This window comes from Domibacillus sp. DTU_2020_1001157_1_SI_ALB_TIR_016 (genome assembly GCF_032341995.1).
In the GTDB taxonomy this organism is placed as follows: Bacteria; Bacillota; Bacilli; order Bacillales; family Domibacillaceae; genus Domibacillus; species Domibacillus indicus_A.
Map to the genome: position 1 here is coordinate 230,685 of NZ_CP135438.1, position 922,746 is coordinate 1,153,430.

Annotated in this window: 780 protein-coding genes, 65 tRNA genes, 20 rRNA genes, 2 other RNA genes, 23 pseudogenes, 7 riboswitches and 2 other annotated features; of the genes and pseudogenes, 490 read left to right on the plus strand and 400 right to left on the minus strand. The window is 40.9% G+C overall.

Translation table 11 applies throughout. The features are described 5' to 3' along the window. Positions 1 to 129: 129 nt before the first annotated feature. The 24 genes from RRU94_RS01015 to RRU94_RS01130 all read right to left on the minus strand — a co-directional run bounded on the left by RRU94_RS01015 (position 130) and on the right by RRU94_RS01130 (position 4,181). Positions 130 to 1,681: ribosomal RNA gene (locus RRU94_RS01015) — 16S ribosomal RNA — on the minus strand. Between the two features lie 393 nt (positions 1,682 to 2,074). Beyond that, positions 2,075 to 2,148, minus strand: a tRNA-Cys gene (locus tag RRU94_RS01020). Between the two features lie 13 nt (positions 2,149 to 2,161). Continuing rightward, a tRNA-Gly gene (locus RRU94_RS01025) sits at positions 2,162 to 2,236 on the minus strand. A 7-nt stretch (positions 2,237 to 2,243) separates the two neighbouring features. Next, positions 2,244 to 2,318: transfer RNA gene (locus tag RRU94_RS01030), tRNA-Gln, on the minus strand. Between the two features lie 6 nt (positions 2,319 to 2,324). Beyond that, a tRNA-His gene (locus RRU94_RS01035) sits at positions 2,325 to 2,400 on the minus strand. A 5-nt stretch (positions 2,401 to 2,405) separates the two neighbouring features. Further along, positions 2,406 to 2,489 (minus strand) — tRNA-Tyr (locus RRU94_RS01040). Positions 2,490 to 2,512: 23 nt separating this feature from the next. After that, positions 2,513 to 2,586: transfer RNA gene (locus RRU94_RS01045), tRNA-Ile, on the minus strand. An 11-nt stretch (positions 2,587 to 2,597) separates the two neighbouring features. Continuing rightward, positions 2,598 to 2,673: transfer RNA gene (locus RRU94_RS01050), tRNA-Phe, on the minus strand. 9 nt (positions 2,674 to 2,682) lie between these two features. Continuing rightward, a tRNA-Asp gene (locus RRU94_RS01055) sits at positions 2,683 to 2,759 on the minus strand. 6 nt (positions 2,760 to 2,765) lie between these two features. Further along, a tRNA-Met gene (locus RRU94_RS01060) sits at positions 2,766 to 2,839 on the minus strand. 9 nt (positions 2,840 to 2,848) lie between these two features. Beyond that, positions 2,849 to 2,924: transfer RNA gene (locus RRU94_RS01065), tRNA-Val, on the minus strand. A gap of 4 nt (positions 2,925 to 2,928) precedes the next feature. After that, positions 2,929 to 3,003, minus strand: a tRNA-Glu gene (locus tag RRU94_RS01070). Positions 3,004 to 3,027: 24 nt separating this feature from the next. Continuing rightward, positions 3,028 to 3,119: transfer RNA gene (locus RRU94_RS01075), tRNA-Ser, on the minus strand. A gap of 50 nt (positions 3,120 to 3,169) precedes the next feature. Next, positions 3,170 to 3,243 (minus strand) — tRNA-Met (locus RRU94_RS01080). A gap of 19 nt (positions 3,244 to 3,262) precedes the next feature. Continuing rightward, positions 3,263 to 3,338: transfer RNA gene (locus tag RRU94_RS01085), tRNA-Ala, on the minus strand. A gap of 11 nt (positions 3,339 to 3,349) precedes the next feature. After that, positions 3,350 to 3,423, minus strand: a tRNA-Pro gene (locus RRU94_RS01090). A gap of 28 nt (positions 3,424 to 3,451) precedes the next feature. Then, positions 3,452 to 3,528 (minus strand) — tRNA-Arg (locus tag RRU94_RS01095). Positions 3,529 to 3,545: 17 nt separating this feature from the next. Beyond that, a tRNA-Leu gene (locus tag RRU94_RS01100) sits at positions 3,546 to 3,634 on the minus strand. 39 nt (positions 3,635 to 3,673) lie between these two features. Next, positions 3,674 to 3,755: transfer RNA gene (locus tag RRU94_RS01105), tRNA-Leu, on the minus strand. Positions 3,756 to 3,762: 7 nt separating this feature from the next. Continuing rightward, positions 3,763 to 3,838 (minus strand) — tRNA-Lys (locus RRU94_RS01110). 6 nt (positions 3,839 to 3,844) lie between these two features. Continuing rightward, positions 3,845 to 3,920, minus strand: a tRNA-Thr gene (locus RRU94_RS01115). Positions 3,921 to 3,925: 5 nt separating this feature from the next. After that, positions 3,926 to 4,001: transfer RNA gene (locus RRU94_RS01120), tRNA-Val, on the minus strand. Between the two features lie 3 nt (positions 4,002 to 4,004). After that, a tRNA-Glu gene (locus RRU94_RS01125) sits at positions 4,005 to 4,079 on the minus strand. 27 nt (positions 4,080 to 4,106) lie between these two features. Further along, positions 4,107 to 4,181: transfer RNA gene (locus RRU94_RS01130), tRNA-Asn, on the minus strand. Between the two features lie 449 nt (positions 4,182 to 4,630). Between RRU94_RS01130 and ssrS (RRU94_RS01135) the strand changes: the two genes are divergently transcribed. Then, positions 4,631 to 4,829, plus strand: a non-coding RNA gene (gene ssrS / locus RRU94_RS01135) — 6S RNA. Positions 4,830 to 5,002: 173 nt separating this feature from the next. Here ssrS (RRU94_RS01135) and RRU94_RS01140 read toward each other — a convergent pair. Further along, complete coding sequence (locus RRU94_RS01140) at positions 5,003 to 8,221, minus strand: SNF2 helicase associated domain-containing protein (protein WP_315691428.1); 3,219 nt, start codon at positions 8,219 to 8,221, stop codon at positions 5,003 to 5,005. A 412-nt stretch (positions 8,222 to 8,633) separates the two neighbouring features. On the opposite strand from RRU94_RS01140, the gene RRU94_RS01145 reads away from it, so the two are divergent. Then, positions 8,634 to 9,650, plus strand: a complete 1,017-nt coding sequence (locus tag RRU94_RS01145) for an alpha/beta hydrolase (RefSeq protein ID WP_315691429.1) — start codon at positions 8,634 to 8,636, stop codon at positions 9,648 to 9,650. A 200-nt stretch (positions 9,651 to 9,850) separates the two neighbouring features. After that, entirely contained in the window at positions 9,851 to 10,018 is a 168-nt protein-coding gene (locus RRU94_RS01150; RefSeq protein WP_315691430.1) for a hypothetical protein, read from the plus strand. 338 nt (positions 10,019 to 10,356) lie between these two features. On the opposite strand, the gene RRU94_RS01155 is transcribed toward RRU94_RS01150, so the two are convergent. The 4 genes from RRU94_RS01155 to RRU94_RS01170 form a co-directional block, all read right to left on the minus strand. Continuing rightward, positions 10,357 to 10,719: a group I truncated hemoglobin gene (locus tag RRU94_RS01155; protein WP_315691431.1), complete on the minus strand. Its 363-nt coding sequence runs from the start codon at positions 10,717 to 10,719 to the stop codon at positions 10,357 to 10,359. Positions 10,720 to 10,985: 266 nt separating this feature from the next. Further along, on the minus strand, positions 10,986 to 11,936 hold the full coding sequence (locus RRU94_RS01160; protein WP_315691432.1) for an HD-GYP domain-containing protein: 951 nt from the start codon (positions 11,934 to 11,936) through the stop codon (positions 10,986 to 10,988). 148 nt (positions 11,937 to 12,084) lie between these two features. Further along, positions 12,085 to 13,119 carry a diguanylate cyclase domain-containing protein gene (locus RRU94_RS01165; protein ID WP_315691433.1) on the minus strand — a complete coding sequence of 345 codons (1,035 nt, stop codon included), beginning with the start codon at positions 13,117 to 13,119 and terminating at the stop codon, positions 12,085 to 12,087. 257 nt (positions 13,120 to 13,376) lie between these two features. Next, positions 13,377 to 13,462: riboswitch (cyclic di-GMP riboswitch) on the minus strand. Positions 13,463 to 14,047: 585 nt separating this feature from the next. Continuing rightward, positions 14,048 to 14,236: a hypothetical protein gene (locus RRU94_RS01170; protein WP_315691434.1), complete on the minus strand. Its 189-nt coding sequence runs from the start codon at positions 14,234 to 14,236 to the stop codon at positions 14,048 to 14,050. Between the two features lie 566 nt (positions 14,237 to 14,802). Here RRU94_RS01170 and tnpB (RRU94_RS01175) point away from each other — a divergent pair. Next, positions 14,803 to 15,930 (plus strand): IS200/IS605 family element RNA-guided endonuclease TnpB, encoded by a 1,128-nt coding sequence (gene tnpB, locus RRU94_RS01175; protein WP_315691435.1) that lies wholly within the window; start codon positions 14,803 to 14,805, stop codon positions 15,928 to 15,930. Positions 15,931 to 16,418: 488 nt separating this feature from the next. On the opposite strand, the gene fbp is transcribed toward tnpB (RRU94_RS01175), so the two are convergent. Next, a complete protein-coding gene (gene fbp / locus RRU94_RS01180; protein ID WP_251274607.1) occupies positions 16,419 to 18,350 on the minus strand; it encodes a fructose-1,6-bisphosphatase in 1,932 nt (643 codons plus the stop codon). 388 nt (positions 18,351 to 18,738) lie between these two features. Beyond that, positions 18,739 to 19,362, minus strand: coding sequence for an FMN-binding negative transcriptional regulator (locus RRU94_RS01185; protein ID WP_315691436.1), 624 nt, complete (start codon positions 19,360 to 19,362; stop codon positions 18,739 to 18,741). A 107-nt stretch (positions 19,363 to 19,469) separates the two neighbouring features. Here RRU94_RS01185 and RRU94_RS01190 point away from each other — a divergent pair, with 107 nt between their 5' ends. Continuing rightward, positions 19,470 to 20,849 carry a MocR-like pyridoxine biosynthesis transcription factor PdxR gene (locus RRU94_RS01190; protein WP_315691437.1) on the plus strand — a complete coding sequence of 460 codons (1,380 nt, stop codon included), beginning with the start codon at positions 19,470 to 19,472 and terminating at the stop codon, positions 20,847 to 20,849. 791 nt (positions 20,850 to 21,640) lie between these two features. Here the strand turns inward: RRU94_RS01190 and hprK are convergent. After that, positions 21,641 to 22,576 carry an HPr(Ser) kinase/phosphatase gene (gene hprK, locus RRU94_RS01195; RefSeq protein ID WP_315691438.1) on the minus strand — a complete coding sequence of 312 codons (936 nt, stop codon included), beginning with the start codon at positions 22,574 to 22,576 and terminating at the stop codon, positions 21,641 to 21,643. Between the two features lie 431 nt (positions 22,577 to 23,007). Here hprK and RRU94_RS01200 point away from each other — a divergent pair, with 431 nt between their 5' ends. After that, a complete protein-coding gene (locus RRU94_RS01200; RefSeq protein ID WP_315691439.1) occupies positions 23,008 to 23,742 on the plus strand; it encodes an NAD-dependent deacylase in 735 nt (244 codons plus the stop codon). 178 nt (positions 23,743 to 23,920) lie between these two features. On the opposite strand, the gene RRU94_RS01205 is transcribed toward RRU94_RS01200, so the two are convergent. After that, positions 23,921 to 25,279 (minus strand): RNA-guided endonuclease TnpB family protein, encoded by a 1,359-nt coding sequence (locus RRU94_RS01205; protein ID WP_315691440.1) that lies wholly within the window; start codon positions 25,277 to 25,279, stop codon positions 23,921 to 23,923. A 309-nt stretch (positions 25,280 to 25,588) separates the two neighbouring features. On the opposite strand from RRU94_RS01205, the gene RRU94_RS01210 reads away from it, so the two are divergent. The 4 genes from RRU94_RS01210 to RRU94_RS01225 all read left to right on the plus strand — a co-directional run bounded on the left by RRU94_RS01210 (position 25,589) and on the right by RRU94_RS01225 (position 29,591). Further along, entirely contained in the window at positions 25,589 to 26,164 is a 576-nt protein-coding gene (locus RRU94_RS01210) for a LysE family translocator (RefSeq protein WP_315691441.1), read from the plus strand. A gap of 366 nt (positions 26,165 to 26,530) precedes the next feature. Then, complete coding sequence (locus RRU94_RS01215) at positions 26,531 to 27,307, plus strand: AraC family transcriptional regulator (protein ID WP_315691442.1); 777 nt, start codon at positions 26,531 to 26,533, stop codon at positions 27,305 to 27,307. A gap of 318 nt (positions 27,308 to 27,625) precedes the next feature. Further along, a complete protein-coding gene (locus RRU94_RS01220; protein WP_315691443.1) occupies positions 27,626 to 27,811 on the plus strand; it encodes a Spo0E family sporulation regulatory protein-aspartic acid phosphatase in 186 nt (61 codons plus the stop codon). Between the two features lie 448 nt (positions 27,812 to 28,259). Continuing rightward, positions 28,260 to 29,591, plus strand: a complete 1,332-nt coding sequence (locus RRU94_RS01225) for an ATP-binding protein (RefSeq protein ID WP_315691444.1) — start codon at positions 28,260 to 28,262, stop codon at positions 29,589 to 29,591. Positions 29,592 to 29,671: 80 nt separating this feature from the next. On the opposite strand, the gene RRU94_RS01230 is transcribed toward RRU94_RS01225, so the two are convergent. From RRU94_RS01230 to RRU94_RS01240, 3 genes are all read right to left on the minus strand, one after another. Next, a complete protein-coding gene (locus RRU94_RS01230; RefSeq protein ID WP_315691445.1) occupies positions 29,672 to 31,936 on the minus strand; it encodes a glycoside hydrolase family 3 C-terminal domain-containing protein in 2,265 nt (754 codons plus the stop codon). Between the two features lie 434 nt (positions 31,937 to 32,370). Continuing rightward, positions 32,371 to 32,976 carry an RsfA family transcriptional regulator gene (locus tag RRU94_RS01235; protein WP_315691446.1) on the minus strand — a complete coding sequence of 202 codons (606 nt, stop codon included), beginning with the start codon at positions 32,974 to 32,976 and terminating at the stop codon, positions 32,371 to 32,373. 642 nt (positions 32,977 to 33,618) lie between these two features. Beyond that, a complete protein-coding gene (locus RRU94_RS01240) occupies positions 33,619 to 34,038 on the minus strand; it encodes a hypothetical protein (protein ID WP_315691447.1) in 420 nt (139 codons plus the stop codon). Between the two features lie 694 nt (positions 34,039 to 34,732). Between RRU94_RS01240 and RRU94_RS01245 the strand changes: the two genes are divergently transcribed. Then, positions 34,733 to 35,110: a hypothetical protein gene (locus RRU94_RS01245; RefSeq protein WP_315691448.1), complete on the plus strand. Its 378-nt coding sequence runs from the start codon at positions 34,733 to 34,735 to the stop codon at positions 35,108 to 35,110. Between the two features lie 376 nt (positions 35,111 to 35,486). Here the strand turns inward: RRU94_RS01245 and RRU94_RS01250 are convergent, their stop codons facing one another. From RRU94_RS01250 to RRU94_RS01265, 5 genes and pseudogenes are all read right to left on the minus strand, one after another. Next, complete coding sequence (locus tag RRU94_RS01250; RefSeq protein WP_315691449.1) at positions 35,487 to 36,704, minus strand: IS110 family RNA-guided transposase; 1,218 nt, start codon at positions 36,702 to 36,704, stop codon at positions 35,487 to 35,489. Positions 36,705 to 36,834: 130 nt separating this feature from the next. Next, positions 36,835 to 37,035, minus strand: a pseudogene (locus RRU94_RS25625) (IS3 family transposase); the annotation flags it as partial. A gap of 169 nt (positions 37,036 to 37,204) precedes the next feature. Then, positions 37,205 to 37,357 (minus strand): hypothetical protein, encoded by a 153-nt coding sequence (locus RRU94_RS01255; protein WP_315691450.1) that lies wholly within the window; start codon positions 37,355 to 37,357, stop codon positions 37,205 to 37,207. A gap of 412 nt (positions 37,358 to 37,769) precedes the next feature. Further along, positions 37,770 to 39,197, minus strand: a complete 1,428-nt coding sequence (locus RRU94_RS01260; RefSeq protein WP_315691451.1) for an N-acetylmuramoyl-L-alanine amidase — start codon at positions 39,195 to 39,197, stop codon at positions 37,770 to 37,772. A gap of 704 nt (positions 39,198 to 39,901) precedes the next feature. Continuing rightward, positions 39,902 to 40,213: a hypothetical protein gene (locus RRU94_RS01265; protein WP_315691452.1), complete on the minus strand. Its 312-nt coding sequence runs from the start codon at positions 40,211 to 40,213 to the stop codon at positions 39,902 to 39,904. Between the two features lie 393 nt (positions 40,214 to 40,606). Between RRU94_RS01265 and RRU94_RS01270 the strand changes: the two genes are divergently transcribed. Then, the gene (locus RRU94_RS01270; protein ID WP_315691453.1) at positions 40,607 to 40,801 is read left to right on the plus strand and encodes an alpha/beta-type small acid-soluble spore protein; all 195 of its coding nucleotides are present in this window, start codon (positions 40,607 to 40,609) and stop codon (positions 40,799 to 40,801) included. A 254-nt stretch (positions 40,802 to 41,055) separates the two neighbouring features. Here the strand turns inward: RRU94_RS01270 and RRU94_RS01275 are convergent, their stop codons facing one another. Beyond that, positions 41,056 to 42,084 carry a glycoside hydrolase family 88/105 protein gene (locus tag RRU94_RS01275; protein WP_315691454.1) on the minus strand — a complete coding sequence of 343 codons (1,029 nt, stop codon included), beginning with the start codon at positions 42,082 to 42,084 and terminating at the stop codon, positions 41,056 to 41,058. Positions 42,085 to 42,534: 450 nt separating this feature from the next. Between RRU94_RS01275 and RRU94_RS01280 the strand changes: the two genes are divergently transcribed. After that, positions 42,535 to 43,095: a GNAT family N-acetyltransferase gene (locus tag RRU94_RS01280; RefSeq protein ID WP_315691455.1), complete on the plus strand. Its 561-nt coding sequence runs from the start codon at positions 42,535 to 42,537 to the stop codon at positions 43,093 to 43,095. 245 nt (positions 43,096 to 43,340) lie between these two features. Here the strand turns inward: RRU94_RS01280 and RRU94_RS01285 are convergent, their stop codons facing one another. Beyond that, complete coding sequence (locus tag RRU94_RS01285; RefSeq protein ID WP_315691456.1) at positions 43,341 to 44,669, minus strand: short-chain fatty acid transporter; 1,329 nt, start codon at positions 44,667 to 44,669, stop codon at positions 43,341 to 43,343. 654 nt (positions 44,670 to 45,323) lie between these two features. Beyond that, on the minus strand, positions 45,324 to 45,674 hold the full coding sequence (locus RRU94_RS01290; RefSeq protein ID WP_315691457.1) for a hypothetical protein: 351 nt from the start codon (positions 45,672 to 45,674) through the stop codon (positions 45,324 to 45,326). 151 nt (positions 45,675 to 45,825) lie between these two features. Here RRU94_RS01290 and RRU94_RS01295 point away from each other — a divergent pair, with 151 nt between their 5' ends. The 3 genes from RRU94_RS01295 (at position 45,826) to RRU94_RS01300 (ending at position 46,880) form a co-directional block, all read left to right on the plus strand. Continuing rightward, positions 45,826 to 46,026 carry a hypothetical protein gene (locus tag RRU94_RS01295; RefSeq protein WP_315691458.1) on the plus strand — a complete coding sequence of 67 codons (201 nt, stop codon included), beginning with the start codon at positions 45,826 to 45,828 and terminating at the stop codon, positions 46,024 to 46,026. A 281-nt stretch (positions 46,027 to 46,307) separates the two neighbouring features. Then, entirely contained in the window at positions 46,308 to 46,673 is a 366-nt protein-coding gene (locus tag RRU94_RS25630; protein WP_410492963.1) for a spore germination protein, read from the plus strand. Positions 46,674 to 46,691: 18 nt separating this feature from the next. Next, the gene (locus RRU94_RS01300; RefSeq protein WP_315691459.1) at positions 46,692 to 46,880 is read left to right on the plus strand and encodes a GerAB/ArcD/ProY family transporter; all 189 of its coding nucleotides are present in this window, start codon (positions 46,692 to 46,694) and stop codon (positions 46,878 to 46,880) included. A gap of 631 nt (positions 46,881 to 47,511) precedes the next feature. On the opposite strand, the gene RRU94_RS01305 is transcribed toward RRU94_RS01300, so the two are convergent. Together RRU94_RS01305 and RRU94_RS01310 are read right to left on the minus strand one after the other, a co-directional pair. Beyond that, the gene (locus tag RRU94_RS01305; protein ID WP_315691460.1) at positions 47,512 to 48,384 is read right to left on the minus strand and encodes a LysR family transcriptional regulator; all 873 of its coding nucleotides are present in this window, start codon (positions 48,382 to 48,384) and stop codon (positions 47,512 to 47,514) included. Between the two features lie 107 nt (positions 48,385 to 48,491). Then, positions 48,492 to 49,193, minus strand: coding sequence for a cysteate racemase (locus RRU94_RS01310; protein WP_315691461.1), 702 nt, complete (start codon positions 49,191 to 49,193; stop codon positions 48,492 to 48,494). Between the two features lie 541 nt (positions 49,194 to 49,734). Here RRU94_RS01310 and RRU94_RS01315 point away from each other — a divergent pair. Both RRU94_RS01315 and RRU94_RS01320 read left to right on the plus strand, forming a co-directional pair. After that, positions 49,735 to 49,941, plus strand: coding sequence for a hypothetical protein (locus RRU94_RS01315; RefSeq protein ID WP_315691462.1), 207 nt, complete (start codon positions 49,735 to 49,737; stop codon positions 49,939 to 49,941). Beyond that, on the plus strand, positions 49,929 to 50,186 hold the full coding sequence (locus RRU94_RS01320; RefSeq protein ID WP_315691463.1) for a hypothetical protein: 258 nt from the start codon (positions 49,929 to 49,931) through the stop codon (positions 50,184 to 50,186). Before RRU94_RS01315 ends, RRU94_RS01320 begins: the two co-directional genes overlap by 13 nt. A 568-nt stretch (positions 50,187 to 50,754) precedes the next feature. Here RRU94_RS01320 and RRU94_RS01325 read toward each other — a convergent pair. From RRU94_RS01325 to RRU94_RS01355, 7 genes are all read right to left on the minus strand, one after another. Then, entirely contained in the window at positions 50,755 to 51,609 is an 855-nt protein-coding gene (locus tag RRU94_RS01325) for a MurR/RpiR family transcriptional regulator (RefSeq protein WP_315691464.1), read from the minus strand. A gap of 164 nt (positions 51,610 to 51,773) precedes the next feature. Beyond that, a complete protein-coding gene (locus tag RRU94_RS01330; protein WP_315691465.1) occupies positions 51,774 to 52,931 on the minus strand; it encodes an MFS transporter in 1,158 nt (385 codons plus the stop codon). A 168-nt stretch (positions 52,932 to 53,099) separates the two neighbouring features. Beyond that, on the minus strand, positions 53,100 to 53,966 hold the full coding sequence (locus tag RRU94_RS01335) for a prephenate dehydrogenase/arogenate dehydrogenase family protein (RefSeq protein ID WP_315691466.1): 867 nt from the start codon (positions 53,964 to 53,966) through the stop codon (positions 53,100 to 53,102). Positions 53,967 to 53,984: 18 nt separating this feature from the next. Then, positions 53,985 to 54,668, minus strand: coding sequence for an RraA family protein (locus tag RRU94_RS01340; protein WP_315691467.1), 684 nt, complete (start codon positions 54,666 to 54,668; stop codon positions 53,985 to 53,987). Positions 54,669 to 55,064: 396 nt separating this feature from the next. Beyond that, the gene (locus tag RRU94_RS01345; RefSeq protein ID WP_315691468.1) at positions 55,065 to 56,567 is read right to left on the minus strand and encodes a tripartite tricarboxylate transporter permease; all 1,503 of its coding nucleotides are present in this window, start codon (positions 56,565 to 56,567) and stop codon (positions 55,065 to 55,067) included. Positions 56,568 to 56,579: 12 nt separating this feature from the next. Continuing rightward, positions 56,580 to 57,029: a tripartite tricarboxylate transporter TctB family protein gene (locus tag RRU94_RS01350; RefSeq protein WP_315691469.1), complete on the minus strand. Its 450-nt coding sequence runs from the start codon at positions 57,027 to 57,029 to the stop codon at positions 56,580 to 56,582. Between the two features lie 52 nt (positions 57,030 to 57,081). Continuing rightward, positions 57,082 to 58,089, minus strand: a complete 1,008-nt coding sequence (locus RRU94_RS01355) for a tripartite tricarboxylate transporter substrate binding protein (protein ID WP_315691470.1) — start codon at positions 58,087 to 58,089, stop codon at positions 57,082 to 57,084. Between the two features lie 605 nt (positions 58,090 to 58,694). Between RRU94_RS01355 and RRU94_RS01360 the strand changes: the two genes are divergently transcribed. Further along, entirely contained in the window at positions 58,695 to 59,738 is a 1,044-nt protein-coding gene (locus tag RRU94_RS01360) for an Ldh family oxidoreductase (protein WP_315691471.1), read from the plus strand. Between the two features lie 375 nt (positions 59,739 to 60,113). Here RRU94_RS01360 and RRU94_RS01365 read toward each other — a convergent pair whose 3' ends face one another. The 4 genes from RRU94_RS01365 to RRU94_RS01380 form a co-directional block, all read right to left on the minus strand. Next, the gene (locus RRU94_RS01365) at positions 60,114 to 60,383 is read right to left on the minus strand and encodes an HPr family phosphocarrier protein (protein ID WP_315691472.1); all 270 of its coding nucleotides are present in this window, start codon (positions 60,381 to 60,383) and stop codon (positions 60,114 to 60,116) included. Between the two features lie 272 nt (positions 60,384 to 60,655). After that, positions 60,656 to 61,954 (minus strand): CitMHS family transporter, encoded by a 1,299-nt coding sequence (locus RRU94_RS01370; protein ID WP_315691473.1) that lies wholly within the window; start codon positions 61,952 to 61,954, stop codon positions 60,656 to 60,658. A 312-nt stretch (positions 61,955 to 62,266) separates the two neighbouring features. Then, the gene (locus RRU94_RS01375; RefSeq protein WP_315691474.1) at positions 62,267 to 63,160 is read right to left on the minus strand and encodes a prephenate dehydrogenase/arogenate dehydrogenase family protein; all 894 of its coding nucleotides are present in this window, start codon (positions 63,158 to 63,160) and stop codon (positions 62,267 to 62,269) included. A 965-nt stretch (positions 63,161 to 64,125) separates the two neighbouring features. Continuing rightward, positions 64,126 to 64,911 carry a class I SAM-dependent methyltransferase gene (locus RRU94_RS01380; protein ID WP_315691475.1) on the minus strand — a complete coding sequence of 262 codons (786 nt, stop codon included), beginning with the start codon at positions 64,909 to 64,911 and terminating at the stop codon, positions 64,126 to 64,128. Between the two features lie 293 nt (positions 64,912 to 65,204). Here RRU94_RS01380 and RRU94_RS01385 point away from each other — a divergent pair, with 293 nt between their 5' ends. After that, entirely contained in the window at positions 65,205 to 65,525 is a 321-nt protein-coding gene (locus tag RRU94_RS01385) for a hypothetical protein (RefSeq protein ID WP_315691476.1), read from the plus strand. A 340-nt stretch (positions 65,526 to 65,865) separates the two neighbouring features. Here the strand turns inward: RRU94_RS01385 and RRU94_RS01390 are convergent, their stop codons facing one another. The 3 genes and pseudogenes from RRU94_RS01390 to RRU94_RS01400 all read right to left on the minus strand — a co-directional run bounded on the left by RRU94_RS01390 (position 65,866) and on the right by RRU94_RS01400 (position 67,240). After that, positions 65,866 to 66,255, minus strand: coding sequence for a PTS glucitol/sorbitol transporter subunit IIA (locus RRU94_RS01390; RefSeq protein WP_315691477.1), 390 nt, complete (start codon positions 66,253 to 66,255; stop codon positions 65,866 to 65,868). Positions 66,256 to 66,270: 15 nt separating this feature from the next. Next, positions 66,271 to 66,456: pseudogene (locus RRU94_RS01395) on the minus strand (PTS sorbitol transporter subunit IIB); the annotation flags it as partial. A gap of 250 nt (positions 66,457 to 66,706) precedes the next feature. Then, complete coding sequence (locus tag RRU94_RS01400) at positions 66,707 to 67,240, minus strand: DNA topoisomerase (protein WP_315691915.1); 534 nt, start codon at positions 67,238 to 67,240, stop codon at positions 66,707 to 66,709. Positions 67,241 to 67,478: 238 nt separating this feature from the next. Between RRU94_RS01400 and RRU94_RS01405 the strand changes: the two genes are divergently transcribed. Continuing rightward, positions 67,479 to 67,775 (plus strand): hypothetical protein, encoded by a 297-nt coding sequence (locus tag RRU94_RS01405; protein ID WP_315691478.1) that lies wholly within the window; start codon positions 67,479 to 67,481, stop codon positions 67,773 to 67,775. 104 nt (positions 67,776 to 67,879) lie between these two features. Here RRU94_RS01405 and RRU94_RS01410 read toward each other — a convergent pair whose 3' ends face one another. From RRU94_RS01410 to RRU94_RS01495, 18 genes are all read right to left on the minus strand, one after another. Next, complete coding sequence (locus RRU94_RS01410) at positions 67,880 to 68,272, minus strand: PaaI family thioesterase (protein ID WP_315691479.1); 393 nt, start codon at positions 68,270 to 68,272, stop codon at positions 67,880 to 67,882. A gap of 306 nt (positions 68,273 to 68,578) precedes the next feature. After that, positions 68,579 to 69,907, minus strand: coding sequence for a prolyl oligopeptidase family serine peptidase (locus tag RRU94_RS01415; RefSeq protein WP_315691480.1), 1,329 nt, complete (start codon positions 69,905 to 69,907; stop codon positions 68,579 to 68,581). 181 nt (positions 69,908 to 70,088) lie between these two features. Then, the gene (locus RRU94_RS01420) at positions 70,089 to 70,958 is read right to left on the minus strand and encodes an AraC family transcriptional regulator (protein WP_315691481.1); all 870 of its coding nucleotides are present in this window, start codon (positions 70,956 to 70,958) and stop codon (positions 70,089 to 70,091) included. A gap of 379 nt (positions 70,959 to 71,337) precedes the next feature. Continuing rightward, a complete protein-coding gene (locus tag RRU94_RS01425; RefSeq protein WP_315691482.1) occupies positions 71,338 to 72,792 on the minus strand; it encodes a glycoside hydrolase family 1 protein in 1,455 nt (484 codons plus the stop codon). A 47-nt stretch (positions 72,793 to 72,839) separates the two neighbouring features. Continuing rightward, positions 72,840 to 74,750 (minus strand): beta-glucoside-specific PTS transporter subunit IIABC, encoded by a 1,911-nt coding sequence (locus RRU94_RS01430; protein WP_315691483.1) that lies wholly within the window; start codon positions 74,748 to 74,750, stop codon positions 72,840 to 72,842. Positions 74,751 to 75,342: 592 nt separating this feature from the next. Continuing rightward, complete coding sequence (locus RRU94_RS01435; protein ID WP_315691484.1) at positions 75,343 to 75,732, minus strand: PTS glucitol/sorbitol transporter subunit IIA; 390 nt, start codon at positions 75,730 to 75,732, stop codon at positions 75,343 to 75,345. A 15-nt stretch (positions 75,733 to 75,747) separates the two neighbouring features. After that, positions 75,748 to 76,785 carry a PTS glucitol/sorbitol transporter subunit IIB gene (locus tag RRU94_RS01440; protein WP_315691485.1) on the minus strand — a complete coding sequence of 346 codons (1,038 nt, stop codon included), beginning with the start codon at positions 76,783 to 76,785 and terminating at the stop codon, positions 75,748 to 75,750. Positions 76,786 to 76,806: 21 nt separating this feature from the next. Beyond that, on the minus strand, positions 76,807 to 77,340 hold the full coding sequence (locus RRU94_RS01445) for a PTS glucitol/sorbitol transporter subunit IIC (RefSeq protein WP_251273042.1): 534 nt from the start codon (positions 77,338 to 77,340) through the stop codon (positions 76,807 to 76,809). Positions 77,341 to 77,380: 40 nt separating this feature from the next. Next, positions 77,381 to 77,749 (minus strand): transcriptional regulator GutM, encoded by a 369-nt coding sequence (locus RRU94_RS01450; RefSeq protein ID WP_315691486.1) that lies wholly within the window; start codon positions 77,747 to 77,749, stop codon positions 77,381 to 77,383. Positions 77,750 to 77,798: 49 nt separating this feature from the next. Then, positions 77,799 to 78,746 carry a sugar-binding transcriptional regulator gene (locus tag RRU94_RS01455; protein ID WP_315691487.1) on the minus strand — a complete coding sequence of 316 codons (948 nt, stop codon included), beginning with the start codon at positions 78,744 to 78,746 and terminating at the stop codon, positions 77,799 to 77,801. Positions 78,747 to 78,858: 112 nt separating this feature from the next. After that, positions 78,859 to 80,151 carry an NAD(P)H-dependent oxidoreductase gene (locus RRU94_RS01460; protein ID WP_315691488.1) on the minus strand — a complete coding sequence of 431 codons (1,293 nt, stop codon included), beginning with the start codon at positions 80,149 to 80,151 and terminating at the stop codon, positions 78,859 to 78,861. A 570-nt stretch (positions 80,152 to 80,721) separates the two neighbouring features. Next, a complete protein-coding gene (locus tag RRU94_RS01465; protein ID WP_315691489.1) occupies positions 80,722 to 81,162 on the minus strand; it encodes a cupin domain-containing protein in 441 nt (146 codons plus the stop codon). A gap of 7 nt (positions 81,163 to 81,169) precedes the next feature. After that, on the minus strand, positions 81,170 to 82,528 hold the full coding sequence (locus tag RRU94_RS01470; protein WP_315691490.1) for an RNA-guided endonuclease TnpB family protein: 1,359 nt from the start codon (positions 82,526 to 82,528) through the stop codon (positions 81,170 to 81,172). A gap of 343 nt (positions 82,529 to 82,871) precedes the next feature. Beyond that, complete coding sequence (locus RRU94_RS01475) at positions 82,872 to 83,687, minus strand: pyruvate, water dikinase regulatory protein (protein ID WP_315691491.1); 816 nt, start codon at positions 83,685 to 83,687, stop codon at positions 82,872 to 82,874. Positions 83,688 to 83,960: 273 nt separating this feature from the next. Beyond that, positions 83,961 to 84,410: a ribose 5-phosphate isomerase B gene (gene rpiB / locus RRU94_RS01480; protein ID WP_315691492.1), complete on the minus strand. Its 450-nt coding sequence runs from the start codon at positions 84,408 to 84,410 to the stop codon at positions 83,961 to 83,963. Positions 84,411 to 84,498: 88 nt separating this feature from the next. Further along, positions 84,499 to 85,152, minus strand: coding sequence for a fructose-6-phosphate aldolase (gene fsa, locus RRU94_RS01485; RefSeq protein WP_315691493.1), 654 nt, complete (start codon positions 85,150 to 85,152; stop codon positions 84,499 to 84,501). Between the two features lie 35 nt (positions 85,153 to 85,187). Then, positions 85,188 to 87,206 (minus strand): transketolase, encoded by a 2,019-nt coding sequence (tkt, locus tag RRU94_RS01490; RefSeq protein ID WP_315691494.1) that lies wholly within the window; start codon positions 87,204 to 87,206, stop codon positions 85,188 to 85,190. A 159-nt stretch (positions 87,207 to 87,365) separates the two neighbouring features. Further along, positions 87,366 to 88,127, minus strand: coding sequence for a DeoR/GlpR family DNA-binding transcription regulator (locus RRU94_RS01495; protein ID WP_315691495.1), 762 nt, complete (start codon positions 88,125 to 88,127; stop codon positions 87,366 to 87,368). 309 nt (positions 88,128 to 88,436) lie between these two features. Between RRU94_RS01495 and RRU94_RS01500 the strand changes: the two genes are divergently transcribed. The 4 genes and pseudogenes from RRU94_RS01500 (at position 88,437) to RRU94_RS01515 (ending at position 91,467) form a co-directional block, all read left to right on the plus strand. Next, positions 88,437 to 89,729 (plus strand): NAD(P)H-dependent oxidoreductase, encoded by a 1,293-nt coding sequence (locus RRU94_RS01500; protein WP_315691496.1) that lies wholly within the window; start codon positions 88,437 to 88,439, stop codon positions 89,727 to 89,729. Beyond that, positions 89,723 to 90,076 (plus strand): annotated as a pseudogene (locus RRU94_RS01505) (PTS sorbitol transporter subunit IIB); the annotation flags it as partial. The gene RRU94_RS01500 and the pseudogene RRU94_RS01505, both read left to right, overlap by 7 nt. A 41-nt stretch (positions 90,077 to 90,117) precedes the next feature. After that, positions 90,118 to 90,483: a PTS glucitol/sorbitol transporter subunit IIA gene (locus RRU94_RS01510; RefSeq protein ID WP_315691497.1), complete on the plus strand. Its 366-nt coding sequence runs from the start codon at positions 90,118 to 90,120 to the stop codon at positions 90,481 to 90,483. Between the two features lie 132 nt (positions 90,484 to 90,615). Then, complete coding sequence (locus RRU94_RS01515) at positions 90,616 to 91,467, plus strand: Cof-type HAD-IIB family hydrolase (protein WP_315691498.1); 852 nt, start codon at positions 90,616 to 90,618, stop codon at positions 91,465 to 91,467. Between the two features lie 218 nt (positions 91,468 to 91,685). On the opposite strand, the gene RRU94_RS01520 is transcribed toward RRU94_RS01515, so the two are convergent. The 6 genes from RRU94_RS01520 to RRU94_RS01545 all read right to left on the minus strand — a co-directional run bounded on the left by RRU94_RS01520 (position 91,686) and on the right by RRU94_RS01545 (position 98,718). Then, positions 91,686 to 92,198 carry a GNAT family N-acetyltransferase gene (locus tag RRU94_RS01520; RefSeq protein WP_315691499.1) on the minus strand — a complete coding sequence of 171 codons (513 nt, stop codon included), beginning with the start codon at positions 92,196 to 92,198 and terminating at the stop codon, positions 91,686 to 91,688. Between the two features lie 451 nt (positions 92,199 to 92,649). Then, the gene (locus RRU94_RS01525; protein ID WP_315691500.1) at positions 92,650 to 93,246 is read right to left on the minus strand and encodes a TetR/AcrR family transcriptional regulator; all 597 of its coding nucleotides are present in this window, start codon (positions 93,244 to 93,246) and stop codon (positions 92,650 to 92,652) included. A gap of 155 nt (positions 93,247 to 93,401) precedes the next feature. Continuing rightward, complete coding sequence (locus tag RRU94_RS01530) at positions 93,402 to 94,172, minus strand: SDR family NAD(P)-dependent oxidoreductase (protein WP_315691501.1); 771 nt, start codon at positions 94,170 to 94,172, stop codon at positions 93,402 to 93,404. Between the two features lie 457 nt (positions 94,173 to 94,629). Further along, on the minus strand, positions 94,630 to 95,739 hold the full coding sequence (locus tag RRU94_RS01535; protein WP_315691502.1) for a flavin monoamine oxidase family protein: 1,110 nt from the start codon (positions 95,737 to 95,739) through the stop codon (positions 94,630 to 94,632). A 169-nt stretch (positions 95,740 to 95,908) separates the two neighbouring features. Next, positions 95,909 to 97,213: an MFS transporter gene (locus tag RRU94_RS01540; RefSeq protein WP_315691503.1), complete on the minus strand. Its 1,305-nt coding sequence runs from the start codon at positions 97,211 to 97,213 to the stop codon at positions 95,909 to 95,911. A 116-nt stretch (positions 97,214 to 97,329) separates the two neighbouring features. Next, positions 97,330 to 98,718, minus strand: a complete 1,389-nt coding sequence (locus tag RRU94_RS01545; RefSeq protein WP_315691504.1) for an aminotransferase-like domain-containing protein — start codon at positions 98,716 to 98,718, stop codon at positions 97,330 to 97,332. 501 nt (positions 98,719 to 99,219) lie between these two features. Here RRU94_RS01545 and bluB point away from each other — a divergent pair. From bluB to RRU94_RS01560, 3 genes are all read left to right on the plus strand, one after another. Next, positions 99,220 to 99,861, plus strand: a complete 642-nt coding sequence (bluB, locus tag RRU94_RS01550; RefSeq protein ID WP_315691505.1) for a 5,6-dimethylbenzimidazole synthase — start codon at positions 99,220 to 99,222, stop codon at positions 99,859 to 99,861. Positions 99,862 to 100,159: 298 nt separating this feature from the next. Next, positions 100,160 to 100,372 carry a hypothetical protein gene (locus RRU94_RS01555; protein WP_315691506.1) on the plus strand — a complete coding sequence of 71 codons (213 nt, stop codon included), beginning with the start codon at positions 100,160 to 100,162 and terminating at the stop codon, positions 100,370 to 100,372. Between the two features lie 114 nt (positions 100,373 to 100,486). Beyond that, a protein-coding gene (locus RRU94_RS01560) for an IS3 family transposase (protein ID WP_315690933.1) occupies positions 100,487 to 101,847 on the plus strand; the annotation gives its coding sequence in 2 pieces (ribosomal slippage) (positions 100,487 to 100,943 and positions 100,943 to 101,847; 1,362 coding nt in all). Positions 101,848 to 102,187: 340 nt separating this feature from the next. Here the strand turns inward: RRU94_RS01560 and RRU94_RS01565 are convergent. The 4 genes from RRU94_RS01565 to RRU94_RS01580 all read right to left on the minus strand — a co-directional run bounded on the left by RRU94_RS01565 (position 102,188) and on the right by RRU94_RS01580 (position 107,625). Then, entirely contained in the window at positions 102,188 to 103,945 is a 1,758-nt protein-coding gene (locus RRU94_RS01565; protein WP_315691507.1) for a SulP family inorganic anion transporter, read from the minus strand. Next, complete coding sequence (locus RRU94_RS01570) at positions 103,942 to 104,490, minus strand: beta-class carbonic anhydrase (RefSeq protein ID WP_315691508.1); 549 nt, start codon at positions 104,488 to 104,490, stop codon at positions 103,942 to 103,944. The genes RRU94_RS01565 and RRU94_RS01570 overlap by 4 nt, the downstream gene beginning before the upstream one ends. Positions 104,491 to 105,076: 586 nt before the next feature. Beyond that, a complete protein-coding gene (locus RRU94_RS01575; protein WP_315691509.1) occupies positions 105,077 to 106,237 on the minus strand; it encodes an FAD-dependent monooxygenase in 1,161 nt (386 codons plus the stop codon). Positions 106,238 to 106,452: 215 nt separating this feature from the next. After that, the gene (locus RRU94_RS01580; protein ID WP_315691510.1) at positions 106,453 to 107,625 is read right to left on the minus strand and encodes an MFS transporter; all 1,173 of its coding nucleotides are present in this window, start codon (positions 107,623 to 107,625) and stop codon (positions 106,453 to 106,455) included. Between the two features lie 196 nt (positions 107,626 to 107,821). On the opposite strand from RRU94_RS01580, the gene RRU94_RS01585 reads away from it, so the two are divergent. Together RRU94_RS01585 and RRU94_RS01590 are read left to right on the plus strand one after the other, a co-directional pair. After that, the gene (locus tag RRU94_RS01585) at positions 107,822 to 108,256 is read left to right on the plus strand and encodes a MerR family transcriptional regulator (RefSeq protein WP_315691511.1); all 435 of its coding nucleotides are present in this window, start codon (positions 107,822 to 107,824) and stop codon (positions 108,254 to 108,256) included. Positions 108,257 to 108,680: 424 nt separating this feature from the next. Beyond that, the gene (locus tag RRU94_RS01590; RefSeq protein ID WP_315691512.1) at positions 108,681 to 109,532 is read left to right on the plus strand and encodes an aldo/keto reductase; all 852 of its coding nucleotides are present in this window, start codon (positions 108,681 to 108,683) and stop codon (positions 109,530 to 109,532) included. A gap of 432 nt (positions 109,533 to 109,964) precedes the next feature. Here RRU94_RS01590 and RRU94_RS01595 read toward each other — a convergent pair whose 3' ends face one another. The 3 genes and pseudogenes from RRU94_RS01595 to RRU94_RS01605 form a co-directional block, all read right to left on the minus strand. After that, the gene (locus RRU94_RS01595) at positions 109,965 to 110,735 is read right to left on the minus strand and encodes an SDR family NAD(P)-dependent oxidoreductase (protein WP_315691513.1); all 771 of its coding nucleotides are present in this window, start codon (positions 110,733 to 110,735) and stop codon (positions 109,965 to 109,967) included. Between the two features lie 141 nt (positions 110,736 to 110,876). Then, positions 110,877 to 110,999, minus strand: a pseudogene (locus tag RRU94_RS01600) (SDR family oxidoreductase); the annotation flags it as partial. Between the two features lie 187 nt (positions 111,000 to 111,186). Then, positions 111,187 to 111,924 carry an SDR family NAD(P)-dependent oxidoreductase gene (locus tag RRU94_RS01605; protein WP_315691514.1) on the minus strand — a complete coding sequence of 246 codons (738 nt, stop codon included), beginning with the start codon at positions 111,922 to 111,924 and terminating at the stop codon, positions 111,187 to 111,189. A 194-nt stretch (positions 111,925 to 112,118) separates the two neighbouring features. On the opposite strand from RRU94_RS01605, the gene RRU94_RS01610 reads away from it, so the two are divergent. Then, complete coding sequence (locus RRU94_RS01610; protein ID WP_315691515.1) at positions 112,119 to 112,724, plus strand: TetR/AcrR family transcriptional regulator; 606 nt, start codon at positions 112,119 to 112,121, stop codon at positions 112,722 to 112,724. A 29-nt stretch (positions 112,725 to 112,753) separates the two neighbouring features. Here RRU94_RS01610 and RRU94_RS25635 read toward each other — a convergent pair whose 3' ends face one another. The 6 genes from RRU94_RS25635 to RRU94_RS01635 form a co-directional block, all read right to left on the minus strand. Continuing rightward, positions 112,754 to 112,912, minus strand: a complete 159-nt coding sequence (locus RRU94_RS25635; RefSeq protein ID WP_410492964.1) for a sugar phosphate isomerase family — start codon at positions 112,910 to 112,912, stop codon at positions 112,754 to 112,756. A 9-nt stretch (positions 112,913 to 112,921) separates the two neighbouring features. Further along, positions 112,922 to 113,113: a DeoR family transcriptional regulator gene (locus tag RRU94_RS01615; protein WP_315691516.1), complete on the minus strand. Its 192-nt coding sequence runs from the start codon at positions 113,111 to 113,113 to the stop codon at positions 112,922 to 112,924. Between the two features lie 452 nt (positions 113,114 to 113,565). Next, positions 113,566 to 114,867 carry a CitMHS family transporter gene (locus RRU94_RS01620; protein ID WP_315691517.1) on the minus strand — a complete coding sequence of 434 codons (1,302 nt, stop codon included), beginning with the start codon at positions 114,865 to 114,867 and terminating at the stop codon, positions 113,566 to 113,568. A gap of 68 nt (positions 114,868 to 114,935) precedes the next feature. Then, entirely contained in the window at positions 114,936 to 115,889 is a 954-nt protein-coding gene (locus RRU94_RS01625; protein WP_315691518.1) for a hydroxymethylglutaryl-CoA lyase, read from the minus strand. Between the two features lies 1 nt (position 115,890). After that, a complete protein-coding gene (locus RRU94_RS01630) occupies positions 115,891 to 117,096 on the minus strand; it encodes a CaiB/BaiF CoA transferase family protein (protein ID WP_315691916.1) in 1,206 nt (401 codons plus the stop codon). A gap of 146 nt (positions 117,097 to 117,242) precedes the next feature. Beyond that, positions 117,243 to 117,947, minus strand: a complete 705-nt coding sequence (locus tag RRU94_RS01635) for a FadR/GntR family transcriptional regulator (RefSeq protein WP_315691519.1) — start codon at positions 117,945 to 117,947, stop codon at positions 117,243 to 117,245. A gap of 672 nt (positions 117,948 to 118,619) precedes the next feature. On the opposite strand from RRU94_RS01635, the gene RRU94_RS01640 reads away from it, so the two are divergent. Continuing rightward, on the plus strand, positions 118,620 to 119,096 hold the full coding sequence (locus tag RRU94_RS01640; protein WP_315691520.1) for an S-layer homology domain-containing protein: 477 nt from the start codon (positions 118,620 to 118,622) through the stop codon (positions 119,094 to 119,096). A gap of 617 nt (positions 119,097 to 119,713) precedes the next feature. Here RRU94_RS01640 and RRU94_RS01645 read toward each other — a convergent pair. The 6 genes and pseudogenes from RRU94_RS01645 to RRU94_RS01670 form a co-directional block, all read right to left on the minus strand. Then, a complete protein-coding gene (locus RRU94_RS01645) occupies positions 119,714 to 121,174 on the minus strand; it encodes a DHA2 family efflux MFS transporter permease subunit (RefSeq protein ID WP_410492965.1) in 1,461 nt (486 codons plus the stop codon). Positions 121,175 to 121,315: 141 nt separating this feature from the next. Next, a pseudogene (locus tag RRU94_RS01650) lies at positions 121,316 to 121,807 on the minus strand (NADPH-dependent FMN reductase); the annotation flags it as partial. A gap of 286 nt (positions 121,808 to 122,093) precedes the next feature. Beyond that, a complete protein-coding gene (locus RRU94_RS01655) occupies positions 122,094 to 123,053 on the minus strand; it encodes an NAD(P)H-dependent flavin oxidoreductase (protein ID WP_315691522.1) in 960 nt (319 codons plus the stop codon). A gap of 199 nt (positions 123,054 to 123,252) precedes the next feature. Further along, complete coding sequence (locus tag RRU94_RS01660) at positions 123,253 to 123,678, minus strand: MarR family winged helix-turn-helix transcriptional regulator (RefSeq protein WP_315690614.1); 426 nt, start codon at positions 123,676 to 123,678, stop codon at positions 123,253 to 123,255. Positions 123,679 to 124,029: 351 nt separating this feature from the next. Next, positions 124,030 to 124,455 carry a DinB/UmuC family translesion DNA polymerase gene (locus RRU94_RS01665; RefSeq protein ID WP_410492947.1) on the minus strand — a complete coding sequence of 142 codons (426 nt, stop codon included), beginning with the start codon at positions 124,453 to 124,455 and terminating at the stop codon, positions 124,030 to 124,032. Continuing rightward, positions 124,452 to 124,808, minus strand: a complete 357-nt coding sequence (locus RRU94_RS01670; protein WP_315691523.1) for a hypothetical protein — start codon at positions 124,806 to 124,808, stop codon at positions 124,452 to 124,454. The genes RRU94_RS01665 and RRU94_RS01670 overlap by 4 nt, the downstream gene beginning before the upstream one ends. A gap of 277 nt (positions 124,809 to 125,085) precedes the next feature. Between RRU94_RS01670 and RRU94_RS01675 the strand changes: the two genes are divergently transcribed. Beyond that, positions 125,086 to 126,186, plus strand: a complete 1,101-nt coding sequence (locus RRU94_RS01675; protein WP_315691524.1) for a GerAB/ArcD/ProY family transporter — start codon at positions 125,086 to 125,088, stop codon at positions 126,184 to 126,186. 173 nt (positions 126,187 to 126,359) lie between these two features. Here the strand turns inward: RRU94_RS01675 and RRU94_RS01680 are convergent, their stop codons facing one another. Then, the gene (locus RRU94_RS01680) at positions 126,360 to 126,653 is read right to left on the minus strand and encodes a DinB/UmuC family translesion DNA polymerase (RefSeq protein ID WP_315691525.1); all 294 of its coding nucleotides are present in this window, start codon (positions 126,651 to 126,653) and stop codon (positions 126,360 to 126,362) included. Between the two features lie 318 nt (positions 126,654 to 126,971). Between RRU94_RS01680 and RRU94_RS01685 the strand changes: the two genes are divergently transcribed. Then, entirely contained in the window at positions 126,972 to 127,505 is a 534-nt protein-coding gene (locus tag RRU94_RS01685) for an MEDS domain-containing protein (RefSeq protein WP_315691526.1), read from the plus strand. Between the two features lie 410 nt (positions 127,506 to 127,915). Here the strand turns inward: RRU94_RS01685 and RRU94_RS01690 are convergent, their stop codons facing one another. Next, a complete protein-coding gene (locus RRU94_RS01690; RefSeq protein WP_315691527.1) occupies positions 127,916 to 129,205 on the minus strand; it encodes a Y-family DNA polymerase in 1,290 nt (429 codons plus the stop codon). After that, positions 129,189 to 129,560 (minus strand): YolD-like family protein, encoded by a 372-nt coding sequence (locus RRU94_RS01695; protein ID WP_315691528.1) that lies wholly within the window; start codon positions 129,558 to 129,560, stop codon positions 129,189 to 129,191. The genes RRU94_RS01690 and RRU94_RS01695 overlap by 17 nt, the downstream gene beginning before the upstream one ends. Before the next feature lie 189 nt (positions 129,561 to 129,749). On the opposite strand from RRU94_RS01695, the gene RRU94_RS01700 reads away from it, so the two are divergent. Beyond that, positions 129,750 to 129,971 (plus strand): hypothetical protein, encoded by a 222-nt coding sequence (locus RRU94_RS01700; RefSeq protein WP_315691529.1) that lies wholly within the window; start codon positions 129,750 to 129,752, stop codon positions 129,969 to 129,971. Next, positions 129,964 to 130,212, plus strand: a complete 249-nt coding sequence (locus tag RRU94_RS01705) for a LexA family protein (RefSeq protein ID WP_315691530.1) — start codon at positions 129,964 to 129,966, stop codon at positions 130,210 to 130,212. The genes RRU94_RS01700 and RRU94_RS01705 overlap by 8 nt, the downstream gene beginning before the upstream one ends. A 252-nt stretch (positions 130,213 to 130,464) precedes the next feature. Here RRU94_RS01705 and RRU94_RS01710 read toward each other — a convergent pair whose 3' ends face one another. From RRU94_RS01710 to RRU94_RS01740, 7 genes are all read right to left on the minus strand, one after another. Beyond that, positions 130,465 to 130,716 (minus strand): HPr family phosphocarrier protein, encoded by a 252-nt coding sequence (locus RRU94_RS01710; protein WP_315691918.1) that lies wholly within the window; start codon positions 130,714 to 130,716, stop codon positions 130,465 to 130,467. 42 nt (positions 130,717 to 130,758) lie between these two features. Next, a complete protein-coding gene (locus RRU94_RS01715; RefSeq protein WP_315691531.1) occupies positions 130,759 to 131,037 on the minus strand; it encodes a YciI family protein in 279 nt (92 codons plus the stop codon). Between the two features lie 194 nt (positions 131,038 to 131,231). After that, positions 131,232 to 132,029 carry a fumarylacetoacetate hydrolase family protein gene (locus RRU94_RS01720; protein ID WP_315691532.1) on the minus strand — a complete coding sequence of 266 codons (798 nt, stop codon included), beginning with the start codon at positions 132,027 to 132,029 and terminating at the stop codon, positions 131,232 to 131,234. Between the two features lie 99 nt (positions 132,030 to 132,128). Beyond that, positions 132,129 to 133,394 (minus strand): cation:dicarboxylate symporter family transporter, encoded by a 1,266-nt coding sequence (locus RRU94_RS01725; protein ID WP_315691533.1) that lies wholly within the window; start codon positions 133,392 to 133,394, stop codon positions 132,129 to 132,131. Positions 133,395 to 133,817: 423 nt separating this feature from the next. Further along, entirely contained in the window at positions 133,818 to 134,378 is a 561-nt protein-coding gene (locus RRU94_RS01730; RefSeq protein ID WP_315691534.1) for a FumA C-terminus/TtdB family hydratase beta subunit, read from the minus strand. A 24-nt stretch (positions 134,379 to 134,402) separates the two neighbouring features. Further along, positions 134,403 to 135,281: a fumarate hydratase gene (locus tag RRU94_RS01735; protein ID WP_285880945.1), complete on the minus strand. Its 879-nt coding sequence runs from the start codon at positions 135,279 to 135,281 to the stop codon at positions 134,403 to 134,405. A 244-nt stretch (positions 135,282 to 135,525) separates the two neighbouring features. Continuing rightward, positions 135,526 to 137,454: a sigma 54-interacting transcriptional regulator gene (locus RRU94_RS01740; RefSeq protein ID WP_315691535.1), complete on the minus strand. Its 1,929-nt coding sequence runs from the start codon at positions 137,452 to 137,454 to the stop codon at positions 135,526 to 135,528. Positions 137,455 to 137,674: 220 nt separating this feature from the next. On the opposite strand from RRU94_RS01740, the gene RRU94_RS01745 reads away from it, so the two are divergent. Continuing rightward, complete coding sequence (locus tag RRU94_RS01745) at positions 137,675 to 137,857, plus strand: hypothetical protein (protein WP_315691536.1); 183 nt, start codon at positions 137,675 to 137,677, stop codon at positions 137,855 to 137,857. A gap of 30 nt (positions 137,858 to 137,887) precedes the next feature. Further along, a complete protein-coding gene (locus tag RRU94_RS01750; protein ID WP_315691537.1) occupies positions 137,888 to 138,163 on the plus strand; it encodes a hypothetical protein in 276 nt (91 codons plus the stop codon). A 196-nt stretch (positions 138,164 to 138,359) separates the two neighbouring features. Here RRU94_RS01750 and RRU94_RS01755 read toward each other — a convergent pair whose 3' ends face one another. From RRU94_RS01755 to RRU94_RS01765, 3 genes and pseudogenes are all read right to left on the minus strand, one after another. Then, complete coding sequence (locus RRU94_RS01755; RefSeq protein WP_315691538.1) at positions 138,360 to 139,382, minus strand: glycerophosphodiester phosphodiesterase family protein; 1,023 nt, start codon at positions 139,380 to 139,382, stop codon at positions 138,360 to 138,362. Between the two features lie 349 nt (positions 139,383 to 139,731). Next, a pseudogene (locus tag RRU94_RS01760) lies at positions 139,732 to 140,397 on the minus strand (IS3 family transposase); the annotation flags it as partial. 40 nt (positions 140,398 to 140,437) lie between these two features. Beyond that, on the minus strand, positions 140,438 to 141,364 hold the full coding sequence (locus RRU94_RS01765) for an AraC family transcriptional regulator (protein ID WP_315691539.1): 927 nt from the start codon (positions 141,362 to 141,364) through the stop codon (positions 140,438 to 140,440). Positions 141,365 to 141,550: 186 nt separating this feature from the next. Between RRU94_RS01765 and RRU94_RS01770 the strand changes: the two genes are divergently transcribed. Continuing rightward, entirely contained in the window at positions 141,551 to 142,531 is a 981-nt protein-coding gene (locus RRU94_RS01770) for an aldo/keto reductase (protein ID WP_315691540.1), read from the plus strand. Positions 142,532 to 142,740: 209 nt separating this feature from the next. On the opposite strand, the gene RRU94_RS01775 is transcribed toward RRU94_RS01770, so the two are convergent. Together RRU94_RS01775 and RRU94_RS01780 are read right to left on the minus strand one after the other, a co-directional pair. Next, entirely contained in the window at positions 142,741 to 143,748 is a 1,008-nt protein-coding gene (locus tag RRU94_RS01775) for a ketoacyl-ACP synthase III (protein ID WP_315691541.1), read from the minus strand. 287 nt (positions 143,749 to 144,035) lie between these two features. Next, positions 144,036 to 144,950, minus strand: a complete 915-nt coding sequence (locus RRU94_RS01780) for a bifunctional helix-turn-helix transcriptional regulator/GNAT family N-acetyltransferase (RefSeq protein ID WP_315691919.1) — start codon at positions 144,948 to 144,950, stop codon at positions 144,036 to 144,038. Between the two features lie 499 nt (positions 144,951 to 145,449). Here RRU94_RS01780 and RRU94_RS01785 point away from each other — a divergent pair, with 499 nt between their 5' ends. Further along, a complete protein-coding gene (locus RRU94_RS01785; protein ID WP_315691542.1) occupies positions 145,450 to 146,685 on the plus strand; it encodes an IS110 family RNA-guided transposase in 1,236 nt (411 codons plus the stop codon). A gap of 549 nt (positions 146,686 to 147,234) precedes the next feature. Further along, on the plus strand, positions 147,235 to 148,485 hold the full coding sequence (locus RRU94_RS01790) for a glutamate-5-semialdehyde dehydrogenase (protein WP_315691543.1): 1,251 nt from the start codon (positions 147,235 to 147,237) through the stop codon (positions 148,483 to 148,485). A gap of 464 nt (positions 148,486 to 148,949) precedes the next feature. On the opposite strand, the gene RRU94_RS01795 is transcribed toward RRU94_RS01790, so the two are convergent. Then, positions 148,950 to 149,603, minus strand: coding sequence for an IclR family transcriptional regulator (locus RRU94_RS01795; protein WP_315691544.1), 654 nt, complete (start codon positions 149,601 to 149,603; stop codon positions 148,950 to 148,952). Between the two features lie 129 nt (positions 149,604 to 149,732). Here RRU94_RS01795 and leuC point away from each other — a divergent pair, with 129 nt between their 5' ends. The 5 genes from leuC to RRU94_RS01820 all read left to right on the plus strand — a co-directional run bounded on the left by leuC (position 149,733) and on the right by RRU94_RS01820 (position 154,153). Then, on the plus strand, positions 149,733 to 151,133 hold the full coding sequence (gene leuC / locus RRU94_RS01800; RefSeq protein ID WP_315691545.1) for a 3-isopropylmalate dehydratase large subunit: 1,401 nt from the start codon (positions 149,733 to 149,735) through the stop codon (positions 151,131 to 151,133). Beyond that, positions 151,130 to 151,717 carry a 3-isopropylmalate dehydratase small subunit gene (leuD, locus tag RRU94_RS01805; RefSeq protein WP_315691546.1) on the plus strand — a complete coding sequence of 196 codons (588 nt, stop codon included), beginning with the start codon at positions 151,130 to 151,132 and terminating at the stop codon, positions 151,715 to 151,717. The genes leuC and leuD overlap by 4 nt, the downstream gene beginning before the upstream one ends. 80 nt (positions 151,718 to 151,797) lie before the next feature. After that, the gene (locus RRU94_RS01810; RefSeq protein WP_315691547.1) at positions 151,798 to 152,130 is read left to right on the plus strand and encodes a LytR/AlgR family response regulator transcription factor; all 333 of its coding nucleotides are present in this window, start codon (positions 151,798 to 151,800) and stop codon (positions 152,128 to 152,130) included. Between the two features lie 64 nt (positions 152,131 to 152,194). After that, the gene (locus RRU94_RS01815; protein ID WP_315691548.1) at positions 152,195 to 153,118 is read left to right on the plus strand and encodes an AEC family transporter; all 924 of its coding nucleotides are present in this window, start codon (positions 152,195 to 152,197) and stop codon (positions 153,116 to 153,118) included. A gap of 264 nt (positions 153,119 to 153,382) precedes the next feature. Then, entirely contained in the window at positions 153,383 to 154,153 is a 771-nt protein-coding gene (locus RRU94_RS01820) for a class I SAM-dependent methyltransferase (RefSeq protein WP_315691549.1), read from the plus strand. 387 nt (positions 154,154 to 154,540) lie between these two features. On the opposite strand, the gene RRU94_RS01825 is transcribed toward RRU94_RS01820, so the two are convergent. Together RRU94_RS01825 and arr are read right to left on the minus strand one after the other, a co-directional pair. Then, positions 154,541 to 156,181 carry a sensor domain-containing diguanylate cyclase gene (locus RRU94_RS01825; RefSeq protein ID WP_315691550.1) on the minus strand — a complete coding sequence of 547 codons (1,641 nt, stop codon included), beginning with the start codon at positions 156,179 to 156,181 and terminating at the stop codon, positions 154,541 to 154,543. Positions 156,182 to 157,188: 1,007 nt separating this feature from the next. Further along, positions 157,189 to 157,605 (minus strand): NAD(+)--rifampin ADP-ribosyltransferase, encoded by a 417-nt coding sequence (gene arr, locus RRU94_RS01830; RefSeq protein ID WP_315691551.1) that lies wholly within the window; start codon positions 157,603 to 157,605, stop codon positions 157,189 to 157,191. A 1,051-nt stretch (positions 157,606 to 158,656) separates the two neighbouring features. On the opposite strand from arr, the gene RRU94_RS01835 reads away from it, so the two are divergent. After that, the gene (locus RRU94_RS01835; protein ID WP_315691920.1) at positions 158,657 to 158,764 is read left to right on the plus strand and encodes a YjcZ family sporulation protein; all 108 of its coding nucleotides are present in this window, start codon (positions 158,657 to 158,659) and stop codon (positions 158,762 to 158,764) included. Between the two features lie 161 nt (positions 158,765 to 158,925). Here the strand turns inward: RRU94_RS01835 and RRU94_RS01840 are convergent, their stop codons facing one another. From RRU94_RS01840 to RRU94_RS01885, 10 genes are all read right to left on the minus strand, one after another. Continuing rightward, positions 158,926 to 159,348 carry a hypothetical protein gene (locus RRU94_RS01840; protein ID WP_315691552.1) on the minus strand — a complete coding sequence of 141 codons (423 nt, stop codon included), beginning with the start codon at positions 159,346 to 159,348 and terminating at the stop codon, positions 158,926 to 158,928. 255 nt (positions 159,349 to 159,603) lie between these two features. Then, the gene (locus RRU94_RS01845) at positions 159,604 to 160,251 is read right to left on the minus strand and encodes a ParB N-terminal domain-containing protein (protein WP_315691553.1); all 648 of its coding nucleotides are present in this window, start codon (positions 160,249 to 160,251) and stop codon (positions 159,604 to 159,606) included. 324 nt (positions 160,252 to 160,575) lie between these two features. Further along, a complete protein-coding gene (locus RRU94_RS01850; RefSeq protein ID WP_315691554.1) occupies positions 160,576 to 161,751 on the minus strand; it encodes an MFS transporter in 1,176 nt (391 codons plus the stop codon). Positions 161,752 to 161,916: 165 nt separating this feature from the next. Further along, on the minus strand, positions 161,917 to 162,498 hold the full coding sequence (locus RRU94_RS01855; protein ID WP_315691555.1) for a GNAT family N-acetyltransferase: 582 nt from the start codon (positions 162,496 to 162,498) through the stop codon (positions 161,917 to 161,919). A 337-nt stretch (positions 162,499 to 162,835) separates the two neighbouring features. Further along, positions 162,836 to 163,663 carry a polyamine aminopropyltransferase gene (gene speE, locus RRU94_RS01860; protein WP_315691556.1) on the minus strand — a complete coding sequence of 276 codons (828 nt, stop codon included), beginning with the start codon at positions 163,661 to 163,663 and terminating at the stop codon, positions 162,836 to 162,838. Between the two features lie 110 nt (positions 163,664 to 163,773). After that, positions 163,774 to 164,088: a DMT family transporter gene (locus tag RRU94_RS01865; protein WP_315691557.1), complete on the minus strand. Its 315-nt coding sequence runs from the start codon at positions 164,086 to 164,088 to the stop codon at positions 163,774 to 163,776. Further along, entirely contained in the window at positions 164,089 to 164,430 is a 342-nt protein-coding gene (locus tag RRU94_RS01870) for a DMT family transporter (RefSeq protein ID WP_315691558.1), read from the minus strand. 21 nt (positions 164,431 to 164,451) lie between these two features. Further along, positions 164,452 to 165,033, minus strand: a complete 582-nt coding sequence (locus RRU94_RS01875; RefSeq protein WP_315691559.1) for a TetR/AcrR family transcriptional regulator — start codon at positions 165,031 to 165,033, stop codon at positions 164,452 to 164,454. Positions 165,034 to 165,494: 461 nt separating this feature from the next. Continuing rightward, entirely contained in the window at positions 165,495 to 165,953 is a 459-nt protein-coding gene (locus tag RRU94_RS01880; protein WP_315691560.1) for a hypothetical protein, read from the minus strand. A 225-nt stretch (positions 165,954 to 166,178) separates the two neighbouring features. Beyond that, positions 166,179 to 166,493 carry a putative quinol monooxygenase gene (locus RRU94_RS01885; RefSeq protein WP_315691561.1) on the minus strand — a complete coding sequence of 105 codons (315 nt, stop codon included), beginning with the start codon at positions 166,491 to 166,493 and terminating at the stop codon, positions 166,179 to 166,181. Between the two features lie 358 nt (positions 166,494 to 166,851). On the opposite strand from RRU94_RS01885, the gene RRU94_RS01890 reads away from it, so the two are divergent. The 3 genes from RRU94_RS01890 (at position 166,852) to RRU94_RS01900 (ending at position 168,708) form a co-directional block, all read left to right on the plus strand. Next, the gene (locus RRU94_RS01890) at positions 166,852 to 167,463 is read left to right on the plus strand and encodes a hypothetical protein (protein ID WP_315691562.1); all 612 of its coding nucleotides are present in this window, start codon (positions 166,852 to 166,854) and stop codon (positions 167,461 to 167,463) included. Between the two features lie 114 nt (positions 167,464 to 167,577). Beyond that, complete coding sequence (locus RRU94_RS01895; RefSeq protein ID WP_315691563.1) at positions 167,578 to 168,240, plus strand: S-layer homology domain-containing protein; 663 nt, start codon at positions 167,578 to 167,580, stop codon at positions 168,238 to 168,240. Positions 168,241 to 168,378: 138 nt separating this feature from the next. Further along, on the plus strand, positions 168,379 to 168,708 hold the full coding sequence (locus RRU94_RS01900) for an antibiotic biosynthesis monooxygenase family protein (protein ID WP_410492948.1): 330 nt from the start codon (positions 168,379 to 168,381) through the stop codon (positions 168,706 to 168,708). A gap of 174 nt (positions 168,709 to 168,882) precedes the next feature. Here RRU94_RS01900 and RRU94_RS01905 read toward each other — a convergent pair whose 3' ends face one another. From RRU94_RS01905 to RRU94_RS01935, 7 genes are all read right to left on the minus strand, one after another. Further along, complete coding sequence (locus RRU94_RS01905; protein WP_315691564.1) at positions 168,883 to 169,134, minus strand: sugar phosphate isomerase/epimerase family protein; 252 nt, start codon at positions 169,132 to 169,134, stop codon at positions 168,883 to 168,885. A 66-nt stretch (positions 169,135 to 169,200) separates the two neighbouring features. Then, positions 169,201 to 170,211 (minus strand): LacI family DNA-binding transcriptional regulator, encoded by a 1,011-nt coding sequence (locus RRU94_RS01910; RefSeq protein WP_315691565.1) that lies wholly within the window; start codon positions 170,209 to 170,211, stop codon positions 169,201 to 169,203. A gap of 127 nt (positions 170,212 to 170,338) precedes the next feature. Beyond that, positions 170,339 to 171,370: a Gfo/Idh/MocA family oxidoreductase gene (locus RRU94_RS01915; RefSeq protein WP_315691566.1), complete on the minus strand. Its 1,032-nt coding sequence runs from the start codon at positions 171,368 to 171,370 to the stop codon at positions 170,339 to 170,341. 224 nt (positions 171,371 to 171,594) lie between these two features. Beyond that, positions 171,595 to 172,578, minus strand: coding sequence for an ABC transporter permease (locus RRU94_RS01920; RefSeq protein WP_315691567.1), 984 nt, complete (start codon positions 172,576 to 172,578; stop codon positions 171,595 to 171,597). 2 nt (positions 172,579 to 172,580) lie between these two features. Continuing rightward, positions 172,581 to 174,140 carry a sugar ABC transporter ATP-binding protein gene (locus RRU94_RS01925; RefSeq protein ID WP_315691568.1) on the minus strand — a complete coding sequence of 520 codons (1,560 nt, stop codon included), beginning with the start codon at positions 174,138 to 174,140 and terminating at the stop codon, positions 172,581 to 172,583. A 164-nt stretch (positions 174,141 to 174,304) separates the two neighbouring features. After that, entirely contained in the window at positions 174,305 to 175,279 is a 975-nt protein-coding gene (locus RRU94_RS01930) for a sugar ABC transporter substrate-binding protein (protein ID WP_315691569.1), read from the minus strand. 409 nt (positions 175,280 to 175,688) lie between these two features. Next, positions 175,689 to 176,693, minus strand: a complete 1,005-nt coding sequence (locus RRU94_RS01935; RefSeq protein ID WP_315691570.1) for a LacI family DNA-binding transcriptional regulator — start codon at positions 176,691 to 176,693, stop codon at positions 175,689 to 175,691. A 1,016-nt stretch (positions 176,694 to 177,709) separates the two neighbouring features. Between RRU94_RS01935 and RRU94_RS01940 the strand changes: the two are divergent. Then, positions 177,710 to 177,975, plus strand: a pseudogene (locus tag RRU94_RS01940) (hypothetical protein); the annotation flags it as partial. Here RRU94_RS01940 and RRU94_RS01945 read toward each other — a convergent pair. The 14 genes from RRU94_RS01945 to RRU94_RS02010 form a co-directional block, all read right to left on the minus strand. Next, positions 177,960 to 179,129 carry a Gfo/Idh/MocA family protein gene (locus RRU94_RS01945; protein ID WP_315691571.1) on the minus strand — a complete coding sequence of 390 codons (1,170 nt, stop codon included), beginning with the start codon at positions 179,127 to 179,129 and terminating at the stop codon, positions 177,960 to 177,962. The pseudogene RRU94_RS01940 and the gene RRU94_RS01945 sit on opposite strands and share 16 nt — an antisense overlap. A gap of 423 nt (positions 179,130 to 179,552) precedes the next feature. Continuing rightward, positions 179,553 to 180,584 (minus strand): LacI family DNA-binding transcriptional regulator, encoded by a 1,032-nt coding sequence (locus RRU94_RS01950; protein ID WP_315691572.1) that lies wholly within the window; start codon positions 180,582 to 180,584, stop codon positions 179,553 to 179,555. A gap of 451 nt (positions 180,585 to 181,035) precedes the next feature. Next, the gene (locus RRU94_RS01955; protein ID WP_315691573.1) at positions 181,036 to 181,425 is read right to left on the minus strand and encodes a tautomerase family protein; all 390 of its coding nucleotides are present in this window, start codon (positions 181,423 to 181,425) and stop codon (positions 181,036 to 181,038) included. Beyond that, entirely contained in the window at positions 181,406 to 182,311 is a 906-nt protein-coding gene (gene fba, locus RRU94_RS01960; protein ID WP_315691574.1) for a class II fructose-1,6-bisphosphate aldolase, read from the minus strand. The genes RRU94_RS01955 and fba overlap by 20 nt, the downstream gene beginning before the upstream one ends. 249 nt (positions 182,312 to 182,560) lie before the next feature. After that, positions 182,561 to 184,471 (minus strand): 3D-(3,5/4)-trihydroxycyclohexane-1,2-dione acylhydrolase (decyclizing), encoded by a 1,911-nt coding sequence (iolD, locus tag RRU94_RS01965; protein ID WP_315691575.1) that lies wholly within the window; start codon positions 184,469 to 184,471, stop codon positions 182,561 to 182,563. A 29-nt stretch (positions 184,472 to 184,500) separates the two neighbouring features. After that, positions 184,501 to 185,484: a 5-dehydro-2-deoxygluconokinase gene (iolC, locus tag RRU94_RS01970; protein WP_315691576.1), complete on the minus strand. Its 984-nt coding sequence runs from the start codon at positions 185,482 to 185,484 to the stop codon at positions 184,501 to 184,503. Between the two features lie 71 nt (positions 185,485 to 185,555). Next, on the minus strand, positions 185,556 to 185,672 hold the full coding sequence (locus RRU94_RS25640) for a 5-deoxy-glucuronate isomerase (protein WP_410492949.1): 117 nt from the start codon (positions 185,670 to 185,672) through the stop codon (positions 185,556 to 185,558). 7 nt (positions 185,673 to 185,679) lie between these two features. Then, the gene (iolB, locus tag RRU94_RS01980; RefSeq protein WP_315691577.1) at positions 185,680 to 186,504 is read right to left on the minus strand and encodes a 5-deoxy-glucuronate isomerase; all 825 of its coding nucleotides are present in this window, start codon (positions 186,502 to 186,504) and stop codon (positions 185,680 to 185,682) included. A gap of 76 nt (positions 186,505 to 186,580) precedes the next feature. Further along, positions 186,581 to 188,050 carry a CoA-acylating methylmalonate-semialdehyde dehydrogenase gene (locus tag RRU94_RS01985; RefSeq protein WP_315691578.1) on the minus strand — a complete coding sequence of 490 codons (1,470 nt, stop codon included), beginning with the start codon at positions 188,048 to 188,050 and terminating at the stop codon, positions 186,581 to 186,583. Between the two features lie 246 nt (positions 188,051 to 188,296). Beyond that, complete coding sequence (locus RRU94_RS01990; RefSeq protein WP_315691579.1) at positions 188,297 to 189,733, minus strand: sugar porter family MFS transporter; 1,437 nt, start codon at positions 189,731 to 189,733, stop codon at positions 188,297 to 188,299. An 83-nt stretch (positions 189,734 to 189,816) separates the two neighbouring features. Continuing rightward, entirely contained in the window at positions 189,817 to 190,761 is a 945-nt protein-coding gene (locus RRU94_RS01995; RefSeq protein WP_315691580.1) for a sugar phosphate isomerase/epimerase family protein, read from the minus strand. Between the two features lie 18 nt (positions 190,762 to 190,779). Next, the gene (locus tag RRU94_RS02000; protein WP_315691581.1) at positions 190,780 to 191,568 is read right to left on the minus strand and encodes an SDR family NAD(P)-dependent oxidoreductase; all 789 of its coding nucleotides are present in this window, start codon (positions 191,566 to 191,568) and stop codon (positions 190,780 to 190,782) included. A gap of 822 nt (positions 191,569 to 192,390) precedes the next feature. Continuing rightward, positions 192,391 to 192,546: an IS3 family transposase gene (locus tag RRU94_RS02005; RefSeq protein WP_410492951.1), complete on the minus strand. Its 156-nt coding sequence runs from the start codon at positions 192,544 to 192,546 to the stop codon at positions 192,391 to 192,393. Between the two features lie 265 nt (positions 192,547 to 192,811). Further along, positions 192,812 to 193,825, minus strand: coding sequence for a LacI family DNA-binding transcriptional regulator (locus RRU94_RS02010; protein WP_315691582.1), 1,014 nt, complete (start codon positions 193,823 to 193,825; stop codon positions 192,812 to 192,814). 54 nt (positions 193,826 to 193,879) lie between these two features. Between RRU94_RS02010 and RRU94_RS02015 the strand changes: the two genes are divergently transcribed. Beyond that, positions 193,880 to 194,731 (plus strand): HAD-IIB family hydrolase, encoded by an 852-nt coding sequence (locus RRU94_RS02015; protein WP_315691583.1) that lies wholly within the window; start codon positions 193,880 to 193,882, stop codon positions 194,729 to 194,731. A gap of 317 nt (positions 194,732 to 195,048) precedes the next feature. On the opposite strand, the pseudogene RRU94_RS02020 reads toward RRU94_RS02015, so the two are convergent. Further along, positions 195,049 to 196,170, minus strand: a pseudogene (locus RRU94_RS02020) (IS3 family transposase). A 118-nt stretch (positions 196,171 to 196,288) separates the two neighbouring features. Further along, positions 196,289 to 197,677 (minus strand): aminotransferase-like domain-containing protein, encoded by a 1,389-nt coding sequence (locus RRU94_RS02025; protein ID WP_315691584.1) that lies wholly within the window; start codon positions 197,675 to 197,677, stop codon positions 196,289 to 196,291. A gap of 228 nt (positions 197,678 to 197,905) precedes the next feature. On the opposite strand from RRU94_RS02025, the gene azlC reads away from it, so the two are divergent. The 5 genes from azlC to RRU94_RS02050 all read left to right on the plus strand — a co-directional run bounded on the left by azlC (position 197,906) and on the right by RRU94_RS02050 (position 201,034). Beyond that, entirely contained in the window at positions 197,906 to 198,619 is a 714-nt protein-coding gene (gene azlC / locus RRU94_RS02030; RefSeq protein WP_315691585.1) for an azaleucine resistance protein AzlC, read from the plus strand. After that, positions 198,616 to 198,960, plus strand: coding sequence for a branched-chain amino acid transporter permease (locus RRU94_RS02035; RefSeq protein ID WP_315691586.1), 345 nt, complete (start codon positions 198,616 to 198,618; stop codon positions 198,958 to 198,960). The genes azlC and RRU94_RS02035 overlap by 4 nt, the downstream gene beginning before the upstream one ends. Before the next feature lie 273 nt (positions 198,961 to 199,233). Further along, positions 199,234 to 199,320, minus strand: a riboswitch (cyclic di-GMP riboswitch). 162 nt (positions 199,321 to 199,482) lie between these two features. After that, the gene (gene sda / locus RRU94_RS02040; RefSeq protein ID WP_315691587.1) at positions 199,483 to 199,626 is read left to right on the plus strand and encodes a sporulation histidine kinase inhibitor Sda; all 144 of its coding nucleotides are present in this window, start codon (positions 199,483 to 199,485) and stop codon (positions 199,624 to 199,626) included. Positions 199,627 to 199,761: 135 nt separating this feature from the next. After that, a complete protein-coding gene (locus tag RRU94_RS02045) occupies positions 199,762 to 200,334 on the plus strand; it encodes an MEDS domain-containing protein (protein ID WP_315691588.1) in 573 nt (190 codons plus the stop codon). A gap of 478 nt (positions 200,335 to 200,812) precedes the next feature. After that, positions 200,813 to 201,034, plus strand: coding sequence for a helix-turn-helix domain-containing protein (locus RRU94_RS02050; protein WP_315691589.1), 222 nt, complete (start codon positions 200,813 to 200,815; stop codon positions 201,032 to 201,034). Between the two features lie 523 nt (positions 201,035 to 201,557). Here RRU94_RS02050 and RRU94_RS02055 read toward each other — a convergent pair. The 3 genes from RRU94_RS02055 to RRU94_RS02065 form a co-directional block, all read right to left on the minus strand. Beyond that, a complete protein-coding gene (locus RRU94_RS02055; protein ID WP_315691590.1) occupies positions 201,558 to 202,586 on the minus strand; it encodes an alpha/beta hydrolase in 1,029 nt (342 codons plus the stop codon). A 101-nt stretch (positions 202,587 to 202,687) separates the two neighbouring features. Then, positions 202,688 to 203,434, minus strand: coding sequence for a hypothetical protein (locus RRU94_RS02060; protein ID WP_315691591.1), 747 nt, complete (start codon positions 203,432 to 203,434; stop codon positions 202,688 to 202,690). Positions 203,435 to 203,584: 150 nt separating this feature from the next. Next, a complete protein-coding gene (locus tag RRU94_RS02065; protein WP_315691592.1) occupies positions 203,585 to 203,758 on the minus strand; it encodes a hypothetical protein in 174 nt (57 codons plus the stop codon). A 345-nt stretch (positions 203,759 to 204,103) separates the two neighbouring features. Between RRU94_RS02065 and cdiI the strand changes: the two genes are divergently transcribed. Beyond that, on the plus strand, positions 204,104 to 204,715 hold the full coding sequence (gene cdiI, locus RRU94_RS02070) for a ribonuclease toxin immunity protein CdiI (protein ID WP_315691593.1): 612 nt from the start codon (positions 204,104 to 204,106) through the stop codon (positions 204,713 to 204,715). 91 nt (positions 204,716 to 204,806) lie between these two features. Here the strand turns inward: cdiI and RRU94_RS02075 are convergent, their stop codons facing one another. The 4 genes and pseudogenes from RRU94_RS02075 to RRU94_RS02090 all read right to left on the minus strand — a co-directional run bounded on the left by RRU94_RS02075 (position 204,807) and on the right by RRU94_RS02090 (position 207,304). After that, positions 204,807 to 205,160 (minus strand): hypothetical protein, encoded by a 354-nt coding sequence (locus RRU94_RS02075; RefSeq protein WP_315691594.1) that lies wholly within the window; start codon positions 205,158 to 205,160, stop codon positions 204,807 to 204,809. A gap of 360 nt (positions 205,161 to 205,520) precedes the next feature. Further along, positions 205,521 to 206,087 (minus strand): annotated as a pseudogene (locus RRU94_RS02080) (DUF2812 domain-containing protein). After that, complete coding sequence (locus RRU94_RS02085; protein ID WP_315691595.1) at positions 206,074 to 206,391, minus strand: PadR family transcriptional regulator; 318 nt, start codon at positions 206,389 to 206,391, stop codon at positions 206,074 to 206,076. Before RRU94_RS02085 ends, RRU94_RS02080 begins: the two are co-directional and overlap by 14 nt. Before the next feature lie 346 nt (positions 206,392 to 206,737). Next, positions 206,738 to 207,304, minus strand: coding sequence for a DEAD/DEAH box helicase family protein (locus RRU94_RS02090; RefSeq protein ID WP_315691596.1), 567 nt, complete (start codon positions 207,302 to 207,304; stop codon positions 206,738 to 206,740). Between the two features lie 296 nt (positions 207,305 to 207,600). On the opposite strand from RRU94_RS02090, the gene RRU94_RS02095 reads away from it, so the two are divergent. Next, complete coding sequence (locus RRU94_RS02095) at positions 207,601 to 208,836, plus strand: IS110 family RNA-guided transposase (RefSeq protein ID WP_315691597.1); 1,236 nt, start codon at positions 207,601 to 207,603, stop codon at positions 208,834 to 208,836. A gap of 535 nt (positions 208,837 to 209,371) precedes the next feature. Here RRU94_RS02095 and RRU94_RS02100 read toward each other — a convergent pair. Next, a complete protein-coding gene (locus tag RRU94_RS02100; protein ID WP_410492966.1) occupies positions 209,372 to 209,689 on the minus strand; it encodes a DinB/UmuC family translesion DNA polymerase in 318 nt (105 codons plus the stop codon). Positions 209,690 to 209,873: 184 nt separating this feature from the next. Here RRU94_RS02100 and gdhA point away from each other — a divergent pair, with 184 nt between their 5' ends. Beyond that, complete coding sequence (gene gdhA, locus RRU94_RS02105; RefSeq protein ID WP_315691599.1) at positions 209,874 to 211,253, plus strand: NADP-specific glutamate dehydrogenase; 1,380 nt, start codon at positions 209,874 to 209,876, stop codon at positions 211,251 to 211,253. Positions 211,254 to 211,504: 251 nt separating this feature from the next. On the opposite strand, the gene RRU94_RS02110 is transcribed toward gdhA, so the two are convergent. From RRU94_RS02110 to RRU94_RS02210, 22 genes are all read right to left on the minus strand, one after another. After that, positions 211,505 to 212,377 (minus strand): DUF1259 domain-containing protein, encoded by an 873-nt coding sequence (locus RRU94_RS02110; RefSeq protein WP_315691922.1) that lies wholly within the window; start codon positions 212,375 to 212,377, stop codon positions 211,505 to 211,507. A 1,293-nt stretch (positions 212,378 to 213,670) separates the two neighbouring features. Continuing rightward, entirely contained in the window at positions 213,671 to 215,173 is a 1,503-nt protein-coding gene (locus RRU94_RS02115; protein WP_315691600.1) for an alpha-glucosidase/alpha-galactosidase, read from the minus strand. 101 nt (positions 215,174 to 215,274) lie between these two features. Continuing rightward, positions 215,275 to 216,186, minus strand: a complete 912-nt coding sequence (locus tag RRU94_RS02120; RefSeq protein WP_315691601.1) for a helix-turn-helix transcriptional regulator — start codon at positions 216,184 to 216,186, stop codon at positions 215,275 to 215,277. A 14-nt stretch (positions 216,187 to 216,200) separates the two neighbouring features. After that, positions 216,201 to 217,031: a carbohydrate ABC transporter permease gene (locus tag RRU94_RS02125; protein WP_315691602.1), complete on the minus strand. Its 831-nt coding sequence runs from the start codon at positions 217,029 to 217,031 to the stop codon at positions 216,201 to 216,203. Next, positions 217,031 to 217,972, minus strand: coding sequence for a carbohydrate ABC transporter permease (locus RRU94_RS02130; RefSeq protein WP_315691603.1), 942 nt, complete (start codon positions 217,970 to 217,972; stop codon positions 217,031 to 217,033). Before RRU94_RS02130 ends, RRU94_RS02125 begins: the two co-directional genes overlap by 1 nt. Positions 217,973 to 218,039: 67 nt before the next feature. Further along, on the minus strand, positions 218,040 to 219,314 hold the full coding sequence (locus RRU94_RS02135) for an ABC transporter substrate-binding protein (RefSeq protein ID WP_315691604.1): 1,275 nt from the start codon (positions 219,312 to 219,314) through the stop codon (positions 218,040 to 218,042). Between the two features lie 244 nt (positions 219,315 to 219,558). After that, positions 219,559 to 220,167 (minus strand): RsfA family transcriptional regulator, encoded by a 609-nt coding sequence (locus tag RRU94_RS02140; protein WP_315691605.1) that lies wholly within the window; start codon positions 220,165 to 220,167, stop codon positions 219,559 to 219,561. A 265-nt stretch (positions 220,168 to 220,432) separates the two neighbouring features. Next, positions 220,433 to 220,912 (minus strand): hypothetical protein, encoded by a 480-nt coding sequence (locus RRU94_RS02145; protein ID WP_315691606.1) that lies wholly within the window; start codon positions 220,910 to 220,912, stop codon positions 220,433 to 220,435. 468 nt (positions 220,913 to 221,380) lie between these two features. Then, positions 221,381 to 221,896: a hypothetical protein gene (locus RRU94_RS02150; protein ID WP_315691607.1), complete on the minus strand. Its 516-nt coding sequence runs from the start codon at positions 221,894 to 221,896 to the stop codon at positions 221,381 to 221,383. Between the two features lie 118 nt (positions 221,897 to 222,014). Further along, complete coding sequence (locus RRU94_RS02155) at positions 222,015 to 222,686, minus strand: hypothetical protein (RefSeq protein WP_315691608.1); 672 nt, start codon at positions 222,684 to 222,686, stop codon at positions 222,015 to 222,017. 299 nt (positions 222,687 to 222,985) lie between these two features. Next, the gene (locus RRU94_RS02160; protein WP_315691609.1) at positions 222,986 to 223,450 is read right to left on the minus strand and encodes a hypothetical protein; all 465 of its coding nucleotides are present in this window, start codon (positions 223,448 to 223,450) and stop codon (positions 222,986 to 222,988) included. A 217-nt stretch (positions 223,451 to 223,667) separates the two neighbouring features. Further along, positions 223,668 to 224,105, minus strand: a complete 438-nt coding sequence (locus tag RRU94_RS02165) for a ParB N-terminal domain-containing protein (RefSeq protein ID WP_315691610.1) — start codon at positions 224,103 to 224,105, stop codon at positions 223,668 to 223,670. A 56-nt stretch (positions 224,106 to 224,161) separates the two neighbouring features. Then, positions 224,162 to 224,473, minus strand: coding sequence for a hypothetical protein (locus RRU94_RS02170; RefSeq protein ID WP_315691611.1), 312 nt, complete (start codon positions 224,471 to 224,473; stop codon positions 224,162 to 224,164). Positions 224,474 to 224,714: 241 nt separating this feature from the next. Continuing rightward, entirely contained in the window at positions 224,715 to 225,719 is a 1,005-nt protein-coding gene (locus RRU94_RS02175) for a Gfo/Idh/MocA family protein (protein WP_315691612.1), read from the minus strand. Between the two features lie 106 nt (positions 225,720 to 225,825). After that, positions 225,826 to 226,329, minus strand: a complete 504-nt coding sequence (locus tag RRU94_RS25645; RefSeq protein WP_410492952.1) for a PTS sugar transporter subunit IIA — start codon at positions 226,327 to 226,329, stop codon at positions 225,826 to 225,828. A gap of 48 nt (positions 226,330 to 226,377) precedes the next feature. Then, positions 226,378 to 227,850: a glucose-specific PTS transporter subunit IIBC gene (gene ptsG, locus RRU94_RS02180; RefSeq protein ID WP_410492953.1), complete on the minus strand. Its 1,473-nt coding sequence runs from the start codon at positions 227,848 to 227,850 to the stop codon at positions 226,378 to 226,380. A gap of 190 nt (positions 227,851 to 228,040) precedes the next feature. Next, on the minus strand, positions 228,041 to 228,961 hold the full coding sequence (locus tag RRU94_RS02185) for a phytanoyl-CoA dioxygenase family protein (RefSeq protein WP_315691613.1): 921 nt from the start codon (positions 228,959 to 228,961) through the stop codon (positions 228,041 to 228,043). 373 nt (positions 228,962 to 229,334) lie between these two features. Next, positions 229,335 to 230,201, minus strand: a complete 867-nt coding sequence (locus RRU94_RS02190; protein WP_315691614.1) for a Cof-type HAD-IIB family hydrolase — start codon at positions 230,199 to 230,201, stop codon at positions 229,335 to 229,337. A gap of 341 nt (positions 230,202 to 230,542) precedes the next feature. After that, a complete protein-coding gene (locus RRU94_RS02195; RefSeq protein ID WP_315691615.1) occupies positions 230,543 to 231,481 on the minus strand; it encodes a substrate-binding domain-containing protein in 939 nt (312 codons plus the stop codon). Between the two features lie 50 nt (positions 231,482 to 231,531). After that, complete coding sequence (locus RRU94_RS02200) at positions 231,532 to 232,509, minus strand: ABC transporter permease (RefSeq protein ID WP_315691616.1); 978 nt, start codon at positions 232,507 to 232,509, stop codon at positions 231,532 to 231,534. Further along, entirely contained in the window at positions 232,510 to 234,060 is a 1,551-nt protein-coding gene (locus tag RRU94_RS02205) for a sugar ABC transporter ATP-binding protein (RefSeq protein WP_410492954.1), read from the minus strand. It lies immediately after the preceding gene. Between the two features lie 68 nt (positions 234,061 to 234,128). Further along, complete coding sequence (locus tag RRU94_RS02210) at positions 234,129 to 235,043, minus strand: phytanoyl-CoA dioxygenase family protein (protein WP_315691618.1); 915 nt, start codon at positions 235,041 to 235,043, stop codon at positions 234,129 to 234,131. A gap of 222 nt (positions 235,044 to 235,265) precedes the next feature. On the opposite strand from RRU94_RS02210, the gene RRU94_RS02215 reads away from it, so the two are divergent. The 3 genes from RRU94_RS02215 to yhfH (RRU94_RS02225) all read left to right on the plus strand — a co-directional run bounded on the left by RRU94_RS02215 (position 235,266) and on the right by yhfH (RRU94_RS02225) (position 237,467). Beyond that, complete coding sequence (locus RRU94_RS02215; RefSeq protein ID WP_315691619.1) at positions 235,266 to 236,228, plus strand: LacI family DNA-binding transcriptional regulator; 963 nt, start codon at positions 235,266 to 235,268, stop codon at positions 236,226 to 236,228. 910 nt (positions 236,229 to 237,138) lie between these two features. Then, positions 237,139 to 237,264, plus strand: a complete 126-nt coding sequence (yhfH, locus tag RRU94_RS02220) for a protein YhfH (protein WP_410492955.1) — start codon at positions 237,139 to 237,141, stop codon at positions 237,262 to 237,264. 77 nt (positions 237,265 to 237,341) lie between these two features. Continuing rightward, positions 237,342 to 237,467, plus strand: coding sequence for a protein YhfH (gene yhfH / locus RRU94_RS02225; protein ID WP_410492956.1), 126 nt, complete (start codon positions 237,342 to 237,344; stop codon positions 237,465 to 237,467). A gap of 257 nt (positions 237,468 to 237,724) precedes the next feature. Here the strand turns inward: yhfH (RRU94_RS02225) and RRU94_RS02230 are convergent, their stop codons facing one another. Beyond that, positions 237,725 to 238,687: a LacI family DNA-binding transcriptional regulator gene (locus RRU94_RS02230; protein WP_315691620.1), complete on the minus strand. Its 963-nt coding sequence runs from the start codon at positions 238,685 to 238,687 to the stop codon at positions 237,725 to 237,727. A gap of 418 nt (positions 238,688 to 239,105) precedes the next feature. Here RRU94_RS02230 and RRU94_RS02235 point away from each other — a divergent pair, with 418 nt between their 5' ends. The 6 genes from RRU94_RS02235 (at position 239,106) to ptsG (RRU94_RS02260) (ending at position 248,277) form a co-directional block, all read left to right on the plus strand. Next, the gene (locus RRU94_RS02235; protein WP_315691621.1) at positions 239,106 to 239,918 is read left to right on the plus strand and encodes a Cof-type HAD-IIB family hydrolase; all 813 of its coding nucleotides are present in this window, start codon (positions 239,106 to 239,108) and stop codon (positions 239,916 to 239,918) included. Between the two features lie 597 nt (positions 239,919 to 240,515). Then, positions 240,516 to 241,781: an MFS transporter gene (locus tag RRU94_RS02240; RefSeq protein WP_315691622.1), complete on the plus strand. Its 1,266-nt coding sequence runs from the start codon at positions 240,516 to 240,518 to the stop codon at positions 241,779 to 241,781. A gap of 101 nt (positions 241,782 to 241,882) precedes the next feature. Continuing rightward, positions 241,883 to 242,845 (plus strand): ROK family glucokinase, encoded by a 963-nt coding sequence (locus RRU94_RS02245; RefSeq protein ID WP_315691623.1) that lies wholly within the window; start codon positions 241,883 to 241,885, stop codon positions 242,843 to 242,845. Between the two features lie 181 nt (positions 242,846 to 243,026). Beyond that, positions 243,027 to 244,190, plus strand: coding sequence for a Gfo/Idh/MocA family protein (locus tag RRU94_RS02250; RefSeq protein WP_315691624.1), 1,164 nt, complete (start codon positions 243,027 to 243,029; stop codon positions 244,188 to 244,190). A 419-nt stretch (positions 244,191 to 244,609) separates the two neighbouring features. After that, positions 244,610 to 245,530 carry a phytanoyl-CoA dioxygenase family protein gene (locus tag RRU94_RS02255; RefSeq protein WP_315691625.1) on the plus strand — a complete coding sequence of 307 codons (921 nt, stop codon included), beginning with the start codon at positions 244,610 to 244,612 and terminating at the stop codon, positions 245,528 to 245,530. A gap of 704 nt (positions 245,531 to 246,234) precedes the next feature. Next, complete coding sequence (gene ptsG, locus RRU94_RS02260) at positions 246,235 to 248,277, plus strand: glucose-specific PTS transporter subunit IIBC (protein ID WP_315691626.1); 2,043 nt, start codon at positions 246,235 to 246,237, stop codon at positions 248,275 to 248,277. Positions 248,278 to 248,966: 689 nt separating this feature from the next. Here ptsG (RRU94_RS02260) and RRU94_RS02265 read toward each other — a convergent pair. Beyond that, complete coding sequence (locus RRU94_RS02265) at positions 248,967 to 249,377, minus strand: YndM family protein (RefSeq protein ID WP_315691627.1); 411 nt, start codon at positions 249,375 to 249,377, stop codon at positions 248,967 to 248,969. 1,047 nt (positions 249,378 to 250,424) lie between these two features. On the opposite strand from RRU94_RS02265, the gene RRU94_RS02270 reads away from it, so the two are divergent. Together RRU94_RS02270 and RRU94_RS02275 are read left to right on the plus strand one after the other, a co-directional pair. Further along, the gene (locus RRU94_RS02270; protein ID WP_315691628.1) at positions 250,425 to 251,249 is read left to right on the plus strand and encodes an STAS domain-containing protein; all 825 of its coding nucleotides are present in this window, start codon (positions 250,425 to 250,427) and stop codon (positions 251,247 to 251,249) included. An 88-nt stretch (positions 251,250 to 251,337) separates the two neighbouring features. Beyond that, on the plus strand, positions 251,338 to 251,547 hold the full coding sequence (locus RRU94_RS02275; RefSeq protein WP_315691629.1) for a hypothetical protein: 210 nt from the start codon (positions 251,338 to 251,340) through the stop codon (positions 251,545 to 251,547). A gap of 55 nt (positions 251,548 to 251,602) precedes the next feature. Here RRU94_RS02275 and RRU94_RS02280 read toward each other — a convergent pair whose 3' ends face one another. Continuing rightward, the gene (locus tag RRU94_RS02280; protein WP_315691630.1) at positions 251,603 to 251,866 is read right to left on the minus strand and encodes a GNAT family N-acetyltransferase; all 264 of its coding nucleotides are present in this window, start codon (positions 251,864 to 251,866) and stop codon (positions 251,603 to 251,605) included. Positions 251,867 to 252,284: 418 nt separating this feature from the next. On the opposite strand from RRU94_RS02280, the gene RRU94_RS02285 reads away from it, so the two are divergent. Both RRU94_RS02285 and RRU94_RS02290 read left to right on the plus strand, forming a co-directional pair. Continuing rightward, a complete protein-coding gene (locus RRU94_RS02285; protein WP_315691631.1) occupies positions 252,285 to 252,599 on the plus strand; it encodes a hypothetical protein in 315 nt (104 codons plus the stop codon). An 82-nt stretch (positions 252,600 to 252,681) separates the two neighbouring features. Continuing rightward, positions 252,682 to 253,707: a helix-turn-helix domain-containing protein gene (locus tag RRU94_RS02290; protein ID WP_315691632.1), complete on the plus strand. Its 1,026-nt coding sequence runs from the start codon at positions 252,682 to 252,684 to the stop codon at positions 253,705 to 253,707. A gap of 141 nt (positions 253,708 to 253,848) precedes the next feature. Here RRU94_RS02290 and RRU94_RS02295 read toward each other — a convergent pair whose 3' ends face one another. Then, the gene (locus tag RRU94_RS02295) at positions 253,849 to 255,267 is read right to left on the minus strand and encodes a sugar porter family MFS transporter (RefSeq protein ID WP_410492967.1); all 1,419 of its coding nucleotides are present in this window, start codon (positions 255,265 to 255,267) and stop codon (positions 253,849 to 253,851) included. A gap of 116 nt (positions 255,268 to 255,383) precedes the next feature. Then, on the minus strand, positions 255,384 to 256,268 hold the full coding sequence (locus RRU94_RS02300; RefSeq protein ID WP_315691634.1) for a sugar phosphate isomerase/epimerase family protein: 885 nt from the start codon (positions 256,266 to 256,268) through the stop codon (positions 255,384 to 255,386). 106 nt (positions 256,269 to 256,374) lie between these two features. Here RRU94_RS02300 and RRU94_RS02305 point away from each other — a divergent pair, with 106 nt between their 5' ends. Beyond that, positions 256,375 to 257,214 carry an AraC family transcriptional regulator gene (locus tag RRU94_RS02305; protein ID WP_315691925.1) on the plus strand — a complete coding sequence of 280 codons (840 nt, stop codon included), beginning with the start codon at positions 256,375 to 256,377 and terminating at the stop codon, positions 257,212 to 257,214. On the opposite strand, the gene iolG is transcribed toward RRU94_RS02305, so the two are convergent. Beyond that, positions 257,199 to 258,248, minus strand: a complete 1,050-nt coding sequence (gene iolG, locus RRU94_RS02310) for an inositol 2-dehydrogenase (RefSeq protein ID WP_315691635.1) — start codon at positions 258,246 to 258,248, stop codon at positions 257,199 to 257,201. The two genes, RRU94_RS02305 and iolG, sit on opposite strands and share 16 nt — an antisense overlap. Before the next feature lie 505 nt (positions 258,249 to 258,753). Here iolG and RRU94_RS02315 point away from each other — a divergent pair. The 3 genes from RRU94_RS02315 to RRU94_RS02325 all read left to right on the plus strand — a co-directional run bounded on the left by RRU94_RS02315 (position 258,754) and on the right by RRU94_RS02325 (position 261,162). Beyond that, the gene (locus tag RRU94_RS02315) at positions 258,754 to 259,083 is read left to right on the plus strand and encodes a hypothetical protein (protein ID WP_315691636.1); all 330 of its coding nucleotides are present in this window, start codon (positions 258,754 to 258,756) and stop codon (positions 259,081 to 259,083) included. Positions 259,084 to 259,567: 484 nt separating this feature from the next. Next, the gene (gene tpx, locus RRU94_RS02320) at positions 259,568 to 260,068 is read left to right on the plus strand and encodes a thiol peroxidase (RefSeq protein WP_315691637.1); all 501 of its coding nucleotides are present in this window, start codon (positions 259,568 to 259,570) and stop codon (positions 260,066 to 260,068) included. Positions 260,069 to 260,454: 386 nt separating this feature from the next. Further along, positions 260,455 to 261,162 carry a FadR/GntR family transcriptional regulator gene (locus RRU94_RS02325; protein ID WP_315691926.1) on the plus strand — a complete coding sequence of 236 codons (708 nt, stop codon included), beginning with the start codon at positions 260,455 to 260,457 and terminating at the stop codon, positions 261,160 to 261,162. 238 nt (positions 261,163 to 261,400) lie between these two features. Here RRU94_RS02325 and rpiB (RRU94_RS02330) read toward each other — a convergent pair whose 3' ends face one another. The 3 genes from rpiB (RRU94_RS02330) to RRU94_RS02340 all read right to left on the minus strand — a co-directional run bounded on the left by rpiB (RRU94_RS02330) (position 261,401) and on the right by RRU94_RS02340 (position 262,346). Beyond that, entirely contained in the window at positions 261,401 to 261,841 is a 441-nt protein-coding gene (gene rpiB, locus RRU94_RS02330; protein ID WP_242237410.1) for a ribose 5-phosphate isomerase B, read from the minus strand. Between the two features lie 133 nt (positions 261,842 to 261,974). Then, entirely contained in the window at positions 261,975 to 262,100 is a 126-nt protein-coding gene (locus RRU94_RS02335) for a GapA-binding peptide SR1P (protein ID WP_315691638.1), read from the minus strand. Positions 262,101 to 262,199: 99 nt separating this feature from the next. Further along, positions 262,200 to 262,346, minus strand: a complete 147-nt coding sequence (locus RRU94_RS02340) for a GapA-binding peptide SR1P (RefSeq protein ID WP_315691639.1) — start codon at positions 262,344 to 262,346, stop codon at positions 262,200 to 262,202. 223 nt (positions 262,347 to 262,569) lie between these two features. Between RRU94_RS02340 and RRU94_RS02345 the strand changes: the two genes are divergently transcribed. Beyond that, the gene (locus tag RRU94_RS02345) at positions 262,570 to 263,280 is read left to right on the plus strand and encodes a FadR/GntR family transcriptional regulator (protein WP_315691640.1); all 711 of its coding nucleotides are present in this window, start codon (positions 262,570 to 262,572) and stop codon (positions 263,278 to 263,280) included. 105 nt (positions 263,281 to 263,385) lie between these two features. Here RRU94_RS02345 and RRU94_RS02350 read toward each other — a convergent pair whose 3' ends face one another. The 7 genes from RRU94_RS02350 to RRU94_RS02380 form a co-directional block, all read right to left on the minus strand. Continuing rightward, entirely contained in the window at positions 263,386 to 264,732 is a 1,347-nt protein-coding gene (locus tag RRU94_RS02350; protein WP_315691641.1) for an MFS transporter, read from the minus strand. Between the two features lie 342 nt (positions 264,733 to 265,074). Next, positions 265,075 to 265,734, minus strand: a complete 660-nt coding sequence (gene rpe, locus RRU94_RS02355) for a ribulose-phosphate 3-epimerase (RefSeq protein WP_315691642.1) — start codon at positions 265,732 to 265,734, stop codon at positions 265,075 to 265,077. Positions 265,735 to 265,832: 98 nt separating this feature from the next. Next, complete coding sequence (gene pfkA, locus RRU94_RS02360; RefSeq protein WP_315691643.1) at positions 265,833 to 266,789, minus strand: 6-phosphofructokinase; 957 nt, start codon at positions 266,787 to 266,789, stop codon at positions 265,833 to 265,835. Positions 266,790 to 266,876: 87 nt separating this feature from the next. Further along, positions 266,877 to 268,223 carry an MFS transporter gene (locus tag RRU94_RS02365; RefSeq protein WP_315691644.1) on the minus strand — a complete coding sequence of 449 codons (1,347 nt, stop codon included), beginning with the start codon at positions 268,221 to 268,223 and terminating at the stop codon, positions 266,877 to 266,879. Positions 268,224 to 268,542: 319 nt separating this feature from the next. Further along, positions 268,543 to 269,301, minus strand: a complete 759-nt coding sequence (locus RRU94_RS02370) for an SDR family NAD(P)-dependent oxidoreductase (protein ID WP_242237427.1) — start codon at positions 269,299 to 269,301, stop codon at positions 268,543 to 268,545. 43 nt (positions 269,302 to 269,344) lie between these two features. Beyond that, positions 269,345 to 270,292, minus strand: a complete 948-nt coding sequence (locus tag RRU94_RS02375) for a transketolase family protein (protein WP_315691645.1) — start codon at positions 270,290 to 270,292, stop codon at positions 269,345 to 269,347. Then, positions 270,292 to 271,134 carry a transketolase gene (locus tag RRU94_RS02380; RefSeq protein ID WP_315691646.1) on the minus strand — a complete coding sequence of 281 codons (843 nt, stop codon included), beginning with the start codon at positions 271,132 to 271,134 and terminating at the stop codon, positions 270,292 to 270,294. The genes RRU94_RS02375 and RRU94_RS02380 overlap by 1 nt, the downstream gene beginning before the upstream one ends. 424 nt (positions 271,135 to 271,558) lie before the next feature. Between RRU94_RS02380 and RRU94_RS02385 the strand changes: the two genes are divergently transcribed. The 6 genes from RRU94_RS02385 (at position 271,559) to RRU94_RS02410 (ending at position 276,234) form a co-directional block, all read left to right on the plus strand. Continuing rightward, the gene (locus RRU94_RS02385; RefSeq protein ID WP_315691647.1) at positions 271,559 to 271,735 is read left to right on the plus strand and encodes a hypothetical protein; all 177 of its coding nucleotides are present in this window, start codon (positions 271,559 to 271,561) and stop codon (positions 271,733 to 271,735) included. A gap of 6 nt (positions 271,736 to 271,741) precedes the next feature. Further along, a complete protein-coding gene (locus RRU94_RS02390; RefSeq protein ID WP_315691648.1) occupies positions 271,742 to 271,963 on the plus strand; it encodes a hypothetical protein in 222 nt (73 codons plus the stop codon). 862 nt (positions 271,964 to 272,825) lie between these two features. Further along, complete coding sequence (locus tag RRU94_RS02395) at positions 272,826 to 273,212, plus strand: hypothetical protein (RefSeq protein ID WP_315691649.1); 387 nt, start codon at positions 272,826 to 272,828, stop codon at positions 273,210 to 273,212. Between the two features lie 810 nt (positions 273,213 to 274,022). Next, positions 274,023 to 274,307, plus strand: a complete 285-nt coding sequence (locus tag RRU94_RS02400) for a DUF3784 domain-containing protein (protein WP_283915875.1) — start codon at positions 274,023 to 274,025, stop codon at positions 274,305 to 274,307. Positions 274,308 to 274,705: 398 nt separating this feature from the next. Next, positions 274,706 to 275,665, plus strand: a complete 960-nt coding sequence (locus RRU94_RS02405; RefSeq protein ID WP_315691650.1) for an Abi family protein — start codon at positions 274,706 to 274,708, stop codon at positions 275,663 to 275,665. Positions 275,666 to 276,069: 404 nt separating this feature from the next. Continuing rightward, the gene (locus RRU94_RS02410) at positions 276,070 to 276,234 is read left to right on the plus strand and encodes a hypothetical protein (RefSeq protein ID WP_315691651.1); all 165 of its coding nucleotides are present in this window, start codon (positions 276,070 to 276,072) and stop codon (positions 276,232 to 276,234) included. Between the two features lie 227 nt (positions 276,235 to 276,461). On the opposite strand, the gene RRU94_RS02415 is transcribed toward RRU94_RS02410, so the two are convergent. From RRU94_RS02415 to RRU94_RS02525, 23 genes are all read right to left on the minus strand, one after another. Continuing rightward, positions 276,462 to 276,812 (minus strand): hypothetical protein, encoded by a 351-nt coding sequence (locus RRU94_RS02415; protein ID WP_315691652.1) that lies wholly within the window; start codon positions 276,810 to 276,812, stop codon positions 276,462 to 276,464. A 104-nt stretch (positions 276,813 to 276,916) separates the two neighbouring features. Then, on the minus strand, positions 276,917 to 277,327 hold the full coding sequence (locus RRU94_RS02420; protein ID WP_315691653.1) for a hypothetical protein: 411 nt from the start codon (positions 277,325 to 277,327) through the stop codon (positions 276,917 to 276,919). A gap of 187 nt (positions 277,328 to 277,514) precedes the next feature. Continuing rightward, positions 277,515 to 279,656 carry a type IA DNA topoisomerase gene (topB, locus tag RRU94_RS02425; RefSeq protein ID WP_315691654.1) on the minus strand — a complete coding sequence of 714 codons (2,142 nt, stop codon included), beginning with the start codon at positions 279,654 to 279,656 and terminating at the stop codon, positions 277,515 to 277,517. 117 nt (positions 279,657 to 279,773) lie between these two features. After that, positions 279,774 to 281,753 carry an LPD25 domain-containing protein gene (locus RRU94_RS02430; RefSeq protein WP_315691655.1) on the minus strand — a complete coding sequence of 660 codons (1,980 nt, stop codon included), beginning with the start codon at positions 281,751 to 281,753 and terminating at the stop codon, positions 279,774 to 279,776. 18 nt (positions 281,754 to 281,771) lie between these two features. Next, entirely contained in the window at positions 281,772 to 282,740 is a 969-nt protein-coding gene (locus RRU94_RS02435; protein ID WP_315691656.1) for a DUF3991 domain-containing protein, read from the minus strand. A gap of 39 nt (positions 282,741 to 282,779) precedes the next feature. Next, on the minus strand, positions 282,780 to 283,085 hold the full coding sequence (locus RRU94_RS02440; protein ID WP_315691657.1) for a hypothetical protein: 306 nt from the start codon (positions 283,083 to 283,085) through the stop codon (positions 282,780 to 282,782). Then, positions 283,082 to 283,522, minus strand: a complete 441-nt coding sequence (locus RRU94_RS02445; protein ID WP_315691658.1) for a hypothetical protein — start codon at positions 283,520 to 283,522, stop codon at positions 283,082 to 283,084. Before RRU94_RS02445 ends, RRU94_RS02440 begins: the two co-directional genes overlap by 4 nt. Positions 283,523 to 283,531: 9 nt before the next feature. Next, a complete protein-coding gene (gene mobP2 / locus RRU94_RS02450; protein WP_315691659.1) occupies positions 283,532 to 284,683 on the minus strand; it encodes a MobP2 family relaxase in 1,152 nt (383 codons plus the stop codon). Continuing rightward, entirely contained in the window at positions 284,676 to 284,927 is a 252-nt protein-coding gene (locus RRU94_RS02455; protein ID WP_315691660.1) for a hypothetical protein, read from the minus strand. The genes mobP2 and RRU94_RS02455 overlap by 8 nt, the downstream gene beginning before the upstream one ends. Before the next feature lie 318 nt (positions 284,928 to 285,245). Then, a complete protein-coding gene (locus RRU94_RS02460; protein WP_315691661.1) occupies positions 285,246 to 286,097 on the minus strand; it encodes a coiled-coil domain-containing protein in 852 nt (283 codons plus the stop codon). Further along, complete coding sequence (locus tag RRU94_RS02465; RefSeq protein ID WP_315691662.1) at positions 286,094 to 286,792, minus strand: hypothetical protein; 699 nt, start codon at positions 286,790 to 286,792, stop codon at positions 286,094 to 286,096. The genes RRU94_RS02460 and RRU94_RS02465 overlap by 4 nt, the downstream gene beginning before the upstream one ends. A 39-nt stretch (positions 286,793 to 286,831) precedes the next feature. Then, on the minus strand, positions 286,832 to 288,019 hold the full coding sequence (locus RRU94_RS02470; RefSeq protein ID WP_315691663.1) for a bifunctional lytic transglycosylase/C40 family peptidase: 1,188 nt from the start codon (positions 288,017 to 288,019) through the stop codon (positions 286,832 to 286,834). Then, the gene (locus RRU94_RS02475) at positions 288,019 to 289,992 is read right to left on the minus strand and encodes a VirB4 family type IV secretion system protein (protein ID WP_315691664.1); all 1,974 of its coding nucleotides are present in this window, start codon (positions 289,990 to 289,992) and stop codon (positions 288,019 to 288,021) included. Before RRU94_RS02475 ends, RRU94_RS02470 begins: the two co-directional genes overlap by 1 nt. Before the next feature lie 15 nt (positions 289,993 to 290,007). Beyond that, positions 290,008 to 290,652, minus strand: a complete 645-nt coding sequence (locus tag RRU94_RS02480) for a hypothetical protein (RefSeq protein ID WP_315691665.1) — start codon at positions 290,650 to 290,652, stop codon at positions 290,008 to 290,010. Continuing rightward, positions 290,652 to 290,945 (minus strand): DUF5592 family protein, encoded by a 294-nt coding sequence (locus RRU94_RS02485; protein WP_315691666.1) that lies wholly within the window; start codon positions 290,943 to 290,945, stop codon positions 290,652 to 290,654. Before RRU94_RS02485 ends, RRU94_RS02480 begins: the two co-directional genes overlap by 1 nt. A 492-nt stretch (positions 290,946 to 291,437) precedes the next feature. Continuing rightward, positions 291,438 to 294,035: a pLS20_p028 family conjugation system transmembrane protein gene (locus RRU94_RS02490; RefSeq protein ID WP_315691667.1), complete on the minus strand. Its 2,598-nt coding sequence runs from the start codon at positions 294,033 to 294,035 to the stop codon at positions 291,438 to 291,440. Positions 294,036 to 294,055: 20 nt separating this feature from the next. Continuing rightward, positions 294,056 to 294,463: a hypothetical protein gene (locus RRU94_RS02495; protein ID WP_315691668.1), complete on the minus strand. Its 408-nt coding sequence runs from the start codon at positions 294,461 to 294,463 to the stop codon at positions 294,056 to 294,058. Between the two features lie 3 nt (positions 294,464 to 294,466). Then, a complete protein-coding gene (locus RRU94_RS02500; RefSeq protein WP_315691669.1) occupies positions 294,467 to 294,676 on the minus strand; it encodes a hypothetical protein in 210 nt (69 codons plus the stop codon). After that, positions 294,676 to 297,294 carry a VirD4-like conjugal transfer protein, CD1115 family gene (locus tag RRU94_RS02505; RefSeq protein WP_315691670.1) on the minus strand — a complete coding sequence of 873 codons (2,619 nt, stop codon included), beginning with the start codon at positions 297,292 to 297,294 and terminating at the stop codon, positions 294,676 to 294,678. The genes RRU94_RS02500 and RRU94_RS02505 overlap by 1 nt, the downstream gene beginning before the upstream one ends. Positions 297,295 to 297,306: 12 nt before the next feature. Next, positions 297,307 to 298,419: a hypothetical protein gene (locus RRU94_RS02510; protein WP_315691671.1), complete on the minus strand. Its 1,113-nt coding sequence runs from the start codon at positions 298,417 to 298,419 to the stop codon at positions 297,307 to 297,309. A gap of 75 nt (positions 298,420 to 298,494) precedes the next feature. Beyond that, positions 298,495 to 298,722: a hypothetical protein gene (locus RRU94_RS02515; protein WP_069939989.1), complete on the minus strand. Its 228-nt coding sequence runs from the start codon at positions 298,720 to 298,722 to the stop codon at positions 298,495 to 298,497. Positions 298,723 to 298,737: 15 nt separating this feature from the next. Next, complete coding sequence (locus RRU94_RS02520; RefSeq protein ID WP_315691672.1) at positions 298,738 to 299,025, minus strand: hypothetical protein; 288 nt, start codon at positions 299,023 to 299,025, stop codon at positions 298,738 to 298,740. Positions 299,026 to 299,374: 349 nt separating this feature from the next. Then, complete coding sequence (locus tag RRU94_RS02525) at positions 299,375 to 299,842, minus strand: helix-turn-helix transcriptional regulator (protein ID WP_315691673.1); 468 nt, start codon at positions 299,840 to 299,842, stop codon at positions 299,375 to 299,377. A 321-nt stretch (positions 299,843 to 300,163) separates the two neighbouring features. Here RRU94_RS02525 and RRU94_RS02530 point away from each other — a divergent pair, with 321 nt between their 5' ends. Continuing rightward, positions 300,164 to 300,460, plus strand: a complete 297-nt coding sequence (locus tag RRU94_RS02530; protein ID WP_315691674.1) for a helix-turn-helix domain-containing protein — start codon at positions 300,164 to 300,166, stop codon at positions 300,458 to 300,460. A 72-nt stretch (positions 300,461 to 300,532) separates the two neighbouring features. Here RRU94_RS02530 and RRU94_RS02535 read toward each other — a convergent pair whose 3' ends face one another. Beyond that, positions 300,533 to 300,748, minus strand: coding sequence for a hypothetical protein (locus RRU94_RS02535; protein ID WP_315691675.1), 216 nt, complete (start codon positions 300,746 to 300,748; stop codon positions 300,533 to 300,535). Between the two features lie 473 nt (positions 300,749 to 301,221). Between RRU94_RS02535 and RRU94_RS02540 the strand changes: the two genes are divergently transcribed. From RRU94_RS02540 to RRU94_RS02560, 5 genes are all read left to right on the plus strand, one after another. Beyond that, entirely contained in the window at positions 301,222 to 301,554 is a 333-nt protein-coding gene (locus RRU94_RS02540; RefSeq protein WP_315691676.1) for a hypothetical protein, read from the plus strand. 403 nt (positions 301,555 to 301,957) lie between these two features. After that, positions 301,958 to 302,557 (plus strand): hypothetical protein, encoded by a 600-nt coding sequence (locus RRU94_RS02545; RefSeq protein WP_315691677.1) that lies wholly within the window; start codon positions 301,958 to 301,960, stop codon positions 302,555 to 302,557. Next, on the plus strand, positions 302,554 to 303,210 hold the full coding sequence (locus tag RRU94_RS02550) for a hypothetical protein (protein ID WP_315691678.1): 657 nt from the start codon (positions 302,554 to 302,556) through the stop codon (positions 303,208 to 303,210). Before RRU94_RS02545 ends, RRU94_RS02550 begins: the two co-directional genes overlap by 4 nt. Before the next feature lie 14 nt (positions 303,211 to 303,224). Then, a complete protein-coding gene (locus RRU94_RS02555) occupies positions 303,225 to 304,487 on the plus strand; it encodes a hypothetical protein (protein WP_315691679.1) in 1,263 nt (420 codons plus the stop codon). Positions 304,488 to 304,883: 396 nt separating this feature from the next. Beyond that, positions 304,884 to 306,119 carry an IS110 family RNA-guided transposase gene (locus RRU94_RS02560; protein ID WP_315691680.1) on the plus strand — a complete coding sequence of 412 codons (1,236 nt, stop codon included), beginning with the start codon at positions 304,884 to 304,886 and terminating at the stop codon, positions 306,117 to 306,119. A gap of 223 nt (positions 306,120 to 306,342) precedes the next feature. Here the strand turns inward: RRU94_RS02560 and RRU94_RS02565 are convergent, their stop codons facing one another. The 4 genes from RRU94_RS02565 to RRU94_RS02580 all read right to left on the minus strand — a co-directional run bounded on the left by RRU94_RS02565 (position 306,343) and on the right by RRU94_RS02580 (position 309,567). Further along, entirely contained in the window at positions 306,343 to 307,083 is a 741-nt protein-coding gene (locus RRU94_RS02565; protein WP_315691681.1) for an SDR family oxidoreductase, read from the minus strand. Between the two features lie 62 nt (positions 307,084 to 307,145). Beyond that, a complete protein-coding gene (locus tag RRU94_RS02570; protein ID WP_315691682.1) occupies positions 307,146 to 308,270 on the minus strand; it encodes an NADH-dependent flavin oxidoreductase in 1,125 nt (374 codons plus the stop codon). A 221-nt stretch (positions 308,271 to 308,491) separates the two neighbouring features. Further along, positions 308,492 to 308,866: a MerR family transcriptional regulator gene (locus RRU94_RS02575; protein WP_315691683.1), complete on the minus strand. Its 375-nt coding sequence runs from the start codon at positions 308,864 to 308,866 to the stop codon at positions 308,492 to 308,494. Between the two features lie 386 nt (positions 308,867 to 309,252). Then, the gene (locus RRU94_RS02580; protein WP_315691684.1) at positions 309,253 to 309,567 is read right to left on the minus strand and encodes a putative quinol monooxygenase; all 315 of its coding nucleotides are present in this window, start codon (positions 309,565 to 309,567) and stop codon (positions 309,253 to 309,255) included. 391 nt (positions 309,568 to 309,958) lie between these two features. Between RRU94_RS02580 and RRU94_RS02585 the strand changes: the two genes are divergently transcribed. Beyond that, the gene (locus RRU94_RS02585; RefSeq protein ID WP_315691685.1) at positions 309,959 to 310,414 is read left to right on the plus strand and encodes a hypothetical protein; all 456 of its coding nucleotides are present in this window, start codon (positions 309,959 to 309,961) and stop codon (positions 310,412 to 310,414) included. 86 nt (positions 310,415 to 310,500) lie between these two features. On the opposite strand, the gene RRU94_RS02590 is transcribed toward RRU94_RS02585, so the two are convergent. Next, entirely contained in the window at positions 310,501 to 310,701 is a 201-nt protein-coding gene (locus RRU94_RS02590; protein ID WP_251274802.1) for an alpha/beta-type small acid-soluble spore protein, read from the minus strand. Between the two features lie 381 nt (positions 310,702 to 311,082). Continuing rightward, positions 311,083 to 311,337: a DUF7660 family protein gene (locus RRU94_RS02595; RefSeq protein WP_315691686.1), complete on the minus strand. Its 255-nt coding sequence runs from the start codon at positions 311,335 to 311,337 to the stop codon at positions 311,083 to 311,085. Positions 311,338 to 311,868: 531 nt separating this feature from the next. On the opposite strand from RRU94_RS02595, the gene RRU94_RS02600 reads away from it, so the two are divergent. Further along, a complete protein-coding gene (locus RRU94_RS02600; protein WP_251272537.1) occupies positions 311,869 to 312,504 on the plus strand; it encodes an FMN-dependent NADH-azoreductase in 636 nt (211 codons plus the stop codon). A 44-nt stretch (positions 312,505 to 312,548) separates the two neighbouring features. Here the strand turns inward: RRU94_RS02600 and RRU94_RS02605 are convergent, their stop codons facing one another. Further along, entirely contained in the window at positions 312,549 to 313,733 is a 1,185-nt protein-coding gene (locus RRU94_RS02605) for an AraC family transcriptional regulator (RefSeq protein WP_315691687.1), read from the minus strand. 99 nt (positions 313,734 to 313,832) lie between these two features. Between RRU94_RS02605 and RRU94_RS02610 the strand changes: the two genes are divergently transcribed. Continuing rightward, positions 313,833 to 316,130 (plus strand): glycoside hydrolase family 3 C-terminal domain-containing protein, encoded by a 2,298-nt coding sequence (locus RRU94_RS02610; protein ID WP_315691688.1) that lies wholly within the window; start codon positions 313,833 to 313,835, stop codon positions 316,128 to 316,130. 77 nt (positions 316,131 to 316,207) lie between these two features. Here RRU94_RS02610 and RRU94_RS02615 read toward each other — a convergent pair whose 3' ends face one another. The 9 genes from RRU94_RS02615 to RRU94_RS02655 all read right to left on the minus strand — a co-directional run bounded on the left by RRU94_RS02615 (position 316,208) and on the right by RRU94_RS02655 (position 325,112). Next, positions 316,208 to 317,317 (minus strand): type II asparaginase, encoded by a 1,110-nt coding sequence (locus RRU94_RS02615; RefSeq protein WP_315691689.1) that lies wholly within the window; start codon positions 317,315 to 317,317, stop codon positions 316,208 to 316,210. 166 nt (positions 317,318 to 317,483) lie between these two features. After that, positions 317,484 to 318,488, minus strand: a complete 1,005-nt coding sequence (locus tag RRU94_RS02620; RefSeq protein WP_315691690.1) for an SIS domain-containing protein — start codon at positions 318,486 to 318,488, stop codon at positions 317,484 to 317,486. A 263-nt stretch (positions 318,489 to 318,751) separates the two neighbouring features. Beyond that, positions 318,752 to 319,393 carry an amino acid ABC transporter permease gene (locus RRU94_RS02625; RefSeq protein ID WP_315691691.1) on the minus strand — a complete coding sequence of 214 codons (642 nt, stop codon included), beginning with the start codon at positions 319,391 to 319,393 and terminating at the stop codon, positions 318,752 to 318,754. Beyond that, the gene (locus RRU94_RS02630) at positions 319,341 to 320,072 is read right to left on the minus strand and encodes an amino acid ABC transporter permease (RefSeq protein ID WP_315691692.1); all 732 of its coding nucleotides are present in this window, start codon (positions 320,070 to 320,072) and stop codon (positions 319,341 to 319,343) included. The genes RRU94_RS02625 and RRU94_RS02630 overlap by 53 nt, the downstream gene beginning before the upstream one ends. Positions 320,073 to 320,096: 24 nt before the next feature. Continuing rightward, positions 320,097 to 320,840, minus strand: a complete 744-nt coding sequence (locus RRU94_RS02635) for an amino acid ABC transporter ATP-binding protein (RefSeq protein ID WP_315691693.1) — start codon at positions 320,838 to 320,840, stop codon at positions 320,097 to 320,099. A 22-nt stretch (positions 320,841 to 320,862) separates the two neighbouring features. Beyond that, positions 320,863 to 321,732 carry a transporter substrate-binding domain-containing protein gene (locus tag RRU94_RS02640; protein ID WP_315691694.1) on the minus strand — a complete coding sequence of 290 codons (870 nt, stop codon included), beginning with the start codon at positions 321,730 to 321,732 and terminating at the stop codon, positions 320,863 to 320,865. A gap of 248 nt (positions 321,733 to 321,980) precedes the next feature. Further along, entirely contained in the window at positions 321,981 to 322,856 is an 876-nt protein-coding gene (locus RRU94_RS02645) for a PfkB family carbohydrate kinase (protein WP_315691695.1), read from the minus strand. A 382-nt stretch (positions 322,857 to 323,238) separates the two neighbouring features. Further along, positions 323,239 to 323,973, minus strand: a complete 735-nt coding sequence (locus RRU94_RS02650) for a UTRA domain-containing protein (RefSeq protein WP_315691696.1) — start codon at positions 323,971 to 323,973, stop codon at positions 323,239 to 323,241. A 332-nt stretch (positions 323,974 to 324,305) separates the two neighbouring features. Then, on the minus strand, positions 324,306 to 325,112 hold the full coding sequence (locus RRU94_RS02655; RefSeq protein WP_315691697.1) for a carbonic anhydrase: 807 nt from the start codon (positions 325,110 to 325,112) through the stop codon (positions 324,306 to 324,308). Between the two features lie 202 nt (positions 325,113 to 325,314). On the opposite strand from RRU94_RS02655, the gene RRU94_RS02660 reads away from it, so the two are divergent. Further along, the gene (locus RRU94_RS02660) at positions 325,315 to 325,464 is read left to right on the plus strand and encodes a hypothetical protein (RefSeq protein ID WP_251272541.1); all 150 of its coding nucleotides are present in this window, start codon (positions 325,315 to 325,317) and stop codon (positions 325,462 to 325,464) included. A 204-nt stretch (positions 325,465 to 325,668) separates the two neighbouring features. Here RRU94_RS02660 and RRU94_RS02665 read toward each other — a convergent pair whose 3' ends face one another. The 4 genes from RRU94_RS02665 to RRU94_RS02680 all read right to left on the minus strand — a co-directional run bounded on the left by RRU94_RS02665 (position 325,669) and on the right by RRU94_RS02680 (position 330,236). Then, entirely contained in the window at positions 325,669 to 326,430 is a 762-nt protein-coding gene (locus RRU94_RS02665) for an SDR family NAD(P)-dependent oxidoreductase (protein ID WP_315691698.1), read from the minus strand. A gap of 80 nt (positions 326,431 to 326,510) precedes the next feature. Then, positions 326,511 to 327,020 (minus strand): DUF1850 domain-containing protein, encoded by a 510-nt coding sequence (locus RRU94_RS02670; protein WP_315691699.1) that lies wholly within the window; start codon positions 327,018 to 327,020, stop codon positions 326,511 to 326,513. 65 nt (positions 327,021 to 327,085) lie between these two features. Continuing rightward, positions 327,086 to 328,090 (minus strand): TAXI family TRAP transporter solute-binding subunit, encoded by a 1,005-nt coding sequence (locus RRU94_RS02675; protein WP_315691700.1) that lies wholly within the window; start codon positions 328,088 to 328,090, stop codon positions 327,086 to 327,088. A gap of 145 nt (positions 328,091 to 328,235) precedes the next feature. Next, positions 328,236 to 330,236: a TRAP transporter permease gene (locus RRU94_RS02680; RefSeq protein WP_315691927.1), complete on the minus strand. Its 2,001-nt coding sequence runs from the start codon at positions 330,234 to 330,236 to the stop codon at positions 328,236 to 328,238. A 439-nt stretch (positions 330,237 to 330,675) separates the two neighbouring features. On the opposite strand from RRU94_RS02680, the gene RRU94_RS02685 reads away from it, so the two are divergent. Further along, positions 330,676 to 331,173: an RNA-guided endonuclease InsQ/TnpB family protein gene (locus RRU94_RS02685; protein WP_315691701.1), complete on the plus strand. Its 498-nt coding sequence runs from the start codon at positions 330,676 to 330,678 to the stop codon at positions 331,171 to 331,173. Positions 331,174 to 331,367: 194 nt separating this feature from the next. After that, positions 331,368 to 331,556, plus strand: a pseudogene (locus tag RRU94_RS02690) (MFS transporter); the annotation flags it as partial. Between the two features lie 181 nt (positions 331,557 to 331,737). Here RRU94_RS02690 and RRU94_RS02695 read toward each other — a convergent pair. The 4 genes from RRU94_RS02695 to RRU94_RS02710 all read right to left on the minus strand — a co-directional run bounded on the left by RRU94_RS02695 (position 331,738) and on the right by RRU94_RS02710 (position 336,283). Further along, the gene (locus tag RRU94_RS02695) at positions 331,738 to 332,697 is read right to left on the minus strand and encodes an aldolase catalytic domain-containing protein (protein WP_315691702.1); all 960 of its coding nucleotides are present in this window, start codon (positions 332,695 to 332,697) and stop codon (positions 331,738 to 331,740) included. Positions 332,698 to 333,203: 506 nt separating this feature from the next. After that, positions 333,204 to 333,845 carry an NAD(P)-dependent oxidoreductase gene (locus tag RRU94_RS02700; RefSeq protein ID WP_315691703.1) on the minus strand — a complete coding sequence of 214 codons (642 nt, stop codon included), beginning with the start codon at positions 333,843 to 333,845 and terminating at the stop codon, positions 333,204 to 333,206. Positions 333,846 to 334,216: 371 nt separating this feature from the next. After that, a complete protein-coding gene (locus RRU94_RS02705) occupies positions 334,217 to 335,665 on the minus strand; it encodes a DHA2 family efflux MFS transporter permease subunit (RefSeq protein ID WP_315691704.1) in 1,449 nt (482 codons plus the stop codon). 39 nt (positions 335,666 to 335,704) lie between these two features. Further along, complete coding sequence (locus RRU94_RS02710; protein ID WP_315691705.1) at positions 335,705 to 336,283, minus strand: TetR/AcrR family transcriptional regulator; 579 nt, start codon at positions 336,281 to 336,283, stop codon at positions 335,705 to 335,707. A 446-nt stretch (positions 336,284 to 336,729) separates the two neighbouring features. Here RRU94_RS02710 and RRU94_RS02715 point away from each other — a divergent pair, with 446 nt between their 5' ends. From RRU94_RS02715 to RRU94_RS02725, 3 genes are all read left to right on the plus strand, one after another. After that, positions 336,730 to 339,117, plus strand: coding sequence for a glycoside hydrolase family 3 N-terminal domain-containing protein (locus RRU94_RS02715; RefSeq protein ID WP_315691706.1), 2,388 nt, complete (start codon positions 336,730 to 336,732; stop codon positions 339,115 to 339,117). Positions 339,118 to 339,205: 88 nt separating this feature from the next. After that, the gene (locus RRU94_RS02720; protein ID WP_315691707.1) at positions 339,206 to 340,537 is read left to right on the plus strand and encodes a prolyl oligopeptidase family serine peptidase; all 1,332 of its coding nucleotides are present in this window, start codon (positions 339,206 to 339,208) and stop codon (positions 340,535 to 340,537) included. A gap of 693 nt (positions 340,538 to 341,230) precedes the next feature. After that, complete coding sequence (locus RRU94_RS02725) at positions 341,231 to 342,382, plus strand: RNA-guided endonuclease InsQ/TnpB family protein (protein WP_315691708.1); 1,152 nt, start codon at positions 341,231 to 341,233, stop codon at positions 342,380 to 342,382. A 191-nt stretch (positions 342,383 to 342,573) separates the two neighbouring features. Here RRU94_RS02725 and RRU94_RS02730 read toward each other — a convergent pair whose 3' ends face one another. The 9 genes from RRU94_RS02730 to RRU94_RS02770 all read right to left on the minus strand — a co-directional run bounded on the left by RRU94_RS02730 (position 342,574) and on the right by RRU94_RS02770 (position 353,638). Next, positions 342,574 to 343,395: a carbohydrate ABC transporter permease gene (locus tag RRU94_RS02730; protein ID WP_251272552.1), complete on the minus strand. Its 822-nt coding sequence runs from the start codon at positions 343,393 to 343,395 to the stop codon at positions 342,574 to 342,576. A 1-nt stretch (position 343,396) separates the two neighbouring features. Further along, positions 343,397 to 344,353 carry a carbohydrate ABC transporter permease gene (locus RRU94_RS02735; RefSeq protein WP_251272553.1) on the minus strand — a complete coding sequence of 319 codons (957 nt, stop codon included), beginning with the start codon at positions 344,351 to 344,353 and terminating at the stop codon, positions 343,397 to 343,399. A 49-nt stretch (positions 344,354 to 344,402) separates the two neighbouring features. Beyond that, positions 344,403 to 345,695 carry an ABC transporter substrate-binding protein gene (locus tag RRU94_RS02740; RefSeq protein ID WP_315691709.1) on the minus strand — a complete coding sequence of 431 codons (1,293 nt, stop codon included), beginning with the start codon at positions 345,693 to 345,695 and terminating at the stop codon, positions 344,403 to 344,405. Positions 345,696 to 345,827: 132 nt separating this feature from the next. Continuing rightward, positions 345,828 to 347,195 carry a response regulator transcription factor gene (locus RRU94_RS02745; RefSeq protein WP_315691710.1) on the minus strand — a complete coding sequence of 456 codons (1,368 nt, stop codon included), beginning with the start codon at positions 347,193 to 347,195 and terminating at the stop codon, positions 345,828 to 345,830. Beyond that, positions 347,192 to 348,625 (minus strand): sensor histidine kinase, encoded by a 1,434-nt coding sequence (locus tag RRU94_RS02750; protein WP_315691711.1) that lies wholly within the window; start codon positions 348,623 to 348,625, stop codon positions 347,192 to 347,194. The genes RRU94_RS02745 and RRU94_RS02750 overlap by 4 nt, the downstream gene beginning before the upstream one ends. Beyond that, a complete protein-coding gene (locus RRU94_RS02755; protein ID WP_315691712.1) occupies positions 348,622 to 349,596 on the minus strand; it encodes a sugar-binding protein in 975 nt (324 codons plus the stop codon). Before RRU94_RS02755 ends, RRU94_RS02750 begins: the two co-directional genes overlap by 4 nt. A gap of 283 nt (positions 349,597 to 349,879) precedes the next feature. Continuing rightward, positions 349,880 to 351,184 carry a CitMHS family transporter gene (locus RRU94_RS02760; RefSeq protein WP_315691713.1) on the minus strand — a complete coding sequence of 435 codons (1,305 nt, stop codon included), beginning with the start codon at positions 351,182 to 351,184 and terminating at the stop codon, positions 349,880 to 349,882. Between the two features lie 167 nt (positions 351,185 to 351,351). Then, positions 351,352 to 352,041, minus strand: a complete 690-nt coding sequence (locus tag RRU94_RS02765; RefSeq protein ID WP_315691714.1) for a response regulator — start codon at positions 352,039 to 352,041, stop codon at positions 351,352 to 351,354. Next, positions 352,028 to 353,638 carry an ATP-binding protein gene (locus RRU94_RS02770; RefSeq protein ID WP_315691715.1) on the minus strand — a complete coding sequence of 537 codons (1,611 nt, stop codon included), beginning with the start codon at positions 353,636 to 353,638 and terminating at the stop codon, positions 352,028 to 352,030. Before RRU94_RS02770 ends, RRU94_RS02765 begins: the two co-directional genes overlap by 14 nt. 500 nt (positions 353,639 to 354,138) lie before the next feature. Between RRU94_RS02770 and gntK the strand changes: the two genes are divergently transcribed. Further along, on the plus strand, positions 354,139 to 355,683 hold the full coding sequence (gene gntK / locus RRU94_RS02775; protein WP_315691716.1) for a gluconokinase: 1,545 nt from the start codon (positions 354,139 to 354,141) through the stop codon (positions 355,681 to 355,683). Positions 355,684 to 355,756: 73 nt separating this feature from the next. Here the strand turns inward: gntK and tatC are convergent, their stop codons facing one another. From tatC to gnd, 5 genes are all read right to left on the minus strand, one after another. After that, positions 355,757 to 356,482: a twin-arginine translocase subunit TatC gene (tatC, locus tag RRU94_RS02780; RefSeq protein WP_315691717.1), complete on the minus strand. Its 726-nt coding sequence runs from the start codon at positions 356,480 to 356,482 to the stop codon at positions 355,757 to 355,759. Positions 356,483 to 356,544: 62 nt separating this feature from the next. Next, on the minus strand, positions 356,545 to 356,757 hold the full coding sequence (locus RRU94_RS02785) for a twin-arginine translocase TatA/TatE family subunit (protein WP_050183140.1): 213 nt from the start codon (positions 356,755 to 356,757) through the stop codon (positions 356,545 to 356,547). A gap of 28 nt (positions 356,758 to 356,785) precedes the next feature. After that, a complete protein-coding gene (locus tag RRU94_RS02790) occupies positions 356,786 to 357,328 on the minus strand; it encodes a RidA family protein (RefSeq protein ID WP_315691718.1) in 543 nt (180 codons plus the stop codon). A gap of 47 nt (positions 357,329 to 357,375) precedes the next feature. Then, entirely contained in the window at positions 357,376 to 358,998 is a 1,623-nt protein-coding gene (locus RRU94_RS02795; RefSeq protein WP_315691719.1) for a flavin monoamine oxidase family protein, read from the minus strand. A 267-nt stretch (positions 358,999 to 359,265) separates the two neighbouring features. Next, positions 359,266 to 360,165, minus strand: a complete 900-nt coding sequence (gnd, locus tag RRU94_RS02800) for a phosphogluconate dehydrogenase (NAD(+)-dependent, decarboxylating) (RefSeq protein WP_315691720.1) — start codon at positions 360,163 to 360,165, stop codon at positions 359,266 to 359,268. A 150-nt stretch (positions 360,166 to 360,315) separates the two neighbouring features. Between gnd and RRU94_RS02805 the strand changes: the two genes are divergently transcribed. Together RRU94_RS02805 and RRU94_RS02810 are read left to right on the plus strand one after the other, a co-directional pair. Then, complete coding sequence (locus RRU94_RS02805) at positions 360,316 to 361,161, plus strand: MurR/RpiR family transcriptional regulator (RefSeq protein ID WP_315691721.1); 846 nt, start codon at positions 360,316 to 360,318, stop codon at positions 361,159 to 361,161. A 333-nt stretch (positions 361,162 to 361,494) separates the two neighbouring features. After that, on the plus strand, positions 361,495 to 362,046 hold the full coding sequence (locus tag RRU94_RS02810; protein WP_315691722.1) for a ClpX C4-type zinc finger protein: 552 nt from the start codon (positions 361,495 to 361,497) through the stop codon (positions 362,044 to 362,046). 82 nt (positions 362,047 to 362,128) lie between these two features. On the opposite strand, the gene RRU94_RS02815 is transcribed toward RRU94_RS02810, so the two are convergent. Together RRU94_RS02815 and RRU94_RS02820 are read right to left on the minus strand one after the other, a co-directional pair. Then, on the minus strand, positions 362,129 to 363,457 hold the full coding sequence (locus RRU94_RS02815) for a GntT/GntP/DsdX family permease (RefSeq protein WP_315691723.1): 1,329 nt from the start codon (positions 363,455 to 363,457) through the stop codon (positions 362,129 to 362,131). A 494-nt stretch (positions 363,458 to 363,951) separates the two neighbouring features. After that, the gene (locus tag RRU94_RS02820; RefSeq protein WP_315691724.1) at positions 363,952 to 364,842 is read right to left on the minus strand and encodes an alpha/beta fold hydrolase; all 891 of its coding nucleotides are present in this window, start codon (positions 364,840 to 364,842) and stop codon (positions 363,952 to 363,954) included. A 187-nt stretch (positions 364,843 to 365,029) separates the two neighbouring features. Further along, a riboswitch (cyclic di-GMP riboswitch) is annotated at positions 365,030 to 365,114 on the plus strand. A gap of 25 nt (positions 365,115 to 365,139) precedes the next feature. Here RRU94_RS02820 and sda (RRU94_RS02825) point away from each other — a divergent pair. Beyond that, positions 365,140 to 365,313, plus strand: coding sequence for a sporulation histidine kinase inhibitor Sda (gene sda, locus RRU94_RS02825; protein WP_251272573.1), 174 nt, complete (start codon positions 365,140 to 365,142; stop codon positions 365,311 to 365,313). 1,061 nt (positions 365,314 to 366,374) lie between these two features. Here sda (RRU94_RS02825) and RRU94_RS02830 read toward each other — a convergent pair. From RRU94_RS02830 to RRU94_RS02900, 15 genes and pseudogenes are all read right to left on the minus strand, one after another. Further along, a pseudogene (locus RRU94_RS02830) lies at positions 366,375 to 366,611 on the minus strand (zinc ribbon domain-containing protein); the annotation flags it as partial. A 12-nt stretch (positions 366,612 to 366,623) separates the two neighbouring features. Further along, a complete protein-coding gene (locus tag RRU94_RS02835) occupies positions 366,624 to 367,124 on the minus strand; it encodes an RNA-guided endonuclease TnpB family protein (RefSeq protein ID WP_315691725.1) in 501 nt (166 codons plus the stop codon). Between the two features lie 3 nt (positions 367,125 to 367,127). After that, entirely contained in the window at positions 367,128 to 367,598 is a 471-nt protein-coding gene (locus RRU94_RS02840) for a helix-turn-helix domain-containing protein (RefSeq protein WP_315691726.1), read from the minus strand. Between the two features lie 262 nt (positions 367,599 to 367,860). Beyond that, positions 367,861 to 368,061: a hypothetical protein gene (locus tag RRU94_RS02845; protein WP_315691727.1), complete on the minus strand. Its 201-nt coding sequence runs from the start codon at positions 368,059 to 368,061 to the stop codon at positions 367,861 to 367,863. A 268-nt stretch (positions 368,062 to 368,329) separates the two neighbouring features. Then, on the minus strand, positions 368,330 to 369,064 hold the full coding sequence (locus RRU94_RS02850) for a GntR family transcriptional regulator (protein WP_251272576.1): 735 nt from the start codon (positions 369,062 to 369,064) through the stop codon (positions 368,330 to 368,332). A gap of 180 nt (positions 369,065 to 369,244) precedes the next feature. Beyond that, on the minus strand, positions 369,245 to 370,069 hold the full coding sequence (locus tag RRU94_RS02855; RefSeq protein WP_315691928.1) for a YitT family protein: 825 nt from the start codon (positions 370,067 to 370,069) through the stop codon (positions 369,245 to 369,247). A 71-nt stretch (positions 370,070 to 370,140) separates the two neighbouring features. Then, the gene (locus tag RRU94_RS02860; RefSeq protein ID WP_315691728.1) at positions 370,141 to 370,869 is read right to left on the minus strand and encodes a GntR family transcriptional regulator; all 729 of its coding nucleotides are present in this window, start codon (positions 370,867 to 370,869) and stop codon (positions 370,141 to 370,143) included. 56 nt (positions 370,870 to 370,925) lie between these two features. Next, entirely contained in the window at positions 370,926 to 371,762 is an 837-nt protein-coding gene (locus tag RRU94_RS02865) for a PfkB family carbohydrate kinase (protein WP_315691729.1), read from the minus strand. 46 nt (positions 371,763 to 371,808) lie between these two features. Next, positions 371,809 to 372,576 (minus strand): amino acid ABC transporter ATP-binding protein, encoded by a 768-nt coding sequence (locus tag RRU94_RS02870; protein ID WP_315691730.1) that lies wholly within the window; start codon positions 372,574 to 372,576, stop codon positions 371,809 to 371,811. Then, positions 372,554 to 373,228, minus strand: coding sequence for an amino acid ABC transporter permease (locus RRU94_RS02875; RefSeq protein WP_242234328.1), 675 nt, complete (start codon positions 373,226 to 373,228; stop codon positions 372,554 to 372,556). Before RRU94_RS02875 ends, RRU94_RS02870 begins: the two co-directional genes overlap by 23 nt. Before the next feature lie 89 nt (positions 373,229 to 373,317). Then, entirely contained in the window at positions 373,318 to 374,112 is a 795-nt protein-coding gene (locus RRU94_RS02880; RefSeq protein ID WP_315691731.1) for a substrate-binding periplasmic protein, read from the minus strand. A 60-nt stretch (positions 374,113 to 374,172) separates the two neighbouring features. Then, positions 374,173 to 375,186: an SIS domain-containing protein gene (locus RRU94_RS02885; RefSeq protein ID WP_315691732.1), complete on the minus strand. Its 1,014-nt coding sequence runs from the start codon at positions 375,184 to 375,186 to the stop codon at positions 374,173 to 374,175. 1,535 nt (positions 375,187 to 376,721) lie between these two features. Further along, entirely contained in the window at positions 376,722 to 377,717 is a 996-nt protein-coding gene (locus tag RRU94_RS02890; protein ID WP_315691733.1) for a transcriptional regulator, read from the minus strand. Positions 377,718 to 378,393: 676 nt separating this feature from the next. Continuing rightward, entirely contained in the window at positions 378,394 to 378,756 is a 363-nt protein-coding gene (locus RRU94_RS02895; RefSeq protein WP_315691734.1) for a DUF5388 domain-containing protein, read from the minus strand. Further along, positions 378,749 to 379,576, minus strand: a complete 828-nt coding sequence (locus tag RRU94_RS02900) for a ParA family protein (protein WP_251272584.1) — start codon at positions 379,574 to 379,576, stop codon at positions 378,749 to 378,751. Before RRU94_RS02900 ends, RRU94_RS02895 begins: the two co-directional genes overlap by 8 nt. Before the next feature lie 2,729 nt (positions 379,577 to 382,305). Here RRU94_RS02900 and RRU94_RS02905 point away from each other — a divergent pair. After that, the gene (locus tag RRU94_RS02905; protein ID WP_315691735.1) at positions 382,306 to 382,722 is read left to right on the plus strand and encodes a hypothetical protein; all 417 of its coding nucleotides are present in this window, start codon (positions 382,306 to 382,308) and stop codon (positions 382,720 to 382,722) included. Further along, positions 382,640 to 383,665: an RNA-guided endonuclease TnpB family protein gene (locus RRU94_RS02910; RefSeq protein WP_315691736.1), complete on the plus strand. Its 1,026-nt coding sequence runs from the start codon at positions 382,640 to 382,642 to the stop codon at positions 383,663 to 383,665. Before RRU94_RS02905 ends, RRU94_RS02910 begins: the two co-directional genes overlap by 83 nt. 41 nt (positions 383,666 to 383,706) lie before the next feature. Here RRU94_RS02910 and RRU94_RS02915 read toward each other — a convergent pair whose 3' ends face one another. After that, a complete protein-coding gene (locus tag RRU94_RS02915) occupies positions 383,707 to 383,904 on the minus strand; it encodes a hypothetical protein (protein WP_315691737.1) in 198 nt (65 codons plus the stop codon). A 76-nt stretch (positions 383,905 to 383,980) separates the two neighbouring features. Then, positions 383,981 to 384,256 (minus strand): helix-turn-helix domain-containing protein, encoded by a 276-nt coding sequence (locus tag RRU94_RS02920; RefSeq protein ID WP_315691738.1) that lies wholly within the window; start codon positions 384,254 to 384,256, stop codon positions 383,981 to 383,983. A gap of 1,145 nt (positions 384,257 to 385,401) precedes the next feature. On the opposite strand from RRU94_RS02920, the gene RRU94_RS02925 reads away from it, so the two are divergent. From RRU94_RS02925 to RRU94_RS02955, 7 genes are all read left to right on the plus strand, one after another. Continuing rightward, positions 385,402 to 386,190, plus strand: a complete 789-nt coding sequence (locus tag RRU94_RS02925) for a ParA family protein (RefSeq protein WP_315691739.1) — start codon at positions 385,402 to 385,404, stop codon at positions 386,188 to 386,190. After that, entirely contained in the window at positions 386,174 to 386,521 is a 348-nt protein-coding gene (locus tag RRU94_RS02930) for a hypothetical protein (protein WP_315691740.1), read from the plus strand. The genes RRU94_RS02925 and RRU94_RS02930 overlap by 17 nt, the downstream gene beginning before the upstream one ends. 278 nt (positions 386,522 to 386,799) lie before the next feature. Beyond that, positions 386,800 to 388,242, plus strand: coding sequence for an MBOAT family O-acyltransferase (locus RRU94_RS02935; protein ID WP_315691741.1), 1,443 nt, complete (start codon positions 386,800 to 386,802; stop codon positions 388,240 to 388,242). Positions 388,243 to 388,383: 141 nt separating this feature from the next. Then, positions 388,384 to 388,797, plus strand: a complete 414-nt coding sequence (locus RRU94_RS02940; RefSeq protein WP_410492957.1) for a GNAT family N-acetyltransferase — start codon at positions 388,384 to 388,386, stop codon at positions 388,795 to 388,797. 22 nt (positions 388,798 to 388,819) lie between these two features. Continuing rightward, positions 388,820 to 389,482, plus strand: a complete 663-nt coding sequence (locus RRU94_RS02945) for a GntR family transcriptional regulator (protein ID WP_315691743.1) — start codon at positions 388,820 to 388,822, stop codon at positions 389,480 to 389,482. 177 nt (positions 389,483 to 389,659) lie between these two features. Beyond that, positions 389,660 to 390,733 (plus strand): tartrate dehydrogenase, encoded by a 1,074-nt coding sequence (locus RRU94_RS02950; RefSeq protein ID WP_315691744.1) that lies wholly within the window; start codon positions 389,660 to 389,662, stop codon positions 390,731 to 390,733. A gap of 1,260 nt (positions 390,734 to 391,993) precedes the next feature. Beyond that, complete coding sequence (locus RRU94_RS02955) at positions 391,994 to 392,215, plus strand: hypothetical protein (protein ID WP_315691745.1); 222 nt, start codon at positions 391,994 to 391,996, stop codon at positions 392,213 to 392,215. A 274-nt stretch (positions 392,216 to 392,489) separates the two neighbouring features. On the opposite strand, the gene RRU94_RS02960 is transcribed toward RRU94_RS02955, so the two are convergent. Next, positions 392,490 to 393,176 (minus strand): C40 family peptidase, encoded by a 687-nt coding sequence (locus RRU94_RS02960; protein WP_315691746.1) that lies wholly within the window; start codon positions 393,174 to 393,176, stop codon positions 392,490 to 392,492. Positions 393,177 to 393,631: 455 nt separating this feature from the next. Here RRU94_RS02960 and RRU94_RS02965 point away from each other — a divergent pair, with 455 nt between their 5' ends. The 12 genes from RRU94_RS02965 to RRU94_RS03020 all read left to right on the plus strand — a co-directional run bounded on the left by RRU94_RS02965 (position 393,632) and on the right by RRU94_RS03020 (position 408,715). Beyond that, positions 393,632 to 395,359 carry a methyl-accepting chemotaxis protein gene (locus RRU94_RS02965; protein WP_315691747.1) on the plus strand — a complete coding sequence of 576 codons (1,728 nt, stop codon included), beginning with the start codon at positions 393,632 to 393,634 and terminating at the stop codon, positions 395,357 to 395,359. A 165-nt stretch (positions 395,360 to 395,524) separates the two neighbouring features. Next, entirely contained in the window at positions 395,525 to 396,136 is a 612-nt protein-coding gene (locus RRU94_RS02970) for a GntR family transcriptional regulator (RefSeq protein WP_315691748.1), read from the plus strand. 226 nt (positions 396,137 to 396,362) lie between these two features. Then, complete coding sequence (gene garR / locus RRU94_RS02975; RefSeq protein ID WP_315691749.1) at positions 396,363 to 397,253, plus strand: 2-hydroxy-3-oxopropionate reductase; 891 nt, start codon at positions 396,363 to 396,365, stop codon at positions 397,251 to 397,253. A 6-nt stretch (positions 397,254 to 397,259) separates the two neighbouring features. Further along, positions 397,260 to 398,699: a four-carbon acid sugar kinase family protein gene (locus RRU94_RS02980; protein ID WP_315691750.1), complete on the plus strand. Its 1,440-nt coding sequence runs from the start codon at positions 397,260 to 397,262 to the stop codon at positions 398,697 to 398,699. A gap of 110 nt (positions 398,700 to 398,809) precedes the next feature. Continuing rightward, positions 398,810 to 400,168, plus strand: a complete 1,359-nt coding sequence (locus RRU94_RS02985) for a GntT/GntP/DsdX family permease (protein WP_315691751.1) — start codon at positions 398,810 to 398,812, stop codon at positions 400,166 to 400,168. Between the two features lie 160 nt (positions 400,169 to 400,328). Continuing rightward, positions 400,329 to 401,303, plus strand: coding sequence for a LacI family DNA-binding transcriptional regulator (locus tag RRU94_RS02990; RefSeq protein WP_315691752.1), 975 nt, complete (start codon positions 400,329 to 400,331; stop codon positions 401,301 to 401,303). 269 nt (positions 401,304 to 401,572) lie between these two features. After that, complete coding sequence (locus RRU94_RS02995; RefSeq protein WP_315691753.1) at positions 401,573 to 403,066, plus strand: glycoside hydrolase family 32 protein; 1,494 nt, start codon at positions 401,573 to 401,575, stop codon at positions 403,064 to 403,066. Positions 403,067 to 403,216: 150 nt separating this feature from the next. Beyond that, positions 403,217 to 404,110 (plus strand): ABC transporter permease, encoded by an 894-nt coding sequence (locus RRU94_RS03000; RefSeq protein ID WP_315691929.1) that lies wholly within the window; start codon positions 403,217 to 403,219, stop codon positions 404,108 to 404,110. A 13-nt stretch (positions 404,111 to 404,123) separates the two neighbouring features. After that, positions 404,124 to 405,005: a carbohydrate ABC transporter permease gene (locus RRU94_RS03005; RefSeq protein WP_315691754.1), complete on the plus strand. Its 882-nt coding sequence runs from the start codon at positions 404,124 to 404,126 to the stop codon at positions 405,003 to 405,005. A 17-nt stretch (positions 405,006 to 405,022) separates the two neighbouring features. After that, positions 405,023 to 406,642, plus strand: a complete 1,620-nt coding sequence (locus tag RRU94_RS03010) for an ABC transporter substrate-binding protein (RefSeq protein WP_315691755.1) — start codon at positions 405,023 to 405,025, stop codon at positions 406,640 to 406,642. A gap of 72 nt (positions 406,643 to 406,714) precedes the next feature. Further along, positions 406,715 to 407,701, plus strand: coding sequence for a LacI family DNA-binding transcriptional regulator (locus RRU94_RS03015; RefSeq protein WP_315691756.1), 987 nt, complete (start codon positions 406,715 to 406,717; stop codon positions 407,699 to 407,701). Between the two features lie 15 nt (positions 407,702 to 407,716). After that, positions 407,717 to 408,715, plus strand: coding sequence for a carbohydrate kinase family protein (locus RRU94_RS03020; protein WP_315691757.1), 999 nt, complete (start codon positions 407,717 to 407,719; stop codon positions 408,713 to 408,715). A gap of 161 nt (positions 408,716 to 408,876) precedes the next feature. Here the strand turns inward: RRU94_RS03020 and RRU94_RS03025 are convergent, their stop codons facing one another. Genes RRU94_RS03025 through RRU94_RS03055 form a run of 7 tightly spaced genes read right to left on the minus strand, consistent with a single transcriptional unit; the run spans position 408,877 to position 414,660 of the window. After that, positions 408,877 to 409,248, minus strand: a complete 372-nt coding sequence (locus RRU94_RS03025; RefSeq protein WP_315691758.1) for a Na+/H+ antiporter subunit G — start codon at positions 409,246 to 409,248, stop codon at positions 408,877 to 408,879. Continuing rightward, positions 409,226 to 409,510, minus strand: a complete 285-nt coding sequence (locus tag RRU94_RS03030) for a Na(+)/H(+) antiporter subunit F1 (protein WP_315691759.1) — start codon at positions 409,508 to 409,510, stop codon at positions 409,226 to 409,228. Before RRU94_RS03030 ends, RRU94_RS03025 begins: the two co-directional genes overlap by 23 nt. Further along, positions 409,507 to 409,992, minus strand: coding sequence for a Na+/H+ antiporter subunit E (locus tag RRU94_RS03035; protein ID WP_315691760.1), 486 nt, complete (start codon positions 409,990 to 409,992; stop codon positions 409,507 to 409,509). The genes RRU94_RS03030 and RRU94_RS03035 overlap by 4 nt, the downstream gene beginning before the upstream one ends. A 30-nt stretch (positions 409,993 to 410,022) precedes the next feature. Next, the gene (locus RRU94_RS03040) at positions 410,023 to 411,504 is read right to left on the minus strand and encodes a Na+/H+ antiporter subunit D (RefSeq protein WP_315691761.1); all 1,482 of its coding nucleotides are present in this window, start codon (positions 411,502 to 411,504) and stop codon (positions 410,023 to 410,025) included. Next, positions 411,497 to 411,835, minus strand: coding sequence for a Na(+)/H(+) antiporter subunit C (locus RRU94_RS03045; protein ID WP_315691762.1), 339 nt, complete (start codon positions 411,833 to 411,835; stop codon positions 411,497 to 411,499). The genes RRU94_RS03040 and RRU94_RS03045 overlap by 8 nt, the downstream gene beginning before the upstream one ends. A gap of 1 nt (position 411,836) precedes the next feature. Beyond that, positions 411,837 to 412,259: a Na(+)/H(+) antiporter subunit B gene (locus tag RRU94_RS03050; RefSeq protein ID WP_315691763.1), complete on the minus strand. Its 423-nt coding sequence runs from the start codon at positions 412,257 to 412,259 to the stop codon at positions 411,837 to 411,839. Beyond that, positions 412,246 to 414,660 (minus strand): Na+/H+ antiporter subunit A, encoded by a 2,415-nt coding sequence (locus RRU94_RS03055; RefSeq protein ID WP_315691764.1) that lies wholly within the window; start codon positions 414,658 to 414,660, stop codon positions 412,246 to 412,248. Before RRU94_RS03055 ends, RRU94_RS03050 begins: the two co-directional genes overlap by 14 nt. Before the next feature lie 225 nt (positions 414,661 to 414,885). Here RRU94_RS03055 and RRU94_RS03060 point away from each other — a divergent pair, with 225 nt between their 5' ends. Continuing rightward, on the plus strand, positions 414,886 to 415,572 hold the full coding sequence (locus RRU94_RS03060; protein WP_315691765.1) for a universal stress protein: 687 nt from the start codon (positions 414,886 to 414,888) through the stop codon (positions 415,570 to 415,572). Positions 415,573 to 415,634: 62 nt separating this feature from the next. Here the strand turns inward: RRU94_RS03060 and RRU94_RS03065 are convergent, their stop codons facing one another. Further along, positions 415,635 to 416,174 carry a tyrosine-type recombinase/integrase gene (locus RRU94_RS03065; protein WP_315691766.1) on the minus strand — a complete coding sequence of 180 codons (540 nt, stop codon included), beginning with the start codon at positions 416,172 to 416,174 and terminating at the stop codon, positions 415,635 to 415,637. Positions 416,175 to 416,537: 363 nt separating this feature from the next. Between RRU94_RS03065 and RRU94_RS03070 the strand changes: the two genes are divergently transcribed. The 5 genes from RRU94_RS03070 to ggt all read left to right on the plus strand — a co-directional run bounded on the left by RRU94_RS03070 (position 416,538) and on the right by ggt (position 421,655). After that, a complete protein-coding gene (locus RRU94_RS03070; RefSeq protein ID WP_315691767.1) occupies positions 416,538 to 417,308 on the plus strand; it encodes a transporter substrate-binding domain-containing protein in 771 nt (256 codons plus the stop codon). A gap of 67 nt (positions 417,309 to 417,375) precedes the next feature. Beyond that, positions 417,376 to 418,020: an amino acid ABC transporter permease gene (locus tag RRU94_RS03075; protein WP_315691768.1), complete on the plus strand. Its 645-nt coding sequence runs from the start codon at positions 417,376 to 417,378 to the stop codon at positions 418,018 to 418,020. Beyond that, positions 418,017 to 418,745, plus strand: a complete 729-nt coding sequence (locus tag RRU94_RS03080; RefSeq protein ID WP_315691769.1) for an amino acid ABC transporter ATP-binding protein — start codon at positions 418,017 to 418,019, stop codon at positions 418,743 to 418,745. The genes RRU94_RS03075 and RRU94_RS03080 overlap by 4 nt, the downstream gene beginning before the upstream one ends. Positions 418,746 to 419,045: 300 nt before the next feature. After that, positions 419,046 to 419,669: a GntR family transcriptional regulator gene (locus RRU94_RS03085; protein WP_315691930.1), complete on the plus strand. Its 624-nt coding sequence runs from the start codon at positions 419,046 to 419,048 to the stop codon at positions 419,667 to 419,669. A gap of 330 nt (positions 419,670 to 419,999) precedes the next feature. Continuing rightward, on the plus strand, positions 420,000 to 421,655 hold the full coding sequence (gene ggt, locus RRU94_RS03090) for a gamma-glutamyltransferase (protein WP_315691770.1): 1,656 nt from the start codon (positions 420,000 to 420,002) through the stop codon (positions 421,653 to 421,655). A 96-nt stretch (positions 421,656 to 421,751) separates the two neighbouring features. Here the strand turns inward: ggt and RRU94_RS03095 are convergent, their stop codons facing one another. Continuing rightward, complete coding sequence (locus tag RRU94_RS03095; protein ID WP_315691771.1) at positions 421,752 to 423,167, minus strand: alanine/glycine:cation symporter family protein; 1,416 nt, start codon at positions 423,165 to 423,167, stop codon at positions 421,752 to 421,754. A 617-nt stretch (positions 423,168 to 423,784) separates the two neighbouring features. Here RRU94_RS03095 and RRU94_RS03100 point away from each other — a divergent pair. The 12 genes from RRU94_RS03100 to RRU94_RS03155 all read left to right on the plus strand — a co-directional run bounded on the left by RRU94_RS03100 (position 423,785) and on the right by RRU94_RS03155 (position 436,215). Next, on the plus strand, positions 423,785 to 425,395 hold the full coding sequence (locus RRU94_RS03100) for a spore germination protein (protein ID WP_410492958.1): 1,611 nt from the start codon (positions 423,785 to 423,787) through the stop codon (positions 425,393 to 425,395). Beyond that, the gene (locus tag RRU94_RS03105) at positions 425,385 to 426,614 is read left to right on the plus strand and encodes a Ger(x)C family spore germination protein (protein WP_315691772.1); all 1,230 of its coding nucleotides are present in this window, start codon (positions 425,385 to 425,387) and stop codon (positions 426,612 to 426,614) included. The genes RRU94_RS03100 and RRU94_RS03105 overlap by 11 nt, the downstream gene beginning before the upstream one ends. A 17-nt stretch (positions 426,615 to 426,631) precedes the next feature. Further along, positions 426,632 to 427,744, plus strand: a complete 1,113-nt coding sequence (locus RRU94_RS03110; RefSeq protein ID WP_315691773.1) for a GerAB/ArcD/ProY family transporter — start codon at positions 426,632 to 426,634, stop codon at positions 427,742 to 427,744. A 22-nt stretch (positions 427,745 to 427,766) separates the two neighbouring features. Further along, positions 427,767 to 428,024 carry a YczF family membrane protein gene (locus RRU94_RS03115; protein ID WP_315691774.1) on the plus strand — a complete coding sequence of 86 codons (258 nt, stop codon included), beginning with the start codon at positions 427,767 to 427,769 and terminating at the stop codon, positions 428,022 to 428,024. A gap of 144 nt (positions 428,025 to 428,168) precedes the next feature. After that, positions 428,169 to 428,432, plus strand: coding sequence for a DUF1292 domain-containing protein (locus RRU94_RS03120; protein ID WP_315691775.1), 264 nt, complete (start codon positions 428,169 to 428,171; stop codon positions 428,430 to 428,432). 640 nt (positions 428,433 to 429,072) lie between these two features. Further along, positions 429,073 to 430,624, plus strand: a 16S ribosomal RNA gene (locus RRU94_RS03125). A gap of 100 nt (positions 430,625 to 430,724) precedes the next feature. Further along, a tRNA-Ala gene (locus RRU94_RS03130) sits at positions 430,725 to 430,800 on the plus strand. 82 nt (positions 430,801 to 430,882) lie between these two features. Continuing rightward, positions 430,883 to 433,815: ribosomal RNA gene (locus RRU94_RS03135) — 23S ribosomal RNA — on the plus strand. 147 nt (positions 433,816 to 433,962) lie between these two features. Beyond that, a 5S ribosomal RNA gene (gene rrf / locus RRU94_RS03140) occupies positions 433,963 to 434,078 on the plus strand. A 184-nt stretch (positions 434,079 to 434,262) separates the two neighbouring features. Further along, positions 434,263 to 434,449, plus strand: a non-coding RNA gene (gene ssrS, locus RRU94_RS03145) — 6S RNA. Between the two features lie 420 nt (positions 434,450 to 434,869). Next, complete coding sequence (locus tag RRU94_RS03150; RefSeq protein WP_315691776.1) at positions 434,870 to 435,055, plus strand: type Z 30S ribosomal protein S14; 186 nt, start codon at positions 434,870 to 434,872, stop codon at positions 435,053 to 435,055. 533 nt (positions 435,056 to 435,588) lie between these two features. Further along, positions 435,589 to 436,215 carry a LysE family transporter gene (locus RRU94_RS03155; RefSeq protein WP_315691777.1) on the plus strand — a complete coding sequence of 209 codons (627 nt, stop codon included), beginning with the start codon at positions 435,589 to 435,591 and terminating at the stop codon, positions 436,213 to 436,215. Here RRU94_RS03155 and RRU94_RS03160 read toward each other — a convergent pair. Next, positions 436,212 to 437,573, minus strand: coding sequence for an amino acid permease (locus RRU94_RS03160; protein WP_315691778.1), 1,362 nt, complete (start codon positions 437,571 to 437,573; stop codon positions 436,212 to 436,214). The two genes, RRU94_RS03155 and RRU94_RS03160, sit on opposite strands and share 4 nt — an antisense overlap. A gap of 224 nt (positions 437,574 to 437,797) precedes the next feature. Further along, a complete protein-coding gene (locus tag RRU94_RS03165) occupies positions 437,798 to 438,073 on the minus strand; it encodes a YqhV family protein (RefSeq protein ID WP_242237263.1) in 276 nt (91 codons plus the stop codon). Positions 438,074 to 439,152: 1,079 nt separating this feature from the next. On the opposite strand from RRU94_RS03165, the gene RRU94_RS03170 reads away from it, so the two are divergent. From RRU94_RS03170 to RRU94_RS03180, 3 genes are all read left to right on the plus strand, one after another. Beyond that, positions 439,153 to 439,833, plus strand: a complete 681-nt coding sequence (locus tag RRU94_RS03170) for an SDR family oxidoreductase (protein WP_315691779.1) — start codon at positions 439,153 to 439,155, stop codon at positions 439,831 to 439,833. 58 nt (positions 439,834 to 439,891) lie between these two features. Next, positions 439,892 to 442,441: an EAL domain-containing protein gene (locus RRU94_RS03175; protein WP_315691780.1), complete on the plus strand. Its 2,550-nt coding sequence runs from the start codon at positions 439,892 to 439,894 to the stop codon at positions 442,439 to 442,441. Positions 442,442 to 442,553: 112 nt separating this feature from the next. Next, the gene (locus RRU94_RS03180) at positions 442,554 to 443,390 is read left to right on the plus strand and encodes a 6-carboxytetrahydropterin synthase (protein WP_315691781.1); all 837 of its coding nucleotides are present in this window, start codon (positions 442,554 to 442,556) and stop codon (positions 443,388 to 443,390) included. A gap of 48 nt (positions 443,391 to 443,438) precedes the next feature. On the opposite strand, the gene RRU94_RS03185 is transcribed toward RRU94_RS03180, so the two are convergent. After that, positions 443,439 to 443,600 carry a hypothetical protein gene (locus tag RRU94_RS03185; protein ID WP_315691782.1) on the minus strand — a complete coding sequence of 54 codons (162 nt, stop codon included), beginning with the start codon at positions 443,598 to 443,600 and terminating at the stop codon, positions 443,439 to 443,441. A gap of 206 nt (positions 443,601 to 443,806) precedes the next feature. Between RRU94_RS03185 and RRU94_RS03190 the strand changes: the two genes are divergently transcribed. From RRU94_RS03190 to RRU94_RS03205, 4 genes are all read left to right on the plus strand, one after another. Next, entirely contained in the window at positions 443,807 to 444,634 is an 828-nt protein-coding gene (locus tag RRU94_RS03190) for a pentapeptide repeat-containing protein (RefSeq protein WP_315691783.1), read from the plus strand. A gap of 245 nt (positions 444,635 to 444,879) precedes the next feature. Then, positions 444,880 to 445,518 carry a deoxynucleoside kinase gene (locus RRU94_RS03195; RefSeq protein ID WP_315691784.1) on the plus strand — a complete coding sequence of 213 codons (639 nt, stop codon included), beginning with the start codon at positions 444,880 to 444,882 and terminating at the stop codon, positions 445,516 to 445,518. Positions 445,519 to 445,790: 272 nt separating this feature from the next. Further along, positions 445,791 to 445,982 (plus strand): hypothetical protein, encoded by a 192-nt coding sequence (locus tag RRU94_RS03200; protein WP_315691785.1) that lies wholly within the window; start codon positions 445,791 to 445,793, stop codon positions 445,980 to 445,982. Positions 445,983 to 446,006: 24 nt separating this feature from the next. Continuing rightward, positions 446,007 to 446,252, plus strand: a complete 246-nt coding sequence (locus RRU94_RS03205) for a hypothetical protein (RefSeq protein WP_315691786.1) — start codon at positions 446,007 to 446,009, stop codon at positions 446,250 to 446,252. Positions 446,253 to 447,498: 1,246 nt separating this feature from the next. Here the strand turns inward: RRU94_RS03205 and RRU94_RS03210 are convergent. From RRU94_RS03210 to RRU94_RS03220, 3 genes and pseudogenes are all read right to left on the minus strand, one after another. Then, positions 447,499 to 448,251: pseudogene (locus tag RRU94_RS03210) on the minus strand (RNA-guided endonuclease TnpB family protein); the annotation flags it as partial. A gap of 52 nt (positions 448,252 to 448,303) precedes the next feature. Beyond that, positions 448,304 to 448,648 (minus strand): helix-turn-helix domain-containing protein, encoded by a 345-nt coding sequence (locus RRU94_RS03215; RefSeq protein ID WP_315691787.1) that lies wholly within the window; start codon positions 448,646 to 448,648, stop codon positions 448,304 to 448,306. 273 nt (positions 448,649 to 448,921) lie between these two features. Continuing rightward, positions 448,922 to 449,152, minus strand: a complete 231-nt coding sequence (locus RRU94_RS03220; protein ID WP_315691788.1) for a hypothetical protein — start codon at positions 449,150 to 449,152, stop codon at positions 448,922 to 448,924. A gap of 926 nt (positions 449,153 to 450,078) precedes the next feature. Here RRU94_RS03220 and RRU94_RS03225 point away from each other — a divergent pair. The 5 genes from RRU94_RS03225 (at position 450,079) to RRU94_RS03245 (ending at position 454,540) form a co-directional block, all read left to right on the plus strand. Further along, positions 450,079 to 450,381, plus strand: a complete 303-nt coding sequence (locus RRU94_RS03225; protein ID WP_315691789.1) for a hypothetical protein — start codon at positions 450,079 to 450,081, stop codon at positions 450,379 to 450,381. A 323-nt stretch (positions 450,382 to 450,704) separates the two neighbouring features. Further along, positions 450,705 to 451,460, plus strand: coding sequence for a GTP cyclohydrolase II (locus RRU94_RS03230; RefSeq protein ID WP_315691790.1), 756 nt, complete (start codon positions 450,705 to 450,707; stop codon positions 451,458 to 451,460). 419 nt (positions 451,461 to 451,879) lie between these two features. Further along, a complete protein-coding gene (locus RRU94_RS03235) occupies positions 451,880 to 453,280 on the plus strand; it encodes an NCS1 family transporter (RefSeq protein ID WP_315691791.1) in 1,401 nt (466 codons plus the stop codon). A gap of 172 nt (positions 453,281 to 453,452) precedes the next feature. After that, complete coding sequence (locus RRU94_RS03240) at positions 453,453 to 453,875, plus strand: MarR family winged helix-turn-helix transcriptional regulator (protein WP_315691792.1); 423 nt, start codon at positions 453,453 to 453,455, stop codon at positions 453,873 to 453,875. A 74-nt stretch (positions 453,876 to 453,949) separates the two neighbouring features. Further along, positions 453,950 to 454,540: an NAD(P)H-dependent oxidoreductase gene (locus RRU94_RS03245; protein ID WP_315691793.1), complete on the plus strand. Its 591-nt coding sequence runs from the start codon at positions 453,950 to 453,952 to the stop codon at positions 454,538 to 454,540. Between the two features lie 135 nt (positions 454,541 to 454,675). On the opposite strand, the gene RRU94_RS03250 is transcribed toward RRU94_RS03245, so the two are convergent. Continuing rightward, entirely contained in the window at positions 454,676 to 454,984 is a 309-nt protein-coding gene (locus tag RRU94_RS03250) for a winged helix-turn-helix transcriptional regulator (protein WP_251274585.1), read from the minus strand. Positions 454,985 to 455,175: 191 nt separating this feature from the next. Here RRU94_RS03250 and RRU94_RS03255 point away from each other — a divergent pair, with 191 nt between their 5' ends. The 8 genes from RRU94_RS03255 to RRU94_RS03290 all read left to right on the plus strand — a co-directional run bounded on the left by RRU94_RS03255 (position 455,176) and on the right by RRU94_RS03290 (position 461,839). Beyond that, a complete protein-coding gene (locus RRU94_RS03255; protein ID WP_315691794.1) occupies positions 455,176 to 455,583 on the plus strand; it encodes a DoxX family protein in 408 nt (135 codons plus the stop codon). Positions 455,584 to 455,713: 130 nt separating this feature from the next. Continuing rightward, positions 455,714 to 456,778, plus strand: a complete 1,065-nt coding sequence (locus RRU94_RS03260; protein WP_315691795.1) for an LLM class flavin-dependent oxidoreductase — start codon at positions 455,714 to 455,716, stop codon at positions 456,776 to 456,778. A gap of 66 nt (positions 456,779 to 456,844) precedes the next feature. Beyond that, entirely contained in the window at positions 456,845 to 457,537 is a 693-nt protein-coding gene (locus RRU94_RS03265) for an FMN-dependent NADH-azoreductase (RefSeq protein ID WP_315691932.1), read from the plus strand. Between the two features lie 169 nt (positions 457,538 to 457,706). Beyond that, on the plus strand, positions 457,707 to 458,582 hold the full coding sequence (locus tag RRU94_RS03270; RefSeq protein WP_315691796.1) for an SDR family oxidoreductase: 876 nt from the start codon (positions 457,707 to 457,709) through the stop codon (positions 458,580 to 458,582). Between the two features lie 258 nt (positions 458,583 to 458,840). Next, positions 458,841 to 459,032 carry a hypothetical protein gene (locus RRU94_RS03275; RefSeq protein ID WP_315691797.1) on the plus strand — a complete coding sequence of 64 codons (192 nt, stop codon included), beginning with the start codon at positions 458,841 to 458,843 and terminating at the stop codon, positions 459,030 to 459,032. Positions 459,033 to 459,212: 180 nt separating this feature from the next. After that, entirely contained in the window at positions 459,213 to 459,962 is a 750-nt protein-coding gene (locus RRU94_RS03280; protein WP_315691798.1) for a hypothetical protein, read from the plus strand. Positions 459,963 to 460,175: 213 nt separating this feature from the next. Beyond that, positions 460,176 to 460,376 (plus strand): DUF3311 domain-containing protein, encoded by a 201-nt coding sequence (locus RRU94_RS03285; protein ID WP_315691799.1) that lies wholly within the window; start codon positions 460,176 to 460,178, stop codon positions 460,374 to 460,376. Further along, a complete protein-coding gene (locus RRU94_RS03290; protein ID WP_315691800.1) occupies positions 460,373 to 461,839 on the plus strand; it encodes a sodium:solute symporter family protein in 1,467 nt (488 codons plus the stop codon). The genes RRU94_RS03285 and RRU94_RS03290 overlap by 4 nt, the downstream gene beginning before the upstream one ends. Positions 461,840 to 462,001: 162 nt before the next feature. On the opposite strand, the gene RRU94_RS03295 is transcribed toward RRU94_RS03290, so the two are convergent. Continuing rightward, positions 462,002 to 463,129: a 5-methyltetrahydropteroyltriglutamate--homocysteine S-methyltransferase gene (locus RRU94_RS03295; RefSeq protein WP_315691801.1), complete on the minus strand. Its 1,128-nt coding sequence runs from the start codon at positions 463,127 to 463,129 to the stop codon at positions 462,002 to 462,004. An 82-nt stretch (positions 463,130 to 463,211) separates the two neighbouring features. After that, positions 463,212 to 463,312, minus strand: a riboswitch (SAM riboswitch). Positions 463,313 to 463,576: 264 nt separating this feature from the next. Here RRU94_RS03295 and RRU94_RS03300 point away from each other — a divergent pair. The 5 genes from RRU94_RS03300 to RRU94_RS03320 all read left to right on the plus strand — a co-directional run bounded on the left by RRU94_RS03300 (position 463,577) and on the right by RRU94_RS03320 (position 470,366). Beyond that, the gene (locus RRU94_RS03300) at positions 463,577 to 464,530 is read left to right on the plus strand and encodes a carbon-nitrogen hydrolase family protein (RefSeq protein ID WP_315691802.1); all 954 of its coding nucleotides are present in this window, start codon (positions 463,577 to 463,579) and stop codon (positions 464,528 to 464,530) included. A 461-nt stretch (positions 464,531 to 464,991) separates the two neighbouring features. Further along, a protein-coding gene (locus RRU94_RS03305) for an IS3 family transposase (RefSeq protein WP_315690933.1) occupies positions 464,992 to 466,352 on the plus strand; the annotation gives its coding sequence in 2 pieces (ribosomal slippage) (positions 464,992 to 465,448 and positions 465,448 to 466,352; 1,362 coding nt in all). A gap of 171 nt (positions 466,353 to 466,523) precedes the next feature. Further along, positions 466,524 to 466,736, plus strand: a complete 213-nt coding sequence (locus RRU94_RS03310; protein WP_315691803.1) for a hypothetical protein — start codon at positions 466,524 to 466,526, stop codon at positions 466,734 to 466,736. A 712-nt stretch (positions 466,737 to 467,448) separates the two neighbouring features. Then, positions 467,449 to 468,849 (plus strand): N-acetylmuramoyl-L-alanine amidase, encoded by a 1,401-nt coding sequence (locus RRU94_RS03315; protein ID WP_315691804.1) that lies wholly within the window; start codon positions 467,449 to 467,451, stop codon positions 468,847 to 468,849. 257 nt (positions 468,850 to 469,106) lie between these two features. Beyond that, positions 469,107 to 470,366 carry a DUF5068 domain-containing protein gene (locus RRU94_RS03320; RefSeq protein ID WP_315691805.1) on the plus strand — a complete coding sequence of 420 codons (1,260 nt, stop codon included), beginning with the start codon at positions 469,107 to 469,109 and terminating at the stop codon, positions 470,364 to 470,366. Positions 470,367 to 470,669: 303 nt separating this feature from the next. On the opposite strand, the gene RRU94_RS03325 is transcribed toward RRU94_RS03320, so the two are convergent. Next, positions 470,670 to 470,939 carry a hypothetical protein gene (locus RRU94_RS03325; RefSeq protein WP_315691806.1) on the minus strand — a complete coding sequence of 90 codons (270 nt, stop codon included), beginning with the start codon at positions 470,937 to 470,939 and terminating at the stop codon, positions 470,670 to 470,672. A 482-nt stretch (positions 470,940 to 471,421) separates the two neighbouring features. On the opposite strand from RRU94_RS03325, the gene RRU94_RS03330 reads away from it, so the two are divergent. The 34 genes from RRU94_RS03330 (at position 471,422) to RRU94_RS03495 (ending at position 489,062) form a co-directional block, all read left to right on the plus strand. After that, positions 471,422 to 471,496, plus strand: a tRNA-Asn gene (locus tag RRU94_RS03330). 4 nt (positions 471,497 to 471,500) lie between these two features. Beyond that, a tRNA-Ser gene (locus tag RRU94_RS03335) sits at positions 471,501 to 471,591 on the plus strand. 14 nt (positions 471,592 to 471,605) lie between these two features. Continuing rightward, positions 471,606 to 471,680 (plus strand) — tRNA-Glu (locus RRU94_RS03340). A 4-nt stretch (positions 471,681 to 471,684) separates the two neighbouring features. Next, a tRNA-Val gene (locus RRU94_RS03345) sits at positions 471,685 to 471,757 on the plus strand. 111 nt (positions 471,758 to 471,868) lie between these two features. After that, positions 471,869 to 471,943: transfer RNA gene (locus RRU94_RS03350), tRNA-Glu, on the plus strand. A 3-nt stretch (positions 471,944 to 471,946) separates the two neighbouring features. Beyond that, positions 471,947 to 472,022: transfer RNA gene (locus RRU94_RS03355), tRNA-Val, on the plus strand. Positions 472,023 to 472,027: 5 nt separating this feature from the next. Then, positions 472,028 to 472,103, plus strand: a tRNA-Thr gene (locus RRU94_RS03360). 6 nt (positions 472,104 to 472,109) lie between these two features. Further along, positions 472,110 to 472,185: transfer RNA gene (locus tag RRU94_RS03365), tRNA-Lys, on the plus strand. 7 nt (positions 472,186 to 472,192) lie between these two features. Next, a tRNA-Leu gene (locus tag RRU94_RS03370) sits at positions 472,193 to 472,274 on the plus strand. Positions 472,275 to 472,279: 5 nt separating this feature from the next. Then, a tRNA-Arg gene (locus RRU94_RS03375) sits at positions 472,280 to 472,353 on the plus strand. A gap of 85 nt (positions 472,354 to 472,438) precedes the next feature. Further along, positions 472,439 to 472,512: transfer RNA gene (locus tag RRU94_RS03380), tRNA-Pro, on the plus strand. A gap of 11 nt (positions 472,513 to 472,523) precedes the next feature. Then, positions 472,524 to 472,599 (plus strand) — tRNA-Ala (locus RRU94_RS03385). Between the two features lie 20 nt (positions 472,600 to 472,619). After that, a tRNA-Met gene (locus RRU94_RS03390) sits at positions 472,620 to 472,693 on the plus strand. Between the two features lie 22 nt (positions 472,694 to 472,715). Continuing rightward, positions 472,716 to 472,808: transfer RNA gene (locus RRU94_RS03395), tRNA-Ser, on the plus strand. Between the two features lie 12 nt (positions 472,809 to 472,820). Then, positions 472,821 to 472,894, plus strand: a tRNA-Met gene (locus RRU94_RS03400). Between the two features lie 6 nt (positions 472,895 to 472,900). Continuing rightward, a tRNA-Asp gene (locus RRU94_RS03405) sits at positions 472,901 to 472,977 on the plus strand. Between the two features lie 9 nt (positions 472,978 to 472,986). Then, positions 472,987 to 473,062, plus strand: a tRNA-Phe gene (locus tag RRU94_RS03410). Between the two features lie 11 nt (positions 473,063 to 473,073). Continuing rightward, positions 473,074 to 473,147 (plus strand) — tRNA-Ile (locus tag RRU94_RS03415). Positions 473,148 to 473,170: 23 nt separating this feature from the next. After that, positions 473,171 to 473,254: transfer RNA gene (locus RRU94_RS03420), tRNA-Tyr, on the plus strand. Positions 473,255 to 473,259: 5 nt separating this feature from the next. Then, positions 473,260 to 473,335, plus strand: a tRNA-His gene (locus tag RRU94_RS03425). Between the two features lie 6 nt (positions 473,336 to 473,341). Then, positions 473,342 to 473,416, plus strand: a tRNA-Gln gene (locus RRU94_RS03430). 7 nt (positions 473,417 to 473,423) lie between these two features. Beyond that, positions 473,424 to 473,498, plus strand: a tRNA-Gly gene (locus RRU94_RS03435). A gap of 388 nt (positions 473,499 to 473,886) precedes the next feature. Next, a 16S ribosomal RNA gene (locus RRU94_RS03440) occupies positions 473,887 to 475,439 on the plus strand. Between the two features lie 171 nt (positions 475,440 to 475,610). Then, positions 475,611 to 478,543, plus strand: a 23S ribosomal RNA gene (locus RRU94_RS03445). Positions 478,544 to 478,620: 77 nt separating this feature from the next. After that, positions 478,621 to 478,736, plus strand: a 5S ribosomal RNA gene (gene rrf, locus RRU94_RS03450). Between the two features lie 382 nt (positions 478,737 to 479,118). Then, complete coding sequence (locus RRU94_RS03455; protein ID WP_315691807.1) at positions 479,119 to 479,892, plus strand: TerC family protein; 774 nt, start codon at positions 479,119 to 479,121, stop codon at positions 479,890 to 479,892. Between the two features lie 396 nt (positions 479,893 to 480,288). Next, complete coding sequence (locus RRU94_RS03460; protein WP_315691808.1) at positions 480,289 to 480,660, plus strand: hypothetical protein; 372 nt, start codon at positions 480,289 to 480,291, stop codon at positions 480,658 to 480,660. 172 nt (positions 480,661 to 480,832) lie between these two features. Continuing rightward, a complete protein-coding gene (gene xylF / locus RRU94_RS03465) occupies positions 480,833 to 481,915 on the plus strand; it encodes a D-xylose ABC transporter substrate-binding protein (protein WP_315691809.1) in 1,083 nt (360 codons plus the stop codon). A 68-nt stretch (positions 481,916 to 481,983) separates the two neighbouring features. Then, positions 481,984 to 483,522 (plus strand): xylose ABC transporter ATP-binding protein, encoded by a 1,539-nt coding sequence (locus tag RRU94_RS03470; protein ID WP_315691810.1) that lies wholly within the window; start codon positions 481,984 to 481,986, stop codon positions 483,520 to 483,522. Further along, positions 483,500 to 484,669, plus strand: coding sequence for a sugar ABC transporter permease (locus tag RRU94_RS03475; protein WP_315691811.1), 1,170 nt, complete (start codon positions 483,500 to 483,502; stop codon positions 484,667 to 484,669). The genes RRU94_RS03470 and RRU94_RS03475 overlap by 23 nt, the downstream gene beginning before the upstream one ends. A gap of 257 nt (positions 484,670 to 484,926) precedes the next feature. After that, positions 484,927 to 486,045: a Gfo/Idh/MocA family protein gene (locus RRU94_RS03480; protein ID WP_315691812.1), complete on the plus strand. Its 1,119-nt coding sequence runs from the start codon at positions 484,927 to 484,929 to the stop codon at positions 486,043 to 486,045. Positions 486,046 to 486,057: 12 nt separating this feature from the next. Then, a complete protein-coding gene (locus RRU94_RS03485) occupies positions 486,058 to 487,101 on the plus strand; it encodes an NAD(P)-dependent alcohol dehydrogenase (protein ID WP_315691813.1) in 1,044 nt (347 codons plus the stop codon). A 24-nt stretch (positions 487,102 to 487,125) separates the two neighbouring features. Continuing rightward, the gene (locus RRU94_RS03490; RefSeq protein WP_315691814.1) at positions 487,126 to 488,286 is read left to right on the plus strand and encodes a Gfo/Idh/MocA family protein; all 1,161 of its coding nucleotides are present in this window, start codon (positions 487,126 to 487,128) and stop codon (positions 488,284 to 488,286) included. A gap of 26 nt (positions 488,287 to 488,312) precedes the next feature. Then, positions 488,313 to 489,062: a ThuA domain-containing protein gene (locus tag RRU94_RS03495; RefSeq protein ID WP_315691815.1), complete on the plus strand. Its 750-nt coding sequence runs from the start codon at positions 488,313 to 488,315 to the stop codon at positions 489,060 to 489,062. Between the two features lie 312 nt (positions 489,063 to 489,374). On the opposite strand, the gene RRU94_RS03500 is transcribed toward RRU94_RS03495, so the two are convergent. Then, a complete protein-coding gene (locus RRU94_RS03500; RefSeq protein WP_315691933.1) occupies positions 489,375 to 490,520 on the minus strand; it encodes an ROK family transcriptional regulator in 1,146 nt (381 codons plus the stop codon). Positions 490,521 to 490,656: 136 nt separating this feature from the next. Here RRU94_RS03500 and xylA point away from each other — a divergent pair, with 136 nt between their 5' ends. The 7 genes from xylA to RRU94_RS03535 all read left to right on the plus strand — a co-directional run bounded on the left by xylA (position 490,657) and on the right by RRU94_RS03535 (position 498,415). Beyond that, positions 490,657 to 491,973 (plus strand): xylose isomerase, encoded by a 1,317-nt coding sequence (xylA, locus tag RRU94_RS03505; protein ID WP_315691816.1) that lies wholly within the window; start codon positions 490,657 to 490,659, stop codon positions 491,971 to 491,973. 120 nt (positions 491,974 to 492,093) lie between these two features. After that, on the plus strand, positions 492,094 to 493,590 hold the full coding sequence (gene xylB, locus RRU94_RS03510; RefSeq protein ID WP_315691817.1) for a xylulokinase: 1,497 nt from the start codon (positions 492,094 to 492,096) through the stop codon (positions 493,588 to 493,590). Between the two features lie 12 nt (positions 493,591 to 493,602). Continuing rightward, on the plus strand, positions 493,603 to 494,529 hold the full coding sequence (locus RRU94_RS03515) for an aldose 1-epimerase (RefSeq protein WP_315691818.1): 927 nt from the start codon (positions 493,603 to 493,605) through the stop codon (positions 494,527 to 494,529). A 79-nt stretch (positions 494,530 to 494,608) separates the two neighbouring features. Continuing rightward, a complete protein-coding gene (locus RRU94_RS03520; protein ID WP_315691819.1) occupies positions 494,609 to 495,595 on the plus strand; it encodes a glycoside hydrolase family 43 protein in 987 nt (328 codons plus the stop codon). A gap of 174 nt (positions 495,596 to 495,769) precedes the next feature. After that, positions 495,770 to 496,294 (plus strand): aldose epimerase family protein, encoded by a 525-nt coding sequence (locus RRU94_RS03525; protein ID WP_315691820.1) that lies wholly within the window; start codon positions 495,770 to 495,772, stop codon positions 496,292 to 496,294. A 17-nt stretch (positions 496,295 to 496,311) separates the two neighbouring features. Further along, positions 496,312 to 497,295, plus strand: a complete 984-nt coding sequence (locus RRU94_RS03530) for an aldo/keto reductase (protein WP_315691821.1) — start codon at positions 496,312 to 496,314, stop codon at positions 497,293 to 497,295. A 496-nt stretch (positions 497,296 to 497,791) separates the two neighbouring features. Beyond that, complete coding sequence (locus RRU94_RS03535) at positions 497,792 to 498,415, plus strand: YesL family protein (protein ID WP_315691822.1); 624 nt, start codon at positions 497,792 to 497,794, stop codon at positions 498,413 to 498,415. Between the two features lie 233 nt (positions 498,416 to 498,648). Here the strand turns inward: RRU94_RS03535 and RRU94_RS03540 are convergent, their stop codons facing one another. The 5 genes from RRU94_RS03540 to RRU94_RS03560 form a co-directional block, all read right to left on the minus strand. Continuing rightward, positions 498,649 to 499,500 (minus strand): carbohydrate ABC transporter permease, encoded by an 852-nt coding sequence (locus tag RRU94_RS03540; RefSeq protein WP_251273058.1) that lies wholly within the window; start codon positions 499,498 to 499,500, stop codon positions 498,649 to 498,651. 62 nt (positions 499,501 to 499,562) lie between these two features. Beyond that, positions 499,563 to 500,441 carry a carbohydrate ABC transporter permease gene (locus RRU94_RS03545; RefSeq protein WP_315691823.1) on the minus strand — a complete coding sequence of 293 codons (879 nt, stop codon included), beginning with the start codon at positions 500,439 to 500,441 and terminating at the stop codon, positions 499,563 to 499,565. 69 nt (positions 500,442 to 500,510) lie between these two features. Continuing rightward, entirely contained in the window at positions 500,511 to 501,830 is a 1,320-nt protein-coding gene (locus tag RRU94_RS03550; RefSeq protein WP_315691824.1) for an extracellular solute-binding protein, read from the minus strand. A gap of 109 nt (positions 501,831 to 501,939) precedes the next feature. Then, positions 501,940 to 502,725: a response regulator transcription factor gene (locus RRU94_RS03555; RefSeq protein WP_315691825.1), complete on the minus strand. Its 786-nt coding sequence runs from the start codon at positions 502,723 to 502,725 to the stop codon at positions 501,940 to 501,942. 1 nt (position 502,726) lies between these two features. Continuing rightward, positions 502,727 to 504,469, minus strand: coding sequence for a sensor histidine kinase (locus RRU94_RS03560; protein ID WP_315691826.1), 1,743 nt, complete (start codon positions 504,467 to 504,469; stop codon positions 502,727 to 502,729). 304 nt (positions 504,470 to 504,773) lie between these two features. Here RRU94_RS03560 and RRU94_RS03565 point away from each other — a divergent pair, with 304 nt between their 5' ends. From RRU94_RS03565 to RRU94_RS03600, 8 genes are all read left to right on the plus strand, one after another. Further along, positions 504,774 to 505,931 (plus strand): endo-1,4-beta-xylanase, encoded by a 1,158-nt coding sequence (locus tag RRU94_RS03565; RefSeq protein WP_315691827.1) that lies wholly within the window; start codon positions 504,774 to 504,776, stop codon positions 505,929 to 505,931. A 263-nt stretch (positions 505,932 to 506,194) separates the two neighbouring features. Next, positions 506,195 to 506,956, plus strand: a complete 762-nt coding sequence (locus tag RRU94_RS03570) for a polysaccharide deacetylase family protein (RefSeq protein WP_315691828.1) — start codon at positions 506,195 to 506,197, stop codon at positions 506,954 to 506,956. Positions 506,957 to 507,894: 938 nt separating this feature from the next. Next, on the plus strand, positions 507,895 to 508,242 hold the full coding sequence (locus tag RRU94_RS03575; protein ID WP_251273004.1) for an ArsR/SmtB family transcription factor: 348 nt from the start codon (positions 507,895 to 507,897) through the stop codon (positions 508,240 to 508,242). Positions 508,243 to 508,257: 15 nt separating this feature from the next. Continuing rightward, complete coding sequence (locus tag RRU94_RS03580; RefSeq protein ID WP_315691829.1) at positions 508,258 to 509,556, plus strand: arsenic transporter; 1,299 nt, start codon at positions 508,258 to 508,260, stop codon at positions 509,554 to 509,556. A 34-nt stretch (positions 509,557 to 509,590) separates the two neighbouring features. After that, the gene (arsC, locus tag RRU94_RS03585) at positions 509,591 to 510,010 is read left to right on the plus strand and encodes an arsenate reductase (thioredoxin) (protein WP_315691830.1); all 420 of its coding nucleotides are present in this window, start codon (positions 509,591 to 509,593) and stop codon (positions 510,008 to 510,010) included. Positions 510,011 to 510,104: 94 nt separating this feature from the next. Next, positions 510,105 to 510,335, plus strand: coding sequence for a hypothetical protein (locus RRU94_RS03590; RefSeq protein WP_315691831.1), 231 nt, complete (start codon positions 510,105 to 510,107; stop codon positions 510,333 to 510,335). A 1,674-nt stretch (positions 510,336 to 512,009) separates the two neighbouring features. After that, positions 512,010 to 512,126: a GapA-binding peptide SR1P gene (locus RRU94_RS03595; protein WP_315691832.1), complete on the plus strand. Its 117-nt coding sequence runs from the start codon at positions 512,010 to 512,012 to the stop codon at positions 512,124 to 512,126. Positions 512,127 to 512,712: 586 nt separating this feature from the next. Beyond that, positions 512,713 to 513,684, plus strand: coding sequence for a bile acid:sodium symporter family protein (locus RRU94_RS03600; protein ID WP_315691833.1), 972 nt, complete (start codon positions 512,713 to 512,715; stop codon positions 513,682 to 513,684). A gap of 553 nt (positions 513,685 to 514,237) precedes the next feature. On the opposite strand, the gene RRU94_RS03605 is transcribed toward RRU94_RS03600, so the two are convergent. Next, positions 514,238 to 514,558: a hypothetical protein gene (locus RRU94_RS03605; RefSeq protein WP_315691834.1), complete on the minus strand. Its 321-nt coding sequence runs from the start codon at positions 514,556 to 514,558 to the stop codon at positions 514,238 to 514,240. A 242-nt stretch (positions 514,559 to 514,800) separates the two neighbouring features. On the opposite strand from RRU94_RS03605, the pseudogene RRU94_RS03610 reads away from it, so the two are divergent. The 16 genes and pseudogenes from RRU94_RS03610 to RRU94_RS03685 all read left to right on the plus strand — a co-directional run. Beyond that, positions 514,801 to 514,995: pseudogene (locus tag RRU94_RS03610) on the plus strand (aldehyde dehydrogenase family protein); the annotation flags it as partial. 1,325 nt (positions 514,996 to 516,320) lie between these two features. Then, positions 516,321 to 517,445 (plus strand): zinc-dependent alcohol dehydrogenase, encoded by a 1,125-nt coding sequence (locus RRU94_RS03615; protein ID WP_315691835.1) that lies wholly within the window; start codon positions 516,321 to 516,323, stop codon positions 517,443 to 517,445. A gap of 233 nt (positions 517,446 to 517,678) precedes the next feature. Then, positions 517,679 to 518,659, plus strand: coding sequence for a 2-keto-3-deoxygluconate permease (locus RRU94_RS03620; protein ID WP_315691836.1), 981 nt, complete (start codon positions 517,679 to 517,681; stop codon positions 518,657 to 518,659). Between the two features lie 78 nt (positions 518,660 to 518,737). Next, the gene (locus tag RRU94_RS03625) at positions 518,738 to 519,511 is read left to right on the plus strand and encodes a FadR/GntR family transcriptional regulator (protein WP_315691837.1); all 774 of its coding nucleotides are present in this window, start codon (positions 518,738 to 518,740) and stop codon (positions 519,509 to 519,511) included. 186 nt (positions 519,512 to 519,697) lie between these two features. Then, on the plus strand, positions 519,698 to 521,131 hold the full coding sequence (locus tag RRU94_RS03630) for a four-carbon acid sugar kinase family protein (RefSeq protein WP_315691838.1): 1,434 nt from the start codon (positions 519,698 to 519,700) through the stop codon (positions 521,129 to 521,131). After that, positions 521,128 to 522,390, plus strand: coding sequence for a ribulose-bisphosphate carboxylase large subunit family protein (locus RRU94_RS03635; RefSeq protein WP_315691839.1), 1,263 nt, complete (start codon positions 521,128 to 521,130; stop codon positions 522,388 to 522,390). The genes RRU94_RS03630 and RRU94_RS03635 overlap by 4 nt, the downstream gene beginning before the upstream one ends. Before the next feature lie 304 nt (positions 522,391 to 522,694). Then, positions 522,695 to 522,919, plus strand: coding sequence for a glycerate kinase (locus tag RRU94_RS03640; RefSeq protein ID WP_315691840.1), 225 nt, complete (start codon positions 522,695 to 522,697; stop codon positions 522,917 to 522,919). 139 nt (positions 522,920 to 523,058) lie between these two features. After that, complete coding sequence (gene gap, locus RRU94_RS03645; RefSeq protein ID WP_315691841.1) at positions 523,059 to 524,081, plus strand: type I glyceraldehyde-3-phosphate dehydrogenase; 1,023 nt, start codon at positions 523,059 to 523,061, stop codon at positions 524,079 to 524,081. After that, positions 524,066 to 524,212 (plus strand): GapA-binding peptide SR1P, encoded by a 147-nt coding sequence (locus tag RRU94_RS03650; RefSeq protein WP_315691842.1) that lies wholly within the window; start codon positions 524,066 to 524,068, stop codon positions 524,210 to 524,212. Before gap ends, RRU94_RS03650 begins: the two co-directional genes overlap by 16 nt. A gap of 104 nt (positions 524,213 to 524,316) precedes the next feature. Then, positions 524,317 to 524,583: an aspartyl-phosphate phosphatase Spo0E family protein gene (locus tag RRU94_RS03655; protein ID WP_315691843.1), complete on the plus strand. Its 267-nt coding sequence runs from the start codon at positions 524,317 to 524,319 to the stop codon at positions 524,581 to 524,583. Between the two features lie 36 nt (positions 524,584 to 524,619). Then, a pseudogene (gene pyk, locus RRU94_RS03660) lies at positions 524,620 to 526,023 on the plus strand (pyruvate kinase); the annotation flags it as partial. Positions 526,024 to 526,756: 733 nt separating this feature from the next. Beyond that, positions 526,757 to 528,214: a CoA-acylating methylmalonate-semialdehyde dehydrogenase gene (locus RRU94_RS03665; RefSeq protein WP_315691844.1), complete on the plus strand. Its 1,458-nt coding sequence runs from the start codon at positions 526,757 to 526,759 to the stop codon at positions 528,212 to 528,214. 44 nt (positions 528,215 to 528,258) lie between these two features. Further along, complete coding sequence (locus RRU94_RS03670) at positions 528,259 to 529,599, plus strand: aspartate aminotransferase family protein (protein ID WP_315691845.1); 1,341 nt, start codon at positions 528,259 to 528,261, stop codon at positions 529,597 to 529,599. 332 nt (positions 529,600 to 529,931) lie between these two features. Further along, a pseudogene (locus RRU94_RS03675) lies at positions 529,932 to 530,300 on the plus strand (biotin/lipoyl-containing protein); the annotation flags it as partial. Between the two features lie 344 nt (positions 530,301 to 530,644). Next, positions 530,645 to 531,451, plus strand: a complete 807-nt coding sequence (locus tag RRU94_RS03680) for a carbon-nitrogen hydrolase family protein (protein ID WP_315691846.1) — start codon at positions 530,645 to 530,647, stop codon at positions 531,449 to 531,451. Then, on the plus strand, positions 531,452 to 532,954 hold the full coding sequence (locus RRU94_RS03685; RefSeq protein WP_315691847.1) for a sodium:solute symporter family transporter: 1,503 nt from the start codon (positions 531,452 to 531,454) through the stop codon (positions 532,952 to 532,954). Positions 532,955 to 533,180: 226 nt separating this feature from the next. Here the strand turns inward: RRU94_RS03685 and RRU94_RS03690 are convergent, their stop codons facing one another. After that, on the minus strand, positions 533,181 to 534,821 hold the full coding sequence (locus tag RRU94_RS03690; protein WP_315691848.1) for a PucR family transcriptional regulator: 1,641 nt from the start codon (positions 534,819 to 534,821) through the stop codon (positions 533,181 to 533,183). Positions 534,822 to 535,046: 225 nt separating this feature from the next. Here RRU94_RS03690 and RRU94_RS03695 point away from each other — a divergent pair, with 225 nt between their 5' ends. Further along, positions 535,047 to 536,402 (plus strand): aspartate aminotransferase family protein, encoded by a 1,356-nt coding sequence (locus tag RRU94_RS03695; RefSeq protein ID WP_315691849.1) that lies wholly within the window; start codon positions 535,047 to 535,049, stop codon positions 536,400 to 536,402. Positions 536,403 to 536,579: 177 nt separating this feature from the next. On the opposite strand, the gene RRU94_RS03700 is transcribed toward RRU94_RS03695, so the two are convergent. Next, positions 536,580 to 537,128, minus strand: coding sequence for a ribonuclease H-like YkuK family protein (locus RRU94_RS03700; RefSeq protein ID WP_315691850.1), 549 nt, complete (start codon positions 537,126 to 537,128; stop codon positions 536,580 to 536,582). Positions 537,129 to 537,492: 364 nt separating this feature from the next. Between RRU94_RS03700 and RRU94_RS03705 the strand changes: the two genes are divergently transcribed. The 21 genes from RRU94_RS03705 (at position 537,493) to RRU94_RS03805 (ending at position 552,892) form a co-directional block, all read left to right on the plus strand. After that, on the plus strand, positions 537,493 to 538,470 hold the full coding sequence (locus RRU94_RS03705) for an ABC transporter substrate-binding protein (protein ID WP_315691851.1): 978 nt from the start codon (positions 537,493 to 537,495) through the stop codon (positions 538,468 to 538,470). 76 nt (positions 538,471 to 538,546) lie between these two features. After that, positions 538,547 to 539,551 (plus strand): FecCD family ABC transporter permease, encoded by a 1,005-nt coding sequence (locus RRU94_RS03710; RefSeq protein ID WP_315691852.1) that lies wholly within the window; start codon positions 538,547 to 538,549, stop codon positions 539,549 to 539,551. After that, on the plus strand, positions 539,548 to 540,561 hold the full coding sequence (locus tag RRU94_RS03715) for a FecCD family ABC transporter permease (protein WP_315691853.1): 1,014 nt from the start codon (positions 539,548 to 539,550) through the stop codon (positions 540,559 to 540,561). The genes RRU94_RS03710 and RRU94_RS03715 overlap by 4 nt, the downstream gene beginning before the upstream one ends. Before the next feature lie 377 nt (positions 540,562 to 540,938). Next, on the plus strand, positions 540,939 to 541,199 hold the full coding sequence (gene gvpJ, locus RRU94_RS03720) for a gas vesicle protein GvpJ (RefSeq protein ID WP_251273927.1): 261 nt from the start codon (positions 540,939 to 540,941) through the stop codon (positions 541,197 to 541,199). Between the two features lie 49 nt (positions 541,200 to 541,248). Next, positions 541,249 to 541,791: a GvpT/GvpP family gas vesicle accessory protein gene (locus tag RRU94_RS03725; RefSeq protein ID WP_315691854.1), complete on the plus strand. Its 543-nt coding sequence runs from the start codon at positions 541,249 to 541,251 to the stop codon at positions 541,789 to 541,791. A gap of 37 nt (positions 541,792 to 541,828) precedes the next feature. Further along, complete coding sequence (locus RRU94_RS03730; protein WP_315691855.1) at positions 541,829 to 542,230, plus strand: gas vesicle protein GvpQ; 402 nt, start codon at positions 541,829 to 541,831, stop codon at positions 542,228 to 542,230. A gap of 26 nt (positions 542,231 to 542,256) precedes the next feature. Further along, on the plus strand, positions 542,257 to 542,517 hold the full coding sequence (gvpJ, locus tag RRU94_RS03735; RefSeq protein WP_242234394.1) for a gas vesicle protein GvpJ: 261 nt from the start codon (positions 542,257 to 542,259) through the stop codon (positions 542,515 to 542,517). 62 nt (positions 542,518 to 542,579) lie between these two features. Beyond that, positions 542,580 to 542,843: a gas vesicle protein GvpO gene (gene gvpO, locus RRU94_RS03740; RefSeq protein WP_242234395.1), complete on the plus strand. Its 264-nt coding sequence runs from the start codon at positions 542,580 to 542,582 to the stop codon at positions 542,841 to 542,843. Between the two features lie 24 nt (positions 542,844 to 542,867). Next, positions 542,868 to 543,788 carry a gas vesicle protein GvpN gene (gene gvpN / locus RRU94_RS03745; RefSeq protein ID WP_315691856.1) on the plus strand — a complete coding sequence of 307 codons (921 nt, stop codon included), beginning with the start codon at positions 542,868 to 542,870 and terminating at the stop codon, positions 543,786 to 543,788. Between the two features lie 14 nt (positions 543,789 to 543,802). After that, positions 543,803 to 544,570, plus strand: a complete 768-nt coding sequence (locus tag RRU94_RS03750; protein WP_315691857.1) for a GvpL/GvpF family gas vesicle protein — start codon at positions 543,803 to 543,805, stop codon at positions 544,568 to 544,570. Then, entirely contained in the window at positions 544,570 to 544,824 is a 255-nt protein-coding gene (locus RRU94_RS03755) for a gas vesicle protein GvpG (RefSeq protein ID WP_251273914.1), read from the plus strand. Before RRU94_RS03750 ends, RRU94_RS03755 begins: the two co-directional genes overlap by 1 nt. Before the next feature lie 13 nt (positions 544,825 to 544,837). Beyond that, a complete protein-coding gene (locus tag RRU94_RS03760) occupies positions 544,838 to 545,644 on the plus strand; it encodes a GvpL/GvpF family gas vesicle protein (protein WP_315691858.1) in 807 nt (268 codons plus the stop codon). Positions 545,645 to 545,659: 15 nt separating this feature from the next. Next, the gene (locus tag RRU94_RS03765; RefSeq protein ID WP_251273910.1) at positions 545,660 to 545,935 is read left to right on the plus strand and encodes a gas vesicle protein; all 276 of its coding nucleotides are present in this window, start codon (positions 545,660 to 545,662) and stop codon (positions 545,933 to 545,935) included. Beyond that, the gene (locus tag RRU94_RS03770) at positions 545,901 to 546,185 is read left to right on the plus strand and encodes a gas vesicle protein K (protein ID WP_050183853.1); all 285 of its coding nucleotides are present in this window, start codon (positions 545,901 to 545,903) and stop codon (positions 546,183 to 546,185) included. Before RRU94_RS03765 ends, RRU94_RS03770 begins: the two co-directional genes overlap by 35 nt. Positions 546,186 to 546,209: 24 nt before the next feature. After that, positions 546,210 to 546,542, plus strand: a complete 333-nt coding sequence (gvpJ, locus tag RRU94_RS03775; RefSeq protein ID WP_251273905.1) for a gas vesicle protein — start codon at positions 546,210 to 546,212, stop codon at positions 546,540 to 546,542. Positions 546,543 to 546,557: 15 nt separating this feature from the next. Next, positions 546,558 to 548,378, plus strand: a complete 1,821-nt coding sequence (gene gvpT, locus RRU94_RS03780) for a GvpT/GvpP family gas vesicle accessory protein (RefSeq protein ID WP_315691859.1) — start codon at positions 546,558 to 546,560, stop codon at positions 548,376 to 548,378. 1 nt (position 548,379) lies between these two features. Beyond that, positions 548,380 to 548,781 carry a gas vesicle accessory protein GvpU gene (gene gvpU / locus RRU94_RS03785; protein ID WP_315691860.1) on the plus strand — a complete coding sequence of 134 codons (402 nt, stop codon included), beginning with the start codon at positions 548,380 to 548,382 and terminating at the stop codon, positions 548,779 to 548,781. 202 nt (positions 548,782 to 548,983) lie between these two features. After that, complete coding sequence (locus RRU94_RS03790; protein ID WP_315691861.1) at positions 548,984 to 550,663, plus strand: glycoside hydrolase family 13 protein; 1,680 nt, start codon at positions 548,984 to 548,986, stop codon at positions 550,661 to 550,663. A gap of 271 nt (positions 550,664 to 550,934) precedes the next feature. Next, complete coding sequence (locus RRU94_RS03795; RefSeq protein WP_315691862.1) at positions 550,935 to 551,762, plus strand: AraC family ligand binding domain-containing protein; 828 nt, start codon at positions 550,935 to 550,937, stop codon at positions 551,760 to 551,762. Beyond that, positions 551,759 to 552,178, plus strand: coding sequence for a DUF2000 domain-containing protein (locus RRU94_RS03800; protein ID WP_315691863.1), 420 nt, complete (start codon positions 551,759 to 551,761; stop codon positions 552,176 to 552,178). Before RRU94_RS03795 ends, RRU94_RS03800 begins: the two co-directional genes overlap by 4 nt. Positions 552,179 to 552,259: 81 nt before the next feature. Next, positions 552,260 to 552,892, plus strand: a complete 633-nt coding sequence (locus RRU94_RS03805) for a LysE family transporter (RefSeq protein ID WP_315691864.1) — start codon at positions 552,260 to 552,262, stop codon at positions 552,890 to 552,892. A gap of 211 nt (positions 552,893 to 553,103) precedes the next feature. On the opposite strand, the gene RRU94_RS03810 is transcribed toward RRU94_RS03805, so the two are convergent. Next, positions 553,104 to 553,718, minus strand: a complete 615-nt coding sequence (locus tag RRU94_RS03810) for a restriction endonuclease (RefSeq protein ID WP_315691865.1) — start codon at positions 553,716 to 553,718, stop codon at positions 553,104 to 553,106. Positions 553,719 to 554,049: 331 nt separating this feature from the next. Here RRU94_RS03810 and RRU94_RS03815 point away from each other — a divergent pair, with 331 nt between their 5' ends. The 12 genes from RRU94_RS03815 to rrf (RRU94_RS03870) all read left to right on the plus strand — a co-directional run bounded on the left by RRU94_RS03815 (position 554,050) and on the right by rrf (RRU94_RS03870) (position 574,298). Continuing rightward, the gene (locus RRU94_RS03815; RefSeq protein WP_315691866.1) at positions 554,050 to 557,187 is read left to right on the plus strand and encodes a beta-galactosidase, LacZ type; all 3,138 of its coding nucleotides are present in this window, start codon (positions 554,050 to 554,052) and stop codon (positions 557,185 to 557,187) included. Between the two features lie 239 nt (positions 557,188 to 557,426). Then, the gene (locus RRU94_RS03820) at positions 557,427 to 559,205 is read left to right on the plus strand and encodes a LytS/YhcK type 5TM receptor domain-containing protein (RefSeq protein ID WP_315691867.1); all 1,779 of its coding nucleotides are present in this window, start codon (positions 557,427 to 557,429) and stop codon (positions 559,203 to 559,205) included. Continuing rightward, positions 559,180 to 559,929, plus strand: coding sequence for a LytR/AlgR family response regulator transcription factor (locus RRU94_RS03825; protein ID WP_315691868.1), 750 nt, complete (start codon positions 559,180 to 559,182; stop codon positions 559,927 to 559,929). Before RRU94_RS03820 ends, RRU94_RS03825 begins: the two co-directional genes overlap by 26 nt. Before the next feature lie 132 nt (positions 559,930 to 560,061). Then, on the plus strand, positions 560,062 to 561,855 hold the full coding sequence (cstA, locus tag RRU94_RS03830; protein ID WP_315691869.1) for a carbon starvation protein CstA: 1,794 nt from the start codon (positions 560,062 to 560,064) through the stop codon (positions 561,853 to 561,855). A gap of 372 nt (positions 561,856 to 562,227) precedes the next feature. Next, positions 562,228 to 563,010 carry a hypothetical protein gene (locus tag RRU94_RS03835; RefSeq protein ID WP_315691870.1) on the plus strand — a complete coding sequence of 261 codons (783 nt, stop codon included), beginning with the start codon at positions 562,228 to 562,230 and terminating at the stop codon, positions 563,008 to 563,010. Between the two features lie 306 nt (positions 563,011 to 563,316). Next, on the plus strand, positions 563,317 to 564,585 hold the full coding sequence (locus RRU94_RS03840; protein ID WP_315691871.1) for an ATP-binding protein: 1,269 nt from the start codon (positions 563,317 to 563,319) through the stop codon (positions 564,583 to 564,585). Positions 564,586 to 564,747: 162 nt separating this feature from the next. Beyond that, entirely contained in the window at positions 564,748 to 565,593 is an 846-nt protein-coding gene (locus RRU94_RS03845; protein WP_315691872.1) for an STAS domain-containing protein, read from the plus strand. Positions 565,594 to 566,033: 440 nt separating this feature from the next. Then, positions 566,034 to 566,876 carry an STAS domain-containing protein gene (locus RRU94_RS03850; protein WP_315691873.1) on the plus strand — a complete coding sequence of 281 codons (843 nt, stop codon included), beginning with the start codon at positions 566,034 to 566,036 and terminating at the stop codon, positions 566,874 to 566,876. Between the two features lie 232 nt (positions 566,877 to 567,108). Beyond that, positions 567,109 to 568,686, plus strand: a complete 1,578-nt coding sequence (locus tag RRU94_RS03855) for an FAD-dependent oxidoreductase (protein ID WP_315691874.1) — start codon at positions 567,109 to 567,111, stop codon at positions 568,684 to 568,686. A 769-nt stretch (positions 568,687 to 569,455) separates the two neighbouring features. Further along, a 16S ribosomal RNA gene (locus tag RRU94_RS03860) occupies positions 569,456 to 571,008 on the plus strand. A 164-nt stretch (positions 571,009 to 571,172) separates the two neighbouring features. Next, positions 571,173 to 574,105: ribosomal RNA gene (locus RRU94_RS03865) — 23S ribosomal RNA — on the plus strand. 77 nt (positions 574,106 to 574,182) lie between these two features. Further along, positions 574,183 to 574,298: ribosomal RNA gene (gene rrf / locus RRU94_RS03870) — 5S ribosomal RNA — on the plus strand. A gap of 54 nt (positions 574,299 to 574,352) precedes the next feature. On the opposite strand, the gene RRU94_RS03875 is transcribed toward rrf (RRU94_RS03870), so the two are convergent. Both RRU94_RS03875 and RRU94_RS03880 read right to left on the minus strand, forming a co-directional pair. Next, a complete protein-coding gene (locus RRU94_RS03875; RefSeq protein ID WP_315691875.1) occupies positions 574,353 to 575,021 on the minus strand; it encodes a type 1 glutamine amidotransferase domain-containing protein in 669 nt (222 codons plus the stop codon). A 292-nt stretch (positions 575,022 to 575,313) separates the two neighbouring features. Next, positions 575,314 to 575,859 carry a MerR family transcriptional regulator gene (locus RRU94_RS03880; RefSeq protein WP_251274793.1) on the minus strand — a complete coding sequence of 182 codons (546 nt, stop codon included), beginning with the start codon at positions 575,857 to 575,859 and terminating at the stop codon, positions 575,314 to 575,316. A gap of 450 nt (positions 575,860 to 576,309) precedes the next feature. Here RRU94_RS03880 and RRU94_RS03885 point away from each other — a divergent pair, with 450 nt between their 5' ends. The 5 genes from RRU94_RS03885 to rrf (RRU94_RS03905) all read left to right on the plus strand — a co-directional run bounded on the left by RRU94_RS03885 (position 576,310) and on the right by rrf (RRU94_RS03905) (position 586,513). Continuing rightward, positions 576,310 to 579,495 (plus strand): bifunctional cytochrome P450/NADPH--P450 reductase, encoded by a 3,186-nt coding sequence (locus RRU94_RS03885; RefSeq protein WP_315691876.1) that lies wholly within the window; start codon positions 576,310 to 576,312, stop codon positions 579,493 to 579,495. 902 nt (positions 579,496 to 580,397) lie between these two features. Beyond that, positions 580,398 to 581,048 (plus strand): hypothetical protein, encoded by a 651-nt coding sequence (locus tag RRU94_RS03890; RefSeq protein WP_315691877.1) that lies wholly within the window; start codon positions 580,398 to 580,400, stop codon positions 581,046 to 581,048. 623 nt (positions 581,049 to 581,671) lie between these two features. Next, a 16S ribosomal RNA gene (locus RRU94_RS03895) occupies positions 581,672 to 583,225 on the plus strand. 164 nt (positions 583,226 to 583,389) lie between these two features. Beyond that, a 23S ribosomal RNA gene (locus RRU94_RS03900) occupies positions 583,390 to 586,322 on the plus strand. A gap of 75 nt (positions 586,323 to 586,397) precedes the next feature. Further along, positions 586,398 to 586,513 (plus strand): 5S ribosomal RNA (rrf, locus tag RRU94_RS03905). Positions 586,514 to 586,597: 84 nt separating this feature from the next. On the opposite strand, the gene RRU94_RS03910 is transcribed toward rrf (RRU94_RS03905), so the two are convergent. Both RRU94_RS03910 and RRU94_RS03915 read right to left on the minus strand, forming a co-directional pair. Continuing rightward, positions 586,598 to 587,188 (minus strand): YitT family protein, encoded by a 591-nt coding sequence (locus tag RRU94_RS03910; protein ID WP_315691878.1) that lies wholly within the window; start codon positions 587,186 to 587,188, stop codon positions 586,598 to 586,600. Positions 587,189 to 587,435: 247 nt separating this feature from the next. Then, complete coding sequence (locus RRU94_RS03915) at positions 587,436 to 588,782, minus strand: MFS transporter (protein WP_315691879.1); 1,347 nt, start codon at positions 588,780 to 588,782, stop codon at positions 587,436 to 587,438. Between the two features lie 551 nt (positions 588,783 to 589,333). On the opposite strand from RRU94_RS03915, the gene RRU94_RS03920 reads away from it, so the two are divergent. The 12 genes from RRU94_RS03920 (at position 589,334) to RRU94_RS03975 (ending at position 604,796) form a co-directional block, all read left to right on the plus strand. Next, positions 589,334 to 590,380 carry an autoinducer 2 ABC transporter substrate-binding protein gene (locus tag RRU94_RS03920; protein ID WP_315691880.1) on the plus strand — a complete coding sequence of 349 codons (1,047 nt, stop codon included), beginning with the start codon at positions 589,334 to 589,336 and terminating at the stop codon, positions 590,378 to 590,380. An 82-nt stretch (positions 590,381 to 590,462) separates the two neighbouring features. Continuing rightward, positions 590,463 to 592,223 carry a cache domain-containing sensor histidine kinase gene (locus tag RRU94_RS03925; protein WP_315691934.1) on the plus strand — a complete coding sequence of 587 codons (1,761 nt, stop codon included), beginning with the start codon at positions 590,463 to 590,465 and terminating at the stop codon, positions 592,221 to 592,223. Beyond that, a complete protein-coding gene (locus RRU94_RS03930; protein ID WP_315691881.1) occupies positions 592,210 to 593,808 on the plus strand; it encodes a response regulator transcription factor in 1,599 nt (532 codons plus the stop codon). Before RRU94_RS03925 ends, RRU94_RS03930 begins: the two co-directional genes overlap by 14 nt. A gap of 189 nt (positions 593,809 to 593,997) precedes the next feature. Next, a complete protein-coding gene (gene rpe, locus RRU94_RS03935; protein WP_315691882.1) occupies positions 593,998 to 594,687 on the plus strand; it encodes a ribulose-phosphate 3-epimerase in 690 nt (229 codons plus the stop codon). Next, positions 594,684 to 595,634, plus strand: coding sequence for a ribokinase (rbsK, locus tag RRU94_RS03940; protein WP_315691883.1), 951 nt, complete (start codon positions 594,684 to 594,686; stop codon positions 595,632 to 595,634). The genes rpe (RRU94_RS03935) and rbsK overlap by 4 nt, the downstream gene beginning before the upstream one ends. A gap of 36 nt (positions 595,635 to 595,670) precedes the next feature. Continuing rightward, a complete protein-coding gene (locus RRU94_RS03945; protein ID WP_315691884.1) occupies positions 595,671 to 597,206 on the plus strand; it encodes a sugar ABC transporter ATP-binding protein in 1,536 nt (511 codons plus the stop codon). Beyond that, complete coding sequence (locus RRU94_RS03950; RefSeq protein ID WP_315691885.1) at positions 597,203 to 598,186, plus strand: ABC transporter permease; 984 nt, start codon at positions 597,203 to 597,205, stop codon at positions 598,184 to 598,186. The genes RRU94_RS03945 and RRU94_RS03950 overlap by 4 nt, the downstream gene beginning before the upstream one ends. 15 nt (positions 598,187 to 598,201) lie before the next feature. Next, positions 598,202 to 599,167 (plus strand): ABC transporter permease, encoded by a 966-nt coding sequence (locus RRU94_RS03955; RefSeq protein WP_315691886.1) that lies wholly within the window; start codon positions 598,202 to 598,204, stop codon positions 599,165 to 599,167. Positions 599,168 to 599,239: 72 nt separating this feature from the next. Then, on the plus strand, positions 599,240 to 600,280 hold the full coding sequence (locus RRU94_RS03960) for an autoinducer 2 ABC transporter substrate-binding protein (RefSeq protein WP_315691887.1): 1,041 nt from the start codon (positions 599,240 to 599,242) through the stop codon (positions 600,278 to 600,280). A gap of 87 nt (positions 600,281 to 600,367) precedes the next feature. Next, positions 600,368 to 602,032, plus strand: coding sequence for a ribulokinase (locus RRU94_RS03965; RefSeq protein ID WP_315691888.1), 1,665 nt, complete (start codon positions 600,368 to 600,370; stop codon positions 602,030 to 602,032). After that, positions 602,029 to 603,498 (plus strand): rhamnulokinase, encoded by a 1,470-nt coding sequence (rhaB, locus tag RRU94_RS03970; RefSeq protein WP_315691889.1) that lies wholly within the window; start codon positions 602,029 to 602,031, stop codon positions 603,496 to 603,498. Before RRU94_RS03965 ends, rhaB begins: the two co-directional genes overlap by 4 nt. Continuing rightward, positions 603,498 to 604,796, plus strand: a complete 1,299-nt coding sequence (locus tag RRU94_RS03975) for a class II aldolase/adducin family protein (RefSeq protein WP_315691890.1) — start codon at positions 603,498 to 603,500, stop codon at positions 604,794 to 604,796. The genes rhaB and RRU94_RS03975 overlap by 1 nt, the downstream gene beginning before the upstream one ends. Positions 604,797 to 604,896: 100 nt before the next feature. Here the strand turns inward: RRU94_RS03975 and RRU94_RS03980 are convergent, their stop codons facing one another. The 5 genes from RRU94_RS03980 to RRU94_RS04000 form a co-directional block, all read right to left on the minus strand. Further along, a complete protein-coding gene (locus RRU94_RS03980; RefSeq protein WP_315691891.1) occupies positions 604,897 to 606,453 on the minus strand; it encodes a glycoside hydrolase family 32 protein in 1,557 nt (518 codons plus the stop codon). A 100-nt stretch (positions 606,454 to 606,553) separates the two neighbouring features. Next, the gene (locus RRU94_RS03985; RefSeq protein ID WP_315691892.1) at positions 606,554 to 608,020 is read right to left on the minus strand and encodes a glycoside hydrolase family 68 protein; all 1,467 of its coding nucleotides are present in this window, start codon (positions 608,018 to 608,020) and stop codon (positions 606,554 to 606,556) included. A gap of 256 nt (positions 608,021 to 608,276) precedes the next feature. Continuing rightward, positions 608,277 to 609,554, minus strand: a complete 1,278-nt coding sequence (locus RRU94_RS03990) for an ABC transporter substrate-binding protein (protein WP_315691893.1) — start codon at positions 609,552 to 609,554, stop codon at positions 608,277 to 608,279. Positions 609,555 to 609,573: 19 nt separating this feature from the next. Further along, positions 609,574 to 610,764, minus strand: a complete 1,191-nt coding sequence (locus tag RRU94_RS03995) for a response regulator transcription factor (RefSeq protein WP_315691894.1) — start codon at positions 610,762 to 610,764, stop codon at positions 609,574 to 609,576. A gap of 50 nt (positions 610,765 to 610,814) precedes the next feature. After that, positions 610,815 to 612,593, minus strand: a complete 1,779-nt coding sequence (locus RRU94_RS04000) for a cache domain-containing sensor histidine kinase (protein ID WP_315691895.1) — start codon at positions 612,591 to 612,593, stop codon at positions 610,815 to 610,817. A gap of 238 nt (positions 612,594 to 612,831) precedes the next feature. Between RRU94_RS04000 and RRU94_RS04005 the strand changes: the two genes are divergently transcribed. Continuing rightward, positions 612,832 to 614,094 carry a glycoside hydrolase family 18 protein gene (locus RRU94_RS04005; RefSeq protein WP_315691896.1) on the plus strand — a complete coding sequence of 421 codons (1,263 nt, stop codon included), beginning with the start codon at positions 612,832 to 612,834 and terminating at the stop codon, positions 614,092 to 614,094. Between the two features lie 262 nt (positions 614,095 to 614,356). Here the strand turns inward: RRU94_RS04005 and RRU94_RS04010 are convergent, their stop codons facing one another. The 5 genes from RRU94_RS04010 to tnpB (RRU94_RS04030) form a co-directional block, all read right to left on the minus strand. Continuing rightward, positions 614,357 to 614,785 carry a spore coat protein gene (locus RRU94_RS04010; protein WP_315691897.1) on the minus strand — a complete coding sequence of 143 codons (429 nt, stop codon included), beginning with the start codon at positions 614,783 to 614,785 and terminating at the stop codon, positions 614,357 to 614,359. Between the two features lie 34 nt (positions 614,786 to 614,819). After that, positions 614,820 to 615,290: a spore coat protein gene (locus tag RRU94_RS04015; RefSeq protein WP_315691898.1), complete on the minus strand. Its 471-nt coding sequence runs from the start codon at positions 615,288 to 615,290 to the stop codon at positions 614,820 to 614,822. Between the two features lie 125 nt (positions 615,291 to 615,415). After that, entirely contained in the window at positions 615,416 to 615,634 is a 219-nt protein-coding gene (locus tag RRU94_RS04020; RefSeq protein ID WP_315691899.1) for a spore coat protein, read from the minus strand. 323 nt (positions 615,635 to 615,957) lie between these two features. After that, complete coding sequence (locus RRU94_RS04025; protein ID WP_315691900.1) at positions 615,958 to 616,125, minus strand: hypothetical protein; 168 nt, start codon at positions 616,123 to 616,125, stop codon at positions 615,958 to 615,960. A 373-nt stretch (positions 616,126 to 616,498) separates the two neighbouring features. After that, positions 616,499 to 617,626, minus strand: a complete 1,128-nt coding sequence (tnpB, locus tag RRU94_RS04030; RefSeq protein WP_315691901.1) for an IS200/IS605 family element RNA-guided endonuclease TnpB — start codon at positions 617,624 to 617,626, stop codon at positions 616,499 to 616,501. A gap of 552 nt (positions 617,627 to 618,178) precedes the next feature. On the opposite strand from tnpB (RRU94_RS04030), the gene RRU94_RS04035 reads away from it, so the two are divergent. From RRU94_RS04035 to RRU94_RS04045, 3 genes are all read left to right on the plus strand, one after another. Next, on the plus strand, positions 618,179 to 619,315 hold the full coding sequence (locus RRU94_RS04035) for a sensor domain-containing diguanylate cyclase (RefSeq protein ID WP_315691902.1): 1,137 nt from the start codon (positions 618,179 to 618,181) through the stop codon (positions 619,313 to 619,315). Positions 619,316 to 619,894: 579 nt separating this feature from the next. Beyond that, positions 619,895 to 621,976, plus strand: a complete 2,082-nt coding sequence (locus RRU94_RS04040; protein WP_315691903.1) for a metallophosphoesterase family protein — start codon at positions 619,895 to 619,897, stop codon at positions 621,974 to 621,976. A 59-nt stretch (positions 621,977 to 622,035) separates the two neighbouring features. Then, positions 622,036 to 622,350: a DUF3892 domain-containing protein gene (locus RRU94_RS04045; protein ID WP_315691904.1), complete on the plus strand. Its 315-nt coding sequence runs from the start codon at positions 622,036 to 622,038 to the stop codon at positions 622,348 to 622,350. 167 nt (positions 622,351 to 622,517) lie between these two features. On the opposite strand, the gene RRU94_RS04050 is transcribed toward RRU94_RS04045, so the two are convergent. Further along, positions 622,518 to 623,291, minus strand: a complete 774-nt coding sequence (locus RRU94_RS04050) for a PAS domain S-box protein (protein ID WP_315691905.1) — start codon at positions 623,289 to 623,291, stop codon at positions 622,518 to 622,520. A gap of 685 nt (positions 623,292 to 623,976) precedes the next feature. On the opposite strand from RRU94_RS04050, the gene RRU94_RS04055 reads away from it, so the two are divergent. The 7 genes from RRU94_RS04055 (at position 623,977) to RRU94_RS04085 (ending at position 628,756) form a co-directional block, all read left to right on the plus strand. After that, positions 623,977 to 624,177 (plus strand): hypothetical protein, encoded by a 201-nt coding sequence (locus tag RRU94_RS04055; RefSeq protein ID WP_315691906.1) that lies wholly within the window; start codon positions 623,977 to 623,979, stop codon positions 624,175 to 624,177. Between the two features lie 83 nt (positions 624,178 to 624,260). Then, positions 624,261 to 625,274 (plus strand): PAS domain S-box protein, encoded by a 1,014-nt coding sequence (locus RRU94_RS04060; RefSeq protein ID WP_315691907.1) that lies wholly within the window; start codon positions 624,261 to 624,263, stop codon positions 625,272 to 625,274. Positions 625,275 to 625,361: 87 nt separating this feature from the next. Further along, positions 625,362 to 626,015 carry a GAF domain-containing protein gene (locus RRU94_RS04065; RefSeq protein WP_315690462.1) on the plus strand — a complete coding sequence of 218 codons (654 nt, stop codon included), beginning with the start codon at positions 625,362 to 625,364 and terminating at the stop codon, positions 626,013 to 626,015. Between the two features lie 33 nt (positions 626,016 to 626,048). Continuing rightward, positions 626,049 to 626,432, plus strand: coding sequence for a helix-turn-helix domain-containing protein (locus RRU94_RS04070; RefSeq protein ID WP_315690464.1), 384 nt, complete (start codon positions 626,049 to 626,051; stop codon positions 626,430 to 626,432). 65 nt (positions 626,433 to 626,497) lie between these two features. Further along, on the plus strand, positions 626,498 to 626,650 hold the full coding sequence (locus RRU94_RS04075) for a hypothetical protein (RefSeq protein ID WP_315690465.1): 153 nt from the start codon (positions 626,498 to 626,500) through the stop codon (positions 626,648 to 626,650). 279 nt (positions 626,651 to 626,929) lie between these two features. After that, positions 626,930 to 628,135: a ParM/StbA family protein gene (locus RRU94_RS04080; protein ID WP_315690467.1), complete on the plus strand. Its 1,206-nt coding sequence runs from the start codon at positions 626,930 to 626,932 to the stop codon at positions 628,133 to 628,135. Positions 628,136 to 628,168: 33 nt separating this feature from the next. Then, positions 628,169 to 628,756: a hypothetical protein gene (locus RRU94_RS04085; RefSeq protein ID WP_315690469.1), complete on the plus strand. Its 588-nt coding sequence runs from the start codon at positions 628,169 to 628,171 to the stop codon at positions 628,754 to 628,756. A 50-nt stretch (positions 628,757 to 628,806) separates the two neighbouring features. On the opposite strand, the gene RRU94_RS04090 is transcribed toward RRU94_RS04085, so the two are convergent. After that, entirely contained in the window at positions 628,807 to 630,144 is a 1,338-nt protein-coding gene (locus RRU94_RS04090; protein ID WP_315690471.1) for an MATE family efflux transporter, read from the minus strand. A 507-nt stretch (positions 630,145 to 630,651) separates the two neighbouring features. Here RRU94_RS04090 and RRU94_RS04095 point away from each other — a divergent pair. From RRU94_RS04095 to RRU94_RS04160, 14 genes are all read left to right on the plus strand, one after another. Next, on the plus strand, positions 630,652 to 632,715 hold the full coding sequence (locus RRU94_RS04095; protein WP_315690473.1) for a BglG family transcription antiterminator: 2,064 nt from the start codon (positions 630,652 to 630,654) through the stop codon (positions 632,713 to 632,715). 27 nt (positions 632,716 to 632,742) lie between these two features. Beyond that, entirely contained in the window at positions 632,743 to 633,210 is a 468-nt protein-coding gene (locus tag RRU94_RS04100; protein WP_315690474.1) for a PTS sugar transporter subunit IIA, read from the plus strand. 14 nt (positions 633,211 to 633,224) lie between these two features. Further along, on the plus strand, positions 633,225 to 633,506 hold the full coding sequence (locus RRU94_RS04105; protein ID WP_410492918.1) for a PTS sugar transporter subunit IIB: 282 nt from the start codon (positions 633,225 to 633,227) through the stop codon (positions 633,504 to 633,506). Positions 633,507 to 633,535: 29 nt separating this feature from the next. Then, complete coding sequence (locus tag RRU94_RS04110; protein ID WP_410492919.1) at positions 633,536 to 633,817, plus strand: PTS sugar transporter subunit IIB; 282 nt, start codon at positions 633,536 to 633,538, stop codon at positions 633,815 to 633,817. Positions 633,818 to 633,845: 28 nt separating this feature from the next. Next, positions 633,846 to 635,117, plus strand: coding sequence for a PTS galactitol transporter subunit IIC (locus RRU94_RS04115; protein ID WP_251273491.1), 1,272 nt, complete (start codon positions 633,846 to 633,848; stop codon positions 635,115 to 635,117). A 64-nt stretch (positions 635,118 to 635,181) separates the two neighbouring features. Beyond that, on the plus strand, positions 635,182 to 636,237 hold the full coding sequence (locus RRU94_RS04120) for a galactitol-1-phosphate 5-dehydrogenase (RefSeq protein WP_315690478.1): 1,056 nt from the start codon (positions 635,182 to 635,184) through the stop codon (positions 636,235 to 636,237). Beyond that, positions 636,234 to 637,265 carry a zinc-binding dehydrogenase gene (locus RRU94_RS04125; protein WP_315690480.1) on the plus strand — a complete coding sequence of 344 codons (1,032 nt, stop codon included), beginning with the start codon at positions 636,234 to 636,236 and terminating at the stop codon, positions 637,263 to 637,265. Before RRU94_RS04120 ends, RRU94_RS04125 begins: the two co-directional genes overlap by 4 nt. Positions 637,266 to 637,449: 184 nt before the next feature. Next, positions 637,450 to 637,908, plus strand: a complete 459-nt coding sequence (rpiB, locus tag RRU94_RS04130) for a ribose 5-phosphate isomerase B (protein ID WP_315690482.1) — start codon at positions 637,450 to 637,452, stop codon at positions 637,906 to 637,908. A gap of 460 nt (positions 637,909 to 638,368) precedes the next feature. Then, positions 638,369 to 641,044 carry a glycoside hydrolase family 3 C-terminal domain-containing protein gene (locus RRU94_RS04135; RefSeq protein WP_315690484.1) on the plus strand — a complete coding sequence of 892 codons (2,676 nt, stop codon included), beginning with the start codon at positions 638,369 to 638,371 and terminating at the stop codon, positions 641,042 to 641,044. Between the two features lie 140 nt (positions 641,045 to 641,184). Next, positions 641,185 to 642,681, plus strand: a complete 1,497-nt coding sequence (locus RRU94_RS04140; RefSeq protein WP_315690486.1) for a glycoside hydrolase family 30 protein — start codon at positions 641,185 to 641,187, stop codon at positions 642,679 to 642,681. Positions 642,682 to 642,759: 78 nt separating this feature from the next. Beyond that, positions 642,760 to 643,007: a binding site (T-box leader), on the plus strand. Between the two features lie 56 nt (positions 643,008 to 643,063). Beyond that, positions 643,064 to 644,230, plus strand: a complete 1,167-nt coding sequence (gene trpB, locus RRU94_RS04145) for a tryptophan synthase subunit beta (protein WP_315690487.1) — start codon at positions 643,064 to 643,066, stop codon at positions 644,228 to 644,230. A 46-nt stretch (positions 644,231 to 644,276) separates the two neighbouring features. Beyond that, positions 644,277 to 644,999: an SAM-dependent methyltransferase gene (locus RRU94_RS04150; protein ID WP_315690489.1), complete on the plus strand. Its 723-nt coding sequence runs from the start codon at positions 644,277 to 644,279 to the stop codon at positions 644,997 to 644,999. 541 nt (positions 645,000 to 645,540) lie between these two features. Further along, the gene (locus RRU94_RS04155) at positions 645,541 to 645,888 is read left to right on the plus strand and encodes a hypothetical protein (protein WP_315690491.1); all 348 of its coding nucleotides are present in this window, start codon (positions 645,541 to 645,543) and stop codon (positions 645,886 to 645,888) included. A 371-nt stretch (positions 645,889 to 646,259) separates the two neighbouring features. After that, a riboswitch (glycine riboswitch) is annotated at positions 646,260 to 646,342 on the plus strand. Positions 646,343 to 646,505: 163 nt separating this feature from the next. Next, positions 646,506 to 647,870, plus strand: coding sequence for an amino acid permease (locus RRU94_RS04160; protein WP_315690493.1), 1,365 nt, complete (start codon positions 646,506 to 646,508; stop codon positions 647,868 to 647,870). Between the two features lie 201 nt (positions 647,871 to 648,071). On the opposite strand, the gene RRU94_RS04165 is transcribed toward RRU94_RS04160, so the two are convergent. Continuing rightward, positions 648,072 to 648,296, minus strand: coding sequence for a hypothetical protein (locus tag RRU94_RS04165; protein ID WP_315690494.1), 225 nt, complete (start codon positions 648,294 to 648,296; stop codon positions 648,072 to 648,074). Then, a complete protein-coding gene (locus RRU94_RS04170) occupies positions 648,286 to 648,891 on the minus strand; it encodes a TetR/AcrR family transcriptional regulator (protein ID WP_315690496.1) in 606 nt (201 codons plus the stop codon). The genes RRU94_RS04165 and RRU94_RS04170 overlap by 11 nt, the downstream gene beginning before the upstream one ends. 160 nt (positions 648,892 to 649,051) lie before the next feature. On the opposite strand from RRU94_RS04170, the gene RRU94_RS04175 reads away from it, so the two are divergent. Continuing rightward, positions 649,052 to 649,753 carry an ABC transporter ATP-binding protein gene (locus tag RRU94_RS04175; protein WP_315690497.1) on the plus strand — a complete coding sequence of 234 codons (702 nt, stop codon included), beginning with the start codon at positions 649,052 to 649,054 and terminating at the stop codon, positions 649,751 to 649,753. After that, on the plus strand, positions 649,753 to 650,874 hold the full coding sequence (locus RRU94_RS04180; protein WP_315690499.1) for an ABC transporter permease: 1,122 nt from the start codon (positions 649,753 to 649,755) through the stop codon (positions 650,872 to 650,874). The genes RRU94_RS04175 and RRU94_RS04180 overlap by 1 nt, the downstream gene beginning before the upstream one ends. Before the next feature lie 353 nt (positions 650,875 to 651,227). Here the strand turns inward: RRU94_RS04180 and RRU94_RS04185 are convergent, their stop codons facing one another. Together RRU94_RS04185 and RRU94_RS04190 are read right to left on the minus strand one after the other, a co-directional pair. Beyond that, entirely contained in the window at positions 651,228 to 651,383 is a 156-nt protein-coding gene (locus RRU94_RS04185; protein ID WP_251272915.1) for a DUF1540 domain-containing protein, read from the minus strand. A gap of 235 nt (positions 651,384 to 651,618) precedes the next feature. Then, complete coding sequence (locus RRU94_RS04190) at positions 651,619 to 652,587, minus strand: ABC transporter substrate-binding protein (protein WP_315690502.1); 969 nt, start codon at positions 652,585 to 652,587, stop codon at positions 651,619 to 651,621. 201 nt (positions 652,588 to 652,788) lie between these two features. On the opposite strand from RRU94_RS04190, the gene RRU94_RS04195 reads away from it, so the two are divergent. The 6 genes from RRU94_RS04195 to RRU94_RS04220 all read left to right on the plus strand — a co-directional run bounded on the left by RRU94_RS04195 (position 652,789) and on the right by RRU94_RS04220 (position 658,851). Next, the gene (locus RRU94_RS04195; protein WP_315690504.1) at positions 652,789 to 653,787 is read left to right on the plus strand and encodes a FecCD family ABC transporter permease; all 999 of its coding nucleotides are present in this window, start codon (positions 652,789 to 652,791) and stop codon (positions 653,785 to 653,787) included. Further along, positions 653,784 to 654,839: a FecCD family ABC transporter permease gene (locus RRU94_RS04200; protein WP_315690505.1), complete on the plus strand. Its 1,056-nt coding sequence runs from the start codon at positions 653,784 to 653,786 to the stop codon at positions 654,837 to 654,839. Before RRU94_RS04195 ends, RRU94_RS04200 begins: the two co-directional genes overlap by 4 nt. A 13-nt stretch (positions 654,840 to 654,852) precedes the next feature. Then, entirely contained in the window at positions 654,853 to 655,677 is an 825-nt protein-coding gene (locus tag RRU94_RS04205) for an ABC transporter ATP-binding protein (protein ID WP_251272919.1), read from the plus strand. Next, a complete protein-coding gene (locus RRU94_RS04210) occupies positions 655,667 to 656,407 on the plus strand; it encodes a hypothetical protein (RefSeq protein WP_315690507.1) in 741 nt (246 codons plus the stop codon). The genes RRU94_RS04205 and RRU94_RS04210 overlap by 11 nt, the downstream gene beginning before the upstream one ends. 297 nt (positions 656,408 to 656,704) lie before the next feature. Beyond that, positions 656,705 to 658,144 carry a 4-hydroxyphenylacetate 3-monooxygenase, oxygenase component gene (gene hpaB, locus RRU94_RS04215; RefSeq protein ID WP_315690508.1) on the plus strand — a complete coding sequence of 480 codons (1,440 nt, stop codon included), beginning with the start codon at positions 656,705 to 656,707 and terminating at the stop codon, positions 658,142 to 658,144. Positions 658,145 to 658,416: 272 nt separating this feature from the next. Beyond that, a complete protein-coding gene (locus RRU94_RS04220; protein ID WP_315690510.1) occupies positions 658,417 to 658,851 on the plus strand; it encodes a hypothetical protein in 435 nt (144 codons plus the stop codon). A gap of 41 nt (positions 658,852 to 658,892) precedes the next feature. On the opposite strand, the gene RRU94_RS04225 is transcribed toward RRU94_RS04220, so the two are convergent. Then, positions 658,893 to 660,251, minus strand: coding sequence for an RNA-guided endonuclease TnpB family protein (locus RRU94_RS04225; RefSeq protein WP_315690512.1), 1,359 nt, complete (start codon positions 660,249 to 660,251; stop codon positions 658,893 to 658,895). A gap of 947 nt (positions 660,252 to 661,198) precedes the next feature. Here RRU94_RS04225 and RRU94_RS04230 point away from each other — a divergent pair. Beyond that, positions 661,199 to 662,263, plus strand: a complete 1,065-nt coding sequence (locus RRU94_RS04230; protein WP_315690515.1) for a M14 family zinc carboxypeptidase — start codon at positions 661,199 to 661,201, stop codon at positions 662,261 to 662,263. A gap of 51 nt (positions 662,264 to 662,314) precedes the next feature. Then, positions 662,315 to 662,737, plus strand: coding sequence for a class I SAM-dependent methyltransferase (locus tag RRU94_RS04235; RefSeq protein WP_315690517.1), 423 nt, complete (start codon positions 662,315 to 662,317; stop codon positions 662,735 to 662,737). 115 nt (positions 662,738 to 662,852) lie between these two features. Here the strand turns inward: RRU94_RS04235 and RRU94_RS04240 are convergent, their stop codons facing one another. Beyond that, on the minus strand, positions 662,853 to 663,761 hold the full coding sequence (locus RRU94_RS04240) for a DMT family transporter (RefSeq protein ID WP_315690519.1): 909 nt from the start codon (positions 663,759 to 663,761) through the stop codon (positions 662,853 to 662,855). A gap of 112 nt (positions 663,762 to 663,873) precedes the next feature. On the opposite strand from RRU94_RS04240, the gene RRU94_RS04245 reads away from it, so the two are divergent. The 23 genes and pseudogenes from RRU94_RS04245 (at position 663,874) to RRU94_RS04355 (ending at position 687,884) form a co-directional block, all read left to right on the plus strand. Further along, the gene (locus RRU94_RS04245; protein WP_315690521.1) at positions 663,874 to 664,740 is read left to right on the plus strand and encodes a LysR family transcriptional regulator; all 867 of its coding nucleotides are present in this window, start codon (positions 663,874 to 663,876) and stop codon (positions 664,738 to 664,740) included. Positions 664,741 to 664,895: 155 nt separating this feature from the next. Further along, positions 664,896 to 665,011: ribosomal RNA gene (gene rrf, locus RRU94_RS04250) — 5S ribosomal RNA — on the plus strand. Positions 665,012 to 665,479: 468 nt separating this feature from the next. Further along, on the plus strand, positions 665,480 to 666,310 hold the full coding sequence (gene larE, locus RRU94_RS04255; protein ID WP_315690524.1) for an ATP-dependent sacrificial sulfur transferase LarE: 831 nt from the start codon (positions 665,480 to 665,482) through the stop codon (positions 666,308 to 666,310). A 148-nt stretch (positions 666,311 to 666,458) separates the two neighbouring features. Beyond that, the gene (larB, locus tag RRU94_RS04260) at positions 666,459 to 667,211 is read left to right on the plus strand and encodes a nickel pincer cofactor biosynthesis protein LarB (RefSeq protein WP_315690526.1); all 753 of its coding nucleotides are present in this window, start codon (positions 666,459 to 666,461) and stop codon (positions 667,209 to 667,211) included. A gap of 41 nt (positions 667,212 to 667,252) precedes the next feature. Next, positions 667,253 to 668,731 (plus strand): annotated as a pseudogene (gene larC, locus RRU94_RS04265) (nickel pincer cofactor biosynthesis protein LarC). 395 nt (positions 668,732 to 669,126) lie between these two features. Continuing rightward, positions 669,127 to 670,143 carry a TRAP transporter substrate-binding protein gene (locus RRU94_RS04270; protein ID WP_315690528.1) on the plus strand — a complete coding sequence of 339 codons (1,017 nt, stop codon included), beginning with the start codon at positions 669,127 to 669,129 and terminating at the stop codon, positions 670,141 to 670,143. Between the two features lie 34 nt (positions 670,144 to 670,177). Further along, the gene (locus RRU94_RS04275; RefSeq protein WP_315690530.1) at positions 670,178 to 670,753 is read left to right on the plus strand and encodes a TRAP transporter small permease; all 576 of its coding nucleotides are present in this window, start codon (positions 670,178 to 670,180) and stop codon (positions 670,751 to 670,753) included. Continuing rightward, complete coding sequence (locus RRU94_RS04280; RefSeq protein WP_315690532.1) at positions 670,750 to 672,027, plus strand: TRAP transporter large permease subunit; 1,278 nt, start codon at positions 670,750 to 670,752, stop codon at positions 672,025 to 672,027. Before RRU94_RS04275 ends, RRU94_RS04280 begins: the two co-directional genes overlap by 4 nt. Positions 672,028 to 672,083: 56 nt before the next feature. Then, complete coding sequence (locus RRU94_RS04285; protein ID WP_315690533.1) at positions 672,084 to 673,145, plus strand: TRAP transporter substrate-binding protein; 1,062 nt, start codon at positions 672,084 to 672,086, stop codon at positions 673,143 to 673,145. 28 nt (positions 673,146 to 673,173) lie between these two features. After that, positions 673,174 to 674,421: a nickel pincer cofactor-dependent isomerase, group 22 gene (locus tag RRU94_RS04290; protein WP_315690535.1), complete on the plus strand. Its 1,248-nt coding sequence runs from the start codon at positions 673,174 to 673,176 to the stop codon at positions 674,419 to 674,421. Between the two features lie 18 nt (positions 674,422 to 674,439). Then, positions 674,440 to 676,644 carry a dihydroxy-acid dehydratase domain-containing protein gene (locus RRU94_RS04295; RefSeq protein WP_315690537.1) on the plus strand — a complete coding sequence of 735 codons (2,205 nt, stop codon included), beginning with the start codon at positions 674,440 to 674,442 and terminating at the stop codon, positions 676,642 to 676,644. Positions 676,645 to 676,704: 60 nt separating this feature from the next. Then, positions 676,705 to 677,472 (plus strand): IclR family transcriptional regulator, encoded by a 768-nt coding sequence (locus tag RRU94_RS04300; RefSeq protein WP_315690539.1) that lies wholly within the window; start codon positions 676,705 to 676,707, stop codon positions 677,470 to 677,472. Positions 677,473 to 677,506: 34 nt separating this feature from the next. Continuing rightward, a complete protein-coding gene (locus tag RRU94_RS04305) occupies positions 677,507 to 678,397 on the plus strand; it encodes a fumarylacetoacetate hydrolase family protein (protein WP_315690542.1) in 891 nt (296 codons plus the stop codon). Positions 678,398 to 678,409: 12 nt separating this feature from the next. Continuing rightward, a complete protein-coding gene (locus tag RRU94_RS04310; RefSeq protein ID WP_315690544.1) occupies positions 678,410 to 678,709 on the plus strand; it encodes a UxaA family hydrolase in 300 nt (99 codons plus the stop codon). A gap of 4 nt (positions 678,710 to 678,713) precedes the next feature. Then, positions 678,714 to 679,871: a UxaA family hydrolase gene (locus RRU94_RS04315; protein WP_315691937.1), complete on the plus strand. Its 1,158-nt coding sequence runs from the start codon at positions 678,714 to 678,716 to the stop codon at positions 679,869 to 679,871. Between the two features lie 19 nt (positions 679,872 to 679,890). Next, entirely contained in the window at positions 679,891 to 681,360 is a 1,470-nt protein-coding gene (gene gucD, locus RRU94_RS04320; protein WP_315690546.1) for an alpha-ketoglutaric semialdehyde dehydrogenase GucD, read from the plus strand. A gap of 39 nt (positions 681,361 to 681,399) precedes the next feature. After that, on the plus strand, positions 681,400 to 682,548 hold the full coding sequence (dgoD, locus tag RRU94_RS04325) for a galactonate dehydratase (RefSeq protein ID WP_315690548.1): 1,149 nt from the start codon (positions 681,400 to 681,402) through the stop codon (positions 682,546 to 682,548). Between the two features lie 12 nt (positions 682,549 to 682,560). Next, on the plus strand, positions 682,561 to 683,472 hold the full coding sequence (locus RRU94_RS04330; RefSeq protein ID WP_315690549.1) for a dihydrodipicolinate synthase family protein: 912 nt from the start codon (positions 682,561 to 682,563) through the stop codon (positions 683,470 to 683,472). Continuing rightward, entirely contained in the window at positions 683,469 to 684,419 is a 951-nt protein-coding gene (locus tag RRU94_RS04335) for a U32 family peptidase (protein ID WP_251272940.1), read from the plus strand. Before RRU94_RS04330 ends, RRU94_RS04335 begins: the two co-directional genes overlap by 4 nt. Positions 684,420 to 684,437: 18 nt before the next feature. After that, entirely contained in the window at positions 684,438 to 685,397 is a 960-nt protein-coding gene (locus RRU94_RS04340; protein WP_315690552.1) for a C-terminal binding protein, read from the plus strand. An 18-nt stretch (positions 685,398 to 685,415) separates the two neighbouring features. Further along, entirely contained in the window at positions 685,416 to 686,258 is an 843-nt protein-coding gene (locus RRU94_RS04345; RefSeq protein ID WP_315690554.1) for a fumarylacetoacetate hydrolase family protein, read from the plus strand. A 21-nt stretch (positions 686,259 to 686,279) separates the two neighbouring features. After that, positions 686,280 to 687,236 carry a sugar kinase gene (locus RRU94_RS04350; protein WP_315690556.1) on the plus strand — a complete coding sequence of 319 codons (957 nt, stop codon included), beginning with the start codon at positions 686,280 to 686,282 and terminating at the stop codon, positions 687,234 to 687,236. A gap of 15 nt (positions 687,237 to 687,251) precedes the next feature. Further along, on the plus strand, positions 687,252 to 687,884 hold the full coding sequence (locus RRU94_RS04355; RefSeq protein ID WP_315690558.1) for a bifunctional 4-hydroxy-2-oxoglutarate aldolase/2-dehydro-3-deoxy-phosphogluconate aldolase: 633 nt from the start codon (positions 687,252 to 687,254) through the stop codon (positions 687,882 to 687,884). 364 nt (positions 687,885 to 688,248) lie between these two features. Here the strand turns inward: RRU94_RS04355 and RRU94_RS04360 are convergent, their stop codons facing one another. The 7 genes from RRU94_RS04360 to RRU94_RS04390 all read right to left on the minus strand — a co-directional run bounded on the left by RRU94_RS04360 (position 688,249) and on the right by RRU94_RS04390 (position 696,285). Further along, entirely contained in the window at positions 688,249 to 688,734 is a 486-nt protein-coding gene (locus tag RRU94_RS04360) for a DUF4188 domain-containing protein (protein WP_315690560.1), read from the minus strand. Next, positions 688,734 to 689,291, minus strand: a complete 558-nt coding sequence (locus RRU94_RS04365; RefSeq protein WP_315690562.1) for a PadR family transcriptional regulator — start codon at positions 689,289 to 689,291, stop codon at positions 688,734 to 688,736. Before RRU94_RS04365 ends, RRU94_RS04360 begins: the two co-directional genes overlap by 1 nt. 282 nt (positions 689,292 to 689,573) lie before the next feature. Further along, positions 689,574 to 691,109, minus strand: a complete 1,536-nt coding sequence (garD, locus tag RRU94_RS04370; protein WP_410492920.1) for a galactarate dehydratase — start codon at positions 691,107 to 691,109, stop codon at positions 689,574 to 689,576. Positions 691,110 to 691,209: 100 nt separating this feature from the next. Then, the gene (locus tag RRU94_RS04375) at positions 691,210 to 692,559 is read right to left on the minus strand and encodes a hypothetical protein (protein ID WP_315690563.1); all 1,350 of its coding nucleotides are present in this window, start codon (positions 692,557 to 692,559) and stop codon (positions 691,210 to 691,212) included. A 110-nt stretch (positions 692,560 to 692,669) separates the two neighbouring features. Next, a complete protein-coding gene (locus RRU94_RS04380) occupies positions 692,670 to 693,374 on the minus strand; it encodes a FadR/GntR family transcriptional regulator (RefSeq protein ID WP_315690565.1) in 705 nt (234 codons plus the stop codon). 156 nt (positions 693,375 to 693,530) lie between these two features. Continuing rightward, the gene (gene gudD, locus RRU94_RS04385) at positions 693,531 to 694,889 is read right to left on the minus strand and encodes a glucarate dehydratase (protein WP_315690566.1); all 1,359 of its coding nucleotides are present in this window, start codon (positions 694,887 to 694,889) and stop codon (positions 693,531 to 693,533) included. Positions 694,890 to 694,923: 34 nt separating this feature from the next. Beyond that, complete coding sequence (locus RRU94_RS04390; protein WP_315690568.1) at positions 694,924 to 696,285, minus strand: MFS transporter; 1,362 nt, start codon at positions 696,283 to 696,285, stop codon at positions 694,924 to 694,926. Positions 696,286 to 696,675: 390 nt separating this feature from the next. On the opposite strand from RRU94_RS04390, the gene kdgD reads away from it, so the two are divergent. From kdgD to RRU94_RS04405, 3 genes are all read left to right on the plus strand, one after another. Then, positions 696,676 to 697,611 (plus strand): 5-dehydro-4-deoxyglucarate dehydratase, encoded by a 936-nt coding sequence (gene kdgD, locus RRU94_RS04395; protein ID WP_315690570.1) that lies wholly within the window; start codon positions 696,676 to 696,678, stop codon positions 697,609 to 697,611. Positions 697,612 to 697,625: 14 nt separating this feature from the next. Next, positions 697,626 to 699,089 carry an alpha-ketoglutaric semialdehyde dehydrogenase GucD gene (gucD, locus tag RRU94_RS04400; protein WP_315690572.1) on the plus strand — a complete coding sequence of 488 codons (1,464 nt, stop codon included), beginning with the start codon at positions 697,626 to 697,628 and terminating at the stop codon, positions 699,087 to 699,089. Positions 699,090 to 699,907: 818 nt separating this feature from the next. After that, positions 699,908 to 700,087 (plus strand): aspartyl-phosphate phosphatase Spo0E family protein, encoded by a 180-nt coding sequence (locus RRU94_RS04405; RefSeq protein ID WP_315690574.1) that lies wholly within the window; start codon positions 699,908 to 699,910, stop codon positions 700,085 to 700,087. A 597-nt stretch (positions 700,088 to 700,684) separates the two neighbouring features. On the opposite strand, the gene RRU94_RS04410 is transcribed toward RRU94_RS04405, so the two are convergent. Further along, positions 700,685 to 702,043, minus strand: coding sequence for an RNA-guided endonuclease TnpB family protein (locus tag RRU94_RS04410; RefSeq protein ID WP_315690576.1), 1,359 nt, complete (start codon positions 702,041 to 702,043; stop codon positions 700,685 to 700,687). 411 nt (positions 702,044 to 702,454) lie between these two features. Between RRU94_RS04410 and RRU94_RS04415 the strand changes: the two genes are divergently transcribed. The 10 genes from RRU94_RS04415 (at position 702,455) to RRU94_RS04460 (ending at position 716,606) form a co-directional block, all read left to right on the plus strand. Beyond that, positions 702,455 to 703,015, plus strand: a complete 561-nt coding sequence (locus tag RRU94_RS04415; protein ID WP_315690577.1) for a sugar O-acetyltransferase — start codon at positions 702,455 to 702,457, stop codon at positions 703,013 to 703,015. A gap of 44 nt (positions 703,016 to 703,059) precedes the next feature. Beyond that, positions 703,060 to 703,770, plus strand: a complete 711-nt coding sequence (locus tag RRU94_RS04420; RefSeq protein WP_315690579.1) for a GntR family transcriptional regulator — start codon at positions 703,060 to 703,062, stop codon at positions 703,768 to 703,770. Positions 703,771 to 704,905: 1,135 nt separating this feature from the next. Beyond that, positions 704,906 to 706,270, plus strand: coding sequence for an aspartate aminotransferase family protein (locus tag RRU94_RS04425; protein WP_315691939.1), 1,365 nt, complete (start codon positions 704,906 to 704,908; stop codon positions 706,268 to 706,270). A gap of 12 nt (positions 706,271 to 706,282) precedes the next feature. Beyond that, entirely contained in the window at positions 706,283 to 707,806 is a 1,524-nt protein-coding gene (locus RRU94_RS04430) for a pyridoxal phosphate-dependent decarboxylase family protein (protein WP_315690581.1), read from the plus strand. Further along, on the plus strand, positions 707,784 to 709,586 hold the full coding sequence (locus RRU94_RS04435; protein WP_315690583.1) for an IucA/IucC family protein: 1,803 nt from the start codon (positions 707,784 to 707,786) through the stop codon (positions 709,584 to 709,586). Before RRU94_RS04430 ends, RRU94_RS04435 begins: the two co-directional genes overlap by 23 nt. Continuing rightward, a complete protein-coding gene (locus RRU94_RS04440; protein WP_315690584.1) occupies positions 709,576 to 710,181 on the plus strand; it encodes a GNAT family N-acetyltransferase in 606 nt (201 codons plus the stop codon). Before RRU94_RS04435 ends, RRU94_RS04440 begins: the two co-directional genes overlap by 11 nt. Beyond that, the gene (locus tag RRU94_RS04445) at positions 710,160 to 711,452 is read left to right on the plus strand and encodes a lysine N(6)-hydroxylase/L-ornithine N(5)-oxygenase family protein (protein WP_410492921.1); all 1,293 of its coding nucleotides are present in this window, start codon (positions 710,160 to 710,162) and stop codon (positions 711,450 to 711,452) included. The genes RRU94_RS04440 and RRU94_RS04445 overlap by 22 nt, the downstream gene beginning before the upstream one ends. Before the next feature lie 9 nt (positions 711,453 to 711,461). After that, positions 711,462 to 712,673 carry an MFS transporter gene (locus RRU94_RS04450; protein WP_315690587.1) on the plus strand — a complete coding sequence of 404 codons (1,212 nt, stop codon included), beginning with the start codon at positions 711,462 to 711,464 and terminating at the stop codon, positions 712,671 to 712,673. Further along, the gene (locus RRU94_RS04455; RefSeq protein ID WP_315690589.1) at positions 712,660 to 714,465 is read left to right on the plus strand and encodes an IucA/IucC family protein; all 1,806 of its coding nucleotides are present in this window, start codon (positions 712,660 to 712,662) and stop codon (positions 714,463 to 714,465) included. The genes RRU94_RS04450 and RRU94_RS04455 overlap by 14 nt, the downstream gene beginning before the upstream one ends. 455 nt (positions 714,466 to 714,920) lie before the next feature. After that, a complete protein-coding gene (locus RRU94_RS04460; protein WP_315690591.1) occupies positions 714,921 to 716,606 on the plus strand; it encodes a methyl-accepting chemotaxis protein in 1,686 nt (561 codons plus the stop codon). A gap of 246 nt (positions 716,607 to 716,852) precedes the next feature. On the opposite strand, the gene RRU94_RS04465 is transcribed toward RRU94_RS04460, so the two are convergent. The 3 genes from RRU94_RS04465 to RRU94_RS04475 are packed head-to-tail and all read right to left on the minus strand — an operon-like array spanning position 716,853 to position 719,787. Continuing rightward, positions 716,853 to 717,761 (minus strand): ABC transporter substrate-binding protein, encoded by a 909-nt coding sequence (locus RRU94_RS04465; RefSeq protein ID WP_315690593.1) that lies wholly within the window; start codon positions 717,759 to 717,761, stop codon positions 716,853 to 716,855. Positions 717,762 to 717,775: 14 nt separating this feature from the next. Next, on the minus strand, positions 717,776 to 718,786 hold the full coding sequence (locus tag RRU94_RS04470; protein WP_315690595.1) for a FecCD family ABC transporter permease: 1,011 nt from the start codon (positions 718,784 to 718,786) through the stop codon (positions 717,776 to 717,778). Continuing rightward, on the minus strand, positions 718,783 to 719,787 hold the full coding sequence (locus tag RRU94_RS04475) for a FecCD family ABC transporter permease (protein WP_315690597.1): 1,005 nt from the start codon (positions 719,785 to 719,787) through the stop codon (positions 718,783 to 718,785). The genes RRU94_RS04470 and RRU94_RS04475 overlap by 4 nt, the downstream gene beginning before the upstream one ends. Before the next feature lie 157 nt (positions 719,788 to 719,944). Between RRU94_RS04475 and RRU94_RS04480 the strand changes: the two genes are divergently transcribed. The 7 genes from RRU94_RS04480 (at position 719,945) to RRU94_RS04510 (ending at position 726,295) form a co-directional block, all read left to right on the plus strand. Beyond that, entirely contained in the window at positions 719,945 to 721,510 is a 1,566-nt protein-coding gene (locus RRU94_RS04480) for a helix-turn-helix domain-containing protein (protein WP_315691940.1), read from the plus strand. Between the two features lie 503 nt (positions 721,511 to 722,013). Continuing rightward, positions 722,014 to 722,391 (plus strand): hypothetical protein, encoded by a 378-nt coding sequence (locus tag RRU94_RS04485; protein WP_315690598.1) that lies wholly within the window; start codon positions 722,014 to 722,016, stop codon positions 722,389 to 722,391. 72 nt (positions 722,392 to 722,463) lie between these two features. Beyond that, entirely contained in the window at positions 722,464 to 722,790 is a 327-nt protein-coding gene (locus tag RRU94_RS04490) for an antibiotic biosynthesis monooxygenase (protein WP_315690600.1), read from the plus strand. A gap of 46 nt (positions 722,791 to 722,836) precedes the next feature. Then, positions 722,837 to 723,475 (plus strand): O-methyltransferase, encoded by a 639-nt coding sequence (locus RRU94_RS04495; RefSeq protein WP_315690602.1) that lies wholly within the window; start codon positions 722,837 to 722,839, stop codon positions 723,473 to 723,475. Between the two features lie 298 nt (positions 723,476 to 723,773). Further along, positions 723,774 to 724,637, plus strand: a complete 864-nt coding sequence (locus tag RRU94_RS04500; RefSeq protein WP_315690604.1) for a hypothetical protein — start codon at positions 723,774 to 723,776, stop codon at positions 724,635 to 724,637. Between the two features lie 155 nt (positions 724,638 to 724,792). Further along, complete coding sequence (locus tag RRU94_RS04505) at positions 724,793 to 725,311, plus strand: SRPBCC domain-containing protein (protein WP_315690606.1); 519 nt, start codon at positions 724,793 to 724,795, stop codon at positions 725,309 to 725,311. Positions 725,312 to 725,419: 108 nt separating this feature from the next. Continuing rightward, the gene (locus RRU94_RS04510) at positions 725,420 to 726,295 is read left to right on the plus strand and encodes an NAD(P)-dependent oxidoreductase (protein ID WP_315690607.1); all 876 of its coding nucleotides are present in this window, start codon (positions 725,420 to 725,422) and stop codon (positions 726,293 to 726,295) included. 664 nt (positions 726,296 to 726,959) lie between these two features. Here the strand turns inward: RRU94_RS04510 and RRU94_RS04515 are convergent. Both RRU94_RS04515 and RRU94_RS25650 read right to left on the minus strand, forming a co-directional pair. Beyond that, positions 726,960 to 727,952 (minus strand): quinone oxidoreductase family protein, encoded by a 993-nt coding sequence (locus RRU94_RS04515; protein WP_315690609.1) that lies wholly within the window; start codon positions 727,950 to 727,952, stop codon positions 726,960 to 726,962. A gap of 95 nt (positions 727,953 to 728,047) precedes the next feature. Beyond that, positions 728,048 to 728,334 (minus strand) — a sequence feature (16S ribosomal RNA rRNA prediction is too short). Between the two features lie 402 nt (positions 728,335 to 728,736). Further along, a pseudogene (locus tag RRU94_RS25650) lies at positions 728,737 to 729,024 on the minus strand (NAD(P)-binding domain-containing protein); the annotation flags it as partial. 162 nt (positions 729,025 to 729,186) lie between these two features. Between RRU94_RS25650 and RRU94_RS04520 the strand changes: the two are divergent. The 10 genes and pseudogenes from RRU94_RS04520 to RRU94_RS04565 all read left to right on the plus strand — a co-directional run bounded on the left by RRU94_RS04520 (position 729,187) and on the right by RRU94_RS04565 (position 740,569). Continuing rightward, a complete protein-coding gene (locus tag RRU94_RS04520) occupies positions 729,187 to 729,546 on the plus strand; it encodes a winged helix-turn-helix transcriptional regulator (RefSeq protein ID WP_315690611.1) in 360 nt (119 codons plus the stop codon). Between the two features lie 294 nt (positions 729,547 to 729,840). Beyond that, a complete protein-coding gene (locus RRU94_RS04525) occupies positions 729,841 to 730,251 on the plus strand; it encodes a DinB/UmuC family translesion DNA polymerase (protein ID WP_410492922.1) in 411 nt (136 codons plus the stop codon). 340 nt (positions 730,252 to 730,591) lie between these two features. Then, positions 730,592 to 731,017 carry a MarR family winged helix-turn-helix transcriptional regulator gene (locus tag RRU94_RS04530; protein WP_315690614.1) on the plus strand — a complete coding sequence of 142 codons (426 nt, stop codon included), beginning with the start codon at positions 730,592 to 730,594 and terminating at the stop codon, positions 731,015 to 731,017. A 199-nt stretch (positions 731,018 to 731,216) separates the two neighbouring features. Further along, complete coding sequence (locus RRU94_RS04535) at positions 731,217 to 732,632, plus strand: NtaA/DmoA family FMN-dependent monooxygenase (RefSeq protein WP_315690616.1); 1,416 nt, start codon at positions 731,217 to 731,219, stop codon at positions 732,630 to 732,632. Between the two features lie 90 nt (positions 732,633 to 732,722). After that, a pseudogene (locus RRU94_RS04540) lies at positions 732,723 to 733,286 on the plus strand (NAD(P)H-dependent flavin oxidoreductase); the annotation flags it as partial. Positions 733,287 to 733,700: 414 nt separating this feature from the next. Continuing rightward, positions 733,701 to 735,098 (plus strand): NtaA/DmoA family FMN-dependent monooxygenase, encoded by a 1,398-nt coding sequence (locus RRU94_RS04545; protein WP_315690618.1) that lies wholly within the window; start codon positions 733,701 to 733,703, stop codon positions 735,096 to 735,098. Positions 735,099 to 735,153: 55 nt separating this feature from the next. Beyond that, positions 735,154 to 735,702: an NADPH-dependent FMN reductase gene (locus RRU94_RS04550; RefSeq protein WP_315690620.1), complete on the plus strand. Its 549-nt coding sequence runs from the start codon at positions 735,154 to 735,156 to the stop codon at positions 735,700 to 735,702. Between the two features lie 153 nt (positions 735,703 to 735,855). Then, positions 735,856 to 737,292 carry a DHA2 family efflux MFS transporter permease subunit gene (locus tag RRU94_RS04555; RefSeq protein WP_315690621.1) on the plus strand — a complete coding sequence of 479 codons (1,437 nt, stop codon included), beginning with the start codon at positions 735,856 to 735,858 and terminating at the stop codon, positions 737,290 to 737,292. A 1,160-nt stretch (positions 737,293 to 738,452) separates the two neighbouring features. Beyond that, complete coding sequence (locus RRU94_RS04560) at positions 738,453 to 739,019, plus strand: DUF4256 domain-containing protein (RefSeq protein ID WP_315690623.1); 567 nt, start codon at positions 738,453 to 738,455, stop codon at positions 739,017 to 739,019. A gap of 249 nt (positions 739,020 to 739,268) precedes the next feature. Beyond that, positions 739,269 to 739,351, plus strand: a riboswitch (ZMP/ZTP riboswitch). Positions 739,352 to 739,402: 51 nt separating this feature from the next. Continuing rightward, on the plus strand, positions 739,403 to 740,569 hold the full coding sequence (locus RRU94_RS04565; RefSeq protein WP_315690625.1) for a phosphoribosylaminoimidazolecarboxamide formyltransferase: 1,167 nt from the start codon (positions 739,403 to 739,405) through the stop codon (positions 740,567 to 740,569). 376 nt (positions 740,570 to 740,945) lie between these two features. Here the strand turns inward: RRU94_RS04565 and RRU94_RS04570 are convergent, their stop codons facing one another. Continuing rightward, the gene (locus tag RRU94_RS04570; RefSeq protein WP_315690627.1) at positions 740,946 to 741,497 is read right to left on the minus strand and encodes an MEDS domain-containing protein; all 552 of its coding nucleotides are present in this window, start codon (positions 741,495 to 741,497) and stop codon (positions 740,946 to 740,948) included. A gap of 33 nt (positions 741,498 to 741,530) precedes the next feature. Further along, complete coding sequence (locus RRU94_RS04575) at positions 741,531 to 742,094, minus strand: site-specific integrase (protein WP_315690628.1); 564 nt, start codon at positions 742,092 to 742,094, stop codon at positions 741,531 to 741,533. Positions 742,095 to 742,431: 337 nt separating this feature from the next. Between RRU94_RS04575 and RRU94_RS04580 the strand changes: the two genes are divergently transcribed. After that, on the plus strand, positions 742,432 to 743,256 hold the full coding sequence (locus tag RRU94_RS04580) for an STAS domain-containing protein (RefSeq protein WP_315690630.1): 825 nt from the start codon (positions 742,432 to 742,434) through the stop codon (positions 743,254 to 743,256). A 344-nt stretch (positions 743,257 to 743,600) separates the two neighbouring features. On the opposite strand, the gene RRU94_RS04585 is transcribed toward RRU94_RS04580, so the two are convergent. Next, the gene (locus tag RRU94_RS04585) at positions 743,601 to 744,365 is read right to left on the minus strand and encodes an STAS domain-containing protein (RefSeq protein WP_315690632.1); all 765 of its coding nucleotides are present in this window, start codon (positions 744,363 to 744,365) and stop codon (positions 743,601 to 743,603) included. A 334-nt stretch (positions 744,366 to 744,699) separates the two neighbouring features. Beyond that, entirely contained in the window at positions 744,700 to 745,281 is a 582-nt protein-coding gene (locus RRU94_RS04590) for a YdhK family protein (protein ID WP_315690634.1), read from the minus strand. Positions 745,282 to 745,433: 152 nt separating this feature from the next. Between RRU94_RS04590 and RRU94_RS04595 the strand changes: the two genes are divergently transcribed. After that, entirely contained in the window at positions 745,434 to 746,840 is a 1,407-nt protein-coding gene (locus tag RRU94_RS04595; protein ID WP_315690636.1) for a sensor histidine kinase, read from the plus strand. Next, complete coding sequence (locus RRU94_RS04600; protein WP_315690638.1) at positions 746,818 to 747,486, plus strand: response regulator transcription factor; 669 nt, start codon at positions 746,818 to 746,820, stop codon at positions 747,484 to 747,486. The genes RRU94_RS04595 and RRU94_RS04600 overlap by 23 nt, the downstream gene beginning before the upstream one ends. A 94-nt stretch (positions 747,487 to 747,580) precedes the next feature. Here RRU94_RS04600 and RRU94_RS04605 read toward each other — a convergent pair whose 3' ends face one another. Then, positions 747,581 to 748,063, minus strand: a complete 483-nt coding sequence (locus RRU94_RS04605; protein WP_315690640.1) for a DUF2798 domain-containing protein — start codon at positions 748,061 to 748,063, stop codon at positions 747,581 to 747,583. Between the two features lie 344 nt (positions 748,064 to 748,407). Here RRU94_RS04605 and abc-f point away from each other — a divergent pair, with 344 nt between their 5' ends. The 3 genes from abc-f (at position 748,408) to RRU94_RS04620 (ending at position 752,367) form a co-directional block, all read left to right on the plus strand. Continuing rightward, entirely contained in the window at positions 748,408 to 750,039 is a 1,632-nt protein-coding gene (gene abc-f, locus RRU94_RS04610) for a ribosomal protection-like ABC-F family protein (protein ID WP_315690642.1), read from the plus strand. 759 nt (positions 750,040 to 750,798) lie between these two features. Next, on the plus strand, positions 750,799 to 751,953 hold the full coding sequence (locus tag RRU94_RS04615; RefSeq protein ID WP_251273380.1) for a glucose-1-phosphate adenylyltransferase: 1,155 nt from the start codon (positions 750,799 to 750,801) through the stop codon (positions 751,951 to 751,953). 234 nt (positions 751,954 to 752,187) lie between these two features. Then, positions 752,188 to 752,367 carry a DUF2187 family protein gene (locus tag RRU94_RS04620; RefSeq protein ID WP_251273381.1) on the plus strand — a complete coding sequence of 60 codons (180 nt, stop codon included), beginning with the start codon at positions 752,188 to 752,190 and terminating at the stop codon, positions 752,365 to 752,367. 160 nt (positions 752,368 to 752,527) lie between these two features. Here RRU94_RS04620 and RRU94_RS04625 read toward each other — a convergent pair whose 3' ends face one another. Then, positions 752,528 to 752,818: a hypothetical protein gene (locus tag RRU94_RS04625; protein ID WP_315690646.1), complete on the minus strand. Its 291-nt coding sequence runs from the start codon at positions 752,816 to 752,818 to the stop codon at positions 752,528 to 752,530. A gap of 657 nt (positions 752,819 to 753,475) precedes the next feature. Between RRU94_RS04625 and RRU94_RS04630 the strand changes: the two genes are divergently transcribed. Further along, entirely contained in the window at positions 753,476 to 754,411 is a 936-nt protein-coding gene (locus RRU94_RS04630; RefSeq protein WP_315690648.1) for a sugar ABC transporter substrate-binding protein, read from the plus strand. 204 nt (positions 754,412 to 754,615) lie between these two features. On the opposite strand, the gene RRU94_RS04635 is transcribed toward RRU94_RS04630, so the two are convergent. Beyond that, positions 754,616 to 754,831, minus strand: coding sequence for a GyrI-like domain-containing protein (locus RRU94_RS04635; RefSeq protein WP_315690650.1), 216 nt, complete (start codon positions 754,829 to 754,831; stop codon positions 754,616 to 754,618). Positions 754,832 to 755,371: 540 nt separating this feature from the next. Here RRU94_RS04635 and RRU94_RS04640 point away from each other — a divergent pair. From RRU94_RS04640 to RRU94_RS04655, 4 genes are all read left to right on the plus strand, one after another. Beyond that, a complete protein-coding gene (locus tag RRU94_RS04640; protein WP_315691941.1) occupies positions 755,372 to 756,343 on the plus strand; it encodes a sugar phosphate isomerase/epimerase family protein in 972 nt (323 codons plus the stop codon). Positions 756,344 to 756,410: 67 nt separating this feature from the next. Next, positions 756,411 to 757,823 carry a sugar porter family MFS transporter gene (locus RRU94_RS04645; protein ID WP_315690652.1) on the plus strand — a complete coding sequence of 471 codons (1,413 nt, stop codon included), beginning with the start codon at positions 756,411 to 756,413 and terminating at the stop codon, positions 757,821 to 757,823. Between the two features lie 120 nt (positions 757,824 to 757,943). Further along, a complete protein-coding gene (locus RRU94_RS04650) occupies positions 757,944 to 758,807 on the plus strand; it encodes an AraC family transcriptional regulator (RefSeq protein ID WP_315690655.1) in 864 nt (287 codons plus the stop codon). Positions 758,808 to 759,034: 227 nt separating this feature from the next. Then, positions 759,035 to 760,237 (plus strand): Gfo/Idh/MocA family protein, encoded by a 1,203-nt coding sequence (locus tag RRU94_RS04655; protein ID WP_315690658.1) that lies wholly within the window; start codon positions 759,035 to 759,037, stop codon positions 760,235 to 760,237. 626 nt (positions 760,238 to 760,863) lie between these two features. Here the strand turns inward: RRU94_RS04655 and RRU94_RS04660 are convergent. Further along, positions 760,864 to 761,253 (minus strand): VOC family protein, encoded by a 390-nt coding sequence (locus RRU94_RS04660; protein WP_315690660.1) that lies wholly within the window; start codon positions 761,251 to 761,253, stop codon positions 760,864 to 760,866. A 483-nt stretch (positions 761,254 to 761,736) separates the two neighbouring features. Between RRU94_RS04660 and RRU94_RS04665 the strand changes: the two genes are divergently transcribed. From RRU94_RS04665 to RRU94_RS04680, 4 genes are all read left to right on the plus strand, one after another. Continuing rightward, positions 761,737 to 762,756 (plus strand): Gfo/Idh/MocA family oxidoreductase, encoded by a 1,020-nt coding sequence (locus RRU94_RS04665; protein ID WP_315690662.1) that lies wholly within the window; start codon positions 761,737 to 761,739, stop codon positions 762,754 to 762,756. 87 nt (positions 762,757 to 762,843) lie between these two features. Beyond that, complete coding sequence (locus RRU94_RS04670) at positions 762,844 to 763,671, plus strand: sugar phosphate isomerase/epimerase family protein (RefSeq protein ID WP_315690664.1); 828 nt, start codon at positions 762,844 to 762,846, stop codon at positions 763,669 to 763,671. A 214-nt stretch (positions 763,672 to 763,885) separates the two neighbouring features. Next, positions 763,886 to 765,313, plus strand: coding sequence for a D-xylose transporter XylE (gene xylE, locus RRU94_RS04675; protein WP_315690666.1), 1,428 nt, complete (start codon positions 763,886 to 763,888; stop codon positions 765,311 to 765,313). Positions 765,314 to 765,774: 461 nt separating this feature from the next. Next, positions 765,775 to 767,445 (plus strand): 5'-nucleotidase C-terminal domain-containing protein, encoded by a 1,671-nt coding sequence (locus RRU94_RS04680; RefSeq protein WP_315690669.1) that lies wholly within the window; start codon positions 765,775 to 765,777, stop codon positions 767,443 to 767,445. 95 nt (positions 767,446 to 767,540) lie between these two features. Here the strand turns inward: RRU94_RS04680 and RRU94_RS04685 are convergent. After that, positions 767,541 to 768,889 (minus strand): IS3 family transposase gene (locus RRU94_RS04685; protein WP_315690671.1). Its coding sequence is split into 2 segments (ribosomal slippage): positions 767,541 to 768,430 and positions 768,430 to 768,889, totalling 1,350 coding nucleotides; the frame shifts between segments, so codons are not numbered across the junction. A 279-nt stretch (positions 768,890 to 769,168) separates the two neighbouring features. On the opposite strand from RRU94_RS04685, the gene RRU94_RS04690 reads away from it, so the two are divergent. Beyond that, positions 769,169 to 770,176, plus strand: coding sequence for a LacI family DNA-binding transcriptional regulator (locus tag RRU94_RS04690; RefSeq protein WP_315690672.1), 1,008 nt, complete (start codon positions 769,169 to 769,171; stop codon positions 770,174 to 770,176). A 193-nt stretch (positions 770,177 to 770,369) separates the two neighbouring features. On the opposite strand, the gene RRU94_RS04695 is transcribed toward RRU94_RS04690, so the two are convergent. The 3 genes from RRU94_RS04695 to RRU94_RS04705 all read right to left on the minus strand — a co-directional run bounded on the left by RRU94_RS04695 (position 770,370) and on the right by RRU94_RS04705 (position 773,740). Next, positions 770,370 to 770,816: an Hsp20/alpha crystallin family protein gene (locus RRU94_RS04695; RefSeq protein WP_315690674.1), complete on the minus strand. Its 447-nt coding sequence runs from the start codon at positions 770,814 to 770,816 to the stop codon at positions 770,370 to 770,372. 238 nt (positions 770,817 to 771,054) lie between these two features. Continuing rightward, positions 771,055 to 772,629, minus strand: a complete 1,575-nt coding sequence (gene mbcS / locus RRU94_RS04700) for an acyl-CoA synthetase MbcS (protein WP_315690676.1) — start codon at positions 772,627 to 772,629, stop codon at positions 771,055 to 771,057. A 214-nt stretch (positions 772,630 to 772,843) separates the two neighbouring features. Continuing rightward, positions 772,844 to 773,740 carry an oxidoreductase gene (locus RRU94_RS04705; RefSeq protein WP_315690678.1) on the minus strand — a complete coding sequence of 299 codons (897 nt, stop codon included), beginning with the start codon at positions 773,738 to 773,740 and terminating at the stop codon, positions 772,844 to 772,846. A gap of 355 nt (positions 773,741 to 774,095) precedes the next feature. Between RRU94_RS04705 and RRU94_RS04710 the strand changes: the two genes are divergently transcribed. Continuing rightward, positions 774,096 to 774,614, plus strand: a complete 519-nt coding sequence (locus tag RRU94_RS04710) for a MarR family winged helix-turn-helix transcriptional regulator (protein WP_315690680.1) — start codon at positions 774,096 to 774,098, stop codon at positions 774,612 to 774,614. A gap of 18 nt (positions 774,615 to 774,632) precedes the next feature. Beyond that, positions 774,633 to 776,828: an MMPL family transporter gene (locus RRU94_RS04715; RefSeq protein WP_410492968.1), complete on the plus strand. Its 2,196-nt coding sequence runs from the start codon at positions 774,633 to 774,635 to the stop codon at positions 776,826 to 776,828. A gap of 263 nt (positions 776,829 to 777,091) precedes the next feature. On the opposite strand, the gene RRU94_RS04720 is transcribed toward RRU94_RS04715, so the two are convergent. Both RRU94_RS04720 and RRU94_RS04725 read right to left on the minus strand, forming a co-directional pair. After that, positions 777,092 to 777,466, minus strand: a complete 375-nt coding sequence (locus RRU94_RS04720) for a hypothetical protein (RefSeq protein WP_251273400.1) — start codon at positions 777,464 to 777,466, stop codon at positions 777,092 to 777,094. A 614-nt stretch (positions 777,467 to 778,080) separates the two neighbouring features. Further along, on the minus strand, positions 778,081 to 779,505 hold the full coding sequence (locus tag RRU94_RS04725) for a DHA2 family efflux MFS transporter permease subunit (RefSeq protein ID WP_410492969.1): 1,425 nt from the start codon (positions 779,503 to 779,505) through the stop codon (positions 778,081 to 778,083). A 287-nt stretch (positions 779,506 to 779,792) separates the two neighbouring features. Between RRU94_RS04725 and RRU94_RS04730 the strand changes: the two genes are divergently transcribed. Continuing rightward, a complete protein-coding gene (locus RRU94_RS04730; RefSeq protein ID WP_315690687.1) occupies positions 779,793 to 780,395 on the plus strand; it encodes a TetR/AcrR family transcriptional regulator in 603 nt (200 codons plus the stop codon). A 452-nt stretch (positions 780,396 to 780,847) separates the two neighbouring features. Next, complete coding sequence (locus tag RRU94_RS04735) at positions 780,848 to 781,696, plus strand: STAS domain-containing protein (RefSeq protein ID WP_315690689.1); 849 nt, start codon at positions 780,848 to 780,850, stop codon at positions 781,694 to 781,696. A 375-nt stretch (positions 781,697 to 782,071) separates the two neighbouring features. Here the strand turns inward: RRU94_RS04735 and RRU94_RS04740 are convergent, their stop codons facing one another. The 3 genes from RRU94_RS04740 to RRU94_RS04750 are packed head-to-tail and all read right to left on the minus strand — an operon-like array spanning position 782,072 to position 784,636. Then, on the minus strand, positions 782,072 to 783,256 hold the full coding sequence (locus RRU94_RS04740; protein WP_315690692.1) for an acetyl-CoA C-acetyltransferase: 1,185 nt from the start codon (positions 783,254 to 783,256) through the stop codon (positions 782,072 to 782,074). 1 nt (position 783,257) lies between these two features. Then, positions 783,258 to 783,911, minus strand: a complete 654-nt coding sequence (locus RRU94_RS04745) for a CoA transferase subunit B (protein WP_315690694.1) — start codon at positions 783,909 to 783,911, stop codon at positions 783,258 to 783,260. Between the two features lie 23 nt (positions 783,912 to 783,934). Next, positions 783,935 to 784,636 (minus strand): CoA transferase subunit A, encoded by a 702-nt coding sequence (locus tag RRU94_RS04750; protein WP_315690695.1) that lies wholly within the window; start codon positions 784,634 to 784,636, stop codon positions 783,935 to 783,937. Positions 784,637 to 784,758: 122 nt separating this feature from the next. On the opposite strand from RRU94_RS04750, the gene RRU94_RS04755 reads away from it, so the two are divergent. The 3 genes from RRU94_RS04755 to RRU94_RS04765 all read left to right on the plus strand — a co-directional run bounded on the left by RRU94_RS04755 (position 784,759) and on the right by RRU94_RS04765 (position 786,619). Further along, complete coding sequence (locus RRU94_RS04755; RefSeq protein WP_315690696.1) at positions 784,759 to 785,640, plus strand: LysR family transcriptional regulator; 882 nt, start codon at positions 784,759 to 784,761, stop codon at positions 785,638 to 785,640. Positions 785,641 to 785,851: 211 nt separating this feature from the next. Continuing rightward, the gene (locus tag RRU94_RS04760) at positions 785,852 to 786,148 is read left to right on the plus strand and encodes a hypothetical protein (protein ID WP_315690697.1); all 297 of its coding nucleotides are present in this window, start codon (positions 785,852 to 785,854) and stop codon (positions 786,146 to 786,148) included. A 183-nt stretch (positions 786,149 to 786,331) separates the two neighbouring features. Beyond that, positions 786,332 to 786,619: a hypothetical protein gene (locus RRU94_RS04765; protein ID WP_315690698.1), complete on the plus strand. Its 288-nt coding sequence runs from the start codon at positions 786,332 to 786,334 to the stop codon at positions 786,617 to 786,619. 625 nt (positions 786,620 to 787,244) lie between these two features. Here the strand turns inward: RRU94_RS04765 and RRU94_RS04770 are convergent. Beyond that, positions 787,245 to 788,396, minus strand: coding sequence for an RNA-guided endonuclease InsQ/TnpB family protein (locus tag RRU94_RS04770; RefSeq protein ID WP_315690699.1), 1,152 nt, complete (start codon positions 788,394 to 788,396; stop codon positions 787,245 to 787,247). A 322-nt stretch (positions 788,397 to 788,718) separates the two neighbouring features. Between RRU94_RS04770 and RRU94_RS04775 the strand changes: the two genes are divergently transcribed. Further along, positions 788,719 to 789,612, plus strand: coding sequence for an RNA polymerase sigma factor (locus tag RRU94_RS04775; RefSeq protein WP_315690700.1), 894 nt, complete (start codon positions 788,719 to 788,721; stop codon positions 789,610 to 789,612). A 184-nt stretch (positions 789,613 to 789,796) separates the two neighbouring features. Beyond that, positions 789,797 to 790,657 (plus strand): Cof-type HAD-IIB family hydrolase, encoded by an 861-nt coding sequence (locus tag RRU94_RS04780; protein ID WP_315690701.1) that lies wholly within the window; start codon positions 789,797 to 789,799, stop codon positions 790,655 to 790,657. An 89-nt stretch (positions 790,658 to 790,746) separates the two neighbouring features. Here RRU94_RS04780 and RRU94_RS04785 read toward each other — a convergent pair. Beyond that, positions 790,747 to 790,833: pseudogene (locus RRU94_RS04785) on the minus strand (transposase); the annotation flags it as partial. Between the two features lie 246 nt (positions 790,834 to 791,079). On the opposite strand from RRU94_RS04785, the gene RRU94_RS04790 reads away from it, so the two are divergent. The 6 genes from RRU94_RS04790 to RRU94_RS04815 all read left to right on the plus strand — a co-directional run bounded on the left by RRU94_RS04790 (position 791,080) and on the right by RRU94_RS04815 (position 797,994). Then, complete coding sequence (locus RRU94_RS04790) at positions 791,080 to 792,066, plus strand: LacI family DNA-binding transcriptional regulator (RefSeq protein ID WP_315690702.1); 987 nt, start codon at positions 791,080 to 791,082, stop codon at positions 792,064 to 792,066. 286 nt (positions 792,067 to 792,352) lie between these two features. Next, positions 792,353 to 793,699 (plus strand): ABC transporter substrate-binding protein, encoded by a 1,347-nt coding sequence (locus tag RRU94_RS04795; protein ID WP_315690703.1) that lies wholly within the window; start codon positions 792,353 to 792,355, stop codon positions 793,697 to 793,699. 71 nt (positions 793,700 to 793,770) lie between these two features. Continuing rightward, a complete protein-coding gene (locus RRU94_RS04800; RefSeq protein WP_315690704.1) occupies positions 793,771 to 794,703 on the plus strand; it encodes a carbohydrate ABC transporter permease in 933 nt (310 codons plus the stop codon). Positions 794,704 to 794,707: 4 nt separating this feature from the next. Beyond that, a complete protein-coding gene (locus tag RRU94_RS04805) occupies positions 794,708 to 795,544 on the plus strand; it encodes a carbohydrate ABC transporter permease (RefSeq protein WP_315690705.1) in 837 nt (278 codons plus the stop codon). Between the two features lie 208 nt (positions 795,545 to 795,752). After that, positions 795,753 to 796,418, plus strand: coding sequence for a YesL family protein (locus RRU94_RS04810; RefSeq protein WP_315690706.1), 666 nt, complete (start codon positions 795,753 to 795,755; stop codon positions 796,416 to 796,418). Between the two features lie 61 nt (positions 796,419 to 796,479). Then, a complete protein-coding gene (locus RRU94_RS04815) occupies positions 796,480 to 797,994 on the plus strand; it encodes an arabinosylfuranosidase ArfA (RefSeq protein ID WP_315690707.1) in 1,515 nt (504 codons plus the stop codon). A 200-nt stretch (positions 797,995 to 798,194) separates the two neighbouring features. Here the strand turns inward: RRU94_RS04815 and RRU94_RS04820 are convergent, their stop codons facing one another. Together RRU94_RS04820 and RRU94_RS04825 are read right to left on the minus strand one after the other, a co-directional pair. Beyond that, positions 798,195 to 799,190, minus strand: coding sequence for a hypothetical protein (locus RRU94_RS04820; protein ID WP_315690708.1), 996 nt, complete (start codon positions 799,188 to 799,190; stop codon positions 798,195 to 798,197). Between the two features lie 391 nt (positions 799,191 to 799,581). Next, complete coding sequence (locus RRU94_RS04825) at positions 799,582 to 801,147, minus strand: alkaline phosphatase family protein (RefSeq protein ID WP_315690709.1); 1,566 nt, start codon at positions 801,145 to 801,147, stop codon at positions 799,582 to 799,584. Positions 801,148 to 801,551: 404 nt separating this feature from the next. Between RRU94_RS04825 and RRU94_RS04830 the strand changes: the two genes are divergently transcribed. From RRU94_RS04830 to RRU94_RS04850, 5 genes are all read left to right on the plus strand, one after another. Beyond that, a complete protein-coding gene (locus RRU94_RS04830) occupies positions 801,552 to 802,223 on the plus strand; it encodes a YdeI/OmpD-associated family protein (protein WP_315690710.1) in 672 nt (223 codons plus the stop codon). A 195-nt stretch (positions 802,224 to 802,418) separates the two neighbouring features. Then, on the plus strand, positions 802,419 to 802,877 hold the full coding sequence (locus tag RRU94_RS04835; RefSeq protein ID WP_315690711.1) for a hypothetical protein: 459 nt from the start codon (positions 802,419 to 802,421) through the stop codon (positions 802,875 to 802,877). 524 nt (positions 802,878 to 803,401) lie between these two features. Continuing rightward, complete coding sequence (locus tag RRU94_RS04840; RefSeq protein WP_315690712.1) at positions 803,402 to 803,893, plus strand: DUF2975 domain-containing protein; 492 nt, start codon at positions 803,402 to 803,404, stop codon at positions 803,891 to 803,893. A gap of 10 nt (positions 803,894 to 803,903) precedes the next feature. Then, complete coding sequence (locus RRU94_RS04845; RefSeq protein ID WP_242237644.1) at positions 803,904 to 804,113, plus strand: helix-turn-helix domain-containing protein; 210 nt, start codon at positions 803,904 to 803,906, stop codon at positions 804,111 to 804,113. A gap of 20 nt (positions 804,114 to 804,133) precedes the next feature. Continuing rightward, positions 804,134 to 804,946 (plus strand): DUF817 domain-containing protein, encoded by an 813-nt coding sequence (locus tag RRU94_RS04850; RefSeq protein WP_315690713.1) that lies wholly within the window; start codon positions 804,134 to 804,136, stop codon positions 804,944 to 804,946. Between the two features lie 163 nt (positions 804,947 to 805,109). Here the strand turns inward: RRU94_RS04850 and RRU94_RS04855 are convergent, their stop codons facing one another. The 3 genes and pseudogenes from RRU94_RS04855 to RRU94_RS04865 all read right to left on the minus strand — a co-directional run bounded on the left by RRU94_RS04855 (position 805,110) and on the right by RRU94_RS04865 (position 808,709). Further along, complete coding sequence (locus RRU94_RS04855) at positions 805,110 to 806,864, minus strand: GDSL-type esterase/lipase family protein (RefSeq protein WP_315690714.1); 1,755 nt, start codon at positions 806,862 to 806,864, stop codon at positions 805,110 to 805,112. A gap of 193 nt (positions 806,865 to 807,057) precedes the next feature. Further along, the gene (locus RRU94_RS04860; protein WP_315690715.1) at positions 807,058 to 807,588 is read right to left on the minus strand and encodes an ECF transporter S component; all 531 of its coding nucleotides are present in this window, start codon (positions 807,586 to 807,588) and stop codon (positions 807,058 to 807,060) included. 353 nt (positions 807,589 to 807,941) lie between these two features. Beyond that, a pseudogene (locus tag RRU94_RS04865) lies at positions 807,942 to 808,709 on the minus strand (alpha/beta fold hydrolase). Positions 808,710 to 809,157: 448 nt separating this feature from the next. On the opposite strand from RRU94_RS04865, the gene RRU94_RS04870 reads away from it, so the two are divergent. The 24 genes from RRU94_RS04870 to RRU94_RS04985 all read left to right on the plus strand — a co-directional run bounded on the left by RRU94_RS04870 (position 809,158) and on the right by RRU94_RS04985 (position 818,635). Beyond that, positions 809,158 to 810,261, plus strand: a complete 1,104-nt coding sequence (locus RRU94_RS04870) for a 5-methyltetrahydropteroyltriglutamate--homocysteine S-methyltransferase (protein ID WP_315690716.1) — start codon at positions 809,158 to 809,160, stop codon at positions 810,259 to 810,261. A gap of 425 nt (positions 810,262 to 810,686) precedes the next feature. Further along, positions 810,687 to 810,758, plus strand: a tRNA-Lys gene (locus RRU94_RS04875). Between the two features lie 30 nt (positions 810,759 to 810,788). After that, a tRNA-Glu gene (locus RRU94_RS04880) sits at positions 810,789 to 810,860 on the plus strand. 6 nt (positions 810,861 to 810,866) lie between these two features. Further along, positions 810,867 to 810,942 (plus strand) — tRNA-Val (locus RRU94_RS04885). Between the two features lie 5 nt (positions 810,943 to 810,947). Further along, a tRNA-Thr gene (locus RRU94_RS04890) sits at positions 810,948 to 811,023 on the plus strand. Between the two features lie 6 nt (positions 811,024 to 811,029). Next, positions 811,030 to 811,105 (plus strand) — tRNA-Lys (locus tag RRU94_RS04895). A gap of 7 nt (positions 811,106 to 811,112) precedes the next feature. Beyond that, positions 811,113 to 811,194, plus strand: a tRNA-Leu gene (locus RRU94_RS04900). Positions 811,195 to 811,199: 5 nt separating this feature from the next. After that, positions 811,200 to 811,273, plus strand: a tRNA-Arg gene (locus RRU94_RS04905). A gap of 83 nt (positions 811,274 to 811,356) precedes the next feature. Beyond that, a tRNA-Pro gene (locus tag RRU94_RS04910) sits at positions 811,357 to 811,430 on the plus strand. 11 nt (positions 811,431 to 811,441) lie between these two features. Next, positions 811,442 to 811,517 (plus strand) — tRNA-Ala (locus RRU94_RS04915). Positions 811,518 to 811,538: 21 nt separating this feature from the next. Further along, a tRNA-Ser gene (locus RRU94_RS04920) sits at positions 811,539 to 811,631 on the plus strand. Positions 811,632 to 811,643: 12 nt separating this feature from the next. Next, a tRNA-Met gene (locus RRU94_RS04925) sits at positions 811,644 to 811,717 on the plus strand. A 6-nt stretch (positions 811,718 to 811,723) separates the two neighbouring features. Beyond that, positions 811,724 to 811,800, plus strand: a tRNA-Asp gene (locus RRU94_RS04930). Positions 811,801 to 811,812: 12 nt separating this feature from the next. Further along, a tRNA-Gly gene (locus tag RRU94_RS04935) sits at positions 811,813 to 811,886 on the plus strand. Between the two features lie 14 nt (positions 811,887 to 811,900). After that, positions 811,901 to 811,974 (plus strand) — tRNA-Ile (locus RRU94_RS04940). A gap of 23 nt (positions 811,975 to 811,997) precedes the next feature. Continuing rightward, positions 811,998 to 812,081, plus strand: a tRNA-Tyr gene (locus RRU94_RS04945). Positions 812,082 to 812,086: 5 nt separating this feature from the next. Beyond that, positions 812,087 to 812,162: transfer RNA gene (locus tag RRU94_RS04950), tRNA-His, on the plus strand. A gap of 6 nt (positions 812,163 to 812,168) precedes the next feature. After that, positions 812,169 to 812,243, plus strand: a tRNA-Gln gene (locus RRU94_RS04955). A 7-nt stretch (positions 812,244 to 812,250) separates the two neighbouring features. Next, positions 812,251 to 812,325: transfer RNA gene (locus tag RRU94_RS04960), tRNA-Gly, on the plus strand. Between the two features lie 13 nt (positions 812,326 to 812,338). Further along, positions 812,339 to 812,412 (plus strand) — tRNA-Cys (locus RRU94_RS04965). Between the two features lie 393 nt (positions 812,413 to 812,805). Further along, a 16S ribosomal RNA gene (locus RRU94_RS04970) occupies positions 812,806 to 814,358 on the plus strand. A 171-nt stretch (positions 814,359 to 814,529) separates the two neighbouring features. Beyond that, positions 814,530 to 817,462: ribosomal RNA gene (locus RRU94_RS04975) — 23S ribosomal RNA — on the plus strand. Positions 817,463 to 817,538: 76 nt separating this feature from the next. Further along, positions 817,539 to 817,654: ribosomal RNA gene (gene rrf, locus RRU94_RS04980) — 5S ribosomal RNA — on the plus strand. 264 nt (positions 817,655 to 817,918) lie between these two features. After that, entirely contained in the window at positions 817,919 to 818,635 is a 717-nt protein-coding gene (locus tag RRU94_RS04985; RefSeq protein WP_315690717.1) for a DUF459 domain-containing protein, read from the plus strand. 555 nt (positions 818,636 to 819,190) lie between these two features. On the opposite strand, the gene RRU94_RS04990 is transcribed toward RRU94_RS04985, so the two are convergent. Then, on the minus strand, positions 819,191 to 820,048 hold the full coding sequence (locus RRU94_RS04990; RefSeq protein ID WP_315690718.1) for a sugar phosphate isomerase/epimerase family protein: 858 nt from the start codon (positions 820,046 to 820,048) through the stop codon (positions 819,191 to 819,193). A gap of 324 nt (positions 820,049 to 820,372) precedes the next feature. Here RRU94_RS04990 and RRU94_RS04995 point away from each other — a divergent pair, with 324 nt between their 5' ends. Beyond that, positions 820,373 to 821,236, plus strand: a complete 864-nt coding sequence (locus tag RRU94_RS04995; RefSeq protein ID WP_315691942.1) for a helix-turn-helix domain-containing protein — start codon at positions 820,373 to 820,375, stop codon at positions 821,234 to 821,236. A 290-nt stretch (positions 821,237 to 821,526) separates the two neighbouring features. Here the strand turns inward: RRU94_RS04995 and RRU94_RS05000 are convergent, their stop codons facing one another. Together RRU94_RS05000 and RRU94_RS05005 are read right to left on the minus strand one after the other, a co-directional pair. Next, positions 821,527 to 821,739 carry a Fur-regulated basic protein FbpA gene (locus RRU94_RS05000; RefSeq protein ID WP_315690719.1) on the minus strand — a complete coding sequence of 71 codons (213 nt, stop codon included), beginning with the start codon at positions 821,737 to 821,739 and terminating at the stop codon, positions 821,527 to 821,529. 795 nt (positions 821,740 to 822,534) lie between these two features. After that, the gene (locus RRU94_RS05005; RefSeq protein ID WP_315690720.1) at positions 822,535 to 823,902 is read right to left on the minus strand and encodes an ATP-binding protein; all 1,368 of its coding nucleotides are present in this window, start codon (positions 823,900 to 823,902) and stop codon (positions 822,535 to 822,537) included. A 487-nt stretch (positions 823,903 to 824,389) separates the two neighbouring features. On the opposite strand from RRU94_RS05005, the gene RRU94_RS05010 reads away from it, so the two are divergent. Together RRU94_RS05010 and RRU94_RS05015 are read left to right on the plus strand one after the other, a co-directional pair. Further along, on the plus strand, positions 824,390 to 824,758 hold the full coding sequence (locus tag RRU94_RS05010) for a hypothetical protein (RefSeq protein WP_315690721.1): 369 nt from the start codon (positions 824,390 to 824,392) through the stop codon (positions 824,756 to 824,758). A 392-nt stretch (positions 824,759 to 825,150) separates the two neighbouring features. Beyond that, positions 825,151 to 825,348 (plus strand): hypothetical protein, encoded by a 198-nt coding sequence (locus RRU94_RS05015; RefSeq protein ID WP_315690722.1) that lies wholly within the window; start codon positions 825,151 to 825,153, stop codon positions 825,346 to 825,348. Positions 825,349 to 825,758: 410 nt separating this feature from the next. Here RRU94_RS05015 and RRU94_RS05020 read toward each other — a convergent pair whose 3' ends face one another. After that, positions 825,759 to 826,109, minus strand: a complete 351-nt coding sequence (locus RRU94_RS05020; protein ID WP_315690723.1) for a four-helix bundle copper-binding protein — start codon at positions 826,107 to 826,109, stop codon at positions 825,759 to 825,761. A 677-nt stretch (positions 826,110 to 826,786) separates the two neighbouring features. On the opposite strand from RRU94_RS05020, the gene RRU94_RS05025 reads away from it, so the two are divergent. Continuing rightward, positions 826,787 to 827,101, plus strand: coding sequence for an MTH1187 family thiamine-binding protein (locus RRU94_RS05025; RefSeq protein WP_251274752.1), 315 nt, complete (start codon positions 826,787 to 826,789; stop codon positions 827,099 to 827,101). Positions 827,102 to 827,171: 70 nt separating this feature from the next. Here RRU94_RS05025 and RRU94_RS05030 read toward each other — a convergent pair whose 3' ends face one another. Continuing rightward, positions 827,172 to 828,011 carry an aldo/keto reductase gene (locus tag RRU94_RS05030; protein WP_315690724.1) on the minus strand — a complete coding sequence of 280 codons (840 nt, stop codon included), beginning with the start codon at positions 828,009 to 828,011 and terminating at the stop codon, positions 827,172 to 827,174. 228 nt (positions 828,012 to 828,239) lie between these two features. On the opposite strand from RRU94_RS05030, the gene RRU94_RS05035 reads away from it, so the two are divergent. Then, on the plus strand, positions 828,240 to 829,385 hold the full coding sequence (locus RRU94_RS05035) for an NAD(P)/FAD-dependent oxidoreductase (RefSeq protein WP_410492923.1): 1,146 nt from the start codon (positions 828,240 to 828,242) through the stop codon (positions 829,383 to 829,385). A 266-nt stretch (positions 829,386 to 829,651) separates the two neighbouring features. Next, on the plus strand, positions 829,652 to 830,506 hold the full coding sequence (locus RRU94_RS05040) for a dimethylarginine dimethylaminohydrolase family protein (RefSeq protein ID WP_315690725.1): 855 nt from the start codon (positions 829,652 to 829,654) through the stop codon (positions 830,504 to 830,506). A gap of 321 nt (positions 830,507 to 830,827) precedes the next feature. Here RRU94_RS05040 and RRU94_RS05050 read toward each other — a convergent pair whose 3' ends face one another. Then, the gene (locus RRU94_RS05050; protein WP_315690726.1) at positions 830,828 to 831,739 is read right to left on the minus strand and encodes an NAD-dependent epimerase/dehydratase family protein; all 912 of its coding nucleotides are present in this window, start codon (positions 831,737 to 831,739) and stop codon (positions 830,828 to 830,830) included. Positions 831,740 to 832,022: 283 nt separating this feature from the next. Further along, a complete protein-coding gene (locus RRU94_RS05055; protein WP_315690727.1) occupies positions 832,023 to 833,600 on the minus strand; it encodes an FAD-dependent oxidoreductase in 1,578 nt (525 codons plus the stop codon). A 507-nt stretch (positions 833,601 to 834,107) separates the two neighbouring features. Here RRU94_RS05055 and RRU94_RS05060 point away from each other — a divergent pair. From RRU94_RS05060 to RRU94_RS05105, 10 genes are all read left to right on the plus strand, one after another. Beyond that, positions 834,108 to 834,341, plus strand: coding sequence for a hypothetical protein (locus RRU94_RS05060; protein ID WP_315690728.1), 234 nt, complete (start codon positions 834,108 to 834,110; stop codon positions 834,339 to 834,341). A gap of 538 nt (positions 834,342 to 834,879) precedes the next feature. Continuing rightward, positions 834,880 to 835,932, plus strand: a complete 1,053-nt coding sequence (locus tag RRU94_RS05065; protein WP_251271945.1) for a Gfo/Idh/MocA family oxidoreductase — start codon at positions 834,880 to 834,882, stop codon at positions 835,930 to 835,932. A gap of 115 nt (positions 835,933 to 836,047) precedes the next feature. Next, complete coding sequence (locus RRU94_RS05070) at positions 836,048 to 837,643, plus strand: solute:sodium symporter family transporter (RefSeq protein WP_315690729.1); 1,596 nt, start codon at positions 836,048 to 836,050, stop codon at positions 837,641 to 837,643. Between the two features lie 268 nt (positions 837,644 to 837,911). Then, positions 837,912 to 838,913 (plus strand): LacI family DNA-binding transcriptional regulator, encoded by a 1,002-nt coding sequence (locus RRU94_RS05075; protein ID WP_315690730.1) that lies wholly within the window; start codon positions 837,912 to 837,914, stop codon positions 838,911 to 838,913. A 111-nt stretch (positions 838,914 to 839,024) separates the two neighbouring features. After that, a complete protein-coding gene (locus RRU94_RS05080) occupies positions 839,025 to 840,614 on the plus strand; it encodes a sigma 54-interacting transcriptional regulator (protein ID WP_315690731.1) in 1,590 nt (529 codons plus the stop codon). Positions 840,615 to 840,718: 104 nt separating this feature from the next. Further along, on the plus strand, positions 840,719 to 841,897 hold the full coding sequence (locus RRU94_RS05085; RefSeq protein WP_315690732.1) for an iron-containing alcohol dehydrogenase: 1,179 nt from the start codon (positions 840,719 to 840,721) through the stop codon (positions 841,895 to 841,897). After that, positions 841,881 to 843,260 carry a hypothetical protein gene (locus tag RRU94_RS05090; RefSeq protein WP_315690733.1) on the plus strand — a complete coding sequence of 460 codons (1,380 nt, stop codon included), beginning with the start codon at positions 841,881 to 841,883 and terminating at the stop codon, positions 843,258 to 843,260. The genes RRU94_RS05085 and RRU94_RS05090 overlap by 17 nt, the downstream gene beginning before the upstream one ends. A gap of 11 nt (positions 843,261 to 843,271) precedes the next feature. Further along, positions 843,272 to 844,681, plus strand: coding sequence for an NAD-dependent succinate-semialdehyde dehydrogenase (locus RRU94_RS05095; protein WP_315691944.1), 1,410 nt, complete (start codon positions 843,272 to 843,274; stop codon positions 844,679 to 844,681). A gap of 235 nt (positions 844,682 to 844,916) precedes the next feature. Next, a complete protein-coding gene (locus RRU94_RS05100) occupies positions 844,917 to 845,732 on the plus strand; it encodes an alpha/beta fold hydrolase (protein WP_315690734.1) in 816 nt (271 codons plus the stop codon). A 127-nt stretch (positions 845,733 to 845,859) separates the two neighbouring features. After that, the gene (locus tag RRU94_RS05105; protein WP_315690735.1) at positions 845,860 to 846,492 is read left to right on the plus strand and encodes a CPBP family intramembrane glutamic endopeptidase; all 633 of its coding nucleotides are present in this window, start codon (positions 845,860 to 845,862) and stop codon (positions 846,490 to 846,492) included. A gap of 332 nt (positions 846,493 to 846,824) precedes the next feature. On the opposite strand, the gene RRU94_RS05110 is transcribed toward RRU94_RS05105, so the two are convergent. Next, positions 846,825 to 847,079, minus strand: a complete 255-nt coding sequence (locus RRU94_RS05110; protein WP_315690736.1) for a DUF1292 domain-containing protein — start codon at positions 847,077 to 847,079, stop codon at positions 846,825 to 846,827. 410 nt (positions 847,080 to 847,489) lie between these two features. Between RRU94_RS05110 and RRU94_RS05115 the strand changes: the two genes are divergently transcribed. From RRU94_RS05115 to RRU94_RS05130, 4 genes and pseudogenes are all read left to right on the plus strand, one after another. Further along, positions 847,490 to 848,179: a metal-dependent hydrolase gene (locus tag RRU94_RS05115; protein WP_315690737.1), complete on the plus strand. Its 690-nt coding sequence runs from the start codon at positions 847,490 to 847,492 to the stop codon at positions 848,177 to 848,179. A 553-nt stretch (positions 848,180 to 848,732) separates the two neighbouring features. Beyond that, the gene (locus tag RRU94_RS05120) at positions 848,733 to 848,882 is read left to right on the plus strand and encodes a hypothetical protein (protein ID WP_315690738.1); all 150 of its coding nucleotides are present in this window, start codon (positions 848,733 to 848,735) and stop codon (positions 848,880 to 848,882) included. Positions 848,883 to 848,931: 49 nt separating this feature from the next. Next, positions 848,932 to 849,672, plus strand: coding sequence for a spore coat protein (locus RRU94_RS05125; RefSeq protein WP_315690739.1), 741 nt, complete (start codon positions 848,932 to 848,934; stop codon positions 849,670 to 849,672). Positions 849,673 to 849,989: 317 nt separating this feature from the next. Continuing rightward, positions 849,990 to 851,785, plus strand: a pseudogene (locus RRU94_RS05130) (phosphatase PAP2 family protein). Positions 851,786 to 852,050: 265 nt separating this feature from the next. On the opposite strand, the gene RRU94_RS05135 reads toward RRU94_RS05130, so the two are convergent. Further along, positions 852,051 to 852,539 carry an immunoglobulin-like domain-containing protein gene (locus RRU94_RS05135; RefSeq protein ID WP_315690740.1) on the minus strand — a complete coding sequence of 163 codons (489 nt, stop codon included), beginning with the start codon at positions 852,537 to 852,539 and terminating at the stop codon, positions 852,051 to 852,053. 454 nt (positions 852,540 to 852,993) lie between these two features. Here RRU94_RS05135 and RRU94_RS05140 point away from each other — a divergent pair, with 454 nt between their 5' ends. Further along, positions 852,994 to 853,863, plus strand: coding sequence for a cation diffusion facilitator family transporter (locus RRU94_RS05140; RefSeq protein ID WP_315690741.1), 870 nt, complete (start codon positions 852,994 to 852,996; stop codon positions 853,861 to 853,863). Positions 853,864 to 854,045: 182 nt separating this feature from the next. Here the strand turns inward: RRU94_RS05140 and RRU94_RS05145 are convergent, their stop codons facing one another. Together RRU94_RS05145 and RRU94_RS05150 are read right to left on the minus strand one after the other, a co-directional pair. After that, positions 854,046 to 855,023 carry a metallophosphoesterase gene (locus RRU94_RS05145; RefSeq protein ID WP_315690742.1) on the minus strand — a complete coding sequence of 326 codons (978 nt, stop codon included), beginning with the start codon at positions 855,021 to 855,023 and terminating at the stop codon, positions 854,046 to 854,048. 597 nt (positions 855,024 to 855,620) lie between these two features. Then, positions 855,621 to 855,893 (minus strand): hypothetical protein, encoded by a 273-nt coding sequence (locus tag RRU94_RS05150; RefSeq protein WP_242236565.1) that lies wholly within the window; start codon positions 855,891 to 855,893, stop codon positions 855,621 to 855,623. Between the two features lie 343 nt (positions 855,894 to 856,236). Between RRU94_RS05150 and RRU94_RS05155 the strand changes: the two genes are divergently transcribed. The 3 genes from RRU94_RS05155 (at position 856,237) to RRU94_RS05165 (ending at position 858,902) form a co-directional block, all read left to right on the plus strand. Next, the gene (locus RRU94_RS05155) at positions 856,237 to 857,322 is read left to right on the plus strand and encodes a CdaR family transcriptional regulator (RefSeq protein WP_315690743.1); all 1,086 of its coding nucleotides are present in this window, start codon (positions 856,237 to 856,239) and stop codon (positions 857,320 to 857,322) included. Positions 857,323 to 857,433: 111 nt separating this feature from the next. Next, the gene (locus tag RRU94_RS05160) at positions 857,434 to 858,591 is read left to right on the plus strand and encodes a glycerate kinase (RefSeq protein ID WP_315690744.1); all 1,158 of its coding nucleotides are present in this window, start codon (positions 857,434 to 857,436) and stop codon (positions 858,589 to 858,591) included. A 32-nt stretch (positions 858,592 to 858,623) separates the two neighbouring features. Next, positions 858,624 to 858,902 (plus strand): YciI family protein, encoded by a 279-nt coding sequence (locus RRU94_RS05165; protein ID WP_315690745.1) that lies wholly within the window; start codon positions 858,624 to 858,626, stop codon positions 858,900 to 858,902. A 391-nt stretch (positions 858,903 to 859,293) separates the two neighbouring features. Here RRU94_RS05165 and RRU94_RS05170 read toward each other — a convergent pair whose 3' ends face one another. Then, entirely contained in the window at positions 859,294 to 860,658 is a 1,365-nt protein-coding gene (locus tag RRU94_RS05170) for a citrate:proton symporter (protein ID WP_315690746.1), read from the minus strand. A gap of 667 nt (positions 860,659 to 861,325) precedes the next feature. On the opposite strand from RRU94_RS05170, the gene RRU94_RS05175 reads away from it, so the two are divergent. From RRU94_RS05175 to RRU94_RS05185, 3 genes are all read left to right on the plus strand, one after another. Next, on the plus strand, positions 861,326 to 862,423 hold the full coding sequence (locus tag RRU94_RS05175; protein ID WP_315690747.1) for a tartrate dehydrogenase: 1,098 nt from the start codon (positions 861,326 to 861,328) through the stop codon (positions 862,421 to 862,423). 256 nt (positions 862,424 to 862,679) lie between these two features. Next, complete coding sequence (locus tag RRU94_RS05180) at positions 862,680 to 863,438, plus strand: GntR family transcriptional regulator (RefSeq protein ID WP_315690748.1); 759 nt, start codon at positions 862,680 to 862,682, stop codon at positions 863,436 to 863,438. A gap of 888 nt (positions 863,439 to 864,326) precedes the next feature. Next, complete coding sequence (locus RRU94_RS05185; protein ID WP_315690749.1) at positions 864,327 to 864,917, plus strand: DUF2238 domain-containing protein; 591 nt, start codon at positions 864,327 to 864,329, stop codon at positions 864,915 to 864,917. A 116-nt stretch (positions 864,918 to 865,033) separates the two neighbouring features. Here RRU94_RS05185 and licT read toward each other — a convergent pair whose 3' ends face one another. Continuing rightward, on the minus strand, positions 865,034 to 865,894 hold the full coding sequence (gene licT / locus RRU94_RS05190; protein WP_315690750.1) for a BglG family transcription antiterminator LicT: 861 nt from the start codon (positions 865,892 to 865,894) through the stop codon (positions 865,034 to 865,036). A gap of 557 nt (positions 865,895 to 866,451) precedes the next feature. Here licT and RRU94_RS05195 point away from each other — a divergent pair. The 3 genes from RRU94_RS05195 (at position 866,452) to RRU94_RS05205 (ending at position 870,917) form a co-directional block, all read left to right on the plus strand. Continuing rightward, positions 866,452 to 868,365, plus strand: coding sequence for a beta-glucoside-specific PTS transporter subunit IIABC (locus RRU94_RS05195; RefSeq protein ID WP_315690751.1), 1,914 nt, complete (start codon positions 866,452 to 866,454; stop codon positions 868,363 to 868,365). 74 nt (positions 868,366 to 868,439) lie between these two features. After that, the gene (locus tag RRU94_RS05200) at positions 868,440 to 869,861 is read left to right on the plus strand and encodes a 6-phospho-beta-glucosidase (protein ID WP_315690752.1); all 1,422 of its coding nucleotides are present in this window, start codon (positions 868,440 to 868,442) and stop codon (positions 869,859 to 869,861) included. A 411-nt stretch (positions 869,862 to 870,272) separates the two neighbouring features. After that, on the plus strand, positions 870,273 to 870,917 hold the full coding sequence (locus tag RRU94_RS05205; RefSeq protein ID WP_315690753.1) for a DsbA family oxidoreductase: 645 nt from the start codon (positions 870,273 to 870,275) through the stop codon (positions 870,915 to 870,917). A gap of 287 nt (positions 870,918 to 871,204) precedes the next feature. On the opposite strand, the gene ahpF is transcribed toward RRU94_RS05205, so the two are convergent. The 3 genes and pseudogenes from ahpF to RRU94_RS05220 form a co-directional block, all read right to left on the minus strand. Next, positions 871,205 to 872,734, minus strand: coding sequence for an alkyl hydroperoxide reductase subunit F (gene ahpF, locus RRU94_RS05210; protein ID WP_315690754.1), 1,530 nt, complete (start codon positions 872,732 to 872,734; stop codon positions 871,205 to 871,207). Between the two features lie 12 nt (positions 872,735 to 872,746). Continuing rightward, positions 872,747 to 873,310, minus strand: a complete 564-nt coding sequence (gene ahpC / locus RRU94_RS05215) for an alkyl hydroperoxide reductase subunit C (RefSeq protein WP_242236552.1) — start codon at positions 873,308 to 873,310, stop codon at positions 872,747 to 872,749. 480 nt (positions 873,311 to 873,790) lie between these two features. Then, positions 873,791 to 873,994 (minus strand): annotated as a pseudogene (locus RRU94_RS05220) (KGG domain-containing protein); the annotation flags it as partial. 636 nt (positions 873,995 to 874,630) lie between these two features. Here RRU94_RS05220 and RRU94_RS05225 point away from each other — a divergent pair. Continuing rightward, on the plus strand, positions 874,631 to 875,335 hold the full coding sequence (locus RRU94_RS05225) for a DUF421 domain-containing protein (RefSeq protein ID WP_315690756.1): 705 nt from the start codon (positions 874,631 to 874,633) through the stop codon (positions 875,333 to 875,335). A 194-nt stretch (positions 875,336 to 875,529) separates the two neighbouring features. Here the strand turns inward: RRU94_RS05225 and RRU94_RS05230 are convergent, their stop codons facing one another. Both RRU94_RS05230 and RRU94_RS05235 read right to left on the minus strand, forming a co-directional pair. Further along, positions 875,530 to 876,843 carry an MFS transporter gene (locus tag RRU94_RS05230; protein ID WP_315690757.1) on the minus strand — a complete coding sequence of 438 codons (1,314 nt, stop codon included), beginning with the start codon at positions 876,841 to 876,843 and terminating at the stop codon, positions 875,530 to 875,532. A 240-nt stretch (positions 876,844 to 877,083) separates the two neighbouring features. After that, a complete protein-coding gene (locus RRU94_RS05235; RefSeq protein WP_315690758.1) occupies positions 877,084 to 877,842 on the minus strand; it encodes an MBL fold metallo-hydrolase in 759 nt (252 codons plus the stop codon). Between the two features lie 396 nt (positions 877,843 to 878,238). On the opposite strand from RRU94_RS05235, the gene RRU94_RS05240 reads away from it, so the two are divergent. Together RRU94_RS05240 and RRU94_RS05245 are read left to right on the plus strand one after the other, a co-directional pair. Further along, on the plus strand, positions 878,239 to 878,649 hold the full coding sequence (locus RRU94_RS05240; RefSeq protein ID WP_315690759.1) for an Lrp/AsnC family transcriptional regulator: 411 nt from the start codon (positions 878,239 to 878,241) through the stop codon (positions 878,647 to 878,649). A 132-nt stretch (positions 878,650 to 878,781) separates the two neighbouring features. After that, positions 878,782 to 879,932 (plus strand): IS3 family transposase gene (locus RRU94_RS05245; protein ID WP_315690760.1). Its coding sequence is split into 2 segments (ribosomal slippage): positions 878,782 to 879,052 and positions 879,052 to 879,932, totalling 1,152 coding nucleotides; the frame shifts between segments, so codons are not numbered across the junction. 78 nt (positions 879,933 to 880,010) lie between these two features. On the opposite strand, the gene RRU94_RS05250 is transcribed toward RRU94_RS05245, so the two are convergent. Next, positions 880,011 to 880,232: a hypothetical protein gene (locus tag RRU94_RS05250; RefSeq protein WP_315690761.1), complete on the minus strand. Its 222-nt coding sequence runs from the start codon at positions 880,230 to 880,232 to the stop codon at positions 880,011 to 880,013. Between the two features lie 156 nt (positions 880,233 to 880,388). Next, positions 880,389 to 880,721, minus strand: a complete 333-nt coding sequence (locus RRU94_RS05255; RefSeq protein WP_315690762.1) for an antibiotic biosynthesis monooxygenase family protein — start codon at positions 880,719 to 880,721, stop codon at positions 880,389 to 880,391. Between the two features lie 366 nt (positions 880,722 to 881,087). Between RRU94_RS05255 and RRU94_RS05260 the strand changes: the two genes are divergently transcribed. Continuing rightward, positions 881,088 to 881,216, plus strand: a complete 129-nt coding sequence (locus tag RRU94_RS05260) for a hypothetical protein (RefSeq protein ID WP_255822058.1) — start codon at positions 881,088 to 881,090, stop codon at positions 881,214 to 881,216. Positions 881,217 to 881,475: 259 nt separating this feature from the next. Here RRU94_RS05260 and RRU94_RS05265 read toward each other — a convergent pair whose 3' ends face one another. From RRU94_RS05265 to RRU94_RS05280, 4 genes are all read right to left on the minus strand, one after another. Beyond that, on the minus strand, positions 881,476 to 881,769 hold the full coding sequence (locus RRU94_RS05265; protein ID WP_315690763.1) for a hypothetical protein: 294 nt from the start codon (positions 881,767 to 881,769) through the stop codon (positions 881,476 to 881,478). A 347-nt stretch (positions 881,770 to 882,116) separates the two neighbouring features. Further along, on the minus strand, positions 882,117 to 882,626 hold the full coding sequence (locus RRU94_RS05270; RefSeq protein WP_315691945.1) for a DUF6434 domain-containing protein: 510 nt from the start codon (positions 882,624 to 882,626) through the stop codon (positions 882,117 to 882,119). Continuing rightward, entirely contained in the window at positions 882,553 to 883,071 is a 519-nt protein-coding gene (locus tag RRU94_RS05275; RefSeq protein ID WP_315690764.1) for a nuclear transport factor 2 family protein, read from the minus strand. Before RRU94_RS05275 ends, RRU94_RS05270 begins: the two co-directional genes overlap by 74 nt. Positions 883,072 to 883,319: 248 nt before the next feature. Next, positions 883,320 to 883,478: a hypothetical protein gene (locus RRU94_RS05280; RefSeq protein ID WP_251271896.1), complete on the minus strand. Its 159-nt coding sequence runs from the start codon at positions 883,476 to 883,478 to the stop codon at positions 883,320 to 883,322. A 903-nt stretch (positions 883,479 to 884,381) separates the two neighbouring features. On the opposite strand from RRU94_RS05280, the gene RRU94_RS05285 reads away from it, so the two are divergent. From RRU94_RS05285 to RRU94_RS05310, 6 genes are all read left to right on the plus strand, one after another. Next, on the plus strand, positions 884,382 to 884,954 hold the full coding sequence (locus RRU94_RS05285; protein WP_315690765.1) for a YdhK family protein: 573 nt from the start codon (positions 884,382 to 884,384) through the stop codon (positions 884,952 to 884,954). Positions 884,955 to 885,157: 203 nt separating this feature from the next. Further along, entirely contained in the window at positions 885,158 to 885,559 is a 402-nt protein-coding gene (locus RRU94_RS05290; RefSeq protein WP_315690766.1) for a hypothetical protein, read from the plus strand. Positions 885,560 to 886,315: 756 nt separating this feature from the next. Further along, positions 886,316 to 887,868 (plus strand): 16S ribosomal RNA (locus RRU94_RS05295). A gap of 172 nt (positions 887,869 to 888,040) precedes the next feature. Continuing rightward, positions 888,041 to 890,973, plus strand: a 23S ribosomal RNA gene (locus RRU94_RS05300). A gap of 77 nt (positions 890,974 to 891,050) precedes the next feature. Beyond that, positions 891,051 to 891,166, plus strand: a 5S ribosomal RNA gene (rrf, locus tag RRU94_RS05305). Between the two features lie 325 nt (positions 891,167 to 891,491). Next, positions 891,492 to 892,514 (plus strand): tRNA dihydrouridine synthase, encoded by a 1,023-nt coding sequence (locus RRU94_RS05310; protein WP_315691946.1) that lies wholly within the window; start codon positions 891,492 to 891,494, stop codon positions 892,512 to 892,514. A gap of 219 nt (positions 892,515 to 892,733) precedes the next feature. Here RRU94_RS05310 and RRU94_RS05315 read toward each other — a convergent pair whose 3' ends face one another. From RRU94_RS05315 to RRU94_RS05330, 4 genes are all read right to left on the minus strand, one after another. Continuing rightward, positions 892,734 to 894,746, minus strand: a complete 2,013-nt coding sequence (locus RRU94_RS05315) for a methyl-accepting chemotaxis protein (protein ID WP_315690767.1) — start codon at positions 894,744 to 894,746, stop codon at positions 892,734 to 892,736. 498 nt (positions 894,747 to 895,244) lie between these two features. Then, positions 895,245 to 895,709, minus strand: a complete 465-nt coding sequence (locus RRU94_RS05320; protein WP_315690768.1) for a DMT family transporter — start codon at positions 895,707 to 895,709, stop codon at positions 895,245 to 895,247. Positions 895,710 to 895,720: 11 nt separating this feature from the next. Further along, positions 895,721 to 896,149: a DMT family transporter gene (locus RRU94_RS05325; RefSeq protein ID WP_315690769.1), complete on the minus strand. Its 429-nt coding sequence runs from the start codon at positions 896,147 to 896,149 to the stop codon at positions 895,721 to 895,723. A gap of 86 nt (positions 896,150 to 896,235) precedes the next feature. Next, positions 896,236 to 896,550, minus strand: a complete 315-nt coding sequence (locus RRU94_RS05330) for an ArsR/SmtB family transcription factor (protein ID WP_315690770.1) — start codon at positions 896,548 to 896,550, stop codon at positions 896,236 to 896,238. A gap of 345 nt (positions 896,551 to 896,895) precedes the next feature. Here RRU94_RS05330 and RRU94_RS05335 point away from each other — a divergent pair, with 345 nt between their 5' ends. The 3 genes from RRU94_RS05335 to RRU94_RS05345 all read left to right on the plus strand — a co-directional run bounded on the left by RRU94_RS05335 (position 896,896) and on the right by RRU94_RS05345 (position 898,914). Beyond that, entirely contained in the window at positions 896,896 to 897,498 is a 603-nt protein-coding gene (locus RRU94_RS05335; RefSeq protein WP_315690771.1) for a class I SAM-dependent methyltransferase, read from the plus strand. Positions 897,499 to 897,527: 29 nt separating this feature from the next. Continuing rightward, positions 897,528 to 898,124 (plus strand): hypothetical protein, encoded by a 597-nt coding sequence (locus RRU94_RS05340; protein WP_315690772.1) that lies wholly within the window; start codon positions 897,528 to 897,530, stop codon positions 898,122 to 898,124. A 427-nt stretch (positions 898,125 to 898,551) separates the two neighbouring features. Then, positions 898,552 to 898,914 carry a MerR family transcriptional regulator gene (locus RRU94_RS05345; protein ID WP_315690773.1) on the plus strand — a complete coding sequence of 121 codons (363 nt, stop codon included), beginning with the start codon at positions 898,552 to 898,554 and terminating at the stop codon, positions 898,912 to 898,914. Between the two features lie 80 nt (positions 898,915 to 898,994). On the opposite strand, the gene RRU94_RS05350 is transcribed toward RRU94_RS05345, so the two are convergent. Beyond that, positions 898,995 to 899,621, minus strand: coding sequence for a TetR/AcrR family transcriptional regulator (locus RRU94_RS05350; RefSeq protein ID WP_315690774.1), 627 nt, complete (start codon positions 899,619 to 899,621; stop codon positions 898,995 to 898,997). A 179-nt stretch (positions 899,622 to 899,800) separates the two neighbouring features. On the opposite strand from RRU94_RS05350, the gene RRU94_RS05355 reads away from it, so the two are divergent. From RRU94_RS05355 to RRU94_RS05400, 10 genes are all read left to right on the plus strand, one after another. Next, complete coding sequence (locus tag RRU94_RS05355) at positions 899,801 to 900,988, plus strand: YhgE/Pip domain-containing protein (protein ID WP_315690775.1); 1,188 nt, start codon at positions 899,801 to 899,803, stop codon at positions 900,986 to 900,988. Between the two features lie 210 nt (positions 900,989 to 901,198). Next, positions 901,199 to 902,254, plus strand: a complete 1,056-nt coding sequence (locus RRU94_RS05360; RefSeq protein WP_315690776.1) for a flavin-containing monooxygenase — start codon at positions 901,199 to 901,201, stop codon at positions 902,252 to 902,254. A 221-nt stretch (positions 902,255 to 902,475) separates the two neighbouring features. Further along, entirely contained in the window at positions 902,476 to 903,396 is a 921-nt protein-coding gene (locus tag RRU94_RS05365) for a cation diffusion facilitator family transporter (protein WP_315690777.1), read from the plus strand. A 424-nt stretch (positions 903,397 to 903,820) separates the two neighbouring features. Further along, entirely contained in the window at positions 903,821 to 904,891 is a 1,071-nt protein-coding gene (locus tag RRU94_RS05370; protein ID WP_315690778.1) for a LacI family DNA-binding transcriptional regulator, read from the plus strand. Positions 904,892 to 904,966: 75 nt separating this feature from the next. Beyond that, positions 904,967 to 906,175 carry an ABC transporter substrate-binding protein gene (locus tag RRU94_RS05375; protein ID WP_410492970.1) on the plus strand — a complete coding sequence of 403 codons (1,209 nt, stop codon included), beginning with the start codon at positions 904,967 to 904,969 and terminating at the stop codon, positions 906,173 to 906,175. Between the two features lie 158 nt (positions 906,176 to 906,333). Then, positions 906,334 to 907,167 carry a carbohydrate ABC transporter permease gene (locus tag RRU94_RS05380; RefSeq protein ID WP_315691947.1) on the plus strand — a complete coding sequence of 278 codons (834 nt, stop codon included), beginning with the start codon at positions 906,334 to 906,336 and terminating at the stop codon, positions 907,165 to 907,167. After that, the gene (locus RRU94_RS05385) at positions 907,167 to 907,985 is read left to right on the plus strand and encodes a carbohydrate ABC transporter permease (protein WP_315690780.1); all 819 of its coding nucleotides are present in this window, start codon (positions 907,167 to 907,169) and stop codon (positions 907,983 to 907,985) included. Before RRU94_RS05380 ends, RRU94_RS05385 begins: the two co-directional genes overlap by 1 nt. A gap of 74 nt (positions 907,986 to 908,059) precedes the next feature. After that, positions 908,060 to 910,297 (plus strand): alpha-galactosidase, encoded by a 2,238-nt coding sequence (locus RRU94_RS05390; RefSeq protein ID WP_315690781.1) that lies wholly within the window; start codon positions 908,060 to 908,062, stop codon positions 910,295 to 910,297. Then, positions 910,290 to 911,750, plus strand: coding sequence for a glycoside hydrolase family 32 protein (locus RRU94_RS05395; RefSeq protein ID WP_315690782.1), 1,461 nt, complete (start codon positions 910,290 to 910,292; stop codon positions 911,748 to 911,750). The genes RRU94_RS05390 and RRU94_RS05395 overlap by 8 nt, the downstream gene beginning before the upstream one ends. 42 nt (positions 911,751 to 911,792) lie before the next feature. After that, positions 911,793 to 911,966 (plus strand): DUF2187 family protein, encoded by a 174-nt coding sequence (locus RRU94_RS05400; RefSeq protein ID WP_315691948.1) that lies wholly within the window; start codon positions 911,793 to 911,795, stop codon positions 911,964 to 911,966. A 141-nt stretch (positions 911,967 to 912,107) separates the two neighbouring features. Here the strand turns inward: RRU94_RS05400 and guaC are convergent, their stop codons facing one another. Further along, on the minus strand, positions 912,108 to 913,091 hold the full coding sequence (gene guaC, locus RRU94_RS05405) for a GMP reductase (protein WP_242237841.1): 984 nt from the start codon (positions 913,089 to 913,091) through the stop codon (positions 912,108 to 912,110). An 83-nt stretch (positions 913,092 to 913,174) separates the two neighbouring features. Continuing rightward, positions 913,175 to 913,274: riboswitch (purine riboswitch) on the minus strand. Positions 913,275 to 913,929: 655 nt separating this feature from the next. On the opposite strand from guaC, the gene RRU94_RS05415 reads away from it, so the two are divergent. Together RRU94_RS05415 and RRU94_RS05420 are read left to right on the plus strand one after the other, a co-directional pair. Then, entirely contained in the window at positions 913,930 to 915,288 is a 1,359-nt protein-coding gene (locus RRU94_RS05415) for a transposase (RefSeq protein WP_315690783.1), read from the plus strand. Positions 915,289 to 915,361: 73 nt separating this feature from the next. After that, positions 915,362 to 915,901, plus strand: a pseudogene (locus RRU94_RS05420) (SDR family oxidoreductase); the annotation flags it as partial. Between the two features lie 93 nt (positions 915,902 to 915,994). Here the strand turns inward: RRU94_RS05420 and RRU94_RS05425 are convergent. Beyond that, positions 915,995 to 916,831, minus strand: a complete 837-nt coding sequence (locus RRU94_RS05425) for an AraC family transcriptional regulator (RefSeq protein ID WP_315690784.1) — start codon at positions 916,829 to 916,831, stop codon at positions 915,995 to 915,997. Between the two features lie 214 nt (positions 916,832 to 917,045). Between RRU94_RS05425 and RRU94_RS05430 the strand changes: the two genes are divergently transcribed. The 4 genes from RRU94_RS05430 (at position 917,046) to RRU94_RS05445 (ending at position 922,692) form a co-directional block, all read left to right on the plus strand. Next, positions 917,046 to 918,251, plus strand: coding sequence for a Gfo/Idh/MocA family protein (locus RRU94_RS05430; RefSeq protein WP_315690785.1), 1,206 nt, complete (start codon positions 917,046 to 917,048; stop codon positions 918,249 to 918,251). Positions 918,252 to 918,496: 245 nt separating this feature from the next. Then, the gene (locus RRU94_RS05435; protein WP_315690786.1) at positions 918,497 to 920,254 is read left to right on the plus strand and encodes a sensor histidine kinase; all 1,758 of its coding nucleotides are present in this window, start codon (positions 918,497 to 918,499) and stop codon (positions 920,252 to 920,254) included. Then, positions 920,251 to 921,327 carry a response regulator transcription factor gene (locus tag RRU94_RS05440; protein ID WP_315690787.1) on the plus strand — a complete coding sequence of 359 codons (1,077 nt, stop codon included), beginning with the start codon at positions 920,251 to 920,253 and terminating at the stop codon, positions 921,325 to 921,327. The genes RRU94_RS05435 and RRU94_RS05440 overlap by 4 nt, the downstream gene beginning before the upstream one ends. An 81-nt stretch (positions 921,328 to 921,408) precedes the next feature. Beyond that, positions 921,409 to 922,692, plus strand: a complete 1,284-nt coding sequence (locus tag RRU94_RS05445; protein WP_315691949.1) for an ABC transporter substrate-binding protein — start codon at positions 921,409 to 921,411, stop codon at positions 922,690 to 922,692. Positions 922,693 to 922,746: the final 54 nt, after the last annotated feature.

A 922,746-nucleotide genomic window follows, 5' to 3' on the forward strand; every position in this document is an offset into this window, starting at 1 on the left:
TATTATCCAGTTTTCAAAGAACAATCATGTTTACTATCTAATATAGAAGGAATTCATCCTTCAAAACTGAACAAAATAACGCGTCAACGTATGTGAGAACTAAGTTCTCACTTCCGTAAATATCCTTAGAAAGGAGGTGATCCAGCCGCACCTTCCGATACGGCTACCTTGTTACGACTTCACCCCAATCATCTGCCCCACCTTCGGCGGCTGGCTCCCGTAAGGGTTACCCCACCGACTTCGGGTGTTGCAAACTCTCGTGGTGTGACGGGCGGTGTGTACAAGGCCCGGGAACGTATTCACCGCGGCATGCTGATCCGCGATTACTAGCGATTCCAGCTTCATGCAGGCGAGTTGCAGCCTGCAATCCGAACTGAGAATGGTTTTATGGGATTGGCTAAACCTCGCGGTCTTGCAGCCCTTTGTACCATCCATTGTAGCACGTGTGTAGCCCAGGTCATAAGGGGCATGATGATTTGACGTCATCCCCACCTTCCTCCGGTTTGTCACCGGCAGTCACCTTAGAGTGCCCAACTGAATGCTGGCAACTAAGATCAAGGGTTGCGCTCGTTGCGGGACTTAACCCAACATCTCACGACACGAGCTGACGACAACCATGCACCACCTGTCACCGCTGTCCCCGAAGGGAAAGCCCTGTCTCCAGGGAGGTCAGCGGGATGTCAAGACCTGGTAAGGTTCTTCGCGTTGCTTCGAATTAAACCACATGCTCCACCGCTTGTGCGGGCCCCCGTCAATTCCTTTGAGTTTCAGCCTTGCGGCCGTACTCCCCAGGCGGAGTGCTTAATGCGTTAGCTGCAGCACTGAGGGGCGGAAACCCCCCAACACTTAGCACTCATCGTTTACGGCGTGGACTACCAGGGTATCTAATCCTGTTCGCTCCCCACGCTTTCGCGCCTCAGCGTCAGTTACAGACCAAAGAGCCGCCTTCGCCACTGGTGTTCCTCCACATCTCTACGCATTTCACCGCTACACGTGGAATTCCGCTCTTCTCTTCTGCACTCAAGCCTTCCAGTTTCCAATGACCCTCCACGGTTGAGCCGTGGGCTTTCACATCAGACTTAAAAGGCCGCCTGCGCGCGCTTTACGCCCAATAATTCCGGACAACGCTTGCCACCTACGTATTACCGCGGCTGCTGGCACGTAGTTAGCCGTGGCTTTCTGGCCAGGTACCGTCAAGGTACGGTCAGTTACTCCCGTACTTGTTCTTCCCTGACAACAGAGTTTTACGATCCGAAAACCTTCTTCACTCACGCGGCGTTGCTCCGTCAGACTTTCGTCCATTGCGGAAGATTCCCTACTGCTGCCTCCCGTAGGAGTCTGGGCCGTGTCTCAGTCCCAGTGTGGCCGATCACCCTCTCAGGTCGGCTACGCATCGTCGCCTTGGTGAGCCGTTACCTCACCAACTAGCTAATGCGCCGCGGGTCCATCTGTAAGTGACAGCCGAAGCCGCCTTTCAATCAAGAGCCATGCAGCTCTTGATATTATCCGGTATTAGCCCCGGTTTCCCGGAGTTATCCCAGTCTTACAGGCAGGTTACCCACGTGTTACTCACCCGTCCGCCGCTGACTTCCGGGAGCAAGCTCCCTTCTGTCCGCTCGACTTGCATGTATTAGGCACGCCGCCAGCGTTCGTCCTGAGCCAGGATCAAACTCTCCAAAAAAGTTTGACTTGCTCATTTGTTTCTATATAGATGACGGGCATCTTCTATAGAAGTTTAATTCTTAAAACGTTGACGTTTATTTTGTTCAGTTTTCAAAGATCAATTCTCTTTACTGTCATCTCCGACAGCTAAATAATCATATCATGCCCTCATTCACACGTCAACACTTTAAAAGGAAAAATATTATTCCTTCAAAATGATGAAGATGTAAATCAGTTTGTTCGAGCCGCCTTATTTACTGGCGGATTCATAATATAACATAAGATTTCTTACGAAATCAATAGGGATTTATTAAAAATATTATTTTCCCAAAATAATAATTTGACTGCTCCCAAATTTCACAAATCCTGCATTCATCAAACGGAATGACGAAAGTCATCAAAGCAAATACTATGGAGGCGGCAACCGGACTCGAACCGGTGGTAAAGGTTTTGCAGACCTTGGCCTTACCGCTTGGCTATGCCGCCTTTATAAAAATGTTGGAGCGGAAGACGGGATTCGAACCCGCGACCCCCACCTTGGCAAGGTGATGTTCTACCACTGAACTACTTCCGCAAAATAATGGCTGGGCTAGAAGGATTCGAACCTTCGCGTGACGGAGTCAAAGTCCGTTGCCTTACCGCTTGGCTATAGCCCAAAAATATGGGGCGATCGAGGGGAATCGAACCCCCGAATGTCGGAGCCACAATCCGATGCGTTAACCACTTCGCCACGACCGCCATACTGGTGGAGGGGGGCAGATTCGAACTGCCGAACCCGAAGGAGCGGATTTACAGTCCGCCGCGTTTAGCCACTTCGCTACCCCTCCAGTATATGAAGTTATATAAAAAATGGGCCTGAATGGACTCGAACCATCGACCTCACGCTTATCAGGCGTGCGCTCTAACCAGCTGAGCTACAGGCCCATTATTTAAAATGGTGGCTCAGGACGGAATCGAACCGCCGACACAAGGATTTTCAGTCCTTTGCTCTACCAACTGAGCTACTGAGCCATATAAAAATGGCGGTCCGGACGGGACTCGAACCCGCGACCTCCTGCGTGACAGGCAGGCATTCTAACCAACTGAACTACCGGACCAAACGATTGCGGGGGCAGGATTTGAACCTGCGGCCTTCGGGTTATGAGCCCGACGAGCTACCGAGCTGCTCCACCCCGCGATAATAATATGGTGGGGGATGACGGGATCGAACCGCCGACCCTCTGCTTGTAAGGCAGATGCTCTCCCAGCTGAGCTAATCCTCCAAAATGGTGACCCCTACGGGATTCGAACCCGTGTTACCGCCGTGAAAGGGCGGTGTCTTAACCGCTTGACCAAGGGGCCACTATGTATTTTTATAAAGTATACTGGCGGAGAGCAAGGGATTCGAACCCTTGAGACAGCGGTAACCGTCTACACGATTTCCAATCGTGCTCCTTCGACCTCTCGGACAGCTCTCCGTAAATGAATCTACAGGCATAAAATAAATTGAAAACTTTATTTATATCAATAGCGGCGGAGGGGATCGAACCCCCGACCTCACGGGTATGAACCGTACGCTCTAGCCAGCTGAGCTACACCGCCAAAAAAGCATTAAAAATATTGGTGGAGCCTAGCGGGATCGAACCGCTGACCTCCTGCGTGCAAAGCAGGCGCTCTCCCAGCTGAGCTAAGGCCCCATTTTTATAAATCGGGAAGACAGGATTCGAACCTGCGACCCCTTGGTCCCAAACCAAGTGCTCTACCAAGCTGAGCTACTTCCCGTAAAAACGAAAAATCGTTTATGTATAAATGGCGCGCCCGAGAGGACTCGAACCTCTAACCGCTTGATTCGTAGTCAAGTACTCTATCCAATTGAGCTACGGGCGCACTATTTGATTGTAAAGTGGTGCCGAGGACCGGAATCGAACCGGTACGGTAGTCACCTACCGCAGGATTTTAAGTCCTGTGCGTCTGCCAGTTCCGCCACCCCGGCAAGGTACTATTCTGCCACTGAACTACTTCTATAAAAAAGTGCGGGTGAAGGGACTTGAACCCCCACGCCTTGCGGCGCCAGATCCTAAGTCTGGTGCGTCTGCCAATTCCGCCACACCCGCATATACATGGTGAGCCATGAAGGACTCGAACCTTCGACCCTCTGATTAAAAGTCAGATGCTCTACCGACTGAGCTAATGGCTCGGTAAATGGTGCCGGCAAGAGGACTTGAACCCCCAACCTACTGATTACAAGTCAGTTGCTCTACCAATTGAGCTACACCGGCATAAATGGTGGAGGATGACGGGATCGAACCGCCGACCCTCTGCTTGTAAGGCAGATGCTCTCCCAGCTGAGCTAATCCTCCAAATGGTGACCCCTACGGGATTCGAACCCGTGTTACCGCCGTGAAAGGGCGGTGTCTTAACCGCTTGACCAAGGGGCCTTACTTCTTATATATATGATTTTAAAATGGCTCCGCAGGCAAGACTCGAACTTGCGACCGATCGGTTAACAGCCGATTGCTCTACCACTGAGCTACTGCGGAATAATCTGCACTAACGACAGCTATAAAATAATATCACCCTTAAAATTTAAAATCAATACTTTTTTCAAAAATATTTATTACTAACTTTCTTTTTTCAGCATTCCCCCTTATAGCAAATTGAGATACACCTTTAAAAAAGCACTGTATAAAGCTTTGAATTTATCTTGAAGAGCGGCACTTATCAAAAATAGAAGATGTAAAATATAAATAAAGCAGAAGATCGAGATGCTAAAAACCTATGTAAGAATTACCTTTTAGAAGAAATCCATTCTACACTTAGCATCAGGTTCCGGTTAAACTTCCGTGTAAAAGCTTGTTCTACACATAACATTTCGATTCAAAAATATACCTGAATGACAAAGGCTAGAGAGTTCTTTCGCGCGGGAGGTTTAGGAATACAGGACAACAACTACTATTGAATATCATGAACGGTCCGCGTAATATATAAATATAAGCTGCGTTGTGCGTCATAATATAAAGTTTTAACCTTTAAGCTGTAACAGGGAGTTTTACATGGAATCCGGAATGACAAGCCTCGTTCGTTTTCTAGCCAATGAGGACAGGCAAGAAGGTTTCTGCGAACACCCACTTTGAGGAGTGGTGGTTTAAAACTTTCTTCTATTCAACAACGGCAAAGGCGGCTTACTTACATACTACTTTATACTTCACCTACATATATGATCTTTATACCCTGAAAGTAATCCCTTAGGCGACTTTAGATGAATCTCAACATGAAAAAAACAGCCCATATACCGGGCTGTTTTTTTGCGCAGTCACTTGAGATCTTTATGATTAACCTACTCTTTGTTTCCTGATTCCCGCTAAATCATCAGTATTTCACGAATATCCTCTTCGGTAAGCGCTGATGATGATTTCTCTTCAGAATCAATAATTTCTTCAATTAGATCCCTCTTTTTCTCTTGCAGTTCATTCATCTTTTCCTCGATTGTACCGCGGGCAACAAACTTAATGACCTGTACATCATTTGTCTGGCCGATGCGGTAGGCACGGTCAGCTGCCTGCTCCTCGACTGCAGGATTCCACCACATGTCATACAGGATCACTGTATCGGCACCTGTCAGATTGAGGCCGGTTCCGCCCGCCTTCAGGGAAATGAGAAATAAATCACGTTCACCGTCATTAAATCGACTACATTTTTCCACCCGTTCTTCTGATGAAGTTTGTCCATCCAGGTAGAAAAAAGGGAGTCCTTGACTGGCCAGCTCCCTCCCTATTAACTTAAGCATTTGCGTAAACTGCGAGAAAATCAATACTCTTCTTCCAGACAGCTTTGATTCCTCTATAATATGCATCAGCTGTTCAAGTTTCGCTGAGCTTCCTTTGTATCCATCCACAAACAGGGCTGGATGACAGCAAATCTGTCGTAAACGAGTTAACCCCGCCAGGACTCTGATACGATTTTTTCGAAGTGTGTCCTTATCCAGATGCTTCAAGGTGTCGTGCCTTAGTTTCGCCAAGTAAGCAGCATATAGCTTCTTCTGATCAGGAAGCAGCTCCACTAATTCCATCGACTCAACTTTTTCAGGAAGCTCTGACAGTACTTCTTCTTTCATTCTCCGAAGCAAAAATGGACGGATCCTGCGGGCGATCTTTTTCCTGGAGAGCTGACTGTATTCCTTTAAACCAAGGAACAATTCAGGAAAGACAACGTGAAAAATCGACCAAAGCTCCTCCAACGAATTTTCCACCGGTGTACCTGTGAGGGCAAAGCGATAATCTGCTTGTATCTTCTTTACTGCTTTTGCTGTTTGTGTAACAGGATTCTTAAAAGCCTGTGCCTCATCAAAAAACACGGTGTAAAAAAATTGTTTTTCGTACCACACTTTATCTCTTACTAACAAAGAATAGGAAGTAATGACAACGTCTACACCCGTTACATTCTTCTGTATATTGAACCGTTCCTTTTTATTTCCATCCACGACAACCGCTTTTACTTCCGGGGCAAATTTTTTGATTTCGCCGAGCCAGTTATACGTTAAAGATGAGGGGCAAACAATAAGGACCGGGCGCTTCTTTTCCTGGATATAAGGAAGCTCAGACAGGATAAATGCAATGCTCTGCAGTGTTTTCCCCAGTCCCATATCATCGGCAAGAATCCCTCCAAACCCATAACGAGCAAGCGTCTTCATCCATTTGTACCCCTGCTTTTGATAAGCATACAATATCGACTCCAAACTCTCTGGCACCTCAAACTCTAAACTGCCTGGATTACGGATTGTTTCCAAGAATTGACGGAATGATTTCTCTAATGTGAAGACATGATTATCATCAGAATCAAGAAGCTGAAGCCCCCGGGTAACGGGAAGACTTACGCCACTTTCCAGATCTTCCTTTTGTGCCGGAAGTGTTTTAAGGAAACGGTTAATTTCTTCAAATTCCCTTGTCTCCAAGGAGAGGAGTGATCCATTCCGCAAGCGGTAATACTTCCGTTTCTCCTCTAGGGCCAGTAGAACTTCACGTATCTGTTTTTCAGGAATGCCCTCCATTTCAAATTTAAATTCCAGCCAATTGGTTCTTTCTTTTTGGATGCTGACTTTAATTCGAGGCAGAGCATTCCCTTTGAAAAGCCTGTTTCTCACTGAGGTAGTGGCGTATACTTGTACAAGCTTTTGCAGTTTCGGAACAACATTATGCAAAAACTCATACTCAAGCTTCTCATTATGCAATAGGTATCCGCTGTCAGTCTTGGAAAAAGAACTTTCCTCCATCAGCTGCAGGATTGCATCTTCTTTCTCCACGTCTCTTACCGGCACGAAGCCTTTTCCGAGCTCCCGGCCTTCCAGCGGATTGAGGACAATACTTTCATATTGAAATTCCAGCCCGGCAAGCAGGCGGTTTTTCACACGGTCTAAATACAGCCTTGCAACCAAGGGTGTTTTAAGCCATTTTTTAGAGACCTCTTCTGCTACCTGGACCTGGCCGATTTTTTTTAAACCTGGAACCACGTTTTCTAAAAAGTAATTCATTTTCTCCTGAGGAATAAAAATTTGATTGGAGCCTGAGGCTTCCAGCATCTGTTTAAGTTCTGAAAGGCGCTCGCTTTCCTCACTGCCCACCTGAATTAATCTATCCTCAAACAAAACAGACTGATAAGCGTTCAGCATCATTACCTCGCCGAGCCCCTTGATCTTCAGTTGATATCCCTCACTCGCTGCTGCTGAAAGGTCAAACTGCAAAGGAAGTACTTTATCCGATAAGCGTAAACTATCAAACGTATTTCCGCCATGCGCCAGCTTCATTAATGGGGCTCTTGTCAGCACAGGAACAAGACGCACCCAGGAAGATGGTGGAATAAGCAGCATGTTAGGGCGGATTGTATAGGCAGATTTGTCTGGCAGTGCGTTCACATATATTTTTTCATCATAAACCACTTGGATAAGCTGCTGAATAACCGCATCTGTTTCTTTTTGAAAGCAATGAAGGCTTGGATGGTAGGTAAATGAAAGCGAAAGCAGGCTTGGCTTACCTTCTTTCACCTGCTCCAGGAAATCCCGGATATTTTGCACATGGACCGAACCGATTCTTAGTTCTATTCCGAACATGAATTGTCCCTGGCTCATGTTGACGACTTTACACGTAAACTCCGTATCAAGAACCTGCCTTTTTTCAAAGTGAAGCTGAGACTTGCTTGAACGTTTAGGCTGGTTGTTGAAAAGGTTTAGCAGACCTTCTGTCAGTGCCTGATTTGCTGCGGAATCGACCGGACGCTCACTTGGAATAACAGGGAGCGTCCCTTCTCGCTGATGTCGGTAGATCGACAGTAATACGGCCGCAATATGCTGACAATCCTTTTGGAAAGAAGCCAGCACCGGGCAGCTGCATTTCGTATGAAGCCCGCCATTGGCATCTATTTTTATGGTGACATGGAAGTCTTCCATTCCTGTAACAGTCGCTTCACAGCTTTCAGGACTGTAATTTTCGAATGTTACTTTATTAGCACGGTAAAAAGAATCTCCTCGTTTGAATGAAGCGGTGCCGCACATGTCTTTAATGATTTTTTGATTCAATTGTATATTCAAAGAGTGTACTCCTTTATTGCGGATGTTCCGTTGTTTCTGCGGTACGTTTACTTCTATTTGCTCTGTAACATAAAGATATCGCTTATTTGCTGATAATTTTGCTTAAATCTATATTGCTTTGGGTGAAATGATTCATTTCCATTCTATTTGTTATATTCAATATAGCATACGTATTTAATATGTTGCATTTATAGATCAGCAGCTAACCCAAAACAGGCGTCATCCCTTGATGATCAAGGGATGACGCCTGTTTTATTGTACATTTGCGAATGCAACATAATTCCTTTTATATTGCACTAAGTAAGATGGATTAACAAAGCAGTATAGTTAAATAAAAGTTTGGAAAATAAAGGTTTTTTGATAACCTTCAAAGAAATTATTAGTCCATACACTTTCTCAGGGAGGCTACATAATGCCTGTAATTAATATAATTGTATGGGGGGAAAAGAGAGTGAATTCTAATACTAGAAAGTTAACATACAATGAAACCGAAATTTATTGGAAGAAATATCAGAAATTTTTTCCTGAAGAACTGCGAATAAAAGAAAATAATCTACCAACTGAAGAATGGTGGAGTTGGAAAGATTATCATATCCATCTGGATAGAATGTCTGTTCCAAATTCGAAAATTAAAGTTATTTTTATTCATGGTGCAGGCGGAAACGGAAGACTATTCGCACCATATGCAAGAATGCTACAAGTGCATGGATATGATATTGTATCCCCAGACCTCCCTCCTTATGGTCTCAGTTACAAGGAGTCATTAAAATCCACGGATTACCACGAATGGATAAAAATAATGACTGAGTTCATCGAACAGGAATTTAATCGAGACGGAAAGCCAATTGTTTTATTGGGGGCGAGCATTGGAGGCATGCTTGCATATCATGTGGCAAGTCTGAGCAAACAAGTAAAAGGTTTGATTGTAACGACTTTCGTGGATACAAGTAATCAGAAAGTTCGTGATCAAATTGCCCCAAACAAACTAATAAGCCGCTTGGGTAAATTCACGTTAGATAATTTCTTTTTTGTATTGGATTCGTTTCGAATTTCTGTTTCAAAAGTATCGAGAATGAAATTAATTACAAATAACTTTGATCTGACAAAACTTATTATGAACGATCCTCGAGCCGCAGGGACAAAAGTTTCTTTACGATTTTTGAGAATATTCTTAAATATGGAACCAGTAATTGAGCCTGAATATTTCGATATTTGCCCTATTTTGCTCATTCATCCTGAAGTAGATCCAATGACACCATATAGATTAAGTGAATCTTTTTATAACCGATTACAATGTGAGAAAAATTGTGTGATTTTAGAAGGGGCTGGTCATTTTCCAATAGAACAACCGGGTGTGGAACAGATGAAAACAGCCCTCCTAAAATTTTTAATTGAAATAGAAAATGACTTAGAGCTGATAGAAGACTAGTTTATACAATGTTGACGATCGTTAAAGAATTTTATTATAAAATCGAACGAAGCTGTCATTTTGGCAGCTTTTCTTATTGTGCTAACTGGCAGGTTAATTGAAGAATAAATGAAAAATAAATATAGATACATCCTTAGTATTAGCCCTAGTATAAGAAAATTACGGGCAACAGATAATAAATGAAAAGGAGGTTAAACATAATGTCACAAGAGGATAACAATATACATGGAAAAACCCCAGGCATACTAAAGGATGATATGGATAGAGAACCAATAGGAGATCGTTTAAATAGCGATAACGCATTTAGCGACAAAGGCTTAAACAATGCACGTTTAACCCGCGAAGCTGTGAAGAAAGGAAAGCAATAAAATAAAGATACGGCCAGTTTTATTTGTCTGGCTTTTTTGTGCCTCGATCCCCCGCTGGATAGCGGCTTTTCTTGTTAAACTAACGGCGGGGACTTTAGTTGAAGAAGGAACGAAAAAAGCTGATGTCACGGAAAGGACATCAGCTAAGTTTGTCATCAGTGTTATTGATATTAAAAAGCGTATGTAATTCTAAATAGCAACAGGCTGTCCCCACATTTAGTAAAAACTGAATGTGAGGACAGCCCCTTTTTGATGTAACATAATTATATTTATGTGGCCTTGTAGATTAAAATTCATATTCGATTTTCTTCAAATAAACCACCCGTAAATGGAACCAGTCATTTATAAATAATATCTTCTCTTAGCGAAGCAACTTTACTTAACGCTTTATCTATATCTGCTTCACTTACTCCAAAGTGAGCAAGAGCAGCATGAAGATGGTTTGCAATAGCATCAAAATGGGCTGGCTGTATATTCATTCCTTCGTGTGCTTTTGCCATTGATTTTCCTGAATACTGATTGGGGCCACCTAATGCAAAACTAATAAATTTTGTCTGATGACGTCGTTGTTTTTCCATATCTGTGTGTTTAAAAAAGTGATTAACTGTATCATCCTTAAGAACCAATTCGGAATAAAAATAGTCCACGACTTTTGCAATCGCTTCTTCTCCGCCAACTTTTTCATAAAGTGTCTGTTCCATTGATATACACTCCTATCTAGACGTTTGTAATAACATTTTCCCCAAGAATGTCAGGTGCAATCCTATAGATTATCATCAAGCACTAATATCCCACTCTTTTTATTTTATTATGTATTCAGTACCCTTTCCGAAATCACTTACAAACAGTTACCTTTGGGCCAGGGGTTTCTTAAAAACAATTCCTGTATTTATATAACAGCCAAAAAAGGCCTTAAATTTTAAAATCTGGTCGTTTCCAGTTGCATTTATGTTGGGCTAAAGGGTGTTTAATTCTTTTCAACATTTCTTGTTCTAGTTAGAATTGTTTCCCCTTTAGCTTCAACTATCTTCAAAAATATTTGAGCAACTGCTGGATCAAATTGAGTACCTATATTTTTACGAATTTCATTAAGAGCATATTCTAAATTCTTCTCACTTTGGTAAATACGGTTAGAAGTCATTGCATCAAAAGAATCAGCTACAGCTATAATCCGGGCAGCTATGGGTATTTGTTCGCCTTTTAATCCTTCAGGATAGCCTTTACCATCAAACCTTTCATGATGATATAAAACCATATCCAAAACACCATTGTGCTTAAACAACGGAACGTGTTTCAGTATCTTGTATCCAATAGTTGGATGTTTCTTTATCTGCGAAAATTCTGTTTCTGTTAGTTTAGACCTTTTCGTTAATATTGATTCAGAAACACCTATTTTCCCGAAATCATGGAAAATTCCCCCAATATAGATATTGTCACATTCTTTTTTAGAAAATTTCATTTCCTGTGCAATCATTTCTGCATAGCGGGCTACATTTTCCGAATGATTAGCCGTATAGGAATCTCTTGAGTCAAGGGCATTTGCTAAAGCACGTGTTAAATGAACAACATTTTTTCTTTCCCTAAGATATCTTTTTATCAATACAGATAAACTGCAAGATACTAAAAAATAGGTAACCCAAGCCAAAAGAAAAACTTCTACTTCAGGCATTCCTAATGGTGAAAAGTGAAAACGGAGCAGTGTAACTAACCCTGTTGCTATGACTTGCAGTGGCTTATTCTCAAAAGCAAAACCTATTAATACTACTGTCAAAAGGTAAAACCCTGTTAAGCTTACCTCTGGGTAAACATAGGCATCCATAAATAAGTTTAACCCTAGACAAACAGCTAACACATAACGATAAGGTATAGGGTTTTGCAGCAAAAACTCTAATTTATTTACGCGAATTGTCTGATCCATATGCTCCTCCATTTTAGCTCTATTGCTCATTATTCAGCATAAATATCTATATTGAGTTAAAAAACCTAAAGGGTTTTACGAATACCGAGACCCGAATTTCCCTTATCTTGTCAAAACTGGACTACCTTAAGCTCAGCCTTTACCTAACTTATTGAACTAAGTTTTGGGTGGTATACAATTTATAAGCTGACGTTCCTTCTTTCTTTGCCTGGTACATGGCTATATCCGCCTTCTTTAACAATGTCTCGCCGTCTTGTCCATCCTGAGGAGAAAAGGCAATTCCAATGCTCGTAGATACAAATACCTCACCTTCTTGTAATTTTATAGGATGACTTAAATTAGATATAAGATGTTCAGCCATTTTTGAGGCTTCTTCAATATGCTTTATTTCGGGCATAATGAGTAAGAATTCATCTCCGCCTATTCTGGCAATCAGATCTTTTTCGCCTAAGCATTCTCTAAACCGAAAGGCAACTTGTTTTAGCAGCATATCTCCAGCGGAATGGCCTAATGTGTCATTAACAGCTTTAAACCGATCTAAATCGAACAGCATAACAGCTACTAAATCACCGCTTTTTTTTGCTTCCTCTAAAGCCATTTTCAATTTTTCTTCAAAGAATCTTCGATTCGGTAACTCGGTTAATTCATCATGATAAGCTAGATATTGAATTCTTCCCTCTGCGTACTTCCGTTCGCTAATATCCCGAATAATACCGGTAAAATAAATAGTATCTTTTATCTTCCAAGAAGAGAGGGAAAGCTCTATAGGGATTTCACTTCCATCTTTTTTCAACCCACGTAATTCTACCGTTTTCCCTATAACTGTAGCTTGGTTTGTCGAAAGGAAACGCTTAATTCCTCTGTCATGAGCTTGCCGAAGAGCCGGAGGAATGAGAAGATGCAGCTTCTTTCCTAGTATCTCTTCTTCTTTATACCCGAATATCGTTTCAGCCCCTTTATTCCAGGAAGTAATAGTAGACTCGCTATCGGCCAGGATAATGGCATCTTTTGCAGATTGTATGACTGAATGGAATTGCTCTCGGCTATTTTGCAGTTCTTCCTCGACTTGCTCACGCATTCTTTTTTGCTTAGACCTAGAAATCCAACCAGTAATAACCAATGTGCACATTGCAACCATCATAATATCAATCAGTATTTCCTTACCCAATAAGGTTTCAATCATATGATCTCGCGCCCTTTTTTAAAGTTATAATTTATCTATTTCTTGGGAAAACCACGCAAAAGTGTGATTTATATAGAATCAGAAAAATTGGTGGTAGTCTTGCAAAAAATAAATGCGATCGTACATCATTACCCCTGTAGTCCCCTGCTTAAAATTTTTAAGCACAAAAAAACCACCATAAAGATGATGGATGCACAGATACAGAAGTTATAACGATAATAATGCAAAATAACCCCTGATCTATATAGCCAATCTCTTTCGGTAACCCGGCAGTCCTAGCTGAGTTAAACTTTAGACCCGTAGCTTTGCGTCCTTACCTTCGATAAGTTTGCCGTTATCAAAGAAAATGTATATTTGTCTTCTGTTATTATAATCTCGTTAGGGTGTGGAAACAATTCAGAGCGTTCTTACTTGTTTTGACGTTGTTATTATACTAAAGTTAACAATCCAAACTTTGGATATGAATACTACGTTAAACATAAAGGTAACAGGTTAAAGTTCAATAATTAAAGTTGTATATCCATGTAGGAGAGTATGATGAGCATAAGCAGAATCTGTTTTATGATGAAAAAATCTTGAACATCTTCTCCGAGCACATACATGTAGATCGGCTGGTTCTGATAAAAAATCGAGCGATAAATGGTGCTGCGGGAGAAAATGAATCCGGTAAGCGGGTCTTTTGCTTGAAATCCACTTTGCCAAATGTGTATTCATCCATTCTTTTGACCAAGAATCTAAAAGCCCTGCCTTTCTCCGCAACGAAAAGTCCATGTGGCTTAACAACTCGCCACATGGACTTTTCGTTTTTTATCGTTGCTTACTGTTAAATAAAATATATACCTACAAAATTCACAAAAAATTCGTTGCTGTTATGAAGGAATCTTATCCTTATAAACTTGTCACTACAAACCTATGTAGGTCTGTATCATTAAGAACCCGTTTTACGCGCTTCTGTCGTTTCTACAGCTACTTCCCAATTCGGAAAATGATACAGTGCATTTTTCATTAGCTCTGGATGGGACTTTTTTATTTGTTTCTTCCGAAGCTGCTCCCCGCTTCTTTGCTTTAATTCAGAAATTTGATTCATTACTTCTTCAACGCTCATACTCACTTCCATTTCCTTACCTCCCTTTCCTGACTTATTTTTATTCTCTCCATAATATTGGAGAGTCATACTCCGTTATCCCAGCCAAGGGAGATTTTGTCATATTAGGCAAGAACACTCCACTTCAAGCTTACTACGCAGGGGATGTATCACTGAAAATGAAAAAAAGATGATTAGGTTAGAGAAGGTCATAATGTCCTGGGAAAGTATTACGGGAAGAAAGTGACAAAAGCAGAAAAATCTTTTTTAATAAGATGAGATTGATTTTACACCTAGACAGCAGGGTTAGGGTAATCATCTATATCATAGCTTATCCTGCATATAGCAACGCAGTTGAAAAATTTACTGGAATGACAATTTCAATGCGGGAGGTTCAGGAATACAGGGCAGCAACTGCCATTGAATATCATGAACGATCTATCAGTTTTTACTGAAAGAGTACCCCCGCTTCCATTTTGTTAAGGGCGCAGCCCAGAAATAAGCGGTGGGGTGAATGTCAGTTTTGCGAAGCAAACGTGTTTAGTTTCGCCTTAATTTTGGTATAATTTGTATTATAGCTAATAACCGAGGTGAGTAGAATGCTGGTGAACAAAGCCTATCGCTTTCGCCTATATCCAACCAAAGAACAAGAAGTGCTGATTGCGAAAACCATCGGCTGCTCGCGTTTTGTGTTCAACCGCTTCCTTTCCTTATGGAACGAAAACTATCAAACAACCGGAAAAGGCTTATCGTACAGTGCCTGTTCTTCCCAGCTTACCAAACTCAAGAAAGAACTAGATTGGCTTCAAGAAGTTGATTCACATTCCCTGCAATCATCCTTGAAAAACCTGGCTGATTCCTTTGACCGTTTCCTCAAGAAGCAAAACAAGGCTCCACGATTTAAGAGTAAGAAAAATAAGGTTCAGTCTTACACAACGAATATTGAAAAAAAGAACCAGTTTCCAGAGGTAAGTATTGCAGGCAATCGCATGAAACTGCCTAAGCTGGGCTGGGTTCGTTTTGCGAACAGCCGTGACGTGCAAGGCCGTATTTTAAATGCAACGGTACGGAAAAACCCTTCCGGAAAGCACTTCGTTTCTTTGCTTGTTGAAATAGATGTGCAAGACCTGCCCAAAACAGATTCCACTGTTGGGATTGATGTTGGCTTAAAAGACTTTGCCATTCTCTCGAATGGGAAAGTGTACAAAAATCCAAAGTTCTTTAGAACGTTAGAAGAGAAACTGGCCAAAGCACAGCGTGTTCTTTCCCGCCGCCAGCGCCTGGCGATTCAGCAAAAAAAACCTTTATCGGAAGCGAAAAATGTACAAAAACAGCGTATGAAAGTGGCACGTGTTCATGAACAGATTGCGAACGCACGGACTGATTACTTGCAGAAAATCACGACTGAGATCATCAAAAACCACGATGTCATCGGGATTGAGGACCTGAAAGTTTCAAATATGCTGAAGAACCGCACATTATCCAAAGCGATCAGCGAAGTTTCCTGGTCGGAATTCCGCAGAATGCTGGAATACAAAGCAAAATGGTACGGCAAGAAGGTGATCGCGGTTGATCCTCGTTACACTTCCCAAAAGTGCCATTCATGCGGACATACAGCAAAGGAAAACCGTCGAACACAAGCGACATTTATTTGTGTCTCCTGCGGTCATTCCGAAAACGCGGACCTCAATGCTTCCCGGAATATCCATGATTTAGCCATGGTTTAGTCACACAATTTGATTTTCCGCAGGAGACTTGCTGCAAAGTCGTTCATACTGCCAACCGTCAGAATGACGGGCGTAGCCTAATGAATTAGGAGCCAATAGGCTCCTGTACTTAGGAATCTCCCATGTTCAACGAACGTAGCGAGTAACTGGGGGTAATTCAAGTAATATATAAATCCAAGCTGCGTTGTACGTTACAATATAAAGTTTTAACCTTTAAGCTGTAACAGGGAGTTTTATGAGGAATTCGGAATGACAAGCCTCACTCGTTTTTTGGCCAGTGAGGACACGCAGGAAGGTTTCTGCGAACACCTACTTTCAGAAGTGGTGGTTTACAAAGGCGGCTGACTCACATACTTTATATGTCATATAGGTGTATAATCCGCAAACCTTAAACGTGATGCTTAAATGATTTAATAAATAGCAATACAAAAAAGCAGCCCTCATATGGGCTGCTTTTTTTATCATCATTTGAGGCGCGGTAACTGATGTTAATTCATATAACGATATTCTCTCAGGCTATTCAAAACAGAGATTTCCTGCAATAGCTCCTCACCAACATTCGTTTCTCCAACCGTTTTTCTCTCTAATTCTTCATCTACCAATCTTTTTACTGATAAAACATCCGTTCCTTTACATAAAACCTCTTCTTTTGAATTAAAATGTTTATGGGCGACCAGTTGCATACCGTAGGAATTGTATAGCAAAGTGTATCCAGCTATACCTGTTGTCGATTGATACGCTTTGGAAAAACCACCATCGATGACAATCATCTTCCCGTTTGCCTTAATCGGATTTTCTCCATCAATTTCTTTAACGGGCGTATGGCCATTGATAATACGGCCTTGATCAGGATTAAGATCAAATTCGGTTAGGATTTTACGGCAAATGTCCTCATCTTCACGCAAATGGTAGTATGGGTTCTTTCTTTCTCTATGGGTTTCCTTATCCTGAATAAAGTACCTCTCAAAGGTTGTCATTTCTCTTTTGCCAAAGAGCGATGAATATTCTCCTGTCCATAAATACCAGACCATATCTGTCGCAAGGTCATCCGTCTCTTCAGGATGGGCAAAGGCATACCGTAAATAATGTTCAAAAATATCAAGCAAGTCACGGCCGGCATAGGTTTTATTTTCAATCACCATTTTTTCCATGTTTCCTTCTTCATCTAAAGGAATACATCCATGTATTAATAAGTTCCCATTATATCTCAAATAAAGGCTGCCTTTTTTCATTAGAAAATTCATATGTCTGGCTAGTTTTTCTGAATGCTGAACAGAAAATAACAGTTTATCCAGCACTTGTTCTTCTTCCTCTAATAATTGATCAGGCTGCTCCGGGTTAATGGTTGCAAAACACGTATTTTCCAGCGGAAACGTTTTCCCCTGAATCGTTACTTCGTTTTTGTCATAATCAATTTTTTCAAGCAAAAGCCTCTCCGACATATCAAAGCACGGGCGTCTTTTGATGATCGGGCTTTCAAGCTTGAACTGAATGATGGAAATGGCTTGATGAATTTTGGTGATTTGCAAATGTTCCTGCTCCGATAGGTTGTTATCTGACTGTCTCTTTGGCCAAAAAGCTGGATTGTCGTCATAGTACTTTTCCGCAAGGTTCAGAAGCGGTCTTAGATTGATTCCATAAACATCTTCAATAATATCTAAGTTATTGTAGCGGGCACATATACGAATAATATTGGCAAGACAAACCTTTGAACCTGCAAAAGCACCTAACCATAGAACATCATGATTGCCCCACTGAATATCAACGGAATGATAATTAATAAGAGTATCCATAATTTTATGAGGATCAGGTCCACGGTCATAAATATCCCCCACGACATGAAGATGGTCTACAACCAATCTTTGAGTCGTATAAGCAAGACCAATAATCAGCTTATCAGCCTGGCCAAGTGAAATAAGTTGCTGGACCATTTTTGTATAATAATCTTTCTTGTTTTTGAATTCATCTGTTTTATATAATAACTCTTCTACAATGTAAACAAACTGTTTAGGCAGTGCTTTCCGTAATTTCGAGCGTGTATATTTGGAAGAAGCATAAGAAATAAGCTGCATCATACGCTCTATGATCTCTATGTACCATTCGTGTAATTCTTTTTCATTGCCAAAATGACTTTTAATTAATTGTAATTTTTCTTCAGGATAATAAACCAATGTCGCAAATTCATTTAATTCTTTTTCATATAATTTATCTTTAAAAAGGTCTCTGATTTTCACTTTTACATTTCCCGAACCATTTCGCAACACATGCTGAAAAGCTTGGTACTCCCCATGTAAATCACTGACAAAATGTTCAGTCCCCTTTGGCAGGTTAAGGATCGCTTCAAGGTTAATAATTTCAGTGGCTACTTTTTCTTCGCTGTCATATTTTTGCGCTAACAAATCTAAGTATTTTGAATTCAAAATTATGTATCCCCTTTCAAAAATCGTCATTCATTCTTCACTAATCTGTTTACTACTTACATTATAAAAGAAAAATGAAAGATACGTTATAACAATCGTTACTATTTCATCCATGTTTTAAGCTGCGTGTTGTTTAATCGTTACAGACTTTTCTGAAAATGATAAGATTTTTACATTCTATGGACGAACTGTTGAGTAACAGTTTGAGTTGTTATGCTCCTACATTTAGTCCCTATTAAATTCTAGTCTTCATATTTTATAAAAAAACAGAGGGACATTTAGGGTTCCTCTGTTTTTTTCCTTATGAAAAAATCACTTATCGTTTAAGTACTCTTCTTGACAAACCTCATTTAAGAAAGAAAAAATCTTTTAAAAAGAAACATAACACTTATTTGTCCTTTTTTAACTTCTTCTTCATCACTTCTGCCATTTGTTGAGAATGTAAATCCTCTTCTTCATAGAGCTTATTCACGATGTTTTGATAGTCCTTTTCATTACGATTTTGACTTAGTTTATTGGCAGCTTGAATTTCTTGTACTTGAATCTTAAATCCAACAATTCCTTTTAATTCTTTTTCTAACAACTGGGGGGAAAGCTTATCCCATAGAACTGGATTGTTACGGTGTTTTTCGTACTTTTGCAGCAGCATTGCCAGGTCCTGTTTTAACTCTTCTTCGTTCAAAATGCTGGCTGTACCATACACATGGACAGCTTGATAGTTCCATGTTGGAACATTTTCCTGTTCATACCAGGAAGAAGAGATATAAGCGTGTGGTCCCTGGAACATCACCAATACATCTTCACAGGCTTCGAATGTTTTCCATTGAGGGTTGCCATACGCCACATGCCCTGTTAAATAGTATGCATCTTCTTCTTTCCTTAACTGCAGTGGCAGATGGGTCGCAATGGGCTTACCTTGTTTTGTTGTTACGAGCGTTCCAAATGAGTTCAGTTGAATAAACTCTCGAATTTCGTTTACATCCGTGACTCTATAATACTTAGGAATATACATGACGAGGTTCCTCCTTCATTCACTTCATTGTAAAATATAGTATGGTACATGCTGACATTTAAAAAGGTACAATTTCAAATAAACAAACATGTCAAAGGGGCTTAAAAATGAAAAATACTATTTTTGCTTTGAAGAAAGATTCCCCTAAATACAAACAAATCTACGAACAGTTTAAGCTATGGATTGAAGGGGGAGACATACTTCCTGATGAACAATTGCCACCCATTCGTCAGCTTGCAGACTCCCTTCATGTAAGCCGCAATACGACATTAACAGCTTATGAGCAGCTTGTAGCTGAAGGCTATATTCGCGGAGAAGGAAGAAAAGGTTATTTCGCAAATGAGTTAGAACCGCTTTTACTCCAAGAGACATTCATCTCTCTTAATGAAAAGAAAAGTAAACCGATGGCACCTGCTCTCATCAATTTCCGAGCAGGCGCCGTAGACCAAACTCACTTCCCTTTAAAAACTTGGAGGAGGATCGCCAATCAAGTATTAACGTTACCGGAGAGCTTCCGATATGGGGACCCCTTTGGTGAAATGTGCATACGTGAACAAATTGCCACATACTTACTCCAATCTCGTGGAGTGAAAACAGATGCAAATGCCATTATTATCGGCAGTAGCACCCAGCAAATGCTTATCAATCTTGGGCATATATTGAAGGATGATTTCTCTAGTATTACAGTAGAGGACCCTGGGTATGATGGCGCGAGGGAAGCTTTTCAATTTCATCGTTTTACGATTGAGACGTTACCCGTTTATGAATCAGGGGCTGATTTTTCACAATTAGAACAAATGAATTCACGATTAATCTATGTAACACCTTCTCATCACAGTCCATACGGGGTAAGCATGCCTATTCAACAGCGGCAAACACTTATTCATTGGGCTGACAAGGTGCAAGGATATATTATTGAGGACGATTATGATAGTGAATTTCGCTATACACAACAACCCTTTCCAGCTCTTGCTTCCATTGATTCAGCAAAAGTCATTTATTTAGGGAACTTTTCAAAGTCCTTTCTTCCAGGAATTCGTTTAAGTTATATGGTGCTGCCACAGCCCCTTTTAAATCGTTATAAAAATCAATTTCTTCAATTTGAAGCTACCACTTCCCTGCTTAGCCAGCTTACAATGGCTAAATTTATGGAAGAGGGAGAATGGAGCCGGCATATTAAACGGATGCGTCTTGTTTATAAAAGAAAAATGCAGCACTTAGTAGCTGCATTAAAAGATCAACTCGCTCAAAATATATCCATTATTGGTGAACAGTCTGGTTTGTACGTATTAGTCAAAGTACATCTGAAGCGTTCAGAAGAATGGTTAATTCAACAAGCCTCCTCCCATGGTGTTACGGTGTATCCTACGTCGCTCTATTTCATTAAAAATAACACCGACGAACCAATGGTTAAACTAGGTTTCAGCAATCTTTCCTATGATGAAATCAAACTTGGTGTGAAACTCTTAAAAAAGGCCTGGTTATAAAACAACTCCGCAATGGTTAGTTCTGTCTAACATTGCGGCGAATTCTGGAGACTTAAAAATGCATTTTTTTATTGAATTAACCAGCCTGTTTGTATAATAAACAAATCAATAATATTATTTAGCAATCTGTTCCCTTAAGTCATTTATCAAAAAAGCTTTTGCTCAACAGTATCGGTTTACCACTGACCAGTAAGCGAAGAAGTTCATGTATATTTTAAAAATCCGGCTCTAATTAAACATATAAATATAAAAGAAGGCAGAACCGCCCTTAAGCTGCTCTTCCTTCTTTTATTATCTTGTCCTACAAGTTTTGTTCCCCCTTTCTTTGCCTGGCCATCTCAATAGTAGATTTTGCATTCACAGCAGCTACATCTTTCTCTTTGGTGTGTTCACTTATGTATGATGCAGGATCTTTTGCTACTTTTTGATTAGCGGTTATTTCACGTTCTATCAGATGATAATGGCTTCACTCATAGAGAGGCCTATTTTTGGCCAATATGAGTCTGGGACCCCTAGGCTGCTCAGCTTCTTGTTTAGATTAAATTAAAATGCTATTAGTAATAGAACTGATAACATCTACAGAGAATTTTGTTAATCAAAAAAGAGAAGAGGAATAGTCCCCTTCTCTTCTTACCTTTTGTGCTTTATTAAAGCGTAATGTTAGTTCTTCTAAAAATTCTCTCCAGTAAAGAACGTTACTGACTGTTTGAACAGTTCAGCAGCTTGAATCATATAAGAAGATTACATACACATTCATTAAGAGATGCTTTCATTTAACAAAGTTTAAAAAATCATTCCTTGTCAGATTTCGTGATATCAGCTTCAATTCTGCTCATGAACTCTTCTGCTGCGCTGTATCCTTGTTCCTTTAAATACCAGTTGTTTGCAGCGGCCTCAATTAACCCTGCCACATCACGCCCAGGCTGAAGTTGGATTTCTATGGAAGGGACCTTAACACCCATATAGTCAGTATAGTGAAATTCCTGTTCCAAATCATTATACAAGGCATCCTTCTCCCACTTCGTTAAATGGATATCAAGAGCGATTCGTGTTTCATCCTGAAACGCCTTACGACCGTATAAGCGGACCACATTCAATAACCCAATACTGCGGAGAGCCAAAAACTCCTTGGTTTTCTCGTCATGTGTGCCTAGAATAGTTTGCGGACTAAGCCTTTTTAGAACAACAATATCATCGGCAACCAGCCGGTGTCCCCGGCGAATTAATGTGTGCGCTGTCTCGCTTTTCCCTACTCCCGAGCTTCCGCGAAGTAATATGCCAATGCCTGACACATTCATACAAACTCCATGTATTGCCATTTCGGACGCCAATTCCTTTATTAAATAACCATCCAATTTGGTGATGAACTCTGAAGTGATCTCAGGCTTGTTTGTTACTAACAAGGGGATCCCCTGCTCTGTACAATGATGAATTAAATAGGTAAGCCCCTCTTCACCAGCCGTTACGATAAAACAAGGTGGATGATAGTGAACAATATTCCCAATTCGGAGCTTACGTTCTTCATGGCTTAATTTATGTAAATAGGTAATTTCCTTTTTCCCCAGGATTTGAACTTGTTCTGTTGGAAAAAAATCGAAATGGCCAACAAATTCAAGGCCCGGACGATGCACTCGCGGCTGCGTAATTATTTTCTGCAGCTGGCTTTCACCAGCCAGCACTTTCAATGAAAACTTCCGAACCAAGTTTTCAACCGTTATTTTTTTCACTCTATACTCACGTCCTATTAGCCTTTTTATAATGAATTATACTTTAGATTACTGGCGTCGTCACCCATTTACGAACAGGCTTTCCGAAAGCTGGGTGTTGGTAGTAAGTATATAGCTGGTTCGTTTCGTTGTTAAAATGGCTCCCCCACTCTTCTGATGAAGTGAACATCCTTTAACAGGCCTTTTCTTTAAATTCGTTAGCGAAAAATCAACCATAACGTTTAAGAGAGTCTTTCTGTGAAGAAGCCAGTGTAAGAACTAAAGTAATCAAGCACGCTCAATTGCTGCGCCAAAACGCGCTCCTGAAAAACTAAAAAGCAAAAAGTCTGTACAAGCAAGCTCACAAAAAGCGGTCCATAAAGGCTGCTTTTTATTTTGATTAAAGTGCTTTATTATGAAGGATATCCGTCAAAATCTAGGAGGGATTTAGTGTGACAAAGGAAAAAACAAAAAACATTGCCGAGCTTTTGAAACAGTCAAGCCATGCAGTGATCTTAACTGGAGCGGGCATCTCGACTGAAAGCGGTCTTCCCGACTTTCGTTCACAGGGCGGTCTTTGGGATGGCAGGCGCCCAGAAGAAATCTCCCACGCTTCTAAAGTAGGGGCGGATGAGTTCCGCGAATTTTTCACAAAACGATTGAATGACGCAGCCGGGCATGAACCAAATGCTGCCCACCGCCTTTTGGCAGAGTGGGAGAAAAAGGGATTGGTTAAATCCATCCTTACCCAGAATATTGACGGATACCATAAAGCGGCTGGAAGCAAAAAAGTTCTTGAGCTTCACGGACATCTTCGCTACCTCACCTGTGATAGGTGTGGACGAGATTATGATGCAAGTAAATTTACCGTTGAACACAGCGATGTTTGCATGGATTGCGAAGGAACGGTCCGCCCAAATGTGACTCTCTTTGGAGAAGAACTTCCGCACCTTGCTTGGTCTGAAGCGATTGAGGAAGCGAGAAAAGCAGATTTAGTGATCATTCTTGGCACCTCTCTTCAAGTATGGCCGTTCAACTCCTTAGTTGATGAAGCATATCAAGGAGGAAATGCCGCCCGGGTTGTCATTGTAACAGAAAGCGAAACACCATATGATGGAATTGCGAGTATCCGATTGCATGATAAAATTACAGCCACCTTGCAAGCGGTAAACGAATACCTGGTATAACAGCGCCATTCTCCAGTGCTGTTTTTATTTTTACTTTTTTATCTTTTACCTCGTGAAACCTGGTAATGAACTTTTTATGTTCTCAATACAGATTAGACAGCCTTTGTGAACCTCTCCACCTAAATCAAAGATTTTAATGGAGCATTCCTTATCTTGAATACGGTACAGCATCAGCGGATTAAGCTTCCTGCGGAAGCCCGAGTGCATGATGGAGACTAATGAACGAAGACAAGGTCTGGGATGTCCTTATTGCCAGCTCAGGAACTTTTGCCTGAAGAGACAACCATTTCGTTTCCGAGATGGATTTTTGAAAAGCCCGAATGAAATAACGGGCCCCGATATTATAAGAAGCGGACAAATCCGCGTGATAGACTTTGCCTGTTGAAAACGTGGCAAGGTCTTTTTTCGGGTTCCGTTCCACTTTTCCAGAGCCGTCGAACGCCAGGACGCTGGTGTTTCGCGGATTGATCCGGGAAATCCGTATGCCGAGGCAGTGAGCCATTTCTTCCACTTTGTTCTGGATGCCTATTTTTCGCCATCCGTGAAGCTTGAAACGAAGTTTTCTGGCTCCATAGAACCCCTTTGGGGTTTTCATTCTGCCCAGGTATTCGAATACGATGACGTCACAGCCATGCTTTGCCGCAAATTTTATAATTTCCTGGCTTGTGTGGCGGACAATATGCTGCTGGTATCCATTGATCTGCCGCCAAAAATTCGGTGCCTGAATGCGGCCGCTTGCCCGCTGGGCTTTCCGCAGTTTATTCGTTAACGTCTGCAGACGGTCTTTTTCTTTAGGCTGGTCAATAAACTTCTGGCCTAAGACAGTGCCTGTTGCATCGATAATTGAACAAACCGCAGAGTTCGTCAGTCCGAGATCTATCGCGCACACTTTTTGTTCTTGAATAGGTGTTTTTGTTAAAGTAACTTTGTTTTCATAGCTGATGGAAAGGAAGAATTTCTTTCCCCGCTTAATCAGCTTAGGGTTGTTCTCCTTCCATTCCCAGACACCCCGTTTATAAAGGTCCTGCTCTTTAAATTCGATATCTGTCCATACCCAGTCATTCTGGTAGAATACCTTGATTTGTGCAGTCGTATCAGACGTCCTGTTGAACATGTTTCCGCGATAAAAAACGGGGAACTCTTTATGTTTCACTTGCAGCCGTGGAGGCTGTTTTTTAAACTTTTTTCCTTCGGAAAGAGCGTATTTCTGCTCTTTTTCCCAATTTTGATAGTTAGAGCGGAAGCTCTTTACTTTGCCAAAAGCGGAAGCAATGGCACTTCTGCGGAAGTAAGACGGAAACTTGTAAAAACGCTCGTTAAATTCTTTGTATTTCGGAAGAGGGTTTGATTTGGTTGCGTGAATCAGTTTTTCTACTGCCGGCACAATTGATTTTGTTGTCAGGTCGTCGGTATTACCAAACTCTTTGTCAATCACCTGGATGATGAAGGACAGGGCATCATTGTAAATATCCAGCGTAGCATTGAAGATTTCGGTCTGATTTGTAATTTTGTGCAGCAACGACTTCGCAACTTTCATAGCCAAACCCTCCTTTCCATTTTTTAGTCCTTATGATACGTTGATCGTATCAAAATGGAAATCAATTGTAAAACGAAAAGAGAATCAATATGAGTGATTATAAATAAGAATTAGCAATGGGTCTAATGAAAAAATATATAGAAGAGTAGGAAGAATTAAGACCTTAGCGCCTAACCCCCACTAAATCGAAGATTTTGAAGGGGAATGCGGCGCTAATTTTTTTTCAACTACAGGGTGCAATAATATACTATACGCCATTTCATTTTAAGATGTAATATTCATTAAGATAACTTGAAAGGAGTTTCCCTCATGAATATTACATCTTTTTTTATGTACTGTTTTATTGTTACCTTTACACCAGGACCTACCAATATCGTCATATTATCCACAGTACATAATTTTGGGACCAAAAAGGCAATGGAATATACGTATGGAGCAACGATTGCTTTTGGTTTATTGCTTGCTATTTCTTCTTTGTTGAATACGTTGCTTGTCACGATACTGCCTAAAATTTTAATGGTTATGCAGATAGTCGGAAGCGTGTATATGTTGTATCTCGCTTATCAAATTTACAAAATGGATACTTCGAAACCAGCTGTAAACCAAACGGGTACCTTTATGTCAGGCTTTCTTATGCAGTTTTTGAATCCAAAAGTGGTCCTATTTACAATGACTGTCATTCCTAGCTTTATTATGCCCTACTATACCGCAGTTCCTGGAGTGACAATTGGTGTGATAGCTATCACTCTTATTGGATTTTTAGCATTTGTCACATGGGTTCTTTTCGGTGCAATCTTCAAGGAACTTTTACAGAAGCATAAAAAAACAGTTAATGTCGTGATGGCATTATTTTTGGTTTATGCTGCCATCATGATATGGATGTAGGTAAACAAATGAAGGAGAAAATAAAACGAGAGCTTTCTTGAAAATGAAGCAAAGCAATGAAAAGATTGTCATGGTAACAGCCTATGACTACCCTTCTGCAACACTTGCAGAACTAGGGGGATCACGATATTTTAAATTATGGTGTTGAACGAGTCCCCAAGTTTGTAAAACAATACCATTCATTGAATCCGTTGTACTGGAACCCATCCAGGCTTATACTGCTGGTGTAAAGAATAAACGTTTTCCTGAAGAAAAGCATTCTTTTAAGATGAAGGAAAGGACTTTATGAAGGCAAGCAATAAAGGCAATTATAATTAGTTATGTCTAGCTTCCTTATGTAGTTTTGAAATCCAAAGGGTGAATGAAATGGACAAATTTATCTATAAAAAATCGGCAGGTATTACTGCACTGTCAGCAAGTATGACTGATTTTACGTATAAAAAGCACTCTCACCAGGAGTACGCAATAGGTGTAACGTTGCGTGGTATTCAACGGTATAACTTGGGTGGCAGTTTACAATTATCCTATCAAAATGGTGTGATGCTTTTTAATCCAGAACAGGCACATGACGGAATGGCACATGATGAGACAGGCCTTGATTATGTAATGCTCTATATTGAGCCACAATTGCTTTTAGAGGCTGCGAAAAAAAAGGATATGGTATGCTTTTCAACCCCTGTTGTGTACGATGAAAGACTTGAACAAAGAATATTAAGTCTTTCTCATGCCATATTAAGCGAAAAAGAGGAGGCTTTGTGCAGCGAATTATTCTTATCCCTCACAGACAGCCTTACTCAAACAAACCTTTCTACAGACTATAAGAAAGATAATGCTCTAATTAGAAAAGCAAAAGATATGCTCCATGCCAACTTAGTGCATGTACTTAAACTTGATGACATATGTAAAGAGCTTCATTTATCAAAATTTCAGTTTATCAGGTTATTCAAGGCTCATACTGGGATTTCACCCTACCAATACTTTCTTAACTGCAAGATAGAACGTGCAAAGCAATTAATAGAACAAAATGGAGATGTTTATTCAGCAGTAACTGAATATGGTTTTGTTGATTTAACCCATTTAAATAAGCACTTTAAAAGCGTGTATGGAACAACAGCATTTGAATATATGTCACATTTAAATTGAGAAGCCTTTCTTTTGAGTTAATTGTTGAAAGAGCCTTTTACTCACCAGTTTCAGTCAACTATCCAATATTAGTATAACAAGTTTTATGAGCTTCCCGTTTTTTGTAACGATGTGTACTGCACTTTTCAGCAGGTCGATCTCTGCTGGCGCTTCTAGATCTATAAAAGTAGGATTTTCTCAGCTTTTGTCTTTTCTTTAACCCAATGTTAAATGTCATATCTTCAGAGCTTTTGTCAGATGTATTGTTATTTCTCTTGATTTCTCATATGCTTTTTTCCTGCCTTATTTTAAATAAACAAAATAATCTGGAGAAACAACATGATGAATAATCAAATGAATCTAGAAGAGTTAAACAAGCAAATTAACGGCCTTCAACATGTTTTGATTACCGCCGGGATGGAACATGGTCTTGGAAGCCCAGAAGCTTTAAGGTACAGTGAGCAATTAGATGAGCTTATCTTTCAATACCAGCTTCAAAATATAGGGAACTTTAAAACTGGATAAGATTTCTTCTTTTTTTCTTCTGCATAACTTTTCATTGATTAGACCATAATAGTATTGTCATCTAAATCACACATTACGAATCGTTGCATTTTTTGCAGTCAGGTTTTCACCTGGCTGCTTTTTATTGCTCTTTCCAGCAGAAGAGCAGGTACCCTATACACCCCGCTTCCCCTGTCAGGCCACTCAACCACTGCTTGCACCGCTAGCTTGTTAAAAGCAATTATTCAATACAGTTAACCGGATGAATGTCATTATTTGTCGATCAAATTATATAGAATACGGCCTTATTTTATAGGACAATAAAAAGAAATACCTATCTTGCAGAACTTGATTTTATGGAAGATAAAAGCTTTGAAAAGAGAAAAATTTTACTCTTTTATGCAGTCCGGTCAGCTAATGTAAAAGTTGCAAAATTATACGAACCGATCATGAAAACGGAGCTGATAAATTGAGTAGCTTATCAGATGGTATTCAAAACGCATTATTAAATATTTTCATAGTTTATTCTTGTTTCACTTTCTATTTCAAGTTTATTGAAGGAAAAACCACCCCATTGACAAGTAAAATTATGGTTACTCTTGTCTCTGCCGTATCCATTATTTTTTGTATGAGCTTCCCTATTATCAATTCTGCAGGCCATACCCCTGATTTTCGTCAAATCCCCCTCATCGTTGGGGCCTTATATGGAGGGCGCAGGGTTGCGATTGTACTAACAGTAGTGATGCTGACATATCGTTTTTATTTAGACATCCCTCATTTTCATATGGCTTTATTGATTTATTCTCTGTTGCTTATTTCCATCATTTTTATTATTCCTTTCTTCCAAAATGCAGTTAATATGCGGCGAAAAGTACAACTGGCTGCAATAGCCGCTTTATTTGGATCAGGTTCCAGAATGGCACTGATGTTTTTCTTTGATTCAGAAAAAACAGATGTGGAATACCTTATCGTTTTTGTTACGATCTTGTTGACCCAATTACTGGGGGTTGTATCGTTTGTAATTGTAAATGAAAGAACAAGGCAAAGTGCGCTGCTTTCCAGAGAAGTACTAAAGCTTGAAAAACTTAGAACGGTCAGTGAATTGGCTGCAAGTATTTCTCATGAAGTCAGAAACCCATTGACTGTTACAAAGGGATTTGTTCAGCTATTGCGCGAGCCTGGCCTTTCAGATGCGGAGAAAAAGATGTATGCCGAAACGGCCTTGGAAGCTCTGGACAAAGCAGAAGCTACGATCACAGAGTATCTTACCTTTGCAAAGCCTTCATTAGAAGACGTAAAGATATTAGATCTGCATCAGGAAATCATCCATATGCGAAATTTCGTTGATTCTTATGCGGCTATGAACAGTGTGGAAATTGAAATGAACCTGACAGCGGATATTTATATTGCCGGTGAAGACAAAAAACTACATCAGTGCCTTATAAATGTAATGAAAAATGGGATTGAAGCGATGCCTGGCGGAGGAAAATTACGCATTGATCTGTGTCATATTGCAAGTAATGCTATTATCACTGTAACAGACACAGGGATCGGAATGAATAAAGAGCAGCTTGACCGTTTAGGCAATCCTTTCTTCACGACGAAAGACATTGGAACCGGTCTTGGCACGATGGTAGTCTACAGCATTGTAAAAGCCATGGGTGGAAGAATTAAAGTGGATAGCGAAGTTGGGAAAGGCACTCGCTTTACAATCTTTTTCCCGGCAGTGGAGCAGGCTGTCCAATCTCCAATGGAGGCATCAAATAAACTGTTCTCTCCCCTTGTTCAGCACCAGGAGTGAAGAGTAGCTTGCTATTTCAAGCTGCTCTTTTTTATTTTCTCACATAACCGTTAATAAAATTGGCTCCGGTTAAGCAAACTTTATTTTAAATTACCACCTGCAGCCCGAAACCAGCCTTTTTGTTTGATATGGTGTGAAGAACTTCCTATGAGAACTTTAAACAGGCCTTCCTCAACAGTCCAGGTTTTCGACGCTTCATCGTATACGGAAAGATCCCTCTTGTCTAATGTAAATGTTACAGTTTTGGTTTCACCTGGCTTTAATGAAATCTTTTCAAAACCTTTTAGTTCCTTATAAGGTCTTTCGAGTGACGAACGTTCATCGTGAATATAAAGCTGAACCACTTCTTTTCCTGGTGTATTTCCTGTATTCGAAACGTCTATGGATACAGTCAGTGGTTCATTCTTATCCAATTCCATTTTGGTTGAATTTAATTTAAGATTGTCATAAGTAAAGTTTGTATAGGATAGGCCATAGCCAAATGCGTATGCAGGTTCTATCCCTTTTGTATCGTAGTGACGATAGCCAACGTAGATTCCTTCAGCATAATGAACTGTATTCATAGCGGTATTGCCAGGGAAGTTTCCATATGAAGGAACATCATTGTACTTTACTGGGAAGGTTACTGGAAGTTTTCCAGAAGGATTGACTTTTCCAGACAGGATATCGGCAATTGCATTGCCCCCTTCCTGGCCTGGCTGCCAAGCTAATAAGATAGCATCTGCATAGTTTCTCCAGCTTACCACTTCTATAGGGGCGCCTATATTCAATACTACAACCAACTTTTTGCCTTCTTTATGATAGGCATTGCTAAGATTTTTAATAAGCTGAACCTCTTCCGGTTTTATATCCATATCTGGTCTATCTTCCCCTTCTGTCGAGGCCCTGCCTATGGAAACCAAACCAATGTCCGTCGTTTTTGCCAAATACGCAGCATCATCTGCACCCAACCCTTCTACCACCTTTTTCCCGTTTATAGAATTGACTACGACATAACGTGCATTCTTTAAACCCTGTACAAGTGAAACAACGTCTTTTGGTTCAACGTTTACTTGAGAACTTCCGCCGCCGCCAATGATAATTCCTGCTCTGTTGTGATTAAGATCTACAATTGCATTTTGCCCTGCTACCCCAACGGTAGTAACTCTCTTGAATGGCAAAGCGCGATTTTTATTTTTCAGCAAAACCATTCCTTCAGCAGCCACTTCTCGATCTATTCTGGCACCTTTAGCAGCCGTTTGTTTAGTAAGATTTGTTTTCCGTTTATAATCTACATCCTTGTATTCTCCTTTAAACGTCGGCGTCTTTACAATGACCTTTAAAATATTATGAACGCAGGAGTCAAGAACCCTTTCACTGGGTGCAGCATTTTGAACAGCGGTTTTAAGTAAATCTGGTGTAGGTGCTGAGGCTTTAGTGTATACCTCTTTAATTAATTCGGGCATAGGTAATGGTCCTCTGTATACTCCGGGCATGATTAAATCATTGCCAGCTCTTAAAGCCTCTAAAGGATTCTTAACAGCCCACCAATCAGACATCACAAATCCGTCAAATCCCCACTGTTCCCTTAAGATATGGGTTAAGAGGTAGCGATTCTGTGTAGCAAAAACGCCATTTACTGCATTATATGAACTCATGACCGTCCATGGCTTTGCTTGCTTGACCGCCATTTCAAAAGCAGGAAGATAAATTTCTCTTAATGTTCGTTCAGAGACAACCACGTTAATCGTTGTTCGGTTTGTTTCCTGATTATTGGCAGCAAAGTGTTTAAGGCATGCACCTACGCCCATGGATTGAATTCCATTAATAAATGCTGCAGCCATAGTGCCTGCCAGGAAAGGGTCCTCAGAGTAATATTCAAAATTTCTTCCACCGAGAGGGTCACGCTGAATATTAACACCAGGAGCTAACAGGATATCCACCCCATATTCCCGGGATTCCTCGCCCATGGCTTTTGCTACCTTTGTGATTTGGTCCACATCCCATGTAGCTGAAAGTAATGAGGGAATCGGAAACGCAGTTGCATATCTTGGAGCAGCACCAGCAAAGAACCCTCCAATCCTGACGCCAGCAGGACCATCGGAAAAGATGATCGATGGTATGCCTAAACGCGGAATAGCATGCGTAGCGCCTGCTAGACCATTGGGCCCCGGGTAGCCTGAACCAATAACCAAATGAGCCTTTTCATCCAAGGTCATTGCTTTCACTACTTCATCAATAGACGCTTCATCGACTAGTTTCGAGGGAATGCCTCGTTCAGGTGTCTTAGTTTCGTCTACATGTTTAATCAATCGTGAAATAGCATTGATACCTGATGTTACGATCTTGTTAAATTTGTTGTCCATTATCTCTTCCTCCCGGCAGGGTCTAAAGCTAGATTGACCACGCTTAATCAAGCTGTTGTTTTCATGTTTATTGTCTGATCTGCATCCAAATTAGCTTAGTTGTCGGAAACCCCCTTAAAAAAGGAAGGGCCTCCAGCTTTTTTCATGATCTCTAGTTTTTGAGTAATAATTATGTTATTTCCATAATTAAAATACCAAATAACGCCGTTTTGACATTTAGATTGTTAATACGAAGTCAGATAACTTTCTTAAAGGAAGACCGTTTATATTCAACGCAAGATGAAAGTTCTTTTATCTTTATACTTTTCTTTGTATGGGAAACTTTACAAGTGGAAGGGCAGCCTTAAAAAAGAACGAGGATATTTCACTAGCCTGCTTTATGCAATGGCAGGATTTGAAACATAAAAAAAAGCACAGCCGATTTGCTGTGCTTTTTACTCTGCTATTTCTAAATCTTTATTGCTCTCTAATTGCATGGAAGGCTTTTGAGCTGCTCCATCCCCAAGTACGACCATTTTTCTGGCCCTATCCATAATCCTTACTAAATCCTCGTAGTCTTGCTGCATAGTGAGTGCTCTTTTTTCAAGCTCTTCGTATTTTGTTTCTATAGCCGTTTTCTCTTGTTTTACCGTTTCAAGTTCTCTTCGAAGGCTTTCGTAATCTGCCTCAGAAGTATTTATATTTTGCAGGAAAGCAATAATCTCTCTCATCGTAAGAGTATTAGAGCTTGGAATTTCTATTGTGTCTCTGTCTACAGGATTATTTTCAGAAATAACATGAAGTCCTGAAGACCGTTCCTTCTTTTGGCCATTACGAAGATGTTGTTTTCTTTGTTTGCGTGCAAGACCTAATGCTTTTTCGTACTGCTGCCTGATCACAGCATTCCAGCGGAATCCACATGCCGCGGCTGTTCTGTTCAATGTATCTCCTACTTCTTCAAACGCTTTCAGTTGGGTACTTCCCTCCCGCACATGGCGTAATACCGTCTCAGCAAGCAGCAAATCATTTTCTTCTGACCATGCATCTTGTCTAACTTTCATCGGTTATCTCCCCTTTTATTTGGATGACCTTTTCATCAAGATAGCCGCTTCTTCCATCTTTTATACAAAAATACTTAAAATTATCTATTCTATTTATATTCCGTTTAGCTTCAAAGTATTTGTGAATGTTAACCAATATTTCCTTTATGTTCATCGCTGTCATACAATCTGCTGTCTTGCTTGCCTTGAGAAGTTGGTGGAAATCGCTTTGTATTCAACTTCGTTTTGACTGTATGTTTAATAACGGGTTTTCTATTCCCAGCAACTGCATCAGTGTATTCACTTATGTATTGTTAAAGGTTATTTCACCACTTTTTGATTAGCCGTTATTTATCGCTCTACCAAGAGGTAAATAGCTTCACTGATGAAAGGCTCAAGTCATCACCATGCTTTCTATTTGGATAATACCAGATAAAAGTAAGCTCATACTGACAGAAGATGATGGCTTCAGCTCGACAAAGAGCCTTCTGCTATAAACAATGATTCATTTACAAAACATAGAGCCCAAAGGAATCCAAACTCCTTGGGCTTCACTTGTCAAAGCAATGTACTAGTATGTATGTTGCTTTTCTTCTTGAATAAATTCTTTTTCTATATGCGCAACTTTTCGGTGTTAGTGCTGCTGCGCAAATAAATTTCTTTTTAAGATTCCTGCATTTTTATCTTTTTAACAAACTTATGTAATTTCATCATTTCTTCTGAATCCCACTCACGAGGAAAATTGAATTCCTCCCATAAAATACCCTTTTTATAATAGGCAAGTGTTTCAGTATTTTGCTCTATGCTATTGTTATATAAAAAATGCCGGTCATTTTCTGTATTTTGCTTTACATAACTAAAGTGCTTAGTAAATTGCTTATTGTCCTTTAATACCTTTGTTACACGAGCCATGTTTTCTGCTTCTTGGTCTGTGTAATACGTAAGCGCAACAAACCCGCTTTCTTCATCCTCCATGAATTGCTTGAATTGAGCTGTATCAATTTCTTCAATAGTTTGCTGATTGCAGCCACTCAACAAACCTAAAATAATAAAAAATCCGAAAGCTAAAAACCCTTCTTTCATCCTTTGTCTCCTTGAATACTTTAAATTCTCTTTCACTTAGAAAGACGAGATTCTCGTCCCTCATCTGTGAATTTCCCTGCTTCCTCCCATTACCCAAAATGAGATCAGTTAAACGCTTAAAATTTTAAGTAATATTTTTTATTCGCCTCTCGTCACCTAAAAAACAGTCGCCATTCCTTAAGACAAAGGGGATAGCGACTGTTTCCTTTAGGTTTCAAAACAAAATTCTATTTATGCTGAATTCGAAACTAAACTTTATATTTCATTTTCTTCAAACAAGGCATCTGTTAGTTCCTCATTTTGCTTTGGAGCTATATTTGATAATTTGCGGATATTACTCTCCTCATACTTTAACTTACAAGAGTACAAATTAAAAATTATTACAATTCAGATTGGACAGTAAGAAAAAGAGACAGAACTAAATAGTTTTGCCTCCTTTCAGTCTAAATACAAGGGCTGCACTAACTGCGGAACAGTCTTGGATCTCACTAAATTCATCTATCGTGAGTGCTATGTTTTTAAGCCGTGTAGATAGAATTAAAAAGCATGAAATTTGTACTATGTTTTCCAAAATAGGAATATTTTCAATTAATACGGGCATAAACTAAAATAGATTCATATAGAAAAGTAAAAAGAGTTTTATTGTTAGCAGAGGTGGGGCTCTTATTATTTAATGAAAAGGAGCGTTTAAAGAGTGAAAATCAATCTGCCGACAGAAACAATGGAGGGAATTATTAAGTCACTTGAGATTAAAAATCAAGCCAGCACTCGGTTCAATGGCCAAGATTTTCATTTCAAAAAAGAGCGATTTTCATTTGATTCAGGTAAAGCGTCAAACTTTTCTACGTTTTTAGAGAAACTTGATCAAAAAGTTGAGAAAGTGATTCGACATGAAGCAGAATCTAAGAATTTCACCTTTGCTACAATTGGTCGCGTCTGGCAAGAAGAAAATCTAGAATCGGGAAAAGTTGTTTATATTTACTTTTTTTCAAATGATAAATCTGATACCACATTTCCAGATGAACTGGTCAGTCAGTACGAGCTGCATACCTGGACAAGAATGATTAAATAAATGCAAATATTAAATCCTCTTTGAGGTTTCTCAGCTTGTAGACAAAGCCTTTATTCTAAAGGTGATGTTTGCAGGCTTTTTTGTTTAATAAAACGATCAAAATCTTGCAGAGAGATTAGTATGTGGTTAAAGCGGCTGGAACCAAGTAAAGGTGTTCAGCAGCTTGTACCGGCATAAATTATTAATACTAAATCAGACAGCTTTCTTACGCTTAGTCAACAGCTTTTTTTATTTTGATGGGTGTTTTTGTCTCAAAAGCGGGCGTGTATGAATTGGCAAATACGGGTTGATGGTCACTCTGGTCATGCCAAATAAACCGAGTAAGGCTGTAATTTTTTTACTAGGTTCGTCTAGGTATGCTACTATATAGGTAAAGTTATGACGTGGTGGCTGACCGGTAGTCATAGCTTCTATTGTGGGCGATAAGGAAGAAGAGATTCTTCAACAGCTTATTCACACAAGCGATAGACGCGACTTTATGACACTTGTTATAAGGTTGCGTTTTTAATTTGTCATAGTAGTCGACTATATGATTCTTTCCGAAACGCCGTTGTTTGATCATGTTCTGGATAATGAGGAATAGCAGCTTTCGCAAGTGCTTGTTTCCGCATTTATTGATTTTGTCCCTGTAAAGTGTCTTCCCTGATTGAAAGCGCCGGATATCAATGCCCGCAAAAGCATTAAGCTGTTTATGATTATCGAACCGATGAATATCTCCGATTTCTGCCATAAGACGCACCGCTGTATTAGGACCAATCCCAGGAAAGCTAAGAATGATTCGGTACTCTTCGCGACTTTCAGCCAACGGAATCATTCTTTTTATACACTGTTCCTTCTCGTAAAGTAGTTCCTGGTACCGCTTCGCGTAGGACCTGAGCTGTTCACATAAGACATCCGTCGAAGAGACCGATGGATAAGATTGTTTAGCTGCTTCAAGCAGTTCAAGGGCTTTTCTTTCCGCAATTACTGGCGATATATTTTTATTTGTGTTGTTGCGAACCTTATTCTTAATCACCGTTTTTGAAAGGCCTTGGATAAGTTCCGGATGGGGAAACAGCTGGACCATATTTAAAAACAGTTCCGATTTACTAGTGAAAATTTTCTCTAGTTCTGGGAATGTTAATTGAATAACTTTATGCATACGGCTGCGAATAACGGATAACTCATCGTCCAGTTCACTATAATATCTGGAGAGCGATTTTAACTGGTGGAGAAGCTCATCTGAACCTTCCTTTTTCCTTCTATCTGTCGTAAAGTGGGTAAGCGCTAACCGATGTGCATCACTCTTATCCGTTTTATGAATCCGCAAGGAATCACATTGTAATTTCGCTTCCAAGGGGTTCAAAAGACAGTAAGTATAATAATTCTCATTCATAAAACGCTCTAGTGGCCTGGAATAAACACCGGTTGCTTCAAATACGATCTCGGGCTGTTCTCCATAACCTTCGGTTAATTCGTCAATCTTTTTCTTTAACTCCTCAAACTCTGTCCGAAAATGGTTGATTTCTCCTTCGAACATACAATGTTTTAATTCATTATAAATAACCATGTAACTTTTCCCCATACTGACATCAAATGCGATTACGTGCTTCATACTTATCCTCCTAACTTTGCATGGAAGTCTTCACCTTACACTTATTGATTCCCATTTCTTATACACGATCTCGAAGGATCCAACATACTCAAACCTGATTCAAATAAGGTAAGTGAAGTAGGTCAGTTTTTTAATCGGATTCATGATCCCAAGCTGTCTCCGGCCTACTCTTCACTTCCACTATATAAAAAATAGTAGTGTAAACCAATGCCTTGGCTACACTACTAATCTTAGTATGTTTCTTAAGAGGCAGTTGCTTATATTTGTACGGGCTCATATAGCATAACGTTCCATGAATACGCAGCTTGTTAAACCAATTAACGTAATCGCTAAGCTCAAGCGTAAGCTACTCTAGACTACCAAAGTTCTTCTGGTTCATAAACTCGGTTTTAATAATTTTAAACGTGGCTTCCGCTATGACGCTATCTTATAGATAGCCTTTCATGCTTAAAGAGCGGCCGATCTGGAAGGCCGCTAACCTTTTATCAATTAGCTGGTTTTTAAACTCGCTGCCACGGTCGGTATGGAACAGCTGGATATCTCGCAGAAATCGGGCACGGCAGCTCCCCATTCACTTCCCATTGTTTGACGGTGAGCCGTTTTGTGTTTCTCTTCATTTTCACTGTATGTTTGATGACGGGTTTTGTATTCATAGCAACTACATCCTCTTCTTTAGTGTCTTTACTTATGTATGCTGCAGGCTCTTTCATTGCTTTTTGATTGGTATTTATTTTGCGTTCTACCAGGAGATACATAGCTTCACTAATGGAAAGGCCTAATCTTTAAAGTTGCCATACAGGCTGTCTGGAAGGCAGGCAGGACCGTTAAAGCTCTTTTCTTCTTTTATTTCTCTCGAATTATTCAAGGTAGCTCATGTGATCTTCTCTCCTTCTGCCTTTTTGTATACTAATACATATATGTGACGACAAGTGAAGTTTTACGTATACAAAAATATTGAAGACGAATACACCAGACATTGTGATTTGGAAATCAGGGATAGCGCAGTGAACTGTTAATCTGAAAACAAAAAACCGGACCCGCTCTCGGGTCCAGTTTTACTTTGTCTTATTTAGCGATGCTGTAAAGAGAATCTACTTCGTAGCCTTTTGCTTTATAGTAATCCAAAATACCAAGATAGATCGCTTTGGCTGCCGCTGTCTGCCAGTAATCCGATTTCAATTTGTCATTGTCACTTTTATTCGTAATAAAACCGAGTTCCGCCAGCGCGGCCGGCATATTGTTTTCACGGAGAACACCGTAATTTCCTGACTTTACCCCGCGGTTATTTAAATTCCAGGCGTCTGTCATTCTTGTTTGAATTTTTAACGCCAGTAATTTGCTGTCTGACACATACGGGTTTGCAGCAGCTGCATAGTAAAATGTTTCTGTACCGTTCGCACTCGCACTAGCCGCATTTGCATGAATGCTGACAAACACATTCCCCTTGTTTTTTATGGCAAAATCAGGCCGGGCATTCACAGAGACAAAGACGTCTGAAGAGCGGGTCATTTTCACCTTAAAAGGTGTTTTCTTTAGCAGGTTGTTTATTTTCAGCCCTGTAGAAAGGACAACATCTTTTTCTCTAAGTCCAAAGCCAATTGCACCCGGATCTGTACCGCCATGTCCTGGGTCAAGAATAATTGTTTGGCCAGAAAGGGATGAATCTGGACTGGCAGAAGGCTTTTCAGGTGAGGCAGTTCCTAAAGAAGTACTTCGCAAATAAGAAGCACTGACAAACCCGACTGTGTTACCTGTTTTAACATATATCCAGTCCCCAACCGAATGCGCACCTGATACTTTTACATTTTTTGCAATCTTTCCTTGTGAAGCAAAGGATGTCGAAGGTCCTGTGCGGATATTTAGGTTATCAGCACTTGTCCAAAGTACCTTTGAAAAACTTACAGATTGTTTTGTACGGAACGTGGGATTAATCGCACGTGCTAAAAAAACAGCAAAATCAGCACGTTTAATCGTTAAATTTCCGCCAAACGTACCACTGGCAGTTCCACTGGCAATGCCGCGATCCATTAGCTCTTTTGCAGCTCCGGAAGTCGTGCCGTTATAAGAGTAGCCGAATGCATTCGCGATCATAATGGCCATTTCCCCGCGCGTAACTTCCTTATTCGGATAAAACTGGCCTGCACTTACTCCCGATAAAGAGTTAGTAATAATTTTTTTGTCCACACTAGATTGTATAAACCCGGAAGCATAGTTACCCGTTCCAACATCAGAGAATACTGTTTTTCTTTGTGTACCGTTTAATTGAAGAGCACGGCCAATTAATGTAACAGCTTCTGTTCTTGTTATCGCTTGATGGGGATTAAAAGACGTGTTAGATGAACCTTTTACAATCCCCCCACCTGACAAATAGTTTACTTCCTTCTTTACGCGGCTTGGTACATCCGTAAAACCAGCTGCCTGAGCAGACAGATTGATGCTCCATTGGGAAATAGTCAATAAAAAAACTAGAATAAAAATCATGCTTTTCTTCACGTTTAGACCTCTCCCCTTATCGTTTTATCCAAATATCTTGTATGGATCTCTTTCATATTATTTCCTTTTACTAATTTTGTTTATATGAAACTTTTTAAAATAGTTATTGCACATATGTAACAGTAATTTGATTTTCGTTATGAAAACGAAATAAAAAATTGTTTTTTGATTAATGCTTAAAATATCTCTAAGAGCGTCTTAATTTCCCCTTCAAAAGGTTTGCTTGAGGGCGTTTGAACTGGATTATCACCACTAAATTAGATAGTTTTTTTAGGAATGATCGCTTTTATTCAACCGGGATTACATAGCCTATGTGTTCCATGAAAGTATAGCTTGTTAAACCGGTTAACATAATTATGGGATTCAAGTGTAAGGGGTTCTGGACTATCAAACTTCACCTAGCTGACAAATTCTATTTTCTGATCGAAAACTCAGGGATAGCGATGAATTGTTAATTCGAAAACAAAAAAACAGAACCCGCTCTCGGGTCCTATTTCACCTTTTGTACGCTATTTATTATTAGCCTTTTTCATTTGCTCAATTAGCTTTTTTGTCCTCAAATCCTGGCTTCTCGATAATTTTACTGGGGCAACATACACGCCGTCTTTTGCTTCATTTTCAAGATCCATGATTCTTTTCTGATAGTGTCAGCAGAAAGATCATAGCCATGTTAAGAAAAGCAATGGAGCATGCCTTTGTATATACTACGCTTTTTCACTACTAAATTCCGTTTTCTGACGCAAAACCTTATTAACAGAACTGCGGTTCTTCCAGATAAACTTAACCATTTCTGCTGGTTCCAGCAGCTGTTCATCTGGATCGCAATAGGTTTCACCTTTTCCATGAATGGTCCACGCCTTTGTGTATTCATTAAACATCAGCGTCCACTGCCCATTTCGCTGCTTGTCTTCAAAAACAAAGTAATGCTTGTTTCCTTGATCATCGTAAAAAGCAATTTGAGGAAAATCCAGTGAGAATTGTTCAATATCTTTTTTCGATCTTAACACTCTAGCCATAATTCAACTCTCCTTCACGAAAAACTTGAGAAATGCAAAAATGTCTTGTTTTTAGACAGCTATTTCCAATATTATATATAATTCGAGAAAGTAATGCACCCTGTCCTTTTAATTTTTGTTCTTGCTTCCTGAAAACATTTATGCTTATAGACGAACTGTTAAGTAACTTTGCTTGTTTCCTCTATAATCAATAAATGGTAAAAAAGTGATATCTATCATGATATTTGAGTTTCATATTAATGAAGATTTATTAATGATAGCAGCCAATTTAATCAACAGTGACCTTTTCCAAAAAAACTCCCTGTTTGATTATATTACCAGTGTGAGGGGAGCGGAAACGACCTATACTGTTAAGGCAAGACAAATCAAAAACCCATAAGGGAGTGACTGATCATGTCAAGCAGAAACCGCAACCGACTATTGGCTCCAGGTGCCCAGCAGGCTATTGACCAGATGAAGTACGAAATTGCTTCTGAATTTGGTGTTCAGCTGGGTGCGGATACAACAGCGCGTGAAAACGGTTCTGTCGGCGGTGAAATCACGAAGCGTCTTGTAGAAATGGCGAAACAGGAATTGTCTCGTCGTTAGGAAACATGTAAAACTAAAAAGCAACAAAAAAAGACATCCATTCGTTCTGAAGGGATGTCTTTTTTTGGTTAAGGCTCTGTTAGAGATTGGTGTGAATGAACGTCTAGTTTTTGTATCCAAAATTTGAGAATATCCAATTTGGCCGTACTGTTGATTAAAAAATATAAATTTAAATTATTTTAAGAAAAGATTTTAACAATTGTTCAATTAGCTTTTTTGTCATCAAATTTCGTTCCTTTAGTTGTTTAACAGCATTAATTCTTTGTCTTTTGTTTTAACAGTGCTGACAAAAAGGCTAATGTTAGTCCCTGTCCCCAGCCTTGAACTCTTTTATACGGAACCTGTTTGTACCCTTCTGCATCATCCATTACAGCCGTCCCTGCAGAGACACTTGCTACCGATCCATCTTCTTTGATTTGACTAAGAATTCCTTCAATCGACATCTGTATATATTCATTATACAATTTGCCTCTAGACAACAAGGCAGCAGCAATTCCAGCAGATCCAGATGTCTCTTGATAGGAATCGACATCTGTTAGAATCGTATGCCAAAGTCCAGTTGGAGATTGCAAACGAACTAAAGCACTCAACAGATCACGAAGAGAATCCGCAATAACCATATAAGATGGATGCTGTACTTTGATTAACTCCAATGCTCTTGCCATCGTGTAGGCTGCCCAGCTATTTCCTCTTGCCCAAAAAATGCCGGACATATGGTTTTGAGCAACATGATCCCATCCATGATAATATAAATTTGTTGTTTCATTCTGTAGAAATTGTTCGTGTCCGTGATATTGTTTCAAGCCAAATTCAAAATAATCATTTCGATCTAACATATGGCCAATTCGTAAAAGAAAATATCCCGCCATAAACATCGTATCTGCCCATGCTTGCTCGGGAAATACATCCTTTCCTCCGTTAACGGTATGCTGTAAAATACCGTCTGCAAACCTGTCTGCATCGTTTAATAAAAAATCTGCCATTTGAATGGCGTAGTTCAAATAGTTTTCTTCTTCTGAGGCTTTATATAAAGTAAGAAGCGTATGGCCAATCGCACAAGCATTTACAGATAATGATGGCAGACCATCTTCCAGTTCCTTGTCTATCCAGTTCTTAAGAAAGTGTAAATATTTCTCCTCTCCGGTGGCTTCATATGCTTCAGCAATACCGAAAAAGGCTACCCCGGCAGGCCAGTCCCACCCGTAATCCATCTTCATGGTCCTTTCAACAACTTTATCTATTTTAGCCTTTACTTCATTTTCATCAAAAACAAACTTAGACATCTTTCACTCTCCTAAATGATAAAAATAAATAATTCGATGTATAACCTACAAGTTTCACCCGGTACCCTCCTTTCGTATGCCATCATTGTAAAATATATCTTTTTTTCTTTATATAAGATTTTCTTGCATGTTGATAAATTGAACAAAAAACACTGTTAAATACACATATTTCAACATTTTCAGATCTCTTTTCACTTTTTAAATGAATATTTGTACTCTCTGGCTTTAGTTCTGCTTAATGTTGTAAAGTGTGGCAGGAAATCAATAACGCAAAAAAGCCGAGACATCATACAAGCCTCGTTTTTCTTATGTTTGCACCTAGAAAACAAATACTGGTGTTTAACAGCGTCATTTATTTAAAAATAGTCTAACTGAATTGTCTATAATATAGATAATATATGGTACTACATGGATATAATAGGAACAACAAATTAGGTGGGAGAAATCTTTATGAAGATTAAAACTGTTGGCACTTGGGATGATGAACTTTGGCAGGACGCGAGCCCCCTTTATATGGAAGCATTTGGAGATAAGGGAGCCAAGCCGGTTAAGATCATCAAAAATATGTTTGCACAAGGAATTGCCGAGCTTCATGTGGCGTACAACGAGTCGGCAGCGGTTGTTATGGCTCTTACAGGGAAGCTCGTATCTGACCAAGTAATGCTCATCGACTATTTGGCTGTATCCCAAAAAGAGCGAGGTCATGGACTTGGCAAACACTTTATTAATTACTTGCGACAGAAAGCAGAGGATGAGGGGTATCAGAAATTAATTATTGAGGCTGAGTCAGAGGAAACACCAGATAATAGAAGGCGTATCCACTTTTGGCAATCATGCGGCTTTCTTCTCACAGAGTATGTCCATCACTACATCTGGGTGCCGGAAACCTACCAGGCTATGTACCTTCCCCTCCTTGCTGATTCGAGGAAGGTAACGGGAGAAGAATTGTTTGTGTTTATCAATACCTTTCACCAGCTGTCGTTTCGCGGCGTTGGGAAGGACGAAGATTAACGGTTTCTTCTCCTGGCTAAATCGTTTTAACTAAGGGAGTTTAATAAGTTTATAAATAAAAAAGGGACAGTCCCTAAGCAGAGGGCACTATCCCTTTTTTGTCCTGTCCGGTGAGGAACAAGATAAACTGACTCTCTTTTTCCATATTTGTTTGTAGAACAAAAGATCGCGATACAATACCTTGTTAAAATTAAAAAGATCTCAATATGTACATATTGAGATCAAAACGAAAGGAACATCCTTTTTTATAAAAAGTAAAAGACCGAAGAAATAAAAATGCCTGTGATCAGCATGATGATTAAGCCGTAGCCCATAATATCTTTTGCTTTCAAACCGGCAATGGCCAGGGCAGGCAGTGCATAAAACGGCTGAATCATGTTTGTCCACGCATCTCCCCATGCGACAGCCATTGCTGTTTTAGGTAACGATACGCCCATGCTTTTTGCTGCCTCTAGCATAACAGGCGCTTGAACAGCCCATTGTCCGCCGCCTGAAGGAACAAAAAAGTTAACAAGGCCTGCACTCCATAATGTCAGCATGTGAAAGGTATGTTCATTTGAAATCGCGATAAAGGAATCGGATAATACACCCGCCAGTCCGGAAGCGGTTACAATACCCATTAATCCTGCGTAAAATGGAAATTGTATAATAATTCCCGTCGCGCTTTTAACAGATTTAGCTACAGCTTCTAAAAACAGTCTCGGTGTTTTGTGTAAAATGATACCAATGAAGAGGAAAAGAAAGTTAATAATGTCAAGGTTAATGGAAAACCCGTTAGCAGTAATGTAATATCCTAAAAAAGCAAGACCCAATAAACCAGTAAGCAATGACAATGCCTTGCTGTTTTCCAAACGGTCAGCAGGTGTCATGTCCATATTATGCTCAGTTACCGCAGCCAGCATATCATTCGGGTCATTTAATAAATCGCGGTCAATAATAAATACCTGATCTTTAGGAGGCATCATAAACCGATTGATAAGGGGGACTAAAATGATAAGTCCAATGACAATGGTTAAGTTGAAAGGTGAAAAAAGAGTTTCACTAGTTGGAACAACGCCGATAAGATTTTCGGTGAAATGCCCAGGAGTAGCAATGGTTAAAGCAACGGATGACGAAAGCCCGCCGCTCCAGATAATAAATCCACTATAAGCACTTGCCACCAGCAGCCGATAGTCCACGCCATCTACTTTTTTTGCGATTTCTCGCGCTAACAATGCGCCGATGATTAAGCCAAATCCCCAATTAATCCAGCAGGCAATCAGTGCAACAAGAGTAACAAGAATAATTGCCTGCCCGGGTGAATTTGGTGTACCCGCTAAGTTACCCAATAATTTTTTAAAGAAGGGGCTGCTCGCCATTACATGACCGGTTACCACAATAAAAATCATTTGCATGGAAAAGGTTAACAAACTCCAAAACCCATCTCCCCAGTAGCCCACAATTTGAACCGGTGTGCTGTCTGTTAAAAAGACGGCAAGCCCCATCACAAAAAATGTAAGCACAATAACAAGTACATACGGGTCAGGCATATATTTCTGCATCAGCCTGTTTGAAATGGATATCATTATTTTCATATAATCGTCCTCCTGCCGTTTTGCAGACTTAAAATCAAAAGTACTTTCTTTGATAAGTCAAACATCATCATGAGTTAGCAAAACAATTCATTGAACATCTTCTTGAAAGCGTTTTCCGAAAATTGTGTACCTCTCCCTTCTTAGCCTCTCTTACTAAAGATTTTACATTTTAAATCCATATAAGTGAAATTCATAAAAAGAATAAATTTTATTCAATTTGAGAATAAATGCTTCTTTTAAAATGAATACCAATCGTAATTCTAAAATAAATCAAACAAAAAGACAGATTAAAGTCTGTTGGTAAGCGATGACTATCTCAGACAAAGCATATAAATGATCCAGCTTAATCCGCTGCGTGTGTTATCAAAAACATGGCGCCCTTTATCTAGTTCAAGGGGCGTAAATACATCCATTTGTTCATGTATTGCATACTGCACACTACATGGATCTGGCATACAAGCTGTCCGTTCCAATACTTTAATAGTATTTTTTTTCAACTATCTTTATCAAAATGAGACCACTTTAACCGAGTTTCTTCTATATATAGCGCCCAAGCGCATTGTCTTTCTATTGGTGAACCACATGCTGTTCCCGCTCCATGATCTTCTGCAAATAGATCATCGTTGTCTCGATTAAAGTGAAATACTTTTTCCGCTATATGCGATCGAAACCAGCATACATTCTTGCTGATGTTGAAGGTGAGAACTTGATTTTATATTTTCCCGTAAGCCCTTTCTTTGCTTTCTCAGCCAATTTCATCCCCTGTTTATTATGTTCAGCCTCAAGCGTAATTCCATTTGGAACTAACTTATCAGTATCCCAATCAATCCAGCTGCCGTAATTAACCATCCACTCAGACAGCTCTTCTTTTAACTCAGCTGAAAGCGATATTTCATCTAAATTCAGATTACAACCACAACGACTGCACCAGATAGGGTCTCCAGCCATGTCACCTTCAATTTTTAACTTGTCCGTGCTATTTTGTTCACAGCAGCATTCCGCCATTACCTTTTACCACCCTTTTAATTAAATATAATTTTTGGTTTTACCGAGTTTTTTCAAAAAGGCCAAAGAAGCGGTGTACTAGCGCTTTTCTTCTCTTTCTATTTGGGAAGCAATACTTATACGCAAAGGTCTAGGAGGCTGGTACTTTATTGTGCCGGGAACTGATAATGCTTTCAGTTACATGGAAGGGATTTATACACACAGGTTAACACCTGACTATTCGATTGAAATGGGCAAGCGCAGTACCAAGCTTGGATATACAGTACTTAATCTACCGGCCACCTACTCCCTCACCTGCCAATTGATGAATCTGCTTTATCAGCAGGTTCCAGCAGCTAACACGTATTCTTGATTTTATTATATCGAGAAACGTAAAAAGACGGTATTAAATCCAGTTTCACACTATCTTTTCAAACAACTTTTTTTATTTTAAATGACTTTATTATTTTTTAGATACCTTTATTATTCGTGAACAACCGGTATAGGCTAGTTCTTTTTTATGCATAAAACACCGTGTTTTCCTCATCCTATTGAAAAAAGAGCAATAGATGATGCCCTTTTGGCGTAAAGGTAAAGGTGCTGTATTCGGAAAGTTAGCATCCCAAAACGCGGCAACAATCATAGCAATGACTGATCCGCTTATTTTCCTTTTTCTTTGCGATTTTGCTGCCGGCTTTTTATATTTCGGTTATCAGTTTTTATTCAGAAATCGTGCTGAAGGACTTGGTTTTTCAGATCAAAGGTTCAGTAGAACAAGTTCCTTATCCACCGCTTATAGAAGTACTCTTTATGAAGTTGACCATTGAGCTTATCCGAGAAACAGGGCTTCAACTGTCGGCGCTGGCCTTGTATCAAACTTTGCCGTCATCGTGGTTATCTCAACGACTATTTCGTCTTATTTCATTTCATCAACGGAAAGGAAATAAGCGATCTGCCTTCTGCGGTTCCCATTTATGGTGGTCGCTTCTATGTTTGGTTTCTTTGGCCGTAAACACCTAAAAAAGAAGAAGAAAGACAGTGGGTGGAAAAATGAAAAAGGAAGCAAGCATTTCAAATTGGCAGCTATTTTTCTTTATGTTACAAACCCATGTTGGTGTCGGAATTCTCTCTCTTCCATACGACGTGCATCAAGTCGCAGGGAAAGACGGCTGGTTATCAATCCTGCTTGCGGGTTTTTTCATGCAGATAGGAATTATCGTGATTTGACTGCTGGCTTCTCGCTTTCCCAACAAGCCACTGCCTGAATTTTTGCCGCTCATTGTCGGACGTGTGATCAGTGTGCTGATTATTGCGCTTTATATGCTCTTTTTTTTCATGACGGCCAGCCAGACTTTAGCGGTCTTTCTTTCGATTACCGCAGTGTTTATACGAGTAATGCTGAGTCGATCAAAATGCTTGGCGGCTTCATCAGCTCGGCCGCTCTTGATTTTTTGTTTATCATTCCTTTATTTTTACTTTTCATCGCCATCATTAGGAGAAAGCGTGAGGGTACAGGATGAGAAAATGGTGGACTGTCGTTCCTCTTTGCCTTAAAGCACAGCAAAGGAGAACGGCTTATGCTTAAAAAAACTGTTTATACGCCAGGAAAAAAAGCTCCAGTTTATAGATGAGTATGTAAGTGCAAAAAACTATCCCCCTGTTTATTCCTAAAATAGGTGACACGGTTGAGTTAACAAAAGAAGAGCTTCCTTCCACAAGCATGACCCTTTATTAAGCTTGACTTTTAAAATATTTTCCCGAAAAAAGAGAAACAGAAGAACGGTATGACCTTGCTGCTTCCCGTTCGCTGTTTCCACTTCAATGCTTATATAAATGATAAAATTCTCTTGGATCGTTATTACTGTTCAAATAGTTTGGTTTCCAAAAAATCCATAAAAACGGACTTAGGTTTATCTTTTAAATAAATACAATCGATACTAATGTTTATTTTTACATGAGGTTCCATCTCAACGCGAAATAATTCTTCATTTGCCAATTCTTTTCTGACACAGTGTTCAGGCAAAAAACTAATACCTAAGCCTTCCAATACCAGGTTTTTGGCTGTTTCCATATTATCCACTTCTAAATATATATTTGGATTCACATTATTACTCAGAAACAGCCGATGGATCATAAGCCAGTCCATCGATCCATAATCGAAAAAGATTAATGGATGTTTACTGATTTCTTCCACTGTCACTTTTTCTTTTTCTAAAAAATCGTGGCCTTTTGGAACAATAAGGCTAATCGGATCATGATAAAGCCTGATGGATTTTACCTGGGGGTGTGTTTCTGTTCGCACAATACCGAAGTCCACTTCTTTATTAATCACCTTGTGCAAAATATCTTTAGAATGACCTGTCACCATTTTGATACGGACATCTTTAAACTCAGACTTAAAAGCAGGAAGAATGTCCGGAAGAATATTGTTCGAAATCGATAAAGCACTGCCAATTACTAGCTCATACGGAATGATTACCTGGTTTAATCCATATTTTGCTTCCTGATAAGCCTGAAGAATTTTTTGGGCGTGCGGAAAAAAATATTCTCCCTTTTCTGTGATCGAAATCTTATTTCCATTGCGATGAAAAAGCTTCATATTAATTTCCCGTTCCAAGGATTGAATACGCGCGGTTACAGAAGGCTGCGTTAAATAAAGAGCCTCTGCTGCTTTATTGAAACTGCCTAATTGGCAAACATAAAGGAAGGCTTCAATATTTTCGATATTCATCTTTAACTGCTCCTTCTTGAATCATTGTTTTACCTACTATAGCACATCCTTGATCACAGCAAATTTTTTACAGAAGCTTATCCACCCTTCATACTGATTTTCTAACCTTATGCCTGTACTCTTTCTTCTAATCCAAGTGACGTTTCAATGACCATATCCGCTAAAATTTCTGTAGGATCAATAATAGGCATGTTTGAAGACGAGGTTAAGACAAGTGGGATTTCTGTACAGCCCGCTATAATCGCTTCCGCCCCTTCTTGCAGCAGCTTTTTAGCAGCTGCCAAAAGGTTTTGATGCCCTTTTTCCAAATCGCCGCCTTTTATTGCATATATTCCTTGCATGACGGCCTCCTGCATCTTTGAATCAGGTTCCAACACTTCAATATTGTAACTTTCACAGCTACGTTGATACAGTTTTGTATTTAGGGTGCCGCTTGTTGCCAGCAAACCCGCCTTATTGATATTATTCTTCTTTAAAAAAACTGCTGTCTCTTTGGGCATATGCAAAATAGGGATACTTACTGCATGATCAGCTGACTTATAAAAGAAATGTGCAGTATTACAGGCGATGACTAAAAAATCTGCCCCTGCCTCTTCTAAACGCCGTGCTGACTGCTCAATATAGGGAGCAGGATTTGCACCTTTTCCCAGTATAGCCGTTGTCCGATCAGGTATCTGGGTATAGTTATCTGCAATGACATGGATATGATCTTGATCTTTACTTGCAGGTGTCCGCTGAATAATTTTATTCATTAAATCTACTGTGGCTAAAGGACCCATTCCACCAATAATTCCAACTACTTTTTTCATTTTCTCACCACTTCTAAAGAAATTTTATAATTGAAATTCACCAAGAGACGGTACTCCGCTGCAGGTGTGCTTTTTTGCTTTCTTTATTATAATTTTTCTTTTTAGAAGCAGATTATAGAAAGAATCTATTCGCTAATAGAAACTATAAATTCGTGTGTCTCAGGTTACTGTTTGTCTTCACTTGAAAAATGAAATTTCATTTAAATAATTTAAAAAGCTCGCTACATTCCGCTTTGCTCATTAGGTCCAAGTTCGATGGCCGACATCTTTAAGCATTGAACCATTTTATTGTCTAGCGTGATCAGCTTTTCTTGCTCGGTTTCTTTGATCGGAATTAATTGCTGGACTGACTTCAGCTTATTAAAGAAAGCAATCTAGAAGAATTCAGTGAGCTGCACGAAAAGTAAATTTGGGAAGACCGGCTTTCCCAGCGGCAATACTACAATAAAAAAGCCAAAGAAGCCATGTACCAGCGCTTTTCTTCTCCTTCCATTCCGGAAGCAAGGCTTATGCGCAAAGGTTTAGGGGCTGGTACTTTATCGTGCCGGGAACCGATGATACGTTCAGCTATATGGAAGGGATCTATACACACAGGTTAACACCTAACTATTCCATTGAGATGGGCAAGCGCAGCACCAAGCCTGGATACGCGGTGCTTAATCTGCCGGCCGTCTATTCTCTTACCTATCAAGTGATGGACTGCTTTATCAGCAGGTTCCGGTGGCCAACCTGTATATGGAGCGGTTAAAGGACCGATGGGTCATTCATATGAAAGACGCGCGGTTAAGTGGTGTTTCCGTTGATTTAGCCGATTTCATTAAGCGTTCTGCCAAACAAGGGCGTGTGCGGTATGTTCCGGAATATGAAGCGCTCAGCATTCAATCCCAGGAGGAATTGCTGGCGGTTTCTTTGTCCGTAGATATTAAGGACTGGCTGCGAAAAAAGGAGAAAAGAACGGCAAGAGTATGCAGGATATTGATGCAGAAATTCTAGAAGAAGTGTATAAACGTGAGCAAGGCCAAAGTAATCATTCTCAAATACTCAATCAAAACCGAAGCTGACTTAGATAAGTCAGCTCTTTATTTTCCATTTAATGTTGAGGTTATCTGATTCATGTTTCTTTATAAAATAAGCGAAAAACCTTCTTCAAAAGCTATGTGGAAGGTAGCACATAGCTTTGTAGTAATTAAGCGCTCTATATTTAACACAAGCTTTCTTCAGAAAAGCTATCCTCTGTTTACTCATCGGCTTCAAACTATATTGATACATTTTTTAGAAATTATAAATTCGAGTTTTACACATAATGATAAAACATAAATTCCCATTTTAATTATGAGTTATGCCCCCTTTAAACTTGATTTTTTGTTGTAAATTATCAAGAGTAGCTATTTGTAAATTCGTCTTAAAAACAATTATTTTTGAGACGAACAGGACAGGAAAGAAATCTTCTAAATCACTGTAGCTTGAAGAGCTTTTACATTCTTAGAGATACTCTTGATAAAAATAAAAATGCAATATTACTTGGTTTTAAAACCAAGTAATATTGCATTTTTATTAAGGGTTATTCATGTAAGGAATGGTAATTCATATTTGTTAAAATTTTATTTACTTTATCGAGACGTTCTTTTGTTCTTTCTGGGTAATTGATAGCAATAGCACTGATTAAATAATCGGCAACAAACATGGAGGATACCGCTGAATTATGAAAAGCGATACTGCTTGAATTACAAGGTAAAATTAAGTCGGAATGCTTCATAAGAGGTGACGAGTAGCTATCCGTAATAGAAATAACTTGTACCCCGTTCCCCTTTGCTGTTTCCGTAAAGTCAATAATCCTCCTTGCATATCGAGGGAAACTTATGGCAATCACCAGATCGTTTGATGACATATTCACGATAGTATCCACCCAATCACTTACATCAGAGACGATCATTTGTGTATTCCCCAAAAGACGATTAAGTCCATGTGTTAAGTATTGGGCTACAGGCAGACCGCTCCTAACACTTGTGCAGATAATACGTTCAGCAGATACAATTTTCTCAATAGTCTCTTCAAGGACTTCAGGCGATATCATATTCATCGTATCCTGTATGCTGCTGATCTGGCTTTCCGCATACCGCCCCCATAAATTATTCTCGCCCATCCCTTTTATATTAGCTTCAAGTCTTGTTTGCGGAGCAGCACGATTACGAAGTATCTCCTGAAGCCCCTTTTGAAATTCTGTGTAGCCTGAATAACCGACGCTAAAGGTTAAGCGCATAATCGTTGTTGTACTTGTACCAACAATGCCCGCTAATTGATCCACTGTCAAAAAAGCAACATCAAGCGGATGTTTAATTATATAATCGGCTACTCTTCTTTGTGTATCTGTTAACTCTGATATTTTATTTTGTAATTTAATAATTGGATTTTCCATCTTATAACCCCAATCACCCTAAGTATGTAGTAAAAATTCCACCAATTTTCTTTAAAGAAATGGTAGCACTATTTCAGAGTTTAGACAAACTTCTTTTTAAGAAAACAAATAGACATCAGGTGTCATCATTTTTCTATATATTCTTATACAGAGTGATGTGACCATCATCTTCTTTTGTACAAAGCAATTTTTTGAGAATTAACAGAACCAGCCATAATAACCGCGCCGCATAAAAAAAACACACCAGACATTCCCGTTAAACCTGAAACAGCACCAAGAGAAAGCGGTGCTATAATTTGAGTTAATTTATTAAATGTTAGACGTAATCCAAGCCCTTCGGCCACCCGCTCTTTTGGCAGTGCAATAATTGTTGCAAAAATAGAAAGCGGCTGTGCAATTCCGGTACAAAAACCAAGCACTAAAGATAAAATACTAAGCGATATAACGTGATCTGTAATTGGATGTAAAAGATAAGAAAGGCCTGCAAAGAAGATCGATAAAGTAATAACAACATCCCGCTTTAAATGTTGTGATATCCATGGCAAAAAGCCACGGATTAACATGCCTGCTCCTGCATTTAATGCCACAATTACCCCAATGATAAAAGCAGAGAGACCATTTTCAACAGCAAGCAACGGGAAGAAGGCGTTGTATGTATCTTTTGCAAGCAAAACTATAGAACTGACTAGCACTGCTTTCCGCAAGTCGGGGAGGCGAAGTAATAGAAAGGCATTGTTTTTAGGCTTTCCATTGATCTTCGACATCGTTTTTTTGCTTGTAAAGAAGAAGGATATTGGAAGTATAAATATCAGAATAATACCCAAACTGAAAAAAGCATAGGTATAACTGAAGGTATCTGACAAAAAACCTGTAATTAGTGGTCCGATAAAACTGCCGGCTGCGACTGCGATACTGAACACCGCGATATAATATTCTCTTAGTTTACTTTTTGAGAATTGTCCTGAATATGCTTGTATAGATAATACAAACACTAACTGTGCAAACCCGGCAAATACTTGTGATAGATAGACCCCCGTAATATTATTGAAAGAAGCCACGATAACCATAGAAAGGATTCCAAAAACAATACTTGCAATAAGAGGTCCTTTGATACCAACTCTGTCGATCATTTTTCCTAAATAAATGGACAAAAAGAGCGGTAAAAAAGAGAACAGCGCAACTATCACGCCTATTTCCGCATGGCTCACGCCTAAATCGTATGCATATAATGGAATGAGCGGCCTGCTTCCTGCAATGCTAACCATAAATAAAGCGGTGCAAACAAAAACTTTATAACGATCGGGTCTTTTCATTTTTCTCATCTTAATATTTCCCTTCTTTATTAAAAGAGAGTGAAAAGACAGACACATCCATCTGGACTGTCTGCCTGAACTTTTTTTATCAATGGACGATCTGCATATCTTCACTAAATTCATATAAAGAATATAGATCGGCTTCTACCTACTCAATTCGCCCATTCGTTTATTATTTTAAAAAGCTTCAATTACTTGAAGCCAGTGTTCCGGTTTTTCACCATTAAACTTATCTTTCAAATTTAAAGAAGCGAGCTTTTCAATTTTTTCTTTTGCTGCTTTTGACATAGAAGAATCAATATTGACAGAATCGAGCATCGCAATGGTTCCGCCCAGCTCCACAGAGCGTCTAGCGGCGTGAAGAGCTGTTCCGGTAACGAGTCTATTCATTGTCTCCTCAAATGTACGGCCATTAATTGTTTCACTGAGTGAATCAATAACCAGTGTCTCAACATTGAACTCGTGTGCTGCTTCCAGGAGTTCAACATAAAGGCCGGCAATACCCTTCATATAGATACTCCTAATTAATTTAACGGCTGTTGCTTCTCCCGGCACCTCACTGACTTTGCTAATGTTCATGCCGAAAGGCTGCATGTTTTCCATAAAGGTATCTGTTCCTTCACCACTTGCTAGAATAGGAACTTCGTGTTTATATACCGGAAGTGGACCCATCATAGCTGCATCCACAAACTTTCCACCTTTTTCTTGAATATTGGCAGCAACTTTTTTCTTCACATCGGGACTAGAAGCGGATACATCAATATATACCATACCGCTTTTTAGATTTGGTTTTAACTGTTCGCTTACTTCAAGGGCTTTATCTGCTGGTACGGCAACGATAACAGCGTTTATCTCTCTTAAAACTTCCTCCGGTGTTTGAACGAGTGTTACACCTGCTGTTGTTGCTCGATGTAGTATCAATGCCTCATATGCTGGTACATTCCAAAGGGGGTCATACGCCGTCATCTTTTCAAGTCCTTGCTGTTTTAATCCTGATGCCAATTCAAATGCTGCTTCTCCAAAACCGATAAATCCCAAATGCATGGCTTTTCTCCTTTCCTCTTAAAACCCAAATTCTTTTATTTTATCTTCCAGCCATGGTGGTGCAATGCTGATTCCGTCTACATTTCCCTGTCTGCGTTTCTCTTCATAATTCGCAATAGTCTGCAGGCGCTTTTCTTCATATTCAAATTTGTTTTCAGCTTTATGCAGTGCTTCCTCAATTTTATCTTTGGGAACAACGATTACACCATCTTCATCCCCAACAATTAAATCACCCGGATGAACGACTACTCCAGCGCATGAAATCGGGGTATTGATTGCTCCCGGTCCATCCTTGAATGGCCCATTCGGTATAAAACCTTTTGCAAATATAGGAAGTCCAATTTTACCGAGCATTTCTTTATCACGAACAAGACCATCAATCACAATGCCTTCTAATCCTATAGCTTTTGCAGCACCAGCCATTAATTCTCCAAGGTATGCGTTTTCAGTATGTCCTTTACCATCTGCTACGAGAACATATCCTTCCCCGCCACAGTAAATACCTTGATGCAAAAAGAGATTATCACCAGCTCTTAAATCTACAGTTAAAGCGGTTCCAACAACTTTCATGCCTGGTGCTACAGGCTTAACAGTAAAATGCATTGAACCTGTGCAACCCAGTGCATCTGATAAAAGTGTGGTATTTAGTTTTTTAGCACGCTCGATTATTTCTTGTGGTAAGAGGTCTTCTTTGTAAATCATTTCTACACTCCTTCATTTAAATAATTGGCATGAAAACATTTTTAAACCCAAAGCCATATAACTTTTTCTTCTAGAGAGGAAAAACATACCTGTCATAAAAATAACTTTTTTATTAATACAAGTAATATTTTTTACTACCTTTAATGATATGGTAACATTGATTTTTTCTGCTGTAAATAAGTTTTATACTGCGTTAGGTATAGAAAAAATGATCACTTAATTTTTTACCATATACCTAATACTTTTATTATTAAATTTATAATTCTTTGATACGGAGTTAAAATATCCTCTATATCTACCAGGTAATCGATCCGATACAGAGGATGTAGTTTGCCTTGTCTTCCAGGTTCTTTGGGTACTCTTGTGAAAAACAACCATGTTCACAATTTTTACTCGTTACATCTCCACATCATCCGCAATCTTTTTATTTGTAAAGCCAAAATAGATGCTGAGAGCCATCATAATCACTGCAATAACCAGCAAAGTTCCAGATATTGGTCTCGTGAAAAACTGTGAAAAGTCCCCATTAAAAATGGTTAAAGATTTTAATAAAGAACTCTCAAGAATTTTGCCTAAGACAAATGTCAAAATAACAGGTGCCAGAGGAAATTCCGCTTTTTTCATAAAGTAACCAATGACACCAAAGACTAACATGGCTCCGACATCAAACAAACTATTACTAATGCTGTAAGTTCCAAGTATTGTAATAATAAGGATAATAGGGAAAAGAAGTTTGAAAGGAACCATTGTAATCCTTGCCCATACATTTGCCAAAGGTAAGTTCATAATAAGAAGTATCAGGTTGCCAACAAACATACTGGCAATAACCCCCCAAGCAAATTCGGGGTTATTTTGAAACAAGGTTGGTCCCGGTGTTAAACCATGCATAATAAAAGCACCGAGCAGAACAGCAATTGCTGGTGAACTCGGAATCCCCAAAGTGAACAATGGAATTAATGCAGCGCCACTATATGCATTATTTGCCGTTTCCGGGCCCGCAACTCCTTCTAGGGCACCTTTACCGAAACGCGATGGATCTTTTGAGATTTTACGTTCCATGGAATAACTAAGAATTGTAGGGATTACAGAGTTAGTTCCTGGGACCAAACCAATTAAAAAACCTAAACCACTGCCCCGGGAAACGGCCTTTAATGTAGGGGCCCACTCATCGCGCTTTGGCATTAAACCTTGAATTTTTGGTGGCTTCTGCGCTTGAGCTTTCAAATTTTCTTCTGCATTGATAAGTAATTCAGATAAACCAAATAGGCCCATCGCGATTGAAATAAAATCAAAACCATCTTCTAAATGCGCTTCACCGAAAGTAAAACGGAAGGTTCCCATTGTATCCATGCCGACAAATGCTAGCATTAAGCCAAAGAATGCCGCCATCAATCCTCGCACTAGCGATTTACCCATTAAGCCTACCAACAATGATAAGCCTACAACGACTAATGCAAAAAATTCTGGCGGCCCAAATTTAAGTGCCTGCTGCGCAACCAAAGGACCCACAATGACAAGACCGATAATGGCAACAGTACCACCAATAAAAGACCCAATCGCAGAAATGCCCAAGGCCACACCTGCCCTTCCCTGTTTGGCCAAGGGATAGCCGTCCAGACAGGTAATAAGTGATGCCGCTTCTCCTGGAGCATTGATTAAAACCGATGTAATTGTTCCGCCATACATTGAACCGTAGTAGATGCCGGCCAGCATGATTACCGCCGAAACAGGTTCCATTCCAAATGTCATTGGTAAAAGGAGTGCTGTACCGGCTGTAGGTCCAAGCCCTGGCAATACCCCAATTAACATGCCGAAGGTAACGCCAACCAAACAATAAAGCAGATTTTGCCACGTAACGGCTGTCTCAAATCCTGTTAGTAAGTACCCTAATGATTCCATAGCAATTCTCCTTTACCATCCAAATGCATTTACAGGCAATGGAATACTTAATATCGAGCCAAAAATCCAAAACAGTAAACCTGTAACCATTGTTGAAAGCCCCAATCCCCAATACCATTTGTATCCTCGGGAAAACAAGATAAACAACATTAATAAACAAGAGATAGTAAATCCGGCATAAGGGACGATCAGCATAAACAATGCCAAGGAGCCAACACATGTCAACACATTGACTAAGCCCTCTCCCTTGGGCATGACATCAGAAAAATGAATGATATTTTTTTTAAGTGACATGATGATATTGATCACACAGAGAATCATCATAAATCCGCTGATCCAAAGCGGCAATAAAGCTGAACCTGGCCCAAACTCGCTATAGTACTCCATTGATAACGCTTGCTTAAACACTATTCCACTAATAAGGAAAAAGAAAATACTCATCACAACGCCAAGGTTTTTCAAAGAAGACACACCCTTTTTATGAAGGATTCTATACTTGTTTTTATACCACCTGTTACCATCCCATTAAATGCTGAAGATCCTTTGCCGATTGTTCTTCTTCTTTTAACATAGCTTTATAATCTTCTCCTTTAATCACTTCAATATTTAATCCTAGTTCCTCCATTTTTTTAATGTGTTCCGGATTGTTCATCGCTTTGTCTGCAGCAGTTTGGAGTTTTTCCAATACAACAGGATCTAGTCCTTTTGGAGCTCCAATACCTCTAGAAGAATAGTTTAATACCTCTCCTACTGTTTCCTTTAGTGTAGGGACATCTGGAAATTGAGGAACCCGTTCTTCCATCATGACGCCAATTACTTTCATTTGTCCTTCTTTTTCAGCCTCTAAAACTTCCCCAGCTTTTGCTACTAAGACGTCAACATGCCCACCAAGAACCCCAGTCAAAGCTTCGGCCGTTCCATCAAAATGAACAGGTTTAAATTTGGTTCCCAGTGTTTCGTTAAGCTGCAAAGCTGCAAAATGGTTTCCCGATGCGACACCATTTGTTGTAGATGTTACATTCTTTTTCTTTGCGTATTCAATCAATTCTTCAATTGTAGAAAAGCGATCTTCATCTGCACGGATCGCAATTACTCCTGCATCAAGAACATGATTAGCAATATAATCAAAACTATCTAAATTCTCTTTTCTTTGTGTAGAAGGGTTTAGATAACCTGTCATTAAGCCGGGAGTATTTAGATATCCGATTGTATAGCCATCTGGCTCTGCATCAAGCAACTCCTTGTAGCCAATCCATCCACCGCTGCCTGGCTTGTTCTCAATGACCACCGGCACACCTAATTCTTTTTCCAAATGGGGGCCTAATAAACGAGCGCCCAAGTCCGTCCCACCACCAGCAGCAAACGAGACAATCAATTTAATTGGTTTATTTGGATAATCACTATCTTTTTCACTTCCAGTACTTTCTTCCGGTGTACCACTTGCTGTTTTTTGGTTGCTGCACCCTACCATAGTTCCGATAGATGAAATTAATAATAGTAGGATTAAAAGCGTTTTCTTCATAAATTTATCCTCCTAAAAATATAATTTTTGAATCTAGAGCTGAGTGGATTTATTTTTAGTTATTGCTTTTTAAAAAAATTTGATTTTTTCCTTCTGGATTAAGATTGAAATACTATGATGGAAACCTCCTTAGAATGAAGGTAACTACTGTTTAAGGCAGAATCCTTACTGCTATATTTCTCTACTCCTGATTAGGCAGTTAACTCATCCACCTGTCTGAAATTTAAACATCAAAAATTAGCAAGGACATCTAACACTACCTGACCCTTTTTTGTTACATGCTAACTTATCCAATTTGAGCCACTCCTTTTCATATTTTTAATTTTATGAATCACCACTTTATAAAAGAGTGTTAATTCTATTGGAAGATTTACTAACTAACATCAATACAAGTGTTATAAACTTATTTTTTAATTATCCATCCACTTTTGAAGATGAATAGTTTGACGAGTTAACCAAGAAGAGTTACCCTTAACTTAGTAGTAAAAATAACAACATAATTTATTTTCGGAATATTTATTACTTTGTGAATTCATAGTAACATCGTTTATTTTGTATGTAAACACTTTTTTGAAAGCGCTTTTAAAAAACAGGAGGAATGAAAATTGATTACTGTCCAAAAAGAAGCTCTTGAAAAGTGCGTGCTTGAAATCTTCCAGGCCGCTGGTTTAAACGAAGAACAAGCTGGTATTGTAGCACGCCATCTTGTACTGGCGAATTTAAGAGGCATTGATTCCCACGGGGTCAGCCGGGTCGACATTTATACGAAACGGCTCGATCTTGGCATCATGAAAAGGCAAACAGAAATCAATGTAGTTAAAGAAACGTCATCCAGTATGCTGCTAGATGGTGGAAGCGGTGTCGGTATTGTTCTTGCAACAAAAGGAATGCAAATAGCTGTTGAGAAAGCCAAAAAAACTGGAATCGCCATTGTCGGCATTAATTATTCATCTCATTGTGGAATGCTTGCGGATTATACAGCGTACGCAGCGAAAAATGATTGTATTGCACTTGCTGTGACAAATGCACCGTCCAGCATGGCACCCTGGGGAGGCAAAGAGGGCTATTTTGGTACAAATCCTCTATCTTATGGAATTCCAGCCGGAAAAGAAGTTGATATTGTCTTTGATATGGCAACAAGTGTGGTAGCACGAGGCAAAATTACATTAGCCCGCAAAAATAATCAGGAGATTCCTATTGGCTGGGCGATTTCCAAAGATGGATACCCTACCACTGATCCGATTGAAGCAGGAAAAGGACTTGTTCTTCCTGTTGGAGGACCAAAAGGATATGGACTTGCTTTTTTTGTTGAGGTCTTATCAGGACTTCTAACAGGTGCGGCATTTGGCCCTTATATCTCAAGCCTTTATAAAGATTTAAACAAAAGCCAGAATGTTGGCCAGTTTTTTCTTGTGATACGAGCCGATTTATTTGAAGAATTGGCTTCTTTTAAAGATCGGATGGATCAAATGATTGAAGAAATTCGCAACATCCCACTTGCACATGGATATGACCGAATTTACTTGCCAGGGGAGATTGAATACGAAAGATCAAAAAAACTGGCAATAGAAGGTATTCCGCTCTCAAAAAATGTTTTAGATGAACTTGCATCAGTCGTTGAGCGTTACGGGTTAGAAATGCCTGTTTAATATTGATTTTAGAAAAAAGGACCAAATTAACCGCTCCAGCATTTTAGCAGCAGGAAAAGTTACAGCAAAGAAGAAAGGCCTATGCTTAAAAAACCGTCTGCAAATCAGGAGAAAGTATCCAATTTACAGACAATTACGTAAGCAGCAAAAACTATTCTCCGTCTATTCGTAAAATAGGTAACGCAGTTGTGAGTTAGAGTTTTCTTCAACAGTAAAAGGTCATCTTGATCGTTTAAAGCAGTCTGTTTATGAAAAATACGAAAAACAATCGTTTTGAGGTGACTAAGATACAAGAATAGTGGCTTACGATTTCTTACTAAAGCTAAGGCGCTTCTTTTAAAAGAAGCGCCTTAGCTTTATAATCGTTTTATTTATTTATTTATCAAATCCGCTAGTAAGAATACCACCCAGTACATGAATCGCTTTTTCTTCATCCTGGCCATTTGTGATAAGCGTTACATTATCACCTTGGCGGATCGCTGAGGCCATGATGCCCATAATGCTTTTTGCTGCTACCTTTTTTTCATTCTTTATCAGCAAAATGTCACTGCTGAAGGACGAAGCTTTCTGGACAAAATGAGATGCCGCCCTTGATTCAAGCCCAGGGTCCAGTCCAACCACAATTTGTTTTTGAAGCATAGTCATCTTACCTTTCTGAGTTCGCCAAGTATCTGGACGCTCTCTTTTTAAGCAACAAGAAAATATACTTATTTAATGATGATTTAAAGGTTTACCACTGTTCTATCCGCTTTTCACTTCACTAGTTCCACTGATGAATCTCCAGGCTAACGGCTTAGCTATTCAGAGTATTCTGTGTATGATCAAGAATGACTTTAATTATTGTATCTAAGCGAATTTCTATAAAAGGATAGATATTCTAAAATATAAGCGCTTTCTTGCTTATAGTGTTTATATGATTAAATAGATAATACGCCGATTAAAACACCGACAACCGTCATAACCACTGCTGTCCCTAACGCATATTTGGCTGAAAAACGAATATGGTCACCTATATCAATACCAAGCAGCCCTACTAGTACGTAAATAGACCCTTGAAGCGGGCTTAACAAGTGTAAAGGCTGTCCCAAAAGAGAAGCTTGTCCGATCTCTATTGGTTGAATGCCAAAGTGGGCAGCAGTCTCCGACATGATCGGAATAATCCCAAAATAAAACGGAGCATTCGCCATAAAAAACGTGAATGGCATACTTAGAATGGCAACAATGACTGTTAATCGAGGTCCAAGTGCATCTGGAATTATGGCGATTAGAATATCTGCCATAGCTGCAACGATTCCAGTTCCCTCTATAATCCCCGAAAATACACCTGCTGCAAATATCATGGAGACAACAGTTAATATGTTACCTGCATGTGCATGCAAACGGTCCTTTTGGTCTTGCAGGTTAGGATAATTAACAATCATAACTATCGCAAATCCAAGCATAAATAAAGCCTGTAATGGTAAGAAGCCCGTAAGTAAAGCTGCCATTACTAAGAGGGTTAAAACCAGGTTAAACCAAAATAATTTAGGACGCTTTATGGATGCATCCATTCCTGTATCAAGGGTAGCGGCAATTTCTCCACTTAAATCTAAGTCAATGTGGGTAACCCCTAACCGCTTGCGTTCACGCCGTCCGAGAAAAAACGCAACTACTAAAACCCATACTCCGCCTGCAATCATAGAAGGGATGATTGGCACAAGCATTTCTAGTATATCTACATTTACTGCTGCAGCGGCTTGAACAGCTGGCCCTCCCCATGGTGTCAAATTCATTACCCCCATAGCTAATGCGGGAATACAGGCCAAAATAAGTTTGTTCATACCTAATTTTTCATACAATGGAAGAAATGCTGTTACTACAATAAGGTACGTAATTGTACCGTCACCATCCAGAGCAACGATCAATGATAAAACCGCAGTACCAAGTACAATTTTTAGTGGGTCGCCACCCACTATTTTTAAAATTTTCGCTACGAGCGGATCAAAAAATCCAGTGTCTATCAATACGCCAAAGTAAAGGATGGCAAAAATAATCATAATAGCAGTTGGCGCAATTTTCTCGAGCCCCGCCAACATCATTGGTCCTAAATCAGTAAAACCACCAATTAGCGCAAAAACGACTGGAACAATGGTCAATGCGTTGAACGCTGACATACGCTTGCTCATTATCAAATACATAAAAACCACAATCATGGCAAATCCCAAAAATGCTAGCATTATATACTTCCTCCTTGTTTCGTAGAATTCCTTAGATTACATGTCAGTTTTAGGAGGCAATCCTTCCAGAGTAAACACAAAGAAATATTCAAGACATGAAATGTGCCTTCCCTCTTGTTTGTAAAGGCTTACAGACTTAACAGACTATACATTCAAAGGAATTATTGATTAGTCTTAATCACAAAAGCACCCTTCTATTCTTCATAGCTCATATATAAAATACGCCTTATTATAATGAATTATAGAATTATTCAGACCTGAAACCAACAAAGACTTATCTCAGAAACTTTATGGTTTCTGGTCTGAAAGAAATTAGCTGTTAATTGCTGCGTTTTCTTCTTTACAAGCTTTAATGACGTCCAACCAATGCTCTGGCTTTTGTCCTTTAAATTTTTCTCTCAAGTTAACATCGGCTAGGTGTTGAAGCTTGTCTTTTGCTGCTTTAGACATGGATGAATCAATATCGGAAGCCTCCAGCATTTGAATGGATCCATCGAGCTCGATGGATCTTCTTAATGCATGAATGGAAGTTCCAGTTACCAGCCGATTCATGGTTTGTTCAAAACTATTGCCATCCATGGTCTCGCTTAATGAATCTAACACCAGTTTTTCCACATTAAATGCATGAGCAGCCTCCAACAATTCCAAGTAAAGTGCCGCTACCCCCTTCATATGAATACTCCGGATTAGTTTCACCGCGGAAGCTTCGCCAGGATTGCTGCTGACTTTTTTGATATCCATTCCATATGGTGTCATCAAAGAAACAAGTCGTTCTGCTCCGCTGCCACTTGCCAGGATGGGAACTTTATGTTTATAGACCGGCAGGGAACCCATCATCGCTGCATCTACAAAAAGTACGCCATTTCCCTCAATATTTTTTGAAATGTTTTGTTTCACTTTAGGAGTGGAAGCCGATACATCAACATAAACACAGTCTTTCTTTAAGTATGGCTTCAGTTCTTCGCTCACTCCGTAAGCTTTATCCGCGGGTACCGCTACAATAACGACTTCAACTTTTTCTAGCACATCTTCCGGTGCAGCAAGAATTTCAACCTGAGCTTGACTGGCCCGTTTCTTTATTTGTGCGCCAAAGGCAGGATGATTTAGCATCACATCATGGGCAAAAATCATTTCTACCCCTTCTTGTTTTAGCCCCGTTGATAATTCAAAAGATGCCTCCCCAAATCCAATAAAACCCAATCTCATTTTTATATTCTCCTCCTATTTTACAATCCATAAGATTCTATTTTCTTTTTAACCAAGGAGGCTGAATGCATCCTCCCTCAATACGTTGCTGTCGTTTTTTCGCATATTCTTCAATGATTTTTATACGTTTTTCTTCATAACCTAATTTTTTCTCTGCTTTAGCAAAAGCGTCTTTAATCACTACTTCAATTGAACATTGCTAATTCCGTTTGAATGGATTAAATAAAAACTCAAGGCATTTCCTGAAACATTCCTACCAACAGTCTGCGTCTCATTTTTTATTACATTCTGTTTAACACTTATAGTGACACCGTTTTCAAAAGTCCTTGTATAAAATCAAGGTTTAGCTACTTCCTAAGGGCTAAATGTTTTTCTTTAATTACTCAGTATAAATTTTTAGTTAGTAATAATTATAACAATACATATAAATGTTGTAATAATTATTACTAAGATAAATACATCTTATCATTAATATTTTTGGAAGTAAACGCTTTTTTGTTAAATAAGGGACAGTTAATAGTAATAAGCATTTAATCTAACGAGCAGAAAACGGCTTTGTTGGAAAACTCAGCAGCCAAAATGTTATAAATATTACCTACTCAAAGGGTAAATCCAAAATTCTTTATTTCTGTAACCCTTTCCACTTTCATTATTTATAGGAATAACTTATCTTGTGAGAATCAAACCAATCTCATTAAGATGAGTCTTGATTTATATGGATAATTTATTGCTCAAGCATTGATAAAATATTCGGCTGCAAATATATATGATGATATTATTTTAGTTTTCATTTAATAAGGGGGTGTGCTGGAGATCTTGGAATAGTAAAAAGCCCGCCAAAAAGTGGACAAGCACTCGACAGGCTCTACATCATTTGTCTTAGGGAATCAAAACATAATTGATATCAAAAATGTTGTCGCACACGGCCGGAATACACTAGCCTGCGAAATAATCAGCAGATGAATCTACACTAATATTTCTCTTTCTTTTCGTACTGCCAAAAACATGGTCTCTCCCTGAAAAGATTGAACTTCGGATGATTCAATTACGATAGAAAAAAACTTAATTAAATGATCTGGTGCAACAATCATTAGCCGGTTCAAATCCCTCTTTTCTTTCAAAGTAAGATTCATCCTGTCACACCATTCATCAAACAAAAATTCTTTTTTAAAAGTAAGTAGAAATTCGATTTGGAATCCATTTCGCTCCAATAATGAAATCCACTCTGTTTTTTTATATGCACGGTAGTGACTGGGATCCCTTTTTTTCTCTATATAATTATAAAAAGCATCATATTCATTTAACTCGGAGACTACACTGTCAATTAAGTAAAACATGCCACCTTCTTTTAGGACTCGAGCAGTTTCACTCACAAGCTTTTCAATATGTCGAAAATGGTGAGGAGCCATTCTGGACGTTACAGCATCAAATTTATTTGATGTAAAAGGCAGCATTGAAACCTCACCTTTTATAAAAGTAATATTTTGATATCCACTAGAGTTGGTAAATCGCTTCCCAGTGTCCAACATCTTGGTTGTCGGGATAAAAGCAGTGACCTTTTCAAATAGAGGTGCTAGTGTGTTTGCTACATCTACACTGCCAGTACCAATATCAAGAAGTTGCTCATTTTTATTTCCGTTCACCATCTCATAAAGAGTTTTGAGATCTTCCTTATCTGCATATACCTTGCTTATTGTGTATTTGCTTGTATTCATTTCAAAATGATTTGCTGTCATTTCTTTACTAAGCATACTCGCTCCTCATTTCATCGTTTTTATTACTTTTCATCAAGACCTTTTTTAAGTTTTGTAGCTTTTCTACTTTATTTTACGATACTCTAGTAATAAAAATAACTTTTATTTTTATTTATGTAAAATTTATTACTTTTTATGTTAACACCCTTTGTTTTCTCTGTAAATACATTTGAAAAGTGTCTTTTATTTGTCTCACTCTTTAAGTTAAGTCCCTCTGTATACCAGCATCTTTCATCCCCCTCTATTCCAAAAGCTCGACTTATAGGCAAAGGTTTAGGGGACTATTTATTATGCTGGGAACCGACGATACATTTAGCTATATGGAAGGGATTTATACACACAGGTTAACACCTGACTACTCCATTGAAATGGGCAAGCGCAGCACCAAGCCTGAATATGCGGTGCTCAATCTGCCGGCAGCCTATTCCCTTACCTATCAAGTGATAGATCTGCTTTATCAGCATTTAGAGATAGATAACCTGCATGTTGAAATGATCGGGAACCGTCTGGTACTTCATATAAAAAACACAATCCTTCGCGGAGATTCAGAAAAATTGGGCGCCAGCTTGCACAAGGCCGCATTCTGTACATCCGAGAGCATGAAGCAATGAGTAATGAATAATGAATTGAAAGAAAAGGAAGTAATATGCAGGAAGTCGCCAGAGATATAATTGAGAAAGTTTAGAACCATGGCAAAAACTGCTCTTTAAATATATAGTTATTGTTCATTTTATAGAAATATTTTGACTTTAACATATAGTGCATTTATTTATAATTTCCTTTGTTTTTTGTAATCCATTAAATTAACGGTTAGTTTAAAACTCAAAAATATAAAAATAGCCGCGGTAAATAAACCGCGGCTGCAAGCTGTCGACTTTGTCGACAGCTATTAGAAAATAAAATAACCGTTAAGCTAGAGTAGTTAGCTTAACGGTCTGATTGATGGTTAAATTATTTTTTAATGATCGATAATTTTGTGGATACGTTGATGTTAGGCATCGCTTTTTCTTCTACACACATTGTTCCCGGCAGATCCGCATGGTCTGCTCCGTTAAATGCGATCGTGCAGTGGCCAAGCTCACTCACTGTCTCATTTACTTTACCGCCGACAAACGTGATTTCATAAGACTGGTCGTCAAATGAGAGGATGTCGCCAGCTTCAATAGTGCCTTCTAATGAAACCACCGTATGGCTCACGGCGATGTCGCGCAAATCCTTTGGCGCACTTTCATTAAAAAGAATGATCATCTTTTCTTCTGCAAACATTTCCACATCTGCACCAAGCTCTGTAACGGTTGACTGATAGATTGTTTTCAGTTGTACACTCTCTTGAATACTCATGATTCTACCTCCTGTTTATTCATACATACCGGAGCTTGCAAAATAAGCAATCACAATTGCAAGCGACCCTGTAATTAAGCGTGACATTAAAACAGCCCGCACCCCAAGTTCTACCGTTTCCGGTTTTGCCTCCCCAAGAGTTAAGCCAACGGGCACAAAGTCTGTGCCTACCTGCGGGTTAATCGCAAACAAGGCCGGAAGCCTTCATTTCTTTTTCTCTCTATATCCAAAAAGCTTTCCGTTTTTTCTCTTTGTTTTATAACGTTCCATAGCTCTTGATTTAATACATTTTTTTACATATTCAATAACAATCCCCCTTAATTATAATTGTAACGGTATAATTAATCAATATATGAACAAAAAAATTATTTGGCATAAATTTAAATATTTTTATTTTATCATCTTCGGCGAGAACACCCCCACTTCAACCGTCAGGTAAGTGGGCGGTAGTTCAATCATCTTTTCTCTGCTTTTTCAGGCTTTCTAAGCAAAACAATATCCTCATTCTGGAGTCTTGTTGCTGTTGTACAGCCTTTTGAATCGTCGAGCTATCCATTTTTTCGGGCATCGTTTCAATCAAATTCTGCACGAATTTTTTAATGTTCTGGATAAAAGTATCGGATGAACCAGAGCCTTCCCCGATCTTTCTTAAATAGGATTCCCATTTTGCGGTCATAGAAGGACTGGATAACAAAGTCCCTTGAATCGCTTCACAAAGAATTTCGGCTTTTTTTGTGCTAAATACAATGTTTTTCTTAACATCAAGATAGCCGTTCTTTTTAATCGTTTCGATAATGCCAGACCGGGTTGCTTCAGTGCCGATCCCCTCTACTTCTTTTAAAATCTCACTATCCGCTTCATCATCGACCATTTTTCCAGCCGTTTTCATGAGGTTGATTAGACCGCCTTCCGTAAACGGCTTGGGAGGACTTGTGCGCCCTTCTTTGCTGTTTAGGACTGCTGCTACATGTTCATCTTTAGAAATGCAATGCTTGGCAGCACGTTATTTGAAGCGTTTTTTCGCCTTAATCCTCTTTTTGGTGAGAAAACAGCTCTTTCCATCCTTTTTCAAGCTCTACTTTTCCAATTGTCTCAAATTCAATATCTTTCACTATCGTTATTTAAAGCTTTATTAGTTAGTCTGTCAGTAAATTATTTGAATTTTACATATAAAGAAATATACACAAACGTATGTAGTTTATCCTATTGTAGGAGGTCCATATATGGAGGAATTGTTCTTTATAAGAAGCATCAAACAGGATGCCACTACGATTGTTTTTGCTGTAAACAACGAAAGTGGGAAAAGGACCTTCAGAAAAAACATTTTTTTCGAAAAGCAATTGATCCTGGTAAATATAGATTTCAACACCCTGGCTAGAAAATATAAAGAATACGCGCTTAAAAGCGGGAAAAGATTCAATCTATTTAGTATAAGAACACATTCAGATACAAGTGATTTTCCCATTGAAACCACGCTGTTCGTTAACTTTCCTACCAAACACATTTTACAGAAATTTTAAAAAATAAAAATAGTGTACCTAATCAAAAGTATACTTTTGATTAGGTACACTATTGCTCGCTAACTTGATGTTTTTTCTCTTGTTCAAGCATTGATTTACTACTTTTAATAGGCAGATTCTTTAATGAAAAAAGTCGCTGTCCCTATTGCAACCAATTGATTTTGATCATTAAAGATCTCAGATGTTCCTACAACCAAGGTTGTTCCTCTATGCAATAACGATGTCTTTGCTAATAGAAATGCTCCATTTGCCGGCTTTATGTAATTAATTTTCAGTTCAACTGTTGAAGACCGCTGATTTTCATATAATGTTGATCGAACAGCACTTCCGATAGAAATATCTATAAGAGAAGCTAGTACTCCTCCGTGAACATTTCCTGAAAAGTTGAATAGGTCTGGAAACAAATCAATTCTCACTTCTGCAGCTCCATCTGCCACATTAATTTCTTTTACATTAAGAAGGTTACGGAAAGGGTTATTTTGGTGTTCTTTTACCATGGAGTATCTTCTCCTTACTTTAGTTTCCAAAAGCGATCAAAAAGAGCAGGTATTAGCCTCCTCTTTTGATTATAACGGTTTCATAGAAATGTTAACACCTGACTATTCCATTGAAATGGGCAAGCACAGCACCAAGCCAGGATAAGCGGGGCTTAATCTGCCGGCGGTCTATTCCCTCACCTATCAAGTGATGGATCTACTTTATCAGCAGGTGTTGGTCGCCAATATGTATATGGCACGGTTAAAGGACCGTTCCATATACATATAAAAGCGCCCTAGCTTAAAAAATAAGCTAGAGCGCATTTTTTACTTATCCAATGATTTATCAGCCAGCCATTCCATCAGCGTGACGGTTTTCCCATCAATTGTCTTTGAAACTTCATTGTTATATACAGGGATCCAAGACCAGTGGCCGTCGTATTCATATGGTGTTCCGTCTGCTTTTTTATACAGGCCTGAAGTATCAACCACTTTGTCGAACAAGGACAGATGAACATCTGTTGCTCCTGCCTCGGTCAGTCGGTTGTACGTTGGAACAACATACTCATTAACAGGTACAGTAGTATCTGTTTCAGCTGCAACGAACCATATTGGGAGGTCCTTCATACTCTGAATGTCTTCATCTGAAATTAGGGTATCCTTTAAAGCTTCGCAAGTCGGGAATGCAGCCGCAAAGTATTCGGGATAATCACGGATCATCAGCATGGTCATATAACCCCCGTTTGAATCTCCGCCAATAAGAATCCGTTCAGGATCAATGTCTTTATTCTTTGCCACATAGTCTTTTATCAGTGACATAAGCGCTTCTTCATATTTTGATGTCCCATCTCCAAATCCCGTAAATCCGTCCATCCAGAAGGTCGGGGTCTGCGGAGCTAGCACATAGGCACCGTCAAAATAGGATTGAATCTCTTCAGAAGCAAAATTGGCTGCCTTATTACCAGAAATCGGGATGGTTGGATCTGTTCCGCCCTCGCCCATGCCGTGAAGCCAGATAATTAATGGATTCTTTTTATTGTCCTCCGCTGGTGCATAATCGGCATAAGTTAACGTTACATCATCGTAAGTCGCTTCTCCGGTGCCAAAATCATCAACCAATTCCCTTACTCCACCAGTAAAGGTATCCGCAACTAATCCAGAAACCTTCCCTGCCGGCGTGAGGATGTCCTTCTGCTGGGTGATCGTGTAATCGCTCTCATTCCAGTCATTTAAAAAAGTTCCCATATCAAAGTTCATTGGTGACCCCAATGTTACAGTCGGGCCAATTTCCATTTCTAGTACTGCATATTTACCTGTTTGGACCGCAGGGTTTCCATGCTTGTCTGCAACATAGGCTTTCGTTACTTTGCGGTACCCTTCCTCCAAAAAAGGATTGGCCAGCCGGCTGTCGTTTCTTTGTACATGGACATTAAACGTATCTGCCGTTACAGAATGTACAGGCACCGGCCTGCCTAAATCGACAATCACCTTGGTAATTGCTGGTCCCCAGTCTTCAATTTCAGTAACAGTCTGGTAGGATGCCGGCTGTGCCTTGACTTCCTTGGCCATCACCCCTGAATTGAACGAGAAGGTGGTACCCGCCGCCAAAGTACATAACAATGTTATTTTCGCTGTCTTCTTGATATCCTTTAACATATTCGTCTTCCTCCTTTTGTTCTGAAAAGATGTTGCTTATGAATCTTATTTAAAAGCGCTTACATACATTTTAAAATATAATTCTAACGAGTTCCTGTCTTTTTTTAGCTTATTTATGGTTAAATCCTGACCATTTAAAAACAAATAGATTGCAAAATTAAATCCTATCGTTTACCCGGCTTCAGCTTCGATTACGCTTTTGTTCTTTTCGGTATTGATAGGCTGTTATGTTATAAGCAGCTTTAAAGACACGGTTATATGACTTTTCATTCGGAAACCCGTGATTTAAGGCAATCTGGATAATAGGGTGATCAGTATTCATCAATTCAGGAAATGATTTTTCCAGGCGGATTGCATTTATGTAATTCAGTACCGTCATCCCTGTATATCTCATGAAAAAACGCGAGAGATACTCTGGTGATAAATTGAATTGGCTTGATAGAATATCCAGGGATAAATTATGCTTATAGTTTTCTTGAATAAAATTTGTAATCATGGCCAGCCGTTCGGTATACTTCCTGGCTTCGATCCTGCTATTGCTCTTTTTCTTTATCTTAAAATGTTTTAACAAGAGATAGACTAATTCATAGGTTAAGCTTGTTACTTTTATGTAGGCTAAAGAGTTTTTTTCAAATTCACGATAGGCATTAATGATGGCATTTAAATTCTTGCGCAGCTCATCAAACTGTCTCTTTTTTTGGCGAGCCTGTTCGCCAATCGATATACAGTCAAATTCTACTTGATCACTGTCAGGAAAAATAGCCTTTAAAAATTCATTGGGGATCAAGAGCGTAACTGCTTTTCGATTCTGGCCTCTATTAACCGAGAAGGAATGAATAGCATTTGAGTTAATGACAACAATATCACCTTCCCCCGATTCATACTCTTTCCCATCAATATAGATATTGTCAATCTTTCCGGAAAGAACATAAGAGATTTCAACACTATCATGCCAATGTCTCGAGATGAATGCCTGATTATCTGAAGTATGGATAATAATTTTCAGGGGCAAATTCTTATGTAGTTTAATCAATTCATAGCTGTATTCCATTACTGTGCCTCCAACCTGTCACGTTTTTTATTCCCACAATACATAAAAAACTCGCGTAGTCTGTGAGTCTTGCTAACTAGTATGAATCTTTCATTCAAGGACAGCCTTTTTCTAGGGAGAGGACTAATCAATTTGTTTAAAGTCTTTCTGCAAAAGATCCTTTTGGTTCCCGTTCAAAAACAATTTTATCGATGATGCGCCCCAAAATACATGATTCAGATCTAGAGCTTGATAAAATATAATTGCATTTACGCCGCTTTAGATATTGCATATTTTTTAAACAGATAAGCGATAAGCTCTTTTATCTTTAGTAATAAAAGGACTGTTCTATTTAAGAACAGTCCTGAAAGAATATTTTTCTCTGTTTATCCTGGCCAAATTAGAGCTTTTCCCCATTTGTTGCGATTACATCTTTATACCAGGAGAAGGATTTTTTCTTTCGTCTTTCTAATGTGCCATTCCCGTAATCGTCCTGGTCTACATAAATAAATCCATAACGTTTTGACATTTCCGATGTTCCGGCGCTGATTAAATCGATGCATCCCCAGCTTGTATAACCCATTAAGTCCACTCCATCCTGGATAGCTTCACCCATTTGGTCAATATGGGCACGTAAATAATCAATGCGATAATCATCATTGATAGAGCCATCCTCCTCAACTTTGTCGTAGGCACCTAACCCGTTCTCTACGATAAATAAAGGAATCTGATAACGGTCATACATTTTCTTTAATGTAACACGCAGCCCTTTCGGATCAATCTGCCAGCCCCAATCTGAGGTTTCCAAATAAGGATTTTTGATCCCGCTAAAGAAGTTTCCTTTTTCTTTTACTTTATCCGGCGCGCCGCTGGCGACCATAGACATATAATAGCTGAATGAAATGAAGTCTACCGTATGCTGCTGCAGGATTTCCTCGTCACCTGGCAGCATCTCAATGTGGATATTATTTTTTTCAAAGTAGCTTAACATAAAGCTTGGATAATACCCGCGTGCTTGAACATCGGTAAAGAATAGATTTTTCTGGTCTTCTTCTAATGCAGCTAACACATCATCCGGGCTGCACGTTTCTGGATACACTTCCATACGAGCCAGCATACAGCCGATTACAGCATCCGGGATCATTTCATGGCAGGCTTTTACGGCTCTGGCACTGGCAACAAATTGATGATGGAGAGCCTGATAAACCGCTTGTTCAACGTGCTCTACCCGATCTACAAGAATGCCGCTGCCGATATAAGGGGAAATAGTCGATATATTGATTTCATTAAACGTTAACCAGTATTTCACTTTGTCTTTATATCGCTGAAAGACTGTTTCGGCGTAATGAACAAAGAAATCAACAAGGCGGCGGTCTGCCCAGCCATTGTACTTTTTCACCAACTGAAGAGGCATTTCATAATGAGACAACGTGACTAGCGGTTCAATGCCATGCTTTAACAGCTCATCAAATACGTTATCGTAAAAAGCCAGTCCTTCTTCATTTGGCTCTTGTTCATCCCCGTTTGGAAAAATACGCGGCCAGGAAATGGACATACGGAACGTTTTAAAGCCCATTTCTGCAAAGAGTGCAATATCTTCTTTATAGCGATGATAAAAGTCAATGCCGCGGCGCTTCGGAAAGTTATCTCCGCCTTTTCCTGCTAATAAATCCTCCAGTTCCTGTTCACCTTTTACGTCCATTTCAATATTATTGCCCCGTTCTTCTTTTGGTACAAATGTGACCATATCAAAAATGGATAATCCTTTACCGCCTTCATTATAAGCACCTTCTAATTGATTGGCAGCGGTTGCTCCACCCCATAAAAAACCTTCAGGAAAACGACTTTTTTTCATTTCATTGCCTCCTATTATCTTTAACGTTTATTCGTTTTCAGCAGCGTCTAAACGTCTAATGTCATTAATGGGTCGCCCCACTTTACCTGTTCCTCTTCTGTTGTGGAAATATCTGTGTAGCGCTCCGAGTCGGTAATGACGACCGGTGTGGACAACTCATAACCTGCTTTTTTAATTTCATCCATGTTAAATTCAATGAGCAGCTGTCCCTTGACTACACGGTCCCCCTGAGCTACATGCGAGGTAAAATATTTTCCATTCAGCTGAACCGTATCCATGCCGATATGAATCAGGATGGAAGAGCCATTATCAGTTGTCAGTCCGATTGCATGCTTGGTTGGAAATAGAGCCGAGATTGTCCCGGAAGCCGGTGCATATAATTTCCCTTCAAGCGGCTCAATGGCAATGCCTTTTCCTAAAGCACCAGACGCGAATGCATCATCTTTTAGATGCGATAGTGGTTTCACGATTCCTTGAAACGGGCTTGCAATGACTTCCTGTTTTGACACCGGGTTTGTTTCTTGAACAGTTCTTGTTGTTTCGATGGTTTGACCTTCTTTTTTCTCTTTTGGAATCCCAAACAATAATGTAAGCACAAAACCAACAATAAAAGCAGCTACAGTTGAAATGATGGCGCCCCAAAATCCAAATGTAATGCCGTCCGTCGGATCGATGAACGTTGGGATACCAAAGATGCCAAGACCGCCAACCATGTACAGCTTTGAATTAGCGAAGCCAAGAATCGCGCCCCCAACAGCCCCACCGATACAGCTCATAATAAACGGTTTCTTTAATGGAAGCGTAATCCCGTAAATTGCAGGTTCCGTTACACCGAAGATACCGGAAATAAAAGCTGGAATGCTGAGTGTTTTTAGTTTTTGCTGTTTTATTCTCATCCAGACGGCTAAAACGGCCCCGATCTGGGCAAAGGATGCTGCAAATTGCAAAGCAAGTACAGGATCTGCTTTGAGCGTGGCAAGGTTATTGATGGCAATTGGCACAAGACCCCAGTGAAGGCCAAAAATAACGAATACTTGCCATAGACCTCCAATAAACAGGCCGGCAATGACCGGGCTTAAATTGTAAATGCCAAGTGTTGCCTGGCCTAAAAGCTGTCCAGCCCATGTTGCAATCGGCCCAATCACGATGAATGTAATCGGTACGACAACAAGCAGTGTCATAAAAGGAACAACAAAGGTTTTCACCACATCTGGAGTGATTTTTTTAAAGCCTTTTTCAACTTTTGAAGCAAAATAAGCTGCAAGGATAATCGGAATAACAGACGAAGCATAACTCATTAAAATAACCGGAATCCCTAGAAACGTAATAAATACGGGTGATTCAAACATGGTTCCTGCGAATAATGTGTAAAGCGGGTCGCCAGCTGTTAAGCCGGAGAGCGTCGGATACACAAGTGCTGCTCCAATGGCCATCCCGATAAAAGGACTGCCGCCAAACTTTTTAATAGCCGTGTAGCCAAGGAAAATTGGGAAGAAGTAGAACAGCGAGTCACCGACTGCATTTAAGATTTGATAAGTACCGGATGTGTTATCCAGCCAGCCTACTGCCACAAACAAAGCGTTTAATCCTTTGATCATCCCGGTTGCCGCTAAAACGCCAAGAATCGGAGTAAAGATGCTTGAAATTACATCGATAAACCGGTTAAACAAATTAGTATTTGACTTTTCTTCTTCTACTGGTGTCGATGAGGAGAAATTACCAACTTCTACAACCGCTTTGTACACATCTGGCACTTGATTGCCAATAACAACCTGATACTGGCCTCCGCTTTTCATAACGGTAACGACATCGTCCATGTTTTTTAACGCTTCAGTATTCGCTTTGCCTTCATCCTTTAATTTAAACCGAAGACGAGTAATACAATGTACTACACTATTGACATTTTCACGGCCACCAACCTGTTCGATTATATCTTTTGCCAGCTGCTCATACTTCATCGGTTCCACCTCCAATAATGGTTAAAGAAGAAAAACCCGGCCTGATCTCAAGACAGAAAAGGTGCGCACGATTCTGTTTTCAGATCAGCCCAGGTATTTCGGATAGAATCAAAACTCCCGGGCCAACTTCATTTTAGGAAACAAAAAAACCTAAATCATACAACGACAGAGAAAGACCTCTGATACGTTGTATGATTTAGGTTTTGCCTGCTTCACCAGTAACAATCCTAAAGGGACTGATATGTAGTTGATAAGTAAAAGATAACAGAAAAAAAACAAAATGTCAACGCTTTCATAATGGTTTTTTTAATAACATGAAAACGATACAATGTTGTGAAAAAGTGTATGTATCTATAAGCCCGGCTTATGCGCAAAGGTTTAGGGGGCTGGTACTTTATCGTTCCAGGAACGGATGAAAAGTGGCGGCTGATATTGACTATAAAATTGACGGTTAGTTCAAAACTCAAAAATATAAAAACAGCCGCGGTAAATAAACCGCGACTGCAAGCTGTCGACTTTGTCGACAGCTATTAGAAAATAAAATAACCGTTAAGCTAGAGTAGTTAGCTTAACGGTCTGATTGATGGTTAAATTATTTTTTAATGATCGATAATTTTGTGGATACGTTGATGTTAGGCATCGCTTTTTCTTCTACACACATTGTTCCCGGCAGGTCCGCATGATCTGCTCCATTAAAGGCGATCGTGCAGTGGCCAAGCTCGCTCACTGTCTCATTTACTTTTCCGCCGACAAATGTGATTTCGTAAGACTGGTCATCAAATGAGAGAATGTCGCCAGCTTCAATAGTGCCTTCTAATGAAACCACCGTATGGCTCACAGCGATGTCGCGCAAATCTTTTGGTGCACTTTCATTAAAAAGAATGAGCATTTTTTCTTCTGCAAACATTTCCACGTCTGCACCAAGCTCTGTAACGGTTGACTGATAGATTGTTTTCAGTTGTACACTCTCTTGAACACTCATGATTCTACCTCCTGTTTATTCATACATACCGAAGCTTGCAAAATAAGCAATCACAACCGCAAGCGGCCCTGTAATTAAACGTGATATTAAAACAGCCGGCACCCCAACTTCTACCGTTTCCGGTTTTGCTTCCCCGAGTGTTAAGCCTACTGGCACAAAGTCTGCGCCTACCTGTGGGTTAATCGCAAACAGGGCAGGGAGGGCGAGGTTTGGCGGGATATTCCCTTTGCCGATTTCCACCCCGACGAGTACACCAACGACCTGGGCAATCACGGCACCCGGTCCAAGCAGCGGTGACAGGATCGGCACGGCACAAATCACCGACAGAACGAGAAGCCCGAAGATATTGCCGGCAAGCGGCGATACAAAGTTGGCAATAATATCACCGATACCTGTGTACAGGATAATCCCAATCAAGGTGCTGACAAGCGCCATAAATGGGATGATATTTTTTAATACCTGCTCAATCGTTTCACGTGCTGCCTGATACAGCACCCCAATGACGCCGCCCATCGAACGGCCCAGCTTTTCAATGATGTTCTGCTTGCGCGGTTCGCCCTTGCTGTCTTTCATCTGCGCAACTTTTTCACGCGCTTCTGCTTTCAGCTGCTGGGCATTTTTCGGATGAGCATCCGCAGTAACGGACGGTGCTGCTGTTCCGTCTGCCGGCTGAATATCCGGCTCCCTGACACCGGAAACAAAGTTGTCTTCTTTAATAAATTTCATTAATGGTCCGGATGGCGATGTAGGTGTTAAATTGATCGTCAATACACCCATTTTAGGATACACACCACAGCGTGCTGTACCGCCACAGTCGATCAACACACAGGCCATTTCCTCTTTTTCAATCGATGTTTTAAAGCCGTCAACTGCCTGTGCGCCGGTTAATTCGGCAATACGCTGGGCAACCGGGTGAATCCCTCCGCCAGTAACAGATACAACATACTTTTTCTGCTCATCCGGCTGGATGACGAGCGGTCCTCCCCATCCGTTGCTGCCTTTAGTAATTTTGACTGCTTTATATGATGGATTTACTGCTTGATTTTCAGACATGTGCTTCTCCTCCTCTCTTCGTTAGTCCGTTACGGAAATACCCTGACGTTTCATCATTGTAATAGTAATGCGTTCTGTGAGAATTCCGCGGATTAACATTACGACCAGTCCAACAAGAAAGAACCGGATGGCCAGTGGTCCTGTTGAAAGGCCAAGCGTTGTAATACCTTGTGCAATTCCCATGTAGATAAACAGTTCTGCCGCATTCGCATGCGGGAAAAGCCCTGTAATCGGATGGAGAAAGGATACGGTTGAATCATAAAATGCCGGCTTCTGGCGTTCCGGAAGGAATTTCCCAAATGTGTAGGCCATTGGATTGGTCAGAAAGAATACCGCCAAAAATGGAAACAATGTATAGCGCAAAATAATATTTTTGGTTGTTTTACGGGCAAAGCGGTCAATACGCTCTTCCCCAATAATTTTAATTAAAGCGTTTACAGCTAGAATCAAACAAATGAGTGTCGGAATGATGCCAGTGAACATGTCCATAAAGGTTTCTCCACCTTTTTCGAACATTCCGATAAACCCCTCTGCGAATTTCACTAAGAAGTCCATTCTTTATTTCCTCCTCTTTTTTGTTCTTATATGCTGAGGTCTAAACCGTGGTTGCCGTATTCATCTGTTGCTTTATTTTTTCAATTGCCATGTTAAGCGGGTTTTTCCATTTTTCATCATACAAGCTTGAAATATGTTTACCTGTAAATTTATGATGGTTTTTAAATTTCGCGAAAACCGTTACTCCATTCATCACGCGGCATTCTTCCACAATGCCTTCTTCATTTGTTACCAAAACGAGAACCGTTCCGGAACCAAGTTTTTTCTTTTCAACACCAACGCCGAGATAGCCTCCTTCTCGATTGCTCATCCGACGTACCGTCATCTGATAATGCTTCATTTGTCTTGCCGTGAGGTAAAATTGAAGCAGCCACATGATGACGAATCCCGCAAGAAGATAACCCCACATTCGATGATCGCTCCTTTACAATGATTAATTGCACCTTTCAGTGGTGAAATTAATCTTTTTCCTCTAAAAGTGCCTGGGCTGTTTCTTCATCGGTGATCAGCACTTCAATTAATCTGCCTTTTAACGCGGCCTTAATCGCTTTTATTTTTTCTTTTCCGCTCGCTACGCCAATCACAAGTGGAAGGTCCTTCAGCTTTTCTACCTCAAACGCAATGATTCGATCATTCCATGCATTCTTCGAAGCAGAGCCGTCTTCATTGATGAAGTTATAACAAATGTCACCCACATCCTGTTGACCCGCAAAGAGATTTTGATATTCTTCACCCAAATAGGATTTCACCATGGTCGAATGCTGCGGCTTGCCGCCAATTCCCACAACAGCAATGTCGGCTTTTTCCGCAAGATCAAATACACTTTTAATCGAAGACTGCTGTTTAAACACTTCTTTTGCTTCTTTGGAATCGACCATTACGGGCGTATGAAGCAGTTTATACTGGGCACGGCACTGGCGGGCCAGCGTGGCCACAATGTGATTCGCATGGATATCAACTCGTTCATTTCCCATGCCGCCTACTAATGGAACAAATACAACAGACGGATACTCCTGGCTTGTCGTAAGTGCTTTGGCAAATTCGTAAAGGGTGGTCCCGGATGAAATACCAATGGTTTGACCATCCTGCATGACTCTCAATAAATACTTAGCTGCTGCTGCACCGAGCCGGCTTTTGGACGATTCTCCGCCAAAACTGGGGATACAGATCACTTCCCGAATGCCATACGAACGCTCCACCTGCATTTCCAGCTGGCGAAATGGATGGATAATATCATCATGAATGATAATTTCCACAATGCCCTGTTCTTTTGCTTTTGCTAAGTATTTCGAAATCAATGAGCGGCTTACGCCCATTTCTTTTGCAATTTCTGATTGTGTGGCGCCTTCTTCGTAATACATGTGCGCCATTTTTACAAGAGACCGCTGGTCTTCAATAAACGTCATTGTTCTTACCCCTTTGACATGCTGATTGAGCAGGGAGCCATGTTTCCATGGGCGTACCCTCCCTGCCCGTTATACAAGTTGTTCAGCATGATCCGCTATGGCAGATAGTTTCTTACAGCGTAATGATGCTCGAAAGAAGCTCTTTTTGCAGGCCATCTTCCTGGAATAAATGATTTTGAAGCTCTCTTAGTTTCCAAACCGTTGTGCTTGGATCGAGTTCTACATCATCTGTTGTTAAGAATTGGCCCTGCTTAATCGCTTTTTTCGCGACAACCGTGCCGCTGATCAAGCCGATTGGAATGTGTCCATTCCGTTTCATATCCTGATGGGTTTCCAGGACACCGCGAACCGCATAACCGCCAATTCCGTCCAGTGTTTCGCCTGGCTGGATATCTTTTTTGGCAACGGCAACGGTATCAGAAATCGGCGTACCAAGCGGGTGAATAGAAGAGTCATGCTGCAGTACTGCTTTAGCAATCGTGATTGGCGTTTCTAAGCTAGCAAGGTGATATGGACGGTACAAAATGTGGTGCTCTCTGTCACCTTTCTTCAGCAAATAATTCAGTTCGTGCGCTACCGCTTCGTTTTGGCCTTTTACGATCACAAATACGCCAGGTGCAAGGCCATCTACATACTCAACTACACCAAAATTGTTTAACACGCCGCCATTTTCTTTCACATCCAAGTCTTTAATCACGGAATCAAGATCTCCAGCAATTCCATGCATGCCCACTACATCCGGTACAAACCCAATCGCATTAGACAGCAGGTTCATTTCAGCCATTGTCTTCGTGCCGTCTTGGAAAGCAGCCAGCATATGAGAAGACATTTTTTTCTTGTCTGCCTCTTCCTGCGCAGTGGAAGGATTGGCTGTGACATTTAATTTATTATTTTTTCCTTTACCAGCAACTAATACTTCCATGCCCATCGTTTTTGCAAATTCATATAACTCAACAACTGCAGCAGGCTCATCACCAGCTGATCCCGTATAAATAAGTCCCGCGTTTGTAAACAATTGATGCATCACAGAACCGATGGTAATGTCTACTTCAACATTTAACAGCACGATATGTTTTTTGGAACGCAGCGCTTCAAGCGAAATGTTGGCTCCAACTTCCGGAACGCCTGTAGCATCTACGATGACTTCAACATGTGGAGATTGAATTACTTCACGAAAATCATTGGATACAATAATCGATTCTTTTCGATCTGCCTGTGCATTATAGTAATCTGCCGCTCTTTGAGCTGCTTCCACATTAATATCACTGATACCGGTTACACTCATGCCCGGAATACGTGAGATTTGCCCGATCATGCCAAAGCCCATTTGTCCAGCACCGATCACTCCCACTTTAATTGGCTGATTTGCTTTTTCCCGTTCTAATAACTGTTGATAAATAGACATCCCTTATACCCTCCTATAATGAATACATGTATTGGTTTCAAATAATTAACATTGGTGAATTCTGTTACACTTTTAACTTATTTTTCACAAATGATAAAACGAGTAACATTTGTTAATACAATCTTACACAGAAATGAAAGGGCTGTCAATAATTTTCTTAATAATTTTTTAGAACCTTGAAGTTCTCCTATTAAAGAAAACTTGTAATCCTCGGGCAGCTTGGATTGGGTTGTCCAATTATCTCTTACAAGTGCTCATATTCAGTTGTTCTGGACAGCATTTTACCGTATTCACGATAAACTCTTTACGAGAAATAAAAATAAAATATAGAAAAACACCTCCAAGTTGTTTTTAGGTAATTCCATACCGATTTTCAACTTAAAGGTGTTTTTTATCTCAATTCATGAAGTTAGTCCCACATTAACCTTGAAGGGTTTTTAAATGCAGCTGTTATTTGGCAACTGTTTAATGTCATAACGGGTGGATATGTAGAAGAAGAAAAAGACATTTAAGTAACAATTGGTTATCAAAGCTTCACCATGTGGCCTTATTACTAATTGCTACAGAATGTTATGATTCATTCACCTTTTTCATCCACGTCTCAATTTCTTTTGATGGTTCTATAACAACCTTATCATCACCAGGTGGTGATTTGATAAAGAAAATTGTTGTTCCTGGTTTGGAACGTTGTGCATATCGAATGCCCGGAGGTGTTACATAAAAGTCTCCTGCATAAAAACTGTATTCTTCTCCACTTTCAATATCGATGTATTCTGTTTCTCCACTAATGATATATTGGTATTCATATGCTTGTGTATGGTAATGTGGTGCTTCACAGTTAGGCTCATTATAAGAGGTAATGCCGATTTCTAATTTATCATCTTGAAAGTGATTTAATTCTTGAGGCCTTCCCAGATTTCCTACCAAGTATTGTCTAGTGGTTTCGTGAACCTCTCCACCTAAATCAAAGATTTTGATGGAGCATCCCTTATCTTGAATACGGTACAACATCAGCGGGTTAAGCTTCCTTCGGAAGCCCGAGTGCATGATGGAGACTAATGAACGAAGACAAGGTCTGGGATGTCCTTATTGCCAGCTCAGGAACTTTTGCCTGAAGTGACAACCATTTCGTTTCCGAAATGGTTTTTTGAAAAGCCCGAATGAAATAACGGGCCCCGATATTATAAGAAGCGGACAAATCCGCGTGATAGACTTTGCCCGTTGAAAACGTGGCAAGGTCTTTTTTCCGGTTCCGTTCCACTTTTCCAGAGCCATCAAATGCCAGGGCGCTGGTGTTTCGCGGATTGATCCGGGATATACGCATGCCCTGGCAGTGCGCCATTTCTTCCACTTTGTTCTGGATGCCTATTTTTCGCCATCCGTGAAGCTTGAAACGAAGTTTCCTGGCTCCATAGAACCCCTTTGGGGTTTTCATTCTGCCCAGATATTCGAATACGATGACGTCACAGCCATGCTTTGCTGCAAATTTTATAATTTCCTGGCTTGTGTGGCGGACAATATGCTGCTGGTACCCATTGATCTGCCGCCAAAAATTCGGTGCCTGAATGCGGCCGCTTGCCCGCTGGGCTTTCCGCAGCTTGTTCGTTAACGTCTGCAGACGGTCTTTTTCTTTAGGCTGGTCAATAAATGTCCGGCCTAAGACAGTGCCTGTTGCATCGATAACGGAACAAACCGCAGAATTCGTCATTCCGAGATCCACCGCACACACTTTTTGTTCTTGAATAGGCGTTTTTGCTAAAGTGACTTTGTTTTCATAGCTGATGGAAAGGAAGAACTTCTTTCCCCGCTTAATCAGCTTAGGGTTGTTCTCTTTCCATTCCCAGACACCCCGTTTATAAAGGTCCTGCCCTTTAAATTCGATATCTGTCCATACCCAGTCATTCTGGTAGAATACCTTGATTTGCGCAGTCGTATCAGACGTCCTGTTGAACATGTTTCCGCGATAAAAAACGGGGAACTCTTTATGCTTCACTTGCAGCCGTGGAGGCTGTTTTTTAAACTTTTTTCCTTCGGAAAGAGCGTATTTCTGCTCTTTTTCCCAATTTTGATAGTTAGAGCGGAAGCTCTTTACTTTGCCAAAAGCGGAAGCAATAGCACTTCTGCGAAAATAGGACGGAAACTTGTAAAAACGTTCGTTAAATTCTTTGTATTTCGGAAGAGGGTTTGATTTGGTTGCGTGAATCAGTTTTTCTACTGCCGGCACAATTGATTTTGTTGTCAGGTCGTCGGTATGATCAAACTCTTTGTCGATCACTTGAATGATGAAAGACAGGGCGTCATTATAAATATCCAGCGTATCATTGAAGATTTCGGTCCGGTTTGTAATTTTGTGCAGCAGTGACTTCGCAACTTTCATGATCAAACCCTCCTTTCCATTTTTTAGTCCTCACGATACGTTGATCGTATCAAAATGGAAATCAATTGTAAAACGAAAAGAGAATCAATATGAGTGATTATAAATAAGAAACGGCAATGGGTCTAATGAAAAAATATATAGAAGAGTAGGAAGAATTAAGACCTTAGCGCCTAACCCCCACTAAATCGGAGGTTTTGAAGGGGAATGCGGCGCTAATTTTTTGTTCAAAAACTTTAGTTATTTCTTTGTTTCTAATAGTAAAGATCTCTTTTGACATATTGATTTCCCCCTTTTATTTTATCTCTCTGTCCTTCATCAAAGATGGATATCATTTCAGCCACTATTAAACACTCATCTCAATGTTTAAAATATCCATGATATAATTTGCTGTTTCTTCGATCGCTTTATTGGAAACGTCAACCACAGGACAACCTACTCGTTTCATCACTCTTTCGGCATAATCCAGCTCTTCAAGAATCCGCTCAAGCTGGGCATAATTCGCTTCTGGCTTTAAGCCTAATGTTTTTAATCGTTCCCTGCGAATATCATTTAACTTGTCTGGACTAATAACAAGACCGACACACCTATTTTTGGGAACACTAAACAGTTCCTCAGGAGCCGGTACTTCAGGAACAAGCGGTATGTTCGCCACCTTGTATCCTTTGTAAGCCAGGTACATAGATAACGGCGTTTTGGATGTTCGTGATACCCCAATTAATACAATATCAGCTTTTACAATGCCTTTGACATCACGGGCATCATCGTACTTTACCGCAAATTCCATCGCTTCTACCTTTCGGAAATAGTCTTTATCTAATTTTCTTATCAATCGAGGCTCACAAATCGGCTCCCTATCAAACTTCGTTATAAATGCATTCATCAGTGGGTGGAGTAAATCCACCGCTAGAACCTGCTCTTCATTTGCTCGTTTATTAAGGTAATCTTTTAAAGAGTCTATAACTAACGTGTAGGCAATAATTGAATTCGTTTGTTTCGCTTTTATAACGACCTCTTCTATATCAGACTCTTTATCGACATAAGAGTTTTGACGAATCTCAAGGTCTCCTCCAATAAATTGGTTAGCAACCGCTTTCACAACAAACTCAGCGGTTTCTCCAACAGAATCCGATAAGAGATAAACGATATCCTTCTTGCGCATGTGGCATTCACTCCTCACTTTTTATAATTTTGTTTCCAGTACCTGTGTTGATCTCTATCAAAAGATTTCAAGCCGTTGAGGCTTTATGCATATTTATTTCATTTTTAGGGGAGCCGCCGAAATCAAATATAAGGCCGCCCTTTGAAATTGCACTTTCATGCTGTATCGCCATAACCAAGCGTGTCCATGTAATCATCATCAAAAAATTAGCTTTTGAATGAACATCGAAAGCATGGAAGTTTTTTTCGCAGGAGAACTTTCTCTTTTGTTTAGTTAAGCGTATTGCTTTTCAATTTCTTTGATTTTATTAACTCTAGTTTCATGCCGGCCGCCTGATTCAAATGGAGTTTCAAGCCAAATTTTCACAATATCACGTGCAAGACCTGGACCAACCACCCGCTCACCAAGTGCCAGCATATTTGTATTGTTATGTTCTCTCGTTGCTTTTGCGCTAAATGTATCGTGAGCAAGCGCACAGCGGATACCTTTTACTTTATTTGCGGCAATACTCATGCCAATTCCTGTCCCGCATACTAGAATGCCTCGGTCTGCTTCTCCGCTTACGACTTTTTGGGCCGCTGGAAATGCATAATCTGGATAATCTACAGAGGCAGTGCAGTCACATCCAAGATCTACGTACTCAAGATTCATTTCTTTTAAAAGAGAGATAATTTCCTGCCGGATTGTAATACCTCCATGGTCAGAAGCGATGACAATTTTCATTTGATTTCCTCCTATATGTGAAGAAGACAGCCAGGAAGTTGCATTTTCCTGACTGTCTTCTATATGGTTAAATTAAACGTATATTTTTTTAGCTAAGCGTTCCCTGAAGTTTCCCCCAGTCCTTCATAAATGTTTCAATGCCGGACGTTGTAAGAGGGTGATTCCATAAAGACGGCAAAATGCTGCCAGGAATAGTGGCAATATGTGCGCCAGCAAGAGATGACTGAACAAGGTGATCCAAGTTGCGAATGCTTGCTGCAATAATTTCTGTCTCATAACCGTATCCTTGCAGTACCTCTTTTAAGTTCCGAACCAAGCTGATGCCATCTGCGCCGATATCATCCAGTCTTCCGATAAAAGGACTGATGTATGTGGCACCTGCTTTGGCAGCCATTAAGCCTTGGGCTTCGGTAAAAATGAGGGTAACGTTTGTTTTAATGCCTTCTTGCGCTAACTGATAGGTTGCTTCCAGCCCTGCTTCGGTCATTGGAATTTTTACGACAATATTATCTGCCCAAGCAGCAATTTCACGGCCTTCCTGAATCATTTCCTCAGCTGTAAGACCGATGACCTCAGCGCTGACTGGGCCACTGACGATTGAACAAATTTCTTGAATGCGTGTTTTAAAATCCGCACCTTCTTTTGCGATAATAGAAGGGTTTGTTGTCACACCATCTACCAGGCCAAGTTTTACAATGCGCTTAATTTCCTCTAGGTTTGCTGTATCCAAAAAGAATTTCATTATCTTTCCTCTTTTCTTAAAGTGATGATAAAAAATTAGGACAAGCGTTTCTTAATTTGTGAAACAATGCTTTCTACTGTAAATCCAAATTCTTTGGCAATTTGTGCGCCTGGCGCAGAGGCACCAAACGTTGGAATACCGACAATTAAGCCTTTTCGTCCCACGTAATTTGCCCAGCCAAATGGCGATGCAAGTTCAATAGCAACATTTAATATATTGTCTGTTCCTAAAATACTGTCTTGATATTCTGCTGTCTGTTTTTCAAACAGTTCCCAAGATGGCATGCTGATAACGCGTGCACGGATTCCTTCTTGAACAAGCTGCTCTCTTACCTGAACAGCAAGTGATACTTCAGATCCTGTTGCCATAAGCTGGACGTCATACTCAACCTGCTCAGTACCTGCTAAAACATATGCACCTTTTACAAGTTGGTTTAGGGCTGTTTCCCGTTCAACCGTTACCTTGATATTTTGGCGGCTCAGTACAAGTGCCACTGGACCATTTTGATTTTCAGCTGCGTATTTCCAGGCAGCAACCGTTTCATTGGCATCAGCCGGGCGAAGCACTGTCACGTTTGGAATCGAACGCAAAGCAGCCAGTTGCTCGATCGGTTCATGGGTCGGACCGTCTTCACCAACAAAAATACTGTCATGTGTGAAAACATACGTAACTGGCAAGTTCATCAAAGCAGCCAGACGAATGGCCGGGCGAAGATAATCAGAGAAAACAAAGAACGTAGAGCCAAATGGTTTAACGCCGCCATGAAGTGCCAGACCGTTTAATACAGCACCCATCGCAAATTCCCGTACACCGAAATAAACGTTACGCCCTTCATACTGACCTGGCGCAAACCGGTCTAATCCATTTAAATGGGTCATAGTCGATGATTCTAAATCGGCAGAACCGCCAAGCAAGCTTGGAATTTGCTGAGCAAGAGCATTCAACACTTGCCCTGACGCGATACGGGTAGAAATTTCGGCTCCGACTTCATATGTTGGCAATGTCTCATCTTGAACGTATAATGGGGCATTTTGTAAGTCTTGTTCAAGACTTTGAGCAAGTTCAGGGAAGGCTTGTTTATATTGTGCGAGTAAAACCTCCCATTGCTGGTTCGCTTCTATGCCTTTTGCCTTGATTTCTTCGTAATGAGCTCTCACTTCTTCAGGAACAAAGAAATCTTCTTGTGGCCATTGGTAGAATTCCTTCGTTAAAGCAGCTTCTTCTTTGCCAAGCGGTGAGCCATGTGTTCCTTGGTGGCCGCCTTTTCCGCCTTTGTTTGGGCTGCCGTATCCCAGTGTCGTAATCACTTCAATCAATGTGGGTTTCGCCGTTTCTTTTTTCGCTTCCAGCAGCGCTTGCTCGATGTTTTGGATATCGTGCTGATTAGATACTTTTAACACTTGCCACCCGTACGATTCAAAGCGCTTTCCTACATCTTCTGAAAAAGAAAGGTTCGCTTCACCGTCAAGCGTAATGTTGTTAGAATCATACATCATCACAAGTTTGCCAAGCTTCAGATGGCCAGCAAGAGACGCAGCTTCTGCTGAAACGCCTTCCATTAGGTCGCCGTCACCGCAGATCACATACGTATAGTGGTCTACAATAGCGAATTGATCTTTGTTGTATTTTGCAGCAAGATGCGCTTCTGCCATTGCCATACCTACGCCCATTGCTACGCCTTGCCCTAAGGGACCTGTAGTTGCGTCAACACCCGGCGTGTGGCCGTACTCTGGATGTCCCGGTGTTTTACTTCCCCATTGTCTGAACTGCTTTAAATCTTCAAGTGATACATCATAGCCGCAAAGGTGCAGCAGGCTGTATAAAAGCATAGAGCCATGTCCTGCCGACAAAACAAAACGATCACGGTTAAACCATTCAGGATTTGCAGGGTTATGATTCATCACCTTGCTCCACAGCGTATAGGCCATAGGAGCAGCGCCCATCGGCATGCCGGGATGGCCAGATTTTGCTTTTTCTACTGCATCAATTGATAACGTTCTAATGGCATTGATCGCTAATTGTTCTACTGAATTTGAAACCGAAACAGTACTCATGTATAGACTCCTTTTTGTCTGAAAATTTGTGCTAGTTCACATGATAAAACACAAAACGAACAAAATCAATCAAAATTTTATAAAAAATGAACATTTATAAACATTTATAAAAAAAATAAAAGTGCAGATGAACTTCTGCACTTTGAAAAATAGTTGAGATTAAACGGTATAAACCGTTACCCCTGCTTCTTGAAATTGTTTGACTTGGGTTTCGGAGGCTTCTTTTCCTGTAATCAATACATCAATTTGAGCAACAGGCGCTACATTATGCAAAGACACACCCCCGAGTTTTGTGTGGTCTGTTACCACAATCGTTTGCTCGGCTGATTCAATCATGCTGCGTTTAGCAGAAACAAATTGATCATCAAAATGAGTTAATCCAAGCTTTGGATGAATCGCTGGAATAACAATAAAGGCTTTCGTCACATGCAGCTTTTTTAAGGCATGGTCTGTAAAAAGACCATTTAACATGTAACTTTCGGGAGAAAGTACCCCTCCTGTTACGATCACTTTAATATCTTTGTTATTCTGCAATTCCGCTGCAATTTTAATATCGTTGGTGACAACAGTAATATTGGATTTGGCAGCCAACAACCGGGCGATTTGAAAAGTTGTGGTTCCTGAATCCAAAATAATGCTATCTCCTTCGTTGATCATTTCTATCGCACGTTCAGCAATGGACGTTTTTTCCTCAACACGTTCATTCACGCGGACCGTAAAAGAAGGTTCTGAACTCACCCTTTCCACAAGAACTACTCCACCGTGTGTTCTTCTTAAACGTCCTTCTTTTTCAATTTCACTTAAATCTCGTCTGATGGTTGCTTCGTGGACACCAAAGTCCTGGGAAAGCTGCGCCACTGAAGCTACACTATGTTTTCGTACATAATCAATGATTTTCAACTTTCTTTCAGCAGCAAGCAATGGTTGATCTCCTTTCTTTTGATTTGTGTATTTTTCACAACTGTTCACCCATTTTATCATAGTGTTTTTATTTATTAACTATTTTCGAAACTAGAATCTAAGCAAAGACCACGAATTTTCTTTGTCTTCTTTGCTAAGAGCATTTTTCCATTTTAAAAAATAATGGTTTGACAGATTTTTCAGAATCGGGTAATATTCAAATTATCAAATGATAATTGCATTAACAAATGATAATAATTTATAAAAAGATGAATTAATTTCACAAATGTTAAGACTTTCGCATTATCAAAAATTCTGGGAGGCTATAGTATGTCAATCTATCAACAATTAGTAGAACGGGAAAAAGCAAATCAGCCAATTAAAGTGGGAGTGATCGGTGCCGGACAGATGGGCTTTGGCATGATCGGGCAAATCTCACGTATTCCGGGCATGAGTGTAACCGGTATCAGTGATATTAATGTGGAAGCAGCTCAAAGAGCGGCAGATTACTATAATGCACAGGCAGATCGAAAAGAATCGATTATTGTATCCAATGATTTTCGTGAAGTAATTCAATCTCCACATGTTGAAGTCATCGTAGATGCTACAGGCGTTCCGGAAGTTGGAGCCAACATTTCGCTTGAAGCGCTGCGTTCCAAAAAACATATCGTGCTGTTAAATGTTGAAGTAGACATTACCATCGGTTCTGTGATGCATCAATTGTTTACAAACGCGGGACTTATTTATACGGGATCAGCTGGTGATGAGCCTGCTGCAGTTGTTGAGTTATATGAATTTGCAAAAACGATGGGCATGGAAGTATTAGTTGCTGGTAAAGGAAAAAATAATAAATTAAATGTCACAGCCAATCCTTCCACTGCGCAGGAAGAGGCAGACAAGAAAAAAATGTCTTCTCATATGCTGGCTGCTTTCCAAGACGGCACGAAGACAATGGCTGAAATGAACCTGCTGTCTAATGCGATTGGGTTTGTACCGGATGTAGTGGGCATGCATGGAATTGCTGGAGATCTTGATTCCGTGATTAAAGACTTGGATGTGAAAGAAAATGGCGGCGTGTTAAATAATTTTGGTGTCGTTGAATATGTGGATGGTCTGGCGCCTGGCGTATTTGTGATCGTAAAAGGCCAAAATGAAGCGGTAGCGCACGAACTAAATTATTTGCTGAAGAAAGGTGACCGGGAGCACCACATTTTGTACCGCCCATATCACCTTGCTAGCTTAGAAACGCCAATCACGATTGCTAAAGCAGTACTGCAGCATGACTCTTCTATTCACCCGCTTGGTACGCCGATTTCTGATACCGTTGCCGTTGCCAAAAAAGATATCCAGCCAGGCGAAACACTGGACGGAATTGGCGGTTATGCGGTCCGCGGTGTCCTGGAAACCCATCAGGATATGAAACGGAATGGACACATTCCAATCGGCTTGATCAGCGGCAAGGTTGTCGCGAAAAAAGCGATTAAGCAGGGCCAATTCTTAACAACAGATGATGTAGAACTCGATCCAAGCACAACGGTTTGGAAACTAAGAGAGCTTCAAAATCATTTATTCCAGGAAGATGGCCTGCAAAAAGAGCTTCTTTCGAGCCTTATTACTTTGTAACACAATCTGCCGGAAATACCTTTGGGCTTCTCGTTCTTTCTATTATTTATGTAATCCTGGTTTTATCTCCTTTGCTTGGACCGGGTTCCGTGATTGCACAAGTCGTCGGCGTACTCGTCGGAGTGGAAATCGGCAAAAGGAATATCCCGCCAAACCTCGCCCTCCCTGCCCTGTTTGCGCTTAACCCGCAGGTAGGCGCAAACTTTGTGCCAGCAGGCTTAACGTTCGGGGAAGCAAAACCGGAAACCGTTGAAGTTGGGGTGCCAGCTGTTTTAATGTCACGCTTAATTACAGGGCCGCTTGCGGTTGTGATTGCTTATTTTGTGAGCTTCGGTATGTATGAATAAGGGAGGAATCAGGAAACATGTACACTATGGGAGGACTACAAATGAAAACCATCTACCAGTCAACAGTTACAGAGCTTGGTACAGACGTGGAAATGTTTGCAGAAGAAAAAATGCTCATTCTTTTTAATGAAAGTGCACCAAAGGATTTGCGCGACATCGCGGTGAGCCATACGGTGGTTTCATTAGAAGGCACTATTGAAGCGGGTGACATTCTTTCATTTGACAACCAGTCTTATGAAATCACGTTTGTCGGCGGTAAAGTAAATGAGACAGTGAGTGAGCTTGGCCACTGCACGATCGCATTCAATGGAGCGGATCATGCGGATCTGCCGGGAACGATGTGTGTAGAGGAAAAAGCGATGCCGACAATTAGCATATCGACAAAATTGTCTATCAGTAAAAAATAGTTCAACCCTCAAACAGGCCGTTAAGCTGAATACTCTTGCTTAACGGTCATTTTATTATCTTCTTTATTGATGAATAATAGAGGCTCCTCCCCTCCTATTATTTTTGAATCAACATAGAATAGGTGTGTAGATATGAAACTAATAGCTATTGATTTAAACGGTACCCTTTTAAATAGAAGGAATCAAATCAGCAGAAAAAACATTGAATCGATTAAAAAGGCCCAGAAAAAAGGAGTTGAAATTGCAATTGTAACCGGAAGAGCTCATTTTAATGTTCATTCTATTTTAAAGAATGCTGGTATTTCTGCTTGGATCATAGGCGCCAATGGAGCGACCATTCACGACAAAAAAGGAACGCTTTTACATGCGAAGTCTATTAAGAAAAACGATGCAAAAGAAATACTCGATTATTTTGCAGAACACAATATGTATTATGAAGTTTTTTCCGACCAAGTCATTTATACACCCCAAAATGGACGGGACTTATTAACAATCGAAATGTTTAAACTGAAGAATGCAAATCCAAAAATAAACCTAAACGTATTTCAAGAAGCGGCAGAAAGACAGTTCAGCCAGGGGAAATTTGAATTTGTTTCTTCTCATTTAGACATTCTAGATAAAACAAATGAATTTTATAATTTTCTTGGGTTTTCTTTCTATAGGGAAAAAATCAATGATGGCTGGCAGCATTTTGAACAAAAAAGAGAGCTGGCAACTGCCAGCCTGGCTAAACATTTATTCGAATTGACGCATTCTGATGTTTCAAAAGGCTGTGCTGTCAGGTATTTGGCTGGGAAATTGAATATCGAAAGAGAAGATATTATAGCTATTGGAGACCATTATAATGATCTCCCTATGTTTGAATCTGCAGGACTAAGGATTGCGATGGGAAACTCCGTCCGAGATATTAAGTCTTGTGCGCATCACATAACTTTATCAAATGATGAAGATGGTGTGGCCCATATCATGAAGCTGCTTATTTAAATTCTATCTATATCTTTATATAGCGGCAGACCTTCTTTTATTTTTTATCGATCTTTGCGAAATGGTCCTCTTGGTTAATCTCTACAAGAATTAACTTTGCTATTACAATTACCGATAGTTAAAACATAAATTCTTCACGAAAACAGCTCTAACTAATTTGTCTTGACAAATTAGTTAGAGCTGTTTTTATGGTGTTTAACTTCATTAAATTAGTTTATTTATTCTTCTGAAGGCACTTTAGGCCCTTTTAAATCCAATTGATAAAAAGCAAGGTCCAGCCATTTATCAAATTTAAATCCAGCTTTTTTAATTACACCAGAAAATTCAAATCCCATTCTCTCATGCATTTTTATACTGCCTTCATTTGTTGCATCAATTCCAGCAACAAGTGTTGCATATTCTCTTTCATTAGCCATTTTTATTAATTCTTGCATTAATTTTTTTGCAATACCCTGGCTCCTATAATCCTTATGAACATAGACAGAATGTTCTATTGTGTATTTATAGGCTGGCCAAGCTCTAAAAGGACCAAATGTAGCAAATCCAACTGCCTTGTCATCTTGTTCGCATACTAATACTGGATAACCTTCTTCTATCTTTTGCTTATACCAAATTTGTCTGCTTTCAAGAGTCTGAGGTTTATAGGTATATACAGCCGTGCTATGAAGAATTGCATCATTATATACCTCTAAAATATCCCTTAAATCTTTTTCTGTTGCTTCCCTTATCATTTTTTTCTTCCTCTCACACTAAATTTGATTTTCTATATTTATTTTAGAACTCTCCATACATAACGTAAAATTGAAATTTTTCCCTTCATCTCCTTATATAATCTTTTATATTCAAAGCTAGATTTGCAACGTGTGAATGAAAAAAAGGATGCTGACTGTTTAGTCGCATCCCTTTTTTCATTCTACCGAGTTTCTGCCTATATAATACCTTATTAAGATAATTTCTTATATCCGCAATAATCTGTATCAATTTGTTCTAAAAACTGTTGGAACATTTTTCTTATGCCTTGCCCCTTAGAGGTTTTCAGCCTTGTTAAACAAGGTAGAATACCTCTTCCCAGGACTTTATACGTATAACATGGAGAAATTGCAATATTCTCCCCGTATTTTGGATAGTGAAAGCTTTAGTCTCGTTTTTATTCGCTTCCTTAAACTATAAAAGAAATCCCAATTAATTTGCAGTATCATCCACTTTAAACTCGTCATAAAAATCTTTGGTTAATGAATCGAAATAATCGATTTCACCTGTTGAGCGTGCTAACAACTGAGCACCCTGGACGAAAGCTACAATGATCTTTGCTTGTTTTACTTCGTCAGTTGATCGTGTAATAAGGCTCCCTGAATTAATTCCTTGCTTTAATACATTTTCAACCCATTCTTCATTTGCACGGAAAAACAAAGTCAATTCATTTCGGATTTCTTCAGGAAATGAGTTTAGTTCAGCTGCCATCATCGAACATAAACAAATCTTACCATTATCCACTAAAGTATCACGATATACTTTAAAAAATCCCTTTAGTTTTTCTTTAGCATCTGACGAACTTTTGTCAATTTGATCTAGCTTCTCTATAAAATGTTTACGATACCTTAGAAGGACCGCTTGTACTAATTCCTGCTTGGTGGGAAAATAATAATGAACACTAGCTTTACGAATTCCGACAGCTTCAGCTATATCTGCATAACTAAATCCATTATATCCCCGCTCTTGAACAAGCTGCATACCAATATCCATGATTTTCTGTAATGTTGTATTATTATTCGTTTTCATATAAAAAATCTACCATTCAGTAAGTAAGTCGTCAACTTATTTTCCTGCTCATAAAAGATAAACAGCCAGCCGCCGGTTCAATACCGGAAGCTGGCTGTTTAAAAGGAGTTTTGATCCCTGTATCCTAAACAGGGATCAGTCCCCCACCTGCTCTTTTATCTTAATCGAGCTGTAACTCCACCATCAAGTGGCATAATAATGCCTGTAATCCATGATGATGAATCATCTGCAAGGAATAAAACGGCATTCGCTACATCTTCTGGAGTTCCATTGCGTCCAATTGGATGAAACTCATTAAAAGTTGGCAACACTTTTGCCACTTCTTCTTCTGACATAAACGTATTGTAAATTGGTGTTTCAACAACTGCAGGTGCTACGGCATTTACTCGAATTTTATCACCAGCGAATTCTACGGCCAAGTTTCTTGTTAAGGCATGTCTTCCTGCCATCGCAGCTGAGTAAGCTGATGAAGGTGTTGCTTCCACTGCTTGAATTGCCCACATTGAGCCCGTATTTACAATCGCTCCTCCTCCACGCTTTTTCATTTCTGGTATAACTGCTTGAGAAGGATAGAATGTTCCTTTAACAATTGTATCTAAATAGGATTGCAGGTCATCCTCTGTATGGTCAAGAAATGGTGTTGGATTAAATTTTCCTGTGTTGTTAACTAATACATCTACGCCACCAAACTCTTCTACTGCTTTTTTAACCAAATTCTCCGAAGTTTCTTTTTTGCTGATGTCACCGGCTACATATAAAACTTTTTTGCCAGTTGGGTCAATTTCTAAAGACGTTTCCTTCAGCACATTTTCTCTGCGTCCATTAATAACTACATTTGCTCCTTCTTCAAAAAATCTTTTTGCAGCTGCTTTCCCAATCCCAGTACCTCCACCAGATACGATTACAGTTTTATTTTCAAATCTCATTACCATTCATCTCCCTTTTTATTTTCCATAATATAAAAAATGCTTAATCATGGTTTGTTTATTGTCTATCTACTAGTAGGTAGATACAGTATAAAAAATTTTATTAAGTAATGCAACTCTTTTTACTCCATGTATTTAACTATTTAATCTTTGAATACTTCTTTTGGAGAGCGTACAATATCTTGTGTAAATGCGTAAATAGAAAAAGGAATACCTTTTCTTATATAATTGAATTACCACAACACAATTCAAAGAAAAGAGATCTTCCCTATAAACCCGTTTCCAATAGATATTGTCGACGCTCTAGTAAAACAAAATATTACTGGGGTCTCTACCAGTTTCACCTGTTCCCCGTTGGATGGAATTTGTATAGCGTTCATCATTTACTACCTCCTTTAGTTCAGTAATTTTTAAATTCTGTTAGCTTTCACATACAATACTCATTAAAAAGATCGTGTTATACAGGCTTGTTATTTAAATTAATGATTTCAAAAACTGCTTGTTCAGCTGACTGGAGTGCACCTTCAAGATGTCCGCCGTATTGTGAATTAGTCTCAGTACCAGCAAAAATAATTTTCTTTTCCCATACACCTGCTGTTGGTGGCTGACCATAGCTTGGAAAATCTCTAAGCGGATCGAAGTCTTCCTCAACAGCCGTTTCGGAATCTCTGGACCAATCTTTGTAAAGGACCGCACTTACGTTTTGGGCGGAATTCCCAAAGAGCCTGACCAATTGGTCAATAACCAATTTTGAAACTTTATCCTTCCCCAGTTCCCGGCGCATTTTTGCTGGTATTCCAAAGAAACCAAATAATGCACCAGAGCCTGCTTCAGGAGAGGCATCATGGATTTCTTGTAAGGGTCCAACCCGGCTTGATACGAATCCGGAGAGTCCTGATTCTCTCCAAAAGGGCCGATCATAAATTGCTACTGCCTTGGCCTGTCCGGCCATCCATGTAGGTTTATTTACAAGATCAACCATAAGAGCTGGAGGGAGAGCAGGAGAAAATTCAATATGACGCGCCACAATCCGAGGCGGCAATGCCAGGATAACAGCACTTGCAGAAACGTTTTTTCGCTTTCCATCAGCAAGAACTGCTTCAACCCTGATAGCACCAGCTTTATCTAGTCGAATAGCCGTAACTCGTGTTTCTAACTCGACTATTCCTGGGGGGATAGTATATGCTACAGCATCGACAAGAGACTGCACACCTCCCCTGAATCGAATCGATATTGGTCCGGAATTTTCCGGCAGTTCATAACGCTCAGGTGGTTCGTTTGGGAATCGTTCTGAAAGCATTGCTCCTTTGGTATACTGGACGAAAGTTTCTACATTCAGTTCTTTAACAAGATTGGCAATCGTACTCTCATACTGCGGCCAGAACCATGTTGGTCCGAGGTCAAATTTACCTAGGTCTGGTTTGTTTGGATCAGCAGCGGTCAAGATCCTGCCGCCAGTCCTGTCTCTTGCCTCTAGAATCTTACAATTGATGCCATGTGCAGTAAGTAAAGACGCAGCCCGCAGGCCACTCAAACCAGCTCCAACAATGACTACAGGATCGTTCATATTGTTTCCTCTTTCCGACCGCGTGTATGCGTTCTTCATATATTTGTGACAGATCGGTTCCTTTTTATATAAGTCTCTTCGAAAGGAACTTTCCTTTGTATAGGGTTTCCATACTCGATTTTAACAATTACTTTAAAAGCACCTTGAATTTTCAGTTATTTTTATTTTATTAAACCTTATTTTGATTGTTAGCGGCCCAAACAACGATTGGAATAAGTAGTAATGAAAGCACAGCGCCAATAATTGAAAGGGCTGCATAACTAGAATGTGCTACAACTATTCCAGATAAGCCTCCTCCTAATGCTCCTGACAAAGCAATCCAAACATCTACAGAACCCTGTGTCTTAGCCCGGGTAGATGGCGGGGTTGCATCTACAAGAATTGCTGTGCCACTAATTAAACCAAAATTCCAGCCAAGTCCAAGCAAAACAAGTGACGCAATGAGTACTGCCATCGAATCGGCTGGTCCCATAGCGGCTAGAATGCCAGAAACAAGCAGCGTAATGGCAGAAGCACTAGCCATAACAGCACGGCCAATTTTATCAACAAGAAAACCAGTTACTAACGAAGGCAAAAACATGGCACCTATATGAAATCCAATGACAAGCCCTACTTCATTCAAACCATGCCCATAGTGCCCCATATGTATAGGTGTCATCGTCATAATGGCAGTCATCACAAATTGAGTTAGAATCATTACTGCAGCTCCTGCAAAAATGCCTCGCTTGTTTATCAATGACAAATGAGCGTTTTCCTCTGACGATACATTACGGGCTGTTCTTTGAGCATCTGCTATAGCTTTTGCTACTATATAGGGATCAGGACGAAGTAAAATGAATAGAACTAAACCAGCAAGTATATAAGCTGCAGCAGCTAATATAAATGGACCAGCTAAAGCAGGAATTCCTATGGATACAGCAACCTCACCCATTACATCTACCAGGTTTGGCCCTGCAACAGCACCGAATGTGGTGGAAACCATGGCCATACTAACAGCCTTTGCCCTTTGTGTTGAGTTGGCCAAGTCAGTTCCTGCATAGCGTGCTTGTAAATTTGTAGCCGATCCAGCCCCGTAGATAAGAAGTGAAGCAAATAAAAGCAGAATGCTATTTGTTAATGCTGAAACGATTACTCCAATGGCACCGATCCCTCCAGCCAAAAATCCAGCCGCAAGTCCAGAACGACGTCCAAATCGCTGAGAAAGTCTTCCCACAATCAGTGCAGCCGCTGCTGATCCTAAAGTAAATAACGCCGTAGGAATTCCGGTTACACTATCTGTACCTAACATATCTTGGGCTAGAAGTGCTCCCACTGTTATTCCTGCTGCAAGTCCTGCTCCTCCAAAAATTTGGGATATGACGATAACCATTAATGTTCTTTTATATAATTGTTGTTGTTTTTCTGAAGAGCCAATGTAGCTTTGTAACCAAGCTGCTTGAACATCTGACGCTTTTACACTATCTTTGTGTAACATAATTTAACCTCCCTTTTAAAAGCTATTCCTATTTCTTATACTCCTCCCACTAGATTTGAATCATCATAACACGCACAAAAAAGCCACACAATATTATAATTGTATGGCGAACAATATTACGTAAGATCGTTTAGTAAGCGTTTAAGGATGATTAGTCCTTGCTCAAGCTCTTCGAGCGTTTCTGGTGCACAGACAGCAACCCTTACAGCCCGCTCTGGACAACTATTTCCAACTACAAAACGTTCAGCCGCGTAGACTTGCACCCCTTGCTGTGCAGCTAATCTTTCAAATTCAGCACCTGTAATCCCGCCTGGTAATAGCAGCCAACGAAAGATGCCTGTTTCAACACCTAAACACGTATAGTCACCCAAATATTGATTTACGACTTGGTTTCTGCGAATGGTTTGTTCCCGATGACCCTCAATTAAAACTTCAAATTGATTCGATACAATTGTACGTGCTGTCAGTTCTGCTAATAACGGGGACACTGTTATATTTAAGTTATAAAGTGCCTTTGAAATTGGCTCCTTGAATTGACTTGGCACTGCTACATAGGCTAGTCGTAAGCCTGGTGCTAATGATTTAGATAAACTTGCAATATAGATGACCTGTTCCGGTGCAAATGATGCGACTGCTGGCAATGGTTTTTTGTTAAGAAGATGGTACGATCCATCTTCAATAATAAACTGATTATACTTTTTGGCAATTGCCGCAATCATTTTTCGATTCTCAACCGACATAAAGGAAGCTGTCGGATTATGATTATCTGGAATCAAGTAAATACCTTTAATATTTTCATTTTTACATGCATATTCAAATGCCGTTGGACTCATTTCATAGTTCTCTGATTTTATCGGCACTATTTGCACATTAAGCATCGCTGCAACAGTTTTTAAGCCAGGGTATGTATGCTGGTCAACACCAATGCGATCTCCAGGCTGACAAAGGCTCGCCAGTGTGGCAGCAATCGCATTTTGACCCCCATTTGCAAATAAAATGTGGTCAACGGTTGTTTCAAACCCGCCTCTTCGGATTAGCTTTATCGCTGCATCCTTTTGCCAAAGGCTTTCGCCTGCCCGGCCATAACCAAACCATTTTTCATAATCTGTCTCCTGCAGCATACTTTTTAGTTGGAGTAACAGTGGCTCGTAAGAAGCATTATCTGGAAGTGTTGCTCCCATTTCAATCAAATGCTTCGGCTTTGTATCTTCAAGTAAATACGCATTCGATAACGCGTCATACGATACAAATGTGCCACTTCCAACCGTTGCACTTAACAAGCCCTTTAACTCACACACTTTAAACGCTTTTGAAATGGTACTTAAATTTAAATCTAAATAATCGGCCAGTTCTCGTTGTGGAGGAAGTTTTGTCCCGGGTAATAAAACTCCGTTTAAAATATCTTGTTCCAATTGCCCTGCTAGTGCCTGATAAATAGGCTTTTTAGTTTTGTCAATCGATGGCTTCCAGCTCATCGGATAGTTTTCAAAAGAATTAATCGGCATGGTTCGCATCCTTTTTCATACAAATTTATTATTTTATTATTTGCAAAACTATTATAACGAGTATCTATATGGGATCAAAATTTGGATCACCAAGAGCATCAACTTAAAGAAGCAGCATGTCAAAAGTTCTTGAATGTATAAAATCCAAGTTCATTTACTGTCACTACACAATTGATTCTTTCACGATCACGATCATGATTATTGGGACTGACCCCCACTTTGAGACAGTGATCAAAACACCTTTAAGCACCCAGCTGCCGGTACGTAACCGGCGGCTGGTTATTTAGTTTCGCTTGAATATGTATATGGTTATAATATGGAAGAGATCTACACACATAGGTTAACACCTGACTATACCATTAAAATGGGCAAGCGCAGCACGAAGCCTCGGTATACGGTGCTCAACCTGCCGGCGGTCTATTCCTTACTTATCAATAGAAAGAAAGCAAACAAATTATAAGATGAGAAAATCCTATTCTAATAAGATAAGGAGTTTATGTAATGTTTACTGATGAAGAAAGAGACGCGGTTTATAAAACCATTTTCACTAGAAGAGATGTCCGGAGTTTTTTGCCTGATCCTATTTCTGAAGAAATTGTACAAAAGCTATTGAATGCTGCCCACCACGCCCCTTCTGTAGGCTTTATGCAGCCATGGAACTTTATTGTTGTTTCTTCTCCTAAAGTCAAAGAAAAACTGGCATGGGCAGCTGATAAAGAGAGACGGGCACTTGCTATTCATTATGAAGGAGAAAAAGAAAATAAGTTTCTCAGCCTGAAAGTTGAAGGGCTGAAAGAAGCGCCTATAACAATTTGTGTAACGTGCGATCCAACTAGAGGCGGCTCTCACGTATTGGGGAGAAATTCAATTCCTGAAACAGATGTTCTTTCAACAGCATGTGCGATTCAAAATATGTGGCTGGCTGCTTGTTCGGAAGGCTTAGCCATGGGATGGGTTAGTTTTTACAAGAAAAACGATATTCGTGATATTTTAGAAATTCCGCCCTATATTGACCCCATTGCCCTTATGTCTATTGGCTACACGGATCAGTATCCAGAAAAGCCTCTTTTGGAATCATCAAACTGGAGAAAAAGAGAATCGCTCACTGAACTTATTTTCCAAGATAAGTGGGGATCGCAATAACTAAACAAAAGCAGGCTTCGAATGCAACATATGAAATGGACAAGCGCAGTGCGAAGCCTGAATATGCAGTACTCAATCTGCCGCCAGTCTATTCCCTCATTTATAAAACGATAGATCTACTTTATCAGCAGGTTCCAGTGGCCAGTCTATATATGAAGCGATTAAGAACCGGTGGATAGATACCCGGTTAAATGGTGTGTCTGTTGAGTTAGCGGACTTTATTAAACGTTAAGGTAAACAAGGGCGTGTACGGTATGTTCCGGAATACGAAGCACTCACCATTGAATCGGAGGAGGAATTGCTGTCAGTTTCCCTTTCGGTAGGTATTAAAGATTGGCTGCGCAAAAAAGGAGAACAGAACGCCAAAAGTCTGCAGGGTATTGCTGCTGAGATCCTTGAAGAAGTGTATCAACGCGAGCAAGGCCAAAGCAGAGATAATATTAATAATTCAACTAAAATCGCAGCTGAATCACTGAATTCAGTTCTTTATTTTTATATCCTAACATCGTAGTTTTCTAATTGCTATTTCTTTATTAAATAAGTGGAAAACCTTTATCAAAAGCTATGCGGATGTGAACTGCCCCGTAAATGTTAGACACCAAACTAACATTTACGGGGTGTTTTTATGGCCAAATTTACAATGGAAGAAAAGATTCAAATTGTATTAAGGTATTTAAAAAGAAATGAAAGTATTTATACAATTGCTGAAGAAGCCGGAGTCAGTTCTCCAATCTTAAGTGGATGGATTCGTCTTTATGAACAATTCGGTGCAGAAGGGTTTTTAAAATCCTATACAAGCTATTCTGTGGAGTTTAAACTTAATGTACTCAAGTATATGAAAGACACGGGTACATCCTCTTATGACGCAGCTGCCATTTTCAATATTTCTTCACCAGGCTTGATCCGAAACTGGCGAAAGTTATTTGAGACTGGAGGAATGGATGCCCTGTATCCAAAGAAAAAGGGGCGATCATTCATGAAAAAAGAAACAAAATCTACTGTTAAAAAACAATTACCAGTTGAAGGATCAATGGAGGCTCTTCAGGCTGAAAATGAGCGTTTACGCATGGAGAACGCCTACTTAAAAAAGTTGAACGCTTTAGTTCAAGGACAGGAAAAATTACAAACAAAGTCAAAGCGCAAGTAATTTTTGAGCTAAAGAATGAATTTGATATCGTGGAATTAGTTAAAGTCGCTGACATTCCACGCAGTACATATTATTACTGGGAAAAACAATTAAATCGAGAAGATAAATATGTGAGTGTAAAAGAGGTCATTGAGGCCGTTTATCATGAACATAAAGGTCGTTATGGCTACCGCCGTATTCACAAAGAATTAACGAAAAGGCACATTCACCATGACCCAAAGACCATTCATCGCTTAATGAATGAGATGGGCTTAAAATGTGAAGTGCGTATGAAAAAATACCGTTCATATCGTGGAAAAGTAGGTAAAATCGCCCCCAACATACTGAATCGCGATTTCAGCACAGAAAACATGAATGAAAAATGGGTAACCGATGTAACGGAATTTCACTTGTTTGGAGAAAAACGATTTTTATCTCCTGTTCTAGACTTATGTAATGGGGAAATTATTGCGTATAAAGTGATGAAACGTCCTGTTTATTCACTGGTTGAAGAGATGTTAGAAGAAGCAGTGAAGCGAATACAGCCTGAAGATAAGGTCATCCTTCATTCAGATCAAGGCTGGCATTATCAGATGGCCAAATACCAAAAAAAATTAAAAGAATATGGTATTCGTCAAAGCATGTCCCGTAAGGGAAATTGTTTAGACAACGCAGTCATGGAAAATTTCTTTGGCTTATTAAAATCAGAACTTCTTTACTTACAAGAGTTTGAGAGTATGGAACATTTTGAACGAGAATTAGAAGAGTATATTTATTATTACAATCACAAACGAATGAAGGCAAAATTAAATGACCTAAGTCCAATAGAATACCGGACTCAGGTCTTGGAAGCTGCCTAAACTTTTTGTCTAACTTTATTGGGTCAGATCAATGAAACCACATAGCTTTTTAGTAATTAAATGCTCTATATTTAACTCAAGTTTCTACAAAAAGACTACGCGCTACATTTTATCCTCCTATAAGTCATGTGGATATATTTTTCAATAAAATATATATTTGAATTTAACACATAGTGTGAAGAACCAATTTTTCTTAAGCCTTACCTCTATATTGCTACATTCTTTAATTTTCCTTTTTGGATCTTCCGATTTTAGCAAGAAGCCTATCTAAGCTTAAATCGAATTTGTCCTACACTCTTTGGATTAACTCTTTAAGGTTTGCACAGTAACCTTCTGTTTTTCAAATCAATCCTGGCTCCTGTTTTCTCTTCTGTTTGAAAACCCCAGGCTTGGAAGCTTGCTGTGAGAGTGCTGTACATTCATCAAAAGAAAATTGTTTACATCCTTTACAACGCTCCACATCTAGGTTTGATAAAGCTTTATCAATAGCATTACCTGTATGAGCAAAGATATATTCCTCGCCTATTAGTTGATACAAACCCGTTTTCTCAAATAATTCTTTTGGCTGCTGTTGGATGCCAGAAATGATCACTTGCTGATGAGAATCTTTGAATTGTTTCACAATGTTGGCGAGGAGTGCTTCTCCCGATGTATCAATAAATGAAACTTTGCTCATTCTTAATAGAAGAATTCTCGGTTTAGAACGTGTAATACTTTCTAGTTCCTCCTCAAATCGTTCGGTCGAACCAAAGAATAAAGGTCCTTCTACTGTATAAATGTTAATCTGCGGACAGTTGGAACCTTGCTGCACCATTTCTGGCTTCACTAGCTTATCAGTGGGATCTGGTAAAACTTTTGACACTTTCAACGTACTGCTCATTCGTCCAACAAAAGCTAGGAGAGCTAAAAGCAAGCCAATTCCTACACCTGTTGTAAGGTCCATCAAAACTGTTAACAAGAAGGTAGTGACTAACACTAGGGAATCCATGGTTTTCGTTTTTAAGATGTTCGCAAACTCTTTGCGCTCGCTCATGTTCCATGCGACAAACATAAGGATAGGGGCCATACTGGCTAAAGGAATAGCTGAAGCGTAAGGCGCTAAAATAACCAGTACTAGTAATACTACAACCCCATGTATCACACCCGATAAAGGGGAAGCAGCCCCGTTTTTAATATTTGTTGCCGTTCGCGCGATGGCTCCTGTCGCCGGAATTCCTCCAAATAAAGGAGCAACCATATTGGCCAGTCCTTGGCCAATTAGTTCCTTATTGCTATTGTGCTTGCCCTTGGTCATTCCGTCTGCTACTAGGGCAGATAATAACGATTCAATTCCTCCAAGCATAGCAATAACCAGCGCAGCAGGAAGGAGTTCAATCACTAGGTTTCCAGTAATTTCAGGAAACGCAAAGCTCGGCAATTTATTAGGAATTGCACCATAAGTCGACCCAATAGTGGATACTTGATTAGGAAAGAACAAGGCAGCGACTAAAGTGGATATAATTAAGCCCAGCAGCGCCCCGGGAATTTTGGGCAAAAATCTTGGTGATAACAGCACGATAACTAAGCTTACAATAGCTACTAAAACACTGTAGATATTCACTGTATGTAAATTCAATACGATCTCTTTCATGTTTAAAAGGAATGCTTCTTCTTTTTCCAAATTACGGAGGCCTAAAAAATTGGCAACCTGGCCAGAAAAGATAATGACCGCAATTCCAGCAGTAAAGCCAATAGTAACAGGTCGAGGAATAAACTTAATGTATCTTCCCAATTTGAACAAACCCATAAGAAAAATCATAATGCCCGCCAAGAAACCGGCAATCAGTAATTTTTCATATCCATACTGTATGACTACTCCCAACAGAACTGGAACAAACGCTCCAGTTGGGCCTGCAATTTGATACTTGGATCCTCCAAAAAGTGAAACCATAATTCCAGCAATAATTGATGTGTAAAGTCCATATTCCGGCCTAACTCCTGATGCAATAGCAAAAGCCATCGCTAAAGGAATGGCTACAATTCCTACTACCAGCCCGGCAACAAGATCTTTCTGAAAATGTCCCAAATTGTATCCATTAAACCTGCTAGAGAAAATCATTTGTAGTACCCTCCTTTAAATTTATTGGTGTTAGAATCAACGCTATTATATCCGTCTACGACACAATCTAATTTACCGGTTTGGGGATGAATGACCATCCTATAAACGGCGATATTAGCTGACATTAAAGGGTGCTTTTTGATCAGCTGAACACTATTGTTGACACTCTCCTCTACGCATTGAAAGCCTGTCAGCCATGTAGATAAGTCAATACCAGCATTCGATAGGGTATTGATCCGATCTTTACTAACTCCATTTTTCTCTGCAGCCTCGAGAATGGAAGAAGACTGAAGGCCTGTCATGCCACATGCATGGTGTCCAATCACACACACTTCTTCAGCTTTCAATTCATAAATGGCTACAAGAATACTGCGTATAATATTCCTTAACCCCATTGCTTTTGAAAGCAACTCCAATAAACGAGTATCCATACAAGTCAGGATAACTAATTTTTCGTCTGGATATTTCGTGGTGTTGAATTCTTGATATTCTTTTTGTTCTACGAAAGCACTGTTGAAATCTAAAATTCCGGAAATAATATCCACTGTACTCCCCCCTTTCTCATTTTCATTTTTCTCTCCATTCAAAAAATTCACAGTAATTATCCTGCTAAAGACTAAATATAAAGGCAGGTTTTGAGCATTACCCTTCAATTTAGGCTTACTTTTACTTTACGGGACTTAAATTAGAGGAAAATAATAAAAAGATTAGAAAATGATGAGAATATTATTAAGAATCAAAAAAAGGAAAGCCCTATGACTTATAGGGCTTTCCTTTACCTTTTAAATTTTGATATCTTGCATAAGTATTTCTTTATTTCATTAAACCTCCAATTTATCATCCTGTTTTCTCCAGAAAAAGAGGCAATCTCCTTGTTTTCAAGACATACTGGAGTTTGATATATATATTTTTTTAATTGGGTTAGAGACAATATCTCCCTTGAACAAAAAATTGTTATAAGCTTTCCATCTACGACAAAATTCTAGAAACACTCCAACTAACGTAGTTGTGAGGCTAAAGAAATGTCATTGTAATAAATAACTTCAGAAAGGATCTTATACTCTCTTATCTTTTCAAAAGCAGCTTTTGCTTCTTTTCGGTATCGTATTCATACATTTAAAATATTTATATTCATCGCCCAAAAGAGCGACTGAAAGATTGTCCAGATTCCACAATCTCACGTACATTCTTTAAACGGCGAGACTCATATTCCGAAAGAGCCCCAGCTGCTGCAGTTCCTTGTATCCCCTTTGCCACACATTCTGCCAAAGTAGCAACATCTTGTAATGAAGTATTAAATCCCTTTGCCGTTAGGGGTGTAAGTACATGGGCAGCATCTCCAACCAACGCTATACGTCCTCTCACAAGATTGTCAGGAAGGTATTCGGCTATTGGTATTCCTACAAGATTACGTGTTTGAATGCTATGAAGAGTCGCGGCCAACCATGGCTGAGGCCATCTAACAGAAGCTTGTTCAGCCAGCTCAATCAGTGTCTGTTCTGGAATGTCAGGAGCATTAAGTGAATGCCGCACAACGCTTCCTTCTACACATCCAAGACGACGTAACAAGTCATTTCGAGTGTTATCGTACCAAGCCCACGCCAATCGTCGATCTCCTAAACCATAGGACCCGTCTTCTCCAGCAATAATAGAACCGAGTAAAAAGTCACCAATACCATCTGGCATAGTAAACTTCTGGGCGTAAAGGCTAGGCCGATGTTCTTCAGGTATGTCAGTCTCACCTAGAATAGCTACCCATATCAAGTATCCTGCAAAAGTTGCGTTCGGTTTGTGCGGTGCAACATAACGCCGCACAGTACTGCGGTGACCGTCAGCACCAATCAAAATCTCTCCACGGAATGTCTCCCCCTTATCCGTCACAACCCAAGCAGATTCGCTGTCCTGATTAACAGTTTGAACGCGAGTTTCATAACGCAAGTCAATTCGAGGGTCAGCTTTGGCTTCTGTGCGCAGTCGAAACTCTATAGATGACCAAGCCTCAACAGACCTCATTCCACCTGAAGCAAGGTTTCTTAAGAATTTCGCTGTTTTAGTTCGATCAATTTCTCCACTGTCAATTTGAAGACCAGCGCCGCTACGTCGTTTTTCTGCAGCTCTCTCTAAAATTGTTACAATGAATCCAGCCTGCGCAAGAGCAATCCCTGTCATTAGTCCAGAAAGCGATGCACCCACAACTACAGCAGATTTGTTTGCTTCTTGAATGGGTTCGGTAAAAGTGTCATTGATTGATTCACTCGGGAACTTACCCTTTCCTGCATTTTTCTCAGTCATTGTATTTCCTCCTATTAATCATAACTTTTTAAGTAAGATAGGTGTAAGGCAGGCAACAAGTATGACTATTAGTAAAGAACTAACCAAACTTTGTTCTTCCATGGGTATCCCTTTTATAATGAAAAGAAAAGTGCAAGTATTTCACGATTTTCGTGAGTTACCCTGCACTTTTCATATACTTCATAAACTACAGTTGTTTAAGCCGGCTTTATACCTTAGTTAGTAAGGTGTTTTTTGGCAGGATTATACAAGTAACTTCTCAGTAAAATAGATACTAGACTTAATATCAAGAACACTATTCCACCTAATACGATGTATTGTACACCCATCCCTGATATAAATAATCCACCTACTGCTGTACCCATTGTGACCCCTAAATTACCACATGATAAAAACAATCCATTTGCGAAATCAGGAGCTTCTGGAGCCGCAGAGGTAATCCAATATTGGCTAATATTATTTCCTATAGCAAATAAGATTCCCCATAACAAAATCGTAATCATCATAGGTCCAATGGAGGTCCCCGTAAGGAATGACAATAGATGAACAATCCCTAATACAATTGGAAAAGCTATTGCCGCTTTCATGGCATTTCTCGTAAGTAACCTGCCGCCTACAAGGTTTCCAATTAAACTGGCTAGGCCTAATATAAGTAACGCCAACGTTAAAGTGTTCCCCGATACATTCGTAACGGTTTCAAGATATTCTGCAATAAAAGTATTAATACTTGAAATGGCAGAACCTATAAATATGACAGTCGCAATAGCCAGCCAAGTAAGAGGTTTTTTCAATACGCTTACTTGAGCTCCATAAGAAAGTCTTTCTTTAACAGGCATAGATGGAACAAATACCAATGTAGCTATGAATGCAACTGCGTTAACGATAGCAAAGAATAACATCGCCATTTCTAAAGAAGTGGCACCAGCAATATAATTGGTAATTGGCACACCAAGTATCATACCTGCAGTTACTCCCAAAATTACTTTAGAAACAGCTTTTGGAGCTTCTTCCTGGCTGACAGATGCAGCAGCTACTGTCAAAGCCAATGAACAATAAATCGGATGGAAAATGGCTGGAATCACACGAGCAATAAGCAAAACGGTAAAGCTTGATGTAAACATGGAGACAATATTGCCTACAATGAAAATGCCAAGTACAAGCAGCATAACCGTCTTGCGGTTTATACCCGAAAACAATAACGGCATAATGGGGCCGGAAACGGCAACAGCAAGGGCAAAGAGGCTCACTAACAGCCCTGCTTTGGATACGCTGATTTGAAAGTGATCAGCAATTAAGGGCAGTATCCCAATAACCCCCATTTCAGTAGTGAGGATACCGAAAACTCCTATAGTCAATATTAATATCAGTAAATTATTTTGTTTATCCATACAAATACATTCCCTACTTTCATTAGATTGGTTTATCCGTGCTTTATTCCACTGTGTTGCCCAGCCATTTCCCCTACTCATTGATGGGTTTACAACTTCGGTATCGTTAGACTATGATGAGGTTATCACCTTCGAGTAACTCGAAGTCAAGGGTTTCGAATAATTAAAAACCATTTTTTTCGGGGAGGACTTACAAATGTATACTGTGAAAGAAGCGGCCAGGCTGCTTGATCTGACCGAACACTCCGTTCGCTATTACACAGATAAGGGATTAGTTCCAAGTGTACAGCGGGACAAAAACAATATTCGTCTTTTTGATGACGAATCCATCAATTGGCTTAGGGGTGTAAAAAATCTGAGACAGGCTGGTATGTCAGTTGAAGCCGTTAAAGCCTATATAGATTTGTGTTTGGAAGGAGACGCTACCATTCCGCAACGCTACGAAATCATTTTGGAACAAAAAGCCGTTGCCCTGGCTCAGTTGGAGGAAGCTAAACGAATAGCCAAATTTATGGAAGACAAAGCAAGCCACTATCTTGACATTATCAATCAAGTGGTTTCGGATGACATGAATCCTGGGAAGTGGACAAAAAACAAAACCAATATCCCCCACGAAACACTGCATTCATAATTTCAGTACAAATACGAAAAAAGCTCACGATTACCTGGTTCATAATCATGAGCTTTTTTTGTTTTTTAAATAAGCTTCTTCAAAACTGTAAAGTTATGACTACGGTTGTTTTAAATAAAAACAAAAGAGCTCATGATGACTTTGTACATAATCGTGAACTCTTTTCTTCTTAATGTATTTACTAGTTGACCGAAACTGCTGAGTAAAGCTGGCGGAAAACACTTTACATGTTAGAGGAAATGAAGATAAGAAAATGGCAGCCTTCAGTTTGAATTGTAATTTGTGCCGTTTTTAAATTGTTCGAAACCTATTGACTTCGTGTTACTCGAAGATGATAGCCTCATAATAGCCCAAGTGTACTGGAGTTGTGAATATCTATCACAAAGGATATAAAGGGCGAAAATAAAGGATAGGAGAATTGAACATGCAAAAAGTAATCTTAAACAATGGTGTGGAGATGCCGATAATTGGCTTTGGTGTTTATCAGATTGAAGACGCCAATCAATGTGAACAATCCGTTTACGATGCCCTTGCCGCGGGCTATCGCTTGATTGATACAGCTGCGGCTTACATGAATGAAGAAGCGGTTGGAAAAGCAATCAAACGAAGTGGTGTGCCAAGAGAAGAAATATTTATTACGACAAAACTTTGGATTCAGGACGCTGGTTACGAGAGTGCAAAGAAAGCATTCGCAAAGTCATTGGAACGCCTACAAGTGGATTATATAGATTTATATTTAATTCATCAGCCATTTGGGGATGTATATGGTTCCTGGCGTGCTATGGAGGAATTGTATCGTGAGGGTAAAATTAGAGCAATTGGCGTTAGCAACTTCTATCCGGACCGCCTGGTTGATTTAATCACCCATAATGAAGTAGTTCCGGCAGTAAACCAGGTTGAAACGCATCCTTTCTGCCAACAAATAGGAAGTCATAACCTGATGAAAGAGAACAATGTTCAGATCATGTCCTGGGGTCCATTTGCTGAAGGAAGAAATAACATGTTCCAAAATGCAGTTTTAGCATCAGTTGCCAAAAAGTATAATAAATCCGTTGCTCAGGTGATTTTACGCTGGTTGACACAAAAAGAAGTAGTGGTGATTCCAAAATCTGTTCATAAGGAACGAATCATTGAAAACTTCGATATCTTTAAATTTGAATTAAGCCAAGAAGATATGGAAACCATTGCTACGTTGGATACGAAAGAGAGCGTGTTCTTTTCACATAGAGATCCTGAGTTCGTGAAATGGATCGGTAATGTTAAATTTGATATTTAAAGAACTACTAGGTTTCTTTGATTATAAATAAATGAAAACCCAATTTTCTTATAGAAATGAAAATTGGGTTTTCTTATTATCATCGGTAACTTTTATACTTAAACTAACCTGCACGTTACTCGAAGAAAAAAAGCATTACCATTGTTTTAGTAATGCCGAATTTACTTTTCTCAGCCCTGTAATGATACATCTTCATATCGGTAATGTTGTTTGCGTAAACCTCCATGGAAGTTCACATGGAAAAAAGAGGTTATTGATAAACAATGAAAATCTGCTAAATAAATATAAAGTATAGAAAGTAGACAAAGTGAAGGTGCCAGTCGCCAATAAAATCTGGGTGTATTTACGCCAATAAATATGTTTGTATCAAAAAAAAGACACCTACCTTTAAAATATAGCAGAATGTCTTCTTTTTAATCATTTTTAAGTGATTTAACGACTAGTGTAACCAGCATCGACATGTATAGTTGTCCCTGTTACATAAGAAGATTGATCTGAAGCTAACCATAGGCTTGCTTGTGCGATTTCTTCAGGCTGTCCGAATCTACCAAGTAGACTAAGCTGAGGTGCAAATTCTTCTTCTGTTTGTCCGGTTTCTTCTAACGCTCCTCTTAACATAGGAGTATCAATTGCCCCAGGTGCTACTGAATTAACACGAATATTTTTATCGCCGTTTTCAAGTGCAGCAACCTTAGTCATTCCTACTACCCCATGTTTGGCTGCAACATAAGCAATATTATTTGGCTGAGGACGGAAACCGCTTACTGATGATATATTAACAATACTTCCGCCTTCTCCTTGTTTAATCATTTGTTGTAATTCATATTTCATGCATAATGCAGTTCCTGTAAGATCAATGGAGATAAGCTTATTCCAATAATCTTCATCAAACTCGGCTACAGGGGCATTGTCCGGTGTTATGGCAGCATTGTTAATGGCCACATCAAGACGCCCATATTTCTCAACTGTTTTTGCAATCATATTCTGCACTTGATCAGATTTAGAAATATCAACTTTTACAAAAAATGCTGTTCCTCCGCTTGCTTCAATTTCGGAAACCGCTGCTTTTCCTTTTTCTTCGTTAAAGTCAGCTACCACTACTTTTGCTTTTGCTTCTGCAAAAAGTTTTGCTGTAGCAAGTCCCATTCCCATTGCGGCGCCTGTGATAATGGCTACTTTTCCTTCTAATACTGGAAATGTCATTTTAATCACTCACCCTTATAAATTTTAGTTAATTATCTACATTTAGCTTATGGTGTTTATGATGGGGTACTTTGTTGTTTTGTTTCTATATTCATTTCAGAAATTACTCTTTTGAAGTCTCCTTTGTTTTTAAACTCTTTTTTAATATTTATACGATTGTCCCCCATCAATCGGAATAACGGCTGCGTTTATAAAATTTGCTTGATCAGACAATAAGAATGCAACTAAATAAGCAATTTCTTCTGGTTTGCCGAATCGCTTCATTACTTTATGTTAGATAATCTCTTGAATGATGCTGATTTAATATATCCCAAGTTAAGTCTATATAACCGTGTAAGTCACCTTTTCCTAATTAGCCACCAGGTGGTTTAATTACTCTCACAAAGTTAGACATCAAAAAGAACAATTCACTGTTTTACAACTGAAGCAAAAGATTTGTCCTGATGGTTGATTACTGAGCCGTGTATCCGCCATCAACTATTAAACTGCTACCAGTCATATAGGAAGAATCATCAGAAGCCAAGAATAACACTGCTTTTGCCATTTCTTCTGCTTTGCCAAGGCGTTTTAACGGTGTGGCTGCGGCTAAAGCTTGCTTGCTTTCTTCCGGGATAATAGGCGTATCAATAAAACCTGGACATAATGCGTTAATACGAATATTTTGCTCTGCATACTCAAGTGCAAGTGAACGAGTTAAATTAACCACGCCACCTTTAGCTGCGTTATAGGCTGCTGAACCAGGTGATCCAACCCAGCCATACATCGATGCCGTATTAACAATCGTACCGCCGCCTGTTTTTAACATTTCGCAAATGGACTCACGTGCTATTAAGAAGACGCCGTCTAAGTCAACATTTACAGTATTGCGCCATTCTGAGTAATCTAAATCATGTGAAGGATGAACTCGGCCGATACCCGCATTGTTAAAGACAACATCGACTTTGCCGAACGCTTCAACCGTTTGTTTAAAAACATTTGCAACTTCTTCTTCGCTCGTAATATTGGCTTTTATAAAAAGGACTTCGTTATTAAGCGCTTTCAATTCTTCCTCAAACGTTTTTCCTTTGTCCTCATTTAAATCAACAAGAACCACTTTGGCTCCTTCTGAAACGAATAAACGTGCTGTTGCTGCCCCAATACCAGATACTCCGCCGGTAATCATAGCTACTTTGTCCTGCAATTTCCTCATTCTAGCTCCTCCCTAGTACTAAAATTGCTTTACTGCGTTCTAGAAAAAAGTGCTGGATAAATTAAATATCCAAGCTGTTTGGTTCACAATTTAATTGTACTCTTTGATTCACTTTTAACAATCATTAAGATATCATTAAGTGTCTACTAGTCAGACACTTATGATAAATCTGTCTATTTTAAGGGGAGGTTTTCATGACTATTGAAAAAAACACGTCATCTCAACGAAAAAATCGGACAAAAGAACATTTAAAGCAAGCATTAACCGAACTTATAAAAGAGAAAGGTTACCACTCTGTTACTGTTAAAAACATTGTCGACTATGCCTCTTATAATCGCAGCACCTTTTATGTGCATTACCCAGATAAAATTGAACTAGCTGAAGACCTGCTTGTTTCCATGCTTCAAGGATTAGAAGCCTCAGTAGGCAGACCCTATGTACCCGGTCACAAAATTTATACAGCTAATCTAAACGCCCCCTCTTTTAATATGGTTTCTTATATTTATAAAAACCGGAATTTTTTCGAACTGATTAACTATGATGATACGTTGCCAGGCTTGCACACGGGGTTCCCTCAAACAATTCAAAAAATCTACAAAGAACAATTTATTTTTGAAACAATTAACAACATTCCAGTCAGTATGGATTATTTTAAACGTTATACAGCCTATGGCTTTTACGGACTTCTTCAAAATTGGATAAGCAACGGCTTTAAGGAAACCCAGGAGGAATTTATCCAAGAAGTCATTGATTTAACCAAAACACATATTTACTCACTTGAGTATATTGGACATAACTAATGAAAAGTTGGAGAGCCAGCAAAGTCATATCAGTTAGTAACAATGGTCAAATCTTTCTTGCTTAAAATTTCACGAGTGAAAAGTAAGGCTGTTGTTCCATAGTCTATATAAAGAGTGTCTCCATTTTCTACAAATTCGGATGCCTGCTTTGCAATACTTCTTTTTTCATTCGTATTTTTACGATTAATATAGCTTGTTTACAAGTTTGCTTTATTTAAAATTGCCCCACCATGAACTTTACGAACAAGTCCTTTTTCCTCCATTTTATATAAATCTTTTCGTATTGTTTCTCTTGTTACATTTAACCCTTTGCTGAGTTCTGAAATTTTGACTGTCTTAAATCCATGTAATTGTTTCATGATCTCACTTTGTCTATCTTGTGGAAGCATTTCTCCACCTCCAGGCTTTTACTAATCGATTATAGAGCAAACGGAACAAAAAAGTGATATACGGTATATTTTAAAAGTTTCTTTTTAGCTTTATTAATCTCACGTAAAAATGTACTTAGAGGCATGAGAATGGAGACAGAAAGGACCTTAATACGGCAGTTGGTATGTCTGCATCGGCAAAAGAGTATCAATTCTTATGAGTTTCTGCACATAACAGATGATTAAGAAGACATAGGTTTTGAGCAATGTTTTGAGACGAAAAAAACATAGAATTTTAGTCAAAATAAGCTGTTCCAAAAAACATCTCAAAAACGATCGTTTTTGAGACGTTCCGATCAATAAGAAAAAAACAGCCTTCAAATTTCTTGAAAGCTGCCTCTTGTTAAAATGTTGTGAATTTTACTAAGGAAGGTTTGTGTCTTACTCAATTATCTTTATAAAACAGCCTTCAATTAAATGGACAATGCACCTGTAATAATACCAACCACTATCATGACAAGAGCACTGCCAGCAGCGTATTTAGTAGAGAATTTAATATGATCACGGAAACTTACACCGACAAGTCCAATTAATACATAAACAGAGCCAACAAGCGGGCTTAACAAATGAAGAGGCTGTCCAAGAAGTGATGCCTGTGCAATTTCCAGCTTATCGATTCCAACTTGTGAAGCAGTTTCAGCTAGAATAGGAACAATACCAAAATAGTAAGGATCGTTTGCCATAAGGAAAGTGAATGGCATGCTTGTTAGACCTACAATTAATGGAAGCTGCGGAGCAAGGAAATCAGGAATCACTTTGACCATAGAGGTTGCCATGGCATCTACCATTCCAGTACCTTCTAATATACCGGCGAATGCCCCTCCAGCAAATATAAGTGAAACAACCGTCAAAACATTCCCAGCATGTGCTTCGATTCTCGCTTTTTGATCGCTTAAATTCGGGTAATTGACAATGGTCACGATAACGTATCCAAGCATAAACAAAGCAGGTAATGGAAGAACAGCTGTTAATAACCCTACAACTAATAAAATGGTAATAAACAAATTAAACCAAAATAGCTTAGGTCTTTTTAATGATTTAGCTGATTCGGTTACAGTTGCTGCCATTTCATCTTCCACTTCATGATCAACAGAAATTCTTTGGATACCCAGCCGTTTTCTTTCTCTTAAGCCAAAGAAAACACCCAGACCTACTACATAAAGAGCCGCTGCGATAATGGAAGGAATCAGCGGGGCAAGTACTGTCATTGCATCATAGTCAAAAACAGACATAACACGTGCAGTCGGCCCGCCCCAAGGAAGAACATTCATAATCCCCATCGACATCGCCGGTAAACAGGCGAGGATCAGTTTGTTCATGCCTAAACGTTCATAGAGGGGTAAAAATGCTGTGACAACAATTAGATACGTAATGGTTCCATCGCCGTCTAAACCCACCAGTAAAGAAAGAATGGCCGTTCCAACCGTTATTTTCAGAGGGTCACCTTTTGAAATTTTAACCACTTTATTCACTAATGGATCAAACATTCCCGCATCAATCAACGTTCCAAAATACAATATAGCGAAAGTCACCATGATGGCGGTTGAAGCTACCGTTTCAGCCCCACCTATAATCATGTCGCCCACATCTGTGAAACCTGCAAAAAGAGCAAATACGGCTGGAATTAATATAAGCGCATGCAGAGCATTCATTTTATTACTCATAATTAAATACATAAAAACGACGATCATTAAAAACCCTAAAAATGTTAGCATTGGCTTCCCCCCTCTTTTTAGATAGCGCTTTCATTGGACAGATAAGAAAAGGCTCTCTAAGCCTTTTCTTATCCTAGTTTTTCTTGTCCTGCTGGTTTACAGTGAAGCTGTGAATTTGGGCCAGCTTTCAACAGGAAGCTTCCTCCGTCATGCCCAATTGTTTTCTTTACCTCTTTTGCCGCCTCAAGCAATTTATCTAAATCAATTCCTGTCTCAATGCCCATTTCATGAAAGGCATGAACGATATCTTCAGATGCAATATTGCCTGCCGCATTTGGTGCATACGGGCAGCCTCCAAGACCTGCTGCTGAACTATCAAAAATGGTAACACCCTGCTGGAGTGCTGCTACTGCATTTGCAAATGCCATCCCCCTTGTATTATGAAGGTGCATAGAAAATATGAATTCTGGAAACTCCTGTTTCATTACACCTAAAACATCGTAAATGAGTTTTGGATCGCCTGTACCGCTTGTATCCGCTAAAGAAATTTCAGTTACCCCCATTTTGCGATAGTCTTCAAGGATTGAAAGCAATCGTTCCACAGGTACTTTTCCTTCAAAAGGACATCCGAAAGCAACTGAGATTGATCCGCTGATTTCAATATTGCTTTTATGGGCCAAATCAACAATTGGAAGAAGTTTTGCCTGCGCGTCTTTTACCGTGGCATTAGAATTTGCCAAGCTGTGAGAATCCGTCGCAGAAAGTAACAATTTCAGCTTTTTCACACCCGCACCAATGGCTCGTTCTGCTCCCCTCACATTCGGAATTAAGGCACGAAATTTTACATCTGTTAAATCTTGAACACTTTTTACAACCTCTTCAGCATCCTTCAGCTGCGGAATGGCTTTTGGATGAACAAACGAAGTAACTTCAATATGCTTAATCCCTGTATCAGCAAAACGATGAATAAGCCGGATCTTTTGTTCCGTTGGAATCCATTTACGTTCCATTTGAAACCCATCTCGCGGGCACACTTCCCAAATTGTTGCTTTTTTAGGAAGCATCAATGTATTTTCTATCATGTTAGATGACTCCTTTTTCATATAATTGTGCAATTTGTTCTTCTGTTAACCCAATTTCATTTCTAAGAATTTCTTCGTTATGTTCACCAAGATCAGGCGCGCGGTGTCTAATTTTGCCCGGAGTAGCAGAAAACTTTGGCACGATGCCAGGCACTTTTACAGATCCAAGACGGGGATGTTCCACTTCTAAAATGTTTTCCCGCGCTTTGTACTGTGGATTATTGAAAATATCTTCAATACTTAGAATTGGGGAAACTGGCACACCTTCAGTATCCATTTTTTCAAGAAGCTCATCATTATTAAGACTCCCGATGAACTCTTTCACGATCTTTTGCAAATCTTCATCGTTTTGCATACGTTCCATGTTTGTTTTATAACGTGGATCATCAATTAAGTCTGCTCTTCCCATTGATTCTGCCAGCCTAGTCCACGTTTTTTCTGTACTGCAGACAAGAACTACCCATTTTCCATCTTTGGTCTGGTACGTGCCCGCCGGACTCGAATGCCCTGCTAACATCGGGCTTCTTTCTCTTACTTTCCCTAATTGATCATGCTCGGCAATTAGGAACTCCATCATTCGGAACATCGCTTCGTATAATCCTAATTCAACGACTTGTCCTTCTGCATTGTTTTTATCCCTATGGTAGAGAGCGCTTACAGTACCAAAAGCCACAAAAATGCCTGAAACATAATCTAACAATGAAAAAGCGGGGCTTACAGGAGGTCTGTCTGAAAATCCCTGCAAGTATGTGTAACCTGAAAAAGCAGTGCATGGGGTTCCAAATCCTGCTTTCCCTGCATAAGGACCTGTCTGACCATAGCCAGATTGTCTTGTTAAAACGATATTAGGGTTTACTTCTTTCAGGACTTCATATCCTAGACCCCATTTTTCTAATGTACCTGGACGAAAATTTTCGATAACAGCATCTGCTGTTCTGACTAATTCTTTAAAAATTTCTCTTCCTTCTTCCGTACGAATATCAAGTGTTAAAGAACGTTTATTTCTTGAAAGTCCGGGCCACCTTAACGATTCTTCATCTTTCCAAGGCCCAAGCCCTCTTGTAGCATCTCCTTTGCCAGGGAGTTCAACCTTTATCACTTCAGCCCCCAAATCTCCAAGCAGGCAGGCTGCAAAAGGTGCAGCAATAACACTAGAGACGTCAATAATTTTTAACCCTGTTAATGGTCCAAAGTTTATTTGCGCCATAATTATTTCCTCCATTTGAATTGGTCCTATGGTTTACTGGTCAGACCGGTTTGGTTAATTGCAATTATGCACTACTTTTTTGAAAGCGTCAACATGTTTTTCAAAATTAAAACCCTATCTTTTAAAGATAGGGTCAAGGAAATAGGTTACTGGTTATTTAAAATACTCTCTCGTAATCGTTTTAAATGTGCAGCCATTGCTTCTGATGCTTCTTTTGGTTTCCGTCTTTTCACTGCATCAAAAATAGCTCTGTGTTCTGCAGTTGAACGTTCAAGCCTGTCAGGTGATAACAATGTTTTCATCCGTATCTGCTGAAGCATATTTAAATTGGTTTCAAGTGTAGTTACAAGCACGAAATTATGAGTGGCTTCTGCCAGCGCCAAATGAAACATACTATCCCGTACCAGCTTTTCATCAATATTTTTTCGTTCTGCTTCTACTTTCAACAAAGCTTTTTCCATTTTTAATATATCTTCTTCAGTAGCTCGCTCACATGCCAGCGCGGCAATGTTAGGCTCAATCATTTCACGGACTTCTAAAAAATAAATAATGGATGTTGTTTTCATGAGATCTACTGAATCAAAGCTGTATTCCATTACAAGACGCTGGTCGACATTTTGTACATAACGCCCACCACCTGGTTTTGCAATCACAACTCCTTCAGCTTCTAATACGCGAAGGGCTTCTCTTAAGGAAGTTCTACTGCATCCAAGCATAGAAGAAAGATCCCGCTCGCCAGGCAGCCTCTCACCGGGAAGTATCTTTCCTTCTTGAATCAGTTCTCTAATTTGCTCCACGATTTGTTCATATACTCTTGCGTATTTAATATTAGTAAATAGGTTATTTTCCACAGTACACCACCCTTCATTCCACAGCAGCAATCAATTCATATTTAAAATCACTATACCATACTTTTGAGAAAGAATTGTCATTGCTTACATGTTGAATCACCGAAATTACAGATTCTGCAATTTTCATTACTGTGTAGAGATGGATTTGACAAAAAATACTCCTTGTAAATCGGTTCAAGACAATTTGAGGCTAAATGAGTCCTTGTTTAAAAATTCTATTAGTCAAAAAATGAAGCAGCTACATTAGGTGGGGTTGCTCCATTCCAGTAAGGTGTTTAGCGTTCAAAATGAATTTCGCGTAAAAGTGTGCTTATGTACAAGGTGTGGCGAGAAAAATGAATGACAAACTTGGTAAAGGGATATTCACTTTTATCACCGGACTTAAAACATAAGCGAAAAACCTTATTGAAAGTCACTACATACCTTTAAAATGATTTTGCATTAAGTTTTTTATTAGGAACGTATGTTGAAACTTATTTTTAAAGGATAAGGAAAATTATGAATCGAACAAAAGATCAACCGAAAACTCAGTTAAAAGACTGGAGGAAATGTACTTAACGATTAAGAAAACTGTTAAATGAAAAACAGGAAGTTGAGGGGTTGTTAATTTGTTATAATGGATTCAAATAAATTACATAACAGGAGTAAATAACCAAAAAACCATTGAGCATTTTGGCTGCAGCATTAGCAGCAGGAGCCATTTTTGCGTCGTCCGTTTCACCAGCGTCCGCACATTTCGTTGATAGTAATGGGACAATTTACGAAGAGGCTGTAAACTTCCTCGTAGATAATTATATTACTATGGGTTATCAAACTCATTTTGGAGTAGAGCAACCAATCAAAAGAGTGGATGCTGCTGTGCTGCTGGCTAAATACTTGGAGCTTGATCTCTATACTGCACCTAAGACGAATTTTACAGATGTGCCGGCTCGTGCAACTCAAGCTGTGGCAATTCTTAAACATCATGGAATTGTATATGGTAAGTCGGATGTGTACTTTGGAGCTACAGACAATATTACGCGAGGCGAAGCAGCTGTTATTTTTTATAGAGCATTTGGAACGGAGACACTTGAAGGCACTTCTGAAAATAGCACATCAACCAAATTCACAATAGAAAGGTACCAAATGATTAAGGAACTCAGCTTGTAGAAAGCACCTTTTCTGTTGGATTTTTTATACAAATATATATTAATATAAAAATTTATTTATATCATTTTTGGACTTAAAAAGGCTGCTATAACAGGATTTTCGAACTTCTTTCTTTATGGTTTCGCAACGGAAAATTGGGGTAATTTTCTTTAGCATTCCTGCTCAATTAAGTGATATGATCATTCGAGTGAGGTGGGCAACATGGAAACAAAACAGGAAATTAATCTCCGTGTAATCTATAACATTCGAGAATGTCCTGATATTAAAAATGGCCGTTGCAATAATTGCGGAAATGCTCATTTTAAGAGCTCAATAAAAAATACGTTTTTTCTTCGTGAATGTCGCCATTGTATAATGAAGACTATTTAATTCAATTAACGAAAATAGGAGAAGAATTTTATAATCCCTCTCCCATTGTTTCGTATATTATTATTTCGATTTGGTCAAACTAGAAATACAATTTAATAAAAGAAATAGTCTCTTACAGCCAAGAATCTTCTTGGCTGTTTTTAATTTGATTACTTTTCTTTTTTTATAAGAATAGCGCCCTCATTGTCGTTAACTTCAATAATGGGGTAAACATTCTCTTTTTCATGAACGGAGTAATCTCAGTGACATCAATGTGTCGAATGCACCGCCTCGCGGCTGACTACGACGCGGCGGATGAAGAACGCTATGACCAAGCCAATCAGTGCTATGATCATCGTGAACAAGAACACGTTTTGTGATCCAGCCGTTATCGCGTTTGCCATTTCGGCCTGTTTGGCCGGAGCGGAGGAGCCGTGCAAGTATTTCTCCATACCGCCCGTAAGGATACTGATGGCAACCGCTGTTCCAATCGCGCCCACGACCTGCTGCAGTGTGTTCATGACTGCTGTGCCGTGCGGGTATAGCTCCGGCGGCAATTGATTGAGCCCGTTCGTTTGAGCAGGCATCCATATCATGCCTACCCCCACCATGAGCCCGATATGCAAAGCCACGATAAAGGCCACTGAAGAAGCAGGAGACAGGGTCGTAAAGAACCATAACATGATTGCAACGATCACGAGTCCGGGAATAACGAGCCATTTCGGCCCATATTTATCGAACAGGCGCCCCATACGCGGGGAGAGGATACCGTTCAGCGCGCTGCCCGGCAAAAGCATGAGTCCCGCAGTGAACACAGACAGTCCTGCACCCGTCTGCAGAAACATCGGCAGGATAATCATGCTCGACATCATGATCAACATACACGACAGTATCAGGAGCAGCCCTACGACGTACATTGGGTACTTGAAAACGCTCAGATTCATCATCGGATCGCGCATAGCGTTCTGCCGCAGTATGAACAGCACCAGCGCGACGAGCCCAACAATGATGGAAGTGACGACAACTGCGCTGCCCCAGCCTTCAGATCCCTCGCCTGCCTTACTAAAGCCGAAGACAACTCCTCCAAAGCCGATCGTTGACAATGCGACAGACAGCAGATCGATCCGGGGCTTCGTAACATCGGTGACATTTTCCAAATACTTCAGTCCTACCAACAACCCAATAATTAGGAACGGCAGCGATAACCAGAAGATATAATGCCATGTTAAATACTCAATTAATAGACCGCCAATGGTCGGGCCGGTTGCTGGCGCAAACATGATCACAAGTCCAACAAAACCCATCGCCGCCCCCCGCTTTTCCGGCGGGTATATGACAAGAATCGTATTGAACATGAGCGGCAGCAATAACCCCATGCCTGCCGCCTGTAAAACTCGAGCGACCATCAACATTTCAAAATTGAACGCGAGTGCCGCAATGAGTGTACCCATGATTAAGCTTATGAGCGAACCTGTGAACAGCTGTCTCGTTGTAAACCTCTGCAGCAGCAGCCCGCTCATCGGCATTAAAATGCCAAGAGTCAGCAGGAAACCGGTTGTTAACCACTGTGCGGTTGCGGCCGAAATTTGGAACACTTCCATTAAATTAGTCATTGCGATGTTTAAAGCGGTCTCGCTAAACATGCCGACAAAACCGCAGATAAGCAGCGATGCCAAGATGGCACGCGTATTGTATTGCTTCTTCATTTCTATATCTCCTTGTAAATCAATTTAAGTAATAACCGTTTATTTTTTAGGGCTATTCGGACTTTATGGTGGAAAAGGGTCTATAAGTCACCCTTCTCCAAATTCTTAATAAGTGTGGAAAGTTTTCCTTTCGTTGTCCTTTTTATTTATCTAAAACACGGATTCTCAAAAAGAACCTTTCTTATTGACTTCTTCAAGCAATTTAGATACTAATAACTTTAGTGAGGAATTAACCTCATTTTTTACAAATTCCCCGTCTTCGTTCAATTTATTGTTTGCTCCTGAAATTAATAATGCTCCACCATCAAATACATTCGCATTTAACATACTTAAATTGAGTTGTAATGCTTGATGAGCATTTTCCCCATCACATGAAGCTGTAATAACCGCTACTGGTTTCGTATAAAGCTCAGCAGACGACACCAACCATTCTAAAGCATTTTTCAAGACACCAGGTACACCCTTTATATATTCGGGTGTACAGATAATGACTCCATCTGCTCTTGAAAGCAATTCTCTATATACTTGCACCTCTACTGGTGGTTTATCATTATCTAAATCACGATTAAAATGCGGAAGTTTTTCAATACCATTGTATATTTCATATTCAACACTGTCTGGCATGAATTTTTTTAAGCTATTAAGTGCTTTTTGAGTTGATGATTTTTTTCCGGCTACTTCCTGATAAGGGCTACAATATTAATCTTTGTTTCCATACGAATCTCTCCTAAATATTGATTAAAAATTACCTCACTTCAGAAACTCTGATTTCATTAAACTATTTTTTAGTTTAGGGTGAAATTTATTTTGCATGTGATGCCTTCGAATATCGAATCTAATTTTACTAGTGTTTGACCTAACATACCGCCAAATAATCCGAGTTATAAGTTGAATGTTTATAACTATTGAAAAGGTAATTCCACTGTGTATTCCGAAGACTCTTTTAATTAAAGTCTTGCATTAAAGTATCAACCACTTCTTTTACAGTTCTGATTTCTTTAACTGGCGTAATTCCAGTACCTACAGAAATATAGCCATCGTCTGTATTGCCTTCTAGCATGCCGATACGCATTCCAATTGATCCACGCATCATTTTTGCTATTTCTTCACGACTAACCCCTTGTTTATCCATCTCGACTAGTTTATTCGCTAATTTAGTAGGTAAAGAACGATAGTATGCTGGTAAAGTACGGAACATTAGTAAATCTTCTGCTGTAGCATCTACCATCATTTGTTTCACGTTTTCTGCTGCTGGATTTTCTTTTGTTGGAATAAAGACACTGCCAGCAAACACACCTTCAGCGCCTAAAGCAAATGCGGCCCGCACTCCTCTAACGTCTCCAATACCACCAGCTGCCATTACAGGGGTATTTATAGCATCTACAATCATTGGAACAATCGAAAATGTTCCAATAACTCGTTCTGGAACCGTACCACCTTCATCGAATCCAGTCGCTACATAAACATCTATTCCAAATTCTTCTGCAGCTTTTGCATCTTCAATAGTAGGATTAAGGGGTCTATAAACAATTTTAATATTGTTTTCTTTTAATGGTTTAAAGATTCTTTCATCCAGTACACCGTTCACAAGAACAACAGGAACTTTCTCGTCAATAACTGTTTCTAAAATTGGCCATGTGTAAGCTAAATCACGATTTACGATTACAGGTAATCCAAATGGCTTATTAGTTAATGATTTTGTTTTTTGTATTTCAGTTCTCATTCTTTCCGCACTTATTTCGGGTGAACGAGTTATATCAACCTGACCGGCATTTGGACCTAGAAATCCTAATCCACCAGCATTGCTTACCGCTGCAACAAATTCGGCATTAGTAACCCAAGACATCGGGCCCTGTATAATCGGTTTTTCTATATTTAATATTTCGCATATTCTATTATTCATTATTGAATCCTCCTGCTTACGATTATTTTCAACAACCTTCAGTTGGTTAAAAAAATACTTAGTTTGGTAAATATTTTTTACCTCCTTGGCTAATTTACTAGTGCAACGTTCTGGCCAGAGTACCTTCATGGCTTCTAAATATATATTTAGGGTGCTAAATATGCATTTAGTATACTAAATATATATTTAGAGAGAAAACTTAGTATAAGTTTTTCTCCATACGCTTTAATAAATCCCTTAATATTAAGCGTTCTTCGGCTGAAATTGACTGTAGTAATTTTTCTTGCTGCTGTTTCCATTTAAATTCAACGGGTTCTTCTAATTCTTTGCCTTTGTCCGTTAGATAAATTCGCATAACCCTTGCATCTTCTTCATCACGTTTACGGTATATGAAACCATTCTGCTCTAGCGATTTAACCATATTTGTTACCGTAGGCGGTTCGCATTTTAAATGTTCACATAGCTGCATTTGTGTTATTCCATCACCCAGCCACAAACGCCAGAGTAAATTATTTTGGCCTACATAAAGATTAAGTTCTCTAAGGCTCTCACTATAATTCCGACGCATTTGGGAAGAAACTTTATCCAAGGACATACGAATATCACAGTCAACACTAACCTTCATAGATGAACCTCCTCTAGCCAAAGATATTTAGCCAGCTAAATATATCACGGTTATTTTTAGCTGTCAACGTTACTGCATTGATTGCTCTTCTTCAGCTAACCTGCTTCTTAGTTTAAGTGTATTCCTTCACAAACTTTTTACTCTTTAGTACAAAATCCCTCAGTTTCTTTAACGACTAGTAAAAAGTGTATAGGTTACTTAATAACGATACATCATTTTTTTCTAGGAAGCGTTTTTAAATTAATTGATATAAAAATATATTTTTAACAAGGCGTTTAAATAGAAAATATAATTGTACATATGTAACGAATAAAAGAAGGTGCTAGCTAATGCTAGTACCCTTATATGGAATTAGGTAGAAGCCCCTTTATGCCCTCCAATATGACTGGCCCGTTGAAGATAAGTGCTGCCTTTCATTAGGCTATACGCGTGAAAAATCGCTTTTTTATCAAACCGGTCACGTATTTGATCGATGGTTTCATCCAGAACATGACGCCTTTCATCCAGTTCAGAGGGTGTAAATAAATCAATCTGTTCATGTGCTGCAGGCTGTAATTTACTGCACACTACATGGATCTGGCGTACTGACTGTCCGTCCCAATACTTTTTATAGAGCTGCACAAAGTGCTCACATAGTTCAGCTGTCTTATTTGTCCTTCTTGGAAGCAATATTTGATGCTTGAAGCCGTGGTCCTCAATATCCCGGTTGTAAGATATGTCAAGAGCGATCCCTGCAGCCCCATGCTGGCGCAAACGCATCGCCACATCCTCTGTCATTTCTTTGATGATTCGCCTTCCCTGTAATAATCCAGTAAAGGAATCTGCCCTTTGGAAAGGTTCTTCAGAGCTCCTACCTTCTCAGTTATAATGCTGTAATCGGCAGATAGCTGTTTAAGAGGGTGCTTTGATCCTATCCTACAAGCAATTGTCAGCCCACCAACATAGGCTGGTTCTTTTTTATGTATAAAACACCAGATTTTTTGCATCCTACTGAAAAAGATACGATCGATGATGTTATTTTGGCAACAGGATGAAGGCGGTATATTCGGGAAGTCAGCATCCGGAACCATGGCGGCTTTTACATTGATGCCTGATTCCAGCAATATAAAAAAGAGAGTTTCTTTCGACAAATTTAAAATCATGCTCTCAGAGCGAATGGAAGAGCTGCACGAAGATTCTGCTCGGTCTCTGTTTCCATGGATGCGGGAATCCGGCTGCCATTACCGATTGGGCAGACGACAGGCATTGCTAGCCGTCCTTTCATCGGAGATGCGGTTGTTGGAGCTGGACTTGTGCCAAACTTACGGTGATTGTAGTTGTCTTAACTGCTATCTCGTCTTATGTCGTTTCATCGACGAGCGTAAATACAGCTATCCAGCGAACGCTGAAAAAAGCAGAAGGAAGACAGTGGGTGAAAAAATGAAAAGGGAAGCAAGCATTTCAACCTGGCAGCTCTTTTTCTTTATGCTGCAAACCTATGTTGGCTCTGGGATTCTCTCTCTTCCATACGACGTGCATCAAGTGGCAGGAAAAGACGGCTGGTTATCGATCCTACTGATGGGCTTTTACATGCAGATAGGAATTATCGTGATTTGGCTGCTGGCTTCCCGCTTTCCCAATAAGGCATTACCTGAATTTTTGCCGCTCATTGTCGGACGAGCGATTAGTGTGCTGATTATAGCGCTTTATATGTTCTTATTTTTTATGACAACCAGCCAGATATTAGCAGTTTTTCTTTCGATTGCCGCAGATTGGGCGTTCCCTCGTACACCACCCATTGTGTTTGCGGTCATTGTTACCGCTATTACAGTCTATTTGATTCAAGAAGATATTCGGGTGATCGCTCGGTTTCACGTACTGATGTCCTTTTTTCTGATGGGTGTGCTCATGATTTTTCTCTTTATATTGAAGTACTTGAATGTTTATTATTTACTGCCCATTGGGTCTTCCGGTGTACAGAACATTGTAGCAGGCGCCCAAAAAGCCATTTATTCATTAGCTGGAATGGAAATGCTGCTCTGGCTTTTTCCCCTTACTCAGGCGAACAATAAAGGAAAATGGAAAGCCGCTGCAGGAGCAAGCCTTGCCGCCACTACTCTATTTACATTGCTTGCGCTTTGCGCATTTAGTTTTTTTAGCACAGCTAAGTTAAAACACATCCCAGAACCGATCATTTATATGATTAAATCAATTGAATTTGGTATCGTGGAACGACTGGATCTTATTTTTCTTGTTTTTTGGGCTGTTTTCTCCATTACTTCGTTTATGAACTATTTCTACTTAGCTGCATTGAGTGCAGCTAGCATCACTAAAGCGAAGCATCATAAAACAGCTGTTTATGTTCTCAGTCTCCTTATTATACCGATGTCTGTTTATACGAATAATGCCGAGTCGATCAAAATGATTGGAGGTTTCCTCAGTTGGTCCTATCATGTTTTTTTATTTTTCATTCCCTTATTTTTACTTGTTATCGCCATGATTAGGAGAAAGCGGGAGAGTACGGGATGAGAAAATGGTGAACTGTTGTATTTTTGATTGTTGATCTGTACAAACCTTTTTGGAAAAAGGTTACGGAGGGTTTCTATAACAAGTATATTTGCGTATATGTAACGAACAAAAGAAGGTGCTAGCTAAATGCTAGTACCCTTATGTGGAATTAGGTAGAAGCCCCTTTGTGGCCTCTAATATGACCCGCTCGCTGAAGATAAGTACCGCCTTTCATCCAGTTCAGGGGGCGTAAATAAATCTATTTGTTCATGTGCTGCAGGCTGTAATTTACTGCATACTACATGGATCTGGCGTACCGGCTGTCCGTCCCAATACTTTTTAAACAGCCGGACAAAGTGCTCACATAGTTCAGCTGTCTTATTTGTACTTCTTGGAAGCAATATTTGATGCCTAAAGCCGCAGTCCTCAATATCCCGGCTGTAAGATATGCCAAGCGCCGTCCCTGCTGGCGCAACACATAGCCACATCTTCTGTCATTTCTTTGATAACGATCATGACGCTTTATATTTAGGTTAGTTGCGTAAAACAGTTGATATTAAAAGGACCACACATTTTAGACGTATCTAATATGTGTGGTCCTAATTTATTGCTTATTAAATTAACGCACCCCTATAGTTTAAGTGCATTTCTTCACAATTTTAGCTTTTAATACAATTTCATTTTTAATATTTACAAGAATGCTGCCTCGTTAAGGGAAATTTTCACGGCGAAATCCCTTTCAATATCAATGTATGCTAAACTTTATTGACAAGCATTATATGTCAATAATTAAATGGGGTGTACATTTGGAAAGTACGCATTTAATAGAAGTTAATGAAATTAAAAACCTTACCAAGGGCCATGTATTATATTTTTTCGAGAATCAGAATCAGTATATTTCAAATGTGGTCGACTTTATCATTTCAGGTTTAGAACTCAATGAATATTCTATCATTATAGAAAATGACCGAATTACTTCGTTGATTAAAAAAAGACTTACAGAGTTATCGAATGAAAGCCGCTTAGAAAAAGTGACATTCGTTAATAATTATGACTTCTATTATGCAAAGGGAGACTTTAGAATCAATTCTATTTTCGATTATCTCCCGAAATTAGTAAAAGGTTATTCAGAACCAGATTTAGTTGTCCGAAGCTGGGCTCATATAGAATGGCGGGAGGAGCGGAACGTAAGTAAAAAATTATTAGATTCTGAAAATGAAGCGAATAAAATTGTTACCGAAACAAAACTTCTTTCTGTTTGTGCCTACGATTCAGAAAGAGTTAGTAAAGAATTTAGGGAAGCCCTCCTAAAATGCCACAATTTTCTTATAAATGAGTAATTAGTTAAGCAACAGGACAAACATATTATTTCGTAGACCAGATAGCAAAAACATTAGAGTTAAGTCACTGGTTGGTGTTTAATCAGTGACTTTTTTATCAATTTCCTTATTCCATTAAACTGCCCCGTTAATTTAAGTGTATTCCTTCACAAACTTTTTACTCTTTAATACAAAATCTCTCAGTTTCTTTAAAGACTAGTAAAAAAGTGTGCCGGTTACTTAATAATGATACATCATTTTTTCTAGTAAGCGTTTTTCTCCATCAATAAATTTTATATAAATATTTATTAGTATAAAAATTTATTGATATAAAAATATATTTTTAGTAAGGAGTTTAATTAGCAAATGCAACTGTATTTATGTAACGAACAAAAGAAGGTGCTAGCTAATGCTAGTACCCTTATATGGAATTAGAAAGAAGCCCCTTTATGCCCTCCAATATGCCCGGCTCGTTGAAGATACGTGCCGCCTTTCATTAGGCTATACGCGTGAAAAATCGCTTTTTTGCCAAAACGGTCACGTATTTGATCGATTGTTTCGTCTAAAACATGGCGCCTTTCATCCAGTTCAGGGGGCGTAAATAAATCAATCTGTTCATGTACTGCCGGCTGTAGTTTACTGCACACTACATGGATCTGGCGTACTGGCTGACCGTCCCAATACTGTTTAAACAGACGGACAAAGTGCTCACACAGTTCAGCTGTTTTGTTTGTGCTTCTTGGCAACACTATTTGATGCCTGAAGCCACGGTCCTCAATATCCCGGCTGTAAGATATGCCAAGCGCAATCCCTGCTGCCGCAGCTCCATGCTGGCGCAGACGCATTGCAACATCCTCTGTCATTTCTTTGATGACAATAACGATCTCATCTTCCCTGTAATAATCCCTTAACAGAATCTGCCCTTTGGAAAAGGACTTTTCACGTGCCCCTGCCTTCTCAGATATCACGCTGTAATCAATTCCCCAGGCATGATAATAAAGCTGCTCCCCCAGCACACCAAATTTCCGCTTTAGTTTCCACTTATCTGCGTGAGCAATGTCTTTTACCGATTCAACCCCTATATTGTAAAGAGCCTTGGCATAGCCGTTAGATATTCCCCACATATCTGTTATAGGGTCAATCGCCCACACCTTAGCTGGGACATCCTCATATGACCAGTAAGAAATCCCGTTAGGAGCGTTTTTTCCTTCGTTATCAAGAGCCAGCTTCGCAAGCAGTGGATTGTCGCCAATCCCTATGGTGACAACCAGACGGAGCTCCTGCCAGACCGTACGCTGAATGGTGCGGGCGATCGTGAATTTATCGCCAAAGAGCCTTCTTGAAGCCGTTACATCAAGAAACGCTTCATCAATGGAATAGCAATGCAGATCTTCTTCCGCTACAAAGCGGCGAAAAATATCCAGGATCATTTTATTTACTTTTAAATAAAGAGCCATAGAGGGTTCGACAATGATTAAACGTGGATCCTTCGGTATCTCATAATTCCGTGATCCTGTTTTAATACCGAATTCTTTTTTTACCCGTGGTGAGGCAGCCAGCACCACGGAACCGGACCGTTCTTTATGGGCGATCACAATCACATAAGCATATAGCGGATGAATCCTGCGGCGTACAGCCTCTACACTAGCAAAGAAGGATTTCACGTCAATGCAAAATACATCCCTGCGCGGCAGGTGCTCGTCATCAATAGGCCTCACCATATTCATCGTCTCCCGCGGCAAATGAAATAGACACCATCTCATCTAATCGAAACTTGGAATTATACCCTTTCAGCTTTATATATGGATACTGGCCGGTCAGCCGGCAAAATTCTGAGACAATCCCATTTACCTGCAGCAGGTCATGGTCACCGAAGGTATTCATCTTAAACACCACTTCTCTTTCCAGATGGAGTGAGCTTTGAATGATTCGGTCGAATTCCTCCAACTGCTGTTCGTCAAATAGGATGTCCGTTTTCACCGGTTTGCTTTTTTCTCTTTCCATCATTTCAGCATGCTCGGCTAGGATAAGCCCCTGCCATTTCATCATTCCGCGGTCGTTATACAATTTCTTCATCCAAGATAACTCCTTTCAATGAGAATATATGTTCGTATATAGTATATATTTCAGTATAAGAACAAATATTCCTGCTGACAATGAAAACTTTTTTTATCATTCCTCTTTTAACCGAAAATATGTTCGTTTATTTATTGAATTATGAACATTTGTTCGGTATAATGAAATTGTAAAGAGGAGGCTGTTAAAATGAATGGATTGTTTCAAATATCGCTGGAACAAAAAGAACTCATATCACTTATGTACATGGCAGATGATGATAAGATTACGGATCGAAGTATCATTGTGAGGAAAATAGATGACATTCACATCCATGCTTACTGCTTAAAGAGGCAACAAATCCGAAAATTTAAGCGGTCCAACATTTTAGCAGCCGGAAAAGCACCGCAAAGGAGAAAAGCTTATGCTTAAACAACTGTCTGCACGCCAGGAAAAAATGCTCCAGTTTATAGATGACTATGTCAGTGCGAAAAACTATCCCCCGTCTATTCGTGAAATAGGTGACGCGGTTGAGTTAAAGTCTTCTTCTACAGTAAAAGGCCATCTGGATCGTTTAAAGGCGTCCGGCTATGTAACCTGGGAACAGGGAAAGCCGCGGACATTGAATGTGGTGAAAAGAAGCGCAATGATCCCAATGAAATTAAATGCTTAATAAAAAGAAGGAGCAATAACAGCCTGAAGACTGTTATTGCTCCTTCTTTTTTACTTTCTGGATCTCAAAAGTGAAATTGACACTCACTTAATCATGAATTATTTCGATCAATTATAGAAAGATCGTCAAATAAGTAAGCAAGGTCATATGTGGAAAGCGTCTGTTTTGTTAGATATTTTTGTATAAATATATAATAATATAAAAATTTATTTACACATTTTTAGGCTTTAAAAGCCCGACATAACAAGGTTTTCAAGATTCTTTATTTATATAATCCATTGTCTTGAATGGATAGCCAAGCCGCTTAAAAGCTCTTACGATGTCTTCTCCAGACCTAATCGCCGCGCCCATAACCCCAATAATACTTTTAGCTGATAATGATCTTTCTTTTTTAATAATCATGATTTCACTGTTAAAAGAAGATGCTAACTCCACAAATTGAGCTGCAATTCTTGCCTGTAACCCTTTTTTGAGGCAAACAACAATCTTTTTTTCTATCCTTATTAATGTTCCCTACTTTTCACGAACAACCTATGTATTTTCAAATTAATAGGGTAAAACTGCGTCGCTGACCATTTCCCATTCGTGAATTTCACACTCTCTTGCTCCTTCAGTAACATAAGGATCTTGTTTTGCGATTTGTTCCACTTCTTCTAATGAACCAACTCGATAAATAACTAATCCTCCAGTATTGTCAGCAAATCGGCCATTGGCAAATATCTTGCCTTCCTTGTGTTTCTGCTCTAAATAGTTAAGATGCTGCGCGCGGTATTCTTGACTCTTCTCCTGATTTAACATTGGCAAAAAAACAGCGAAGTATTTCACTTAATAATCTTCCTCTCCATTGTTAGTCGGTTACGGTTTTCCGGCCGTTCGAACTGCTTAAAGCAATTAGAATAACTGATTTGTGGTAGATCGTGCATTTTTGTACGTATCATAATAGCAGCACAGCATTTTGTTAAAAAGGTCGCTTCGATGTTTCAGCATCGAAGCGACTAATATTATTTTTACATCATCTTCTATTGCACATAATTACAAAGCTTACCGATCCGTTCTACTTCAACAACTACTACATCTCCTGACTTCAAGGGACAACTGCCAGAAGGTGAACCTGTTGCCAAAATATCACCAGGCTCTAGTGTCATGACTTGCGATATCCAACTTATAAGGTACGGAATAGTAAGGGTCATTTGATTTGTGTTCCCATCTTGTACAACGTTACCGTTTAAAGTTGTGACGATTCGCAAATTTGAAGGATCTAGACCAGTAACGATGCACGGTCCTAAAGGTCCAAAAGTATCAAAACCTTTGCCTCGCGTAAACTGAGGATCACTTTTTGTAAGGTCTCTCGCTGTAACATCATTTAATATAGTACAGCCAAAAACGTAATCCATCGCATCCTCTTCTTTAATGTTTTTTCCGCGCTTCCCAATCACAAGGGCCACTTCCCCTTCAAGTTCTACCTGGTTGGTTAAATGACTGGGTGGAAGAGAAATTTCCCCCTTGTCTGGAATGAGCGAAGATAAAGGCTTTAAGAACATAACTGGTTCTACAAGATTGGACCTTCCCCCTGTTTCCTTCGCATGGTCTGCATAGGTCCAGCCGAAATTAATCACTTTAGAAGGTTTTACAGGCTCTAAGATTTTCACGTCACTATATTTCACCTTTACCCCATCATATTTTATTTCCTTGTTGACAAGTTCATGAAAATTACTCGACAGTTGTAATATTATCCCATCCTCAACAATACCGTAGTGTATTTCTCCGTGATGGTTCTGATAGCGAACTATTTTTTGTGTTTTTTGTAGCACCTGCATGATGAATAAACTCCTTTAATCAGTAAGATGTACTGAACTAAAATAACGCAAAATTTAGATTTCTTAATAATTACAAACTCATGAAACAATCCTCTTTTTTTAAACTGCAGTACTCCTATGAGCGATGTAAGCCTTATTCTTTTCCGTATCAAATTGGCCTTCCCATTTCGTAATAACCACTGTTGCTAAAGCGTTTCCAAATACGTTAAGAGCAGCTCGGCCCATATTTAAGAGAAAGTCAATTCCCGCAATAAAAGCTAAACCTTCAAGTGGCAGACCTGCAGCTGCTAAAGAAGAGAGGAGTACTACTAATGCTCCACCAGCTACTCCGGAAATCCCTTTGGAAGTAATTGCAAGAATTAGTACTAATGTGATTTGTGCACTTAGTGACATGTCAATTCCATAAAGCTGGGCAATAAAAAGGGAGCTAAGAGCCAAATATATACAAGATCCATCTGTATTGAAAGAATATCCAATTGGAACAACAAATGAAACGACGGGTTTGGGACACCCGTATTTCTCTAGCTTGCTCATCACTTGAGGCAAAGCAGATTCCGCACTCGACGTAGAGAACACAAGAAGCAATTCTTCCTTTAAAAGTTTAACAAATTCGATAAAATTTATTTTGAATAATTTGGCTACTAACCCAAAACAAACAATAAAAAAGACCAAGTATGCTCCATAAGCTGTAACGATTAATTTCCCTAATGGAATCAGAGAAACTGCACCAAATTTGGAAATAGTTACACCGATCAGTCCAAAAACTCCGAATGGTGCGACTTTAAGGACAAATGAAACCATATGAAACATAGCGCCTGATAAAGTTTTGAAAAAATTCAGCAGGGGTTCTCCCTTTTCTCCCATAGCAGCAACACTCAGACCTAAAAGAACAGCGAAGAAAATAACAGCTAAAAGGTCCCCTTTGGCCATCGAGTCAACTATATTCGTTGGAACAATATTAGTAATAAACTCTAAATGGCTCTCTTTTTCCATCTCTTGTTCAGTCGCCATGTAATTGGATATGTCGCCATGTGAAAGCGCATTCATATCAATCCCTGCACCAGGCTTGAATACGTTTGCGAAAAGGATTCCGATTACAATTGCTATAGTAGTAGCTATTTCGAAATATAGAATGGTTCTAAACCCTAATTTCCCAAGCTTTTTGGCACTGCCCAATCCAGCAATGCCAACTACAATACTTGAAAAAACGATAGGAACTACAACCATTTTAATTAAATGCATAAATATGTCGCCTATTGGTTTTAGGTAGGTCTCGACACCAGGATGTTTGTAAAATACCAACCCAACAATGATACCAGATATTAATCCCAATAAGATTTGGATAGGAAGTCCCAGCTTTTTCATTAATGTTACCCTCCCGTTTGTTTTATTCTTTAATACATTTTCGAAAGAAGTCTCCCTCTTCAAGCCTGTGAAGTGCTTAGCTTGATGGTAAAGAGGAATTAAATGTCGGTTAGGATTAAGTGATCATCTAAAGACTTTTATTTCCCCACAAATTTAGTGCATTTAAAATAGAAATCTTGTGAGGGACCTTTGACAACTAAACATATAAGGTTACGGAAGATCGTGTGTTGCCACATAAAATGTTTTCAATGTTTTTGGGCCATAGACAAAATCAAGCTCCTATGACAAATCCAACGTACCATCTTTTTCTGGATCTTTGGAACAAAGGAGTTAACCCGGTCAACTTCTTTTGGGTGGAAGAGGCCTCCCGAGAAACTCCCACTTCAAGCAAGGCTAAATAGTAGATAGCCCTCAATTGTTATATTATCGTGCTATTGTTCGATACTTAGCAATCTCCTGTTCATAAAGGTCTTTTCCATGTGCATCATAAACAACTAAAACAGGGAAATCCTTAACAACAAGTTCACGGATCGCCTCCGGACCCAGATCTTCATAGGCGACCACCTCCGCAGCTTGTACCTTATCGCTTAGAAGGGCAGATAACCCTCCAATGGCAGAAAAGCATATAGCTTTATCATTTTTACACGCGTCTTTCACAGATTGACTGCGTGGCCCTTTTCCAATCACACCCTTAACCCCGTATTCGAACATAGCTGGAGTATAAGGATCCATACGGGAAGCTGTTGTAGGGGCGATAGAGCCAATAACCTGTCCAGGCTTAGGTGGTGTTGGTCCAGCATAAAAGATGATTTGGTTACGTAAATCGATCGGCAGTTGTTCATTGTTTTCAAACCGCTCCAAAAACCGCTTATGCGCAGCGTCCCTCGCTACATAAATAACTCCATTTAAAAAGACTTCATCCCCTGCATGTAAACTTAAAACATCTTCACTAGTAAGTGGTGTTTCTATATATACTTTAGCCATTATTTAGCACCTTCTTTTCTGAATTTAAATGACGCAGGATTTTTTTCGAGCTGCGTGACATTGAATATTTACCGCAACGGGTAGAGCTGTGATATGACATCCGTATGTTTCAGCAGACACCCATAAGGATGTATTTGTTCCGCCTAGCCCCTGTGGACCAATACCCGTCTTGTTAATTTCTTCAAGCAATTCTTTTTCTAGCTGTGCAATATGTGGTTCGGGATGGTACTGGCCAATATCACGCAGGACCGCCTTCTTAGCTATTTCTGTTACTTTGTCAAAGCTTCCACCGATCCCAACACCAACCACAATCGGCGGACACGCTCTTCCACCTGCTGCTATAATCGTATCTAGCACAAACTTCTTCACTCCTTCTACTCCCTCTCCCGGAAGCAGAAATTTCATGGCGCTCATATTTTCACTTCCGCCACCTTTTGGCAAAACCGTTAATTTAATTTGGTTTCCAGCAACGAGTTTGGTGTGTATCACACCCGGCGTATTATCGTTTGTATTTTTTCGGAGCAACGGATCTCCAACAATAGAGTTGCGCAAATAGCCTTCTTTATAGCCTTTGCGAATCCCTTCGTGGATCGCCTCTTCAAAATTTCCTCCGTCAATGTACACATCCTGCCCCACTTCAGCGAAAACAACCGTCAGTCCTGTATCATGGCAGTACGGCCGATCTTCTGTTGCGGCTAATGAAGCGTTTTCAATGAGCTGGTCAATAATGGATCGTCCTAACGGCGACTGCTCTGATTCTCTCGCTCTATGAAATCCTTCTACAATGTCCTCTGGCAGTTTGTAACAAGCCTCCCAGCAAAGTGTTGCTACTGTGTCACGAATTTGGTCAACGGAAATTTTTCTCACGGTGCTGCGGATTTGGTCAACTGAAACTTCACTCATGCTTTCTCCACCTTTATGTTTTTTGTCTTTCATTATCGTAAGATGCATTTTTCGTGCCAACATTGCCAATACCTAAAATTCTCTCTCGAAAAATACAAAAATTCAGTTGTTTACAGCGTTTTGCCTAGAAAGAACATCTTTTAAGAAAGAAAATTATACTTTGATACAATTTATGTTTTTTCATATTCGAAAATTTCATTTCATTTTTGAAACAAAAAAAGAAGGCTAATTCGCCTTCTCTTTTTTACTCTCCTATTTGTTCGTTATTATCGATTAGTAATTTCCTCCATAAAGTTGTTTTACTAATATTATATACCTCGCATAAGCGCTCTTTGTTTCCATCATATTGGTTTAACAACTTTCTCCAAATGTCCGTCTCCATTTTTCTGAAATCCGTTGAAATCTCTACTTCGAGTTTTTGTGCTGTTTTTTGCTTCTTTTTTATCGATTGAATAATTTGCGAAACAAGATCCTGTGTAATCGTTCCTTCCGGCGTGCAAATAACTAAACGATGAATCGCATTTTGAAGTTCTCTTGCGTTCCCGAGCCACTGATGATCAATTAAAGGAAGAAAAACGTCTGTATTCTCCCAAACCAATACTCGATTTTCCCGTTGCATTTCTGCTTTTAGAAATGAAATGGCTAAAGGAATGATATCTTCTTTTCGATCACGAAGTGGGATTAAACTCAGCTCCAACACACTAAGTCGATAATATAAATCTTCTCGAAACAACCCTTCCTGTGTTAAATCAAATAACGGCTTGTTCGTTGCACATATCACGCGAACATCAATCGGGATAATCCGGTCTCCTCCAATTCTTCTTACTTCTTTTTCCTGTAGCACACGCAGCAATTTCGCTTGAAAAGGAAGAGAGATTTCCCCGATTTCATCTAAAAACAGCGAACCGCCGTGTGCTAATTCAAACAGGCCGGGCCTGCCGCCTTTAATTGCACCGGTGAACGCCCCTTCTACATACCCAAACAATTCGCTTTCCAATAAATTCTCGCTTAGTGCAGCACAATTAACCGAAACAAACGGTCCTTTGTTTCTTTTGCTTGCGTTATGAATGCTTTGTGCAAATAATTCTTTTCCCGTTCCCGTTTCTCCATAGACTAATATTGTTGCTTCAGACTGAGCATATGATCTAGCTTCGGTGACCACCTGCTTCATTTCAGTATTAGTAGTGACAAAGTCATCAAAGGTATTTTTTGCCGTTAACCCTCGATCATTCAGCCGTTTTCGTATATTCAACTCCATGTTTTGGATTTTACTTATTTCCTGGTAGATTCCTACTGATCCTTGGAAAATAGAATCAATATAAATAGGAATATGATGAATGACGATCTTTTTCCCATTTGCTAACGTATGAAGCATTTGACGCTCTTCTTTTTTCTCCTCAATGACGTTCAGCAAAACGGGATCTGTAAAACAGTCCGAATATTTTCGACCGGCAATATCCTGGGGAAACCCAAATATCCTTTTAGCTGCGTCATTATATACTTTAATAATACCGTCTGGATCAATTGTGAGTACTGCCTCATGGATGACATCCAGAATTGACTGCATTTCCTTTGTTTTCGTTCGTTCGCTTGTCTGAGCCCGAAGAACATTCGTGGCTGTATCCAATGCTGTGAGCACTGATTCTTCACTAGACTTCAGCAAATGGCTATGAACGTGATGCTGAAGCGCAATTTGCGCAGAAACTCTATCTCCGATAATGGCTTCGACTTTTTCATCTTCAATTAATCTTTTCACGACATTTTCAATGCTTCCGTCCGCATCTGTAACGAATATTAACTGTAGTTGATCCGACAATTCCATCACGCGGCTTGGTTTAGACAAAATATTTGCTGGAGTAATGATAGCAATTTTTTTGTAACCGCTACGGGCAACGGCACTAATTGATTTCAAAATATCCGCCGGGGTAACCGGTACATCAATTACCGGTAACTCCTGCATTTTCCGAAGAGATTTGGCCATGCCTCCCCTTGAAATAATCACTCTCGTTGCCGGGTTAATTTGTTGCTGCCAGGGATTTTTAGGATCACCTGATATTAGCGAGAACGGAATATCTGTTTTTTCACGAAGCTGCATTGCATCTTTTGCAAGCTCCGGATACGGAGCAATAATTAAAATATCTTCCAATCTCTTCACCTTCTGTTCAATGTTCATTTTATATCCACACTCTAATCCAACTACAAAAATTGGTCAAATTATCAAAAATATTATTTTCTGTTACAAATCCTATAGTAAAATAGAACAATGCTATTAACCGAATAAGGTTGCTTCACTCTTTGTCTTCTACAAAATTAGGGATAACTTCCTTAAATTACTTGTTATTACCTTATAATGATTTTTCTTGCAAAAGTATATTTATGTAGAATATTGGCTTATGCGCAAAGGTTTAGGGGAATGGTACTTTATGGTGCCGGGAACCGAAGATACTTTCAGCTACATAGAAGGGATCTACACACACAGGTTAACACCTGACTATTCCATTGAAATGGGTAAGCGCAGCATCAAGCCAGGATATGCGGTGCTCAATCTGCCGGCAGTCTATTCCCTTACCTACTAAACGATGGATATGCTTTATCAGCAAGTTCCGGTGGCCAACTTGTATATGGAGCGGCTGAATGACTATTGGATCATTCATATGAAAGATGCCCGGTTAAATGGTGTTTCGGTTGAGTTAGCTGACTTTATTAAGCGGTCGGCTAAACAAGGGCGTGTTCGCTACGTTCCGGAATATGAGGCACTCAGCATTGAATCGGAGGAGGAATTGTTGTCGGTTTCCCTGTCCGTAGTAGATATTAAGGATTGGCTGTGGAAAAAAGAGAACAGACTGGCAAGAGTATGTAGGATAATGCAGCAGAAATATTAGAAGAAGTGTATCGGAGAGAACCAAACTTGATTTCATAAAGTAAACCTTACAGCTACACCAGAATTGAAAGCCGAGTTTCTTCCTTCTCATGAGATGTAGCTCTTGTCATAAAAAAGCACCCCAACTGTTAGATTGTGTCTAACAATTGGAGTTGCAGTTCAATCAAAGATTCTTTTTTCGCTATTGTATTCATTTATTATTTTAAAGCTTTGTATTTCTTCGGCAGCTTAAAACCATGCTCTGCCATGACTTTCCGGAGGCGATCCGGATAATCGGTGATGATACCGTCTACACCGTCATCCACGAGTTTATTCATTGTAGCTTTATCGTCTACTGTCCATGGGATGACCTTCATACCTGACTGATGTGCATCATCTACCATCTTTGCTGTTACATAAGGTTCATAGTTCTCATCTGTAATCTTGCCGTTTTGGGGAAATCCGTGTACCGGTGAGATCGCATCAGCTCCGAACGAATGAGCAGCCGCAACAAGGTCTCCTCCGAAGTCATCTATATCGATGCCTCCAAGCCAAGGTGACGCTCCCGGCTGTCCTGGCTGCAGGAATTGAGGACCGTTTGTCAGTGCCACGATCGGAAGGCTTGGCTCGACTTCACGCATCATCATTAGAGAACCCCAGTCAAAGCTTTGAATCGAAACCCGGTCGAGCATTCCCGCCTCACGAACTTCACGGGCTACAATATGGACAAAATCTTCACGTGGAGCCGTCTCCTGTGGAGCACCTGCTTCAACTTTTGTTTCGATGTTCATCCAAACCTTTTTCGCATCATACTGTTTTACCAGATCAAAAACGTCAGTCAGCAAAAGCATTTTTGCTCCGGGACTCGTCACCTGTCCAGGGTATTGCGGCTTACTCAACGAACCGCAGTCCATCGTGCGGACCTGCTCAAGGGTTAGGTCTTTTATGTATTTCCCCACATAAGGATACTCCGGGTCATTTTCAAATGCAGGAGCTGTATCCTTACAGACTGCGTTTGATATCTTTCGATCATGGGTAACCACCGCTTTATCGTCCTCAGTGATCTGTACATCGAGCTCGAGCGTACTCACACCAAGTTCCAGCGCATGTGAAAACGATGCAATAGAAGATTCAACAGTGAGTCCCATGCCCCCACGGTGTGCTTGCAGGTCGAACCCTTTTGGACCAAAAGACGTTTCGGCTGCAGCTGCCGCCTGCCCTGAAACTATAATTGAACTCATCGTGAGTACAGCTATAGTTGAAGATATTACTTTTTTTCTGATCATTTCCTCATCCCCAAACTCTTAAAATAGTTTTACATGAGAAGTATACAGAGCCAATGTAAAGGAATATGAGTAGAATCTATAAAGAAATGTAAATAAAAACAGGGAGAAGATCTCCCAAAAAAGAATAGCCACTTTGATAGCACCTGCAAAATAAAAACAAAACTAAGCCTGTCTTATCCACTAGTATTAAGATTAGGGGAGTCAAATGATGGTTGGATGGAATTACAGATTGACAGAACAAATGAAAGACTGTAAGAAGGGGCGGTCCACCGTAAGAAGTTTATTGTGGATTGTCAACACTAAATCAGGCAGCTTTTTTAAGGGCCGATCGTTTGTATTCAATTGGGCTTACATAGCCTAGTGTTCCATGAATACGAAGCTTGTTAAACCAGTTAATATAATCACTGAATTCAAGTGCAAGATGCTCCAGGCTATCAAACTTCATCTGGCTGACAAACTCTGTTTTGATGATTTTAAACGTGGCTTCCGCCACGGCATTATCATATGGACAGCCCTTCATGCTTAAAGAGCGGCCAATCTGGAAGGTCGCTAAAGTCTCATCAATTAGCTGGTTTTTAAACTCACTGCCACGGTCGGTGTGGAACAGCTGGATATCTCGCATATCACCCTGGATAGAAGAAAAAGCCCGTGCGACAAGGTTTGCATCTTTATTTGGTCCTGTACTGAAGCCAATGATTTCGCGGTTAAAGAGATCGACAAAGATACATACGTAATGCCATTTGTTTTTGACTTTGACGTATGTTAAATCACTGACGACTACTTTTTTGGCTTCTGTCTGCTGAAACTCACGTTTCAATTCATTTGCCTGAGCTGACTCATTACAGGAAGATTTCTGTGGTTTGAACTGTGCCACTGTATAGGAAGAAACAAGCCCTTGTTCCTTCATGATGCGCCCAATACGTCTCCTGGAGACTATAAATCCACGCTTGTGCAGTTCGACTTTGATCTGACCTTAATTTTTCTGTCCAGATAAGTGTAGACGCTCCACTTCACAATCTGTTACTTTTCGTAATATAAACGTCGTTCTCTCTCATCCTGTTTAAATCTACTCTAGGTGGAAAACCAAACATTCGGGAATATTCTCGACTGAATTGCGATTGACTTTCGTACCCCACCCTAAATGCAACTTCGGCTACATCTGTTGATTCAGCTAATAATAAGCGTCTAGCTTCCTGCAATCTTAATTGTTTTTGAAACTGAATGGGGCTCATAGCTGTAACCTCTTTAAAATGTCGATGTAACGATGAGAGACTCATATTCGCAATTTCGGCAAGCTCTTCTATTCGAAAAGGTTTTTCAAAATTATTCATGATATGGTCTATAACCTCTCTTATTCTAGAGGCATTGCTACCTTCTAAAGCCATTTGCTCAAGTGCTTCACCATGTGGACCTTGTAAAATCCAATAAATAATTTCTTTTTTATACAATGGAGCAAGAATAGAGATATGTTTTGGATTCTCTAATAAACGAGCTAATCTAAGAACTGCATCTAACAAAGATGGTCCTACTTTGCTAACGAACATAGCTCGTTTAGTGTTCTTACCCTGTCCAATTTGATAATCTGTTTCATTTAAAACCTCTAATATTTGGCTTGGTGTGAATTCAAGTTTTAGAGCTAAATAGGGAGAGTCTATTGAGGCTTTGCATACTTGACCTGTTACTGGCAAGTCAACTGAAGCCACAATATAGTGACCAGGACCATACAAAAATCGTTCCTCTCCAAGCAACACCTCTTTCTCTCCTTGGAGGATAATGCAAAACGACGGCTCGTTAACTCTAGAAATAGGTTCAGTAATAATGGATTCACGTATGACAAATAAAGATGGAATAGGCGTAGGGTGAACATCGTCCTGTTTTGAAAAGTCTTCAATGAGTTTAGCAAGTTCACGTTGGTGTTTGTATGTTTTCTCAGACATAACTTGTTCTCCTTTTTTTCATCTTCGTTCATTATATCCAATAATAAATTCTTCAGTAAGATGCTTTTAGAGGATTAGGCAAAAACTTAGTAGGATTGTGATAATGGTTTCTTTATTTTTATGACATAATTAATTGTATACAGGTCACGATAAATGTGTCTTATTAGGAAAGAGAGGAACAATTAAATGGAGTATGTGAAACTTGGTAATACAGGCTTAGATGTATCTCGATTTTGTCTTGGATGTATGGGTTTTGGAGATGCTACCAAATGGCTTCACCAATGGGTACTTAATGAAGAGGACTCTCGCCCCGTTATAAAAAAAGCACTTGAATTAGGGATTAATTTTTTTGATACAGCAAATGTATACTCCCTTGGTACAAGCGAAGAATATCTTGGACGAGCTCTAAAGGATTATGCGAATCGTGATGAAGTTGTAATAACAACTAAGGTACACGGACAAATGCATAAAGGTCCAAATGGTTCTGGTCTTTCCCGAAAAGTAATTATGAGTGAAATCGATAACAGTCTTAAGAGGTTGGAAACTGATTATGTAGACCTCTATATTATCCATCGTTGGGATTACAATACCCCTATTGAAGAAACGATGGAAGCTTTACATGACGTGGTGAAGGCTGGAAAAGCTAGATACATCGGTGCTTCTGCCATGTTCGCTTGGCAGTTCCAAAAGGCATTACATGTGGCAGAAAAAAATGGTTGGACGAAGTTTGTGTCCATGCAGAACCATTTAAACCTAATCTACCGTGAAGAGGAACGAGAAATGCTGCCTCTTTGTAAGGAAGAGAAAATTGGTGTCACTCCATATAGCCCTCTTGCATCAGGAAGATTAACGCGTGACTGGTCAGTAACAACGCATCGTTCCGAGACAGATCAGGTCCAAAAGTCTAAATATGATGCAACTGCTGATTCCGACCGATTAGTTGTGGAGCGTGTTGGATCTATTGCAGAAAAACACGGTGTACCTCGTACACACATTGCACTTGCTTGGCTACTACAGAAAGAACCAGTAACAGCTCCTATTATTGGGGCTACGAAAATATCGCATCTTGAAGATGCTGTAGGAGCTTTGTCAGTTGAGCTAACCACTGAAGAGATTGCATATCTTGAAGAGCCATATGTACCTCATCCAATAGTAGGTCATAATTAATTAGATTAAATTGTAGAGGAAAACCCAATTTTCCATAGTAGGAAAATTGGGTTTTTACATTAAGATTTTTTTATATTGCTTTGTGAAGAGATGTACTTAAACTATCCTGCCATTTAGTTGAAGAAGAAAAAAGACCGGCTGGAACAGCAACCGATTCTTCAACTCTTGCCCCCGATAGTTTAAGTATAATCCTTCACAATCTTTTTACGTTACAACGGTGTAGGAGTATTAATTTGTTCGTCAAAATCTAATTCTAAAAGTTGACCTGCGTGAACTAAACCAGATCCAAAACCGTACATAAGAACTCTGTCTCCATTTTTAACTTTTCCCTCACGGATTCCAAGGTCAAGAGCTAAAGGTATAGTTGCAGCAGAAGTATTTCCAAAGTTGACCAGGCTATAAAGAGTTTTTTCCATTGGGAATTTTAATTTCTCGCAAATCGGTTCGATTAATCGTAAGTTAGCACTATGAGGTATAAACCAATCAACTTGTTCTAAACTCGTTTTCGTTTTTTCTAAAATTTGTTTTACATTATACGGAACATTCCTTACAACCCATCGAAAAACTTCCCTGCCGTTTTGTACAAGATATTGAGTATCGAGTAACTCAATGCCATTGACCTTTTTTGATAACCCAGGACGGTATACATGCTGTGCTCCGCTTCCGTCACTTCCCAAATTGAACTCAATAAAACTTTTTGATTGTTCATCCTTTTCAACCAATACCGCACCAGCACCATCACCAAATAAAATACATGTACTTCTATCGGTATAATCCGTAATTTTTGAGATTGTATCTGCTCCGATAACAAGCACCTTTTTGTGGAGTCCAGAAGCGATAAAAGTATGAGCTGTATGCAATGCATAAACAAACCCTGCACATGCCGCACTTAAATCGATGGCCCCTGTTTGAGCAATATTTAAACGGTCTTGTATGATACTTGAAACAGAAGGAAATGGGAAATCTGGTGTGCTTGTTGCCACAATAATCATATCTACATCTTCAACTTTTTTATTATATCTTTGCATTAAATCTTTTACGGCAGCTTCACATAAATCACTCGTAAATTCATCAGGACGGCTAATTCTGCGTTCATGAATTCCTGTTCTTTGAATAATCCACTCATTATTTGTGTCAACCATTTGCTCAAGCTCAAAATTTGTTAACTTTTTTTCGGGTACATATGTACCAATAGCAGTTATTCTCGCACCTACCATAACATCCACCCCGTATTTTTTATTTATACACTGGTATTAATACCTAGTGCTAATTATATCGGTTTATATTATTGAAAATCAATTTAAATCCTTTTTTTATAAAAAATGGTTACTCCTTATTGAAGTAACCTGCTCCGTTTGTTCAATAAGAAAAGGAGGTGCCGCAGCTACCCCCATTCTTCATCTCAAGCCCCCGTTAGTGGAACAAGAATAAAATTATTAAAGCTCAACATCATATACATTTTGAAGCTTTTCAATAGGGGTTCCGATAGGAAAGGATTGTAAAACTATAACAATTCTAAATCCCACCGTTCTTCCACAAGCCTCTGCCCCCACAATAATTGTTCCTCTTTTGTTTCAGTAATCTTAAATCCAAATTTTCGATATAATCGTCGAGCTGTCGTCATGTTGCTTACAGTCCATAAAAGTACCCGTTCATATTGTTGTTTCTTGCAGTAATCAAGTAATGTTTGAACTAATTGTGTACCTACTCCTTTTCCACGCATGGACGATTCAACAATGAACCATCTTAAAATAGCCGTTTTTTCATTTTCTTCAACTAATCCCACACAACCTGCAAATTCCCCGTTATCTTCCGCAATCCAAATTTTTTCGATTTTCGCATCAAAGGTCTCGTGAAGATAATCTAGAAATGTTTCATCAAACCCATGGTTATCTGCATAAAAAGCTCTTTGTGTTTCAATGATAAGCTCTTTATCTTCGGCAGTATTACCTTCTCTTATGGAAATAATTGATTCTTTTTGATCAAGAGGTTCCGACAAAATCATTTCAATTGTTTTCATTGCCTTGATAAGCTTTTGTTGATTGTTGATATCTATATTTCTTAGTAAAAATTCAATTTTCTGGTTGGATTCGTTATCTAAATTCTGGTATATTTTTTCTCCTGTTTCAGTTAAATGAATAAAACAAGTACGACCATCTTTCTCCCATTTCTGTTTATAGATCATATTTTGTTCTTCAAAACGTTTTAGTATTCTACTCACATAACCACGATCTAAACCCAGTTCTTCTTGCAGTACCTTTGCTGTACAATTACTTTTACTTTTAATCTCAAATAAAATTCGTATTTCTGTCAAAGAAAGAGGACTATCATATACTTTCTGCTTGAGTAAACCAAGAACATTAGTATAAAAGCGATTAAACTTTCTAACTTCAGATACGCTTGAAACAGTCGGTTGCATCATACTTAAATAACCCCTTTAAACTATAGTGATTGACTTTGTCAACTATTATAAATAGCATAAAACAATATAGTTGTTAAAGTCAACTATATTGTTTTATGCTTTTACAATGGACTTGTTAGTCAATATTAAAATGAATAAAATTTGACTTATAATAAAATGTTCTTCTTCCACTAAACTGCCAGTTTGTTCAATAAGAAAAGGAGATGCCGCAGCTACCTCCTTTGTTAAACTAAAGCCCCCGTTCGTATTATAAGGTCAGCCAGAAAAGAAAATATTTCTGGTTGACCATTTTTTATATGGTTTTATGATAACGGTAGCCGGGGTAGAACGTAAGCCCCCGTGGGACTTGAGATCCCGTCAAGTAAACAGTTCGCCCCCTACTTGCTTAAACATGTTTTGGCTGGTTGGGACCAAGATCTCGTATAACAAGCGAAGCTATGACACTGCAAGAAGGATTAGGGGTTACCGGCAATATTCGTATTGGAGGAGATAAAGAATGGATCCAGTGGTTGGTCTGGATATAGCCAAAGGTGAAAGTCAAGTTCAAGCGTTCTTGGAAAAAAAGAAGCCTTACAAAGGCAGTTTTAAAGTGGCACATACCCTTGAAGGACTAGAGAGCTTACACCAATACCTAAGAGAAATCGAAGACTTAACAGGAATTCGACCTCCGGTCGTTTTAGAGTCTACTGGGCATTATCATACACCCGTTGTTCAGTATTTCGAGGAAAAAGGTTATTTATTAATTATCATTAACCCACTCATCTCTTATCGAGCAAAGAGCTCTTCTTTACGCAAAGTAAAGACGGATGTACTTGATGCTTATCATCTTTGTGAGCTGTATTATAAAGAGGATTTGGAGCCTCATAAAAAACGAGGAATCCAACTCTTAAATCTTCGTAATCTTACAAGACAACACGCAAATATAACAGGCATTTATGTACAAACAAAACTTCAATTTCAAGCAGTGCTCGACCAGGTATTCCCCGAGTATCGAGGCGTTTTTGGGGATTTATATTCAGGTGTTTCTTTACTAACTCTATTGGAATATCCTACATCGGAAGATGTTTTGGCAGCTGATGAAGCAGTGTTAACCAATAAAATCGATGAATTATGTAAAAGCCGTTCTAAGAATTGGGCAAATACTCAGGCAAAGAAGCTGATAGAAGCAGCAACTAGAAATCCCTTTCAGAAAAACCTGTATCAAAGCCATATCCTCAGCATCGAAATGTACATCAAAATGCTTATAGAGTACCAAAAGCATCTATCTAAGCTTGAAGATGAGATAGATGCTTTGGCAAAAGAAATGGAAGAATATAAGATTATCCAATCAATCCCTGGTATCGGAGAAAAAATCGCGGCAACGATTATTTCTGAAATTGGTGAGATTGATCGGTTTAATCACCCTAAAAAGCTTGTAGCATTCGCTGGAATCGATCCCAGTATCTATGAGTCTGGTCGATTTAAAGGCACTGTAAACCGGATTACGAAAAGAGGTTCAAGTAGATTACGTCATGCCTTGTATATGGCCGTTCGATGTGCCATCCGTGATTGTCGTAAAAAGAAAACAACGAATGAAATCATCCCGAGAAATAAGAAACTGCGTGAGTTCTATGATAAAAAACGGGAAGAAGGAAAGCCTTATAAAGTAGCTGTAATCGCATGTGCCAATAAGCTCTTACAGTGGATATATGCCCTTTTAAAAAGCTATTCCACATTCCAAGATATAGCTTAAATAAGAAATAAAACAAAACCATACAAAACCTTCCAATTGTTTGAATTAGGAAGGTTATTTGGCATGGCTATTTTTAGTATAGCATGAACAATTTCAAGTTTTTATTGAAAAATGTTGACAAACTATTAGCTGGTTTAGTTGAACAAAAAAAGAGATGCTTATTAAACAATCGCGCCCGTTTGTTGAAGATCGTTTTCAACTAAAGCCCCTGTAGTTGAAGTTTAGGAACGATTAAAATGAAGATTTACAACGTTAATAAATTGTCTATATACAGGTTTTTATTCAGATAATACACCTACAGTGTTTTCTGCAAAATCTTGAAAAGTCTTTTTGTAGCTATGTTTATTTACCTTTACATAAAAAGCTGTATAAACAATATTAAAAGAAAAAGCAAGTGTACGATAAAGACGTTTGTAATAAATGGGTTAGTTAATCCCAAAATGTTGATTGCTAACACTTTATCTATGTTAAAATATAAGTAATTTTTTCATAAGAGATAAGTGTTGTCTCTTTCCCCAAAATAGAGATAACGAGAAGGAGGAAGAGCAATTGAACAACGAAGTGATTCAAAAAGCAAAGTTGGTAAAAGAAGCTAGTGTTAGTCTACAAGGTAAAACAACTCAACAAAAGAATCAAGCACTACAAGCCATTTCAGAACAACTATTAATAGATCAAGCTTATATTTTAAGTGAAAATGAAAAGGATATACAAGAAGCGAAAGAAACGAATATATCAGCTTCGATGCTGGATCGTTTAACCTTGAATGCAGAGCGTATTCAAGCGATGTGTGATCAAATTGAGTTAGTCGTATCATTACCAGATCCAATCGGAGAACAGCTAGAACAATTTAAGAAAGAAAACGGTCTAGTTATTAGCAAGCGACGTGTACCGCTTGGTGCATTAGGGATGATTTATGAGGCTCGTCCTAACGTAACAATTGATGCAGCAGCTTTATCTTTAAAAACAAGCAATGCCGTATTATTACGAGGTTCAGCTTCAGCTAAATTTTCAAATCGTGCATTAGTAGCTTCTATTCACAAAGCTTTACAACGAGTATCTTTCCCAGAAAACGCCGTGTTATTAATTGAAGACACATCTCGTGAAAGTGTGAAAGAATTGTTCCATTTAACTGAGTATTTAGACCTTTTAATTCCGCGAGGCGGGAAAAATTTAATTGATTTAGTCGTAAATGAAGCAACTGTACCTGTTATTCAAACTGGCGCTGGCAATTGCCATGTATATGTAGATGCAACAGCTCAATATGAGATGGTTGTACCCATTATTTTAAATGCGAAAACGCAGCGTCCGTCTGTATGTAACTCGATTGAAAATTTACTATTACATCAAGATTTCTTTAATGAGTATGGGAAAGAAATTTTAGAGGCATTAGCAGATGCGAATGTGGGTATTTACGGAGACGAAAAGGTGTGCAAAGTTTTCCCGAAAGCGATCCTAGCTACAGAAGAACATTACGCAGAAGAATTTTCAGATTTATTGATCAGCATAAAGGTTGTAGATACTGTAGAGGAAGCTATTGCTCACATCAATCAATTTGGTACACAGCATTCTGAAAGCATTATTTCCGAGGATGCTACAAATGTAGAGCGATTTTTAAATGATGTGGATGCAGCCGTTGTCTATCATAATGCATCAACGCGATTTACAGATGGATTTGAATTTGGATTTGGTGCTGAAATTGGCATTTCTACACAAAAATTGCATGTAAGAGGACCAATGGGATTACCTGCATTAACAACAACAAAATTTTATGTGCAGGGCAATGGTCAAATCCGTGAATAATTAGTTTAAGTTATGAGGCTTTAGCATTATACAATTCCTTTCGTTTAGATTTTTCTGATCGTCTAATTAAAGTTCAAAAGTAAGCTCGCTCATTATCATTCTAATGAGTGAGCTTTTTCATTCTATATGCTACTGAAACTACTTTTATTTAACAAGCTCACCTCTTTAATAAAAACAAAAACGCACCTAAAGTGGTGTTTGGTAACATTGCATAAAATGCTTTTATTCAATAATATGGCCCGATTGTTGAACAAGCTTAAACATCTTTCTTAAACTAACCTGCTTCGTTAGCTGAACAAGAAAAGGCTGCCGAGATATTAAACAAAATGAACATAAAAAGAAGCACATCCACTAGGTGTGCTTCCTCCTTTTCCTCTCTATAGATTTTTAACTTGCAAGTGTTTGTGCAATTAAACCACAAAAGTGGCGGCGGATAACATTCTTCTGTAAACAAACACTTTATTTTAACTTTTTAGCAGCTGTTCAATTTCCCTTGCTGCATTAATTACATGTTCAGATAGGATTTTAGACGGCTCTGTCCCTATGCGTGAGATCGGGCCACTGACGCTGACAGCGGCTCTAAGAGTTCCTGTTTGTGAAAAAATGGGAGAACTAACACTGGCTACTCCTTCTACCCGCTCAGCTACACTTTCAGTCCATCCTTGTTGCCTTATATCATTATACTTTTCGTGGTCCTTATATTTTTCTGACCAAACTTTAAATACCTTCCCAGCTGAACCAACATCTAATGGAAATACCGAACCAACCGGTACTGTATTTGTTAATCCTAATTTTGGTTCAACAGAGGCAATACATATCCGCTTATTACCCTCCTTTACATAAAGCTGGCTGCTTTCTCCAGTTAATTTCGTTAAATTGATTAAGCTGGGCTTTGCTAATTCTACAAGCCTTTTTGAAGAAGATACTTCTCCCCATCCTGTAATTCTTGAACCTAATAGATACCCCTCTTTGTTTTTCATCACTAAATGATGACCTTCCATAGCAGTTAATAATCGGTGAGCGGTAGAACGGGAAATTTTTGTTTCTTGCACAATTTCGTTTAAATCTGATGGACCTTTTTCCGCCAAAAGTTCCAAGATAAAAACAAATTTATCCAAAACTCCCACTCCACTGTTGTATTTTCCATTTACTTCATTTATAATCATATTATTCATAATATGAGAATTATATCTCACATAGCGGGATAAATCAAGCGGTTGTAAAAATTTTTAAATGGGGGAATCGTTATGAATAAACCAAAGACGCTTTTTGATAAGGTATGGGAAAAACATGTAGTAAGAAGTAATACTGGAGAGCCCGATTTACTTTATATCGATTTTCATTTGATGCATGAAGTTACATCACCTCATGCCTTTAATATGTTGAGACAGATGGGCAAGAAAGTTCGAAGACCTGACTTGACGATTGCTACAATGGACCATCAAGTTCCGACTACTAACTTAGACCAGCCTGTAAAAGATCAGGTTGCTGCTGAGCAAATGAACGCTTTACATAAAAACAGCAAGGAATTTGGTATTCAAATGTTTCCATGGGGAACTCAAGGACAGGGAATCATCCACGTTATTGGTCCTGAAAGAGGACTAACCCAGCCTGGGATGGTAATCGTATGTGGTGACTCCCACACTTCTACCCACGGAGCATTTGGTGCTTTAGCATTTGGAATTGGAATTAGTGAAGTTGCTCATGTTTTAGCCACACAAACCTTGCCTCAAAGAAAACCAAAAACGATGGCTGTTACGCTTGAAGGAAAACTGCCTAGTGATGTAACTGCTAAAGATTTAATTTTGGGAATACTTAAAAAAATTGGTACAGATGGCGGAGTTGGACACGTAATTGAATTTCGTGGTGAAGCCATTCGTTCTCTTTCTATGGAAGGAAGAATGACGGTATGTAACATGGCTATTGAAGGGGGCGCACGTGCAGGAATGATTGCTCCTGATGAAGTTACATTCAATTATCTAAAAGGCAAGCCAAATGCACCACAAGGAGAAGCGTGGGATCAAGCAGTACAGGCGTGGAAAACACTTCATTCTGATGAGGGAGCAGAATTTGATAAGGAAGTTATCATAAATGCTGCCGAACTAAAGCCTTTTGCAACTTGGGGAACAACACCAGCCCAGTCTATTTCAATTGACAGTGAAATTCCAATGCCTAAAGATGCTTCTGAGAAAAGAGCTTTAGAATACATGGGACTTAAACCTGGTATGTCAATGAAAGACATTGAAGTAGACGCTGTATTCATCGGTTCTTGTACAAATGCCAGAATGGAGGATTTACGAGCAGCAGCTGCTATCGTGAAAAATCGAAAAGTAAAAGACGGGGTCCGTGCTATTGTGGTACCTGGTTCTATGAATATTAAAAAGATGGCCGAAGAAGAAGGCTTAGCCGATGTATTTAAAGATGCAGGTTTTGAATGGCGTGCTGCCGGCTGCTCAATGTGTGTAGGAATGAATGATGATGTTTTAGAGTCTGGGCAACGATGCGCATCTACTAGTAATCGTAATTTCGAAGGAAGACAAGGCAAGGGTGCCAGAACACACTTGGTAAGTCCAGCTGTCGCTGCTGCTACAGCTGTTATGGGACACTTTGCTTCTTTATCTGACTTAAAAAAGGAGGTCTTTCAATGAAAGCCGTTAAAAAAGTTGTAGGAAAAGCACTTCCACTAGGTTTATCAGATGTAGATACCGATCAAATTGCACCAAGTGATGCAATGAAGTTTTCAGAACGCGGAAATTTTAGTGATTTCCTTTTTAGAGATTGGCGTGAAAACCCTGACTTTATTTTAAATAAACCAGAACACAGTGATTCAGTCATTATTCTAGCTGGTGAAAACTTTGGCTGCGGCTCAAGCCGGGAACATGCTCCTTGGGCACTTCAAGATTACGGTTTTAAAGTAATGGTAGCCCCTTCTTTTGGAGACATATTCAAAAACAACTGCTCAAAGGTTGGATTAGTTACCGTAGAGTTAGCGGACGATATTATAAAAGAATTAATTTCCTTAGTAGAAAAAGATCCAAGCATTCAGGTGAAAGTGGATGTGGAAAATAAGACGCTAAGCTGCAAACATATAGAAGTAGAATTTCCTTTAGATGATTTCACACGTTATCGTTTGGTCAATGGACTGAATGATATTGACATAACATTGCGGGATGAAGACCTGATCAATAGTTATGAAGAAGGAAGAGCAAGCCATTTACCTAAGGTAAAGTAAACTAACCGAGTAAATGCATTTGCCTGATAAGCAAATGCATTTACTCTATCTAAAAATAACTAAGAAAACAGGTGTCAAAATTGGAAGTTTCCATCAATTCAGATAAAATTGTGGTGGTAAAAAGAGGACAAGTTGTCTTTATTCCTTTGGAGGATATATATTACATTGAACGGTTAAATCAATGTTCTTTTATAAAAAGCAAAGGAAATAAAGTTCCTGTCCGAGTACCATTAAAAAAATTAGAGGAATTGTTACCCAGTAACTTTGTTAGATCACACCGGGCATTTATTATCAATAAGTCATGTCTACAGGAACTAATTAAACAAGATGAAAACAACTACGAAGCAACCTTTTTCGATACAGAAAAAACAGCAATAGTATCCAAAACATATTTAAACAGCTTATTTTCATAAATAGTGACTGAAAATGCTGCAGCAAACTTAGTGGTTATCATGAGCATAGAAAGGATCTCTCTGTATGTTTCAAGCAGTTTTTTCTACCCTATACCAAATTATTGTTCCAATTTCGATACCAGTTATTTGCGGAGCACTTCTTAAGTACTTTAAAGACCTTGAAACAAGACCACTAATCACGATTTATCTATATTTTTTAAGTCCTGCAATTATTTTAGATACTCTAACAACAGCTGAGATTTCTTTTGATGATGTTTATAAAACCGTTACATATTGTATTCTCAATCTTTTAGTACTCTGTTTAGCAGCTAAAATATTAGGTAAGTTAATAAAATTACCTTCTTCTGAAAACGCGGCCCTTACTATGGTGTCTACATTAACCAATAGTGTTAACTATGGTCTCCCTCCTGTACTGCTTGCTTTTGGCAGCAGCGGACTGGATAAAGCATCTGTTTATGTTGTTACTCAGATGATTCTTGTAAATACCATTGGAGTATATTTTGCAGCGCGTTCTCAATTTTCTATTATTAACGCTGCAAAAGCAATTTTTTCACTTCCCGCTATATACGCAGCCCTGTTAGCTATATTTCTTCGCTTAAATGAATTTCATTTTCCTAATGCTATTGCAAATGGTATCTCAATGGTATCGTTAGCTTATTCCCCCATAGTCTTGGCTATCTTAGGTGCACAGATGATGAGTGTTAAATTTAATAAGCTGAATCGAAATGAAGAATCAGCTTTTTGGTCTGGATTGTTTATTCGATTGATTTTGTCACCTTTTATAGCTCTGTTTTGTCTCTATATCTTAAACATTGAAAGTACGTTGTTTTTAGTTCTTTTTATCCTGTCCTGCATGCCAGTAGCAGTAAATGCAGGTGTTTTAGCTGAAAAATTCAACTCATCATCAAATATAGTGGCAAACTGTATACTATGGACAACTCTTGCTTCGTTCATAATACTGCCCATCCTTATTACAGTAGTAAGGTAATCTCATATTTTAAACCATGCGTGAAATAATTAGCCTCTACTTTAAAATAGCAAATTGTCGATAGAACTGTTTTCGAATCTCGACCTTTGAAAACAGTTCTATTTTTTCTTTTTGCATTCATTATTTAATTTTTCTTTTGCTTTCTTACGCAATTCTCAAGAATAAAGCTTCCATAAAAATCATAATTATGTATTTTAGGAAAATAAATGAATTATAGCGTATACTATGATTATTGGCTTTTTAATATTGAAGGAGTTGTATAAAATGAGCTCAGTAAATGTATGGGATGCAGATTTGTACGATGATAAATTAGGTTTTGTGTCTGACTTTGGAAAGGGATTAATTGATCTGCTTCAACCGCAAAAAGGAGAAAACATCCTTGATTTAGGATGTGGAACAGGTGATCTTACATATGAAATTTCCAAATTAGGCTCTCTTGTGACAGGAATTGACTTCTCAACGGAAATGATTGAGAAGGCACATAAAAAATATCCTGATCTTCTCTTTAAAGTAGAAAATGGAGAAACATTTAGAACCGACACAAAATACGATGCCGTTTTTTCGAACGCAGCTCTTCATTGGATGAAGCAGGCTGAAAAGGTAGTTGAATCGGTTAGCTTAGCCTTACGCCCAGGTGGACGCTTTGTGGCAGAGTTTGGAGGGCAAGGAAATGTTCAAACTGTTATTCATGGTATAACAGAAGTGCTCTCTAAAGATTATAAGATGGATGTTACAGAAAGAAACCCTTGGTATTTTCCTAGTATAGGAGAGTATAGTACACTGCTAGAAAAGTACGGCTTTAAAGTATCTTATGCCCTCCATTTTGACAGACCTACTCCTTTAACAGATGGAGAAGAAGGACTGAATCATTGGTTAGACAGCTTTGCAGATGATTTTTTCCCTGAGTTCTCTAAGGATGAAAAAACGATTATCTACGGGAAAATAAAAGAGAAGATAAAGACTGATCTATACAAAAATGATATATGGGTGGCTGACTATAAACGAATTAGAGTTATTGCTACGAGAGACTGCTAAAATACTGCAGAACAGTAATAAACCTCAGAGCCCCTTTGTGCCCTCTGACATCTTCTTTGATATACAATAAAGGCTTAATGTCCGGCAATTTCATAAGAAAAACGGGGTAGAATCATTATCGTATCCAATAAGAGAGGTAATAGATGTATATTTAAAAGAGAAAAAAGAAATGGATCTATTTTAAGTAATTAAAAAAAGGACTAGCTTAACATAAAATCCTTTACTGATTTCTGAATAAACTTATAAAACCACTTTCCTGTAGAGCAGTTATGAGAAAGTGGCTTTTTTTATATCATCTTTACTTTTTGAACAGAGTTTTACTGCCTTTCTGTCTTAACAGCACTCACACTCGCCATACAAACGAGTGGCCTCTCTTGAAAGGTAAATTCACATATCATATTTTATATCATAAAAAGAAAATTGGTTTTTCCCTCTTTTTTTTGACATATATAGTGCCTGGTCGGCCAATCGAATCACTTTAAAAATATCTCTTTCATGAGATGGCCATACAGATGCACCAACACTGCATCCAATTTGAACTTTTGTCTTTTCAATACTAAAAGGCTCTCTCAAAAGTTTTACGATCGTTTCTCCGACCTGCTTCCCTTTTTCAATTGGATTGCACATTGAGGTATTCAGGACAACCAAAAACTCATCTCCTCCAAGCCGGCTGATAAATGATTCACCTATATTACTTTTCAGTCGGCCTGATACCAATTCCAGCAATAAATCACCGGAGTGATGTCCAAGACTGTCATTTACTTTTTTAAATCCATCCAAATCTAAATATAAAAAAGTATAGGTTTGGTTCCCTGTCTCCTGATCTGTTCCTTTTACTATTTGGTTGATATATTGATCTAGACCGATTCGATTAGGCAAGCCTGTCAGTTTATCATGGTGAGCTAAAGTCGCCATATGGCCCAGTTCAGATTCGGTTTTCGATAAGTTGTGCAAAAGATTGCTCAACGATAAAGAAAGGATTTCTACATCTTTGATGCCTTTATAAACTGGAATTTCTACTCTTCTTCCTAATAAAAGCTGATCGGCTGCTTGCGATATATTATGTAACGGCTTTGCTAATATTCCTGCTAAAAACCATCCTAAAACAGCAAAAATAACTGCCATCAGAGCTCCCAGCAAAAGAATATATATTTTTAAATCCTTCACAGAAGCAAAAGCCGATTCCTCAGACTCTCGAACGAGGATTATCCAGCCTAAACCCGGATAATCTTCATAGCCATCCCCTAATGCAAATCCTGTTAAATATTGCTTTCCGTCTGGCCATTCTTCTAGTATCCATCCATCTTTTTTAGCTTGAGCACGCTTTATGCTTTCCAAATTTAACGATTTGCCAATAAAAGATTTTGGTCCTAAAATAACCGTGTTATTACGTGGACTTACAATAAAAATTTCCTGATTTTTATTTTCTTTTTGAATAGAGCTTTTGAGAGATTCTTTGATTTCACTTGCCCACGCCCAGCTCAAATGAGAGGCTAATACCCCCTTAAATACTCCTTTATCATCCATAATCGGCACACTAATATCCACAAATTGCAAAGGCTCGTTTGTTGGATTAGGCAGCAATTTAGCCAGGAGGACCGCATCATGTACATCACCAATAAAAGGATGCTCGATCGCTTCCTCATAAACGGGACGTTCTGAAATAGACTTGCCTTTTAATATTTCATTTGTGGCTGCTTGAACTATCCCTTTCTTATCTGTTACACCTACCCATGTAAAAGAAGGAATCTGGACTTTTAACTGATCAAGAAGAAGCTGTGTTTCTGCTGTGTCCCCTTCACGCAACGCTTTTAATATACTCAATACTTCGATTTCATTAAAACGAGACCACATGTAATGATCCATTTTATCGGCTAATTCAAAGGAAGTTTCCCCAAGTGATTCTCCGACCTCATTTTTAATAATATTTGTTGATTCAGAACCTATTTGACTGCTTAATACGATAGTTAAAATAATAATAAGGGCAGCAAATAGAGCCGAAAAACAAGCCCGCAAACTAATCTTCATACTGATTGATTCCCTTTCTATAAACCTGTTCCTTATATATATCGCCTCTATTTAGGAAGTTAACAGCATTTATGTACTTAATTTTGTAACTTACCTCTTAAAATGCTGACCGTTACTACAAAATAAAAAGCACCTGTATAAAAACGGGTACTTCCCTTTCAAAGCAATATAATTCCTTGATATGCTCTTCTTAAGTAAACAGTAGTGTTGCTTTTCTACACTGTCCACTTAAGGGGGAGCATATCATTACTTTATGTTGCATTCACAATTTATTAATATACCAATTTAGTTTCCTTACAACTCAGTATCTTTGGCTTCATGGGCAAGGATTTGATATTTGTCTTCCTGCACTTTAATTAAAAAACATTATCTTTTTCATTAACTGAATAGATTTCGCTTCCTTCCTCAAAGGCATTGGAACTCCATTCCTCTTCTGGTAGGGTATCCTTGTCCAATTGCTGCTTTACTTCTCCTACTTTTTCTTTCACAGTAAATTTATAGTCTGTTAAAAGATTTTGCCCATAATAGTGCTTTCCTGGAGCGTCTACACTTGGTATGGAGCAGATTTAAAACAAGAACAAGTCGGATTTACGGATCGGGTCGACGCTATTTTGCCCTTGTCTGGCAGCCATTAAAGAACACTCCATTTCGATTCATTATATTGTATTTGAAGATAAGCAGCCAAATCAAAACGGGCTTCACTCCTTGAAAAGCAAGCGATGAAGCCCGTTTTCTCTACCGGTTTTGAATGCAACATAATACCCTGTTATCGGCAGTGAAAAGAGGGTTGGGCGCCTTCTAGGTACCCAACCCTCTTCGAATATAACATGATAAACATTTTGCTTCACTCAGCCTTAATTAATTCAATAAAAAAGGACCTTTTTTTCTTAAAAGGCAACAGAGATGACTTTAGAACGCTCTATAACGAAATAAAAATCGACCGCTCCTTTTGAACTTTGTTGAAGTCTTTAATTCGGCATTTGGCTAGAGTTCTAATAATGTGAGGATCAATCGTATATTACATTTTTTCCTTCTTCACTTAACTTTTTTAAAGATGTAAGCATATGATTTATTTCTTCATCGGAATGCCTTTCCCATGAACTTAATTCAGCTATTATTTTCAAAGGAGATTTAGATCTATAAGAACGTGTTGGGTTTCCAGGAAATTTTTTGTCAGTTAAGTTCGGATCATTTTCAAAATCACCTAATGGTTCTACAATATAAATTCTCTCTTTTGAATTAGATTTTGCTAATTCAGCACCCCATTTAGCAGCGTTTAATGTTCCAGTAAAATAGATATGGTTAGATTTTTTATCCTGATAATTGGATAAGTACAAAGGTTCAAGCAGGTCTCCAATTTTCAGTTCTGCTTTAGTACCATGAAAAAACGGGCCAGGATCTAAGACATTTTTTTTGTCATTCATATAGCCACACCCCTTATACTTTTAGACTTACGTATAACAGTATAAGGCAGGACATGCGTAAAAAAACAGTCTATAAATAAGCCTCAGATAGGGTTATAATGTAAGTAGAGACTAAGATGTTGTCAGAAACAAAAAGTCCATTTTTTGATTTAATGGTCAATCTAAATGTAACTTAATTGCATTTTTGTTGCATATTATAGAGAATTTCTTTCTGATCAAAAACAGTCCTGTTCTTTTTTAAAGTAACAAAACAATATGATTCCCCTGCTTTTCTTTCGTATTGGCCCCACCTACGCCAGATACCTTGACGGCCACCTTTGCCATCCTACCCAATGTTATATTCTTTGATTACTTTATTAATTATATACCCTTAAAATTATGGAATGTTATACGAATAAGCCGATCTAGGATCATAAAATCAAGTAATTCAATTTACTTACACTTTCGATATATTAAAACCAAAAAAGGCAAGTATTCAAAAGAGTACTTGCCTTTTTTAGTGTATATGTTAAAAGAAACGGGCAAAAGTGTGCCCATCACTTTTGCTCAATAAGTGTATGCCTGTCCAGATGAATATATCCCGATAAATCGCTTGGTTTTTTAAATCAAACTACATAAGAAAAAAGAAGACTGCTCCGCCAGTCCTCTTTTTTATCTACGCTCCTGGAGGAGAGGTAAATTCAAAAACATTTCTTTATCCTTGCTCCATATTCTATGCGATCTCCCTATATAGGTTCTATATGTGTTTCCAGAGGAACTTGCCAAAGCGATATAATTGCATTTTTGTTGCAATTGATTAGTACAGTTTTTATCCATAATGCATTTTTAGATTCATTTAGGAATCCAGAGCAACAACTACCACTAAATAAAATGAGCCGACCTATTATTCTCTTTTAAAAAAAGATTATTTAGCAGGGACAACCGCTTAATCCAATGCGCTTCTCCGCTCATACTCTATAACATAGATTCAATTATTATAGATTAATTCCGAGAAATTGATTTATATAATTGTTTCGCTATCCTTCTGCAAAGGAGGTGAAATAGTATGGGTATGTACGGTTCCGGTGGAGGCGGAGGCGGCTACGGTAGTGGCTTTGCGCTGATTGTAGTTCTGTTCATTCTTCTAATCATTGTTGGTGTTTCATTCGTTAACTATTAATTAAAAAATGCCCCGCGCCATATCCTTCCTATCTTGAATACTGCCGTCAGGCGTCATTTCATCGACTCCCTAGCCCAGAGTTCTCAATCACCTAGAAATGGCGCTCTTATCGCTGCGGATCTCTTTCCGCGGCTTTTTTACGTGCAGCGCCCGGCGCGGCGTCATTCAGCCTTCAAAACGGCAAACATCTGCTCATAGTCGGCGAGGGCTTTCCGGATATTCTCCAGCCGCTGCTGCGTCTTTTCCTCGTCTTCTTTCATACGCTCAAAGCCTTCCTCAATCTCTTTAGTTCGATCGTGTATAAGCGCCCATTTACCGCTCTCATACGAATAGTCCTCGACATAGGTGCCGTGTATCCAGACGCGGATACGAGAGTTATTGCCGCCGCTACTAAAGGCGACCTCGCGATCCGTGCCGACATAAGTAGTGTAATGATTTTCGCCATTTAAGACGCTGTATAACTGATAAATCCTCATGATGTAAATTCCTTTTTGCTGTTTATTGTTTTTTCGAGCGGGTAAAAAATACCATGCGACGATGCACAACATCTTGGATACCTCAACAGTCGTTGCATCATTACTCATCTTTTCCCGCCGCGGAGTCGCGACCGCGGCCTTTTTTTATTTCTTTGGTTTAACTTCGCGTCGAAGCGGGTAAACTGATATTCGGAGTAGCTCCCCCGCTACCTCCTGCGAGTGCTACATAATCAGTCTTTGCCGCGGTGAATACCGCGGCTTTTTAGTGTAATATTTTCACGATATTGCGAAAATACTAGGCTCTGCCTGGTCTAATACTGAAAGTGATAGCACGTTTTCCTTATGCTCTTCTGTTCTGGCTATTTAGCTTTCTATACTTATTTTTTCGTACATAACAGGGACTGTTTTTATTCCTAGCTTTTCAGCCACAATATAGCGCTTGTACCCATCGGTTAACACCTTGGTTTCGCGATTAATCGTAATCGGTTCGTCCAAAATGCCAGCCTGTTCTACATGGTCGATCACCAGCTGTGTCTTATACGGATTCGGTCTTGTCTGCAAAAAGGATTCGGGAACCTGGATCTGGTCCAGCGAAATAAAATCTTCCGTTCCTTCTGGTCCTTTCGGCTGTTCCTCTGCTTTGACTTCTTCTTTTTTCTCCTGCTCTTTCCCTGGTTCTTTCTCTGCGTTTAAAGCTTCTTTTTGCTTTTCTGGAATCACAGAAACCTGAAAGCAAACGATACCGATCTCGCCCGGACAATCATCTACTGGAACGTCCAGCGTGGGTTCTCCCTGTACCATAATTTTCCGATTCTGAATATTTTCTTCTGTTAATCCGGCTTTCTTTAACTGCTTCTGGTTAATAAAAACGGTATATGTAATGGTTGAGCTTGTTGGGAGTCCCTTCGGAGCTGCTGGAGAACCCTTTTCCCCCATATCGAATGTATAGAAATTCTTCTTCAGTCGTAATGCACTCACTGGCTTGCCCGTTAACGTAATTTTATGCGCCATACTTTTCTTTTCCCCTTTAACAGATTAGTATTTTACCGAATTACAGTACAAGAAATCTTTTTAAGATTTATCAGTTGAAAAAGCGTGAAAAAAATTCTTTTTCTTCTCCGGCTGTTATGCTTTTTCTTGCTGTATTAACTTCTTTGCTCTCTATACCAAAATGAATTAAGCTGATCAAACTAAAAATATACAAGAAACAATCGATTTACGCGTTATCTTATTAAAACTATTAATACTAATTTCAAAAAACTTCTTCTTCGTTAGCACAATAAGAAAAGGCTGCCGAAATGACAGCCGAGATATTAAACAAAAGCCCCCTATAGTTTAAGTACGATTCTTCACATTGTAATTTTTCTCTTTTTTTGTTTCTTGGACCTTTTGGTTACTAAGGACAAAACTAATAATTGCTGCAATGCTGCAAACATATGGCAGGAAAGGATAACCCCAATTAGATATGACATAACCACCAATGATTGAACCAATGGTAATACCAATATACAGAGCCGTATTATTCCACGCCATAATAATCCCTCGTTCCTTGGGATATTCGACTGTTAATCGTGCTTGGTATGATGTAAATCCTGCATACCCAACCAAAGCCCATATAAACAGAAAGAAATAAATCCAATCCCCAGATGAGAAGAATATTCCTAAACAAACGAGTATAAGGGTCAATAAAATTAGCGTAGCTTTAGAAATCTTCTTTTCTCCAAACCTGTCTGTGAATTGTCCACTTATAAGACTTCCTAAAACAGCACCAATACCATAAAAAGTAACAGCTAATGCGATTTCTGATGATGTGAATCTATTTTCGGAATAAAGAGCCGCACCTAAGTAAACATAAAGAGCATACATTGAAATCGCCCAAATGGTGGTAACACTTACTGAACCAAGTATTCTTGGCAGATTTCCTTCTAATAGATTTTTTGTTACATTCCTTTCAGGAACATATTTCCACGCTTTGAAATTTACTACCGCCAATAAAGTCCCTATAATAGCCATTACAACAAATACTGAACGCCAACCAAGAAAATGCTCTAGTAACGTACCGATTGGTGCTCCTGCCCAAAGAGCTGTTAAATGTCCTGAAACAACAATAGAAAGCCAAGTTCCTCTCCGATTTGATGGTGCAATATCCCCGATAATGGCATAAATTAAAGGAGTGATTGCAGCAACCGCCAAACCAGCTAAAATACGACTAATGATTAACCAGGTAAAAGAAGGTGAAAAAGCAGTTAAGGCATTAGAAAAGGAAAATAACAATAACCCAAATGTAATAAAAATCCCTCTTCCATTTTTATCTGAAGCCCAACCAAAGAAAGGTGCTGCAATAGCATATGTTACAGCAAAAACAGTTACCATCCATCCTGTCATCGCTGAACTAACACTATACGCTTCCGAAATGAACGGCAGTAACGGGGATACTACAAATAAATCTGTACCCATTAGAAACAAAGTTATCCAACCAACACTTAAACTGACTTTCCCTTGCAAGCCCATTACATCCCCCATTTACAATTATTATTATATGTATATTTTTTAGGGTCGTAATTGTTCAAGAAAACTGCTCCGTTTGTTCAATAAGAAAAGGAGGTGCCGCAGCTACCTCCGTTGTTAAGTTAAAGCACCCTTTAGTTTGATAAGCAACACTTCGAAGATACGGGATTATTGTAGCATACTCTCCACTTTGTCCTTCACTAGCACCCATTCTTGGTCGATTACACTGTAAAACACAGAGTCTCTTAAATAACCGTCAGGCATAACCATATGATTCCGAAGCACTCCTTCTTTTACCGCACCCAGCCGTTCAATTGCCTGCTGAGACCGCACATTTCGACTATCTGTTTTTAACTGAACACGAATTGTCTCAAGTGTCTCAAAGCAGTGTTTCAAAAGAAGATACTTACATTCTGTATTTATTCTAGTTCGCCAAACAGTTGGAGACAGCCATGTCCACCCAATTTCCAAGTTACGGTTTGGTATGGATATATTAAGAAAACGAGTGCTACCCACAATTTTTCCCGAATCCTTATCGAAGATAACAAAAGGAAATTCGCTTCCTTGCTCTCTCGCTTGAAGTGCTCCATTCACAAGGTACTTCATATCTTCAATCGATTGAACTTTCATTGGCATGTGTGCCCATATATCTGGATTGTTTCCCGCATCAAATAATTCCTGTACGTGATAATCCTCCATAGGTTGTATCTTTACTCTATCTCCTATTAATACTACTGGTGTTATCTCCATAATTCTTCTCTCCTTTTTTCTTTGGTACGATTATATAAACAAACTGTCCTGCATTAAAGTGACAGTTTTTTATTTTTTATAAGGTACAGATAAAGGAGGGAGGTTAAGCAACTCATCTTCCACTAATCTGCTTTTTTAGTTGAACAAGAAAAAAGACCGGCTGGAACAGCAGCCGGTTCTTAAACTCTTGCCCCCGTTACTTTAAGTACAATTCTTCACAAACTTAGCTTTGTAAATACCACTTTCAACTTTTACGGGAATATTGCCTTGTTGGGTCAGTAAAGAACAATAACAAAAAGGCGTTAATCCAGTTGGATAAATGCTCACCGTTACTAAGTTATTTACATAAGTCTTCGACAAACTTTGGCAGGCAAAATGACGCTTTATGCAATTCAGGCGTGTAATACTTTGTATCAAGTTCAAAGAATCGTGAAGTTTCTACCTGTAACGGCTCATACTTTTTCGAACCAATCGTAAAAGTCCACATTCCACTTGGGTATGTTGGGATGTTGCATGTATATAAGCGTGCGACAGGGAAAATTTCTCTTGTATCACGAACAGCATTTCTAATCAGGTCAGCTTTAAACCAGGGGTTATCGGTCTGAGCAACAAAAATCCCATCCTCTTTTAGTGCCTTAGCAATTCCTGCATAAAATCCTTTTGTAAATAAGTTAGCTGCTGGACCCACTGGCTCTGTAGAATCTACCAGAATAACATCATACTCATTTTCACTATTTAAGATGTGCATAAATCCATCACCGATAATGAGCTCTGCTCGTGGATTGTCGTATCCACAGGAAATTTGGGGAAGATACTGTTTAGAATACTCAACTACTTTTTGGTCAATTTCTACTTGAATAACTTTTTCTACACTAGGATGCTTTAGTACCTCTCGCATGGTACCGCCGTCACCGCCGCCTACAATTAATACCTTCTTTGGATTAGGATGTGTAAATAATGGTACATGAACAACCATTTCATGATACACAAACTCGTCCTTTTCAGTTGTCATCACCATTCCGTCTAACACTAGCATATTGCCAAATTCCTCAGTTTGAATCATATCCAGCTTTTGAAAATCTGTCTGTTCAGAATGCAGCCCCTTTGTCAATTTAGCCGTTATGCCAAAGGATTTTGTCTGCTTTTCGGTAAACCATAGTGTCATGTTTCTTAGCCCCCACTTTATTTCTAATTAAATTTCCATTTCGATATTTGCTTTTTTTGCCTGACAGTAAAGCTTCTAATCATCGCCCAGTAAATGTAATAACGCATAATCTACGTAGTCATTTTCAAGCCAACTACTGCTATTACAATCAATCCTATAAACAATATTCGTCTCCAGTCTTTTGCTTCTCCATAAAACAACATTCCAATTATCGTTCCCCCCACAGTCCCAATCCCTGTCCACACGGCATAGGACAGACCCATAGGGAGGGTCTGCATGGCTAAACTCAGAAAACCAAAACTCAATACAAATCCAAGAATCAGCACCAAATATGACTGCAAGTTTTTGTCTTTAGCTACTTTATTCATGCCTGTAACTCCAACTACCTCAAAAGCTCCAGCCAGAATGAGATACACCCAAGCCATTTACACTCCACCTTCTTTCTTGCCCGATTCAGTTGTCACAAGTTTTAATCCTAATACACCAGATAGAAGCAGGAGAATAAACAATACTTTCGTCCAACTGAAGGCTTCTCCGAAAACCACCATCTCCACCACAACAGTCCCGGCTGTCCCTATCCCTGTAAAGATTGCATAAACCGTAGCTACTGGCAGAGTTTTTGTAGCCTTAACCAGCAAAGCAAATGATAAATATATCAGTAGGGCAGTTCCTAACCAGGAAATCCAGTTGCTGGAATGCTTCAAGCCTATTGCCCACAAAATCTCAATGAGACCAGCCAGTATGACCAATGCCCAGTTTCGATTCATTTAAATTCCCTCCAAAAATAGTTAATCATTCGAAAGTCCGCGCCAATACAGATGCCAAGAGGCATCCAGTCTTTTCTTCAAGCGTTCGGGGCCTCCATACAACATTTCAACATAAAGTCCATCTAATACTCCTAAGAATGCGGCAGTAGCTCTTTGTTCACCAACTGTTGAACTAATTTCTCCTTCTGTTTTCGCTTTTTCTATAATCGGAAGCAACAGTTCTTCTACCTTATCTAAGTATTCGTAAACCATTTTTAACACCTGTTTATTGAGATGAGTTGGAGGAAAAAAAGCAGCTCTAATCCAAAATTTAGCAGATTCGTATTTCTCATACCGGTCTGTAGATTGCAAAAGAAAATCAAATAAGAAATCCTGAATAGGTCGAGCCATGTTGCTTTCTATAAAATGAATAATGAATTTTAATTCACTCTCGCTCGCATCCCTGCATATCTGTAGAAAAAGCTCATCTTTCCCTTTGAAATGACTATAAATAGTAGCTTTTTTAATCCCTACATCCTCAGCTATATTTGCCATTGATGCACCTTCATATCCATTTTGTGCGAAATGCCTTAAAGCAACTTCCTTAATTTTTTCTGAAGTCATATAATCACCCTCCCGACCGGTCGGTAGTTAATTTAACATTTATCTTGCCTCTAGTCAATTATTATTTCGCCTTAATAATGTTTACTAATTCTTATTAAGCTAACCTGCTTCGTTAGTTGAGAAAAAAAAAGACCGGCTGAAACAGCAGCCGGTTCTCAAACTCTTGCCCCCGTTAGCTCAATAAGTAATACATTACTTAAGCAACGTTTGAAGGCTTATTAACAAAGGTGCATATACGATTAGTGGAATAAGCAAAATTACTGCACCAGCTTTTTTAACCTCCATTTGTAACAGCAAAAGAGAAATCAAGAAACCTAAATCTCTTATTGGTTAGAAAAAAAGCGACAGTTCTTATTCCACTAAACTGACTTTTAGCTGAATAAGAAAAGGCTGCCAAAATGACAGCCGAGATATTAAACAAAATCCCTCTGTTAGTTGAACAAGGAACCCCTTTAAATCAATCATCTAAGCAGTGTTTGTAAAGTTTCCTCAATATCTGTTTCTAGGTCATTTTTTGATAAATCATATAGTGTGCCTGAACCTTCAAAGTAACCACCAAAGTAATACCACAATTCAATTGTATCTGCATAAAAATCATCATCAAATTTTGGACCATCATAATCTATCGCTATTTGAGAACGATACTCTTTTTCTAGACATTTTTCGAAAGTTAAGCCCTTTATTTCATCTCCATCAATATCCCTGCAAATCCAAATTCTTAGATTGTGTTTTCCCTGGATTTCGAATACATTTTCATACTTTCTTTGAAGAACTTTACTACATTCTTCTCCTAACTTTTCTAATTCAATTATCTTTCTTTTTAACTCTTCGTTTATTTCACTTTTTGGAATCGGAATGTACTTGTCATCAAGCTTATTTTGTTCATCCTTTTTAAATAACCTTCTGAATTTATCAAGCATATTTTTCCCGCCTATCTAGAGAAACCGTTATTTAAGTATTCGATTTCTTCTTCAACTAACCTGCCAGTTTGTTCAATAAGAAAAGGAGGTGCCACAGCTACCTCCATTCTTCATCTCAAGCACCCCGTTTGTTTAAGTACATTTGTTCACAATCTTTGCTTTAAATAAGAAAAAAGCTGCCACAATGACAGCCAGTTCTAACTTAATATCTACGGGAGTTTAATTCTAATTAGATGAAATGCCCTTTCCGCCTTTTGTTATTAAGGTGCTGATTCTTTCCATACCAGTAATAATTGGTTTCGCACGACTTATTAATGTTTGGGTAGCTTCGAGACCTAGAGACGCTTGATGGGCATCTTCATTTGCCCACACTTCATAAACATAAACAGAACTTGGTTCATTCTCGGAAGTATTCACAAGATATATTTCACATTCATTTAAATTCTTCATTGAATCTGCTGCTTCTAACAGGATATCAACCATTTTTTCTTTTTCGCCTTCTTGTACCATAAACTTGTTAAATAAACTAAATTTGCTCATACTATCCTCCTTAATTTTATCACCTGTTAAGTATTTCTATATCTAAACACGCATCTCCTATTATTCCGATAAATAAAACTAATCAAAGCTCTTTGAGTTAACCTGCTTTGTTAGTTAAGCAAGAAAATCTATATTATCTTTGAATGAGCCTTCTTTTGTATAGAGTATTGAAAAGCCTTTCACTAAATAGTATCGGTCTGCTATTGATTATTAGATGCCATGCAACATAAGTAAATTATGTTGCATCTATAAGTGAAGCCTAAAGAATTGATGATTTTTTAGGCTTTTTATTTGGTTTTAAATAACTATTTTGTTTTTTAATGTTAATATAAACCTAAAAAGACTAAGGGTGAAGTGTGTGAAAAAACCAATTATATTTCTTTTATTTGTTTTAAACTGTTTATTGGCAGCGTGTAGCGAGGCTGACTCAAAAGAAATGGAAAAAGCAAATTTAGTAGTAGACTATTCTTTAGATTATCCTCGATACACTACACAAACAGAGCTAGAACAGGCCTCTGACCTGATAGTAGAGGGAAATGTATTAGACAGTAAAGTAGAAAGCGTTAATATCTCACTACCTAATGATTCTAATGATCCCAGGGAAAATCCGACTCTAGGTGCAAAAGAAGAAGTGCCAGAAGAAGAAAACGAATTTGTGTATACAATTTCAAAAGTAGAAGTTACCCAAGTGTACAAGGGAGATAACGTCCAGGTAGGTGACGTTATCGAAGTAAAGCAATTGGGCGGTAAGTTAGATGGAGTAACTTATACAGAAGAAAATGCCAATCCAATTAAACCAAAAAATGAATATATAGTGTTTTTGGCTGCATTTCCAAATGAAATTCCTTACTCGCTGGTAAACCCTGAGCAAGGTAGTTATCAAAAGGAAAATGGAAAATATAAAGCACATCAAAACAATAAAATTAAGTTAGATGTGGAAAAATTAAAAAAGATTAAAACACAGAAATAATTCCTTCTAGAAAAAAATCAGTAGAATTTACGAATGCAACATAAATGATATTATAATCAGACAGGTAATATTATGAATTTATGTAAGATAAATAAAAAGAAAAGAGTGATAATGATGAAGATGGTTAAAAAGAAAACAATACTCACTATGTTCTTAAGTGCAGTGTTTCCTTTTATTTTGTTAAATTCATCCGCACAAGCAGCTTCCTTTGATCCGGTTCTTGCTGAACCAACTGAGCGTTTTCCTTTCCACGATGTACCTGCAGAATATCAGGAGCGTATTCAAGTTCTTTATGATCAGAATGTGTTCGAAGGTTTAAATAAGGATCAATTTGGTTGGTCTCTTCCTATTAAACGTATAGATGTAGCTGTCATACTGTACCAGTCGGTCCCCATGACAACTGAAGGTGTGAAAAAAACGGAAATGAAAGATGTGCCTGAGCGTGCCGTGATGGCAGTCTCCGCACTGGAAGCAATGGGCATTGTAAATGGAAAAACGGCTACATCCTTTGGCTCAAATGATACGATTACGAGAGGAGAATTTGCCCTTATGGCTTCACAAGCTTATAGAGGCACATTACGGTCAGCAGATCAGGCAACTCATACATTCTTAGATGCAACAGGGCGATACAAAACAGCCATTGACCAGCTTCAAGCTTCAAACATTACACAGGGAAGATCCGAAAGCGAATTTGGCACATTCAAAGTAATGACTAGAGGAGAACTTGCTCTTCTTATTTATAATCTTCAGACGTTTTCTCATAAAACAGATAATTAATTAAACAAGGCCATTCATTATTGGAATGGCCTTATTTCTTATGTTTATTAAATGTATGTAGTGGTTGCTATAGACGAACTGTTCACTAACAACTTATGGTATTATTTTCAATATTAATTGTATTGGAGGTAATCAATCATGCTATTTGCAAACACACCAAATCCCCCTTACTATGCTGTTATCTTTACATCTCAAAGAACGGAAAACGAGGCTGACAGCTACCACTCCATGGCTGATTTAATGGTCGCACTTGCTTCGAAACAGCCAGGATTTTTGGGAGTTGAAAGTGCTAGAGAAAAAAGCGGATTAGGGATCACGGTCTCCTACTGGGATTCATTAGATGCTATTCAACAATGGAAAGAAAATCTTTTTCATCAGAAAGCACAAGAAAAAGGGAAAAAAGATTGGTATTCTTCCTACATAACGCGTATTTGCAAAGTTGAAAAAAACTATACAATCAGCAACTAATTATTAAACTTCATGGCTAATTATGAAGCTTTTGCTCAACAGTTCGGTCAACTGTTGAGTAACACTTTGAGTTTTTTTGCTTCTAATGTTTTAGCAATTGTTAAACGACAGTATCGATAATTCCATCAAAAGAACAAATAAAGGAGCAAGTACACTCCCTTATTTGTTCTTTATTTAACTAACGCACCCCATTAGTTTAATAAGAGTTATTTCTTTGTTATCACTAGAAATGTCTACGTTATCTGGTATTACAGATAAGATTTTCAACTCATACTTAGACAGGATATCTGCCAGTTCCCTCGGATCTTGTGTCAAGTCTCCTTGAACTTCTACACCATCTACCCCAATTTCTTTAGCTAGTTTGCATTTTTCTTCAACAGAAATATCTCCAAAAGACCATAAGCATAAACCATAGTCTCTACCCATATTTCTACCTCCTTTATTTACTTTATAGGTTTTTCATAACCTCAGATAACTTATTTCAGATCACTCTTATATATCATGGTGAAATGATGTGGAGTTTCTCACCATCAGGCTAGTTTCTACAATATGTATTCTCATATAAGTTTCTGCTCCATCGATTTGCTTTATAAGGAGCTCGACGGCCCGACGCCCCATAATGCGTATAGGCTGAGCAATAGTTGTTAACGGAGGAGAAGTTAATTCACAAATTGAAAGGTTGTCAAAGCCGATAATAGACAGTTCTTGGGGAATACGGACATTCATTTCTCTGGCTGCTTTGATTACACCTCCTGACAACACATCACTGGATACAAAAATGGCGCTGGGACGTTCCTTCAAAGCGAGCAGCCGTTTTGCACACTCGTATCCATTTTCAATAGAGGAAGCTGTTTTAACGACAAACTGCTTATCCAGAGGGAGCTGCGCTTCTTCCATTGTGTCATGAAAAGCACGAAGACGTATCTTCCCGGCCGCTGTATTTTCTGCAATCATGGCGATTTTTTTATGATTAGACGCCAGCAAATGACGGACCGCCTGACAGGCGCCTTCATAGTTATCTATTGTAATAAGCGGCATTGCGTAATCTTGTTTTTCTGGTTCCGTAGAAAGGAAGACCCCTTTCAGTCCGCGCTTTTTCAATTCATCTTCAATAATTTCGGGATAATGGTCAGAAGCCACAATAAAGCCATCTACGTCCTGCCGAATAAGTGCAGATACGCAGCTTTTCTCTTTATCCGGCTGGCCGTCTGTGCTGCAGACCATAATATTAAACCCTTGAAATCGGCACTGTTCGCTAATACTCCTGGTTAATTCAGCAAAAAAAGGAGAGGCAATATCTGAAACGAGAAGACCAATTACTTTGGTCTTTTTTCCTGTAAGAGCTTTTGCCATTTCATTAGGGTGGTAATTCAACTTTCTAGTCGCTTCAAGCACTCTACGCTTTGTATCCATGCTGATTAATCCCTTATTATTGATTACTTTTGAAACGGTTGCCGTAGATACACCCGCTTCTTCTGCCACATGATAAATCGTTGCTTTCATAACGCCTCTCCTTTCTGTTGTTTTAGAATGAACATTTTGAATAAGACCAGGCTGTCAAGGAAAGCCTGTCCTGATATAACCTTCTTGTTTCGCTTATCATGAAGTGCTTTTTGAGCTATTGAAGAATTTATGACTGGACGCTTTTTGCCATTTCCACTTCTTCAAGTTTAACTGGCTGACGTGCTTGAACGGATTTGATGCAAGCTAACGCAATAGCCAATGCGTTTCGAGCATCTTCTCCTGTCACATCCGGCTTGTTTCCAGAACGTACACTATCAACAAAAGATGTTAATTCAGCGACGTAAGCGTCATGTAATAATTCTGTGTCTTTTCTGTAAGTGTCCGTACTGATGCCGTCTGCTGTATAGCGGGTCATATTCGTTTGCTGGACACTTCCGGCTGTCACCATGCCGGCTGAACCAAATACTTCTCCGCGTACATCATATCCGTACACCGCTTGGAAATTTGCTTCTGCTGTAGCAATAGCCCCGTTATCAAATTTAATTGTTACGACAGCTGTATCAAGCAGCCCTTTATCTTTGAAATCCGGGCGAACGAGCGCATCGGCTACTGCGTACACTTCAGTCGGTTTTGCTCCTGGATTTAAATAAAGAAGTGTATCAAAATCATGAATTAATGTTTCTAAGAATATTGTCCATTCTGGAATTGGCGTGGGGTCGCCAAGTCCTGGATCACGCGTTAAAGATCTTAACAGCTGTGGTGTACCAATACGCCCTTCAACAATATTGTCACGAGCAGATTTAAAGCCTGAAGCAAATCGGCGGTTAAATCCAACTTGCAGGGCGACATTGGCTTCTTTTGCTGCTGCAATTGCGGCATCTGCCTCCTCAAGGGTAACGGCCATCGGTTTTTCGCAGAACACCGCTTTTCCTGCTTTAGCGGCGGCAATAACCAGTTTTGCATGTGAGCGGGCAGGTGCTGCAATAACTACTGCATCCACTTCTGGATCATGAAACATCTCTTCTGGACTTGTATACGTTTTGGCCGCGCCAAGTTCAGACGCCAGTCTTTCGGCTGCCCCTGGAACCGGATCAGCAATCGCCACAAGTGATGCTCCATACACTTTACGCGCAATGGAAGTACCATGAAAACTCCCCATACGTCCTGCCCCAACAAGTCCTACTTTAATTTCTTTCATTTTTTGTTCCTCCTTTAATACATATAATTTTAGTTAATATACTGGCTCTAACTCTTTCATTCAAAATTCTGTGTCCCTAAACAGGAAAGCTCTTTCCTAGAGTAATAAAAAAATAATTTGTAGATTAAATGCAGGAAAGCAATTTTTTAATTGCTTCCTGCAGCCAATATATTAGAACATTCAGTATCTTTTGTGCCTATTTATAATTTACACTTTCAAGAACTTTACTTATTTTTGCGTTGCCGTAGAACATCCACATATACAGCGGCAATGATAACAAATCCGATAAAAGCCATTTGCAGATCTGCCGCGACATTCATGAGGTTGAGTCCGTTGCGAAGAACCGCAATAATTAAAGCACCAATCAATGTACCCCAGACTGTACCTACTCCGCCAAAGAAGCTGGCTCCTCCAATAATAACAGCCGCGATCGCATCCAGTTCAAAGCCAAGACCCGCAAGAGGAAAAGCAGAGTTAACGCGTCCTACCATCACTAATCCAGCTAAGCCTGCCATAAAACCACTGATCGCGTAAACAATAATCAATACACGGTCAACGTTAATTCCTGATAAGTGAGTCGCTTCCTTATTTCCGCCAATGGCATAAATATACCGGCCTGTCATCGTACGCGTTAAGAATAGGTGAAGAATCACGCACATGACAATTACAAGAATAAAGCTGTAAGGGATAATACCGATTGACTGGCTGCCAAAAAACTGAATCATGAATGGGAAGCCTGCGATTGGGGCTGCCCCTGTAATAATTAAAGCAATCCCACGTGCAATATTCATGGTTCCAAGCGTTGCAATAAATGGATGAGGCAGGCGCAGCTTCGTTAACATAATGCCATTTAAATACCCGCAAAGCGCACCTACAAGCAGACAAACCAGTATTCCCACAATGGGGTGAAGACCCATATTGACCGTGACGACGCCCATCAGCATAATCGAAATAGCCAGGATAGCGCCGACCGACAAGTCAATGCCTGCTGTTAAAATGGGCAGAAGCAGCCCAAGTGCCAACAGTGCATTAATGGAAGACTGGCCGGCAATATTCATAATGTTGCTCAGCGTCAAAAAGTCCCTGTTCAATGCTGATAAAATCACGACCAGCAGTGCAAGCCCAATTAAGGATCCAAACTTGCTCATGAGTCCCTTGGAAATCTTTTTTGATTCCAGTTTCTTTTTCCCTACTGCCAATTCTGCCATATTTATTTCCCTCCTACTCTTATTTTCTCAAGTGATGCAGGCTGTTCCCCTTCACAAAGATCTTCTTCCGTCAATTTTCCTGTAGCCGCTTTCATAATCAGCTCCTGGCTGGCTTCTTCTTTTAAAAGATCCGCCGTGATTTCCCCTTCACACATGACTAAGATGCGGTTGCACACTCCTAGTATTTCAGGCAGTTCTGACGAAACAATCACTACGATGGCGCCGTCTTCAACTAAAGAGTTAATCAAACGGTATACTTCCGTTTTTGCTCCAACATCGATTCCACGTGTCGGCTCATCGAAGAAGAATACTCTGGCTTCTGTTGAAAGCCATTTGGCAATCACGACTTTCTGCTGATTTCCGCCGCTCAGTTTTCTTGCATGCTTTTGGATGTCATTTGGGCGGATTTGAAGTTCACGGACATACGTATCAGATCTTTTATTGACCTCGCCATTTTGAATAAACAGCCCTTTTTTGAACTTTTTCAGGCTGGCAAGTGCCATATTAAAATGAAGTGACTGGTCCAGGACAAGCCCTTCGCCTTTTCGATCTTCCGTAATGAATGCCATGCCTGCATTGATCGCGTCTTTAGGCGACTTGATTTTCACTTTTTTCCCAAAAACATGCACCTTTCCAGAGTCGATTGGATCAGCCCCGAAAATGCCTCTGATCAGTTCTGTCCGGCCCGCACCGACAAGCCCTGAGATTCCTAAAATCTGTCCTTGATAAGCAGTAAAATTAATGGGCTTGTCTGATCCTTTCAGCCGCAAGTTTTCAACTTTCAGTCCAGGGCTGCCCAGCTTGAAATTCCCTTTTGGAAACTTATCTTCCAATGCGCGGCCGACCATTAGTTCAATCATGGTATCTGTACTTGTTTCACTGACCTGGCGGGTAGCTACTGCTTTCCCATCTCGCAGGATGGTAATCCGATCCCCGATTTGTTTTAGCTCTTCTAGACGATGTGAGATATATACAATAGCAATTCCTTGCCTTTTAAGCTCCATAATGGTTTCCAGCAGCTGTTCCGCTTCTGATGCACTTAAGCTGGAAGTGGGTTCATCCAAAATGATAAGTTTTGTATCAATTGTCAGCGCTTTTGCAATCTCGACAAGCTGCTGCTGGCCTATCCCGAGCGTGGAAACAAGCGCCTCTGGATCGATATTCTGGCCAAGCCGTTTTAGAATTTCTTTAGACCGGTTAATCATTTCTTTCCTATTTAAAAAGGAAAACCTGCCTTTTACTTTTAGTTCTCTTCCTAAAAAGATATTTTCGTAGACCGGCAGTTCAGGAACAAGGTTCAGCTCCTGATAAATCGTTGCAATGCCTAGATCCATAGCGTCTGACGGTGTTTTAATATTTACCTTCTGCCCTTCCCAAAACAATTCACCTTCGTCTTTAGAATAAGCACCTGTCATGATTTTGATAATGGTTGATTTTCCGGCACCGTTTTCTCCTAAAAGCACATGAACTTCTCCAGCCCTGACATCTAAATTAATATTCTTCAAGACCGGAATACCGGAAAAGCCTTTACAAACATTTTCAAGTCTAAGCAACTCTTTCATAGCTTTCCTCCTCCGTATTACCTGATTGTGTGGGTATCACAATACCACCTGGAATTCCTGAACCAGCGATCTCTTTCGCAATACAGGAGCATTTGGATGAATCTCATTCTCTTAAAAGCAATCCTTTTATATTCTGGCAATGTATTTGTTTGGTCTGCCGGAAATTACTTTCCTGTATATTTTTTAATTTCCGAGAGCGCTTCCTCAACATTTTCTTTTGTCACAATTTCTGTACCTGAATCAATCCGTTTTTCTACTTCTTCCCCATTTAGTTTTTTAGCTGCTGCTTCAACGGACAAGTAACCCATTTGGTATGGATCCTGCGCTACTTCAGCAGTCAGCCCGCCTGCCTGAATGGACTCCAATCCTTCAGTCGTACCATCGAAACCAACCACTAAAATATCCTTATTTTTTGATTCAACTGCACGTAAAGCACCTAATGCCATCGTTTCGCTGGTAGTAAACACAGCTTTGATATCAGGATTAGATTGAAGAATATTTTGCATAACCGTTAAGGCTTTATCTTTATCGCTGTCTGCAGCCTGTACAGTTGCTACTTTAAGGCCAGCCTCTTCCAGTGCTTCTTTCGCTCCATTTGTACGCTCGTCATGCGTAGTACTTCCCAGCTGTCCACGGATAATCGCAACTTTATCTCCTTTGCTAAGCTTATCCGCTAGGAATTCTCCCCCCATTTTTCCAGCACTGAAGTTTTCTGTTCCAACAAAACTCACTTTATCTGCATACTCGGCATCACTGTCTAGAAAAATTACTGGCTTGTCACTATCTTTATATTGCTGAAGTGCGTTTAATACTGTTGTAGGCTGACTCGGCGCTAACACTAATGCACTCGTTCCGCTTGTGAACTGATCCTGAATCATTGAGATTTGCTGGTCTACCTGTGTTTCGCTTGCTGGTGCCATTACATTCACATCAATTCCATACTTCTCACCAGCATCCATTGCACCGCGTTCTGCAATCTTCCAATACTCCTCATTAGAAGCTTTTAAAATAACGGAGATTTTTTCACTGCCACCACTACTCCCACCTTGAGAAGAAGTTGCGCTGTTCTCTTCCCCACAACCAGCTAATAAAAAGCTTAATGACAGAGCTGCACCAGATAACACTTTGATTTTTTTCATTTTAATTCCCCCAACCTATTTTTAAATTTTTAAATCTTCAATAATATAAACTAACTTGTTTGTTAGACTGAATGAATCATGCGCCATATAATGGATCGCTTTTATATTTAATAAAGATATTTTTGTTTTTTTATTAAAGATTTTGAGTAATATTCCTTTTAAGACCGATATTGCTTTTTTCAAAGCGGTTGTGCCCTTTCTTCCTTAACTTTCTTGGATGTTTCCGCTTAAATTAGAATGGTATATTCTCAACAATTTAATGGAAGCGCTTAAATAAGTGACCGGTAAAAAGAGTAGAACATTTTATCTGAAAATAAATTATCTTATCTTTGATCAAACACCACTCAGTTCTAGCCTTATTAGCAGCTATCCTCGCTATTTCTTTATTTATGTTCCTAGAAGACAGATGTTAAATATTCCTTTTTTGTGCGGTGGATTTTCGGACAATCAATTTAGGAGATAACATCACACGTTGTTTCGATGCCTTCTTTTTTTCAATTTCTTCTATTAATAATTCGACTACTTTTTCCCCCATCTCTTCAATTGGCTGCGCAATCGTCGTGAGGGGCGGCTCACAGATTGTAGACAGCACTGTATCATCAAATCCAATAATTGATACTTCATCTGGCACTTTTAGATTTAATTCATGTGCACCCTGCATTGCCCCAATCGCCAAAGATTCAGTAGAGGCAAAAACAGCCGTTGGCGGATTGGACTTTTTTAGAAGGCTTAGCATCGATTTTTTTCCTTCTTCAAGAGAGGTGTTGTTGGTCAGTACCAAGCTTTCATCATAATTTAGTCCTGCTTCTTCCAACGATTTTCTATAACCATTTACTCTCGCTTGTAAAGTAGAAAAGACTGTGTCTTCCGTAATCATTGCAATCTTTGTGTGACCAAGGTTAATCAAGTGGTTTGTTGCTTCGTATCCGCCTAAATAATCGTCTACAAGCACAGTATTTACTGCCAAAGAAGGGACGTCCCTAGAAAGTAGTGCAATAGGAAGATCAGCTTTGATTAACGCTTTGACTGCCTGCCCTTTTCTAAGACCCGTTGCCACAATAATGCCCTCCGTGTATTTTTGTTTCAGAATTGAAACATATTCGACCTCGTTTTTCAGGTCATTGTCTGTACTACAGATCATGAGGCTATAGCCATGCCGCTTTACATGGTTTTCAATAACACGCGCGACTTCTGCCATAAACGGGTTAGCAATATTAGGAATCAAAAGACCTATCATTTGAAGGCGCTTTCTTACAGATGCGACAACACTAGGCTGATAATTTAATTCCAGCATAGTCGCCTTCACTTTGTTTCTGGTTTTTTCTGCAAGGTTTCCTGTGTTATTAAGTACCTTAGACACAGTGGAAATAGATACTCCCGCTTTTTCAGCTACATCGTATATCGTAGATTTCATTCATTTTTCCCCTTCTATTTTTCAACATTGTAAACGTTACTCTAACCGAAATTTCTTTGAAGGTTAAAGTATCGAGTCATGGTTGAAAAAGCTGATTATGAGGCAAAAGCTGTTCATGTAGACTAGCTCTCAATTCATAAATAAAGAAAGGGATCTTATTTTGTTAAAACCAATAAGTTCGCTGCATCGTAACATCCACTTAATTAGTAGTTATCCTCAGCATAGAATTGAAAGCCTTTTCTAACACCTCCAGATTTCTTCTTTACAGTTAACTTATTGTAGTGCTTTCAAATAAACACTAGTTCATGGGCCTCTCTTTTATTTATCAACCAGCCAGACAGGAAAGTTATTTCCTTAGTTATCATAAAAAAATGGCCAATAAACTCCAAAATAAAGCGAATTCTCTTTAGAAAAGAACTAAAACATTAAATTGATTAAAAACTAAAGGAAAGTACTTTCCTGTATAAAAATTTTATATTTTTGTGAGATTAATGTCAATATTATTTTTTCTTTATATTCTGATTTTTTAAAAAACAATAAAAGTAATTCTAATAAAAGCTTAATGACAGAGCTGCACCAGATAAAACTTTGATTTCTTTCATTTTTCTTTCCACCTATTTTTAAATTTTTAATTTTCGTCGAATGCAAACTAACCTGTTTGTAAGACTGAATGAATCATGCGCCATACAATAGATCGCTTTTTTAATAAAAAGTCTGTCATTAAAAATTATCAGTAATACTCCTTTTAAGAATGATGTTGCTTTTCTCAAAGCGGTTAGATCATTGATTAATAAACTTTTGATCAAATTAAACGTTACCAATGTTTTTAGTCATCCAGGGATTGTATTTAAACTTTAGAAGATTCAATGTCCTTTTAACTCATCTAATCACCTCCTTATTTTATTTTTTACGCATACGAATGCATTGATATTCAAAAAAATATGAGAAGATAGAATGAACTCAATTATTTATCCTACACCACGCATGTTGATTACAAATAATTGCACACATGTATGGCGTTCGAATCCTTTTTTCGCTGGATTAAGCAGAACTTGAATGTGGGTGTGTTATTTGGCACGACTAAAAAAATGCCGTATACAACCAGCTTTTTACGGCATTGATTGCTTATGTGCTGCTCAAGTGGCTATATAAACAGGGTAATTTTTTTACTTCGTATACCATTCTGTCTCTTGTCGGCTTTCAGCGCATGTTTCTTTGTGGGACACTGCCGCTGAAATGGCCTTGTTTTGCGTTAATGAACAGCATTCAACCTTCACTTTGAGGAAAATTAATAGGTAGGGGCACAGGCTGATCAAAATTGCTTTTTACGTGATAAAATTGGCCTTCCTTTGCAGACTTTAGTAAACCTTCCATCACTTCTAAGGAGTGAAAAGCCATCTGGCCGCTTGCACGCTCTACCCGCTTGTCCCGGATCGCATAAGCCATATCAATAAGACCAATCCCACGGCTGTTCTCTTGGTGGCTCGTTTCATTAAATGGGTGAATGATTGGAACTTCCTCCCACCCGCTTATAGGCTCCTTTCTAGGCATTGTTTTCCATCTGTACTGCTCTTTTGTTTTCAATAAAACGGGTCCGCCAAACAAATTAGGGCCGTCTAAGGGGTCAATATCATTTATGCAAATCGTACCTTTTGTACCGTATATCTCTAATCTCGGAAGCTCTGAATCCCATGCATCAAAGCTCATTATAAATGTTGCAAGGGCATCGTTAGCAAATTGCAGGGTTCCTGTAATATGGGTGTCCACTTCCACTTCAATGACGTCTCCCTGCCTCGGTTCACTTTCAATCACCCGTTTATCAAATGTCCTTCTGGCCATGGCAGAACAGCTTTGAACTGGTCCAATTAAAGACAAAAGTGCTGTTATGTAATAAGGGCCAATGTCAAGCAACGGACCACCACCTGGCTTGTAAAAAAAATCAGGATTTGGATGGAATGACTCAGTACCATGATAAGCAACAAAAGCACTTGCTCCCACAATATCGCCAATTGTACCTTCATCAATCAGTTTCCTGCATGTTTGAAGACGTCCTCCCAAAAAGGTATCAGGTGCAGAGCCGACATAAAGACCTTTTTCTTTTGCGAGATCAAGAATTTTCTTTCCATCTTCTAAAGTGGCCGCTAACGGTTTTTCCGTATATACATGCTTACCCGCTTCCAGTGCTTTAATTGTAAGCTCAGCGTGCACAGCTGGGACCGTTAAATTTAAAATAATATCGATTTCTGGGTCTTCTATCAATTCCTCAGCTGTTGCATATGCTTTTTCAATTTGATGCTGATCTGCTTTTTTGCGTGCCTTCTCAAGGTTCCTGCTTGCACAAGCTGCCACATGTACGATTTCATATTTCTTTAAGTTCTGAATATATACATCACTAATATCGCCTATCCCCAAAACACCAACGTTAAATTTTGTCACAGCTCGTCATCCTCCAAATTAAAATATGTTTTTACAAAGCAAGACTTTAGTTCATTTTTGGCTCGGTAAACACTGTGAATCCTCATTCTTCTCACTGTAATTTGGAGCTAGACAGTAATCGCCATCATTAAAATATTTTTTGTCGTGTATTGTTATGGAGTTTCCCAATAGAAAATCCCTAGAGCGCCTGCCGAAAAAGGATTCAAATATAACCTGTTGTGATATGACCTCCCGGCTTGTAACTCTCCAATGCCGTTCAGAGAAACGCTACCGACGTTTTTAATCATTCGGTAAAATATTTAAATATTAGAAGGCTCGATGTATTTTTAACTCGTATATAATGCTTGTTTATTCCCCTCTCTGCTTTTCAATCTTTTACGCATACGGTTGCATAAAAGTTTAAGAATAAAGAAGTGGAATAAATTAATTATCTATTCCACACGACTCTCTAATTACTAGTGAAGGGCTTATCTCAAGCTTTAGCTTTGCTACTGGCTCAGTCGATTCAATCTTTTCTATTAATCGCTTGCATGTTAATGCTGCAATTTCCTTAGTCGGCTGATGCACTGTAGTTAGATACGGTTTATAACATGTGCATAAATCAATGTCATCAAACCCGACAACTGCTATATCCTGGGGCACATTAAATCCCGATTCTTTTAACGCTTGTATGGCTCCTAATGCCATCAAATCATTCTGTGCAAAAATAGCAGTGACATCTTTTACCTTTTCTAAATGATTTAGTATTAATTCATATCCTGATTGAAAAGTTTCATTTCCATAGATCAGCATTTCTTCATCATATTGAATATTATTATTAACCAAAGCTGCTTTAAACCCTTCAGTTCTTAACTCAAATTCACCACCAACATTATTTGCTGAAATAGACAATATTTTTTGATGTCCTAATTTAATTAAATGTTCAGTAGCTATATATCCCCCCTTGAATTGATCTACACATACAAAATCTACTTCTTTCGCTTGATAAAAAGGAGGAATATATTTGCAAAAAACAAATGGTATGTCCGTTTTTTCCAGCACATTTATTGTCTCATCATCTAACGATGGTTCTAATATGATAAGACCGTCTATCTTTTTAGCTGCAATAAGTCTTTTTATGTTATTTTTCTTTGTAAACCTATTTTGAAAAAACGAAATAATTACATCAAACTCCAAACGCTCCAAGCTTTCCAACAACTCATTCTGCCAAGATTTAAAGTGGGTATCTACTCGAGAATCAAACAAAGTTTCTGGGAGAATTACACCAATTGTATAAGTTTTATTTGCGGCTAAACTTCTTGCATGTGAATTAAATTGAAAACCGTGCTCTTCTGCTATCTTTTTTATTCTCTTCTTTGTTTTCTCTGGTATCATTGGACTATCATTTAAGGATCTCGAAACAGTTGATTGACTAACATTTGCCAATTTCGCAATATCTTTTGTAGTAATGGCCATCTATTTTCCTTCTTTCATAAAATTAACGCATCCGTATGCATTTATAAAATCACTTTATTAAATTTTATAATATTTTGGTCAACAGCTGAAGTGTTTTTATATTTCCATAAAATTTTAATATTCATACGTTTTGTTATCGTTTTCATTTAGGTAAATATACATAGGAGTGCATTAATTTTATTCATATTAAAATATTTATAATTTTTAGTCAATTCTTTTTTTGTTATTCTTCAGCATTTTCTTGCTTCTTTTCAGAATAAAAATTCAAGAATTTGTTTATATTAATTACTTTACTATTTAAAAAAGAAGGATCGTCATTCAGCCCCACTTATCCTTACACGCTACTCTGTACTGGATTTGAAGTGCGGTACTCTGGCGAAAATATCTGGTCGATAATGATGTTTTGAGTCCCGTATCGGTTAAGTATACTACTTTGATTCTGAAAGCAACCTCAAAGATCTGCTGTTAAAAACTGCGCCTTTCCAAATCCAAAACTCCAGTCTGCATCTTCATTGACTGTAATAGAAACCATTACATCTTTGGGATCAATATTGCAGTCTTTCCGTAATTCCTCGACAATATATTTGTACAAATTTTGCTTTTGTTCTTCTGTTCTCTTTTTACTGGTGATGCTAATCAACACCATATCTTTTGAGCGCTCAAACCCTAGTCCTGTGTCCTCCATAATCATTTCATGAGCAGGGTGCTGATGCACTATCTGATAGCGGTCACGTTCGGGTACTTCGAATGCTTTAAGCATGCCACGATGAACAGCATCAAGCAGCTTCTTTAACTCTTCTTCTGTTCTTCCTTTTACAATATCAAAGCGTAGTAATGGCATCTTCTACCCTTCCGTTTCCTTTATTTATTGTAATACCACGTCCACTCGTCCCAAATTCTTTCATTTTCGCTTTGGCCGCTTCTTTCACTGCTTCAATCGCTGATATCAAGATCAAACGCGGCTCATACACATTGGGTTTTTCATTTAATGTCTGACGAATAGAAGTTGTCCACGCTTGAATATTTTCCGTGTTCACATTAATTTTAGCGTGACCCAATTCAATTGCACGCTGAAGCTGATGTAATGGAATACCCGATCCGCCATGTAGTACCAGTGGAATATCCGTTTTATCCATGATTTCTTTCATTTCTTCAAAACCAAGCTGCGGCTCACCCTGATATGGTCCGTGAACAGAACCAAGAGCGGCAGCCAGTGCATCAATGCCTGTTTCTTTGACAATGCGGATGCATTCATTAATATCCGCATATTGAATGCCGCCAACCATTCCATCTTCCTGACCGCCCACTGTACCGACTTCAGCTTCGACCGAGACATCCTTTACTTTTGCATATGCCACGACCTCTTTTGTCATCGCGATATTTGCGTCAATTGACCCATGTGATCCATCGATCATCACCGATGTAAAACCGGCATCGATCGCCCGTTTGCAGCGTTCGATACTCATGCCATGATCCAAATGAAGTGCAACCGGAACAGTAATATTTAGTTCTTCTGTTAATGCATTGACCATAGATGATATCGTCTTGAAACCGCCAAGATAATCAACAAGCCGGTCCGAAGCAGCCAAAATGATCGGTGCCTGTTCCTCTTCCGCAGCAAGCAAAAAAGCCTGGGCAAATTCAAGGCCATTGATATTAAACTGTCCTACTGCATACCTGTCTTTTTTTGCTTTTTTCAACATCTCTTTCATTGAAACTAAAGCCATTTAATGAATCTCTCCTTTCACCTAGTTAGTCATTAAAAAATTCACTTTGCGGCCTATATGTTGCCCTTAAGTGCTATACGTTTGCTCGGATACAATTCAGCTGCTTCCTGCAAATTTAAATGACACAACGCCAATTCTCTTTCAAAATAACGGGTTCAGGAAGAGAAGCCGCCGACTTCTCTTCCTTGAATCCCTGCTACTGTAATATAGTTCAACAAGTGAATATCTTATACCATGTGCAATCTTCTCTTAATACATCTTCGCCGTTTCTAGTTTTTCCACTCTTGCGGCATAGGCTTTTTGAACGCTTTCAGACTCGGATACTTCAGCGAGACCAACGTTCCACCAGCCATCATAGCCATCTGACATTGTTTTCGGAAGCACCTTCATATCAATCAATGTGGAAACAGACTGCTTTTTCGCATCTTCAAGCGCTGCTCTTAGTTCTTCTGCTGTGTTGGCTTTGTATGATTTTGCTCCGTAAGCTTCTGCTACTTTTGCATAATCAATATTCATAATTTGATTATCATGTGTACGGAATTCACAGAAGTATGTTCCGCTTCCATTCCCCATCTGCAGGTTATTAATACATCCATAACCAGAGTTATCAAACAGGAGAATGTTGATTTTTTTATCGTACTGAAGCGCTGTTACAAGCTCTGTGTGAAGCATGAGGAAGCTGCCGTCTCCGACTGCCGCATATACTTCACGGTCCGGGTGAGCGAGTTTCGCACCCAGTGCACCAGCCACTTCATAGCCCATGCAGGAATAGCCATATTCAAGATGGTACGTATTCGGCACATCTGAATGCCATAAGCGCTGCAGGTCGCCTGGAAGGGACCCGGCTGAACCGATGACGATGCTGTCCGGTGCGACTGCTTCATTGGCAGCAACCAAAGCGGCCGTTTGCGTAAATTCAGTTCCCAGCACATCGGCGTATTCATTCATCGTTTCCTGGGAAAACTGGCCCTTGATTTCCGGTGTGAAGTTTTCACGATTAAATGTAACGTTGGCCAGACGGTCACGTTCTGTCAGCCATTCCTCTTTCCATGCCGAAAGCAGGCCGCCAAATGCGGTTTCATAGTCTCCCAATAGAGTTGCCAGCTGTTCAAGTGCCATTTTTGCATCGGCAACTACCTGGAATGCGTCCAGCTTATAAGCCTGCATGCGGCTGACATTAATGTTTAAGAATGATGTTTTGTCAAAATCAAACTGCGTTTTAGATGATGTTGTGAAATCTGTATAGCGTGTGCCGACACCGATTACAAGGTCTGTATCACGCGCCACTTTGTTTGCAGCCGACGTGCCCAAGATTCCAAGACCGCCCAGGTTATTTGGAAATGAGACTTCCACTGTTGATTTTCCGGCCTGTGTTTCCACAAGCGGAATATTATGTTTTTCAGAGATTTGTTTTAAAATGTCGCGGGCACCTGAATAACGGGCACCGCCGCCGACAATAATGACGGGCTTTTTGCTTGCTTTGATCCGTTCTGCCGCGCCTTGAATCTCGCGTTCTACCGCCGGCTTGCGGTCCAGATAATGAACGCGTTTGTCAAAGAAACGCTCATCATAATCAAACGCTTCCCCTTCTACGTCCTGTGCGATGCAGATCGTCGCCGGGCCGGCTTTGGCCGGGTCGGTCATTACTTCAAAGGCACGGATCAGTGCAGACATCAGTTGTTCCGGGCGCGTTACGCGGTCCCAATAGCGGGAAACCGCCATAAACGCTTCGTTTGTGGTCACGGCTGTGCTGTGTTCATGCTCCAGCTGCTGAAGCACCGGGTCAGGCTGGCGTGTCGCAAAGGTATCCGCCGGAAGCAGCAGAACCGGAATGTTGTTCGCAAATGCGGTTCCTGCCGCTGCGATCAAGTTCGCCGAGCCTGGGCCGGCAGATGTGGTCACTGCATAAATTTTGCGGCGGAGCATTTCACGGCTGTAGGCGATGGCCGCCTGCGCCATGCCCTGCTCATTCTTTCCCTGATAGACTTTCAAATGGCCTGCGTCCTGCTCAAGCGCCTGGCCGATCCCAAGCACATTGCCATGGCCAAATATGTTGAATACGCCTTCGACAAAAGGGGTTTCTTCGCCGTCCACATGGATGTACTGCTGATTTAAAAATTTAATTAACGCTTGCGCGGTTGTTAATCGAATAGTTCCCATTTTCTACTCACCTCTTAATGAATTGTTTTTTACACGTATACGGCAGATGCAATCAGCTGCTCAATCTCAGACACAACAGGCATCGCATCCGACGAGCTGTGCTTGCTGACTACAATCGATGCGGAAGCACTGCCATACTTCAAAGCGGTTTCAATATCTTTTCCGCTGACAAGTGCGTAAAGGAAGGCCGATGCGTATGAATCGCCTGCACCGAATGTTTTCAGTACGTTTGTTTTGTACGCCTGCGCGCGGAATACTTCTCCCGATTTTGTATATGCGTACGACCCTTCTACTCCGTGTTTGATGACAACAAGATCGGCTGAATGCTTGAATAGATTTTGAATCGTTTCGTTGTTGTCGCCGCTCTGGATGTTTTCCATGACGTCAAATTCGTCGCGTGTGCCGATGACGATATCGGACTGTTCAGCCACAAGCGAATAATAAACAGCCGTTTCTTCCGGTGACTGCCATGTGTACGGACGGTAGTCAAGTTCGAATACAATTTTCACGCCGTGTTTTTTCGCCAGGCTGACCGATTTCAAAACGGCTTCGCGTGACGGGCTTTTTGCCAGCGCTGTACCGGAAACAAGCAGGATTTTTGCTTTTTGAATGTAGTCTTCGCTGACTTCAGATGGCTCAAGGTATAGATCTGCTACATCGTCACGGTACATCAGGATGCTGCACTCATCCGGGCTTAAAATTTCCGTGAAGGCAAGACCGGTTTTATGACCTTCTTTATCTGTGACCATGTTCGACGTATCCACGCCGACTTCACGCATGTATTTTTCAATAAAACGCCCATGCTGGTCATCCGCTAATTTCCCGATAAAGCCTACCTTCAAGCCAAGCTTCGCGCTGCCGATCGCGACGTTTGCGGGTGAGCCGCCGACGTATTTCGTAAACGTCATCGTCTCTTCCATTGGCATGTTGTATTCGTTTGCATTTAAGTCGATGCAGGCACGCCCAATGGCGATTACATCAAGTTCTTTCTCGTTATTGAATGTATAGTTCATTCGGTTTCACCGCTCCTTTAGTTTGGTGGATGTTCTAAAATCCACTCGTAATCTGGATCATTATAAAATTTCTAAATGCGTGTCAGGCCGGCCATCACGTTTAAGTAATAAGACTCGTAGCCTTCCGGTACGCCAACTGATGCAATACTGCTGTTTTTACCTCGAATGTGTAGTTCATCCGGGTTCACTGCTTCTTTAGTCAGGTTGACGTTTTAAAATCCACTCATGGTCTGGATCATTGTAAAATTTCCAAATACGTGTCGGGCCAGCCATCACATTTAAGTAATAAGACTCATAGCCATCTGGTACGCCGACTGGATGGTATCCAGCTGGAACAAGCACAACGTCGCTGTTTTCAACGGTCATCGTTTCATCAATCGACCGGTCATCGGTATATACACGCTGGAAGACAAAGCCCTGCGGCGGATTTATTTCATGGTAGTAAGATTCTTCCAGGAATGATTCATCCGGCAGGTTATCCTGGTCATGTTTGTGCGGCGGGTAGCTCGACCAGTTTCCGCTTTCTGTATACACTTCTACGACAAGCAGGCTGTTTGCGCGCGGGTCGGAATCCGGCAGGATATTGTGCACCATCCGTTTGTTGCTTAAAATGCCGCGGTTTTCAATGCCGACCTCTGAAGCTTTAATCAGTACAGTCGGCAGCTGCTCGTGGGAAGGGGAATAGCATAGTGCTACCCGGGCAGCCGTTGCGCCTTCTACGTGGAAAGTTTTATCGTTGGAAACATACACACTGTCTGTCGGCACTTTTTCGAAGACATTTTCACGGGTACCAAGGCTGCGGAATTCTTCGCTTCCTTCAGTGACGTGAATCTTGCCTGTCAGAGCGACAATGCAGCATTCTGTTTTAGTTAATGATTCAGTGTACGTGGCGCCGGGAGCCAGATCAATGACTTTAAATCCGACATATTCGAGGGGGGAGTTTTCTTTTGTGACGTCATGGACGAGTGTGACGCCTTCTGACTGTTCTTTTTTCATTGGTTTTTGGAGCAAGCGGCTCATGTGATGTACCTCCTGATTTTTTCTTGAATGGCCTGCTGCCCGGATGGAGCCGGACAGCCAGGACAAATTCAAGCTATTACTTCACGTAGCGTGCAGTGACCATTTTCTTGCGTGTAAAGAATTCAACCCCATCTTTACCGTTCGCATGAAGATCGCCATAGAATGAATTTTTGTAGCCTGAGAATGGGAAGAATGCCATCGGCGCCGGCACTCCAACGTTAATGCCCAGCATGCCTGCATCGATTGTTTCACGGAACTGGCGTACCGCTGCAGCGCTGTCTGTGTACAGGCACGCACCATTTGCAAGTGTAGAAGCGTTCGCTGTCTCCACACCTTCTGCCAGGTCTTTTACGCGGACGACGGAAAGAACCGGTGCAAAGATTTCATCCTGCCAGATCGTCATCTCCTGTGTCACGTTGTCGAAGATGGTTGCGCCAAGGAAGTAGCCGTCTCCTTTTGCGGCTGCGTCTTCGCGGCCGTCACGCACAAGCGTTGCACCCTGCTCGATACCCGCTTCAATGTAGCCGATTGTACGCTGTTTCGCATTTTCGCGGATGATTGGGCCAAGGAATACGCCATCATCTAAACCGTTGCCAATTTGGATGTTGTCGGCTGCTTCTTTTAGTTTGGCGATAAACTCATCGGCAATGCCCTCTTCTACTGCTACAACGGCTGCAGCCATGCAGCGCTCACCCGCTGAACCAAAGGCTGCAGCTGTGACTTCTTTTGCGGCCAGGTCAAGATTCGCATCTGCCAAAACGATAGAGTGATTTTTCGCTCCTGCAAGCGCCTGTACGCGTTTCAAGTTCGCTGCGCCTGTTTTGTATACGTATTCTGCCACTGGCTGTGAGCCGACAAATGAGATGGCTTTTACTTCCGGGTGCTCAAGAAGGCCGTTTACGACATCATGTGCACCGTTGACAATATTCAAGACACCGTCTGGAAGGCCGGCTTCTTTGAATAGATCGACTAATTTCGCTGCCAAAAGCGGCGTACGTTCAGACGGCTTCAATACAAATGTGTTACCGCATGCGATTGCCAGCGGGTACATCCAGCAAGGAACCATCATTGGGAAGTTAAATGGTGTGATGCCACCAACAACGCCTACTGGATAACGGTACATACCTGATTCAATGTTTGTCGCGATATCTGGAAGCTGGCTGCCCATCATCAGTGTCGGTGCACCGGCCGCGAATTCTACGCATTCAATCCCGCGCTGCACTTCACCCATGGCTTCTGATAAGCTTTTTCCGTTTTCAATCGTGATCAATTTTGCTAGCTCTTCCCAGTTATCTACAAGAAGCTGCTGGTATTTGAACAGAATGCGTGCACGCTTTGGAACAGCCGTCTGCGACCATGTTTTAAACGCTTCGCTTGCGGCCTGTACCGCACGGTCTACGTCTTCTTTTGTAGAAAGCGGCACCTGGGCAATTTCTTCGCCTGTTGCTGGATTCACAACCGTCTCGGTCTGGCTGGACAGAGAATCCACCCATTCTCCATTTATGTAGTTTTGTAATGTTTTTACCTCGGAATTAATTGCTGACATGTATATATTCCTCCTTAGAAATAGATATTCTTATTGAAATTGAAATCGATTTCAATATTATGTTAATAATAACGCTCGCTGATGGTTAAGATGAATCTATTTACAAGCATTTTCCTATTTGAATAGAGTTTTATTTTACCTATACCGTTTTAACAAAGGTTCATATAAAAACCTCTCAGCTCGACACTGGAAAAGCGTCATCGATACAGGAATATCAACGTTTACATCTAACATAGGTGTGTAATCTTAAAATTTATTTACCTGAGATTTTATATGATTGATACCATCATATTTATCTGTTTTGTCATCATAATAAGTACGGAAGGACTCTTCAATTTCTTCCAGTGTGCGACCTTTAGTTTCGGGTAAGAACTTCGCCATTAAGAAGATAGATACACATCCTACCCCTGCGAAGATAAAGAATGTTACCGACAAACCCATTTTATCCAGCATGACAGGGAACAATAAACCAATGACAAAGTTTGTCATCCAAAGGAAGAATACACTAACACCCATGCCAAACCCTCTTAAGCGTGACGGGAAAATTTCGGATAGTGAAACCCATAATACTGGCCCAATTGCCCCTTGCATGAAAGCGAGAAATGTGACGGTTAGTGCCAGCATCACATATGGAAGCGCCTCAGACGATCCAACCGTAGATGAAAGGATCCCAATTAGTAGAAGGGTTAAGGTTGTTCCTGTTAAACCCGTCAGCATCATAGGGCGACGTCCGACTCTCCCAAGAAGCCAAATCCCTACAATTGTCGCTAAAACCGAAATGACACCGTTTGCAACATTGCCGATTAATGCAGCAGACGTTGCAAAACCTGCTTGTCTGAGAATTTCAGTTCCATAATACATGATTGAGTTAACGCCAGTAGCTTGAGTAACAATAGCGATAGCAATTCCGATAAATACGATGCGACGCATCCATGGTACAGCAAGATCTTTAAACGATGCTTCTTTCAAATCAGATTCTGCAGCCAAAGCTGTTTGAATCTCTTTGAGTTCAGTCAGCGCTTGCTCTTCTGTACGTATCTTACGAAGTATACGCAGCGCTTCTTCGTTTCTTCCCTTTTTCACAAGCCAACGGGGACTTTCTGGTACCTTAAGCATACCAAAGAATAAAAGAATTGCTGGTACTCCTGCAATACCTAACATGTAACGCCAAACTCCTTCGCCACTTAATAGGTTACCAAGAATAGCATTAAAGACGAAGGCTAACAATTGCCCGCCTACAATCATTAACTCATTACGGGTAACCAATTGGCCTCTTCTATCAGAGGGCGACATTTCAGCTATAAATGTAGGAACTGCTACTGATGCTCCGCCAACAGCCATACCTAGTAAGAAGCGGAAGACAACCATCCCCGCTACGCTTGGTGATAGGGTACAACCAAGCGTAGCAATAAAGAAAAGGATTGAAAGGAAAAGGATGTTTTTACGCCGTCCAATACCATCCGAAAGCCGACCACCAAATACAGCTCCTACCGCAGCCCCTAAAAGAAGAACACTTGTAACAAGACCTTCTGTGAATGAAGTTAGATTAAAATCGTCCGACATATAAGGCAAAGCCCCATTAATAACGCCGGTATCATAACCAAATAGAAGACCTCCGAATGTTGAGACTAAGACAATGGTGCTCAAAAATGATATGTGATTTTGATTAGCCTGTTTGTTCATATTCTTGCCCCTTTCCTTTCTGTTGATAATTGATCAGGGAACGTAATCAAGGTCTCTTTTTAATTAAATTCAATGTATTCTTTTTAATCGAAATCTTTAGGCAGAGCTTCCTTTAATACCTGAGTCGACTTTTTCAAAGCAGTAAGTGGATCCATCGTTAAGTCTTCCATTTCTAGGCTAACCTGTCCGTCATACCCCACCATACTCAGTACGGAAAAGAATTCCTTCCACCAGCTAACATCATGACCATGGCCTAACGCTACATAGTTCCATGAACGATTTGAAAAACTATCAATTGTTTTTGTATCAAGTACACCCTCTGCATCAACGAGTCCTTTTTCCATACGTGTGTCTTTGGCATGAACATGATAGATTGCTGGTCCTAATTTTCTTAACGTTGCGATTGGATCTCCTCCCATCCAGAACAGATGACTAGGATCAAAGTTCATGCCAACCATGTCTCCTACATGATTTCTTAGCTTAAAGAGTGTTTCCGCATTATAAACGAGCTGGGAGCCATGGTTCTCCAAAGCAATTTTTTCAATGCCGTGTTCTTTTGCCTCTTTCACGGTTTTTTCCCAATATGGAAATGCTACCTCATTCCATTGCCAGTTTAAGATTTCAAGATTAATTGGCGGCCAGCTTGTTGTTACCCAGTTAGGAGTTGTCTCTCCTGGTCCTCCTCCAGGAAGTCCTGACATCATGTTTATGGTTTTTATCCCTAATAGTTCTGCAAGTTTAAATGTTTTTTCCACAACTTTCTGGTGTTCTCGTCCCTCCTCATTTGGAGCTAACTGGTTACCGGAGCAATTCAGAACCTCAATTGAAAGGCCTCTTTCCTTTAAAACGTTTACAAATTTTTCACGTTGAATGGAACTCTCGATTAAAGCATCCAGATCTACATGTGGGGCCTTGGACCAATTCCCACATGCAAATTCTAAGTTTTCATACCCTAAGGACACGGCAGTATCAGCCATTTCTTCTAGAGACATGAAGCCTAAACAATCTGTCACCAAACTCATTCTCATGATAAAAACTCCTTTCTATTAAATTAATGTTTTCCCGCCAGCAATAGTCATTGAAGTACCAGTAATATAGTTTGCTTTCTCGCTACTTAAAAACAGCATAAATTCTGCTATTTCTTCAGGTGTCGCTAATCTCTTCATTGGAACCTGGCCTTTTAATAATTCTTCATATTCCTGTGGTGCTTTGCCTTCAATTACGCTCCGTTTTTGAAACACCTCTTGCAACATTTCGGTATCTACAAAACCAGGACAAACTGCATTGACCGAAATTCCGTATTCTGCCAGCTCAAGTGCAAGCACCTGGGTCAACGAATTAACAGCCGCTTTTGATGCACAATACGCCCCGTTTCCAAGCTCGCCAATTTTTGAAGCTTGGGATGAAATTGTAACTATTTTTCCATTTTTGACTTCGTTTTTAATCATGTTTTTTCCAACATATTTACTAAGCAGATAAACAGATTTTAAATTTACATTGAACACTCTATCCCATTCTTCTTCTTCGATATCTAAGATTAATCTCGAAGTAGAGATACCAGCACAGTTAGCCAGTACATCAATTTTTGTGAATTGAGATTCAACTTCTTTAATCGCAGCTTCAATCTCTTGTGAAGAAGTCACATTTACAACAAGAGGTAATACTGTTACTCCTAATGCTTCTATTTCTTTTGCAGTGGCTTCAACCATTTCCTTATTTAAATCCATCAATACAATATTAGCGCCTTGTTCAGCATATTTAACAGCCAATGCTTTCCCAATTCCTCTTGCAGCTCCTGTAATGATACATGTCTTTCCTTGTAAATATTTCTCCATTTTTTTCACCATTTTCTATGTAGTATTTTTAGAATTTCACTTTTCGCATACGCTTGCATAAATCAGCACAAAAATAAGAAGAAGGATCAATAAATCTAAAGGTCTATTAAAGATCATTCCCTGATTACTAATACATATCTAATCTCAAGTTTTTGACTATCGATTATATGGATTATATCCCCTTTATCAAACGCTTACATATTAACGCGAAAATTTATCTATTAAGTTGCCGCGCTATTGTAAGTCAAGATTTGTATTTGAAATCATAGGACTCGCATTTGGACATATCGAACTTTAGATTCACTTGCCCTTGTATTCGCCATTTTTGCAATTTTTCTATGGTAACTGCCTAAGTAGCTTCTTCCTCTTTTATCAGTTACGCATACGTATGCGTTAAGATTTGATTTCATTCTACAATATGCAGATTATTTAGTCAATTAAATTTTTAATTTATCTTGATTGGAAACGACAATTTTCTATTCACTTCTCAATTGTTTTACGGTAAATCGCTTGTATTCATATTCTTTTTTACTGTTGTTTTGATGAAAGAGTTTGTATCCACAGCAACTAAACTATCTTCTTTAGAATAATAGCTCTTCAGTATGTCTACAAAAATAATAGGCACTAGGGATAGTTATAAGAAAAATAATTTTGAGGTGAATAACATGATCGATATTATTCATAACCCCTTTGAGATAAAGAAAATATAAATTAAAATAGATATTTTTTAAAAGGATAGATAAAACCATTCAAATAAACCAAGAGAACTGTGGATTGTCAACACTAAATCAGACAACCTTTTTAAGAGACGGTCGTTTGTATTCAATTGGACTCACATAGCCTATGGGTTCCATGAATTCGCAGCTTGTTAAACCAATTAACATAGTCACTGAATTCAAGCTTAAGATGCTCTAGACTACCAAACTTCATTTGGCTGACAAATTCTGTTTTGATGATTTTAAACGTGGCTTCCACCACGGCGTTATCATATGGACAACTCTCAGGGGACCGGGGAAATTATCCATGCAGGCGATGCTTACTTTCGCTGCCATGAACCTCAAAAAGCTGGCCAACTGGTCGTGGAAACCCGTGCAGCCAGCTTGAACAGAGCTGCTAAAATGAATAAAAAAGACAAAGCGGCCTCAAATCGGAGATTTGAGAACCACTTTGTCTACAATCTGTCAACGCCTTGTGTAGGGTGTAGAAAAAATCTTTTAGTAATCAATCGAATAAATGCAGGTAACTAGGTGGATTGTCTGAGAATGAGCTTTCCTTCATACACTTTCTTCGTGTAGATGGCTTGCTGATCTTTAATCATTTTTGTTATACAGTCGATCAAATCGTTTCCCATCTCCTGCATCTGATTACAAATTGTTGTAAGCGGAGGAGTTGAGACCAATGAGATCGGATGGTCGTCAAACCCAATGATTGAAAAATTAGTTGGGACACGTATATGCTTTTCAGCGGACGATTTAAGCATACCAGCTGCCACAAAATCACTTCCGGTGATTATTCCTTCTATTCTCACTGGACCTTCAAACAAAGATTGGCCTAATTGAATGCCATCTTCTATTGTCGCGATTTGTTTGAACACAAGGCTTTCATTGTAATTGATTCCTTTTTGCTCATGGGCTGAAATAAATCCTCTCAACCTTGCTTGCTGTGAAGGAGTATGTAAGTTATCTGAACAAAACCCAAGCGTTGTGACTCCTTTATTCAAAAGGTACATCGTCGCATCAAAAATGGCTTTTTCCTCGTTCAAGCAAAATACACTAAAGTACTTACCCTCAAAATCTTCATTACAGGCTGCTACGAAATGATTCTCAACGTACGTGGAGAGCTCCTCTTCCGTCAGAAGGGTAGAGGTCAAAATAAGCCCATCCATTTCTCTGTTTTGAAGCTTTGCATAAACCTCCTTTTCTAACTCCCTATTGAAAAAAGTCTGATACACAACAGGCTTAAATCCTTTTTCATGACATCGTAGTGACAGCATGCCAACCAGCTGACTGAAATACGGGTGATCCAGATCGGGAACAAGGATACCGATACAGTTTGTTTGTTTTTTGCGGAACTGCCTGGCGAGAGAATTAGGTTTATAATTCAGCTCTTCTATCACTTTATTTACTTTGTTCCTTTTTTCCTCTGAAACATACGGTTGGTTGGCGATTACTCTTGAAACCGTTGACTTTGAGACGCCACTTAGACGGGCAATATCATAAATGTTAACCATAAAACACCTCAAATAAAGTATTGACATGGGATCGATCCCATCTATTATTTTTTTAACAGTGAGTAGAAAGGAGTGTCAAGTATGAGAGTAAAAGGATCTTTTACAGGCCATGAGAGAACAGATCATCTCCTGTTTTTTGACTTTGATGAAACGTATTATCCGCATGCATGTACACAGGAACTACTGGAACACGTCTACGAGCTGGAGGAGTATCTTGAGGAGCTTGCACGCGAGCAGTTTATTAAAATTATCTGGGTGACGGGCAGCGGACTACCGGAAGTTATTCAAAAGATGGAGCGAGCCCGAATGACGTTTAGCCCCCACTTTATTGCAGGTAACCTTGGAACAGAATTGTATGAGGTTAATAAGCAAGGGCAGTTAAAAAGCAACCCGTCGTGGGAAAAAAAGATCAGAAAATCCGGCTTTTCCGGGCAGAAAATAGTGGAGCTTGAGCGTGAGCTTTTTCATCAATATGGAATTAAGCTGATCGAGCAGACGCAGTTCGGACAAAAAAAGTACAAATGGAATTACTATTATTTTATAAGTTCTGAAACGAAAAGCCGGTACGATCTAAGTATTATCAAGCACTTGGCCAAAATTAATGGGATTGGCTTGAATATTAACCGATGCAATCCGAAAGCCGGCGATCCGGAAAATGCTTTTGACGTTGATTTTATCCCGCTTGGTACCGGCAAGAGTGAAGTGGTTCAGTTTATGAGCAATTATTATAATGTGCCGATCAGACGGACGACTGCATTTGGGGACAGCGGAAATGATATTGATATGCTAAAAGCTGTCCAGCATGGTTATCTAGTGAAAAATGCGACACCGGAAGCGAAACAATTACATTCTAACGTGACTGCATCTTCTTACGCTAAAGGTATAATGGAAACACTCCAGCTTATTTTTAATTTTGAGAAAGCACGTGAATGAGCGCTTTACCTGCTTCTTAAAGTATGGAGCTTTCTTGCATATAGTCATTTACTCCCTCTTCTTTTTAAAGAGGAGAGTAAATGACTTTTTAGTAAGGCCATTGCTAAATAGTTGAAAGGTCACTCAAGCACCACCTTCCATACTGAACCAGGATACCTGAAGCTAGCTGTTTAAAAGGTGGTTTGACCCCCTGTCTCAAAGATAGGAGTCAGCCCCTAAACTGCTTACGATAAGCATAGTGTTTTTTTGTTTGGATTATGATTTTAGCTTTACCTTAGATTAATGGGTATGCGGCAGGATGGATTATCAACACTAAATCAGACAACCTTTTTAAGGGATGATTGCTTGTATTCAATTGGGCTTAAGTAGCCTAATGTTCCGTGAATTCGCAGCTTGTTAAACCAGTTGACATAGTCACTGAATTCGAGTGTAAGATGCTCCAGACTATCAAATTTCATTTGGCTGATAAACTCTGTTTTGATGATTTTAAACGTGGCTTCCGCCACGGCATTATCATATGGACAGCCTTTCATGCTTAAAGAACGGCCAATTTGAAAGACAGCTAATGTTTCATCAATGAGCTGGTTTTTAAACTCGCTGCCACGGTCGGTGTGGAACAGCTGGATATCCCGCAGATCACCTTGAATGGAAGAAAAAGCTCGTGCGACAAGGCTTGCATCTTTATTGGGTCCTGTGCTGAAGCCAATAATTTCGCGGTTAAAGAGAGCGACAAAGATACATACGTAATGCCATTTGTTTTTGACTTTGACGTATGTTAAATCACTGACGACTACTTTTTTCGCTTTTGTCTGCTCAAACTCGCGTTTCAATGCATTTGCCTGAGCTGACTCATTAGAGAGAGTTTTCTGCGGCTTGAATTGTGCCACTGTATAGGAAGAAACAATCCCCTGCTCCTTCATGATACGGCCAATACGCCGCCTGGAAACCATAAATCCACGCTTGTGCAGTTCGATTTTGATCTTGCGCGTGCCGTAGGCACTTCGGTTTTGTTTGAAAATCTCTATGACAGCGCCTGTTACGTCGTCTTCTGACTGGCGTTCTTTGGCCTCATAGTAGTACGTACTACGTGAGATTTGCAGGACGCTGCACAATGCTGATACCGAGTATTTGTCTTGTTTTCGCTTGATGACATTTACTTTCGTCCCATGATCAGCGCGGCTTGCTTTAAAATATCATTCTCCATTAACAGCTGTTTATTTTCCTTACGCAGTTTTAAAAGCTCCTGCTGTTCAGGAGACCGATTGTCTTTCTCTTTAAAAGAACCGGAGGTTTCATCCTGTTGAATCCAGCGGTCAAGAGAGGACGGAGTCAGATCATATTCAATTAATAATAGCTCGTTTCGTTTTTCCATTCTGGTACAGCTGCACCATTTGTTTTTTGAACTCAGGTGTAAATGTGCGGCGTTCTCGCTTTGTCATAGTTGGAGCTCCTCATCTGTTTTAGGTCAAGTGTCGTGACCTTAATTTTTCTGTCCAGATAAGTGTAGACGCTCCAATCTTTTACATAAGGACACTTTTACGCGAAATCCGTAATCAACTAGTTGAGATACTCATTTAGTATTCTAAGTCCTACTTTTAACTCGTCTAATGAGTTTGTCGAAGAAAGGGCAATACGTAAATACTTGGCCTGGGTAGTTTGCCCACTTAAAAAACGATCAGAATGAAAAGCTCGAATACCCAGCTTCTGTAGGTCTGTTTCTAACTCTAATGCATCAGAGTCTGTTTGAATTGGCAACCAGCGATAAAAACTTAGAGGATGTCCAATGTTTTTATTTAAAGGAAAATGATCAAAAAATATCTCATTTGCCGTTTGTGCAAGCTGCTTCTTTAGCAAAACAATTTCATGAGCTTTTCCTGATAAAATTAGTTCCGTAATAATCTCCGCATTGAAAGAAGAGGTTTTAACATTAATATTAAAAATAGATCGCAGAATCTTCTCGCGAAAGGCCTTCCCATAGACAATATAGGCAATTCTCAACCCTGAGCAGATGGATTTAGAAGTACAGCAAATATAAATTGTTTGTTCTGGAAGTAAGTTAAACATTGGTTGCTGATAATCTGGGTCAATGCCGGCTGTCATAAAGGCATGAATCTCATCCTCAATCAAAATTAAGCGGTACTTACGGATCACCTCCGCCAATTCTCGCTTGCGAAAATCTGACATCATAATGGTTGTAGGATTATTACAAGAAGGCATGAGGAAAATGCCATGAATATTTACTTGATTGCATTGTTTATCAAGCTCGCCTGGCAACATTCCAAATTCATCTCCAGTAATCGGTACTAATTGAATTCGGAACATTTTTGCCAACTCAATAAAATTTGAATAGGTATATACATCTGTAGCAATTCTGTTTCCAGGCTCAAATAAAGCGGTCAACGCAATAGCCAATGCATTTTGCGCACCAGAAACAATAGCAAGATGTTCTTGATCTGTATGAATGCCGAACGATTCCATCCAGTTAAGTGCTGCTGCTTTTTGATGTGGAATACCTGTGGGATCGTTGTAATTTAGTAATTGTTCAAAATAACTCTTGTTCACAACTTGTTGAATAGTGTCCTTAACTAGCGTATTTGTCTGTTCAAACGATGATACAAGACCTAGCTCAATAAGGCTTGCTGTTTTATCCTTAGAAATGGTTATGGACCGAGAAGCATTTGGCGCTACATAGGTGCCACTACCTGTAATCGCATATATTACCCCTCTTTCCTCGCATATTTTGTAAGCACGAGTAATAGTCGTAAAGTTTAAGTCTAAGAAATCTGCCAATTCCCTTTGAGGAGGCAATTTTGTACCAGGAGCTAAAAAGCCATTTTTAATGTCGTGTTCAAGTAAGGATGCAATAGATTGATAATAAGGACGCTTCAATGCGTTCTTATCAGGTTTCCAAGACATTGGATAGTTGTCGAATGAATTTACTGGCATAATATACCTCTCCTGATAGGTTTCATACAATCAATTGTATGGTATGTATATTTAAAATGTATGTAGTTAAAAGATGATAAACTGCTATTTGGCCCTCCATTTTTTAAGATGGAGGGTTTTTATTTGTTTTTAAACAGAATTGTAATACATACAATTATAAAGTTTATTGTATGGAATTTGTATGTTAATTTAAATCATATTAAATTCATCATTTAGGACGTGAAACGTATGAAAAGAAGAACTCAAATAATCACAGCATTTCGTGAAGCTTTCCCTCAAACATTACCTATTTTCGCAGGATTCTTATTTTTAGGAACCTCTTATGGTATCTTCATGAATTCATTAGGATTTAGTGCAATTTATCCAATTCTGATGAGTCTAGTCATATTTGCAGGATCAATGGAATTTCTTGCTGCCAATTTATTGCTTCTTGCCTTCAATCCAATTAATGCTTTTTTTCTCACTTTAATGGTGAATGCAAGACATCTATTTTATGGTATTTCGATGTTAGATAACTATAAGGACGCAGGAAAGAAAAAGTGGTATATGGTATTTGGCCTTTGTGATGAATCTTTTGCGGTCAATAGTACTATTAATGTCCCAAACAATGTAGATAAAGGTTGGGTTATGTTTTTCGTCACACTGCTCAACCATTTTTATTGGGTATTAGGCGCAGCGTTAGGTGGTATTTTCGGATCAATCATCCAATTTAATACAGAAGGATTAGAATTTGCTATGACGGCTCTATTTGCTGTTATTTTCATTGAACAATGGTTGAAAGAGGAAAAACATTCTAGTTCTCTAATAGGGATTGGGATGTCAATTATCTGTCTTATTATTTTTGGCGAAAACAATTTCATTATCCCTGCAATGATTGCCATTTTAGGGCTGCTTTCCTTAACTAGAAAGGCATTAGAGAAAGAAGAGGTTCAACCTATATGACAATGCATTTAACCGAGCAAATTATTACGATCACGATGGTTGTTTTAGGCACTATGCTGACAAGGTTTCTTCCATTTGTTGTTTTTGCATCAGGTAAAGCTACACCGAAGTATGTACAGTATTTAGGGAAAGTTCTACCTTCAGCGATAATTGGACTTCTGGTCATTTATTGTTTTAAGGATGTGAGTTTACTTTCTGGAAGTCATGGAATACCTGAATTTATTGCAATGGCTGTAGTTGCAATGCTTCACATTTGGAGAAGAAACATGCTCTTCTCTATAGCTGGGGGAACAATTATTTACATGATTTTGGTTCAAGTGTTTTTTAATCAATTTTATTGAATTGTAGGTACTTAATATTTCCGATATGTAAAGCCCACAAACTTTATAAAGTTTGTGGGCTTTCTTATTCGATCCAAAGCAACATAATTTACTTTTTGTTGCATTTCTACGGTGAAAGTAACTCGATGGCTTCTTTTAAAAGGTTAATATCTTTAAAGATTTCTTCTCTAATCCTAATCTCTTCACAACGTTTACAATCATCATATAAACGAGTGAGTTCCCGCCTAAAAATGAACCGTTCTTTATCATCACTCATGGCGATGATTCACCCGCTTCCACAGCCCGGCTGTCGTGGTTTCTAAAAACCTTAGACCCGTGGCTTTGCGTCCTAATCTTTCGATTAGTTTGCCCTTAATTATTTACAATTGATTTTACTATAAATGTAAATGGAAAACATTAATAACTCTAGACTCCTTTCCCTTAAAAACAATGGATAAACTTTTATTTTTCATTCATTCTTCAAAAAAAGGTTTATCGATTGTTTTTAAGGGTAAAACTCTTTTTTCGGAGTAGGAGGTAATTATGGGGATTTTTATTTTATCAGATAACCAATTACGAGAAGCATATAATCAAGCAAAAAAAATGGACTTAGATAAAGAATTCATTAAGGTGCTTGAGAAAGAAATGAAATTGAGAAAGCTTTCTGAAAAAGCAAAAACCCTCTGATTTTTTAAAATCAGAGGGTTTTTGCTGCAATACAACATAATATCATTTTATTACATTTGAAAAATTTTCAATTCCCACTATTAAATTCTGTTATGCTTGGAATGAAAAAAGACAACAGAAAAAGGAGGGATCCATTTGAAAAGCAAAATGAATCAGTTGTGTGCGGATCAAAGAAGTGTTCATGTGTTGTATTCCTATAATGAGATGAAGAATTACATTGAGCAGGCTGTGAGTTACATCCAAGAGGGGGTTACAGTGGGAGATTATATTCTTTTCATTGAAAATGAGCGTATTTACTCTCTTATTCACCAAGAACTGAGTACCCTATTGACGAAAGATCAAATGGCATTCGTTCATCATGTAAACAACTTCGACTTCTATTATTCAAGTGGCAGTTATCATCCTCCTGCAATCGTTGATTACTTTAATAAAACAGTACAAAAATACGTGGAAAATAAAATTCCTTTTCGATCATGGGCACATGTAGAGTGGGCCTCTATGAAAGATCCACTACACATAATTAAAGACCTTGAAAAAGTTATAGACAAAGCTGTAAATCTATTGTCGTTTCCGTTAATTTGTGCATACCAAGGAGAGAAGATGCCAGACTATCTTAAAACCATTTTGATGGAAACTCACCCTTATGTTCTAATGGAAGATGATTTCATCGTTTCCGAACAATACCAGCCAGTGATTGAACAGCAATAAACAAAACGCTCAAGAAATTTCCCGAGCGTTTTTGCAAATCTTTTTAATATAATTTATTTTAAAAATCTGAGTTACAAAAATCTTGAGTTATGGCACCGAAACAAAAAGGCTCCAGTTTTTAAAGTCTGGAGCCTTTCCAACACAACATAATTATATTTATTGTTGCATTCACTCTATATACTTCTTCAGAAAGAGGATATTTTTTAAGTTTTAAATAAAAAAAGCCACGGTGGGTGCTCCGCAGCAAAACAAAAATGGACATGTGTTAAATATTATCTCATAATGTAATATTACGCAAATGATGATTAGCAATTAGTGAATCGCGCGGATACAACACAATATCATTTATGTTGCATTAGATACTTTATTTCAGAAGAACTCAACTGCTAGTTTATACTCCAGTTTACCTAAAACAACTAATACTCCAGTGCTCTTTTTTCCCATTTCCTTTATATTTTAGGAAAAGGAAGTAAGAGAATTGGAATTAGGGGATAAATTAAAAAAACTTCGCCAGGAAAACGGATACTCCCAAAACGATCTAGCAGATAAACTCCATGTGACTGCTCAAGCCATTTCTAAATGGGAAAATAATAAATCCATTCCAGATATAACAAATCTTGTACAGTTGAGTGACGTGTACAATATAAGCCTGGACTCTTTGATTAAGCCAGACAAAAAACTGCAAAAAAACTCTCGATAACAAACAGCCGTTTAAAAACATTTAAGTGGCTAATACTGGCTGCCATATTTGTTTTTTCTGTTCTTTTTATGCTGTTAATCAAAGCAGGCTTTTTTATGTCGCAGCACGGGATCGGAACGTGGCTATTAGTCGGGTCTGGTTTGCTCTTTATTACCTCTGGCTTCTTAAGTATTTATCATTGCATAGCGCAAAAAAATCATTTCATCTTTTCTTGGATCGCTATTTTGATGTTAAGCTTCATTGTCTTTATGGGACTATTTTACAATTACATCCTTGAGTTAATTTAACTTACAGCAAAGGCAGCATACAAAAAATGCCCCGGATTCTAAAAATCCGGGGCATTTTCAATACAACTTAATTTCATTTATGTTGCATTCGAAAGCGAGTTTTATGGTTCACTTTTACCCGTCAGCCATCCATGCAACACAACTACTGAACCACAGATTGTATGAGGAAACTCGTTCTTACATGGGAGTTTAAGTATAATTCTTCACAAATTAACTTTCAGGAAAAAAGTATCCCTTTATTTAATAAATGTACCGTACATCCATTCATAAAATTTTTCTTCCTCTTCAAACTGTGGATAATGAGCTGATTCCTCGAAAGAAATAAATTCCTTTTTATCTGCTTCGATCATATCGAAATATTTTATTGCTGCACTAGACGAAGTCATGTAATCATATTTCCCCATGATAAAATAGACTGGCAATTCAAGTTTTGTTACGATTGTAGGTAATGGATTTTCAGTTAAATCCTTTAATAAAGTATTTTGAGAAAAGGTTAACCCACAATTATAACGTATTATATCTAATAAGTTATATTCGCTACTTAGTAACATACCAATGTTATCACCATCGGGGTTATCAATAAGTCTTGTGGCCCCACCATACTTTATTACATAATTTCTCGGGGTAAACATTTCGCCATTTTTGATATTTTCAGTTAACCCCTGCAGGTATATAACATCATCCCTATTGCCAGCATTTTTTGCCTGTTCAATAGTGTAATTCAAATTGTCAATCTCACTTTCTTTTATATTACTCATCTGTCCAATACCAACATATGCTTCATATTTTTCAGGTGCTTTATTAGCAGCTTGCATTCCAATATATGTACCATAAGAATGACCAATGAGTATTACCTTTTCTTTACCAAGACGTTTTGTTACATAATCTGTGACAGCCAATAAGTCCTCTACCAATAAGTCTGGTGAAAGATTGGAATAGTCGTCAAAAAAATGATATGATTTCCCACTTGCTCTTTGATCGTAATTAACAACTGTAAATTTCGACTCTAATACATCCTGATATTTATCGGCATACGGTATTTCTGAAGTTCCTGGTCCTCCATGTACGAAGAGAATAACTGGATTATCCTTATTCTTGCCACGTATCATAATTTCATTACTATTTCCATTTAACTCTACTTGTTCCAATGTACTTATACTATTATTGCCTTTTATAGGCTGAGTCCATGTGGGACGAACAAGGACTATAATAAGTAATATAATAATTACTCCGATAAATTTTATTGGCTTTTTTATGTTCTTCATATAAACACCTATCTTTTTTATTAAACTCCATAAAGTAAAACACAACCGCGCCTGTATAATTTTACCACACAATAAAATACCCTAATGTCCAAATTTAAAAATTATATGGAAATATTCATTTCGCTAACCTTCCTCGTTCGTATTATAAGGTCAGCCAGATTTTTTCTGGTTAGTTCAATAAGGCGCATTATAAAAATCTTCTTGTGATTGCACTCAAATCGAAAAAACGCCCCAAATCTAAAAATTGAGGGCGTTCTCAATACAACATAATTCCCTTTATGTTGCATTAACTCGTTCATATTTTTTGTTTTTTTAAAATTAAAGTCTTGTATGGAATAGTCAATCATGTTTATTTTTTCATCGTAGTACCAAAATTCAATTTTACGGTTATGCTTATGATCTACATACCCGATAATATCGACGCCCTGGTCATTGTACTTATAATAATTTTCTCCATATATCTTAATGACTTTATCAATTTCATTTCCTATTCCCACTCCTTTTTGCGTAGTAATGGAGTGGTTACTGTCCGTACGAATGAAGATGATTTTATTATTAGAGTCTACTGCAACAAATAGTTCATTATCGATATAGAAGCTGCTATCAACTTTTTCTTCTGGGTTAGCTAACTTGATTTGATGCTGTTGTTGAAATGCTTCACTTTCAATATCCTCATTCAAGCTAACCCTACCGAGGATTTCCCCAGATAAATCTATTCCATTTGTTTCTTCATGCAGTTGTTCTCGTGTATCAAAAAAAGTACATCTACTGACAAATAAGAGTAGGATAATCATAAGCGAAGAAACCACTAACCATTTGTATTTAAAAAATAGACTATTCTCCCTCACCCGAACGCTCCCTCTGATCTTAGTCTTGTTTCTCTATAATCACATCATTTGTTTAGTTTTCCAAATTAAATTGAATCAATTAGTAAAAGCCTTAGAAAGGACTAAGGCTTTAGTAAACACAACATAATCCCCTTTATATTACATTTCGTTTCAGATTTTACGCTTTAATAATTCAATAATTTCTTCATTCTGTTTTGTAAGTGTATTTAAGCTTTGTTTAATTTCTTCTGTTGAATCACTAATCTTCTTCGAATCCTTCGCCAATATAGGCAAATAATAAATAAAAAAAACAGCAAACCCTACGATCAGCAGATATATCACCAATATCCTCACTCCACATTCTCATTTTAACAAATTGTACCATGAGAATAAAAAACCTTGGACCATACCCAATACAACATAATTATATTTTTGTTACATTATCGCTCTCTTGGTTATTCATCGCCTTTATATTAATATCAAAATCTAAATTAGTTAATTTTATACATAAAATTCCCCGTAAAAAAAGCCTAAAAAGTTCATAAGCTTTTTAGACTGCTACCGGTTAATACAACAAAATTGCATTTATGTTGCATTGGGTCGTCTTTTTATATTTTATATTTAAAATATCCCAGACTTATAATAGTTTGTGACTATATAAATTTTGTCTATAAACAAAGAGGTGAACGGATGGGTTTTAAGCCTAAAAAAGTTTGTTATCTGATATTAAGAATTCTCGCGTTCGCTGTTTTGATAGTGCCTGTTTTTTTAAAGACTCAAGATATTTTAACCGAACTCAGTAACAGCACTTTTATTCTCCTAATTTTCATAGGAACAACTCTCTTAATTATAGGAGACATTTTTGAAAGAAAATACCAAGAACAAGCAGAAGAATTTGCTAACAAAAAATTTATCAGCTTAGGGGACTACTTAAGCGAAAAAGATATAGTAAACACTGATGATGTCATGTTTGATTTTTACGCAGCTAATTTTCCTGATAAATTTATTACTATTTTAGAGCATTTCTCCAATTTAGAAGATATTCCTTTTGATTATACTTATTGCAATTTGTCAGTAAACTGGCTTCCTACAGAAGAAGGCTATTTTGGAAAAGGAGTATGGTTTTCAATGACGTATGGACCCGGCCTGGACAATCAACCAGAAACGGTAGTTGATTATAAAACTTTTTTTAACTTTTTGATATCTGTGTCAAGGGTATATATTCGTTTATTTTCCAAAGACGCAAAAAAGGTGAAAAAGCTTCTAAAAATAATGAAGAAAAAATTAAAACCATACCTGTAATATAAGCAAAGGCAGCGGTGTAGAGCGCTGCTGTCTTTGCTCAACATATTTACATTTATGTTGCATTTAAAATCAATCTAATAATGATTTCTTATTCGCTAGGCATATAGCCAATTACTTTATTGGTATTAGGAGCGATAAGTATGGGTGGCGTACCAAGTACAACGTTTTCTTTATCTTTAAATGAAATTAACAGAAGTTCTTTTTCTTCATAAGCGTTATCAAGCAATTCATAGTTATTGTTAGCAATGGTTTTCGTAACGCTTGCACTTTGCCAGTTCTCTTCAGCCCTATCGTCCCAACCTTTTTCTTTTACGAAATCCCAAGCAGCTTCCCTTGCATCATCATAACCATCTTTGTTTATAGCATTCATATCATCTTGATTATTCGAACAGCCAGCAATGAAAAACAAGACACATAAAACACTTATAATCACCTTGTTCATAACCATCCTCCTTCTTGGAAAAGGAACTTTACAATATTTTACCATGATAAAAGCAGCCAGAATTGCATTTATGTTGCATTAGGAAATTTTTATTTATTGTTATTAAACTAAACTGTTTCGTTAGCTGAATAAGAAAAGGCTGCCGAAATGACAGCCGATAATTAAACAAAAGCCCCCGTTCACCTGTTCACAAGCTTCCTTTAAAAGTTTATTTATTACAGGAATTCTGCCCCTTTTGTGCCAGTAGGAACCTCAATAAAAAAAGCATTAATCTATATTGGATCAATGCGCCCGATTGTGATAGATACATTTATCTCATTACTTCTTTGAATTAAAAGCGTCATACTTAATCTCTTCGTATTATTTTTCTTTTAACATTGAATATTTTCGATAGAATTTATAGAAACTGATACCCAAAAAAACAACCAGAAGTGCAGGCGACAACTTCAAAAGGACAAATGGACTTTCAAACAAAAATGCCTTCAAAAGTAATGAACCTTTCATATTCCAAAGATCTTCATGATATAATCCCGAATTTTCGTAAGGCCTATAAGAAAAAATTAAACACAGCATACCTAACCAAAATGAATAACTCATTAATCTTTTATAATAATTAGCCTTTGATTGGCGGTCCGAGAAGATTTCATTTTGATCATCGTCTTCTTTTTGCCAATATCAAATTCCACTAAGCCAGGGGCCATTTATATAAATCCAACCAAAATCTTCATATATCCCTTTATAATCCTCGAACTTTTTCTTTGGTAAATAATCTTGATAATCAAGTCGCATCACATATCTTTTGTAAGTTTTTTGGAAAGTGTATATTCCTAATCCACTAATATTTGTACAGCGATAGCCTTTTTGTAATTGCTCGTTCAGCCATTGCTCCTCTTTTTCAATATCAAAAAACACCTTAAATTTCTTCATTCGATTCACTTCCTTCGTACAGGGATAAAATATGCAATAACCTGTTTTGTTCCATTTTCAAAATGGCGCTTCCTTCTGTAGTTATCATATAAACTTTTCTTCGACCTGACTCTCCAACAGGTTCAATCCAACCATGCTTATTCAAGTTTTCAATCGCACCATATAATGTACCAGCTGCTAAAATAACAGTACCGTTACTTATCTTTTCTATCTTCTGCATTACGGCATAGCCATGGAGTGGCTCACGAAGGGCTAATAAAATATAATGCATGGTTTCAGACAACGGTAATAATTTATGTTTCATATCCTCACCCTCTATTCAGTTCGACTATATAGTTCAACTTAATAGTAACGTAATACAGTTCAACTGAATAGTCAACAATATTTCAAAATTAGTTAAAGGAATTTAAAGTAAAAAGCTTGATAACAAGGCAAAACTCAATCTAAAAAGTCGCTTTCCTTATGTAAGGGAAAGCGACTTTTTGTGTAGTCCTATTCAATTAAATGGCCCGATTGGTGAATATAAGTTAAACAACACGCTTCACCTAACCTGTCCTTTAGTTGAGGAAGAAAAAAGACCGGCTGAAATAGCAGCCGGTTCTTAAACTCTTGCCCCCTTTACTTCAATAACTATAAATGAAAACCCCAATTTATAAAGGTTCAATTCTCAGTTTTTCAGCCTCTATATAATCATAAACATTCAATATTTCTTGGTCATAGTCGTTTTCGATTTCAAAATACCTAACACCTGCTTGTAAACATTTTGTTTTAAATTCTTTATGTTCCTTGATTAGTTCTTTTATCGTTCTTTCTTCGGGCCAATTACGGAGTTCAATAGCATTCCTATGTTTCACTATTTTTGTTTCGAAGTTTTCTTGAATATAATTCGTCGAAAAACCTAAGAATACTGGAATGATTTTTTCTGAATAATTGATGTCAAAGTCCTTCATATAGTGAGGCAATATATAGCATCCTTCAATAATGATATGTTGTTCGTTCTCTATATTTGTCATAATAATCCCTTTTAATATTGGCCAGAGCTTATCACCAATGACTTCGGAACTATCTAGTGGTGTAAATCCACAATTCTTATCTCCTCTGTACAAGCCCATTTTTAAATGGTCTATAGAGAAATAAGAAATATGATATTTTTCTAGCAACTTTTGAGCCATCAAGGTTTTACCAGTACCACTTACAGCACTTATTAAAATAACCATATATTACTCCCTTCTGATTTATTTGTTTATTACACTAAACTGCCCCTTCGTATTATAAGGTCAGCCAGAAAATATTTCTGGTTGACCATTTTTTATATGGTTTTATGATATCAGTAGCCAGGGTAGAACGTAACTGCCCGTGGGGCTTGACCCCGTCAGCTAAACTGTTCGCCCCCTACTTGTAGAAACATGATTGAGGCTGGTTGGACGTAGATCTCGTATAACAAGCGAAGCTGTGATACTGCATGAAGGATTAGGGGTTACTGGCAAATCACCATATTAGGAGGAGATTTAGAATGAATCCAGTCGTCGGTCTGGATATATCGAAAGGGGAAAGTCAGGTTCAAGCCTTTCTAGATAAAGGTAAGCCATACAGTAAGAGCTTTAAAGTAAATCACACTCTTGAGGGCCTTCGTTCACTTGTATCGTTTCTTGAGAATGTAAGGCAGGAAGCTGGGAAGAAACCTTCAGTAATATTAGAGGCTACTGGGCATTATCAAACTCCAGTCGTTCAATACTTGGAAGAACGAGGCTATTTATTGGTTATCGTCAATCCATTGATCTCCTATAAGGCAAGAGGATCAAGTTTGAGAAAAGTAAAAACAGATGCCATTGATGCCTACCTCCTCTGTGAGTTGTTTTATAAAGAGGAATTAGAACCTTATAAAAAGCGTGGAGTTCAGTTATTGAACCTTCGGAATCTTACAAGACAACACGAAAACATCACCGGCGTGATGGTTCAAACAAAACTTCAATTTCAGGCAGTGCTTGAACAAGTGTTTCCTGAATATAAAGGGGTCTTTGGCGATTTATATTCGGTTGTTTCACTCTTAACTCTTTCAGAGTTCCCTTCTTGCGAGGATATTTTGAAAGCCAGTGAAGAAACAATTACAGACAAGATATTTGGATTATATAAAAGTCGATCAATCAGATGGGCAAAAGAAAAAGCTGTTCAGCTTAAAGCTGCAGCAGCTCGTAATCCTTTTGAAAAGACCATCTATCAGAGCCATATTCTAAGCCTTGGTATGTATATAAATATTCTTCTTCAATACAAAGAACATCTATCAAAGTTAGAGTCAGAGATAGATGCCCTCGCTAAGGAAATTGAAGAATATAATATCATCAAATCTATCCCTGGTATTGGAGAAAAGATCGCTGCAACGACCATTTCTGAAATTGGAGAGATAGATCGATTTACTGATCCTAAAAAGCTGGTAGCTTTCGCTGGAGTTGATCCTAGTGTATTTGAATCCGGTAAGTTTACAGCCACTAAAAACCGAATCACTAAAAGAGGATCAAGCAAGCTTCGTCACGCCTTATATATGGCAGTTCGTTGTGCAATTCGTGACTGCCGTAAGATCAAAACAAGCGATGAAATCATTCCTCGTAATAAGAAATTACGGGAGTTCTATGATAAAAAACGTGAAGAAGGAAAACCCTTTAAAGTAGCCGTTATTGCATGTGTAAATAAACTCTTACATTGGATATTTGCCCTTTTAAAGAACAGAACAACTTTCCAAGATATAGCTTAAAATCTATATCTAACTAAATAACATAAAACCTTCCAACACATGATTAAAAGAAGGTTATTTGTCATGCTTATTTTTAGTATATCATGCGATTTTCAAGATTTTTATTGAAAAATATTGACAAACTATTAGCTGGTTTAGTTTAAGTGTATTCCTTCACAAACTTTTCACTCTTTAGTACAAACTCCCTCAGTTTTTTCAAAGACTAGTTAGTTGTTCCTTTGCCTTTTTACACAACTTTATTATTTGCAAACAAAAGAAACAGTAATGACAGACCGGTGCTGTATGCAGACGCCTGTCATCCATACGGTAGTCATAGTTCGTTTCTATTTTGCCATTTTTTCATGCATTCTAGAACCTAACAAGAAAGTGTATTGGTTACCTAATACCGATACAGTATTTTTCTAGAAAGCGTTTTCTTAGTTGCCTATTTTTATATAAAAATATGTTTTTAGTAAGGTGTTTAAATAGAAAATGTAAGTATACATGTAACGAACAAAAGAAGGTGCTAGCTGCATGCTAGTACCCTTATGTGCAATTAATAAGAGGCCCCTTTATGCCCCCCAATATGCCCGGCTCGTTGAAGATAAGTGCCGCCTTTCATGAGGCTGTACGCATGAAAAATCGCTCTTTTGCCAAATCGGTCACGTATTTGATCGATTGTTTCATCTAAAACATGACGCCTTTCGTCCAGTTCAGGGGGCGTAAATAAATCGATTTGTTCATGAGCTGCAGACTGTAATTTACTGCACACTACATGGATCTGGCGTACTGGCTGTCCGTCCCAATACTTTTTAAAAAGATTTTTAGATCTTTTGATTATTAAGATACATTTTTTTACTTTATATAAATTGATCTTAAATTAATGTTAATTTCATCTGTTTTAGAGATTGAATACATGAATTTCGCTAATTTAAACACATTAATCTTAAAATGGTATTATTACCATCTGTTTTTAGCATTGAATATATGAATTTGTCAGAAGATAATGATAATATTGCTAATGGTTTTGTTCATTTTGTACAAAGGAGCTAGAGAGAATGACAACTATGAATGTTGCAACACAAGAAAAGCAAGCAGCTAAACAATACATAGACCGCGTATTTGAAATCGTTATAAAACGCAACCCTGGAGAAAATGAATTTCATCAGGCGGTTCAAGAGATTTTTGAATCATTAACTCCTGTTTTTGAAAAATATCCAAAATACATTCAGCACAACATTTTAGAGCGTATTGTAGAGCCTGAGCGCGTTATTTCTTTCCGTGTACCTTGGACCGATGACAACGGCAACGTACAAGTGAACCGCGGCTTCCGTGTTCAATTTAGCAGCGCAATTGGTCCTTATAAAGGTGGCCTTCGCTTCCATCCATCTGTAAATGCAAGCATTATTAAATTCCTCGGCTTTGAGCAGATCTTTAAAAACTCATTGACAGGACAGCCAATCGGCGGCGGTAAAGGCGGATCTGACTTTGATCCTAAAGGAAAATCAGACAATGAAGTCATGCGCTTTACTCAAAGTTTCATGACAGAATTATACCGTCATATCGCTCCTGATGTGGACGTACCAGCCGGCGACATCGGTGTCGGCGCACGTGAAATCGGCTACATGTTTGGCCAGTACAAGCGTCTTCGCGGAAGCTATGAAGCAGGTGTATTAACAGGGAAAGGTCTTGCATACGGCGGAAGCCTTGCACGTACAGAAGCAACAGGCTTCGGAACGGTTTATTTTGTGGATGAAATGCTTCGTGATAAAGGAAAGACATTTAACGGGCGTACTGTCATAGTATCCGGGTCTGGAAATGTATCTATTTACGCTATGGAAAAAGCAACAGAGCTTGGTGCTACCGTTGTCGCATGCTCGGATTCAGGCGGCTATATTTACGATGAAAATGGTATCGATATCGCTACTGTAAAGCAGCTGAAAGAAGTAGAGCGCAAGCGTATCAGTGAATATGTGAAATTCCATCCGACTGCAGTATATACAGAAGGCTGTGAAGGTATTTGGACTATTCCATGTAAGATTGCTCTTCCGTGCGCAACGCAGAATGAAATTAGCGCAGAATCAGCACAACTGCTTGTAGATAATGGTGTGAAAGCAGTCGGTGAAGGTGCGAATATGCCTTCTACCCTTGAAGCCATTGATATTTTCTTGAAAAATGATGTTCTTTTTGCCCCGGCGAAAGCAGCTAATGCAGGCGGCGTGGCGGTTTCTGCTCTTGAGATGGCACAAAATAGCATGCGCACACCTTGGTCATTTGAAGAAGTGGATGCCAAATTGCATGATATTATGAAAAATATCTACAAACAAACAAAAGAGGCAGCTGCTGAATTTGGCTATGAAGACAACCTTGTTGTTGGCGCTAATATTGCTGGTTTCCTTAAAGTTGCGGATGCTATGATCGTGCAGGGTGTTGTCTAAGCGGAAATGAAAATAGGATTTAAATAAATAGGCATAGTCCTGTATTTACATCACTCAAACATAAGTAACCCTGTCTCTAAAAGAGACAGGGTTACTTGTATCCAGGAAATTATGAATTACCCAGACAGAGTAGGAGTGGCTGATTGTGTGTAACATATGCTCTAAAAAAAGGAAACCCTATTGCTCCGGAGACATTTCCTTCTTTTACTAAAGCCCCTTTATGTTCTCACATTTTATGTGGTATGTCTTCATTATATAATATCAGAGGATACCTTCTTTGTAGTCAATACTTCTAAAGCATCCTTTACATCTTTCGCAAATCGGATTGGCTTTTCAACTTTTTCAAAATGGATATACATGAGCCTCGGATCCTCAAACAACCAATGATTATGAAAGCCAGTCACAATAATGTCATGTTCAAGAAGCTCACTGATGAATGGGTTGAGCTCTTCTTGCAGGATCACCGTTTCCCCACTGCAAAGGGCTCTCCCATCTGAAGATAACGATTCAAAGGCAAACATTTGCGGAATTAATAAAAATGACGTTCCTTGCCTTCCGAGAACTCGAGGCATAATATTTGTACGAGATTTCATCACAATACAGGCCCCATCCTCAAATGTATGCATGCTGCCATCTAAAATTTGATTGAAATCCTCACAAAGTTCTTCTCCCCGTCTATTCAATGTCCTTTGTCTTCCTCGGGAACGTCCAATATTACGGGCAGTTAAAACGTCCAGGGCTCTTCTTACTTTCCTGGCAAAAGCTAAAGGTTCATCAAGGGATTCGAAATGCATATACATCAATCGCGGATTTTCAAACAACCAGTGATTATGAAGGGCAGTTACAATGATTCCCTCTTCACGCAGCCTTGCCATAAATCGGTTTGCTTCCTCTTGCAGAAGGACCGTTTCACCAAGACACAATGCTTTTCCGTTTTGATCAAGGTTTTCAAAAGAAAATGCCTGAGGCACAAACATAAAGGAATCAGCTCTCCGGCCTAGTACAACCGGGTGAATATTTGTCCGAGATCTGGTTGCAGTACAAACGCCATTAATGACAGCGGGAGCAGCCCCCAGAATTTCCGCGAATTTCTCGCAAAGGTCATCAGGTTGAATATTGTTCATGTTATCCAATTGCGAATCATCTCCCAAGTCCAATTTCCTGGTTATTCTATTCAAGAAGCCACATGGAGGTTCTGTATATATGCTCGAAAAGAAGATTAAAATGTTCTAATCATAGATTCCCAAAGTCGCGGACATTGAATGTGGTGAAAAGAAACTCCATAATCCCCATGAAATTAAATGCTTAATAAAAAGAAGGAGGAATAACAGCATGAAGACTGTTATTCCTCCTTCTTTTTTAGACTTTTTAGATCCTAACAGCGAAATTGACATTCACTTAATCATGAATTATTTCGATTAATTATAGAAAGATACTCAAATAAGTTTGGAGATTAAATTAAATTTCGCGTAAAAGCGTACATATTCGCACTGTCTGAAAACAGGCTCATTTGCGGCACATGTCCGCCACGCTTGCTCACTGATGCACCGACAGGGTCCGATAGGGTTTATCTTCCAGTAACAGCGGGTAAAAAATACCATGCGACGATGCACAACACCTTGGATACCTCAACAGTCGTTGCATCATTAACTCATCTTTTCCCGCCGCGGAGTCGCGACTGCGGCCTTTTTTTATGTGCTATTACAGACAACTGTCCAACGAGCCTACTTACGAAAACGCAAATGATGCTAGTGCCGGTTTTCCCGCATTTCAACACTTTCCACAGACGTCCACACGCATATTTGTGGCCCGGTGACCGGCGTTCCGTTTTCGATTAAACGTTTCATCAACCTATGTATAATCTTTTGACAAACCTATGCAAAGCCTACCGGCGATTTCGTCTCTACATTATTGATAGCAACGTAGCTGAGATATTTGCTGAATGTAGCAAATGTAGTCGTTTTCTAATCGTGCGGTACGTTAATTTTAATGTTTGTAGGGATGATGTTAACTACTTCTTCAACTTGTCCCAATACAGCTGATCTTTCCAGCACTAGACGCTAGAATTCTTTATTAAACAGGAATAGTAAGCCTACCTTTTTTACTTCTGTGTTCCTTGTTTAATTAAATCTTATATAACAGCGTTATTTTTTAAAGAGCTTATATTTAGAGCTTTTAACGATATATTCAAAAAAGGTTGGATTTGTTGGTCATACTTATTTTCCTTAAGTGATACTGACATTATCTTTGTTTCTTTGCATTTCAATCGTATTTTACGCATAGTTTGACCATGTTTGACCAATCCAAAAGCAATAACCAAATATCCTCTCCGTAAAAAATGGATAGGTTCAGACGGGGAAAAATAAATTGTCTACAATTTAAAAGGGTACAGCTCATGAGCTGTACCCTTTTCATTATTAACTTGCCGGCTGTCTCTTCTTTGCTTTATCCGCAGCGCCAGCAGTCTGGTTCATTGCATCGCGGTTTGCTGCCATTTCTTCTACCGATTTTACCGGGATCCGTGCCGCTCCATTCGTTTGTTTTGTCGGAATTAGCGGCCCATTTTTTAAACGGTCTTTTGCTTGAGCAATGGCTTGACTATACTGAGGCAGCCACTGCTCATGGGCTACCAGCATTTCATCAACCATCTGCCAAATTTCTTTCGGGTTGCATACAGCACCAACTAGCGGGTCCATCATCATTGCTTGACGAAGCAGATTATCATTGCCCTGGATTGCTGCCTCAACAGCTAGCCATTGTACAGAAATACTCACGTTGCATACAGCTGCGCAGCCTAAAGGCAAGTCACCAACAGTAGGCATGCTGATGCCATTCCCATCTACATAGCCGGGCGCTTCAATAACCGCATCATCTGGCAAATTTGAAATAATGCCATTGTTTACTACGTTAAAATGCCCTCTATATACTCTGCCTGTTTCTAACGCTTCAACAATATATGAACCGTGCTCTTCACTCCTGTCAGTAGGATCGTATACCAGTGCCGGATCCTTCATCCAGTTAGGAAAGTCATTCATAAACCAGTTTCTGCTTTCAGTACAAACTCTTAGGTAGCCGCCAGTTTCACCATTAATCCAGCTGCCCAAGTCAATCCAGTCTTTAATTTCTTCAGGACGCTTACGATACCAGGGTAAATACTCGCTTAAATGGCCATTGGATTCAGTGCTGTAATAGCCAAAGCGTCGCAGCATATCGATGCGGACTTTCTCAGTTTTGCTGAACTCAGGATGCTTTTCAAATGCTTCTAGCAGTTTCCCTGTTAAATCTTGGCCGTTATGTTTGACCTGTACGTACCATGTTTGATGATTAATGCCTGCACAGATAATATCGACTTCTTCTTTCTTAAGACCAAATACATCTGCAATTTGCTGATGACCATGCTGCACACCATGACATAGGCCAATCGTTCTCACGCCGCCATATTTATTGCAAGCCCATGTGATCATGGCCATTGGATTCGCGTAGTTCATAAGCAAACAATCCGGATCCGCTACTTCACGAATGTCTTTGCAGAATTCCATCACTGCAGCTATGCCTCTCTGGCCATACATGATGCCTCCCGCACTGAGCGTATCCCCTACACACTGATCCACGCCGTACTTAAGGGGAATTTCAATATCCTGTTCGAAAGCTTTGAGTCCGCCAATGCGTACAACTGAAAAAATGTATTTTGCCTCCCGGAGCGCTTCCCTCCGGTCAGTTGTTGAATGTATTTTAATATTTAAGTTATTCTCATTTATGTCTCTTTGGCATAATTGCGTTACCATATCCAAGTTGCGCTCATTTATATCAGTAAATGACACTTCGATATTCTGCAATTCTGGCACTGACAGTAAATCTTTTAACAGCCCTCTGGTAAAGCCGATGCTCCCCGCTCCGATAAACGCAACCTTTACTGACATATCCATCTCTCCTTTGCATTTGCTTAGAAAAATCGTAACAAAATTATAGATGTAACCGTTATCAAAATCCGTACGTATTTACCTCAAAACCTTTTAAAATCTTAACTTGAATGCTCTACGATCACATCATCCCGCTGGATCATATTGCGTATTGTCTGATGTTTTCTCCGATAAGACAAAGGTGTTTCCTGTGAATGTTTTTTAAATAGCGCGCTAAAATATTGGATGCTATTGATACCCACATAATCAGGCACATCACTGATTGAAATATTCGTATCAGATAAGAGCATTTTAGCTTTATCCATTCGCACAGAAAGCAAATATTCCATCACTGTACAGCCAATATGCTGTTTAAAGATCCGGTGAAAATAACCCGGATGTAAATTTACAACCGAAGCAATGTCTTTCACTTGAATATCGCAATCGTAGTGTTGATGAAGGTAATTTAAGGCTTCCTTTATATAGGAATTTGATGAAACTGAATCATTTCTCTGCTCATCCGCTAATCTCGCAATTAACACAATCATTTGGGCAAACATTAGGTGAAACATCATATCCTGCCCATTCTTTTTTTGATCCATCTCCAAAACAATTCGTTGCAACAGGCTGGATAGTTCGCATGAATCTTTTAATAAAATATGAGGTAAATCCATTGATAAAAAACGGTCTACTGTTTCATCAGAATCTGCTAATTGGCGAATTGAAGGTACAGGATGCCCGCCTTCTTTAAAAATAAACTCCATATTTAACACACGGCACGGCTGCTGCTTTTCTACAATCAACCGATGCGCCACACCGGCATCAATTAAAATGAAATCTCCTTTATGCATAGTCACCGCTTCATCCTTCATTTCAATTACACACGTTCCATGAATAACATACATAATCTCAATTTCGCGGTGAGCATGAAAATCCATTTGATACTCATCCCACTGGACAAAATAATACGCATTCACTTTTGGGTAAGCATCTATTGTTCTCAATTCAGGCCGGTATAAGCTTTCTGTTTTCAATGTAAAACCTCCTCTCATTTTCCAGCACCCATAGAAATTCCTTTTACAAAGTGGCGCTGCATAAAAAGGAAAAGGATTAAGATTGGCAGGGAAGAAAGAATGATCCCGGCAAAACCTGTATTAAAGTCTGTACTAAATGCACTGAATAACTGTGCCTGCATAACAGTCAATGTTTTCATGCTGTTGTCTTGCAGAAACAGAAGCGGGAGCAGATAATCATTCCAAATTTGAAGGGATAAAATGATCGCCAGTGCTGCTGAAACCGGCTTCAGCATTGGAAGAACAATTACCCAGTATGTTTTGTAAATAGAAGCCCCATCAATAGCGGCCGCTTCTTCGATTTCTTTCGGTATATTTTTCATAAAGCCTGTTGCAATAAAAATGGCCATCGGCAAATTCGTCGCAACATAAAGAAAAATGACGCCCCAATAATTATTAACAAATCCTAAATTCCGGCCTAAAATGAACATTGGTACAAAAATAACTTGGTACGGAATCAGAATGCCGGCAATGAAGAATACGTAAGCGGAATTAAAGATTCTTGTCGCTCCTCTTGCAATCGAGTAAGCAGCCATTGAACTGATCAAAATAATCAAGACAACGGAACAAGCTGTGATCCATAATGTATTGCCGAATGTCTGCCAAAAATTCAGTGTTTCAAATGCTCTCGTGAAATTTCCCCATTCAATACTTTTCGGCAGTGCCAATGGAAAAGACTGCGCTGTTTCCTGCCTGGATTTTAACGCATAAAAGAGGACAAAAAGCGTCGGGAGCAGATACACAGCGGCTATGAATGTAATAATAACTTGGACAATGGCCGTTGTTTTTTTGTTCATCTTCTCCATTACATATCCACCTCTCTTTTCCGGAGCACTTTCAGCTGAATGAATGCAAACACAAGCAAAATTAGCAAGAATACTACTGACATGGCGGAAGCATATCCGGACTTCTGTGCACTAAATGCACTATTGAATATATACATGATCATCGATTGCGAAGACGTTCCTGGTCCCCCGTTTGTTGCCGCAATGATTAGTTCAAAGACTTTTAGGCTTCCGGTTGCAATGCCGATCGTACAAATCGTGATCGAAGGAGCCAGCATTGGCAGGGTAATGTGCCAAAACTTTTGAAATACATTCGTTCCATCGATATTTCCGGCTTCATACAGCTCTTTAGGAATTGACTGCAGTCCCGCCAGATAAATGATCATCCAGTATCCAATCCACTGCCAATTGTTTGCAATGACAAGGCCGGTTAATACCGTGTCGGGACTTGAAAACAAATTAAAAGAGATATCCGTTCCAAGCCTGTCGTTAATAGCGGGCAAAACATTTCCGTACATTTTCGTCCAAATTTGTCCGACCAGGATCGGGCTCAGCAATACTGGTGCGAAGATAATAGTTCGATAAAAGTTCTTTGCTCTAATGCTGCTGTCCAGCATAACTGCAAATAAAAGTGCTGCTACATTTTGAATGATTGTGTTGAAAATCATAAAGAAAAACGTGAAAGTGAAGGCTTCCTTAAACATAGCGTCTTTAAAAATGGCGGTATAATTGTCAAACCCTATAAACTCTTTTTCAGTGCTGATACCGTCCCAGTTTGTGAACGAATCAGCTATTCCCATTAAAAGAGGGATTATCATGCCGATAGTAAAGAAAACAAAAGCCGGCAAAATTAACACGAAATAAGGCCGCTTGCTCCCAATCCTATTTTGACGTTTAGAAAAAGAAAAAAAGCGGCTTAACGAAACAGTTGGATTGGTTTTGCTGCTTACACTATCTTTCATGCTGTTTGACACCTCCAGCTTAAAGTAAGAGGTAGACGGTGCTGATGTCACCGTCTACCTAACACATTTATTCTGATCCAAATTTCACATTCGCTTTATATTCATCTGACGCCTTGAGTGCGTCACCGACAGTCTTCTGCCCTAATAGATACTCAGCGATATAATTCGCTACCTGTTCTTGATAAGGCCATGGAATTTGAACGTTACCAATGTTCGCCTCAACCACTCCATTTGCTTTTACATTTTCAATATCTGTTAGATAAGGCTTGTCGCCTTCAGCGATAACATCTGGAATCAAACTCTGTGTTTGAACGTTGTCGATGTACGTTTTCGATAAATCTTTATTTGTTGCTAAAATTTCCAGCACCTTTTTCACTTCTTCTGGATGCTGTGTATTAGCACTTGCTGTCCATGTGTAATCTGTTTGCATAATTAACTTTGTATCTTCTTCATTGTTTGCAGGAAGAGGAAAGAATCCAAGTTCCAGATCCGGGTTATTCTTTAATGTTTGATCAACAGACCACGTACCGATGATCCACATAGCTGTTTCTCCATTTGCAAATTTTTCAGCTGCTCCTGTGAAATCAACACCAAACGGATCGTCACCGGCATACTGGTAAATATCATTGAAATGCTCAAAGATCGATTTAAATTCCTTTGATTTTGCAAAAGACACTTCATCTTTTTGCAGTTTATTACCCCACTCCGGATCTTTTGCAAATACTTCAATAGAAGCAAACTGGTTCAGGTTGTTTCCTAACTGATAGTCCTTAAAGTGAGCAGTAAATGGTGTAACACCTTTGCTTTCGAGAACTTTAGCTGTCTTCATGAGTTCATCCCAAGTTTTAGGAACTTCAAGGTTATTATCAGCGAAAATTTTCTTGTTATAAAAAACACCCTGATAATTAGCTGTATACGGGACGGCATAATCTTTACCGCTAATTGGAAGGTCTTTTCGGATATCCTCAGGAATGTCTTGAATAAAAGACTCATTTGTTAAGTCCATAAAATGATCGGCGTACTTAGGATGATCTCCGCCTTTGACAAGCATAATATCCGGAAGCTGCTGGGCTGCAATTCTTGTCTGCATAATTGAATTAAAGTCCTTTTCCCAGTTAATATTCTCAAACTCCAGCTCTACATTTGGGACTTCAGCTTTTACAGCTTCTTGTATCGCTTTTTGAACTTCTTGGGTATTGCTTGAGTTCCAATCGAGGACTTTAAGTTTTACAGTTCCAGAACTGTCATCACCAGATGCTTCATTTGATCCACAGGCTGCCAATAAAAAAAACAGACCTGCGATAACTAAAAAACTAACCTGCTTCATCCAATTCTTTCTCATGATAATTCTCTGCCCCCTTTTTGAAACCGCTTACTTTTAGAGGCTAAAAAAAAGAAGCTTAACCTGTAGCGGTTTCTCCCTTATCTCCTTTGCCTTTCCTGCATTTACTATACAAAGAACTGGGATTTACTTCAATGTAATATTCTAACTTTATGGGTGAACTCAATTATAAAATCCTCACTTTTATGCTGGTGAAAAGTGAACTAGAGAAATATAAAAAAGCACAGTTATAGAACTGCGCTTTTTATTCTGCTGCTTTTTCTAAATCTTGATTGCTCTCTATATGCAAGACAGGCTTTTTAGCCGCTTCATCCCCAAACACGACCATCTTTCTGGCCCTATCCATAATATTGACTAAATTCTCATAGTCTTGCTGCATGGTAAGTGTTCTTTTTTCAAGCTCCCCATATTTTGTTTCTATAGCTGCTTTCTCTTGTTTTACCGTTTCAAATTCTCTTCGAAGGCTTTTATAATCTACCTCAGAAGCATTTATATTTTGCAGAAAATCAATAATCTGTCTCATTGTAAGAGTATTAGAGCTTGGAATTTCTATTGTGTCTTGGTCTGTAAGATTATTCTCAGAAACAACATGAATTCCTGAAGGCCGTTCTTTCTTTTGGACATTACGAAAATATTGTTTTCTTTGTTTGCGTGCAAGACCAAACGCCTTCTCGTATTGTTGTCTAATCACCGCATTCCAGCGGAAGCCGCATGCTGCTCCTGTTCTATTAAGGGCATTTCCTACTTCTTCAAATGCTTTGAGCTGGGTACTTCCCTCTCTCACATGGCGTAATACGGTCTCAGCAAGCAGCAGATCATTTTCTTCTGACCAAGCATCTTGTCTTACCTTCATCGGTTATCTCCCCTTTTATTTGGATGACCTTTTCATCAAGATAGCCGCTTCCTCCGTCTTTTATACAAGCATACTTGAAAATTATGTATTCCCATTTATATTCTGGTTAACTTTAAAATATTTGTGAAAGTTAAGAAGTAACTAAGATTTATTTTGTGTTGGTAGCTGCCATACAATCTGCTGATATGTATGTAACACCTAAAAAAGAAGCAAGAACCATCATTAAGACGGTTCTTGCTTCTTCTGTTACCTTATCTTATATGCTTTATTTCGCTTTTCTTTGTTCGACCATCTCATTCGCTTTCTCAATGTATTCTTGATTTGTAAAAATAGTCTGGGTAGTCATATGATGCTTTTTTGCGTGTCTTGAAAAGCTTTTGGCATTGGTCCAGGAACTGCAAATCGGGCACGGCAGCTCCCCATCAACTTTCCATTGTTTCATGGTAAATCGTTTTGTATTCATCTTTATCTTAGCTGTATGTTTAATGATGGGTTTTGTATTCGTAGCCGCTTCTTCACCATTCTGGATGTGTTCACTTATGTATGCTGCAGTTTCTTTCGCTGCTTTTTGATCAGCGGTTATTTCACGTTCTACTAGAAGATAAATAGCCTCACTAATGGAAAGGCCTAACTCATCACAACGCTCTTTAAAGTCACCATATAGGCTGTCTGGAAGGCGGGCAGTCAGGACCGTTGAAGGCTCTTTTCTTCTTTTGTTTCTTGCGAATTGTTCCAAGTAGCTCATGTTATAATCTCCCCTTTTGTCTTTCTGTCTCCTTTTTATATACATATGACGACAAGTGAAACTTTATGTATACAAAGATAATACAAACGAATACACCAGAAATTGTTATTCGGAACTCACGGATAGTAATGGCCTGTTAACCTGAAACAAAAACAGGACCCGCTCTCGAGTCCTGTTTCACCTTTTCTATGCTATCTAATGTTACCCATTTTCATTTGTTCATTAGCGTATCTCACTTTTTTGTTTATTAAACAGTTAGGTGAATTAATCAACGGTTTCGGTCAATTGCTGCTCAATCTGAAAATAACATTGCTTATCCATATGGGGTACGCCGACATTCCAGAAATTTTATACGCTAAGAGAATTTTAACCTAAAAAAGTCGAATTCCTGTACGTTAGGGATTCGACTTTTTAGACAGGCTTGTTATGCTAACGCCCCCTTTAGTTTAAGAAAGGGACTAATTTATTTTAGTCTTTAACAGTTATTTCAAATGTCTCACCATCAAGTTCTAGCTCCACATGGTTTCCGTTCAAAAACTCATCGCATGTTATTGATAATTTATTGTTAGACCAACCATGAAACTTAATCATATCCATTTCGACAGGACTAACCACTTGTATCTTATTAATTAAGGTTGATTTTATAATTTCAATACTATAATAATCAGCTATTATAAAATCACCAGAAGGGCTCACTGTTAAACTTTGATATAGAGACTGGGACTCATATTCGGTTAATTCTCTACTGGAGCAATCAAGCTTAAATAAATAATCCGAAGTAAGAACAAGGACACAATTATATTTTTCTGATACGGCAACTTCTCGTGGATAGCCTCTGAAGTTTCCACACCATTCAGTTAAGTCATCGTTTGTTAATTTTATCCAAGTCCAATTTTGAGAGTTCCATGGACTCGGAATGTCATAAATCTTTTCCGGGTATTCTCCTGAATATGGTTGAGTTATTAACTCTGCTTTGGCTATCATTCGTTTGTCCTCCATAAAACATCTTTCCTAAACAAAACTGTCCCGTCTGTTCAATACTAAAAGGAGGCGCCGCAGCTACCCCACTCTTCATCTCAAGCCCCCAGTTAGTTGAACAAGGTTAGTCATTAAAACTACCCGTCTCAATAAGGATTCCTTCCTTATCAAGCCTTTTGTAATTGTAAGGAATATGGCTTAATTTCTTATGTTTTTCACTCCAAATGATATTTAAGAATGGAGATGGTTCTTTAAGGAAATAGTCAGGAGACAAGTTTTCGTAACGATAACATTCGTTAGGGTATGTTTCATCGAACCCAAATAATTCAAGAACATCTTCTTCGATTGCAATTCCACCGATTTTAAACTCATAAACGGAATACAACTCTTTAAGAAAACTTATAAAGCCTGTAAATTCTTCTTTCTTTATGCCAATTTGGTCCCATTCTGGTGCATCAAATTCATCCCCATAAAACCAAAAATCCACCATTAGTGCGTTGGGGGAAACCATTTCCATTTGTAAGGTCGCTTTTCGTTTCCTTGATAAATAGACATATAATCTTAATCTTAATGAGTGTAAATGTATGGATTGCGGGTCTTCTTCATCATATGGATACCCTCTATCAAAAAAATCAATAATATCATCAACGTTTTCGTCAACGATTTCAACTTTATTTGTGACCTTTGATAACTTATTTATAATATCCTGTATTGTTTTTGTTTTCTCTTCTTTAAGTTCCAACAAGAAACTAACTTCAAGGAAAGGACCGCCTTGCAACCATTGGGACCACTCCATCTATAACTCCTCCTAAATCTTTGATTAAATACATTATATATTCCATATTCTTATTGAACTAACCTGCTTTATTAGTTCAATAAGACGCATTATAAAAATCTCCTTGTGATTGTACTCAAATCGAAAAAACGCTCCAAGTTCTAAAGATCCGGGGCGTTCTCAATACAAGATAATACTCTGATATGCTCCCCCTTGAGTAAACAGTAGCGTTGCTTTTCTACACTGTCTACTTAAGGGGGAGCATATCAATTATTTATGTTGCATTTGGATCATGAAACACTTGTCACCTAGAAATAAGCTTATAATGGAGTTCCATGAAACTTGGATTGGATATAATAAAATTTTCCATATTCATCATTTAAAAATCCAACATTATAACAGTTTATATCTATTAGTTCCTTGAATGATTTAGGAATACTGCAACCCCAATCAATATCTTGGTTTTTATATGGATAATTATCATCATTAGGATTGGGCGTATGAATATATACTGCATCTTGTCCAGCATCATTTATATTAATTAGTACCCAGGATTGGTATGGTTGATTACATGTTGCAAGTTCTTTTAAAAAGTTATTGTATAAAGCCATATGTGCTTTTATATGCTCTTTTCTAAATTTCAAACTATTATTACCAATACCATAAAAATCAAGATGCCTATGCCAAAAATCGAACCATTCATCCAGTCTAATGTCACATGTATCTACTTCTGTTTGTCTCCATAATTTACGAAAATAACGTTTCTTTCCTCGGAATTTTTTCAATACATACCTCCTATATAAAGAAAAATGAAACTTTTTTAAGTGTCTAATTTTTAGACAGACACCCTTTTCTACTGTCTAAAAATTAGACAAATACGTTTTTTCACTGCCTAAATTTTAGACAAAATCAAAATTTCGTGTACCCACGAAAACACTAGGCTCTGCCTAGTACCACACTGGAAGTGGGGTCGCGTTTTCCTTATGCTCTTTTTCTGACTATTTAGCTTTCCACGCTTATTTTCTCGTACATAACAGGCACTATTTTCATGTTCAGCTTTTCAGCCACAATATAGCGTCTGTACCCATCGGTTAACACCTTGGTTTCACGATTAATCGTAATCGGCTCGTCCAAAATGCCGGCCTGTTTTACATGGTCGATCACCAGCTGTGTCTTATACGGATTCGGCCTTGTCTGCAAAAAGGATTCGGGAACCTGGATCTGGTCCAGCGAAATAAAATCTTCCGTTTCTTCTGGTCCTTTCGGCTGCTCCTCTGCTTTGACTTCTTCTTTTTTCTCTGGCTCTTTCACTGGTTCTTTCTCTGCGTTTACCGTTTCTTTTTGCTTTTCTGGAATTATAGAAACCCGAAAGCAAATGACACCGATCTCGCCCGGACAATCATCCATTGGAACGTCCAGCGTAGGTTCTCCCTGCACCATAATTTTTTGATTCTGGATGTTTTCTTCTGTTAATCAAGGAGTAATGGATTTATGTATTATGCTTTTTCGACACTGAATTCCATTTTCTGTCGCAAAGCTTTATTAACAGAGCCACGGTTCTTCCAAATAAACTGAACTATTTCTGTTGACTCCAGCACCTGCTCACCTGGATCGCAATAGGTACTACTTTTCCCATGAATAGTCCATATCTTTGTCCCTTCATTTAACATAAGCGCCCACTGACCATTTCGTTTTTTATCCTCAAAAACAAAGTAATGCTTGTTACCTTGCTCATCATAAAGAGAAATTCTTACGAAATCGTCTAAAAATTGTTCAATATCTTTTTTTGATTTTAACACTCTAGACATAATTAAACTCTCCTTCAAGGATAATTTGAAAAACGCAAGAAGCTTCTCATTTTTCACAGTTATTTTTATCATTATATATAATTCGAGAAAATACATAATGTCCTTTTATTTTACATTCATAAAACAAGCGAAAATAAAAAGAGCGGGGATCCTCCCCGATCTTTTTTGTATCTATTCTTGATGGAACTCTGTAAATTTTTTAAATCCTTTTCAGCTAGTGATGTGGGGGTGCTCCCTAACATCATTCTTTTTCCAATACCTGAAGATTGTCAGCGGGAAAAATTAATCCTATTTGTTTTCTTGCTTCTTCCATTATTTCTGCTACAGTTAAGGAATTTGAAAAAGAATTTATAGAGGATTCTAAAGCTCTCTTTTTCAGCAGTCCAACAAATTCTTTGATTTCATAATACATGGGATGGGCTGTTTGGGCTTCTGTAATATTTTCTATTGTTCCGTCTTTATAATGAAGCTTTACGTCTTGAGGAACATTTATTTGATCAATAATTATATTACCATTCTCACCTTGTATTTCAGAAGCAATAGAAGAATTTGTGATTTTAGAAAATGTAACGACTGCCTCTTTATCTTCATAATGCATAATGATACTTCCTTGCCCATCAACCCCGGATTGCAACAGGATTCCATTAGCTTTTATCTCTTGTGGCCTCCCGAATAAAGTAACGACTGGATAAATACAGTAAATACCTATATCCATTAAAGCACCATTAGAGAAAACAGGATTAAATGTGTTTAAAACTTGCCCGGATTTGTAGGCATCATAACGAGAAGAATATTGGCAATAGCTGACCACAATGCGCCGGATCTGTCCTATTTTATGAAGATTATTTTGAATGCTTCTATAATTAGGAGTAAAGGTTGTTTTTAATGCCTCCATAAGCAACACTTGGTTTTCTTTTGCTGTTTTAATCATTTCTTGGAGTTCCAACGAATTAGAGGCAATAGGTTTTTCACACAAAATATGTTTTCCATGCTTCATTAATAAAATGGCTTGCTCTGCATGAAAAGAGTTAGGGCTGGCGATATAAACAGCGTCAATGTCTGGGCTTTTGGCCATCACTTCTAGATCTGTAAAAGTATTCGGTATATTAAATTTCTGAGCAAATTCATTGGCTCGCTTTTCTGTCCGTGAATAAACACCCGTTAATAAAAGATATTCTACGCTACTTGCAGCTTCAATAAACTGTTCTGTAATTATATTTGTACCTATTAGGCCAAAGCGAATCATTTTATCTCTCCTCGGCGAATCATTTAATCAACTGCTGGCTACCGGAAAATAAATAGGAAAATGGAGGATTTCATAAAAATGTTAAGTCTCCATTTTCCCTCTTGTTCTATTTCAGTACAGCAGTTATAACAGTTGTTTTACCGGCCGTAGCTTGTCCACTGTTATGATGCTCCAGTTTATTCAAAATATCTCCATTTGTGATAATCATCGGCGTAATTATGCTAGATGCTTTTTCCTTTATTAGTTCCAGATCACAGGTAACCAATAGATCCCCCGCTTTAACCTCATTCCCTTCTACGACATGGAGGATGAATCCTTCTCCTTTCATATTAACCGTATCCAATCCAATATGAAGTAATATCTCCAGCCCTTCTGCAGTATTCAGTCCGACAGCATGCTTTGTTGGAAAAATATTTACAACTTTTGCATCTGCTGGCGACACTATCTTTCCATCTATAGGAGAAAAAGCAATCCCGTCTCCCATTATCTTTTGTGAAAAAACCGGATCAGGTACATCTTCAAGCTTTATAATATCTCCTTCAACGGGTGACACTAATTTTAATTCTGATATTTTTGAGGTTGTTTTTCTTCTAAATAAGTTTTTCAACAAAGTAATCCCTCCATTGGTTTCTAATATTCTAGCTGAAGAGCGCTTTTCTTAAGCAATCACTTTTTTGATTTGCTCTTTTAACTGGTCGGATTTCGGACCAAAAATAGCTTGAATATTGTTTCCTACTTCTAAAACACCAGCAGCCCCAAGGCTTTTTAATCGATCCTTGTCCACTTTTCCAATATCATTTACCGACACGCGCAGGCGGGTAATACATGCATCTAAATGCGTAATATTTTCATGACCGCCTAAAGCAGCCAAAATATTGCGAGGCAGTTCATTCAAATCTTCCGCCGTTACAGCAGAGTTTCCTGCTTCCACTTCACGGCCTGGAGTTTTTAAGTTGAATTTTGAGATCATAAAACGGAACCCAAAATAGTAAACAACTGAGAAAACGAGACCAACGGGAATCACTAACCACCAGTCTGTTCGATTTTGCAGAACCCCAAATAATAAGTAATCAATAATACCGCCAGAGAAGGTCATTCCGATTTTTACATTTAATAAATCCATAATCATAAATGACAAGCCGGCAAAGACGCAGTGGATGGCAAACAAGACAGGAGCAATAAATAAAAATGTAAATTCAATTGGTTCTGTAATTCCTGTTAAAAATGATGTTAAAGCGGCAGAACCCATAATCCCAGCAACCAATTTTTTCTTTTCGGGACGCGCCGCATGATACATGGCTAATGCAGCTGCCGGTAGTCCAAACATCATAAACGGAAACTTGCCTGTCATAAACGTACCGGCAGTTAATTCAACGCCATCGTTTAGCTGTGCAAAGAAAATCCGCTGGTCTCCACGAACCATTTCTCCTGCTTTATTAACATACTCCCCGAATTCAAACCAGAAGGGAGAATAAAAGATGTGGTGCAATCCAAAAGGAATGAGTGCACGTTCAATTAATCCGAAAATAAAAGCAGACAAGGTAGGATTTGCATGAATCATATTTTTTGATAGAGCATTAAGCCCTTCTTGAATTGGCGGCCAAACAGCAATCATAATAGCCCCAATCGCGATAGAAAAAACAGCCGTAATGATCGGAACAAATCGTTTACCTGCAAAAAAACCTAAATAAGGAGGGAGCTCAATATTGTAGTATCGGTTAAACATCATTGCTGCTAATACACCGATAATAATACCGCCAAAGACACCGGTAGCCAGAGTAGGAATCCCTAATATCGTGGTATAAGCCGGATTCGATCCGACTTCAGCAGGGTCAAGCTGTCCTGTGTAAATTAAGATAGTACTAATTGTTTTATTCATCATCAGATAACCGACAATAGCGGCTACCCCTGCTACCCCATCGCCTTTTGCCAAACCGACGGCTACCCCAACCGCGAACAATAATGATAAGTTAGCGAACACGATATCTCCAGATTGGGCTAAAACAGTGGCTGCTAGCTGAATCCAATCTGCCTCGAGAAATGATAAGTGCTCTAATAAAGTAGGATTTTGCATCGCTGTACCTATCCCTAACAAGATTCCGGCTGCCGGTAAAAGGGCTACTGGAAGCATGAGCGCTTTTCCTATCTGTTGCAGCAACCCAAACATTTTTTTATACAATATATCCATCCCCTTTTATAAAATACTCACCTTAACTAAGGTAATCGCTTACATATGAATTTAAAAAATATACATAGTAGATTAGGAGAACACTAATTTTAACAGTGTTCTCCTATTTAAATAAATAATCATACTAACTCACTTACCACTGCTTAAGGCCGAGCAGTTTTTCACCCAGCTCATTCAGTTCAGCACGCTTATATTTTTCTTTTTCCCAGTTGCGTGGATCCCCCAGGAAGGCAATTCCTTCTGGAATTTCTCTGTCTCTCCACTGTGTAATTCTCCATTCTTTCAACTCTTCATTGTGTTCCTGAGCCGGGAACATGGAGATATACTGGTGGATATTCGCTGTATCCGACGTGTTCTTGCGCAGACCGTGAGGCTGCATCACGTGGAAGATAAGCAGGTCACCTGCATTCAGTGTTACCGGCGTTGGCGTGTAGCCTGTGTAGTCTGGATGGTACGGATCCCGGTCTGCAGGCTGTGTTTTCACCCATTCAGGGAAATCACGGTACAGCTCAGGAATCACATTCAAGCCGCCGTTTTCTACATCTGTATCTGTCAGGAAAAGAATTCCCTGGACGTTTACTGGCAGCGGATCTAAAGAAGTATCTCCGTCCCAGTGGATAAACCCTTCAAATTCAAAGCCTGGTTTACTTGGGAAGCTCAGGTTACACCGGTCAATGCTGGTCCACAGCTTTTCCGTTCCCCAGATATCAACAAACGCATCGTAAACTTTCTGGTAAGAACGGTTATCCCAGAAGTACTGGTGGTTATAAAGTTCTACCATTCCAGCCCCGCGAAGCTCTGGCATTTGGTGCTCACGAGCCGGCTTCGTGTACCAAGTTGAAGGATCTTTAGGATCCTTTTCTTCAAACTCCCAAATCAGGTCAACCGTGCGGTCGATGTATTCTTTCGGCACAACACTTCGAACGACCACATAGCCGTTTTCTTTCCAAAACTTAAATTCTTCTTCCGTTAAGACTCGTAACGGTTCTTTATTCGGACGCTCATTCAATGGAATATCAATTTCAAGTATATTATTCACTTTTGTTTTCTTCATTTTACTTTCTCCTTTAAAATTTATTTTCGTCTTAATAGTGTGATGGTTTTGTGTAGAGTGAACTGCTAATCTTTTATCACCAAAAGGATAAAAAAGAAGTCTTTTTTAAATGCTTTTGATAAAATCAGAAAAACTGGTATTTGGCTTTTTGGTTGCAAAAACTGCAGGTTTTATAGCTATATTTAATCTTTTCAATATGTGGAAGGTAGACGACCTTTACAGCATGGGTCACATGTTTTTGACAACAATATTTGATTACACTAGTATTTTCATTTGTTTGCGGTTTCATATTACTGTTCACAGCTTTCATGATTCGTCCTCCTCCACTTTCATTGAATTTGTTTTACGTTTTAGCAAAATGGATTACCATCTATCAAATAAAATGAACCGCTTTCATTGCGTCGCGACGTGATTTTTCCCGGCAGCGCCCGCAACATGTTTTTGCTTTGCAGTTTTCGTTCTTTTGTTCAACCAACCCAAAATGAATGAGGCCTTTTAAAATTCCGTCATTTATATTTGAATCCGTTACAAAATCAGCTGCAGCCTTTGCTTCAGGAACTGCGTTCCCCATAGCAATTCCCGTTCCGACCTGAGCAAGCATTTCCAAATCATTCAAACCGTCACCAAAAGCATAACTATCTTCCTTTTTCACATCCGCTGCTTCCAGTATCTTTTCAATGCCCATTGCTTTTGAGCTACCTTTCGGAAGAATATCTGCTGCATATTTATCCCATCTTACAAAATTAAATTCCGTAAATTGCTCTTCATATAACTGCTCATCCTGACTGTCACAGTAAAGATGGCCTTGGTAAATTTCCGTCATTTTGTAGAACTTTCGGTCAACAGGTGGATAAGCCATTTTTAATTTATCAAAACTTGTTTTAATGAAAGGATGATCTTCATCGCTCGCTTTAATTGCTTCGTGGTTGCAATAAGCTACGGCATGTCCTCTGCTTTTCGCTATATTTGTAATGTCATGCAGTACGAATGGGTCTATAGGGTTGGTGTAAATTACTTCTCCTTCAAACACCACGTACTGGCCATTGATAGACACATAGGAATGAATATTTAACTCCTCACGTATATGAGCAAACTGCTGTGGTGTCCGGCCGGTAGCAATAACGGCGTGAATCCCTTTTTCTTGAAGCAAGCGAACTGCTTTCTTATTTGATTCAGGCATCACTTTTTCTTCATTTAACAGGGTTCCATCTAAATCAAGAAAGACTACTTGTTTTCCCACTTACATGCCTCCTTTGTGTTATGTTGAACCTAGCAGCACCTATCAACTTTCTATCCTTAACTATATGTGTATTACTTTGTACAAACAGAATATTTTATGGAACGCTTTCCAGGTCAAGACTTTTTTTAAAAATTATTTTTTATTTTAGAAAAGTAAAATAGATTACAGTTTTTACTGCGTTTTTATATAAAAAAGACTATCGAAGAGTCGATAGTCAAAAATGTTCTCCCAGTTCTATAAAGTTTGGCCTTCCAATCAAACAAACAGGTGTTTCTTCAGGAAGTAAAGTTATTATTCAATGCCTTGAAAGCTTGTTCTACTAGCCATGAAGGAGGTTTTAATTATTTAATTAACTCAAATGGAACATCGTAGAGTTTTTCAACTTTTTCCCCTTTAGCTGCTTTGACTGCTGCTTCTACTGCCTTCTCTCCTTGTGCTTCAGCGTTTTGAAAAATTGTTGCGACCATTTCTCCGTTTTCTACTGCTTTTTGTGCATCTGCAATGCCATCAATTCCTACGACAGGAATGTCTATTTTCTTCGCTTTTAATGCATTTAGGGCACCAAGTGCCATTTCATCATTTTGAGCAATAACGCCGTCAATATCGTCACCGTATTTTTGAATCCAGTTTTCCATCAAGCTCATTGCTTCTGAACGGGACCAGTTGGCTGTTTTTTCTGCAATTACTTTGATACCTGAATTTTCATCTAACACTTTATAGATTCCTTCACGTCGATCGATTTGTGCAGAAATGCCGACTGGTCCTTCAAAAATAACGATGTTTCCTTTGCCGCCCAATGCATTTACAACTTCTTTAGCTGCCATTTCACCCCCTGTAACATCTGGCGACCCAACATAAGAAGTCAATTTTTCGGCTGTAAGCGACGCTGTAACGCCTATAACCGGGATACCTGAATCAACAATTGAGTTAACGGTACTATTTAGTGCCTCAGCATCAAGAGCATTAACTACAATGGCGTCAACTTGCTGACTTTTTAATGTCTCTAATTGGCTGATATTAGTTGCAAGGTCATAATTTCCATCCATCACGGTTAAGTCTACATTCATTTCTTCCGCGGCTTTTTCCATAGAATCTGCTAGCTTTGCAATATATTCTGTTTCTAGTCCTGAAGCCTGAAAGCCTATCTTTAACTTTTTATCTTCCGCTCCTGCATCACTGCTGCCTGCTCCAGAAGAGTCAGCACCACAGCCAGCTGATAATAGTGAGAATGTTGCGAAAATTGATAAAGCAATTCCTTTTTTTCTATGAATTTTTAGCATTATTTTTCCCCCTCAGTTTATGGATAAATTATTATTTCGTTAGACAGCATCTACACTCTCTTGCGATCTAGCATCACAGCAAATACAATAATGCATCCTTTAATTACTTGCTGCCAGTAAGAAGAAACACCTAATAAATCCAAACCATTATTCAGAACCCCAATGATAATAGCTCCAATAAGTGATCCCCATAGGCGGCCTCTTCCTCCCATTAAACTTGTTCCACCAATGACCACTGCCGCTATTGCATCCAGCTCATATGCTGTTCCTGCTTGAGGGAGCCCTGCTGAGACACGTGATGTAAGAATTACTCCAGCTATACCAGCAAGAAGACCCATAATTCCATAAATACCAATAATTGAACGGTTCACTTTAATTCCAGAGATTTTCGCTGCAGTTTCACTACCACCAATTGCATATACATGACGACCAAACGTCGTTTTATATAAAACAACACTAAAAATGATAAATAAAATCACTGTGATCCATACAGGAAATGGAATTCCCCCAAGCTGTCCGCCGCCAATGAATAAAAAGTTTTGATGAAGGTTTGAAATTGGCGTTCCATCACTGTAAATAAACGTAAACCCTCTTGCCACAGCCATCATGCCTAGTGTGACAATAAATGGCGTAACCTTAAATTTCGCTATTGTAAATCCATTAATAAGACCAAGCAGCAGTCCTGAACCAATTCCAAGTATAATCGCCAGAGGCAGATTAGCTGATTCGGCTCCTGCAAAAGATGCTGCAATGATACCAGAAAAGGCTAAAATAGATCCAACTGATAAATCAATGCCGCGTGACAAGATAACATAAGTCATGCCAATTGCTAATATGGCATTGATAGAAACCTGCCTTAATAAATTCATGATGTTATCAAAACCTAGAAAACTTGGATTTAATGCAGAGATAATAATGACCAAAACTGCAAGAGCTAGAAAAACACCATATTCCGAGAAAAAATGTTTTACCATATAACCACTATTTTTCTTGTCTAACCCTTCTCTTGTTGTTACATTAGCCTGCATTTAGACCACCCCCGTTATCTTCTCTTGGTTGCTTGTTTTTACTGTTGCCAAGTCTAGTATTTTTTCTTGTGTAGCTTCAGAGCGAGACAGTTCTCCTGTAAGACGCCCTTCACAAAAAACAAGTATGCGATCACTCATTCCGAGCACTTCCGGCATTTCAGAAGAAATCATAATAATAGACATTCCTTCTTGTACCAGTTGAGACATTAACTTATAAATTTCTGATTTTGCTCCAATATCAATTCCCCTTGTTGGCTCATCCAGAATTAAGACATTTGGTTTTGTCAGCAGCCACTTAGCCAAAACAACTTTTTGCTGGTTTCCTCCACTTAATGTGCCAACCCTCTGCTCTAACGAGTATGCTTTAATTCGTAACTTTTTGTAGAGTTCAGCTGCCGCTCTCTTTTCTTCTTTTTTCTGAATAAATCCCCACGAGGCTCTTTTTGGCAATGAACACATAGCGATGTTGTCTGAGATTGACATATCCAAGAATAATCCTTCATCTTTTCGGTTTTCTGTAATAAAGGCAATTTTTTGTTTGATTGTGTCTTCTGGAGATTTTATCGTCACTTTTTGCTCTTCGACATAAATTTCACCGTCATCCAAAGGACGCATACCGAAAATTGCTTCTGCAATTTCAGTCCTTCCAGCTCCCATCAATCCCGTTAACCCTAATATTTCTCCCTTTTTTAGTTCAAAGCTAATATTTTCAAATTTTCCCTCGGACGTTAAATTATGTACCCGTAATGCATTTGCTTTTGAAGGCACTGTTTCATTTTTAGGGAAAATACTTGTAAGTTCTCGGCCAACCATCATTGTTATAAGTGAATCATAATCAAGCTCTTTTGCCGGCTTTGTTGCAATGTGATGACCATCCCGAAACACTGTAATATCATCGGATATTTTAAAAATCTCATCCATTTTGTGTGAAATATAAATAATGGCTTTTCCCTGCTTTTTGAGCTGATCAATAATAGCGAATAGTCTTTCAACTTCACGATCGGCAATAGCAGAGGTTGGTTCATCCATGATAATTACTTCTGCATCATACGAAAGTGCTTTAACAATTTCTATAAGTTGAATACCTGCCACACTAAGTGTTTTCATTTTTACTTTTGGATTAATGGCTACATTCAAATCAGCTAGTAGCTTTTCTGCGTCCTTATACAATTTCTTGTAGTTAATAATCTTAGCTGAGTATTTAGGTTCTCTGTTTAAGAAAATATTTTCACCGACTGTCATCTCCATGACAGGGCTTAGCTCCTGGTGAATCATAGAAATTCCACTTTCTAACGCATCCTGGGTATCTTTAATAATTATTTTTTGTCCTTTGAAATGGATTTCACCTTTATCAGCTTGATGAATACCCGCGAGAATCTTCATAAGTGTAGACTTTCCAGCACCGTTTTCGCCCATTAAGGCATGGACCGTCCCTTTTCGAACAGTAAGAGATACATTCTTTAGTGCTTGAACACCGACAAACGTCTTAGAGATATTTTTCATTTCTAGAAGCAAGTCTGATTTACTCACCTTTCTGCCCCTTTCTTTCATGTCTATTTTAAAAGGGCTACTTAAAATATTTCATTTGAGTAGCCCCTTAAAATAAGTCATTTAAATTATCACCATTTTTTTAATCCAAGCAGTTTCTCCCCAAGTTCTGTCAGCTCTGCCCGCTCATATTTTTCCTGCTCCCAGTTGCGCGGATCACCCGGGAAAGCATCACCCGCTGGCGGGATCCGGTCTTTCCATGATTTGATTCTCGTTTCTTTCAGTTCTTCATTGTCTTCCTGCGCCGGGAACATGGAGATATACTGGGCAAGTCTCGGTTTATTCGAATGGTTGGCACGGATGCCGTGCGGCTGCATGGCATTAAAGATCAGCAGGTCTCCCGCTTCTGTGACTACTTTTGTCGGTGTATAGCCCGTTGTATCTGGTTTATATGGATCCCGGTCAACCGGCTGCGTTTTCACCCATTCAGGGAAGTCACGGTATAGTTCCGGAATACACTGGAACCCGCCCATGTCTTCGGTTGTATCTACCAGCGAAAGAACACCTTGGACATTTACTGGCAGCGGGTCAAGCGATGTATTTACATCCCAGTGAATAAATCCTTTGTATTCATGGTCCGGCTTGATCGGCATATTTAAGTTGCACCGGTCAATGCTCACCCATAATTTTTCTTGGCCCCAGATATCAACAAAGGCATCATATACTTTTTGATACATACGGTTATCCCATAAGTATTGATGATTATACAGCTCCACCATGCCAGTATTTTTCAATTCACTCATCTTGCTTTCTGCACGCGGCGGCGCGTACCAGGTGGAAGGATCATTAGGGTCCTTTTCTTCAAATTCCCAGATCAGGTTTTTCAGGCGTTCAATCTGGTCTTTTGGAACAGCATTTTTAATGACAACATAACCGTTTTCTTTCCAGAATCGAAAATCTTCTTCACTTAAAACACGTAATGGTTCATTGTTACGACGTTCATTTAAAGATTCCTGGATGACTAAAATGTTGTTTTTTTCGTTCATAATGCTTTCCCCCCGAAATTTGTAATAGTAATCAATTCAACCAAAGTTGTTACCGCTTACATATATGGTTGAACTTGTTGAAAACAGCTTAATTTGTGGTACGCATACCATGTCAAGATGTTTTTTTGAAAATTTTTTTATTGGTATTAAGAAAATGATCTTGTATACTTTCAAAATGAATACGCTTTCTTTGTTGAAAAGATTTTAGAAAGAGGTGTTGAAATGGTTAATATCAGGGATTTAGCAAAAATGGCAGGCGTCGGTACATCAACGGTCTCAAGAGTTCTCAATGATCATCCCTATGTTAGCGAAAAATCAAGGGAGGCTGTTTTAAAAGCAATTAAATCTACAAATTATCAAAAAAATATTAATGCCATTCACTTAAAAATGGGAAAAACATTTCTTATAGGTGTGGCACTCCCTTTTTTAAATCACCCTTATTTTGGGAAGTTATTAGAAGGTATTTCCGTGGAAGCAGAAAGAAATAATTATAAATTAGTTTTATTTCAAACGAATTATAAGGTCCAAAGAGAAACAGAAGTCTTAGAGATGTTAAAAGCGAAACAAATTGATGCCTTAATTATTTGTTCAAAAGAATGTGAGTGGGAGATGATCGAAAGTTATCGAGTTTATGGCCCGATTGTATTATGTGAAGACACGAGAAATCGAAATGTTTCTTCCGTTTTCATTGACCATTACGAGAACTTTTTAACTGCATTGGAGTATTTGTATGAAAAAGGCCACCAAAGAATTGGTTATTGCGTAGGTAGGAGAACTGGGACTAATAGTGAGATGAGAGAGGCAGCTTACCGAAATTTTTTGAAAAAGCATAACCAGCCTTTTTTTGATCCCTATATTTTTGAAGGCTGTTTATATCTAGAAGATGCTAAACGAATGATGGAAAAATTTTTAAAAATGAAAAATCCCCCTACTGCCCTGCTTGTCACAAGTGATCAGGTGGCTGCTGGTATTTTAAATATATGTAATCATCTTCAATTATCCGTTCCAGATGATCTAGCCATAGTGGGATTTGATAATCAGCCAATTGCAGAAATAATGAGTCTCACAACCTTCGAAATGCCGCTCTTTGAAATTGGACGCAAACTCTTTTTGTATACGCAAGAAAAAGATAAAGTATTTTATGAGGAAATGGAAGTGAAGCTTATTGAGCGCAACACAGTTTAGATCCTTGATGAATAAATATTGTACTGTTATGAGCCAAACAAATATGTTTTTCCTTGCAGTTTTCTCTACAGGGCTATTTCCTGCGTAATTATATGTAGCAGGGTCGAATACATCTTGGATTGTAAGGTTCAATGGATCAACAGACAAAATGCCCTCTCATATGATTTTGTGGGATTCACTCAACTGTTCCCTTTCATGTAGACAATTTAAAAGCTTAACCGGTTAACAGGTGACCAGCGAGTTATATCGAGGTCATCTTTTTTTTATTTAGGAAAAATACTATAAAATGTGATTTTCACTATAGCCAATTATCCGCTACGGCCCTTTATTGTAACAGCAGTTAAAAAAGAATCTTTTCGATCAATTAAAAAACATTTTAAATTTTTTTAAAAAATTTAAATGAAAACGCTTGACTTGAAATGCGTTTCATAAAATATCTTCTTATTACAAGGTCATCACTACTCTGTTGAAGAGCTAAAAAGTGAGTAACCTTTCATACATTTTTCTATTTTGGAGGTGAAAATATATAAATTAGATAAAACAATCAAAGGACTATGGATAATCAATAAATTTTGTGTTATCCCGGTAAACTTTTATAAATGCAAAACTTGCTGAGCGAGGGATGTTAAATGTTAACAGTCTGTGAAAAGCATATGAAAGAGGCAATAAGCTTACTCAATGTACCACATGTAACAAAATTGTCTCAAAGATATAAGGATTATAATTGTGCCTTCTGTGGTAATCCAGCTCACTATAAGTTGTTTTACAGCACACCTATAGAAAGCATTATATCTAAAATAAAAATTGATTCCTATGTTTCAGAGCTTTAAATAAGCCTAGGAAAAGTACAGTACTGGATTGAAATTTTGGACTTTAAAATCAATTATCAAAAAGACGGAGGGAAAACATAATGATGAAAGTTACGGAGTTTTTCAGAAATTTACCTGCTAAAAAATGTGCAGCATGCGGAAAGAAAGTTGAAGAACAGCATGATTGCTATGTTAATAAGTGCCACAAATGTCTTAAAGTTAATTAAGTTGTCTTAGTATTTAGATATACACTATTTTATTGTGTTGATTATAAAATTCAGTATAAAAATTGGAGGAAAATATAATGATGAAAGCAACAGAATTTTTCAGAAATTTACCTACTAAAAAGTGTGCAGCATGCGGAAAAAAAGTTGAAGAACAGCATGATTGCTACGTTAATAAGTGCCATAAGTGTCTCAAAGTGAGTTGAATCTTACTAAATAATTGCTGTATAGAAATTAATCTACCTATGATTAATCAAAATCTCTACTATCAAATGAGAGGGCTTTCTTAAAATAATGAACGAAGAAAAAGAGTTTAGGTGACCTTGTAAATCCGTTCAGGGAAAAACAAGGTCACCTAACTATTGCTTTATTTCTTTTCGGTTCTACCTACTACCTCTAGGAACATGGTAAAATACTTTCTACATACTCCCTCCTTCAATCTTTGATAATTCCTTAACCAGTATTATACTGTCCGTCTCTCAATTAACTTACCAGATACCTCTTCGTGTGAAACTGTATCGTTACTGAATGCCTGAATAAATAACTTGCGGCCAATTTCTACTAAAGGAATTTCAAATGTTGTGATGCCCATCATTTCTGCAATTGGCTGGTTATCAAATCCCACTATAGCTAAATCGTTTGGTATTGAGATATTTTCATTCTGGCAACAGGTTACAATACCAGCAGCCACTTGATCACTTGTTACTAGCAATGCTGATGGAGGGTCATTCATTTCTTTTATAGTTTGTATGACTTGTTCGCCATCTTCGAAATTTAAGCATTGATCAAAAATATAATCAGCATGAAAAGGCTTATTGATCTTCTTTAGGAAATCTCTATAAGCTTGTTCCCTTAACTTACTATTTGTTCCCGTTCTCCTGCCAATACAATAGCCAATCTTATTATGGCCTTTACTATTTATATATTCTAAAGCACTTGAAAAGCTTTTGTAGTGGTCAACGAACGTTGACGATACATTTTTTTGTCTTGTATCTTCACAGAGAACAATCGGACCATAAGGTACATACTCATCTATGGTTGACCAATTGCATATTCTGGAACATATGATTACAGCATCTATCTGCTTATGTTTTAACATGTCTAAAGCTTCTGTTTCCCTGCTTTCCTCGTAATTAGTTTGGAATAATACTAGCTTATAATTATGTTTTAAAGCTTCACTCGCTATTCCTTTAACTAATTGTGCAAAATAAGGGTGATCCGAAAAAGGGAGAACCACACCAATGAGAAACGTTTTCCCCTTTTTCAAATGAATCGCATTAATGTTTCTTTGATAATTGCTTTCCTTAACTGCCTTTAACACTGCTTCCCGTTTTTCTTTACTAACATATGGTTGATTATTCATTACACGGGAAACAGTTGTTACTGATACTCCAGCCATTTTCGCTATATCCTTTATATTCGCCATACAATTCACCACTTTCTAATATGTCTATAGCCGAGAATTCAGTTCGGCAATTTTTTATGGTTAAAGATGAAATAATTATAAAAACTAATTATTTATCTTTATCAGAGTCTTTCCTTCTACATTTCTCTTTATTCACAATAAAGGGTGAAATGCGTTTCATATCAAGCTATTTTTCAGACGCTGCTTAATTAAACATTTCAACTTAAGACCTGCCTAGCAAGGGGAAATAAAAAAATCAAATGAAGTAGCGGGAAAAATTCAGCATATTTTAAAAAAATTTAAGAGAAATTTTTAAAAAAAGCTTGCCATGAAATGCGTTTCATAAAATATTCTGGTCTTACAAAACCTAAGGATATAACTATCAAGAGAACACTAGCTATGTTTAGGTCACCTATATATTTAAATTGGAGGTAAATAAATGGAAAAAAAGATCGTTTTTCTTGATTTAGATGGGACGGTTTTGAATGAAGAGAAAGTAATACCAGAATCAACGAAAAAAGCAGTTCAGTTGCTTCAAGATAAAGGAATCTATACGGTGATTTCCACCGGTCGTGCTCCCCAAATGTTTGACTGGATCCTTAAAGAACTAAATATCGATTCATATGTTTGTATAAATGGTCAGTTTGTGGTGTTTGAAGGAAAAGAAATTTACTCAAATCCATTGGATCCCGAGATGCTGCATGATATAAACAATCTAGCAAAAAGCAAGGGCCATGCACTTGCTTACTGTAATCATCAGCATGTTAAAGCCAGCGAAGAAAACCACCCATTTATCTCGATTAGTTTTGAGACATTAAAAATGGATTACCCTATGGTTGATTCATACTTCTATAAACACTCCCCTGTTTACCAAGGTCATCTTTATTGTGACATTCATGATGCACAGGTTTATATTGAACGTTATCCAGAGTATAACTTTGTAAGATGGGATGAATATGCAGCGGATATTCTCCCGAAAGGATGTTCTAAAGCTATAGGAATTCAAAAGATTCTTGAAGCAGCGGGTGTGAAAAAGGAAAATAGTTATGCTTTCGGCGATGGATTGAATGACCTGGAAATGCTGACTTTAGTCGGGACAGGAATTGCTATGGGTAATGCAGTCCCTGAAGCTAAGGCAGCAGCAGATTTTATTACCACTTCTTGTTCAGAAGATGGAATTCTTAACGGCTTAATCAGTTTAGGTCTACTGGAAGAAGACCATAAAAATGAAATATTCAGTGTTGCCGAATAAGAACTTTATTTAAAAACTTATAAGTACACTTAACTAAGTGGTGTTCTATTTCTAACCACCATTGCACCTTTAACAGGAGGGCTAACTCATTTACAAAATGAATATAGCCCTCCTGTTATTTTTTACACAATAATGCTTGAAATTGATACATCACTATAAAAATCTAAAGATTAAAAAAATATTCTTGACCTGAAATGCTTTCCATAAAATAATCTATCCTTACCAAATCATCGCGTTGAAATGCTTTCCACGGGATATTCAGTAGATAAGTATGAGCAACAGTGATATCCAAAAAACGGAAGTCGAATACAACTTGGTTTGCAGTAATTGACATATAGGAGGTATAGGGCGTAAAAAGAGAAAACCTTGTTTCTAGATTAAATATAAACAAAATAATGAAGACTTGCAGAGGACAACTCCTCGTCATGAAATTTAAAAAGATTTTGTAACCGTTCTCTATCCAAAACATCACTTTAATAAAACAGAGTCAGGAGAAAATCAAACATAGAAATTTTAGAATTAATACTGCAATTTGAATAAACTACACTTTGTCATAGAAAAGAACTATTCTCTTAATTTTAAAAAGGAGTGTTAAAAATGCAACGTAGATCATTTATAGTTCCTCGCCTTTCAGCAATGATGTTTTTTCAATATTTTGTTTTAGGTTCATGGTTTGCAACGTTAGGTTTTGTCCTTAGTGAACACGGACTTTCATCTATCATTGGTACCGCTTACTCAATAGGTGGCATAGCTGCCATCATTTCCCCCATTTTCTTAGGGATGATTACTGACCGATTCTTTCCATCTCAAAAGGTCTTAGGCATAGTAAATATTCTGGGTGGAATTTTGTTATGGTTCCTTCCAACTCAGATCTACTCAGGTAATGCCACTGGTTTTCTATGGCTTATGTTCTTTTACATGTTATGTTACAACCCAACATACTCATTAACAAATAATGTAACTTTCCATAATGTTAAAGATTCTATGAGGACTTTCCCATTAATACGTGTATGTGGAACCATTGGATTTATAGCGGCGGGTCTATTAATTGGCAGCCTTGGTTATTCAGATAACCCACTCTCTCTTCAAATCGGTGCTGTTATATCCGTTTTCCTTGGATTGTATTGCTTTACATTACCGAATACACCAGCTCCCGCTAAAGGTAAACCATTCTCAGCGCGCGACTTATTATGTTTAGATGCACTGAGTCTACTAAAAGACCGTTACTATTTAATCTTTATTATCTGTACAGTTCTACTGTTTATAGATCATGCTGCATATATCTCATTCACTTCAGTATTTCTTGGTGACTTGGGAATTAACAACGTATCATCCGTTTTAACAATTGGCCAGGTATCAGAAATTGTATTTATGCTGTTAATTCCTCTATGTTTCCGGTTTTTAGGATTCAAATATATGTTTTTATTAGGAATGCTTGCATGGGTAGTGCGGATGTCATTGTTTGTAATAACTGGACCTGAATCTGTTGCACCTCTTGTGTTTATTGCTATTGCTTTACATGGATTATGTTGGGACTTCTTCTTCGTGACAGGATATATCTATACCGACAAAGTAGCTGGTGAAAAAACAAGAAGCCAAGCACAAGGGTTATTAATCATGTTTACACAAGGTATTGGTATGTTCGTTGGCTCCTTTATTGCAGGAAATCTATTTAATCAGACAGTCACGGAACAAGGAGCGGCTGCTCTTTCTCAATGGAAAATTTTCTGGATGTACCCTGCAGTTATTGCATTAGTAGTTACTGTATTTTTCTTTATCTTCTTTAAGGATAAATTTAAGGAAATAATGCAACCTACTAAAAATAATGAAGAAGTAAAGGAATCAGAACGATTACAAGCTTAATAAGTTTCTAAAAGTTTTAACACTTTAATAAAGTAACGCACAATACATTTTTGGAATGGGCACTAGTTTAAAATTAAAATTCAAATAAGGATGGACAAGTTATGTATGAAAAATGGTTAGTGGGTGTTGATTTGGGAGGCACCACTATTAAAATAGCGTTTATTAGTCAACACGGTGAGATAATTTACAAATGGGAAATTCCAACAAATACAAAAGAAAAAGGTCAGCATATCCCAACCGATATAGCTAAGTCTATTGATCAAACATTAAATAAGTTGAACCAAAATAAAAGCAAATTAATTGGCATTGGCATTGGGGCGCCAGGTCCAGTTAACTTTAGAAATGGCTCCATTGATGTAGCAGTTAATTTAGGCTGGAAAAACTTTCATCTAAAAGATCTACTAGAAATGGAAACGTCCTTACCTGTCGTGGTAGAAAATGACGCTAATGCAGCGGCAATCGGAGAAATGTGGAAAGGTGCCGGTGAAGGAGCTAAGGATTTACTATGCATTACATTAGGAACAGGTGTAGGCGGTGGAATCATTTCTAACGGCGAAATTGTACATGGCATTAATGGAGCTGGTGGTGAAATTGGGCATATCACCTCTGTTGCAGAGGGCGGCGCGCCATGTAACTGTGGAAAAAAAGGATGTCTGGAGACAATAGCATCTGCTACAGGCATTGTTCGACTAGCCATCCAAGAATTGTCCTCTACCTCTATTCCGAGTGTACTAAGAGAAGTTTATAATGAGCATCAAACATTGTCTTCCAAACAAGTAATAGAGGCAGTGAGCCAAGATGATGAGATAGCGAAGAAAGTAATGGAGAACGTTACTTTTCATTTAGGAATAGCGTTAGCGAACCTTGCAAATGGGCTAAATCCTGAAAAAATTGTTATTGGCGGCGGTGTTTCAAAAGCAGGAAATATTTTATTAGATCCCTTAAAAAAGCATTTTGCCCATTTTGCCTTTCCAAGAGCATTACAAGGGGTAGAATTGGCGATTGCATCATTAGGAAATGATGCTGGTGTTATTGGGAATGCTTGGCTGGTGAAAAAAAGCTGATCCATCTTCATGAGACACTTACTTTTAATTGATAGAATAACGAACTTAAATAATGATAAGTAAAAAAAGCATGTTTCTTAAGAATCTAGTGAGAAAACATTAGATTTCACAGCCATTTAGATATGCATAGCAGCATTTGATCTCCTATAAAAAAGTGAGCGAAAGAGGGAAAGAGGGAAAAATGGAAAAAATAAAAAGCGGTATCATTGGGACTGGTTTTATAGGCCCTACTCATATTGAAGCAATAAGACGCCTTGGATTTGTTGAAGTAATTGGACTGGCAGGACACAACAAAGATACTACCGAAAAAAAAGCAGCTGAACTGGGCATATCTAAAGTTTATGAACATTACCGTGATATGCTGCAAGACAGTGAAATACAAGTAGTGCACAATTGTACACCAAACCATCTTCATTTTGAAATTAATAAAGAAATTATATTAGAGGGCAAGCATGTTTTATCAGAAAAGCCTTTAGCCATATCTTGTAAGGAATCATCAGAATTATTGGCGTTAGCAAAAAAGCAGAATATAGTACATGGCGTGAATTTCAATTACAGGCAGTTCCCTATTATTAAGCAGCTAAAAGCGATGATTGCAAACGAGGAACTAGGTAAGGTGAATTTAGTTCACGGAAGTTATTTGCAGGACTGGCTATTGTTCGATACGGACTTTAGTTGGCGTCTAACCGCTGAGACAGGAGGAAAATCAAGAGCTGTAGCGGATATTGGATCTCATTGGTGTGATACTGTTCAATATGTATTAGGCAAAAAAATTGTAGAAGTATTTGCGGATTTGGCAACTGTCATACCAGTTAGAAAGAAGCCTGTATCGAATATATCAACTTTTGGGGCACATAAAGCACAGGATGAAGTATATGAAGATATAACAATTGATACAGAAGATTACGCATCAGTTCTTGTACGCTTTGATGATGGAACAAGGGGAGCATTTACGGTTTCACAAGTAAGTGCAGGACGAAAAAACAAACTGGAATTTGAAATTAATGGGAGTCAGCATTCTGCCTGCTGGAATCAGGAAGAACCCGAAAAATTATGGATCGGACACCGAGATAAAGCGAATGAGATTCTCTTGGCAGATCCTTCATTATTTGTTCCAGAAGCTAGAGATTCCATTCATCATCCTGGTGGACACAATGAAGGATGGCCAGATGCTTTAAAAAATATGATGAATAATTTTTATACTTATATTCTTGAAGAGAAGCTTCCTTCAAGTGATAGAGCCAATTTTGCAACATTTGAAGATGGGCACCTGTCAATGTGCATTACTGAAGCAATTTTAGAAAGTCACAAAAAGCAAAAATGGGTAAAAGTCCAAGATCATTAAGAGGAATTTGGCAAAAAAAGCAAAGGAATAATCTACTGTTCTAGTGGCTATAAATTTCTTTTATCGAGAAACTTACTCATCAATAAAGGGGCGTCTTTTATTTAATAAAAGACGCCCCTTTATGATTTTGTTTTACTTTGTATAAATATGTACACTAACAAACATGATGCAATTAGTTAAGTAGCAGACGTACATTCTAAAACATATTTTTTAACTTGCCACTAATAATTGTAAGCGCATTAAGATCATAAATTAAATGTATTTGCTGAATAATCCCCTTTTACAAAACACATTTTATAACAATTTTAAATTTTTGAAAAAAATATTAAAAATACACTTGACCTGAAATGCGTTCCATAAAATATCCTATTATAGAAAGAACCACACACAATCTTTAAACTTGATAGGAGGATTTGAAAATGGAAAAAACAAAAGTAAATAATATACTTGAAATTGATATTCCATTGAATGAACGTCCGAATAACGAGCCTTTACGAGTTTTAACGGAAGAGGAATTTAAGTTTTGGAAAGAAAATGGCTATGTGGTCGTTCGCAATGTGGTTCCGAAAGAATACATCGACCGCACGGTTAACCTGATTTGGGAATTTGAAGAAAAGGATCCTAAAGACCCTTCAACTTGGTACACGAAGCCCCTTCGTGAGCACCAGATGCCAGAGCTTCGCGGAGCTGGAATGGTAGAACTCTATAATCACCAGTACTTCTGGGATAACCGTTCTTACCAGAAAGTCTATGATGCGTTTGTTGATATCTGGGGAACGGAAAAGCTGTGGACCAGCATTGACCGGTGCAACCTGAGCTTCCCAAGTAAACCAGGCTTTGAATTTGAAGGGTTTATCCACTGGGACGGAGATACTTCTTTAGATCCACTGCCAGTAAACGTCCAGGGAATTCTTTTCCTAACAGATACAAATGTAGAAAACGGCGACTTGAATGTGATTCCTGAGCTGTACCGTGATTTCCCTGAATGGGTGAAAACACAGCCTGCAGACCGGGATCCGTACCATCCAGACTACACAGGCTACACGCCAACGCCGGTAACACTGAATGCAGGTGACCTGCTTATCTTCCACGTGATGCAGCCTCACGGCCTGCGCAAGAACACATCTGATACACCGAACATCCACCAGTACATCTCCATGTTCCCGGCTCAGGAACACAATGAAGAACTGAAAGAGTGGAGAATTAAACAATGGAAAGACAGAGAGATTCCAGAAGGAATTGCCTTCCTGGGAGACCCTCGCAACTGGGAAAAAGAAAAATATGAGCGTGCGGAATTGAATGAGCTGGGTGAAAAACTGCTCGGCCTCAAGAAGTGGTAAGATAACTTTCTTTCTATCTTTATACTCATGTAGCATTACTGTTTTCTAATGACCTTCAGATAAAAAAATATATCAAGTTGTTAAGTTGTTTATTGTAGCCTACCCATTAAGAAAATAATTAAGTGTTTGATTGTAACCTACCCCTTAAAGAACCTGTTAATTATTTTCTAATGGCCTACCCGCCATAAAATGACTAAGCTATCTAATGAACAGGAGAATCCGCTTTCTTTGTGGCTAGAGAGCGGATTCTCTTTTTGCATTTAAAATAAACTAAATGAAACAACTGATCGTATAAAAATTTTTCTTGTTATGAAATGCATTTCATACTTTAGACTAAATTCGCTAAGTAAGTAGAAGCATAAATCGAAGAATTGAGACCTCGGATAAATTTTTATTCTCAAAGCAAGTTTCTTTGTTACACCAACTTTATATAAAAATATTCTTTTATGTCTAAAATTAAGGTGGTGAATAGAAGGTTCTTTGATGGAAGTTAAAAGTCTAATTCATTATGCTAAACGGAATATATATGAAGTTTTCTTATAACTATTATTTATCCAAAAAGAATTTAAACTAATATGAAAAAATTCAGTTGTACAAATAGAAACTTATATTTGATCACATAGATTGCTTTTCCGTGGCTCTTTCCTTTTTGCTTTTAAATATGTATACACACTTACTAGTAATATCTAATTGGGAGGATCCAAATGTTTAAAAAAATATTTGGCGTATTACAGCAAATTGGTAAAGCATTAATGCTGCCAGTTGCTCTATTGCCTGCAGCGGGTTTATTACTTGGTTTTGGGAATGCTTTTCAACAAGATACACTTTTAAATTACCTTCCCTTCTTAAGAGCAGATAATATTCAATTAATTGCAAATGTAATGGAAGACGCAGGTAATATCATATTCAGTAACTTAGCTCTTATTTTTGCCATCGGGGTAGCCATAGGTTTAGCAGGAGACGGTGCTGCGGGGCTTGCTGCTCTTGTTGGATATTTAGTATTAAATCAGGTAATGAGCTCATGGGCTGGTATTACAGCAGAAAAACTTTCTGAGAATCCTGGTTATGCCAGTGTATTAGGGATTCCTACATTACAGACAGGTGTATTCGGAGGTATTATTGTAGGTCTCATCGCTTCTTACTGTTATAAACGTTTTCACAATATTGAAATGCCTTCATTTCTTGGTTTCTTTGCAGGAAAACGTTTTGTCCCTATTGTTACGGCAGCAGTCTCTTTCGTAGCAGGGTTACTTCTACTGATTGTATGGCCGCCAATACAAAATGGCATGAATACGATTTCTCTCTATTTAATTAATGAGGGCTTATATGCTGCTGTATTTTTCTTTGGCTTCATAAAAAGATTATTGATTCCATTTGGACTGCATCATATTTTCCATGCTCCGTTCTGGTATGAAATTGGTTCTTATACAACAGCGGCTGGTACAGTCGTTCGCGGGGATATGACGATCTTCTTTGCTCAATTAAAAGAAGGCGTAGAAATTACAGCTGGACACTTCATGGCTGGTGAATATCCAATCATGATGTTTGGCTTGCCTGCAGCTGCATTAGCAATGTACCATGCAGCACGGCCAGAAAAGAAAAAGCTTGTAGCAGGTTTATTAGGTTCAGCAGCTTTGACCTCCTTCTTAACAGGTATTACTGAACCTCTTGAATTCTCATTTATGTTTGTATCTCCAATCTTATTTGTTACGCATGCTGTGCTGGATGGATTGTCCTTTGTTTTGATGACATTGCTTGATGTTAATATTGGCTATACGTTCTCAGGCGGTGCTATTGATTTCGTTCTATTTGGAATTTTACCAGGCGAAGAGCCATGGTGGATTGCGATTTTATTGGGAATTGCTTTTGCGTTTATTTATTACTTCTTGTTCCGCTTTATGATTAAAAAGTTTAACTTAATGACACCAGGACGAGAAGCAGAAGAGTTAGATAAACAGCAAAAAGATTCAAAATCGAATAGTAATCTTGCCTACAATATTCTTGAAGCAATGGGCGGACAAACAAATATTTCTCATTTAGATGCTTGTATTACGCGGCTTCGTGTCTCTGTTAATGACATAAAAAATGTGGACAAAGCCGAATTGAAAAAGCTTGGTGCTGCTGGCGTGCTTGAAGTAGGTAATAATATTCAAGCGATTTTTGGTCCGCGTTCTGAAACGATTAAAGGGCAAATGCAAGATATCATTAGCGGGAAAACTCCTCGTCCAACAGAAGGAAATATCACAACAAAGAAAGCACAGCCTGTTACAGAAGAAAGTTCTAGTACATTAAATGATGTGTTTGTTTCGCCAATGAAAGGTGAACTCAAACCCATTTCACAAGTACCTGATGCAGTCTTTGCGGAAAAAATGATGGGCGACGGCTTTGCTATTATTCCATCTGAAGGAACAGTAGTGTCACCTGTAGACGGAGTAATACTGAATATATTCCCTACAAAGCATGCAATAGGAATCAGAACTCATTCGGGAACAGAGCTTTTAATTCACGTCGGAATTAATACGGTTAATTTAAAAGGTCAAGGATTTGAAACTTTGGTTTCAGAGAACGACCATGTTAAAATAGGGCAGCCTTTGTTAAAAGTAGATTTAGAATATATTAAAGAAAATGCTACTTCAATAATAACGCCTGTAGTTTTCACAAATTTGTTAGAAGGTGAATCTTTAATTATCAATAAAGAAGGTAATGTTGAGTTAAAAGAAGAAAACATTATAACCATTTCTAAATAAAGATATAGAGCTACTGTTCTGAAAAGGTTATTTTTATCACATACTAAAGAGCTTCTTATTTGAGTATGATAAATAAGAAGCTCTTTTATTTACATTAATCATCAGTTTTATTCAACTGTAACAAGCTACCAATATATTTTCGTTTTCTAGAAAGGTTCTTCTTTTTTGTAAAAGTAAAGTTTGATTTTTTTAAAAACTAATCCCTTCAAGACAGAATCAACATCTTTTGTGTCGAGTTTCTTCTATTGTATATACTTTCCCAGCGCATCATCTTTCCATTGGTGAACCACATGCTGTTCCCGCTCCATAATCTTCTGCAAATAGATCATTGTCATCTCGATTTTTTCATGGCCCAATGCTCTCATAATGGCATACACTGGAGAGTCTACACTTTATTATATCGGGGATCGAAGATACTTTGAGCTACATAGAAGGGATGGATCACATAGGTTAACACCTGACTATTCCATCGAGATGGGCAAACGCAGCATGAAGCCTGGATATTTCGTGCTCAATCTGCCAGTGTTTAAAAAAGGATTATCAGCAAGACCAGTGAAAAAACCCGTCGAAAGTTCTCGAACGGGTTACTTCGTTGTTCTATTTAGGTTTTTATTGATTAGCTTGTAAAATGAAAGAATAGAATCTCTTATAATGATGTGTGCCACCAAAAGAATCTCCTACTTTACATGTTATTCAACACGAGAGTGAGCACGTTTTTCATCAAATACATGTCTATCAAGATATTTATGGAATAACCATTCACCAACTGCAATAGCAATTGCTGAGATAAAAGAAGCTGCTAGAACATCTCCATCATTAATAAATAGTGATTTGCCCATAAGCCAAACGACAAAGAATGCTAATACTGCATCTAATACAGTCGCAATACCATTTCTCTTGGAGTGATCTGCATGACGTTCACGATCGTCACCTGCTTTACGGAATACGAGCAAATCCCCAACTACATAAGCGAGAATGGTAAGAACAGCACTGATAAGGAGCGTGTCACTGAACTCTCCGTCGTAAATTCCAGTAAGTACAATCCCAAGTACGACTGCGACCATCACAAATTTAATAATAAGTGCTTTTACATGATCCATGTTCATTTCCTCCTTTTTCTTTGATGCTCAATTAATACCCGAAATAGAAATAATAAACACCTGCTTTTTTAACATCTATGGTATGGGAAAATCTTTTAAGATTAACTTTTCATTTTTCTGTACTTTTTTACACACAATAAGCTGCATGTAACCAACCTTTCCGAATGGTCTTACGCAAGTATGAGCCGAGTCTTTTACCTTTTTCGTGCTGGAAGTGCTTAAGTTATTCCCAATGGTAAAGTTGCATACGGAATATGCCGACTTGTTCTGCAATTTCTGGATGGTTTACGCAAGATAATATCGTTCATCTAGCGGCGGCCTGTTTACTCGTTCTACCCTACATTTTTTCCTCCGTTTAGTACCACTGTTAATTTTAATGCGTGTAGTATCAATGTTTAAATGTTTATATGTTGGTAAATTTTTTCTTTTTGTAGTTTACCTTCTTATAACCAGGGTAAATAAATAATGTGGTAACCACACCACCTCCTGATGATTCTTTGTTTGCTACATATCGATTACTAGTTGCTCTTTGCTGCGGATCTTGCCGCGGCCTTTTTTATGCATAGCGCCCATCGCAGCATTATTTTTGCTCTGTTGTGTATAGTTTTGTTAAGCGGATAATGCTGAGCATAGTTTTCAAGTACCATCCAGCCTCTCATTACTCTTTTCTTGCTGCGGATGATATACTGCTGCTTTATATATATGGTTTGATTTACTGATAGAATGGGTAACAAATAAACCATGTAGCTAAGGGACACCTCATCATCAGCCCTGAAAAGTTACATAACTCCATGCCATTTGCCACGGATTCGCTTCCGTGGCTTCTTTATGCCGTCAAATCCAACTCCTCGATGTATGTTCTTAACAACGCCTCTCTCGCTTTGGACTAAAAGTTATCACTATTTATCAGCAATTTTTAAGCATTAATTTGCAACACATTCCATAAGGTAAAATTTACCGAGACATGAAATGTTCATTTTCTTATTTGATGTGATTTAATAAAAATGAGCAATGACTTTTTAAACACCTACAAAGGGAGAAGGCAAAATGGAAAAAACGTTTGATGATTATTCATTTAAATTTCAAGAATTTCTCCAAAAAAACAGCCAGAAGTTTGAAGAGAAATTATTGTTAGAGGCTGTCAATGTAAGAGACAAAATTGATGAAATTCTGTCCATTGGCAATATTGACCTTGTTAATAATGCTCATAAGCTGGTTGTTTATATTATTAACAGGCAAGAAAAAGAAGTTGAATTGTTTGCCAAACAGGAAGGGATCGCATGGGCGACCCATTCCCTTACTTTATCCTTTAAACTAGAATGGGTACAGGCCATCCGCAGAACGATATGGAATTTTATCGAACAGTATAACGGCTTAACCGGTGAACAGATAACGCCAAATTTTTTTCATTTAGAGAAAGAAATTAATAATCAAGTAGATGCGTTTCTAAATGCCTTTTTTATTAATTACTCTACATATAAGGATTCTTTGATTAAAGCACAAAGAAAGCTGGTTGAAAATCTATCTGTTCCTATTATTCCAATCAACACTTCTGTCTGTATCCTGCCTGTGATTGGTTCGGTTGATACGTTCCGGACATCTATCCTTGAGGAAAAGGTTTTAACCGAAATTGAGGCATCACGTATCCAGACTTTGATCATGGATTTATCCGGAATCGCAGATATGGAATCCCAGGTCATTGATCATTTAACAAAAATTATTGATGGTGCTTCCCTGATGGGATGTCACACAGTTATTACAGGTTTGAGAGCAGACGTAGTACGAAAAATGATCCATAAAGGACTCTCATTTGGTCCTGATACAGAAACACTAGGTACACTGCAGCAAGCATTAAAAGAATATTTAATATAACAGCCGGGGGTTTGGATACCCTAACACAACAATCAGCCTTTTATCAGGAACATATGTGGAAACTTATCTTAGAAGGCTGATGAAGATTATGAACGCTGAATATATGCTTGGGAATATCTTTAAGTCCGAAGTGGTTGAAAATCATTATAAGAATTCTCAACAAGATCCGGTCGACGCGTTTGCTTTTGATTTTTGGCAAAACACTAAGTATGTTTATTGTAGCGTAGATGCACCGGTCGGCCAGCCTGTTCAAGTCAACGAAGAGCAAATGGATAAAGCTTTGCCAAAAATACAATAATCGAAGCGGAAGCCCTGTACATAATGTGCAGGGCTTTTATATATAAATAGAACTTTCACTTTGGAGAAAAAGGATTATCTATAATATACGTTCCTGTCTGCACTGCTATTTTGGCCAGAAATTCTTTTAACTCCTCACCAACACCCTTGTCCTGGTAATGCGGCTGAGCAAATACCTCTCCTATATATCCATGCATTAATCCAACGATGATTAAACTGGCATGTGCAATTAAATTACCCTGATTGTCCCAAGCCTCTACCCTAATAGCCGAAGTGTCATCCTCTGTAGAAACGAGTTTAGAAGAAATCTGATAGCTCAAAGGTGTCCTCTTTCCTATTCGAAGAAATTTTATCCATTATTTCCGTTTATTTTAAGATATATTATGAGGTGTCAAGACACCTAAAATCAATAAGTTTTTCTTCGTTTATCTATCAGATTTACATCTTTGAACAATCTACATTTCACAATTCTTAACACTTATTTCAAAAAACACAGACTTTGTTTCAATACTTATATATAATTTAATTTATATATGATAAATACCTAAATTAAAATAATCAAATTGTATGTCTTTATTTAAAATGATAAAATTATATTAATCATTAAAATACAAGATAAAAAAATAGATACTTAATTTTTAAAATAAGAAAAGAAAATCATTAATATACACATACGTAATGAAATAAGAAGGGATAAAGAAAGGAAGTAATTGAATGATGGAGTGGACTCTTTCTTGATTGATCCATTATAAGGAAGAGGAAAAGGATGAAGCAGCATCCAGTCGTCAAATTGATCTTTTTGGAGAGCCGCAGGCTGTTTGCGGATTTTTTCTACAGGATGTGTTGGTGAACCGATTTGAAGAGAAACAACATTTAATGATCAAGGAAGTTTTACTGGAAATGATAAGTGATGTAGGTGCATGTGATTTGCGTAAACCTACGTGGAAGTTCGCAAAGCATAAAAAAACAGCCAGGCGGGGACCTGACTGTATAAGCCGCTTTCATGTTCAGGAGTTAGGGTATTTTAAGCGATGCAGTAACAGTATGAACTAAAGTTAATCCAGCCATACGCATAACATACAAAATCGTGTAAGGATACGTACATAGATACTTTTTTAAAGGATGGATAAAACCCATGCAAATAAACCAGGAAAAATATTATTCAACAAAGGAAGTCGCAGAGATGATTGGCCGCTCTGTTTCCACAGTTCACGCCTACGTCCAAGAAGGAAAGCTAAAACCTGTGGAGGATCCGTGGGGAGGCCATCAAGGGCTTCTTTTTTCTAGCAATGAGATTGAACGGCTCATTGAAACCATGCCTAAAACACCGGAAGGATTAACGTTAAACCAGGCGGCAGAATACCTGCAGACGAACCGAAACTTTATTGTCGCCTATATTAAAGAAGGGATTCTTCCCGCTTCTGAAGGACAGGTAAAAGGGCGAACTATTCCTCTTATTCAAGAAAGCGACCTAAAAGAATTCAGTGAGCTGCACGAAAAGAAAATTTGGGAAGACCGGCTTTCACAGCGGCAATATTACAATAAAAAGGCTAAAGAAGCTGTGTACCAGCGCTTTTCTTCCCCCTCCATTCCCGAAGCAAGACTTATGCGCCAAGGTTTAGGGGATTGGTACTTTATTGTTCCGGGAACGGATGATACTTTTAGCTATATGGAAGGCATCTATACACATAGGTTAAGACCTGACTACTCCATTGAGATGGGCAAGCGCAGTACAAAGCCTGGATATGCGGTGCTCAATCTGCCAGCAGTCTACTCCCTCACCTATCAAGTGATGGATCTGCTTTATCAGCAGGTTCCTGTGGCGAATCTATATATGGAACGCTTAAAGGACCGATGGGTGATTCATATGAAAGATGCGCGATTAAATGGTGTTTCGGTTGAGTTAGCTGATTTCATTAAACGTTCTGCCAAACAAGGGCGTGTGCGGTATGTTCCAGAATATGAGGCACTTAGCATTGAATCAGAGGAGGAATTGCTGTCGGTTTCCCTTTCGGTCGATATTAAGGATTGGCTTCGCAAGAAAGGGGAACAGACCGGCAAGAGTATGCAGGATATTGCGTCAGAAATTCTTGAGGAAGTGTATCAACGCGATCAAGCTAAAAACAGAAATAATATCGATAATTTCCCAGCATTTAGTTAAGCGGGCGACTAATTCACCCAAGTTGGTTCTTTATTTTTACATGATATGATTGCTATTATTTAATTCTTGTTTCATTATTAAACAAGTGAAAAACCTTTGATGAAAGCTATGTGGGTGAAAAACCACATAGCTTTTTAGTAATTAAATCGCACTTTTGTGTTCACTTTTTTTGTTTTGGGATCTAAAAAGTGCTTCCAGCTGCTCAAGCGATTTTCCTTTTGTTTCCGGTAAAAATTTGTGTACAAATGTAATAGCACCAATTCCTAACACAGCAAAAATAAAAAACGTGATTGACAATCCGACGGCACTAAGAAGGATTGGGAACAAGAAACCAACAAGAAAGTTTGCTACCCATAAACAAAACACGCTGACACCCAGGCCGATTCCACGTACCTTTAATGGAAATATTTCTGCCAGCATCAGCCAGGTTACCGGTGAAATAGCACCTTGCTGAAAAGCAAGAAATGTCACTGTCATTGCCAGGACAGTAAATGGGAGTGCTGGTGACCCTTCCAGGAGAAAAGAGAAAATTCCAATTAACATCAATGCGGTAGTGGTAACGATTAACCCCGTAATAAGCATCGGACGGCGGCCGACTTTTCCTAGCAGCCAAATACCAACGAAAGTAGCTAAAACAGAAATGATACCGTTTGCAACATTACCGACAAGTGCTGCATTGGTTGAAAATCCTGACTGCTGAAGAATTTGTGTACCGTAGTACATAATCGAGTTCACGCCTGTAACTTGCTGTACAATCCCAATCCCGATTCCGATCAACACAATGCGGCGAACCCAAGGCACACTTAAGTCCCGAAGCGTAGCTTGTTTAATGCCTGTTTTCTGATCAAGACTGTCCTGAATTTCTTTAAATTCAGATTGAGCTTGATCTTGTGCACGGATTTCTTCTAAAACACGAAGAGTTTCTCCCAGTTTGCCTTTTGAGGCAAGCCAGCGCGGACTTTCGGGTACTACCATCATTCCAAACCATAGGAAAACAGCCGGAAGTGAGGCAATCACTAACATATAGCGCCAAACATGAGCTGTCTCTTCACCCATTGTAGTACCAAGAATCGCATTAAATACAAACGCTAGCAGCTGCCCAGTTACAATCATTAATTCGTTCTGGGTCACGATTCTTCCCCGATGCTTGGCAGGAGACATTTCCGCTAAGAAAGCAGGTACCATGACAGAAGCAGCGCCGACAGCCAAACCTAATACGAATCGGAACCCGATCATAGCTTCGGCAGATGGTGCAAAAGTACATCCAAGTGTGCCTAAAAGAAACAGGATCGCAAGATTAAGAATCATCCTCCGCCGGCCAAAACGATCCGATAAACTTCCACCGAATACAGCCCCAAAAGCAGCGCCGAATAAAAGAGAGCTTGTTACAAGACCTTCGGTGACTGGAGATAAATTCAGCTGGTCTTCCCTTCCCATATAGGGTAAAGCTCCGTTGATTACTCCCGTATCATATCCGAAAAGAAGTCCGCCAAATGTAGAGATGATCGTAATCTTCTTTAAAGTTTTTTTATGATCACGCGATTTTTCAATTACTTGCATACTCATGTCTTACCTCCTCAGAAACCCGCTTAATGATAACGTTTTCAAACTATGTAAGAAAAATTAAATATCTTAGAATCAGCGGCTTGAAGAGCCGCCGAACTATGATACTATCATTAAAAAAATGAAAGTGACGGCTGATTCCAGTATTTTTCAACATGGGAACGCGTAACCTCTGCAGCAGTGCGAACATTTTCTTCCTGTGTTAGCTCGTAATAATCTGGACGGAACACTTCAACGGTGCAGCAGCCGCCTTCAAATCCAATTTTTTTAAGTGTATCAGCATAACGTTTGTGATCAAGGCAGCCGCGCGGATCACCTGGCCATAGCCGCTTTTCATCGTTGTTGTATGGTGCGCCGCAAGGCATATCTTCCATGTCGTTCAAATGCCATACGAAGATTTTTTTCCCGTCTGCTTTTTCCAGCGCTGCCCACTCAGATGCCATTGCATGGAAATGATATTGATCGAGCGTAACGCCGACAAGTGGTGAATTAACCTCTTCTACAATTGCATACGCGTCTTCAAAACGATTGATTGTCATACCCGGGCTGCCGCAGAATTCAATAGACAGCTTGATGCCATGAGGCTCTACTTTTTGAACCATTTCTTTTAAAACCGCTACCGCATCCGCGCGAATTTCAGCTCTCGTTGCGGGAACTGTAATATTCTCCGTCGGAACAACGACAATCATTTTGCAGTCCAAAATCAAGCAGCGCCGAATCATTTCGTCCAGCTCTCCCATTACTGCATCTTTTTCCTGCTGGGTTTGCTTCATGTTAAAAAACTTCAAAGCATTATAGGACAGCATGCTAAGATGATGCGTCTTAAACCAATTGCCTAACTGCTCAATGGTATACTTTCCGGCTGAAAGATCGCGGTCGAGACATTCCGATTGAATGTCAATGTAATCAAACCCGTACTTCTCACATAATTCCAGATCTTTTAGGACCGAATGATCCTTGCAAAAACGATCGCACCCTTCGTTGAATCCAATTTTCATTTTATTTTCCTCCTATTTATGATTTATAATGATGTGACTAGCAACGTAAAGGAAGTGTTCTACCATCATTCCCTACTTTTCTTTTAAATGTGACGATACAAGCGGCATCGCTTTAGAAGTATTTCATGCAGCCAAATCGGTCCCTGTTCATCGGCATGATTTTCAAGAATTTGTGCTGATTACAAAAGGTTCATGCATTCATCAATTCAAAAATATTTCAATGCCTTTGATTCCCGGGGATGTATTTCTCATCCCGCCGCATCAAGAACATGCTTATGTAATTGAAACGCCTGTTTGCATGTACAACTGCCAGTTTTATCCGGAACAAATTGCTGATTGGTGGGATAAACAATTTAGCGGACTGCTCAGCGAACTTACTGAACCGGAAACAACCAATCCGGTTTCTCCTGCCGATTTAAACCGCCAGCACATCATCCATTTATCGGCACCGGACGCTGAACGTGTTCAAATGATGATGGACATTATACTCCATGAACAAACGGAGCAAAACTTCGCTTTCGAACAAGTAAAGCAAGATTACCTAAATTTAATTCTCATAATTATTTCTCGAGCGCGTTTGCGCCAGTTTGCCGCATTACCTGAGCGAGAAACGCTCCGCCCTGACATTATTGCTGGTGCTCAAAAATTTATTGAGGACAACCTGAAAGAAAACATTGATTTTTCTCATTATGCCCGCCTGCATAACATCAGTCCCGGCTATTTCCGTACCATATTTAAATCAGCGACCGGGCTACCACCAGTTGAATATCTCAACCGCTTACGCATAGTCCGAGCAATTGAATACTTAAAAGACGAAACATTATCTATCAGTGACGTCTCTGCCGCCGTCGGAATTTATGATCTCAATTATTTTTCTCGGTTGTTCCGAAAAATCATTGGTTACTCACCACGTGAATTTCGAACTCAAGCTTATAAAGTAACGTAAGAGGAAGACTTATATCCCTCAATTTCAGATATTTTCACGCTGCGCCCTTCATCTAGAGAACGTTTAGCAGCTTTGGCGATCAACACTGGCATCAGACCATCAATGCCCTGCACGGGTGTTTCAGTATCGTCTAGAATTGCTGTGGCAAAAGCCTGGGCTTCTGCAATAAAAGCCTGGTTGTATCGTTCTAAGAAGAACCATTGAGGTTTGGCACAAATGACACTGTCAGGCGTACTGATAGTGGCCGTGTTGTCAAGAACGTTAGCAACCTGCACGCAGCCACCCGCACAATGTACTTCCGTGCGCTGGTCGTAGCCATAACCTGCGCGGCGGCTATTATCAATAACACCAAGTGCGCCATTAGCAAACTTCAGCATCACAATAGCCGTGTCTACATCATCATAGTTTTTAAATTGGTCATCAATGAGTACGTCGCCATAAGCGGTAACCTCGGTAACTTCGCTGCGTGATAGGTAACGAACCATATCAAAATCATGGATCATCATATCCATGAAGAGACCGCCGGATCCTTCAACATACGACATTGGCGGCTGCTCCGGATCACGGGAAGTGACTTTGACGATATGCGGTGCGCCCAGTTTTCCAGAAGCTACTGTGTCATGGACCATTTTGTGGTTATAATCAAAGCGGCGTACAAAGCCTACCTGCAGTTTTACGCCTGCTTTTTCCACAGCGGCTAATGCTTCGCAAATAACAGCAACATCATAATGAATAGGCTTTTCACAAAAAATATGTTTGCCTGCTTCGGCTGCTTGAATAATATAATCTGCATGAGTGTCTGTAGCAGAACAAATAAATACTGCGTCAATCGACGGATTTGCAAAAATTGCCTCTGCACTCTTATAACAATTTTCTACTCCTAGACTGCTTGCCCAAGCATACGTTGTATCATTAAAAAATGGATCTGCAATAGCAACCAGTTCTGCATTTGGAACAAATCTTACTAAATTTTCGCCGTGCAGTTGGCCAATTCGTCCCGCGCCAATCAATCCAATTCGTACTTTTTTATTCATATTTCAAACTCCCTAAACGATTTTTGTTTACGCTTACAATATAGCACGTACGTGAATCCGTCTAATAGAAGAAAATAACCAGGTATTAGCACAAAACGCATATTTCAGAAAGATTCCATTATGCCCTCCTCTTAAATATTCAATTTTATTGCTAAACTATGACAACTTACTACTTGTTTGGTAACGATACGAACAGCTAAACAAACAAGAAAGGGTCTTATGATTGTCGATGAAATAGTCGACAATCATAAGACCCTGATATCTGTAGACGAACCAAAATTCCACTGACGCTTATATCAAAGAAGGCATTCTTCCCGCTTCAGAAGGGCAGGTAAAAGGGCGAACGATTCCGCTAATTAAAGAAAGCGATCTAAAAGAATTCAGCGAGCTGCATGAAAAGAAAATTTGGGAAGACCGGCTCTCCCAGCGACAATACTACAATAAAAAAACCAAAGAATCCGCGTACCAGCGCTTTTCTTCTCCCTCCATTCCGGAAGCAAGACTTATGCGCAAAAGTTTAGGGGACTGGTACTTTATTGTGCCGGGAACCGATGATACATTCAGCTATATGGAAGGGATCTATACACACAGGTTAACACCTGACTACTCCATTGAAATAGGTAAACGCAGTACAAAGCCCGGATATGCGGTGCTGAATCTGCCGGCCGTCTATTCCCTGACCTATCAAGTGATGGATCTGCTTTATCAGCAGGTTCCGGTGGCTAATCTGTATATGGAACGCTTAAAGGATCGATGGATCATTCATATGAAAGATGCCCGGTTAAATGGTGTTTCCGTTGAGTTAGCCGACTTCATTAAACGCTCGGCTAAATAAGGGCGTGTAAGATATGTTCCGGAATATGAGGCACTTAGTATTGAATCGGAGGAGGAATTGCTGTCAGTTCCCCTATCAGTTGATATAAGGGGTGGGTGCGAAAAAAAGGTGAACAGATAGGGAAAAGTATGCAGGACATTGCCATGGAGATCCTTGAAGAGGTATATCAGCTGAAGAATGAAGTGTAAAGAAATAAAAAGATCAATGAATAATAATAAAGCTTAGAGATGATAGTTAAATAGTAAGTTGATTTTTCTTAGAAATCTAAAAGTCTTGCTGTGCAGACAAAGCAAGGCTTGGATTCGATTTGATTTAATAATTTTGATACGAAACTACGTTAACTCCAGCAAGCGGAAATGTTTTTGTTTGCTCTCTTGTTTCCTTTATCTATATGATTTTGGCTACTAATTAAACCATTCACTTGTAACACAAGTATACAACTAGTATACTTATCTTATACTATAGAAATTGGAGGGAATTGTTCATGACAACGGTAACATTTTTAGAAAAACCTGTAACGCTGATTGGAAATAGAGTAAAGGCTGGCGATAAAGCACCTGATTTTACTGTACTGGATAACGATCTTTCTGTTGTTACACTAGCAGATACAACTGGGAAGGTTCGAATTATTAGTGTAGTGCCATCTATTGACACTGGGGTATGTGACGCACAGACACGTCGTTTCAATGAGGAAGCAACTAAACTTGAAAATGTTGAGGTTTTGACAATTTCTGCAGATCTTCCATTTGCGCAAAAACGCTGGTGTGCGGCAGCAGGTTTAAACAATATTAAGACACTTTCTGACCACCGCGATTTTTCTTTTGCAGAAAATTATGGTGCAGGGATCCAAGAACTTCGTTTATTAACTCGTTCAATATTTGTATTAGATTCAAATGATAATATTACATATGTAGAATATGTTCCTGAAGTAACAAATCACCCCAACTACGAAGCAGCTATTGAAGCAGCAAAAACTGCGAACTAACAGATTTCAGAGCCAATTTATCTATGGTTCTGTAACAAATTTTGTATTGCCGCTTTAAAATGAAATATTAGTATTTATCAAAAAGAAAAGACCGAGCCTTCGGTCTTTTCTTTTTGGGAAAAGTGTTGAAAAGTAATGAGTTCTCTTTTAATTTTTTAATAATACCCTTCAAGTTCTCTTCCACTATTCCCTTTTACGTGGTATACTTGTACTACAAGTATACCAATTAAAGAAAAAACACTTGTCTACATCTCAGCATTTCAACTTTTCTTTTTGTATAGGCCTAAAAAAATTGTAATCGGCTAAATGTTATTTAGCCCAAAGGCTAGAAATTAATTAGTTGCAAGGGAAGAAATATCAATTACTAATTGTACTTATTGAAAGAGGTGATTGTTATAACCTTTAACACAGTGATCAGTAAAAAGTTATATGTACAGATTTATGAACAAATCCTTTCAGGAATTCAGTCCGGTATTTTTCAAGTCGGTGACAAACTTCCTTCCGAAAGAGAATTGTGCATCCATTTTGGCGTCAGCCGCGCTCCTATCAGACAAGCTCTGAGCGCGTTAGAAATGAATGGCTTTATCTCTTCTAGGCAAGGAGAGGGCGTTTTTGTTAAGGACACGCAAGCAACCGTGACAAAAAATGTGCTGGAAATCGTAGCGGAATCTGTTTCGCCTGAAGACATTCTAGAAGCAAGACTAGTCATCGAACCTTTAATCATTAAATTTGCTGCTCTAAGAGCGACGGATGAGGAAATTGAAAACCTGAATAAAATTGTAAGAAAGATGGAGATTGAAACGATACAAGGGATTTATGCTCCAGAAACCGATGAAGAATTGCATCACAGTATCGCCAAAGCTTCTCATAATGAGCTTTTTATTGCTTTTATGGCCTCTATAGGCGAGGCTATGAAACAACAAAAAATATGGACGTTTCTTCGCGACCGATCCGTTACACATCCCGATTACCGGGAAACAAACTTCAATGAACACAAACAGATTATTGAAGCAGTCAGTTCCCGTAACGAAAAAGAAGCAGTTAAAAAAATGACTTTGCATATGCAGAAGTTGCAACAACGATGTTGGAAATAATAATCAATTTTAAAGGTAGTTATTTGCTAAAAGTGCTTCTCTTTAACAAAAGCATCGCCCGCCCGGAATCCTGAAAAACGTCCGAGCAGGCGATGCTTTTGTTTTGATAAACCTTGTTAAATGAATTAGATGGATCTTTCCGCTTTAAGGACAAAGGCCGGTCCAGCAATCAATTATTTTTTATTATGTTCTTTCTCTCTAAAACAGGCTTTATGAAACTAGTGGTCTCTGCGAACGGTCATACATATTCAATATCTCTAATTTTGTTGACGCGTGTTTCGTGACGGCCGCCTTCAAATTCAGTTTCCAGCCAGATTTTTGCAATATCACGGGCAAGGCCTGGTCCGATTACACGCTCGCCCATAGCCAGCATATTAGAATCGTTGTGCTCTCTTGTTGCTTTCGCGCTGAATGTATCATGTACAAGCGCACAGCGGATGCCTTTGACTTTATTGGCCGCAATGCTCATCCCAATGCCTGTACCGCAAACTAAAATACCACGGTCAAATTCTCCGAGTGCTACCTTTTGTGCTGCCGGAAACGCGTAATCCGGATAATCTACGGATGCATTGCATTCACAGCCAAGATCCAAATACTCGATTTTCATTTCCTTTAAAAGTGCAATCAATTCCTGTCGAATATGAATGCCTCCATGATCAGACGCAATTACTACTTTCACATTACTTCCTCCTCGACCCCTCTTTTTTGAAACTTCTTATGAACAAAACCAGATTTAAAATATATATCGAAATGATATATAGTCTTACTTACCGAAAAAGAATCAACTTTTATCTTATGAATATTTGTTGTCCTTACTTGCTCTCTTCATCAGCTTTTGTGCATGCTTTACATTCACATTTGGAATAAAGAAAAGTGACTTTTTCGTCTTCAAAATGAGCAATCGTTGATTGGCAAATATAACAGATTAAAGTTCCCATGGGACATCTCCTTCTTATAAAAATGTTTTTATACTATTTTCTATTTAAAAATACATTTTCAGCCTCTTTAAAGAATTGTGAGAGCAACAAAGTTTACTATTATTTATGCAGATCCGATTTTTGGCTGTTTTTCATTTTCTCACCCTCACAGTTTTCACATTGACCTTTGGAATAGAGAAAGGAAACTTTTTCATCTTCAAAATGAGCAATTGTTGATTGGCAAGTATGACAAATAATCGTTCCCATTAATATATTCTCCTCCTTGTTCTTTGTATACTTGGTTACTTGTATAATAAGTGTACCTTGGTTATATCTTAAAGGATAGATGTCTTTATGTCAACGCTTTCAATTTAATTATTTCAGAAAATTTTTTAACTGAGTTCACTTTCATATTTATTTTTCTCTTTTTAAAAAAAGTATATAATAATCACAAAACCATTTTCAGTCCGATTAATACTTGTGGAGAGAAGTGATTATCATTAATTTTAATACTGTGTCTAGCAAAAAACTATACATTCAAATTTACGATCAAATTCTTTCGGAAATTCAGGCTGGTAGCTTTAAAGTAGGGGATAAACTTCCGTCAGAAAGAGAGTTATGTGCCCAGTTTGGTGTGAGCCGTGCTCCTATCAGACAAGCGCTAAGCGCATTGGAGATGAATGGCGTTATATACTCCCGGCAAGGTGAAGGTGTTTATGTCAAAAACACACAAATTACAGCCGGCCAATCTGAAGCATCTATTTTGTTGCAATCGATTTCACCTGAAGATATCGTGGAAGCCAGAATGAGTATTGAACCAATCATTATTAAGTTTGCTGCAATGCGCGCGACTGAGGAAGATATTCAGCAGCTGAAAAAAACTATTGAAAAAATGGAGCAAGAAACAAAACAAGGTATTTATGTACCAGAAACAGATGAGGAATTACATAGCGGCATTGCAAAAGCCTCTCATAATGACCTTTTCATCACCTTTATGTCTGCAATTAGCAGCACAATGAAACAGCAGGAAATGTGGAAATTTCTCCGGGATCGGACGGTTACAAGACCAGATTACAGAGATACAAACTTCAAGGAACACAAACTGTTGATTGAAGCAATCGAAAAACATGATGAAAAAGAAGCAGTAGAAAAAATGACCATGCATATGCAAAACCTTTACGACAGATATTGGAAAGACTGATATTTGTTTACCTCATGGTCTTCCCTTGATTTTAAAATAGTCATAAAAAAACATGTACTTGCTTAAGCAAGTACATGTTTTTTTATGGGAGATTAAACTTGTTACTTAACTGGATTTTTTGATTTTTGTTTGATAAACGTTTTTGTCTTCTGTGGAGTTTAATGCTCTTCCAGACTGCTTAACTAAGAATAAAATAATCAGAGAGCCGATAATCATGCTAGCACCAAGGAAAATCATACCGTTGTGGAAAGAGCCTGTAGCATCTTTAATGTACCCAACAATATATGGTCCAAAGAAGCCACCCAGGTTTCCGACACTATTGATTAAAGCAATAGCGCCTCCAGCCGCAGCCCCAGTTAAAAACGAAGGCGGAATTGCCCAAAATGGTGAGTATGCACCGAATGCCCCGCACAGTGCCATTGTTAAAAAAACAAACGACAGGATGATACTATGCTCAGCGATATAGCTGCTAGCAATCATAGATATTGCACTTATAGTTAAGCAAATGGCTACATGCCAGCGTCTTTCATTCTTTTTATCAGAGTGATTGCCGACAAAAATCATGATAACCATCGCGCACAAGTACATTAAACCTAACAACCAGCCCATGCTCTGTGTACTAAGAGACGTTATCTCTGATAATCCTTTTGAAATTGTCGGTAAAAACATATTAATGCCATAGTAACCCATCATCCAGCAAAAATAGCCAAGAGACAAAATTAGGACATCACGGTCTTTCAGTGCTTGGGCAAACGTGTAGTGCTTTACTTCTTGCTTTTTTAAGATTTCTTTTGTAGTTACATCCATTAACCAATTTTTTTCTTCTTTACTCAACCATCGTACATCTTCAATTTTGTCATCCAGGTAGAAATAGGCAGCCACTCCAAGAATTAAAGCCGGAATCGCTTCCAAAATAAACAGCCACTGCCACCCGGCAAACCCCAACCAGTCTATACTTAACAAAAAAGTAGAAAGCGGAGATCCGAGTGCATTCGCTCCTGGAATCGCTAACATAAAACCGGCAATCGCTTTGGCATGGTGCTTAGTTTGATAGAAACCGCTTAAATAATAAACCATACATGGATAAAAGCTGGCTTCTGCTACTCCAAGCAAAAAGCGGGCGGTATAAAATTGCCAAGGCGTTTGGACAAACGCCATTAAAATTGCAATGATAGCCCAAGTGACCATGATGCGGCTGATCCATTTCCGTGCGCCTATCTTTGTCATCATGGCACTTCCCGGAACTTCTAGTAGAAAGTAACCCAGGAAGAAAATCCCTGCACCCAGACCGAAAACAGCATTTGAAAATCCTAAATCTTCATTCATCTGCAAAGCGGCAAACCCAATATTAACACGGTCCAATGTGGCAATAACAAAACATAAGAACAAAAACGGAATCAGTCGCAGTGTGACTTTTTTCGTTGTTGTACGCTCCAATGTTAGTAGATCCAAAAAAATTCCCCTTTCAGCGGTTTAGCTTTTTCTATTCCATAACACCCTGCAAACGATACCATTATTATGAAAGCTGCTTGCAAATGGTTTTTTTTAAATAATCTAACAATAAACTTGTATATTCTCTTTGTTGTCCTCAAATTAGTAACTTGTCTAACAAGAGAATGTCTTTTGCTTAATATAGTTTTGTCTGTGTGGATTGTCAATAACATATATGGACTTTTTTAATCAAGTAGCAAACAGGATATGTTAACAACTAACTCTTGCATTTACCCAGTATAAGACGATTTTTATGTACACAAAAAGCAGGGCACTCGCTAGAGCCCCTGCTTGCTTTTCGTTTTAAGAAGGCAGTTTAGAACCTTTGATCATTTCTATTGCTTCTTTCCGGTTTTTCTTATTGTAAATAGCAGAGCCCGCTACCAGTACCGATGCCCCTGCTTCTATACAAAGCTGGCCTGTTTCTTGATTAATGCCGCCATCTACTTCAATCTCGACAGCTAACTTCTTCTGTTGAATAATATTCGAAAGAGTTTTTATTTTTGGCAGCACACTTGGTATAAATTTTTGTCCGCCAAATCCCGGATTAACTGTCATTAACAAAACTAAATCAATATCCTCTAACACATGCTGAACTTGTTCGATTGGCGTGGCAGGGTTAAGAACAACTCCCGCTTTTATTCCACGCTGTTTAATCGACTGAATCGTCCGGTGAAGATGAGGGTCTGCTTCTGCATGGACAGAAATAATGTCAGCACCGGCATCGGCAAAAACATCTATGTATGTGTGCGGATTTTGAATCATAAGATGAACATCCAGCGGAAGATTCGTTACAGGACGAATCGCGTCTACCACAAGAGGACCAATTGTAATGTTTGGCACAAAATGACCATCCATTACATCCACATGGATGTAGTCGGCACCTCCAGCTTCCACGTCTTTAATTTCATCTGCTAGTCGGGCGAAGTCAGCTGATAGAATGGAAGGAGCTATTTTAATCATTGTTTTTCTCCCTTCGATTTTTTATCAAATATATTAATTTATTCAACTCTATTAAAACGGTTTTCATGCCGGCCAACCGATTCAAATCATATTCTTAGTTAAGGAAGAAGCACACGTAAAAGCGACTCATTTGCACTTTTATCTGCTGTTTGTTCCTCCAGCTCATCAAGGCCAACATGAATAATACGGTTGTTCCGAATGCCTACTGCTATACCAGATTGGCCGTTTAATAAAAGGGAAACAGCTTCCACTCCCATTTTCGCGGCAAGCACCCGGTCAAAAGCAGAAGGTTCTCCTCCTCGCTGAACAAATCCTAACACAGTCGTACGGGTACTCACTTGTGTTTTTTCTTGAATATAGTGCTGCAGCTCCTGCAAGTCATACATTCGCTCGGTCACTAAAATCAAATTATCGAATTTTCCTTTTTGAATCTTCTTTTTCAAATGGTGACAAATATCATCAAATGTAAGCTTATACTCTGGCGCAGAAATAATTTCACCTTCACCCGCCAGCGCTGAATATACAGCCAAATCTCCGCAGTAGCGCCCCATTACCTCAACAATGGTCGTTTTGTTATGAGAAGAGCCGCTGTCTTTGATTTTGCGTACACAGTCAAGCACAGTATTTAACGTTGTATCAAACCCAATAGCATAATCGGTATAAGTTAAATCATTGTCAATTGTTCCAGGGATGGCTGCTACTGTCACGCCAAGCTGATGGAGTTTTTGAGCGCCCTTAAATGACCCCTCTCCCCCCACAACAACCAGGTTGTTTATATTATTTTCTTTTAATGTATGTACGGCCTGCTGTCTGCCTTCTTCTGTCATAAAAGCGGCTGATCTTGACGTTTTTAAAATCGTACCGCCTTTTGAGGCAATATCTTCAACTTTTTCATACGTCAGGTCATAGAAATTACCGTTTATCAACCCTTCATATCCATTTTGGAAGCCAACAATAGATACTCCAAAATGCTCTGCTGCTTTGACAACAGCGCGAATGGCTGCATTCATCCCGGGCGCATCTCCCCCGCTTGTGAGAATTCCAATCTTGTTCATTCGGCGTCCCCTCTCTCGTGAAAATAGAAATTCCAGCAGCTTTGATCACCGCGCTGCTGGAATAATTGATTTATCATTGGATGAGTTTTAGCTGGATTTTCCAATCTCTTTATAGTCTGTTGTTTTCCCATCCAGTGATTTTAATGCTTTTCCCGACTGCTTCACTAGGAACACAATAATCAATGCACCAATAATCATGCTGATTCCAAGAAAAACCATCCCATTATGGAAAGAACCAGTGGAATCCTTAATGTATCCTACAATATACGGACCAAAGAATCCGCCCAGATTTCCAATACTATTAATAAGCGCAATGGCGCCGCCGGCGGCTGCTCCAGTTAAAAACGAAGGTGGAATCGCCCAAAACGGCGAGTAAGCACCGAACGCACCGCATAATGCAACCGTTAAAAAAACAAACGAGAGGATAATGCTTGTTTCGGCAATATAGCTGCTAGCAACCATGGCTAACGCGCTGATCATCAAACAAGTGGCTACATGCCATCGTCTTTCATTCTTTTTGTCCGAATGATTCCCTACAAAAATCATAGCGCCCATGGCAAAAAGATACATAAGCCCAAGCAGCCACCCCATGTTTTGCATGCTAAGCGATGTCGTTTCTGACAAGCCTTGTGAGATGGTCGGTAAAAACATATTGATGCCGTAGTAACCCATCATCCAGCAGAAGTAACCAAGAGACAGGATGAGTACATCGCGGTCCTTCAAGGCTTGTGTAAATGTGTAGTGCTTTACTTCTTCTTTCTTTTTGTTTTCTTTTGTTATCACATCAATCAGCCAGTGCTTTTCTTCTTTATTTAGCCACTTAACGTCTTCAATTTTATCATCTAAGTAAAAGTAGGCAATCACCCCAAGAATTAATGCCGGGATCGCTTCTAAGATAAACAGCCACTGCCACCCGGCAAATCCGAGCCAGTCGATGCCCAACAAAAAGGTGGAAAGCGGAGATCCGAGTGCATTCGCTCCTGGAATCGCTAACATAAAACCTGCAATCGCTTTGGCGTGGTGCTTAGTTTGATAGAAACCGCTTAAATAATAAACCATACATGGATAAAAGCTGGCTTCTGCTACTCCAAGCAAAAAGCGGGCGGTATAAAATTGCCAAGGCGTTTGGACAAACGCCATTAAAATCGCAATGATAGCCCAAGTGACCATGATGCGGCTGATCCATTTCCGTGCGCCTATCTTTGTCATCATGGCACTTCCCGGAACTTCTAGTAGAAAGTAACCCAGGAAGAAAATCCCTGCACCCAGACCGAAAACAGCATTTGAAAATCCTAAATCTTCATTCATCTGCAAAGCGGCAAAACCGATGTTAACCCGGTCAAGAATTGCAATAATAAAGCATAAAAACAAAAACGGAATCAGTCGCAGCGTGACTTTTTTGGTGACAGTACGTTCTAATGTGATAGGATTCAATGCGATTCCTCCTCTACAGCCAGGCTTTTTGATTTTTCCCAAATAAAAAGCGCAGACTGGGCTTCTAATATGTTACATAGACATGTTTAATCACTTTATTTAAGCGCTTTCAACAACTACTTTTTTCTTTACACTTCTTTATCCTGTGCAGGACATATCCCTGTTTTCTTTTTTCTCTTACCTGTCTTTTAGGTAAGAGAAGGTTTGGGAACGGTTGGCTTTTGGCTTTTAACTTTCGGCATTGTCAATATCTTTAGGCTCGTGAATTAGAAAGAACGTATACAGGCACTATAACTCGAATGCCTGTATACAAGCAGGTTTAATCCATATGGGAGCCGCCGTTAATATCAATTTCTTCCCCTGTGATATAAGATGCTTCTTTTGATGCAAGGAAAGCAATCGTGGAGGCAATTTCACTTGTTTCACCCGGACGTCCCATTGGGATACCGTCAATTACCTTTTTTGCATCTTCTTCAGGAAGAGACTTCCAAATATCCGTGTTGACAAGACCTGGTGCTACGCTATTGACAGTGATGCCATCTGTTCCAACTTCACGCGCCAAGTTTTTAGAGAAACCAAGCACAGCCGCTTTTGATGCAGAATAATGTGCACCGCCAAACACGCCGCCGCCGCGTTTAGCTGATACAGAAGACAAGTTAATAATACGTCCGTACTGCTGCTTTTTCATGGGAGCAAGCACGGCCTGCGTGCAAAGGAATAAGCCAAACATGTTTACATTGAAGATACGCGTGATGTCTTCTAATGTCATATCTTCTACTGTTACTTTTTGTGAAATACCGGCATTGTTTACTAAAATATCGATGCGGCCAAATTCGTCCATTGCTTTTTGAACCATATTATCAACAGATTCTTTGCTGGTAACGTTTACTTCAACCCCAATTGCTTTGCCGCCCTGTTCTTGAATAGCTTCAACGGTATCCCAAATTCCGGCAGGATTCATATCCGCTACCACAATAGAGGCTCCTTGTTTTGCCAGCGTCATCGCAATAACGCGGCCAATTCCTTTTTCAGATCCGCTGCCTGTAACAATGGCTACCTGGTTTGTTAATTCAAACATATTCTTCTATCTCCTGTCTTTTCTTAAATGGATGAGTAACGTGTTAGTTAAGCAATTCTTTTGCAGTTGCAACAATGTTCTCAATCGTAATGCCATTCAGTTCCATTAGTTTTTCATAAGGGGCTGATTCACCGAAGCGGTCTTGAACCCCAATGCGTTTTACTTTCCCTTTTCCTTCTTCTGCAACAACTTCGGAAACCGCACTGCCAAGACCGTTTAAAATGTTATGGTCTTCTACCGTAACAATTCTTCCGATTTCCAGGCACTCCACAACTGCTTCACGGTCCAGCGGTTTGATCGTGTGCATATCAAGAAGCTTTACAGAAATTCCTTCTTGTTCAAGCTGTTCTGCTGCCTGCAGGGCAAGATAAACCGTGTCACCGTTAGCAATGATAGCCACGTCTTTTCCATCTTTAAGCTGTTTCGCTTTGCCAATTTCAAATTCTTCATTTTCATCATAGATCATTGGCACAGCATCACGAGTAAAGCGAAGGTACATAGGGCCGTATGTGTTGGCTGCTTTTTCTACCAATTTGCGTGTGGAATGATAGTCGGCTCCCATAATAACAGTCATATTTGGCATTGTTCTGTAAACGCCCATGTCTTCAATTGCCTGGTGGCTTCCGCCGTCATTCCCTGGTGTTAATCCACCGTGTGAGCAAGCAATTTTCACGTTTAAGTTTGGATAGCATGCTTCTTGACGAATTTGTTCAGCCATGCGAAGTGAGCCGAATACTGCATAAGTACTGATAAATGGAATTTTACCAGTGGTAGCAAGACCGGCCGCAAGACCCGCACCGTTTTGTTCGGCAATTCCAACGTTCACATGCTGGTTAGGAAACGCATTCATAAATGCCGTTGTTTTACAGGATTTGCCGATATCAATATCGACCACATAAATGTTTTTGTTTTCTTTACCTAGTTTAACAATCTCATCTCCGAAGCCTTCGCGCGTCGCTTTTTTTGCTACAGGTGTATTTGTTACGCTCATTATTTTAAACCTCCCGCTAGTTCTTCCATTGCTTGTGCGTACTCTTTGTCGTTTGGTGCTACGCCGTGCCAATTCACCACATTTTCCATGTAAGAAACGCCCTTGCCTTTAATCGTGTTCGCAACGATACATTTAGGCTTGCCGTTTGTTGATCCTCTAACTTCATCCAGCACTGCTACAATTTCCTCCATTGAATGTCCATCAATGTTCTTGGTTTCAAACCCGAATACCTCAAACTTCTTTTCAATATCTTGAAGAGGCATAATTTCATCTGTTGTTCCATCAATCTGCAAGCGGTTGTAATCAACAAAAACAATCAGATTATCCAGCTCGTATTTAACCGCTGTTTGAGCTGCTTCCCAAATCTGACCTTCCTGGCACTCTCCATCGCCGACCATTGCAAATACGCGGTACTCTTTTTCGTCCCGCTTGCCGGCAAGTGCCATGCCTACAGCGCATGAAAGACCTTGGCCAAGGGAACCGGTTGAAATATCAATGCCCGGGCATTTTTTCATATCTGGATGACCTTGAAATGGAGAGCCGTACTGTCTTAGTGTGTTAATGGTTTCATAAGGGACAAAACCTCTCAATGCCAATGCTGCGTATTGAATAGGGGCTACATGCCCTTTTGATAAAACAAAGCGATCACGATCTTCCCATTTTGGGTTCGCTGGATCTACGTTCAGTTCTTTGAAATAAAGAGCTGAAATGATATCAGCTGCTGACAGCGAGCCGCCTGGATGCCCGGACTGTGCTTTATATACCATTGTGACAGCGGCTTTTCTTAATTCAATTGCCTTTTCTTTTAATTCTTCGATGGTTGTCTCTTTCACTTCGATCATGTTGATCACCTCTGAAAAGATTTGATGTTCTTTAAATTATCTGTTCACTCATTTACTTAGTTACTTATCATCTTGTTAACTTGTAATACAAGTTTGTAACCTGAGTATACAACCGCTTTCATTTTTTGTCTATATTTTTTTAAAATTTTTTTAATTCTTTTATAGAAATCTACCGGACTGGACTTCGAGAAAGCCGCTTGGAGCAGCGGTTATTTATCACCACCAGAAGCACGAAGCGGTTTATCAGCTTTTTTCTTCTCATTCTTTTCCATAACTAAGACTTATGTGTAAAGGTTATGCGGACTGGTACTTACTGTAGGGGAACCGATGAACATTCAGCTACATGGAAGAGATCAACACACATAGGTTGACACCTGACTAATCTATTAAAATTAGTAAGCGTAGTACAAATCTTGGATACGAGGTGCTTAACTTACCGGTAGTTTATTTCCAAGTGATGGATCTGCTTCATCAGCAGGCTCCAGTGGCCAATCCGTATATGGAGCGCTTAAAGGACCGACGGGTGATTCATATGAAAGATGCGCAATTAAGTGGTGTCTCGGTTGAGTTAGCTGACTTTATAAAGCGTTCAATGAAATAAGGGCGTGTGCGGTATGTTCCGGAATATGAGGCACTCAGCATTGAATCGAAAGAAGAATTGCTGTCGGTTTCGTTGTCCGTAGATATTAAGGACTGGCTGCGGAAAAAAGGTGAACAGACAGGGAAAAGTATGCAGGACATTGCTGCAGAGATCCTTGAGGAAGTATATCGGCGTGAAAAAAACTCGGCTAGTGAAAAGTTTGGTGAGTTGAATAATAGAAGAATATAAACGTATTAATGACCGTCTTCCTTATTTATTTGAACAATTGATCGAAGCGCCCAGTCATTCGTTCCGTGTTATTACAAAAGGCTATCTTCAAAATGTTTTAGGTTCAAGGGAACCAGTGAAAGGAATTTACTTGATTTCGAAACGTGAAGATAATCCACTTTATGTAGGAGGCTCTAAAACACTGGCTCAACGGCTAGACATAGACCACCGGGCTACAACGGTGACACAAGCAAATTTAACTTTAAAATTATCAAAGATCATGGAATTAGATATGATTGCAACGCGTGAATACATGTATGAGAATTTTTTGTTAGGCTAATTGAAGTAGACAATACTCTTGAGCGGACACTTTTGGAGATATATGCAGCTATGATCCTGCAAACACCGCATAACAGCTTCGAGGAAACATAAAAATGAGATAATAGGAAAAATATTTAGTGTCTAGTAGTGCTGTTTAGAAAACCATATAAAAAACAATACAAATGGAGCTGGTTTAGAGGGCAGCTCCATTTTGGTTTAGAACACTGGTCATTTAACTTACAAATTCTATTATCTTTTCACCCGCCAATGACTTGTATTTTTCCTGTTTCATATATGAAAACATCCTGGAAAGAATCGTTTATAAAGAAATTTAAACATGCTCAAGCGAAATTACACATAAGTGTGAAACCTACTTCCAAACCTAATTGGAAAGGATCACACAGCTTAGAAACGTTATTGCTTTAAGGTTATGCCAATCAATTAGGGGTAATCGCAAAGCAGCCGATGCAGTATGCGACCCTTTGAGTCTTTGATGTAACAACAAGCCTATGCCTTACCGATTTGAGAAGGCGATAAGTTTATTAAAATTAGGAGGCTTAACATGAAGAAAATTGTTGGCATTATTGGAGCTGTCTCACTGGCAGCAAGTATCATGGCTGCGTGTGGAATAGAATATCCTGAAGGTGTAGACCAGGAGTTCTACGAAGGCGCGCAGGCAATATTCGATGAACTGGATAAGGATGTAGCTGAAGGTGAGCCATCAGACCGCCAGGACAAACAGAACTATAACCTTTTTAACCAAGTCGAGCCTGCTACTTCAACACAGGAACAAGAAATTGTGAAGGCATTGAATGCCATGTTCGCAGAAGAAACGGCGATCCAGCAGGATATCAACCATCCGCTTGACCGCTATTTGAATGCGCGTCAGACATATGCTCATTACATGAATAAAGATTTACCTGAATTTACATTCACGGAGGAAGACTAATGAAGAAGCTTTAGGCATTCTTCTTATTATTGATGATGTCTGTTGGTCTTGTCGGCTGCGTCGAGGACGATGATTACGAAGAAGTAGAATACAATGATGGTGAAGACGATTAAACGGCTCAACAACATTAAGATCGTTATGCCCTCAACTACTTTTATTGGCTTCTTCATTGGAGCTATTGGTGGGTGTAGGAATCGGTATGATGCTTATTTAACCCTCCTGGCTAGCACCTTTAGGCTCTAGTCTTTTACGGAGGGAAGGTTTTTTGCGCGCTGTTTTTCCTTCCTTCCTTCCTTCCTTCCTTCCTTCCTTCCTTCCTTCCGTAAAGGATTAGACAGAAAAGGAGTGGTTAATGTGCAATTAAATAAGCAACACCATTCGCGATTGGAGTTTGGCCGAGCTAGTTACACTCCCTTTTCGTGTCGCTCGCTTCGCCTTGCTCCATCCTTTTTTAGAGTAGGCATCAAGCCAACTCTAAAAGACTGGCGCTCACCCGCCATGTGTTTCCCCTTCTTCTCAAGCCGGTCAGACAAAAAATCAAGGAGCTTCCTTCGATTTTAGAAAAGGTATTTAAGGTAAATAAAGATAACTTGTTTTTGATAATATTTTTGATAAAAGAAAAAACAAATTTTTAGCCTGTTTTCGTGTATTGCTAGTTTCTTATCAAAAACGGTCGTTTTTGAGAAGGAACTAAAGATAAACTCCTTCTTCAATTAAGAAGCAGATTAGTTCAACAAAAAGGGAACTTTTTTCCTTTTTAGTTCGTATAAAAAAGTAGCAGGAAATAAAGTGTCCTTTGGGGGTGAAAAGGTGGATTATGGATTATTGGTTATTGGTATAGCTCTTTTACTTGTATCGTACTTAGTAGCTGTGAAAAAACAAACCTGGTTGTTAGCAGGGTTTAATGAAAAAATGATAAAAAATAAGTCTTTATTAGGTACAGTAACAGGTGGAACTTTTTTTCTACCGTTAGGATTATTAGTAGTTCTCAATAGTTTTATTGACTATCCTTATGAATTAACGGTACTTATAATTGCTATGTTGCTTTTATTAACGATTGTGTATGTATATATCAATAGAAGATTACTTGATTAATTTAACTATAGCTTTAATGAGCTGTGACGATCACGATCAGCTCTTTTTCTTATTGAACTAACGGGGTGCTTTAGTTCAATAACGAGTACAGCCGCTTCCTTTTGAGAGTGACTGTTTTTAGAAATCACACAAATTGATGATCACGAAAAGGGTCGTTTTTGATAATATCACTGAAGATCAGCAGAGCATTTTTATATTCAACAACAGTTTTGAATACACCAGAATACAAATTATTCTGAATTTGAACTATTAAGTTTTTTATGATTGACGGTAAAATAACCCTGTATTATAATTACATTAACCGTTGGAAGGCATGGGTCATGCCCTAATCCAAATATTCCATTTGCGGGATTAAGAATGGTATACCATTCTTTTTTTTTGCGTTCAGGAGGTAAATTATGTCAAATGCGGATATTCCACTGGATATTGAAGATCAAGTCTCATTAATGAAGTCTTACGTCACATTCCGTCAGAAACTCCGAATGAAACGCCTTTTACAAAAGGAAGGCTATTTTCGTGTAAGTCGATACGGAAAATACTTGTTATCCTTTACGCAGGTTCTTCAAGCGAAGCCGACACAAGATTTGCTGTACGATCTGTACGACTTTGATATTGCCTTGAGAGAAATATTTTTTCGATATACACAAAAAGCAGAAATACAAATAAAGAACCACATTGCAAATGCCTGCTCGCTTTATACACAAAACCCAACCTTTTATTTGGATCAAACCTTTTATACTCCTTCTGGTGGGGTAAGTGATAAAACTAAAAGAAAAGCAAATGTTAGACGTTTTCCACGTGTCTTTTCGAGTATAAAGGAAGCAGAAAAAGCACTTATTAAGCATCAAAACAAACATCCTCAATTTTCAAGCTATCGAACAGGTGGGCCGAGATACAGAAAAAGAATCCCTGCATGGGCTGCTTTTATGTATTTTGATTTTGGTACAGTTGAAAATATTTATGCCTATTCAAAAATGGATTTGCGTAAAGAAGTTCTCCGTTATGGATATCCCGATTCAAACCGAAAGTTTGGTAAGAATGATACTTATAACATGGATACTTGGATTTCAGCTATTCGCAATTTACGAAATACCTGCTCACATCACAATATTTTAGTGGGGAAAACATCTTCAGTTGTCCATCTTGACCATAAAGTTGATTCTCCCCAATGCTTACCCAGTGATACAGATTTATTTTCTAGAATGTATGCCTTAAAAAAAATCCTTCACCCAAATGACAGTGCCGAATTAAAGATAGACCTACAAAGATTGCTCTCGCGCACAAAAATTAATGTTTATCAATTCAATGTGCTTCCTCAAAATTGGGAGAGCCTTTATGACAGCATACATAATTTATAATCAATAACCATACAATATGCGTACCATCGGAAGGCGTGGGTCATGCCGTAATCCAAATATTCCATTTATGGGGGAGCAAGTCTACAAGGCTTGCTCTTTTTTATTTTCTTGCATAAATGATTACTACAGCCAGGGCTTTTCGTGTCGCTCGCTTCGCATTTCTCCATCTTTTTTTAGAGCAGGCATCGAGCCTGCCCTAAAAAACTGGCGCTCACCCGTCATGGGTTTCCCCTTCTTCTCTCAATTGTAGCAATCCGGTCAGACGAAAAATCAAGGAGCTTCCTTCGATTTCAAAAATTTTTTTGGAACAGCACCAAAAAATTTTTTGAAAGTCTTCGGACTCCTCCTTGATTTTTGCCTGCCCTTCTTGCTAGTGTTCTTCCATGAAGAAGGGAGGTGTTCACATGGAGATAGCAAAAGAAATTGTGCTCATGACAAAAGAGGTTGTGACGATCTTGTCGATGATTTTCACAACGTTCTTCGCATTCAAGACGTATCAAAACAACATGAAAAAAGCTCCGAGGAAAAAGAAGTCCTCGAAGCGCCGTAAGCAGTATAGCAGCAGATAGCATCTGCAACAGGTAAGGAGGTAGCCGCCTTCTTACCTGTTTTTATTTTATCACGATTCGAAACAAAAGACACAAAATCATTACTAGAAAAAGGGCAGCATAGATGAATAAGCCGGAAGGCAAAACCCTTAAAAACCTTGATAAATCAAGGTTTAAATCGACTACATGTAGTCGATTGACTACATGTAGTTAGTTGACTACATGTAGTTAGTCAACTAACTTTTTTCTTATTCATTCACTTTAGTTACCTTCAATAGAAAAAAACTGAATGCCTTTAAAAATGCCGCCAGACAAACATAAAAAGTAATGCACGAAAGAATATAATTAGTTAAATCAAATTCCATTTCTGGATCATGATCTAAAAAATCCATTTGTAATTCATATACATCTGGAAAGCCACCTTCATATTCAGATGCACCCGATGCTTCTAAATCTTGTGTTATAAAGGGAAAAGGAAAACCAAATTTAGCATTTCTAAATTCTTCTCCATTTTCAACGAATGTGTTAAATCCTGTTGCTGAAACGATAAGAATACTTACCACGGGTAAAAAAATAAAAATCATAATTTTTCTGAACATTTTTTCCTCACTATTCTAAAAAAGCTCTGCCGATCGGCAGCACTCTTTTTTTATTCTGTCATTGACTACATGTAGTCAATTAACTTTCTTCTTATTCATTCGCTTTAATCATCTTCCAAATTAATCATCTTCCAAAAAAGAAAATTAAATGCCCATGCGATTGGCAACACACAAATATAAATGACAATGCACGAAAGAATATAATTAGTTAAATCAAATTCGATTTCTGGATCATTGTCTAAAAAATCCTGTTCTCTGCTAAATACACGTGGAAAGCCACCTTCATAACCACCTGCACCCGACGCTGCTAAGTCTTGTGTTATAAAAGAAAAAGGAAACCCAAATTTAGCATTTCTAAATTCTCCAGAGTTTTCAACGTTTGTCTCCGATGCTGTTGCTAAAGTAATGAGCGCACTCAAAATCGGTAATAGAATACCAATCACAAATATTTTTTTTATCATTTTTTCCTCACTATTATAAAAAGAGCGCCGCCGATCAGCAGCACTCTTTTTCATTTTGAAATCGACTACATGTAGTCAGTTCCGGAGCGCAATAAAGAACAAAAAGACAACTCCAGCAAGATATAATAATATCGTCTCAGTCATAGTTAAGCCCCCTTTAGAGCTTTTCCAAACTATACACTAACTGGAATATTTGTAAACGTCAAACAAAAAGAAGTGTAGCTAAGAGCCACACTTCTTTTTATTTATTGCTAAAAGCAAACCCGATTTTCTTATCCTCAATTTTCAATTTAGCTTCAAATGATTTCTTTGTTTTAGATGATTTAAAGCCTTTTATGACAGGTGTTATCCCTTTTTCTAGCAAGTCTTTAATGTTTTTCTCCGTCAATTTCTTGGAAGCAATGGTTTTACCGATAGAAAACGTACAGCCATTTGAGTATTCAGAGCAGCCAATCAATGTTTTCCGGTCTACCATGCGCCCTTTTTTACAAACCGGACATACGCCATAACTGGATTGTGTTTGTTGCTGTTCCACAGCCTTTTGGATAGTCGAGCCATCCATTTTTCCGGGCATTGTTTCAATCAAATTTTGTACGAATTTTTTAATGTTTTGGATAAACGTTTCGGACGAACCAGAGCCTTCCCCGATCTTTCTTAAATAGGATTCCCATTTTGCGGTCATTGAAGGACTGGATAACAAAGTCCCTTGAATCGCTTCACACAAAATTTCGGCTTTTTTTGTGCTGAATACAATGTTTTTCTTAACGTCCAGATAGCCGTTCTTTTTAACCGTTTCGATAATTCCAGATCGAGTTGCTTCAGTGCCGATCCCCTCTACTTCTTTTAAAATCTCACTATCCGCTTCATCATCGACCATTTTCCCTGCCGTTTTCATGAGATTGATTAGACCGCCTTCTGTAAACGGCTTGGGAGAGCTTGTCTTCCCTTCTTTGCTGTTTAGGACTGCTGCTACATTTTCATCTTTAGAAACGCTTGGCAGCACGTTATTTGAAGCCGTTTTTTCTCCATCATCCTCTTTTTGGTGAGAAAACAGCTCTTTCCATCCTTTTTCAAGCTCTACTTTTCCGATTGTCTCAAATTCAATGCCGTTTACTACCGTTGTAATTTTCGTTTCCTCATACCGGTAATCTTTATGGAACATTGCCAGCGTGTTCCGTACCACTTCATCATAAATGTTCTTTTCTTCTGGTGACAGGCTACTGATAGTCGATTCAGCAGGGACGTTTTTAGTCATGATGATCGCATAGTGTTCTTGAACCTTAGAGCCATCTACATACCGTTTATTTGGTGTGAGATTCGGCTCAAATTCTTGGCCAAGTAGTTTCTGGTATCCCTCAACAACCTTTACTAGATAATTGAACTCATTTTCAGTGATAAAATTTGTGTCTGTCCGAGGATATGTGACGAGCTTTTTTTCATACAGTGATTGCATGGTTTTTAATACAATTGCCGGACTATACTTCCACTTCTTATTCGCGACTGTTTGAAGTGTAGAAAGTGAATGTAATTTCGGTGATTGCGTCCGTTTTTCTTTTTTCTCTAATACCAGGACGGTTCCCGGCATTTCGCTGTTTAAGACCGCTTCATTTGCTAGTAAAAAGGCATTTAATTCATCTAGTGTATCGGTCTTTATTTTGGCTTTTCCTTCATATTGACCACCAGCTGCAGCGAACTTTCCAACCAACTCAAAAAATGGCTTCGAGACAAAGTTTTCAATTTCTTTTTGGCGCTGATAAACCAGATAAACCAAGCTGCTCTGCACCCTGCCAATACTCAATGTTTCCCGAACCCCTTTTTTGGCAAGCAGCAAGCTAAATAATTGGCTTCCATTAATCCCTACCAACCAATCGGATACCTGACGAGTATAGGCTTCTTTATACATCAATAAATCCTTTTCATTATCCAATAGGTTATTAAATCCTTTACGGATTTCATCAACCTCTAAAGAGTTAATCCATAGCCTTTTAATCGTCTTATTTTTTGCACCGGTCATTCTATAAATACTGTAAAAAATATTAGAACCCTCTCGATCAATGTCACAAGCATTGATCGCAACATCACAGCCGTTAAATAATTTTTTCACCGCATTGAATTGAGCTTTTTTATCTTCCGACACTTTAAATTCAAACCGTTCCGGAAAAATTGGCAGGTTGTTTAAATCCCATCGTGACCATTCTTCTTTATACTCATTGGGCATTTTCAAGGCGACTAAGTGACCAATCCCCCAAGTAATTGCAGCCCCATCGGGAAACGTGCTGCATGGCTTTAATTCAATGTGTGTCTTTTCTCTTTTGGCAACGTCAAATGCTTCGGCATAGGCTTTCGCTTGTGAAGGCTTTTCAGCCAGAATAATAGTCTTCATTTATAGTCCCTGCCTTTCATTTTAAAATTGTTCGTGTTTAACCGTCTTTTCAGCTGCCAGGGATCCAAATAATGTTCGTCTTTTAAACAAAGTTTTGTTAGAGAGCGCTAAAAAACTTTAGCGTTCTAATTCTCCTGCCAGTTGTTTTGTTTGACGGTTCTGCCTTCCAGATGGTTCTTTTATTGTTGCAGCTGGTTTGACTGCTTCCATATCTTCTTTGTTCAATTCCTGTCTAATGCGTGGTGCAATAGAATGAATATAGGCATCATCTTCTCTGAATAATTCCTTGTCCCAAGCTGTTTGAAGTTTATCGTAAATATTCTTATCAATACCGGTCTTCTCCATCTGGTTAAGTGGATGTAAATATTCACCCTTCTTATAGCTGTTACTGAAAACATTTAGCGTATCACCTTCTGGAATAGCTACCGTATATACTATTTCATTCAATTTCAATTTATTGAAATCACCGTTATTTACGAAGCCAAATTCTTTAAAATCGGTCATAGCACCATGTATCATCATGGAAGGTTCTGCAATATTTAGCGCACCGCCATGAGCCTTTTCATGCCCATATAAAGCTATGTCATTCAGAAGCGTGTTGTGGTGTTCTGGTTTTAAATTCATTTCAGAAACCATTTGCTGATATGCGCTATTGTAATAACCATCCCCTATATCGTGCCGGTCTGGATTAATCATTTCGAGCTTATCGGCATTTGGAAAAATCACATGGTAACGGGTTTTATAGTATCCATCTTCTTGACCTTGTTCTTTGGCGATCTCCGTAAATTTTTCGTTCGCTTCACCAAATCGCATTAATTCATTATTTTTCAGTTTTTCGCTTTCAGACCATTGAATTAAAACAGTGGGCTTCTCAATTTCAGATTTATCAAAGACTTTAAAAGCGTTACCCATTTCTTTTTCTAACAGCCCCACTTCTTTATCGGTTAGCACCTCGGCCGAGTATAAAGGTTCTAACTTCTGCTTTAATTCTTCGTGCCGATCTTCTGGATAGGCTTCAATTCGATTCGTTACCGCTTGTTTTAACTCGTCTAAAGAAACCTCATTTATACTTGCTTGTGATAAAGAACCATACTCAATCAACATGATAGTGGAAAGCTCTTTTGAATAATCTAAATGGCTGTCGATCACATCAATAAACTCACCAGATGTTTGACGGACTTCATTTAATAGCTGCTCTTTATCCTTTAATTCAGCATCTTTTGTCCAGCTTGCTAGATAAGGCAATGAAAAATTCTCCATGTTGATTCCGTAATGAGTAGCCACCACATAAGCGACCATTTCAGCTTGAAATTCTTTTTCGTTGGTAGATAAATTACGCCCACGTTCCTTTTGACGGTCCCGATTATGCAATTCAGCATGTGCCAATTCATGAATCATAACAGGAATATTGTCAGCCATCGTATTGCGTGGATTCAGAGCAATTACATTTAAATCTGGAAAGAAAGCGCCTTTAGCTGTTCCCAGTTCATGACCATTCGGCGGTTCACTAAGGAGCTTCACCCCGATCTTGTCAGCCAGTTTTTCAAAAGCCTTCATGAATTCTTTATCATTTTCAACTGTTCCCTCACGATGATAGCGACCAAAGATTTCAGAGACTGCAAGACCTTTTTCGCGCGCATTGGTTTGTGTATATTCGAATACATAACCAATTTTGTAAAACATTCTCCGGTGCTTTTGCAACACACCTTTTTCTAGCAACTGTTTTTCTTGTGGCGTGGCTTTTGATACCGGCGCCCATATGTCTTTTCCTTCTGAATCAACACCACGCTTAAAAAACTCAACCGGATTAGGGACTAAAATTTTAATGCCCTTTTCCCCTTTATTGACACTAGCTCCTTTTGATTTCCAAAAGTTGAATGAGCCGACTGCACTCGCCCCCGAAAATTGTTGATTAATTAAAGCCATATTACGTGGTGAATACTTATGAAAGTTTGCCATGAAAGCTAAATGCTCTTGTATCGTTTCTTCGCTTTCAAAAAAGCTCTGTATTTGGGAATCCATTGAAGCGGTTAGTTCATCAATTTCCTTTTGTTTTTCTTCTGGTGATTTACTTTTGTAATTACGTTTGTACGCCATTTTCAGACCGCCCTTTCTTCACCGTTCATATTGAAATTCTTTATTTTTAGAAAAACTCATGCCAGGGCTTTTTTGATTTTGCTTTTCCCGTTCTAGTTTTCTTTGCTCCCTCAAATCATCGTTCCAGTCTTTATTTTTCGGAACATCGACTTGAACGATTTCACCTTCCCATTTTTCAGTAAACTCTCTACCTGCTTTATCGTTATCAACGGCAATAATTATTTTTTTTAGTTCTTCGCCACGCTCTTTACATTCCGAAGCCGTTTGTTCTATTCCTTTAATAAGAGTTTGATCTTTTAAACCAGACATAGATAAGAGACGGATGTGTTCTGGACGAATCATATCGTAATATGAAACTAAATCAATCGGGCTTTCAAATACTGCAATTTTATTTGGCTTGCCTATATCAAGCGTAAACCCACCGTCACTTTTACTATGCTCCATGATCTGCTTAAATGTTCCCCGTTTATTCTTCATTTTTGTTGTGCCTTGCCGATCAGCCCCAACTATTTTTCCGTCTTTGTCTCTCCACTTAAAAATAAGATTTTTCATTTTATCTTCTGCAATCAAATCATGTTTTCGTAATGCCAAGACTACTTTTTCATCAATACAGCGTTCATTGACTAAATAACTTTTTGCGTTTTCAATAGAAGAAACTTCATACTGTTTTGGATAAACAAATTCATTATTTATATCTTTTGAGAAGTCCATTGTCTTGGTAATGTTCAATCCGTTTACATCCCGAACAGCTTCTTGAAATTTCATTGTGTAAAGCTCTCTTGCTAAACTAATTGCGCCCATTCCACCGGTACTGCGACTGTTCCAGTACCATTTTCCATTTGTATTAAACACTAAGGAATCATGCTCTGCATGACGATAATAGTTGTGTCCTTGCTTGATGATCGGCTCGCCTTTTGTCTGTAAATAATCCAAAACATGAACGCTGGCTGCTTTGTCAATTTCAGATTTCGACACTATATCACCCACTTTTGAACACCTCATTTTTAAAATTAGAAAGGAAATCCGTTAGTTTTTTTCATTTTCTTTTTCAAATTCTTCTGGATCAAAGTCAGCTGCTCCATCTAATTCCTTCATAAACACTTCTGGAAAATATTCTTCCATGACTTCTGTATTCACTTCGATTAGCAATTCCTTTGTGGCGCTGTTAAAAGGGACAATATAAATGCCCTGTTCAACTGCTTCAAATATTGGCGTACGGGTAGTATCAGTGAGCTTAATTTCATAATCTTCACCGTTAAACGTGACCAAAACTTCATCTTCTCCGACACCTTTAATCGTTGCGTAATCTAAATTTTTAAAGAGTTCTTTCATTCTTTTCCATCTCCTTTAGAGTGTTTTTTTTGCTTCAAATTTGCGATTCTTTCATGCACGACTGTTTCAGCTTCAACTAAAAAATCCGGCTTATAAAGATCAGTTGTTGTAATGGTATCCTTGTTGGAAGCCACCATGAACCCTTGCAACAATTCAATTAAAACTTGTGTATTACGATCAGTATTATTCGTTCCTAATCGAATACGCTTCATTTCCACTTCAACATTTTTCTTAATGCCATTATCAATTTCTTGCAACAATTCCAGTTTAATTTGGTTCGTAATAAAACGCAGATCAAACATATTGTTAGAATACTCTTTATGTTGCTTTAAAATCGTTTCAAGAGCGATACTGCTGTTATTGCCATGACTTTCTATATACTCATGCCATTGTGGGTCTAAATAATATCTCTTTTGTATTTTTTTATCCTCAGACAAATTAATTCACTACCTTTCATGTTCCTTTTCTTGTTGCATCCTTTCAAATTCACGCTGATTTTTCCAGTGCTGTAAATCGTCATTCATGCCCCGATCAATAGTGTAAATAAAATTATTGATCGCCCGTTCACGCTTAATTTTTTCAAATTTATTTTTTGGTTCAGATCGGGCAGCACTCTTTAATTCATAGTCGTATTTTTTCACTTCTTTTAAAATGGTGTTTCCCATTCTTTTATAAAGATCATCCATTTTCGTTTCTTTGTACTGCTCTGCTTTTTTGGTATCACCATAGATTCGTTTGTATAATTGAACTTTTTTACCCAATTGTTTTTCAAATTCTTTAAACTCATTTTTGAAATGCCTTTGAATGTACATATCCGTCAATTTATCAATTTCCGGTCTTACATTTTTGATGCCATTCATGCTATACGCCCAGAGCCGTTTATCTTCGGGCAACATGCTATGAATTTTTTTAAACTGCTTCACCATATCCCGATTGACCACACGATTTTTCAAGGACAATAAATCATCATCACGTTTTGTTTTTACAACTTTTTCTCGAATAAATTCATTCAGTTTTTCATTTTCTTTGCTCCGGTCAAGAATCGTACTCGCCACTTTAGACTTCATACTATCAATGGATTTTTGCTTTCGTTTTCCCCGATCCCGAAAGTTTTTCGTCTGGACAGTAGCAACATGAACGTGAATGTTATCCGTATTGTAATGAATGGCAGCAGACCAAATCGCACTGTCGGACAATCCTTCTTTTTTAATCATTTCATTTACTGCATTTCGTGTCGCTTGCTTCATTTTTTGTTCATCCATAAAGCCATTTTTCAACACACCATTTTCTTGCAGCCATTCATTATCAAAGGAAATTACATCTTGCCAAAGAATACTTCCTTTTTGTTGCGATTGTTCAAAAAGGGATTTTAAATCTTCTTTTTCTTTTTCACTTAACTTGTCATTACTTGAAGTAAACAAGCCAGTGGATTTTTCTTCATTGCTCATATAGTCTTGATAATTTTGAAAATCGTTTTCGTTCGAGTGAGTGTTTTTTCTGTCCATGTAATTCAAATAATTATTGAAATTATTTTTTGAACCGGACGCTAAAATAAACTTAGATTTAATCACTACGGCAGGTCTTATAGGATTATTCATCGTCGATCAACTCTTTCAGAACTGACACTAATTCGTCTAACGTGTTCGAGGTTTTTTCCATTAAAAGCGTATTGGCAACAAGCTGCTTTTCCATACGGTCAACATGGTTATCCTTCATTTCTAAAATCGAGAAATCTTCTATCACATTTTTAAGGTACTCGTTTCTGGAAAGTCCCTTTTTTCTAGCAAGCTCGTCGATTTTTTTTACAGCCGCAGGCTCAACATTTCTGATCTTCACTTCCATTTCCTTTCCCCCCTTCTAAGAAAACAAAGTTTTGTTAAATGATACACCCTCATTACACCCCAAATTTTTCTAAAAAACGAACACTTGGGGGAAAGAGTGAGAAGAGAAAGAGCATAAGGAAAACGTGTCCCCACTTCCAGTGTGGAACTAGGCAGAGCCTAGTGTTTTCGTGGGTACACGGAATTTTGATTTTGTCTCAAGTTTAGACAGTAGAAAAAGGGTGTTTGTCTCAAGTTTAGACAGTAAAAATCATCGTTTGTCTTAACTTTAGACAGTAAAAAAACCATGCGTTTTATAAAAGTAGAGCATGGTTTTTGATTAAAATTGCAAATCATCCTTGCGCTGATTTAGCCTTTCGATTTTAGTTTCCAAAGATTTTATATCTATTTTTATTGTTTCATTATCTGTATTGTAGGATTCAATTTCTTTTTGCATTGAGTAAATTTGATTGTTCGTTACGGTCTGTTCATCGACAGTCTGGTAAATCAATTCTCCTTTTTGTTCACTAATTTCTTCGTTAATTTTCTTTACGATTAAATTGTTTTTCTCGATTTCCTTTTGCCGGTCTTGGATCTCTTTTTTCGTATTTCGAATCATTTCATCGGTTACTTTTATGGCGTATTCTTCAATGTCTTTTTCTGAAATGTCATCACGATCTACCACCGTTTGGTCTGCATAAACGCTTGTGATAATTGCATCCTTTTCTCTCTCTTTCAGTTGATCTTCATCAAATACTTCTTCTTCAAAATTCATTTCATCTTTCACTAATCTTAATGCGACCTGACCAAAATCTTTTGGTATTTTACTGATGTTTACGATGTAAATATCATTCGATGAATAGACAATTTTAGTCGGCAGTTCTTCTTTTACATTTACTCGTGGCACTGCTTTAAAATCCAGATCAGACAGATAATTCGTCATGCCAGAAGTAATAAGCGTGACCTGCATTTCATTATCCTTTTCATCGTAAATCCATTCTTTAATCGTGAATTTACCTCTGCCGTTTAAGTTAAATTCTTTATTGATTTCTGTACTTAAAACATCAACTTTATCAGCCAGGAACACTTTGCTAGATAAGAAAAAACCGAAGCCCAACATAAAAACCAATGTGACTGCCACATAGATATTAGACCAATGTGTAGCTAACTTTTTACGCTTATTTTTCGTCATGGCAACATGCCCCCTCCTTTGAGATAACCAATGGCATCAATACTTGAAATTTCACCTTTCATGCTATTAATTGGTGTAAGTTTTGATACTTTATATGTCCCACCTTCCTGCTCAAAATCGAGCAGCACATAAGAGGAATCTTTTTCTTTGTATCCACTACTTATAAACTCCAATTCAAAGTTATAAGACACAACCGCTTGCTTGTTTCCTTCGCCTTCCATAAACACTTTAATGTCAGAAGCGCTTGTTTTTAAGTCACTTCCTTTTTCATCTATCCCATCGGAAGGGAACAGGGTTTTAATCATTTCATCGGTCATGTAAAGGTCTGCATTTTGCTTAACCATCGCAAAATTATCGGGTGTTACATTGTAGATATAATCAATAAACCGTTCAGCAGAATTCACTAAATCTTTCTGTCCACCAGATTGTGCAGCTTCATTTTCTGTTGCCGTTCCTTTCACTTCTTCCTCTACTTTTTCAGTATTTGCGTTACCAGCTGCACTCTGTTTTTCCTTTTCTAAAGAAGAAATTTCATCGTTCAGCTTCCCGATCTCCTGCTCTTTTTCTTCTAGCAACAGTTTTGCTTTCTGGCTTGTTTCTTCTTTAGCCGAGGTTAATTTGTTGAAAGAAAAGAAATTGGCAGCAACCGAAATGACCAGTACCATAATCAATGTAACTGATAAACCTTTCTTCATTTTTTCATCTCCTTTTGCCATCCAAGATGTGAAAATCCATTATTGGACAATCCTTCTCACATGACCTTTCCATTGCTTTTTCCCACCCCAATATGAGTTGGATAAAAAATTAGAAATGGAAACTCCACCCGTACTTTGAGCTCCAATAAATTGATCGTTTCCAATATAAATGGCAACGTGACCATCCACTTTATAGGTATCCCAAAAAATCAAATCTCCTACTTGTATATCGCTTATCGGCACTCTTTGGCCGAGGTGTTTTAAAGTATTTGTAGTTGCTCCCATCGGTCCCAAATTTATACCGGCTTCCCTATAAGCCCACCAGACAAATGAAGAACAATCAAATTCCCTTCTGGCTATTGACGCTTCCGTTCTGCCACCGCCCCAAAAGTAAGGACGCCCTAGCGCTGTCATTCCAGTTTCAATTGCTTTTTTTGCAGCACCCGAAGCATTTACGACAGTTCCACCGCCACCGCCTCCTATCGTTGTTGCCGGTAAATACCTCAACACAGCATCTACGTATTTTATATCTCCGTAACAGGCGTTGTGCGTAATAGCTTCTTCTCGATGGCATCTGTAAATGCCAGTGTGAGCTAACTTTTGGTACATCATTTGTGAGAATGAGATCGCTAATTCATATGTGTATGAGCCGCCATTTCTCTTTACATAATCAATAAAACCGCCACCAAAGTTATAACTTTGAAGCGTTAATTTCACATCGTTATTGGCTTTTGCCATTACATCTAAAAAGTGTTTAACACCGTACCTTATACTTTCTGATGGATTCGTTATACAGCCGATATAGCCGCATTTCGATTCACTCGCCTGCATCGGGTCATTGCCCCGACCACCACTTTCTTGCGACATTAAGGCGAGTAACAACGGTGTGTACTCGCCTTTTCCATACTTATTTAATTCACTTCTAATTGCATCTTCATATTGCATAACGGATGCAGGAATTGGCTCTGAACCATACCCAACGATTCCTGACCCAATTCCAACACCACCAGACGATTCGCTTTCAGCGTTCTCAGCAACATTTTGTACAATAGAGACCATACCGGCAATCATGATTACTAGTAAAAGAACAGCCAATAAAGCTGCTCCTATATATAACTTAGCTTTCAAGCTAAGTAAGTTTAGCTTAGCTTTGATTGCCTTTTTGAGTGCTTGTTTGGCAAGTTCATTGGCTGCATTTTTTCTTGGTGCAGCACTATTATTTAACATTAAGCACCACCACCAAACATTCTCATTTCATTGCTTGGAATCTCTACCTTGAAGGTAATGTTTTTCACACCAGAAATGGATAAAACTAAGTGACCTGTTTCAAATCTTGGGATCGCCGCCAGCTCACTATCTGTAATTTGTCCTTCAAAAATCATCTTCAAGATTGGAATGGTAATGCTGTCTTGCTGTGCGATAAATTTGTATTGCGTTAACTGGAACAGCTTCTTTATGTTCTCCGCATTTTCATTATTTTGACCAACCCCATAGTTCGGCACAAAGTCACTGATTGAATGTGATACAAAGAAAATGCCGCCAAAATATTTACGTGCTTCACGCATAAACCGTTCGATGTACTGTACAGCCGGTTTTGAAATATCTTTCGTATTTATAATGTTATGTGCTTCATCTATAACGATCAGATACTTTATAGCTTCAGTGGCTTCCAGCTCTCCACGATTAAATTTTCTAAACTGATAAGAACCGTTGACGATCATTCCATCCCAAAGCATGTTCATGATGTTAAATAGTTGAGCCTGGAACACTTCACCCTGCATGGATAAAAGTGAACGAATCGGAAAAGATACAACTTGTTCTTCATCGAATGACTGAATGGATGAATGACCATTGAAAATCTGCCCGTAAATATCCACGATGCTTTGCACAGCCAGCTCAATACTGCTTAAAAGTAAAACAGTATTACTAGCTAAGTTTTCATTGATCTTTTCACTCGCAATATCACTGTAAAGCTCTTTACGAATCAACGCTAAAAAATCCGAAAAAGTAGGGTACTCATTCGGCTGAAATGATGTAACAGCGATCTCGTTTTCTTTATCCTCTGACCACAAACCTTTTTCAATATAAAGCTGTCTTAACAACGATGAATAAAGAGATTTTTCATCATCACCGGCAGTCGGCTTTAAAAAGTTATAGAAAACTTTCAGTTTAGACAAGTGCTGCATAAATGATAATTCTTCATTAGTTGAGCCATCTTCTTTAACTGCTGTCTTATAAACGTGTAATGGGTTAATGATTCCCTCACTTCCATCAAGGGCGATCTGCTTGCCGCCAAGCGCTTCAACCAACCCAGAAAACTCACCGGTTACATCTAAAATCCGCACCTTGTTTCCTTTGATTGCTTGTTCAAGAACCGTCTTTTTTAAGAGTGTCGATTTACCAGAACCCATCTGCCCCACCATCAAGGCATTGTAATGTTTTCTCTGCTTATCTTTGTGAAAAAGATCAAGTACAATCGTTCCACCCGTATAAGTTGTTCCTAGAAAAGTGCCGGTTGCATCATTTAAAGAAGTATAGTGAAAAGGATAGCCACCGGCTATTGTTGAAGCCTGTATTTCCTTGCCTTTTCGCTTATTTGTGTACTTGGCTTGTGCCTTGTAACTTTGAAACATTCCGTCCCATTCCCACTCCTGTTCATTCAGCAGTACAGCAGCCCGAAAGTTCATAGCTTCCAGTTCTTCGATCACTTTTTTTGTGTTCACTTCAAGTTCTTCCAGCGTCTTTCCCTTCACGTATAAACGTAGGTGTACGTACTTTAAAATCTCACCCACAGTTAGGTTTTCATATAGCTCACTTAGCTCTGCATACTGCTTGCGGGCATCAATTCTTTCAATGTTGTCTTTTGCATTTTCAAAACGGATATTTTGCTCGGCCAAAGCCTTGTTGATCTGGTCCACCACTTCACGCTTATTCGCATTTGAAATATCAACCGTACACAAAACATTCGGCATGTTGATGATCGGTTCGAGCCAGTAATCATTTACGATATTCTGGTACTTGTAAACATGAAGCGAGGTCATATAGCCGTCACCTAGGCGTATATAGTTAGGTAAAAACTTAACTCCACCATTAGGTTGAATGGATGAAACAACCATTGGGTTATAACCTTTTTCGCTTTTTACTTCTTCATCGGTTTGCCCCTTGCCAAACATATCTTTCAGTTTCTCGATCATGTTCATGTAATATCTCCTCTTTTATTCAGTTTCACTTAATGGCTTCGTATTCGGGTTAAACATTTGGAACAAGATATTGATTTTCTTTTCAATTGAAAGCTCCGTTACTGGATTACTACGAGCCAGTAAGTTCTTGATCTGGTGCAGTTTTTCTAGTAACTTCTTTTCTTCTTCTGCATACATGAAAATGAAATATTCCCGATTCGTCCGGTGCTTTTCCAAGTTGTCAAATTCTCTTAACCTGCTCTCTAAGAACGACTGATACGCTGTATTTTTGTTTTGTCTTAAACGCTTATAGATAAAGCTTTTTTGCTTTTCAAGATTTAAAGGGATATTTAAAGGAACAATCTTAATGTCTTCCGTATAAGCGGTTAAAAAGGTTGCTAAATTTTGAATGTCGTTGCTTAAATCGGCATCATTTAATGAGTAAATATCTTTGCTTTCAATTTGGATAATCTCCATATATTCGCCGGAACGCATTTCAAAGAAATCATTATTGGTTACATCTACTACCGGACTAATTTGAGCAAAAGAGGACTTTACAGCAGCTTTTTTCTCTTTCCGTTCCTTTTCAAGAACGAGATTCGATTCATCTAATACAGCAGCCCCAGGCATGATGTGTTTATTCTTTTTTAATTTAATTTCATCAATTAGTATCATTTTCATCACTCGCTTTCACTGTAATCTATGGAACTGTATGTGTCTTTTTTTCGGACGATTGAATAGTACATCGCTTCGTACATTCTCTTTTTCGGGTTCGTTTTCGGTCTGATTATCATAAACACGCCAAAGGCGATCAAGAACAGCGTGTACAGCATATGGAAATCGCTATGCACTAAAGGAATTGTCATATAGCGAATCAAGATCAAAGACATTATTAGAAACAAGTCGAACAGGTAAATGCTCCTTGAAATTTTTAGCTCACTTGCGACTTCATTCGGTATACGGTACGTTCGCATTTTCCCACTCCTTTATAAAATTGCTCTGTTTAAAGGTGATTACCCCTAAATTTTATAGTGTAATTTTACACAAAAGAGATATTTTTGGTATAATCATAAAAACAGAGAGGAATCACTTTGGAATATATATCTTTGGTATTGCAGTATATACAAACACGAGTAGACCCCTTTTTATGGGAACTGTTTATAGTTCCAGTTGTTGTAGTAGGGTTAGGCGTATTAGCAGCAATATTGTCAAAAAAATTTATTTTTGGTCCAATCATTACTTTTTTTCTTATGTTTACCTACAACTTTTTTGATCTTGTTACTTTTTATCCTGATTCAATAATTGGTGAAGCATCCACCCAAAGGTATCTGTTTGGCTGGTGTCTCATTCATCCTTTAGTTTCCTTGGTAATCTCATTTTTTTTAGCCCCACCCACTATACTGAAACAGTTAACACAGCCTATAAAATAAAAAGTAGCGTTAGGTGACCAACGCTACTTTTTTCTATTACTTTTTAGTTTGGTTTTTCATTCGGTTGAACCGGTCTTTTTTGCTCTTTCGATTAATCACATGCTGTCTGTCTTGTCCTTCACTTTCCAAGATCCGTTCTTCACTAGAAGCTTTTGGAACACCGGCAGGAGCAGGAGCTATGGCTACAGCTGCACCGCCACCCGATTCACCATTTTCTTCTCGACTTACACTTTGGCTACCAGTAATACTTCTGTTACTTTCTTCTACTTTCACTTCTTCATTAACTTGGTTTACATTCTCTTGTTGAACCGTAGTTTGATTTGTTGAAGAACTATAAGATGATTCAGATATTACCCGTTCTTCATTAGAGATTTTTGGAACGCCAGTGTTACTTGCCATACTGCCGGTTGATTCCGAACCACTTTGACCACTTGTGGTTGATTGACCACTTGTGGTCACTGTTTGAGTACCAGCCTGACTAGTCGTATTTACAGTTTGTTCACTATTTTGAGTATCCGTTACATTTAATTGTTGCGTTATATTGCTTTGCGTTTGTATATCACTTTGACCACCTTGAACGGTTGAGCCTTCTGTTATATTTGGTTGAGACTGTTGTTCTAGCGATCGGTCTGGTGATGTTGCTTGCTGTACAGAACCAGATTGACCACTTGTGGTCACTGTTTGAGTGTCATTTTGAACATCGGTTATATTCACCGGCTGTTCTGCATTGCTTTGTCTCTGCACATCATTTTGACCACCTTGAACGGTTGAGCCTTCTGTTATATTTGGTTGAGACTGTTGTTCTAAAGATTGATCTGGTGCTGTTGCCTGTTGTATGCTGCCGCCCTGGCTACTTGTAGTCGCTGTTTGAGTGCCGTTTTGCATATCCGTTATATTGACCGGTTGCTCTGAAAGCCCTTGTCGGCTTATACTGCTTCCAGCGCCTTGACTTGCGCTATCACCATTCATTTGCTGTTCTAAATCCGGAGTTGCTGCCCCATCCAATGCGCCTGTTCCTTTTAGTGCAGCTTGACCACCGGTTGATCTTTGTTGAACATCTTGGTTCTGCTTTACTTCCTGCTGTTTTTCAGATGTAGCTTCAAGAGATTCGCTTGCACCATTTGCCGCACCTAGTGAGCTTGGCGAATCAGAATCTTTGCTATCGCCTTTTGTCTCGCCCGATTTTGAAACGGCAGCTTTTCCTTTTTCGTCCACGTTTGCTTCAATATCACCGTTACTCGTCTGCTCCGCTTCTCCTTTATCAGATCCATCCAGGCTTGGTTTTAAAGGACTCTCTTTTCCCTTTCCTTGTTCATCAAATGGCAATTTTGCTTCTGCATTTTTCAAAGGAGACTGGTTTTGATTCTTCGCACCGTTGTTCTCAGAATCCGAACCTTTTGAATCGTCCTTACTATCACCCTTACTATCGCTATTACCATTTTTAAGTTTACTTAGCATCTTCCCGGCTCCATCCTTAGCACCTAAAGTCATCTTTCCAGCTGCATACGTACCGGCTAGTAAGCTCCACCCACCTTTAAGACCGGCATCTATGCCAAATAGCCTTTCAACCATATTCGGACCATCCAGTAAAGCTACACTAAAGCCGATTAAAGCAATAATGTAAACCAGCCCTTTAAAGTTGTCGGCCAAGTAAGCTGTACCGATAACGTATAGCTTCATCGACATAAAGATCAACACGATTACTAGAAAAGTGTTGAGGATGGACTGTATGAGTTTTTTCGTTTTCTGTCCATCATGCAAATCAGCTGGTGCAACAATCATGACTAAAAGATGATTAAACACCAACTCAAACGCCAAACGAGATAATTTATAAGCGATAGAGAATAAAGTAAATGCCATCACTAGCATGGTTACTATAATAGTGAACCAATCAAGTGAATAGCGGTAATAATATTCATTGTTCCAACCTAACCCGCCTTGATCGAGGTCTTTCAATACTTCTTTTCGTTCTTCAACATCATAAGTTAAATGCTTTTGTGCAACCTCTTTATTCTCAATTGTTAATTCTTCTGTATCAAACTTTTCATTAACACTGATTCTGCTAACCAGATCTATTGGAATAGCACTTTCGGGCTTAACATCTTCCTTATTTTCCTCGTCTTCCTGTTCAACAGGCCAGTTTGCTTTGTCAAACTCCATTAAATCACTTATATTATCAGCCAAAATATTTTCGGAAACCGTACCTTCTTCTGAATTAAATAAAGCACCACTATTGACCGCTTTTACAGCTTCATCGGAAAAGTCATTTGCTTTGTCCATCGCAGTGGATAAAAGCGTAATAACCGCCATAGCTATGATAAAATTTACCGCTATAGTTTCAGCTTGTAATTTCCGTTGGAAGACTAACAAGTAACCCGAATACACAAGGCTAAATGCCAACAGGATATATAACAATGGTCTAAAGCTGGTTACAAATTCAACCACCGATTCATTTTGAAAAAACTCTTTTACAAGCAGCATTTCATTCGCAACATTCTCTAAGGCATCAAGAAACCAAGCAATGCCTTGAACAAAAGCCCAGCCGAGCATCCGAACAAAGTCAGCGCCTAAATCCGAAAGATCGAGTTTATCATGATACTTTTGCAGTATTTCAATAACCTGTTCATCGTTCATTTGCGACACACCTCACTTACTTATTGATGAACATCAATAAAATTCTCTATTTGTGAAGTCAATTCCGTTCCCTCATAAGAAGTTAATCTTAAAGGGTCTGAAACCTTTCCATCTTCTATATAATACAAGTGGTTTTTTTTCTCTAAACCATCGAAATCAAATACTTGTTTATCTGACGTCTTGCCTTCTTCTCCGTCCGGTTGATAAGCATAGTAATAATTAACCTTTACTCCTTTGTCCTCTAAAACATCTTCTAAATACGGTTCAAAACCTTGATCTTTTTCATCAACAGCTAAGACAAAGCCGTTTTCTTCACCTGCAAGAAGGTTTTCAACTGTATCAAGATCAACCTGTTTAAGCCCAGCTTCGCTACTTCCACAAGCTGATAAAATCATTGTTAGAAAAAGAGCCATGACCATTTTTTTCATTTTTTAACCTCCGGTTGGAATTAAATGAGCAATCTCGCAATCAAAGTGTGTGTCGCAGGGATCAACGAGGGTTATTGTTTTCTGCAAATTGGTCTTTTCATCGACCTCATTAAAAATGGTAACATAGCCATCATTTAGAAGAATGGTCAAGACTGCTCCTTTTTCTAGTAATTCTTTATTATCATTTATGAATTGGTGTAATGGATTCGTCATTAATTGCCACCCTTTCTTAATTCAGTGTCTACAAATTTTTGAAGTAATAAGAATACTTGTGATTTTAATTTAGTTTGATTTGCCAGCAGCAAGTCTTTCACAGTCAATAAATCTAAGGATTTAAAGTCTTTTCCAAACATTTCTTCAAAATTTTGGTCACCGATCATATTACGGAACATGCCTTCATTTAAGGTGTTCTGTATTTTAACCTCACTTGGTTCTTCCTCTATCGGAAAGTCTTCGGCCGAGTTCTCAAACATTGGGAAATCCTCATTTGGTTCTTCTGGATCAAGCTCCATTTTTGGTTTTGGCGGCTTGCTATCAAATGACGATTCAACTTCTCCATTTGAAAAGACTAATTCTCTTACTTTCGGTTTAGCTTTTTCTGTTTCAGTTACTTTGTTTTCAACAACTTCTTTCTCAACAACTTTTTGCTCAACAACCTCATTTGCTACTGTATGACCTTCTTTATGGCTCTCTGCATTTACAGGCTGTTCATCAAAGGAAACTCTTATTTCGTTCAAATCGAGAGCAGCATGTGTACATGGAATATCAATGTCATTAATTGATTTTGCTGTATCGTAATAATCCGATAAATATTCCCATCTGTATTTCATGGCTGTTTGACCGGTATTGAAAATAGGAAATTGCTGTATTCTGTTTCTGCTTGTGTCTTGCCTTTTAATAGTGCGGATAACTACCATTTCGCCTTCACGCAGCCGCATAAGCTCGTCAGCATTTAGGAGTGGTCTTGCATCCACATTTTCTGTTTTGGATTTTTTCAAAGAAATCGTTTCACCAGAGCGTGATTTTGTAACGATTGTTTTATCACCGATTTTTTTAGAAATCATTTCTGCAGTCGAGTGGTCATCCGTCAAAATATAAAATGTATTGTTTGTATTGCCATCAATCGTTTTCCAATCATCCCCGTATAATTTTTCAATTTGGGAGTATGCTTGAACGACTAAATTAAATCGGATATTACGTCCTAAACAAACTGTTAAAATACTGGCTAAATCATCAATTGCCGGCATGTTTCCAAATTCATCTAGCAAGAAAATTACTTCTCTAAAGCACTTTCCAGAATTAACATTTGAAGCTGTTCTTGCTAAAGTCGTATAGACTTGTTTGACGTATAGCGAAGCAATTACATTAAACGTTGCATCATAGTCAGGTACGATCATGAATAGCGCTATTGGTTTTTCAAACTGCATAACCGATTTAAGCCTTGTTTTATCGTTATCAGCGACTACATGCAGCTCCCCACTTTCCTTATCCCAATCACTAACTGTAAAAGTAGTGACATTATTTTCGAATGAAATTTTGACCTTTTCACCGATCTCTACATGCTGGTTATGATATAGGTTAAATCCACCGTTTGAATTGGTCATGATTGTTTCTTTCTTTCCGTTTTCAAAAAGAATCGTTAATCTAGTGAGTGGTTGTGACTTACCTCTTAACCAATGATTAAAGCCGAATTTCGTCATTTCTAAAGTATTGTCAGAAGTCAGTTTTGCTGTCCCATCAAGGGTAAATACACCAAGCTTTGCATTTGTGTTAGCCAGGATACTAGCTCTTGTTTGACCGCCAGAAAAGTTAATCGTAGCGTATTGCATTTTTGCAGGATGATTGTCTGGAAACTGATTGAAAAATTCATCTAAACCAGAAATTTCATTTCCGTTATCGTCTTCAACCTTTTTCGTTGCTAATTCCGACATCATTAAAGCGACATTGTACATATTGATTTTTTCAGGTGCATTTCGGCAATGCTCACAGATCCCAAGAATTAAAGCCGTACATAAGTCGATACTAGAGTTTTGCCAGAATTTATCCTTTGCTGTTGCATCGTTGTACAGCATGAAAGCGACTGAACGAGCGTATTGTTGGGCTAATGAATAATTCTCTGCAAAAAATTCTTCTTTCGTTAACTGCAAAAGGTTATAGCTCATAGACTGCAACGGGTTCATCAAGTTTAAGACTTCAACGTGATACCCTAAATCTTCAAGCGTTTTTTTAGAAGCCGCATAGAGCTCACCTTTGGGATCATTGAAAATCATGGACGGTTGCTTTTCGGCGCGACTATAAATATCAATTGTCGGGAAGATAAATGTCTCACCTTTACCGGAGCGAGTTGTACCAATGATTAGATTATTCACAGCCGAATCATCAATAAAAATCTTGTCTCTATGCCTTGAAATCGGTACGCCACCGCCGCCAGAATAACGGTCAGCAAGTTCTGGCACTGCTTTATATTGCTCTTTTATCTCTTTTAAAGTAGTAAAACGGCTGCTTCCTTTTTGGTCTTTGCCGATCTTACCGAAGTTTGTAACCATCTTATATGTTGCAAATGAGCTTACAGCTGCACTCAATAAACCGACCAAGCCAAGCATGATTACATTCCCGACTAATACACTAAAGCCCGTTATCATCCCACCATTGAAGCTCAATTCTTTTGGTTTAAGTAGCGTTCCCGATACAACATAGCTGTCATAAAGCCCATAAAATAGGTTGACCACTGTATTTAAAGCCAGCAGGGTAACGACAAAGGTTATTAGAAAAACGGACAACGGCAGTGATAATTTTTTTAAATGTCTTTTCCATGCTTTTTGATTTTCCATTGTCATATCCCCTTACAGCTGCTGGATTTGTTTCCGCTTATCTTCGATTTCTTTTCTTAGCTTTTGGGCTTCACTCTTTTTATCTTCACGCACTAACAGATCATGTTTGTCTTTTAATGTTTTGATTTCAGCGTTGATAATTTCATACTGGACAATCTTTTCATTTAATTCTTCATTAGCGTTGTTGTTTAGTTCGGCTTTCGCTTCTTCCACTCGGCCGAGCTTTAATAATGCGTGTGTTTTCATTTCAGAGCGTTTCACCGACATATGAATGTTTTTGAGATTCAGCATTAATTCATAGTCACCCTGTAAGTAGGCTAAATCATAACGGGCTTCATTCGTTGGATACACATTATGAAAAGCTTTTATTTTCGCTATTTTCTCTTTGTTTGGTAAGTTTAAGGTTAAAATAAGCGATTCTGCTTTCACATAATCACCGTCTAACAATTCAACTGCTTTCTCAAACTTATTTTCCGATACATATTTATCAACTAATATCTGCTGTTGCTGTTCTGTCAGCTCACCAGAATTTTCAAGCGCTTGAACCATTTTCACATCATCACCAAGCAGGGCTTCGCCGTATGTTTCAACCAGAGCAGCACTTTCTTTCAGTTGGTTGCGCCCATCATCTAAGGCTTTTTCATAGCTTGTTTGTTGAGCAAAAAATAAAAAGCCGGTCATTAAAAAACCGGCAAATGATGCGCCACCGACTGCATAAGCCGTTTTACGCTGCCAGGACTTCAATTTAGACACTCTCGATTTATCTAAATTAACCAGCGTTTTATCGACCATTTCAGCCTGCTTGTATTCATCTGGTGTCAGCAATTCGATCTGTTCAAGCAAGTATATTTTGTCGGCTTGATCTTTCTTATCGACCTTAATGTGTTTGACCATATCTTTTATTTTGTGATAGATGTTAGGATAATCAAAAGAGCCAAAATTGAATACCCCTCTGTAAAAGACTTTTTTATCCTCGCCAATTACTTGAAAATCGCCGCTTAAAGTCTTTTGTTCATCCCTGCAAATCTGCTCTACTTCTTGGCTTATCTTCACAGCTTCCGCAAATGGCATTTTCTCAAAATTATTAATGAGAGGACTTGATACGTTATAAAAAATTACCTGCATATAAAAGTCTCCTTCCTTTTCATAGAAAAAAGCCACCTAATGAATAAGTGGCTTTCTTTGCATTTATTTGATTGATTAGAATGTTATATTTGTACTTACACTGTTCGCAAGGCTTAGAGCACCGAGGATAATTACAAGACCGACCGCACCGCCAACAAACCATTTAATGGCCTTGCCACGCCCTTGATCCCCACCAAACATTAGGTAGTAACCACCGATACAAAATGCAATTGCAGCACCAACGATAGCAGGCATTTGTAGCCATTCAAGTATGGCGGTAGCCGAAGCGATTAAACTTTCCATTCATGAACACCCCACTTAGTTATTTACTTCTACAAGTGAATCAGAGCTTTTATTAATAGAATCTGCGCCTTTACTATTACTAGAAGAAAGCTCAATTTCCTTAGAATCCGTATTATCAGAAGCATTGCTTGAATTATCAACATTTGTACCCAATGCCATTTCCAACGCTTGCATGACTACATCTTGATTATCTTGTATGACTTCTTGGTGTTTTGAATCTAGCCATTCATCATAATTCAAACCCTTAACACGCAATAACTTTTCAGCAAATTGTTTTCGGTTTTTCTGTTCTTTAGTAGCCAAATTTTCACCTGCTTTCTGTTTGAAAATCCTTCGCTTAATGAAAAGTGCATCATGCAACACACTCAATAAAGACAGTTCAAATGGCGAGTTTTTAGCTGTTCACTCGCAAACTCTATGCAGCAATATAGCTCCAATGCACAAGGTTTTGAGATAACCAAGAACTATGATATAGCCTTTTTTCTAGCAACAAGTTTTAGGAGAATCTTGTCAGAACCATTTTACTTTGTATATCTAGCTACTCGACTATTAAGCACCGGACACACTGATATTCAATTGTCATAGAGTTTTTAAACTGTCTTTATTGAGTATGTTGCAGCACGTTTTAACAAAGTTTTGTTAAAAATATTCATCACTTTGCTTTTAATCTTTTAGCTTTGACCTTTTGCAATTCATCATTTATATTTTTCCTCTTGGCGACCACACAGTTGTTAACTACAACAGTACGAGTACGATAGTACAATTCAGAAACATGTTCAACTTTACCAGATGTTTTTTCAATCCCTATAAAACCTTTCAGTTCATATGTCTTACCTTCAAACGTCTTGACGGAATCACAAGTCGGTAACTCATACAAACTTAGACTTTCCATTATAAGACCGCCACCTTTCTGAATTTCTAATTGATCGAAAGGAATTTCTTGCAGGGACTTCATGCCGAAACATGCGGCTATTTTGTATAGATCAACGATTGAGGGAATCGCCTTGTTATTTTCCCAAAGGCTTATTGTGCCTTGTGATAAGCCTATCCCATCTGAAATATACGCTTGTGTTAGATCTCGTTTCTCACGTTCTTGTTTGATCCAACTCCCTAACTCCAAATATAGCCCTCCTTTCATTCATTTGAAGGAATATTTTGAATGATATTAACATTTTTAATATTTATTGGACATCCCAATATTAAACAAAAATCTGTTAAAAGTCAACAAAGTTTTGTTACGAGCCAGGACCCCCCTTCTATCAGTATCTCAGTAATCAGTAAAATTATCACATCATATCTTTGCTATATTATAGAAATCAAAGTTTTTAACGATTTTATTAAATTTTTAAATAAACTGTTATCTCGAATTAAAACAAATTATTGTTGTTAGCTCTTATAATAGATAGAATGATACATAATAAGGGAAAAGGATGGTACTTATATGAAGATCCACAATGCTATCGCAGAAAGAATGAAGGAACTTGCAGAAGAAAGAAATAAAACCGTAACGGAGATCGGCAAGGCTGGAGGTTTAAGACAATCAACAGTGTCTGAAATCATGCAAGGAAGATCACAACATCCTAAAGTAAATACAATTAAACAATATTGTAACGGCTGCGGAATTAGTTTGGCCGAGTTCTTTACTAGTGAATTATTTACGATTGCAGAACTGCCAGAGAAGAAAAATAAGAGTGAAAACAAGGATGTAGAACTGCCGCCAGAGACAGAAAAAGAATAAAACAACCCCCATGTTTACTGCTTAGAATATTGTTCGTTGATTAATAGGTATTTTATATTCAGTGGTTAGAGATTAAGGAGCATGAGGAAGTAAAAGTAATACTAGAATTGCTAGAAATAAACTAATTGTAATAAGCCATGCTGTTAAATTTATTGATTTCGATACGATAGCCAGGACAGTAATTACAAAAACACCTCCAATAAAATATACGGGAGAATAAAATAATAGCAAAATAAGCATAATGGCAACAATTAAATTCAAGATAGGTTTTTTATAGTTTACCGGCATTAAAATTCACTCCTTTACTGATAAAAAAGACAAGCGAACTTGCCTTTTTTATTATTCCACACTCCTTGCAAAATCCCGACTCATTGCTGACAATAAATGTTTAACAGGAATACGACTTGTTTCTGAATGTTCCTTTCTAAATACTGCATCTATCCTTAAACTACCATTTTGGCTATATGTAGTCAAAGGTACATCTTAATAAAATAATGAAGGTAAGTTGTAAGCAAAGTTGCAGGGGTTGAAATAAATGAGGAGATAAACGTATCTCTTTTCTTGTTGACAGTAAAAAGGTAGGAGTGGAAACAGGGACATTCATATTGTTTTTAAAGTTTAAAGCAATGTTATTCTGAAATAAATAGACAAATAAATAGTTAAATATACATATTTACCAATTTTTACATTAATCAGATGACAATATAGTATATAATATATTCTATATTTACAAATATTATATATTTTTGGAAGGTGGATACATGAGTACAGTAGTGATAGTGAAGAATGCTATGTTGAGATTTGTAGAAGTAACGGAGCGGACAGTAGATTATTCAATAATCGAACACGAATCAAAACAGCATACAAAGTCTAAACACTTAGAAAAAGGAATCTTTGCTATAACCTCTAATCATGGCAAAAACCAGCCAATATACCTTTTGAAGCTAGAGAGTTGCACTGAAAGGATTGTGGGAGATTTTATGCTGGCTAATGGCGCTGGTGATCAGTATTTACCATTAACCGAAGAACAAGAAGATTTCATTATTCAAAATTGTGAAGTGACACAGGAACCAAATTTTCTTAATGCAGTTTAAAGCGAGTATAAATAATGTACTTGCTTTTTTTGCGGAAAATTTGAAAAATAAGCCCCAAATTTTTCAAATAATAAATCTTTATTTTATAAAAAGATTTTGAATGAAGTATCTAGAATACATAAAACAGTAAATCTTAAACCAAGATTATTAACTCAAAAAAAATGATATGATTCATCTTAACTTTGACAATGCCTATGATCGCGATTGACATAAGAATGATGAAGATTGTGATTTTGACGTTAATTTGTCAGGGGCGCTTGTAATGCTTCAAGATGAATATAACACCAGACCGGGGAATCCAGTCAAAATAAAACAATAAACTTTAGATTGGATCACTATTTAACCGGCAAGCTTATACATTTTATTTGCCAAAGGACGGGACAAAATCTTAAGGAGGAAACCAATGACAGGGGAACATTATGTGCAGATTGGCCGGGCACTGGGTTTTTTATTTGAAGAGGAAGAAACGGGGCGCAAATTTTTTTCTGTAGGAAACGGCATGGAACAAGTCGAAATAACGGAGTTCGAATATAGGCTTTGGGAAGAGCTGCGTACGGTTGATACATTGGATGACTGGAAGACTCTTATACGATCCAAAACACAAAAATATCCCGACCTTGATTTAGATGCAATTTTAAACAAGTTTTATGCTTTGAATTTAATGAGACAGTGGAAGTTCGATACGTTAGAGGATCCTGAATTACTGGGTATTTTTATTACGCGGAATGCCTATGCCTATGGGGAAATCGAAGGGTATTGGGTAGTTGGCGACCATCGGCAAGTTGGAGATAATATGACGCTTAATCAGGAACAGTATATTGTATGGAATGCGGCTGCTGGCGGTGCACCATTGCTTCAAGTGCTCGACATTATCATGACCAAGCTTTCCTTGACGGAAGAAGAAGCATTAGTGCTGCTAAACAAGGAAGGATACAGTTTTGTACAGCTGGGGCTTTGGAACACAGAATACATGCCATTTTTGCTGGAGGAGGAAGCACAATGAAAAATATATTAAGCGGATTTTTATCCCGGGCGGCGGATGGATTGGGAGCCAAGTTCCCTGCTTCTTCTGACGGCGGAACGGCGAAAGAAGAAAACGCACCGGGCATAAGACTAGTCGCAGTAGGAGAAGTGCTAGGCGGCTTCAAAGATACCTCGACGCCTTTAACTTTTTCATTAAAATATGGGAACGAAGAAATCATCTTGGACCAGTTTACTTACAATGTGTGGGAGTCCGTCAAAATGACACTTACTACGCGAGAAGAAACGGTGTCCTTAATGAAGCGAATCAAGCCAGCTGCACACATACACCAGGCTATTGATGAGCTTTTGGAAAAAAAGCTGCTGATCGAATGGAAAGATACATATAACGAAGAGTATTTTGAGCAGTTTGCTTTAATTCCAAAAGGCCGCGTAACGGATATAAAAGAGGACGATTACTATGTGCTTACCTTTCCAAAATCGGAACCGATTGCCTTGTCGATGATGGGTTACTTTATCTGGCGCCATGCACATCCGTTTCTAAGCTGTAATTCAACGATTCAGCTGGTTCACCAGTCAACCGGAGTGGAAACTGTCCTCATTAAAGAAGATTTCATCCGCTGGATCCCTATCCTGGTCATGTACGATGTGTTATCGATCGTGCCGAATCGCTAAGGGCTGGTTTTAATATGGGAATAAAAGAAAAACTGGCTCGCTTAAACTCATCTATAGATAATGCAAAGGCATACTATAAAGCGTTTGTGGAACTGCCGCGTAGAGAGCAAAAGGAGTTATCCATTGCGTCGGCAGGACAAAAACTTGGCTTAAATACGGAGGAAAGTATTCAATCCAAACAGGAACAGATAAAAAATCCTGATTTAATTCCAATCGCAAAAGCACAGCGTGACCGCAACGTTTTAACCGCTGTCGGAAAACATTCTTTAACAATTGCTAAAGGAATAGACTGGTCTTTAAAACAAGCAGGCATGGAATCATTAGAAATAGGAAGTGCCTTGCGGCCAGCGGGAGATGACTTCGGGAAAACGCTTGGAGAAGCAACATCTATGTATCTGGGTATGTTGTATGACCAGCATCTCTCTGAAAAAAATATAAAGCGCCATACAAAAAAATATAATCAATTAACGGAGCAAGAAAAAGCAAAGGAAATTGAGAAGCTTGAAAAAAGCGTAGAGAAAGAAAGCAAGAATCTTCAGCTTATCAAAAGCTTCATGAACCGTGCCGAGCAATTGAAAGGCCTAGATAGCATAGAAAATATGCTAGAAGCTCGGAAAGAAGCTGGACAGCAAAAAATATTGCAAGAAGATATCCAAATAGAAATAGAAAATGTCCAAATCAATCTTTCTATTCACCAAGAAGCAAAGCAGAATATGGAAAAAACATCTGATAAATCCGACTATATTGATAGTTTAGGAGAAGGCGGCCACATCAAAGGATCAGCTGAAACTAAAAAGCAGGAAAAAGGTGATTTGCATATTGAGGAAGAAATACCTGTTCAGGAGAATATACAATTTGAGCAGGAAACACAGCAGGCTAAGGAAGAAACATTAAGCCTAAATCATGGAGACATTTATTACCCTAATGTTGGTTTTCAATCGACTGGCAAGGACCGACCTATAACCATTATAAAAGACCAAGCCACTGTAGAATTACTGACCCATACAATGACTAGTGAGGCAGACACTTCCTTAAATCATCAAGATAGATATGAAACAAAGGATCTAGAGGAAACAGGATTCCCAAACGGTTCGATCATTAAAGCACATAAAGATAATGTTTATGATGCTGATTTGATTCATCATGATAGAAAACCTGGTGAATTAGCAAAAAAGGATCGATCCGGTTTGCCCTTAAAACGGCTTGAGGTGAATGAAAGAGAAAGAAAGAAAGAAAAAAGAAAAGCAAAAAGAAATGATCACGAATTGGAAAGATAAAAAACTATCTTTTAAAGGATTATGCATATAAATGAAGTTGGGATAAGCGAGATTCCACACAGTCAAACAAAGGAAAACGCTCAGAGAATTATCACTCTGAGCGTTAATTTTATTCTTTCGCTTATTCAATTAAAGCCCCCTATCGTATTATAAGGTCAGCCAGAAAAGAAAATATTTCTGGTTGACCATTTTTTATATGGTTTTATGATAACGGTAGCCGGGGTAGAACGTAAGCCCCCGTGGGACTTGAGATCCCGTCAAGTAAACAGTTCGCCCCCTACTTGCTTAAACATGTTTTGGCTGGTTGGGACCAAGATCTCGTATAACAAGCGAAGCTATGACACTGCAAGAAGGATTAGGGGTTACCGGCAATATTCGTATTGGAGGAGATAAAGAATGGATCCAGTGGTTGGTCTGGATGTAGCCAAAGGTGAAAGTCAAGTTCAAGCGTTCTTGGAAAAAAAGAAGCCTTACAAAGGCAGTTTTAAAGTGGCACATACCCTTGAAGGACTAGAGAGCTTACACCAATACCTAAGAGAAATCGAAGACTTAACAGGAATTCGACCTCCGGTCGTTTTAGAGTCTACTGGGCATTATCATACACCCGTTGTTCAGTATTTCGAGGAAAAAGGTTATTTATTAATTATCATTAACCCACTCATCTCTTATCGAGCAAAGAACTCTTCTTTACGCAAAGTAAAGACGGATGTACTTGATGCTTATCATCTTTGTGAGCTGTATTATAAAGAGGATTTGGAGCCTCATAAAAAACGAGGAATCCAACTCTTAAATCTTCGTAATCTTACAAGACAACACGCAAATATAACAGGCATTTATGTACAAACAAAACTTCAATTTCAAGCAGTGCTCGACCAGGTATTCCCTGAGTATCGAGGCGTTTTTGGGGATTTATATTCAGGTGTTTCTTTACTAACTCTATTGGAATATCCTACATCGGAAGATGTTTTGGCAACTGATGAAGCAGTGTTAACCAATAAAATCGATGAATTATGTAAAAGCCGTTCTAAGAATTGGGCAAATACTCAGGCAAAGAAGCTGATAGAAGCAGCAACTAGAAATCCCTTTCAGAAAAACCTATATCAAAGCCATATCCTCAGCATCGAAATGTACATCAAAATGCTTATAGAGTACCAAAAGCATCTATCTAAGCTTGAAGATGAGATAGATGCTTTGGCAAAAGAAATGGAAGAATATAAGATTATCCAATCAATCCCTGGTATCGGAGAAAAAATCGCGGCAACGATTATTTCTGAAATTGGTGAGATTGATCGATTTAATCACCCTAAAAAGCTTGTAGCATTCGCTGGAATCGATCCCAGTATCTATGAGTCTGGTCGATTTAAAGGCACTGTAAACCGGATTACGAAAAGAGGTTCAAGTAGATTACGTCATGCCTTGTATATGGCCGTTCGATGTGCCATCCGTGATTGTCGTAAAAAGAAAACAACGAATGAAATCATCCCGAGAAATAAGAAACTGCGTGAGTTCTATGATAAAAAACGGGAAGAAGGAAAGCCTTATAAAGTAGCTGTAATCGCATGTGCCAATAAGCTCTTACAGTGGATATATGCCCTTTTAAAAAGCTATTCCACATTCCAAGATATAGCTTAAATAAGAAATAAAACAAAACCATACAAAACCTTCCAATTGTTTGAATTAGGAAGGTTATTTGGCATGGCTATTTTTAGTATAGCATGAACAATTTCAAGTTTTTATTGAAAAATGTTGACAAACTATTAGCTGGTTTAGTTTAAGTGCAAAACTTCACAAAATTAAAGTTTAAAACAAGCAGCCCCTAAAAAAGTGGGGCTGCCTCGTTACAACAGTTTTCTTTTTAGAGTTCTTGAATGGTTGGACGAACAATCATCTCATTAATCGCTACATCTGATGGTTGTTCAATGGCAAATGCAACGGAACGAGCAATGCTAGCAGGCTCGATTCCAATTTTGCTAACTTCAACGATTTCAGATTTTAATTCTAAATCCGAAATGGATTCTAATAATTCTGTAGTAATAGTTCCTGGCGAGATAATGGTTGTACGAATATTGTTGCTAGCCTCTTCTATACGAAGACCTTCTGTAATGGCACGTACAGCAAACTTTGTACCACTATAAACGGCACTAGCAGGGAATACCAAGTGACCAGCTATGGAGGAAACGTTAATGATATGCCCTTCTTTTCTTTCTCTCATGGACGGAAGAACAGACGCAATACCATAAAGTACGCCCTTGATGTTAACATCAATCATCTTATCCCACTCATTGATTTTTTTCTGATGAACAGGTGATAGCGGCATTACTCCTGCATTATTGACCATTACATCAATCTTTCCAAACTCTTTAAGAGCATAATCAGCTAACTCTTCCATTTGTTCATGTGAGGCAACATCCGTCACTTTATAAATAGCTTGCCCGCCATTATTTTGAATCTCTTCTTGTAATGTCTTTAATCGCTCTTCACGACGAGCCGCCAGTACCAGCTTCGCACCTTTAGATGCAAGTTCTTTTGCAGTAGCTTCTCCTATCCCACTAGACGCACCCGTAATAATAACAACCTTATCTTGAATATTGGACATATAAATGACATCCTCTCTTAATAAAAATGCGAAAAAAACAGTTAAAATTTTTTATTACGATGTTATTCTTCAATCTTAAACCAAGGACCTGAAGCTTGAATTACATTCCAAAGTTTTTCTGGAAGCTCAAGCTCACTTACTTTTGAAGTCTTAATGGCTGTCTCAATTTCAGTTTCTTTTCCATTCTGAACCTTTTCTACCCAGTCTGGATTTATGATTAACGTATGACCAATCGCTGCTAGAGATAGTCCCTTATCTAATGCAGATGCAACATCGTCAGCAGTTACCATGGAACCTGCAGCTATTACAGGAACTCTGCCGTTTACATGTTCAACAATTAATTCAAGCCTTGTTTTTCCACCTTCTATGCCTCGTGGTTTTGAAGATACATCATCAAGTGATACATGGATGTAATCCAAATCCTGTTCAACCAGACGGTCAATTAATTCATAGGCATCTTCCATCCCATAACCGCCTTGTTCTTCAGGTGATATTCTGTATCCGAAAATAAACGGCTTTGTTGCATGATTTTTAATTACATTTTTCATTTCCTGAATGACTGCCAATGGGAAACGCAAGCGATTTTCTAGAGAGCCACCCCATTGGTCCTCACGTCTGTTAAAGAAAGGAGAGAAGAAGTTTTGAAGTAAAAACCCATGCGCTCCATGAATTTCAACACCATCAAACCCTGCTTCAATGGCCCGTCTGGTTGTTTCTCCAAACGCATGAATCACTTCCATTATTTCATCGTGCGAAAGTTCTCTCGGCAATACGGAAGGAGCAAAGGCAGTCGCTTCCGTCTCCACAGCGCTGGAACTAACAATATCACCATTAGGCGTCAAGTCCGGTAGTGCTTTGTTGCCCGCATGAAAAATTTGAAGAATGGCAGGAGCTCCGCCACTTTTCGCTGCATTCGCCAATTTCCGTAGACTTGGAATAAATGAATCATCATATGCTGCGAATTCATTCGTAAAACCGATCCCATTTGGCTGAACATGCGTGCAGCCAGTTATAACAAGTCCTACTCCATTGACTCTTCGTTTATAATATTTCACTTCTTCATCTGAAATAGTGTAATCGTCATTGCTTGCCCAAGTGGTCATTGGTGCCATAACGACCCTATTTTTAATGGTGATACCATTTTTAAATGTAAGGGACTCAAATAAGTTGCTGTATTTTCCGTTCATATTTTAACCTCTTTCAATGTGTTTTTTATACTCTTGTCAGTTTTGCACTATTTTATAAAGGTTTATCATCCCTTCATGTATTTAAATGGTGCAAAAATAGGTTAATCCTTGGAGTGCACTCCAAGGCAAGTGTTTTTTTATTTTTACTTTTTCGATAAGCGAAGATTTCGAAGAAAGCTGTCTGTACGAGGTTTATCCAAAAGGAACAAACAACTAGCTGCTTAATTTTTGGAGAAACAGTCTCCTAATTCATTTTCGTAAAAAGTTATTTTATTATCCAGATGCTCCAAACTTCGGTGAAGCTTCTCCAACTCTTCCACTACTTTTTTGCGATGATTTTTAAGTAAAGCTAACCTTTCTTCCATTGTTGTATCTCCAACATGGCCCCACATGGCAAATTGTTTCATGTCTTTTAGTGGCATCCCCGTATTTTTTAAGTGAAGCAAAGATTCAATCCATAATTTATTCTCATCCGAGTAGACTCTGACATTGTTCTCGTCTCTGTTTACTTTTATTAACCCTTCTTTTTCATAAAACCTTAATGTATGGTCGCTTAACCCAACGATTTTAGAAAATTCTCCAATAGAATATGTCAATTTAATTGCCTCCATTAAATCTGGTATGTCTATATCTTCTTTCATTTTTACTTTGTGACACAAAGTAAAAATAATACTTAGAGTTTACTCTAAGTCAAGGGATTATACTTTGTCTTTCTATGATGCACTAACATTTTTAGATTAATTTGGTTTCGTCAGGCAATAAAAAAAGAAAACTCGCCATTACTACGAATTTTCCTTTTTATAGTTATCCCATTCCTTATTCCACTAAACTGCCCTATAGTGCAATAAGAAAAGGCGACTATTCATGTTAAACAATCGCCCCCGTTTGTTTAAGTACACTTTTTCACAATCTTTGCTTTAAATAAGAAAAAAGCTGCCACAATGACAGCCAGTTATAATTTAATATCTACGGCAGTTTAATTCTAATTAGATGAAATGCCCTTTCCGCCTTTTGTTATTAAAGTGCTGATTCTTTCCATACCAGTAATAATTGGTTTCGCACGACTTATTAATGTTTGGGTAGCTTCGAGACTTAGAGACGCTTGATGGGCATCTTCATTTGCCCACACTTCATAAACATAAACAGAACTTGGTTCATTCTCGGAAATATTCACAAGATATATTTCGCATTCATCCAAATTCTTCAATGATTCTGCTGCTTCTAACAGAATATCAACCATTTTTTCTTTTTCGCCTTCTTGTACCATAAACTTGTTAAATAAACTAAATTTGCTCATACCATCCTCCTTAATTTTGTCACCTGTTAAGTATTTCTATATCTAAATACGCATCTCCTATTATTCCGATAAATAAAACTAATCAAAGCTTTTTGATTAACCTGCCCCGTGGCTGAATAAGAAAAGGCTGCCGAAATGACAGCCGAGATATTAAACAAAAGCATCCGTTATTTGAACAAAAAATTAGCGCCGCATTCCCCTTCAAAATCTCCGATTTAGTGGGGGTTAGGCGCTAAGGTCTTTATTCTTCTTGTTCTTCTATCTTTTTATTATACCGATTGCCGCTTCCTACTTATTATCATTCAGATTCTCTTTTCGTTTTACAATTGATTTCCATTTTGATACGATCAACCTATCATAAGGACTACACAATGGAAAGGAGGGTTTGATCATGAAAGTTGCGAAGTCGCTGCTGCACAAAATTATAAACCAGACCGAAATCTTCAATGCTACGCTGGATATTTACAATGACGCTTTGGCTTATGTGATTGAGGTCATTGACAAAGAATTTGATGATACCGAACACCTGACAACAAAGTCGATTGTGCCGGCAGTGGAAAAACTGATTCACGCAACCAAATCAAACCCTCTTCCGAAATATAAAGAGTTTAACGAGCGTTTTTACAAGTTTCCGTCCTACTTCCGCAGGAAGCTTAACCAGCTGATGTTGTACTGTATTCAAGATAAGGGATGCTCCATCAAAATCTTTGATTTAGGTGGCGAGGTTCACTTAGAAATGAACTACAAGCAATCAGTTCATTTTTATGTAACAACCATTTTCTCCTCAACAATCAGCCCCCTTTACAAGTGGAAGAAAAATGAAAAAAGCCAGGCATTCGACGATTGAATTGTCAAATGCCTGGCTTAGTTAAAACTATCTAGACTTTTTCAATGCCTCCATTATTTGAGGCGGGATGCTTGGAAATTACCGTATTACTTTTGGAATCCGTTTAATTGCTGTTCAGCCATACGTACTAAACGTTTCGTGATTTCGCCGCCAACTGAACCGTTAGCGCGTGCTGTAGCGTCTGCACCTAGTTGTACACCGAATTCTGATGCGATTTCGTACTTCATTTGGTCGATGGCTTGCTGTGCTCCTGGGGCGACTAGTTGATTAGTGTTGTTGTTTGGCATAACTGTTCATCTCCCTTTTTTAATTGGCCGGGTACTAACGGAGTTGCACCGCTGCGATTGAATCGTCCGGACTGCCAGATGAAGAACCCGATGTGATTGTGTGAGTAGTATGTATTAAATGTGGCACTTTATCCGCGTTATTCGTATTTCAAGAAATATTTTTCATTAAAATATTTTCCAATAACCTCACATTTTGTAATGAAATAGTGAAAAAAAAATATGGGGGGGAGCAAGTGAAAGCAAAGTAGATGTTAACAGCAGGCATATTATTGTTGGCTGGCTTTAAACGATAGTGTTAATGTTTTTACAAAAGAAAAAAAGGACCAATTTTTGATCCTTTGCTTTATCCCTTCTTCAACTTAAGCACCCATTAGTTGAATATCATTCGTATATACTTGAAGCATATAGTATGTCAGCAATAGTCTTCCAAGATGGTTGTTTAGGTACAGGTTGATCTGTATTCAAATAATATCCTTCCATATCATTAACCCAAGCCTCCATAGCTTCTAAATAATCTTCAAGTGTTATATTCTCCCATTCATCCTTATTATTTTGTAAATCCATTCTCAAGTGTTTTATGAATTTGATTAAATCTTTTCTACTCTTTACGTTTTCTACTTTTTCATTTAATTCCATCTTTAAACCACCTTTTTATAATAAATTTCTCCAAAAGGTTAGGCTTTCCCTTATTCAACTATCCTGCTCCTTTAATTCAATAAAAAAGAGATGCCACAACACCTTCCGTCCTTAAACATAAGACATTTTTACTTTCATGTAGCATCTCCTTCGAAAAGTAACTTCTTCTACTGATTTTCCCGCATTTCCTGGCAGCACGGCGACCCTGAAAATAAACACACATATGTAACATTCATACAAAATGAATTAAGAAGCCAGAATAGACATTGTGAAAACGGGCAGGATAACCGAAGATTCCGTTTCTTACAAAGGAAGTCAGACCGGCTAAACCAGGCTGTGGTAAAAATGATTTTTTACATGTGGTCAGTTTATAATTACTGATTTCAACAAAAGAAATACGCTTGAAAATAATGTAAAAATGCAAAAAAATGCTTCGCTTTTAAAATAAAGGTTTAGGGAGAATAAAACGAAGGAATTAGTACAGCATAAATTCCATACCACTACTCAAAAGAGAAAGGGACGAGTTCACTAATGGCACAAGTTCTTTATATTACAGCACATCCGCATGATGAATCCAACTCATTTAGTATGGCAGCGGGGCAGGCTTTTATTAACGCTTACCGAGAAGCAAACCAAGATGATGAAGTGACTCATCTTGATCTATACAAAGAAAACATTCCTCACATCGACAATGATGTTTTCAGCGGCTGGGGGAAACTCCAGGGAGGAAACGCATTTGATCAGTTATCCAGTGATGAGCAATCAAAAGTAGGCCGGCTGAATGAGCTGTCCGATCAGTTCGTGAAAGCTGATAAATATGTGTTCGTTACACCAATGTGGAACTTCTCGTTCCCTCCAGTGATGAAGGCCTATCTTGATTCCGTTTGTGTGGCCGGCAAAACATTTAGATACACAGAACAAGGGCCAGTTGGTTTAATGACTGATAAAAAAGCGCTGCACATTCAGGCGCGTGGTGGTATTTATTCAGAAGGACCAGCGGCTGATATGGAAATGGGCCACCGTTATATAAGCATTATTATGCAATTTTTCGGCGTCCCTTCTTTCGACGGGCTGTTTATCGAAGGCCACAACCAGTTCCCAGACCGGGCGCAGGAAATTAAAGAAGCAGGAATCCAGCAGGCAAAAGAGCTGGCAAAATCGTTTTAATAAATATAATGATAAAAAGCGGGAGCCAACAGGTTCCTGCTTTTTTATGATGAGGGGACTCCACTTTCCCGATATCTTTTGGGCGTCAAACCCGTGTGCTTCTTAAATACTTTTGTAAAGTAGCTCTGGTCCGTAAAATGAAGCCATGAACAAATATCTGCAATCGTATAGCTCGACAGAAGGAGGAGGCTTTCCGCTTCTTCGATGCGTGCTTTTTGAATCCATTCGCTGATTGACGTTCCTGTTTCTTTTTTAAAGCAGGACGATAAGTAAGAAGGAGACAATTTTACATAGTCAGCCAGATCCTTCAAGCGGATTTCATCATAAACGTGCTGAAGAATATAATGCTGGCACCGGGAGATAACAGAAGAAACGGCATTTGTTTTCGCTTCCTTTACACGATCCGCAAAAGTGCCAAGAGCATCTTCTATCAGTTGCTGTACCTGCCTTACATCATGCAAATCTTCTAAACGCTGAATGTATAGATCACTAAGGGTATATGCCAGCTCTGAATCAAGCCCTCCATCCATCGCAGCCCTTGTTGCCATGGTGATCGAAGCAATCGCCAGGTTTTTCTGACTGCGCACATAACTGGACTTGGATAAAACTCCATACTCTCCCCCATCTTCCGGACCTTCCTGTACAAGCTTAACCACTTCTCTCCTGACACCCTTTTTAATTGCATTCATCAGTTTTTTCTCATGGAATGGATCATGATGAAATGACAATGATTGCTTGCGCCGTGACACAGGGGCAGCTGGATTTTCTACTGTAATCCCTATTTTCTTCTCGGCCACCTGCTCTTCCCGTCCATGAATCATAAAATACGCAATGCGGGCTGCCGACTTTAATTCTCTTTTTGTTAACACGGGCAGCTGACGGTAGTAGTCGGCAAGCTTTGTCTGATTAGCGGTGAGATCATTAGTCAGACCCCCAAGGCGCAGATCATTCATTTCTTCATACAGGCAGGGACCGCCTGCCAGAATCAGGGTGTCACTTGCTTTAAAGTAAAAGAAATTCTCTAAGTATGTCGTTGTGTGCACATAAGGAAAATCAAGGATTTCAGGCGCTTCTGACAAAAAGCTGATAGGCGACGCAGCATATGGATGTGCCGGCAACGGAGCTTGGTCAAAGACGATTTCATTACGGTGATTGACGATAAAAACAGGCAGGCCAAAAGCTTCCCACAAAAGCCGGCAGACTGAAATAAGTTTTTCTATTTTTCTCACTCTTTCGTAAAAAATAACTAAAAATCAAAAAAATCTACCATCATTATACCTTTTATTTTTCTATCATAAAAACAGAAAATGAAATGGAGGCGTTATGGCATGAAACAAAATGTAAACGCATTAATTGAGCAAATGACACTTGAAGAAAAAGCAGGTATGTGTTCAGGCCTTGATTTCTGGCATTTAAAAGGTGTTGAGCGGCTTGGCATTCCATCTATTATGGTAACGGATGGACCCCATGGACTTCGCAAACAAGATACAAGCGCTGATCACTTAGGTCTTTTTGACAGTGTTCCTGCTACATGCTTTCCTTCTGCAGCTGGTCTTGCCAGCTCTTGGAATCGTTCTCTTATCGAAAAAGTCGGGGTTGCACTTGGTGAAGAATGCCAGGCAGAAGACGTGAGCGTGCTGCTCGGTCCTGGCGCTAACATTAAGCGTTCACCTCTTTGCGGACGAAACTTTGAATACTTTTCTGAGGACCCCTATTTGTCTTCGGAAATGGCGGCAAATCATATTAAAGGTGTACAAAGCCAGGGAATCGGCACTTCTTTAAAACACTTCGCCGTCAATAACCAGGAAAACCGCCGCATGTCAGTCGATGCGATCGTTGATGAGCGGACATTGCGTGAAATTTACCTGGCCAGCTTTGAAGAAGCCGTTAAGCAAGCACAGCCATGGACTGTGATGTGTTCTTACAATAAAGTAAACGGCGAATATGCATCCGAAAACAAACGGCTTCTTACGGATATTTTAAAAGATGAATGGGGATTTGAAGGCTTTGTGGTGTCTGACTGGGGTGCCGTGAACGAACGAGCGGATGGACTGAAAGCGGGACTGGAACTCGAAATGCCATCCAGCCATGGTGCCGGCGAAAAGAAAATGATCCAAGCGGTTCAAAATGGAACTCTGTCTGAAGACGTACTAAACCAGGCAGTTGAGCGTATTCTTAACATTATCTTTAAAGCGGTTGAGAACAAGAAAGAGAATACTTCTTACAATAAAGAAGCCCACCATCAGCTTGCCCGTGAAGCGGCGTGCGAAAGTATGGTGCTGCTGAAAAACGAAGGGGCTCTCCTACCGCTTGCAAAAGAAGCCAAGCTTGCTGTTATTGGGGAATTTGCTCAAAAAGCACGCTACCAGGGCGGCGGCAGCTCTCATATTAAGCCAACGAAACTAGAAAGCATTTACGAGGAAATTCAAAAAGAAGCGGATGCTGTTTATGCCCGCGGCTATGATTTAATGAGTGATGATGTGGATGAAACACTTTTAGAAGAAGCAAAACGAGCGGCACAGAATGCAGAGACAGCAGTCCTGTTTGTCGGACTGCCGGATCGGTATGAATCTGAAGGATATGATCGTGAACATTTAAGTCTGCCGGCTAATCATATTGCCCTTATCCAAGCGGTTGCCTCTGTTCAAAAAAACGTAGTTGTTGTACTGAGCAACGGTGCTCCAGTTGAAATGCCATGGCTTGATCAGGCAGCAGCCGTCCTGGAAGGATATCTTGGCGGCCAGGCGCTTGGCGGTGCGATTGCAGATCTTTTATTTGGCCGTGTGAGCCCAAGCGGCAAACTAGCTGAAACATTCCCACAAAAGCTCAGCCATAATCCATCTCACTTAAATTTTCCAGGTGAAGGTGACAAAGTGGAATACAAGGAAGGATTATTTGTCGGCTATCGTTATTATGATACAAAGCAAATCGAGCCTCTCTTCCCGTTTGGCTTTGGATTAAGCTATACGACATTCGAGTATGCTAATTTGACTGTCGACAAAAAACACCTTACAGACAAAGAAGTCGTAAACGTGGCCGTCACCGTCAAAAATACAGGCAGCGTTGCAGGCCAGGAAGTGGTGCAGCTGTATGTAAAAGATACAGAAAGCACCGTTATCCGCCCGGAAAAAGAACTGAAAGGCTTTGAAAAAGTATACTTGCAGCCTGGTGAAGAAACAATCGTCACATTCTTACTCGGCAAACGCGCATTTGCTTACTACAACGTCGATTTAGAAGACTGGCATGTTGAAACGGGTGACTTTGAGATCTTAATTGGCAAGTCCTCTGCTGACATCGTTTTAAAAGATTCGGTACATGTTACTTCGACTGTCTCTTTAGTAAAACGCGTACATCGCAATACAACTGTTGGTGATTTATTAGGTCACCCAGCAATAGAACCTCTTGCGAAAGTATTTGTAGAAAGGGCCACAGCCGGCGGACCATTTGCTCTATCAGAAGATAATCAGGATGACATGCTGGCGGCTATGCTTAAATTCCTGCCGCTGCGGGCCATTCTTGCCTTTAATCCGAACACAGTCACTGAAGAAGAAATGTATGCTTTTATTGAAGAAGCGAATGCTGCTTTAGAAAAGGAACCTTTGGCGTTGAGCCATAAGAGTATATAATTACGACAAAAACAGCACGCAGTCTTGCGTGCTGTTTTTGTATGAATTTTAAAAACCTTTTTTCAAACGATTAACTATTAATACTTATCAAAGTATTGTTGGATTTTCTTTGGATCATGTGTTTTTGTTAATGTAAGCATTAACAAAATACGGGCTTTTTGTGGGTTAAGAGAATCGGCAGAAACCAGGCCCTCAGTATCATCAGAAGCTTTGTGAGTGACAACTCCACTTCCTACACGTGTAGAGCGGACGACCGTGACTCCCGCTTTACTTGCATCTTTGGCTGCAGCCATCGCTGTATTAGACATTGATCCATTACCGGATCCTGCTACAATAATTCCTTTACTTCCTGCTTCAACAGCGGCATCAAATAAATATCGGCCCTCATTTTGATGAGAGTACAAAATATCGACTTGTGGCAGTTTTTCAATCTTAGAGATATCAAAAGCTGTTTGTGTCGTATGTTTTTTTGTAATAGCGGAGCTGAAGTACGTACTTTCACCGGCAAATCCGCCTAAATATCCTTGTTCTACAGATTTAAACGTATCTAGTGCTGTCGTGTGGGTTTTGGTTATGTAACGGGCAGCGCCAATTCGATCATTGAATGCAACCATCACACCTTTTTTCTGTGCAGCCGGATTTGCCGCAAGTTTAACAGCGTTATATAGGTTCATTGGGCCGTCTGCACTGATCGCAGTAGCCGGCCGCATCGCTCCGACAACTACCACTGGTTTTGTACTTTTCACCACAAGGTTAAGGAAATACGCCGTTTCTTCTAATGTATCCGTACCATGTGTAACCACAATTCCATCTACATCACCGGAAGCAAGCAGGGTATTAATTCGTTTGCCAAGCTTCAATAGGATTTCATTATTGATTTCTGAACTTCCTACATTCGCCACTTGTTCCCCACTGACATCTGCCAGCTTTTTCATTTCTGGCACTGCTTTAATTAATGTTTCAACGCCAAGCTCTCCCGCATTATAATCCGTAGTATCCGTATTGCTGGCAGAAGATCCAGCGATCGTGCCGCCGGTAGCTAAAATCTTCACATTAGGCAAGTCCGTCTCTGTACTTTGTATGGCTGTTTTCGTAACAGAAGACGCCTGAGCGGAAGTCATCATTGAACCCGGCATTAACAAAAATGTAGTCGCTGCTGCTACTTTTAATGTTCTTTTCAATTTCATATTTTACTCTCTCCTTGTTCTCTTCAATTACCATCTTGCATAACACGGTCCTTACAAACAACTGCCTCACTTCTTACGGCTTTTTCTACTTTTTTATAAAAGAAACCCCAAAAAGGGAATTAAATGATCCCTCCTGGGGTTTTCTTCTTTTCACTTTACGTTTTTATTAGTAAGGAACTTTAAACATATAGCGTCTAACTTCAAGAGGATGATTACGGGCTTCAGCCAATTCAACAGCGTACACACGTAAAACGAAATTAAGCACTAATGGCACCATATATTTTTTTACCTCTTCATCAAAGCCCGTTAAATCAAAGTCTTTTGCATCAAGAATCAGCAGTTTTTCACCGTGCTCTTGAAGGAATTTCAATGCTCGCTCTTCCATTGGACGAGTTTCATCAAGTCCCATTAACAAAATAAACGGGCATTTTTTATCTAAAATTTCAAATGGGCCATGGAAAAATTCTCCTGCATGGATTGCATGAGAATTGATCCACTGCATTTCCATCAAGATACAAATCGCGAATGAGTAAGCAATTCCATAATTCGAGCCGCTCGCCATAGTATAAATCGTTGTTTCGTCTTTGTACTCCTGAGCATATGCTTTTGCTTTTTCTGTGTATTGGGCTTTTACCTTGCGAAGCACTTCATCCATATTTTCCAGGCTGCTTACGATTTTTTCATACTGCTTGTTGCCTTCTTTTACGTACAGCAGACCTGCTGTAAGGCGGTAAAGGACAGCATAGTTCATAAATTCTGGATGAGGATCAAGTTCTCCTGGAGGTGCCCAGCTGTAATTCACGATAAAGTCGGATTCATCTGCCAGCGGTGCTGTTTCAACGTACATGAGAGAAACAACCAATGCTCCTTTGCTTTTTGCAAATTTTGCTGCTTCTGTTGTTTCTGGCGTTTTTCCTTTGTGTGAGCAAAGAATAACCAAAGAGTTTTCACCAAGTGTTCTAGGATTGCGGTAAATAAATTCATTTGAGTTATACACTTCAGCTGTGACATTGCTTGATTCCCGGTCAAGGAAATACTTGCTCGGATACATTAAAGCCGAGGATCCACCGCATGCTACATAAAATACGTGATCAATGGTTCTGCCTTTGAATGCTTCCAAAATCTCTTCGATTTGCGATTGAGCAGTTGAACAAACACTTGTGACTGTCATGGTTAAACCCTCCTGAAATTGTAATGTTTTGTTATATATAAATATATAACAAGTTAAGGTAACCGTCAACACTTGTTATATATTTTTATAAACTTTATTATGATAAGTTTCTGTAAAAAAAAGAACCAGTCATACATTCCAAACAGTAGCTGCTGATTTGGCCTTTTTCAAAAGAAACAGCTATGAAGATCCAGACAAAGGTAGTTTAGCACCACCTTTGTTTGGAGCGTGTTTTAAAGATCCATATATACTAGTAATGGATTTTAAACAAGCTTCTTTTCCATTTTTCTTGATAACAGTGATAAAGGATAACAAATGATGAAATAAACAACTAATAACAGTGAATATACTTGAAACGCAATGGCGCCTCCTTCTAATATTTCCACTCGTTCAATCAAAATTTGTGCTGATTTTAATAAGTCCATGTTGCCAATTAAAACGGATAAAGAAGTTGTTTGAACCAAGTTAGAAATCAACCCTATAATAGATGGAATCATCCGGCGGAATGCCTGAGGGAAAATTACATAACGCATCGTTTGCAGACTGCTCATGCCAAGCGCCAAACTCGCTTCCACCTGTGTAGGAGGAATCGATTGAATCGCACCACGGACCGTAACAGAGATATTTGCGCTGCTCCATAAGCTAAGGCCAATCATGGCAGAAATGTAGCTGTTTACTTCAATTCCTGCTTCCGGCAGGATGAAAAAAACGAGAAAAAGTGTAATAACAATCGGCAGGCCGCGAAACAACTCAGCATATCCTTTTGCTATACTTCGTGCGAGTACGTGTTTAGAGTTTTGCATCACCCCGATGATGGCACCGATCACGAGTGAAATGACAATACAGCTTGCACTAAGAAGCAGTGTTCTCACTAAACCGTCTAATAAAATTTGATAACCTGCCACGGCTGCTCATCCTTTCTTTTGGTGTTTTATTAAAGTTTAATTTGCGTTCAATCTGGCTGAACAGGAATGAAGCGCCCCAGATAACAGCAAGATAAATAACGGCGACTGAAATTAAGATCTCGTATGTTTTAAAATCATAAGCCATACGGTCCATTGCCACGAATGTCATTTCAGCGGCCCCAATACTTGTCATATAAGCCGAGTTTTTAATAAGAGAAATGGCTGTGTTTGAAAAAGAGGGAAAGCTAATTCGGAATCCTAATGGAATGATAATGTAACGGACGATTTGTCCAATGCTCAATCCGAGAGATTGACCAGATTCAATAAGCGATTTAGAAACCGCATCTGTACCGCTGCGGAAGTTTTCAACTGCATAGGCACCGCCCCAAATAGATAACGTTAAAATACCAACAGTAACAGCGGGTAAAGTAATGCCAATGGTCGGAAGGCCAAAGTACAAAAAGAAAACATGTACTAAAAGAGGAGTGTTCCGTGTTACTTCAACAAATATTGTCACAAGCTGCGATAAAATGGGTATATTTAACGTCCTAATAATAGCGCCTGTAATTCCAATTAGCAGTGCAAACAAAATGGCCATTCCGCTGATCCAGAGTGTTAATTTTAAACCTGTCAGCAGAAGTGGAAATATGTCCGCCATATAAGCAAAATCAAGTCCCATTGTTTTTCCTCCTTTCATCGTTTATTACATGGCATTTTTCAAAAATTGCTTCGTGCGTTCTTCTTTCGGATTGCCGAAAAGCTCTTCCGGAGGACCTTCTTCTACTACAACTCCTCCATCCATAAAAATCACACGATCGCTTACTTCTTTTGCAAATCCCATTTCATGCGTCACAATCATCATGGTCGTTCCGCTTGACGCTAAATCTTTCATAACCTCTAAAACGTCTCTTACTCTCTCTGGGTCAAGAGCCGATGTAACTTCATCAAATAAAATCACTTCTGGATTCATCACGAGAGACCTTGCAATTGCAATCCGCTGCTGCTGTCCGCCTGATAATTGATTTGGATAGCTGTCTGCTTTATCCAGCATTCCTACTTGTTCTAATAAAGCCGTCGCCTGCGGAAGCACTTCGTTTTTAGACCGTTTTTGCACTTTCATTGGGGCAAGCAGCAAATTTTCCATTACCGTCATATGAGGGAATAAATTGTAGCTTTGAAATACCATGCCGATTTTTTGCCGCACTTTTTGCAGGGAAGCAGGTGTATAGTCAATTTTTTGGTCGCTGTCTAAATAAACTTCACCTTCATTAATGCTTTCGAGACCGTTAATACAGCGAAGTAAAGTGCTTTTTCCAGATCCGCTCGGCCCGATTACAACAATGACTTCTTTTGGAAAAACGTCAAAGTTAACACCTTTGAGGATCGATAGATCCCCAAAGTGTTTATGCAAATTTCGAATGCTCAATTTTGGCTGTATTTTTTCCATTGTGTCTCCTCCATTTCTTTGTTTACGGGCGCGGTACCATTTCCAGCGGATCCAGGTCACCTGTTGGCTCCATATACTTTTCAATAACAGATTTAAAATAATCTTCTTTTCTCATTTCTTCCAATGCATCATTTAAGAAATCCAGCATCTTCGGCTCATTTTTGCGTACACCAATCGCCATTGGCGAATCCACTGCCACTTGTTCCCCTACCATCGTATAATCATCTGAATTTTTAATTAGTTCCGACATCAGTACTACATCGTGAAGGACCGCATCTGCCCGTCCATCTTTAAATGCACGGAATGCATCCGCAATACTTTCAATTTTAATTTGCTTTGCTGTTGGTACTTCGGCGTCTAAATAAAGAGAAGCGGTAGACCCTTTAATCACAATAACCTTTTTGCCTGCTAAATCTGCCGGGCCCTTAATGTCACTTCCTTTTGGCACTACTGTAATAGCGCCTCCTTCAAAAAATGGAGTAGTAAAATCAATTTCCTTTTTTCGTTCTTCTGTTGTCCCCAGCGTAGCAGCAATGAAGTCGATCTTTTTAGAGGTTAAAAATGGAATACGATTTGTTGCGTTAACGGCCACAAATTCAACTGCATCCTGCGAACCAAATGCGTACTCAGCCATTTTTCTTACTACATCAATTTCATAACCAGCATTCTTTCCTGTTTCATCTAAGTAACCAAGTGGTGGATAATCAACTTTGACACCAACGACGAATTTGCCTCTTTCTTTTATTTCTTCAGGCAGGGCTGGAAGGTTTGTATTAATCTTTTTTTCATTTTCTGCTTCTCCAGCTGTTGTACTTGAATTGCTACATCCTGCAAGAGCCGAGAAAACAAGTACCAAAATAACAGCCAACATGATCGAAAAACGACGTTTCATCCTCTTCTCCTCACTTTTCCATAGATTTTTAAAATCAATGTTAGAAACTGAATTGCATTTTTTATGAAGAAAGGTAAAGCGGTATTCAATCGGCTTAAGAACTAAAAGTAATTCTTAAAAAGTACACATAAATATTGCTAGGCCTATTTCTCTTAAAATGATGCATCACCCTTTTATTTGTTATATATATTTATATATTATTATATAACATGTAAGTCCCGACTTCACCATTCTTATGAGAGATAATCTTACATAAGAATCTTTGGTACAACTGTTTCTGTGTAAGATACTTGAGAAATGAAATCCTCCTCAATTCCATATCCAAATGCCCCATGGCATCGGCATGTTTTAGCTGCTGCTTTTGCCGCTTCATAAAGAGCTGTTATAAGGTTGTGATGATCATAATAGACGGAAAGGAATGTTCCAATAAATGAGTCTCCAGCCCCCATCGTATCAATGACTGTTGTTTGCAAAGGCTGGTGTTCAACCCTTCTTCCTTCTTCGGAGAACACAGCAGGTTTTTCTCCTCTTGTCACACCTACTACTTTCACGCCCAGCTGATGAACTTCTTCTATTAATACATCAATGTCTTCAAGCGGCAGATCGCTTCCCGAGAAAAAAGCGAATTCTATATAAGGACAAATTTGCTTTAAATACTCTTCATTCCATCGATTAGATGTAGAAAAATCAAAAGAGATTGACTTATGAGCCAGTCGGGATAGTTCATGCTCTGTCTCGCTGTTGACACTCATATGAACCAAATCGAACTGATTAATGTAGTCAATATCCTGTTCCGTTAAAGAAAGCTTCACTAATGATTGAACGCGTGTGCCTTTGTTTGTTCCTATGAAAATCCGGTCTCCGTCTTCCGTAATGGATACCGTTGCTTTCCCGCTTTCTCCATACACTGTACGGCTGCGATATAACTCAATGTTTTCTGACGCAAGACAATTTGTAATATGCTCAGCAGCTTCATCATTTCCTATAATACCTAAATAAGCACTTGAAGCCGCTCCTATTCTTTTAGCAGCTACTGCTACATTGACTGCATTTCCCCCAGGATATAACACATTTTGATTTTGGTAATAATCCACCACATTATCACCAATAGCGATCAGCTTCATTTTAACCACCCTTTCTTTTTAAATGTTTGAAGCCTGCTAAAGCTTGTTTGTTTAAAAGGTGTTGTGCATTCGCAGTTTTCACGGTAAGATAAATCATCGATCCTTTCATTTAATCAATTAAAGCGCTTTCTTACCTTTTGATATTCCTGTTCAATGGTTGTGGTACCATCCATACATATCATATAAAGTTATAATATATTATATATATACTATCTACGCGAGCCAAAGTCAATAATAAATTTAAAAATTCTAACTCTTCAGACTACTATCTTTTCTCCATGTTATGCTGGATAAAATAAAAAAACAGAAGAACAAGTTGTCTTCTGTGTTTCTCTAATATACTGTTTGCTGTTTAAAGCAAGAAACAGCTTTCGTCAGGCCCTTATATGTCATTGTCTACATCAATGTTAAAGACAACCCGGTTTGTCATATATAAAGATTGAGAAAAATGGATAGGCCGGCTTTGGCGGTCATACGTTAATTTCTCTATTGAAAAAAGCGGAAACCCTAAATCACATTGAAATAAATTTGCTTCGTACTCAGATGCTGAAACCACTTCTAACGTTTTTTGAGAACGTGAAAACTCAACACCATATTTTTCTTTTAGTATTTGATAAGTAGATGGTGCACCAATATACTTTTCAAGATCGGGAAAGTGGTTGAGCGGAAAAAAAGATGTTTCGATAATGAAGGGCAGTTTCTCTTCAACAAAAAGAAGGCGGTGAAGCTTTAACACAGGATCTCCCATAGCAATACGGAATTTTTCGCTTAAATCTTCTGGTGCCTTTATAATTTGGCTTGATAAAATTTGCGAACTCGGCTGCTTTCCAGAAGCGGTTGTTAATTCAGAAAAGCCTCCCACAGAAATGAGCTCGCGCTTTTCTTTTAATTCTTTTACAAAGGTTCCTTTGCCTTGCATACTATATAAAATGCCTTCTTGAACTAAGTCGGTAATCGCTCTTCGTGACGTAATGCGGCTTACTCCGTACGCTTTACAAATTTCAGATTCTGGAGGCAGCTTTTCTCCCGGCTTATATTTCCCCCTCAATATATCTTCTTTTAAAACCTGCTTTAACTGAAAATACAGTGGTTTTTCGCTTGTGTTATTTAATTTCATTTAGATGCCTCCTTTTCCTCACTTTTATATTTGTAATATTTAATTATAATATACCATATATCATGTTTCACAAGAAATGAATAGCTTTTGTTGGTAATCCATTTTTATCATAGAATATGTCTGAACATATATTCCTATACAAAAGATAGAAAGCGATTACAAGATTAGGTTGTTTGTATTTGAACTATTTTAACATACCATGCCGGAAATAAAGACACAAAAGGATTTAGTTTTTCTAGAGATGCAAAAAGAACCCTACTCACTGGGGGTAATTGTCATAAAAGATAAAAAAGCAGAAGACCTGAAAAAAAGCCTTCTGCTTTCTACGATATTTAGTTCTTTATCACTTCCCGCTCCCCTATTGCCTGGACAGGCCGGTGGTCATCCGGGAAAATGTGGCGGAAAGTATTGATTTGTTTTTCAGACATTTCAATGGGCTGCTTGAAGACCACCCATTGCACCCCTTCAGAACATGGAGGTGTTGTTAAAGAACCTGCATATTGATAAGTGTGCTGATTTTTGGGCAAAATATGCGCCAGATCAATCGGCTCCGATATGCTTATTTCTTCGGTTGTTTTTTCTTTTGGTATCGCGTTCCATGCCTGTTTTAGCACGGTATTTTCCTTACCTTCTTTGATCAGTATGCCCAATACTGCAAGCTGGCCGTCTTCGTTTTTATGAACAAGATGCAGCTCCATATCGTAGGAATTTCCGTTAATCAAGTGTTCACTTGGTGTATGGAAATGAAATTGTGCCAGTGTGTATGTCTTGCCATTTAATTTAATAGAATTTCCTTTTGTTTGGATATTTCCCTGTACAGTGTGTCCATTGTTTACGAGTGAGAAAATACTTAGTCTATAGTTAATTTCTAAATTCTCAAGCTTTGCTGCCTCTTTCGCTTGTCCTTTTTGAATGTTGATTGGAGACTGCTCTGTGCCATTTGCACATGCAGAGTTTAATGGATTCAGCTCTGCCCAATGGCTTGGACCGGTTTCTCCTTCATAAGACCACTCATGCCCCGTTTCTGCCAGGCTGCTTTCTTCTCCATTCACAAATTGCGATGGGATAAACGTATATGAGGCTAGTGCAAGTGTAAAATATGTAAATGACACGGGTATAACTAATTTTTTCTTTGACATATTTACTCTCCTTTTCATCTTTTTTCTTATATATTTACCATAGTCATCGAAAAAGGAAATGAATCTTTTGAGCTGTTTTTACTGTATTATCTGAAAATATAGACAAAATGTCCAAAGGAATCTTCAAATTGGAAGCCATGTTAAATCTAAACTGGTTTAAATAAAGTATTGGGGGCACACTGCTTTTTAGGGGGTGAGGGGAATGTATAAAGGATTTGAAATTGCCGAGCTGTCATCCGAGCAAACAAAAAAAATCCAGCAGCTTGAAAGAGAGCTGGAATGTACCCTTATTGCGTATGAGCGTCAAAATGAGCTCCCGCATGTAACGGAACAGCCAGTTGATTTGGTATGAAAAAAGGCAGCTTCTAAGCTGCCTCAGGCTGTTGACAAACGCCCGCTTTCGACGTCACTTGCCGTCTGTGAATGCTCATGACCCGAAAAAGGTCACTCCGCTTCCCAGCCGGCGGCGTTCCTGAAAAGACAGGCGCTCTCAATCAGCCTGCTTTCTTACTTTGTCTACATTCTCAGGCAGCTTCCAAGCTGCCTGAAATACTTTTTAAAAGTTCATCCGCGATTGCCCGCCATCGACATTGATGCTTGTCCCGACCAGCCAGGATGCTTTTTCTGAAGCAAGAAAAGCAACCACATTTGCGACTTCTTCAGCTGTTCCAAAACGGCCCGCCGGAATCTCATTTTGAACAAACGCGTTGATTTTCTCCGGGTTTTCTTCCAGACGTCTTTTCCAGTTGCCGCTTTCATGCAAAATACTGCCCGGTGCCACACTGTTTACACGGATACCATCTCGGATCACTTCGTCAGCCAGCGATTTTGTGAAACTAATCAATGCCGCTTTTGCGTTATTATAAGTCACCTTGCCTCCGCTTTCTCTGCCAAATACAGATGTGATATTAATGATCGCTCCTGACTGCTTTTTCTTCATCTCTTCAACCGCTAATTTGCTTAAATGTACTGATGAGAAGTAGTTCAGCTCCATCGCTTCATAAAATAAATCCATATCAGTTTCGGCTGCTTTTCCGCCATTGCTGCCACCGGCATTGTTGATGAGCACATCGATCATTCCGTGCTGTTCAATAAACGAGTGGATCAGCGCTTCCCGCTCGTTGGCCTTCAGTAAATCTGCTTGAAAGATGGATACGCTTCCACCCAGTTCTTCTTTTGTTTGTTCAAGTGCTTCTATTCCACGGGCTGCGATGGACACGTTTGCTCCTTCTTCTATAAGCGCTTCTGCAATCGCCCGTCCGATTCCTTTTGAGCCTCCTGTGATCAGAATATGCTTGCCTTTTAATTGTAAATCCACTTCATCATCCCCTGTTTGCTTGATTTGCTTCTACAGTTTTATCTTAGCTCTTTTTCTTTCCGATTGTCCAAGATAACAGGTCATTTGATTTTGGTTGCCTTCCATTGCTCCCATACGGTTAACTTGCGCTCCGATATTCGGACCCATGTCCCCGGCTTGACGGACTTGGACAACGTATAAACATGATTTTCATATATAAGCCGATGATTTGCCCGTATCTGGCCGATTCTTACATCAATAAAAGGAAAATCACGGTTCATATTTTTTATGTAATACGTGCCGTTTTTTTCTTCAAATACTTCTTCGCCTTCTGCATTTGAAGGCATTCCTACCGCAAAGTCTTTGTAGGAAAGCTCTGTTTGAACGATTTGATTATGTGATAATTGATAGGATTCGACTACGTCCGATAAATGAATCGAGTGTGTGTACTGAATTTGAAAGGTTTCTTCTTTTTTTAAGGGCACGTAGGCGAGCAGGCTGTCTTTATTTTCATAAGTCAGCGCGATCACCTGCCTGTACGGATAGAAAAAAACGAGGGTGGAAACGAACAGAATCGTTAGTGCTGCCGCACTGATTACTTTAGCTTTCAACCGAATCACCCCTTTAAAAAAATGAAGTCGACAGGCCGCAGTGCAGCCTATCGACTAAAAGGTGTTTACTTAGAAACGCCTGCTTCTTCAAAATATTTAGCCGCCCCTGGGTGCAGCTCCATATCGCCTAAACCTTCAAGAGCCGTTTCCGGTGTAATAAATTCTCCTTTGGCGTGAGTGATTTGATCGGTGTTTTCATAAAGCGCTTTTGTCATTTCGTACACAAGATCTTCATCGACGTCTTTTGATGCTACAAGCATAGCTTTAACAGCAACCGTTTTTACATCTTCCTTAATTTTATAAGTTCCGCTTGGGACTGTGTCTTCTGCATAATATGGATACTTTTCAACAAGCTCCTGGATTTTATCGTCAGCAATCGGGATGATCACGACGTCATTTTGTGCTGATAATGCTTCTACTGCACCAGTAGGTGTTCCAGCTGTGATAAACGCTGCGTCAATGTTTCCAGATTGAATCCCGTCCGTCGATTCATCAAAAGAAAGATTTTGGGCTTTAATGTCTTTGTCCGACATTCCATGAATCTCTAACACCTGCATGGCATTAATGTAAGCGCCTGATCCAGGTGCTCCGACAGAGACCGTTTTTCCTTCCAAATCTTCAACCGATTTGATGCCGCTTTTAGCGGTTGTCACAAGCTGCACCGTTTCCGGGTATAGGGAAGCGATCGCCTGGATATTATCAATCGGGTCTCCTTCAAACATTTCTTTTCCTTCAATGGCGTAAGCGGCAATATCTGTTTGAGAAAAAGCCAGCTCTGCTTCTCCGGCCCGCAATGTTTCCATATTCTCTGCAGAAGCACCGGATGTCTGCGGAGTGATATTTGCATCCGTTTGATCGGAAATAATATTAGCGATTTGCCCGCCAAGCGGATAATAAGTCCCCCCTGTGCCGCCCGTCAGCAAGCTTAAATCCTGGCTTGCGCTTCCACCGCCTCCACTTCCTTCACCTGTGTCAGCCGTGCCGCCGTCGCTGCTTTCACCACAGGCAGCCGTGATGGCCGCCGTCATTAAAACCGTGCCGAACAATACGCTAAAACGAGATTTTTTCATACATACATCCTCCCTTTTTTTCCTTAATCACAGCAGTACGAATGGAATAAACCTTTCTTATATATAGAGAAGAGCAGGAACAAGCAAATCTTTTCACTTTGTTTTCCTGTCTTTGATTGAGCAAAAATGGCTCGATCATAGCCGTTTATTTGACTTTTGGGTAATCTGCTTCGGACTTGTCTTGAAAGGCGTTTCCGCCCCCTTTGTCCTGCTTCCATAAATATTGTAAGGCCAGCAGTGCGCCAAACATCACTAACCCTGTAATGTCAGAGATGGTTTCCGGGTAAATAAGCAGCAGTCCTACAATGCAGGCGGTGATTCGTTCCAGCCAGTGCATGTTTCTCATCCAGTGGCCGATCACACCGGCTCCGATGGCAATCATGCCAATCATTGCAGTCAGCACAACCCAGACGATCTCTCCCCAGCTCGTATTGATCATTAACATTTCAGGTGAAAGAACAAAAATATATGGGATAATAAAAGCGGCAATGGCCAGCTTGGACGATTCAATCCCGGTTTTAATGGGTTCTCCTCCCGACACGCCGGCTGCGGCAAAAGCGGCCAGTGCTACAGGCGGTGTAATATCGGCGATAATACCAAAGTAAAACACAAACAAATGAGCAGACAAATCGGGTACACCGAGTAAAATCATCGCCGGTGCTGCAATTGTAGAAGTGATGACGTAGTTCGCGGTTGTCGGTGAACCCATCCCGAGTACAAGCGCAGCAATCATCGTCAGGATAAGCGTAGGGATTAAGTAGCCTCCTGCAAGATCAATTAAGCCATTGGCCAGTTTTAATCCCAATCCTGTTTTTGTTACAATGCCTACGATAATTCCAGCTGCTGCCGTCGCAGCCGCTACAGCAAGGGCTGTGCGTGCTCCGTCTACGAGTGCATGCACAATATCAACAGCTTTCATTCCCCCATCTTTATTAATAAAGCCAACAATAATGGAAATGACAATTGAATAAAGCGCGGCATGCGTAACGGTTATATTAGACATCAGCAGCAAAATAATTGCGATAATCGGAATGAGTAAATACACTTTCCCGAATACTTCTTTTCTGCTTGGCATCTCTTCTTTTGTCAGCCCGCGCAGCCCAAGCCGTTTCGCTTCAAAGTGGGTCATAATCCAAATGCCCGAAAAGTACAAAATCGCTGGGATGGCAGCTGCTTTGGCAATATCCCAGTATGTAATGCCGTTTCCGATAAACTCAACCATCAAAAAAGCGGCGGCACCCATAATAGGCGGCATCAGCTGCCCGCCTGTTGAAGCCGATGCTTCTACAGCTCCAGCGAATTCTTTTTTGTAACCAAGGTTTTTCATCATTGGAATCGTAAAAGCACCCGACGTTACCACATTCGCAACAGAGCTTCCGCTGATGGTTCCTTGAAGGGCACTTGAAAAAATTGCTACTTTCGCAGGCCCGCCGATGCTTCTGCCGGCAATGGCAATGGAAAGATCATTAAAATACTGTCCAACGCCTGTCCGTATTAAGAACGCGCCAAATAATAAAAATAAAAAGATAAAAGTAGAGGAAACGGCTAGCGGTGTGCCTAAAATTCCTTCTGTTGTGAAAAACATCGTTTGAACCATACGTTCCAGGGTCAATCCGCGGTGAGACAAAAAGCCTGGCATGTACGAGCCAAAAAGTCCATAAAGCATGAAAAGGAGCGCAATGATCATAATAGGCAGGCCAACGGTTCTCCTTGTTGCTTCTAGTACAAGTACAATCGCTGTCAAGCCGACCGCGAAATCCAGCGGCTCGAGACGGCCGACACTCATCACCAATTCTTCGAAACGGAGCGGCCAATACGCACCTACACCGATGCTTAAGATAGAGAAAATCAAGTCGTACCAGGCTACCTGGAGCTTTCCTTTTTGCCTCTTTTTTCGATTAGCCGGAAACAGCAGAAAAATTAAGGAAAGGGCAAAGCCTAAATGCACGGTTCGCTGAATTTGAGCCGTGAAAACACCAAAAACCGCTGTATAAAGCTGAAACAGGGAAAAAGCCAAAAGGCCAAAAAAAGCAATGTACCCGAGCAGGCCGGTTAATTTTCTTGTCCCTGCTTCTGGATCATATTTTTCGAGCAGCTTCTGTTGTTCTTCTTCTGATAAATAGCTTGCTTCATGCTTGGTTGTCAATTCTACTTCACTCCATTCCTCCGTTTCACTTTGAAACTTTTTTTCTTTCACTTTTTGAAAATCAAAACATTTCTTACAGTTTTAACTATAGTAGAACCGAAATGAATTAATCCTTTTTTTGTCATATTTTCTTCCATACTTTAGTTATTCATTTTACGTAGTAACTCTTAAAAATATTCCTCTGACTTTTATGTACGGGATGAAGCTGTTATGCTGCGAAGTAGAATTTTTCATAATAGAAACATAAGCAGGCTGTCGTTATTGACTCTCCTCTTGGGGGAGGCTTTATCGCATTACCGGCCAGAAGACTCCTTCAAATTGCTTTGCAATTAGTGGGAGATGAATGGCCGCTTTTTTTTGTGTGTTTGCTGCTTAGCGGTTGAAACATATGTTCCCTTTTCGGCATACTATATTTGTTAAATACTGGAGGTGAATCGAGATGATGCTGAATTACCGCTTCGAAATTTTTCCGAATGAGGAACAAAAAAGCACCCTTCATTCTTGGGTCAACCTCTGCCGCCAGCAGTATAATTCCGCTCTTCTCGATAAACAAAGAGCCTATCAAAAGAATAAGAAAAACCTGACTAAATCTGACCTCAGTGCCCTATTAACTCTATCTAAGAAGCATCATCCATATCTTAAAAAAGTGCCTTCTCAGCCTCTTCAGGAAACATTGGACAGGCTGGGAAAAGCGTTCGATCAATTCTTCAAAAGGGAAGCCCGCTATCCTAAGGTGAAAAAACATAAAGACTACCACTCTATAACATTTACACAGTTTGGCATGAGTAAACAAAAAGATAAAAAAGGAAAGATTCACACTGTCCGGCGGGCCGTTTCCTTTGGAAAAGGGGGAAAGCTGCTCATTTCTAAACTGGGTTTATTAGAATATCTGCCTCCACCGGAAACTCGATGGCAAAGTAAAACAGGTCATTATTAAGCGCCAGAATGGGCGCTGGTTTGCTATTTTTTGTGTCGAAAGACAGGCAGACGTCGATGAAGCAGGAAAATCAATAAAGTTAGAGCATGTTTATTCATGCCTCTGACAGAGATGCTCCATCAAATTGTGCAGCAATTAGTTGGAGAGGTTCACAGTATGAACTGTACAATTCTTGATAGAAAGGGCAGAATGGGATGCGAAGTTATAGAATGGTGTTAACCATTTTATTGATGAATTTATTTATTGCATTTTTGGGGAGCGGTCTTGTGGGGCCGGTAACGCCTACTATCATGAACGAGCTGAATATAAACGGGGCGATCGTCGGTTATATGGTTGCTGCGTTCGCAGTAACACAGCTTATAGCCTCTCCTTCAGCGGGAAAGTATGCTCTAATTGCTTACGAGTGTGATCCAGAAACGTATTGAGAAAGTTATTGTAAACCCGTGAGGAGGCTACGGCGGCCCGAGGCTTATTTAGTAGAAATGAAAATTCGTATTTTAAATTGAAAAGCAAAAAAGGCCGGGAAGCAAAATGCTTCCCGGCCTTTTTTATAACGCATAAAGATTATTTAGATGTTGGCGCAAGGCTCGCTTCCGGAGACGTGACATTGTCGTAGAACTGAACATATTTATCACGGTCTTCACTGTTACGGTATGCCATTGCCACACGCGGATGTTCGTTTAAAACGCCTGAGATCATGTAAGGGATAATGTAGCCCCACTCCCATTTCTGGCGCATTTCCAGCATATGGTCTTCAATCACTTTTAATACAGGCTTCATTTCGTAGCTTGGTTTTTGAATATGGCTCACAAGAAGTTCTGTGTTGCAGTTTCCTGCTGCGCGTCCCATGCCGTATACAGAAGAATCAAGGAATGTTACACCATTGCGCAGGGCTGTTAATGTGTTGGCAAATGCCAGCTGCATGTTATTGTGAGTATGAATGCCAAGCTGTTTGTTTGGAATCATCGATTTGAATTTTTTCACCTGATGCTCAATGTCAGCAGGGTCCAAGCTTCCAAATGAGTCTACAATATAAACCACATCAACCGGGCTTTGTTTTACCATTTCAAAGGCTTCGATCAATTGATGTTCAGGTACACTTGATAGTGCCATAATATTCAAAGATGTTTCGTAGCCCAAGTCATGGAACATTTGTACAAGCTCCAAGCCTTTATCTACTTCACGGATGTAGCATGCTACCCGGATCATATCCAGAGGGCTTTCTTCACGCGGAAGAACGTCATTTGGATCAACACGGCCAATGTCAACCAGCGCAGACAGCTTCGTGAATTTTTTCTCCGGTAGAATTTCTTTTAAAAAGTTATCATCAAGAAATCTCCACGGATTAGGTTCAGTCGCATTTAAAAGTCTCGCGGAATTTTTATATCCGATTTCCATATATTCAACACCTGCTTCGCTCAAACCATTGTATAGGTCTTGAACAAATTCAATGCTGAAATCCCAGTTATTAACTAAACCGCCGTCACGAATTGTACAGTCGATAATCTTGCTGCGTTGTTCCATAGTCGTCGTTCCTCCTGTTTCTTCTGTTAAAGCATATTTACTTTCGCGCTTTTATGCTTTTATGCTTTTATGTGATAAAGTATCTTGTTATGTTTATATCATGTTTTCCATTAGACTGTCAATACTTTTTTCAATATTTGATGCTTTTCGTCAAAAATCATCTGGTTTTTTCCTTTTTCCCCGTTTGTTTCTGCTATTGTATCCCAAGGGTGCTCTTCTGTATATAGAAAACGGGGATTTAACGAAACGAATTCTTTATCGCTGCCTCCCCTATGCTTTTAACTTCTCCAGCGACGTCCCAAAATAATCCGTGATGATTTTCTCATTCAAACAGCTGTAAATACCATCCATTTTCCTTTTACTTCTGCTGTCCAACTCACTTTCGTCCCCATAGAAAAAGCACCTTTAAGTTAATTCAGGGATCCCATACCTGTTTTCAACTTAAAGATGCTCATTTGTTCTGCCTTGCAGAATGATCAGCTAAATAACCTTATTTCACAAAGCGATTATTCAGATTCCCCTACAACTGAGAAACGTGCATTTACATGCTCTGGATTTTCCATTTCATCTAATACAGCAATCGCATAGTCTGCATAGCTGATGTAGCTTTCACCTTTTGCATTTAAAATCAGATTGTCCTGACCTTTTTGGTACGTACCCGTACGCTTGCCTGCCGGGTCAAAGAATCCAGCTGGGCTGATGTATGTCCACGTAATACCGCTTGTGTGTTCCAGTTCAGCCAGGTTTTTTCCCATATTCACCGCTGTTGGAAGATAGGCTTCTGGAAAATCAGGTGTTTCGAATACCCGGACTGTTTTTGCTTCATCTACGAATAAGCTGCCGGCACCCCCTACGACAACTAATTTTGTTTTCGGTGCGCCTTTTAGCGCTTCAATCAGTACCTGGCCCGCCTCCACATGCAGATGCTCTTCGCCTGGAGCGGCATTAAAGGCATTCACAACTACATCAAATACCTTTATATCCTCTGCTTTCAAATTAAAAATGTCTTTTTCGATGACGGCTGCTTTTTCATCTTGTACGTTTGAAGCGTTGCGGACAATAGCGGTTACTTCATGTCCTCTTGAGACCGCTTCTTTTAAAATGAAACTTCCCGCTTTCCCACTTGCGCCAATTACGCCAATTTTCATCTTTTTTCCTCCTGAGCTTATCATATATTTGTAACAATTTAAGTTACATATAAACTAAAAAAAGAAACTGCATAAAGCAGTGATTCGTTCTATTTGTAACTATAAATGTTACAAATAGAAAAGTCAACTATTGCTCCTTCTTTTTTTACATATCTTCACACGTAAAGAGTACGGATGTTTTGAGAAAAGCCGATAAGGCGCAGGTCGCGTGGCTTCCCTATCGTCTCTTTTTAAGAAGCGATATTTCCCGAAAAGCCTCCTGCCCGTTTTGGACAGTGAAAGCTCTCATAAAAAAAGACTGACGACAAAGTCGTCAGTCTCAAAGCCGTCCAACGGCCGCTTTTTGCGCTTTAGGAAGATTCGTAAAGCATTTATCTGTTTGATTCTGCCTGCTTAAAGCCAACAGTCTTAAGGAAGAAAGCAAGAACCAAACCAATGACAGCCAGGATCAAACCGAAAGTAAAAGCGTTTTGCACGCCTGCGGTTAACGCTTCTCCAATCACAGACGGGTCCGCTGGGTCTTTTACATTCTTCATGAAATCAAGCTGTGCCGAAGACATAATCGTAATTGCTACGGCTGTACCGATCGCTCCAGACACCTGCTGCAACGTGTTCATCAACGCGGTTCCATCCGGATACAGGTTTTTTGGCAGCTGATTTAAGCCGTTTGTCTGAGCCGGCATCATAATCAAGGAAATACCGATCATGAGAAGAGAATGCATCACGATAATCGCTAACATAGATGTTTCCGTTGTCACACGGGATAAGCTCCATAAGGTAACAATGACAAGAATAAACCCCGGAATTACCAATCCCTTTGGTCCGTATTTATCAAAAATACGACCTGTCAGCGGAGACATTAAACCGTTCAGCACTCCGCCCGGCAAAAGAACAAGACCGGCTGTAAAAGCTGCTAATCCCAGTCCTGTCTGCAAGTATAAAGGCAGCAGGATAGCGGAAGACAAAATTACCATAAAAGCGATAAAAACAATGAAAAGCCCAAGGGTAAACATCGGGTATTTAAACACACGCAAATCAATCATTGGCTGCTCCATTTTAAATTGTCTAAGGGAAAATAAAACAAGCGCCACACATCCAACCGCAAGAGCAGTCATTACGATAGAGCTCGACCATCCGTCTTCGCCGGCTGTACTGAAGCCGTAAACAATGCCTCCAAAACCAAGAGAGGATAAAACAACAGAAACGGCGTCAATTTTCGGCTTTGTAATCGTAGATACGTTTTGCATATACACCATGCCAAAAAACAGCGCAAACACTAAAAACGGCAAAGACAGCCAGAAAATCCAGTGCCAGGTTAAGTTTTCAATCAATAAACCAGAAATCGTAGGCCCGATGGCCGGAGCGAACATGATTACCAAGCCCATCAGCCCCATTATGGCGCCTCTTCGATGAATAGGGAAAATCAATAAAATTGTGTTAAACATGAGCGGCAGAAGCAGGCCTGTTCCAAGCGCCTGAATGACCCGCGCCACCATCAGTATGCTAAAGCTGGGTGCTAATGCCGCTATGAGCGTTCCGATAATCGAAAAAAACAAAGCTGCCATAAACAGCTGCCTTGTGCTGTACCATTGCAGCAAAAGGCCCGTCACCGGAACTAATATCCCCAGTGTTAATAAGTAGCCCGTAGTCAGCCACTGGATCGTTGCAGATCCTACATTGAACTGCTGAATCAAATCTCCAAGCGCCATATTAAGCGCTGTTTCACTAAATAACCCAATAAATCCCGCGATTAAGAAGGAAATTAAAATAGGGGTCGTTTTCACATTTTCTTGTTGCTTTGCTGCAGTACTTGCTGCCATCTATCCATTCCTCCCTTTAAAGGCTAAGCCTTCTCCAAATTACCCGCTTTTCTTAGTCAGTAACATCGGTATCTGCTCCGCGATCACACGAAGAGGCTTATTACTCTTGGCTGTAAGAGAAAGAAGAATGCCTCCTTCTATGACGGCAAGAATGATGATACCAAAATCCTCTGCCTGCTTTTCACTGTACCCAGCCTTTATGAACTTTCTAGAATACGTTTCCTTCCACTCTTCAAATGCTGAATGACAGGCTTTTCGAATAGGCTCGCTCGTCGAATGTTTTTCAGATGCGATCGCCCCGATTGGAAATCCAACCGGTTCTTTTTCATCCCGCATTACCTTGGCTAATTCGCAAATATGGTCCTGAACAGCTTTGATTGGATCTTCAGTTCGCTCGAACACTTCTTCAATAAAACCAATCACCACGCCCTTTGTATGACGAATGGCTTCAACAGCCAGCCCTTCTTTTCCCTCGGGAAAATAGTGATAAAGCGATCCTTTTGGAATCCCGCTTTCTTTCAAAATGTCATTAAGGCCAACTCCGTCATATCCACGCATACGAAACAGCCTGGAAGCTGTTTCAATCAGCATCCCTTTCGTATTGAGCTTTTTGGTCATAGTTCACCTCTTCACATATTAAACCGACCGGTCTAATATAATGCATTATTTTACATTTGTCAATGTAGAAAACTTCATTAACTTATTTATTACCTAAATGCTCAAGTCGGAGACGAACCGTTTATTTAAAATGCAGAAGAAGAATTTTATTCAAAGCTTTGTACATATTTGCTTGGGATGGCTGCTGTTTAACAGAGGATCATAGAACTCGTTAAGCGGTTAACAGTTTATGAAGCATATAGCGGCCTGCCCGTTCAAAACAACTATAACAAAGCGGAAAAGCAGGCAATATATCCACTTCTTTTTTCCTAGCAGCTTAAAAAATTGCAGATAATCATAAGAAAGTTTAGAAAGGCTTCCTGTTTTAAAGCGCTACACTGAGAAAAAGCCAAGTTATCTTATTTTGTGAAAGCGCTTCAAAAAATAAGGATTGAGGGGGATAAACGGTGAAAAAACGTTCAAAGAAAGACACAGGTAATAAATTAGTAGTTGCTGTACTTGCAAGCGGGCTTCTTCTTTCTAGTACTAGTCTTTATGTGTCCGCCTCTGAAACAATCTCTACTGATCAAATACAGCAAAAAGAAGGGTTTGTTAAAGCCGCAAATACGGTTCCAAAACTGGTTAATGCAGAGTCAATCGATGCGGTTATAAACGCTATGACCCTGCAAGAAAAAGCCTTTTTATTGGTAGGCGGCAATAAAGGAGGGTTAACTTCTGAAAATGGAGAAGTAATCGGCGGCCAATCAACCAAAGTACCGGGTGCTGCCGGCCAAACACAGGCCATTCCGCGTTTAGGTATTCCAGCTATCGTATTGGCAGACGGCCCAATGGGTGTACGGATTAGTCCAACGAGAGAAAATGATGCAAAAACATACTACGCAACGAAGTTTCCTTCTCCAACGGTTCTGGCCTCTACCTGGGATGCTGATTTGGTAAAAGAAGTCGGAGACGCGACTAGTGAAGAAATGAAGGCCTATGGGATCGACCTCCTTCTTGCTCCCGGCATGAATATTCAAAGTTATCTACTGAATGGAAGGAATTTTGAATATTTTTCAGAGGATCCGGTAGTTACGGGTAAACTAGCCACAGCTTTCGTTAATGGTGTAGAAGAAAATGGTGTGGGCACAACGATTAAACATTTTGCGGCTTTCAATCAGCGGACAAACAATAACGGAAATATGATCGTCAGTCAAAGAGCATTACGGGAAATTTACTTAAAAGGATTTGAAATGACAGTAAAAGAAGCGAAGCCTTGGTCGATAATGGATTCCTACAATAAAATTAATGGCACATACGCAACCGAAAACAAAGAATTACTAACAGATGTGTTACGAAACGATTTTGGCTTTACTGGATTTGCGATGACAGACTGGGAGTTTGCCGACCGGGACATCGTCAAGCAAATGGAAGCAGGTACAAACCTGTTAATGCCAGGAAGAGCAGCGCAATCAGAAGCTATTATCGCTGCAGTTGAAAGTGGGCTTTTAGATGAAAAAATTCTAGATCGAAATGTTAAAGAAATTCTTCAAATTGTTGTGCAGTCCCCTACCTTCAAAGGAGCAGAGCCAACAAACTCACCAGATCTTGCAGCGGGAGCAAAAGTAGCGAGAACGGCAGCTGCCCAGGGAATGGTGCTTCTGCAAAACAAGAATCAGGCTCTCCCTATCAAAAACAATGTAAGCGCTTCTTTATTTGGTGTCCCCGTTAGTGAAATCAACACCGGCGGAAGAGGAAGTGCTCTCGTTTATGCGCCTTATCAGCTTGGCATTGCAGAAGGATTGCGAAATGCCGGCCTGACGTTGAATGAATCTCTGCTTACAAAATACGATCAATATGCAGCAGATTTACGGAGCCAGGATGCGTACAAAGGAACACCGGGCACTTTCGGTTCTGTTGGACCTAAGCTTCCTGAGATGGATATTACCGAGGATGTGCAAACAGCAGCAGCCAACACGGATATTGGAATTGTTGTGATTGGCACTGCTCCTGGTTCTTATGCTGTCGATCGCGCCAAAGAAGATTTTTATTTGTCTCCTTCACAAAAAGAAATGGTAGAAAAAGTGTCCAAAGCGTACCGCGATCAAGGCAAGAAAGTGATTGCTGTCTTAAACGTAGAAGGTCCTGTTGAAGTGGAAAGCTGGAAAGAAAAAGTAGATGGCATCCTTCTTTCCTGGCAGCCGGGGCAGGAGCTTGGAAACGCTGTTGCGGATGTTTTGACTGGCAAAGTAAATCCATCTGGTAAACTAGCTCAAACATTCCCGGTTGATTATACCGATCTTCCGTATGCGGACCGCTATCCTGGCTCACCGGATGGATTCCCTTATGAAGAGGATATTTATGTTGGTTACCGCTACAATACTACCTTTAATGTAAAACCTTCTTATGAATTTGGCTATGGCTTGTCTTACACTACATTTGCATACGACAAAGTGAAAGCCACAAAGAAATTTAAAGACACACTATCTATTAGTACGACCGTAAAAAACACTGGAAAAGTACCAGGAAGAGAAGTAGTCCAGGTATACGTGTCTGCGCCTGACGGAAAATTAGAGAAGCCTTCTCTAGAGCTGAAAGCATTCACTAAAACGGCCGAACTGAAGCCAGGAAAAAAAGAAAAAGTAACGTTTGGACTGGGTGCAAAGGATTTAGCATCATTCAGTGAAGAACTTTCTGCCTGGGTGCTTGAAAAAGGCACGTACACCATTCAAGTGGGCGCTTCTTCTGAGGATATTAAAGACACAGCCACTTTTACAGTTGCAGAAGATATCATTGTTGAAAAGGTCAGTGATGTACTGGAACCCGGAACAGATATCGACCGTCTTTCAAAAAGGTAACGACTTTCCATGAACGCAAGTAATCATTAGCAGCAGAATTTTATAAAAACGCTTTCAAAATTGATGCGAGTAAAGGTGGCTAAAGGATATGTTAAAAAAAATGAAAACACAAGCAAAAACAGCCATGATCTCTACATTAGCAGCAGGCGCCCTGCTTTCTTACAGTACAGGAGCAGCGGCTCAAGAAGTAAAAACACAGCCGGCTTCTTACCAGACTGTTACAGAAATTAAAGATTGGGGAGCAGTCAACACAAAACTAATTGTCGATTTAGGAAGATCTGTTCCAAAAGGTTCTATCACACCTGATACATTTTCTGTGAATGTAAAAAGAAGCGATCACCGCTTAAAAACACCGTTTTTGGAGGAAGGCAGCCGGAAGATTACCAATGTTTACGTTTCAGATAAAAAAGGTAATCCTGCCGTTAAAACAGGCAGATACGCCGTTCTGGAAATGGAAGTAAGCCCAGCAAGCTCTTTGAGTTCTGCTCTAAACTACGATGCAGCCGGAACAGGATTTAATGACTGGACAGAAAATAAATACACCATTACGCAGCAAAAAGATATCCAAACAAACGCTGGAGTCATTTCGGGTTTGGTTATTAACCAATTTGCGGGAGAAACAAAAGAGCTTGTAGAGGATTTCTCTACCGGCCAAGCCACATATAATCATATAACACTATCCTATGCGAACTACGCTCCCGAGAAAGACAAAGAGAAAAATCCGCTGATCATTTGGCTGCATGGTGGCGGTGAAGGCGGTACAGATGGTACGATTCCGCTGTCTGCAAATAAAGCGGTTAACTTTGCCACAGAAGATATTCAAGACCATTTTGACGGAGCGTACGTTTTAGCACCGCAGGCACCGACTTACTGGATGGATGGAATCACTGGCAGAGCAGACGGAACATCCAAATATGAGGAAGCGTTGATGGCGTTAATTCAAGAACAGGTGGCTGCTAACCCAGATATTGATCCAAGCCGAATTTACATTGGCGGCGCTTCTAATGGAGGATATATGACCATGCTGATGACGCGGGATTACCCTGGGTACTTTGCAGCGTCATTCCCGATATGTGAAGGGTTAAACGACTCACTTATCTCTGACGAGGACATTCAAAGCATGAAACAAACACCAACTTGGTTCGTGACGGCAGAAAATGATACAATATTGCCCCCTTCTCTTAACACAGTGCCAACGTATGAGCGCTTCGTTGCTGCTGGAGCGGAAAATGTTCACCTGTCTTTATTTGAGGATGTCCATGATACGTCTGGTTTGTATACGAATGCAGATGGTACACCGTATCAGTATAACGGTCACTGGTCATGGATCTATGTATTTAACAATGAAGTAGATACCGTAATAAACGGAAACACGACTACCCTCATGGATTGGCTGGCTGACCAGTCTCTTCAAAACTAAAAATCGAACTTTGTGGCAAGATTCACTTTTTGTGAACTTGCCATTTTTATGTTTTTCTTAAATGTTTAATGTGCTTTAACAACATTCCCTGAACTAAACGGCGAAAAAGACCCATTAGCAATGAAGACTGCGCCAAAGCATGATTTGCAAAGGATCATAAAGAGGAAATCGAAAAAAGCCGCTTTTTCACTAGCAGCTTTCAGACTATAGACAAATTACACGGATAACCATGCACATGAAAAGGATCGATCGGCGGCGTCCAGGCAGCTCCGCTTTCCATGGGGCAGGCGCTGCCTGGACGCCGCCAAGTGGCTCGAGACAAGATTGGATAGAGCGAATAAGGTCGTATCTTTCTGTTTAAAAAGGAGAAATGTCTAGTCAGTCTTTGTTTATTGCTCTTCAACACCATTTAGTGAAGCCGAGGAGGCTCCCGCATTGCCCGCGGAACGCGAAGTCCGGCAGGCTTCACTTATCGGCTCTTCTTTAAAAACGAAAGATTTTGTCTACGTATTGAAGCCGCTCTTTTACTAGCGGCTTTTCCTTTTATCGCATTACAAGCCAGAAGACTCCTTCAAATTGCTTCGCAATTAGTAGAAGATGAATGGCCGCTTTTTTGTGTTTGTTACCTAGCAGTTGAAACATACGTTTCCTTTTTGATATACTTTATTTGTTAAATAATGGAGGTGAATCGAGATGATGCTGAATTACCGTTTCGAAATTTTTCCGAATGAGGAACAAAAAAGCACCCTTCACTCATGGGTCAGCCTCTGCCGCCAGCAGTATAATTCCGCTCTTCTTGATAAACAAAGAGCCTACCAAAAAAACAAGAAAAACCTGACTAAATCTGATCTCAGTGCCCTATTAACTCTATCCAAGAAGCACCATCCATATCTCAAAAAAGTTCCTTCCCAGCCCCTTCAGGAAACACTGGACAGGCTGGGAAAAGCGTTTGATCAATTCTTCAAAAAAGAAGCCCGCTACCCTAAGGTGAAAAAACATAAAGACTACCACTCGATTACATTTACACAGTTTGGCATGAGTAAACAAAAAGATAAAAAAGGAAAAATTCATACTGTCCGGCGGGCCGTTTCCTTTGGAAAAGGAGGAAAGCTCCTCATTTCGAAGCTAGGCTTAATAGATATCCGCCTCCACCGGAAACTGGATGGAAAAATCAAGCAGGTAATCATTAAGCGCCAGAACGGGCGCTGGTTTGCTATTTTCTGTGTCGAAAGACAGGCAGACCCGCCGCAGGCTGTCCATCAAGCCTCTAAAACAGCCGGTATTGATGTCGGCATTAAGAAATTCTCCGTTCTGTCGAACGGAGAAGAAATTCTACACCCGGGCTTTCTCCGCAAGGAGGAGAAAAAGCTCAAGCGTGCCCAGAAGAAACTTTCGAGAAAGAAAAAAGGCTCTTCAAACTGGCAAAAGCAAGTGGCCAGGCTGCAGAAGCTTCATGCCAAGGTGGCGAACCAGCGAAAGGATTTCCTGCATAAAACAGCGTTTCGCCTGGCAAGTACCTACAGCGTCATTTGTGTAGAAGATCTGAACATCCGTAATCTGGTGAAAAACCGGAAGGTGTCCAAGTCAATTCATGATGCAGGGTGGGGAATGTTCCGCCAGTTTCTGGCATATAAATGCGAGCGCAATGGCGGCCAGCTAGTTAAAGTGAAGCCTTATTTCACCACCCAGGACTGTTCGAACTGTGGAAAAAGAGTGAAAAAATCTCTTTCCATTCGAACGCATGTCTGTCCGGATTGCGGCCTTGTACTTGACCGTGACCATAATGCCGCCTTGAACATTGAAAAAGCCGGGCTGGCCCAGATAGGACTCATTCCGGCAATATAATTCCTTTACACTGTAGGTCGAGGTCCCGCCCGAACAGTATAAAACAACGCCTGTGGAGATGATGTAAGACCCTGTTCGGAAGAATAGGGCAGATATCGGTGAAGCAGGAAAATTAATGAAGTCAGAGCATATTTTTTTATGTCTCTGGCAGAGATGCTCCATCAAATTGCGCAGCAATTAGTTGGAGAGGTTCACCCTTTTACTGACCCGGCCAGCAGGCCTCTCACAAAATACTTCCCGAGAAGAATATAAACCAACAGCGTAGGCAGTGCAGCCAGCAGCGCTCCCGCCATTTGAACATTCCACTGGACAATCTGGCTTCCCGATAAGTTTTGCAGCGCGACCATAACCGGCTGCTGATCAGCGGTTGTAATGGTAACCGCAAATAAAAATTCATTCCAGATGTTTGTAAACTGCCAAATGGCCACTACGACAAATCCTGAGACCGACAACGGAATCATAATATGCCGGAACACGCCAAGAAAGTTAGCTCCATCAATTTTGGCAGATTCAATCATTTCATCGGGAATATTCACATAAAAGTTTCGAAACATCAGCGTGGTAATCGGGATGCCATACACAACATGAACAAAAATCAGCCCGGGTATAGAGTTATACAGCCCCGCTTCTCGTAAAAACTGAATCAGCGGAATCAAAATACTTTGATAAGGGATAAACATACCGAACAGCATAAGAGTAAATAAGATCTCCGACCCTCTAAACCGCCACTTCGAAAGTACATACCCGCTCATCGCCCCTAATAAAGCAGACAGCAAAGTAGCTGGTATAACGAGATAAAAAGAGTTCATCAAGTTTGGCGCAAGTTTGGAAAAAGCTTCTCCATAGCTGCTGAAATCCAACGAGGATGGCAGCGTCCACATTTGGTCCAGCGTAATTTCATCCAGCGGCTTTAAACTCGTAATGATCATAACATAAACCGGCATCAAAAAGAATAAGCTGACCGCAATCAGCACGAAGTAGCTGGCCGGTTTTGTAAACGCCCTGATGACCATATTACGCTTCCCCCTTTCGGCTGTTTAGTAAGTATGGAACGATAAATATGGCAACACTGAGAAGCATAATAATCGCAATCGCAGCTCCGTTCGCATAATAATTACCCCGGAATGTTGTTTCAAACATATAGACACCTGGAACGTCCGTTACAAAGTTTGCACCAGGACCTGTCATCGAATAAATCAAATCAAATATTTTTAAGGAAATGTGCGCCATGATAATAATGACACTCACTGTAATCGGGCGAAGCTGGGGCAAAATAATCTGCCGGTAAATTTGAAATTCAGAAGCCCCATCCATACGGGCCGCTTCTTTTGTTTCATCCGGGATCGCCCGAAGCCCTGCAATATACATAGCCAGTGAAAACCCGGTCATTTGCCAGACAGCCGCAATCCCTACGGCAATCAGCGCAGCCGGCAGGCCAAATTCAATCTGTCCCCATTGAAAGCCCGCTAAAATGTTGGTATCTGTGTACCACTTAGGTGTAATCCCAAATGTGTTTAAAAATAAGTTAATTCCCGTTGAAGGATTTAATAACCACTGCCACACGACGCCGGTCACAACAAACGACAATGCCATAGGGAAAAAGAAAATATTTCTGAAAATGGATTCTCCTTTTAGCTTTTGATCAAGCAGAATAGCCAGTGACAGCCCGAATAAAATCACCAGGCCGATAAAGAGAATCGTAAAGAAGAGAGTATTGCGTAAATCAGCTTGAAAACGAAAATCACTGAATAAATACATGTAATTTTTCAAGCCGGCAAAAGAGAAATCAGGAATAAGGGAATTCCAGTTGCTCAGTGACACATATCCTGTCCAGCCGATAAATCCATATACAAAAATGACGATCAGCAAAAAAGAAGGCAGCAAAAAAGCAAGCGCCATCCATTGGTCAGAGGAATAGCTTTTTTTAGACACTTTTTCTCCCTTGGCTGTTTCTTTTCTTACTGCTTCCATAGTAGATGCCTCCTTGTAAAGAAAACCCCCCGTACGGAGGGTTTCTGCTTTATTTTAATTCGGTTCCTGCCGATTGAAGCGTACGAACAAGCTGATCAACATCTCCCTGTGTAACAAAAATATTAACCGCTTGATTGACCTTCGTTACAAATCCTTCTGGTGCTGCTGAGCCGTGCGCTAAGCTTGGCACAAGCGCGGCAGATTTAAAATCCTCCATTGTGTCTTTTCCATATTGATCGTATTTTGATACGTCTGCGTCAATACGAGCTGGAATAGAACCTTTTAATGGGTTAAAAGCATCCTGGCCTTCAACCGATCCAAGTACACTAAGGAATTTCTTTACATCTTCTGAATTGTTTAACCCTTTCGGGAGACCAAAAGTATCCGTAATAACGCCGAATGTTCCCTCTGTTCCAGGTGTTGGTGCATAGCCAAAATCTTTATTGACAGCCAGTTTCAAATCATTCGTAAAGTATCCTTTTGCCCAGTCACCCATAACGTTCATCGCTGCTTCTCCACTTCCAACAAGCTGCGCAGCATCCTGCCAGTTGCGGGAACTGTGATCTTCATTTACATAAGTGAGCATCTTTTTAAACGTTTCGGCTGCTTTTTTAACTTTTGGATCGTCAAAAGCCAATTCGCCTGTCCAAAGCTTTTTATAGTCCTCTGCGCCCAGCTCGCCAAGCAGGACCGTTTCAAATAAGTGTGTGGCTGCCCATGGCTCTTTGTCTCCAAGTGCAAGCGGCGTAATGCCTTTTTCTTTTAAAGTGTCTGCAGCTTCAAAGAACTCATCAAACGTTGTTGGAACAGCAATGCCATTTTCCTCGAAGACTTTCTTGTTATACCAAAGAACATTTGCACGGTGAATATTGACCGGCACCGAATACATATTGCCGTCTTTGCTGACAAGTTCAATTAATTCTTTTGGAAATTTATCATTCCATCCTTCCTGCTCATACAGATCATTAAGCGGCTCCATTTTATCCGCTGCTACCCAGCTGTCATTCAGCTCTGAACCGCCATGCACCTGGAAAGTAGCGGGCGGATCATTTCCCTGCATCCGGCTCGCCAATACGGCTTTCGCATTGGTTCCAGCCCCTCCGGCTACAGCAGCGTTTTCAATTGGAATATCCGGATATTTCTCTTCGAACAGGGCAAGAAGTGCTTTTAAGCCGTCTTCCTCGCCTGCACCCGTCCACCAGCTGAAAATATCGAGTTTTCCTTTTTCCCCGCTTCCCCCGCTGCTGCCCTGGCTTCCTTCTTCCGTTTGTGTGTTAGATCCGCAGGCAGATAAAACGAGCGTTAAAATCATCATTAAGATAAGTCCCAGTCTTTTCTTCATGCCTTTAGCCCCCTTTATTGTAAGCGTTAACATAAATAAGTATATCCCTCTTAAGAAGGCGACTTTTCTGAAATCTTTTATGATTTTCTGTACTTTTTTATGCAAAAGAAAAACAGCGGCTTCAGCCCCTGCTTAAGAAAAAGATTTCCGGTATTCTTTTGGTGAACAGCCAGCTGCTTTCTTAAATACACGGCTGAAGTAATTCGGATCATTATACCCTGTTCGATCCGCAATTTCTTTCAGTCCCAAATTGGTGTGCTGAAGCAGCTTTTTAGCCGTTCGAATTCTATAATTGGTTAAGTAACCAATAAAGGTTTCATTCATTTTTTCTTTAAACAGTTTTGTGAAATACGTTGGGCTTAGCTGTACGTGATCAGCCACATCCTCCAGGCTGATTTGCTGATGAAAGTGTGTGTGGATAAATGTTTTTGCTTTTGCAATCATTTCTCTTCCCTGCCGATGCATAGCGACTCGGCTGGCCAATTCATTACCAAAAGCAAGGCAGTCTTCAATAAATGCCGCTTCCATAATATTTACATCATCAACGTAAACACCGATAGCGGCCATTTCTTTTTTGACATGCACCAATTCTTCTTTTAATTGATTAAGCGAATAGCGGGTAAAAAGAGTATCTAAAGGATGGCGGTTCATAATCGCTTTTTCAACCGCATTATGCGAAAAAGAAGCACTCTGATCCGCAAACCCGTATGATGCCCCGCGTCCAGCTTTTAGCTGCTGAAAAGCAAGCAGGGCCTCCGAATAAGAGGATCCCAGCTGTTTTAAGGGACAGGGAGCGCTTGTTCCTACAGTGATTTTACCGGGCCAGGAGCGAACGATAGACTTGGCTAAAAGAAGCACATCTGACTTCTGGCATTCCTTACTTAAAAATAAAACAGCCAGCCCGCCGGCCTGTGGATGAGCCGCCAAAAAAGGAAACGGGGAGTGCTCGTTAAGCTGTTCGATAATGTCTTCCCTTGTATTTGCATCTGGACATTCATACACATGCATAAAACCGACTTTTGCCTCGGGGTGAAGCATCCGCAGGCGCCTGCACACTTCTTCATTCATGTCCTGCTGCATTACTTTAGCGAGTACAAGCTGCCAAAGGGCAGCTTCTGAGGCCTGTTCTTCCTTTACTTCCTCTTGTACTTGTAAAATCGTTTGAATCGTTTCATCTCTTTTAGCTGGTTTAACAAGATAGTGTTTTACTCCCTCAATCATCGCTTCTCTTGCATAATCAAAAGAAGCATATGCTGTCATCATAATAAAACGAATGGAAGGCTGCTTTAACCGAATATGGCGAATCGCTTCAAGACCATTCATGCCCGGCATTTTAATATCCATCAGCATTAAATCGGGATGGAGCGATTCGGCAAGCTCAATCGCTACCCGCCCATTCCCGGCCTCACCTACTACCTGAATCTGTGGAATATGCTGCTCAAGCAGCTTACGCATCGCTTTTCGTTCAATCATTTCATCGTCAACGACAATCACCTTCATCCTATTCCTCTCCCTTCATAAAATGGTATACGAATTTGAACGGTGGTTCCCATTCCTTCTGTCGATGAAATAGAAAAAGATCCTTTTTCTTTATAGAAGAGATGCAGCCGCTTTATGACATTTTCCAAACCGATTCCAGTCGAGTGCCCGGTATGTTCCGCTGCCTTCCCGCCTTCTCTTAGCTTTTGAAGAGTTTCCTTGTCTATGCCCGCCCCGTTATCTTTTACTTCAATAACAGCCTGTGTGCGGCTGCTCGTCACAACGACAGAGATTTCTCCGCCTTCCTCTCTATTTTCAATCCCATGAATAAAAGCATTTTCTACAATCGGCTGCAAGATCAATGCTGGCATAGAGATGGGAAGGCATTGTTCCTCTATAGATAAATGAAAAGAAACACGGTCCGAAAATCTCGTTTCTTGTATGGCAAAATAACTCTTTACCGCTGCCACTTCATCCGCCAATGTAACAGATTTTTGCAAATCCCCAAGGCTGTACCGGAGGAGGGATGACACGGATTCAATCAGCTGTGTAGTCATGGGGGCATCTTCCAGGTATGACATTTGCTTTACGGTGTTTAAAGTATTAAATAAAAAATGCGGATTAATTTGATTTTGAAGCTGCTTTAATTCCAGTTCCTTCAGCCATTGGTTGAGCGCTGCTTTTTCTTTGATTTCTTCAATAAAACGGCGCATGTCTCTTCTCATCTGGTTAAAAGACTCCCCGAGCTGATGAATTTCATCTCTGGTTGGAACGGAAACATCCGGCCCATCGAGCCGCCCGGCAGACATTTCGGCTGCCGCCTTCGTTAACGTATGTATGGGCTTTGTAATCCCTCTTGAGAACCAAAGAGCCATGAAAACAGCAAGAAGCAGCGTGGAGACAAATAAACTGATAATAAAATGCTTAAAAGCTGTATTTCGCTTTTCCATTTGATCATAAAATCGCTGGTATTCATTTAATTCTAAGTTTAAGTAGGCGAGCGTGGCTTCTTGTACATAACCGGAGACATTCCGAACTTCACGTAAATGACCGGGGTATTCATCTACCGCCTCTGTCTGAATCGCTTGAATGGTTTTATCGCTTTCTTCAACAAGAGTATCCATCATTTCCTGATACATGGTCATGGACTCGGGCTGGATATCGGCTGTATTGGTTGCTTCTATCCTCTCTTTATTTTCAAGTAAAACCATTTGGGCCGCTTTTGCTTTTTCCAAGGAACTCTTTTCCCGCTCAATCGCATATGAATTGACTCCTTCATACAGTGCAGCAGACTGCTGGGATATTTCATTCAGAAGTAAAAACCCTTGAAAGCTTTTATGATATTCATTCACAAGCTGCCGGCTGCTTGCGTAGATAGAGTATGAAACGACATTAAACAAGACTACAAACACCAAAAAATAAAGAAGAAGCTTTTTCCTGATCGTAATCATGACCCGCTTTCTCCTTCCACAATCGGTAAATCCTCTCTTCGAATAATAGATGTATCCGTATACTGAAGAGGGTGAATGTTTTCTCCTGCTTTCAGCTTGATTAATGACGCTACTGCGTTGTAACCCATCTCATACGGATCCTGGGCTACGGTAGCCTGAATCGCCTGCTCATTTAAAAGAAACAGGGTTTCTGGAAGTGTATCAAATGCAATCACATAAATATTTTTTTTATTAAAGTACCGGGTTACACCGGCAATGCCGATCCCGTCTAAAGCGCTGGTACCATAAATGGCCGTGATGTCAGGACGGTTATGAAACAGGCGGTATGTTGCTTCAATGGCGCCGATCTTTGTAATAGAAGACTCTTCAATTCCAACGATTTGAATCCGTTCTTCTTTTTTAATCGCTTCTTTAAAGCCCTCTACCCGCTGTTTCTGATTTTCGGACTGAAACCGTCCCGTTACGATACCCACCCGCTGTGGACCGTTTGTATCCGCTAAGAGTGCCTGCCCTGCTAAAAAACCTGAATAATAATTGTTCGTTCCTACATATGCAGCCCGTTCTGTCTCTGGAGCATCTGTGTCCACAGTGATAACCGGAATTCCTTTGTCGTGTGCTTTTGATATTAACGTTGTCAGCATTTCACTTTTTCCGCCCTGCATTAAAATACCGTCTACTTTACCTGCAATGGCCGTATCAAGTGTTTTTAAATGCTCGCTGTAATCGGCCTGCCGGGGACCTGCATACTCTAAATAAACACCGTACAGGCTGGCTGCATCTCTTGCTCCTTTTTCAACTAAACGCCAATATTCGTTATCCAGCTCTTCCGGAATCAAGACAAAGTGATACATAGATTTATCATGCTCTGCTTCCGCTTTTTTCATATGAAATGTTAGTTTCCCATAGTAAATCATACAGGCTGATGCCGCGAGAAAAGCAAGGAGCAGGATGCCGTATGCAAGCCGCTTCATAAATCTCCTCCTTGTAGTAAGCGTTTTCATTTATTCGGTGCTTTTATCTGTCCATCTAGTCTTTTCCTATTTACTTTACTTCTCTATGTATCGTTTTGTTTCCTTTAATCTTCCATTAAAAATAAAAGCAAGCAGCATTTATCATTCAACTAATAAACTTCCTATGTTTTCTTTCCCTTTTTAGTCACTCATAGAATATCAAGATCTGCCGATGTTTATGACAAAAGGCTGCTTTCGCGAAAGCAGCCTTTTGTTTGAAGCTTATTCTGTTCACAGTCGTTCATTAAATCGAGATAATTCCAAAAAGAACGGCCGCCACTGTCATTACGGTTGTAGTGCCCAGTGCCCACTTGACCGCAAACCGCTGCAAGTCGCCAAACTCTGTTCCCACAAGTCCAATCAACAGGTGGGCTGCTGCCACAAGCGGACTGAGAACGTGGACAGGCTGGCCAAGCAAGGAAGCGCGTCCAATTTCCACAGCGCTAATCCCGTATGCTTCCGCTGCCTGTGCAATAATAGGAAGAACTCCAAAATAAAACGCGTTATTAGACATAAAAAATGTGAAAGGTGCGCTTAAAAAAGCAACGATCACCGGCAAAAACGGGCCGAATGAATCTGGAATAATAGATACAAGCGTTACAGCCATGGCATCAATCATTTTTGTTCCAGACATAATCCCGGTAAAGATTCCTGCTGCAATCACGATGGAAACAACAGCTAATGCATTTTTAGAATGGGCAGCCAGCCGTTCCTGCTGGTCTTTTAAATCTGGGTAGTTCACAAGAAGGGCAATACCAAAGGCGATCATAAATAAAATAGTCAGGGACATAAAGTCAATGATCAGAGAAGCCATTAAAACAATTGTTAACAATAAATTGAACCAAACCAGTTTTGGGCGTTTGTAATCCGCATTCAGCGTTGTGGCGGCAAGTCCTGTGTTCTCCGCTGATTGATGAGCAGAATCAAGCTCAATTACACCAAGCCGTTTTCGTTCTTTTCGGCCCAGTAAAAAAGCGACCGTAAGAACCCAGACAAGGCCGATGCCCATTACAGGAATCATAGGAATAAACAATTCAGATGCATCCAGCCCGAGGGAAGCCATGGCCATCGCAGAAGCCCCTCCCCATGGAGTCATATTCATTACCCCCATCGAGAGCATAGCAACTGTGGCTAAAATAAGCCGATTCATGCCAAGCCGCTTATACAATGGCAGCAGGGCAGAAACCGTAATAATATAGGTAGTCGTCCCATCCCCATCAAGGGCAACCGTCATAGAAAGAACCGCTGTGCCCAGTACAATTTTAAGCGGATCGCCTTTTACAATCTTTAAAATTTTGGCGATCAATGGATCAAACAAGCCAGAGTCAATCATAATGCCAAAATACAAAATCGCAAACAAAATCATGATAGCGGTGGAGGCAATGCTTTCAACGCCTTCCTGCATCATCGGGCCCAGCTCGGTTAAAAAGCCGCCGAGAATACCAAATACGATCGGTACAAGCATAATGGCTACCAGAGCCGATAATTTTTTTGACATAATTAAATACATAAATACCGCGACCATCGAAAATCCCAATGCAGCTAACATATATTCATCTCCTTTACTTCACATTTATTGATAGCGCTTTCTTTAGAAAAGAGTATCAATCTTCTGATATTTCGTGTAGTTAAAAATTGTTTTTACTCTTTTAATTGTAATAATCGTTTTTTTCTTATTTTTCACAGCAAAAAAACCGCAGCTGCAGCTTTGCGGTTTTAAAGAGATTTGTATTTTCGCTCCGGCCGCCCGATGCTGCCGTAAATCACTTGTACCTCCATCTCATGAGTAGAGACAAGGTACTCTAAATAACGACGGGTTGTGGAATAGCTAATACCGAACAGCTGACTAAATTCGTCCGCATTCAAGCTTTCCTCAACCGTTTTTATTTTTTCCCTGACCAGCTTTAGCGTATGTTTATCGATTCCTTTTGGCAGCTGGGCGGTGCTAGAGCCAGGTTGTTTTTTGGATTGAGCAGTACGAAACATGCGGTCCACTTTATCCTGATCCACTTTTTTCTGCTCATAAAGCTGTGATCGCATCTGCTTGTATTCCTCTAAGGTTACAATCAATTTATCAATCATAATCGGCTTTATTAAGTAGCCAAATGCCCCCCCGCGAATCGCCTGGCTGACTGTTTCGGTATCATTGGCCGCCGTAATTAAAATGACGTCAACTCCCCAATGCTGTTTCCTAATTTCTTTTAGCAGTTCAATACCGTTGGTGTCTGGCAGAAAAACGTCAAGTAAAATCAAATGAGGCTGCACCACCTTTAACAAATCCAGCGCTTGCCTGCCTGATCCGGCGGTTGCAATCACATCAAACCCAGGCTGCTGGTCTGTAAATTGCTTATAAATGCCTGCTGCTTCATAATCATCTTCTACAATAATCACTTTAATCGTCTCCATCAAATTCCTCCTTTTTAGGTACGACAATGGTAAACCGGGTGCCCCCAAGCTGACTTTTGCTCAAGTAAAGATCTCCCCCCAGCTGCTGCAGAGCATGCTGGACAATCGTCAAACCAATGCCGTGATTCTCTCCTGTTTTGGTCGTATACCCTTCTTGGAATATCCTTTCTTCCATATGAGCCGGAACACCCGCTCCATTGTCTTCAATATCAAACACTATTTCTTTTCCAAAGTCCGTAAATGACACGGAAACTTTTCCTTCTCTTCCTTTTTCGGTGCGTGCCGCTTCCAGCGCATTGTCTATGATATTTCCAATGATCGAAACCATCTGCTGAGCTTCCTGGGCAGTAAGTGAAAGAGATAAACTGCTTTCTTCATCAATGGTTAAAGATACTTGCTGTTCCTTTGCCCGATTCAATTTCCCCAGCAGGCAGGCAGCGATCATAGGGTCCGCTACAGATGAAACCAAGAAGGAGATGACATCCTGCCGCTCCTGAACTTCTTGAGAAATCAACTGCATCGCTCGCTCATACTGCCCTAATCGCAGCAGTCCATAAAGCGTATTCAGCTTATTTAAAAATTCATGATTTTGTGACCGCATATTTTCAGAGAATGCTTTCATCTGAGATAATTCTTCCGTCAGCTTTTCAACTTCTGATATAGGCCGGGCTGTCAGTACTATGCCTTCTGTCTGGCCATTCTTCAAAAACGGAGACAAATCCGCAATGAAAAGCTGGTTTTCAAATACAACCGGTTGATTGATCCTCTCTTCTTTAAAAGTAAGCACTTCTTTTAACAGGGTTTGAAGCTTCTTCTCTTTTATCACATATCCTTTTTGAATGGTTTGGCCGCCAAATAGCAGACGGGCTTTCCTATTCATCGATGAAACCTGATTCTGTGTATTGATCACAATGGTTGCATCCCGAATAGATTCCAGTGTAGCTTCTTTTTCTTTGAATAAAGAGGAAATTTCCTCCGGTTCAAGCCCTAAAATAACTTTTCGAATCCTTCGTGCAATAATCATGGCTCCTACTGCTCCAATGGCTAACGGAATCATAGCGAGCTGGATAATTTTCGTTCGATAAACATCTGTCTGTTCTTCTACATCATTTAATAAAAACCCAACGGACGAAACACCAATAATCTTTCCCTGTTCGTTCCATATAGGCGTTTTTGCTTTGATTGCCGGGCCGGATATGCCCGTATCTTTATAAATAACCGATTGCTCTCTTAAAAGGGAAGCATCATTACTGGTCGCTGTATGTTTGCCAATCGAATCAGGATTCGGGTTTGTATAGCGAATTCCTTTCGTATTGACAATCGTGACATAACTGGCTCCGGTTGTTTTACGTATTGTCTCAGCAATCGGCTGCATCGTTACAGTAGGATTTTTTTCTTGGAAGGCATCGATAATTTTTTCATTCTGTGCCGCAAGTTTTGCCACAGTCATTGCCTGCTTTCCCATATAGGATTCAACCATTTCATCGATCATGGAAGAAAAAAGGAGACTGACCAAAAATGTACTAATGATTACGACTATCGTTAAAAGAAGGGCAATTTGAGTCAGCAGGCTCAATCGCACCGGTTTAAAAAGCATGATGTTTCTCCCACCTTTATGCTGCTTATCTTTTGTTAAAGCGCTAACATGTGTAGCTGTAAAAAAATGAACCTCTATTTTTCTTTTTAAGTATACCTGTTAGCAGAAAGCAGACAAGGGCTATTTCTCATTCGTATATAGAGCGCTTTCCTTTGTATACGCCTTTTATTGTGTGAAAAAGGGTACATTACTTTAAACGTTTGGACTCAAACGAAGAATGCCTGTGTAAAGGCAGTTTTCTTCCCGTTCCATAATCGGCTGATTCTTTTTAAAAAGGGTATACTAGCTATAAGCAACCGAACATTTAATAGCTGACAAAGAAAGAGCAAAGTAACGTACACTCTTTTATGAAAACAGTTCCAAAACCGTTTCTTTTCTAGTAGAATAAAAAAGAAGAAAAAAATTTTCTTGCTTAAAACAAAAAAAATAAATAATTTTCATTAACTCATGTTTGATAAACACAGCAAAGATCGGATCATTTGATAAAGGAGACTATGAGTATGTCAAAACAATCTTTTTATCTAGGCGTTGATATCGGAACGACCAGCACAAAGTCCGTTTTATTTGGAGAAGCCGGCAAAGTGCTGGAAATGCACCATGTAGAGTATCCTCTTTACAGCCCCTCCCCATCCATTGCGGAGCAGGATCCGGACGAAATTTTCCGGGCTGTGCTTGAAACGGTCAAAACTGTTCTGACAAAAGGACATGTTGACCCGGCTCAGTTGAAGCTCGTCAGCTTTAGTTCTGCTATGCACAGTGTGATTGCGATGGACAAAAACGGCAAACCGTTAACACGCTGCATCACCTGGGCAGACAGCCGGCCGACCAAATGGTCCGAGAAAATTAAAAACGAAATGAACGGGCTGGAGATTTACAAAAGAACCGGCACACCGATTCACCCCATGTCCCCTCTTTGCAAAATTGCCTGGCTGCGGACCGATCAGCCGGATGTGTTTGCAGCCGCTGATAAATTTATCGGGATTAAAGAATACGTGTTTTACCAGCTGTTTGGTGAGTATGTCGTTGATTATTCTATTGCTTCTGCGATGGGTATGTTTAATTTACATGAATTAGCATGGGATAAGGAAGCACTCGAAGTAGCAGGCATTTCAGCGGACCGGCTGTCAAAAGCGGTTCCGACGACTCACTTTTTAAAAGGCTTAAAGCCGGTATACAAAGAAGAGCTCGGCATTTCTGATGACACACCATTTATTGTAGGGGCAAGTGACGGGGTTTTATCGAACCTCGGTGTGAATGCTATTGACCCAGGCGTGGTAGCCGTAACCATTGGCACAAGCGGCGCCATCCGTACTGTAACAGACAAGCCGGTCACAGACCCGAAAGGACGCATTTTCTGTTATGCGCTGACCGAGAATCACTGGGTTGTCGGCGGGCCGGTTAATAATGGCGGCATGACGTTTAGATGGGTGCGGGATGAATTTGCCGCAGCCGAAATTGAAACAGCGAAGCGGCTTGGCATTGATCCCTATGAAGTGCTGACTAAAATTGCTTCTCGTGTAGCACCAGGTTCGGATGGTCTTTTGTTTCATCCTTATTTGGCTGGTGAGCGGGCACCGCTTTGGAATCCAAATGCAAGAGGCTCCTTTTTCGGTCTCAGCCTGCACCACAAGCGCGAGCATATGATCCGCGCTGTTTTAGAAGGGGTAATCTTGAACTTGTATTCGGTTATGCTTGCCCTTCAGGAAGTCATTGGCGTGCCGAAGCAAATTCAGGCAACAGGCGGATTTGCCCGCTCTGAGCTGTGGCGCCAGATGATGGCTGATATTTTCGATCAGGAAGTGACTGTGCCGGAAAGCTTTGAAAGCTCCTGCCTTGGTGCGATCGTATTAGGTATGTACGCGCTTGGGGAAATTGATGATTTCTCTATTATGTCAGAGTGGGTCGGCAGCACACACAGCCACCAGCCAAATCCGGAAAACGTAGAGGTTTATCAGGATCTTATGTCGGTTTATATTCGCGTGGCACGTGCACTTGAAAATGAATACGGCCTTATTGCCGAGTTCCAGCAGAAATGGATCAAATAATAGTGCTTGAAAAAGAAGCGGCCTGTTCTCTTAAACAGGCCGCTTTACTTATTTATGTGTTGCTGCTCTTCCTTTATGAAACCGACACTTCACTGATCAGCCGTTTCCTATAAACTACTTTTGAAATCGTGATGCTTACTTCATATAAAAGCAGCAGGGGAATGATAACCAAAACGTCTGAAATCAGATCAGGAGGTGTAATTAAAATGGACACGACAATGAGTGCAAAATAACAAAGCTTTCTCGCTTTGGCCAGCCTCATTGGATTAATAATGCCGAGTCTTGTTAAAAACATCACAACGAGAGGCATTTCGAATAAAAAGCCAAATGGCAGTGTTAAGTGCAGCATAAAACGAAAATAGCGATCCGCTGTAAACATCGCCTCAAAGTGGCCGGATGACAGCGTAGTCAGGTAGTTTAACACGATTGGAAACAAAATAAGATAACCAAATGCAATACCGGTAAGAAACAGAAGAAATAAACCCGGTATAAAGTGAAAGGCGACCCGGCTTTCTTCCTTTGTTAAAGCAGGAGCGACAAAGCGCCAGGTTTGATAGGCAGCAACAGGAATCGTTGCCGCAATCGCACATACACCCGAGATGACCATATAGACCCATAGAATATCACTCGGCCCTAGAATTGCCAGTTTTCCGTCCAGGTCTTTAATCAGCCAATTGTAAATATCCTCGACAAAAACAAAAGCAAGAATAAGAAAAAAGAGAAAAGCAATTAAGGTCCTAATAATCCGCTGACGAAGTTCTTCTAGATGTTCGATTAGATGAGCATTCTTGTTTTCCATCCAACCACCTCCTATCTTTTACTAAAAAAAGATGTAGACGAGTTTCCTCGTCTACATGTCTCTTATGAAACCGCTGATTTCTCTTTTTTCTCCACCGTTGTCAGCTCAGGCTTTTTTTCTTCTTCCTCTTCTACTAAATTTTTTGTGGCACTTTTAAACTCGCTCAATGTACGGCCAAACGCCCGGCCGATCTCCGGCAATTTCGAAGGGCCGAAGATTACAAGGGCGATGATTAAGATTAACACTAAACCTGGAACACCGATATTTTGCAGCATGCAAATCTGCTCCTCTCATAAACATGTTTTATTTGTTTTTATTTTTGTAAGCCACAACCGCTTCAATTTCGATGAGCCAGTCTGAATTCACCAGGCTGTCGACGCCCACGGTAGAACGTGCCGTTTTAATGGGATTTTCTTTTGTGTTAAAAAACTGTCCGTACGCGTCAAACCACCCTTGATAGTCCGGTTTTCCGCCCTTATTCGGATCTGATACTACATACACACGCAAATATGTTACATCCGCAAGTGTGAGTCCTTTCGCTTTCAGCTGCGTTTCTAAATTCTTTAATATACCGACAGCCTGCGTTTTGGTATCCCCGTATCGTTCATACGTTGTCGCCCCGTCTTTATTCAACAAAGGCGGAACAGTTCCGCTAAACAGCAGCTGGCCATAAGAAGAAGGAATGGCCACTGAACTGGAAATAGAGGAAGACGGGGTGCCAAAAAACGTTACTTCATTCGATTTTAACTCTTCTTTTTCACTCACCGCCGAGGCAATCGAAAATCCGGCAATAACGTTTGCCCCAATTACAACCGAGGCAATCGTGGTTTTTAGTGATTTTTTCATTTTTCTTCCTCCATTTATAAAAGGTAAAATAACAGCCGGATCATTCATTACCCCGCGATCGAAGGTACCGGACCGCTTTCTTTCAGCACTTTCTCATGAATCTGGCTGACGACTGTTCTTGCCGATTCAAAGGCACCAGCCATCCATCCCGTCATGTAGCTCAGGTGTTCACCGGCAAGGTAAATACGCCCTTGCGGCTGATTTAAAATTGGATAATAGTTTTTCAAATCAGAAGCAGAGTATTCTGCCCATCCACCTTCGTTGTATTTGATTTTGTGCCATGCAAGTGAGAAAGAGGTTTCAAATTCATCAGCATACTGCTTATGTATTTTTCCACCCTGAGCCAAAGCATGCGATTGACGCTGGGCGATGGATCGGTTGCCCACATCGACTGCATTTTGACCGAAATTATAGTAACCGACTACAATTCCTTTTTGTGTTAAAAAGTCAGAGGATGGATACCAGATTTGGGAGATATCCATGTTGGTTGTTGTAATGCCGCCCAGAATGCGGTCTTCCTGCTCCCAGAAACGATTTTTAAATTGAAGGCCGATTTTGCCTGTTGTTGCGTAGTTGATGCTTTTGATTGCATTTTTCATTTCGCTTGTGAAATCTGCTTTTATATTTTTCAGAACAGGCAGCGGGATCGTACAGATGCAGTAATCTCCGCTTATTTCTTGTGTTTTTCCTTTGGTCTTGTATACTACCCGCGTGCCCTCTGGGGACTGCCGAATTTCCTGTACTTCCGCTTCAAACGTAATTTTGCCTGGCAGCTGTCGTTCAAGTGCTTTTGGAATCTGATCCATCCCACCTACGGGCTGGAACATCATAGGTTGTTGAGTGAAGGAGTATTCTGAGTTGAAGTTGTTCATCATTCCTGATTGAAGAAGTTCACTAGATGTATAGGGTGTGCCGATAGTTCCTGGCTGGAGGCCTGCACCTGGGAGTTCTGTATATCCGCGGCGGCTTGAGCCTTTGTAGATGTACTCGGAAGACAAATCACCTTCACGTTTCAGGTAATCCATTAATTTTTCCCTGTCTTCTTTCGTTAGCTCCTGGTCAAGTGCAGACTTATTGACTGCTTTTGCTAACAGCTCGGATACAAATCCGCGTGTGTCTGCTTTAATGGCCTGCTTCCGGATTCTCTGGTTTGCGAGACCACCCACATTTTCCTGATAATAATAAGCATATTCATTTACGTTACAAAACACTTCAAGTGGAACCCCGAGCTCTTTACAATAATCCATGGTTACATGATGCTGGGGAATTCGGGCAGGTCCGGCGTTAAAATAAAGGCCTTTGTCAAATTTAGCTGTTTGTTTAACCCCGCCGATTTCGGTTTCTTGTGTTCCGTTTCGCACGGTCCAGTTCCGTCCTCCTGTTCGGCCTCTCGCTTCGAGAATATGACAGTCATACCCTGCTTTTCCAAGTTCATAAGCGGCTGTCATTCCGGCAATACCGGCTCCGAGGATAATGACTTTTTTGCCCATTTTCCCTGACTCGGAAAGGTCACTTTTGGACGGAGGGCGATAGCTGCTGGCGCTTGCCATCACAGGAGAAGCAAAAAATCCTAGGGATTCCATTGCTCCAAATACGGCAACGGCTCCTCCTACTTTCCCTACTTGATTCAGGAAATCTCTCCTTGTTAAGCTTTTTTGTTCTTTTGTCACTTTGTTTCCCCCTTTTATCACTTGGAATAAGAGTATAATAGAGGTTATATTTTTCCATATCTACACATTTGTTAGAAAATATCACAATTTTTCTAAAAATCTATAATTATTATTAATAGTGAAAATATGTAAAAAACATCACTTTAAGGCTTATAAAATAAGTCCTAAATGAACAAAAAAAGAAAAAGCAATTCTCATCCAAAAAAGAGAAAAAAGCTTTTTCTTGTATATGAATATGATTTTTATTCGCACATTTACTTTACGTGATTAATTGCTTTTTTCAACGCTGTGTCCGCCGAATTCATTTCGCAAAGAAGCAACAACTTTTCCTGAGAATGTGTCTTCTTCAAGCGAGCGGTAGCGCATCATTAAAGACAAAGCCGTAATAGGCGCGGCTGCCTGCATCTCAAGAGCCGTTTCAACTGTCCATTTTCCTTCTCCAGATGAATGCATAATGCCTTTAATGCCTTCAAGCTTCGGATCTTTTGAAAATGCATTTTGTGTCAGTTCCATCAGCCATGAACGAATAACTGAGCCATGGTTCCACACTCTGGCCACTTGTTCGTGATCATAGCCGAAATCGCTTTTTTCTAGCAGTTCAAAGCCTTCTGCAATCGCCTGCATCATGCCATATTCCACTCCATTGTGGATCATTTTCAAAAAGTGTCCGCTGCCGCTCTTTCCTGTATACAAATAGCCATTTTCAACGCAAATGTCCCGGAATACAGACTCTAACTGTTCAAAAGCGGACTGTTCACCACCGACCATCATGCAGGCTCCATTTCTTGCACCGGACGTGCCGCCGCTTGTGCCGACGTCTAAAAAGTGAATACCGCGCTTTGCTAACTGTTCTGCGCGCTGCATAGAATCTTTGTAATGAGAGTTTCCACCTTCAACGACAATATCGCCTTCAGTTAACAGCGACGCTGCTTCATGAACGACTCCTTCTGTAATCTTGCCGGATGGCACCATGATCCAGACCACTTTCGGACTTGGCAGGCTGGCAACCAGCTCTTCAATAGAAGAAGCTGTCTGTGCCCCTTCTCCACTCATTTTTTCTCTTGCTTCCTGGTTTACATCAAAAGCCGTAATTTCATGACCATGCTCCATTAAGTTCAACCCTAACTGAAAGCCCATTTTGCCGAGCCCGACTAAACCAATATGCATATGTGATAAGCTCCTTTGAAAATAATTTTCATTCTTCTCTTAAATTATATAAAATTTTTTTCTTAAATAAAACCCTTTCAAGAAATATTTTTTTACTTCTTTTCTTATGCTATACTGATGTTATAAGACAGTTTGTAAGGAGGGACTTCAGTGGCACAACAGTGTATGGCAAGAATTCGCTCCTATTATGCAAGGTTAAGTGCAAAAGAAAAAAAGGTAGCGGATTACATTTTACAAAACCCTGAAAAAATTATTCATATTACGATTAACGAACTGGCAGAAGATCTGCATGTTGCGGATGCAACGGTATTTCGGTTTTGCAAACGAATTGGATTTAAAGGATATCAGGCGATGAAAATTGCCCTCGCTTCTGAAATTATGGAACCGATTCAACAAATACATGAAGAAATTTCAGAAAATGATGATGAAAAAACCATCACCAAAAAGATTTTTCAATCCAATATCCAGACGCTCGAAAATACACTGCATTTACTCAATGAAAATGCGCTTCATCAAGCTGTGTCCCTGCTTCTTCATGCAGCGAAAATAGAATTTTACGGTGTCGGCGGCTCTATGGTCATTGCTATGGACGCTTATCATAAATTTATCCGCACAGGAATTAAAGCGTTCTCATTCGTCGATTCCCACTACCAGCTGATGTCCGCTTCCCAACTGACAGAAAAGGACGTAGCTGTTGTGATTTCGCACTCCGGAACGAATAAAGATACGATTAATATTTTAAAAACAGCGAAAAAAAACGGGGCAAAAACGATCGGTATCACAGGCTATCCGAAGTCGTTTATAGGCCAGAATGTCGATGTTGCGCTATTCACAAGCTCCGAAGAAACGGATTTTCGTTCTGAAGCCCTTTCTTCCCGGATTGGACAGCTGAGCATTATTGATGCCCTTTATGTAAATATCATGGTACTCAACAAATACAATGCGAATAAAGCACTCGATAAAATCCGCGACTCCATTTCTGAAACGAGAATTTAACCGGCTTAGCAGACGGTTACTCAATCGTCAAAATGAAAGCCTTTTCTACGAGAGAGGCCATAGGAAAAAAATGTGGTTTTTCTTTCAAACAACTCCCACAGATAAAAGTGGTTTCTTTACTACTTACATTATGTACAGTGGTATTTGTTTTCATGCAGGAGCTTTGCATGCAACTGCGTTAAAAAGAAAGTACTTCTGTCTGACCAATATTTTGCTTGATCCCCATAGCAGCTCTTTTCGTTCAAATAAGAAGGAATTTTCCCATTCACCAAGAAATAAATAGCTGTACAAGCGATTCTGTTTGCACGATTCCTTGGGGAAAGGGCGGCTGAAATGGATCAACATATTCGAATGAACAGGTTCCAGGGCACGGAAGTAAAAGCCACAGTAGAGGGATTGCAAATGCTGCAGCAATTATGTGAGGATGAAGCCGCTAAAAGCGAAGTTCCGGAAAGAAAATCTTTTTATGAAGGAATGGCGCTTGCCTACTCGACGATTGAGCAGAAGGTAAAGGGACATGCAGAGTATATACAGCCTGAATTTATTGAACGTTTGTTTGATGCCATGAATAAAGTAGAAAATACACCATCAGCGAAGCATGATTATACGGAAACTTGTTCTTTTTGTGAAAAAAGCAGAAATGAAGTGGATGCGTTAGCATTAGGACCCGGAGTTTCCATCTGTATAGAGTGTCTGGATTTCGGCAAAGAAGTGATTGAGTCACAACCCCAGCAAGCTGTAGAAAACACGCCAACAGCAAACACATCTTATACGGAAACTTGTTCTTTTTGCCAAAAAAGCATCAGTGAAGTGGGTGTATTAGCGGTCGGGCCAGGTGTTTCGATTTGTGCCGGCTGTTTGGAATTTGGCAAAAACGTTATTTAATCAAATTCATTATATGTATGTAAAATCATAAAAAAAGCCCTGGATTCCCAGGGCTTTTTTCGATCTTTACTCTTCACTTTTATTAAACGAACATGCTGACGATCAAGACACCGGCAAATGCCGTAAAAGAAAGAACGGTTTCAAGAACCGTCCATGTTTTAAACGTTTCTTCGACAGTTAATCCTAAATATTCTTTTACCATCCAGAAGCCTGCATCATTTACATGAGAGAACATTAAGGAACCAGCGCCTGTTGCAATAACAAGCAGTTCAAGGTTTACATCCGGCATACCGGCAATGATCGGTGATACGATACCTGCTGCTGTTGTAAGAGCTACCGTGGCAGAGCCGGTTGCAATCCGGATTAAGCCAGCAATCATAAACGCCAGTAAAAGCGGCGACAGAGATAACCCTTGTGACATATCACCAATTGTTGCGCCTACTCCGCTGTCAATCAGAACTTGTTTAAACGCACCGCCCGCTCCAATAATTAAAAGAATAGAGCCAACTGGCAGAATGCATTCTTCTGTAAATCTCTTGATTGTATCGCGGTCCATCCCCTGACGGAAACCGAGGAAATAGTAAGCAGCGAAACAAGAAATTAAAAGGGCAACAAGCGGACTGCCGATAAAAGCTAAAATCTGTTCGGCTTGGCCAGGCAGTCCGGCATACGGCGCTGCGGTGCCAATGATCATCAAAATAACAGGCAATAAAATAGATAAGAATGAAATTCCTACGCTTGGAAGAGAAGCAGGATCTTTTTGTTCTACCGTTACTAAGCTCGGCTCTCCTTTTGGCATAACCCGCTTATAAATGAACTTTGCAAACAAAGGACCACTGATAACACCAGCTGGTAGTGCAATGATTAAAGAGTACAGCAGTACCTTTCCTAAATCAGCGCCATAAATGCCGATTGCTGCAATCGCACCTGGATGCGGAGGCACAAGGCCATGCACAACAGATAAGCCAGCGATCCCTGGCAGTGCAATCAATAAAATATTTTTCTTTGTAGCTTTTTGAATCGAAATGACAAGCGGCAGCAAAATTAAAATGCCGACTTCAAAAAAGACAGGAATCCCAATGATAAACCCTGAGAAAAACATCGCCCACGGAAGTTTTTTCTCACCGAAAACCTTTACAAAATAGTTGGCAATCTGCAGTCCGGCACCGGATTCAGAAAGCATTTTCCCCAAGATCGTACCAAGGGCTAAAATACCAACTAAATGCCCCAGTACCCCGCCGACTCCCGTCTCATAAGCGCTTACAATTTTGTCCCATGATAAACCGGAAAGAACAGCTAAAAACAAACTGGCTACGGTTAAACTAATAAACGCATGCCATTTAAACCAAGAAACGCCGATAATAACGAGAACAATTGATAGCAGCGTTACAATTAATAAATAAGCGTCCATTGAAATACCACCTTTATACTGTAATACGTTTCCGGTTGATAATGTAAGCATTTTCAACCGATGGACTCATTATACGAAAAAATATTTTTAAAATCAACAATAATACAGAAAAAATATTTCTTTATTTTAGGCTTAAAGAGTGAAATGATAAAAATTTTTTAAAATTTCTCTTCTTTCTGCTGCCTGGGTACTCGAGCAGCTGAAAAAAGCTGGTGCAGTTTACCATCATTTTTTTTCGGCATTCCTCTAAGATGGTAAATAGGGCGTCTCTTTTCAATCGGAGTTCTGCCTTTATTTTTGATCATGCTAAAAAGGCCCTTGCGTAATAAATATACGCCAAGGCTTTTCCAATTAAAAAAGAAGATTGGTTTGTTTGCTTTTCGTTTGTCAGGCCGTTCTCTGGATCAACCCGATCATCTGCTTCACGATCAGCAATATCATGTTATGAGCCTGACTAAAATACGAGAGGCATATCGAAATCAGGCATACCCATGCTATTTAAAAGCTGCTTCCTTTAAAATGGTTTGGAGAATTTCATTCCATATCTGTTCTTCTTCTGTAAGAAAATGACCTCCACCCTTTATATAATGGGATGTAACAGCTGAAAATCGGCCAGCCATCTTTTTCACTTCACTGACAGGTGACAATGTATCCTCTTCACCATGCCAAATATGAACCGGAACCTGAATATTGCTAAGGTTGAATCCCCAGTTTTCCGTCAGCAGCCTTGTTTCGTATAAAGCACCTTCAACTCCCTGACGGTAGGCTTCTTTTAAATGAAGAATCGTACTGTCGAGTACCTCCTCTTGCGTTAGCTGGCGGTTGTCCCATTCCGGTAAATGCCGTCCTCCTTTTTGGAGGGCTGCTTTATACTTGTCAGGATCACGATCTATCATTTTTTTCTGGGAACTATTGATCTTTTTTAATATCCATGGAGCATGCTTAGACAGAAAAAAAGCAATTCGGTTTTCTTTTGACATATTTTTAGGGGGTTTACCCGCATGAAAAGGGGTCGCTGATGAAACAAGTACACACAATCGAGTTCGTTCAGGAAAGCGATAAGAAACAGCTGCTGCATAAGCACCTCCTCCAGACACCCCTAAAACAGAAAACGACTCTGTCTTTAAAAAATCAGCCAGTTCGGCTATATCGTCTGCCCAGTCGAGAACACTGCGATGCTTTTTTTGATCGGATAACCCGTATCCTGGCCTATCGGTCGCTATAAAACGGATACCAAACGTATTCGCTATGTCATCATCTTTTAAAAACCAAGTTCTTGAACCCGGTGTGCCATGAAACAAAAAAACCGGAATCCCCTGTTTGTCCCCATACTCCCAAAAGCCAAGCTTTCTTCCATCCGACAGAGTCATCATGTTCTCTTGCATTCCCTTTCTCCTTTCGCCTTCTTTCTCTGCTCATTTTATTCTTTTTTCTGGTACATATCTGTTAAAAAGGTGAATCATTTACTTTTTTGTGAATTTTCATTTTAAAAAATGACATTTTGGAGCTGTTTTTGTAAAATGATAAATAGACTTTTGTTGATTTATTTTTGTTTACCTTTTTATTAAGAAAAGCAGAAAAAGGCAAACCAGTCGAAAGGTTGGGACGCAAAGTTTCAGATCTACGGTCGAAAGACTAAGATGGCTGAACTGCCTCGTAATCATAGAGGAGGAGCAGGCAAGTTGCGTAAAATAGACATTGCGGATGAGTATTTAATAGAAGCTTACATGGATGCATTACGTTTAAAATTAACGCCTGATTTTATTTATCTGCTTGAAACAGAAATGGCGGCAAGAGGACTTATTTTTGTAGGCCCGCCCTCTTTAGAAGCTTATGTAGCTGTAACTAGCAGGTAGTTTGCTTTTTTCTCTCGTAAGCCGCCTCACCTTTTCAGACAACTAAGAAACCTGGTTTGTTGTACTGTAAAGGTTTCAAATCTATAAATCTATCAAAATTGTTTCACGTGAAACATATTTTAAGAGATTTATTATTTAATAGAGGGAAATCATTATTGGAGAATGGCTTTGCAATGGATTAAATGTTCATTCTTTAAAGATGAGACACGTTTTTTGATAGGGATTCATAGATTTATACATCATCTCGTCAGATATCGACGGAAAGTGCGGATCTTCCAGCTCCTAAATCTAGTATATTACATTTTAAATTATGACTGTTCTTAATAGCCGGTAACACCGCGAATAGATGGTGCCTTTATGAAAGGGAAGGGCTGATCAAAACTTGATTCAAGTATATATGCTGCATGCGATATGCCGACATGTTAACAACTAATCAAAATTTCTTTTAAGCGATCGTGGTGTCATCATCCAATAAACATAAAGAAAATTAAGCGCTCCATACATATATACTCCTTACATAGAAGGAAACCAGCTATATCCTTTTTATTTATCCCGTAAATCGACACCTTAGAAGAGGTCTGCCCCCTGGTCGCAGAAACAGGTGCTTGTATATAAACCAAGCCCTGTTTCTCTTTCCCATTTTGTCACTTTCGCAGCAGCTTTAAGAAACAGCTGTCCTATAATGTCTTGTTATTGAGGAATAAGGATAACCTAATGTTGTTTTCACTGAAAGAGCTTTTCGTGCATGATTTACTGGATATTGAAGACAAACGACAGGCTCAGCAGAAAAAAGATCTGCTTAAATGAAAATTTTTTTACTTTTGTTAATGAGAGTCTCACGATGGGTCTTCTAGTAAATCAATGTTCTGACATTCCATTAAGCAACAGAAGATCCCACTGGTTTACTAGCTGATCAAACGGGGCCCTTATGAAGGCAGGAGTAGTATTTTTTGAACTACCGCCCACTTACCTGACGGTTGAAGTGGGGATTCCTAGGCAAGAGGATCTTCGACCCCCAGTAATCAGGCTAACCCCGTATTCCAACGGTTTTATGACCAAGCTTAAATAGACTGAAGTGAAAGAAGCCGAAAGGCTTCTTTTTTAATATTCAGGCTCGCATTCAGGTCTCGGTCGTGACGCACACCGCAGGCCGGACACTCCCACACCCGGACAGCGAGATTTTTCACCTCCTTATGCTGGTAGCCACACCCGGAACAGAGCTGGCTTGATGGGAAGAAAGGATCGACTTTTATAATCGTCCGTCCATACCACTTCGCTTTGTAGGCGAGCATTTCGTTGAACCTTGACCATCACGCATCGTGAATCCCCTTGCTTAGTTTTTTGTTTTGGATGAGCTTCTTTACTGACAAATTCTCCACTGCGATCACTTGGTTTTCATGAACGAGCCTGGTCGTCAGCTTGTGAAGAAAATCTTCTCTTGTGTGTTTGATTTTTTCGTGCAGTTTAGCAATCTGGGCTTTATTTTTTTCCCACGATTTCGAACCTTCTTTTTTACGTGCAAACGCACGCTGAAGAAAGGCTAACCGCTTTTCGTATTTTTGATAGTGTTTCGGGTTGGCAATGAATTCACCGTTGGAGAGCACGGCAAACTCTTTTAATCCCAGATCAATCCCAATGGCATCAGCTGTGCTTGCTTTGTAAGGCGAATATGGCATCTCGCAGATAACTGCAATCGAATACCGGCCGGTGCTGCTTCGGCGCACGGTGACACGCTTAATGTTTCCTTCGATATCACAAGACTTTGAAAAACGAATCCAGCCGAGTTTCGGCAGCTGAATGCGATTGTCCACGATTTAAATATTGTGATTTGTCATTTTGGTTGTGTAGCTTTGGACCGGGTTTTTCTTGCTTTTGAATGTCGGATGGCCCTTAAAGTCATACGCCGTTGGCGTATAGCCTTCTGCACATTTTTTAGCGGCTCGTTTTTTTAATTCTTTTTTCGGCTGTTCCTTATATTTTTTGAATCCTTCGTACTGATATTCGATGCTTGCCTGAAGAGCGATACTGTCAGAACCAGACAACCATTTGAACGTTTCTTTTAGCCCAGGGAGGAGCTTTTTAGCAGCTGTTTCCATATACCGTTTTTTTGTTTTTTCGAAACTCTTGATGTTTTCATTTAATATATAATTGTAGACAAACCGGCAGCAGCCGATCGTTTGGTTAATCAGTTGTTTTTGCTCGTCACTTGGATGGATTTTAAACCGAAAGACTTTAAAATGAAGGTTCTGTTTTTCATCTTTTTTAGTTTTTATTATTTTCCTCACCCCCGCGAACGTTTGTTCTTAATTTAATTATACTATTTTAGCAATACAGCGTTCAAGGAAAAAGAATGACTGAAAGAGCAGCGATTCATCCCCCACTTAGCAAGCTTGAAGTGGGGGTGTTCTCGCCGAAGATGATAAAAAGTCTACGCAGTTTGTAGAAATGTCAAACCATGTAGCAGAAATGAAAAAAAGCTGCAGTGGCTGCTACAGCTTTTTTCATTTCTTTTAAATAAGAATGGTTTTGGATCGCCCCTGTTTATTTTCAAGAAATCGTATATGGGGATTCTTTATCAAACATTAACTTCTTCATATAAGGGAAATAGGGAAAAGAAGAGAAGCTTCCTTCGTCTCGTATATGGTTAGGTTTAACTATAAACTCTTGGTAGGCTTTTTTATTTATTGGTGCTAATTTGTCTAAGCCGTAACCGTTATAGTATACAGGCTTTTCACCCTGAACATTCATTGCACATCCCCCTATTGTTTTCAGCTTATTTCATTTATATGCTAGACTTTTATTTACTATTCATTTTCATTGCAGTAAATCCTCTTCTTATGCCCAATGATAAATGTTCACACAAAAAAGCCCCTGGCTAAATAGGAGCTTCTTTTCATATCTTTATATCGCCTTCAAAATATACATGTATACAAATATACATGTATACAAATATACGAATATACATGTATACAAAAGATTAAAATAGCTATTCTTTCTTGTCCGCCCTGCAGGCAGTTTAAGAAGGATTGGTCGGCTCTGAGTAAAATTCAACCAGATCTCCTCTTGCTAATCCATTTGTGTATTCGATAATACGGCCTGACATATCGTGGGTTGTGCCTTGAATCCATAAACATGGGCTTTCCGGTTTAAGCTGCAGCAGTTTGCTTTCAGATGAGTTAGAGTAGGAAATTTTCATGCGTTGTTTTTGTTTTTTCAATTGGATTCCATATTTCTGGGCTAATACCTCGTACAAAGAAGCATTATCCTCCATGTATTTTTCAATTCCTTCGCAATATTTATAAGGAATCTGGCTCAATTCAATCGCAATGGGAATTTCATCTACAATTCTCAGCCGTTTCAAAGAAAAAACTTCTTCTCCTACATCAACATCAAGAACTTTTGCTAGATGTTCATCTGCTTTTTCGAAAAGCATATGTATTTTTTTTGTAGAAGGCTTAAACCCTTTATCAATCATTCCTTTTGTAAAGCTGTTGACGGTGATAAAGTTCCATCTGATCCGGCGGTTTGCCACAAACGTGCCGACCCGCGGACGCCGCTCGACAACCCCTTCTCTTTCTAAAAGGTCAATGGCATGGCGGATGGTCATTCTGCTGATTTTTAATGTTTCGGACAGCTCTCTTTCAGAAGGGATTTTATCACCGTGTTTTAACTTTCCGCTTTTGATTTCCTCGAGCAGCATTTCCCTTATTTGCTGATAATAAGGCGTATTCTCTTCTGATTTATTCAACATCTTTACCACCAACTTCGTCCATTATATAAAAATGACTTTCTTGTTATATCAGTATATATTAGATAGAACATATTGAGAAAGAAAACGGTTTATTGGAAAAAGGATAAGTGTTAGAAAAAAGCGGTTCCTTTGGAATAAGGAGCCGCTCTGCTTTTTCTTATGCTGGTTTATTCTTTCTCCTTACCAATCCACATGAAAACGGCCGAATGTTTTTCGGGTAGGAACAGACGTTACAAATGAATCTCCATCTACTTCTTTTACGACACGAATTAATTCCGACCATTCAATATTAATAATCACACACAGCAGCACCGTTCTTTCCGCATCACTATATGCCTTCCAGGAAGTGATGCCCCGGTTAAAAAGACGGTTTAATGTAGAAGAAATTTCATCTCCCTGGTCCGTCACAATCAACACCGTGCTTTTTTCAGCAATACTCAAAATCGCATCATATGTTTTCGTGCCGACAAAAAAAGAAATAATGGTATACATAGCAGACTGGGCATCGAATAGGAGCGCTGAAATTAGGACGATGCACGCACTGAAAATCAGCCCGAACTTTCCTATCGTTATATTAAAGTACTTGGCCATCACCCGGGATAAAATGTCCAAACCGCCAACAGATCCACCCAGCCTCAAAATAACGGCAGCGCCGATTCCTGAAATAATAGCACCGAAAACCGCATTCAGCATCACATCTTCTGTCCATATCGGCTCAACCGGTATCCAATCAAAGAAAATGGAAGAAACGATCACCGAATAAATAGTATACACAATAAACTTTTTGCCAATATGAAGATACCCAAGTACAAGCAGCGGCACGTTGAATAAAAAATACTGAGTACCGATTGGCCACCCAAATAAATGATAAAAAATCACACAAATACCACCCAGTCCGCCAGCCAGAAGTTCAGCTGGCGTCAGCAGCTGATTGGTGCCGAATGCAAATAAGAAGCAGGCAATTGTCAGGCCTGTCAGTTCCCCTGCTGTTTTAAAGTGTTGGATCGGTTTACTGAAAAAATAAAGATTTCATCATCATGCCCGCCTCCTTTTTACCAAAACGGATCTACACTTCCTTATGGGTTTGAAGGTTCCGAGTAAAATTCCACTAAGTCTCCTCTTGCAAGCGTTTGTGAAACTTCAATCGGTTGACCTGATTCTGCAAATGCCTGCCCTTCTATGGATATACAAGGACTTAAATCAGGAACTCCCAACAATGTACTTTCGGACTGGGAAGCCAGAGATATTTTCATATATTGTTTTTGGCGGATAAGCTGGATATCAAAATATTGATGGAGTACATGATAGAGAGAAACATTATCTTCCATATAATGTTCAATTTGAGGGCAGTATCGATAAGGGATTTGGCTGACTTCAATGGCTAATGGAATATTGTCCACTTTGCGAAGCCGTTTCAAGTAAAAAAGCCGCTCACCTTCTGACACTTTTAATTGCTTTGCCGTCTGTGCGTCTGCTTCTCTTTCCTCCATAATTAATGTTTTGGTGGAGGGAGCCCGTCCTTTATCCTGCATGCCTTTTGTAAAACTGTTAACGGTAACAGTGTTCCACCGGATTCGTTCATTTGTAATAAAAGTTCCAGCCCCCACCCTCCTTTCTACAAAGCCTTCTCTTTCAAGCATCATAACCGCATGCCGGGCTGTCATCCGGCTTACTTGATAGATATCTGCAAGCTCTCTTTCAGAAGGGATTTTATCTCCGTAGCTCAATTTCCCGTTTTTTATATGGTTAATAAAGACTTTTTTTAACTGCTGGTAATAAGGAATGTCTGCTTCCTCGCTTTTCATGATGTCCTCCTTCCACGAAAGCACGGCTTTGCATTCTACTCACAGCATGTGTACTTTTATAAAATGTTTTCTGCTTCTTTTTTAGGAACGCCATATCCGAAAGCGCCATAGAATTCACAAGTGGCGGCTGCAGCTTGTGCGGCTTTTTGTAAAGCGGAGGCCATATCCCGATTCTCGTAATAGTCAACCAATGTCATGGCAATAAAAGAATCGCCTGCTCCGAGTGTATCGACAACAGCTGCTGGAACGATTCCCTGCTTGTACAGCTTTCCATCTGCCAAAGCGATCGCTCCTTTTTCTCCTCTTGTCATAACACAAACAGCTGCGCCTAACTCGTTTGCCCGGTGAAGCAGACGAATGCCTTCTTCTTCTGTCAGCTCACTCCCCGAAAAAAACGCGTAGGTTACATGCGGGCAGAGAAGCTGCAGGTAGTCTTCTTCATATTTAAATGAAAAATCAAACGAAACCGGAATGTGCTGGGATAGTAAAGCAATATCGGTTTCTGTATGACTATACATACTGCTATGCAGAATATCATGCTGCGCAATGTAGGCAAGATCCTGTTCATTAAAATTCAGTCTGACCGATGACTGAACGCCTCCCTTATTCGATCCGACAAATACACGGTCTAGCTCTTCTGTTAACGCAATAACGGATTCGCCATTTGGTCCACATACCTGCCGGACGGTCGAGATATCAATGTTTTCTTCTGTTAAGCTCTCCAGTAAATGTGCCGCGGAGCGGTCATTTCCGACAATCCCCATATAGGAAGCAGCGCTGGCTCCGTATCTCTTGGCCAGCACAGCTACATTCACTGCATTGCCTCCAGGGAAAATTTCCTCGCGGTCTTTGTAATAATCGACAACGTTATCGCCCACTCCAATGATTTTCATGTTCAGCACCTCTTTTTTAATGATTCATTTAAACAGCTATAAAATGTTACACAACATTTCTGGAAATGGTATTTAAAAATCGCTTAATCCGGTCATTGTTGTTATTGATATGGAAGAAATGATGGGCCGGTTCATCCTGTACGATGACGCCCTGGTCAATAAAAATAATCCGGTCGCCTACTTCCCGCGCAAAGCCCATTTCATGTGTCACAACGGCCATGGTCATTCCTTCATTCGCCAGTTCTTTCATTACCAGCAGCACTTCGCCGACCAATTCAGGGTCCAAAGCGGAAGTTGGCTCATCAAAAAGAAGGATTTTCGGTTTCATGGCAAGGGCCCTCGCGATCGCAATACGCTGCTGCTGGCCGCCCGAAAGAGCATGGGGGTATTGATCACGTTTATCCGCAAGCCCTACTTTTTGTAAAAGACGCTCCGCTTCTAAAATAGCCGTTTCTTTCTGGACTTTGCGTACGCGCATAGGCCCTTCAATGATATTTTCTAATACCGTTTTATGAGCAAACAAATGAAATCCTTGAAATACCATACCTACTTCTGCCCGAAATTTGCTCAGCTCTTTTTCTTTTCTTGGTACTTTTTTGTTTCCAACGGTTCGATACAGAATCGATTCCCCTTCAAGCAATACGTCTCCTTCTGTCGGAAATTCCAGCGCATTCATCATACGCAAAAATGTACTTTTTCCGCTTCCGCTCGGCCCAATAATCACGACGACCTCTCCTTTTTGAATAGAGAGATCAATGCCTTTAATCACTTCTTTGCCATGAAAAGATTTATTAATGTTGGTTACTTGTAACATGGTGAGCCGCTCCTCTCTTTTCTAAATAATCCACAAACAAAGACAATGGATAGTGAAGAACCCAGTATACAATAGCGACCATCGTAAAGATTTGAATGTTTTGATACGTAGAAGCAGCCAGCAGATTTCCATTATGCATCAGTTCCGTCACTGTGATAACCGCAGCAAGAGAAGAGTTTTTAATTAACACAATGGCCGAATTTCCAATCGCCGGAATCACATTTCGAATGGCCTGTGGCAGAATGATCCGCCGCATAGCCAGGGAGTAGTCCATCCCAATTGCCTGGGCAGCTTCCATCTGTCCTTTTGGAATTGATTTGATGCCAGCCCGAAATGTTTCAGCTAAATACGCACTTTCATTAATAGAAAGAGCGACAATCGCCGCTTGAAAAGCAGTTAGGGATATGCCGATATCCGGAAAAACAAAGTACACATAAAGCAGTTGGACAAGAAGAGGTGTGCCGCGGACAATACTAATATAGAAATTGCAAATTCGGTTGATGGTTTTGTTATGTGTGATTTTACCTAATGCAACGGCAAGCCCGATGATCAAGGAAAAAATTAAAGAGATGGCTGTTAACTGAATTGTAATCAGGGTGCCCTCAAGCAGTCTGGGGCTAAAAAGAACAATATTTGACCAGATTTCCTGCATATCTATCCGCTCCTTTTATAGATTACAGCAGGCAGAACCCTTCCTGATGACAGAAAGGATTTTCCTGCTCAATACCCGTTTTGCTACACTTACGGCTGCTCCCATTCTACTCCCCATTTTTCATAGATAGAGGTCAGCGTTCCATCTTCTTTCATCTCTGCAATAGATGTATTCAGCTTTTCAACAAGAGCGGTGTTCTCTTTTGACACACCAAGTCCGATTTCACCAGATAAAGAAGGTACATATTCGTCTACAATGCGATAGGTCATGTTTGGATTTTGGCTTTTCATGTACGTAAAAGCCGGTTTATCGGCAAGAGCAGCATCAATACGTTTCGATTCAATATCTTTCAGCAAATCAGCCAATGTTTGGTAGGTTTTAACTTCGAGATTCAATTCAGGGCTTTGTTCTTCCAGCATGTCTTTAAACGATGTGCCCATTTGAACGCCGATCGTTTTATTTTTTAAGTCTTCAAGAGAAGCAGTGGTTTTGTCGCCTTCCTGAACAATCAGCCCTTCTCCAAATCCAAAAACCGGATCAGTGAAGTTAATTTCTTTTTTTCGTTCATCGGTAATATACATGCCATCCACAATCACATCCGCTTTGCCTGATTGTAGAGAAGGAATGAGTGAATTCCATTCGCCTGTTACGATTTCCATGTCCATATCAGCCCGCTTTGTTGCTTCCTTGGCAATGTCAATCATAAATCCTTCTATCTCATTCGTGCTTGGGTTTGTTGCATTAAACGGATATCCACCGGCTGTTGTAATAACTTTCAGCGTATCACCGCTCGCTGACGCTTGCTCTGCTTTTTCTTCCGTATTTCCGCAGGCGGCGAGTATCCCGACCATCAATAGTAAAGAAGCCAAACGTACCTTTTTCATTTTCCATCCTCCTCTACATTTATATCCCCCACTTTGGTATAGACCAAAGTGGGAAAGTGTTTAATACGCTACCGTACGATAATAGCGGCGTGTTTCTAAGGAATGCCCTCTTTGCTTTTCTAAATGAATGCTGACTCGCTGCAAAGCGGTGGCCAATACGAGGGGAGCTAAATATTTTCTAAATTCTTGGCTGATTCCATCCAGCGGGTAATCAGCTGTATCAAAAATGCTCAGCTTCTTTGTATATTTCTCCGCAAACCGCTCCACGCGCTCCATTAATGGGCGTGTTTCATCTTCACATTTCAAGAGAATCATACTTAAGTCTTCTTCTACTAATTCGATTGTGCCATGGAAAAATTCAGCGGCATGAATGGACTTTGTACGAATCCACTGCATTTCCTCCAGCACGCACATCGCATAAGCATATGTACGGCCCCAGGCAGTACCCGATCCAACGAGCATATGATAGTCTTCATTTTTATAACGAGCTGCAAAGTCTGCTGCTTTAGGATCTGTTAATTCTTTTACTTTAATCAGCTGCTCTGGAATGGTTTGAAGCTGATCGATAAATGTCTCATACTGCTCAAATTCCCCATGATTATGAATAAGACGAAAAACAAGCATATACATTTGTAAATTAATTGAATCGGCAGCAAAATCGTTTTCTGCATAGTTGGCAATTGGATAATCCACAAGGCCGGCAAGCGGTGTTCCCATTTCACCGACTAACCCAATAGAGGTTACCCCATGCTGTTTACAATATTCCGCAGCGGCTACGGTTTCTTCTGTTGTACCAGATAAAGAAGATAAAATAACGAGCGACTCTTTTGTAAACTGTTTATGGTTTTGAAGCATGAATTCTGACGCAATTTCAGCATAAGAAGGAATCGTTGAAAGTGAGTTGAGCATGTATTCAAAAGGATACATGATAGCAATGGATCCGCCTGATCCAAGAAGAAAAATGTTTTTAAAACCTTTTTTTGAAATCTCATCAGCAGCCTGCTCAATCTGGCTTCTTAAGGAAAGCGCTCCTTCCGTAACCTTTAAATACCTTTCTTGACTGAAATTCAACATATTATCCACTCCTTTTATTTTTTGGTATATACCAGAAAATCTATTTTGGTATATACCACAATTCCCATTTGAAATTCTTTGCTTCCGTTTTTTAAGGAATACCTTCATTATGCAGAGGTCGATAAGCGTGCACAATGAATTTGTCAGATTTACTGACGTTATTTCTGAAAACTCGAAACTGTTTAAAGGACTTGGTGTTGAACACATTATATTAAAGCGCTTTCTTTTTTGCAATATTTTTTTGTGTAAAGGAAAAAGCAAATAGCACAGATCGTGTATATATGTATATCAATATACATATATACAATGATACATATATATCCATATACAAGAATACTTGTAGATTGGTATATATGTATCATTGTATATCAGTGAATAGAAAACGGGCGGATCCGTTTGGATAAAGGGCTGAATCACTCTTGAGCTGCTATAAAAAAGTGACCTGCTGCTGGTACCTGTATCCTTGGCATGCAAGCATGGCTGCTCTGCTTTTCTGATTATGTAGATTTAATCCGGGAACTTTCTTATACGAACGGAATAGTATCCGTTTCTTTTTAAAAAAGGAATGCTGCTTAACTCCTCTATATCTCCTCTCGTCTCGAACGAGTGAAGGAACAAAAAGCGGGCGATCAGATATTTTCTAAACGAGAGAAAATCAAAAACTATTTGTCACGATTAGCACACCATAGTGTCCATACATCAATATACTGTTTAAACTTTATTAGAAAACGGAATTATTCTCTTGCTATTGAATATAAAAAAAGAAGCAGAACGATTTCTTACATGCGCATACTATCCCATTTTACAGTGCGGCCTTAAGTAAGGATCTTCTTCACTCTTTGTGGATAAAGAACCTGGTAAACACGACGCCCTGCCCCTACAGCCTGGTTTTGGCTTTATACTTCAGTACAACAAACAAGGGTCGTGCGCTATCTTGTTGAGTAATACTTCCCCCTGTGCTTATAGTCAAAGGGAGCGTTTTAAGAACCATCATTTCTTTATTAAGCAGGTTAAGTCCAACTTGTTTCATAAAATAGCTGATCCTACGCATCCTTCTGCTTTTGTCAGTAAATTTTAAACATAAATGCAGAATTTTTAGTTGAAAAATAACAGTAAAATATTGTATTCTAAATAAAGTAACTATTTAAAAAACTGTATTTTTCTCATCAAAAAAACATGATGGTATCCTATCTTATTTGCACCCTTAATAAACCTGCTTCATAGTAGGCCATAATAAAATGACGCTTTTTTATTACATTATTTATGAAACACGGCTATATCCTCGTTTTCTTCAAAGAAAACAAGCGCGCACTACTCTACTACAGACACAAAACCGTTCTATACTTCTTGTAAAAGCCAGCATTCTATTGAAAAGCAGCCACTTTTACTCTCGTTTCACGATTAAAATTAAGCAGCTGTAAATAACCATATGCTTTTCTCGTAAACATGCAGCCACGAACCACTTCATATGCAAACATATTTTCTCTGTTAAGAAACCATTATAAAAGCAAATAGTTAATTTCTACATTCTGCTGTTAATAAGGAATTTCGTCTGGATGAAATTGAATACGCTGATCTTCTTTTTGCATTAACTGATTAATTTGTTCCTGCCAGCTTTGTCTGCTGACTTCTTTAGGAGGAATTGTGCTTTCTTCCTCTTCTTCCAGCCAGTTAAAAATCGTTGGATGACTGGTGAACGTTTCTTCGCGTTTTTTGTATGTAAACATGCGTACAAGAGTGCCATAGAAATAACCATTAAAATCTTTTCTAATTTTTCTTTGCTTATGAGCGAATACAGATTGTTTAAATGCTTCAATTACCATTTCTTCATAAGACTCAAGCACTTGAGAAAGATTAAACTTTTTATAAGCAAGTATAGCTTTGCCCCACAAATGGTAGATGTCCGCTGCTTCATCAAAAAATGGTTTTACAGCTTTGATAAATGTTTGTGGAACGTTTTTCGGTGTAAAGGTGTAACCGAGACGATTTTCCTTACGTAAGATCTTTAAAAGATTTTTATTAAAAGATAAATACTTGGTAGAAACTTTTTTTGGCTGTTCAGCCTTACTCTCACAAGGGATTTCAGCTTTTTCAGCTTGGAAATCAGCTTGGAAATCTGGCAGTTGAAGAACTTGTTTCCAGTGATCGAAATAAGGGTGAGCTGTGAATAAATGAATGGGTGCACTAAGACCGTTTTGTGTGCTGGAGCGCCGATAGATCGTTTGAATCACCCCATGATCCCGAAGTTTTTTCGAAATATTGCGGACTGTTTTATCCGTAACGCCATACCGGGCGGCCAGGTAGTCATCGCTGGCAAAAAAGAAGCCTTTCTCTGCTGCAAACCAGCACATCATATCGATCGCTTTTCTGGTCCCTTCTTTTAAGCGGTAATACCGATCACCGTAGATGGCTTCAACCATTTTTAAAAGTGTTAACTTCATATCCTGCTGTTCCTGATGTGTTTTAGCGAACGGAACATAATCGTTCATCTCTTTAAATTCACTCACTGAAATTACTACACTTGCAGTCATGCTATTTGCCTCCGTTTCCAGAAAACAAAAAGGCGCATTTACCGTTTATCGGTAAACACGCCGTCGATCTGCAACAGAAAGATACCTCTTGAAAATACCGTCTATTTATCGTAAAATAAACATATAAATAGAGGTATTCAAGAAGGTAAAAGCAGGTGTTTACCGTGGGTGGTTCACGGTGAATGGTTGTAAAGATGTTGGTAGCATCTTTGCAACACGCTTTTGCCTTTTTATTTTTTAGTTTTCATTTTTGTAGATTCTCTGCTGCCCATTTTGTTGTTTGGTTGTGGACAACTGTTGATATTTCAAATTGTAAACAATAAAAACCCGCACTGCAATAGGGTTTGGGGCGGTTTTGCAATATGGTAAATATGTATATGCAAATACATGTATACGAGTAACTATGTATATAAAATAGAATGATTGAAAAATGTATACATGTATACATTAAGACGCTTCAACCCTTGGTACAATAGGGTTTTTCACTGTGGATAACTTTGCTCACCTTTTAACATTGTAGATAAGTCTACAAAAGTATAAGTAGATAAATCTACTTATCCACACATCTATAAATCTACCGTTTTATTTTTATTCACTTGTGGATAAAAAAAGAGCCCTTTTTGGGCGATTTTGATGAAAAAAATAAAAGATACCCCCAATTATCTGGGGGTATCTTTTATTTTTTTCGGCTGGCATAGATGTCGAGTATTAAAGAATACTGTTTCTTTTGTTCTTTAGTAAGGTAGTTTGACTGGTATTCTTCTACTAAGATCTCCAATAGACTGTCGACGCTTTCTGCAATCCCTAATGTAACCAGGCCATTCAGCTTTTCTTTTGTTGTCGTACTAACCCGAACGGTTGTCGTTCCCGGCTGCTGCACTCTTTTTGTTTGCGTTTCTTTCTTTTCCGGCGGTGTTGTGTCTGTAGCGATGCTAGGTTTATTAAAACTATCATTATCAAGAGAAAAAGTCGTGTTAGGCGTAATTTGCTTGCCTCTGTTTAAGAGCTTATTGGGTTTCTTCTTTAATAAATCAGACATTATTAGTCACTCCTACTTCTTGTTCCCAGCGCTTAAGAAATTCTTCTGTTACTTCGCGATAGCTTTTCATGACTTTTTTGTCGTGCATGTCTTCATCTGAAATCCCGGTAATATCGTAGCGTTTCAAGCGTTCCATATTTTTTACGAGCGTTTCAAAAATATTGTGCTCACCAAAAATCTCTTTTGCGTTTTCGAGTGTAGCAATATCCACAGGCGCACCATTTTTCAATAAAACAGGCAGGATACCCAGGATATCCATATGGGCATCATAGTCATCAATCAATGATTGAAGATATTTTGTAAACATTTCAGCACCCTGTAAGCTGCGCTCCTGGGTTTGAAGAACGACTACTACGAAATCAGAAGCATAAAGAGCCGAATCCGTAATATCCGAGATCGTTGGCGGTACATCAATAAAGATAAAATCAAAATCTTTCTTTAATGGTTCTAATAATGTAGAAAAGTATTGTACACGGTCTAAATTATTAGGGAATTTCTTTTCCAGAAACTTTGGATAAAGAGCAAAGTCACTGAAGCTTGGAAGCAAATATAGATTTTCCTTTACTTCTGTCACGATACTAGATAAATCTTCTGCTTGAATAGCTGTCATAAGAGTCCGGTCAAAAGAAACAATTTCATCCGATATAAGCGCTTTTGTACGCAAATAAAGGCTCGTTGCATTCGCTTGGGGATCCTGGTCGCTGAGTAAAACTTTATATCCCATGTTTGATAGTGTGTAAGCAATCATCGTGCTGTTCGTTGTTTTGCCCGTCCCACCTTTAAAATTTCCAAAAGTAACGACAGTACATGGTCTCGACATTGTAGGCACTCTCCCTTTTTATCTACAATATACATGTAGACATTTGTTATAGTTAAAATCATCATATCACTTTTTTATTGCTAAGTCTTGTTATAATTGAGTTTTTTATAGTAAGCGGGCTGCAAGAAAGCCGAATATACATATCTACAAATATATTCATATACAAAAATACACATATACCCGTATATCCATCTACTTGTATACGTACTTTTGAATGGAGGAATGAGTAAGGTCCTCTTCTATACCGTAATCATAAACGACTGCTAGTCTGACTTTTATGTTCCTATGTCATTAAGATCTAAGTAAAGTTAGCATAGCTCGTGTACAAGTAATGGAGAGGTATCGTTTACCCTCTTTTTAAATACGTGTTAAAAGAGGGTAAGTCGAATGATTGAATCTGTTTTTGTAAGAAAGCTGGCTGCCAAACGATTGTTAAAAACAACTGCCTGAGCAGGAAAGGCGTAACCAATTACTTACTGCGTTAAATACTTTATACAAGAGTTTTAATCTGGAACTGTTAAGAGGAGAAGCGGGAATAAAACTCTTTGCCAAACTTCATAGTAAGCTTTGAAATATTGCGTATACAAGTATACGAGTATTCTTGTATACGCATATACATATTTATTTGTAGATGGATTAAGTGACTCTTATTAAATAAAACTGAATTAATTCTTTTCTTTAAGCATGGCCTTGTACAATCACTTTTGTGGGAGATCGGAAAAGAAATCCCTTAATCCCTTGGGCAAGTAAATAGGTATACACATAGATGGATATACAAATATATATGTATATGCACATACGAATATACATTGAATTCTACTTTTTGTTCTTCCTGCGTCCTTCTTTAATGGATAAAAGCGAATCACTAAGGAAGTAATAAGCAAGATCAAGTAGAACAGTTTAAACATTCATATCGCACGTCGGGCATTCTTATATAAGAACCAAACTGAAAAATGTAGTAGAAAACCAGTAAACTCCACTTGCCAGATATCTTTATTTCTTTGAGCAGGAAAAAGTCTTTATGAATGTTAGGCATCTAATAAAGAGAGGCAGACAAAAAAATAAAAATAATAGCCTGACCATGGAAGCTTTACGAATATACAAGTATATATGTATGTTCATATACATATATATACGTATACTAGTCTATTTGTATATGAATATACACGCTTAAAAGGAAGTACATACGGGCAGGGTCTTTGCTTACAACCAACAGCCTTATCAGCAAATAAGTAGAAAAGATTACGTAGTTAGCTTCTTTGATATTGCGGTAGCATGTTTCAACATTCAGCTTAACTCACGTTCATGTGGGTCTTTCTATATGTTCCTGGGCTTGTTAGCAGGCTGCTTGCTCCCCTTCCCTTTCATAAAAAGCTAACGGGCTAAAGAAGACGATCAAACGCCTTATGGGACCATTTGTTGCTTTACCAAACGGGGTCCTGTTTAAAGGCTAAGAAATATACTTTTGTTCATTGGGAAAAAGAAACATGAGGAGAGTAAGGAGTAAAACTGAAAAACCGTATAGAGAGGTGAACTGCTGGCAGGGAGCTTAAATTCGCTTAAGAGGAAAATCAATTTCTGCTTGTGAAACGAACCATTCTTTATGCAGGTAATAAAGAAGGTTCATCTTAATCATAGGCTAAGTAAATTACAAATATACAAGTATATATGTATTCGTGTATATGAGTATATATGTAAATAAGTATATACGTATACATATCTATAAGTATACATTATAGCCGTGCCTGCTCTGTTTATCTCTTGAAGGAAAACATTTTATACATGTCACAGTTCTAAAACATTTTAAATTCTTCCCTGGAAGGCCTCTCCGTTCATGACTATGTTTAGTGGAGTGATAAAATTTTTAAAGCAAGGGGATTGTTCCCTCTCTCTCACCACTCAATATACCTAACAGTTATCATAATGAGAAGAGCTTACAGTCTTTTATATCACTCAAGCAAAGATTAAATCAATTGGGCAGCCTTCAATAGAATATAAAAAAAGCCCCCCTTTTACTTACAGAGCAAGTGAAACGGGCTCTTTTCATCTCCCCTATAGTTTGTTTTCGAAACAATCTTTTACCGTGTTTCTTCTATTATATGGTGAACGTAATGAACGTAGAGCGAATAGGAAGCAGTGAGAAAAAGTAAAAAGGTTTGTTATTCGCTAAAATCCAAGTTGCTTGGGGAGCTTTTCAATGACCAGCATATTGGTTACAGGTACTTTTTTGTCTACTTCCTCTAAACAAAACCCATCTGCCCATACTCTTCCTTTCAAATGAGTAAAACACCAAAGAAAACGAGGCGCTTTGTTTAGGAATATCCAATACGATAGAATAATGATTCCAGTCAGTTGTCCCTTCAATTGAGCAATCGCTCACATTATCAAATTGTAGTGTGTCACCGTCTACATTGTCTACCGCAGCCAAGCTGCACACTTTGTAGCATTTTCCTTTTTTAAATAGCGGGACAATTTTAATGCTTCCCTACAAATTGCCCGGCTTGTACAAAAAATTAGCGCCGCATTCCCCTTCAAAATCTCCGATTTAGTGGGGGTTAGGCGCTAAGGTCTTAATTCTTCCTACTCTTCTATATATTTTTTCATTAGACCCATTGCCGCTTCTTATTTATAATCACTCATATTGATTCTCTTTTCGTTTTACAATTGATTTCCATTTTGATACGATCAACGTATCATAAGGACTAAAAAATGGAAAGGAGGGTTTGGTCATGAAAGTTGCGAAGTCACTGCTGCACAAAATTACAAACCGGACCGAAATCTTCAATGATAAGCTGGATATTTATAATGATGCCCTGTCTTTCATCATTCAAGTGATCGACAAAGAGTTTGATAATACCGACGACCTGACAACCAAATCGATTGTACCGGCAGTAGAAAAACTGATTCACGCAACCAAATCAAACCCTCAACCTAAATACAAAGAGTTTAAGGATCGCTTTTACAAATTTCCGTCCTACTTCCGCCGAAGTGCTATTGCTTCTGCTTTTGGCAAAGTAAAGAGCTTTCGCTCTAACTATCAAAACTGGGAAAAAGAGCAGAAGTATGCTCTTTACGCAGGGAAGAAATTCAGGAAACAGCCTCCCCGCCTGCAGACGGAACATAAGGAATTTCCTGTTTTTTTATAAAGGGAATATGTTCAACAAAACATCCGCTACCACTGCGCAAATTAAGGTATTCCATCAGAATGACTGGGTATGGGTAGATATCGAGTTTAAAGGGCAGGACCTCTACAAACGCGGTGTCTGGGAATGGAAAGAGAACAATCCTAAGCTGATTAAGCGGGGAAAGAAATTCTTCCTTTCCATCAGCTATGAAAACAAAGTCACTTTAGCAAAAACGCCTATTCAAGAACAAAAAGTGTGCGCGGTAGATCTCGGAGTCACGAACTCTGCGGTTTGTTCAATTATCGATGTAAGAGGTACTGTCTTAGGCCGGATATTTATCAACCAGCCTAAAGAAAAAGACCGTCTGCAGACGTTAACGAACAAGCTGCGGAAAGCCCAGCGGGCAAGCGGCCGCATTCAGGCACCGATTTTTTGGCGGCAGATCAATGGGTACCAGCAGCATATTGTCCGCCACACAAGCCAGGAAATTATAAAATTTGCAGCAAAGCATGGCTGTGACGTCATCGTATTCGAATATCTGGGCAAAATGAAAATCCCAAAAGGATTTTATGGAGCCAGGAAACTTCGTTTCAAGCTTCACGGATGGCGGAAAATAGGCATCCAGAACAAAGTGGAAGAAATGGCGCACTCCCTGGGCATGCGGATTTCCCGGATCAATCCGCGAAACACCAGCGCCCTGGCATTTGATGGCTCTGGAAAAGTGGAACGGAACCGGAAAAAAGACCTTGCCACGTTTTCAACGGGCAAAGTCTATCACGCGGATTTATCTGCTTCTTATAATATCGGGGCCCGTTATTTCATTCGGGCTTTTCAAAAAACCATTTCGGAAACGAAATGGTTGTCACTTCAGGCAAAAGTTCCTGAGCTGGCAATAAGGACATCCCAGACCTTGTCTTCGTTCATTAGTCTCCATCATGCACTCGGGCTTCCGAAGGAAGCTTAACCCGCTGATGTTGTACTGTATTCAAAATAAGGGATGCTCCATCAAAATCTTTGATTTAGGTGGAGAGGTTCACAACCTTGCATCCTTGGCCCAAACTGCTGTACATTTGTTTCACTTTTTGCGGCGAGCAGCCCGGCTTTAGTTCCTATTTGAAAAACATTCGTATCTATAGAGATGTCATATAGTTCGGGGGTTGAACCACTTAAATACCAGCCTTTAATGGATTCAGTCATACTCATAGCTTGTTCCTCCCCTTCGATCCATATGTTTTTCATCGTTTGGCGATACTTTCCTGAAGGCAAGTTGTATACTTCTTTAAACGTCGCGTGAATGCTTCCTGTGATTGAAAGTGAAATAAAAAGCGATTGTGATAAGGAGTTTCTCAGAATGCAATAATAGCGTTGCAGCCATAGCGAGCCGGCGAATACGAATATATTCACCAATTGACTTACCTGTTTCTTGTTTAAAGACACGCAGCCAATGATGTTTAGAGTATCCCGTTACAGCTGGAAAAGAATTCAATTGCAGATCCTCTGTTAAGTTTCTTTCGATGAAAGCAATCACTTTTTGTGTAACCTCGCTATCATACATTACGCTCACCTCAAAATCACCATATCGAATATGGAAGGAATTGTTTGATTCATATTGCTAAGAGCAGCTCATCCGAAATCATGGTTTGTTTTCTATTATCATTGTTTTAAATATTAATATTAATATTAGTACTAACATAGATATTGAAAAGAAGGGGCTGACAAACTTATCATTAAGCTTATTTTCAGCACAAAACAAATATACATAAATACATATATACACATATACTAATATACAAGTATCATTGTATATTAGTATATGTGTATATGAATGAAAAATATTTCGTAGTAAATCAATGTTGCTATCAGTACGAGTACGGTTACTGCACGTCATTCCCCTTTGTTCTTCCGCTCTCTTATAAAATATTTACACGATCAAGACCGGTAAAGCGAGTATCCATATCATCATTTATTTTCTGTTTGTTTTAATCACAATCATTCGATTAAGTTGACATGTAAAATAAGGTGCCAAAAGATATTAGCTTAAACGGGGTGGTTATATTCCATACAATGAAAATATTATGGTGAATGTCCAGGCTTATACTGATGAGTTCTTTCTATATAATAGGCGTCACAAAACAAATACGAAATTCACCTCCCATAAAAGCACTAACAGTATATATAATGGCTCAACTGAAATAAAAGTAAAAGCATAATTGGTATTGTTTCTCATATAAATATTTCTACTAATTAAATACGTAATTTGACTTCCACAGAGACAACTTTTTAATATCAACGATTGTATTAATATCAATACTAATATTAGTACTAACATGAATATGATCAGTCATACTACATTCTACATTCATTGCCATATCTGTATCAAAAAAGATACGTACTTTATTTTTAAATAATGTATTAAAAATAAATACTTCTTTAATAAAACCGCCTATTCAATGTAAGGATTAAATGAAGTAAAAGGTTTGAAATGAAAATGAAAACGGCCATCAATAAGGAATTTAAGCTTTGTACGGCATCTAGATTAGCTTTCATATGGATCACGACTCTCTTTTAAACATCAAGCAGCTATTGACGTTGAAATGTTTATTGCTATGAATAATGAGCAGGCCTCGCTAATAGAATATATATTAGTGGGTTTCTATATAAAAAGAATCAGCTTAAATAGAGAGAAAGGGTGGTTAGAAAATGAGAGTAATTGCTGTCAACAATAATAAAGGCGGGTCTTTAAAGACGACGACAGCAACAAACCTGGCTGGCGTTTTGGCAGCCGAGGGAAAACGAGTGTTAATCATTGATGCAGACAATCAAAGCAATGTGGCTTTGTCGTTTGGGAAAAATCCAGATGAGTTTGAAGTTAGCTTGTATGATGTACTGATCAATCAGCTGGATCCAAAAAAAGCGGTTCAAAACGTCTATGAAAACTTAGATATTCTCCCAGCGAATGATGATTTAATTGGATTTGATTTTGAGGTGATTGGTAAAAGCAAAAAATATCGCGCACCTTTCTCGATTATGCAGAAAACATGCAGCTCTTTGCGGGATGACTATGAATATATTTTAATTGATACGCCGCCGTCTCTTTCTTTAATGGTCGGAAATGTATTTGCTTTCGCAGATTCCGTTTTAATTCCATTTTCTCCGGAGAGTTATTCCATGCGTTCATTAGTAAAAGTATTGGGAACCATTGATGATTTTAAAGAACAGTTTAACCCTGAGCTGCGGGTGCTTGGAGTTGTTGGAACAATGGTTAATTTCCAGACGATTTTACATCAGGAAGTGATGCAGGAAACACGAAGATATTGCGCCGAAAGCCAGATTCATTTATTTGATTCCTATATTCCAAGAAGCATTCGATTTGCCAGCAGTGTAGCATACGAAAAAGTGCCGGCTACACTTGCAAAAAAGTCCACTGATATTGCAAAAAGCTACTTTGAATTATGGAAGGAGATTAAAGAAAATGAGCAAGCAAGGTAAAGGACTAGCAGGGTTCGGAGCCGTCGCTGCAACAGCCGGTGCAAGGGTACAGCCAGAGAGAGAAAAACAGCTTGAAGCTAAGGTGGAAAAGATCCACAGCATGGAGAATACAGAGCAGATAAGAGAAGAAAAACAGCAAGATGCATTGAGTAATAGTGTAGGGGACATTCTCCATTCTGTTACTAAAAAGCCCAAGCCTGTTCTTAAGCGGCAGATCAGTGCTTATATTGATGAAGATGTGGCAAAGAAATTGGACAAGTTTGGGAAGGAACACGGGAAGGGAGCCAAGTCTGAGTTAATCAATAATTTTTTAAAAAGCGTACTAAAGTAGAAGTATACATGTATATTTATATACATGTATATGAATATATTAGTATATGTGTATATAGAAACCAGGAACTTATATATGAAAATGAAAAGCTGCTTTTAGAGAAGACAGCGTCTGCTGCCTGTTCTTAAGAGCAGCTTTTTTGCAGTTAGCTCTATAAGAATAAAAGAAAATAATAAATATTTTTGTACATCTTCGTTAAAGTATTGTTGTTTGGGAGCAGTTTAGATAGTATAGTGTAGGGGGCATTTGTACAGAACATTATTAACGGAGTGAGCTTCTTGATTTTTAATTCGTTTGAATTTATTTTTATGTTTCTTCCGGTTGTGTTTATTGTTTATTTTGCTTTAAACAAAATTAATTTCACGTTATCAAAAACCTGGTTGTTTTTAGCTTCTTTATTTTTCTACGGCTGGTGGAATCCGATTTATCTGCCGCTGCTTTTGCTTTCTTTAACAGTTAACTATATTATCGGTACCAACCTTGGAAAAATGCATAATCAAAAGAGCAAAAAGATTCTGCTCACAGTTGGGATTTTGTTTAATATTAGTTTGCTGGGCTACTTTAAATATCATGATTTCTTTGTGGAAAATGTAAATGCCGTTTTTGGCACTGATTTTGTGATTTTAAATTTGGTTCTTCCGCTGGCGATCAGCTTTTACACGTTTCAAAAGATTCCTTATCTTGTTGATTCCTACCGTGGAGAAACAAAAGGCTACAATCCATTAAACTATGGCTTGTTTCTTACCTTTTTCCCACAGCTGATTGCCGGACCGATTGTTCAGCATAATGATGTAATGGTTCAATTTGAAGATAAAGAAAATCGGAAAATAAACTATAACAATATTGCAACCGGTCTTTTTATCTTTGGAATCGGGCTGTTTAAAAAAGTAGGAATTGCAGATACGTTTGCTGTATGGGCGAATGCCGGATACAGCACACCGGAAAACCTAACATTTGTGGATTCGTGGGTGACATCCCTATCCTATACATTCCAGCTTTACTTTGATTTCAGCGGATACTCTGATATGGCCATTGGGGCAGCTTTGTTGTTTAATATTGTGCTGCCGGTCAACTTTAATTCCCCATACAAAGCGCTAAGTATTCAGGATTTCTGGAGAAGATGGCATATGACACTTTCCAGATTTTTAACGAATTATATCTATATCCCGCTTGGAGGAAATCGCAAAGGAGCCGTCAGAACCTATCTAAACATTTTAGCTGTCTTTTTTATCAGCGGAATTTGGCATGGAGCCGGGTGGACATTTATTATTTGGGGTATCATGCACGGTGTAGCAAGTGTGATCAACCGATTGTGGAATCGGGCAGGCTTTAAGCTTCCTAAACTGCTGGCATGGTTTATTACTTTCCAATTTGTCAATGTGGCATGGGTGTTCTTCCGTGCTCCATCGGTGGAAGTCGCTCTTCAGGTTTTAAAAAGTATGATCGGTTTAAACGGATTCAGCCTGCCAGATGATTTACAGAACAAAGTGTTTAACACCTTGAACCTTCCATATTATGATTTTACGATTATGGATAGCTTCGCAAAAGGAGCACTTCTGCTTGTCATTGCATTTGGGATTGCTGTTTTTGCTAAAAACTCTATTCAGCTGAAAGATGCATTTAAGCCAAATTGGCCGACAGCTGTTTATCTGGCTGTCCTGGTTATTTATTCGGTTCTTCAATTACAAAATGTATCAGAATTTCTGTACTTTAACTTTTAAAAGGAAAAGCTGCCGCTATGGCAGCTTTTTTTGATAGAAAAAATCATGGCTGTGCCCGCCCGCTATTTGTTTAACGAACAGTGATTGACCCATATGTGATGAATTGTCATAATAAATGAAACGAAGTCATGAACAGGGAGTATGAATGTGAAGATACAGGCGATTTCAAAAGAGCAGGCATGGGAAATCAGGCACGTTGTGATGTGGCCTGAACGGGAACTCGAATATATTCAATTAAAAGACGATGATAAAGGTCTTCACTACGGTCTATACAGCGGTAATAAACTCGTTTCTGTTGTATCGTCATTTGAAAGAGATACTGAAATGCAGTTTCGTAAATTTGCGACCCTCCAGGAAGAGCAGGGAAAAGGGTATGGCAGCGAACTGCTTCATTTTCTTTTAAATGAAGCACAAAAGCGGGGCGTAAAAAGAATATGGTGCAACGCAAGAAAAGAAAAAACGCCGTTTTACCAGAAGTTCGGCCTGGTTGAGACAGGGCAATGTTTTCAACGAGATCAGAAGAAATACATGGTGATGGAAAAGGTCTTTTACTAACAAATAGGAAACGAGTGAGAAAATGAACGATTTTTCAATTCAAAAGCCAATCCCGTATTATGAACAGTTTTATCATTCAATTAAAAAAATGATTTTTGAGGGAACATTCAAGCCGGGTGAGCGAATTGTCGAAAATCAGCTGGCCAAAGAATTTGGAGTGAGCAAAAGCCCAATTCGGGAAGCCATCCGAATGCTGGAAAATGAAGGGTTAGTCGTAACAGATGAAAAATCAAGAGTAAAAGTTTATGAACCGACGATTCAGGACGTAGAAGAAATTTATTTTTGCCGAATGGCTCTGGAATCATTTGCGGTTGAACGAATGACAAGTATGGCAACAAAGGAAGAAATTCAATCTATCCGCCAAGTGCTTCAAGAGACCGCCGAAGCCATTGAAAATGAAAGATCAGCGGAAGTGGTCGTCACATTAAATGAGCGGTTCCATCATTTGATTATTGCATACACACAAAATAAGCGCCTGCAGAAACAGCTGGATGGTTTAAAATCTCTTACGCACTTTTTTCGGATTTTAAATCTTGAAGGAGAAAACAGGGCTGAGGTCATTTTGGAACAGCACCGTAAAATCTTTGGCTACATACAGAACAGAGAAGGAAAAAAAGCAGCAGACGAAATGATCAGCCATCTCAAGCTGGATCTGGATCATTTAAAAGAAGTGCTGCCAGAATGAACAGAAAACCAAAAATAAATCTAGTTTGGTAAGCTGCCGGCCATGAAAGTCGCAGCTTTTTGTTTTATTAAAAATAAAACGCTTGCATTGTTATAGGTTATTTTATATGATCATTTTATAAACGGTCGACCGCCGACCAAATACATACTTAATAAAATGGTGAAAAGGAGCGTAAACATGAAAAAGCTGAAAATAGCCAGTATCCCAGGAGACGGGATTGGGAAAGAAGTAGTGCCGGCAGCAACCGGTGTGTTGAAAACGATCGCAGAAATTCATGGCGGATTATCTTTTGAATTTGAAGAGTTTCCTTGGAGCTGTGAATACTATCTGGAGCACGGACACATGATGCCGGAAGATGGAATGGACAAACTAAAAGATTTTGATTCGATTTTTTTAGGAGCGGTGGGAAATTTACAGCTTGTTCCGGATCATATATCACTATGGGGGCTGCTGATTAAAATACGTCGTGAATTTGAGCAGCAGATCAACATACGCCCTGCAAAAGTCATGAAAGGTGTTCGGTCGCCGCTTGTAAACCCAAAAGATTTTGATCTGATTGTAGTCAGAGAAAACAGTGAAGGCGAATACAGCTCGGTTGGCGGAAATATGTACAGAGGTGAAGATGAAATTGCGATTCAAAATGCGGTCTTCTCCCGAAAAGCAACTGAAAAAGCGATGCGCTACGCATTTGAATTAGCTGCAAAGCGGAAAAAGCATGTGACCAGTGCAACAAAATCAAATGGCATTACATTCTCTATGCCATTTTGGGACAGCGTTTTTAAAGAGGTAGCCAAAGACTATCCGGATATTCAGCATGATTCCCAGCATATTGATGCTTTGTCTGCTTTTTTTGTTACACGTCCTGAGCGTTTCGATGTGATTGTAGCGAGCAATTTATTCGGTGATATTTTAACAGACTTGGGTGCAGCCATTATGGGCAGTATTGGCATTGCGCCGGCAGCTAATATTAATGTAAACGGGAAATATCCGTCTATGTTTGAACCTGTTCACGGGTCGGCACCTGATATCGTTGGAAAGGGAACGGCCAACCCGATTGGCCAAATTTGGACAGCTAAACTGATGCTGGATCACTTTGGAGAAGAAGAGCTTGGAGCTGTGTTACTGGATGTAGTAGAAAGCGTGACAAATGACGGCATCTTAACGCCAGATATCGGCGGAAGCAGTACCACAAATGAAGTGACAGCCGAAGTGATAAAGCGATTGAAAGAAGTTGACCGAAAAGGAAAATAGGATGCTTTATTAAAGAGAAGAACTAAACGCCTTTTCCTCATACACAATAGGTTACGGAAAAAGCACTGAAAGGCACCCCAATGGTTGAACAAAAAATCAACGATCGGGGTGTTTCTTTGTGTGAAAATATTGTAAGTAAGTAAAAGCAAGCAGGGGGGGCCTTCTCCTTTATTCACAACGAGCTGGATGGCCTTCTTCAACTTAAACGAGCCATCCGTTCTGCCATAGAAACAGCCAGCTATATATAATAGAAGAAACTCGTCTACCTGAAGTGTGACACCCATTTTTTCCCATTTTCTCCGCCTGCTTTAATATCTCATGTAATAATCTTGAAATATCATTTTTTACAGATATGCTTATAGTCGAAGCAAGGAAAAGTGAGAAACTATCCATTTCATTCGAACGTTTTAAAATGCTAATGACAGCGGAAAAATACAGAGTGAGACATACATTTTATTCTTTAGGGAACGAAGGTACAAAGGAGCTTGTGTCTATAGCGGCAGAGTTTACAATTATGCAATAAAATACAGCATAACGTAGAATCGGTAAACTTTCAGCTTTTTCAACATCTCAAAGATAGAGAGAAATGATCTTTTAGGATCACAGATCTTTTAAAAGAGTATGATACAATTTAAATTGGGTGTTTTCACAAATAAGGGATTTATTTACATATTGATTAAAAAACCTTGCCAAGAGATGAGTGAGCAAGAATTACTTGCCGAAATAGCTGTCATACATAAACGGACAAAGTTTAAGCCAGGGCAGTCCATCCAGGATGAAAAATGGCATGATTCTTCTTAACCCCGACAATAAACAAAACCATGACTGGTATGAGAATGATAAGGAATATGATTTTGGCGTAGGTTGCCGTAATTGTACTGTAGGGTAAGGAAAAAAAGGGGAGCCCAAAGTGTAAAATAAATTACTGTTTATAGAAGTTACATGAATACCACTTTTTCTGTAGGATACATAAAGCGGATTTTTAAGGAGGAAAAAATGACAGGAGAACATTATGTTCAGAGTTCCTGAGCTGGCAATAAGGACATCCCAGACCTTGTCTTCGTTCATTAGTCTCCATCATGCACTCGGGCTTCCGAAGGAAGCTTAACCCGCTGATGTTGTACCGTATTCAAGATAAGGGATGCTCCATCAAAATCTTTGATTTAGGTGGAGAGGTTCACATAGAACCATTAGGAATACCAGATTTTATCGTCAATCGCCTGCTGGTATTCTATAATAATAGAAAAGGAGGCGGTTCAGGTGTTAATCGATTTTCAATTAAGGGACAAAGACGATGTACAAAAATTGAATAAAATTGCGCAAAGCCATTCATTCGATATATGGGTGCAGAGCGACAATCAGCTGTTTGATGCAAAAACCCTTCTAGCTTTCTATACACTTCCGTTTAATAAGCCGCTTCACATTGTAGTAGAAGACGATGTAGACACATCGCTGCTCCGCAAAGAACTATCGTCTTTATAAAGTGATTCACGCAAAAAACGTTTCAGCCTGCAGGCAAGGACTGCAGGCTTTTTTGTATTTTACACAACATAAAACCCTTTTACTGCTTCCTCTCCATATTCCTACAATAATAAATTAAATTGTGTTGCTTTTCGGTGGCAGGCATAAATCTAGCGGCAGAAACAACAGCAAAAGAGAACTAGATGGTTGAAAGAACAAGTAGTGCGGAAAAGCTATGTCAGCAAAAAGTATACGTAAAAGCACCGCCTTTTCATTGAAAAAGCGGTGCTTTTTGTTAGTTCATAATTCGTTTTGCTCCAATGTACCGTTTAGACCAATAAGAATTGTTCATCGATGAAATGCTTACTCCGTTTGAAGAAGAAGCATGGATAAATTGATTTCCGCCAAGATAAATACCGGCATGAGAAGCGCCTTTTTTATACGTTTCAAAAAACACAAGATCGCCTTTTTTCAGTGAAGATACTTTTGTGCCGGTTTTATAGATTTCCGCAACCGTTCTTGGGATGCTGACACCTGCGCCCTTTTTGAATGCATATTGTAAAAATCCGCTGCAGTCAAAGCCGCTTGGAGTGGTTCCGCCCCATTTATATGGCGTACCCGTATGCTTTTTCGCTTCGCTAATCACGCTTGAAACACTGCCATAAGAAGCAGATTTCACTTTTGATGATGTTGTTTTGCTTACACCTAATGCTTTGTATGTATTAGCCCCAACAATTCCGTCAGCCCGCAAGCCGTTCTTTCTTTGGAAATTCATAACGGCTCTTTTGGTGCTTTTTCCAAAATAAGAATTTCGGTGGCTTGAATTAAAGAAACCTTTCTTCTGGAGTAAACCTTGTAATTGGATTACGTCTTGATGTTTCATATTTGCTTTTAATGTCCGGTCGCCTAACGCTGCTTCACTGTTAAGTGGCCCGCTAAGCAAAATGCCAGTGACTGTCAATGCCGCTATCAATTTTTTCAAGTTTATTTTCCTCCTGGAATCCGTTTCTCATTTTTTATAGTTTAATATTTTGTTACCTTTATTATATTTTGGAAGTATAACAACTTAGTTGCAGAAATATTTCATTTTTACAACAAAAATAGGGGATTATCGATGTTTTTGGTAAATTTTATGAGTAAAGGAAAGTTTTTTAATGAAAATATCTGATAACTGCAATACTAATGAAAAGAGAAAAATCAAAATATAAATAGGATATATATGGAATCAATGACCTCAATGACCTCGTAAAATTTTCTTCTCATTTTATGTTTGAATGAAGGTGGGATGAAGATCTTTGAAGAGAAGAAGAATAAGCAAAATAGATAAACCTTCGTTATTAACGAAAAAGTTTGTGGAATTTATGAACATAATCTAGTTTTTTGTCTTTTTTTCTTATAGAATAGATAAAAAGAACCATTATAAAAGGGGGATGTAGGGTGCGAAAAGAAAGCGTTTTCTTAAAGTTGATGCTTTTGATTACGGTTATGATTTTTGCCACTGCTTTTGTTGTCAGCAGTATAAGCTACTATTTAACCAAAAAAGAATTGACCGAAGCAGGGAAAGAAGATATGAAGCATCTTGTAGAAACTTCGCTTGTGACTCTTACGTTGTTAAACGAGCAGGTTGAGGCGGGAGCCTTAAGCCTTGAAGAGGCAAAAGAGAGAGCAAGGGTTCTCCTGATAGGGCCAAAAAAAGGAGATATATATGATCACACACAGTCCAGCTTCCTTTATAAGCAGGACGGCTATCTTGTTGCGTATGGGCAGGACTTTTCTTCCGAACTTCATCCAAAAAACCCGGTTGGAGATATACCGAGTGATACGACTAACCGGGAAAATATGGTTCAAGCTTCAAAACAGACGGAGGCAAAAAAACGATATGTATATTTTCCCGATACGTTAGACGATGGAACAGCCGTAACGAAAACAGCCTATATGTCTTACTTTGAACCATGGCAATGGTCGGTTGGGATGATTGTGCTGGATGACCAATTTTATCAGGAGCTGGTCAAGCTAAAATGGTATATGATCGCAGCAGGAATCGGCATGACAGCCGCCAGCGTTCTCGTATTTTACACGGCATCCCGCAAAAAAATAAAGCTTTTGGAGCAAATTGCGGCTGCTTTTTCGGCTATTTCCAGTAAGAAGCTAAATGATCAGAAGCTGCCCGAGTCAAAAGATGAAATCGGCCGGCTGGGCACATCCTTTAATGAAATGAATAAGCAGCTGAGCCATTTGGTTGGCCGGCTACAGGAAACAAGCAGCCAAGTTGTTGATGCTTCAGCTTCGGTATCTGCTATATCGGAAGAAACCGCAGCGGGCAGCGAAGAAGTGGAAAGAGCGATTACAAGTATTGCTTCGGGTACTGTAGAGCAGGCAGCTGACCTCGATACGACAAATTCCAGCTTAAATCAGCTTAACCATTCGATTCGATCAATAAATAACCAGAACGAGCAGATTAAAGAAATGACAGAACACTCGCAAAAAGCCGTATCACAGGGTCAGGGAATGGTTCGCCAGCTCAAACAATCGAACGAAGAGTCCTTGTCCTCTTCAAATGAAGTAAGTAAAAACATTTCCAGTTTATATCTGAAAATTACGGAAATCTCGCGTATTACAGATACGATTGAAAGCATAGCGGCTGAAACAAATCTGCTGGCGCTCAATGCAAGCATTGAAGCAGCAAGGGCAGGCGAACATGGAAAAGGTTTTGCGGTCGTAGCGAGCGAAGTAAGAAAGCTGGCCGAACAGTCTAATCAATCCACCAAGCAGATTCAAGGAATGATTATGGGTATTGAAGCAGAAACAGAAAAAACGGTGCTGGCCGTATCCCAAACCATTGACCGTTCACAGCAGCTCGACGCAGCCGTAAAAGGAACGGAAGAAGGCTTTGCCCGCATTTCAGAAGTGATCTCTCAGACAGCCGAGGGGGTTCAATTGTTAAACAGCGAATTGCAAAAAGTGATGATGCAAAGCAAAGAAATTTCTGAAGCTGTCCAAAAAGCGTCTTACGTTTCAGAGCAGACAGCAGCATCAGTAGAGGAAATTACTGCATCTATTGATGAACAAGGTCAAGCTATCGCTCAGCTGGCCCTTTCAGCTGAAGCGATGACAAACCTAAGCCGGGAGCTTAATTCGTTAACAGAACAATACTCTATTGGCTAATGTGAGTATACGGATATACACACATACATATATACACATATACAAATATACAAAAATACTCGTATACACTTTATTGAAAGTTTGATGTTTACTGGTTTTGGTTCACGTGTACGTCTGCTGGATTATCGGTTAGAATAAAGGAAAGAAGCTACAGGAGACGATAGTGTGGGAAAAAAGGAATCAGGACTTGCTTATGTGCAGGCATATGAATATGTTCGGGATAAAATTTTAAGCGGAGAGCTCGAGCGGGGAACAAAGCTAGTAGAAGAAAGACTTGCAGAAGAAATGGGCATCAGCCGGACACCTGTCAGAGAATCTATACGAAAACTGGAGCAGGAAGGGCTGATTAAGCAAAAACGGGTGGTTAATCCAAGCGATATGGACCTTCGCCACATTTTTCAAGTGCGTATGTTGCTTGAAGGGTACGCGGCACGCCACTGTGCCAGTTATATGACGGAAGAAGCACTGGAGAAGCTGAAGCAATGTGTGGATATCGGCCGGACGGGTACAGTAGAAGAGGTTATGTCCGCCAATAAGGAGTTTCATGAGCTTATTGTAAAGGCTACACACAATCCAGTCATGATAGATATTTTGGACCGCATGCAGTCTATTATTTATTTGTTTCGAAAAACGGTTGTATACCACAAACGGCCATTTTTAATTGATGAGCATGAAGAAATCTACAACGCGATTGTGCAGCATGATGGTGACCAGGCAGAAGAATTGATGAAAAAACATCTACAGCTGGATTTAGAATTTTGTTTGAATAGAATGTAAAAAGCAGCTAAGCAGATTAGCTGCTTTTTATTTTTACATATTTGATTACAGGTTAGAAGAAATCAACCAAAGGGGAGCTTAGTATTTTAAGGAACGATCAAAATGAATGTATACATTTTTAATATTTTTGTATACAAAATGAAAATAAATGTGTACAATAAAGTCGTAAAGTAATGAAAGCGTTCTACAAAACAATAAAGTCATCAAGAAAAAGGAGAGACTTCATATGACTAAAACAATTGGATTTATCGGCTTAGGCATTATGGGAAAACCAATGTCACTAAATCTATTAAAAGCAGGCTTTAACGTAAGCGTTTACGATTTAAATACAAAAGCAGTGGAAGCACTTGTAGAAGCAGGCGGAAAAGCGGCAGCACCTGCTGAAATGGGAGAAACTTGTGACGTCATTATTACGATGCTTCCTGCTTCCCAGCATGTTAAACAAGTAGTGCTTGGTGAAGGCGGTATTTTGGAAACGGCTACAGAAGGAACCGTTATTATTGATATGAGCTCGATTTCGCCGGTAGCTTCAGTAGAAATTGCTGAAGAGGCAGCCAAAAAAGGAGTAGACATGATCGACGCACCGGTCAGCGGCGGTGAGCCAAAAGCCATTGATGGCACACTGGCTATTATGGCAGGCGGAAAAGAAAGCGCATTCGAATCCGTAAAAGATGTACTGCAGGCGGTTGGATCAGATGTAACATTGGTCGGCAAAAATGGCAGCGGTGTCACAGCTAAACTAGCCAATCAAATTATTGTCAATTTAAACATTGCAGCTATGTCGGAAGCACTTGTATTAGCTGCAAAAGCAGGAATTGATGTAGAAAAAATGTATCAGGCAATCCGGGGCGGTCTTGCGGGAAGCGCGGTGCTTGACGCCAAAGTGCCATTGATTTTAGACCGGAACTTTGTAGCAGGCGGCCGGATTGATATCAACTTAAAAGATCTCACAAATGTAATGGAGACAGCGCATGAAATTGGTGTTCCGCTCCCATTATCAAGCCAGCTGTTGGAGATTTTCCATGCCCTAAAAGTCGATGGAAAAGCAGGCGACGACCATGGCGGCATTGTTCAGTACTATGAAAAATTAGCAAATGTTGAAGTAAGAAAGGCGTAATGTATCATGACTCATTCAAACATTTTAAATGCACAAGATACATTCGCCCATCTGCCAAACGTTCCAGATCAAAGCACTGTAAATGATCTGCTTGCAAAGGAGCTTAAAGAATTCGGCCGGAAAATTATTGTGCTTGACGATGATCCTACCGGAGTTCAAACGGTCCACGGCATTTCCGTTTACACAGACTGGTCGCCTGAAAGTATAGAAGCGGGCTTTGCAGAAGAAAATGCAATGTTTTTTATCTTAACGAATTCAAGAGGATTTACAGCTGCCCAAACGGAGCAGGCTCATACAGAAATCGCCACAACCGTTCAAAAGACAGCCGAAAAATTTGGGAAAGAGTTTATTATCATCAGCCGGGGGGATTCTACACTGCGCGGGCATTATCCGCTTGAGACCGAGGTGTTAAAAAACACTATTGAGTCACAGTCAGACGCAGCGTTTGATGGAGAAGTAATTATGCCTTTTTTCAAAGAAGGCGGCCGTTTTACCATCGAAAACATTCACTATGTACAGGATGAACATCAGCTGGTACCAGCAGGGGAAACGGAGTTTGCGAAAGACCGGACATTTGGCTACCGCTCCTCCCATGTTGGGGAATGGGCAGAAGAAAAATCAGCTGGCGTTTTTAAAGCATCAAATGCTGTGTACCTGTCCTTGGAAGATATTCGTGCTCTCCATATTGACCGTCTTGTACAGCAATTGATGACAGTTGAAAACTTTAACAAAGTTATCGTAAATGCGGTGGACTATGTAGATGCAAAAGTAGTGGTAATCGCGCTTGTTCGTGCTATGAAGGCCGGGAAGCATTTTATGTTCCGAAGTGCTGCGGCGCTGACGAAAATAATCGGCGGTGTGAGTGACAGAGGGCTTTTAACGAAAGAAGAACTGATAAAAGAAGAATCCAATTATGGCGGGCTGATCATGATTGGCTCTCATGTAAAGAAAACAACTGAACAATTTGAAGCGCTTAAAACATGTGATTTTATCGAGTTCATTGAATTTAACGTTCATCTTGTTTTGCAGCCAGAGGAATTCCAAGCGGAAATTCAGCGGGTGATCGAAACGAGCGAACGTCTCATTCGAGCAGGACAGACGGTTGCAGTTTACACAAAACGGGAACGGCTGGATCTTGGCGAAAACAAGCAGGAAGAAGAATTAAAGCTGTCCGTCCAAATTTCTGATGCTGTAACGAGTATCGTGAAGCGGCTCAGTGTCCGTCCGCGTTTCCTTATTGCCAAAGGAGGCATTACGTCCAGCGATATTGGAACCAATGGGCTTGGTGTAAAGCGGGCTGTTGTAGCGGGACAGATCAAGCCGGGTATCCCGGTTTGGTGGACAGGTGATGAAAGCAAGTTTCCGGGAATGGCATATGTCATTTTCCCTGGGAATGTAGGAACAAAAACCACGCTAAAAGAAGTAGCAGAACTGCTGCACCAATAAGAGGGTGCGGCACCTGCCGCTTACACTTATTGTAAGCGAATACAGCCAGGCTGGTAAGTGAATGTATTTACTTGCCGAAACATCAAGAGAAGGGTGAAGGAGGAAAAAACATGGATTCGATTTTTGGCTTAAGCCATAATGTCAGTTTGCTCTTATTCGCGATTATTTCAATTGTAGGGTTGATTGTTCTGATCGCAAAATTTAATGTGAATCCGTTTGTGGCACTTATTATGGCTGCTTTATTTATGGGCTTAATTTCAGGTATGAAACTGCCGGATATTTTAACAGCCTTTCAAGAAGGAGTTGCCGGTGTTTTAGGCTTTATTGCGATTGTTCTTGGGCTCGGTACGATGCTTGGAAAGATGATGGCGGAATCGGGCGGGGCCGAGCGTGTTGCCCGGACGCTTGTGAATGTATTCGGAGAAAAAAATGTACACTGGGCTATGATGGTTGTAGCGCTTATCTGCGGCATTCCGGTCTTTTTCCAGGTTGGTGTTGTTCTATTAATTCCACTTGTTTTTGTGATTGCGAAACATACGGGCACACCGCTTTTGAAAATTGGTTTATCACTTGTTGCCGGGCTTGCAGTCGTGCATAGTCTTGTTCCGCCGCATCCGGCAGCGATGCTTGCGGTCGGTATTTTTGAAGCAAACCTAGGGAAAACCATTTTCCTTTCTCTGCTTGTTGCTCTGCCGGCTGCAGCAGTTGCAGGTCCAATTTACGGATCTTATATTGCGAAAAAAATTAAAGTAGAGCCAACAGGAGAGCTTGTCGAGCAGCTGACAGAATCTAAGCATAAGGATCTGCCAGGCTTCGGCATTACAATTTTCACGATCTTGCTGCCGGTTATTTTAATGCTGGTTGCAACGATTGTCGATTTACGCTATCCGCCTGAAAGTTCATTCCGTCAGGTCGTTGACTTTATTGGAAGCCCTGTTGTCGCTTTGTTGCTATCGCTTTTATTCGCTTTTTATTCATTCGGGTTTGCCCGCGGCTTTAATGGTAAAGACATTTTAACTTTTACAAATGACTGCCTCGGCCCGGTTGCATCGATCATTCTGTTGATCGGAGCAGGCGGCGGCTTCAACAAAGTATTAACGGCGAGCGGTGTCGGTGATGCGATTGCGGAGCTGGCTACTGCGGCCCACCTTTCACCGATTGTGCTGGCATTTATGATTGCCGGCCTGATCCGCGCAGCCGTCGGTTCTGCCACGGTTGCCATGACGACGGCTGCTGGAATTGTTGCACCGATTGCAGCTATGACGCCGGGAGTCAGCCCGGAACTGCTTGTTCTCGCTACAGGAGCAGGTTCCATTATGCTGTCGCATGTAAATGATTCTGGTTTCTGGCTGATTAAAGAGTTTTTCAATATGTCAGTGACCCAGACACTTAAAACATGGACGGTTATGGAAACGATTTTGGCTTTTGTCGCTTTTGGAATGGTATTAATCGTCGATTTATTTATTTAATGTTCCGTTAATAAAGGATGGAGAAGACCGTAGAAAGAGGCGGAAGAGCTGCTTGCATAGCTTTTCCGCCTCTTTTCTTTTATAACGTGTAACTCTTGCCTGCTGTGTCCTTTCAATGAGACAATACAAAAAAAGATAGTGATTTAAGGACGTGTAATCAGTGAAGCCGAAAATAAAAGATGTAGCAAAGTTAGCCGGTGTATCGCCTACAACGGTATCGCGGGTTCTCAATAATCGAGGTTATTTAAGCCAGGAGGTACGCAAGAAGGTAGCGGAGGCAATGAAAGAATTAAATTACGTTCCGAATGATTTAGCCCGCTCTCTTTTTACACAGCGTACCAACCTGATTGGTTTTATTTTTCCAACAACCTCAAACCCATTCTATGGAGAGCTTATTTTTCATATGGAAAACGCTTGCTTTGAACGAGGATATAAAGTGCTTCTTTGCAACAGCTCAAACCAGCCGGAAAAGGAAGAGCAGTATGTAGAAATGCTGCTTCGCAATCAAGTGGACGGTATTATTAGCGGGGCCCATAACCTGGGGATTAAAGCGTATCAGCATTCTCTTCCTATTATTGCGATTGACCGTTATTTATCTGAAACGATTCCGGTTGTATCAAGCGACAACTATCAAGGCGGCCGTTTGGCAAGTGAGCTCCTCGTTCAAAAAAAATGTAAGCGGATTATTCATATTAATGGTTCAAGGGAAATGGCGAGTCCTGCGAATAAACGCAGAGATGCATATGAAGATGTGATGAAAGAAAACGGGATGGAATATAAAACATATGAAATACCAGTAATGGGTCCTGCGGAAAAAATCATAAACAGCCTCTTTGATGAAGAGCCGGATGTAGACGGCATTTTTGCAAGTGATGATTATCTTGCTTCACGGGTTATAGCGGAAGCCAGGCGAAGAAATAAAAGCGTACCGGAGCAGTTAAAAGTTGTCGGATATGACGGCACAAGCTTTGTTAGAGATATCTTTCCGGAATTAACGACAATCCAACAGCCGATTGTGTCGATAGCAGACAAAGCAGTTGCTCTCTTAATAGAAGAGATTGAAGGAACGCTTAAAAAAGAGACCGAAAAAGAATACGTCTTTCCGGTTCAGCTTATTGAAGGGGCCAGCACTTAGAAGCAAAAAAACGTTTCGTAGTTTCAAAGACAGCGGAGCATACGTTGAAAATACGGTTTATACAAAAAAAGAACTGCCTCAAACGAGAGACAGTTCTTTTATGTTTTCAAAAGCTGTTAGAAGCATACATAGTCGGTTTTTCATCAGTCAGATAAGCAGACCAGAAAGCCAAAAAAATTTTCTGTCATCCGGTTGACATATGAAACCGGATGACATACAATTCAATTTATAGAAAGCGCTTTAATAACTGACAGAAAGGAAATAAGCCCATGACACAAATACCCATAAAAGATGTTTATTATACGGAACCCTATCGTCCACAATTTCATTATTCGCCGGAGTCAAACTGGCTGAATGATCCGAATGGAATGGTTTATTACAACGGAGAGTATCACTTATTTTATCAATATCACCCGCATGGAACGACATGGGGGCCAATGCACTGGGGGCATGCGGTTTCAAGTGATCTTGTATCCTGGGAGCATCTGCCTGTAGCGCTGGAGCCGGATTCGATCGGAGCCATTTTCTCTGGCAGCGCAGTTGTTGATTGGCAGGATACAACTGGCTTTTTCGATGGTGAAAGCGGGCTGGTGGCCATTTTCACACATGCAGGCACATACCCGGATTCGGATCGTCCAAGGCAAGTACAGAGCATTGCTTACAGCAAAGACAACGGAAGAACGTGGCAGCTGTATGAAGGAAATCCTGTTTTAAGTGATGAATCAAAACCGGATTTCCGGGACCCAAAAGTGTTCTGGCATACTGAAACGAATCGCTGGGTGATGGTACTGGCAACGGGACAAACCATCAGCATCTATACATCACCCAATTTAAAAGAATGGACATTTGCGAGTGAGTTTGGTGAAAATCAGGGGTTTCATGAAGGCGTATGGGAATGCCCGGATTTATTCGAGCTTCCGGTTGACGGAGATCCATCAGCAAGCAAATGGGTGCTGCTTGTCAGCGTAGGCGATCATCCTCATTTGGCGGAAGGATCGAGAACACAATACTTTATTGGTGAATTTAATGGAACCGCATTCAGTAATGAACATTCAGAAGGGACAACCCTTTGGCTTGATTATGGCAGAGATAACTATGCGGGTGTCAGCTGGTCGGATATTCCGCATTCAGACAGCAGAAGAGTGTATATCGGCTGGATGAGCAATTGGAAATACGCGAACCTGACACCGTCTACAAAGTGGCGGGGAGCTATGACACTCCCGCGGACATTGTCGCTTGCATCAAGCGAGCAGGGAATACGGCTCGTTCAATCGCCGGTGGAGGAATTAAAAGCGCTCCGGTCACAGAGTATTTTATTAAAAGAAAATGAAGATGTCGATCAAACAGAAGCGGTGTATATGCCAGAGACAAATACCTATGAGCTGGAAGCAGAGTTTCAAATAGGTGATACCTCCGTATTTGGCTTTTCATTATGCACTTCCTCTACGGAAAAAACGATTGTTGGATATGATGTGAAAAGTGAACAGTTATTTATGGATCGGACGGCTTCCGGACAGGTTGATTTTCATGAAGGCTTCGCCGCCAAACATCAAGCTGTACTTTCACCTAAAGAAGGAAAAATAAAGCTACGGATTTTTGTTGACTGGTCATCGGTGGAAGTATTTGCGAACGACGGCGAAATAGCTATGACTGATTTGATTTTTCCAGACAGCGACAGTCGTACTGTCGAGTTATTCATAGAGGACGGAAAAGTGACACTTGTCTCGCTCATCGTTCATCCGTTACAAACAATCTGGAAATAAAAATGAGCAAATGATTTTTTAACCTAATTGTGAAACCGGTTGACATACCAAGCAATGACGGAAGGAACGAGTTGAACAAATAGAGGAGGGAGAAAGGTGGAAAATACGTCTGTGCTGGAGAAGACGGCTAAAAAAGAGCGTCATAAAGTGATGCAATATATTATGCAAAACTATCTGCTTTACTTGTTTTTGCTGCCGGCCGTGCTATTAACGATCATTTTTAAATATGTACCGATGTATGGAGCCATTATCGCTTTTAAGGATTTCAGCCCGGTAAAAGGAATCTGGGGGAGTGAATGGGTCGGGCTCGAACACTTTCAAAGCTTTCTCACATCACCAAACTTTTATGACATTTTTATGAATACATTAAAGCTTAGCTTTTATGGCCTTGTATTGGGATTTCCAGTACCTATTTTATTGGCACTTATGCTGAATCAAATCAGGCGCCAGCGAGTAAAGAAAAACCTTCAGCTTATTTTATACGCACCTAACTTTATTTCAGTTGTTGTCATTACCGGGATGCTTTTTATCTTTTTATCGCCAAACGGCATGGTGAATACACTTATCACACTGATTATGGATAAGCCGGTTTCCTTTATGACAGAGCCTGAGTATTTCCGTTCTGTTTATATTTTGTCCGGCATCTGGCAGGCGGCCGGCTGGTCATCGATTATTTACGTAGCAGCACTCGCCAATGTAGATCCGCAGCTTCATGATGCGGCGACCATTGACGGAGCATCGCTTCTGCAGCGAATCTGGCATATTGATCTTCCAGCCCTGAAACCCGTTATGGCCGTTTTATTTATATTAGCTGCCGGGGGCATCATGGGGATTGGATTTGAAAAAGCGTATCTAATGCAGACAGATATGAATATTCCAACATCTGAAATTTTGCCGACGTACGTGTACAAAGTAGGCCTGCAGGCTGGTGACTATGCATATTCAACCGCTATTGGCCTGTTTAACTCGGTGATTAACTTAATTTTGCTTGTATTTGTGAACTTTGTCGTGAAACGGCTTAATGAAGGCGAAGGTCTCTACTAAAGGAGGAGTCAGTGTGAATTTCCAATACACCAAGTCCGACCGGGCGCTGCTGCTGGCCAATAAAGTGATGCTTGTATTATTTACGCTTATTATTTTAATTCCACTTGCTTATATTTTGCTGGCGTCGTTTTTAGACCCAAACGTGCTGCTTCAAAAAGGGCTGGCATTGAGTACCTCTGATTGGACACTGGAAGGGTATAGACGAATTTTCCAAAATGACGCCATTGTGCGGGGATTTTTTAACGCATTTCTTTACTCCGGCTTATTTGCACTTGTGACCGTTTTGACATCGGTTTTGGCCGCATATCCACTGGCGATTGATGGCTTTAAAGGAAAGCAGATCTTCATGGTGTTCTTTATTATTACCATGTTTTTTAATGGCGGGCTGATTCCAACCTACCTCGTTATTAAAGATCTTGGCATGCTGAACACCATTTGGGCGATTGTTCTTCCGGGCGCCGTCAGTGTATTTAATATTATTTTGGCCAGAACATATTTTAAAGCGATTCCAAAAGAGCTGTTCGAAGCAGCCCGGATCGATGGTGCTTCGGACCTGCACATTTTCTTTAAAATCGTTGTGCCGTTGTCTAAGCCTATTATTCTCGTTCTTGCCCTATACGCTTTTGTCGCACAGTGGAATTCTTACTTCGATGCGATGATTTATTTAGAAGATCCGTCGATGCATCCGCTGCAGCTCGTTCTTCGTTCCATCCTGATCCAAAACGAAGTACAGCCGGGCATGATCAGTGACCAACTGGCCATGGCTGAACTGAAAAAAGTATCAGAGATGATTAAGTATTCATCGATTATTATTTCAAGCCTGCCGCTGCTTATTATGTACCCGTTCTTCCAAAAGTATTTTGAAAAAGGAGCCATGGTTGGTTCTATTAAATAAAAAAGTGAGGGATTGGAATGAAAAAAGTATACAAGGTAATGTCAGCGCTATCGATCTCCGCAGTACTACTCTCAGCCTGCGGAAATGGGGGAAGTTCAAGCAGCTCAACTGAGGCTTTGAACCTTGAAAATATTGAATTTCCGTTAAAAGAAAAAGCAACCTTAAAATTTATGACGCAAAGCTCTCCTCTGGCGCCGGAGGATCCAAACGAAAAATTGATTTATCAGCGCCTTGAAGAAAAAACAGGCGTGCACATTGATTGGAAAAACTATACGTCTGATTCCTTTATCGAAAAGCGGAACCTGGCAATGGCGAGCGGTGACCTGCCGGATGCTATTATGGATGCATCCTACAGCGATTATGAGTTGCTGCAGCTGGCAGATGATGAGGCGATCATCCCAGTTGAGGATTTGATTGAAGAGCATATGCCAAACCTCAAAAAAGTACTTGAGCAGGCACCGGAATACCGGGCTATGATTACGGCACCAGACGGCCATATTTATTCGTTCCCATGGATTGAAGAGCTTGGCTCCGGCAAGGAAAGTATTCACTCTGTTGATACTTTTCCATGGATTAATCAGGAATGGCTGAATAATCTGGGGCTGGACATGCCAAAAACAACAGAAGAACTAAAAAAAGTATTAATCGCATTTAAAACACAGGATCCAAACGGAAATGGCAAGGCAGATGAAATTCCAATGTCTTTTATTATTAATAAAGGAGGAGAAGATTTAGCTTTTTTATTCGGGGCATTCGGACTCGGGGACAACTGGGATCATACCGTTGTAACCAATGACGGAAAAGTGACTTTTACAGCGAATCAGGACGGTTACAAAGAAGCCATGAAGTACTTTAATGAGCTGTACAAAGAAGGATTAATTGATGAGGAAGCATTTGAACAGGACTTTAACACGTATTTATCTAAAGGAAAAGATGAGCGGTATGGTCTTTATTTCACTTGGGATAAAGCGAATATTACCGGCATGAATGAAAAATACGAGCTAATGAATCCGCTCGCAGGACCAAGCGGTGAAATCAACGTGGCCCGTACGAATGGAATGGGATTTGACCGCGGCCGGATGGTCATTACAAGCGCAAACCAAAATGTAGAGCTGACAGCGAAGTGGATTGACCAATTGTACGATCCGATTCAGTCTGTTCAAAACAACTGGGGCACATACGGGGATAACAAACAGCAAAATATTTTTGAATATGATGAAGAAAAAAATATGCTCAAGCATCTTCCGCTTGAAGGCGCAGCACCGGCAGAGTTAAGACAAAAAACAAATATCGGCGGCCCACTGGCAATTCTCGATGAATATTACGGCAAGTTCACAACACAACCAGATGATGCAGCGTGGCGACTTGGGCTGATGAAAAATGTTATGGTGCCGCATATGAAAGCAGACAACATTTACCCGAAAGTGTTCTTCTCATTAGAAGAATTAGAAAAGCTGTCAAAAATTGAAGCAGACTTGTTTGCTTACGTGCACAGGAAGCGCGCGGAATGGATTAAAACAGGAAAAGTAGAAGAAGAATGGCAGGACTATTTAGCGGAGCTTGACCGCCTTGGCTTAAAAACATGGCTTAGCATCAAGCAGGATGGCTATGACCGAAATGCAGCAAGTGCAGAGTAAAGCAAAAATGCAAAAAAGGAACGGGTCTAAAAAGCTCGTTTCCTTTTTTGTTTAAAGAAAAGGGGGATCATCGTGAAGCCGAAAATAAAAGATGTTGCCGAGCGGGCCGGCGTCTCCCCTGCAACGGTATCCAGGGTACTAAACAACCGGGGGTACTTGAGTGAACAAACTCGTTTAAAAGTGGGAGAGGCCGTGATGGAATTAAACTATATACCGAATGACCTTGCCCGATCGCTTTATACAAAAAAAACCAATCTGATTGGATTTGTTTTTCCTTCAACGGCGAATGCATTTTATGGGGAACTGATCGCGCTCATGGAAAATATTTGTTTTGAGTTAGGGTATAAGGTTCTTTTATGCAACAGTTCTAACCATCCGAAAAAAGAAGAATTATATGTCGACATGCTGCTTCGGAATCAAGTGGATGGCATTATTAGCGGGGCACACAATCGAGGGATTAAAGATTATCAGCGATCCAACTTGCCGGTTGTAGGCATTGACCGCTACTTATCCAAAAGCATTCCAGTCGTTTCCAGTGATAATTATCAAGGCGGCCGGCTGGCAACAGAATTGCTTGTTCAAAAAAGCTGTACATCTATTATTCATATAAATGGCCCCAGGGAATTAGAAACACCGGCTAACAAACGCAGGGATGCCTATGAAGATGTGTTAAAAAAAGCGGGCATGCCTCACTTGACGTATGAAATACTGGCAAGGTCCAGCGAAGAGCAAGTTCAATTGCTGATCAAGCGCCTCTTCGATGAAAATCCTGAGGTTGATGGGATTTTCGCAAGTGATGACCACCTTGCTGCCCGTGTATTAACAGAAGCAAAACGAAGAAAGATTTCCGTGCCGGAACGATTAAAAATCATCGGATATGATGGTACAGAAAGCATGCGGACCATCCTGCCCGAACTTACAACTATTCAGCAGCCGCTCCATGCAATGGCCCAAAAAGCGGTTCATACACTCATCCAGGAAATCGAAGGACAGTATAACCTGGCCGGTACAAAAGAATTTGTTTTTCCGGTGAAGCTGATTGAAGGAAAAACAACATAAAAAGAGAGGTGCAAAATGGGAAAAGTATTTTGTATAGGAGAAGCATTAATTGACTTTATTCCGGTTCAAAAAAACATATCTTTAAAAGATGCAGCTTGTTTTGAGAGAGTAGCCGGCGGCGCTCCGATGAATGTAGCGATTGCCGTCGCAAAATACGGCGGGGAAGCAGCCATCATCACAAAAATCGCAAATGACCATTTTGGAGATCATCTTATGGATATCCTCGAAGAATATCATGTCGACACGTCACACATCGTGCGCAGTGACGAAGGAGAAACAGGGCTGGCATTCGTTTCAGTGGATAAAACAGGTGAAAGAAGTTTTACTTTTTGTAGGGAAAACGCGGCAGATTTGCTGCTTGAGAAAGAAGAGATAGAGGAAAGCTGGTTTCAGTCAGGAGATGTACTTCACTTTTGCTCGGTGAATTTAACTCATGATGAGATTCGGTCAGCACACAAAAAAGCGATCAACGGCTGCCGTAAAAAGGGGGGGATCATCAGTTTTGATCCGAATGTACGCCTGCCTCTTTGGCCGGATGAAACAAGCTGCCGCGAAGCGATCAGAGCATTTATACCGATGGCGGACTTGCTGAAAATTTCAGATGAAGAACTTTTTTTTATTACGGGTATTGAGGAAGAAGAAAGAGCCATTGCTTCTTTGTTCACCGGAAATGTAAAAGCGGTCATTTTCACAAAAGGTAAAAGTGGCGCCTCTCTTTTTTTGAAAAGCGGCCAGCAATTTCATGATCCAGGTTTTAAAGTGACAGTTATGGATACAACGGGCGCTGGCGATGCATTTGTTGGAGGCTTTTTATCAAAACTTTTGGAGCTGAACGTCCATAGTAAGGGGCTCGCTGAAACCATCAACATTCATCACGAATCTCTTCTTTCTTTTGCGAATGCAAGCGGTGCACTGACTGCTGCTGTCAAAGGGGCGATTTGCGCAGCACTTGAAAAAAAGTATGTATTGAACTGGGCTGCTGCACAGCGTAATAAAAATATTTTTATGGAGTGACCGTGAATATATTTACGCTATTGCTTTGATTGCATCAGAGGATGGCAATAGATCTCTTGAGGACATGATATAAAAGAAAAAAGGGAATGCCAGAGATGAATAGAATAACAAAAAAGACTGCTCACACATCTACATAAATACATGTGTGAGCAGTCTTTTTCTTAAGGGACAGGTTTTTCATGATCTGTCTCGGTTATGTTTTTCAAGCTGCTTTCCACCGGCTCCTCTACCATTTTTGCTTCTGAATTATAAGCAGCCCGGCAAATCAGATGTCCAGCTACCGGTGCAGTTAAATATAAAAACACAATGCCCAGAACAAGACGAATACTAATGTAATGCTCTGTCGACCAGAAATAAATAAATACGCCGGTCAGCGCCAGCAAAACAGCGAGTGTAGAGCTTTTGGTTCCGGCATGTGAGCGTGTGTATACATCAGGAAGAGTTAAAACGCCATAAGCGCTGATCAGGGCGATAATGCCGCCAAGCAGAACCATCAACGCTGCAGCCAGCTCAACGATTTGGTTTTCTGTCAATGATGATCCCTCTTTCCATGTATTTTGAAAAAGCGACTGTGCTGATAAAGGCAAGGATCGCAATAATTAAAATCACTTCTAAATAGGCTTTCGTTTGAAGCAGGGCACTAAGAATAGCTACCATTGACATCAAATTAACGCCGATCACATCAAATGCGACGACTCGATCCGGCAGTGTAGGCCCTTTAAGGATACGAAGAAGACAAAGGCCGATCGCCAGGCTGAAAAGCACAACCGCGGCAGTGAAAATAGAATAGATCATGGCCGGGTCACCTCCAAAATAATTTTTTCGTACGTTTGAATGGATTGTAAAACCATCGGCTTCGTTTTCTTCATGTCCATTGCATGGATAAAAAACTCATTTCCCTCAGGCGAAATGCGCAGAACGGTGGAGCCGGGCGTCAGCATAAGCAGAAGCGCAAGAGCGGTTATTTCCCATTCACTTTTAAGCTTTGTTTGATACGAGAACGTACCGGGCTCAAAAATTACACCCGGAATTAAAATTTGCTTCATAATGATAAGGCTGGATGTCCAGAGCTCATAATTGAAAATAAGAAACAGTTTCAGCATGGAGTAGACACGTTTCAAGTAAAAAGGAGTACCGAAAAATCGGTGCATCAAAAAAATAATCACAATGCCAAGCAGAAAACCGCCGGCAAACGTATCGAGCTCAAAGCTGTCTTCATCTTTTAACATCACCCATAAAACGGCGATTAATATATTTAATAGAAATTGAACCGGCACGAGACTGCACCTCCTTGACAAGCGCCAGTATTAATCATTTTGCATGGCTCCTTCAATATACAAGTCTGGATTCACCAATACATCAGCGGCTTCTGAAATATAAGGAGAGAGAACATCCATTCCAAGCCCAAGCACGGTCGTGAGAATCCCTAAAGCCAAAAGGGATGCAAGCATTCCTTTCGATAAAGGCACTTGATTTTTCGACGTAATGGTCGACTCTCCCCAAAACATAATGAGAAACACCCGTAAAAGGGAGTACAGGACAAACAGGCTCGATAGAAACGCAACAGCCGTTAATCCGTAATGCCCTGCACCAACGGCTCCTTCTCCAATGAACAGCTTGCCTGCAAATCCACTGAACGGAGGAATGCCGCCGAGCGAGAGAATCATAATAAAGAAAAGCCAGCCAAACAGCGGATAGTTGGTGATCAAGCCGCTTTCCTCATCAAACCGGGCTTTACCGGTTAAATGAATAATCGTCCCAACAAGCAGAAACAGCAGGCCTTTTATAACAATGTCATGAATCAAGTAATAAATAGAGCCTTGAATCCCTGCTTCATTGTAAGAAGCAAGACCGACCAGGATAAAGCCGATTGCAATGACAACATTATAAGAAGCAATTTTCCTTACATCCCGATGGGCAAGTGCTCCGATACTGCCGCCAATCATAGTCGCAGCCGCCATATATCCGATGACCGTATGCGTAAAAGAAGGCTCATGGTAAAACAGCAGGGTAAAGGTCCGGAACAGCGCATAAACGCCTACTTTCGTTAAAAGAGCGGCAAACAGGGCGGAGATGGCTGCCGGCAGCGCGCTGTAGGAGCCCGGAAGCCAGAAATAAAGAACGAGTCCGGCTTTTAAGGAGAAGACTACTAAAAACAGCATACTGATCGTGGTTAAAAGAGGCGGCTGTCCAGCCTCTGCGATCCGCAGAGATAAATGAGCCATATTTAAAGTTCCCAGTGTTCCATAAAGATACGCGATCCCGAGAAGAAACAGCCAGGATGACAAAATGTTAATCAGCATATATTTAATGCCTTCGGTTAGCTGCTTTTTTTCTCCGCCGAGTGTCATCAGGGCGTAAGAAGCGAGCAGCATGACTTCAAAGCAGACAAACAAATTAAACAAGTCTCCCGTTAAAAACGAGCCGTTTACGCCAGCGGCGAGCAACAGGGAAAAAGGATATAGAAAGAAAGATTCGCGTTTTTCATCTTTCGCAAAAGCGGCATACACTAAACAAAGAACGGTGACAAGAGAAGAAACCGTTACAAGCAGCATCGCAAATACATCCGCTACAAAAGTAATCCCAAACGGAGGCAGCCATTCACCAAAGTCGAGCCGGAGGATACCGCGGCGCATCACCTGCTGCAGAATCCATATACTGATCAAAAACACGGCCGTCATGGCTCCGACGCTGCCCCAGCGCTGAATGGCACGGTTTGATCGAAAGAAAAGAAGCAGCATGGCCGCTAAAATTGGCACAATCATCGGGAAAACCAATATGTTATTCATCGTGAGGTCCTTTCAGATCGTACAGATTATCGACACCTGTCGTTTGATACGTACGATATACAAGAACGAGAAAAAAAGCAGTCACAGCAAAACTGATGACAATGGCTGTTAAGATCAATGCCTGAGGCAGGGCATCTGTGTAGGTATCAGCCTGGCCGCCTAAAATAGGAACGCTGCCTTTTTTCAGTCCGCCCATTGTCATGAGCAGCAGATGAATAGCGTGTGATAAAATGGCAGTGCCAAGCACAATTCGAATCATATTTTTAGAAAGCAGCAGATAGGTGGCTGTTGAAACAAGAACGCCAACTAAAAGAATAATCATGATTTCCATCTTACACATCCTCACTAATACTGATAATAATCGTGACCACTACGCCGATCACACCGAGCGCCACTCCGGACTCAAACAGCATGACGGTCGCAAGCTCTGTTTTACCGAAAATAGGGAGGTTAAAATAAGCAAATGTCTGGCTTAAAAAAGAGCTGCCAAACAGCAAAGAACCTGTGCCGGTAAGCGTGGCAATGATCACACCGAGCGCAGCGACTTTTTTGTAATCAAAAGGAAGGCCTTTATTAATGGTTTCTACATCAAACGCTAAATATAAAAGAACGAAAGCGGATGAAAGAGTCAGCCCGCCGATAAAACCGCCTCCCGGATGATGATGTCCGGCTAAAAACAGGTATACACCGAAAGTCAGAATAATAAAGACGGCAACTTTTGAGACCGTTTGTAAAATCAAATCATTTTCTCTCATGATCATCCGCTCCTTTCGGTATTTTCAGTTTCACCAGCGTATAGACGCCCACTCCGGCAATGAATAACACAACAACTTCAAGCATCGTATCAAACGCCCGAAAATCTCCTAAAATAGCATTCACAATATTACGTCCGCCTGCAAGATCATAAGAATCTTCAAAATAAGAAGAAATGGAATCGAATAATTTATTTCCTTGTACCGAAAGAGCAAGCAGCACCGTCAACATACCCATACCGATAGAGATGAGTATTTTAGGGATACGTACTTTAAAGGAACGATCTTCTTTTGGCCATTCCGGCAGATGATAAAAGCAAAGCAGAAACAAAACGGTTGTAACGGTTTCTACTACGAGCTGTGTTAAAGCAAGATCTGGTGCCCGAAAAAGCACAAAGAAGATCGCAATCGAGTAGCCAAGGATTCCATTGAGCAGTGCGGCCGTCATCCGTGACTTGGTAAACAGAATGCTGACGCCTGCTGCTGCCATAATGAGCACGAGCAGCATTTCATATGGAGCAGCGGGGACATCGTGAGAAAAACGAAGGGAAAGCCCGCCTGAAAAAAGAAGAGTGCCGCCCGTCAAGAAAATCAAAAAGCCATAAATATAATACAAGTAATGGCGCAAAAATCCGGTCATATAGAGATTGGTTACTTTTTTTGAGCCTATTTCACTTCCAGTCAGCAGCCACTGATAACCGCGGTCAAGACTCCGGCTTGCCGGAAACAGCTCATACACATCCTGCCAGGCGCGGTACATTCTCGCCAGCAGTGCACCGATTACAACAACACCTGCTGTCATAAACAGTTCCGGGTTAAAGCCGTGCCAGGCTGAAATATGTGGAATTAAACCTTCCATGTCTTGATAAGATGGAAGAATACTGTGCATAGCCGGAGCCAGCAGGTAGTGACTCAGCCCATTTGGAACAAAAAATAACGTTATAATGATCGCACAAAGCACAATCGGAGAAATCAACATACCCAGAGGTGCTTCATGAGGGGTTTTTTCCAGCCGCTCGCGGCGGTACGGACCAAGAAACGTCCGAAATACGATAAACATAGAATAAACGAACGTAAACACACTGCCGGCCCATGCGATAATGGGGAAAAGCGGTCCCCATGTATCCATGGAAAAGATGTTCATGCTGCCTGCCTGTAGAGAAGCGGTGAAAAACATTTCTTTGCTTAAAAAGCCATTAAACGGGGGAAGTCCCGCCATAGAAAAACTGCTGATGACGGCTAAAGTAAACGTAACCGGCATAAAAGGCAGCAGTCCGCCGAGCTTCCGGATATCCCGGGTGCCGACTTCATGGTCAACAATGCCCACCACCATAAATAGGGCGCCTTTAAACGTAGAATGATTCACAAGATGGAAAAGAGCAGCAAAAATTGCTTTCGTATAAATGATAGACTCTGTGGAAGCGCCGCCCTGCAGCGCAGCAGAACCCATTCCAAACAAAAACATAATCAAGCCGAGCTGGCTGATCGTTGAATACGCAAGCAGGGCTTTTAAATCTTTTTGACGAACAGCGGAAAAAGAACCCCAAAACATTGTAAACATCCCGATTCCGCTGACCAGCCAGAACCAAACGGCTTCCCCGCCAAAAATGGGTGTAAAACGTGCGACCAGGAACAGGCCGGCTTTCACCATTGTGGCAGAATGAAGATAAGCACTGACAGGCGTCGGCGCTTCCATTGCATCAGGGAGCCAGATATGAAAAGGGAATTGGGCGGACTTGGTGAATGCGCCAATTAAAATCAGAATGAGCGCTGGCACAAACAATGCGTGTTCCCGGATAGAATCATCCATGGCAATGATTTCTTGTATGCTGTTTGTCCCTGTTATCACATGCAGCATAATGAAGCCGACCAGCATAAAAAGCCCGCCGCCTACCGTAATTAAAAAAGATTTTTGCGCCCCGTAGCGCGATTTTTTCCGCCGGAACCAAAAAGCGATGAGCAGGAAAGATGAAATACTGGTCAGTTCCCAGAATACGTACAGCATGATCATATTATCTGAGAGAACGACCCCGAGCATCGCGCCCATAAACAAAAGCAGATAGGCGTAAAAGTGAGAGAGAGACTCCCGCTCTTTTGATAAATAAAAAATGGAATAAAGAACGACCAAGCTGCCAATGCCGGTAATGACCAGCGTGAAAATCAAGCTGAGTCCGTCTAGATGCACGGAAAAAGCAAGATCCAATGCCTGTGACCAGCTCATCGATCCAGAGACGGATCCTCCAGCCGCCACTTTTGGAATGGCTGTACAAAAACAAACAAATAATAAAACGGGAACAAAAAGAGCGGCCCAGCCAAGATGAAGTTTCGGAAACCATTTTCCGATAAAGGGGATCAGCAGCGCTGACAAGATCGGAACGAGAACAAACAGATGAATCAGTGTCAAATAAATCCCTCCTGACTTAGTAAATTAACGCAATCAGTTTTAAAAAAAGGCAAAAGCCTTTTAAAAGGAAAAGTGCCCAGATTCCTGGATTAGGGGTTGAAAATTTCAGGATAGACCTTTATCCTAACTAAAGATAAGTGAGAAAATGGTTCTTTCCTTTTTTCAGCCTGGTTTTAAAGTTCCCAGGCGAATAGAGCGGGAAATCATACTAGAGGTGAAACGGTTATGAAAAAAGCAAGAGCCCGTATGGATGAAAGTATATTAGTGTGTGCCTATTATGGCCCAAACGGTGAGCGGCTTATTAAGCGTGGATGTAAAATTGCCGATATGCTGGACTGCCCGCTTTATATTTTAACGGTTGATCCGTCTCCGAAAGACGAAGTAGGCGCAGACAAAGCGGCGTACATCCAAGAATGGAAAGTTCTTGCCGAAGAACTAGGGGCGGAAGAGTTTATTATTCGCTACAATGAAAAGAGGCCGGCCGCGAAAGTGATCGCAGAAGTGGCCCGTGAGCTGAATATTACCCAGATTATTTTGGGACAGTCTCCGCAGAGCCGCTGGCAAGAAATTAAAAAGGGTTCTTTTGTAAATACACTGTTGCGTGAAATTTCATTTGTTGATTTTCATATTGTGTCCATCGACAGGTCTGTCGAAGACAACGAAAACCTTTTTGAAAATGGTACAAGAGCGTATCTCGTAAAAGAAGAAGACGGACATCGAATCACCTTTACGCACTCAGACCATGTGATTCATGAAGGAATTTTTTATAAAGAAACCGGTACGGATTTTAACAACGGGGTATTCACATACATTAAAGAAAACAAAACGTGCCAGCTTCATGTGACAGATGAACGGATTACGGAACCAACATCGATTCACTCTTCGATCAAAGAAGAAAAATTTGAAAACTAAATCGCAGGGAAGGCCTTCAGAAGAGAGCGTACTCTCCTTCTGGGGGCTTTTTTGTGCGTTCTTTACAGGTTCACATCGATCTTCTGGTCTCTTTCATCCATTCCAATATAGCGGAATGTCTCAGACGGAGAGGCGTGGTGAAATCTTTCTTGAATAAGAGAGATGGCTACTCCTTTTAAGTAAGCATGATAGCCAAACGTTTTTCGCAAAGTATGAGTGCCAATTTGATCGGCAATCCCGACTTTTCGGGCAGCTTCATTTATGACGCGGTATGCCTGCTGCCGTGTGATCGGAGCATCACTTTTAGGAGATTTGAACAGATAGCTGTCAAGCGGCGGTTCTGTTTGCTCCAAATGAAAAGACAGAGCCGCTTTTACCTGGTCATTAATGTAAATTTTTTGACCCTCAATTAATAAGAAAGAACGGATCTCCCCTGAACTTTTTACCAGTTGTTCCACTTTTAAGGAAAGAATCGTGCTGATTTTCAATCCAGTATTAATGCCCAGAACAAACAATACAAAATCGCGGCTGGATTTCTTCTTTAACATTCCTTTTATTAACTGGATGTCCTGAACATTTTTGATAGGGTTAACAAATTCCACTTTTTTCACCTCATATGTTACTTAATACTACCCTAACACGGATTTATGACACATATCAAATGATATGGATAGAAGATGGTGAGAAAAAGAATCAACCAGTGAATAAAAAAGTCGTTTAAAATTGTTAAAGAAAACGTTTCCTTCAAGTTATGTTTTATGACATAAATCGAGTTTGTTTTAAAAAAACAGCTTGATTGTTTAAAAAGATGTGGTATATTACATATCATATAGTAATAGAAAAATTCCCTTAGGAAGAAAAGACTAAGAGAGAGGCTTAGTAAGAGTTTCTGTCTTACCACGTCTTTCTTTTGAGTTTTTCTATAATTATGAATAAACATTATCTTTTGAAAAGGCGGGATTGCGATGAAGAAAGTAAAGCTGCTTAGTTTATTTGTAGTTTTAGCTCTTTTGCTGGCTGCTTGCGGCGGCGGGGACAGCGGAGAAAAGGCAGATGGTGAAAAAACCGTTTATAAAGTTGGGATTGATACAACATATCCACCATTTGAGTACGAAGAAAATGGCGAGTATACAGGAATTGATATTGATATTATGAATGCGATCGCAAAAAGCCAGGGATTTGAGATTGAATTTTCACCAATGGATTTTGGCGGGATTATTCCGGCTATGCAGGCGGGACAATTAGATGTAGCCATTGCGGGTATGAGTATTACAGACGAGCGTAAAAAAGTAGTGGATTTCTCTGAGCCTTATTTTGATGCAGGCCTTTCACTCGTTGTGCCAAAAGACAACAAGGATATTCAGTCTCCAGATGATATTAAAGGCAAAAAAGTAGCCGTGAAAAAAGGAACAACAGGCGCAACCTATGCAACAGAAAATGCGGACAAGCTTGGTATTGAAGTAGTTCAGTTTAACGATAGTCCAGCTATGTTCCAGGAAGTAGCGAATGGAAATGCAGATTTATTAATTGAAGATTATCCAGTTATTTCTTACGCCATTGCCCAAAAAGATCTTGGCTTGAAAGTAGTCGGCGACCGCTTGAATGGTGACCAGTACGGTATTGCTGTTTTAAAAGGTGAAAACCAAGACTTGCTTGAAAAAATCAACAAAGGTCTGGCTGAAATGAAAGAAGACGGATCTTACGACGAAATCATTAATAAGTATTTGGGTGAATAATACATTTTATGACATTTGGAGCGCGCACCTTTCTTGCGCGCTCCTCTTTTGAAAGGAGCCATGTCAGGTGGACACTGTCTCAACTGTACTTCCTTATTTGCTGGAAGGCTTAAAAACAACTCTTTATATTTTCATAATTGCGATCATTTTAGGCTTTGCCATCGGTCTTGTTGTTGCGTTACTTCGCTTATCGCCTGTTAAAATGCTGAATTGGATTGCCAAAGCATTTGTAGACATTATTCGGGGAACACCGTTTATCGTACAACTATTCTTTATTTATTTTGGATTAAACTCGCTGCAAATTTTTTCGATGGATAACACAACCGCAGGTATTGTTACAGTCGCTATTAATGCAGGGGCATATTTTGCTGAAATTATTCGTGCCGGTATTCAGTCAGTGGACAAAGGACAGACAGAAGCGGCCCGGTCGCTCGGAATGACCAGCACACAAAACATGGTATCTATTGTGTTGCCGCAGGCATTTAGACGCATGCTGCCAACCATCACGAACCAGTCTATTATCAGCTTGAAAGATACGTCTCTTTTATCCATTATCGGTATTGCGGATATTACCCAAAGAGGACAGATTCAGGCTTCTGCTACATTTGAAGCTTTTACGGTCTGGATTGTGGTCGGGATCATTTATTTCATTATTATCTACCTGCTTTCTGTACTGGGTAATTTCCTGGAAAGGAGATTTCAATTGAAATGAGTATTATTACAGTTAAAAATTTAAAAAAATCATATGGTTCTAATGAAGTGTTAAAAGACATTAATGCAGAAATTCAAGAGCGTGAAGTGGTTTGTGTGATCGGCCCTTCCGGCTCGGGGAAAAGTACGTTCTTACGCTGTTTAAACCGTTTGGAAGACATAACAGGCGGCCAGGTTATTATTGACGGCCAGGATATTACCGATCCAAAAGTGAATATCAACAAAGTGCGTCAGGAAGTCGGAATGGTTTTTCAGCAGTTTAACTTATTCCCACACAAAACAGTGCTTGAAAACGTGATGATTGCGCCGATTAAAGTGCATTCTCTGCCGAAAGAAAGTGTAAAGGAAAAAGCGCTGGACCTGCTTGGAAAAGTCGGGCTGCGTGAAAAAGCACATCAGTACCCTGGAGAACTTTCAGGAGGCCAAAAGCAGCGGGTTGCGATCGCACGTGCTCTTGCTATGAATCCGAAAATCATGCTGTTTGATGAACCAACATCCGCTTTGGATCCTGAAATGGTAGGAGACGTACTGGAAGTTATGAAGCAGCTGGCCAAAGAAGGAATGACAATGGTGGTTGTTACACACGAAATGGGCTTTGCCCGTGAAGTCGGTGACCGGGTTATTTTTATGGACGGCGGTTATATCGTAGAAGAAAATAAACCTGTTCAATTGTTTGGTAATCCGCAGCACGAACGGACGAAAGCATTTTTAAGTAAGGTATTATAGAACCTTATCGGAAATGAAACGGTAAAACGACGATTTTTTATGGGCCTCTGCATATTTTTACCATAGTAAATGCATAAAGGATGTCCCAGCCTGCCACGAGCCGCCGGGGCATCTTTTGCATTTACTAAACTGCATCGTTCTCCCGCGCTTCGAACAACTTCATCTTACTCTTTACAACATAGCTAAAACAGCCGGCAGTCAGGCTCTCAGAAAAGAAATCTTCATATGGGCATTAAAAAACGGAGGTGCTTTTTTTTGAATATAGATAAAACAGAAGTGAAAAAAGTGAAACGTACGTTTATGAGGGATGAGGCTTACAATACATTGCTGGAATGGATTGTGCTTGGAAAATTGGAACCGGATACAAAACTGAAAGACCAAGAGTTGTCGGAAGTGCTCGGGATCAGCCGTACACCCATTCGGGAAGCGCTGCTTAAGCTTGAGGATGAAGGGCTGGTTGTCACGAAAGCGAATCGCTGGACCCAGGTAGCGCCCATTAATCCTATTGAAGCAGAAAACATTTACTCGATTGGCTGGACGCTTGAATGCCTGGCATTAGAGCAGAGCGTGCCTCTTATTACTTCAAAAGATATTGCAGAGCTAGAAGCATTGAATGAACGTTTTTATCGAATTCTTGGCAGCGGTGACAAGCTGGCCGCTATTGAAGCTGATAATGAATTTCACAATAAGATTATTCAGCTGCCGGGTAATGCGGAGCTTGTAAAAATGCTTGAAGGCGTAAAAGTCAAAATTAAACGAATGGAACTTTATTATTTTCAGTTAAACAGCCGTAAGCCCACTTCGTATGAAGAACATAAACAAATTATTGAGGCATTAAAAAGAAAAAATGCAGTACAGGCCAAAGAAGCCCTAAAAGCTAACTGGAAAAACAGCCTTGACCGTATCCGGATGAATATGAACTAAGAAGCTTTCTCAAAGTGCTGTTCTGCAGAAAAAGGGCACAGCCAGATTTAAAAAACAGAAAAAGAGTGTTTCCATAACGTGAAACACTCTTTTTCTGTTTTTTTTTTTGCTCAGAGAGTAATTGACTCCAAGCTGTTTTTTGAAAATTCGTTATATTTTCTTACATAAATACATTTATTCTTTTTTGTATGTAGTTTAATAACGTTAAAGATTCATCATATAAAGCCCGTTGCTTTCGCTGTGGAAACCAGCATTTGTGTCATACATAAGCAAAGAAGTTTTTCTGTTTGTTTATTCAGCATATGTATATGTGCATAGAGGAGGTTTTTTATGAAAGGTCAAATGATGCAGTCTTACCGTCCGACTACACTGGCTTCTAACGGAATGGTGACGGCTCCCCATTACCTTGCTGCGGGGGCGGGCCTGGATGTGTTAAAAAAGGGAGGAAACGCGATTGAAGCAGCGATTGCGGTCGCTTCCACTTTAGCCGTTGTGTACCCGCATATGAACAGCATTGGCGGAGATAACTTCTGGCTTATATCAAACCAGCAAACAAAAGAGATGAAAGCCCTAAACAGCAGCGGACGTGCCGGGCAAAAAGCAACCATTGACTTTTATCGACAGAAGGGTTTCACTTCTATTCCTGCCCGGGGATACCTGGCTGCTGTGACAGTTCCAGGAGCAGTGGCCGGCTGGGAGGAAGCGTATGAATATTCGAAAGAAAGCATGGGAGGCAAGTTACCGTGGGCAGAGCTTTTGGCACCTGCCATTTCCTATGCGAAGCATGGCTACCCTGTTACGCCGAGCCAGGAGCATTGGACAAATGTAAACTTAAATGTAGACGACCACGAATTTAGATATCTTCAGCGATTTAAAGGGTTCCGTGATACATTCTTGAAAAAAGACGGCACAGCTTACCGAGCGGGGGAAATCATGAAGCAGCCGGATTTGGCTCGAACGCTGGAAGCGATTGCGGAAGAAGGCGTTCAGGTTTTATATCGCGGAAAGATAGGTGAGAGAATCGTAGAAGAAATTAGGGAAAACGGCGGCGTTTTAACAAAAGAAGATTTTGCACGTCATCGTTCCGATTGGGTGAACCCTATCTCTGTTCCTTACCGCGGATACACAGCTTATAATCTGCCGCCTAATACACAAGGTTTTGCTTCACTTTCTATTTTAAATATTGTAAATCAGTTTGATTTGCGTTTTATTGAGGAAGGGTCTTCGGAATATTACCACTTATTAATTGAAGCCACGAAGCTTGCTTTTGCTGATAGGGATGAATGGCTGACAGATCCTGAATTCCTTCACATCCCGCTGCGAAAGTTATTGTCGGTCGAACGAGGCCGGCAGCTGGCGGCTCAAATTGATTTTTCGCATGCGAATAATCTGAATAAACAACTGGAGCCGAAAGGAGATACGGTCTGGCTGGGGGTTGTAGATAAAGATGGAAATGCTGTTTCTTTCATTCAAAGTATTTATCATGATTTTGGATCAGGAATCGTTCCGGAGGGAACTGGGATTACGCTGCAAAACAGGGGCAGTTTTTTCTCGCTTGATCCAGAGCATATAAACAGACTAGAGCCAAATAAGCGTACGTTTCATACATTAAATCCTGCAATGCTGCTAAAAGACGATCGCCCTTACCTTGTTTATGGCACAATGGGTGGTGAAGGGCAGCCGCAGACGCAGGCTGCTCTCGTCACCAGAATGATTGACTATGGATACAGCGTTCAAGCGGCTATTGAAGCACCGCGCTGGCTGTATGGGCGCACATGGGGTGCTGGTTCGAACAGCTTGAAAGCAGAAGCGCGCATTCCGGAATTTGTTCTCCAGCAGCTTAGTGAGAAAGGGCACTCTGTTGAATTGGAGGAGGACTTTAGTGATACGATGGGCCATGCTGGAGCCATTTTAATCGATCCTCAAACCAACGTTAAGCATGGGGGAGCGGACCCCCGTGGCGACGGGGCAGCTTTAGGCTTTTAACATACAAAAACAAAAAACAGCTGTTATTCTACTCAAGAATAACAGCTGTTTTTGCAAGTAATAAAAGTGGATGTCATAGTCGTCTTGAACCGCTAATTAAACGTTTTTGTTGTCTTTAGCAGAAGGCCAGCTTTCAATTCCATCCAAATTTTGAATGCTTTCTTTGTAAAACTGCGGGTTTTTTCCAACTCTTTTTTGAGCCATATAATCGCTCAATGCGGCGAAAGCAATTTTGGATAAAAGCAGGATGGCAATCAAGTTGACAATAACCATGAAGCCCATGAATAAGTCGGCAAGATCCCATACAAGCTGTACTTTGGCAACAGCGCCAAATAAAATCATAGCCAGTACGCCTACACGATAAATCATCAGCCACATTTTGTTTGTATTTAAAAATTCAATATTGGTTTCTCCGTAGTAGTAATTGCCGATCAGTGTACTGAAAGCAAACAGGAAAATCATGAAAGCGAGGAAGCCTGGCGCCCATGGACCAATGTGTGTAGCCAGTGATGCCTGTGTCAGCTCGATACCGCTAAGATCAGTTTGTTTATATACAGGAGAAAGCAGGACGATAAAAGCAGAGCTTGTACAAATGATACCTGTATCTAAAAGAACGCCCAGTGCTTGCACAAGCCCTTGTTTTACTGGGTGGCTGGTTACCGCTGCTGCGGCCGCGTTTGGCGCACTTCCCATCCCAGCTTCGTTCGAGAACAAGCCGCGCTTGATCCCGTTCATAATCATCGCCCCGAACGCACCGCCTGCAGCCTGTTCCAAACCAAGGGCGCTTTTCACGATCAGTGCAAGAACACCAGGTACTTGGTCGATGTTCGCAATGGTAATAAATAAGGCCATACCGATATAGAATACGGCGAGTACAACGACGATGTATTCAGATGCTTTGGCAATTCGCTTAATGCCGCCGAAAATAATAGCTGCAAAAATAACGGTCATAATAATGCCAAGCGTTAAGCGGTCGATTCCAAAAGAACTTTGAAATGCAACCGTGATGGTATTAGACTGCACCGCATTAAAAACAAGGCCGAATGACAGGGTAATCAGGATGGCAAACAGAGCCCCCATCCAGCGCTTTTTCAAGCCTCTTTCCATATAATAAGCCGGCCCGCCGCGGAAACCCTCTTTATCTCTTACCTTGTAAATCTGCGCGAGTGTACTTTCCACGAAAGCAGAAGTGGCACCGATTAAGGCGATAATCCACATCCAAAAAATAGCCCCCGGCCCGCCGAGTGCGATGGCAATGGCAATACCGGTAATATTACCAGTCCCAACGCGTGCTGCCATACTGATACAGAAAGCCTGGAAGGGCGACAGTCCAGAAGACTTCTTTGTTTTTCCTTCCTTTAAAACAGAAAACATTTCCTTTAACATTCGGAATTGCAAGAAGCGTGAACGGACCGTAAAGTAAAGGCCTGTTCCAACAAGCAAAATAATGAGCACGTAAGACCATAAGAGCTCATTTATTTCCCCAACCAGGGTTGAAACGAATTGCTCCATTATATTTTCCTCCTATTCTGTATAAGGCTGTTTATTCTTCACATAAGGGTTCTGCATTCAATGGATTCCAGCAGCTTTAACCTCTTATGCAGCCATAAAAAAGAGACTCTTTGACACTAAAATGAAAAGAGGTATTTTCATACATTACTTTCCTAGCCTCACTAATAAGCCTATACAAAATGCAACTGCAAACTCGGCAATTCTATCACTTTGTATAATATATTACATATTATTAGACAAAAAGTTGAATTGTCAATGGAGGATGAATTGTTTATTTATTCGTTATTTTCGAATAAGAAAAACAATTGGGAGCAGTCCGGATAAGTAAAACGAAAAAGTGCTATGTGGAAAAGGGGAAAGAAATGCACGAAATAACAGAAAAACATCTGGTAACATACTGCCTGTTCATTTGCCTGATAAGTATGAACGAAACCGCCTTTTGCTATTAAGAATGCTTAATTTGGATTTGCTTTTTGGCTTTCTCAAAAATAAAAGACTCGTTAGGAAAGCGAAAGAATGAGTGTCAGCCGTTTGCCGAGCTGCTCAAGAAAGACACGTATAAAAAATCTTTTTTAGGCAAATCTGAAGATAAAAAGAGCAGAAAGGTCGGCAGCGCTATGTCCCCATTTTTTAAAGGCAAAAAACAAGCAGCACCAAACGAGCCAGTTGACCCGATGCCTGGGTCCATAACGAGCAACTTACAGGACAATCTCTCTTTAGTGAAACAAAAATTCGGGAACAGTCCTGATATTATCATTCGTGAATTAAAAATCGGTTCTTCAAAAGCAAAGGCGGCTGTAATTTACGTACAGGGAATGGTGGATAACCAATTATTAAACGACTTTTTGATCGAATCGTTGATGCAGTATCAATCTTCTTCACAGAATGAAACAAAGCCGGAAATGCTGGATAACATATACGACCTGGTCATTCCTATGGGTGGTGTAAAAAAACAAACAGAATGGAGTAAGCTGCTCGAATCTTTATTGGTGGGGGCAACACTCATTTTTATTGATGGAACGGACAAAGCATTTACTGTAGCCAGTACACAAGGGGGCGAATCCCGTTCGATTTCAGAGCCGACTACCCAGAACGTAATCCGGGGGTCGAGAGAAAGCTTTACTGAAAACATTTCTACAAACATCTCGATGCTCCGCAGAATCATTAGAACGCCGGATTTATGGGTAGAGTCGATGAAAATAGGCACCCAAACGAATACAAATGTTTCGATTATGTATCTTAACAACGTCGTCGATCATGGTGTTGTGAAAGAAGTAAAGAAAAGGTTAAAGAGAATCAAAATCGACAGCATTTTGGAATCCGGCTATATTGAACAATTGATTGAGGACCAGCCGGCCAGTCCATTTCCGCAAATTTACCATACGGAAAGGCCGGACGTGATCGCAGGAAACCTGCTGGAAGGGCGTGTGGCGATCTTCGTTAATGGCACGCCGTTTGTGCTATTGGTGCCTGTTGTTTTTATACAATTTTTTCAAACGCCGGATGACTATTATTTCCGTTTTGATATTGCTTCAGCGACCCGCTTTTTACGGGTTTTAATTTTCTTTATTTCCCTTATTGGACCAGCCGTGTATATCGCCGCTACCACCTATCATCAAGAAATGATTCCGACACAGCTAGTCCTGATCATAGCTGCCCAGCGGGAGACAGTTCCTTTTCCAGCTATTGTTGAAGCGTTAATTATGGAGCTGGCCTTTGAGGTTTTGCGGGAAGCTGGTTTGCGGCTGCCTAAAGCGATTGGGTCCACCGTATCCATTGTCGGAGGTCTTGTTATTGGGCAGGCTGCTGTACAGGCGGGTATTGTGTCACCGCCAATGGTTATTGTCGTAGCAATTACAGCGATCGCAAGCTTTGCCACTCCTTCATTTGCCGTGGCTATCTCTGTGCGTCTGCTTCGTTTTGCGTTTATGGGGCTTGCCGCTCTAATAGGCTTCTATGGCATTATCATTGGTTTAATTATGCTGACGGTTCATTTATGCGGCCTGCGCTCATTTGGTGTTCCATACATGGCACCCCTCGGCCCATATAGACCTGTTGAATCTGGAGATACGCTTATTCGGGCTCCATGGTGGGCATCGAAAAAACGCCCGGGCCTCTTCAGCCCTGATAACGTAAAACGAGAAGCGGGCAACCAAATGCCGGCTCCTCCTCAGCCGAGAACGATTAAAAACGAAAGCGCAGAAAAGGGGAATCAGAATGAATCGTAAACGCACTTTTCTGTTTGGACTGCTGGCTAGTTTATCTGTTTTTACATCCGGCTGCTGGAGTGAGAGGCAGCTAACGGATATAGCCCTGGTCGCTGCTGTAGGAATTGACCGGACTGAAGACGGGCAATATGAGGCTTCCTACCAGTTTTTTAACCCGGGGAATGTTGCCGGCGGACTGCAGGGGGGAGGCGGAGGGCAAAGCCCGCCTGTCGCCGTTTATACAGCTACCGGGGATACAATTATGGAAGTTCATGGGAATATGTCAAGGAAAGTTTCACGGGAACCGTATTACTCCCACACCAACCTCGTAGTGGTCAGTGAAGAAATAGCTAAAACAGAAGGCATTGCACCTGTGTTAGAGGCATTTGACCGGGGTTCACAATTCCGGGTCACAACATCAGTAGTCATTGCCCGCCATGTAAAGGCAAAGGAACTTATCACGACCTTGACTGCTTTGGATAAAGTTCCCTCTCAAAAAATTATGCAGACATTGGAATCAACAGAAAAAGCACTGGGTGAGAATATAAACATTGACTTAGAGGAAATCATTACCGCGCTTGTATCGCCGGGCCGAGAGCCCATGGTCAGCGGCTTTACTATAAAAGGTGATCCAAAAGCAGGAACTAAACAGGAGAGCCTTCAATCAACCGAGATGCCAGCGGCTGTTGAGGCAGATGGCAACGCCATCTTTAAAAACGGAAAGTTAGTGGGGTGGATTCAAGGAACAGATGCAAGAGGTGCCCTTTGGGTTTTAGACCGGATTCAAAGCACGACTATCACAACACCGTGGGCAGGTCAAAAAGATGCGATTTCTTATCGCGTGGTCCGTCAAAAAACAAATGTGTCGGCAGATATGAAAGAAGGGAAGCCGCATATATCGGTTCATGTTCATATGGAAGGCGATATTGGAGAAGTAATCGAACCGGTTAACTTAACCGATCCAAAAACACTGGAAAAAATAGAGGATAACATAAGCAAACAGGTGAAGTCAGAAATTGAAACGTCGATCCGTCATACCAAAAAGAAGAAAGCCGATATATTCGCATTCGGAGATGTGTTTCACCGTGCTGAACCAAAAGAATGGAAAAAGATTGAAAAGAAGTGGGAGGATGAGATCTTCCCCAATCTGGCTGTAGATGTATCAGTGGAATCCTATGTCCGCCGAACAGGTCTAAGAAATAATTCCTACCTATCAGAAATGAAAAGTGTAAAGGAATAAAAAGGAAGTGAAGGGCAATGGAGAAAGCAAAAATCAGTCCTCGCCAGCTGTTTGTGCTCATTATATTATTTCAGCTAGGAAGTTCGATTATCATTCCGGTTGGATTAACAGCCAAACAGGATGCCTGGCTGGCCATTCTGGGCGCCATGGTGGGAGGATTACTTTTATTTTTACTCTACTATAAGGTGGGCTCTTACTATCCGGGACTTGTGCCGACAGAATATATGCCGAAACTTTGGGGTCCTTTCTTCGGAAAGTTTTTTGCCTTTTTTTATGTGATGTATCTGTTCTACCTTGCTGCACGGGTACTGCGGGACTTTGGTTCAATGCTTGTTGTTTTTGCGTATCCCGAAACTCCTTTATTTATCATTAATTTGCTGTGGATGGTTTTGGTTGTATACACGGTTAGGAAAGGCATCGAGACGATGGCAAGAACAGGTGAAATTCTTTTCATCGTTGTGGTTATCCTTGCGGTTGCTGCTTTTATCCTCCTTATATTGAATGGATCTATTGATACGAGGAATTTGCAGCCCCTTTTTGAGGAGGGAACCGTCACGGTGCTGAAAGCAATAGGGGAATCTGTGTTTTTTCCTTTTGGCGAGATCGTTGTCTTCACCATGATTTACCCATACTTAAATCAATTAAACAAAGCAAAGCGTGTAGGGATTTATGCTTTACTGGTTAGCGGGCTCGTTCTATCAGTGACGATGGCAGTCAATTTAAGCGTCCTCGGTTTCAGCCTGCTTTCACGTTCGAATTTTCCGCTGCTCTCCACTATACAAACAATCGAGATTGCAGAATTCATTGAGCGCTTGGATGTATTTTTTATGATTGGTGTTATCATTGGCGGGTTCTTTAAAATTTCCATTTTCTTTTATGTGGCGGTACTAGCGGCGGCAAGTTTATTCAACGTAAAAGAATCATCTCAGCTTGTGTTTCCCTTAGGGTTTATTACGCTGTTTCTATCGGTAGGAATAGCGAGCAATTTCTCTGAACATATTCGGGAAGGTTTGGATATTGTACCGCTTTATCTGCATTTGCCGTTTCAAGTGATTTTTCCGCTTCTTTTGCTGGTGAGTGCCGTCTTAAGAAATAGGAAAAAACAAAAAAAGCAGCTGGCAACGAAATAACAATCGAGAGGCTGGGTGAATAATGATGAAGAACGATGCTTTGAAAATAATTGGTATTCCGATATTAATGGCAGTGACGTTATTTGGCTTAATGCTGCTGCTGGATATCATTCAAGGGTATAACGTGAAACTTTCTATAAACCACATACTTAATCCGTTTTCGATTATGAGACCTGCTGAAGGATTTATTTTCGTTCTGCTTTCTGTTTTGTTGATTGGCTACTATTGGAAGGTGCTTTCGCAAGCGAAAAAAGCAGAAAAAAATACGGATGAAAAGTAAGACTTTCTTTTAAAAAGGGGTATAGACATGTGGTGCCGGTTTGTTTTGTGTATGTTGGAACAAATAGGGAGAAATAAACAACGGCCTGGTGGAGATACTATTTGAGGGAATGAATCCACTAACAGAAACAGAGGAGGAATTAGTATGGAAGAGATTCAAGTAGGCGATATTTTTACGCTGGCAGATGAAAATGACCAAGAAGAAGAAATTGAAGTGCTTGGTACATTGAAGATTGACGGAACTCAATATGCAGCTGTTAGTTTGGTGGAAGAGCTTAACGAAGCTTCAGAAGAAGACATCAATGTGTTCTTTTTAAAAGGCGAAAATGTAGAGCAGTTAACGGTCATTGAAGATGATGAAGAATTTGAAAAAGTAGCTGCGGCGTTTCAAGAGGCTGAGCAAGGCTGATCAACCCAATGGCTTTCTATGATTATACATTGGTTTTGTAAGAACTACATAACAAGCACTATTCTTTTCTAGAAAAGAATAGTGCTTGTTTTTTGTTCATTACAGCAAGGTCATTATTCGCAGAAACATGTAGAGCGGCTAAGCAGCTTCATGCCAGGGCAGGAAGATTAACTAATACTATAGAAGAAACAGGAAAAAAACAGGTGCTTTTTAAAGAAATCGTTATTGTTTCATCTGCATGAAAATCGCTATTTGAAATGGAATAGCGTTGCATATCTAAAAAATAAAAGAAAAACAAAAAAGTATTGTAATGATATTAAGTGCATGTTATATTATTATTCGTCGCTGAAACGACGGTGGATTATTAACATTTGCTTCATACATTGTAGATCATAAAAACCCATTAGCTTTTGAAATTATGAAAGCAAAAAAGTTCTAAGCTCAACGTATAAATTTTTTAAAAAAATCGTTGACAAATAATTAGATTTAATGATATGATATTTTAGCTGTCGCAGAGACGGCGTAAACGAATTGAACATTGAAAACTGAACAAAATCAATAAAAACGTCAACGTTTTAATTTTTATCTTCCATTAAAAACACCCCGTGTTTTAATGGAAACAAATGAGCAAGTCAAACACTTTTTGGAGAGTTTGATCCTGGCTCAGGACGAACGCTGGCGGCGTGCCTAATACATGCAAGTCGAGCGGACAGATGGGAGCTTGCTCCCGGAAGTCAGCGGCGGACGGGTGAGTAACACGTGGGTAACCTGCCTGTAAGACTGGGATAACTCCGGGAAACCGGGGCTAATACCGGATAATATCAAGAGCTGCATGGCTCTTGATTGAAAGGCGGCTTCGGCTGTCACTTATAGATGGACCCGCGGCGCATTAGCTAGTTGGTGAGGTAACGGCTCACCAAGGCGACGATGCGTAGCCGACCTGAGAGGGTGATCGGCCACACTGGGACTGAGACACGGCCCAGACTCCTACGGGAGGCAGCAGTAGGGAATCTTCCGCAATGGACGAAAGTCTGACGGAGCAACGCCGCGTGAGTGAAGAAGGTTTTCGGATCGTAAAACTCTGTTGTCAGGGAAGAACAAGTACGGGAGTAACTGCCCGTACCTTGACGGTACCTGGCCAGAAAGCCACGGCTAACTACGTGCCAGCAGCCGCGGTAATACGTAGGTGGCAAGCGTTGTCCGGAATTATTGGGCGTAAAGCGCGCGCAGGCGGCCTTTTAAGTCTGATGTGAAAGCCCACGGCTCAACCGTGGAGGGTCATTGGAAACTGGAAGGCTTGAGTGCAGAAGAGAAGAGCGGAATTCCACGTGTAGCGGTGAAATGCGTAGAGATGTGGAGGAACACCAGTGGCGAAGGCGGCTCTTTGGTCTGTAACTGACGCTGAGGCGCGAAAGCGTGGGGAGCGAACAGGATTAGATACCCTGGTAGTCCACGCCGTAAACGATGAGTGCTAAGTGTTGGGGGGTTTCCGCCCCTCAGTGCTGCAGCTAACGCATTAAGCACTCCGCCTGGGGAGTACGGCCGCAAGGCTGAAACTCAAAGGAATTGACGGGGGCCCGCACAAGCGGTGGAGCATGTGGTTTAATTCGAAGCAACGCGAAGAACCTTACCAGGTCTTGACATCCCGCTGACCTCCCTGGAGACAGGGCTTTCCCTTCGGGGACAGCGGTGACAGGTGGTGCATGGTTGTCGTCAGCTCGTGTCGTGAGATGTTGGGTTAAGTCCCGCAACGAGCGCAACCCTTGATCTTAGTTGCCAGCATTTAGTTGGGCACTCTAAGGTGACTGCCGGTGACAAACCGGAGGAAGGTGGGGATGACGTCAAATCATCATGCCCCTTATGACCTGGGCTACACACGTGCTACAATGGATGGTACAAAGGGCTGCAAGACCGCGAGGTTTAGCCAATCCCATAAAACCATTCTCAGTTCGGATTGCAGGCTGCAACTCGCCTGCATGAAGCTGGAATCGCTAGTAATCGCGGATCAGCATGCCGCGGTGAATACGTTCCCGGGCCTTGTACACACCGCCCGTCACACCACGAGAGTTTGCAACACCCGAAGTCGGTGGGGTAACCCTTACGGGAGCCAGCCGCCGAAGGTGGGGCAGATGATTGGGGTGAAGTCGTAACAAGGTAGCCGTATCGGAAGGTGCGGCTGGATCACCTCCTTTCTAAGGATATTTACGGAAACAGGAACTTTGGTTCCTGGCACGTTGACGTTTGATTTTGTTCAGTTTTGAAGGTTCAATTTGAAACTTCATTACTAGATTTGGGGCCTTAGCTCAGCTGGGAGAGCGCCTGCTTTGCACGCAGGAGGTCAGCGGTTCGATCCCGCTAGGCTCCACCATATTATGTTCTTTGAAAACTGGATAGAAGCAACACATTGTATGACCAAAGCAAAAAACCGAGTAAGATACATCGCCATTTTAGGTTAAGTTAGAAAGGGCGCACGGTGGATGCCTTGGCACTAGGAGCCGAAGAAGGACGGGACTAACACCGATATGCTCCGGGGAGCTGTAAGTAAGCTTTGATCCGGAGATTTCCGAATGGGGAAACCTGCCATCCGTAATGGGATGACACCCCTGCCTGAATACATAGGGCAGGAGGAGGCATACCCGGGGAACTGAAACATCTAAGTACCCGGAGGAAGAGAAAGCAAATGCGATTCCCTGAGTAGCGGCGAGCGAAACGGGACATAGCCCAAACCAAGAAGCTTGCTTCTTGGGGTTGTAGGACACTCTATACGGAGTTACAAAGGAAGAGGATAGGTGAAGCGATCTGGAAAGATCCGCAGTACAAGGTAACAGCCCTGTAGCCGAAATCTTCTTCTCTCTTGAGTGTATCCTGAGTACGGCGGAACACGAGGAATTCCGTCGGAATCCGGGAGGACCATCTCCCAAGGCTAAATACTCCCTAGTGACCGATAGTGAACCAGTACCGTGAGGGAAAGGTGAAAAGCACCCCGGAAGGGGAGTGAAAGAGATCCTGAAACCGTGTGCCTACAAGTAGTTAGAGCCCTTTAACGGGTGATAGCGTGCCTTTTGTAGAATGAACCGGCGAGTTACGATTTCATGCAAGGTTAAGCTGATAAGGCGGAGCCGCAGCGAAAGCGAGTCTGAACAGGGCGCATGAGTATGAGGTCGTAGACCCGAAACCAGGTGATCTACCCATGTCCAGGATGAAGGTGAGGTAACACTCACTGGAGGTCCGAACCCACGCACGTTGAAAAGTGCGGGGATGAGGTGTGGGTAGCGGTGAAATTCCAATCGAACCTGGAGATAGCTGGTTCTCTCCGAAATAGCTTTAGGGCTAGCCTCAAACGAAGAGTACTGGAGGTAGAGCACTGTTTGGACTAGGGGCCCATCCCGGGTTACCGAATTCAGACAAACTCCGAATGCCAGATACTTATGTTTGGGAGTCAGACTGCGAGTGATAAGATCCGTAGTCAAGAGGGAAACAGCCCAGACCACCAGCTAAGGTCCCCAAGTATACGTTAAGTGGAAAAGGATGTGGAGTTGCCCAGACAACCAGGATGTTGGCTTAGAAGCAGCCACCATTTAAAGAGTGCGTAATAGCTCACTGGTCGAGTGACTCTGCGCCGAAAATGTACCGGGGCTAAACGTATCACCGAAGCTGTGGATTGACACCTTACGGTGTCAGTGGTAGGAGAGCGTTCCAGGGGCTGTGAAGCCAGACCGGAAGGACTGGTGGAGCGTCTGGAAGTGAGAATGCCGGTATGAGTAGCGAAAGAAGGGTGAGAATCCCTTCCACCGAATGCCTAAGGTTTCCTGAGGAAGGCTCGTCCTCTCAGGGTTAGTCGGGACCTAAGCCGAGGCCGAAAGGCGTAGGCGATGGATAACAGGTTGATATTCCTGTACCACCAAGCATCGTTTGAGTGATGGGGGGACGCAGGAGGATAGGAGATCACGCAGCTGGATACGCGTGTTTAAGCAGTCAGGCTGGAAATGAGGCAAATCCCGTTTCCATTAAGGCTGAGCTGTGATGACGAGGGAATTTTAGTACCGAAGTCTTCGATTCCACACTGCCAAGAAAAGCCTCTAGCGAGATGTAAGGTGCCCGTACCGCAAACCGACACAGGTAGGCGAGGAGAGAATCCTAAGGTGAGCGAGTGAACTCTCGTTAAGGAACTCGGCAAAATGACCCCGTAACTTCGGGAGAAGGGGTGCTCTGGTAGGGTGCAAGCCCGAGAGAGCCGCAGTGAATAGGCCCAGGCGACTGTTTAGCAAAAACACAGGTCTCTGCAAAGCCGCAAGGCGACGTATAGGGGCTGACGCCTGCCCGGTGCTGGAAGGTTAAGAGGAGGGCTTAGCGCAAGCGAAGGTCTGAATTGAAGCCCCAGTAAACGGCGGCCGTAACTATAACGGTCCTAAGGTAGCGAAATTCCTTGTCGGGTAAGTTCCGACCCGCACGAAAGGCGCAACGATCTGGGCACTGTCTCAACGAGAGACTCGGTGAAATTATAGTACCTGTGAAGATGCAGGTTACCCGCGACAGGACGGAAAGACCCCGTGGAGCTTTACTGCAGCCTGATATTGAATTTTGGCACAGTCTGCACAGGATAGGCAGGAGCCTTGGAAGCCGGAGCGCCAGCTTCGGTGGAGGCGCTGGTGGGATACTGCCCTGACTGTGTTGAAATTCTAACCCGCACCCGTGATCCGGGTGGGAGACAGTGTCAGGCGGGCAGTTTGACTGGGGCGGTCGCCTCCTAAAATGTAACGGAGGCGCCCAAAGGTTCCCTCAGAATGGTTGGAAATCATTCGCAGAGTGTAAAGGCACAAGGGAGCTTGACTGCGAGACCTACAAGTCGAGCAGGGACGAAAGTCGGGCTTAGTGATCCGGTGGTTCCGCATGGAAGGGCCATCGCTCAACGGATAAAAGCTACCCCGGGGATAACAGGCTTATCTCCCCCAAGAGTCCACATCGACGGGGAGGTTTGGCACCTCGATGTCGGCTCATCGCATCCTGGGGCTGTAGTCGGTCCCAAGGGTTGGGCTGTTCGCCCATTAAAGCGGTACGCGAGCTGGGTTCAGAACGTCGTGAGACAGTTCGGTCCCTATCCGTCGCGGGCGCAGGAAATTTGAGAGGAGCTGTCCTTAGTACGAGAGGACCGGGATGGACACACCGCTGGTGTACCAGTTGTCTCGCCAGAGGCATCGCTGGGTAGCTATGTGTGGACGGGATAAGTGCTGAAAGCATCTAAGCATGAAGCCCCCCTCAAGATGAGATTTCCCATTACGCAAGTAAGTAAGATCCCTTGAAGATGACGAGGTAGATAGGTTCGAGGTGGAAGTGCGGCGACGCATGGAGCTGACGAATACTAATCGATCGAGGACTTAATCAACTGAAATGCCGAGGGTGCGTGTCCATCAGCGACGCGAGCTGATCGCATCCGAGGCTGGACAACACTTGGCGTGTAACCGAAAGGTTTTTGCCCATACAATTATGCTTCTATCCAGTTTTGAAAGAACACTTCTTTCAAACTTTATAGTCAGGTGGCAATAGCGAAGAGGTCACACCCGTTCCCATCCCGAACACGGCCGTTAAGCTCTTCAGCGCCGATGGTAGTTGGGGGTTTCCCCCTGTGAGAGCAGGACGCCGCCTGGCACGCTAAGACAATTTGAGAAATCAGGTTGTCTTTTTTGTTTGTTAAAACCATTTATTATTTTTAGTTATTATTTCTCAACTTTAAACTGATCAGGTAAGCAGGAATAAGACAGGAACATATCCTGCCGCCATTTGAGGAAACCATTACTATTGTGTTTAAAGAAAAATAAATGTATCATACATATATAAGCTGCATTGTACGTTATGAATTTAAGTTTTAACCTTTAAGCTGTAATAGGGAGTTTTAAAATGAATCCGGAATGACAAGCCTTTTTTCCTAGAGGACAAGCAGGAGAGGATTTTGCGAACACCCACTTTGAGGAGTGGTGGTTTAAAACTTTCTTTTTTCGAGCGGCAAAGGCGGCTTTTATAATTGAACTGTCAGCCAGTTTCTAACAAGGAGCTGGCTTTTTACTGTTTTTAGGGTTTTATATGCCATAGCACTTAAATAGGACTTGGAATATCTCGCGTTACTCACTTCATTCTTTGAACAGGAAGATGTATAGATGCAGAGATTTCTTAGCATTAAAAATCAGTTTATTCCCGCTGTCTCAGGGTTTAGCATTTTCAACAGCCTGCAACAGGCTTTCTGCTATTCTAAAAAGGATTGCACCACCAGTATATGCTGAAAATCTCAAAGGTAAAGACAATTACTGTAGTGTTCTGTTTTAAAATGAATTAAATGTGATTTTAAAGGATTTAAACCCATCATCTGCTTGTTTACTTATGGGGCAGGCCGAACTATAATAGAGTATCTCTCCTGCCCTCATTTAAAAAGGGAGGTCTTTTAGTTGGCAAAAAAAGCATTAATTATGAAGCACAAGAATGTGCAGAAATTTAAAGTGCGTGAGTATACCCGCTGTGAACGCTGTGGACGTCCTCATGCCGTTCTTCGTAAATTTAAGCTGTGCCGTATTTGCTTCAGAGAACTTGCTTATAAAGGGCAAGTGCCTGGCGTGAAAAAAGCAAGCTGGTAAATATATGTGTCATCTTTTTAGTCAGGCTAAGGCCTGGCTTTTTTGTGTATATAAAAAAGCCAGCACATCAAGTAACTGAAATAAACAAACGGCTTTCAACAACTTTAAAGGGGACAGCAAGGACAAATTTATTGTTTTGACCGTTGGCTTTGAATCCATCCATTCACCAAAAAATTTAACGAGGGATACCATACGCCGTCTATATATTTTTCGAGGGCGAAGTGTTTGCTATGGGTAAGCCGATTCCCGCTTTCATTTACAATCGTGATAACCGTTTTGTTAGCAGGGGATTCAGCTTGTTTTTGATCAACGATTAGAGCCACACCGTTCGTTGCCGAAACAAGATGCTGAAATTCCGTAGTGGCAGCTGTTTTGGAGTCTGTTATCTGGCATGCGGCCAGATAGCACAAATGCACGGATAAGTAGATCAGAACAAAATAACGTTTATGTACGATAAATTCTCCTTTCTTTAGGCGTACAAGCCCTTTCTTCTGAATATGATGCAAAGACAATATTTTTCAGGGGGCTGCGCGATGAACTCAATTTTTACATACATGTTTTTAGGCCTGTCTTTGGCGGCACCAGTCGGACCAGTAAATGCGGCACAATTAGACACGGGTATTAAAAATGGATTTTTTCATGCATGGATTTTTGGAATCGGCGCATTGACTGCTGATACGATTTATATGGTGATGGTGTATGTAGGAGTAGCTCATGTAATCGAGCTGCCGTTTATTAAAACGCTTCTCTGGCTGTTTGGCTGCTTTGTTTTAACATATACCGGTATTGAAAACCTGTTGACGCTTCATAAAATTGAGCTGGACATGCGGTTTGGCAGAAATATCCCTTTGAGGAGGTCACTGTTTTCCGGCTTTTTTATGTCTCTTTTGAACCCGCTTACGATTTTATTCTGGCTTGGTATTTATGGATCCATTCTTGCTGAAGCAGCAGAATCTTCTACACAAAATCAAATTCTGCTGTACAGTATGGCCGTCATATCCGGCATTTTAACCTGGGACCTGACGATGGCTTTTCTTTCAAGCGGTGCCCGGCGATTTTTATCTACCGGGGTTTTAAAAGGGATTTCTGTTGTTTCTTCTCTCTCCATGATTGGCTTTGGTATTTACTTTGGCCTGGAAGCCTACAAAGTCTTGTTTTAGCTTGTTTGCCCACTGTGCTGGTGGGCTTCTTCTTTTTTCCATTTTTTTCGAAGGATGAGTACCACCACCGCAATTACGGTAATGAAAGCTAAGCTGATAAAAAATCCCGGCCGGCTTGTCTGGTGAAAAAGAGTACCGCTGACGGCAGCAAAAACAAGAATCATGCCGATCACTCTTTTTACTTTATCTCCAGCAGTCGGCTCGATCAGCCGGTGGTACAGCGTTAAAAGAAAAAACCAATTGTAAAGCAGCATCAATCCGGCTGCGGTCGTTACATATTCATACACATTTTTGGGCAATAACAAAGAAGAAACAATAGATAAAATCAAGCCGACCGATGTCAATGCCACAGCCGGCAGCGGAACTTTTCGTTTCTTTTTTGTTTGTTTGCTGAAAATAGCCGGCGCATCTCCTTCTTCAGACAGGGTAAGGAGAATGGTCGTAACGGAAAACAAAGAAGCCGACATGGTTGAAAATCCGGCAATAATAATGGCTGCGTTAAATACATGAGGAAAAAAGTCGAGATGATAGCTCAGCAAAGCCATCGCAAACGGGCTTTTATCCGGCTGAAATGCAGTCCATGGAATGAGCAGCAGAGCGAGCGAAAGAGCTGTTACATAAATGATCCCTAAAATGCCGAGCATAACTTTTCCTGATTTCGGTGCATCTTCTTTGTTGCGCAGATTAATGGCCATGACACCCATTACTTCGATGCCTCCATGCGCGTAAAAAGCAAATAAAAGAGAGCTCCAGAACCCAATCCCGCCATTTGGAAAAAAGCCGTTTACAGAGCGCGGCACTCCTGCTTTTGGATCACCGTTAATCACCCCGGTCAAAGCCAGGACAGCGATTACGATAAACATAAAAATAGCAGCTACTTTCATCACCGCAAAAACGGTTTCGAGTTTGCCGAACGCTTTTGTTCCAATAAAAAGCACCAAAAGCCCGCAGACAGCAAAAACAGAAGCAAACATCCATAACGGGATTTGCGGAAACCAAAATTTTGATAAAAGAGAAATGGCCGTTAACTGGCTGCCGATAATCAGCATTTCAGAGCACCAGTACACCCAGCCGCTGCTAAATCCGGCCCATCGTCCGTAAGCTTTTTTGGCATATGACCGAAACGATCCTTTTTGCGGATCTTTAGCGGACATTTTCGCCAGCGCCTCAAAGACAATATACGTTCCGCATGAAGCCAGGATAAAAGCAAAAACAACGGAAGGACCCGTCATTTGAATGGCGATACTGGACCCGAGGAAAAAACCGGTGCCAATAATACAGCCCACTCCAATAAGAGAGAGCTGCCACCAGGCCAGCTTTTCATTATCTTTACTGCCGCCGCACGTTTTTTGTTCCATTTACACATAACCTCCCCATAGAAATAAATTCTCACGAAAAGGGCCATTTATGTAAAAAAGGGAGTGGGAAAACTGGATCGGCTTCCCTCTGGCAAAAGGGCGGTTCTTTATGTACACTGCATGAAACCCATGCAAAAAGAAAATCCTATATGAAAAGCTGAAATCAGGGCAAAACAAAAAGAAAAACCGAATCGGCTTTTCTTTTCAATAGAGCTTGTCCTTTTTTATCTGGATCGCAGGCTGTACAAAATAAGCACAATTCCGCACACAAGCCCAATGCTTTTCGTTAACGGCATTTTTCCCGCCATTCCATACAGGCCAATGGCTGTTGTAACGATCAATACAACCGGTCCTACCAGGGCAAGCATGCTATTGATGTAGAAGGCTTTTTCTAAGCTGTTGAATTTCAGCATTAAAAGCGCAGCGGTCACTTCAATACTTCCAGATATAAGTCGCAAGGTAATCATAAGCAGCAGGGCTTTTTCAATCACTACAATCACTTTGTTTTCACCACCTCTTCTACCTGCATCTTTTTCATGTCTGTTCTTTCTATAGATGAATCAAGCCGGCCAAATCGATTATCCCGTTTCTTTATATGTATGCAGATAAAAAGAGGACTAGCTCTGAATTGTTAAAGAGAACAAAATAAAAACAATAAATCAATTCCAAGCAAGGATCCCTGGAGGATTATACGGATTGGACAAGGTGGATTATAATAATATATATATAATGCTTAGAAGATAAAAGTACGAATGGAAGTTTGGATAAATACAGTGTGTGTACAGATCTGTTACAGGGGGATGCTGTGAACTGCTTTAGATATGCGGAATGGAGATTTTTATAGAAAAGTACAAACAAATAAAAAAGAAATAAGGATCGTTGCTTAGCTCTTTTTCTTTAAGGAGGGTGACAATAAGCCGATAATTAAAATGTCTAAATCATTTGCTATAGTACTAAGACTTTTGAATCTGTTATACTTCAAATAAGCGGTTTTTGTCGAATAATTAAAGAGCTGTAAACTCAATTCTTTGTAGGGGAAAATTGTATTTTTATTACAAAATTTTCCATATATTAAATAAAAATGATAAGTTGTATTTATCTGTATCGATATTTAGATATTTGAGGAAAAAAGTGAATCTATTATGAAACTTCAATCAGAAACATCTATGGAAAATGTTTATTTTACAGTAATAATTTGCATATGATGAACGCGTTCATAAATAAAAGGTATAAAGAAAATTTGACATGATTTGTTTCAATGGTCCTTTAGTTTAGGATAGGTTTTCTCTCTCTTTAAAAAAGAACTGAATGGACAGCCGAAGATCACAAAAAGAAGGGCGTTATCTTAAAGCCATATCAGATAACGTATTTGGATCGAAAGGTTTTCTTGAAGGAGTCACTATTTCCTTAAAGAATACGGGTAAAGCTCAGCGTTGCAAACTCTTTAAATTGGATCATGTCTCATATCGTTCATACACAAACTGAGGAAAATAGCTGCCGTTTCGATTTTAAATCATTACTTGTTAATTGGAATTTATGGATGTTTTTATAAAATATTTAAGTGAAAAGAGGCATAACAATGAAAAAAAAGGTAGCCGTGGTTATAGGCGGTTTAAAAGGCATAGGTAAGGCAATTAGCCTTGACCTTATAGATAAAGGGTTTATCACCTATGCTACAACACGTGAAAAAAGTGCAGCGGTCAACATAGAAAACTTGGTGCCTGTGCAAGTGAATGTTCTCAATGAAAAAGAAATACAAGATTTATTTACACTCATTAGTGAGCAGCATGGCACTTTAGATGTATTAGTGAATAATGCCGGAATTGGTGAGTTTAAAGCGTTTGAAGAATTTAATTCCAAAGAATGGGAAGATGTCTTTCGAACCAATGTTTTTGGTATGTTTCATTGCACTCAAAATGCATTCCCGCTATTGAAAAAAAGAGGTGGACGTATTATTAATATTAGCTCTTTCATGACTAAAAGAAGTCTCCCTACGCAATCCGTGTATACAGCCTCAAAGCAAGCAGTAAGTGGTTTGGGGAATGTTTTAGCAGAAGAATGGTACAAACATCATATTTTTACGACTAATATTCAGCTAGGTGCAACCTATACGGATATTTGGAAAGATATTGAAGGGTTCTCTTCTGAAGATATGCTGCAGGCTCATGATGTGGCACGCGTTATATCATTTGTTGCTATGACCCCTCTTCACGTTAGAATGGATGAAATAACATTAACCCCACCAAAGGGTGTGCTGTAGTCCACAAGTGGTTTTAAAAACTTCTTAGTTTTATACGGATAAAATTGGAGGTGATTTTTTGTCCTTAAAAAAGAAACTTTCCCTTATATTTTCTAGCATTGTAACGTTTATATTAATCTTTAATAATATCTTATTCTACTACTATACAAGGGACCTATTAATAAAAGATCAAGAAAAGCAGATGGAAGTCTTGGTTGAGGAAATTAGTATAGCGATTAAACATTCAGAATATGGAGTAGAGACTTTAGAGGATCAAATAGGGGAAAAGCTTCGCATTGCAGCCATTGCAGCAAAGGATGCACTAGACCCCGATATTAATAAAGTGACGAATGAACAACTTGTAGAGCTTAGCAAAAAATTAGATGTATCTCATATTACTTTATTGATAAAAAAAGGTGACGATATCAGTGGAGTAAAATCTTCGGATCCGCATGAAAGGAATTTAAGCACGAAGAACTGGGGTTATTGGTATACCGCATTTCAACAATTATTTGATAATCACAACGTTACAATTTCAGAAGGACAAAAGCTACCTAACTACTGGTCAGGTCCTGTAAACGTTTCGGCATCTAACCCGGATCATGTTGATAAATGGGGATATTATTATGATGGGACGACTAATTATATTATTAACCCTTATGTAAGAGATAATCAAATTATTGATGCGAATAATCAAATGGGTCCTGATGCAATTGTTGATAAAACCTTAAGCAATAATAACAATTTGTTAGGTATAACTGGATTTAATCCGGACACGTTTGGTCTGCCTCCTGTTTATACGGATTGGGATGGAAAAAAAGTTGTTGAACTAAAAAACAGGGATATTCAATTCGGAGAGTATCGATACCAAGAGAAAAAAGCCGATGCTTCGGCTGTTAGTGAAGCTATAAGAACGGGTAAACTAGTTAGTTTTCAGAGTACGGTTGATCATAAAAAAGTGTTGAAAAGTTTTGTGCCTGTTGATTCTAACAATCCATATGTCATTGGAATCGTGACAGATTATAAGGTGATTGAAGATGTATTAAACAGGCAGTTGCTGAATAATTTGGTTATTTCTATTATTGTTTTAGTGTTTGTCCTGATTGTGAGTTATCTTTTAGCAGGGTACATTGTTAGACCCATCAATCAAATCCTGTTAAAAGTGGATGAAATTGCAAAAGGAAATTTTGGAGAGCAGGTATTTATTAAGCGTCGTGATGAATTAGGCTCACTTTCGAACCAAGTCAACATTATGTCATCTAATCTGTTAAATTATACGGATGAGCTTAAGAAAAAAAACGAAGAAATACAGTACTATGCTTATTATGACTTTTTGACAGGGCTTCCTAATACGCGGCTATTTCATGAAAAAGCATCAGAACTAGCTGGCTTATATAATAAAAATCCTATTACATTATTATTTCTTGATCTGGATAGATTCAAATTTATCAATGATACGCTCGGTCATTCCGCCGGTGATTATGTGATAAAGGCTGTTACAAAACGCATATCATCTCTTCTCAAAGAAGGTGAAATTATGTCGCGTATAGGGGGAGATGAATTTCTTTTGCTTCTGCCTAATACGAATCGTGAAACAGCAAACAAACTTGTACAAGCTATCCAGAAAAAATTAGAGAAACCTTTTATTTACGAAGGCAATGAACTATTTATTACGTCAAGTATAGGAATAAGCATGTATCCGCTAGATAGCAATAATATAGAGAATCTCATTAAACATGCTGATATGGCTATGTACCGTGCCAAAGAAAATGGAAGAAATAATTATCAGTTCTATACACATGATATGAATGATCTTATTCAAAAGAGAGCATTTTTGGAAAAAGGCATGCGCCAGGCATTAGAGCGAGATGAATTTACTTTGTTCTACCAGCCTAAGGTTGACTTGAAAACAGGGGTCATAACGGGAAATGAAGCTCTGATTCGATGGCCTCATCCGCAAATAGGAATGATTTCTCCTTTAGAATTTATTCCGTTAGCTGAAGAAACGGGTTTAATCGCGCCGATTGGGGAATGGGTGCTGCGTACTGCTTGTAAACAAACTCGAGAATGGCAGAAATCTGGACTGCATGAAATAGGTATATCCGTGAATCTTTCTCCTCAGCAGTTTCAACAAGCTAACTTAGTTGATCTTGTGAAAGAAGTATTGGATGAAACGGACCTGGATCCAAAGTATTTGGAGATTGAAATTACGGAAGGCATTGCCATGTACAACGAACAATATGTAATTGATAAGCTCCATGCTTTGAAAAATTTAGGTGTGAAAATTGCGATAGATGATTTTGGGACAGGGTACTCTTCGTTAAGCTACCTGAATAAGTTTCCGTTCCATACCTTAAAGATCGACAAATCTTTTGCGAACGATATAGAAGATGCTTCTGTGGATACTAAACTTATTACAACCATTATAGCTATGGGTCATAATTTACATGTTAAGGTTATTGCAGAAGGGATAGAGACAGATGAACAGCTTAAATTCCTCCAGCAACAAGAATGCCATGAGGTACAGGGATACTTATTTAGTAAGCCTTTGTCAGTTGAGGAGTTTAACAAGAGATTTAAAGAAATTCAAGAAGTGGCATTTATGAAAATCAATAACACACATAAGTGATTTTTAAAAGATAGGATAAGAAAATAATTTCCCTATCCAATAAAAGGAAAGGTAATAAAATTAGTGAGATTCAGTGCTTAAATGAATAGATCGAACGAAGGAGGGGGAAACTTTGATTTTGCTAACAAGAAAAGTAGAATTTTCAGCAGCTCATAGTTATCATGTTCCCGCTTGGGATGAGAAGAAAAATAAAGAAGTTTTTGGACTGTGCAATAACCCCAATGGCCATGGCCATGATTACACGTTAGAAGTTACTGTAAAAGGAAACCTTAATCCTAAATCAGGAATTGTTGTGAACATTACAGATATTGACCGTATCGTTAAAGGGGTAGTTTTAGAAGAATTAGATGGGAAATTCCTCAATCGGGAGCATTCTTTTTTTAAAGAGCAAATTCCTACAACAGAAAATATTGTGTCTTATCTGTGGAATGAACTACGTGGAAAGTTTGATGAGTGTGAACTCCAAAGTATAAAACTACATGAAAATCCATTTTTGTTTTCTCAAAAGGAGGAAAAGTCAATGATTCAATTAACGAGAAAATTTCACTTTTCGGCTGCGCATAGATTACACAGTGATCAGCTATCCGATGAGGAAAATAAAATGATTTTTGGGAAATGTAATAACCCTCATGGACATGGCCATAACTATATTCTTGAAGTAACGGTGGAGGGAGAAGCTGATCCTGTAACAGGGATGATCATCAATTTAGCAGAGCTCGATGAAATTGTTGATCAGAAAATTCTTCAGAAATTTGATCACAAGCATCTCAATTTGGATACAGAAGAATTCAGAGGGTTAAATCCAACTGCCGAGGTTATGACGGTTGTTTTTTGGGAACTGCTTCAGCCGTCTCTGCCAAGTTTGTCCAAAATAGGACTTTGGGAGACTGCAAAAAATTATTTTGAATACCATGGTCCGGAAAAAAAAGTAAAAAACAATATTTACTAAAGATGAACAAGAAAAAACATGGATCCAGAAAAGGATCCATGTTTTTGTTTATCCAAGCGTCAGTGATTTCTGCTGTTCGGCTGTTTTGCTTTTTGAGCTGCCGCCCATTGCTTTAAATTGATTCATAATTTTCGTCCGTGATTTTTCGTTTCGAAGAAGATAAGCTGCTCCAAGCGCCAGTGTTGTCATCATTGCTTTGTTTGTTGCCATGGTATGCACTCTCCTTTGTAATAAGTTTACTCTCGTACTATTCCCCGTCTCCCGAAGAATAAACAAAAAAGCAAGAATGGAAGAATTTACGCGTTCGCATGCAAAGAAGAATTTGTTTTTTAAAAGAAGGCTCGGTATACTTTTCCATGATCATACAAATAAATGAAGAATCTGTAAGCAGTTTATAATTAAAGGAAGTGTATAGATTGTCTAGTCAACTAGCAAATAAAAAGAGCCATCTGCGTGCCGATTGTGAACATTGTTTTGGCCTTTGCTGTGTGGCGCTGCCTTATGCAAAATCAGCTGATTTTGCAATGAACAAAGAGGGCGGCACCCCATGCCAAAATTTAATGGCAGATTTTTATTGTGGGATTCATCAAAACCTTAGACAAAAAGGATTCCGCGGCTGCGCTGTATATGAGTGCTTTGGGGCAGGACAGAAAGTATCGCAGGTTACATACAAAGGGGCAAGCTGGCGGGAGCATCCTGCTTCTGCAAAAGAAATGTTCGATGTGTTCCCTATTATGCAGCAGCTCCATGAAATGCTTTGTTATGTAGAAGAAGCGCTTGAATGGAAAGAAACAGCGCCGATTCACCAGGAACTGCAGGAAGCAGCCCGCGATGTAGAGGCTCTTACACAGCTAAGCCCCCAGGCGATTTTAAAGCTTGACGTACCAGTTCACAGAGCTAGGGTGAATGAGCTTCTTTTGCGTTCAAGTGCATACGTGCGGTCACAGGTCCGGTCTAAAAAGAAATCGAAAGCAGCGGGCAGAAAAGATTTCTTTGGTGCCAAATTAAAAGAAGCTGATTTAAAAGGCGCTGATTTAAGAGGAGCGCTTTTTATTGCAGCTGATTTGAGGGGAGCAGACATGAGACTGACCGACTTGATCGGTGCTGACTTCAGAGATGCTGATTTAAGAGGAGCGAATCTTACGGGAAGCATTTTTTTAACGCAGGCACAGGTGAATGCGGCTAAAGGCGACCGGTATACGAAACTGCCTGCTTCTGTACGCAAGCCGGACCACTGGCTTTAAATAGTACAGAAAAGACGCTAATACAAAAAGCGAGCCCCTTCAAACAGAAGGGGCTCATTTGATTACAAGGTTTGATGGCGGATTGAACAGAAAGGAAAAAGGATATATTGATGTTAAGCAAGAGAGACAAAGTTGTTTCTCCATCAAAATTGGAGGAATGGAACGTACAAACGAATTGTCAAAAACTATGTAAGAACGCGATTACTGCTCAAATAAAAACAAATGATAAAGGAGAAGGAAACCTCATGATAGTAGTAGAGGGAACAGTTGGGGCAGGTAAATCAACACTATCTCACTTGATCAGCGATCATTTTCACATTTCTGTTTTTGAAGAGTTGGGAAATCCAGATACAGAGAAATTGCTCGATCGTTTTTATGGAGAACGCTCCCGCTGGTCTTTCACAACGCAGATTCATTTTGCGACGGAGCGCTGGCAGATGATCAAACACATTTCTGAACAAAGATGTGGTGTTCTGGATCGTTCTATTTTCGGGGATCAGATATTCGCTAAGCTTTTAAGTGAAGACGGCAGCATGACACCGGAGGAGTATCGGATATATGAAAAACTCCTTGCCGCTATTGTTGAAACGACAAGAGCGCCTGACCTGCTGATCTATCTCCAGTGTGACACAGAAAGGGCAAAAGAACGGATTGACCATCGTGGACGAGGGCTGGAAAGCAAAGTCGAGATGCAGTACTGGGAGCGGCTGAATGAAAAATATGAAGCCTGGTATCAAGGATATCAATACTCGCCTAAGATCCTGCTTTGTGTAAATCATTTGGATTTTGCAAACAACGAGGAGGATAAGGAAAGTGTACTAGGCCTGATTGGGAAAGCTTTAAAAGATATTCAATATTTCAGCATGAAAATAGCGGAAGCTTAAATCGGACCACTGTCAACACCCATAGCGAAGCACTGTATACCGCATAGGTAAACAACTGTTAGTTCGGTTCCATCGCTCTTATTACAGCACTCACAAAGGAAATACTGACTTTTAATGGAGCATGCCGCGATGGCGGCGTTTAGAGTTTGGATAATCTCGAATGGGATAGGCAACACTTAAAACGTATTCTTTTTTTTACTTCCCCGAAAGTCACTTGCAGACGGGAAGGGTAAAATAAAGCCTTTTTGACGCGAGGGAAGAAGGAGTGAGATATGATGAAAGTCAAAGTAACATACTATCGTCTGGGCCCGAACGGCATGCCAACCAGTCCGGAGCAGCATGAAGTAGTGGAGATTAATCCAGGTCCAAGCGATGATACAGGTGAACTGGTGAATGAAGCGTTAAGTAAGAAAACCTTTATAACCGAAGACAAATTTAAAGTAATAGACACAAATGAAGTTTAAGCATCCGGCAGGGTGCTTTTTTCTTTGCCCGAATCATTGTATGATGAAAGAAAAAGGAGTGAAGAAATGGAACTTGGTTTTTCAATATTAAATAATAGTGCCAACGGAATGGCATTAAAAATAGTCATCTTATTCTCAATGATTATTATTTCCATGATCGTGGTCGGGCTCATTTTAAAAGTACTTCGAGTACCGGGCAAAATCATCAATTTTGTCATTACAGCTGTTGGTTTAGGCATCGGGCTGTATTGGCTCAACGTTTTACAATAGTCACTCATTTGAGTGGCTTTTTTTATATGCAGACCCATGATTAAAGTATGAACGTGAAGCTGCATTCCATTAGAAGACAAATGCTTTTTTAGTTTATAGAAACCATAAAAACGTTTGCTGCTAGCGGTATTTTAGAGCAAGAGGAGGGCACTAACATGGCGGCCCATTGACTAAAAAAGGAGCTGTAGAGTTTTCTTTAAAAAGGAACAAAAAAAAAGCACAAAAAGTGCTTTAAGAAGACAGTTTGTTCTTCCAATCAAACGTTTGTTTCACCTTCTGTGAAGGTTTCGATTCTGATTCTGAAAATAAGTTTAGTTTTTTTATGATAGAGCCTAATAAAAAAAACAGGCTGATTTCTAAAATGACTAATACAATAAATATAAAAAGTTCTATAGATAACATAGTGAATGAACCCCCAGGATAGTAAGCCTAATCAAATAGATCGAATGTTAAGTACCCCATTTTAAACAAGGCAAAACATCTTACAAGTGAAATGCGAGATCGTGACGTGTTTCTTGGGAGAAATGACAAAATAAAAAGCGCTGAAAGCGCTTTAGTAGACTCGTTTACCTTTTCTACTTATATGCTGTGGATTCTTTTGCAAAGAATAATAGTCGGATTTCGAAAGCAACGCAGGCTTTTTTGATATAAACACTAATGAAAAAACAAAACTAACTGTTAAAAGTACGGATAAAATCCATCCAAAAAGCTCAATTGGCAGCATGCTAAAACAACCTCCTCTTATGTAAGTGCTTTCATTGGTGAATTAATTATATACCCAACTTAAAGAATATTAAACCATTATTTGTGATTTTTTAGAAAAAATGTTTAACAAAAGGAACAACTGCCCCAATAATAGCTCGAAAGTGAGGTCGGCAGCAAACCAGCTATTGGTTATATACGCATCGTTATCCAATGCAGCCGGAGGAACGGTATCTCCAATGAAAAATGTGCTCAAAAAAACAGCCAGAGAAAGCTCTGGCTGTGCAGGATTAACGGAGATATAAGCTCAAGAAGAGTAGGACTGCTTTATGCAAACAGTATGGACTGTTTTAAAACGTTTTATACAAACAACTTGAACTACCGCCCACTTACCTGACGGTTGAAGTGGGGGATTCCTGGGCAAGAGGATCTTCGACCCCCAGTAATCAGGCTAACCCCGTATTCCAACGGTTTTATGACCAAGCTTAACTAGACTGAAGTGAAAGAAGCCGAAGGGCTTCTTTTTTAATATTCAGGCTCGCATTCAGGTCCCGATCGTGACGCAGGACGGACACTCCCACACCCGGACAACGAGATTTTTTACATCCTTATGCTGGTAGCCACACCCGGAACAGAGCTGGCTTGATGGGAAGAACGGATCGACTTTTATAATCGTCCGTCCGTACCACTTCGCTTTGTAGGCGAGCATTTCGTTGAACCTCGACCATGACGCATCGTGGATCCCTTTGCTTCGCTTTTTATTTTGGACGAGATTCTTCACTGACAAATTTTCCACCGCGATCACTTGGTTTTCATGAACGAGCCTGGTCGTCAGCTTGTGAAGAAAATCTTCTCTTGTGTGTTTGATTTTTTCGTGCAGTTTAGCAATCTGGGCTTTATTTTTTTTCCACGATTTCGAACCTTCTTTTTTACGTGCAAACGCACGCTGAAGAAACGCTAACCGTTTTTCGTATTTTTGGTAGTATTTCGGATTGGCGATGAATTGGCCGTTTGAGAGTACAGCAAATTCTTTCAGCCCGACATCGATGCCAACGGCATCGTCAGTGCTTGGCTTATAGGGGGAATAGGGCATTTCACAGATAACCGAAATTGAATACCGGCCGGTGCTGCTTCGGCGCACGGTGACACGCTTAATGTCACCTTCAATGTTTCGGGACTTGGAAAAACGAATCCAGCCGATTTTCGGCAGCTGAATGCGATTGTCCACGATTTTAATATTGTTATTTGTCATTTTGGTTGTGTAGCTTTGGACCGGGTTTTTCTTGCTTTTAAATGTCGGATGGCCCTTAAAGTCATACGCCGTTGGCGTATAGCCTTCTGCCCATTTTTTAGCAGCTCGTTTTTTTTAATTCTTTTTTCGGCTGTTCCTTATATTTTTTGAATCCTTCGTACTGATATTCGATGCTTGCCTGAAGAGCAATACTGTCAGAACCAGACAACCATTTGAACGTTTCTTTTAGCCTAGGGAGGAGCTTTTTAGCGGCTGTTTCTGTATACCGTTTTTTTGTTTTTTCGAAACTCTTGATGTTTTCATTTAATATATAATTGTAGACAAACCGGCAGCAGCCGATCGTTTGGTTAATCAGTTGTTTTTGCTCGTCACTTGGATGGATTTTAAACCGAAAGGCTTTAAAATGAAGGTTCTTTTTTTCATCTTTTTTGGTTTTTATCATTTTCCTCATCCCCTGAACGTTTGTTCTATACCTAATTATACCATTTTAGTAATAGAGCGTTCAAGAAAAAAGAATGACTGAAAGAGCAACGATTCATCCCCCACTTAGCAAGCTTGAAGTGGGGGTGTTCTCGTCGAAGATGATAAAGAAGCCGTACAAGACGAACCCCGGATACGTAAAAAAAGTCCCGGTTTATTGCACCGAGACTTCTTTTCACATGGTAAAAGGGTGGGCTTTAAAGTTAAGCCGTTTATCTTTGGCTTTTTTCATGCCTTAGTTCTTTTCATCGGAATCTGTTTCGACTTCGCCATCCTCGTCATTGTTGATATCTTTATTTTGATCGTTTTCTTCATCTACATTACTGTGGTTCTCTTGAGGATAATCTTCCTGTTCGTCGTTCGTACTGGTTTCTTCTCCGCTGCGATTTCCACATCCGGCTAGTCCACTAATCAGCATAACAGCCATTCCGCTAAGAAGTAAGTATTTTTTCAACATAGCTCCCATTGTAAATTCTCCTTTGGTTAAGTACTCATTATATAGGAAGCATACCCAGTATGATCATGAAAAAAACAGAAGTCCCCACTAAAGTCGTGGCTAGCGCCCCATATTTAAACCATGCTTTTAAATGTTTTAGGCTCAGAATTCGTGATGTTGCCGAAGAGGTTAAAAAAGATCTAAGTCATGAAAGGCTTTGTACCTTTAAAGTAAACGAAATTCATTGTAGTCATGAGCGCTATGGCTGGTGGGGAAATTAGGCCCTTCTCCTGTGTCCAATCGAAGGTCGCGTTTACTTTCATCCACGAACCTAGGCTTTCTAAAAGAACTGTTTTGATCCCGGAGACGCTTCTTTGAATGCAGCTCAAACGATCATAAGAAATCGGCTGGATCTCACATCCTGTCCGGGACGGATATAAAAAAGAGCAAAAAAATAACGCCCGCTGATAAAATATCGGAGCGAACGTTAAGTGATCTATATCTAGGTACATTATATCACGTTATAAATGGAGATGCACTCGATATTTGTCGATAAGTGTCGAAATATTTCTTCTTGCTTTATTTCACGCCTATCGATGGACAGCCTCCACCAGGGAGCAGATCAAAGCGTGATATATGCGCAAGGCGGCGCTGTTTCGTTCAAAGCCCACTGACTAAAAAAGCGGGGCTTTTATGATTCTTTTATTCGATTGTTATGTATCCAACAATCCATTTGATCCAGGTCAAAAATAATCATGTTGCTAAACAATTTTTTGTGTGGCAGCTGTCACTCTTTGAAAAAAGACATTCAAAACTTGCTAATATGGGTATTGCAAATGATATTTAAGTTCATTTCCTGTTTTTGTTTTCCTGCGGTTTATCTCGTCCGAACAATATCATCTTGCAGGAAATGGTCTCCTGTTAGCGAATGTATGTTAAGGAAAGGAGATGGTTCGATGGAGAAAGATTTAGTAAAAGATTTAGTGGCAAAGGGGTTTGAAGTCGTAGACTTTGTAGATATACGCGACCCAAAACATGTATTTGAGGAAATTTATTTAAAAGAAGAAGATACAGAAAATATTTTAGAAATGTTAGGGATTAACCCGGATACAGCCGCTTTGTCTGGAGAACAGGAGAAACTATTTGTGACTGGAGAATCTGCGGCGTTAGATCCGTATTACAGGCAGGGTGAAGAGCCTCCTAATAAGAAAGATGTTATTGTACCTTTAAAATACGAAGTAAAAGAAGCAGCCGTTTAACAGGCTGCTTTTTTCTTTGTTCTCATTTGAAAAGAACGATTTGTAACTTGGGGGAGGGCGAAGTTATATAATAGTAATAGAAAAAGAGTCCATGTGAGAGAGCACTTTTTGGAGCGGCTGACCTAAATGTAAATGGCCCTCGCATATTTCTTTAAAGTATGGGGGGAGAATAAAGGAAACGACAAAGCAGAAAAAAGATAACTATTTATAAAGTGTTGAGTCATAATGCTTTAGCTGTATAAGCAAGTTATTTTACATTCCAGTTTTCCTGTGGTTTATAATAAACAGCAGTGAAATGCAAATGAGAAAGAAGGAAGAAACTCATGGAACAAACAGTATTGGATCAAAAGGTACTTTCTGTATTAAAAGATAAAATTCAGCTCATTCCAACAACGGAAGGAGCAATTTATTTAGTCGGACCCATTAAACTGCCTGTTAATTTATACGGGGAAACCGTCGTGTTTCAATGGTACTGCTGGCTGAATTATGAGGAAGTAACAGAAGATTATGGGAAGATTATTGAAAAGCTGTCTTCTGTGAATTTAGCGGAGCTGCAGCAATCCAGCGTCCTCGTGTACGGCGACTTTTCGGACAATGAAGAAGCGATTATTCGCATGCATTCGATCTGCCACACAGGAGACATCTTTGGCAGTAAACGCTGTGACTGCGGCTATCAATTAAAACAATCCATGGATATGATTGCCAAACATGGTACAGGGGCTTTATTTTATCTAGCTAATCATGAAGGACGAGGCATCGGCTTATTCAGTAAAGCGATGGCTTATATTCTTCAGGAAAATGGCTATGATACAGTGGATGCCAATGAAAGCCTCGGTTTTGTCGATGATGCCAGAAATTACGATGATGCGATTATGGTGCTTAAAACACTGCGCTCTAAACCGGTTACCTTGATGACCAACAATCCGAAAAAGCTGGAAGCTCTTAAAAATGCCGGCTTAAAGGTATCAAGCCGTAAACCGCTTTGGGGCGATATTTCAGAGTTTAACGAGAACTACCTGCAAACAAAAATCAAACGTTCAGGACACCTGCAGGAAGACGGGACCTGCCCGAACGATTAAAAGGAAGCGGCTGTTTGAATAGCCGCTTCTTTTTTTTATGCTTCCAATGAATCCACCCCTCATTTATACGACAAATTATCCCTTATTCGTACTTCTATTTATTCAGTTTGCCTTTAGTTTTATTCAAAGCATCTAAAAAAGTGTAAGAAAATGTACAGATCTCCCAATGACTTTTAATTCAGAGTTTTATAAACTTTACTTATGTTATGTTTAGTGACATTAAATGAGAAGTTATCTTCCGTATACTATTGATTTCTTTTATCCTCTCAACAATAAAAAGAGAAGGAAAATCAGAAATAAGCAACAGTTTTACTATGTTGAAATAGAAGCAATTTATACCCTTATTTGACTGAATATTCTTTTATCTAGACAGTTAAATGAAGGGATGATGCAGATAAAGAAATGGAGTTGAAGGCACCATGTCAACAAATACAGTCAGGCAGACAACAGAAGAGATATCAATTCCTTATTCAACAGGGATCGATGAATCGTTAAAACCGAAAACAAAAGAAAGTCGAACGGTTGGGCCTTTTTCTTATATGTTCATGTGGATTGGTGACGGCGTAAACTTGGGGAATATGACACTTGGGGCGAGTTTGGTTGTAGCAGGAGTGGCAACGCTGAACCTTTTACAGACTTTTTTGGCCGCAGCGATTGCGATTGGGATTATTTCAATCTTTTTCGCTTTGAATGACCGACTCGGATATCGAACGGGAATTCCGTATGTGGTGCAGCTGAGAATGTCGTTTGGGGTTAAAGGTTCTGTGATTTCTTCCTTGCTTCGCGGTATACCGGCGATTGTCTGGTATGGATTTCAAAGCTGGACGGGCGGGACGGCTTTAAATGAAATTGCTAAAATTGTATCGGGCGGCTCTTTTGATAATGTAGCCATTTGTTTTGTAGTTATCCAGCTCCTGCAAATTGTCCTGTCGATGTTTGGTTTTCATGCGATTAAGTGGATGGAGATTTTGGCATCTGTTGTGATTATGCTGGGACTTGTTTATGTATTTGGTGTTTTGATGGCGTCCCATAGTGATGTCATTGCTCAAAAATGGGTTCATGCTGAAGGCTCATGGGGCTTGCCGTTCTTTGCGTTTATTATGGTGTTCCTCGGAAACTATGCGGCTATTTTCTTGAGTGCAGCCGATTATTCACGGGAGCTGAAAACAGGAATTAGTGATGCAAAACGCGGCTTTTTATACTTCTCGCCAATTGTGGTTGCTTATGGATTTGTCCTGACGATTGGTGCGATGCTCGCGGCTGCTACCGGTATCTCCAATCCGGTTAAAGCTTTTGCGGTTGTGGTGGATAACCCGTATATTACCGTTGCAGTATCGGCATTTATCGTAATCGGCGCAGTTGCCGTCAACATGGTTGCCAATATTATTCCGCCAACGTATGTGATTACATCGCTGACAAAGTTAAAGTACAAGCCAGCGGTCGTCATTACCGGGCTGCTTGCTTTTTGCTCCTGCCCATGGATTTTAGTGCAAGATTCATCTGCACAAGGCTTAAATACATTCATTTTGATTTACTCTGCTTTCTTGGGGCCGATTGCTTCGATTTTACTGGTAGAGTACTATATTTTGCGGAAACAGAAAGTGGATGTATCTCATTTGTATGAAGAAAACGGACAGTTTGCCGGGTTCAATCCGTGTGCCATCCTGGCCATGCTGATCGGGGCTGGCGCAGCTTTTATGCAGGTAGACTTGGGCTGGATTATCGGCGTGATTGTCGGCGGGCTTTCATACCTGCTACTGATGAAATTCGCATTTAAAGATTCGAGATTTAAAAAAGGAACCATTTTTGAAAAGAAATAGAAAACTGGAATTATAAATTGAAAAACACTCTTTAAGGCGAATGAGCAGCAGCTTCCGCCTTAAAGGGTGTTTTTGTATAGGGAGGAAAAGAAATAAAGGCGGCAGACAAAATTTGCATGAATGCACTCATTTATTTCTTGTCATTACATAGATGTCTATGTATAATGTGGCTATGTTGAAATATCATGCAGCTTCCATGATTGGAAAAATTAAAGAGGCCGTCGATAAAATGATTGTCTCAGAACTCGGGCAGCACGGCATTGAAGGAATTGTTCCTTCGCATGGCGGTATTCTGTCATTTTTATATCAAGAAAATCAGCTTTCGGTAAAAGAACTGGCTGAAAAAATCCACCGCACACAGCCGACTGTTACCGTACTGGTGAAAAAATTAGAGTCTTTAGGCTATGTGGAAAGAAAAAAAAGTGAGGAGGACCAGCGGATCACGCTCATTTGCCTGACGGAAAAAGGCAGGCAGTTAGAACCGGCCTTCCGCGACATTTCAGCGCGGTTAAATGAACAACTGTATGGCGGTTTGCAGGAGGAAGAGAAAAAGCAGCTGGAACGGCTGCTGGAAACCATCTTGAACAGGTTTTAAATTTTTTTAATGAAATGCATAGATATCTATGTATGTGGAAAGAATAAAAAATTATACTATCGGAGGTTATCCATATGAAACATCTTATCGTTTATGCCCACCCTCATAAAGAAAGCTTAAATCACGCTATACTCGAAACGACTGTGGAAGCATTAAAGAAAAACGGCCATGAAGTAGCTGTACGTGATTTGTATGCTTTGGATTTTCAGCCGGTACTGAAACCAGAAGATACAGAAGCTATGAAAGCGGGGCGGACACCGCAGGATATTAAAATAGAACAGGAATTTATCGCAGAAGCGGATGCCATTACTTTTATTTATCCGATTTGGTGGACGGGTCTTCCGGCAATCTTGAAAGGCTATGTAGACCGCGTATTTTCTTACGGCTTTGCGTATGCGGCTGGTGAGCAGGGAATTGTTAAAATGCTGACAGGTAAAAAAGGCTTTATCATTAATACACATGGCACGCCGAGTGAGGTGTATGATGAAATAGGTATGACGGCAGGAATGAAGGTTACATCCGATACAGGGATTTTTGAATTCACGGGCATTGAACCAGCAGGGCATTTGTTCTTTGGAAGTATCGGTTATTTAAGCGCGGATATGTATGAAGGCATGTTAAAAGAAGTGGAAGAGCAGGTTACGGCTCTTTTCCCACAAGATTAAGCATTCGGTTTAAAAAGAAAAAGCTGATTCCGGCAGGGGATCAGCTTTTTTGTTGCCAGCAGTCTTGGAAGGTGTATAAAAACGGTGGCTATTTAAGTTATTGCTTTTTAAAAGCAACCATATTGTGCGAAATCTTTATGCTTCCAGCCAGGTCTGTGACCACTTCTCAATATCTCTCATCAAAGGTTCTAATCCTAATCCTTTTTCAGTCAGTGAATATTCGATTCGAACAGGGGTTTCCGGATAAACATCTCGTTTTACAATTCCTTCGCTTTCCAAATCCTTTAATCTTTCCGAAAGCACTCTGCCACTGACTCCGATAGAAGATTCAATGCTGCAAAAACGCTGTGGACCGGACAGCAATTGGTAAATGATCATGCCTGTCCATCTCTGGCTCAGTAATCCCATGGCTTTTTCAAATCGTGGACAAATTGACTTATCCATTTTTTATCACTCCTTATTTATATTATAACCGGATTAAAAAATAATTAAATTATTTTTTATTAAATACTTACTTGACGGAATTACATTACATAAATATAATTACTTACATAAAGTAAGTTAATAATTAAACGTATTTAAAACTGCAGTGGTTTTGATTAGGGACAACATCACTTTGGAAGGGGTATAAAAACATGGAAAGAAGCAATGAAATAGGGAGATTCATTTTAAGAGTATTTTTGGGAATCACGTTTTTTGTACATGGATTAGCAAAATTTCAAGGAGGCATTGAGAACACGGCTGGATTTTTTGAAAGCCTCGGTCTTCCTCCATTCACTGCATACGTTGTAGCCATCATTGAATTAGTGGGCGGACTAGCGATGGTACTGGGATTAGGGACCCGGGTAGTGGCGATTTTATTTGCGGTCATTCTGGCTGTGGCCACTGTGAAAGTAAAATTGGCTGCTGGGTTTCTTGGAAACGGACAAATGGCTGGCTACGAGCTTGATTTAGCACTCATCGTAATCGCGATTTATCTTTCGCTGGCTAAAACATCTTTATTCGCTTTGGATCACGTTCTTTTTCGCTCTAAAGAAGCGTAATAAAGAAAGTTGAAGAAAAGAACTACAGAACCTTTTAAGCAATCGAATTTGATTACTCATTAAATGAAGAATCAGATCTTGATTACGATTTTTTGTATCGTAACGGTTTTAATTGGAGGGAAGCGCGGTTATGCAGGAAAAATTGAAAAATACCGGGATAGAAATTGGCCTCTATACGCTTGGTGATTTATGCTCGGATCCTTATACAGGCCAAACCATTTGTGCGCATCAAAGAATAAAAGAAATCATCGAAGCCGCCAAGCTTGCGGATGAAGCAGGCCTTGATCTGTTTGGAGTTGGCGAGCATCATCGGTTAGACTATGCAACTTCTTCTATTCCCGTTGTTCTAGCAGCAATTGCGCAAACCACAAAACGCATCAAATTAACAAGTGCCACAACGGTATTGAGTACAGTGGATCCTGTTCGTTTGTTCGAGGACTTTGCTACATTGGATTTGGTTTCTGACGGACGGGCAGAAATGATCGCCGGACGGGGCGCTTTCATCGAATCGTTTCCGCTTTTCGGCTTTCGAATCGATGACAATGATGCGCTGTTTTCTGAACATATGGAGCTGTTTTTAAAGCTTAACGAACAAGAAAGAGTTTCCTGGCAGGGACGCTTTCGTCCAGCTTTAACAAATGCGGAAATTGCTCCTCGTCCTTTGCAGAAGGAGCTGCCTATATGGGTAGGTGTTGGAGGCACACTCGAAAGTGCAGAGCGGGCTGGCAGGTTCGGAGTTGGCATGGCTATGGCCATCCTTGGTGGTGACCCGGAACGGTTTAAGCCGTTGGCGGATGTATACCGCAAAGCGGGTGCTAAAGCAGGCCATGCTCCGGAAAAGCTTAAAATTGGTGTAACCGGCCACGGCTATATCTCAAAGACGACACAGCAAGCCAAAGAAGAGTTCTACCCTTACTATGCAAATTATTGGTCTTATGTGAACCGTCAGCGGGGTATGGGAGGCAGCGTATCGAGAGAAGATTTCGAGCAAATGACAGCCCCGGATACTGCTCTGTTTGTAGGAAGCCCGCAGCAAATCGTGGAGAAAATTCTTCGTCAGCATGAGCTTTTTGGACATCAGCGTTTTCTGGCACAGATTGATATAGGCGGCTTGCCGTTCCAAAAGGTGGCTGAAGGAATCGAGCTGTTAGCTACGCAGGTAATGCCAATTGTTAAAAAAGAAACAAGCAAATAAATAAATCCGGATCTCGACTGCAGGATTCGGTTGAATCATATTTTAAAGAAAGTAAAGGTGATAGGAATGGGATTTTTAGATAAATTATTTGGAAGTAAAGAACAAGATACGAATACAGCAGCAGTGCCAAACACGGCGAAAGTGTTATTTGTCAAAGCAAACGATCGTCCAGCAGAACAAGCTGTCAGCTCACAAATGTATGAAACCTTTTTAACGACGTTTAAAGAAGCGAATCCAAACGCCGATATAGCCGAACTCGATCTTTTCGATCTCAATCTTCCGTACTTCGGAAACACGGCGATTACAGCTGGATACAAGCGCAGCCAGGGCTTAGAACTGACACCGGAAGAAGCAAAAGCGGCGGATTTAGTAGAACAATATTTAAACCAGTTTCTAGCGGCCGAAAAAGTCGTATTTGCTTTTCCGTTATGGAACTTTACAATTCCAGCTCCGCTCGTAACCTATATTTCGTACCTTTCCCAGGCGGGGAAAACATTTAAATATACCGAACAGGGTCCAGTCGGATTAGCTGGCGGTAAAAAAGTGGTTATCTTAAACGCGCGCGGCTCTGATTACTCTTCTGAACAAATGGCTTCCATGGAAATGGCCGTTAACTATGTAACCAATCTGCTTGCATTCTGGGGAATTACCAACCCTGAAACAATCATCATAGAGGGGCATAACCAGTATACGGACCGTTCACAGACGATCATTGCAGAGGGCCTGGAAAAAACCGCAAAAGCAGCGGCGAAATTTTAGTGACAGGAGACGAGCGTAAACGTGAATGAATTATTCCTTCATGTCTCTTAAAAAGATCTTGGTTCAATCCTCACAAATTATATTAAACCGGACAGCTTGATTATTTAGTATCTTACCGGGGAAATATAGCAAGAAAGATAAAATTAAAACAGATTTGGAGGAATAAGCCGTGAAAATATTAGTGACAGGTGCAACAGGGAAATTAGGAACGAAGGTCGTAGAAACATTATTGAAAACTGTTCCAGCCAGCCAATTGGCTGTAAGTGTCCGCAATCCGGAAAAAGCAGAAGCATTGAAGAATCAAGGAGTAGAAGTCCGGCAGGGGGACTTTGATTCTCCTGAAACATTAACTTCTGCTTTTCAAGGAATCGACCGGCTGCTCATTATCTCTGCGGATGGCGATAATGAAACAAGAATCCGCCAGCATACAAACGCAGTAAAAGCAGCTCAAGACGCACAGGTTGGATTTATTGCGTATACGAGCTTAACGAACGCAAGTGAAAGCACCCTGTTTTTAGCACCGCCGCACCGCGCTGCAGAAGAAGCGATCTTAAAAACGGGCATTCCGTATTCTTTCTTGCGAAACAACTGGTACTTGGAAAACGAAATTCCAAGTATTCAAGGAGCAGTCGCGGGTGCTCCCTGGGTCACTTCAGCAGGCTCCGGCAAAGTAGGCTGGGCGCCGCAGCAGGACTATGCGGAGGCAGCCGCTGCTGTACTGACTGGGGAAGGACACGCCAATACCATTTATGAACTTTCCGGTAAGCCTATGACCCAGGAAGAGCTGGTATCCGATATTGGCACCATACTTGGTAAAGAAATACCAGTTCAGCAAGTCGATGATACCGCTTATGCAGATATCATGAAAGAAGCAGGTGTACCAGACGATTTTCTGCCATTTCTTGTGGAAATCCAGCGGGGGATTCGCGAAGGTGCATTGGAAGCCGATAGCGACGATTTTGACAAGCTGCTCGGCCGTCCATCGACGCCAGTCAGCGAAGCACTGCCGCAAATCATCATGGAAATTTCTCAAACAAACCAATAATGTTTATCGACAACGGCTTCTCTGCACACTGGAGAGGCCGTTTCTTTTAGAGCGGTAGCTTCTATCCGGTTAGCACCCAGGTTACCGTTATACCATAAACATATGAAGATAGTATAAAAGTTTTCTTCATTTTTAATAGAAAGAGTATTTTAAAGATAGGAAGCTATTTTTCGATACAGAGTCCATGCTCTCCTCGTTCCTGACTGGAGAATAGCTTTTACATCCAAGTTACACTATCAGAAAGGGATAAGAGCGGGAATGATATATATTATTTTAGGCGTTGTGTGCAGTTCAATTTCATTGATTTTCCTTTTTATGGATGTAAGACAAGCGAACTCAACAAAAGAAAAATGGCTGGCGCTGTTAGAGCATCTGATGGAACCATTTGTAGGCTTTACAGCTTTATTTTATTTAGGCATCCTGCTTATCTTATTTGGTTGGATAGGCTAAACAGGTCCATCTTATATTGCTTTTCTGCGCGGCGGATCTTTCTCTTAATATAGGTGTTAATATTAATATTAATATTAGTCGTAATGTTAGTACTAATAAGAATGTTTAAGTGAATTTCAACATGAATATGAGTATTCTGTGCAAATAGAATGGCTAGTTTAAAGGAAGAAGGAGCAGCAAATGGATCCTTTTGAAAAATTGCTGAGCGACTTTAATCAGCTGATTATCGAGGAAAGAAACAGCATGAATGTGGAAATAGATACAGAGAAAATGGATTCATTTAAGAAAACGATAGACGAGCTGCAGCATGTTAAAAACAAATTTAAAGATAAACACTCCTGCCTGCAAGATACCGCAGTAAAAGATATCATCCGGTTTGAATATGCAAAAGGAGGAGAAAGCATTCATCGGGGGTACTATTGTCCGAACCTGGTATATGATTTAGTTGTTGGCAATGCAAAGCGGGGCAGGCTTTATAAAAGAAAACCTCAGCCTGGTAAATTTACATATGAGTATGGTTTTGATCGAGAGGGCAGGCTGCTCAGGGTAAGAAAGACAACCGAATTTACCGCCTCAACGGGCCAATTTAATGAGGAATTTCTTCTTTACGAAGAAGATGCTGTCTATTCCGTCTGCTTCCATCATACAAGCAATCTTGAAGTGGTTTCCAAATGTATATATGACAGTGGGAAGGTTACCCGCTATGAACGAAGTTTATTCCTATTACAGCATGCAGAGCTATATAGTGAGGAGTACAGCTATGAAAACGGGATGCCTAGTCACGTTTCTATATTTAATGTTATGCCTTCTATCCATTTGTATGAAGAGCAAAAATATATGATTAAATGCAGCGATGAAGGAGAGATAAAAAAGCTGACAGGCGGCTCTGTAAACAATGGTGTATGGGATCAACAGAGTTATCGTTTTTAAGAGGCTGTACATCAAAAATAGAGTTTTTCCGTCAGCGAGAAAACCTATACATATGAATAAACGATTAACAAATGAATAAAAAAACAAAAAAACCTAGATTATTGAGCTATATAAAGCAATAATTGAACTGTAATTTAAATTGCGTTTTAAACTGCTTGAAAGGAATTCCTTGATCGCATGTTTACTAACCGATAGCTGGATGGTGATGTCATAATGAAAGTTATGTATATTCTTTCGATCATACCTTTTATAGGTATGCTGGGCTTTCTTCCTTTCGTGAACAAGGTAGAACCTTTTGTTTTTTCGATGCCGTTTGTGATGTTTTGGGTAGTGATGTGGACCCTTCTTACTTCTCTTATTTTAGGCATCATGTATAAATTAGATCCTCGAAATAAAGAGGGGGACAGAAAATGAATACGTCTCTTTTGATTATTTTAGGGTTTTTACTTCTGTCCGTTTTTTTAGGGATTCGATCTACTAAAGGAAAAGAGATGAATTTAGAACAGTGGACAGTCGGCGGAAGAGGATTTGGGGCCATGCTCGTCTTTCTTTTGATGGCCGGCGAAATTTATACGACGTTTTCCTTCCTGGGTGGCAGCGGCTGGGCTTACGGCAAAGGGGCACCCGCTTTGTACGTTCTGATGTATATCACCCTGTCGTATGTTTTATCATACTGGCTGCTGCCTGTTATATGGAAATATGCAAAAGAACATCAGTTAATGTCACAGTCTGACTTCTTTGTAAGTAAGTATAAAAGTCCATATTTAGGAGTTCTGGTTGCGTTGGTTGGTGTAATCGGAATGATCCCTGTAATCGTTGTTCAGCTGAAAGGAATGGGCATTATCGTTTCGCAGGCATCATACGGAGCGATTTCTATGAATACAGCTGTTTGGCTTGGTGCTATAAGCCTTACTATATACGTTATGGTATCGGGTGTACATGGATCAGCTTGGACGGCGATCATTAAAGACATTATGATGATAGGCATTATAGGCTTCCTTGGCATTTATTTGCCTTTTCATTATTATGGCGGATATCAGCCGATGTTCGATGCCGTTTATGCAGCGAAACCTGAATTACTAAAGTTCCCTGAGCAGGGCCTTAGCGTTTCCTGGCTTATTTCCACGGTGCTGCTGCTTGTCTTAGGTTTTTACATGTGGCCGCAAGTGTTTAGCTCTACGTATACCGCAAAAAACGAAAAAGTATTTCGCAAGAATGCGATGATCAGCCCATTGTATACACTGATGTTATTGTTTGTATTTTTTGTCGGAACAGCAGCGATTTTAAAGGTGCCGGGATTAGAAGGGGAAGAAGTGGATCTTGCTTTACTGCGTCTTTCCATCGAAACGTTTGACCCGTGGGTTATTGGGATCATAGGGGGAGCGGGATTATTAACAGCGCTGGTGCCTGGTTCACTGCTTGTCATGAGTACGGCCACTTTATTATCCAAAAACGTCTATAGAGTCTTCGTACCTTCGGCAACGGATGAAACAATCGGAAAGCTGGCCAAGCTTCTTGTTCCTGCAGTTTCTCTTACAGCGGTTTACTTTACTTTGAATGGCGGAACGACTTTATCCAATATTATTTTGATGGGTTACAGCTTAATGACACAGCTGGCTCCATCACTTTACTTTAGTTTAATGAAGAAAAATGTTGTGACAAAGTATGGAGCAGCAGCTGGTATAATCTCTGGACTTGCGACAGTCGCTTATATTACCCTTAGTCAAACGACGATTGCGGCCTTGTTTCCCTTTTTACCGCAGTCATTAAAAGATATTAATATTGGTATTATTGCTCTGGCAGTTAACGTTATAGTAATGATGATTGTCAGCTTCGTTACTCGAAAAGGGCAATATGACACAGCTGAGACAAATTAAATCAGTAAAAAAGAAAATACTTTAAATCGATGAAAGGGCCGTTCCATAAATGAAGGAACGGCCCTTTAGTAAGTTCTTAATCTTTGATACTAAAAATCAAAGATTAAGCGGGAAAAGACCTCTCCTGCAACTGAGGAGAGGTCTTTTCTTTTCACTTACTTTTTACTTATTTCCCCAGACATCTTCTGCAATTTGAACAATGTGACGGATTTTGTTCCATTGCTCTTCTTCTGTTAATTCGTTTCCTTCTTCTGTACTTGCAAACCCACATTGAGGGCTTAATGATAAGTTTTCTAAAGGAATGAACTGGCTGGCTTCTTGAATTCTTTCTTTAATGTTTTCTGGATTTTCTAATTCAGGGAATTTAGATGTAACTAACCCCAGTACGACCGTTTGGTCACTACGCGTAAAGTTTTTCAATGGTTCAAAGTCACCTGAACGGTTATCATCATACTCAAGGAAAAGCCCGTCTACATGAAGGTTCGCAAAAATTGCATCCGAGATATTATCATAGCCGCCGCTTGTAATATACGTAGATCTGAAGTTTCCACGGCAAATATGCATCGTGATCAGCATATCCTCTGGTTTTTTAGCAATAGCATCATTTAAGCAGCTTACTCTCGTATTAATAATATCTTGTACGTCCATGCCAAGCTTTTCAACAACGGCATTGATGCGCTCTTCGGAAACAAAATCAATCCATGAAGTGTCATCCAGCTGCAGATAACGGCAGCCCGCATCGTAAAAAGCTTGAATCGCTTTTTGGTAAGCAGCGACTGTATCATGATAAAACTGCTCGCTGTTCCCGTTGTAATACTTATCTTCTTGGATTCTAGTAAACAACATGTTAGGGCTTGGGATAGAGAATTTAGCAACCTGGCTTCCATCGCCATATTTTTCAACCGCTTCTTTTAAGAACGTGAAGTGTTCGAGCATATAATGATCATTAAAAGCTACTTTACCTACTACTTTAATGGCCTTGTTTTTTGTTTTAGCCCCTTTAAACTGACTGATGTATTCCGTTTCAAACTCTTCTACGCCTTCTAGGCCTGATAAAAAGTCTAAATGCCACCACGCGCGTCTAAATTCACCATCGGTGATAGATTTAAGGCCTGTCTCGATTTGTTTTTGGACAAGCTTTTCGATTTCTTGATCCTCTATCGCTTTTAAGGCAGCTCTATCGATTTGCCCGTTCGTATAAGCTGTTCTGGCTTCTTTAAGAGGTGCTGTTCTTAAAAAGCTCCCTACGTGATCCGCTTTAAATGGAGCTTTTACTAATGTGTTTGTCATAACTTTATTTCCTTCTTTCTTTCAAAATTAAAAAACCCTCTTCTTAAAAATAAGAAGAGGGTAATCGTCAAAACGGGTTCTCTTCTTATCTTCAAGCAAATCGCTACTGGAATTGGCACAGTACTTTAATAGTCCGCTGCCGAGGTTTCCTAGGGCCAGTCCCTCCACCTCTCGAGATAAGAATATTCAAAAATATGTAACTAATTATGTAACTAAAAACTAAGTTACACTTGTTCGGGCACCTTGTCAATGAAAGTTTAAAAAATTGATTTTAAACGAAAAAAATGAAAAGGTTTCCAGTTATTTAAATGAAGGAAGCAATAGAAGGACAAATTGGACCAGAAATGAACGGTCAAATTGGATGGATACAAAACAATTCTTTTATCTTACTATAAATAATGTGGAAAAATACTAACTATTCTTTAAACAGGGAGAAGGCAGAGTCTCATGACAAATCAACGTAACGTACGAGTAGCCGTTGTCCAAGCGGCTTCTGTGATTATGGATAGAGAGGCAAGCACAGAAAAAGCGATTGCCTTAACAAAAGAAGCAGGAGAAAAAGGAGCCAATATGGTTGTGTTTCCAGAAGCTTTTATTCCGGCTTATCCGCGAGGGCTGAGCTTTGGCGCGGTTGTCGGCAGCCGTTCACCGGAAGGAAGAAAAGACTGGCTTCGCTACTGGGAAAACGCCGTACCTGTTCCCAGTGAAACAACAAAACGGCTGGGGGAAGCAGCACGGGAAGCGGGAGTGTACCTTGTGATCGGCTTAATCGAGCGGGACACGGAGTACAGCGGGGGAACTCTTTACTGTTCCGTTCTGTTTTTTGGTCCGGATGGCTCGCTGCTTGGCAAACATCGCAAGTTAAAACCAACAGGTTCAGAGCGGTTAATCTGGGGAGAAGGAGACGGCAGCACACTTCCTGTTTTTGATACACCATATGGAAAAATAGGAGCGCTGATTTGCTGGGAAAACTATATGCCGCTGGCGAGAGCTGCGATGTATGCAAAAGGTGTGCAAATTTACATTGCACCCACTGCGGACTCTCGGGAACTCTGGCAGTCGACGATTCGCCACATTGCCGCGGAAGGCAGATGCTTTGTGCTATCCTGCAACCAGTACGTAAACAAAGAAATGTATCCGAAAGACCTGGCTGGCTACGCGGAATTAGAGCATTCACCAGAAGAGATGTGCCCGGGCGGCAGCGCCATTGTGGGTCCTTTAGGAGACTATATAAAAGAGCCGGTATTTGGGAAAGAAGACATACTGATCGCGGATTTGAACCTGCACGATATTGCTTACAGCCAATTTGATTTTGATGTGGTGGGCCATTACTCACGGCCTGACGTATTTCAACTTCTCGTTAACGAAGAAAAAAAAGAAAATGTACATTTTAAAAAGTAAGAAAAAATCTTATGTAAAACGATGTATCTTTTGCAAAATGAAAATGATTTGGAACAGCCTGCGAGACAAGAAACAGACGCATACTGCAGGCGAAGTGTATATGGATCAGACAGCAGTTAAACAAAAAAGCCCAAGGCGGGTGAACAAGTTTTCGATCCGGTTATTTCTTTTCTTTACGGATATCGTCAATAATGAGTAGTCCCGCCACAAGAAAAATAACGATGAAAAGCCATGTTGTAGTGCTCAAAGTATCTCCTCCAAAGATGAATTCAACCTTCTATACGTTTAACCCAGCTTAAAAGATTCGATAAATTTTCCAAAAAGAAGGAAAATATTTTCTAGAACCGAAGATAGAAGGCGGGAATCCAAAAACAATAGATAAAAAAGCTGCGTCCGTCTAAACACAAAGTGAACTGCCCCGTAAATGTTAGACACCAAACTAACATTTACGGGGTGTTTTTATGGCCAAATTTACAATGGAAGAAAAGATTCAAATTGTATTAAGGTATTTAAAAAGAAATGAAAGTATTTATACAATTGCTGAAGAAGCCGGAGTCAGTTCTCCAATCTTAAGTGGATGGATTCGTCTTTATGAACAATTCGGTGCAGAAGGGTTTTTAAAATCCTATACAAGCTATTCTGTGGAGTTTAAACTTAATGTACTCAAGTATATGAAAGACACGGGTACATCCTCTTATGACGCAGCTGCCATTTTCAATATTTCTTCACCAGGCTTGATCCGAAACTGGCGAAAGTTATTTGAGACTGGAGGAATGGATGCCCTGTATCCAAAGAAAAAGGGGCGATCATTCATGAAAAAAGAAACAAAATCTACTGTTAAAAAACAATTACCAGTTGAAGGATCAATGGAGGCTCTTCAGGCTGAAAATGAGCGTTTACGCATGGAGAACGCCTACTTAAAAAAGTTGAACGCTTTAGTTCAAGGACAGGAAAAATTACAAACAAAGTCAAAGCGCAAGTAATTTTTGAGCTGAAGAATGAATTTGATATCGTGGAATTAGTTAAAGTCGCTGACATTCCACGCAGTACATATTATTACTGGGAAAAACAATTAAATCGAGAAGATAAATATGTGAGTGTAAAAGAGGTCATTGAGGCCGTTTATCATGAACATAAAGGTCGTTATGGTTACCGCCGTATCCACAAAGAATTAACGAAAAGGCACATTCACCATGACCCAAAGACCATTCATCGCTTAATGAATGAGATGGGCTTAAAATGTGAAGTGCGTATGAAAAAATACCGTTCATATCGTGGAAAAGTAGGTAAAATCGCCCCCAACATACTGAATCGCGATTTCAGCACAGAAAACATGAATGAAAAATGGGTAACCGATGTAACGGAATTTCACTTGTTTGGAGAAAAACGATTTTTATCTCCTGTTCTAGACTTATGTAATGGGGAAATTATTGCGTATAAAGTGATGAAACGTCCTGTTTATTCACTGGTTGAAGAGATGTTAGAAGAAGCAGTGAAGCGAATACAGCCTGAAGATAAGGTCATCCTTCATTCAGATCAAGGCTGGCATTATCAGATGGCCAAATACCAAAAAAAATTAAAAGAATATGGTATTCGTCAAAGCATGTCCCGTAAGGGAAATTGTTTAGACAACGCAGTCATGGAAAATTTCTTTGGCTTATTAAAATCAGAACTTCTTTACTTACAAGAGTTTGAGAGTATGGAACATTTTGAACGAGAATTAGAAGAGTATATTTATTATTACAATCACAAACGAATGAAGGCAAAATTAAATGACCTAAGTCCAATAGAATACCGGACTCAGGTCTTGGAAGCTGCCTAAACTTTTTGTCTAACTTTATTGGGTCAGATCATAGATCGGAGGCAGCTTTTATTTTTTATCTTTTACTTACTTTTGAAGAGAACGGGTATGTACGCATTTAAATAACAGATACATGACACTATAAATCAGCAAAAACGGGATCGGGCTGGTAAACAGGGAGAATCCGTCATCATGTTCTACCATAAAACGAAGCCATGGCCAATTAAATATTTCAGAAAGACCGCCAACGACAATAAAAAGGGGATAAAAAAGAAAAAAGCCGCCAATAAATACGGAAATGCGAAACGTTTTGCTCCTACTTTTAACCTCCCATTTTATATGATTACAATCGCAAGAACACTCTTCTTCGTAACTAATCCCACTGTGCCGTTAAGCGATACATAAACCGTTTTTTACTAGAGAAGCGGCTGAACAAAAAGCACGAAAAACCAGTGAACCAAAGGCAAAGCCGAAACTGCGAGTCCCATTAGGAGCGTTTTGTGAAAAGAGGCCAATCCTGCTCCAGCCAACATGCAATCCCAGTAAAAAACTGAGGATGAGAAAATTCGGACCCTCCATCATTTTCCGAAATGAAGCCGGCAGCGAAAACGAGGAAGCAGGAATAATCAAAACTCCTTTTATAAGCAAATGGATAATAGAATAAATGATTAGCCTATTGCGCATATAAAACCCCTTTTTCAACAACTCACTTCAGTAAATAATAAACCTGAGTAAATTATATACTTAAAAGTTATTTATTTCATTTTAGCGTATAGAAGTAGAAGGAGCGGGGCCTATACGCAAAAATAGAAAGGCCAAAGTGGGCCTCTTCAAGTCATAGTATAATAAGGTGTATCCATAAAATGGAGATGATAAGGAATGAAATATAGATGACGAGACATATTCATTTATCTATTAAAAAAGTAGGGGGAAAATCAGCAAGCTTTTTGACGGTTTGCTGATTTTTTTGTTTATAGGACACGAAATATGACTAAAAGATAACAAAAATAACAATATTGTTACAATAACAGTAAAAATATAGAAAACAAATATCCATTATGAAAAAATATCCAGTGGATAGAAAAAATGGTTATCAACCCGAATGGGAGGAAATAAGTTGAAAAAGCAGGCAGGAATAATAGGGATCGTGCTGGCAATTCTATTATCCTTATGCAGTATTCAAAGCTTAGTGCAGGCGGCAGGATTTGTGGATGTGCCAAGCCGGGCTGCAGCAGAAGTCAATTATTTAGCCGATGGAAAGATTGCCAATGGATCGTCTGCGACTACGTTCGGTACAGATAAAACGGTCACAAGAGCAGAAGCGGCCGCTTTTATTGGGCGTGCCCTGCAGCTGGATGGTACAAAAAGGACAACAGACTTTATTGATGTAGGAGCTGGCAGTTTTGCTTCCGGGTACATACAATCTGCCGTTGATAAAGAGATTTTCTCCGGTTATGATGGCGGGCGCTTTCTGCCTGGCAAAGAAGTCACACGCGGCGAGATGGCGGTTATGGTATCAAAAGCTTTTAACTACTCGTTCGGCGGAACTTTATCCGGCGCCGCTAAAGCCTTAACATCGAGAGGGATCGCTCAGGGAGTAGAGGACGGAACGTTTGGCGCGGATCAGCTGCTCAAACGTGGAGATTTTGCGGTTTTCCTTGCGCGCGCGATTAACCCTGATTTCCGCTTAATCAAGACAGATGAATTTACAAAAACGATGTGGGCAAATGTAGGAGACTTAAATGTCCGGTCAGGCCCTTCTACTGCTTATGCTTCAAAAGGAAAGCTGACAGAGGATGAAAAAGTGTCTGCCGCGCATAAAGTGGGAGACTGGGTGTATATCAAGTCTGCAGAGGTAACAGGCTTTGTGAATGCTTTTTATCTTCGTGATACCGAAACGAAAAGTGCCACAAGTGATCCACGTCTTTCCAAGCAGACAATTATTCTAGATCCTGGTCATGGCGGAACTGACTCGGGAGCGAGCGGATATGGCATTCTGGAAAAAGATGTGGTGCTTGATACAAGTTTAAAAGTAAACGAGCTATTTAAGAAAACACCTTTTACTGTCAAACTAACCCGCAGCACAGATACGTTTATTGAACTGGGAGACCGTACTGCTTTTGCTAAAAACAATAATGGCAATGTGTTTGTAAGTGTTCATGCAAATGCTTTTAACAAGTCGGCCAATGGAACGGAAACATATTACTACGGTGCTTCTAACACAGCCAATACAGCGGACAGTAAATTGCTTGCTGAAAAAATCCAGGTCCGGATGCTGACAGCACTGCAATTAAAAGACCGTGGTGTAAAAAAGACATCTGTCTTATATGTACTGAAAAATAATACTATGGCAGCTGCATTAGCTGAGCTCGGTTTTATTGACCAGGCAGGCGATAATGAAAAACTCAAATCAGAGTACTGGAGAAATGCAGCCGCCAAAGCCATTTATTACGGTATCCTCGATTACTATAAAGCCAAAGGATACGATGTTGATTCTTTATATGAGGAAGCGAAATAATTCAAAAAGGAAGCCAGCTGGCTTCCTTTTTGGATTAGCAGGAAACAGTGATAAGAAATCACAAGGCTTAAAAAGCAGCTTGCTTCTTTTATACACAGAAACTTTGTTAGATGTTTTTTACTCAAGAGTGTCAGATTAATTGCCTGACCGATTGATAGATATATAAAAAATAGAAAAAACGAGAAAATATTACAGGGAAAAACTGTATGTTATAATCATATAGTAATAAAAATTAATTTAAAGAGGTGTGTGAAAACGTGGGAAAATCAAAAGTTTTGTTAGGGACGATCATTTCGGGCCTGTTATTGCTTGCAGCATGTGGAAATGAAGAAAAAGTGTCTGAACCGGAAGTGAAAGACGATCCTAAACCAAAAACAGAGGAAGCCAAAGCGGTTAGTGCCAAGGAAGAAACAAGTTCCGCTGAAGAAAAATCAACTTCTGAATCCAGTGAGATCTTGAATCCAAATATCGCTGCAGAAACAGAAGGAAATGTTGAAGTGGTTTATACGAATAAAGAGCCTAAATTCACCCATGATATGAACGGTTTTAAGGTTTCAGTGGATGAATATCAAATTGTGAAAGTCACCGATATGAATGAAGATTCTACGATCCCATTTGATGACCAAATTGATGGATATGTGGTTTCGACTAAAGTAACGATTGAAAATGGAACCAGCAAACCGATGTATTATAATAACATACATAAAATTCAGCTAAGTAATGATTTAGATTACATACCGTCCGACTGGAAAACGTTTGTGCCGGAAGATCAGCAAATTAACAAAATTAAAAAGAATAAAGATGAGATTTCTTTATTCGAAGCTGGCGAAAAGGTCACGGGCTTAATGACCTTTACTTTAACCAATGCCGAATTTGATCAATTAAAAACCGTTAAACCAAAATATATTATCGAAGGCGATCTTGCGGATAACGACCAATTTAAAAATAGTAACCCGCAGCAATCGCCGGCTTATGATTTCATTTATAGTACTGAACAAGGTGCTCAAACAGCCAGTCAGCCAAAATTTTATCAAGATCGCCTGACTACTGATAACATGGCCGACAAGAAAATGATCTTTGAAAAATTCGGAATCAATGAAACAAAACAAATTGACGATGTGAAAGTAACCCTTGAAGGGGTGCAATATACAGAAGTGATCCCAACAGCAGCCAACGTTGAGCGTTTTCGGAATTTTGGGGACAGCGGGGTTGTTGCTTTAACGGTTAAACTGAAAATTGATAACCAATCAGATGCACCGGTGAGCATTTGGAATATCGGCTCTAAATTAAGAATTGATGAAAACAGGGGAACAGCTTTTGCTGAAGGAATGGCTGAACCACAAGATCCGCAAGAGATTGCGTCCGGACAGCAAGGCGAAAAATTACATGTATTTTTATTTAATAAAGATGAATTCGAGATCTTTAAGAAGTTTGATTTAGAGTTTGGCCCGTTTTATGGAACAGATGGCAAAGCGTTGTTTAAAGGCAGAACCGCAGCCTTTACTTTGCCTAGATAAGTCATAAACTGAAAAACCAGTGTCCATTCAGATACTGGTTTTTGGCTTTCTAAAAAGTTGATAGTCCTGTTTAATGATGAATGTGTTCTTGGTTAGAAGAATTTGTGAAAACTTGATAACCGGTGAAATTTCTATTTAAATAAAAGGTATCGTTCTTCAACGAATGAAGCGGTTAGGTAAAGCATGCTGTTAGGAATAGGCAGTATATGTATTTATACTGAATGAGCATTATTTGATTCCTGATGTTTCATTAATGTATGCAATAACGAAAAACGCCAGATAAATGGCGTTTTTCGTTGTTTCTTATTGATTGCCTCGATTGTTTCTGTTGTTGCCTGTTAAATTGTTTGCCACATTTTTCGTTGCATCAACTGCATTCGTTGCAGCGTTTTTCGTTGCATCAACTGCATTCGTTGCAGCGTTTTTCGTAGCATCAACCGCATTCATGGCAACATTTTCTGTTGCTTCTAAAGCATTATGCGCGGTTTCAAAGGCAGAGCCTGCTGTGTTCTTAATGCTCTCTGCGACACCTTTGTTATTTTGTTGGTTTTGATTATTTCTTTGATTAGTCATGATATCTCACCTCCTAAGCAGAGATAGGATGTGTATTCCATGATGAATTATACAGGCTGCCTGTGCGAATACATTTTTTTCTTAATAGGTACATTTGTTAAAGAAGGAAAAAGCAGGGGGGCAAAAAAGTCATATAAAATCCCAACGTGAGCGTGCAGCAAAGTCTAAACGAGTAAGGCACCACCATTCAAGTGGTTACTCAATAATACGTCTCTAAAAAAGTTTTTCTTAAGGTTTTCTCATGGGTTTTCAATCCATTAACCTTCTGCTTTATTCATATTTTATATTTTCTACTTTTAATAAGTATCACTCTTCATAATGAATTCAAAACTCTATACAACAGCTTTCTTAAAGGGGTATGTTTCACTTTGCTGGAAAAGAAAACAGTGAAAGAAGAAAGGTAATAAGAATTTTTTTGAAAAAGTATTGATTTTAAATTTTTAAGATGATATTATTTTATAGCTGTCGTTAGTACAAACTATTCCGCAGTAGCTCAGTGGTAGAGCAATCGGCTGTTAACCGATCGGTCGCAAGTTCGAGTCTTGCCTGCGGAGCCAATCTGGGGAAGTACTCAAGAGGCTGAAGAGGCGCCCCTGCTAAGGGTGTAGGTCGGGTAACCGGCGCGAGGGTTCAAATCCCTCCTTCTCCGCCAGATTTTATTTTTATGGCCCCTTGGTCAAGCGGTTAAGACACCGCCCTTTCACGGCGGTAACACGGGTTCGAATCCCGTAGGGGTCACCATTTTGGAGGATTAGCTCAGCTGGGAGAGCATCTGCCTTACAAGCAGAGGGTCGGCGGTTCGATCCCGTCATCCTCCATTATTTATGCCGGTGTAGCTTAATCGGTAGAATAATTGGCTGTTAAGCGACCGCTTGCAGGTTCAAGTCTTGCCTGCGGAGCCATTTTAAAATCATATATATAAGAAGTAAGGCCCCTTGGTCAAGCGGTTAAGACACCGCCCTTTCACGGCGGTAACACGGGTTCGAATCCCGTAGGGGTCACCATTTGGAGGATTAGCTCAGCTGGGAGAGCATCTGCCTTACAAGCAGAGGGTCGGCGGTTCGATCCCGTCATCCTCCACCATTTATGCCGGTGTAGCTCAATTGGTAGAGCAACTGACTTGTAATCAGTAGGTTGGGGGTTCAAGTCCTCTTGCCGGCACCATTTACCGAGCCATTAGCTCAGTCGGTAGAGCATCTGACTTTTAATCAGAGGGTCGAAGGTTCGAGTCCTTCATGGCTCACCATGTACATGCGGGTGTGGCGGAATTGGCAGACGCACCAGACTTAGGATCTGGCGCCGCAAGGCGTGGGGGTTCAAGTCCCTTCACCCGCACTTTTGCGCCTGTAGCTCAATTGGATAGAGTACTTGACTACGAATCAAGCGGTTAGAGGTTCGAGTCCTCTCAGGCGCGTTAGTTTATATATGAAACAGAGTTCTTACAAGATTCTTTTGAAAGTTGATATGTTTTTTGAAAGACAGAACACCCTGTTCAAGTCCGGGAAGTAGCTCAGCTTGGTAGAGCACTTGGTTTGGGACCAAGGGGTCGCAGGTTCGAATCCTGTCTTCCCGATTTATAAAAATGGGGCCTTAGCTCAGCTGGGAGAGCGCCTGCTTTGCACGCAGGAGGTCAGCGGTTCGATCCCGCTAGGCTCCACCAATATTTTCAATACTTTTTTTGGCGGTGTAGCTCAGCTGGCTAGAGCGTACGGTTCATACCCGTGAGGTCGGGGGTTCGATCCCCTCCGCCGCTACTTAAGTTTATATATGTATGTTGGAGGAATACCCAAGTCCGGCTGAAGGGATCGGTCTTGAAAACCGACAGGCGGGTCAAACCGCGCAGGGGTTCGAATCCCCTTTCCTCCTCCATTATTTTATCGTCGCGGGGTGGAGCAGCTCGGTAGCTCGTCGGGCTCATAACCCGAAGGTCGCAGGTTCAAATCCTGCCCCCGCAATCGTTTGGTCCGGTAGTTCAGTTGGTTAGAATGCCTGCCTGTCACGCAGGAGGTCGCGGGTTCGAGTCCCGTCCGGACCGCCATTTTTATATGGCTCAGTAGCTCAGTTGGTAGAGCAAAGGACTGAAAATCCTTGTGTCGGCGGTTCGATTCCGTCCTGAGCCACCATTTTAAATAATGGGCCTGTAGCTCAGCTGGTTAGAGCGCACGCCTGATAAGCGTGAGGTCGATGGTTCGAGTCCATTCAGGCCCATTTTTTATATAACTTCATATACTGGAGGGGTAGCGAAGTGGCTAAACGCGGCGGACTGTAAATCCGCTCCTTCGGGTTCGGCAGTTCGAATCTGCCCCCCTCCACCAGTATGGCGGTCGTGGCGAAGTGGTTAACGCATCGGATTGTGGCTCCGACATTCGGGGGTTCGATTCCCCTCGATCGCCCCATATTTTTGGGCTATAGCCAAGCGGTAAGGCAACGGACTTTGACTCCGTCACGCGAAGGTTCGAATCCTTCTAGCCCAGCCATTATTTTGCGGAAGTAGTTCAGTGGTAGAACATCACCTTGCCAAGGTGGGGGTCGCGGGTTCGAATCCCGTCTTCCGCTCCATATTATTTGCTTTGACGGCATTTATCATTCTGTTTAAGGAATGAAGGATTTGTGAAATTTTGAAATGTGCAAATTATTATTTCGGAAAAATATTTTTTTGTAAATTCCTATTGATTTCGCAAGAGAGCTTATGTTATATTATGAATCCGCCAATAAATAAGGCGGCTTGAACAAACTGATTTACATCTTCATCATTTTGAAGGAATAATATTTTTTCTTTTAAGTGTTGACGTGTAAATGAGGATATGATATGATTATTTAGCTGTCGAAATGACGGCGAAGGAAATTGATCTTTGAAAACTGAACAAAATAAACGTCAACGTTTTAATTTTTATCTCCCATTAAAAACACCCCGTGTTTTAATGGGAACAAATGAGCAAGTCAAACTTTTTTGGAGAGTTTGATCCTGGCTCAGGACGAACGCTGGCGGCGTGCCTAATACATGCAAGTCGAGCGGACTTGACAGAGCTTGCTCTGTTCAAGTTAGCGGCGGACGGGTGAGTAACACGTGGGTAACCTGCCTGTAAGATTGGGATAACTCCGGGAAACCGGGGCTAATACCGAATAACATTAAGAACCGCATGGTTCTTGATTGAAAGGCGGCTTCGGCTGTCACTTACAGATGGACCCGCGGCGCATTAGCTAGTTGGTGAGGTAACGGCTCACCAAGGCGACGATGCGTAGCCGACCTGAGAGGGTGATCGGCCACACTGGGACTGAGACACGGCCCAGACTCCTACGGGAGGCAGCAGTAGGGAATCTTCCGCAATGGACGAAAGTCTGACGGAGCAACGCCGCGTGAGTGAAGAAGGTTTTCGGATCGTAAAACTCTGTTGTCAGGGAAGAACAAGTACGGGAGTAACTGCCCGTACCTTGACGGTACCTGGCCAGAAAGCCACGGCTAACTACGTGCCAGCAGCCGCGGTAATACGTAGGTGGCAAGCGTTGTCCGGAATTATTGGGCGTAAAGCGCGCGCAGGCGGCCTTTTAAGTCTGATGTGAAAGCCCACGGCTCAACCGTGGAGGGTCATTGGAAACTGGAAGGCTTGAGTGCAGAAGAGAAGAGCGGAATTCCACGTGTAGCGGTGAAATGCGTAGAGATGTGGAGGAACACCAGTGGCGAAGGCGGCTCTTTGGTCTGTAACTGACGCTGAGGCGCGAAAGCGTGGGGAGCGAACAGGATTAGATACCCTGGTAGTCCACGCCGTAAACGATGAGTGCTAAGTGTTGGGGGGTTTCCGCCCCTCAGTGCTGCAGCTAACGCATTAAGCACTCCGCCTGGGGAGTACGGCCGCAAGGCTGAAACTCAAAGGAATTGACGGGGGCCCGCACAAGCGGTGGAGCATGTGGTTTAATTCGAAGCAACGCGAAGAACCTTACCAGGTCTTGACATCCCGCTGACCGGTCTGGAGACAGATCTTCCCCTTCGGGGGCAGCGGTGACAGGTGGTGCATGGTTGTCGTCAGCTCGTGTCGTGAGATGTTGGGTTAAGTCCCGCAACGAGCGCAACCCTTGATCTTAGTTGCCAGCATTCAGTTGGGCACTCTAAGGTGACTGCCGGTGACAAACCGGAGGAAGGTGGGGATGACGTCAAATCATCATGCCCCTTATGACCTGGGCTACACACGTGCTACAATGGATGGTACAAAGGGCTGCAAGACCGCGAGGTTTAGCCAATCCCATAAAACCATTCTCAGTTCGGATTGCAGGCTGCAACTCGCCTGCATGAAGCTGGAATCGCTAGTAATCGCGGATCAGCATGCCGCGGTGAATACGTTCCCGGGCCTTGTACACACCGCCCGTCACACCACGAGAGTTTGCAACACCCGAAGTCGGTGGGGTAACCCTTACGGGAGCCAGCCGCCGAAGGTGGGGCAGATGATTGGGGTGAAGTCGTAACAAGGTAGCCGTATCGGAAGGTGCGGCTGGATCACCTCCTTTCTAAGGATATTTACGGAAGTGAGAACTTGGTTCTCACACACGTTGACGCGTTATTTTGTTCAGTTTTGAGGGATGAATTCCTTCTATATTAGATAGTAAACATGATTGTTCTTTGAAAACTGGATAATATCGTAAAGTAACACCAAGCAATACCGAGTAATCGCCATTTTAGGTTAAGTTAGAAAGGGCGCACGGTGGATGCCTTGGCACTAGGAGCCGAAGAAGGACGGGACTAACACCGATATGCTCCGGGGAGCTGTAAGTAAGCTTTGATCCGGAGATTTCCGAATGGGGAAACCCACCATCCGTAATGGGATGGTACCCCTGCCTGAATACATAGGGCAGGAGGAGGCATACCCGGGGAACTGAAACATCTAAGTACCCGGAGGAAGAGAAAGCAAACGCGATTCCCTGAGTAGCGGCGAGCGAAACGGGACATAGCCCAAACCAAGAAGCTTGCTTCTTGGGGTTGTAGGACACTCTATACGGAGTTACAAAGGAAGAGGATAGGTGAAGCGATCTGGAAAGATCCGCGAAACAAGGTAACAGCCCTGTAGCTGAAATCTTCTTCTCTCTTGAGTGTATCCTGAGTACGGCGGAACACGAGGAATTCCGTCGGAATCCGGGAGGACCATCTCCCAAGGCTAAATACTCCCTAGTGACCGATAGTGAACCAGTACCGTGAGGGAAAGGTGAAAAGCACCCCGGAAGGGGAGTGAAAGAGATCCTGAAACCGTGTGCCTACAAGTAGTTAGAGCCCTTTAACGGGTGATAGCGTGCCTTTTGTAGAATGAACCGGCGAGTTACGATTTCATGCAAGGTTAAGCTGATAAGGCGGAGCCGCAGCGAAAGCGAGTCTGAACAGGGCGCATGAGTATGAGGTCGTAGACCCGAAACCAGGTGATCTACCCATGTCCAGGATGAAGGTGAGGTAACACTCACTGGAGGTCCGAACCCACGCACGTTGAAAAGTGCGGGGATGAGGTGTGGGTAGCGGTGAAATTCCAATCGAACCTGGAGATAGCTGGTTCTCTCCGAAATAGCTTTAGGGCTAGCCTCAAACGAAGAGTACTGGAGGTAGAGCACTGTTTGGACTAGGGGCCCATCCCGGGTTACCGAATTCAGACAAACTCCGAATGCCAGATACTTATGTTTGGGAGTCAGACTGCGAGTGATAAGATCCGTAGTCAAGAGGGAAACAGCCCAGACCACCAGCTAAGGTCCCAAAGTATACGTTAAGTGGAAAAGGATGTGGAGTTGCCCAGACAACCAGGATGTTGGCTTAGAAGCAGCCACCATTTAAAGAGTGCGTAATAGCTCACTGGTCGAGTGACTCTGCGCCGAAAATGTACCGGGGCTAAACGTATCACCGAAGCTGTGGATTGACACCTTTCGGTGTCAGTGGTAGGAGAGCGTTCCAGGGGCTGTGAAGCCAGACCGGAAGGACTGGTGGAGCGCCTGGAAGTGAGAATGCCGGTATGAGTAGCGAAAGAAGGGTGAGAATCCCTTCCACCGAATGCCTAAGGTTTCCTGAGGAAGGCTCGTCCTCTCAGGGTTAGTCGGGACCTAAGCCGAGGCCGAAAGGCGTAGGCGATGGATAACAGGTTGATATTCCTGTACCACCAAGCATCGTTTGAGTGATGGGGGGACGCAGGAGGATAGGAGATCACGCAGCTGGATACGCGTGTTTAAGCAGTCAGGCTGGAAATGAGGCAAATCCCGTTTCCATTAAAGCTGAGCTGTGATGACGAGGGAATTTTAGTACCGAAGTCTTCGATTCCACACTGCCAAGAAAAGCCTCTAGCGAGATGTAAGGTGCCCGTACCGCAAACCGACACAGGTAGGCGAGGAGAGAATCCTAAGGTGAGCGAGTGAACTCTCGTTAAGGAACTCGGCAAAATGACCCCGTAACTTCGGGAGAAGGGGTGCTCTGGTAGGGTGCAAGCCCGAGAGAGCCGCAGTGAATAGGCCCAGGCGACTGTTTAGCAAAAACACAGGTCTCTGCAAAGCCGCAAGGCGACGTATAGGGGCTGACGCCTGCCCGGTGCTGGAAGGTTAAGAGGAGGGCTTAGCGCAAGCGAAGGTCTGAATTGAAGCCCCAGTAAACGGCGGCCGTAACTATAACGGTCCTAAGGTAGCGAAATTCCTTGTCGGGTAAGTTCCGACCCGCACGAAAGGCGCAACGATCTGGGCACTGTCTCAACGAGAGACTCGGTGAAATTATAGTACCTGTGAAGATGCAGGTTACCCGCGACAGGACGGAAAGACCCCGTGGAGCTTTACTGCAGCCTGATATTGAATTTTGGCACAGTCTGCACAGGATAGGCAGGAGCCTTGGAAGCCGGAGCGCCAGCTTCGGTGGAGGCGCTGGTGGGATACTGCCCTGACTGTGTTGAAATTCTAACCCGCACCCGTGATCCGGGTGGGAGACAGTGTCAGGCGGGCAGTTTGACTGGGGCGGTCGCCTCCTAAAATGTAACGGAGGCGCCCAAAGGTTCCCTCAGAATGGTTGGAAATCATTCGCAGAGTGTAAAGGCACAAGGGAGCTTGACTGCGAGACCTACAAGTCGAGCAGGGACGAAAGTCGGGCTTAGTGATCCGGTGGTTCCGCATGGAAGGGCCATCGCTCAACGGATAAAAGCTACCCCGGGGATAACAGGCTTATCTCCCCCAAGAGTCCACATCGACGGGGAGGTTTGGCACCTCGATGTCGGCTCATCGCATCCTGGGGCTGTAGTCGGTCCCAAGGGTTGGGCTGTTCGCCCATTAAAGCGGTACGCGAGCTGGGTTCAGAACGTCGTGAGACAGTTCGGTCCCTATCCGTCGCGGGCGCAGGAAATTTGAGAGGAGCTGTCCTTAGTACGAGAGGACCGGGATGGACACACCGCTGGTGTACCAGTTGTCTCGCCAGAGGCATCGCTGGGTAGCTATGTGTGGACGGGATAAGTGCTGAAAGCATCTAAGCATGAAGCCCCCCTCAAGATGAGATTTCCCATTACGCAAGTAAGTAAGATCCCTTGAAGATGACGAGGTAGATAGGTTCGAGGTGGAAGTGCGGCGACGCATGGAGCTGACGAATACTAATCGATCGAGGACTTAATCAAGATCCAAATGGCAACGGTATGCCGTTACTTTACAGAAATTATCCAGTTTTGAAGGAACAATTTTGTTCCATATATAGTCTGGTGGCAATAGCGAAGAGGTCACACCCGTTCCCATCCCGAACACGGCCGTTAAGCTCTTCAGCGCCGATGGTAGTTGGGGGTTTCCCCCTGTGAGAGCAGGACGCCGCCAGGCAAGAAGTGAGGACAGCGAAAGCTGTCCTTTTTTGTGTTTTGTATAGGAATTGGTTTGCTGCTCCTTATTTTAAAACTTAAAAACCAAACAATTCCATTAATCTGTATAATCCTTCTTTTAAAGGTTTTATCTATATGACCAATCCTAGGAAGTGTCGTAATTTTATCATAATTTATATTTGTGATTTCGGAAACCAGTGTGTACGGTCTGTTATACTGTTTAGGCAGATGTTATTTTCTTTAAAATATAATTGGGCAATGAGGTGGACCAAAGTGTCAGAGCATGCAACACTGCTGTAGGATTACCTGTGGAATGTAAGGGTAATACTATTGTTATCGAAACTTTTATATAACAAATTGTGTTTTAGAAAGGGGAGAGATGGATGGAGTCAATCTGGCTAGAGTATGCTTGGGCATTGTTAATCCTGATTGGATTAGAAGGATTGTTATCGGCTGATAATGCCCTTGTACTAGCGGTTATAGCCAAGCATTTGCCTGAAGATCAGAAAAAAAAGGCTATAAGTTACGGAATTATCATGGCTTTCTTTTTCCGATTTGCTGCACTTTTTGCCATTTCTTTTATCGCAAACGTCTGGCAGGTACAAGCGATAGGAGCAGCTTATCTTCTTTACTTGGGCTTAAAGCATGTAATTCAGGCCCGGTTCGGGAAGAAAAATGAGAATATTCGTGAGGAAGTTAAAGAGGAAGCCGCAGGGAAAGGTTTCTGGCCTACTGTTGGGAAGATTGGTTTAGCCGATCTCGCTTTTGCCATTGACTCGATTCTAGCTGCGGTTGCTCTAGCCCTTGGCCTTCCGGATTCGCCGCTCGGTGAATTCGGCGGTATGGATGGAGGTAAGTTTATTGTTGTTCTTCTTGGAGGGATTGCGGGCCTTATTTTGATTAAGTATGCAGCAACCTGGTTTGTGCGGCTTCTCGATCAACGTCCGGCATTAGAAACAACTGCCTATGCAATTGTTGCCTGGGTTGGTGTCAAGCTTGCTGTCATTACTCTTGCCCATGAGGATATTGGTGTCTTAGAGCATGATTTTCCACACAGTACCGCTTGGACTCTGATCTTCTATGGAGTATTAGTTGGTATTGCTCTGCTTGGCTGGTTTGCACCGGCCAATAAGTCATTAGAAAAAGAGGATCTATAAAAGATAAAAAAGATTCGGTAAAAGTGAGTATAAGAACAGACGGGACTTTTATGAGGAATGAATAGCTTGCTATTCATTAATATCCATGTATTATAAAGCTTGGCTTTCTAATACATGATGGGATATTATGTTGCGTTCGGAACAACCCAATAAAACAAGCGCTATCCTTTGAAAGACAAGGAACGGCGCTTGTTTTATTTAGGAAGAAGAAATTTCAACGCTACATATTGAATAGTATATTCACGTTGAACGCGACATAACGAATAAAATAGGAGGGTCTTCTTTGGCAGCAAAGCAAGGACAAAATACGGTTGATCCGATTCGAGACCCAGAACAAATCCGGGCGATGAAAGAATATCTGCGAGTTAAAGAAAAAAAAACAGGGAAAATCCTGTTGTGTTAATGGATGTTCCAAAAATCAAGTCTGCACAGGATGTGGCAGAGCTTGCTGCGGAAATTGAGCGCATGGAGTCGTCATTAAAGATGCTGAAATCAGAGCTAAAAAGGTTTGTAGACCATAACGGTGCGATTGAAACAGCAGACAAAGTGTGGACGTACAATGTGGCGGTCTCTTGGGAGTTCCATGAGTCTAGCCTGAGAAGTATGGAAGACCAACTGGCAGTTGAAGGTATAAATCCTTGGAAAGTCACGATGATTTCCGCGGCAAACCTGAAAAAATCGGCTGGGGTAAAGAGGTGCTGCGCCAATTTGGACAAAAAAAGAGAAGAAACGCTTTTCGTCTCAAAACAGATAAATAGAGGTAAGTGATAGTGTAGCATATCCAAAATAAGCCCCTCTACGATAATCTTATATAACTAACTATTATTTATTATAACAAACTTTGTTTAGCTACTAGACAAACAAAGTTACCCCTGCTATACTCAATTCCAAGATTAAGAGTATTCAAATTCTTATCTGATAAAAAAAGGGGGGCAAGCAGATGAATAAATGTAAGGGATTTCTAAACGTTTTAATGGTATCGTTACTGGTATTTATTCTGGCAGCCTGTGGGCAAGATGCAGGAAAAGATGTAAGCGGTAGCAATTCAGAGCAAGTTGAAAAGAAGATTAGAATAGGTCTTTCTGTATCTGACTTATCTTTAGAAAGGTGGCAACATGACAGAGATATATTTGTTAAGAAGGCAGAGGAACTTGGCAGTGAAGTCTTAGTTCAATCGGCAGATGGTGATGAAGCAAAACAATTGTCACAAATTCAAAATATGCTTTCACAGGGAATTGATATACTTGTTATTATTCCTATAAACTCTGATTCTTTAACACCAGTTGTCGATCAAGCAAAAGCTGAAGGTATTCCAGTATTAGCATACGATCGCTTAATTAATAATTCAGAAATAGATGCATATGTTTCCTTCGATAATATACGCGTTGGAGAAATGCAGGCAGAATACTTGGTAAACAAAGTTCCCAAAGGTAAATACTTTTTAATGGGTGGATCACCGACGGATAACAATGCAAAGATGTTTAGGGAAGGACAAATGAACATTATCCAGCCTCTGGTAGATAAAGGTGACATTGAAATTGTAGGGGATCAATGGGCAAAGAACTGGGAAGCAAACGAGGCACTCAAAATAATGGAGAATGCGCTTACAGCTAATAAAAACCAAATTGATGCTGTTGTTGCTTCTAATGACAATACGGCTGGAGGCGCCATTCAAGCATTGTCAGGTCAAAATTTAGATGGAAAAGTCGCGGTTTCTGGACAAGATGCTGACATTACAGGTGTCCAACGTATTGCAGAAGGTACGCAATCAATGACAGTTTATAAGCCAATTAAAACTATTGCAGAAATGAGCGCAGAAGTCGCGGTTAAACTTGCGAAGGGTGAGAGTGTTCAAGCTGAGGGTTCTGTTAATAATGGAAAAATGGATGTGCCATTCATCAAACTAGATCCAATTATGGTAGGTAAAGAAAATATTGTTGACACTATTATAAAAGATGGTTTCCATTCCTATGATGAGATTTACAAAAATGTCCCTGAGAATGAGCGTCCACCGCGTCCATAAAAATGAGAATTGAACAGGGTTAGGGGGGGAAGCCCCCCTATTCTTAATAAGATAAGGAGGCCATCAACATGGATACTTTCGCACTTCAAATGAAGGGTATTACAAAAACCTTTCCTGGTGTAAAAGCATTAGATAACGTGACTTTTTCTGTACGCAAAGGGGAAATCCATGCATTGTGTGGTGAAAACGGGGCTGGGAAATCAACGTTAATGAAAATTTTAAGTGGTGTATATCCAGTAGGTACATACAGTGGCCAGATCTTAATTAACGGAGAGGCCGCGTCCTTTAAATCTATAAAAGAATCGAGACAAGCCGGCGTATCCATTATTTATCAAGAACTTGCACTTGTGGAGGAAATGACAGTTGCGGAAAACCTCTTTCTTAGTCATGACCTTATGAGACAAAAAGTGATCAATTGGAACAAGATAAATGCGGAAGCACAGAAGTGGCTTAGCAACATTGGATTAAATATTGATCCGCAAACAAAGGTTGGTGATTTAACAGTCGGAAAACAACAGTTAATCGAGATTGCAAAGGCTCTCACTAATAAAACAGATATTTTAATTTTAGATGAACCCACTGCTGCATTAACAGAGAGTGATGTTGAGATCTTAATAGGGCTCTTAAAAGATTTGAGGTCAAAAGGTGTTACGTGTATTTATATCTCTCACAAACTTGGAGAAGTCATGACACTAGCTGATACCGTAACGATCTTGCGTGACGGGCAAACAATCAGCACGGATTCAATTAAAGAGCTTTCAGAGGATAAAATAGTAACAAAAATGGTTGGAAGGGAACTGACGGAGCTTTTCCCTTATAAGGCTCGGCCGATAGGGGAACCAATCTTACAAGTAGAGAACTATTCTTCTTTTGAAGCACATAGCGGAAAATCAATCATAAAAAATGTGTCCTTTACATTGAAAAAAGGAGAAATTCTCGGGTTTTCTGGTTTGATGGGTGCTGGAAGGAGTGAACTATTCACCAGCCTGTTTGGAGGGCTTAAAGAGAAAAAGCAAGGCAAAGTGATTATTGACGGAAAAGAAACAAATATTCAAAAGCCGGCCGATGCCATTCAGGAAGGCTTAGCCTATGTTTCAGAAGATCGAAAAAGATACGGTCTTATCCTGGGGATGGACATTGCAAAAAACTCGACACTTGTTGCGTTAAACAAAGTCATGAAATTCAACATTATTGACGATGCGCTTGAAGTAAAGCGTGCAGATGAAATTACAAGAAAAATGAAATTAAAGGCTCCTAGTCTTGAAACCAAGGTTGGCCAGTTGAGTGGAGGTAACCAGCAAAAGGTTGTCCTCAGCAAATGGATATTAAATAACCCCAAAGTCCTTATTTTAGATGAACCAACAAGGGGCATTGACGTAGGCGCAAAATATGAAATCTATAAAATTATTAATGAACTTGCAGAGCAAGGGGTTGGAATTGTCATTATATCCTCTGAATTGCCAGAAGTTCTTGGAATGTCAGACCGAATATTAGTCATGACAGAAGGAAGTATTAGTGGTGAATTTACAAGGAAAGAAGCCACACAGGAAAAAATAATGGCATGTGCCACAGGAGGGAAGATTCGTGAACAATCCATTGCCTACTAATACGAATGTAATTCCAAAAGAAAATAAAAAACTGAGTTTTAAACTTGATTTTCAAGCTTATACATTGATCATTGCACTCGTTTTAATTGCACTCATTTTTGGATTTTTCACAAATGGTGAATTTTTATCCTCTCGTAATCTATCAAATTTGTTCACACAGATGTCTGTTGTCGCCGTCCTTGCAATTGGAATGACTCTTGTTATTGTCGCCGGACATATTGATTTATCTATTGGATCTTTAGTGGGTTTAACTGGTGGAATCGCAGCAATTCTCCAAGTTTGGTTTGGAATGAATACGGTTGTTGTTGTCATTACTGCCATTGCAGTTGGTGCTCTTATAGGGTTATGTCAAGGCTGGTGGGTTGCCTATCGTGCTGTACCCGCTTTTATTGTGACGCTGGGTGGTATGTTGATTTTCCGTGGAATTTTAATTGGAATTAGTGAAGGACAGACAATTGCTCCGTTAAATGACAGCTTTAAACTCATTGGAAACAGTTACTTACCATACAGTATAGGCTATATGATTGCCGCTGTCAGTGTTGTCCTTCTCTTTGTGTCAACTGCACGTAGGAGAGCGAAACGCCAAAGCATGGGCTTAGCTGTTCCATCTACTTTTGTTGATTATGGTAGAGTTGCAGTTTATTCCTTTTTCGCTCTATTAATTACTTATATGCTAAATCGTTATTTGGGAATTCCTATTTCAATGTTGATTGCTGTTTCATTTGCTGGATTGTTCCTTTTTGTATCTCTGAAAACGTCTTTCGGACGATATGTATATGCGATCGGCGGTAATGCTGAAGCTGCAGCGCTCTCAGGAATTAACATTAAACGAAATGTATTGTACGTCTTTATCTTAATGGGCGCACTAGCAGGAGTAGCAGGAGTGCTTTTAACAAGCAGATTAAATGCGGCAACGGTGAGTGCCGGTAACATGCTTGAATTAGATGTAATTGCCGCCTGTGTAATCGGTGGAACAAGTTTAATGGGTGGAAAAGGGAAAATTATGGGTGCGATTATTGGTGCACTTATCATGGCCAGTATTGATAACGGAATGAGCATGATGAATATTGAAACGTTTTGGCAATACATCGTTAAAGGCTCTATTTTGATTTTTGCTGTTTGGCTTGACATTTCAAGCAAAAAATAATTATGGTAAATTTTAAAAACTATCAGCTGCTATTACTAGCAATATTTCATTCATATTAATAATCAAGCCTAGCATGAAAAAATAAAAAAGCCTAAGTGATTGGTCAGATAATGTACCAAAGATTTGGCTTCACTGACAATGAGCAGCTTGCCGCTGCTTCTTGTTTATTTCTTCGCGAAAGAGAAAATTGTAAAAGGTGTGGCTGCAGGTTCTGTAAAAGGATAATATTGATTTCATTTGAGAAAGAAGGAAAAGAAATGAAAAAAGTACGTGTAGGGTTAATTGGGTGCGGATTTATCAGCGGCATTTACCTTGAAAATGCAAAAAAGTTTAATTTTTATGATATCACAGCATGTGCGGATTTGGATTTAAGCCGGGCGAAAGCAACGGCTGAAAAGCATAATATTGAAAAAGCCTATTTGCCGGAAGAATTGATCCAAGACCCGGAGATCGATCTTGTTCTAAACTTAACGATTCCGGCTGCCCATGCCGATATTGCTGTTCAGGCATTAAAAGCCGGCAAGCATGTATACAGTGAAAAACCGCTTGCTGTAACACGTGAAGAAGGACAAGCCATTCAGGAAGCGGCAAAAGAAAGCGGCTGCTACGTCGGGAATGCGCCGGATACGTTTTTAGGCGGAGGCATTCAAACAGCGCGCAAGTTAATCGAAGACGGCTGGATCGGGCGTCCTGTATCCGCAACAGCTTTTATGATGAACCATGGCCATGAGCATTGGCATCCAGATCCAGGCTTTTACTATCAAAAAGGCGGCGGCCCGATGTTTGATATGGGACCGTACTATATTACAGCGCTTATTTCCATGATGGGCCCTGTAAAGCGGGTGACAGGTGCTGCAAGCGTAACATTCCCAGAACGGACCATTTTAAGCGAGCCAAAGTACGGAGAGAAAATCCAAGTCAATACGCCGACGCAGATTAACGGTATTATGGAATTCCATCAAGGAGCCGTCGCCTCGATTATTACAAGCTTTGATACGTGGCATCATAGTCTGCCGTACATTGAGGTGTACGGAGAGGAGGGTAGTCTTGTGGTACCAGATCCGAATACATTTGGCGGCCCTGTACGGGTGCGCCGAAAAGGACAGGAACAATGGTCGGATATTCCGCTGACACATGGTTTTTCAGAAAACAGCCGAGGCATTGGCCTTGCGGAAATGGCGTATGCCATTTTAGAAGGCCGCTCACCAAGAGCAAGCGGCGACCTTGCGTACCATGTACTTGACATTATGCATGGGTTTCATGATGCTGCCGAACAAGGAAAGCATTATGAATTGAGCAGTACATGTGACCAGCCGGCTACGCTTCCAACAGGCATTGACCAGGATAATTTCCACGATCTCATGTCAGGAAAATAAGGAGGAGTCGCTATGCAGTCAGCCGTATTGCAGAAACTAAAAGAAATTGATGTGCAGGAACAGAGCATTCAGGTTCCTGCTGACAATGAAGTCTTGATTAAAGTCAAAGCAGTTGGTTTGTGCGGATCGGATATTCATTATTACGAGCATGGAAAAATCGGCGACTTTATTGTAGAAAAGCCAATTATTTTAGGTCATGAAGTATCAGGAGAAATTATAGATCTTGGAAAAGGTGTTCAAGACTTTGAAAAAGGCCAGCGTGTTGCCATTGAACCTGGTAAAACATGCGGCACATGCGTTCATTGCCAGAGCGGGCGCTACAATTTATGCAAGGAAGTGGAGTTTTTAGCAACGCCCCCGTATGACGGTGCTTTCTGCCAGTACATTGTGATGCGCAGCGACCTTGTGTTTCCAATCCCAGATGGTATGAGTGACGAAACGGGTGCATTAATTGAACCGTTTTCTGTCGGCCTTCATGCCTGCAGCCGGGGAGATGTAAAAGACGGTGATACGGTGCTTATTTTAGGCATGGGCCCTATTGGCTTGCTGACGGCTGCAGCAGCAAAAATGAGCGGCGCTGGACTAATTATTGGCGTTGATTTGGAACAGGCACGTCTGGATAAAGCAAAAGAGCTAGGTGCAGATGAGGTGATTAATGTAAAAACCGAATCGTTTGAGGAAAAGATCTCGGAGTATACAAATGGACTCGGCGTGGATGTGGCGATTGAAACAGCCGGGAGCCCGGCAGCGTTAAAGAACATGATTTCAGCAGTACGTCGTGGCGGCAAAGCGGTGATTGTTGGGATGTCTTCCGAAGATGAAGCATCGCTTAACATTGCCCAGATAATTAACAAAGAAATTGATATAAGAGGGGTGTTTCGCTACCACCATACATACCCAAAAGCGATTCAGCTGTTATCAGAAAGCAAGATTGATATTGAGAAAATTATAACAGATTATTACGATTCGCTTCATGATGTAGAGGCAGCATTTGAAAAAGCTATTCAAGATAAGAAAAACACACTGAAAATTATGATTTATCCGAACGGACGTTAATAAAAAGAAGGAGGGTATTCATCAATGAAAGAAGTTCGCATTGGCATGGTCGGTTATAAGTTTATGGGAAAAGCACATAGTCACGCATACCGTGATTTGCCGATGTTTTTCCCCGATCAGCCACGACCAGTAATGAAAGTGATTTGTGGAAGAAATGCAGAGAATGTTCAAAAAGCCGCTAAGCAGTTTGGATGGGAACAGAGCAGTACGGATTGGCGGGAATTAATGGATAACCCGGATATTGACTTGATTGACATTAATGCACCAAGTGATGCCCATAAAGAAATTGCGCTGGCAGCTGCAGCAGCTGGAAAACACATTTTTTGTGAAAAACCACTGGCATTGACATTAAAGGATTCCCGTGAAATTTTAGAAGCGGCAGAAAAAGCAGGAGTTAAGCACATGATCGGTTTCAACTACCGATTCGCACCTGCCGTTCTTCTCGCGAAAAAGTTGGTTGAAGAAGGCCGGCTCGGCGACATTCATCATTTCCGTGCCTGGTTTTTGCAGGACTGGCTTGTTGATCCGGAATTTCCCTTAACCTGGCGCCTGCAGAAAGAAATTGCTGGATCAGGTTCACATGGAGATTTAGGCGCGCATTTAATTGACTTGGCTCATTTCCTTGTCGGCGGCATCTCAGAAGTCATCGGGATGAGTGAGACATTCGTGAAAGAGCGGCCTGTTCCAGACAATATGACAGGCTTAAGCGCCCAGGCAAGCAAAGATTCACCAACAGAAAAAGTAACGGTTGATGACGCCACGCTGTTTATGGCCCGATTTGAAAATGGTGCGCTCGGAAGCTTTGAAGCAACACGCTATGCATCTGGCCACCGGTGTACAAATTCATTTGAAATTAACGGCAGCAAAGGCAGCGTGAAATTTGACTTTGAACGGATGAATGAACTGCAGGTATACTTCACGGACGACGCTGGTGATGTGCAAGGATTCCGCCGTGTGCTGGCCACCGATCCTGCCCATGCTTATGCAGATGCATGGTGGCCGCCTGGACATACAATCGGCTATGAACATACATTTATTCATGAAGTAGTGGAGCTGATGCAGTCCTTTAAAGAAGATCGCCAGCCGATTCCTGATTTTACAGCTGGTGTAAAGTGCCAGCAAGTACTGGAAGCGGTAGATTTGTCTATTGAAGAACGCCGCTGGATCAAGCCGAGCGATTTGTAAAGACAAAGACAGAAGGAGCTAATAATATGAAGAAAAAAGCGCTAATCGTATGGGGAGGCTGGGACGGGCACGAGCCGGACCAGGTTGCCGAGATTTTTGAAGGCATATTAGAAGACGAAAATTTCGAGGTGGACGTATCAGATACGCTTGAATCCTATGCCGATCTGGAAAAGCTGAAGTCACTAGACTTAATTGTACCACACTGGACAATGGGTGAAATCAGCAAAAAATATGTGCTGAATATTTCGGCAGCGGTTATGAGCGGTGTTGGCATTGCTGGCTGCCATGGTGGAATGTGCGATTCATTCCGCAACAACGTTGACTGGCAGTTTATGACCGGAGGGAATTGGGTAGCACATCCAGGAAATGACGGGGTAGAATACATGGTGAATATTAAGCATTCATCGAGTCCGCTATTAGAAGGGTTTAACGATTTTAAAGTCGTTTCAGAACAGTATTACCTTCATGTAGACCCGGCTGTGGAAGTATTGGCCACAACGAGATTCCCAGTTGTCGACGGGCCACATAAAGCAAATGGAGCAGTTGATATGCCGGTTGTCTGGACAAAACGCTGGGGACTTGGCCACGTGTTTTACAATGCACTTGGCCATAAAGCAGATATCGTAGCGATGCCAGAAGTTTCATCCATTATGCGACGAGGCTTTTTATGGGCTGCTGAAGGAAAAGAACTTTACGGCCGTTCGGATGCACCGACATATGGAACATATGGGAATGGTAAAAATAAAGTATATACAGGCATGGGTGATAGCGAATAATAGTTAAAGACTGGTATCATTCACTCTATTAATTGGGGGATGATATATGGAGTTCTAAGAATGGTTGTTTATTAAGATGAACGTATACGTTCTATGTTCTTCCTACCTGTAAAATATATTCTAAAAACGGCTTTTATGAAAAAGGATGGTCTTTTCCCATCCTTTTTCTTTATTATTATAGCTAAAACAACCTCAGATACTTTTAGTTAAGACACATGGGGAAATATAGAATCCAGCATTCTATATCCTTTTCCTAGATATTGTGTCAAAAAGATAATCACAAAATCTATAATAAATAAGTTGCGGACTTCGTTAGGTAGTCAGCCCATTAATAAAACGTCCAATCATCATTGAACATGCACCGAGCGCAGGCGCATTTTTGCCAAGGGAAGAAGGCAAGAAGGCACATTCCGCCTCAAACCGGATGTTCATTCGGGACGAAAGTGTGTTTTTGACAGCGTTTAGCACGAAAGGGTTTGACTCAATAAGTGGATTTCGTAAAATAATAGCTTCCGGATCAAATGTATTGGTAATGTTGACAAGGCCGATCCCTAGGTAATGGCCGAAATTTTCAAGTGCGGTGAACAGCTCGACATCATTTTGCTTGTAGCGTGCCTCTATCTCTGCATCATTCCATGCAGCAGGCAGGGACTGGCGGAACGCTTTTTCAGAAGCGTACAGCTCCCAGCAGCCGCGGTTTCCACAATTGCATTTTGGGCCGTTAAAATCAATCGTCATATGGCCCATTTCGCCAGAAAAGCCATGTATGCCCTTGTACAGTTCATTGTCTAAGACAAGACCGAGACCAATCCCAGTGCTGACACTGACATAAATAAAATTATTGTATGCTTTTGCAGCTCCATATATATTTTCTCCATAGGCACCGGCATTTGCTTCATTTTCAATCGTAACTGGTACTTGGAAGGCGTCTTCAACTATTTTTTTTAATTCAATGTTGTCCCAGTGCGAGTTTGGTGTTAAAACAATTTGTTCGGAGCGATTCACCAGACCGGGAACACAAATGCCAATTCCAATAAGTCCGTACGGAGAACCGGGCATTTTATCGATCACTTGCTGAATGGTTTTTAAGAGCAGCTCAATTGTTTCATCTGGAGAAGACTGGTTTAAGTCAAAATAATGCTCGCTCACAATCGATCCATCCAAATCCGTTAAAAGAACGATCATATCGCCCACACCAATATCTACACCGATGGCATATCCCGCTTGTTTGTTAAACATAAGCATCACAGGCCGGCGTCCGCCGCTTGACTGACCCTGTCCGATTTCAAAAATGAATTTCTCATCAACCAGCTCTTGAATTTGAGCGGAAACCGTGGATTTGTTTAACCCGGTTGTTTTGGACAAATTAGCGCGTGAGATAGGAGAGTGGTGAATGACTTCCTGCAAAAGCCGCCGTTTATTCATTTTTTTTACTAAGTTTTGATCTGCTATCATTATTCTTATCACTCACTTTGTTGTTTATTTAAATAAAGTTTAAGTTAATTATAACAAAAAGCTTGAAAAATGAAAGCGGATTCTGTAATATATGAGTTAAGTTAGTTTATCCATTAAACAAACATGAGGGGGAAAAGAAATGACATACTTTGAAAACGTAAACAAGATTCAATTTGAAGGGGCCAGTTCTAAAAATCCGTTTGCCTTTAAGCATTACAATCCAGAAGAAGTTGTAGGCGGCAAAACAATGGAGGAACAGCTTCGTTTTTCTATTGCTTACTGGCACACTTTCACAGCAGACGGCAGCGATCCATTTGGTGCCGGCACGATGCAGCGCCCATGGAATAAATATTCCGCTATGGATCTCGCCAAAGCGCGTGTTGAGGCGTCATTTGAATTATATGAAAAACTAGGTGCACCTTATTTTGCATTTCATGATCGGGATATTGCTCCTGAAGGCAGCAACTTAAAAGAAACCAATGAAAACCTGGATGTTATTGTTTCGATGATCCAGGATTACATGAAAACGAGCAATGTGAAGCTCCTTTGGAACACAGCCAACATGTTTACTAATCCGCGCTTTGTTCACGGGGCGGCGACAAGCAGCAATGCGGATGTTTTCGCTTATGCAGCAGCGCAGGTGAAAAAGGGATTGGAAACAGCGAAACTCCTTGGTGCTGAAAACTATGTGTTCTGGGGCGGCCGTGAAGGGTACGACACATTGTTAAACACGGACTTGAAACTGGAGCTTGATAACCTGGCGCGCTTTTTCCATATGGCGGTCGACTATGCAAAAGAAATCGGTTACGACGGCCAATTTTTAATTGAGCCGAAGCCAAAAGAGCCGACAACACATCAGTATGATACGGATGCGGCGACAACATTGTCATTCCTGCGCCAATATGGACTCGACAGCCATTTTAAATTAAATCTGGAAGCAAACCACGCAACGCTTGCCGGACATACATTTGAGCATGAGCTTCGAACAGCCCGCATTAATGGCATGCTTGGTTCGGTTGATGCGAATCAGGGTGACCCGCTTATCGGCTGGGATACAGATGAATTTCCAACGGATCTGTATTCTACCACACTCGCGATGTACGAAATTTTGCAAAATGGCGGACTTGGCAGAGGCGGTTTGAATTTCGATGCGAAAGTGCGCCGCGCTTCTTTTGAAGCAGACGACTTATTCTTGTCGCACATTGCCGGCATGGATGCATTCGCCATCGGTTTAAAAACAGCGCAACGATTAATTGAAGACAAAGCGTTTGAAAACGTGATCGCGGATCGTTACAGCAGCTATACAACGGGCATTGGCCTTGAAATTGTAGAAGGACGCGCTGATTTCCACTCGCTTGAAAAATATGCACTTGAGAACAGCCAAATTCAAAATCGTTCAGGTCGTCAGGAAAATTTAAAAGCGATCCTGAATCAGTATTTGCTGGGCAGCAACTAAAAACGGCTTGAACGGCCGGAAAATATAAAATGGATCGGAGAATTAACTTGAACGGCCAGATTATTGCAAATCTGGTTGTTCGGGAGAAAATCCGATCCATTTTTCAAAGGAGTGGGGAAAATGAACTATGTGATTGGAGTTGACCTTGGAACGAGTGCCGTCAAAACCATCTTAGTCAATGAAACAGGTGAAATTTGCGCGGAAGCATCGAAAAGCTACCCGCTTTTTCATGAGCGGGCTGGCTGGAGTGAGCAAAATCCGGACGACTGGGTAACAGGGACGATTGACGCTTTGCAAGAAATGATGGAAGAGGCCAATGTTCCGGCAGAAAATATTAAGGGTATCAGCTATTCCGGGCAAATGCATGGACTTGTCCTTCTGGACGGGCAGCATAATGTCCTCAGAAAAGCGATTTTATGGAATGATACACGGAACACAAAACAATGCAAAGAAATTACGGCAACGCTTGGAGCGGAAATGCTTTCTATCACAAGGAACCGTGTATTGGAAGGTTTCACGCTTCCGAAAATTCGCTGGGTGCAGGAAAACGAACCGGAGCTGTTTCAAAAAGCTGCCCTTTTTTTACTGCCAAAAGATTACGTCCGCTTGAAAATGACCGGCGAGGTACATATGGATTACTCAGATGCGGCGGGTACACTGCTTCTCGATGTGGCGAAGAAAGAATGGAGCGCTGCTATTTGTGAAACATTTGATATTCCTCTTTCTCTCTGCCCGCCACTTGTTGAGTCTACGGGACAGACAGGCACACTACTTTCATCCATTGCCGAAATAACCGGGCTGCGCGCGGAAACTCCTATTTTTGCGGGTGGAGCGGATAATGCTTGCGGAGCAATTGGCGCGGGGATTTTAAGTTCAGGCAAAACGATGTGCAGCATCGGAACATCCGGTGTGATTCTCGCACATGAAGACGATTCGTCCCGTGACTTTGAAGGAAAAGTTCACTTTTTCAACCACGGCAAAAAGAATGCATTTTACACAATGGGTGTCACGCTTTCTGCTGGACATAGTCTGCAATGGTTTAAAGAAAACTTTGCGAAGGATGAATCGTTTGATCAGATGCTGAAGGAGGTAGGCAGCATTCCACCAGGATCGGTAGGTCTTCTATACACCCCATACTTGGTCGGTGAACGCACTCCTCATCCTGATTCTGTCATTCGCGCAAGTTTCATTGGCATTGATAGTGCTCATACAAGAGCGCATTTTGCAAGAGCCGTAATGGAAGGGATTACTTTTTCACTACAGGAATCAATCGACTTATTTCGGAAAGAAGGGAAAAATGTCGACACGGTCATTTCAATTGGCGGCGGGGCAAAAAACGATGTGTGGCTGCAAATGCAGGCGGATATTTTTGAGGCGAAAGTAGTAAAGCTGCAAAATGAGCAGGGACCGGCGATGGGAGCAGCGATGATCGCAGCGGCCGGCAGCGGGATGTTTGAATCACTTGAGCAGTGCGCGGAGGTCTTTATTAAAGAAGGCCAGACATTCTTACCGGATGCAGAACGGGCAAAGCAGTATAAATCATTGTTTTCTATTTATCAAACAGTCTATGCCCAGACAAAGCCAATTAACGAACAACTGCAGTCATTCCGAGTATAAAGGAGTTTTAGGATGATTAAACAGGTGTTGTTTGACGGACAAGAAGCGATACAAGCATCAAATGGACAGCTTGAAATGATACTGATTCCGTCGTTCGGAAGCAACGTCATTTCACTCGTTGATGTAAAAACGGGCCGGGAGTTGCTGGTCAAGCCGGATTCTTTTGCGGCCCTAAAGGAAAGCCCCATTTTGCATGGCATCCCGGTGTTGTTTCCGCCAAATCGGATCAAAGGTGGGACATTCCAATTTAACGGCGTTACCCATGAGTTTCCGATCAATGAAATCGGAAAACATCATATTCATGGTTTTGTGTATGACAAGCCCTGGGTCGTAACAGCTCAACACGAAAGAAATGGCATAATTACGATTGAAACGGCCATTCAACTCGAAAAACCAGCGATTTACAAAAATGCGTCGATTCATTTAACCTATGAGCTTGACGGGACTGTCCTGCGTCAGAAAGCGGTTGTAAAAAACAATGGCAACGAAGCATTTCCCTGGGGAATTGGCTACCATACTGCTCTGTTATTTGATGAAAAAAATTCGGTATTTTCTTTGACGAAAAAAAGCCAATGGACCTTAAGTGATGAAGCGATTCCGACAGGTGACCAGGTGCCGGGTGAGCCGATAGAAAAGAAAAACTTGCAGGGCATCGCGCTTGACGACGCGTTTGCCGCTGTCGAACAAGGAAATGAAGCTGTGCTCCACAATAAGGAAACGGGCTGCACCATTACGTATCGAACGGATTCTGCATTTAAGCATTGGGTTGTTTACAATGGCAATGGCCGTGAGGGTTTCCTTTGTCCAGAGCCATATACGTGCATCACCAATGCGTTTAACATGGATGTGCCCGCTGAAGTGACTGGCCTCCGGGTTCTGGAGCCGGGTGAAGAAGATGTCGTAGCAGCTGAAATAGAAGTAACATATTCGAAAAGTTAGTTGTTCCAATATACAAAGATAGCTAGCATCAGCTATAATAAATTTGTAAGTATTCAAACTTTTTTAATGGAGAGGGATTATGATGAAAAACTCAAAACCGAATGAACCTTTAGTTACGCATATTTTTACCGCAGATCCTTCCGCACATGTTTTTGAAGGGAAGCTTTATATTTATCCTTCTCATGACCTTGATCACGATGAACCTTCTAATGACAATGGTGATCAATATAAGATGGAAGATTATCATGTTTTATCCATGGAGGATGTAAATGCACCATGTGTAGACCACGGGGAAGTGCTTCACTTAAAAGATATTCCTTGGGCAAGTAAGCAACTTTGGGCACCCGACGCCGCTTACAAAAATAACAAGTATTATTTGTTTTTCCCGGCAAGAGATAAAGAGGGGATTTTCAGAATTGGTGTCGCAACAAGCCCTAATCCTGCAGGACCGTTTACACCAGAGGAAAATTATATACCCGGCAGCTTCAGTATTGACCCCGCTGTTTTAGTTGATGATGATGACAGAGCCTATGTTTATTTTGGCGGCCTTTGGGGAGGGCAATTAGAAAAATGGCAGACAGGGACATTTAATCCAGATGCTGAAGGTCCCGCACCAACAGAACCAGCTTTAGGACCAAGAGTAGCTGAATTAAGCAACGATATGCTGACTTTTAAAAACGAGCCGCAGGAAATCTCCATTGTGGATGAAAACGGCAATCCTATTCTTGCAAGTGACGAAGATCGCAGATATTTTGAGGGACCATGGGTTCATAAATACAATGGTCTTTACTATCTATCTTATTCAACGGGTACAACTCATAAAATTGTTTATGCTGTAAGTGAAAATCCACAAGGACCATTTGTGTTCAAAGGAACGATTCTTACTCCTGTCATTGGCTGGACCACACATCATTCAATTGTTCAATTTAAGGATAAGTGGTATCTGTTCTATCATGATTGCTCATTATCAGATGGCGTGAACCATAAGCGCTCGGTGAAATACACTGAATTAAAATATAACGATGACGGAAGTATTCAAACGATTGACCCTTATACAGACAAATAATAAAATTGATGGCCGGAACGGTATTTTGACTTTGAACTTAATACGAAAGAAGATACTGGGGAGTTTTTTCTTAATTATTCGTTTGACTAAACTACGTTAATAGGACAAGGCGCAGGTGGCTCTTACTACAAAGTAAATTTAGAATTTTACAAAAACTCCCCATTGGTCACTGTAATGAATCATTCCTATTTTAATCTAAGTGGCAATCTGAGGAGAGATATCTTAATCTATACATTAGCAATAAAAAGCAATAAATTTCTTGAAATTGATCAGGAATTTATTCCAACCGGCAAATGTATTGAAGTGGATAACACGCCATTTGATTTTAGAAGTAAAAGGGTGATAAACACTGGAACAAGATCAAGCCATCCTCAAGACGTACTGGCAGGGGAAGGCTGCGATCACTCGTTTCTTTTAGATACAAATCATGATTCGGAAATTGTCTTAAAGGACAACGAAAGCGGTCGTACTTTAACAATTGAAACGGATCAGGCCGGTGTTGTCGTATACTCGGGAAATTCCTTGAAATCAGATGGTAAATTCCGAAGTACGCAATCCAGAAAATATCTGGGTATTTGCCTTGAGACGCTGGCTTTACTTGATGCCATCTACCGTCCTCATTTTCCATCAACGATCCTGGATATCGATCAGAAGTATTCTTCTGTAGCAGTATATAAGTTTGGGGTTGAAAAGAATTAAAATAAGGAGTGATGAACATGAATTATCGTGAATTGGGCAACACAGGGATCCTGATCAGTGAGGTCAGTTTTGGAACATGGGCAATTGGCGGTTCATGGGGAAAGACAAACGACACAGAAGCACTGAAATCTTTAGAGTATTCAATTGAGCAGGGTGTTAACTTTTTTGATACAGCAGATGTATATGGGGACGGACATAGTGAAGAGTTATTAGCCAAGGCCACTAAAGGCCAGGAAGACAAGATTTATATTGCTACAAAGTTTTGCCGCCAGGGTGATATTTTCGACCCTAAAAATTATAGCTATGAAACCGTTAGCTCTTATTGTGAAGACAGCCTCCGCCGTTTAAATAGAGAAGCAATTGATTTGTATCAAATTCATTGCCCAGCAACGGAGATTTTGAAAGATGGCGGTGTATTTGAAGTACTGGATCGTCTGAAAAAAGAAGGAAAAATCCGTCACTATGGAGTAAGTGTGGAAACCGCTGAAGAGGGCCTTATTTGCTTGGAATATCCAAATGTTAAGAGCCTGCAAATCATCTTTAATATGTTCCGTCAAAAGCCATTGGAAAAACTAATCCCTGAAGCTTATCAAAAAGGTGTGGGACTTCTAGTCAGATTGCCGCTTGCAAGCGGGCTGCTAACTGGTAAATTTACCAATGATCATGTATTTGAAGAAGATGACCACCGCCGTTTTAATGAAAATGGAGAGGCTTTTAATGTCGGGGAAACCTTTGCAGGCCTTGGATTCCGCAAAGGTGTTGAATTAGCTGACCAGTTAAAGTGGATTGCAGAAGGCCGGAAAACTATGTCTAGTGCAGCATTGCGCTGGATTTTGGATCAAAAAGAAATTACATGTATTATTCCTGGTTTTAAAAACGTTAAACAAGTCGAGGATAATCTTTCAGCATTGGAAACAAAACCATTCTCAGAAGAAGAAAAGCAAGAGATTCAACGTTTTTATCATGAAAAGGTAAAGGATTTTATCAGAGGACCTTATTGATAACCGGGGTTTAAACTTCATAAAAAGCGGAAGCCGCTACCTTTGATGATAGCCGAAATTCACAAGTATTATAAATATTTACGGAAACAAAGGAAAAGCAACCTTCTTTGTGTCAGTGAGCAAATGGCGAAACATCCCGAGATTAATTAACTTCACAAGGCTATCAACTTGTGACCGGAAGTAAACTTATAAAAATAATCTGATTTAAAGTAAGGGAAGCACAATAATTACTTTTGTGCTTTCTTTTGTTTTTGTTTGAAAAGGTTTATCTATTGGAGAAATTAAATTTTGTGATTTTTTCATGTTTTGCTTGGTGCATTTTCAAAGGATAGAAGAAAGAGTAACCAAAAAAGAATATCCTCCATGATTATCCAGGGGAAAAAATTCTGGAGCAAGGCCCCATAGGGGGAAACTGTTATATAATAGAAGCAGGTGTTTTTTTATTATAATAATTGGCTGGAATAAATCTAAGAGGTTTCTAGTTTGGAGGGATTAAATGAATAATGCGGCAAATCGAGCCTATGTTGCTGTGGAATGGATTGCGAAATTTGCATATATTAACCTATTGTGGATTGGATTTTCTTTGATAGGTCTGGTTGTCCTTGGGTTTTTCCCAGCGACGATTTCGATGTTTACGATCATTCGTAAATGGCTAATGGGGGATACAGACATTCCGATTTTTCGAACCTTTTGGACTACCTATAAATCGGAGTTTATACGAAGCAATGGTTTAGGTTTACTCGTAGTGGCTATAGCGGGGCTTATTGTACTTGACTTAGTTTTTATGAAGAATTCGGGCAACAGTTTTATAAGTGTTGTTCAAATTCCTTTATATATAATTATGTTTGCAGCAGTCATGACAATGTTCTATCTATTTCCAGTTTACGTTCATTATGAGTTAAAACTGGCTCAAATAATCAAAAATTCATTCTTAATGATGCTTATTAACCCGCTTGAAAACCTTACGATGATTGCTGGAATTGTTGCCGTATTCTTTGTGGTGAAGGTCATTCCAGGTTTAGGCTTTTTCTTCGGGGGCAGTCTAACGGCAGCTATTATAATGGCTGCATGCTACCCTGTTTTCGAAAAAATGGAAAAAAAGCGGCGGACCTATCCTTAGGCAAGTTCTTTAAGTGAATCGTCTTAAATGAAATGGACCGCATTTTAACAGTCCTGCAAATAGAAGAGATAACAAAAAAGACAGAAAGGGAAGTTTCGCTTGTAAAAGGAAACTTCCCTTTCTGTCTTTTGACTGGCTTATAAGAAAGTATAAACTTTCTTATAAGCCAAGGACAAATACGCCTCTGTCTTCGCCTTGCGTCTCGCTAAACGGCGAGCTTTCTTTAAATCAAATTAACCTTTTACAGAACCAGCTGCCATTCCCTCAACAATCTTATTGCTTAGGAATAAGAAGGTGAGCAGAATTGGAACAATACTGATGACTAAAGTGGCACCAATAGCACCCCAATCTGTTAAATATTGACCAACGAAGTTGTTAATTCCAACAGTCAATGTTTTCCACTGATCAGAACTGATGAATGTATTAACAAATACGAATTCATTCCAGTTGTAAATCATGTTAATGATCGCTGTTGTTGAAAGAACCGGTACGGTCATCGGGAGCGTAACTTGGAAGAAAATTCGGTGTACCGAGCATCCATCCATAACAGCCGCTTCTTCAATTTCACGAGGAAAAGCTTTATAAAAACCTAATAAAATCATAATAGTTAACGGTAAATTAAAGGTTGTTTGAGACAAAATAATCGATAATGGATTATCAATTAAACCTATATTGTTATAAAAATTAAACAATGGGATTAACGTTGAATGGAGCGGAATCATATATCCTATCATGAATAATCCAAGGACAAGTCCGCTTAATTTCCAGTGCATCCGAGTAATTGCAAATGTAACAAAGCTAGCCAGAATAACTGTTAGAAATACAGATAAAACAGTCATCCATACACTATTAAAAAAGTAAAGTCCAATATTTCCTTGAGTCCATACTTTCACATAGTTTCCCCATTGCGGGTCCTGCGGCAAGGAGAAAGGGGACATGCCAAATACTTCTTGATTGTTTTTTAATGAAAAGAAGACCAGCCAAATTAGTGGATAAATCTGAATAATGGCGAAAACGCTTAAAACTAAGTAAAGAAGGCCATATCCTAATTTGCTCCAGTAAGATTTCTTTGATCCTTCGGTCATAGAAAGGTTCGGTGTTGTTCGTCTTTCTCTAGCAAGCTCGCTCATCTTCATTCACTCCCCCTTTAATATTGAACATCATCATTAGATTTCGTTAATCTTGAAGTCAACCATGTCATTCCAAGACAAATGACCAATAAACCAAAGCCAATTGCACTTGCATAACCAAAATTGTTAAGTTCAAACGCTTCTTTGTACATATATGAAGCCATTACTTCACTCGCCCCATTTGGGCCTCCGCCAGTCATTACATAAATTAAATCAAAATACTTTAAGGAACCAACGACGGCAAGCATAATCGTAACTTTAAACACAGCTGAGATCATAGGTAACTTAATTTTAAATGCGATTTGAAGTGGAGTAGCACCATCAATTTTTGCAGCTTCGATAATTTCTTCTGGGACATTTTTCAAGGCTGCGTAATAAATAAGAATGTAAAAACCTGCATATTGCCAAACAATTGGAACGAAAATAGCATATAAGGCAGTACTTGGATCTGCCAGCCAAACTGGCGTATTTTCCACTCCAAACATCTCAATCAATTTATTTAACATCCCATTCGAGGGATCAAAAATTTTCAACCAAAGCTGAGCAATGGCAACAGATGATAATAGCATGGGAATTAAGTAAATCTTTCTGAATAAATCTGAACCTTTTATTTTACTAACTAAAACGAGTGAAACAGCTAAATAAAATAGCAGGCTAACCGCGGAGAAAAGCCCTAACAAGAAAGAATGACCTGCACTAGCCCAGAACTTTTCATCTTTCATCAAGTTTATATAGTTTTCTAACCCGATAAACTGCATTTCACCTATTCCGGTCCAATCCATTAGACCGTAATAACCTGATAAAGCAATAGGAACATAAACTAGAACGAGAAGAAGAAGTAAAGCTGGGAGTGTATAAAGGGTAATAATGTATTTATTGGACATAACGTTTCTCATGTTTTTATTCCACTACCTTTCTATGAAGAAGAGGACATATTCAGCAATATGCCCTCTCTATTACAATTTCTATTTCTTCTCAGCAGCAAGAGCCTCTTCTTGAGCTTTGGCGAATTCTTTAGGGGATATCTCGCCACCATATAATGCCTGAATCTGATTCAAGTGAACATCTGCTACCCTAGCAGACATTTGAACATCTGCATATAATGTAATATTGGAAGCATTTCCTAAATCGTTAAGAATATCATTGTACATTTGAGCAAGTTCTGTATTAGAAGTATCCACTTTTGTAGCTGGAATAACACCGGCTTCTGTTACGGAGCGTTTACCCCACTCTTGAACTAAGTATGAAACAAAATCTTTTGTTTCATCTTTCACTTTAGAAGCTTCAGATACAAACAAACCAACTCCAGGTCCACCAACAAAGCTGTCGATGTCTCCTTTTCCGCCTTCATACGCAGGGAATTTGAAATAACCAACTTTATCCTTAAATTCCTGTGCAACATCAGGGCTTGTTGTATAGTTTGGCAATTCCCAAGTACCCATCATATACATAGCTGCCTGTTCGTTCATAAAGTAACCTTTTGCTTCATCATTTGAAAATCCGTTATACCCTTTAACGAATGCACCCATATCAACCAGTTTTTTGATTTCCTGACCAGCTTTCACCAAAGCTGGATCTTCAAAGCTGCCTGTACGATTAATTGCTTTATTTAAAGTTTCAGGTCCGCCAATACGATCGGCAAGATACATATACCACATAGAACCTGTCCAGCGATCTTTGTTTCCTACTGTAATTGGAGTAACCTTGTTATCCGCAAGGGTTTCAACTACATTTAAAAATTCATCATATGTTTTTGGTACTTCAAGGTTATACTTTTTAAAGATTTCTTTATTGTAATAAACAGGTGCGATGTTCAGTTCAAGAGGTAATCCGTAAGTCTTACTATCCATTTGAAAAGCTTCGAGAGTACCTGGAACAAATTGCTCCTTAAGCCCGCCATCAAGAACATCATCTAATGGTGCAAGCATATTACCTTCTACGAATGGCTGCATATAACCAGCTGCCCAAGTAATCCCAAGGTCTGGAAGCTCATTTGATGCTGACAAAACCTTGATCTTTTCTTTGTATTGTTCATTTGCTAAAATTTCTGTTTGAATATCCACATCAGGATGTTCTTTTTCATAAGTCTTGATAATATCATCCACAATAGTGTACTGTGCCTTTGCACTTCCTTCAGGCCATAAATGCATCATTTTGACAACTGTTTTGTCACCACCAGAACCACTCGAATCCTCCGATGTACTAGAGGAGGATGAACAACCTCCTAAAACAAGCCCGCCTACTAATGCGAAAGACATTACAGTAGAAAACGCTTTCTTTTTCATTTAGCAAAACCCCCTTAATGTGTGTTTGTCTATCCTTGCAACTAAGTTTAGTTTACCATCGGGGACATAATAAAAAAAGGAACTGTGATTAGGAAAAATACTACTATTTTTAGAAAGCCCTTTCATTGTATGTTTTTCGGTATGCGCTTGGTGTCATCCCCTCAATTTCCTTAAAGATTTTAATAAAGTATTTAGAAGTCTTATAGCCGGCCTCTTCAGCAATTTCATTTATCGGAAGATTGGTTGTAATCACTAATTCCTTTGCACGTTGAATCCTGCGTCTTGTAACATATTCACTAAAATTCATATTCACTTGCTCCTTGAACAACACGCTAAAATAACTCGGATTTAAATGAACGTGGGTAGCAACGTCTTTTAGGGTGAATTCATCCTTTAAATGCTGGTCAATATAGCTAATGGCCTTGCGAATGGTACCTTTGGCTGAATCCATTTTGGTGTTGGCATCGACTATTTTTTCATCCACTACTTTTTCGATCATCCCAGCCCGTACTTGCTTTTCCATAATCTTAACGGCTTCTTCAACCGCTTCAATCAGCTTCTTTTTTCCGATCGGCTTTAAAAGATAATTCACTACACCGAGTCTTAATGCTTCCTGAGCATACTCAAACTCGGAGTAAGCGGAAATAATAATGACCACTGGAGACAGACCTTTTTCTTTCAAAGTTTTTAATAGTTGTAAACCAGTCATTTCAGGCATCCGGATATCGGAAAGCAAAATATGAATCTTTTTGTCCTCCGCAATCCGGAGGACATCCTCACCGCTTTCCGCAGTAAGGATGGTAAAGTCACCAGTATTCCAATTTTCCAGCGTTCTTTGCAAACCTTGTCTTGTTCTTGGTTCATCGTCAACGATTACAATATTTTTAGAATACATTTTATTCCCCTCCATCAATTGGCAGTTCAAACGAAATCTTTGTCCCCTCGTTTACTTTACTCTCAATCAAAAGGTCTGAATGTAAAATTCCTTTGTAATATAGCTGCAGGCGCTTGTAGACATTCGAAATAGCCATTCCTTTCCCGGTCGCGGAGGATGTCCCACCAGTTTTCATGGCTTGAATGATCCATTCAAGCCGCTCTTTATCCATCCCGGAACCATCATCTTGTACAGAGATGCGAATCCGTTCTTTATCTTCTTGTTTAACTGGTTCAACTGTTACGGAAATTTGGCATTTTCCTGCTTTTTTTCCGGCTCCGTGCAAGGTTGCATTTTCTACCAAAGGCTGTATGATCAGTTTTGGTATTCTTACAAACTCATATTCTGCAGGAACAGAGACATGCCATTGTAATCTTTCATCAAAACGCATTTTCATAATTTCCATATAGTCGCCGATATGCTTGATTTCGTCTTTTAAGAATACCCAATCGTCATCGGTTTCTTTTGTAATGGTATAACGAAATAAATCGGACATGGCTACAACAAGTTCAGCCAGCTCTTCCTCATCCTTTTCTTCAAGTGACCAATGAAGCGCATCCAATGTATTAAAGAGAAAATGCGGGTTTATTTGCGCCTGAAGCGCTTTTAATTCACTTTGGCTACGTAAAATCTCTTTTTGATAAACCATCTGGATCAAATGATTGGTTTCTTTTACAAGCTGATTATACGTACTGTTTAATTCAACAATTTCATTTACCGAAGAACTATCCGGATTCAGTGTTAATGAACCTTCTCCGGCACGCTGCATGGTTTTCGTTAATCTTACTATTGGTCTTGTAATGATCGTTGAAAGGAAAAAGGAGCTAATGGTAAAAATGAATACGCCAACAACTCCCGAAAAAATAATTCCTGTTCGGATCCCTGACAATCCTTCCGTTAGTTCACTTACGGGGGTTAAAATAAGAACCGTCCAGCCTGTTAGGCCGGATGGTTGCTTTGTCACCATATAATCCCGTTGATTTAATTGAATAATGCTTTCATCATTTTCAATAATGCTCGTTATATCTCCCGTGAAATTTTGGATAATCGGTTTTTCGTATTGATCTAAAAGAATGGAGTATTGATCGTTTCCATACTCTTCATTTGCAAAGTTAAAATGATCGCGGTTAATACTAATTAAAAGATAACCACCATTGCTATACTGTCGCTCTATTAAATTGACTCTGCGGATGGCCAGAAAGTAGTTTTTATCATGTGGATCTTCACCGATCCAAACCATTCTTCCTCTTGCTCGATTCGCTTCTTCAATCCATCTGTTACCAATTCGGTTTTTTAACTCGTCTTCATCAAGGGGAAGAACGCGCTGATGCTTTCCAGAAAAGAGTTGAAAGGAAAAGATTCCATCTGTATTTCCCATAATTCTATTAATATGTCCCATTAATTTTTGACGGTCATTAAAGGTTACTTGTTTTCCTTCATAGACATTCGTTAAAACACGCTGGACCTCTTCATCGGTGATTACAAGCTTTGAATTCATATTGATTTGCTCGTAAAGGGATTCAATTCGGCCGTTTGCTTCAATGGCTACTTGCTGAATTTGCTTTTCCGCATTATTTTTCAACAAAGAGGAAACTTGGCTCAATGTAAGAAGACTGACAATCAATAATACTATGATCATAACAAGTAAAAAAATAAACAAAATCTGGTTGCGCAATGTATTCCATTTTTTTAGTTGCTTCCGCATTGATGGTTCGCCTTTCTATAGTAAAATAATATCCAATTTTTATTAGGAACTAAAAAAGAACAGGAGCTTAGTCTAGGGCTATTTTATCATATTTTCGGAAATGTTTAAATTCTTAGTTTATTTAGTGGATAAACTAAGTTTAATGCTGTTATAATTAATTTGAGGTCAGGCCAGCAGGCTGCGAAAAATATGAAAGCCCTTACTTATTTTCCTGACTAGTAAACTAAAGTAAAGGGGGGAAGCTAGAGTTTTTTCAGGTTTTATAAAATACTAACATACTTTGAAAAAAAGGGGAGAAAAAATCATGTTAAAAGTATTGCGTAAACCACTTCTTTCTGGATTAGCTTTAGCGATAGTATTACCTGCTGGATTATCCAGTGTTTCCGCAGCTGAAAATCAACCAGTTAGTGCATTAGATGCAGCGGTTGAACTTGATGAAAGATATGCAAAATCATTCGATATTGGTGCAGCCGTTGAGCCTTCCATGCTTCAAGGAAAAGATGCTGAAGTATTAAAGCGCCATTATAATAGCCTTGTGGCCGAGAATGTAATGAAGCCGATTAATATACAGCCTGAAGAAGGAAAGTTCACTTTTGAAGAAATGGATAAAATTGTTGAGTTTGCAAAAGAAAATAATATGAAGCTTCGCGGCCATACCCTTATTTGGCACAGTCAAGTACCGGAGTGGTTTTTCCTTGATAAAGAAGGAAATAAGATGGTAGATGAAACAGATCCAAAGCAGCGCGAAAAAAATAAAAAGCTTTTACTTAAGCGTTTAGAAACTCATGTTAAAACCATTGTCAAGCGTTATAAAAGTGATATCAGCTCTTGGGATGTAGTCAACGAGGTAGTTGATGATAATGGGCAATTACGTAATTCACCTTGGTATCAAATCACAGGTACTGATTATATCAAGGTTGCTTTTGAAACAGCGGACCGTTATGCAGGGAAAGACGCTAAGCTTTATATCAATGACTACAACACAGAAATAGACCCTAAAAGAGAAACCCTGTACAATCTTGTCAAGGAATTAGTGGAGGATGGAGTTCCAATTGATGGGGTGGGACATCAAGCTCACATCCAAATCGGCTGGCCATCTATAGCGGAAATCGAGAAAACCATTAATATGTTTGCAGATCTTGGCCTGGACAACCAAATTACAGAACTAGATGTTAGTCTTTACGGGTGGCCGCCAAAACCAGCTTACCCAACTTATGACGAAATTCCAGCAAGCGAATTCGATCGTCAAGCCGCTCATTACGATGAACTATTCAAGTTATATGAGAAATTGGATGATAAAATTAGCAGTGTGACATTCTGGGGCGTTGCTGACAACCATACATGGTTAAATGACCGTGCAGAACAATATAATGACGGGGTAGGCGCAGACGCACCATTTGTTTTCGATAAAGATTACAATGTCAAACCAGCTTATTGGGCTATTATCGATGAAGAAAGCTAAAGCAGTTGGGAATGGAGGCCATTGGATCGGTGCATGGCCAGCCAGTCAAGCAGGCTGAATCAATCGATCTTTCCAGTTCTGGAAAGCCAGGTATGGATCAGTAAGATAATGAATCTCTTTTTGTTATTGAACTGTATAATAATTTCTTTTTTACTATAATTGTTCACGCCCACTTAGTTTGGAAAGGCAACCAACTAAGTGGGTTAAATTAGGTTTTTGTTAGTTATTTCCATTTCATTTTAATGTAGAAAGGGTGAATGTTGATGAGAAAAATAATGGGCATTGCTTTTGCCTTCTTGTTATTACTCGTTTCTAACGCGGATTATATGTCAACAGCAAGCGCAAAACAAACACAAAACGTTGAAATTCCTGTCTTACTATATCATGTTGTAAAACCTGATCCTGACCCGAACAATCCATATCAATTTAGCCTTGAAGAATTTGAAAAACATATGGCTTATCTTCATGAGAATGGCTATCGGACCTTAACGATGAAGCAATATTTCAACATCCTCGATAAAAAAGCAGCAATGCCAGAAAAGCCTATCCTGCTAACATTTGATGATAATTCGAATGATTTTTATCCTTATGTTTATCCAGTCTTACAAAAATATGGAATGAAGGCAACTCAATTTACTGTTTCAGATTGGGTGAATGGCAGCTGGAATATGACATCAAACGAGATCTTAACTGTAATGGAAAATGGTATTGATATCCAAAATCATTCGGTATCGCATCCTTTCCTTGCTGATTTAAGCAGAGAACAGCAATACGAAGAAATAAATGATACAACGACCGCTCTTAAAGAGTTAACAGGCAGGGCGACAAATGTCTTTGCTTATCCTTATGGAAATTATAACGCGGATACAATTTCCGTTCTAGAAGAATTAGGGTTTAAAGGAGCTTTTAAAGTAGGCGGCGGGCTCAGTACAGACCAGAGCGACCGATATGAATTACCTCGTATTATGATTCTACAAAATCACACTTTAGATGACTTTATTAGAATGGTTAAAACAGGATACTAGACACATTTTCTTTAAGGATTATAAAAAAATGAGGCTGACTCAAAAGGTCGTTGATTTACGATTCTTTTGAGTCAGTTTTTTGTTGTGTAATAATTTTTGATAAGAAATTCGCATTCATATTGAAATTTAAGGGCAAGTATATTGAAATCTATATACGATCTTGATTAGGTGAAGCGATTATACAGGAACTTTCTAAGTAAAACACTTTATGGTATGACTAAACTAGTTGCTTAACTGACAACAATTAATCGTCCTAGCATTAAAACCTATTGTTTAAATTGAAGGAAAGAGCAAGTCTTTCCTCCTAGATACTATTAGCAGAAGGGGAAGAGGCCTGTTTTCACCGTTCTTTTTTCTTGTCTTATTATAACTATGCGTAAAATTTTAGTTTCAAGAAACTTTAAATATGAAAAAAGCGGGTGCTTAAATAGCAGACCGCTTAACTTACTTTTTAATAGTCGGCTTATAATAAGTCAGGCTGCCTTCATGAGTGACCTGTTTTCTCTGCTTCCATACTTAATGGGGAACTGAAATCGATAAACGCATTTTTCCAGGTAGGAAATACCCTTTGATTTTGCCGGGTATCGGTTTGCTTTGCCAGGGAACTTCATACCGGGCAGGGACGAAAAGCCAGCTGGTGAGAACAGCTTCAGCAAATCATAATAGGTGGACCAGGAGCTGTGATCCTGTAAACTCTGTAAAACTGAAGACCTGATTTTTGCAAATAGTAATCAGCTGCTAAACCGGATTGTCTTGTACAGATCACAATGGTATCCAACATACGCTCTTACATGGTCATTCCTCCCAAAAATATTTTGATATATGCAGCGTGTTGAAAAGAAAGCATTTTGTAATCAATTAAACAAATTTTTTTGATAAAAGCATGTACTTATATAAGTGTATTATTATATACTGATACCGGAATGGGGGGATCATACATGAATGTCGATACAAAGTTAGATGTGCAGGAAGTATCCCAAATCATGAAGCTGCTTGGTGATAAGACGCGCCTGACTATGATGAAGATGCTTCAATCGCAGGATTTCTGTGTATGTGAGTTTGTTGAACTTTTTAACATGAGCCAGCCAGCTATCAGCCAGCATTTGCGCAAGCTAAAGGACATTGGACTGGTAAAGGAAAGCCGGAAAAGACAGTGGATTTTCTACTCTTTTAACCGGGACCATGACTGTGCTTTTTTGGTCGAAGATTTATTGAAGCATCTTCCAGACCAAAGAGAACGATTAGCTGAACTGGAGGCACAGGGATTGCGTATTTCCTGTGACTAGAAAGGAGTAAGAGGTTTGTTTTCTATTTTTGCAGCATCCATTATTTTTCTCGTCACGCTCGTCTTTGTCATTTGGCAGCCGAAAGGATTGTCTATTGGCTGGTCGGCCTGTGCAGGGGCGGCTATAGCCCTTCTTGTCGGCGTGGTTGATTTTGGCGATGTCCTGGACGTGACATCCATTGTGTGGAATGCCACACTGACGTTTATTGCCCTGATTTTAATTTCTCTTATTTTAGACGAGATCGGCTTTTTTGAATGGGCGGCTTTACATATGGCACGGGCAGCCGGCGGAAACGGTATTAAAATGTTTGTATATGTGATTCTGCTTGGTGCCGTGGTGGCGGCGCTTTTCGCCAATGACGGAGCGGCGCTTATTTTAACGCCAATTGTCCTGGCAATGGTCCGTAACTTGAACTTTGAAGAAAAGATGGTCTTTCCATTTATTATGGCCAGTGGGTTTATCGCGGATACCACATCGCTGCCTCTTGTTGTCAGCAACCTTGTAAACATCGTGTCAGCCGACTTTTTTGGTATTGGATTTGTCGAATACGCATCGCGCATGATTATCCCGAACTTTTTCTCTTTAGGCGCGAGTATTCTGGTGCTGTACTTGTTTTTCCGGAAAAGCCTTCCGAAAAACTATAGCCTGTCTGCTTTAAAAGAGCCAAAAGCAGCCATCAAAGACATGAAGATGTTCCGCTTGTCCTGGTTCGTACTGGGTGTTCTTCTGATCGGCTATTTTGCGAGCGAGCCGCTTGGTATTCCAGTTTCCATTATTGCTGGACTGATCGCTATTTTCTTTTTGGCCATGGCGAGAAAAAGCCCAGCTGTGCATACAAAAGCCGTTGTGAAGGGCGCGCCGTGGGCGATTGTCTTCTTCTCGATTGGCATGTATGTTGTAGTGTACGGACTTCGTAATGCCGGGCTGACCAATGTTTTAGCTGACGTTATTCAGAAAGCGGCAGATCAAGGATTATTTGCCGCAACAGTAGGGATGGGCTTTATTGCCGCTATTTTATCTTCGATCATGAATAATATGCCAACAGTCATGATCGATGCTTTAGCGATTGCTGATACGAACACAACGGGTGTTGTCCGTGAAGCACTCGTTTACGCGAATGTGATTGGCTCTGATTTAGGGCCGAAGATTACCCCGATTGGATCACTTGCTACACTATTGTGGCTGCATGTTTTAAGTTTAAAAGGTGTAAAGATTTCGTGGGGAACGTATTTTAAAACAGGGATTATCTTAACGATTCCAACCTTGTTTATTACGCTGGTGGGCTTATACCTATGGTTATTATTGATTCATTAATCTAACTAATCAAATGTAAAAGGAGAACATGATAATGTCTAAAAAAACAATCTACTTCCTATGCACAGGCAACTCTTGCCGCAGCCAGATGGCAGAAGGATGGGCGAAAAAACATTTAGGTGATGAGTGGGGAGTGAAAAGTGCCGGATTAGAAGCACATGGATTAAACCCAAATGCGGTAAAAGCTATGAAAGAAGCAGGCATTGATATTTCAAACCAAACATCAGATGTGATTGATCCGGAAATTCTAAACAATGCGGAATTAATCGTTACATTATGCGGGCATGCGGCGGACAACTGCCCGGTAACACCGCCTCACATTAAACGTGTTCACTGGGGATTTGATGATCCTGCAAAAGCAGAAGGAACAGAAGAAGAAAAATGGGCATTCTTCCAGCGTGTTCGCGATGAAATCGGTGAGCGCATCGAACGTTTTGCAAAAACAGGCAAATAATAGAAAAGAAAAAGCCGTGAGACATTCTCACGGCTTTTTCTATCCTCTCCTTATGAGTACATGATTATATATGGTGTATAGAAGCTGTATGACAATGAAGAAAATTGAACAAAAATCAGCGCCGCATGCTCCTTCAAAATCTTTGATTCAGTGGGGTTTAGGCGCTAAGGTCTTTATTCTCCCTGTTCTTCTATATATTCTTTTTACATCGATTGCCGCTTCTTACTTACTACCACCCATATTCATTCTCTTTTTTTATAGGGATTTTGCCACAATCATGCTGTTATTTTTTCCATATGATAATAATGAGCATCAACGTGAATGATCTGGCTCTTTACGATGTTACACGGTTAAAAATGTTTTTGCGAAGAATAGGCGCCACTCTCTTATTTAAAGAAAAACAATCTCTTTATCTGTAAAACAATATGTATTCACCAAAAGAGCACAGAAATTAAAAAGAAGGAAGATGAAAAACATGCGATTTTATCCTCCGAATCCAGGACCAAGACCGTTTCACTCGTTTATCGGACCATTTCCATCCAATCGAAGATCATTTCATCAATATTCCAGCCTCATCTATCAGGATCCGAGATATTTTTCACACGGTCTGACTCAAATGCCTCCTCAGGGAGCTCCACTTCCCCCTCAGAGACCTGGTATATTGGGGAGTTTTTTACAGGGTCTGACTCAAGGACCTCCTCTGGGGTTTGTTCCTTCACCGCAGACACCGGGTATGCCGGGGAATACAAACCAAGTGCCGTCTCAAGAAGAAGTTGCGTCTTCTCTGCAGACTGACCTTTTGGAGAATACTGATCAATTGCCGACTCAGGCGGGAGCTGGTGATCCTCCACAGACACCTGGCATGTGGGAAAATATAAATCAAATGCTTACGTACGCCGAGGAATTGTCCAGAGGAATAGAGACCTTTAGAAAGATAGGCTCAGTTTTCACTAAAAGTTAAGGGTCAGTAAGGTATGGAATAAAACATTAAAAGCCCATTGGAAACAACTTGAATCAAAAAGTTATTAAACATAGTACTTAGTCAAAAGTGTACATAAGCAAAATTCTGCTTTTGCTTATATACACTTTTGTTGCTGACAAAGAAGCCACACACAAAAGGCAACAGTGTACCTTATATAATAATCCTCTGTATATTGATCAATGAACCCACGTTTTATACAGTGAGATAGAAGAATGAGATTGATTAAACAAAAAAGAAGGTGGCATGCTCAGCTATTTCAAGCAAATGTCATATCCAGAGAAGCACTCAAACAAGCCGCTGCGGTATTGAAACATAAAAAAGAACGGATGAAACTGTATTTCATTCTGTCCAATCACGGATAACACTCAAAACCGATTGATTCCCTGGGGATGAGATCGGTTTTTGTGTTTACAAAGCAAATAGGTTCGATCTTTAAAGGTGTGTTTATCTCTTTAGGTAGGGGCGCTTTCGGCAGGAAAGGGTGTTTTTAAAATAGAAAAAGCACTTGTTTTTTCTTAGGAACAGAAGTCATTGATCTGGGCATTGCTGTGCTTTCTTTAAAATGATACTCATTGCTTAATGCTCCTTTCGATAAAAGTTTAAAGCCTTAAAGGCTAAATAAAAACAAGTCATTTAAATCTCTGTTTAATAGGACAAATAAATATAACGAGGGACTTTTTTAGTCCCTTAATTCAAAAAATATTTTTTGACATCGCGTAATTTATTCGAAAAGTTTTAAGTCCCTAATATGAAATTTTGTTTTGATTAGCTGAATAGATTCAAAGGAAATTAGATCAGAGAGAGGTTTTTTGCTTAAGAAACCTTGATAATACAAGGGTTCTTAAACTGATCTTTTTTATCTATTTAAAAGGGAAAAAGGGTGTTTCATTTAGATAAAACAGATGTAGAATAAATAAAGTGGGGATTTTTTGTCCCAATTACTTGATTCATCCTCTGATTTGTATTATGATAAATTCAAATAAAAAACGCTTTCAAAAAAGCTGGGAGGAATACATAATGGGTACTATCGTTTGTCAAACTTGCCTAGAAACTATGGAACATTTCGAAGAAGAAAAGGTAACATTGTTGTATGCAGATTGCGGTTGCGGCCATGAAAATGGCAGCGATGAATAAGTAGTTTAAAATTAAAATTTTACCATTATAAAATAGGCTGCATAAATCTGCCCGGATGAATTCATTCATCCGGGCAGATTTATGGTATCGAATTTGAGTGAGCTGGTGAATTTTTTAAAGGAAACCGATTCATATAGTCTACGATCTAATGTCTATGCTAGCATAGGTACTTAACAAGAGTGTATATTTGCTCAAGTACACTTTTGTTAGTATGGAATTATTCACATCCAAAGCCTCTTCTAATATTTTAATAATTCCCACGGCAATGTTTTAAATAATACTCTCGCTTGCCTGTATGCTCCCCTTTATAACGCAGCCCAATCCTTTATATCCACTGAAAGGGAAACCGGCAGCATTTCCTTTGCTCTTTGTAAGACAAAGATTAGAAATTTTCCCGAGAATGAAGAGAAAGTAAATGATTTAAAATTTGAACTGCATCTAAAAAAATCCCATAAAAATTCAAATAAGATAGAAGAAAACCCTGAACTGGAAATGATTATTAATCACACAATAAAAAAATTTATTTATATTATCAGAATATAATGTATAATAAAATAATTGAAAATAGATTGAAAAGGTGGTTTGTATGAATTTACTAGCAAGAATTAGTACAGTAGCAGGTAATACTTTTATCTACTGGGTTCTCCTATTCACGGCTTTAGCCATGATGTTTCCGGGCGGTTTTACCTGGATCGCTCCTTACATCCCTATCCTGCTTGGAATTATTATGTTTGGGATGGGATTAACGTTATCTGTAGAGGATTTCAAAGCCGTATTTAAACAACCTCTCGCGGTGTTTGTAGGGGTTGCGGCCCAATATATCATAATGCCGGGTATAGCTTACCTTTTGGCTGTTGGGTTAAAACTCCCTCCTGAGGTAGCTGTTGGTGTTATATTGGTCGGTTGCTGTCCTGGAGGAACAGCATCTAATGTAATGGCGTATCTGGCAAGAGCAAATGTGGCCCTGTCAGTTGCTGTTTCATCGGTTGCAACCCTAGTATCACCCATTCTAACTCCTGCTCTTATTTATTTATTAGCTAGCCAGTGGCTTCCTGTGTCAGGAAAAGATATGCTTCTCTCAACGGTTCAAATTGTCCTTCTTCCTATTATTCTTGGTATCGTCTTCAAATGGGTCTTAAAGGACAAGGCAGAAGAAGGAGCGAAAATCCTGCCGCTTGTTTCTGTAATTGGAATCGTTGGTGTCATTTCAGCAGTCGTGGCCGGTAATAAAGATAATATTCTAGATTCAGGTTTAGCAATCCTTGGCATGGTTGTTATACACAATTTTGTTGGTTTGGCCTTAGGCCTCCTTATTTCAAAGTGGTGCAAATTTCCGTATGCCGATCAGAAAGCTATCTCAATTGAGGTCGGGATGCAAAATTCAGGGCTTGCTGCAGCACTAGCTACTGCTCATTTCTCTCCACTCACGGCTGTTCCAAGTGCGATCTTCTCAGTGTGGCATAATATTTCTGGACCGTTGATTGCCACTTACTGGGCAAAAAAGGCTGTAAAAGAAGAGAAAATGAAACAGGCGAATCATAAGAAGCAGGTCTCTTAAAATATTGAGATAGGAATTTTTAGGCTTAACTTCTAAAAGGGTTGTTATTTAATACCGTTACATCAATAAAAAATAATCGACCTGAAAGAGCCTTGCTACATGATTTTGTAGCAAGGCTCTAGTTGTTTTTAAGCTAAAATCAAACGATTTTATTCTCTGTATACACAAAATCTTCTAAGCTCCGTCCCATGAGCTCATCGTTGGATGAACCAGCCATGCAGTTCAGGTATGCCCTGCATCCGGGTTAAATAGGTCTTCTACTCTTGTTCTGGATTAAGCATCAGCAATATTCCAGCATATCCGGTTATAGCCTCGACTACCATGTCTTTTACAATCGATTCAAATACATCGCTAAAATACCATTTATTATTATCTAGGTTCTCCTGTTAATCAACATAAACTTGGAGCAATGATCTATCAGCCAATTCCTTCTGATATACTATTCTTGCACTGCTTTTCACCTTTAGAGACCGTAAATAGTCGTTGTTTTTAAGGTGCTATAATACGGTAGATCTGAAACACCGTTGCAGCAACGAATAAGAGAAACATGAGCTTAATCATTTGGATTTTTCTCTTTCGTAGCATCGGATAATTCAATATGTACAATCCGATCAGGCCTTTTCTTGTCGCCAGCCATAAAGTCGATATCATATTTTTTATCTTCCACAAGAAAAGAATCTTTATAGTCGTTCCAGTAAAGCTCTCGTCTTACACCATTAGGCTGCGTAAAAACCAAAGTCACATCATTCTTAATCTCTGTTTTCTTCACGTATGTCATATTGTTTAATGTTCTTATACTATAACTTTTTTCATCGTAGCTGCAGCCAGCAGTAAGAAATAGAATTGCTCCCGTCCATAAGATTATTTTCTTCATTATATTTCCCTCATTTAATCGATTCTTAATTTCCTGCATCTATTTGTACGGATTCCCTCATTAAAGGGGCAGTAAAACCTAATATGGATGTATTTTCGAATCCATTTATACTTTATGCTTCATCCGTACTCTCACTATCGTATTCACAATCGTAGTATTCAATGAGGATAATTTTCTTTGAGAGCTCATTTGAGTGTTAAAAACAAAGCCGATACATATTCTTTTGCTAATTTTTTGTTCGAAAAAACATAGGGAATATACTTAATGTTATTCAAGATATAGATATAGGCCTGTTTAGAATCAATGCAGAAAGCGAAGGAGTGGAGCTGCGGGCATCATTTGACGGGATGAAGCAATCCAGTTCTCATTCAAGTGAGCAGGGGCGGGTAGCCATTAAGTTCTTTACATCCATTAAAACAGTGTTTGTTAAGCCGTGATTGTAGTGACGTCCTTGAAAAAGTTAGAAAATTATAAAATTAATAATTGTCAATTTTGCACTATCAAAATCCCCCTCCATCAAAAAGTAGGGGAACCAAATGTGAATGTAACTTCTATGGACAAAATCTTTAATAGAATAAGAGAAATATCTTCTCTTCCGATTACCAAAGGCGGTCCAGAGAAAATGTCTATCTAAGGCGTTTTCTTGGGTTGCCATTCAATTTCAGGTAATGGGCAGGCGGTTATTGGTTGCCGGTAATAAAAATCTGCGTAGAATCTGAGTTTAATGTAAAGTTTACAAAGTAACGATGTGTTAAAGCACACTTTTACGCGAAATTCATTTGAACGACAAATACTTTACTGTCAGATTGGTTAATAGTAGACCAATACTATTGACTAACAATTTATGATAGATGTTCCAGTACCATATAAGATAAACAATCCATCCAAATTGGTGAACAAGTAATAGACAAACCACATAATAGAGGTGCCTTTTTCAATCGCTTGATCCGAAAAGGCATTTTTTAGGTAGTTTCTGTTAAAGAACAATGCTGATTTTCTTATTAAACTAACGAAGCAGAATTGTTGAGGAAGGCAGATTAGAAATCTATTCGGACTACAGATACGTAAGAAACGCTATTTCTTGAGATTAAGCGGACGGAGGTTCCCTTATTTGGGTAAAATAATCTTTTTCACACCTGTTTTTTAGCAAATAGTATACTCAGTGTCCCGAAACCCACAGGTGTACGGTGTAATGGATTGAATTTTATTGTACGAGTTTCAATAGCGAAGGAGTGGCTTGTACAGCCACTCCTATTTCTGTTACTAAACAATTTGGGATTTAATTTGATTAATTAAAACATCAGACAAATAGGAACCAAGCAAGAGCAGCGATCATAACAGCTCATCTTTCGTAAACGTCTGATGAATATATTAAAGTTATTTGTTTTATAGTTAATAATTCGTTTAATAAAGCAATAAAAAGATGGTTGACTAATATTAACTAGTTGTTATACAATCGATTCAAGGAAATTCATCAGATGAATATCCGGGTAATTAGAAGTTGTAAAGGTTTACAATAGTAATAAAATTTAATTTTCATCGATAAACATCAGATGAATATGAGGAGGAAGATTATTTTATATCCTTAAAAGCTAAAGATTATTTTAAACCAAATTTGGCAAGGTACACTTGACATCGTTAACAAAGCACTTTGTTCGTCACGTCCCTGTCTTGTCATATATGGGAACAGCTTTATCTTTTTTAAAGGTGGACACGAACATTCTTAAATAAAATAGGCATCTAACTAAGGAGGTACTATAAAATGAAAGCGGGATTAAAAACAGGAGAAAATCATGGTTTCTCTGATATGGAAGTGGAGAAGCATAAAATGAAAGCGGTATTAAAAACAGGGGAAAATTATGGTTTCTCTTATATGGAAGTGGAGAAGCCTACACCAAAACCTCATGAGGTTTTAATTGAAGTAGAAGCAGCAGCTATATGTGGAACCGATATTAGTTACAATAAATGGGGGCAATCTGCAAAGGATTTTGCATCAAAATTCAATGTGAAATTTCCTTTTATTGTTGGTCATGAATGTTCCGGGACGATCATTGAAGTGGGTAGTGAAGTAAAAGATAAAAAGATTGGTGACAGAGTAGCTTTTGAGACTCATATTCCTTGTGAAGAATGTTTTCAGTGTCAAATAGGCAATGCCCATAATTGTATGAACATGGGTATTTATGGAACAAGTTGTGACGGCTGTTTCGCGGACTATGCAGTTGCTCCGGCAAATGTAGCGTTTAAGTTACCGGATTCTGTATCCTTCGAAGAAGGTGCCCTCTTTGAGCCTGCTGGTGTTGCCATGCGTGCAGTGGAAGAATCTAAAATTCAACCTGGTGATACGGCTCTCGTATTTGGATGTGGTGCTATCGGTCTTTTGGCAATAAAAATGTTGCTGGCATCTGGGGCTTCAAGAGTTATAGCAGTTGATATAGATCAATACAGAGTGGATATGGCCAAAGATTTTGGTGCAGTCGGAGTAAATTCACTTAAAGAAGATCTTTCGGCAATTGTTAAGGACCTGACCTCTAGCAGAGGCGGAGTAGATTTTATTTTTGAAATAACGGGTTCACCAAAAGTATATGAAACGTTATTTGATCACCTGCGTTTAGAAGGAAGAGTCATCACTGTAGGACATCCCGGCGGCCCGATCCCAATTAATATAACGCAAAGCATTAATTTAAAAGGTGCGACAATTAAGGGGTTATTTGGAAGACGCATTTGGGAAACATGGTGGAAATTATCATCCTTAGTTGAGTCTGAAAAAATTAATATACTTGAAGTTGTAACTCATCGTTATTCATTTTCACAAGTAGATGAAGCATTTGAACAAGTAAATAAAGGAGCAGGAAAGATTATGTTCCTAAAGGACAAAAATCGTGTTTGAAAAACAGAAGCCTAAGAAACGAAATAAAGTTTTTTCTATTATATTTAGTTAGAAGCAATATGGAGTATCGTCCAGTAACCAAGCTGGACTAACAATCAAGGAGATAGTTTTGAATAAACAAACCGTTGAAAGCGTTTCACTAAACATTTATATATTGCTTGATAACGAGAGTCGCACAAATTGGGATGCCAAGTGTTGAAACAGATTTTAAAATCACATCAGGAGTTGAAGTTATGAAAATAAAAGCGACAATTGAGAAAATCCCCGCAGGCTTAATGCTGGTTCCTTTACTTATTGGATCTTTAATTCGCACACTCTTCCCAGAAGTATTTGAATCGGAAGCGTTTACACATTCGTTTACCGGGGGACTGTTAACTGGCACGACAGCGTTATTAGGGGGATTTTATCTTTGTTTAGGCGCAACCATACGGTTTAACTCAACTGGTTATGTGTTGAAAAAAGGGGGAGCCCTATGGTTTGGTAAAATAGGGACAACTTTTGCAATCGCTTTACTAATTAAAGCTATCTTCCCAGATCAAAATAATTTATTTTTAGGGCTATCTGCTTTGGCAATTGTTGCTGCTTTTTCTGATACAAACGGTGCCATTTACATGGCTCTCATGGGACAATTAGGAAAGAAAAAAGAAGATATTGCCGCTTATTCTATTATGTCACTTGAATCTGGACCATTTTTCACTATGCTGATACTGGGTATTGCTGGATTAGCAAGTTTTCCAATTTCTGCATTTGTTTATACGCTTCTTCCTCTACTAGTCGGAATGATTCTTGGGAATCTGGACGAAGAAATGCGGGAGTTCTTAAGTAAAGGTGAGCACCTCTTTATTCCTATGTTAGGCTTGGCAATTGGTGCTGGAATTAACTTAACCAATGTAATGAAAGCTGGCTTATCTGGGGTTGTCTTGGGTATAGCAGTTGTTGCAATTACTGGAGCTGCCCTGTTTATGCTAGATAGAGTCACAGGTGGAGACGGCGTGGCCGGTTTGGCTGCTTCAAATACTGCAGGGAATGCAGCGGCCGTACCATTATCCCTTGCAGCTGTTAATCCTGCCTTTAGTGAAGTTGCTGCGAGCGCCACACTCCAGGTATCAGCAGCTGTTATCGTTACAGCTCTTTTATCCCCTATGCTAACGGTTTGGTATGCAAAAAGAATTGAGAAAAAAAAAGTGCAGGATATTCCTAATGTTGGAGCGTAAATAGTTGAATCTATATTTGTAAGATAATTTGCTATATAATACCTTTAAAAATCAATGAGATTAAAGGTGAATAATAAGATGGATAATGAAATGGATTTAATTATGTCAGCTGCAGTTAATAGTGAAAAAATTTCAGATACTAAAACAGCTGTAAATAAAGTAACAGACTACATTAAGCACAAGATTATTTATAAAGAGTTAAAGCCTAATGATAGGATTCCTACAGAAAGTGAATTAAGTGAAATTTTAAATGTAAGTAGAAGTTCTGTTCGAGAAGCATTAAAGATATTGGAAGCTATTAATATTATCCAAATACGAAGAGGCGCTGGCACGTACATTTCCGAACCGGAGGATATTTCTTTTTCTCAATCTCTATTATTTAAAATGATATTAAACAATATGCAACTTAAAGAATTAGTTGAATTTCGTGAGCAGATAGAAGTAGCAGTAGTAAAATTGGCTATTACATATGCTACTGAAGAAGATATACAGGGTTTAAAGAATATTTATAACTCTTTTTTAGAATGCATTGAAACCAATCCAGATGATTATAAAATGATTCATGAATTAGACTTAAGGTTTCATAAGGCTTTAGCGGCGTCGACTAAAAATAAGCTAATGGCGGAAATATATTTGTTTGCATTTGAAATTTTTTCCCCGTTGATTTTAGAAAACTACGCAATTGGCCAGGTAAAGGGTGAAGACAAGGAAACGACAGTTGAAAATCACAGGATTCTCATTGAGGCACTAGAAAAAAAGGATCTTTATACTGGAATTTACGGTATAGAAATGTCACTTAGGTTGTGGAGAAAATGGATCAACAACAGAGACTCAGACAATACATCGAGCTAAAAAAATCATATATTTTAAAATCTTAAACAGTGTAAAGACGTTTCCTTATCTTTCTTACAATAGAAGGTAAAGAAACGGCAAGAGTAATGTGAAATACTTCACATTACAAAGTGGAAAGTGCCGGCTATCTAAATAGAAACCTTCTTGGAAGAACCCGGTGAAGAAGGATAGAAAGGAAGTTTGAGAATGTCCGAAAATAATTTATTGCTTGCTTATTATGGAGATGATTTTACTGGTTCTACAGATGCAATGGAAGCATTAGCTTTAAACGGGTATCGCACAATGTTATTTTTGGAACCGCCTTCACCAGAGATGCTGGAAAACTTAAATGGCGTTCAATGTATTGGAATTCCAGGAACCAGCCGGGCCAGAAATCCTGAGGAAATGGAACAAGAATTACGGCCAGTATTTGAGTCATTATTTAAGTTGAAAACAAATGTGATTCATTATAAAACATGTTCAACATTTGATTCTAATCCAGAAGTCGGCAGTATTGGGAAAGCAATTGAAATTGCGCTTGATTACACTGAAGAATCACAAAAAACAGTGCCAATTTTTGTTGCAACACCACCATTAGGAAGGTATACGTTATTTGGCAACCATTTTGCAAGAATGTATGATACGGTTTATCGGCTGGACCGGCATCCAACGATGTCAAAACATCCGATGACACCTATGAACGAATCAGATTTACGGGTTCACTTAAACATGCAATTTCAAACACCCAAGCAAATTGGTTTGATGGATATAGTGGAACTCTCTGAGGATTACAGCAGTGTTAAGGAAGTGTATGAGCAAAAATTAGCATTGAACAATGATATCATTCTTTTTGATGGATTGGATAATAGCCATTGTCAAACGGTTGGCCGGCTATTGTGGGAAAAAGGCCAGGAAGGTATACGCTTCGTTGTCGGATCATCAGGTGTTGAATATGCATTAACAGCTGAATGGAATCGGCAAGGATTGCAGGCATCAAGCAACAAAAAAGAGCAAACAAAAATTCCTGCCGCTAATCAAGTTCTTGTTGTAGCCGGCAGCTGTTCACCAATTAACAAAAATCAAATCGAAACAGCAATTGAAGCAGGTTTCGTGGGAATTCAAATTTCTCCCCGGGATATTATCAATAAAGAAGAACTGCCAAATGATTTATTGGATAAGGTAATTAAACATATCAAAAACGATAAAAGTGTTATTTTATATACAGCTCTTGGCCCAGAAGATCCTGCTATTGCTGAAACCCACAAGCTCTTTGATGAGATGGGAATAGAGAAAAGGGAATCAGGAGAGTTAATCGGCAGTCAATTAGGTAAATGGACATTGGAAATTATGAAAGCAACAAATATTCGCCGGATCATTGCTGCCGGAGGAGATACTTCGGGTTTTGTGACAAAAGAATTGAAGCTTTTTGCATTGGAAATGGTTCTTCCGATTGATCCAGGTGTTCCACTGTGTTGTGGCTATTCATCAGATCCAACTATTAATGGTATTGAAATCGCCTTAAAAGGTGGTCAGATGGGAAGTCCTGAATTTTTTGTGAAAATCAAGGAAGCTGCTTCATCTGACGCCACCTCTATTATATCATCTGAAAATATTAACTATAACGGGAGTGTTACCAAATGAGCCAAGATCGTGTTTTAGCAACGTATCACATTGAGACGCCCTATGATCTGGAATATGCTGCAAAAGTCATGGCGGGTGAGCAATCTACCGGTACATTTATTACTGTTCCTGGAGAAACAGATGAACTTAAGGATCGATTTGCAGCGAAAGTAGTGTCAATTGAAGAATTAGAGGTGGTTTCTACTCCAACCTTGCCTGGAGCCAAATTGCCTAATAGCTCCAATGGATCGATTTCATATTATCGAGGGAGGGTCGTATTATCATTCCCCCTCCATAACTTTGGCCCTTCGATTCCAAATCTATTAGCCACTGTAGCGGGTAATCTGTATGAACTCCGTGAATTTAGTGGGTTAAGACTCATGGACCTGGAGTTACCCCATGCCTTTATGGACAAGTATCCTGGGCCTAAATTTGGGATCGAAGGAACGAGAAAATTAGCCAATGTGTACAATCGTCCATTTATAGGAACGATTGTGAAACCCAGTATTGGATTAACACCAGATGATCTACGTGCAGTTGTAAGAGATTTGGCGATGGCCGGAATAGACTTTATCAAAGATGATGAATTGAACGCTAACCCTCCGTACGCTCCTTTGAAAGAACGTGTAAAGGCTGCAATGGAAGAAATCGAGAGGGCTGCAGATAAAACAGGTAAAAAGGTAATGTATGCGTTTAATATCACGGATGATATCGATCAGCTCGAACGAAACCATGAAACGGTCGTAAAAGCTGGTGGAAATTGCGTAATGGTAGGTATTAATAGTATAGGGCTGGCAGGTGTTGCACATGTAAGGAAATTTAGTGAGGTTCCTATCCACGGCCATCGTAATCAATGGGGAGCCATGACTCGTTGTCCACAGTTAGGTATGGAATTTACGGCTTACCAAAAGCTGTGCCGCCTGGCTGGAGTCGATCATTTACATTGTAATGCTATCGACAGCAAGTTCTATGAGTCTAACGAGTCCGTTGTCAAATCGGTAAAAGATTGTATAACCCCGATGTTTGGCGGTTATACCGCGATGCCTGTATTGTCTTCCGGCCAATGGGCAGGAACTGCACCGATTTCCTATGCGTCAATGGAAACGATTGATGTCATGCATTTAGCAGGTGGGGGCATCATTGGGCATCCAGGTGGCTCGGAAGCAGGAGTTAAAAGCATGATTCAAGGGTGGGAAGCAGCAGTTTCTGGCGTATCCCTTAATGAATATGCCGAGACTCACCTTGAGTTAAAGCAGGCCATTGAGAAATTTGGCAAATAAAAAAATAACAGCATATATTATTTTTTCAATTTGTAAAAGTCGAAGGAGTACTTCGGCTTTTACAATATAGTAAATCAGACAACAACGATTTGGTTTTACAGATCAACTATTATTCTGAAAAGGATGCAGCGACTTTCTCCAATTGTTCTTTGTAGTACAGTAGAAGGTCATCTTATGCAAAAAGAATACGAACAATATCTTTATAAAGAGGAAGAATCTGAAGTATTTAAGAGACAAGAGATAAGAGATATTCCAGGAACTATTTAATAAACTATATAAAGGAAATAGTTTTGTTAATAATCGAATGGAGAAGGTTTTAATTGCCATTAATTCATTTAAAAGAAGCATTTCTTTTACAAAAGGCAACGAGGCTATTTCTTTAGGTGTAAAAGATATCTATCCCGAAGGAGAGATTATGACACTTTCTTTAGCAGATGATGGAGAAGGAACAATATATAATCGGCAACCGTACAGGCAAGAATATAATAGCGATGTATTTATTCAAAAAAAGTACAAGCATAAGCTTTAGAAAAAAATTACACTTTACTATAAAAAATAAAAATATCTGAATTTTCTGTTTAATAAAATTTTGTTTGCAATCTCTCCAGCTTATAATCATAACTTTTTTAGCACAAAAAAGTGTTTTTAAAATAAAGGGAGGCAACACGATGAAAAGAAAAGTAGGTATTAGCGGCACTGGAAGAATTGGCCGGATGTTGATTAGACAAATTTTATCTGTTGCAAACAGTCAATTGAAACTAGAAGCTATCAACTCTACTTATCCTGCAGAAACAGTCGCTCATTTATTAAAATATGATACTGTTCATGGAACCTGGAATGCAGATGTTTCCGTACAAAATGGGAATCTCTTAATTAATGGAAACGTTATTCAAATGGTATCTGAGCGTGAACCAGAAAATATTCCATGGGGATCAATGAATATAGAGATTGTGATGGATGCCACCGGGCAGTTCAATCACCGGCAGGGGGCACAAAAACATCAGGCCGCAGGGGCATCTCATGTGATTGTAACAGCTCCTGGAAAACAGATGGATTTAACCGTCGTTATGGGTGTGAATGACCACCTGCTGGATCTTTCAAAGCATACTATTTTATCTGCTGCTTCTTGCACAACAAATTGTGTTGCCCCACTTTTAAATATTTTGGATCAGGCTTTTCAAGTAAAAAGAGGATGGTTGACAACAGTTCATGCCTTTACGTCTGATCAGAAACATATAGATAACCCTCATAAAGATTTGAGAAGAGCAAGAGCCTGTACACAATCCATTGTTCCCACAACAACGGGGGTTGGAAAGGCCCTTGTGGATGTGCTTCCACACCTTGCGCCTTATGTGGAGGGAATCTCTGTACGTGTTCCTACTCAAGATGTCTCTTTAGCCGATCTTACTGTTCAAGTGTCACGAGAGGTATCGATAGACGAAATAAAATCAGTTTTTTACGCAGCTGCACATGAAAATCGCTATGTTAAATACATACAGGAACCTTTAGTATCAGCAGATTTCATTGGTTGTGACAAGTCAGCAGTTGTTGATGGGCTTTCTATCATGACTGCGGAAAACCAAATAAAAGTACTCGCCTGGTATGATAACGAATGGGCTTATGCCTGCAGAGTCATTGATTTGGCTCAAGCGGTTCATGAAAGGATGGAGAAAGCATGGTCGTTTCAGTAAGAGAGGTAGCATTAGGCGCTATTATATGTGACCGTTGTGGAAAGCTTATAGATACCGTAGATACGAATAAAGTTCATATCTATTATTCTCGTTGCAAAGATGAACAATGCAACAACCAAAAACAAAAATAAAAAAACGTAAAATCGAAAGAAAAAGACAGGCGAGGTGTTTTCATTAGATTTATGAAAAAGCTTATATTCATTCAGTAGATTTTAAACACAAAGGTGATAAAAAGATGAACGATCATCTATCTGATTTACGTGCTCGGGTCGAAAAAAAAGCTGAAATGATTTATTTGGGAAATCAAAATAGCTTAACATCTCCAGAGGTTATTAAAGCCAGTCAGCAGCTGGATTGCCTACTCAACAAACTTTGGTATGAAGAAAATAGATTTCCTCCGGATAGGGACAGCGACCTTCTAGTAAAACCATCCTTTTTATCAGTCGAAGGAATGGTTTTCCATAGATATAGATCAAATAATAGGCGTCATTACAAAAAATAAAAAACGAATCTAAAAGAAGCCGAATAGGTGATGAGAATGAGAAAAACCAAAATCGTTTGTACGATAGGACCTGCCAGTGAAGATCCACTTGTATTAAAAAAACTAATTTTATCAGGAATGAACGTTGCAAGGCTAAATTTTTCTCATGGTTCCCATGAGGAACATGGAGCGCGAATCGATAATATTCGCACATGCGCAAAAGAATTGGGTCGTCCTGTGGCGATTATGCTGGATACGAAAGGACCGGAAATACGGACCGGTATGGTACAGACTGGTCAGCTTCTTTTAAACAGTGGAGACCACTTAACTTTAACTACAGAACAAATAGAAGGAACTCAGGAAAAAATCAGTATTACATATGAGCAATTGCCACAAGATGTTCATCCTGGTGCAACCATTTTGCTTGATGATGGCCTGATAGAATTGAAAGTTTTAGACACCCAGCCGACAGAGGTTCAATGTTTAGTCATCAATGGAGGCACCCTTAAAAATCGTAAAGGGGTTAATGTTCCGGGGATTTCCGTTAATCTACCCAGTATTACGGAAAAAGATATCGCTGATATTACTTTTGGAATCCAAAAGAATGTTGATTTTATTGCTGCCTCTTTTATCCGAAAGGCTGCCGACGTACTTCAGATTAAGCAAATCCTAGAAGACCATTCTTCAAGCATAGCTGTTATTGCCAAAATAGAAAATGAAGAAGGTGTGGAAAATGCTAAAGAAATAGCAGAAGTCTCTGATGGGATTATGGTGGCCCGAGGGGATTTAGGGGTTGAAATCCCTGTTGAAGAAGTTCCCTTGGTCCAAAAAAAGCTAATTAAAATCTGTAATGAACTTGGAAATCCAGTGATTACAGCTACTCAAATGCTTGATTCAATGCAGAATAATCCTAGACCTACAAGAGCAGAGGCCAGTGATGTTGCAAATGCTATTTTTGATGGAACGGATGCCATTATGTTATCAGGCGAGACCGCAGCAGGGAACTATCCCGTGGAAGCGGTCGAGATTATGGACCGCATTGCTCAAAAAGCGGAATCTTTGTCTTTCTATATGGAAAAGAATAAACAAGCCATACTCGAAGCTACAATCACCAATACGATGGGAAAGGCAGTTACATCCACAGCATCAACATTAGCCGCTTCCGCTATTTTAACACCTACAGAAAGCGGTCACACAGCAAAGGTGATTGCAAAATATAGACCAAGGTGTCCTATTGTGGCGATCACGCCGTATCAAAATGTGTTCAATCAATTACTATTGGTTTGGGGAGTTTACCCAATTCTTTTAGCCAGTCCAGATCATACAGATGAAATGATGCAACGATCTGTACAAGCAGCAGTTCAGGAAGAAATGGCTCGGACAGGTGACCTGGTGATCATTACGGCAGGCGTACCCGTTCAAGAGTCAGGAACAACAAATTTAATGAAGGTTCATGTTATAGACTGACTAAAAAGGGTTCAGCGGCTTATATAATCAGTGCTTGAACTGATAGCATAAGGTCTCTTTATAATGTTTAAGGTTCCGATTCTAACCATCGATTTTTAGAAAAATACAAGAAGTAAATTTCAAAAGATCTGAAGGTTACTTCTTTATAATCCTTTTTCTCAAAACATTGCTCGAAACCTATTTCCTATTAATCACCTATTATGTTCAGAAACTCGTCCTTTTCTGAACACGGCCGTTCGCTTCTCAAAAGGGCGCTTTTTTATTGCTTTTTCTGTAACAAAACCCTGTTCACTATTCCATGTTCAATAACTTAATAATTTTTATGTTAAGGTACAATAAATTTATAAGAAAAAGCTGCAAGAGGGCGAGTTGGTGTTAGAAATCCTTTGGCAATAAATTTTATTGGTCTACAAGCTAAAGCATCCAAACGAGGATGCTTTTTTCGTTCTAGTACATGCCTATCAAGCTAACACTGATGAAGAGCCATTTCTGTAAGACAGCTACGCTGCAAAAGAAAGGCAGGCCAGCACCGGTTAAATCTTATTGAAAAAGTTCTGCCAAACTTACTTCATTATTGTGACAGCGTGTAAATGGTTTTATATACGATCGCGCAAGATGCAGAAAAAGTTCGAGGAATATTTTACACACTGTCTAATGGTATGGGTTTATACGATCCATATAATGAATTCAAAGGATTACTATACTTTCAAAAATAGGAGGCTTTGCAATGGAATTAACACAAACAGCTCAAATGATAAAGAACTATATTGGTGGAAAGTGGATAGAGTCAACAAGCAAGCAAATAGAAGAAGTGCCAAACCCAGCAACTGGAGAAATCATTGCTCGTGTGCCTATTTCTACTCGAGAGGAGCTGGACCACGCTGTTTCGGCTGCTAAAGAAGCATTCAAGAAGTGGAGAAAAGTTGCTGTACCTCGCCGGGCACGCATTTTATTTCGCTATCAGCAATTACTCGTTGAAAATTGGGAAGAGCTGGCAAAAATCGTTACATTAGAAAATGGAAAAAGCTATAACGAAGCATACGGCGAAGTACAGCGAGGGATTGAATGTGTGGAATTTGCGGCTGGCGCACCAACATTAATGATGGGAGAACAACTTCCTGATATTGCTACAGGCGTTGAGTCAGGCATGTATCGTTATCCTATTGGAGTGGTTGGCGGCATCACACCTTTTAATTTCCCAATGATGGTTCCGTGCTGGATGTTCCCGCTGGCCATTGCATGTGGAAACACGTTTGTATTGAAGCCATCTGAAAGAACACCATTGCTGGCTAATCGTTTAGCGGAGCTGTTTAAAGAAGCAGGGCTTCCAGATGGGGTACTGAACATTGTCCATGGGGCTCACAATGTCGTGAATGGCATTTTAGAAAATGAGGATATCAAAGCAGTATCTTTTGTAGGTTCTCAGCCTGTAGCTGAGTATGTTTATAAAAAAGCAGCAGCGAATGGCAAGCGAGTGCAGGCTTTAGCAGGAGCAAAAAATCATTCCATCGTTATGCCTGATGCAGATTTGAACAATGCCGTAACCAATATTACGGGTGCAGCTTTTGGATCTGCAGGAGAACGCTGTATGGCGGCTGCAGTTGTCGTGGCAGTTGGAGACGTTGCGGACGAATTAATCGACCGGCTTAAACAAGCAGCTGATGAAATTAAAATAGGAAACGGGATGGATGAAGGTGTATTCCTTGGACCTGTTATCCGTGAATCACATAAAGAACGCACCATTGGTTACATCGAAAGCGGCCAAGCGGAAGGTGCTTCCCTAATTCGAGATGGAAGAAATGATGCAGGAAATGAGCAGGGCTACTTTGTCGGACCGACGATTTTTGACAACGTGCAGCCTGAAATGAAAATCTGGCAGGATGAAATTTTTGCTCCGGTGCTGTCCATCGTCCGGGTGGAAAGCTTAGAGGAAGCGATTGAACTGACAAATAAGTCTGAGTTCGCAAACGGTGCATGTTTGTATACAGACAGTGCGAAAGCGATTCGTGAATTCCGTGAAGAAATAGATGCTGGCATGCTGGGCGTTAATCTTGGAGTTCCTGCTCCGATGGCGTTCTTCCCATTCTCAGGGTACAAGAAATCCTTCTACGGTGATCTTCATGCAAATGGAAAAGACGGGGTGGCATTCTATACCCGCAAGAAAATGCTTACGGCCCGTTATTAAAATAGGATGAACAACCATAAAAAAATAGAATGGAGCTGATGATCATGCAAGTGACAGAACAAACACAAAACTTACAAAAAACAGATAAACAGTATCTCTGGCATGCCATGCGGGGAGCGGCGCCTAACCCGGCAAATATAATTGCCACCGGAGCAGAAGGAGCATGGGTGACGGATATAGACGGCAACCGTTATTTAGACGGCATGTCCGGCCTGTGGTGTGTAAATGTCGGGTATGGCCGGAAAGAGCTTGCCGAAGCGGCTTTTAAACAGCTTCAGGAAATGCCATATTTTCCTTTAACACAAAGTCATGTTCCGGCTATTAAGTTAGCAGAAAAATTGAATGAATGGCTGGGCGGAGATTACGTTATTTTCTTTTCTAATAGTGGATCGGAAGCGAATGAAACAGCGTTTAAGATTGCCCGTCAATATCACCAGCAAAAAGGGGAGCATGGACGTTACAAGTTTATTTCCCGCTACCGCGCTTATCATGGCAACTCGATGGGGGCTCTCGCAGCAACAGGCCAGGCACAGCGAAAATACAAATATGAGCCGCTGGGCCAGGGGTTTCTGCACGTAGCGCCGCCTGATACGTACCGCAATCCAGAGGATGTCCAGACACTGGCTAGCGCTGATGACATTGATCGTGTCATGACATGGGAGTTAAGCGACACCATTGCGGGTGTGATTATGGAGCCGATTATTACGGGAGGCGGGATTTTAATGCCTCCTGATGGATACATGAAAAAAGTAAAAGAAATCTGTGAGAATCACGGTGCGCTGCTTATTTGTGATGAAGTTATATGTGGATTTGGCCGGACAGGGAAACCGTTCGGATTTATGAACTATGACGTGAAGCCAGATATTATTACAATGGCAAAAGGTATTACCAGTGCTTATCTTCCTTTGTCAGCAACTGCTGTCAAAAGAGAGATTTATGAAGCCTATACAGGCACAGGTGATTATGACCGCTTCCGCCATGTAAACACATTTGGAGGAAATCCGGCTGCCTGCGCACTGGCTTTAAAGAATTTAGAAATCATGGAAAATGAGAAACTCATTGAACGGTCTAAAGAGTTAGGTAAACGGCTTCTGCAGGAGCTGGAAGTAATCAAAGAGCATCCAAACGTAGGGGATGTTCGCGGGAAAGGTCTTCTCCTGGGCATTGAACTAGTAGAAGATAAGCAGACAAAAGAACCGGCTGCCATTGAGAAAATGAACAAAGTTATCGGTTTGTGTAAAGAAAAAGGCTTGCTTATTGGAAAGAATGGAGACACTGTCGCAGGGTATAATAATGTTTTGCAGCTTTCTCCTCCATTGAGTATTACAGAAGATGACTTTGCTTTTATTGTAAAAACGTTAAAAGAAAGCATACTTCAATTGTAATGAATTAGCCATGAACCATATGCTAATGAAGGGGCTTTGATCATAATTGGACAAAACGATGGGCCTGCCCGTCGTTTTGTCGTTTTTTGGAACTCATTCATGTAAAAATAATAAATATGAATGTTTAACACTGTGTCTAGTGGCTATTTTTTGCATGTCCATTATATTTAGATAATTGAACTACCGCCCACTTACCTGACGGTTGAAGTGGGGTGTTCTCGCCAAAGATGATAAAGTAACTACTCAGCTATTGCATATGGATATTTAAGAGAAAACAACGATACTTTGGCCCAATAGAATTTTCTGAGAGCCAGTATTTTTGTATAAAATGAATAGTTGTGAAACTCATTTCGATCGGCCACCCGCAGGCAGATGGAACCCGCATTTTAAGCTTTGAGCTGAATGGCCAGCCGCGTGATGTGGTGATTAAAGATGAGAGCATCAAATCAGCCGTGAATGCGAAAATGAAAGCTGATCCGAAAAACGAGGGTCATATTGTAGCGACGATGCCGGGTACAGTCATCAAAGTCATCCTTGAAAAAGGAGACAAAGTGAAGCGCGGGGATCATCTCATGATTACCGAAGCGATGAAAATGGAGACAACGGTACAGGCACCATTTGATGGAACTGTCAAAGCTGTCCATGTACAAAACGGCGAAGCTATTTCTACGGGCGAACTTCTTGTGGAGCTTGAGAAATAAAAAGCAACGATTTTCTGGGGGTACTACCCCATAGAGTGAGACAAATAAAAACACCTTTAAGTTGAAAAATGGGTATGTAAATACCTAAAAAGCCAGCTTGGAGGTGGTTTTCTTTATGGGTACAAGAGTCAGCTACCCAGCGGAAGTAAAAATAAAGGCTGTAAAAATGAGTCTTGCCCATTTTCACATTGTTAAGTCTACTCTATTCAAGTATGAACATTGTGTCTAATTAATTTTGACAGAATATTTGGTATATTTTTATTGTTATTTTTAAGGATCATCGTGTTACTGGAGAATTCAAAAAAACAGACAGGAAAAGTTGCTTTTTTAAAGGGGGATGTTATATGAAAGTGAAAATTGGGTTAGCACAATTTCAGCCGGTGTTATATGAAAAAGAAACAAATTTAGAAAAAATGATTCAATTTATCAAAGAAGCATCTGAGCAGGGATGCGACATTGTATTGTTTCCAGAGATGGCGACAACCGGTTATTTTACTCGTGAGAAAACAGCAGAGCTTGCTGAAGAAGCAGGCGGCAAAAGTATTCAACTATTAAAGCAGTCAGCACGTGAGCATGGAGTCATAGTTATTGCTGGATTTCCAGAAAAGAAAGATGGACAATTATTTAATTCTGCGGCCATTATTGATCAGGACGGCGTGCTGTTAGGCACTTATCAAAAAGTTCATTTGTGGGATGAAGAATATAAATATTTTTCAGCAGGAAGCTCTTTTCCCGTTTGGAATACGGAATTTGGCACAATCGGCGTCATGATTTGCTACGATACAGAATTTCCAGAAACGGCGCGAAGCCTGGCTGATAAAGGAGCAGAAATGATTTTAGCCCCAACAGCTAATATGAAACCGCTTGAACACTTTCAAAATATTTACATTCAAAGCCGGGCTGCTGAGAATCAAGTGTTCGTGGCGACAACCAATCGAATTGGTGTGGAGGAAACGACTCACTTTTTTGGTGAAAGCGCCGCTGCCAGCCCGTTTGGGAAGCTGCTTGTAAAAGGCTCTGGAGATGAGCAGCTTTATATAACGGAATTGGATTTAGCCCAGATTGAAGAAGCCAGGTCCTCTTTTTTCTATTTAAAAGACCGCCGGCCGGATTTATATATACCGGAAGCAGCGGGAAGGGAGAGGCTATAAATGAATAGTACCTTCGCAGGGTATGGAATCATTTTAGGATTTACGGTTATTCTTATTTTAATATCTCTTATCATCAGCCGGAATGAGTCTTCTAAGCGTGTAGATGAAATGCTTACGGCTGGGCGCAGCGTTCCGTTTGGCCTGGTGGCTGCAAGTGTCTGTGTCGCCTGGATTTGGACAGGAACGATTATGGCTTCAGCAGAAGCAGGTGTATGGTACGGTGTAAACGGAGGCTTTAACTATGCGTGGGGAGCGGTTGTCCCATTTATGATTTTTATTCCGATTGCTTTGCGGCTTCGTAACATTATGCCGCGGACTACGACGTTTATTGAATTTATTCGGGAACGGTTTGACAGCCGGCTCGCAAATATTTACTTAGTCTTTGGTATTGCTCTTGTCTTGTATGTATGTGTCATGCAGGCGGTCGGCATTGCGTATGCATTTGAATATACGTTTCATTTAAACTACAAGGTAGTGGCTCTTTTATCCGCCATTTTATTTTCTGGTTTTATTGCCATTGCTGGTTTAAAAGGCTCTATTTACAATTCCGTTTTTCAATTTTTTATGATTATGATTGTAATCTTTATTACGATGCCCTTGATTGTGAAAGCGGTCGGACTTGAAAACATGTATTATGGCATGCTGGATGCGGTAACGAATACTGATCATCCACAGCATAATCCGGATGCTTTAAACTTTTTTGGACCGGCTGGGTGGCGCTATGGCTTATCGGCTGTTGTAATTGCGATGGGACAAGTTGTCCTGAGCCAGGGATATTACTCCACTGCCGCCGCTGCATCCAGCTCAAAAGGATTGTTCTGGGCATATATGATTGGAACGATTATTGCCTGGCTGCCTATTCCGATCATTTTTGGGAATGTAATTGGCGGAAGCGTTTATTTCCTTCAATTAACCCCAGAAGATTTAGGTGTATCAACGGGTGTAGCGCCTTATATATTTGAGCATTTTCTTGGAAGTTTTGGTGCGGTCGTCTTTGTTATTATGATTTTTATGGCGGGATTAACCACGGGAGGAAATGGGCTCGCAGGTGTACAGGCGATGTTGACATTAGACTTTTATAAGCGGTATGTCAATAAGAAAGCTGATGAAAGAAAACAAATGCGCTTTGGCCGTCTCGTGACGTTTGCTGCCGGTATTATTATCGGTATTGCCGCTATGTTCTTAGACGGCATGTCTCTTTTGAAAATTGACATTTTCAGCGGTATTTTATTTGCAGCACCGACCGCTTCACTGATTATCGGACTTTGGTCAAAAAGGTTAAACAGCACCATTGCCATTTGCTCAATGGTGGTCGGTTTGGCTGGCGGCTTATCTGCGTACTTTATGATTGATAATCCGGATTTAAATTGGTTTATCGGCAACATCTTATCGCTTGCATTGCCATTTATTGTAATATTAATCGGTTTGCCGTTTTCAAGAAAGCAGTATGATTTTGCTCCGTTGAAAGAGTATGAGCCAGAGCATGAAATCCAGAAGATATAAGAGGGGAGACGGATCACATGTCGCTTGAGGTGTTTAAACTATTTTACGGATTTTTGTTTGTCTGGTGCGCCGCAGGCATGCTGTTTATTGCCGCTGCCTGCATAAAAGATATTTTTTTTCGTAGGCCGGCTGTAGCCGAAAAAAACCCCGAGCAGCCAGAGAAAAACCAAGAACTTACATCTTGATATAAGAAGAAACGCCCTGGACATTCGTCTGGGGCGTGCTTTTACAGTACATCATGCTGGAAAGAGGGATCTTCAGGCATTTGGCCGGTCTGCCACTTATAAGCTTGCACAGCAGCTTCTAAAGCAAGCCGATTAACAGGCTCCATAAAGTTCTCACCAAGCAGCGATTCTAATTTTGAGAGCCGGTGATAAAGAGTCTGGCGGACGATAAATAATTTTTGGGCTGCTTCTTTTTTGGAGCCGCCGCATTCTAAATATACGGCTAACGTCTCCAGCAGGCTGCCATTTGTTTTGGCGTCATACTCAAGTACAGGAAAAAGATAGTCATGCACATAACGATCAAGCAGTCCGCTTTTCTGCAAAGCAAAAAGCAGCCGGTAAATACCCAGCTTTTCATAAAAAGGGCTGACGGAAATGCCGGATCGCTGCAGCTCCAGACTTTCTTTTGATTCATCATAGGCTTCCTTCGTTTTAGAAAGGTGCGTAAAAACACTGCTCACACCAATAGAGACAGGAAAAGAAGAAATAAAGGCTTTCATCTGGCTGATCGTTTCTGTAATACGGCTGAATTTATCATAAGTGCCCGTTCCAGATGGCCTAAAAAAAGCAAGCACCGCAATCTCATGATTACTTGTGGAAAGAGCGGGTATACATCCATGCTTTTGAAACAAAGAGCGGATTTGCATTGTCTGCTGAAGTTTCCATTCTTCCCAATCTGTTTTATTGGACTGGCTGGCATCCAGGTGAATGACACATACACGATAATGCATTTGATGAACCGCTGTCGATACATATGTGCTTAAATGTTCAGCCCGAACGTCTTTACCATGTAAAAGACTGCGCACAAGCTCATCTTCTGCATGCTGTTTTCGTTCCTCAAGTGTTTGCGTGCGAAGCAAAATTTGTGAAACAGCCAGTCCGGCACGATCAAGAACGAGCAGGAAAAAATCATCATAAAAAGAATCGCTGATTTGCAGGCAAAGATACCCCCGAACCTGCTCAAACACTTGAACCGGCTTTACCGCATGCACTGTTCCGTTTATGGTAAGAAGACGGCCAGACAGTCCATCCGGCTGCTCGCTGTACAGCATCGCTCGCAGAACGGATTCCTGGTTTTTCGTATCAGCCGGGCAGTAAAAGGATTTGCTTCCTTCAGAAAGAAAGAAAACCGGCTGCTGGAAATAACCATACATCTCCTGCAGGATTTTAAAGATGCCATTCGGTGCCAGGGAAATGCGCATAAACCGGCTCGATAAATGATCCAGATCAGACAGCATCCGTTGATGGCGGTTAATGAGCATTGTATGAAGGTCATGGGTGATATCAACAAACTTAACCGTTTTCTCAAACACAATAATCGGGAAATGATGCTGGTCAGCAAACGCTAACACTTCTGATGGAAGACTGGTTACGGAAGAGCCAAACTCAATACATAAGCCGGCTGCTTGTTTAGTAATAAGTCTGCTTATATAGTCAAGTTGTGTCGATATGTCGTCAGGAAAACTAATGCCTGTTGTTAAGATCAGCTCGCCGCCATTAATGAGCATATCAAAGTCTTTAACTTCTAAAATATGGGACCACTTGATGGGGCGATGCAGCCCTTTTTCTCCGGCAAGGAGCCTGGCGTTGCGAAAAGTCTCCCGTTTTAACATTTCATCGATCGTCAATTCAATTTTTTTCATACGGCTTCCTCCATTGTGTCCACTTTAGTAGGTCGACCATTTTACACCATGTCACATGAAAATTATTCGAATAATTTGTAAATTAAAGTATGACAGAAATTCAATCAGCATTCATCCATTTATGTAAGATTTTCTGCCAACCTGTTTTTTTTTTCAAAGAGACAATGTGTCTAATGTAACGGAAAAGAACTTTTCTGGCGGTATCAAGATAAAGGAGCGATAAACATGAAAACAGCAAAAACAGATGTATCGTCACTGATTGGAAAAGACCGGGCGAATGTTTGGCATCATATTTCTCCTTATATTGAAGAAAAACCGCCTATGGTCATTCAAAGCGGTCAGGGTGCCTGGATTACAGATCACCAGGGGGACCGTTATTTAGATGGGATGTCAGGGCTTTGGTGCGTCAATGTTGGTTATGGCAGAGAAGAGCTGGCGAAAGCCGCATATGACCAAATGCTAGAAATGGCGTATGTACCCATGACACAAAGTCATGTTCCAGCTATTGAACTGGCCGAAAAGCTGAATGAGCTGCTGGGCGGAGGGTATATGATTTTTTACTCCAACAGCGGTTCTGATGCAAATGAAGTAGCGTTTAAGCTTGCCCGCCAGTTTCATCAGCAAAATGGAGAGCCGTCCCGGTTTAAATTCTTATCACGGCACCGGGCTTATCACGGCAGTTCAATGGGTGCCCTGTCCGCTACAGGACAGGCGCTCCGCAAATTTAAATATGAACCGCTTGCACCTGGCTTTTTGCATGTTTCGCCGCCGGATTCTTACCGCCGGCCAGCCGGGATGTCTGTTGAAGACTATAATATCATGCGGGCAGAAGAATTTGAGCAAAAAATCATTTGGGAGCAGAAAGAAACGATTGCAGGTATTATTATGGAACCGCTTATTACAGGCGGAGGCATTTTAACACCGCACCCAGTTTACATGGAAAAGGTACAGGAAATCTGCCGTAAATACGGTATTCTGCTTATTATCGATGAAGTGATCTGCGGCTTTGGCCGGACCGGCAAATATTTTGGACACCAGCATTTCGGCATAAAGCCGGATATCATCACCATGGCGAAAGGGCTGACGAGTGCTTATTTGCCGCTTTCGGTAACAGCTGTGCGAAAAGATATTTATGAAACATTTAAAAATAGTGCGGAAAACAGCCACTTCCGCCATATCAATACGTTCGGCGGCAATCCGGCTGCCTGCGCCGTTGCACTGAAAAACCTGGAGATTATTGAGCGGGAGCGCTTGGTGGAGCGTTCTGAACTTCTTGGCGCCCGCCTGCAAACAGAACTGGCGGAGCTGAAGGAACATCCGCATGTCGGTGATATTCGCGGGCTCGGGTTTTTGCTTGGGATTGAGATGGTTGAAAACAAAGAAACAAAAGAGCCTGCATCAGCTGAGCGGGTTGCCAGCCTGATCGCTGCCTGTAAAAAAGAAGGATTGATTATTGGCAAGAACGGAGATACGGTAGAAGGATCCAATAACGTGCTGACATTGAGTCCGCCGCTGTCCTGCACAGACGAGGATGTAGATTTTATCATTTCTGTACTCAAAAAAGTATTTACAGAACTATAATACGGTTTAAGCCCCTATTCTTTTAAAAAAGATAGGGGTTTTTTGCTTATGTGAAAGAGGTTTTTGAGTGGGGGAAAAGCGGCTGCACAAAAAAGAAAAAGCAAAGGGGAGGGAGGAAAGAATAAAAAGCAGGACAAAAAGGGGGTGTGGTGCTTCCGCTTTCTTAAACTAAAACTCTTACTTTGTATGCCGATTGGCGACTCCATATGCGGCGATCGAATCCGGCTTAATCTTTGGCTCCAGCCCTGCAGACTGCATTCTGGAAACCATCTCTTTTATAAAGATTCTCGTTTTATTTTGCTGCTCCGATCCAATATCAATATGCCCTTCTATCGTGAAAGATGAGCCTTTATAAATGTAAGGCAGGACAATATCAATCATCTGCATTTTATGTTCCTCAGTAAATAAGCTGGCGATTTCTTCTGTAAGCGATGTTTCAGTAGAGATTTTTTCATATAAATTTTCGTATCTTCGTGGATAGCGGATTTTTCGCAGAAAAGCCCATGCTCCTTTTCCTTTACGGTGAATCACAATGACAGTGGCAAAAACGGTTTCGTTTCCATGAACCTGCGAATCAGAACCGATCATAAGCCGGTATTTTCCGCCAGGGTCCTGGCTCATAAACCAGAGAATTTGGTGAAATACATCTTCAAAGGTAAGTCCTTTTTGATTGATTGTCCTGAATCGTAAATTCGGTTCATGGGAAGAAGGAAGAGAATGATTCATATCATGACAGCTCCTCTTTATAGTAATATATGCAAATGAAGCGAGGCCCGGTTCACTATGGTTGTCCTGTTTTTTAATGATTAAAGCCTGGATTTTATAAAAGGCTTTTGTAATGCTTATGCAGGAAACGGGAAAAAAATTATTTTTAATAAAGAGAATCAAACCAAGAAGGCCCTTTTTTCTTAAAAGAAGAAAAAAGGGGGATGCAAGCAGTTTTTTACTTTGTGTGAAAGTATTCACTTAGATTTAATTTTTTTAAAAAACACAATGTACATAACCTTGCGTCTTCTTTGTGTAAAAATGATAATCATTATCAAAGAGAAAAACATCATACATATTAGCAACAGAGAGGAAGTTATTTGCCATGTTGAAGTGGATGAAAACAGGTTCTGTAAAAGGAGCCGGCCTGCTTTTAGCCATTGCTGTTCTATTAGCCTTGGCGGGCTGCAGCAGTACACAAAAAGCAGCAGATTCCGAAAACGCCCAAAGCGCTGGCCAAACAGAAAGCGGGAATACCAAAACGATCACCCATGAGATGGGGGAAACGGAAATCGAGGGTACACCTAAGAAAGTTGTAGCGCTTGAATTATCCTTTGTAGATTCATTGAATGCACTTGGCATAGATGCCGCTGGGATCGCAGACGATGAAAAGAAAGAGATGATTGCAAAGCTTGTTGGGAAAGAGACAGATTATACATCTGTAGGAACACGTGAGCAGCCGAACCTGGAAGTGATCAGCTCTCTTCAGCCGGATTTGATTATTGCAGATGCAGAACGCCATAAAAATGTATATGAAGATTTGCAGAAAATTGCTCCAACGATTGTACTGAAAAGCCGTGAATCCACATACCAGGAAAACCTGGATGCTTTTAATACGATTGCCCAGGCGGTCGGAAAAGAAGAGGAAGCCAAAACGCGGCTGGCTGAACATGAAAAAACGATTGAAGAAACAAAAGCAAAGCTGAAAGCAGATCCAAACGCGACGATTTTGCCTGCTGTTGTTCGTGATACATCATTCCAGGCACATACATCTTCTTCTTATGATGGTGAACTTCTTGAGCACCTTGGATTCAAAAATGCGATCCAGCAGGAAGAGCCTTATGCTGAAATGAATTTAGAGCAGCTTGTAGAAATTGATCCGGATATTTTACTTTTAGCCAATAATGATGGCAAGCTCATTACGGATGAATGGAAAAACAATCCGCTCTGGAAAAACTTAAAAGCAGTTAAAAATGGACAGGTGTATGACGTAGACCGTGACTTGTGGACAAGATTCCGCGGAGTTGCCTCTGCCGAAGCGATTGGTGCAGATATGCTGAAAATGCTTGGTGAAAACAAATAAAACAAAAAAGGAAGTAAGGAAACGTCTCCTTGCTTCCTTTTCTGTTTAAATCTTGTCAGGAAGTGTTGGGAACGAAATGAACAGAGCATCAAAACAAAAAGTAACGACATATCTTACCGCTTTAATTGGAACCATTTTATTATTAATAGGCATCGTTCTTAGCATTTCAGTAGGCGCTGCCGATATAAAAGCGCAGACTGTTCTTCATTCTTTTATCCATTGGGATCAATCAAAAGAACAGGTGATTATTCGGACGCTGCGCCTGCCGCGGGCGGTAATTGGCATCCTCGTGGGAGCCAGTCTCGCTGTTGCTGGAGCCCTCATGCAGGCGATTACGAAAAATGCACTGGCTTCTCCGCAAGTGTTTGGCGTAAATGCCGGAGCATCCTTGTTTGTCGTTTCGTCACTCGTTCTTTTTCCGGGTCTTTCTTCTGCTTCTCTCGTATATGCGGCGTTTTTAGGAGCAGCCTTGGGAGGCGTGATTGTATACTCTTTCGCTTCAGGCGGCGGAATGACGCCGGTTAAACTTGCACTGGCCGGAATGGCCGTTCACTTTTTTCTGTCTTCCTTAACACAGGGAGTCGTTCTTTTTAGTGATCAGGGCAAGGATGCTCTCTACTGGATGGTCGGCGCAATAAACGGAAAAAGCTGGACGCATGTAGAATTGATTCTTCCATGGTCGCTTGGCGGATTGATTTTAGCTGCCGCGCTTTCCAGGTCGATCTCTATTCTTGTGTTAGGAGAAAGCCTGGCACAGGGCCTTGGACAAAAAGTGACACAAATTCGAATTCTGGCGGGACTGCTGGTGATTGTGCTGGCAGGAGCATCTGTTGCAGTGGCAGGGCCAGTCGGTTTTGTCGGCTTGATTGTCCCTCACATTGTAAAAAAACTCGTTGGCGGGGATTACCGAAGAATCATTCCGTTTTCGGCTCTGTTTGGCGCACTTCTTGTTGTGTATGCGGATATTCTTTCCCGCTTTATTGCGTATCCGTTTGAATCACCGGTTGGAATTGTGACCGCCTTGATCGGAGCTCCGTTCTTCCTATACTTAGCCAAGCAGGGAAGGGGCATTAAACAATGAGACTAACCGAACAAACAACATTGAATAAAAAAAGACGCCCTCTGGTATTGCTTTTCATTTTGACGGTATTGCTGCTGCTTTTATCGGCTGTCAGTCTTGGAGTAGGGGCCGTTTATATTTCACCGCTAGATATTATAGCGGATTTAGCGGGAACCGGCGCTTCCAGCCATGCCTTTATTCTTCACGAGTACCGCCTGCCTCGTCTGTATATTGCCATGATCGCTGGAGCAGGACTGGCGATGGCCGGTGCGGTTCTGCAGGGAATATTGCGAAACCCGCTTGCGTCCCCGGATGTGATTGGTGTCACAAAAGGGGCCGGACTGGCTGCAGTGATTGTGATTGTCCTGTTTCCAGAATCACCTGTTTTTTGGCTGCCCGTTTCGGCTTTCCTCGGAGCGGCGGCGGCCGCAGCCGCTTTAATGCTGTTTGCGCATAAAAACGGTGTGAAGCCAGCCACATTGGCGCTCATCGGGATTGCGCTCGGTGCTATTTTCCAGGCGGGTATTGAATATTTTATGATTAAGTTTCCTGATGACGTAAACAGCACCCTTCTATGGCTGGCAGGAAGCTTGTGGGGAAGAGGCTGGGAGCAGGTTTGGATGCTGCTTCCAAGCGTGCCGTTTGGGATTGCACTCTGGCTGCTGTCTGCAAAGCTGGATATATTACACCTTGGCGAGGACCTGGCAACGGGTTTGGGGCAAAAAACAAAGCAGCTGCGGTATGTGCTGCTCAGCCTCTCTGTTATCATTATCGGAATGTGTGTGGCGGCTATTGGATCAATTGGATTTATTGGATTGATCGCGCCTCACGTAGCAAGAAAGCTCACCGGGTCCCGGCATAAATTTTTGCTGCCGGTTTCTGCTCTAATAGGCGCGTTGTTTTTGCTCGCAGCAGACAGTTTAGGAAGAGGCTTATTTCCTCCTATTGAAATACCGGCCGGCATTGTAACAGCCGTAATCGGTGCCCCTTATTTTCTTTATTTGCTGCGGCGTGAAGGGAAGAAGGCGTAAGAAAATCCTCGAAAGTAAAACGTCAATCGCCCATTTACGCCTGGGCGATTGGGTGATAAAAAAGAAACATATGTAAAAAGGGCCCTAAACAAACAGATCTCTGTTTGTTTAGGGCCCTTTTTTTAGATATATATCTTTAACAAAACCATACCTGATCAAAGCACGCAAATCCCTCGCTAGTTATTGCATTTATCATAAATTATATTTTTCATAATATATCCATTAAATACAAATATTTAATGAATTTAATAAAACAGTTCCTAATTCCTATAAAAACCATGTTTACTCATGGAGAGGAAAGGTATGTACAGACTAAACCTAAAAATAAAATAGCTCAACAACCTCCCAATATGTCAAAAGCAGAGAGGAGACAAATTATGAGTGTTCAAAAAAGCACAGATAGTTCAAGTCTGGCAGAAGTCATTGACCGAATTCTCGACAAAGGAATTGTTATTGATGCTTTTGTAAGAGTATCACTCGTAGGTATAGAAATTCTTACAGTCGAAGCCAGAGTCGTTATTGCCAGTGTGGATACATGGCTAAGATACGCAGAAGCGGTTGGGTTATTAAGTGATGAAGCTGAAACGGAAAGCCTTGCATATCAAAACCAATCTCAGACATCACGGTTAAGTTACTAAAGTATAAAAAAGCCATAAAAGAAATCTATCAAGAGAAGAGGTTAAGAGGATGAATACCCAAGAAGTCAATGAAAAACAAGAAGGAAATCAAAACCCGGAAGCAGCCGAAAACAGTACGCAAAAAGAAGAGGTAAACCAGGAAGAAAGTAGCCAGACGAAGGATGAAAAGCAGTCGGCAGAAACAAAAGACAGCCCTAACTATTCGATCAATCTGGCTATACTGGGCGGCGTAGTAGGGGCCGGAATAGGACTGCTCGCCAATCCGGATACCGGCAAAAAACTAATGAAAAATTTAGGTGAGTCTGAATTTGTAAAGGTAGCGGAAAAGGAATTTAAGAAAACCGCACAGGAACTCCTGGCCGGCCAGGCACAAAACAGCATCAGACAATTAGCTGAAGGATATATCAGCAAAATTGATGGAAAGCTGCTATCTCCTTTAAAAGAAAGTGGGGACAACAAAGGAACAGGCAGTTCAGAAAAGGAAACCCAGTCTCCAGCGTATGAAAAAATCAAAGAAGAAAACAAAGAGCTTAATGAGCGTCTTCAAAAAATGGAAAAAATGCTGAATGACCTGGCCGCCACTAAGAAATAAGAAGTTCTCATAAAGGAAATCCGGAGGGGGTGATGAGATGGACAAGCGCGTGAAAAAAGCGGCTGGTAAAGTGGCAAAAAGCGCGATGAAACACGCTCCGGAGCCAGTGAAAGAGAAAGTGAAAGAAGTCATCGTCGACAAAGCAAAAGAGAAATTCAAAGGAAATATCCATGAAAAAGCAGGAGAGGCAGAAGAAAAAGTCCAGGAGGTCCTGCTGTCAGCCCGTGAAAAGCTGGGGAAAGCAGTAGAGGCTGGACAAGAGTTTCAAAAGAGAATATCTTCAGCCACTAAAAAAGACGACGACCGGAAAGTAAAAGGCGTCAAGCATATTAAAGGAATCAGTGACATTAAAACATCCAAGGATATTAAGAGTGCTACTAAAATCAAACGTGCGAAAAACATAAAATCTTACAATGATATTAAAACAATCGGTTCTTAATATCATCACGAAAGGAGAAAGCAATTATGGCTGTTCAAAAAAGTACAGATAGTTCCAGTTTAGCAGAGGTTATTGACCGGATTTTAGATAAAGGGATTGTCATCGATGCTTTTGTAAGGGTATCGGTAGTCGGAATTGAAATTTTAACGGTGGAAGCCCGGGTGGTCATTGCCAGTGTCGATACATGGCTGCGTTATGCAGAGGCTGTCGGATTGCTTGGAGATAACGTTGAAGAAAATGGACTGCTTGCTCAGTCAAATGAAAGAAATGCACGGTTTAGCATTTAATAAAGAAAGCAGAGCCAGGGTACAGGAAGCCCTGGCCTGTCATTCTTTAGCAGGAGGACATAATGGAAATTAAACAAATTATTGGGAATGTTACAGAGTTCTTTAACGAATTCGTAGCTCCAGTTCACAAAATTACTTCCGTAGAAAAAAATGATAATGGCTGGCAGCTGACCGTGGAAGTGATTGAAGAAAAAGAATATATGAAAAAGTATGCAAAAGACGAAATGATCGGTGTATACGAGGTTTTTTTAAGTGAAGAGAAGGAAGTCACTTCTTATAAACGACGAGATATTCGTTATAGAAGTTCAATTAATTATGAAGCATAGGACGCGGGAGTAGGAGGAAAAAGAGTGACCGTCTTAAAAAACAAGATCAATAAAAATTCAAAAGAGATTGTTCATGATCCAGAGACAGAAGACTTGCTTTCCCGCTCGCTGCAATATTTAAAAGCGGGCTACCCTATTCACTTAACAGGCCCGTCTGGAACTGGAAAAACCTCGCTGGCGCTCGCTCTGGCAAAGAAAAGAAAAAAACCCGTCATGCTGATCCATGGCAACCATGAATTAAACAATAAAGATTTGATTGGTGACTTTACTGGCTATACGAGTAAAAAAGTAGTCGATAATTACGTTCGTTCTGTATACAAAAGAGACGAAAGTGTAACAGAAACCTGGAGGGACGGGCGGCTGCTGGAAGCAGTAAAGAATGGCTACACCCTTGTTTACGATGAGTTTACCCGTTCAAAGCCAGCCACTAACAATATCTTTTTGTCTATTTTAGAAGAAGGAATCCTTCCTTTGTACGGAACGAAATTAACAGAACCGTTTGTTCGGGTTCATCCTGATTTTGCCGTCATTTTCACCAGCAATCCTGAGGAATATGCAGGAGTCTATCAAACACAAGAAGCACTGCTTGATCGCCTGATTACGATTTTTATTGACCATAAAGAACACGATCAAGAAGCAGCCATCATTTCGGAAAAGTTAGATATCGCTCAGGAGAAGGCGGCAGCCATTACCGCTCTTGTTGCCCAGTTACGCGAAGAATGCGAAGCGGACAACGGACCAAGCCTGCGCGCTTCATTAATGATTGCCAAGGTAGCGGCGGAAGAAGAGATTCCAGTAGACGGGTCAAACACTGCTTTTCAGCGTTTATGTCTCGACGTATTAGCGCATCAAATGAGCCGGTGCATCAAATCAGATAACCCAATGAAAGCAGCAGAAGAATTAGTGATAAAAGCGTGTCACAATATGAAAGTTACTGAGGGATAAAGGAGCGTTTTACAATGAGCCAGGAAGAATCAATGGGGATTTATATTTTTTGCGGAATTCAAATGGAAGCCGATGAAAGCTTTGGTGAAATAGAGATGGAAGAAGAAAAACGAGAGCTGTTCACCATCCGGTATAAAGACGCAGCCATGGTGGCTGCGGAGGTACCGATGAAAATTTACCATCCGAACAAAGATAACTTGATGATGCACCAGCAGGCGGTTTCTCTTGTGATGAAGAAAAATGACACGGTGATACCGGTTAGTTTCGGAAATGTCTTTCATTCAAAAGAAGACGTAGCCGTGCTTTTGGAAAATTTATATCCGCAATTTGAAAAGCTTTTCCCGGAAATAAAGGGAAAGGTGGAACTTGGTTTGAAAGTCATTGGCAAAAAAGAATGGCTTGAATCAAAAGTAAGCGAGGATGCCAGCATAGAAAAAATGGCGCAGGCAGTAAAAGGGAAATCAGAAGCAGCCAGCTACTATGAACGAATTCAGCTAGGGGGAGCTGCCCAAAAACTCGTGACATCTTTGCAAAAAGAGACAGAACGGGATATCTTCCATCCTTTAAAGGAGCTGGCAGAAGCGTCAAAAGTGAATGATCCGATCGGGGAGAAGATGCTCTTAAATGCAGCGTTTCTAGTAGATCGTGAGAAAGAAGCAGCATTTGACCAGAAAGTAAATGAGCTGCACGAGCAATGGGAGGATCGAGTCGAATTCAACTACAGCGGTCCGTGGCCGGCTTATAACTTCGTCAACATTAGATTAAAAGTTGAGGATGCCTAATGCTGCACAAGCTGATTTCTGCGCCGATCAACCTTGTTATCAAAATTGGAGAAAAGGTAAAAGAAGAAGCAGATAAAGAGCTGTACGACTTGCCTACCATTCAGCAAAAGCTCATTCAGCTCCAGATGATGTACGAGCTTGGAGAAATTCCAGAAGAAGCTTACAAAGCGAAAGAAGAAGAACTGATTATACGGTATGAAATGGCCAAACGAATGGAAATGGAACAATGGGAGCAGATGACAAAGAAGAAATGAGGGCAGTAAGAACATGGATCGTCTAATTTATTTGTATGGATTGGCTCAAACGGAGGAAGCAGCAAGCCAGCCACTTCCGTCTTTGAAAGGTTTTGATCATACAGAAGATTTATATACCGTTCCGATAGGAAAGCTGACGGCTATTGTGTGCAGTTTAGACGCTAAAGAGTACGCAGAAGAAATCATTAAAGACCGGATTAATAATGATATGGAATGGCTTCAGGAAAAAGCCTTCCACCATCATGAAACAGTTATGAAGCTCGCAAAAATATATACCTTAATTCCATTGAAGTTTTGTACATTGTACAAAAACGAAGACAGCTTGAAAGCGGCTGTTCAGTCAAACGAAGGCAAAATGCTCGATACGTTTGCTTTTATCACTGGAAAAGAAGAATGGAATGTAAAAATTTATTGTGAAGACGAACAATTAAAAAAGGAAGTAAGCGAGAATAACCCAACTATAGAAGCAAAAAGAGCGGAAATCAGTCAATTGCCAAGAGGAAAGCAATTTTTTGAAAAGAAAAAATTGGACAAGGTCATTGCGTCCGAGCTCGAAGAAGAAAAAAACAAAGTAAGTGAACACATTCATTCCCGCTTAAGTGAGTTTGCCGTTCGAGGAAACGTAAAAAGAACGTGGAGCAGTGAAGTGACTGGAAGGCAGGAGGAGATGACATGGAATGGTGTATACCTCATTTCCAAATCGAAAGTCGAAGATTTTTTAAAACAAATTCAACAATATGAAAAGGATATGAAGGAAAAAGGCTGGCAGTTTCAAGCATCTGGGCCCTGGCCGGCCTATCACTTTTCAAGCTTTTCATAAAGAAGGAAGAGAACAATGTCACTAAAGGAATCGATCGAGAACAAGGATATTGCTTTAATTGATATTTTGGATGTCATCCTGGACAAGGGAGTGGCGATAAAAGCAGATTTAGTCATCTCCATAGCAGGAGTTGACTTGGTTTATCTGGATTTAAGAGTACTTATTGCTTCGGTAGAATCGCTTGTTCAAGCTCAGCAGGAAAACGGCAAAACCATCTCTTCCGTACAATTTGATAAACAGAGGGAGGATCTCACTCATGCAACCGGCCAGCCAGACAAATGGAAAAATTAACTTAGACCCTGATAATGCAGAGCATGGGTTAGCGCAGCTAGTGTTAACGGTTATTGAGCTGCTAAGACAAATTGTAGAAAGGCATGCGATTAGAAGGGTAGAAGGCGGCACGCTGACGGATGAGCAAATCGAAAATTTAGGCGAAGCCCTGATGAACCTGGAAGAAAAAATGGAAGAATTAAAAGAAATTTTCGGCTTGGATGCAGATGATTTAAATATCGATCTTGGTCCTTTAGGAAGTTTACTTTAATTAAAATGCCGAGGAGGACTATACATGGCAGTCGAACATTCCATGCAGTCCAGTACGATCGTGGATGTATTGGAAAAAATATTAGATAAAGGTGTTGTAATCGCGGGAGATATTACGGTCGGTATTGCGGATGTTGAGTTGTTAACTATCAAAATACGCCTGATTGTCGCTTCTGTTGATAAAGCAAAAGAAATCGGCATGGACTGGTGGGAAACCGATCCGTATTTGACATCCAAAGCAGCCGATCATCATACGAAAGCGCTTGAAGAAGAAAATAAAAGACTTCATGAGAGGCTCGAATCTCTGGAAAAGAAGATATCTACAAATCGCATTGATGCTAAAGAATTCAACTACTAAGCAGGAGGTTCTATCATGGAAAAAGCGAAAGAAATGGAAAAGCAGACCCAGGAAACAAAAAACGAGAACAGCCCAAATAGCAGTTCCCTTAGACGTTCCCTTGCAGGAGGATTAATTGGCGCCGCCGTCGGTTATATGGCTACGCCTGAGAATGGAAAGAAACTGCTGGAAAATGCAAGTCGGGATAAGTTAAAGAGCACAGGCTCCGGCTTCGGCCAGACAATGAAAGAAAAGTCAAAGAAAGCAGTGGCTTCAATTAAACATTCAGCTGGAAAGGTGCTGGACAAAAAAGAAGATGTGTCAGTAGAAGGGTATGCGAATGATGAAGGACAAAAGAACAGTGGAAATGAGACAAGCCTTACCCTAGAGACAGATCATAAGTCCACTGGCAAAAATGAGCAAACATCAAATCAAGAAAGCAGCGATTTCAATGATCGGTTAGACCGACTAGAAGAAATGCTGACAAAATTTATAGAAACAAAAAACGGCCAGGAAGGGGACAAAACGCAAGATAAAGGTGATTCAAGTGATGCTGCTGAATCAAATGAAGTAAAGAATGAAAAAGAAGATTTATCAAAACAGGAAAGCAGTAAAAGTGAGCAGCCAAAATCGAAAGAGTCGGATAACGACAGAGCCTCATCATCGTATTTGCAAGAGCCTTTAAATAATGAAGACAGCCAATCTCAAGGAGAAAACGAAGAGGATAGGGAAGAATCAAAAGCTCAGCAGGACGATCAAGAAAATAAAAAGGAACCGAAGACAGAGCAAGCAGGCGAAGAAAATAAAAAAGAATCGAAAGAGCAACTAGGAAACAAAGAGAATGATGATACAGCACAACCCGAATCAAAAGATAAAGAGCCTGGCGAAGAACAATCAGCTCAACCAGACGGTAATGAAAAGAATGATGAAAAGGTACAATTAAAATCGGAAGAATCTGAGGAAAACAATAAAGAGGAACCATCAGAGTCAGGCGAAAAATCAACGAACAAAGAATATGAGGCATTGAAGGAAGAAAATGAAAAGCTGCAGGACCGTCTAGGGAAAATAGAAGAAATGCTCACAAAAATGCTTGGAGAAAAAGATAAGGACCAAGCAGCAGATTCTAACCAAAACGACAATGAGTCGGATAACAAAAAAAATGATGAAGAAGTTCAAACGCAAGAGCAGGATCAGAAAGAAAATGAGGAAAGTTCTGAGGACGCTGAAAAAAAAAGTCAAATAAATGACGAAGAAACGCAGACTCTAGAAGAAGATCAAGAGAAAAGCGATGACAATGACAAGGACGAGAATGAAGAGAAAAGTGAAGAGGCAGAACAAGATAAACAGAAGGATGAAGATAAAAAAGAAGATTCTCAAGACGCTGAAAAAAATCAAGTAGATAGCGGAGAAAAGCCGAATTCAGATGAGAATCAGAAAGAAAACGAGGAACTTGATGAGAAGAATGAGAATGAAGGAGGAAAAGAAAAAGTAAAAGATCCATCTAAGGACCAAGACCAGGAAAAGGATAGCAAAACAGAAGGTCAGGAAGAAAAGCAGGAGAATGATAATGAAAATGAAACGCCAAAACAGGATCAAAAAGATAAAGAAAAGAATGAGAGCAGTAATGATGTAAAAAAGAATGATATGGAAAAAGATGAAAAAAACAATAATGAGAATAGTAACAACGAAAAAGCTGATCAATCAAAGAAGCAAAATAGCAAGGAAGCAGCATCATTCTCCATTGATTCTGACAACGAAAAGAAAGCAACCTATTATAATGTTCTTTCCAATGAAAAAGTAGAGGAAAAAGTAGAAGATACGTATCTTCTTTTAAATGAGATGAGAAAGGAGACGTAATATGAGCAGCAGTTCGAGTGCAGCCAAAGATAGTATTCTTGAGTTTTTTGTCGAAGCGGCAAACAAAGACGATTTTTCTTTAGATATTACGTTAAATGTAAAAGGTGCTGTGATTACAGGTACACTTGTATCTGCACAAGAATATTTCCACATGCTGAGTGAAACGTTTGAAGGCGGAAACGAAACGGCACAAATGGTCAGTGACCAGCTTAAAAAAGCCGGAGAAGCGTCGCGCACGAACGATACAGAAGCACATTTTCTGCATATGAAAGACACAAAGGTCTACTGCGGCGACAGCAAGCCTACTCCTTCAAAAGGAAAAATTCTCTGGCGGGGAAAACTAAGTGAAATAGATGGCTTCTTTTTAGGAAAAATATTCGATAGCAGTGACAAAGAAAGATAAAGAAAGAAAGAGTGAGCAATTGTCAGCAGAGCTGGCAATTGCTCTTTTTTTAAAAGAAGGATTGTGAAAACAATGGCGGACCATGTTTTCAGATCGCCCACAATGGATAAAGTGCTGAGAAAGCAAAAATGTATTTTTATTTATCGAAGAACCATTCCAGAGGCTTGTAGAGGGTTAAAGAAGGATAGAAAGGGCGGATATCATGGAAAAAGCATGGTGGAAAGAAAGTGTGGTTTATCAAATTTATCCAAGAAGCTTTAAAGACTCTAACGGAGACGGGATTGGTGATTTGCAGGGGATTATCTCCAAACTCGATTACTTAAAAAATTTAGGAGTAGACGTTGTCTGGCTTTCACCTGTTTACAAGTCACCTAATGATGATAACGGTTACGACATTAGCGACTACCGGGATATTATGGACGAGTTTGGTACAATGACAGACTGGGATGAACTGCTCGCCGGTCTTCATGAACGAGGCATGAAGCTGATGATGGACCTCGTTGTCAATCACTCATCGGATGAGCATGCCTGGTTTATAGAGTCGCGCAAATCGAAAAACAACGAATACCGCGATTATTACATCTGGCGTCCTGGTAAAAACGGGAAGGAACCAAACAACTGGGTTTCTTTTTTCAGTGGTTCAGCCTGGCAGTATGATGAAGCGACCGATGAGTACTACCTTCATTTATTCAGCAAAAAGCAGCCTGATTTAAATTGGGAAAACAAAACCGTCCGCCATGAAGTGTATGAAATGATGACCTGGTGGCTGGACCGGGGCATTGACGGATTCCGGATGGATGTAATTAATATGATTTCCAAAGTAGAGGGACTGCCGGATGGACAGCAGCAAGAAGAAGGCGGGTATGCGTGGGGCGGCGACTATTTTTTAAATGGACCGCGTGTTCATAAGTACTTACAGGAAATGAACCGGGACGTCCTGTCAAAATATGATATTATGACCGTCGGTGAATGCCCGGGCACCTCAGTTGAAGATGCACAGCGGTATGCCAACAGCGAAGGAACAGAATTGAATATGATTTTTACCTTCGAGCATATGGATTTAGATGCCGGGCCAGGGGGTAAGTGGGATATGCGGCCATGGCAGCTGCAGGAGTTAAAAGAAGTGATGTCTAAATGGCAGTATGACCTAGAAGGAAAAGGCTGGAACAGCTTGTATTTAAATAACCATGACCAGCCTCGTATGGTCTCCCGCTTTGGAAATGATGGAGAGTACCGGGGAAAATCAGCGAAAATGCTTGGCACGTTCCTGCATATGCTCAAAGGAACTCCATACATTTATCAAGGCGAAGAAATTGGAATGACAAACGTACAGTTTGATATTACCGAATATAATGATTTGGAAATTTTAAATATGTACGAGGAGCGTGTAACCGAAGGAGGAGGGGACCATGCAAAAGTGATGGAAGCCATCCACGCCAAATGCCGTGATAATGCCCGCACACCGATGCAATGGGATGCCAGTGAAAATGCCGGGTTTACCACAGGCATTCCGTGGCTGAGAGTCAATCCGAACTATCAAGAAATTAACGTAGAACAAGCCCTGGCCGATCCCGATTCTGTGTTTTATCATTATCAAAAGCTGATCAAGCTCCGCAAACAGCATGACGTGATTACCTATGGAACATACGAGTTACTTTCAGAGAAGCATCTACAAATATATGCATATACACGTATACTTGTAGATGAGATGTTACTTGTCCTGAATAATTTTTCTGCAGAAACAGCTGATTTCCGGTTGCCGCAAAACATTCAATATAAATCCGCAGAACTGTTAATAAGCAATGAACACACTGAGGATGAACTAGCACAGTCAGTCTCTTTAACCCCTTATGAATCGAGAGTTTATTTGCTTAAACAATAAAGAAGCAGCCGAAAAAACACCGACTAAAGCATTCGTCTGTGTTTTTTCGGCTTTTTTGTGAAATGTACGATATTGTAAAATTCATGGCGCTTTGCGAAGAATAGAAGAAGATTGGCAGAATTTCTATTTTTAATGGATTTTATAGTACGTGAATTTTTCCCGTTTGCGAAGCGATCCAAAACTTTTTCGGCATTATTGCAATATCGTACAAGAAAATGATCAAAACCAATAGTAAGATCAAGAGGGTTAGCTTTGATGGAGGTGTTCAAGTATGCCAGATGAAATAAGAACCATTTATTTAGATGATGACTTAGAGGTTGAGGCCTATCGATTTAAAGGGATTATGCAAAAGTTCCCTCCACATTTTCACGAGTATTACGTTATAGGTTTTATTGAAGAAGGCCAGAGGCACTTAGTTTGTAAAGATCAAGAATACATTATCAACCCGGGGGATTTATTGTTATTTAATCCGTACGATATACACAGCTGTGCGCAGATAGATGGGAAGACTTTAGATTATCGTTGTATCAATGTTACAAGAGAGATAATGAAAAAGTTCATGAAAGAATTTGGAGAGGAAGGAGAGCTTCCTTACTTTACTCAAAATGTATTGAGTAATAGTGAACTGGTTCCTTTTTTAAAAGACATTCATTTGAAAATTTCCCGGGAAGAAAAGGAATTTGAAAAAGAAGAATTATTTTTTACCTTACTTGAGGAGCTTGTAACAGACTACGCGGGGCATTCGATCCCTCCACCAGCTTCTGATCAAGAGATTGAAAAAGTGTGCTGCTATTTAGAGAGCAACTATACACAAAAAATCAAGCTCAATGAGTTAAGCAGCTTAATAGGATGCAGTAAATATAAGTTAGTACGGTCCTTTACAAAACAAAAAAGAATTACGCCGTATAACTTCTTGGAAACAATTCGAATCAATCATGCAAAAAAAATGCTGGAACAAGGAATCAAACCAATCGAAGTAGCTCTATTAACCGGATTCAGTGACCAAAGCCACCTGACTAAATTTTTTAAAGCATGGGTCGGTCTGACACCAAAGCAGTATATGAAAATATTTAAACAAGGAGGGTTGGGTGAAAAATGAGCAGCAGTGATGAGATGAAAAGTGTATTGGTTATTGATGAAGAACTGCCTGTGGGATTAATCGCGAATACCTCAGCCATACTGGGAATCACACTCGGAAAATATGCACCTGAAATGGTTGGAGAAAGTGTAGTGGATGAATCAGGTGTTTCTCATTTAGGCATTGTCACAACACCCATTCCCATTTTAAAAGGAAATGCAGCTATTCTCCAAGAGTTAAGAGCAAGGACATGGGAACGGAATTTTGAAGATGTAATCGTCGTGGGTTTTGCCGAAATTGCGCAAAGATGCAAAACGTATGAAGAATATAGGAAGAAGCTTGCAAAAACATCCGTCCATTCATTTTATGGGCTAGGGTTTTGGGGAGAAAAAAGAAAAATAAATAAATTAACCGGAAGCTTGCCGCTATTAAGGTAGAGCAATCCATCCTGTGGAATTTTTTATCCATTTTATAGGGATTTTCATTTGCTAACATTGAACAGATAACGGAGGTTTATAGTGGGAAATCTGCATGAATACATATTAATGGCTGTATTAATGTCAATGCTGCCGGGCACGGATACGATTTTAGTCATGAAAAATACATTAAATGCGGGTCTAAGAGCAGGTTATTGTACGGTAATAGGCATTGCAACGGGATTGATGTTCTGGACTATCATTGCCGTTCTTGGCCTATCTGCTGCAATTGCTCAGTCTGTTCTCCTGTTTGCCACAATTAAATATGTTGGAGCGGCTTACTTATTTTACTTAGGCGTCCGAACTTTTTGTTCGCCCGCTGCTTTATCATTAGCCTCTTTTACAAAGGATCTTGCTTTATCAACTAAAGATGTACATAAGAAAGTTTACAGGCAATCCTATTTGCAAGGAGCAATCAGCAACATCCTTAATCCGAAAACAGTGCTTGTTTATGTGACTTTTATGCCCCAGTTTATAAACCTGAATGGGGATGTGAACCAGCAATTAAGCATATTAGGAATGATTTTAGTATTTATAGCCGTTTCTTGGTTTTTGATTATGGCGCATTTGTTGGTACACGTGAAAAAATTAATCAGAAAGCCCAATATTCAAAAAGCCTTTCAAAAGTCTATAGGAGCTATGTTAATGGTTTTTGGTGTGAAAACCGTTTTATGAAGCGGCCGATCAACCTCGCATAACAGACTCTATTTGAATAGTAACATCTGCGGGGGATTCAAAAAAGTGAAAGAGCGGACGAAGTTTTACAAATGAATGCAACCTTGTGAGTCTGCTTTCATATTTCCTGTCCAACCCCCTCGCCTTCTTGATATACACGAGCGAGGCGGGTATTTAGACATTTGTACTTAAATGCGAAATAAGGCATTGTTTATTTTTCATTCCATGTATGAATGGTAAAAACCGGCGGAGGCGTCTCCGCCATATTTTTCGTAATCAGCTCAATCAGCTCTTTTCTCGCAATCAGCTTTACGCCGCTTCTTTTGGCTAGCTCAAACGCATTCTTGGAAAATGTATTGTTGGTTACAACCCATGCTTCATCAGCCTGGTAATACATTTTGGCAGAAAAAACCTCCTGTATAGAGGAAATGCCTACTGCTTTACTGTATCTTTTGGCTTGTACCACAATGAAAGTTTCATCTTTCTCCATCAGTAAATCTGCCCCATAATCTCCGGAAGCGGGCGTTACTTCCACCTCATAGCCCATAGCTTCAAACAATGCACCGAGATAGTTTTCAAATTCTCTTCCATTCATTACATCAATTTCTTTAATACCTGACTGTACCATTTTGTTTTTGGCTGACTTTTGTTTTTGCCACTGGAAATAAAAGTACAACGCGGCGAAGGTCATCATGAAGAGTAACGCAATGCCCGCAGCCAGCAAATGATCCGCTGCATAATGAAGAATGACAAGCAGAATCAGAAAGCTGATAAGGAGCTGGTTAGAGAGCAGCTGGGGGCTTTTTTTAGGTTTGTTTTTAGCCATATTATCTTTCCTTTCTTTGAAAGTCAGCCTCCGCTACCTTATTCATTTTTATTCACGTTTATGATTCCTTTTTGTTTTCACCGTTTTCCTATTTATCCAGGAAAAAAAGAATTTTATCAGTGCTTGCTTTATACTTTTCTTCTCTTAAAAACTTGCATAATATAAGAAGAGGCTATTGTCTGAATTTTTCATCAAATAAAAAGGGGCTGAATAGCAGAATCAATAAAGTGTAGTGATGCTTTCGGAACAAAGACGGCAGAAAATGATGAAACGGAAAAGAATAGACGCGAGTAAGAAAGCAAAATGAGAGAATCTCAGATGGAGGATCTACATGATAAAACAATCAAAAAAGTTTACGTATAGTCCGCCGCAAAATGGCTTTCCCGAATGGAACAATAATCCGGAGATTTTTCAGCTGAACCGCCTGCCGGCCCGGTCTACTTTGATGCCGTTTCGAACCGCAGAGGAAGCATTAGCGGGTGACCGGATGGCGTCAGATTACTGCCGGTTACTGAATGGAGAATGGTTTTTTTCATTTGCCGAGAATCCTGATAAGCGGGAGCGAGCGTTTTTTGAGCAGGCATTTGACTGCTCCGCATGGGGAAAAATGAAAGTGCCTGCCCACTGGCAGCTTGAGGGATATGATTACCCGCATTATACAAATGTTAGGTATCCGTGGGAAGGAAAAGAAGATATTAAGCCGCCTTTTGCTCCAACACAGTATAATCCCGTCGGCCAGTATATTCGTACGTTTACAGTTCCGGAAGAATGGAAGAACCAGCCGGTTTATATAAGCTTTCAAGGAGTAGAATCGGCTTTTTATGTATGGATAAACGGGGAATTAGCCGGATACAGTGAAGATACATTCTCACCGGCAGAATTTGATATGACTCCTTATTTGGCCGAGGGTGAAAACAAACTGGCAGTTGAAGTATACCGCTGGTGCGATGGAAGCTGGCTTGAAGACCAGGATTTCTGGCGGATGAGTGGGATTTTCAGAGATGTATATATGTATTCAACGCCTATTTGTCATATAGAAGATGTTTTTGTCCGGACAGAGCTGGACGAAACCTATACAGATGCAGTACTGAAAGTGGACATCAAGGCAGCAAACTATGAGCAGGAGAAAGAAAGCCCGCTTTTTGTACAGGCAATGCTATACGATGATCAAAATCTATCTATTTTTGAAAGCCCTTTAATCATGAAAGTTCCATTTAATGAACAAGGACAGGCGGCTGTATCAGGAGAAGTTTTTGTGGAAAATCCAAAAAAATGGAGTGCTGAGCAGCCGAATTTGTATACGCTCGTTTTAACGCTTCAAGAAGAAGATGGTACTTTAATCGAAGCCGAGAGCTGCAAGGTCGGCTTCCGTACATTTGAATTAAAAGACGGCCTGATGAAAATCAACGGCCAGCGTATTGTGTTTAAGGGCGTTAACCGGCATGAATTTTCGTCCCAAAAAGGACGGGCTGTGACAATAGAAGATATGCTGCACGATATTATCTTAATGAAGCAGCACAATATCAATGCGGTCCGTACTTCCCATTATCCAAACCATCCGCTTTGGTATGATTTGTGTGATCAATATGGGCTGTATGTGATTGATGAAACCAATCTGGAAACGCATGGAACTTGGAAATACGGGCAGAAAGAAGAAGGAGCAGCTCTCCCGGGAAGCAAGCCGGAATGGAAAAACAATGTGCTCGACCGGTGTGAATCCATGATGGAGCGTGATAAAAACCATCCATCCGTACTGATCTGGTCACTTGGGAATGAATCATTTGGCGGCGATAACTTTCTCCACATGCGGAATCTGTTGAAAGCAAAAGATCCATCCCGCCTTGTTCATTACGAAGGAATCTATCATTATCGGGAGTCGGAAGCAGCGAGCGATATGGAAAGTACCATGTATGTGCCGCCGGAAAAAGTCGAGCAGTATGCGCTCGAAGCAGCAGGAAAAGACGGAGCCAAGCCGTATATTTTATGTGAATACAGCCACGCCATGGGCAATTCCTGCGGCAACTTATACCAGTACACGGATTTATTTGATCAGTATCCGATCTTGCAAGGGGGCTTTATTTGGGATTGGCGCGACCAGGCATTGGAAGCGGCAACAGAGGATGGCCGGCAGTACCTTGCCTATGGAGGGGACTTTGGTGAAACGCCGCATGACGGAAATTTTTCTGGAAACGGGCTGATTTTTGCAGACGGTACGATGTCGCCAAAGCTGTACGAAGTGAAAAAGTGCTATCAAAATATTCGGTTTGAAGCAATGGATGTAAAAAACGGTCTTATAAAGGTTTTGAATCAGCACCTGTTTACCGATTTAAGCGAGTATCAAGTTGAATGGAACCTGATGGAAGATGGAGATGTGAAGCTGTCCGGCACGGAAGAAATTGAGGTGAAACCTCAGTCATCCGGTACGGTTTGCCTGGGCGATTTAACAGCGGAAAGAGACGGAACAAAAGAGCGGATCATAACCATTCGCCTTGTTTTAAAAGAAAACACACGCTGGGCCCAAAAAGGACACGAAGTGGCCTTCGAACAGTTTGTGGTTCCCCCGCTTGTCCAAGACAGGCCAAAGCAGGCAGCAGCCGGAGAATTGCAGACGGAAGAAAATCCGGAAACGGTGCAGGTAAAAGGCGATAATTTTAACGTTATTTTTAACAAGCGGACCGGTGAGCTGAATTCTTATCAGTATGCGGGACAGGAGCTGTTAAAAAGCGCGCCGCAGCCAAACTTTTGGCGGGCGATGACGGATAATGACCGAGGCAGCAAGCTTCACGAACGCAGCGAGCCGTGGCGCAAAGCATCGGAACATCGGGTGCTGCTGTCTTTTCAGACAGAAACGCTGGATCGGTCGATGGTCGTAACCGCTGTGTATGATCTGCCAGATGCTGCCCACTCTTGCTGCGTCGTTCGGTATACAGTTGCCCCGGACGGTGAAATATTAACAGAGTTTGAGCTCAAGCCGGGAGAAGGGATGCCCGAAATTCCAGAAGTGGGCGTTTTGTGGACGATGGAAAAAGAATTTAACGAGATAAAATGGTATGGGAAAGGTCCTCATGAAAGCTACTGGGATCGTAAACATGGTGCCAGAATCGGTGTATACAGCGGCAGCGTGGAAGAACAGATGGTGCCGTATTTAAAACCGCAGGAGTGCGGGCATAAAACCGGGGTCCGGTGGGCGACGGTCACCAATAAAAAGGGAGTGGGATTATCTATCACAGGACAGCCGACAGTGGAACTAAATGCGCTGCCATACACACCGTTTCAGCTGGAAGAAGCCAGCCACAGCTACAAACTGCCGCCGAGTGATCATACCGTCCTGCGCGTTCAGTTTAAGCAGATGGGGGTCGGCGGGGACGACAGCTGGCAGGCGAAAACCCATCCAGAGTTTACTCTTTTTGCTGATCAAACGTACAGCTGTTCATTTGTTTTGAAAGGAACAAAAAAGGAACCGTCATAACGAAATTTTTTAGCAGCAGATGAAAAGAAGATAAAATCTTTGAAAGGGCGGGCTCTTTAACGAGAGTCCGCCCTTTGTTGTTGTGTGGATTTTGAGAAGCGCAGACCCTTCCTTACTCGCGGAAGGGAAGCGTTAATGTCTTTTAATGATTATGTTAAAATAAAAGGGATGAAAACATATATTTTTCCCTTTTCATCCTTTAGAAACAGCACCATGACTTGGCGGGAAGGCGATGAATCATGATTAATCTTATTCCTCTTATGATTGAACGGGTGGGCATTATTCTCATTTCCGTTTTTCTTTTTTCCCAAATGAAACATTTCCGCAAATTGATTCATAACAATCAAGGTACCCGGGAAAAACTGCTCCTCGTTGCGATATTCGGCTTTTTGGGTGTAATCAGTAATTATACAGGAATCCAAATCCATTCAAATACGATTACTGAAAGCAGCTGGCTCATCGCCCTGGAGCCGGATAGTGCCATTGCAAACACAAGAATACTCGGCATCGCCATCGGCTCCCTCTTGGGCGGCCCCGTTGTAGGTATTGGAATCGGCTTTATTGCGGGTATCCACCGCTTTTTTCTTGGCGGGTTTACAGCTGCCGCTTGTGCTTTTTCTGCTGTCTTAGCAGGAGGTGCAGCTGGATGGCTTGGTATGCGGTATAAGCAGAAAGCCCCTATTAATGCCCCTTTTGCTATCGTGGTCGGCATTTTAATGGAAATCATCCAAATGGGGATGATTCTTCTGATGGTTAAACCGTTTGATCCGGCGTGGGAATTGGTGAAAGTCATTGGTCTTCCGATGATTACTATCAATGGGCTTGGGATGCTTCTTTTTATGCTGCTGATCCAAAACATTTTACGCGAGCAGGAACGCACAAAAGCCCTGCAGACGAGCAAGGCGTTCTACATTGCAGATCAAACGCTGCCGTTTTTTCGACAAGGACTGAATGCCGAATCCTGCCGGGCTGTAGCGGAGACAATGCTTTCGCTCACAGAAGCGGATGCCATTGCGATCACGAATACGAAAAGCGTTTTAGCCCACACTGGAACAGGAGAAGACCATCATAAACCGACAGCAGGGTTTTCAACAGGGCTGACGAAAAAAGTCTTGCAGGAAGGCAGGGTACTTACGGCGAAAAGCCGGGAAGAAATCATTTGTACAAATCCAGCTTGTCCGCTTCGGGCTGCCGTTGTTCTTCCGTTGAAAGTGTACGGCCAAACGGTTGGCACATTAAAGCTTTACTTTACCAATCCGAGTGATTTAACAGAGGTAGAACGGGAGCTGGCTGAAGGGCTGGCCAATTTATTTTCTACACAGCTGGAGCTGGCGCAGGCGGAACAGCAAAGCAGGCTTTTAAAAAATGCAGAAGTAAAAGCGCTGCAGGCTCAGGTTCATCCACACTTTTTGTTTAATGCCATTAATACCATTTCGGTTTTATGCCGCACCAATCCGGAAAGGGCTAGAAAGCTGCTGCTGGAGCTAAGCCAGTTTTTCAGAAGCAATCTGCAGGGAGCACGGCAGATGGTAATTCCACTTGAGAAAGAAATTGAACATGTGAGAGCTTACCTGTCGCTTGAGCAAGCACGGTTTCCTGACCGGTATGAGGTCTTTTTTGATATTGAACCAGGTCTTGAGAAAAGCCTGGTGCCGCCGTTTATTCTTCAGCCGCTTGTTGAAAACAGCATCCGGCATGCTTTCTCTGGTTCCAAAACAAAAGGAGAAGTAAGAATCGAGGCTTTTACGGATCACACTCATATGCACATTCAAGTAACGGATAACGGAAAAGGGATTCCAGAGGAGAAGCTCGACAAACTGGGAAAAGAAACCGTTTCGTCCAAGCACGGTACGGGAACCGCACTGGTGAATATTCGCAGCCGCTTAGAAGGAATGTATACACAAGCTTCATTTACGATTACGAGCGAAGAAAACAGGGGAACAGCGATATTGATCCGCCTGCCGTTAGAAAGAAAAGGAGGTCCAGCTTATTATGATGAAAGCGTTTATAGTGGATGACGAGCCCTTGGCAAGAGATGAGTTGAAATATCTCTTGCTCAGGACCCGCGAAGTAGAAGTGACAGGGGAAGCGAGCAATATAGCCGACTCTCTTCCGCAAATTAAACAAACAAAACCAGATCTTGTTTTTTTGGATATTGAGCTTTCTGAAGAAAGCGGCTTAGAGCTGGCGGCTGAAATTCGCCACCTTGAACATAAGCCGGCGATTGTTTTTGCGACTGCTTATGATGAGTTTGCCCTGCAGGCTTTCGAGTTGAATGCTATTGATTATGTGCTGAAGCCATTTGACGAAAATCGAATCAACCAAACAATCGACAAAATTAAAACAATCCGCATGATCGGCGGGCAGCGCTCAGACATTCTTGCAGAAATGCCAAAGCCTTCTGCCGAGCTGCAAACTGGAAAACTGGCGGTGGCCGCCGATGAACGCATTGTGCTGATTGACCGGGAAACGATTCTTTATACAGCTTCTTCAGAAGGAAAAACCCTAATTAAGACGATGTCTTCTGAATACAAAACACAGGAATCCCTAACTGCGATTGAGAAAAAGCTCAGCTCCTCTGCTTTTATCCGGGTACACCGAAGCTTTTTAGTAAATATCAACCATATTGATCAAATCGAGCCATGGTTTAACTCAACCTACAATTTAGTCATGAAAGACGGATCAAAAGTGCCGGTCAGCCGTACATATGTAAAAGAGCTAAAGCAGTTAATCGGATTTTAACGCTTTTTTGCAACTCAGCCGGTTATTTTTGCATTTCACGGTGCAAATGCTGCTTATTGCGTTGAAAACGCTAACAATTCATTTTCATTTGGTATAGTGAAAGGGCAAAAACATATAGGGGAGGCCCTTAAAATGAATGCGATTACAATGGTAATAGGTTCAATTTGTATTTTAATGATTGCGTATCGTTTGTACGGGACGTTTATGGCTGTAAAAGTGTTAAAACTTGATGATTCGAAAAAAACGCCTGCCCATGAACTTGAGGATGGCAAAGATTACGTGCCGACGAATCGGTGGGTCACGTTTGGGCATCACTTTGCAGCCATCGCGGCAGCAGGCCCGCTTGTCGGTCCTATTCTGGCTGCTCAGTTTGGTTATCTGCCGGGTCTTCTCTGGCTTTTGATTGGAGCGGTTATTGGCGGCGCTGTTCACGATGCGGTTGTTTTATTTGCTTCTATGCGTCAAAAAGGCGAGTCGCTTGCTGAGATCGCAAAGAAAGAATTGGGGCCGGTAGCCGGCTTTTGCACAGGTCTTGCCATGTTATTTATTATTACGATTACGATGGCCGGCTTATCCATGGTTGTGCTTCATGCACTCGAGCACAATCCGTGGGGGACATTTGCGGTTGGCATTACGATTCCGATTGCAATGGGTGTGGGTCTCTACCATAAAAAAACAGGCAATTTAAAAGGTGCCTCAATTGTCGGATTCCTCCTTATTATGGCTGCTGTTTTCTGTGGTCCATACATTCAAGGAACGATTTTAGGAGATTGGCTGACGCTTGATGTGAAAACGCTATCGCTTATTTTGCCTATCTATGCTTTTTTTGCTGCAGCACTGCCGGTCTGGCTGCTGTTAGCACCACGTGACTACTTAAGCAGCTTTATGAAAATCGGCGTTTTCGTCGCCTTGATTGCCGGTGTGTTTATTGTAAATCCGACCATTGAAATGCCGGCTCTTACACAGTTTATTGATGGAGGCGGACCTGTGTTAAGCGGTCCTGTCTGGCCGTTTATCTCTATTACCATTGCCTGCGGGGCCATTTCTGGGTTTCACGCTTTTGTCGGATCAGGTACAACACCGAAGATGCTGGACCGCTGGAGTGACATTAAACCGGTTGGCTTCGGCGCGATGCTGGTCGAGTGTGTTGTTGGGATTATGGCACTTGTGGCAGCGACTGCTTTGCACCCGGGTGACTATTTTGCGATTAACTCCACACCCGAAGTTTTTCGGACGCTTGGAATGGAAACGGTGAACTTAGCCCAGCTAAGCCAGGATATCGGCCTGGATCTAGAAGGCCGGACTGGCGGCGCTGTAACGCTTGCAGTCGGCATGACGTATATCTTCACCAATGTTCCATGGTTCCATAATCTGGCTTCTTTCTTCTTCCAGTTTGTTATTATGTTTGAAGCTTTGTTTATTTTAACTGCGATTGATTCAGGAACACGGGTAGCACGATATTTAATCCAGGATTTTGGCGGTGCTTTTTATAAACCGCTGAAGCGTGTGGACTGGATACCGGGTAATATTTTTGCTAGTGCACTTGCCTGCCTGCTTTGGGGCTATCTGCTTTTCTCTGGAGATATCGGATCGGTTTGGGCACTGTTTGGCGTATCAAACCAATTAATGGCGTCTATTGGCTTAATTATTGGAGCAACCATCATTTTGAAAATAGCAGACAAGCGTCGTTATATGCTGACATGCTTAATTCCGCTTTCTTATCTATATGTCACCGTTAACTACGCTGGCTACTGGATGGTGAAAAACGTATATCTGAATGCGGATGCAGCGGGATACAGCGTTTTAAATGGCATGCTTTCGATTATCATGCTGATCCTGGGCGTTGTGATTATGGCAGCGGCCATAAAAAATTGGCTGCAAAACTGGAATAACCCAGCCGTAAAAATGCGCAGAGAAACAGCTTAAAGATAAAAAAGACCTAACGTTTCCGGTTAGGTCTTTTTTATATGCAGAATGTCTTACAAAGACTCTTTTTCGTGTAATGTGAGGGCAGAGAGGCAAAAGTACAATGATCTGAGGGCAGCAAGTACGAAGAAGGGTACGATTGTCAGTACGAATGTAAGTATCATCTGTTGGTCTCGAAACCGGCTGGACTTACATGGTATTTTAAAGAATGTTAATTCATGGTTACGTTTCCATTTCGATTTGAACATTTTTGACTTAACATTACATCCCCTTTTCAATTTGGTTAAAAACGGCAAAAATAGGTGTGTAGAAGAAAAAAAGATGGTATAACGTATCTTGTAAGATCTAGTAACCCTTACAAGGAGGAAAAGTATGAAAATCAAACAACCACTTTTAAAAGCAACAGCTCCAGCATTGGCCCTTGGCCTGGCTTTCGGTGCGCAGGCAGACGCGGAGGCAGCAAACGTTAAAACAGCCGTGCAGGCGTCCGTAGGGACAGAAGCAGCTGCAAAAGAAAAAAGCGGAGGTTCGATTTTACACCGTTTGAATCCTATTGAAAAAAGAGTATCTTCCATTGAAAGTGAACTCGCCATTGTCGTTTCTGGACTCGAAAGCACAGAAACGCTGACATCTGAAGAGTACGATGGGTATTTGAGCCAGTTGAATTCACTGCTTAACCGGACGAACGCAGCGACCAACCAATTGAATGCAGTAGCGAAAAAATCCGGGGAAGATGCACCTGAAGTGATAGAAGTAGAAAACAAGATTGGTGATGTGGTGACGCAGGTCTTAGACACTCAGAATCTATTAGGCACGATCGAAATCGTTCCAGAGACGCCAGAAGTAGAAATTCCTGAAGAAGGAACAGTGGAAGAACCTGCAGCTCCTGTAGAAGAAGGAACGGATGAAACAGAGGTTCCTGAGGAAGACACAACTGAAACTATAACTCCTGAAGAAGGAACAGTGGAAGAACCCGCAGCTCCAGTAGAAGAGGGAACGGATGAAACAGAGGCTCCTGAGGAAGACACAACTGAAACCACAACTCCTGAAGAAGAAACAGATGAAACAACAGCTCCAGTAGTTGAAGATCCGTATGAGGGAACTGCTCCGGCAGTGGAAACAGATGAAACGGCAGGAGATACTGTATTACCATAAAAACAGTAGAATGTTTGGTAACATAAATAAATAAATAAAAGCTTTTGCCAACCCACATACCTGGCAAACAACCGATAAAGGATGAGAAAACCCCTGGCTTCCAGGGGTTTTCTTTTTCTTGGTAAGTAGAAATAGTTGTTTTATTCATCATCTAAAGCATTTAACAGTTCACCATGGAAAATCTCTGAATATTGTTAAAACGAGCCAGATTTTTTAAAAAGAAGATTGCGGGAGTGAGAACAAATAGATTATGCTTAGGAAAATTATATGAACGATTTCCTTATGTGTTCAATAGGCGGTGCATCGATGGAATTGATAACGAAGGACTTACTCATTAATTTTCTATTTGTTTTGCTTCCTTTGTTTTTAATGCAAATGTTTTATTTATTGAAGTATTCATACCGCTTTGAAAGGTTTAAAGACACCTGGTTTGTCATCTTCCTGCTGATCTCCTTAGCGATGTGCATGTTTTTCCCCTTTTCATTCGGAAATGGGTTTACATGGGATCTTCGCAGAGTTCCTCTTCTGCTGGGATTCTTATATACGGGACCCAAAAATGGTTTTCTTCTACTGGCGGCTCTTCTTTTAATCCGTTATTTTGTAGGGGGAAGCGGCTTTTATGTGACTCTTTGGTCTTATACTGCGATGGCAATATTAGCTGCTCTTGTCTCTAAATACTACATAAAGATGCCTTTAAAACAAAAGTTACTATCAAGCGTTTTATTGGTTTTTATTTCTATGCTGCTTACTTACTTTGCTGCCATAAAGGTTTCGGATATTTCTTTAACAACCAATATGTGGATTGTTTACTTTTTACTCAACATTGTAAGTATGTGGATTGCTACAGCTATTTGGGAAGTCATTAAAACAAATCTTGATGTCCTGCAAAAATTAATAAAAGCAGAAAAGCTGGACATTGTCAGTAACCTTGCTGCGAGTATTTCTCATGAAGTAAGAAACCCGCTGACAGCCAGCAGAGGATTTATGCAGTTATCACATGAGAGTTCGATTTCTCCAGAAACAAAAGAGTATATCAGGCTGTCGATTCAAGAATTGGACAGAGCGACAGACATTATTAATGATTATTTAACCTTCGCTAAGCCTACACCTGAAAAAATGGAGAAAATCCTGGTACATCAAGAGATTCACCAGGTCGTGAATATTCTTACGCCTTTAGCAAACATGAACAGCGTCAATATTAAGTTGAGCTTTAAAGAAAATGAGTCCTTCCATGTGCTAGGTGAAAGAAAAAAATTAGAACAGGCTCTCATTAATATCATGAAAAATGGAATAGAAGCGATGGAAAGCGGCGGGGAAATGTTCATCGAAATAGAGTATGAGGTCCAGCGTCTCTGTATCAACATTTCTGATACCGGAAAAGGGATGACCCAAATGCAGATCGATCGTCTTGGCGAACCTTATTTTACAACGAAAGAAAAAGGAACGGGATTAGGGTTAATGGTTTCATTTAGTATTATTCAAAGTATGGGCGGGAGCATTACAGTAAGAAGTGAGATCCATAAAGGAACCTGTTTTTCTATTATATTGCCGGTTATTGCTGTTAAGATGTCCTAAAATGCCACCGTCAATGTATGCCTTTCCTGTTGTGAATAAAGCGAATTTTTGGTCAAAATGGCGTCGCCGCTCCAAAGGGTAAATTCAATAGCTATAAGGGGCTGTTTGCGATAGAATAACGATAAAAGTTTTAAACTTTCAGGCTGGCAGGAGGAAAGGCCATTGAAACAATGGAAAGATCTTTATCACTATTTAATGAGTCAAACAGACCGATTAACAGAAGACTGGTACGCAGCACTCGAGAAAGAGGATTCTGCCGGGATTTATGCTTCTGCTACGGCTGAACATGTGCAGCTTTTAAAAAATCAGCATTATAAATTGCACCATTATTTTTTTCAGATATTCTCAGAAGAAAAACAGGCTTCTGTCCAATCATTTAAGGAATGGGTGATGGAGCTCGCCAGTGATCCAAGCTATCTAGCCACTCCACTCCATGAAGTATTAAGAGAGTTGTATAGAACTCGCGGCGAATATCTGAAACTTGTAAAAGAATTTGCATCACTGCATAAGGATGAGTATTCTCAAGAAGACGTTGATCAATGGAATGAGATGATTATCGACACCATGGATAAAGTAACAACCGTGTTCACAGAGGAGCATAACCGAATTTTAGCCAGAAATTATCAAGCCCACCGGGAAATGATTTATGAGTTAAGCGCGCCTGTCATCGTTCTTAACGAAACAACAGGGCTGCTTCCGCTTGTGGGAGAAATTGATCATTCGCGGGCTAAGTTTATCATTGAAAAAACGTTAAAGCAGTGTGCGCAAAAAAACATAGATGTTCTTTTCATTGATTTATCCGGAGTAGTAGCAATCGACGGAGAAGTCGCCCAGCGGCTTTTTCAATTGCATGAATCTCTAGGGCTGATCGGTGTAAAAACAACATTATCAGGAGTTCGCCCTGAGGTTGCACAGACGGCCGTGCAATTGGGGCTTTCTTTTGATAAAATTCCGGTTACCTCAACGTTATCGAGGGCTTTGAATTATAACCCAAAGAACCTTCACTAAACAAAGGGATCGCTATTATATGGCGGTCCTTTTTCTATTGAGGTAAACTGCCTTTTCGAATTTTTAAAGTGGGAAAATAAATTCCATTTCTCCTGTTTTTTTTGAGCACTAGACAGAATAATTTTTGCTGTCTGTAAATCAACGGTTTGTTAAGCGGGCCTTCCGCCTGTTTGTCATTTGCTCTTCAAGTACATAACTTTTTGGACAGCTCTAACGTTGAATAAACTCAGTTAAGTGAGCAGCTACCCCGCAAAGTTGAGTCCTTCGAATCAGCTTTTTTACGATATAATTGAACCCACAAAAACACAACAACAGTTTTATTAGCGACAAATTACAGCTTATTAGCGGAGTGTAATTTAAGAGTAAAAAGGATTGAAGCCTTTTCATAATTGGGTATATATCTATACATGCAGCAAATACATAAGGTCTTGGAGGAAAAAATGAAGAACGAGTTGCAACTTCTGGGGGAGAAAATTTTAGAAAAAAAATATCAAATTGCCGAACGGGTACATTTGAAAGTAATCAACAAAGCAGCAGCACAAAAACTCCCGATGACTGAAAAAGAAATCATCGACATCCGGGCGAATTTCGTCAAGTTATTCGGGGAAAGTCTTCTTCAGGAAGCTGATGCAGACACAGGGGGCCAGCTTTTTTTAAAATGGGGAAAAGAAACAGGCAAGCGCGTATGTGATTTAGGTATTCCGTTAGATCAAGCATTAAAAGGAACGAGTTATTATCGAACTTGTATTTGGGAAGTGCTGGGGGAGGAAATGCTGAATCACGATATGTCGCTGGCCACGTCACTAAAGGTAGGTTCTATTTTAGACCCGCTTTTAGATCAAGCCGTTTATGCATTCAGCTCTGCCTACGTTCAGTGCCACGAAGAAACCCTTGAAAATTCAAAACGCGCTTTTCTAGAATTATCCGTACCCGTTGTACCACTCGCAAAAGGAGTGGCTGTATTGCCACTTATTGGAAATATCGATACGGAAAGAGCGCGTCTTTTAATGGAAGAAGTGCTGCAGAAAGCTTCTGAAAAGCGGTTGTCCCATCTTCTTTTTGATTTATCGGGTGTATTAGTCGTTGATACCATGGTCGCAGATCAAATTTTTAAAATCGAAAAAGCGCTGGGACTGCTTGGTGTAGAAACCATTTTAATTGGCATCAGGCCGGAAGTAGCCCAAACGATGACAAATCTAGGCATTGATACAGGCCAATTAAAAATCAAATCCAATTTAGAACAGGCATTAAAAGACTTAAATGAGTCTTTTGGTCTTTTATAAAGAAGCTGCAGAGCAGCTTCTTTTTTATGTCCAAAGCAGCTTCTTTTTTATGTCCAAAGCAGCTTCTTTTTTATGTCCAAAGCAGCTTCTTTACATGTATTTTCTCAGTAGCTCCTTTTATGTATATATCAATGGAAAAAATGGCAACCTATAGGGGAATGGTCAAGCAAAATAAGTGAACCTCAGCCAGCCGGCTGGCCGTATAATTGAAATCATAAATGGAGGTTTTTAAGTGGAGCAAAATAAGAGGCTGAATGGGAAGCTGCCGGGGGATACGCAGTCATTTTGGAGAGATTCCGTTGATTTGCCGGCGTTTCCTCGTTTAGAAGAGGATCTCTCTGTAGATGTTGTAATTGTAGGCGGTGGAATCACCGGCCTTACTTCTGCTTATCTTTTAGTGAACGAAGGATTAAAAGTGGTCGTTTTAGAAGCAGGAAAATTGCTAAATGGCACAACTGGGCATACGACCGCGAAAGTCACTGCTCAGCATGGATTGATTTACGACGAATTTATGCACAATTTTGGAACAAACAAAGCCAAATTATATTATGAGGCCAACGCGGAAGCGCTTCGCTTTATTCAAGAAACCGTAGAGAAACATCAAATTGATTGCGATTTCCGTATACAAGATGCGTACCTGTACACGTCGGCAGACCAGTATACACGAAAACTTGAAAAAGAAGCAGAAGCTTATCAGCGTCTTGGTATTAACGGCGGCCTGGTTGATCGTATTCCTTTTGAAATGGATGTAAAAAAAGCACTCGTCATGAAAGACCAGGCTCAATTTCATCCATTAAAATACCTCGCTCATCTTGTCGAGGATATTACGAACAAGGGCGGTTTGATTTTTGAAGATACGGCATGCGTGAATATTGAGACAGGAGAGTATCCAACTGTTCTCACCCGCAGAGAATCTCGTGTTCAAGGTAGGTTTGTTCTTGCCTGCACTCATTTTCCTTTTTACGAAGGGACCGGGCTTTACTCAACCAGAATGCATGCAGACCGTTCTTACGTTCTTGCGGCTAAAACAAAAAAGTCTTATCCAGGCGGAATGTACTGCAATGTTGAAGAGCCCGCCCGTTCCCTGCGCTCTGTGACAATCAATGGAGAAGAAATGGTACTGATTATAGGAGAAAACCATAAAACGGGCCAAGGAAAAGACACCATTGACTATTACAACGCGCTTGAACAATTCGGAGATGATGTTTTAGGAATCGAGGATGTTCTTTATCGCTGGTCAGCCCAGGATTTAGTGACGCTGGATAAAATTCCTTATATCGGCCAAATCACTTCGGAAGTATCAAATGTCTTAATTGCGACCGGCTTCAGGAAATGGGGAATGACCAACAGTACGGCAGCTGCGCTTTTATTCCGGGATATCGTTCAGAAAAAATCAAATCCTTATGAAGATTTATATTCGCCGTCACGCTTTTATGCCCATCCGAGCTTAAAAAACTTCCTGCTGGATAATGCGGATGTGGTCGGTCATTTAATCAAAGGAAAACTAGAAAAACCGACGAAAAGTGTAGAGGATTTGGCTAATGATGAAGGAGCAGCGATTACAATTAATGGACACCGTAAAGGGGCATATCGGGATACCGAAGGAAATCTGCATATTGTCGATACAACCTGTACGCATATTGGTTGTGAAGTTGCGTGGAACAGCGGGGATCGTACGTGGGATTGTCCGTGCCATGGTTCTCGGTTTTCTTATACAGGAGAAGTAGTGGAAGGGCCGGCCGAAAAGCCATTACAGCGGCACGATCACCGCATGCTGGACAATCTCACCTCAGAAGACTCGGGATATTGAGATAATACGAATTTGAATCAAAAAATTAAACAGCTTCTATAATAAATAAAGAAGCCCTTAATTTTAGGATGAGCATAAGGGCTTCTTATTTTATTTTAAATGTTATGTTCAAAATGTTTTTATCGTCATTGTTGAGAAGAGAACAAATCCAGCCAGAAATGTGTTTCAAACATAGACAATATACTTGGAAAATCGACGGGTTTATGGGCTTTTTTTAATCACTTCAGCAAGCTTTATTGAAGAAAGAGATCATTATAAGCAGTAGTATCTTACGCAGGCTGATCCTTATTCAAACATACAGCTATTGTCGTTGTATTCCTTGTCAGAAATAAAAACCTGAAAAGGGAATAAAAAAACGAAAAAATTTATTGATAAAGAAAAATAAACATGCTATATTATTAAACGTCGCTTCTGCGGAAACCTAAACTAATAACATGTACTCATTTGGTTTAATTATTTCAATATAGTTTACTAACGAAAAAATGTTATTGACTTTATGTATTAGATGTACTATGATGATTATCTTCCGTGTTAACGGTATAGTAAAGTTAAAGAATTTTGAGTCACAATAATGATTTATTAAAATAATATTTTTGATAAAAATTGTTGACTTAAAAGTTGATGCATGATATGATTATTTAGCTGTCGGAAACGACAATAAAGAAAATTGATCTTTGAAAACTGAACAAAATAAACGTTAACGTTTTAAGAATTAAACTTCTATAAAGATGCCCGTCATCTTTATAGAAACAAATGAGCAAGTCAAACTTTTTTGGAGAGTTTGATCCTGGCTCAGGACGAACGCTGGCGGCGTGCCTAATACATGCAAGTCGAGCGGACTTGACAGAGCTTGCTCTGTTCAAGTTAGCGGCGGACGGGTGAGTAACACGTGGGCAACCTGCCCTGCAGATTGGGATAACTCCGGGAAACCGGGGCTAATACCGAATAATATTGGAAACCTCCTGGTTTCCTTTTGAAAGGCGGCTTCGGCTGTCACTGCAGGATGGGCCCGCGGCGCATTAGCTAGTTGGTGAGGTAACGGCTTACCAAGGCGACGATGCGTAGCCGACCTGAGAGGGTGATCGGCCACACTGGGACTGAGACACGGCCCAGACTCCTACGGGAGGCAGCAGTAGGGAATCTTCCGCAATGGACGAAAGTCTGACGGAGCAACGCCGCGTGAGTGAAGAAGGTTTTCGGATCGTAAAACTCTGTTGTCAGGGAAGAACAAGTACGGGAGTAACTGCCCGTACCTTGACGGTACCTGGCCAGAAAGCCACGGCTAACTACGTGCCAGCAGCCGCGGTAATACGTAGGTGGCAAGCGTTGTCCGGAATTATTGGGCGTAAAGCGCGCGCAGGCGGCCTTTTAAGTCTGATGTGAAAGCCCACGGCTCAACCGTGGAGGGTCATTGGAAACTGGAAGGCTTGAGTGCAGAAGAGAAGAGCGGAATTCCACGTGTAGCGGTGAAATGCGTAGAGATGTGGAGGAACACCAGTGGCGAAGGCGGCTCTTTGGTCTGTAACTGACGCTGAGGCGCGAAAGCGTGGGGAGCGAACAGGATTAGATACCCTGGTAGTCCACGCCGTAAACGATGAGTGCTAAGTGTTGGGGGGTTTCCGCCCCTCAGTGCTGCAGCTAACGCATTAAGCACTCCGCCTGGGGAGTACGGCCGCAAGGCTGAAACTCAAAGGAATTGACGGGGGCCCGCACAAGCGGTGGAGCATGTGGTTTAATTCGAAGCAACGCGAAGAACCTTACCAGGTCTTGACATCCCGCTGACCTCCCTGGAGACAGGGCTTTCCCTTCGGGGACAGCGGTGACAGGTGGTGCATGGTTGTCGTCAGCTCGTGTCGTGAGATGTTGGGTTAAGTCCCGCAACGAGCGCAACCCTTGATCTTAGTTGCCAGCATTTAGTTGGGCACTCTAAGGTGACTGCCGGTGACAAACCGGAGGAAGGTGGGGATGACGTCAAATCATCATGCCCCTTATGACCTGGGCTACACACGTGCTACAATGGATGGTACAAAGGGCTGCAAGACCGCGAGGTTTAGCCAATCCCATAAAACCATTCTCAGTTCGGATTGCAGGCTGCAACTCGCCTGCATGAAGCTGGAATCGCTAGTAATCGCGGATCAGCATGCCGCGGTGAATACGTTCCCGGGCCTTGTACACACCGCCCGTCACACCACGAGAGTTTGCAACACCCGAAGTCGGTGGGGTAACCCTTACGGGAGCCAGCCGCCGAAGGTGGGGCAGATGATTGGGGTGAAGTCGTAACAAGGTAGCCGTATCGGAAGGTGCGGCTGGATCACCTCCTTTCTAAGGATATTTACGGAAGTGAGAACTTGGTTCTCACACACGTTGACGCGTTATTTTGTTCAGTTTTGAAGGATGAATTCCTTCTATAACAAACATGATTGTTCTTTGAAAACTGGATAATATCGTAAAGTAACACCAAGCAATACCGAGTAATCGCCATTTTAGGTTAAGTTAGAAAGGGCGCACGGTGGATGCCTTGGCACTAGGAGCCGAAGAAGGACGGGACTAACACCGATATGCTCCGGGGAGCTGTAAGTAAGCTTTGATCCGGAGATTTCCGAATGGGGAAACCCACCATCCGTAATGGGATGGTACCCCTGCCTGAATACATAGGGCAGGAGGAGGCATACCCGGGGAACTGAAACATCTAAGTACCCGGAGGAAGAGAAAGCAAACGCGATTCCCTGAGTAGCGGCGAGCGAAACGGGACATAGCCCAAACCAAGAGGCTTGCCTCTTGGGGTTGTAGGACACTCTATACGGAGTTACAAAGGAAGAAGATAGGTGAAGCGATCTGGAAAGATCCGCGGTACAAGGTAACAGCCCTGTAGCTGAAATCTTCTTCTCTCTTGAGTGTATCCTGAGTACGGCGGAACACGAGGAATTCCGTCGGAATCCGGGAGGACCATCTCCCAAGGCTAAATACTCCCTAGTGACCGATAGTGAACCAGTACCGTGAGGGAAAGGTGAAAAGCACCCCGGAAGGGGAGTGAAAGAGATCCTGAAACCGTGTGCCTACAAGTAGTTAGAGCCCTTTAACGGGTGATAGCGTGCCTTTTGTAGAATGAACCGGCGAGTTACGATTTCATGCAAGGTTAAGCTGATAAGGCGGAGCCGCAGCGAAAGCGAGTCTGAATAGGGCGCATGAGTATGAGGTCGTAGACCCGAAACCAGGTGATCTACCCATGTCCAGGATGAAGGTGAGGTAACACTCACTGGAGGTCCGAACCCACGCACGTTGAAAAGTGCGGGGATGAGGTGTGGGTAGCGGTGAAATTCCAATCGAACCTGGAGATAGCTGGTTCTCTCCGAAATAGCTTTAGGGCTAGCCTCAAACGAAGAGTACTGGAGGTAGAGCACTGTTTGGACTAGGGGCCCATCCCGGGTTACCGAATTCAGACAAACTCCGAATGCCAGATACTTATGTTTGGGAGTCAGACTGCGAGTGATAAGATCCGTAGTCAAGAGGGAAACAGCCCAGACCACCAGCTAAGGTCCCCAAGTATACGTTAAGTGGAAAAGGATGTGGAGTTGCCCAGACAACCAGGATGTTGGCTTAGAAGCAGCCACCATTTAAAGAGTGCGTAATAGCTCACTGGTCGAGTGACTCTGCGCCGAAAATGTACCGGGGCTAAACGTATCACCGAAGCTGTGGATTGACACCTTTCGGTGTCAGTGGTAGGAGAGCGTTCCAGGGGCTGTGAAGCCAGACCGGAAGGACTGGTGGAGCGCCTGGAAGTGAGAATGCCGGTATGAGTAGCGAAAGAAGGGTGAGAATCCCTTCCACCGAATGCCTAAGGTTTCCTGAGGAAGGCTCGTCCTCTCAGGGTTAGTCGGGACCTAAGCCGAGGCCGAAAGGCGTAGGCGATGGATAACAGGTTGATATTCCTGTACCACCAAGCATCGTTTGAGTGATGGGGGGACGCAGGAGGATAGGAGATCACGCAGCTGGATACGCGTGTTTAAGCAGTCAGGCTGGAAATGAGGCAAATCCCGTTTCCATTAAAGCTGAGCTGTGATGACGAGGGAATTTTAGTACCGAAGTCTTCGATTCCACACTGCCAAGAAAAGCCTCTAGCGAGATGTAAGGTGCCCGTACCGCAAACCGACACAGGTAGGCGAGGAGAGAATCCTAAGGTGAGCGAGTGAACTCTCGTTAAGGAACTCGGCAAAATGACCCCGTAACTTCGGGAGAAGGGGTGCTCTGGTAGGGTGCAAGCCCGAGAGAGCCGCAGTGAATAGGCCCAGGCGACTGTTTAGCAAAAACACAGGTCTCTGCAAAGCCGCAAGGCGACGTATAGGGGCTGACGCCTGCCCGGTGCTGGAAGGTTAAGAGGAGGGCTTAGCGCAAGCGAAGGTCTGAATTGAAGCCCCAGTAAACGGCGGCCGTAACTATAACGGTCCTAAGGTAGCGAAATTCCTTGTCGGGTAAGTTCCGACCCGCACGAAAGGCGCAACGATCTGGGCACTGTCTCAACGAGAGACTCGGTGAAATTATAGTACCTGTGAAGATGCAGGTTACCCGCGACAGGACGGAAAGACCCCGTGGAGCTTTACTGCAGCCTGATATTGAATTTTGGCACAGTCTGCACAGGATAGGCAGGAGCCTTGGAAGCCGGAGCGCCAGCTTCGGTGGAGGCGCTGGTGGGATACTGCCCTGACTGTGTTGAAATTCTAACCCGCACCCGTAATCCGGGTGGGAGACAGTGTCAGGCGGGCAGTTTGACTGGGGCGGTCGCCTCCTAAAATGTAACGGAGGCGCCCAAAGGTTCCCTCAGAATGGTTGGAAATCATTCGCAGAGTGTAAAGGCACAAGGGAGCTTGACTGCGAGACCTACAAGTCGAGCAGGGACGAAAGTCGGGCTTAGTGATCCGGTGGTTCCGCATGGAAGGGCCATCGCTCAACGGATAAAAGCTACCCCGGGGATAACAGGCTTATCTCCCCCAAGAGTCCACATCGACGGGGAGGTTTGGCACCTCGATGTCGGCTCATCGCATCCTGGGGCTGTAGTCGGTCCCAAGGGTTGGGCTGTTCGCCCATTAAAGCGGTACGCGAGCTGGGTTCAGAACGTCGTGAGACAGTTCGGTCCCTATCCGTCGCGGGCGCAGGAAATTTGAGAGGAGCTGTCCTTAGTACGAGAGGACCGGGATGGACACACCGCTGGTGTACCAGTTGTCTCGCCAGAGGCATCGCTGGGTAGCTATGTGTGGACGGGATAAGTGCTGAAAGCATCTAAGCATGAAGCCCCCCTCAAGATGAGATTTCCCATTACGCAAGTAAGTAAGATCCCTTGAAGATGACGAGGTAGATAGGTTCGAGGTGGAAGTGCGGTGACGCATGGAGCTGACGAATACTAATCGATCGAGGACTTAATCAAGATTAACAATGGCACGGTATGCCGTTACTTTACAGAGATTATCCAGTTTTGAAGGAACAATTTTGTTCCATATATAGTCTGGTGGCAATAGCGAAGAGGTCACACCCGTTCCCATCCCGAACACGGCCGTTAAGCTCTTCAGCGCCGATGGTAGTTGGGGGTTTCCCCCTGTGAGAGCAGGACGCCGCCAGGCAAGACAGTGAGGACAGCGAAAGCTGTCCTCTTTTTGTTTTTTCTGTTAAAATCTTTACTTGTTTCTTTCTTCTAGAGCTTTGACTAACTCTTCTCCCAATGCTTCGGAAGAAAAGGGATCACGTCCGGTCAACAGCTGTTTATTTCCCCATACGACTTTTTCTTCTGATGTATAGTCAGCGATCTTTCTCATTTCTCCTTCAAGACTGTACGGCAGAATATCTGGGAGACCTTCTGGTTCCATGGCTTCCGGATACCCAGTGACACGTAAGCCGGAAATGATGCTTTTGCCGTCAGAGCGCTTTGTCCAAATTAAAGGAGCGGGCCCGTGGCATACGGCAGACACAATATTTCCGTTATCGTAAATGGAGTTAATGATTTGATGCAGCTCTTCACTTTTAGCCAGATCATACATGGCTCCATGGCCTCCTACAATGAGCACAGCGTCATATTCATCGGGGTTTACTTCAGATAGAGCCGTTGTATGGTCCGCTTTTCCGGATTCATATAACGTTTTATATTTCCCTTCAGGATCATATTCTTTCGCTAAGCTATGTTTGTCAATTTCGGGTTTGCCGCCTAATGGAGAAGCTAAGTTTACTTGGTGTCCCGCTTTTTCAAGCAGCTCCATCGGGGCAAATAATTCTTCTCCCCACCATCCGGTTTCATAATTATTTTTTGTATCTTTAAACCCGCTTGATAATACTGCTAACACTTTAGCCATGATTAGTTCCTCCTTTTACTCTCATACTCTCCATAAACAAGTTATCCTTTCTACGTCTTTTTAAACAATTATTTAGAGTGCAAGACGGAAAAAGAAACAGCAAAGGAATTCAATAGCTGAATGGCGTAGGATTTCTGCTCCGGTTTTTGAACAGCTTTCGTGGTTACACCAGAAAGCGGCTATGTGAACAAATACGATAAAAAAAGCGCTGTCCTTCTGCTTGAAGGACAGCGCTTTTTTAGAGAGGGCGGACTTTTATAAAAATGAATGTGCGTAAAGCGGAAACAGCGCCTTATTCGTTTTCTTTAGAAAACCATTTGAAAAAGCGTTTCTTTTTTATTTCTGCTTTTTTAGCTTCCTGCGTATTTTTTAAAGATTCAAGAAGAAGCTGATCCCGCCTGTTCAATGAATCCTTAATGTATTGCTGCTGCTCGTCTAATTTATTGACAAGCGCTTGATTAAACTGTTCCTGCCGTTCCATCCGTTCCATAATGACGGCTAAATCTTTCCGAATGCCACTTGCTGGTTCTTCATTGACAAGTTCGGGTTTTATTTGCGTTTCGCCTGTAGCAAAGTAATATTCAATTTGTTTAATCGAATAGTTTTGTTCACGGCTCAATTTGCGGATAAGCAGCAGTCTCTTTAAAGCAGGCTCATCAAAATAGTTATATCCATTGTCTCCCTGAACGGTAGGAATATAAGCCTTTAACTCCCTCAGCCAATTACGGACTACACCAGGGCTTTCATTGACCTGTTTAGCGGCTTCTTTTACTGTTAAACGCATTTCCTCTACGTGTTCAGCGGGATTTTCTACAGTTTGCTCTTTCGTTTGAGTCATGATTTGTATCATCCTTTCAAGATAGGTTTTAACACATGTGTCTGATAACGATACGGTATAAGGATCTTATAAAGGTGTGTCATGAATCTCAACAAGCTTTCCAAGTACGTTCTTTCATATATGTGTTAAGTTCGGTGTATGGAAAGAATGTCCTTTCACTAAATTTGTCGTTTAGTTAGAAGTTTTAGGACAAAAGAAGAGAAGTGGGGAAGCGTGCAGGCCGGCTTCTGCTGCTTTGTTCTGTTTCCAGGTTTTTTATCCATAGGACTCACGATTTTTCCAGCCCGAGCAAAAGCCAAGTACATCATTTTTTTCCAAATAAAGAATATAGATAGGCCAATATGTGCTTTTACCGGCCGATCATTACGTAATATTGGAAGGTAAATTCTAATAAATGGTAGGATATTGATGAAGGAATTAGTCCATTTATTGAAGAAAGGGTGTTTTTATATGAAGGAAGCCAGCACGATTCCTCAGCCGAAAACCTTTGGCCCGCTCGGAAATCTCCCGTTAATTGATCGCGATAAACCGACTTTATCGCTTATAAAACTGGCGGAGGAATTTGGCCCTATTTTTCAATTACATACACCGGCGGGTACGTCAGTAGTCGTTTCCGGACATGAACTTGTCGCAGAAGTATGCGATGAATCCCGCTTTGATAAAAGTGTTGAAGGAGCTTTGGAAAAAGTCCGTGCTTTTGCAGGAGACGGGCTGTTTACGAGCTGGACTCATGAATCCAACTGGAGAAAAGCCCATAATATTCTCGTCCCTACATTTAGCCAGCGGGCTATGAAGGGTTATCATTCCATGATGGTCGATATCGCTGTCCAGCTTGTTCAAAAATGGGCGAGGCTGAATCCAAATGAGCCTGTCGATGTTCCAGAAGATATGACCCGCCTTACGCTGGATACCATTGGATTGTGTGGCTTTAACTACCGCTTTAACAGCTTTTATAGAGAAAATCCTCATCCGTTTATCACAAGTATGGTCCGCGCTTTGGATGAAGCGATGCAGCAAATGCAGCGCCTTTCTTTGCAGGATAAATTGATGGGGCGAACGAAGCGGCAGTTTCAACATGATATCCAGATGATGTTTACCTTGGTAGACAATATTATTGCCGAGCGCAGAGCGAGTGAACATCAAGAAGAAAATGATCTGCTTTCCCGCATGTTACATGTGAAAGATCCTGAAACGGGTGAAAAGCTGGATGATGAAAATATTCGCTTTCAAATTATTACATTTTTAATAGCAGGGCACGAAACAACAAGTGGTTTGTTGTCATTTGCTCTTTACTTCTTATTAAAAAATCCCGATACACTGAAAAAAGCGTATGAAGAAGTGGATCAGGTGTTAACAGGTGCAACACCAACGTATAAGCAGGTATTACAGCTTAAATATGTCCGTATGATTTTAAATGAATCGCTCCGCTTGTGGCCGACCGCCCCTGCATTCAGTCTTTATGCAAAGGAAGATACAGTCATTGGCGGCAAGTATCCGATAAAAAAAGAGAAGGAAAGGGTAGCTGTACTGATTCCGCAGCTGCACCGGGATAAAGAGGCGTGGGGAGAAGATGCAGAAGAATTTCGTCCAGAACGGTTTGAAGACCCGAAAAAAGTGCCTCATCATGCCTATAAGCCATTTGGAAACGGCCAGCGGGCGTGCATTGGCATGCAGTTTGCCCTCCATGAGGCTACTCTTGTACTGGGAATGCTGCTTCAGCATTTTGAATTGATTGATTATGAAAATTATGATCTTGATATAAAACAAACATTAACCTTAAAACCAGGGGATTTTAAAATACAAGTTCAGCCGCGTATGCAATCAGCTGTTTACACACCTGTTCTGGCTCCTGGAGAAAAAAGAGTGGAGAATCATGAAGAAGAGGAAGTTCAAAGAGCCTCGATTTTAGGTGTTCATAATCGCCCGCTGCTTGTTTTATACGGCTCTGATACGGGGACGGCAGAAGGGGTGGCGCGTGAGCTGGCCGATACCGCTGGCTTACATGGTGTACGTACAGAAGTAGCGCCATTAAATGATCGAATCGGGGCTCTACCGAAAGAAGGAGCGGTCTTAATCGTCACTTCTTCTTATAATGGAAAACCACCAAGCAATGCAGGTCAGTTTGTGCAATGGCTGGAAGAAGTAAAAGAAGGAGAGCTTGAAGGTGTGCGTTATGCAGTATTTGGATGCGGTGATCATAACTGGGCTAGTACGTATCAGTACATACCGAGGTGGATTGATGAGCAGCTTGCCCAAAAAGGGGCGCTGCGGTTCTCCGCACGTGGTGAAGCGGATGCAAGCGGAGATTTTGAGGAACAGCTTGATCACTGGAAACGTAAAATGTGGACGGATGCCATAGAAACCTTTGGGCTGCAGCTTAATGAAAAGGCGGAAACGGAGCGGAGCACACTAAGCCTTCAGTTTGTGAAAGGACTAGGAGGGTCTCCTCTCGCTCGATCGTACGAAGCGGTTTATGCTTCGGTTAGAGAGAATCGGGAACTCCAGTCGCCAGACAGCGGCCGAAGCACCCGGCATATTGAGGTGGTTTTGCCGGAAGGTATTACCTATCAAGAAGGAGATCACCTCGGTGTACTGCCTGCAAATAGCCGGGAAAATATTCATCGTATTCTCCAGAGATATGCCTTAAACGGAAACGATCAAGTGATGCTGACAGCCAGCGGACGCAGTGTAGCTCACTTGCCCTTAGACCGGCCGGTGAGCTTGAATGATCTTCTTGCTTACAGTGTGGAAGTGCAGGAAGCAGCGACTAGAGCGCAGATACGGGAACTGGCCGCTTTTACTCTTTGTCCTCCACATAAACGTGAATTAGAAGCTTTAATTGAAGAAGGGATTTATCAAGAGGAAATACTCAAAAAACGCGTTTCGATGCTGGATCTTCTGGAAAAGTACGAAGCATGTGAACTGCCATTTGAACGGTTTTTGGCACTTTTACGCCCGTTAAAACCGCGCTATTATTCGATATCGAGCTCTCCTCGCGCAAATCCGGACCGATGCAGCATAACGGTCGGTGTTGTACAAGGGCCTGCCTGGAGCGGCCAGGGGGAATACCGGGGAGTGGCGTCTACTTACTTAGCGGACCGTAAGCAGGGAGAAGATATCTTGATTTTTGTCCGTACGCCGGAATCCCGGTTTCAGTTGCCTCAAGATTTTGAGACGCCAATCGTTATGGTTGGTCCAGGAACAGGAGTGGCACCTTTTCGTGGTTTTCTTCAGGCCCGTGCTGCCATGAAACAAGAAGGCCGAACATTAGGTGAAGCCCATCTTTATTTCGGATGCCGCAATGAAAAAGACTTCATTTACCGTGAAGAACTGGAGGGTTATGAAAAAGAGGGAATTGTGACGCTTCATACGGCTTTTTCTCGTAAAGAAGAAGCCCCGAAAGCGTACGTACAGCATTTAATGCAGAAAGATACAGCGGAATTAATTCGTATTCTCGATGAGGGAGGCCGGCTTTATGTATGCGGGGATGGAACCAGAATGGCTCCGGATGTAGAAACGGCCCTGCAGAAAGCTTACGAATCCGTTCACGGAGCAACAGAACAGGAAGCCATGCAGTGGTTATGGAAGCTACAGGAAGATGGAAGGTATGCAAAAGACGTGTGGGCAGGGATTTAAAAGCAGAAAACATAAGCTTTACCGGTTTAAAAGCAGGGGAAAAAGATATTTTGTTCAAAAGAAAAGAGAATGCCTGCAGGCATTCTCTTTCCTATAGGATAATGGACACTAGCTCGTCCACGCTCTCTGTTCCATTTTTTAATTAATCGTTGTTACGCTGTTTGCCTCGAGCTTCGCCGCCTTTACGGCCTGCTTCTTCACGGCTCATTTTATCATTATTGTTTACCATTGAAAGTTTCTTCTCAGTTCAGTTGGATTTTACGATGTTACAGTGTTTAGATTACCCGCCTGTTCTCCCTATAAACAACTTTATTAAGATGAAGCTTAAAAGAACATTTATTATATTTAAAAAGCAAAAAAGAAAAATAAATGGATTTGTTCTTTGGTTTTTGGGGTATAGCTAAAATGAAGTAATAAAAGAATATAATCATTGGGTAGGATAGCAAGGGTGGCTGTCAATGTATATGGCGTAGGTGGGGCCAATACGATTAATAAAGACATTGTATTTTTTTATTACTTAAATTTTTATAATAAAACTGGCTTGCCAGCATCTAAAAAATAATAAATGAGCTCCTGGCCTTTATAAAGGTCGGGGGCTCATTTTCGTGTAGTGCTAACATTCATGCAAATATAACATACAGTAATTATAAGAAAGTAATCGATAGCATTCGCTGTTTAAGGGGCAGCGCTTTTTTGGGTGGCATGACGGAGATGTCATGCCACCAGATCGATGGTAAAAAAGACTGTATATTGAAGAAGTTTTTAGGCGATTCTTTGGAAGTGAACCCTTCCTTCAGTGAGCGGGTCTTATATGAACTAAAACGAACTTTCTATATAGGAAGAGGCAGATATACAAACCCTCCTGGTACGTATGCATCTCATTTTAAAAAGGAGAGGGAGAAATGAGAGACCTTGAACAAATTTATGAATTTTCAAAAGCATTTACTGCATATTTGCAGTCCATTAATGTCTCTGCAATGAAGGATGCTTATACAAAAGAAAAGCTTTGTCATTTTCAGAAGGCTTTTGCTGCTTTACCTATGCGTAATCTTTCGCGCGATCTAGCACTTTTAATTTCCCAGATGAAAGACGGGGCACATTCATCCGCTGCCAGCTTTTATGCTTTTCCCACTCTCCAAAAAATTGATTTTCTCCCTGAGGAAACCAAAAAAGCATTAGATAGTCATTTGTCTCGTTTTTCAAAAGGCCAGTACTTTTCTAGTATAGGGCGTGTTATATCTGATCCCGGCCTTCAAAAGCAGACACTCACTTTTTTAAAGAAAGCAGGGATTTTAGAAGACCGCTTTATTGTAATATGCCCCCGTTGTGGTAAAAGCCGCTTGTCTGCTTTTATGACTTTGTCGGAGAAGGAGGAGTTAGAATGTCTCTTTTCACACCCTGAGAAAAGAGACATTCTAGAAATGCATATAAGGGACCTTTGTCACTTATGCCAGTTTCAGTTTCCCTATGACACCATTCAGATTGATGAAATTCCTTTTCAAGTTTTAACAAAAGTGATAGGAGTTCCGGCGCCTGGCCTCTGCAAGGAATAAGGGAAAGGTATATATTCATGATCATCGCGGAAGCAGTACTTACCGATAAAAGCTTCAATGGATTAGTTGTTTTAAGAATAAAGTTGTGTTGTGGTGTACTCTACAGTGTATCAGCAGATATAAAATCTACTTTTATCATATTTCATTCAACTACTGTTATTTTGGGTTAGACTGGGTTTATAAACATAACTAGGTAAGAAAAATAAGGGGAAATATTATTGCCATAGAAGTACGAACGTGTTATATTATTAGTCCGTCGCTAATACAGTAGCGTGCGGGATAAACCTATATAAAGGTTATATTAATTATTTGGATATAATGTAATAAGAAAGTTCTTATTGACTAATTACATCCAAATGTACTATAATAACTTTCTGTCGCTTTTGATGTATCATCGATGAAGCGACAAATATGAATTCTAATAATCATTTATCAAAATATTATTTTGATAAAAAGTTGTTGACTTGAAAGTTAATACGTGATATGATTATTTAGCTGTCGGGAACGACAGTGAAGAAAATTGATCTTTGAAAACTGAACAAAATAAACGTCAACGTTTTAAATTTTTATCTTCCATTAAAAACACCCCGTGTTTTAATGGAAACAAATGAGCAAGTCAAACTTTTTTGGAGAGTTTGATCCTGGCTCAGGACGAACGCTGGCGGCGTGCCTAATACATGCAAGTCGAGCGGACTTGACAGAGCTTGCTCCTGTTCAAGTTAGCGGCGGACGGGTGAGTAACACGTGGGCAACCTGCCCTGCAGATTGGGATAACTCCGGGAAACCGGGGCTAATACCGAATAATATTGGAAACCTCCTGGTTTCCTTTTGAAAGGCGGCTTCGGCTGTCACTGCAGGATGGGCCCGCGGCGCATTAGCTAGTTGGTGAGGTAACGGCTTACCAAGGCGACGATGCGTAGCCGACCTGAGAGGGTGATCGGCCACACTGGGACTGAGACACGGCCCAGACTCCTACGGGAGGCAGCAGTAGGGAATCTTCCGCAATGGACGAAAGTCTGACGGAGCAACGCCGCGTGAGTGAAGAAGGTTTTCGGATCGTAAAACTCTGTTGTCAGGGAAGAACAAGTACGGGAGTAACTGCCCGTACCTTGACGGTACCTGGCCAGAAAGCCACGGCTAACTACGTGCCAGCAGCCGCGGTAATACGTAGGTGGCAAGCGTTGTCCGGAATTATTGGGCGTAAAGCGCGCGCAGGCGGCCTTTTAAGTCTGATGTGAAAGCCCACGGCTCAACCGTGGAGGGTCATTGGAAACTGGAAGGCTTGAGTGCAGAAGAGAAGAGCGGAATTCCACGTGTAGCGGTGAAATGCGTAGAGATGTGGAGGAACACCAGTGGCGAAGGCGGCTCTTTGGTCTGTAACTGACGCTGAGGCGCGAAAGCGTGGGGAGCGAACAGGATTAGATACCCTGGTAGTCCACGCCGTAAACGATGAGTGCTAAGTGTTGGGGGGTTTCCGCCCCTCAGTGCTGCAGCTAACGCATTAAGCACTCCGCCTGGGGAGTACGGCCGCAAGGCTGAAACTCAAAGGAATTGACGGGGGCCCGCACAAGCGGTGGAGCATGTGGTTTAATTCGAAGCAACGCGAAGAACCTTACCAGGTCTTGACATCCCGCTGACCTCCCTGGAGACAGGGCTTTCCCTTCGGGGACAGCGGTGACAGGTGGTGCATGGTTGTCGTCAGCTCGTGTCGTGAGATGTTGGGTTAAGTCCCGCAACGAGCGCAACCCTTGATCTTAGTTGCCAGCATTTAGTTGGGCACTCTAAGGTGACTGCCGGTGACAAACCGGAGGAAGGTGGGGATGACGTCAAATCATCATGCCCCTTATGACCTGGGCTACACACGTGCTACAATGGATGGTACAAAGGGCTGCAAAACCGCGAGGTTTAGCCAATCCCATAAAACCATTCTCAGTTCGGATTGCAGGCTGCAACTCGCCTGCATGAAGCTGGAATCGCTAGTAATCGCGGATCAGCATGCCGCGGTGAATACGTTCCCGGGCCTTGTACACACCGCCCGTCACACCACGAGAGTTTGCAACACCCGAAGTCGGTGGGGTAACCCTTACGGGAGCCAGCCGCCGAAGGTGGGGCAGATGATTGGGGTGAAGTCGTAACAAGGTAGCCGTATCGGAAGGTGCGGCTGGATCACCTCCTTTCTAAGGATATTTACGGAAGTGAGAACTTGGTTCTCACACACGTTGACGCGTTATTTTGTTCAGTTTTGAAGGATGAATTCCTTCTATAACAAACATGATTGTTCTTTGAAAACTGGATAATATCGTAAAGTAACACCAAGCAATACCGAGTAATCGCCATTTTAGGTTAAGTTAGAAAGGGCGCACGGTGGATGCCTTGGCACTAGGAGCCGAAGAAGGACGGGACTAACACCGATATGCTCCGGGGAGCTGTAAGTAAGCTTTGATCCGGAGATTTCCGAATGGGGAAACCCACCATCCGTAATGGGATGGTACCCCTGCCTGAATACATAGGGCAGGAGGAGGCATACCCGGGGAACTGAAACATCTAAGTACCCGGAGGAAGAGAAAGCAAACGCGATTCCCTGAGTAGCGGCGAGCGAAACGGGACATAGCCCAAACCAAGAGGCTTGCCTCTTGGGGTTGTAGGACACTCTATACGGAGTTACAAAGGAAGAAGATAGGTGAAGCGATCTGGAAAGATCCGCGGTACAAGGTAACAGCCCTGTAGCTGAAATCTTCTTCTCTCTTGAGTGTATCCTGAGTACGGCGGAACACGAGGAATTCCGTCGGAATCCGGGAGGACCATCTCCCAAGGCTAAATACTCCCTAGTGACCGATAGTGAACCAGTACCGTGAGGGAAAGGTGAAAAGCACCCCGGAAGGGGAGTGAAAGAGATCCTGAAACCGTGTGCCTACAAGTAGTTAGAGCCCTTTAACGGGTGATAGCGTGCCTTTTGTAGAATGAACCGGCGAGTTACGATTTCATGCAAGGTTAAGCTGATAAGGCGGAGCCGCAGCGAAAGCGAGTCTGAACAGGGCGTTTGAGTATGAGGTCGTAGACCCGAAACCAGGTGATCTACCCATGTCCAGGATGAAGGTGAGGTAACACTCACTGGAGGTCCGAACCCACGCACGTTGAAAAGTGCGGGGATGAGGTGTGGGTAGCGGTGAAATTCCAATCGAACCTGGAGATAGCTGGTTCTCTCCGAAATAGCTTTAGGGCTAGCCTCAAACGAAGAGTACTGGAGGTAGAGCACTGTTTGGACTAGGGGCCCATCCCGGGTTACCGAATTCAGACAAACTCCGAATGCCAGATACTTATGTTTGGGAGTCAGACTGCGAGTGATAAGATCCGTAGTCAAGAGGGAAACAGCCCAGACCACCAGCTAAGGTCCCAAAGTATACGTTAAGTGGAAAAGGATGTGGAGTTGCCCAGACAACCAGGATGTTGGCTTAGAAGCAGCCACCATTTAAAGAGTGCGTAATAGCTCACTGGTCGAGTGACTCTGCGCCGAAAATGTACCGGGGCTAAACGTATCACCGAAGCTGTGGATTGACACCTTATGGTGTCAGTGGTAGGAGAGCGTTCCAGGGGCGGTGAAGCCAGACCGGAAGGACTGGTGGAGCGCCTGGAAGTGAGAATGCCGGTATGAGTAGCGAAAGAAGGGTGAGAATCCCTTCCACCGAATGCCTAAGGTTTCCTGAGGAAGGCTCGTCCTCTCAGGGTTAGTCGGGACCTAAGCCGAGGCCGAAAGGCGTAGGCGATGGATAACAGGTTGATATTCCTGTACCACCAAGCATCGTTTGAGTGATGGGGGGACGCAGGAGGATAGGAGATCACGCAGCTGGATACGCGTGTTTAAGCAGTCAGGCTGGAAATGAGGCAAATCCCGTTTCCATTAAGGCTGAGCTGTGATGACGAGGGAATTTTAGTACCGAAGTCTTCGATTCCACACTGCCAAGAAAAGCCTCTAGCGAGATGTAAGGTGCCCGTACCGCAAACCGACACAGGTAGGCGAGGAGAGAATCCTAAGGTGAGCGAGTGAACTCTCGTTAAGGAACTCGGCAAAATGACCCCGTAACTTCGGGAGAAGGGGTGCTCTGGTAGGGTGCAAGCCCGAGAGAGCCGCAGTGAATAGGCCCAGGCGACTGTTTAGCAAAAACACAGGTCTCTGCAAAGCCGCAAGGCGACGTATAGGGGCTGACGCCTGCCCGGTGCTGGAAGGTTAAGAGGAGGGCTTAGCGCAAGCGAAGGTCTGAATTGAAGCCCCAGTAAACGGCGGCCGTAACTATAACGGTCCTAAGGTAGCGAAATTCCTTGTCGGGTAAGTTCCGACCCGCACGAAAGGCGCAACGATCTGGGCACTGTCTCAACGAGAGACTCGGTGAAATTATAGTACCTGTGAAGATGCAGGTTACCCGCGACAGGACGGAAAGACCCCGTGGAGCTTTACTGCAGCCTGATATTGAATTTCGGCACAGTCTGCACAGGATAGGCAGGAGCCTTGGAAGCCGGAGCGCCAGCTTCGGTGGAGGCGCTGGTGGGATACTGCCCTGACTGTGTTGAAATTCTAACCCGCACCCGTGATCCGGGTGGGAGACAGTGTCAGGCGGGCAGTTTGACTGGGGCGGTCGCCTCCTAAAATGTAACGGAGGCGCCCAAAGGTTCCCTCAGAATGGTTGGAAATCATTCGCAGAGTGTAAAGGCACAAGGGAGCTTGACTGCGAGACCTACAAGTCGAGCAGGGACGAAAGTCGGGCTTAGTGATCCGGTGGTTCCGCATGGAAGGGCCATCGCTCAACGGATAAAAGCTACCCCGGGGATAACAGGCTTATCTCCCCCAAGAGTCCACATCGACGGGGAGGTTTGGCACCTCGATGTCGGCTCATCGCATCCTGGGGCTGTAGTCGGTCCCAAGGGTTGGGCTGTTCGCCCATTAAAGCGGTACGCGAGCTGGGTTCAGAACGTCGTGAGACAGTTCGGTCCCTATCCGTCGCGGGCGCAGGAAATTTGAGAGGAGCTGTCCTTAGTACGAGAGGACCGGGATGGACACACCGCTGGTGTACCAGTTGTCTCGCCAGAGGCATCGCTGGGTAGCTATGTGTGGACGGGATAAGTGCTGAAAGCATCTAAGCATGAAGCCCCCCTCAAGATGAGATTTCCCATTACGCAAGTAAGTAAGATCCCTTGAAGATGACGAGGTAGATAGGTTCGAGGTGGAAGTGCGGCGACGCATGGAGCTGACGAATACTAATCGATCGAGGACTTAATCAAGATCCAAATGGCATCGGTATGCCGTTACTTTACAGAGATTATCTAGTTTTGAAGGAACAATTTTGTTCCATATAGTCTGGTGGCAATAGCGAAGAGGTCACACCCGTTCCCATCCCGAACACGGCCGTTAAGCTCTTCAGCGCCGATGGTAGTTGGGGGTTTCCCCCTGTGAGAGCAGGACGCCGCCAGGCAAGAAGTGAGGACAGCGAAAGCTTGTCCTCTTTTTTGTTGTCTCAAAAAGTGGTTAGGATACCTTTTAGCTCAAATATAAGCCGTTACTGTTCTTCCTGTTTCCTTGCTGACACCAAGCTCGTGGTGATGCCAACACATGTGACAGTGAGGCAGGATAAGAAAATGGAGCCATCTGAAATAATCATACTTCCGATAGAAACAATAAGAAAATCAATCATAAAAATGATGACGCCTGGGTTTAAATTTCTGTGTCTCGCAAACATGAGACCCAGGAGATCTGTTCCACCGACGCTTGTATTAAACCAGAGCATACAGCCGATACCAAGACCGACCGTAATCCCTCCAAGAATAGCAAACACAATGGGAATGTTAAATTGTTCCCCAATAGCGTGCAGAGGATAAAATAAATCAATCATAAAAGACGAAAAAAGCATGCCGTGGAGACTGTTATAAAAAAAAGAGCGGTTGTAAAACCAGGAAAAAATAAAAATCGGTATATTGATTAAAATAATGACTAGTCCCACTTGTACTCCTGTCACGTAATGAGAAATGAGCCCGATGCCAATCGCTCCACCGTCCAGCAGCTCAGAGGGGACAAGAAAGAAGTTAATGCCCACTGCAATAAAAAAGCTTCCAATTAGAATGGAAATAAATTTGCGAAGAAAGATCGTCATCCCTGCCCTCTGAAAGTAAATTTTAAATCATATGAGGTTTATATGCAGCGAGGAGTTGAAAATTTCATGATTTAATGGAGCTTTTGGAGAAAAGAATCTTTTGTCACCTGTCCTGTCTAAAGTGTGGGTCGGCATCTTTGGCCAGCCAGCTAAAAAAGGACGACCTTTAAGTCTTCGTATCTGTAGACTAAGGTCATCCTTTTTATTTTCACTTCTTTTAATGGCATATAGCTGCTGTCATGATTGTTCAGCCTGCTCTTTGATCTTGAAGTGTCTCCAGCTGGTCAAAGCTTCCGTATTTTTCACGAACCAGAGTAAAAGCAAGGGCTCCAAGAAGACTCGGAACAGCAAACATGATAAAAGCATTTTGTGGTGCCAGGCTGGAGGCCAGTAAAAAACCGATCAATATCGGTGCTGCAATTGCTCCGATCCGGCCGACCCCAACGGCGAAGCCGACGCCAGTTGCCCGTACTTCTTTTGGATAAAACTCATAAATATAAGGGTTTGATAAATTTTGTGTTCCCGCCGTACAGGCACCGCCAAGCGCAATTAGTACATATAAAAGCAGGATATTAGATGTAAAACTCAGGGCAATAAAACAAACAGCGCTAAGCAAATACATGGAAATCAACACTTTCCGGTGTCCTACACGGTCGATAAAATAGCCACCTAATAGAGAACCGCCTATTTGGCCGACGCCAAGCACTAAGCTGAATGAAAGGCTGGATGACAGGGCATAGCCGGATTCCTGCATAATTTTTGGCAGCCATGTATTTAAGCCGTAAATCATAAGCAAACAGCTGAACACAGCAAGGCAAAAAGCAAATGTGCTCAACGCACGATGATGGATGAATAATTTCTTGACCGGAAATCCTTTTGCATTTTCTTTTGCGCTTGCATATTCATAATCGTCGGTTTCTTTATAATTTCCGCCAGGATGAACACGATTTAAAATGTCCGCAAGTTTATCTCCCTGTCCGCGCAAAATATAATACGACAGAGATTCCGGAAATTTCTTTAAGAATAAAGGCAGGGTGAATAATGGAATAATACCAAGCCAGTAAAGCAATCTCCAGCCCACATCCTGCATAACGGACATCCCAATCAGTGCTGCTAAAATGCCTCCAACCGAATAACCGCAGTACATGGTGGCTACGATAAGTGCCCGGTTTTTTTTCGGGGAATACTCAGTCATCAGGGCAATCACGTTAGGCATCAAACCACCCATCCCGATTCCTGCAATGACACGCATGACGGTAAAGACCGTCGCATTTGGCGCAAGGCCTGAAAGAAAAGTAAAAACACTAAATAAAAACATGCAGATGGCTAGAACTTTTTTGCGTCCGATTGTGTCGGCAAGTGGCCCGCATATAAAGGCACCGGCCATCATGCCGACCAATACATAACTTCCAATACTGCCGGCTTCAACCGGCGTTAAGCCGAAATCAGCCATCATTAATGGAAGACCGATCCCGTACATGGCAATATCAAAACCATCAAATGCAATGGCGTATACACACCATAAAAAAACAACTAAATGAAATTTATTGAAGCGGCTTGCTGCTACAACATCAGAAGCATTTACTTTACGCAATTTTTTCTTCCTCTCCGTGTCTGGTTACCTTTTTCTTTTTGGCTGTGTTCGTATCATACCACGGGTATATAGTTATAGTGTAACGCTTAATTTTGATAAGTACCTATAGCTAAAAGTTATAGCGAATAAGCCGTTTGTCAGGTGTCCGATTCATATAGTAAAAAAAGAATTAGACATTTAATTGAATATGTCATAAATTATATACTTAATAAAATAACCTCTTAAAGATAAAAGAGTGAGTCCAAAAGGGATTTTTAAAAATGAAGAGAATTATAATAGAAGTACTAATTATCTAGTTTAAAGTAGTACAATAAGCATGGTTTCTTGTTTTATATAAACTTTTTACTATATAGGCAAAAGAGTAGCATTTTTTATAAATAATAATTTGCATTTTTCAAAGTAGTGCAATTAATTCCTTGACTATTACTTAGAAAATTAGAGACCTTGTTTTTTCAATAAAGAACAGCAGCATTTTACGGTCATTTATTTGAAAACGCTTACTAATGAGTTGAGGGCACACTTATCTAACTAAAGAGAGGGATCATAAAGATATGTATAAAAAGCTAGTTTTATTTATCCTTCTATTTTGTCTTTTATTACTCACATCGTGCAACGTACAAAAGAAGTATGAAGTCATCTACAATGATACTGAGCCAGAACTTTCTAAAGAGGCTATAAACGAAAATAAGAAGTCAAAGATTTATACAATTGCATTAGTTCCTAAAGTAGAAGAAATTCCTTATTTTGTTGCAGTTAAAGAAGGAGCGATGGAAGCGGGTGAAGATTTAAAAGTGAAAGTAATTTTTAAAGGACCCCCTTCACCTGATCCTAAACAGCAAGCCGAAGTGATTAAAGAATTAATTGATCAGCATGTTGATGTAATTGCAGTTTCTGCAAACGATCCCGTAGAGCTGGGTTCCGTACTGCAAGATGCGCAGGAAAAAGGCATTAAAGTTTTAACATGGGACTCAGATACAGATCCAAAACTAAGAGAATTTTTCATTAATATGATCGATCCTGAAATAATGGGACGTCATCTTATGGACTTACTTGCTATGGAAATGCAGGAACAAGGAGAATATGCCATTTTAACAGGATCGCCAAATGCAGCAAACTTAAATGAATGGACAGCTTGGCTGCAACTTCATCAGAGAGAATATTATCCAAAGATGAAGCTGGTGAAAATTGAATATACAAATGAAGATATTCACAAAGCATACAATGTTACAAAAAAAGTATTGAAGAATTATCCAAACTTAGAAGGAATGATCGGGCTGTCAACCGTTACTCCACCAGCAATCGCCCAAGCACTAAAAGACCTCGGCAACACAGAGAGGATAGCTTTTGTCGGTACCTCAACCCCTAATTTAATGAGAGACTATTTAAAAGAAGGATCAGCCCAAACTATTACCCTGTGGAGTCCGCAAAAGCTAGGTTATTTAACGGTTACAATGGCCAAAAGTTTATTGGATGGCGAGTGGCCATATCATGGACAAAGCATCAGGAAAATCGGAAATATCGAATATGATGGTGATATGGTAATTATGGGTCAGCCGATCGATTTTACAAAGGAAAATGTGGATCAATATGATTTTTAAACATATATTTAACAGACAAATAAAAGCCTTTCCCCTGACAACGAAACTTATCGTTACATATACATTACTTACAATTGTCCCAATGGGATTTCTCGGGTTTATTGCCTACTATCAATACACGCAGTCTATTCAAGAAGAAGTAGGTGAATATGTACCTCGCCTCGTAGAACAGGTAAATGAAAAGATTGAAAACGAAATACGGAAGATGGAATATTTTCCAGACCTTATTTATCAGTCAGGGGATGTGATGACTGTTTTACGAGATAGTGCAGCAAGCAGCCAGTCGAAAAAGCTACGCAATGAATACATTGTAAAAAACTATTTAACAAGAACCTATTTACAAAACAGCTCTGCAACTATTTTAGGGGCTTTCCTAGTGTCTAAAAATCACGTCTTTGCAAGTACTACTGTTCCCTATAAAAATTTTGGCTTTAATGATGGAACACTTCCTTATGCAGATGCGCTGAGTTCTTTAGGAGGAATGCAGCTTATTCTGCCTAATCAAGCAAATCTGTCATTCGAAGGATCTCCTTCCTATTTTATGCTGGTCAAACAAATAACCGATTTTGACAACAGAAAAAACTTGGGAACGATTTATATCGCCGTTGATGTATCTTTCTTTGAAGAATTTCTTGCAGAACTACAGCAGGAAAAAAACGTAACAATGTGGATTGCGACAAAAAAAGGAAATATTATTTATCACACAGAACAGTCAAAAATTGGTTCTGTTGATCCGGAAATTGGTGAATATCCAATCTTGAATGGAAGCTTTCGCAAAAACCAGGATGGAGAAAAATCTCTTGTCAGTGTAAGCGAATCCAGAGAGCTTGCCTGGGTGCTGGTTCACAGCATGCCAATTAAAAATTTAACAGAGAAAACAGATCTTGTTCGAAATGCAACCATTTTTGTTTTTATGGTTGTTGCGTTAGTAACAACTTTTATCTCCATTTCTTTTGCTTGGAAGGTTACACGGCCTCTTTATGAGTTAGGAAGCATTATGAAAAAAGTGGAAAAGGGAGATTTACTTGTCGACATTCCAATACATTCAAATGATGAGGTAGGAATTCTAGCGAAAAGCTTCAGTTCAATGCTTGCTGAAATCAGAGAATTGATTCAGCGAAATTACGATATTGAACTAAGGCAGCGTACCGCAGAGTTATATGCTCTTCAATCCCAAATTAATCCGCACTTTATGTACAACACATTAGAAACAATCAGTATGGCAGTAGAAGACGAGGAAATAGACGAAGTTGTTACAATGCTGACATTGCTTGGAAGGATGCTTCGTTTTTCACTAAGTAATAAAGATAGTTTAGTCAGTATTCAGAATGAAGTTCAACATATCGAAGATTACCTTCGAATTCAGCAATTTCGTTTTGAAGATCGGCTGCAATTTAACATTGAGAAAGAAAGCAGCCTGCTTAATTATTATGTACCCAAGTTTGTATTACAACCGATTGTTGAAAACGCGATTAAATATGGGCTTGAAAAAAGAAAAGAATTGTCGCTTTTTATTCATATTTTAGAAGATAGACGATATAAAGAAAACGATGAAATTCTGTTAATAGTTGAAGACAACGGCCCTGGAATCGACTTTGAAAAATTGGAACAGTTAAACGAAAGGCTTCAATCTGACCCATTGGCTGGGCGTGATTCAGGATTCGGTGTCATTAATGTTAATGCGAGAATTAATATGATTTTTGGAGAACAGTATAAGCTTGAAATTACCAGCAAGGAAGAAGAAGGCACGAAAATTCTCATGCGTATTCCCAAAATTGATTCATATCAAGCAGCTATACTTATGAAACGAGAGGAGCTGAATAAAAAAAATGGAGAAAATTAGAGTGGCCATTGTTGATGACGAGCCAAGAATTAGAAGAGGAATTGAGCGATTAATCAAAACAGGAATTGAAAATTGGGAAATAGCAGGAGTTTACTCGGATGGCCAAGAAGCCTATACGGCTATTCATCAATTAGAACAGCCTATTGATGTATTATTTACAGATGTTCAAATGCCTCTTATGGATGGACTGATGCTTGTCAGAGAACTAAAAAAAGAAAACAATGATTTTTTTTCTATTATTATCAGTGGTTTCGATGATTTTAAATATGTTCAAACAGCTTTAAGAGAAGGGGCCACGGATTATATTTTAAAGCCGATTGATCGGGATAAATTTAAGCAGCTCCTGCTTAATATACAAGAACAGGTAATCCAAACTAGAGCAGAGCGGGAGAAATATGAGAAAGCGGAAGAAATGCTGGTTAGATTGACCGTTGAACGGCAGCTTCAGTTGCTGAATGATGCCACATCAAAAGACAGTGTGGATTTATCTTTCCTTGAGTGGTTCCGTCAGTTCCCAGAAGGAACTTACTATCTGCTTTACCTTGGAGTGGATCAGATTTTAGCTAAAAAGCAGGCTGTATCCTCGGAGGATTGGAAGTTGTGGGATAAGAAAATTGAGGATCTGATTAAAGAAACACAAAAAAGCAGTCAGTATTGGTTATGGAAAAACAGTCAGTATGCCTATTGGGTATTGATCAAAGACCCCGATAAAGAAAACATTGAGCCAGAGTGTTTGAGGCTTAAATCAGCTGTCAAGCGTTCAACGCCTTTTACTATATCTATTGCGCTGAGTGATCCATTTAAAGATCTCTCTCTTTTAACCAATGTTAAAGATGAGCTGCGTTCAGCCCTCCAGTTCCGTATGGTTCAGGGAGGCAATAAACTTTTTAAAACAGAATCATTGAAGCATATTTCCTATAATAAAATCACAGAAGTTCCCCCAGCTATTTACAAATGGGCAGAAGAGACGGTAGAAGCAATGGAGCATGGAGAAGATAAAGCAGAGCAGGCATTCAATCAATTCTTTGTTTCTTTAAAGGAAGCGTCTTCACCATTTTTGATACAAGAATCTGTCCGTTATTTATGTATAAGGATTATTAACTGTTGGATTAAAGAGGATGGTTTGAATGAACTGCCGGAATTAATTCAGGAAGCATTTAAAATTACAGAAGAACCTTCTTCTTTTGAAAAGCTAAAACTCGATACAGAAATATGGATGCAAAAAATAAGGGATAAGAGGGAAGCTGCGCACAATGAGCAGGGAGAGCCAGTAAAAAGAGCCAAAGTTTGGATACAGGAGCACCTTGAGCAAAGCATTACTATCAAGCAAATTGCAGCCCATGTGCATTTAAATGCAACGTACTTTTGCGAATATTTTAAAAACCAGACAGGGGAAACTGTTTTAGATTACGTGACAAATGAGCGTCTTAAAAAAGCGAAGGAATTGCTTATTCATACCGATTTGAAAGTTTACGACATTGCCGCGAAAGTAGGTTATCAAGACACAAAGTATTTCAGCCGTTTGTTTAAACAATGGACAGGAAAGAGACCTTCTGAATTTAGAGAAATGCATGAGTACAGTTGAAAAGCTCCTAATGGGGCTTTTTTTTGTTTGTATTTCAAAAAATGAAAATGTACCGAATAAACTCCCCCCTATCCGAATTTTCTCTCCTACTCAAAGGTAAACGCTTTCAATATAGTATAGATAACAAATAGAAAACGCTTTATTAACCATTGATTGAAAAATAAGGTATAGATATGGGGGATTATGATTATGACATCAATTGGACCATCACTTATGTGTGCGGACATGGGAAACTTAAAAAGCACTGTCAGAGAACTAGATCAGGCAGGAGTTGATTTTTTTCACTTGGATATAATGGACGGCTTATTTGTTCCAAATTTTACAATGGGACCAGATTTAATTAAACAAATCAGGCCGTTCACAGATAAGCCATTTGATGTTCACTTAATGGTCATGAAACCAGAAGACCATATTGATCTTTTTATTGAAGCAGGAGCTGATATGATTTCCGTTCATGCAGAAGCAGCTACTCATTTGCAAAGGATATTGCAGAACTTGAGAAACAAAGGAATAAAAGCAGGAGTGGCCTTGAATCCTTCAACGCCTATTGAAGAACTTGAATATGTATTAGATGTTGTAGACTATGTAACAGTCATGACAGTGAATCCAGGCTTTGCTGGACAGAAATTTATTCCGCTTATGTACAAAAAAATTCAAAGGCTACGTGAGTTAATTGATAAAGAAGGATACAACATCCAAATCCAAGTGGATGGTAATATCGGATTTCATACCATACCTGAAGTTGTAAAAAACGGAGCAGATATGCTTGTATGCGGAACATCTTGCTTATTTAAAAAAGAGCTTTCTTTAAAAGAAGCTGTTCAGGAGCTTAACATTTTTCTTGAACAAACAAACCCACAAAAAGAGGGAATGATATGAAGTCAATCGTTGTGGTAGGAAGCATTAATATGGACATTGTCGCAACAACGGATCAATACCCTGTTCACGGAGATACCGTTTTGGGTCACAGCATGCAAATGTTTAGTGGCGGGAAAGGAGCAAATCAAGCAACAGCCTGTGCAAAGCTTGGCAAACAGGTTCAGTTAATCGGAGCGGTTGGCCGTGATGCATTTGGACAGGAAGTGATTCGAACATTGACAGAGAATAATGTAGATATTTCGCTGCTAACATACACGGAGAGTCAAGCGACTGGATGTGCTCTGGTTACCATTGACAAAACTGCTGAAAATACAATGCTCGTTATCAAGGGAGCCAATGATGAGCTGAGAGAAGAAGACATCATTGGAAAATTTAAGGATGTCGAAGCAGGAAGCGTGCTTCTTATTCAAATGGAAATTCCATCTAAAACGATTCTTCAAGCCGTAAAGCTGGCAAAAGAAAAAGAAATGTTTGTGATTCTCGATCCAGCACCAGCTGCAGGTGTAACAATAGAAGCTCTTCAGTATGCAGACGTCATTACACCAAATGCCCAGGAAACTTACGAGCTGACGGGAATCAAAATTGACTCAATAGAAAGCGCATACAAAGCAGGGGTGTATTTTGATCATCAGTTGGGTGTTTCAAACAGCATCATCAAGCTGGGAAGCAAAGGAGCGCTGGTTTATCAAAAAGGAAAAACATTCTTTGTAGATCCTATTCCCGTCCAAGCAGTTGATACAGTGGGAGCTGGAGACTCATTCGCAGGTGCATTAGCTTGTGCTGTGGCAGAAGGAGAAGCGCTGGAGTCAGCAGCTCAGTTTGCGGCCGTTGTAGCAGCCATGAAAGTAACAAAACCGGGAGCACAAAAAGGCCTTCCGACATTGGAAGAAGTAACAGCTTTTTGCCAGGAACGCGGACTAAATGGTTATCGAACCCAGCTTCAATAAAAAACTTTTCTATATTTAGCTAAAGAGGTGAAAGCAGTGAAAGACTATTTACTTCAAATGAAAAATGTAAGTAAGACATTTCCAGGCGTCAAAGCATTGGATAATGTAATGCTTGAAGTTAAAAAAGGAGAAGTACATGCACTAATTGGAGAAAACGGTGCTGGAAAATCAACTTTAATTAAAATTTTAGCTGGCATTTACAAGCCGGATCCGGGTGCAGCATTTTACTTTGAAGGAAAAGAAGCTGAAATTCAAAAGCCAATTGATGCAACTTTAAAAGGTATTTCAATCATTTATCAGGATTTGAGCTTATTTCCAAATTTATCAGTAGCAGAAAATATTTATATCGGACGGGACAGCGATAAAAAACCTTGGAAAAAAATAAAATGGAGTGAAATGGAAGAAAAAGCAAAAAAAGCGCTGAAAGAGCTAGGGGTTGAAATAGATGTCCACACACCGGTTGAGAAATTAAGCATAGCCCAGCAGCAGCTTATTGAAATTGCCAGAGCATTGGCTTTTGATTCAAAACTTATCGTTATGGACGAACCGACTTCTTCTTTATCCTCAGGTGAAGTAGAAAAGCTATATAAAGTAATTGATGATCTGAAAAATCGAGGTATTTCTATTATTTTTGTTAGTCACAAATTAAAAGAACTTTTCACTGTTTCGGATCGTTTTACGGTTTTGCGAGATGGAAAATATGTAGGCAGTTACGATACAGAAGAATTAAACGAAGATAAGCTTATTCAGCTGATGGTAGGGCGTCAGGTTCTTTACGAGAAAAATAAAGAAAAAGTCAAGACAGGCAAAACGCTGCTGGAAGTAAAGGGGTTGTCTAAAGAAGGAAACTTTAAAGATATTACGTTTGAACTAAAAGAGGGAGAAGTTCTTGGAATTACCGGTTTGGTTGGATCAGGGAGAACAGAACTCGCCCAAGCAATCTTTGGGGTGAATCGTCCTTATAAAGGGGAGCTGAAAATAAATGGAGAGACAGTTGTCATTAAATCTTCTGAAGATGCGGTAAAAAAGGGGATTGCTTATGTTCCAGAAAGTCGAAAAACGCAAGGGCTTGTTCTTCGACAGTCCATTATTAATAATATTTCGCTTCCTGTTTTAAAACAGCTTCGCAATAAATTTAAATTAATTGATCGGAAAAAAGAAGTCCAGTTAGCCAATCATTATGTTAAAACACTCGATGTCCGTCCCGCTCTTCCGAACCGCGCAGCAGGAGATTTATCCGGTGGTAATCAACAAAAGGTAGTTATCGGAAAATGGCTTTCAACGAAGCCTAAAATTTTAATTATTGATGAACCAACCAATGGAATTGATATTGGTGCAAAATCTGAAATTCATAAGCTGATGAGAAAACTGGCTGCAGAAGGGATGGGGATTATTGTGATTTCATCCGAACTGCCAGAAGTTCTTGCTGTAAGCGACCGGATTTTAATTATGAGACATGGAAGAATAGCAGGAGAAGTCGGCATCGAAGAAGCCACACAAGAAAATATTATGAACTACGCACTGCTTGGTCCTAAAGCAGAAGAGCTTTATGAAGAGGAGGCTCCGGCATGAATAGTATTTTAAAGTCAAAAGAAGTCAGTATTGCCATGATTGTCATTTTGCTCAGTATTGTCCTTACATTTATCAGTCCCGTTTTTCTTACAGCAGACAACTTACTGGATGTGATTAAAGGAAATGCTGTTCTCGGCATATTGGCTATCGGAATGACAATGGTCATTATCACCGGTGGGATTGATGTGTCGGTTGCAGCTGTCACAAGCGCGGTATGTGTGATTTTAGGAAAAATAATGGTTATTATGCCAGATAGCCCGGTCTCCATTCTTCTATTATTTTTAATTGGACCATTGCTTGGCATTATACTTGGTGCGATAAATGGAGTTTTAGTGGCAAAAATTCAAATTCCGGCAATTGTAGTAACACTCGGTATGATGAGTATCATCAATGGTTTAGTTTTATACATTACCAATGGACAGTACTTAAACAGCAGCAGCTTTCCAAGTATTTTCTTGAAATTTTCAAGCTTTGAGGTTTTTGGGATTTCAATTGTTATTCTTATGTTTATTGCGGTAGCGTTGTTGACTTGGTATTTGCTGAAATACACATTAATCGGGCGGGAAGTAATGGCGATTGGTGGAAACAAGGATTCTGCTGTCCGCGTAGGAATTAACTTTGATAAAGTCCAAATTTTCGTTTTTTCTTATATGGGGTTTTTAGCAGGAATTGCTGCCATTGCCCAAACTGCATACACAAAAGCCGTTGATCCTAATGGAATGCTTGGTCTTGAATTAATGGTTATTGCAGCCGTTGTTTTGGGAGGAGCCAATATTATGGGAGGAAGAGGCACGGTAATGGGAACGGTTTTAGGTGTTCTACTTCTCGGTATTGTACAAAATGGACTGATTCTGGCGAGAATTGATACATTCTGGCAAAAAGTGTTTACTGGAATCATTATTTTGTTAGCGGTTTCTTATGATCATGTTCAATACAAACGCTCTCAAGAGAAGTTGTCAAAAATCGAAGTAGAAGCATAAGAAAGAGGTGAAAACATGAAAAAGATATCACTGACTAAAGAAAATATACTAGGCCTCATTGCCATTGCCTTATTTATTTTAATGAGTATCACAGTTCCTGAATTTATGTCTTCTAACAACTTAAATAACATGATGTTTCAGCTTCCCGAGTTTGGATTAATTGCACTTGCAATGATGGTAGTTATTGTAACAGGCGGGATTGATTTATCCATCACCTATACGGCAGCCCTATCAGGGGTGGCGATTGCCACGATGTCGAGCAACGGATATCCAATGATTGTTGCTATTTTAGCAGGTGTAGTAGTCGGTCTTTTGTGCGGATCTCTCAATGGATTTATTATTTCAAAAATCGGGGTATCGCCAATCCTTGTAACACTGGGCACAATGGTTTTATTTGAAGGCATTATATTAAGCATTACAAAAGGAAACTCAATTTCTGGTTTTAGTGAAGCTTACAGTTTAATCGGAAACGGCTACTATATGGGAATTGTTCCGTTATCGATGATTATCTTTATTATTTTCGCCGTTGTTACCGGTATTTTATTAACGAAAACAGGATGGGGAAAAAGCGTTTATATGGTTGGAAGCAACCCAATCGCTTCACTGTTTTCGGGCGTAAACAACAGCCGGGTTTTAATGAAAGTGTATTTATACGCGGCTTTGCTGGCGACGATTGCTTCAATTATCATGACCTCTCGTTACAATACAGTAAAAGTAGATTTGGGTTCATCCTATCTTCTGCAAAGTGTAGCAGCAGCTGTTCTCGGAGGAACGGAAATTCAAGGAGGCTATGGAAAAGTCATGGGCACTATATATGCAGTAATTATTTTCCAAATGTTGTCCAGTGGATTGAATCTTCTTGGAGTTCCTCGTTCAATTGTAACTGTCATGATGGGGGTTATTTTAGTAGGAGTGCTTGTCATTAACTTTGTGAAATCAAAGCTGGACGAAAAAAAACAAAAACAATTATCAGCTGCATAATAACAAAAGGATTTACCTGAATAAGTCAGATCAAATAAAGCGTACTACTAATTTCAGAAAGGGAGATGGAAGATGAAAAAAGTTACAGGGTTGTTTGCAACTGCTATTTTAGCAGGAGGGTTATTGGCAGGGTGCGTATCAGAGGAAGGTGCTGCTGGAAATGAAAGTACGAAAAGCAACAGTGGCGGCGGTGATGATGGGGAAGTGAAAATTGCTGTAGTACCAAAGCTGATTGGTATCCCATACTTTAATGCATCAGAAGCTGGTGCTATCAAAGCAGGAAAAGACCTTGGCGTTGAAGTGGTTTACACAGGACCGACTGAGCCGGATGCTGCACAGCAGGTAAAGGTTATCGAGGACTTAATTAGCCAAAATGTAGACGTTCTCGCGGTCGCTCCAAATGATGCGGCTTCCCTTTCACCGGTCCTTAAAAAAGCAAAAGACCAGGGAATCATTGTAATGGACTGGGATACGCCGGCGGATCAGTCCTTAGTTGAGCTATCTGTTCACCAAATTGATGACGAGGCATACGGTCGACACATTGCTCAATCACTTGTTGAACAAATGGGCACTGAAGAAGGCCAGATTGCTATTTTAACAGGTGGATTGTCGGCAGCAAACTTAAACACGTGGATTGATGCAGCCAAGAAAGAACTCGAAGAAAACTATCCTGGCATCCAACTCGTTACAGATAAAATTGCAACTGATGAAAAACAGCAAGTTGCGTATCAAAAAACATTGGATTTGATTAAATCTAATCCGGATCTAAAAGGTATTATGGCATTTTCAACACCAGCACCACTTGGCGCAGCTCAGGCGATTCAAGAAAAAGGACTTCAAGATAAAATTGCGGTTGTTGGTACGGCGCTGCCGAAAGATTCTTCTCCTTATTTAGAAGATGGAGCATTGGATGTGGCCATTCTTTGGGAACCAGATAAGCTGGGTTACTTAACAGTGGCTCTTGCAAAAGATTTGGTTGAAGGTGAGAAACCAGAAAACGGGCAAAACGTTGAAGGTGTAGGTGAAATCGAACTTTGGGAAGATGGTAAAACAGTTATCATGGGTCCTCCAACAGACTTCACAAAAGAAAATGCAGCGGATTATGATTTTTAATTTAATGTAACTATAACTTGCCCCCTCTCCCGCTAACGTTTACTCGTGAGAGGGGTTTTACTTTATGGAGAAAAGGAGGTTGTAAATGTGGCTAAGTATACGATCGGTATTGATTATGGGACAGAATCAGGGCGAGTAGTGCTTGTAAACGTAGAAAACGGAAGTGAAGCGGCGGCTCATGTCACACCTTATCACCACGGAGTAATCGCCGAATCACTTCCTAATGGAGTAAAACTTGAAAAGGATTGGGCGCTTCAACATCCACGGGATTATTTGGATGTATTGTTTAAATCTGTTCCAGAAGTAATGAAGCAAAGCGGGATCAATAAAGAAGAGGTAATTGGAATTGGCATTGATTTTACGTCATGCACCCTCTTACCTGTTGATGAAGAAGGCGAGCCATTGTGCTTCCGGGAAAAATGGAAAAATCATCCTCATAGCTGGGTAAAACTCTGGAAACACCATGCCGCTCAAAAAGAAGCAGATGATTTCACACGGATTGCTCAAGAAAGAAACGAACCAATCCTGCAGCAATACGGAGGGAAATTTTCGTCAGAATGGTTGTTCCCAAAAATGTTACAAGTTTTACGGGAAGATCCTTCTATTTATGAAGCTGCTGATTTGTTTATTGAAGCAGGGGACTGGATTACAATGCAGCTGACGGGCCGGTTGGTTAGGAGCAGTAATCTCAGTGGTTATAAAGCTTTTTGGAACAATGGAGAAGGATATCCTTCTGCTTCTTTCTTAAAATCAGTAGATGAAAGATTAGAGACAGCCGGTGAGACAAAATTACGCGGAGAAATAAAAAATGTAGCAGAATGCGCAGGCGTTTTAACAGAAGAGATGGCTGATAGGCTGAGATTAAATCCGGGAATAGCGGTTTCTGTTTGTATCATTGACGCACACGCAGGAGTACCTGCGGTAGGAGCAGTGAATGCTGGGCAATTTGTGATGACGATGGGGACATCGACCTGTCATATGCTCATTGCAGAAAAAAAGCAAATGTTAGAAGGAATTTGCGGAGTAGTAGAAGACGGTATTGTACCGGGCGCCATAAGTTATGAGACCGGACAAGCGGCGGTGGGAGACGCTTTTGCCTGGTATATCAATGAATGTGTTCCTGAGCATGCTAAAAAAGAAGCTTATCTCAAAGGTATGAATATCCACAATTACCTAGAGCAAAAAGCAGCACGTTTAAATCCTGGAGAATCGGGACTGATCGCGCTCGATTGGTGGAACGGAAATAGATCTGTTCTCATGGATGGTCATTTATCAGGGGCTATCATTGGGCTAAACCTAGCTACAAAGCCAGAAGAAATATACCGGGCATTACTTGAATCAACTGCTTTTGGAACAAGAAAAATTATTGAATCTTTTGAAAATGAAAATATAGAGATTGAGGATATTTTTGCATGTGGCGGGCTGCCAAAGAAAAATAAGCTGCTTATGCAAATTTATGCTGATGTATTAAAACGCGATATAAAGATAACAGACGCGGAGCAAGTTATTGCCCTCGGCTCGGCTATTTACGCTGCCGTAGCAGCAGGAAGAAAACAGGGTGGATATGACTCTCTGGAGGAAGCCGCATCTTATATGGCAAAAACGTCTGGCACAGTAATCAGTCCTTCAGAGGAAAACAGTGTTATTTACGAAAAGCTTTATCAATATTATTTGCAAGTACACGATTTTTTTGGGCGAAGCGAGCGAAATGTTATGCATGGATTGAAAGCATTAAGGAGGAGGGGAGAATGATCCATATTGCCGTAGATATTGGTGCTTCAAGCGGACGCCTTGTAGTCGGAGATATTAAAAATGAAAAACTGGAGATCAAGGAAATACATCGATTTGCAAATGGCTTTATAAAAAAAGATGGAATGTGTTTTTGGGATATTGAACACTTGCTCAACGAAATTTTAAAAGGATTAGAGCAAGCCAAAAATCTTGGCTGCGAAGTTTGTACGCTTGGAATCGATACGTGGGCAACGGATTATGTGCTGGTAGATGAAAATGGAAACCGTGTGCAGGAAGTGATCTCTTATCGCGATAAGCGAACAGAAAAAACGATTGAGAAAGTTACGGCTCATTTACCGCAAAAAACCATTTATGAAAAAACGGGAATACAGTTTTTGTCGTTTAATACCTTGTATCAATTGTATGAAGAAACTCCCGAAAACCTTTCAAAAACAAAGTTTATTATGACAGTACCTGATTATTTAGGATTTTGTTTAACGGGAATTCCGGTAACGGAGATAACCAATGCTTCGGCAACACAGCTGTTAAACATTCATACAGGGGATTTTGATGAAGACTTGCTAGCGCTGCTGGGCATTTCAAGAAACCAATTTCCGTCGCTTACTTATCCTGGAAGAAACCTTGGTCATTTGCTGCGTGGAAGGTTTCCTTCTTTTGATTTACCGATCACGAAAGTTATTACAGTAGCATCTCATGATACGGCTTCAGCCATTGCAGGTTCACCTGGACAAGGGAACAACTGGGCATATGTGAGCAGTGGAACCTGGTCTTTGATTGGCATTGAAAACGAGCATCCCGTCATTACAGATCTGACAAGAGAAAATAATTATACAAATGAGTGGGGCGCCTTTGGAACCTATCGGTTTTTAAAAAACATCATGGGAATGTGGATTATTCAGGAAGTCAGAAGACATCTGCCAAAAGATTTTAATTTTGAGCAGTTTGTGATTGAAGCAAGAAAAGAAAAAAATGGTGAACAGTTTATTGATTTTAATGAAGATCGGTTCTTAAATCCTGAAAATATGATTGAAGAAATCCAACAATATTGCAGAGAAACAAACCAGAAAGTTCCGCAGACAGCAGGAGAGCTGGCCAGTTGTATTTTTACAAGCCTGGCAGTGATGTATGCAGCTTCTATTGAACAAGTTGAAGAAATGAACGGAAGAGCGATTGAAGAGATTTATATTGTCGGTGGGGGAGCGCAAAATGACTTGATAAACGAGCTGACCGCACAGATAAGCGGAAAAACGGTTTATGCTGGACCTTTTGAGGCAACAGCTATTGGAAATTTGCTGATTCAATTAATTGCCGAAAAAGAGGTCAAGGATTTACAAGCAGGGCGCCAGTTAATACGGCATTCATTTAACATTAAAAAATATCGGCCAGTCAATCAAAAAGATGCGGCTTTGTTGAAAAAATTTAAAGAAATCGCTTCTAGGAAAGAAACATTGAAAGGGATGAGCTGATGAAGACTAATATACACCCAGCTGAACAAATTGTAAGTATTATGGAACGAATTTATAAATATGAAATGACGACGATATCCGGTGGAAATCTTTCTTTGATTGATGAAAATGGTGATATGTGGATCACTCCTTCGGGTGTGGACAAAGGAAACCTAACAGTGCAAGATATTATGTGTTTAAAAAAAGATGGAACCGCTGAAGGCATTCATACTCCTTCCGTTGAATTGCCTTTTCATCAAGGGATTTATGAAGCGAGGCCGGATATTAAAGCAATTGTTCATGCACACCCGCCGGCACTTGTTTCCTTTAGCATGGCACGCAAAAAACCGAATGCAAAGCTATTCATGAATACGTATAAGCACATTGCCGGCTCAATGGAAATTGCTGCTTATGCTATTCCAGGAAGCGAGGCGCTAAAAAACAACATTGCTTCTCAATTTGCTAAAGGTGGAAATGCTGTGATTATGGAAAACCATGGGTTAGTGGTGGGCGGAACAGATCTTTTCGAAGCCTTTCATTTATTTGAAACGCTTGAATATCTAGCACGTATTGAAATAAACGCAAATACTATTGGCAAAACATTTGAACTAACAGAAGAGCAGCTGAAAAAAGTAAACGACAGCGGGGCAAAGCAGCTGCCAGTACAAGAGAAGCATAGCCAAACGGAAGAGGAAGCCCAGGCTCGGGATGCTATTGTTCAATTTTTAAAGCGCCTTTACGACCGAAAACTCATTACGAGCAAAATGGGGAGTTTATCGGTTAAACTTTCAGATGGTTCAATCTTAGTTACCCCAGCTCATACCGATCGAAAGTTAATTTCTACTCAAGACATTGTTCATCTAAAAGAGGGGAAATGTGAAGCATTAAAAGAGCCCTGTGAATTCTATGAATTACATGAAAAAATTTATCAAGAGCACCCTGGAATCTCCTCCGCAGCTGTTATAGCACCGCCATACTTAATGGCATATGCGATTACAGAAACCAGCTACAATACCCATATTATTCCGGAAGCTTATGTTGTTTTAAGAGATATCGGTAAAGTTCCGTTTGATACAGGAAGTGACCATTATAAAGCTGTAGCGAAAAAGATTGCAGATAATAACCCTGTCTTATTAGTGGAAAACGGTTATGCGGTGGTAACCGGGGAAAATTTATTAAAAGTGTTTGACCGCATTGAAGTAGCAGAGTACAGTGCTAAAGCACTTGTCCAGGCAAAGCATGTAGGAGAGGTTATTAACATTAGGGAGGAAGATATTGACGCAATCATTCAAGGTTTTAAATTATCAGCTAAGTCCTAGTACACAAAAAAGACACTCTTTCAAAAACGAAAGGGTGTCTTTTTGTATGAAATGAAAAAGTAAAGCAGTCATTTTTGCAATCTATAAGGATTTCAATGAATTAATTGAGATGCTGAATTTTTACATGTTTAAAAACAGCTTTACCGCCATCAGAGAAAAGGGTAATGCCTTTATCGGTAAGAGGGGGGAAGATTAAGCTCGAATGGGCCACTTTTCCGTCATCGATAAATACCTCAATACTTGTTTTATCAACAAGTACTTTTACATGCACCTGCTTTTTGCCGGTATCAAATGGTGCCTTGCTTTCAAGAGAGTGATTCGTTTTATCAGGATGTCCCGTAAAGCCGCGGTTCACATAAGAGTAACCGCCAGCGGTGAAAATGCCTACATCCACATGGCGGGTTCGGTCCGCTGATTCCCGCAGCCGTAGGCCTATATTTTGAAGGTCTGACCAGGAAATGTCGGTTTCCAATTGATACACATCACCGGATACAGGAAGGGTTTTAGCACCATCGACTTCAATTTGTTCGTAATAATCGGTGGAAGCAGTCAATTCATTTAATGCTTCAATAGGCTGTGAAGCCAGATAATATTGATGATCGCCTGCATGCTTTAACGTAATGTCACGGACAATTGAGTCCATTCCATTAAAGCCTTCCTGCAAGGTCGGTGTATTATGGGCATAATCCCAATTATTCATCCAGGCGAGTGCATACCGTTTTGTCAGCTTATCGCTTTCCGTGCCACTTTCAAATGTGACCCCTCCATACCAATCAAAACCATAATCAAGCCACTGGGGTTCATTATAGTCGGGGGAAAATGCTTTTCCGTTAAAAGTTCCTGTCCAATAAGCATATGTGTTGGGCTTGCCGGCCGTCTTTCCATTTGCACTGGCTCCGAGCACCCATTTAACGGTCCCATCATCTGCACGCAGCATGTATAAATCAGGGCATTCAATAAGGCCGATATCCTTTGTAAAAAAGCCGCTCGTGTACTGCCATTTCTTTAAGTCTGCGGATTCATAAAAGCCAATTTTCGTTCCTTCCGCCATTACCATCATCCATTTATGGTGCTCGTCATCCCAGATGATTTTTGGGTCCCTGAAATCTTTTGTACCCGGATTGGACATAATCGGCTTGTCACTGTAAGAGGTGAACGTTTTTCCATGATCGGTGCTGTACCATAAAAATTGCTCCTGCTTTCCGCCATTCTTAGAGGGCTGTGTAACAATCGCTACAAAAGCGTTCTGGCCGAAGCCGGCGGTATTGTCTTTATCTACGACAACAGAGCCTGACCACGGGTCGCCATTCTTATTTGTGTATTTTGGAATAGCAATGCCTTCATCATGCCAATGCACCAGATCCTCTGAGGTGGCATGGCGCCATTCGGTTCCATTTCCACTCGGATAATCCTTGTTGTAAAGGTAATAATAATGATATTTTCCGTTAAAATAAACAGGCCGCTGCGGATCATTCTTCCACTTGTCAGGGGCGGTAAAATGGTAGTCTGCCCGGTACGATGGTGCTTTTTGTTCTTCTGTTGCGGTCTGTTCTGTTGAGGAAGAAACGAAATATACAGACAGTCCGACTGTACATACAACAAGAAGGAGCAGGTAGATCCAGACAGAGGGCTTTTTTTGCCAAAAATGTTTACTCATTTATGCTCACCACACTTTTTTTAAAAATAAAAAAGAAAATGCCATGTAAACGGACATTTTCTTTTTCGTAAATCTTATAAAGCATTTTAAAAATGCTGTTTTACTCGTTAATCGTAAGCTGGCCTTGTTCAAGAATGCCGTTTTCTACAACGGATGTTTTTGGTCCTTCGATATCAAGCTGGAAGCTTGGAGCAAAAGTAGACTTGTGGTCTTCAAAGAAGCCTCTGTTTGTCATGTAGCTTGTCACAACAAAGTTGTCGTTGTTCTTTTGCGGAATAATGTAGTGCGCATATGTCCATGTAATATCACGAGGGTTTAGGTCCTGATGCAATACAATACCTGTTTTATTTAACGGCTTGTATGGTCCGTCAATAGAATCTGCTACATAGCCAAGCATGTAAATGTCTTCGTTATCGATGCCGTCAATCGTCATTTTAGAACCGCGTGTGCTCGTAAACAGGTACCATTTGTCGTCTTTCTTAAAGATGTTTGGACGTTCAATTTCATCTGTGACAGTGTTAGATACAATTAAAGGCTTCATTTCTTTTTTCATTGTATAATCGTCATTGATTTCAATGATACCGATGGCGCCGTTTGCAAGCTCAGCCAAGTCCTTTTTAGGGCTTTGCAGAAGCTTTGCTTTTTCTTCCTGGAAGAATTGCTCGCTGCCGCCGTAGTAAGCTTTGTTATACAGAGATTCCTCGCCCTGGTAGCCATACTCCGTTCCTGTGTTTGCTTCAAATATAAGGTATTTATGTCCGTTATCTTCCACATAGTGAGGATCGCGCATCGTATGGTTATCTGCAAAGTTTCCTTCACCGAATGCCTTTGAAACCGTTTGGTACGTTTTGCTGTCTCCGCCTTCATAAATAGATTTATAATCTTCTACACCATCAATTTTCAGCGTGCCAGCTGCTTCTTCAGACACGTTTACTTGAGCAGTTGTCAGCGTTTGTTTACCGTAATGGCCCGATTCAGGTGTAAATGGCTCGCGGTTTGTATAGAACAAGCGGACTTTCCCATCCTCTGTGAACGTTGCAGAACCAGACCATTCTTCTGCCTGATATTTTAAATATGGATCGTTTGGCTTAAACTTATCGTCGTTTTTAAATACTCTTCCTGCATTTTTCCATGCATCAATTGAGTTTTCATTTGCTTTTTTATAGAACATGTAAATGAATGTGTCGCTGCCGTTTTTCGGATCTCCGGCGAGTCCAAACACGATATGGTAGCCGTTATATTCTGCTACGGTTCCATCCGCGTTCTGCAATGGCCATGTGTCCCATACATCTAAATCCATCAAGTTGCCGTTCTCATCCACTTTTTGGGCAGCGGGGATATTTTTTATTGTTGATGCGTCAAACTGAGGTACTGTATACTTGGCATCGCCATGCTGCTTGATCATATCCAGCATGTCAGAGCGGGTAATTTGGGAAGTTCCGTACGTTTCTTTATGATCGAACGTGTCTTTTGGTGCGGCAAATGCCTGCGGGCTGATTCCTCCTAGTAAAATACCAGCACTAAGCGATACAACGCTGGCTTTTGCGGCAAGCTTGTGAAATTTCATTTTTCTTCCTCCTGTACGTTTTGATAAAGGGACACCGCTGGGGTGACAAGCAGCGGTGCCGTCATGTATGTAATACAAGTAAAAGTATAAGAGAGTCCGGGTTTTCTGGATATGGCATAGATTGATCAGGATTTCGTCTTAAATTGATTTGGTGCGGGAAAAAGGAAGCGTGAAAAAAACACCCCATCAAGATGGGGTGTAAGTAAAAAGTATGAGGTTAGCGACTTGAAAACAAAAAACGGATGTTTTAATGAAATCAGCTGTTTGAAGCTTTTTCCCACGATTTTTGAAATTCATCGAGCAATTGCTTGCGCGGCAGCTGCTTTCCAATATACAGCTGCATAGCCGCGCCGAATTCTTCTTTAATGCCGCTCGGAAAGTGAAACCAATTGGCGTGCAGGGTATCTCCTTCTTTGTAGGCGTGGATAGTTTCATCCGCCAGCGGTCCTAAATGATCCGCTTTGATATGTTTAAAGGCAGGAATAAATTTAAAGCGGTCGGTCATAAACATCTGGCCTTGTTTCGTGGACACCATCCAGTTTAAAAATTCCTTTGCTGCTTTTTTTTCTGCAGGGGACGATTGCTTATTGATCACCCAATAATTTGGCACACTGACCACTAACTTGCTTTTAGTGTGGTCATTCAGGGGGATGGGGAGAAAGCCGATATTCATATGCGGTGACTGCTGATCAATCATCGGCTGTATCCAGTTTCCCTGCTGAATCATGGCGGCTCTCCCGGAAGCAAATAAATTCACTTCCATGTTGTAATCCGTCGTTAAAGGATCGCGATTTCCATATTTTAAGGTGACATCTAACAGATCAATAAGATCATGAAATGCCGGGTTGTCTTGAATGGTTTCTTTCCCGTTATTCAGGCTTTGGATAAAAGCGGCCGGATCTTTTTGCTGGGCAAATGCTACGTTCATTAAGTGGTCGCCTAATTTCCACTCTTCATAATAGCCGGTTGCAAAAGGGGTAATACCTGCTTTTTGCAGCTTTTGGGCTGCTGCTGTTAAATCTGTCAGCGTTGTTGGAACGGCATCAATGCCTGCTTTTTGAAACAAATCTTTATTGTAGATAAATCCGTAGCCTTCCAAATTCATCGGCATTCCATGTATTTTTCCGTCGAAGGTCATCGGCGTTAACGCTTCTTCATAAGCCTGCTTAACCCATGGCTGGTCAGAAAGGTCTTCCAAATAGCCCTGCCATTCTTTGGCCGTTTCGTAACCGCTGTTGGTAAAAATATCGGGTCCTGTGCCTGCAGCTATTTCTGCTTTTAAATCGGAAAAGTCATCCACAGCGCCGCCTACCGTATGAATATCTATTTTGACATTGGGATGGCCCTTTTCATAAGCGATCGCCATTTGTTCAAACTGTGTAGAAATTTCTACTTTTGGATTTCGGATCGTTAACGTAATCCTGGGTTCGTCCCTGTCTGTATGCACGTTTTCCTTTTGAGGAGCCGGCTGGCAGGCAGACAGGGACAAACTTAATAGTCCGGCTAAAAGGGCAGAAAGTGTTCTTTTTTTCATTTTATTACCCCGGTCCTCATTAAGATAAAGTGGATGTTTTTGTTTCATTTTGTGGTAACGCTTGACTGTTTCGATATTCAAAAGGGGTCATCCCTACGACCTTTTTAAACAGCTTGGAAAAATATTTCTCATCCTGGTAGCCCAGCATTAAAGAAATGGAATAAATACTTTCATCTGTATTCTGAAGCCAGCTTTTGGCTTGATCAATCCTTAATTTTGTCACGTATTTAGACAGAGGCATGCCGGTTTCTTGTTTAAACTTCCTTGAAATATGCTCACGGCTGAAGAAAAAACGGCTTGAGAGTTTCTCTAAACTTAATTCTTCCATATAATACATATCTACATAAGCAATAATATCTTTTATGCGGCGGGCTGCTTCTAAATCATCTAAGCGGTGGATCGTTCTAAAATGCTGCTCGTCCATTGATTTTTGCAGAGATTGAAACAATCCAGGCATTTCTTTAAATGAATCCAGAGGCTCGCTGACAAGTCGCACGGGCAGATCAAAATGCTGGCTGATCCACTCTTCCACAGCCAGCCAGCGGCCGCGTATGGTGAGCACGACACATAGGGCAGCGTCGTTTTGGAGGGCAAATGCATTTCCCCACTGTTGTTTTGAGAGCTCCTCAGCGAGCGACTGAATATAAGGGGAAGGGTCATGCATGTGATAAAACGAAAGCAGTGTCATATCATATTCCTCTGCTGCCGGCAGAGAGGACTGAAGAAGCGCTATTTCTGAAACGTCACCTGCGCAAACGGACGTAACGAGCTGGTTCATTTGCAGTTTTTTGGCATCTTCAAACAAACCGTTTTCTTCGTACAGCCGTTTTTCTTCATCGCTTATCCAGGCCCCAACCGCTTTTTGGAGCGTCTGGTTAAAAGCATCTGGTTCAATAGGCTTCAATAAATAATCAAAACTGTTGAATTGGATAGCTTTTCGCATAAACGAATAATCGTTGTATCCTGTTATAAAAATTAATTTGCCCGGATAGGAAATGGAATCGAGCCACTCGATTAATTCGATGCCGCTCATTCGGGGCATTTTTATATCGGTCAAGATGATCTCTGGTTTTTCTTTTTCAATCATGCTTCTGGCTTCATCACCATTGCAGGCCTCGATAAGCTGAGTGATACCGTATTGTTCCCAGTTTCCGAGATGGCGTATCACGTCACGCACATTAAATTCATCGTCGGCAATTAAGGCTTTCACTGTCCTCATCCTCCTCACAAAAAAGAATCAAAGCGTTTTTTTTTATTCATTTACTCCTCGGAACGTGTTGTTTCAACCGGAATGCGTATGGCGACCGAGAATCCCTGGCCGTCTTTCGAATCGACTGTGAAGATGGCTTCCGCCCCGTAATGCAGCACTAATCGATCATGGATATTTTTTAAGCCAATATGATTGCCCGAATACATGTCGCTGCCAAGAGAAGCATAAATATGATGTCTTAATGCTTGAAGCTTCGTGTCCGTCAGACCAGGCCCATCATTTTCAACGCGGAGGTATAGATCATCCCCTTGAATATGTCCAGAAATCGTTAAACGGGCCTCATAAAATCCTTCCTCATAGCAGTGTTTAAAAAAGTTTTCTACAAGCGGCTGAAGCGTCATGCTTGGTATTTTCTTATCCAGTGCTTGTTCACTAATCTGAATGGAATGATGTATATCGGGTCCAAACCGTTCCATTTGAAGAGTGAGGTAAGCGTTTATATAATTCATTTCATCCCGAAGTGATACCCATTGGTTGGCTTGAATGGAATAACGCATCATTTGAGACAAAGAAGTCAATAGCTGATATACCTTCGGAGATTGGGAACGAAGCGCGACCGCCCCGATGGACTGCAGGGCATTGAATAAGAAATGCGGATTGACCTGGGATTTCAATGCCCTGAATTCATTTTTTCTATTTTCAATTTCAAGCTTGTATTCACGGTCAATATGGCGGTTAATGCGGTTCATCATTTCTTTCATGTGCGTTTCCAGATGGCCAATTTCATCTTTTCTGCCCGTATCAAAAGGGACGTCCATATTTCCGCCTTCAATAGAGCGTACTTTTCGGCTGAGAAGCTGAATCGGGCGGGTAATCCGGTAAGAGATCAAGCCGATCATCAGCAGTCCTAACACGCCTACACCGATTCCGACCGCTATATTGATATAAGCGGTTTTTCGGGCGTCATGAAACAAAGCGTGGCTCGGAATGATCTTCACTAATTTCCATTGATCCAGCGGTCCTGATAACGTTTTGGATAACAGAATGTCCTTGTCTGTATCAGTGCTGGTCTTCGTTAACCGCTTCTTTAAATTAGAAGAAACGGAAGTGCCAATCTGTTCTGGATCATTGGCATACACAATACGATCATGAGAATCAATCAGCAGTACAGAGGCGCCGTTTTCCTGAACCAGATTATGAACGATGCGGGCATAAGCGGCTAAATCAATGTCCATTGTCATCATACCGAGAAATTCGTTTGAAGGAACGTCCACAATTTTATGGTGAACGGTCATGACCATCGTGTGGTCGGACTCCGGAATGATGGCCGCATTGTTATAATTTTGAATGGGATGCGGCGGCTCCATCACATATTTGGCATTAGATTGATAGAGCTGCTTGATCACATCTTGTTCCAAAAAACGAGGCTGCGGCTTACGTGTGCTGATCATCGCATTGTAAACCGTAAAGGATTCCTGATCTTTATCAATATAAAAGCGAAGCTGACGAATTTCCTTTCGCATCAAATAAAAGGTTTCGATGCTTTTTTCCATCGCCATAGAGTCAAAGTAAATCGAATCTTCAAACCCGTTTTCAAACATTCGAAGCAAGTCTGGATTACGGTATAAAATATAGGGCAGGTTCACAATATCTTCGGCGTATTGCTCCAGCTCTTCGGCGTTTCTTTGAATTTGCTCCCGGCTGTTTTGAAGCTCCTGCCGCTCCACACTGTTTTTTGTATAGCCATAAATTAAAAAAACAGAGAGAAAATAAGGCAGAAGAATGAAGATAAGTAACAATAACAATAAGCGGCGTCGAATACTTTTCACAGAACGCGTTCCTTCCTATTTAAAACATGCTAAAACTATAACAAATCAATCTATAACGTCAATGCTACATAAGTAGGCGAACGATTGTAATTGAAAAAAGCCAATTTTATCTTTTTGCTTATAAAAATAAGAGGAAAAGCCTTTTTTAAAATAGGGGAGCGGCCCGTGATACAAGTGAATAAGCGCTGTTTGCGGATCATATTTATGGAAAGGCGGAAATAGTGAATGGGGGAAAATTATGTTTATTCACGAGGTCCAATCCGGTGAATCTTTATTTCAAGTAAGCAGCAGATACAGAACGTCAGTTGATCAATTACGAATGGTCAATGGGCTGGTCGAAACTAATGTGGTGCCCGGGCAGGCACTTCTGATCCCTTTATACACCTATATTGTTCAGCCGGGAGACACGTTTTTTACCATTGCCAGAAAGTCGTATGTAACCGTCGCGCAGCTGCGAGCCGCCAATCCTTCAGTTGATCCCGATTCTCTGCAGGCTGGTACACGTATACAAATACCCAATACATCTAACTATTTAGCCACTACGTTAAGTTTTTACGTGGTTCGAAGCCCTGCTTTGGACCAGGCCCTTATTACAGACTTTGCGGCATATGCTTCTATTATTTCTCTTTTTGAATATCATTTTGCGGAAAATGGGGATATCGCCAATGATTTAAACGATGTAACAGCCGTTCAAACGACCTGGCAAAACCGCGTGACGCCCATCGTAACAGTTACCAATTTAACAGCGCAAGGCTTCAGCCCGGAGCTTGCTCATCAAGTATTAAACAATCCGACTGCAAGAACAAATCTGGTCAATAATATCTTTTCACTCGTTTCCAGAAAAGGATATGGCGGGGTCAATATCGATTTTGAACAGGTGCGGGAAGAGGACCGTGATCTTTTCACAGGCTTTCTTCGACAGTTGTCCGAACGATTGAAGCCGGCAGGGTTTGTTGTGACGGTAGCGGTCCCGGCTAAAACAAGCGAGGATATTCCATGGTTAAGAGGATACGATTACGGCGGAATTGGGGCGGTAGTGGACTACATGTTTATCATGGCTTATGACTGGCATCACGCCGGCAGCGAACCGGGGCCTGGAGCTCCCATTACCGAAGTAAGAAGAACGATTGAATTTGCGTCCAGCCGGCTTCCTCGAAGCAAGATTATTTTGGGCATGCCGCTGTATGGCTACGACTGGGTTGTTCCATACACGCCTGGCACAGCAGCACGGGCGATTTCCAATCAAGATGCCATTGCTACAGCGATGAGATATCAATCTCCTATTCAATATTCAAGGGAAAATGAAACGCCTTTTTTCCGATATAGGGATGAACAGGGCATTGCACATGAAGTATGGTTTGAAGATGTAAGAAGCATCAGCGCTAAAATGCTTGCTGTTCGTCAAAATGGCCTGCAGGGTCTCGGAGCCTGGCAGCTCACACTCGGTTTCCCGCAAGGTCCTTGGCTTTTAAGGAAGTTCTTCAGGATCCGAAAAAGGTAAGGGTTGGTATACAAGCGAGCGGCTTTTTAACAAAGCCGCTTTATTTCCTAAAAGCCGGCTAAACGGCTGTAATAAAAGGGAAACCCGAGCATGACAAGAAGACTCACGAAAAAGGTGTGCAGTCCAGCCGTTTTTTCAAAGAAAAAAGGCGCAAAAAGGTGCGCCTGTATCGAGCAAATCTTTAAGTATATGGCAGCAGGAGAGCACCAGATAGTTTTTAACACATGATGTCTGCAGCCTCTTTTTCTATAAAGCTTAACAATTAAAGAACATCCAGTTTTACTACAATAGCCAGGAGGATTTGAAGAAGGGCTTGGATGTTCACGGCCAAGTCAGTATCCGTTGTTGTCACTTTAACATGCTTGGAACCTTCGATCACCGTTTTCTGCGTATTTTTTTGCTTTGTTTTAATAAATTGCTTCAAGTCCTGCACCACAGCTTTTGTTTGATTTGAATCACCGACTGTGATGCTGAGAACAACCGCGATGGCAACCTGGATGCCCAGCTGCAATGATACGGCAGCCTGCGTATCTGTTGTTTGAACTTCGACATCTTCAGAATCCTTTACAATAATCCATTCGAAGGACTCTTGATCGTTAGAAACGGACTGATCTCCTTGTTGAAGTACGTCCGCATCTTTTTGTTTATCATCATCGCAATGATCCAAAGCTCTCCACTTTTTCTCACTCATGTTGTTCACCTCTTTCATTTTTTAATGAACTTGATTACAAGACGTCTAATTTAACAACTAAAGCTACAAGAACTTGCAGAAGTGCCTGGATGTTAACAGCCAGATCTGTGTCCGTTGTTGTGATTTTGACATCTTTTGAGTTGTCAATCAGAACCTTTTGCTTGTTCGTCTGCTCCGCATCAAATTGCTGGAACAGCTCTTGTGCAACAGACTCACCTTCATCTGAGTCGCCAATTGTGATGCTGACAACGAGTGCAATAGCCAGCTGCAAGCCTACTTGAAGAGATACAGCGGCCTGTGTATCAGTAGAATGCACCTCAACATTGCAGGAATCTTTAATCCAAATTAATTCATCTGATTCCTGATCCACAAATGATTTTTGAACACCGTCTTGTACCACTTCCGCGTCCTCTTCCTGTTCCTCGTGCTTGTCGTGATGATTCTCTTCCTCATGGCGCTTCCGTTTTCTTCTTTTGGACTCGTAGTCGTCATAGTATTTTGACATAGTTCTAACCCTCCTTTTTTGCGTTATATCATACCGTATGAAGTTAGCAGTCTTTCGGGAAGGGCATCTGTAACTGTTTTAGAAAATAAAAAATGCCCCAAAGACGGGGCTTTAGGGCAAAGTCGTTATTTTGATTCTTTTTTGTCGACAGGCGGCTTTTTCATAAATGAATCCACTTGCTTCGTCAGGTCTTCCACCAGATCTTTAAACATTTTTTTCTGCTCATCGGACAGTTTGCTTTTTGCTTTTTCGATATTCACACCGTTTTTTTGAAGCGTCGTGCTTACAAGTAGATCAATGACCTTATCGGACAGGATTTTCGGATTTTTGGAAGAATCGCTCATCAATACCGCTCCTTTATGAATAGTGATTTCTTATCAGCATATGCGCCTAATCTCCAGAAGGAAACTATATGCTGCTGATGTTAAGCGGTGGGTATGGAGTGAAAACAAAATGGCTGTGTCAGGGAAAGAAGATCGCTGAATGAGGTCTGTCACGAGGGATATATAATAAAAGGAGAGTTTAGAAGGACAGAAATAGAGACAATGAGAGAAAGGCTGTGAGAAGGTCAAACAGCATAAATGAGGAAGCTAGCGAAAATCTCTGCAATGAGGTCCTTTCCATGTGCAGAACGTGGATGTAACATAAGAAAGCAAAAAATTCCTGGTTATTTAACCAGCTTGTCTAGCTTGTCAGAAATCACTTTTAAAATTTGATTCTTTTCCTGTTGTATTTTAAGAAATCGAATGAGAAACCAAACAAGAAATATAATAGGAGCAATATAAAAGAAAAGAGTCAAAATTGGAAAAACAGCAAAAAAAGCATCTCCAGCCATCAGGCCGCCTCCTTTTTGAAAAAATGAAGTTTGCTTCAAACAGAGCATGAAGGAAACAGCGCATTTCAAAAACATAATCAGAAATTAAGAGAGAGCAACGAAAATTAAATAGATACATCCAATAATATAAAGAAATAACTCAAACATATTTAGGTCCCCTTAACAGTTATTCCATTATTATACACTAGTTAGATAGTAAGTAAAGATAATACTTGAATTACCCCCAGTTACTCACTGCGTTCGTTGAACATGGGGGATTCCTAAGTACAGAAACCTATCGGCCCCTAATTCATTAGGCTACACCCGTCACTCCGACGGTTGGCAGTACGAACGACTTTGCAGCAAGTCTCCTGCGGAAAATCAAATTGTGTGACTAAACCATGGCTAAGTCATGGATATTCCGGGAAGCATTGATATCCGCATTTTCGGAATGACCGCAGGAGATACAAGTAAATATCGCTTGTGTTTGACGGTTTTCTTTCGCTGTATGTCCGCATGAGTGGCATTTTTGAGAAGTGTAACGAGGATCAACGGCGATCACCTTCTTGCCGTACCACTTCGCTTTGTATTCCAGCATCGCGCGGAATTCCGACCATGAAGCTTCGCTGATTGCTTTGGATAATGTACGGTTCTTCAGCATATTTGACACTTGCAGGTCCTCAATCCCGATGACATCGTGGTTTTTGATGATCTCAGTCGTGATTTTCTGCAAGTAATCAGTCCGTGCGTTCGCAATCTGTTCATGAATACATGCCACTTTCATACGCTGTTTTTGTACATTTTTCGCTTCTGATAAAAGTTTTTTTTGCTGAATTGCCAGGCGCTGGCGGCGGGAAAGAACACGCTGTGCTTTGGCCAGCTTCTCTTCTAACGCTCTAAAAAATGTTGGATTTTTGTATACTTTCCCATTCGAGAGAATGGCAAAGTCTTTTAAGCCAACATCAATCCCAACAGTGGAATCTGTTTTGGGCAGGTCTTGCACGTCTGTTTCAACAAGTAAGGAAACGAAGTACTTGCCCGAAGGGTTTTTCCGTACCGTTGCGTTTAAAATACGGCCCTGCACGTCATGGCTGTTCGCAAAACGAACCCAGCCCAGCTTAGGCAGTTTCATACGATTGCCCAAAATGCTTACCTCCGGAAGCTGATTCTTTTTTTCAATATTTGTCGTGTAGGACTGAACCTTATTTTTCTTACTCTTAAATCGTGGAGCCTTGTTTTGCTTCTTGAGGAAACGGTCAAATGAGTCTGCAAGATGTTTCAAGGATGATTGCAGGGAATGTGAGTCAACTTCTTGAAGCCAATCTAGTTCTTTCTTGAGTTTGGTAAGCTGAGCTGAACAGGCACTGTACGATAAGCCTTTTCCAGTTGATTGATAGGTTTCGTTCCATAAGGAAAGGAAGCGGTTAAACACAAACCGCGAACAGCCAATGGTTTTCAAAATCAACACTTCTTGTTCTTTGGATGGATATAGGCGAAAGCGATAGGCTTTGTTCACCAGCATTCTACTCACCTCATTTGTTAGCTGTAATACAAATTATACCAAAATTATGACAAAGCTAAAAACGTTTGCTTCGCAAAACCGACATTCATCCCACCGCTTATTTCTGGGCTGCGCCCTTTACGAAATTGAAGCGGGGGTACTCTTTCGGTAAAATCTAATAGAATTTTGAAGCGGCCGATCGGCTGCTTTTTCTACTTGAAAACGAATCATAAAAAACAGCCAGGCGAGGGGAGCCTGGCTGCAGAAATGGTTTCGAGCTGTATCATATGAAATTTGGAGATTTAACAGTACCAGTTTAAACGGTTTACAGGACATTTATACAAAAAACGAAAGGGAAAGAAAGATACGGGTTTATGCCGGAAAAAGATAAGAGTCCGGCGCTTGAGGAGAAATTAGTGGATACTTAAAACAGCAGCCACCTTAGTTGATTTTGTATAAATGTGGTAAAATGTATAGGGGAAGAACAGGCTTTAATGTCGTTAATTATGTACAAAAATAGAAGCAGAGAATAGGGTTACAGAAAAAGAAAGTCAGCGATATGGGGGATATGAAGTGGGGCCGAAAGGGACGAAAATCAAGCTGTATAAAGGGCGCTTGTTGGCTGCACTCTTTTTAACAGGGAATGTATGGTTCGCATTTGCGTACCAGCAGGGTTTTACACAGAAAGGATTCGGGGCTTTTGAGCTCATTATTCTTTTTATATACATAGGCGTTATCTGGGGAGCAGGTGCTTTATATGACCGGCAGCAAAAACAAAAAGACATACTCCAGAACAATAATGACCGCTTCCGGCTGATCTTTGAAAAGTCAGGAGTCGGCATCGCTGTAATGGAGCCTGGGGGGAAAATTGTTTTTGTAAATCCAAAAATGACCGATATGTTTGGATATGAAAAAGAAGCATTCTTAAATATGACTTTTCGTGACTTTAGCCATCCGAAAGATATTCTGCCGAATAATGACCTGCTCGATAAGCTTGTAAGCGGGGAAATTGATTATTACCAGCTTGAAAAAAGATACATTTGCAAGGATGGCCGGACGGTATGGGGAAAAGTGACGTCTTCTTTAATGGTGGACGAAGACGAACAGGAAACACTGATTATTGGCGTTGTAGTGGATATTACGGAGCGTAAAATGATGGAAAGAAAGCTGAAGGAAGTCAATGAGTCATTGGAGAAAATGTCCCACACAGACAGTTTAACAGGCCTCCTTAATCGAAGAGGAATCGAAAAACGTTTAGAAGCAGAGTGGGAAAATGCCCGGAAAAACGGCCATTTTATTTCGTTTATGATCATCGATATTGATTATTTTAAACATTACAATGACTATTATGGCCACTTAAAGGGAGACAGCTGCCTTGTTAAGGTAGGAGGCGTCATTCAAAAAACACTGGAAGCAAGCGGCGCTTGTATCAGCCGGTACGGAGGAGAAGAATTTCTTATTGCGCTTCCCGGATGCAGCCCAGAAGAAGCTCTTTTGCGTGCAAAAGCACTATGCCAAAGCATAGAAGAGGAAAGAATCGAACATAAGAACTCGCCGGCAGCCCCGTGGGTGACGGTCAGCATAGGAGCAGCCGGATTGATCCCGGATGTCTCGCCTTCTTTTACAGCTTTATTCAAGCAGGCTGACCAAGCGTTATATCAAGCTAAGCAAAATGGGCGAAACAGGGCGCATACGAAGCTCTCATTATAAAAACAATGAAGCAAAGCTTTTAAGGAGGCATTCATGAGCCGTTTTCATTCACATCATCGGAACAGGCCTTTTCGTTTGGACGAAGATTGGGCACAGAAACTTAGATTATCCCAGCCGCTGAACCATCAGAAGCATGTATTAGCGCCCTATTGGTTTTGCAGCATCGATATAGGCGAATGGGAAGAAGTTGAAATTTTTATTGCAAGAGATGAAGGAGGCCCTCTTTAGAAAAAATCAAATAAGTCAACAGAATGCCATCAGTCTCCCACTGAAGCTCCGCTTTCGGTGGAGCTTCAGGCTGTTGACAAACGTCCGCTTTCGGCGTCACTTGCTGGCTGTAAATGCTCATGACCCCCCAAAAGGTCACTCCGTTTTCCGGCCAGCGGCGTTCCTGGAAGAGCAGACGTTTTCAATCAGCCTGCTTTCTTACTTTGTCTACACTCTCAAGCTCCGCCTGCGGCGGAGCTTTTTTATATGAAAGCCTTCCATCCCAAAAAACAGGTCTTCCCCGACAGCTCACATTCTATTCTACTATTGAATATCTTATAAAACAGCCTGAAAAGAAAGGAATGGAGACGGATGGACCTTCCTGTTATTTTATCTGGCCCTGTTTTAAGAAGAGTGGATCAAAGCAGTGTTTTTATCTGGATCGCCACAAGCAAGCCTTTTCAGATCAGCGCAAAACTGTACCAGCTCGAGCCATCAGGAAAAGACGATGGATTAATCAGCGGCCAAAGCGAGATGGAGTGTGTCCGTTTTGGACAGCGGTTGTTTGTTTATATGATTAAAATCACTCCTGCCTCAGGTACTTTTCCACTTCAAACCCTCCTCGGTTACAACCTTTTCTTTACAAAGGGATCAGACACCGTCGATTTGAGCCATTTTGGCCTGCTCGACCCCGGTGCGGACTCACTTGTCTATGGAAATCTTCCCTATCCATCTTTTTTCATTTCGGAAGGAAAACATACAAACGTTTTATATGGTTCATGCCGAAAATTTCACGGAAAAGGCGAAGATGCCCTGGCGGCAGGAGATATGCATATGGAAGAAACCGTTCATGCATTGGAAAAAAGACCGCAGGCACTTTTTTTGCTGGGAGACCAGATTTATGCGGATCATGTAGCAGACCCGCTGTTCCCGGTGATTACGTCTCTTGGCAGGCAGCTGGTGGGCCAAGAAGAACCGCTTCATAAAATAGATAAACGCTTGGAAACGTATTCTTCTCTTTATAAAATTCATGGAAGAAAATTGATTATGGATCATCTATGCCGGTTTACATCTAACCAGTCGCATAATCATCTTATTCAATTTTCCGAATATGCAGCCCTATACGTGTTATCCTGGGGTCCGCAAGTATGGGAGTATATTCAGGAAAACGGGGGGCTTCCTGTTTTTGAAGAAGAGTTAGCGAATGACCGGATTCACTTTGTATTTTCTACAGAGCCCGCTTTTCAAAAAATACACGATTTGGAACTTCGGCAGCATAAACAGCGTTTTGCGGAACAAACAGAAGAGCTGAGAGAGTCCATTGCTTCGTTAAAGCGCGTCAGGCGCTTGATAGCGAATATCCCGTCTTATATGATTTTTGATGATCATGACATCACCGATGATTGGAACCTGTCGGAGGAATGGAAAGAAAACGTCAAAAACTCGCCGCTTGGATCTCATGTTGTAGCCAACGGTCTGGGAGCGTATTGGGCTTTTCAAGGCTGGGGAAACGCACCCGATTCGTTTGATCAGCCGTTTTTAAAAACCGTGAAGCGATACGCCCGGCACTTCGACGTGGAATCGGAAAGCTATGGAGACTGGCTGCACACTTTATGGAATTATCCATCCTGGCATTTTATCGCTCCTACTGAGCCGAAAACCGTTTTTTTAGATACGCGGACGAAAAGAGGGTATGAGGTTTCATCTGCTCCTGGGAGGGTCGGCCGGATCATGCAGGAGAAATTGCAAAGCCCGGAGCTCGTGCGCCAAAGCGCCTGGCCGGCTATTGCTGCGTTGCTAAAAGAGAGCGGCTGGAAGAGAGGGGAAATGTTAATGGTCGCTTCACCTGCTCCGCTCTATGGAATTGGCTTAATTGAATCCGCTTTGCACACATATACCAATCCTCTTCGGCTAATCGGCATTCCTGTTCATGAGCTGTTTGATTTCGAAGCCTGGAAGTACAATGGGCAAGGCTTTACGGCTTTTTTAGAGCAAATCTTTAACTGGGCGCCGCACCATTGTTTTATTCTTTCGGGAGATGTTCACTACGCCTCCTCGGTTTACACAACCGTCGAATCCAATGACGGACGAAGCGCGCATATTATGCAATGCACGAGCAGCCCGATCAATAACGCCAGCTTCTCAGGCGTATGGGGCCGACTGATGGGGTCTGTGGCCCGGATCAATGCATTCAAACGAAAAAAGAAAAGCATCAGCCGCTATTGCGACGAGCAGGGTCGGATTGTTTGCCAAGAACCGGATACTGCTGTACCCAAGAACTGCGTATGGAAAGAAACGCTCCAGTATATAGCCACAACGGGTGGATCGATCATGGAAACCGATAACAATCTGGGGCTGCTCAGCTTTACAGAAAAGGTGGCACAAAATCATTTATTGATGCACCGGACGTGGCAGAAAAAGAAAGTTCTTTTTAACCAAATAGACCTTCATTAAGCACAGTCATGATTAAAAAGTCAGAAGCTCGCCATACTACCCAAAAAGGAGGGGATGGCATGTCACAAGATCGGTTTGAACAAGTATACGATCAGTACAAACAGCAAAGTCAGCAGATGGCTTCCCAGGTAATTGAAAATTCTTCTTCGGATGGCCAGGAACAAATCACCGCAGTCCGGAAAAACGAGGAAGGAGATATTATAGCATTTAAAACCAGCAGCGGCCGAGAGCTGGATTATATGGAAGCGCTGAAAGAAGCAAAAGCAGGACGTCTCGCTCATGTGGATGTTTTTGAGCGATACGGGCGGGAAATTATTCGCAGTGAACCGGATGGCACAAAGGAAAACAATTTAGATAATCTTGATACCTTTTGAGGGATTACTCAAAACGTTTTTAACTTGCAGGCAAATGATAATGCCTGCATTTTTTTATAACAGGACTATTAAATAAACATATAGCACTGTTTTAACAAGGGATAAATTTAAAATAAAAAAGCAATGCTGACTGCATTGTTCACTTAAATTCGCTTATTTTCTTTGATTTAAATTAGCAGACTTTTATTATGCTCGACGCCTAATAACTGAAGGGCATCTTTGACGGTCGACACAGTTGGGGTGGATTTAAAAGTTGTTCCTATCTGTACGGCCATTTGTGCTGTTTCTGGTCTTATCCCTGTTAAGAGAGAACGAACACCAAGCATGGATAATACTTGATTCATTTTAAAAATGTATTCTGTTACGACAGAATCTAAGTTATAAAGACCAGAGAAATCTATAATTAAGAATTTTATATTTTGTTTTTGTGCTTTTATCGGAACACTTTCTAATATTTGCGTTGCTCTTTGTTCATCTATAGAACCTGCCAGAGGAAGCACGGCAATTCCATCTAAAAGAGGAACGAGGGTTGAAGACAACTCATTTACTTGCTCTAACATCCTTTTTTGCTCACTCTCTGCTGCTTTTCTTTCTGTTATATCTCGTACATATGTCTGAATCGCTTTTGTCTCACCCATCCATACAGGGTGACAATATAATTCAACCTCAACGGTTGTGCCATCCATTCTGTAGATTGTTTCTTCAATTACCTTTGCTGGCTGTTCGTAAGCCGATTGTATTCTTTTTTCTATTGCTGATTTGGATGTATCTTTGAAAATATCTAAAGGACTTGCGCCGATAATATCTTTTTTGGAGGCTCTAAAAAATATTTCTGCGGCACGATTGATATCAATAATTTTTAGCTGTGAATGAATAATTAATGGTTCCAGGGCATACTCAATTACTTGTTTATAATCGATATCTGAAATGTTTTCACTCATATAGTTCACTCCTAATTAAATGGTATAGCGGTTTTTCAATTTTATCTAGTGATTAAACCCTTCTGTTTAATAAGGTTGTAATACACTGAAGCTGCTGTAATTGAAGAGAAACCGCAAAAGGATCTTAGATAATCGCCATGTAGTCAGAAAAACACGAATTATTATTTAATCAGGTCTCTATTAAAAAGTAACATAATATGATATAGAAATGTTCTATTTTAAAAAATAATCACGCTTTTTAAAATGGCTGTTAAGCTAAGATGATAAACTGACACCGCTTTTTACCTCACAGATAAATTTCCTTTCATTATCCTTTACATATTCATAGACCTATTCGGTTAGGAAAAGTTAATAATTTACTTTTTCTTTGACCAAAAAAAATGCTTCTGTTACTTATTGGGTTTTATCCTTTCTAGGAGATTTTCACTTCCTGATTCTGAAGATAGGAGTGTGTCAATGATCAATTTTCCATCACTTTCAATCAAACGGGCATTTACATTTTTTCTCTTTATAAAGCAGCTAATCCCGCTATTCCCTAAAACGGTTTCGTACGTTTGTGTGAATTCTTGTGCCATTAATTTGCAGGGATCCTAACATGTTTGAGTGATTTTCTGTTTAATATTTCCTTGGTAACCTATATAATAAAAATAAAGTTCTCGTTTCGAGAACTTTCGGGGAGAATAGCATGGAAAAAACCCGGTACTGCCTGGCAAAAGATTCTTTTGGCCACTACGTGTATGGAGAAACGGAAGATGTGTTACTTTTTATAAAGCCTAACCAAGATATAGAATGGAAGCTTCACTTTTATGTAGACATAGAGGAATTGTTGCACACTGTAAAAAATAGTAAAGAAAAGCGGCCAGTCATTATCATAGATTTATTATGAACAGCCAAATCCAAAGAGCCAGGGAAAAATATTTTTAATCGATATAAATAGTAGATTACGGCTTGCGTAAAGGAGCGAAAGGGATGAAAAAGTTAGTATCTGAGGAGAAGTTTTTAGAATACATTTTAGATTCAATGGATGAAACGCTTATTTTGATTGACCAGGAACTAAAGATTCAATATATTAACCCTTCTGGGGAGCGCTTATTTGGGCTCGAAGAAGTTGACTACGAAGGCAAGCATATTTATAACGAAGCAAAATTTGTACACCTGCCTATCGATTACAATAATAAGGTATTAGAAGAAGTTTTAAAAACAGGGGAAGCACGAAAAAACGTTTTAAGAAAAACATTTACAAATAGGATCTTATCGATGAATGCCGTTCCTTTAGTGGAAGAAGGCGTGAAAAAAGGCGTTTTGGTTACAGGAAAAGATGTAACGGATATTGTAGACATACAAAATGAAATCGATATGGCTTTTGCTTTAACACTTCCAAATACCAGAGTGGAATATAAATTGAAGAATACGGTAGAGTATAATGATATTTATGATCCTGAAACAAAGATGATTACCATCACAGGAATTATACCGGATGGCGGGTACCGCCACGTAGTGAATTGCCTTAAACTTCTTTCTAATTTGTATCAACAGGGTATTGCAAAAATCATTGGTATTGATAAAGATCAGTTAGTACAGGCTTTTATCTTTCATGACTTGGGTAAATCTCAGCCTATTCTGTCTATTGGCGATGTAGTCGATCCAAAAAAAGTTTTTGAAGACAGCAAATTGCATGCTTATCGGGGGGCTGAAATTGCCAAACAATTTTACTCCGTACATCAAGATATTGTCGACATTATTTATTACCATCACCATGGAGAGCATGAGCTTCCTGATACATTTCCATGGCGGCTGCGCCCGATGCATCGATTATTTCAAGTAGTGGATGGTCTGTCAGCTTCGATTACAAGAGGGGGAGGGAGAGTTGATTTCACTGTTCACGACTGTACCCTCACGATAACGGAAATAAATCACCGCCCTCAATACAATGGAACCTGGCAAATTGATTTGTTTACTGGAAAAAGAACTAAATTGAAGTAGGTAAAGCAATGTTTCTTTTATAGGAACATATTGAATAATTTATTTTTCTGAAAAATCATGTACACTAATGAAAGGGTATGGAGATTTATGGACGAGATCAACATTGCTCAATCACTAGAAAAGTTCATATATAGAAAAGAAATAAAAAAGACCCTCTCCCACATTGAACCTAGATTAAAGAACCATCAGGATTTATCAACGGTTTTTTTTAGTCTGTATGAAAAAGGGATTATTGGTGAGGATGAGCTGGCAGCACTTCAAACAAAGTTTATGTTAAACCAGTTCATTTCTTTAATCGAGCATCATTTTAAAGAATTAAGCTGCGGCATATACATACACGATGAAAATGAGAAGAAGATGTGGAATGGAGCAGTGACTAATATTTCACCAGGGTACAATGAATATTCGAGCGGTTTATCCACCGTAAATGATATTCTAGATGGTGATGAGATCCCTGTATATTCCAAACAAATCGTTGCCATTCCGGACCTGGAAAGAGGCGAAGACATTACCTCTCTTAACCATAAAAAAGCACTTTTAAAAAATGGGTACCAAGCGGTCTGCTGCTCGCCGCTTACCTATAAAGGCCATATCATTGGCCACTCTGTGATGTATTCCGAATCAAAAAGAATGTTTACAGCAGAGGAAATCAACATGTTCAGCATGTATATGACACTCATTGAGGAGAAATTAGCGGAAATTAAAAATCATTTACTCCCTATTCTTAAAAATGCAAAATAAGATACGTCAATCTATATAAGTAATCGAAAAGGGGTGATTACCATTATAGGATATGGAGAAAAATTAAGAGAACTTCGGTTAGAAAAAAATCTCACCATGGATGATGCTGCTAAAATTGTCAGTGTTGCAAGATCAACCTATGCTGGATACGAGTCTGAGTTCCGGCAGCCTTCTTTAGAAAAAATGACATTGTTTGCCCATTATTATAATGTTTCAGTGGATTACATCTTATGCTTAACGGACCAAAGAGAAAGAAAAGACCGGAATGAAGGCTTTAATACGAAAAACCTGCTCACTGGAGAGCTTCATTGGGATGGTGTCCCTTTAAACGAAGAAGAATTAAAGCATATTACTGAGTTTTTAAAAGCGATAGAAGAGAGAAGCAAAAAGAACCAAACAGGGAAAAAGTTTGGGTAATTTTTTCAGCAAATACACGATGAATAACCATAAACCCGCCCATATGAATGGAGGTTTTTTATTGTGTGTTCCGCTCAACGCACACAGCAGCTGAAGTGATTCTCGGCGGTTTTCATGTCGATGGTTTATTTCTTGAGTTTGACAAATTTGCTGACAGAAGAAGCACAATGGCAAAGGTACGCCACATTGTACATATTGCAAAAGATGTCCGGAAATAAGAAAACAGGGCTGCTCGAAAAGTCGATGAACATCGATTTCTGGAGCAGTCCTGTTTTTGTGTTTAAAACAGCTTTTTTCTTTTTATACACGGGGCAATACAGCGCGCAATTGCTCAGTCTATAAAAAAATTATTCTTTTTCAAAAAAAAATTTCATAGAACGGTAATTTAAAAGAATAATTACTAGTGTTGCGTAATATCCTATATTATTCTCTTAATTTTTAAAAAGAAACACGCTGCTTATCTCTATTGGCCTACTTACTAAAAAGGAGAGATTAAAATGGAGAAAACGTATGATTTGATTGTTTCAAACGATAATGGAAACAGCGAACACAAGTTGGTTATAAACGGGATTCCGGTAAAGCACCCGAATGTTTTCGCCCGAATTTCCAAACCACGGTCTGAAAAGAAAACCACATTGATAGAAGCGATAAACGAACTGCATAACAATATTGATATTACGATTTCAAGTCCGGCTATAAAGCTCGCAGACAATACAAGAGTATTGGTAGGGCATGCGGCAATGGCAGGGGTAGCCGCCAGTAAAGTAAAGAATATGAATTTAGAAAAAGGAAAAAAGCATGAACAGGATCTGCCTATTATTAATACACTCGGCATTGTAGCCGTAAAAACAGTACAAGAGCATTTTTCAGAAAAGAAAGAAATTGAAAACAACGATGTGTTAGAAGTAACGGTTAACATGTCCACATGCCTGCCGGCTTCTGTTTATAATGAAGTGAACGCAAAAATCTTTAAAGAGCGGTTCCAAAAAGGAACGCATATGGTCACTGTAAACATTAAAAGTGATTTAAGAGTAGTCGTGAAAGTTACATTTGGATATGTAGGTGTGTCCGCCGAAGGAACGCCGCCATTATTCGAAATTATTGAAGACGGAGAAGGAAACTACCGCTCCGGGGATATGTTTGATGAGTTTATTAAGCAGTATAATATGAAGCCGGATTTAGACGGTCAATATTTTCAGGATAAAAACTTAATGCATATTGATATTGGCGACGGGACGACCGAGCTGATCATTACAAACGGGTACGAATTAAAACATAGTGAAGGTCTGGAGTACGGGCTTGGCGTTGCACTTGAGTCGGTCGTGAGTATCTGGAAAGAGAAAAAGTCGTACACACGGCAGGACATCTCTGAAATTATCAAATCAAAATCTCATGCTTTTAAAGAAGATATTTTAACGGATTTAAACGGAGAACCGCTGGAAAACTTATCGTTTGATATTGCAGAGGATGTGCAGAGCTTCGTAAATAATATGCGTTCCAAAGAAATTCATATCGCGGTCGTGTATGGAGGCGGCTCGATTCTGCTAAAAGATCACTTGTACAGCAAATTAATGGCGATTGCGAAGAAAGAACGGTTTAAGCTGCTGTGGATCCCACCGCAATATGCAGTGGACATGAACGTAAATGGATTAAATACATTTAATGACATCTATATGGATGAATTGACTGCCCCTGTCTCATAAAAAAGGCACGGCAGAAGGAGGGGAGGGATCTATATGCAGGAAGACAAAAAGCCGACCATCTATGTAAAAACTGCAAGCTCCGCCTGCCCCGATATTGTCGGGGACTGGGCCGCAGGGCAAAAAAATCCGAATGAATCAGTGAAATACTTGATTATTCAGCTGGCTGCCCATTTCGGAAACACCGACATTTTTGATCCTGCTATTATTAACACATTAAATGCCATGCTGACCCGCAATCAAGCGGAGCGGATGCAGCTCTCCATCGGACAGGAGGACAGCAGCAAGCCCGTTATTGGACAGGAAATAAAAGAAACGCCGGGAGTCACAGCGGAAAAAGACCCAGCGGCAAAAAAGAAAACAGAACCGATCGCAAATAAAGATATCGTCGAGCTGAAATTTGTAAATGATTTAAATTCAAAAACAATCACCAAAAGCGAAACGGCTAAAACCGATCCGCCTGCCGTAAAAGAAAAAAGCGGCAAGGGCAGCGAGAAAGAAAATGAAGAAACGGTATCTTTAGAAGCAGCAGAGGCGGAAGAACCGAAAGAAGAAAAAGAAGAAAAGGCCCCAAAAAAGAAAGTAGCCAGACGGCCTGGTACGGCCTCAAATATTATGCAGTGAACACGAAAGAACCTGCCTCCCAAGGAGTGCAGGTTCTTTTTTATGCAGGCTTATTTGGAGGCAAACAAATCAATTCGGCGCCATTTGCCGAACCGGTAATAGCCAAAAGAAAAGGCGCTGCTGATCACAAAGCCAATTCCCATTCCCAGGGCAATGCCGTTTTCTCCCCAAAAAGCCGAGCAAAGATAGGTCAGCGGATAACGCAGTACCCAAAAAGAGAGGATATTCAGGACAAGCACCTGATACATCGCACCGGATGCCCGCACAATCCCATTTAAAATAAAATTCAGCCCGATAAATGGATAGAAAAAAGCGATTGTCTTTAAGTAAGAGGTGCCGAACTCGACGGCTTCTTCCTCTCGGATAAATAAGGTGATTGCAAACCGTGCCAGCAAAAAGACAATGACAGCAATGACCAGCATGGTAATGAAGTTATAAAGAGCACCGTAAAGAGCAATTTGGCGAACACGGTTCCAGTGATGGCCGGCTATATTCTGTCCGGCCATGCTGTTGACAGCTGTTCCGAGTGCCATGGCCGGAAGCGTAATTAAGCTGTCTAAGCGCTGCGCCGCCCCGAACCCTGCAGCAGCATCGCTTCCGAAGGAATTCACGACTGTCATGATTGCTGTTACCCCTGCATAAATAACCGTCATTTGTAAGCCGGCCGGGATGCCCAGCTTTAAAATAAGCAGAACCTCTTCCCTTTTTGGAAGGACCGGAATGGAAAAAGGCACGGCTTTCCTCCGGAGTGTATATACAACACCCATAACGAAAGCCAGTCCCTGCGAAATGACGGTTGCCCAGGCAGCGCCGTTTATGCCGAGCCCGAAGACGGAAATCAACACAGGGTCGAGCACAATATTCAAAAGAACAGCAGCCAAAACAAAGTAAAGCGGCGTTTGGCTGTCTCCGAGTGCCCGCAGCACTGTACTGATAAAATTGTAGCCAAGCAAAAAAAGAATACCGATAAAGTTAATCTGCAAGTATACAGCAGCATCAGGAATCATCTCAGTTGGCGTGTCCAGCCACTTTAACATCTCTTCCGCATACAAATATCCTGCAGCACCCATCAAAAGAGATAAACACGTTAAAAGAACAACAAAAGCATTGAGGTAGCTTTTTAACCCTGCAGTACTCTCGCTTTCCCGCTGCTGAGATAATATGGTGAGGGCGGCGTTGTTAATCCCGAGAATAAAAGAGAGGACGGTCAGGATCACCGTACTGGCAATACTGACGGCTCCCAGTGCATTCGCGCCAAGCAGGTTGCCGACCCATAAGGAGTCCACAAACTGGTAAGACACCTGCAGCAGATTCGCTGCCATAATAGGCGTCGAGAAGAAAAACAATTGCTTGAAAATATTTCCGTTTGTAAAATCAATTGGCCGCAAGTGATCGCTCCTTTTTATTTCATCCTTCCTACTCTACCATAAAATGGCCGTTTCCTCAGTGACAGTGATTGAGCTGTGTGGAAGCCTGCCCGCCTCCCATCTCAAACTGTTTGGAAGGGGAAGAGACCTTTTATTCAAAGCTAAGATGGTGATTGTTTTAGAGTTTCTTTATTGTCTATGTAAAATACATATTTTTAAAGTATAACTGTCTAATGTTATTTTGGATGTTAAGGAAAATAAAAATTAAATAAAGTTTTGCTCGGTCTTGCTTTAAAGCAAGGCCGTTCATTTTGTTTTTAACAGGAAGAACTACTGGTGCAATTTCATTTATCAAACGTTATATCATGATAATAAAGTTCCGATATTTTCTGTCGTATAACACCATGAATGTTTATTCTTTTGTTCATCATGATGTTGTACAATTAATCGACAGAAAGTGAGAATGAAAGCGTAAACAAAAATAAGATTTTTGTTGATACAATAAATGTAACGAAGGGAGCTGCTATCATGTACCTGGATGAAAGGAGCAATCAAATATTTAAAGAAATATTAGGGAATCCGGAAGTATCGAATGCCGAGCTGGAAAATAAGTATGAATTGTCCCGCAGACAGATTAGCTACAGTTTTACAAAAATAAATGACTGGCTAGAGGAGAATAATTATCCAGCCATTAAACGAACTAAAAGCGGAAAGTTTGTTCTTAATCCTATATTGCTGGAGCTTCTTGTTGAGAAGCCAGCTCATTCGCAAGCCACGTATATTCTTTCGGAGCATGAAAGAGCGATTCTAATTCTCTTCATGATATTAAGTGCAAAAGAAGAATTATCTCTTATTCATTTTTCCAGTGCGTTAAAGGTAAGCAAAAATACAATATTACGCGATTTGAAAAACGTGCACAAAATTATAGAGCTTTACGATTTAGAAGTTATTTATTCCCGCCTCAAGGGCTACACCATTTCAGGTGAAGAATGGAATAAGCGACGACTGCTTATCTCAGTATTAAAAAGAATATTGGATATTTACAAAGGAAAAGCGTACATTCATCAATTCAGCGATGTAAAACAAGAAACGATTCGCCAATTAAGCGAACAAGTAGAAGAAGTAGAAAATCGGCTTTCCATTCAATTTAGTGACGAAAGAGCCCGAATTCTTCCTTATATTATTGCGCTTATTCTAAATAGAATTGAAAGCGGTTGTTTATTGTCAGGTTCTTACCATATTGATTATCAAGAATTGTCCGATACGAAAGAATACGAAGCAGCGGAACTCTTCATTCAAAATGCAGCAAAACCCGTTCCGCATGAAGAGCGGTTATTTATTACTCTTCAGCTTCTTACGTCAAATATTCTATCGGCTCAGTTTTTAACCAATAAAGAAATCCCGCAATTAAGAACAGCACTCGAGGATTGTCTCCTTATGTTTGAAAAGCAGGCGATCATTACATTGAAGGACAAAGATAAGCTCTTAGAAAAGCTTGTTCTTCATATGAAACCTGCTTACTACCGTATCAAGTATCAGTTAACGACAAACTATTCGATGATTGAAAAAGTGGGAGAAGAATTTGAAGCCATTCACTACATTGTGAAAAACTCGATTAAGCCATTTGAAGATTATTTAGGAGAGCCCGTTCCGGAAAGTGAAATTATGTTTATGACGATCTTTATCGGTGGTCATTTAATTAGCAGCGGGGAGTCTATTCCAAAGAGAAAAAAAGCCGTTGTTGTATGTCCAAATGGTGTGTCGATTTCTAATTTAATGAACAACACACTTAGAGGCTTGTTTCCAGAATTCTTTTTTCATCCACCTCTTTCCTTGCGGGAGTTCAAACAGTTGGAAGAAGACTACGATCTTATTTTTTCACCCATTCTGCTTCAGACAAGTAAACAATTATTTATTGTTCATCATGTTTTATCGGAATTTGAAAAGCTTCAACTACGGCAGCGGGTGATGAAAGAAGTATTCGATCTTCAGACCCCGTCGTTTAATATGGAACAGTTAATTGAAACCATTGGAAAACATGCAAGTATTAAAGATCGAAAACAGCTCGAAAAAGCATTGGAAACATACTTTACGACTTCAACATTTACAGACCCTGCGTCAAGCACAGCAAAGCAGGACATAGACTACGTGTTATCAGATTTTATCAATCCAGAAACGATTGTTTTGGAAGAAGACGTAGATAATTGGCAGGATGCGCTAGAAAAGGCTTCTCAGCCGCTTCTTGAAAAGGGACTGATTACAGCTCAATATATTGAAACGATGAAGCAGCAATATCCGTCTGTTTCACCACATATTTTGCTTCGGATGAACATTGCGATTCCCCATGCATCACCGGAAGACGGTGTAAACGCATTAGGAATGAGTTTGCTCAAAATTAAAAATGGTCTGCCTATAGGTGGAAGTAAACGAATTTATTTCGTTACTGTAATTGCAGCAGTTGATAAAGACAAGCATTTAGGTGCTCTTTTACAACTGATGCGGCTGGCAGAAAAAAGGGAAGTCCTTGACCAGATGATTCACCTAAACACCAAACAAGAAATGTATGAGCTTATTCAAGCTCATTCATCATAAATTATTTGTCAGTTAGGGAGGATTACAGTGCCAATAGCAAAGTTTTTAAAAGATGAATTAATTAAGCTGAATGCAGACTGTGAAAGTAAAGAAGAAGTTTTTCAGTTAATGTACAATGAAGCATTTAGCCGCGGCTATGTGAGTGATTCATTTTTAATGAAGATTCAAGAGCGCGAAGAAACATTCCCAACTGGTTTAAGTTTGGATCATTACGGAATCGCGATTCCACATACAGATCCGGAATGTGTCTTCCAACAGTTTATTGGAGTGATCACTTTACAAAAGCCAGTTGTTTTTCAATCGATGGATGATAAGTCAAAAGCAATCGACGTGAAGGTCATTTTAATGCTTGGATTGAATGAACCTCACAGCCAGCTGGCCGTTCTGCAGCAAATCATGCAAATTGTCCAGCAGGAAGAAAACTACGATAAGTTAGTAGCAGCAGGTAACGCTAAGGAAGTTTATACACTATTTGAAGAATTAGATAACATTTAAAGGAGAGAATCATAATGAAAAAAACAGTATTAGTAGCATGCGGAGCAGGAATTGCGACATCAACAGTTGTGTGTGACCGTGTAGAAAACTTATTGAAAGATAACAATATCCTGGCAGAAGTTGTCCAATGTAAAATTTCAGAAGTGGCTTCACGCCAGGAAGGCGCCGATCTGATCGTTTCAACGACTATTTTACCGACTTCTTACACGATTCCATCTGAAATTGCGACAGCGTATATTACCGGCATCGGCATGGAAGCATTGGATCAAAAAATTGTTAACCATTTGAAAAATTAATCATTCGAACATTAAAGGAGAGAATCATAATGAAAAAAACAGTATTAGTAGCATGCGGAGCAGGAATTGCAACATCAACGGTTGTATGTGACCGTGTAGAAAACTTATTGAAAGACAACAACATCCCAGCAGAAGTTGTTCAATGCAAAATTTCAGAAGTGGCTTCACGCCAGGAAGGCGCCGATCTAATTGTATCTACCACTATTCTGCCGACTTCTTATTCAATTCCATCTGAAATTGCGACAGCGTACATTACCGGCATCGGAATGGAAGCATTGGATCAAAAAATCATTGATCATTTGAAAAAGTAAGTATCAAGCAGAAAAATGAGGTGGAACCATGGAAAAAGTGTTTGAGGTTGTACAATCAATTTTAAACCTGGGACCAACAGTTATTTTACCAATAGCCATTTTAATTATTGGGATGATTTTTGGTACAGGATTTAAAAAAGCGTTTAAATCAGGGATTATTATTGGGATTGGATTTGTAGGGGTAAATCTGGTCATTAATTTATTAGTGACAAGTCTCGGGCCGGCCGCTCAGCAAATGGTTGAGAGATTTGGGCTTAATCTGACTGTTATTGACACTGGATGGCCATCTGCTGCTGCGTTGTCTTTTGCTTCACCTGTCGCAGCTATTCTCATTCCAGTTTGCCTAGGGTTTAATATTTTGTTGATTCTATTGAAAGCTACCAAAACATTAGATATTGATATTTGGAACTACTGGCACTTTATTGCAGCCGGTGCGACAGGATATGTGGTAACCGGAAGCTGGTGGGTAGCGATTTTATGTACGATTTTATACCAATTTGCGGTCTTATTTGTGGCAGATAAAACAGCACCAATGGTAGCCAATTTTTATGGGCTTCAAGGAATTTCTCTTCCGACCGGCTCTACAGCTGCTTTTGCGCCAATTGGTATGTTAGTCGGAATGGTGGTTTCAAAGATTCCTGGCATTAAAAATTTACATGCGGATCCAGAATCAATTCAAAAACGTTTTGGGATTTTTGGAGAACCAATGATGATGGGTCTTATTCTTGGATGCGTCATCGGCTTGCTTGCCGGATACGGACCAGGAGATATTTTCAACACAGGTATTTCACTTGGAGCGGTTATGCTTCTTTTGCCGCGGATGGTAAAGATCTTGATGGAAGGACTGATTCCTATTTCAGAGTCAGCCCGTTCGTTCCTGCAAAAGCGTTATGGAGACCGTGACCTGTACATTGGGCTGGATGCTGCTCTTGCCGTTGGGCATCCGGCAGTACTTTCAACAGCGTTGATCCTTGTCCCAATTTCGCTCTTATTGGCAGTAATCCTACCGGGAAACAGAGTATTGCCATTTGGTGATTTGGCAACGATTCCATTTTACGTAGCCTTCGTTGTAGGGTTTTTACGGGGAAATATTGTTCATTCGGTACTGGCTGGAACAGTCATGCTTGCCCTTTCTTTATACATGGCTACGAACTTTGCGGTTGTCCACACAGAGATGATGGAAGGGGCAAAATTTACAATGCCTGAAGGCGCAACCTTGATTTCCAGCCTTGATATGGGAGGAAACTTATTTAACTGGCTTATTTTGAAATTCTCGCAGCTTTTGGCCGCTATTTTTTAATTAAATGAAGCACCTGGCGGAAGAAATCTAGCCAGGTGGCTTTTTTAGAAAGGAGATTGTGAAGATGAAAGCAGCTGTTTTACACGCTAAAAATCATTTTGTCTGTGAAGATATTGCCATTCCTCCGTGTGGAGAAAATGAAGTGAAGGTAAAAGTGATGGCAGCCGGTATTTGCGGATCGGACACTCACAAAATGACAAGCGAATGGAAGTATCCGCTGCCAGCCATTATGGGGCATGAATTTTCTGGCTGGGTAGTTGAAAAAGGCGCAGCGGTTCACCATGTGGAACTTGGTGATCGAGTAACGGTTATTCCGTTTTTGCCTTGCTATACTTGTGAACATTGTCAGCGCGGTCATTATTCTCTTTGTGAAGATCATGGAATGATTGGATCAAAATCATTTGGCGGCTTTGCAGAGTACGCAAACATCCCTGCTTCAAATGTGCTAAAAATTGGTGAGATAGACTTTGAGGAAGCCGCTATGATTGAACCACTGGCTGTTTCTCTGCATGGAGTGCTCAATATCGAACCGCGCCTTGGCGATATAGTCGCCGTTTTTGGAGCTGGAACGATTGGCCTGCTTGTCATGAAATGCTTAAAAATGGCAGGCGCAAAAGTGATTGCGATTGATATTTCAGATGACAAGTTGGCGGAAGCCAAGCAATACGGATGTGAATATACGATTAATCCTTTAGAAGACGATTTGTTAGAGCGGATAGATACATATACAAATGGCAGAGGTGTCGATATTGCGATGGAATGTGCCGGCTCTAAAATCACCCAGGAACAATGCCTTTTGATCACAAAGAAAAAAGGGAAAATCGGCTATTTAGGTATCGCGTATCAAGATGTACTGATTTCTCAGGAGGCATTTGAAAATATTTTCCGTAAAGAATTGACGTTAACAGGATTTTGGAATTCCTACTCAGCGCCGTTTCCGGGAGAAGAATGGACAAAGAGCGTGGAGTTGATCCAAGAAGGGCGTATTCAAGTGAAAAATATGATTTCTCATCGCTTTTCTCTCGAGGAAACACAGCGAGCTTTCGATATGATGATAAATCGTGAAGAAACCTATGGAAAAGTTTTAATAATTCCGCATGGAGAGGAGCATAACGAATGAAAGCAGTTATGAAAACAGCACCAGGATACGACAACATGGAGTTAGACAGCATTGAAGAACCAAAGGCAGCAAGCGGTCAAGTTAAAATTAAAGTAGAGTATACAGGCATCTGTGGCACAGATATGCATACGTTTTCGGGACAATACCGAAACTCCAAAACGCCTCTTGTTCTCGGGCATGAATTTTCCGGTACAGTGGTCGAAGTAGGAGAAAACGTGACAAAAGTAAAAATTGGCGACCGCGTCACAAGTGAAACCACATTTGAAACATGCGGCGAGTGTGAGTACTGCCGGGAAAAAGATTATAATTTATGCTCTAATCGAAAAGGAATTGGTACGCAGGTGAATGGAAGTTTCGCAGAATACGTGGTTTCGCGTGAAGAAAGTGTTCATAAGCTTCCTGATAATGTAAGCTTTGAAGCAGCTTCGTTAACAGAACCGCTTGCCTGCTGTGTGCATGCAGCACTTGAAAAAACAACGATTGAGAAAGATGACAAGGTGCTTGTTTTCGGACCAGGACCGATCGGGCTGCTACAGTGCCAGGTGATTAAAGCGCAGGGAGCATTCGTCATTCTTGCGGGTATTACCAAGGATGCAAAGCGGCTTGAACTGGCTAAATCGCTCGGAGTAGATGTAGTTGTCGATATTCAAAAAGAAAATCTAGAAGAAGTGGTCATGAAGCATACAAATGGATATGGTGTGGATAAATTGTTTGAGTGTTCAGGTGCCGTGCCTGCATTGAACCAGGGGCTTCCTCTTGTGAGAAAGAAAGGAACATTTGTGCAAGTTGGTATTTTTGCAGAAAAGCTAAATCCGCTTGACCAAGAATCTATTATTCAAAGGGAACTTACATATGTAGGGACTCGTTCACAAAAGCCAAGTTCATGGCCGATAGCACTTAATCTTCTGGCAGAAGGAAAGATTAATGCAGATAAAATAATTACGAAAGTTGTTCCGCTTGAGGAATGGCGTGAAGGGTTTGATGCCGTGCGTTCTGGTGACCAAATCAAAGTTCTTGTGCAATCGTAACGTTACACTCTTTGTTTTGTAAGATGAATAAGTATAAGGAGAAGGAACATGCAAGACATTTTAAATGCTTCACGTACTGCAAGGAGCACTTAGCTGACGATAAACAGTTTACTTTATTCATTACATGAAACAGTCAGGGATTCTTTTCTCCCTGACTGCTTTTTATGATTTAGGAGGAAACAACATGAAAATTGTCATTGCATCTGATTATGGAGGAGTAACGATCCGAAAAGAAATTATTTCTTTATTGAAAGAATTGAAAATGGACTATATAGATCTGGGATGCGACTGCAGTACATCCGTTGATTACCCAGATTATGCATTCCCGGCAGCAAAAAAAGTAGCGGATGGAGAAGCGGACCGCGGCATTTTGATATGCGGAACAGGCATTGGCATGAGTATTGCGGCCAATAAAATACAAGGGGTCCGCTGCGCACTTGTTCATGATACTTTCAGTGCTAAAGCGACTAGAGAACACAATGATACAAATATGCTTGCAATGGGGGAACGGGTCATTGGTCCAGGGCTGGCTCGTGATATTGTGAAAGTCTGGCTGGAGGCGTCATTTGACAATGGCAGCAGACATGAAACACGGATTAACAAAATAAATGAATTTGAAAATAATCAGTTGCTTCATGGTTAAAAATAGCTGCTATCCACCAGTAACTGAATAATTCCCTAATAAGGTAGAGCTGAATCGTATCCTGATTATTTGCAGGCTTTCGAACAGGAAAGCCTGCTGCCTTCTACAGCAGGAATGATAAAAGGTTACAGCTGGATTTCACATTTATTACAAAGATTGCAAGCGGTTTTATCCAAATATAAACAAAAGAAAAATAGCGATAGGCAAAAAGATGGTTTTTATGTAAGCGCCTCACTTTTTCTTTACTTTCTTTTTGATGAAAATAGCGGCTGTCTTTTTCAAATAATCTCCTTTTTGTAGCCCCAAACGCTTCTTTTTTATTATCTCGAAATTAAAACATTCTCTCTATGGTCTTCTTTTTTATATTCGTTATGATGTTGGTGTTCAAGGAACGAAGCGAAAAAGTAAAGAGAAATGTTACAAAGCCGCTTTGTTCGAAATAAAAGAGGGAGTTGAAGAAATGATCGGCTTTTTAAGAAAAAAACAAAAGCCCGCTATGCTCGGTCTCGCTTTGACGATGGCACTGAGTACAGCAGCTGTACCACTCGCTTCACCTGCAGAAGCAGACACGCTTCCGTGGATGGACAAAGCTCTTTCCGCTGAGGAAAGAGCGAACCTGTTAGTGGACAAAATGACACTCGAGGATAAAGTGGACTTTATCACGGGTAATTTAAACAACTACTACGGGTTTTACAATGGCGGAGTCGAGAAATACGGGATTCCTGCCCTGACGATGGCAGATGGTCCTGTCGGTGTTCGAATTGCCAACCCGGATGTACAAGATAAAAAATCAACAGCAATGCCGGCTGCGATCGGGCTTGCTGCAACATGGAATACAGAAACAGCCGAAAAGTACGGAGATTTGCTTGGGGATGAAGCATTTAATACAACCCATAATGTACTCCTCGGTCCAGGCTTGGACATTGCCAGAAATGCATTTGGATCGAGAAACTTTGAATCATTAGGAGAAGATCCATACCTGCAGTCTCAAATGGCGACAGAGTATGTGAAAGCCGTTCAAAGCAACAACGTATTAGTAACAGCCAAGCATTATCTGCTAAACAATCAGGAATTAAACCGCTTTGTCAGCGATTCACAGGCAAGTGAGCGTGCGATCAATGAAATTTACGCGAAACCGTTTGCCAGTGTAATTAAAGATGCCGAGATGGGCAGTGTGATGTGTTCCTTCAATAAAGTCAATGGTGTTTATGCATGTGATAATGAAGAGATCCTGACGAATCTATTAAGAGATAAATTAGGCTTTGAAGGGTTTGTCATGAGTGATTACAGAGCCAACGTAAGTACGTCAAACTCGATTAAAGCGGGAATGGATTTAGAAACACCAGGAGATCCTGGCGGTTTATGGGGCGACAAACTTGTACAGGCCGTTCATAACGGAGAAGTAAGTGAAGAAACGATTGATCAAAGTACATATCGCATCTTATATCAAATGTTTGATAAAGGATTATTTGATAATCCGGCACAAAACAATAAGATTGATGCCAAAGCGCATGGTGCCATTGCCCGTCAAATTGCGGCAGAGTCTATGGTTCTGCTTCAAAACGACGACAAGGCATTACCACTGGATACAGATAAACTAGATTCGATTGCAGTCATCGGTCCAGATGCCGATAATGCCTCTACGGCTGGCGGCGGAAGCTCGCTTGTCAATCCAACGTATACAGTCAGCCCATTGGAAGGAATCAAGAACCGGGCAGGCAAGGATCTAAAAGTAGAATATGCAGCCGGAACGGATCCAATTAGTGCAGGAGACTTGCTGCCTGGACCGAATGCCGTACCATCTTCATTCTTGGCACCATCTGCAGATTCAGAAGAAAATGGCTTAAAAGCAGAGTACTGGTCTAATGCCAAAATGGAAGGCAATCCTGTTTATGAACATACAGCTAAGCAGGCCAATCTGCACCTAGGATTTTATAATTATGAAGGTTTTAATGCGCAGTCAACAAAACTCGATAAGCTTCCAACAAGCTTAAACAGCATGATGTCAGCGCGATACACAGGCGTTATCCAAGTACCAAAATCAGGTGAATACAAGCTTTCTACTTCAAGCTACGGCTCAAGTAAAGTTTATCTGGATGGAAAGCTGGTCATCGACAATACGGGAGAAACGTTTGGCACGGTAGAAAAAACGGTTACATTGAATGCCAATCAAAAGTATGACCTGAAAATTGAATACAAAACAGATTATCCGTACAACCCTGGCCGTGACAACGGTGCGAAATTACGTTTTGGCTGGGAAGCAGCTGATGACGTAGTAGATGAAAATATCAAAAAAGCCGTTGAACTGGCGAAAAAATCAGATGCAGCTGTCATTGTAACTAAAACGTATGACAGTGAAGGGAACATTGACCGTTCTGATATGGAACTGCCAAATAACCAGGAACAGCTGATTAAAGAAGTAGCGAAAGTCAATAAACATGTTGTCGTTGTCAACGAAAGCGGCATGGCTGTTGAAATGGGAGACTGGAAAGACAGCGTCGATTCTATTGTTCAAGCCTGGTACCCTGGACAAGAACAAGGAAATGCTATTGCAGATGTTTTGTTTGGAGATGTGAACCCATCTGGTAAATTACCGGTTACGTTCCCAGTAGATGAAGACAAAACGCCTGTTTCATCTGATGAACAATACCCTGGCGTAAATGATGTATCAAAGTATTCAGAAGGTATTTTTGTTGGATACCGAGGATTTGAAGAGTATGGTATTAAGCCAGCTTTCTCATTCGGACATGGCTTATCGTACACAGAGTTTGGCTACAAAAATCTAAAAACAAAAGTACAGTCTTCAGGTAAGAACAAAGAAACAACGTTTGAAGTATCGTTAAATGTACGCAACACAGGCGACAAAGCCGGTTCGGAAGTCGTGCAGGTGTACACAGGCAAATTGCCGACGGATGTAGAAACAGCACCGAAACAGCTTGCTGGCTTCCAAAAGATTAAACTAGAGCCAGGCAAGCAGCAAAGAGTGACCATTCAGCTTGATTCAAAAGCACTTTCTTACTATGACGAAGAAAAACATGACTGGGTGATGCCTTCAGGCAGCGTGCCGGTTTATGTGGGAAGCTCGTCGACAGACATTCGCTTAACAGGCAGCATCAAGGTACCAGCTAACCAGTAAGTGACACAGCGAAATAAAAAAGAACGCCATGAAAGCGCGCGTTCATCCAATGAATCCTATAGAGAGAAATGAATACTGATTCCCTTTTCCCCACGCCGGATACCACCGGGTGGGGAATTTTTCTAGGGAGGTGAAGAGAAATGAACCAGTATCAAAGAAGAGCGCTTTTTATCCTACTCATCGGTGTGCTGCTGGTCACTTTGTTTATTCAGTGGGGATCGACCGAAGAAAACCAGCCGAAAGAGGAAACAGGAGAAACTGTTTCTGCCTGGCTGACAACAGGTGATCAAACAAGCTTATTAACGAAACAGCCGCCGCTTTCTTTTTCAGTTGCAGAAAAATCAAATGAGCGGCTCATTGCGATTGACCGACGAAAAACCTATCAGACGATGGACGGATTCGGCGCGGCGCTGACGGGATCATCTGCTTATTTAATCAATCAGAAATTGGATCAAGAGGCGAGAGAAGCGCTTTTGGAAGACTTATTTACGGATAAAGGAATCAATCTTACGCACATTCGACATACAATTGGATCATCTGATTTTTCTGTAGATGAACAGGGAAACCCTAGCACTTATACGTATGACGACACAAATGGGGAGCAGGACTTTTCCCTGAACCATTTTTCAATCGAAAAAGACGGGGATGTAACGGCCGTGCTGCGGTCGATTTTAGATAAGCAGCACCAATTAAATATTATGGGAACACCCTGGACAGCCCCGCCCTGGATGAAATATGGCGAACGTACACACAACGGCTGGTATTTGGATTACACGAACGAAAACATATATCAGGCATATGCGGAATACTTTGTCCGCTATATTCAAGCGTATGCGCAAAAAGGAATTCCGATTGACAGTATAACGGTTCAAAACGAACCGGGTCATACATCTCCGGATTATCCAACGATGAGCATGGGAGCAGAAGAGCAGGCGGTTTTTATTGGTGAGTACCTGGGGCCGGCTTTTGAAGCAACCGGGATCGATACGAACATTATCGCGTACGACCATAATTGGAAAGATGCTTTAGCGTATACGTCTTCCTTATTTAGCAATGAAAAAGCAAACCGCTATACAGACGGCGCAGCGTTCCATTGTTATGAAGGCAGCCCGGATGCCATGAACGAGGTACATGCCCGTTTTTCAGATAAAAACCTGCATGTGAGCGAATGCAGTGGCGGAGAGTGGAGCCGGGATTTCGGTGAAAATTTAAGCTGGCAAATGAGCCATTTAATGATCGAAAGTCCGAGAAACTGGGCAAAAAGCGTGCTGATGTGGAACGTGGCGCTGGATGAAAACAGCGGCCCGGCAAATGGAGGATGCCAGGAGTGCCGCGGGGTCGTCACCATTAATCAGAAAACCGGGGAAGTAACGAAAAACGTTGAATACTACGTGCTTGGGCATGCCAGCAAATTTGTACAGCCAGGCGCGGTCCGCATTGGCTCGGATACGTATGAGGGAGCGATCGAAACCGTCGCTTATCAAAATCCGGACGGCTCTACTGTTTTGATTGCGTCCAATCCAAGTAAAGAGAAGCAGTTATTCCAAGTAAGAGACGGAGAAAAGTCATTTGCTTATACACTGCCCTCTCAAAGCGCGGTAACCTTTACGTGGAAAAAGGCAAAATCCAGCCAATGAAAAATAAAAAGTATTTGACCCGTCCTTCGGTTTATAATAGAATAATAAAAATTGATAAATGGAAAACACTTGTAAATATTTGCTGCGATGACGAAGAAAAGTAAACAAAGCGGACACTTCAGAGAGCTGATGGGTGGTGGAAATCAGCGTGGAAATTTTGTTGAATGGGCTTCTGAGCACCCTGGCTGAACAAGAGAGTAGGCCGGGGCGGAGCGTCTCACCGATAAAAGAGACCATGTATCGAGCCAGTCTTGCTGGTTTCTGTACATCGAGCGCGTTTATAAATAAACGAACAAAGGTGGCACCACGGGTTTCTCGTCCTTTTTTGAAGGACAAGAAGCCCTTTTTTTATACTTAAAATTGGAATAAAGGAGTGTTTGTAATGAATGGATCAGAAGTGAAAAAAGGATATTTCGGAGAATTTGGAGGCAGCTTTGTACCGGAAAATCTTCAAGCTGTGTTGGACAGACTCGAAAAAGAATTTTACACCTATAAAGATGATCCCGAATTCCAAAAAGAATTTACAGAGTATTTAGAAGAGTTCGTCGGCCGTGAAAGTCCTCTTTATTATGCGGAGCGGCTGACGAAGGAATTAGGCGGCGCCAAAATTTATTTGAAGCGTGAAGATTTAAATCATACCGGCTCCCATAAAATCAATAATGTTCTTGGACAAATCCTGCTGGCTAAACGAATGGGCGCCAAGCGGGTCATTGCAGAAACCGGAGCGGGGCAGCATGGTGTAGCAACGGCTACGGTTTGTGCTATGTTCGGGATGGAATGCGTGATCTATATGGGGGCGGAAGATACAAAACGGCAGGCGTTAAATGTGTTTCGAATGGAGTTGTTAGGCGCTAAAGTGGTGGCTGTCTCAAAAGGACAGGGGCGTTTAAAAGACGCGGTAGATGAAGCATTTGCTGATCTGGTTGAGAACTATGATCATACATTTTATCTGCTCGGCTCCGCTGTAGGACCGCACCCCTTCCCGATGATGGTGCGGCATTTTCAGTCAGTCATTAGTAAAGAAAGCCGGAAACAAATTCTCCAAAAAGAAGGGCGCCTGCCATATGCGGTCATTGCGTGTATAGGCGGAGGAAGCAACGCGATCGGCTCCTTTGCAGAATATCTATCTGATGAACATGTCCGCCTAATCGGCGTGGAACCAAGTGAAGCAGCTACGTTAACGAAAGGAACAGCGGGAACGCTGCACGGCTTTAAATGCTTGGTACTGCAGGACGAGGAAGGAAATCCGGCGCCGACCTATTCCATCGCGGCTGGACTTGATTATCCTGGAAGCGGCCCTGAACACAGCTACTTGAAAGAAGAAGGCCGCGCCGATTATGTAGCGGTCAACAAGGAAGAAGTGTTAGAAGCCTTTTTGCATTTATCTAAAACAGAAGGCATTATCCCGGCTCTTGAAAGTGCGCATGCAGTCGCGTATGTGATGAAACTGGCACCGACGCTGCCGAAAGAAGAAAGTTTGATTGTCAATATTTCAGGACGGGGCGATAAAGACGTGGAGCAGGTGTTTGACATGCTGAGTAACCAATAAATTTTATGCTCCATGTGGATGACAAAGCTGAAACAAAAACCACCAAATGCGGGATAAAAGAAAAGGGAGGAATCCGGTGACAAAATCAGGGCTGGACTTAGAGCGGATTGTATTTATTGGACGGACGTTTGAAGAGTATATGGTCATGTTCGATCTTTCCATAGAAGAACTTCAAGGACAAAAAGTGCTGGACTGCCCGGCAGGCGCCTGTTCCTTTACAGCCGTTGGACGCCAAAAAGGGTTGGACGTCACAGCCTGTGATATTGCGTACTATCACCAGGCTGACGCACTTGCTTGCAAGGGGAAGAAGGATATTGAACATGTGATGGAAGGCATGGAGAAAGTCAAACAAGATTATGTGTTTAACTATTTTCGTGATATCGATGACCTTGTCCGGCACCGAAAACGGGCTCTTGATGAGTGTGCAGCCGGAATGAAAAGCGATCCGGAGCACTATGTCCCGGCTGAACTGCCAGTTCTTCCATTCGAAGACGATGAATTTGACCTTGTTCTTTCCGCTCATTTTTTGTTTACATATGGTGACCGGCTGGATCAGTCGTTTCATCTGGATGTAATCAGGGAATTGCTGCGGGTGGCTAAAAAGGAAATTCGGCTTTTCCCACTCGTTGATTTGTCCGGTAAACGGTATAAGCACCTGGATTACATGATCTCAGGGTTAGAGGAACAGGGATACCATGTAGAAGAAATGCGGGTGCCTTTTGAGTTCCAGAAAAATGCAAATGCGATGATGAAAATTCAAAAAAGATAAGAGCAGGATGCACTCAAAAAAGCGCTGGTTTTCTATTAGAAAACCAGCGCTTTTTTCAATATAAAATCTGTGATAAAAGAGTTACTCCCTGTGTGTAAAATAACTGCGATTGAATATGTTAGCTGCTAAACGTTTTCATATTTACTAATAAATAAATGAAAAACCAAATCGTTTTTTACTTAACAAGTATATCTACGTAATGAAGCAGCAATTGACTCAAACTGTTGGTTTGATTGACAATTGTTTTTTGTTTCTGCTAAGCAGTAAAGCGAAAGTTTCTCTCCTTTTGCTAATGGTTTTCTACTATTGTTTCTTTTGGCAAATGATTCGTCAGTATTTTAATAGAGTATTTTTGGCTATGAAAGATATCACCAATATGGCTTCCAAAATAAAGATATATTTGGGTATAATGGTAATGTCCGGCATTAGCATGTGGGTGATTGGTAATGAAACAGCTGAAATCAGAGAGCTGCCTTCACACAGGGAGTAAAAATCGTCATGCATCAAAGCAAAGTGAAGTGAATGAGGTGGAAAGAGAAGAATGTTAGTAGTAAGACATAAAAAGAAGTTTTTATTTAGTATTATACTAATGTTTCTAGCTGCAGGTCTTGTACTGTCTTTTCGTGGTTCTGAAGTAAAGACGAGCTTTCCTGTACCGAGAAGCGCTGAATTAACAAAGCAAGATATAAAAGAGAGATATGCCGAATACAGCTGGGATCCTGCTTCTGGGTCGTATGGCCTTCCATTCTATTACACAATCATCATTAGACTTTGGGGATGGAACCAGGAAATGCGCTTTGGAGCAACAACCTACTATGAAAAGCAAGGGACGGTCATCAGTGCCACCTCTTTAAACAATAATCTATTTATCAGTATAGAAAAGGAATAATGTTTTTCTTACATAAAAAGCAATATAGGATTTTAAGAGGTTACTATTTCATTTTCTCGGCCGTATGAAGGACACTGAATTCGTATACGCTTTGGTGTCCTTCTTTGGTTGTCCAAAAAGGAGCGAGACGGAGGGAAACCTTAAAAGAGCAGGTAAACTTTGGCGGCCGCATTGATTCATAAGTGGGAATCAAATAGAGTGAATGGATAAGAAATCACGCACTTTTTGGAAAGTTAAACAAATAAAATAAAATTTTGTTATTGACAAAACGTTTAACTGCTACTAAAATTAGAAACTATTCGAAAATAGTTATACCTATTTAAAAATTGAATAAATAGCAGGCTATGATTGCTATGGATCACACTATAGCAGGAGCAGCTTCTGGAGAGACCGCGGATGAATTCCACGGCGCCGAAGGGTTCACAATCTCAGGCAAAAGGACAGAAGAGTACTGAATATTTATTTGTCATGCGGATAATTGTCAGCGTGGCAAATATTATTTGTTATTCTTATGACCATGAGATTGGAGGACATCCAATCTCTTTTTTTTATAGGTTTTACTCTATTGCTCATTGTTTCACATTGAAGATTTTATTGTTTTTAAGGAGGCGTTACATGTGGCACAACAAGAATTAAAGAGAGATTTATCCAATCGGCATGTTCAGCTGATTGCCATTGGCGGAACGATTGGTACCGGATTATTTTTAGGGTCCGGTAAAGCGATACAAATGGCGGGTCCCTCTATCATCTTTGCTTATTTAATCGTCGGTATTGCGCTTTTTTTCGTGATGAGGGCGCTGGGGGAACTTCTGTTATCAAAAGGAGGATATCAATCCTTAACAGACATTGCTGAAGACTATCTTGGACCTTGGGCATCGTTTGTTACGGGATGGACCTATTGGTTTTGCTGGATTATGACGGCGATGGCTGATGTAATTGCTGTTGGTGTATATATACAATATTGGTTTGATATCCCGCAATGGATACCAGCGGTTATCTGCTTAATCATTTTATTAGGACTCAATCTATTAACGGTAAAGCTTTTTGGAGAGTTGGAATTTTGGTTTGCTTTAATAAAGGTTATTACGATTCTTGCATTAATTGGCATAGGGGTTATTTTGCTCGTGATGGGATTCCAGACAGATGCAGGGACCGTTACAGTTCAAAATCTGTGGGAACACGGAGGGTGGTTTCCAAACGGAATTTCAGGTTTCTTGCTGTCATTCCAGATGGTTGTATTTGCTTATGTCGGTGTGGAATTAGTCGGTGTATCGGCAGCGGAAACATCTAATCCGCAAAAAAATATCCCATCGGCTATTAATAAAATTCCTTTAAGAATTCTCTTTTTCTACGTGGGCGCACTGATCGTCCTGTTATGTATTAACCCATGGACGGAACTAACTGCAGCGGAAAGTCCGTTTGTTAAAACGTTTAGTTTAGTTGGGATTCCGGTTGCCGCAGGAATTATTAACTTTGTCGTATTAACTTCAGCCGCTTCTGCTTGTAACAGCGGGATGTTTTCAACGAGCCGAATCCTTTATAATTTAAGCAATCAGGACCAGGGTCCAGCCCATTTGGCCAAACTGAATAAAAATCATGTACCAAGTAACGCATTATGGATCTCCACACTTGTTGTATCAGCGGGAGCTCTTTTAAGCAAACTAATCCCGGAACAGGCTTTTGGAATCGTAACAACCATAAGCGCTATTTGCTTTATTTGGGTTTGGAGTGTGATTCTTATTTGCCATTTACGGTATAAGAAAACACAGCCGCACTTACAAGCAAAATCAACATTCAAAGCACCATTCACACCATTTGTGAATTACCTTGTTTTAGCATTGTTCGCGATGATCCTTATTATTATGCTGATTGCCGAAGAAACACGTCCGGCATTACTGATGACTCCTTTATGGTTTATTTTATTATTTGTTTTGTATTGGAGTAGAAAGAAAAAGAAGGAAAGCACTAAAATATCCGCATAATATTAATCATAAATAGGTGCCTGTCTCTGTTGTGTGAATGCGCTCATGGAGCGGAGATCTGCGCCTTACCGTATGTTGTTGAGCACCATACTGAGAAGCAGGAATAAATCAAAACGTATCTATATGAAGGACAGGATCAGTTCACTAGTTATTCCTTCCTCAACAATAGGACATTCTAATAAAGTAACGAAAAACACTTTTTTAGCAGCCAGCAGCCGGCACGTAACCGGTTGCCAGCAATTCCATTACCGCTGGCAGAGAGAAAGTGAGCCTGTGGCAAAGCTGCTCTTCTGAAGAAGTGAAATGATTAAAAATGAAAAGTGTTTCCAAGAGACAAGCCTTTCCGAAGCGAAAGGCTTGTCTCTTTTTAGATATGAAGGCTTTTTTACTTAAAAAGTAAAAAGTTCTCCCAGGTTTATTGCTCAATAGAAAGCCCCATCACAGCAGCCGGCCCCTTTGTCACAAGTTGAATCAAGTACTTTGCCATTTCTTCCGGTGAGTAGGGCTGCCCTGCTGAAATCCACCAAAATATCGTTCCGGTGACGGCCGAGATTAAAAATGGTAAAAAAATCTCTTTTGGAACGAGATGAACGGCGTTTGATCCGAATAAAACATGGAACTGCTCCGTAAAAAGAGTGTTTGCTGTCTGAGCAAAACGCTCCTTCACATTGCCTTCTCCTTCTTGGGCCAGCAGTGTTGTAAAGAAATCAGCATTTTGCCCAACGGCGGTAAAAACAGACTCTATTACAAATAAAAATTGCTTCTGGTATAAGGTTCCGTCATGTACATGCCTTGGCGGAGAAAAGTGATCTCGAAGAGCCGCTAACCGCTCGTCAATCAATCGGTCAAGCAGTTCATACTTATCGGCATAATGAGAATAAAAAGTAGCCCGGTTGATCATGGCGGCATCGGCAATATCTTGGATCGTAATGTCTTGAAACTGCTTTTTCGCTAACAGCTCCAAAAACGCTTTTTCAATGGATTGAAGTGTACGGCGAACACGCAAATCCACTTTTTTCATTCTTCTCACTCCTTTTAAACGACAATTTTGTCCCTTTTGTTCGATAAACAACAGATCGATTGTTTTGCAAATTGATTCTTTAAAACAGAGTCTTAATAATAAAGATAGAATACACAGCGATTCTTATACAACAATTGTTGTATAAAAGGAGGGGATCACGATGATTGTGGTTCGAGGCTACTCTCAGTCATTTGGAAAAAAGGATGTTTTAAAAGAAGTGGATTTTTCAATTGAGAGGGGAGAAATGGTGGGGCTGATCGGACCAAGCGGCTCGGGGAAAACAACGTTAATTAAATCGTTGATTGGCATGCAGGTTCCGACGAAAGGAACGGTTCATGTATTCAATGAACAGCAGCCCACCCTTAAGGTATCGAAGCAGATTGGGTATATGGCACAATCGGACGCTTTGTATGATGATTTAACTTCTAAAGGAAACTTGAAGTATTTCGGTAAATTATATGGACTCCGGAAGAAAAAGCTGGCAGAGCGAATGGAATATGTTCTGCATTTTGTGGACTTGGCGAGAGATGCGGATCGGCCTATCCATTCTTTTTCAGGAGGGATGAAGCGCCGGCTGAGTCTGGCTATTGCACTCATTCATGACCCGCAGATTTTGCTGCTCGATGAGCCAACTGTGGGGATTGATCCGAAGTTGAAGCGAACGTTTTGGGAAGAGTTTGAAGCACTTCGCTCCAGGGGAGTGACGATTTTAGTCACGACCCACATTATGGATGAAGCAGAAAGATGTGACCGTCTTTTGCTTATCCATGATGGACGGCTGATCGACGCAGGCACTCCGCGTGAACTGATCAATCGCTTCGGGTCTATTGAAAATGTATTTATTCAAAAGGAGGGGGTGTAATGCAGGCGCTCGTGGTCGCAGAACGTGTCGTTGCCCAGGTATTCAAAGATAAACGGACGATGGCGATGATGTTTTTGGCTCCTTTGTTTATTCTTTATTTATTATTTACCATTTTAGGGTCGAGTTCAGACAACGTTACGATCGGCACAGTTGGCCTGCCAGCGTCCTTCGAACAAATATTAAAAGAAGAAACGCCTGCCCGCTCGTATGCGTCACGCGAAGCAGCGGAAGAAGCGATGGAAGGGCTGCAAATCGATGCGCTTGTTTATCTAGAAAACGAAACACCTCATATTTTAATTGAAGGAGGCGATGTGTCCAAAAATGCGCAGGCGCTCCAGGTAATTCAATCTGCTTTAACCAAACAATCCGTTGAGCAGGGGCGGACGGTAAACAAGCAGCTGTTCGAACAAATCAAGCAGCTGCAGGTTCAGCTCGGCCAGGAAGCGAATGTGCCGGTTGAGTCTGCACCTACGGCTGTTGGAAAGCCGCAAATTGATTTTTTATACGGCGACGAAGATGCAGGGCTCTTTGATCAAACGGCCCCCGCTTTAATGGGGTTTTTTATCTTTTTGTTTGTGTTCATTATTTCAGGGGTAAGCTTTCTCCGCGAGCGCTCATCGGGCACACTGGAGAGAACACTTGCGACACCATTAAAGAGGTCGAGTATCGTATGGGGATATTTTATCGGCTTTTTTCTGTTTGTCGTCATTCAAACGCTTCTGATTCAGTTGTTTATGGTGAATGTATTGGATGTAACCCAGTCCGGAAGCTACAGTTTGCTGCTGCTTGTGAACTTACTGACTGCAAGCGTCGCTTTGTCACTCGGCCTGCTGCTGTCAAGCTTTGCAAAATCCGAGTTTCAGCTTATTCAGTTTATTCCGCTTGCAATCGTACCACAGATCTTCTTCAGCGGAATCTTTGATTTATCTGACGCACCCGTCTGGGTAGAGGTCATTAACCGCTTAATGCCGCTTACGTATGCGGCTCACGCCCTGCAAAATATTATGACACGAGGCGCAGGAATGGATACAGTCGGAATCGATTTGCTCGTCCTTGCTGGGTTCATTGCCGTCTTCGTTTTGCTGAATATGCGTGTGCTTCGAAAAGAGCGGCCTGTTTAATAGGTGTGAATAAAAGCAGGGAAGCCAGGGAGAACAGCCCTGGCTTTTTAAACGGTCAGTTCAAACCATGGCTGTACTGCGGCAAAAATGTAACGGTGCAGAAGAAGGGAAGTATCTCGGTTTAAGAAAAATTCATATACAAAAAAATGGAGTATGTAAAAGTGGAATAAAAAGAGAATTGGATGTGTTTAATTTCTTTAAAAGGAGCACTGCTGAAAAGATTGTTGTGAAGGAAGAGGGGTAAAGTAAAGTTTTTTGTCTATTCTGAAAATAAATTTTAGATGAAAATGATATTTATTATCAACAGAAGGGCTAAGAGATGGCAACCTATATTGCGGTTGCCTTAAAGAGAATTACAGCTCTGGAACAAATGTTTTGCAATCAGTTTCTTCACTATTAGATGCTTCTTTCCCCTTATGGCTGACAACATAAATCGCTTCTGCTGCACATTTATTTCCCGATGCCCAATACTTGCAGTTATTTACCTCACATAAAACGTCTTTAGCCATGATTGTATACCTCCTCTTTAGTTATTTATATTTTAGCCAGATTTATTTTTTATTAAACATAGAACAGGTAATGAAGAAGGTGAAGGCCATTTATTCATAAAAAAATCTCCAGCTGGAGCATGGAACTGGCCTGTTTCTCAGACAGGATCAGTTCCATGAGTAGAAAAAAGATTTTCCTCCCGCATAGAGATGCATGTATGCATTATTTTATTATAAGAAAAAAGTGTTTGTTTTCTTATTTGCTTTTCATAATTTCAGAAAGGTCATCCAGCATTTTATTTGCTGCAATAACTCCGCCGGCTGTGTTCCAAATTGAATCATCTACTTTATGAGCGTTTCCGGTTTTTACTGCCTGAAGATTTTTGAAAAGAGGATCGTTGATCCATTCTTTTTCAAGTTCGGTCGCTTCGCCGCTTCCTTCTTCAAATGTGAAGTAGAAAAGAACATCGCCATCCATGGCTGGAATACGCTCTTTTGTTGCATTTTTCTCAGCAAAATCATCTTTGTCCTGTTCTGCCGGACGGGCAAACCCAAGCTGTTCTAAAATAACACCGGAGAAAGAATCTTTATGATAAATACGAACATCTCCCGGCATGAAACGTACCATAGAAATTTCCTTCTTCACTTTGTCGCCCAGCTCTGCTTTTAAATCTGCAATCCGCTGGTCATATGCTGCAATGACTTCTTTTCCTTCTTCTTCTTTGTTAACTGCTTTTGCATATAATTCGAAATTTTCTTTCCATTCTCCACGCAGTGTTTCTGAAAATACAGTCGGTGCGATGGCACTTAACTGGTCATAAATTTTTTCCTGGCGTAATTTATTGCCAATAATCAAATCGGGCTGAAGCTTTGCGATCGCTTCTACATTTACAGGATCTTCCTGTCCCACTACTTCTACGCCTTCCATCTGGTCTTTAATATGGTCATACCATGGGTCGCCGGCGTAGGATTGAACAGCGCCAACCGGTTTAACGCCAAGCGCAAGCAGGGCTTCTGTTCCTTCATTTGTCAAGATCACGACTCGCTCAGGTGTTCCTTTAATCTCCGTTGTCCCCATTGCATGTTCAATCGTATAAGATTCTTCAGCCGGTGCTTCTTTTTCTCCTTCAGCGCCCGCTGTTTTTTCTTCTTTGTTTCCACAAGCTGCTAAGATGAGCAGCAATAGAACCGAAAGCAAAGATAAAATAGATTTGTTCCACTTCATATGTATGTATCCCCCTATAAAAAATCTTTGAAAATGATTTTCATTACCATTTACAACGTTTATAGTAATGGCATCTCATCCTTAAGTCAATAGTAAATGATAATGATTTTCAAAGTCATTGACGGTAAGGCTTGTTTTTCTTTACAATATCACTGGAATCGCTTTTAAAAGTTATGTATGGGCGGCAGGAAGGATACGAGGATGGAGAATGTAACAAAAAATCTATTATTTTTACTAGGTGGTATGTTAGCTGCAGCGCTATGTGTGCTGTTAAGTATTGTATACGGCTATACGGATACCTCCTGGAGGGAAGCCTATCAGGCATTTGTACAGTTTAACGGTTCAACCGATCACTTAGTGATCCAAAACGTCCGGCTTCCAAGAGCGCTCATTGCTGGAGCGGCAGGGGCAAGTCTGGCTATGGCAGGAGCTATTATGCAGACTGTGACTAAAAACCCGCTGGCAGCGCCAGGTATTCTTGGAATCAACGCGGGGGCGAGCTTTTTTGTTGTCGCTGCTATAACAATATTTGGCTTAAACGGAACGCAGACTCTGTCCTGGGTTGCTTTTGCGGGAGCAGGGCTGGCCGCTGTTCTTGTTTTCTGCATAAGTGCAGCTGGCAGAGAAGGGATGACCCCTATGAAACTAACTTTGGCAGGTGCGGCTATTGCGGCCATGTTTTCTTCGTTCACGCAAGGGCTTCTTGTTTTAGAAGATTCAGCTCTTGAACAAGTGCTCTTTTGGCTTGCTGGCTCTGTGCAGGGACGGAAGCTTGAGGTGCTGCAAGCCGTTTTTCCTTATTTAGCAGCTGGATGGGTATTTACTCTTTTACTGGCCAAAAAGTTGAATGTTCTGGCGATGGGTGATGATGTCGCGAGAGGACTTGGTCTTAACCTAGTGCTTGTGAAATCTTTATCTGTCATGGTCGTTGTACTGCTTGCGGGCGGAACCGTTGCAGTAGCCGGGCCCATTGGATTTGTAGGAATCATGGTTCCTCATATTGCAAGAAGCTGGATTGGAATCGATCATCGATGGCTGCTGCCTTTTTCAGGCTTGCTTGGCGCTGTTTTTCTGCTTGCAGCAGATGTCAGCGCCCGCTATATTATTATGCCGCAGGAAGTGCCGGTTGGTGTTATGACGGCTGTGATTGGAGTGCCATTCTTTATTTACATTGCAAGAAAGGGGTTTGGCGCTCAATGAAGCGATATCAAGTAACACGGCTGTCTCAAGGCCGTATATCTTTTTTGCTGGATCTAGCAGCCACAAAAAAAATTCTCTTATTATTTTTTGTACTTTTAGCCGTTTTTACAGTAAGTGCGGCTTTAGGTGATATCAGGCTCAGCTTTATGAGCGTACTTCAAACATTTACTGGCGGCGGCACACAGCTGGATCAGTTAGTTGTGTTTTCTTTCCGAATGCCAAGAATGATTGTAGCCATGCTGGCAGGAATGTCGTTGGCCATGGCGGGAGCTATTTTGCAGGGACTGGTGCGAAATCCACTCGCATCTCCTGACATTATTGGTCTTACGGCTGGGGCAAGTGCAGCTGTTGTCAGCTTTTTGGCTCTTTTTAGCAATGAAAGCAATGCCTTAACGGTCAGTATACAGTGGCTGCCGCTGGCTGCTTTTCTAGGGGCTGCGCTGGCCGCGCTACTCGTTTACCTATTGTCCTGGAAAAACGGTGTTTCACCTGTCCGCATGGTGCTCATTGGCATCGGGGTATCTGCTTTAATGCAGGCAGCTACGACGATGATGATGATCGTAGGGCCCATTCATCAGGCAAGCCAGGCCAACATCTGGATTACAGGGACGGTTCATGGAGTGAACTGGAAAGAAGTTTCCATTATGGCTCCTTATGCAGTATCTCTCATGATCATTACGTTTTTGGCAGCACGCCATCTTAATATACAAGAGCTTGGGGAGGAGCTGGCCGTAAATGCCGGAGTAAAGGTGGAACGCCAGCGTTTTTGGCTGATTTTACTTGCGACCGGGCTTGTCGGCGGTGCAGTAGCGTTCGCGGGAGGAATTGGTTTTGTCGGTTTAATTGCTCCTCATATGGCAAGGAGGCTGGTCGGTTCATCGTTTGGTCCCTTGCTCGCTGCTTCGGCTTTGTTAGGTGCTATTTTAGTTATACTGGCAGATTTAGTTGGCCGCACCCTTTTCTTGCCGTTAGAAGTTCCTGCTGGTGTATTTACGGCTGGAATCGGCGCCCCTTATTTTATTTATTTACTTTTACGGTCAAAACGGCTATAAGGAGTGAAAACAAATGGCTGAAACGAGCATTACAACAGAGCAACTAACATTGTCATATGGGAAGAATATTATTATTGACGAACTTGATTTAGCGATACCCAAAGGGAAAATTACGGTTCTAATAGGGGGCAATGGATGCGGAAAGTCAACGCTGCTTCGGTCGGCAGCAAGACTGCTAAAGCCGATTTCCGGAACGATTTTGCTCGATGGAGAAGAGATTGCCAGCATGCCGACAAAGGAAGTAGCCAAAAAAATGGCGATCCTGCCACAGTCGCCATCCGCCCCGCAGGGACTGACCGTACTGCAGCTAGTCAAGCAGGGACGCTATCCGCACCAAACATGGCTGAAGCAGTGGTCTTCTGAAGATGAAACTGCCATTCAAAATGCCCTGGCGTCAACCGGCCTTCTTGACTTGCAAGACCGCCCTGTTGATGAGCTGTCCGGCGGACAGAGGCAGAGAGCCTGGATTGCCATGACCCTTGCTCAAAACACCGAGACGATTCTGCTTGATGAACCTACTACGTACTTAGATATGACCCATCAGATTGACATTTTGGATCTGCTGTTTGAATTAAATGAGCTTGAACAGCGGACGATTGTGATGGTGCTGCATGATTTAAACCTGGCTTGCCGCTATGCACATCACATTATCGCCGTTAAAGATAAAGGGGTTTATGCGCAGGGCGCACCCGAAAACATTATGAACAGTGAACTTGTAAGACATGTTTTTCAAATGGAATGCCAGATTATAACGGACCCTCTTTTCGGTACACCGCTTTGTATTCCATATGGAAAAGGCCGTTCTATTTTGGAAAGGTCACCTTCTTATGCAAAGTAACTGGACAGCGAAAGAAAAAGAGCTGTTGGAATCGAGAAGTCGTTTTTTATTTGAGAAACCAAAAAGCGGAAAAGGTGTACCGCTTTCTGTGTTTCTCCAACCAGACGCTTTTTCCGCTTTTTTAAAAAAAGAAGCCGGCCGTATTGGATCAGATAACACAAAAGTCGCCGCTTCGATTTTCATTAAGCGTTATGCATTTTTACTAGTTGGGGTTCTTGCTTCCTGGTCGTTTTTCCGCAAGCCCTTTTTCTTTTCGCCCCAGGCCATTTGGCTGGTTGATGATGGCCATTTAGATGCTTGGAGGCCAAAGTTTTTCCTGGATGAAGCGGTCTGCAGGCAAAAACACGGGCAGATTGAAGAAGCGTTCTATCATATGAACGCGGTGATTGAATCTGCCAAAGAAGCAACGGGAATTTCTCCCGCTATTCTACGAGAAAACTTGGCGGTCTATATATCTTGGCTCTATGAAACGGTAGCGGAAGAAAAAGAATTATCTGCTGTATCGAAAAGAGCAAAAAAAGACTTTATGTGGCTGCTGGCACCAGACCGGGCCTCTCTTTTTGGAGGAGACGAGGCAAATCTGCTTGCTGCGTATTTTAAAGAAAAAGAAGTTATTGAAGGGCAGAAGAAGCCATTAAGAATTCGGTCTACCTGCTGTTTAAACGTTAAGCTTACAACAGGAGGGAAAAGATGCTCGGTTTGTCCAGTCCAACATAAAGCAGATTTCTAAGAAGGCAGAAAGAGAGCTTGTTAAGCAGGGCTTCACCGTTAGCATCTCTAGTCGAAGAAAAGTTTTAATGAAGGAAGTGTTTTTAAGGCTAATACATAATGAGGGCAGGGCGTTTGCTCGACTGTATAACCACTAAAGAGGTGCCGCGTATGGGGTTAATTAAGAACTAAAAATAGCTTTTATGAGTGCATCGTACAGCCTCTCAGCAGTAATAATTGAGAAGACATATCCATATGCTGTGAAGAAGGCGATGAACGGCTTTTGCATGTCCATAACAAAACAAGTAGGGGTGTGTCTATGGCTGCTATTACCGGTAACGGTTACATTGAGCGGATTGATCGGCTGCACACATGTGTCTGGATAGATGGAGTCCCGGTAACAGGCAAAATCTCGGAACACCCGGCATTCAAAGGAGTCATGAAAAGTCAGGCCGCACTGTATGACTTGCAGCATAAGAACTCCCTTAAAGGGACCCTGACATATCCGTCACCGTTAAGCGGGGCGCCGGTAGGGATGTCGTATTTACAGCCGAAAACAAAGGAAGAGTTAAGGAAAAGGCGGGCGATGATCCAGCAGTGGGCCTTGTCAAACAACGGCATGATGGGCAGAAGCCCAGATTATATGAATACGATGTTAATGGCGTTTGCTTCTTCGGCCAATTGGCTGACAGGGAAAGAACATTGTTTCCCGGAGCATTTACTGAAGTTTTATGAATATGCGCGCGAAAATGACGTATCGATGACTCATACATTTATCGATCCGCAGGTGAACCGGGGCAAGTTTTACTTTGAAAACACCGATGAACCGATAGCGGCCAAAATTGTAGGCACAAACAGTGAAGGCATTATTATAAAAGGAGCGCGTCTCCTGGCCACACAAGGCGGGATCACTGATGAAATCGTTGTTTACTCAGCAGGCGGCATTCAGGAAAAAGCCAAAAGCTTTGCTTTTTCGATCCCCAGCAACAGTGACGGTCTTACGTTTATTTGCAGAGGCTCGTTTGTAGAAGGAGACTCTGCTTTCAACTATCCGCTTAGCTCAAGGTTTGAAGAAATGGATACGATTGTAGTGTTTGATCATGTAGTGGTTCCATGGGAACGTGTTTTTTACTATCACAATATAGAAGTGTCTAACGGCTTTATGCCGTCCAGCTCCGTTTTGCCTTTTACACTTCATCAAGTAGCTTCCCGGCAGATTGTAAAAACAGAATTTGTATTGGGGATTGTTCAATCCATTATTGAAACAATCCATATTGGGGAATATCAGCACGTTCAGGACAAAGCGTCTGAAATCATTACTGCTTTAGAAACGATGAAGGCTTTAGTGATGAAGTCAGAAGCCGAGGCACAGATCGATGAGTGGGGATTTATGCGGCCGGATCAAACAACTCTTCAAATTGCCGTCCATTTTTTCCCGCGCATTTATCCACGGTTTGCAGAAATCATTCAGCTGCTAGGCGCAAGCGGATTAATGACTCTCCCAACTGAAAAGGCCTTTCAGTCTAATATCCGAAAAGACCTGGACCACTACCTGCAGGCTAAAGCAGCGAATGCGGAGGACCGTGTGAAAATATTTCGCCTGGCCTGGGATTTAACGATGAGCTCGTTTGGTACACGCGAAACGCTGTATGAACGGTTTTTCTTTGGCGATCCCGTTAAACTTTCCAGCCACTTATATTTTTCTTACGACAAAAAGCCGTATGTGGACCGGGTAAAGAACTTTCTGCAAAAAGAGTAGGCGAAATCGATAACAGAGGTAAACGGCAGACCTGCACTACCTCATAAACACTTTTTAAAAAGCTTGGAAACCTGGTAGAGAACAGCATGATCTCTGCAGGATTTCCGGCTTTTTTGCTGTGAACAAATGTTTCAACGAGGAAAAGAAAGCAGTGGTTCTTTATGGGGATCAAACTGCCGATAAAGAATGCGCCATCTTAAAATGCCTGAAGCAGCATCGCCAGCTTTTATATATCAACTTTGGGGGTAAGGTAAGAAAAAGGAGAGGATCTTATGAGCGAAGCAAATCATCAAACGGAAAAGCAAATGATTTCATATATTCGTGCTCATCATAAAAGCGGCATTTGTTCCAAACAGGAGCTGTCAAAGCAAATCGGTTCGATAAGTGAAATTAACCAAGCAATTGATGCATCGAGTCAACTGGTCGAATGGGGGAAAGATCAGGTTATCCTGGCTGAGAAGCTTATTATTAGAATCAGTGACCGGAAAATCATTACTAAATACTTTCACCATGCTTTTGAAAAAGGAGGGTTTTCTCCTCACCAGCTGCTCCAAGAAATGAAAACAGACAGAAGACTGGCTGCTATATTAAGAGAAAAAAGAATTAATGAAGCAGCCCAGCTCGCTTCCTTGATAAAGATGCTTCTTCCAAATGTAAAGGGAGACAGTCAATTTCGTGAACCTCTCCACCTAAATCAAAGATTTTGATGGAGCATCCCTTATCTTGAATACGGTACAACATCAGCGGGTTAAGCTTCCTTCGGAAGCCCGAGTGCATGATGGAGACTAATGAACGAAGACAAGGTCTGGGATGTCCTTATTGCCAGCTCAGGAACTTTTGCCTGAAGTGACAACCATTTCGTTTCCGAAATGGTTTTTTGAAAAGCCCGAATGAAATAACGGGCCCCGATATTATAAGAAGCGGACAAATCCGCGTGATAGACTTTGCCCGTTGAAAACGTGGCAAGGTCTTTTTTCCGGTTCCGTTCCACTTTTCCAGAGCCATCAAATGCCAGGGCGCTGGTGTTTCGCGGATTGATCCGGAATATACGCATGCCCTGGCAGTGCGCCATTTCTTCCACTTTGTTCTGGATGCCTATTTTTCGCCATCCGTGAAGCTTGAAACGAAGTTTCCTGGCTCCATAAAATCCTTTTGGGATTTTTATTTTGCCCAGATATTCGAATACGATGACGTCACAGCCATGCTTTGCTGCAAATTTTATAATTTCCTGGCTTGTGTGGCGGACAATATGCTGCTGGTACCCATTGATCTGTCGCCAAAAATTCGGTGCCTCAATGCGGCCGCTTGCCCGCTGGGCTTTCCGCAGCTTGTTCGTTAACGTCTGCAGACGGTCTTTTTCTTTAGGCTGGTCAATAAACTTCCGGCCTAAGACAGTGCCTCTTACATCGATAATTGAACAAACCGCAGAGTTCGTCAGTCCGAGATCTACCGCACACACTTTTTGCTCTTGAATAGGCGTTTTTGCTAAAGTGACTTTGTTTTCATAGCTGATGGAAAGAAAGAATTTCTTTCCCCGCTTAATCAGCTTAGGGTTGTTCTCTTTCCATTCCCAGACACCCCGTTTATAAAGGTCCTGCCCTTTAAATTCGATATCTGTCCATACCCAGTCATTCTGGTAGAATACCTTGATTTGCGCAGTCGTATCAGACGTCCTGTTGAACATGTTCTCACGATAAAAAACGGGGAACTCTTTATGTTTTACTTGCAGCCGTGGAGGCTGTTTTTTAAACTTTTTTCCTTCGGAAAGAGCGTATTTCTGCTCTTTTTCCCAATTTTGATAGTTAGAGCGGAAGCTCTTTACTTTGCCAAAAGCGGAAGCAATAGCACTTCTGCGAAAATAGGACGGAAACTTGTAAAAACGTTCGTTAAATTCTTTGTATTTCGGAAGAGGGTTTGATTTGGTTGCGTGAATCAGTTTTTCTACTGCCGGCACAATTGATTTTGTTGTCAGGTCGTCGGTATGATCAAACTCTTTGTCGATCACTTGAATGATGAAAGACAGGGCATCATTATAAATATCTAGCGTATCATTGAAGATTTCGGTCCGGTTTGTAATTTTGTGCAGCAGTGACTTCGCAACTTTCATGATCAAACCCTCCTTTCCATTATTTAGTCCTTACGATACGTTGATCGTATCAAAATGGAAATCAATTGTAAAACGAAAAGAGAATCAATATGAGTGATTATAAATAAGAAGTAGCAATGGGTCTAATGAAAAAATATATAGAAGAGTAGGAAGAATTAAGACCTTAGCGCCTAACCCCCACTAAATCGGAGATTTTGAAGGGGAATGCGGCGCTAATTTTTTGTTCAATTAGCGGATAGTCCGATTGATAGTTTGAACAAAGCTGAAACGTTTATCGGACAGATTCCTAAACCATAATGTAGATAAGAAATTTTATGGCATTTTAGTGATGAATTTTTAAAAGGAACGAGCCGGCGAGGAGATAAAGCGTGAGGATGATCGCGAATGGCTCTCTTGATTTTTTCAGGGATTTTCAGATACCCATTATTTTGAAAGTGGTTTTATCAGTAGATAATCATTGCTTTACATTAGTAGGATCAGTTTTATTCAAGCAGCTTTAAAGCCGCTTTTTAAATTTAATGAAAGTTTTTATAAAAAGAAGAGTGATATATTTTCATAAAATGTTTTTTATCTATATTACGTTTTTTCCTTTCTGACGACTCGAATAAGTGCACAGCATTGCTGTTACCTCACCTTTTTTCCTTGTCATTCCGCATCATTCGCCTTTAATCAGCAGAAAAAGCCCTGCCTTTTTATCGATTTTTTTACCTTTAAAAGTTATTAGCGAAGGAATTTAGTCAATTTTACCTTTTACAGGAAAATAAAAATAACAAAAAATATGAATTAATAGATACTTATGGAAAATAAAGATAATTATGTATGTACATATCATGGTTCACAGCGTCGAAAATAGTCTAATGAATAGTCCTTCAACTCTATTAAAAGCAAGCAAATAACGTGATAAAGTCGAATAGGGAAGTACGATAAATGGAATGGAGGATGACGAAATGAATGTGAAAAAGAAAGTTTTATCTGTTTCTTTGTCCGGTTTAATAGCGTGGGGGGCTGTAACGGCTGTTTCTCTTCCAGTCAGTGCAGTAGGAAATGGCCCGAGTGCTGGTAATGGTTCCGTCCAAACGTCTAACCTGCATACATATGAAAGCATGGCGGCGTATTTAAAAACAGAAGACGCAAAGCAGGAAGCGATGGAGCTTGAAATCATCGGACAGACAGTAAAAGGCCGGGATATTTATATGGCCAAATATATTTCGAATCTTTCGAATCCAACCATTTTATTTTTAACCCAGCAGCACGGCAATGAGCAGCTGACTACAGAAGGAGCTTTAGAATTTATTAAACACTTGGGTACCAGCAAAACAAAAGATGTTTTAAACCATGTAAATATACTGGTGATCCCAATGCTCAATGCGGATGGAGCGATGGGAGATGTGAACTTCTCTCTTGATGAGTATATGGCTGATGGAGACCGCCATTTAACACGGTATAATGCGAACAATGTTGATTTAAATCGTGAGCATGCTAAAGCCATTGACGAGATGCAAATTGAGGTAAAATCTTTATACGAAAATGTGTTTGAAAAATACGAAATTAACTACATGATTGACCTGCATCACCAAGGAACATTAAGCGAGACCAATGGCGAATTGGTATCGGGTTCTATACTTTATCCTACAAATGCTGATGTGAAGCCAGAAGTGCTGGAGGACTCTAAAAAACTTGGTTCTGTCGTTTACCACGCTATTGAAGAAACCGGATGGGGTCATATTGGCAGATACGATGGCGGTTCAGGTGTGAATATCGGCCGAAACGGTGCCGCCGTGCGTTATAATATTGCCACCCTTCTTTTTGAAATGCGCGGCATGTCTGATCACTATATTGAATCCTATGCACTTGGACAAAAAAGCAACGGTTACTTAATCAAACAAACCATCACAACGCTCGATGCGGCTGTCAGAGCCATTGCAGATGGATCTATTGAAACAGCGGATACTAGCTTCTGGGATACGCTTCCGACTCAAACGAACAGACCGGGCGGGGAAGCGGACGAGTAAAACAATGATATTAGAAAAGCCGCTTCAATATGCAGGGCTGAAGCAGGTTTGTTGTTCGATCTCTCAGAAAAAATGATCGATGTCGCTAAGGAAAGATTCGCAAGGGATGAAGATGTTGATTATATCATTGCTGATTATACCGACTATACATTTGACAGAAACTATGATCTTGTTATTTCTTCACTTTCTATTCACCATTTGCCTGATGAAGAAAAAAAGAAGCTATACCAAAGAATTTTCTCTTTTCTAAATTCTGGAGGAGTATTTGTAAATGCTGATCAAGTTCTTGGAGACACTCCGTTTATAGAGTCACTGTATAAAGAGGACTGGCGTAACAAAGTCGAAAGAAGCGGTTTATCACTACAAGAAATCGAAGCGGCTTATGAACGTACGAAGCTGGATAAAATGTCTACGCTTGAAGAACAGCTTTGCTGGCTAAAAGAAAGCGGCTTTCATGACGTTGACTGTCTCTAATAAATACTTGAACTTTGTTGTGTTGTTTGGGAGAAAAATGTATTAATGATTTACTCCATAGACCAATAACGGAAAAACCCTGACGTGAAACAATCAGGGTTTTTCTCAAGGAAAGCTACTTGGTTTCGCTTTGTCTATAGAAAAAGCGGTGTGCAAATTTTGCGTTAAAGAGCCTCTTTTGATCAAGCTGGGCTAATAAAATACCACAGAGAATGAGGGATGACCCGGCAAAATCTTTTGATGTAAAACTTTCTCTCCAAAAAAGAACGGCGAACAGAGCAGCAAAAATGGGCTCGGTCGCAAAAATGAGTCCAGTGTGGGTAGGAGATGTATGCTGCTGGGCGATAGCCTGGCATATAAATCCGATAGCACTGCAAAAAATGCCTAGCCCTAATATCGCAATCCATGCATCAGACGTTGCCGGCAAAGAAGGGTGCTCAAACAGCATGCTGCATACCAAAGCAATAGCGCCTGCGAAGCCTAATTGAAGGACACCGAGGGTGATCGGATTTCCTTCTTTAGCTGCCCAGCCTGTAAAAAGAATGTGAATCGCATAACTAAGCGCAGAGCCGATACACAAAAGGTCACCTAAATGAATCGTCAGAGAGGACTTTAATGTGAGTACACTAATGCCGATAAGGGTGATCATCACACCTGTACCTACTGTCCATGACGGTAGGCTTCTTTTCAGCAAGCAATGAATCAGAGGAACGAACACAACTGTAAGGCTTAAAAGAAACCCCGCTTTAGAAGCGGAGGTCATGCTGACACCGAAAGTTACCAAAGTAAAAACAGAAAATAATAACACCCCTAAAACAAAAGAAGACGTGAGCGTTTTAATATTGATGTTGACAACCTGCTTACGGAATAAGATACCGGCGATGAAAAAAGCGATTAAGCACCTTAATGCAATAATATTAAAAGCGCCAAGTGAACCGAGCCCCATTTTCATAAACACATAGGACAAGCCCCAGAACATATTTACTCCGATCATCATAACAGTCGCTTTTAGCTGAATACTCATTTTAGTCATCCCCTTTATGTTCCTCTCTTACTAACATACAAAGGGATTTACCATTAGTAAAATGAATCTTTATAATTAATTCCATGAATTAATTTAATGAAAGGAGACGAAAATGAGCTTAGTAAAATATGAAATTTTAAATAAAGTGGCCGAGATGAAAAGCTTTACCAAAGCGGCAGATGTTTTAGGACTAACACAATCAGCTGTCAGTCATGCGATAACCGGCCTTGAATCAGAATTTGGCTTTTCTTTAATACATCGGAATCGATCCGGCGTTACCCTGACCAGGGAAGGGGAAGAGATGTTGGTGACGATTCGGAAAGTTTTATACTTTAACGAAAAAGTACATCAGGAAGCAGCTGGCATAACAGGGCTGATAAAAGGAACATTAAAAATTGGCGTGTTCACCAGTGTATCGGCGAACTGGCTTCCGGATATTCTTAAAATCATGGAAAACCGCTATCCTTATCTCCGGATAGAATTAATAGAAGGAGATTATCTTGAAATTGAACAGTGGCTGTTAAGCGGAGAAATTGATTGCGGATTTATCAATATGGAGCACTCCGACCAGTTTAATGTAATCCCGCTGAAAAAAGATCGGCTGTTATGTATTGTTTCCAATGAAAGCAGTCTTTATCATCATGCTTCAGTCCGTTTTGAGGATCTGGAAAAGGAGCCGTTTATTATGCCGGCATATGGAGGCTATCACGATGTGAAGCGCTTATTTGAAGAAAACGGTATTCAGCCAGCTGTTCGCTTTGAATTAATGGAAGAGAGGGCCATTATGTCTATGGTGGCCCATCACTTAGGCGTGAGCATTTTGCCTGAAATGGTGCTGGACCCGCTTTTGCCGGAACTTCGTGCGATTCCTTTAGAAACAGACAGCTACCGTTCCATCGGGCTTGCGACCCGCTATGCGCTTTCTCCTGCTGCAGAAAAGTTTGCCCAAATCACTCAATCATGGGTCACGAATAATTGAAAATAAACAGGTATTGTGAGCAAAAAGGCAATGAGGGTTGAGAGTGGGTACTTCGTTAAACAGCCAGGGAATAGCCTGTGCAGTTGCGGAAGCTTTGGCTTTAAAAAGCCAAAGTTCTCCGTAGTGTTCCAAGAAAAAGATATTTCATTATATAGTCTGGCGGTAATAGCGAAGAGGTCACACCCGTTCCCATCCCGAACACGGCCGTTAAGCTCTTCAGCGCCGATGGTAGTTGGGGGTTTCCCTCTGTGAGAGCAGGACGCCGCCAGGCAAACAGCGAGGACAGCGAAAGCTGTCCTTTTTTGTTTTTTTAGATCGATTTTGTCCAACATAGGAGCGTCAATCCAGATTAAGGAAACATATAGGCTACTAAGTAACCACTATAGAATACAAACTTTTATCTCTTAAAAAAGTTGTCTGATTTAGTGTTGACAACCCAATCGAAGAAACAGCAAGGAGAAGATAGCATGTAAGAGATTAGATTAATAGAATATTCTCATCCTGCTAGTAGAAAAATATTATTTTTAAAGGAAAAAGAAGAACGGATGGAGAACTATTTTGTAATATAAGCGAAAAGAAAGCAGTTTGATGGCAGTTAATGTAGTCAAGTCAGTTGTCTGCAAAAAAAGTAAGCGCTATCAAAAAAAGACTTTGGGATGTAAGCCTGTCTCGTAAAGAGGACGCTCGCTTAGATGGAAGATGTAAGAGTGTAACAATTTAAGAGGAAGGATGAACAAAGATGGCAGAAGAAAAATACAAAAAGCTGCAAGAAATTCTTCAAGAAATGCAATCAGTCGTTGTCGCTTTTTCAGGTGGTGTGGACAGCACCTTCTTGTTAAAAGCTGCCGTCGACACGCTAGGCAAAGAAAATGTGCTCGCAGTTACAGCAGATTCAGAAACATATCCATCCAGTGAATTAAAAGAAGCACAAGCACTTGCTGCACAAATTGGCGCGTCTCATCTTGTTATTGAAACATCAGAGCTCGCCATTCCAGGCTACACAGAAAATAATCAAAGCCGCTGCTATTTTTGCAAAAGCAGTTTGTTTGACCACTTAATTCCGGTTTTAGAGGATCGAGGTTTTCAAAACATTGTCTACGGGGTCATTGCTGATGATATGAATGAATTTCGACCGGGCATGAAGGCAGCAAAAGAAAAAGGAATCCGCGGCCCGCTGCAGGAAGCCAATTTGTTTAAGGAAGAAATTCGCCGTTTGTCACAACAGTTTCATCTGCCAACCTGGGATAAGCCGTCTTTCGCCTGCTTGTCTTCAAGGATTGCTTATGGGGAAGAGATCACAAAAGAAAAATTAACAAAAGTAGAGAGAGCAGAAGCATACTTAAAGTCACTTTCGATCCGCCAGGTGCGTGTCCGTACACATGGAGAAATAGCCCGGATTGAAGTAGAGCCTGCCGATATTGCCCTTATACTCGAATATCACGCGGCAATTGATAAACGTCTGAAACAGTTTGGCTATAAATACGTATCACTTGACCTCGCCGGCTACAGGAGCGGCAGTATGAATCAGTCATTAAAGAAGGAAGAAACGGAATGGCTGAAAAGCGTGTAATAAGGCTTGATACCAAACAGCAGCGATAGATTTGGCCAGAACAAAATACATAATCAAAAGCTGCTATACACATGACTCAGCATGCACCCAATTGGATATTTCCGGGTAAAAGATGCTGAAATATTTTAGATAAAAGCAGGTGGAAAACGTGATTGATGATATTTTAGCGCGTGTGGAAAGCGGAACATTAACCGCTGCTGAAGCAAAAGAAAAATTGGCTTCTTATGAAGATCTCGGTTTTGTAAAAATTGATCATCATCGGCATAAACGACAGGGAGTTCCGGAGATCATTTTTGGGGAAGGAAAAACGGCTGAGCAAATTTTGGCGATTATCAAGTCGTTGAAAGGGCGCGGTCATGAAGTACTTGCTACGCGTGTTTCCGAGGAAAAAGCAGTGTTTATTTTAAATGAACTGCCGGATCTATCGTATAACAAAATCGCTCAAACATTGTCCTTCGTAACAAAGAAGCCATCTGGAGAAGGTTTTATCGCTATTATATGTGCGGGTACGTCAGACCTGCCAGTCGCAGAAGAAGCAGCGGTTACAGCAGAGACGCTCGGTGTACCGGTACGCCGTTTTTATGATGTGGGCGTGGCGGGGCTTCACCGGCTGCTTGATCATATTAGCGAGATACGCGAGGCAGCTGTTTCGGTCTGTGTGGCCGGCATGGAAGGCGCACTTCCAAGCGTGCTGGGCGGCCTTGTTGAAAATCCGATTATTGCTGTACCGACCAGCATTGGATATGGAGCTAACTTTAATGGATTATCTGCACTGCTGTCGATGCTAAATTCCTGTGCATCCGGAGTAAGTGTGGTAAATATCGATAATGGTTTTGGAGCAGCTTACAACGCGGTGCTGATTCACCGTCTTGCATATAACAACAAAGGAGAAACAACATGACAATATTATACTTTGACTGTTTTTCAGGGATTAGCGGCGATATGGTTATTGGTGCTCTTTTAGATGCTGGCGCCGATTTGGCTCAAATGGAGGAAGAACTAAAAAAACTGAACATGGAAGGTGAATATACACTTTCAAAAAAAACTGTAAACAAAAATGGCATTACCGCTGTTAAATTTGATGTAGAGCTGAATCAAGAAGAAAAGAATGGTCATCATGATCACGGCCACAGCCATAGCCATGCACATGACCATCATGATCACAGCCACAGCCATAGCCATGCACATGACCATCATGATCACGGCCACAGCCATAGCCATGCACATGACCATCATGATCACAGCCACAGCCATAGCCATGCACATGACCATCATGATCACAGCCACAGCCATAGCCACGCACATGACCATCACGATCACGGCCACAGCCACAGCCATAGTCATGCACATGACCATCATGATCACAGCCATAGCCATGGTCACTCACATGATGAGCACAGTCATAGTCATTTGCATGACCATCACCACCGTGCGTATAAACAAATCGCTGATATGATTGAAGCAGCCGGATTCAACAAAGCGGTTACAAATACAGCTCTGTCCATTTTTAAAAAGATCGGCGAAGCGGAGGGAAAGATTCATGGTCTGCCGCTTGAGCGTGTCCATTTTCATGAGGTGGGCGCTGTTGATTCCATCATCGACATCGTTGGGGCAGCCATTTTGATTGATCAGCTCGGTATCACCAAGATTTATTGTTCTTCGATCCCGACTGGAAGCGGCCATATTCACATTGATCACGGGACATATCCGGTTCCCGCACCCGCAACACTGGAAATCCTAAAAGGTGTCCCTATTGCACGGACAGCGGTTAAAGGCGAGCTTGCAACACCGACTGGCGCAGCAATTGCGGCTGTATTAGCTGACTCATTTGGCACAATGCCATCTATGACGGTTGAAAAAATCGGCTATGGTGCCGGTACGAAAACATTTAAAGACCGTCCAAATGTGTTGAGAGTAGTTATTGGAAAGGAATGAACAAGTGTGAACAGTCACCGTCCGCCGAATCAAGAGCATAAAGACAGCGGTATGATCAAAATGGAAGTTAACTTAGATGACATATCAGGAGAATGGCTTGGCTATGTTATGGATGTATTATTGGAAGCAGGCGCCAACGATGTATTTTACACACCGATTTACATGAAGAAAAACCGTCCTGGTGTGCTTCTTCAGGTTCTTTGTGCTGCCCAGGAGGCTGCTGAAATGGAAGCTATTTTATTTCGTGAAACGACGACTCTTGGCGTTCGTTATTATCCGCTTACTGTCCACCGTCTGGAAAGGCAGTTTATCCAGCTGGAAACGAAATGGGGACTGGTTACGGTTAAATATGGCCTTATGGATGGGGACATTGTGCAGCGTGCTCCAGAGTATGAAGAGTGTAAAGCGATTGCTGTGAAATGGAAGGTGCCATTAAAGGATGTGTATACAGAAGTCTGGAAGCATTTAGAGAGTAAACGGACCTGAATGTCCTTGTTTTCAAAGAAGAGATTGATCAATCGCAAGCAAAGAAGAGAAGTCATGACTGTATTTTAAGATAATTACATTCCTTCATGATTAAACAGAAAAATAAGTTGTCAAAATAGTTTAAAAATGTATTGACACCCATTAAATGAGGTAGTTATAATCAGCTTAGGTTATAAATTATAAAACATTGTTCTATAATGTAAAACAAACTTGAAGCTGTTTCTTTTCAAGTTATTTTTTACAGTCCCTATGTAAGCGCTTCAAATTTGGTTAGCAGGAAAGGAATAAACAGAAAACTTTTCTCACCAAATATGAGAACGTAGTTTTATATTATAAAACTACTTGCGGCGAGAGGTTCCAGAAATAAAAAAATAAGCCAATTCAGGGAGGACAAAATGAAAAAAACGTTTCTTGGTGTGCTAGCTGCTTCTGTGACAAGTGCAATGATTCTTGCAGGATGTAACGGTTCCGAGGAAGCTGCTTCAGGAGGAGGGCAGACAAAAACGATTAAAGTAGCTAATTACTTTGCAGAAGACCATCCACAAAATATTGCATTAAAAGAAAAATTTAAAACGATGGTAGAAGAAGAGAGTGGAGGTCAATTAAAAGTACAGATTTACGCAAACAGTACGCTGGGAGCTGAAAAAGAATTTTATGACGGTGTCCGAAACGGAACGATCGAAATGGGCATTCCAGGCTTAATTATGCAGGCAGATATTCCAAAGATGGGTGTTCCTGAATGGCCGTTTTTATTTAGAGACTTCGAGCATGTAAAGAATGTATTAAATGGTCCGATCGGTGAAGAAATAACCGCTGATTTAGAACCGAAACATGGAGTTACTCCACTTGCATGGAGTGCAAATGGATTTAGAATGTTCTCAAGCAACCGCACGATCGAAAGCATGGAAGATTTTGACGGACTCCGTCTCAGAATGCCGAACATTCCAAACTATATTAAACTAGGTGAATCGCTTGGGGCAAACGTAAGTCCATTGCCTATTTCTGAAGTATTTACAGCACTTGAACAAAATGTAGTAGATGCTCAAGATAATCCAATCGCTACTTTGAGAAATTCAGCATACTACGAAGTTCAAAGTGATGTACTAGAATCAAAGCACATGTTCAGCCCTAATATATACATTATTAACACTAAATTCTTTAACAGCTTGACAGAAGAACAGCAGGATATTATTCAAAACGCTGCCAAAGAAGCTGCTGAATATGAGTTTGACTTGCTGGAAAAAAGCTATGAAGAAGATAAAAAGTTCCTTCAAGAAAATGGCATAAAATTCACGACGCCAGATGAAAAGTTTGCAAAAGAAATGGAAGAAGCAGCGAAGCCTGTATATGATGATGTTTTCAAAGAAAATGAGTGGGCAGAAGAGCTGGTTGAAAAAATTAAAGCAGAATAAGTAAGCGCTTTAATAAGGAGGGTGAAGAAATAAGATGAATAAAATATCGAGGTCCCTAGAAAACACTTTGAACATTATCATGGCCCTTGCTCTGGCGGTGATGGTCGTTCTCGTATTCGGCAACGTAGTTCTTCGCTACCTTTTCAATTCAGGTATTACCTGGTCAGAAGAAATGTCGCGGTACCTTTTTATTTGGCTGACGTTCCTCGGTGCCATTGGCGCTTTTAAAAACAAAGAACATTTAGGCGTAGATATGCTGATTAAGCGGCTTCCTACTAAGATGAAAAAAGTCGTCATCGTGATCAGTGATTTACTGATATTACTCGTCCTTTACCTTGTCCTTGACGGCAGCTGGAAGATGACGATGATTAACATTGACAGTAAGGCGCCGGCTACAGGCCTGCCGCTGGCTTTTGTATATGGGACAGGCATTTTAGTCAGTATTTCTATGGGACTCATGACCATTTATAACTTGTATCAGGTGATGTTTAACAAGATTAAAGATGAGGATTTAGTTAAGATTAGTGATTCAGAAGAATTGATTGCTCTTCACGAAGAGGAATTTGTGACAGACGACATCATGATAAGCAAGGAGGAGAAAAAGGCATGATCGGTGTATTTGTCGGATCTTTACTCGGTGCAATGGCATTAGGAATGCCGATTGCCTTTGCCTTGCTTGTAAGCAGCGTTATCTTAATGTACGCCCTTGGTATTTTTGACAGCCAGATTATCGCGCAGAACCTCATCAGCGGCGCGGATAACTTTCCTCTGATGGCGATTCCGTTCTTTATGCTGGCGGGAGAGTTAATGAATCAAGGAGGACTGTCACGGCGGATCGTTGAAATGGCTATGACACTGGTTGGCCATATTCGCGGAGGCCTTGGCTATGTAGCTATCATTGCGGCTTTATTATTTGCGAGTATTTCCGGTTCAGCTGTAGCCGATACAGCTGCCCTGGGTGCCGTCTTAATTCCGATTATGGCTAAAGCCGGCTATAACGTAAATCGTTCGAGCGGACTGATTGCTACAGGGGGAATTATTGCCCCGGTTCTGCCGCCAAGTATTGGTTTTATCATTTTCGGTGTGGCAAGCGGTGTGTCGATTACCCAGCTGTTTATGGCGGGAATTGTGCCCGGCTTATTAATGGCTCTCGGCCTGGTGATTACATGGGCGATTGTGGCCCGCAAGGATAAGGTAGAAGTGCAGCCCCGTGCATCGGCTAAAGAGATGCTTGCAGCACTCCGCCATGGAATTTGGGCCCTGTTCCTTCCAATTATTATCATTGCAGGATTGAAATTTGGTATCTTTACACCGACGGAAGCGGCGGTTGTAGCCGCTGTATACGCACTATTTGTCGGTCTTGTTGTATACCGTGAATTGAAAGTGAAAGACTTATTCAACGTATTTGTTCATGCAGGCAAGATGACCAGTGTTGTCATGTTTCTTGTGGCAGCCGCACTCGTTTCCTCCTGGCTGATCACGGTGGCTAACCTGCCTGGCGCAGTTATTGGAATGTTAGAGCCGTTCCTGGACAAACCGCTCCTTCTGCTCATTATGATTAACCTTCTGGTGATCGTAGTTGGAACCGCCATGGATATGACGCCGACGATTCTAATTTTAACCCCTGTTTTAATGCCGATTATTGACGCAGCAGGCATTGATCCTGTTTACTTCGGTGTCCTGTTTATTTTAAATAACGCGATCGGACTGCTTACGCCGCCAGTTGGAACGGTCTTAAATGTCATGTGCGGAATAAGTAAAATTAGTTTAGAAGATTTGATGAAAGGCATCTGGCCTTTCCTGCTTGTAGAAGTCATTATCTTAATTTTGTTAATTCTGTTCCCTTCATTAGTATTAGTCCCTCTTGAATGGTTTACATCTTAAGAGGAAGAAAACAATAATTAGGCTTAAATACACTTATTAACAATAGTTTAGGAGGAATGAGGATGAATACTTGGCTGAAACGTTTGGCTGCTGGCGTTGTACTGCCGGGAGTTTTACTACTCGGAGCCTGTAGCGATGGTGGAGGGAATGCCACCAAAACTGGAAGCGCTTCAACGGAAGGCATTCAGGAAAGAACGATTAAAGCAGGAATTGGAAACAGTGAAAAACACCCCCAGGGACAGGGAATGGTCAAGTTCAAAGAACTGGTTGAAGAAAAAAGCGGCGGGAAAATGAAGGTCCAAAACTTTTTTGATGCTACGCTCGGCGATGATCAAAAAATGACAGAAGCACTTCAAGCCGGCATGCAGGAAGTAACGGTTCCATCCACTTCACCGCTTGTCGGAACGATCAAGGAATTTGGGATTTATGACTTCCCGTTTGTTTTCAATAATGAAGAAGAAGCGTACGCAGTCCTTGACGGTGCGGTCGGCCAAAAACTTTTGGATAAATTGCCGGAGCATGATTTAGTCGGTCTTGGTTACTGGGAAAACGGCTTCCGGAATTTAACGAACAGCAAACACCCAGTGGAAACAGCTGCTGATTTTAAGGGCCTTAAAATTCGCACCATGCAAAATGAAGTGCACTTAGATGCTTTTTCAAAATTAGGGGCGAATCCATCACCGATGGCTTTCTCCGAAGTGTTTACTGCGCTGGAAACAGGCACTGTAGATGGCCAGGAGAATCCGCTCGCAACCATCCAAACACAAAAATATTATGAAGTACAAGACTATTTGAGTATTACAAAACACGTTTACACACCGTTTGTTTTCCTTGTCAGCAAAAAGTTCTGGGATGGCTTGTCGGAAGAAGAACAAAAAATTATGAGCGAGGCAGCACAAGAAGCGGGCAAATATCAGCGTGAATTGAATCAAAAAGAAAATGAAAAAGCCCTAAAAACTTTAAAAGAAGAAGGAATGAAAATCAACGAGGTAACACCAGAAGAAATGGAAAAAATGAAAGAAATCATTCAGCCGGTAACAGATGAATATGCCCAAAAGTTTGGTGCTGATCTTGTAGACGAAATGATGGCCGAAGTTGAAAAAGTGCGCGGTAAATAATCCAGCGCTTCAGTAAGGAGATCAAACAATGGATATTATTGCAGAGCTTTTACGAGACATCCAATTACCAAAAATGGTGAAAGTAAAACAGAAATTTCATGCACCCGAACTCGCTGATACAGCGGGTGAGGTGCATGAAGCCATAAAGAAAGCAAATGTTTTATCAAGGATTTCAAAAGGAGACCGTGTAGCCATTGCTGTAGGCAGCAGAGGGGTCGCGGATCTTCCTATACTCGTCAGAGAAACGGCAGCGGCTGTAAAAAAAGCAGGCGGGGAGCCATTTATCGTACCGGCAATGGGAAGCCATGGGGGAGCCACAGCGGAAGGACAAATTGATGTGCTGCTTCAGCTGGGGGTTACGGAAGAAGCGGTTGGGGCACCGATACATTCTTCAATGGAAGTAGAAAAACTCGGCGAATTGCCGAACGGGCTTCCTGTTTATATGGACAAGCTTGCTTTTGAAGCAGACAAGATTATCGTGATCAACAGGATCAAGCCACATACGGCTTTTCGCGGGCCTGTGGAAAGCGGCTTAATGAAAATGATCACCATCGGTCTCGGTAAACAAAAAGGAGCCGAAGCTGCACATGCATACAGCTTTAAATACATGGCTGAACATGTTCCGGAAATGGCGAAAATCTCTTTGGCGAAAGCACCGATCATTTTCGGTTTAGCCACACTGGAAAATGCTTACGACAGGCCGGCCAAAATTGTCGCAGTACCGGCAGAAGATTTGGAAAAAGCAGAGCCGGATTTGCTGCTGGAAGCCAAATCCCTTATGCCAAAAATTCACTTCAATAAGTTTGATGTGCTCATAGTAAATGAGCTTGGCAAGGACATTTCAGGTGATGGAATGGATCCGAATATTACCGGCAATTTTGCCACGCCATATGCATCGGGCGGTCCCGATATAGCGCGGACTGTCGTTCTCGGATTGACAGAGAAAACGCATGGCAATGCCAACGGAATTGGGATGGCCCATATGACAACAAAAGAAGTCGTTGATCAAATTGCCTGGGAAAAAGGGTATGCCAATGCTCTTACCAGTACTGTTATTGAAGTAATTAAGCTGCCGATGGTGTTAGCAACGAAAGAGCTGGCGGTAAAAGCAGCGATCAAAACCTGCAATGCCTTTGATTTATCGAAAGTACGGCTTGTCCGGATTCAAAATACGTTAGAAATCGGTGAAATATGGATTTCAGAAAGCATGATTGAGGAAGCGGAACAAAATCCCAACCTGGAAATCATCTCATCGTTAGAGCCGCTTTCACTTTAAAAAAGGAGGAGCACGCGTATGACCGACTTATATCCATTGATTGAAAATGACATTAACCCGTATCGGGATAATGTGCAGGGAAAAGCAAACGAACCGATTACAGTCGCCGGGCTGCTTGATCGGTCAAAGCAGGTGCTCGGTTCTACATACGAAGGAGGAAAACCGGACTGGACGCTGGAAGAAATTTATATGCGTTTAGAAAAAAATGCTCCACGCATCGCGATTATTGGCGGTTCGTCTGATCACCCGGCTCATATTATGGATTATCAAACATCAGCGAGAGCGGCGATTCGCATTTGGCAAAACGGCGGTGTGCCATTTTATTTTTCAACACCGGTTATGTGTGATGGAACAGCTCAAAGCAATCAAGGGATGAGTTATTCTCTGCAAAGCCGGAACGCGGTTGCCCAGATGGTTGTCAATCAGCTTGAAGCCCACAGTTATCATGGCGCATTCGTGATCCAGGGGTGTGATAAGCAGCCACTTGGAGTGGTCAGCGCATTAGCCCACGTCGACCGCGTTCGCCGTGAGCGTGGAGAAGCCCCATTTTTTGCAACGTTTGCACCGGCTCATGTATTGGAAGGCGGGTCCATACCGGATGATGTAATTGAAGAATTGGAGGCGCTGGCCCGGAAAGCAGAAGAAGAAGGAGCAGCAGACGTAGCGCTCGATTTGCGCGATACAATGGCTTATATTCTGCAATGCTCATCTAACACAGCATTTCAAGGTGTGTTCGAGCGGGCGTACGAACGGGGCATTTTAACGAAAGAGCAGCATAAATATTTTGAAATGCGGCTCGCGGTCGCAACATGTGATGGGCAGGGCGGTGTGTGTGCTTTTAACGGAACAGGCAACAGCTCGCGGCACTTAGTGGCAGGATTGGGTCTCATTCATCCGGCGGTAGAATTGCTAACCGATCCGCCAACCCAGCGCCAGATCAATTCCGTGCTCGACAGCTTTGCTCACATGATTAATAAAGAAGAATACGGTGTGGCCAACATTGTCGGTGCCAACATTAAAAATGCGATTCGGATTCACAGCGCGTCCGGCGGCTCGACAAACTTAATGATGCATATGGTCGCAGGCATGCTGTATGCAGGATACAAATTCAGCCTTTGGGATGTAGATCGTATCCATCACGAGCATCCGATTCCAGACTTATTTGATTATAGTCTGACAGAAGGGCGCGACATTTATTCACTTGCCACGCAGTGCTGCAGCGGAACAAGCAGAGGAATGGAAACACTGTTTTACGAATTGCTTGAGCATGGCGTACCGATGGATCAGGATGTGCCGACTGTCGCCGCTAAAACATGGCGGGAGCGGCTGGTCATTACCCGCAGTCTGCAGGCAGCCAATGTAAAAGAAAACCCGGTCATTTTGTCGACACCGCGCCGCAGCTTCAGCGGGGTGGATGTGCTGCAAGGCAACTTCTTTGAAAGTGCCGTTGTAAAGATCAGCGGAATGTCAACGCCACAGCTTGATTTGTTTGATGATAAGCTTGCTTTTGTGCTCTACTATGAAAACGAGGATGATGCGAATAAAAGCCTGCTTGATACAGAGCTTTTGTCTACCATCCGCGACCAGCAGTTATTCGCTCATGATCGGCTGATTGCTTCCTTGAAGTATAACAGCAAAGAAAATTGGCAGGATCATCAAAACAAGCCATATGACGAGCTGTTTGATTATATGGCAGAGGAAGGAATCTTAAAAATCAGCGTTATCATTGCCGGGCAGGGACCAGTCGCATTCGGGATGCCGGAAATGTTTACGCCAATGCAGCACATCAATGCAAGCCGCGTCATGAAAAAACTGGCTACTATTATAAGTGACGGCAGGTATTCAGGTGTCACTTACGGGGCGGCAATTGGGCATATGACGCCTGAAGCATATGAAGGCGGCGGGATTGGCCTTTTGCAGACGGGTGATATGGTTCATCTGCAGCTTCGCAAAAGACGCATTGACTTTGTGCAGGTGGACAAGCTGTTACAAGGTGAAATTGTCCACTCATTTGAGGAAGAACTAAAACAGCAGCGGGCAAGCTTAGCGGCAGAGCGAAAACAGCGCATGAAAGTAAGACAGAAAATGGTCGCGGCCAGCAATCGAATGTATGGTCATACCGATGCCGCAAACGGCGTTGTACCTCTTGCAGTAGTGGAAGATGCAGTTCACGATTACGAGAAAGATATTCTGCTGTTTGAACAAAACATTACAGCGAAATAAAAAGTGCGGGCTCGTCAAAAATCCGGTAAACTAAAACAAACAACAACGGGAGTGAGCAAGATGCCGATTATCCAGTCAGTGGAGAGAGCATTGAAAATATTGGATTTATTTGACGAGCGCGATCGCGAGTTAACGATTACAGAAATCAGCAAAAGAATGAACCTGCATAAAAGCACTGTTCATTCTCTGCTGAAAACGCTTCAAGTACAGCGCTATATTAAGCAGGATGATGAAACAGGAAAGTATTCGCTAGGTTTAAAGCTTTTTGAGCGAGGCAGTTTAGTCATTGGACACTTGGATGTAAGAAACGTTGCCAGAAAGCATCTGGAAGAACTTTCAGAAGCAACAAATTTGGCGGTTCACCTTGTGGTACTGGACGGGCAAGAGGGCGTTTACATTGACAAAGTAGAAGGCAGCGGCGTAACCGTCCTGTACTCGAAAGTCGGGCGGAGAGTCCCGCTTCACACGAGTGCAGTCGGCAAAACACTTGTTGCGACAAAATCAGACGAAGAGCTGAATCAGCTGCTTGAAGGCTATAAATATACAACACCGACGGAAAAATCGATCCGGTCCAAAGAAGAATTTTTATCTGTTATTGAGCAGGCCCGAATTGCTGGTTATTCAGTAGACAATGAAGAAAACGAGCCGGGGATCTTTTGTATGGCGGTTCCAGTCAAAGATTACTCAGGAAAAGTCATTGCCGCTATTTCCATGTCGATGCCTTCTTCCAAAATGAAAGAGGAAGTGCAGGGAAGATATGTGGAAATGTTAAAAGGATGTGCCTCAAAAATTTCTCAAGCGCTTGGCTATGAATATCAAAAAATATAAACGGTGATGGTTCATCACATAGGAGGATATAACAATGAGAGTTATTCGCTATATGAATGGAAACCAAAAACAGCTGGCTGTTGTGACCGAAGAAAACCAAGCAGTGGATTTGCCATACGCAGACTTTATGGCACTTGTGGCCACTGCTCGTTCAAATAATAAAACAGTATTTGATATTATAAAACAATCAAGCCTGGAAGGAGAAGGAAAAGCAATCGATTCACTTGTTCTGACCACACCAATCGATGCCCCGGAAGTATGGGCTTCGGGTGTCACATACAAAAAAAGCAAAGAAGCACGCAATTACGAAGCGACACAAGGAAAGCTTGACCGCGAAACGTTTTACGACAAAGTGTATGATGCAGAGCGGCCGGAGATTTTTTTCAAATCAACGGCTGCCCGTACAGTCGGACCGAACGATCCAGTGTACCTTCGTTCAGATTCTAATTGGCAGATCCCAGAGCCGGAGCTGGGCCTGGTACTCGATAAAGAAGGAAACGTACTCGGCTATACGGTCGGCAATGATATGAGCTGTCGTGACATAGAAGGAGAAAATCCGCTTTATTTGCCGCAAGCAAAAATGTGGAAAAATTCCTGCTCCATCGGACCGGCGATTTTATTAAAAGAAGCCGTGAGAGATCCATATGAATTGCAAATTATTTGCAGAATTTTCAGAAACGACGAAAAAGTATTTGAAGGCTCTGCTCACGTAAACCAGCTGAAGAGAACCTTGGATGAACTCGTTCAATATTTAGTGCGTGATAACGAGGTATTCGATGGAACGGTTCTTTTGACAGGTACATGTGTGGTGCCGCCAAATGAATTTACACTGCAGGACCAGGATCAAATCGAAATCGAAATTCCAGGTATCGGCGTTCTGATCAACCCGGTGAAGCAAAGTGAAACAGCGGTCCAAGTAAACTAAAGAGGTGTCGGCATGAGCGGATACAAAACGTTATATTTGAGCAGCAAAGACAGTGTGGCAGTTGCACTCGATGAGATTCCTGCACATACAGAGGTGACTGTGAAGACAGATGGCGAAGAACGCTCCCTGACTCTTACAGAGCCGATCCGGTTCGGCCATAAATTTGCGGTCAAACCCATCCGGCAGGGGGAGGACATTATTAAATACGGAGAAGTGATTGGAGCAGCCGTCACAGATATTCCAGCGGGCGCCCATGTTCACATACACAACCTGGAAGGGAAACGGGGAAGAGGTGACAAAATTGCCAACTGAAAAAATGCAGTTTTGGGGATACCGCCGTCCGGATGGACGCGTCGGTGTCCGCAATCATGTTCTCATTTTACCGACCATTACATGCGCAACACAGACCGCTCAGCGCGTAACCGAGCTCGTCAGCGGAACCGTCACTTTTATCCATCAGCACGGCTGCGCACAGGTGGGAACCGACTATGATCAAACAGCTAGAACGTATGCGGGCATGGGCATGAACCCAAATGTATACGGTGTCATTGTGCTTGGACTTGGCTGCGAAACCCATCAGGCTCACCGGATTGGCGATGAAATTGCAAAATGCGGCAAGCCGGTCCAAACGGTTTCGATCCAGGAGCATGGCGGCACGCTTCAAACGATTGCAGAAGTAGCCAAAATTGCGGTGAAAATGGTCCAGGATGCCTCTATGGTTCAGCGTGAGCTGTGCGATTTCAGTGAGCTGATAATCGGAACAGAATGCGGAGGCTCAGATGCATGTTCAGGTCTTTCGGCGAATCCCGCTGTTGGGCGCACGAGCGATATGATTGTAGAGCAGGGTGGTACGGCTATTCTTGCGGAGACAACAGAATTAATCGGTGCTGAACATTTGCTTGCGAACCGGGCAGCGAATGATCAAGTAGCGAAGAAAGCATATGCCGTCATTAAAATGATGGAAAACCGCTCGATTGAAATGGGTGTAGATATTCGGACCGGTAACCCGAGCCCTGGCAATATTGAGGGCGGCCTCAGCTCCTTAGAGGAAAAGTCACTGGGCGCCGCGACTAAATCCGGTACCACAAGGCTGGAGGAAGTCATTGATTATGCACAGCAGCCAACAAAAAAAGGGCTTGTCTGGATGGATACACCAGGGCATGACATTGAACAGCTGACCGGGATGGTGGCAGGCGGCGCCCAAGTTGTGCTGTTTACGAGCGGGCGCGGCACCCCAACCGGTTCGCCGATTGCGCCGGTTATCAAAATTTCAACCAATACACCTATGTTTGAACGAATGAATGAAAACATGGATTTAAATGCCGGCACAATTGTAGACGGGAAAGAAACCGTTGCAGAGGTTGGCACACGGATTATGAATGAGATTCAATCTGTATCAAACGGGAAGCTGACAAAGTCAGAAATCCTGAAGCAGCATGATTTTGGTATTTGGCGGATTGGCCCAACATTTTAACCCAAAGGAGAGCGAAACGATGACAGTAACTACATTTGAAACGAAAACCTATCAAAACTTTATTAATAACGAATGGACAGCCAGTTCTTCTGATGAAACGATTGAAAGCATTAACCCGGCAACAAAAGAAGTTGTGGGACTTGTACAAAAGTCAACCGAAGAGGATTTGAATAAAGCGGTTCAAGCAGCGCACGAGGCGAAAAAAGCATGGCGGCGGATCGGTCAGGCAGCGCGCGGGCAGTTTTTGTTCAAAGCAGCGAATATTTTAGAAGAAAATCTCGATCATATTGCGGAAACAATGACACGTGAAATGGGTAAAACCCTTCCGGAAGCAAAAGGTGAAACAGCACGCGGTATAGCGATTTTGCGTTACTACGCGGGCGAAGGAATGAGAAAAGAAGGGGATGTGATTCCTTCATCGGATAAAGATGCGCTTATGTTTACAAAGCGTACGCCGCTGGGTGTCGTTGGAGTGATTACACCTTGGAACTTCCCAGTTGCCATTCCGATTTGGAAATTTGCACCGGCTCTCGTTTATGGAAATACGATCGTTTGGAAGCCAGCAACAGAAGGCGCGGTAACAGCAGCGAAAGTTGCTGAGTGCTTTGTCGAAGCGGGATTGCCAGAAGGTGTGTTTAATTTTATTACTGGTTCCGGTTCAGTGATTGGACAAGGGCTGATTGACCATCCTCTTTTAAATGCCATCACGTTTACCGGTTCAGAAAATGTCGGGCAGAATGTGGCAAAATCAGCGGCCGCCCGCGGCATTAAGTTCCAGCTTGAAATGGGCGGGAAAAACCCGGTGATCGTGACGAAAGATGCCAACATTGACCAGGCGGTAGAAGCTGTAATCAGCGGCGGGTTCCGTTCTTCAGGCCAGAAATGCACAGCATCGAGCCGGGTTATTGTAGAAGAAGCGGTCTATGATGAGTTCAAAGAAAAACTTGTGGAAGCGGCTGAAAAAATTACAGTCGGGAACGGCCTGCAAGAAGGAATCTGGATGGGGCCGTGTGCAAGTGAAAGCCAGTTTAATACGGTAACAGAAAGCATCGAAAAAGGCCAACAGGAAGGAGCTACGTTGATTCACGGCGGTGAAGTGCTGACAGGCGGTGAATATGATAACGGATTTTTTGTTACACCGGCCATTTTCGAAAATGTAACAACAGATATGGCAATTGCACAGGAAGAGATCTTTGGACCAGTCGTTGCCCTTATTAAAGCAGCTGATCTTGAAGAAGCCATCGATATGGCCAACGATACAAAATATGGACTGAGCGCGTCGATTTTTACATCGAATATCAGCTCACTGCTTGAATTTGTAGATGAAATCGAAGTAGGCCTCGTTCGGATCAATGCAGAAAGCGCCGGTGTGGAGCTGCAGGCGCCATTCGGCGGCATGAAAGCTTCAAGCTCAGGATCACGCGAGCAAGGTGAAGCGGCCAAAGAATTCTTCACTGCGATTAAAACCGTATTTATTAAAGGATCTTAAGAAAACAGCATTTCAATTTACTGTTGGATGAGGTGCGCAATGAAAATTACTAAGCTTTCACTATACAAAGTTCCACCAAGATGGCTGTTTTTAAAAATAGAAACAGATGAAGGAATCTCCGGATGGGGAGAACCGGTTGTAGAAGGGCGCGCTGAAACGGTCAAAGCGGCTGTAGAGGAACTCTCCAGCCTGCTCATCGGCCGCAATCCAAACGATATTGAAGATTTGTGGCAGACGATGTACCGCGGCGGTTTTTATAGAGGGGGCCCTATCTTAATGAGCGCGATCTCAGGTATTGAGCAGGCGCTTTGGGATATTAAAGGAAAGTACTACAACATCCCCGTTTATGAAATGCTTGGCGGCAAAGCGCGCCAGAAAATTAAAATGTATTCATGGATCGGTGGAGACCGGCCAGCAGACGTGGCGGCAGCGGCGATCGAAAAGCAAAAGCAAGGATTTCAAGCTGTGAAAATGAATGCTTCCGAAGAAATGAATTACATTGATAGTTTTTCTAAGGTGGAAAAAGTGATCGAGCGGGTCGCGTCAATTCGTGAAGCGCTTGGCAAAGACTTTGGCATCGGTGTTGATTTCCACGGCCGTATTCATAAAACAATGGCGAAAACCCTTGTCAAAGAGCTAGAGCCGTATCGTCCGATGTTTATTGAAGAGCCGGTGCTGCCAGAAAACAATGAAGCACTTCGCGACATTGCGCTTCATACAACATGCCCGATTGCAACGGGTGAGCGCATGTATACGCGATGGGGCTTTAAGCAGCTTCTCCAGGACGGATATGTCGATATTATTCAGCCGGATTTATCCCATACAGGCGGCATTTTAGAAGGGAAAAAAATTGCCGCTATGGCTGAAGCATACGATGTGGCGATTGCGCCGCATTGTCCGCTTGGTCCGATGACACTTGCCTCATCTATTCATTTAGACGCATCGACGCCGAATTTTATTATTCAAGAGCAAAGCCTTGGTATTCATTATAACGAGGGCATGGATATCTTAGACTATATAACCAATCCGGACGTCTTTCATTATGAAAACGGATACGTGAGCATCTCAGATGAGCCGGGTCTTGGCATTCATATTAATGAAGAAAAAGTCAAAGAAGCTGCAAAAACCGGCCATGACTGGAAAAATCCGATCTGGCGCCATGAAGATGGCAGCATAGCGGAATGGTAAAGGAGGAGCAAAATGACTTTTCATGGCATTGTACCACCGGTTGTCACGCTGTTTGATGAGGCGGGAAATTTAGATATTCCTTTGAATAAGCGTTATTTGGATGAGCTTTTGTCACGGAATGTAGATGGACTTCTTTTGATGGGGAGCTCTGGAGAGTTTTCTTCTCTGACGATTGAAGAGAGAAAGCTGTATGTGCGCGAGATGATCAAGCACATTAACGGACGCGTGCCGGTGATGGTCGGTGTCGGCCACTCGGCATTAAAAGAAGTGATTGAACTGGCCCGTTATGCCGAAGAGCAGGGAGCGGCCGGGGTGCTTGCAGTCAGCCCGTACTATTGGAAGCTGTCGGAAGAGCAGCTATATCGCTTTTTCTCTGCTTTAGCATCCGAAACGAGCCTGCCGGTCTTTCTTTACAATATTCCGATGCTGACCGGCCAAACGCTATCCGTCGAGCTTATTCAAAAACTCGCGGCAGCATATCCAAATATTGCGGGCATTAAAGAAACCATCAGCGATTTCGGCCATATCCGCCAGGTCATCGCTTCTGTGAAAAAAATTCGGCCTGATTTTCTCGTCTTTACCGCGTTTGATGATCACCTGCTTCCAGGCCAAATGATCGGCGCAGATGGAAGTATTAATGGAAGCGCTGTTTTTATGCCGGAGGTCTCTGTGAATTTATACAATGCCTATCAGCAGGGCGAGCTGCATGAAGCGGAACGCCAGCATCAGCGCTTATCACAATTAATGGACATTTATGCCGTCTGCCCGACTTTTTTCACAGCGATGAAAGAAGCGGTTCATCAGCGCTGGTTTGATCAGCCGGCCGGACATCGCGCGCCGTTTGATGTGTATCCAACTGATTTAACGGAAAAAACAGCTGCTATTTTAAATATAATAAACGAGAAAGAAGGGGTTCAATTATGAAAGAAACACGCGAATTTCTAGAGAGCTTAGGCTATCCATCGTCAGATCCAGGTGAGCTGCCGACATCGACCAAAACTTTTCCGGACGGTGCACAATATCGAATTGAGCTTCCAAGTGTGGAAGGGCCTGAAGCATTAAAAGCAACGCTCGCGGAAATTGACCGTCTTGGTCTGACCATTCACCGCATTTCACAGGGAAGCGGCATTATGCTGCAGACCGATGAAGAAATCAAGGAAATGTGCGAGCTGACAGCAGAACGCGGCATTGAATTAAGCCTGTTTGTCGGTCCACGCGGAACATGGGATATTAGTGCAGGGCCGCTTACTGCCGCCGGAAAAGCGCAGGCACTTCGCCATGAAGGAGCAAACCAGCTTGTATACGCGATGGAAGACTTAAAGCGCGGCGCGGCACTTGGCCTTCGCGGAGCGCTTGTTGCCGATGAAGGACTTTTGCTCCTGACGAAAGAAATGAAAAAACAAGGACAGCTGCCAGAGGATTTTGTGGTGAAAGTGTCGGTTCAAATGGGATCGGCCAACCCTGTGTCAGTGCGGCTTATGCAGGACATCGGAGCGGATACATACAACGTGCCGACCGGGTTAACGCTGTCAAAGCTCGCAGCGATTCGTCAGGCTATCGATATTCCTATTGATCTATATGTAGAAGTGCCGGACAATTTTGGCGGCTTCCTCCGCTACTATGAAATTCCGGAAATCATCCGGGTGCTCGCGCCGGTTTACATTAAATTCGGTTTGCGTAACCATCCTGATGTATATCCGTCAGGAAAGCAGTGGGAAAGCACGAATATTTCTCTTACCCAGGAGCGTGTGCGCCGTGCATCAATCGGCATTCAAATGATTGAACGGTACTGCCCGGATGCCAAAACGTCAAAGCTTGGAGCCGAGGGGCTTGGCATCGCCAAAATTGTAAAAGAAGCACCCATGAATTAAGAAAAGGAGCGGAATCACATGACTTTTAAAGTATTGCTGACGGATTATGAATTTGCCCACCTTGAGTACGAAGAGCAGGTTTTCAATGAAAGCGGTCTCGATATTCAATTTATTAAAAAACAATGCAAAACAGAAGAAGACGTCATCGAACATGCAAAAGATGCGGATGCTCTTTTAAACCAATACGCACCTATTTCAAAACGTGTAATCGACTCTCTTGAAAAAACAAAAGTTATTTCCCGATATGGTGTTGGTGTCAATACGATCGATGTCGACGCTGCCCAGGCAAAAAACATTACTGTGGCTAATGTGCCGGATTACGGAATGGAAGAGGTATCGAATCATGCGCTCGCCTTGCTGCTCTCATGGGCTCGAAAAGTGACCCTATTAAATAATGAGGTCAAGCAGGGAAATTGGGATTTTAAAGCGTGCGTGCCGATCCACCGTTTTGATAAACAAACCGTCGGCGTACTCGGCTTCGGCCGAATTCCACGCCGCTTTATTGAAAAGGTAAAACCGCTCGGGTTCCAAACTGTCGCCTATGATCCATTTGTGTCAGCCGAAGAGATGGCAGCGGCCGGCGTTCGAAAAATGGAACTGGATGAAATCATCAAAGAGTCAGATTACTTGTCTGTTCACGTTCCGCTTATCAAAGAAACCCATCATTTACTGAACGCCGAACGGTTTAGTCAAATGAAGAAAAATGCCGTAATCATTAACACAGCCCGTGGTCCAATTATTGATGAAAAAGCGCTCATTGATGCACTTGAACAGGGGATGATCGCCGGGGCTGCGCTGGATGTGACAGAAGAAGAGCCAGTCAGCAAAACAAGCCCGCTTCTTCAAATGGATAACGTCATCATTACACCGCACAGTGCCTGGTATTCAGAAGAAGCAATGGTGGAACTGCGCCGAAAAGCAGCGAAAAATATTGTGCAAGTTTTAAAAGGCGAACAAACGCCTTATGCGCTTACGTAAGAAAGGCGGAACAGAAGAATGAAATTAGCCCTGTTTTCAGCGGAAGAAAAACATCACCTCGGCGTTGTCCGGGGTGAGCACATCATCAGCTTAACGGCAATGGATCCTGAAACGTATCCACCCTGCATCAAAACATTTATCCAGCGGGGGAGCACAGTTCCTTCTCTTGAAGGACAGCCATCGTTTTCTTTAGAAGATATTGAAATTGACGTACCAATCGCTTCACCGGAAAAAATCATTTGTGTCGGCTTGAACTATATTGACCACTGCCATGAAACAGGTATGGAGCCGCCGAAATCTCCGGTTATTTTCTCGAAATACGCGAATGCGTTAACCGGTCATAACACCGCTATAGAAATACCCATTAATTCAAACGAAGTCGATTTTGAAGCGGAGCTGGCTATCGTAATCGGCAAAGAAGCAAAACATGTCTCAGAGGAAGAAGCAGAAGAATTCGTTTTTGGCTATACGATCATGAATGATGTGAGTGCTAGAGACCTGCAGTTTGCAGATGGACAGTGGTCACGAGGCAAAACAGCGGACACTTTTGCGCCGACGGGACCGTATGTGGTGACGCGTGACGAAATCGGCAATCCACACGATCTAGCTATTTCACTGACATTGAATGGCGAAACGATGCAGGATTCCAATACGAGCAATTTGATTTTTACGGTTCCACAGATCGTTTCCTTCTTATCGCAATCTATGACGCTGAAGCCGGGAGACTTAATCGCGACTGGAACACCGCCGGGCGTTGGAATGGGTCGCAGCCCAAAAGTGTGGCTGAAGGACGGAGATCAAATGGACGTAACAATCGAAAAAATTGGCACACTGTCCAATCATGTGCGAGGAAGATCATAAACAAGAAAGAAGAGGATGAACATGGATGTTGTAACCGTGGGCGAAACGATGACCCTATTTTCACCAAATGAGCACGGCCAGCTGCGCCATGCTCATTCTTTTTCTATGAAGTTTGCCGGTGCGGAATCCAATGTTGCCATCGGATTAAGCCGCCTTGGCCATAAAGCGCGCTGGATCAGCCGATTAGGTGAGGACGAATTCGGTGATGCAATGGAGATTTTTATTCGCGGGGAAGGTGTGGACGTATCGTATGTTACACGCGATGAGCAGGCGCCAACCGGTGTGTTTTTTAAAGAATTTCGCCGTCCAAATGATACGCGCGTTTATTACTATCGGAAAGATTCCGCCGCCAGCCAGCTGACGGCGGATCATATAAAGGAAGAAGCGATTAAAGGAGCCGTCTATCTACATATAACCGGTATTACACCGGCTCTCGGTGAATCGTGCCAGTCTGTCATGGACAAAGCGATTTGGCTGGCGAAAGCGAATGGGGTAAAGATTGTGTTTGATCCAAATGTGCGTCTGAAAATCTGGAAAAGTGAAGAAGAAGCACGCCGGCTGATCAAACGGTATATAGCAGAAAGCGACATTGTGCTGCCGGGTGAAGCGGAGGCCGAATTTTTATTTGGCAAAAAAGATAGAGCCGCTTATGTAGAAGCATTTCATGATCTCGGTGCAGATATTGTCCTGATGAAAGTCGGAAAAGAAGGATGTCTTGTATCGCAAAGAGGAAAAGCAGTGGAGCATGTTTCCGGGTTTTATGTGGAGAGAGTGATCGATCCAATCGGTGCAGGTGACGCGTTTGCGGCCGGCGTTTTATCAGCTTTATTGGATGGACTGTCGGTTGAGGAAGCGGCCAGGCGCGGCAATGCAATGGGTGCAATAGTGACCATGGTAAATGGAGATGTCGAAGGGCTGCCAAATCGAGCGGACCTGTTTTCTTTTATGAATGGCGGATCGGATGATGTAACGAGGTAGAAAGGAGAAACATACATGAATCAGCTCGAACGATTAAAAGAAGGTAAGCTGGTCGCAGTGATTCGCGGCGCCCAGCCGGAACAAGTGATACCAATTGCAAGGGCGCTGCAAGAAGGCGGGATTGTCTCGCTTGAAATCACAGCCGATACGCCTAAAGTGTGTTCTGTGATCGAAGGAGTAAAAGAAGCATTTGGGGACGATATCATTGTCGGAGCCGGCACGGTGCTGGACCCGGAAACCGCCCGTGCGGTCATTATGGCAGGAGCGGAATTTATTTTCTCTCCGACCGTTAATGTGGAAACAATTAAAATGGCGAAGCGCTACGGTGTAATCAGCATTCCAGGCGCACTGACGCCAACCGAAATTTTAACAGCGTATGAACATGGAGCGGATTTAATTAAAGTTTTTCCAGCCGGTGCAATGGGAGCCGGATACTTTAAAGATTTAAAAGGGCCGCTGCCGCATATCCCGCTTATGCCAACAGGTGGTATCACTCTCGATAATATAGGGGACTACTTTAAAGCCGGGGCAGCAGCAGCCGGACTGGGCAGCGCCCTTGTGAATCCTGTGAAGCTTCAAACCGAGGAATCCTATAAGGAACTGACCAAAATGGCGCAGGCTTTTTCAGAGCTAGCTGCTGGCTGGTAAGGCGTTTCTTTTGAATAAGGCACAACAGCAGACATCGCTTTTGCTCTTAAGAGCAAAAGCTTTTTTATCGGTATGCCGTTATTTTACAGAGATTATCTAGTTTCGAAGGAACAATTTTGTTCCATACACATCATTTTCCACTGAGTCATCCAAACGAAACAGCACATATGATCCTAGAGAATGAAGAATATACGGAAAGCTTTAGTAAAGTGCAATAGCGATATTTAAAAAACGGTTAGTATGCAGCATCAGGTACTAAGTGTAAAAGCAAAGTTCCAGGATACTAGGATTCATTTTTATATTTTAGGAAACATAAGAGCACCTTAACACTACTTTTGGTGCTCTTTACTATTCATTATAGGAACTACTGCATTTTGTAGGAATTCAGCCGTTTTCTGGCAGAGCTTTGTCCTGTCGTAATCGGCATATGGTTCAATGCTTTTCCTAAACCATAGTGAGGCATATTTCCATAGATCGATTCATAATCTCCATTTTTTACTTGATAGGTTTCATGATAAATTCCCACCGCGGGGTTGTTACCGACCTTTTTATTAAAGTTGGCCCATGCTGTTAAATGCTTTTCATTTTTAGCATAAGCGAGTAAGTCATCCATTGAACGCCAATATTGAATCATAGAAGTGGTTCTAAGCCCAAAATAGCTTTCCATTGATAGGAAGCCCAATTCATCCTTGTTTGTATAAAGCTCCCGAATCATTCCAGGCATCGCGTTAAATACCGGCAGCCACTTATTTAATGCGATGGGCTTGTTAATTCTCATGCCAATGATAAAAACGACAATATCTTCTGTATTCTCCGTTGTATAACGACCAGGATAAATATGCTTGCCCATCAGGAAACCCCCTCATTTAACAGCTTGTTAAGAGTATCTTCACACCAGGCAACAGCAGCTTCCGCTATCCTTTTTCCATAGTCTAATGTAAACAGCCAATACATTGCATCCTCGGATTTCTCTTTATGATTGGCAATGGCCTGTTCAATCGCTGCATACGTTTGATAACGGGTTTCTAAATCCCGTTTATAACTTTCCAGCAGTAATAGAGTTCTTTCTTTAGGCTGATGGCGGCTAAAAAATAATTTAAGTAATAGTTCATTTCGTTCAACAGGCAGTTGTTTGATGGGCTTCTCTAACCAGCTCTTTAAAGTTTCTTTTCCTTTTGGAGTGAGGTAGTACTCATTTTTATCTGGCTTTCCCGGGGTGGATGAAATCCGAACTTCTGCAAATCCCTCTTCGACAATGGATTTTAATGTCGGATATATCTGGCCATAACTAATTTTCCAGAAATGATTCAAGCTTTGATCAATAAACTGCTTAATGGCATAACCAGATTTACAGTCTGTCGTTAATATTCCTAAAATGGCGTAGGTAGTATCACTGTAACTTTTCAAATTACTCATCCTATCTAAAAGATATATATCATTTAGATATATAGTATAGAACAAATCAAAAAAATACAAGTGCTTCTTGGGAAAAATAACCGATTTGGCAAAGAGCCATATTGCTGCTTCTTTTTAGAAAAAAAGCGGGCTGCCAATAATGCAGACCGCCGAACAAAAAATTATAACGAAATATTTATTATATTTAACCGTGTTTTATTTCTTTACAACAAAACCCACTGATGCTTGAAATATCAGCGGGTTTTGTTTTTTTTAAAAGTTAGCATCATTACATTACGTAATAGGAGCTGGGTTGAATAGGGCTAAATCATTATGCAAACCCCAATGCTCTGTCCAGGTTTTCTTGTGTCCACTTGCAACATCTAAAATGAATCGGAAAATTTCCCATCCAACTTCTTCAATGGTCGCTTCTCCGGTAGCGATCGTTCCAGCATTGATATCAATAAGATCTTTCCATTGTTCAGTTAAAGAATTTCGTGTAGATACTTTGATAACGGGAGCCATAGCCAGGCTATAAGGTGTTCCTCTTCCTGTGGTAAACACTTGAAGATGCATGCCTGAAGCCAGCTGTAACGTTCCACAAACAAAATCACTAGCGGGTGTAGCTGCAAAAATCAGTCCTTTTTCTGTCGCTTTTTCACCAGGAGCCAGTACGCCTGATATAGGGCTTCTTCCTGATTTAGCAATAGAACCCAGGGATTTTTCTACAACATTGGCTAGCCCGCCTTTTTTGTTTCCGGGAGATGGATTGGCGCTTCGGTCAGCATCACCCAAAGCAAGGTATTGATCATACCAGTCCATTTCTTTTATTAAAGCCTGTCCGACTTCTTCATTCACAGCACGCGGCGTTAACAGATGAATAGCATCGCGCACTTCTGTAACTTCTGAAAATAATACCGTTGCTCCCGCTCTAACTAACAAATCCGCAGCATAGCCGACTGCCGGATTAGCGGTTACGCCCGAGAAGGCATCACTTCCCCCGCATTGAGTGCCGATAACCAGTTCAGAAACCGAACACGTTTCACGCTGTCTGCGGTTTAGTTTTATCAATCGTTCCTCGGCCATCTCCATAATGGACTGAACCATGCCCGCAAATCCTGGCTGATCCTGAAGTGAAATAATATCAGATTCTTTCCCGTTTGGGTTGATTCTCATTGGCGAAAGTTTCTCGCATCCTAGACCGACTACCAATGCTTCGCCACCGAAATTCGGGTGTTTCGCCAGGTTTTGAATCGTACGAATAGGAATAACCGCTTCAGGAGCATTGATCGCTACTCCGCAGCCATAATTGTGGTTTAGGGCGACAACATCATCAACATTAGGATACTTCGGCAGAAGCTCTTTTTTAATACGGTTTACCACAAAATCCAGCACACCTACTACACATTGAACACTTGTTGTAATGCCTAAGATGTTCTTCGTCCCTACACTGCCATCTTCATTGCGAAATCCTTGAAATGTATACCCTTCAAGAGGAGGCAGGGTTTCCGGTATGTTCGTTGCTAACGGTAATTCACTCAGTTTTGGAGATTGGGGCATTTTGACTAATGATTCCTCAACCCAGTTGCCTTTTTCGATTGGTTTTAGCGCATGCCCGATCACTTCACCATAGCGAATAATAGGCTCGTTCTCCTTTATATCTGTCAAAGCTACTTTATGTCCCTGTGGAACTCTGTCTTTTAATTGAAGACCATTTGGAAAGCTTGTTCCTTTATCTAGTCCACCTGTATTCACAATAATCGCCACATTGTCTGTTTCATTAACTTTGATATAAAGTGGTTCAACAGCTTGCATGCTTTTTGTGTTCATCAGAATCGTCTCCTTATAAGCAATTTCATGATTAGCTAAGATATCACTCTGTTTATAAAGTAATACGTATATTCCTAGAAAAAAGTATTCTACTTTATTTTCATAATCCGGCGAAATATAAGTAGAACGGAAGTAAAATCACCATAATGAATCCGTATATCCAGTTCCACCTGATTGCAATGTTTGTAAGTTTTTCTTTTAAAGAATAAGCAATTAAATTATTAACAGCGGTCGCGGGTGATAAAACATTTGAAATGCTCCAGCTGCCGAGAAGAGCAATCGCAAAATAATGGATAGAAAAATCCAAATCACTTGGTTGAATACTTGTAATTAATATAGTAACGGTAACAATTGGATGAAGCCCGCCCATCGCTGTTCCGACAATGATGATAGACAGTACGATTGTCATCATGACAGGAGAATGACCGAACACACTGCTGAACGCTTCAACAAGCATTCCGCTCCATTCTGAGGCAACAAAAGCGGAACTGAATAGGCCAGCCAGCAAAAATAAGGAAATTTCCTGATTTAAGTTCGGTAAAGTGATCATAATATGTTTTTTTACTTCTTCTTTGTAAAGAGGCATCGTTCCTTTGAAAAAACACCAAATCACAGGGAAAAACAATGCCGTAAAGCCGATTGAAACAATCATGTTAACAAACGCAAAATGTTCAATAAGTAAAACGGTGCCGGTTGTCACAAACAGCAGTGAGATAAGTTCAAATAATGTATGGCGTGTTCCAGAAGGAATGGGAACAGCTTCTTCTCCCGTCTCTATCTCGCTTAAGCGCTCTTCTTCACGTTTTATCACTTTTCCTTCCAGAAAAAAGCCGACAAGAAAGGAAAGAAGAGAAAACCCAATTGCATATAAAGCAATTGAAGTCCACTTTATATGCAGCTGGCTGATGACAAGCGCCATAGCCGCAAAATATGGTGACCAGGCAACCGCTCCGGCAAAGCCCCTGTTCAGCGCATTCGCAATCAGGCGATTTGATTTTACATTGGATGCGCTTGATAAATAATAGTTGATTGAAATTGCACCTACATTAATAACGGCACCAAGAAGATGGGTTAAAAAAGCGATACTTATATAGAAAAACGAGGCACTGTTTCTTTTCTTATATAAGATGGATCGTAAGGACTCAATGTAACCCCCTGTACGGAACGGAATCCCAAGGATAGGGGTAAGAGCAAAGATCGCAACGATAGTTAGATTGACAAGAGCACCGCTTATAATGATATCTATCCATTTTTCCTGGCCAATGAGCAGTAAAATGGTCAATGCAGCGAGTCCCCCCATTAATTTAGCTGTCATTCCTTTTAATGAAGGGATTGAAATAAGAATAAAGGTAAATACCGTGAAAGAGACCAGCCATTGAAGCCAAACGGGTTGATAAAAGGTCATGATTATATAGCTAAGAGCTAAAAAAATAGACATTCCTTGCTTCATTTGCATCAACTCATTTTCTAGCAGTCTTATATAGTGAATTGCACATTAGAAAAAGTAACGGTGTATCATTTCTTCCATAATCCTTTTGCCTGTCAATATTATGAAAAGCTTTATTCTTGTGTAAGGGAGTACTGAAGTACTTTATTACGGACAAAATCAAGATGTTGATACATATGGTTAAATGCTTCTTGAGGGTTCCGCGTCTTCAGGGCTGCATAAATCGCTTTATGGTACTCTAAAGTCCGTTCACGCTCTCTAATTTGAATCAAACTATTAATTCTATTATGAGTGATTAAAAGAGAATCAATCATTCCTTCAAGAACTGGATTGTTAGCGCTTAGGGCAATAATCAAATGAAATTCTTTGTCCGCATTGCCATAGTCATCATCATTACTGTTGGCAATCGCATCGATTGTTGCTTTTAATCTTGCAAGCTGTTCGTCTGTTATCTTCTCAGCAGCTATAGTCACAAGTCCTAACTCCAATGCCATACGCGCTTCAATGATAGCCGGTAAGTTATCGGTTGCGAGCGCTAGCATAACAGAGAAGGGGTGGGTACCGATTTTATTATTAAAAAAAGTTCCTTCGCGTGTTTTCCGTGTAATAACACCGAGCGTTTCAAGGGCACTAAGAGCTTCCCGCAGTACAGACCTGCTCACTTCCAGTTCTTCCATGAGTTCCATTTCAGGAGGAAGCTTGTCACCGGCTTTCAATTGTCCGCTGACGAGAAGCTGTACAATCCGTTCTACTACTTGTTTTGAAAGGGTATTGCGGTTCACTGATTGAACCCCAAGCTTTCTTGCTGGAGCATTCATTGTTTAACCTCTTTTCTGTGATTATTCCGCATATCAATGATATTGTAGGGCCAATTATATGGCAGTACTCATTGCTTTGTATCGAAGAGGGCAAAGCAATTTGTAGAAAACAGTAAATGCGCCGCTCACAAAGAGGGCGCGTTTACTAAAAAGAACTTACCTAACAAAGCAAGGGCGTTTCGGATCAAACGTCCATCCTGGAATCAAATACTGCATAGCGAGTGCATCATCGCGTGCACCGAGTCCTTTTTCTTTATACAGCTGGTGGGCTTTTTCCAGCTGCTCCATATCAATCTCCACACCAAGCCCTGGTTTTGTTGGAACATCGACCATTCCACCCACAATCTTAAACGGTTCTTTTGTCAGGCGCTGTCCGTCCTGCCAGATCCAGTGTGTATCAATAGCGGTGATTTTTCCAGGGGCAGCGGCTGCCACATGTGTAAACATAGCTAGTGAAATATCAAAATGGTTGTTCGAGTGAGATCCCCATGTGAGTCCCCAGTCATGGCACATCTGCGCGACCCGGACAGAACCCTGCATCGTCCAGAAATGCGGATCTGCCAGCGGAATATCCACCGACTGCAGCTGGATAGAGTGCCCCATCTGACGCCAGTCTGTGGCAATCATATTTGTAGCAGTAGGAAGTCCTGTCGCGCGTCTGAATTCGGCCATCACTTCACGAGCTGAGAAGCCGCCTTCTGCTCCGCAAGGATCTTCTGCATAAGCCAGAACATGGTGCTGGTCCCGGCATAAGCGGATGGCGTCTTTCAGGAGCCAGCCGCCGTTCGGGTCCAGGGTAATGCGTGCTTCTGGGAACCGTTCTGCCAGTGCCGTGACGGCTTCGATTTCTTCTTCACCCCGTAAAACCCCGCCTTTTAATTTAAAATCATTAAAGCCATAGCGGGCGTGAGCCGCTTCTGCGAGACGGACAACCGCTTCAGGGGTTAACGCTTCTTCATGGCGGAGGCGGAACCAGTCATCCTCTACATCTGCTTCGTTCCGGTACTCCAGATCCGTTTTGTTCCGGTCCCCAACATAAAATAGATAGCCCAGCATTTCCACTTTGTCCCGCTGCTGTCCTTCGCCTAAAAGGGCGGCGACTGGAACGCCAAGGTATTTGCCGACTAAGTCGAGAAGAGCGGCTTCTAAAGCGGTTACAGCATGGATTGTAATGCGAAGGTCAAACGTCTGCAGGCCGCGTCCTGCCGCATCCCGATCTGCAAACTGGCGGCGTACGTTATTTAAAATATTGTTGTAGGTGCCGATAGACTGGCCGACCACGATCTCACGCGCATCTTCAAGCGTCTGGCGGATTTTCTCCCCGCCTGGGACTTCACCCACACCGACATTTCCTGCATTGTCTTTCAGCAGCACAATATTACGCGTAAAGTAAGGGGCGTGAGCTCCGCTTAAGTTCAGGAGCATGCTGTCATGGCCCGCAACGGGAACAACAATCATTTCTGTAATAATAGGCGTACCTGTCTGGACGTTTTCCTGGATTAATTGAGTGTTCATATTTTTTCTCTCCTATTCAAATTAAAATAATAGATTACGATTTTAATTCAACCCGCTTAATTTCACCTACAAGGAACAGGTAGCTGCAGATCGCAACGAGTGCATTGGCACCAACGAAAACAAGCGCCCCGTTAAATGAACCGGTTGTAGCAATAATGTAGCCGATAATGATCGGCGTCGTAATACCGGCAATGTTGCCGAAGGTATTGAAAAGGCCGCCGCTGACGCCTGACATTTCTTTTGGCGATGTATCTGCGACCACTGCCCAGCCAAGTGCGCCAAACCCTTTTCCGAAGAAGGCAAGCGCCATCACAAAGATCACAACCCATTGTGTATCCACATAATTTGCGGCAACTAACGTCATAGACAATAACATGCCGACCACAATTGGTGTTTTACGGGCAACCGTTAAAGAGAAGCCTTTACGGAGCAGGAAATCTGAAAACGTTCCTCCTAAAATTCCACCGACAAATCCGCAAATCGCAGGCAGGGAAGCGACAAAACCAACTTCAAGAATGGTCATGCCTCTTTCCTGTACAAGATAGACCGGAAACCAGGTAAGGAAAAAGTATGTAAGCGTTGTAATGCAGTATTGGCCAAGGTAAACGCCTAAAAGCATACGGTTTGTCAGCAGCTGCTTAACCTGGCTCCAATTAATGCCTTTCTTTTTTTCTTTCTTTGTTTCTGCCTGATCCATATTTGTCAGGGCGCCGCCTTCTTCAATATAAGCAAGCTCGGCTTCGTTAATCCGCGGATGTTCCTTTGGACTGTGGATTACTTTCATCCAGATAAAAGCTACGATGATTCCGACCGCTCCCATAAAGAAGAAAACATATTCCCAGCCAAGTTTATATGCAATATAACCCATAATCGGTGCGAAGAGAACGGTTGCAAAATACTGCGCTGAGTTAAAGGTAGCTGCAGCGGTGCCGCGTTCATGGCTTGGAAACCAGGAAGCGACGATCCGGCTGTTGGCAGGAAAAGAAGGAGCTTCTGCCAACCCAACGAGAAACCGGAGTGCAAACAAAGCCACGATAGCTGTTCCTGCAGAGCCTAAAAATCCGATAAATCCTTGTAAAAGAGTAAACACCGACCATATAAAGACGCTCCAAAAGTATACTTTCTTCGAACCGAACCGGTCTAGCAGCCAGCCGCCAGGAATTTGTCCGGCTACATAGGACCAGGCAAAAGCAGAGAAAACGTATCCCATCATGACAGAATCAAGGCCAAGCTGACTCGACATTTCAGGTCCTGCGATCGAGAGAGTAGCGCGGTCAGCGTAGTTGATGGCGGTAACAACAAACAGCATAAAAACAACAAACCAGCGTACGCGTGTTTTTTTCTGAGCACCAGGAGCTATTGGAGAGGGCTGAAGGATTTTTTCTGGATTAGCCATATACACACTTCCTTTTCAAAATATTTAACTTTTAATAACGCTTTCAAATAAGTAAATTTAATAGTTCAACAGGTATTTAAAATATCCAACTTCTGATACCGCTTTCAAACGAATGAATTTAATAGTTTAATACTATAGAATTGTCTCCATCAAAAGCAACACTCCTTTTGTAAAAATTCAAACTATTTATTTTGTCCAATGGTAAGACAAATAAAATTGTTTGTCAACCGTTTTCAGGCATGATTTTTCGGCCGCTGTTTTATATCCAAATTGCTATATTATCAGAAGAAAGCCGGCATTTTAGGACGAATTTTCAGAAAATAAAATTAAAAGTTGACCGATAAATATATTTGTCTTACAATAAAACAAACAACACAAGGGGGATATACCATGACTCAAAATCGTCAGGCTCCGACCGGGATTTTAGGATTCCCGATTGCACCATTTACAAAAAACAATCAGCTGGATGAGCAGGCACTGGCCCAAAACGTACAGGATTTACTGGATGATGGACTGGAAGCGATCTTTGTCGCATGCGCCGCAGCGGAATACCCATCCTTAAGCAAGAGTGAATACGAAGCCATGGTGGAAGTTGCCGTATCGGTGACCGGCGGAAAAGTACCGGTTTACACAGGTGTAGGGGGCAATATTCAAACATCTTTGGAACTGGCCCAGATTTCGGCAGACAAAGGCGCAGACGGCTATCTGATTCTGCCGCCCTATCTTGTAACAGGCGAACAGGAAGGGCAGGCTGCTTACTTTAAAGCGATTGCCGAAAGCACAGATTTAAATGCGATTGTCTACCAGCGTGACAATGTCTCTTTTTCAATCTCTACTTTGGAAACGCTTGCTGAAGTGCCGCAGGTGGTCGGTGTCAAAGACGGCCTTGGCAATATGGAGTTAAATACACTGCTCACACAGACATTTGGAGACCGTTTTGGATGGCTGAACGGAATGCCGCTGGCGGAAGTGACGATGCCGGCGTATATCCCATTAGGCTTTGATTCGTATTCATCGGCGATTTCGAATTACATTCCGCATATCTCCCGGAAGTTTTACACGAGCCTGCAAAACGGCGACCAGGAAACGGTTCGTGATATTTTTAAACATGTGATTCTGCCAATCCACAATATCCGCTGCCAGCGTAAAGGGTATGCCGTTTCTCTCATTAAAGCGGGAATGGAGATTGTCGGCAAGCCGGTTGGCGAACATGTAAGACTGCCGGTTCTTCCTGTGGAAAAAGAGCATTACGCACAAATGGAAAGCATCCTGAAAAATGCATTGGACCGTTTTCCAAAAGAAACAGCTGTACAACCAATCCAATAAAAGGCGGGATTATGATGATAACAACAATTGACACAAAAACATATCTTAATTTTATCAATGGCGAATGGGTTCCTTCCGTTTCAAATGAAGTGGAAAAAAGCTTGAATCCAGCAGACAGAAATGAAGTCGTCGGCTATGTACAAAAATCAACAGCCGATGATTTGAACCAGGCGGTGGCCGCAGCGAAAGCAGCGAAAGAAGGATGGCGCAGGCTGTCAGGGGCAGAACGTGGAGAGTACTTATATAAAGCAGCTCACATTCTCGAAAAAAGAATCGATGACATTGCGGAATGTGCCACACGGGAAATGGGCAAAACCTTTGCCGAAACAAAAGGCGAAACGGCCCGCGGCATTGCCATCTTAAAGTATTATGCAGGAGAAGGCATGCGCAAAGTAGGCGATGTGATTCCATCGACAGACAGCTCTGCCCTTATGTTTACAACACGTGTACCGCTCGGTGTAGTCGGAGTCATTACTCCCTGGAATTTCCCGATTGCGATTCCTATCTGGAAAATAGCGCCGGCGCTAGTATATGGCAACACGGTCGTCATGAAGCCGGCGACAGAAACAGCGGTGACAGCTGCTAAAATTATTGAATGCTTCGAAGAAGCCGGATTCCCGGCTGGCGTCGTGAATTTAATTACGGGACCAGGCAGAACAATCGGCCAGGGCATCGCTGATCATGAAGATATCAACGGCATTACGTTTACCGGTTCTAACGGCGTTGGCAAGCAGATCGGCCAGGCAGCGCTGGCACGTGGTGCAAAGTACCAGCTTGAAATGGGCGGGAAAAATCCAGTGATTGTGGCTGCCGATGCCGATCTTGATCTGGCAGTGGAAGCGGTTGTGACAGGCGCTTTTCGTTCAACGGGACAAAAATGTACGGCCACAAGCCGGGTGATTGTAGCATCTGAAGTGTTTGATGAATTTAAAGAAAGGCTCGTTCAAAAAACAAAAGAGATCACCATCGGCAGCGGCCTTGACAGCCGTACATGGATGGGGCCGTGTGCAAGCGAAAATCAATTAAATACGGTCCTTTCTTATATAAATAAAGGGATAGAAGAAGGCGCCGAACTCCTTATCGGAGGAAAACGTGCAGAGGAAGGAAGCCAGGCAGACGGATACTATGTGGAACCAACCATTTTTGACAATTGCACACCGGATATGGCCATTGCAAGAGAAGAAATATTTGGCCCAGTGATTGCCCTTTTAAAAGCAGCATCTGCGGAAGAAGCGCTGAAGCTTGCGAATGATACCGAGTACGGCTTAAGTGCTTCTATCTTTACAGCGAATATTGGGCATTTATTGTCCTTTGTCAATGATATGGAAGCAGGGCTCATCCGGGTAAATGCAGAAAGTGCCGGCGTAGAGCTTCAGGCTCCATTCGGCGGCATGAAGCAATCCAGCTCCCATTCCCGTGAACAGGGAGAAGCCGCGAAAGAATTCTTTACATCTATTAAAACTGTATTCGTCAAATAAAACGGTTGTTGAGAAAGGAAGAAGAAAAGTGTGGATCGTAACCGTTTTTTCTGAAAAACAGGTACGCATGTTTGAATACAGTTGTGAGAATGATGCACGATCGGCAATGAAGAACCTATCAGGAACCGCCTTTTTAACGAATGTAATATAAAAAGGTTTAGCACGACAAGATGAATCTTGTCGTGCTTTTTCTGTATCGATGTAAGTCTCATCTAAATAATTATGCCTTTAAAAAGCTTAATACATCGCTTCTGTAAAGGTATGAGGCGGGTTTCCCAGTGTGTTTTCACTTGTATTTTAAGTTAGACCTGAATGTTCGTTGACTGCATTTTTCGTTTTATTAGAACGATAAATTGAGAGAAAATCTTTATCTTTCCACGTGGTCTTCGAATGATGTCGGTGAAAGTCTAAACTTTAAAATGTTAATGCGATCTGTTGACTTATAATGACATTTGTCTTACAATTAAACAAAAGAAAATTTAAAAGTTAATGAAACTAAGGTGATAAAAAAACACAATTACAAGTATGTAGGAAGTTAATTTGTTAAATGTGTACTTGTTTCTAAACAAATAATTAAACATGAGTTTGATCTAAATTCTTAGAAAGTTTTGAAAGAGATTACATAAAGTAAAAAACCTTGTTAAGTTGGAAAAGTTCAAGCATATTATTCTTTGCTAGCTCCTAAAAAAAGGTTTTAAAAAAGAATAATTTGAAAGCGATTCCAATAAAATAGTTTAATGAGAGATATTAAAAGAAATCCATACTGTATTCAATGTAACAACTTAGTTAAATCAAATAATGGATAGGAGTCGGGGTTCATGATTCTAAAGAATGTTATAGATTTAAGGAAGAATATAAGAAAACATCGGCAAGATATGTACGAATTAGCTAATTATAAAGGAATAGCTCATCCCGATGTTATAAAAGCCAGCCAACAATTAGATGAAGAAATTGTAAGATTACAAAAAATTATTCAGGAAATTCGTTTATTCTCATAGTGAACATTGCTTAAGAGGTATATCAACATATCGATGTCTGTAAGCGTCAATTAAAGTTATGTTATGCAATGCTGAAGACACTTAATTTTAAAAAATAAGTGTATGAGTATAAGATAATGTTTAGCAAGTAACTGTATCCTCAGAATAGTTAGCTAGTAGCTAATTATGTAGAAAATCATTTGATTGAACGGCACCAAAAATATTTTTACTTTATGAGCGAGTTAGTCTAAGAAGATAAATAAAAAACTTAGCCAGCAGGAGTGTACCTAATCATAAGTGCACTTAAACAAAAGTATACCTTTGAATAGGTATACTTTTGTTTTATTAGGATTCGCATAAGTTTCGCTTTTACGCGACATTCACTTTGAGCGTCAAATACTTCACTGATAGGTTAAAAAAGTTCTAAAAAGAAAGTAAATCATTCTAAAGCGGTCATTTGCGAGACAGTACTACAAGAGTGTAAATGTTCATTTTATTTTGAATGTTGATCAATAGTTGATCGAAACGGTTGATTTGCTTCATCAGTGAACCTCTCCACCTAAATCAAAGATTTTGATGGAGCATCCCTTATCTTGAATACAGTACAGCATCAGCGGATTAAGCTTCCTCCGGAGGCCCGAGTGCATGATGGAGACTAATGAACGAAGACAAGATCTGAGATGTCCTTATTGCCAGCTCAGGAACTTTTGCCTGAAGTGACAACCATTTCGTTTCCGAAATGGATTTTTGAAAAGCTCGAATGAAATAACGGGCTCCGATATTATAAGAAGCGGACAAATCCGAATGATAGACTTTGCCTGTTGAAAATGTGGCAAGGTCTTTTTTCGAGTTTCGTTCCACTTTTCCAGAGCCGTCGAACGCCAGGGCGCTGGTGTTTCGCGGGTTGATCCGGGAAATGCGCATGCCCAGGCAGTGCGCCATTTCTTCTACTTTGTTCTGGATACCTATTTTTCGCCACCCGTGAAGCTTGAAACGAAGTTTCCTGGCTCCATAAAACCCCTTCGGGATTTTCATCCTGCCCAGGTATTCGAATACGATGACGTCACAGCCATACTTTGACGCGAATTTAACAATTTCATGGCTGGTGTGGCAGACAATATGCTGCTGGTACCCATTGATCTGCCGCCAAAAGTTTGGCGCAGGAATGCGGCCGCTTGCCCGCTGTGCTTTCCGCAGTTTATTTGTTAACGTCTGCAGACGGTCTTTTTCTTTAGGCTGGTCAATAAACGTCCTGCCTAAGACAGTGCCTGTTGCATCAATAACGGAACAAACCGCAGAATTCGTCAGTCCAAGGTCTACCGCACACACTTTTTGTTCTTGAATAGGCGTTTTAGTTAAAGTAACTTTATTTTCATAGCTGATGGAAAGGAAGAATTTCTTTCCCCGCTTAATCAGCTTAGGGTTATGTTCTTTCCATTCCCAGACACCGCGTTTGTAGTGGTCCTGCCCTTTAAATTCGATATCTATCCATACCCAGTCATTCTGATGGAATACCTTAATTTGTGCAGTCGTATCAGATGTTCTATTGAACATGTTTTTGCGATGAAAAACGGGGAACTCTTTATGCTTCACTTGCAGGCGCGGAGGCTGTTTCTTAAATCTTTTTCTTTCGTAAAGAGCGTACTTTTGCTCTTTTTCCCAATTTTGATAGTTAGAGCGGAAGCTCTTTACCTTGCCAAAAGCAGAAGCAATAGCACTTCTGCGGAAGTAGGATGGAAACTTGTAAAAACGTTCGTTAAACTCTTTGTATTTCGGGAGAGGGTTTGATTTGGTTGCGTGAATCAATTTTTCCACTGCCGGCACAATCGACTTTGTTGTCAGGCGTTCGGTATCATCAAATTCTTTGTCAATGACCTCAATCACGTAAGCCAAAGCGTCATTGTAAATATCGAGCGTAGCATTGAAGATTTCCGTCTGGTTTGTAATTTTGTGCAGCAGCGACTTCGCAACTTTCATGACCAAACCCTCCTTTCCATTTTTTAATCCTTATGATAGGTTGATCGCATCAAAATGGAAATCAATTGTAAAACGAAAAGAGAATCAGTATGAATGATGATAAGTAGGAAGCGGCAATCGGTATAATAAAAAGATAGAGGAACAAGAAGAATAAAGACCTTAGCGCCTAACCCCCGCTAAATCGGAGATTTTGAAGGGGAATGCGGCGCTAATTTTTTGTTCAATTTTTATTGTTTTTAAAAATGTGATATGTTATATTGGCACTAAACTTATTAAAGATGTTTAATAAGTTTTTAAATGTATGTTAATAGCTACTTATTAAACATATTTAATAAGTTTAGGTGGATAAATTACTAGCTGCTCTAAAATCGATGAAGAGAATGAAAGAAAAAACATGAGGAGTTATTTATTATGAAAACTGAAAAAGAGAAAATGTTAGCGGGAGAAATGTACAACCCGGCTGACCCGGTATTATCAAAAGAACGTAAGGAAGCAAGACGCAAGGTTAGAATATATAATCAAACTTTAGAAACTGAAGGAGAAAAACGGACTAAGTTATTGAAGGAGTTATTGGGTTCAACCGGAGAAAACGTATATATGGAACCAAATATCAGGTTCGATTATGGCTATAACACACATGTAGGAGAAAACTTTTTTGCAAACTTTGACTGTACCATTTTAGATGTTTGTGAAGTGCGATTTGGGGATAATTGTATGCTTGCACCTGGCGTACAAATCTATACCGCAACACATCCACTACATCCAACTGAACGTAATTCAGGTAAAGAATATGCAAAACCGATTACTTTCGGAAATAATGTATGGGTTGGAGGAAATGCCATAATTAATCCAGGTGTAACAGTAGGAGACAATGTTGTAATCGCATCAGGTGCAGTAGTGACGAAAGATATACCAGATAATGTGGTTGTTGGGGGAAATCCAGCAAGAGTGATTAAACACGTTGAAATATAAACCCCATATCTTTCTGTACATTTAGGGGTTTAAGGGATTTTTATATGATCAAGTATCAGCAAATCGCAGCGGAAATTGAAAAGTATATGGAAGAAAATGTCCTTCAGCAAGGCGATAAACTGCCTGTATTAGAAGCTTTAATGGCTCATTTTGATGTGAGTAAAAGTACGATCACGAAAGCGTTAGAGCTACTGGAGAAAAAAGGCGCCGTATTTCAAGTGAGAGGCAGCGGCATTTTTGTTAGAAGGCAGAAAAGAAAAGGATACAGGGGCCTTCTTTCTAATCAAGGGTTTAAAAAGGATCTTGAAGGTGTTTGTCTAACCTCAAAGGTAATCGAGCTAGAAGTGATGAAGCCGACAAAAGAAGCAGCCCATAATTTAAATATTGGACTTGATGACGATGTCTATTATGTAAAAAGGGTTCGGTATATGAACGGTCAAACCTTGTGCCTTGAAGAATCTTATTATAATAAATCCATTGTGACCTATTTAAATAAAGAAATCGTTTCTGAATCGATTTTTGATTATATCCAGAAAGGGTTAGGGGTAAAGATCGGCTTTTCGGATGTGTATTGTCGCACAGGAAAGCTGGAACAAGAAGAGGCAAAGCATTTATGCCTGGAAAGTGAAGTACCTGCCTTTTATGTCGAAACCATTTTTCATTTAACGAATGGACAGCCGTTTAACTTTTCAAAAGCCACCTATAATTATGAACAATCCCAGTTCTTTGTCCAAACGAATAGCCCCTTTTTCTAAAAGTTAAAATAGGGCTGTCTTATAAGTCCCTTTTAAATAAAATCACACAAGGAGCAGGAATGGAGGTAAAACCTGCATTCTTGCTTTTTTGAGGTTTTAAAAGGAAGGAAAACATAAACTCCCGCTGCTCCTTTTCTAAAATAAACAAAAATCCTATGTACATACTTTGGGTATTAAAATTTTGTCAATCAAAAAAATGGCAGCTTTCAGTAAGAAATAAAAAGCTGTCATTTTTATATCTTTCACGTCTCAAAATTATGTAAACGGGTCCTTCTAGTAAAATCGTATGGTTTTTATGTATCAAAACATTGCTTAAAATCTATATCTCATTGATTGCCGTTTATAATATATGAGCAAGGAAGAACTGACCGAGTTAACTTCGCTGAATCTTTCTCAAAGCCAGAAGATTATCCGGGAGCTTGCTGCTATAAGAGATGTTTTTCTCTAGGGAGAAGTGAACAAAGCATCACAAATGATTAAATAAAAAGATTTCAAGACCGCAAAGCCTTTCTCTAAGAAAGCTTTGCGGTCTTTTCATATTTCTCGTACTTTGATGACTGTTAACTAAGGTTTTTTCTGCAGCAATGAGCGAATGGAACAAAGAAAAAACGATGATAATAGGCATCCAAACAAGACAGCAAACCATCTCAATAACATTGTCAGACAGGACCATGAGGTTATTAATAATTGTAGTCGTTTAATGTTATCAAAACCCATAATTTCTGAAAAAAAAAGATATATATGGGCAAAAAAGAAAACTTATATCACAAGTCAAGTGGCCTGTAATTAAGTAAAAATTATCCATATGTGATTTGAAAATGCTGCCTAAAAAGAAAGCAGCGGAATTATATATTTTTTTAAAACAATTACCATCTTTACGGTGATGCTGATTTTTATTTCTGATGCATAAGACCTACTATTCAGCTTTGTAACTTTAAATTGCTTCTTCTGGGATGATTTTCATATTTTTTATTTTTAGATTGACTTTGATAATCATTATCAATTAACATGGAATCCGTTAACGATAATGAAAATCATTATCAATTCAAGTGATATCATGTAGCCGTTTAGATTGATCAGCAAAATCTTAATCTAAACGCAGTCACCATGATTACAAATAAAGGAGTGTTGGATGATGAATGCATCTGTTGGAACTTATTCAGGAAATGAAGCATTGTTATCAATGCAGGAAAAAAGGGAATCAAACGCAAGATCTTATCCACGAAGATTACCTCTTGCCATTAAACGGGCAGAAGGCGTTTATCTAACAGACATGGACGGAAAACAGTATATCGATTGTTTGGCAGGAGCGGGAACACTGGCGTTAGGCCACAATCACACCGTCGTTCGGGAAGCCATTAAAGATTTTATGGAGTCTTATGTGCCCTTGCATACGCTTGATTTGACGACGCCAGTAAAAGAAGCATTTATTGATGAAGTATTCGCTTCTTTACCTCCTTCATTTGCTGAAAAAGCAAAAATTCATTTTTGTGGTCCAACGGGTGCTGATGCAGTAGAGGCAGCCTTGAAGCTGGTAAAAACGGCAACCGGTAATAGAGCCATTCTTTCTTTTCAAGGAGGCTATCACGGTTCCACGCACGGTACACTCAGCATCACCGGGACAACAGCTCCTAAAAAGAATATTCACGCACTTGTACCGGATACCCATTTTCTTCCGTATCCATATGAATACCGGTGCCCTTTCGGTGTCGGGAAAGATGGACACCGCATTGGCGCCCAATATATTGAGAATGTACTTGATGATCCAGAAGGTGGAATTGTTAAGCCCGCCGGTATCGTTGTAGAAGTCGTACAGGGCGAAGGAGGATCGATTCCTGCTCCTGTCGAGTGGTTAAAAGAGCTTCGCCGCATTACAAAAGAACGTGATATTCCGCTGATCATTGATGAAGTACAAACAGGTATCGGACGAACAGGAAAAATGTTTGCGTTCGAGCATGCCGGCATTGAACCGGATGTTCTTGTGCTGTCAAAAGCAATAGGGGGAAGTCTTCCGCTATCTGTTGTTGTGTATGATCGCCGTCTTGATCAATGGGAGCCGGGAACGCATATTGGAACATTTAGAGGAAACCAGATGGCCATGGCAGCCGGCCGTGCCACTTTACGCTTTGTGAAGGATCACCAGCTTCCGGAACACGCACAAGAAATGGGGGCTTACTTAACGGCCCAATTAAAGTCTATGCAAAAGCAAGTAGGCTCCATCGGGGATGTAAGAGGCAGAGGACTTATGGTTGGTGTTGAAATTATTAATCCAGCGGAACAGCCAAACCAAATAGGAAGTTATCCGGCATACTCTGAACTTGCCAAAAAAATTCAACAAGAATGCTTGAATCGAGGCTTAATTTTAGAGGTTGGAGGGCGTTTTGGCACGGTTATTCGCTGGCTGCCGCCGCTGATTATTTCAAAAGAGCAAATCGATGACGTATTACAGCGCTTCTATGAGGCAATCACAAGCGCTGAAGCTCAATTTGGTCTGCGATAGGAGGCGGCGGAAGTGGAAAAGAGTTTTGGAGAATGGTTTCTTCATCCAAGCGATAAAAGCGAGAATATGTACCATACACTGATGGATAAAGCTGTCGGATTAATTGCTGATCAAACAGTAAGAACAAATCAACCTTTTTCGGGTGCCTCTCGTCAAGAGATTCAATCAGCCGTGAGGGAAATGCTCACGATCCCGGCAGCAGGACAGAAAACGGATAAGGTGATGGAAGAGATTCAAAATGTCATTGTGAAAAATTCTTTATGGGTTTCTCACCCTTCTGCCATGGCGCATCTTCATTGCCCGCCTTTAATTCCGTCTCTCGCCGCAGAAGTGATCATCAATGCACTGAATCAATCGATGGATTCGTGGGATCAGAGCCCTGCTGCTACTTATGTTGAAACAGAGTTCATTCAGTTCTTTACGAAGCATATCGGTTACTCAGACGAGGCGGACGGTGTCTTTACAACAGGCGGAACACAATCTAATTATATGGGATTACTGCTTGCTCGAAACAAAGCATGCCAGACACATTTCTCGGTTAATGTTCAAGAGGAAGGGCTTCCGGCTGAGGCGGGAAGGCTGCGGATTCTTTGTTCAGAGCACGCCCATTTTACAGTGCAAAAATCGGCGGCTCAGCTAGGGCTGGGAACGAATGCTGTGATCAAAGTAGCGACAAATGATCAAAAGCAGCTTTGTGTAGAGGATGCCAAAGAAAAAATTGGGCACCTCAGACAACAAGGACTTCTTCCCTTTATGATTGTGGCAACCGCGGGAACAACGGATTTCGGGAGCTTAGATTGTATAGGAGATATAGCTAAGCTGGCAGCCGAGGAGCAATTGTGGTTTCATGTCGATGCCGCCTACGGAGGGGCCCTGCTGTTTTCCCATCAATACAGGAGTTCTGTTCGCGATCTATACTTAGCAGATTCAATCACAATTGATTTTCACAAGCTTTATTACCAATCGATCAGCTGCGGTGCTTTTTTCGTCAAACATAAGCAGGACTTTCAGCAAATCGCCTTCCATGCCGATTACCTAAATCCTGAAGAAGATCACGAAGACGGCGTGATCAATTTAGTGGAAAAAAGCGTACAAACGACAAAACGGTTTGATGCTTTGAAGCTATTGATGACTTTTAAATTGATGGGAACGGACTTATTTGGGGAGATGGTGGATTATACGATCAGTCTGGCGAAGGAAACGGCCAAGCTCTTAAAAAACGAACCTTGTTTTGAGGTGCTGAATGAGCCGGAACTTAACGCCGTCTTGTTTCGCTACGTGCCATTACACCAGTGCGAGGACGAGCGGTATGTTAATGAAATAAATCTTGAGCTTCAGCGCGATTTTTATCAAAGCGGAGAACTCATTATGGCTAAAACAAAGCAAGCTGGAAAAGTGTACTTAAAATTCACCATGCTGAATCCTCTCAATACGATAAGCCATATGAAAACACATATAGAGCGAATAAAGCAAGCTGGAGAAAAAATAGAGAAAGAGCAGGGAGAGATCCGCTATGAATATTCCGTTCGTGACTAATCATCTTACCGTACAGAATTTAATCAATTGTTATGTAAGAGAAACAGGGGAAGGAGAATGGAAGTCCGCTGATGAAGTCGCTGTTCCACTAGAAGACGAAAGAATCAAACAAGTATTGGTTATTTCATTTAGCCGGCAATCCGTTACCTTGTATATTCCAGCCCGGTATAAATCGGCAACAGAACGCCATCTGTTTTCGCCAATTATGTATTATCAAGTGAAAAACGGTGAAATGAAACAGCTTGACTACATGACACTAATCGTATTTATCCAACAAGAGCTGTCGCTCCTATCTGACAAGCCTGTAGAAACCGATGAGTTTATGCTCCGGACTATTTTAAGCTATCAAAACATGAAAAGAATTATTGGGGATAGAAGCAGTGATCTGGAAGAATGCTATCAAACGGAAAAAACGTTTCTTCAATCCGAGCAATCTTTGTTAATTGGGCACCAAGTACACCCGACCCCGAAAAGCCGTCAAGGAATCGATGAGGAGGAAGAGCATATTTTCGCTCCGGAGAGAAAAGGGGCTTTCCAGCTTCATTATTTCCGGGCTGTACATGAGATTGTAGATGAAGATTCTATGCTGGCTCAAAACGCTTCTATGCTTATAAAAGAAGAACTAAGGAAAGATCCATTCGTTACAAAATCTTTTCAAGACCGGTATTGCCAGGAAGATGATTTTTCACTGATCCCTGTTCATCCGCTGCAAGCACGAAAGCTGTTAGGGCGGGAGGATGTGTGTGATCTCATTCAATCAGGCAAACTCGCTTATCTTGGTCCGCAGGGAAGAAAGTTTTATCCAACTTCTTCTGTTCGGACGGTGTACCATCCGGAAGCAAGCTTTATGTACAAGTTTTCAATTCCTGTGAAAATTACCAATTCACTGCGTGTAAACAAACGAAAAGAGCTCGACCGGGGAGTAGAAGTAAGCCGCTTGCTTCACAGCGGGATTTCCGAAAAGTTAAAAGAACACCATCCTTCATTTCGCATTATCGAGGACCCTGCTTATATTACGTTAAAGCTGGCCACAGAAGAAACGGGATTTGAAGTGGTGATCCGTGAAAATCCATTTCAAACGGGGAATGATTCACGGGTGACATTGCTTGCGGCTCTTTGCCAGGATCACATTACAGGAGAGGGTTCTCATTTAACCAATGTTATTTCCGCTATTGCAAAACGGGAAGGGATTTCTACTGCAGAAGCAAGTGAACAGTGGTTTGCCCGCTATTTAAAAGTAGGTTTGCGTCCACTGTACTGGTTATATGCTGCATATGGAATCGCACTTGAAGCCCACCAGCAAAATTCGATTATACAGCTTGACGAACAGGGCTATCCAGCTGTCTTTTATTATCGTGACAATCAAGGATACTACTTTATGGAATCAAAGGCAAAAGCTTTAAAACAGCTTGTCCCGGCCTTAAATGAAAAAAGTGACACGGTATGTGCTGACTCGATTGCAGAGGAGCGATTCCGGTATTATGTCTTTTTCAATCACATGTTTGGTTTAATCAATGCCTTTGGAGTTAATCGTCTGATCGACGAACAGCGATTGCTGTTCATGATGAAAGAGGAGCTGGCAGGCTTTAAGAAGCAGTTAGGTGATCATACGGCCTTATTAGATTCTTTGCTGTTTGAAAAAAAGCTGCCATGCAAAGCAAATCTGCTGACAAGGGTGCTTGATATGGATGAGCTTGTCGGATCTCTTGAAACTCAATCGGTATATGTTCATGTCACGAATCCGCTGTTTGCAGCAGCAGGTGAACTGCATGAAGTCTAACATCAGCATTCAACAAACGTATCCGTTTGAACGATATGAGCCTCTGATCCAAAAGGCCATTTCATTTCGTCATGTGAGTATGGAAGAAGATGTAGAACGGCTTCATTCATGGATGCATGAAAAGCACGTTATTCCTTTTTGGAATTTAAATATTTCATTGGAAAACTACACAGCCCATTTACAAAGATTTTTGCAGGATGACCATCAAACACTCTTGATTGGTGAAATCGGTGGTGTTCCCATGAGTTATTGGGAGTCGTACTGGGTGAAGGATGACATTATTGGAACCCGCTATCCGTTTGGCGAATATGACCAGGGCATTCATTTGCTGATTGGACCAAAAGAGTTTTTAGGGAAAGGGTTCATCTACCCGCTGCTGCTGACCATTTTATATAAGAAATTTCAAGTAGTCGAAACAAACCAAATTATAGCAGAGCCTGATATACGAAATGAAAAAATGATTCATGTGTTTAAAAAGTGTGGTTTTCAGCCTGTCAAGGAGGTTGAGCTGCCTGATAAAACAGGTTTATTGATGATATGTGAACGGAAAGGGTTTGAAAGAAGGTGGACAGATTGGCAAACGAACAAATTTTAGATGTTATTGGAGTGGGGATTGGCCCATTTAATCTCGGATTAGCCGCATTGCTTGAAAAAACGGAATGCCGTTCCTTGTTTTTTGATCAAAAATCCCGATTTGAGTGGCATCCGGGGATGCTGCTGGAAGGAACCACGCTGCAAGTGCCTTTTATGGCGGATGTCGTGACGATGGCAGATCCGACAAGCTCTTTTAGCTTTTTGAATTATTTGCATGAACAAAAGCGGCTGTATCAGTTTTACTTTCTTGAAAAATTTCAAATTCCGCGTACGGAATATAATCATTATTGTCAATGGGTAGCCGAGCGGCTTCCTCAGCTTCAGTTTGAATGCAAAGTGGAAAATATTGAGCAAACAGAGGAAGGGTATTTTCGCGTTACCGTTTTTTCCGGTATCGAAAAGCAGAAACAAACGTATTACGCCAAACATGTGGTAATAGGAGTGGGGACGAGGCCATATGTGCCCGAGAAATTCCAGCCAGCTCTTGGTGATCGCATTTTTCATTCTTCAGCGTATAGAAGAAAGCGGGAAAATGTCCTGAGAACAAAAGCGGTCACGGTTATTGGTTCCGGACAGAGTGCCGCTGAAATTTTCTATGACTTATTGTCCAGACAGCCGGATCATGATTATCAGCTGTCGTGGTTTACAAGATCCAAAGGATTTTATCCGATGGAGTATTCCAAGCTGGGGCTTGAGCATTTCTCGCCTGATTATACCCGTTATTTTTATCACTTGCCGAAAGAAAAGAAACAAAGTGCTTTAAACAATCAAGCACTGTTGTACAAAGGCATCAGCTTTAATACGATCGGCGATATTTATGATTTATTGTATGAGCGGACAGTCGGAAATGGAGAACTGCCCGTTCATCTGCAAGCGTTGACTGAACTGTCATCCATTGAAGAAAGGGACAATCGATACTGCTTATCATTATATCAGCATGAACAAGAAGAACATAAGCAGATGGAAAGTGATGCCGTTATTCTGGCGACCGGCTATCATCCTTATATCCCAGATTGCTTAAAAGGGATAAAGCATCTGGTGGAAACGGACGAAATCGGCCAGCTTGTTATTGAAGAAGACTATAAATTGAAATTAAACAAGGAAAGCCATAATCATGTATTTATTCAAAATGGTGAGCTTCATACACATGGTGTAGGGGCACCTGATTTAGGGCTGGGAGCATGCCGGAACGTGACGATTATTAACCAGCTCGTCGGAAAAGAAGTCTATCAAACCTATGACAAAAACGTATTCCAGCAGTTTGGCCTATAGGAGAAAGAAATGACAAAGGGAGAAAAAGGGTTTGTTTATAGTTGTTTGCTTGTGACATTCATTTCAGAAATGCTGTTATCACCCTTTTATCCGCAGTTATTTTCCAGCTATTTCGGAGTAGACGGGGTGCAGGCAACAAGCTTATTTATTATTTGCTGCCGCCTTGTCGTCGTGATCATGACACCCCTTTGGGCGATGGCTGCTAAAAGGTGGGGACTTAAGAAGCTGATTGCGATCGCGTTGATAGTAATGGGAGGATGCAAAATACTGCTGCCCATGAGCCATACCTTTCCACAGTTTTTAACAGTGTCACTCGTTTTACTCTTTTTTCAAAGCAGCATTTATTTGCTGTATCCAGCCATGGTCGCTTCAAGCAAGAATGATCATGAAAAAGTAAGGGCAACGACGGCTTATTTATTCATGTTTCACGGAAGTGTCATCGTATCAGGCATTGCAGGGAGCTTCGTCGTCACCCAGTTGTTTCCGTTAAACAGCTATTATCTATTTGCCATCATCGATATCATTTTTGCAGGTGTAAGCTGGTTTATTCTCTCAAACAATGGCGCTGTTACAAACCAGGAGACTTTGCAGAAGAAAGAAAATGTACCAAAAGGGATGAGATGGCAAGGGGAGTTTCTGGTTTATTTACTAATTGTGTTTCTCTTTTATATCGGACATCAGACGATTCGTCCTTATTTTACGGTCTTTCTTGACAGTCGCTATACAATCTCAGAACAAGGGTTGAGCTTGTTGTATGTGATGCCGAGTCTTGTCGCGGTTGTGCTGCAGTTTTTACTGCCAAAACAGTATCTTCAATCACATATTAAGGTAACCTTAATCAGCTTAATGGGAATAACAGCAGGGTTACTCTTTATTCAAGCGTTCGTCGGACATATTTGGCTGTTTGTTTTAATTAGAGTGATATATGGTATGTGCTTTTTTGTTAGTCTGGCGGCAATGGATATTCTCTTTTTCAAAATGAGAATTGGAAAAAAATCGCCGCTTTCATATAGCCTCGTGGCATCCGTACAAAACGCAGCTCTGTTGTTTTCGCCAATGGCTGCTTTGATGATGGTCGAACAAAATGGAACCGAAGGGCCATTCCTTTTAAGTGGTTTTCTTTTAATTGGATCGGCATTATGTACAGCCTTTCTTTTAATCATGATGCATAAATCATCATATCAAATAAAAATGGGAGTTGGACCTCATGAAAATGTGTGAAACGCCTCTACAGATGTTAACAGAGGAAAATTGGGAAAATGCAGATCAGCAGCTTTTAGCTAAAATGCTTCAGGAATTTATGTATGAAGAAATTATCACGCCAAAGTTGATCAGCGAAACGGAGAACGTTCAATCTTACGAATGGATCGATAAAAAAGGAACCGTGTACCAATTTCAAGCAAAGCCTCGTTTGTTTAATAGCTTCTATGTTTTGCCTGAAAGCATTGAAATCCTCACAGGCGAGACAAAAGATATACCATTGTCCCTTGCTCTTTTGTTAAGCATTCAACAAGAGGGAAATATGACAGGCTCTACAGCGGGTCATTTAATCAAAGAGTATTTGCATACACTACTGGCGGACACTCATTTAAAAGAAAGATCCAAATCATCCGATGAGCTGACCCAATTGGATTATGCCGAGCTGGAAGGGGAGATGAAGGGACATCCATGGATTACATATAACAAAGGGCGGATTGGTTTCGGGTATGATGACTATGTACAGTACGCACCTGAACAAAAGAAAAAAGTACAGCTTTCATGGATTGCGGTCCATAAAAACCTCGGGACGTTTCATTCGGTGAAAGGATTGGATTATGAGCACGTAATGGAGCAAGAGCTTGATGAAGAGGCTCGTCAGCGTTTTTTAGAGAAATTAAGAGACAAAGAAGTACAAGAAAAGGATTATTATTTTATGCCCATACACGCATGGCAGTGGAACAATGTGATTGTATCCATGTTCGCTGCTGAAATTGCCAGCAAAGAGTTGATACCACTGGGAGAAGGGGAAGACGAGTATCTTCCTCAGCAGTCTATCCGTACATTTGCGAATGTAACGAAGAAGAACAAGTATCATGTGAAGCTGCCAATGAGTATTTTAAATACACTCGTATACCGGGGATTGCCAAGCGAGAGAACGGTGATTGCTTCTGAAGTTACGACATTTATGAAAAACATATTGGACAATGATCTGTTTTTAAAAGAAGAATGCCGCCTTGGTCTATTGGGAGAGGTGGCGACTATGAACGTCAACCATCGGACTTTTTCGAAACTGGCGGGAGCTCCTTATCAATATCTTGAAATGCTTGGCGTGGTTTGGAGAGAGAGCGTTTATCAGGAGTTGCGAGATGATGAACAGGCGATTACACTGGCGGCGTTGCTGCATGTGGACCATGAAGGAACACCATTTGTATCCACGTTAATTGAAAAATCAGGTCTCACAGTGGAACAATGGGTGAATCAGCTTGCAAAAGCGATTTTACCTCCATTGCTTCATTACTTATATCAATACGGCACCGTCTTTTCACCGCACGGACAAAACACGGTGCTTGTCTTGAAAAACTATAAGCCGGAGCGGACCATTATGAAAGATTTCGTAGATGATGTTAATATTAGTGATCAGCCGTTTCCGGAGCTTTCGGTGTTGTCTCCCGAATTGAAAAAAGTATTGCGCAGTGAACCGCCTGAAGGTTTGACCCAGTTTATTTTTACCGGGTTATTCATTTGTCACTTCCGTTATTTAAGTAACATCCTGCAGGAAAGTGAACAATTTTCCGAGCATCGTTTCTGGGGCATTGTACGTGAGGAAATCCTGTCTTACCAGCGAAGTTTTCCGCATTTAAAAGAACGATTCAAGCTATTTGATTTGCTGCGTCCGACATTCACAAAGCTGGCACTCAATCGAAACCGTATGTTTGATTATGGCTATGAAGACGGAGATGACCGCCCACATGCGAGTGAGTTTGGAAAAGTTTCTAATGCCCTTTATGAAGTTGCGTCTGAAACAATAATGTAAGAGGACTGCGCGGTTTGGAAGAACAGCGATTGATGAGTTGTTAAATAGATATGTAAAGAAGGTGAGCATTGTATCCTATTTGCTCACCTTCTTTAATGCTTATTGGTTCTTTGGTTGAGCTATAAAGTTTCTAGCGCAGCCTAGACGGCAGACACTTGATTCCGGAGCTGCCTGGACCCCGCCGATTTATCCCATTCACGTGCACGATTCATTAATATAATTTGTCTACCGTCTGAAAGCCCACTATTCATAAGTGGGTTTTTTATACTATAATTAAATGAGATTATTTGAGTCAAAAGATGGGCAAACCTTTTGTCTTTATCCCAAAATACAAAGCGAAAGTGGTGAAAAAATATAAAATTAAGAAAAAACACCTGTGTAAACTAAAAAACTTCATCAATGGAAAAGTGGGAGAAATGCCTGTTTGGGAATAGCAGTTAAAAGGAGACACATAAATGAAAGTTACCATTGGTAAAAAATTGTTGGCGGGGTTTTTGGTTCTTGCCATTCTCCTCGGAATGGTCAGCGCTCTAGCCTACTATGAAATTCAAAAAATCAATCACTCTTATTCAGATTTAGTAGACCGGCGAGCGGCTATTTTAGCAAACGTAAAAGATATCCAGCTTTATGCTTCACGGGAAATTGCCAGTTTAAGAGGCATTTTGATCGCAGATGAAAATGCAGCAGAATTTTTGCAAACATCGATTGAAGAGATTGAAAAAGAAGTGAATAGTACAGAAACATTAAATCCCGATCAGGAAGCACAAGCATTACTCACGACGATTAAGGATTTAAATGCACAGCTTAAAGATCAGTCGGAAAACTTAACTAATTTACAAGGACAAAATAGCGGCGAGGCAATGCAGCTGGTCAAAGAAGACATTATGCCTTTAGCTATCGAAATAGAAGATGCTGCAAGTCAAATTGCGGAAATACAAGAAAAAGATATGCAGGAAGGAAGCATAGCAAATTCCGAAACCGTTGCTTCTATTAAAACTTTAATGTTCATTTGTAGTCTTGTTTCTTTCGTACTCGCCGTTTTCATTGGTGTGTTTATGACTCGGATGATCACCCGCCCTATTTTGCTTTTAGTAGAAAGCGCGGGGAGAATTGCATCCGGTGACTTAACAGAAGACGATATCAAAGTGAAAAATCAGGATGAAATTGGCGAATTAGCACATGCTTTTAACCAAATGAAACATAACCTCCGCGAATTGATTCATCAAGTGCGTTTAAACGCAGAACAAGTTGCTGCCACTTCCGAAGAATTGTCTGCGAGTGCTGAGGAAACAAATCGGGCAACGGAGCATATTACGGTGGCCATTCAGGAAGTTGCAGCTGGGACAGAAAAACAAGTTTCCAATGTCGTGCAATCTGTTCAATCATCGGAGGAAATTTCTAAAGGAATGAATAAGGCAGCTGATTCTATTCAGTCTGTTGCCCACTTAACCGTAAAGGCGAATGAGAAAGCCAGCCTTGGCAATGACGTCGTCCATCGAACCGTTGAACAAATGAATCTGGTACAGCATTCCGCAACAGAATCAGCAGAGGTTGCTCACACGCTTAGTGAAAAATCGAAAGAGATTGGCCAAATTATTGAGCTGATCACACAAGTGGCCAGCCAAACGAACTTGTTAGCCCTAAACGCGGCAATCGAAGCTGCCCGGGCGGGTGAACAAGGAAAAGGATTTGCGGTAGTAGCAGATGAAGTCCGCAAATTGGCTGAGCAATCTGCCGATGCAGCAGGCCAAATCCGTACGCTGATCGAAGAGATACAGCAAGAATCCCAAAAAGCGGTTCAATCGATGAATAACGGCACTCAGGTGGTAAAAGAAGGCCTGAAGATGGTTAGTCAAACGGGTGACGCTTTCCAGGACATTGTCCAGTCGATTCAACAGGTAGCAGCTGAGTCTCAGGAGGTAGCTGTGATTGTGAAACAAGTCAACTCAAACTCACAGCAAATGACGGAAGGAATGAAAGAAGCCAGGGAGATTGTAGAACAATCTGCAGATCATATACAAAAAGTAGCCGCTTCAGCAGAAGAGCAGAACGCGACAATGGAAGAAGTATCTTCCTCAGCCGAAGTATTAAGTAAAATGGCTCAGGAATTGCAAGGAGTCATCAGTAAGTTTAAAGCTTAATACAACTCATGAATGAAAAAAAGGAAGCTCTTTAGGCTTCCTTTTAAACTGTAGATAAAGTGGTTCTCAATTGAGGCCGCTTTGTTTTTTTATGTGGTTAGACGTCCCTGTTTAAGCTGGCTGTACTGGTTTCCATAACCAGCGGGCCAGCTTTTTTTAAGGTCCATTATAAACAAAAGCCTGCAAACATTGCCTTCAAGGTGAAGGCTGTGTCTACAAGCTGAAGCGTAAAGTCCGCTTTTTTTGTTACTTTGATAGAAGAGATTGTGCCTCATCCAGAGCCATTTTGTTGCCGACCGCGGAGTAATCCAGCCACGGCTGCTCTTTAATCACGAAAACCTGCCCCTGCTTCACCGCTTTTAATCCCTGCCAGATGGCGCTTTTTTGAATCTCTTTGAATGACTGCTGTGCATCATCTTCTGCATCGACAACGACAAAAATCGTATCGGCGTCAAAGTCTGGCAGCACTTCCTGAGAAATAACCTCGTACGGTTCATTTGAATCAAGTTCTTCAATCCCTTTAGCAGGTGTTAAGCCAAGATCGACAAACAAAATCGGTCCAAGCGGACGGGCTGTTGTAAAAACACGAAGCTCTTTTGCATTAATACGAATAGCCATCGCTGTACCTGACTGAATGGTGTCCGGCAGTTCAGCTTTGACTTGCTGCGCTTTTTGGTCGTATTCCTGAATAAATGTGCTTGCTTCCTTTTCACGGTTGAGCAGCTTGCCAAGCTGTGTTAAATGGTCGCGCCATGTCCCTTGGTCAAGGTCAATGACTTCGACAGGTGCAATGTCTTCATACTTGCTGAGGTCCTGGCCGGCAAACTCTTTATCAACGATAATTAAGTCAGGTTCTAATGCAAGCAGTGCTTCCATATTGACATCTTTTGCTTCACCGAGTTTTTCTGTTCCTTTCAGCTGATCAGCTACGTGGGGAAGAAAGTCTCCTACTTTGCCGCCGACAACGGAGCCGGCTGGCTGAATGCCAAGAGCTAATAGGTTATTCGTTACGTGAATCGACAAGGAAGCAATTTTTTGCCCGTTTTCCTGTGACGGTGCTGATTCACCGGCAGAGTCAGTAGATTCCTTGCTTCCACAAGCGGCAAGCAATAAGGTAAGGCACATGCATAAGCAGAATAATGTTATTTTTTTCATTACGTAAGCTCCTATCATGAGTGAGTAGATTTTCGAAATACATATAAAAAATAGGGGGCACCGAGCGCTGCAGTCACGATACCGGCCGGAATGCCAACTGGCGCAAATAACGACCGGCCGATCGTATCAGCTGCCATTAAAATCAGCATGCCAATCAAACCGGACAGCGGCAGTACATATTGGTGAAGCGGACCGGCAATTCGGCGGGCAATTTGTGGAGCGGCGAGTCCGATAAAGCCGATCCCGCCAGCCATGGAAACACTCGCACTCGACAGAGCAACAGCACAAAGCAGCAGGCCAGCCCGCTGTTTGGCCACGTTAACACCAAGCCCGGCTGCCGGCGCTTCACCAAGCGACAGCATATTTAATGCGCCTGCATGAAAAAACGAATACGGTACCAAAACGAGTAGCCAGGGCAGCAATGCTAGAACGTGTATCCATTCCCGTCCCCATATATTTCCCGCCAGCCAGTAGGCTGCAAAAGAATACACTTCTTCATCAAGGCGAAGCGACAGCACAAGTGTCAGGGCACTAAAGCCCGCTGCGAGCGCGATGCCGTTTAACAACAAGCGCTGCGGCAGAAAGCCAGCCTTGCGGTCAAAAGAAAAAAAAGTAATCAGCCCTGCTGCGCAAAGCCCGCCGATAAAAGTGAAAAGCGGAATGAAAATGGTGAAGCTGCCTTCAAGCGTACCAAAAAAACGCAAAAAAAGAATTAGTCCGAAAGCGGCTCCAGCATGAATGCCAATCACCCCTGGGTCTGCCAGCGCATTGCGAGATAAGCCCTGCAGCAGGCATCCAGCGATTCCCAGACCAAGACCGGCCAGCATCGCAATTAATAGGCGGGGAAGCCGGTAATCAAACAGCACGATGGAGTCACGGGGAGAACCGAGTCCGACAGCTGTTTTTAATACTTCAACGGGGCTGAGGCGAATCGTTCCGGTATTTAAGCTGATAAGCAGTACACACAGGCATAAGAGTAATAAAACAAGTGAGGCCCTTACAGCTTTTTTCTGGCGCGTCTTCATGATTCCTCCCTCCTTTGCCGGCGGGAGAGATATAAAAAGAAGGGCACGCCCAAAAGAGCAACCATCGCACTGATAGCCAGCTCACGCGGCGGGTTTACCATACGGGCCCCGTAATCAGCCAGCACAAGTAAAATCGAGCCTCCCAGGGCGCTAATCGGAATAATAAACCGATAGTCAACCCCAACCAGTTTACGGGCAATGTGGGGAACGATCAGTCCGATAAACCCAATGGAGCCGGCTGCTGAAACCGATGTGCCCGCCAGAAGAACGGCAATTCCGATCGCAGCCAGGCGGATCAGCGGCACGTTTCCGCCAAGCCCAGCTGCAGTTTCTTCTCCAAGAGAGAGCAGTGTAAGCGGCCGGGCAAAGGAAAGAGATAATAAAACAGCGGCCAGTATAATCGGTGCCAGGTATGTAAGATGCCCCCATCTAATGCCGGCAGTGCCACCTGCAAACCAAAAAGCAAGGTCCTGGCTTAAGTCAAAGTAAATCGCAATTCCTGAGCTGAGCGAGCTGAACAGAGCAGCTAAGATTGCCCCGGCGACCGTCAGGCGAATCGGTGTGATGCCGCCGGGTGCACCAGAGGCAATCCAAAAAATGCATAGTGCACTCATGACCGATCCGAAAAAGCAAAACACGATCAGCAAAGAATATGGTATACCGGGGAAAAAAGCAAAACAAAGGGCTGTCATAAGAGAAGCGCCGGCATTTATCCCTAAAATGCCTGGATCCGCCAAATCATTCCGGGTAACCGCCTGCATTAAAGCGCCGGAAACGGCCAGGGCACAGCCGACAAGCGCAGCGCCAAGCACACGGGGAAGACGAAGCTCATGAACAATTTGATGAGACGTCAGCTCTGCATTGAAATGAAAAACAGCGGCCCAGACGGTGGGCAGGTTAAGCTCTTTCGCTCCCGAGGAAACGGCGGCGAACAGGGACACACCTAACAAACAAGTTCCCACAAAAAAAATGATAATAAATAAGCTGTACCGTTTTTTCATCAGAATAGAACAAGACCTTTCTAACTGCTATTGATAATCACTTTCAACTAAGTATAATAATAGGAGAAATGAGCGTCAATGTACGATTTTTAGCTTCTTTTCATGTATTATTTTTGTTTCATTATTTTTTATCCAGCAGGGGGCATTGCAGGTGAGAATGGAAATTTTAAAAACATGTTTTTTAAGCAGAAAGCAGACTCAGCAAGCTGTGCCTTCTTTTTGTCTTTTATCGATTGAAAAAAGCAGCGGGTCGTTAATTATAAATGGAATTAAGCAGGCACTCAGAAAAAAAGCTGTTTTTCTGCTGCATCCAGGCACATCTTTTTCGATTGAAGCGGTAAATGAAGATGAAATAGACGGCTATATGCTGCTATTCGACTTATATGAGGAACAAAGCCGGACCGCTGAAAAACTCGTATACAAAAAAGTTCGGACATTTTCGGTAGAAGGGCTGGTTTCCTATCACTGTTCGGCGATTTGTCGCCTTCTATCTTCTATATATCATGCTGATACCGATCCTCCCTATGTAAAGCAGGGAGCAGCGGCAGAACTGCTTCACTGGCTTTCCGATCAGCCGTCATCCCTGCGGCTTGAAGACAACGAAGAGCGTATTCATCAAACGCTTGGTTATATGAGCACTTGTTTTACTGAACCTATTACCCTTACAGGGCTGGCTGAAATGGCCGGCATGAACCCAGCGTATTATTCTCATCTATTTAAACAAAAAATGAATAAAACACCGATGGAATGGCTGACCCACCTCCGGTTGAACACAGCGAAAGAGCTGCTTTTAGCAGGAGACATTAAAATCAAGGAAGCCGCCCGCCGAACCGGGTATCAGGATGAACATTATTTCAGCCGCCGGTTTAAGCAGACCTTCGGCATTTCTCCGTCCCATTACAATAGAAGACATATTAAAAAAGTGGTTTCTCTTTCTTATCCGTATACCGACCATTTGCTTGCACTGGGCGTGACTCCTGCAGCGGGCCAGCTTCAGGAAAGCTTCGACGGCCGAATAAAAGAGCTGACGCTTCCTTATCATGCGAGCGAACCATGGGATATTCAGCGGCAGTTTTTTTTAGAACAGAAGCCGGACTTAATTCTGTGTAAAAACAACGTCGCCGGTATGGCGAAAGAGCACATCGGGGACATTGCTCCTGTTGTATCGATTGACTGGACAAGCATGGACGTATACAACCATGCAGACACCATTGCCCGCTTGCTGGGAAAAGAAGAGGCTTTGTCAGCATGGCATACAGCGCATAATGAAAAAGTCAGAAAAGCACGGGATGCAGTAGAAAATCAGATTGGAACCGGAAGATCTGCTGCTGTTTGGAGTGTAACAAACAAGGGAGTCCGGCTGTATGGAGCCCGTAATATGGGACATGTGTTTTATCGGCTGCTGGGCTTTCGTGCTCCTGAGTATATTCGGGAAAAGATAGAGGAACATCCAATGGGTACAATGTTTACCTGGATGCCCGCTTCTCTTGAACAGATGAAGAGGGATAGAAGTGATTTCATGTGGATTGTCACGGATAGTGAGCACCACCGGCGGATGATGGAGCATGAAATTAAAACGGATCCTCTCTTGTCAGCCCACCCCGCTGTTCAAAATGGCCGCTGCTTTTTTCTGGACTGGCAGAAGTGGATTGTGTACGCGCCTCTTGGTATTGAGAAACAGCTCGAGGAAGCCTTGCTTTTTTTACTATCAGGTGGGAGCTGATACAAGCCGGCTTGTTTCTTGTACGCTTGAGCCGGATACAGAATAAAAAAAGCGGGAGATGATCAAGGTGGAACAGGAAAAGTAGACGTACTATGTAGATTTAAACAGGGACGTTTAACCGGATAAAAGAGACAAAGCAGCCTTAAATCAGAGATTTGAAAATCATTTTGTTTACAGCCTGAAAGGAAGCCTAAATGGCTTCCTTTTTTTATAGAGTCATATAAGAGATGTTACTTATTGAACAAGTTTACTTTTGAATGAGGCGTTTTTTCCAACAGTGAATATCGACTAAAAAGGGGAGTAGCTGAAATAAATGCTAAAATGAAAACAAAACTTGAAATCATCTTGATAGGATGAGCTCTGTATCCAGCAGAGCTCATCCTTTTTAATTTATGTAATCCTGTTTTCTAAAGATATTTGAACAAAAAGGAAAGTTTGACTTTCTGTATACAAATGTATACAATTAATTCGTATACATTTGTATACAGAAAAGGAGAGATAACATGAGAGATCAATATGGCAAAAGATATCGCCGGGATGAAAGACCTTTCGCTCATGAACATCACCGGGAAGAACATCATCACAGAGGCGGCCACAGACGTAAGGATCATCCTCGTGGCGGTGCCAAAACGTTCCGCCGGGGAAGAGCAATTGAATTTTTAGATAGGCTGAATGTAAAACGTGCCACACTGAAACAGCAATTGGAAACACCCGAGCTGCAATCCATTAACCCTATCTTGGTGGGAGAACTAAAAGCAGTGGAAACGATTATAAATGAATTTACTCAGTTGTTTGAAATTCACGAAGATGAAATCAAGCGGCATGATGCTCCAGCAAACGAGGAAGAAGCATCAGAAAAAGGCCCAGCTCAAGAGGAATAATGAGAATGGCGGATCTTTTATCGTTTAAAGGTCCAGCTAATCCAACATAAGAGTACGTAAGGGGGATAAACGATGTTCGTTCAATTAAGAAAAATGACGGTGACAGAAGGTAACGCTGAGCAGGTGGTGAATCGGTTCAGTAAACCAGGAATCCTTGAACAGCAGGAAGGATTTGTGGACCTTAAGGTGCTGGTGAAACAGGTGAGACGCGGCGAGGAAGAAGTAATCGTCTTAGTCACCTGGGAATCAGAAGGCCATTGGAAACAATGGGAGAAAAGTGATGCCCATATCGCCGGCCATAAAGCAAAGCTGAATCAGCCAAAACCGGAATATATGATTCATACAGAAGTCGGAAAATATGAAGTAAAAGCTGTTAAAAAAGCAGAAGCTTCTGTATAAGTTCAAAGCAAGCCTTTGCATCATGACGGGAAAGGAATAAAACTTCATGAAACAAATAAACAGCTACATCGATTCAGTATTTTGTACCGAAGATGCTCTTTTGAAAGAAGTTATTGCGTCCATCAAAGAAAATGGAATGCCTTCTATATCAGTATCTCCTTCTTCAGGAAAACTGCTGACCATGCTTGTATCGATCTCAGGCGCTAAAAAAGTGCTGGAAATAGGAGCGCTTGGCGGCTACAGCGGCATTTGCCTGGCAAGAGGATTCGGGAAAGAAGGAATGTTAACGTCTCTTGAGCTAGAAGAGAGATACGCAGAGTTAGCACACAGCAATCTAGCCAAAGCGGGATTTGGCGATCAAGTATCCTACATGACCGGGGCAGCTTTAGAAAGTCTTGAAAAACTGGCTGGCGAAAACAAGCGGTTTGATTTTTTCTTTATTGATGCAGATAAAGCAAATTATGAACTTTACCTGGAGTACTGTATTCAATTGGCAGAGCCGCATGCATTAATCATCGCGGATAACGTACTTGCGAAAGGCAGTGTAGCGGAGCCGGGTGTACCTCCTAAACGTTATACAAAAGCCATGAAGAAATTTAATGAACTGGCAGCGCATCATCCGCAATTAGAATCCGTGCTTATGCCAATTGGTGATGGCATGACACTTTCGAGAGTCAAGAAGTAGGGAAGTGTGAGTTTGGCACCAATGAGGAGCAGTCCTATGTATATTTTACTTCATAAGAAAATCATCTGAAAAACACAAATACAAGGAGTATTTGTGTTTTTTTATATGCAGGGTTGTGGCTCAATGAACGCAAAGTGTGCGGGTCTTTGCTGTAAGAAGGTTCTGAGGATAAATTATACTTTTTTAAAAGTTCTTGCTTGTTTTTTATTTTTCACCATATTTTCACTATTGAAGAGTAAAGTAGCTCTTGTACCAGGGAGGTACATACAAAACGAAACTATTCAGGAGGAATTTAATTATGAAAACAAAAAACAAATTATTTGGACTAGCAATGGCAGGTATTATCGGACTGAGCTCTTTAGGTACGGTTTCCGCTTATGCAGCCACAGATACAACAACGACAAGCACAGCAGTGGTTCAAGAAGAAAAAGCGAAAAATGCAAAAGCAACATTAGATGCAGCCTCTCAAGAAAAAGTACAGGCGATCATGGATAAATTAACAACGGGATTACAGGATCTTGGTGTTACATTGCCGGAAAAAGGAGATAAAGCGGACTTGTTTGCGGATCTAGATGCGGACACACAAGTGAAGGCGGAAGCCATTATGGATAAAATGAAAGCCGGCACGATCACGTTTGAGGAAGCGCAGACTCAGCTGAAAGAGCTTGGCGTGACACTTCCAGACAGAGCGGAAAAAGGCGATAGAGGCGGCAAGGGCGACCTATTTGCGGATCTAGATGCGGATACAAAAGCGAAAGCGGAAGCCATTATGGAAAAAGCAAAAGCGGGCACGATTACATTTGAAGAAGCCCAGACTCAATTGAAAGAGCTTGGTGTGACACTTCCAGACAAAGGCGATCATGATATGTTTGCAGACCTGGATGCAGACACGAAAGCAAAAGCAGAAGCGATTATGTATAAAGTAAAAGCGGGTACGATTACATTTGAAGAAGCCCAAACTCAGTTGAAAGAGCTTGGTGTGACGCTTCCAGACAAAGCAGACAAAGACGATGCTAAAATAGCAGACCTATTAGCAGACTTGGATGCTGATACAAAAGCGAAAGCGCAGAAACTGATTGATCAAGCTGAAACACAGCTGGCCGAGTACGGTATTGATCACCTGCCTCTGCATGGATTCAACAAATCAGCTAAAGCAGAGTAATTCACTGCTTTTCATTCACTTCACTATTCCTATATAGGTACAAAAAATGGGTTTAAGAAAACACGGTTTTCCACATCTCTTATTTTATTTTATAGAATAACCTTCAAGGTGAGAAACTGATCCTAAATGAAGTTAACAAGGAGAGGAAGAATACAATGAATGAAATTATTTGGCCTGAGGGCTACCTGCCAGGAATGACAGACAACTTTGTTTCCAACGAAATCATCATAGCTGATCTATCCGCTGCCCAGGTTTGGAAGTTCCTCTATGATACGTCAAAATGGGAGTCATACTACAGCAATGTTGCGGATATCCGTTTCCACAACGTTACAGGCCCTGAATTAAGTCAAGGGGCTCACTTCCGATTCACAACCTTTGAATTTCCCATAGAGGCAGAGGTATTAGAGTACGATCCGCCTGCTGATGGCAAGCCTGCACGACTGGCTTGGCACGGCTGGGAGGAAGGCTCAGAAGAGGATAGTGAGCTGCAAGTTCACCACGCTTGGCTGCTAGAAGACCTGCCTGGAGGACGTGTACGCATTCTCACTCAGGAAACACAAAAGGGGAAAGCAGCTCAAGAGATGGCAGTAACAAAGCCAAACCCAATGCTTAACGGCCACCAAGAATGGATTGTCGGATTAGCCGAAGCCGCCTCACAGCAAAAACGTTTTTAAAAACGTTCATATGATATAATTTCCAACAGAAATGGAACTTGAACAGACCGCCACTCATTAAGAGACAGTGGTCTGTCCATTTTATTTAATGAGGTAGGAGGAATAGAAATGCATACGTTAGGTTGGATTGGATTAGGTCATATGGGTGAACCTATGGCCACGAACCTTTTACAAGCAGGGTATAAAGTGAACGTATACAACCGCTCCCAAGAAAAAACAATGCCTTTAATAGAAGCAGGAGCCGTTAACCTGTATTCGCCAAAAGAAATAGCTGAACAATCGGATATTATCTTTACGATGTTATCGAACGCGGATGCTGTACAATCTGTTTTAACTCAAGACAAGGGTGTATTAGAAGGAATCAAACCCGGTAAAGTGATAGTAGACATGAGTACCATTTCACCACAAGATTCACGTTCGTTTGCGGAGCTCGTATCAGAAAAAGGCGGAATCTACATAGACGCACCCGTATCTGGTTCAGTAGGACCAGCCAAAGCAGGCCAGTTAGTAATCCTTGCGGGTGGGGATGAAAGGGCTGTAGAAATGTGCCAGCCTTATTTTAATATCTTAGGAAAAGAAACGATTCATTTTGGTTCTAACAGTAAAGGCAGCTCTGCAAAATTAGCGATTAACCTGCTGCTGGGTATCATAGGACAGGGGATTGGAGAAACCTTATTATTTGCAGACAGATCAGGACTGGATAGGGAAAAAGTGTTGGATATGATCTCCTTTTCTGCAGTGAATACAGGTTTATTCCAAGGGAAAAAAGAGATGTACCGTAAAGAGGAATTTCCGTCTGCCTTTATGTTAGAACTGATGGCGAAAGACTTAGGCTTGATTAAAGCAGAGGCAGACAGACTGGCAACAACATTGCCGCTTGCTGAAGTAGCGAACACGACCTACCGTTCCGCTAAAGAAAACGGAAAAGGACAATTGGATATGGCGGCCGTTTATGTAGAGTTAAAAGACAAGAATAAAAAGTAAGGCAGAGGAGCATCCTTTCGGGTGCTTCTTTTTAATATCTGAAGTATACGTATAAAGCTGTTTTGACTAAGCGATATTGAGGGACTTCCACCTTTTCAAAACTTTATTATCTTGTAATTCAGTGCTTAATGTAGATTTATTAAAAAGTTTGATCATTTAAAACAAAATCTGATTATTTATAATAAAGATTGATAAGACAAGATATTGTGAAGTAATGTACTTAAACTAAAGAAGCAGTTTAGTGGAATAAGTGTTGCCTTTTAATAAAGGCTGATAACAAATATCAGAGTTTGATTAAAAACATCTCTCCTCAAGGATTACATAGAGGGGAGATGTTTTAATTGGGTAATTCTGTTAGTATTATTAGGCGTGGAAGCGGTCTTTCTGCCTAGAGATCGGTTATGTTGCCAATGCCATTGCTGCATGCCAATTCCGGCCCGTAAACAGCCGCAGGGGATTGAAATCCTCGCTTAAAATCGCCTCGCAGGATCCGATCGGCAATCTCAGCACTCATCTCACCCGTGTAAGCATAGGGGGAGATAGTTCGGATCGTTGAGCGGAAAACGTTGCCGTCGATATCGGTCATCTCAGTCGAGGCAAGCGAATAGGCTTTTTGCGTTTCCTCGTCGTTCCCGCCCTCCGGCAGTGCATCGATTTCCTCTGGTTAAAGCGTTGGGCCGGGACCTGGATGGCTTACGCGGGCAATCAGCTTACCGTTGACCCCCCCACCAAGACGTTCAAGCGCCTCAGGCACATCAGTAAAGGATACGACCCGGTCGATCGGCACGGTGATCTTCCCTTCGGAGAACAGTCGCCCAAGTACGGTAATTGCCTCATCGCGCTCATCGGGAGTACGCACACTGTGCAAAGCTCCGGTGACCGAGATGCCATGTATAAGGATCTTGAAAGGCTCAATCTCCGGAAAATCTGAGCCACCAGCGAAACCGATCAGGACATATCGTCCGCCGATGGCGATCGCATCGAGCGCCTGTTCGACTAAGGGCGATCCGACCGTGTCATAAACGATGTCGGCACCCTTGCCTCCGGTCAGCGCGCGCACCTGCTCGCTCATCGAGCCCGTCTCCAGCTCGATGACATGGTCAGCGCCTTGTTCACGGCAGAACGCGGCCTTCTTAGCATCGCGCACGGTAGTAATTACGTTCAGACCCAGAGCCTTGGCGAGCCGGATTGCAGTCGAACCTGTTCCACCCGTTCCGCCGAGCACCAATAGCGTCTCGCCCGACTTTGCGCGAGCGCGATTGACTAAGCCGACATAAGCGACGTGAAACGTCCCCAGAAAAGCTGCGGCCTGCTCGTCGGACATGTCATCGGCCGCAGGCACCGCTCCGTCGCCTGACGATAGACAATATTCCGCCAATCCGCCGGAGTTGGCACCGCCGATTACCCGTGTGCCGACGGGAAACGGATAGCCCGGTCCCGCTACCTCGACAATACCGACCACCTCTTGACCGGGCGTTACCGGCGGGGTCGGCGTTAGGAAATATCGGCCTTCAAGCATCATGCGGTCAGGCAGACCTATGTTGGTTGCCAATACCCTAAGCAGCGCCTCACCCGGTCCTGGTACCGGAACGTCGATATCTACCAGCTTCAGGACATCGCTGGGTTTTCCAAATGTTTCTGCACGCCAAGCCTTCATTTTCAACCATCTCCATTCATTCTCAATTGATTTTCTCGGTCCAGCGCATCACAGCCGATACGATAGGCCTAACCATGCTGTAGCAGCGCATGCGATAGGGCGCTCTGTCGCCAGGACCGGGCGCCTATCCATTTACATGAACAGTGCTGAGTTTCAGTCTTGCGACCGTACTCCCCAGGCGGAGTGCTTACTGTGTTGACTTCAGCACCAAGGGTATCAAACTGACACCTAGCACTCATCGTTTACGGCGTGGACTACCAGGGTATCTAATCCTGTTTGCTCCCCACGCTATCGCGCTGCAGTGTTAGTTTTTACATTTTTTCATCCCCTTTATAACCCATGAATTAAATATTTCTCTGTTCATATTCACAATATCTTTATTTGAGAGGGGCTTGAGGTTAGACGCTGATAACTTCTCTATTGCCCTATCTCGTAGGAATGGGGCTTTTGCTTTATTTGATTTTTTCAACGCTATCGTTAGTTCATCTTTTGTTAGCTCTGTGCAGTACGCAGGAGTTCCTGGCTGTTGTCTCCACGAATCACTTAAAGAACCACTATCTACTGCGTCGAAACCTAGCTCGTTTACTACGTCCATAACTACTTGTTTTTGTGATTGGTCATTACCGGCAACTGCCATCGCAATTCGTCCACTCGTACCTTCGGGAGTTCCTTCATTTTCTAAAGTATAGGCTAATAAATTATTGAAAGCTTTGATTACAGGTCTACCTAATTGATTTGAAACCCAAACACTTTCAACCATCCCGTTCTCAATTTCTTCGATATTATTGCTTATTTGAGGATAATAATTTGAAGTGTCTACAACGACTACGTCCTTCCCAACTCTATCTACAACGTTGCGAATGCTTGGCAGTGCGTGGAAAGGGATAGAAATAATAAGAACATCAATATTTGTAATTACATCTTCAACATCTACGGGTGTTCCTTCAAGTTCCTTTCTTTCGAGACGTTCAATCCCACGGGCATCTGCAATTTTGACATCATGTCCATTCTTAACTAATTTTTTAGAAAGAATTGACCCAATTGGTCCTGCACCTATAATTCCAAATCTCATTATTGTTCCTCCTGAAAAAATTGTATATCAAAGAATTATTCTGCTATTGAGTATTTCTGTTACATATACTAGAATAAAATCATTTCTCATATTTTTGAAGTAGGCAATAAAAATTGACGTAGTACATTTTTTTGTACTTAACAGTAGAAAGCAGGTGTAAGAGTGTCTAGAATATGTAAGGATGGATTTGACAAAGAGTGTATAAAGGAACAAAGAGAAGTATATGGCATTGCCTATACCCAAAACATACTCTCTGGACGTTGGAAATATCTCATTCTTTGGTTTTTAAAGTCTAAAGAGCGTCGTTATAGTGAAATCAAAGCTTATTTATGGGATATTTCACAAGGTTCTCTTACAAAGCAACTTCGAGAACTAGAAGGCGATGGCTTAATTAATCGCAAAGTTTATCCAGAAGTTCCTCCTCGTGTAGAGTATTCATTAACCTCAAAAGGGAAAGAATTCATTCCTATTATTGATTTGATGGAAGAGGTCGGCAAGAAGTTTGGGGAGCAAGGAGACTAACCAAAGCGAACACATCTATCGTTTTCCCCAAAATTCAAAAATTAAATGGTGAATAAAGTGAAAGTTGTGGGAGGAGAAATCGTTTTAACGGCAGCTTTTTCTTTTACGATAAAAGTTTGTGAAGAAATGTACTTAAAGTAACGGGGGCGTTAATTTAATAAGCAATAAATTAGGACCACACATATTAGATACGTCTAATATGTGTGGTCCTTTTAATATCAACTGTTTTACGCAACTAACCTAAATATAAAGAGTAATGATCGTTATCAAAGAAATGACAGAAGATGTGGCGATGTGTTGCGCCAGCATGAGGCTGCTGCAGCAGGGATTGCGCTTGGCATATCTTACAGCCGGGATATTGAGGACCGCGGCTTCAGGCATCAAATCGTGCTTCCAGGAAGCACAAATAAAACAGCTGAACTATGTGAGCACTTTGTCCGGCTGTTTAAAAAGTATTGGGACGGACAGCCGGTACGCCAAATCCATGTAGTATGCAGTAAATTACAGCCTGCAGCCCATGAACAGATTGATTTGTTTACACCCTCTGAACTGGATGAAAGGCGCCACATTCTTGATGAAACGATAGATCAAATACGTGATCGTTTTGGCAAAAAAGCGATTTTTCACGCGTACAGCTTAATGAAAGGCGGTACGTATCTTCAGCGAGCTGGGCATATTGGAGGGCATAAAGGCATTTCTTACTAATTCTACATAAGGGTACTAGCATTCAGCTAGCACCTTCTTTTATTCGTTACATATTTGCAATTACATTTGCTATTTAAACGCCTTGTTAAAAATTTATTGATATAAAAACGCTTCCTAGAAAAAATGATTTACCGTTATTAAGTAACCGATACACTTTTTACTAGTCTTTAAAGAAAGTGAGGGATTTTGTACTAAAGAGTAAAAAGTTTGTGAAGGAATACACTTAGACTAACGAAGCAGGTTAGCTGAAGAAGAGCAATCAATGCAGTAACGTTGACAGCTAAAAATAACCGTGATATATTTAGCTGGCTAAATATCTTTGGCTAGAGGAGGTTCATCTATGAAGGTTAGTGTTGACTGTGATATTCGTATGTCCTTGGATAAAGTTTCTTCCCAAATGCGTCGGAATTATAGTGAGAGCCTTAGAGAACTTAATCTTTATGTAGGCCAAAATAATTTACTCTGGCGTTTGTGGCTGGGTGATGGAATAACACAAATGCAGCTATGTGAACATTTAAAATGCGAACCGCCTACGGTAACAAATATGGTTAAATCGCTAGAGCAGAATGGTTTCATATACCGTAAACGTGATGAAGAAGATGCAAGGGTTATGCGAATTTATCTAACGGACAAAGGCAAAGAATTAGAAGAACCCGTTGAATTTAAATGGAAACAGCAGCAAGAAAAATTACTACAGTCAATTTCAGCCGAAGAACGCTTAATATTAAGGGATTTATTAAAGCGTATGGAGAAAAACTTATACTAATTTTTCTCTCTAAATATATATTTAGTATACTAAATGCATATTTAGCACCCTAAATATATATTTAGAAGCCATGAAGGTACTCTGGCCAGAACGTTGCACTAGTAAATTAGCCAAGGAGGTAAAAAATATTTACCAAACTAAGTATTTTTTTAACCAACTGAAGGTTGTTGAAAATAATCGTAAACAGGAGGATTCAATAATGAATAATAGAAAAAAATTAAAACTGGGCGCTGGGGATGTTCCCGACACAGACGCAGGTACGCCGGAAATGAAAAACAAGCACATGATCCTGGGCGTGGGCCTGGGGAACAACTTTGGTACGCACCCCGCCACATGGCGGATGCCGCACGTGGACCCCGGGTCCTACACGAACATCGATATCACGGTGGAGCAGGCACGGACAGCGGAACGAGGTGGACTGCAGTTCATCTTCCTGGCCGACCGTCTCTTCATGCACGGAGACCTGGCCACGTCACCGTCCCTGTTCAACATAGATCCGATCATCACCCTCTCGGCGTTGGCCCAGGCGACCGAACGGATCGGACTGATCGGCACGGCGTCCACCTCCTTCACCGAGCCGTACCTGCTGGCCCGTCAGCTCAAGGCCCTCGACGTCATCAGCCACGGCCGGGCCGGATGGAACGCCGTCCCAAGCTACGAACCCGACGCCTTCGCGAACTTCGGCAAGGTACTACCGCCCCGGGAGAACAAGTACGAGCGTCTCCACGAAGTGATGCAGGTCGTCCACGCGCTCTGGGGAAGCTGGGGGTACGAGGCGGGCCAGCCCGACCAAGCCGGCATGTTCGCCGACCCGGCCCATATCCGACCGGTCAACCTGCAAGGCAAGCACGTCGGAGCACGCGGACCCCTTCCCGTCCCACCGTCCGAGCAGGGCCAGCCGGTTATCATGATGCCCGCCAGCAGCGGTTACGGCCTGCAAGCGGCCGGCATGTACGCCAATGTTGTCATTGGAATGCCATCCAGCATTGGGGAAAGTCGAGCCATGCGCCACACCGTGCGCCAGGCTGCAGCACAGGCTGGCCGGAACCCTGATGAGATCAAGTTGGTCGTATTCGCCGCGTTCACCGTTGGTGAAACGGAACGCCAAGCCTTGGACGCACGTCGCGCGCTCGATGACCGGATAGGCGTCCACGAGCAGCTGTCACGCCTAAGTGCTTACCTTGGCCTGTACGAGGAACTCACAATGCCCGACGAGCCCCTAACTACTGAGCAGCTCGCCTTGGTTCGGGCGCATCCACAGGACGCACGTTCCGTACGTGCGGTCGAGCTAGCCAAAGCAGGATGGTCGCCCCGTGATATCCTCGCACACGGCGTATTTGACCCAACCCCCTCCGTGGTCGGCACCGCCGAGCAGGTCGCCGACCACCTCCAGGAATGGTTTGAAGCCGAGGCAGCGGACGGATTCGCGACGAACTTCGACGACTTCCACACCGGGATCGGCGAATTCGTCGATCGCGTCGTCCCGATCCTGCGCGAACGCGGCCTCTTCCACGACGGCTACGAGGGAAAGACCCTCCGTGATCACCTGGGACTGCCACCGCAGTACGGACTCGACCCCCGCATCGCAACCGGCTCGACAGGAGGAACCCATTGACAGACAAGAAGATCATCCTCGGTATGGCGCTCATCGACGGGTATGGGGTACTGAAAAACGCCTGGCGCGCCCCGCAGGTCGACCCGGGCAACTACTGAACATGCAAAAGCTGCAGAAGAATTTGGAATAGATGTTTATGTAGCGACTGGATTTGATGAAGGTGGTACGGTTCCAGAACGAGTTATTGGAACATTTTCGATTGTTCCAATGATTGTAGATGCTATAAATACTCCTGTAATGGCAACTGGTGGTATTGGAGACGTTAGAGGAGTACGTGCCGCATTTGCTTTAGGCGCTGAAGGTGTGTTTGCTGGCAGTGTCTTTATTTCAACAAAAGAAAATCCAGCAGCAGAAAACGTGAAACAAATGATTGTCGATGCTACAGCAGAAGATTTACTAATGTTCCGTACTTTGCCAGCATATTATCGGTCTTTACCTACTAAATTTGCGAATAAACTAGTCGAAATGGATAAACAAGGTGTTAGTCGTGAAGAAATAGCAAAAATGATGCGTGGATCAATTGGAATGCGTATTGGCATGCTGGAAGGAAATACAGACGATGGCTATATTTCTATAGGTACAGGAATTACGCCAATTAAAGAAATCAGAACTGTAAAAGAAGTGGTTGATACTTTAATGCAAGACTTTAATTAAAATATTAGGGTCTTCGGAATATATAGTGGAATTGCCTTTTTAATAGTTACAAACATTTAACTTATAACTCGGACTATTTGGCGATATGTTAGGTCAAACACTAGTTAAATTAAATTCGATATTCGAATGAATGTGAATGCATCACGTGCAAAATAAATTTCACCCTAAACTAAGAAATAGTTTAATGGAAACAGAGTCCCTGAAGTGAAGTAATTTAAATTAATATTTATTGAAGAAGAGATTCGTATGGAAACAACGATTAATATTGTAGCCCTGTCAGGAAGTAGTCGAAAAAAATCATCAACTCAAAAAAGTTCGTGAAGCAATGTACTGCGTAAATATTTTTCCATTAGAATCAACTATACAACAAATGTTGTCTAAAATAAACCTGTTGAATAGAAAGAAGACTTAACTATGAATAATAAAAAAGAATTCACATCTGGTGTTCAAGATGTCGATAACACAGATGCAAGGACACAAAAAATACAAAAGAAACAAATGGTTCTGGGTGTAGCCTTAGGGAACAACTTTGGTATCCATCAAGGCGCATGGCGTATGCCGCATGTCGATCCTAATGATTACACGAACATCGATGCCGCTGTAAAACAGATACAGGCAGCTGAACGAGGTGGACTACAGTTCATCTTCTTGTCTGACTTTTTCTTCATGAAGGAGGACTTGAGCGCAACACCACCAATGATCAGTTTAGATGTACTCATTACTCTTGCTGCATTATCACAGGCTACAGAACGCATCGGATTAATCGGCACAGCATCTACTTCTTTCACTGAACCTTACTTACTGGCACGACAACTCAAGGCACTCGACGTCATCAGCCGTGGCCGTATTGGATGGAATGCTGTCCCGAGCTACGACGCTGAATCATTCGCGAACTTCGGCAAGACTCTACCGCCCCGTGAGAAAAAGTACGAGCGTCTCCATGAAGTGGTACAAATCGTTCAAGCACTTTGGGGCAGCTGGGAATATGAGGCAGGTCAGCCTGACCAAAATGGCATGTTCGCCGATCCGACTCATGTCCGACCAGTCAATCTTCACGGTCAACACGTCGGAACACGTGGTCCACTTCCAATCCCACCGTCTGAGCAAGGCCAGCCTGTCGTCGTTATGCCTGCTGGCAGTAGCTACGGCCTACAAGCAGCTGCTATGTATGCCAATGTCATTATTGGAAGACCATCAAGCATCGAGGAAAGTAGAGCATTACGTAACACTGTACGAAATGCCGCAGAACAAGCAGGTCGTAACGCTGATGAAGTTAAGCTAATCACATTCGCTGGTTTCACTATCGGTGATACAAAACGCGAAGCTCTTGATAAACGTGCTGCACTCGATGATAAGACAGACATCCACGGTCAGCTACGACTCTTGAGTGCTTACCTTGGTCTGAATGAGGAACTCACTCAGACTGACGAACCACTTACAGAAGCACAGCTTGCTGCAGTTCATGCACACCCATTAGATACTACATCTCAACATGTAGTAGAGCTAGCCAAAGCAGGATGGTCTCCTCGCGATATTCTTGCTCATGCCGTGTTAGAGCCATACCCAACGGTAGTTGGCACTGGCGAGCAGGCCGCTGACCTTCTACAAGAGTGGTATGAAGCAGATGCAACAGACGGCTTCCTGCTCATTTTCGATGATTTTAACACTGGAATAGATGACTTCGTAGATCACGTCGTACCAGTCTTACAAGAACGTGGCATCTTCCATGATGACTATGAAGGAAGAACCTTCCGTGATCACTTCGGACTACCACCACAATATGGACTCGATCCACGTATCATAACTGAATAGGTGGAAGAAGATATCTGTGAAATATAATCAGACTCTAAGAGAAGGAGAGATTCGTATGGAAACAAAGATTAATATTGTAGCCCTGTCAGGAAGTAGCCGAACAAAATCATCAACTCAAAAAGCACTTAATAGCTTAAAAAAATTCATGCCCGACAGTGTTGAATATGAAATATACAAGGGTATTGAAAAACTTCCGCATTTTAATCGTGATTTAGATAATGATAAACCACCAGTAGAGGTACAAGTATATAGAGAATTGCTTTCAAGAGCAGATGGAGTCATTATCTGTACACCCGAATATATAAAGGGTGTACCTGGTGTCTTGAAAAATGCTTTAGAATGGTTGGTGTCGTCTGCTGAGCTTTATACGAAACCAGTAGCGGTTATTACAGCTTCGTGTGATGGGGAAAATGCTCATCAAGCATTACAGCTCAATTTAAGTATGTTAAATGCGAATGTATTTGATGGTGGAGCATTATTAATTTCAGGAGCAGATAATAAATTGAACGAAGACGGGGAATTTGTAAAAAATGAGGTTAATTCTTCGCTAAAGTTATTAATATCTAAATTGCTTGAAGAAGTCAATAAGAAAGGTTCTTTTTGAGAATCGGTGTTTTAGATAAATAAAAAGGACAACGAAAGGAAAAATTTCCACACTTATTAAGATTTGGAGAAGGGGAACTTGTAGACCCTTTCCACCAAATTTGCAAAAAAATAAATGGTTATTATTTAAATTGATTTATAAGGAGATATAGAAATGAAGAAGCAATACAATACGCGTGCCATCTTGGCATCGCTGCTTATCTGCGGTTTTGTCGGCATGTTTAGCGAGACCGCTCTAAATATAGCAATGACTAATTTAATGGACGTGTTCCAAATTTCAGCCGCAACCGCACAGTGGTTAACAACCGGTTTCCTGCTGACTCTTGGTATTTTAATGCCGATGAGCGGGCTGCTGCTGCAGAGGTTTACAACGAGACAGCTGTTCACAGGTTCGCTCGTAAGCTTAATTCTAGGTACGCTCATTGCGGCGCTCGCGTTCAATTTTGAAATGTTGATGTTCGCCCGGGTTTTACAGGCGGCAGGCATGGGGTTATTGCTCCCGCTCATGTTCAATACGATTCTTGTGATATACCCGCCGGAAAAGCGGGGAGCGGCGATGGGATTCGTTGGACTTGTGATCATGTTCGCGCCAGCAACCGGCCCGACCATTGGCGGTCTATTAATCGAGTATTTAACATGGCATTATATCTTCTGGTTATCGCTTCCGTTTTTGGTTATTGGGTTGTTGGTAGGGCTGAAGTACTTGGAAAATGTCACCGATGTCACGAAGCCTCGGATCGATCTGCTGTCTGTCGCATTGTCAACGATCGGCTTTGGAGGAGTTGTCTTCGGCTTCAGTAAGGCAGGCGAAGGATCTGAAGGCTGGGGCAGCGCAGTTGTGGTCACTTCAATCGTCGTTGGGATCGTCGCGCTGGTGCTGTTCATACTGCGGCAGAACGCTATGCGCGATCCGATGATGAATCTGAGCGTTTTCAAGTACCCAATGTTCGTCGTTGGGCTGCTCCTGATACTGTCGTGTATGTTGATTATGATGTCGAGCATGATTATCCTGCCGATGTTTCTGCAGACGGGTGCAGGTCTGTCTGTTTTCACTGCGGGACTCATGCTTTTGCCGGGCAGCGCGCTGAACGGTATCCTCTCCCCGCGTATGGGGCGCCTGTTCGATAAATATGGGCCGAAATGGCTCGTTATTCCCGGACTCGTGATCGTTGCAATCATGTTATGGTTCTTTACGACCCTGTCTCCTGCTTCTTCAGTGGCCTTTATCGTGGCTTTGCATATCGGGCTCATGGTGGGGGTAGGCATGATATGGATGCCTGCTCAAACGAACGGGCTCAATCAATTGCCGCCGGAGCTATACCCGCACGGCACGGCAGTCATGAACACATTGCAGCAGGTCGTGGGCGCGATTGGAACAGCGGTCGCTATTAGTATCCTTACGGGCGGTATGGAGAGATACTTGCACGGCTCCTCCGCTCCGGCTAAACAGGCCGAAATGGCAAACGCGATAACGGCTGGATCACAAAACGTGTTCTTGTTCACGATGATTATAGCACTGATTGGCTTGGTCATAGCGTTCTTCATTCGCCGCGTCGTAGTCAGCCGCGAAGCGGTGCATTCGCCACATTGATGTTTTGTCAGCGAATCCCTTATCGGTATTTATGAAGAATGTTTACACTAAATGGAAGGGAAAATGGGGTATCGGTTGGAATTTTATGAGCGGGTATCATCCGGATATGCCCATTGTGAAGAATTACCTTAAACAAACCAGAGCATTGATCCAAGAAGGATCAATGCTCTTTTTTTTGTTTAGCTAAAGGGCGGTATTCCTGTAATAAAAGAAATAGCAAAAGACAAGTTTGTGAAGGAATGTACTTAAACTAACGGGGTGCTTTAGTTGAAGAAGGTCTTACAAAATAATCAGCATAAAAAGAAGCTCTAGATCCGCTGCATAGGCGTCCAGGGCTTCTTTTCTATGGCTGTTTTCGTAAGGATTGTTGCTTATGGTATATAAAAGGGACATATTCACTATTTTATGGTGTTATTAGATGTAGATGTCTTCTTCAACTAAAGAAGCAGTTTACTTTAAGAAGGATTACTTTAACCAACCCTAGAATAAATAACAAATTGAATTTTTAATGCAGGCTAACGGGTGCTTGAACACAAGATGATTGTCACTGCGCGGTCTTTTTTCTTATTCAACTAAAACTGAACGATACGATTACGAAGGGCAGGCGCAGTGTTTTAATATAGAGTTGGAGTCGGAGGAGAACAATAGAAGGAAACAATATCACTTAAAGCAACCGAATAAGGATTCCATCTTCCGCCGAAAAACCTATAGCCATAAACTCTTGACTCCCCGACAGTCGTTAAAAAAAACCAGAAATTGTCTCCGTTCCTAAGCCACAAATACGTGAAATGATACAAACAATCTTGAAGACCCCAGGGATTCATTCGAGGTTCACTCCTTATTGAAATTAGACTTTTAACCAGTCTATGCTCAGGGTCAAAGCTTAGATTGGATGTATGCCTAGTAGCCCACCTAAATTCAAATATGAATGAAGAAGCTTATATGAAATTGTTTATGGATTGGGCAACTATTTTTATTGAGAACGGTATCTCTAATCCAAAGGAAATTATGAACAGTTTAAATAAGCCACGGAGTTGTTCAAGTAACAGAGGCTTGAGTTGAAGGATGTAATCGTTGCGGCGATCATTTTTTCTTGCTGAATTAACGGTGAAGTTTAGTCCTTAAACTATTATGAGTAAAATAGTAAGGGGGAAACTAATATGACGAAGAGAAATAAGGGGTTGTCCCTAGAACAGCTTGAAGAACTACTCAGAACTTTGAAAGCCCGTTTTGAGAAAAACATGAACCGCCATAAAGGTCTTGAATGGGCTAAAGTACGAGCTAAGCTCGAAGCTAATAGTGAAAAACTGTGGTCGCTCAATGAAATGGAAGCAACTGGCGGTGAACCGGATGTTGTTGGCTATGATAAAAAGACGGGCGAATACATTTTTTATGATTGTTCAGCGGAAAGCCCTAAAGGTCGCAGAAGTGTTTGTTACGACCGTGAAGCGCTGGAGTCCAGGAAAAAACACAAACCAGAAAATAGCGCTATTGATATGGCAACTGCCATGGGCATTGAACTTTTAACGGAAGAACAATACCGGGAGCTGCAGAAGCTTGAAGATTTCGATATAAAAACGTCGAACTGGGTGCAAACACCTGCTAATATTAGAAAACTCGGTGGGGCCATCTTTTGTGATCGTCGCTACGACACTGTCTTTATGTACCACAATGGAGCAGAATCCTACTATGCTGCAAGGGGTTTCCGTGGCTCACTAAGGGTCTAAATTTTGCACAGATAGCTAAATTTTAATTTGAGAACAGATCATCTGGGGAAAGGCTTAATTTCATTCTTCAACTATCGAGGCTTTTGTTTAATATCTCGGCTGCCATTTCGGCAGCCTTTTCTTATTCAGCTAACAGGCAGTTTAGTTTAAGAAGATTACCAAGTTGACATCTCGAAAAATTCAAATTATAAATATTATTCCCTTGAAGTTAAAGGGTAATTTTGGTAAAGTTAAGTTTATAAAAGGACTATTACAATGTGTACTGGCGATTAAACGTGGGTCACCACGGGGGATCACATTGATATTATAAGCCGTTCGCCTGGGCAAAGTGTTTGAGTAAATCAAACACTTTTTTGTATTTTTATGAGAGGGTGAACGAATAAATGGAAGAAGTATTAATGCGGTATGGTATTAATCCCAATCAAGGTAGTGCAAAAGTCAAATCATTTAAAAAGTTACCTTTTAAAGTTCTTAATGGAGAGCCAAGCTATATTAATTTACTAGATGCTTTTAACTCTTATCAACTTGTAAGGGAACTTAAATTAGCAATAGGAGAACCTGCGGCAGCGTCTTTTAAACACGTAAGTCCTTCAGGAGCTGCCATATATAGTCCATTAAGTAATGAACTAGCTAAGTCTTATTTTGTTGATGATATGGAATTATCTCCTCTTGCAACTGCTTATTCAAGGGCGAGAGGAACAGATCGAATGTCCTCCTTTGGTGATTGTGCAGCTCTAAGTGATAAAGTTGATCTTTCTGTTGCTAAACTCTTAAAAAGAGAAGTCTCTGATATGATTGTGGCACCTGCTTTTGATGATGATGCCTTGGAAATCCTAAAGTCTAAGAAAAAAGGAAAGTACCTTATTATTGAGATTGATCCAAAATATGAGCCTGAACCGATAGAGGAAAGAACTTTGTTTGGGGTTACCCTTGTTCAGGAAAGAAATAATCTGCTAATAACAGAGAAGATATTAAATAATATAGTGACTGAAAACAAATATTTACCCGATTCGGCAAAGAGAGATTTATTAATTTCTGCAATAACACTAAAGTATACGCAATCCAATTCTGTATGTTTTGCGAAAGATGGGCAGACGATTGGTGTGGGAGCAGGACAACAATCTCGGATTCATTGTACGAGACTGGCTGCAACAAAATCAGAAAACTGGTATTTAAGGCAACACCCAATAGCTCTTGCGATGAAATTCCGTGAAGGAGTTCCACATACTGTACAAAATAATGCAATAGATAAGTGGCTTTGTGATGATCTCACAGTACCAGAAAGAAAAGCTTGGGAAGAGTGTTTTGTTGAGGTACCTCATAAGCTTACTGATAACGAAAAAAGAGAATATTTAAATGGATTAAAAGAAATCTCGTTTGCTTCGGACGCATATTTACCTTTCCGAGATAATATTGATTGTGTTTCACAAAGTGGTGCCAAGTATATTTTACAAACGGGTGGCTCATTACGGGATAAGGAAGTTATTGATGCGGCTAACGAATACGGTATTGTAATGGCGTTCTCTGGGGTACGCTTATTCCATCATTAATTTGCTGATTTCAAATGGGTGAATTTTAGATTGTGAAAAGTTGTACTTAAGCTAACGGGGTGCTTTAGTTGAAGATGGATCATAAAAATGATCAAACTTTATTATAAAAATCACATAATTAATTTAAAGAAAACACTTGATTTGGATCAATCTTTTTTCAAAACCAAGTGTTTTTCGTTTGTTATCAAATATGAATTAATTACGTATTTTTAATCAAACTTTATTCCAAAGTTACACTTAAGCTTATTGTCTTCTAGCTTAACTGTGCGTGTTGGAGTTCCAACATAAAGGACGGATTACGAAGAGAGAAGTCTAACTCTGCAAGCAAGGCAAAAAATCCACCAAAGCACTTGATTCAATGGTGGATTATTTCCTTTTAAATTAGAACTATTTCATCATCTGTCATGAAAAATTGATGGCACTGCAAAAGAGCATTTTTAAATTCCTTTGTTATTCTGCCCGTCCTATAAGCACATACTGATGTAATATCATTCAAAACAATTAATTTATCTATATTTTGTTCATACTGCTCTACTTCCCGGTATGCATCCTGAAGATCTCTCCACTCCACGTGTCCCCACGTTCGAACTGTCTCACTTCTTTCAAGATGGGGTTTTAAGGACTTCGCAAAATGATCGAATACGACGACAGGATTGAATGTTCCATTCGTAAAATAAAAATCAAAATTATTGGTGTAATGAATGCGGGACAGCTGCTCTTTATTTAAGATTGGTTTCAGTTTTTGCTGAAGAAGGGAGAGAAATCTCTGGTTTTCAACCATTAAAATATGGCTGCCCTGTTCAATGCCTGAGACCACGTAGGTGATCGCATTTTCTAAATACTTATTTGGATCTTGAAAAGAATAAAAGATATGCCCGTTGATTGTCTCTAAAGCACTTTTTAGTTCTGGCTTTTTTTCTATTAACATAATAGTCGCCCCTTGTAATGAATTTTTTTATGTTTATAGACAAAATTGCTCAAGCAGCTGATCTGCCGTTTCAGGAGTAACCCCGATGTAGCGAAGTGTGACCGATGGGGCTGAATGGCCAAAGATTTGCTGAAGGGTGGCCACATCTTTTGTTTGCTGGTAAAAGTGGTAGCCAAACGTTTTGCGCATGGAATGCGTGCCGGTCGCTCCCTCAATGCCGCAAACCTGTGCAGCATTATTAATGATCCGCCATGCTGTTTCACGCCCGATGGGGCCGGTGCCTTTTCGAGAAGGAAATAAAAGATCAGAATCTGCCATCTGACGTGTATATTTTTCTATTTCTTGTTTTAGCACACTTGTCATGCGGACTTTTCGGGTCTGGTTCGTTTTTTTCTCTTTAACCTGCAAGTAATCAGTGTTTTGTACGTCTATGACCCGAAGCTTTAAGATATCATTAATACGCAATCCTGAGTTAATGCCAAAGGTAAATAAAAAGTAATCCCGGTAAGATTGATGAAGAAGATATTCTTTTATTATCTGGATTTGTTCGAGGTCTCGAATTGGATTTACCGTATTTTGTCCTTGTTTTACTGCCAAAAAAGACCCCCCAATTGTTTTCAATATGTCTAGTTAAATGCAACTTTAATATTCAATATGTTGTATTGTAAATCCTTCTTAATTATTTGAAAAAGGACTATTTCCCTGTAGATAGGAGTATCTTCGTTACGTATGCCGTCTGTGAAGGGAGCTTAATGGAGCAGGTTCTGTGTTGTTCTACTAACCTGCCCATCAATTGAACAAAAGAACAGATAAACACTAAATACACTATAAAAATCGTGAAAACCATTGAAATATTAAATTTAAATTATCTGAATAGTGTGTTTTAATAAAAGTAGTATTCATTTTACATGTTCTATATAAAGGGGAGGATAAAATGGAAGAGAAATTTCAGCCTTCATTTAAACTACAAGCCTTCTTCGAGATAAACAATCAGAAATTTGAAGAAAAGTTATTAGAAGAGGCTGTCAATGTTAAAAACAAAATCGATGAAATTTTATCCATTGGCAATATTAACCTTGTTAATAATGCTCATAAGCTGGTTGTTTATATTCTTGATGGAAAAGTAGAAGAACTTGAATTGTTTGCCAAACAGGAAGGTATAGCATGGGCCACTCATTCCATTGACCTATCCTTCAAATTAGAGTGGGTGCAGGCCATCCGCAGAACGATATGGAACTTTATAGAACAGTATAACGACTTAACAGATGAACAGGTAACGTCGAATTTTTTTCGTTTGGAGAAAGAAATTAATAATCAAGTCGATGCGTTTCTAAATGCCTTTTTTATTAGTTACTCTACATATAAGGATTCTCTAATTAGAGCTCATAGAAAGCTGGTTGAAAATCTATCCGTTCCTATTATTCCAATTAACAATTCTGTTTGTATCCTCCCTGTGATTGGTTCGGTTGATATGTTTCGAACGTCTATTCTTGAGGAAAAGGTTTTAACCGAAATCGGGGTATCACGTATCCAGACTTTGATCATGGATTTATCGGGAATCGCAGATATGGAACCTCAGGTCATAGATCATTTAACGAAAATTATTGATGGCACTTCCCTCATGGGATGTAACACAGTCATTACAGGTTTAAGAGCAGAAGTAGTAAGAAAAATGATACATATGGGACGCTCATTTGATCCTGGCACAAAAACACTGGGCACGCTGCAGCAAGCATTAAAAGAATATTTAATAAGCTAGCTTAAATTTAAATGCCTTAATAGAATAAGCTGTAGGAAATAAAGCTGGAGCAACCAAAAAAAGCCCTGGATGCTGAAAATCTAGGGCTTTTCCCATGCAGTATTGTTTTGTTTATCATGCATTATGTGGCCTGCACATTACCATTATGCTTCAATGTGTTGGATAATAAGGTACATGAATATGCAAAGTGAAAAGCAAAAGGAACAGTCGGAAAATCGCTTTTCCTGTGAATAAGCAGAGAAATGTTAATTCGATAAAATATCTACAAGTTTAGTTTTCATAGAGTATACATGTGATGATGTCATATTTGGATATTTTATGGGCGATAAAATTTTTCAAAAATATTACTGCTCATTGTCGGCTTCTATAATATATTTTAAGCCCTCATATGTTGTGCTGAATATCAATATATTCCTATTTAAATGGGTCATTAATCTGGCCAGTGCAGGAGGAATACCGACGAGAATACATTGAGAGCCAATTAAATTTACGCAATCAATCAATTTTTGCATTTGATATTCTACTTCATTGTCAAATGTATACAACTCACTCAGGTTTAATAACACAAACTCAATCTGGTTAGCACTGCATTCTTCTAATATGGAGGAAATTAATAAGTCGAACCGGTTTACGCTAAACTCACCGATCAAAGGCAATGCAATGGCATTACTCCATATCTTCAATATAGGAGTGGACAAAGCCTTAATCAGCTTTTCCTTCTCTTTTTCTTCCTCTGCCTTCGTCGTCACATCCATAAGCATCACGACAAATCCTTCAACAGGCTGGCTGCCTTTTTGTATCGGCGTAATCACAATATCTGCAACGAACTGGTCACGTATGGTAATGCGAGCTCGATGGGAGCCGGAGAGCTCGTCCATAAATTTTTTCTGCTGTTCTGGTTTGCGATGAAAACGACTCATGTTTAACCCAATCATGTCATGACTGCTTGTCAGTCCAAATAAAGGAGCCACCGTTGAAAGAACCTGGTGGGCCTGAGCATTCATCCATACTACATTATAATCTTTGTCTGCAAGAATAATCGTTTCTCCTATACTGTCTAACGCATGCAGAGGAGAAATATTTTCCGGTATTTTTCCGTATATACTCATTGGTCTCCTCCTATTTATGTGAATTTTTCGCTATAAGCTGGTCCTTACTCTTGACCTTATTATAACGTGAACTTCAAAAGGTACACACTAAACATTGACTAAAACGACTAAGTGAAGGCTCTTTCGACAACCGGCGTAAAAGCCTCCAGGGCAGGTTAGTAGAAAGGAGCCCAGGTATTTTAGCTTTAAAATGAGTATGATTGACTGTCATTAAAACGGTAGAGGCGATTCTCTTTTCTTAAGTAAAACTTTGAAGAGAAACAACAAGGCGTAAAAAGGTAGAGAAAGAAAGCCATCCAAACATTATATAAACGAATGTCTAGATGGCTTTCATTTATTTAGCAGTTAATTCATCCTCTGTTACCCATTTGTGATTCGTCACTTTTTCACCATCTGTTGTAGTGAAATCAATCATGTACACAGTGGTATTAACCGCAGAATCGACCATGGCTGAAGCACCTTTCATACCTTCCATGTGATCCGCTGCAAGCGTCACTTCGTCTCCAGCTGCAAAAGGCTTATCACCGGCATCCTCAATTTCTTCATGAATGACCCACTTATGGTCTTCAACCGGATCGCCGCCATTTGCTGGTGTATATGAAACGGTGTACACTGTCGTATCATACGCATCAACAATTTTGGCTTCCGCGCCTTCCATGCCATCCATATGGCCATGTTGAATGATGGCTGTAGAACCGACTGGATAAGCAGGGTTTGCTGCTTCCTCTAATCCTTCTGGAACCTCGCCGCTGCCAGAATGATTCATGTTATGGCCGGAATGTGCATCTTCCTCTTCCATTTGCTCCGCTGGTTGGGCTTCGGACTCCACATTTGCTTCTTCTGTGTCACCGCAGGCTGCAAGCAAAAATGAGGCGAAGAGTGCTGTGCCAAGTAATTTTCCTGTTTTTTTGTTCATTAAAATCATCCTTTCGTTTTAATGTTATCTACCTGCCTATCTTATACAAACTTTTTGCAGTTCTTGTGCATTTTTATTTTTTTCTGCACAAAAAATGAATAACTTCCTTCTATAATAAGGACAGAACGATCTGGAAGAATAGGGGGCACCCCGTGTTTACAAAATTATCATTAAAAATAGGTTTCTTATTTTTTGCCTGCATCCTGCTGATTGAATCACTTTTGTTTTATACATTGTATGTCACGCTGGTAAATGACCGGGTGGACGAAGTAATGGAGAGTTTGCTGGCAAGAGGAGAAACACACAGCGCTGTCTTAGCATCCAGCTTTGAAGAAGAAACGTTAGAACATGTAGGAATGATGGAAGCTGCATCGAGTCTCATTGTAATTGTGACAGACGCAAAAGGGCAGGTTTTAATCCACTCTGACCCAATTGAACCGGAGATGAAAGCAGTGATAGATAATACGAATTTTTTATCCATGCCTGCCGGCGGTAAAGTAGTTGAAACACATTGGAATGAAAAAAGATACATTGCCTCAGATAGTCCAGTAATGAAAGATGGGGATCATCTTGGACATGTGTTTATGTTTTCGGGCACAGAAGGTATTGCACGAATGGTGGAGAATCTGCAGCAGCAGTTTTTCTGGATAGGCGTTATGACAGTAGCGTTAACTGTAGTAACGATTATGGGGTTGTCAAGGCTGATTACGCTCCCGCTTATTCGAATGAAAAAAGCGACGGAACAGCTGAGCCTTGGCAATCACCATGTAAACTTGATGATTGACCGGAATGACGAACTGGGTGAGTTGGCGGCTTCGATTACGAAGCTATCACAGGATCTTGATCAATTGAAAAAGAGTCGGCATGAATTTCTGGGCAGCATTTCACATGAACTGCGCACACCGTTAACCTACATAAAAGGCTACTCGGACATTTTAAACCGACCCGGCTTGTCTGAAAGCGAAAAAGAGAAATATGCTGCCGTTATTCAGGAAGAAACGGCTCGTTTAACAGGCTTTATTCAAGAGCTGTTTGAACTGGCTAAAATGGATCGCCATGAATTTCACATTTTTAAAAAAGAAGAGTCCCTGGATGTCTTGCTTGAATCTACAGTGCATTTTGTCAGCGCCGCTTTTGAACGGGAAGGAAAATCACTATCAGTATCAGGAGATAAAGATATTCGCGTATTGATCGATATGGAGCGGATGCAGCAGGTGCTGCTCAATCTGCTCGACAATGCACGTAAATATTCAGAGGCGGGTTCGCTTGTATCTATCATTGTATCCGAAAAGAAAGATGAAGTGATGATTCAAGTGAGAGATGAAGGTATCGGCATTCCAAAAAAAGAGATACCACTTATCTTTGACCGTCTGTATCGTGTGGAGAAATCACGATCGAGAGAAAGCGGTGGATTTGGCATCGGCTTATCGATTGCAAAAGAAATTGTCGAAGCACATGGCGGACTTCTTGAAATTCATAGCGAAGTGGGAATTGGCACGGAAGCAACAATTCGGCTTAAATGCAAGGAGGATCAAAATGGTAAAAATTTTATTAGTTGATGATGAGCAGCGGATGCTCGATTTGATTGCCCTTTACTTGGAACCACACCACTACACATGTTTGAAAGCCAGAAATGGTGAGGAAGCTCTGTCATTGATGAAAAAGGAAGCAATTGACCTTGTTATGCTGGACATTATGATGCCAGGTATGGACGGATGGGCAGTATGCAGGGAAATTCGCTCTTTCTCCGCCGTGCCCATTATCATGCTTACGGCCCGCCAGCAGGAAGAAGATGTCGTCAAAGGTCTTAGGCTTGGAGCAGATGACTATGTAACCAAACCTTTTGGTGAACAGGAGCTTCTTGCCCGGATCGAGGCACTTTTGCGGAGAAGCGTTCCATCAAAGAACATTCAGATAAACGGCCTGAAGTGGGATGAAGAACAGTTTGAAGTCTCTTATGAGGGGAAATCCGTTCGCTTAACGCGAAAAGAGTTTTCCCTGCTCGGTATTTTAATGAGGCACCCAAATAAAGTATTTGAACGTGGCCACCTGTTAGAACTGGTGTGGGGTTACGATACCGAAACAGAAGGGCGGACGGTTGACTCCCATGTGCGGAATATCCGAGAAAAAATCCGTGAAGCTGGATTTCCTATTGATGACCATTTTCAAACAGTCTGGGGAATTGGGTATAAATGGGTAAAATAAGTGAAAGAGAGTAAAGGTGTAAATGAAAAAACTAATTGAAACGTATTTTAGAAGCTCTGCCTGAAACAAGCGGGCTGCCAAAAAGCAGCCTGCTTTACACGCTTAGTTTTGCTTTTTGCGTGGATGGTTTAACGTATTTAGTTAATAGCCAGCGTGAGATTGGCCCAACAATAAGTAACTGCGCTGGGAGTGCCACGACAAAATTTAAACTAACTGTTTTAAGATAGGCTGTGAAAATCGAACCTTTAATTCCTGATATGAACGCTGTTAAAGCAAGTCCGTATACAGACATGATTAAACCCATCGCAGGAACCATACAACAGGAAAGTGCCAGAATAAAGTTGATTTCTTTTGATTTGTTATAAGGGAGTGATAAAGCAATTTTACGTGCGATCGGCTCCACAAATGATTCTAAGACAAAGGCAATAATCAGTGTGACAAGAAACTGAACCACTGCACTTCCTGCTGTAAATGTTGAAAATCCATGTAAAGCTGTGTTGTAAACGGACATAATGAGAACCATTCCAAAACATATAAACAGCCCAAAAATAATGCCCTCTTTTTTATTAGTAGGCAAACAAAAACATCCTTGTTGTTTAGCAGGAAAGAAGAATTTGCTGATTTAAGGAAATGCTAGGTAGATATTGTTATTTCCTTTTGTTTTACAGATAAGCTTGTGCTACAATCATTTTAATTAACATGCAGAAAGGAATGACGGGTGGACGATGATTAACTAATCTTATTTTTCGAATTTGAAACCGCATATTTCAAATCACAAAAAATAGGATTAGTCTGCCCATCTTCAATACGTTATACAGCTATTATTGAAAATAGCTTATTTCATCATGCAAAGGTACGGCTAATCCTTCCAACTAACTGGGAGGATTTTTTTTATTCTCCCTTTATGAAAGGGACGATGATATGAAAGAATTATTAAAGTTATCCAATATGGGTTATGAAATAGGGGACTTCAAGGTTTTTGAGAGAGCAAATGCAAGCGTTCAAAAAAGGGATGTGATCGGTTTAATTGGTAAAAACGGTGCGGGCAAATCCACTTTACTGCAATTAATCCATCGTGACTTAACCCCAACACAAGGGCATATAGAGTGGCTGCAGCCAGATCCGAAATTGGTCATAGTTGAACAAGAAACCGAGTCACATTCATTTAAAGATAAAACACCTTCCGAGGCCAAGCTGTTAGAAAAATGGAGTGTGCCAGAACAGGAATACTCGCATTTAAGCGGCGGGGAAAAATTGAAAGCACGGCTTGCCCAGGGATTTTCAAAAGATGCCGACCTTTTACTGTTAGATGAACCGACAAACCATCTCGATGAACAAAGTATAGAATTTCTCATCAGACAAATTAAACATTATAAAGGCACGATTATTTTGGTGTCGCATGATCGTCATTTTTTGGATGCGGTTGCCACGAAAATCTGGTCCATTGAAGGAAAAAAGCTTATAGAACAAAAAGGAAATTATTCCAGCTATATGGAGGACCGTAAACATAAAAGACTCACCCAGCAGGGGGAATATGAAAAACAGCAGAAAATGGTTAAACGAATCGAAGACCAAATGCAGAATCTCACTTCCTGGTCCCAAAAAGCCCATGCGCAATCAACAAAGCAAGAAGGCTTTAAAGAACATTACCGCACAAAAGCAAAGCGAATGGACACTCAGGCAAAATCAAAACAAAAGCGTTTGGAAAGGGAGCTCCAAAGGGCAAAAGTTGAACCGGTTGAGCCAGAATATACGGTGCGTTTTTCCATTAAATCAGACCATAAGACAGGAAAACGCTTTTTAGAAATCAAAAATGTAACAAAGTCATTTAACGGACGAACACTTTTCAAAAACGTTAATTTTACGATTCAGCATGGCGAAAAGGTATCAATCACAGGTCCAAATGGCAGCGGTAAGACCACTTTATTGAATATAATGCTTGGACAGGAACCGGCTGAAGGCAATGTATGGATATCACCGTCTGCAAATGTTGGCTATTTGACTCAGGAAGTGTTCGATTTACCGCTTGACCAAACTCCAGAGCAGCTTTTTGTCCAGGAAACATTCGAAGCAAGAGGAAGAGTTCAAACCTTAATGAAACATTTGGGGTTTACAGCTTCTCAATGGACGGAACCCATTCGGCATATGAGCATGGGTGAGCGTGTGAAGTGTAAGTTAATGAAATATATTTTAGAAGAAAAAGATGTGCTTATTTTAGATGAGCCGACCAATCACCTGGACCTGGCTTCACGTGAACAGCTGGAAGACACCCTGGCGCAGTATAACGGAACGTTAATCGTTGTTTCTCATGATAAGCATTTTGTAGAAAAAACGACCAGCAGCAAACTCGTTATAACGAATTCCACTGTACAAAAACAACTAGATAAAGTGCAGCCCAAAAGAGACAGTCTGGCTGAATTACGGTTAAAGCTTGAAACAGAAAGACAAGAAGTGTTAGGAAAGCTGAGCTTTATGACCCCAAAGGATACAGCATACGCAGAGCTTGACCAGAAGTTTAAAGAACTTACAAAGCAGATAAATGAACTTTTATAAAGAATCTTATAAAAAAAGTCCTTCTTCAACTGAGGATACTCCAGTTGAAGAAGGAGTCGTGCAAAGTCGAAAAGGTCTTTCTAAGTTTAATTTAGTTGTTCATAAACGCTGCCAAGTAATAAGGAGGATAAGAGACTGAAAGATTCCATGCGTATCCATCTGCTTGCACGCCTATGTCAGCATCTCTTTCATTTTTTATTACAATCTCCAATTTTCGGCCAGTTTACCTTGATCAAACGGATAACGATAAGAATAGCTTTTGATTTTAATGTATTTCCTTTTTTAAAATATAGATACTTTTTTAGAAAAATATTGTAATTTCAAACAAATCCTTGTACAATAAGCACAGTAATGAAACCGCTTTAAAACTCCTTTATGTTTCCACTTAACCAGCTTTCTATCATTTCTCATAGCTGGGCTTATAGATGTATCTTAGGCATTCTAATGCAATCCAGGTACATCCCTGTAAAATATAAAACTATTCTTTAACCAGTATTTTATCCAAACGATTTTTTAATAGGGAATTATGCTAAGAAGGAACCAGCCCATAGGGTGAGTTCTTTTTGGTCATGCTCTATTTGCTTGTCGACTTATCAGAATATATAAAATATTTTGTCTACTTTTGTCGAATGTAGAGGTGTCGAATGTAGAGGTGTAGAAATCTATTAAGTGGAGCTTAACAAGGTGATACGCGGAACCCAGCTAACTTGCATACTAGGTCAAAATGAATATATAGAAGAGAAAAGGAGATGGAGCAACATGACAAAACAAAAATGCGTTGCCATGCTTTTGGCGGGAGGACAAGGAAGCAGATTAAAAGAACTGACAGAAAATCTGGCAAAACCAGCAGTGCCATTCGGCGGGAAATACCGGATTATTGATTTTCCATTGTCAAACTGTGCTCACTCAAGTATCCAAACGGTTGGCGTTCTAACGCAGTACCAGCCTCTTGTTTTAAACTCTTATATCGGAAATGGCCGGGCATGGGATTTAGACCGCAGCAGCGGGGGAGTCACGGTTTTGCCGCCTTATGCTAGTGCTTCAGAAATCAATTGGTATACGGGTACAGCGAGTGCCATTTATCAGAACTTCAACTATCTCCAGCAATATGATCCGGAACATGTACTCATTTTATCCGGTGATCACATTTATAAAATGAACTACGATTTAATGCTAGACTACCATATTAAACAAAAAGCAGATGTAACCATTTCTGTGATTGAAGTGCCATGGAGCGAAGCAAGCCGCTTTGGTATTATGAATACAGACGAAAACTACAAGGTTACGCGCTTTGATGAAAAGCCAAAGAAACCGGAAAGTAACCTGGCTTCAATGGGCATTTATATCTTTAAATGGTCTGTTTTAAAGAAATATCTGGAACAGGATGCAAGCAATCCGGATTCTTCTAATGACTTCGGAAAAGACGTAATTCCAGCCATGCTTGAAGATCAGCAAAAACTAGTTGCTTATCCGTTTAAAGGCTATTGGAAAGACGTAGGCACAATCGAAAGCCTTTGGGAAGCCCATATGGATTTGCTAAGCGATGAAAATGAGCTGAATCTGCATGATCGTTCCTGGCCTATTTACTCGGCCAACAAGAGCCTGCCGCCGCAGGTAACAGGGAAAAATGCCTGCGTTAAGCATTCCATCTTAAATGAAGGATGTATCATTGACGGCGAAGTTCAATTCTCTGTCGTATCTCAGAATGTAACCGTTGATGCAAAAGCGGTTGTGAAAGATTCAGTGGTGATGCCAAATGCGTACATAGGAAAAGGTGCGTTTATTGAGCGGGCAATCGTGATGGAAAACGTTGAAGTGCCGGAAAACATGGTGATTCGGAATGAATCAGCGGACATCTTGCTGATCACAAAGGATTTTGTGGCGGCCCATGCAAAAGAGTCACTTAACGTCTAAGCGTAATTGAGCGCAGGCATCTTGAGGGGAGCCGGCTTTCTAGCGTATGGAATGGAAAGTTCTGTCCGAGCATTTTGGTAGAATTGCTGGCTGAATCATGATACATTCAACAGTATCTTTTCGTCCAATGAAATGAAGTTCTATGTTTCATTGGGTGTATTAGGACAATCTTACAAAAGTATCGGAAGCAAACATATAAAAGCTGGTTTCGTTTGGTGAGAAAGGATGACAAAGATGGCAAAGAAGGTAGCGGAAGTAGGCAGCATCATTGAATTCCACAATGGAATCAAAGGTGTCGTTCAAAAAGTGAATGAAAACTCGGTTATTGTGGCGATTACGGAAAATCAAACGCCACTTGAATATGAAGGAAACCGCACGGTGGTTAATCATAAAAGGTACACAGTTGTTTCTTAATAATGAAAAAGGGCAAACAGACTTCAATGTCTGTTTGCCCTTTTGTTTTTTGTAGAATACTCATTGATTAGTATCTAATAATCCTATCTTAAAAAAGGCTTTAAGGGAGCTTTTTACGGTAAAACACGGATGATTATCAAAGGAGGAAATACTAGAACAGTTATCTTTCTTTCCAGTCATCTATGATGGATTCCACTTGCTTTTTGTCCACGATATTAACCGCAAAATAAACAATATCCTTATATGTCATCTTCCGGATGGGATTTTGAGCCGCGTTATGCAGGTCTCTCAAAACGATGATATCCGGCAGGGTAAAAGCCACTAAGATAATGCTCTTTTTTCCGCTTACGCCCCAGGTGCCTCTTGTACCCAAAACAAGAGGCAGGGGATCCTGTCGGTTTCTAACATAATCATATACCCATTCTTGTTCGCTTAGCGCTTTTTTATTCACAAAGATCGTCTTCCCTTTATTTAAACTACGTTCATACGGTTATATATTTATTATGAAGAGAAAATGGAAACTTATGCGGGGCCAACATACAAAGGATGATTCTTGCAATAAGCCGAAGTTGGTTATTGTGGGAAATTTGTTTTTTAGTAGTGATTTTCTTCTTTTAAAAAAGAACTGACTATGAAGAGAAGGAAGATATAGATGTAACAACATATTTTTATAAGAAGTAGATGGATATACGCGTGTAGATGCATATACAAAATATGAGGTTGTGTTTAAGAACAATAAAGGGTGATATGAAGCTGCTGTTGTTTTATCCTAATACTTTTCGTACAAACATCTCAACTCCAATATATCTAAACAATTTTGCAGGCAGGTTTCCCGCCTGGCTTTTTTTCTTTTTTAGAGAAGATTTTTCGTCATTGTGGCTTGAAAATGTACAAAGTAGTCGTCAAAGGATAAATACAAAAACGCTTTCTCACTTTACTATTTGAATTAGAAAGGAAAGACGCCGGTGAAAACGATCGGTAATTATTGATGGCGATTACCTAGTAATCGCTTTATACAGAAAGGGGCAGTGACAAGAAATAAGAAGAAAAGTCATCCTTGTTTAGTAAGCGCTTTCTTTGAGGATTTATTATAGGGAGGGGATTTTAAATGAAAACAACGAGTAAATGGATCATGATTTTTATTTTATTATTGTCAGTTGGACTAGCAGGATGTAGTGGGGAAGACAGCAATAAAAAAGTAATCGGTATTTCCCTGCAGAACTTTAGTGATGAATTCCGTACCTATATTATTGATGCGATGGAAGAAGAACAAAAAAAGCATCCTGATATTGAATTTGTATACGCAGATGCTCAAAACGACAGTTCGACTCAAAAAGGGGATATTGAAAACTTTGTTGCGCGCGGCGTAGATGCCATTATTTTCACGCCAGTTGATACCGTCGCGGCCATGGATATTGTCAATATGGTCAATGAGGCAGACATTCCGTTGATTGTACTAAACCAGACATTTGATGGTGCTGACAAAGCAGCTGCTTATGTAGGGTCTGAATCGATTGAATCTGGCATTTTGCAAATGGAAGAAGTCGCAAAACTGTTGAATGGAAAAGGAAATATCGCCATTATGGATGGTACACTGGGCCATGAAGCACAAATTAAGCGGACAGAAGGAAATATGCAGATTATTAAAGAACATCCAGACATGAAAGTAGTCAAACAAGGATCCGCAAACTGGTCACGTCCGGAAGGTATGGACTTAATGGAAAACTGGATGCAGTCAAGCAAGATTGATGCGGTCGTCGCTAATAATGATGAAATGGCGATTGGTGCCATTATGGCGTTGGAATCGGAAGGAAAACTCAAGGATACCGTAGTAGCAGGCATTGATGCCACACCAGCAGCCCTGGATATGATGAAAGAAGGAAAATTAAAGGTTACCGTTTTCCAGGATGCGGCCGGGCAGGGAAAAGCGAGTATTGAAACAGCTGTTAAAGCGGCAAATGGAGAAGAAGTAGAAGATGCGATCATTCCGTATCAGCTGGTGACCCCGGAAAACGTGGATGAATTTGCGGCTAAGTACGAGTAAAGCATCCATGTTCCTGAGAAGGAAGAAAGGGCTCTGGCAGTAATGAATTTGAATCGCCAACGCAAAGAAATATAATGAGTGTTCCAAAACAAAAGCTTCTGCTTAGGCAGAGGCTTTTGTTTGTTTTGAAACAACTAAATATAAACTGCAATTGCTGGTTTAAATAAAGTTTAGTCACTTTACTCACTACAACCAGAATGACCATTATTTTATAGGCACACAGATTTCGCAAATACTATTGGAAATAATTTTCTTGATGTACCTTTCAAATCCAGGCCGACCGTCAATCTGATAACTGCGGTTTGACAGCTCAGAAAAGGTGTTATTCCATGCTTTTTGAATGTCTTCTGTTGTGCATTTCACTTCATGAATAGCGTATTTTCCACCGAAGAATTCGCCTTCGTTGACTTTCAGTGGCAATATTTACTGCAGTTTGGATGTTAGCATGATATAAAAATATAATCATTTAGTTTTTTAAAATAAAAGCACTATATGCAAAATACAAAAAACGTATGCAGATCCGATAAAGTGGCAGGCTGAGCAAACAATAAGCATTTAAGACTGAAAAAATGATCAATCTTTCTAAAAATTAAACTGAAATTTGCTTGGCAAGTATCCATTTGAATCAATTTTTTTAGATAGATTCAGTGAGAATGTCCTTAAAGTACAATGAAAAGACCTTATAGTGTAAATACATATTTTCTTTCCTGTCCTATAATTACGAATATAAGCAATAAGATCTTTCTTATTTTTGTACAAAATGATAACGATTTCATCGTTGAGTTTGACTGAGAAAGAGCTAGTTTTAAAAGGGAAGGCTGAAAATTCAATGAAACGATTTTCAAGTGAGAGAAGACCTTAAAAGTTAAAAGGATCGACTTGAGCTTGTCTTCTTTTTACAGAGAAGATTCTTTCCCTTCGTATGAATCTTACTAAATATATAGGAGGAATTTAAAGATGATGAAAACAGGATTAGTGACAGATATTTTGGGATACATGCCGTTCGAGAAAATGCTAGATACGTGCGTAGAGTTAGGGATTGAATCACTGGAGCTTGGATGCGGCAATTGGTCAAAAGCCCCACATGTAAATCTTGGTGAGTTATTAGAAAGCGCTGTCAAACGTGAGCAGTTCATGGATGCCATACAAAAACGCGGCCTCAGTATTGCTGCGCTGAACTGCTCAGGCAATCAGCTGAACCCGTCGGAAGAAGGCACATTACATAAAGCGGGCGTTGAAAAAACCTTTCAGCTTGCTGGCCTTTTAGGGGTTGAAACCGTAGTAATGATGTCCGGATGCCCGGGCGGGGGACCGAATGATCAAACACCAAACTGGATCACACACCCGATCCTGCCGCAGCATTTTAACATGCTTGACTGGCAGTGGAATGAAGTAGCGCTTCCTTACTGGGAGAAAGCGGTGAAATCAGCGAAAGAATACGGCGTTCAGAAAATTGCCATTGAAAACCTTGGCTACAACCTCGTTCATAACGCAGAAACATTGTTGAAGCTGCGTAAGGAAGTCGGCAGCATGGTCGGTATGAACCTTGATCCGAGCCACTTGTTCTGGATGGGCGGCGACCCTATTGCGGCAGCACGGACGCTTGGAGACGCAATCTACCATGTTCATGCGAAGGATGTACGATTAGAGCGCGGAATTGTGGATGCACAGGGATTGATTGATGTGAAGCCAATGGAAAGCTTTGCGTCCCGTTCATGGAACTATGTAGCGCTTGGCTACGGGCACGATGCAGCTTATTGGAAAGAATTCTTCACGGTTGTGAAGATGACTGGATACGAAGGACCGGTCGTGCTTGAAATGGAAGATTTAACGATGGAGCCGCTGACAGGTGTGAAAAAATCAATGGATATATTGAAAGAAACATTGCCAAGAGACTTCGAAACAAAACTACGTACGGTACTTGTTAACTGATCTATAGGCACAGAAAAAGGATTATGACGGCCACGGAAAAGCATTACACTTGAAGGGAGAGATTTACATGAGTGAACAGAGAAATCAGAAGTCGTTTTTAACTACTATCATTGTTATTTCTACGTTCGGCGGGCTTCTCTTCGGATACGATACCGGAGTGATCAATGGTGCTTTGCCTTTCATGTCTGAAGCGCTTGGGCTTAACTCATTTACGGAAGGTGTTGTCGCAAGCTCTCTGCTTTTTGGGGCTGCATTAGGTGCCGTAGTGGGCGGCAGGCTGTCTGACTACAATGGGCGCCGAAAAAATATTTTATACCTGGCCGTATTCTTCTTTATTGGGGCTCTGGGATGTACACTTGCTCCTAACGTCACGGCCATGGTCATTTTTCGCTTCTTGTTAGGGCTTGCCGTTGGTGGTGCATCGGTAACCGTTCCGACTTATTTAGCAGAAATCTCTCCGGTGGAGAGCAGGGGGCGAATGGTGACGCAAAACGAATTGATGATCGTTGGCGGTCAGCTGCTGGCTTTTGTCTGCAATGCTGTCCTGGGCAATATGATGTCTGACAACATTCACGTTTGGCGTTACATGCTTGCCATCGCAGCACTGCCAGCTGTATTTCTGTTTGTTGGGATGATCAAAATGCCAGAGAGTCCTCGCTGGCTTTTTTCAAAAGGGAAAGACGAAGAAGCTCTGGCGGTTCTTCGAAAAATACGTACAGAAGAGCAGGCACAAGCAGAGTTTAACAAAATCAAGGGTACGGTTTTGAACGAAGCAAAAGTGAAACAAGCAGCATTGCAAGATTTGGCTGTTCCATGGATACGCCGTATCGTTTTCCTTGGAATTGGTATTGCCGTTGTACAGCAAATTACCGGTGTTAACTCGATTATGTATTACGGTACTGAAATCCTGAAAGATGCAGGCTTTCAAACAGAAGCAGCTCTAATAGCCAACATTGCTAATGGTTTAATTTCGGTGATTGCTGTTTGTGTAGGGATCGTACTTCTCGGCAAAGTACGGCGCAGACCGATGCTTTTAGTTGGACTTGCCGGCACTACGACTTCGTTGCTGCTGATTGGGATCTTTTCCAACGTGCTCGATGGAAGCGGTGCACTTCCTTATGTGGTTCTTTCTTTGACTGTTACTTTTCTTGCGTTTATGCAGGGAGCTGTTGCCCCGGTCACATGGCTTATGCTTGCCGAAATATTCCCGTTACGTCTGAGAGGCCTGGGAATGGGGATCAGCGTATTTTGTTTATGGATCGCAAATTTCTTTATTGGATTGACGTTTCCTGTGCTGCTCGAAAACATCGGCTTATCGACGACTTTCTTTTTCTTCACCGCCATGGGGCTTGCCGCCATCGCATTTGTGAAGAAGTTTTTACCTGAAACAAAAGACCGGACACTGGAAGAGCTGGAATTTTTTTTCCGTGCCCATCACACCACACGAATTCAAAAGAACACATCTGAAAAAGTCCTTTAACGACTATGCTCATTCGTATAGAATGGCTATAATCTAGTTTTTTGATTACTATCTTAATTTTTTAAAAAGTACTTATTGCTTTTTTCGTTTGAAATCTGTTTATTGAGGGGGTTCTGCTTAATGAATTTAAGTATGGCTGTTCGATCTTTGCAGCGTGGAGCTAATCTTTGTGAGGGAAAAGACCTTTCTATCCGCGTTCACTATTGGGGAGCTGACAGAAAGCATGTGGATACCCCTCTTCATAAACATTCATTTTTTGAAATTTGTTATGTAGTAGACGGCAGCGGTCTTTACTTTGAAAATGGGCAGGATTTTCTTCTCGAAAAAGGAACGTTTTTCTGTTCCCGTCCCAACCAGCTCCATAAAATCTATGAAGGAAAGAATTTATACCTTTTATGGGCTGCCTTTGAAATAGAAAAAGAGAATACTTCACGGGAACAGCAGCTATTGTTTGAGGAACTAGCAAACGAGCAAAACGTTTACCTTCCTAATTCCGAAAACGAGCCAGCGGTACTGTTATGGAAGACCTTAATGAAACATGCTGAGCAGCAGTCTTCGTCAGAGGTTTTGAAAGCAATCAGCCTGTCTCTTATGCTGTCCCTTCAGGCTTTGTTCTGTGGAGTACGGGATCACCAAAAGCCCCGGCCGTTTTATGACAATAAGGAGCAGATGATTGAGAAAGCCCAAAGATTTATCCAGGATAATTTAGCCCAGCCGCTTTCTTTAAACGAGGTGGCCCGCTTTTTTCATATTTCTCCTCGTCATTTATCGCGTTTATTCAGTGAAATAACCGGTATGTCCTATACCTCTTATGTGCGGCAGGAAAGGGTAAGGGAAGCTTCTAAAAAAATCAGGTCTACAAACCGCTCAATCACATCGATTGCATACGAGTGCGGTTTCACTTCTGTTCATTATTTTTGCCGGGTTTTCCTGCAGGAAACAAGTATCACACCGGCTGAATACAGGAGACGAAACCAAGTTTGAGGAAAGTTCAAACGAAATGCAGTAAATCAGAGTCTTATAAAAAGTAAGCGTTTCAATATGTCTTAAAAGTACAACATCACGACTTGATAATCTAAATACAAAAATAAACACCGTTCTTATAATGAAATTGTAGAGTTTCGATATTGAATAGGCTTTCTTTTTAAGAAGAGAAAGCGCTCGCAACAAATGCCTGATATCATTTCTAAAAATGGAGAGGAGTTTTCGATATGTTGAATGGTGAAAAAAAGATCGCAAGACCACTGCGCTGGGGAATGGTTGGGGGAGGACGGCTTGGACAAGTCGGCTATAAGCACCGTATTGGTGCCCTTCGTGATAATACCGCTTTTCAATTAGTAGCGGGCGCTTTTGATATTGATCCAGAACGCGGAAAAGATTTTGGCGTAAACCTGGGTGTAGAAGAAAACCGCTGCTACCCTGATTACCGCACGATGTTTGCGGAAGAAGCGAAAAGAGAAGACGGCTTAGAAGTCGTGTCTATCGCGACGCCAAACGGCACACATTATGAAATTACAAAAGCAGCGCTCGAAGCAGGCCTTCATGTAATCTGCGAAAAACCGTTGTTCTTCACGTCAGTGGAAGGGGAAGAAATCAAGCAGCTTGCCGAACAGCAGGGCAAAATCGTAGGCGTTACATACGGATTCTCAGGCAACCAGCTGCTGCTTCAGATGCGTGCGATGATCGAGCAGGGCAAAATCGGCGACATCCGCATGGTAGAACTGCAGTATACGCACGGCTTTAGCGCCACAGACGAAGCCGATAAATTCAGCGATGCACAAAAGTGGCGGGTGGACCCGAAGATTGCTGGACCGACCTTTGTTCTAGGCGACCTTTCGACCCACACGTATTACATGTCACAGCTTATCATGCCGAACATGAAGATTAAGAAGCTGCTTTGCGACCGCCAGAGCTTTATCAGCAGCCGGGCGCCGCTGGAAGACAATGCTTACGTCATGATGCATTATGAAAACGGGGCGGTAGGCAGACTATGGACATCTTCTGTCGATGCAGGCTGCATGGACGGACACCGCATCCGCATCGTTGGCTCAAAAGCAAGCCTGGAGTGGTGGGACAGCAAGCCGAATGAACTTCGTTATGAAGTGCAGGGTGAGCCGATTCAGACACTGATCCGCGCCATGCCTTACCTGGATGAAAGCTGCAACGCCGATGAGCGTCTAGGTGCTTTGCATATGGAAGGGCTGTCTGAGTCGTGGTCCAATATCTACCTTAAATTTGCGATAGCAATGGATGCGAAAAACCGCGGCGATGAAGAAACAGTAAAAAATCTAGTGTATCCGGACATTGACGCTGGAATCGACGGCATCCGCTGGATTGAAAACTGTGTTCGTTCTGCGGAAAACGGTTCTACATGGGTCGATTATGCTGACCAGCCGGCTTTAAACCTAAATTAAGTTACAAAAATGTTGAAAGCCGGTTAAATCAGATTGCGATTATAGAAAAGTGAAAAAGAACCAATGAGTATCCTTACGATAATATGGATGTCTGGATTTGTTTTTTAACGGCTTTTTTGTTCTTGGTTAGCTTAAGTAATAAAACCCGCCCAGAAGCGGGTTTTTTGTTTTGCAATAAATAGAAATTCAAAATGATCTAAATTCCGTTTTCTTTTGTATCAGTATTCTCTTTTTTCCTATATATCAGATTTTAATAGGTTAAGAATATACTTCATCATCTAATGCTGTTTTGTAATAGAGAGGTCTTTTGTATATCCGTATACAAATATATGTATATATACATATATTTGTATACATAAGAGGAATATAAGTGCAGGGATAGAGAGTTGTGCAAAAGAAGCTGTTGCCTAAGAAAGATCAAAGTTGCCTTTCTGGGCATGATGTAGTAAAAACGCATTTGTATAAAAAGTGAAAGAGTTGAAAGGGGATGTCTAGAAGAAACTTGTCTATTTTAAAATCAAGCCGTGTTGTACTCCATTTTGGTTTTTTAAACAAAAAAAAGCCGTTTTTTAAGCGGCTTTTTGAGCTTTATTCTTCGGTTAACGCAGCTTTTAGGGAAACATAGATTACTGATTTTTTTCCAGTACCGCAAAGTAATTTTCTTCATTGTCAGCAAAGTTAAATACTCTTCCTTTATCAGAAGGCATATTGACTATCTCTCCGACTGTAACATTTTTATTTGATAAGTCGTTATATAACTGGTCGAAATCTGCAGTAAAAAACATTAATGAAGGAGTATCAAGATTTAACCCAGGGGACATTTTAGCAACGAGTTCTTTATTTTGCAGAACAATGCTTGTTTCTGCATCTTTTGTTGGAGCTATTTCGATACATCTCATTCCTTGTCCATTATTCTCTTCAGAAACGATGTGAAATCCTACTTTTTCTGTCCAAAAATCCACTGCATCATCTTGATTGTTTACATACAACATAATTTGTCCGACTTTGCTGATCATAAACTTCATCACTCCTCCGCTTTTACGTTAAGTATTCGTTATTTGAAAGAAAAATCCTCTTCAACCCTACACCGTTAAGTTAACAGGAAAATCAACAGCCGCCTTTAACAGAGCTCAAATATTAAAAAATTAGCAGCATGCATGAAAAGTACCGCCACTTCTCATCTGCCTGTGTACACAGCTTAAAAACCTCAAAAACAACGAGCTGTCTTGGCGAATGATAAGCGGAAAAGAAATGAATTCATTTAGTTAAAAATCAGGAAAGTTGTTTCCTTTTTTATTTCTTAATTTTGTAGTAAATCGGATGATGAAATATCTAATAATACAGCCAACATAATCAATAATCATAAGGGATATTGCGAACTGATCTATTTTTTAGTTAAAAAACGTTTGACTAATATTTTGTAATGGCTTACAATCTGATTCAAAGGAAAGTACTTTCCTAATTTAAGCAGGGATATAAACCATTTTGGAGGGATTGTTATGAATAAAGTAAACATTGGGTTAATCGGCGCCGGGCGAATGGGCGCTTTTCATGGAGAAAGCATTGCTTACCGTGTGCCACAGGCTAATTTGTATGCGGTTGCAGATCCGGTTCCTGGTGCTGCGGAGAATTTAGTAAAGAAGTTAAATGTAGATGCAAAAACGTATACAGACCCCCTGGACTTGATTCAAGATCCGCAGGTGGATGCTGTGGTTATTGTTTCACCTGCCCGGACGCATGCACGCAGTGTTCTTGCGGCGATTGAACACAAGAAAGCGGTATTTTGTGAAAAGCCGATGGCAGTAAACTTGGAAGAAGCCAATGCCATTGTGCAGGCAGTAGAGGAAACAAACACGGTCATGCAGGTAGGATTTAATAGGAGATTTGAAAAAGGGTTTAAAGCAGCTCATGAAGAAATCGTTTCCGGAAAAATAGGCACTCCGCAATTAATAAAATCGACGACAAGAGATCCAAAACTAAATAGAGCGGAATCTATTCCAGAATGGACCATCTTTTTAGAAACCCTCATTCATGACTTTGACACCCTTATGTATTTAAATCCTGGTGCAAAGCCAGTTGAAGTGTATGCAATGGCGGATGCGCTGATTCGGCCGGATTTGAAAGAAAGCGGACTATTAGATACAGCACTTGTTACAGTGAAATTTGACAACGGAGCCATGGCTACGGCAGAAGCAAATTTCCAGGCCGTATATGGTTATGACATTCGAGGTGAAGTATTTGGCTCAAACGGCATGCTGACTGCCGGTGGAATACGTCAATCCAGCATGACAAGATACGACCAGAACGGCGTAAGTTTTGATACATCCCGTTATGACCAGGATTTACTTTTTGATGCTTACGTTGACGAATTAAGAAGTTTCGCCGATTGTGTGATCAACAACAAGCAGCCTTATGCGACCGCAAAAGATGCACGCTGGGCGCTGCAAATCGCTCTTGCCGGTATAGAGTCAGTTAAAACCAATCGTCCGGTCAAAATCGAGAGCCCTGTTTTCATTTAAAGAGAGGACAGGAGAGCCGCCAAATAGGCCGATTAACGGTTTTAAGTTTCGGATAATTCAAACTACTTTGTATGTGGAGGGAATCAAATGGTAAGAGAGTATGGTCTGTGCCTTTGGACATTTGGAGAAATCACCTTCGAGGAAAAATGTAAGCTTGCAAAAGAAATCGGCGTAAGCGGAGTAGAAGTTCAAGGAAACTTGTCTCAAGACCCAGCTGAATTAAAAGCTGTCTTAAGGAAGCATGATTTAAAAGTTTTATCCGTCACCCCTGATAATGTGGATATTTCCAGTGCTGATGAACAGGTTCGTTCCAGTGCGGTTCAATATTTCCTGGATCTATTAAGCTGGGCACAGGAACTGGGTGCTCAAAGAATCTGTCTGCATGGTGATGTGGGGAAAACGCAAGGATGTGGAGACTCAGCGAAAGACTGGGAATTGCTTGTGAAAAGTTCAACGGCGATCCTGCAAAAAGCAGAGGAACTTAATGTTGAGGTCGTGTTTGAAGTACTGAATCGTTATGAAAACCACCAAATTGTTACAGCGGAAGAAGCACTGCGTTTACTGGACGAAGTGAAAAGCGAAAAATTTAAGGTACTCTTAGACGCTTACCATATGAATATTGAAGAATCTTGCCCTATTAAGGCAGTAAAGAAGGCAAAGGATAAACTGGGTGTTTACCATGTGGCGGATTCGAATAGACAGGCGGTTGGCAACGGGCATGTAGATATTAAAGGCCAAATTGAGGCTTTGTATGAAATCGGTTATAAGGGGCCGATCATTATGGAAATGACGGCTGAAGGGCCAAATCCATTTACACCAGTTAAAGACGGGGATTATGTAAAAGTAGTAGTGGGGTACTACAAGGATTCATTGCAAAAAATAAAGGAATGGGATCTAGCTAAAGTAAGCTCTTAAAAACAATCATTCTATTTAAGCTGTTAAGCTGTTTGGAACGGGACTGTCCAGGCTCATGTCAGTATTCCATGAGTCTGGATAAAAAATCATTATTAACACTCTAAGAGAAGAAATCATTTTAAGGAGCAAAATAAAAGCTTAACGCGTGGAACCAGGCGCCAGGCAATTACTGAAAGGCTCCTTGTCAAATTTATAATGAAGGTGAGTCTGAAAGATGAAGCCAAACATGAAATATATGATTTACTTAACGTCCATTACTGCATTAGGAGGTTTGTTGTTCGGGTACGATACGGCAGTCATTTCAGGTGCGGAACAGTCGCTGCAGGTCTACTTTATTGAGAAGCTGGGATTAAACACCGTGTTTCACGGGCTGACAGTATCAAGTGCTTTAATTGGATGTGTCGTGGGCGGGCTGATTAGTGGAGTTGTCGCCAATCGAATAGGGCGCAGAAATTCACTGATCATTGCAGCGGTTTTGTTTTTTATTTCAGCATTGCTTTCTGGTTATCCTGAGTTTCTCTTTTTTGAAAAAGGGGAACCGACGATTGGCCTTTTCATTATGTTTAACATTTACAGAATTATTGGCGGCGTAGGTGTTGGCTTGGCTTCAGGATTAGGGCCGCTATATATTAGTGAAACGTCTCCTGCAAACATTAGAGGAAGACTCGTAACCTTAAACAATTTAGCGATTATTTTTGGCACGCTGCTCGTTTATTTTGTGAACTGGAAGATAGCTGCCGGGCAAAGCATCAGCTGGATTAATGATTTAGGCTGGAGATACATGTTTGCTTCTGAGGCCATCCCGGCACTTTTGTACTTTTTTCTCCTGTTTTTAGTACCTGAAACACCGCGCTATCTGATCTCTAAAAATAGAGATGAAGAAGCATTAAACATTTTAGAAAAAATAAATGGATCAAGAGAAGTAGCAAAAGACATTTATCATGAAGTCAAACAAACGATGGATACGCAGAAAGCGCGTGTTTTTTCATACGGGAAGCTGGTTGTCATCGTCGGAATTTTAATAGCGGCTTTCCAGCAGTTTGTCGGGATCAATGTTATTTTGTACTATGCACCTCGTATATTTGCTGACATGGGAGCGAGTGCAGATACATCTATGCTTCAAACGGTTCTCCTTGGTGTCGTCAACTTTGTCTTTGTTTTTCTAGCTTTGATAGCAGTAGACAAATGGGGAAGAAAGCGTTTACTGCTTTTAGGATCGCTTGGAATGACGGTTGGTATGTTCGGTGTCGCTGCTTTATCGTTTTCAGACTCGATGGGAGTCGGAGCATTGGTACTGATTTTGCTTTACGCCGCTTTTTACAATTTATCTTGGGGTCCGCTTACGTGGGTCTTGGCTTCTGAGATTTTCCCGAATAAAATAAGAGGCCAGGTGATGGCAATAACAGTAGTAGCCAATTGGAGCTCAAATTTACTAATATCCGCCACATTCCCTTCGTTGCTGGAAATAAGCGCTGGCATGACCTATAGCTTCTATGGATTGATGTGTGTGCTCGCTTTCATTTTTGTGTGGAAATGGGTTCCTGAAACGAAAGGGAAAACATTAGAAGAAATTGAAACACATTGGAAGCCGGCACAAGCTGAAACGACTGCCGATTTGCGCCCGAAAAAAGTTGGTTCATAAGTGCATGCAGATCCAGCTGCAAAAAAATAGTTTAAGGTGCAAAGCGAGACGGCTATGGACGTTCAAATGGTTAACATGCACTTCTGATATGGAGCGCTTTCCTTAAAAGGAATGTAAGGTTGAACCCGTTTTTTTATACACTTTTTAAACAAGAGATGTGTCATAGCCATCTAGCGAAAGGAAAGCGCTTCCTCTTTTCGGTTCTACGGGAAGTTCAAATTGTGAAGATGGATGATGGTTACGATGCAAAATGACGGGACTTTTAAACGAAGTCCCGTCGTTTTGCATCATAACAACAATAAAGTTTAATACAACTATTTATTAAGTTGTCTGGAAACTGATTTGAATTTAAAATTTTAACATAAGTCTTACATAATCTTAACAAAAAATCTCCTTTCATCTGATATGCTCATTTTGGTTAAAACTATGAAATGAACACTTCGCTGGGAGAGTGAATCTATATGAAAAGAAGAAAGAAAGATTCTGTAAAGAAATTCTTACGAACATCATTAGCGGTAACGGTTTTATCCTCTACTGTTGTTTCATCTGAAGTTTTTGCTTCAGAAAATAAAGAAAAACAGAATAAGCAAAACCAGAATGCAAGTACAGTCAAGGTTCAATTGCTGGGGTTAAATGACCTGCATGGGCAAATCGATACCGTGACTAAACTAAAATTAGATGGTGAGAATGTGCTTGCCGGAAGTATGGAATACACGGCTGCGGCCATGAGACAGAGAGAGGCGGCAAATCCAAATACTCTTTTAGTACATACTGGTGATATGATTGGTGGAAGCCCGCTTGTTTCAGCAGCTTTCCAAGATGAGCCAACTGTTGAAGTGATGGAATCTATGGGGTTTGACGTAGGAACACTTGGAAACCATGAATTTGATGAAGGGATCGAAGAGTTGCATCGTATGATCGAGGGTGGGGACCATCCAAAAGGGGTTCCTGGATACGATGGAATGAATTTCCCAATCGTTGCGGCTAATGCGTTTGATACGGCAACAGGAGAATTAATCACAAAGCCTTATGTCGTTAAAAAAGCAGGCGGTAAGAAAATTGGATTCATCGGGGTCGTAACCCAGGAAACACCTAATATTATCGTAAGCAAAGGGAATGAAACCCTTAAAATTACGGATGAAGCTGAAGCCATCAACAAGTATGCGGAGAAATTGAAGAAAAAAGGCGTAGAGGCCATTGTGGTACTCGCTCATAATCCGACAACCCAGACGGGTAATAGTGATGCATTTGATGCGTCCAAAATCGCCGAGAATGTGGACGATGAAATAGATGTAATCTTTTCTGCCCATAACCATGCAAAAGTCAATAAAGTAGTCGACCGCAAGTTAATCGTGCAATCATATTCATACGGTTCAGCATTTTCTGATGTGGACCTTGAACTTGATCCAGTTTCTGGAGATGTCGTGAACAAGCAAGCCGAAATCGTGACCGTGTATCAAAAAGATTACACACCAGATGCGGAAGTTTCAACCATTATCAATAAGTACAAGGATTTAGTGGAACCCATTAAAGCGGAGGTGGTTGGGCATTCTTTAACTACGCTGTCTACCGCTAAAGCTTATACAGGGGATTATCGTGACCTGCCGCTGGGGAATTTGATTGCCGACGGAATGAAGGTAAATATGAATGCGGACTTTGCCCTTATGAACGGCGGCGGAGTGCGGGCGCAGCTTGACGCCGGGGAAGTAACATTTGGTGATTTATTCTCTATTCAGCCTTTTGGCAACGTGCTAAATAAAGTAACTGTAACAGGTGCTGATTTAGAAACGATATTAAATAACCAGCTCTCTCCTTCAGGATATGACTTCCATGTTGCTGGATTCAACTATACGTATGCGGTGGATGCCCAATCAAACACAGCAAAAGTTGTGGATATCACTCTTCCTGACGGAAGTAAAATTGATAAAACAAAAGAATATACCGTCGTCGTAAACAATTATATGTTTGGTAATGCAAAGTATGGCATCGCAGCTGTTTCCCGAGGTATGGAAGTAGGACCGGAAGATATCCAAGCAACGGTCGACTATGTCAAAACATTGCCTAGCCCATTTGAATACAAGCAAGAGGGACGTATTAAGGAAGTAACTCCAGTTGCGGCGGCTGCTCAATAATAACAATTAAATCTATCAAGAAGTTCTAAACTTAAAATAGATATAAAAGGAGAGCGGCTTTCACTGATCTGAACCCAAAAAGTTAGACACGAATTTTAAGCAGCTTCCTGGGCATGAGTCCGGTATTGAACCGGACTCATGCCTTTTAATTTTGCCTTGATCCGTTTGTGGTTGTAATAATGAATATACTTCTCTAATTCTTGCTTAAAGTGCTCCATACTTTCAAATTCTTTGAGGTAGAGTAATTCACTTTTTAATAAGCCAAAGAAACTCTCCATGGCTGCGTTATCTAAACAGTTACCTTTACGAGACATACTTTGGATAATCCCATGCTCCTTCAAGGCTTGTTGATACTGTTTCATCTGATAATGCCAGCCCTGATCCGAGTGAAGGACAGGGGAATCTCCATCTTTTAAGTGTTTAAAAGCCTTCGTCAACATCCTTGAAACAAGGGAATAAATAGGACGGTTTTCAAGGTGATAGGAAATAACTTCTCCGTTGTATAAATCAAGAATCGGGGATAAGTATAGCTTTTCACCATATAAATGGAATTCGGTTACATCCGTTACCCACTTTTCATTTGGTTTCATCGCCTCGAAATGGCGCTCCAGGATATTTGGGGCGATTTTCCCTATGCTGCCGCAGTAAGAGCGATATTTTTTCATGCGCACAAGACATTTCAACCCCATTTCCTCCATTAAGCGACGGACCGTTTTGTGATTTAATAAATAGCCTTTATTCCGTAGTTCCAACGTGATACGGCGATATCCATACCGACCTTGATGTTCATCAAAAATCTGCTGGATGACTTCTTTCACTTCACCATATTTATCTGGTCGATTCGCTTGTTTTACCCAGTAATAATAAGTACTCCGTGGAATACCGGCGATTTCAGCTAATTCTCTTACTTTAAATTCATGCCTTAACTCGTAGATTATTTGCGCTTTGTCTTGTGCTGTAACTTTTCCTTTTCTTGAATTAAGGCGTGTAACTTTTTTAAATAGGCAATCTCCATCCGTAAGCGCTCGTTTTCAGCTCTTAACGCTTCTTCTGTGCCTTCTGCCGGCTGATTATTTTGGGATTCTTTTTTCATGGATGGACGCCCCTTTTTCTTTGATTTAAGAGCGTCTATTCCTTGTGTTTCAACTAAATGCCTCCACTTCCAGACTGTACTTGGGGAAGGGATATTATAGACCGCAGAGGCTTCTTCGGTAGACACTCCTGTTTCGTTCATATAGTTTAGTACATCCATCTTAAACTCTGCCGAATAATTTGTATATGTTTTCTGAAAACCTGCCCATCCATGTTCTCGAAATGTGGCGATCCATCTTTGCAGCACTGACCTATTCACATTGTACAGTTGAGCAATGTGAATAATAGACTCTGTTCCTTCAAGATAGGCAGCTACAGCCTCTAATTTAGTTTCAAAAGAATATTTGGTCATAGAAAAAACTGCACCTCCAATTGTTAGACTGTGTCTAACAATTGGGGTGCAGTTCATCACCAGCTGTTCTTCTTTTTATCGCAGTCAACTATTGATGAAATAACAACATTAAAGCTTAACAGAGCGAGCCTTTCTGAAAGAAAGCAGGAAAAAGTAGAGCATTCCCGTTAAAGCCTTCAATTATGAATCGCTTTCTCAACGACAGCATCTTCTTTAATTCCAGTCAAAATGGGTTAAAATAGATAGTAAAGCAGTGAGAAAGAAAAGAGGGGAAAGGGAATGATGAGACCTACCATCTATGATGTAGCTAAAAAAGCAGGCGTGTCCATTTCTACTGTATCTAAAGTGCTTAATAATACTGGGAACCTGGCAGATAAAACAAGAAAAAAAGTGCAGGAAACGATGCAGGAATTAAATTATCAGCCCAGTGTTACGGCATCCGTAAAAAAGCGCATTCAAACGGTTGGGCTTTTAATACCGAGCATCGCCAACCCGTTTATGGCAGAAATAGCGCGCAGCATTGAAAACCATCTTAAGCGGCACGGTTACAGTCTGATGATTTGCAGCACAGACAATGACATTAAAAATGAATTGGAATACATTTCGATTCTAAAGCAAAAGTATACAGATGGCATCATTGTCGCAACAGGACTGAAAAAAGAGAAGTCTATCAAAGAGCTGATGAAAACGAATCTTCCGATGGCCTTGCTTTCAAGAGACGTTCCTTCTCTTGCGGTAGATACGGTGCTGGTGGATGATTATTTAGGCGGTTATGAAGCCACAAAACATTTAATTGATCTTGGACACGAAAAGATTGCGATGATCACAGAGGACGCCACCTATTCAGTCGTCCGATCAAGGGTTCAAGGCTATAGAAATGCGCTTGAAGAACACGGTTTACCGTATGATGAAAGCTTTGTTATACATAACAATATTTCCATTGATGAAGGAAAAGAGGCGATGTTGAGCCTATTAAAAAAACAGAGTCCGCCAACAGCCGTTTTTGCTTCTACGGAAGCATTGGCAATCGGGGCACTGCAGGGAGCACGCGGGTGGAATATACAAGTTCCAAATGAGCTATCGATTGTCGGATTTGATAATACCATTCTATCCACAATCTGTGAGCCGCCTTTAACAACGATTGCCCAGCCGATTGATGAGATGGGAAAAAAAGTAGTGGAGCTTCTTATTGAAGAAATTGAGAAAAAAAAGGAATCCAAACAGCGCGTCATCCTGTCTCCTAAATTGGTGGTGCGAAACTCTACAGCAAAGAAAAAAGAGAGTTAATATTTTACCTTTTTCTAAAGAACCAGGTCATGGTTCTTTTTTCTTTTATTGTTAAATTAGGGGAAAAGATTGAGTAAAGGGAGTGGGCAGGCTGAGCCAAATAGAAAAAATTTGAAAAACATTAAGGCAGGTGCTGTTAGTCAGCCTGCTTTCCCCCTTAGCCAATATATCTTCCAATAAGAAAACAAAGGGGCTAGTCAATCTCAATGATGGTTTCTGCTTGTTCTCTTTTTGGGATAATGACTCTCAGCAGTCCATGCTTAAATGTTGCTTTTACTTTGCCTGTTCCAGGCGAACAAGGGAGTGCCACAATTCTTTCGACTTTCTGTACGGATTGATTTTGAAGAATGATTTCATCTTTATCATTTTGGGCTGTAGTAGAAGTAATGTTTTCTACACTAATTTTTACCTGTCCGTTTCTTAGCATATAGATTTGTATCTGCTCTTTCCTGCAGTTCTTTAACTCTGCTTCAATGACCATATTTGAGCCCGTTTCATAGCAGGTCAAATCGGAAATTGGCTGGCTGAAATAATGGCCAACATACTTCATCGATTCATTAAAAAAGGAATCAAACGATTTGATTAAATCTCCGACTGAGCCTTGAAACAGGTCGGGAAGGTTTTTTTTATTGAAATCCAATGGTCTCTCTCCTTTGTCTTTTTTAACAAATTATGCGCAAGACTTCGGAAAGGAACTTAGTAAATCTTCATTTTTGTTAATGATAATAATGACGTCGATCGACTCCGTTATACTTCTGATTTCCTGACTTCATTACGCTAAACAGTCATTTGCTGCAGGCTAAAAATACACAGGTTGCATAAAAAAAACAGCCAAGTATGTACTTGGCTGCCGTTCAATAGGAGAGAGTTCAGGGGTATCATTGATTCCCGCGGCTTCTTAAATCAACACGTTTGATTTTTCCGGAATCCGTTTTTGGCAGGTGGTCAACGAACTCGATAAGCCTTGGATATTTATAAGGTGCTGTTATTTGTTTAACAAAGCTCTGCAGTTCCTTCACAAGTTCAGCGGAACCTTCAACTCCAGTTTGTAATACAATAAAAGCTTTCACGACATTCCCTCTAATTTCATCAGGGCTTGCAACAGCTGCACATTCCAGTACAGCAGGATGTTTCATTAAAGCATCTTCAATTTCAAAGGGGCCGATTGTATAACCGGAGCTGATAATGACATCATCACTTCTTCCCTGGAACCAGTAGAAGCCTTCTTCATCTTTGCTGGCGCGGTCTCCCGTTAAGAAATAATCTCCTGTATAGGAACTTTCCGTTTTTTGAGGGTCTTTATAATACATTTTAAAGAGTGCCGGCAATTCTTTCCGAATGGCGATATTGCCAATCTCTCCTGTTTGAACAGGAACACCATCCTCATCAACGATGTCAATCGTATCATTCAAGATCGGTTTGCCCATTGAGCCTATTTTATGTTCGGCACCCTGCAGCGTTCCGATTAAAAGTGTGCTTTCCGTTTGTCCATAGCCGTCCCTTATTTGGATGTTAAATGTATTTTTAAATACATCGATCACTTCCATGTTAAGGGCTTCTCCGGCAGAAACAGCACTTCTTAAGTTCGAAAGGTCGTATTGATTTAATCCTTCTGTTTTGGCCATCATTCGGTACTCAGTAGGCGTACAGCACAGCACGTTGATCTTTTGATCTTGAAGCAGCTTTAAGTATTTCTGAGGGGTGAACCTTCCCTGATAAACAAATCCGGTTGCACCTGAACCTAAAACCGAAAGGAAGGGGGACCATACCCATTTTTGCCAGCCTGGAGCAGCTGTTGCCCATACAGTATCCGATTCTTTAATATTAAGCCATTCCTCAGCAGCGATACGAATATGGGCATAACCCCAGCTGTGTGCATGAGCAACACCTTTTGGATTCCCGGTTGTGCCGGAAGTGTAAGCGAGAAAAGCAAGGTCGTCGCGTTTCGTGATTTGGTTGTCGAAGTTCTCAGAAGAAGAATCCATGATGCTATGAAGATCTGCCCACCCAGCCTTTGTTCCTCCAAAAGAAACCTTGCGTTCAAGATACGGAAGTTCTTCCTCAATGGCATCAATTTCATTTGTAAAATCAGCATAAGAAATCACCGCTTTGGCTTCAGAGTGGTTCAGCCGGTAAGCGATATCCTTGGCACGCAGCAGTTCAGAAGAAGGGATAATGACAAGTCCTGCTTTTAAACAAGCCATATAAATCACATAAGACTCAATTAAGCGAGTCGTCACGATCATGACACGGTCTCCCTTTTCCAAACCAAGATGGTTTAACCCATTCGCAAGCTTATTGGATTGTTTAATCAGCTCGTTATACGTGATCGTTTGAGTAGCTCCAGCTTCATTTTGATAAACGAGAGCCAGTTTATCCGAAGCATGCTTCTCAATTTCCTGCGTAATATTATAATTTTCCGGTGCCGTTAACTCCGTTTTATAATCATACATGTATAAAGGACCTCAATTCGTGTAAAGTTATCTCATCTCTATTATATTATACCTGGATTTAGTACCTGGCGCTAATAAATCGGACTGAACGAATCGGATCTAAAGAATTGAAATGGTATTGTATTCATACAAATAAGCCCCATTCCTTGAGCAAGGAATGGGGCTTATTCTTTCATTTGTAGAGTTCCAGGCTTTGTTGTTCTTTACCGATAGCTCACGAAAAATCAAATACGACTCCTGTTAATTCCTCGGACACATCCCATAGTTTCCTCATTGTCTTTTCATCATAGACTCCTTTGGCAGGCACTTCGATCGCAGGGTATCCTTTATGGTTTCCTCTTCCGTCGGGGCCGATGTATTCTCCGCCTTTCAATGTTTCTTTGGTCGCAGCATAAATGGTAGGTAAGGCTCCCATTTCCGGTGTCTGGAAAAACCGATAGAGCAGAGATTTCACGATTGGCTGCATGCGTTCCCCTCCGACCTTGAAAAGGTTCGTCGCACTAATCCCCGGGTGGCACGCTAGACTCATTGCATTTATTCCAGCTTGTTTCAGCCGGTTGTCGAATTCCTTTGCGAACAATAGGTTCGCAAGCTTGCTTTGACGGTAAAACTTCATTGCTTTGTAGCCTTTAGAGCCGTCCAGGTTACTAAAGTCGATGGCTGCTTTTCTATGTGCAATGCTGCTCAGCGTGACCACGCGGGCGGAAGGGGTCGCTTTTAGCAGCGGAAGCAAATGGCCGGTTAGGGCAAAGTGGCCCAAATGGTTTCCGCCAAACTGCAATTCAAATCCATCCTTCGTTTTTTGGTAGGGAGGGACCATCACGCCTGCATTATTAATCAGGATGTCGAGCTGGTCAAAACGCTCTTTGTACGCATCAGCGAATGTCTTTACGCTGGCAAGGTCCGCCAAATCCAGTGCCATAACGGAAACTTTTGCTCCTTCATGCTCTTTTTTAATATTTTGTACTGCTTCTTTTCCTTTTTCCTCGTTCCGAACCGCCAGTACGACGTCGGCACCTTGTGCTGTCAATGCTTTGGCAGCCTCAAAGCCTATTCCGCTGTTTGCTCCGGTAATAATCACTTTCTTTCCTTTTACGTCTTGTTTTCCCAAACCTATTCCTCCCGTTAACATGTTGTAAAAATCTATTAATCCAAAAAATGTGCCATTTCCTTCTCTGTTCTGTCCGATATGTAACAAATCGATACTGCCCTCGTTGCAGTTATTAAAATTAAGGACTATATGGGAAGAATCATATATAGGAATGCAAAAGAAAGCAAAGAAAATACCCGGTTTTTAAAAAGCAGGAGAAACTTTCTTGCTTTCTTAGGGTTACTGTCAGCGGTTGACAGATTTGTACATATCCGTTTTTACCTTGACAAAGCAATTAGATGATTGTAACATACATCCCGTACGATGTATCGTATTCGATGTATCGTATGGGATGATTTTTGGGAGGAAGATAGAAATGAGGGAAAGAGCTGAATTTATTCGTGAATCCATCGATTTTTTACATCGGTATATGATGAAAAGTATTCAAAAACATGCGGAGGAGCAGGGTGTCACCGTACCCCAGGCACGGGTTATAGCCGAAGTATTGGTAAATGAAGCAATCAGTATCAAACAGCTGACGCAAAACCTAAGAATGACTCAAAGTACTGTTTCGGATATTGTTGAACGGCTTACCGCAAAAGGAATTCTCATGAAAACCCCTAATCCTAAAGACAAACGGTCGGTAAACATTACCCTGACTGAGGAAACCCTGAAAGAAATAAATGAAGGTGCACCAGAACCCTTCAACCAGGCAGTAAGAGATGTATTAAATCTGTTAAAGCCAAATGAACAGGAGATCGTGGAGGAAGGAATGCGGTTATTCGTTTCAGCTGTTAAAGAAAAAATGGAGGCAGAAGGAATGGATCACTCAGAGTATTTTGATGTCCTGTTTTTCCCTCAAGATAACCCGTGGGGAAATAAAGATTCCAAATAAAACTAGGAGGAGATTAAAATAGCAAAGTATCTTTACAGGTTAGGACAATGGGCAGCCATACACCGGAAAAAAGTAGTTTTTAGCATGCTGGGAATTTTGCTTGTATTAGCGGCTCTTGCCTTGAACATGGGTTCCTCGTTTAATGAGGATCTGACCATTCCAAATACACCGGCAGACCGGGCAGGCAAAGTCATTAGTGAAGAATTTAAGGGAGCAGGAAGCCAAGGGGCCAAAGTACAAATCGTCTTTAAAGCGCCTGAAAATGAAACGCTGGAATCGGCAGAAGTACAACAAGTCATTACAGATACATTAAATGAAATCAAAAAAGACCCAGATGTCGCTTCTGTGGCAACACCGATGCAGCTTATGAATATAAGCGAAGATAAGAGGATCGGGTATGGAGAAGTAACGTTCAAAGTCAAAGCCGAAGAGGTAACAGAGGATTCTAAAAACAATATTTTAGACCACATTAAAACAACAAGGGATGCAGGCATTCAAACGGAGGTAAGAGGGGATAACCTGGCATTTTCTGAATCAGCGGCCCATTTTGCTGAGGCAGCTGGGATTGTGATTGCCTTTTTTGTACTGGCTGTTACCTTTGCATCGTTTGTCGCAGCTGGACTGCCGATTCTTACGGCTGTTCTAGGATTAGGCATCGGGCTGATTGGGATCGTGATAGGAACCAATTTTATCGACATCCAATCTGTTTCTATCTCCTTGGCGGCCATGCTGGGACTGGCAGTAGGAATCGATTACGCTTTATTTATCATGTCGCGCTTTAAAGAGCAGCTTGCCAAAGGATATTCTGTTCAGCAATCGATTGCCATAGCTAATGGAACAGCTGGGGGCGCCGTTGTATTTGCAGGAATTACGGTCGTTATTGGGCTTTTGGGATTGGCTGTTGCGCAGATTCCGTTTTTAACCATGATGGGAATCTCGGCAGCCGTCAGTATCCTGACAGCGGTTTTAGTATCCATCATCGTATTGCCGGCGATATTAGGCATGATCGGTCATAAAATTGGACCGTCTAAGGAAAATAAATTCCTGCAAAAGCTTACGGGAATGGATAAGAAAAAAGAAGGCTCAAGCAAATGGGGAGAATTTGTTACAAAGCGACCTTTAATAGTTTCCATCGTTGCGATTGCGCTGCTTGTAATCATTGCCGTTCCTATGTTCCATATGAATCTTGGGCTGCCTTCTGATGGGACAACGAAGTCAACAGAGACAACGGAAAGAAGAGCGTATGATTTGCTGACAGAAGCATATGACGAAGGATTTAATGCCTCGTTGGTAGTAGCAGCAAAAGCTGAAGAAGCAGACAGCAAAACGCCACAGACAGTGAATGAGATTGCAAAAGAATTGAGCGAGCTGTCTGGTGTTAAAAGTGTAACCCCGGCTTTTCCTGGACCTTCTGGAGAATTGTATGTAATGAATATTATACCAGAAACCGGACCGGATGACACAAAGACTAAGGATCTGGTAAAGACCATTCGAGAAAAATCTGAGCAGGCTGAAAAAGAAAACCAGATAGAACTGATGGTTACAGGCACGACAGCGATGAATATTGATATTGCACAAAAGCTAAATGATGCCCTGCCAATATTCGCCTCACTCATCGTAGGGCTTGCTTATGTACTCCTGGTTCTGGTATTTAGGTCTCTTTTAATCCCATTAAAAGCCGTATTAGGATTCCTGCTTTCCCTGGGTGCTACACTTGGATTTGTCGTATTTATCGTGCAGGATGGAAACTTGCTTGACCTCTTTGGTTTTCCAGCTTCAGGCCCGATCTTAGCGTTCCTGCCTGTTATCTTGATCGGAATCTTATTCGGGCTGGCAATGGATTACGAGATCTTCCTGGTCAGCAAAATGCGTGAAGTGTATGTTCATACAGGAGATCCCCGCAAAGCCATTTTAGATGGAATGCGCGACAGCGGCAGGGTCGTGACAGCAGCAGGATTGATCATGATGGCGGTATTCATCGGCTTTATGATGACGCCCGATGCGATGATTAAAGTAATGGGAATGGCCCTGGCGTTTGGTGTTCTCTTTGACGCGTTTGTTGTGAGAATGACCATCGTGCCTGCCGTTATGGCGTTAATGGGGAAATCAGCTTGGTATTTGCCAAAATGGCTGGATAAAATTTTGCCAAATATCGACGTTGAGGGAGAAACCATTATGAACCATATTGAAAAGAAAAATGAGAGAGCTGTTTAAATAGAAAAGCAGAAGTAAACTCGTCATTAAGTTAAAAATCCGCTGTCCTTTATGGAATAGCGGATTTTTTATTCAAGGGCTGAGTCATATTTCTATTGAACAAATGGTTACGAACGAACTTTCATTCAAGATATTGCTGATGCTGTCACTTTTGCCGGTAAGCTGCACATAGCTTTGCTTATGGTGCAGAAAAGAAAAAGCAATCTTATACAGGGAAGATCGCTTGTTGTGTTATTCAAGGTAATTAAATTAAGTTATTTCAGTTATAACATCATTTTCTTTTTGAATTCTGGATCGGAAGAAAGCTCTTTACGTTTATCGTAATATAAAAGGGTGCTTATTTCTTCCTGTGGCATGGCGGAAATATGTTTAGAAGTTACTTTAAAAATAAGATTTTGATCTTCTAGTTTTTCACAAAATCTCCGGTGCATTCCATTACGAATTTTGGCCGTAATAATCATGTTTGGAATCGAATTTAAAAACCCTCGGAAGGTCTCATCATCCATTCCTTTGTCCAGCAATTCTGAAGAAAGTTCATCGCACCAATTCAGAAGATCAATCAGTTCTCGTATGTTAGATGCTGCAAGGTATTTTTCCCAAAACTCGTTAACGTGTATCTCAATTGTTTTATTGTTCATAGAATCAGCAGATTAAGTAAAAATCCGCTTTCCTCCTTTTGTAAAAGTATTGGTGTAAATGTAAGACGCTATTATATGTCCATTTATTTCTTAAGTATATGTCGTTGAAAAAATAAAAATACTTACTTTTTAGGACAAATTGCGTACTGCTGGTTATTATTTCTGAAGAAAAGGTCGTGAACACTGCAAACATTACAATAAGTGACATGATTATGGCGGAATCTATAGTACTAATTCCTATAGTATTTATCGTTCATAATGACTAAATCTTTAATAGTAAACTATATGGTAATTGGGGAAATGCCAATAATAGTGTAAAGGGAATCGGCTAGGCGTCGGAGCTATCCGCCATTTTTAAGTGCCTTTATCCTTTTTCATCAACAGTTTCGGTATCCGATTATTATCTATTTGGCTACAAAAAAATGAGACAATGTGCAAAAAATCATAAAGAGGGAACAGCAGGTTGTTCACCAGCAGATCCATTAAATAAGAACAAGTCAAAAAGCAGTGATGTTGATATCACTGCTTTTTGACTTGTTTAGTTGTAACATAGCAGAAGATTATTCAAGTTCATCCTAAGCCTTCTTTACATTTGTTTTGTGTCTTACGCTTTTTTAATTAGCAGCTTTATTCAGGTTAGTGCTGGAAATCTCTTCGGAGCTTTGTTCTGTACGTTTGATAAAAAAGGACAAAACCAATGCGATAACCGCTATTCCGATAATGACCACATAAGCGTCGTTAATCCCCTGAATAGTGGCTTCTAACATCATTTGTTGTTGGGTTGCTCCGTTTCCGCCCGTAGACATCATGTCCGTTAGATGTGTTTTAGTGCGGTCTGTCATCACCGTTACAAGAAGGGAGGTGCCGACTGCACCTGCTACCTGCCTGATGGTATTGGAGATTGCGGTACCATGAGCACTCAAGCTTGCAGGCAGTTGATTTAAGCCAGCTGTTTGAATTGGCATCAGCATCAGTGCCATTCCAATACGACGGCCTGTAGACATAAGAATCAAGTATGTGTAGCTGGTTGAGTCTGTTAAATCAATAAAGCCAATCGTGGTAATGATGGTAATGATCAAACCGATAATAGAGAGCCATTTTGCTCCATACCGGTCAAACAGCCTGCCGGTAACAGGCATTAAGAAGCCCATCACAAGCGCACCAGGAAGAAGCAATAAACCAGACTCTAAAGCTGTGTAGCCGCGTGCACTCTGCAAGTACAATGGGAGCAGCATCATATCTGCATACATCACCATTGTAATCGCAATGTTGATGACGGTTGTCAGGGAGAACATATTGTATTTGAAGGCACGAAGATCCAGCAACGGACTCTGAGACGTTAACTGTCTCCATGTAAAAAGTCCAAGTGTAACGACCCCTACGGCAATAGAGAAGAGTACCTCACTGCTGGACCAGCCTTCGCTGCCAGCCCGGCTGAAGCCGTATAATAGCGTGCCAAACCCTATTGTTGAGAGGATGACACTGATCGTATCAATTTTCGTTATCACTTGTTCTGAAATGTTCTTTAAATAAACAAAGCCGCAGATAATGACCAAAAGGGCAAACGGAATCATGCCGTAGAACATAACTTCCCATTTGAAGTTTTCCAGGATATATCCAGCCGTAGTAGGGCCGATGGCTGGCGCAAAAATGATCGCAAAGCCCACCATGCCCATCGCTGCACCTCTTTTATTGGGAGGAAAAAGCGTAAAAATAACGTTCATAAGCAGCGGCATAATAATACCTGCACCTGCTGCCTGGATCATACGCCCGGTTAAAAGAACCGGGAAGCTTGTAGCTACAGCGGATACGATCGTACCTGCCAGAAAGATCAGCATCGATGCTTGAAAAAGCTGGCGGGTAGTAAATCTTTGCATAAGATACGCGGTGATGGGAATGAGCACACCATTCACTAACATATAGCCAGTTGTCAGCCATTGTGCCGTAGCAGCTGAAATATGAAAATCAACCATTAATTCCGGGGTGGCAACGCTCATGATGGTTTGATTCAATGTGGCTAGAAATGCTCCCAAAATCATGATAAACAGGATAGGTCCTTTTTTAACAGAACGACTATCTGTACCTATGTCTTTATTCAACCTGCAAACTTCCTTTCTTTTCTCACTAGATTTAATTTACAATGTGTAAGATAATGAACAATGTATAAAATAAGTTACAGTAGGGCGGTATATTTTACAATTTACAATATATCGAAAGGTGTAAAGTAATTTACATTTAATCAATTTGTGTTGTTTAGTTGGGGAATATAATACATTTTCTAATTAATTGTATATTTTCATTTTAAGGAGAAAGGAAAAGGAAACCGATGGATCATACGAAAGATCATACAGACCCTCGAATTCTTCGTACGCGGCTGTTAATTAAAGAGGCTTTTGTGGATTTGCTGCAGGAAATGGATATCGAGAAAATGTCTGTCAGCCGTATAGCGGAGCGTGCTACGATTAGCCGCGTTACGTTTTATCTGCATTATCGTGATATACCGGATATGTTAGAGAAGATGGCGGATGCTATGATTGAAGACATTCAAAATGTCATAAACGGTCAGCCAGTGAATGAGGACTCTCCCAAAAATACGGATTGGCTGAGACTCGAGAAGTTGCTTGAACATATTGCTCAACATTCTAGCTTTTATAAGGTTACTTTGGCGTCAAGGAAGGCTCCAATCTTTACTGAGCGCTTGTTAACAATGCTCACGGAAATTATTACTGAAAGATTCGAACATAAAGGAAGGAATTCTTTCATTGATAAAGCAGGAATTCAAAAAGATATTGCAATTTGGCATAGATCTTCAGCTTTGATCGGTACGATCGTATCCTGGCTGCGAAACGATATGCCGTACACACCGCATTTTCTCGCAAAGCAGTTTTACTTGCTGACTTCTTATAATCAAGATAAAAATCCTTTATGAGTGATCAGTAAGTTTCCTGGCATCTGCCGGCGAGAAGAAAAAAGATCTTTTTAAATAATGATTGCTTTAGTTGCATGAAAACAAGGCAAAGGGCCAAAACTAAACCGTATTCCAATTGTTGCAATTCGCAACTGGACGTGCAGTTTAAAAAATGGTCCTCTTTTTTTAATAACGATTAATACTATCGTTTAGCAGAGCCTGCATAACAAAGCAAAGTTCCTCAGCAGTTCATTCATACAGGTAAATTGTACTGACGGCGGTTTAGTAGTTGATCGTCGATACTGTTGAATTTCAATATTGACTTAGAAAAAAACTTATTAAAAGATATGGTTTGTTTTCTTGTTAAACTAAACAGAACCGAATGGATTAATAAAGCTTTTCCTATTAATTGATTTCCTGTAATATGTTTTTGAATAAACTGAAAATAGATGCATGCTTCGGGGGATATAAAAATGGAAAATGAATTAAAGATTCTTGGGGAAACAATAGTAGAAGCAAAATACGATATTGCTAAAAAGGTCCATGAAATTAGATTATCTGAAGCTGCTGAGGCACAAAAACACCTCATTTCTCAGCTGGACGAACAACAAGCGATAGAGATTAGAGCCAATTTTGTGTCTCTTTTTGGGGAAGCTCTTATACTAGGTGTAGATAAAGAAAAAGCATATGCGGATATAGAAAAATGGGGGAAAGAAACAGGGCGATTTATTCACAGTTTAGGCGTGCCATTAGATGAGGCGCTTAAAGATACAGCTTATTATCGTGCTTTTATAAGCGAAGTCATAGAAGAAGCTGCAGTAAAACATAACATGTCAGTGAGAACAGTGTTTGCATCTGCCCGGGTAATTGACCCGCTCCTTGACCATGCTGTTTATTGCTTTAGTTTGACCTATATCCATTTTTACAAGGAAAGCCTTGAAAATGCGAAAACGGCATTTATAGAGTTATCAGTTCCGGTTGTTCCTCTTTCAAAAGGTATAGCCGTTTTGCCTTTGATTGGCAATATAGATACAGAAAGAGCTGGACTGTTGATGGAAGAAACATTAAAAGCAGCCAAGAGGCTAAACTTAACGCATTTGATACTTGATTTATCTGGCGTACTAATGGTTGATACAATGGTGGCAGACCAAATTTTCAAAGTAATCGATGCATTAAAACTGCTTGGTGTTCAGACGATTCTTACAGGAATTCGACCTGAAATTGCACAAACAGTCGTAAGTCTTGGTTTAGATTTCAGCAAACAAGTAACATGGGCAAATCTCCAGCAAGCTTTGGCTGATATCCATCTTTTCCATAAATAATTTGCGTACCAGATAATAAAATTGCTGACTGGCAAAGAATTAAAACACCCTTTCTTCCATTAGTATACAAGTATACTCGTATACACATATACAAAAATTGGAGTGGTTTGAATTTTCGCTTAGCTACAGCTGATTGGAAAAGAAAAGTTCAGCCAAGAAAGAATACAATCGATTTTGCTTGATACCGATTGATCACCGTTTAATGAAATAAATAAGAACCCCAGTTATATTGTTTTAAGTATCAATGGATGCAGGGAAAACGGGAAAAGCTCATGATGATCTTGTCATCATGAGCTTTTCTCTTGTTTCATTATTGGTCAATAGTGGACCGGAATCGTCACTGTTTCTACAAGGATCCAGGTAATACCCTATATCTTAGACAGCCACTTCAATCATAATCGCATCACCCTGGCCGCTTCCCGAACAGATGGCTGCGATGCCAATCCCGCCGCCGCGACGTTTCAGTTCATATGCCAGAGTCAAAATAATCCGGGCTCCGCTCGCACCAATTGGATGCCCGAATGCAACGGCGCCGCCATTTACGTTTACCTTTTCGGGATTCACTCCAGCTATTTTATTGCTCGCGAGCGCTACAGCAGCAAATGCTTCATTGATTTCAAAAAGGTCAATATCTTCGACTGATTTGCCTGTTTTCTTTAATAGTTCATTAATCACCAGGCCGGGTGTCTGTGGAAATCTTTCAGCTTCAACCGCTACTTCTGCATGGGCAATGATCGTGGCCAAAACGTTTTTCCCTTCTTTTTCAGCACGTTTCTCACTCATTAAAACGAGTGCAGCTGCTCCATCGTTCACGCCCGGGGCATTTCCTGCGGTAATCGTGCCGTCTTTGCCAAAGGCAGGCCGCAGCTTGGCCAGAACGTCTTTTGTCGTGTCATGACGCGGCGCCTCGTCTGTATCAATAATGACAGGATTTCCTTTTCGCTGGGGAACCTCAACTGCAACAATTTCTTCGGCGATAGTTCCATTTGCGATCGCAGCTACCGCCCGCTCATGGCTGCGTACGGCCCATGCATCCTGGTCTTCGCGGGATAACTCCAACTGGTCAGCTGTTGTGTTTCCATATGTGCCCATGTGGACCCCGGTAAAGCTGCAAGAAAGACCGTCGTGAATCATTAAGTCGACCATAGGCGTATCGCCCATACGTGCACCAAACCGTGCTTTGAAAACGGCATAAGGCGCATTCGACATAGATTCCATGCCTCCAGCGAGGATAATTTCTTCCTCACCCAGGCGGATAATTTGGTCCCCAAGCGTTACACTGCGAAGACCTGAAGCACACACTTTATTGATCGTTTCCGTTTTCACATCCCAGGGAATTCCTGCTTCGCGTGCAGCCTGGCGAGAAGGGATCTGTCCTTGTCCAGCTTGTAAAACGTTACCGAAAATAACTTCATCGACGTCTTCCGGTTTTACGCCGGCTCGTCTCAAAGCTTCTTTCATCGCAATGCCGCCAAGTTCTGTCGCTTTCAAGGAAGAAAGAGAACCGCCGAATTTACCTATAGGTGTCCGCGCACCGTCAATGATCACTGTTTTTGTCATCTTATTGCACCTCCGAAAGAGAAGAGGAAACCGTAAAGGATGCTTCTGTTTTCTCTTTTACCTCTTCTACTGTGATGCCGCTGGCTGTTTCCATAAGAACCATACCTTCAGGTGTAAAATCAAAAACGGCGAGGTCTGTAATAAGACGGTCTACCACTTTTTGGCCGGTAAGGGGGAGGGAGCATTCTCTCTTGATTTTTGATTCACCATGCTTATTCATATGCTCCATGATTACAACGACCCGTTTTGCACCGTTGACAAGATCCATGGCACCGCCCATTCCTTTCACCATTTTGCCTGGAATCATCCAGTTGGCCAGGTCACCATTTTGGGACACTTCCATTCCGCCGAGAATGGCAAGATCAATATGACCACCGCGGATCATGGCAAAGGATTCAGCACTGTCGAAAAAAGAGGAGCCTGGAACGGTCGTAATGGTTTCTTTTCCTGCATTAATCAAGTCCGCGTCTTCCTCGCCTGCAAGCGGGTAAGGGCCAATGCCAAGCAATCCGTTTTCTGACTGCAGCAGTACGTGAGTATTGTCCGGGATTTCGTTGGCAACCAGGGTCGGCATGCCAATGCCCAGGTTGACATTCATACCGTCTTTTATTTCCTGTACGGCTCTTTTTACAATAGCTGAACGTGTATCTTTCATTTTTATTCACTCCTTTTCTTCAGTTATGCGTGTATAACCGTCCGCCGCTCAATCCGTTTTTCGTAGCCTGTGCCAAGGAGGAGTCGCTGGACGTAAATGCCCGGCGTATGAATTTCATCAGGGTCCAGCTCACCGGCCTCCACAATTTCCTCCACTTCAGCGATGGTAATTTTCCCAGCCATCGCAGCCAGGGGATTGAAATTGCGGGACGTTTTCCGATAAACAAGGTTGCCCAGCGTATCTGCTTTCCAGGCTTTGACAAGCGCAAAGTCCCCGACAATACCGCGTTCCAGCAGATAAGTTTTTCCGTCAAATTCCTTCGTTTCTTTGCCATCGGCGACCGGTGTTCCAATGCCTGTGGCTGTATAAAATCCAGGAATGCCAGCTCCGCCTGCCCTCATCCGCTCCGCAAGTGTTCCCTGTGGTGTCAGCTCTACTTCCAATTCGCCGCTTAAATACTGCTGTTCAAAAATTTTATTTTCGCCTACATAAGAGGAAACCATTTTTTTAATCTGCCTGTTTGCCAAAAGGAGGCCCAGCCCCCAGTCATCTACACCGCAATTGTTGCTGACAACGGTTAAGTTCTTTGTGCCTTGTTCTTTTAAAGCCTGAATGGAGCACTCGGGAATACCGCATAGTCCGAAGCCGCCGACAATTAATGTGGAGCCGTCCTGAATATCTGAAACCGCTTTCTTGAAAGAAGTGAATAGCTTGCTGGACTTCATGGTTTTTGCCTCCTTTAATGTGAATATTCTGTTACTTAATAATGTACAGGAGGAACATTTATAAGTAAAATACATAAAAAGAATAAATAATATGAATATATCGAATAAATGAGGGGATATGAATGGAATTACATGATTTAAAATTATTTATGGAAGTAGCGGATCATCAGAGCTTTACCAAGGCAGCCGCCCATTCCTATCTTTCACAGCCTTCCTTCAGCAAAGCAGTCAAAAAAATAGAAGCAGAACTGAATATAGAGCTGTTTGACCGTTCTACCCGCCATGTGCGGCTCACTGATGCCGGCCGGATTGTGTATGAACAGGCACAAAAAGCAGCCGCTTCCTTAGCTGAAATCCCTGTGTTACTGGATGACTTAATGAACGTGATAACCGGTGAGATTAAAATTGGCATTCCGCCGCTTATTGGCACCTTGTTTTTTCCAGGTATTGCTCGAAGAATTCAGGAAAAGTATCCGAATGTATCGCTCCAGCTGACGGAACGCGGTGCAAAGCTGATTGGCCAGCTTGTTGAAACCGGGCAGGTGGACCTCGGCATTGTTGTACTGCCAGCTGACACGTCGGCGTTCCATGTGTACCCATTTATTACGGATGAGTTTGTCCTGTACGTACATAAAAATCATCCTCTGGCCGGACGGAACGCCGTTCGTATTAGTGAATTAAAAGATGAACAGTTTATTCTTTTTTCAGAAGAATTTACGCTGCATGACTATATTAAAAAGGTTTGTATCAATGCAGGGTTTACGCCGGAGGTTTCTTATCAGAGTTCACAGTGGGACTTAATCCTTGAGCTTGTTTCTTCCGAGTTTGGCATTACGCTGCTTCCGAAATCGATTTACCACAAGCAGAATAACCCCAACATTCATATTATTCCTTTAAGCGGACCCGCTGTGCCTTGGGATCTTGCAATGATTACGAAAAAAGGGGCATACGATTCCTTTGCCTTAAGAGAAGTATTAAAAATCCTGAAGAAGGACAGAAGTTAGTGAGTTTGATTAATATATCTATGTGCTGGAGATATAACATATTAACTGCTTTGTCTGTTGAATATTTTTAATGAAAAAGGGAATAAAGCCAACATAATTGTATTCTTTTAATAAAAGACCAGGCGGAGGAATTCATTTAAAACGAATTATGTAAGACAAGTAGACTCGGCCACTCATTTTCATTTATTACCTTTAGGAGGGGAAGAATAAAATGGCAGAAAGAACACCACTAGCTGCAGTTAAAGAATTTTATGGTGACAACTTTAAAATTACGGAACTTTGGAATTCGGGGGAGGATGAATCTAAGGAAGGGGACTACACCTATCTTCTAGTGGATCAAACTGAAGAAGTTCACCTTGTAACGGTTCTTAAATTATCGGATGATAACTATAAGCTCGAGAAAGAACAAACCAGAAAATACTCAAAGGCAGACGTTTTCGAATCAATGGTAGGACTGGTTAAAACGATAAGAAACGGACTTAATACATCAGAGAAATATGCAATCTAGAATTTTTCCAAACATAAATACCCCATCCATTAAAGTGGATGGGGTATTCGTATTGGGTTAATGAAAATAATTATTTTCGTAGCCACAATCCGTTTTTTGTGTCAAAAATCCTTAAGCAGCATAAAATGCCGATTAGAAAGCCAGGATGCAATACATTTCATGAAATGAAAAAGAAGGGGGGAAATGATTATAAAAACTAAAAAATGTTCGTGGCTGAGTTATACAGCATTCATTCTAGTTATATTATTAGCTGCTTTGTCAGTCGTATATGCTTTTGTTCCAGCACCCTTTGATCTGACATTGCCTTTTTATATAGGCATCTCAATAGTCATTATCTTAAGCTTGATCGCCTTGCGTAAAAAACATGAGAAGAAGATTCTCGCTGTTTGCAATCTCATTTTAGCTTTCCTTGTGCTTGGTTTAAAAGTTTTTTTCTCTTTAATAGATTATATTTCGTATTTTGTGTTGTAATGAATATAGCGGTTCAAAGAATATTGTAAGCGGTTTAAAATTAGTGAATACACAACCAAAAACAAGCCGTCATTTTAGAAAATTACAGGGAAATAGATTATAGAAGCAAGACGATGAACATGTATGCAAGGGTGTTGGAGCCGAGTCGCTTTTCTATTTCTACGCAGCTGCCTGCACTGCCATGAAGCTTTATCGCCAAAAAGGCCTTCCATATGAATCTGAACTCAGCGCTGAACCCCCTAGCCAAAATAAATAACACTAAACGAATAGAGCAGGGTTACCTTTTTATGAGGCTGCCCTGCTCTATTTTTTTATGAAGGAGAAATAGCTCGGTTTTGTTGCATTACTAAAATTTGTATCTTACAAAATGCTTGTTTGCAAATAAGATCTGTTACTAGCAGGAGTTTGGCTCTTACATAATGAAAGTACGCGTGAACCTCTTCAACTAATTGCTGCACAATTTGAGGGAGCATCTCTGTCAGAGAAATAAAAAACATGCTCTGACTTCATTGATTTTCCTGCTTCACCGATGTCTGCCCTGTTCTTCCGAACAGGGTCTTACATCATCTCCACAGGCGTTGTTTTATACTGTTCGGGCGGGACCTCGACCTACAGTGTAAAGGAATTATATTGCCGGAATGAGTCCTATCTGGGCCAGCCCGGCTTTTTCAATGTTCAAGGCGGCATTATGGTCACGGTCAAGTACAAGGCCGCAATCCGGACAGACATGCGTTCGAATGGAAAGAGATTTTTTCACTCTTTTTCCACAGTTCGAACAGTCCTGGGTGGTGAAATAAGGCTTCACTTTAACTAGCTGGCCGCCATTGCGCTCGCATTTATATGCCAGAAACTGGCGGAACATTCCCCACCCTGCATCATGAATTGACTTGGACACCTTCCGGTTTTTCACCAGATTACGGATGTTCAGATCTTCTACACAAATGACGCTGTAGGTACTTGCCAGGCGAAACGCTGTTTTATGCAGGAAATCCTTTCGCTGGTTCGCCACCTTGGCATGAAGCTTCTGCAGCCTGGCCACTTGCTTTTGCCAGTTTGAAGAGCCTTTTTTCTTTCTCGAAAGTTTCTTCTGGGCACGCTTGAGCTTTTTCTCTTCCTTGCGGAGAAAGCCCGGGTGTAGAATTTCTTCGCCGTTCGACAGAACGGCGAATTTCTTGATGCCGACATCAATACCGGCTGTTTTAGAGGCTTGATGGACAGCCTGCGGCGGGTCTGCCTGTCTTTCGACACAGAAAATAGCAAACCAGCGCCCATTCTGGTGCTTAATGATCACCTGTTTGACTTTGCCATCCAGTTTCCGATGGAGGCGGATATCTATTAAGCCCAGTTTAGAAATGAGGAGCTTTCCTCCTTTTCCGAAAGAAATGGCCCGCCTGACGGTATGAATTTTTCCTTTTTTATCTTTTTGTTTACCCATGCCAAACTGTGTGAATGTAATCGAATGGTAGTCTTTATGTTTTTTCACCTTAGGGTAACGGGCTTCTTTTTTGAAGCATTGATCAAACGCTTTTCCCAGCCTGTCCAGCGTTTCCTGAAGGGGCTGGGAAGGCACTTTTTTAAGATATGGATGGTGTTTTTTGGACAGGGTTAACAGGGCACTGAGGTCAGATTTAGTCAGGTTTTTCTTGTTTTTTTGGTAGGCTCTTTGTTTATCAAGAAGAGCCGAATTATACTGCTGGCGGCAGAGGTTGACCCATGAGTGAAGCGTGCTTTTTTGTTCTTCATTCGGAAAAATTTCGAAGCGGTAATTCAGCATCATCTCGATTCACCCCCAGTATTTAACAAATATAGTATACCAAAAAAAGAACGTATGTTCCAACTGCTAAGCAGCGAACACAAAAAAAGGCGGCCATTCATCTCCCACTAATTGCGGAGCAATTTGAAGGAGTCTTCTGGCCGGTAAATGCGATAAATAAGTTGAATGAAGGAACGCATGTGCTATAATAGAACTAACGTTTCTATTTTTATTTGTTGACTATCTATTTTAAATAACCGCATTAAAGGAAATACTCATAGATGTTAACGATGACACCTTTGCTTTTCATGTAAAGGTGTTACGTTTTTACGCGAGGTGATTAGTGATGGGTAAACCAAAGATCTGGACAGAAGAAGAGGATCAATTTTTAAAAGAAAATCTTTGCAAAATGACGCTTGAAACCATTGGACAGTGTTTAGGCGGACGCAGCAAAGAGTCTGTGAATAAGCGAGTCATGAGGTTAAAGCTTCGCACCGGGGAAACGCGCCAGCGAAAGCCGTGGTGTGCTGAAGAAGACTCATTTCTTATAAAAAATCTAAACAATATGAAGAACGTGGAAATTGCTGAGCAGCTTGGCAGGCCTGTAAACTCTGTTTCTACTCGTCTTAAAGTTCTGAAGCTGCAAAGAGAGAATCCGCTACGCAGATGGACGGCAGAGGAAGATGATTACATGATCGAGCGGTATGGGAAACAGCCCATTTCGTTTATTGCCAAAAAACTGAAAAGAACAACGGGAGCGGTGGAAGGAAGATTGAACCGCCTTGGTATTTACGGTGGCAGGTCTAATAATGGTGATCTCACAACGTATCATTTGGCTGAAGCGCTCAAAGTGGACATTCATACTGTTTACAATTGGATTCAGAAATATGGCATGCCTTGCTACCAGGCAACTGTTAAAACACGTGTGTTTACGATGATCGAAGTGAGGGAGTTTTGGAAATGGGCGGAAGAAAACAAAGAGCCGATCAACTGGTGCCGCGTTTCTAAAAATACCTTGGTTCCTGAGCCGGAATGGGTCCAGCAGCAAAGGCACTACGACTTCATTCATCGCCCCCAAAAAGAAAACCACAGCTGGACTGCTGAAGAAGACGCAAAGATTTGGCACATGTATTATTCGCAAAGGTATACACAAAAACAAATTGGAGAAATCATGGGCCGCTCTGCAAGAAGTATTCAGAGCCGTTTGGATCGATTGAGAAGGACGAAAAAAGCGAGCTAGTCGAAAGGAAGGCAGGTATAGACCTTGTGGCATATTTGGGACTTTTCATTTGATTAAGCCTCTTGAATATAAAAACTGAAAAGAAATTGCCTGGAAAGCTCTAAATTTTTAGAACAGGAATGAAATAAAGGTTTATACTGAGGGAGCAGTATTACATTTAATTTTAGTATAAGAGGTGAAGAATATGAAACTTATTGCTATTGATTTGGATGGCACTTTACTATCCCCGGAAATGGAGATTACGAAAGAAAATATTGAGGCACTGAGAAAAGCACAGAGCCAGGGGAATATTGTAATGATCTGCTCCGGCCGCGCACCAGAAGATATTCAACAAATCCTTAAAAAATACGAGATTTCATGCCCGTTGGCAGGAAGCAACGGAACGGTTGTTCAAGTCAATGAAAGTGTTTTGGAAAGTATTTCGCTGGACAGAAAAGATATTATAAAGATTGCAGAGAAATTAGATGAGGATAAGGTTCCATATCGGGTCTATACCAACCATGGGATTTATGTACCTGCAGACTGGTCGGAACGAGTAGCGTTTGCTGTGAAGAAGGATAGGATTGAAATCGAAGGTCTCCCGGATGAAGTTTATCAAAGGATTACTGAACAACCACAGAAGTCTAGTCTTATTAAATATTTTAATAAGTATAGTGAATTGTTTAATGAGGAAGATTTAACAGTTCAAAAATTCTTTGTGCTGACTTTAAATAGCACCACTAAAACAGCGTTAAGTGCTTATCTAGGGGGGATTTCCAGCATTGTCATCACCTCCTCGGGCCCTTTGAATATCGAAGTAATGGACCAAAACGGAAACAAAGGAAATGCTCTGAAAAGAGTGGCTGAATATTATGGTATTCCTCTCGATAATACCGTGGCCATTGGAGATAACTTTAACGATGTCCCAATGCTTGAATTGGCCGGTCTCTCAATTGCAATGGGAAACGCAGATCCTCTAGTAAAAGAGATGTGTGATAGGGTTACTCATTCAAACGATAAAAACGGTGTGGCCCATGCAATAGATCGATACATATTGAGTGAGTAAAAATCTCTGATCAGCTAACATTGAATAAAAATGAGCGCCGCATTCTTCTTCAAAATCTTCAATTTAGTGGGGGGGAGGCGCTAAGGTCTTTATTCTCCCTGTTCTTCTATATATTTTTTTATCACATCGATTGTTGCTCCACCTGTCGTTAAAATTATATAGCTTCGGCTCCAAAAATAGCACTTCTAGTAAAACGGAAACAGTTCCAGGAGACTCCAATGGATCAGAACAAAACGAGGTAAAGGAGTTTATTGAATTCATTCAGGCAGGAAAGGGGTTTAAAGCAAACATGGCGGGCAATTCGCATCCGTGTTTGCTTTTGTAAACCCGGAACAAACAATTTGACCGTTCAAAGGAAGTATAATACAGTATTATCAATCTTTATTGCATTTGGAGTAAGACAGCCGGAGGAGGTATAAAACATGCGCGTTACGATTAAAGATATTGCAGCCGTTTGCGGCGTTTCTGTCGGTACTGTGGATAGAGCGCTTAATAACCGGACAGGCATTAGTGAAAAAACAAGAAACAAAGTATTGAAGGCAGCAAAAGAAATGAATTATCAGCCAGATTTTACTGCTAGAAGCCTTGTTATGGGCAGGACGATGACACTTGGCGTTGTATTATTTGATTTATACAATCGCTCATTCGCCCAGCTGATGAATGCCATTGAACAGAAATCAAGGGAACTTGGTTATTTTGTTTATATTACACTCACGGATAAAGATCCCGAAAATGAGCGGACGTGCATTGAATATTTAATCAACCGTAAAGTGGACGGAATCATTTTATTCACAGTGAATCAAGGGGAAGAGTTTGACGATTATTTAAGCAGGTTTCACACACCGATTGTGACCATTTTTAATTTTATATCAAATAATTGGGAATATATTGGGATTCGTGAGCGGCTAGCGATGAAAGAAGCGGTCAACTACATTGCATCAAAAGATTATAAACGTTTTGTTTATGTAAGTCCTCCACTTGCATATGCGGGCAAAACTAACATTTACACACAGGAAGAGCGCTTCATTGGATTTTTAGAAGGGATTAAATTGAATAACGCCCCTGAACCCCTCGTATTAAAAGACTCAGATTATTTAAACAAGCTGCAAGCCTACGCGTTTGATCCAGCTGAAAAAACAGCTATTGTCTGCTCTACAGATTTGTATGCGCTCGAAGTGATGAATTTGTTAAAAGAAAGAAGTATTGCAATTCCAGAACAGGCAGGGGTTATGGGGTTTGATGATATTGATATGCTAAAGTACATTTCACCGCGCCTAACGACGGTCAAATTTCCAATTGTACAAATTGGTGAAAAAGCGGTTGAAAGTATTGTGAATAAAATAGAGAAAGATGCCTATATATCTATACCACTTTTAGATCACGAGATTATTAGAGGAGAATCTATATAATTTAATTGAATATTTTGAAAAAATGGTTGATCATATAATTCAGGGGTGATAAAATTCAATTTATCAACATTGTTGCTAAGCTTAATGTAAGCGCTATCTTGGGAATCTTTCTTATGTACAATCGTGTACGTACACGATTGTAAGATTATCTATTGGGGTTTTCGTGTACGTACACGAATAGCAAGATTATTTTACTGAGTTTTCCGTGTACGTACACGGACGAGGGTTAGCGACAGTGTTGATAAATGTTTTGCTTTCAATTTAATTAAGCAAAGGGGAGAAGGGAATGAAAAAAAGCAGCTTGTACGTCATGCTTTTTAGTATGTTGTTTGTTATTCTAGCAGCATGTGGGAAAGGCGGCGGCGGAGGCAGCGGTTCAGAGAATGCTGAGGGAGCGGACAAGACAGCAGTAATTGGCAGTGATGCAAAAGATGCGACTGAGTTAAAGTTTTGGACTTTCCAAGAAGTTCACATCAAATTTTATGAAGATGCCGTAAAAAGATGGAACAAGGAATTCCCGGATCGACCGATTAAGTTGAAGGCAGAAGCATATCCGTATGACAATATGCACAATAACTTGCTTTTAGCTTTGCAGTCAGGTACAGGAGCGCCAGACATTGTCGATATAGAGCTAGGGCGCTTTCCGAACTATTTAAAAGGTGAACCACAGCTTCTTCCAATGAACGAATATGTAGAGCCTGTTCGTGATAAATTCATTGAATCCCGGTTTGATATTTATTCAAAAGACGGAAAAAACTATGGTCTGCCAACTCATGTAGGAGCGACAGTAGCATACTACAATAAAGAAATCATGGATAAAGCCGGCGTTGATATTGATTCAATTATCACTTGGGAAGATTACGTAGCAGCAGGAAAAAAAGTTGCCGAAAATACCGACGCAAAAATGGTAGCTTTTGAAAGTGCAGACTGGTGGTCTTACTGGCCTCTTATTAAACAACAAGGCTCCGACTTTTTTGATGAAAATGGTAAAGCAACAATCGCAAGTGAAACAAATATAAAGACATTAGAAGCAATGCAAAAATTAATTTATGAAGATAAAAGTGCTGAGCTTGCTCCGGGAGGAGAGTATCATGCAGAAGAGTTTTACGGTTACATGAATGGCGGCGGCGCTGCTTCTATCTTAATGCCGATGTGGTATATGAGCCGTTTTACAGATTATATGCCTGATTTAAAAGGTAAAATGGTCATTCGCCCAATGCCGAAATGGACAGAAGACGGTAATCGTTCTGCAGGTGCAGGCGGCACAGGTACTGCTGTAACCAATCAAACAAAACATCCTGAATTAGCAAAAGAGTTTTTGGCTTATGCAAAGTTATCTGAAGAAGGAAATATTGCTTTGTGGAAAGTTTTAGGATTTGATCCGCCGATGTGGACAGTTTGGGATAAGCCGGAAATCCGTGAAGACAATAAATACTATGAATATTTTGGAGATGATATTTTCGATACGCTTCTCAGTGTAAAAGATGAAATCGACTCTATTAACATGAACGAAAAAATTCCTAATGCCCAGGAGCAATTGTTCACAAACGTATTTAACAACGTTCTTCGTTCTCAGTCTCAAACTGCCGAGGAAGCACTTAAACAAGCTGAAGAAGCGGTTGAAAGTAAATAAAATAAGGCAAAAAGGGAAGGCGGTATGCCTTCCTTCTTATCTAAAATGATGAATACAGAAAGGAGTAAATTATGATTGAACGGGCTGTAGTGAAGCAAGACGTCGGTAAACCGAAGCGGTCGATAAAAGGTTTCTTTTTATCAAAACAAGTTGTTCCATACGTGTTTGTAGCCCCTTTTGTTCTTTCGTTTTTATTGCTTTTCCTTTATCCGCTTATCAGTGGTGTCATTCTCAGTTTCCAGTCTGTTCTTCCAGGACAAACAACCTTTATTGGTTTAAGCAATTATGAAAGGATTTTCAACCCTACTTTTTTTAAAGCACTTTCCAATACAACTATATATGTTGTGCTAACAACGTCGATCTTGACCATTATTCCAATTATTTTAGCTGTATTGTTAAATTCAAAATTCACTCGTTTTGCTGACTTGTTTAGAGCAGCTATCTTTATTCCGGCTTTAACATCGACAATTGTGGCTGGGGTTATTTTTAGGCTTATGTTTGGTGAATCGGAAGATGGTCTGGCAAACACTGTGATTGCGTTTTTTGGAATGGATCCGGTGGATTGGAAATTTGGAGCTGTATCAGGAATGTTCTTGATGGTTCTTTTATGCTCATGGAAATGGATGGGGGTTAATATCCTTTACTTCATGGCGGGTTTAGCGAATGTGCCAAAGGAATTATATGAAGCAGCAGATATGGATGGTGCTGGTGTGTATCATAAATTTCGCCATATTACTTTGCCGCTCTTAAAGCCGATCACTATTTATGTCATCACTATTTCTATTATTCACGGATTTCGGATGTACGAAGAATCCTATGTTTTCTGGCAGGATAGTTCACCAGGAAACATTGGGTTAACAATCGTTGGTTATATTTATCAGCAGGGCTTCCGAATGAACGATATGGGATTTGGTGCCGCGATTGGTGTTGTTTTAATGCTGATTATCTTCATTATTAGCATTATTCAGCTTGTAGCATTTGGTACTTTTAAGAAAGGAGAATAAACAGATGAACTCTAAAGAAAAAATTTGGACCATCGGGGTAACCTCCCTCATTGCTATTATAGCAATTTTAGCTGTTTTTCCTTTATTTTCTCTTTTTATTTCTTCATTAAGACCGTCATCGGATTTAATGAGAAGTGGGATTACCCTATCAATCCCGTTTGAGAAGTTAAACCTGAATAACTATACGTATATATTTTCAGAAGCAGGAAACTATTGGGATTGGTATCTGAATAGTTTAATCATTTCTGCATTTACTATTGCCCTTTGTTTGTTTTTCTCGTCTATGGTCGGTTATGCTCTCGCCGTTTATGAATTTAAGGGAAATCGCTTTATTTTTATTCTCGTATTGCTAATCTTGATGATTCCTTTTGAAATTCTCATGCTGCCGCTTTATCAATTTATGATCAAAATACAAATGGTTGATACTTATTTGGCGGTTATTTTGCCTATGATAGTGGCACCTGTAGCCGTGTTCTTTTTTAGACAGTATGCGTCTGGTCTTCCAAAAGATTTAATGGAATCGGCGCGTATGGATGGATGTACAGAATACGGAATTTTCTTTCGTATCATGGCACCGTTGATGCTGCCATCTTTTGCCGCCATGGCTATATTGCAAGGGCTTTCAAGCTGGAACAACTTTTTATGGCCGCTAGTTGTGCTCAGGTCTAACTCGATGTTTACACTTCCTGTTGGATTGGCCACGCTTTTGACACCGTATGGAAACAATTACGATGTTTTGATTGCAGGATCTGTTATGACAGTTCTTCCGGTTATTATTTTGTTCCTATTCTTCCAGCGTTTCTTTATTGAAGGATTAACGGTAGGTGGAGTAAAAGGGTAATGAGGCTCTATTAACAAAGCTATTTTCTAAAGGATGGCCTTCTCCTGGTGAAAAAACAAATTTGTACGAAGAAAATTTCTTTAAACTTGTGCTTAAGGGATAAGTTTTTGCAAACATACAGCCAATCCGGTACGCCCTTTCGCATCAGGCGGACTTAAAAAATCCATATCAGAAAGAAGGAAAGTGGTAAAAGACAGGAGGATCAATAATGAAACCCAATGCATTTATGGAGAAGCTTGTAAACGTTTTTTCTTGGATGGCTAAGCTTGCTTATGTTCATTTTCTTTGGATGCTTTTTAGTGCTGCTGGCCTTATTATCATCGGTTTTTTTCCGGCAACAGCAGCTTTAATGACGGTCTGTAAAAAATGGCTTGATGGTGAAGAAAATGTTCCAATATTCGGATTATTTCGGGCTTCTTATCGTTCATCCTTTTTTGCCTCTAACCAGATAGGGCTTGTTTATATGGCAGCAGCACTCGTTTTATATGTAAACTTTTTAGTCATTCAAGAAAATGGAGCTGGCCTTCCCATAATTGCAGCATTTTATCTGGCCGTATTTTTCTTAGTTATTACAGGCACCCATCTTCTGCCGCTCTATATAGCGGGGAAGGGATCGTTTCTTCATATATGGAAAACAGCTTTCATCATGAGTATCGTAAACCTGCCTATTTCGATCGCGGTGCTTGTTAGCCAATCAGCAATTTACTATCTGCTTTTTTCTTATCCTTCCGCAGCGCTTTTCTTTCTTAGCAGTACACTGGCCATTGTTCAGCTTTGGCTTGTACAGCATTCATTCAATCGAGTGGAAAGAAAAGCAAAAGCATTACGGGCAAAAAAGTCTGCTCCAGCTGTCCAGGAAACATATACTGCGTGAATCCGGAAATTACGGATTCCCTTATTAAAAAACGTGTACGTACACGAAAAAGGAGAAAATAATGATGACACAAAAAGCGAAGATGACAATTGATAAAGAATTTGTAATTGGCCAAATCGATGAGCGTATTTATGGTTCATTTATTGAACATTTAGGGCGTGCTGTTTATGAAGGAATTTACGAGCCGGATCATCCTTCTGCTGATGAGCAAGGATTTCGCACAGATGTAATAGAGCTTGTGAAGGAGTTAAAGGTGCCGCTTGTCCGCTATCCGGGAGGCAACTTTGTCTCAGGCTATAATTGGGAAGATGGGGTGGGGCCTGTCTCAGAACGCCCGCGTAAATTAGAGCTGGCATGGCGTGCAACAGAGCCGAATGTAATTGGTACAAATGAGTTTATGGACTGGGCAAAAAAAATTAATGCTGAAGTGAACATGGCGGTTAACTTAGGTACGAGAGGCATTGATGCGGCCCGCAATCTTGTGGAATATTGTAATCATCCTTCCGGTTCATATTGGAGTGATATGCGGATCTCTCACGGCTATAAAGAACCCCACAATATTAAGACGTGGTGTCTCGGGAACGAAATGGATGGTCCGTGGCAAATCGGCCATAAAACAGCTCACGAATACGGACGCCTTGCTGCTGAAACAGCCAAAGCAATGAAATGGGTAGATCCTTCAATCGAATTGGTTGCCTGCGGAAGTTCAAACCGGCATATGCCGACGTTTGCGGAATGGGAAGCAACAGTACTGGAGCATACGTATGATCACGTGGAATTTATCTCGCTGCATACGTACTATGGAAACCGGGATGAAGACTTAGCGAATTACTTAGCACAATCAATGGATATGGATCAATTTATTTACTCTGTTATTTCTATTGCTGATTACATTAAAGCGAAAAAGCGCAGCAACAAAACAATTAATCTATCATTCGATGAGTGGAATGTTTGGTTCCATTCAAAAGAGTCAGATAAACAGCTTGAACCGTGGACAGTAGCCCCTCCACAGCTTGAAGACATTTATACATTTGAAGATGCTTTGCTTGTTGGAAGCATGCTTATTTCTTTATTGCGCCGGGCAGACCGCGTAAAAATTGCTTGCCTTGCTCAGCTTGTCAATGTTATTGCACCGATTATGACTGAAAAAGGCGGGGAAGCCTGGAAACAGCCAATTTTCTATCCATACATGCATGCATCTGTATTTGGACGTGGAACAGCACTACAAGCCATTGTGTCGTCGCCAAAATATGACTGCAAAGATTTCACAGACGTTCCATACCTCGATACAGTTTCTGTTTATAACGAAGATGATGAAACACTAACCATATTTGCGGTAAATCGTCATCAGGAAGAATCGCTCAGCTTAAGCGGCGACGTAAGAAGTTTTGAAGGATATACAGTAAAAGAACATATTGTTCTTGAAAATAACGATATGAAAGCGACGAACCAGCATAATCATTCCAATGTGGTTCCTCATAATAATGGAGATGCAAAAGTAGATAACGGCCAATTATCCGCCCAACTGCCGAAATTATCCTGGAATGTTATTCGCCTCGCAAAAGCACAAAAATAAAAGCAGCTGAATGCCAAAAGACCATGAGGAATGAATGATAAAATGTCCGAACGGGAAAGTCTGGGTAAAGCTATCCAGTCTTTAGATATGGAATGAAAGTGAGTTCAAAAAGAAGCGCCACTAACAAACTAAGGGTTAGTGGCGCTTTAAGTATTCGAACATTCACAAAGAAGTTTTTACTTCCTATTTCAGGATGCCTGTTACGCGAAACGATAGTAAATCAGCAGGAATGTTGAAAGAACAAACAAAAAGTTAAGGAAAACAAAGATAAACTGATCCAGTTTTGTTTTATGCAATTTGATAGGCGGGTTGTAAAAAGATACACCTTCGATAATGAAAATAATCAAGATCACATGAATCATAAAATGGCCGATAATTTCCGTAAAGCCGAACAGCATCGTTGTCATAATGAAAATAACGGTGACAACGAGCCCAACAACCCGGTTTAAAATACCAACGACAAGCAGGTAGCCGACAATGAATTCAATAAAAGCAGCCATAACGATAAACATAGCCGGATCAAATCCGAACGTTGGCACGTGGTGAGCTGAAACGATATCGAGTGTCATTGTCGGATACACCCATTTTTCAACCGCAACCCAGCATAAAGAAAGCCCAGTTCCCAAATACAAAAGAGGGAAGCCTTTTTCTTCAAATCGTGTTTTTCCTATAAGCAATACAGCAATAATAGCAAGGTAAAATCCATAATCAAGCATATGAAAAATGCCGTTGTGTACAGTCACATAACTAAATAATCCTAACAGAATGACGGCACCCACTTTTGTGGCCGCATGGTGGGGGATGCAAAGAAAGACAATCGCTGCCCATACAAAAACGGCTGTGGCCGTTTGTTCAATATGAAACTCGGGAGCGAAAATTGTTCCGTTTATCACTTGTATAATTAAAGCAGCGGCAGTGCCGTATTTCAGTAAATACCGTGAATACTTGCGAAAGCCAGATAACGTCTCATCCCATTTTTGAATAATCGTCCAATTTGTTGTTTTAGGAATTACAAGGGTTAATAAGCCGAGCAATACAGCAATTACAATTGCCAAGGTTAAAAAGAAGGGAGACAGAATATGCTCAATCGTTTCTTTTTGCGGCTCTAATTTTGTGAACCATTTCACATGAGCTTCTGTAAAAAGAGGCGTCATGGCGACAGCAGCTGCGAGCAAGAAAGCAATTATTCTTTTCATTGGAACATTCTCCTCGTATCTATAGTGAATATATAGTTAATATACAATAGAACAGCTTATTGCCAACATATCAATCGTGACATTTATGTGAATTGATTCACAATGTGGTTTTAAGTTTTTTAAATCGAGGGAAAACAATTCGAATTGCTTCGCTGGGCGGTCTGCCACAATGGTTAACAGTAAAAAATAAGTGATTAAAAAAGACATGTAATCCAGCAGGTTGAACAAAAGTTAGCGCCGCATTCCCCTTCAAAATCTTCAATTTGGTGGGGGAGGGAAGCGCTAATTTTTGTTCAAGATAAGGGATGCTCCATCAAAATCTTTGATTTAAGTGGAGAGGTTCACCAGAACCAAATGGCTTCATATAAAAATTGCCGTTTCTTGTTTTGTATTATTTAGCCAGTTTTATCAGCCAGTCTTTAAAATCAACTAATCGCAAATGTTTAGGTGCCTGATCTGTTCCTGCAATAATCAGAGGAACCACAGAATCTGCTTTATGCAAGGAGCCGTGCGCTGCTGTTCCTGCATGATTCGGACTGTTTTTTTCAACAAATTCATAACCCGGTTTGGCATCAATAATGATATACCGGCCTTCATGTGAGCGAAGGGCTCCATCTAATCTTGCAAGGGCATCGGGGTAGTCACCATAGCTGATTTCATTTTGTTCATTAATAGATAAATCTAAAAGGACAGGATCTCCGTTCAGCGTCCAGGATTGTCCGTAAGAATCTGTGTATGGGCCGTCAGGAGAAAAAGTAAAAGGCGTATCGGATTTTGACGACACTACATAACCCGTCTCTCCCTTTTTCCAGGCAATGAAGCCAATCCTGGAATCGGCTTTTAACCTTGCTGAAATATCAGAAATCTTAATCGTTTCATCCTGCAGATAAACGTACGCCATGCGCTCATTAACAGCTAAAGCAATTTCCTTGTTAGACGGCTGATCCGGTGTCCAAAGAGTATATTGATCCAATAATATGGTTAAATCAATCAGCGCCTTGCTGCGATCATTTATAACAGCAGATTGCGCACTGTCTCCATGTACAATCCAGGTCATCTTTTGAATCGCTTCCTCCCATGATGGATAGGCATTCAAAATCATCTGCAGCTGCTTATCCACTTCTTCAATACCTTTCTGTTCCATTGGTCCGTTTTTGTGAATATCACGGTCCAGATCGGGGAAGTAGGCCAGCGTAAAAGGCGGCAGCTGATTTTTTTGGATAAAGTATTTCAGTTCATTTGCCGTAAAGTAATCGTTTACTCCAGTACCTTTCCATATATGATTAGACCAATCATTTTCCTGGTTGTATTGTGTCAAGCTTCCTATGGACAGAAGAGAAGGACCGTTTACTTCTACATTGCGTGGCAGCAGATTCATGCCGGTGAAAAGTTTTGGAATGTGTAAGCGATGAACTTGATTACCACGATAGATCAGTCCGTTAATGGAAGCAGACTGGATTTCGCTTCTTGCCAGCTCTTCATGAATGGTGGGAACATACCGGCTTAGATGTGCCTTGTTTAAGTGAATTAAACTGTCTGCTAATATTTGCTTTGCGCCAATATCTAAAAATTCGATTTTTCCAGGACCGTAATTAATGACTCGGTTTTCGTCCTTTTTGAGCCAGACAAGGCCAGGAACTTTATGATCATTGGCGTATGTACCCGTTAACAAGGTACTATCGATGGTGACGGACATGGTAGGGTAAGAACTGACCACGTCAGAATAGTATTGGCCATGTTTTATTAAGAATTCAAATGCAGGTGCTTTTCCTTCTTTTATTGCTTTTTGTAGGGGCTGATCCATCAGTGAGTCAATGACAAATACGACTACAGGCTTGGAAGATGCCTTGGTCGAAACGTTAACTAGATCTTTTCTGGGCGTTATCAGCAAATACCGGCTCAGGCCGGTGATCATGAATATGAAAAGAATAACCGGTAAGACAATTTTAAGCATCATGACTTCACCCTTTTCTTTACATTGTGATTAGTATGGATAGAAAGAGAAAAGTGAATACATAATTGAAAAATTAAAAAGCTTTTGAATATGGCTTGTTTGGAGGTGACATATAAGCTGATCTGTTTTAGTTTAATTTTTAGTATCCAGCTTGGTTTTATTTTGTCTTATACGGTTTGGTTTATGATCGGATAATTCATGAAGTTTTTTAAAAGGCTATTTTAATTTTGTTGATATGGAGTGTCATTTTTGCCAGCATTGGATCCTATGACTATAGATAAACTATGGAAAAACGATAACCGATTTGAGAAACAGACATATTATTTGGTTAATGCCTATAACGTTGCTAACTGTGAAGGATACTCTTACACTATAAGTAGAATAAGCAATTTTAAGGATGGTTAAGGATGCCGAAAACAATAGTGGAAAAATTGAACCTAAAAAAATATGAAAAAGCAGCAGTATTAAACTTGCCAGATGGAGCAGATTATTTAACAGAGTTACACAATTATGACATCGACCTAGCCAATAGCAAATATGACCTTATCTTTGCCTTTGTGTTAGATATGGAGTCTTTAAAAGCAACCGTATCCAAGGTGATAGAAGAAAATCATTTAAATAAAAATGGCTATATATTCTTGGCTTATCCAAAAAAGGGGAATAAAGTGTATCCAACATTTATTCATCGAGACGAGCTAATGAATGGACTGGGAGCAGGGGAAAATGGCTACCTTGGGACCAGTAACATTAAATTTGCACGTATGGTTGGGTTAGATGACGTGTTTACGGTTGTCGGTCTGAAAGAAGAATCCCGTAACACAAAGAATACTTCTACAAAAGCAAGTCAATGCGTAGACGATTATATCGAAATGATTCCACATGTGGAAAAGGATTTGCAGGATACTCCGGAGTTACTTGCTTTCTTTCAGTCACTCACTCCAGGATACCGTAAAGATTGGGCTCGTTATGTGTATAGTGCTAAACAGGAGGCCACCAAAGCAAAGCGGCGCGAGGAAATGAAAATGATACTTGGAGCGGGTTACAAGAGCCGGGATCTCTATCGCAGAAATAACTCTTAACAATTACCTTATGAAAAAGATGCAAAGCTATTTAAATACTAGATATCAAAAAACGAGACTATCCCCAGGTCGTTATGAATGAATTTTGGGACAGTCTCTATTTTTTTGAAAATCACATTATAAAGTAAAGATCCAAGGTATTCTCTTATCATCATCGCGATCGTCTCTGCGGTCGTCATCGCGGTCATCCCGGCGGTGTCTGCGGTCGTCATCGCGATCGTCTCTGCGGTCGTCATCGCGGTCATCCCGGTGATGTCTGCGATCATCATCGCGATCGTCTCTGCGGTCGTCATCGCGGTCATCCCGGCGGCGTCTGCGGTCGTCATCGCGATCGTCTCTGCGGTCGTCATCGCGGTCATCCCGGTGACGTCTGCGATCATCATCGCGATCGTCTCTGCGGTCGTCATCGCGGTCATCCCGGTGACGTCTGCGATCATCATCGCGATCGTCTCTGACACCTCTCACATCGTCCCGGTCATCCCGGCGATGTCTGCGATCATCATCGCGATCGTCTCTGACACCTCTCACATCATCGCGGTCATCCCGGCGGCGTTTGCGATCATCACTACCGTGGTTTGGATTAAACCAAACGTCAGAATAGTCATTATCGTCGTAGCATCTAAAGCCCATAAAAAACCCCCCTCTCTTTCTTAAAATAGCAGGATCAAAATGAACCCTGCCCTATATCATATGATCTTCTACACTCAATGGTATAGTTTGCGTTACTAGTTTGGATGAAAGAAAATAACTTTCCCTGTGAAAAAGTGTTTTTGGCTGCCAAAAGAACACACTCAACAAGCTGCGGGTTTATCGACAGCTTGTTAAGGTAAAGGTTACCCGAAGGAATGCTTCAAGGCATGTTTTTATTTGGGAATGTAAGGATGTTCTAATTTTAAGGAGAAAGTGTTGCTACTGCGAAGGCGGGGGAAAGACATTTTTGGATTTTGAACAAGGTTTGATCAAAAATCTCGATGATGTACAGGATTCAAGCGCAAATTGAATCGTTTTAGTTTTTATGGAGCATTCCTTTGTAACGAGGAATGCTTTTTGTTTCTGTTTAGGATTAAAGGAATATTTATGTAAGAATAAAAATATAATAAAATTCAATAATGTTTTATTGAAAAACGATAAATATCGTGTTAAATTCAAATTAACAATAAATAGGTGAGGTGTTTTTTATGAAACGAGGGTCAACACTCTTTTTAAAAATAGCTGTTATTCTTATGGGAATTCCAGTTCTTGCTTTGTGTCTATTTTTGTTGCCTCAAATAGCGAATGAAGCAAATGAAGCAGCAGAAAGAGGCGCAGATGTGGCTTTTGTGGTATATGGCATTTTAATGGTTATGTATGTATCAACGGTACCGTTTTACATTGCTCTGTATCAAGCTTTTAAACTTTTGAGTTATATTGATAAGAACAAAGCTTTCTCGAAATTATCTGTAAGGGCTCTAAAGAATATAAAAAACTGTGCCATCATAATCAGTGGCTTGTATGTGGTAGCCCTGCCATTAGTCTATATCATGGCGGAGATAGATGACGCCCCGGGCCTCGTATTAATCGGAATGGTGCCTATCTTTGCTTCAATAGTAATTGCAGTGTTTGCCGCAGTTCTTCAAAAGCTTTTACAAGAAGCCATCGATATAAAATCAGAGAATGACTTAATCGTCTGAGGTGAAAAACATGGCAATTATAATCAATATTGATGTGATGCTGGCTAAAAGGAAAATGAGCGTAACCGAACTTTCGGAGAGGGTTGGAATCACGATGGCTAACCTTTCGATATTAAAAAATGGAAAAGCAAAAGCCATTCGGTTTTCAACTTTAGAGGCCATTTGTAAAGCTTTGGAATGCCAGCCTGGTGATATTCTAGAATACCGAAATGATGAATGAAGACATCCAGGGTAAATAAAGTGGGTTACTATATTCAGAAAAAGCCTTTGGGAGCACAAATCACGCGAGCACTAAAACAACTCATTCGTTTTGGTTGGGAGCAGGCCCTGTCATGTTTATTTCCTGTTGTTATTTTTGCCTCCCTGGCTTTTACACAAATCATGCCACTTCCCTTCCTGCCTCGATATGACTGGCTGCTCATCATCTGCCTTCTGATGCAGTGGTGGATGGTGCGTTCTGGGCTTGAAACACGGGATGAACTAAGGGTGATTACATTGTTTCACCTGATTGGACTTGCTCTTGAACTTTTCAAGGTATATATGGGCTCCTGGTCTTATCCAGAGGAAGGATACTTCAAGATTTTTGGAGTGCCTTTGTACAGCGGATTCATGTACGCAAGTGTAGCGAGTTATCTTTGCCAGGCGTGGAGGAGGCTTAAGGTTGAACTGGTTAAGTGGCCGCCGTTTTTAATCGTTGTACCTCTTGCAGCTACGATTTATTTGAATTTTTTCACCCACCATTATTGGATAGACGTTCGTTGGTGGTTATCTGGACTTGTCATTATCGTCTTTTGGCAATCGTGGGTCACATACGAGATTGAGGGAACTCGTTATTGTATGCCACTCGCACTTTCTTTTGTGCTCATTGGATTTTTTATATGGATAGCCGAAAATATCGCAACGTTCTTTGGAGCTTGGGAATATCCAAACCAAGCCGATGCATGGAGTCTCGTTCATTTAGGAAAGGTGAGTTCATGGCTCTTACTAGTCATTGTCAGCTTTCTTATAGTAGCGACATTAAAGCAGGTTAAGGAAAAAATTCCGCCAGGATAGATACTAGTCCATGTTATAACTGTTAGGAACCCTTTTTTAGATTGAAGTTCTTCGAGTGTACAAAGTTTCGAATAAGACAAAGCGGGTCACAAGCGTCTTTATGATAAATCGCTTCATTGAAATACAAAGGGGTCAAAAAAGAGCGGCATGAGAGCCGCTCTTTTTATTCAATCATTTTAAATTCCGTTGATAAAACAAGAGACAGTGAATCATTTTGTACATCTTTAGCGTTTGCAAGGGAGTGCACCACCCGATAATCCCCTGCTGTAAGCGGCTCTTTATAGAGCTTTGAATCAAGTGAGATGCTGTTTGACATCGCCTGATTAAACCTTAAAAGGCTGGCGACAGCAGGCAGGGGAGTGAGGTCATCTGTATGCTCTACAGTAACCCATTTATTATTCAGTCTTTTCTGAAGAGTGCCCGGTGTAAAGTAGTATGATTCAGAAGTGATGCTCGATAACGTAATCTTCACACTCTTATCGGCAGACAGGTCATAAACTTTTTTGTCTGTTTTGATGGATACACCTGATTCATATGGCAGGTACTCATTGTCTTCTTCGGATAGTACTTCTTTTACTGCCTGGGCCACAATATCATTGCTCTTCGGGGTTAAATGAATGCCTACTTTTTCGTCGATCAGCCCGCTCTTGATGATCGCTGCATCCGTTTCGGCACCCACTTCATCAATTAGGAGATCGTAAATGTCTACGAGCGGAACAGCCTGATCCTTGGCAACTTCACGGATTACACCGTTGTAGCTGTCAATCCATTTACGCAGTCCGCCTTTACCAGCGTATTTGCTTGCAATGTTAGGGTGCTTCGCTAACTGGGATGTGTAATATGTCTCTTCGACAGCAGGTGGATTTGTCATTAAGATGACCTGTGCGTTTCTCGCTCTGAGCTGGGCAATCATGCTTGTCAGGTTCTGTTTAAATTGCTCTTTGCTGACTTGCGGCTGAGTGCCATTAGGCGGTATGAGCGCATCGTTTATGCCAAACATGATAGAAACGATACCAGGGTTTAAATCCAGCACTTCTGTTTTAAAACGCTTCATGCCTTGTTCTGTCGTATTGCCGCTGTATCCCGCGTTATATACATCTGCCTCCATATCCTGGCTGTAAAGGGCAGCTACCTGATCTGTCCATTTACGGTCCTGGTACTCTGGATAATCAGCTTGAAAATAGGAGCCGGATGTATTGCTGTCTCCAAAAGCGATAAATCCAGATTTCTCTTGATTGAATAAGGACTGCTGGTATTGATAGGCTCTGTGTATCAATAACGCCAGTGCGCCTCTTGTAATAGAAGCACTCGAGCCGTATGATGTTTTCGTTATTCCCGCTATGATGCCTGCATCTGTTAACGCACGGACAGCCTCTTCATATCTTGTTCCTTTAACGTCCGTAAATGGAGTCGGCTCATTATTGGTATCCAGGGAATCCTTAAGCGCATTATAAAGCATAATAGCGGCTTCGCCTCTTGTAATGTTAAATCCAGAACCAAACTCCGTAGCGGTTTTGCCGTTTACAATCCCTTCTGACTTCAGCGCTGAGACATAGAGAGCTGCCCGGTTTGGCACATCTGTAAATCCGGACACAGGCGGGTTTGGGTACTTGGCGTCAAGGCCCATGTATTTGCCGAGTATCACAGCCGCATCTACACGCTTGACTGGCTGATTAACTCCAAAGGTTGAATCGGGTAGCCCATATACAAATAAGTTTTCATAGAGAAAATTAACAGCTTCTTCGTATCTTGTTCCTTCCGTATCTGTAAACGATAGGGATGCTGCTTTCGCATTCAGCGGCGACAAATTGTTTTCTGTAGCTTCCTGCGAATTTTCTGCAAACGCTGGCGAAAGGGATGAAGTAAGCACTGTCCCTGCTACAAGTGATGCAGCTAAAACATTCAATGGCTTTTTCATGGTTTTTTTCTCCTGTTATGTAATTTAATAGATTCATTATAACAAAATATCGTCCGGTTAACCGAAAGACCATTAAAATCTACCTGATTTTGTTTAAGGGTCAGTTCAAAAAAAGCAAAAAAAAGACGAGTTTAACTCGTCTTTTTCATCTGCCGGATTATCTGGGTACCGGTTACTTATGTCGTTATATCTTTTAAAGCTGTCTAGTTCTTTTGCTTAAGCGCCCTGCCAGTGGTGCCACAATAATACCGGCTACGACAACCTGCAGAACGTTTCCTGGGATAGAGCCGAATGGCTGAATCCAGTTACCGTAAAGAATCACTTCAGCAAAATAGTAGCCTACGATTTTGATCACCAGTGCAGCAGCTACTGCCAATGCAAAGACAACGATTCTTTTGCCGGGTACTTTTTCCGCTATGAGACCGGCTATAAAGCCCATGGCACCTACAATAACGAATGTAAACGGCGACCAGATGGCCCAGCCAGAAAGAACATCAAACAATCCCATCCCGAAAGCGCCTGCAATTGCGCCTGTTTTTCTGCCGTAAAGGAAGGCTGCTAGAAAAAGAGGCACGTTACCTAGATGGATAAGGCCTCCGTTACCCATAATCGGGAGCTTTATGTTAATGAACATTGTGGCTACCAGGGTTAACGCGACAAAAAGAGCATTGATCACTAAAACTTTTGTTTTAGTTGTTTCTTTGGATAATGATGATGTATACATATGATAACCTCTTTCTTGTTGTAGAATTTTATCTTACTACTAATCTGTTGAATAATAAATACTTAATATTCTATTTATTCGTTCGTACAAGTATGGAATTTTGGTAACAATGTTATGGAGTACCAGCGTGAAGTTTCCTAGGCTGCATTCTCATATGAAGAATTAATCTTTGATCCTTTTCCATAGTTTTTTCTTCGTTGCATTTAACTAGAAAGGTTATGTATTTCCATTGATAGAATAGATAATGACATTTTTTATTATCAATTCAATGGTTATGATAAGCCCGGAAGATGGTTCCAGTCCGGAATACCGCAATTTGAACAGGTGTTGCTTAGAGCTAATAAAAAATAAAATCAAGCTTCCGTTATAAGAACATTATTTTCAATCCACTCTTCCAGCAAGTTGTTAAAAAGCAGAGGATTTGCTAAAGAAAAGCCATGACCTATTTTGGGAAGGACCACACCTTTGCAATTTGGGTTACTTTTCAAGATTTCCTTCATGGAGTCTTTCATGACTTTTTTCTCTTTCTCTCCTACGGTAACGACTATTTTGCTGCGTGCGTTCTTGAAGTTGTGTGGTATTTTAAATGACATGTTTTCGTTCATGATTCAGAAAAATGTATCCTTGCTGATTTGACGGCTCTCTTGATAATAAATATTGAAGTAGTCTTCATCGATATACATAGATTTTGCCTGGATGTTAGAAAAAGCTTTAAGCTTTACAAGGGGAAAAGCAAACCGCATAGACTTGGTTAGTATGTTCGCGAAAGGTATAGGTTTCACTAAAGCACTATTAATCATGGCGAAATCAATCAGCTTTGGCTTTTTGCTGAGTACGGCGATTAACACTTGAGCTCCTAACGAGAAACCGACTGCAATAACGGGTTTGTCTTTACCTGCTTCCTCAATCAATGCAATGATTTCCTCAGCCGCTCCGTTTATGGTAAAGAGTGTTCCGCTTTTACTGTTTCCCTGTTCGGGCATATCAGGAACTAAACAATGAAATTGTGAAGAAAAGTATTCAACTTGTTTATCCCACATCCACCCACTAACCCCGCCGCCGTGAATAAAGACTATGAGCGCAGAGCTTTTATCTCCATATTCTTTATAGTGCATGCTCATTTCACCACCATTTTTATCTTTTTTACTTGTATCAATGATACTGCAAAAATGTACATAGTCTCTTTCCTAATGCCGAAGCCACAATCTGTGCGAAAGAAGCTCTTTAAAAATTCATTTACCAGACAAGGTCTTTCATTCATTAAATAGGGAGGAGGCCTTTTTCTGTGTGGCAGTCACATGAGTATACTTTTATCCCTATAACTTAATGGTCTGAGAGATGGGTATATTCCCGTATTTAAATAAAAGGATAACGAAGAACTACGGTGGTTCTAACTTAAAGTTATAACAAGAAATAGATTTTATGTGTTATCCTGCGCGTATTTTTCCATGTTACATTTATCTCACATCAATAAGACAAAAGAAAAGCAGTCTCATCTAGGGGAGAACAGTCTTTAAATACCCCAATGAAGAACGTTTTCCATAAAACAAGAGGAAAGAAGGAATTCAGATGACAAAAACAGCGGTTAAAGCGCCATTTAAAGCAGATCACGTAGGAAGCTTGCTTCGCCCTCAATCGATTCATAATGCGAGAAAGAAATTTGCAGAGGGTGCGATTACAGCTGAACAATTACACGCCGTGGAAACAGAAGAAATCAAAAGGATCGTAGACAAACAAATTGAAGTCGGCCTTCAAGCGGTAACGGATGGCGAATTCCGCCGCAGATTTTGGCATACAGATTTCATGGAGCAATTAAACGGTGTGGAAGGGTATGTTCCTGACCACGGATATAAATTTGAAGGTGTAGAAACCGAAGCATATGATGTGCGCGTGACGGGCAAGGTATCTTTTAATCCCGATCACCCTCACCTGAAAGAATTTATCGAATTTAAAGAAATCGTGGGTGACCGTGCAGTGGCCAAAATCACACTTCCAAGCCCAAATCAATTTTTTAATGCCGGCATCCGCAACGAAGACATTTATCCGGAGGTTGAAGATTTCGCGAAGGATATTATCCAAACCTACCGAGATGCACTCCAAGCATTTTATAATGCGGGCTGCCGTTACCTGCAGCTGGATGATGTGTATATTGCAGGGCTTTGTGCACCGGAGCTTCCATTTGCCAAAAGCGATTTGGAAAGAGCAAAATTGATTGACCTTGCTTTGCGTGTGGTAAACGGAGTGCTTGAAGGCAAACCAGAAGACTTAACTGTCACCACTCACCTTTGCCGCGGAAACTATCAATCTGCCTGGGCTTTCGAAGGTCCGTATGATCGAATCGCTCCGAGTTTCTTTGCGAAAGAAAAAGTAGACGGCTTTTTCCTAGAATATGATGATGAGCGTTCCGGTAATTTCAAGCCGCTAGAACATATTCCAGCAGGCGGACCACAAGTCGTGCTAGGAGTGTTTACTTCTAAAAACGGCGAGTTAGAAGATAAAGAAGCAATCAAAGCTCGTGTACAGGAAGCAGCTAAGTATGTTCCACTTGAACAAATTTGCATCAGCCCGCAATGTGGATTTGCTTCCACACACCATGGCAATAAATTAACAGAAGAACAGCAATGGGCAAAATTAAAATTTATTGTGGATGTGGCAAAAGAAATTTGGGGGTAAAATATAAACAAGCTGTTGTGAGTTGCTAGCTAATAAAACGGATCTATTCTTTTAAAAGAATAGATCCGTTTTTTGCATAAAGAACTAGAGAGAAAGGGGAGATAGAAAAGCGAGAAAATAAGATGAAAAAACTTCAGTCGTTTTGGAATCAGATCGTCCGTCCAGCGGGATTCTATCAAAATTAGATCATTAAAAGGGAAGAAAGGTAGCCACTCTGCCTTAAAGGTGGTTCATCAGAAATGCAGGCAGATGAAGAGAAACTTAGTACTTTATCCAGGGTAGACAGGGATTCTTTAAATGGGGTATCTTCTAAAATAAAGGGAAGAAAAATACATAGAAAGATTTTCAGAATAAAATTTTAAAAATGTGTTGACTCTATTAGTTGATGGTGTTATTATTTAATAGCTGTCGCTGATACGGACTATTCTACAGTAGCTCAGTGGTGGAGCAATCGGCTTTTAAGTGATCGACTGCAAGTTCGAGTCTTGCCTGCAGAGATATTTTAAAATCATATATATAAGAAGCAAGGCCCCTTGGTCAAGCGGTTAAGACACCGCCCTTTCACGGCGGTAACACGGGTTCGAATCCCGTAGGGGTCATCATTTGGAGGATTAGCTCAGCTGGGAGAGCATCTGCCTTACAAGCAGAGGGTCGGCGGTTCGATCCCGTCATCCTCCACCATTTATGCCGGTGTAGCTCAATTGGTAGAGCAACTGACTTGTAATCAGTAGGTTGGGGGTTCAAGTCCTCTTGCCGGCACCACTTACCGAGCCATTAGCTCAGTCGGTAGAGCATCTGACTTTTAATCAGAGGGTCGAAGGTTCGAGTCCTTCATGGCTCACCATGTATATGCGGGTGTGGCGGAATTGGCAGACGCACCAGACTTAGGATCTGGCGCCGCAAGGCGTGGGGGTTCAAGTCCCTTCACCCGCACTTTTGCGCCTGTAGCTCAATTGGATAGAGTACTTGACTACGAATCAAGCGGTTAGAGGTTCGAGTCCTCTCAGGCGCGTTATTGTATATGGAACAGGGTTCTTACAAGATTCTTTTGAAAGTGGCTATGCTTTTTAAAAGACAGAACATCCTGTTCAAGTCCGGGAAGTAGCTCAGCTTGGTAGAGCACTTGGTTTGGGACCAAGGGGTCGCAGGTTCGAATCCTGTCTTCCCGATTTATATAAATGGGGCCTTAGCTCAGCTGGGAGAGCGCCTGCTTTGCACGCAGGAGGTCAGCGGTTCGATCCCGCTAGGCTCCACCAATTATTTTTATATGCTATGTTGGAGGAATACCCAAGTCCGGCTGAAGGGATCGGTCTTGAAAACCGACAGGCGGGTCAAACCGCGCAGGGGTTCGAATCCCCTTTCCTCCTCCATTATTTTATCGTCGCGGGGTGGAGCAGCCCGGTAGCTCGTCGGGCTCATAACCCGAAGGTCGCAGGTTCAAATCCTGCCCCCGCAATCGTTTGGTCCGGTAGTTCAGTTGGTTAGAATGCCTGCCTGTCACGCAGGAGGTCGCGGGTTCGAGTCCCGTCCGGACCGCCATTTTTACAAAATGCGGGTGTAGTTTAATGGTAAAACCTCAGCCTTCCAAGCTGATGTCGTGGGTTCGATTCCCATCACCCGCTCCATTACTTTTGATAATGGGCCTGTAGCTCAGCTGGTTAGAGCGCACGCCTGATAAGCGTGAGGTCGATGGTTCGAGTCCATTCAGGCCCATTTTTTATGTAACTTCATATACTGGAGGGGTAGCGAAGTGGCTAAACGCGGCGGACTGTAAATCCGCTCCTTCGGGTTCGGCAGTTCGAATCTGCCCCCCTCCACCAGCATGGCGGTCGTGGCGAAGTGGTTAACGCATCGGATTGTGGCTCCGACATTCGGGGGTTCGATTCCCCTCGATCGCCCCATATTTTTGGGCTATAGCCAAGCGGTAAGGCAACGGACTTTGACTCCGTCACGCGAAGGTTCGAATCCTTCTAGCCCAGCCATTTTTTTGCGGAAGTAGTTCAGTGGTAGAACATCACCTTGCCAAGGTGGGGGTCGCGGGTTCGAATCCCGTCTTCCGCTCCAACATTTTTATAAAGGCGGCATAGCCAAGCGGTAAGGCCAAGGTCTGCAAAACCTTTACCACCGGTTCGAGTCCGGTTGCCGCCTCCATATTATTTACTTTGATGGCTTTCGTCATTCCGTTTAGTGAATGCAGGATTTGTGAAATTTGGGAGCAGTCGAATTATTATTTTGGAAAAATAATAATTTTAATAAATTCCTATTGATTCCGCAAGAAAGCTTATATTATATTATGAATCCGCCAATAAATAAGGCGGCTTGAACAAACTGATTTACATCTTCATCATTTTGGAGAGATAATATTTTTTCTTTTAAAGTGTTGACGTGTGAATGAGGATATGTTATGATTATTTAGCTGTCGGAGATGACAGTAAAGAGAATTGATCTTTGAAAACTGAACAAAATAAACGTCAACGTTTTAAATTTTTATCTTCCATTAAAAACACCCCGTGTTTTAATGGAAACAAATGAGCAAGTCAAACTTTTTTGGAGAGTTTGATCCTGGCTCAGGACGAACGCTGGCGGCGTGCCTAATACATGCAAGTCGAGCGGACTTGACAGAGCTTGCTCTGTTCAAGTTAGCGGCGGACGGGTGAGTAACACGTGGGTAACCTGCCTGTAAGATTGGGATAACTCCGGGAAACCGGGGCTAATACCGAATAACATTAAGAACCGCATGGTTCTTGATTGAAAGGCGGCTTCGGCTGTCACTTACAGATGGACCCGCGGCGCATTAGCTAGTTGGTGAGGTAACGGCTCACCAAGGCGACGATGCGTAGCCGACCTGAGAGGGTGATCGGCCACACTGGGACTGAGACACGGCCCAGACTCCTACGGGAGGCAGCAGTAGGGAATCTTCCGCAATGGACGAAAGTCTGACGGAGCAACGCCGCGTGAGTGAAGAAGGTTTTCGGATCGTAAAACTCTGTTGTCAGGGAAGAACAAGTACGGGAGTAACTGCCCGTACCTTGACGGTACCTGGCCAGAAAGCCACGGCTAACTACGTGCCAGCAGCCGCGGTAATACGTAGGTGGCAAGCGTTGTCCGGAATTATTGGGCGTAAAGCGCGCGCAGGCGGCCTTTTAAGTCTGATGTGAAAGCCCACGGCTCAACCGTGGAGGGTCATTGGAAACTGGAAGGCTTGAGTGCAGAAGAGAAGAGCGGAATTCCACGTGTAGCGGTGAAATGCGTAGAGATGTGGAGGAACACCAGTGGCGAAGGCGGCTCTTTGGTCTGTAACTGACGCTGAGGCGCGAAAGCGTGGGGAGCGAACAGGATTAGATACCCTGGTAGTCCACGCCGTAAACGATGAGTGCTAAGTGTTGGGGGGTTTCCGCCCCTCAGTGCTGCAGCTAACGCATTAAGCACTCCGCCTGGGGAGTACGGCCGCAAGGCTGAAACTCAAAGGAATTGACGGGGGCCCGCACAAGCGGTGGAGCATGTGGTTTAATTCGAAGCAACGCGAAGAACCTTACCAGGTCTTGACATCCCGCTGACCGGTCTGGAGACAGATCTTCCCCTTCGGGGGCAGCGGTGACAGGTGGTGCATGGTTGTCGTCAGCTCGTGTCGTGAGATGTTGGGTTAAGTCCCGCAACGAGCGCAACCCTTGATCTTAGTTGCCAGCATTCAGTTGGGCACTCTAAGGTGACTGCCGGTGACAAACCGGAGGAAGGTGGGGATGACGTCAAATCATCATGCCCCTTATGACCTGGGCTACACACGTGCTACAATGGATGGTACAAAGGGCTGCAAGACCGCGAGGTTTAGCCAATCCCATAAAACCATTCTCAGTTCGGATTGCAGGCTGCAACTCGCCTGCATGAAGCTGGAATCGCTAGTAATCGCGGATCAGCATGCCGCGGTGAATACGTTCCCGGGCCTTGTACACACCGCCCGTCACACCACGAGAGTTTGCAACACCCGAAGTCGGTGGGGTAACCCTTACGGGAGCCAGCCGCCGAAGGTGGGGCAGATGATTGGGGTGAAGTCGTAACAAGGTAGCCGTATCGGAAGGTGCGGCTGGATCACCTCCTTTCTAAGGATATTTACGGAAGTGAGAACTTGGTTCTCACACACGTTGACGCGTTATTTTGTTCAGTTTTGAGGGATGAATTCCTTCTATATTAGATAGTAAACATGATTGTTCTTTGAAAACTGGATAATATCGTAAAGTAACACCAAGCAATACCGAGTAATCGCCATTTTAGGTTAAGTTAGAAAGGGCGCACGGTGGATGCCTTGGCACTAGGAGCCGAAGAAGGACGGGACTAACACCGATATGCTCCGGGGAGCTGTAAGTAAGCTTTGATCCGGAGATTTCCGAATGGGGAAACCCGCCATCCGTAATGGGGTGGCACCCCTGCCTGAATACATAGGGCAGGAGGAGGCATACCCGGGGAACTGAAACATCTAAGTACCCGGAGGAAGAGAAAGCAAACGCGATTCCCTGAGTAGCGGCGAGCGAAACGGGACATAGCCCAAACCAAGAAGCTTGCTTCTTGGGGTTGTAGGACACTCTATACGGAGTTACAAAGGAAGAGGATAGGTGAAGCGATCTGGAAAGATCCGCGGTACAAGGTAACAGCCCTGTAGCCGAAATTCTCTTCTCTCTTGAGTGTATCCTGAGTACGGCGGAACACGAGGAATTCCGTCGGAATCCGGGAGGACCATCTCCCAAGGCTAAATACTCCCTAGTGACCGATAGTGAACCAGTACCGTGAGGGAAAGGTGAAAAGCACCCCGGAAGGGGAGTGAAAGAGATCCTGAAACCGTGTGCCTACAAGTAGTTAGAGCCCTTTAACGGGTGATAGCGTGCCTTTTGTAGAATGAACCGGCGAGTTACGATTTCATGCAAGGTTAAGCTGATAAGGCGGAGCCGCAGCGAAAGCGAGTCTGAATAGGGCGCATGAGTATGAGGTCGTAGACCCGAAACCAGGTGATCTACCCATGTCCAGGATGAAGGTGAGGTAACACTCACTGGAGGTCCGAACCCACGCACGTTGAAAAGTGCGGGGATGAGGTGTGGGTAGCGGTGAAATTCCAATCGAACCTGGAGATAGCTGGTTCTCTCCGAAATAGCTTTAGGGCTAGCCTCAAACGAAGAGTACTGGAGGTAGAGCACTGTTTGGACTAGGGGCCCATCCCGGGTTACCGAATTCAGACAAACTCCGAATGCCAGATACTTATGTTTGGGAGTCAGACTGCGAGTGATAAGATCCGTAGTCAAGAGGGAAACAGCCCAGACCACCAGCTAAGGTCCCAAAGTATACGTTAAGTGGAAAAGGATGTGGAGTTGCCCAGACAACCAGGATGTTGGCTTAGAAGCAGCCACCATTTAAAGAGTGCGTAATAGCTCACTGGTCGAGTGACTCTGCGCCGAAAATGTACCGGGGCTAAACGTATCACCGAAGCTGTGGATTGACACCTTTCGGTGTCAGTGGTAGGAGAGCGTTCCAGGGGCTGTGAAGCCAGACCGGAAGGACTGGTGGAGCGCCTGGAAGTGAGAATGCCGGTATGAGTAGCGAAAGAAGGGTGAGAATCCCTTCCACCGAATGCCTAAGGTTTCCTGAGGAAGGCTCGTCCTCTCAGGGTTAGTCGGGACCTAAGCCGAGGCCGAAAGGCGTAGGCGATGGATAACAGGTTGATATTCCTGTACCACCAAGCATCGTTTGAGTGATGGGGGGACGCAGGAGGATAGGAGATCACGCAGCTGGATACGCGTGTTTAAGCAGTCAGGCTGGAAATGAGGCAAATCCCGTTTCCGTTAAGGCTGAGCTGTGATGACGAGGGAATTTTAGTACCGAAGTCTTCGATTCCACACTGCCAAGAAAAGCCTCTAGCGAGATGTAAGGTGCCCGTACCGCAAACCGACACAGGTAGGCGAGGAGAGAATCCTAAGGTGAGCGAGTGAACTCTCGTTAAGGAACTCGGCAAAATGACCCCGTAACTTCGGGAGAAGGGGTGCTCTGGTAGGGTGCAAGCCCGAGAGAGCCGCAGTGAATAGGCCCAGGCGACTGTTTAGCAAAAACACAGGTCTCTGCAAAGCCGCAAGGCGACGTATAGGGGCTGACGCCTGCCCGGTGCTGGAAGGTTAAGAGGAGGGCTTAGCGCAAGCGAAGGTCTGAATTGAAGCCCCAGTAAACGGCGGCCGTAACTATAACGGTCCTAAGGTAGCGAAATTCCTTGTCGGGTAAGTTCCGACCCGCACGAAAGGCGCAACGATCTGGGCACTGTCTCAACGAGAGACTCGGTGAAATTATAGTACCTGTGAAGATGCAGGTTACCCGCGACAGGACGGAAAGACCCCGTGGAGCTTTACTGCAGCCTGATATTGAATTTTGGCACAGTCTGCACAGGATAGGCAGGAGCCTTGGAAGCCGGAGCGCCAGCTTCGGTGGAGGCGCTGGTGGGATACTGCCCTGACTGTGTTGAAATTCTAACCCGCACCCGTGATCCGGGTGGGAGACAGTGTCAGGCGGGCAGTTTGACTGGGGCGGTCGCCTCCTAAAATGTAACGGAGGCGCCCAAAGGTTCCCTCAGAATGGTTGGAAATCATTCGCAGAGTGTAAAGGCACAAGGGAGCTTGACTGCGAGACCTACAAGTCGAGCAGGGACGAAAGTCGGGCTTAGTGATCCGGTGGTTCCGCATGGAAGGGCCATCGCTCAACGGATAAAAGCTACCCCGGGGATAACAGGCTTATCTCCCCCAAGAGTCCACATCGACGGGGAGGTTTGGCACCTCGATGTCGGCTCATCGCATCCTGGGGCTGTAGTCGGTCCCAAGGGTTGGGCTGTTCGCCCATTAAAGCGGTACGCGAGCTGGGTTCAGAACGTCGTGAGACAGTTCGGTCCCTATCCGTCGCGGGCGCAGGAAATTTGAGAGGAGCTGTCCTTAGTACGAGAGGACCGGGATGGACACACCGCTGGTGTACCAGTTGTCTCGCCAGAGGCATCGCTGGGTAGCTACGTGTGGACGGGATAAGTGCTGAAAGCATCTAAGCATGAAGCCCCCCTCAAGATGAGATTTCCCATTACGCAAGTAAGTAAGATCCCTTGAAGATGACGAGGTAGATAGGTTCGAGGTGGAAGTGCGGCGACGCATGGAGCTGACGAATACTAATCGATCGAGGACTTAATCAAGATTAACATGGCACGGTATGCCGTTACTTTACAGAGATTATCCAGTTTTGAAGGAACAATTTTGTTCCATACATAGTCTGGTGGCAATAGCGAAGAGGTCACACCCGTTCCCATCCCGAACACGGCCGTTAAGCTCTTCAGCGCCGATGGTAGTTGGGGGTTTCCCCCTGTGAGAGCAGGACGCCGCCAGGCAAGCAGAGAGGACAGCAGGAGCTGTCCTCTTTTTTTTATGATCTTGAATAAAAGACAAGCGCCGTTCCTTGGTTAGTAAGGGAGGGGGCTTTTTTATTTTATTCAGCATTATGAGCAACTGCAGCTCTTTAAAGAAATTATGCTAGAAAAAGAAGCTTAGAAAAGATAGCATGGATGAACTGCAAGGCATTTGCTTTTCCAGATTTAATCAGTTTACTTCATTGACATAAAGGGAATTCCATGTAATTTAGGAGGGTTCTTTTGATGAGAAAAGCAAAGATAACAACTGTTGCTGTTGCAGTGCTTATTGCTGTTGCAGGAGTTTTTTTATTACACCGGGAAGAGGAGAACAAGGAGGAGAGTCCTTCAGCAGGTGAAGAGCTGGTGGCGCTCGGTGATTCGCTGACATATGGTGTTGGGGATCAGGCAGGACAGGGCTATGCAGACAAGCTGGAAAAAGTGCTGAATAAGCAGAATAAAGTCCCCCTGACGGTCTACAATTATGGTATTCCCGGTCAGCAAACGGATGGACTGCTGCAGCAGCTGAGGAAGGCGGATGTGAGAAAGACTCTTTCCAATGCTGAGTATTTTACGATTTTCATCGGAACAAATGATTTAATTGAAAGCAACGGCGGAGATCTGAATCCACTTTATAAAGACCGGATTCAGTGGGCCGAAAAGGATTATCGAAATAATCTTCATCGCATTTTATCGATCATTCAAAAAGAAAATCCAGATGCACCTGTATTATTTCTGGGTCTGTATAACCCGTATCCTGATTCTGAAGAAATTGAAGCAGTAATTACAGAGTGGAACAAGCTGAGTCAGGATGTGGTCAGCCAATATCCGCACGTCAAATTCATTGCAACAAATGGATTACTGAAGGAAAAGAGCACAGATTACTTTAGTGATGAATTGCATCCGAACAGTAAAGGATATAAGCTGATTACAAAGAAAATAATAGAGGAATATAATTTTTAGCAAGAGATACTCGGTATTTTAACTATTATTTATAATTAGCAAAAAGAAAAGTGCCATTCCTTATTTATTAAGGGCTGGCACTTCTTTGTTTTATTCAAGGTTATGGACAAGAGCAGCTATTAAATGAAGCAAGTGAGACTAAATAAGGCTGTTTGAAAGATGTATTGTCCCCTGTCTCATACACAGGGGGCGGACCTATATGCTAAGGAGGGCGCTTGTTTATGTTATTTAACGTTAGCAGCAACCGTAGATAGTTATATGAAGAAATTTATGGAAGAAGTAGCAGCTTAGAAAAAGACAGGATGATGGAATAACATCATAGTGCCGTGCTTCGTATTATGAACATTACTTCAAATAAAAGCAGAGGGAAGCAAGAATCTGAAAAAGACACTTGCTGTACCCGCTGCTTTTATTTTATTTCGTTTAACTAGGAGTATACTATATCCGATTTTAGAACATCGGCCTTAGAAAATATACCAAATTCCCTTTTGGTTTTGGATTATTTGAGACCAGTTACATCGGATAATTATTCTTTATTTCTAATTCCGCGGGCTTTTAAGAACGTGAATATGAATAGTACTTTTCTAACACTTCTAAAGTGGTTTCTTTTGCTTTTTTGATGACTTCTTCCGGATCCATTTGATAATATTCTGGTCTAAACAGCTCAACCGATACTGCGAAATCATAATTTAGTTCTTTTAATCTTTTTAAATGTGCTTCTAAATCAATGACACCGTGTCCAGGCCATACTCTGTCTGTATCGCGCATTTGGCCAACTGGAAAACCGTCTACATCGTTAATATGGAAAATAAATAATTTTTCTGCTGTTTCATCTGTTACATCTTCTAGTCTTGACGCCATTCCAGTGAATTGGAAAGTATCGTATACAAGACCTACATTGTTTTTATCAACCGCTTTTACAATCTGGTATGCTTGCGCGAACGTATTCACTGTATTTTCCGGAATTCCGATAAATTCAAGAGCAATCTTTACTCCATAAGGCTCTGCTAAATCAGATAGAAGGCTTAAAACACGGATACAGCTTTCGTTTACTTCTTCCGTTAATGTTTTTCCTTTTTCTGTTACATCAAGATTAGAAGGCACAACACAAATATATGAGCAATCGATTTTTTTACAGATCTCTAAGTACTCTTTGAATTCTTCGATAACGGCTTCTTCATCTTCTTTTGTGCGGTTATTGAAAAAGCACAGTGCATTTAAAGAAAGCGGTTTAATATGATGGGTGTCAAAATATGCTTTTAAATCGTCTAATGTATTTTCTTTTAAATAATCTTTCAGCTGGTCGATTGAGCGAATTTCAATAAAATCGTAACCGTGTTTTTCACAATAATCTAGGTTTTGTTGTAGAGAAGCGCTTTCAAATGTTGTTCCTTCGTTGAATGCTAATTTCATGGGTATTCCTCCTGATAAGAAATAGATTTCATCTATTCTTTTATTAACACTTCACGTGTTTTGATTTCTGTATGCGCTTTTAGTTTAATACATCTGTTCCTTTTCGACTCTGCAAAATCTTGCTTAAAAATTGCGGTTTGGTGCTGTTTTTTTATTCGCTGGATCCCTTTTAGCTAAGGATGAGAACGTTTTAAAAAGTGCCTAAGGTGAATGTACCGTGTTAAAATAAAACTATTCACCTGGTTCCCGTATCATTATCTTTTAAGCCCGTCTCAAAAAACAATAATGTCCAATCAGGATGACAATGTGTGAGAGGTGAAAAAAATGAATTTCTATATTCCAAAGGTAGAACCAGGCATCAAGACAAAAAAGGGATTATATTTTTATGAGCCTTCCGCTTTAACGAAAGAACTCTATCATTATGTTCTATGGGGCGGTGAATATATAGTAGATGTTCCATACAGCATTACGCGCGACTACATGAAATCTTTTATCCTTTTTTATATCAAAAAGGGATCCATGCATTTTCACTATTTAGGCCAATCATTTACAGCCTTCAAAGGTGAAATTGTTCTTTTGGACTGTAAAGAAAAAAACCACTATCACGCAGCGGAAGAAACAACCTTCCAATTTATTCACTTTACCGGAAAGCATACGCAGGATATGTATAACGAGTTATATAAAAGAAAGGGATGTGTGTTCAAACTACCTGCTGAAAAAAATAATATCCCTCATATTTTATCTCTTATCGCATCTAACCAGGAAATAGACTTTGAAATCTCTCTTCAAATTTATGAGCTGCTCGGCAATTTATTAGAAAGCACCCGCAGTACGTTTGAAAAAAGAGACGTGAAAGCTGTAAACATACCAACGGAAATTCAAGCTGTACTGGCGTATATTAGTGAACATTTCTCATCTAAAATTACGGTCGAGCAGTTGAGTGAAATATCTAATTTAAGCACGTATCATTTTTGTCGTACGTTTAAAAAATATGTAGGAACCAGCCCTCATCAATATCTCTTAAATTACAGGCTGATTCAGGCTAAAAATTTATTGGTGGAAACCAGCCTGACCGTCGAGCAGATCAGTATTGAATGTGGGTTTAATGGGATAGGTCATTTTATTAAAGCATTCTCGCAATCAACAGGAGGTATCACCCCTGGGAAGTTCAGAAAGCTTTGTTTTTGATAAGGAGATGTTTGGACATGTTCTGCCTGCAGGCACCATCGTGGCAGGTTAAAAATAATAACGGTTAAGCAGAAAAGGATGTTGACTGAGGGGCTTAATAGTAAAAGCATAACAAGATGCATGGTTGTTATTCATATATGTTCGTTTAAAAAAGAAGTAGGATGGCGCATAGCCATCCTATTTTGATTCATATAGCAATCGCCGAGTACAAAAATAAACAAAAAGGCTCCATTGTAAAGGCCGCGACTTTTCATCATCCTGAAAGATCAGCCAGTCACTGAACAAAAAATTCAATTCATTTTGTTCGCTTTTTTATTGAGCCAGCGAATAGATCCAAGTTGGCTATGTGGATGCTGAGCTCCCTCAAATTTATTATATTCACCTTCTAATTCACCTAAAGAGTTTTCAAAAAGATGCTTTTCATTAATCTTAAACACACCAAAAGCAATGAGTTTGTTAATTAATTCCGTACGTCTATTTTCTACTGCTTCCCGAAGAATCATTCCAATTCCTCCTTGCCTTTTATTCGGTTTACAGAAAATAAAAAGGCTCTTGTTATAAACAAGAGCCTCTGGTGATCCAGTCGGTTTTTCTAAATTATATAAACATTTTAATTCATATTATCCCTACTTGTCAAGTCGGTTTTCGAAAGAATTTTTTGTATACCGGATAGTCAGGATGGTTAATAAAAGAAGAATATATTCCTGTAGAAAAGTGGCTGCTCCTATAACATAACGAAAAAAATTAAAAATAATGTATACCATTTATTTTTGCAAAAGTGTATGTTACGTATGTGCACTCTTTAAGTTCATTTTGTCGATGGAAAAGGTTATACACTCTCTTTGACGGCAGGAAGACAAGCGGCATTTCCTTTTTTAAAAGAGGCAGGCTGCTTAACGGAAGAATAAGGGAGCGGCAGCTTGAAAGAACATTGATCCGGTCAGTACATCGAAGGAAGCGGGCATTGATTACCCTTTTTTCGTTTTCATTTATCCAGGCGCATCAAACAGGTGATGTATATTCTGTGCCCCGATGCCGGCCCATTCGTCAGCAGAGTCTAAACGGTAAGAACATCACAACTTTGAATTGTGATTCAACAGTTGTCGAAAGGATTAAATAAGTATGAAAAAAGCTCATGATTATCCGTTTGATAATCATGAGCTTTTTACGTTTTTATTTAGCAATATAACAATAAAAATTTATAGGTGTTTTTAATATTTCGTAAAAGTGTATGTTTGTGTTTACTCAAAGTAAACGCTCTTAAATTATTTTTCTAAAGAAAGCAATTGTTTGCTCCTTTACTTACCTGCTTTAAAAGCAAGAGGAGCAGTATTTTCTTTTATACTGACTGGAGGCAGGCTAGTGACTTGCTCTGCAGGCTGCTCAGTAGAAGAATGGGAAGGATCAACTGCCGGGAAAAGGATCGTAAAACAAGTGCCTTTTCCTATTTTACTGTCCACTTTAATTTCACCCATCATCGCTTTTACAATACTGAAAACCACCATTGTGCCAAGCCCAGTGCCGTCTACTTTTGTTGAAAAGTAAGGAGTTCCCAGCCGTTCGATTTGTTCATTTGTCATGCCAACCCCTGTATCTTCCACTGTCATGACTATTTTTCCATTCAGCTCCTGAAGCTTAATGATTAATTTTCCTCCATGAGGCATAGCCTCAATGCTGTTTTTTATAAGGTTGATCAGGCATTGATGGAATTTTTCACGTTCACCGGCAACATGGATCGCTTCTGTTTTTTGGATATCAATCTCTACGGTGTTTGCCAAAGCAAGAGGCGTTACGGTTTTTAGGACCGTATCCAGTTCTTTATTCAATTCCAACATCTCTATTTTTTCTAATGAAGGTGTAGCAAATGTAAGGTAATCGGTAATAACGGACGCTGCTTTGTCTAATTCTTCAAGAGAGATGGAGATATAAAGATTTTTTTCTTCTGCGGTAAGATTCTGATCACTCAGTAATTGAATAAACCCTCTGGTAGCTGTAAGCGGGTTTCTTACTTCATGGGAAATGCTTGCAGCAACTTCACTCACTGATTTCAACTTTTCAAATTTTCTGATTTCTTCAGCGAGGGCTATATCATTTTTTGCTTTCTCGATAAATTTAACAAATAACAGAACGCCAGCTATTTGAAGGTATAGGAATACGATAAAAGACAGAAGATCTTTTGTATTCATGATGTTTGAAACAAATAAACTGAGTGTTGTCCCTGTAAAGAGCGCTGAAAGAAAAGCAACTTCCATAACGCAGCGCATTTTTTTTGTTAAGTTAACCGCTCTTTCAAAAAAAGGAATCGTAAACCAAAGAGAAATAAACAAGATTGTGCTGCCAGCTAAATTCATGTAGAAGCCTGAGCTACCAAAGCCTAAACGATAAGTAATTAAAATGAAAAACAAAAGAAAGGCAATTCTGCGGCCGCCATAAAAAGCACCGACTATAAAGGGGACGTAACGCATATCGATCAACTGGCCAGGACCAATTGAGATAGAGAACGTCATACATAAGACCATAGCACTTCCAGAGGCCAGAAAAATTAACAGCTTGTTTGTTAATTGATGAATCTTCTTTTCAATAAACTTAAGGTATACAAAGAAAAAAAGAAAAATAAAAAATAGATTTAACAATAAGATTTGAAGATCAGAAAATACGTTAATCACTTCTTTTACTCCTTCCTACTGTTGCTCATCAATTTATGTATACAATGGAAAATGACTGCTTAATCAGACCGTCAAGGCATGCAATAATCTATGAACCTTTCTTTTTTTATTATCCTACAAAGCAAGTGATATCCCTACATTTTTTGTGCGTCAAATTACGACAAAAGCGGCATCGGTTCGTGTATCCTCTCTAAAGGAAAAATAGCAAAACGGATTAATCGCTCTCTTTTTGAAAAGTATGCGGGTGTTTACAAAGGCAGGTTACGTTGGTAAAGGTAAAGAGAAATGATTGGTCCGCTCATGAAAGAAAAGCGAGTACCGACTCTCTTTTATAGCGGATAAGTTTGTGTAAACGCAGACATTGTCCAGTGTTTTGAGTACATGAGAGTGGGTGGTCGACAAACCTCCTTATCACTGATTGTATGATGGGTTTAATGTTATGCGGCTGCAATGGAACAAATGAAATTCGAGTGTAGGAGGAGATAAAATGATTGAAAGCTTTCGAGATTACGTAAATCGGTCTGAAGCAGCTTATAAGGCTGAAAATGAAATTATAGAGGACAAGCTGAAGGCGGGTATTAATGGACTTGAATGGCTCGTTCTGAATACACTCGTGGATGAGAGACGGAGTGAATCATTAAAAAACTGGACGGAGTCCGCAGTGGTAAGACTATCCGGAAAAGAACCGCTAGAATTGTTTATAGATGCTGTGCATCTTGATCCGCTGACATTTTATGATCGTTACAAATTAAATTGGCACGTTACGTTTGATGAGGCATTGACGTATTTAGCGCTTTTAAGAGAGCGTTATTACGACCGCTATTTTAACGTTTTGCAAATGATTTATCAAAAATGAGGTGCGGAGCCAGTTGCTTCTTTAAGTGAAAAGTCGGTGCGCTTTATTTTCCTGGCTTTTTACGAAGCGGACAAGTACCGGAGTGCAGATCGCTGTGCCAGGTCAGAACCGAGGTAATGCTGTTTGTTTATTTCAAAGAGAACTGGATAGGCTCAGGCGGTAGAAGAGGAGCATGTCTTTTTATGTCTCTGAGAGAGATGCTCCATCAAATTGTGCAGAAATCAGTTGGAGAGGTTCACTCATTGAGCATGAATACAGCTCGCGTTGGTAAAACTATATGTGTGTTTAAATTAGCAGCAGTTATTTTGATCAAATATGATATCTTTCAACAGCCCAGGATAAAAATACAATGATGTGGGGCTAGTTTGATGTGTGGAAGGAGTTAAAAGATAATGGCACACAAAGATAAATCTTTAACTGGATCGTTTGAGACAAATGAAGAAGTACGTAACCCCAATGCAGATCCGCAGGAGAACTATTTAGAGCCGAAAAAAGACGAGCCGAGCGATGCATTTCTATCTGCAGATGTAAAAGAGCTGGAACCCGTTAAACCATCGTTGAATGAAATCAAGCACAAGGGTAACGATTAAAAACACACAACCAAAACATGACTTCCCGAGAAATTTTGGAAAGATATATAGGCTTTAATATGTACCCCTACATCTGAGTCTAAATCTATAAATTTAACGCAGCATAAAGGTTAATGTGTTTTGTGATAGAAGAGCTGTTCAAAAAGCTAGTTTTTACCGATTTTCAGGGCAGTCCTTGCTTTTTAAGTTTACATATGCTGTCAGGGGCTGCTTTATGTATAAAGACATATAAGTAGAAAAAGTGATCTTTCACTAAATGAAAGATCACTTCATGATTATTTTATAGCGAAACTAAACTGGCCATTACAGCTTCTGCCTATTTATTTGACATACAAGTAAGCTTGTTGATAGTTAGGCCCACTTTTTTCCGTCATTATGAAACATTCCCTCGAAAAGAAGGTTTTTAGTCGTTAGGAAGCTATATTTCTGCAAGCTTTTGCACATTCACGGCAAATTTGAGCGCATTCCTGGCAGTAAGTATCTTTGAACGCTGCGCATTCTTCTGCGCATGCTTCACAAATAGCAGCGCAAAGCTGGCAGTATTGTTGAGCGAATGTGCTGTTGCGGGCCGCAAGAGATGCCGCCTGCAAACAAACTTGAGCGCAATCTTGTAAGGTTTGGATACATTTTATTCTCGTTTGAATATCCAGTTCCTTTAAGCAGTTAGTTGTACACTCTTCGCAAGCTCTGGCACATTTTAAGCATGCTTCAATGCACTGGTCTACTGCTGCTCTTATTGAAGATGTTGATAATACGCTCATTCTACCCGCCCCTTAGAAAGTGAATTTTAAACAATATTGATTCTATGTTGGTCATTTTCTTTTATGACATTCTTACAAAAAGTCCGATAACTAATAAAGGATGATCCGTATTAGTTCGACTAATATCGATCATCCTCTTATTCCTTTATCTCGTGTAAGAACAGTCATATAGAAACTATTTACTTAAAAATGGGTGTTGGCTATCAAGTCACTTTTTTTCAGAACGGTTGTAAATCGCATAAAACAGAAGCACATAAAAAGGTACCGAAAAAGATAGAAAATCATAGAAGCTGGTAAAATCCATGTATCGTACTCCTTTCGTACTGACTGACAGAAACTTCTGCTTTGAATCAGGGAGATCAGGAAACAACACTCTTAGCTGTTTTCAGTAAGCATTGACTTTTTGCACTGTAATTAGTACGCTTCCTTGTTGTATTCTCTGTTATTGTTCCCGGAATTTTGTCCATTTACCCTGGCAGCCAAAAATGTGTTGCAAGGCTAGTGTTCCAGCATGACAAGAGTATACGGTTTGGCGCAGAGACGGATTGCTGCTAAGCGCACTTCGCTTTATTTAAACATTCTAGTGCTGTACGTTATAATGGTAAAAGCGTCTGTCTAGATTGGATAGATGTCAGTTAGCTTCTTGATTGAAATACATAAAAGGATTGGTGAATAAAATGGCAATCGTTGATGTAACGGTTATTCCTGTTGGCACACAAACACCAAGTGTCAGCAGCTATGTGGCAGATATCCAAAAAGTATTAAAGGAATATGAGGAAAAAGGGGAGATACGTTTTCAATTGACACCCATGAATACGATCATCGAAGGCGATCTGCCTAAATTGTTTGAGGTAATCCAGGCGATGCACGAAGTCCCCTTTGAAAAAGGACTTGCCCGAGTGTGTACAAATATTCGAATCGATGACCGCCGTGATAAGAAACGTAAAATGGAAGATAAAGTCGAGCGGATAAAGGGCCTGCTTGAAGAATAAGAACTTTTGCGCGTAATGGAATCTACAGAGAAACAGGAGAACCAATCAGTTCTCCTGTTTTTCATTTTCTTTAAAATTCTTCATATACAGCGGGATCCTGATCGTTAATTCTGCCGTCAGGGCGGGTTAATTCTGAAATCAGGCTCATTTCTGTTTCATCGAGAGAGAAATCAAAAATAGAGATGTTTTCAATTTGCCGTACAGAAGAAGCGGATTTTGGAATAGAAACGGCTCCCAGCTGATAATGCCAGCGTAAAACAATCTGTGAAACGGACTTGTTATGGTGCTGGGCCATTTGCTGAATGGTCTCATTTTCTAACAGATGATTTGCCCGGGCTAATGGACTCCAGGATTCTGTCACAATGTTATGCTCTTGATGCCATTTTCTTTGCTGCTCCTGATTGAAAAAGGGATGCAGCTCAATTTGGTTGACGCTTGGCTTAACGCCCGTTTCTTTTTCCAAACGCTCAATATGCTCAGGCAGGAAATTGCAGACACCAATGGAACGAATAAGGCCCCATTTTTGAGCGTCAATTAAGGCCTGCCACGCTTCTACATACAAGTCCTGCTTCGGGTTAGGCCAATGAATCAAATATAAATCATAATAATCGAGGCTGGCACGGTACAAGGATTCTTGAATGGTTGTCACGGCTTTATCATAGTTTTGATAACGGCCTGGCAGTTTAGAGGTAATTCGCAATTCCTCTCTTGAAACAGAGCTGCGCTTAACAGCTTCGCCCACAGTTCCTTCGTTTTCATAATTATACGCAGAATCAATAAGCCGGTAACCTGCATGAATGGCATTTTGGATCGCGCTGGCACCTGCATTCCCGTTAAGCGCATATGTACCCAAGCCTATAACCGGCAATGTTAGCCCATCATTGAGTGTAATCTCTGGAACTTTATGCATGATCCATCCCTCCTTTAAGTATATTTCTATGTTACCATAATTAGGAATGAGCGTCAGGGGTTAGCGCCGGCAGGATCGTTAAAGCAGATTACAAACCAATCGATAAAGCAAATACTAAACAGAACACCAGCAGGATCATTTCATTTCACAGTCAAGCACATGCCGCTTTCTTTATACAATCCTTTGCGATAAGTTATAATACATAACAGGAATGAAACGTTAGCAGTAATGGAAGGGTCTGTGAATATGAAAAAGGTTATAGTAGTGGGAGCAGGAATTCTCGGGGCATCAGCAGCTTACCAGTTAGCGAAACTGGGTGCTGAGGTCCTGATTATAGACCGCAAAGATAAAGGACAGGCGACCGATGCAGCTGCAGGCATTATCTGCCCTTGGCTGTCACAGCGGCGCAACAAGGCCTGGTACCAGCTCGCAAAGGAAGGGGCACGTTTTTACCCTGAGTTAATCGAAGAACTTAAAGGTGAAGGAGAGACAGAAACAGGCTATGCTCAAGTAGGGGCTCTCAATGTCCACCACGACATAGAAAAAATCAGAAAAATGGAAGAGCGTGCCGAAACACGAAAAGCTGATGCACCGGAAATCGGTGAGATTGTCCCGCTTGATGAAAAAGAAACCCGGGATCGATTTCCACTTCTTTCTGAACAGTACCAGTCTGTTTATGTCAGCGGAGGCGCCCGTGTGGACGGCCGTGCGCTGCGCGATGCGCTATTACGTTCCGCTCAAAGAAACGGTGCCATCCTTTTAACGGGGAATGCTGTACTTCAATACGAGGCGAACCGGGTAACAGGAGTCACGGTTGGCAATGAAAGCTATTCGGCTGACGAGGTGATTGTTTGTGCAGGTGCCTGGGCAAATCAGCTATTAGCGCCTTTAGGCGTCGATTTCAAAGTAAGCTTTCAAAAAGCACAAATCTTGCATGTGGAGGTTCCAGAAGCGTCGGACACGAGCGCATGGCCTGTCGTAATGCCGCCTTCTAATAAATATATTTTAGCTTTTGATCACCAGAGGGTTGTCATAGGAGCGACTCATGAAGATCCTGCAAATGGCTATGATACACGCATCACGGCAGGCGGGATGCAGGAGCTTCTGGACAAAGGCTTAGAAGCAGCGCCTGGTTTATCAAATAGTATATTTCAGGAAGTAAGGGTTGGTTTTCGTCCCTATACTGCCGATTTTCTTCCAGTGATAGGTCCTATCCCTGGCTGGGAGGGTCTTATCGTAGCGAATGGGCTTGGGGCGTCTGGTTTAACGACGGGGCCATATCTGGGGAATCAGCTGGCAAAGATGGCGCTCGAAATGGATATAGATATCGATATTAGTTATTATGATGTTCAAAAAGCAATGGGGGACAATTGATCCTCCATTGCTTTTTGTCTTTCAAGAGTGAACGTGTAAGCTGATCGGCACCGACATATATTCAGTCAGAATAAGCTTTTTTGTGTTGGGATTTGCAGGACAGTGGTTGGAGGGTTTAATACAACATGGAAATTTATATGGTATTTTAGTAAAAACCATCTACTTCATCTCAAAGTGGATGGTTTTCTAATTTTATTTCATTTATTTATGAATACCTAACAAAAGGGAAGACTACATAAAACAGTACATTTTAAGAGGAGTTAATCATGGAAATATTGTCAAAAAAATTCGGGAATATACAATGCAACAATGAATATGACGAACTGCACCGAGTGATTTTATGCGAACCTCAATTTATGACTATACGGGATGTGATTAATGAAACGCAAGAATATTATAAGCATGAAAATATTAATATTAACCGTGCAATACAACAGCATGCTCAGTTTTGTCACCTTCTTAATGAACACGGAATAGAGGTGATTAAGCTTTCACCTTCTAAACAGTATCCGGAGCAAGTCTTTACTAGAGACATCGGGTTTACAATCGGCCAAAATATTTTTACTGCTGAAATGGCCGCGGACATCCGGCAGGGAGAGGAACATGAGCTGAAAAAATGGCTTGAGTCAGAGCAAATTTCTTATCACGCCCTAAGCGAAGATTCGATTGAAGGCGGGGATGTCATCGTTGATGGACACAATCTCTATGTCGGGATCAGCAGTCGAACAAATAAAGCATCCATTCAAGAACTTACACGTTTATTACCGGGATACGAGATCCTCCCTATTTCTTTAAATCAAAGATATTTGCATTTAGACTGTGTTTTTAATATTATTTCGCCAGAAGAAGCATTAATTTTCCCGCAAGCCATTGACCAAATTACAGTAAATATGCTTTCATCAAGATTCGATTTAATTGAAGTAACTGAAAAAGAGCAATTTACACTTGGAACAAATGTACTTTCAATTGGACGAAAAAAGGTATTTAGTCTGATGGGAAATCATGATATAAACAATCGCCTCAGGGAGCGGGGGTATCATGTAATTGAGGTTGATATCACAGAGATTATTAAATCCGGAGGCTCTTTTCGCTGCTGTACATTGCCGATTCTACGTGGATAAGACAAAAAGCTTTAACAGATAACAAGCAGGTACGGTAAAGTCATTTATCTTGGCAAATGGGCTTGGGGCGTCCGGTTTAAAAAGGGGGCCATATCTCGGGAACCAGCTGGCAGGGACGACACTTGAAATGGATTTAAGCATAAATATAAATCATTATGATATTTAAAAAGCAATGGGGATAGTGAATCCTCCATTGCTTTTTGTCATTTTAAAAACACTCTTTCCTTATTTAGGAGAGGGAGCTTTCTTTTATCCAAGTTTTCATATTCAGTTTGTTTCATTCAGCGCAAAACTGGAGCTGGTTTGTTACTGTAATCCTTCTTATATATCCGTATTTAATAAAGCAAGCTGGTCCTCCGGCAGTGCTTTGGTTTTACCATCACTATTAAGAACATTGCGCCATGTGTAACGCGGTTCATAGCCAAGGACCTTCCGGGCTTTGTCGATTGCCATAAGAGTCTCATGTCCTTCTACAGGCCTCTTTAAAGAGACATCCGGGAAAAATTTATCCACCAATTCCTGACTGGGTTCTGGAAAAATGGTATCCGGTGCCGTTATATGAAATATGTCAAATCCTAAATTATCCTTTTCGATTGCAAGCAGGCAGGCTCTTGCAGCGTCCCTGACATCACAATAGGCCCATGCATTTTTCTTTTGGGCATCTCTTTGTCCTTCTTCACTCCAATGCATGATAGGAATTTTCTCGTATTCATCCGGCTCATACATATTGGCAAAGCGAAGCGCCACAATCTGTGTGTTCGCAAGTTTGTGGAACATTTCGGAAAGGATTTCAGTCAGCCGTTTTGCCATTGCGTATGAGGACTTCACGATGGACGGGTGTTCTTCGTCCACAGGCAGGTAACTTAGATCTTCCGCAACAAAAGGGTACCCCAGAACAGTCTCACTTGATGCCCACACAACCTTAGGGATTTTAAGGTCTTTACAAGCTTCAAGGATATTAAAATTAACGAGCATATTATTTTCAAATATGGCCTGGGAGGTATTCCGCACATCGGTAGGAATATTCCCCAGGTGTACGACTGCATCACACCCTGCTAAAAGCTGGATGACCTGGCCATAATCACGTAATTCGGCCTGGATAAATTTTTTTGATTCGGATTCTTCCCTTAATTTTCTATCTGTAGCAATAACGTCATGACCAGCTTCTAATAGGGTTCTTACAGTCCATCGGCCAACTTTTCCGGCTGCACCTGTTACCACTACTTTCATCATTCCACGCTCCTGTTTTTACATTTCGATATCAGTGTAATACTTTAGAATTTTTCTTTTTACAAATAGTTGTTCAAGTTGTTATCAGAGCACATTAAAAAATACCGAAAAGCGGCTGTCTTCTCAGTAAGTTACACCCAATATCTTTGTTAGAGTTCCCTGTTGCTATTGTTTTATTAGCAAGAGTTCCATATAGAAAATAATGGTGGGCAGGCCCTTGTCTGCCACCGGTATCTGAAAAAAAGCAAACCGCAGCGAAGTGCTTCTGCTGCCGTAACATCAATCGTTAATAGCCGGAATCTTCTGAGGTAAGATTGTCCAGTATACGATGATCGTATTGCTGCAATGGTTTTTCAGCTGGACCTTCCATTACTTCTCCTGTATACGAAAACCTGGAGCCGTGACATGGGCAATCCCAGGTAAGATCGCCGTTGTTCCATTCGACTTCACATCCTATATGGGTACAGGTTGTATCCACAATATACAGTTTTCCTTCCTCATCTTTATAAGCACCTTTTCTATGTCCTTTGACAGTAATGACGGCACCTTCACCGTTGGATAAGTCTTCAGCACTCTTAGCAGGCAAATCAAGTTTTCCCTTAATTAAATGGGCGGCCACACTAGCATTCTCTACTAAAAAATTTTTCAGGCTTGGATGTGCAAAGAATCGCGACGGTGTATATAAATCTTGATAAACATTCTTTTTGTTCAAAATCGTATCTCGAAAGAGCAGAGCGGCGGCAGTCCCATTAGACATTCCCCAGTTCCGGTAACCGGTAGCAATCAAGATATTTGGCTGGCCTGAGGTTATCTCACCGATATAAGGAATTTTATCAAGGGTGGTCAAGTCCTGGGCTGACCAGCGGTATACCATTTTATCAAGACCAAAAACCTGCTGGCCAAAGATCTCTAAGGCTTTATAATGTTCCAGCGTGTTCTTTCCCTGGCCAACCTTATGACTCTGACCGCCAATAAGCACGATTTCTTCTCCATTAATCGTTGCAGAACAGAGTGAACGTGTCGGCTGATCGGCACTGATATACATTCCGCCAGGATACGCTTTCTTTGTCTTGGCCGCCAGAACATAGGAGCGAACTGCATACATTCTTGTAGAATAAAACCCCAGGCCTTCATAAAATGGAAAATGCGAACAGGCCAGAACGTGGCTGCCCGTGGCACGTCGCCCCTCACGGGTAAGAACGGTTGGCTGCTTTCCAGTTTCAATATTAACGGCCGTGGTGTTTTCAAAGAAAAGCCCGCCTTTTTCCGTGATAATTTCGATAAGGTGAGCCAGGTATTTAATTGGATGAAATTGAGCCTGGTTTTTCATGATCAGCCCATTTTTTATATCTATCTCGAAGGGAACGGTGTTAATCAGCGTACCGTCTATACCGATATTTTCATAAGCTTCTGCTTCTTTTTCAATCCTGCGTGCATAATGATCCGTAGCAGCGTATATACAAGCATCCTGCAGGCTGAAATCACAATGGATTTGATGCTGTTCTACGGTTTTTTTGATGAAGTTTAGAGCTTCTATATTGGCTTCGTAGTATAAGCGAGCCTTGCTTTTTCCGAAATGGCGAATAAGTTCATCGTATATTAGCTCATGCTGGGCAGTAATTTTAGCAGTAATGGTTCCCCTTGGGCCGTCCAGCAATTTCCCCGCCTCTAAAACGGCAACCTTCAGACCTTCCTTTGCTAAAAGGTAAGCGGATGTGATTCCGGTAATACCGCCACCTACAATAACCACGTCTACATGAATATCTTTATCTAAAGAAGGAAAATCCGGCAAATCAATAAAACCTCTCCAGTTTGGCTCAGGAACCTGCGGTAATGTTTCGCTTTCCTGATCGTTGTCAGTCATAGAAAATCCTCCATACGGTATTTCGATTATATTAGGGTTTCCTTTTATGAGAGAAGTATACACGGCCTACAACCAGCAAAGTCACTGCTGCTGTATGGGAAATGGCCCGAAAACATTTTTTATTTATATAGTGGTTTACTAAACATTTGATTGAACTGCCCATTTATTTAGCAAATAATACAGAGATGATTCAAAAATAGAGGTAAAGGAGCTGCAAAAAAAGCAGCTTTTTTAAAATGAAAAGAGAAGAAATAAACAATAAAGTTGATCTTAAGTGTGAAAGAGAGTGTTAGGAGCAGAATAGAGACACTACGAAAAAACAGAGTTTTTTTAAATAGTTGCCTTGTAAAAGTATGGCATAGAGGACTGCTGTTTTTAAGATAAATAAAATGCATGAAAAAGGGTAATAAAAAGAAGGGACCAAATATCTGATGAAGGAAGTATTAATGAGGGGAAAAGAGGGAGCGTTTTTTCTTTAATGATCACAATAACAGTAAGGAGAAGGGGATGAGAACCATTCAAAAAGTAGAGAAAGCTTGTTGGAGTATGTATATTATATCACTCGTTGTGTTTTGGATTATACAGCAAGTAGATCCTGTTATAGCTCTTGTACCCGCCATAACCTGTGTTCTTGGTCTAATCGGAATAACTATATTGCCAAGTCCTCCTTCTAAAAATGAAAAAGTACATGAGACTTTTCCCGGCAAAGAAGATATGGTAGATACTTCCTTGTCTAAATAGCTTAGTTTTCCCATAGCTTTATGCAGCCTGGCAAGGTGAACATTGTTTTGTCCTAAGATTTGAACACTTACAGCAAGCTGAAAGAAATTTCAGCTCGTTTTTTTTTTTTTTTTTTTTTGGATAAGGAAAACGTTTACCTTAAAAAAGAGGATGGGAGATGTTTTTTAAGCCTAACCTAAGCAAGTTTGAGTTATATAATCCCCTTGTTAAATAAGGGTTTTTAAAAAATATTTCTGTTAACTGTCATTTTTTCACTAATTAAAACATTGACTTTTACATAAACGTATTATTATAATGAATTTACAAGGAAAACGTTTACCTTCTTTTGGAAAGTTTTTGTTTTACTCTATTTTAAATTAACGTATATTTTTTATTTGCTAGCAGCTGAGGTGTAGAGAAGAGAATTATTCAGAATATTTCATTTCTTCAGATGTATAAGTAAGCGCTTTATTGTATTAGGGGCTTAAAGGCTGGATAAGAAAGTTTATAGAAGCATCTTTGATAAAAATTATGAGATATAGGAAGGTTGGGAGACATGATGGCAAAAGTGAAAGTTGGTATCGTAGGATTAGGCAGACTAGGAAGACAGCATGCAGAGAATTTGGCATTCCGCATCCCCAATTGCGAATTACTGGCTGTTTGCAGTGTAATTCAAGAGGAAGCTGAACAAGCTCAAAAAGAATGGGGTATTAAATACGCCTACACCAATTATGATGAAATGCTCCAAAATAAAGAGCTCGATGCGATCTTTATTGCTTCGCCATCCGGATTTCATTGTGAACAGATTGAGAAAGCCTTGAATGCTGGCTTCCATGTATTCAGCGAAAAGCCGCTTGGATTATACCTGGAGGAAGCATTGCGTGTCCAAGAGGTCGTAAATAACCATAAAGAACAGGTTTTCATGATCGGTTTCATGCGCAGATATGACAAGTCATATGCGTATGCAAAAAAGAAAATTGAGGAAGGAAAAATTGGAGAACCAGTTTTAATTCGCTGCTATGGACTTGATCCGTCAAAAGCGATCAATGGCTTTATGCAGTTTGCGAAAAACAATTACAGCGGTGGTTTATTTTTGGACATGGCCATCCATGATTTAGACCTGGCTAGATGGTACTTAAGCTCGGAAGCCAAACAAGTATGGGCCATTGGCGGCGCATATGCCCATCCTGAATTTGAGCAGTTAAACGATGCAGAAACGGGCACCGCACTGGTGAAATTCGAAAACAATAAAATGGGCATTTTTGTAGCGGGCCGTAATTGTGCACATGGGTATCATATTGAAACCGAAATTATCGGTACAAATGGTACGTTGAGAATTGGCACTACTCCTGAAAAAAATATGGTCACTGTATTTGATGATACGGGAGCTGTAAACGAATGTGCGGAAGGATTCTTAGAGCGCTTTGAACAGGCCTATTTAAGTGAAGCAGAAGAATTTATTTCTTGCATCCGGGAAAACAGGCAGCCAAGCGTGACAGTTGAGGATGGTGTGTTATCAACAGCTCTTGGCTATGCGTGCAAGGATTCGTTTGAAACAGGAGAACTAGTTACAGTTCAGTCTCCATATAAAGCGCTTCCTTCATCTATTTAATAGAAGAGGGGCATACTGTTATCCGTTAAAAGTAAGTATGCCCTTTTGATTTTCATTTGATTGTATAAAAACGAGGTAAAACTCTGCATGACAGAATTTTAAGGAGGACAGCATTATGTTTTATGTAACCGTTATCACCTTTCTTCTATTTACAGGATTTATCGCATGGTATTCATGGTATAAAACGAAAGATGTGAATTTGGAAAGTTCAGATGGCTATTTTTTAGGCGGGCGGAGCTTAACAGGTATTTACATAGCGTTTTCCTTAATTTTAACCAATTTATCCACGGAACAAATGGTGGGTTTAAATGGACAGAGTTACACTACTTCAATGGTCGTAATGGCATGGGAAGTAACAGCGCCGCTTGCTTTAATTTTTATGGCGTTTGTGTTTTTGCCAAGATATCTGAAAAGCGGAATCAGCACAATTCCAGACTTTTTGGAGCAGCGCTATGATGTACGGACGAGACAAATTATTTCTGTGTTGTTTTTACTTGGTTATGCGTCTTCTTATCTCCCTACCGTTTTGTACTCCGGTGCAATCGTGTTAGACAGTATTTTTAGTATTTCGGATGCACTGAATACGGGAACATTTATGACTGTATTTCTCATTGCGCTTGCAACAGGCATTATTGGATGCTTCTACGTTGTATTTGGCGGAATGAAAGCGATCGCGGTATCAGATACCTTATATGGTATTGGCCTTATCATTGGTGGGTTTATGATTCCAATTCTTGGTTTGCTTGCACTTGGACAAGGCGACATTGGTGCTGGTGTTGATAAATTGCTGCATTCTCACCCCGATAAATTAAATGCAATTGGCGATCATTCATCGAGTATTCCTTGGCCAACTCTTTTTACCGGTTTACTAGTTAATAATTTGTTTTATTGGTGTACGAATCAAGCCATTGTACAGCGAACATTTGGTGCGAAAAATTTAGCAGAAGGGCAAAAAGGGGTTTTATATGCCGGCTTCTTTAAAATATTTGGTGCCTTTTACTTGGTTGTTCCTGGAATCATTGCATTCCACATGTACGGAAACTCTTTGAAAACAGCAGATATGGCGTATCCGCAGCTCATTGTTGATATCGTTCCGGTGGCATTTTCCGGTTTCTTTGCAGCCGTGCTGTTCGGAGCCATTTTAAGTTCTTTTAACGGTGCACTAAATAGCTGTATTACATTGTTTACGCTGGATATCTATAAGCCTATTTTTAAGCCCCAGGCGAAGGAACAGGAGCTTGTCAAAGCCGGAAAAATATTCACGATCATTTTAGCGGGGGTTTCTGTTGTGATCGCGCCATTAGTGATGTTTGCGCCATCCGGGCTTTATACGTATCTTCAGGAAATGTTCGGATTTTACAATGTGCCTATTATTGCGGCTGTCATGGTCGGTTTTTTCAGTAAAAGGGTACCGGCGCTTGCGCCTAAAATCGCCCTGATTACGCATATCATTTTGTATGCACTCTCAAAAGTATTCCTTGGAGAAGTCAATTTCTTGTACATACTTGCTGTCCTGTTCCCTGTATCGGTCTTAGTCATGCTAATCGTTGGAAAGCTTGCACCAAGAGAAGAGGACTTCGAATTGGTAACTTCCAACAAGGTCGATTTAATGCCTTGGAAGTACGGGAAGCTTGTGGCTGCCGTTATTGTAATTCTTATGATTGGCGTATATACTTTGTTCTCTCCTATAGGGTTAGCAGCAGGTTTATAATAAAATGTTTAATTTTAAGAGTATAGGTACAATCTAGATTAAATCGTTAGTAAAATTTTGGGGATATATGTTTTTTATAGGCAGTTCGCTGTTAGCGATACTGCCTATTTGTGCAGCACGGAAGCCGTTTTATATCATTCACTTTTTGCGATGGATACAAGAGAGCAATGGCTTTAATATATGGGATGACAGTCTGCGTGGTATAATAACATCAGTATTTTACATAAATGATATGTACATAAAAAGCAGGGAAGAAAGGAGGGATATTATGAAAGTAAACATACATAGCGTCGCTCGAGAAGCAGGTGTTTCGATTGCCACTGTTTCAAAAGTGATCAATCACACCGGAAGTATTAGTGAGCAGACAAGAAAAAAAGTGCTGGCGGCAATGGATAAACTTAATTATCATCGCGATATAGCGGCAGCTTCTTTAAGAGGAAAGCGGACAAACGCCATTGGGCTGCTTGTTCCGGATATCTCCAATCCTTTTTATGCGGACATTGCTAGAAGTATTGAAGACCGGAGCCGTGAGCTAGGATTTAGTGTGATGATGTGCAACACAGATAATGATACAGAAAAGGAAAAAAACTATTTATCACTTCTAACCAGCCAGAGAATCGATGGCCTGGTGGTCGCTTCCGCTTTCCGAAGTACGAACTTGCTTGAAGAGATGATGGAAAAACAAGGAGTGCCGATTGTGTTAATCGCTTCTGAAATTCCGAAGCTGTCCATTAATACGGTAACGGTTGATGACTATAAAGGGGGGTACTTGGCTTCTTCCCATTTGTTGTCTTTAGGCCATAAAAGAATCGCTATTATCGCTGAAAATGTTCGAAGCAATGAGCCGAGGCTGGCCGCCTTTAAAGATGCGATGCAGGAAGCCGGGCTGCCGGTGCCGGATGATTACATAGTAAAAACCGAAGCCCTGATCGAAAAAGGATACGAAAGTGCTAAACAGCTCCTTTCATTGAAGGAAAGGCCTACGGCTATTTTTGCCTGCAATGACTTGCTGGCCGCTGGGGTGATACAAGCTGCTAAAGAAATAGATTTGAGTATCCCGCATGGTTTATCAGTTGTCGGATTTGATAATACGGTATTGTCCACTACAACCTCTCCCATGCTGACAACCGTTTCCCAGCCGATAAAAGAGATGGGAGCAAAAGCAGTGGAGTTATTGATGCAGGAAATGGAGGCTTCCCGGCCTTATAAAGAACGGCTGCTTCTTTCTCCTGAATTAATAATTAGGCAATCCACAGCTTCTCTGCATTGAAAGAGGTTGTGTGATCAGATCGATAAGATAAGAGCTATCTTTGGAAGTAATACCACTTTCAGAAATAGCTTTTTTTTGTGATAAGATGGATTGAAAAAGGTGGTGTATGGATTGTTAACGCTGGATGAGACCATTCAAGAAGCGCTTAATAGGTTAACGGAAAAAAAGTTGGAATCGGTTGAAATTGTCGATGAGAATCAAACGGTCATCGGCATGATTACTATAGAAGAAATACGGGTGGCGATTCGAAATGGGCATGTGCTGATGACATTGAGAGAATTTTTTCAGCAGCCCTTTTTGCATCAATTTCTCCAGGAACAGGAGCCGGGCGGATTTCATCAACTGCTTATGAGCAAAATGTTTTCGGACATGATCAACTCGTTGTATGACGGTGTATACATAACAGATGGGAATGGCTTTACAGTAAAAGTAAATACGGCATACGAACGGATTACAGGGATTTCGTCAGAGAAAGTAATTGGTTTTCATATGAAGGACGTAGAAAAGGCCGGCTATATTTCGAAATCGGTTTCCATTCAGGTCATTCAAGAGAAAAAAACGCTAACGCAAATGCAAGAGTTGGCGAACGGGCGCAAAGTCATTGTCTCGGCAAATCCCGTATTCGGCCAGGGGCAAACCATTTTATATGTGGTTAGCAGTGTGCGCGATATTACTGAATTGATTCGGTTAAAAAATGAAGTAGACGAATTAAAAGATAATCGATTGGAAACAGTGGACGTAGAAACGGATCATGTGCCATTTTTGGCAGAAGAAGCGGAATCGTTTTTCACACTCGCACGAAAAGTAGCCCGCAAAAATGTAACGGTCTGTTTGACAGGTGAAAGCGGCGTAGGGAAAACAATGACGGCTTCCTACATTCATCATCATTCGACCCGGAAAAATCAGCCGTTTATTGAAGTGAATTGCGGCGCACTGCCGGCCAATTTAATTGAAGCGGAATTGTTCGGCTATGTAGGTGGCGCTTTTACAGGGGCACTTTCCAAAGGGAAAAAAGGGCTTGTGGAAATGGCTCATCGCGGAACGCTATTTTTGGATGAAATCGGAGATATGCCCCTTGAGCTGCAGGTGAAGCTGTTAAAAGTGCTTGATGACTTCACATTTACACCGGTTGGGGCAACGGAGGCTAAACAAGTAGATACTCGGGTAATCGCAGCAACCAATCGAAAATTAGAAGAACTCGTGAAAAAGGGACAATTCCGCGAGGACTTGTTTTACCGGCTGACCGTAGTGCCGATGCACATTCCGCCGCTTCGTGAGCGCACAAAAGAAATCCCTAAATTAATTAAACATTACTTGGAGCAATTTAATACAGCACATGAAACAGCTATAGAGTTTTCAGATGAAGCTCTTCGCTGCCTGAGTTCATACGAATGGCCGGGTAATATTCGCGAGCTTAAAAACGTGATTGAATATATAATCGTCACATCATCTTCTTCTAACATAAAAGTGGAACAGCTGCCGGCTAAAGTTCGTCGCGCTCCATCGTTTGTAAGTTCGTTTCAAGGAGATGAAATTATTCCATTGAAGGAAGCAACCGATATAGTAGAGAAACAATTGATCAAAAGAGCAATGCAGCTTCATAAAACAACTCGAAAAGCAGCGAAAGCACTTGGAGTAAGTCAGTCTACGATTGTAGCAAAAATGAAAACCTGGTCTGATTATAATTCTGATCAACATTGAGTGATTTTTCGATCGAAAGAGCATTCAACGCCTTCTTTTTCAGCTTTTTCTTATTGGCATAGTTCTTGCAATAAGAAAAGAGAATAGAAAAAGGAGGATTTTTTATGACGATTTCAACATTTAAGATTGCCAATAAATTAATTACCGGTGACGGTGCAACGAGTGAGTTGCGAAATGAAACGGCGCGGTTAGGGATAACTAAACCACTAATTGTGACAGACCACATTATTCAGCAAACCGGAATGCTTGATCAAATTCAGAAAAATTTGGAAGGGCTTACAGTTGGGGTGTTTTTAGGTGTAAAGCCAGAGCCGGAATTTTATGTGGTGGAAGAATGCCGGCAAATGTTTCATGAAGGGGACCATGACGGGCTGATTGCCATCGGGGGCGGCAGTGCGATCGATACAGCGAAAGCGGTATCTGCTTATGCAAAGTATGAAGGTGCGCTTACCGATTTAGTAGGCACAGATCGTGTGGAAGAAAAAGGATATCCGCTCATTGTAATCCCAACAACTGCAGGTACAGGATCGGAAGTCACTAATATTTCTATTTTATCGGATAAAAAAGAGCAAGTGAAGAAAGGGGTTGTAAGTGACTACCTGTTGCCGGATGTTGCGATTGTTTCTCCGGAAATGACGTTAACGATGCCAGCCGGGGTGACAGCAGCAAGCGGAATTGATGCGCTCGTTCATGCAATTGAAGCCTATATTTCTGTTCATGCGTCTCCCATTACCGACGCTTTAGCAATAGGGGCAATGAAAATGATTGCAGTCAATTTGCCCAAAGCGTATGCGAATCCGAATAACGTAGAGGCGCGCGAACAAATGGCCACAGCCAGCTTAATGGCAGGCATGGCGTTTGGGAATGCCGGTGTCGGAGCGGTCCATGCGCTGGCGTATCCGCTCGGAGGCCGTTTTAATATTCCTCACGGTGTGAGCAATGCTCTTCTCTTGCCATATGTCATGGAGTGGAATAAAATCGCATGCCTTGAGCGTTTCAGAGATGTAGCAGCGGCGCTTGGCGAAAAGGTCGATGATGCAACGGATAATGAAGCAGCTGAAAAAGCGATTAAGGCGATGAGCCGACTTTGTAAAGCGGTTCGGATTCCAGATGGTTTAAAAGAGCTTGGTATTAAAGAAAGTGATTTAGACGGGATGGCAGAGGATGCAAGTAAAATTGACCGTCTGCTGAAAAATAATCCTCGACTTTTACATAAAGCCGATATTTTAGAGATTTATCAAGCTGCCTACAAAGGAGGAGAGAGCCATGCTTTGGAAAAATAGAAAGAATGGAGAGGAATCTCCATTTATTCCAATGGGGCCGTTTAAACTACGGCTTCCCTTTATTCATTACCGCTTTGAATGGCCGGATTATGTCCAGGGCCTGCTGCTGTGTGCAGTTGACCTGGCGGCGATTCCTTTATTGATGGAACTGCTTGGTATGCCATTTGAAGCGGCTCTTGCTGTCGTTATGTTAAATGGACTGATGTATTTAACGCATCATTTATTGGGCGACCCGGTTGTGCCAGGCTGGATTACACCGGCGGTTCCGCTCATAATGGCGTATGTGTCCCAGTTTCCTGAAGGAGAAGAGAGAGTGTATGCACTCATCGCTTTCCAGCTGACACTCGGAATCTTTTCGATTTTTCTTGGGGTTACTGGCCTCGCGGGAAAAGTGGTCAGCCTTGTACCGAGTGCCATTAAAGCTGGTATTATAATGGGAGCGGGAATTGGTGCGGTTACCTCGATTTTCGAGGTTGGCGGCCAGTTTGAAACATTCCCATGGACCATTTCTATTGCAATTGGAATTGCCTTTTATTTAATTTTTTCAAAGCATTTTCAGGTGTTCAAACAGAGAAACGCCTTTTGGACCTTGATTGCGAAATTAGGTATTTTTCCGATCATTATTTTAGCGGTTGTGATTGCTCCCTTATTTGGAGAAGCACCATGGCCAAATATTGAGTGGGGCATTACAAGTCCGGATTTCGCCACACTTTGGAACGAATATACGGTGTTCGGCCTTGGCATGCCGCCGCTCGCTTTGTTTATTAGCGGATTGCCGACAGTACTAGGAACGTATATTGTTTTGTTTGGCGATATTTTGAAAAAAGAAGCGATTTTAGATGATGCAAAGGATATTCGCAGTGACGAAGAAATCGATAACAATCCAAATCGTGCGCATTTAATCTTTGGGGGAAGAAACGCCATTATGAGTATTATCGGTCCGGATGTGACAATGGCCGGTCCGATGTGGGCAGCGATGCAGGTAGTTGTAGTAGAACGTTATAAAGAAGGCAAGAAAGTCATGAATTCATTTTTCGGCGGAGCCGGTTCATTCCGCTGGGGAACCAATACAGGTCTGCTGCTGATGCCGATTGTGAGTCTTGTAGAACCGATTTTGGGCATCGCGCTTGCTCTGACGCTTTTAATTCAAGGGTATGTAAGTGTTCGAGTAGGTGTTTTAGAAGCAAGAAGCCAGCGGGATCTTGGCATCGCGGGCATTGTGGCAGCTCTGTTGGTCATTAAAGGGGCTTCATGGGCATTCGCGGTCGGGATTATTTTATGCATTCTTATTTACGGAAAAAATTTCTTTACCGGAGAAAATGACGGTACATTTACAAAAGATGTGGAGGAGAAGGCTGGATGAAAACATGGCGTATGTATATAAATGGAGAGTGGCTGGATACAGAGGAGAAAATCGAAGTTGTCAACCCGGCAACGCTTGAAGTTGTTGCGACTGTTCCGAAGGCGGGGGCCAAGGAAGCGAAAGCAGCTGTTGATGCAGCGAGTGAGGCACTTCCGGCATGGAAAGCGAAAACAGCAGCGGAGCGCGGCGCCCTGTTAATGAACTGGTTTCGCTTAATTGATGAACAAAAAGAAGAAATTGGCCGGATTATGACAACAGAACAGGGAAAGCCGCTGGCAGAAGCCATTGGGGAAGTTGGATATGCAAACAGCTTTATTTCCTGGTACGCAGAAGAAGGGAAGCGGATTTACGGTGAAACCATTCCCGCTTCTGCACCGAACAAGCGGATTTTCGTATCAAAGCAGCCAGTGGGCGTTGTAGCGGCCATTACACCATGGAATTTTCCAGCAGCAATGATGACACGTAAAGCGGCTCCTGCTTTGGCAGCGGGGTGCACAATTGTGGTGAAACCAGCCGAACTTACACCGCTCACGGCATATAAAATTGCAGAATTGGCAGAAGAAGCCGGTATTCCAAAAGGTGTTATTAACGTGATTACCGGTGATGCGGCAGCGATTGGAGAAACGTGGATGGCTGACAGCCGCGTCCGTAAAATTTCCTTTACCGGCTCTACAAAGGTAGGAAAGCTGCTAATGAAACAAGCGGCGGATACGATGAAAAAAGTATCCCTGGAGCTTGGTGGACATGCGCCATTTATCGTAACGGAAAATGCCGATCTCGATAAAGCTGTTGCAGGCATGATAGCTTCGAAATACCGCAATGCAGGACAAACATGTGTCTGTGCCAATCGTGTATTTGTTCATGAATCGGTTGAGGAGGAATTTGTAGGTCTTCTGAAAAAAGCAGTCAGTGAGTTAAAAGTGGGCAATGGCCTGAGCGATGGTGTTCAGATTGGGCCGCTGATCAATCAAGCTGCTGTAGATAAAGTGAGAAACCAGCTGGATGAAGCAATTGAAAAAGGAGCACGCCTTGAACTAGGTGGTGAAGAGTTTCCAGGCGAAAAAGGATACTTTATTACACCGGTGGTTTTAACCAATGTATCGGACGACATGGCGTGCATGAATGAAGAAACATTTGGACCGCTTGCACCGGTGACAACGTTTAAAACCATTGATGAAGTAATTGAGCGGGCAAACAACTCGCCATATGGACTTGCTGCATACGTTTTTTCGGAAAATATCTCTGAGGCCATCACAATTTCTGAAGGCCTTGAATATGGCATCGTTGGATTAAACGACGGACTGCCTTCTGTTGCTCAGGCTCCTTTTGGCGGCATGAAAGAAAGCGGCCTTGGCCGTGAAGGCGGACATTTTGGAATGGAAGAATTTTTAGAAGTGAAATATATTTCATTGGGTATGTGATGAGAAGCTGTTCCGGCGGATGCCGGGACGGCTTTTTAGCTTTATACAGTTTCTAGCAGTGGGAGTGTCAGGCAAAATTCAAAAATATGACTGTGATGAGCTTTTTTTGATCCCACGTTTTGACACACTGAAAATTAGGGTATTCGAAAAAGACTATGAACTGAAATAGAATGCAACGTGTGTTTTTTCTGTTATCTGTTTCTTCATTTTTCTGTGTCAGGAGGGAAATCCGCTTATGCCATATGCTGCTATCCGTGAAGATCTTTCACTGTACTATCATGTAAAAGGGGAAGGACTGCCAATTGTCTTTATCCATCCGTTTGTGATGGGCCACAATGTTTTTAAACATCAGGAACCCCTTGCTGACAGATATAAAACTATCTTTTATGACCTCGCGGGCCATGGCCAGAGCTCGAAAGGAACAAGTCCTTTATCCATCGAGCTTCTTGCGGAGGACTTGAAGAAACTGCTCGATCAAATTGGCATTGAAAAAGCGGTGGTCTGTGGATATTCGCACGGCGGCCTGGTTGCCCAGGAATTCGCTTTAACATATCCCGAACGGACACTGGCCATAATCTTGTCCGGTGGTTTTTCCGAAATAAATAATCTCACGCCGAAAGTTTTTATTAAATCGGTAATGGCCCTGGCAAAAATCCGGCAAATCGGCCTTGCTGCAAAACTACAGGCAAAGCTGAATAAATGCTTTCCGGAAGATGAGAAAGAGATTTATGAGTACGCCCGAAAATCAGATGCTGCGCGTTCGTATGAATTTTGTAAAACAGGACTGCATTACAAATCCACTAACGCCCTTCACCGATTGAATATGCCGATTCTGCTCGTATACGGATCGCTGGAAAAGCCCATGCATCATTACCGGATTCCTTTTCAGCAGGCGGCGCCTCAAACAGAAGTGGTATATATACAAAACGGAACCCATCAGATTCCACCGAGGTCTTTTTCGGAGTTCAATGCACTTGTGGACCGCTTTTTGCAGCCAATCAAAGAAAGATACATGCAGGAGCAGAAAAAGAAAGAAACGGAGTTCTCCTAAAAGGAAGGAAGATAGATGCAGCTTCAAAAGCATTAAAAAAGATCTGTTTTTTATCCACCAGACAGCTGGACTTTTGATGAAATAACAATGCCAGTGAAGCAAATACAAAACAGCCTTGGGGGTTGCGATGAAGAATTTCGTGCGCTTAATAGGACCGTCTTTAATGATTTTGATTGGGCTGCAGCTGCTGGAAAGTGTCGTTGTCACATTTGTGCTGTTTTACAGCTGGCTGCTGGCTGTGCCGCTCATTGACAAAGCTTTCCCGAAAGAAAGAGTACAGATAACAAAACAAGCCATTGTTTTAGGGCTTGGAAGCGGGCTCTTGTTTTTCCTGTTCGTTTTCGGAGTCCTGAAATGGCTGCATACCTATCTTCTGGATATCGGTGAGCTCCGTGCACTTCTTATGAAATGGGGGTTCACTGGCCCTGGGGAGATCGGGCTGGTCCTGGTGCTTCTCCTTGCAAATCCGATCTTGGAAGAATTGTATTGGAGAGGGTATATGTATGAAAAGCTGAGAGCAAAAGGGAAAGCGGTATACACAATTTTGATGACCGCCTCTTTCTATACGCTTTATCACCTCCTTTCGGTGATCCCGATATTTCAGGGGGTATCCAGCGTTGCAGCGATTCTACCTGTTTTAATTGCCGGGCTTTTCTGGGGATATACAAGAGAAAAAACAGGCTCCATTATCGCAGCCGTAATCAGCCACGTATTGGGAGACCTAGGAATCGTCGCGTCTTACTGGCTTATTCTAAGGTAAAAGTGGACAAATAATATGGTCGATTCAAAATGCGTCCCAGCCATGCAGCGGCAGACTGGGAAGGTGTCTTCATTTGCTTACGGCAGCTGTCTTTTGATTATTAAATCCTGAGCTAAAAAAGAGGATGCAAGGTCAGTTTTAGTCTGCGATCAATATTTGCTGTAAAAACTTCTTCAGACCCGAAAAAAAGGTTTATCGGCATTAGGAGTAAAAAACCGCCTGCTGATCGAATGGCAGACGGTCACGGCTTCGGAGGATATCTCCTGTTTTTTCAAGAAGACCCGAGTCAAGCTTTGCGATGGGCGGAATAGCTCAACTTTTGGATTATGTGCTCAGGATTCTTCAAAGGCGGCGGATATTTTGCGAAACTCTTCTTCATCTTCAATGACGGAAAATTGCTCGTCGTCCTCTATTTTAACAAAAAAGACGTTGATTTTTTCTGTCGTGTTTTCTTGAATGTCTTCGACAAATCCGGCGGCTGCGTAGTCTGTTCCCTCAAGACTTAACGTTTCGAATACTTCAATTTCCCGCTCCTGATCATTTTCATCTACAAATGTAATGATATCGCCGGCTACAATTTTTTCCATTTTTGTTCCCCCCTTGATATCCTTTTATCCTTATTGTTTCTGTTATTTTACCCAATGGTTATCAAAAAAATCTTTTGGTTCACCAACAGATCTTTAGGTACCGTTTCTTTTTTGTTTTTTCTGCGCTATCTGACATGGGGGAAGTTCCCTGTGCTCAATGGCCCTTTAAGCATTCTTCTGTAAGATGAATAAATTCTTATGCTGCGTGGCTGTTATCCGAACTAAAAGTGATATTCCTCTTCGTTACAAGCGGATGTACATGAATAGGATAAATCGCAGCTTGACTTGAACTGTGCTATGGCTAAACCCTGGAACAAGCATATTGCTTGGCAGATTTATCTAAACAATCTACTCTGTAAGAAGAGGTACCCAGCTTCAAACTGAGGAAGTTAAATAAAGGAGGCAGTAGGATGAAAATTACATACCATGGCCAGTCAACAATCTTAATTGAAACAAACGGAAAATCTCTTGTTATTGATCCATTTATTAGCGGAAATGCTGCAGCAAAGGTGAAAGTCGAAGATATTAAAGTAGAGGCTGTTCTTTTGACCCATGCTCATGCTGACCATATTTTAGATGCAGCGCCTATTTCCAAGGCTAATAATGCACCAGTCGTTTCCAACCCTGAATTGGCTGCATACATGTCCTGGCAGGGTGTCGAAACAATTGGAATGAATATTGGCGGTACTCTGGATCTTGACTTTGCAAAAGCAAAAATGACCCATGCTTTCCATAGCTCAGGCATCATTGATGAAGAAAACAAAAACATTCTTTATGGCGGTATGCCGAGCGGATTCATTATTGAAGCGGAAGGAAAAACGATCCTTCACGCTGGAGATACTGGGCTCTTTGGCGACATGAAGATGATCGGGGACAGACATGATATCGATATCGCCTTTCTCCCAATCGGCGATCATTATACAATGGGACCGGAGGATGCAGTGCAGGCTGCTGAATGGTATAAAGCTAAATTGATTATTCCCATACACTACAATACTTTCCCTGTTATTGAACAGGACGGGGATGCGTTTGTCAGAGCTTTGGAAGAGCGCGGCCTAAAAGGAAAAGTGCTTCAGCCTGGGGAAAGTGTAGAATTATAATAAAACGTGAAAAGAGCTGCTTTCATTAAAGGCAGCTTTTTCTTTTGAAAAATGTCCACGTTTAACCAGTGCCTGAATATCCAAAATTTTAATTTAAGCGCTTTTTTTGTTTCGCGTATATTTTTTGCAATCTTTCCAAGCACCAGAGTGCTTCAAAAAGAATTTCCTGCTTTTTCAGAGGCATTCTTTGTTCATTTTCCCGGTGATATCTGTGTACTCCTGCATCATACTTTTCCCCCTAAGTGCGCTGTTTAATACGTTCATCTCCTATCAGAAATGGATAACTCATACATAGCTTGTTCAAACGTATATTTTCCTCCAGCGTCTGATCTTATCGATGTGAAGGTAACAGCTTTTATTGTCATTTTTCTCATTCTTGCCACTGAGCAGTAAGCGCTCATTTCCTGGTGATCCTCGAAGTATTCCTGCAGGTTTGCTCCGTTTATTGGCGGCCGGCATGCTTTCCACATGAGTACGGTCAATCCATATTTTGAAATCCTTTCATGGATGGATTTTATGGATTGATGCAGTCTAATAAGCGGAGGTGAGATGAATGATAAAGAACAGAAGTGGAAAAGGCGGCGTACCGACTGGAGGCAATACAGGCGGCATTGGCGGCGGTCATACTGGTAAAATGGGCAAATCGGATACGGAGTTTTCTGCCGAAAACATCGTGAAGGAAGAAAAAAAACAAAAGAAATAACAGTGGTATCGAGAGCTTGGACATTACACACAATAAAGGGGATGTAAATATGCCATTCGGTGCTCACGAAACATTGGAAGTACATGAAATCCTATTGGGCAAAGTCAATATGATCACCCATTTTAATCTGTACCTGCAGGAAGCACAGGATCCTGAATTAAGGGATCTGATTATACGCCACCGGCAGGAGGAAATCCGTTCTTATGATGAAATCGTAGCTTATACACATGATTACAATGCGGCTGCGCCTGTGCCCCCGATGACCAATGTGAAGGGCGTATCTCCGCAAAACATTCAATATGGGTTGAATAATCCTCCTCAGGTTGAGCCGCGTACCGGAGCTGCACTAGGCGACACAGAAATTGGTTCTGCTGTGCTTTGCGCGCATAAAAATGCCGCGAAAAATGGAATGTGGGCCGCCCTTGAAACCGCAGATCCTAATCTGCGCCGTATGCTCCTTAACAGTGCGACAAACTGTGCAAACCATGCGTATGAAGTATTTTTGTTCATGAACAAGCAGGGGACTTACCAAGTTCCTAAAATGAGCAGCCATACGGCGAAAACATACCTTCATACGTATCAGCCTGCCGGACAGTCTTTTCAAAACCAATATTCCGGGCAGACAGGCTTTAGCGGCCACGCGCCGGGTGCAGGCGGGGGAATGAACCAGAATTTCAATCAGGCTTCCCAGCAAAGCCATTTTTACGGGGGATTACAAGGTAACAGAAACGCACAGTATGGCATGAACGGAAACCTCCCGAATCAAGGCATGCAAGGTTATAGTAAATAACGGCAGCAAAAATTTGTTGAATCAACCTCCAAGCCAAGGAGAGTAATGTTTTTTACTTTCAAACAGGCTTGTTTATAGATAGCATAGTGTAAAGAAAAAGCCACTCATCAGTCACTATTGTGACTGGCGGGTGGCTTCTTTATGTGGCTTGCGGGCAGTAAACATTCATAAAACATCCATAAAACATCCATAAAACTTTAATAAAACAAGGCTATTAACTTAACAAAATTCAGATAGTATTTTTATGCAAACAACGAATTGGTTAAGTGGTATTTTTTACATAAACTACAAAATGATAAAAAGGATTTGATTGGAGAATGAAATTACTAAAGAAATATGTATCAGCTGCTTTATTAACTCTGCCATTACTTCAAAGTTCTCTGGGTGGAAGTTATGCGAGTGCAGAAACAGCACCAGCAAGCATGCCATCAACCGTAACACCACCAGCACCGCCGTCTGCAGGATATTTTATTGATCACTATAAAAACAATAATTCCGCCAATAAAACGGAAAGTACAAATCCAGCTATTGGGGTGCTTTCTGGATATAATCAGCTCTGGACACCCGGTGCCGCCTGGGATACGGGCACTAAACTGAACAGCAATGTCCTTGACGCTAACATTCAAAAAGTAGTGGATATGGCTGCGCAGCGCACTCCTAGTGAGGCAGATGCTGCTTATTTGGATGATCGCCGGAAGTAGAGCTATAGCGTCATCAATGGCCTTGGCCCACTTACCGATATCTATAGAACAAATGCAGGAGCGACAACTACCATCAACAATATCCCTGCAGATGCTGTCACAAAAAAATACAATGATGAAGGAACCAATGCAGGCAGCGCAAGTTCTAATCTAGGCAACATGGTGAGTTTGGTTAATACATTACGCGGCAGCTATTCTTCCACGAACCCGGCTAAGGAACATTTTAATTATCCCCGTCCGTTTCGCTGGAGCAGCACGTCCATTGTTGTGCCGGCCCTTGTTCCTGCCATAAATCCTGATCCGAGCAAGGATGGCGGTTTTCCTAGCGGTCATACCAATGCCGCTTATTTGACTGCATACGCGATGGCTTATGCCGTACCGGAAGCGTTACCAGGAACTGCTTACGCGCGCTTCAGAGCTTGGCAACAACCGCATTGTCGCCGGTATGCACTCACCGCTTGATGTAATAGGAGGGCGTACAATGGCAACGGCGCTGGCGGCCGCGATTCTGTCCGATCCAGACAACGAGAGTTTGAAAAAAGCTGCTTATGAGGAAGTGCACACTAAACTATTAACCCAAACCGATACAGCGGAAGACCGGTTCAGCAATTATGCCAAAAACAAAGCAGAATATACCGAGCGATTAACATATGGATTCGATCAGATTCATTCAACTGCTAAGCCAATGGTCGTTCCTAAGGGAGCTGAAGTCCTGCTGGAAACACGCCTGCCTTACCTTGACAGCGAACAGCGCCGCTGGGTTTTAGCCACTACAGGTCTTCCTTCCGGCTACCCAGTGCTGGATGATGCTGAAGGATGGGGGCGTCTAAACCTCTTTGCGGCTGCGGATGGTTATGGGGCTTTTATTCATAACGTGACAGTAGCTATGGATGCTTCTAAAGGTGGGTTCCATGCATTGGATCAATGGCGCAACGATATCTCCGGTACCGGAAAGCTGACCAAAAAGGGAACAGGTACTTTAGTGCTGCAAGGAAACAATACGTATTCCGGCGGTACACAGATCGACGAAGGCACACTTGAAGGTGAATCAAAGACGGCTTTCGGAACAGGTGATATCACGAACAACGGGGGTACCCTCAAGGAACATGTTTCTGGAGAGCTGACTATCGTCGGAGATTACACACAGTCTTCCAAATGGCTCACTTGAGCTTGACCTTCGCAGCGAAAATGATGTACTTAACATCGACGGAGCAGCCATCCTTAAAGGGAAACTGCGTCTTCATTTTTCCGAGAATTATGTACCTGCCGACGGCACCACGATCATCACTTATGATAAGCGCCATCGTAACGAAGTATTTTCTTCCATTGAGACCGAGGGACTGCCTAGCCAGTACAAGGTAAAGATTATCTATAAGTCAAACAGTGCTCATTTAAAGGTGATAAAAAAATAAAAGATATACACCTTGAAAGCTCCCCTGCCTTTAAGGGAGGGGGAGCAACTTTTTAGAACTTCTTTTTCCAATGCTGGGAGAACTCGTTGCCGGTAAACAAGAGTTTGTTTATGGAAACAGCGTCAAGCCTTGATTTATCAAGGCTTGACGCTGTTTTGTTTTTAGCTTAAAGGAACTTGGCTGATGATCTTTCTGATAACAAACCGCAGATCTCATTACCTCAAGACAGGCTTCTATGGCTAACTGGAATAAAAACCTGTAACTATTAGGAGTTTTCCTGCTTTATGACTTTAAAGGGGACAGCAAGGGTAAACCCCTCTTTTTCATCCTCGTTAGGCCTAAAGCTGTCAGTGGCTCGATATTTTCCAGGAGTAAGACCATATTCCAATTCATCGGTGAACAGAATGATCCTCGATGATGCGTGTGGATGAAGCACTTTACTCCGTTTAGTCAGGTAATACGATTTACAGGGCACTTCATACCACGTCCCATCAATATTTTTTTCAAGAAGAAAGTGTTCTCGATAGCTGAATTCCTTATTGGTGCTGTTTTGAATCTGAAGAACAATACTGTTGCTGAACGTTGTATATTGTTCTTCTTTCATCGTTAGAGTAATCCCATCTTTTGAACTTAAAAGTTTTTGTAATTTCGACCTTTTAGTCAGTTCTTCATCTGATTTTTCTTGTCCATGAAAGGAAAACGGCAAAAGGAAAATAGTCATTACGCAAAGGGCGAAGATAAGCTGCTTTTTCACGAGAATCTCTCCTTCGGTTGCTTATAAAGAGGGTATTCATCTCACGACAAAGTATTTGTTTTTTTCGGTCTGAATTATTCAGCCTGCCAGCAGGGAAAATATTTATAGCGGCTGAAACATCCCGTCCCATCCACCATCCTGGCTAATTATAAACTGAATATACCATTACCTGCTTGTGTGAGAAGCAGCTTTTCGGAGATGCTAAAACAGCTTGCTTCTTAATGTTAAGAAGAAAAAGAAGTGATTAGTCAGTGTTTTAATCCAGAGACAATGAACAGGAACAAAAACACAGAACTGTAAAGGGGTTCTTTTTATCACATTTTTCAGATTGTTTGCTGAGTGAAACATTATTTGTACAGGCTTATTTTTGTTAAAAGGGGCAAAAAGATTGCTGTAGACCCACTCAAATTGGCTCTGGTACGATGTTAAAGAAGAAAAGGCCGGAGGAAAGAGTATGGATCAGAAATATCTTGATTTAAAGATGGGGGAACGGGGAGCCATCCTCAGCATCTTTGTATATATATGCTTATCTGCTTTTAAATTAACAGTTGGTTACATAGCGAACTCCGAAGCATTACAGGCAGATGGTTTAAACAATACAACTGATATTATTGCTTCTATTGCTGTGTTAATTGGATTGAAAATTTCTCAAAGACCGGCAGATCAAGACCATCCTTATGGTCACTGGAAAGCGGAACCTGTCGCTTCACTGGTGGCTGCATTTATCATGGTTGCTGTAGGTCTTCAGGTTTTGTATACAGCCGCTTTATCTGTTTTTGATCGTGCAACTGAAGCACCAGACCCTATTGCGGCCTGGACAGGCCTTTTTTGTGCGGCTGTCATGTATGGGGTATACCGGTATAACCGGAGATTGGCACAAAAAATTAGAAGCCAGTCTGTGATGGCTGCAGCGAAAGACAATTTATCCGATGCCTGGGTCAGCATCGGAACAGCAGTCGGTATTTTAGGGTCTCAATTTGGCCTTCCCTGGCTGGACCCTGTCGCAGCCGTTGTTGTCGGCCTGCTTATTTGCAAAACAGGATGGGAAATCTTTCGAGAAGCTTCTCATGATTTAACGGACGGCTATGACGAAAATCAGCTCGAGGTCTACAAGAAATCGATTTTTGAAATTCCTGGAGTAAAAGGAATTAAAACGATAAGAGCAAGAAAATACGGCAGCAGCTCTGTAGTTGATGTTGTGATTTTGGTAAACTCCACTTTAGGGATCGGGGCAGCTCATGATATTTCAGTGGATGTAGAAGATGCATTGACGAAGGCACACGATGTGATTGAAGTACATGTTCACGTAGAACCTAATTACTGATGCGGCCTCTTGGACGTTATTTTAAGAGGTAAAATCGTTTCAATATTTTACAAAAAAGAAGCAGAAAAAAATACTTTGATGCTGCTAAAGTATAGAACCCAAAGAGGCAAATGGTTTTCCATCCGCCTCTTTGGGTTCTTTTTGTTGTAGAAAATAAGGATGTTTAGTAAAAGTGTTTGTTTTTATTTTGTTTCTTGAACTTGTTTGCGGGACGTATTCACTTCGATTGTGCGGTCCTGTTCCCGGCCAAAGCCATCAATCTCCAAGCGGTCCTTGAATACTTGGATGACAGAGTACGCGTTAGTATCAGGGGTGTCAAGCATGCCCTGGAAGTTCACATAGGAAATTCCGTTTTTCTCGCTGTAGTTGCCCGCATGATTGTGACCGTTAAAGTAAGCCACTACATTGCCTGCAGACTCCAGCTCCTGTATGATTTCAGCGTCATTCCATGCGTTATGCTCGTTGGCAGGGTACACTGGATGATGACCAATCACCACGACTTTTTCATGCTTTTGAGCGGATTTTTGAAGAACGTTATGTAACCATGTCATTTGTTCGGAGCCTACGCCGCCATTCCAGGTCTGGGCATTTGTCGCGCCCGTCGCTTTTAGCCCATTATACATTTGCTCGGCTTGCTGATATTTCTCGGAACCTGCTTCATTTGCATAAAAGCTCAGATCATTGGTGTCTAACACGATAAAACGCCAGCCTTTTTCGGAAAAGTCATAATATTGATTTTCCATATCTAAAATGTCAATCACTTCATCTGTTGGTACTGCGAAGTCATGGTTGCCGAGCACACTGTATTTAGGACCTTCAATTTTGTTGAAATAAGGAAGAATCGTATCAAAGCTCTCCACGTTCCGGTCGATGATATCACCTGTCTGGACAGTGAACGCGAGATTATGCTGATTGAGTTCGGCTGTTGCTTCCTGCAGCTTGCTGATTGAATTCCGGTAATAACGTACGCCTGCTGTATCACAGTCACAATACTGGACGTCCGCAATCAGCCCGAATTCAAAAGAAGGCTTTTTGTCTGTCTGTTCGTTTCTTTCGGCAGATACAGACGTTGAAGCAAATAAAGATAATCCTAATGCGGCAGAAGCACCCATAAACATGAATTTTTGTGCCATGCCTGGTTTTCTGGATTCGATTGACATTTGTGATTCTCCTCTCATTTTTCAACTGACATGTCTATCATAATATATGAAAGGGAAGGAATTGATAAATTTACCCAATCTTTAGAAATTATTAAAATGTTAATATGTGATTTACAAAGTATTTAATCAACACATTAAGAAGATAGAGCGATCCATTAGCGAACGAGGTTTATAAATAAAGACGATCAAACTGGCGTCGAAAAAAATTTATACAAACGGTGGTAAGGCATGTTTAAAAATATTTACCCAGCCACATCAAATGAGTGTTAAAAAATTACAGTTTCCCAAAATAAAAAGCAAAGCTTGAAGTATCAGGTTTTGCTTTTTATTTTGGGGGCTTATGTTAAAGAATGTATGACTTAGTTTAGTGTTTAGATATTCCAGAAGAAAATTGCCATCAGTCTCATGCAGATTGAGCTAACAGCTTCGCAAAGAGGCAAACCTTGATTCCAAGGTTTGCCTCTTTCTTTTGCAGTAAAAACAAATGTGGATTCTTTTCATGAAGCAGAATGAAGCATCGAAATAGAAAAAGAGCGCTCTGTTACTTATTTCGGGCATTTAAACGTTGTACCGAGCACAATGAATACAGGTCTTTTATCAATCTTCTGAAGGACGAAGCTGCTGCAGCTGCTCTTTATTTTGGTTGAGCTGTTCTTGAAGCCGGTCAATAGGCTCCTGATGCTCACTGTTTTGAAGCGCATCGTTAAGTGCATTGTTTGCATGTTCAAGCGCATTTTGGACTTGTTGAATCGTTTGCTGAGTAGGGTGCGATTGAGCTTGTTGTAAAGCCAGCGTTACGTTATCTACAGAATTGTTCAATTGTGTGATCACATTTTTATTTTTCCAGCTCATTCCTGTATGTTCTGCCATAGCAAGTCCTCCTTTCTCGTATTAAATAATCGTACTCCTGTAGCATGGAAAAACCATTCCTTTTTTATGCATAGGCTAATCGAGAAGCCGAAAATGGCGTGATGAAATAGATTTCTGTCGAACTGAAGAAGGTGTGCTGCCTGTCTTTAGAGCAGTATTGTCATACATAATGAGAATCTGTCTCTGAACAAGTTTTAAAGCAGCTTGGTAAAGCGGTGAGCAGGTTTAAAAGATGAAGCAAGAAAGATGCATGACACGAAATAAATACACTTGAGACATTCTCCTTCTCCGAATGATAAAATGAAAAAAGAAACCCAATTCATTATAGAAGGAATAGATAAAGATGAAAGAACAGTTTCAGATTAGTCCTTCTTTAGCTCAAATGATTGTAGATGCGGCAAAAGAAGTGATTGGAAAGGATATAAACTTTATTCATCTGGATGGAAAAGTGATCGCCAGTACGGATCCCGGACGAATTGGCTCTTTTCATGCTGCTGCCCTTCAAGTGCGGAAAACAGAAAGGGTGATAGAGGTTTTGGAGAACGAGATATTTAAGGGCACAAGAAAAGGCATTAATTATCCCGTCATGATCAATCAGAAATTGCTTGGTGTGATCGGCATATCTGGAGATCCAGAAGAATGCAGGTCATTGGGATTTTTGCTGACCAAAATTACAGAGGTGTTAATTAAGGAACAAATGATCAAAACGGCTGTTCAATCTTTAGATGAATTACGCTCTTCCATTGTTCGCATGCTTATTTTTGAAAATGAAAAAGAAGATACTTTCATGAATGAACACCTGCAGCCATTGCAATACGAATTAGAAGAGAGAGCGTTTGTCGCTGTTATTCACCTGCAAGGTTTAAATAACGCCTCGTCACTCTTTGTTAACATGAAGGGGATGTTAATCGAACAGGGCATTCAGCTTTTTACTTACTTATTCCCCAGCCAGTACGTCTTAATTATGAATGAGTCACAGTATAAAGCAGCGCTACAAATTCTTCATACCCGTTTCTGTTCTATGGATGTAAGCTGTTCGGTGGGGATAGGCAGCGTTGGCGTTATAGCGGAGCTCACAAAATCTTATGCCCATGCAAAGCTTGCCTTAAAATACGCCCTTTCAAAAAAGGAAACGGTATGCGAATACGAAAAGCTGGATTTAGAAATGATCATGGAAAATATTGATTCCCATATAAGAAATGACTATACGGTAAAACTTATCGGTAACCTTGCAGAAGGGGAAATAAACCTTTTACATACTTATTATCGCCATAACCTCTCGTTGAAGAGAACAGCTGAAGAACTATTTATCCACAAAAATACGCTGCAGTATCGTCTTGAGAAAATTGCTGAAAAAACCGGGGTAAATCCAAGAGACTACCATGATTCTGTGAAATTGTATATTGCTCTTTTGCTTCAAACTCTTTAGGTTGAAGCTTTTGTTACAGATAACAAAATGATTCTGAATCCTTTGTTATCTGGACTATTACATCCTTGTGTTTCTTTCCCTATACTTAATAATAAGTAAAGGGGGGTTCTCATGATGAAAGTGTTAATTGCCATTGATTCATTTAAAGGAAGCATTTCTTCTATTGAAGGCAGCGAAGCCATTTCTTTAGGCATAAAAGAGATCTATCCTGAAGCAGAGATTGTAACACTTCCATTAGCGGATGGAGGAGAAGGTACCGTTGAGGCGTTAGTGCAAGCAACAGGTGGGAAACGAGTCGAAAAAGAAGTAGCGGGGCCTTTGAAAGAAAAAGTACATGCAGCCTATGGGATTTTGGGAGACGGGAAAACAGCTGTTATTGAAGTGGCTGCAGCTTGCGGTTTGCCTCTCGTTCCCCACAGCCAGCGCAATCCACTCCTTACCACAACGTATGGCGTTGGGGAACTTATTTCCGATGCCATCGAAAAAGGATGCCGTGAGTTTGTCATTGGACTTGGTGGAAGCGCTACAAACGATGCAGGAATTGGCATGCTTCAAGCCCTAGGTTTTCGCTTCTTGAATCAACAAAATGAAGAGGTTGGATTGGGTGCACAGGCACTGCATGATATTTGGAAAATGGATTTGAGCCAGGTACACGCGAAATTAAAAGAATGCACCTTCAAAGTCGCGTGTGATGTAAATAATCCACTTTACGGGCCGAATGGCGCTGCTCATATTTTTGGGCCGCAAAAAGGCGCTGCACCCGACATGATTGAACAGCTTGATAAAGGACTTAAACATTTTGCAGAAATCGTTCTTCATGAGCTGGGCACCGACATTCATAACACTCCGGGTGCAGGAGCTGCCGGGGGATTAGGCGCTGCATTTTCAGGCTTCTTAAACGCACATCTCCAATCCGGAATCCAATTAGTATTAGACATAGTCAATATGGAAAAGAACATGCAGGGTGCTGATTTCGTGATTACAGGTGAAGGAAAGCTGGACGGACAAACATCGATGGGAAAAGCTCCCCTTGGCGTAGCGCAGCTTGCCCAAAAGCATAAGATCCCTGTTCTTGCACTTGCAGGCGGTGTTAATGAAGAAACAGCAGTATTAAATAAACTTGGCGTCACTTCTTATTTTTCCATTGTGAATGCACCGATGACGCTGGAAGAAGCAATGGATTCAAAAGTGGCGTTCAACAATTTAAAATCAACGACCAATCAATTATTCAGGCTGCTTCAAGCAGTTCGAACAGAAGTGAAAATGTAACCGGTTAAAGTTTCGGGAAGGGTGATCATGAAATGAAATATTTTGCGGTTTTTTTGCCTATGTTGAATGAGGAAAAGAGTCAGGAATATCGCGCGCAGCACCTTAACTTTTTAGAAGAAAGACGTCGGGAGGGCAAAATATTTGCCAATGGCCGATTTGCTGACGGTGCCGGGGGATTGGTCATTTATCGAGCCGGCTCACTAGAAGAAGTGGAACAAATCGTGAAACAAGACCCGTATGTGATTCAAGGAGCAAGAGGGTTTGACATTCACGAATGGGAAATGGTCAGCGACGCACTGCTTCCTTACTGAGGTGAAAAGTCTGTATAAAGGAAGCACTTTTAATAGAAAATTCTCAAGTGAAAAAAAAGCCTCGACGAATGTAAAAATATTCGTTGAGGCCTTTTTTATTGGGCTTTGTTAAACACTATTCTGGATCTTCTTGTTAAATGAACGGGACAGTTTGGCTTAATCATGTATAACCTAAACAATGAAAAGAGAGAGATCGAAATATAGTACAATGAGAGAATACAAAATTTAATTGGAGCGTAGTTAAAGTGTGTAATGACGCAAAAATTAATGTCTCTAAAGGTAGATAATGAATCGTGTTGCAAAAAGATTTACTCGACCAGCCTGGTGCATTTCCGTATTGATTTGAGCCATTATATAGCAAACTACAAAAAATGCTTAAAAAGACTTTTTTCTAAACCGGCAATGCCCCGGTTAATGTATAAACACCCAGGTATATAAATACAATTGGCCAGGCATACAATATATACGTTTTTTGAAAGTTTATAAAGTTTGTCTCCGTAGAAGCAACTAACATATATAGAGCTGGAATAACGGGTGAAATTAAACGGAATGCCTGTCCCACCATGGAAGCTACAGCCGCTTCGCCAGCGGAAATTCCGTACTGCCCCATTACATCTGCCATAACGCCTGCAATTCCAAAGTAGAAAGCATCCTGCGGTAAAAATGTAATGGCAGGTGCTGCAATTAACGCGTAGATGGGTGCCATATTTGAGCCTAATGATTCTGGGATTATAGCAGTAATAGATGCTGCTAAAGCAGTTGACATCCCGCTGCCTGTTAAAACGCCGGAGAAAACCCCAGCGGCCAAAGTGGCCAAAGCGGGTGCTAAAGAATCTGCTGCTAAGTCATCAAGCCGTTCATTAATAAGACTTGCAGACCTGTAGTTTACCGTAAGGGCAATGGCGGCACCTATCCCAAATAAAACCCCGCCATGTGCAACATCCACCACAAGCATCACTAAAATAACCAGCGTTAAAATCAAATTAAACGCATATAGTTTAGGTCTCTTTAGTTCAGGATCTTTTAAACGAATTGCGTTTAACATGCTTTCCATTTGTTCTGGGGAAATATCTTTAGCGGTCTTAGGATCAAAGTTTAAGCGTTTTCTTTCTTTCATACCGATAAAATAAGCCATAAAAATGGCGAATACTTCAGCAACCAGCATTCCTGGCAATAAGTCTGCAAACAATTCGCTAATACTTACATTCATGGCTGTCGCTGCCGCAATGGTCGGGCCTCCCCATGGCAGCTGATTAAAAATGCCAATAGGGGTCACAATAATGACTGCTAAATAAATCAGCTTAATATTCATTTGTTTATAAAGATGAAGGAAAGCAGCGACACAAATAATAATCGTTGTAGTCGTATCACCATTCATAGTGACGACTGTCGCCGTTAAAACGGTTGCTATTGTCACTTTCAATGGATCCCCTTTTGCTTTTTTAATAAAGAATTCACATAAAGGGTCAAACAAACCGACATTAAGCATGACACCGAAATACAACACCGCAAATAAGATCACAATAGCGGGTGAAATAACCCCGGTAGAAACTTCTCCTGTTTCTTCATCTACACTAAATAAAATACCTTCTTTAATCCATTCGAAGAGATCCCAAAAGGAAGCACCCGTTGCAAAGGTAGCGATGGCCCCAAAAACAAATGGAACAATGGTTAATGCCCCGAATACAGTTAATTTATTTTTTGAGAGAAGTACAATGAATACAGTGATCATTAATAATGCTAAGACTGTTAACATACAAACCACCTCCTGTAAAAGTAATGAAACCAAATGATCTGCCATTTTTATTTCTAAACCGCTGCTTTAGATAGAAACAAATAGTCTGCAAAAAAGGAAATGACAGCGCATACAAAAATGTTCATCCCTTATGATAATACGAAGAAAAATCGTATTATGTAGGAGAATAAACTGAAAGGGCAATGCTGCTTAAATGATTTCTCTTCACCTGCACCACTGTATTGTCAGATGGGTCTTTTCTCTAATTTCTAGGTTATCCAGCTTAAGAATGATCATAAATGAAAAATTAATCTTTTGGAAGCGCATTCAATAATATCACCCCTTTATTTCTAAATCAAATGATGCAAGGAAACAAACCAATAGAATTTCACTGATCAAATTGTATGTTAATGTATACGTTAAGTCAATAAGTTTCTGAATATTTTATTTTATTTAAAAAGATATAATTGAATTGAATAAAGAGAATCCCTTCATTTTTTGAATTTATATTGATTTTTCTGGATTTTCAATTTTTTATTTTGCGTATATATAGAAATAATAAAGAGTAATTCAAAATTATCAGAAAAAACATTGACATTAACGTATACGTTATTTAATATAATGACTATAAGATTCACATCAAGCTAAGCCAATTAAATTGGCAGAATTAGTGGAGGGGGATATTTTAATGAGCGAAACAAAAAAAATCCGTTTAGCTGTTATTCCGGGAGATGGAATTGGTACAGAAGTCGTTGAAGCTGGTCTTCGTGTAATGAACCACTTAGCAAAAAATTCTAACGGTAAGTTCGAATTTGAAAGCGATTTCTTCCCTTGGGGCTGCGAATACTATTTAGAACATGGAAAAATGATGGATGAAGATGGAGTAGAAAAACTAAGAGATTATGACGCGATTTATTTTGGAGCGGTTGGATTTCCTGGAGTACCAGACCATGTTAGCTTATGGGGCTTGCGTCTGGCAATCTGCCAGGGATTTGATCAATGGGCGAATATCCGCCCTATCGAATTTCTTCCTGGTGTTCCAAGACGACTTAATCACCCAGACGTGGATTCCTTAAATTGGGTATTGATTCGTGAAAACTCTGAAGGAGAATATTCAGGAATCGGGGGCCGGAATTTCTCCGGGCGTGGACCTGGAAAAGAGGTGGCTGTGCAATCCGCTTTGTTTACAGAACATGGCTGCGAACGTATTATCCGTTATGCCTTTGATCTTGCACGGACACGCAAAAGAAAGAAAGTAACGAGTATTACGAAAAGCAATGCCCAGCAGTATGGGATGGTACTCTGGGATGAAGTATTTGCCCGCGTAAGCAAGGATTATCCGGATGTAGAGACGGATCAATGGCTTGTTGATGCAGCAGCTGCACAATTTGTATTGAAACCGGAGGAACTAGAAGTTGTGGTGGCTTCTAATTTGTTTGCAGATATCCTTTCTGATCTAGGCAGTGCTCTTGCAGGAAGTTTAGGGCTGGCTGCCAGCGCAAATATTAATCCTGAAGGAACTGCACCAAGTATGTTCGAATCCGTTCATGGATCAGCCCCTGATATTGCAGGGCAGGGAATTTCCAATCCAATTGGAGCCATTGGAAGTGCTGCGTTAATGCTGGATCATTTGGGGCTAAAAGAAGAAGCAGAGCTTATCAACAAAGCCATTGCCGAAACGACACGCCAGGGCATTCTTACTCGTGACCTGGGAGGAACATATAACACAAGCGAAATAACGGATGCTATCATAGAAAATCTGTCTAAAGTTAAAACAGAAGTATGAAAAGAAGGCTGGGAGGTTTTCTAAAAACCTCCCAGCCTTTTTATTTTTTTACGAGCTTAATAATGTTTAGCAAGAAGAGACTGGTCTCTATATGATCTGGCCTGTTTATTTGACATTGCATCATTTGGTTTGCAAACTGAAAGAGTATACTTTTTTCTCTGCCAGAACTTAAAATACGTACATGCCAGGCACCTGGACGCCTAACTTATTGGTTAGAGAATGATTTGAGAAATAAAGAATGAAGCGGGTGATAAAAATGAAAGAAAATATGGTTGAAAAAGATCATGAAAAAAACTTTTCTTTAAACGAAACAGGCATGGAGAAGGAAATGCTGTTCTTTATTGATAACCTGGAAGGTCTGGATGAATACCGTCTGCCACAGCGGGCATACCACATTATCCGCCTTGCTATCCGTGATTTGATTCTTTCTCCGGGAAAAACGATATTAGAGAGGGAAATGGCTGAAGTGCTGCAAATGAGCCGTACTCCTGTAAGAGAAGCGCTCGTGCGTTTGGAAACAGAAGGCATGGTTCGTCTTATCCCTAGACGAGGATTTATTGTGGAGCCGATCGAGAGAGAAGACCTTAAACAAGTTTATGAAATTGTAGAAGCACTCGATGGCCTTGCTGTTGGCCTTGCCACTGAAAAGGTAGGGGAAGAAGAGATAAGCAAACTTGAATCATTGATTGAGCAGCAGGAAGAAGCACTTGAGCAAAATGATTTAAAAAAATGGGCCATTCTAGATGACGAGTTTCACCACCTCATTATTGATTACGCAGAAAATAAACGTCTTAGAGCGGTAATAGACAGCCATTCAGACCAATTATATCGAGCCCGATTATTTACAATCAATCAGCGGCCGCTTCCTTTTCATTCTATAGTGGAACATAAAGCCATTGTTTCATGTATGAGAGCAAAAGACGGTCATGCAGCTAGTGTTTTAATGCAGTCACACCGAAATCGTGCGCGTAACGAAATTCTTACAGCCATTGGGGACACAGCCCAAATGGATTAGCTTATTAAAATGAATGTATTGGGGAGTTAAAAAGGATTCTCAAAGTAAGCGGAAGAGCCAGGGAAGAAAGTTTGCCCCTGGCTCTTTTTTTACCCATTTTTTCGACTGACAGCACTACTAAAAGTTCCATTGTCCGGGCGAAAGAAGGAACAAAAGGAAAGTAATAAACCGCCTCCAAATAGAACGGTAAAGAGAAGCATGTCTCCACCATATGTGCTGAGTAATTGAAAATAAACGAAATGATTGTCCGTTGTAACAGTAAAAGCGCACATCACGTTAATGAAGAAGACTGTTTCTCCGGAAGATTAACATTCATAAGGTTTCAAATCTTCCTTACTTTAGCTGTGAGTGTGTCAAAAAGAATGCACTGTTAATCCTTCATTTGCATTCGTGCTATTTTTAACAGCCTGTTTCATGTTTCACCATCTCCTGATATCTTTTCTTATGATTGCGTCTCCTTTACAAGGGAAAGGGACATAATGAGTAGGGGATTTCCAAACGATAAGGCGAAGATTAAGCGAATCACCTTTTAAGTATCGTGGTTGTTTTAATTCATGACCGTTGTGTGGCATAGGAGGCAGAAACTTTTGGGGAATCTTTGCGGGATTGATTAGGTTGCGCTTTATAAACTTTTTACCCCATAAAAGGTATCGATGATGTGTTATACTGATTCCTTTTTCTTATTGTTCTTATGGTTAAAACATTTGCGAGAACTTTTTGAAAAATAGATGAGTTCATAAGAGGCCAAACGGCTGTTCAAACTATACAAAAAGGCTGCATACGCATACTATGTATAACCTGCTTTTTGGGATAACAGGGCTTTCTGGAAGGGATTTACACAAGTAGAATAAAACAAAGGCATAAGAAGCAAGAGGGGAAGACGAAAAGATGAAAAAACGAATAGTTAGTTTCCTTAGTGTTGCATATGTTCTTTTCATGGCTGTGCTGGCTTTTGTTCACTACATGGAGGGTGATGACAAAAAGGCGCTTGTTGCAGCAGGCGGTGTTGTATGCGGATTAATTCCTCTTATTTTGGCTCTTTTCACCAGGCTCCAATTTAATTTGCCCCTTATCGTTTTTTATTTTATTTTCCTCTTGGGTTCACAATATTTCGGATCAATTTTAGGCTGGTACGGGCTTGGCTGGTGGGATTTCTTTATGCACGCTGTAAGCGGTGTTTTACTTGCATTCACAGGCATTGCTTTGTACGAGCGATTTGTTCATAGAGAAGCAGGTAATGAGATCTCATCTTGGTTTGTTGCTCTGTTTGTCCTTTCCTTTGCCGTATTGGGCGGTGTTATATGGGAGTTTTATGAATTTAGTATGGATCAATTTTTTGGAATGACTTTACAGGGAGGCGGAAATAAAGACACGATGGAAGACTTGATTGCCGATACTCTTGGGGGAGTGGTTATAGCGCTACAGGCCGGTGTAAGGAAGCGTTTTGATAAGTCTAATAAGACCAGAAAGCAGCAATAACAACTATTTTTATTGGCCTGTGGTTAGATTTTTTAAAAATAAAGAGATAAGAACAGAGCGGCTTTCACCTTCTTGGTGTGAGGCCGCTCTGTCTTTTTAAATTAATAAAGTATGAATCATCCCTGCCGGTTCAATTCCTGCCTTGACGTAACACGGTGAATATGAATCGTCAAATATACTTTTTCGTCGTTTGAGATAGACCAGTTAAACGTTTTTTCTACATAAGAGGCGACCTTTTCACTGCAGGCAAACGCTTCAGGATAGCGTCTCTGCACCTGCGTAAACATAAAATCGTCCCCGGGTGGCGTGTCAGCTTTTTCCTGCCGGACAAGTCGGATAGCAAAAAAGCGGAGATGCGTTAAAAAGCGCTCGTAATTAATAGAGCTTTCATCAATTTCCATTTTGTAATGATATTTGACGATATTGAGCGTATCATTAACGACTTTAACGATTTGCACAGCAGCATCCAGGCCTTCCCCTGATACACGGCTGTTCACGAGGTGGAGGGCAATAGAGGCTGCTTCATCTTCCTCCATACGGATCCCTGTTTCTTCCTCAATGACGTCAAGTCCCTGCAAGCCAATAGAAAACTCTTCTTTATAATACTTTTTAATTTCCCAAATAAGCGCATTACGAAGAACCATGCCTTGCTTGTGGCGGGTGACAGCAAAGCTGATATGGTCCATAAGCGCCACATAAGCATAATCATCAAGGCCAGCACCGAGCCGCGCTTTGGCTAGAGAGATAATCCGGTCTGCAATGGTTAAGTATTCCTCCGGTACCTCACGTAGCAGCTCGCCAATTTTGTCAGAAACTCCGTGATTGTCCAGAACAAAGGTTTTTTCTATCTTATCCTCTTCGATCGTGTCGCCTGCTTTTTTTTGAAAAGCCAGGCCGCGTCCCATGACTACCATTTCCTGTCCTTCGCGATTTTGCGTCAGCACTACATTATTGTTGAATACCTTTTTAATCTCCATCTGCACCATACCTTTATCTTATTGGAAACAAAAAAACCTGAATTTGACCATAGGCAATAAGCCTTTTCGGCACAAATTCAGGTTTTGCCTGCTTACCAGTAACAATCCTGATTGACGTTCGTTTTGTAAACGGTTACTACTTTTTTACCACATTTAATGACGGTTGTCAATATGCATGGAGTCATCATGCCGGCCATTACTCATTTTATCTGTTGTTCTCATAAAAAAGCAGGGATCAAGCGATCTTAATTCTGCTTTTTTCACTCGAGTGTGCCTTCCACAAATAAAAAATTATAAACGCTATTTTAATGATCTATATACATAAGAGGGTTTCCGGACATACAGCATTTTATTTAAAAAATTAAAATGAAAGCGTTGACATAAACAGAATACCCATGATAAATTACATGTATCAAATAAAACTCAATAAATTCCTCAAGGAATGTTACCTTAAGTGGGCATAACCTGGACTGACTAAAACGCGCAATTCGTATGTGTGTTTTAGACGGTTCAGGTTTTTTATTTGAAAAAATCAAATAAAGAAGGAAGGGTTGAAAATGAAGTACGAACAGTTGGCAAGAGAGATTATTGCAAATGTAGGCGGGAAAGAAAACGTTTCCAGTTTAGTTCACTGTATTACACGTCTGCGCTTTAAGTTAAAAGATGAAAGTAAAGCCAATACCGAAGTTCTTAAAAACATGGATGATGTTGTAACCGTGATGAAAAGCGGAGGGCAGTATCAAGTCGTGATCGGCAATCACGTGCCAGATGTGTATAAAGCAGTAGTGGCGGAAGGCGGGTTCCAGGGCCAGTCACCTGTCGAGGTGGAAGAAGGGCCAAAAGGGTCGCTTTTCAATCGTTTTATTGACATGATCTCCAGCATCTTTACCCCTGTTCTAGGAGTGCTGGCAGCTTCCGGGATGATCAAAGGTTTTAATGCCTTATTTGTAGCGCTTGGCTGGATTGAGAATACTTCCGGCACCTATCAAATTTTAAATGCCACTGGCGATGCTTTGTTTTACTTCCTGCCAATCTTTTTAGGTTATACAGCGATTAAGAAATTTGGCGGCACACCGTTTATTGGGATGGCTATAGGGGCTGCGTTAGTGTATCCAGCACTTTCTACATTAACAGCTGGTAAACCGCTTTATACGCTATTTGAAGGAACGATGTTTGCATCACCGATTTTTGTGACTTTCTTAGGTATTCCAGTTATTTTAATGTCTTACTCATCATCTGTTATTCCGATTATCCTTGCCACTTTTTTTGCGGCTAAAGTAGAAAAATGGCTGAGAACCTTTATTCCAGATGTAATTAAAGCTTTTGTTGTTCCTTTGTTCACTCTGCTGATTGTTGTTCCTATTACATTTATGGTAATCGGCCCAATAGCCACATGGGCAAGCAGTCTGTTAGGCCAGGGGTCATTATTTCTTTATAACTTAAGCCCAGTCATTGCAGGTATTCTGCTTGGCGGACTATGGCAGGTCATTGTTATTTTCGGTCTTCATTGGGGATTGGTACCGATTGCGATCAACAACGTGGCCACAATGGGATATGACACAATTCTAGCTCCTGTGTTTGCGGCATCCTTTGCACAGATCGGGGCAGTTCTCGCTATTGTGATCAAAACAAAGAACCAAAAGTTGAAATCATTAAGTATTCCGGCCTTTATCTCGGGCATCTTCGGTGTTACAGAGCCGGCTATTTACGGAATTACCCTGCCATTAAAGAAACCATTTATTATCAGCTGTATTGGTGCAGCGATCGGTGGAGCTATTGCCGGCTTTACAAATGTAAAGGGTTTCATTATAGGCGGTCTTGGTATCTTCGGTATTCCTTCTTATATTAGTCCTGATGGGCTGGGGATGGATCTATGGGGTGCGCTTATCTCAATCGTGGTTGGTTTTATCGCAGCATTCATTTTAACCATGTTATTTGGCGGAATTAACAAGGAACAATCTGCAACTACGCCGGCAGGAATCCCTGCGGCTTCTCATGAAATAGCAGCAACAAAGCTTCAGACTGAAGAAGTGGTAAGTCCATTAAACGGAGAAGTACTGAAACTATCACAAGTAAAAGATGCAGCATTTTCATCAGGTGCATTAGGTTTTGGTGCAGCCATTGAACCAAGTGAAGGAAAGTTACGTGCTCCTGTATCGGGAACCGTTTCGGCATTGTTTCCAACAAATCATGCAATCGGTATTACAACAGACTCAGGTACAGACGTTTTGATTCACATTGGAATGGATACCGTTCAACTTGAAGGAAAGTACTTCACAGCCCATACAGCTTCGGGTGAATATGTGGAAAAAGGGCAGTTACTGATCGAATTTGATATCGAGCAAATTAAAAAAGCGGGTAAGTCACTCACTACTCCTATTGTGGTAACAAACCATAGTCAAGATGGTTTAGAGCTGACTGACCAAAAACAAGTAAAAACAGGCGATTCATTATTTAAACTTATACACTAAACCATTACATGTCTAGGAGAAAGGAAGGAGACAAAAATTCCTTTCTCCCTGGTTCTCAAGAAAGGAAGAATATAATGACTTTTCCAAAAGGATTTTTATGGGGCGGCGCGATTGCCGCTAATCAGGCAGAAGGTGCATATTTAGCAGATGGGAAGGGATTAACGACAGTCGATTTGCTGCCAACAGGGAAGAAGCGCTTCGACATTATGTTTGGCAACCTGCCTTCTTATGAACCACTTGAAGGAGAGTTCTACCCATCGCATGAAGCGATTGATTTCTACCATCGTTACAAAGAGGATATTGCCCTGTTTGCAGAAATGGGCTTTAAAGCATTGCGTTTATCGATTTCATGGGCGAGAGTTTTTCCAAACGGAGATGACGCTGAACCGAACGAAGCAGGGCTGCAATTTTATGACAATGTGTTTGATGAGCTGTTAAAGCATGGGATCGAACCGGTCGTAACGATTGCGCATTTTGATGTGCCAGTGAATTTAGTGAAGAATTACGGCAGCTGGAGAAACCGTAAGCTTGTTACTTTCTTTGAAACATATTCGACAACGCTATTCAAGCGATATAAAGACAAGGTAAAGTATTGGATGACTTTTAACGAAATCAATATGCTTTTGCATCTGCCGTTTGTCGGGGCAGGCCTTGTATTTGAAGAAGGTGAAGACCAGAAGCAGGTGAAGTACCAGGCGGCCCACCACCAATTGGTTGCCAGTGCACTAGCTGTGAAAGCCGGACATGAAATAATTCCTGATGCCAAAATCGGCTGCATGCTGGCTGCCGGGCAGACGTACCCTTATTCGTGTGACCCGGAGGATGTATTTGATGCGATGGAAAAAGACCGTGATTCCTTTTTCTTTATCGATGTTCAGTCCCGGGGCAAATACCCTGGCTATGCAAAGAGATTTTTCAGAGATAACAATATAAAGATCGAAATGGAAGAGCAGGATGAAGAGCTGCTCAAAAATCATACAGTAGATTATATTGGCTTTAGCTATTACGCCAGCCGTACAACAAGCACAGACCCGGAAATCAATAAGACCACTTCTGGAAATGTGTTTGGATCTATTGAAAATCCTCATTTAGAAAAGTCCGAGTGGGGCTGGACCATTGACCCGAAAGGTTTCCGTATAACAGCTAACCAATTGTACGACCGCTATCAAAAACCTTTATTTGTTGTGGAAAATGGTTTGGGTGCTGTGGATGTTCCATCAGAAGATGAAGAAGTGAATGACGATTACCGTATCGAGTACTTACGAAAGCACGTGGCGGAAATGTCCGAAGCGATTGAAGACGGCGTTGAGATTATCGGCTATACAAGTTGGGGACCGATCGATATTGTCAGTGCCTCAACAGGTGAAATGAAAAAGCGTTATGGCTACATTTATGTAGATAAAGACAATGAAGGCAATGGAACACTCAATCGTTCAAAGAAAAAGAGCTTCGACTGGTATAAAGAAGTGATTGCAACAAATGGAGAAAAAGGATAAGTTCTACCAGGGAGGAAAGCGCATTTGTGGCTTTCCTTCTTTTTTGTTGTATCTAATGATCATGAACAATTAAACCGATCGATTCCGTGGAGACAAGGCTGGTTTTTAATAGAGACACTCTGTCAAAGGACAATGTTCATTTGCTTAGTAAAATAACTGGGCAGGATCATTTAAAAAGACTTAAGAACTTACTAAAAGAAGAATGAGTCAATTGGAATTATTGACTGCCAAATCAAAAATACATAGAAAAACACTTTTAATTATTCACTTAAAGGTGTTTTATGTTTGTCTTACTCTATGGAAATAGTCACCAATATATTTTTATCTTCATTTGAAGAATGATTTATGAAAGAGAGGGTAAAGGCCCATAATATCTCTACACCACTATAAAGAAAATAGGAGGCGATAAACATGACTTTAAAGATAAAAGTGTATTCAGATTACGTCTGTCCTTTTTGTTTCCTGGCAGAAAAACCGCTGGAAGAAGCGATAAAAGGAAAAGATGTTGAAGTGGAATGGATGCCCTATGAGCTTCGTCCATATCCAAATGAAACATTAAAGCCGGAAGGCGGTTATTTGCAAAACACGTGGAAACAGTCCGTGTATCCGATGGCTGAACAGATGGGCATTCAGATTGTCCTTCCAAAAGTGTCACCTCAGCCATATACGCACTTGGCGTTTGAGGGCTACCAATACGCTAAGGAAAAAGGGAAAGGCAATGAATACAATGACCGCATGCTGCGGGCTTTTTTCCAGGAAGAGCAGGACATTGCCAGCATTGATGTACTAACGAAACTAGCGGGTGAGATTGGTTTAGATCAAACAGAATACCGCGAAGTATTGGAAACAAGAAAATATAAAGCAGTCCATCAGAAAGCACTTAAGCAAGCTTATAACGAAGCGGATATCACAGCGGTACCGACTTTTGTGATTGGTGATGCGAAAGCGGCCGGCGTTCAATCAAAAGAAACATTAGAACAGCTGATCAAGGATGAGATCGGCAGGCAGAAACCCGATTTTCCCGAAGGAATGGCGTGCGGCGTTGATGGCTGTTAAACAAATGCAGGATATATAATAATAAATGGAGTAAATCATTTTTTCTTATTAGTGAATGCGAATGAACAGATTATTATCTGGGTTTGATATAGTGAAATCCAAATTACAATTAAAAACCATATGAACTAATTTTTGAAAAACCGCCTTTTAATCAATTAAACATGAATGGGAGATAGCAATAAGATAAACTCCCAGAATAGTAAAAAGCCGCTGTACGGCCATCAGGCAGTACAGCGGCTTTGGTTTTGGGAAAGAAAGATAATTGATACTGCTTAATCTTCTGTTCCTTAATTTCGGATAAGATAATCGAATGCGCCCAGGGCAGCAGTTGCACCTGATCCCATTGAAATAATGATCTGCTTATATGCACTGTCTGTGCAGTCGCCTGCAGCAAATACACCAGGGATGTTTGTTGCGCCGTGTTTATCGACTACGATTTCACCCATGCGGGTACGTTCAATCGTTTCACCTAACCAGTCAGTGTTCGGTACAAGTCCGATCTGAACGAATACACCTTCTAGGTCAATGTGGTGAACTTCTTCCGTTTCACGGTCGATGTAAGAAATACCGTTCACTTTGTCAGTACCGGTAATTTCTTTTGTTTGAACGTTCTTTAAAACAGTGACGTTAGGGAGGCTGTACAAACGATCTTGAAGTACAGTATCAGCCTTCAGCTCTGGCATAAATTCAAGAACGGTAACATGCTTCACGATACCTGCCAGGTCAATGGCTGCCTCAATACCTGAGTTACCGCCGCCAATGACAGCTACATGTTTTCCAACAAATAGCGGGCCGTCACAGTGGGGGCAATATGCCACACCTTTGTTCTTGAACTCCGCTTCGCCTGGTACGCCAACATTGCGCCAGCGGGCACCCGTTGAAAGGATAACCGTTTTACTTTTTAAAACCGCACCATTTTCGAGTTCAAGCTCGACTAGGTCTTTCTTTTCTAGACGCTTGGCACGCTGTAAGTTCATGACATCAATGTCATACTCTTTCACGTGTTCTTCCAGGCTTGCAGCAAGCTTAGGGCCTTCTGTGTATTTCACACTGATAAAGTTTTCAATACCCATTGTGTCCATAATCTGGCCGCCAAAGCGTTCAGCAACAAGACCTGTACGAATGCCTTTGCGTGCTGCGTAAACAGCTGCACTTGCACCAGCTGGCCCACCGCCGACAACAAGCACATCGAATGGCTCTTTGTCCGCAAATTCTGATGCGTCCGGAGCGCTTCCCATTTTGGCAAGGATTTCTTCAAGAGTCATACGGCCGCTGCCGAAAGAGTCCCCGTTTAGGAACACAGTCGGTACTGCCATGATGCCCTTGCTTTCCACTTCATCCTTAAACGCTGCTCCGTCGATCATCGTATGTGAAATACCAGGGTTTAAAATACTCATCAGGTTCAGGGCTTGTACAACATCAGGGCAGTTGTGGCAAGTTAAGCTGATGTAAGATTCAAAACGATATTCACCTTTAATGTTTTTCACTTGGTCAATGACACTTTGGTCAACTTTTGGCGCTCTTCCGCTCACTTGCAGGAGAGCCAGTACCAGCGACGTAAATTCGTGGCCCAGCGGGATACCAGCAAAAGTGACACCAGTATCTTCGCCGATACGGTTGACACTAAAGCTTGGCGTTTTTGGCAGTTCTGTTTTCTCTACTTTAATGCGAGAAGACATAGTGGCCAATTCATCCACGAGTGCCAGCATATCCTTTGATACCTCATCGGATCCTGCGCTCACTTTTAGAAGCACATCGCCCTCCATCATTTCAAGATATTGGGCTAATTGTGCTTTGATATCTGCATCTAATATCATTAGTTATACTCCTTAAATTTTGCCTACAAGGTCAAGGCTTGGCTTAAGTGTTGCAGCACCTTCCTGCCATTTAGCCGGGCAAACTTCACCTGGATTGTTGCGAACGTATTGTGCTGCTTTGATTTTGTTTACGATTGTGCTTGCATCACGGCCGATACCGCCAGCGTTGATTTCAACTGTTTGGATAACGCCATCTGGATCGATGATAAATGTACCGCGGTCAGCAAGACCTTCTTCTTCATTTAGTACGTCGAAGTTACGAGAGATTTTTTGTGAAGGGTCACCGATCATAATGTATTCGATTTTGCCAATCGCTTCTGAATGGTCGTGCCATGCTTTGTGTGTGAAGTGTGTATCAGTTGAAACAGAGTATACTTCTACGCCAAGATCTTTAAGCGTAGCATATTCGTTTTGAAGATCTTCCAACTCAGTAGGGCATACGAATGTGAAATCTGCAGGGTAGAAGCAAACAACACTCCATTGACCTTTAAAGTTTTGTTCTGAAACATCGATGAACTCACCGTTGTGAAATGCTTTTGCTGAGAATGGCAGTACTTCTTTTCCGATTAGAGACATAATAAAATTCCTCCTATGTAGTGGTTGTAGGTATTATAGCCAGCCTGCCGAATCAAAACTATGACTGCTGCAAGTAACTATAATAATTCTAATTCGACATTAATTATTATATAGGACTTGTTTTCTTGTCAAGGAAAATGCATGAATTAAATTCCTTTTTCTTTTGAGTCAACGTGTTTAAGAAAGTCAGGGAGTGAGCGCAGATACAAAATAATGAGACAAATGTTATCTAAAGAAAATACAACTGAAGATTGCTGCGGCGCTGATAAATATGGTTTTGAAAATAAAAACTTAAATTTTCAATAATGACTTAACTTTCTCAATTATTATGGAGAACAGAAGGGATGATTATACCTAAATAAGTTTTTGCAAATATGCCAAATGAAAAAGTAAAAAGGGAATGCCAAAGCACTCCCTTTTTTAATGGTCAACGACGGTTCTTGTTCCGCCTTCATATGTTCATACTAATCCAATTGATTAATCATCACTGCGCTGTTTACCGCGAGCTTCTCCGCCTTTTTCACCGATCTCCTGATAAAATTCTTTATCATGATTTTCAGCGGTGGCTTCCCCACCTTTTTTGCCAATTTCCTGATAGAATTCTTTATCATGGTTCTTTTCAGTAGCTTCTCCGCCTTTGCGTCCTGCTTCTTCACGACTCATTTTATCGTTGTTGTTAGCCATTAAAAATTCCTCCTCAGTAAATGCAAGTTTTGTGGTGTACAGTATGTATGTTACCCGCCTGTTACTTTATAAAACTATTTCCCAGAAGATTGATACGAAAGAATCAATTATTATACTTTAAAAACAAATAAAAGAGAAAAGGGATTAGGTTAGGATTTTTAGGGTAGGGAAACATGATTAAACAGAAGTAGAAGGGTGCGGGGATAAAGTCGGAATAATTATTAATAGGGTGACAAAAATAAAAACCACATTTATTATTTGTGGAAAACAATAAGAGGAGTTGATACTGTACGGAAAGCAGTGGATGTTGAGGAAGCATTTCTAGTTTTGAAGTTGGTGAATGTTGAATAGGCGCACGAGCAAAACAGGCAGCGCAAAAAGAAGAAGCTGGGGTGGAGAGTAACGACTTCATTCTGGCTTTCGTTTATATATCAAAAAGTATGGCGATGCTAACAATAAGCAGAAATTGGCAAAGAGGAAAAGCCGAAAAGAAACCAGCTGCAAGAAAAGCAGGCCTGGCTTGTATCAGGCTGGCCAATACATAACGTACATTTCAAACTCCCGTATAACACTTATGAATCTGGATAGATACGGTCCAATAAGAAACTTTTTTAGAGAAAGGAGTACCCTTTAAAGATGCCAATTCCAGAATTGCTGCTCAGGCTTACGTTATCCTTTATCGTTTTACTAGTATTAACAAGAATTATGGGAAGAAAAGAGATTGCCCAAATGACCTTCGTGAACTTTATTTCAGCCATTGTTCTTGGAACGCTCGGTGCTTCTCTGGCAACAGATCCTGCAATTAGGGTGGTTGATGGACTGATCGCTTTAGCGAGCTGGAGTGCGTTTACGGTTTTGCTTGGATATTTGGATATCAAGTCTAAAAAGATTCGCAAGATCATGACGGGGCAGCCGGTGATTTTGATCAAGAACGGAAAAATCATGGAAAGTGCCCTGCGCAAAGTCCGGGTAGATATGGAAACATTAAGTTCTTTATTACGAAAAAAAGATGTTTTTGCCGTATCGGATGTGGATTATGCGATTTTTGAAACAGACGGCAGCCTTTCGGTGATGAAGAAAGAAACAAAACAGCCTGCGACAAAAAAAGATCTGAATATACCGGAAGCTCAGTATGCTTTTCCAATGCCTGCAGCAGTCATAACAGATGGGGTAGTGAATAGCCGAAACCTCGAAAAGTTAAAACTGGATCAACAATGGCTGGACCAAGAGTTACAGAAGACAAATATTCAGTCTCTTTCAGATATCTTCTATGCAGAGGTGCAGCAGGATGGTTCTTTGTATATTGATCAAAGAAGGGATGACAATACTGCCCAGCGTTAGGGCAACCAGCGGTATGTGAGAAGAAATTAATCAAACATTGTTTTTCATGATTAAACATGAGGCGAGGAAATAAGAAAAAGGCAGCTTTTAATTACTTGCTGAAAGCTGCCTTTATTCACTAGAATCTAATCGTCCCTTCCTAGATAAAACGCTGCATTGATACCAAACTAACTCATTAAAAGAGTAGAGAAATCTTATACCGGGTCTTTGCTTTGAGTCTTTCGAGACCAAACCACCACAGGAATAAGCAATAGTGACAGAATAGCTCCAGAAAGAGATAGTGCCGCGTAACTATAATGAGCGGCTACCACGCCTGATAACACACCGCCTGAGGCACCCGATAATGCAAGCAGTACATCAACCGATCCCTGTGTTTTTGCCCGAACAGATGGGTGTGCTGCATCTATAATAAGAGCTGTGCCGCTTATTAAGCCAAAGTTCCAGCCAACACCAAGCAGTATCAGCGCGCAGATAAGCAGTGCTATTGAATCGGCCGGCGCAAAAGCTGCCAGTATACCGGAGGCTAGAAGTGTAGCACCCGAAGCAACAGCCATTGCCGTGCGACCCACTTTATCTACCAGCAAGCCTGTCAAAGGCGAAGGCAGATACATGGCACCTATATGAAAACCGATGACCAGCCCAACCTCACTTAAACCATGCCCATGATGTCCCATATGAACGGGTGTCATGGTCATAATAGCCGTCATGACAAATTGAGTCAAAACCATAACAGCAGCGCCTACAACAATTCCTCTTTTATTTACTGCAGCGCTTTCTGAATTTGGTTCTTCCTGCACAGTCCCATCTTTCTCCTGAGCATTCGCTATGGCTGTAGATATAACTAAAGGATCTGGGCGAAGAAAAAGTAAGAGAACCAGTCCGGCAAGGATAAAAGCAGCAGCCGCTAAGATAAAGGGACCAGCCAAAGCTGGAATCCCGATAGAACCCGCAAATTCCCCCATCACACCGACCAGGTTAGGGCCCGCTACTGCACCAAAAGTAGTCGAAACCATGGCCATGCTTACAGCCGTGGCCCGCTGTTTAGGTGTCGCCAGGTCTGTACCTGCGTATCGTGCCTGCAGATTGGCAGCGGTGCCAGCTCCATAAATCAGCAGGGAAGCGAATAAAAGCATGATACTGTTGAGTAAGGCAGCGACGATAACGCCGATCGCACCCAGTCCGCCAGCAAGAAAACCGGCTGCGAGTCCTGTTCCGCGCCCAAAACGTTGTGAAAGCCGGCCTACAACCAGAGCGGCTCCCGCAGATCCTAAAGTCAACAAGGCAACCGGAATCCCTGCTGCACTCTCTGTCCCCAGCATATCTTGTGCGAGAAGAGCGCCTACCGTTATACCGGCAGCAAGTCCTGCTCCTCCAAAGATTTGTGAAAGAATGACAATTTTTAATGTTTTTTTATAAAGTTGTTTTTGTTTTTCTGATGAATCAATATAACCTTGCAGCCAGGCAGGCTGCTGTTTTGCCCTGCTGGTGTCTTCTATTTCCTTTATCATGAACTGCACTTCCTAACAAAATAAATTTAGCTTTTTAAACTTCCTTTTGTCGGTCCTTTCTTGGAAGGTCACCGTTTTATCAGCCGTTTTGGTCAGCTGCTGACTAATAATTAAATAAATAAGAAGCTCATGATTATCAATGAGATAATCACGAGCTTCTTGTATTTCGGGAGAGCAAATGAATGCTTAAAAATTAGACAAAAATAAAATGGAAACGACAGTGTCTGCACGTCTTTTAGCTTAAAATGTGTAAGATTCGCCGTCTTCTGGCACTGAAAGGCTCGTAGAGAATCCTTTTTCCTCAGCAAAGCTTTTTAATTCTTCTTTGGATAATGTCCAGTGGTTAACAGCTTCCATATGGACAGAAATAATTTTAGCGTTAGGAGCAGCTTTATACACTTCATAGATATCGTCTTTCCCCATTACAAGAGAACCGCCTTCTAGTAATTGATTGTCTCCACCATTTACTACGATGATTTCCGGCTTATGCGTATCGATCACGTCTTGGATTGCTTCATACCATACCGTATCCCCAGCTACATATAGTGTTTTTTCATCTTGGTGCTTGAAAACAACACCGCACACAAGGCCAGCAAGCTTTAAGATTTCTCCTCTTCCGTGTTCGCCTTTTGTTTTGATTAATTGGATTCCTTCAAAGATGGTAGCTTCCTGCAGTACCTCGATATTTTGGAAGCCGGCTTTTTTCACTTCTGCAGCGTCTTCTTCATTTTGAACAAACATTTTGATCTCTTTCGGCAGTGCTTCTTTGGCCGCATCATCGAAGTGGTCTAAATGGAGATGAGTGACAACAACAGCATCCACGTTAATGATTTCTTCAATGGATGTAGGCAGGCTGACTAAAGGATTGTTTTGATCTTGTCTTACCGAATTTGGAAAAGGCGGGTACGTACCTTTCTCCGCTAAAAATGGGTCAATTAAAAACTTCTTTCCTGCATATTGGACAACGATTGTTGCATTTCGAATTTGTTGTATATTCATGTTCTTAGCTCCTTTTATTAGATCTACGTATAGTTTATACTGTGGCCCGTTTACGTTTACATGGATAAATTCAAGTCTTTTGGCCGTTTGACTTGAATTTTGAAAGCAAAACATATTATGTATTAAAATAAGTGAACCTACATCCTCACTAGGGAGAATAATAGGGGGCCATTTAAAGCGATGTTCAAAGAACGGAAGCCGGTCTGATTTTTACCATAAAAAATTGGTTGTGTCAGGTTTTCATTCAGCTATTATTGGTTTATGTTTTTCAAAAAAAGGAGGAGAAGGAATGGCTTGATCGCCTCAATGGATAAGCTCCATTTTATATAGGACCCATTCATTGAGGAGAATTCATTTACATAAAATACTTCATACCCTATGAAAAGGATTGATTGAATGCTGGATCATACAGATATGCGAATATTAGAAGAGTTATCTCAAAACAGCCGTATTACCATGAAAGAATTGGGTGAGAAGGTCCATTTGACGGGACAAGCAGCCGCTTCTAGAGTATCAAAATTAGAGGATAATGGAGTAATCGAAGGATATACTATTAAAGTCAATCAAGTTAAATTAGGTTGTCTTATACATGCTTTGATCACGATCTATACTAACAGTCCTTATCATCAGCCATATCTCTCATTTATAAAAACACAAGATAATTATGTAATAAACAATTATAAAATCAGCGGTGATGGCTGTTATCTTCTTGAATGCAAATTTCCATCCAATGAAATACTAGATCAATTTTTGGTGGACTTAAATAAGCATGCAAACTATAAATTATCGATTGTGATTAATAAATAATAGACGAATCAAAAGGAAAAAAGCCCGGATAAGAGGGGGACTGACCCCATAGAGTGAGACAAATAAAAACACCTTTAAGTTGAAAAACGGGTATGTAAATACCTAAAAAGCCAACTTGGAGGTGTTTTTTCTATGGGTACAAGAATCAGTTATCCAGCGGAAGTAAAAATGAAGGCTGTAAAAATGAGATTAGCTGGGGTGCCGGTCAAAGAAGTCTTGAAGGAATTAAATATCCAAAACAGGACGCAGCTTAAAACATGGGTGAAATGGTATAAAGCAGGCGAACTTCACCGGTTTGAACAGCCAGTGGGCAAGCAGTATTCCTTCGGAGAAGGGCCTGAATATGAAAGTGAAACGGAGAAGCTGAAGGCAGAAAACCGGTATCTGAAACAGCAGATTGAAGTCTTAAAAAAGTACGAAGAATTGGAGAGGAAGTGGTCCCGGAAACAGCCGTAGAATTAGTAAAAGAACTCAAAACCAGCATGCCCGTCAGGGAAATATGCCGGCATCTTGGCATTGCTAGATCCACTTATTATCGCTGGAAGAACAAGATCAGGGAAGAAACATCCAGGCAGGCCATTGAACGAAAAATCGGCACGTTGTGCCGGGATCATAAGTTTCGATATGGCTATCGTAAAATCACAGCCTTATTAAAGCGGGAGATGCTTATTAATCATAAAGCGGTACAGCGTGTGATGCAGAAGTATAGCTGGCAGTGCCGGGTGAAAGTGAAGAAGCACAGACGGACAGGACAGCCCTGTCATATTTCCGATAACCTGTTGAAAGGCGATTTCCAGGCAGATCAGCCTCTTCAAAAGCTCGTCACAGATATTACGTACTTGCCTTTTGGCCAGAAACAGCTGTATCTTTCAAGTATCCAGGATTTATTTAACGGCGAAATCATTGCCTATTCTATAGGCAGCTGCCAAAATACAGATTTCGTGCTGCATACACTGGCCCAGCTGCCATCCCTCCCAGAAGGGTGCATTCTGCACAGCGACCAGGGATCTGTTTACACATCGTATGCTTATCAGCAGGCAGTTAAAGAAAGAGGCATTACCATGAGTATGTCCCGGAAAGGGACACCCACTGATAATGCCTCCATCGAATCGTTTCATTCCTCGCTAAAGTCTGAAACGTTCTATCTCGACGAGCTTCGAAGCACTACGACCGCCATCGTAGAGCAAACTGTCGAAAACTATATTCACTATTATAACCATATCCGTATTCAAGCGAAACTAAACAACCAGCCGCCGGTCAAGTACCGGCAGCTGGCTGCTTAAAGGTGTTTTGATCCCTGTCTCAAAAATGGGGGTCAGTCCCGAGGATATCCTGGCTTTTTTGTGCTTTTATGTAACTTTCTACATAAAAGAATCAGCTGAAAACTGGCCTTTAAAATGAATAGCCCTGGATTTATGGAAATATTGTAACTCGGCATATTGATAATACTTTTGGTGATCACTCGCGTTGGCCAGTTTTAATCGCTCATAATGCAGTTCAAGAGCGGCATGCTTTAGGAAATTGTGCTGCGCAAATCGAATCGCATTTAACTGTTCACTGGATAGCTGAGCTCCATTTGTCATAAGCGTAAAACTCCTTTTTACCTTCAGTGTATGTGCCAGAAAACATTCCGGTATCCACAGTTAGTTTCAAAGAAGCGTAAATAAAATGATACCGATCAAAAAAGACTTCTCCCTTATAGGAGAAGTTTTTTTCTTTCCTGCCAAACACAAAGTTGATCATTGGCCTTCATCTGCATAGTCTCTTTCCACTTTGCAAATACGGGTTATGTAGGATGAGTACCAGTCTTTTTTGCCTTTTTCTTGTGCTCGCTGATGCGATATGTTTTCTTTCCATTGCCCAATAGCATTTAATGAATCCCAGTAGGAAACCGTGATCCCTAATCCGTTTTGTTCTCTTGCACTTTCGACGCCTAAAAAGCCCGGCTGCTTAGAAGCAAGTTCGACCATTACATCAGCCGTCCTATGGTAGCTATTCTCTTCCTTCTCCGTTCTCTGGGATGTGAAGATAACCGCGTAGTAAGGAGGAGTTGGGGTGTTGGCAAATAACATCGAATGACCTCCTGTATGTTAATACTAAAAATCATACCATACGTTTTGGGTTAATCATCCATAAATAGGGATATGACCTTGCTGTCTACAGATATATGAATATACAGATAAGAAAATAAGAACGATGAGCCTTCTCTGTATGCTATGGAAGACAATTCTAGCCATTAGAAAGCAGAAAGAAATGATTTCTTTAAAACAAATGATTTACGGAACAATGATTCACGCCGCCTTTTTGGAAAAGAAGGAGTAAGATTTCTCTTACCTATACAGAATATAACCGTTGAATGAAGGCAAAAGGGCAGATACAGCTCGTGACATTCTTAATAGGGAAAAACAGTTTACTTATTAAAAAACAAGGAGGACGCGATGGGGATTTTAAATATACTAACGATGATTTTCGTTGTTTTGAAATTGTTGGGTGTAATCGACTGGAGCTGGTGGGTTGTGTTGCTGCCATCCATTATTCGGTATGTGGGTCTTTTATTTGGTTTGTAGCATCACGTACTTATGAGAACGATGCATATTCATAGTGCTCCGCAAAGAAGATAGGCAATATCAGATAGGTGATCACTCCAAAGAGATGCGAGGGAGTGTTTATTTAAAGGAGCTATTCTGTTTAAAGATCCAAAAGCCAGGGGATAAAAAGCAGCCTGGCGGAATACCTGGCTGCGTAAAGGGATAAGTGTGCTTTAAAAACATCAAAGCAAGAGATGAATAGTTAGGGTGAGTTCTTTGTACGGACCATACGAGCTGTTCACTCGTGTTTCTTACCATGGAATTTTTTTAAAAAAGCAATGACGTTTGCTTTTAAGGAGGCATATGAGCCAACCGCCGCATATCCATAAAACCAGCCCATAAATAAACCAGATGAAAAATGGTATGGGTGACTGATGAGGACAGCAAGAAGAAGTCCGATTACCAATGCAATAGTGGGGACCATAACTTTGGGCGGCTTGAATTTCAATTTAATGATCTGAGTTAAGATCATTACTAAAGGTACTGCAATAATCGCGTCCCAAAAATTCGTATGTATGGTTGGGAAATCCATTTTTATCACCACCACTTTACTATGCTTGCTGAACAACAAGACGTAACAAAAAACAGCCAGAGGGGGCTCTGACTGCGCATGTTGACTGGGATATTGCATGAGAAAATGGGGGTTTCCTCACTACACCTATTATGTACACGTTGAGGAGAATTCATACAGAAATATACAAGGTACAGAAATCAGTTTGTGCTCTTATATGATGCTCAAATAATCTTCTGCAGGATTTAGTGTGTCAATCTAGAAACGTGTATGGCAGGGCGTTAAAAACAAAACGGGATTTTTAAATTTCCCTTCGGATATGTTTTTTTGGCATCTTATTAAAAGCTAAAAAGTGCAAGGCTTATTTTTCAACTAGGAATATACTTGTTGCTTCCTGGGAGCTTTTTAACAGTATTCCATGCGCTGGTGGCATCCTTTCGGCTTTTACCTTTATTACACGGATCCGCAAAAAAGTCCCGAATAAATTGATTATACTCAAACTGGGGAGCAATGTCGGTTTTATATGCAGGATCCTTTAAACGCTGCTGCTCCTCGTGCCAGGCGTCGACAACATCCCTATACGTTTTGCCGCTATTCTCTTTAAAATAGTTTTGTATGTATGTAGAAAAATGAAAGTTCAGGATCACCGATTTAAAAAAAGCTCTCACTGCTTGACTGCAGCGGTGATTTTCGGTAATGACCGTTTCCAGGCTCAATTCTTCTTGCGGGGCTTTAGCGGTAGACTGGTTTGTTTTTCTTAATGGCTTTTGGATGTCTCCTGTTTCAAGAAAAGCAGCAATTCTTTCAGCGATTTCCTGTTTCGATCCAGAAGCACTCATTCCATTTTCTCTGCAAAAGGTTTGCAGCTCTTCCTTCAGCCAATAATAAGAGCGAAACTCTTTTACAGGGAGTTCTTTTGTTAATATCGGTCTCAAATTTGCTCACCTTTTCAAGATTATTTAATGGATCTGCAATGGCCGAGATAATTTTGAGTTTCCCATCGATATATTGCCAAACTCGCGTGTAGCACATCTCCTCTTCAATTGAATCGGCGCCTGCATTCCCTTCTAATGAAACTCTTGTTACAGTGATTGCGGAAAGATCTAAAAGTTTTACTCGTTGCTCCGTCACTGTAATAGCTGTGAAATTCACTACTCCCGAACGATGAGCTTCTAGATCAGCTTCTTTTTTCAAGACTTGCCCAAAATGGTTAACAAAAATAAGGTCATGATCAATCAGCTCATCTAAGGCTTTTACGTTGCTAGTCAGCATCGCTTGTCGAAGCATTTCTTCATGCTCAATAACTAAAGTTTTTTCCGTCATTCATCATCCTTTTTAACGATCACTATACGCTTACTTGTGCGTTTTTACTAGTAAATACTAGATGATAGAATATTTGGATAGGAGATTGAAAATGATAAGGGTATGAATGTGTCATTTTTAACGCTTCGTCCAAACAATGAACATGAAAAAGAGAAGAGTTCACAAAAAAGTGGGGTAACATTAAAATCCCGCCCTAAAGAGGCGGGCAGGGGATTAAAGCGGGAAGATAGATCGTTTTTATTGAAGAATTAATCATCGTCTTCTTCACGCTCTTCATTATTTTGCTGCTGCTGCTCGGAAGGTTCTTCGGAAGTATCTGGCTCATTATCATCGCCGCCATTACACGCTGACAGTAATCCTAGCGACAAAACAGCAGACATCACAGTTAATAAGTATTTCTTTTCCATCTGTGCCCCTCCTTTCATATCATTTAACTCGGTTTATTATGTGTAATTGAGTTCAAGTTTATTCGATACTTCAAAATGAAGAATACAAAATCGAAATGATCGAGAGAGGGGTTATTCTTGAAATGTAAAGTATAAAAAGAAGGCGTTTATCCCGTTTAAGCGAAGGTATTCGGTGCATTTTCACAATCGTCTTTTAAAGAAAAATAAACAAAAAAGAACCGAAGAACTAAACGCTCTCCGGAAAAAAAGATGAGTAAGCTTTAGGTGGGGGTGGTACTTCACTAACTATACCCCGATATCAGGAAAACAAACCTATTATTTACAATAAAAAAGCGGGACAGCTGTCTGGAAGCTATTCCGCTTTTTGGAGGGTTTGGTTGGATAAATATCCAGGTAGGGAAACCTTAAACAATTTATTAGCGGCTTGTGCTTATCCTTATCCTGAATAAAGAAGTTTAAAATAAAGGAAGGCAAAAAAATAGCCAGGTGGGACCTGGCTGCAGAAATAGTTTCGAGCTGTAGGAGTTGGGTTTGGGACGAACAGTACCATTATGGACCATTGCTGAACAGTTTATGCAAAAAGTTTTAATTGTTAACTTTGTGTGGGCGGCTATTCAATCTTAAAAAAGAGCATATGCAAAGCAGCGTATTTTCTTGCTTCTAAATGGTTTTCAAACAGAAAAATTGTTCAAATTCTATGAAATATGGCTTTTTGTGATTAAAGAGAAAAATATAGGCAATGTTAAGAGTAGTACAGCAATATATAAAGGATGTTGAAAGATAAATTAGCCTGATTCAAGGAGAAATCTTTTATTTCCTTGACCATTGCAATGATAAAATACTTTTAATACATAAACAGTTACGGATAAGCCTGCTCATATTAACAATTAAGAGGTGAAAAAAATGAAAAAGACAATGTATATGCTTGGTATTGCAACAATCATGGGTTTAAGTGGATGCGGGAGCGACGCGGTAGAAGAAGAAACAAACCATGAAGAAATGAATCATTCAGAAAGCCCAGAAGAAGCCAGCCACGAAGAAATGAATCATTCTGGCTCAGCTAAAGTTCCTGAAGGGTTAAAAGAAGCAGAAAATCCAGCTTTTAAAATAGGAACCCAGGCTATTATTCAAGATGGTCATATGGAGGGCATGAAAGATGCTGAGGCAACCATTGCTGGTGCTTACGATACAACCGTGTACACACTATCCTATACCCCGACGACCGGCGGTGAACGAGTGACAAATCACAAATGGATTATTCACGAAGAGATCAAGGATGCTGGTGAACAACCGATAGAGCCTGGCACAGAAGTTATTTTAGACGCGGATCACATGGGAGGCATGAAAGGTGCTAAAGCCGTAATTGAATCAGCTGAGCAGACCACAGTGTATATGGTTGATTACACGCCGACTAATGGCGGAGAAAAAGTAACCAACCATCAATGGGTAACAGAAAGTGAACTTTCGGCTAAATAACCTTTAATACCAAATGCGCGATGTATGGGAAGAGGCATCTCTAAGCGACTTAATCATATAGAAAAAAATTACTTTTATAGTATGTTGTGCTAAAATAATCTTAACAGTAGTAACTCGAAAGCTGAACCAGCCAGGTCATTTGTGTAATAAGGTGCTCTATATTGTACAAAGAAAGAGCAGTTAGAATACAAGGGGCGAGCATTATGAAGAAAAAACATCTTTGTTATTTTCTTTTCATGGCAAGTTTGTTGTTAAGCGGCTGTCAAAGCGGATGGGAATCGCGCTATAATTTTTTAGGGGAAAGTACAAATTGGTATGTGAACTACCAAGTAACGCCCCAAAGTAAAAAAAGTGAATCCATGGAGTACAAAATCCAATATACAGGAAAAGGTGCACCGCCAGCGGAAATCAGCTATTCTATTGAAACGAATTCTGGAAGCTCAAAAGGAACAGATGAATTAAATGAAGATGGGGTTTTAATTAAAACAGGGGGTTGGTGTGACGGCTGTGCGATAACTCAAGAGGATCAGAATGTGAAAGTGATGATCAAATGGGGCGGACAAACGGAGACATTCAGCTTACAGCCATCTGAAGAAGGATTTTAAAACACCCAATCAACTGCCTGTCTTTGATGTTATTGGTGAAAAGGTAATAAAAAGTTAAGTGATATTAAGAAAATCTACAATTAATTTGTAGCTATGCTTATGACCTTGTTTTTCATGTTTTACTTTGCACATACACAAAACCATATTCGGACAGAAAATCACTTGTTGTCCATCTTCGCGAAGGGAAACTGTTGGTGAAAAAGCTTGTGCTTTTAAAAGCACAAGCTTTTTCACTGTATTTTTAGTATGCCGATGATTATCCGTTTTATCAGTGTATTTACGCACTATGGTTCAAAAAAGAAAGAGTTAGGGTTAAAAATCCAACAGTGGTAATAAAAGATGAATAAAAAAGGATTGACGGTGGGATAACAATAGGTTATATTTTTATTCTGTCGCTAAGACAGCATGAGTATACGCAAAAATCATTCAGTGATATTAATTATTTCTATATAATTTATTGCGAAAAATTATTGTTGACTCACTACTCATAAATCTGTTATATTGTTTATCTGCCACGATGAAACGTGGCAAGTGCAAAATCGTTATAAGTTTAATAATCATTTATCAAAATAATGTTTTTGATAAAAAGTTGTTGACTTAAAACATTCTGCATGATATGATTATTTAGCTGTCGGAAACGACGGTGAAGGATGTTGATCTTTGAAAACTGAACAAAATAAACGTCAACGTTTTAAGAATTAAACTTCTATAGAAGATGCCCGTCATCTATATAGAAACAAATGAGCAAGTCAAACTTTTTTGGAGAGTTTGATCCTGGCTCAGGACGAACGCTGGCGGCGTGCCTAATACATGCAAGTCGAGCGGACTTGACAGAGCTTGCTCTGTTCAAGTTAGCGGCGGACGGGTGAGTAACACGTGGGTAACCTGCCTGTAAGACTGGGATAACTCCGGGAAACCGGGGCTAATACCGGATAACATCAAGAGCTGCATGGCTCTTGATTGAAAGGCGGCTTCGGCTGTCACTTACAGATGGACCCGCGGCGCATTAGCTAGTTGGTGAGGTAACGGCTCACCAAGGCGACGATGCGTAGCCGACCTGAGAGGGTGATCGGCCACACTGGGACTGAGACACGGCCCAGACTCCTACGGGAGGCAGCAGTAGGGAATCTTCCGCAATGGACGAAAGTCTGACGGAGCAACGCCGCGTGAGTGAAGAAGGTTTTCGGATCGTAAAACTCTGTTGTCAGGGAAGAACAAGTACGGGAGTAACTGCCCGTACCTTGACGGTACCTGGCCAGAAAGCCACGGCTAACTACGTGCCAGCAGCCGCGGTAATACGTAGGTGGCAAGCGTTGTCCGGAATTATTGGGCGTAAAGCGCGCGCAGGCGGCCTTTTAAGTCTGATGTGAAAGCCCACGGCTCAACCGTGGAGGGTCATTGGAAACTGGAAGGCTTGAGTGCAGAAGAGAAGAGCGGAATTCCACGTGTAGCGGTGAAATGCGTAGAGATGTGGAGGAACACCAGTGGCGAAGGCGGCTCTTTGGTCTGTAACTGACGCTGAGGCGCGAAAGCGTGGGGAGCGAACAGGATTAGATACCCTGGTAGTCCACGCCGTAAACGATGAGTGCTAAGTGTTGGGGGGTTTCCGCCCCTCAGTGCTGCAGCTAACGCATTAAGCACTCCGCCTGGGGAGTACGGCCGCAAGGCTGAAACTCAAAGGAATTGACGGGGGCCCGCACAAGCGGTGGAGCATGTGGTTTAATTCGAAGCAACGCGAAGAACCTTACCAGGTCTTGACATCCCGCTGACCTCCCTGGAGACAGGGCTTTCCCTTCGGGGACAGCGGTGACAGGTGGTGCATGGTTGTCGTCAGCTCGTGTCGTGAGATGTTGGGTTAAGTCCCGCAACGAGCGCAACCCTTGATCTTAGTTGCCAGCATTTAGTTGGGCACTCTAAGGTGACTGCCGGTGACAAACCGGAGGAAGGTGGGGATGACGTCAAATCATCATGCCCCTTATGACCTGGGCTACACACGTGCTACAATGGATGGTACAAAGGGCTGCAAGACCGCGAGGTTTAGCCAATCCCATAAAACCATTCTCAGTTCGGATTGCAGGCTGCAACTCGCCTGCATGAAGCTGGAATCGCTAGTAATCGCGGATCAGCATGCCGCGGTGAATACGTTCCCGGGCCTTGTACACACCGCCCGTCACACCACGAGAGTTTGCAACACCCGAAGTCGGTGGGGTAACCCTTACGGGAGCCAGCCGCCGAAGGTGGGGCAGATGATTGGGGTGAAGTCGTAACAAGGTAGCCGTATCGGAAGGTGCGGCTGGATCACCTCCTTTCTAAGGATATTTACGGAAGTGAGAACTTGGTTCTCACACACGTTGACGCGTTATTTTGTTCAGTTTTGAGGGATGAATTCCTTCTATAGTTAGATAGTAAACATGATTGTTCTTTGAAAACTGGATAATATCGTAAAGTAACACCAAGCAATACCGAGTAATCGCCATTTTAGGTTAAGTTAGAAAGGGCGCACGGTGGATGCCTTGGCACTAGGAGCCGAAGAAGGACGGGACTAACACCGATATGCTCCGGGGAGCTGTAAGTAAGCTTTGATCCGGAGATTTCCGAATGGGGAAACCCGCCATCCGTAATGGGATGGCACCCCTGCCTGAATACATAGGGCAGGAGGAGGCATACCCGGGGAACTGAAACATCTAAGTACCCGGAGGAAGAGAAAGCAAACGCGATTCCCTGAGTAGCGGCGAGCGAAACGGGACATAGCCCAAACCAAGAAGCTTGCTTCTTGGGGTTGTAGGACACTCTATACGGAGTTACAAAGGAAGAGGATAGGTGAAGCGATCTGGAAAGATCCGCGGTACAAGGTAACAGCCCTGTAGCTGAAATCTTCTTCTCTCTTGAGTGTATCCTGAGTACGGCGGAACACGAGGAATTCCGTCGGAATCCGGGAGGACCATCTCCCAAGGCTAAATACTCCCTAGTGACCGATAGTGAACCAGTACCGTGAGGGAAAGGTGAAAAGCACCCCGGAAGGGGAGTGAAAGAGATCCTGAAACCGTGTGCCTACAAGTAGTTAGAGCCCTTTAACGGGTGATAGCGTGCCTTTTGTAGAATGAACCGGCGAGTTACGATTTCATGCAAGGTTAAGCTGATAAGGCGGAGCCGCAGCGAAAGCGAGTCTGAATAGGGCGCATGAGTATGAGGTCGTAGACCCGAAACCAGGTGATCTACCCATGTCCAGGATGAAGGTGAGGTAACACTCACTGGAGGTCCGAACCCACGCACGTTGAAAAGTGCGGGGATGAGGTGTGGGTAGCGGTGAAATTCCAATCGAACCTGGAGATAGCTGGTTCTCTCCGAAATAGCTTTAGGGCTAGCCTCAAACGAAGAGTACTGGAGGTAGAGCACTGTTTGGACTAGGGGCCCATCCCGGGTTACCGAATTCAGACAAACTCCGAATGCCAGATACTTATGTTTGGGAGTCAGACTGCGAGTGATAAGATCCGTAGTCAAGAGGGAAACAGCCCAGACCACCAGCTAAGGTCCCAAAGTATACGTTAAGTGGAAAAGGATGTGGAGTTGCCCAGACAACCAGGATGTTGGCTTAGAAGCAGCCACCATTTAAAGAGTGCGTAATAGCTCACTGGTCGAGTGACTCTGCGCCGAAAATGTACCGGGGCTAAACGTATCACCGAAGCTGTGGATTGACACCTTTCGGTGTCAGTGGTAGGAGAGCGTTCCAGGGGCTGTGAAGCCAGACCGGAAGGACTGGTGGAGCGTCTGGAAGTGAGAATGCCGGTATGAGTAGCGAAAGAAGGGTGAGAATCCCTTCCACCGAATGCCTAAGGTTTCCTGAGGAAGGCTCGTCCTCTCAGGGTTAGTCGGGACCTAAGCCGAGGCCGAAAGGCGTAGGCGATGGATAACAGGTTGATATTCCTGTACCACCAAGCATCGTTTGAGTGATGGGGGGACGCAGGAGGATAGGAGATCACGCAGCTGGATACGCGTGTTTAAGCAGTCAGGCTGGAAATGAGGCAAATCCCGTTTCCATTAAAGCTGAGCTGTGATGACGAGGGAATTTTAGTACCGAAGTCTTCGATTCCACACTGCCAAGAAAAGCCTCTAGCGAGATGTAAGGTGCCCGTACCGCAAACCGACACAGGTAGGCGAGGAGAGAATCCTAAGGTGAGCGAGTGAACTCTCGTTAAGGAACTCGGCAAAATGACCCCGTAACTTCGGGAGAAGGGGTGCTCTGGTAGGGTGCAAGCCCGAGAGAGCCGCAGTGAATAGGCCCAGGCGACTGTTTAGCAAAAACACAGGTCTCTGCAAAGCCGCAAGGCGACGTATAGGGGCTGACGCCTGCCCGGTGCTGGAAGGTTAAGAGGAGGGCTTAGCGCAAGCGAAGGTCTGAATTGAAGCCCCAGTAAACGGCGGCCGTAACTATAACGGTCCTAAGGTAGCGAAATTCCTTGTCGGGTAAGTTCCGACCCGCACGAAAGGCGCAACGATCTGGGCACTGTCTCAACGAGAGACTCGGTGAAATTATAGTACCTGTGAAGATGCAGGTTACCCGCGACAGGACGGAAAGACCCCGTGGAGCTTTACTGCAGCCTGATATTGAATTTTGGCACAGTCTGCACAGGATAGGCAGGAGCCTTGGAAGCCGGAGCGCCAGCTTCGGTGGAGGCGCTGGTGGGATACTGCCCTGACTGTGTTGAAATTCTAACCCGCACCCGTGATCCGGGTGGGAGACAGTGTCAGGCGGGCAGTTTGACTGGGGCGGTCGCCTCCTAAAATGTAACGGAGGCGCCCAAAGGTTCCCTCAGAATGGTTGGAAATCATTCGCAGAGTGTAAAGGCACAAGGGAGCTTGACTGCGAGACCTACAAGTCGAGCAGGGACGAAAGTCGGGCTTAGTGATCCGGTGGTTCCGCATGGAAGGGCCATCGCTCAACGGATAAAAGCTACCCCGGGGATAACAGGCTTATCTCCCCCAAGAGTCCACATCGACGGGGAGGTTTGGCACCTCGATGTCGGCTCATCGCATCCTGGGGCTGTAGTCGGTCCCAAGGGTTGGGCTGTTCGCCCATTAAAGCGGTACGCGAGCTGGGTTCAGAACGTCGTGAGACAGTTCGGTCCCTATCCGTCGCGGGCGCAGGAAATTTGAGAGGAGCTGTCCTTAGTACGAGAGGACCGGGATGGACACACCGCTGGTGTACCAGTTGTCTCGCCAGAGGCATCGCTGGGTAGCTATGTGTGGACGGGATAAGTGCTGAAAGCATCTAAGCATGAAGCCCCCCTCAAGATGAGATTTCCCATTACGCAAGTAAGTAAGATCCCTTGAAGATGACGAGGTAGATAGGTTCGAGGTGGAAGTGCGGTGACGCATGGAGCTGACGAATACTAATCGATCGAGGACTTAATCAAGATTAACAATGGCACGGTATGCCGTTACTTTACAGAGATTATCCAGTTTTGAAGGAACAATTTTGTTCCATACATAGTCTGGTGGCAATAGCGAAGAGGTCACACCCGTTCCCATCCCGAACACGGCCGTTAAGCTCTTCAGCGCCGATGGTAGTTGGGGGTTTCCCCCTGTGAGAGCAGGACGCCGCCAGGCAAGAAGTGAGGATGAGAACAGCGGAAGCTGTTCTTTTTATTTCGGGAGCATCTTCCATGAGAAAGAATTTGATTTTTGGAAAACCTATAAGGAAAAGGCGGGTGCTATAGCAAGCACCTCCTCTTATATAGATAAATACCGGCTGAATTTTATTCAGGTGGTGTTTTTGTATTTGAACCGTGAAAATAAATACTTTCGATCAGTTTGATAAAAAGTGCTCAAACATGGTATAAGTGTAAAAGAAGCAAGGACATTTTGCTTTTTAATTTTGGGATAAGGGTTTGCCCTAGTATCCCATAATGAATGAGAGGAATTGAATTTGAATATGATAGATAATTTTTGGCGTGATTTACCACGACCTTTTTTTATACTGGCACCAATGGAAGATGTGACGGATGTTGTTTTTCGCCATGTAGTGAGTGAAGCAGCCAGACCTGATGTGTTTTTTACAGAGTTTACAAACACGGAGAGCTATTGTCACCCAGAGGGGAAACATAGTGTGCGTGGGCGTTTGACTTTTACAGAGGATGAACAACCAATTGTAGCCCATATATGGGGGGATAAGCCTGAATACTTTCGGCAAATGAGTATTGGTATGGCGGAGCTCGGGTTTAGGGGTCTGGATATCAATATGGGCTGTCCTGTACCTAATGTGACACAGAATGGAAAGGGAAGCGGCCTTATCCGTCGCCCAGAAGTTGCTGCAGATTTAATACAAGCAGCAAAAGCAGGAGGATTGCCCGTAAGCGTAAAGACAAGGCTTGGTTTCACGGATGTAGACGAATGGCATGACTGGCTAACACACATATTGAAACAAGACATTGCTAATCTTTCCATTCATCTGCGTACAAGAAAGGAAATGAGCAAAGTAGATGCTCATTGGGAGCTGATCCCGGAGATTAAAAAACTTCGTGACCAGGTGGCGCCAGATACACTCTTGACGATCAATGGGGATATCCCTGACCGTGAAACTGGCTTAAAGCTCGCTCATCAATATGGTGTTGATGGGGTTATGATTGGGCGCGGTATTTTCAATAATCCATTTGCCTTTGAAAAGCAGCCGAAAGATCATAGTAGTAAGGAACTGCTTGATCTCTTAAGGCTGCATCTGGATCTCCATGATAAATATTCAAAATTAGAGCTGCGTCCGTTCAAGGCTCTTCATCGCTTTTTTAAGATATATGTCAAAGGATTTCGAGGGGCGAGTGAATTAAGAAATCAATTAATGAACACAGAGTCAACAGATGAAGTGCGTGCATTGCTCGATAACTTTGAGTTAAAGAATCTTGATGGAATGGGGAACAGTAGAAATGTCCCAATTCAGGGTAAAAGCGAAGTAGGACGTTAAACTGGTGTGCCCCCAAAAAGTTAGAGTTTATACTAAGCAGTTGGAGAATTTCAAAGATTTCTTTTTAATAACCAAGTTGTTAGCTAAAGAGAGAAGTGAGCAAAAGAAAAGCGCTGTTCCTTATTTTCAAGGAACAGCGCTTTTTTGCTTGGGTGCTGAGGTAATAAATATCTCCTAAGCGGATTTCACCTTTGCTGTATATTTTCATTAAGCTATTTCTTACATTCTAAATTCGTTCACTGTTTCTTGTAAGTCGGTTGCAAGTTTGCTTAATTCATGAATAGACTTTGTAATCTCTTCAATAGAATGCAGCTGAGCCTCGGCGGAAACAGCCACTTGATTTGCGCTGGCTGCTGTTTCGCTGGCGATGCTGGAAACTTCTTCAACAGATGCAGTGACTTCTTCAGCACTGGCAGAAATCTCTTGGGAAGTAGCTGAAACTTCTTGTATTTGTTCCGTTACTTTTTGAACAGACCCAAAAATTTGCTCGAAAGCTTCTCCTGCAGTAATGACTACACTATAGCCGCTTTCAACTTCTGATTTGCCTTTTTCCATGGAAGTCACCGCTTTAGCTGTGTCTTTTTGAATGGTACTAATCAAGTTAGAAATCTGGTTCGCTGACTTTTTGGACTCTTCCGCTAGCTTCCTCACTTCTTCCGCTACAACCGCAAATCCTTTTCCTTGTTCGCCAGCCCGTGCTGCTTCAATTGCAGCATTTAACGCCAGAAGATTTGTTTGATCGGCAATTTGTGTAATGACATCTGTGATTTTTCCAATTTCCTGAGAATGTTCTTCCAGAAGCTTAACCGTCCCTACACTTCCGTTTACCGTTTCAGCGATAAGCTTCATTTGTGCTGTGACTTGTTCAAGTGCTTCATTTCCTTTTTGAGCATTTTGAGATGCAGTAACGGAAGATTCCGAAACCATATTAGATCCCTCAGCAATATACTGAATTCCTCTCGCAATTTCCTCGGTCGCTTTTGCGGATTCTTCCGTACTGGTCATTTGAGATTCTGAACCTGATGCAACTTCCTGAATAGCATCGGCTACTTCCTTTGTTGTCTGGGCTGTGTATTCAGAGCCAGCTGATAGCTGCTGGGTAGATGCCGCTAAATGCTGGGATGAATCATTAATCTTCGTGAGAACACTGCGGAGAGAATCAATCATTTGGTTAAAGCTTGTCCCCAGTTGTCCAATCTCATCCTTTGTTTTTACATCTACACGTTCTGTTAAATCTCCGTTGCTTACTTTTTCAGTTACTGTCATTAAACGGCTGATAGGACGGAGAATAGAACGAAGAACAAAGAATACAAACAAACTTCCAGCAATAAGGGAAAGGGCTAAGGTCAATAAAGCACTGTTCCATATCGATTCAGAGGCATCGGTAAATTCGGATACTTCCATTGTTCCTGCAACTTTCCAGCCGGTCGTTGGATTGGTTAGGAAAACCATGTCCTTCGCAATATCTTCAAATTTGTATTCAAAATGCCCTTCATTGGAGGCGAATAATGGACCGCTAATCTGGCTGTCTAATGTTTCACCCGATTTTGCGGTTGGGTGGAAAACAATTTTTTGATCTCCATCCATGATAAATGGGTACCCTTTTTGCCCAATAGAGGCCTGTGAAACAATTTCGCCCAAACTGTTAATTTCAAGATCGAATCCAACAACTCCACTTCCATCTTTAAGGGCCGAAGCAATTGTTACGACCATTTTTCCTGTCGAAGCATCTGGGTAGGGAGAGGTAATAATTGCTTCTCCTTGGTGTTCCATCGCCTGTTTGTACCAGCCTCTTTCTCTGGGATCATAACCTTCTGGAGAACCAAGAGCTGGTTCCATTACAAAGGTTCCGTCTGTTGTGCCAACATAAACAGAAAGCAGTCCCTCAGTTGTGTTATAAAACCCGGCAAGTTGATTATGAAGAGTTTTATAAGATGGATCTTTAAACAGATTCTTGCTTATTTGGCCTGCTAAAAAATTAGTTTGCTCCATTTTTGCTTTAAAAGCAGCGTCTAATACGTCACTAAGTAACTGAACATTGGTTTCCGCACTGTTTGTAATCTCTCTTTGTATACTCGTTTTTGCTTTCACATAAGAAAGAGAGCCAATAATTAAGCTTGGGATAATCAAAATTAATGTAAAGGATATAATCAGTTTATTTTTAAGCGATCCAGCGAACAAGCGATTTCCTTTTTGAGACAACTCTTTTCTTGATGTCTTTTTCGTCCTCATGTTTTTCCTCCTAAATGACTATGAAATAATGATGGTTTAGACAAAATATATAATGCTAACCAAGGCTTTGCTACTAGTTTTATCGGCTGTTTTTCTTTTAACTTGAATACATAGCTGGTTATAATTTTTTAAGGTTTCACTACAGTTAAATTCCTACCTGAAATTGCTGAAACAGAGGGGGACGTTTTTTTTAAACATAAACAGATTCAAACAGGTATAGCCCCATTCTGTTAGAGTGGGGCTATACCTGTTTGACGTAATATACAAAGAATTGAAATAAGGGAATGGTGTATAAGGGGCCCAGTGACCTTAGAAGAGGACAGGGAAGGGAGAACAATCCTGGGAAGCATTAAGGACTTTAGAAAAGGGCTTCATTAAAAATACGACTCATTTTTTTGTTCGACGAATGAAAAGTTTAGTTGAATAAAGATACGCTGATCTTATAAAAAACGCTGCTCCTTTTTCACGGTTTGCAGCGTTTTTCGTTATTCAAGCATGTTATGCACGGGTTTCTTCACTGGAGCGTTTATTTCCTTTGTAGATAAAATAAAGAGCAATGACCATAAAGAGTAAGGCAAAAGAACGTTTCAAATCAAAAGATATGACCAAACTGCCAAACCAGCCAAAATGATCAATAAGCATACCAATGACAAGCTGACCAATAATACCAGCAATATTGGCCGCAATGACCCCAATTTTTGGAACAGCCATGACAGTGAGAAGCAAATACATCGTACCTAAAAAAGCGGCACTTAATTGCCATTTGGGTGCTTCTAGTATTCCAAGCACATTTCCTTGACCAAAAAACAAAATAAAAATGGCAAGAAACATAGATCCAGTGATAAAGGTCAAAAATGTCGTTTCTATTGTTCCGGCTTTTCGACTAAGTGTTCCATTGATAGACGATTGGGCGCTTAATGTAATGCCTCCTAATAAGGTGAATAGAATCATGAATATACCCATTTTTAGGCCTCCTAGTTTATTAAAATAAGCGCCATAATCATTGAAATAACGGCAAATATTTTTTCTTTATTGATTCTGGTTTTTTTGCTGCCAAGCCAGCCATAATGTTCAATAACCATACTCATTACCAATTGACCAATAATGACTGCAACCATTGTGATTCCAACACCAACAAATGGAACACTAATCACGATAGATGTTAAATATACAACTCCTAGAACGCCTCCTAGTATGGACCATTTAGGTGCTTCCACCGCATATGAAAGTTTACCTTTTCCAAAGAATAACCACAATAATCCCATGATGATTGAGCCCATAAAGAAGTTATAAAAGCTAGTTTCGAGCTGTCCTATTGCTTTCCCTAGTTCAGCGTAGATAGCTCCTTCAAAGCTAAGGGCTGATCCTGCTAATAACGCTAGTATATATGCGAAGTAACGCACGAGATAAATCCCTCCTTAATATTTTTATAACTATATATCTAGAATAATCGATATGAAACGTCGTGAAAAAACAGAAATCAATCAACTCAAATTTCTGTTTTAAAATATTCAGCTAACTGATGAAGGGCTTCTTCATTTCGTCTATAATAGGTCCATTGACCATAACGAACTGATTCAAGCAGACCCGCTTTCTGCATCATGTTTAAGTAATGGGAAACGGTAGATTGAGAAGCTTTGGCTTTTTCTTGAATATCCCCTACACATACTCCCCCTTTGATACTAACCTCCTTTGGCAGGTGAGCGCCTTGTTTAGGGAAGTGCTTCTCTGGTTCCTTTAACCAGTGTAAAATGTTAAGTCGGGTTTCATTTGATAACGCCTTAAATACATCGATTGGTTCCATGCTTACTATTGTATATCGATTTTTTTCGATATGTCAACCAAGAAAAAGGGAAATGACTATAGAGAATGAACGATTTAAAGCCAGAGAATATGTTTATATCAAAGAAATGAGAAAGATTTGTTCAGATAGCTGCAGAATGGGAAGTCACCCTGAAAGCAGAAGTTTGCGCTTTGTCCAGGCAAGCATGATTCAATATACATAGGATGCTGTTCTTTAACAAGGTATTTCCCTCATTTCTGCCCGGTTCTTTGTCTATTTTGCAGTAGATCCTTTGAATTTGCAGTAAGTGTTTTATATATTGTTTTTAATTCCTTAACAAAGTGACCAAGATAGGAGAGCTTCAGTATGTCTAAACAAACAGAAATCATTAAAAGACGATACAACCGAATTGCTCCAGTGTTTAACACGATGGATAAAATGGTCCGCCCCTCGTGGCGCAAAGAAATGCTTGCAAAGGCAGAAGGAAAGGTACTAGAGGTTGGGATTGGCACAGGTGCGAACCTCCCTTTTTATCCTTCTGCAGTTACCTATGTAACAGGGATTGATTTCAGTTCTAAAATGATAAAGCTGGCCAAAGAAGAAGCAGAAAAAGCCCCGGTTCCTGTTAAACTAATGGAGATGGATGCAGAAGAGATGGATTTTCCTGATGCATCCTTTGATACCGTCGTTACAGCATGTGTTTTTTGTTCAGTACCTGATCCGGTTCAGGGATTAAAAGAATTAAAGAGAGTGTTAAAGCCTGGTGGCAAAGTGTTGATGCTTGAACACATGCGTAGTGAACATGTTGTTCTTGGCAAGCTGATGGATATTATAAATCCCATTACTGTCGGGATGTGGGGCGCTAATATTAATCGAAAAACAATGGAGAACATACAAGCTGCTGGCCTGAAGGTAAAGCAGGAAAAACAGCTGATGGGAAGTATCGTTCGAGAACTTACATTACAATGAAATAAAAAAAGTGAAAAGGATGAGGGACAATGCCCATTAAAAGACTGTTTCAGAAAAAAGATCAGGCAGCATTGTTTTGGCAATGGTTTAAGGAAGTACAACAGGACTATTACCAGTTGTCTGAAGAAAATTATGAGCCATTGTTTAACCAGCTTGAGAAAAAATTGCGAAAGGTGCACAAGGATCTTGCATTTGAATTTAGTGCGGATCTGATAAACGGAAAAAGGGAATTTATCATCAGTGCAGACGGTGTGGAAGAATTATTTCCCGTTGTCAGAGAATTAGTGGATCAAGCCCCAAGCCTGAATGGTTTCGACATCATCGCTTTTCGCCAGCCGTCTGAGGAGGGCTGCCATATTTCGATTGACGGGCTGACACTGACCGATGAAGATGTATATTTCGATTATCTGTATGACCCAGAAGCAGAATTGGTAGATCTCAGGTTTTTCATCAAAGGGTTTGATGCAGAAAATATGGCGTACGATCAGGCAGTTTTTATTATGATGGATACTGTGCTTGGTGAGTATGATGCCGCTACGAAAGTAGGCAGTATTGAAATGCGAAAGCTGCATGAAAAAGAAGGTCTTTATTCGATTAGCGAACTGCGAAAACAGGTTATACGATAAACCTTCTCCGTTATGAGCAAGATTTAAAAACCTCACTCTTTTTAATAAAGCTAACACGTCAATTTCTTATTTTGTATAATTTTCCATTTGGAGGTCTGCAAGGCAAAATAACTGAAAAAAGCCAAAATCCGTTTTTGATTTTGGCTTCTGGATTTTCTTTTTGTAACATACCTGTGATCAATTTCTAACGGTTTTAAATCAGCATAAATCCCCACCTAGTTATTGTGTAAATAGGAGGGTCTTCTGGCCAATAATACGAGGAAATATCTATTGTTATGAGCAGATGGTTTAGATAAAGTGAAAATATGGGTAAATTTACTAACAAATGTTGATACGCACCGCAAAGGTTTTGATTGAGTGCCTTAGAAAGAAATGAAAAGTACCATTCAATCCAAACTGAAGGTGTCCTATCTGAAAGGAGAATAGCATGTATTCGATAGGTGAATTTTCCAAGTTATGTGGTACCTCTGTTAAAACATTGTATTACTATAGTGATATTGGCCTGCTAAAGCCGTCTTACATTGATCCTTCAACAAATTATCGATATTATGGCCGTGAGAAAATTCAAGTTATCAATAAAATTAATATTTTAAAAAGCTGTGATATGTCTTTAACAGCCATTAAGGAGTTAATTGAGAACGGAAATCTCAGTAAACGAAAAACATTACTGAAAAGTAAAATGATAGAGGTGGAGGATTTAAAAAAGCATATTGCCCGTCGAATACAGGAGATGGACAAACTTAAACAGCAAATGGAATTGAAGCGCACCCCAAAAGTTAAGCGCAATTAACCGTTGGGGTGCATTTTTAAGTTGTGCATTGTAAGTAAAATAAGCTTCTAAAATACGTCAGTCTATAGCTGGCTTATCCATTAATCCGAATCTTCTTCTTTAAAATTGATTTTGTAGCCAATCGCGTTCATCGGACCTTTCGTAATGACTTCTGCCAAATGCTCTGCCATATACTCCGGAGAATACCGGGTATCTTCACTCAGCCACCACTTTACGACCCCGATATAAGCAGAGGAGATGAAATTTAAAATGAAATCTGCAGGAATGTTCAGGTTGTTTAAATCTCCAACAATGACTTTAAAATTCTCTTTAAATTTCTCAAACAAAAACTTTTCAATCTTATTAGTAAAGCCCGCAATTCCATTTGGTCCAAGCATGACTTCATAAAAAAAACGATTTTCTTCGATATTTTCAAAAACTCTTCGTAAGGTGATTTTAAAACGCTTCACATTCACTTCTCCGTTTTGAAGATGAAAAGAAATGTTCATCACCTCCATCAGTTCTTTTAGATAAGTATGGCTAATTTGTTCAAGCAGGTCATATTTATCTTCGTAGTGCAGATAAAAAGTAGCTCTGTTGATCATCGCTTCTTCGGCAATATCCTGAATAGTGACTGCTTCAAAGCCTTTCTTTTGAATGAGAGAGAGGAACGCTTCCTTGATTGCTTTTTGTGTTTTTAAAACCCGCAGGTCTGTTTTTTTAGCCATGTTTCCACTTCCTTAAAATATGTGATAAAATACGCGACACTTTCCGGGTTGCTGTTGCTTAATAAACAAACCAGCAACAATTGCGCATTGATTGAAAAGAAAATTTTTCTATAATGGCATTATAAACAACGCATTGTTGATTAAACAACAATGCGTTATAAAGGGAGAGTGAGCGTATCGTGTTCTTTTTTAAAAACAAAGTCGTGTGGATCGGCTTAGGAATTATTATGCTGGCAGCCGGTATTTTCACATTTGCTTTTATGGGTTCAACGGTTAATCCAGCACCAAAGGAACTACCATTAGCCATTGTAGTAGAAGATGAAGGAGCCAAGCTGCCGAATGAAGAGCTGCTGAATATAAGCCAGACATTGGTAGAGGAAATACAAAAAAGAGATGACGCAAGTGTAGATTGGCAAGTGCTTCCTACAAAAGCGGAAGCAGTCGAGGCGATGAATGATAAAGAATTGTACGCAGCCATCATATTGCCAGAGGATTTGTCTCAAAATGTTTTTTCGCTGTTAACGAAAAGCCCTGCAGAGCCGAGTGCAGCTATTCTGGTGAATGAAGGAATGAACCAAGCGGGAGCAAACGTGGCGGCCCAAATTTCTAATGGAATGTTAGCAGGTCTCAATCAGCAAATCGAGCAGCAGTTATTTACACAGCTGGAAGAGAGAAAGATGCCGCTCTCGGTCGACACAGCCAAACTTCTATCCAGTCCGGTAGCTATTCAGATAGAAAAAATCAATCCAGTTGCCGCAAACAACGCAAACGGTAATACACCAGCTTTATTCACTCAATTGCTTTGGATCACTACTTTTATCAGTTCCATGATTCTGTTTACTGCTCTTCGAAAATCAACGCAGGGCAATTGGACATTCAAAAGCTTTTTGGGCCAGCTGCTGGCAGGTATTTTGTACGTAGCATTCATCAGCAGTGTAGTTCTTGTTTTAGCCGTCCACGTACTAGAGATTGGGATATCAAGCGAGAGCAGCTTATTTTTCATGATGTTTTTCATCGGCCTCTGCTTTTTCTTCCTGCAGAGTGCATGCTTAAACTGGATTGGTTATCCTGCAGCACCGCTGTTTATCCTGTTATTGTTTTTTTCAATGCCAATCCTGACGATGGCGCCGGAAATGCTGCCAAACATCACCAGAGATTACCTTTACTCCTGGGTTCCGTTTCGCTTCAGCGTAGAAAGCTTCAAGGATATCTTGTTTTTCGGCAAAGAAACATTTGAAAATGGCATCGGTACGATTGGAGTCATCGGGCTTGTTTCTTTGCTGCTGATGGGGCTGTCTGTTCTAAAGCCAGGCAAAAAATCTAAGGAAAACCTCAAAGACCGTAACCAAACAGCAACAAATTTTTAATTTATTAAAAGAATAGATTTGTTATCATTCCACCAAGAGGCTGATAAGCTCTGGTGGAATTTTTGCTTTGAAAACATTCTCATACTCGATTGAATATTCACGTTTATCCAAAATTTGATTATAATAGAAGTAGTTAAACATTCAAATGATTATTTGAATGTTTAACTTGAAGAAATGATGAAGGTGCATAAAAGAAAAGGAGCCGGTTGCATGTATAAAACAGTCATTATAGGGGCCGGACAGGCAGGACTCGCAATGGCGTATCACTTAAAGAGCCTCGATCAGCCCTTTATCCTTTTAGATCGAAGTGAGGATATTGGAGACGTGTGGAAAAACAGATATGATTCGTTAACATTATTCACTCCAAGAATGTACAGCGCCCTGCCTGGACTTCCGCTGGAGGGCGATCCACACGGCTTTCCCGCAAAGAATGAAATGGCTTTTTACTTGAAACGTTATGCGGAACAATTCCGTTTTCCAGTTCAGCTGCAGGCAGAAGTGGAGGGTGTATGGAAGGAACGGGATCGCTTTTGTGTCCAAACAAATAGCCAGACGTATGAAGCAAGCAGTCTTATCATTGCTTCTGGTCCTTTCCAGACACCTTTCATTCCGAATTTTGCCCAAAAGCTTTCACCAGATGTTCTCCAGATACATTCTTCTCAGTACAAGAATCCGGCTGGTTTGCCTGAGGGAAATGTGCTGGTAGTAGGCGGCGGCAACAGCGGGGCTCAAATTGCAGTGGAGCTGTCAAAGACAAGAAAAACATACTTATCCGTCAGCCAAAAGTTACGATTTTTACCGCTGAAAATAGGAAAGAGGAGTATTTTTTGGTGGCTTGATAAAACAGGAATTTTAAATGCTCCAAGTGATTCATGGGTGGCAAGAAAGATACGCAGCAGCGGCGATCCTATTTTTGGCTCAGAATTAAAGCATGCATTGATAAGCGGAGCAGTGATGCAAAAGAGCAGAACGGTCGGGGCGAGGGGAGCGGCTATGCAGTTTCAGGATGGTTCTACGATTGAGGTACAAAATGTTATCTGGTCCACAGGATTTGTTTCGGATTATGCGTGGCTGAAAGTAAAAGGTGTACTCGATAACAAAGGACACCCTGTTCATCAAAGAGGCGTTACACCAGTGAAGGGGTTATACTTTTTAGGCCTGCCCTGGCAGCACCGGCGCGGTTCGGCTCTTCTTCAAGGCGTAGGAGAAGATGCCAGGTATATAGCTGAACATATCCAGGAATATAATAAAATGGTAATTCCTTAATAAAAGAAGATGATCGTTCTTTCATTCTAAAAACGATTGCCTGCCGTGTAATGGTATAAATGAATCTGCTTAAAAAGGGAGAAATTCAGCTGCAGCAAGACCATGGGAGAAGGGTATTTCATATACTAGATAATAATAGATCAGCTGGTTTGTATTTGAAAGAAAACCAGTAAGCTCTACTATGTAGAGGGAAGGCTTTTAATCATAAGGGGTGAAAAAACATGGGGCATTCACATGATCACGGACATCATCACGGGCATCATCATGGAGGCAGCAATAAAACGGCCCTAAAATGGTCGTTCCTCTTAATTACTTCTTATATGATCATAGAGGTAATAGGCGGATTTTTAACGAACAGCCTGGCACTGTTGTCGGATGCCGGACATATGCTGAGTGATGCAGCGGCACTGGGCCTAAGCTATGCAGCGATGACGCTCGGGCAAAAAGCAGCATCAAGCCGAAAAACGTTTGGTTATAAACGCTTTGAAATACTGGCGGCTTTCTTAAATGGTCTTACGCTTATGGTGATTTCTCTTTATATTTTCTTTGAAGCGTATGAGCGTATCACGAATCCACCGGAAGTCATGAGTTCTGGAATGCTCATCATTTCAACACTTGGATTAATCGTGAACATTGCAGCGGCATTTATTTTGATGAAAGGTGATAAAGAGGAAAACTTAAATGTTCGAAGTGCTTTTTTGCACGTTTTAGGCGATATGCTCGGTTCTTTTGGAGCGATTGTAGCTGCCCTGATGATCATGTTTTTTGGCTGGAATCTGGCTGACCCGATTGCCAGTATGATCGTGGCAGTTTTAATTGTAGTGAGTGGGTACCGGGTTACACGGGATTCCGTTCATATTTTAATGGAAGGAATACCATTGAATATAGATATTCATCAAGTTAAAGAAAAGCTTCTTTCGCTGAGTGAAGTAAAAGGAGTCCATGATCTGCATGTCTGGTCTATCACGTCTGACTTTCCGGCGCTCAGCTGCCACTTGGTTGTAAGCCAGGATGGAGATGAACAGGATGTTTTGTTTAAAGCGAAAAAGCTGCTTCATGACGAATTTGAATTACACCATGTAACCATTCAAATTGATAAGGAAGGCATCATGAAGTGTTCAGCAGACGGCCACTGTAATTAAGAAACGACACGGTAGAATACTAAAATGTAGCCAAATAACAAAAGAAGACAGTCTCTATGAATTGCCCCCCCCAATTGTTTGATACGGACAACAATGGGGGGCAATTTTTATGACAAATGATAAACTTCATTCTAAAATAAGTAATAAATAGCTGGCTGTTCGATAAAGAGCGTACATCCTCCTTGTTACAAATAGTGTGGACGGTTATCGCTTGAGTAAACAATTTTAGGATTTACTAAATAAGCGTTTTTTATTTGGATAATAATAAGAATATAAGTAAATTATTTAGTTAACGTAACTTAAAAAAGAGTAAAATAGGGGTAAATAGTCAAAAGTTTTTCAAAACACGCTTGATTGAAAGCGGTTTTATTGTTATCATCTAGTTAACGGTTTTAGTTAACGTAACTAAAAAGGAGGGAAGTAAATGGCAACGATTAAAGAGATTGCTGAAAAAGCAAGTGTTTCAACAGCAACTGTTTCACGCCTGTTAAATAACGATCCCACTCTTTCCATTGCTGAAGAAACGAAAAAGCGGGTTTTGGAAGTGGCAGCCGAGCTTCAATATAAACCAGTAAGAAAAAAGAATACCCAGTCTCAAAACAGAACAGCTTCAGAAGAATTTAATATTGGTGTCATTTTATCTACTTCTGAAGAGGACGAAATTAACGATCCCTATTTTCAGCAAATCCGGTTAGGAATTGAGGGAGCATGCAGACTATTTTCTTTAAAGATCGGCTCATTGCTAAGAATCAGTGGAGATCAATCTTTTTCTGATTTAAATGAGCTCGATGGTCTTATTGTAGTCGGAACAGTTGTTACAGAGGAAATAACCAATCTTTATTATAAAAATGAAAACATTGTCTTTGTAGATAACTTTCAAACCAGTAAAGGCTATGATCTGGTCAGCAGTGATCTGGAAGAAGCAACGATTGAAGTCATCACTAAGTTATTCAGTTCTGGACACAAAACGATTGGCTATATGGGCGGAGGGCATACAGTTAAATCTCTTACTGGTAATACGGAAGTAGAAGTCGATGAAATTCGAAAAGCAACATTCCTAAAAATAATGCGGGAAAAAGGATTGTATAATCCGCAGCATGTTTTAACAGGTGACTGGAATCCAAATGGGGGTTATCAGTTGATGAAAAAGTTAATTGAAAGCGGAAACTTACCAGATGCGATGATTATCGGAAGTGATCCGATGGCAATTGGAGCCATTCGAATGCTGAATGAAGCGGGCATACGGGTGCCGGATGACTTATCTGTTATTAGCTTTGATGATATTGAAAGTGCTGCTTTTTTAAATCCACCGCTATCATCTGTGAAGATGTACCCTGATGAATTAGGAAAGTCGGCGGTGAAGCTTCTTGCAGATCGTTTGTTCAATAAACGTACAGTGCCGGCGAAAGTGACCCTTGGTACCAAATTGATTCTAAGAGAAAGCAGCCGTAATCACCATGAAGAAGATAAGCAGATTCTGCAAGAACATTTGTAATTTAAAGAACCTGTAAAAATATTATTTTGAAACCATAGGAGAGTGAACACATTGAAAAAAACAGCTTTTGTATTAATGACAGGAATTCTTGCTTTCTCAGGACTTGCGGCCTGTTCGAATAAAGAAGGTGCTTCTGGAGATGAAAAGGTAGAAATTGAATTTTTCCAATACAAAACTGAAGCAAAAGGGACGTTTGATGAGCTTATTGCACAATTTGAAAAAGAAAATCCAGAAATTGACGTCGTACAGTCCAATCCACCTGATGCCATGACAGTATTAAAAACAAGAATTGCTAAACGTGACATGCCCGATGTCATTGGAATGGGGGCAGATGTCACATTTAAAGAATTAGTGGATGCGAAAGCGCTTGCGGATATGTCGGACAGTCCTGCTCTTAACGGCATCCAGCCAGCTTACGTGCAGATGCTGAAAGATGTTTCCGGTGCCAAAGAAGTGTATGGGGTGCCATATGCAGCAAATGCGGTAGGTGTTATTTATAATAAAGCGATTTTCAAAGAAATGGGACTTAAAGTACCACAGACATGGGATGAATTTATCGCAACGGCTGAAAAAGTAAAAGCGGCAGGAAAAATCCCATTTTACTTTACATTTAAAGACGCCTGGACAACCCTTCCGCCTTATAACGCTTTAGCTGCCAATACACAAGGGGAAGACTTTTTTAAAAAGCTCAATGCAGGTGAAACAACATTTTCTAAAGGACATAAAGAAGCAGCGGAAAAATATTTGAAACTATTAGAAAACGGCCATACAAACCAACATGGAAAAGCATATACAGATGGCAATACAGCTTTTGCAAACGGTGAATCAGCGATGTACCTGCAAGGTGTATGGGCGATTCCAGAAATTAAAAAAGCGAACCCGGATATTGACCTTGGTGTTTTCCCATTCCCTGTAAGCAACGAGTCGGGTGGATCGAAAGTAGTGTCGGGTGTTGATTTGCTTCTTGCCACTGCAGCAACTACGGAGCATCCTGAAGAAGCACAAAAATTTATTGAATTTTTAACTTCGGACGAAGTAGCAAAAGAGTATCTGGCTCAGCAAAATGCATTTTCTGCTAAACAAGGAATCGTACAGGAAGATCCGTCGGTTGAGGGGTTAAAAGAGAGTTTTGAAAAAGGCGCAGTTGTCGATTTCCCTGACCATTATATTCCATCGGCAGTCGGGTTGGACAGACAGCTTCAAGTATTTGTGAAAGAAAAAGATCCAAAAGCATTTTTGAAAACATTAGATGCCGAGTGGAAGAAGGTCGCAGAACGTAAGTAATAATGGGCTGACAGGAGCCTTTATGGAACCGGTTCCTGTCATTTTAAAAAAAGGAGATGACATACATGGCGCACAAGCCTCTTTCAATAAGTCAGCCTGCCGTTCCAGCTGCTGCAAAGAAAAAGCCGTTTAATAAAAAGAATATTCCTTTTTACTTAATGACACTGCCGGCTGTTCTTTTATTTGCTTTGTTCCACACGTTCCCAGCTCTTCAAGGTGTATATTATTCTTTTACAAATTGGGATGGCATCAGCTTTATTTATGATTTTGTCGGATTTAAAAACTACATTAACTTATTTAAAGATGGAAATATCTTAAATTCTTATTGGTTTACTTTCAAGTTTGCGGTGCTGTCTACCATTCTCGTAAACGTCTTAAGCCTGGTCATTGCACTTGGGCTAAATGCCAAAATTAAAGGGAAAAACTTTTTCCGGGGTGTGTACTTTCTGCCGAATGTTCTGGGTGTATTAATCGTTGGATACATCTTCAACTATATTTTTGCTAACGTGATTCCAAAAATGGGTGAAACGTTAAACATTGGTTTCTTGTCTGTTAACATTTTAGGAAGTGAAAGTACAGCATGGATCGGGATTGTAATCGTCGCAGTCTGGCAGGCTTGTGCTTTTAATGTCATTTTGTACCTAGCGGGTCTTCAGACAGTTCCTGCTGAATTATACGAAGCATCTAGCCTTGATGGGGCAAATAAGTGGCAGGAATTTTGGAAAATTACTTTCCCAATGATCGCTCCATTTTTCACCATCAATATGGTACTGGCCATGAAAAACTTCTTGATGGTATTTGATCAGGTTCTTGCATTAACGGGCGGAGGTCCAGGGCGTGCGACAGAATCAATTTCCGTTTTAATTTACAAAGGCGGCTTCGGCGGCGAATTTGCTTACCAGTCCGCAAACTCCGTTTTATACTTTATCGTTATTCTCGTCATTTCAATATTTCAAATTAAAGTGCTGCAAAAAAGGGAGATGGATATGTAATGGCAAAGAAAACAAACTGGACAGTAACAACACTCATTGCCATAGGTTCATTATTTATTTTACTTCCTCTTTATCTAGCAGTTTCCATTGCTTTAAAAACACCGGAGGAGATGGCAGATTCGCCATTTTCACTGCCGACAGGGCTTCATTTTGAAAACTTCGCTAAGGCAATTGAAGCAACTAATTTTTTTAGTGCATTCACCAACAGCGCAATCATTACAATCGTAACGGTTGTTTTTACGATCCTCACCAATTCAATGGTTGCTTATGCTATCGCACGCAATATGCATCGCCGCGTATTTAAAGTGATGTATTACTATTTTGTTTCGGCACTTTTTATTCCATTTCCGATCATTATGCTGCCGCTTGTGAAACAAGTTTCGCTGTTTGGCATGGATAATCCGGGGGGTCTCATTTTCTTGTACATTGTGTACGGAGCTGCGCTGAATATCTTTATTTATGTTGGATATATTCGCTCTATTCCACTTGAGCTTGAGGAAGCCGCAATTATGGATGGATGTAGTACGTGGGGAGTATTTTGGAAAGTCATTTTTCCACTTCTTACACCGATTAATGCAACGATCGGTATCCTGACATGTTTATGGGCATGGAACGATTTCCTGCTTCCACTGATCATCTTAAGCGAACCAGCCGATGCTACATTACCGCTTGTACAGTACATTTTCCAATCTGAATTTGGTGCAGATTACAACCTGGCTTTTGCTTCTTATTTGCTGGCGCTTTCTCCAATGGTCATTGTGTATATCTTTGCTCAAAAATGGGTGATCGGAGGCGTTGTGCGCGGCGCGATTAAATAAAAGCATAATAGCTGCGGGACCCGTGCACTCCCGCAGTTTTTTTACTCGATAACTTTAAAACAGAGGTGGAAAACATGGCGAACTATACATTAAAAAAAGAGAAAAAAACGAGCATTCAGTTCAATGAATCTACAAAAACATTTCATTTGCAGGCAGGAAATACAAGTTATGTTATGCAGATCGTCAATGAAGGCTTCTTAGCTCATTTGTACTGGGGTCGAAAAGTAAGCGATTACCGTTTTGCTAATTACTTGCAGTATGCAGACCGCGGGTTTTCTGGAAACCCATACCCTTCACAGGATCGTACCTTTTCTCTTGATACACTGCCACAAGAATTCCCCGTGTATGGTACAACGGATTACCGGGCGCCTATTATACAAGTGCAGCTCGAAAATGGCACGATGATTACGGACTTTCGCTATGATTCTCACCGGATTGTCAACGGAAAGCCGGCTTTAGACGGGCTTCCAGCTACTTATGTAGAGTCATACGAGGAAGCAGCTACATTAGAAATTGTGATGAAAGATTCACTTTCCAAAATGAAAGCGGTTCTATCTTATACGACCTTCCCAAACCGCAACGTGATTACGCGTTCTGTCCGATATGTGAATGAAGGGACTCAATCTCTTCGTTTGCTGCGCGCGATGAGCACTAGCCTGGATTTCCGTGACGCTGATTTTGATTTTCTGCAGCTGACCGGCGCCCATGTACGGGAACAGCATATTGAACGGCATCCGCTTCGCTCAGGCACACAGTCGGTTGAAAGCCGCCGCGGAGCCAGCAGCCATCAGCTGCACCCGTTTATTGCGCTTCTCCGAAAAAACGCCGATGAGCAGCACGGCGACGTCTATGGCTTCAGTTTTGTGTACAGCGGTAATTTCTTAGCGCAGGCAGAAGTCGACCCGTTTCAAAATACACGTGTTTCAATGGGCATCAATCCATTTGATTTTACCTGGAAGCTTGAAGCCGGAGAGTCGTTCCAGGCCCCTGAAGTCGTCATGGTTTATTCACATGAAGGACTTGGCGGTATGTCTAGAACGTATCATGATCTGTACCGGTCCCGTCTCGCACGCGGCTCATTCCGTGATAAAGAGCGGCCGATTTTAATTAACAACTGGGAAGCAACTTATTTTGATTTTAATGCAGAGAAAATCGAAGCAATTGCCAAAGAAGGCAGCGAGCTGGGGATGGAACTATTTGTGCTGGATGACGGCTGGTTCGGCAAACGGAATGATGATAAAACATCGCTTGGCGATTGGTTTGTCAACCAGGAAAAGCTGCCGAACGGATTACAAGATTTAGCAGAACGGGTCCGGAATATGAATATGGAATTTGGCCTTTGGTTTGAACCGGAAATGATCTCGGTGGACAGTGAGTTGTACCGCAAGCACCCGGACTGGTGTCTGCACGTACCGGGAGCATCCCGTTCAGAAAGCCGGAACCAGCTTATTTTAGATTTTTCGCGCGATGATGTATGCATTCATATTACAAAAGCAATTATGGATATTTTAGCGAGCGCTCCTATTACGTATGTAAAGTGGGATATGAACCGGCATATGACCGAAATCGGCTCGGCTCTTCTGCCAGCTGACCGCCAGAGGGAAACCTCCCATCGTTATATGCTGGGGCTTTATAAAGTGATGGAGAAGATTACCGCTTCATTTCCACATATTTTATTTGAAAGCTGCTCTGGAGGCGGCGGCCGGTTTGACCCTGGTATGCTTTACTACATGCCGCAAACATGGACAAGTGATAATACCGATGCCGTTTCACGCTTGAAAATACAGTATGGTACAAGCTTAATTTATCCAATCAGTTCAATGGGCGCTCATGTTTCTGCTGTTCCAAACCATCAGGTAAACCGGATAACGTCTCTTAAAATGCGTGGAGACGTAGCTTCCTCAGGCAACCTCGGTTATGAGCTAGACCTTACCAAACTGACGGAAGAGGAAAAAGAAGAAGTGAAGCAGCAGGTGGCTGAGTACAAAGAAATCCGTTCGCTTGTGCAGTTTGGCGACTTTTACCGCCTGCTCAGCCCATTTGAAGGAAATGAAACCGCCTGGCTGTTTGTGAATAAAGAAAAAACCGAAGCAGTAGTCTCCTATTTCCGTGTACTGGACGCGCCAAATGCTCCGTTCCGCTCCTTTACACTAGCCGGCCTTCATCCCGAGAAAAAGTACCATATTCAAGAAAACGGAGAGGTCATTGGAGGAGATGAACTAATGTATGCAGGTATGGCTATACCTGCAAACCTGAGCGGTGACTTCCAAAGTCTTGTTTGGCATTTAAAGGAGGAAAAAGCGAGTGAATAAAGTGGTGGAGCAAGGTGATGAATTATTTAAACAGGATATTCAAAAAGCGGCTAAGAGTCCTTATCGGCTCGGGTATCATATTATGGCTCCGGCGCGTTGGATCAATGACCCAAATGGATTGATTTATTGGAACGGTGAATATCATGTTTTTTATCAGTATCACCCATTTGACGTAAAGCCTGGCTCTATACACTGGGGCCATATGAAAAGCAAGGATCTGGTTCATTGGGAGCACTTGCCGATTGCCATTGCTCCGGATGAAGATTATGACAAAAGCGGCTGTTTTTCCGGTAGTGCCGTTGATAATAACGGTGTGCTGACGCTTATGTATACGGGCCATGTAGACGAAAACGGTGTTATTACGGAAACGCAATGCATTGCTGAAAGCACTGATGGCATTCATTTTACCAAACATCCGCAAAACCCGGTGATAGCCCATCCGCCTGAGGGCGCTTCTCATGATTTCCGCGATCCGAAAGTATGGAAGCATCAGGACAAGTGGTATATGGTGATTGGAAGCCAGAAAAACAAGCTCGGCAATGTTCATTTATATGAGTCAGACGATCTGCTTTCTTGGAGAGAGCGCGGCGCCATCGTGAAAAGTGATGGAAAGCTAGGTTTTATGCTCGAATGCCCGGACTTTTTTGAACTAGAGGGAAGACACGTGCTGGTATTTTCACCGCAGGGTGTGAAAGCAGATGGAGACCATTACCAAAACTTGTATCAAACTGGTGCGTTGATTGGAGAATTCGATTACGAAGCAGCTCATTTCACGCATAGGGAGTTTACCGAGCTGGATGGAGGATTTGATTTTTATGCTGCTCAGACATTTAAAGACGACAAAGGACGGCGTATTCTCTTTGGGTGGATGAACATGTGGGAAGCGGAAATGCCGGAGCAGGCACATGGATGGGCTGGGGCGCTTACCCTTCCACGGGAACTCACATTTAATCAATCAGGACAATTGCTCATGAAGCCAGTAGCGGAATTGCAGTTGCTCCGCCATGAAAAAGTAACGGCAGAATCGATGCTGGTTTCAGGCGTAAAAAAACTGAACTTTGCCGGAGATCGGCTTGAAATCATTGCAGAGTTTTCGAAAGATACAGCTTCTGCATTCGGTTTAAACGTCCGCTGCTCAGAAGAAGGGCAGGAAAAAACAGTGATACGCTTTGACACACAAGAAGAAAAAATGATTGTAGACCGAAACCAATCCGGCGAAGGAGAAGGCGGGATTCGAAAAGTGAAAATAAGCAATAAGGATACTGTTAAACTTCATGTATTCATTGACCGATCATCGGTAGAACTATTTGTGGATGATGGAGAAACAGTCATGACCAGCCGAATTTACCCGAAAGCGGACAGTACAGGCGTTGAAGTATTTGCGGAAGGCGGAACGGCAAACTTGCTTTCTTTGCAGGCATGGACATTAAAGGATGTTTGGAATGAGAATTAAGCGTTATAAATGATTTTATAGAAAAGGGTGGTTCAGTTGATAATAAAGAAAGCTTTAGTAGGCTCTATTATTACATTTAACGGTGGAATAAAGGGAGTCGTTCAAAAAGTAAATGAGAACTCGGTCATTGTAGCGATTAAGGAAAATCCCACTCTTCTTGAATATGAAGGAAACCGTACAGTGGTAAACCATAAAAATTATACGATTATTTCTTAGTAATAAAACGGAGCAGTCAGGCTGTTAAGCCTGACTGCCTCTTTTAGCTTTTTAAATCAAAATTATGATGCGATTCTGTTTTCCTTAAATCAAAAACCAGCCAAACATTCTGGCTGGCTTTTGATTTAAAGGACTATATCTTTAGTATACTTTGTCACCGTTAAAGATAGAGTTTTTAACAATCACGTAGTCTACATTGCGGATTGCGGACAGCTTGTTTCCGCCTGCATAAGAAATAGAAGACTGAAGATCCTGCTCCATTTCCGTTAACGTATCCTGCAGCGCACCTTTGTATTCTACATGCATTTTTTTGCCTTCGACATTTTTTCTTTCCCCTTTTTGAAACTCAGAAGCTGATCCAAAGTATTCTTTATACATCTTTCCGTCTTGGACAACTGTTTCTCCAGGGGATTCTTCATGTCCGGCAAATAGGGAGCCAATCATCACCATTGATGCGCCAAAACGGACAGATTTAGCAATATCCCCGTGTGTACGGATACCGCCGTCTGCAATAATTGGCTTGCTCGCTGCTTTTGCACACCATCTTAACGCAGCTAACTGCCAGCCGCCTGTTCCAAATCCAGTTTTAATTTTTGTAATACATACTTTTCCAGGTCCGATGCCCACTTTTGTCGCATCCGCGCCCGCATGTTCTAACTCGCGCACCGCTTCAGGTGTTCCGACATTCCCGGCAATTACAAAGCTTCCAGGCAGATGCTTCTTAATATGCTGAATCATATTGATGACCGAATTGGCATGACCGTGTGCGATATCGATCGTAATATATTCAGGTGTAAGATTTTCTTCTGCTAGGTTTGTGATAAATGTGTATTCTTCTTCTTTAACCCCGACACTAATAGAGGCATATAAGCCGCGGGATTGCATGTCTTTCACAAAATCGAGCCGCTTCTCAGGCTGGAAACGGTGCATAATGTAAAAATAATTATTTTCTGCCAGGTAAACAGCAATCTTTTCGTCAATAATCGTCTGCATATTAGCAGGCACAACAGGCAGCTTAAATGTCCGGCTGCCAAACGTAACGCTTGTATCGCATTCAGACCGGCTGTTTACAATCGATTTTGCTGGAATTAACTGAATATCCTCATAATCAAATACATTATCCATTTTGAACACTCCTAAATAGGTTTTTTCTTAATTATTTCCTTATTCCTTAGAAAACAATAAAAAAATCCTGACTACAAATGGGTTCTCTAAAGACACCCATTCGTAGTCAGGATTTTACGGATCCTAGTAGAAACCCTCAAACCATATTATTGAGGATATACGAACGTAAGCGGTACTATTCATGTTTTCTAACAATATTGATCTTAGGATATATTTATTTTTCTGTCAACTAAAAGTTCGTGTTTTTTGAAGATTTTATCTTTATATACACTTTATAATTGTAATTACTCACAAAAAACACGAACATTAAAAAGAGGGGATAGGTTTATTAATAATATTATCTTGCCGCTTAGTAAACGACACTGTTTTCATATTCACGGGGTAATGATGTGGCTGTGCACATTAAGACGAAATTCTGCTTGCGAATATTTGGCAGAACAAAAGGGAGTTCCTTCAACAGGAAAGGCTTTTAATTGGCATTATCAGAGAAAGGAGTAAAATGAAAGCATATTAAAAACAGGAAAAAAGGGTATCGATGAATTTATCGGGAAATACAGTTCTCATTACAGGTGGAGCCTCGGGAATCGGCCTTGCTTTTATGAAGCGTTTTATTGAACAAAGAATTAGCGCCGCATTCCCCTTCAAAATCTCCGATTTGGTGAGGGTTAGGCGCTAAGGTCTTTATTCTCCTGTTCTTCTATATATTTTTTATTACATTGCTTGCTAATTTGTACTTAGTAATCACTCATACTGGTCATCTTTTCATTTTACAATTGTTTTCCATTTTGATACGATCAACGTATCATAAAGACTGAAAAATGGAAAGGAGGGTTTGACCATGAAAGTTGCGAAGTCGCTGCTGCACAAAATTACAAACCAGACGGAAATCTTCAATGATACGCTGGATATTTACAACGATGCCCTGTTCTTCATCATCCGGGTTATCGACAAAGAGTTTGATAATACTGATGACCTGACAACAAAATCAATTGTGCCGGCAGTAGAAAAACTGATTCACGCAACCAAATCAAACCCTCTTCCGAAATACAAAGAGTTTAACGAACGTTTTTATAAATTGCCATCTTACTTCCGCAGAAGTGCCATCGCTTCTGCTTTTGGCAAGGTAAAGAGCTTCCGCTCTAACTATCAAAACTGGGAAAAAGAACAGAAATACGCTCTTTCCGAAGGGAAAAAATTCAAGAAACAGCCGCCCCGTCTGCAGACGGAACATAAAGAATTCCCTGTTTTTTATCGCGGAAACATGTTTAACAGGACATCTGATACCACTGCACAAATCAAGGTATTCCACCAGAATGACTGGGTATGGACAGATATCGAATTTAAAGAGCAGGACCTTTATAAACGCGGTGTTTGGGAATGGAAAGAGAACAATCCTAAGCTGATTAAGCGAGGAAAGAAATTCTTCCTTTCCATCAGCTATGAAAATAAAGTCACTTTAACAAAAACACCTATTCAAGAGCAAAAAGTGTGTGCGGTAGACCTTGGACTGACGAACTCTGCGGTTTGTTCAGTTATCGATGCAAAAGGCACTGTCTTAAGCCGGACATTTATTGACCAGCCTAAAGAAAAAGACCGTCTGCAGACGTTAACGAACAAATTGAGGAAAGCCCAGCGGGCAAGCGGCCGTATCCATGCACCAAATTTTTGGCGGCAGATCAATGGGTACCAGCAGCATATTGTCCGCCACACAAGCCATGAAATTGTAAAATTCGCGGCGAAACATGGCTGTGACGTCATCGTCTTCGAATATCTCGGCAGAATGAAAATCCCTAAAGGATTTTATGGAGCCAGGAAACTTCGCTTCAAGCTTCATGGATGGCGGAAAATAGGCATCCAGAACAAAGTAGAAGAAATGGCGCATTACCTCGGCATGCGCATTTCCCGGATCAATCCGCGAAAGACCAGCGTCCTGGCATTTGACGGCTCTGGAAAAGTGGAACGGAACCCGAAAAAAGACCTTGCCACGTTTTCAACGGGCAAAGTCTATCATGCGGATTTATCTGCTTCTTATAATATCGGGGCCCGTTATTTCATTCGGGCTTTTCAAAAAACCATTTCGGAAACGAAATGGTTGTCTCTTCAGGCAAAAGTTCCTGAGCTGGCAATAAGGACATCCCAGACCTTGTCTTCGTTCATTAGTCTCCATCATGCACTCGGGCTTCCGCAGGAAGCTTAACCAGCTGATGTTGTACCGTATTCAAGATAAGGGATGCTCCATTAAAATCTTTGATTTAGGTGGAGAGGTTCACTGGGTGACGACTGAGCATCCTGAAGTGAATGTCCGCGTCAATAATGCAGGTATTCAGCAGCGCTTTAATGTATTAGAAGCAGATGTAGTTCAAAACTGGAGCTATTTTAGTAACGAAATCACCGCAAACATGGAAGCACCGATTCACCTGTCTATGCTGTTTGCCCCGGACTTTGCGAAAAAAGAGAACGCGGTTATGATGAATGTTACGTCTGGCCTGGCTTTTACACCAATGGCCATCGCTCCTATTTATTCAGCGACAAAAGCGGCGCTTCATTCATTCTCTATGAGCCTGAGACACCAGCTGTCGGAAACATCTGTTCAAGTCATTGAAGTCGCACCGCCAGCTGTAAATACAGATTTAGGCGGCGCGGGCCTCCATAAATTCGGGGTTCCGGTCGATGAATTTTCGGATGGTATTTTTAAAGGGCTGGCGGAAGGAAAGCAGGAAATCGGCTACGGCACCTCCCAAAAAGCTTTGCGCATGTCGAGAGATGAAATCGACGAAGCGGTAAAGAATATTTATAACCGCGTGAGATAAAGGAATAAGCGGATAAAAAAGCACGTCAATGGTTAAAAACAATAGCCATTGACGTGCTTTTTTGTAGTTTACTTGTACATTTCATTTGCTTTCTCAAATAGTCAGATTCCGAAATTCCGTTGGAGTAAAACCGACTTTCTTATAAAAAATGTTAATGAACCCTGAACTGCTGCTGTAGCCCACTTCAAAGGCGATATCAGAGACAGAAAGATTCGTTGTTTTTAATAAACCTTTGGCTGTATCAATCCTATTTTTTGTCGCAAACTCGATTGGAGCATATCCGGTTTCGGATTTAAAGACATGGGAGAAATAATACGGGCTTAAATTCACATGCTGCGCAATTTCTCTTAAAGTCACCTGCCTGTTTGTATTCGCTTTAATATATTGAATGGCTTGATCGACAGGAGAGGTTTCATTATGCTGTTTTTCTTGTTTTGCAGAAAGGCTGTTGATCATCGTATAAATCACACAGGTACAGTCGGAAACAGACATGTCCTGTTCATTTTGATAGGTGTAGATCATCTGGTAGAGCTGCTTTCCGATCTCGATATTACGTTTGTGCTGAAAGAAAAACCCATGCTGTTTCATAATATAACGGCATAATTCCTGTGAGTTAGGTCCGTCAAAATGTATATAGATAAATTCCAGTCCGTCGGAGCCGTAATAGTGGTGGGGTTCACGGCAGTCCAGCAATAGGATATCGCCTTTTTTAGCCGTCACCGACTTATCCCGATAATTTACGTGAAGTTGTCCGCTGCGAATATACATCAATAAAAGATAAGGGAAGTAATCCCGCTTAATACTGTAGTCAGCATTGCAGTAATAATGGCCGCAGCAGATCAAATGATAGTAATGTTTTTTGATGGTTTCAGAAGGGGTGAAAAAGTAATAATGCGAACCTTTCGCTACCCCGGGTTCATTCAGCAGCACGGGATCACTCCTTTTTATCGTGTTTAAAATGATTTTATGATTACGCTTACATAAAAGCAAGAATAATGAACAACAAAGCAATCCTGCGTATTTTTGATTTTCCCTCCTTTTACTATACTAAGCATGTAAAGGCGGTAACAGTAAATAAAGCATAAAAAGCTTATTGATTTTCTGCAGCAATAATAAAAAACACAATCCTAAAAGGGAGGAATGTATGATGTTGAATGGAGAGAAAAAAATCGAACGACCGCTTCGCTGGGCAATGGTAGGCGGAGGAAGGCTCAGCCAGGTGGGATACAAGCACCGCACGGGAGCACTTAGAGACAACACAGCCTTTCAATTAGTAGCGGGCGCATTTGACATCGATCCTGCCAGAGGAAAGGAATTTGGCATCAATCTCGGTGTAGCGTCCGACCGCTGCTACGAGGATTATGAAACCATGTTTGAAGAGGAAGCGAAACGAGAAGATGGCATTGAAGCCGTGTCTATCGCAACCCCGAACGGCACGCACTATGATATTACAAAAGCGGCCCTGGAAGCAGGCCTCCACGTAATCTGCGAAAAGCCCTTATTTTTCACAACTGAAGAAGGACTGGAGATTAAAGCGCTCGCAGAAGAGAAGGGGAAAATAGTGGGCGTCACGTATGGATTCTCCGGCAACCAAATGCTTTTACAGATGCGGGCGATGATTGAAAAAGGGGATATTGGCGAGATCCGCATGGTAGAGCTACAGTATACACATGGCTTTAATGCAACAGATGAAGCAGATAAATACAGCGATGCACAAAAGTGGCGAGTGGACCCGAAGATTGCAGGGCCAAGCTTTGTTTTAGGTGATCTTTCGACTCATACGTACTACATGTCACAGTTAATCCTGCCCAACATGAAGATTAAGAAACTGCTTTGCGACCGTCAAAGCTTTATCAGCAGCCGTGCTCCGTTGGAAGACAATGCTTATGTGCTAATGCATTATGAAAACGGGGCAGTAGGCAGACTATGGACATCTTCTGTGAATGCAGGGTGTATGGATGGCCACCGAATTCGTATTGTCGGTTCAAAAGCAAGCCTGGAATGGTGGGACAGCAAGCCGGGCGAACTATCTTATGAAATTCAGGGGCAACCTGCGCAAACACTGATCCGGGCGATGCCTTACCTCGACGAAACTTGCCATGCAGATGAACGCCTGGGTGCTTTGCACGTAGAAGGCCTGTCTGACGCATGGGCAAACATTTATCTTAAGTTTGCGATTGCCATGGATGCAAAAAATCGCGGCGATCAAGAAACGCTGGACAATCTTGTTTATCCGGATATTGACGCAGGAATCGAAGGCATCCGCTGGATTGAGCATTGTGTACGTTCGGCTGACCAGGGTGCCGTCTGGGTTGATTTTAAATATGAACAGGAAACACAGTTCATCTGATTTTTCAAAGCCAAATCTTGTTTAAGATTTGGCTTTTTTGCTTTGTAAGCTGATAGAGATAAGCAGCAAAAGCATCAATGGGATTCGGTTACTGAACAGATAAAGAGATGGAACATGCTGGAGAACGGGCTTGTGAGACGCTGATTTATTGACAGCATGGTTTAAGAGCGATTCGATAAAAATCTGTTTCACAATCAGAATGAGAACGATTACAATAAAAGAAATTTAAAGAGGGAGGGTGCCATGTGAAGCATGTACTAAAAGAGATGGAGCATTATTTTAAATTAACGGTTTTAAACAGCATTCAGCGAAAATTAATGGGAACACTGTTGCTTGTCATGATGGTTCCGCTTATTATCTTTATGTTAATTTCGACACAGATTTCAAGAGGAACCGTAGAATCCTCAGAGATTAGTTCAAACAAATCAAGAGTGGAGCTTTCTGGCAGTTACCTGGAAGAGCAAATACGCTGGTATGATGAATTTTTATTTGATGCCCTTGTGGATGAACAGCTGGTGCCCAGCATTTCCTCAGTTGAAGATATTAATACCGTTAACATTTTTAACAGACAGTCGTACATAAAAGACAAGCTTTTTGGATTATTCAATGGCCGAGATGATACGACCTCGGCATCTCTTGTTTCATTTGAAGAAAACCAGCTTTACAAAGTAGAAAGCAACGACTTTTTCGTTTTTCCTTATCTTGATTCACCAGTTCCGCCCCAAAACAAAGAGGCTATTTTTGGTGTAGACCAGAAAACAGGCAGCTTTTCTTTTGAGAGGTATATTTACCGCTTTGAAGATCAAAGAGCTGTCGGAAAAATTCAAATCAACGTTTCATTTTCTTTTATGGACCATATTGCAGAAAACCTGAAAAGCAACGAAGGCGAACACATTTTGCTTTTAGATTCAAAAGGGAACGCGCTTTACAATCCGGACCATATCAATCTTACAAAAGAATTCAGCCGTCAATTGGCAGAGCAGGCCGAACATCGGGCGTACGCGATTGAAAAAGAAAACTATTATTTTCTGCAGCCGATCATGGATAGAAAATTAACCATTTTAAAAATGGTGCCGAAAGAAGTGATGCTTACAGGAGCTGTGCATATTGGCCGGTCTGGTCTATTCATTTTGATTGTCTCGATGATCTTAACAGCTATATTGTCCGTAGTAGTATCAAACCAGGTGGCAAGACCGATTGTTTCGTTAACGAAAGCGATGGAGCGTGTGGAAGAAACCGATTTTCGTGTAGATATGAAAGTGGAGCGCACGGATGAGATTGGTATTCTTCATCGTAAATATAAAGAGATGATCGACCGGATACGGGATTTGATCGAAAAAAATTATAAGCGCGAGCTGGAAACAAGGGACGCTCAATTTCTGGCTTTGCAGGCGCAAATCAATCCGCACTTTCTTTATAATACCCTTCAAGTAATTGGGGGGATGGCTGTCAAAAACGGAGCAGGCGATATTTATAAAATGACACAGAAGCTGGCGCTCATGTTCCGCTACATTACCAATAAGCAGGGCGATCTTGTACCGCTTCGGGAAGAAATCACCCATTTGAAAAACTATTTATATATTCAGCAGGTCCGTTTTGGAGAAAAAATTTCGATTCAGCTGTTTGTAGATGAATCCATCAACGAAGCCCTGATTCCGCTTTTGTCCCTGCAGCCGATTATTGAAAACTCTTTTAAGCATGGCTTTGAAACCCAGGTGGAGCAAGGAGTTATCAAAATAGATATCCAGGAAATCTTCGATGAAATTGAAATTACCATCGAGGACAATGGAGCAGGTATGAGTGAAGAACGGCTTCGGGAAGTCAGAAAAAAACTGCAACAGGAGGGATTCTCTGAACAGCGGAGCATTGGACTGAAAAATGTGGATGCGCGCATCAAACTATATTTTGGCAGAGAGTACGGCATTGATGTGGACAGCGAAAACTCTTATTACACGAAGGTTACCATTCGAATTCCATCAAAACAAAAGGAAGTGGCAGCATGACAACACTACTCATTGTCGATGATGAGCATTGGACACGGGATACAGTTAAAACACTTGTGGATCAAGAGCTGTGGGGGATCAGCCAGCTGGATGAAGCTGAAAATGGGGAACAGGCTATTGAGAAAATACAGAAGAAATGCCCGGATATTATCATAACCGATATGAAAATGCCGGGAATAGACGGAATTGGCCTGCTGGACGTGTTAAAAAACGACTATCCCGAAATACCTGTGATTGTGTTAAGCGGCTATCAGGATTTTATGTATACGCGCCAGGCAATCAAAGCAAAAGCCGTTGAATACCTGCCAAAACCTGTTGATAGAGAGGAGCTCAACCAAGCATTTGGAAAAGCTATTATGGAAAAGCGAAAACTGGAACAGCAGCAGATCAGCTATCCATTGTTTGCCTTCAAACAGCCCGCCATTTCATCGCTATTGGATCCTTTTTATGCTACACTTGCGTTTTCCTTAAAAGAGTTGAATGAAAAACAGTTCGAATCAACCGTTGAGCAGTTTCTCGCAGAGCTTCCCGAAAATTTAAAGCAGAATGAAGCCTTTCATTTCCGTTTTCACCAGCAGTTTCTCGTGTTAATGGAAGAAGTGATGAAACAGCATAATGTCACGCTAGAAGAGCTGGGATTTGAACGAAAAGATTTTATGTACGATCCCGCGGTCCCGATCGAAACGGAACTGATCAATATGCAAGCAGTCGGGAAAACCGTTATTCAGAAAATAAGGGAAGGAGCCAGACAAAAAACACGGATTAATTTGGACGATATTAAGTACTATATCGAAGAAAATTATTCTTCCCCCGAATTGTCGCTCGGTATGATCTCCAAAAAGTTTTATGTCAGTAAGGAGTATTTAACGACCGCTTTCAAAAAGAAGTTCGGATGCAATATTACCGAATTCATCATCGAATACCGCATGAATAAAGCAAAAGAGCTAGTCCAAACAACCACTCTTCAATATAAAACGATCAGCAGCATGATCGGCTATGAAGACGTTTCTTATTTTTACCGGCTGTTTAAAAAAGTCCATGGAAGTTCACCAGGATCGGTGCGAAAAGATTAACATAATACAAATGTAAGCGCTAATATTGTCAATTCACCAAGCGTTAAAAACCGATTATGATTAAAAAAAAGCAAAGGGGAGCTGAAAATGAAAAAAGCGCTTACACTACCGATTGTCTCTGTTTTATTTGCTGGAATGCTGGCAGGCTGCAGCGGGGAAAGCAATTCCGCGGGTGGTTCGTCATCAGGTGATTCTGACCAGGTAGAGCTGAAAGTATTTATTGGACAGCCGCGATTTAAAGAACAATATGAAACTTACATTGACCAGTTTGTGGCTAAGCAAAAACAAGAAGGCCGCGACGTAACCGTAAAATTGGAACTTCCAAGTGTGAACGAGGCAGACGAGCTGCTGAAAACCCGCCTCGCTTCCGGCGACAGTCCGGATGTGTTCGCGCTTCATGCGATCAATGATATTCCTGTTTACGATAAAGCGGGATACCTAGAAGATCTATCAAATGAGCCATTCGTTGAAAAGCTGTATGATACGGTATCGCCTGCGGTAACAAAGGATGATCGCGTGCTGGCTGTACCGCTCGAAACGCTTCAATGGGGTTACATATACAATAAAGACTTATTTAAAAAGCACGGAGTAGAGCTTCCAACAACGCTCACAGAAATGAAAGCGGTTGTAAAAAAGTTTGAAGATGCAGGTGTGACACCATTTATTAATGCTTACAAGGATTCTTACATTCCACAATTATTCCTGCCATTGACGGTTGGGGCGCTAGAAAGCACGACCGATAAAGGATTTGTCGAGAAAATGAATCAAGACAAAGCGTCATTTGCAGAGTTAAAAGATGACATGTTCCCAATTATCGATCTGGTTCATGAACATGGCACCGATCGTCCATTTGAAGTCGGGCAGGATCAGGGAGCAGCTGCTTTTGCCGCAGGTGAAGCAGCTATGTGGGTACAGGGTCCATGGATGGCAGAATCGTTGATGTCTACTAATCCTGATTTTAACTTTGGGGTAGCGCCGCTGCCTATTAATGATGATCCAAATGCCACTCTGATTGATCTGAGTACATCTACATCCCTGGCCGTTTCAAAACAGAGTGAAGTAAAAGAGGTAGCGAAGGACTTTATGAACTATGTGCTTGATGAGCAGGACTCAAGTGAGTTTTATGAAAGCCTTGGCTTTAATCCCGTTTCAGATGTTCATACATTTAAGCCTTACCCGTGGCTTGTAGATTCAACGAAATATGTAGAAGAAGGAAAAGTCTATCAGGATCCATTAATTCCAGCTGCCGTGAAATCAGCTTCTGAAAAATTAATGCAAAGCTATTATGCAGGCGATGCATCGAAGAACGAAGTGATTGAAGGTCTGGACCAGGCATGGCAGGAGTACAACAAACTAAACAAATAAGGGGTAGCGGAAAGACAGCTCACAGCTGTCTTTCCCTATATAGAAGAGGGAAAG

Bases quoted from the DNA above. Each gene is read 5' to 3' on its own strand.
- RRU94_RS01690 (WP_315691527.1), bottom strand. From the start codon at position 129,205: ATGGTGAGGCCTATTGATGACGAGCACCTGCCGCGCAGGGATGTATTT.
- RRU94_RS01535 (WP_315691502.1), bottom strand. From the start codon at position 95,739: ATGAACGATCCTGTAGTCATTGTTGGAGCTGGTTTGAGTGGCCTGCGG.
- RRU94_RS03910 (WP_315691878.1), bottom strand. From the start codon at position 587,188: ATGACGATCTTTCTTCGCAAATTTATTTCCATTCTAATTGGAAGCTTT.
- RRU94_RS01205 (WP_315691440.1), bottom strand. From the start codon at position 25,279: ATGAAAGTTGCGAAGTCGTTGCTGCACAAAATTACAAATCAGACCGAA.
- RRU94_RS04185 (WP_251272915.1), bottom strand. From the start codon at position 651,383: ATGGCTAAAGACGTTTTATGTGAGGTAAATAACTGCAAGTATTGGGCA.
- cdiI (WP_315691593.1), top strand. From the start codon at position 204,104: ATGGGTTTTAAGCCTAAAAAAGTTTGTTATCTGATATTAAGAATTCTC.
- RRU94_RS01755 (WP_315691538.1), bottom strand. From the start codon at position 139,382: ATGAGTTCAATTATAGTTTCAGGGCAGGCGGCAGCTGCAGCCGAAACG.
- RRU94_RS05335 (WP_315690771.1), top strand. From the start codon at position 896,896: ATGTCTAAACAAACAGAAATCATTAAAAGACGATACAACCGAATTGCT.
- RRU94_RS02930 (WP_315691740.1), top strand. From the start codon at position 386,174: ATGAGCAAGCAAGGTAAAGGACTAGCAGGGTTCGGAGCCGTCGCTGCA.
- RRU94_RS01915 (WP_315691566.1), bottom strand. From the start codon at position 171,370: ATGAAAGAAATTAAAGTAGGACTTGTTGGGGCAGGACGTATGGGGAGT.
- RRU94_RS04780 (WP_315690701.1), top strand. From the start codon at position 789,797: ATGAAACTTATTGCTATTGATTTGGATGGCACTTTACTATCCCCGGAA.
- RRU94_RS02515 (WP_069939989.1), bottom strand. From the start codon at position 298,722: ATGGAAAGTTTAATCGCTTCGGCTACCGCCATACTTGAATGGCTACAA.
- RRU94_RS03230 (WP_315691790.1), top strand. From the start codon at position 450,705: ATGGAACAAACAGTATTGGATCAAAAGGTACTTTCTGTATTAAAAGAT.
- RRU94_RS01705 (WP_315691530.1), top strand. From the start codon at position 129,964: ATGCTTAAACAACTGTCTGCACGCCAGGAAAAAATGCTCCAGTTTATA.
- RRU94_RS03690 (WP_315691848.1), bottom strand. From the start codon at position 534,821: ATGAAAAAAATTGAATTGACGATCGATGAAATGTTAAAACGGGAGACT.
- gap (WP_315691841.1), top strand. From the start codon at position 523,059: ATGAAAAGAAAAGTAGGTATTAGCGGCACTGGAAGAATTGGCCGGATG.
- RRU94_RS04420 (WP_315690579.1), top strand. From the start codon at position 703,060: ATGATCAAGTATCAGCAAATCGCAGCGGAAATTGAAAAGTATATGGAA.
- RRU94_RS02175 (WP_315691612.1), bottom strand. From the start codon at position 225,719: ATGATTCGCTTTGGCCTAATAGGTACAAATATAATTACAGAACAGTTT.
- RRU94_RS04120 (WP_315690478.1), top strand. From the start codon at position 635,182: ATGAAAGCAGCTGTTTTACACGCTAAAAATCATTTTGTCTGTGAAGAT.
- RRU94_RS02505 (WP_315691670.1), bottom strand. From the start codon at position 297,294: ATGGAAAATCAAAAAGCATGGAAAAGACATTTAAAAAAATTATCACTG.
- RRU94_RS03070 (WP_315691767.1), top strand. From the start codon at position 416,538: ATGAAGAAAGTAAAGCTGCTTAGTTTATTTGTAGTTTTAGCTCTTTTG.
- RRU94_RS04650 (WP_315690655.1), top strand. From the start codon at position 757,944: ATGAATTTAAGTATGGCTGTTCGATCTTTGCAGCGTGGAGCTAATCTT.
- RRU94_RS04765 (WP_315690698.1), top strand. From the start codon at position 786,332: ATGATTATAAAAACTAAAAAATGTTCGTGGCTGAGTTATACAGCATTC.
- larE (WP_315690524.1), top strand. From the start codon at position 665,480: ATGGCAGAAGAAAAATACAAAAAGCTGCAAGAAATTCTTCAAGAAATG.
- RRU94_RS04735 (WP_315690689.1), top strand. From the start codon at position 780,848: ATGGAAAATGAATTAAAGATTCTTGGGGAAACAATAGTAGAAGCAAAA.
- tatC (WP_315691717.1), bottom strand. From the start codon at position 356,482: ATGGAAAACAAGAATGCTCATCTAATCGAACATCTAGAAGAACTTCGT.
- RRU94_RS04340 (WP_315690552.1), top strand. From the start codon at position 684,438: ATGACTTTTAAAGTATTGCTGACGGATTATGAATTTGCCCACCTTGAG.
- RRU94_RS02925 (WP_315691739.1), top strand. From the start codon at position 385,402: ATGAGAGTAATTGCTGTCAACAATAATAAAGGCGGGTCTTTAAAGACG.
- RRU94_RS05345 (WP_315690773.1), top strand. From the start codon at position 898,552: ATGTATTCGATAGGTGAATTTTCCAAGTTATGTGGTACCTCTGTTAAA.
- RRU94_RS04670 (WP_315690664.1), top strand. From the start codon at position 762,844: ATGGTAAGAGAGTATGGTCTGTGCCTTTGGACATTTGGAGAAATCACC.
- RRU94_RS02905 (WP_315691735.1), top strand. From the start codon at position 382,306: ATGAAAGTTGCGAAGTCACTGCTGCACAAAATTACAAACCGGACCGAA.
- RRU94_RS02945 (WP_315691743.1), top strand. From the start codon at position 388,820: ATGAACGATTTTTCAATTCAAAAGCCAATCCCGTATTATGAACAGTTT.
- RRU94_RS03060 (WP_315691765.1), top strand. From the start codon at position 414,886: ATGAAAAAAGCAAGAGCCCGTATGGATGAAAGTATATTAGTGTGTGCC.
- RRU94_RS01230 (WP_315691445.1), bottom strand. From the start codon at position 31,936: ATGGACAACAAATTTAACAAGATCGTAACATCAGGTATCAATGCTATT.
- RRU94_RS04205 (WP_251272919.1), top strand. From the start codon at position 654,853: ATGGCTGAAACGAGCATTACAACAGAGCAACTAACATTGTCATATGGG.
- RRU94_RS04615 (WP_251273380.1), top strand. From the start codon at position 750,799: ATGACAAAACAAAAATGCGTTGCCATGCTTTTGGCGGGAGGACAAGGA.
- ptsG (WP_410492953.1), bottom strand. From the start codon at position 227,850: ATGCTTCCAGTAGCCCTTTTACCGGCAGCCGGAATCTTGTTAGGGATA.
- RRU94_RS02215 (WP_315691619.1), top strand. From the start codon at position 235,266: ATGGTTAATATCAGGGATTTAGCAAAAATGGCAGGCGTCGGTACATCA.
- RRU94_RS02490 (WP_315691667.1), bottom strand. From the start codon at position 294,035: ATGAACGATGAACAGGTTATTGAAATACTGCAAAAGTATCATGATAAA.
- RRU94_RS01515 (WP_315691498.1), top strand. From the start codon at position 90,616: ATGAAACTAATAGCTATTGATTTAAACGGTACCCTTTTAAATAGAAGG.
- pfkA (WP_315691643.1), bottom strand. From the start codon at position 266,789: ATGAACAAGATTGGAATTCTCACAAGCGGGGGAGATGCGCCCGGGATG.
- RRU94_RS04110 (WP_410492919.1), top strand. From the start codon at position 633,536: ATGAAAAAAACAGTATTAGTAGCATGCGGAGCAGGAATTGCAACATCA.
- tnpB (WP_315691901.1), bottom strand. From the start codon at position 617,626: ATGCTGGTGAACAAAGCCTATCGCTTTCGCCTATATCCATCCAAAGAA.
- RRU94_RS04350 (WP_315690556.1), top strand. From the start codon at position 686,280: ATGGATGTTGTAACCGTGGGCGAAACGATGACCCTATTTTCACCAAAT.
- RRU94_RS03295 (WP_315691801.1), bottom strand. From the start codon at position 463,129: ATGACAAACACATTAGTAAAAGCTCCATTTAAAGCGGATCACGTAGGG.
- RRU94_RS03815 (WP_315691866.1), top strand. From the start codon at position 554,050: ATGATAAAACAATCAAAAAAGTTTACGTATAGTCCGCCGCAAAATGGC.
- RRU94_RS02555 (WP_315691679.1), top strand. From the start codon at position 303,225: ATGGGAATAAAAGAAAAACTGGCTCGCTTAAACTCATCTATAGATAAT.
- RRU94_RS05365 (WP_315690777.1), top strand. From the start codon at position 902,476: ATGGGGCATTCACATGATCACGGACATCATCACGGGCATCATCATGGA.
- RRU94_RS01575 (WP_315691509.1), bottom strand. From the start codon at position 106,237: ATGACTGAGAAAAATGCAGGAAAGGGTAAGTTCCCGAGTGAATCAATC.
- RRU94_RS02750 (WP_315691711.1), bottom strand. From the start codon at position 348,625: ATGATTACGATCAGGAAAAAGCTTCTTCTTTATTTTTTGGTGTTTGTA.
- mobP2 (WP_315691659.1), bottom strand. From the start codon at position 284,683: ATGAATAATCCTATAAGACCTGCCGTAGTGATTAAATCTAAGTTTATT.
- RRU94_RS03290 (WP_315691800.1), top strand. From the start codon at position 460,373: ATGAATACGTCTCTTTTGATTATTTTAGGGTTTTTACTTCTGTCCGTT.
- RRU94_RS01950 (WP_315691572.1), bottom strand. From the start codon at position 180,584: ATGGCCATTACTACAAAAGATATTGCGAAATTGGCAAATGTTAGTCAA.
- RRU94_RS05150 (WP_242236565.1), bottom strand. From the start codon at position 855,893: ATGGCAGAACATACAGGAATGAGCTGGAAAAATAAAAATGTGATCACA.
- RRU94_RS02995 (WP_315691753.1), top strand. From the start codon at position 401,573: ATGACACAAATACCCATAAAAGATGTTTATTATACGGAACCCTATCGT.
- RRU94_RS02460 (WP_315691661.1), bottom strand. From the start codon at position 286,097: ATGACGAAAAATAAGCGTAAAAAGTTAGCTACACATTGGTCTAATATC.
- RRU94_RS01440 (WP_315691485.1), bottom strand. From the start codon at position 76,785: ATGTCTGAAAATCAAGCAGTAAATCCATCATATAAAGCAGTCAAAATT.
- RRU94_RS04055 (WP_315691906.1), top strand. From the start codon at position 623,977: ATGGAAAAAACCCGGTACTGCCTGGCAAAAGATTCTTTTGGCCACTAC.
- RRU94_RS01275 (WP_315691454.1), bottom strand. From the start codon at position 42,084: ATGTCTAAGTTTGTTTTTGATGAAAATGAAGTAAAGGCTAAAATAGAT.
- RRU94_RS04490 (WP_315690600.1), top strand. From the start codon at position 722,464: ATGTTCGTTCAATTAAGAAAAATGACGGTGACAGAAGGTAACGCTGAG.
- RRU94_RS03515 (WP_315691818.1), top strand. From the start codon at position 493,603: ATGATTAAACAGGTGTTGTTTGACGGACAAGAAGCGATACAAGCATCA.
- RRU94_RS05290 (WP_315690766.1), top strand. From the start codon at position 885,158: ATGAAGAAAAAACATCTTTGTTATTTTCTTTTCATGGCAAGTTTGTTG.
- RRU94_RS01820 (WP_315691549.1), top strand. From the start codon at position 153,383: ATGAGCTCAGTAAATGTATGGGATGCAGATTTGTACGATGATAAATTA.
- RRU94_RS04270 (WP_315690528.1), top strand. From the start codon at position 669,127: ATGAAAAAAACGTTTCTTGGTGTGCTAGCTGCTTCTGTGACAAGTGCA.
- RRU94_RS04815 (WP_315690707.1), top strand. From the start codon at position 796,480: ATGATGACACAAAAAGCGAAGATGACAATTGATAAAGAATTTGTAATT.
- RRU94_RS02140 (WP_315691605.1), bottom strand. From the start codon at position 220,167: ATGAAGGTAAGACAAGATGCTTGGTCAGAAGAAAATGATCTGCTGCTT.
- RRU94_RS02535 (WP_315691675.1), bottom strand. From the start codon at position 300,748: ATGCCGGTAAACTATAAAAAACCTATCTTGAATTTAATTGTTGCCATT.
- iolC (WP_315691576.1), bottom strand. From the start codon at position 185,484: ATGAACTATACATTCAATAACGAGAAAGAACTTGATGTAATCGCCATT.
- RRU94_RS03080 (WP_315691769.1), top strand. From the start codon at position 418,017: ATGAGTATTATTACAGTTAAAAATTTAAAAAAATCATATGGTTCTAAT.
- gudD (WP_315690566.1), bottom strand. From the start codon at position 694,889: ATGAACACTCAATTAATCCAGGAAAACGTCCAGACAGGTACGCCTATT.
- RRU94_RS03790 (WP_315691861.1), top strand. From the start codon at position 548,984: ATGGAAAAAGCATGGTGGAAAGAAAGTGTGGTTTATCAAATTTATCCA.
- RRU94_RS02530 (WP_315691674.1), top strand. From the start codon at position 300,164: ATGAAGATCCACAATGCTATCGCAGAAAGAATGAAGGAACTTGCAGAA.
- RRU94_RS01900 (WP_410492948.1), top strand. From the start codon at position 168,379: ATGCTATTTGCAAACACACCAAATCCCCCTTACTATGCTGTTATCTTT.
- RRU94_RS01590 (WP_315691512.1), top strand. From the start codon at position 108,681: ATGCAAAAAGTAATCTTAAACAATGGTGTGGAGATGCCGATAATTGGC.
- RRU94_RS04500 (WP_315690604.1), top strand. From the start codon at position 723,774: ATGAAAACAAAAAACAAATTATTTGGACTAGCAATGGCAGGTATTATC.
- RRU94_RS05085 (WP_315690732.1), top strand. From the start codon at position 840,719: ATGACGATTTCAACATTTAAGATTGCCAATAAATTAATTACCGGTGAC.
- RRU94_RS04790 (WP_315690702.1), top strand. From the start codon at position 791,080: ATGCGCGTTACGATTAAAGATATTGCAGCCGTTTGCGGCGTTTCTGTC.
- RRU94_RS05095 (WP_315691944.1), top strand. From the start codon at position 843,272: ATGTATATAAATGGAGAGTGGCTGGATACAGAGGAGAAAATCGAAGTT.
- RRU94_RS01835 (WP_315691920.1), top strand. From the start codon at position 158,657: ATGTACGGTTCCGGTGGAGGCGGAGGCGGCTACGGTAGTGGCTTTGCG.
- RRU94_RS02380 (WP_315691646.1), bottom strand. From the start codon at position 271,134: ATGATCGAAGTGAAAGAGACAACCATCGAAGAATTAAAAGAAAAGGCA.
- RRU94_RS04690 (WP_315690672.1), top strand. From the start codon at position 769,169: ATGATGAGACCTACCATCTATGATGTAGCTAAAAAAGCAGGCGTGTCC.
- RRU94_RS04795 (WP_315690703.1), top strand. From the start codon at position 792,353: ATGAAAAAAAGCAGCTTGTACGTCATGCTTTTTAGTATGTTGTTTGTT.
- RRU94_RS05375 (WP_410492970.1), top strand. From the start codon at position 904,967: ATGACAGGAATTCTTGCTTTCTCAGGACTTGCGGCCTGTTCGAATAAA.
- RRU94_RS02405 (WP_315691650.1), top strand. From the start codon at position 274,706: ATGTCAAATGCGGATATTCCACTGGATATTGAAGATCAAGTCTCATTA.
- RRU94_RS02600 (WP_251272537.1), top strand. From the start codon at position 311,869: ATGGCACAAGTTCTTTATATTACAGCACATCCGCATGATGAATCCAAC.
- RRU94_RS01620 (WP_315691517.1), bottom strand. From the start codon at position 114,867: ATGCTAACATTTTTAGGGTTTTTAATGATCGTCGTTTTTATGTATTTA.
- RRU94_RS02585 (WP_315691685.1), top strand. From the start codon at position 309,959: ATGAAAGTTGCGAAGTCGCTGCTGCACAAAATTATAAACCAGACCGAA.
- RRU94_RS05275 (WP_315690764.1), bottom strand. From the start codon at position 883,071: ATGACGGAAAAAACTTTAGTTATTGAGCATGAAGAAATGCTTCGACAA.
- RRU94_RS04660 (WP_315690660.1), bottom strand. From the start codon at position 761,253: ATGATCAGCAAAGTCGGACAAATTATGTTGTATGTAAACAATCAAGAT.
- RRU94_RS05055 (WP_315690727.1), bottom strand. From the start codon at position 833,600: ATGACTGACAACGATCAGGAAAGCGAAACATTACCGCAGGTTCCTGAG.
- RRU94_RS02695 (WP_315691702.1), bottom strand. From the start codon at position 332,697: ATGGAACAACGCAGCAAGATTATCGACTGTACAATTCGTGACGGCGGT.
- RRU94_RS05185 (WP_315690749.1), top strand. From the start codon at position 864,327: ATGAAAAAACGAATAGTTAGTTTCCTTAGTGTTGCATATGTTCTTTTC.
- RRU94_RS02500 (WP_315691669.1), bottom strand. From the start codon at position 294,676: ATGACGAATCCATTACACCAATTCATAAATGATAATAAAGAATTACTA.
- RRU94_RS03590 (WP_315691831.1), top strand. From the start codon at position 510,105: ATGAAGAAAATTGAACAAAAATCAGCGCCGCATGCTCCTTCAAAATCT.
- RRU94_RS04170 (WP_315690496.1), bottom strand. From the start codon at position 648,891: ATGAAAAAAGTGGATTTGCGTGTTCGCCGTACACTTCAATCCATTGAA.
- RRU94_RS01265 (WP_315691452.1), bottom strand. From the start codon at position 40,213: ATGGCTAGAGTGTTAAGATCGAAAAAAGATATTGAACAATTCTCACTG.
- RRU94_RS02275 (WP_315691629.1), top strand. From the start codon at position 251,338: ATGAACGCTGAATATATGCTTGGGAATATCTTTAAGTCCGAAGTGGTT.
- RRU94_RS01320 (WP_315691463.1), top strand. From the start codon at position 49,929: ATGGAGCGGTTAAAGGACCGATGGGTCATTCATATGAAAGACGCGCGG.
- RRU94_RS01630 (WP_315691916.1), bottom strand. From the start codon at position 117,096: ATGGCGCAAATAAACTTTGGACCATTAACAGGGTTAAAAATTATTGAC.
- RRU94_RS01520 (WP_315691499.1), bottom strand. From the start codon at position 92,198: ATGATAAGGGAAGCAACAGAAAAAGATTTAAGGGATATTTTAGAGGTA.
- RRU94_RS01785 (WP_315691542.1), top strand. From the start codon at position 145,450: ATGGATCCAGTGGTTGGTCTGGATATAGCCAAAGGTGAAAGTCAAGTT.
- RRU94_RS04555 (WP_315690621.1), top strand. From the start codon at position 735,856: ATGAAGAAGCAATACAATACGCGTGCCATCTTGGCATCGCTGCTTATC.
- RRU94_RS02085 (WP_315691595.1), bottom strand. From the start codon at position 206,391: ATGAAACATAAATTATTACCGTTGTCTGAAACCATGCATTATATTTTA.
- RRU94_RS02075 (WP_315691594.1), bottom strand. From the start codon at position 205,160: ATGAACAAGGTGATTATAAGTGTTTTATGTGTCTTGTTTTTCATTGCT.
- RRU94_RS04710 (WP_315690680.1), top strand. From the start codon at position 774,096: ATGAGGGAAAGAGCTGAATTTATTCGTGAATCCATCGATTTTTTACAT.
- RRU94_RS03620 (WP_315691836.1), top strand. From the start codon at position 517,679: ATGAAAATAAAAGCGACAATTGAGAAAATCCCCGCAGGCTTAATGCTG.
- tpx (WP_315691637.1), top strand. From the start codon at position 259,568: ATGACAACGGTAACATTTTTAGAAAAACCTGTAACGCTGATTGGAAAT.
- RRU94_RS04140 (WP_315690486.1), top strand. From the start codon at position 641,185: ATGAACCAGTATCAAAGAAGAGCGCTTTTTATCCTACTCATCGGTGTG.
- RRU94_RS05140 (WP_315690741.1), top strand. From the start codon at position 852,994: ATGGATCAGAAATATCTTGATTTAAAGATGGGGGAACGGGGAGCCATC.
- RRU94_RS02480 (WP_315691665.1), bottom strand. From the start codon at position 290,652: ATGAAAATGATACTAATTGATGAAATTAAATTAAAAAAGAATAAACAC.
- RRU94_RS01595 (WP_315691513.1), bottom strand. From the start codon at position 110,735: ATGACATTTCCAGTATTAGAAGGAAAAGTAGCCATTATCACAGGCGCC.
- RRU94_RS02730 (WP_251272552.1), bottom strand. From the start codon at position 343,395: ATGGTCATCAGGGCGTTTACAAAACCGGCCAGCTACTTCGTGCTGATT.
- RRU94_RS04435 (WP_315690583.1), top strand. From the start codon at position 707,784: ATGAATATTCCGTTCGTGACTAATCATCTTACCGTACAGAATTTAATC.
- RRU94_RS03325 (WP_315691806.1), bottom strand. From the start codon at position 470,939: ATGACTAATCAAAGAAATAATCAAAACCAACAAAATAACAAAGGTGTC.
- RRU94_RS03160 (WP_315691778.1), bottom strand. From the start codon at position 437,573: ATGGAACAAAAAACGTGCGGCGGCAGTAAAGATAATGAAAAGCTGGCC.
- RRU94_RS03085 (WP_315691930.1), top strand. From the start codon at position 419,046: ATGAGGGATGAGGCTTACAATACATTGCTGGAATGGATTGTGCTTGGA.
- RRU94_RS03985 (WP_315691892.1), bottom strand. From the start codon at position 608,020: ATGAAATTTCACAAGCTTGCCGCAAAAGCCAGCGTTGTATCGCTTAGT.
- RRU94_RS04360 (WP_315690560.1), bottom strand. From the start codon at position 688,734: ATGGGCAAGCATATTTATCCTGGTCGTTATACAACGGAGAATACAGAA.
- RRU94_RS04985 (WP_315690717.1), top strand. From the start codon at position 817,919: ATGAGAAAAGCAAAGATAACAACTGTTGCTGTTGCAGTGCTTATTGCT.
- RRU94_RS03840 (WP_315691871.1), top strand. From the start codon at position 563,317: ATGGAATTGATAACGAAGGACTTACTCATTAATTTTCTATTTGTTTTG.
- RRU94_RS02850 (WP_251272576.1), bottom strand. From the start codon at position 369,064: ATGTTGAATAAATCAGAAGAGAATACGCCTTATTATCAGCAAATAAGG.
- RRU94_RS04190 (WP_315690502.1), bottom strand. From the start codon at position 652,587: ATGAAGTGGAACAAATCTATTTTATCTTTGCTTTCGGTTCTATTGCTG.
- RRU94_RS01235 (WP_315691446.1), bottom strand. From the start codon at position 32,976: ATGAAAGTTAGACAAGATGCATGGTCAGAAGAAAATGATTTGCTGCTT.
- RRU94_RS04680 (WP_315690669.1), top strand. From the start codon at position 765,775: ATGAAAAGAAGAAAGAAAGATTCTGTAAAGAAATTCTTACGAACATCA.
- RRU94_RS04200 (WP_315690505.1), top strand. From the start codon at position 653,784: ATGAAGCGATATCAAGTAACACGGCTGTCTCAAGGCCGTATATCTTTT.
- RRU94_RS02720 (WP_315691707.1), top strand. From the start codon at position 339,206: ATGTTAAAAAAAATGAAAACACAAGCAAAAACAGCCATGATCTCTACA.
- RRU94_RS04565 (WP_315690625.1), top strand. From the start codon at position 739,403: ATGGAAGAAGTATTAATGCGGTATGGTATTAATCCCAATCAAGGTAGT.
- RRU94_RS03285 (WP_315691799.1), top strand. From the start codon at position 460,176: ATGAAAGTTATGTATATTCTTTCGATCATACCTTTTATAGGTATGCTG.
- RRU94_RS01155 (WP_315691431.1), bottom strand. From the start codon at position 10,719: ATGGAACAGACACTTTATGAAAAAGTTGGCGGAGAAGAAGCGATTGCA.
- RRU94_RS03955 (WP_315691886.1), top strand. From the start codon at position 598,202: ATGAAAAAGATATCACTGACTAAAGAAAATATACTAGGCCTCATTGCC.
- RRU94_RS02370 (WP_242237427.1), bottom strand. From the start codon at position 269,301: ATGTTTGAATTAACAAACCAGGTAGCCATTGTTACAGGCAGCGGATCT.
- RRU94_RS02685 (WP_315691701.1), top strand. From the start codon at position 330,676: ATGATGCTGAATTACCGCTTCGAAATTTTTCCGAATGAGGAACAAAAA.
- RRU94_RS05415 (WP_315690783.1), top strand. From the start codon at position 913,930: ATGAAAGTTGCGAAGTCGCTGCTGCACAAAATTACAAACCAGACGGAA.
- RRU94_RS01935 (WP_315691570.1), bottom strand. From the start codon at position 176,693: ATGAAATCTACGATATACGATGTAGCTGAAAAAGCGGGAGTATCTATT.
- RRU94_RS04335 (WP_251272940.1), top strand. From the start codon at position 683,469: ATGAAAGAAACACGCGAATTTCTAGAGAGCTTAGGCTATCCATCGTCA.
- RRU94_RS03490 (WP_315691814.1), top strand. From the start codon at position 487,126: ATGAAAGAAGTTCGCATTGGCATGGTCGGTTATAAGTTTATGGGAAAA.
- RRU94_RS03605 (WP_315691834.1), bottom strand. From the start codon at position 514,558: ATGAAGAAAATAATCTTATGGACGGGAGCAATTCTATTTCTTACTGCT.
- RRU94_RS01285 (WP_315691456.1), bottom strand. From the start codon at position 44,669: ATGAAAATAATGATATCCATTTCAAACAGGCTGATGCAGAAATATATG.
- RRU94_RS02640 (WP_315691694.1), bottom strand. From the start codon at position 321,732: ATGAAACGTCGTTTTTCGATCATGTTGGCTGTTATTTTGGTACTTGTT.
- RRU94_RS01720 (WP_315691532.1), bottom strand. From the start codon at position 132,029: ATGCAGGTGCTACAAAAAACACAAAAAATAGTTCGCTATCAGAACCAT.
- RRU94_RS03170 (WP_315691779.1), top strand. From the start codon at position 439,153: ATGAAAAAAAAGGTAGCCGTGGTTATAGGCGGTTTAAAAGGCATAGGT.
- RRU94_RS03885 (WP_315691876.1), top strand. From the start codon at position 576,310: ATGAAGGAAGCCAGCACGATTCCTCAGCCGAAAACCTTTGGCCCGCTC.
- RRU94_RS05385 (WP_315690780.1), top strand. From the start codon at position 907,167: ATGGCAAAGAAAACAAACTGGACAGTAACAACACTCATTGCCATAGGT.
- RRU94_RS02885 (WP_315691732.1), bottom strand. From the start codon at position 375,186: ATGTTGAATTTCAGTCAAGAAAGGTATTTAAAGGTTACGGAAGGAGCG.
- RRU94_RS04210 (WP_315690507.1), top strand. From the start codon at position 655,667: ATGCAAAGTAACTGGACAGCGAAAGAAAAAGAGCTGTTGGAATCGAGA.
- RRU94_RS01655 (WP_315691522.1), bottom strand. From the start codon at position 123,053: ATGAATAATAGAATATGCGAAATATTAAATATAGAAAAACCGATTATA.
- RRU94_RS03050 (WP_315691763.1), bottom strand. From the start codon at position 412,259: ATGAGAGAAAATGATTTGATTTTACAAACGGTCTCAAAAGTTGCCGTC.
- RRU94_RS03800 (WP_315691863.1), top strand. From the start codon at position 551,759: ATGAGCAGCAGTGATGAGATGAAAAGTGTATTGGTTATTGATGAAGAA.
- RRU94_RS01325 (WP_315691464.1), bottom strand. From the start codon at position 51,609: ATGGAAAATCCAATTATTAAATTACAAAATAAAATATCAGAGTTAACA.
- RRU94_RS01345 (WP_315691468.1), bottom strand. From the start codon at position 56,567: ATGGAATCATTAGGGTACTTACTAACAGGATTTGAGACAGCCGTTACG.
- RRU94_RS02890 (WP_315691733.1), bottom strand. From the start codon at position 377,717: ATGACTGCAAGTGTAGTAATTTCAGTGAGTGAATTTAAAGAGATGAAC.
- RRU94_RS04020 (WP_315691899.1), bottom strand. From the start codon at position 615,634: ATGAGCGATTCTTCCAAAAATCCGAAAATCCTGTCCGATAAGGTCATT.
- RRU94_RS01955 (WP_315691573.1), bottom strand. From the start codon at position 181,425: ATGCCATTACTACGCTTTGATATTGTAAAAGGAAGAACAGAAGAAGAG.
- RRU94_RS03000 (WP_315691929.1), top strand. From the start codon at position 403,217: ATGCAATATATTATGCAAAACTATCTGCTTTACTTGTTTTTGCTGCCG.
- RRU94_RS03545 (WP_315691823.1), bottom strand. From the start codon at position 500,441: ATGAGAAACGTTATGTCCAATAAATACATTATTACCCTTTATACACTC.
- mbcS (WP_315690676.1), bottom strand. From the start codon at position 772,629: ATGTATGATTATAAAACGGAGTTAACGGCACCGGAAAATTATAATATT.
- RRU94_RS05030 (WP_315690724.1), bottom strand. From the start codon at position 828,011: ATGCATAAAGTTCCAGAGATTACACTCAATGATGGGCTAACATTGCCG.
- RRU94_RS01765 (WP_315691539.1), bottom strand. From the start codon at position 141,364: ATGTCTGAGAAAACATACAAACACCAACGTGAACTTGCTAAACTCATT.
- yhfH (WP_410492955.1), top strand. From the start codon at position 237,139: ATGATGAAAGTTACGGAGTTTTTCAGAAATTTACCTGCTAAAAAATGT.
- xylF (WP_315691809.1), top strand. From the start codon at position 480,833: ATGAATAAATGTAAGGGATTTCTAAACGTTTTAATGGTATCGTTACTG.
- RRU94_RS03560 (WP_315691826.1), bottom strand. From the start codon at position 504,469: ATGCGGAAGCAACTAAAAAAATGGAATACATTGCGCAACCAGATTTTG.
- RRU94_RS03235 (WP_315691791.1), top strand. From the start codon at position 451,880: ATGTCAACAAATACAGTCAGGCAGACAACAGAAGAGATATCAATTCCT.
- RRU94_RS03650 (WP_315691842.1), top strand. From the start codon at position 524,066: ATGGTCGTTTCAGTAAGAGAGGTAGCATTAGGCGCTATTATATGTGAC.
- RRU94_RS01910 (WP_315691565.1), bottom strand. From the start codon at position 170,211: ATGAAAGCAACGATTTATCATGTGGCAGAAGAAGCGGGTGTATCTACG.
- RRU94_RS03030 (WP_315691759.1), bottom strand. From the start codon at position 409,510: ATGATCTATTCTATTTTCACTGCCGCGGTTGTGCTTTTCAGCCTGGCG.
- RRU94_RS01255 (WP_315691450.1), bottom strand. From the start codon at position 37,357: ATGAATACAAAACCCGTCATCAAACATACAGTGAAAATGAAGAGAAAC.
- RRU94_RS04115 (WP_251273491.1), top strand. From the start codon at position 633,846: ATGGAAAAAGTGTTTGAGGTTGTACAATCAATTTTAAACCTGGGACCA.
- RRU94_RS01730 (WP_315691534.1), bottom strand. From the start codon at position 134,378: ATGGCTAAAGTATATATAGAAACACCACTTACTAGTGAAGATGTTTTA.
- RRU94_RS02265 (WP_315691627.1), bottom strand. From the start codon at position 249,377: ATGGATCATGTAAAAGCACTTATTATTAAATTTGTGATGGTCGCAGTC.
- RRU94_RS01410 (WP_315691479.1), bottom strand. From the start codon at position 68,272: ATGGTAAAAGAACACCAAAATAACCCTTTCCGTAACCTTCTTAATGTA.
- RRU94_RS01545 (WP_315691504.1), bottom strand. From the start codon at position 98,718: ATGCCGATTAATTCTTTTGAAAACTATCCGATGAGCTGGAAGCCATCG.
- RRU94_RS04740 (WP_315690692.1), bottom strand. From the start codon at position 783,256: ATGACAAAAACAGTGATCATTGACGGTGCGCGGACACCTATAGGTAAA.
- gvpJ (WP_251273905.1), top strand. From the start codon at position 546,210: ATGGCAGTCGAACATTCCATGCAGTCCAGTACGATCGTGGATGTATTG.
- RRU94_RS02765 (WP_315691714.1), bottom strand. From the start codon at position 352,041: ATGGAGACGATTAAAGTGATTATTGTAGAAGATGATTATGAAGCAGCA.
- RRU94_RS04800 (WP_315690704.1), top strand. From the start codon at position 793,771: ATGATTGAACGGGCTGTAGTGAAGCAAGACGTCGGTAAACCGAAGCGG.
- RRU94_RS04065 (WP_315690462.1), top strand. From the start codon at position 625,362: ATGGACGAGATCAACATTGCTCAATCACTAGAAAAGTTCATATATAGA.
- RRU94_RS03045 (WP_315691762.1), bottom strand. From the start codon at position 411,835: ATGGAAATCATGATTATTCTTTTAGTTGGCGTTCTTGTTTCAACAGCC.
- leuD (WP_315691546.1), top strand. From the start codon at position 151,130: ATGAAAGCCGTTAAAAAAGTTGTAGGAAAAGCACTTCCACTAGGTTTA.
- RRU94_RS05120 (WP_315690738.1), top strand. From the start codon at position 848,733: ATGATAAAGAACAGAAGTGGAAAAGGCGGCGTACCGACTGGAGGCAAT.
- RRU94_RS03495 (WP_315691815.1), top strand. From the start codon at position 488,313: ATGAAGAAAAAAGCGCTAATCGTATGGGGAGGCTGGGACGGGCACGAG.
- RRU94_RS03890 (WP_315691877.1), top strand. From the start codon at position 580,398: ATGAGAGACCTTGAACAAATTTATGAATTTTCAAAAGCATTTACTGCA.
- fba (WP_315691574.1), bottom strand. From the start codon at position 182,311: ATGGCTTTAGTTTCAATGAAAGAGATGTTGAAAAAAGCAAAAAAAGAC.
- dgoD (WP_315690548.1), top strand. From the start codon at position 681,400: ATGAAAATTACTAAGCTTTCACTATACAAAGTTCCACCAAGATGGCTG.
- RRU94_RS04855 (WP_315690714.1), bottom strand. From the start codon at position 806,864: ATGAAAAAGCCATTGAATGTTTTAGCTGCATCACTTGTAGCAGGGACA.
- RRU94_RS01700 (WP_315691529.1), top strand. From the start codon at position 129,750: ATGAATGGATTGTTTCAAATATCGCTGGAACAAAAAGAACTCATATCA.
- RRU94_RS03595 (WP_315691832.1), top strand. From the start codon at position 512,010: ATGGGTACTATCGTTTGTCAAACTTGCCTAGAAACTATGGAACATTTC.
- RRU94_RS03220 (WP_315691788.1), bottom strand. From the start codon at position 449,152: ATGGGAGCTATGTTGAAAAAATACTTACTTCTTAGCGGAATGGCTGTT.
- RRU94_RS02410 (WP_315691651.1), top strand. From the start codon at position 276,070: ATGGAGATAGCAAAAGAAATTGTGCTCATGACAAAAGAGGTTGTGACG.
- RRU94_RS01430 (WP_315691483.1), bottom strand. From the start codon at position 74,750: ATGAAGTATGAGCAGCTGGCAAAAGATATAATCGAACAGGTTGGTGGC.
- RRU94_RS02195 (WP_315691615.1), bottom strand. From the start codon at position 231,481: ATGCTAAAAATTCATAGAAAAAAAGGAATTGCTTTATCAATTTTCGCA.
- RRU94_RS02130 (WP_315691603.1), bottom strand. From the start codon at position 217,972: ATGAAAGATAGTGTAAGCAGCAAAACCAATCCAACTGTTTCGTTAAGC.
- RRU94_RS02790 (WP_315691718.1), bottom strand. From the start codon at position 357,328: ATGAAAAAATCACTAAAAACCACGATTGCCTCGGTTGTAATTGGGGCA.
- RRU94_RS01215 (WP_315691442.1), top strand. From the start codon at position 26,531: ATGGACAAATTTATCTATAAAAAATCGGCAGGTATTACTGCACTGTCA.
- RRU94_RS03455 (WP_315691807.1), top strand. From the start codon at position 479,119: ATGGAGTCAATCTGGCTAGAGTATGCTTGGGCATTGTTAATCCTGATT.
- RRU94_RS05110 (WP_315690736.1), bottom strand. From the start codon at position 847,079: ATGGAAAAAATTGTAGCCGGCGATATCATTACATTTGTAGATGAAAAT.
- RRU94_RS04655 (WP_315690658.1), top strand. From the start codon at position 759,035: ATGTTGAATGGTGAAAAAAAGATCGCAAGACCACTGCGCTGGGGAATG.
- RRU94_RS02245 (WP_315691623.1), top strand. From the start codon at position 241,883: ATGTATGAAAAATGGTTAGTGGGTGTTGATTTGGGAGGCACCACTATT.
- RRU94_RS03765 (WP_251273910.1), top strand. From the start codon at position 545,660: ATGTCACTAAAGGAATCGATCGAGAACAAGGATATTGCTTTAATTGAT.
- RRU94_RS05000 (WP_315690719.1), bottom strand. From the start codon at position 821,739: ATGATTCTTCGGGAAGCAGTAGAAAATAGACGTACGGAATTAATTAAC.
- RRU94_RS02200 (WP_315691616.1), bottom strand. From the start codon at position 232,509: ATGCAGGCTAATGTAACAACAAGAGAAGGGTTAGACAAGAAAAATAGT.
- RRU94_RS04060 (WP_315691907.1), top strand. From the start codon at position 624,261: ATGAAAAAGTTAGTATCTGAGGAGAAGTTTTTAGAATACATTTTAGAT.
- RRU94_RS04465 (WP_315690593.1), bottom strand. From the start codon at position 717,761: ATGAAAAAAATAACATTATTCTGCTTATGCATGTGCCTTACCTTATTG.
- RRU94_RS04290 (WP_315690535.1), top strand. From the start codon at position 673,174: ATGGATATTATTGCAGAGCTTTTACGAGACATCCAATTACCAAAAATG.
- RRU94_RS02315 (WP_315691636.1), top strand. From the start codon at position 258,754: ATGCGCAAAAGTTTAGGGGACTGGTACTTTATTGTGCCGGGAACCGAT.
- RRU94_RS03655 (WP_315691843.1), top strand. From the start codon at position 524,317: ATGAACGATCATCTATCTGATTTACGTGCTCGGGTCGAAAAAAAAGCT.
- RRU94_RS01450 (WP_315691486.1), bottom strand. From the start codon at position 77,749: ATGTGGGGTTATCTTCTTGCGGGATTCGTCATCATGTGGCTGCTTCAA.
- RRU94_RS02015 (WP_315691583.1), top strand. From the start codon at position 193,880: ATGAGAGTAAAAGGATCTTTTACAGGCCATGAGAGAACAGATCATCTC.
- RRU94_RS02655 (WP_315691697.1), bottom strand. From the start codon at position 325,112: ATGTCAAAGAAAAAATTAGTTATACCCGTGTCATTTACATATTTTACA.
- tkt (WP_315691494.1), bottom strand. From the start codon at position 87,206: ATGAGTACTGTTTCGGTTTCAAATTCAGTAGAACAATTAGCGATCAAT.
- RRU94_RS01355 (WP_315691470.1), bottom strand. From the start codon at position 58,089: ATGAAGAAAACGCTTTTAATCCTACTATTATTAATTTCATCTATCGGA.
- RRU94_RS02570 (WP_315691682.1), bottom strand. From the start codon at position 308,270: ATGAACGGAAAATACAGCAACTTATTTGAGTCCCTTACATTTAAAAAT.
- RRU94_RS02620 (WP_315691690.1), bottom strand. From the start codon at position 318,488: ATGACAGTCACAAGTGTTTGTTCAACTGCTCAATCGCAAATCGAAGAG.
- RRU94_RS03750 (WP_315691857.1), top strand. From the start codon at position 543,803: ATGAGCCAGGAAGAATCAATGGGGATTTATATTTTTTGCGGAATTCAA.
- RRU94_RS05285 (WP_315690765.1), top strand. From the start codon at position 884,382: ATGAAAAAGACAATGTATATGCTTGGTATTGCAACAATCATGGGTTTA.
- RRU94_RS02415 (WP_315691652.1), bottom strand. From the start codon at position 276,812: ATGTTCAGAAAAATTATGATTTTTATTTTTTTACCCGTGGTAAGTATT.
- RRU94_RS02000 (WP_315691581.1), bottom strand. From the start codon at position 191,568: ATGGAGAAATATTTACAAGGAAAGACATGTATCATTACAGGAGCTGCA.
- RRU94_RS01370 (WP_315691473.1), bottom strand. From the start codon at position 61,954: ATGCTAGCATTTTTGGGATTTGCCATGATTGTGGTTTTTATGTATTTG.
- RRU94_RS03250 (WP_251274585.1), bottom strand. From the start codon at position 454,984: ATGGATAAGTCAATTTGTCCACGATTTGAAAAAGCCATGGGATTACTG.
- RRU94_RS02145 (WP_315691606.1), bottom strand. From the start codon at position 220,912: ATGAGCTACTTGGAACAATTCGCAAGAAACAAAAGAAGAAAAGAGCCT.
- RRU94_RS01845 (WP_315691553.1), bottom strand. From the start codon at position 160,251: ATGGCGCATAAAATTACGTTAACGGGCAAGCCAGTGAGTGCATTACGA.
- RRU94_RS04280 (WP_315690532.1), top strand. From the start codon at position 670,750: ATGATCGGTGTATTTGTCGGATCTTTACTCGGTGCAATGGCATTAGGA.
- RRU94_RS04810 (WP_315690706.1), top strand. From the start codon at position 795,753: ATGAAACCCAATGCATTTATGGAGAAGCTTGTAAACGTTTTTTCTTGG.
- RRU94_RS02950 (WP_315691744.1), top strand. From the start codon at position 389,660: ATGAAAAAGCTGAAAATAGCCAGTATCCCAGGAGACGGGATTGGGAAA.
- RRU94_RS02615 (WP_315691689.1), bottom strand. From the start codon at position 317,317: ATGAAATTGAAAAGAACATTAAAAGTAGCAGCAGCGACTACATTTTTG.
- rbsK (WP_315691883.1), top strand. From the start codon at position 594,684: ATGAAGTCAATCGTTGTGGTAGGAAGCATTAATATGGACATTGTCGCA.
- RRU94_RS02675 (WP_315691700.1), bottom strand. From the start codon at position 328,090: ATGAAAAAATCTCGTTTTAGCGTATTGTTCGGCACGGTTTTAATGACG.
- RRU94_RS02110 (WP_315691922.1), bottom strand. From the start codon at position 212,377: ATGAACAATATTCAACCTGATGACCTTTGCGAGAAATTCGCGGAAATT.
- RRU94_RS03665 (WP_315691844.1), top strand. From the start codon at position 526,757: ATGGAATTAACACAAACAGCTCAAATGATAAAGAACTATATTGGTGGA.
- RRU94_RS02155 (WP_315691608.1), bottom strand. From the start codon at position 222,686: ATGGAGTGGTCCCAATGGTTGCAAGGCGGTCCTTTCCTTGAAGTTAGT.
- RRU94_RS03265 (WP_315691932.1), top strand. From the start codon at position 456,845: ATGGGATTTTTAGATAAATTATTTGGAAGTAAAGAACAAGATACGAAT.
- RRU94_RS02740 (WP_315691709.1), bottom strand. From the start codon at position 345,695: ATGAAGAAAAGACTGGGACTTATCTTAATGATGATTTTAACGCTCGTT.
- RRU94_RS01895 (WP_315691563.1), top strand. From the start codon at position 167,578: ATGAAGATGGTTAAAAAGAAAACAATACTCACTATGTTCTTAAGTGCA.
- RRU94_RS04530 (WP_315690614.1), top strand. From the start codon at position 730,592: ATGAAGGTTAGTGTTGACTGTGATATTCGTATGTCCTTGGATAAAGTT.
- RRU94_RS02745 (WP_315691710.1), bottom strand. From the start codon at position 347,195: ATGAAGGTGATTGTCGTTGACGATGAAATGATTGAACGAAAAGCGATG.
- RRU94_RS01145 (WP_315691429.1), top strand. From the start codon at position 8,634: ATGCCTGTAATTAATATAATTGTATGGGGGGAAAAGAGAGTGAATTCT.
- RRU94_RS04330 (WP_315690549.1), top strand. From the start codon at position 682,561: ATGACTTTTCATGGCATTGTACCACCGGTTGTCACGCTGTTTGATGAG.
- RRU94_RS05040 (WP_315690725.1), top strand. From the start codon at position 829,652: ATGGAAATATTGTCAAAAAAATTCGGGAATATACAATGCAACAATGAA.
- kdgD (WP_315690570.1), top strand. From the start codon at position 696,676: ATGACTCAAAATCGTCAGGCTCCGACCGGGATTTTAGGATTCCCGATT.
- RRU94_RS05065 (WP_251271945.1), top strand. From the start codon at position 834,880: ATGGCAAAAGTGAAAGTTGGTATCGTAGGATTAGGCAGACTAGGAAGA.
- RRU94_RS04630 (WP_315690648.1), top strand. From the start codon at position 753,476: ATGAAAACAACGAGTAAATGGATCATGATTTTTATTTTATTATTGTCA.
- RRU94_RS05100 (WP_315690734.1), top strand. From the start codon at position 844,917: ATGCCATATGCTGCTATCCGTGAAGATCTTTCACTGTACTATCATGTA.
- RRU94_RS02115 (WP_315691600.1), bottom strand. From the start codon at position 215,173: ATGTCAGTAAAGGTTGCGTTTATCGGAGCGGGGAGCATCGGCTTTACC.
- RRU94_RS03685 (WP_315691847.1), top strand. From the start codon at position 531,452: ATGAATAGTACCTTCGCAGGGTATGGAATCATTTTAGGATTTACGGTT.
- RRU94_RS03630 (WP_315691838.1), top strand. From the start codon at position 519,698: ATGTCCGAAAATAATTTATTGCTTGCTTATTATGGAGATGATTTTACT.
- RRU94_RS05340 (WP_315690772.1), top strand. From the start codon at position 897,528: ATGCCCATTAAAAGACTGTTTCAGAAAAAAGATCAGGCAGCATTGTTT.
- cstA (WP_315691869.1), top strand. From the start codon at position 560,062: ATGAATGCGATTACAATGGTAATAGGTTCAATTTGTATTTTAATGATT.
- RRU94_RS01330 (WP_315691465.1), bottom strand. From the start codon at position 52,931: ATGAGAAAAATGAAAAGACCCGATCGTTATAAAGTTTTTGTTTGCACC.
- RRU94_RS03715 (WP_315691853.1), top strand. From the start codon at position 539,548: ATGAGACTAACCGAACAAACAACATTGAATAAAAAAAGACGCCCTCTG.
- ahpC (WP_242236552.1), bottom strand. From the start codon at position 873,310: ATGTCTCTAATCGGAAAAGAAGTACTGCCATTCTCAGCAAAAGCATTT.
- RRU94_RS05035 (WP_410492923.1), top strand. From the start codon at position 828,240: ATGGAAGGGTCTGTGAATATGAAAAAGGTTATAGTAGTGGGAGCAGGA.
- RRU94_RS02205 (WP_410492954.1), bottom strand. From the start codon at position 234,060: ATGAAAGAAAGGGGCAGAAAGGTGAGTAAATCAGACTTGCTTCTAGAA.
- RRU94_RS01510 (WP_315691497.1), top strand. From the start codon at position 90,118: ATGAAAACCATCTACCAGTCAACAGTTACAGAGCTTGGTACAGACGTG.
- RRU94_RS04830 (WP_315690710.1), top strand. From the start codon at position 801,552: ATGCCGAAAACAATAGTGGAAAAATTGAACCTAAAAAAATATGAAAAA.
- RRU94_RS02860 (WP_315691728.1), bottom strand. From the start codon at position 370,869: ATGAAAAGCGAGGAAGCAGACATTCCTTATTACCAGCAGTTAAAAAAA.
- RRU94_RS02125 (WP_315691602.1), bottom strand. From the start codon at position 217,031: ATGGAGAAGATGAACAAAAAAACAACGGCCATTGTCCAAGTTATTATT.
- garR (WP_315691749.1), top strand. From the start codon at position 396,363: ATGACTAAAACAATTGGATTTATCGGCTTAGGCATTATGGGAAAACCA.
- RRU94_RS05250 (WP_315690761.1), bottom strand. From the start codon at position 880,232: ATGACAAATGGAGCTCAGCTATCCAGTGAACAGTTAAATGCGATTCGA.
- RRU94_RS05260 (WP_255822058.1), top strand. From the start codon at position 881,088: ATGGGGATTTTAAATATACTAACGATGATTTTCGTTGTTTTGAAATTG.
- RRU94_RS03925 (WP_315691934.1), top strand. From the start codon at position 590,463: ATGGGATTTCTCGGGTTTATTGCCTACTATCAATACACGCAGTCTATT.
- RRU94_RS01660 (WP_315690614.1), bottom strand. From the start codon at position 123,678: ATGAAGGTTAGTGTTGACTGTGATATTCGTATGTCCTTGGATAAAGTT.
- RRU94_RS01540 (WP_315691503.1), bottom strand. From the start codon at position 97,213: ATGTTACACAAAGATAGTGTAAAAGCGTCAGATGTTCAAGCAGCTTGG.
- RRU94_RS01220 (WP_315691443.1), top strand. From the start codon at position 27,626: ATGATGAATAATCAAATGAATCTAGAAGAGTTAAACAAGCAAATTAAC.
- RRU94_RS03010 (WP_315691755.1), top strand. From the start codon at position 405,023: ATGAAAAAAGTATACAAGGTAATGTCAGCGCTATCGATCTCCGCAGTA.
- RRU94_RS04410 (WP_315690576.1), bottom strand. From the start codon at position 702,043: ATGAAAGTTGCGAAGTCGCTGCTGCACAAAATTACAAACCAGACGGAA.
- RRU94_RS01930 (WP_315691569.1), bottom strand. From the start codon at position 175,279: ATGAAAAAAATCAAAGTGTTATCTGGTGCAGCTCTGTCATTAAGCTTT.
- RRU94_RS01375 (WP_315691474.1), bottom strand. From the start codon at position 63,160: ATGAGATTGGGTTTTATTGGATTTGGGGAGGCATCTTTTGAATTATCA.
- RRU94_RS04285 (WP_315690533.1), top strand. From the start codon at position 672,084: ATGAGGATGAATACTTGGCTGAAACGTTTGGCTGCTGGCGTTGTACTG.
- RRU94_RS05125 (WP_315690739.1), top strand. From the start codon at position 848,932: ATGCCATTCGGTGCTCACGAAACATTGGAAGTACATGAAATCCTATTG.
- RRU94_RS01995 (WP_315691580.1), bottom strand. From the start codon at position 190,761: ATGAGAATGAGTTTGGTGACAGATTGTTTAGGCTTCATGTCTCTAGAA.
- RRU94_RS05075 (WP_315690730.1), top strand. From the start codon at position 837,912: ATGAAAGTAAACATACATAGCGTCGCTCGAGAAGCAGGTGTTTCGATT.
- RRU94_RS01885 (WP_315691561.1), bottom strand. From the start codon at position 166,493: ATGAGCAAATTTAGTTTATTTAACAAGTTTATGGTACAAGAAGGCGAA.
- RRU94_RS02240 (WP_315691622.1), top strand. From the start codon at position 240,516: ATGCAACGTAGATCATTTATAGTTCCTCGCCTTTCAGCAATGATGTTT.
- RRU94_RS02660 (WP_251272541.1), top strand. From the start codon at position 325,315: ATGTATAAAGGATTTGAAATTGCCGAGCTGTCATCCGAGCAAACAAAA.
- RRU94_RS04375 (WP_315690563.1), bottom strand. From the start codon at position 692,559: ATGAAGCAAGGAATGTCTATTTTTTTAGCTCTTAGCTATATAATCATG.
- RRU94_RS01745 (WP_315691536.1), top strand. From the start codon at position 137,675: ATGCGCAAAGGTTTAGGGGAATGGTACTTTATGGTGCCGGGAACCGAA.
- RRU94_RS02725 (WP_315691708.1), top strand. From the start codon at position 341,231: ATGATGCTGAATTACCGTTTCGAAATTTTTCCGAATGAGGAACAAAAA.
- gucD (WP_315690572.1), top strand. From the start codon at position 697,626: ATGATAACAACAATTGACACAAAAACATATCTTAATTTTATCAATGGC.
- RRU94_RS03725 (WP_315691854.1), top strand. From the start codon at position 541,249: ATGAATACCCAAGAAGTCAATGAAAAACAAGAAGGAAATCAAAACCCG.
- RRU94_RS03960 (WP_315691887.1), top strand. From the start codon at position 599,240: ATGAAAAAAGTTACAGGGTTGTTTGCAACTGCTATTTTAGCAGGAGGG.
- RRU94_RS01475 (WP_315691491.1), bottom strand. From the start codon at position 83,687: ATGCGCAAGAAGGATATCGTTTATCTCTTATCGGATTCTGTTGGAGAA.
- RRU94_RS04015 (WP_315691898.1), bottom strand. From the start codon at position 615,290: ATGTCAAAATACTATGACGACTACGAGTCCAAAAGAAGAAAACGGAAG.
- RRU94_RS01565 (WP_315691507.1), bottom strand. From the start codon at position 103,945: ATGATTTTCTCTAGCAGGTTTAATGGATACAATTTGGGACATTTTCAG.
- RRU94_RS04860 (WP_315690715.1), bottom strand. From the start codon at position 807,588: ATGTATACATCATCATTATCCAAAGAAACAACTAAAACAAAAGTTTTA.
- RRU94_RS02255 (WP_315691625.1), top strand. From the start codon at position 244,610: ATGGAAAAAACAAAAGTAAATAATATACTTGAAATTGATATTCCATTG.
- RRU94_RS05230 (WP_315690757.1), bottom strand. From the start codon at position 876,843: ATGATAAAGGAAATAGAAGACACCAGCAGGGCAAAACAGCAGCCTGCC.
- RRU94_RS03990 (WP_315691893.1), bottom strand. From the start codon at position 609,554: ATGAAAAAAAGAACACTTTCTGCCCTTTTAGCCGGACTATTAAGTTTG.
- RRU94_RS01435 (WP_315691484.1), bottom strand. From the start codon at position 75,732: ATGAGTGTTCAAGAGAGTGTACAACTGAAAACAATCTATCAGTCAACC.
- RRU94_RS01815 (WP_315691548.1), top strand. From the start codon at position 152,195: ATGTTTCAAGCAGTTTTTTCTACCCTATACCAAATTATTGTTCCAATT.
- RRU94_RS05160 (WP_315690744.1), top strand. From the start codon at position 857,434: ATGATGAAAGTGTTAATTGCCATTGATTCATTTAAAGGAAGCATTTCT.
- RRU94_RS03535 (WP_315691822.1), top strand. From the start codon at position 497,792: ATGAATAATGCGGCAAATCGAGCCTATGTTGCTGTGGAATGGATTGCG.
- RRU94_RS02845 (WP_315691727.1), bottom strand. From the start codon at position 368,061: ATGAATGTTCAGGGTGAAAAGCCTGTATACTATAACGGTTACGGCTTA.
- RRU94_RS05090 (WP_315690733.1), top strand. From the start codon at position 841,881: ATGCTTTGGAAAAATAGAAAGAATGGAGAGGAATCTCCATTTATTCCA.
- RRU94_RS02910 (WP_315691736.1), top strand. From the start codon at position 382,640: ATGCTCTTTACGCAGGGAAGAAATTCAGGAAACAGCCTCCCCGCCTGC.
- RRU94_RS03310 (WP_315691803.1), top strand. From the start codon at position 466,524: ATGTTCTACCATAAAACGAAGCCATGGCCAATTAAATATTTCAGAAAG.
- RRU94_RS02550 (WP_315691678.1), top strand. From the start codon at position 302,554: ATGAAAAATATATTAAGCGGATTTTTATCCCGGGCGGCGGATGGATTG.
- RRU94_RS04475 (WP_315690597.1), bottom strand. From the start codon at position 719,787: ATGAAAAAACGGTACAGCTTATTTATTATCATTTTTTTTGTGGGAACT.
- RRU94_RS04300 (WP_315690539.1), top strand. From the start codon at position 676,705: ATGCCGATTATCCAGTCAGTGGAGAGAGCATTGAAAATATTGGATTTA.
- RRU94_RS05015 (WP_315690722.1), top strand. From the start codon at position 825,151: ATGGCACACAAAGATAAATCTTTAACTGGATCGTTTGAGACAAATGAA.
- xylB (WP_315691817.1), top strand. From the start codon at position 492,094: ATGAACTATGTGATTGGAGTTGACCTTGGAACGAGTGCCGTCAAAACC.
- gvpJ (WP_242234394.1), top strand. From the start codon at position 542,257: ATGGCTGTTCAAAAAAGTACAGATAGTTCCAGTTTAGCAGAGGTTATT.
- RRU94_RS01665 (WP_410492947.1), bottom strand. From the start codon at position 124,455: ATGACAGAGGATGTGGCGATGCGTTTGCGCCAGCATGGGGCTGCAGGG.
- RRU94_RS01290 (WP_315691457.1), bottom strand. From the start codon at position 45,674: ATGGCGGAATGCTGCTGTGAACAAAATAGCACGGACAAGTTAAAAATT.
- sda (WP_315691587.1), top strand. From the start codon at position 199,483: ATGGGGATTTTTATTTTATCAGATAACCAATTACGAGAAGCATATAAT.
- RRU94_RS03570 (WP_315691828.1), top strand. From the start codon at position 506,195: ATGAGAAAAATAATGGGCATTGCTTTTGCCTTCTTGTTATTACTCGTT.
- RRU94_RS04310 (WP_315690544.1), top strand. From the start codon at position 678,410: ATGAGCGGATACAAAACGTTATATTTGAGCAGCAAAGACAGTGTGGCA.
- RRU94_RS02540 (WP_315691676.1), top strand. From the start codon at position 301,222: ATGAGTACAGTAGTGATAGTGAAGAATGCTATGTTGAGATTTGTAGAA.
- RRU94_RS02295 (WP_410492967.1), bottom strand. From the start codon at position 255,267: ATGCAAGTAATTGAAAAATCGCGTGATCATAAAAAAACTTTAAAGAAG.
- RRU94_RS03600 (WP_315691833.1), top strand. From the start codon at position 512,713: ATGAATTTACTAGCAAGAATTAGTACAGTAGCAGGTAATACTTTTATC.
- RRU94_RS04535 (WP_315690616.1), top strand. From the start codon at position 731,217: ATGAATAATAGAAAAAAATTAAAACTGGGCGCTGGGGATGTTCCCGAC.
- RRU94_RS01870 (WP_315691558.1), bottom strand. From the start codon at position 164,430: ATGAATCGAAACTGGGCATTGGTCATACTGGCTGGTCTCATTGAGATT.
- RRU94_RS04745 (WP_315690694.1), bottom strand. From the start codon at position 783,911: ATGAAAGATACACGTTCAGCTATTGTAAAAAGAGCCGTACAGGAAATA.
- RRU94_RS03155 (WP_315691777.1), top strand. From the start codon at position 435,589: ATGAACTCAATTTTTACATACATGTTTTTAGGCCTGTCTTTGGCGGCA.
- RRU94_RS05070 (WP_315690729.1), top strand. From the start codon at position 836,048: ATGTTTTATGTAACCGTTATCACCTTTCTTCTATTTACAGGATTTATC.
- RRU94_RS03095 (WP_315691771.1), bottom strand. From the start codon at position 423,167: ATGGAGCAATTCGTTTCAACCCTGGTTGGGGAAATAAATGAGCTCTTA.
- RRU94_RS02170 (WP_315691611.1), bottom strand. From the start codon at position 224,473: ATGTCTAGAGTGTTAAAATCAAAAAAAGATATTGAACAATTTTTAGAC.
- RRU94_RS01150 (WP_315691430.1), top strand. From the start codon at position 9,851: ATGTCACAAGAGGATAACAATATACATGGAAAAACCCCAGGCATACTA.
- RRU94_RS04580 (WP_315690630.1), top strand. From the start codon at position 742,432: ATGGAAGAGAAATTTCAGCCTTCATTTAAACTACAAGCCTTCTTCGAG.
- RRU94_RS05200 (WP_315690752.1), top strand. From the start codon at position 868,440: ATGACTTTTCCAAAAGGATTTTTATGGGGCGGCGCGATTGCCGCTAAT.
- xylE (WP_315690666.1), top strand. From the start codon at position 763,886: ATGAAGCCAAACATGAAATATATGATTTACTTAACGTCCATTACTGCA.
- RRU94_RS01875 (WP_315691559.1), bottom strand. From the start codon at position 165,033: ATGACTTCAGAAAAAATTAAGGAAGTTGCTTTAAGGCATTTCGCACAA.
- RRU94_RS03705 (WP_315691851.1), top strand. From the start codon at position 537,493: ATGTTGAAGTGGATGAAAACAGGTTCTGTAAAAGGAGCCGGCCTGCTT.
- rhaB (WP_315691889.1), top strand. From the start codon at position 602,029: ATGATCCATATTGCCGTAGATATTGGTGCTTCAAGCGGACGCCTTGTA.
- RRU94_RS02235 (WP_315691621.1), top strand. From the start codon at position 239,106: ATGGAAAAAAAGATCGTTTTTCTTGATTTAGATGGGACGGTTTTGAAT.
- RRU94_RS03245 (WP_315691793.1), top strand. From the start codon at position 453,950: ATGAAACATCTTATCGTTTATGCCCACCCTCATAAAGAAAGCTTAAAT.
- RRU94_RS03810 (WP_315691865.1), bottom strand. From the start codon at position 553,718: ATGGCTAAAAACAAACCTAAAAAAAGCCCCCAGCTGCTCTCTAACCAG.
- RRU94_RS01470 (WP_315691490.1), bottom strand. From the start codon at position 82,528: ATGAAAGTTGCGAAGTCACTGCTGCACAAAATTACAAACCGGACCGAA.
- RRU94_RS05050 (WP_315690726.1), bottom strand. From the start codon at position 831,739: ATGATGAAAGTAGTGGTAACAGGTGCAGCCGGAAAAGTTGGCCGATGG.
- licT (WP_315690750.1), bottom strand. From the start codon at position 865,894: ATGGAGATTAAAAAGGTATTCAACAATAATGTAGTGCTGACGCAAAAT.
- RRU94_RS02375 (WP_315691645.1), bottom strand. From the start codon at position 270,292: ATGAGCGTAACAAATACACCTGTAGCAAAAAAAGCGACGCGCGAAGGC.
- RRU94_RS04085 (WP_315690469.1), top strand. From the start codon at position 628,169: ATGCAGGAAGACAAAAAGCCGACCATCTATGTAAAAACTGCAAGCTCC.
- RRU94_RS04550 (WP_315690620.1), top strand. From the start codon at position 735,154: ATGGAAACAAAGATTAATATTGTAGCCCTGTCAGGAAGTAGCCGAACA.
- RRU94_RS05330 (WP_315690770.1), bottom strand. From the start codon at position 896,550: ATGGAACCAATCGATGTATTTAAGGCGTTATCAAATGAAACCCGACTT.
- trpB (WP_315690487.1), top strand. From the start codon at position 643,064: ATGAATGGATCAGAAGTGAAAAAAGGATATTTCGGAGAATTTGGAGGC.
- RRU94_RS01420 (WP_315691481.1), bottom strand. From the start codon at position 70,958: ATGGAATACAGCTATGAATTGATTAAACTACATAAGAATTTGCCCCTG.
- RRU94_RS04175 (WP_315690497.1), top strand. From the start codon at position 649,052: ATGATTGTGGTTCGAGGCTACTCTCAGTCATTTGGAAAAAAGGATGTT.
- RRU94_RS01425 (WP_315691482.1), bottom strand. From the start codon at position 72,792: ATGAAAAAAAGTCGTTTTCCTGAAGGTTTTTTATGGGGTGGAGCAACC.
- RRU94_RS04470 (WP_315690595.1), bottom strand. From the start codon at position 718,786: ATGAAGACGCGCCAGAAAAAAGCTGTAAGGGCCTCACTTGTTTTATTA.
- RRU94_RS05115 (WP_315690737.1), top strand. From the start codon at position 847,490: ATGAAAATTACATACCATGGCCAGTCAACAATCTTAATTGAAACAAAC.
- gvpJ (WP_251273927.1), top strand. From the start codon at position 540,939: ATGAGTGTTCAAAAAAGCACAGATAGTTCAAGTCTGGCAGAAGTCATT.
- RRU94_RS05280 (WP_251271896.1), bottom strand. From the start codon at position 883,478: ATGGAAAAGAAATACTTATTAACTGTGATGTCTGCTGTTTTGTCGCTA.
- iolD (WP_315691575.1), bottom strand. From the start codon at position 184,471: ATGGGAACTATTCGATTAACAACCGCGCAAGCGTTAATTAAATTTTTA.
- fsa (WP_315691493.1), bottom strand. From the start codon at position 85,152: ATGAAATTCTTTTTGGATACAGCAAACCTAGAGGAAATTAAGCGCATT.
- RRU94_RS01850 (WP_315691554.1), bottom strand. From the start codon at position 161,751: ATGGGCTTGCAAGGGAAAGTCAGTTTAAGTGTTGGTTGGATAACTTTG.
- RRU94_RS01405 (WP_315691478.1), top strand. From the start codon at position 67,479: ATGGAGGAATTGTTCTTTATAAGAAGCATCAAACAGGATGCCACTACG.
- ahpF (WP_315690754.1), bottom strand. From the start codon at position 872,734: ATGATATTAGATGCAGATATCAAAGCACAATTAGCCCAATATCTTGAA.
- RRU94_RS02565 (WP_315691681.1), bottom strand. From the start codon at position 307,083: ATGTCCAATATTCAAGATAAGGTTGTTATTATTACGGGTGCGTCTAGT.
- RRU94_RS02755 (WP_315691712.1), bottom strand. From the start codon at position 349,596: ATGAAGCGGCTTGCATACGGCATCCTGCTCCTTGCTTTTCTCGCGGCA.
- RRU94_RS04600 (WP_315690638.1), top strand. From the start codon at position 746,818: ATGGTAAAAATTTTATTAGTTGATGATGAGCAGCGGATGCTCGATTTG.
- RRU94_RS03195 (WP_315691784.1), top strand. From the start codon at position 444,880: ATGATAGTAGTAGAGGGAACAGTTGGGGCAGGTAAATCAACACTATCT.
- RRU94_RS03700 (WP_315691850.1), bottom strand. From the start codon at position 537,128: ATGAATCATTCTCTTCCTTCTTCCCATGAACCGAATTTACGATTCAGG.
- RRU94_RS01775 (WP_315691541.1), bottom strand. From the start codon at position 143,748: ATGGTAGGTGCGAGAATAACTGCTATTGGTACATATGTACCCGAAAAA.
- RRU94_RS05105 (WP_315690735.1), top strand. From the start codon at position 845,860: ATGAAGAATTTCGTGCGCTTAATAGGACCGTCTTTAATGATTTTGATT.
- gvpT (WP_315691859.1), top strand. From the start codon at position 546,558: ATGGAAAAAGCGAAAGAAATGGAAAAGCAGACCCAGGAAACAAAAAAC.
- RRU94_RS05205 (WP_315690753.1), top strand. From the start codon at position 870,273: ATGACTTTAAAGATAAAAGTGTATTCAGATTACGTCTGTCCTTTTTGT.
- RRU94_RS02705 (WP_315691704.1), bottom strand. From the start codon at position 335,665: ATGGCAGCAAGTACTGCAGCAAAGCAACAAGAAAATGTGAAAACGACC.
- RRU94_RS01780 (WP_315691919.1), bottom strand. From the start codon at position 144,950: ATGCAACCGACTGTTTCAAGCGTATCTGAAGTTAGAAAGTTTAATCGC.
- RRU94_RS04770 (WP_315690699.1), bottom strand. From the start codon at position 788,396: ATGATGCTGAATTACCGCTTCGAAATTTTTCCGAATGAAGAACAAAAA.
- RRU94_RS04025 (WP_315691900.1), bottom strand. From the start codon at position 616,125: ATGGCTGGAGATGCTTTTTTTGCTGTTTTTCCAATTTTGACTCTTTTC.
- RRU94_RS01210 (WP_315691441.1), top strand. From the start codon at position 25,589: ATGAATATTACATCTTTTTTTATGTACTGTTTTATTGTTACCTTTACA.
- RRU94_RS04315 (WP_315691937.1), top strand. From the start codon at position 678,714: ATGCAGTTTTGGGGATACCGCCGTCCGGATGGACGCGTCGGTGTCCGC.
- RRU94_RS01385 (WP_315691476.1), top strand. From the start codon at position 65,205: ATGCTGGGAACCGACGATACATTTAGCTATATGGAAGGGATTTATACA.
- RRU94_RS03930 (WP_315691881.1), top strand. From the start codon at position 592,210: ATGGAGAAAATTAGAGTGGCCATTGTTGATGACGAGCCAAGAATTAGA.
- RRU94_RS03850 (WP_315691873.1), top strand. From the start codon at position 566,034: ATGAAGAACGAGTTGCAACTTCTGGGGGAGAAAATTTTAGAAAAAAAA.
- RRU94_RS04755 (WP_315690696.1), top strand. From the start codon at position 784,759: ATGGAATTACATGATTTAAAATTATTTATGGAAGTAGCGGATCATCAG.
- RRU94_RS02810 (WP_315691722.1), top strand. From the start codon at position 361,495: ATGGATCAACATATTCGAATGAACAGGTTCCAGGGCACGGAAGTAAAA.
- RRU94_RS05360 (WP_315690776.1), top strand. From the start codon at position 901,199: ATGTATAAAACAGTCATTATAGGGGCCGGACAGGCAGGACTCGCAATG.
- RRU94_RS03795 (WP_315691862.1), top strand. From the start codon at position 550,935: ATGCCAGATGAAATAAGAACCATTTATTTAGATGATGACTTAGAGGTT.
- RRU94_RS03300 (WP_315691802.1), top strand. From the start codon at position 463,577: ATGACAAATCAACGTAACGTACGAGTAGCCGTTGTCCAAGCGGCTTCT.
- RRU94_RS02635 (WP_315691693.1), bottom strand. From the start codon at position 320,840: ATGGAAAAAATACAGCCAAAATTGAGCATTCGAAATTTGCATAAACAC.
- RRU94_RS01415 (WP_315691480.1), bottom strand. From the start codon at position 69,907: ATGTTAAAGGATATCAAGAAGACAGCGAAAATAACATTGTTATGTACT.
- RRU94_RS05175 (WP_315690747.1), top strand. From the start codon at position 861,326: ATGAGCGAAACAAAAAAAATCCGTTTAGCTGTTATTCCGGGAGATGGA.
- RRU94_RS01865 (WP_315691557.1), bottom strand. From the start codon at position 164,088: ATGGCTTGGGTGTATCTCATTCTGGCTGGAGCTTTTGAGGTAGTTGGA.
- RRU94_RS03730 (WP_315691855.1), top strand. From the start codon at position 541,829: ATGGACAAGCGCGTGAAAAAAGCGGCTGGTAAAGTGGCAAAAAGCGCG.
- RRU94_RS04040 (WP_315691903.1), top strand. From the start codon at position 619,895: ATGGACCTTCCTGTTATTTTATCTGGCCCTGTTTTAAGAAGAGTGGAT.
- RRU94_RS02870 (WP_315691730.1), bottom strand. From the start codon at position 372,576: ATGTTACAAGTAACCAACATTAATAAATCTTTTCATGGCAAAGAAGTG.
- RRU94_RS01615 (WP_315691516.1), bottom strand. From the start codon at position 113,113: ATGCTTCCACAAGATAGACAAAGTGAGATCATGAAACAATTACATGGA.
- RRU94_RS05390 (WP_315690781.1), top strand. From the start codon at position 908,060: ATGGCGAACTATACATTAAAAAAAGAGAAAAAAACGAGCATTCAGTTC.
- RRU94_RS04355 (WP_315690558.1), top strand. From the start codon at position 687,252: ATGAATCAGCTCGAACGATTAAAAGAAGGTAAGCTGGTCGCAGTGATT.
- RRU94_RS02510 (WP_315691671.1), bottom strand. From the start codon at position 298,419: ATGCAGGTAATTTTTTATAACGTATCAAGTCCTCTCATTAATAATTTT.
- RRU94_RS04010 (WP_315691897.1), bottom strand. From the start codon at position 614,785: ATGAGTGAGAAAAAGTGGAGAGCTTTGGATCATTGCGATGATGATAAA.
- RRU94_RS02010 (WP_315691582.1), bottom strand. From the start codon at position 193,825: ATGTCAATACTTTATTTGAGGTGTTTTATGGTTAACATTTATGATATT.
- RRU94_RS01465 (WP_315691489.1), bottom strand. From the start codon at position 81,162: ATGTTGTACCGTATTCAAGATAAGGGATGCTCCATCAAAATCTTTGAT.
- RRU94_RS04620 (WP_251273381.1), top strand. From the start codon at position 752,188: ATGGCAAAGAAGGTAGCGGAAGTAGGCAGCATCATTGAATTCCACAAT.
- RRU94_RS04805 (WP_315690705.1), top strand. From the start codon at position 794,708: ATGAACTCTAAAGAAAAAATTTGGACCATCGGGGTAACCTCCCTCATT.
- RRU94_RS01725 (WP_315691533.1), bottom strand. From the start codon at position 133,394: ATGAAAAAGCTGGGACTTCCTATCCAAATCTTATTGGGATTAATATCT.
- RRU94_RS02710 (WP_315691705.1), bottom strand. From the start codon at position 336,283: ATGACCAAAAAGCTCAATACGAAAGGGATGCTGATTGAAACAGCTTCC.
- RRU94_RS04390 (WP_315690568.1), bottom strand. From the start codon at position 696,285: ATGGCTAATCCAGAAAAAATCCTTCAGCCCTCTCCAATAGCTCCTGGT.
- RRU94_RS02595 (WP_315691686.1), bottom strand. From the start codon at position 311,337: ATGGAATTAAATGAAAAAGTAGAAAACGTAAAGAGTAGAAAAGATTTA.
- RRU94_RS03950 (WP_315691885.1), top strand. From the start codon at position 597,203: ATGAATAGTATTTTAAAGTCAAAAGAAGTCAGTATTGCCATGATTGTC.
- RRU94_RS01445 (WP_251273042.1), bottom strand. From the start codon at position 77,340: ATGGACTTCTTAGTGAAATTCGCAGAGGGGTTTATCGGAATGTTCGAA.
- RRU94_RS02980 (WP_315691750.1), top strand. From the start codon at position 397,260: ATGACTCATTCAAACATTTTAAATGCACAAGATACATTCGCCCATCTG.
- hpaB (WP_315690508.1), top strand. From the start codon at position 656,705: ATGGCTGCTATTACCGGTAACGGTTACATTGAGCGGATTGATCGGCTG.
- RRU94_RS01770 (WP_315691540.1), top strand. From the start codon at position 141,551: ATGGAGTATGTGAAACTTGGTAATACAGGCTTAGATGTATCTCGATTT.
- RRU94_RS04730 (WP_315690687.1), top strand. From the start codon at position 779,793: ATGGATCATACGAAAGATCATACAGACCCTCGAATTCTTCGTACGCGG.
- RRU94_RS02895 (WP_315691734.1), bottom strand. From the start codon at position 378,756: ATGTCTGATTTATTAAAGAAGAAACCCAATAAGCTCTTAAACAGAGGC.
- RRU94_RS05155 (WP_315690743.1), top strand. From the start codon at position 856,237: ATGAAAGAACAGTTTCAGATTAGTCCTTCTTTAGCTCAAATGATTGTA.
- RRU94_RS02915 (WP_315691737.1), bottom strand. From the start codon at position 383,904: ATGAGTATGACTGAATCCATTAAAGGCTGGTATTTAAGTGGTTCAACC.
- RRU94_RS05265 (WP_315690763.1), bottom strand. From the start codon at position 881,769: ATGGATTTCCCAACCATACATACGAATTTTTGGGACGCGATTATTGCA.
- RRU94_RS01585 (WP_315691511.1), top strand. From the start codon at position 107,822: ATGTATACTGTGAAAGAAGCGGCCAGGCTGCTTGATCTGACCGAACAC.
- RRU94_RS04405 (WP_315690574.1), top strand. From the start codon at position 699,908: ATGATTCTAAAGAATGTTATAGATTTAAGGAAGAATATAAGAAAACAT.
- RRU94_RS02815 (WP_315691723.1), bottom strand. From the start codon at position 363,457: ATGGACGCTTATTTATTAATTGTAACGCTGCTATCAATTGTTCTCGTT.
- RRU94_RS05235 (WP_315690758.1), bottom strand. From the start codon at position 877,842: ATGAATATACAACAAATTCGAAATGCAACAATCGTTGTCCAATATGCA.
- gdhA (WP_315691599.1), top strand. From the start codon at position 209,874: ATGACAACTATGAATGTTGCAACACAAGAAAAGCAAGCAGCTAAACAA.
- RRU94_RS03520 (WP_315691819.1), top strand. From the start codon at position 494,609: ATGATGAAAAACTCAAAACCGAATGAACCTTTAGTTACGCATATTTTT.
- RRU94_RS04840 (WP_315690712.1), top strand. From the start codon at position 803,402: ATGAAACGAGGGTCAACACTCTTTTTAAAAATAGCTGTTATTCTTATG.
- RRU94_RS01340 (WP_315691467.1), bottom strand. From the start codon at position 54,668: ATGATTTACAAAGAAGACCTCTTACCACAAGAAATAATCGAGCGTGCT.
- topB (WP_315691654.1), bottom strand. From the start codon at position 279,656: ATGAAGACTATTATTCTGGCTGAAAAGCCTTCACAAGCGAAAGCCTAT.
- arr (WP_315691551.1), bottom strand. From the start codon at position 157,605: ATGAATGACAAAAAAAATGTCTTAGATCCTGGCCCGTTTTTTCATGGT.
- RRU94_RS04455 (WP_315690589.1), top strand. From the start codon at position 712,660: ATGAAAATGTGTGAAACGCCTCTACAGATGTTAACAGAGGAAAATTGG.
- RRU94_RS03530 (WP_315691821.1), top strand. From the start codon at position 496,312: ATGAATTATCGTGAATTGGGCAACACAGGGATCCTGATCAGTGAGGTC.
- RRU94_RS02875 (WP_242234328.1), bottom strand. From the start codon at position 373,228: ATGCAGGAAATCTGGTCAAATATTGTTCTTTTTAGCCCCAGACTGCTT.
- RRU94_RS01250 (WP_315691449.1), bottom strand. From the start codon at position 36,704: ATGAAGCACGTAATCGCATTTGATGTCAGTATGGGGAAAAGTTACATG.
- RRU94_RS03670 (WP_315691845.1), top strand. From the start codon at position 528,259: ATGCAAGTGACAGAACAAACACAAAACTTACAAAAAACAGATAAACAG.
- RRU94_RS02430 (WP_315691655.1), bottom strand. From the start codon at position 281,753: ATGGCGTACAAACGTAATTACAAAAGTAAATCACCAGAAGAAAAACAA.
- RRU94_RS05165 (WP_315690745.1), top strand. From the start codon at position 858,624: ATGAAATATTTTGCGGTTTTTTTGCCTATGTTGAATGAGGAAAAGAGT.
- RRU94_RS05240 (WP_315690759.1), top strand. From the start codon at position 878,239: ATGCTGGATCATACAGATATGCGAATATTAGAAGAGTTATCTCAAAAC.
- RRU94_RS02165 (WP_315691610.1), bottom strand. From the start codon at position 224,105: ATGGTGCAGGGAGAACCTACGCTGGACGTTCCAATGGATGATTGTCCG.
- rpiB (WP_315691492.1), bottom strand. From the start codon at position 84,410: ATGAAAATTGTCATCGCTTCTGACCATGGAGGTATTACAATCCGGCAG.
- RRU94_RS04295 (WP_315690537.1), top strand. From the start codon at position 674,440: ATGACCGACTTATATCCATTGATTGAAAATGACATTAACCCGTATCGG.
- RRU94_RS03755 (WP_251273914.1), top strand. From the start codon at position 544,570: ATGCTGCACAAGCTGATTTCTGCGCCGATCAACCTTGTTATCAAAATT.
- RRU94_RS03020 (WP_315691757.1), top strand. From the start codon at position 407,717: ATGGGAAAAGTATTTTGTATAGGAGAAGCATTAATTGACTTTATTCCG.
- RRU94_RS02230 (WP_315691620.1), bottom strand. From the start codon at position 238,687: ATGGCGAATATAAAGGATATAGCGAAAATGGCTGGAGTATCAGTAACA.
- RRU94_RS04750 (WP_315690695.1), bottom strand. From the start codon at position 784,636: ATGAAGTCCAGCAAGCTATTCACTTCTTTCAAGAAAGCGGTTTCAGAT.
- RRU94_RS04480 (WP_315691940.1), top strand. From the start codon at position 719,945: ATGGAAATTTTAAAAACATGTTTTTTAAGCAGAAAGCAGACTCAGCAA.
- RRU94_RS02770 (WP_315691715.1), bottom strand. From the start codon at position 353,638: ATGCTTTTTAAACCGGTGCGATTGAGCCTGCTGACTCAAATTGCCCTT.
- bluB (WP_315691505.1), top strand. From the start codon at position 99,220: ATGTTTACTGATGAAGAAAGAGACGCGGTTTATAAAACCATTTTCACT.
- RRU94_RS03550 (WP_315691824.1), bottom strand. From the start codon at position 501,830: ATGAAAAAGAAAGCGTTTTCTACTGTAATGTCTTTCGCATTAGTAGGC.
- RRU94_RS04585 (WP_315690632.1), bottom strand. From the start codon at position 744,365: ATGAGTATATACGGAAAAATACCGGAAAATATTTCTCCTCTGCATGCG.
- RRU94_RS03555 (WP_315691825.1), bottom strand. From the start codon at position 502,725: ATGTATTCTAAAAATATTGTAATCGTTGACGATGAACCAAGAACAAGA.
- RRU94_RS04105 (WP_410492918.1), top strand. From the start codon at position 633,225: ATGAAAAAAACAGTATTAGTAGCATGCGGAGCAGGAATTGCGACATCA.
- RRU94_RS04440 (WP_315690584.1), top strand. From the start codon at position 709,576: ATGAAGTCTAACATCAGCATTCAACAAACGTATCCGTTTGAACGATAT.
- RRU94_RS03875 (WP_315691875.1), bottom strand. From the start codon at position 575,021: ATGGCTAAAGTGTTAGCAGTATTATCAAGCGGGTTTAAAGATACAAAA.
- RRU94_RS01985 (WP_315691578.1), bottom strand. From the start codon at position 188,050: ATGTCAGCAATTAATTCCGAGGTAAAAACATTACAAAACTACATAAAT.
- RRU94_RS01625 (WP_315691518.1), bottom strand. From the start codon at position 115,889: ATGATAGAAAATACATTGATGCTTCCTAAAAAAGCAACAATTTGGGAA.
- RRU94_RS01240 (WP_315691447.1), bottom strand. From the start codon at position 34,038: ATGAAAGAAGGGTTTTTAGCTTTCGGATTTTTTATTATTTTAGGTTTG.
- RRU94_RS02095 (WP_315691597.1), top strand. From the start codon at position 207,601: ATGAATCCAGTCGTCGGTCTGGATATATCGAAAGGGGAAAGTCAGGTT.
- gvpU (WP_315691860.1), top strand. From the start codon at position 548,380: ATGAGCAGCAGTTCGAGTGCAGCCAAAGATAGTATTCTTGAGTTTTTT.
- RRU94_RS02150 (WP_315691607.1), bottom strand. From the start codon at position 221,896: ATGATAGCCAAAGCAGAGTTAATAACTCAACCATATTCAGGAGAATAC.
- RRU94_RS02340 (WP_315691639.1), bottom strand. From the start codon at position 262,346: ATGGGAACGATTATTTGTCATACTTGCCAATCAACAATTGCTCATTTT.
- RRU94_RS02290 (WP_315691632.1), top strand. From the start codon at position 252,682: ATGCAAATAAACCAGGAAAAATATTATTCAACAAAGGAAGTCGCAGAG.
- RRU94_RS04640 (WP_315691941.1), top strand. From the start codon at position 755,372: ATGAAAACAGGATTAGTGACAGATATTTTGGGATACATGCCGTTCGAG.
- RRU94_RS04050 (WP_315691905.1), bottom strand. From the start codon at position 623,291: ATGAGTGAAAACATTTCAGATATCGATTATAAACAAGTAATTGAGTAT.
- gnd (WP_315691720.1), bottom strand. From the start codon at position 360,165: ATGCATATTGGTTTAGTCGGGCTCGGCAAAATGGGCTTTCAGTTAGGG.
- speE (WP_315691556.1), bottom strand. From the start codon at position 163,663: ATGACACTATGGTTTACCGAAAAGCAGACAAAATCCTTTGGCATAACG.
- RRU94_RS03480 (WP_315691812.1), top strand. From the start codon at position 484,927: ATGAAAAAAGTACGTGTAGGGTTAATTGGGTGCGGATTTATCAGCGGC.
- RRU94_RS03635 (WP_315691839.1), top strand. From the start codon at position 521,128: ATGAGCCAAGATCGTGTTTTAGCAACGTATCACATTGAGACGCCCTAT.
- RRU94_RS04080 (WP_315690467.1), top strand. From the start codon at position 626,930: ATGGAGAAAACGTATGATTTGATTGTTTCAAACGATAATGGAAACAGC.
- RRU94_RS03215 (WP_315691787.1), bottom strand. From the start codon at position 448,648: ATGATAAAAACCAAAAAAGATGAAAAAAAGAACCTTCATTTTAAAGCC.
- RRU94_RS01500 (WP_315691496.1), top strand. From the start codon at position 88,437: ATGTCAATCTATCAACAATTAGTAGAACGGGAAAAAGCAAATCAGCCA.
- RRU94_RS05010 (WP_315690721.1), top strand. From the start codon at position 824,390: ATGATTGAAAGCTTTCGAGATTACGTAAATCGGTCTGAAGCAGCTTAT.
- RRU94_RS03260 (WP_315691795.1), top strand. From the start codon at position 455,714: ATGCAGGAAAAATTGAAAAATACCGGGATAGAAATTGGCCTCTATACG.
- RRU94_RS01365 (WP_315691472.1), bottom strand. From the start codon at position 60,383: ATGACTATGCTTCAAAAACAAATTGTGGTTGGACTGGACCCTGGGCTT.
- RRU94_RS04125 (WP_315690480.1), top strand. From the start codon at position 636,234: ATGAAAGCAGTTATGAAAACAGCACCAGGATACGACAACATGGAGTTA.
- RRU94_RS03120 (WP_315691775.1), top strand. From the start codon at position 428,169: ATGGAAGAGATTCAAGTAGGCGATATTTTTACGCTGGCAGATGAAAAT.
- RRU94_RS04505 (WP_315690606.1), top strand. From the start codon at position 724,793: ATGAATGAAATTATTTGGCCTGAGGGCTACCTGCCAGGAATGACAGAC.
- RRU94_RS01525 (WP_315691500.1), bottom strand. From the start codon at position 93,246: ATGAAAACGAATAATAATACAACATTACAGAAAATCATGGATATTGGT.
- RRU94_RS03225 (WP_315691789.1), top strand. From the start codon at position 450,079: ATGGAGAAAGATTTAGTAAAAGATTTAGTGGCAAAGGGGTTTGAAGTC.
- RRU94_RS04825 (WP_315690709.1), bottom strand. From the start codon at position 801,147: ATGATGCTTAAAATTGTCTTACCGGTTATTCTTTTCATATTCATGATC.
- RRU94_RS02055 (WP_315691590.1), bottom strand. From the start codon at position 202,586: ATGAAGAACATAAAAAAGCCAATAAAATTTATCGGAGTAATTATTATA.
- RRU94_RS03615 (WP_315691835.1), top strand. From the start codon at position 516,321: ATGAAAGCGGGATTAAAAACAGGAGAAAATCATGGTTTCTCTGATATG.
- RRU94_RS01735 (WP_285880945.1), bottom strand. From the start codon at position 135,281: ATGAGTGAAGTTTCAGTTGACCAAATCCGCAGCACCGTGAGAAAAATT.
- RRU94_RS02545 (WP_315691677.1), top strand. From the start codon at position 301,958: ATGACAGGGGAACATTATGTGCAGATTGGCCGGGCACTGGGTTTTTTA.
- RRU94_RS02920 (WP_315691738.1), bottom strand. From the start codon at position 384,256: ATGTATGATAGCGAGGTTACACAAAAAGTGATTGCTTTCATCGAAAGA.
- RRU94_RS01680 (WP_315691525.1), bottom strand. From the start codon at position 126,653: ATGTGGCTATGTGTTGCGCCAGCAGGGACGGCGCTTGGCATATCTTAC.
- RRU94_RS01580 (WP_315691510.1), bottom strand. From the start codon at position 107,625: ATGGATAAACAAAATAATTTACTGATATTAATATTGACTATAGGAGTT.
- xylA (WP_315691816.1), top strand. From the start codon at position 490,657: ATGACATACTTTGAAAACGTAAACAAGATTCAATTTGAAGGGGCCAGT.
- RRU94_RS04820 (WP_315690708.1), bottom strand. From the start codon at position 799,190: ATGAAAAGAATAATTGCTTTCTTGCTCGCAGCTGCTGTCGCCATGACG.
- RRU94_RS02785 (WP_050183140.1), bottom strand. From the start codon at position 356,757: ATGCTGCAAAATATCGGTGTTCCAGGTTTAGTGTTAATCTTAATCATC.
- RRU94_RS03770 (WP_050183853.1), top strand. From the start codon at position 545,901: ATGCAACCGGCCAGCCAGACAAATGGAAAAATTAACTTAGACCCTGAT.
- RRU94_RS01190 (WP_315691437.1), top strand. From the start codon at position 19,470: ATGAAAAATACTATTTTTGCTTTGAAGAAAGATTCCCCTAAATACAAA.
- RRU94_RS01165 (WP_315691433.1), bottom strand. From the start codon at position 13,119: ATGATTGAAACCTTATTGGGTAAGGAAATACTGATTGATATTATGATG.
- RRU94_RS02700 (WP_315691703.1), bottom strand. From the start codon at position 333,845: ATGAAAATTGGCGTAATTGGCGCAAGTGGGAAAGCGGGAAGTTTCATT.
- RRU94_RS04760 (WP_315690697.1), top strand. From the start codon at position 785,852: ATGGCAGAAAGAACACCACTAGCTGCAGTTAAAGAATTTTATGGTGAC.
- RRU94_RS03525 (WP_315691820.1), top strand. From the start codon at position 495,770: ATGAATCATTCCTATTTTAATCTAAGTGGCAATCTGAGGAGAGATATC.
- leuC (WP_315691545.1), top strand. From the start codon at position 149,733: ATGAATAAACCAAAGACGCTTTTTGATAAGGTATGGGAAAAACATGTA.
- RRU94_RS05370 (WP_315690778.1), top strand. From the start codon at position 903,821: ATGGCAACGATTAAAGAGATTGCTGAAAAAGCAAGTGTTTCAACAGCA.
- RRU94_RS04345 (WP_315690554.1), top strand. From the start codon at position 685,416: ATGAAATTAGCCCTGTTTTCAGCGGAAGAAAAACATCACCTCGGCGTT.
- RRU94_RS04665 (WP_315690662.1), top strand. From the start codon at position 761,737: ATGAATAAAGTAAACATTGGGTTAATCGGCGCCGGGCGAATGGGCGCT.
- RRU94_RS01740 (WP_315691535.1), bottom strand. From the start codon at position 137,454: ATGAACATTGAACAGAAGGTGAAGAGATTGGAAGATATTTTAATTATT.
- RRU94_RS05180 (WP_315690748.1), top strand. From the start codon at position 862,680: ATGAAAGAAAATATGGTTGAAAAAGATCATGAAAAAAACTTTTCTTTA.
- arsC (WP_315691830.1), top strand. From the start codon at position 509,591: ATGTCTAAAAAAACAATCTACTTCCTATGCACAGGCAACTCTTGCCGC.
- RRU94_RS04240 (WP_315690519.1), bottom strand. From the start codon at position 663,761: ATGAGTATTCAGCTAAAAGCGACTGTTATGATGATCGGAGTAAATATG.
- RRU94_RS04305 (WP_315690542.1), top strand. From the start codon at position 677,507: ATGAGAGTTATTCGCTATATGAATGGAAACCAAAAACAGCTGGCTGTT.
- RRU94_RS04485 (WP_315690598.1), top strand. From the start codon at position 722,014: ATGAGAGATCAATATGGCAAAAGATATCGCCGGGATGAAAGACCTTTC.
- RRU94_RS01695 (WP_315691528.1), bottom strand. From the start codon at position 129,560: ATGAAGAAATTGTATAACGACCGCGGAATGATGAAATGGCAGGGGCTT.
- RRU94_RS01825 (WP_315691550.1), bottom strand. From the start codon at position 156,181: ATGAAGATTAGTTTGCGGGCTTGTTTTTCGGCTCTATTTGCTGCCCTT.
- RRU94_RS05350 (WP_315690774.1), bottom strand. From the start codon at position 899,621: ATGGCTAAAAAAACAGACCTGCGGGTTTTAAAAACACAAAAAGCAATC.
- RRU94_RS01840 (WP_315691552.1), bottom strand. From the start codon at position 159,348: ATGAGTAATGATGCAACGACTGTTGAGGTATCCAAGATGTTGTGCATC.
- RRU94_RS04045 (WP_315691904.1), top strand. From the start codon at position 622,036: ATGTCACAAGATCGGTTTGAACAAGTATACGATCAGTACAAACAGCAA.
- RRU94_RS01530 (WP_315691501.1), bottom strand. From the start codon at position 94,172: ATGAGATTTGAAAATAAAACTGTAATCGTATCTGGTGGAGGTACTGGG.
- ptsG (WP_315691626.1), top strand. From the start codon at position 246,235: ATGTTTAAAAAAATATTTGGCGTATTACAGCAAATTGGTAAAGCATTA.
- RRU94_RS02940 (WP_410492957.1), top strand. From the start codon at position 388,384: ATGAATGTGAAGATACAGGCGATTTCAAAAGAGCAGGCATGGGAAATC.
- RRU94_RS01460 (WP_315691488.1), bottom strand. From the start codon at position 80,151: ATGTCTATTTATCAACAGTTATTAGAACGGGAAAAAGCAAATCAGCCA.
- RRU94_RS01905 (WP_315691564.1), bottom strand. From the start codon at position 169,134: ATGGGTAGAGACTATGGTTTATGCTTATGGTCTTTTGGAGATATTTCT.
- RRU94_RS03710 (WP_315691852.1), top strand. From the start codon at position 538,547: ATGAACAGAGCATCAAAACAAAAAGTAACGACATATCTTACCGCTTTA.
- RRU94_RS04775 (WP_315690700.1), top strand. From the start codon at position 788,719: ATGGGTAAACCAAAGATCTGGACAGAAGAAGAGGATCAATTTTTAAAA.
- RRU94_RS01925 (WP_315691568.1), bottom strand. From the start codon at position 174,140: ATGAAAGAGTTGCTTAGACTTGAAAATGTTTGTAAAGGCTTTTCCGGT.
- RRU94_RS04225 (WP_315690512.1), bottom strand. From the start codon at position 660,251: ATGAAAGTTGCGAAGTCACTGCTGCACAAAATTACAAACCGGACCGAA.
- RRU94_RS02420 (WP_315691653.1), bottom strand. From the start codon at position 277,327: ATGAAAAAGAGTGCTGCTGATCGGCGGCGCTCTTTTTATAATAGTGAG.
- RRU94_RS01160 (WP_315691432.1), bottom strand. From the start codon at position 11,936: ATGGATCAGACAATTCGCGTAAATAAATTAGAGTTTTTGCTGCAAAAC.
- RRU94_RS02650 (WP_315691696.1), bottom strand. From the start codon at position 323,973: ATGAAATTAAATAACACAAGCGAAAAACCACTGTATTTTCAGTTAAAG.
- RRU94_RS04995 (WP_315691942.1), top strand. From the start codon at position 820,373: ATGAATTTCTATATTCCAAAGGTAGAACCAGGCATCAAGACAAAAAAG.
- RRU94_RS04870 (WP_315690716.1), top strand. From the start codon at position 809,158: ATGACAAAAACAGCGGTTAAAGCGCCATTTAAAGCAGATCACGTAGGA.
- RRU94_RS02865 (WP_315691729.1), bottom strand. From the start codon at position 371,762: ATGAAAATCATTGGAGTGGGCGATAACGTTGTCGATTATTACAAAGAC.
- RRU94_RS04495 (WP_315690602.1), top strand. From the start codon at position 722,837: ATGAAACAAATAAACAGCTACATCGATTCAGTATTTTGTACCGAAGAT.
- RRU94_RS01170 (WP_315691434.1), bottom strand. From the start codon at position 14,236: ATGGAAGTGAGTATGAGCGTTGAAGAAGTAATGAATCAAATTTCTGAA.
- RRU94_RS04135 (WP_315690484.1), top strand. From the start codon at position 638,369: ATGATCGGCTTTTTAAGAAAAAAACAAAAGCCCGCTATGCTCGGTCTC.
- RRU94_RS05060 (WP_315690728.1), top strand. From the start codon at position 834,108: ATGAGAACCATTCAAAAAGTAGAGAAAGCTTGTTGGAGTATGTATATT.
- RRU94_RS01855 (WP_315691555.1), bottom strand. From the start codon at position 162,498: ATGGAGATAACACCAGTAGTATTAATAGGAGATAGAGTAAAGATACAA.
- RRU94_RS03115 (WP_315691774.1), top strand. From the start codon at position 427,767: ATGATGAAGAACGATGCTTTGAAAATAATTGGTATTCCGATATTAATG.
- RRU94_RS03680 (WP_315691846.1), top strand. From the start codon at position 530,645: ATGAAAGTGAAAATTGGGTTAGCACAATTTCAGCCGGTGTTATATGAA.
- RRU94_RS02495 (WP_315691668.1), bottom strand. From the start codon at position 294,463: ATGAAAAAAATGGTCATGGCTCTTTTTCTAACAATGATTTTATCAGCT.
- azlC (WP_315691585.1), top strand. From the start codon at position 197,906: ATGAAAAGAAGAACTCAAATAATCACAGCATTTCGTGAAGCTTTCCCT.
- RRU94_RS02985 (WP_315691751.1), top strand. From the start codon at position 398,810: ATGGATTCGATTTTTGGCTTAAGCCATAATGTCAGTTTGCTCTTATTC.
- RRU94_RS04720 (WP_251273400.1), bottom strand. From the start codon at position 777,466: ATGAACAATAAAACAATTGAGATACACGTTAACGAGTTTTGGGAAAAA.
- yhfH (WP_410492956.1), top strand. From the start codon at position 237,342: ATGATGAAAGCAACAGAATTTTTCAGAAATTTACCTACTAAAAAGTGT.
- RRU94_RS04425 (WP_315691939.1), top strand. From the start codon at position 704,906: ATGAATGCATCTGTTGGAACTTATTCAGGAAATGAAGCATTGTTATCA.
- RRU94_RS05430 (WP_315690785.1), top strand. From the start codon at position 917,046: ATGATGTTGAATGGAGAGAAAAAAATCGAACGACCGCTTCGCTGGGCA.
- RRU94_RS03880 (WP_251274793.1), bottom strand. From the start codon at position 575,859: ATGACTCAAACGAAAGAGCAAACTGTAGAAAATCCCGCTGAACACGTA.
- RRU94_RS04415 (WP_315690577.1), top strand. From the start codon at position 702,455: ATGAAAACTGAAAAAGAGAAAATGTTAGCGGGAGAAATGTACAACCCG.
- RRU94_RS03760 (WP_315691858.1), top strand. From the start codon at position 544,838: ATGGATCGTCTAATTTATTTGTATGGATTGGCTCAAACGGAGGAAGCA.
- RRU94_RS03980 (WP_315691891.1), bottom strand. From the start codon at position 606,453: ATGAGTAAACATTTTTGGCAAAAAAAGCCCTCTGTCTGGATCTACCTG.
- RRU94_RS05020 (WP_315690723.1), bottom strand. From the start codon at position 826,109: ATGAGCGTATTATCAACATCTTCAATAAGAGCAGCAGTAGACCAGTGC.
- RRU94_RS03575 (WP_251273004.1), top strand. From the start codon at position 507,895: ATGAATGTCGATACAAAGTTAGATGTGCAGGAAGTATCCCAAATCATG.
- tnpB (WP_315691435.1), top strand. From the start codon at position 14,803: ATGCTGGTGAACAAAGCCTATCGCTTTCGCCTATATCCAACCAAAGAA.
- RRU94_RS02760 (WP_315691713.1), bottom strand. From the start codon at position 351,184: ATGTTAGCTGCATTGGGATTTTCGATGGTCGCGGTATTTATGTATTTA.
- RRU94_RS03625 (WP_315691837.1), top strand. From the start codon at position 518,738: ATGGATAATGAAATGGATTTAATTATGTCAGCTGCAGTTAATAGTGAA.
- RRU94_RS04245 (WP_315690521.1), top strand. From the start codon at position 663,874: ATGAGCTTAGTAAAATATGAAATTTTAAATAAAGTGGCCGAGATGAAA.
- RRU94_RS01185 (WP_315691436.1), bottom strand. From the start codon at position 19,362: ATGTATATTCCTAAGTATTATAGAGTCACGGATGTAAACGAAATTCGA.
- RRU94_RS04515 (WP_315690609.1), bottom strand. From the start codon at position 727,952: ATGAAGGCTTGGCGTGCAGAAACATTTGGAAAACCCAGCGATGTCCTG.
- RRU94_RS03255 (WP_315691794.1), top strand. From the start codon at position 455,176: ATGGAAAGAAGCAATGAAATAGGGAGATTCATTTTAAGAGTATTTTTG.
- RRU94_RS03695 (WP_315691849.1), top strand. From the start codon at position 535,047: ATGAAAACAGCAAAAACAGATGTATCGTCACTGATTGGAAAAGACCGG.
- RRU94_RS05145 (WP_315690742.1), bottom strand. From the start codon at position 855,023: ATGTCAATCGAATCCAGAAAACCAGGCATGGCACAAAAATTCATGTTT.
- RRU94_RS04380 (WP_315690565.1), bottom strand. From the start codon at position 693,374: ATGAATGCTCCAGCAAGAAAGCTTGGGGTTCAATCAGTGAACCGCAAT.
- RRU94_RS01270 (WP_315691453.1), top strand. From the start codon at position 40,607: ATGTCAAGCAGAAACCGCAACCGACTATTGGCTCCAGGTGCCCAGCAG.
- RRU94_RS03920 (WP_315691880.1), top strand. From the start codon at position 589,334: ATGTATAAAAAGCTAGTTTTATTTATCCTTCTATTTTGTCTTTTATTA.
- RRU94_RS03640 (WP_315691840.1), top strand. From the start codon at position 522,695: ATGGAGAAGGTTTTAATTGCCATTAATTCATTTAAAAGAAGCATTTCT.
- RRU94_RS01310 (WP_315691461.1), bottom strand. From the start codon at position 49,193: ATGAAAAAAGTAGTTGGAATTATTGGTGGAATGGGTCCTTTAGCCACA.
- RRU94_RS05255 (WP_315690762.1), bottom strand. From the start codon at position 880,721: ATGTTATTTGCCAACACCCCAACTCCTCCTTACTACGCGGTTATCTTC.
- RRU94_RS01305 (WP_315691460.1), bottom strand. From the start codon at position 48,384: ATGAATATCGAAAATATTGAAGCCTTCCTTTATGTTTGCCAATTAGGC.
- RRU94_RS03040 (WP_315691761.1), bottom strand. From the start codon at position 411,504: ATGAATAACATATTGGTTTTCCCGATGATTGTGCCAATTTTAGCGGCC.
- RRU94_RS04545 (WP_315690618.1), top strand. From the start codon at position 733,701: ATGAATAATAAAAAAGAATTCACATCTGGTGTTCAAGATGTCGATAAC.
- RRU94_RS01455 (WP_315691487.1), bottom strand. From the start codon at position 78,746: ATGACGTTTATTGAAGACCAGCGGTCTCTTGTAAAAATGGCGCACATG.
- RRU94_RS04150 (WP_315690489.1), top strand. From the start codon at position 644,277: ATGCGGGATAAAAGAAAAGGGAGGAATCCGGTGACAAAATCAGGGCTG.
- RRU94_RS02335 (WP_315691638.1), bottom strand. From the start codon at position 262,100: ATGGGAACTTTAATCTGTTATATTTGCCAATCAACGATTGCTCATTTT.
- ggt (WP_315691770.1), top strand. From the start codon at position 420,000: ATGAAAGGTCAAATGATGCAGTCTTACCGTCCGACTACACTGGCTTCT.
- RRU94_RS04275 (WP_315690530.1), top strand. From the start codon at position 670,178: ATGAATAAAATATCGAGGTCCCTAGAAAACACTTTGAACATTATCATG.
- RRU94_RS03975 (WP_315691890.1), top strand. From the start codon at position 603,498: ATGAAGACTAATATACACCCAGCTGAACAAATTGTAAGTATTATGGAA.
- RRU94_RS01920 (WP_315691567.1), bottom strand. From the start codon at position 172,578: ATGGCAGAATTGGCAGTAGGGAAAAAGAAACTGGAATCAAAAAAGATT.
- gucD (WP_315690546.1), top strand. From the start codon at position 679,891: ATGACAGTAACTACATTTGAAACGAAAACCTATCAAAACTTTATTAAT.
- RRU94_RS03825 (WP_315691868.1), top strand. From the start codon at position 559,180: ATGATGAAAGCGTTTATAGTGGATGACGAGCCCTTGGCAAGAGATGAG.
- RRU94_RS04460 (WP_315690591.1), top strand. From the start codon at position 714,921: ATGAAAGTTACCATTGGTAAAAAATTGTTGGCGGGGTTTTTGGTTCTT.
- rpe (WP_315691882.1), top strand. From the start codon at position 593,998: ATGACATCAATTGGACCATCACTTATGTGTGCGGACATGGGAAACTTA.
- RRU94_RS02185 (WP_315691613.1), bottom strand. From the start codon at position 228,961: ATGAAGAAAACAAAAGTGAATAATATACTTGAAATTGATATTCCATTG.
- RRU94_RS01990 (WP_315691579.1), bottom strand. From the start codon at position 189,733: ATGAACAAACAGGCTAATCAAAATCACATATCATTTTTGAGCACCATT.
- RRU94_RS02475 (WP_315691664.1), bottom strand. From the start codon at position 289,992: ATGAACATGATCGAGAAACTGAAAGATATGTTTGGCAAGGGGCAAACC.
- RRU94_RS05315 (WP_315690767.1), bottom strand. From the start codon at position 894,746: ATGAGGACGAAAAAGACATCAAGAAAAGAGTTGTCTCAAAAAGGAAAT.
- RRU94_RS04510 (WP_315690607.1), top strand. From the start codon at position 725,420: ATGCATACGTTAGGTTGGATTGGATTAGGTCATATGGGTGAACCTATG.
- RRU94_RS02210 (WP_315691618.1), bottom strand. From the start codon at position 235,043: ATGAACGAAAAAAACAACATTTTAGTCATCCAGGAATCTTTAAATGAA.
- RRU94_RS01335 (WP_315691466.1), bottom strand. From the start codon at position 53,966: ATGCATTTGGGATTTATCGGTTTTGGAGAAGCAGCATTTGAATTGGCA.
- RRU94_RS02880 (WP_315691731.1), bottom strand. From the start codon at position 374,112: ATGAAAAAGGTACGTTTGGCTTCTTTACTATTGATGGTCGGGATACTC.
- RRU94_RS01390 (WP_315691477.1), bottom strand. From the start codon at position 66,255: ATGAGTATTCAAGAGAGTGTACAACTGAAAACAATCTATCAGTCAACC.
- gvpO (WP_242234395.1), top strand. From the start codon at position 542,580: ATGGAAATTAAACAAATTATTGGGAATGTTACAGAGTTCTTTAACGAA.
- RRU94_RS03470 (WP_315691810.1), top strand. From the start codon at position 481,984: ATGGATACTTTCGCACTTCAAATGAAGGGTATTACAAAAACCTTTCCT.
- RRU94_RS03110 (WP_315691773.1), top strand. From the start codon at position 426,632: ATGGAGAAAGCAAAAATCAGTCCTCGCCAGCTGTTTGTGCTCATTATA.
- RRU94_RS02645 (WP_315691695.1), bottom strand. From the start codon at position 322,856: ATGAAGCTGATCGCTATTGGTGATAATGTGGTGGATTATTACCAAAAT.
- RRU94_RS02820 (WP_315691724.1), bottom strand. From the start codon at position 364,842: ATGCAAGAGAACATGATGACTCTGTCGGATGGAAGAAAGCTTGGCTTT.
- RRU94_RS03820 (WP_315691867.1), top strand. From the start codon at position 557,427: ATGATTAATCTTATTCCTCTTATGATTGAACGGGTGGGCATTATTCTC.
- RRU94_RS05440 (WP_315690787.1), top strand. From the start codon at position 920,251: ATGACAACACTACTCATTGTCGATGATGAGCATTGGACACGGGATACA.
- RRU94_RS05225 (WP_315690756.1), top strand. From the start codon at position 874,631: ATGCCAATTCCAGAATTGCTGCTCAGGCTTACGTTATCCTTTATCGTT.
- RRU94_RS04560 (WP_315690623.1), top strand. From the start codon at position 738,453: ATGACGAAGAGAAATAAGGGGTTGTCCCTAGAACAGCTTGAAGAACTA.
- RRU94_RS03105 (WP_315691772.1), top strand. From the start codon at position 425,385: ATGAATCGTAAACGCACTTTTCTGTTTGGACTGCTGGCTAGTTTATCT.
- RRU94_RS02395 (WP_315691649.1), top strand. From the start codon at position 272,826: ATGAAGAAAATTGTTGGCATTATTGGAGCTGTCTCACTGGCAGCAAGT.
- RRU94_RS02610 (WP_315691688.1), top strand. From the start codon at position 313,833: ATGAAACAAAATGTAAACGCATTAATTGAGCAAATGACACTTGAAGAA.
- RRU94_RS03565 (WP_315691827.1), top strand. From the start codon at position 504,774: ATGTTAAAAGTATTGCGTAAACCACTTCTTTCTGGATTAGCTTTAGCG.
- RRU94_RS02485 (WP_315691666.1), bottom strand. From the start codon at position 290,945: ATGCGAACGTACCGTATACCGAATGAAGTCGCAAGTGAGCTAAAAATT.
- RRU94_RS02025 (WP_315691584.1), bottom strand. From the start codon at position 197,677: ATGCCAGTAAATTCATTCGACAACTATCCAATGTCTTGGAAACCTGAT.
- RRU94_RS02090 (WP_315691596.1), bottom strand. From the start codon at position 207,304: ATGGTTATTTTAATAAGTGCTGTAAGTGGTACTGGTAAAACCTTGATG.
- RRU94_RS04180 (WP_315690499.1), top strand. From the start codon at position 649,753: ATGCAGGCGCTCGTGGTCGCAGAACGTGTCGTTGCCCAGGTATTCAAA.
- RRU94_RS01880 (WP_315691560.1), bottom strand. From the start codon at position 165,953: ATGCTTGATAAATTCAGAAGGTTATTTAAAAAGGATGAACAAAATAAG.
- RRU94_RS02135 (WP_315691604.1), bottom strand. From the start codon at position 219,314: ATGAGAAAGAATTGGATGAAGCAGGTTAGTTTTTTAGTTATCGCAGGT.
- RRU94_RS03540 (WP_251273058.1), bottom strand. From the start codon at position 499,500: ATGACCGAAGGATCAAAGAAATCTTACTGGAGCAAATTAGGATATGGC.
- RRU94_RS02560 (WP_315691680.1), top strand. From the start codon at position 304,884: ATGGATCCAGTGGTTGGTCTGGATGTAGCCAAAGGTGAAAGTCAAGTT.
- rpiB (WP_315690482.1), top strand. From the start codon at position 637,450: ATGAAAATTGTCATTGCATCTGATTATGGAGGAGTAACGATCCGAAAA.
- RRU94_RS02300 (WP_315691634.1), bottom strand. From the start codon at position 256,268: ATGAAAATTGGATTCAACGAAGGGTGCGATCGTTTTTGCAAGGATCAT.
- RRU94_RS01380 (WP_315691475.1), bottom strand. From the start codon at position 64,911: ATGCTTAGTAAAGAAATGACAGCAAATCATTTTGAAATGAATACAAGC.
- RRU94_RS04645 (WP_315690652.1), top strand. From the start codon at position 756,411: ATGAGTGAACAGAGAAATCAGAAGTCGTTTTTAACTACTATCATTGTT.
- iolB (WP_315691577.1), bottom strand. From the start codon at position 186,504: ATGAGCCGCTTGCTCCAAAAACCAATGAAAAAAGAACAGTCAGAAGGC.
- RRU94_RS04220 (WP_315690510.1), top strand. From the start codon at position 658,417: ATGAGCGAAGCAAATCATCAAACGGAAAAGCAAATGATTTCATATATT.
- RRU94_RS05320 (WP_315690768.1), bottom strand. From the start codon at position 895,709: ATGGGTATATTCATGATTCTATTCACCTTATTAGGAGGCATTACATTA.
- RRU94_RS03240 (WP_315691792.1), top strand. From the start codon at position 453,453: ATGTTGAAATATCATGCAGCTTCCATGATTGGAAAAATTAAAGAGGCC.
- RRU94_RS04095 (WP_315690473.1), top strand. From the start codon at position 630,652: ATGTACCTGGATGAAAGGAGCAATCAAATATTTAAAGAAATATTAGGG.
- RRU94_RS04005 (WP_315691896.1), top strand. From the start codon at position 612,832: ATGTTTATTCACGAGGTCCAATCCGGTGAATCTTTATTTCAAGTAAGC.
- RRU94_RS05380 (WP_315691947.1), top strand. From the start codon at position 906,334: ATGACACTGCCGGCTGTTCTTTTATTTGCTTTGTTCCACACGTTCCCA.
- RRU94_RS05170 (WP_315690746.1), bottom strand. From the start codon at position 860,658: ATGTTAACAGTCTTAGCATTATTAATGATCACTGTATTCATTGTACTT.
- RRU94_RS04155 (WP_315690491.1), top strand. From the start codon at position 645,541: ATGTTAGTAGTAAGACATAAAAAGAAGTTTTTATTTAGTATTATACTA.
- RRU94_RS02270 (WP_315691628.1), top strand. From the start codon at position 250,425: ATGGAAAAAACGTTTGATGATTATTCATTTAAATTTCAAGAATTTCTC.
- RRU94_RS04590 (WP_315690634.1), bottom strand. From the start codon at position 745,281: ATGAACAAAAAAACAGGAAAATTACTTGGCACAGCACTCTTCGCCTCA.
- RRU94_RS03185 (WP_315691782.1), bottom strand. From the start codon at position 443,600: ATGGCAACAAACAAAGCAATGATGACAACACTGGCGCTTGGAGCAGCT.
- RRU94_RS02630 (WP_315691692.1), bottom strand. From the start codon at position 320,072: ATGGGACTTGATTTTGCTTATATGGCGGACATATTTCCACTTCTGCTG.
- RRU94_RS04725 (WP_410492969.1), bottom strand. From the start codon at position 779,505: ATGATTTTGGGAGCATTTCTAGCCACATTGAATCAAACCATCATGAGC.
- RRU94_RS04845 (WP_242237644.1), top strand. From the start codon at position 803,904: ATGGCAATTATAATCAATATTGATGTGATGCTGGCTAAAAGGAAAATG.
- RRU94_RS02250 (WP_315691624.1), top strand. From the start codon at position 243,027: ATGGAAAAAATAAAAAGCGGTATCATTGGGACTGGTTTTATAGGCCCT.
- garD (WP_410492920.1), bottom strand. From the start codon at position 691,109: ATGAACACAAAAAGCATGCAAGCTGTTGAACCACTTTATATCAAAGTT.
- RRU94_RS01280 (WP_315691455.1), top strand. From the start codon at position 42,535: ATGAAGATTAAAACTGTTGGCACTTGGGATGATGAACTTTGGCAGGAC.
- RRU94_RS02455 (WP_315691660.1), bottom strand. From the start codon at position 284,927: ATGGAAGTGAAGATCAGAAATGTTGAGCCTGCGGCTGTAAAAAAAATC.
- RRU94_RS03280 (WP_315691798.1), top strand. From the start codon at position 459,213: ATGGATCCTTTTGAAAAATTGCTGAGCGACTTTAATCAGCTGATTATC.
- RRU94_RS02465 (WP_315691662.1), bottom strand. From the start codon at position 286,792: ATGAAGAAAGGTTTATCAGTTACATTGATTATGGTACTGGTCATTTCG.
- rpe (WP_315691642.1), bottom strand. From the start codon at position 265,734: ATGATTAAAATAGCTCCTTCCATTCTATCAGCTGACTTCGCCCGACTA.
- RRU94_RS02470 (WP_315691663.1), bottom strand. From the start codon at position 288,019: ATGTTAAATAATAGTGCTGCACCAAGAAAAAATGCAGCCAATGAACTT.
- guaC (WP_242237841.1), bottom strand. From the start codon at position 913,091: ATGGATAATGTATTTGATTATGAGGATATTCAGTTAATTCCAGCAAAA.
- RRU94_RS04195 (WP_315690504.1), top strand. From the start codon at position 652,789: ATGGAGAATGTAACAAAAAATCTATTATTTTTACTAGGTGGTATGTTA.
- RRU94_RS02590 (WP_251274802.1), bottom strand. From the start codon at position 310,701: ATGCCAAACAACAACACTAATCAACTAGTCGCCCCAGGAGCACAGCAA.
- RRU94_RS02440 (WP_315691657.1), bottom strand. From the start codon at position 283,085: ATGAAAGAACTCTTTAAAAATTTAGATTACGCAACGATTAAAGGTGTC.
- RRU94_RS05025 (WP_251274752.1), top strand. From the start codon at position 826,787: ATGGCAATCGTTGATGTAACGGTTATTCCTGTTGGCACACAAACACCA.
- iolG (WP_315691635.1), bottom strand. From the start codon at position 258,248: ATGAATAAAAAAGTACGAATTGGATTGATTGGCGCGGGACGAATTGGC.
- RRU94_RS03100 (WP_410492958.1), top strand. From the start codon at position 423,785: ATGTCCCCATTTTTTAAAGGCAAAAAACAAGCAGCACCAAACGAGCCA.
- RRU94_RS03275 (WP_315691797.1), top strand. From the start codon at position 458,841: ATGATATATATTATTTTAGGCGTTGTGTGCAGTTCAATTTCATTGATT.
- RRU94_RS04990 (WP_315690718.1), bottom strand. From the start codon at position 820,048: ATGAAATTAGCATTCAACGAAGGAACAACATTTGAAAGCGCTTCTCTA.
- RRU94_RS04230 (WP_315690515.1), top strand. From the start codon at position 661,199: ATGAATGTGAAAAAGAAAGTTTTATCTGTTTCTTTGTCCGGTTTAATA.
- RRU94_RS02580 (WP_315691684.1), bottom strand. From the start codon at position 309,567: ATGAGCAAATTTAGTTTATTTAACAAGTTTATGGTACAAGAAGGCGAA.
- RRU94_RS03835 (WP_315691870.1), top strand. From the start codon at position 562,228: ATGAAAATCAAACAACCACTTTTAAAAGCAACAGCTCCAGCATTGGCC.
- RRU94_RS02900 (WP_251272584.1), bottom strand. From the start codon at position 379,576: ATGTCGAGACCATGTACTGTCGTTACTTTTGGAAATTTTAAAGGTGGG.
- RRU94_RS01610 (WP_315691515.1), top strand. From the start codon at position 112,119: ATGACTATTGAAAAAAACACGTCATCTCAACGAAAAAATCGGACAAAA.
- abc-f (WP_315690642.1), top strand. From the start codon at position 748,408: ATGAAAGAATTATTAAAGTTATCCAATATGGGTTATGAAATAGGGGAC.
- RRU94_RS01605 (WP_315691514.1), bottom strand. From the start codon at position 111,924: ATGAGGAAATTGCAGGACAAAGTAGCTATGATTACCGGCGGAGTATCT.
- RRU94_RS03485 (WP_315691813.1), top strand. From the start codon at position 486,058: ATGCAGTCAGCCGTATTGCAGAAACTAAAAGAAATTGATGTGCAGGAA.
- RRU94_RS03200 (WP_315691785.1), top strand. From the start codon at position 445,791: ATGATGAAAGTCAAAGTAACATACTATCGTCTGGGCCCGAACGGCATG.
- RRU94_RS05195 (WP_315690751.1), top strand. From the start codon at position 866,452: ATGAAGTACGAACAGTTGGCAAGAGAGATTATTGCAAATGTAGGCGGG.
- gntK (WP_315691716.1), top strand. From the start codon at position 354,139: ATGTCAAAACAATCTTTTTATCTAGGCGTTGATATCGGAACGACCAGC.
- RRU94_RS04450 (WP_315690587.1), top strand. From the start codon at position 711,462: ATGACAAAGGGAGAAAAAGGGTTTGTTTATAGTTGTTTGCTTGTGACA.
- RRU94_RS02035 (WP_315691586.1), top strand. From the start codon at position 198,616: ATGACAATGCATTTAACCGAGCAAATTATTACGATCACGATGGTTGTT.
- RRU94_RS05310 (WP_315691946.1), top strand. From the start codon at position 891,492: ATGATAGATAATTTTTGGCGTGATTTACCACGACCTTTTTTTATACTG.
- RRU94_RS02735 (WP_251272553.1), bottom strand. From the start codon at position 344,353: ATGGAAGCAGTAAGAAAAGAAACAGCCAAGGGAGAAAAAGTGTCTAAA.
- RRU94_RS04570 (WP_315690627.1), bottom strand. From the start codon at position 741,497: ATGTTAATAGAAAAAAAGCCAGAACTAAAAAGTGCTTTAGAGACAATC.